General features: G+C 45.4%; 795 protein-coding genes, 9 tRNA genes, 1 pseudogene and 1 riboswitch (2 of these 806 running past the window's edge). Of the genes and pseudogenes, 340 read left to right on the forward strand and 465 right to left on the reverse strand.

Going from position 1 to position 922,746, the window contains the following annotated elements; genetic code table 11:
• Positions 1-721 carry the 5' portion of an iron-containing alcohol dehydrogenase gene (locus A9237_RS20700; protein WP_009704481.1) on the reverse strand. 428 nt of this gene lie to the left of the window's left edge, so the window shows 721 of its 1,149 coding nt (coding positions 1-721); its start codon is at positions 719-721; its stop codon lies beyond the left edge, outside the window.
• 181 nt (positions 722-902) lie between these two features.
• Here A9237_RS20700 and A9237_RS20705 point away from each other — a divergent pair, with 181 nt between their 5' ends.
• Both A9237_RS20705 and A9237_RS20710 read left to right on the forward strand, forming a co-directional pair.
• Entirely contained in the window at positions 903-1,784 is an 882-nt protein-coding gene (locus A9237_RS20705) for an AraC family transcriptional regulator (RefSeq protein WP_078609469.1), read from the forward strand.
• A 277-nt stretch (positions 1,785-2,061) separates the two neighbouring features.
• Positions 2,062-5,226 (forward strand): chitinase C-terminal domain-containing protein, encoded by a 3,165-nt coding sequence (locus tag A9237_RS20710; RefSeq protein ID WP_078609471.1) that lies wholly within the window; start codon positions 2,062-2,064, stop codon positions 5,224-5,226.
• 99 nt (positions 5,227-5,325) lie between these two features.
• Here A9237_RS20710 and glgC read toward each other — a convergent pair whose 3' ends face one another.
• The 4 genes from glgC to A9237_RS20730 all read right to left on the reverse strand — a co-directional run bounded on the left by glgC (position 5,326) and on the right by A9237_RS20730 (position 10,848).
• Positions 5,326-6,540 carry a glucose-1-phosphate adenylyltransferase gene (gene glgC / locus A9237_RS20715; protein WP_078609473.1) on the reverse strand — a complete coding sequence of 405 codons (1,215 nt, stop codon included), beginning with the start codon at positions 6,538-6,540 and terminating at the stop codon, positions 5,326-5,328.
• A 381-nt stretch (positions 6,541-6,921) separates the two neighbouring features.
• On the reverse strand, positions 6,922-8,670 hold the full coding sequence (locus A9237_RS20720; RefSeq protein ID WP_078609475.1) for a formate--tetrahydrofolate ligase: 1,749 nt from the start codon (positions 8,668-8,670) through the stop codon (positions 6,922-6,924).
• 269 nt (positions 8,671-8,939) lie between these two features.
• Complete coding sequence (locus tag A9237_RS20725) at positions 8,940-10,244, reverse strand: inosine/guanosine kinase (protein ID WP_078609477.1); 1,305 nt, start codon at positions 10,242-10,244, stop codon at positions 8,940-8,942.
• Between the two features lie 130 nt (positions 10,245-10,374).
• On the reverse strand, positions 10,375-10,848 hold the full coding sequence (locus A9237_RS20730) for a CreA family protein (RefSeq protein WP_005441905.1): 474 nt from the start codon (positions 10,846-10,848) through the stop codon (positions 10,375-10,377).
• Between the two features lie 213 nt (positions 10,849-11,061).
• On the opposite strand from A9237_RS20730, the gene A9237_RS20735 reads away from it, so the two are divergent.
• The 3 genes from A9237_RS20735 (at position 11,062) to A9237_RS20745 (ending at position 14,310) form a co-directional block, all read left to right on the forward strand.
• Positions 11,062-11,571 (forward strand): flavodoxin, encoded by a 510-nt coding sequence (locus tag A9237_RS20735; protein ID WP_078609479.1) that lies wholly within the window; start codon positions 11,062-11,064, stop codon positions 11,569-11,571.
• Positions 11,572-11,642: 71 nt separating this feature from the next.
• Positions 11,643-13,397 (forward strand): HD domain-containing phosphohydrolase, encoded by a 1,755-nt coding sequence (locus A9237_RS20740; RefSeq protein WP_078609481.1) that lies wholly within the window; start codon positions 11,643-11,645, stop codon positions 13,395-13,397.
• A 244-nt stretch (positions 13,398-13,641) separates the two neighbouring features.
• On the forward strand, positions 13,642-14,310 hold the full coding sequence (locus tag A9237_RS20745) for an HAD-IA family hydrolase (protein ID WP_009704474.1): 669 nt from the start codon (positions 13,642-13,644) through the stop codon (positions 14,308-14,310).
• Positions 14,311-14,778: 468 nt separating this feature from the next.
• Here the strand turns inward: A9237_RS20745 and A9237_RS20755 are convergent, their stop codons facing one another.
• On the reverse strand, positions 14,779-16,209 hold the full coding sequence (locus A9237_RS20755; protein WP_078609483.1) for a methyl-accepting chemotaxis protein: 1,431 nt from the start codon (positions 16,207-16,209) through the stop codon (positions 14,779-14,781).
• A gap of 606 nt (positions 16,210-16,815) precedes the next feature.
• On the opposite strand from A9237_RS20755, the gene A9237_RS20760 reads away from it, so the two are divergent.
• Together A9237_RS20760 and A9237_RS20765 are read left to right on the forward strand one after the other, a co-directional pair.
• The gene (locus A9237_RS20760) at positions 16,816-17,412 is read left to right on the forward strand and encodes an acyl carrier protein phosphodiesterase (RefSeq protein ID WP_153303271.1); all 597 of its coding nucleotides are present in this window, start codon (positions 16,816-16,818) and stop codon (positions 17,410-17,412) included.
• Positions 17,413-17,487: 75 nt separating this feature from the next.
• Positions 17,488-18,741: a DEAD/DEAH box helicase gene (locus tag A9237_RS20765; RefSeq protein ID WP_078609487.1), complete on the forward strand. Its 1,254-nt coding sequence runs from the start codon at positions 17,488-17,490 to the stop codon at positions 18,739-18,741.
• A 30-nt stretch (positions 18,742-18,771) separates the two neighbouring features.
• On the opposite strand, the gene A9237_RS20770 is transcribed toward A9237_RS20765, so the two are convergent.
• Entirely contained in the window at positions 18,772-19,560 is a 789-nt protein-coding gene (locus A9237_RS20770) for an EAL domain-containing protein (protein WP_078609489.1), read from the reverse strand.
• A 194-nt stretch (positions 19,561-19,754) separates the two neighbouring features.
• The gene (locus A9237_RS20775) at positions 19,755-20,387 is read right to left on the reverse strand and encodes a hypothetical protein (protein ID WP_009704469.1); all 633 of its coding nucleotides are present in this window, start codon (positions 20,385-20,387) and stop codon (positions 19,755-19,757) included.
• Between the two features lie 130 nt (positions 20,388-20,517).
• On the opposite strand from A9237_RS20775, the gene A9237_RS20780 reads away from it, so the two are divergent.
• From A9237_RS20780 to A9237_RS20790, 3 genes are all read left to right on the forward strand, one after another.
• Positions 20,518-20,760, forward strand: coding sequence for a DUF2164 domain-containing protein (locus A9237_RS20780; RefSeq protein ID WP_005441892.1), 243 nt, complete (start codon positions 20,518-20,520; stop codon positions 20,758-20,760).
• Between the two features lie 174 nt (positions 20,761-20,934).
• Positions 20,935-21,474, forward strand: coding sequence for a cytochrome b (locus A9237_RS20785; RefSeq protein ID WP_078609490.1), 540 nt, complete (start codon positions 20,935-20,937; stop codon positions 21,472-21,474).
• Positions 21,471-22,040: a YceI family protein gene (locus tag A9237_RS20790; protein ID WP_078609492.1), complete on the forward strand. Its 570-nt coding sequence runs from the start codon at positions 21,471-21,473 to the stop codon at positions 22,038-22,040. The genes A9237_RS20785 and A9237_RS20790 overlap by 4 nt, the downstream gene beginning before the upstream one ends.
• A 123-nt stretch (positions 22,041-22,163) precedes the next feature.
• On the opposite strand, the gene focA is transcribed toward A9237_RS20790, so the two are convergent.
• Positions 22,164-23,615 carry a formate transporter FocA gene (focA, locus tag A9237_RS20795; protein ID WP_078609494.1) on the reverse strand — a complete coding sequence of 484 codons (1,452 nt, stop codon included), beginning with the start codon at positions 23,613-23,615 and terminating at the stop codon, positions 22,164-22,166.
• Positions 23,616-23,901: 286 nt separating this feature from the next.
• On the opposite strand from focA, the gene A9237_RS20805 reads away from it, so the two are divergent.
• Together A9237_RS20805 and A9237_RS20810 are read left to right on the forward strand one after the other, a co-directional pair.
• Positions 23,902-24,807, forward strand: coding sequence for a LysR substrate-binding domain-containing protein (locus tag A9237_RS20805; protein ID WP_005441888.1), 906 nt, complete (start codon positions 23,902-23,904; stop codon positions 24,805-24,807).
• Positions 24,808-25,103: 296 nt separating this feature from the next.
• Entirely contained in the window at positions 25,104-25,583 is a 480-nt protein-coding gene (locus A9237_RS20810; RefSeq protein WP_078609497.1) for a DUF1097 domain-containing protein, read from the forward strand.
• A gap of 126 nt (positions 25,584-25,709) precedes the next feature.
• On the opposite strand, the gene A9237_RS20815 is transcribed toward A9237_RS20810, so the two are convergent.
• A complete protein-coding gene (locus A9237_RS20815; protein ID WP_005441885.1) occupies positions 25,710-27,344 on the reverse strand; it encodes a DUF2813 domain-containing protein in 1,635 nt (544 codons plus the stop codon).
• Positions 27,345-27,617: 273 nt separating this feature from the next.
• Between A9237_RS20815 and A9237_RS20820 the strand changes: the two genes are divergently transcribed.
• The 4 genes from A9237_RS20820 (at position 27,618) to A9237_RS20835 (ending at position 32,216) form a co-directional block, all read left to right on the forward strand.
• Positions 27,618-29,360, forward strand: coding sequence for a bifunctional metallophosphatase/5'-nucleotidase (locus A9237_RS20820; RefSeq protein WP_078609499.1), 1,743 nt, complete (start codon positions 27,618-27,620; stop codon positions 29,358-29,360).
• Between the two features lie 529 nt (positions 29,361-29,889).
• Positions 29,890-30,909, forward strand: coding sequence for a TerC family protein (locus tag A9237_RS20825; protein ID WP_005441878.1), 1,020 nt, complete (start codon positions 29,890-29,892; stop codon positions 30,907-30,909).
• Positions 30,910-31,188: 279 nt separating this feature from the next.
• Positions 31,189-31,380, forward strand: coding sequence for a hypothetical protein (locus A9237_RS20830; RefSeq protein ID WP_005451745.1), 192 nt, complete (start codon positions 31,189-31,191; stop codon positions 31,378-31,380).
• A 137-nt stretch (positions 31,381-31,517) separates the two neighbouring features.
• Complete coding sequence (locus tag A9237_RS20835) at positions 31,518-32,216, forward strand: DUF1223 domain-containing protein (RefSeq protein WP_078609501.1); 699 nt, start codon at positions 31,518-31,520, stop codon at positions 32,214-32,216.
• 5 nt (positions 32,217-32,221) lie between these two features.
• On the opposite strand, the gene A9237_RS20840 is transcribed toward A9237_RS20835, so the two are convergent.
• The 5 genes from A9237_RS20840 to A9237_RS20860 form a co-directional block, all read right to left on the reverse strand.
• Entirely contained in the window at positions 32,222-33,127 is a 906-nt protein-coding gene (locus tag A9237_RS20840) for a homocysteine S-methyltransferase family protein (protein WP_167371694.1), read from the reverse strand.
• Positions 33,128-33,321: 194 nt separating this feature from the next.
• Positions 33,322-33,879, reverse strand: a complete 558-nt coding sequence (locus tag A9237_RS20845; protein ID WP_005441869.1) for a PhnA domain-containing protein — start codon at positions 33,877-33,879, stop codon at positions 33,322-33,324.
• A gap of 279 nt (positions 33,880-34,158) precedes the next feature.
• Complete coding sequence (locus tag A9237_RS20850; protein WP_005435119.1) at positions 34,159-34,368, reverse strand: YgdI/YgdR family lipoprotein; 210 nt, start codon at positions 34,366-34,368, stop codon at positions 34,159-34,161.
• A 134-nt stretch (positions 34,369-34,502) separates the two neighbouring features.
• On the reverse strand, positions 34,503-36,911 hold the full coding sequence (locus A9237_RS20855) for a VolA/Pla-1 family phospholipase (protein ID WP_078609505.1): 2,409 nt from the start codon (positions 36,909-36,911) through the stop codon (positions 34,503-34,505).
• 22 nt (positions 36,912-36,933) lie between these two features.
• Positions 36,934-38,175: a porin gene (locus A9237_RS20860; protein ID WP_005435122.1), complete on the reverse strand. Its 1,242-nt coding sequence runs from the start codon at positions 38,173-38,175 to the stop codon at positions 36,934-36,936.
• Positions 38,176-38,587: 412 nt separating this feature from the next.
• Here A9237_RS20860 and A9237_RS20865 point away from each other — a divergent pair, with 412 nt between their 5' ends.
• Positions 38,588-39,616: a site-2 protease family protein gene (locus A9237_RS20865; protein WP_174575005.1), complete on the forward strand. Its 1,029-nt coding sequence runs from the start codon at positions 38,588-38,590 to the stop codon at positions 39,614-39,616.
• Between the two features lie 104 nt (positions 39,617-39,720).
• Here A9237_RS20865 and A9237_RS20870 read toward each other — a convergent pair whose 3' ends face one another.
• Positions 39,721-40,506 (reverse strand): M48 family metallopeptidase, encoded by a 786-nt coding sequence (locus A9237_RS20870; protein ID WP_153303273.1) that lies wholly within the window; start codon positions 40,504-40,506, stop codon positions 39,721-39,723.
• Between the two features lie 192 nt (positions 40,507-40,698).
• Between A9237_RS20870 and A9237_RS20875 the strand changes: the two genes are divergently transcribed.
• The 5 genes from A9237_RS20875 to cutA all read left to right on the forward strand — a co-directional run bounded on the left by A9237_RS20875 (position 40,699) and on the right by cutA (position 43,745).
• Positions 40,699-41,136, forward strand: coding sequence for a hotdog fold thioesterase (locus A9237_RS20875; RefSeq protein ID WP_020196913.1), 438 nt, complete (start codon positions 40,699-40,701; stop codon positions 41,134-41,136).
• Positions 41,137-41,148: 12 nt separating this feature from the next.
• On the forward strand, positions 41,149-41,382 hold the full coding sequence (locus A9237_RS20880; RefSeq protein ID WP_020196912.1) for a DUF3389 domain-containing protein: 234 nt from the start codon (positions 41,149-41,151) through the stop codon (positions 41,380-41,382).
• A gap of 79 nt (positions 41,383-41,461) precedes the next feature.
• Complete coding sequence (locus A9237_RS20885) at positions 41,462-43,168, forward strand: SgrR family transcriptional regulator (RefSeq protein ID WP_005435131.1); 1,707 nt, start codon at positions 41,462-41,464, stop codon at positions 43,166-43,168.
• Positions 43,152-43,403, forward strand: a complete 252-nt coding sequence (locus A9237_RS20890) for a hypothetical protein (RefSeq protein ID WP_009704455.1) — start codon at positions 43,152-43,154, stop codon at positions 43,401-43,403. The genes A9237_RS20885 and A9237_RS20890 overlap by 17 nt, the downstream gene beginning before the upstream one ends.
• A 9-nt stretch (positions 43,404-43,412) precedes the next feature.
• Positions 43,413-43,745, forward strand: coding sequence for a divalent-cation tolerance protein CutA (gene cutA / locus A9237_RS20895; RefSeq protein WP_009704454.1), 333 nt, complete (start codon positions 43,413-43,415; stop codon positions 43,743-43,745).
• Here cutA and A9237_RS20900 read toward each other — a convergent pair.
• Entirely contained in the window at positions 43,707-44,303 is a 597-nt protein-coding gene (locus A9237_RS20900; protein ID WP_005435133.1) for a DUF2238 domain-containing protein, read from the reverse strand. The genes cutA and A9237_RS20900 overlap by 39 nt on opposite strands.
• 222 nt (positions 44,304-44,525) lie before the next feature.
• On the opposite strand from A9237_RS20900, the gene A9237_RS20905 reads away from it, so the two are divergent.
• Both A9237_RS20905 and A9237_RS20910 read left to right on the forward strand, forming a co-directional pair.
• Complete coding sequence (locus A9237_RS20905) at positions 44,526-45,365, forward strand: isopenicillin N synthase family dioxygenase (protein ID WP_009704452.1); 840 nt, start codon at positions 44,526-44,528, stop codon at positions 45,363-45,365.
• A 113-nt stretch (positions 45,366-45,478) separates the two neighbouring features.
• Entirely contained in the window at positions 45,479-46,099 is a 621-nt protein-coding gene (locus tag A9237_RS20910) for a DNA-J related domain-containing protein (RefSeq protein ID WP_045414097.1), read from the forward strand.
• A 105-nt stretch (positions 46,100-46,204) separates the two neighbouring features.
• Here A9237_RS20910 and A9237_RS20915 read toward each other — a convergent pair whose 3' ends face one another.
• The 4 genes from A9237_RS20915 to tesA form a co-directional block, all read right to left on the reverse strand.
• A complete protein-coding gene (locus A9237_RS20915; protein WP_078609510.1) occupies positions 46,205-47,860 on the reverse strand; it encodes an ABC-ATPase domain-containing protein in 1,656 nt (551 codons plus the stop codon).
• Between the two features lie 72 nt (positions 47,861-47,932).
• The gene (locus A9237_RS20920) at positions 47,933-49,843 is read right to left on the reverse strand and encodes a bifunctional diguanylate cyclase/phosphodiesterase (protein WP_020196908.1); all 1,911 of its coding nucleotides are present in this window, start codon (positions 49,841-49,843) and stop codon (positions 47,933-47,935) included.
• Between the two features lie 189 nt (positions 49,844-50,032).
• Positions 50,033-51,232: an enoyl-ACP reductase FabV gene (gene fabV, locus A9237_RS20925; protein ID WP_078609512.1), complete on the reverse strand. Its 1,200-nt coding sequence runs from the start codon at positions 51,230-51,232 to the stop codon at positions 50,033-50,035.
• 83 nt (positions 51,233-51,315) lie between these two features.
• On the reverse strand, positions 51,316-51,918 hold the full coding sequence (gene tesA, locus A9237_RS20930; protein ID WP_078609514.1) for a multifunctional acyl-CoA thioesterase I/protease I/lysophospholipase L1: 603 nt from the start codon (positions 51,916-51,918) through the stop codon (positions 51,316-51,318).
• Here tesA and A9237_RS20935 point away from each other — a divergent pair.
• From A9237_RS20935 to A9237_RS20945, 3 genes are all read left to right on the forward strand, one after another.
• Positions 51,917-52,618, forward strand: a complete 702-nt coding sequence (locus A9237_RS20935) for an ABC transporter ATP-binding protein (RefSeq protein ID WP_005435141.1) — start codon at positions 51,917-51,919, stop codon at positions 52,616-52,618. The two genes, tesA and A9237_RS20935, sit on opposite strands and share 2 nt — an antisense overlap.
• On the forward strand, positions 52,609-55,062 hold the full coding sequence (locus tag A9237_RS20940) for an ABC transporter permease (protein ID WP_078609516.1): 2,454 nt from the start codon (positions 52,609-52,611) through the stop codon (positions 55,060-55,062). Before A9237_RS20935 ends, A9237_RS20940 begins: the two co-directional genes overlap by 10 nt.
• Positions 55,063-55,415: 353 nt before the next feature.
• Positions 55,416-56,849, forward strand: a complete 1,434-nt coding sequence (locus tag A9237_RS20945; RefSeq protein WP_078609518.1) for an FAD-dependent oxidoreductase — start codon at positions 55,416-55,418, stop codon at positions 56,847-56,849.
• Between the two features lie 32 nt (positions 56,850-56,881).
• Here A9237_RS20945 and A9237_RS20950 read toward each other — a convergent pair whose 3' ends face one another.
• Genes A9237_RS20950 through A9237_RS20960 form a run of 3 tightly spaced genes read right to left on the reverse strand, consistent with a single transcriptional unit; the run spans position 56,882 to position 59,252 of the window.
• Positions 56,882-57,817, reverse strand: coding sequence for a 5-oxoprolinase subunit C family protein (locus A9237_RS20950; protein WP_078609520.1), 936 nt, complete (start codon positions 57,815-57,817; stop codon positions 56,882-56,884).
• The gene (locus tag A9237_RS20955) at positions 57,814-58,497 is read right to left on the reverse strand and encodes a 5-oxoprolinase subunit B family protein (protein ID WP_078609521.1); all 684 of its coding nucleotides are present in this window, start codon (positions 58,495-58,497) and stop codon (positions 57,814-57,816) included. Before A9237_RS20955 ends, A9237_RS20950 begins: the two co-directional genes overlap by 4 nt.
• Positions 58,497-59,252: a 5-oxoprolinase subunit PxpA gene (locus A9237_RS20960; protein ID WP_039839311.1), complete on the reverse strand. Its 756-nt coding sequence runs from the start codon at positions 59,250-59,252 to the stop codon at positions 58,497-58,499. Before A9237_RS20960 ends, A9237_RS20955 begins: the two co-directional genes overlap by 1 nt.
• 286 nt (positions 59,253-59,538) lie before the next feature.
• Between A9237_RS20960 and A9237_RS20965 the strand changes: the two genes are divergently transcribed.
• Positions 59,539-61,497: a sensor domain-containing diguanylate cyclase gene (locus A9237_RS20965; protein ID WP_078609523.1), complete on the forward strand. Its 1,959-nt coding sequence runs from the start codon at positions 59,539-59,541 to the stop codon at positions 61,495-61,497.
• A 54-nt stretch (positions 61,498-61,551) separates the two neighbouring features.
• A complete protein-coding gene (gene galE, locus A9237_RS20970; protein ID WP_078609525.1) occupies positions 61,552-62,568 on the forward strand; it encodes a UDP-glucose 4-epimerase GalE in 1,017 nt (338 codons plus the stop codon).
• Positions 62,569-62,910: 342 nt separating this feature from the next.
• Here galE and A9237_RS20975 read toward each other — a convergent pair whose 3' ends face one another.
• Positions 62,911-65,049: a TonB-dependent hemoglobin/transferrin/lactoferrin family receptor gene (locus A9237_RS20975; protein WP_039839307.1), complete on the reverse strand. Its 2,139-nt coding sequence runs from the start codon at positions 65,047-65,049 to the stop codon at positions 62,911-62,913.
• 236 nt (positions 65,050-65,285) lie between these two features.
• On the opposite strand from A9237_RS20975, the gene A9237_RS20980 reads away from it, so the two are divergent.
• The gene (locus A9237_RS20980) at positions 65,286-66,173 is read left to right on the forward strand and encodes a LysR family transcriptional regulator (protein WP_005435159.1); all 888 of its coding nucleotides are present in this window, start codon (positions 65,286-65,288) and stop codon (positions 66,171-66,173) included.
• Between the two features lie 84 nt (positions 66,174-66,257).
• On the opposite strand, the gene A9237_RS20985 is transcribed toward A9237_RS20980, so the two are convergent.
• Positions 66,258-68,891, reverse strand: a complete 2,634-nt coding sequence (locus tag A9237_RS20985) for a bifunctional acetate--CoA ligase family protein/GNAT family N-acetyltransferase (protein WP_078609526.1) — start codon at positions 68,889-68,891, stop codon at positions 66,258-66,260.
• A gap of 236 nt (positions 68,892-69,127) precedes the next feature.
• Between A9237_RS20985 and A9237_RS20990 the strand changes: the two genes are divergently transcribed.
• The 7 genes from A9237_RS20990 to A9237_RS21020 all read left to right on the forward strand — a co-directional run bounded on the left by A9237_RS20990 (position 69,128) and on the right by A9237_RS21020 (position 74,352).
• Positions 69,128-69,697 carry an SPOR domain-containing protein gene (locus A9237_RS20990; protein ID WP_009704436.1) on the forward strand — a complete coding sequence of 190 codons (570 nt, stop codon included), beginning with the start codon at positions 69,128-69,130 and terminating at the stop codon, positions 69,695-69,697.
• 150 nt (positions 69,698-69,847) lie between these two features.
• A complete protein-coding gene (locus A9237_RS20995; RefSeq protein ID WP_054823305.1) occupies positions 69,848-70,837 on the forward strand; it encodes a D-alanine--D-alanine ligase in 990 nt (329 codons plus the stop codon).
• A 128-nt stretch (positions 70,838-70,965) separates the two neighbouring features.
• Positions 70,966-71,349, forward strand: coding sequence for a DUF3319 domain-containing protein (locus A9237_RS21000; protein ID WP_020196894.1), 384 nt, complete (start codon positions 70,966-70,968; stop codon positions 71,347-71,349).
• 4 nt (positions 71,350-71,353) lie between these two features.
• Entirely contained in the window at positions 71,354-71,665 is a 312-nt protein-coding gene (gene yciH, locus A9237_RS21005; protein WP_005435166.1) for a stress response translation initiation inhibitor YciH, read from the forward strand.
• A 580-nt stretch (positions 71,666-72,245) separates the two neighbouring features.
• A complete protein-coding gene (locus A9237_RS21010) occupies positions 72,246-72,668 on the forward strand; it encodes a phage protein (protein ID WP_078609528.1) in 423 nt (140 codons plus the stop codon).
• An 80-nt stretch (positions 72,669-72,748) separates the two neighbouring features.
• Positions 72,749-73,630, forward strand: a complete 882-nt coding sequence (locus A9237_RS21015; protein WP_078609530.1) for a DUF2971 domain-containing protein — start codon at positions 72,749-72,751, stop codon at positions 73,628-73,630.
• On the forward strand, positions 73,618-74,352 hold the full coding sequence (locus A9237_RS21020) for a hypothetical protein (RefSeq protein ID WP_078609532.1): 735 nt from the start codon (positions 73,618-73,620) through the stop codon (positions 74,350-74,352). Before A9237_RS21015 ends, A9237_RS21020 begins: the two co-directional genes overlap by 13 nt.
• A 184-nt stretch (positions 74,353-74,536) precedes the next feature.
• On the opposite strand, the gene A9237_RS21025 is transcribed toward A9237_RS21020, so the two are convergent.
• The 20 genes from A9237_RS21025 to A9237_RS21110 form a co-directional block, all read right to left on the reverse strand.
• Positions 74,537-74,722, reverse strand: coding sequence for a hypothetical protein (locus tag A9237_RS21025; protein ID WP_078609534.1), 186 nt, complete (start codon positions 74,720-74,722; stop codon positions 74,537-74,539).
• Positions 74,703-74,930: a hypothetical protein gene (locus A9237_RS21030; protein WP_078609536.1), complete on the reverse strand. Its 228-nt coding sequence runs from the start codon at positions 74,928-74,930 to the stop codon at positions 74,703-74,705. Before A9237_RS21030 ends, A9237_RS21025 begins: the two co-directional genes overlap by 20 nt.
• A gap of 13 nt (positions 74,931-74,943) precedes the next feature.
• On the reverse strand, positions 74,944-75,408 hold the full coding sequence (locus tag A9237_RS21035; protein ID WP_042602308.1) for a structural protein: 465 nt from the start codon (positions 75,406-75,408) through the stop codon (positions 74,944-74,946).
• Positions 75,409-75,410: 2 nt separating this feature from the next.
• Complete coding sequence (locus tag A9237_RS21040; RefSeq protein ID WP_078609538.1) at positions 75,411-76,523, reverse strand: hypothetical protein; 1,113 nt, start codon at positions 76,521-76,523, stop codon at positions 75,411-75,413.
• A 3-nt stretch (positions 76,524-76,526) separates the two neighbouring features.
• Positions 76,527-77,267 carry a hypothetical protein gene (locus A9237_RS21045; RefSeq protein WP_078609540.1) on the reverse strand — a complete coding sequence of 247 codons (741 nt, stop codon included), beginning with the start codon at positions 77,265-77,267 and terminating at the stop codon, positions 76,527-76,529.
• Positions 77,264-77,782, reverse strand: coding sequence for a chemotaxis protein (locus A9237_RS21050; protein WP_078609542.1), 519 nt, complete (start codon positions 77,780-77,782; stop codon positions 77,264-77,266). Before A9237_RS21050 ends, A9237_RS21045 begins: the two co-directional genes overlap by 4 nt.
• Positions 77,783-78,169, reverse strand: a complete 387-nt coding sequence (locus A9237_RS21055; RefSeq protein ID WP_045376663.1) for a hypothetical protein — start codon at positions 78,167-78,169, stop codon at positions 77,783-77,785.
• Complete coding sequence (locus tag A9237_RS21060; protein ID WP_010647844.1) at positions 78,154-78,357, reverse strand: hypothetical protein; 204 nt, start codon at positions 78,355-78,357, stop codon at positions 78,154-78,156. Before A9237_RS21060 ends, A9237_RS21055 begins: the two co-directional genes overlap by 16 nt.
• Complete coding sequence (locus A9237_RS27250; protein ID WP_103025426.1) at positions 78,354-78,497, reverse strand: hypothetical protein; 144 nt, start codon at positions 78,495-78,497, stop codon at positions 78,354-78,356. The genes A9237_RS21060 and A9237_RS27250 overlap by 4 nt, the downstream gene beginning before the upstream one ends.
• Complete coding sequence (locus A9237_RS21065) at positions 78,497-78,805, reverse strand: hypothetical protein (RefSeq protein ID WP_078609543.1); 309 nt, start codon at positions 78,803-78,805, stop codon at positions 78,497-78,499. The genes A9237_RS27250 and A9237_RS21065 overlap by 1 nt, the downstream gene beginning before the upstream one ends.
• A gap of 9 nt (positions 78,806-78,814) precedes the next feature.
• Positions 78,815-79,642, reverse strand: coding sequence for a major capsid protein P2 (locus A9237_RS21070; RefSeq protein ID WP_050914289.1), 828 nt, complete (start codon positions 79,640-79,642; stop codon positions 78,815-78,817).
• Positions 79,643-79,771, reverse strand: a complete 129-nt coding sequence (locus A9237_RS27590; RefSeq protein WP_005455307.1) for a hypothetical protein — start codon at positions 79,769-79,771, stop codon at positions 79,643-79,645. It lies immediately after the preceding gene.
• Positions 79,772-80,491: 720 nt separating this feature from the next.
• Positions 80,492-81,265, reverse strand: coding sequence for a hypothetical protein (locus A9237_RS21080; protein ID WP_078609548.1), 774 nt, complete (start codon positions 81,263-81,265; stop codon positions 80,492-80,494).
• Positions 81,237-81,686 carry a hypothetical protein gene (locus A9237_RS21085; RefSeq protein ID WP_078609550.1) on the reverse strand — a complete coding sequence of 150 codons (450 nt, stop codon included), beginning with the start codon at positions 81,684-81,686 and terminating at the stop codon, positions 81,237-81,239. Before A9237_RS21085 ends, A9237_RS21080 begins: the two co-directional genes overlap by 29 nt.
• Positions 81,676-82,209 carry a hypothetical protein gene (locus tag A9237_RS21090; RefSeq protein ID WP_078609552.1) on the reverse strand — a complete coding sequence of 178 codons (534 nt, stop codon included), beginning with the start codon at positions 82,207-82,209 and terminating at the stop codon, positions 81,676-81,678. Before A9237_RS21090 ends, A9237_RS21085 begins: the two co-directional genes overlap by 11 nt.
• Entirely contained in the window at positions 82,202-82,513 is a 312-nt protein-coding gene (locus A9237_RS21095) for a hypothetical protein (RefSeq protein WP_078609554.1), read from the reverse strand. Before A9237_RS21095 ends, A9237_RS21090 begins: the two co-directional genes overlap by 8 nt.
• Positions 82,514-82,672: a hypothetical protein gene (locus tag A9237_RS27410; RefSeq protein WP_167371695.1), complete on the reverse strand. Its 159-nt coding sequence runs from the start codon at positions 82,670-82,672 to the stop codon at positions 82,514-82,516. It abuts the gene before it with no gap.
• Between the two features lie 55 nt (positions 82,673-82,727).
• Complete coding sequence (locus A9237_RS21100) at positions 82,728-84,581, reverse strand: rolling circle replication-associated protein (protein ID WP_078609556.1); 1,854 nt, start codon at positions 84,579-84,581, stop codon at positions 82,728-82,730.
• Between the two features lie 2 nt (positions 84,582-84,583).
• Positions 84,584-84,889: a hypothetical protein gene (locus A9237_RS21105; RefSeq protein ID WP_038889632.1), complete on the reverse strand. Its 306-nt coding sequence runs from the start codon at positions 84,887-84,889 to the stop codon at positions 84,584-84,586.
• Positions 84,886-85,077: a hypothetical protein gene (locus A9237_RS21110; protein ID WP_010647863.1), complete on the reverse strand. Its 192-nt coding sequence runs from the start codon at positions 85,075-85,077 to the stop codon at positions 84,886-84,888. Before A9237_RS21110 ends, A9237_RS21105 begins: the two co-directional genes overlap by 4 nt.
• 142 nt (positions 85,078-85,219) lie before the next feature.
• Here A9237_RS21110 and A9237_RS21115 point away from each other — a divergent pair, with 142 nt between their 5' ends.
• Positions 85,220-85,486, forward strand: coding sequence for a helix-turn-helix domain-containing protein (locus A9237_RS21115; RefSeq protein WP_038889631.1), 267 nt, complete (start codon positions 85,220-85,222; stop codon positions 85,484-85,486).
• A gap of 170 nt (positions 85,487-85,656) precedes the next feature.
• On the opposite strand, the gene A9237_RS21125 is transcribed toward A9237_RS21115, so the two are convergent.
• The 10 genes from A9237_RS21125 to A9237_RS21170 all read right to left on the reverse strand — a co-directional run bounded on the left by A9237_RS21125 (position 85,657) and on the right by A9237_RS21170 (position 96,624).
• Positions 85,657-86,913, reverse strand: a complete 1,257-nt coding sequence (locus A9237_RS21125) for a restriction endonuclease (RefSeq protein ID WP_078609558.1) — start codon at positions 86,911-86,913, stop codon at positions 85,657-85,659.
• Between the two features lie 1,079 nt (positions 86,914-87,992).
• A complete protein-coding gene (locus A9237_RS21130; RefSeq protein ID WP_005427041.1) occupies positions 87,993-88,148 on the reverse strand; it encodes a YoaH family protein in 156 nt (51 codons plus the stop codon).
• 42 nt (positions 88,149-88,190) lie between these two features.
• Entirely contained in the window at positions 88,191-89,315 is a 1,125-nt protein-coding gene (locus tag A9237_RS21135; RefSeq protein ID WP_078609560.1) for a conjugal transfer protein TraF, read from the reverse strand.
• A gap of 59 nt (positions 89,316-89,374) precedes the next feature.
• Entirely contained in the window at positions 89,375-90,256 is an 882-nt protein-coding gene (locus A9237_RS21140) for a DUF2861 family protein (RefSeq protein WP_005435171.1), read from the reverse strand.
• Positions 90,257-90,264: 8 nt separating this feature from the next.
• Positions 90,265-90,927 (reverse strand): response regulator transcription factor VxrB, encoded by a 663-nt coding sequence (gene vxrB / locus A9237_RS21145; protein ID WP_005435172.1) that lies wholly within the window; start codon positions 90,925-90,927, stop codon positions 90,265-90,267.
• Positions 90,902-92,323, reverse strand: coding sequence for a sensor histidine kinase VxrA (gene vxrA / locus A9237_RS21150; protein ID WP_005435173.1), 1,422 nt, complete (start codon positions 92,321-92,323; stop codon positions 90,902-90,904). Before vxrA ends, vxrB begins: the two co-directional genes overlap by 26 nt.
• 188 nt (positions 92,324-92,511) lie before the next feature.
• On the reverse strand, positions 92,512-93,906 hold the full coding sequence (gene pntB / locus A9237_RS21155; RefSeq protein WP_005435174.1) for a Re/Si-specific NAD(P)(+) transhydrogenase subunit beta: 1,395 nt from the start codon (positions 93,904-93,906) through the stop codon (positions 92,512-92,514).
• A gap of 12 nt (positions 93,907-93,918) precedes the next feature.
• Entirely contained in the window at positions 93,919-95,475 is a 1,557-nt protein-coding gene (locus A9237_RS21160; RefSeq protein ID WP_078609562.1) for a Re/Si-specific NAD(P)(+) transhydrogenase subunit alpha, read from the reverse strand.
• Positions 95,476-95,911: 436 nt separating this feature from the next.
• On the reverse strand, positions 95,912-96,193 hold the full coding sequence (locus tag A9237_RS21165) for an HlyU family transcriptional regulator (RefSeq protein WP_005427008.1): 282 nt from the start codon (positions 96,191-96,193) through the stop codon (positions 95,912-95,914).
• Positions 96,194-96,255: 62 nt separating this feature from the next.
• Entirely contained in the window at positions 96,256-96,624 is a 369-nt protein-coding gene (locus A9237_RS21170) for a late competence development ComFB family protein (RefSeq protein WP_078609564.1), read from the reverse strand.
• Positions 96,625-96,879: 255 nt separating this feature from the next.
• Here A9237_RS21170 and A9237_RS21175 point away from each other — a divergent pair, with 255 nt between their 5' ends.
• Positions 96,880-98,124 carry a GGDEF domain-containing protein gene (locus A9237_RS21175; protein ID WP_078609566.1) on the forward strand — a complete coding sequence of 415 codons (1,245 nt, stop codon included), beginning with the start codon at positions 96,880-96,882 and terminating at the stop codon, positions 98,122-98,124.
• A 12-nt stretch (positions 98,125-98,136) separates the two neighbouring features.
• Here A9237_RS21175 and A9237_RS21180 read toward each other — a convergent pair whose 3' ends face one another.
• Together A9237_RS21180 and A9237_RS21185 are read right to left on the reverse strand one after the other, a co-directional pair.
• Positions 98,137-99,108, reverse strand: coding sequence for a Solitary outer membrane autotransporter beta-barrel domain (locus A9237_RS21180; RefSeq protein ID WP_078609568.1), 972 nt, complete (start codon positions 99,106-99,108; stop codon positions 98,137-98,139).
• Positions 99,109-99,122: 14 nt separating this feature from the next.
• Positions 99,123-100,082, reverse strand: coding sequence for a diguanylate cyclase (locus tag A9237_RS21185; protein ID WP_078609570.1), 960 nt, complete (start codon positions 100,080-100,082; stop codon positions 99,123-99,125).
• 245 nt (positions 100,083-100,327) lie between these two features.
• On the opposite strand from A9237_RS21185, the gene A9237_RS21190 reads away from it, so the two are divergent.
• Positions 100,328-100,765: a DUF3069 domain-containing protein gene (locus A9237_RS21190; RefSeq protein WP_005435194.1), complete on the forward strand. Its 438-nt coding sequence runs from the start codon at positions 100,328-100,330 to the stop codon at positions 100,763-100,765.
• A 68-nt stretch (positions 100,766-100,833) separates the two neighbouring features.
• On the opposite strand, the gene modC is transcribed toward A9237_RS21190, so the two are convergent.
• The 4 genes from modC to A9237_RS21210 all read right to left on the reverse strand — a co-directional run bounded on the left by modC (position 100,834) and on the right by A9237_RS21210 (position 104,933).
• Positions 100,834-101,940, reverse strand: a complete 1,107-nt coding sequence (gene modC / locus A9237_RS21195; RefSeq protein ID WP_078609571.1) for a molybdenum ABC transporter ATP-binding protein ModC — start codon at positions 101,938-101,940, stop codon at positions 100,834-100,836.
• The gene (modB, locus tag A9237_RS21200) at positions 101,937-102,626 is read right to left on the reverse strand and encodes a molybdate ABC transporter permease subunit (RefSeq protein WP_078609573.1); all 690 of its coding nucleotides are present in this window, start codon (positions 102,624-102,626) and stop codon (positions 101,937-101,939) included. The genes modC and modB overlap by 4 nt, the downstream gene beginning before the upstream one ends.
• Positions 102,627-102,638: 12 nt before the next feature.
• Positions 102,639-103,391: a molybdate ABC transporter substrate-binding protein gene (gene modA, locus A9237_RS21205; RefSeq protein WP_078609575.1), complete on the reverse strand. Its 753-nt coding sequence runs from the start codon at positions 103,389-103,391 to the stop codon at positions 102,639-102,641.
• A 90-nt stretch (positions 103,392-103,481) separates the two neighbouring features.
• Entirely contained in the window at positions 103,482-104,933 is a 1,452-nt protein-coding gene (locus tag A9237_RS21210) for a cobyric acid synthase (protein WP_078609577.1), read from the reverse strand.
• Positions 104,934-105,097: 164 nt separating this feature from the next.
• On the opposite strand from A9237_RS21210, the gene A9237_RS21215 reads away from it, so the two are divergent.
• Positions 105,098-105,469 (forward strand): YgiW/YdeI family stress tolerance OB fold protein, encoded by a 372-nt coding sequence (locus A9237_RS21215; protein ID WP_078609578.1) that lies wholly within the window; start codon positions 105,098-105,100, stop codon positions 105,467-105,469.
• A gap of 173 nt (positions 105,470-105,642) precedes the next feature.
• Positions 105,643-106,173 carry a hypothetical protein gene (locus A9237_RS21220; RefSeq protein ID WP_005435209.1) on the forward strand — a complete coding sequence of 177 codons (531 nt, stop codon included), beginning with the start codon at positions 105,643-105,645 and terminating at the stop codon, positions 106,171-106,173.
• An 82-nt stretch (positions 106,174-106,255) separates the two neighbouring features.
• On the opposite strand, the gene A9237_RS21225 is transcribed toward A9237_RS21220, so the two are convergent.
• The 3 genes from A9237_RS21225 to A9237_RS21235 form a co-directional block, all read right to left on the reverse strand.
• Complete coding sequence (locus A9237_RS21225) at positions 106,256-106,933, reverse strand: putative ATP-dependent zinc protease (protein ID WP_009705382.1); 678 nt, start codon at positions 106,931-106,933, stop codon at positions 106,256-106,258.
• A 12-nt stretch (positions 106,934-106,945) separates the two neighbouring features.
• On the reverse strand, positions 106,946-108,133 hold the full coding sequence (locus tag A9237_RS21230) for an amino acid aminotransferase (RefSeq protein ID WP_027726762.1): 1,188 nt from the start codon (positions 108,131-108,133) through the stop codon (positions 106,946-106,948).
• Between the two features lie 155 nt (positions 108,134-108,288).
• Positions 108,289-109,146, reverse strand: a complete 858-nt coding sequence (locus A9237_RS21235; RefSeq protein ID WP_039986767.1) for an AraC family transcriptional regulator — start codon at positions 109,144-109,146, stop codon at positions 108,289-108,291.
• A gap of 155 nt (positions 109,147-109,301) precedes the next feature.
• Here A9237_RS21235 and A9237_RS21240 point away from each other — a divergent pair, with 155 nt between their 5' ends.
• Positions 109,302-110,687, forward strand: coding sequence for an MATE family efflux transporter (locus A9237_RS21240; RefSeq protein ID WP_078609580.1), 1,386 nt, complete (start codon positions 109,302-109,304; stop codon positions 110,685-110,687).
• Between the two features lie 147 nt (positions 110,688-110,834).
• On the opposite strand, the gene nrdG is transcribed toward A9237_RS21240, so the two are convergent.
• Together nrdG and nrdD are read right to left on the reverse strand one after the other, a co-directional pair.
• Complete coding sequence (nrdG, locus tag A9237_RS21245; RefSeq protein WP_005435220.1) at positions 110,835-111,305, reverse strand: anaerobic ribonucleoside-triphosphate reductase-activating protein; 471 nt, start codon at positions 111,303-111,305, stop codon at positions 110,835-110,837.
• An 85-nt stretch (positions 111,306-111,390) separates the two neighbouring features.
• Positions 111,391-113,511, reverse strand: coding sequence for an anaerobic ribonucleoside-triphosphate reductase (gene nrdD / locus A9237_RS21250; RefSeq protein ID WP_005435223.1), 2,121 nt, complete (start codon positions 113,509-113,511; stop codon positions 111,391-111,393).
• Between the two features lie 308 nt (positions 113,512-113,819).
• Between nrdD and A9237_RS21255 the strand changes: the two genes are divergently transcribed.
• A complete protein-coding gene (locus A9237_RS21255) occupies positions 113,820-114,683 on the forward strand; it encodes an endonuclease/exonuclease/phosphatase family protein (RefSeq protein WP_078609581.1) in 864 nt (287 codons plus the stop codon).
• A 14-nt stretch (positions 114,684-114,697) separates the two neighbouring features.
• Here the strand turns inward: A9237_RS21255 and A9237_RS21260 are convergent, their stop codons facing one another.
• The 3 genes from A9237_RS21260 to A9237_RS21270 are packed head-to-tail and all read right to left on the reverse strand — an operon-like array spanning position 114,698 to position 115,872.
• Positions 114,698-115,138 (reverse strand): YeeE/YedE family protein, encoded by a 441-nt coding sequence (locus A9237_RS21260; RefSeq protein ID WP_078609582.1) that lies wholly within the window; start codon positions 115,136-115,138, stop codon positions 114,698-114,700.
• 14 nt (positions 115,139-115,152) lie between these two features.
• Positions 115,153-115,554 (reverse strand): YeeE/YedE family protein, encoded by a 402-nt coding sequence (locus A9237_RS21265; protein ID WP_078609583.1) that lies wholly within the window; start codon positions 115,552-115,554, stop codon positions 115,153-115,155.
• Positions 115,555-115,578: 24 nt separating this feature from the next.
• Positions 115,579-115,872: an ArsR/SmtB family transcription factor gene (locus tag A9237_RS21270; protein ID WP_005435229.1), complete on the reverse strand. Its 294-nt coding sequence runs from the start codon at positions 115,870-115,872 to the stop codon at positions 115,579-115,581.
• Positions 115,873-116,023: 151 nt separating this feature from the next.
• On the opposite strand from A9237_RS21270, the gene A9237_RS21275 reads away from it, so the two are divergent.
• Positions 116,024-117,727: an FAD-dependent oxidoreductase gene (locus A9237_RS21275; protein WP_078609584.1), complete on the forward strand. Its 1,704-nt coding sequence runs from the start codon at positions 116,024-116,026 to the stop codon at positions 117,725-117,727.
• Between the two features lie 48 nt (positions 117,728-117,775).
• Here A9237_RS21275 and A9237_RS21280 read toward each other — a convergent pair whose 3' ends face one another.
• The 8 genes from A9237_RS21280 to A9237_RS21315 form a co-directional block, all read right to left on the reverse strand.
• Positions 117,776-117,994 (reverse strand): DUF6500 family protein, encoded by a 219-nt coding sequence (locus A9237_RS21280; RefSeq protein ID WP_054823285.1) that lies wholly within the window; start codon positions 117,992-117,994, stop codon positions 117,776-117,778.
• Positions 117,995-118,093: 99 nt separating this feature from the next.
• Positions 118,094-119,320, reverse strand: a complete 1,227-nt coding sequence (locus A9237_RS21285; protein WP_045478079.1) for a carbohydrate porin — start codon at positions 119,318-119,320, stop codon at positions 118,094-118,096.
• 111 nt (positions 119,321-119,431) lie between these two features.
• Positions 119,432-120,064 (reverse strand): DUF3299 domain-containing protein, encoded by a 633-nt coding sequence (locus tag A9237_RS21290; protein WP_009705370.1) that lies wholly within the window; start codon positions 120,062-120,064, stop codon positions 119,432-119,434.
• Between the two features lie 79 nt (positions 120,065-120,143).
• Positions 120,144-121,475, reverse strand: a complete 1,332-nt coding sequence (locus tag A9237_RS21295) for a metal-dependent hydrolase family protein (RefSeq protein WP_020196868.1) — start codon at positions 121,473-121,475, stop codon at positions 120,144-120,146.
• A 277-nt stretch (positions 121,476-121,752) separates the two neighbouring features.
• On the reverse strand, positions 121,753-122,751 hold the full coding sequence (locus A9237_RS21300) for an AraC family transcriptional regulator (protein ID WP_078610233.1): 999 nt from the start codon (positions 122,749-122,751) through the stop codon (positions 121,753-121,755).
• Positions 122,752-122,814: 63 nt separating this feature from the next.
• Positions 122,815-123,279 carry a hypothetical protein gene (locus A9237_RS21305; protein ID WP_078609585.1) on the reverse strand — a complete coding sequence of 155 codons (465 nt, stop codon included), beginning with the start codon at positions 123,277-123,279 and terminating at the stop codon, positions 122,815-122,817.
• Positions 123,280-123,317: 38 nt separating this feature from the next.
• Positions 123,318-123,824, reverse strand: a complete 507-nt coding sequence (locus A9237_RS21310; RefSeq protein WP_078609586.1) for a hypothetical protein — start codon at positions 123,822-123,824, stop codon at positions 123,318-123,320.
• A gap of 2 nt (positions 123,825-123,826) precedes the next feature.
• On the reverse strand, positions 123,827-124,285 hold the full coding sequence (locus tag A9237_RS21315; protein WP_078609587.1) for a hypothetical protein: 459 nt from the start codon (positions 124,283-124,285) through the stop codon (positions 123,827-123,829).
• 647 nt (positions 124,286-124,932) lie between these two features.
• Between A9237_RS21315 and uhpT the strand changes: the two genes are divergently transcribed.
• The 5 genes from uhpT to manA (A9237_RS21345) all read left to right on the forward strand — a co-directional run bounded on the left by uhpT (position 124,933) and on the right by manA (A9237_RS21345) (position 131,262).
• On the forward strand, positions 124,933-126,330 hold the full coding sequence (uhpT, locus tag A9237_RS21325; RefSeq protein WP_078609589.1) for a hexose-6-phosphate:phosphate antiporter: 1,398 nt from the start codon (positions 124,933-124,935) through the stop codon (positions 126,328-126,330).
• A gap of 136 nt (positions 126,331-126,466) precedes the next feature.
• The gene (gene uhpA / locus A9237_RS21330; protein ID WP_045367819.1) at positions 126,467-127,075 is read left to right on the forward strand and encodes a transcriptional regulator UhpA; all 609 of its coding nucleotides are present in this window, start codon (positions 126,467-126,469) and stop codon (positions 127,073-127,075) included.
• The gene (gene uhpB / locus A9237_RS21335) at positions 127,075-128,574 is read left to right on the forward strand and encodes a signal transduction histidine-protein kinase/phosphatase UhpB (protein WP_078609591.1); all 1,500 of its coding nucleotides are present in this window, start codon (positions 127,075-127,077) and stop codon (positions 128,572-128,574) included. The genes uhpA and uhpB overlap by 1 nt, the downstream gene beginning before the upstream one ends.
• A 5-nt stretch (positions 128,575-128,579) precedes the next feature.
• Positions 128,580-129,920: an MFS transporter family glucose-6-phosphate receptor UhpC gene (uhpC, locus tag A9237_RS21340; RefSeq protein ID WP_078609593.1), complete on the forward strand. Its 1,341-nt coding sequence runs from the start codon at positions 128,580-128,582 to the stop codon at positions 129,918-129,920.
• A gap of 118 nt (positions 129,921-130,038) precedes the next feature.
• Positions 130,039-131,262, forward strand: a complete 1,224-nt coding sequence (gene manA, locus A9237_RS21345; protein WP_078609595.1) for a mannose-6-phosphate isomerase, class I — start codon at positions 130,039-130,041, stop codon at positions 131,260-131,262.
• Positions 131,263-131,329: 67 nt separating this feature from the next.
• Here manA (A9237_RS21345) and A9237_RS21350 read toward each other — a convergent pair whose 3' ends face one another.
• The 4 genes from A9237_RS21350 to A9237_RS21365 are packed head-to-tail and all read right to left on the reverse strand — an operon-like array spanning position 131,330 to position 135,261.
• Positions 131,330-131,989 (reverse strand): potassium channel family protein, encoded by a 660-nt coding sequence (locus A9237_RS21350; RefSeq protein ID WP_009705362.1) that lies wholly within the window; start codon positions 131,987-131,989, stop codon positions 131,330-131,332.
• Entirely contained in the window at positions 131,986-133,107 is a 1,122-nt protein-coding gene (locus tag A9237_RS21355) for an AI-2E family transporter (protein WP_078609596.1), read from the reverse strand. Before A9237_RS21355 ends, A9237_RS21350 begins: the two co-directional genes overlap by 4 nt.
• A 29-nt stretch (positions 133,108-133,136) precedes the next feature.
• A complete protein-coding gene (locus A9237_RS21360) occupies positions 133,137-134,150 on the reverse strand; it encodes a DUF2955 domain-containing protein (protein ID WP_078609598.1) in 1,014 nt (337 codons plus the stop codon).
• Entirely contained in the window at positions 134,140-135,261 is a 1,122-nt protein-coding gene (locus A9237_RS21365) for an HlyD family secretion protein (RefSeq protein WP_078609600.1), read from the reverse strand. The genes A9237_RS21360 and A9237_RS21365 overlap by 11 nt, the downstream gene beginning before the upstream one ends.
• 149 nt (positions 135,262-135,410) lie before the next feature.
• Between A9237_RS21365 and A9237_RS21370 the strand changes: the two genes are divergently transcribed.
• On the forward strand, positions 135,411-136,424 hold the full coding sequence (locus A9237_RS21370) for a helix-turn-helix domain-containing protein (protein WP_078609602.1): 1,014 nt from the start codon (positions 135,411-135,413) through the stop codon (positions 136,422-136,424).
• Positions 136,425-136,965: 541 nt separating this feature from the next.
• Positions 136,966-138,228 carry a hydroxymethylglutaryl-CoA reductase gene (locus A9237_RS21375; RefSeq protein WP_038896707.1) on the forward strand — a complete coding sequence of 421 codons (1,263 nt, stop codon included), beginning with the start codon at positions 136,966-136,968 and terminating at the stop codon, positions 138,226-138,228.
• A 124-nt stretch (positions 138,229-138,352) separates the two neighbouring features.
• Here A9237_RS21375 and A9237_RS21380 read toward each other — a convergent pair whose 3' ends face one another.
• On the reverse strand, positions 138,353-140,821 hold the full coding sequence (locus A9237_RS21380) for a hypothetical protein (RefSeq protein ID WP_078609604.1): 2,469 nt from the start codon (positions 140,819-140,821) through the stop codon (positions 138,353-138,355).
• Positions 140,822-141,399: 578 nt separating this feature from the next.
• Between A9237_RS21380 and A9237_RS21385 the strand changes: the two genes are divergently transcribed.
• The gene (locus A9237_RS21385; RefSeq protein WP_078609606.1) at positions 141,400-142,962 is read left to right on the forward strand and encodes a DUF1800 domain-containing protein; all 1,563 of its coding nucleotides are present in this window, start codon (positions 141,400-141,402) and stop codon (positions 142,960-142,962) included.
• Positions 142,963-142,971: 9 nt separating this feature from the next.
• Positions 142,972-144,297, forward strand: a complete 1,326-nt coding sequence (locus A9237_RS21390) for a DUF1501 domain-containing protein (RefSeq protein ID WP_078609608.1) — start codon at positions 142,972-142,974, stop codon at positions 144,295-144,297.
• 98 nt (positions 144,298-144,395) lie between these two features.
• Here the strand turns inward: A9237_RS21390 and A9237_RS21395 are convergent, their stop codons facing one another.
• Positions 144,396-145,493: a ketoacyl-ACP synthase III gene (locus A9237_RS21395; RefSeq protein WP_009705353.1), complete on the reverse strand. Its 1,098-nt coding sequence runs from the start codon at positions 145,491-145,493 to the stop codon at positions 144,396-144,398.
• A gap of 165 nt (positions 145,494-145,658) precedes the next feature.
• Between A9237_RS21395 and trxC the strand changes: the two genes are divergently transcribed.
• Both trxC and A9237_RS21405 read left to right on the forward strand, forming a co-directional pair.
• On the forward strand, positions 145,659-146,093 hold the full coding sequence (gene trxC, locus A9237_RS21400; protein ID WP_005443913.1) for a thioredoxin TrxC: 435 nt from the start codon (positions 145,659-145,661) through the stop codon (positions 146,091-146,093).
• A 176-nt stretch (positions 146,094-146,269) separates the two neighbouring features.
• A complete protein-coding gene (locus A9237_RS21405; protein WP_078609610.1) occupies positions 146,270-147,430 on the forward strand; it encodes an MFS transporter in 1,161 nt (386 codons plus the stop codon).
• A 100-nt stretch (positions 147,431-147,530) separates the two neighbouring features.
• Here A9237_RS21405 and A9237_RS21410 read toward each other — a convergent pair whose 3' ends face one another.
• Positions 147,531-148,430 carry a helix-turn-helix domain-containing protein gene (locus A9237_RS21410; RefSeq protein ID WP_078609612.1) on the reverse strand — a complete coding sequence of 300 codons (900 nt, stop codon included), beginning with the start codon at positions 148,428-148,430 and terminating at the stop codon, positions 147,531-147,533.
• Positions 148,431-148,482: 52 nt separating this feature from the next.
• Between A9237_RS21410 and A9237_RS21415 the strand changes: the two genes are divergently transcribed.
• A complete protein-coding gene (locus A9237_RS21415; RefSeq protein ID WP_078609614.1) occupies positions 148,483-149,868 on the forward strand; it encodes an MATE family efflux transporter in 1,386 nt (461 codons plus the stop codon).
• A gap of 12 nt (positions 149,869-149,880) precedes the next feature.
• Here the strand turns inward: A9237_RS21415 and A9237_RS21420 are convergent, their stop codons facing one another.
• Together A9237_RS21420 and A9237_RS21425 are read right to left on the reverse strand one after the other, a co-directional pair.
• Positions 149,881-150,276: a nitrous oxide-stimulated promoter family protein gene (locus tag A9237_RS21420; RefSeq protein WP_020196846.1), complete on the reverse strand. Its 396-nt coding sequence runs from the start codon at positions 150,274-150,276 to the stop codon at positions 149,881-149,883.
• A gap of 84 nt (positions 150,277-150,360) precedes the next feature.
• Positions 150,361-150,870 carry a GNAT family N-acetyltransferase gene (locus A9237_RS21425; protein WP_078609616.1) on the reverse strand — a complete coding sequence of 170 codons (510 nt, stop codon included), beginning with the start codon at positions 150,868-150,870 and terminating at the stop codon, positions 150,361-150,363.
• 72 nt (positions 150,871-150,942) lie between these two features.
• Between A9237_RS21425 and A9237_RS21430 the strand changes: the two genes are divergently transcribed.
• Both A9237_RS21430 and A9237_RS21435 read left to right on the forward strand, forming a co-directional pair.
• Positions 150,943-151,131, forward strand: a complete 189-nt coding sequence (locus A9237_RS21430) for a DUF2986 domain-containing protein (RefSeq protein WP_020196844.1) — start codon at positions 150,943-150,945, stop codon at positions 151,129-151,131.
• A 349-nt stretch (positions 151,132-151,480) separates the two neighbouring features.
• Positions 151,481-152,812, forward strand: coding sequence for an anaerobic C4-dicarboxylate transporter (locus A9237_RS21435; protein WP_005440973.1), 1,332 nt, complete (start codon positions 151,481-151,483; stop codon positions 152,810-152,812).
• 99 nt (positions 152,813-152,911) lie between these two features.
• Here the strand turns inward: A9237_RS21435 and A9237_RS21440 are convergent, their stop codons facing one another.
• Positions 152,912-153,403, reverse strand: a complete 492-nt coding sequence (locus A9237_RS21440; protein WP_005440975.1) for a LabA-like NYN domain-containing protein — start codon at positions 153,401-153,403, stop codon at positions 152,912-152,914.
• 120 nt (positions 153,404-153,523) lie between these two features.
• Between A9237_RS21440 and A9237_RS21445 the strand changes: the two genes are divergently transcribed.
• The gene (locus A9237_RS21445) at positions 153,524-153,964 is read left to right on the forward strand and encodes a DUF4174 domain-containing protein (RefSeq protein WP_005440978.1); all 441 of its coding nucleotides are present in this window, start codon (positions 153,524-153,526) and stop codon (positions 153,962-153,964) included.
• Positions 153,965-153,985: 21 nt separating this feature from the next.
• Here A9237_RS21445 and cobA read toward each other — a convergent pair whose 3' ends face one another.
• The 11 genes from cobA to A9237_RS21500 all read right to left on the reverse strand — a co-directional run bounded on the left by cobA (position 153,986) and on the right by A9237_RS21500 (position 163,660).
• The gene (gene cobA / locus A9237_RS21450) at positions 153,986-154,744 is read right to left on the reverse strand and encodes a uroporphyrinogen-III C-methyltransferase (protein ID WP_005440981.1); all 759 of its coding nucleotides are present in this window, start codon (positions 154,742-154,744) and stop codon (positions 153,986-153,988) included.
• Between the two features lie 207 nt (positions 154,745-154,951).
• The gene (locus A9237_RS21455) at positions 154,952-155,800 is read right to left on the reverse strand and encodes a formate/nitrite transporter family protein (protein ID WP_078609618.1); all 849 of its coding nucleotides are present in this window, start codon (positions 155,798-155,800) and stop codon (positions 154,952-154,954) included.
• Between the two features lie 182 nt (positions 155,801-155,982).
• Entirely contained in the window at positions 155,983-156,306 is a 324-nt protein-coding gene (gene nirD, locus A9237_RS21460; protein WP_005387969.1) for a nitrite reductase small subunit NirD, read from the reverse strand.
• Positions 156,307-156,319: 13 nt separating this feature from the next.
• Positions 156,320-158,884: a nitrite reductase large subunit NirB gene (gene nirB / locus A9237_RS21465; protein WP_078609620.1), complete on the reverse strand. Its 2,565-nt coding sequence runs from the start codon at positions 158,882-158,884 to the stop codon at positions 156,320-156,322.
• 280 nt (positions 158,885-159,164) lie between these two features.
• Positions 159,165-160,646: a nucleoside hydrolase gene (locus A9237_RS21470; protein WP_078609621.1), complete on the reverse strand. Its 1,482-nt coding sequence runs from the start codon at positions 160,644-160,646 to the stop codon at positions 159,165-159,167.
• A gap of 68 nt (positions 160,647-160,714) precedes the next feature.
• Complete coding sequence (locus A9237_RS21475; protein ID WP_078610234.1) at positions 160,715-162,067, reverse strand: sensor domain-containing diguanylate cyclase; 1,353 nt, start codon at positions 162,065-162,067, stop codon at positions 160,715-160,717.
• A 126-nt stretch (positions 162,068-162,193) separates the two neighbouring features.
• Positions 162,194-162,640 carry a hypothetical protein gene (locus tag A9237_RS21480; protein ID WP_005440991.1) on the reverse strand — a complete coding sequence of 149 codons (447 nt, stop codon included), beginning with the start codon at positions 162,638-162,640 and terminating at the stop codon, positions 162,194-162,196.
• A gap of 427 nt (positions 162,641-163,067) precedes the next feature.
• A tRNA-Cys gene (locus tag A9237_RS21485) sits at positions 163,068-163,141 on the reverse strand.
• A 180-nt stretch (positions 163,142-163,321) separates the two neighbouring features.
• A tRNA-Cys gene (locus tag A9237_RS21490) sits at positions 163,322-163,395 on the reverse strand.
• Between the two features lie 5 nt (positions 163,396-163,400).
• Positions 163,401-163,476, reverse strand: a tRNA-Gly gene (locus A9237_RS21495).
• Between the two features lie 97 nt (positions 163,477-163,573).
• Positions 163,574-163,660: transfer RNA gene (locus A9237_RS21500), tRNA-Leu, on the reverse strand.
• A 490-nt stretch (positions 163,661-164,150) separates the two neighbouring features.
• Between A9237_RS21500 and A9237_RS21510 the strand changes: the two genes are divergently transcribed.
• From A9237_RS21510 to A9237_RS21525, 4 genes are all read left to right on the forward strand, one after another.
• Positions 164,151-165,197, forward strand: coding sequence for a hypothetical protein (locus A9237_RS21510; protein WP_078610235.1), 1,047 nt, complete (start codon positions 164,151-164,153; stop codon positions 165,195-165,197).
• Between the two features lie 79 nt (positions 165,198-165,276).
• Positions 165,277-166,335 carry a hypothetical protein gene (locus tag A9237_RS21515; RefSeq protein ID WP_078609622.1) on the forward strand — a complete coding sequence of 353 codons (1,059 nt, stop codon included), beginning with the start codon at positions 165,277-165,279 and terminating at the stop codon, positions 166,333-166,335.
• A gap of 81 nt (positions 166,336-166,416) precedes the next feature.
• Positions 166,417-167,364, forward strand: coding sequence for a CHAD domain-containing protein (locus A9237_RS21520; protein WP_078609623.1), 948 nt, complete (start codon positions 166,417-166,419; stop codon positions 167,362-167,364).
• Between the two features lie 127 nt (positions 167,365-167,491).
• Complete coding sequence (locus tag A9237_RS21525; protein WP_005440995.1) at positions 167,492-168,280, forward strand: lipase family protein; 789 nt, start codon at positions 167,492-167,494, stop codon at positions 168,278-168,280.
• A gap of 82 nt (positions 168,281-168,362) precedes the next feature.
• Here the strand turns inward: A9237_RS21525 and A9237_RS21530 are convergent, their stop codons facing one another.
• The 11 genes from A9237_RS21530 to A9237_RS21580 all read right to left on the reverse strand — a co-directional run bounded on the left by A9237_RS21530 (position 168,363) and on the right by A9237_RS21580 (position 181,684).
• The gene (locus A9237_RS21530; RefSeq protein ID WP_005440998.1) at positions 168,363-168,608 is read right to left on the reverse strand and encodes a hypothetical protein; all 246 of its coding nucleotides are present in this window, start codon (positions 168,606-168,608) and stop codon (positions 168,363-168,365) included.
• Between the two features lie 137 nt (positions 168,609-168,745).
• The gene (amyS, locus tag A9237_RS21535) at positions 168,746-170,269 is read right to left on the reverse strand and encodes an alpha-amylase (protein ID WP_078609624.1); all 1,524 of its coding nucleotides are present in this window, start codon (positions 170,267-170,269) and stop codon (positions 168,746-168,748) included.
• A 318-nt stretch (positions 170,270-170,587) separates the two neighbouring features.
• Positions 170,588-170,661 (reverse strand) — tRNA-Cys (locus A9237_RS21540).
• Between the two features lie 5 nt (positions 170,662-170,666).
• Positions 170,667-170,742: transfer RNA gene (locus A9237_RS21545), tRNA-Gly, on the reverse strand.
• A 97-nt stretch (positions 170,743-170,839) separates the two neighbouring features.
• Positions 170,840-170,926, reverse strand: a tRNA-Leu gene (locus A9237_RS21550).
• A gap of 249 nt (positions 170,927-171,175) precedes the next feature.
• Positions 171,176-172,882 carry a D-lactate dehydrogenase gene (gene dld, locus A9237_RS21555; RefSeq protein ID WP_078609625.1) on the reverse strand — a complete coding sequence of 569 codons (1,707 nt, stop codon included), beginning with the start codon at positions 172,880-172,882 and terminating at the stop codon, positions 171,176-171,178.
• A gap of 447 nt (positions 172,883-173,329) precedes the next feature.
• On the reverse strand, positions 173,330-174,232 hold the full coding sequence (locus A9237_RS21560; protein WP_039987637.1) for a LysR family transcriptional regulator: 903 nt from the start codon (positions 174,230-174,232) through the stop codon (positions 173,330-173,332).
• A gap of 166 nt (positions 174,233-174,398) precedes the next feature.
• On the reverse strand, positions 174,399-177,686 hold the full coding sequence (locus tag A9237_RS21565; protein ID WP_078609626.1) for a glycoside hydrolase family 3 protein: 3,288 nt from the start codon (positions 177,684-177,686) through the stop codon (positions 174,399-174,401).
• Between the two features lie 564 nt (positions 177,687-178,250).
• Positions 178,251-178,324: transfer RNA gene (locus tag A9237_RS21570), tRNA-Cys, on the reverse strand.
• 234 nt (positions 178,325-178,558) lie between these two features.
• Positions 178,559-180,013 carry an ATPase RavA stimulator ViaA gene (viaA, locus tag A9237_RS21575; RefSeq protein WP_005443815.1) on the reverse strand — a complete coding sequence of 485 codons (1,455 nt, stop codon included), beginning with the start codon at positions 180,011-180,013 and terminating at the stop codon, positions 178,559-178,561.
• Between the two features lie 9 nt (positions 180,014-180,022).
• Positions 180,023-181,684, reverse strand: a complete 1,662-nt coding sequence (locus tag A9237_RS21580) for an ATPase RavA domain-containing protein (protein ID WP_009696114.1) — start codon at positions 181,682-181,684, stop codon at positions 180,023-180,025.
• Between the two features lie 271 nt (positions 181,685-181,955).
• On the opposite strand from A9237_RS21580, the gene A9237_RS21585 reads away from it, so the two are divergent.
• From A9237_RS21585 to A9237_RS21605, 5 genes are all read left to right on the forward strand, one after another.
• A complete protein-coding gene (locus A9237_RS21585; protein WP_017818795.1) occupies positions 181,956-182,471 on the forward strand; it encodes an NUDIX hydrolase in 516 nt (171 codons plus the stop codon).
• 24 nt (positions 182,472-182,495) lie between these two features.
• Entirely contained in the window at positions 182,496-183,500 is a 1,005-nt protein-coding gene (gene ltaE / locus A9237_RS21590; protein WP_009696116.1) for a low-specificity L-threonine aldolase, read from the forward strand.
• Positions 183,501-183,578: 78 nt separating this feature from the next.
• Entirely contained in the window at positions 183,579-183,905 is a 327-nt protein-coding gene (locus A9237_RS21595; RefSeq protein WP_017190809.1) for a c-type cytochrome, read from the forward strand.
• A gap of 218 nt (positions 183,906-184,123) precedes the next feature.
• Positions 184,124-185,656, forward strand: coding sequence for a putative basic amino acid antiporter YfcC (gene yfcC, locus A9237_RS21600; RefSeq protein ID WP_005443800.1), 1,533 nt, complete (start codon positions 184,124-184,126; stop codon positions 185,654-185,656).
• Positions 185,657-185,801: 145 nt separating this feature from the next.
• Positions 185,802-186,797: a succinylglutamate desuccinylase/aspartoacylase family protein gene (locus A9237_RS21605; RefSeq protein WP_078609627.1), complete on the forward strand. Its 996-nt coding sequence runs from the start codon at positions 185,802-185,804 to the stop codon at positions 186,795-186,797.
• A gap of 111 nt (positions 186,798-186,908) precedes the next feature.
• Here A9237_RS21605 and A9237_RS21610 read toward each other — a convergent pair whose 3' ends face one another.
• Positions 186,909-188,030 (reverse strand): multidrug effflux MFS transporter, encoded by a 1,122-nt coding sequence (locus A9237_RS21610; RefSeq protein WP_078609628.1) that lies wholly within the window; start codon positions 188,028-188,030, stop codon positions 186,909-186,911.
• Positions 188,031-188,158: 128 nt separating this feature from the next.
• Between A9237_RS21610 and A9237_RS21615 the strand changes: the two genes are divergently transcribed.
• Entirely contained in the window at positions 188,159-188,938 is a 780-nt protein-coding gene (locus A9237_RS21615; protein WP_078610236.1) for an AraC family transcriptional regulator, read from the forward strand.
• Positions 188,939-188,955: 17 nt separating this feature from the next.
• On the opposite strand, the gene A9237_RS21620 is transcribed toward A9237_RS21615, so the two are convergent.
• The 7 genes from A9237_RS21620 to A9237_RS21650 form a co-directional block, all read right to left on the reverse strand.
• Positions 188,956-189,477 carry a lipocalin family protein gene (locus tag A9237_RS21620; protein WP_005444070.1) on the reverse strand — a complete coding sequence of 174 codons (522 nt, stop codon included), beginning with the start codon at positions 189,475-189,477 and terminating at the stop codon, positions 188,956-188,958.
• 56 nt (positions 189,478-189,533) lie between these two features.
• Positions 189,534-190,061: a histidine phosphatase family protein gene (locus A9237_RS21625; RefSeq protein WP_078609629.1), complete on the reverse strand. Its 528-nt coding sequence runs from the start codon at positions 190,059-190,061 to the stop codon at positions 189,534-189,536.
• 27 nt (positions 190,062-190,088) lie between these two features.
• Positions 190,089-190,517, reverse strand: a complete 429-nt coding sequence (locus A9237_RS21630; protein ID WP_078609630.1) for a hypothetical protein — start codon at positions 190,515-190,517, stop codon at positions 190,089-190,091.
• Positions 190,504-191,157, reverse strand: a complete 654-nt coding sequence (locus tag A9237_RS21635) for an aspartate/glutamate racemase family protein (protein ID WP_078609631.1) — start codon at positions 191,155-191,157, stop codon at positions 190,504-190,506. The genes A9237_RS21630 and A9237_RS21635 overlap by 14 nt, the downstream gene beginning before the upstream one ends.
• Before the next feature lie 70 nt (positions 191,158-191,227).
• Positions 191,228-191,473 (reverse strand): hypothetical protein, encoded by a 246-nt coding sequence (locus A9237_RS21640; protein WP_020196267.1) that lies wholly within the window; start codon positions 191,471-191,473, stop codon positions 191,228-191,230.
• Positions 191,474-191,598: 125 nt separating this feature from the next.
• Positions 191,599-192,132: a P-loop NTPase family protein gene (locus A9237_RS21645; RefSeq protein ID WP_078609632.1), complete on the reverse strand. Its 534-nt coding sequence runs from the start codon at positions 192,130-192,132 to the stop codon at positions 191,599-191,601.
• A gap of 190 nt (positions 192,133-192,322) precedes the next feature.
• A complete protein-coding gene (locus tag A9237_RS21650; protein WP_078610237.1) occupies positions 192,323-194,008 on the reverse strand; it encodes an immunoglobulin-like domain-containing protein in 1,686 nt (561 codons plus the stop codon).
• Between the two features lie 375 nt (positions 194,009-194,383).
• On the opposite strand from A9237_RS21650, the gene A9237_RS21655 reads away from it, so the two are divergent.
• Positions 194,384-194,764 (forward strand): cystatin domain-containing protein, encoded by a 381-nt coding sequence (locus A9237_RS21655; RefSeq protein ID WP_032802381.1) that lies wholly within the window; start codon positions 194,384-194,386, stop codon positions 194,762-194,764.
• A gap of 101 nt (positions 194,765-194,865) precedes the next feature.
• Here A9237_RS21655 and A9237_RS21660 read toward each other — a convergent pair whose 3' ends face one another.
• The 25 genes from A9237_RS21660 to tagH form a co-directional block, all read right to left on the reverse strand.
• The gene (locus A9237_RS21660; RefSeq protein WP_078609633.1) at positions 194,866-197,922 is read right to left on the reverse strand and encodes an AAA family ATPase; all 3,057 of its coding nucleotides are present in this window, start codon (positions 197,920-197,922) and stop codon (positions 194,866-194,868) included.
• A gap of 9 nt (positions 197,923-197,931) precedes the next feature.
• Complete coding sequence (locus tag A9237_RS21665; protein WP_078609634.1) at positions 197,932-199,071, reverse strand: exonuclease SbcCD subunit D; 1,140 nt, start codon at positions 199,069-199,071, stop codon at positions 197,932-197,934.
• Positions 199,072-199,266: 195 nt separating this feature from the next.
• Complete coding sequence (locus A9237_RS21670; protein ID WP_039839155.1) at positions 199,267-199,560, reverse strand: hypothetical protein; 294 nt, start codon at positions 199,558-199,560, stop codon at positions 199,267-199,269.
• A 609-nt stretch (positions 199,561-200,169) separates the two neighbouring features.
• The gene (locus A9237_RS21675) at positions 200,170-200,445 is read right to left on the reverse strand and encodes a hypothetical protein (protein WP_078609635.1); all 276 of its coding nucleotides are present in this window, start codon (positions 200,443-200,445) and stop codon (positions 200,170-200,172) included.
• A gap of 11 nt (positions 200,446-200,456) precedes the next feature.
• Positions 200,457-204,734 carry an RHS repeat-associated core domain-containing protein gene (locus A9237_RS21680; RefSeq protein ID WP_237358461.1) on the reverse strand — a complete coding sequence of 1,426 codons (4,278 nt, stop codon included), beginning with the start codon at positions 204,732-204,734 and terminating at the stop codon, positions 200,457-200,459.
• 8 nt (positions 204,735-204,742) lie between these two features.
• Positions 204,743-205,573 carry an NAD/NADP transhydrogenase beta subunit gene (locus A9237_RS21685; RefSeq protein ID WP_078609636.1) on the reverse strand — a complete coding sequence of 277 codons (831 nt, stop codon included), beginning with the start codon at positions 205,571-205,573 and terminating at the stop codon, positions 204,743-204,745.
• Positions 205,574-205,864: a PAAR domain-containing protein gene (locus tag A9237_RS21690; protein WP_078609637.1), complete on the reverse strand. Its 291-nt coding sequence runs from the start codon at positions 205,862-205,864 to the stop codon at positions 205,574-205,576.
• A 12-nt stretch (positions 205,865-205,876) separates the two neighbouring features.
• On the reverse strand, positions 205,877-207,712 hold the full coding sequence (tssI, locus tag A9237_RS21695) for a type VI secretion system tip protein TssI/VgrG (RefSeq protein WP_078609638.1): 1,836 nt from the start codon (positions 207,710-207,712) through the stop codon (positions 205,877-205,879).
• Positions 207,713-207,762: 50 nt separating this feature from the next.
• Positions 207,763-208,242 (reverse strand): Hcp family type VI secretion system effector, encoded by a 480-nt coding sequence (locus tag A9237_RS21700; RefSeq protein WP_005426862.1) that lies wholly within the window; start codon positions 208,240-208,242, stop codon positions 207,763-207,765.
• Between the two features lie 207 nt (positions 208,243-208,449).
• Positions 208,450-211,014 (reverse strand): type VI secretion system ATPase TssH, encoded by a 2,565-nt coding sequence (tssH, locus tag A9237_RS21705; RefSeq protein WP_078609639.1) that lies wholly within the window; start codon positions 211,012-211,014, stop codon positions 208,450-208,452.
• Positions 211,015-211,024: 10 nt separating this feature from the next.
• Positions 211,025-211,987: a type VI secretion system baseplate subunit TssG gene (gene tssG / locus A9237_RS21710; protein WP_078609640.1), complete on the reverse strand. Its 963-nt coding sequence runs from the start codon at positions 211,985-211,987 to the stop codon at positions 211,025-211,027.
• Positions 211,984-213,807: a type VI secretion system baseplate subunit TssF gene (gene tssF / locus A9237_RS21715; protein WP_078609641.1), complete on the reverse strand. Its 1,824-nt coding sequence runs from the start codon at positions 213,805-213,807 to the stop codon at positions 211,984-211,986. Before tssF (A9237_RS21715) ends, tssG (A9237_RS21710) begins: the two co-directional genes overlap by 4 nt.
• The gene (tssE, locus tag A9237_RS21720; protein WP_038893344.1) at positions 213,804-214,268 is read right to left on the reverse strand and encodes a type VI secretion system baseplate subunit TssE; all 465 of its coding nucleotides are present in this window, start codon (positions 214,266-214,268) and stop codon (positions 213,804-213,806) included. The genes tssF (A9237_RS21715) and tssE (A9237_RS21720) overlap by 4 nt, the downstream gene beginning before the upstream one ends.
• 8 nt (positions 214,269-214,276) lie before the next feature.
• Positions 214,277-215,074 (reverse strand): type VI secretion system accessory protein TagJ, encoded by a 798-nt coding sequence (locus tag A9237_RS21725; RefSeq protein WP_078609642.1) that lies wholly within the window; start codon positions 215,072-215,074, stop codon positions 214,277-214,279.
• 9 nt (positions 215,075-215,083) lie between these two features.
• Positions 215,084-216,595 (reverse strand): type VI secretion system contractile sheath large subunit, encoded by a 1,512-nt coding sequence (tssC, locus tag A9237_RS21730; RefSeq protein ID WP_078609643.1) that lies wholly within the window; start codon positions 216,593-216,595, stop codon positions 215,084-215,086.
• Between the two features lie 81 nt (positions 216,596-216,676).
• Positions 216,677-218,170: a type VI secretion system contractile sheath large subunit gene (gene tssC, locus A9237_RS21735; protein WP_005426776.1), complete on the reverse strand. Its 1,494-nt coding sequence runs from the start codon at positions 218,168-218,170 to the stop codon at positions 216,677-216,679.
• The gene (gene tssB / locus A9237_RS21740) at positions 218,170-218,700 is read right to left on the reverse strand and encodes a type VI secretion system contractile sheath small subunit (protein ID WP_005426987.1); all 531 of its coding nucleotides are present in this window, start codon (positions 218,698-218,700) and stop codon (positions 218,170-218,172) included. Before tssB (A9237_RS21740) ends, tssC (A9237_RS21735) begins: the two co-directional genes overlap by 1 nt.
• 15 nt (positions 218,701-218,715) lie before the next feature.
• Entirely contained in the window at positions 218,716-219,855 is a 1,140-nt protein-coding gene (gene tssA / locus A9237_RS21745) for a type VI secretion system protein TssA (protein WP_078609644.1), read from the reverse strand.
• Positions 219,848-220,642, reverse strand: a complete 795-nt coding sequence (locus A9237_RS21750; RefSeq protein ID WP_078609645.1) for a PP2C family protein-serine/threonine phosphatase — start codon at positions 220,640-220,642, stop codon at positions 219,848-219,850. The genes tssA (A9237_RS21745) and A9237_RS21750 overlap by 8 nt, the downstream gene beginning before the upstream one ends.
• 10 nt (positions 220,643-220,652) lie before the next feature.
• Positions 220,653-221,348, reverse strand: a complete 696-nt coding sequence (gene tagF / locus A9237_RS21755; RefSeq protein WP_078609646.1) for a type VI secretion system-associated protein TagF — start codon at positions 221,346-221,348, stop codon at positions 220,653-220,655.
• A complete protein-coding gene (gene tssM, locus A9237_RS21760) occupies positions 221,330-224,848 on the reverse strand; it encodes a type VI secretion system membrane subunit TssM (RefSeq protein ID WP_078609647.1) in 3,519 nt (1,172 codons plus the stop codon). The genes tagF and tssM (A9237_RS21760) overlap by 19 nt, the downstream gene beginning before the upstream one ends.
• 14 nt (positions 224,849-224,862) lie before the next feature.
• Positions 224,863-226,155, reverse strand: a complete 1,293-nt coding sequence (gene tssL, locus A9237_RS21765; RefSeq protein WP_078609648.1) for a type VI secretion system protein TssL, long form — start codon at positions 226,153-226,155, stop codon at positions 224,863-224,865.
• Between the two features lie 14 nt (positions 226,156-226,169).
• Positions 226,170-227,459, reverse strand: a complete 1,290-nt coding sequence (tssK, locus tag A9237_RS21770; RefSeq protein ID WP_237358467.1) for a type VI secretion system baseplate subunit TssK — start codon at positions 227,457-227,459, stop codon at positions 226,170-226,172.
• Positions 227,460-227,515: 56 nt separating this feature from the next.
• Positions 227,516-227,971 carry a type VI secretion system lipoprotein TssJ gene (gene tssJ, locus A9237_RS21775; RefSeq protein WP_020196290.1) on the reverse strand — a complete coding sequence of 152 codons (456 nt, stop codon included), beginning with the start codon at positions 227,969-227,971 and terminating at the stop codon, positions 227,516-227,518.
• Positions 227,972-227,980: 9 nt separating this feature from the next.
• The gene (tagH, locus tag A9237_RS21780; protein WP_078609650.1) at positions 227,981-229,150 is read right to left on the reverse strand and encodes a type VI secretion system-associated FHA domain protein TagH; all 1,170 of its coding nucleotides are present in this window, start codon (positions 229,148-229,150) and stop codon (positions 227,981-227,983) included.
• A gap of 318 nt (positions 229,151-229,468) precedes the next feature.
• Here tagH and A9237_RS21785 point away from each other — a divergent pair, with 318 nt between their 5' ends.
• The 4 genes from A9237_RS21785 to A9237_RS21800 all read left to right on the forward strand — a co-directional run bounded on the left by A9237_RS21785 (position 229,469) and on the right by A9237_RS21800 (position 233,844).
• The gene (locus A9237_RS21785) at positions 229,469-231,613 is read left to right on the forward strand and encodes a serine/threonine-protein kinase (RefSeq protein ID WP_078609651.1); all 2,145 of its coding nucleotides are present in this window, start codon (positions 229,469-229,471) and stop codon (positions 231,611-231,613) included.
• 122 nt (positions 231,614-231,735) lie between these two features.
• Complete coding sequence (locus tag A9237_RS21790; protein WP_078609652.1) at positions 231,736-233,280, forward strand: response regulator; 1,545 nt, start codon at positions 231,736-231,738, stop codon at positions 233,278-233,280.
• A 3-nt stretch (positions 233,281-233,283) separates the two neighbouring features.
• Positions 233,284-233,619: an Hpt domain-containing protein gene (locus A9237_RS21795; RefSeq protein WP_009705291.1), complete on the forward strand. Its 336-nt coding sequence runs from the start codon at positions 233,284-233,286 to the stop codon at positions 233,617-233,619.
• A 45-nt stretch (positions 233,620-233,664) separates the two neighbouring features.
• Positions 233,665-233,844 carry a hypothetical protein gene (locus A9237_RS21800; RefSeq protein ID WP_078609653.1) on the forward strand — a complete coding sequence of 60 codons (180 nt, stop codon included), beginning with the start codon at positions 233,665-233,667 and terminating at the stop codon, positions 233,842-233,844.
• Between the two features lie 96 nt (positions 233,845-233,940).
• Here the strand turns inward: A9237_RS21800 and A9237_RS21805 are convergent, their stop codons facing one another.
• The gene (locus tag A9237_RS21805; RefSeq protein WP_078609654.1) at positions 233,941-234,378 is read right to left on the reverse strand and encodes a GNAT family N-acetyltransferase; all 438 of its coding nucleotides are present in this window, start codon (positions 234,376-234,378) and stop codon (positions 233,941-233,943) included.
• Between the two features lie 22 nt (positions 234,379-234,400).
• The gene (locus A9237_RS21810) at positions 234,401-234,901 is read right to left on the reverse strand and encodes a MazG-related protein (protein WP_078609655.1); all 501 of its coding nucleotides are present in this window, start codon (positions 234,899-234,901) and stop codon (positions 234,401-234,403) included.
• A 291-nt stretch (positions 234,902-235,192) separates the two neighbouring features.
• Between A9237_RS21810 and gloA the strand changes: the two genes are divergently transcribed.
• Positions 235,193-235,579, forward strand: coding sequence for a lactoylglutathione lyase (gloA, locus tag A9237_RS21815; protein WP_078609656.1), 387 nt, complete (start codon positions 235,193-235,195; stop codon positions 235,577-235,579).
• Positions 235,580-235,590: 11 nt separating this feature from the next.
• Complete coding sequence (locus tag A9237_RS21820) at positions 235,591-236,691, forward strand: alkene reductase (RefSeq protein WP_078609657.1); 1,101 nt, start codon at positions 235,591-235,593, stop codon at positions 236,689-236,691.
• 151 nt (positions 236,692-236,842) lie between these two features.
• On the opposite strand, the gene nifW is transcribed toward A9237_RS21820, so the two are convergent.
• A complete protein-coding gene (nifW, locus tag A9237_RS21825; protein ID WP_005441361.1) occupies positions 236,843-237,118 on the reverse strand; it encodes a nitrogenase-stabilizing/protective NifW family protein in 276 nt (91 codons plus the stop codon).
• Positions 237,119-237,373: 255 nt separating this feature from the next.
• Here nifW and A9237_RS21830 point away from each other — a divergent pair, with 255 nt between their 5' ends.
• Entirely contained in the window at positions 237,374-239,221 is a 1,848-nt protein-coding gene (locus tag A9237_RS21830; protein ID WP_078610238.1) for an acyltransferase family protein, read from the forward strand.
• Between the two features lie 55 nt (positions 239,222-239,276).
• Here the strand turns inward: A9237_RS21830 and A9237_RS21835 are convergent, their stop codons facing one another.
• From A9237_RS21835 to A9237_RS21845, 3 genes are all read right to left on the reverse strand, one after another.
• The gene (locus tag A9237_RS21835) at positions 239,277-239,747 is read right to left on the reverse strand and encodes an RES family NAD+ phosphorylase (RefSeq protein WP_078609658.1); all 471 of its coding nucleotides are present in this window, start codon (positions 239,745-239,747) and stop codon (positions 239,277-239,279) included.
• 1 nt (position 239,748) lies between these two features.
• Positions 239,749-240,201, reverse strand: a complete 453-nt coding sequence (gene parS / locus A9237_RS21840; protein ID WP_005426938.1) for a type II RES/Xre toxin-antitoxin system antitoxin — start codon at positions 240,199-240,201, stop codon at positions 239,749-239,751.
• A gap of 113 nt (positions 240,202-240,314) precedes the next feature.
• A complete protein-coding gene (locus A9237_RS21845) occupies positions 240,315-241,856 on the reverse strand; it encodes a glutamate synthase-related protein (protein WP_078609659.1) in 1,542 nt (513 codons plus the stop codon).
• Between the two features lie 129 nt (positions 241,857-241,985).
• On the opposite strand from A9237_RS21845, the gene A9237_RS21850 reads away from it, so the two are divergent.
• Entirely contained in the window at positions 241,986-242,465 is a 480-nt protein-coding gene (locus tag A9237_RS21850; protein WP_009699021.1) for an aminoacyl-tRNA deacylase, read from the forward strand.
• 87 nt (positions 242,466-242,552) lie between these two features.
• Here A9237_RS21850 and A9237_RS21855 read toward each other — a convergent pair whose 3' ends face one another.
• Entirely contained in the window at positions 242,553-243,530 is a 978-nt protein-coding gene (locus A9237_RS21855) for a ribonuclease Z (RefSeq protein WP_078609660.1), read from the reverse strand.
• Positions 243,531-243,999: 469 nt separating this feature from the next.
• Between A9237_RS21855 and A9237_RS21860 the strand changes: the two genes are divergently transcribed.
• Positions 244,000-245,286 carry an outer membrane protein transport protein gene (locus A9237_RS21860; protein ID WP_078609661.1) on the forward strand — a complete coding sequence of 429 codons (1,287 nt, stop codon included), beginning with the start codon at positions 244,000-244,002 and terminating at the stop codon, positions 245,284-245,286.
• A gap of 45 nt (positions 245,287-245,331) precedes the next feature.
• Positions 245,332-248,049, forward strand: coding sequence for an SO2930 family diheme c-type cytochrome (locus tag A9237_RS21865; RefSeq protein ID WP_078609662.1), 2,718 nt, complete (start codon positions 245,332-245,334; stop codon positions 248,047-248,049).
• 125 nt (positions 248,050-248,174) lie between these two features.
• Here the strand turns inward: A9237_RS21865 and A9237_RS21870 are convergent, their stop codons facing one another.
• The 4 genes from A9237_RS21870 to A9237_RS21885 all read right to left on the reverse strand — a co-directional run bounded on the left by A9237_RS21870 (position 248,175) and on the right by A9237_RS21885 (position 251,357).
• Positions 248,175-249,587 (reverse strand): coniferyl aldehyde dehydrogenase, encoded by a 1,413-nt coding sequence (locus tag A9237_RS21870; RefSeq protein WP_078609663.1) that lies wholly within the window; start codon positions 249,585-249,587, stop codon positions 248,175-248,177.
• A gap of 128 nt (positions 249,588-249,715) precedes the next feature.
• Complete coding sequence (locus A9237_RS21875; RefSeq protein ID WP_078609664.1) at positions 249,716-250,126, reverse strand: GNAT family N-acetyltransferase; 411 nt, start codon at positions 250,124-250,126, stop codon at positions 249,716-249,718.
• 173 nt (positions 250,127-250,299) lie between these two features.
• A complete protein-coding gene (locus tag A9237_RS21880) occupies positions 250,300-250,887 on the reverse strand; it encodes a GNAT family N-acetyltransferase (RefSeq protein WP_078609665.1) in 588 nt (195 codons plus the stop codon).
• Positions 250,888-250,904: 17 nt separating this feature from the next.
• Complete coding sequence (locus A9237_RS21885) at positions 250,905-251,357, reverse strand: NUDIX hydrolase (protein ID WP_061010618.1); 453 nt, start codon at positions 251,355-251,357, stop codon at positions 250,905-250,907.
• A 150-nt stretch (positions 251,358-251,507) separates the two neighbouring features.
• Here A9237_RS21885 and A9237_RS21890 point away from each other — a divergent pair, with 150 nt between their 5' ends.
• Complete coding sequence (locus tag A9237_RS21890; protein WP_009705275.1) at positions 251,508-252,407, forward strand: DMT family transporter; 900 nt, start codon at positions 251,508-251,510, stop codon at positions 252,405-252,407.
• A gap of 89 nt (positions 252,408-252,496) precedes the next feature.
• Here the strand turns inward: A9237_RS21890 and A9237_RS21895 are convergent, their stop codons facing one another.
• Complete coding sequence (locus tag A9237_RS21895; RefSeq protein ID WP_078609666.1) at positions 252,497-252,811, reverse strand: DMT family transporter; 315 nt, start codon at positions 252,809-252,811, stop codon at positions 252,497-252,499.
• A 368-nt stretch (positions 252,812-253,179) separates the two neighbouring features.
• On the opposite strand from A9237_RS21895, the gene A9237_RS21905 reads away from it, so the two are divergent.
• Complete coding sequence (locus A9237_RS21905) at positions 253,180-254,544, forward strand: endonuclease/exonuclease/phosphatase family protein (RefSeq protein WP_078609667.1); 1,365 nt, start codon at positions 253,180-253,182, stop codon at positions 254,542-254,544.
• 75 nt (positions 254,545-254,619) lie between these two features.
• Here A9237_RS21905 and A9237_RS21910 read toward each other — a convergent pair whose 3' ends face one another.
• The 5 genes from A9237_RS21910 to A9237_RS21930 all read right to left on the reverse strand — a co-directional run bounded on the left by A9237_RS21910 (position 254,620) and on the right by A9237_RS21930 (position 258,254).
• On the reverse strand, positions 254,620-255,159 hold the full coding sequence (locus tag A9237_RS21910) for a phosphatase PAP2 family protein (RefSeq protein ID WP_078609668.1): 540 nt from the start codon (positions 255,157-255,159) through the stop codon (positions 254,620-254,622).
• 366 nt (positions 255,160-255,525) lie between these two features.
• Positions 255,526-256,059: a DNA mismatch repair protein gene (locus tag A9237_RS21915; RefSeq protein ID WP_078609669.1), complete on the reverse strand. Its 534-nt coding sequence runs from the start codon at positions 256,057-256,059 to the stop codon at positions 255,526-255,528.
• Positions 256,053-256,439 (reverse strand): MAPEG family protein, encoded by a 387-nt coding sequence (locus tag A9237_RS21920; RefSeq protein ID WP_078609670.1) that lies wholly within the window; start codon positions 256,437-256,439, stop codon positions 256,053-256,055. Before A9237_RS21920 ends, A9237_RS21915 begins: the two co-directional genes overlap by 7 nt.
• A gap of 105 nt (positions 256,440-256,544) precedes the next feature.
• Entirely contained in the window at positions 256,545-257,450 is a 906-nt protein-coding gene (rarD, locus tag A9237_RS21925) for an EamA family transporter RarD (RefSeq protein ID WP_054823215.1), read from the reverse strand.
• Positions 257,451-257,531: 81 nt separating this feature from the next.
• Positions 257,532-258,254, reverse strand: a complete 723-nt coding sequence (locus tag A9237_RS21930) for a sulfite exporter TauE/SafE family protein (protein WP_005441319.1) — start codon at positions 258,252-258,254, stop codon at positions 257,532-257,534.
• Between the two features lie 353 nt (positions 258,255-258,607).
• Between A9237_RS21930 and A9237_RS21935 the strand changes: the two genes are divergently transcribed.
• Complete coding sequence (locus A9237_RS21935; protein WP_039988852.1) at positions 258,608-259,129, forward strand: type II secretion system protein; 522 nt, start codon at positions 258,608-258,610, stop codon at positions 259,127-259,129.
• Positions 259,130-259,173: 44 nt separating this feature from the next.
• Here A9237_RS21935 and A9237_RS21940 read toward each other — a convergent pair whose 3' ends face one another.
• The 3 genes from A9237_RS21940 to A9237_RS21950 all read right to left on the reverse strand — a co-directional run bounded on the left by A9237_RS21940 (position 259,174) and on the right by A9237_RS21950 (position 263,158).
• Positions 259,174-260,154 (reverse strand): chemotaxis protein, encoded by a 981-nt coding sequence (locus A9237_RS21940; protein ID WP_005441315.1) that lies wholly within the window; start codon positions 260,152-260,154, stop codon positions 259,174-259,176.
• Positions 260,155-260,415: 261 nt separating this feature from the next.
• Positions 260,416-261,138, reverse strand: coding sequence for a nitroreductase family protein (locus tag A9237_RS21945; RefSeq protein WP_078609671.1), 723 nt, complete (start codon positions 261,136-261,138; stop codon positions 260,416-260,418).
• A 100-nt stretch (positions 261,139-261,238) separates the two neighbouring features.
• Positions 261,239-263,158 (reverse strand): HAMP domain-containing methyl-accepting chemotaxis protein, encoded by a 1,920-nt coding sequence (locus tag A9237_RS21950; protein WP_078609672.1) that lies wholly within the window; start codon positions 263,156-263,158, stop codon positions 261,239-261,241.
• Positions 263,159-263,524: 366 nt separating this feature from the next.
• Here A9237_RS21950 and A9237_RS21955 point away from each other — a divergent pair, with 366 nt between their 5' ends.
• Positions 263,525-264,133: a response regulator transcription factor gene (locus tag A9237_RS21955; RefSeq protein WP_009705265.1), complete on the forward strand. Its 609-nt coding sequence runs from the start codon at positions 263,525-263,527 to the stop codon at positions 264,131-264,133.
• Positions 264,134-264,154: 21 nt separating this feature from the next.
• Here the strand turns inward: A9237_RS21955 and A9237_RS21960 are convergent, their stop codons facing one another.
• From A9237_RS21960 to A9237_RS22005, 10 genes are all read right to left on the reverse strand, one after another.
• A complete protein-coding gene (locus A9237_RS21960; RefSeq protein WP_078610239.1) occupies positions 264,155-265,042 on the reverse strand; it encodes a LysR family transcriptional regulator in 888 nt (295 codons plus the stop codon).
• Positions 265,043-265,250: 208 nt separating this feature from the next.
• Complete coding sequence (locus A9237_RS21965; RefSeq protein WP_078609673.1) at positions 265,251-266,612, reverse strand: GGDEF domain-containing protein; 1,362 nt, start codon at positions 266,610-266,612, stop codon at positions 265,251-265,253.
• Positions 266,613-266,623: 11 nt separating this feature from the next.
• On the reverse strand, positions 266,624-267,223 hold the full coding sequence (locus A9237_RS21970) for a response regulator transcription factor (protein WP_032802371.1): 600 nt from the start codon (positions 267,221-267,223) through the stop codon (positions 266,624-266,626).
• A 4-nt stretch (positions 267,224-267,227) separates the two neighbouring features.
• A complete protein-coding gene (locus A9237_RS21975; protein ID WP_078609674.1) occupies positions 267,228-268,382 on the reverse strand; it encodes an EAL domain-containing response regulator in 1,155 nt (384 codons plus the stop codon).
• Complete coding sequence (locus A9237_RS21980) at positions 268,375-272,025, reverse strand: ATP-binding protein (protein ID WP_045414817.1); 3,651 nt, start codon at positions 272,023-272,025, stop codon at positions 268,375-268,377. Before A9237_RS21980 ends, A9237_RS21975 begins: the two co-directional genes overlap by 8 nt.
• Positions 272,026-272,328: 303 nt before the next feature.
• Positions 272,329-274,254 (reverse strand): diguanylate cyclase domain-containing protein, encoded by a 1,926-nt coding sequence (locus A9237_RS21985; RefSeq protein WP_009705259.1) that lies wholly within the window; start codon positions 274,252-274,254, stop codon positions 272,329-272,331.
• A complete protein-coding gene (locus tag A9237_RS21990) occupies positions 274,251-274,790 on the reverse strand; it encodes a YfiR family protein (protein ID WP_005437953.1) in 540 nt (179 codons plus the stop codon). Before A9237_RS21990 ends, A9237_RS21985 begins: the two co-directional genes overlap by 4 nt.
• The gene (locus tag A9237_RS21995; protein ID WP_078609675.1) at positions 274,784-276,940 is read right to left on the reverse strand and encodes a TonB-dependent receptor plug domain-containing protein; all 2,157 of its coding nucleotides are present in this window, start codon (positions 276,938-276,940) and stop codon (positions 274,784-274,786) included. Before A9237_RS21995 ends, A9237_RS21990 begins: the two co-directional genes overlap by 7 nt.
• Positions 276,941-277,175: 235 nt before the next feature.
• On the reverse strand, positions 277,176-277,586 hold the full coding sequence (locus A9237_RS22000; protein WP_078609676.1) for a hypothetical protein: 411 nt from the start codon (positions 277,584-277,586) through the stop codon (positions 277,176-277,178).
• A gap of 99 nt (positions 277,587-277,685) precedes the next feature.
• Positions 277,686-278,177: a hypothetical protein gene (locus tag A9237_RS22005; RefSeq protein WP_078609677.1), complete on the reverse strand. Its 492-nt coding sequence runs from the start codon at positions 278,175-278,177 to the stop codon at positions 277,686-277,688.
• Positions 278,178-278,316: 139 nt separating this feature from the next.
• On the opposite strand from A9237_RS22005, the gene A9237_RS22010 reads away from it, so the two are divergent.
• Positions 278,317-278,787: a hypothetical protein gene (locus A9237_RS22010; protein ID WP_078609678.1), complete on the forward strand. Its 471-nt coding sequence runs from the start codon at positions 278,317-278,319 to the stop codon at positions 278,785-278,787.
• Here the strand turns inward: A9237_RS22010 and A9237_RS22015 are convergent.
• The 8 genes from A9237_RS22015 to A9237_RS22050 all read right to left on the reverse strand — a co-directional run bounded on the left by A9237_RS22015 (position 278,780) and on the right by A9237_RS22050 (position 286,490).
• Positions 278,780-279,319, reverse strand: coding sequence for a hypothetical protein (locus A9237_RS22015; RefSeq protein ID WP_078609679.1), 540 nt, complete (start codon positions 279,317-279,319; stop codon positions 278,780-278,782). The genes A9237_RS22010 and A9237_RS22015 overlap by 8 nt on opposite strands.
• Positions 279,312-280,061, reverse strand: a complete 750-nt coding sequence (locus tag A9237_RS22020; RefSeq protein ID WP_078609680.1) for an AHH domain-containing protein — start codon at positions 280,059-280,061, stop codon at positions 279,312-279,314. The genes A9237_RS22015 and A9237_RS22020 overlap by 8 nt, the downstream gene beginning before the upstream one ends.
• A 5-nt stretch (positions 280,062-280,066) precedes the next feature.
• Positions 280,067-281,581: a PAAR-like domain-containing protein gene (locus tag A9237_RS22025; RefSeq protein WP_078609681.1), complete on the reverse strand. Its 1,515-nt coding sequence runs from the start codon at positions 281,579-281,581 to the stop codon at positions 280,067-280,069.
• Positions 281,582-281,730: 149 nt separating this feature from the next.
• Positions 281,731-282,522, reverse strand: coding sequence for a type IVB secretion system protein IcmH/DotU (gene icmH, locus A9237_RS22030; RefSeq protein WP_005449458.1), 792 nt, complete (start codon positions 282,520-282,522; stop codon positions 281,731-281,733).
• Complete coding sequence (gene tssK / locus A9237_RS22035) at positions 282,519-283,844, reverse strand: type VI secretion system baseplate subunit TssK (protein ID WP_009705250.1); 1,326 nt, start codon at positions 283,842-283,844, stop codon at positions 282,519-282,521. The genes icmH and tssK (A9237_RS22035) overlap by 4 nt, the downstream gene beginning before the upstream one ends.
• Positions 283,845-283,855: 11 nt before the next feature.
• Positions 283,856-284,356, reverse strand: a complete 501-nt coding sequence (gene tssJ / locus A9237_RS22040) for a type VI secretion system lipoprotein TssJ (RefSeq protein WP_020195819.1) — start codon at positions 284,354-284,356, stop codon at positions 283,856-283,858.
• The gene (locus tag A9237_RS22045; RefSeq protein ID WP_078609682.1) at positions 284,349-285,881 is read right to left on the reverse strand and encodes a type VI secretion system-associated FHA domain protein; all 1,533 of its coding nucleotides are present in this window, start codon (positions 285,879-285,881) and stop codon (positions 284,349-284,351) included. The genes tssJ (A9237_RS22040) and A9237_RS22045 overlap by 8 nt, the downstream gene beginning before the upstream one ends.
• 9 nt (positions 285,882-285,890) lie before the next feature.
• Positions 285,891-286,490 carry a hypothetical protein gene (locus tag A9237_RS22050; protein ID WP_009705248.1) on the reverse strand — a complete coding sequence of 200 codons (600 nt, stop codon included), beginning with the start codon at positions 286,488-286,490 and terminating at the stop codon, positions 285,891-285,893.
• A 619-nt stretch (positions 286,491-287,109) separates the two neighbouring features.
• Here A9237_RS22050 and A9237_RS22055 point away from each other — a divergent pair.
• Genes A9237_RS22055 through A9237_RS22065 form a run of 3 tightly spaced genes read left to right on the forward strand, consistent with a single transcriptional unit; the run spans position 287,110 to position 292,316 of the window.
• Positions 287,110-288,414 carry a type VI secretion system ImpA family N-terminal domain-containing protein gene (locus tag A9237_RS22055; RefSeq protein ID WP_078609683.1) on the forward strand — a complete coding sequence of 435 codons (1,305 nt, stop codon included), beginning with the start codon at positions 287,110-287,112 and terminating at the stop codon, positions 288,412-288,414.
• 27 nt (positions 288,415-288,441) lie between these two features.
• Positions 288,442-291,831, forward strand: coding sequence for a type VI secretion system membrane subunit TssM (gene tssM / locus A9237_RS22060; RefSeq protein ID WP_061009535.1), 3,390 nt, complete (start codon positions 288,442-288,444; stop codon positions 291,829-291,831).
• Positions 291,832-291,863: 32 nt separating this feature from the next.
• Entirely contained in the window at positions 291,864-292,316 is a 453-nt protein-coding gene (locus tag A9237_RS22065; RefSeq protein WP_009705245.1) for an Lrp/AsnC family transcriptional regulator, read from the forward strand.
• A 123-nt stretch (positions 292,317-292,439) separates the two neighbouring features.
• Here the strand turns inward: A9237_RS22065 and tssG (A9237_RS22070) are convergent, their stop codons facing one another.
• From tssG (A9237_RS22070) to A9237_RS22130, 13 genes are all read right to left on the reverse strand, one after another.
• Positions 292,440-293,438 (reverse strand): type VI secretion system baseplate subunit TssG, encoded by a 999-nt coding sequence (gene tssG / locus A9237_RS22070; protein WP_078609684.1) that lies wholly within the window; start codon positions 293,436-293,438, stop codon positions 292,440-292,442.
• A complete protein-coding gene (tssF, locus tag A9237_RS22075) occupies positions 293,435-295,183 on the reverse strand; it encodes a type VI secretion system baseplate subunit TssF (RefSeq protein WP_020195814.1) in 1,749 nt (582 codons plus the stop codon). The genes tssG (A9237_RS22070) and tssF (A9237_RS22075) overlap by 4 nt, the downstream gene beginning before the upstream one ends.
• 10 nt (positions 295,184-295,193) lie before the next feature.
• The gene (tssE, locus tag A9237_RS22080; protein WP_020195813.1) at positions 295,194-295,604 is read right to left on the reverse strand and encodes a type VI secretion system baseplate subunit TssE; all 411 of its coding nucleotides are present in this window, start codon (positions 295,602-295,604) and stop codon (positions 295,194-295,196) included.
• A 61-nt stretch (positions 295,605-295,665) separates the two neighbouring features.
• The gene (gene tssC, locus A9237_RS22085; RefSeq protein ID WP_005437988.1) at positions 295,666-297,141 is read right to left on the reverse strand and encodes a type VI secretion system contractile sheath large subunit; all 1,476 of its coding nucleotides are present in this window, start codon (positions 297,139-297,141) and stop codon (positions 295,666-295,668) included.
• An 8-nt stretch (positions 297,142-297,149) separates the two neighbouring features.
• A complete protein-coding gene (gene tssB, locus A9237_RS22090; RefSeq protein WP_005437995.1) occupies positions 297,150-297,656 on the reverse strand; it encodes a type VI secretion system contractile sheath small subunit in 507 nt (168 codons plus the stop codon).
• Between the two features lie 26 nt (positions 297,657-297,682).
• On the reverse strand, positions 297,683-299,257 hold the full coding sequence (gene tssA / locus A9237_RS22095) for a type VI secretion system protein TssA (protein ID WP_078609685.1): 1,575 nt from the start codon (positions 299,255-299,257) through the stop codon (positions 297,683-297,685).
• A complete protein-coding gene (locus A9237_RS22100; RefSeq protein WP_078609686.1) occupies positions 299,257-301,260 on the reverse strand; it encodes a serine/threonine protein kinase in 2,004 nt (667 codons plus the stop codon). Before A9237_RS22100 ends, tssA (A9237_RS22095) begins: the two co-directional genes overlap by 1 nt.
• Positions 301,261-301,495: 235 nt before the next feature.
• On the reverse strand, positions 301,496-302,440 hold the full coding sequence (locus A9237_RS22105; protein WP_078609687.1) for a hypothetical protein: 945 nt from the start codon (positions 302,438-302,440) through the stop codon (positions 301,496-301,498).
• Positions 302,433-303,425 carry a DUF2169 family type VI secretion system accessory protein gene (locus A9237_RS22110; protein ID WP_078609688.1) on the reverse strand — a complete coding sequence of 331 codons (993 nt, stop codon included), beginning with the start codon at positions 303,423-303,425 and terminating at the stop codon, positions 302,433-302,435. Before A9237_RS22110 ends, A9237_RS22105 begins: the two co-directional genes overlap by 8 nt.
• Positions 303,406-304,725: a hypothetical protein gene (locus tag A9237_RS22115; RefSeq protein WP_078609689.1), complete on the reverse strand. Its 1,320-nt coding sequence runs from the start codon at positions 304,723-304,725 to the stop codon at positions 303,406-303,408. Before A9237_RS22115 ends, A9237_RS22110 begins: the two co-directional genes overlap by 20 nt.
• A gap of 100 nt (positions 304,726-304,825) precedes the next feature.
• Complete coding sequence (locus tag A9237_RS22120) at positions 304,826-305,311, reverse strand: hypothetical protein (protein WP_078609690.1); 486 nt, start codon at positions 305,309-305,311, stop codon at positions 304,826-304,828.
• Positions 305,311-307,389 carry a type VI secretion system Vgr family protein gene (locus A9237_RS22125; RefSeq protein WP_005438008.1) on the reverse strand — a complete coding sequence of 693 codons (2,079 nt, stop codon included), beginning with the start codon at positions 307,387-307,389 and terminating at the stop codon, positions 305,311-305,313. The genes A9237_RS22120 and A9237_RS22125 overlap by 1 nt, the downstream gene beginning before the upstream one ends.
• A 72-nt stretch (positions 307,390-307,461) precedes the next feature.
• Positions 307,462-307,980, reverse strand: coding sequence for an Hcp family type VI secretion system effector (locus tag A9237_RS22130; RefSeq protein ID WP_009705234.1), 519 nt, complete (start codon positions 307,978-307,980; stop codon positions 307,462-307,464).
• Positions 307,981-308,435: 455 nt separating this feature from the next.
• Between A9237_RS22130 and tssH (A9237_RS22135) the strand changes: the two genes are divergently transcribed.
• Both tssH (A9237_RS22135) and A9237_RS22140 read left to right on the forward strand, forming a co-directional pair.
• Entirely contained in the window at positions 308,436-311,114 is a 2,679-nt protein-coding gene (gene tssH, locus A9237_RS22135; protein ID WP_078610240.1) for a type VI secretion system ATPase TssH, read from the forward strand.
• The gene (locus A9237_RS22140) at positions 311,101-312,729 is read left to right on the forward strand and encodes a sigma-54-dependent Fis family transcriptional regulator (protein WP_078609691.1); all 1,629 of its coding nucleotides are present in this window, start codon (positions 311,101-311,103) and stop codon (positions 312,727-312,729) included. Before tssH (A9237_RS22135) ends, A9237_RS22140 begins: the two co-directional genes overlap by 14 nt.
• 188 nt (positions 312,730-312,917) lie before the next feature.
• On the opposite strand, the gene A9237_RS22145 is transcribed toward A9237_RS22140, so the two are convergent.
• The 4 genes from A9237_RS22145 to A9237_RS22160 form a co-directional block, all read right to left on the reverse strand.
• Entirely contained in the window at positions 312,918-317,678 is a 4,761-nt protein-coding gene (locus A9237_RS22145; protein WP_237358438.1) for an OmpA family protein, read from the reverse strand.
• Positions 317,672-318,985, reverse strand: a complete 1,314-nt coding sequence (locus A9237_RS22150) for a TolB family protein (protein ID WP_078609692.1) — start codon at positions 318,983-318,985, stop codon at positions 317,672-317,674. The genes A9237_RS22145 and A9237_RS22150 overlap by 7 nt, the downstream gene beginning before the upstream one ends.
• A 65-nt stretch (positions 318,986-319,050) precedes the next feature.
• Positions 319,051-320,748, reverse strand: coding sequence for a hypothetical protein (locus A9237_RS22155; RefSeq protein ID WP_078609693.1), 1,698 nt, complete (start codon positions 320,746-320,748; stop codon positions 319,051-319,053).
• A 759-nt stretch (positions 320,749-321,507) separates the two neighbouring features.
• Positions 321,508-333,231 (reverse strand): tandem large repeat, encoded by an 11,724-nt coding sequence (locus A9237_RS22160; protein ID WP_078609694.1) that lies wholly within the window; start codon positions 333,229-333,231, stop codon positions 321,508-321,510.
• Positions 333,232-333,522: 291 nt separating this feature from the next.
• Here A9237_RS22160 and A9237_RS22165 point away from each other — a divergent pair, with 291 nt between their 5' ends.
• The 3 genes from A9237_RS22165 (at position 333,523) to cqsA (ending at position 337,368) form a co-directional block, all read left to right on the forward strand.
• Positions 333,523-334,509, forward strand: coding sequence for a peptidoglycan DD-metalloendopeptidase family protein (locus A9237_RS22165; RefSeq protein ID WP_078609695.1), 987 nt, complete (start codon positions 333,523-333,525; stop codon positions 334,507-334,509).
• Between the two features lie 321 nt (positions 334,510-334,830).
• Positions 334,831-335,775: a ribosome biogenesis GTPase YlqF gene (ylqF, locus tag A9237_RS22170; RefSeq protein WP_038897169.1), complete on the forward strand. Its 945-nt coding sequence runs from the start codon at positions 334,831-334,833 to the stop codon at positions 335,773-335,775.
• A 411-nt stretch (positions 335,776-336,186) separates the two neighbouring features.
• Positions 336,187-337,368, forward strand: a complete 1,182-nt coding sequence (gene cqsA, locus A9237_RS22175; RefSeq protein WP_041052758.1) for an alpha-hydroxyketone-type quorum-sensing autoinducer synthase — start codon at positions 336,187-336,189, stop codon at positions 337,366-337,368.
• A 155-nt stretch (positions 337,369-337,523) separates the two neighbouring features.
• On the opposite strand, the gene A9237_RS22180 is transcribed toward cqsA, so the two are convergent.
• On the reverse strand, positions 337,524-339,569 hold the full coding sequence (locus tag A9237_RS22180; protein WP_032801937.1) for an ATP-binding response regulator: 2,046 nt from the start codon (positions 339,567-339,569) through the stop codon (positions 337,524-337,526).
• A 303-nt stretch (positions 339,570-339,872) separates the two neighbouring features.
• Here A9237_RS22180 and A9237_RS22185 point away from each other — a divergent pair, with 303 nt between their 5' ends.
• Positions 339,873-340,490, forward strand: a complete 618-nt coding sequence (locus A9237_RS22185; RefSeq protein ID WP_033005631.1) for an HAD family hydrolase — start codon at positions 339,873-339,875, stop codon at positions 340,488-340,490.
• A 67-nt stretch (positions 340,491-340,557) separates the two neighbouring features.
• On the opposite strand, the gene A9237_RS22190 is transcribed toward A9237_RS22185, so the two are convergent.
• On the reverse strand, positions 340,558-341,106 hold the full coding sequence (locus A9237_RS22190; protein ID WP_005437703.1) for a GNAT family N-acetyltransferase: 549 nt from the start codon (positions 341,104-341,106) through the stop codon (positions 340,558-340,560).
• 293 nt (positions 341,107-341,399) lie between these two features.
• On the opposite strand from A9237_RS22190, the gene A9237_RS22195 reads away from it, so the two are divergent.
• The 4 genes from A9237_RS22195 (at position 341,400) to A9237_RS22210 (ending at position 346,985) form a co-directional block, all read left to right on the forward strand.
• A complete protein-coding gene (locus A9237_RS22195; protein ID WP_078609697.1) occupies positions 341,400-342,524 on the forward strand; it encodes an acyl-CoA desaturase in 1,125 nt (374 codons plus the stop codon).
• A gap of 375 nt (positions 342,525-342,899) precedes the next feature.
• Positions 342,900-344,267, forward strand: coding sequence for an anaerobic C4-dicarboxylate transporter DcuC (gene dcuC, locus A9237_RS22200; protein WP_005437706.1), 1,368 nt, complete (start codon positions 342,900-342,902; stop codon positions 344,265-344,267).
• Positions 344,268-344,511: 244 nt separating this feature from the next.
• Positions 344,512-345,102, forward strand: coding sequence for a LemA family protein (locus A9237_RS22205; RefSeq protein ID WP_033005634.1), 591 nt, complete (start codon positions 344,512-344,514; stop codon positions 345,100-345,102).
• Complete coding sequence (locus tag A9237_RS22210) at positions 345,102-346,985, forward strand: M48 family metallopeptidase (protein ID WP_078609698.1); 1,884 nt, start codon at positions 345,102-345,104, stop codon at positions 346,983-346,985. The genes A9237_RS22205 and A9237_RS22210 overlap by 1 nt, the downstream gene beginning before the upstream one ends.
• Positions 346,986-347,050: 65 nt before the next feature.
• Here the strand turns inward: A9237_RS22210 and A9237_RS22215 are convergent, their stop codons facing one another.
• Positions 347,051-347,407 carry a hypothetical protein gene (locus tag A9237_RS22215; protein WP_009704179.1) on the reverse strand — a complete coding sequence of 119 codons (357 nt, stop codon included), beginning with the start codon at positions 347,405-347,407 and terminating at the stop codon, positions 347,051-347,053.
• A gap of 576 nt (positions 347,408-347,983) precedes the next feature.
• Here A9237_RS22215 and A9237_RS22220 point away from each other — a divergent pair.
• A complete protein-coding gene (locus A9237_RS22220; protein ID WP_009704178.1) occupies positions 347,984-349,216 on the forward strand; it encodes an L-lactate MFS transporter in 1,233 nt (410 codons plus the stop codon).
• Between the two features lie 95 nt (positions 349,217-349,311).
• Positions 349,312-350,928, forward strand: coding sequence for a VRR-NUC domain-containing protein (locus A9237_RS22225; RefSeq protein WP_078609699.1), 1,617 nt, complete (start codon positions 349,312-349,314; stop codon positions 350,926-350,928).
• A gap of 18 nt (positions 350,929-350,946) precedes the next feature.
• Here A9237_RS22225 and A9237_RS22230 read toward each other — a convergent pair whose 3' ends face one another.
• Together A9237_RS22230 and A9237_RS22235 are read right to left on the reverse strand one after the other, a co-directional pair.
• Entirely contained in the window at positions 350,947-352,020 is a 1,074-nt protein-coding gene (locus tag A9237_RS22230; protein WP_078609700.1) for a HEAT repeat domain-containing protein, read from the reverse strand.
• 10 nt (positions 352,021-352,030) lie between these two features.
• A complete protein-coding gene (locus tag A9237_RS22235; RefSeq protein WP_005437723.1) occupies positions 352,031-353,353 on the reverse strand; it encodes an anaerobic sulfatase maturase in 1,323 nt (440 codons plus the stop codon).
• 176 nt (positions 353,354-353,529) lie between these two features.
• Here A9237_RS22235 and A9237_RS22240 point away from each other — a divergent pair, with 176 nt between their 5' ends.
• The 4 genes from A9237_RS22240 (at position 353,530) to A9237_RS22255 (ending at position 356,609) form a co-directional block, all read left to right on the forward strand.
• Entirely contained in the window at positions 353,530-354,318 is a 789-nt protein-coding gene (locus tag A9237_RS22240) for a formylglycine-generating enzyme family protein (RefSeq protein ID WP_005437724.1), read from the forward strand.
• Positions 354,319-354,490: 172 nt separating this feature from the next.
• Positions 354,491-355,471 carry an HAD family hydrolase gene (locus A9237_RS22245; protein WP_061009490.1) on the forward strand — a complete coding sequence of 327 codons (981 nt, stop codon included), beginning with the start codon at positions 354,491-354,493 and terminating at the stop codon, positions 355,469-355,471.
• Between the two features lie 137 nt (positions 355,472-355,608).
• Positions 355,609-356,256: an AcfA family outer membrane beta-barrel protein gene (locus A9237_RS22250; protein ID WP_005437726.1), complete on the forward strand. Its 648-nt coding sequence runs from the start codon at positions 355,609-355,611 to the stop codon at positions 356,254-356,256.
• 17 nt (positions 356,257-356,273) lie between these two features.
• Positions 356,274-356,609 carry a YgiW/YdeI family stress tolerance OB fold protein gene (locus A9237_RS22255; protein WP_005437727.1) on the forward strand — a complete coding sequence of 112 codons (336 nt, stop codon included), beginning with the start codon at positions 356,274-356,276 and terminating at the stop codon, positions 356,607-356,609.
• Between the two features lie 65 nt (positions 356,610-356,674).
• Here the strand turns inward: A9237_RS22255 and yegS are convergent, their stop codons facing one another.
• From yegS to A9237_RS22355, 20 genes are all read right to left on the reverse strand, one after another.
• On the reverse strand, positions 356,675-357,577 hold the full coding sequence (gene yegS, locus A9237_RS22260; RefSeq protein WP_078609701.1) for a lipid kinase YegS: 903 nt from the start codon (positions 357,575-357,577) through the stop codon (positions 356,675-356,677).
• Between the two features lie 12 nt (positions 357,578-357,589).
• A complete protein-coding gene (locus A9237_RS22265) occupies positions 357,590-358,492 on the reverse strand; it encodes a LysR family transcriptional regulator (protein WP_078609702.1) in 903 nt (300 codons plus the stop codon).
• Positions 358,493-358,631: 139 nt separating this feature from the next.
• Positions 358,632-359,057 (reverse strand): bifunctional diaminohydroxyphosphoribosylaminopyrimidine deaminase/5-amino-6-(5-phosphoribosylamino)uracil reductase RibD, encoded by a 426-nt coding sequence (locus A9237_RS22270; protein WP_078610242.1) that lies wholly within the window; start codon positions 359,055-359,057, stop codon positions 358,632-358,634.
• A 207-nt stretch (positions 359,058-359,264) separates the two neighbouring features.
• Complete coding sequence (locus A9237_RS22275; protein ID WP_005431788.1) at positions 359,265-359,702, reverse strand: F0F1 ATP synthase subunit epsilon; 438 nt, start codon at positions 359,700-359,702, stop codon at positions 359,265-359,267.
• A 15-nt stretch (positions 359,703-359,717) separates the two neighbouring features.
• Positions 359,718-361,103, reverse strand: coding sequence for a F0F1 ATP synthase subunit beta (atpD, locus tag A9237_RS22280; protein WP_005431749.1), 1,386 nt, complete (start codon positions 361,101-361,103; stop codon positions 359,718-359,720).
• 23 nt (positions 361,104-361,126) lie between these two features.
• Positions 361,127-361,987, reverse strand: a complete 861-nt coding sequence (gene atpG / locus A9237_RS22285) for a F0F1 ATP synthase subunit gamma (RefSeq protein WP_005431811.1) — start codon at positions 361,985-361,987, stop codon at positions 361,127-361,129.
• 21 nt (positions 361,988-362,008) lie between these two features.
• Positions 362,009-363,547 carry a F0F1 ATP synthase subunit alpha gene (gene atpA / locus A9237_RS22290; RefSeq protein WP_005437731.1) on the reverse strand — a complete coding sequence of 513 codons (1,539 nt, stop codon included), beginning with the start codon at positions 363,545-363,547 and terminating at the stop codon, positions 362,009-362,011.
• Positions 363,548-363,559: 12 nt separating this feature from the next.
• Positions 363,560-364,102, reverse strand: a complete 543-nt coding sequence (locus A9237_RS22295) for a F0F1 ATP synthase subunit delta (protein ID WP_005431763.1) — start codon at positions 364,100-364,102, stop codon at positions 363,560-363,562.
• 8 nt (positions 364,103-364,110) lie between these two features.
• Positions 364,111-364,581, reverse strand: coding sequence for a F0F1 ATP synthase subunit B (locus A9237_RS22300; RefSeq protein ID WP_005431830.1), 471 nt, complete (start codon positions 364,579-364,581; stop codon positions 364,111-364,113).
• A gap of 43 nt (positions 364,582-364,624) precedes the next feature.
• A complete protein-coding gene (gene atpE, locus A9237_RS22305; protein ID WP_004727739.1) occupies positions 364,625-364,861 on the reverse strand; it encodes a F0F1 ATP synthase subunit C in 237 nt (78 codons plus the stop codon).
• Between the two features lie 49 nt (positions 364,862-364,910).
• Entirely contained in the window at positions 364,911-365,678 is a 768-nt protein-coding gene (atpB, locus tag A9237_RS22310) for a F0F1 ATP synthase subunit A (RefSeq protein WP_005533315.1), read from the reverse strand.
• A complete protein-coding gene (locus A9237_RS22315) occupies positions 365,679-366,077 on the reverse strand; it encodes an ATP synthase subunit I (protein WP_005431832.1) in 399 nt (132 codons plus the stop codon).
• Positions 366,078-366,684: 607 nt separating this feature from the next.
• Positions 366,685-367,992, reverse strand: coding sequence for a BatD family protein (locus A9237_RS22320; protein ID WP_078609703.1), 1,308 nt, complete (start codon positions 367,990-367,992; stop codon positions 366,685-366,687).
• Complete coding sequence (locus A9237_RS22325) at positions 367,989-369,734, reverse strand: vWA domain-containing protein (protein WP_078609704.1); 1,746 nt, start codon at positions 369,732-369,734, stop codon at positions 367,989-367,991. Before A9237_RS22325 ends, A9237_RS22320 begins: the two co-directional genes overlap by 4 nt.
• On the reverse strand, positions 369,727-370,818 hold the full coding sequence (locus tag A9237_RS22330) for a vWA domain-containing protein (RefSeq protein WP_078609705.1): 1,092 nt from the start codon (positions 370,816-370,818) through the stop codon (positions 369,727-369,729). The genes A9237_RS22325 and A9237_RS22330 overlap by 8 nt, the downstream gene beginning before the upstream one ends.
• The gene (locus tag A9237_RS22335; protein ID WP_078609706.1) at positions 370,811-371,362 is read right to left on the reverse strand and encodes a DUF4381 domain-containing protein; all 552 of its coding nucleotides are present in this window, start codon (positions 371,360-371,362) and stop codon (positions 370,811-370,813) included. Before A9237_RS22335 ends, A9237_RS22330 begins: the two co-directional genes overlap by 8 nt.
• The gene (locus A9237_RS22340) at positions 371,363-372,325 is read right to left on the reverse strand and encodes a DUF58 domain-containing protein (RefSeq protein WP_038896274.1); all 963 of its coding nucleotides are present in this window, start codon (positions 372,323-372,325) and stop codon (positions 371,363-371,365) included.
• A 12-nt stretch (positions 372,326-372,337) separates the two neighbouring features.
• Complete coding sequence (locus A9237_RS22345; RefSeq protein ID WP_038896273.1) at positions 372,338-373,321, reverse strand: AAA family ATPase; 984 nt, start codon at positions 373,319-373,321, stop codon at positions 372,338-372,340.
• Between the two features lie 65 nt (positions 373,322-373,386).
• Complete coding sequence (locus tag A9237_RS22350) at positions 373,387-374,703, reverse strand: anaerobic sulfatase maturase (protein ID WP_078609707.1); 1,317 nt, start codon at positions 374,701-374,703, stop codon at positions 373,387-373,389.
• 95 nt (positions 374,704-374,798) lie between these two features.
• Positions 374,799-376,316 carry an arylsulfatase gene (locus tag A9237_RS22355; RefSeq protein WP_020196643.1) on the reverse strand — a complete coding sequence of 506 codons (1,518 nt, stop codon included), beginning with the start codon at positions 376,314-376,316 and terminating at the stop codon, positions 374,799-374,801.
• A gap of 127 nt (positions 376,317-376,443) precedes the next feature.
• On the opposite strand from A9237_RS22355, the gene A9237_RS22360 reads away from it, so the two are divergent.
• Positions 376,444-377,313 carry a LysR family transcriptional regulator gene (locus A9237_RS22360; RefSeq protein ID WP_078609708.1) on the forward strand — a complete coding sequence of 290 codons (870 nt, stop codon included), beginning with the start codon at positions 376,444-376,446 and terminating at the stop codon, positions 377,311-377,313.
• Here the strand turns inward: A9237_RS22360 and A9237_RS22365 are convergent.
• The 3 genes from A9237_RS22365 to A9237_RS22375 all read right to left on the reverse strand — a co-directional run bounded on the left by A9237_RS22365 (position 377,300) and on the right by A9237_RS22375 (position 383,168).
• A complete protein-coding gene (locus tag A9237_RS22365) occupies positions 377,300-379,654 on the reverse strand; it encodes a tetratricopeptide repeat protein (RefSeq protein ID WP_078609709.1) in 2,355 nt (784 codons plus the stop codon). The genes A9237_RS22360 and A9237_RS22365 overlap by 14 nt on opposite strands.
• A gap of 142 nt (positions 379,655-379,796) precedes the next feature.
• Positions 379,797-381,344: an arylsulfatase gene (locus A9237_RS22370; RefSeq protein WP_078609710.1), complete on the reverse strand. Its 1,548-nt coding sequence runs from the start codon at positions 381,342-381,344 to the stop codon at positions 379,797-379,799.
• A 276-nt stretch (positions 381,345-381,620) separates the two neighbouring features.
• Positions 381,621-383,168 (reverse strand): arylsulfatase, encoded by a 1,548-nt coding sequence (locus A9237_RS22375; protein ID WP_020196647.1) that lies wholly within the window; start codon positions 383,166-383,168, stop codon positions 381,621-381,623.
• A 345-nt stretch (positions 383,169-383,513) separates the two neighbouring features.
• On the opposite strand from A9237_RS22375, the gene A9237_RS22380 reads away from it, so the two are divergent.
• The 6 genes from A9237_RS22380 to A9237_RS22405 all read left to right on the forward strand — a co-directional run bounded on the left by A9237_RS22380 (position 383,514) and on the right by A9237_RS22405 (position 392,113).
• Positions 383,514-385,079, forward strand: a complete 1,566-nt coding sequence (locus tag A9237_RS22380) for an arylsulfatase (RefSeq protein WP_005437756.1) — start codon at positions 383,514-383,516, stop codon at positions 385,077-385,079.
• A 206-nt stretch (positions 385,080-385,285) separates the two neighbouring features.
• Positions 385,286-386,044 (forward strand): response regulator transcription factor, encoded by a 759-nt coding sequence (locus A9237_RS22385; protein WP_078609711.1) that lies wholly within the window; start codon positions 385,286-385,288, stop codon positions 386,042-386,044.
• Entirely contained in the window at positions 386,041-387,381 is a 1,341-nt protein-coding gene (locus A9237_RS22390) for a sensor histidine kinase (protein ID WP_078609712.1), read from the forward strand. The genes A9237_RS22385 and A9237_RS22390 overlap by 4 nt, the downstream gene beginning before the upstream one ends.
• 108 nt (positions 387,382-387,489) lie before the next feature.
• Complete coding sequence (locus A9237_RS22395; protein WP_078609713.1) at positions 387,490-389,415, forward strand: TonB-dependent receptor domain-containing protein; 1,926 nt, start codon at positions 387,490-387,492, stop codon at positions 389,413-389,415.
• Between the two features lie 130 nt (positions 389,416-389,545).
• Positions 389,546-391,903 (forward strand): fatty acid cis/trans isomerase, encoded by a 2,358-nt coding sequence (locus A9237_RS22400; RefSeq protein ID WP_078609714.1) that lies wholly within the window; start codon positions 389,546-389,548, stop codon positions 391,901-391,903.
• Between the two features lie 18 nt (positions 391,904-391,921).
• Positions 391,922-392,113, forward strand: a complete 192-nt coding sequence (locus A9237_RS22405) for a hypothetical protein (RefSeq protein ID WP_005447215.1) — start codon at positions 391,922-391,924, stop codon at positions 392,111-392,113.
• Positions 392,114-392,179: 66 nt separating this feature from the next.
• On the opposite strand, the gene torS is transcribed toward A9237_RS22405, so the two are convergent.
• Positions 392,180-395,143 (reverse strand): TMAO reductase system sensor histidine kinase/response regulator TorS, encoded by a 2,964-nt coding sequence (gene torS, locus A9237_RS22410; RefSeq protein ID WP_038896261.1) that lies wholly within the window; start codon positions 395,141-395,143, stop codon positions 392,180-392,182.
• A gap of 88 nt (positions 395,144-395,231) precedes the next feature.
• Here torS and torT point away from each other — a divergent pair, with 88 nt between their 5' ends.
• Both torT and A9237_RS22420 read left to right on the forward strand, forming a co-directional pair.
• On the forward strand, positions 395,232-396,236 hold the full coding sequence (gene torT, locus A9237_RS22415) for a TMAO reductase system periplasmic protein TorT (RefSeq protein ID WP_153303280.1): 1,005 nt from the start codon (positions 395,232-395,234) through the stop codon (positions 396,234-396,236).
• Between the two features lie 63 nt (positions 396,237-396,299).
• Entirely contained in the window at positions 396,300-396,755 is a 456-nt protein-coding gene (locus A9237_RS22420; protein ID WP_005437764.1) for a methylglyoxal synthase, read from the forward strand.
• Positions 396,756-396,834: 79 nt separating this feature from the next.
• Here the strand turns inward: A9237_RS22420 and helD are convergent, their stop codons facing one another.
• The gene (gene helD, locus A9237_RS22425) at positions 396,835-398,904 is read right to left on the reverse strand and encodes a DNA helicase IV (RefSeq protein WP_078609716.1); all 2,070 of its coding nucleotides are present in this window, start codon (positions 398,902-398,904) and stop codon (positions 396,835-396,837) included.
• Positions 398,905-399,196: 292 nt separating this feature from the next.
• On the opposite strand from helD, the gene yccS reads away from it, so the two are divergent.
• The 3 genes from yccS to A9237_RS22440 all read left to right on the forward strand — a co-directional run bounded on the left by yccS (position 399,197) and on the right by A9237_RS22440 (position 402,136).
• Positions 399,197-401,350, forward strand: coding sequence for a YccS family putative transporter (yccS, locus tag A9237_RS22430; RefSeq protein ID WP_005437766.1), 2,154 nt, complete (start codon positions 399,197-399,199; stop codon positions 401,348-401,350).
• 243 nt (positions 401,351-401,593) lie between these two features.
• The gene (locus tag A9237_RS27420) at positions 401,594-401,755 is read left to right on the forward strand and encodes a hypothetical protein (protein ID WP_162998341.1); all 162 of its coding nucleotides are present in this window, start codon (positions 401,594-401,596) and stop codon (positions 401,753-401,755) included.
• 114 nt (positions 401,756-401,869) lie between these two features.
• Complete coding sequence (locus A9237_RS22440; RefSeq protein WP_005437768.1) at positions 401,870-402,136, forward strand: hypothetical protein; 267 nt, start codon at positions 401,870-401,872, stop codon at positions 402,134-402,136.
• 98 nt (positions 402,137-402,234) lie between these two features.
• Here A9237_RS22440 and A9237_RS22445 read toward each other — a convergent pair whose 3' ends face one another.
• Both A9237_RS22445 and A9237_RS22450 read right to left on the reverse strand, forming a co-directional pair.
• Positions 402,235-420,858, reverse strand: coding sequence for a retention module-containing protein (locus A9237_RS22445; protein WP_078609717.1), 18,624 nt, complete (start codon positions 420,856-420,858; stop codon positions 402,235-402,237).
• 282 nt (positions 420,859-421,140) lie between these two features.
• Entirely contained in the window at positions 421,141-421,404 is a 264-nt protein-coding gene (locus A9237_RS22450) for a hypothetical protein (RefSeq protein ID WP_020196659.1), read from the reverse strand.
• 322 nt (positions 421,405-421,726) lie between these two features.
• Between A9237_RS22450 and A9237_RS22455 the strand changes: the two genes are divergently transcribed.
• On the forward strand, positions 421,727-421,975 hold the full coding sequence (locus tag A9237_RS22455) for a YgjV family protein (protein ID WP_005431786.1): 249 nt from the start codon (positions 421,727-421,729) through the stop codon (positions 421,973-421,975).
• Between the two features lie 80 nt (positions 421,976-422,055).
• Here A9237_RS22455 and A9237_RS22460 read toward each other — a convergent pair whose 3' ends face one another.
• Complete coding sequence (locus tag A9237_RS22460) at positions 422,056-422,337, reverse strand: DUF2218 domain-containing protein (RefSeq protein ID WP_045412293.1); 282 nt, start codon at positions 422,335-422,337, stop codon at positions 422,056-422,058.
• 79 nt (positions 422,338-422,416) lie between these two features.
• Positions 422,417-424,423: a TonB-dependent siderophore receptor gene (locus tag A9237_RS22465; RefSeq protein WP_078609718.1), complete on the reverse strand. Its 2,007-nt coding sequence runs from the start codon at positions 424,421-424,423 to the stop codon at positions 422,417-422,419.
• A 116-nt stretch (positions 424,424-424,539) separates the two neighbouring features.
• On the opposite strand from A9237_RS22465, the gene A9237_RS22470 reads away from it, so the two are divergent.
• On the forward strand, positions 424,540-425,511 hold the full coding sequence (locus tag A9237_RS22470; protein ID WP_009704149.1) for a helix-turn-helix domain-containing protein: 972 nt from the start codon (positions 424,540-424,542) through the stop codon (positions 425,509-425,511).
• Positions 425,512-425,620: 109 nt separating this feature from the next.
• Positions 425,621-426,007, forward strand: coding sequence for a Cu(I)-responsive transcriptional regulator (cueR, locus tag A9237_RS22475; protein ID WP_005437780.1), 387 nt, complete (start codon positions 425,621-425,623; stop codon positions 426,005-426,007).
• Between the two features lie 44 nt (positions 426,008-426,051).
• On the opposite strand, the gene vctC is transcribed toward cueR, so the two are convergent.
• From vctC to A9237_RS22495, 4 genes are read right to left on the reverse strand one after another with little or no spacing between them, the layout of a single operon-like run.
• Positions 426,052-426,807 carry an iron chelate ABC transporter ATP-binding protein VctC gene (vctC, locus tag A9237_RS22480; protein WP_039989758.1) on the reverse strand — a complete coding sequence of 252 codons (756 nt, stop codon included), beginning with the start codon at positions 426,805-426,807 and terminating at the stop codon, positions 426,052-426,054.
• A gap of 2 nt (positions 426,808-426,809) precedes the next feature.
• A complete protein-coding gene (gene vctG / locus A9237_RS22485) occupies positions 426,810-427,760 on the reverse strand; it encodes an iron chelate uptake ABC transporter permease subunit VctG (protein ID WP_078609719.1) in 951 nt (316 codons plus the stop codon).
• Positions 427,753-428,688, reverse strand: coding sequence for an iron chelate uptake ABC transporter permease subunit VctD (gene vctD, locus A9237_RS22490; RefSeq protein WP_038867975.1), 936 nt, complete (start codon positions 428,686-428,688; stop codon positions 427,753-427,755). The genes vctG and vctD overlap by 8 nt, the downstream gene beginning before the upstream one ends.
• A 21-nt stretch (positions 428,689-428,709) precedes the next feature.
• Entirely contained in the window at positions 428,710-429,618 is a 909-nt protein-coding gene (locus A9237_RS22495; protein ID WP_078609720.1) for a siderophore ABC transporter substrate-binding protein, read from the reverse strand.
• Positions 429,619-429,864: 246 nt separating this feature from the next.
• Between A9237_RS22495 and A9237_RS22500 the strand changes: the two genes are divergently transcribed.
• Positions 429,865-430,029: a DUF3012 domain-containing protein gene (locus tag A9237_RS22500; RefSeq protein ID WP_078609721.1), complete on the forward strand. Its 165-nt coding sequence runs from the start codon at positions 429,865-429,867 to the stop codon at positions 430,027-430,029.
• A 76-nt stretch (positions 430,030-430,105) separates the two neighbouring features.
• Here the strand turns inward: A9237_RS22500 and A9237_RS22505 are convergent, their stop codons facing one another.
• From A9237_RS22505 to rbsD, 9 genes are all read right to left on the reverse strand, one after another.
• The gene (locus tag A9237_RS22505; RefSeq protein ID WP_005437794.1) at positions 430,106-430,786 is read right to left on the reverse strand and encodes a Crp/Fnr family transcriptional regulator; all 681 of its coding nucleotides are present in this window, start codon (positions 430,784-430,786) and stop codon (positions 430,106-430,108) included.
• A gap of 122 nt (positions 430,787-430,908) precedes the next feature.
• Complete coding sequence (locus A9237_RS22510) at positions 430,909-431,640, reverse strand: nucleoside phosphorylase (RefSeq protein ID WP_078609722.1); 732 nt, start codon at positions 431,638-431,640, stop codon at positions 430,909-430,911.
• Between the two features lie 4 nt (positions 431,641-431,644).
• Positions 431,645-432,382: a nicotinamide riboside transporter PnuC gene (gene pnuC, locus A9237_RS22515; RefSeq protein ID WP_005435753.1), complete on the reverse strand. Its 738-nt coding sequence runs from the start codon at positions 432,380-432,382 to the stop codon at positions 431,645-431,647.
• 501 nt (positions 432,383-432,883) lie between these two features.
• Entirely contained in the window at positions 432,884-433,897 is a 1,014-nt protein-coding gene (locus A9237_RS22525) for a substrate-binding domain-containing protein (protein WP_078609723.1), read from the reverse strand.
• A 15-nt stretch (positions 433,898-433,912) separates the two neighbouring features.
• Positions 433,913-434,833, reverse strand: coding sequence for a ribokinase (rbsK, locus tag A9237_RS22530; protein ID WP_078609724.1), 921 nt, complete (start codon positions 434,831-434,833; stop codon positions 433,913-433,915).
• 204 nt (positions 434,834-435,037) lie between these two features.
• The gene (gene rbsB / locus A9237_RS22535; protein WP_009704137.1) at positions 435,038-435,916 is read right to left on the reverse strand and encodes a ribose ABC transporter substrate-binding protein RbsB; all 879 of its coding nucleotides are present in this window, start codon (positions 435,914-435,916) and stop codon (positions 435,038-435,040) included.
• A gap of 92 nt (positions 435,917-436,008) precedes the next feature.
• The gene (gene rbsC / locus A9237_RS22540) at positions 436,009-436,992 is read right to left on the reverse strand and encodes a ribose ABC transporter permease (protein WP_005435746.1); all 984 of its coding nucleotides are present in this window, start codon (positions 436,990-436,992) and stop codon (positions 436,009-436,011) included.
• Entirely contained in the window at positions 436,989-438,494 is a 1,506-nt protein-coding gene (gene rbsA, locus A9237_RS22545) for a ribose ABC transporter ATP-binding protein RbsA (protein WP_078609725.1), read from the reverse strand. The genes rbsC and rbsA overlap by 4 nt, the downstream gene beginning before the upstream one ends.
• Before the next feature lie 24 nt (positions 438,495-438,518).
• Positions 438,519-438,938: a D-ribose pyranase gene (gene rbsD, locus A9237_RS22550; protein ID WP_005435742.1), complete on the reverse strand. Its 420-nt coding sequence runs from the start codon at positions 438,936-438,938 to the stop codon at positions 438,519-438,521.
• A gap of 504 nt (positions 438,939-439,442) precedes the next feature.
• Here rbsD and A9237_RS22555 point away from each other — a divergent pair.
• Entirely contained in the window at positions 439,443-441,779 is a 2,337-nt protein-coding gene (locus A9237_RS22555; protein WP_038895371.1) for an EAL domain-containing protein, read from the forward strand.
• A 114-nt stretch (positions 441,780-441,893) separates the two neighbouring features.
• Here A9237_RS22555 and A9237_RS22560 read toward each other — a convergent pair whose 3' ends face one another.
• The 4 genes from A9237_RS22560 to A9237_RS22575 all read right to left on the reverse strand — a co-directional run bounded on the left by A9237_RS22560 (position 441,894) and on the right by A9237_RS22575 (position 444,930).
• Positions 441,894-442,649 (reverse strand): 5'-methylthioadenosine/adenosylhomocysteine nucleosidase, encoded by a 756-nt coding sequence (locus tag A9237_RS22560; protein ID WP_078609726.1) that lies wholly within the window; start codon positions 442,647-442,649, stop codon positions 441,894-441,896.
• A gap of 357 nt (positions 442,650-443,006) precedes the next feature.
• Positions 443,007-443,705 (reverse strand): aspartate/glutamate racemase family protein, encoded by a 699-nt coding sequence (locus tag A9237_RS22565; RefSeq protein WP_054824542.1) that lies wholly within the window; start codon positions 443,703-443,705, stop codon positions 443,007-443,009.
• Between the two features lie 8 nt (positions 443,706-443,713).
• Entirely contained in the window at positions 443,714-444,331 is a 618-nt protein-coding gene (locus A9237_RS22570; RefSeq protein WP_009704131.1) for an NUDIX hydrolase, read from the reverse strand.
• A 188-nt stretch (positions 444,332-444,519) separates the two neighbouring features.
• Positions 444,520-444,930 (reverse strand): NUDIX hydrolase, encoded by a 411-nt coding sequence (locus A9237_RS22575; RefSeq protein ID WP_045412253.1) that lies wholly within the window; start codon positions 444,928-444,930, stop codon positions 444,520-444,522.
• Between the two features lie 574 nt (positions 444,931-445,504).
• Between A9237_RS22575 and A9237_RS22580 the strand changes: the two genes are divergently transcribed.
• From A9237_RS22580 to A9237_RS22590, 3 genes are all read left to right on the forward strand, one after another.
• The gene (locus A9237_RS22580; RefSeq protein ID WP_020197530.1) at positions 445,505-446,149 is read left to right on the forward strand and encodes a murein L,D-transpeptidase catalytic domain family protein; all 645 of its coding nucleotides are present in this window, start codon (positions 445,505-445,507) and stop codon (positions 446,147-446,149) included.
• Positions 446,150-446,256: 107 nt separating this feature from the next.
• A complete protein-coding gene (locus A9237_RS22585) occupies positions 446,257-446,766 on the forward strand; it encodes a hypothetical protein (protein ID WP_230676951.1) in 510 nt (169 codons plus the stop codon).
• 95 nt (positions 446,767-446,861) lie between these two features.
• Positions 446,862-447,179 (forward strand): hypothetical protein, encoded by a 318-nt coding sequence (locus tag A9237_RS22590; protein ID WP_005435730.1) that lies wholly within the window; start codon positions 446,862-446,864, stop codon positions 447,177-447,179.
• Positions 447,180-447,264: 85 nt separating this feature from the next.
• Here the strand turns inward: A9237_RS22590 and A9237_RS22595 are convergent, their stop codons facing one another.
• The 5 genes from A9237_RS22595 to A9237_RS22615 form a co-directional block, all read right to left on the reverse strand.
• Positions 447,265-447,942, reverse strand: a complete 678-nt coding sequence (locus A9237_RS22595) for a DedA family protein (protein ID WP_005435728.1) — start codon at positions 447,940-447,942, stop codon at positions 447,265-447,267.
• A 49-nt stretch (positions 447,943-447,991) separates the two neighbouring features.
• Positions 447,992-448,399: a hypothetical protein gene (locus A9237_RS22600; RefSeq protein ID WP_078609727.1), complete on the reverse strand. Its 408-nt coding sequence runs from the start codon at positions 448,397-448,399 to the stop codon at positions 447,992-447,994.
• 141 nt (positions 448,400-448,540) lie between these two features.
• On the reverse strand, positions 448,541-448,924 hold the full coding sequence (locus tag A9237_RS22605) for a hypothetical protein (RefSeq protein ID WP_078609728.1): 384 nt from the start codon (positions 448,922-448,924) through the stop codon (positions 448,541-448,543).
• Positions 448,925-449,115: 191 nt separating this feature from the next.
• Positions 449,116-449,580: a hypothetical protein gene (locus tag A9237_RS22610; RefSeq protein ID WP_078609729.1), complete on the reverse strand. Its 465-nt coding sequence runs from the start codon at positions 449,578-449,580 to the stop codon at positions 449,116-449,118.
• Entirely contained in the window at positions 449,573-450,241 is a 669-nt protein-coding gene (locus A9237_RS22615; RefSeq protein ID WP_078609730.1) for a winged helix-turn-helix domain-containing protein, read from the reverse strand. Before A9237_RS22615 ends, A9237_RS22610 begins: the two co-directional genes overlap by 8 nt.
• Before the next feature lie 490 nt (positions 450,242-450,731).
• Here A9237_RS22615 and A9237_RS22620 point away from each other — a divergent pair, with 490 nt between their 5' ends.
• The 3 genes from A9237_RS22620 to A9237_RS22630 are packed head-to-tail and all read left to right on the forward strand — an operon-like array spanning position 450,732 to position 457,447.
• The gene (locus tag A9237_RS22620) at positions 450,732-452,813 is read left to right on the forward strand and encodes a hypothetical protein (RefSeq protein WP_078609731.1); all 2,082 of its coding nucleotides are present in this window, start codon (positions 450,732-450,734) and stop codon (positions 452,811-452,813) included.
• 18 nt (positions 452,814-452,831) lie between these two features.
• Positions 452,832-453,884 carry a response regulator gene (locus A9237_RS22625; RefSeq protein ID WP_078609732.1) on the forward strand — a complete coding sequence of 351 codons (1,053 nt, stop codon included), beginning with the start codon at positions 452,832-452,834 and terminating at the stop codon, positions 453,882-453,884.
• On the forward strand, positions 453,884-457,447 hold the full coding sequence (locus tag A9237_RS22630; protein WP_078609733.1) for a response regulator: 3,564 nt from the start codon (positions 453,884-453,886) through the stop codon (positions 457,445-457,447). The genes A9237_RS22625 and A9237_RS22630 overlap by 1 nt, the downstream gene beginning before the upstream one ends.
• Before the next feature lie 82 nt (positions 457,448-457,529).
• On the opposite strand, the gene A9237_RS22635 is transcribed toward A9237_RS22630, so the two are convergent.
• Entirely contained in the window at positions 457,530-458,048 is a 519-nt protein-coding gene (locus A9237_RS22635) for a DUF4136 domain-containing protein (RefSeq protein WP_005435718.1), read from the reverse strand.
• A gap of 328 nt (positions 458,049-458,376) precedes the next feature.
• Between A9237_RS22635 and A9237_RS22640 the strand changes: the two genes are divergently transcribed.
• Positions 458,377-458,451: transfer RNA gene (locus tag A9237_RS22640), tRNA-Gly, on the forward strand.
• 186 nt (positions 458,452-458,637) lie between these two features.
• On the opposite strand, the gene A9237_RS22645 is transcribed toward A9237_RS22640, so the two are convergent.
• From A9237_RS22645 to A9237_RS22675, 7 genes are all read right to left on the reverse strand, one after another.
• The gene (locus A9237_RS22645; protein WP_041060673.1) at positions 458,638-459,045 is read right to left on the reverse strand and encodes a hypothetical protein; all 408 of its coding nucleotides are present in this window, start codon (positions 459,043-459,045) and stop codon (positions 458,638-458,640) included.
• 103 nt (positions 459,046-459,148) lie between these two features.
• Positions 459,149-460,006: a sterol desaturase family protein gene (locus A9237_RS22650; protein ID WP_045483255.1), complete on the reverse strand. Its 858-nt coding sequence runs from the start codon at positions 460,004-460,006 to the stop codon at positions 459,149-459,151.
• Positions 460,007-460,015: 9 nt separating this feature from the next.
• Positions 460,016-461,026 (reverse strand): DUF2804 domain-containing protein, encoded by a 1,011-nt coding sequence (locus A9237_RS22655; RefSeq protein WP_078609734.1) that lies wholly within the window; start codon positions 461,024-461,026, stop codon positions 460,016-460,018.
• Positions 461,027-461,177: 151 nt separating this feature from the next.
• Complete coding sequence (locus A9237_RS22660) at positions 461,178-462,059, reverse strand: LysR family transcriptional regulator (RefSeq protein WP_078609735.1); 882 nt, start codon at positions 462,057-462,059, stop codon at positions 461,178-461,180.
• A 76-nt stretch (positions 462,060-462,135) separates the two neighbouring features.
• Positions 462,136-462,603 (reverse strand): OsmC family protein, encoded by a 468-nt coding sequence (locus A9237_RS22665; RefSeq protein ID WP_009704114.1) that lies wholly within the window; start codon positions 462,601-462,603, stop codon positions 462,136-462,138.
• Positions 462,604-462,724: 121 nt separating this feature from the next.
• Complete coding sequence (locus tag A9237_RS22670; RefSeq protein ID WP_078609736.1) at positions 462,725-465,088, reverse strand: ATP-binding protein; 2,364 nt, start codon at positions 465,086-465,088, stop codon at positions 462,725-462,727.
• Positions 465,081-466,058 carry a cytochrome-c peroxidase gene (locus tag A9237_RS22675; RefSeq protein ID WP_078609737.1) on the reverse strand — a complete coding sequence of 326 codons (978 nt, stop codon included), beginning with the start codon at positions 466,056-466,058 and terminating at the stop codon, positions 465,081-465,083. The genes A9237_RS22670 and A9237_RS22675 overlap by 8 nt, the downstream gene beginning before the upstream one ends.
• Before the next feature lie 259 nt (positions 466,059-466,317).
• Here A9237_RS22675 and A9237_RS22680 point away from each other — a divergent pair, with 259 nt between their 5' ends.
• From A9237_RS22680 to A9237_RS22715, 7 genes are all read left to right on the forward strand, one after another.
• On the forward strand, positions 466,318-469,920 hold the full coding sequence (locus A9237_RS22680; protein ID WP_078609738.1) for an ATP-binding protein: 3,603 nt from the start codon (positions 466,318-466,320) through the stop codon (positions 469,918-469,920).
• Positions 469,921-471,063 carry an EAL domain-containing response regulator gene (locus A9237_RS22685; RefSeq protein WP_078609739.1) on the forward strand — a complete coding sequence of 381 codons (1,143 nt, stop codon included), beginning with the start codon at positions 469,921-469,923 and terminating at the stop codon, positions 471,061-471,063. It abuts the gene before it with no gap.
• Between the two features lie 64 nt (positions 471,064-471,127).
• A complete protein-coding gene (locus tag A9237_RS22690) occupies positions 471,128-472,795 on the forward strand; it encodes a response regulator (protein WP_174575003.1) in 1,668 nt (555 codons plus the stop codon).
• 463 nt (positions 472,796-473,258) lie between these two features.
• On the forward strand, positions 473,259-473,624 hold the full coding sequence (locus tag A9237_RS22700; protein ID WP_078609741.1) for a hypothetical protein: 366 nt from the start codon (positions 473,259-473,261) through the stop codon (positions 473,622-473,624).
• A gap of 185 nt (positions 473,625-473,809) precedes the next feature.
• Positions 473,810-474,133: a hypothetical protein gene (locus A9237_RS22705; RefSeq protein ID WP_038895404.1), complete on the forward strand. Its 324-nt coding sequence runs from the start codon at positions 473,810-473,812 to the stop codon at positions 474,131-474,133.
• 577 nt (positions 474,134-474,710) lie between these two features.
• A complete protein-coding gene (locus A9237_RS22710) occupies positions 474,711-476,078 on the forward strand; it encodes an NfeD family protein (protein ID WP_078609742.1) in 1,368 nt (455 codons plus the stop codon).
• Positions 476,079-476,087: 9 nt separating this feature from the next.
• Complete coding sequence (locus A9237_RS22715) at positions 476,088-476,885, forward strand: slipin family protein (protein WP_078609743.1); 798 nt, start codon at positions 476,088-476,090, stop codon at positions 476,883-476,885.
• An 82-nt stretch (positions 476,886-476,967) separates the two neighbouring features.
• Here A9237_RS22715 and A9237_RS22720 read toward each other — a convergent pair whose 3' ends face one another.
• On the reverse strand, positions 476,968-477,372 hold the full coding sequence (locus tag A9237_RS22720) for a globin family protein (RefSeq protein ID WP_078609744.1): 405 nt from the start codon (positions 477,370-477,372) through the stop codon (positions 476,968-476,970).
• Positions 477,373-477,659: 287 nt separating this feature from the next.
• On the opposite strand from A9237_RS22720, the gene A9237_RS22725 reads away from it, so the two are divergent.
• Positions 477,660-478,316 carry an NAD(P)H-dependent oxidoreductase gene (locus A9237_RS22725; RefSeq protein ID WP_005452292.1) on the forward strand — a complete coding sequence of 219 codons (657 nt, stop codon included), beginning with the start codon at positions 477,660-477,662 and terminating at the stop codon, positions 478,314-478,316.
• Positions 478,317-478,436: 120 nt separating this feature from the next.
• Here the strand turns inward: A9237_RS22725 and A9237_RS22730 are convergent, their stop codons facing one another.
• The 7 genes from A9237_RS22730 to aspT all read right to left on the reverse strand — a co-directional run bounded on the left by A9237_RS22730 (position 478,437) and on the right by aspT (position 487,142).
• On the reverse strand, positions 478,437-479,603 hold the full coding sequence (locus A9237_RS22730; protein WP_078609745.1) for a BamA/TamA family outer membrane protein: 1,167 nt from the start codon (positions 479,601-479,603) through the stop codon (positions 478,437-478,439).
• A 258-nt stretch (positions 479,604-479,861) separates the two neighbouring features.
• Positions 479,862-480,773: a LysR family transcriptional regulator gene (locus A9237_RS22735; RefSeq protein ID WP_039841203.1), complete on the reverse strand. Its 912-nt coding sequence runs from the start codon at positions 480,771-480,773 to the stop codon at positions 479,862-479,864.
• Between the two features lie 142 nt (positions 480,774-480,915).
• Positions 480,916-481,344 (reverse strand): hypothetical protein, encoded by a 429-nt coding sequence (locus A9237_RS22740; protein ID WP_033005145.1) that lies wholly within the window; start codon positions 481,342-481,344, stop codon positions 480,916-480,918.
• A 17-nt stretch (positions 481,345-481,361) separates the two neighbouring features.
• On the reverse strand, positions 481,362-482,531 hold the full coding sequence (locus A9237_RS22745; RefSeq protein ID WP_078609746.1) for a patatin-like phospholipase family protein: 1,170 nt from the start codon (positions 482,529-482,531) through the stop codon (positions 481,362-481,364).
• Between the two features lie 221 nt (positions 482,532-482,752).
• A complete protein-coding gene (pdxY, locus tag A9237_RS22750; RefSeq protein WP_009704101.1) occupies positions 482,753-483,610 on the reverse strand; it encodes a pyridoxal kinase PdxY in 858 nt (285 codons plus the stop codon).
• Between the two features lie 125 nt (positions 483,611-483,735).
• The gene (locus A9237_RS22755; protein ID WP_009703165.1) at positions 483,736-485,331 is read right to left on the reverse strand and encodes a bifunctional aspartate transaminase/aspartate 4-decarboxylase; all 1,596 of its coding nucleotides are present in this window, start codon (positions 485,329-485,331) and stop codon (positions 483,736-483,738) included.
• 95 nt (positions 485,332-485,426) lie between these two features.
• Positions 485,427-487,142 carry an aspartate-alanine antiporter gene (gene aspT, locus A9237_RS22760; RefSeq protein ID WP_009704099.1) on the reverse strand — a complete coding sequence of 572 codons (1,716 nt, stop codon included), beginning with the start codon at positions 487,140-487,142 and terminating at the stop codon, positions 485,427-485,429.
• A gap of 426 nt (positions 487,143-487,568) precedes the next feature.
• On the opposite strand from aspT, the gene A9237_RS22765 reads away from it, so the two are divergent.
• The 6 genes from A9237_RS22765 to A9237_RS22790 all read left to right on the forward strand — a co-directional run bounded on the left by A9237_RS22765 (position 487,569) and on the right by A9237_RS22790 (position 495,800).
• Entirely contained in the window at positions 487,569-487,781 is a 213-nt protein-coding gene (locus tag A9237_RS22765) for a DUF1656 domain-containing protein (RefSeq protein ID WP_054728563.1), read from the forward strand.
• A gap of 10 nt (positions 487,782-487,791) precedes the next feature.
• Positions 487,792-488,652, forward strand: coding sequence for an HlyD family secretion protein (locus A9237_RS22770; protein ID WP_078609747.1), 861 nt, complete (start codon positions 487,792-487,794; stop codon positions 488,650-488,652).
• Between the two features lie 13 nt (positions 488,653-488,665).
• On the forward strand, positions 488,666-490,021 hold the full coding sequence (locus A9237_RS22775) for an FUSC family protein (RefSeq protein WP_078609748.1): 1,356 nt from the start codon (positions 488,666-488,668) through the stop codon (positions 490,019-490,021).
• Between the two features lie 301 nt (positions 490,022-490,322).
• Positions 490,323-491,975 (forward strand): hypothetical protein, encoded by a 1,653-nt coding sequence (locus A9237_RS22780; protein ID WP_078609749.1) that lies wholly within the window; start codon positions 490,323-490,325, stop codon positions 491,973-491,975.
• Between the two features lie 232 nt (positions 491,976-492,207).
• Positions 492,208-494,247, forward strand: a complete 2,040-nt coding sequence (locus A9237_RS22785) for a carboxylesterase family protein (protein WP_078609750.1) — start codon at positions 492,208-492,210, stop codon at positions 494,245-494,247.
• Positions 494,248-494,348: 101 nt separating this feature from the next.
• Positions 494,349-495,800 carry a phospholipase D family protein gene (locus A9237_RS22790; protein WP_078609751.1) on the forward strand — a complete coding sequence of 484 codons (1,452 nt, stop codon included), beginning with the start codon at positions 494,349-494,351 and terminating at the stop codon, positions 495,798-495,800.
• A 58-nt stretch (positions 495,801-495,858) separates the two neighbouring features.
• Here the strand turns inward: A9237_RS22790 and A9237_RS22795 are convergent, their stop codons facing one another.
• Positions 495,859-497,565 carry an autotransporter assembly complex protein TamA gene (locus A9237_RS22795; protein ID WP_078609752.1) on the reverse strand — a complete coding sequence of 569 codons (1,707 nt, stop codon included), beginning with the start codon at positions 497,563-497,565 and terminating at the stop codon, positions 495,859-495,861.
• Positions 497,566-497,805: 240 nt separating this feature from the next.
• Here A9237_RS22795 and A9237_RS22800 point away from each other — a divergent pair, with 240 nt between their 5' ends.
• Both A9237_RS22800 and A9237_RS22805 read left to right on the forward strand, forming a co-directional pair.
• On the forward strand, positions 497,806-498,669 hold the full coding sequence (locus A9237_RS22800) for a universal stress protein (RefSeq protein WP_078609753.1): 864 nt from the start codon (positions 497,806-497,808) through the stop codon (positions 498,667-498,669).
• Positions 498,670-498,704: 35 nt separating this feature from the next.
• On the forward strand, positions 498,705-499,649 hold the full coding sequence (locus A9237_RS22805; protein WP_009704090.1) for a CorA family divalent cation transporter: 945 nt from the start codon (positions 498,705-498,707) through the stop codon (positions 499,647-499,649).
• A 34-nt stretch (positions 499,650-499,683) separates the two neighbouring features.
• Here the strand turns inward: A9237_RS22805 and choV are convergent, their stop codons facing one another.
• The 6 genes from choV to betI form a co-directional block, all read right to left on the reverse strand.
• The gene (gene choV / locus A9237_RS22810) at positions 499,684-500,868 is read right to left on the reverse strand and encodes a choline ABC transporter ATP-binding protein (protein ID WP_078609754.1); all 1,185 of its coding nucleotides are present in this window, start codon (positions 500,866-500,868) and stop codon (positions 499,684-499,686) included.
• Between the two features lies 1 nt (position 500,869).
• A complete protein-coding gene (gene choW / locus A9237_RS22815; protein WP_005425967.1) occupies positions 500,870-501,712 on the reverse strand; it encodes a choline ABC transporter permease subunit in 843 nt (280 codons plus the stop codon).
• 62 nt (positions 501,713-501,774) lie between these two features.
• On the reverse strand, positions 501,775-502,713 hold the full coding sequence (locus tag A9237_RS22820) for a choline ABC transporter substrate-binding protein (protein ID WP_078609755.1): 939 nt from the start codon (positions 502,711-502,713) through the stop codon (positions 501,775-501,777).
• A gap of 29 nt (positions 502,714-502,742) precedes the next feature.
• Positions 502,743-504,443 (reverse strand): choline dehydrogenase, encoded by a 1,701-nt coding sequence (betA, locus tag A9237_RS22825; protein ID WP_078609756.1) that lies wholly within the window; start codon positions 504,441-504,443, stop codon positions 502,743-502,745.
• 19 nt (positions 504,444-504,462) lie between these two features.
• On the reverse strand, positions 504,463-505,923 hold the full coding sequence (betB, locus tag A9237_RS22830) for a betaine-aldehyde dehydrogenase (protein ID WP_078609757.1): 1,461 nt from the start codon (positions 505,921-505,923) through the stop codon (positions 504,463-504,465).
• Between the two features lie 16 nt (positions 505,924-505,939).
• Complete coding sequence (gene betI, locus A9237_RS22835; RefSeq protein WP_005530538.1) at positions 505,940-506,539, reverse strand: transcriptional regulator BetI; 600 nt, start codon at positions 506,537-506,539, stop codon at positions 505,940-505,942.
• Positions 506,540-507,085: 546 nt separating this feature from the next.
• Between betI and A9237_RS22845 the strand changes: the two genes are divergently transcribed.
• Positions 507,086-508,537 carry a coniferyl aldehyde dehydrogenase gene (locus tag A9237_RS22845; protein WP_078609759.1) on the forward strand — a complete coding sequence of 484 codons (1,452 nt, stop codon included), beginning with the start codon at positions 507,086-507,088 and terminating at the stop codon, positions 508,535-508,537.
• 47 nt (positions 508,538-508,584) lie between these two features.
• On the opposite strand, the gene A9237_RS22850 is transcribed toward A9237_RS22845, so the two are convergent.
• Both A9237_RS22850 and A9237_RS22855 read right to left on the reverse strand, forming a co-directional pair.
• On the reverse strand, positions 508,585-509,583 hold the full coding sequence (locus A9237_RS22850; protein WP_078609760.1) for an AraC family transcriptional regulator: 999 nt from the start codon (positions 509,581-509,583) through the stop codon (positions 508,585-508,587).
• Positions 509,584-509,730: 147 nt separating this feature from the next.
• The gene (locus A9237_RS22855; protein WP_078609761.1) at positions 509,731-510,819 is read right to left on the reverse strand and encodes a sensor domain-containing diguanylate cyclase; all 1,089 of its coding nucleotides are present in this window, start codon (positions 510,817-510,819) and stop codon (positions 509,731-509,733) included.
• A gap of 206 nt (positions 510,820-511,025) precedes the next feature.
• Here A9237_RS22855 and A9237_RS22860 point away from each other — a divergent pair, with 206 nt between their 5' ends.
• Both A9237_RS22860 and A9237_RS27425 read left to right on the forward strand, forming a co-directional pair.
• Entirely contained in the window at positions 511,026-511,346 is a 321-nt protein-coding gene (locus A9237_RS22860; RefSeq protein ID WP_078609762.1) for a hypothetical protein, read from the forward strand.
• 237 nt (positions 511,347-511,583) lie between these two features.
• The gene (locus A9237_RS27425; protein ID WP_009704081.1) at positions 511,584-511,745 is read left to right on the forward strand and encodes a hypothetical protein; all 162 of its coding nucleotides are present in this window, start codon (positions 511,584-511,586) and stop codon (positions 511,743-511,745) included.
• A gap of 495 nt (positions 511,746-512,240) precedes the next feature.
• Here the strand turns inward: A9237_RS27425 and A9237_RS22865 are convergent, their stop codons facing one another.
• From A9237_RS22865 to A9237_RS22885, 5 genes are all read right to left on the reverse strand, one after another.
• Positions 512,241-513,503 carry a metal-dependent hydrolase family protein gene (locus tag A9237_RS22865; RefSeq protein ID WP_078609763.1) on the reverse strand — a complete coding sequence of 421 codons (1,263 nt, stop codon included), beginning with the start codon at positions 513,501-513,503 and terminating at the stop codon, positions 512,241-512,243.
• A 98-nt stretch (positions 513,504-513,601) separates the two neighbouring features.
• Entirely contained in the window at positions 513,602-514,615 is a 1,014-nt protein-coding gene (locus tag A9237_RS22870; RefSeq protein WP_237358439.1) for an XRE family transcriptional regulator, read from the reverse strand.
• A gap of 216 nt (positions 514,616-514,831) precedes the next feature.
• The gene (locus tag A9237_RS22875; protein ID WP_020195985.1) at positions 514,832-515,107 is read right to left on the reverse strand and encodes an ANR family transcriptional regulator; all 276 of its coding nucleotides are present in this window, start codon (positions 515,105-515,107) and stop codon (positions 514,832-514,834) included.
• A gap of 138 nt (positions 515,108-515,245) precedes the next feature.
• Positions 515,246-515,881: a trimeric intracellular cation channel family protein gene (locus tag A9237_RS22880; protein ID WP_050554353.1), complete on the reverse strand. Its 636-nt coding sequence runs from the start codon at positions 515,879-515,881 to the stop codon at positions 515,246-515,248.
• 70 nt (positions 515,882-515,951) lie between these two features.
• On the reverse strand, positions 515,952-517,388 hold the full coding sequence (locus A9237_RS22885; RefSeq protein ID WP_078609765.1) for an amidohydrolase: 1,437 nt from the start codon (positions 517,386-517,388) through the stop codon (positions 515,952-515,954).
• Positions 517,389-517,633: 245 nt separating this feature from the next.
• Here A9237_RS22885 and A9237_RS22890 point away from each other — a divergent pair, with 245 nt between their 5' ends.
• Entirely contained in the window at positions 517,634-518,551 is a 918-nt protein-coding gene (locus A9237_RS22890) for a LysR family transcriptional regulator (RefSeq protein WP_078609766.1), read from the forward strand.
• Positions 518,552-518,622: 71 nt separating this feature from the next.
• On the opposite strand, the gene A9237_RS22895 is transcribed toward A9237_RS22890, so the two are convergent.
• From A9237_RS22895 to A9237_RS22915, 5 genes are all read right to left on the reverse strand, one after another.
• Positions 518,623-519,666, reverse strand: a complete 1,044-nt coding sequence (locus A9237_RS22895) for a GMP reductase (RefSeq protein WP_078609767.1) — start codon at positions 519,664-519,666, stop codon at positions 518,623-518,625.
• A 453-nt stretch (positions 519,667-520,119) separates the two neighbouring features.
• Positions 520,120-521,655: an NAD(P)H-hydrate dehydratase gene (locus tag A9237_RS22900; protein ID WP_078609768.1), complete on the reverse strand. Its 1,536-nt coding sequence runs from the start codon at positions 521,653-521,655 to the stop codon at positions 520,120-520,122.
• 110 nt (positions 521,656-521,765) lie between these two features.
• Positions 521,766-522,206, reverse strand: coding sequence for a PAS domain-containing protein (locus A9237_RS22905; RefSeq protein ID WP_005425904.1), 441 nt, complete (start codon positions 522,204-522,206; stop codon positions 521,766-521,768).
• Complete coding sequence (locus A9237_RS22910) at positions 522,206-523,210, reverse strand: response regulator (protein ID WP_005425987.1); 1,005 nt, start codon at positions 523,208-523,210, stop codon at positions 522,206-522,208. The genes A9237_RS22905 and A9237_RS22910 overlap by 1 nt, the downstream gene beginning before the upstream one ends.
• 309 nt (positions 523,211-523,519) lie before the next feature.
• Positions 523,520-524,428, reverse strand: coding sequence for an aldo/keto reductase (locus tag A9237_RS22915; protein WP_078609769.1), 909 nt, complete (start codon positions 524,426-524,428; stop codon positions 523,520-523,522).
• 96 nt (positions 524,429-524,524) lie between these two features.
• On the opposite strand from A9237_RS22915, the gene A9237_RS22920 reads away from it, so the two are divergent.
• Complete coding sequence (locus A9237_RS22920) at positions 524,525-524,938, forward strand: helix-turn-helix domain-containing protein (protein WP_078609770.1); 414 nt, start codon at positions 524,525-524,527, stop codon at positions 524,936-524,938.
• A 42-nt stretch (positions 524,939-524,980) separates the two neighbouring features.
• On the opposite strand, the gene A9237_RS22925 is transcribed toward A9237_RS22920, so the two are convergent.
• Positions 524,981-525,541: a hypothetical protein gene (locus tag A9237_RS22925; RefSeq protein ID WP_078609771.1), complete on the reverse strand. Its 561-nt coding sequence runs from the start codon at positions 525,539-525,541 to the stop codon at positions 524,981-524,983.
• A gap of 697 nt (positions 525,542-526,238) precedes the next feature.
• Between A9237_RS22925 and clcA the strand changes: the two genes are divergently transcribed.
• On the forward strand, positions 526,239-527,645 hold the full coding sequence (gene clcA, locus A9237_RS22930) for a H(+)/Cl(-) exchange transporter ClcA (RefSeq protein ID WP_005435622.1): 1,407 nt from the start codon (positions 526,239-526,241) through the stop codon (positions 527,643-527,645).
• A gap of 211 nt (positions 527,646-527,856) precedes the next feature.
• Positions 527,857-528,822, forward strand: coding sequence for a TDT family transporter (locus A9237_RS22935; protein WP_078609772.1), 966 nt, complete (start codon positions 527,857-527,859; stop codon positions 528,820-528,822).
• An 80-nt stretch (positions 528,823-528,902) separates the two neighbouring features.
• Here the strand turns inward: A9237_RS22935 and A9237_RS22940 are convergent, their stop codons facing one another.
• Together A9237_RS22940 and folE are read right to left on the reverse strand one after the other, a co-directional pair.
• Positions 528,903-530,144, reverse strand: a complete 1,242-nt coding sequence (locus tag A9237_RS22940; RefSeq protein ID WP_078609773.1) for an NRAMP family divalent metal transporter — start codon at positions 530,142-530,144, stop codon at positions 528,903-528,905.
• A gap of 277 nt (positions 530,145-530,421) precedes the next feature.
• Positions 530,422-531,075, reverse strand: coding sequence for a GTP cyclohydrolase I FolE (folE, locus tag A9237_RS22950; protein ID WP_005373478.1), 654 nt, complete (start codon positions 531,073-531,075; stop codon positions 530,422-530,424).
• Positions 531,076-531,363: 288 nt separating this feature from the next.
• Here folE and moeA point away from each other — a divergent pair, with 288 nt between their 5' ends.
• From moeA to A9237_RS22985, 7 genes are all read left to right on the forward strand, one after another.
• Positions 531,364-532,599, forward strand: coding sequence for a molybdopterin molybdotransferase MoeA (gene moeA, locus A9237_RS22955; protein WP_017819906.1), 1,236 nt, complete (start codon positions 531,364-531,366; stop codon positions 532,597-532,599).
• Positions 532,600-532,608: 9 nt separating this feature from the next.
• The gene (gene moeB / locus A9237_RS22960; protein WP_078609774.1) at positions 532,609-533,358 is read left to right on the forward strand and encodes a molybdopterin-synthase adenylyltransferase MoeB; all 750 of its coding nucleotides are present in this window, start codon (positions 532,609-532,611) and stop codon (positions 533,356-533,358) included.
• Between the two features lie 176 nt (positions 533,359-533,534).
• Positions 533,535-535,640 carry an LruC domain-containing protein gene (locus A9237_RS22965; RefSeq protein ID WP_078609775.1) on the forward strand — a complete coding sequence of 702 codons (2,106 nt, stop codon included), beginning with the start codon at positions 533,535-533,537 and terminating at the stop codon, positions 535,638-535,640.
• 12 nt (positions 535,641-535,652) lie between these two features.
• Positions 535,653-536,156 (forward strand): hypothetical protein, encoded by a 504-nt coding sequence (locus A9237_RS22970; protein ID WP_038895740.1) that lies wholly within the window; start codon positions 535,653-535,655, stop codon positions 536,154-536,156.
• 139 nt (positions 536,157-536,295) lie between these two features.
• Positions 536,296-536,595: a hypothetical protein gene (locus tag A9237_RS22975; RefSeq protein ID WP_020196635.1), complete on the forward strand. Its 300-nt coding sequence runs from the start codon at positions 536,296-536,298 to the stop codon at positions 536,593-536,595.
• A gap of 55 nt (positions 536,596-536,650) precedes the next feature.
• Positions 536,651-537,481: a sulfurtransferase gene (locus A9237_RS22980; RefSeq protein WP_038895736.1), complete on the forward strand. Its 831-nt coding sequence runs from the start codon at positions 536,651-536,653 to the stop codon at positions 537,479-537,481.
• A 21-nt stretch (positions 537,482-537,502) separates the two neighbouring features.
• Positions 537,503-539,794, forward strand: coding sequence for a bifunctional diguanylate cyclase/phosphodiesterase (locus tag A9237_RS22985; protein WP_078609776.1), 2,292 nt, complete (start codon positions 537,503-537,505; stop codon positions 539,792-539,794).
• Positions 539,795-539,835: 41 nt separating this feature from the next.
• On the opposite strand, the gene A9237_RS22990 is transcribed toward A9237_RS22985, so the two are convergent.
• Together A9237_RS22990 and A9237_RS22995 are read right to left on the reverse strand one after the other, a co-directional pair.
• Positions 539,836-541,131 (reverse strand): glycoside hydrolase family 18 protein, encoded by a 1,296-nt coding sequence (locus tag A9237_RS22990; protein WP_078609777.1) that lies wholly within the window; start codon positions 541,129-541,131, stop codon positions 539,836-539,838.
• A 126-nt stretch (positions 541,132-541,257) separates the two neighbouring features.
• Positions 541,258-542,259, reverse strand: a complete 1,002-nt coding sequence (locus tag A9237_RS22995; RefSeq protein WP_005435602.1) for a sugar-binding transcriptional regulator — start codon at positions 542,257-542,259, stop codon at positions 541,258-541,260.
• 465 nt (positions 542,260-542,724) lie between these two features.
• On the opposite strand from A9237_RS22995, the gene tal reads away from it, so the two are divergent.
• The gene (gene tal, locus A9237_RS23005) at positions 542,725-543,675 is read left to right on the forward strand and encodes a transaldolase (protein ID WP_005425862.1); all 951 of its coding nucleotides are present in this window, start codon (positions 542,725-542,727) and stop codon (positions 543,673-543,675) included.
• Between the two features lie 126 nt (positions 543,676-543,801).
• Complete coding sequence (tkt, locus tag A9237_RS23010) at positions 543,802-545,793, forward strand: transketolase (RefSeq protein ID WP_078609779.1); 1,992 nt, start codon at positions 543,802-543,804, stop codon at positions 545,791-545,793.
• 116 nt (positions 545,794-545,909) lie between these two features.
• Here the strand turns inward: tkt and A9237_RS23015 are convergent, their stop codons facing one another.
• From A9237_RS23015 to aroG, 3 genes are all read right to left on the reverse strand, one after another.
• Complete coding sequence (locus tag A9237_RS23015) at positions 545,910-547,472, reverse strand: methyl-accepting chemotaxis protein (RefSeq protein ID WP_078609780.1); 1,563 nt, start codon at positions 547,470-547,472, stop codon at positions 545,910-545,912.
• Positions 547,473-547,693: 221 nt separating this feature from the next.
• Positions 547,694-548,866, reverse strand: a complete 1,173-nt coding sequence (locus tag A9237_RS23020; protein ID WP_078609781.1) for an MFS transporter — start codon at positions 548,864-548,866, stop codon at positions 547,694-547,696.
• A gap of 188 nt (positions 548,867-549,054) precedes the next feature.
• The gene (gene aroG, locus A9237_RS23025; protein WP_009706150.1) at positions 549,055-550,107 is read right to left on the reverse strand and encodes a 3-deoxy-7-phosphoheptulonate synthase AroG; all 1,053 of its coding nucleotides are present in this window, start codon (positions 550,105-550,107) and stop codon (positions 549,055-549,057) included.
• Positions 550,108-550,567: 460 nt separating this feature from the next.
• On the opposite strand from aroG, the gene A9237_RS23030 reads away from it, so the two are divergent.
• Positions 550,568-551,548 (forward strand): OmpA family protein, encoded by a 981-nt coding sequence (locus A9237_RS23030; protein ID WP_038895452.1) that lies wholly within the window; start codon positions 550,568-550,570, stop codon positions 551,546-551,548.
• 453 nt (positions 551,549-552,001) lie between these two features.
• On the opposite strand, the gene cyoE is transcribed toward A9237_RS23030, so the two are convergent.
• The 4 genes from cyoE to A9237_RS23050 are packed head-to-tail and all read right to left on the reverse strand — an operon-like array spanning position 552,002 to position 555,241.
• Positions 552,002-552,916 (reverse strand): heme o synthase, encoded by a 915-nt coding sequence (gene cyoE / locus A9237_RS23035; protein WP_078609782.1) that lies wholly within the window; start codon positions 552,914-552,916, stop codon positions 552,002-552,004.
• Positions 552,909-553,928 (reverse strand): COX15/CtaA family protein, encoded by a 1,020-nt coding sequence (locus A9237_RS23040; protein WP_078609783.1) that lies wholly within the window; start codon positions 553,926-553,928, stop codon positions 552,909-552,911. The genes cyoE and A9237_RS23040 overlap by 8 nt, the downstream gene beginning before the upstream one ends.
• Positions 553,929-553,940: 12 nt before the next feature.
• Entirely contained in the window at positions 553,941-554,477 is a 537-nt protein-coding gene (locus A9237_RS23045; RefSeq protein ID WP_039988421.1) for a hypothetical protein, read from the reverse strand.
• Positions 554,474-555,241: an SURF1 family protein gene (locus A9237_RS23050; RefSeq protein ID WP_078609784.1), complete on the reverse strand. Its 768-nt coding sequence runs from the start codon at positions 555,239-555,241 to the stop codon at positions 554,474-554,476. Before A9237_RS23050 ends, A9237_RS23045 begins: the two co-directional genes overlap by 4 nt.
• Between A9237_RS23050 and A9237_RS23055 the strand changes: the two genes are divergently transcribed.
• The gene (locus tag A9237_RS23055; protein ID WP_005425979.1) at positions 555,240-555,476 is read left to right on the forward strand and encodes a DUF2909 family protein; all 237 of its coding nucleotides are present in this window, start codon (positions 555,240-555,242) and stop codon (positions 555,474-555,476) included. The two genes, A9237_RS23050 and A9237_RS23055, sit on opposite strands and share 2 nt — an antisense overlap.
• Before the next feature lie 2 nt (positions 555,477-555,478).
• On the opposite strand, the gene A9237_RS23060 is transcribed toward A9237_RS23055, so the two are convergent.
• From A9237_RS23060 to coxB, 4 genes are read right to left on the reverse strand one after another with little or no spacing between them, the layout of a single operon-like run.
• On the reverse strand, positions 555,479-556,363 hold the full coding sequence (locus tag A9237_RS23060) for a cytochrome c oxidase subunit 3 (protein ID WP_078609785.1): 885 nt from the start codon (positions 556,361-556,363) through the stop codon (positions 555,479-555,481).
• A gap of 11 nt (positions 556,364-556,374) precedes the next feature.
• Entirely contained in the window at positions 556,375-556,980 is a 606-nt protein-coding gene (locus tag A9237_RS23065; RefSeq protein WP_078609786.1) for a cytochrome c oxidase assembly protein, read from the reverse strand.
• A gap of 21 nt (positions 556,981-557,001) precedes the next feature.
• Positions 557,002-558,642: a cytochrome c oxidase subunit I gene (gene ctaD, locus A9237_RS23070; protein WP_039841460.1), complete on the reverse strand. Its 1,641-nt coding sequence runs from the start codon at positions 558,640-558,642 to the stop codon at positions 557,002-557,004.
• Entirely contained in the window at positions 558,639-559,802 is a 1,164-nt protein-coding gene (gene coxB / locus A9237_RS23075) for a cytochrome c oxidase subunit II (RefSeq protein WP_005435571.1), read from the reverse strand. Before coxB ends, ctaD begins: the two co-directional genes overlap by 4 nt.
• A 329-nt stretch (positions 559,803-560,131) precedes the next feature.
• On the opposite strand from coxB, the gene A9237_RS23080 reads away from it, so the two are divergent.
• Positions 560,132-561,826: a phospho-sugar mutase gene (locus A9237_RS23080; RefSeq protein ID WP_078609787.1), complete on the forward strand. Its 1,695-nt coding sequence runs from the start codon at positions 560,132-560,134 to the stop codon at positions 561,824-561,826.
• A gap of 101 nt (positions 561,827-561,927) precedes the next feature.
• On the opposite strand, the gene A9237_RS23085 is transcribed toward A9237_RS23080, so the two are convergent.
• Complete coding sequence (locus A9237_RS23085; RefSeq protein ID WP_045419111.1) at positions 561,928-562,347, reverse strand: GNAT family N-acetyltransferase; 420 nt, start codon at positions 562,345-562,347, stop codon at positions 561,928-561,930.
• Positions 562,348-562,435: 88 nt separating this feature from the next.
• On the reverse strand, positions 562,436-563,068 hold the full coding sequence (locus A9237_RS23090; RefSeq protein ID WP_039840307.1) for a LysE family translocator: 633 nt from the start codon (positions 563,066-563,068) through the stop codon (positions 562,436-562,438).
• Between the two features lie 250 nt (positions 563,069-563,318).
• Here A9237_RS23090 and A9237_RS23095 point away from each other — a divergent pair, with 250 nt between their 5' ends.
• The 3 genes from A9237_RS23095 to A9237_RS23105 all read left to right on the forward strand — a co-directional run bounded on the left by A9237_RS23095 (position 563,319) and on the right by A9237_RS23105 (position 565,269).
• Positions 563,319-564,146 carry an AraC family transcriptional regulator gene (locus tag A9237_RS23095; protein ID WP_078609788.1) on the forward strand — a complete coding sequence of 276 codons (828 nt, stop codon included), beginning with the start codon at positions 563,319-563,321 and terminating at the stop codon, positions 564,144-564,146.
• 71 nt (positions 564,147-564,217) lie between these two features.
• Positions 564,218-564,961 carry an AzlC family ABC transporter permease gene (locus tag A9237_RS23100; protein WP_078609789.1) on the forward strand — a complete coding sequence of 248 codons (744 nt, stop codon included), beginning with the start codon at positions 564,218-564,220 and terminating at the stop codon, positions 564,959-564,961.
• Complete coding sequence (locus A9237_RS23105) at positions 564,958-565,269, forward strand: AzlD domain-containing protein (protein ID WP_005435565.1); 312 nt, start codon at positions 564,958-564,960, stop codon at positions 565,267-565,269. Before A9237_RS23100 ends, A9237_RS23105 begins: the two co-directional genes overlap by 4 nt.
• 8 nt (positions 565,270-565,277) lie before the next feature.
• On the opposite strand, the gene A9237_RS23110 is transcribed toward A9237_RS23105, so the two are convergent.
• The gene (locus A9237_RS23110) at positions 565,278-565,892 is read right to left on the reverse strand and encodes a fumarylacetoacetate hydrolase family protein (RefSeq protein WP_078609790.1); all 615 of its coding nucleotides are present in this window, start codon (positions 565,890-565,892) and stop codon (positions 565,278-565,280) included.
• Between the two features lie 206 nt (positions 565,893-566,098).
• On the reverse strand, positions 566,099-567,124 hold the full coding sequence (locus A9237_RS23115) for a porin (RefSeq protein WP_009706167.1): 1,026 nt from the start codon (positions 567,122-567,124) through the stop codon (positions 566,099-566,101).
• A gap of 568 nt (positions 567,125-567,692) precedes the next feature.
• On the opposite strand from A9237_RS23115, the gene A9237_RS23125 reads away from it, so the two are divergent.
• From A9237_RS23125 to A9237_RS23135, 3 genes are all read left to right on the forward strand, one after another.
• Positions 567,693-568,661, forward strand: coding sequence for a porin (locus tag A9237_RS23125; RefSeq protein ID WP_078609792.1), 969 nt, complete (start codon positions 567,693-567,695; stop codon positions 568,659-568,661).
• A 405-nt stretch (positions 568,662-569,066) separates the two neighbouring features.
• On the forward strand, positions 569,067-569,906 hold the full coding sequence (locus A9237_RS23130) for a DMT family transporter (protein ID WP_078609793.1): 840 nt from the start codon (positions 569,067-569,069) through the stop codon (positions 569,904-569,906).
• A gap of 62 nt (positions 569,907-569,968) precedes the next feature.
• Positions 569,969-570,583, forward strand: coding sequence for a glutaredoxin domain-containing protein (locus A9237_RS23135; RefSeq protein ID WP_078609794.1), 615 nt, complete (start codon positions 569,969-569,971; stop codon positions 570,581-570,583).
• Positions 570,584-570,650: 67 nt separating this feature from the next.
• On the opposite strand, the gene A9237_RS27595 is transcribed toward A9237_RS23135, so the two are convergent.
• The 3 genes from A9237_RS27595 to A9237_RS23145 all read right to left on the reverse strand — a co-directional run bounded on the left by A9237_RS27595 (position 570,651) and on the right by A9237_RS23145 (position 572,581).
• Positions 570,651-570,785, reverse strand: a complete 135-nt coding sequence (locus A9237_RS27595; RefSeq protein ID WP_009706169.1) for a hypothetical protein — start codon at positions 570,783-570,785, stop codon at positions 570,651-570,653.
• Positions 570,786-570,919: 134 nt separating this feature from the next.
• The gene (locus tag A9237_RS23140; RefSeq protein ID WP_005435558.1) at positions 570,920-571,267 is read right to left on the reverse strand and encodes a hypothetical protein; all 348 of its coding nucleotides are present in this window, start codon (positions 571,265-571,267) and stop codon (positions 570,920-570,922) included.
• Between the two features lie 123 nt (positions 571,268-571,390).
• Entirely contained in the window at positions 571,391-572,581 is a 1,191-nt protein-coding gene (locus A9237_RS23145) for a multidrug effflux MFS transporter (protein ID WP_078609795.1), read from the reverse strand.
• Between the two features lie 111 nt (positions 572,582-572,692).
• Here A9237_RS23145 and A9237_RS23150 point away from each other — a divergent pair, with 111 nt between their 5' ends.
• Positions 572,693-573,580, forward strand: a complete 888-nt coding sequence (locus A9237_RS23150) for a LysR family transcriptional regulator (RefSeq protein ID WP_020194793.1) — start codon at positions 572,693-572,695, stop codon at positions 573,578-573,580.
• Between the two features lie 187 nt (positions 573,581-573,767).
• Here A9237_RS23150 and fhuB read toward each other — a convergent pair whose 3' ends face one another.
• From fhuB to A9237_RS23170, 4 genes are all read right to left on the reverse strand, one after another.
• Positions 573,768-575,762 (reverse strand): Fe(3+)-hydroxamate ABC transporter permease FhuB, encoded by a 1,995-nt coding sequence (gene fhuB / locus A9237_RS23155; protein WP_078609796.1) that lies wholly within the window; start codon positions 575,760-575,762, stop codon positions 573,768-573,770.
• Positions 575,762-576,715 carry an iron-siderophore ABC transporter substrate-binding protein gene (locus A9237_RS23160; RefSeq protein ID WP_078609797.1) on the reverse strand — a complete coding sequence of 318 codons (954 nt, stop codon included), beginning with the start codon at positions 576,713-576,715 and terminating at the stop codon, positions 575,762-575,764. Before A9237_RS23160 ends, fhuB begins: the two co-directional genes overlap by 1 nt.
• A 91-nt stretch (positions 576,716-576,806) precedes the next feature.
• Positions 576,807-578,930: a TonB-dependent siderophore receptor gene (locus A9237_RS23165; RefSeq protein WP_078609798.1), complete on the reverse strand. Its 2,124-nt coding sequence runs from the start codon at positions 578,928-578,930 to the stop codon at positions 576,807-576,809.
• Positions 578,931-579,137: 207 nt separating this feature from the next.
• Complete coding sequence (locus A9237_RS23170; protein ID WP_045414631.1) at positions 579,138-580,046, reverse strand: AraC family transcriptional regulator; 909 nt, start codon at positions 580,044-580,046, stop codon at positions 579,138-579,140.
• A 219-nt stretch (positions 580,047-580,265) separates the two neighbouring features.
• Here A9237_RS23170 and A9237_RS23175 point away from each other — a divergent pair, with 219 nt between their 5' ends.
• The 3 genes from A9237_RS23175 to A9237_RS23185 all read left to right on the forward strand — a co-directional run bounded on the left by A9237_RS23175 (position 580,266) and on the right by A9237_RS23185 (position 583,974).
• Positions 580,266-581,024, forward strand: a complete 759-nt coding sequence (locus A9237_RS23175; protein ID WP_078609799.1) for a siderophore ferric iron reductase — start codon at positions 580,266-580,268, stop codon at positions 581,022-581,024.
• 79 nt (positions 581,025-581,103) lie between these two features.
• Positions 581,104-581,889 carry an ABC transporter ATP-binding protein gene (locus tag A9237_RS23180; RefSeq protein ID WP_078609800.1) on the forward strand — a complete coding sequence of 262 codons (786 nt, stop codon included), beginning with the start codon at positions 581,104-581,106 and terminating at the stop codon, positions 581,887-581,889.
• 264 nt (positions 581,890-582,153) lie between these two features.
• The gene (locus A9237_RS23185; RefSeq protein ID WP_078609801.1) at positions 582,154-583,974 is read left to right on the forward strand and encodes a putative bifunctional diguanylate cyclase/phosphodiesterase; all 1,821 of its coding nucleotides are present in this window, start codon (positions 582,154-582,156) and stop codon (positions 583,972-583,974) included.
• A 34-nt stretch (positions 583,975-584,008) separates the two neighbouring features.
• Here the strand turns inward: A9237_RS23185 and A9237_RS23190 are convergent, their stop codons facing one another.
• Positions 584,009-585,265 (reverse strand): peptidoglycan DD-metalloendopeptidase family protein, encoded by a 1,257-nt coding sequence (locus A9237_RS23190; protein WP_217349281.1) that lies wholly within the window; start codon positions 585,263-585,265, stop codon positions 584,009-584,011.
• 153 nt (positions 585,266-585,418) lie between these two features.
• Complete coding sequence (locus A9237_RS23195) at positions 585,419-586,048, reverse strand: hypothetical protein (protein WP_045414627.1); 630 nt, start codon at positions 586,046-586,048, stop codon at positions 585,419-585,421.
• A 149-nt stretch (positions 586,049-586,197) separates the two neighbouring features.
• On the opposite strand from A9237_RS23195, the gene A9237_RS23200 reads away from it, so the two are divergent.
• The 4 genes from A9237_RS23200 (at position 586,198) to A9237_RS23215 (ending at position 591,640) form a co-directional block, all read left to right on the forward strand.
• A complete protein-coding gene (locus tag A9237_RS23200) occupies positions 586,198-586,599 on the forward strand; it encodes a GFA family protein (RefSeq protein ID WP_078609802.1) in 402 nt (133 codons plus the stop codon).
• A gap of 194 nt (positions 586,600-586,793) precedes the next feature.
• The gene (locus A9237_RS23205) at positions 586,794-587,465 is read left to right on the forward strand and encodes a YoaK family protein (RefSeq protein ID WP_078609803.1); all 672 of its coding nucleotides are present in this window, start codon (positions 586,794-586,796) and stop codon (positions 587,463-587,465) included.
• Positions 587,466-587,936: 471 nt separating this feature from the next.
• Positions 587,937-589,301 carry a YjiH family protein gene (locus tag A9237_RS23210; protein WP_005435537.1) on the forward strand — a complete coding sequence of 455 codons (1,365 nt, stop codon included), beginning with the start codon at positions 587,937-587,939 and terminating at the stop codon, positions 589,299-589,301.
• A gap of 467 nt (positions 589,302-589,768) precedes the next feature.
• A complete protein-coding gene (locus A9237_RS23215) occupies positions 589,769-591,640 on the forward strand; it encodes a methyl-accepting chemotaxis protein (protein ID WP_005435536.1) in 1,872 nt (623 codons plus the stop codon).
• Between the two features lie 82 nt (positions 591,641-591,722).
• Here the strand turns inward: A9237_RS23215 and A9237_RS23220 are convergent, their stop codons facing one another.
• The 3 genes from A9237_RS23220 to A9237_RS23230 form a co-directional block, all read right to left on the reverse strand.
• Complete coding sequence (locus A9237_RS23220; protein WP_027726582.1) at positions 591,723-592,046, reverse strand: VPA0510 family protein; 324 nt, start codon at positions 592,044-592,046, stop codon at positions 591,723-591,725.
• A 235-nt stretch (positions 592,047-592,281) separates the two neighbouring features.
• On the reverse strand, positions 592,282-593,439 hold the full coding sequence (locus A9237_RS23225; RefSeq protein ID WP_009706178.1) for an amino acid permease: 1,158 nt from the start codon (positions 593,437-593,439) through the stop codon (positions 592,282-592,284).
• Positions 593,440-594,223: 784 nt separating this feature from the next.
• A complete protein-coding gene (locus A9237_RS23230) occupies positions 594,224-594,535 on the reverse strand; it encodes a hypothetical protein (RefSeq protein WP_005435530.1) in 312 nt (103 codons plus the stop codon).
• A gap of 142 nt (positions 594,536-594,677) precedes the next feature.
• Here A9237_RS23230 and A9237_RS23235 point away from each other — a divergent pair, with 142 nt between their 5' ends.
• Together A9237_RS23235 and A9237_RS23240 are read left to right on the forward strand one after the other, a co-directional pair.
• On the forward strand, positions 594,678-595,025 hold the full coding sequence (locus tag A9237_RS23235) for a helix-turn-helix domain-containing protein (RefSeq protein WP_009706181.1): 348 nt from the start codon (positions 594,678-594,680) through the stop codon (positions 595,023-595,025).
• Between the two features lie 92 nt (positions 595,026-595,117).
• The gene (locus A9237_RS23240; protein WP_078609804.1) at positions 595,118-595,870 is read left to right on the forward strand and encodes a hypothetical protein; all 753 of its coding nucleotides are present in this window, start codon (positions 595,118-595,120) and stop codon (positions 595,868-595,870) included.
• Positions 595,871-595,956: 86 nt separating this feature from the next.
• On the opposite strand, the gene A9237_RS23245 is transcribed toward A9237_RS23240, so the two are convergent.
• The 7 genes from A9237_RS23245 to A9237_RS23275 form a co-directional block, all read right to left on the reverse strand.
• Positions 595,957-596,703, reverse strand: coding sequence for a phosphatase (locus A9237_RS23245; RefSeq protein WP_078609805.1), 747 nt, complete (start codon positions 596,701-596,703; stop codon positions 595,957-595,959).
• A 26-nt stretch (positions 596,704-596,729) separates the two neighbouring features.
• The gene (locus tag A9237_RS23250) at positions 596,730-597,464 is read right to left on the reverse strand and encodes a nucleoside/nucleotide kinase family protein (protein WP_078609806.1); all 735 of its coding nucleotides are present in this window, start codon (positions 597,462-597,464) and stop codon (positions 596,730-596,732) included.
• A 9-nt stretch (positions 597,465-597,473) separates the two neighbouring features.
• Complete coding sequence (locus A9237_RS23255; protein ID WP_005435522.1) at positions 597,474-597,992, reverse strand: MltR family transcriptional regulator; 519 nt, start codon at positions 597,990-597,992, stop codon at positions 597,474-597,476.
• Between the two features lie 59 nt (positions 597,993-598,051).
• Positions 598,052-599,323 (reverse strand): zinc-binding dehydrogenase, encoded by a 1,272-nt coding sequence (locus A9237_RS23260; protein WP_039840322.1) that lies wholly within the window; start codon positions 599,321-599,323, stop codon positions 598,052-598,054.
• Positions 599,324-599,370: 47 nt separating this feature from the next.
• Positions 599,371-600,792 carry a PTS mannitol transporter subunit IIBC gene (locus A9237_RS23265; RefSeq protein ID WP_153303282.1) on the reverse strand — a complete coding sequence of 474 codons (1,422 nt, stop codon included), beginning with the start codon at positions 600,790-600,792 and terminating at the stop codon, positions 599,371-599,373.
• A 12-nt stretch (positions 600,793-600,804) separates the two neighbouring features.
• Positions 600,805-601,248, reverse strand: coding sequence for a PTS sugar transporter subunit IIA (locus A9237_RS23270; protein ID WP_005425097.1), 444 nt, complete (start codon positions 601,246-601,248; stop codon positions 600,805-600,807).
• A 475-nt stretch (positions 601,249-601,723) separates the two neighbouring features.
• On the reverse strand, positions 601,724-602,443 hold the full coding sequence (locus A9237_RS23275; RefSeq protein WP_045483439.1) for a GntR family transcriptional regulator: 720 nt from the start codon (positions 602,441-602,443) through the stop codon (positions 601,724-601,726).
• 313 nt (positions 602,444-602,756) lie between these two features.
• Here A9237_RS23275 and mngA point away from each other — a divergent pair, with 313 nt between their 5' ends.
• The 3 genes from mngA (at position 602,757) to manA (A9237_RS23290) (ending at position 608,796) form a co-directional block, all read left to right on the forward strand.
• Positions 602,757-604,691, forward strand: coding sequence for a PTS 2-O-a-mannosyl-D-glycerate transporter subunit IIABC (gene mngA, locus A9237_RS23280; protein ID WP_005435514.1), 1,935 nt, complete (start codon positions 602,757-602,759; stop codon positions 604,689-604,691).
• A gap of 156 nt (positions 604,692-604,847) precedes the next feature.
• On the forward strand, positions 604,848-607,487 hold the full coding sequence (gene mngB, locus A9237_RS23285; protein ID WP_078609807.1) for a mannosylglycerate hydrolase: 2,640 nt from the start codon (positions 604,848-604,850) through the stop codon (positions 607,485-607,487).
• 115 nt (positions 607,488-607,602) lie between these two features.
• Positions 607,603-608,796 carry a mannose-6-phosphate isomerase, class I gene (gene manA, locus A9237_RS23290; RefSeq protein WP_078609808.1) on the forward strand — a complete coding sequence of 398 codons (1,194 nt, stop codon included), beginning with the start codon at positions 607,603-607,605 and terminating at the stop codon, positions 608,794-608,796.
• A gap of 237 nt (positions 608,797-609,033) precedes the next feature.
• Here manA (A9237_RS23290) and A9237_RS23295 read toward each other — a convergent pair whose 3' ends face one another.
• Positions 609,034-609,420: a GlcG/HbpS family heme-binding protein gene (locus tag A9237_RS23295; RefSeq protein WP_009706192.1), complete on the reverse strand. Its 387-nt coding sequence runs from the start codon at positions 609,418-609,420 to the stop codon at positions 609,034-609,036.
• Between the two features lie 9 nt (positions 609,421-609,429).
• Complete coding sequence (locus tag A9237_RS23300) at positions 609,430-610,398, reverse strand: aldo/keto reductase (protein ID WP_078609809.1); 969 nt, start codon at positions 610,396-610,398, stop codon at positions 609,430-609,432.
• A 141-nt stretch (positions 610,399-610,539) separates the two neighbouring features.
• Between A9237_RS23300 and A9237_RS23305 the strand changes: the two genes are divergently transcribed.
• Positions 610,540-611,415: a LysR family transcriptional regulator gene (locus tag A9237_RS23305; RefSeq protein ID WP_078609810.1), complete on the forward strand. Its 876-nt coding sequence runs from the start codon at positions 610,540-610,542 to the stop codon at positions 611,413-611,415.
• 9 nt (positions 611,416-611,424) lie between these two features.
• On the opposite strand, the gene A9237_RS23310 is transcribed toward A9237_RS23305, so the two are convergent.
• Entirely contained in the window at positions 611,425-613,197 is a 1,773-nt protein-coding gene (locus A9237_RS23310; RefSeq protein ID WP_078609811.1) for an SgrR family transcriptional regulator, read from the reverse strand.
• A 227-nt stretch (positions 613,198-613,424) separates the two neighbouring features.
• Here A9237_RS23310 and A9237_RS27600 point away from each other — a divergent pair, with 227 nt between their 5' ends.
• Together A9237_RS27600 and A9237_RS23315 are read left to right on the forward strand one after the other, a co-directional pair.
• Positions 613,425-613,556, forward strand: coding sequence for a hypothetical protein (locus A9237_RS27600; protein ID WP_009706196.1), 132 nt, complete (start codon positions 613,425-613,427; stop codon positions 613,554-613,556).
• 235 nt (positions 613,557-613,791) lie between these two features.
• A complete protein-coding gene (locus tag A9237_RS23315; RefSeq protein WP_005435499.1) occupies positions 613,792-614,331 on the forward strand; it encodes a peroxiredoxin family protein in 540 nt (179 codons plus the stop codon).
• A 114-nt stretch (positions 614,332-614,445) separates the two neighbouring features.
• Here the strand turns inward: A9237_RS23315 and A9237_RS23320 are convergent, their stop codons facing one another.
• Positions 614,446-614,814, reverse strand: coding sequence for a winged helix-turn-helix transcriptional regulator (locus tag A9237_RS23320; protein WP_005435493.1), 369 nt, complete (start codon positions 614,812-614,814; stop codon positions 614,446-614,448).
• A 167-nt stretch (positions 614,815-614,981) separates the two neighbouring features.
• On the reverse strand, positions 614,982-615,566 hold the full coding sequence (locus tag A9237_RS23325) for an NAD(P)H-dependent oxidoreductase (protein WP_005375454.1): 585 nt from the start codon (positions 615,564-615,566) through the stop codon (positions 614,982-614,984).
• Positions 615,567-615,836: 270 nt separating this feature from the next.
• On the opposite strand from A9237_RS23325, the gene A9237_RS23330 reads away from it, so the two are divergent.
• The 3 genes from A9237_RS23330 (at position 615,837) to A9237_RS23340 (ending at position 617,691) form a co-directional block, all read left to right on the forward strand.
• Positions 615,837-616,178 (forward strand): ArsR/SmtB family transcription factor, encoded by a 342-nt coding sequence (locus tag A9237_RS23330; RefSeq protein WP_009706198.1) that lies wholly within the window; start codon positions 615,837-615,839, stop codon positions 616,176-616,178.
• An 85-nt stretch (positions 616,179-616,263) separates the two neighbouring features.
• Positions 616,264-617,319: an ACR3 family arsenite efflux transporter gene (arsB, locus tag A9237_RS23335; protein ID WP_005435488.1), complete on the forward strand. Its 1,056-nt coding sequence runs from the start codon at positions 616,264-616,266 to the stop codon at positions 617,317-617,319.
• A gap of 153 nt (positions 617,320-617,472) precedes the next feature.
• Positions 617,473-617,691 carry a hypothetical protein gene (locus A9237_RS23340; protein WP_005435487.1) on the forward strand — a complete coding sequence of 73 codons (219 nt, stop codon included), beginning with the start codon at positions 617,473-617,475 and terminating at the stop codon, positions 617,689-617,691.
• Between the two features lie 35 nt (positions 617,692-617,726).
• Here the strand turns inward: A9237_RS23340 and A9237_RS23345 are convergent, their stop codons facing one another.
• The 10 genes from A9237_RS23345 to A9237_RS23390 form a co-directional block, all read right to left on the reverse strand.
• On the reverse strand, positions 617,727-618,509 hold the full coding sequence (locus tag A9237_RS23345) for a helix-turn-helix domain-containing protein (protein WP_078609812.1): 783 nt from the start codon (positions 618,507-618,509) through the stop codon (positions 617,727-617,729).
• A gap of 37 nt (positions 618,510-618,546) precedes the next feature.
• A complete protein-coding gene (locus tag A9237_RS23350; RefSeq protein WP_005435484.1) occupies positions 618,547-619,080 on the reverse strand; it encodes a YbhB/YbcL family Raf kinase inhibitor-like protein in 534 nt (177 codons plus the stop codon).
• A 256-nt stretch (positions 619,081-619,336) separates the two neighbouring features.
• Positions 619,337-619,699, reverse strand: coding sequence for a RidA family protein (locus tag A9237_RS23355; protein ID WP_005534602.1), 363 nt, complete (start codon positions 619,697-619,699; stop codon positions 619,337-619,339).
• Positions 619,700-619,713: 14 nt separating this feature from the next.
• Positions 619,714-620,760, reverse strand: a complete 1,047-nt coding sequence (locus tag A9237_RS23360; protein WP_078609813.1) for a lactonase family protein — start codon at positions 620,758-620,760, stop codon at positions 619,714-619,716.
• Between the two features lie 79 nt (positions 620,761-620,839).
• The gene (locus A9237_RS23365) at positions 620,840-623,293 is read right to left on the reverse strand and encodes a beta-N-acetylhexosaminidase (protein WP_078609814.1); all 2,454 of its coding nucleotides are present in this window, start codon (positions 623,291-623,293) and stop codon (positions 620,840-620,842) included.
• A gap of 90 nt (positions 623,294-623,383) precedes the next feature.
• Positions 623,384-624,013 carry a bifunctional 4-hydroxy-2-oxoglutarate aldolase/2-dehydro-3-deoxy-phosphogluconate aldolase gene (locus tag A9237_RS23370; protein WP_078609815.1) on the reverse strand — a complete coding sequence of 210 codons (630 nt, stop codon included), beginning with the start codon at positions 624,011-624,013 and terminating at the stop codon, positions 623,384-623,386.
• A gap of 16 nt (positions 624,014-624,029) precedes the next feature.
• Positions 624,030-624,974, reverse strand: coding sequence for a sugar kinase (locus A9237_RS23375; RefSeq protein WP_078609816.1), 945 nt, complete (start codon positions 624,972-624,974; stop codon positions 624,030-624,032).
• Positions 624,975-625,077: 103 nt separating this feature from the next.
• Positions 625,078-626,601 carry a sodium:solute symporter family protein gene (locus tag A9237_RS23380; RefSeq protein WP_078609817.1) on the reverse strand — a complete coding sequence of 508 codons (1,524 nt, stop codon included), beginning with the start codon at positions 626,599-626,601 and terminating at the stop codon, positions 625,078-625,080.
• 234 nt (positions 626,602-626,835) lie between these two features.
• Positions 626,836-627,228 carry a RidA family protein gene (locus A9237_RS23385; protein ID WP_005425100.1) on the reverse strand — a complete coding sequence of 131 codons (393 nt, stop codon included), beginning with the start codon at positions 627,226-627,228 and terminating at the stop codon, positions 626,836-626,838.
• Between the two features lie 51 nt (positions 627,229-627,279).
• On the reverse strand, positions 627,280-628,725 hold the full coding sequence (locus A9237_RS23390) for an N-acyl-D-amino-acid deacylase family protein (RefSeq protein WP_078609818.1): 1,446 nt from the start codon (positions 628,723-628,725) through the stop codon (positions 627,280-627,282).
• Positions 628,726-628,904: 179 nt separating this feature from the next.
• Here A9237_RS23390 and A9237_RS23395 point away from each other — a divergent pair, with 179 nt between their 5' ends.
• The 6 genes from A9237_RS23395 to A9237_RS23420 all read left to right on the forward strand — a co-directional run bounded on the left by A9237_RS23395 (position 628,905) and on the right by A9237_RS23420 (position 636,525).
• Positions 628,905-630,176, forward strand: coding sequence for an amino acid deaminase (locus tag A9237_RS23395; protein WP_078609819.1), 1,272 nt, complete (start codon positions 628,905-628,907; stop codon positions 630,174-630,176).
• 89 nt (positions 630,177-630,265) lie between these two features.
• Positions 630,266-631,129 carry a MurR/RpiR family transcriptional regulator gene (locus tag A9237_RS23400; RefSeq protein ID WP_005425077.1) on the forward strand — a complete coding sequence of 288 codons (864 nt, stop codon included), beginning with the start codon at positions 630,266-630,268 and terminating at the stop codon, positions 631,127-631,129.
• Positions 631,130-631,549: 420 nt separating this feature from the next.
• Positions 631,550-633,181: a methyl-accepting chemotaxis protein gene (locus tag A9237_RS23405; protein WP_050918945.1), complete on the forward strand. Its 1,632-nt coding sequence runs from the start codon at positions 631,550-631,552 to the stop codon at positions 633,179-633,181.
• 365 nt (positions 633,182-633,546) lie between these two features.
• The gene (locus A9237_RS23410) at positions 633,547-634,497 is read left to right on the forward strand and encodes an HlyD family secretion protein (protein ID WP_005385136.1); all 951 of its coding nucleotides are present in this window, start codon (positions 633,547-633,549) and stop codon (positions 634,495-634,497) included.
• Between the two features lie 4 nt (positions 634,498-634,501).
• The gene (locus tag A9237_RS23415) at positions 634,502-635,428 is read left to right on the forward strand and encodes an ABC transporter ATP-binding protein (RefSeq protein WP_078609820.1); all 927 of its coding nucleotides are present in this window, start codon (positions 634,502-634,504) and stop codon (positions 635,426-635,428) included.
• Entirely contained in the window at positions 635,428-636,525 is a 1,098-nt protein-coding gene (locus A9237_RS23420; RefSeq protein WP_174575007.1) for an ABC transporter permease, read from the forward strand. The genes A9237_RS23415 and A9237_RS23420 overlap by 1 nt, the downstream gene beginning before the upstream one ends.
• Before the next feature lie 75 nt (positions 636,526-636,600).
• On the opposite strand, the gene A9237_RS23425 is transcribed toward A9237_RS23420, so the two are convergent.
• The 3 genes from A9237_RS23425 to fdhF all read right to left on the reverse strand — a co-directional run bounded on the left by A9237_RS23425 (position 636,601) and on the right by fdhF (position 642,423).
• Complete coding sequence (locus A9237_RS23425) at positions 636,601-636,972, reverse strand: hypothetical protein (RefSeq protein WP_027726579.1); 372 nt, start codon at positions 636,970-636,972, stop codon at positions 636,601-636,603.
• A 192-nt stretch (positions 636,973-637,164) separates the two neighbouring features.
• Positions 637,165-638,091 (reverse strand): endonuclease/exonuclease/phosphatase family protein, encoded by a 927-nt coding sequence (locus tag A9237_RS23430; RefSeq protein WP_033005096.1) that lies wholly within the window; start codon positions 638,089-638,091, stop codon positions 637,165-637,167.
• A 93-nt stretch (positions 638,092-638,184) separates the two neighbouring features.
• Entirely contained in the window at positions 638,185-642,423 is a 4,239-nt protein-coding gene (gene fdhF / locus A9237_RS23435; protein ID WP_078609822.1) for a formate dehydrogenase subunit alpha, read from the reverse strand.
• A gap of 315 nt (positions 642,424-642,738) precedes the next feature.
• On the opposite strand from fdhF, the gene A9237_RS27575 reads away from it, so the two are divergent.
• The 5 genes from A9237_RS27575 to copI all read left to right on the forward strand — a co-directional run bounded on the left by A9237_RS27575 (position 642,739) and on the right by copI (position 650,396).
• Positions 642,739-643,161 carry a hypothetical protein gene (locus A9237_RS27575; RefSeq protein ID WP_039840344.1) on the forward strand — a complete coding sequence of 141 codons (423 nt, stop codon included), beginning with the start codon at positions 642,739-642,741 and terminating at the stop codon, positions 643,159-643,161.
• Between the two features lie 135 nt (positions 643,162-643,296).
• Positions 643,297-644,688, forward strand: coding sequence for a TolC family protein (locus A9237_RS23445; RefSeq protein WP_078609823.1), 1,392 nt, complete (start codon positions 643,297-643,299; stop codon positions 644,686-644,688).
• 164 nt (positions 644,689-644,852) lie between these two features.
• Complete coding sequence (locus A9237_RS23450) at positions 644,853-646,571, forward strand: efflux RND transporter periplasmic adaptor subunit (protein ID WP_078609824.1); 1,719 nt, start codon at positions 644,853-644,855, stop codon at positions 646,569-646,571.
• Between the two features lie 2 nt (positions 646,572-646,573).
• On the forward strand, positions 646,574-649,753 hold the full coding sequence (locus A9237_RS23455; protein WP_078609825.1) for an efflux RND transporter permease subunit: 3,180 nt from the start codon (positions 646,574-646,576) through the stop codon (positions 649,751-649,753).
• A 76-nt stretch (positions 649,754-649,829) separates the two neighbouring features.
• Complete coding sequence (gene copI / locus A9237_RS23460; RefSeq protein ID WP_078609826.1) at positions 649,830-650,396, forward strand: copper-resistant cuproprotein CopI; 567 nt, start codon at positions 649,830-649,832, stop codon at positions 650,394-650,396.
• Positions 650,397-650,479: 83 nt separating this feature from the next.
• On the opposite strand, the gene A9237_RS23465 is transcribed toward copI, so the two are convergent.
• Positions 650,480-651,007 carry an autotransporter domain-containing protein gene (locus tag A9237_RS23465; RefSeq protein ID WP_078609827.1) on the reverse strand — a complete coding sequence of 176 codons (528 nt, stop codon included), beginning with the start codon at positions 651,005-651,007 and terminating at the stop codon, positions 650,480-650,482.
• Positions 651,008-651,157: 150 nt separating this feature from the next.
• On the opposite strand from A9237_RS23465, the gene A9237_RS23470 reads away from it, so the two are divergent.
• Complete coding sequence (locus A9237_RS23470) at positions 651,158-652,066, forward strand: LysR family transcriptional regulator (RefSeq protein WP_078609828.1); 909 nt, start codon at positions 651,158-651,160, stop codon at positions 652,064-652,066.
• 112 nt (positions 652,067-652,178) lie between these two features.
• Here the strand turns inward: A9237_RS23470 and A9237_RS23475 are convergent, their stop codons facing one another.
• Complete coding sequence (locus A9237_RS23475; RefSeq protein ID WP_041056864.1) at positions 652,179-652,709, reverse strand: hypothetical protein; 531 nt, start codon at positions 652,707-652,709, stop codon at positions 652,179-652,181.
• A gap of 110 nt (positions 652,710-652,819) precedes the next feature.
• Entirely contained in the window at positions 652,820-654,151 is a 1,332-nt protein-coding gene (locus tag A9237_RS23480; RefSeq protein ID WP_078609829.1) for a ferredoxin reductase family protein, read from the reverse strand.
• Between the two features lie 212 nt (positions 654,152-654,363).
• Between A9237_RS23480 and blaCARB the strand changes: the two genes are divergently transcribed.
• The 3 genes from blaCARB (at position 654,364) to A9237_RS23495 (ending at position 656,912) form a co-directional block, all read left to right on the forward strand.
• Positions 654,364-655,215, forward strand: coding sequence for a CARB/PSE/RTG family carbenicillin-hydrolyzing class A beta-lactamase (gene blaCARB / locus A9237_RS23485; protein WP_009706224.1), 852 nt, complete (start codon positions 654,364-654,366; stop codon positions 655,213-655,215).
• A 129-nt stretch (positions 655,216-655,344) separates the two neighbouring features.
• On the forward strand, positions 655,345-655,860 hold the full coding sequence (locus tag A9237_RS23490) for a TetR/AcrR family transcriptional regulator (RefSeq protein WP_005435424.1): 516 nt from the start codon (positions 655,345-655,347) through the stop codon (positions 655,858-655,860).
• 2 nt (positions 655,861-655,862) lie between these two features.
• Positions 655,863-656,912 carry an alcohol dehydrogenase family protein gene (locus tag A9237_RS23495; RefSeq protein ID WP_078609830.1) on the forward strand — a complete coding sequence of 350 codons (1,050 nt, stop codon included), beginning with the start codon at positions 655,863-655,865 and terminating at the stop codon, positions 656,910-656,912.
• A gap of 104 nt (positions 656,913-657,016) precedes the next feature.
• Here the strand turns inward: A9237_RS23495 and A9237_RS23500 are convergent, their stop codons facing one another.
• Together A9237_RS23500 and A9237_RS23505 are read right to left on the reverse strand one after the other, a co-directional pair.
• A complete protein-coding gene (locus A9237_RS23500) occupies positions 657,017-657,589 on the reverse strand; it encodes a GNAT family N-acetyltransferase (RefSeq protein WP_078609831.1) in 573 nt (190 codons plus the stop codon).
• 7 nt (positions 657,590-657,596) lie between these two features.
• Positions 657,597-658,760: a MerR family transcriptional regulator gene (locus A9237_RS23505; protein WP_078609832.1), complete on the reverse strand. Its 1,164-nt coding sequence runs from the start codon at positions 658,758-658,760 to the stop codon at positions 657,597-657,599.
• A gap of 194 nt (positions 658,761-658,954) precedes the next feature.
• On the opposite strand from A9237_RS23505, the gene A9237_RS23510 reads away from it, so the two are divergent.
• Positions 658,955-659,608: a DsbA family oxidoreductase gene (locus tag A9237_RS23510; RefSeq protein WP_078609833.1), complete on the forward strand. Its 654-nt coding sequence runs from the start codon at positions 658,955-658,957 to the stop codon at positions 659,606-659,608.
• Positions 659,609-659,678: 70 nt separating this feature from the next.
• On the opposite strand, the gene A9237_RS23515 is transcribed toward A9237_RS23510, so the two are convergent.
• The 5 genes from A9237_RS23515 to A9237_RS27270 form a co-directional block, all read right to left on the reverse strand.
• Positions 659,679-660,077: an NUDIX hydrolase gene (locus A9237_RS23515; protein WP_078609834.1), complete on the reverse strand. Its 399-nt coding sequence runs from the start codon at positions 660,075-660,077 to the stop codon at positions 659,679-659,681.
• 19 nt (positions 660,078-660,096) lie between these two features.
• Positions 660,097-660,612, reverse strand: coding sequence for a GNAT family N-acetyltransferase (locus A9237_RS23520; RefSeq protein ID WP_078609835.1), 516 nt, complete (start codon positions 660,610-660,612; stop codon positions 660,097-660,099).
• 127 nt (positions 660,613-660,739) lie between these two features.
• On the reverse strand, positions 660,740-661,102 hold the full coding sequence (locus tag A9237_RS23525; RefSeq protein WP_078609836.1) for a VOC family protein: 363 nt from the start codon (positions 661,100-661,102) through the stop codon (positions 660,740-660,742).
• 115 nt (positions 661,103-661,217) lie between these two features.
• Positions 661,218-662,624: a cytochrome-c peroxidase gene (locus A9237_RS23530; protein WP_078609837.1), complete on the reverse strand. Its 1,407-nt coding sequence runs from the start codon at positions 662,622-662,624 to the stop codon at positions 661,218-661,220.
• Positions 662,625-662,981: 357 nt separating this feature from the next.
• Positions 662,982-663,134: a hypothetical protein gene (locus A9237_RS27270; protein ID WP_005452601.1), complete on the reverse strand. Its 153-nt coding sequence runs from the start codon at positions 663,132-663,134 to the stop codon at positions 662,982-662,984.
• A gap of 271 nt (positions 663,135-663,405) precedes the next feature.
• Here A9237_RS27270 and speG point away from each other — a divergent pair, with 271 nt between their 5' ends.
• The gene (speG, locus tag A9237_RS23535) at positions 663,406-663,930 is read left to right on the forward strand and encodes a spermidine N1-acetyltransferase (RefSeq protein ID WP_078609838.1); all 525 of its coding nucleotides are present in this window, start codon (positions 663,406-663,408) and stop codon (positions 663,928-663,930) included.
• Positions 663,931-663,988: 58 nt separating this feature from the next.
• On the opposite strand, the gene A9237_RS23540 is transcribed toward speG, so the two are convergent.
• The 7 genes from A9237_RS23540 to A9237_RS23570 form a co-directional block, all read right to left on the reverse strand.
• Positions 663,989-664,786 (reverse strand): hypothetical protein, encoded by a 798-nt coding sequence (locus A9237_RS23540; protein ID WP_045414574.1) that lies wholly within the window; start codon positions 664,784-664,786, stop codon positions 663,989-663,991.
• Between the two features lie 162 nt (positions 664,787-664,948).
• Complete coding sequence (locus A9237_RS23545; protein WP_038865189.1) at positions 664,949-666,070, reverse strand: OmpP1/FadL family transporter; 1,122 nt, start codon at positions 666,068-666,070, stop codon at positions 664,949-664,951.
• Positions 666,071-666,356: 286 nt separating this feature from the next.
• Entirely contained in the window at positions 666,357-667,148 is a 792-nt protein-coding gene (locus tag A9237_RS23550) for a hypothetical protein (protein ID WP_078609839.1), read from the reverse strand.
• A 630-nt stretch (positions 667,149-667,778) separates the two neighbouring features.
• On the reverse strand, positions 667,779-669,935 hold the full coding sequence (locus tag A9237_RS23555; protein WP_078609840.1) for a prolyl oligopeptidase family serine peptidase: 2,157 nt from the start codon (positions 669,933-669,935) through the stop codon (positions 667,779-667,781).
• Between the two features lie 176 nt (positions 669,936-670,111).
• The gene (locus A9237_RS23560; protein ID WP_078609841.1) at positions 670,112-671,683 is read right to left on the reverse strand and encodes an ABC-F family ATP-binding cassette domain-containing protein; all 1,572 of its coding nucleotides are present in this window, start codon (positions 671,681-671,683) and stop codon (positions 670,112-670,114) included.
• A gap of 342 nt (positions 671,684-672,025) precedes the next feature.
• The gene (tsaA, locus tag A9237_RS23565) at positions 672,026-672,421 is read right to left on the reverse strand and encodes a tRNA (N6-threonylcarbamoyladenosine(37)-N6)-methyltransferase TrmO (protein ID WP_078609842.1); all 396 of its coding nucleotides are present in this window, start codon (positions 672,419-672,421) and stop codon (positions 672,026-672,028) included.
• 8 nt (positions 672,422-672,429) lie between these two features.
• The gene (locus A9237_RS23570; RefSeq protein ID WP_078609843.1) at positions 672,430-673,320 is read right to left on the reverse strand and encodes a DMT family transporter; all 891 of its coding nucleotides are present in this window, start codon (positions 673,318-673,320) and stop codon (positions 672,430-672,432) included.
• Between the two features lie 114 nt (positions 673,321-673,434).
• Between A9237_RS23570 and A9237_RS23575 the strand changes: the two genes are divergently transcribed.
• From A9237_RS23575 to A9237_RS23585, 3 genes are all read left to right on the forward strand, one after another.
• On the forward strand, positions 673,435-674,028 hold the full coding sequence (locus A9237_RS23575; RefSeq protein WP_078609844.1) for a TetR/AcrR family transcriptional regulator: 594 nt from the start codon (positions 673,435-673,437) through the stop codon (positions 674,026-674,028).
• A 59-nt stretch (positions 674,029-674,087) separates the two neighbouring features.
• Entirely contained in the window at positions 674,088-674,339 is a 252-nt protein-coding gene (locus tag A9237_RS23580; RefSeq protein ID WP_033005935.1) for a DUF6482 family protein, read from the forward strand.
• Positions 674,340-674,494: 155 nt separating this feature from the next.
• On the forward strand, positions 674,495-674,920 hold the full coding sequence (locus tag A9237_RS23585) for a universal stress protein (RefSeq protein WP_005439056.1): 426 nt from the start codon (positions 674,495-674,497) through the stop codon (positions 674,918-674,920).
• A gap of 64 nt (positions 674,921-674,984) precedes the next feature.
• Here the strand turns inward: A9237_RS23585 and A9237_RS23590 are convergent, their stop codons facing one another.
• The 3 genes from A9237_RS23590 to A9237_RS23600 all read right to left on the reverse strand — a co-directional run bounded on the left by A9237_RS23590 (position 674,985) and on the right by A9237_RS23600 (position 676,819).
• Positions 674,985-675,203 (reverse strand): hypothetical protein, encoded by a 219-nt coding sequence (locus A9237_RS23590; protein WP_005439057.1) that lies wholly within the window; start codon positions 675,201-675,203, stop codon positions 674,985-674,987.
• Between the two features lie 118 nt (positions 675,204-675,321).
• Entirely contained in the window at positions 675,322-676,074 is a 753-nt protein-coding gene (locus tag A9237_RS23595; protein WP_078609845.1) for a DeoR/GlpR family DNA-binding transcription regulator, read from the reverse strand.
• Complete coding sequence (locus tag A9237_RS23600) at positions 676,067-676,819, reverse strand: glycerophosphoryl diester phosphodiesterase (protein ID WP_078609846.1); 753 nt, start codon at positions 676,817-676,819, stop codon at positions 676,067-676,069. Before A9237_RS23600 ends, A9237_RS23595 begins: the two co-directional genes overlap by 8 nt.
• Positions 676,820-677,049: 230 nt before the next feature.
• Here A9237_RS23600 and ugpB point away from each other — a divergent pair, with 230 nt between their 5' ends.
• The 5 genes from ugpB to A9237_RS23625 all read left to right on the forward strand — a co-directional run bounded on the left by ugpB (position 677,050) and on the right by A9237_RS23625 (position 682,173).
• The gene (gene ugpB, locus A9237_RS23605; RefSeq protein WP_038895557.1) at positions 677,050-678,357 is read left to right on the forward strand and encodes a sn-glycerol-3-phosphate ABC transporter substrate-binding protein UgpB; all 1,308 of its coding nucleotides are present in this window, start codon (positions 677,050-677,052) and stop codon (positions 678,355-678,357) included.
• A 126-nt stretch (positions 678,358-678,483) separates the two neighbouring features.
• Positions 678,484-679,365, forward strand: coding sequence for a sn-glycerol-3-phosphate ABC transporter permease UgpA (ugpA, locus tag A9237_RS23610; protein WP_078609847.1), 882 nt, complete (start codon positions 678,484-678,486; stop codon positions 679,363-679,365).
• Positions 679,365-680,213: a sn-glycerol-3-phosphate ABC transporter permease UgpE gene (gene ugpE / locus A9237_RS23615; RefSeq protein WP_005439065.1), complete on the forward strand. Its 849-nt coding sequence runs from the start codon at positions 679,365-679,367 to the stop codon at positions 680,211-680,213. The genes ugpA and ugpE overlap by 1 nt, the downstream gene beginning before the upstream one ends.
• Positions 680,214-681,371, forward strand: a complete 1,158-nt coding sequence (locus A9237_RS23620; RefSeq protein WP_078609848.1) for a sn-glycerol-3-phosphate import ATP-binding protein UgpC — start codon at positions 680,214-680,216, stop codon at positions 681,369-681,371.
• Complete coding sequence (locus A9237_RS23625) at positions 681,364-682,173, forward strand: HAD-IIB family hydrolase (protein WP_078609849.1); 810 nt, start codon at positions 681,364-681,366, stop codon at positions 682,171-682,173. The genes A9237_RS23620 and A9237_RS23625 overlap by 8 nt, the downstream gene beginning before the upstream one ends.
• Before the next feature lie 71 nt (positions 682,174-682,244).
• Here A9237_RS23625 and A9237_RS23630 read toward each other — a convergent pair whose 3' ends face one another.
• Entirely contained in the window at positions 682,245-682,433 is a 189-nt protein-coding gene (locus A9237_RS23630) for a hypothetical protein (protein ID WP_009706250.1), read from the reverse strand.
• 588 nt (positions 682,434-683,021) lie between these two features.
• On the opposite strand from A9237_RS23630, the gene A9237_RS23635 reads away from it, so the two are divergent.
• The 3 genes from A9237_RS23635 to A9237_RS27610 all read left to right on the forward strand — a co-directional run bounded on the left by A9237_RS23635 (position 683,022) and on the right by A9237_RS27610 (position 683,702).
• Positions 683,022-683,357 carry a hypothetical protein gene (locus A9237_RS23635; protein ID WP_005439068.1) on the forward strand — a complete coding sequence of 112 codons (336 nt, stop codon included), beginning with the start codon at positions 683,022-683,024 and terminating at the stop codon, positions 683,355-683,357.
• A gap of 88 nt (positions 683,358-683,445) precedes the next feature.
• Positions 683,446-683,574: a hypothetical protein gene (locus A9237_RS27605; RefSeq protein ID WP_009706252.1), complete on the forward strand. Its 129-nt coding sequence runs from the start codon at positions 683,446-683,448 to the stop codon at positions 683,572-683,574.
• Positions 683,574-683,702, forward strand: a complete 129-nt coding sequence (locus tag A9237_RS27610) for a hypothetical protein (protein ID WP_009706253.1) — start codon at positions 683,574-683,576, stop codon at positions 683,700-683,702. The genes A9237_RS27605 and A9237_RS27610 overlap by 1 nt, the downstream gene beginning before the upstream one ends.
• Positions 683,703-683,761: 59 nt before the next feature.
• Here A9237_RS27610 and A9237_RS23640 read toward each other — a convergent pair whose 3' ends face one another.
• The 8 genes from A9237_RS23640 to A9237_RS23675 all read right to left on the reverse strand — a co-directional run bounded on the left by A9237_RS23640 (position 683,762) and on the right by A9237_RS23675 (position 690,673).
• Complete coding sequence (locus A9237_RS23640) at positions 683,762-684,178, reverse strand: MarR family winged helix-turn-helix transcriptional regulator (RefSeq protein WP_005439069.1); 417 nt, start codon at positions 684,176-684,178, stop codon at positions 683,762-683,764.
• The gene (gene dmeF, locus A9237_RS23645) at positions 684,178-685,092 is read right to left on the reverse strand and encodes a CDF family Co(II)/Ni(II) efflux transporter DmeF (protein WP_039840380.1); all 915 of its coding nucleotides are present in this window, start codon (positions 685,090-685,092) and stop codon (positions 684,178-684,180) included. The genes A9237_RS23640 and dmeF overlap by 1 nt, the downstream gene beginning before the upstream one ends.
• A gap of 223 nt (positions 685,093-685,315) precedes the next feature.
• The gene (locus tag A9237_RS23650; RefSeq protein ID WP_078609850.1) at positions 685,316-685,879 is read right to left on the reverse strand and encodes an HD domain-containing protein; all 564 of its coding nucleotides are present in this window, start codon (positions 685,877-685,879) and stop codon (positions 685,316-685,318) included.
• Positions 685,880-686,026: 147 nt separating this feature from the next.
• Positions 686,027-686,914, reverse strand: coding sequence for a hypothetical protein (locus tag A9237_RS23655; RefSeq protein ID WP_078609851.1), 888 nt, complete (start codon positions 686,912-686,914; stop codon positions 686,027-686,029).
• Between the two features lie 158 nt (positions 686,915-687,072).
• The gene (locus tag A9237_RS23660) at positions 687,073-688,077 is read right to left on the reverse strand and encodes a CobW family GTP-binding protein (protein ID WP_078609852.1); all 1,005 of its coding nucleotides are present in this window, start codon (positions 688,075-688,077) and stop codon (positions 687,073-687,075) included.
• Entirely contained in the window at positions 688,067-688,627 is a 561-nt protein-coding gene (locus tag A9237_RS23665) for an LbetaH domain-containing protein (protein ID WP_005531901.1), read from the reverse strand. The genes A9237_RS23660 and A9237_RS23665 overlap by 11 nt, the downstream gene beginning before the upstream one ends.
• Positions 688,628-688,775: 148 nt before the next feature.
• Positions 688,776-690,110, reverse strand: a complete 1,335-nt coding sequence (locus A9237_RS23670; RefSeq protein WP_078609853.1) for a dihydroorotase — start codon at positions 690,108-690,110, stop codon at positions 688,776-688,778.
• Positions 690,111-690,214: 104 nt separating this feature from the next.
• Positions 690,215-690,673, reverse strand: coding sequence for a Fur family transcriptional regulator (locus A9237_RS23675; RefSeq protein WP_078609854.1), 459 nt, complete (start codon positions 690,671-690,673; stop codon positions 690,215-690,217).
• 179 nt (positions 690,674-690,852) lie between these two features.
• On the opposite strand from A9237_RS23675, the gene A9237_RS23680 reads away from it, so the two are divergent.
• Complete coding sequence (locus tag A9237_RS23680) at positions 690,853-691,701, forward strand: patatin-like phospholipase family protein (protein ID WP_078609855.1); 849 nt, start codon at positions 690,853-690,855, stop codon at positions 691,699-691,701.
• Positions 691,702-691,875: 174 nt separating this feature from the next.
• On the opposite strand, the gene A9237_RS23690 is transcribed toward A9237_RS23680, so the two are convergent.
• Positions 691,876-692,724: a pirin family protein gene (locus tag A9237_RS23690; RefSeq protein WP_078609857.1), complete on the reverse strand. Its 849-nt coding sequence runs from the start codon at positions 692,722-692,724 to the stop codon at positions 691,876-691,878.
• Between the two features lie 322 nt (positions 692,725-693,046).
• On the opposite strand from A9237_RS23690, the gene cspE reads away from it, so the two are divergent.
• The 4 genes from cspE to A9237_RS23710 all read left to right on the forward strand — a co-directional run bounded on the left by cspE (position 693,047) and on the right by A9237_RS23710 (position 695,493).
• Positions 693,047-693,259: a transcription antiterminator/RNA stability regulator CspE gene (gene cspE, locus A9237_RS23695; RefSeq protein ID WP_005439099.1), complete on the forward strand. Its 213-nt coding sequence runs from the start codon at positions 693,047-693,049 to the stop codon at positions 693,257-693,259.
• Between the two features lie 296 nt (positions 693,260-693,555).
• Entirely contained in the window at positions 693,556-693,765 is a 210-nt protein-coding gene (locus A9237_RS27580) for a hypothetical protein (RefSeq protein WP_005452681.1), read from the forward strand.
• 62 nt (positions 693,766-693,827) lie between these two features.
• Entirely contained in the window at positions 693,828-693,968 is a 141-nt protein-coding gene (locus tag A9237_RS23705; protein WP_009706263.1) for a hypothetical protein, read from the forward strand.
• Between the two features lie 325 nt (positions 693,969-694,293).
• Positions 694,294-694,393: riboswitch (purine riboswitch) on the forward strand.
• 95 nt (positions 694,394-694,488) lie between these two features.
• Complete coding sequence (locus A9237_RS23710; RefSeq protein ID WP_078609858.1) at positions 694,489-695,493, forward strand: adenosine deaminase; 1,005 nt, start codon at positions 694,489-694,491, stop codon at positions 695,491-695,493.
• 76 nt (positions 695,494-695,569) lie between these two features.
• On the opposite strand, the gene A9237_RS23715 is transcribed toward A9237_RS23710, so the two are convergent.
• Positions 695,570-697,204 carry a sensor domain-containing diguanylate cyclase gene (locus A9237_RS23715; RefSeq protein ID WP_078609859.1) on the reverse strand — a complete coding sequence of 545 codons (1,635 nt, stop codon included), beginning with the start codon at positions 697,202-697,204 and terminating at the stop codon, positions 695,570-695,572.
• Positions 697,205-697,352: 148 nt separating this feature from the next.
• Positions 697,353-698,282: a LysR family transcriptional regulator gene (locus A9237_RS23720; protein WP_009706266.1), complete on the reverse strand. Its 930-nt coding sequence runs from the start codon at positions 698,280-698,282 to the stop codon at positions 697,353-697,355.
• Between the two features lie 168 nt (positions 698,283-698,450).
• On the opposite strand from A9237_RS23720, the gene A9237_RS23725 reads away from it, so the two are divergent.
• From A9237_RS23725 to A9237_RS23735, 3 genes are all read left to right on the forward strand, one after another.
• Complete coding sequence (locus A9237_RS23725) at positions 698,451-698,945, forward strand: magnesium transporter (RefSeq protein WP_078609860.1); 495 nt, start codon at positions 698,451-698,453, stop codon at positions 698,943-698,945.
• A 3-nt stretch (positions 698,946-698,948) separates the two neighbouring features.
• A complete protein-coding gene (locus tag A9237_RS23730) occupies positions 698,949-699,938 on the forward strand; it encodes an efflux RND transporter periplasmic adaptor subunit (protein ID WP_038895577.1) in 990 nt (329 codons plus the stop codon).
• Positions 699,939-700,075: 137 nt separating this feature from the next.
• Positions 700,076-700,549, forward strand: a complete 474-nt coding sequence (locus A9237_RS23735; RefSeq protein ID WP_078609861.1) for a peroxiredoxin — start codon at positions 700,076-700,078, stop codon at positions 700,547-700,549.
• Between the two features lie 70 nt (positions 700,550-700,619).
• Here A9237_RS23735 and A9237_RS23740 read toward each other — a convergent pair whose 3' ends face one another.
• From A9237_RS23740 to A9237_RS23755, 4 genes are all read right to left on the reverse strand, one after another.
• Positions 700,620-701,324, reverse strand: a complete 705-nt coding sequence (locus tag A9237_RS23740) for a class I SAM-dependent methyltransferase (protein ID WP_078609862.1) — start codon at positions 701,322-701,324, stop codon at positions 700,620-700,622.
• A gap of 198 nt (positions 701,325-701,522) precedes the next feature.
• Entirely contained in the window at positions 701,523-701,930 is a 408-nt protein-coding gene (locus A9237_RS23745) for an SPOR domain-containing protein (protein ID WP_009706270.1), read from the reverse strand.
• A 168-nt stretch (positions 701,931-702,098) separates the two neighbouring features.
• Positions 702,099-704,045 (reverse strand): tetratricopeptide repeat-containing diguanylate cyclase, encoded by a 1,947-nt coding sequence (locus tag A9237_RS23750; protein ID WP_078609863.1) that lies wholly within the window; start codon positions 704,043-704,045, stop codon positions 702,099-702,101.
• Positions 704,046-704,339: 294 nt separating this feature from the next.
• Positions 704,340-705,509, reverse strand: coding sequence for a D-alanyl-D-alanine carboxypeptidase family protein (locus A9237_RS23755; protein ID WP_005439123.1), 1,170 nt, complete (start codon positions 705,507-705,509; stop codon positions 704,340-704,342).
• A 499-nt stretch (positions 705,510-706,008) separates the two neighbouring features.
• On the opposite strand from A9237_RS23755, the gene A9237_RS23760 reads away from it, so the two are divergent.
• The gene (locus A9237_RS23760) at positions 706,009-707,616 is read left to right on the forward strand and encodes a BCCT family transporter (protein ID WP_005439125.1); all 1,608 of its coding nucleotides are present in this window, start codon (positions 706,009-706,011) and stop codon (positions 707,614-707,616) included.
• 167 nt (positions 707,617-707,783) lie between these two features.
• Here A9237_RS23760 and A9237_RS23765 read toward each other — a convergent pair whose 3' ends face one another.
• Positions 707,784-708,746 carry an NAD(P)H-dependent oxidoreductase gene (locus A9237_RS23765; protein WP_078609864.1) on the reverse strand — a complete coding sequence of 321 codons (963 nt, stop codon included), beginning with the start codon at positions 708,744-708,746 and terminating at the stop codon, positions 707,784-707,786.
• 132 nt (positions 708,747-708,878) lie between these two features.
• Between A9237_RS23765 and A9237_RS23770 the strand changes: the two genes are divergently transcribed.
• Positions 708,879-709,778, forward strand: a complete 900-nt coding sequence (locus A9237_RS23770) for a LysR family transcriptional regulator (protein ID WP_041056762.1) — start codon at positions 708,879-708,881, stop codon at positions 709,776-709,778.
• 54 nt (positions 709,779-709,832) lie between these two features.
• On the opposite strand, the gene yghU is transcribed toward A9237_RS23770, so the two are convergent.
• The gene (gene yghU / locus A9237_RS23775) at positions 709,833-710,693 is read right to left on the reverse strand and encodes a glutathione-dependent disulfide-bond oxidoreductase (RefSeq protein WP_078609865.1); all 861 of its coding nucleotides are present in this window, start codon (positions 710,691-710,693) and stop codon (positions 709,833-709,835) included.
• Positions 710,694-710,909: 216 nt separating this feature from the next.
• Positions 710,910-711,476: a TetR/AcrR family transcriptional regulator gene (locus tag A9237_RS23780; protein WP_078609866.1), complete on the reverse strand. Its 567-nt coding sequence runs from the start codon at positions 711,474-711,476 to the stop codon at positions 710,910-710,912.
• A gap of 99 nt (positions 711,477-711,575) precedes the next feature.
• Between A9237_RS23780 and A9237_RS23785 the strand changes: the two genes are divergently transcribed.
• Together A9237_RS23785 and A9237_RS23790 are read left to right on the forward strand one after the other, a co-directional pair.
• Positions 711,576-712,109, forward strand: a complete 534-nt coding sequence (locus tag A9237_RS23785; protein ID WP_039840396.1) for a dihydrofolate reductase family protein — start codon at positions 711,576-711,578, stop codon at positions 712,107-712,109.
• 146 nt (positions 712,110-712,255) lie between these two features.
• Positions 712,256-713,299 (forward strand): hypothetical protein, encoded by a 1,044-nt coding sequence (locus A9237_RS23790; protein ID WP_237358440.1) that lies wholly within the window; start codon positions 712,256-712,258, stop codon positions 713,297-713,299.
• A gap of 98 nt (positions 713,300-713,397) precedes the next feature.
• Here the strand turns inward: A9237_RS23790 and fabG are convergent, their stop codons facing one another.
• Complete coding sequence (gene fabG / locus A9237_RS23795) at positions 713,398-714,117, reverse strand: 3-oxoacyl-ACP reductase FabG (RefSeq protein WP_078609868.1); 720 nt, start codon at positions 714,115-714,117, stop codon at positions 713,398-713,400.
• A 440-nt stretch (positions 714,118-714,557) separates the two neighbouring features.
• Here fabG and A9237_RS23800 point away from each other — a divergent pair, with 440 nt between their 5' ends.
• Both A9237_RS23800 and A9237_RS23805 read left to right on the forward strand, forming a co-directional pair.
• Positions 714,558-716,042: a DUF1800 family protein gene (locus A9237_RS23800; RefSeq protein ID WP_078609869.1), complete on the forward strand. Its 1,485-nt coding sequence runs from the start codon at positions 714,558-714,560 to the stop codon at positions 716,040-716,042.
• A 5-nt stretch (positions 716,043-716,047) separates the two neighbouring features.
• The gene (locus A9237_RS23805; RefSeq protein WP_078609870.1) at positions 716,048-717,394 is read left to right on the forward strand and encodes a DUF1501 domain-containing protein; all 1,347 of its coding nucleotides are present in this window, start codon (positions 716,048-716,050) and stop codon (positions 717,392-717,394) included.
• Positions 717,395-717,538: 144 nt separating this feature from the next.
• Here the strand turns inward: A9237_RS23805 and A9237_RS23810 are convergent, their stop codons facing one another.
• Genes A9237_RS23810 through A9237_RS23820 form a run of 3 tightly spaced genes read right to left on the reverse strand, consistent with a single transcriptional unit; the run spans position 717,539 to position 720,395 of the window.
• Positions 717,539-718,333, reverse strand: coding sequence for a metal ABC transporter permease (locus tag A9237_RS23810; RefSeq protein WP_078609871.1), 795 nt, complete (start codon positions 718,331-718,333; stop codon positions 717,539-717,541).
• A gap of 3 nt (positions 718,334-718,336) precedes the next feature.
• Positions 718,337-719,263 carry a metal ABC transporter solute-binding protein, Zn/Mn family gene (locus A9237_RS23815; protein ID WP_078609872.1) on the reverse strand — a complete coding sequence of 309 codons (927 nt, stop codon included), beginning with the start codon at positions 719,261-719,263 and terminating at the stop codon, positions 718,337-718,339.
• On the reverse strand, positions 719,253-720,395 hold the full coding sequence (locus tag A9237_RS23820; protein WP_078609873.1) for a hypothetical protein: 1,143 nt from the start codon (positions 720,393-720,395) through the stop codon (positions 719,253-719,255). Before A9237_RS23820 ends, A9237_RS23815 begins: the two co-directional genes overlap by 11 nt.
• Before the next feature lie 313 nt (positions 720,396-720,708).
• Between A9237_RS23820 and A9237_RS23825 the strand changes: the two genes are divergently transcribed.
• Positions 720,709-721,362, forward strand: coding sequence for a cupin domain-containing protein (locus A9237_RS23825; protein ID WP_005439149.1), 654 nt, complete (start codon positions 720,709-720,711; stop codon positions 721,360-721,362).
• A gap of 68 nt (positions 721,363-721,430) precedes the next feature.
• Here the strand turns inward: A9237_RS23825 and A9237_RS23830 are convergent, their stop codons facing one another.
• Complete coding sequence (locus tag A9237_RS23830) at positions 721,431-721,670, reverse strand: YdcH family protein (protein WP_078609874.1); 240 nt, start codon at positions 721,668-721,670, stop codon at positions 721,431-721,433.
• Between the two features lie 233 nt (positions 721,671-721,903).
• Between A9237_RS23830 and A9237_RS23835 the strand changes: the two genes are divergently transcribed.
• Positions 721,904-722,707, forward strand: a complete 804-nt coding sequence (locus tag A9237_RS23835) for an SDR family NAD(P)-dependent oxidoreductase (RefSeq protein WP_078609875.1) — start codon at positions 721,904-721,906, stop codon at positions 722,705-722,707.
• Positions 722,708-723,033: 326 nt separating this feature from the next.
• Entirely contained in the window at positions 723,034-723,906 is an 873-nt protein-coding gene (locus A9237_RS23840; protein WP_005439157.1) for a B12-binding domain-containing radical SAM protein, read from the forward strand.
• A 63-nt stretch (positions 723,907-723,969) separates the two neighbouring features.
• Here the strand turns inward: A9237_RS23840 and A9237_RS23845 are convergent, their stop codons facing one another.
• Complete coding sequence (locus tag A9237_RS23845; RefSeq protein WP_005439159.1) at positions 723,970-724,884, reverse strand: LysR family transcriptional regulator; 915 nt, start codon at positions 724,882-724,884, stop codon at positions 723,970-723,972.
• Between the two features lie 105 nt (positions 724,885-724,989).
• Entirely contained in the window at positions 724,990-725,859 is an 870-nt protein-coding gene (locus tag A9237_RS23850; protein ID WP_078609876.1) for an AraC family transcriptional regulator, read from the reverse strand.
• A gap of 130 nt (positions 725,860-725,989) precedes the next feature.
• Between A9237_RS23850 and A9237_RS23855 the strand changes: the two genes are divergently transcribed.
• Together A9237_RS23855 and A9237_RS23860 are read left to right on the forward strand one after the other, a co-directional pair.
• The gene (locus A9237_RS23855) at positions 725,990-727,138 is read left to right on the forward strand and encodes an aminotransferase-like domain-containing protein (protein ID WP_078609877.1); all 1,149 of its coding nucleotides are present in this window, start codon (positions 725,990-725,992) and stop codon (positions 727,136-727,138) included.
• A gap of 437 nt (positions 727,139-727,575) precedes the next feature.
• Positions 727,576-728,604, forward strand: coding sequence for a hypothetical protein (locus tag A9237_RS23860; RefSeq protein WP_078609878.1), 1,029 nt, complete (start codon positions 727,576-727,578; stop codon positions 728,602-728,604).
• Between the two features lie 129 nt (positions 728,605-728,733).
• On the opposite strand, the gene A9237_RS23865 is transcribed toward A9237_RS23860, so the two are convergent.
• Positions 728,734-729,060, reverse strand: coding sequence for a DUF4156 domain-containing protein (locus A9237_RS23865; protein WP_009706294.1), 327 nt, complete (start codon positions 729,058-729,060; stop codon positions 728,734-728,736).
• 79 nt (positions 729,061-729,139) lie between these two features.
• Positions 729,140-729,604 carry a hypothetical protein gene (locus A9237_RS23870; RefSeq protein WP_009706295.1) on the reverse strand — a complete coding sequence of 155 codons (465 nt, stop codon included), beginning with the start codon at positions 729,602-729,604 and terminating at the stop codon, positions 729,140-729,142.
• A 242-nt stretch (positions 729,605-729,846) separates the two neighbouring features.
• Here A9237_RS23870 and A9237_RS23875 point away from each other — a divergent pair, with 242 nt between their 5' ends.
• Positions 729,847-730,554 (forward strand): lipoate--protein ligase family protein, encoded by a 708-nt coding sequence (locus A9237_RS23875; protein ID WP_078609879.1) that lies wholly within the window; start codon positions 729,847-729,849, stop codon positions 730,552-730,554.
• Between the two features lie 61 nt (positions 730,555-730,615).
• Here A9237_RS23875 and A9237_RS23880 read toward each other — a convergent pair whose 3' ends face one another.
• Positions 730,616-731,044, reverse strand: a complete 429-nt coding sequence (locus tag A9237_RS23880) for a VOC family protein (protein WP_038895605.1) — start codon at positions 731,042-731,044, stop codon at positions 730,616-730,618.
• 252 nt (positions 731,045-731,296) lie between these two features.
• Here A9237_RS23880 and A9237_RS23885 point away from each other — a divergent pair, with 252 nt between their 5' ends.
• Together A9237_RS23885 and A9237_RS23890 are read left to right on the forward strand one after the other, a co-directional pair.
• The gene (locus A9237_RS23885; RefSeq protein WP_078609880.1) at positions 731,297-732,877 is read left to right on the forward strand and encodes a DEAD/DEAH box helicase; all 1,581 of its coding nucleotides are present in this window, start codon (positions 731,297-731,299) and stop codon (positions 732,875-732,877) included.
• A 212-nt stretch (positions 732,878-733,089) separates the two neighbouring features.
• A complete protein-coding gene (locus A9237_RS23890) occupies positions 733,090-733,476 on the forward strand; it encodes a hypothetical protein (protein WP_078609881.1) in 387 nt (128 codons plus the stop codon).
• Positions 733,477-733,572: 96 nt separating this feature from the next.
• Here A9237_RS23890 and A9237_RS23895 read toward each other — a convergent pair whose 3' ends face one another.
• Positions 733,573-734,466 (reverse strand): LysR substrate-binding domain-containing protein, encoded by an 894-nt coding sequence (locus tag A9237_RS23895; RefSeq protein WP_078609882.1) that lies wholly within the window; start codon positions 734,464-734,466, stop codon positions 733,573-733,575.
• A gap of 432 nt (positions 734,467-734,898) precedes the next feature.
• Here A9237_RS23895 and A9237_RS23905 point away from each other — a divergent pair, with 432 nt between their 5' ends.
• Positions 734,899-735,276, forward strand: coding sequence for an MmcQ/YjbR family DNA-binding protein (locus A9237_RS23905; RefSeq protein WP_078609884.1), 378 nt, complete (start codon positions 734,899-734,901; stop codon positions 735,274-735,276).
• Positions 735,277-735,284: 8 nt separating this feature from the next.
• Positions 735,285-735,821 (forward strand): nucleotidyltransferase family protein, encoded by a 537-nt coding sequence (locus tag A9237_RS23910; protein ID WP_078609885.1) that lies wholly within the window; start codon positions 735,285-735,287, stop codon positions 735,819-735,821.
• Between the two features lie 7 nt (positions 735,822-735,828).
• Here the strand turns inward: A9237_RS23910 and A9237_RS23915 are convergent, their stop codons facing one another.
• Complete coding sequence (locus A9237_RS23915; protein WP_078609886.1) at positions 735,829-736,752, reverse strand: LysR family transcriptional regulator; 924 nt, start codon at positions 736,750-736,752, stop codon at positions 735,829-735,831.
• A 120-nt stretch (positions 736,753-736,872) separates the two neighbouring features.
• Here A9237_RS23915 and A9237_RS23920 point away from each other — a divergent pair, with 120 nt between their 5' ends.
• The 5 genes from A9237_RS23920 to A9237_RS23940 all read left to right on the forward strand — a co-directional run bounded on the left by A9237_RS23920 (position 736,873) and on the right by A9237_RS23940 (position 740,989).
• The gene (locus tag A9237_RS23920; RefSeq protein ID WP_078609887.1) at positions 736,873-737,541 is read left to right on the forward strand and encodes an SDR family oxidoreductase; all 669 of its coding nucleotides are present in this window, start codon (positions 736,873-736,875) and stop codon (positions 737,539-737,541) included.
• 100 nt (positions 737,542-737,641) lie between these two features.
• Entirely contained in the window at positions 737,642-738,829 is a 1,188-nt protein-coding gene (locus A9237_RS23925) for an MFS transporter (protein WP_009706306.1), read from the forward strand.
• 79 nt (positions 738,830-738,908) lie between these two features.
• Positions 738,909-739,538: a GrxB family glutaredoxin gene (locus tag A9237_RS23930; protein ID WP_078609888.1), complete on the forward strand. Its 630-nt coding sequence runs from the start codon at positions 738,909-738,911 to the stop codon at positions 739,536-739,538.
• Positions 739,539-739,548: 10 nt separating this feature from the next.
• The gene (locus tag A9237_RS23935) at positions 739,549-740,640 is read left to right on the forward strand and encodes an alkene reductase (protein ID WP_078609889.1); all 1,092 of its coding nucleotides are present in this window, start codon (positions 739,549-739,551) and stop codon (positions 740,638-740,640) included.
• 163 nt (positions 740,641-740,803) lie between these two features.
• Positions 740,804-740,989 (forward strand): hypothetical protein, encoded by a 186-nt coding sequence (locus tag A9237_RS23940; protein WP_009706309.1) that lies wholly within the window; start codon positions 740,804-740,806, stop codon positions 740,987-740,989.
• 58 nt (positions 740,990-741,047) lie between these two features.
• On the opposite strand, the gene A9237_RS23945 is transcribed toward A9237_RS23940, so the two are convergent.
• The gene (locus tag A9237_RS23945; protein ID WP_078609890.1) at positions 741,048-742,490 is read right to left on the reverse strand and encodes a glutathione synthase; all 1,443 of its coding nucleotides are present in this window, start codon (positions 742,488-742,490) and stop codon (positions 741,048-741,050) included.
• Positions 742,491-742,950: 460 nt separating this feature from the next.
• Between A9237_RS23945 and A9237_RS23955 the strand changes: the two genes are divergently transcribed.
• Positions 742,951-743,472 carry a DUF2058 domain-containing protein gene (locus A9237_RS23955; RefSeq protein WP_005439241.1) on the forward strand — a complete coding sequence of 174 codons (522 nt, stop codon included), beginning with the start codon at positions 742,951-742,953 and terminating at the stop codon, positions 743,470-743,472.
• Positions 743,473-743,533: 61 nt separating this feature from the next.
• On the opposite strand, the gene A9237_RS23960 is transcribed toward A9237_RS23955, so the two are convergent.
• Positions 743,534-744,421, reverse strand: a complete 888-nt coding sequence (locus A9237_RS23960; protein WP_078609892.1) for a LysR family transcriptional regulator — start codon at positions 744,419-744,421, stop codon at positions 743,534-743,536.
• Between the two features lie 152 nt (positions 744,422-744,573).
• Between A9237_RS23960 and A9237_RS23965 the strand changes: the two genes are divergently transcribed.
• Positions 744,574-745,557: a quinone oxidoreductase family protein gene (locus A9237_RS23965; protein ID WP_078609893.1), complete on the forward strand. Its 984-nt coding sequence runs from the start codon at positions 744,574-744,576 to the stop codon at positions 745,555-745,557.
• 66 nt (positions 745,558-745,623) lie between these two features.
• Here the strand turns inward: A9237_RS23965 and A9237_RS23970 are convergent, their stop codons facing one another.
• The 3 genes from A9237_RS23970 to A9237_RS23980 form a co-directional block, all read right to left on the reverse strand.
• Entirely contained in the window at positions 745,624-746,073 is a 450-nt protein-coding gene (locus A9237_RS23970) for a YHS domain-containing (seleno)protein (protein WP_020194663.1), read from the reverse strand.
• Between the two features lie 84 nt (positions 746,074-746,157).
• The gene (locus A9237_RS23975; protein ID WP_078609894.1) at positions 746,158-746,550 is read right to left on the reverse strand and encodes a ribosome recycling factor family protein; all 393 of its coding nucleotides are present in this window, start codon (positions 746,548-746,550) and stop codon (positions 746,158-746,160) included.
• 4 nt (positions 746,551-746,554) lie between these two features.
• A complete protein-coding gene (locus A9237_RS23980) occupies positions 746,555-747,424 on the reverse strand; it encodes a LysR family transcriptional regulator (protein WP_038876659.1) in 870 nt (289 codons plus the stop codon).
• 107 nt (positions 747,425-747,531) lie between these two features.
• On the opposite strand from A9237_RS23980, the gene A9237_RS23985 reads away from it, so the two are divergent.
• Complete coding sequence (locus tag A9237_RS23985; RefSeq protein WP_005439252.1) at positions 747,532-748,788, forward strand: adenylosuccinate synthase; 1,257 nt, start codon at positions 747,532-747,534, stop codon at positions 748,786-748,788.
• A gap of 115 nt (positions 748,789-748,903) precedes the next feature.
• Here the strand turns inward: A9237_RS23985 and A9237_RS23990 are convergent, their stop codons facing one another.
• The gene (locus A9237_RS23990) at positions 748,904-749,119 is read right to left on the reverse strand and encodes a hypothetical protein (RefSeq protein WP_039988298.1); all 216 of its coding nucleotides are present in this window, start codon (positions 749,117-749,119) and stop codon (positions 748,904-748,906) included.
• Positions 749,120-749,582: 463 nt separating this feature from the next.
• Here A9237_RS23990 and A9237_RS23995 point away from each other — a divergent pair, with 463 nt between their 5' ends.
• Positions 749,583-751,070, forward strand: coding sequence for an EAL domain-containing protein (locus tag A9237_RS23995; RefSeq protein WP_078610245.1), 1,488 nt, complete (start codon positions 749,583-749,585; stop codon positions 751,068-751,070).
• A 314-nt stretch (positions 751,071-751,384) separates the two neighbouring features.
• A complete protein-coding gene (gene ansB / locus A9237_RS24000) occupies positions 751,385-752,449 on the forward strand; it encodes an L-asparaginase 2 (protein WP_078609895.1) in 1,065 nt (354 codons plus the stop codon).
• Positions 752,450-752,565: 116 nt separating this feature from the next.
• On the opposite strand, the gene ppsR is transcribed toward ansB, so the two are convergent.
• On the reverse strand, positions 752,566-753,402 hold the full coding sequence (ppsR, locus tag A9237_RS24005) for a posphoenolpyruvate synthetase regulatory kinase/phosphorylase PpsR (protein WP_005439262.1): 837 nt from the start codon (positions 753,400-753,402) through the stop codon (positions 752,566-752,568).
• Positions 753,403-753,751: 349 nt separating this feature from the next.
• Between ppsR and ppsA the strand changes: the two genes are divergently transcribed.
• From ppsA to A9237_RS24045, 8 genes are all read left to right on the forward strand, one after another.
• Positions 753,752-756,121 carry a phosphoenolpyruvate synthase gene (gene ppsA / locus A9237_RS24010; protein ID WP_027726571.1) on the forward strand — a complete coding sequence of 790 codons (2,370 nt, stop codon included), beginning with the start codon at positions 753,752-753,754 and terminating at the stop codon, positions 756,119-756,121.
• A 183-nt stretch (positions 756,122-756,304) separates the two neighbouring features.
• A complete protein-coding gene (locus A9237_RS24015) occupies positions 756,305-757,084 on the forward strand; it encodes a lipid-binding SYLF domain-containing protein (RefSeq protein ID WP_009706323.1) in 780 nt (259 codons plus the stop codon).
• A 117-nt stretch (positions 757,085-757,201) separates the two neighbouring features.
• A complete protein-coding gene (locus A9237_RS24020) occupies positions 757,202-758,023 on the forward strand; it encodes a LuxR family transcriptional regulator (protein WP_078609896.1) in 822 nt (273 codons plus the stop codon).
• 81 nt (positions 758,024-758,104) lie between these two features.
• A complete protein-coding gene (gene tyrS, locus A9237_RS24025; protein WP_078609897.1) occupies positions 758,105-759,361 on the forward strand; it encodes a tyrosine--tRNA ligase in 1,257 nt (418 codons plus the stop codon).
• A 160-nt stretch (positions 759,362-759,521) separates the two neighbouring features.
• Positions 759,522-759,818, forward strand: coding sequence for a Dabb family protein (locus tag A9237_RS24030; protein ID WP_078609898.1), 297 nt, complete (start codon positions 759,522-759,524; stop codon positions 759,816-759,818).
• Between the two features lie 134 nt (positions 759,819-759,952).
• Positions 759,953-760,906 carry a LysR family transcriptional regulator gene (locus tag A9237_RS24035; RefSeq protein ID WP_078609899.1) on the forward strand — a complete coding sequence of 318 codons (954 nt, stop codon included), beginning with the start codon at positions 759,953-759,955 and terminating at the stop codon, positions 760,904-760,906.
• A 117-nt stretch (positions 760,907-761,023) separates the two neighbouring features.
• Positions 761,024-763,528, forward strand: a complete 2,505-nt coding sequence (locus A9237_RS24040) for a hypothetical protein (protein WP_078609900.1) — start codon at positions 761,024-761,026, stop codon at positions 763,526-763,528.
• A gap of 97 nt (positions 763,529-763,625) precedes the next feature.
• On the forward strand, positions 763,626-764,417 hold the full coding sequence (locus A9237_RS24045; RefSeq protein WP_078609901.1) for a hypothetical protein: 792 nt from the start codon (positions 763,626-763,628) through the stop codon (positions 764,415-764,417).
• An 81-nt stretch (positions 764,418-764,498) separates the two neighbouring features.
• Here A9237_RS24045 and A9237_RS24050 read toward each other — a convergent pair whose 3' ends face one another.
• On the reverse strand, positions 764,499-765,974 hold the full coding sequence (locus A9237_RS24050; RefSeq protein WP_078609902.1) for a DUF1214 domain-containing protein: 1,476 nt from the start codon (positions 765,972-765,974) through the stop codon (positions 764,499-764,501).
• 132 nt (positions 765,975-766,106) lie between these two features.
• Between A9237_RS24050 and A9237_RS24055 the strand changes: the two genes are divergently transcribed.
• Together A9237_RS24055 and A9237_RS24060 are read left to right on the forward strand one after the other, a co-directional pair.
• Positions 766,107-767,132 (forward strand): AraC family transcriptional regulator, encoded by a 1,026-nt coding sequence (locus tag A9237_RS24055; protein ID WP_078609903.1) that lies wholly within the window; start codon positions 766,107-766,109, stop codon positions 767,130-767,132.
• A gap of 125 nt (positions 767,133-767,257) precedes the next feature.
• Positions 767,258-768,262, forward strand: coding sequence for a DUF1214 domain-containing protein (locus A9237_RS24060; protein ID WP_078609904.1), 1,005 nt, complete (start codon positions 767,258-767,260; stop codon positions 768,260-768,262).
• Between the two features lie 76 nt (positions 768,263-768,338).
• On the opposite strand, the gene A9237_RS24065 is transcribed toward A9237_RS24060, so the two are convergent.
• Complete coding sequence (locus tag A9237_RS24065) at positions 768,339-769,253, reverse strand: LysR family transcriptional regulator (RefSeq protein ID WP_078609905.1); 915 nt, start codon at positions 769,251-769,253, stop codon at positions 768,339-768,341.
• A gap of 28 nt (positions 769,254-769,281) precedes the next feature.
• Entirely contained in the window at positions 769,282-769,641 is a 360-nt protein-coding gene (locus tag A9237_RS24070) for a DUF6559 family protein (RefSeq protein WP_041056625.1), read from the reverse strand.
• Positions 769,642-769,770: 129 nt separating this feature from the next.
• Here A9237_RS24070 and A9237_RS24075 point away from each other — a divergent pair, with 129 nt between their 5' ends.
• The 11 genes from A9237_RS24075 (at position 769,771) to A9237_RS24125 (ending at position 782,029) form a co-directional block, all read left to right on the forward strand.
• Complete coding sequence (locus A9237_RS24075; protein WP_020196069.1) at positions 769,771-770,652, forward strand: LysR family transcriptional regulator; 882 nt, start codon at positions 769,771-769,773, stop codon at positions 770,650-770,652.
• 103 nt (positions 770,653-770,755) lie between these two features.
• Positions 770,756-771,838, forward strand: a complete 1,083-nt coding sequence (locus A9237_RS24080) for an efflux RND transporter periplasmic adaptor subunit (RefSeq protein WP_078609906.1) — start codon at positions 770,756-770,758, stop codon at positions 771,836-771,838.
• Positions 771,839-771,847: 9 nt separating this feature from the next.
• The gene (locus A9237_RS24085) at positions 771,848-774,904 is read left to right on the forward strand and encodes an efflux RND transporter permease subunit (RefSeq protein ID WP_078609907.1); all 3,057 of its coding nucleotides are present in this window, start codon (positions 771,848-771,850) and stop codon (positions 774,902-774,904) included.
• Positions 774,905-774,906: 2 nt separating this feature from the next.
• The gene (locus A9237_RS24090) at positions 774,907-776,391 is read left to right on the forward strand and encodes an efflux transporter outer membrane subunit (protein ID WP_078609908.1); all 1,485 of its coding nucleotides are present in this window, start codon (positions 774,907-774,909) and stop codon (positions 776,389-776,391) included.
• A 159-nt stretch (positions 776,392-776,550) separates the two neighbouring features.
• The gene (locus tag A9237_RS27430; protein ID WP_005429588.1) at positions 776,551-776,706 is read left to right on the forward strand and encodes a DUF5993 family protein; all 156 of its coding nucleotides are present in this window, start codon (positions 776,551-776,553) and stop codon (positions 776,704-776,706) included.
• Positions 776,707-776,719: 13 nt separating this feature from the next.
• Positions 776,720-777,259, forward strand: coding sequence for a disulfide bond formation protein B (locus tag A9237_RS24095; RefSeq protein ID WP_041056611.1), 540 nt, complete (start codon positions 776,720-776,722; stop codon positions 777,257-777,259).
• A 217-nt stretch (positions 777,260-777,476) separates the two neighbouring features.
• The gene (gene gltS, locus A9237_RS24100; protein WP_078609909.1) at positions 777,477-778,703 is read left to right on the forward strand and encodes a sodium/glutamate symporter; all 1,227 of its coding nucleotides are present in this window, start codon (positions 777,477-777,479) and stop codon (positions 778,701-778,703) included.
• A 147-nt stretch (positions 778,704-778,850) separates the two neighbouring features.
• A complete protein-coding gene (locus A9237_RS24110) occupies positions 778,851-779,105 on the forward strand; it encodes a hypothetical protein (RefSeq protein ID WP_005441438.1) in 255 nt (84 codons plus the stop codon).
• Positions 779,106-779,477: 372 nt separating this feature from the next.
• Positions 779,478-780,494, forward strand: a complete 1,017-nt coding sequence (locus A9237_RS24115; RefSeq protein WP_078609910.1) for a GGDEF domain-containing protein — start codon at positions 779,478-779,480, stop codon at positions 780,492-780,494.
• Positions 780,495-780,560: 66 nt separating this feature from the next.
• Positions 780,561-781,376, forward strand: a complete 816-nt coding sequence (locus A9237_RS24120) for a helix-turn-helix domain-containing protein (RefSeq protein WP_078609911.1) — start codon at positions 780,561-780,563, stop codon at positions 781,374-781,376.
• Positions 781,376-782,029: a LuxR C-terminal-related transcriptional regulator gene (locus A9237_RS24125; protein ID WP_078609912.1), complete on the forward strand. Its 654-nt coding sequence runs from the start codon at positions 781,376-781,378 to the stop codon at positions 782,027-782,029. Before A9237_RS24120 ends, A9237_RS24125 begins: the two co-directional genes overlap by 1 nt.
• A gap of 74 nt (positions 782,030-782,103) precedes the next feature.
• On the opposite strand, the gene A9237_RS24130 is transcribed toward A9237_RS24125, so the two are convergent.
• A complete protein-coding gene (locus A9237_RS24130) occupies positions 782,104-784,512 on the reverse strand; it encodes a beta-mannosidase (RefSeq protein ID WP_078609913.1) in 2,409 nt (802 codons plus the stop codon).
• A 292-nt stretch (positions 784,513-784,804) separates the two neighbouring features.
• On the opposite strand from A9237_RS24130, the gene A9237_RS24135 reads away from it, so the two are divergent.
• Positions 784,805-786,388 (forward strand): BCCT family transporter, encoded by a 1,584-nt coding sequence (locus tag A9237_RS24135; RefSeq protein WP_078609914.1) that lies wholly within the window; start codon positions 784,805-784,807, stop codon positions 786,386-786,388.
• Positions 786,389-786,498: 110 nt separating this feature from the next.
• Here the strand turns inward: A9237_RS24135 and tnaA are convergent, their stop codons facing one another.
• Positions 786,499-787,920 (reverse strand): tryptophanase, encoded by a 1,422-nt coding sequence (gene tnaA / locus A9237_RS24140; RefSeq protein WP_078609915.1) that lies wholly within the window; start codon positions 787,918-787,920, stop codon positions 786,499-786,501.
• A gap of 653 nt (positions 787,921-788,573) precedes the next feature.
• Positions 788,574-790,175, reverse strand: coding sequence for a long-chain fatty acid--CoA ligase (locus tag A9237_RS24145; protein ID WP_005441447.1), 1,602 nt, complete (start codon positions 790,173-790,175; stop codon positions 788,574-788,576).
• Positions 790,176-790,518: 343 nt separating this feature from the next.
• On the opposite strand from A9237_RS24145, the gene A9237_RS24150 reads away from it, so the two are divergent.
• The 4 genes from A9237_RS24150 (at position 790,519) to A9237_RS24165 (ending at position 796,426) form a co-directional block, all read left to right on the forward strand.
• Positions 790,519-791,178 (forward strand): HAD family hydrolase, encoded by a 660-nt coding sequence (locus A9237_RS24150; protein WP_078609916.1) that lies wholly within the window; start codon positions 790,519-790,521, stop codon positions 791,176-791,178.
• 178 nt (positions 791,179-791,356) lie between these two features.
• Positions 791,357-792,013, forward strand: coding sequence for a TetR/AcrR family transcriptional regulator (locus A9237_RS24155; protein WP_027726685.1), 657 nt, complete (start codon positions 791,357-791,359; stop codon positions 792,011-792,013).
• On the forward strand, positions 792,000-793,328 hold the full coding sequence (locus tag A9237_RS24160) for an efflux RND transporter periplasmic adaptor subunit (protein WP_078609917.1): 1,329 nt from the start codon (positions 792,000-792,002) through the stop codon (positions 793,326-793,328). Before A9237_RS24155 ends, A9237_RS24160 begins: the two co-directional genes overlap by 14 nt.
• On the forward strand, positions 793,325-796,426 hold the full coding sequence (locus A9237_RS24165; protein ID WP_020196082.1) for an efflux RND transporter permease subunit: 3,102 nt from the start codon (positions 793,325-793,327) through the stop codon (positions 796,424-796,426). The genes A9237_RS24160 and A9237_RS24165 overlap by 4 nt, the downstream gene beginning before the upstream one ends.
• 687 nt (positions 796,427-797,113) lie before the next feature.
• Here the strand turns inward: A9237_RS24165 and A9237_RS24175 are convergent.
• From A9237_RS24175 to A9237_RS24185, 3 genes are all read right to left on the reverse strand, one after another.
• Positions 797,114-797,380 carry a hypothetical protein gene (locus A9237_RS24175; protein WP_005429553.1) on the reverse strand — a complete coding sequence of 89 codons (267 nt, stop codon included), beginning with the start codon at positions 797,378-797,380 and terminating at the stop codon, positions 797,114-797,116.
• A gap of 281 nt (positions 797,381-797,661) precedes the next feature.
• Positions 797,662-800,820 (reverse strand): efflux RND transporter permease subunit, encoded by a 3,159-nt coding sequence (locus A9237_RS24180; protein ID WP_041056589.1) that lies wholly within the window; start codon positions 800,818-800,820, stop codon positions 797,662-797,664.
• Between the two features lie 13 nt (positions 800,821-800,833).
• The gene (locus A9237_RS24185) at positions 800,834-801,991 is read right to left on the reverse strand and encodes an efflux RND transporter periplasmic adaptor subunit (RefSeq protein WP_078609918.1); all 1,158 of its coding nucleotides are present in this window, start codon (positions 801,989-801,991) and stop codon (positions 800,834-800,836) included.
• A 589-nt stretch (positions 801,992-802,580) separates the two neighbouring features.
• Here A9237_RS24185 and A9237_RS24190 point away from each other — a divergent pair.
• The 3 genes from A9237_RS24190 to A9237_RS24200 all read left to right on the forward strand — a co-directional run bounded on the left by A9237_RS24190 (position 802,581) and on the right by A9237_RS24200 (position 805,372).
• Positions 802,581-804,098: a phospholipase D family protein gene (locus tag A9237_RS24190; RefSeq protein ID WP_078609919.1), complete on the forward strand. Its 1,518-nt coding sequence runs from the start codon at positions 802,581-802,583 to the stop codon at positions 804,096-804,098.
• A gap of 88 nt (positions 804,099-804,186) precedes the next feature.
• Positions 804,187-804,774, forward strand: coding sequence for a class I SAM-dependent methyltransferase (locus tag A9237_RS24195; protein WP_009706357.1), 588 nt, complete (start codon positions 804,187-804,189; stop codon positions 804,772-804,774).
• 34 nt (positions 804,775-804,808) lie between these two features.
• Complete coding sequence (locus tag A9237_RS24200; RefSeq protein ID WP_078609920.1) at positions 804,809-805,372, forward strand: GNAT family N-acetyltransferase; 564 nt, start codon at positions 804,809-804,811, stop codon at positions 805,370-805,372.
• 53 nt (positions 805,373-805,425) lie between these two features.
• On the opposite strand, the gene A9237_RS24205 is transcribed toward A9237_RS24200, so the two are convergent.
• Positions 805,426-805,899: an ASCH domain-containing protein gene (locus A9237_RS24205; protein ID WP_078609921.1), complete on the reverse strand. Its 474-nt coding sequence runs from the start codon at positions 805,897-805,899 to the stop codon at positions 805,426-805,428.
• Positions 805,900-806,094: 195 nt separating this feature from the next.
• Between A9237_RS24205 and A9237_RS24210 the strand changes: the two genes are divergently transcribed.
• Positions 806,095-806,952 carry a tetratricopeptide repeat protein gene (locus tag A9237_RS24210; protein WP_020196089.1) on the forward strand — a complete coding sequence of 286 codons (858 nt, stop codon included), beginning with the start codon at positions 806,095-806,097 and terminating at the stop codon, positions 806,950-806,952.
• Positions 806,949-807,344, forward strand: coding sequence for a DUF2391 family protein (locus A9237_RS24215; RefSeq protein WP_005441475.1), 396 nt, complete (start codon positions 806,949-806,951; stop codon positions 807,342-807,344). The genes A9237_RS24210 and A9237_RS24215 overlap by 4 nt, the downstream gene beginning before the upstream one ends.
• A gap of 15 nt (positions 807,345-807,359) precedes the next feature.
• On the opposite strand, the gene soxR is transcribed toward A9237_RS24215, so the two are convergent.
• A complete protein-coding gene (soxR, locus tag A9237_RS24220; RefSeq protein ID WP_005441477.1) occupies positions 807,360-807,800 on the reverse strand; it encodes a redox-sensitive transcriptional activator SoxR in 441 nt (146 codons plus the stop codon).
• Positions 807,801-807,891: 91 nt separating this feature from the next.
• Here soxR and A9237_RS24225 point away from each other — a divergent pair, with 91 nt between their 5' ends.
• Positions 807,892-809,091: an MFS transporter gene (locus tag A9237_RS24225; RefSeq protein WP_078609922.1), complete on the forward strand. Its 1,200-nt coding sequence runs from the start codon at positions 807,892-807,894 to the stop codon at positions 809,089-809,091.
• 46 nt (positions 809,092-809,137) lie between these two features.
• Here the strand turns inward: A9237_RS24225 and A9237_RS24230 are convergent, their stop codons facing one another.
• The 4 genes from A9237_RS24230 to A9237_RS24245 all read right to left on the reverse strand — a co-directional run bounded on the left by A9237_RS24230 (position 809,138) and on the right by A9237_RS24245 (position 814,473).
• Positions 809,138-810,256, reverse strand: coding sequence for a carbohydrate porin (locus tag A9237_RS24230; RefSeq protein ID WP_078609923.1), 1,119 nt, complete (start codon positions 810,254-810,256; stop codon positions 809,138-809,140).
• A 410-nt stretch (positions 810,257-810,666) separates the two neighbouring features.
• Positions 810,667-812,094 (reverse strand): sucrose-6-phosphate hydrolase, encoded by a 1,428-nt coding sequence (locus tag A9237_RS24235; RefSeq protein ID WP_078609924.1) that lies wholly within the window; start codon positions 812,092-812,094, stop codon positions 810,667-810,669.
• 52 nt (positions 812,095-812,146) lie between these two features.
• Positions 812,147-813,511 (reverse strand): PTS transporter subunit EIIC, encoded by a 1,365-nt coding sequence (locus A9237_RS24240; protein ID WP_038894400.1) that lies wholly within the window; start codon positions 813,509-813,511, stop codon positions 812,147-812,149.
• A gap of 233 nt (positions 813,512-813,744) precedes the next feature.
• Positions 813,745-814,473 (reverse strand): GntR family transcriptional regulator, encoded by a 729-nt coding sequence (locus A9237_RS24245; protein ID WP_078609925.1) that lies wholly within the window; start codon positions 814,471-814,473, stop codon positions 813,745-813,747.
• 128 nt (positions 814,474-814,601) lie between these two features.
• Between A9237_RS24245 and A9237_RS24250 the strand changes: the two genes are divergently transcribed.
• The 5 genes from A9237_RS24250 (at position 814,602) to A9237_RS24275 (ending at position 821,410) form a co-directional block, all read left to right on the forward strand.
• Positions 814,602-815,486, forward strand: a complete 885-nt coding sequence (locus A9237_RS24250; RefSeq protein ID WP_078609926.1) for a LysR family transcriptional regulator — start codon at positions 814,602-814,604, stop codon at positions 815,484-815,486.
• Positions 815,487-815,605: 119 nt separating this feature from the next.
• On the forward strand, positions 815,606-816,610 hold the full coding sequence (gene dgcN, locus A9237_RS24255) for an N-acetyltransferase DgcN (protein WP_078609927.1): 1,005 nt from the start codon (positions 815,606-815,608) through the stop codon (positions 816,608-816,610).
• A 26-nt stretch (positions 816,611-816,636) separates the two neighbouring features.
• Entirely contained in the window at positions 816,637-817,623 is a 987-nt protein-coding gene (gene dgcA, locus A9237_RS24260) for an N-acetyl-D-Glu racemase DgcA (RefSeq protein WP_009706369.1), read from the forward strand.
• A 309-nt stretch (positions 817,624-817,932) separates the two neighbouring features.
• Complete coding sequence (gene fusA / locus A9237_RS24270) at positions 817,933-819,957, forward strand: elongation factor G (RefSeq protein WP_078610246.1); 2,025 nt, start codon at positions 817,933-817,935, stop codon at positions 819,955-819,957.
• Positions 819,958-820,087: 130 nt separating this feature from the next.
• Positions 820,088-821,410 carry an IS4 family transposase gene (locus tag A9237_RS24275; RefSeq protein WP_078607672.1) on the forward strand — a complete coding sequence of 441 codons (1,323 nt, stop codon included), beginning with the start codon at positions 820,088-820,090 and terminating at the stop codon, positions 821,408-821,410.
• Positions 821,411-821,467: 57 nt separating this feature from the next.
• On the opposite strand, the gene A9237_RS24280 is transcribed toward A9237_RS24275, so the two are convergent.
• Complete coding sequence (locus A9237_RS24280) at positions 821,468-821,662, reverse strand: hypothetical protein (protein WP_009697894.1); 195 nt, start codon at positions 821,660-821,662, stop codon at positions 821,468-821,470.
• Positions 821,663-821,998: 336 nt separating this feature from the next.
• Between A9237_RS24280 and A9237_RS24285 the strand changes: the two genes are divergently transcribed.
• Positions 821,999-825,013 (forward strand): EAL domain-containing protein, encoded by a 3,015-nt coding sequence (locus A9237_RS24285; protein ID WP_078609928.1) that lies wholly within the window; start codon positions 821,999-822,001, stop codon positions 825,011-825,013.
• Positions 825,014-825,097: 84 nt separating this feature from the next.
• Here A9237_RS24285 and A9237_RS24290 read toward each other — a convergent pair whose 3' ends face one another.
• Complete coding sequence (locus A9237_RS24290; RefSeq protein ID WP_078609929.1) at positions 825,098-825,712, reverse strand: sugar O-acetyltransferase; 615 nt, start codon at positions 825,710-825,712, stop codon at positions 825,098-825,100.
• A gap of 175 nt (positions 825,713-825,887) precedes the next feature.
• On the opposite strand from A9237_RS24290, the gene A9237_RS24295 reads away from it, so the two are divergent.
• Complete coding sequence (locus tag A9237_RS24295; RefSeq protein WP_078609930.1) at positions 825,888-826,694, forward strand: phosphotransferase; 807 nt, start codon at positions 825,888-825,890, stop codon at positions 826,692-826,694.
• Here A9237_RS24295 and nqrM read toward each other — a convergent pair.
• From nqrM to A9237_RS24310, 3 genes are read right to left on the reverse strand one after another with little or no spacing between them, the layout of a single operon-like run.
• Positions 826,691-826,894: a (Na+)-NQR maturation NqrM gene (nqrM, locus tag A9237_RS24300; RefSeq protein ID WP_078609931.1), complete on the reverse strand. Its 204-nt coding sequence runs from the start codon at positions 826,892-826,894 to the stop codon at positions 826,691-826,693. The genes A9237_RS24295 and nqrM overlap by 4 nt on opposite strands.
• Positions 826,894-827,391, reverse strand: coding sequence for a NifB/NifX family molybdenum-iron cluster-binding protein (locus tag A9237_RS24305; RefSeq protein ID WP_078609932.1), 498 nt, complete (start codon positions 827,389-827,391; stop codon positions 826,894-826,896). Before A9237_RS24305 ends, nqrM begins: the two co-directional genes overlap by 1 nt.
• On the reverse strand, positions 827,388-827,678 hold the full coding sequence (locus tag A9237_RS24310; protein WP_005452940.1) for a DUF134 domain-containing protein: 291 nt from the start codon (positions 827,676-827,678) through the stop codon (positions 827,388-827,390). The genes A9237_RS24305 and A9237_RS24310 overlap by 4 nt, the downstream gene beginning before the upstream one ends.
• 341 nt (positions 827,679-828,019) lie before the next feature.
• Here A9237_RS24310 and A9237_RS24315 point away from each other — a divergent pair, with 341 nt between their 5' ends.
• The 3 genes from A9237_RS24315 to A9237_RS24325 all read left to right on the forward strand — a co-directional run bounded on the left by A9237_RS24315 (position 828,020) and on the right by A9237_RS24325 (position 831,234).
• On the forward strand, positions 828,020-829,012 hold the full coding sequence (locus A9237_RS24315) for an ABC transporter substrate-binding protein (protein WP_005441515.1): 993 nt from the start codon (positions 828,020-828,022) through the stop codon (positions 829,010-829,012).
• An 88-nt stretch (positions 829,013-829,100) separates the two neighbouring features.
• Positions 829,101-830,000 carry an ABC transporter permease gene (locus tag A9237_RS24320; protein ID WP_020196104.1) on the forward strand — a complete coding sequence of 300 codons (900 nt, stop codon included), beginning with the start codon at positions 829,101-829,103 and terminating at the stop codon, positions 829,998-830,000.
• Positions 829,993-831,234, forward strand: coding sequence for a quaternary amine ABC transporter ATP-binding protein (locus tag A9237_RS24325; RefSeq protein WP_009706378.1), 1,242 nt, complete (start codon positions 829,993-829,995; stop codon positions 831,232-831,234). Before A9237_RS24320 ends, A9237_RS24325 begins: the two co-directional genes overlap by 8 nt.
• Positions 831,235-831,310: 76 nt before the next feature.
• On the opposite strand, the gene A9237_RS24330 is transcribed toward A9237_RS24325, so the two are convergent.
• On the reverse strand, positions 831,311-831,541 hold the full coding sequence (locus tag A9237_RS24330; protein WP_078609933.1) for a hypothetical protein: 231 nt from the start codon (positions 831,539-831,541) through the stop codon (positions 831,311-831,313).
• Between the two features lie 198 nt (positions 831,542-831,739).
• Between A9237_RS24330 and A9237_RS24335 the strand changes: the two genes are divergently transcribed.
• Together A9237_RS24335 and A9237_RS24340 are read left to right on the forward strand one after the other, a co-directional pair.
• Positions 831,740-832,249 carry a copper resistance protein NlpE gene (locus tag A9237_RS24335; protein WP_005441521.1) on the forward strand — a complete coding sequence of 170 codons (510 nt, stop codon included), beginning with the start codon at positions 831,740-831,742 and terminating at the stop codon, positions 832,247-832,249.
• Between the two features lie 193 nt (positions 832,250-832,442).
• Positions 832,443-833,255, forward strand: a complete 813-nt coding sequence (locus A9237_RS24340; RefSeq protein ID WP_078609934.1) for a 5'-methylthioadenosine/S-adenosylhomocysteine nucleosidase — start codon at positions 832,443-832,445, stop codon at positions 833,253-833,255.
• Between the two features lie 47 nt (positions 833,256-833,302).
• On the opposite strand, the gene A9237_RS24345 is transcribed toward A9237_RS24340, so the two are convergent.
• On the reverse strand, positions 833,303-834,187 hold the full coding sequence (locus A9237_RS24345) for a LysR substrate-binding domain-containing protein (protein ID WP_009706381.1): 885 nt from the start codon (positions 834,185-834,187) through the stop codon (positions 833,303-833,305).
• Positions 834,188-834,281: 94 nt separating this feature from the next.
• Between A9237_RS24345 and A9237_RS24350 the strand changes: the two genes are divergently transcribed.
• The gene (locus tag A9237_RS24350) at positions 834,282-835,190 is read left to right on the forward strand and encodes a DMT family transporter (RefSeq protein WP_078609935.1); all 909 of its coding nucleotides are present in this window, start codon (positions 834,282-834,284) and stop codon (positions 835,188-835,190) included.
• Between the two features lie 87 nt (positions 835,191-835,277).
• On the opposite strand, the gene A9237_RS24355 is transcribed toward A9237_RS24350, so the two are convergent.
• Positions 835,278-836,957, reverse strand: a complete 1,680-nt coding sequence (locus A9237_RS24355; RefSeq protein WP_078609936.1) for a hypothetical protein — start codon at positions 836,955-836,957, stop codon at positions 835,278-835,280.
• 328 nt (positions 836,958-837,285) lie between these two features.
• On the opposite strand from A9237_RS24355, the gene A9237_RS24360 reads away from it, so the two are divergent.
• Positions 837,286-838,377: a transporter substrate-binding domain-containing protein gene (locus tag A9237_RS24360; protein WP_078609937.1), complete on the forward strand. Its 1,092-nt coding sequence runs from the start codon at positions 837,286-837,288 to the stop codon at positions 838,375-838,377.
• Positions 838,378-838,458: 81 nt separating this feature from the next.
• On the opposite strand, the gene A9237_RS24365 is transcribed toward A9237_RS24360, so the two are convergent.
• From A9237_RS24365 to A9237_RS24375, 3 genes are all read right to left on the reverse strand, one after another.
• The gene (locus A9237_RS24365) at positions 838,459-838,977 is read right to left on the reverse strand and encodes a glycine zipper 2TM domain-containing protein (RefSeq protein ID WP_009706385.1); all 519 of its coding nucleotides are present in this window, start codon (positions 838,975-838,977) and stop codon (positions 838,459-838,461) included.
• 220 nt (positions 838,978-839,197) lie between these two features.
• Positions 839,198-839,545: a GlpM family protein gene (locus A9237_RS24370; protein ID WP_078609938.1), complete on the reverse strand. Its 348-nt coding sequence runs from the start codon at positions 839,543-839,545 to the stop codon at positions 839,198-839,200.
• Positions 839,546-839,563: 18 nt separating this feature from the next.
• Positions 839,564-839,923: an acyl-CoA synthetase gene (locus tag A9237_RS24375; RefSeq protein WP_078609939.1), complete on the reverse strand. Its 360-nt coding sequence runs from the start codon at positions 839,921-839,923 to the stop codon at positions 839,564-839,566.
• Between the two features lie 227 nt (positions 839,924-840,150).
• Here A9237_RS24375 and A9237_RS24380 point away from each other — a divergent pair, with 227 nt between their 5' ends.
• Entirely contained in the window at positions 840,151-840,333 is a 183-nt protein-coding gene (locus A9237_RS24380; RefSeq protein ID WP_032802795.1) for a hypothetical protein, read from the forward strand.
• Positions 840,334-840,375: 42 nt separating this feature from the next.
• Here the strand turns inward: A9237_RS24380 and pncB are convergent, their stop codons facing one another.
• On the reverse strand, positions 840,376-841,686 hold the full coding sequence (gene pncB, locus A9237_RS24385; RefSeq protein ID WP_078609940.1) for a nicotinate phosphoribosyltransferase: 1,311 nt from the start codon (positions 841,684-841,686) through the stop codon (positions 840,376-840,378).
• 390 nt (positions 841,687-842,076) lie between these two features.
• Here pncB and A9237_RS24390 point away from each other — a divergent pair, with 390 nt between their 5' ends.
• Both A9237_RS24390 and A9237_RS24395 read left to right on the forward strand, forming a co-directional pair.
• Positions 842,077-842,802, forward strand: a complete 726-nt coding sequence (locus A9237_RS24390; protein WP_005436370.1) for an NUDIX domain-containing protein — start codon at positions 842,077-842,079, stop codon at positions 842,800-842,802.
• A 32-nt stretch (positions 842,803-842,834) separates the two neighbouring features.
• Entirely contained in the window at positions 842,835-843,488 is a 654-nt protein-coding gene (locus A9237_RS24395; RefSeq protein ID WP_078609941.1) for a nicotinamidase, read from the forward strand.
• A gap of 98 nt (positions 843,489-843,586) precedes the next feature.
• Here the strand turns inward: A9237_RS24395 and sodC are convergent, their stop codons facing one another.
• From sodC to katE1, 3 genes are all read right to left on the reverse strand, one after another.
• Positions 843,587-844,099, reverse strand: coding sequence for a superoxide dismutase family protein (gene sodC, locus A9237_RS24400; protein ID WP_078609942.1), 513 nt, complete (start codon positions 844,097-844,099; stop codon positions 843,587-843,589).
• Positions 844,100-844,126: 27 nt separating this feature from the next.
• Complete coding sequence (locus A9237_RS24405) at positions 844,127-844,591, reverse strand: ankyrin repeat domain-containing protein (protein ID WP_078609943.1); 465 nt, start codon at positions 844,589-844,591, stop codon at positions 844,127-844,129.
• Between the two features lie 100 nt (positions 844,592-844,691).
• Positions 844,692-846,206, reverse strand: coding sequence for a catalase KatE1 (katE1, locus tag A9237_RS24410; protein WP_078609944.1), 1,515 nt, complete (start codon positions 846,204-846,206; stop codon positions 844,692-844,694).
• A gap of 259 nt (positions 846,207-846,465) precedes the next feature.
• On the opposite strand from katE1, the gene A9237_RS24415 reads away from it, so the two are divergent.
• The 3 genes from A9237_RS24415 (at position 846,466) to A9237_RS24425 (ending at position 848,845) form a co-directional block, all read left to right on the forward strand.
• Complete coding sequence (locus A9237_RS24415; protein WP_078609945.1) at positions 846,466-846,822, forward strand: VOC family protein; 357 nt, start codon at positions 846,466-846,468, stop codon at positions 846,820-846,822.
• Between the two features lie 185 nt (positions 846,823-847,007).
• On the forward strand, positions 847,008-847,817 hold the full coding sequence (locus tag A9237_RS24420) for an alpha/beta hydrolase (RefSeq protein WP_078609946.1): 810 nt from the start codon (positions 847,008-847,010) through the stop codon (positions 847,815-847,817).
• Between the two features lie 134 nt (positions 847,818-847,951).
• Complete coding sequence (locus A9237_RS24425; protein ID WP_078609947.1) at positions 847,952-848,845, forward strand: DMT family transporter; 894 nt, start codon at positions 847,952-847,954, stop codon at positions 848,843-848,845.
• Positions 848,846-848,916: 71 nt separating this feature from the next.
• On the opposite strand, the gene manA (A9237_RS24430) is transcribed toward A9237_RS24425, so the two are convergent.
• The 3 genes from manA (A9237_RS24430) to malX form a co-directional block, all read right to left on the reverse strand.
• Complete coding sequence (gene manA / locus A9237_RS24430) at positions 848,917-850,104, reverse strand: mannose-6-phosphate isomerase, class I (protein WP_078609948.1); 1,188 nt, start codon at positions 850,102-850,104, stop codon at positions 848,917-848,919.
• Positions 850,105-850,125: 21 nt separating this feature from the next.
• Positions 850,126-851,304: a MalY/PatB family protein gene (locus A9237_RS24435; RefSeq protein WP_078609949.1), complete on the reverse strand. Its 1,179-nt coding sequence runs from the start codon at positions 851,302-851,304 to the stop codon at positions 850,126-850,128.
• A 92-nt stretch (positions 851,305-851,396) separates the two neighbouring features.
• Entirely contained in the window at positions 851,397-852,968 is a 1,572-nt protein-coding gene (malX, locus tag A9237_RS24440; RefSeq protein WP_005436347.1) for a maltose/glucose-specific PTS transporter subunit IIBC, read from the reverse strand.
• A gap of 237 nt (positions 852,969-853,205) precedes the next feature.
• Between malX and malI the strand changes: the two genes are divergently transcribed.
• Complete coding sequence (malI, locus tag A9237_RS24445; RefSeq protein ID WP_005453001.1) at positions 853,206-854,228, forward strand: Mal regulon transcriptional regulator MalI; 1,023 nt, start codon at positions 853,206-853,208, stop codon at positions 854,226-854,228.
• Here malI and A9237_RS24450 read toward each other — a convergent pair.
• On the reverse strand, positions 854,225-854,965 hold the full coding sequence (locus A9237_RS24450) for a DeoR/GlpR family DNA-binding transcription regulator (protein ID WP_005436345.1): 741 nt from the start codon (positions 854,963-854,965) through the stop codon (positions 854,225-854,227). The two genes, malI and A9237_RS24450, sit on opposite strands and share 4 nt — an antisense overlap.
• Before the next feature lie 91 nt (positions 854,966-855,056).
• Complete coding sequence (locus A9237_RS24455; RefSeq protein ID WP_078609950.1) at positions 855,057-855,446, reverse strand: VOC family protein; 390 nt, start codon at positions 855,444-855,446, stop codon at positions 855,057-855,059.
• A 159-nt stretch (positions 855,447-855,605) separates the two neighbouring features.
• On the opposite strand from A9237_RS24455, the gene A9237_RS24460 reads away from it, so the two are divergent.
• The 12 genes from A9237_RS24460 (at position 855,606) to A9237_RS24515 (ending at position 875,912) form a co-directional block, all read left to right on the forward strand.
• A complete protein-coding gene (locus tag A9237_RS24460; RefSeq protein ID WP_078609951.1) occupies positions 855,606-856,085 on the forward strand; it encodes a peptide-methionine (S)-S-oxide reductase in 480 nt (159 codons plus the stop codon).
• Between the two features lie 452 nt (positions 856,086-856,537).
• Entirely contained in the window at positions 856,538-856,978 is a 441-nt protein-coding gene (locus A9237_RS24465) for a PTS sugar transporter subunit IIA (RefSeq protein WP_005436338.1), read from the forward strand.
• Between the two features lie 11 nt (positions 856,979-856,989).
• Entirely contained in the window at positions 856,990-858,390 is a 1,401-nt protein-coding gene (locus A9237_RS24470; RefSeq protein ID WP_005453038.1) for a PTS fructose transporter subunit IIBC, read from the forward strand.
• 121 nt (positions 858,391-858,511) lie between these two features.
• On the forward strand, positions 858,512-861,343 hold the full coding sequence (locus tag A9237_RS24475) for a GH92 family glycosyl hydrolase (protein WP_005429443.1): 2,832 nt from the start codon (positions 858,512-858,514) through the stop codon (positions 861,341-861,343).
• 133 nt (positions 861,344-861,476) lie between these two features.
• Entirely contained in the window at positions 861,477-863,897 is a 2,421-nt protein-coding gene (locus A9237_RS24480; RefSeq protein WP_078609952.1) for a GH92 family glycosyl hydrolase, read from the forward strand.
• A gap of 47 nt (positions 863,898-863,944) precedes the next feature.
• Positions 863,945-866,650: a GH92 family glycosyl hydrolase gene (locus A9237_RS24485; RefSeq protein WP_078609953.1), complete on the forward strand. Its 2,706-nt coding sequence runs from the start codon at positions 863,945-863,947 to the stop codon at positions 866,648-866,650.
• 72 nt (positions 866,651-866,722) lie between these two features.
• The gene (locus A9237_RS24490; RefSeq protein WP_005453046.1) at positions 866,723-869,179 is read left to right on the forward strand and encodes a GH92 family glycosyl hydrolase; all 2,457 of its coding nucleotides are present in this window, start codon (positions 866,723-866,725) and stop codon (positions 869,177-869,179) included.
• A gap of 89 nt (positions 869,180-869,268) precedes the next feature.
• A complete protein-coding gene (locus tag A9237_RS24495) occupies positions 869,269-871,749 on the forward strand; it encodes a GH92 family glycosyl hydrolase (RefSeq protein ID WP_078609954.1) in 2,481 nt (826 codons plus the stop codon).
• 217 nt (positions 871,750-871,966) lie between these two features.
• Positions 871,967-873,529 carry a bifunctional metallophosphatase/5'-nucleotidase gene (locus tag A9237_RS24500; RefSeq protein WP_078609955.1) on the forward strand — a complete coding sequence of 521 codons (1,563 nt, stop codon included), beginning with the start codon at positions 871,967-871,969 and terminating at the stop codon, positions 873,527-873,529.
• Positions 873,530-873,563: 34 nt separating this feature from the next.
• Positions 873,564-874,991 (forward strand): hypothetical protein, encoded by a 1,428-nt coding sequence (locus A9237_RS24505; protein WP_078609956.1) that lies wholly within the window; start codon positions 873,564-873,566, stop codon positions 874,989-874,991.
• 129 nt (positions 874,992-875,120) lie between these two features.
• A complete protein-coding gene (locus A9237_RS24510) occupies positions 875,121-875,300 on the forward strand; it encodes a hypothetical protein (RefSeq protein WP_009706408.1) in 180 nt (59 codons plus the stop codon).
• A 108-nt stretch (positions 875,301-875,408) separates the two neighbouring features.
• Positions 875,409-875,912, forward strand: a complete 504-nt coding sequence (locus A9237_RS24515) for an ankyrin repeat domain-containing protein (RefSeq protein WP_050567178.1) — start codon at positions 875,409-875,411, stop codon at positions 875,910-875,912.
• A 53-nt stretch (positions 875,913-875,965) separates the two neighbouring features.
• On the opposite strand, the gene A9237_RS24520 is transcribed toward A9237_RS24515, so the two are convergent.
• Both A9237_RS24520 and A9237_RS24525 read right to left on the reverse strand, forming a co-directional pair.
• A complete protein-coding gene (locus A9237_RS24520; protein WP_078609957.1) occupies positions 875,966-876,331 on the reverse strand; it encodes a VOC family protein in 366 nt (121 codons plus the stop codon).
• A gap of 81 nt (positions 876,332-876,412) precedes the next feature.
• Positions 876,413-877,279, reverse strand: coding sequence for a LysR family transcriptional regulator (locus A9237_RS24525; RefSeq protein WP_078609958.1), 867 nt, complete (start codon positions 877,277-877,279; stop codon positions 876,413-876,415).
• A gap of 103 nt (positions 877,280-877,382) precedes the next feature.
• On the opposite strand from A9237_RS24525, the gene A9237_RS24530 reads away from it, so the two are divergent.
• Entirely contained in the window at positions 877,383-877,994 is a 612-nt protein-coding gene (locus A9237_RS24530) for a LysE family translocator (protein ID WP_078609959.1), read from the forward strand.
• A gap of 108 nt (positions 877,995-878,102) precedes the next feature.
• A complete protein-coding gene (locus tag A9237_RS24535; protein ID WP_041056456.1) occupies positions 878,103-878,453 on the forward strand; it encodes a rhodanese-like domain-containing protein in 351 nt (116 codons plus the stop codon).
• A 78-nt stretch (positions 878,454-878,531) separates the two neighbouring features.
• Here the strand turns inward: A9237_RS24535 and A9237_RS24540 are convergent, their stop codons facing one another.
• Positions 878,532-879,614, reverse strand: a complete 1,083-nt coding sequence (locus A9237_RS24540; RefSeq protein ID WP_078609960.1) for a protein kinase family protein — start codon at positions 879,612-879,614, stop codon at positions 878,532-878,534.
• 249 nt (positions 879,615-879,863) lie between these two features.
• Between A9237_RS24540 and A9237_RS24545 the strand changes: the two genes are divergently transcribed.
• A complete protein-coding gene (locus A9237_RS24545; protein WP_078609961.1) occupies positions 879,864-880,766 on the forward strand; it encodes a LysR family transcriptional regulator in 903 nt (300 codons plus the stop codon).
• Between the two features lie 78 nt (positions 880,767-880,844).
• The gene (locus A9237_RS24550) at positions 880,845-881,840 is read left to right on the forward strand and encodes a linear amide C-N hydrolase (RefSeq protein ID WP_078609962.1); all 996 of its coding nucleotides are present in this window, start codon (positions 880,845-880,847) and stop codon (positions 881,838-881,840) included.
• Between the two features lie 85 nt (positions 881,841-881,925).
• On the opposite strand, the gene A9237_RS24555 is transcribed toward A9237_RS24550, so the two are convergent.
• Positions 881,926-882,876 (reverse strand): LysR family transcriptional regulator, encoded by a 951-nt coding sequence (locus A9237_RS24555; RefSeq protein WP_078609963.1) that lies wholly within the window; start codon positions 882,874-882,876, stop codon positions 881,926-881,928.
• A gap of 189 nt (positions 882,877-883,065) precedes the next feature.
• Here A9237_RS24555 and A9237_RS24560 point away from each other — a divergent pair, with 189 nt between their 5' ends.
• The 3 genes and pseudogenes from A9237_RS24560 to A9237_RS24570 all read left to right on the forward strand — a co-directional run bounded on the left by A9237_RS24560 (position 883,066) and on the right by A9237_RS24570 (position 886,605).
• Positions 883,066-883,881, forward strand: a complete 816-nt coding sequence (locus A9237_RS24560; RefSeq protein WP_078609964.1) for an enoyl-CoA hydratase/isomerase family protein — start codon at positions 883,066-883,068, stop codon at positions 883,879-883,881.
• A 215-nt stretch (positions 883,882-884,096) separates the two neighbouring features.
• Positions 884,097-884,528: pseudogene (locus A9237_RS24565) on the forward strand (DUF2000 domain-containing protein).
• A 340-nt stretch (positions 884,529-884,868) separates the two neighbouring features.
• Complete coding sequence (locus A9237_RS24570) at positions 884,869-886,605, forward strand: ABC-F family ATP-binding cassette domain-containing protein (protein ID WP_078609965.1); 1,737 nt, start codon at positions 884,869-884,871, stop codon at positions 886,603-886,605.
• Between the two features lie 45 nt (positions 886,606-886,650).
• On the opposite strand, the gene A9237_RS24575 is transcribed toward A9237_RS24570, so the two are convergent.
• Both A9237_RS24575 and A9237_RS24580 read right to left on the reverse strand, forming a co-directional pair.
• Positions 886,651-887,535, reverse strand: a complete 885-nt coding sequence (locus A9237_RS24575) for a glutathione S-transferase C-terminal domain-containing protein (protein WP_078609966.1) — start codon at positions 887,533-887,535, stop codon at positions 886,651-886,653.
• 63 nt (positions 887,536-887,598) lie between these two features.
• Positions 887,599-888,138: an NADPH-dependent FMN reductase gene (locus tag A9237_RS24580; RefSeq protein WP_078609967.1), complete on the reverse strand. Its 540-nt coding sequence runs from the start codon at positions 888,136-888,138 to the stop codon at positions 887,599-887,601.
• Between the two features lie 149 nt (positions 888,139-888,287).
• On the opposite strand from A9237_RS24580, the gene A9237_RS24585 reads away from it, so the two are divergent.
• Positions 888,288-889,238 (forward strand): LysR family transcriptional regulator, encoded by a 951-nt coding sequence (locus A9237_RS24585; RefSeq protein WP_074051229.1) that lies wholly within the window; start codon positions 888,288-888,290, stop codon positions 889,236-889,238.
• 114 nt (positions 889,239-889,352) lie between these two features.
• Here A9237_RS24585 and A9237_RS24590 read toward each other — a convergent pair whose 3' ends face one another.
• From A9237_RS24590 to A9237_RS24615, 6 genes are all read right to left on the reverse strand, one after another.
• Positions 889,353-889,784 (reverse strand): VF530 family protein, encoded by a 432-nt coding sequence (locus A9237_RS24590; protein WP_005436283.1) that lies wholly within the window; start codon positions 889,782-889,784, stop codon positions 889,353-889,355.
• A gap of 165 nt (positions 889,785-889,949) precedes the next feature.
• A complete protein-coding gene (locus tag A9237_RS24595) occupies positions 889,950-891,554 on the reverse strand; it encodes an ABC-F family ATPase (RefSeq protein ID WP_078609968.1) in 1,605 nt (534 codons plus the stop codon).
• 206 nt (positions 891,555-891,760) lie between these two features.
• Entirely contained in the window at positions 891,761-892,219 is a 459-nt protein-coding gene (locus A9237_RS24600) for a hypothetical protein (protein WP_009702257.1), read from the reverse strand.
• 13 nt (positions 892,220-892,232) lie between these two features.
• Positions 892,233-893,906 carry an LruC domain-containing protein gene (locus A9237_RS24605; RefSeq protein ID WP_009706428.1) on the reverse strand — a complete coding sequence of 558 codons (1,674 nt, stop codon included), beginning with the start codon at positions 893,904-893,906 and terminating at the stop codon, positions 892,233-892,235.
• A gap of 236 nt (positions 893,907-894,142) precedes the next feature.
• On the reverse strand, positions 894,143-894,562 hold the full coding sequence (locus tag A9237_RS24610) for a VOC family protein (RefSeq protein ID WP_078609969.1): 420 nt from the start codon (positions 894,560-894,562) through the stop codon (positions 894,143-894,145).
• A gap of 4 nt (positions 894,563-894,566) precedes the next feature.
• Entirely contained in the window at positions 894,567-895,367 is an 801-nt protein-coding gene (locus tag A9237_RS24615) for a PhzF family phenazine biosynthesis protein (RefSeq protein ID WP_078609970.1), read from the reverse strand.
• A gap of 168 nt (positions 895,368-895,535) precedes the next feature.
• Here A9237_RS24615 and A9237_RS24620 point away from each other — a divergent pair, with 168 nt between their 5' ends.
• The 9 genes from A9237_RS24620 to cydX all read left to right on the forward strand — a co-directional run bounded on the left by A9237_RS24620 (position 895,536) and on the right by cydX (position 902,857).
• On the forward strand, positions 895,536-896,210 hold the full coding sequence (locus A9237_RS24620; RefSeq protein ID WP_050567645.1) for a hypothetical protein: 675 nt from the start codon (positions 895,536-895,538) through the stop codon (positions 896,208-896,210).
• Positions 896,211-896,475: 265 nt separating this feature from the next.
• The gene (locus A9237_RS24625; protein ID WP_038879534.1) at positions 896,476-897,432 is read left to right on the forward strand and encodes an MBL fold metallo-hydrolase; all 957 of its coding nucleotides are present in this window, start codon (positions 896,476-896,478) and stop codon (positions 897,430-897,432) included.
• Positions 897,422-897,736: a hypothetical protein gene (locus A9237_RS24630; RefSeq protein ID WP_005436274.1), complete on the forward strand. Its 315-nt coding sequence runs from the start codon at positions 897,422-897,424 to the stop codon at positions 897,734-897,736. Before A9237_RS24625 ends, A9237_RS24630 begins: the two co-directional genes overlap by 11 nt.
• Positions 897,724-898,590: an MbnB/TglH/ChrH family RiPP precursor modification enzyme gene (locus A9237_RS24635; RefSeq protein WP_005453112.1), complete on the forward strand. Its 867-nt coding sequence runs from the start codon at positions 897,724-897,726 to the stop codon at positions 898,588-898,590. Before A9237_RS24630 ends, A9237_RS24635 begins: the two co-directional genes overlap by 13 nt.
• Positions 898,583-899,314 carry an HvfC/BufC family peptide modification chaperone gene (locus A9237_RS24640; protein ID WP_078609971.1) on the forward strand — a complete coding sequence of 244 codons (732 nt, stop codon included), beginning with the start codon at positions 898,583-898,585 and terminating at the stop codon, positions 899,312-899,314. The genes A9237_RS24635 and A9237_RS24640 overlap by 8 nt, the downstream gene beginning before the upstream one ends.
• Entirely contained in the window at positions 899,311-899,910 is a 600-nt protein-coding gene (locus A9237_RS24645; protein WP_078609972.1) for an HvfX family Cu-binding RiPP maturation protein, read from the forward strand. The genes A9237_RS24640 and A9237_RS24645 overlap by 4 nt, the downstream gene beginning before the upstream one ends.
• A gap of 87 nt (positions 899,911-899,997) precedes the next feature.
• Entirely contained in the window at positions 899,998-901,593 is a 1,596-nt protein-coding gene (locus tag A9237_RS24650) for a cytochrome ubiquinol oxidase subunit I (RefSeq protein WP_078609973.1), read from the forward strand.
• A 9-nt stretch (positions 901,594-901,602) separates the two neighbouring features.
• A complete protein-coding gene (gene cydB, locus A9237_RS24655) occupies positions 901,603-902,739 on the forward strand; it encodes a cytochrome d ubiquinol oxidase subunit II (RefSeq protein WP_077262750.1) in 1,137 nt (378 codons plus the stop codon).
• Between the two features lie 10 nt (positions 902,740-902,749).
• Positions 902,750-902,857, forward strand: a complete 108-nt coding sequence (gene cydX, locus A9237_RS24660; protein ID WP_078609974.1) for a cytochrome bd-I oxidase subunit CydX — start codon at positions 902,750-902,752, stop codon at positions 902,855-902,857.
• A 75-nt stretch (positions 902,858-902,932) separates the two neighbouring features.
• Here the strand turns inward: cydX and A9237_RS24665 are convergent, their stop codons facing one another.
• From A9237_RS24665 to A9237_RS24685, 5 genes are all read right to left on the reverse strand, one after another.
• Positions 902,933-903,427, reverse strand: a complete 495-nt coding sequence (locus A9237_RS24665; RefSeq protein ID WP_078609975.1) for a GNAT family N-acetyltransferase — start codon at positions 903,425-903,427, stop codon at positions 902,933-902,935.
• Between the two features lie 33 nt (positions 903,428-903,460).
• A complete protein-coding gene (locus A9237_RS24670) occupies positions 903,461-903,925 on the reverse strand; it encodes an NUDIX domain-containing protein (protein ID WP_078609976.1) in 465 nt (154 codons plus the stop codon).
• A 32-nt stretch (positions 903,926-903,957) separates the two neighbouring features.
• Entirely contained in the window at positions 903,958-904,287 is a 330-nt protein-coding gene (locus A9237_RS24675; RefSeq protein WP_039840502.1) for a hypothetical protein, read from the reverse strand.
• Between the two features lie 143 nt (positions 904,288-904,430).
• Complete coding sequence (locus A9237_RS24680) at positions 904,431-904,979, reverse strand: nuclear transport factor 2 family protein (RefSeq protein WP_041056404.1); 549 nt, start codon at positions 904,977-904,979, stop codon at positions 904,431-904,433.
• An 11-nt stretch (positions 904,980-904,990) separates the two neighbouring features.
• Entirely contained in the window at positions 904,991-905,854 is an 864-nt protein-coding gene (locus A9237_RS24685) for an alpha/beta hydrolase (RefSeq protein ID WP_174575009.1), read from the reverse strand.
• Positions 905,855-906,156: 302 nt separating this feature from the next.
• Here A9237_RS24685 and A9237_RS24690 point away from each other — a divergent pair, with 302 nt between their 5' ends.
• A complete protein-coding gene (locus A9237_RS24690) occupies positions 906,157-907,062 on the forward strand; it encodes a helix-turn-helix transcriptional regulator (RefSeq protein ID WP_078609978.1) in 906 nt (301 codons plus the stop codon).
• Positions 907,063-907,064: 2 nt separating this feature from the next.
• Here A9237_RS24690 and A9237_RS24695 read toward each other — a convergent pair whose 3' ends face one another.
• Entirely contained in the window at positions 907,065-907,979 is a 915-nt protein-coding gene (locus A9237_RS24695) for a helix-turn-helix transcriptional regulator (RefSeq protein ID WP_237358441.1), read from the reverse strand.
• Positions 907,980-908,318: 339 nt separating this feature from the next.
• Here A9237_RS24695 and A9237_RS24700 point away from each other — a divergent pair, with 339 nt between their 5' ends.
• The gene (locus tag A9237_RS24700) at positions 908,319-909,563 is read left to right on the forward strand and encodes a dipeptidase (protein ID WP_009706442.1); all 1,245 of its coding nucleotides are present in this window, start codon (positions 908,319-908,321) and stop codon (positions 909,561-909,563) included.
• A 60-nt stretch (positions 909,564-909,623) separates the two neighbouring features.
• Here A9237_RS24700 and A9237_RS24705 read toward each other — a convergent pair whose 3' ends face one another.
• Entirely contained in the window at positions 909,624-912,047 is a 2,424-nt protein-coding gene (locus tag A9237_RS24705) for a formate C-acetyltransferase/glycerol dehydratase family glycyl radical enzyme (protein ID WP_078609980.1), read from the reverse strand.
• A 2-nt stretch (positions 912,048-912,049) separates the two neighbouring features.
• Positions 912,050-912,991, reverse strand: a complete 942-nt coding sequence (locus A9237_RS24710) for a glycyl-radical enzyme activating protein (RefSeq protein ID WP_078609981.1) — start codon at positions 912,989-912,991, stop codon at positions 912,050-912,052.
• A gap of 254 nt (positions 912,992-913,245) precedes the next feature.
• Here A9237_RS24710 and A9237_RS24715 point away from each other — a divergent pair, with 254 nt between their 5' ends.
• Positions 913,246-913,920 carry a fructose-6-phosphate aldolase gene (locus A9237_RS24715; RefSeq protein WP_078610247.1) on the forward strand — a complete coding sequence of 225 codons (675 nt, stop codon included), beginning with the start codon at positions 913,246-913,248 and terminating at the stop codon, positions 913,918-913,920.
• A gap of 237 nt (positions 913,921-914,157) precedes the next feature.
• On the opposite strand, the gene A9237_RS24720 is transcribed toward A9237_RS24715, so the two are convergent.
• The 4 genes from A9237_RS24720 to A9237_RS24735 all read right to left on the reverse strand — a co-directional run bounded on the left by A9237_RS24720 (position 914,158) and on the right by A9237_RS24735 (position 918,141).
• Positions 914,158-914,586 (reverse strand): ribosomal maturation YjgA family protein, encoded by a 429-nt coding sequence (locus A9237_RS24720; RefSeq protein WP_078609982.1) that lies wholly within the window; start codon positions 914,584-914,586, stop codon positions 914,158-914,160.
• A complete protein-coding gene (creD, locus tag A9237_RS24725) occupies positions 914,573-915,913 on the reverse strand; it encodes a cell envelope integrity protein CreD (RefSeq protein ID WP_078609983.1) in 1,341 nt (446 codons plus the stop codon). Before creD ends, A9237_RS24720 begins: the two co-directional genes overlap by 14 nt.
• 75 nt (positions 915,914-915,988) lie before the next feature.
• Positions 915,989-917,431, reverse strand: coding sequence for a two-component system sensor histidine kinase CreC (gene creC, locus A9237_RS24730; RefSeq protein ID WP_078609984.1), 1,443 nt, complete (start codon positions 917,429-917,431; stop codon positions 915,989-915,991).
• Positions 917,431-918,141 (reverse strand): response regulator, encoded by a 711-nt coding sequence (locus A9237_RS24735; RefSeq protein WP_078609985.1) that lies wholly within the window; start codon positions 918,139-918,141, stop codon positions 917,431-917,433. Before A9237_RS24735 ends, creC begins: the two co-directional genes overlap by 1 nt.
• A gap of 260 nt (positions 918,142-918,401) precedes the next feature.
• On the opposite strand from A9237_RS24735, the gene A9237_RS24740 reads away from it, so the two are divergent.
• The gene (locus A9237_RS24740; protein WP_009706451.1) at positions 918,402-918,914 is read left to right on the forward strand and encodes a DUF2799 domain-containing protein; all 513 of its coding nucleotides are present in this window, start codon (positions 918,402-918,404) and stop codon (positions 918,912-918,914) included.
• A gap of 34 nt (positions 918,915-918,948) precedes the next feature.
• Here the strand turns inward: A9237_RS24740 and A9237_RS24745 are convergent, their stop codons facing one another.
• Positions 918,949-919,407 carry a GNAT family N-acetyltransferase gene (locus tag A9237_RS24745; RefSeq protein ID WP_078609986.1) on the reverse strand — a complete coding sequence of 153 codons (459 nt, stop codon included), beginning with the start codon at positions 919,405-919,407 and terminating at the stop codon, positions 918,949-918,951.
• Between the two features lie 162 nt (positions 919,408-919,569).
• On the opposite strand from A9237_RS24745, the gene eno reads away from it, so the two are divergent.
• Positions 919,570-920,853, forward strand: coding sequence for a phosphopyruvate hydratase (eno, locus tag A9237_RS24750; RefSeq protein ID WP_078609987.1), 1,284 nt, complete (start codon positions 919,570-919,572; stop codon positions 920,851-920,853).
• 70 nt (positions 920,854-920,923) lie between these two features.
• Here the strand turns inward: eno and A9237_RS24755 are convergent, their stop codons facing one another.
• On the reverse strand, positions 920,924-921,394 hold the full coding sequence (locus A9237_RS24755; RefSeq protein WP_041056380.1) for a GNAT family N-acetyltransferase: 471 nt from the start codon (positions 921,392-921,394) through the stop codon (positions 920,924-920,926).
• 132 nt (positions 921,395-921,526) lie between these two features.
• On the opposite strand from A9237_RS24755, the gene A9237_RS24760 reads away from it, so the two are divergent.
• Both A9237_RS24760 and yidZ read left to right on the forward strand, forming a co-directional pair.
• Entirely contained in the window at positions 921,527-922,717 is a 1,191-nt protein-coding gene (locus A9237_RS24760) for an MFS transporter (protein WP_078609988.1), read from the forward strand.
• Positions 922,692-922,746, forward strand: the start of a protein-coding gene (gene yidZ, locus A9237_RS24765) for an HTH-type transcriptional regulator YidZ (RefSeq protein WP_078609989.1). Its footprint extends 917 nt past the window's final position; 55 of the gene's 972 nt are visible here — the first part of the coding sequence; the start codon lies at positions 922,692-922,694; its stop codon lies beyond the right edge, outside the window. Before A9237_RS24760 ends, yidZ begins: the two co-directional genes overlap by 26 nt.

The raw sequence follows: 922,746 nt of genomic DNA on the forward strand, positions 1-922,746 counted from the left end.
ACATTAGGTTCGCACGCCATTGGTCGTTATCGCGCTCCGCGAACTGATCACCCAGTACTTTTAGGTTTTTAAGTAGCGCTTCTGCGTAACCGTCTTGAACCATTGCACCAGTTGGCAGTGTTAGGTATTGCTCACATACGTGCACCCACGCATCAACTAGGCCGTTGATAAGCTGACGCTCTGGTAGGGTTTTCATTACGTCTGGATCAAGCACAGCAAATTTTGGTTGAACAGCAGGCGCTAGAAATGCCAATTTGTCTTGGGTTTCTTTCTTAGTGATTACTGCGCCCATGTTTGACTCAGAACCTGTTGCAGGCAAAGTAAGAATCGCAGCAAGCGGCGTTGCTTCTGTTACTTGATGTTTGCCTACCATGATGTCCCAACCGTCACCGTCGTATTTTGCAGATGCTGCAACGTACTTAGAACCATCGATAACTGAACCACCACCAACAGCCAGGATAAAGTCAACGTTTTGCTCTTTTACGATAGCAACCGCTTTATCTAGCGTCTCTTTTGTTGGGTTTGGCTCTACACCTGAAAACTCAAGCCATTCACGGCCTTCTAATGCTTGTGCTACTTGGTCGTATACACCGTTCTTTTTAATAGAACCACCACCGTAGATAACGAGCACTTTTTGATCGGCAGGGATCGCTTCTTTGATTGCTGCGATTTGGCCTTGGCCGAAGAAGATTTGAGTTGGGTTGACGTATGAAAAGTTCATTATTAGACCTCTTGCTTCCAATGTGAGGAGAGTGAATACATGCATATTAGTACGCGTTTGTGAGAACGAGTAGGCCGATTTCTGCAAATTTATTGCCTATTTCTACAAATATGCGTTTCTTATGCTGGAACTGTAATCAGAACTCCAAGTATAGTGCGTGCATAACTATTGGAGTGACAAGATGAAGACACTTGCTGAGATCATGCAGCAATACGCCACTAAATTTGGTTTAGACGATTTAGAGGGCATCAAAGAAACCGCCATTGACGGGGTATGGTTCTACCGCAGTAGCAAAGGGAACAATCGTCAACCGTTTGTGTACCAGTCTGGCATCATTGTTTTAGGACAAGGCTACAAGAACATTCACATTGGCCAAACACCAGTGCGTTATGGCCCAGATGACTATTTGGTTGTCGGTGTACCCATGCCACTTGAGTGTGAAGCGATTGCTGTTGACGATGAGCCTTTATTGGGCATCTCAATCGACATTTCTCCCGCCATGCTGCAAAAGCTGGTCAAGAAGTTGGAATCGCAACGCTTCAGGAATGTTTGTGAGGATGACACTCGCTGTGGGTTGAAATCGGTACGCATGAACGACCAAATGTTGGATGCGTGCAAGCGCCTTATGACGGCATTATGTAGCGATCTTGAAGTCGCAATGCTCGGTGACATGCTGTTAGAAGAAATTGTGTATCGCACGCTGGTGAGCGAATCCGGTCATGTACTGTTTGAGCTCGCACACCAAGAAGGTTCTTACGCGAGGGTAGCAAAAGCACTAAACCGCGTTCATCAGGAATACCACGAACAACTCAATGTACAAACCTTGGCTGAAGAAGCGAACATGAGTGTCTCTGCATTCCACCAAGCGTTTAGAAGTGTGACTCTAGAGTCGCCTTTGCAATACATCAAAAAGGTGCGTTTAAACAAAGCACGCGAATTGATACAGTTAGAAGGTCGCCGAGTGAACGATGCTGCGCGCCTTGTGGGTTACAGCAGCCCATCACAGTTCAGTCGAGAGTACAAGCGACACTTCAACGAAACACCCAGATCAACAAAGGCTTAGTGATCTTTATTTCAAAAGTAGGACTTTTTTTGTCTTTTTTAATAAATTGCGATCGACATATTTATTTGGGTAATGAAATTAGTTGTTGGTGCAAAATAAGGTGTTAATTGTTGCAATCATTTAGTGGATTCTTGAGAGGTGCTGCTGAAAATTTATAAATACATAGTGTGAAATGCTGCACTTGTACTTAAGTTATTTTACGTCGAAACAAAAGTAACTATACGTGTTAGTTAAGCGTATTTTGTATTGTATTAACAATAACTTAAGGAAGAGCAATATGCACCTTAGAAGTGGGAAAGCAGTGAAGAGTGCCTTTACACTCAGTACATTAACTGCGTCTTGTCTAATGGCCTTCAACAGCTATGCAGCGGTTGATTGTGCACCTCTAGAAGTTTGGGATTCGTCGAAGGTTTATAACGGCGGTGACCAAGTTCAGCATGAAGGTAACGCTTATAAAGCGCGCTACTGGACTCAAAACAATAATCCAGCGCAAGCAGGTGAATGGGGTGAGTGGGAAAATCTAGGTGCTTGTAGTGGCACTGGCCCTGTAGATCCTCCAGTTAATGAAGTACCTACTGTGACATTAACATCGCCTAGTGCATCGGCTTCTATCACTGTTGGAGATGTTGTAAATCTTGCCGCAGACGCTGCTGACACGGATGGTTCAATTAGTAAGGTTGAATTCTTTGTTGATGGCGCATTAGTCGGTACCTCTACCGCAGCACCTTTCACTGCTTCATGGACGGCGACTGAAGGTGCGCACGAATTCTCGACTAAAGCGTATGATGATAAAAACGCTGTGAGTGTTGCGAGTGCCGTAACGCTAACAGTAAACGCGGGTCAACCGGGTAATGAAGCGCCGACTGTCGATGTCGCTCTTTCAGCGACTTCTGTTGAACTAGGCGCGACAGTTACCGTTACAGCAAATGCCGCTGATGCAGATGGTACAGTGGCGAAAGTTGAATTCTTCGCTGCCGGTTCTCTTGTTGGTACAGCAACGACAGCACCATACGCGGTAGATTTCACGCCAGCACAGGCGGGCAGTGTCTCTATTTACGCGAAAGCGACAGACGATGCAGGCGCAACGACTGATTCTTCTCTTGTATCTCTAACAGTAAATGGCGGTGCAATTACATCGAACTGTCGTCCTGACGGTCTATACCAAACGGCTGGTGTCGATGTTCCTTACTGTACAATTTACGATGAAGAAGGTCGTGAGTTAATGGGTGCAGATCACCCTCGTCGTGTGATCGGTTACTTCACTAGCTGGCGTAGTGGTGATGACCCACAAGCCGCTTACTTAGTCAAAGACATTCCTTGGGATCAACTTACACACATTAACTACGCGTTCGTCAGTATTGGTTCAGACGGCAAAGTAAACGTGGGTGATGTGACAGATCCAACGAACCCTGCAACAGGTAAAACTTGGCCGGGTGTTGAAGTTGATCCTGCGTTAGGCTTTAAAGGTCACTTCGGTGCGCTAGCAACTTACAAGCAAAAACATGACGTTAAAACGCTGATTTCAATTGGTGGTTGGGCCGAAACAGGTGGTCACTTCGGTGCTGACGGCAACCGCGTTGCTGACGGTGGTTTCTACACCATGACGACCAACGCAGATGGTTCTATTAACCATGCGGGTATCGAGAAGTTTGCAACGTCTGCTGTTGAAATGATGCGTACTTACAAGTTCGACGGCCTAGACATCGACTACGAGTACCCAACATCAATGGCGGGTGCTGGTAACCCTTACGATAAAGACTTTATGGAACCACGTCGTCCATACCTATGGGCTTCTTACCAAGAGCTAATGAAAGTTCTGCGTGAGAAATTGGATGCGGCGTCTGCGCAAGATGGCATCCACTACATGCTGACTATCGCAGCGCCTTCTTCAGGTTACCTATTGCGTGGTATGGAAACGTTCGACGTCACTAAGTACCTCGATTACGTGAACATCATGACTTACGATTTGCATGGTGCTTGGAACGATCACGTTGGCCACAACGCGGCATTGTTCGATACGGGTAAAGACTCTGAGCTTGCTCAATGGAACGTGTACGGCACGGCTGCTTACGGCGGTATTGGTTACTTGAACACTGACTGGGCTTACCATTACTTCCGTGGTTCTATGCCGGCAGGTCGTATTAACATTGGTGTGCCTTACTACACCCGTGGTTGGCAAGGCGTAACTGGTGGTGATAACGGTTTATGGGGCCGCGCGGCACTCCCTAATCAATCAGAGTGTGCTCCAGGTACTGGCGAAGGTGAGAAGAACAACTGTGGTCACGGTGCTATCGGTATCGATAACATGTGGCATGATACTGACCCTAAAGGCAACGAGATGGGTGCAGGTTCAAACCCAATGTGGCACGCGAAGAACCTAGAGAAAGGCATTTGGGGTTCTTACGCTCAAGCTTATGGTCTTGACCCTGTAAATGATCCTTCCGATAAGTTTGTCGGTTCTTACACGCGTCATTACGATGATGTTGCTGTAGCCCCTTGGCTATGGAATGCAGAGAAGAGCGTATTCCTATCAACAGAAGACAAAGCATCTGTTGAAGTGAAAGCGGACTATGTTATCGACAAAGAGATCGGCGGTATCATGTTCTGGGAGTTAGCAGGTGACTATAACTGTTACGTATTAGACGCGAACGGCAACCGTACGACGATTGATGCAACAGAACAAGCTTGTGCTGCGGGCAATGGTGAATACCACATGGGTAACACTATGACTAAAGCAATTTACGATAAGTTTAAGTCTGCAACGCCTTACGGTAACAAGATCGCAACTGGCGCAATCCCAACCGAAGCTGTAGACATTGCTGTTAGTGTTGGTGGTTTCAAAGTTGGTGACCAAAACTACCCAATCAACCCTAAGATCACGTTCACAAACAACACGGGTCAAGCGATTCCTGGTGGTACAGAATTCCAGTTCGATATTCCTGTATCTGCTCCGGATAACGCGAAAGATCAGTCTGGCGGCGGTCTAAGTGTGATTGCTTCTGGTCATACTCGTGCGAACAACATTGGTGGTTTGGATGGCGTAATGCACCGCGTATCTTTCTCGCTACCAGCATGGAAAGACCTACCAGCGGGCGGCACTTACGAACTTGATATGGTTTACTACCTACCAATCTCTGGCCCAGCTAACTACACGGTAATTTCTGGCGGTAAAGAGTTTGCGTTCAAGTTTGAACAACCAGACCTACCAATTGGCGACCTAAACTCTGGTACTGGCGGCGGCGGTGGTACTGAGCCGGGTACATGTGATACGACGGGTCTAGTTACTTACCCAGATCTTCCGCAAACAGATTGGCAAGGTAACCCAAGCCACGCTAACCAAGGTGATAAAGTGATTCACAATGGTGTGGTGTATCAAGCGAACTGGTGGACTGCATCAGAACCGGGTAGCGATGGTAGCTGGTCGACAGTATGTAATGTCTAATCCAGATTAGTTGGATAGTAAAAGCGCGCGATTCACATCGCGCGCTTTTTATTTGGTGCATTTGTGGGAATTGCCATGACGACTAGCTAAGTGCAAAGGTTAGAACTCGTAGCCTTCAGGAATCACAACAATGCCTTTTTCTGACACATGGAATCGTTTTGCGTCTTCAATTTTGTTTATGCCGATTTGAGTGTGCGGCGGGATGCGAACATGTTTATCGATGATACAACTTACCAACTGACAACCTTCACCAACTTCGACATCGTCAAAGATAATACTATCGACTACTGTCGCGCTATCATAGATACGCACATTCGATGCAATAACCGAGTGTTGGACTGAACCGCCTGAGTTGATTACGCCGTTTGCAATGATGGAGTTAATGAAAATACCTTCATTACCAGTCGCAGAAGATACCGTTCTTGCTGGTGGAAACTGAGCTTCGTAGGTGCGAATCGCCCAGTTTGGTTGGTATAAGTTCATTGGTGGGACGGGTTCTAACAAGTCCATATTGGCTTCATAGAAAGAATCAATGGTACCGACATCGCGCCAGTAACAGTCTTTGTCTACACGTCCTTTACTACCACAGAATTTGTAAGCATAAACCGATTGAGTATCGATGAGTTTTGGAATGATGTCTTTGCCAAAGTCGTGACTTGAATCTTCGAGTTTTGCGTCCTCTTCAAGCGCATCTTGCAAAACGTCCATATCGAAGATGTAAATCCCCATAGACGCTAGACTCTGCGTTGGATCGTTAGGAAGAGTAGGTGGGTTCTTAGGCTTCTCGACAAAGGACTCGACTAAACCGTTCTCTTTAATGCCCATTACGCCAAACGCAGTTGCTTCTTCGACAGGCACATCCATACATGCGACCGTTAACTTCGCGCCGTTTTCTTTGTGCTCTTCCAGCATTGCTGCGTAGTCCATGCGATAAATGTGGTCACCGGACAGAACGACGACATACTTAGCGTCATTTCGAGATAACAGCCACATGTTGTGGTAAATGGCATCTGCCGTGCCTTCATACCATGCACCACCTTTGCGCATTTGAGGTGGAACTGCAGTGATGTATTCACCAAGTTCGGGATTGAAGATCGACCAACCATCTCGCAAGTGCTTTTGCAGCGAGTGCGATTTGTATTGAGTTAACACTAAAATCTTTCTTAAACCTGAATGAAGACAATTAGTTAGTGTGAAATCAATGATGCGATATTTACCGCCAAATGGAACAGCTGGTTTGGCTCTATCATCGGTAAGAGGGCTCAACCTTGATCCCATACCGCCAGCTAAGATTACTGCGAGTGCGTCTTGCATAATGTTCCCTTTCCCTTATGTTACGTACATCGAAAGCAACTTAAAGCCTGAGGAGTTAGCCAACTGCTGGTGGCTTTCGAGTGACGTTGTTGAGTGTCCTTTGAACTTATAAATGTTAGTGCTATATAACGTAGTACAAGATTCGAGCCATTGGATTTTATTAATAAAATCAACGCTCTTTAAAGGTGGTGCATTATTTATTGCACTATATTAGGGAGTGAGGAAATTGTTGCTGCACCGAATTGGTGAAATAAAGTAAATACTTTAATTTGGTGGTTTCAGTTTACAGTGTAAAGGGTTTTAAAAACAATAAATTAGCGGTCTTTTAAAATGAAAACAGGAGCACCATGGCTCCTGTTTGTTTGAGATAAACGTTTCACACTATGAAAGACCGATAATATTGCCTTGATCGTCAAGATCGAGGTTCATGAACGCGGGTTTATCCGGTAAACCAGGCATGGTCATAACATTACCTGAAAGCGCGTAAACAAAACCCGCGCCTGCACATAAACGTAGCTCACGAATAGGAACGCTAAAGCCACTTGGCGCTCCTTTTACAGCTGAATCAGTGGTAATGGAGAGCGGCGTTTTCGCAATGCATACCGCTAGTTCATCAAAGCCCAATTGTTCAAAGTGCTTTAGCTGTTGTGTCGCGAGTTCACTCATTTCAATGTTTGCAGCGCCGTAACCCGCTTCGCAAACGGCCATGAGTTTCTCTTTTAGAGTTTGCTCTTTGCGGTAAAGAGGACGGAAATCAGAAGCTTGTTCACACGTTTCAACAACGTGTTGCGCTAGTTCTACGGCTCCTTCACCACCTTGACCAAATGCTGTACTGACGGCCACCTTAACTTCCGGGTTAAATTCGTGAATCAACGCCTTAAGCGCTGCCAATTCTTTCTGAGAATCTTGTGGGAATTGGTTGATGGCAACCACCGCTGGGATACCGTATTTGTGGACATTGTTAATGTGCCACTTTAAGTTTTCAAACCCTGCTTCAAGTGCCGCTTGGTCCGGATTAAAAATTGAATCTGGAATGGCCATACCCGGGCGTAAATCATAGTGACCTGAGTTTGCTTTTAAACCACGTAACGTAGCGACAATCACGACACAATCTGGTGCACGACCCGCTGCAGACGCTTTAATGTTACATGCTTTCTCGAACCCCATGTCTGAGCCAAAACCTGCCTCAGTGACAACGTAACTAGAGAGTTTCAATGCAATTTGGTCTGCGATGATAGAAGAGTTACCGTGAGCGATGTTCGCAAATGGACCCGCGTGGATCAGGGTTGGCACACCTTCTAGTGTTTGCATCAAAGTTGGTGCAATCGTCTCTTTTAGTGTAACCGCCATTGCTCCGGCAACTTGTAAGTCTTCAGTTGTCACTGGAAGGCCGTCTAAGTTGTAAGCCACGACGATACGGCCAATGCGTTGACGCAAATCTTTTAAGTCTTTAGCTAAAGCGAGTATCGCCATTAGCTCAGAAGCGGCAGAGATATCAAAACCTTCTTCACGTTCAAAGCCGTTGATAGTTTTGCCTTCTTCATTGAGACCAATCTTAACCATGCGTAGTGCACGGTCGTTATGGTCCATCACGCGCTTCCAAGTGATTCGTTCGACGTTGATTTTTAGCGCTTTTAAGCCAGTACGTGTTTCGAAGGCTTCGTAGCCTTCACGTTGTTCATGATAAAGGCGAGCATCTAATGCGGCTGAAGCCAAGTTATGTGCCGCTGTTACCGCATGAATATCACCAGTGAGATGTAGGTTTAACTCATCCATTGGTGCAACTTGGGAGTAACCACCACCTGCAGCGCCACCTTTGACACCAAAGACTGGCCCCATTGATGGTTGACGGATACACGCCATAACAGATTGGTTTATCTTAGATAAACCTTGAGAAAGGCCGATTGTGGTTACGGTTTTACCTTCACCCAGAGGGGTAGGTGTAATTGCAGTAACCAACACCAACTTGCCGTCTTGATTTGCGTTTAAGCGATCAAGACATTGGGGATGAACTTTAGCTTTGTGTTTTCCGTGTGTATCGAACTCTTGTGGTAAAAGACCGGCATTGGCAGCGACGGTAGCGATAGAAGACAACGGTGTGTTTCGGCAAATTTCAATATCAGACTGCATGGATACTCCAAAAAAATGGCTAACACGTGGCGTTCAACATCAAGCAAGCAAAAGACTTAGCAAGAGTTGCGCAAACGTTTGCGCGGGAATAATACTGGTAAAAAACGAGGTGTAAAGCAGTTCGTGCGCCTTAGCGTGCTACATCATAACAAAAAACACTAATTACTGCGCTACATCATAACAAAAAACACTAATTACTGCGCTAGATCAAAACAAAAAGGCCGCCAAATGGTGACCTTCGCATATTTATTGCTCTAAGTACTTGGTTCTTAGCGATCCCAATAGGTTTCTTCTAGGCTATCTTCACGCTCTGGTAGTGCTCGTGATAGGCGAGGAGAGTGCTGAATTAACACCTCGTAGCTCACACGGTTTGCGTACTTACAAATCTGAGATAGAGAAGAGTAAGTTAGGCAGCGTACTTCGTGTTTTTCAGAGTTTGGCACTTCTTTATGGTGGAACGAGTTCGCCGCCATGTCGTGCAGAAGCGCTGACAATGCTGCATCACCTGCACCGTTGGTGTTCTTGATCTCAAGTGGACCACCAAGGTAAGGGCCAATGTGTGAGTACACTTTCATTGGGTTTTGGCAATCGTCTTTACGCATTGCACGGCTAAACTCAAACTTGTTGAACTCTTCAATAGAGCCTTCAAGAATATCGTGCGTCGTTTCGCGTTTCACTTCCTCATCAGTGTAACCCGCCATGTAAAGACCGTCAGGACCTGCAGTACAAAGAACTAGATCTACCCACTCCAGTGCTTTATTCGCTGCTGCAAGTGGATCGCCTTCGCCAGTCAGTGCTGCGCCTTCTTCTTCATTCATTGCAACAACAGATACGTTCTCGCGAATGTACTCTTGCCACCATTCAGCGTTGCCTTCGATCACATACTTAGTACCAAGCGTCAGTACTACAGGGACCTCGTGCTTCTTAGCAAACTCAATCGCACGTTGAACTGCTTGAGGCATTTGATCTTCTTCTTTACCACGCATTAGGTAAGAAGAAACAACCAGAGCAGATGCTTTGGTAAATACTTCTTCTGGAATGCTCTCAGGAGAGAGTTTGTTCATGTGACCTTCGTTGATCGCGAAAGTACGTTCGCCATCGTGAGTGATCAACGTGTAACAACGACCAATTGGACCATCTACGGTTTGTAGGTGGTTTAGGTTCATACGAGAAGAGGTACGGCACAGGTAACGGTAAGCGAAAGAACCAACTTGAATGTTCTTTGACATAACGCCGAGTAGCACTGATTTGCTGTCCGCAAGCACGGAGTAGTTATGAAGTGTGTTCCCGATAGTGTCACCTGGGTATTGGTGAGTAATCAGACCTTGCTCTACTAGCTCTTCGTACAGTGCGTCCGCTTTGCTCTCTTCAAGAACGAGAGAATGTCCTTTACTTAGGTTGTATTTTTCTAAAAACGCATCATCTACGCGCGCTTCGATATCTACGATGGTTTGACCCACACCAACGACCGTAGGGCGGTACAATTTCGGTGCTTGTCGAATTTGGTTTACTAATGGATCTCGAGCGTGAGTTGGAAAGTAGTGTTTAGATTTTCGCTGACCAGGAAACTTCATGCTTGTTCTTGAGTGAGAAAAAAAGAGGCGGGATTGTATCACAAAATTTTGAAAATCGTTCCGTTTTCTTGCAAAGAAATTTGCCCGCTGAAAAATTCAACGGGCTGCTGTTTTTACACACAAATTGGGGTTAATTTGTAGGTGTTACAGTCGGTTCCACATAAGCTTTTGTGCCATATAGAGGAACAGTTGATAAGCTATGTTTGAAACTGCCTTCCGTCTCTTTGGTTGTGTAAGACAAGTAAAGCAATGTTTGGTTTTCTGGATCGTAGATGCGACGTACTTTCATGGTCTTGAAGAAGATGCTTTTTGACTTCTTGAAGACGACTTCACCAGATTTGCTTTTATCAATCTTAGCAATCATCTCTGGCGTGATGTCACCTGTTTGACGACATGAGATAGAACTGTCACTTGGATCAGACAAGCTTAAATTCGCCTCGATAGAAGCAATATGACAAGTTACACCCGTCACGACTTCGTCTTGTAGGTGGCCGATTTTGATGTCTTTCATTGTAAACATACCCAGTGATACGTCACCAACTTCATTATCACTACACCCAGCCAGAACGGTTACCAAACCCAAAGCAAGCAAGCTTTTCTTCATTTTTCATCCCTTAATTAGGCTAATTTATTAGTTCAATTTATCAGACGCACACACTTAAAACAAAATTTGGCGTTACCTCAGGAGTTTAGCTAGGTTTGTAAGAGGCTTCATGCTAATGTACCGCTCCAGAACAGATGACGCCTACATTTCTAATCAAAGTCCTGTTTTTCATTCGCTGTAAAACACTAGGCTTGCAGCGCTTAAGGTAAGAAAATGAACCAACAACAATTAGAAAGCATCAACAGAAAAAATGCGTGGTTGCATGATTTAGTAGAAGTCGAATTTCCTACTAAAGAAAGCATTGAAGGGCGAGCCATCTATACTCGTATGCTCGACGCTTTAACCTACGATACTGTCGATAAAACTACGCTTTTAGAAAACGGGCAAGAGTTAACAGGGGATGACATCTTCCTTGTTGATTTTCATAGGCTTACTGTGATGTTTTCGATTCTACAGTCACAACGTTGGTCGGATAAGCACGAGCAAGAAATGATCGTCGAATACTTAACTCAGATCATTTTGACGCCTGAGTTTGAGCTTTATGTCGGTTTTAAAGAAGGCGAGGCTTTAGCTGCTGCAATTGTTAGCCAATATAAAGGCAACACACTTGTTTCTGACATTACCGTTTCTCAAAACTTGGATAAATCGCAGTTTGTGTGTGATTTGGCGAAAAAATTGAACGACGATCAAAAGTTGTGTGAAACAATAGTCGTAGAAAATTGATCAATGTCGGTCCCAGTTGGGGATTTGGCATTTAATATGTGCAACAACATTCTTTCTCGGCTGGGCGACACATGGTTATGCGTTTGACGCGTTTATTGGCTCTATTTTTATGCCTAGGGACGGCCGCAGTCAATGCTGACCAAACGGATTGGGAAATCAAAAAAGTACTGGTTTTACATTCGTATGAGCCCTCATACCAATGGACCAATGACATTCAACGTGGTGTCGAAGAGGGCTTTGAGCAGACCAACAGCGAAGTCAAACTATCGATCGAATACCTAGATGCCAAGCGTGTGCATTCAGATGGCTATTTTCAAAACATGGCCAACTATCTGCAGCTTAAATATCAAAACTACAAGTTTGATGGCATCATCATCTCGGACGACGCTGCATTAGAATTTTCTAAACGCTACTTACCAAACGACGAGCGCGCTGTACCTTTGGTGGCCGTTGGCATCAATAACACACAAGCGACGTTAGACTCTTTAAGCACTTCCGGTAGTATCTTGTATGAACAAGATAAAGTTACCGAAAACATCAAGCTCATCATTAAGCTACGTCCTCAGATAAAGAACTTGTATTATCTCGCCGACAGAAGCATGACATCGGAACTGGTTCATGCTCGTGTTGTAGAAGAGATGAAGAAGTTTCCTCAAATCCATTTGATTGAGCTTCGGGATGAACCCTTGGCTGAAGCTGCGGATAGGCTTTCAAAGATCAACCCAAATGATGCCGTGCTGCTGACCCATTTCAACACAGAAGCGGAACAAGGCCGTTACCATTCTTACCAAGAAGTGGCGCACGTTATTGGTGCTAAAAGTGTTGCGCCTGTATTTGTCTTGTGGGAAATGTACTTAGAAGAACCGGGTATCTTAGGTGGATTCTTAAATCGTTCGAAGCAATATGGTCATGAAGCCGCAGAGTTAATGGCTGCCAAGTTGGGGCTATCGATGACCAAAACCGAGAACGAATTGATTTCTGAAGCCGTATTAGATTTCGTGGCCATTCAAAAATATGGGATCAGTCGCTACGACATTCCTAAATCAGCCCACATTATCAATGCACCGCCTCCAGCAGTTAAAGTTAATATCAAACTGCTGCTTTTTGCTTGTGCACTGATTGTACTGCTTTCTTTGGTCATTGTTAGTCAGTTTATGACCATTCGCCAGCGTAAGGTGATCGATCAGAAGAACCGCAAGATCGTGACCTTACAAAAGCGCACCTTGAGCGTTCAAAAGGAGATGATTCACGTTCTTGGCGAGGCGATTGAATCGCGCTCTGGTGAGACAGGACAGCACGTTAAACGTGTTGCTAGATTGTCAGCGACCTTGGCTGAATTTTGTGGGTTAAGCCATCGTGAAGTTGAGATGATTGAAGTCATCAGCCCAATGCATGACGTTGGTAAGATTTCGGTTCCTGAATCTATCTTGGACAAAAGTGGCAAGTTAGATGAGGCCGAATGGGAAATCATGAAGCGCCATACGGTGAAAGGTTACGAATTGCTGAACAATCGTGAAGGCGAAATCACTAAGTTGGCCGCCATTGTTGCTCATGAACACCATGAGCGTTGGGACGGTACTGGCTATCCGAATGGCCTAAAGGGTGAGGAGATTCATCTCTTTGCACGTATTGTGGCGATTGCCGATGTTTTTGACGCCTTACTGAGTGAACGCTGTTATAAGCGAGCTTGGACGGTGGAAGAAGTTGTGGATCTGTTTACGCGTGAAAAAGGCAAACACTTTGATCCAACGTTGAGCCAATTGTTATTGGATAATTTGGACGACTTTATAGAAGTGCGTTATTTATATCCAGATTCCGAAGTTTAATCCTTTCCTTTTGTACCGAGTGAAGTTTCATATTTCTTAATTTAGGGGCTTCATTCGGTGATCTTGCTTAGAAAATCATTAATTCCTCTTTCTCATTTCTACGAAATGCCAAGTCTGTCGTTTAAACATTTCTAAACTTACCTATCATGTTGATACATATTTAGTACAAATAAATAAGTCAATAAGGCCAAATAAATTGGTCAGCTAAAGTCTTTAAGATATTCATCGTCGGGGGGAAGGGCGTATGGCTATTAACAATATTAAATGTGTCATCTTTGATTGTGATGGCACGCTAGTAGACAGTGAACGCCTGTGTTGTCAGGCCTTAGTGAACGTCTTTGGCCAATACGGTGCAGAGATGAGTTTTAGTGAATGCGTAGAGCACTTCAGAGGCGGTAAGCTTGCCGATATCCTTCGTGACGCTAAAGAGTTGATGAACTTAAATGTTCCGATTGATGTACTAGAGCCGCAATACCGTGACGAATTGCAGAAGCTGTTTGTCCGTCATTTAAAACCAATGGACGGCGCGAAACGACTTATCCACTTTTTAGATTCGCACAATATTGAGTATTGTGTGGCGTCTAATGGACCAAAAGATAAAATCGAATACTCGCTTGAGTTGACGGGGTTACTTGATGCGTTTAAAGGCAAAGTGTTTTCTGCTTTTGACGCCAACAGCTGGAAGCCTGAACCAGACTTGATCATGTACAGCGCAATGAATATGGGCTTTTTACCAAGTGATTGCTTGTACATTGATGATACGCCTAAAGGCGTTGAAGCAGGGCTTAACGCTGGCATAAAAACCGTACAACTATACAACGGTGCACCGATTAACTTGGTCGATGACGAACGTGTTATTCAAATTTCTCATCTAGATGAACTAAAAGAGCAGCTCTTAGGCTGCTCAGTTTAGTGACAAATATTACTCAAACTATGGATGTGTTTAAATTTAGTTTGTAGGTAAGGAGTTTGATGTAAGCACTGGATGGAAGAAAAGTTTTTTGTATGAAACCCGCAAGAGGCACATGTGAATTTTTCACCATCGGATGAAATCAGATATTCATCGCATTGGCAGAGTGGACACTGGAGATCTTCAGTGTCTTTTGTTTTGTTGTAATTATTCATATTGTTCACCAGCAGCAAAATTAAATTGGCAAGATCTAGAATAGCCGAACACCTAACCTTTGAACATTCTTTAGTCGAATTCAGAGGATTATTTCGATTCACTTCAAAGTAAATTAAACAAGCGCTCATCTAACGCTTGATTTAATTATTTTCCCGCTCGCTTTCCCTCGACAATCTAATGGTCGCTTTTTGTCCGTTGCCGTTGATCGAGCATAAAAAAAGCTCCACATTGGGAGCTTTTTGGGGTGTTCGTGTTTTAGGCTGTTCGGTATCGCTTCAATACTTCGCCAAGGGATTGAGACGCTTTGGTTAAGTTTGCCACACCAGTTGTCGATTGTTCGGCAACTTCACGAATAGTATTGGATTGCGAACGAATGTCAGACAGCTCAGAAGCGATGTCATTCGCGACGGCACTTTGTTCTTCGGCAGACGTTGAAATCTGAATACTCATGTCCATTAATGAACGTGCAGAGTCGGCAATTGCGGTGACGTCACCACCAATCTCATCAATCAACTGGCTACTTGTTTGTGCTTGTTGAACCGTACGGTCAGTGATAGACGCAATGTTCTGGCTTTCCGTTTGCAGTTTCTCGATCATCGCTTGGATTTCGACGGTTGCCTGTTGCGTGCGGCTAGCAAGGGTACGAACTTCATCCGCGACAACTGCAAAACCACGACCTTGTTCACCAGCGCGAGCAGCTTCAATAGCGGCATTTAGCGCGAGAAGGTTGGTTTGTTCTGATATTGCGTTAATCGTAGTAATCACATCGTTAATCTGTGTCGTGTTTTCGTTCAAACTGCTAACTGATGCGGATGCTTGTTCGATGTAACTCGATAGCGTTTCGATTTCCGAAATGACGCTTTGAACTCGATTGCGGCTATTTTCGATTTGCTGAGCATCTTGATCTGATTGCAAAGTAGCTTGCTGAGAGATACTTGAGACTTCTTTTGCTGAAGCCGTCATCTCTTCCATCGCTGTCGCAACAGAATCTAGCGTCTGGTATTGATGTGCGATTTGCGTTTCACTGAGCTTCATGTCTTGCTCAAACGCTGCGGATGTCTCACTTAACGTGTTGGCATTGTCTTTTACATTGTTGACAAGTTCTGTCAGCGTATCCATTGATTTATCTAGTGCGCAACCAATCGTACCAAACTCATCACGACCCGGATGAAAACCTAGGCGAGAAGTTAAGTCACCTTCACCAATTTTCTGTGTAGTGGTGTATAGCACCCAAAGCGCACCACCAAGGAAAGTCGCAACCCAGTAAGTGAAAAGGGCGAATGGTACCATCCAAAGCAAGCTAAGAAGGAAAGAAGTTAAAGCGTCAGATTTTGCTTGCTCAAATTGGCGTGAAAGGTTTTCTGTCAGTTGGATTGCCTGACCGGAATTCAGCTTCGCATAAACCGTCACGGTGCCGTTGTTGAATTTGGCATCATTAACGTTTCTTACGTTTACCACGCCAGTCACGCTCGTTACGTTTTGTACTTGAGCTTGAACTACGCCTGAGAGCTTCGCTTCTGCCGCTAGGATAGATTGCTGCTCAAACTGTTGAATATCATTGAAATAACGGCTTCCCGCCACTGAAGTTAAAGTCACTAGGAATAGAAGGAAAATGACCCACATTTTGTCGTTGATAGACATCTTTATAAATAACCTGTCTATCGTTCTAAACTCAACTTCTCTCATTTATAGCTCCATTTGAGATGAAAAGGGGATGAACAAACTTAGAGATATATCGAAACAAAATATGCGATGGTTATCAGCAAAATATGTAACGAGAGGTTGATAGATTTCAAAATATGAGATCTATGATCGCTTATAACGGTACGTCGTCTCCATAAATGACAAAAAACTAAATAAAAACTGACAGTTTGTTAAAGAAAGGGTGGGTGCAATTTAGTGTAATTGATGAACGAGGACGGGTTATTAGAGCAAACGTTTACTTATGATTTCTGTCATAGCTTTCTAAAACTTTACTTCTCGCTGTCATGAATGTGTCATATAAAGGCTATAAAAAGGAGTTGCTGTCATCAATGAAGAAAAGAAATGGCAGTAGAGATTGAAGCAAGCAGCTTCAGGAGATGTAAAACAAAGGAGGTCACAATGAGCGACCAATATCAAAACGACGAATGCCTAGAGATGCTAGATGCTCTTGAAATCGGTATTATCTTGTCGGACTACATTGGCTCAGAAGACGAAGCCGAATAAGTACAATTAGTACTCTCATCGCGTCACAACAGACGTTATACTAAGTTCATGTAAGACGAGCCAAAAGGCCACTCACAGCGTCTAATGAACTTTCTAGCCCACCTGCATATTGCAGATCACTGTAATAGCCATTTAATGGGAAACTTGCTTGGAGATTTCGTAAAGGGAGATCCAAGCAAGCAATATCAGACTGATATTTCCAATGGCATCAAACTCCACCGTTTCGTTGATCGCATTACCGACCATCATGCTCTTGTTGAAGAATGCAAACCGCACTTCACAGGTGTTGCTCGACGTTTCGCTCCCATCGCACTTGATATGTTTTGGGACCATTGTTTAGCGAAACACTGGCGAACATTCAGCCCGCAATCTTTAGATTCCTTCGTTCGTTATGCGTATTGCGAAGTGAATAAACAAATCTCTGACGACCTTCCACCGCGATTTTTAATGCTTCACAGCCGAATGTGGAGTGGCGGTTGGCTACAGTCATATCAAGACTTAGAAAACATCGAGTTTGCCCTTCATCGAATGTCACAAAGAAGCCCAAGAATGGCTGACTTAACAACAACGTTCGAAGTTTTGGACAATGAATATGAGCAATTGGAAGCGAAATTTGCTGCGCTATATCAAGATGTGTTGAGTCAATCCGCTGAGTATCATCAACAGTTAATTAATTCATAACGTCTTGACTGCTAAAGGTAGTATGACCAAAGGGGCTCTGGTAAACTCTGCGCTCCAAAAATTATGAGGTTTATCATGTCCGTTAATTTCGCTGATCTTGGCATTGAACAACAGTTGGTTGATACCCTAAGCGGTATGAATATCGTTACCCCGACTCCTGTTCAGGAAAAGTCGATTCCACATGTATTGGAAGGTAAAGATCTACTGGCTGCCGCTCAAACCGGTACAGGTAAAACGGCTGCATTTGGTTTGCCGATCATTCAGACGGTTCAGCAAAAGAAACGAAACGGAACACCGCGAGCACTGATTCTTGTGCCAACGCGTGAACTTGCCCAGCAAGTCATGGATAACCTGACGCAGTACTCAGCAAACACTGACCTTAAAATTGTTTGTGTTTATGGTGGTACCAGCATTGGCGTACAGAAGAGAAAGCTGGAAGAGGGCGCAGACATTCTGATCGCGACGCCTGGCCGCTTACTTGACCACTTGTTTAACGGCAATGTAAACATTTCTAAAACCGGTGTTCTCGTTCTTGATGAAGCAGACCGTATGTTAGACATGGGCTTCTGGCCAGATCTGCAACGCATTCTTCGTCGACTACCTCAAGATAAACAGATCATGTTGTTCTCAGCAACATTTGAGAAGCGCATCAAAACCATCGCGTACAAACTGATGGACTCTCCAGTTGAAGTGGAAGTGTCGCCAGCAAACACGACCGCAGAAACCGTTAAGCAGATGGTTTATCCAGTTGATAAAAAGCGCAAGCGTGAGCTACTTGCTTACTTAATTGGTTCTCGTAACTGGCAGCAAGTGTTGGTATTTACTAAAACCAAACAAGGCAGTGATGAGTTAGCGAAAGAGCTAAAGCTGGATGGCATCAAAGCGGTTTCTATCAACGGCGATAAATCACAAGGTGCTCGTCAACGTGCGCTTGATGAATTCAAAGAAGGCAAAGTACGTGCGCTGATCGCGACAGATGTAGCGGCTCGTGGTTTAGACATTCAAGAGTTAGAACAAGTAGTTAACTTCGACTTGCCATTCAAAGCCGAAGATTATGTTCACCGCATCGGTCGTACTGGCCGTGCAGGTAAGTCTGGTTTGGCCGTTTCTTTGATGAGCCGCGATGAAGAGTATCTATTGCATGCTATCGAAAACCTGCTTGACCAACGTTTGCCGCAAGAATGGTTAGAAGGCTTTGAGCCGAGTTTGATCGAAGAGGTTGAACCGGAGCGTAATGGCGGTGGTCGTCGTAAGAGTCGTTCATCAGAAAAACGCAAGATGAAGGCGAAACTGGCGATTCATAAAAACCGTGGTAAGAACCGAAAATAAAAAGATGATGGCATTCATCAGTAACTCTGATTATGCCGTCTTTGCTTCCCGGTAGGCTTCAAGCGTTTGTGGCATTGCCAATAAGTATCCTTGATACATATCGAAACCGAGCTTTTTCATTAAGTTAAGTTGATGCTCGGTTTCAATTCCTTCTATAACGGTTTTTGAGCGAATATCTTTTGCCAAAGACAACGCTTCCATCAAACAAGAAAAATCACCATTCTCATATCTCAATAACAGCGAACGATCGATTTTAATGATGTTGGGTTTTACACACCTAACGCGTTCTATTGTTGAAGCATCAATGCCGTAATCGTCTATTGCCAATAAATAGCCGTTATCGCTTAGCTCTTTTGTTGCTTTGTATAAGAAGTTTTCGTCGCTCGCATCGAGCTCTACCAATTCCATCACAATCTGTTCACGGCACAAATCCGCTTCAATAATGGACTGCTTTAATAAGTTGCTATAGGAAATGTCTTTTGCGAGCATTTCTGCTGCTTTTGGTAGAACGTTGAGAAAGAGCTTTTTATTGCGAAACTTGGATTGACCAAAGTTACTGATGTGAATGAGACGGCTTAGTCGCTCAACGTTGATTTGATCTTCTGTAGGAATCGTAGTGGATTGAAAGAACTGGTCAGGTCGAATCATTAAGCCATCTTGGTTACTAATACGAACCAAGGCTTCTAGACCGATAATGGAAAGATCTTTTTGATAAATAGGTTGAAACACGCTTCGCAATGTCAGCTGTTTATATTGCGCGATGTATTGACCATCTACTTGTTTAAAAATGCAGCTAAGCAGCTGCGAGATACTCATCATTATTGTTGTAACCTAGACCAAGACACTGTATTGATGCTTAACTGATTGTTGTGCATCTAGTTTTACTTTAGTTTCTTGAATCTAAGCGGGGAGCGTAGGCAAGGCAAGCGAGATAGCTCAACACACTCAGAAATATCGACCCGCCTCAAACAAATCGCTGAATGAACTGATAATCTACCCGTTGCTATTTGATGCTACCACTGTAAAACCGCATACAGCTGAATGTACTTTCTCACCTGTTGTTGTTTATTGGAACGTCGTAAAGGGTGGCCGAATTTGATGTAACAAGGGCTGATCCCAAAACGTGTATCTAATGAATGAGTCAGCTGTGATTCGCTGGTAAAAAGGGTAATGCCTTGCTCTGTATACTCGTTAATCGGTTCTGGTAATTCTCCCATCCACCAGTGCAACAGCTCACGGCTGGTTTTGCTGCGACTGATCCAATGATCGCTGACTAAAAACAATAGGTCGTTAGGCTGCAGGGCATAACCATATTCACTTTGCCATTCCGTTATCGAAGAGAGCAGGTTCTCTCGGCATGAGTTACCAGCGCTGACTAAATGGTGGCTCAATACCCAAACCGTTCCAATTTCAGATGAGATGCGGTAGTGGTGTGGCAGGTCGGGGGCATCAAGTACTTCAATAGGTTTGATGGTACTGCTATGACCAAAGTGACGAAAAGTGTGTTCCATGCGTCGAGCAAATGCGAGGCCGAGATGGTGTTCACTCATACCTTGGTTATGTACCGCAGGATAATGCTTCTCACACAGTTTGAGACAATCGTCCTGAAAATCATTGACACTTTGGATGACTAAGTCGAGTAGCAAAGAATATCCCTTAACGGTTAACAAATTGAACGGCGAAAGGTTAGCATAGTCCTTTTAGGATAGACTAATTTAGATAGGCAACTTCTTGATCTAAACATCAAAATTGAGAATAGAGTTCCGCAGGTAAAATATGATCAAACTAGAAAGAGCACAAAAAGAAGCATTGGCGACAGCTATACAAGATTACATGCAAGACGAGTTGGAAGTGGAAATAGGCCAGTTCGACAGTGAGTTTTTGATTGATTTCATCACTGAAAAATTAGCGCCTATCTACTACAACAAGGGCATTGAAGACGCCAAAACCGTGATCGAACGACGCATGTTAGAAATGACGGATGAACTGTATGAGATAGAGCAAGAAGTTCAACTCTAAGTGTCCGATTTTTAAATGGTTTGAAGTTCCTTCTAATTTTTCGAACAAGTTGTTTAAAAAGGTATTATTGGTTTGATGTAAAGGATGGTAAATAATCTGTTGCATACAAGGTAAATAAGTTAATGTTGTGTTTCTTGCTCAACATCAACTTAGGAAGATATCTAGGAACGTGAGATGGAAACACTGGTAAAGAACTACAACGTGCCGGCGAGAGCGATGCATTGGATTTCAGCGCTTTGCATTATCGGCTTGTTTGCTGTGGGTCTGTGGATGGTCGATTTAAGCTACTACAGTGAATGGTACCAAACCGCACCACATTATCACCGCTCTGTGGGCATTTTACTGGCAATACTCACTTTAGGTCGCATCGTATGGAAACATGTGACGGCGTCACCAAAAGTAGAAGGTAAACCTTACGAGGTAATTGCAGCAAAAGCCGCACATGGGGTTATGTACCTGTTGCTTATTACTATCTTTGTTTCAGGTTACCTCATCTCAACATCTGATGGTCGCGGTATCGAAGTATTTAACTGGTTTACCGTACCAAGCGCAGGGGAGTTATTCCCTGGTCAATCAGACATTGCAGGTGAAATCCACTTTTATGCAGCTTGGGCTGTGATCCTAATGGCTGGATTGCATGCTGCTGCTGCACTCAAACATCACTTTATCGATAAAGACAACACATTAAGAAAAATGTTAGGAGCTTCAAAATGAAAAAGTCACTTTTCGCTACAGGATTAGCAATCGCTATGGCACTACCGTTTGGTGCTAACGCTGCAGATTATGTTATCGATACTAAAGGTGCTCACGCATCTATCAACTTCAAAGTTAGCCACCTAGGTTACAGTTTCATCAAAGGTCGTTTTAATACATTTTCTGGTGACTTTTCTTTTGATGAAAACAACATAGCGGACTCTAAAGTAAACGTAGTTGTTGATACGACAAGCCTTGACTCAAACCATGCTGAGCGTGACAAGCACATCCGTAGCGGTGATTTCATCGACGCAGGTAAATACAGCGAAGCGACGTTCAAGAGTACAAAAGTTGTAGACAAAGGTGACGGTAAACTAGACGTAACGGGTGACCTTACTCTTCATGGTGTAACGAAACCAATCACAATCGAAGCGGAATTTGTTGGTGCAGGTAACGACCCATGGGGTGGTGAGCGTGCAGGCTTCATCGGTCAAACTCGTCTTGAGCTTGCTGATTTTGAAATCCCAGTAATGGGCTCTTCAAGCTACGTTGATATGGAACTGCACGTCGAAGGTGTTAAGAAGTAACTTCTTGTTCCTCACGATTTACTTCGTTCTTAACGACATAAATGAAGAAAGCGCTCTAAATAGAGCGCTTTTTTATTGGTGCCAACTTGTTTTGCTAGTTGCTAGTTATTCGTTGTAATAGTCTTATGCAGTTTCTAGTACTTTGTCATCAACTAGGTTTAGACGTTCGCCGTAAACTGGACGTAGTGCTTTTAGTACTTCGTTACGTGTTACTACACCAACCATCAAACCGTTTTCTAATACAGGAAGCACTTGTGGCTTGCTTACTTTGATGCTCTTAGCACGCTCTTCAAGAGAAAGAGAAGTAAAGCACGTCGCCATGCCCATACTTGTTGTTGGGTAAAGTTGTTCTTTATCGATACATAGGAACTCAACTACATCCACCAAACGGTCACCAGCATCAATCGCTACAACGTCACGGCTCATCAAATCTACCACTTTTTGTTCTTGAGCAGGGATGTAATCTTGGCACCACAACTCAACCATTACGTCGTGCGCTGAGAAGAAACCAACCAAACGATTGTCGATGTCAACAACAGGAGCACTGATTAGATTGTTGTCCAATAGGGTATCTAGTGCAGTTGAAACTGGCATTTCTACGCTCAGAGTAACTGGGCTCGGGTTCATGATTTCTTTTACAATTGATGCGTTTTTCATAGTGCTTTCCTTAACTGACGTTAGTGTTGTAGTGTTTGTAATGGATGAAATTTTTGCTGCTTTTAGTTCTGGTCGGCGGTAGATACACCAGTTAGCTAAGCCAACTAACACAGCGCCGCCAACAATGTTGCCCAGAGTCACTGGAATTAAGTTTGCAGTGATAAAGTGGCCAACATTTAGGTCTGCGTATTGAGAAGCCGATACGCCAACCGAAGTCCAGAAAGTTTCTGGTGCGAAATTCGCGATTACGATGCCTAGCGGTACCATGAACATGTTTGCTACACAGTGCTCAAAGCCACTGCTGACGAACATTGCCACTGGCATGATGGTCATCGCTGCTTTTGTCATTGCATTTGCAGAACTGAACGTTAGCCAAATAGCAAGACAAACCAATAAGTTACATAGAATGCCCAGTGCAAATGCTTGTACCAATGTGTGGTGTAGCTTGTGCTGTGCAATGTTTAGTGCGTTTAAACCCCATTGACCCGCATCCATCTGGTACAAGCCAGCAGCGCTTACCAATGCAAGTAGGAACATCGCACCGATGAAGTTACCTACATAAACCTTTCCCCAAATCGACAACATTTTGCCGAATGAGATTTGTTTGTTTGCCCATGAGATGCTCGAAAGCACTGAGCTGGTAAACAACTCACCACCACAAATGACGATGAGTATCAAACCCATACTGAATGCTAAACCACCTGCAAGACGGCTAAGCCCCCAACCTGCGTCCGCACTACCTGTTGTCACTGTGATGTAAAACAAGAATGCTAAACCGATGAATGCGCCTGCCATAATTGCCAAACCCAGTGTCATGCCGCTGGTTTTGTTTGCTTTGCTAAGGGCAAACTTCTCAGCTTCAGCCATCATTTCTTTTGGTGAGAAATACTGATGATTTTGAGAGCTGGTCACCGCCATATTGACTCCTTAGTTTGTGGTTCCATAGAAACTCCTTGGTTAATGAAATCGAGGCATCTAATGCGCTCGAAAGAGAAGGTGTTATTGTTTTTTGTTGCGGTGTTCCCGAACCGCATATCCAGATTAAGCGGACGAGTGGTACAGGTAAAATTGATAATATTTAGAATCCTCATCAAATTATTTGATAAGTTTTTCAAGGCAGGTAAAATGAACTTCATTGCGTATTAACGCAGTATTTTTGGGGTTGCGAGAGTATGGTGAATACTCGCCAATTAGGGAGGAAACTTTGCGCTACTCACTTAAGCAATTAGCGGTTTTTGACGCAGTTGCAGATACCGGCAGTGTAAGCCAGGCCGCAGATAAACTGGCTCTGACACAATCAGCGACAAGTATGTCGCTCGCTCAGTTAGAAAAAATGCTTGGCAGACCTTTATTTGAAAGGCAAGGCAAGCAAATGGCGTTAACGCATTGGGGGATGTGGTTAAGGCCGAAAGCAAAGCGTTTGTTACAAGACGCACTGCAAATCGAAATGGGATTTTATGAGCAACATTTGCTGAGTGGACACATTCGATTAGGTGCGAGTCAAACGCCGGCAGAACACTTGGTTCCTGACCTTATCAGTATCATTGATAACGACTTTCCAGAGATGCGAATTTCGTTAGGCGTGCAAAGTACGCAAGCAGTCATTGATGGTGTTCTAGATTACAAATACGACCTAGGCGTGATTGAAGGTCGCTGCGATGACAACCGTTTACACCAAGAGATTTGGTGTCGTGACCATCTTACCGTAGTTGCAGCGTCTCACCATCCATTTGCACGTAACTCGTCTGTGAGCCTAGCGCAATTAGAGCAAGCAAAATGGGTATTGCGTGAACACGGTTCTGGAACTCGCAAGATTTTTGATAGTTCAATTCACCATCTTATTGAAGATTTAGATGTATGGCGCGAATATGAACACGTGCCAGTACTCAGAAGTTTAGTGTCGAATGGCCAATACTTAACGTGTCTACCATACCTTGATGTAGAGCGTTACATCGAAGCAGGCGATTTGGTTGCATTGAACGTACCTGATCTAAAGATGGATCGAACGTTGTCATTTATCTGGCGTGCCGATATGGCGGAAAACCCGCTGGTTGATTGCATTAAGCGTGAAGGCTTACGCATGATGAAGGGTAAACCTTCAGTGCTTTAAGCGATATTCGAAACAAAATGATCGTATCTTAGAAAAGGCTCTGCATCTCGCAGGGCCTTTTTTGTCATTTATTGCTCATTTTGCCCAATTCATTGCGACTTTGTTATTTTCGAAATCTGTTGATTTATCGGTTGCGTCAAATTTAACGTGTAAAAAATGAAACGATATGAACTTTAATGTGATCTTAATCACCGAAGTATTCGATCTATATGCCTAGTATTCACTGCCTGATTTCAATGTATGAAGGCAGTTTTCGAACCATAACGGTACGAAACTAGCAAGCGGGTAAGAATACCATGACAACACTTTTAGCAATCTCTATTACCACTGGCATTCTCTCTGGCGTGTGGGGCTGGATCGCGACCTCCCTAGGCCTGTTATCTTGGGCTGGCTTTCTTGGTTGTACAAGTTACTTTGCATCCCCGACAAGTGGCTTGAAAGGCTTAGGAATTAGCTTAATCACCAACATGAGTGGTGTATTCTGGGCGATGGTGATCATCTACGGTTCGACTTATGCAGGGCTAGAGATTCTTGGCTATGTAATTACTGCTGTGGTTGCGTTTTTTATGTGTATTCAAGCTAAGCAAGCTTGGTTGGCGTACATCCCTGGTACTTTCATTGGCTCATGCGCGACTTTTGCTGCAGACGGCAATTGGCAACTTGTAGTGCCATCGCTGATTTTAGGTAGTGTGTTTGGTTACCTAATGAAAGCAACAGGACTTTGGTTACATGCGAAATCAGCCGCTACTTCTTCGCTTGCTGAGCAAGTACAGTAGTGAACCCCCGATCTTATTTGTATCCGCTGTGTGTTGAGACTTATCCCGCTCAATACCGTTAATCAAAATTACTGATTCTTGATACAAGCACACCCAATTGGTGTGCTTTTTTTTGTCTTCGAGTTGTCACGTATTGCCATTTGCCATGGTTACCACGCGTTTAAGCGTCCAGCGAAGGAGAACAGGAATGCATTCCATGCCTCTCTCTTCACAGTTTGCGACTATCGCTAAGGCTAAATCTGGCTTGGCCTGTTTTTTCAAAACACGACTCACGACTTTCTTGGCGGGCATGGGATGATCATGAGGAACTTTGATAATGTCCTTAAAGAATAATTCAAAGCCATTGTTGTAAAGGAAGTGCTCAATGTCTCTGTCTGGAAGTTCTGTTAATCGATGACGTTCTTGGTCATTTTCCAAATGTGCGCGAACAGTATGGGCGTATTTCTTACCTGCAGGGTCTCCATCTGTCACCACGTGCCAGTCAATGCCGAATTCCTTGGCAACTTTGACCAGTGATTTCAATCCTGATTGAGCGAACTCAACAATCTGCACGCCCTCTGCGGCCAAATCATATCCGCATTGACGCGCTAATTCGTTGAACAACCAGACTTCTGTTTCGCCCTCAACTAGTAACCAACAGCGTGCAAACAAAGCGCCAGCACGGTGAAAGCGAATATGGAAGCCAATTCGACGCAATTGATCGACACTGAATCGATTCGTGTTGAGTGATTTTGCAATGGTACGGTCAGACAAACGCATTAACCGGCGTATTGAGGCGAGAGGAACTGAGCCAAGCAATCGGGCACTGTTTGTCGTCAGAATCTTCTGCATCGGAAGAAGTTGCAACAAGCTCCAAGCGCGAGAGAGATGGGTAGGGTGCAAACGTCCTTCTGGATCTTCGATGATCAAAATAGGTCGAGCACAACGTCTCAAGTCGGTCGGTCCTTTTGCTTGAAGGTAAGCATTAAGCAAGCCCATTAACAATAGACGTGATTGTTTGTTGTTTGTCTCTTTCAAAAACTGCGGTAAGCCTTTGTCTGAAGAAGGGCTGGCATAAAAAAGTCCATCGCGTGGTTTTCGAGGGTTTCCTTTTTTTACGCTTCTGAAAGCGAAGTAATGCTCCACTAGGGTTTGCATCGAATCTAAGCTACTTCGTACTTCGCCTTTATTTACATGGCCAGGCATGGCAAACAAGCGGCGGCATGTATTGTTAATGCGCTTCTCAATGCGGGCGTTTTTATTTTCGCCGTTAATGTGGTTGGGCTGAGGGAATCGACGAGAATCGCGTAATCGGATCACCGGGTGTAACGTCATCAACTCAATTGCGAGTTTTTCTGAATGGTGAAGCTGCTTAGGCTCACCATCACAGTCTAAAAATGCATATTTGGTGGTAATATGGTGCCCATCGCGCGTCGCACTTAAGCGATAGTAGATGACGTTCTCGTTATCAGCATTTACACACCAAGTTGGTTTGATCCGGCGATAGCGCCCCGCGTTAACCTCTTGTTTATCTTGAGCTTTGAAACACAAGACGATTTGAAGGTGTTGCGTCTGTGGATGAGAAATGGCGTAATCGACGTGAAAATCCGTCATTTCAAATTGATAAAGCGAGCCATCAGCTGGCAGTGCGAGGGATAGGGCATCAAGAAGGGAAGACTTACCCCAAGTGTTTTCGCCGATCAGAGTTGTCAGCTCGTCAAAAGAGAGTGAAAGGCGTTTGATGCCTCTAAACCCAGAGATTTCGATGCGTTCTAGTCTCATCTCACTCCTCCTTGCAATTATTTGAATTATCGAGGGTTCTTTTGCTTCTCCTAAGCATATATGAAATTGATCTAGGCAAGTTAAGCTCAGTTCACAAATTTAAGAGCAATCAACCTATGAATACAGACCGTTTAGGCGTACAGTCACTTTCAAATTCGTACGTAAGATGAATCTTGATCACGTTAAAATGAAATGACAATTTCTCTGTTTCATAAAATTCATGATTCTGTCATGATTCAGTTCTAATAATTAAAAGGAATGAAAAGAGAGAAGATGACAATGAATAAAAATCATAAGCCAGTCAGAATCAAACTGGCACACATCAATGACACTCATTCCTACTTTGAGCCAACGTCATTACAGCTAAAACTCAATATTGATAACGAACGTACACTAGAGCCTTACGTGAGCGCGGGTGGATTTTCACGTATTGCAACGCGCGTAGAGCAGCTTCGCGATGATGCACAGCGCCAAGGCCAAGGCATGTTGTTTCTTCATGCAGGCGACTGCTTTCAAGGCACGTTGTATTTTTCGTTATTCAAAGGCAAAGCAAACGCCGACTTATTAAACGCGCTAAACATCGATGCGATGGCTTTAGGCAATCATGAGCTGGATATGGGTAATGAGCCCGTTGCTTTGTTTTGTCAGCGTACCAACTTCCCGTTGCTTGCCGGTAACTGGGACCTATCAAATGAATTGCCAACAAAAGATCACTGCATGGGTGATTGCAATAACGTATTGAGCTTCGATACGACAACTCAAAGCGCGCAATATCTGGTGAAAGAGTTTCACGGAGAGAAAGTTGCCATCTTTGGTCTGTCTATCGACAAGATGAGCGACATTGCTAACCCAGATGCCGATACGCCATTTATCTCTGCCATTGAAACGGCAAGACATACTGTTGAACAAATTCATCAGACGGGCATCAAAAATATCATCCTTTTGAGTCACTTAGGTTATGAAGGGGATTTAGAGCTCGCAGCGCAAGTGGATGGCATTGGTATTATTGTGGGAGGTCATAGTCATAAGTTACAAGGTAACTTTACGGCAATTGGTTTAGGCGAAGATGACCCTTATGGTGTTAAAGTCAACGATACTTATGTTGTACAAGCCGGTTATCACGCATTAACCATGGGGCATTGTGTCCTTGAATTTGATGAAAACGGCAAAGCGAACATGTTAAGTGGTCAAAATGAGTTGTTACTCGGAAGACGCATTTTCTGGGACTCGACACTAAATAAGCAGCTTGACCAAGGTGTTTTCGAAGAAGCGTGTGACTTTATTCATGGTCAACCAAACGTGGTCGTTTGTAAAAAACACCCAGAGACACAAGCTATCTTAAGCGACAAGTACATCCCGAGAGTGCGTAAGCTTCAGTCCCAAGTGATTGCCAATGTAGCGGAGAAGAAGCGTCATGTGCGTGTTCCTGATGAATTTGGTGGAAGCGAACTTGCTCCGGCAGTCGCACACTCTTTCTTGTATGCGCTTAACAAACGTGGCCATAACGTTCAATTTGCAATTCATAATGCGGGAGGCGTGCGTACTTCTCTCAATCCGGGAAATATTACTGTGGCAGATGTTGCCGGACGATTGTTGCCATTTGCCGTTCCAATCGGTTGTTATGACGTGCAGGGTAAAGTGGTTCGCCTAGCATTAGAAGGCGCGATCAATAATGCACTGAACAACGGCGTTGAAGGTACCGGTTCTGGCAGCTACCCATATACGCATAACTTGAATTTTGAATACCAAGCAGACGCTCCAAAAGGCCAACGCATTAAAAACTTAGAAATTTTTGATGGTAAGCGTTGGTGTCAGATTGACGATGAGGCATGGTATCGGGGCGCTTCGTCTGCTTATACCATGAAAGGCAAAGAGGGCTATGAGGCATTGCTGGATATGAAAGGCGAAGGCTTTGTCAGCAACCTTTCTATGGCGGATTGCTTTATTGAATTACTTACGGACGAACCAAACTGTTTGAACCAAGGTCACAAACTTTACTCGCAGAAGAATCAATAACCGTTATTGGTATCCTTTTTGCTCTTTTCCTGATGCACATGCGATTAAGAGGGAAGAGAGTATGTGGAAAAAAGATTGGGCTGACGCAGCGGTTGTCGTTGCTTGGGTCGCAGTTTGGTCAACACTGGTTTACTTTGTACCGCTAACTGGATTTTAAAGACCAACTATTCAACAAATGAGGGGCGCATAAGTGCTCCTTTTTTGTATCTGAACCGCTTCAAATTCATGACGTTGATAGACATTCTTCACAAAATACTTTGTTGTTATCGATAACGATTTTTTGTTGGATATCGACGCAAGCAGGGGTATGATGGCGGCGTTTGGGGAGTAGTTAGCGCAAGTTTATTTATCGTCATCTCGTTAAGCATCAGCTTATCCGGTAAATAAAGGTGTCACTTGATTCGTCATGTGATCACTTCAACGAGACCAACGCATTCATTGACTAGCAGACACATGGGTAATGTGACTGTTGGTTTGTATTGTTTGCGGAAGGTCAGCCCGAATAATGTCCTTCCGCATGGGAGGAAGCATGTCTCTTATCGAAAATACCACCCAATTATCCCAGTCTGTTCCACTGCAAGAATCACTGACAATGTACGGTGTATTCGGCCTATTTACTTTGGTTTTAGTCGCTCTCGATATCTATCAGACTCGTGGCGGTGTGATTACCATGAAAAAAGCAATTGGTTGGAGCGTATTCTGGTTCTTATTAGCGTTTGTCTTTGCAGGCTCTATCTATTTCTTCTGGGATTATTACGCGCCTCATAGCGTTTATACTCACGAAAAAGCGACCATATCGTTCTTAACTGGTTACTTGCTTGAGAAATCGTTAAGTGTCGATAACTTGTTTGTGTTTGCAATCATCTTTGCGCAATACAAGGTGCCAGAGCATTTGCGTCCACGCGCTCTATTGTGGGGTGTGATTGGTGCGTTAGTTCTACGTGCAATCATGATCGCAGTAGGTGCTCAATTACTTGCTCAATACCATTGGGTGCTTTACCTATTCGCAGCATTCCTAATTTGGACAGGTATTAAACTGGCGCGAGATAAAGGCGAAGAAGAAGAGGTGAACCCATACCCTGAGCAGTTCATTCGTAAATTCTTACCAGTAACAGAAGAGTATCAGGGTAACCACCTGATCTTGAAACAAGCAGGCAAGTGGGTTGCTACGCCAATGCTGATCGTTGTTGGTGTGATTGCGGTGATGGACGTTATGTTCGCACTGGATTCGATTCCTGCAATCTTTGCAGTAACGCGTGAACCATTCTTGGTATTAGCGGCTAACGTGTTTGCTCTGCTTGGCTTACGTTCTCTGTACTTTGTACTGCAAGCAATGTTGGACAAGTTTGTGTACCTAAAACCAGCGCTGTCAGTGATCATGATGTTCATTGGTGTGAAGATGCTACTGGTTGGCACGCAATACGAGATCCCAACGGTTTGGTCATTAACTTTCCTAGTGACAGTGATGACGACAGCGGTTATTGCTTCTATCTATAAGAACAAAGAAACCAATAGTTCTAGCGTTAAAATTACTAATCAAAACTCTTAAGTATTTTGTAAATTCAAAATCCTTTAAAAGATTATTTGGTTAATTAAATGTTGCAAATAAACTTGGGTTTACCTGTGTAAATCCAAGTTATTCAACAAAAGATTCGCTTTGTTGAATAAATATGCGGTTAGTTGGATTTTGTATTCTCATGGTTTGTAATAGAATTGTTTTATAAGAAAAACTAATCTGAATAACCAAATTTTGTCATTTTTTGCTCAGAGAAAAAATGACTAATATACAACCAACAAAACAATTTACTGCTTTTAAAGAGAGGCAATCATGGCACAAGCAATGCAAATGACAAATGTAGCTTTACCAACCTCTATGGATAAGAAGACCTACGCGGTTAACTTCAAAGGATTGATTGCTCACTTACTAGATATTCTTTTCGTAGACAACTCTGCACCTCGCAGCTACTACGCAGAAGACCTATCTGCACACATTCAGAAAGACATCGGTATGTACCGTTAATCTGAATGGAAAGCGAATTCGAAATGCCGGCTTAATCGTCGGCATTTTTGTATCTGAAATCGCCACATCTAAAACCGCATTGAAAGCTATCTGTCGCTAGCACGGTCATAGTCAGTACCAAAGAAAAGGAGCTGTCTATGATTAACGCGATTGCACTTGCTGCTATTACCAGTCTTTCAGCATCACAAAGTTGGATTCACGAAGGACAGCCCGCACAAGTGATAGAACTGTTTACCTCCGAAGGTTGCTCAAGTTGTCCACCAGCAGACAAATACCTTTCTACGTTTGAATCCAACCCTGATTTGTGGGGAAAGTACATTCCCGTTGCCTACCACGTTGATTATTGGGACTATCTTGGCTGGAAAGACAAATTTGCAAAGCCTGAATTCTCGCAACTGCAACGTTTGTATCGTGCTTATGGCGCAGTCGGAAGTGTCTATACTCCGGCATTTGTCGTTGATAGTGAAGAATGGCGCGGATTCTTCAATTGGCGCAAGCGTGTATTACCCAACAACGACAACGAGAAAGCTCAAACACTAGCACTAGAACGCTCTGGCAACCAATTCACTCTACGATTTGAAGATAATGGTACGTATGACGCAACGATTGTGTTTCTCTCAAGTAATGAAACCACACCGGTTAAGCGCGGTGAAAACCGAGGGAAAGTGTTAGAACATGACTTTGTCGCGTTAGAGAAGCAACAAGGTCGCTCAAAGAACGGAGAGTGGATGTTTAAGCTCAATCAGCCCATCAAGAACATTGATGCTGTTGCTGCGTGGGTGACTGAGCCAGGGACCTTTAATCGTGTGCAGACTGTCGCGGGTGAGATTCGTTAAATGAACTAGAGGGATGCCTTCCAATCCGAAAGCGCTTTGATGTGTTCTGGTCCAATACCGCAGCATCCACCTATAATGGTAGCTCCGCGCAGATGCCATTCTTGCGCAAAAGTTAGGTACTCTTCTGGTGATAGTTCCCGCATAGATTGTAATGCGCTATTGGCTTCGTGGTTAGATTTGATTGCGGTGAAGTTGTTCGCGTAAACCCCAATTTCAATGTCGAGCTTATGTTGGTTTAAAACTTCCTTGGTATCACTGACGGCTTTTGCCATTACTTCAGGTACTGAACAGTTAAAGTAAACACTGATGGTATTGGTGTTATCTGCGCTTTGTACAATGTTTTCAATGGCTTGGATAACGGTTTCCCCAGAACGCAACAGCGCGGTTTGCAATGACTCATCATTTAAAGAAAAGGCATACGCAGTAGGTTTGGTGCTGCTCGCGAACACGCTTTGTAAACACTTTAGCTCTTCTAGACTGCAAATGGTCTCTGCTAACCAAAGATCAACGTAATCCTCTTGAGCTTCAAACAAAGTCCTGAAAATGATTTCACCTAATTTGGGTTCGAACAGATCTGGTCGATAACTACCAAACGCTGGTGGAATACAACCTGCAACGTGAACGTGTGTCGATGACTTATCTGCACATTCACGAGCAATTTGGGCTGCAAAGCGTGCTAGCTTACTGCCTTTGTGATCGTAAAGTGCTTGTCCAAGGTGGAATGGCACACAGGCATAACTGTTGGCGATGATGATCTCTGCGCCAGAGTGGATAAAATTGTTATGCGCTTGGTAAACGAATTCTGGCGATTCAATCAGAGCTTGTGCGCTCCAAAGTGGTTGAGAGAATGGGGCACCCATGCGCTTCAGCTCTCTTCCCATACCGCCATCAAGGATGGTTAACTTCTTCATACTACAATCCATCAAAATTCTTCCTAGTTGAACCTTAAATGAAAATAGCGACGAGCGAAAGCAACTAACGGAAAAGGATAGGCCGAGTAAGTGGGCAGATTTGTGATGAGTTAGATAACCGAAGGGTACAGAACATCAGAAACGAAAACGGGGTCCCGATTGGGACCCCGTTTAATTCGAAAGTAATGTTGAGATTACTTCTTACGGCAGTACTCAGCGATCACGTACATTGACTGACCACCGTTTGCCTTACCTGAAACAAGTTTAGGGTCATCACCAAGGCTGATACCGCGAATAACAGTACCTTGTTTGATTACTTGGTTTGTACCTTTAACTGGTAGGTCTTTGATTACTGTTACATCGTCACCTTTCTTAAGTTCAGTGCCGTTGCAGTCAACAGTTTTATCGTCAGCAGACATACCTTTCATAGCCCAGTTCATTTGCTCTTCTTCCATGTACATCATGTCAAGAGCGTCTTGAGCCCAGCTTTCTGTGTTTAGGCGAGTAAGTTGGCGCCATGCAGTTACTTGTACCGCAGGAACCTGACTCCACATGCTGTCGTTCAAGCAGCGCCAGTGGTTAATGTCTTTAGGATCTTCGATCTCACCAAGACACTTATCACAAACCATGATAGCAGTATCAACCGTCACGTTACCGTGTGGTGGAACAGCAAATGCTGTTAGTTGAGATTCAGAAGAACACAGTTCACATTTTGACTCGCAGCGAGCAAGCAGAGTAGCTTCGATAGACATAAGGACTCACCTTAGTAATGTTTTTTGGTGGCGGTATTATCCACTTTATCCTGAGAAATAAAAGGGTGTTAGAGAATTAAAGGCGAGATTTTACAATATTCCAACCTGAAAGAGGTGAAGATGTAAAATATTGGCTAAACAAATAATATCTAGAATATAAATAAGGGTGTTGATTGTTTTGAATGATGAATCAGTTGCATTGATGAATGTTATTGCTGAAGGGTAAAGTTATTCAAAATGAATGGAAAGTGCCCCCTGATTTCCAGAGGGCATGTCGTTTTATCGTTCAATAATCTGCACGACTTGGTCTTTCGAAATGCTCATTTCTTTGCCATCCACGTCCTCGTATTCGTACATGCCAGTATCTTCATTTAAGTCCGGCTTGCCGTAAGAGGTAATGATTTTCCCTTCATTCGTTGACATTAGGTATTGGCTGCTGCCGCAAGCGGCAAGAAGCAGTGCAGTGGCAATAACGGTCAATACGCGCATAAAGTTTTCCTTTTTAAACAAGTAAGTTAGACAAAGACAACGTTTTAACTATAGCAGAGGAAATATGAGTGGGTTTGAATAGAGCAGAAACGAAAAAGCCCAGTCGATACTGGGCTTTGGTTTGGTAACGATGCTTACTTAAGTACAGCGGTGTTAGTTACACCCGTTAGCATATCGTCCATTAAGAAGTCAGCATTTTCCATCTGCATCTCTACATGATGGTCTAGGTCTGCTAACGTACCGCCAGGAGAAGCGAATGTACTGTGTGTCGCAGTTGCATTGAACTGTACAAAGCTCGCAGAAGGAGCCACGGTTGTGCTCGAACTGTTCACAGTTGTTAGTCCTAGTTTCGCTGCTAGAGGTTCAGTACCCGCAAACGGTGCATTGGCTACGTTGTTTGGCACAGTATCGTCACCATCGACTTCTGTCATAAAGAATGGTGTTGATAGCGAACCTGAAGCCATTAGGTCACTTGCGTTAGTAAATGGATCAACCGTATCTAGCGTCGTCTGTGCAGCGTAGATAAAGCTAGAGAAGCCAGACTCAAGTGCCGCTAATTGTGCTTCTGTTGCTACTTGCTCAAATGCTTCGTAACACGCTTTATCTGATAGATCCGCACAGGATGCATCAGCATAGCTCGCGTACTCAGTTGATGCTGCATAAGCTAAGTTGTGTTTGATCTGTGGACCAAAGTTAGACGAACCAAGTAGTAGGTTACCAATTTGGCCACCTGCGTTTTGAATTGATGCGCCGCTGAATGTGTACAACGCGTCTGCCGTTGGGCTACCCAATGTGTTGTTCGCCGCCGCTACAGCAGAAGTACCAACGATGCCACCCAATGAGTGACCAAGCATCTTCACTTTTGAACCCATCATTGGGTTAAAGCCTTGAAGCGGGCTGCTTGCTAGAAGGCCAGCTTGCGCTGAAACAACTAAGCTTGCACGTAGACCAAGAACATCAAGTACGCTTTGGCGAAGGTTGTCACGCGCTACGGCTAGGTTAGACAGGTTTAGGTAAGCCAGTACATCCGCATTTGCTGAGCGTTGGTCATCTAGGCTACGAGTACCGTGGATAGGCAGGTCAATTGCGATAACAGCAACACCGGCTTTCACCATGTTGAACGCAAAAGAGTAAGCATTTTCTTTGGCTGATGTAATACCGTGTTGGTAAATCACAACATCTTTAGGTGTACCAGTTTCTGGCGTAAACAGTAGGAACTCCACGTCTTCTAATGACTTAACCACAGGAACTGGAGAGTAGCGAGTAATAATGCGGTCGCTATCGAGTTGAGTGCCATCTGATAGGAACAGCGTAGAGCCAACCAGTTTCAACTGCTCAGTTGGATCGGTTGCTAGCTTGGTCACATCAACAGGATCATCAGCAAAGACACCAGTAGAGAGCTGTTGAACCATGTTGGCTTGCTCTGCAGGATCCGCCAAGGCAGCACTTAGCTTCGCTAGGCTAGGCATTGCAGAAACCATAGGCTGCATGTTCCAATCTGCGCCTTTCTCTAGGTAATGCGGTAGTCGTACCACACCCTGAGTAACATTCACATCGACAGCTGCGCCAGCGTACAAACCTTTGATCGCTGTCTTAGCAGCATCCAGATCGCTGATGTATTTGTTGAAGTCTTCATCGGCATCTAGTGCAGTAACAAAGTCTTGCGTTGTACCCAATGTCATTGTGTATGCTGTTGTTAAATCTACAGAACCTTCATTCGCATCGTTCTTGTAAACCGTGTTTAGTGTATTTGCACCTGTAGCAAAGCCTGTTGCTGTCACGCCTTTTACTGCAGCAAGCGTATCGCCGACAGACTGGGTGCTAAACCATGAAGAGTAAACGATGTCAGTTGGGTTCACGCTCGCTAGGCCAAAAATGCCTTCTACAGCGGTTGTTGCCGCTTGTACTGAAGCTAGGTCACCAGTCTCGTAGACAATCTCTTTTGATTTACCAGTCGCGTAGCTGCCTGAAGTGCCGATAGGGTTGCCGTTAACATCCTGAATCGCTTGAGTCACTGCAAAAATATATTCACCAGATTCATCGAGAGAATTCATGAATTGGATGTAAAGCGAGTTACCACTTGCTTGCACAACGAAATCTGTACCAAGCGTTAGTACTTTTTCAATTGGGTTTGAAGCACCATCCCAATCAGTCAAGCGTTGGTTGATCTTAATAACGCTAACGCCTGACGTAACAAGGCCATCAGCGAAACCATCGCCGTTGAAGTTTAGTACGATAGGCATTGATGTTGACCAACCATCCATGGTGTTCATTGCCGCTAACGGGTTAGTTAGAGCATCATCACCACCGGTAGGAAGACCAAGTGTTCCGTCTGTTGTATCCATCAATAGGTAAGATGGCGCAGGAACATCTGCATTGGCACCTTGAAGTGTAAAGCTGATAGACGTGTTACGGTCAAGAAGTGCTTGAACTGCTGGCTCAAACGTGACGGTATCCGATGTGCCTGAGCTAGAGGTATCGTCACCACAACCTGCAAGTAGGATTGCAGAACAAAGCAGTGATAGTTTAAACGTGTGTTTCATTGGTTTACTCCGTTAATCCCGATTATTTGAAGGTGTAGTTCACTTGAACAGCACTGATGTAAGCAGTACCTTCTGAGTCGAATGTGATCTCTTGATCTGCTGCGTTGGTTTCAGTGAACGAGCCGGACTTACTCTTAACAAAAGCAAAACCTGCATCGAAGGTTAGGTTCTCTTTCATTGCATAAGTCACGCCTGCGCTGTACCAGAAACGGTCGCTATCAGGGATACTCAATGTTGCTTCACCTGCTTGCTCGTCGTATGCGATACCAGCGCGAAGTGTCCATTGATTGTTTAGTGTGTATGTACCACCGAAGGAGTAACGGTTGTTGTCTTCATATTTCTCAGGTTTAAAGAAGCACACGCCATCAACACAGTCTTTGCTGGTTGCTTTTAGCTCTTTGAATGTGCTCCAGTCTGTCTGTTGCCATCCGTAGTGGATCGCCCATTTATCATTTAACTGATGGAATGCAGACAGTTCGATAATGGATGGGAGAGAGATTTGTAAACGGCCATCGACTTTTGACGCATTAGCGATGCCAGAATCATAGCTGCTGAATTCACCTTCATCGAAGTCTAAATCCACTTTGGAACGATAACCGAATCCAAAACGGTTGTTTTCATTCAATTCGTAAAGGGCACCAATGTTCCAACCGAAAGCGAAAGTATCGCCTTCCATGCCGATTAGGTTGTCAGATTTTTTGCTTCCTGGGCCAAATAACGGCGCCAATGAGCCTTTGTGGCGAGTAAGCTCTGCATGTGCGTAAACAATGTTAATACCACCACCAACGCTAAACTGTTCGTTGATGCGGTAAGCAATATTCGGGTTAATGTTAACCGAAAGTAGGGAAGTATCACCCGCCATGTCACCAGCAGAAATGTCATCTGGGTAATCGGTAGCGACACCGTAAGTGGTGAACATGCCAATACCCCAAGCCCATTTGTCGTTGATTGGGCTGATGTAGTAGCCAGCCGGAACGATTTGTAGTGGGGCAACGTCATTCGCGTGTTCTTTGTGGAAAGTGTCATAGACGTTAACTTCAGGATCGACGACAGATAGCGCGCCTGAAAATTGAGCTTCTTTAAAAAGTGTCATTGCAGCTGGGTTGCGTGCTAATACGCTCGCATTGTCGGCTACTGCGCCTTCACCTGAAAATGCTCTACCAAGACCAGAAGCCGAGTGTTCGGCCACCTGAAAGCCCGCAGACTGGGCATTACACGCAAACAATATTGAAATTGTAAGCAGAGAGCAGTGCTTCTTGTTCATCCTTGACCCTCCTAGGGTGTCATTATATTAGACCGAAGTCTTTGTATTTGTTGTGTGCCTTTTACACCAGTTGCTGTCGGTTCGATTTACAACTGCAATGTAAATATAATGTTAATTGTATGTTTATTAACTTGTCAAAGATCAGACGTATATTGCGTTTTAAATTTGATGCATAGGTCAAACCGCAATTAATAAGGCCATGTATTATGGTGATATTTTTGTAAAGAATGGTATGACCAGAGTTGTTTTGTAAATCTTATGGTTAAAAGCTAATCAAATACGTGTTGTTAACATGCTTTTCGTTCGATGCCATTGCAGGCATAATTCGCACTTTGTGTTTATCGCATTGGAAATCGCGTTGGAATTACTACACATTGAATTTTTAGGAAAGTCGCTCAGGCTTGAAGGCTCTATGGCGGGGTGGCAACAACTGTTTTGGGATAACACCTTAGTGTCGCAGATTGCTGCGAGCGATGATGACTCAGGCAAGACACAGCATGAGTTCAAGCTCACGGCTGGAGAGGATGTTTTACATTGCCAATTGAGCTGTGAACTAAACTGGCAACCATTTGATTTTAAGTATCAAGCGACAGTGAATGACTCACTGGTTGTCAAAGGGACTCGTGACGAAAAAGACATCGAACGCCAAATACCGGTAGAACCGCCACCGGCAGAAAAGCGTTTTAGTCTAATTGGTATTGTGTCGCTCGGCATGAAGGCGTTGAAAAGCGCGAAGGTCATTAAAGTGGCGTTAGCCTCTGCAAGTCTTGCGGCATACTCATGGCTGTTTTCGATTGAGTTCGCCCTCGCATTGGTGGCGTGTTTAGTTTTTCACGAATATGGCCATATCCGAGCAATGAAGTACTTTGGTATGAAGACCAAAGGCATCTATCTCATCCCATTTTTAGGTGGCTTAGCGCTAAGCGATGAAAAGATAAACACACGTTGGCAAGATGTGGTTATCTCCATCATGGGACCGTTCTTTGGGTTAGTCCTCAGCATTCTATTCACTGTCTTATATTGGATGACAGGGGAGATGATCTTTGCGGGCCTTGCTGTGTTTAACGCCTTGTTAAACCTCTTCAACTTGCTGCCGATCTTGCCATTAGATGGCGGACATGTTCTTAAAAGTATCACCTTTTCAATGAATACATGGATTGGTTTGGCAGGGAGTATTGTCACGGCGTTGCTTGGCATCTACATCAGTTACACCTTCGGCTTAACGTTGCTTGGTTTCTTGCTATTGATGGGGATGTTAGAGGTGGTAATGGAATGGCGAACTCGACACCACAGTCATTTACTGCCATTAACCCGATATGGTCAACTGTTCTCGTTTGCTTGGTACTTGGTTTCTGTCGGTGGCTTTATTGCCATCATTTGGTACTTTGCTGGGTTAGGAGACAGTTTGTTAAGCTTGCCTTTGCAGATTTTAGGTACGTAGACGCATTAAGTAAAAACACAGACGAATAAAAAGAGCTCCGAAATGGAGCTCTTCTTGTTTGCAATCTAAGGGCAGTTCTTAGCTAGAATGCCTTGGGTTTTGAATCAACCACACTTAGGTGCTTTAACGTTAGACGCCGGCAGTGTTTTAATGGTTGCCTGTAGGTCTTTAATACGAGTGCTGTGCGATGGGTGGGTTGAGAAGAACTCTGGTGGTTGAGCACCACCTGCAACGCTCATGTTTTTCCAAAGATCGACACTTTGGTTAGGATCGAAGCCAGCTTTTGCCATAAATCCAAGGCCAACAATATCGGCTTCAGATTCTTGAGTTCGTCCATAAGGAAGAATCACACCGTATTGAACACCCACACCAAGCGCCGCCATCGTCATCTGCTGGTATTGCTTGTATTCAGATGCTCCGATTGCAACATTAGCAAGCGATAGCCCTGCATTAGCTAACTGGCTTTGAGACAAACGCTCATTACTGTGATCAGCTAAAACGTGTGCGACTTCGTGACCGATTACCGTTGCAAGTTGATCTTGGTTTTTCGCCACTTTCAGTAAGCCGGTATAAACACCAATTTTACCTCCGGGTAAAGCAAAGGCGTTTACCTGAGGGCTGTCAAACACAACCACTTCCCATTCTTTGAAGCCTGCTTGAGGCGGAATCGTGTTGGTGATTTGCTTCGCAACACATTGAACGTAGGCATTGGTCTTTTTGTCTTTACTGATTGGTATCTCTTTCTTCATTTGGTCGAATGACTTTGCGCCGAGCGATGACATCTCTTGGTCGGAAAACATCAAAATTTGGTTACGGCCAGTGGGTGAAGAGCTACACGCTGTTAGACCTGCAACGGTCAAAAGTACTGAGGCTTTAATCCATGTTCTCATAGCGGGGTCCATATAAATATTTTTTGTTTTGTACCAATAGTATAACGCTTAGTAAAGAAACGTTAAGTCATTATGTTGATCACGTTGAGACTTGCGTTTGACCTTGAAGTCGCGATGCGATCAGGACTATGCTAGGCGCACTTTTCATAGATAAATCGTCCGGTATGATACGGGACGAGATAAGAGCGAAAAATGAGTATTTGGAAAAAGCCAATTAACTTAGACATTCTTAACGCCACGTCAAAAAATACCATGATGGAGCATCTGCAAATCGTCTATACCGATTTCACTGATGATTCACTAAGTGCGACCATGCCGGTGTGCAGCTTTACGCATCAACCACTGGGTATGCTGCATGGCGGAGCGTCTGTTGTACTTGCGGAAACGCTTGGTTCACTAGCTGCGAATTTCTGTGTTGAGGAAGGCAGTTACTGTGTTGGTTTGGACATCAATGCAAACCATGTTCGTGCGATGCGCAGTGGTCATGTTATTGGTACCGCAAAACCTGTCCATTTGGGCGTGTCCACTCAAGTGTGGCAAATCGAAATCACGGATGAACGCGGACGTTTGGTTTGTACGAGCCGTTTGACGATCGCAGTAAAACATCCGAAAGAAAAACAAGTTCAGTAAGAGAATACTCATATGGTCATTGAATTCTCTTTAGGAAAAATCATCGCAACGCAGCGTGAAATTGTTATCAAACTTACGGGTAGCGCGATGGTTACTTTGCAAGCACAAACCGATGCAATTCAGCTACTTGGGCGCGGAGCGAATGTTGTTTTGGCTCATGGTGCGGAAACGAAATGGTCGATCAAACTCGACGATGAAGATCAATTACGCCAACTAGCGCAAGAAATTGGTATCGACATTCAATAATTTGCACGTCTGAGTTTGCACTTTTCACGAAAAATGAGGAAACTTAGTTTATCGTTATGAAAACTAAAATTTCCTCTTTATGAGTAGCCCTCGTTTACGCGTTCAGTTCGAAACGCTGTTTGAAAAATTTTCTGGTAATGACACGGATGTTCAACTCGAAGACATTACCGAAGCACTCTTTTGTACTCGTCGAAACGCTCGAATCGTCCTCAATAAACTAGAGGAAGAAGGGTGGATCGAATGGCATCCTGCTGCAGGTCGTGGCAAGCTTTCTAAACTAATATTCAAGCGCAATCGTAGCGATGTAAGCGAGAATCTTGCACGTCGTTACTTAGACGAAGGGAAAATAGGTCAAGCCCTTGAAGCGCTCGACAACGATGCAGCTAAGCTCACTCAGGTTATTCAGGGCTATTTAGGTCTGCAACATCGACAAGGTGAACAGGTCGTTCGTTTGCCTTATTACAGACCGCTTTCTATGTTGAACCCCCAAAAGCCAATGCGCCGTTCGGAGCAGCATATCGCGCGTCAGGTCTTCAGTGGTCTTACAAAACTCGACGACAACGAGCAGCTTCAACCCGATTTAGCGCATTACTGGGAAGCACTTTCAGATACACATTGGCGCTTCTACCTGCGTCGTGGTGTTCGTTTTCATAATGGCGAACTGCTGACGACTGATTGCGTTATCGAAAGTATTGGGGCGTTAAGCGAACTCAACTTATTCTCTCACATAGAGAAGGTCATCTCTCCAGAGCCTTGGACGGTAGATATCCACTTAGTACGCCCTGATAAGTACCTGCCACTCGCATTGAGTGAGTCACAAGCCAAAGTTTTACTACCAAGCAATTTACGTTCAGAGGAATTCGATAGAAAGCCAATCGGCACAGGCCCATTCCAAGTTAAAGTCAATGATGACAAACGCTTAATTCTGACGGCGTTTGATGGCTACTTTGGTCTGCGTCCACTCTTGGACCAAGTTGAAGTGTGGGTGATCGACGAAGCTTACTCTTCGATGGTGTACCCAAGTTTGACTAAGCCACAAATGGATAAACAAGCGTCGACGGATGAAGTCGAGCTCGATCCCGGCTGCACTTTCCTACTACTGAATAAAAATACAGGTATAGCAAAAGACCCAAGATGGGCGGAGTTTTTGAGTCAAACCTTGAACAGCTACCAAGTGTATTCCCATGTGCCGCAAGACAAGGTCATTGAACTAGGGGTGCTGCAAGCATTTGGATTAAAGCCTGGGTGGATTGACCTTAAACCGACCATGTCCGGTGACGCGCCCCAGAAAGAGAAAACCATTTGTGTCGCTTACCAAAAGAAACACCCTATGTTTCCTGTTATCGCTAAAGCGATCAAAACCTTGCTCAAGCCTCATGGAATTGATGTTGAGTTCATTCGTTACGATACTCAGCCGCCTTCACCAGAAGAAGTGGATATTTGGATCAAAGCCATGGGCATTGCGACCAACCGTAACGACGCACTTGCCGGTTGGCTGTTGGATTACAGCGATATTGATAAATTTAGTGCGGGTTATGATTTCTCTGGTTGGTCAACGCTGGTGGATCAATGGAGAGCAGGGCAACACACGGACTTTCCTGCCCGAGAGTTAGGCAGACAACTGGTAAAGAGCTGCCAAGTGATCCCGATGTTCCATTGTTGGTTAGGCGTGAACAAAGACCACAGTGGTGCCCTGCAAAACGCCAAATGTAACGCCTTAGGTTGGTTTGATTTCAGTACCGTGTGGGTAAAACCGAAGATAGAGAAAGATGGCGAAACCGAATAAGAAGCAACCGACCAAAACAGTCGAGATATTTTGTGCAAAATGTAAAACGCAGCTGTTTAAATATCGCAAAGGCGGTAAAGGGGCATTAGTGAAGTGCTTTAAAGAACGCATTGTTGAAGACTTCACCAACACACCTTGCATTTGCCCAGGTTGTGAACAAGAGTTTGCAAGAGACACATTAGTAAGAGGAACACCTGCCTACAAGATGATTGGCGGCAAGGTGACGATGAAATAAGAGTCAGTTATGAGCGAACAACATGAATACTGCATGGTATTGAGCACCGCAGGCACGCAGAAGAACCGAGACGAGATCATCAAAGGTTTGTTGGAAGGGCAACTTGCTGCTTGTATACAGACCATGGCAATAGAGAGCCACTATGTATGGAAAGGGGAAGTGTGTAGCGATAATGAGTGGTTGTTGATAATTAAAACACGTAAAGACTTATACGCATTGGTCGAAGACAAAATAAAAGACCTGCACGAATATGAGGTGGCTCAGATCGTACAGGTCCCAATTGTAGAAGGTTTTAACCCTTATTTAGAGTGGCTTCGCCAATCGACGTTGAGTTGTCAGTAGAAGCAACGACAGTATCGCACCCATGGTGTCACATAACATGTCTTTCTGGGCATCCCAAATATCGCCTTGCGATCCCAGGAAGGCAATTCCCTCATCACCGCCTGCAATTTCCGCATACCACCATTCGATGATCTCGTAGCCAGCTGCCAAAGACATAATGGCAAACAAAGCAAACCAACAAGCAAATCCAACACTGATCTTTTTCTTATTAATTAGATATTCAGCAATCGGGTAAGCGTATAAGCCAATCGAGAAGTGAGCTACACGGTCAAAGTTATTGCGCTCCGAGCCAATTAAGTTGTTGAACCAATCAAACGGAACCTCTGCAAACGTGTATTTGGCACCAATGGTATGAAGACAAAGCCAGATAAACATCAGTACATAAGCGGTATTGCTGAATTGGTAACGAATGGAAAGCGCCCAAATGGCAATGAGAATACCGATGGCAGGAACGATCTCTGCAAACCACACCGCACGAGAGCTTGGCTCTAAGGCAGAAAACAAAAATACAACGGCGTAGAAAATCGTTAAACCCAATAAGGTAGAAGTACTTTTCATAGAGAAATTGATCCTTCAATTGAAATCAGTGGTTATGATTACACTTAATTGTACAGTGTGCAATTGTTTATTTTGTCGGGGAGATGCTTACTTTTTATGTTGATATATTGCCAAACTGCTCAACAATAAAACGTTTGCGCGTAAACATTTCATTAAAGTTTGATTTACAACATAGCCATCCATAGAATTCATCGCTCAGTCTAATAAAAAAGAAGTAAAGTCATGAAACTGGAAACTGTCGATTATCTTGCTGACGATGCTGCTCAACAGTTCGTCACCTCACTGCGCGAAACGGGCTTTGGTGTTCTTAAGAACCATCCAATTCCACAAGAGCTCGTCGAGTCTATTTACAAAAATTGGTACGAGTTTTTCTGTTCTGAACAAAAAAACGACTTCCAATTTAATGTTGAAACACAAGACGGTTATTTTCCACCATCAGTTTCTGAAGTCGCGAAGGGGCACTCAGTTAAAGACATTAAAGAGTACTTCCATGTTTACCCTTGGGGTCAAATGCCCGAGCAGCTTAGAGAAGAAATTCTTGAGTACTACGAGCGCGCAAATGCCTTTGCTCAAGAGCTTCTTGGATGGGTGGAAGAGTACGCACCAAAAGAGGTTCAAGAGAAGTTCTCTATCGCTTTGTCTGAAATGATCAACAACAGCGATAAAACACTACTACGCGTTCTCCATTACCCACCAATGACGGGTGAAGAAGAACCAGGCGCGATTCGTGCAGCAGCACATGAAGACATTAACCTACTGACTGTTCTGCCAGCAGCAAATGAACCAGGCCTTCAGGTAAAGAGTAAAGAAGGTGATTGGTTAGATGTACCGTGTGACTTTGGTAACTTGATCATTAACATCGGTGACATGCTGCAAGAAGCATCAGGTGGTTACTTCCCATCTACGACTCACCGTGTGATTAACCCAACGGGTGGCCGTCAAGAGAAGTCTCGCATCTCGCTTCCTTTGTTCCTGCATCCGAAGCCAGATACGGTTCTGTCTGAGCGTTACACAGCGCATAGCTACCTAATGGAACGCCTAAGAGAGCTTGGCGTTATTTAAGCTAACAAGATCCTCATTCAAAAGGCTGATGGTTTATGACTGTCAGCCTTTTTGTCTTTATGGTACAAATTGACTAGCTTTAATAACAGGTACTTAAAACGGTTAGGGGATACATGGACGAACAATTCGACGTTTGCCAAAACGGACAGCAATACATGGAGAACCCATTGTTGTGGCCGATTTTAGAGATTCTCCGTAAACAACCAACGAGTTGGAAGGTGCACACACTCGCGCAAGAGCTCAGTGAACACGATTATATTCCTCAGTTAGATCCATCTCCGGATAAAGACCTCTTTAAGCGCAATTTCTTGTTGATGAACGCGCTCTATCAACTACAAGAAACGCTTTACCCTGACGGCTGGCTGCAAGTTGAAGCGATGAATATCGTGTTAATGTCCGCAATTGAAGCTTCCCGTCATAGCATCGACATCAATGACCCACTCAGAGAATACTACCTTGATTGGAAAAACTACGAAGCCGATGAAGGCGAGGTACGTAGACTGCTCAATGATTTTTGGAGTCGATATCAACGCTACATTGGTGGAAACACTTCTAGCGATTTGGACCGAGCGAAGGCGTTGAGTTTATTTGAGTTGGGGTCGGAGGCGACTCGGGCTGATATTCGTAAGCAGTGGAGAAAGCTTGCATTACGGTGGCATCCAGATCGAGAGAACGGTGATGCAGATAGGTTTCGTATTCTGTGCGATGCTTGGAATGTACTGCGTAGCGGATAAAGTAAACATTAGTTACAGTGTAACGTTATTTATCCTTTTACCTATCAGCTAGATACAAAAAAGGCAGCGTTCATCGCTGCCTTTTGCTGTATGTCTTGTCCAGTACTAACGAGAAGGTTTGAACTGAGACTTACGCATGCGGTTTAGGGCTGCCATTACATCCAATGTGCGTGGTTTTGCTAAGTCACCTTGTTTAGGTAGTGTCGCGTGCCATTCGCCAGAAAGCATGTCTTCGATTTCTTTTGCTGGGTGGTTACACCAACCCGGAAGTTGGGCAATTTGGAACCACAACCAACCAATCGCGTTTACTTCATCCGCGGATTCTAGTTGTTCAAGTGCACTTAGGTCCGCGAACTCTTTACCAAAGCGAAGAGAATCTTTGCCTTTAGCGTTCACGCGGAACTTACCATCCGTCAGAATGTTCATCAGTGCTAGTCGGTTCAATGCACGAGGGCGGAACGTTTGTAGACTCTCTTCAGATTCGTTATGACGCTGAGTAGGGTGTTGAGCAATCACTTGTTTTGCTTTTTCAGTTACATCAACCGCTTGGTAGTCGTGCATTTGGATTACGGTATCTGCAACGTCTAGGTAGTCACCAGAACCACCCATAACGATAATGGTCGAGATCTCTAGTTCATCACGTAACTGGCCGATACGATCAACTAATGGCGTAATTGGCTCATCACCTTTTGCTACCAACGCCTGCATGCGCTCATCACGGATCATAAAGTTGGTTGCTGAAGTATCTTCATCGATAAGCAACGAACTTGCACCTGCTTCAATAGACTCTTGTAGCCAAGCCGCTTGAGAGGTAGAACCCGATGCGTCTTGTGTAGAGAAATCAGCCGTGTCTTTGTCCATTGGCAAGTGATTGATGTAGTTCGATAGGTTCAAGTGATGAACACAACGACCATCTTCCGCACGAATCTTCATCGCATTTCCATCTGTCACGATGTATTCGCGGCCATCGCCAGGAATGTGATCGTAGATAGAGCGTTCAACGGCATTCAACAACGTCGATTTACCATGGAAACCACCACCAACAATCAAAGTAATGCCTTTAGGGATACCCAAACCCGTTACGTAGCCTTTGTTAGGCGCATGTAGCGTAACTTGAAGGGATTCTGGCGCTTTGAACTCAACCGCGTCTTTCATCGGCAAATCACAGTTACCTGCGATACGTGGAAGGATGCTGCCATTCGCCACAAAAGCAACCAAGTTGTTCGCCTCTAGCTGTTCACGTAAAGATGCTTGGTCTTCAATCACTTTACAGTGCTCAATCAACGCATCTTTGTTCAGCTCACGCTCTAGCGTCGCGCGACGGATAAACTTCGGCAAGTAGAAAGTAAGGATGTTGTTGGCTTTCTTACCAAGAACAGAACGACCTTCTGCAGGCAAGTTAACGCGGAAGCGAAGTTCAATACCTTCTTCAGTGAATAGCACTGCTGTGTTGTCTAGAACGGTTTGGCCGCTTAAAGAGATTGATACTGCGTTCTCTTGTTTCGCAAACTCATCAAAGCTTCGAGCAATAAAGTCACGAGCCGCGCGCTGAAATGCAGGTGATTCATCCTTTAGCCATTCAAGACCGGTTAAAGACCACGCGCGCGTTGCACGTAGGCGAGAAGCAGATGCGTATGGGTCGCCTTGAACGTAATCAATGTACAAGTCGAAATCACCGAAGTCGTATTGACCCTTGATTTGTTGGTATGCGCGGTAGTTCTGCTTTTCGATTTTCTTAAGCGTGGCAGTCAACTGATCCATGAAGATAATGGCCTTTTTATTGGAAGCGGGCGGCGATTATAGAAACCACCGCCTGCAGAGTAAAGGAAATGCTTAGGAAGAATAGGTGTATTGACCACCTAAAAGGTTTTGATTAAACAAACTTTGTTCAAATTCATTGCACGGCATAGGTTTACCATACAAAAAGCCTTGTCCAATATCGCAGCCTTCATTGATCAAAAACTGCTCTTGTTGAGCTGATTCAATGCCTTCTATGACCACTTGTAGATCGAGCTTTTTCGCAATGTGTATTATTGAACAAATGATGGCTCTGTCGTCATCAGATTTCTCCATTTGTTGAACAAAGCTTTTATCGATCTTAATCGCGTCAAAAGGGTATTTCTTCAAATAACTGAATGATGCGTATCCTGTGCCAAAGTCATCAAGTGACAGTGTCACGCCAAGGTTGTGCAATTTATTCAATGTGTTACGAGCCACGACTTCATCTGCAATCAACGCACTCTCAGTCACCTCTAACTCTAGGAAATGTGCCGGCAGGTGGAAGGTTTCAAGTAGGTGTTCTATTTGCTCAGCAAAATTAACGTTTTGTAATTGGATAGGAGACACGTTCACGGCAATCTTGAAATTGTCCACCAGCTCAGACCACTGTTTGGCTTTATCAATCGCGGTTCTCAAGACAAAAGAGCCGACTTCAAAAATCAATCCGTTTTGTTCTGCCATGTGAATTAATGCTTCGTTGGATACATCACCCAAGACAGGATGACGCCATCGCAATAGTGCTTCGGCACCTATCCATTTGTGTGTATGTGGAAGTACCTTAGGTTGGAAGTACAGCATTAAGTCGTCGTTGCGAACGGCCTGTAATAGGTAGCTTTCAAGCTGATTGTGATTGTTCAGTTCTTGAGTGTGGCTCTCACAGAAGTAGTTGTACGATTCACCAGACTCTTTACATAGCAACATGGCATAACAGGCGTTTTGCAGCAGTTGTTTGGCGTGACTGCTTCTGTGCGCTTGAACGACGCCAATATAGGAGTGAAGGTGGACTTCGTTTTCATCAATGTGGAAGTTGCCGACGCTAACATGAGTGATGTCTTCAAGTAAGTGTTGGACTTTTGATTCGATGTCTTCACCAGAGACAACAATCACCAAGTCGTTTGAACTTGGACGACCAGTCACAAAATAACTGGATTCATTGTGGCCTAGGCGGAAGCGAAACTCTTTCAATACCTCGTCAAAGGCTTCAAATCCGTATTTTGTTTCGATACTGCGCGCGTTACTAAAACCGACGTTAATCACCACCAAAGATTGTTGGTCATGATCCATGGTTTCTAAGATGTGGTCTAACACTTCTTCAAGTGCAACGCGGTTTAAAAAGCCCGTCCCATGATCGTGGGTTTGTTGATAGCTTACTTGCTTTTCTGCGGCCTTACGTCGGTCGATTTCTTTTGTTAGTGAGTAGCTAAGTTGGGCGAGGTCAGTCGTTCTATTCTCGACTCTATTTTTCAGTTCGTTATTTAAGCGCAGTAACTTATGTTGTTGAAAAACGACGGCTAGTTGCGCCTCTATGGATTCTTTAAATGTGCTCAATAGTTCTCGGTAGGTGTCATTGTACTGATTCTCTTTGGTATCCAGCATACAGATGGTGCCGAACGTCTCCCCGTTTGGCCAATAGAGTGGTAAGCCACAATACGAGATCATGCCGAGCTTAATATCAGGATTGTCTTTCCACTCTTCATCAATGAGCGCGTTAGGAACGATGAGTTCGCGTTTGTTTTTAATGACGTGTTCACAGTAAAGGCCATGACCAAGTTCTTCTTTGTCGCCGACTTTATAAGGGTTGTTATCAGTCTCGCTGGAGGTATTTACTTCAATGTGGTTTGGGTGGATACGCATGATCAGCGTAGTTGGGACATCCGCAATGCGCGCGAGCAGGTTGACGATATTTTGCCAGCTTTTCCGCATGGATTCGGGTATTTCGTAATCTAATGTTTGCAATGTACCCATATAGGTCATCCTTTCCCGTAATTTCACGTCCTGTGAATGAATATCGTTTTTGTTTTTGCGCGAGCTTGTTATTTAACTACTCGTTTATTTAAAGTATAGGGGGGGCGGATTCGGAAACAAAAAAAAGTCCCGAAAACCTTTCAGGACTTTGAATTACTTGGCACTATCTCAATAGTGAGACGCTTTAAATTAAGGCTTTAATGCTTTCAGAGTCTTCATTGAGATGTCTTGAGCATAATCGACACCCTCAAAGTTAAAGCCGTTCAATTTCATAAACTCGTCTTTAAAGCCGTCGTAATCACCGATATCAGCGAAGTTGTCTGCGTTCATTTGCTCTAAAAGTGCAGAAACTTCTTCTTGTACTTGAGGATCTAACTCAAGATCATCGATACGAATCAAGCGTTCGCCATCAACGGGTACTTTGCTTTGGTCGTAAAGCTTTGTCGTGAACAGACGTTGCATTTGCTCAATACAACGCTCGTGAGTACCTTTCTCTTTCATTACGCGGTATAGCGCAAGTAGATAAGGGCTCAGTGCAGGGATGAACACGCTTGCCTTGGTGACAAGTGCTTTACACACTGTTGCGTAGGCAGCGCCGCCAAAGTTCGCCATCTTCATGTTCAATGCATGGCTAGTCTGATGAAGGTCAACTTTTGCTCGGCCTAACGTACCGTCTAGGTAAATTGGGTGTGTAACTTCTGGGCCCATGTAAGAAAAGGCAATCGTCTTACAACCCTTGGCAACAGATTCAGAGTTGATCAGTGTGTCTATCCAACTTTCCCAATCTTCACCACCCATTACTTTAATCGTGGCTTCTGCTTCTTCTTCTGTTGCTGGCGCCAATGTGGACTCTACCCATTGATCGTTTTCCAGCATGATTGAAGCACCCGTTACCGATTCTCCAATTGGCTTAATGACACTACGCCAAAATTCTTCAGATTCAGGCTTAGGGCGAACGCCTGTTGCTAAGCTGTAAATCACTAAATCTACTTCACCCTCAAAGTAGGTTTCAATGGCTTCAATAACTTGGCTACGAACTGAGTCTGAGAAAGCATCACCAACGATGTTTACTGCAGTGCGGCCATGATGAATGGCTTCTTCTTTAAAAAAGATGTTGTTGTACCAACCAGCACTACCGACACCTTTGTCTGACGGACCACGTTCAAATGACACGCCAATGGTGTCTGCTTCAGCACCACCAAATGTGAGGGCGATACGGGCGGCCAAGCCAAAACCTGAAGAAGCACCGATGATCAAAACACGCTTGGGGCCATTTTTGATCTGCGGTGCTTGTTTAACGTATTTAATTTGCTCTTTGATGGAAGCGCGGCACCCATACGGATGTGCCGAACGAGCTACAACACCTTGAATTAACGGTTCTATTTGCATTTTTATTATCTAACCTTGGTGAATAATACTTTCGACAGGGTAACGTAAAGTTAGGTAAAACTTATTGAGCTAGACCAGTAAAATTAGAGATGTTTAACCAATTCTTCGGCGACGAAGTCGGCAATGAAAGGTTGAGCTTCCGGTTTAGGGTGCAGGCCATCGTCCATCATCCATTCTGGTTTGACGATTACGTGCTCTAAAAAGAATGGCATTAACGCGACTTGTTGATGCTCGGCGAGTTTCGGATAGATATCGTAGAACATATCACTGTATCGCTTACCATAGTTCGGTGGGACACGGATTTGCATCATGACAACATCCGCACCAGAATCTTTGATCATGGTAATCATTTTCGATAAGTTCGACGTAATAACATTAGGTGGAAAACCACGAAGGCCATCGTTAGCGCCGAGTTCGATAAGAACAAGGTCTGGCGTGTGTTGCTCAAGAAGAGAGGGTAAACGAGCCAAGCCATTGCCAGTGGTGTCTCCGGAGATGCTGCCGTTTACAACTTTTACATCTTGGCCGTGTTCTAATAAGGCATCAGGAAGTAAGCTAGGCCAGCTCTTCTCAATCGGCATCTGATAACCAGCGCTCAAGCTGTCGCCTAAAACAAGTACCTTTTCGCTCGCATGTGCGGTGGCGGAAAGGCAGAAAAAGAGAACTAAGGAAAGTATACGAATCATGCAAACACCTGTACTTAAAGCACCTATTGTTCAAGCTAATTTAGTTTCTAAACAAGTCTCTACTAATCAAGAACAATTAACAATCCTTAAAAATGTAAATGTTGACATTAGAAAGGGTGAGAAGATTGCTATCGTGGGCACCTCTGGTGCCGGTAAATCGACGCTCATGACGCTGCTTGCTGGGCTAGATACGCCGACGTCTGGTGAAATCACGTTACTAGGACAAGAGCTATCTAAACTGGACGATGAAGCTCGCGCTAAAATCCGCGCAGATTCACTGGGATTTGTGTTTCAAAGCTTCTTGTTAATCCCGAGTCTGAGTGCACTACGTAACGTTACTCTTCCTTGTCTTTTACGTGGTGAATCTGAAGATGATGCACGAGCGACAGAACTACTGACAGCGGTTGGGCTTGAGAAGCGTCTTGACCATTTGCCAAGTCAACTTTCCGGTGGTGAACAACAACGAGTTGCTCTGGCTCGTGCATTCATGACTCAGCCAGAACTGTTATTCGCCGATGAGCCAACGGGCAACCTTGATCATCAAACGGCAGAGAAAGTCATTGAGCTTCTGTTCGACCTTAATGAGCAGCATGGCACGACGCTGATCTTAGTTACGCATGACAGTCATTTAGCGAGTCGCTGTGACCGTGTCTATCGTATGGAAGCGGGTGAGCTAAAAGAGGAGGTGCTATGTCCGTGATCTCCTCAAGTGAACAAAGCTCTGCATCAAACAAAAAAGCTCATCAGTCGCCGAATAAAAGCTTGGTTCGTTGGAGCTTTGGGGAAATACGTCAAGGTAACTTGTGGCCGATAAGTGTTGCACTCATTCTTGTTATAGCCAGTATTTTTGCTTTGTCTGCGTTGGCAGAACGAATGGAGCAAGTCATCGTTAAGCAAGGCAAAGATGCATTAACAGCCGATGCTGTGTTCGTTTCAGCAAACCCCATTCCAGACACGCTTCTCACTTCAACCAAAGAGCTTGAGCGCTCGACCATGACGCGCTTTGCAACCATGGCGTTCAGCGATAATGGTATGCAGCTTATCTCAGTACGCGGAGTCGATGAGCAATACCCATTGATGGGTGACTTGGTTTTGGACAATGACTCATCAGGGCACATCAAGCCGAATCAGTTATGGTTGGATGAGCGAATCATGGCACAATTGGATGTTGATAAGGGTGACGTTGTCACTATAGGCGACGCCGATTTCACGGTTTCCGGTGCCGTTTTGATGGAGCCAGGATTGAGTTTCAACCCTTTCCAACAAATGCCTTCGGCTTACATCCACAACAGCGACGTTGATAAAACAGGCGCGATTCAAGTAGGTAGCCGAGTACAGTATCGTTTATTCCTTAAAGGGGATGATGCAACACTGACGCAACTGCAAGACAGCACTGAGCTTTCGCCAAGTGATCGTTGGCGTACTCAGGATACGGCAAGTCGAAGCAATGAGGTGTTTGAACGCACAACGCAATACCTCTCTTTGACCGTAGCGATTGTCATCATCATGGCGGCAACCACGTTGGTTTTGACGTGTCAAAGCTACGTAAACAGCCGGACGCAAACCATCGCGATGTTAAAGAGTTTAGGTGCGAGCCGTCGCTGGATTGAAAAGTGGTTGTTGATTCAAGTTACCATTTTGCTGGTCAGTGCAAGTATTGTGGGCTTGTTGCTGGGTAGCGGTTTGGAGTATTTGTTACGAATCCCACTCAAGGACTTGTTGCCAAATCCACTACCTAGTTACGGCGTCACTCCATTTTTAGTTTCTGTTGTTTCAGCGGTTCTCATTACGGTTCCTGCGCTGGGGATTCCGCTACTTGGTTTGATCAAAACGCCGGCTTTAGAAGTTCTGCAGCAAGGTTCAGGTAAACGTTCATGGAAGCGTATGTGGTTAGTGTTGGTTCCTGTGGTGCCATTGCTTATCCTTTACGCGAACAACACACTCGTTTGGATTGTACTTGCGGGAATCGCTGCATTGTTTGTTGTACTCGCCATGATGAGTGTCATGTTGACCAAGTTGTTCGCTCGCGTTTCAACTCGTCCAGCAATGAAACTGGCCTTAAGTCGCATCAACCGTACGCCCGTGACAAGTGGATTGCAGTTTGGTGCGTTATCGCTGTCATTGATGTTGCTTTCAATTATCTGGCTTGTACGGAGTGACATACTTGCCGATTGGGCGAGAACGCTCCCAGCGGACGCGCCTAACGTTTTTGCATTGAACATTGCTGATTACGAACTTGATAGCTACGTGGAAACGTTAGATAAAAATGGCGTGACGCGGTCACAAGCTTTCCCGATTATTCGAGGGCGGTTGGCCGAGATTAATGACGTGAGCGTCAAAGAGATCAAATCTGAAGGTCAGGGCTCTGATGCGGTAAGCCGTGAACTCAACCTTACTTGGGGAGACTCTCTACCAGAGTACAATGATATTCTTTCTGGAGAGTGGACCAACAAAGGTAGCGTATCGGTAGAAGCAGAAGTTGCCAGTGAGCTTGGCATTGAGTTGGGCGACAAATTACGATTTGTGATCAACAGTCAGAACTTCGATGCGACAGTAGACAGCATTCGTCATGTTGAATGGCGAGATATGAAGCCAAACTTCTACTTTATCTTCTCTTCGGATGTTATGGCGAGCTTGCCAGGTTCTTACCTGATTAGTTACCGCATTGGCGAAGAGAATGAAGCGCTCTTGGCATCGATGTCACGTGAACACCCAACCGTTTCAGTGTTAGATATACGAACGATGGGCGATAAAATCCAAGCGCTTATTCAGCAGATTGTGTCAGCCATTACCATCTTGGCGTTGTTAGGCGTTGTCGCTGGCTTATTGTTGATATTCACATTGCTTCGATTGAGCTTGTCTCAACGTCAGCAAGAAATTCGACTTTACCGAACTCTCGGGTCTAGCAAAAAACGGATTAACACGACATTGTGGGCGGAATACGGAATTATGGCTCTGGTCGCAAGTGGTGTAGCGGTATTTGCTGCCGAGCTTTGTGTCGCAGCGGTGATGAAGTATGGCTTCGAGTTGAATTCGCAAATCCACCCAGAACTGTGGATAGCTTTACCATTTGCTACGTTTGCCGTTCTCGCCTTGGTCGTTATGAGTCTTTTGAAAAGATTGTTAACGCCAGTAAACACTTAATTAGCTTGTAATAAGCCAAAACGGAAGCACTCCATGACAGTTTTATTTTAGTTATCCACAAAAACAGTGGATAACTTTTGGGATAACTGAAGTGTTAATAAAGTTGGGTGTTTCCGCAGGCTTTACGCCATGGGTGTTAGCGTTAAATTATTATTCACAAAGGGTCAAAATCGGGCTTTCCCAACAACCTCGTCAAGCACTTTTTTCGGAAATTTTTTGCTCTCGAAAGTAACTTTTCGCGTATACCTTTAACAAATGCAAACCCATGAACTTTTTGTGATTTTAATCATAGTCAAACCCGAGTAGAATCCACATTAAGTAAAGATTTCTCCTTATAAAATTTCAGTGAAGCAATGAAGTCTGAGTTTCCAAATCGTAAAGATAAACACATCGCTATTGTTGGTGGCGGTGTCGCTGGCTCTACCGCGGCAATCCACTTTGCCGAGTTAGGTTTTAAAGTCTCCATTCTCGAGAAAGGGGTCTCATTAGTAAATGGACCTCCGATCTGCCACCTACACGCGGGCGGAAACCTTTATCGTGAGATTTCCGAACAGCAATGTTTGGATCTTCTGACTCAATCGATCGACACAATTCGATTGTACCCACATTCACTGAACATTCGTCCTACCATCATTGCCGTGCCTCATTCAGATGGAGGAGACCCTGAAGCATTATTACCTCGATTAGAAGTAATTAAACGTGCTTATCAATCTCTGGTTGAACAAGACACAAGTAATCAGGTGTTGGGAGAACCAGACGAGTATTACAAGTTGTACTCCAAAGAGGCCCTCATTGCGCTTTCTAAGCTTGTACAGCCAGAACACCCGCAAAGCATTGATGAGTGGACTATCCCTTTTGCTCAGCACGCAGACCTCGAGGCGCTCAAGTATCCAGTGGTCGCTGTTCAGGAATACGGATGGAGCGTATTTAGGCTTGCAGCTGTAGCGAACATGACGCTAGAACAACTTCCTAATGTTGATGTACTGACGCAAGCAGAGCTAAAACACACCCATTGGAGTGGCTCTGATTGGGAACTGGCTTACCTTCAAGCTGGCGCACAAAAGACACTACGTTGTGATTACTTAGTTAATGCTTGTGGCTTTGAGACCGGCGCAGTTGATGATGCGATTGGCGTAAAGCGCGATCGACTTGTCGAATTCAAAGCGGCTTACGTTACCCGTTGGAATGAATGTACTCAGCAATGGCCAGAGGTGATCTTCCATGGTCCTCGCGGTACAGACAAAGGCATGGCTCAGTTAACGCCATACGGTGATGGCTATTTTCAGTTACATGGAATGACAAAAGGCATCACGTTGTTTGATGATGGCTTGGTGGAAAGCTCAAAAATCTCTGCACAACCTGAGTTACCAACCAGTTTACTGTCAAAAATACGCAACGGTTGGCGACAAGAGATCCTCGATGAGCGTACTGAAAATGCGATTAAGCATATGTCTCAATTCATTCCGGATTATCAAAGTGCAGTGAAAGGCGGGAAAGCACTGTTCGGTGCGCAGCAAATCCCAGGTACTGACCCTGTATTGCGTGCAGCAGACGTGACATTTGAAGAGAACAACTATGCTCGAATTGAAGTAGTTAAAGCTTCTTCAACGCTACTAGCAGCTCAGAAAATGGCGCTATATTGGTTTGATATAGCTCCGAATGCCAATGTGGAACTTGAACATCCTGTAACGGTACATTGGAGTGAAGAAGACGTAGAGCAGTTTGCGGTAAAACTCACTCAAGAGCGCGGTTATCCAAAAGCATTGGCAGAGCGCTACGGGATGTAGCGCTCATAATTTAATGACGACTTTAGATGGGCTTAGTAACCAAAAAACTGAGCCCATTGACACCACACATCCTGTAGACCTTGTCTGTCTCCTTTGACGAAACTGACTTCTTGCCCGGGTTTAGCTTGTGCTAAACGTGGCAGATCAATTCTTGCGACACAACCAAACTTCGGATAGCCACCAATGGTCTGATGGTCGTTCAATAAGACGATTGGGTTGCCATCGTTTGGAATCTGAATAGAGCCCAGTGCAATACCTTCTGAAAGCACGCCGTCATAGGGCGGCTGTATCGCTTTGCCCTCAAGACGATAACCCATACGATTTGAATTGGGTGATATCTTAAAGCTAGCAGAATAGAAATCATCAATAGACTGCTGGGAAAAATCTTCAAACTGGTAGCCTTCGATCACTCTAAGCTTTAACGGCAAGTTGTAATCTGGTTTGAATCGGAACGTCATCTGTTTGGGTTTTGACGTTGGAAGTGAATGTGGCTCAAAGCCAATAATATCTCCGGCTTTCAAAGGCTCACCATCTTTTGTCATACCGCCGAGAGATTCTCTCACTACCGTAGACGTGCTCCCTAGGTGTTTCTCAACACTAAATCCGCCTTTAACAGCAAGATATGCACGTAAACCATTTTTTGGCATTCCGAACTTGAGTGTTTGGCCTTTTCTGAGACAAAAGTCAGACCAATTAGAGATAGGCTCACCGTTTACTGATGCATTAAGATCACCACCACAAAGCGCCAAATGACAATCGGCTAGGGCTTTAAAGCTCGCATTACCCAATGTGATTTCGATAACAGAGCAGTTAACGGGATTGCCTAGAAGATGATTCGACCAACTATAAGCATAATCATCGACAGGGCCGCTTTGAGTTATTCCGATATGAGCAAGACCAAAACGACCAAAATCTTGAATCAAAGAGAGTGGGCCAGGCTTTTCTACTAACAATCCTACGAAGCTCATAAAACGCCTCCTAAATTAACAAACTCTTGTTTGGATATTGAACCAAACGTGACCTTGTCACCAACTTCAAATGGGATGAAGGGAGGAGTATCAGTGAATAACGAGATTGGCGTACGGCCTATGATGTTCCATCCACCAGGGCTGTCGGATGGATAGACTGCGGTTTTACTGTCGGCAATCGCCACACTTCCGGCAGGTACATTGGTACGAGGCGTATGGTGTCTTGGCATGTGAAGTTCTGGACTTACATCCGACAGAAAAGCAAAGCCCGGAGCGAACCCAATGGCTGAAACGGTATAAACAGGCTTGGTATGCAGTTCAATAAGCTTATCCATTGATAGCCCATTTTGTTGAAATCGATCTAAATCGAGAGCCGTTTCATTCGAATAGTAAACGGGAATAGAAATGTAGTTCGGCTGTTTGTTGTCCATAGACTGAACATCAAAGCAACTTACGATCTCATTGAGCGTTTGTAGTATCACAGACTCTTGAATTCTAAAGGGCAGGTAGTCAATCAAAATGGTTCGGTAAGAAGGAACCACATTCATTACGATGAGATTGAGTTTATCTACAATTTGATGTGCTAACTCGCCTATGTGCTCAACAGTAATAGTTTCATCAAAGCGAATTAGAATGCTGCATTCAGATATAGGAGAGATCGAAAACTGCCCTTGATTCATTAATTTCCTCCGGTGTAGAGACTCTGACGAATTTTTTGAATCAACGCGATAGATTCATCATTATCGCCATGTACACAAATCGTGTCGGCCTCTAACAAAATATATTGCCCAGATGTCGTTTTTACTCGACCTGATTCTGCCAGCATTCTGACTTGTTCTAGTATTGCATGTTCGCTGTTTAGTACCGCATTAGCTTGCGTTCTTGGCGTTAGTAACCCGTCATCTTGATAAAGGCGGTCCGCGAACGCTTCGAAGAGTAGAGGTACATCAAAATCATCGGCAATTTCTAGGTATTTTTCGTTTTCTTGGGACGCCAATATCATAAGAGGCACTTTAAACAGCGCTGCCGCTTTAACGACCGCTAAGAAAACACCATCACTTAGCATCATATCGTTGTAGAGCGCTCCATGAGGCTTGATGTAACCAATATCGGTATATTGTGCCTTACATAGAGCTTGGAGTGCGCCAACTTGGTAAATCACCATATTAGTGATTTCTTCATAGGTCATCTTTAAGCTGCGGCGTCCAAACCCTTGCAAGTCTGGATAACCAGGATGCGCACCAATTTCCACGTCATGTTGATTAGCGAGGGTAATAGTATCGTGCATGACATTAGGATCAGACGCGTGGAAGCCACAAGCAATGTTCGCCATGTCTATGAAAGGCATTACGCTTTCATCTGCACCCATGGTCCATGCGCCGAAGCTTTCGCCCATATCGCAGTTTAGTGTTAGTTGCTGGTTGTTCAATGTCATACGATTATTGTGTCCAAAGTATGCTTAAAAATGCAGGAAATTGCGTTTTGGTTCAGTGACTAACGTCATTTTTCATGCAGGTGTTCGAAAAAATACGCCATAAATGATCGACTGGTTATTTGAAATGATCCGAATTTTCAAGAAAATCATGATTAATCAGTCTAATATCTGAGAATTTCAGGTTCATTTCAGTGCCTGTCGTGTTAGTCTTGGCTCTTCTTTTTGTGTGATAGTTTGCATAGCAACCCTTTTGTTCTTTTGGTTGCTTTCTGCGACAGGAATATATATGTCATTAAGAGCAAAGCTAATATGGCCGATTCTCGTTTTCATCACGGTCATCTTTGTTACATCTCAAAGTTACACATCGTACATCACCTACCAGTCAGCAAAACATGAACTTGTTGAACAAACAAAAGTGCTCATCAATGATGTATCTCACTCAATTAAAGATGCGCTGGCCACAAAGAACAAGCAAAAAGCTCAATCTATTTTGGCTGACTTTCTGAAGGAGCCAAACGTATCACGCGTTAAGCTTTACGACAAAGAAAATCAACCATTTGCGATTTTTGCTCTCGACGGTTTTTCAGCGCCTTCGCCAACAAAGCATGAGCGAAGTCATCTGCATGCAATGGGGTATGCGTTATCTGCTCATTTTCTTTATGTGCTTGAACCTATAATCCATGACGGACAAGTGATTGGAACGATCAGAGTCACATTGTCTCAACGTCCTTTGATGCAAGTAAGAGATGCGCTATTGCAAGATGGGCTTCTGTTCTTAATCATTCTTCTTGCTGGTGGCGTGACCTTCTATATCGGTGTCGAGCGTCGTGTTCTTCGCCCTCTAGTGGAAGTCAATCAAGCACTCCAAGACTTCGCTAATGGCCATCATTTGAGTGGCCGTATTAGTCACCGTTCAAAAGATGAAGTAGGGCAACTCGTTGCTTCGCTTAATCTGATGGTAGACAAGCAAAAAAGACTAGAGAAACAACGTAAACACAGTTTGGAAGTGCTGGAACGTCGTAAAGCGTTTGCAGAAGAAGTGGTAGATTCGATTCAAGATGCGCTTATCGTTACGGATAACTTAGGTCGCGTAATTCACTGTAATAAGGCGACGCAGAGGATTTTTGAAAAGACTTACCATGGATTAGAAACGGCAAATATCTGCGACTTGATCCAAACTAAAGCACCGAATGAGATGGGACAAATTTTAAGTCGAGGCTTAGAGTGTGACGACATCCATCTACAAAATGCAGAAGATGAACAGCAATTAAGTTTAACCAGTCGCCGATTAGCAAAACACGGCTATCTTCTTTTTGTGATTCAGGATATCACCGAGATCGAAGAAGCGATGAACCGACAACGAGTTGCCGGGCGTGTATTTGAAAGCAGTCAAGATGGCTTAGTTGTTCTCAACCATCTTGGGGTTATTACGATGGTAAACCCGGCGGTGACAAAGTTGATTGGTTTAACCGCCGAACAACTGGTTGGACAGCCGTTTATAAAATCAATTCGCTGGCGGAAACTGCAAGCAATGATGCCAAGTATCATCGAATCGATTGAAAACTATGGAATGTGGCAAGGTGAAGTAATAGAAAAAAACCACCTCGGTCAGCTTATACCAATGTTTGCGAGAGTGAATCGTATCATTAAAAGTGAAGATCAGAACTCGTTCGATATGGTGATAATCCTAACGGATCTCTCAAGTGCAAAAGAGATGGAGCGTTTAGAATACTTAGCGCATCACGATCCGTTGACGGGACTTGCTAACCGTTCAAAGTTCCATTTCGAATTGGAAGAATTAGTACAAAGATCAGGCTATCTGCGTGACGAGTTTGCGGTACTTTATCTCGACTTGGACGGTTTTAAAGGTATCAACGATACTTATGGCCATGATGCTGGGGATGAAGTGCTTAAGATTGTCGCTAAACGTATGACCGGAACCACAAGACACAGTGATTTGATTGCTCGTTTGTCTGGTGATGAATTTGTCATGTTAGTGAATCCAGCCAATCAAAAAGTGGTGACTAGGATTGCAGAGCAGTTATTAGAAACGATTTGTGCTCCAATAGAATATCGTGGTTCTTTGTTAAAAGTTGGCGTTAGTATCGGTGTGAAATTGGTGGGTGTGAACGAACGTGACGCCACCCGAATTCTTAAAAGTGCAGATACTGCCATGTATCAAGCGAAGAAAGCCGGCAAAGGCCAAGCAATTTTAATGGGTTGCGAATCCCCAGATACAGTTTAAAAACGGGTTAGAAACCTTTAGACTAGCCCGATTCGCGTCAGAAGGAATGATAAAATGAAAGTACTTGTTACGGGTGGTATGGGCTACATTGGCAGCCACACTTGTATTCAAATGATCGAAGCTGGTATGACACCAGTTATCCTCGATAACCTTTACAACAGTAAACCAACTGTGCTTGAGCGCATTGAAAAGGTTTGTGGCGTAAAACCAGTATTCATTGAAGCAGACATTCGCGACAAAGCAGCGCTTGTTGATGCAATGACGACACACAACATTGAAGCCGTTATCCATTTTGCTGGTCTTAAAGCGGTTGGTGAGTCGGTAGAAAAGCCACTTGAATATTACGATAACAACGTGAACGGTACGCTTGTTCTTGTTGATGCTATGCGCGAAGCCGGCGTTAAATCGATAGTATTTAGCTCTTCAGCAACGGTTTACGGTGATCCTGCTTCTGTGCCAATTATGGAAGACTTCCCAACAAGTGCGACCAACCCATACGGTCGTAGTAAGTTGATGGTAGAAGAGTGTTTAACGGACTTTCAAAAGGCGAATCCAGATTGGAGTATCACACTTCTGCGTTACTTCAACCCTGTTGGTTCACACCCAACCGGTGAGCTGGGCGAAGATCCACAAGGCATTCCTAATAACTTGATGCCGTTCGTTTCTCAAGTTGCGGTCGGTCGTCGTGAATTCCTGTCGGTATTTGGTAGTGATTACCCAACTAAAGATGGGACAGGTGTCCGTGATTACATCCACGTAATGGATCTTTCTGATGGTCACGTTGCTGCGCTTGATAAAGTGGGCAACAAAGCAGGCCTACATATCTATAACCTAGGTACAGGTAATGGCTACAGCGTATTGGAAATGGTGAAAGCGTTTGAAGCCGCTTCTGGCAAAGAAGTTCCGTTTAAGCTGGTGGATCGTCGTCCTGGTGATATCGCAGAGTGTTGGGCAGATCCTTCAAAAGCAGCAAACGAACTCGGTTGGAAGGCGACCCGTACACTTGAAGAAATGACGAGTGATACTTGGCGCTGGCAGTCAAAAAACCCTCAAGGTTATCCAGACGCTTAAAACTTCAAGTTTTACACTTTTATAACAAAAAGGCGCACTTCTGCGCCTTTTTTGATCTAAATCGGAAAAATTCGTAAATTACTGGTTAAAAGGTAGCTTCGATAAATAGAAATGCTAAACTATGTGCGAATCTTAATTTAGGTCGTAAATTTTCATTAAACTATTCGGGGTAGTTCATGGAACTTGGTTTAATCATCGCATTCATCGTTGCAGCAGCAGTAATGGTGAAAAAAGAGATGGCAAAACAATAGTCTTTCATTTTTCATTCTTTTCTTAACATTTTTGAAATGAAAGCACATAAAAAAAGCCAGCATAATGCTGGCTTTTTTGTGTTTGTAACACTTAGAACTCGTATTTGACACTAATGTTGTAGTTACGCTCTGCTTGCGTGATATCACGGCTTAGCTCAGTTTCACCACGTACATCGTTCCACAAGTAGTACTCTTCATTCGTCAAGTTCATCACACCTGCACGAACGGTTAGGTCTTTCATTGGCTTGTAGTAAGCCGTTAGGTCAACAACTGTCGCTGATGGTAGTGCAACTTGGTCTTTAGTTCCGCCATTGTCACCATCTGAGTTGATATCACTGTCAGACTTCTTCGCAGTGTAGTTAACTTTTAAACTTGTACCCCAAAGCGCGTTTGGTGAATCGTAGTTTACCGCAGCGACCGCATTCCAAGGGTTTACACTATTAAGCGGGTTGCCTTCACCATCTTCACCTTCAGTGTACGCTGCAGCTAGACGAGTCGTTACACCTTTAGGAAGGCTAGCAATAGCGTGCCAGTCAAGGCTATTAGACAGCTCGACACCTTTCACTGTTGCTTCATTGATGTTGATGAAGGTGTATTCAGTTAGACCACCATTACTCGTTGATGTTTGATCAATGAAGTCGGTGAAATCACTGTAGTAAAGAGCAAACTCTGTTGCCGACGCTGCTGTGTTATGACGGTAACCTAATTCGTAAGACAAGCTCTTTTCAGATTCTAGGTCTGGGTTAGGGCGGTTAGTGTAACCGTGTCCTGGGTTGTCGTACGTGTAGTAAAGCTCGTCAAATGATGGCGCACGGAAACCTTGGCTTACTTGTGCGAAAACCGTACCTGGCTGAGACAGCTTATATGTTGCACCTAGACGACCAGTAAACGCAGAATCGCTGAACTTCTTAAATGATTCTTCAGAGGTATCTGATGGATCAGTAGAGAAGTAATCGTAACGTACACCAGGAGTTAAGATTAACTTGTCGTTAAGTAGTGCGATTTCATCTTGCAAGAACAAACCAAAGCTTTGTTCTTTAGCATCTGGCGTGTAAATGTAAACCGTGTCAGGTGTACCTGGATCAGAGTTAAACTCGCGGTTTGTGTTGCTGATGTCGCTGTGTTTGTAAGACAGACCGTAAACCAAGTAGTGGTTTTGAATCTCTTTGTCTAACTGAGTTTCAAATTCGATCTTGTCTTCAGTGTATTCGTAGTCTTTTTTCTGCTGGTTATCACCATTAGGCGGAACCCACGGTGGGAAGCCAGGACTTGCTTCTTTAAAGCGGTTTGTTACACCGTTTTCTTCTTTACTTGTCCAAGTTAGCTGAGAAGTGATGGTGTCTGAGATAGCTAAATCAGCAAACCAGATGTGTTTCAAACCAAGACGGTTTTGCTTAGTTTGGTCTTCAGCATTGAAGTTTTTGTATGAAGAACTCGCGATGTCTGAGTCCGTTTGGTTGTAAATTACTTCACCCAAAAACTCCAAACGGTGGTCTTCATTCAATTGTGACTGCAATTTAACCAACAAATCGTTCTTGTAGTAATCTTGGTCCGTCACTGAGTAGTCGTCGTAAGGCGCTTTAGAAAAGTTTTGTAGCTCAGAACCGTCACGGCGTGTGTATGCCACCAATGCTTCAAGATTATCAAATCGTTTCGCAACCGCAATGTGCTCTGCAAAAGAGTTATCTTCAGAAGAGTAAGAAAGCTTAGCTTGGCCACCAAAGTCTTTGCCGTCCTTCAAGAAGTCACTTGGATCTTTTGTTTCAAATGCAACAACGCCACCGATAGCATCACTACCGTGCAAACTAGAAGCCGCACCTTTTACAATCTCAACGCTTTTTAGCATGTCAGGGTCGACAGTCACGGCGCTAGAGTTAATGAAAGAGTATGGACCGCCGTCGAATACACCTGGCTGAGACGCTCCGTCTACCAAGATTTTCACTCGCTTGCCTTCCATGCCGCGAATGTTAATGCTTTGAACACCTTGGCGTTGAGTACCGTTAACAGTAACGCCTGGTGTGTATTCGAATACATCATTGAGATCTTTTGCCATGTTTTCTTCGAGATCTTTCTCAGAAACAACGGCAACAGAAGCTGCTACAGTATCCATAGTTTGGTTAGTACGAGTGGCAGAAACAACGACTTCATTGAACGTTGATGTTTCTTCAGCGTAAGCGCCTTGGGAGAGGGCGATGACAATAGAGGCTGATAAAATTGATTTTTTATACATTGGCTTCAATACCTTAAATCCATAATAGGCAATAACAACGTGCGGTATCTTAGTGGATCTAAATGGTAATTACTATCATTACCATTGTTGTTTAATGTTATTTTTATCAACGGAAATTTGTACTACGCACCGCCTAGTCTTTGATAATCAATGTGTTATATTGTCTAAAGTCGTTTTTTTGAGTGATTTTTCAAATACCACTACTGTGATAGCTATCACATAAATAGGGAGTTATTGTGCAGAGTCCAATCACGTTAGAAGCACTTCATATCTTGGATGCCATTGATAGAAGAGGAAGTTTTGCTGCTGCAGCCAACGAGTTAGACCGCGCACCGTCTTCGTTGAGTTATCAGATTCAAAAGCTAGAGCAAGACCTTGATATCATCATTTTCGACCGTTCTGGTCATAAAGCACATTTCACCGAAGCCGGTAAGTTAATACTTGAGCGTGGCAGGGCAATCCTTCAAGCAAGCGAAAAACTCGTCAATGATGCTACCTTGTTAGCGAACGGTTGGGAGTTGGATATTACTGTTGCGTTCGATGGCATTATTCCTATCGCCAATTTCTTCCCTATGGTTGATGCCTTGTCCAATGTGAGTAGTACACGGATCCGACTTCAAGAAGAGATTCTTGCTGGCAGCTGGGAATCATTGAATACAGGGCGTTCAGATTTATTGGTTTGTCCGGCTTTAGATACGCTCCCACAAGATGTAAAAGCAGAAAAAATTGGCAAACTAAGTATGGTTTGGGTAGCTGCTGCTGATCATTACGTTCATAAGCGCAGCGGGGAATTTGATGACGCGGCAAGGGAAAAGTATCGAGTCATCGCGATTGCAGATACTGCGCGAGAACAACCAGCGCTGTCGATCAATGTGATGCAAAAACAACCCCGTCTGACGGTTACTAATTTTTCAGCAAAGGTTGAAGCTTTATTATCGGGACTAGGGATCGGTACCTTGCCAACGCAAGTTGCACAGCCCTTGGTAGAAAGCGGACAGCTCAAGTACATTGACGGCGCAGAAAGCAAGCCGATAGATATCATCCTAGCGTGGCGCAGAAACACGATGGGTGAAGCGAAGTCTTGGTGCGTACAATATCTAAAGAAAAATTGGAAAATGAAGTGACCTTGTCACTAATTTATACAAGAATAAAGAAAAGGACGCGTCGATGCGTCCTTTCTTTTGATATTTGATTCGTAGTGAACAAAATTAATTCAAAGGTAAAACCATATCGGCAGTGCCATCTGCAAACTGAACATCCAATTCGAAACCTAAACTTTGCGCAAGTGACAACATCCCGCGGTTAGTTGGCATAGTCATACCAGACATCTGTTTGGTCCCTTTGATTTGGCAATAACTGATGATCTTTTGCATCAACAGTTTACCCAATCCTTTTCCCTTCAAATCTGAACGAACTAAAATGGCAAATTCTGCGTCGCTATTATCCGGTGTTATTAAAGCTCTCGCCACCCCGATGATTGATGGGCCATTTTCATCGAATGCGACAGCGACAAAAGCCATTTCACGGTCATAATCGATTTGTGTCAGGTTTGCCAGTGCCTCATGGTTGAACTCGCCGACGTCAGAGAAGAATCGGTTATATAGATCTTCCTTAGATACACTATTGATGAACTGCGCATGGATGGGTTCGTCTTCTGGCAAGATTGGACGAAGCAAAATAGGTTGGCCATCTCGCAAGGTCACCGTCTCCACGAACTCTGCAGGGAAAGGGCGGATAGCTAATCGTTCTTGCGCGTCGCCTTCGTATTTCTTAAGCGTAACGTCTGCATCTATGATGGTTAAATCGCTACCAGATACCAGTACTGGATGAATATCCAGTTTTTCTATTTCTGGTAGTTCAACAGCCATCTGGGAGATTCGCACCAAGAATTTTGAAAGCTCTGTGATGTCTAGAGCGTCTTTGTGTTTTTGCAGCCGCACCTTACCTGATTTGAGCGCTATTACGATCAGATAGCGCGCGAGATTCATGTTGAGTGGAGGTAGGGCGGCAACAGCATCTTGAGTAATGTTCCAGTCTGAACCACCTTGTCCAAGTAAGATTACAGGGCCAAAAACCTTATCTACTGCAATACTGACACGCAACTCTTCTGCGCTACCAAGCTTTGCCATCCCTTGTACTAAAAGGCCTTGAAGGTTGGCAGCAGGGTAACTGAGCTTAGCGGTATCCAAAATGGCTTGTGCGGCGCTAGATACTTCTTGGCTATTGCGCAGGTTAAGCGCGACACCATGTACATCTGATTTATGAGCAATATCTGGAGAGCGAAGCTTTACCGCAACCGGATAGCCAATATTCTCTGCCATATGGACGGCTTCTGTGACTTCTGAGGCAATCCAAGTTGGGAGAATATCAAAACCAAACTGTTCAAATAGGGGGCTCGTTTGGTGTGTATCTAAGGTGACTGTATTTTTATCCAGTAGTTGTTCATTCACCCATTCGCGAGCTGAACTCACACTGCCGGAATGGAGCGGTTCTGCTGTGGTCGGTGTTTCCATCAGTTGTTTCTGGTTTCGTCTGTACTCGACCAAGTGCATGTAAGCAACGACCGCACTCTCAGGTGTTCGGTAGGTTGGAATGCCTGCTTGAGTGAATGCTAAGCGTGCTTCTCTAGAGGTCTGTTCACCAGACCAATTAGTGAGAATATTAAAATGCTTGTGCCTTGGATGTGCTTGAATGGCTTCGATCACTGCGTTTGCTGTCTCTAACGAATCTGAGACGGCTGAAGGGCTGTGCATAATCAAAATCGCATCAGCACAGTCATTGTTCATCAATGCGTTGATGGTATCGACGTATCGCTTTTTCGTCGCATCACCGGCTAAGTCGATGGGATTCACACCTCGCCAACTATCCGGTAATAGACCACGCAGATTAGCAATTGAATCTTCATCTAATGTTGCGAGCTTGCCACCTCTATCTAATAAGGTGTCAACGGCCATCACTGCTGGGCCACCACCATTGGTTACTATCGCGAGACGTTCACCTCGTAGAGGGACTGAATGCGTGAGCGTTTCTACTGCGGCGAATAATTCGTGTGTGTTACCAACACGCAGCATACCGGTTCTTCTGATTGCTGAATCATAGATAACGTCGAGAGAATCTATATCTTTTTCCCCAAGCGTGCGAGCTTGAGAAGAACGTCCTGCTTTAAGCACTAAGATGCGTCGATTACGAGAAGCTGCTCGTGCTGCAGACATAAATCGTCGTGCATCTTTAATCGAATCGACATAAAGCAAAATCGCTTCTGTTTTGCCATCCATACTCAAATAGTCGAGCAGCTCAGCAAAGTCGATATCTTGGCCTTGCCCAATAGAGATGAATGAAGAGAAACCGATGTTTTTATCGTTCGCCCAATCCAACACGGTCGTACATACTGCTGCGGACTGAGAAATAAAGGCGATCTTTCCTGGTTTCGCTGCAACAGGAGAAAAGGAACAGTTAAAGTGATGCCAAGGTAGAATGATGCCGAGACTGTTAGGGCCGAGCACACGAATGTTCAAGTCTGAGAGATCTAAGCTTTCTGCATCGTCAGAGATAACAATCGCAAACTCAGTTCCCCGTTCATCAAGCTCTTTCAATAGTTGTTTATTGCGAGAAACATTGGTGCAGAGTATGGCAATATCAGGCGTATAGGGCAGGGAAGCCACGTTTGGATAAGCAATAACGCCGGAGACGGATTTATATTTCGGAGTGACGGGCATGATAGCGCCACCAAAGCCACTCTGTAATAAATTTCGCATCACGATTTGGCCGGCACGCAGTTCTTTTTGAGAGGCGCCAACCACTGCAACAGAATTCGGTTTAAAGAGTTTTTGTAGTTTGTTCATTGTGACTCCTTGGCCATTGACACCGAGAACGGTTGGTCATTCCTCATACAATCATAAACGAATAAGTCACTGTTGAAATATGAACAGGCCAGACATTGGCTTAAAACTGAGCCAAGCGTACAGAGTTTGTGTCACTCATCACACCAAAATCACAGTTTATTGTGTTTGGTGCTTGATAAAATAGCCTGCTATCGGCATGATTTATCGTAATATTTGTCCAGAGCGTTTGTTACTTCATGAAAAAAATCGCAATCATCGGCTTGTCTGTACTGCTTTCTGCTTGTGCATCGGAAACTTACATCACTGACGTAACGTCAGAAAGCTACCGAGAAGACTACCAATCTCAGTCAATTTCTAAACCAATTATGTCGTCTGAGAACGCAGTGGTTGAGAAAGACGTAGAACCAACAGTTGTAAAAATGACTGCGAAGCCTGAAGAGAAAAAGGTGGTGAAACTAACCCCTAAAGATCAGGCGAAACCAGTTAAGATCATTCCGCCTAGCAAGAAACAAGCGGGTATCCAACGCTTTGGTTACACCATTCAAGTTGTTGCTGTAGGTAGCCAAGCGAAAGTTGACCAGTTTGCACGTCAACTTCCTCAAAACGGCCAGCCAATCTGGGAAAACTACAAAGTGGTAAACGGCACGAAATGGTTCTCAGTGCTTTACGGTGATTACGCAACAAGCGCAGAAGCGAAGAATGCGATCTCAACATTGCCGGGTCATTTCCAGCAACTTAAGCCTTTCGTTAAGAGCATTGATGCCATTAAAAACTCGGCATATCCAACGCTTAACAAGCTAAACTAATTGAACAAGAGAAGGGAGCAAAATGCTCCCTTCTTTCTTTGGTTAATTCCTATTCGAACAGTATTCCTCACAGTAAAATTACTGTACGTTACTACTCAAAGGTTTATCATACTGAATAGTATCTTTTGGAAATCACGGAAAGATTGATTCATGATCAAAAATATCCTTTTACTATGCGGTGGCGGCTCATCTGAGCACGAGATTTCACTGCTTTCTGCAAACTTTGTAGAGCAACAGTTAAATCTGATCGAAAACGTAAGCGTGACGCGCGTAGAAATCAAAAATGAAGGTTGGGTGACAAACCAAGGTGAACTGGTTTATTTGGACCTTAATACCAAAAAGCTTTGCTCAGACAACCTTAACCTAGATATCGATTTCATTGTCCCTTGTATCCACGGTTTCCCGGGTGAAACTGGTGATATCCAATCTATGTTTGAAATCGCGGGTATTCCTTACCTAGGTTGTGGGCCTGAAGCGAGCAGCAACAGCTTCAATAAGATCACATCAAAGCTTTGGTACGATGCGATTGGTATCCCAAACACACCATACCTTTTCTTAACGCGTAATGATGAACAAGCCCATGAACAAGCGTCACAAGCGTTTGATAAGTGGGGTAAAGTGTTTGTCAAAGCGGCTCGTCAAGGTTCTTCAGTTGGCTGTTACAGTGTCACTGAAAAGGAAGCTTTATCGCAAGCCGTTAACGATGCATTTGGTTTCTCAGAGCAAGTATTGGTAGAAAAATCAGTCAAACCTCGTGAACTGGAAGTCGCAGCTTATGAGATGAATGGCCAGTTATTCATTACCAAACCTGGTGAAGTGATTGCGCCTGATGGTGCTTTTTACTCTTACGATGAGAAGTACAGCAGCTCGAGCCATTCATTGACTGAAGTCGAAGCGAAAAACCTAACGGAAGAACAGGTAGAAGCGATTCGTGTGGCTTCAGAAACTGTGTTTAAGCAAATGAACTTACGTCATTTATCGCGCATCGACTTCTTTTTAACAGAAGATGATGAAATCTACCTAAACGAAGTAAACACGTTCCCTGGTATGACGCCGATTTCGATGTTCCCTAAAATGCTGCAAAACAACGGTCACAAATTCCACGAATTCCTAGCAGATTGTATTCATACTGCAATCTAACTAACGTTACCGTCATTCATTTTGTGGTAAACCTAAGCATAACTGAGTAATGTGACAGCGTTAAAGTTTGAATATTACTCAGTTGCATTTATGATTGTATCAAAGCATTAAATAGATGGCTCAGTGGTATGGCAATTTCAAATTATAGAGGTTTTAACCTGCAATCAGGCGGACCTGACGGTAGCGTTTGGAAGGTAAAGATCAAAAACCACGTTTTACAAGGCAGTTTGACGGCGGTAAAAAAGAGCATAGATTGGTGGTGTGACACAGCATCTATCATTGACCCGAAAGAGTTCGCAACTCTGGGGCAAAGAGCGCAAAGCACTAACAATCCTCAATCTGAAGTATTTAACGGCTACACGATAAAGAACGACACAGGCGAGCCCAACGCTTGGTACTGTATGTTCAACGGCAAATTGATCAAAGGCGCGAAGCCTGCGATTCAACGCCATATCGAAGCGTATTTAGTTGCGAAACAAAAAGCACTACAAGCACAACAACAAAAGAAATAAGAGTATGACTCTCGTATATTCAACAGAAACTGGTCGAATCAAACCAGAAGAAGAAAAAGTCGAACGTCCTAAAGGCGACGGTATTGTTCGTATCCAAAAGCAAACTAAAGGCCGCAAAGGCAAAGGTGTTTGTATCGTAACTGGTTTGGATATGGATGACGCGCCACTTAAATTGCTAGCCGCTGAACTTAAGAAAGTCTGCGGTTGTGGTGGCTCTGTAAAAGATGGCAACATCGAAATTCAAGGTGATGCTCGTGACAAGATCAAAGCACATCTTGAGAAGAAAGGCATGACAGTAAAATTAGCCGGTGGTTAATTCAAACAGTTCAGTAGATTTTAAAGAGCGTCTCAATTGACGCTCTTTTTGTATCTGTAGTTTGTGGTGGTGACTTGTAGAACGAAACGGCAGATAACAATCAGCTCTGAACAACAAACACAGAAAGTCTATTGAAGAAACTCAGCTAATAGCAGAGCAAGCAATCGTAGATTGATAGATCCATATTAGCTATTTTATGGTAAATAACGGTTATGTTTAATGACACCACCAAAAAGCGCTGTATTTTAAAATCTGAGAGGGATAGGAGACCAAACTAGAGAAGAATTGGCGTACGTTGATATGTCATTTAACATAATATACATAATGCGCACTTAAGGGCTAGTTGTTAACAAAGACTAACTATTTGATTAAGCGTTTCATAAGTGTCTGATAACCAAGCTGTAATTTTTAATTTTGTGAGTTTCCATAACTCAAGTTACTTGTACTATCTCTGACGATTGTTTTGTGCAATCTACGAAAAATGCCGAAATCCTCGACCGCCACATTATGAAGCGTTCTGTATCGGCAAAAACAACAAGAAAATTAATTTTAGTCAGTTATCCAATATGCGAGCGTTGTCATGTTTCACGAGTCATTCCGCACACTCTTTTGGCGTGAGTTTAAATCCATCAAGCAAGGCGCCGAATATTTTCACGTGTCCAAACCGACGATTACCCGTTGGCTTGATGGCACTGTTCCAATCAATCCAATGGCAGAAAAACTCATGTTGATTAAGTCGCTTGGTTACTTGCCTAATGATTTACGTTGGTCTGGTTTTCGTGTCTGTGAGAAACGCGCCATCATCATCACGCCGTCTGGTCGTGAGTTCAGCCCGAAAGAATTGGAAAGTTTTGTGTTCTGGCGTGACGAACATCGCCAGCTTGTTGAAAAGTTTGGGCACATAGACCAACCTAAGACCTACCCAGCAAAAGAAAACGTCTTACCGTTTCGTGGTGGACGTAGGATGAAAGCAGCCAAATGGACGCCTAGCAAGCGCAAATAATACTAAAGTATTATGTTTGATATGCCTTATGGTGTATATTCCAAGGGTATGTTTTTTGTTCTCTCAAGGGATTAATAAATTTGAGTTCTTTCGATTATCCTCCACTGTTTAAGTTCCGCAACGTAAATCAGTTTACTTTAGAATCCATAGCCAATAATGAAATATGGTTTGCAAATATTGATTCTCTAAACGACCCATTTGAGCTTTTTTATAAAGTCATATTCGACCTTGATGAAAGTAATATTGATTCTTTCTTCAAATTAATGATTGACGTCGGAGATGATCGCGAAAAGTACAACAAGTTAAATGTTGAAGAACTTGACAGAAATATAAAACTTGCAAGGCAATATCACGACCTAATTGCTAATCTTTCTTTACATGAAAAAAGACTTATAGTTGATGGAGTCAATGAGAAAATCAAAAGTTTAAATAAAGAAATGCTAAAAAAAATAAGGGAAGATACAAAATTATTCTGCCTTTCAACTGTTGATTCCCATCCTCTTCTATGGGGACATTATGCAAACGGTATGCGCGGCATTTGTATTGAGTATGATTTCAATAAACAAAAGAGATCTCCCTATTTTGGTAGTTGTCATGTTGAATATAAAGAACAGCCATTGGTATTAAAGGTTGCCGATTTTATTAAAAGAAACCACCATATTAACGATTTTTCAGAAGAGATATTTGGAACAAAGAATACCTCTTGGTGCTATGAAAAAGAATTTAGGTTAATTGCCACCAATGAGCATTGGACTGGTAATAAATATAAGCTATCTGATGGAGTTATCAAGAGTATAGTAATTGGTGAGTTTATTGCCCCCCAAGACCTAGACAAACTCTTGGAAGTTGTTAATGGTACTAACATCGAATTAAAAATTGCAGTTGCAGAGCCAGAGTTTTTTAGGACTAAAACAGTTCCTTATAGTACCTCATTCTTCGAGAGTAAGTTATGTCAAAGTTAAGTTATTCGCATAACGAACCTATCGCTAAAGCAGGGCGTGCGGTAGTTATCTCATCTTCTGTGTTGTTCCTACAACAATTTGGTGTTTTAGAGATTGATAAGTTACCTTTTGTTGGTGCTAGTATTAATGCCGATAAAGGTACTATCGGATTGTTTATATTTCTAGTGTCAACTTATTACCTTTATAAGTTTTATGTTTATAAAAAAAGCGAGGGTGACTACTTTTCAAGAAGAGATGAACTGCTCGAAGCCAATATAATACATTACTTTCATCGTTATGGGGACAAGTTAAGCAATAATCTAAAGCGAGCTATACTGTCTGGTGATAGTATATATATGGGGTCATCATTGGGTGGAATTTTGAGTCCAACAAGAGATAACGATGAATGGCATCGCTGGATTACACGGTACAACTTGACTGAGCTTACTTTTGAAGGCTTTACAGAATTTGACCCAAAAGATATCTATATTAGAGTTAAAGCCAACCTAAATTATCGAGTGGAATTGCCGATGAAGTTTGGTTATGTTTATTCAGATGGGGGTGATTCCGGTTCTTATTTGAACTCATCCGGCGTTTTTTATCATGATTTCGATTCAAAAAAGTTCCTCAATATATATAGGCAGTGTTATATAAAAAGTTATCTATCGCTACCTGACTTTATTGAAAAACACTTTCCTTATTTGTTTTTTTTGTTTTCGTTTATTTTCTATATTTTCTCCTAGAATGTTAAAGCCGAACCCCATCGCTAAGGTTCGGCTTTTTTAGGCTTCTTGATTTTGGTGGACGTCGATGAAAACGAATTGGAAGCCTGTCGAGGTCAATCGACCTGCCAAATGTATTGGCTCCCTGCCCGCTGTGTAAATCGTCATTAGTGTGGGTTCGAAGTCTGTCGCACGTTTTAATCCTTTATGCGTCAGCGTTGCGCGAAGCTTTTAGAACCAACACGCTTTCTCGAACATCTTGTAGACCTTTGGTGAGTTGCTTGTTGATAGCAATCTGGTATTTCAGATTCATCCCCATAAGCGCAAACATCACGAGCGATTCCGACGAAAAGCCTAGACCGGATAAGGCGTTAACTAGGGCGGCTTCCATCCAAGCCCCCTACACTTTTTGTCGGTTTCCAGCTGTCTGGCAGCGCTTCATAAACGCCAATAACCGCTGGAATTGCCAAGCCAATCGCACCGCCAAGGTTTACACCCGTTTCGGTGATTTCGACGCTGAATAAGTGCCCGTAACCTGTCGCTGCAGCGACGACCGAACCCAATAACGCCAAGCCTTTTAATGTTGAACGTTCAAACATGTTTGATTTCTCCCTAAATCAGTTTCACACCTTTAATCACGGTGTCTTTGCTGTAATGGCGCCCAACTTCCATGATGCTCATGGCGTGCAGGACTTCGACCAATAGCGGCATGTTGTTCACCAAATCAATACGCTCATCGATACCAACACCAACACGACCCGCGACGAACTGCGCATAGTTGTGGGTTTTGTTCTCGCTTGGGGGCGCGAATCGGTGAATGATTTCACTTAGCGTGAACAGCTCATGCCGTTGCTGGTAATTGCGCAGCAGAATAGCGCCCGCACGAAAGCCCCATTCAGGTGCTTTAAAGGTTTCGAATGCCTTATCTCGTGACGGCGTAACCTTGCCTTTCCATGCGTTGCCAGCAATACGAATGTTTAGCGGGTTGTTGATGCGCACCCCGCGAACGCTTGATGTGGTTGTCATGGTGAAAGCTCCCATCCCTAGAATGACAAATACAACCAGTAGCCAAGGCATCGTTACACCGCCTGATAGTTGGCTGAATTGAAGTAGTTCAAATGCACAGGTGTTTTCGAGTAGTACGCCATCAAGTGACCATGCGATTGACCGCCGACGGTATCCCCAACCACACGCACCGTTTTGTAGTCGGTTTTGGTGATGGTCGCGGCATTAATCGGCGTTTCGGTCGCGGTTTGCGTGGTTTGGCAGTTACAAAAAATGAGATGTTTTTCCATACCAAATGGCATTGGAAAACGCCCTACATCAATGCTCACGCCGCCTGTCAGTTGTGCTTGCGAAAGTTGTCCCAAGGATTCCACACAACGCAGCGCTTCTTGTGCTGGTTGGCTCGGCGTTAAGTCCGGCACAATGTTTTGCTGCTCTGGATTGAGGAATACACCCGCACCAGTGAATGCACAGCTTTTGCCGCCGTTGTTCATGTCTGACTCAACGAAAAATGCATAAATGCCCCCTGGCTTAAACTTCAAACCATGTAGCCACGTTTGCACAAACTTGGCAGGCTCAGGGCGTGCAGAAAATGCCTTACCGACGTAATCAACAAAGTCACCGTTCTGGTCGAGTTCGACCACACCAAAGCGGTGATAAACCGTATCGTCATGCATTTTTAGATATGCGGAATAAGACAAGTCTTTACGCTGCGTCTCGCCGTTCTCATCGTTGTACAAGATTTCATTTTCAACTGGCGCGGTAAACACACTGAAATGAATCACCTTGGCATCACCAAAGCCCATCAAGAAGAACGCCGCTTTTGCGGTTGGGTCACGCTTCTCGACTTCGCTGCCGATGGTGTTATAGAACGCACTATGTGCATACGAGGAAGCCGCTTTAACTTCTACGCCCCAGCCCACTGGCGCCGGACGCCCAAAGCTACGGCCTAAGTGCATTTCATTGGCGCTCTGGTTGCTGTACGTAAACATGCTTGTTGTCCAGCGCGCATAGTGCGGCAAGTTCCAATTAATATCGACTTCACCCGCTGATAAATCAGGGTTTACCAGTAGGTTTTTAGGCGGTTCACCGCCCGCTTGAGACTTGGCAAAGTCGATACAGTCTGCCAAGTATTCGATTTTGTTGCGTGGGCTGCCGTTTGGCAGGTTCTCGCGTACTTCACCCATGCTTTAAATCTCCATTAATGTGACTTTGTCGCCCGCTGCGCCTGTTAACGTCATGGCGGCTTTGCTGGCGATTTCGATACGTTCGCCCGCCTCCAACTCAAAGGCATCGACAAACACCGATTCCGTGTTGGTCTTGGCAGCCTTGATGGTGACGGCTTTGCGGGTGTCCTTTTGTGCAATGTTGTGTGGGAATGTGCTCACCGCTTCGGTGATTAACTCGCTGCTGGCTTCTTCTGCGACACGAACGATTTGCGCGGCTGAGATACGAACGGCGGGCATGGATGAAATTTTCATTGATGGCACGCCATCAAGAACAACCGGAGGCAACGAAGCAAGGTGAAGCTCAGGCAACTGACTGACCGCCAGTTGTTGATTGGCAGCAATGCTCACCGCTGGCAGCGAACTGATCGCCACTTGCTGATTTTCTGCAATCTGCATTGGTGGCAAGGCGTTAATCTCGACACTTGGCAGCGCTTGAATCACCACGCTTTGACCTTCGACTGGCGGCGTGAACGTACCAAAACCAAACTGGATTTCGATTTCGTTATCGATGCGGCTTGAGATAAGCAAGCGCCCTAGCTGCTTACCTTCACCCACGTTAAACACGGACGACTGTCCAAGCGTGACGCGCTCACCGCTGACTTCTCGATAAACATCAATTTCACCTTGTGCCGCTTTCAAATACAGCCAATTGCCGTCTGGCGTAAGCGGGATTGGTTGTCCCGCAATAAGAGTGGTATTCATCGTTTCACCATTACAAAGCCGAGCATCAGCACCAACACAATGGCAACCGCCATCATCATCTTGCTGGTTTCCACTTGCCCGCCGTCCTTATTGAACTTGGCAAGCTCCATCATAGATTCGAGGTTCCTCGAGTTCTGCGCCGCTTGGCTGCCAGCCAACCCCGCCAACATGTTGAGGTTTTCACTGTTGGTTGAGGCGTAGGTTTTCAGCGATGCCCCCGCAAAATCGGCGACTTCATCAATGGCGGTTTCTGCCATGTCGCGGTTCATGTCCATCGCTTCAAGCGTCACCCGCTCGTTGCTATCAATCATTTCCCCGCCAAGGTGAAACGCTTCTTCACCTAATGCCAACGCCGCATCAATCGCGCCGTGGTCGGTCATGGTCATGTTGGCGTTAATCGTGGAGTTGTTAACGCCAGACAGCGCCACCCCAAGGTTATCGCCATCAATGGCATTTTGACCGCTGACGTTGGTTGTGTTGTTGGTGCTGGTTGATTTGGACTTGGAACGTCCCATCTAAAAGCCCTCCAAATCGAGGCGAATGAAATCGCCATCGTGTTTTTGTGTGACGCCAAGGCGACGAACCAAACGCGCCACACCTTCAAAAGCGGTATCCGCAACCAGTGAGCCAATGCCCGCCGCTTTCACGGTTTTACACAGTTGCTTGATACCGGATGCCAAGCCGTGACCGACAACCGCCCATAGGTAATAGCTGTCACCATCACGCTCGCCCGCAATCAGCAAATCGCACTTATCACTGGTTAAGCGATACAACGACACGCGCCCTTCCTTGACGGCTTTGCACAGCTCCTTGTATTCATTGGGCACAGCGCGAAACGCTGGCTTGAGTTCGCCAAGCGCACGCGCTGAATGGGTCATGACTTGAATTACTTCTTTTTCCATAGCCACAGCCCCACCAATAACGCCATCACAATGGCAATCAACGTGATGCGGTCGATACCACTGCCGCCCATGTTGATGTTGCCCATTGAAAGGCTGCCATTTGCCTGACCTTTTGAGCCGCTGGTCGCGGGACCGGCGCCCGCATTGATTGGCATTGAGCCGGAATTAGTAAGTGGTCCACCTATCACAGCTTGAATCCTTTCTTGTAGAGGATGTAACACACCAGAAGTAAGCCAAGCACCAAGCCGATGCGGTCAAAACCGCCCGTTAACTTGATGCCAGCCCATGCACCCACCGCACCTGCAATCAGATATGGAATGAGCGGCATTACTTCTTCCCCTTAGCGGTAAACACCACTAACAAAAGCACCAGTAAGAGCACCGCACCCATAGCAAGGTAAGTCGGGTTTACCCCCGCAAAAGCGGAGGTATGTACAGGCTCACCCGTTGGTTGCTGGTAGTCGTTATTGTGCTTGCGCTGTTCGTCGGGGTTGCTGGACTCAACGCGCTGCGCTTCATTTTGCAGTTTGATGCCGAGCCAATCTTTACCAATGCTGGTCACGTCTGTTAGCAGTTCACCGCCCGCTTCTAAAACGCCATCCCAAACACCGCCCCACGTTTCCTGCGCCATCACCATAACGCCCCCTTACTGCGCTGTAGGCACAGACACTTGTTCGATGGCTTCAATCAGTACCGGAATACTGCCCGCCGCTGTCTTTTCGACTTCGAACGCGAGTTGTTTCATGGCTGCCGTTGGCAGACGTGCTTCACTGCCAAAGCCGCAGCGCGTGAAGTCCATCGAGAAGAAGCCCGCATTTTGCTCACGACCCGCTGCCGCCAAGTCATAAGCGTTATCGGCTTTGTTGACGTTCAGCTCTTCGCGCTCATCACGTAGAACACGCACACGCTCAATCGTTGCGTCTTTCAAATGAACACGCTTTAGAGACAGCGCCGCGCTACGCTCGGCAAAGTCAAACGGTGTACGACCGCTAGAGGCTGCATACCATGTTTGTGAGTAGATACGAGGCATGTAGATGCGTTGTGATTGCGCTGCTGTCGTATGAGCACGAGCACGAATCATTGGCGCCGCTTGACCGGACTTGGCTTTTAGCTGGATGTACATAAACCAGATTTCACCTTGTAGGGTGACTAGCTCACCTGTACGGATACCCAGTTTGGTGCGCATCGACATATCAGAGAAGTTGAGCACGTAACGACCTTGTTGCACGTACTCTTTTTTGTGCTCTTGCAAGTCAATCAAGTCTTGCGCGGTTACGTTCACGATTTCACGACCGTTCACTTTCACAGTGATGCGCTCAATGTCTGACGGGTCGGTAATGTCAGTTACTAGCTCAATGTTTTGATACGTTGGACCCGATACCAATCGCAGCGTGGCTTGGTTGCCCCAGTTCACACCTTCCACTGGATCAAGTTCACGAGGACGAGGGTTAAAAGGCTGTTTTAGCGCTTCCATTTAGAACCATCCTTTGTCGCCGTTTAGAGTCTCACGCACCGGAGTCAGTACGCTGATGTTGTTGATAGCCGCAATCACGATTAGCGTGATGATGAGCGCCATCAATAGGTTTTTATGTTGCTGTTTCATGTTGTTCCTTTCGGTTGCACACGGTTAAAAAGTGCATTCATGAAACAAGGAATTTGGAAGGCTGGGAAGTTGGAGCAACCTATAGGTTAAGTGGTTAACCTATAGGTTGAATGGGCAATAAACTAACCCGTTTGGGTTGCTACTTGCGCAGGAATTTAGAGGAGACAAACAAACATGCTGACTCAACGAGGAATAAAATAACAGTTAATGCAAATATATCTGAGACAGGCTCATTGGTAATTCCGATGGGTGGTGTTGCAGCATCGACCAATGACTCCCCTTGATAAAAGAGACTATGATGGAAGTCATTGTACCAATCAAGAGCCCCTACACTGGTCAAAATGCCTTCCCAAGATTGTAACGCAGTAGCTTCATTTAAAGAGTGCAGTCCATTGAAATAAACCAGAGCAGACACGCCGAAGGAAATGAAGCTCGTCGTTGCAAGTACAAATATTCCTGAGCCACTTATCGTTGAACTGTTACTCCTATAATATAATGTCATAATTGAGGATACTATTATGATTATTAGAGCAAACAGCGCAGATATACCAAACTCACTAAGTTTGTAAGTCAAGTATAGAATTAGTGCCTGAACGAAGTATGGTATAAATTTTATTAGCGTCATAGCCATGTTGTTTATTTTTAAGCCTAATGGTTGTTGAGTTGAGATTTTTCAGGCCAATAATACCAGTAATGTGTTGTTTGTTCCTATAATTATAACTAGAACAGCGTCTTAGCCTCGTTTAACGTACCTGTTACGCAATTAAATGCGCCCTTTTCGACGTTGCCAATACCATCACGAACCAATAAATATTCGGCAATGGGTTTACCTATCGCGGCTTTGTTGTGCTTGGCTGATTTCAGCCCTGCCAGCGTATCGACACACAAGCCCTTTTTGTCAGCAAGCCAACGAGCGTCAGCCATCGAGTTAACCGCGCCAATCCACCAAACAGGCGATTGCTCGGTGACGGTTTTCGGTACTTCCTGCCCACGTTGGAAAATCGAATGCAGCACCAGACCATACTGACGCCCACCACGCCACAGTTCGCCCGCTTTGCCTTTGAGTTTGCCGGACGTCTCCACACAACTGGCTAATTCTTCAATCACAACGTGCAGACGGTCAGCGTCACCATTGCCAACCGCCCACACCGCAGCACTGAAAAACTCCAATTCATCACCGCACGCCCCCTCACTGGGTACATACGCCAACTTGAACGACTTGCCACGCTTACGCGCCAACACCAAAGCTTTGACGAACGCGACACGCGATGAGGTTTCAAGGCACATTTGCCCGCGATACTTCGCACCCGCATAGTTTCGGTATGGGTCAAAAAAAACCGCTTGCGCGGCTTTCGGTACTAATCCCAAGTGCTTAACGGCGGAGGTTTTACCCCCGCCAGTACCCGCCACATAAATCACATGCTCTGCATCGTGTGACGGGTTCGAGTTCACCGGATTAGGGAATTTAAGCGGCGTCTTTTTGGTTTTGCTCACGCTGTTTCTTCTCCTCTATGGCTAACAGTTCCTTTTGGTGTGTCATGGTCTTTTTCGCGCTGTAGACCAAAGACAGCACCGCCAGACCTAACACGGCTTCTTCCATGTAATTACCGAACAGAGAAGTGACCGCGTCACCATGCTTTTCAAGCACTGGCAAGGCAGCATCAATCACCGCCGCTTTGCCTTTTTCATCGAATTCAAAGTCCACGCCCGAAATGATGCTGGTCGCTTGCTCTGCAATGGTAAACAGCACCGACAGCGCCCCTTCGAACATTTCACCCGCTGGCTTTTCATCGTTGGCGGCTTCGGTTGGCGCATCAATCACAGCGGTGGTTTCGGTTTCTTCTAGACCACTGATAACCGCTGAAAAGTCGCCCCAATCATCGTGTTCCGGTTGGTTTTCAAGTTCACCCTGCATTAATTGGCTCTCCCTGTTCGCTTGGTTCGTCGGTTGCTTTCTTGGTTGGTATCAGTTGGCGTACTGCCCAAAGCAAAAGCGCCACAATTGCCAGTCCAGCCAAGACCTTTTTAACCGGAAACACACGCTTTTTAACGGGCATTGGTGGTTCACTTTCTGGCGCTTCAACCGTTACCACTTCATTTTGCTCTAAGCTAGGCGTATCAGTGCTTTCAACGGTTTCAACCACTGGCTCAACCGTTGAAATATCGCCCTCATTAGTGACGGTGTCACTAGATTCTGGCGTGTTCAGTTGGTCTACCGATTCCACCATGTTGGATTCAACAAACGAGTTAATGCTTTTGCTCATTGGACTGTTGCCGCAGCTTGGACACTTGTAATAAAGCAGTCCCAAATTGCGCCCGTTTTTGGTTGGCTCACCTTCGGCAATCAGCTTGCCTTCACCCACTCGGTGAACGGTGGCATGGCTGCTACAAACCGGGCACGAAACGTGCCCACGAATTGGGTTTGGATGTTTACTCATCGGCAACCGCCTCAACATCAGAAAGCAGTTCAATGTTGGCTTCAACACATGCGCGGTACTTCTCACGCGCTTTGTTATTCAGTGCCGTTAGCTGCTCAATTTGTTGAAACAAAGTCGGCGACAAACCAAACGCTTCAAGCGAGATGTTTTGCGAGAAAATCATCTTACTGGCACGCTTCATGATGTCGTTCATGTCCATTTCTTTAAACTGGCTCAACTCCTTTTCAACACTGGCGTTCAGTTTGTCGGCAGCGTCCAGAGCTGCAATTGCTTGGTGACATTCGTTAAGAGATAGCATTTTCATTTAGTTAGCCTCCGCTGGTAGTTCGTCGGTGTCGGGTTTCTTCTGGATTTGTTTGTTCACTTCTTTCATCCAGACCAACAAGAGGCGCCAAAACACGCCGCCCTTGCTGCGCTTTACTTCCTTTTCCATTGCATCGGTGATTTTGTCGATGTTGCTCATTGGGTTTCCTTTCCTAGTTTGCTGAAATCATTTCGCAAGCAAGTGCCCAAACGGGCTAAATAGAACGGCAATAATCAAGGTACTCCGCCATGTTATTGCTCTTTATGGTGTTGAAATCGGGCTCCGGTGGTATAGGTTGCTGTAGCTGGCTTTTCCAATTAGCTTGGCTCAGTTGAAAGCGTTCAAATTGTTCGCCATATAAATGCTTGGCACTGGCGCGATATAGCTCAATATCATTACCCAATGTTTCAATAGAGCACTTCATTGACCAACCTCGCGCACCATGCGCCCAGTAAAGAAAATCATCAGCTTTGCTTTGAGCGTCGTCACCTTCAAACACGATAGAAAACTGGTTTTGACTACTGGCGAACGTGCCGCGCTGCTTGATTTCTTGGCGCAGTTCTCGCGTTTCGGTATCGAGTCGTTTGATCAGGTGATTAAGTTTCACCACCGCACTGACTTTGCCCTGCTTTTTATTGATGTCGATGGCTTTAATTGCTTCATCTTTCTTGATTTGTTTGCGCTTGATTTCGCGCTGCATTGGCTTGCGCCATTGCTCTAACATGTAGCCACACTCTTTAATGATGCCCGTCATGTTGTCTACCTCGAACGAGGCTAAAACGTCCCAATCCGGTGCGCGGCTACAGCGTGAAATGTTGTAACGGTTGCCTTTTATCAATCCTTGGTCGGCGTTGTCGCCTTTGGCTGCATAGCCAACCGCTTTAATTAGATAACCGGCGGCTGCTTCACTGAACTTGATTTTCTCTAGGTGCGCCATGCCATTACCCCAAAGCTGCTCGATACGTTTCGCCCAACCAGCAAAGTGATGGTTTTCCACGCGCCAGTTCAAAAGTACATGCACATGCGGGTTTGGTTCGCCGTCTTCATTAGCTGGCGATTCGGCAACCCAGATATAGTGGAAGTCAAAAGGCTTTTTCGTTGCACCGTGAATCTCTTTCACGTGCTTGATGCCGTCGTCATCTTTCCAAGCGGCTTTTAATGGGCGTCCCAACCGCCCCGACACTTTGATTTTGTTTCCATCAAGCCCAAGCTGGTTGGCATCGGTTGCCGCATATTCGAAACCGCGCTGGTACATCTTCTTCAAACCATCCAAGAAGCGGGAAACCTCCGCGCCAATCGTGGTCTGAATTGGGCAATATGGCAGACCTTCATCCGTCACAGCCTCACCGCCAAAGATGCGCTCGCGCTGTTTTGGGGAAAACGTCAAAGTGAGAAATGTGCTGAATCCACCGTGACACGCTGCGACATATGCGCCCGCTTCAAAGATTTTCTTTACAGCGCGAGGCGTCAGTTTTTCCGTGAATCGCTCACCACTTTGCGGCGCTGGCGCGTCCGATGGGCTTGGGTGAAACTTCACTTGCATCTTGGTTTGTTTTGCCCAGCTTCTACGCATCAAATAAGCGCGACTTTTGCCGATTGGCTGCCATTCCAAGCGCTTGTTTTCGTTCAGAATCCAGCCTGTCTGCGATTCTGGGCGTGTTCGATATTCATCGGTCACGTTGTCGCCACAAAACGATTCTGTTTTGTGGCGCGGCGGCAAGCGTCGAGAACGGGTAATTAAGCGGTCTATCTGCTTTCGTTTTCCGTGTCCGACTTTTGCGCCCTTTGACGAGCCTAGTCTTTTCTGGACTTCGTCCAGCGCTTCGCGCCCAAGTTCAGCACTTTGTTGTGTACGAATGAAGTGGATTTGCTCCAAAGCTTTGAGCTTTTGCAACTCTGAATCGAGACACTGGGTATTTTTAGCACTAAAAAAACCGCTTTCGATAGCGGTAATGTTTTTCTCAGTGATGGTGACGTCTTGAGCTAACGCCGTTATAAAGCCCACATCTTGTGGGCTTAGTTGATTGGTGAATGAGCGCGGTTCTTGCGCCTCATAAAGATGCTTCACGGTTACGCCTCCACAAAGGAAGAATCCGCGCCCACTTGGGGCGCTTCATCTTGCTTGCGGAAATCGTTAAGCGGTGCGCCATGATTTTGAGCACCGTTAGCAAACATGCGTTGAGCCGTTTTTGTTAATTCGTTTAAGGTGTCGCTTTTCGCCTCAAAGCACGCTACTAACACGCTGCCTTGGTAAAGCCATAATGATGCTTCGACGGTTTCGAGTTCAAAACTATCGAAGTAGATATGAATTCCGTTGCTCTGTGATGCAACAAGTTGGTTTTTGTTGCGGCGAGATTTCCAGATACTAATATTCATGCTACTACTCCCTGACGAAAACGTGCTGGAATGTAGGTTTGCGCTTTCTTTGGGAAATGCTCAGCAAATTTTTGGCGAAGCTCTGCAACTTTACGCAGTGAGTTTGCCGTTTTATTTGGGTCTGGGTTTTCGCACCCTGCCATATCTGGGCAAGGTAAGTGAATAGGATTGGTAACGATACGTTCCATGTTCTAGCCTCCGCAAGCTGTTGATTTCCTGTCTCAAAAATAACGTTAAGGAAATGTTTTTAAGCTTGCAAGGTGCTTGCAATAGTGAAAGACGCGATACTATCCACTAGAATTTAACAATACAGCGAAGGGATGCGGGAACATGACTAATTACACAAACTTGCTTTTAGACCAACTGAAAGTCCAGTTAGAGCTTACCTCTGACTATCAGTTGGCTAAGTTTTTAAACGTTGGGGCAAGTAGAATTAGTAATTACCGCAATGGGCGCAGTGTTCTTGATTGGGAAATGGCATTCAAAATTGCCGATTTGTTAGAACTCGATGATCAAGATGTTGTGTACGGTTTGCTTGATGAAAAGACCGTAAACCCTCGCCTAATCAATGCGTTACAGTCACGCGCACCAGTCTAACCCCCTATTAACCCTTTTATACATAATGCGCACTTAAGACGCTTGTCGAGAAGTTTGAGCACATAGACCAACCAAAGGTCTATCCTGCAAAAGAAAACGTCTTACCGTTTCGTGGCGGCCATCGAATAAAAGCCGCCAGTTGGATTCCTTCTAAGTCTAAGCACTAAAACTCATGTGTTTTTCATTTCGGCGCTACGAGAAAGAATCACGGACTTAGCAAACGCCAACTTCTCTTTAATTTGATTTACAGAAGTTATATCTTCGGGGTCTCCAAATAGACAGTAACTTTCTTTTTCAACAAGCCCAAGCTTACAATCAAAAATCGTTGAATTTAATATTAAATTGTCTTCTTCTTTTTTCTCAGGAGACGGTTTTAGAAATCGCTCAAAATAGTCATTATTTTCATCAGTGAGTCTTAGGTAAGACACTTTTGAGCAATCTCTTGAACTACATTGAACGCTAAGGTCATGGAGTATAGTGTTGATAATTGGTAAGCATCTTTTCATCTGTAATTCTTCAGGTAAAACATCTAAGTCTTCAAAATACTCTTCTGGGGTAAGAACTGCTGATAGACAAATTTCAACTCCTTCTCTCATGAGTAAGCATTGTAAGAGGTATGAAGCAGCATCAATTAGGATTGATTGTTCTTTGTTATTTTTACTACAGGCTAATATGAAAGGAAAAAGGTTTGCAATTAGAGACACTGTAATTGAAAAGAGTGTGATTCTATCTAATTCAATGCCCCATCGACGTTTACAAACATCACCATATGCTACTTCTGCCACTACAGCTATCATTAACATATGAATTTCCTCTTCTTTTAGCGTTTTTCTATGACGCCACAGTTCTTCAACTTCTCCTATCGAAGGTAGTAATATTAAGTTCTGAAACTTTGAGCGTATGACTTTGCAACGCCCACTAAAGGCTAATGAAGATGGTAAGAATTTCGCGAGAGTTCTGGGGTTTTTTCGAAGAAATAACTCTAAGTCATGTCCTTGCCAAATCATCACTCTTGGAGTTTTATGGTCGAGTTGAAAGTCAGATAACCAGTCTTTAGTCGGATTCGAAATCGTTTTATTCGTGATAATCACGACATTATCTTTCCGATTATTCCCGCTAGCGTTCAGAACCGTTTTTTGCACTTGGATTTTTTCCAATTGTTTGCTTCGGTGTTTGACTTCAAACCAATATTTTTCTTCAAGTGATTCCGCTGGACGAACTGACCAATATGTAGCTTCTAAATCTCTTCCTCCATCAGTCGCAGAGTTCCCTTCGCCGCCTTTACGCCAGTTCAGGTTAGAGAAGCCCATCTCATCTAGCAAGTGGAATACTAAGTTTTCAAAGTCTTCAGGTGTTATTTGAGAAAAGTCTAAGTTTTCTTGATGGAAGTCTGTATCGATAAGGTTAGTAGAGGAGGTTGTGTTCATACTTGCTACTTAATTGAAAGCTGAATGCTACTCCTATTGTACCGTGCATTTAATTTCATTAGAAATACAAAAAGCCGAACCCCATCGCTAAGGTTCGGCTTTTCTGTAGGCTTCTTGATTTTGGTGGACGTCGATGAAAACGAATTGGAAGCCTGTCGAGGCCAATCGACCCGCCAAATGTATTGGTTCACTGCCCGCTGTGTAAATCGTCATTAGTGTGGGTCTGAATTCGCTCGAAAGGTTTAAGCGTTTTACTGATCCTCATTACACTATGATTAGACCCACCATACATAACTCAACATTACTTACATTCTTCTATTTTCTTTCGAGAACTTGCCACTGAGCTTCTGCATTGAAGCTAAATCAGGTAGGGAAAACGAACTTCCCTACGCAGAACACTATTAGTGGTACCAGCGTGTTGCGCTCTATTTCTTTTTGTTACACGCCATGTTACGACGTAACACGTAAGTAAAAGAGGTTCCAGAATCGCTCTGCCTAGTTGTGTTGCCTAATGATCATTTTCTTAAAAATAACAGCACTAACTGTACATCCATTCAATCCGATTTCTTTCTATTCACACATTTAGATTTCCTGTTTTAGGTGAGTACTGTTGGATTAATGGATGTTAGTCCGCAAGCACTTACTGTCCTCAAAGCGCCCTTTATATCAAACTTATCTAAGTGAACACCAAAGTGACGGCGTCTCTTTTAGATTTTTACAGAATATTCCACTGCCCACTCACTCACTTAAATTGGCCTTTGTAATTTAATTACAAAATCAGACATTACACATTCCCATGCTAGTGTTTTATTCGTGGCTAACCCTCTGTATTTCATGGATTTTATTGGTTATGGCCTCTCTGGGTGGTATTTTTCGCTGCATTTTAAAAGTGACAGTTAATCAAAGTTAGTAAAATTTTACCAACTGATTATGGTAGAGGTTCCTACTGTACTTCTGGTTTATTGGTGTGACGTGGTAACGTAATGTTTTGTTTGAAGAAAGGTGGTGAGTTGTCTGTTTTGGTTATGTATTCGACGGGCGTAAAAAAGCAGGGTCTGTGCCCTGCTCTTCGTAATTTCTTAGTCTTGTTTCTTTGCTGCGTATTCTGCTCGAATTTGCTCTGCAACGATCTTAATCGCTTCTGCGGTACTGGTACCCTTTTGCATTAGCTCTTGAATACGTTCTACAGCTTGTTGCTGTTCTTGATGGGACAGAGGTGGTAAATCGTCAAACATAAAAAAGCTCCTCAATGTGAGGAGCTGACTATAACGATTCGCTTAGTAGGTCGCAAGGAAATTAATTGAAGCGCCCATTGCATTTTCATTGGTGTATTGAGCGGCAATATCCATCTCTATTAAGTTGAGTGGTGATAATCCAATACCCGCAGTAATCGTGCCCTCGTCGTCTGAACGAGCTAGGTTTTTCATGTAACCACCACGAAGTGCTAGCTGGCGTAGTACGTCGATTTCAAAACCAGCACGAAGCATTTGTGTGTTGTCATCAAAGGTAGAGAACTTCTTCTCTTCATTTAGGTCGTAATCAACACTAAAGCTAAAGTAATCCGCTACATAACCTGCGCCGACGGTGTATACAGGTCGCATGCTGTATTCATAGGATTGGATTGTATCGCTGTTGTATGTGAATGACTTGGTTTTCACATCTCGGCCAATCAAGTTCTTCGCAGAAATACCTAAGCGATACGGGCCGAAGAACCAAAGCGCGCCAGCATCCAAGTTGAACATGGTTTCTGCGGTTTCATTTTCACGTAGATCTTTAGTATCGAATGCTGCAAAGCTTGTCGCGTATGAATAGGTGTAGATGCGCTGCAGTTTAGGTGTGATACCAAATGACAGGTGCTGGTTCATGAAGTTGGTGTACTTCGCGAGAGAGACCCCCGCTTCTGCTACACCGATTGAAACGCCGCGAACATAACTGTTTTTGAGAGAATCAGCTGGAACCGAAGTATCAACTTCCGGAGCTACAAAGGATTCAGTGTAAAGCTTGCCGTAAGCCGTTGCCGATAAAAATCGATTAGGGATACCAACTGCCACAACGCCGCCCAAATCGAAGTCCATCTTCTGCCCATCAATGGCGTTCAATGAATTGACGATATCTGTAGGGTCATTAAGTTTACCAATGCGCTCAATCTCATCGATTAAGCCATCTTGGTCGTTATAGTTGATACCAAAGCTCGGTACGATCATACCAGCATCATCATTACGTCGGTAAATCGCGGTAAGGGCTGGGTTAAAGAATGGTGCTGTTAGGTAAGAGGCAGATACGGTGCCAACGCCACCCATCGCATCACTGCGTGCTTCAATTGCGTAAGTAGCAGCAGAAGCCGCGCCAGAGAATAGCGCAGCAGTCATTGCAGTGGCTAAAATTTTGTATTGTGTCTTCATACTACACTTGTGTTTTTGTTCTTCCTGAACTTATATCGGCACAAATGTAATTTCTTTAACTATTCTTCGAGAGAAACATCATAAGTTCGACTAATAGTTTGAGCCTGCTCCACAATAATGTCCCCTTGCCAACGGCGACTGTTAATGCTCACAGCTAACACATAGCGATCGTTGGGGATGCCTTCAAGCTCTAGTGCATTTGGGTAGTTAGACTCGTAGGTCTTTTTCCATACCTGATCGTATTGCCCTTCAACATAATCGTATAAGCCGACTTCGAGTTGTGGCAATGGACAGTGCGGATTTCGTAATGCGCTCTTTTCGACCTTCCAATTCTCTTTAGATGTCCAACGAACGTATTGCGTCGAGTTCGAATCCCCTAAGATTACCCAAGTGCGGTAGGTGCGGTTATCTTTCGTCGTGATGGAAAGATGATACAACCCTGCGTCTAACTTACCGGTTAAGTTATAGCGCTTGAGGAAGTTTCGTTCATTCGCGAGTTCTGCTCCCTCTTGCGGCTCTTCATAGTTAAATGAGGCATCCGCAGAGATTGAGCTATCAACCCAACGACGAAACGAAATGTCTTCAATATCGGTGGTTGCTCGCAACTTCACCACTAAGCGGTAAGTGTCACGGCCCGGGCTTTGAATAGTCTGACGAATAACGTTAATACCGCTGATCCAATCAGGCAGTGTTACACCAGTAAGAGATTTACCACAGTCTTTAGATAATGATTGAGCAAGCAAGTCATTAAGATGTGGCCTTAGCTCTTTATTGGGTTCACTTTGCCAGAGTTCGACCAGGGAATTGAACATGCCACCAAGGTCATCTTCTAGGAGATGTTGGTGTGCTTGTGTGAGAGGTGTGTTTGTTTGAAACCAGTCCGTAGCATGGACTGGTTTCACTAACAGCAATGATAGAACTACAGGAAGTAGTGTTTTCATTCTTGCTCTTACGCTTTCATCTTGTAGCCAACGCCACGAAGCGTTTCGATTTCAAGACCAGGTAGTTTTTGGCGAAGCTGAAGTACGTGAGTATCAACGGTACGCGTTGTTGGGAAATGGTTGTAACCCCATACGTGGTCAAGCAATTCGTCACGTGTAAATACACGGCCTAGGTTTGATGCTAGGAACAACAACAAGTCGAACTCTGTACGAGTCAGTGTGATCATTTCACCTTTAAATACGACTTCGCGCGTTGCACGGTCGATCTCTAGGTCTTTTGTCATCACTTTATCAGCGTTACCTTGTTCTGCTGAATCTGGTGCACGTAGTTGTGCACGAATGCGAGCGAATAGCTCCGCTTCAGCAAAAGGTTTAGTCAAGTAGTCGTTTGCGCCAGAGTCTAGGCCAGCTACTTTATCTTTAACAGTAACCAATGCTGTTAGCAGGATTACTGGGATATCTTTAATTTTTTTCCATTCAGGAAGAGATTGTACAGAATCGCCGTCTGGTAGTTGGCGATCCAGAATGACTAAGTCAGCCTTTTTCCATTGTGGCTCAACGTCTGAAATACGCTCCACATGTAAACACTCATATCCTGCTTGTTCCAGGCTTACTAACAGGCCGTCAGCCAAGTTTTTATCGTCCTCAACGAGAAGCAGTGTCTGTTTCACAAGGTATCTCCAATATAAAGGTTGTAGGTGGTCCCATTAGGGACATTTTTCCGCCCATGCGGCCTACCATTGATTCAACTATTGTTAGTCCAAGTCCTAAGCCGCTCTTACTCACGAACGGTTTTCTTAGGTTTGCCCAATCTTTCGCAGTTAAACTGCCGGCATCGATGACTTGGATAATGATTTTATCTGCACTGGTTTCTACACATAGTTCAACCGGTGCTTCACCATACTTCAATGCGTTACGTAGCAAGTTATCGATACAGGTCCCGAGCCAATACACGTTAACTTTAGCAGCTACATCTTCATTTATTTTGAAAAGTACAGCGTTATCAAATTCTTCTTCAATCTTATATTCTAGCCATTCTGCAACGGATGGAACCCAGTCTGTTGCAAGCATTTGGTTATCAGATTGCAAATAATCCTTACTTGCCTCTGCTAATTGGCGTAATCGGCGCGTATCTTCACACAATCGGCGAAATTCGTCATAAACACTTTCGGGCAGATGTTCAAATTCGCGACGGAAACCCTCAACTGTTAAAGACAGTGACGCGATCGGCGTTCTCAGTTCGTGCGTTAGAATTTGCAGTACCAACATTCGGCTGCGCATTTCTTCACGTTTACTGTTCCAACGATACACAGCCCAACCAATCACCAACAAAATATTGGCAATCACGAGGATGATCATACTGATCCGCAACACTTGCGAGTGATCTTCGACATCCCAACAAATGTTGCCGCGTTTTACGAAGCAGCTTCGGCTTTCTGATGCTAAACCGTAAGACAGGCCAGCGTTTGCTACGTTCTCTTGCCAAACGTTTTTAGCGAATACAAAGTAATGGTCGCCACGGCGTAACCACAACTCTTTTCCTTCAATAAACATACTCGCGCCAGCAATGAGAGCGTTGATCGCGTCATCATCCATATTCTGTAGGCTTTCGAGTAGCTCGTCCCCTTCGTCGTTATTTCGCTCTTTGATATGCATGTACTGAGCAAGTTTAGGACGTAGCTCAGGATACTTCTCTGCATAACGTGCTGCGTAGGTACCACCACCTGGGTGGATTAAACCGCTACGCGAGAACCAACGTGGTGTAAGTTGCGTCCCCTTACATATGGCACGTGTAAAGACTAAAGGTTCAGTAATTAAAGGACTTAATGGTAATTTTCCGCGACACGTGTTTGCTAAACGGTACAACTGCTGAATGTCTTTCAGCGGATAATCTGCCGTTTGGGGCAACATCGAATCCGGCGAGAGTAACTTGGTCGGATAGTTAGACTGCAGTATGCGTATGTCATACGATTTAAGAGCCACTTCATAATTAAATAGCTCTGTAAACGTATCTATTCGTTCTGGTAATGAATCTGCAAATGCGGGTGCCGAAAAAATTGGCAGCATTAAGGCAGAACGTAGCAAAAACTGTTTAATCAAACTGTTACCGTTACTAATTATATTAGCCAGAACTATACATCAATAAACAAGCAAATGACATTAGACGACTTAAGGATTTGCAGTACTATAACATTGAAAGCGCACAAAAAAAGGCCAGCGAATGCTGGCCTTGATTAGTTTTAAAGCAAATTATATTAAAGTGCTTTGAAAATTGCCTCGACGCTTTCTTTCGCATCGCCGAACAGCATTGAGGTGTTTTCTTTAAAGAACAGTGGGTTCTGAACACCTGCGTAACCCGTATTCATTGAACGCTTGAATACGACTACGTTTTGCGCGTTCCAAACTTCTAGTACAGGCATGCCTGCAATTGGGCTGTTTGGATCTTCAAGGGCTGCTGGGTTAACCGTGTCGTTTGCACCGATGACAAGAACGGTATCTGTTTCTGGGAAGTCATCGTTGATTTCGTCCATTTCTAGCACGATATCGTAAGGCACTTTTGCTTCCGCTAGTAGTACGTTCATGTGACCAGGTAGACGGCCCGCTACTGGGTGAATACCGAAGCGAACTTCAATACCTTGTGCGCGTAGCTTCTCAGTAATCTCATGCACTGGGTATTGCGCTTGAGCTACTGCCATACCGTATCCCGGAGTGATGATCACTGATTTCGAGTTCTTCAGCATTTCTGCTACTTCTTCTGCTGAAGTTTCGCGATGCTCGCCCTGCTCTTCGTCACTTGAAATCACAACTTCTTGACCGAAGCCGCCAGCGATAACGCTGATGAACGAGCGGTTCATTGCTTTACACATGATGTAAGAAAGGATCGCACCAGAAGAACCTACCAATGCACCTGTCACGATCAATAGGTCGTTTGCAAGCATGAAACCTGCTGCCGCTGCTGCCCAACCTGAGTATGAGTTCAGCATTGAAACCACAACCGGCATATCTGCACCACCGATAGATGCTACCAAGTGGTAACCGAATGCAAAAGCAATCAGCGTCATTACGATCAATGCGAACATGCTGCCGTCCGCTTTTACGAAGTAAATCATAAGAAGCGTAGAAACGACGATCGCCGCAAGGTTCATTTTGTGTTTGTGAGGCAAGTTAAGTGGCGAAGAAGAGATCGTGCCGCGTAGCTTACCGAAAGCAACGACTGAACCAGTGAAGGTTACCGCACCGATGAACACACCAAGGAAGACTTCCACTAGGTGAATTACGTGTTCAGCGTGCATACCAGCTAGGTCAGTTGAAACTGGCGCTGGTGGCTCTAGGTAACTGTTGTAACCTACCAATACCGCTGCCATACCTACAAAGCTATGTAGGATCGCAACCAGTTCTGGCATTTGAGTCATTTCTACTTTCTTCGCGTAGTGGATACCGATGCTACCACCGATGACCATCGCGATGATGACCCAAACAAAACCTTCCGCATTCGGGCTAAAGATTGTCGCAATAAGCGCAATCGCCATACCCGCAATACCGTAGTAGTTACCGTTTCTTGCCGATTCTTGTTTAGAAAGTCCCGCGAGACTTAAGATGAAAAATAGCGCAGCAATGATGTATGCCGCTTGTACTAATCCTGCAGACATTGGTGACTCCTATTATTTATCTTTGCGGAACATTTCGAGCATACGTTTGGTTACGGTAAAGCCACCAAAGATGTTAATGCTCGCAATGAGTACAGCGATGAATGATAGGAAGGTAACGACACCATTACCCTGACCAATTTGCAGCAGTGCACCTACTACGATGATGCCTGAAATCGCGTTGGTTACAGACATAAGCGGTGTGTGCAGTGCATGTGTTACGTTCCAAACTACGTAGTAACCTACTACACACGCCAGTACGAATACGGTGAAATGAGATAGGAATGCAGCCGGAGCAACAGAGGCAACCCAAGCAAAGGCACCTAAACCAACAGCTAGAGCACCGAATTTTTTCAGTGGTGACGTAGGTTCTTCAACTTTAGGTTGAGGTTTAATTGGTTCTTGCGGTTTGGCTTGCGGCTGTGCTGAAACCTGAATCGGTGGCGCAGGCCATGTAATTTCGCCTTCTCTTACTACTGTTACGCCACGAAGCACAACGTCTTCGAAGTCGATATTGATGTTGCCATCTTTCTCTTTGCAAAGCAGTTTCAGAAGGTTTACAAGGTTGGTTGCGTAAAGCTGAGAAGATTGCGTTGGCAGACGACCTACCATGTCAGTGTAACCAACGATTTTCACGCCGTTAGCCGTGGTAATAACTTGATCTTTTACTGTGTATTCGCAGTTACCACCGTTTGCAGCAGCAAGGTCAACGATCACGCTGCCCGCTTTCATGCTATCAACCATCTCTTTGGTGATGAGCGTTGGCGCTGGTCTGCCAGGAATCAGTGCAGTTGTGATGATGATATCAACATCTTTCGCTTGCTCAGCGTATAGCTCAGCTGCTTTCTTGTTGAATTCATCCGACATTTCTTTTGCGTAGCCGTCACCTGAACCAGAGTCTTCTTTGAAGTCTACCGTTAGGAACTCTGCGCCCATCGATTCAACTTGCTCTTTTACTTCAGGACGAACGTCAAAAGAACGAACGATAGCACCAAGGCTACCTGCTGCACCGATAGCAGCAAGACCTGCTACACCTGCACCTGCAACCAATACTTTCGCAGGCGGTACTTTACCAGCAGCGGTGATTTGACCAGTGAAGAATCGACCGAATTCATGAGCGGCTTCAACCACTGCACGGTAACCGGCAATGTTCGCCATAGAAGAGAGTGCGTCTAATGCTTGAGCACGAGAAATACGAGGAACCGCGTCCATTGCGAGAACGTTGATGTTCTTGCTAGAGAGTTGTTCCATTAACTCTGCATTTTGAGCAGGCCAGATGAAGCTCACTAATGTCGCGCCATCTTGCAGTAATGCGATTTCGTCGATGCCTTTTTTTTCATCTACGAGTGGCGCATTGACTTTGAGAATTAAGCCTGATGTCCATACTTCTTCACTAGATACAATTTTCGCCCCTGCTGCTTCATAAGCGGCATCATCGAAACTGGCTAGCACCCCCGCTTGTGATTCGATTGCGACATCGAACCCCAACTTAATTAACTGCTCAACCGACTTTGGTGATGCAGCTACTCGCGATTCACCCGCGAGTATTTCTCTAGGTACACCGATTTGCAAAACGCATACTCCTTGTATACATATCAATAAATTAGTCCCAAAACAGAGCGTCGCTCTACTCTAATTCTTTTTTATTTCTATCTGTTTACTACGCAAGATAAATACAAACGAATGATGGTGTTTGGGGTCACCCATTTGCACAGTCACTTCTTGACTAACAGTCCTGTTATTATTCTGTTTTTATCTAACGTCAATCGTGACTTCAAGTGTTTTGTAATAAAAATACTAAATTTCATTACATATAACGCCACGTAATGAATGATTCTCCACTTCGCGCTGAAAAATAACAACGATTTGCATCACTAAGCAGAGGTCTAACCAGACGTCTGCTAACTGCTTGTTTTACAGATATTTAAGCCTAAAAAAGAAAGAGAGCCATCAGCATATACACTAATGGCTCTCTTTAAGATGATTCGAATCAAGTTGCAGTGATTTCTTAATCGAAGATCTTTTCACCCATTTGGTCGATAAACATCTGCGATTTTTTTAGCATCAGTTCGTTGGCATCTTGCTCTGAACCTAGCAAATCTGAACGGATAAAACGGTGTGATTTCACTTCTCCGTCGAAATCTTTTTCGATACGCCCTGCGATACGATACTGGCCACCTTCTGAAAGGCTTTCTTGGTAAATTAAGTAGCCTTTGTATTCTACTGGTTCAACGGTTTTTACTTCGGCAGCTTTGTCACTGCCACCAAACAAGCGCGAAAAAAATCCCACGGCTCCTCCTTGGGTATGCCCACTATCTTATAGGTAGTTTTCTATACAGTGGTGAGCATCAATTACTTTATGTTGACGTTGAGGATCGGTTTCTCGAACCAATCCAGTTCTTTGTCTTCATCATAACTGGTATGCGACAAAATTACAGGCACATCATTGTTACGATTTTTGCGTCTGTCTTCCTGAATCATCACTGCTGCGTTCTCAACCGCCACATCGACACTTTGTTTGAATTGAGCCAGTTTACGCTCTGGAAGTGCAGACAAAAAATCGATGTCATGACGAATGTATACTGGCTTAAGTTGAATGAGCGCTAAACATGCAATATCGGCCAATTGTTCATTGTCGAACTGCTCCACGTACAGCTCTGAGGCAAGCACCTGCCCAACCAGTGTTTCCATGTAATTGTGTACGTCTGAACTGATCTGCATCGATTTTTCTCCTTTGTTCAACACTTTGAAAGTATAGCAGTCGGGACTAACGTGCAACTCGTTGATTGCTCTTAATTTAATCAACCTCTCTCTTTTTGTAAGCGTTCGCTGTAAAACACTTGGAAAATTCCCAAATACACGTATTCTTGTTAGTTTTGAAAGTTACAGAATTTATACTGTTTGCACACGGTATTAATTGAATGCTTAACGTAACTCACTAGATATATTCAACTATTTTCAGGTAATTTGCAGTAGATGGTTTCATCTTTAATGACCTCCCCAGGCTTTCGATTCCTATTCCCAATCTTGTTGTTGGGCGTAGTCAGTTTGGGTATGGATAGCATCATTCAGATGACGCAATCTAACTGGGGAATTGCTGCGAATTTGCCGTACATTTTACTCGGCTGTGCGTTGTTGATGTGCTATTCGTTCAAGCAAGGCCGAGAGTCCATGGTTTGTATCGCCATGCTCTTTGCCTACTTTGTGATTCAACATCGCCTTCAAGTCCCTCTTCAAACCGGAACTGCATTGTTAGAGCTCACGATACTGGCGAGCTTATTACCCGTTTCATTTCTCGCGCTGTTCATCTTCAATAAAGAAGGTTTTGATTCAAGAGCGACGTTGACTTACGTGTTCATGCTGATCATGTTCGTATTTTGGTCCTACGTGACTTTGACGTATTACGTCGAAGGTGGATTTGACGAATGGACTAACGGTATTTTGTTTATCGTGCCGACGCTTTCTAAGTTACCACTCGTCTTGGTGTTGTATTGCATTGGCATCGTGTGTTTTCTGGGTATCTTGGTCTTAAAGAAAAACAAGATCATTCATGCCATGACCTACTCTGCGATGGTGCTTGCATCAGCAACATTTATCTTCTTTGACGTTCAGTATATTTCGAGCACGATGTTTACGCTGACAGGTCTTTTGATCATCATCTACTCAACTTCGGCTAGTCATCAATTGGCTTTTACCGACAGTTTGACGCTGATTCCAAGCCGCCGCGCGCTGGATCTTGAGCTCAAACACATGGGACGTAAATTCACTATTGCGATGCTAGACGTTGACCACTTTAAAAAATTCAACGATACCTATGGTCATGACACTGGCGATGACGTGTTAAAGATGGTTGCATCACGCCTAATGAAGACGCAAGGCGGCGCGAAAGTTTACCGTTTTGGTGGCGAGGAGTTCACCATTGTCTTCAAAGGCAAATATACGGAACACTGTGAAGCGCATTTAGAAGAAGTTCGTGAATTGATAGCGCAATATGAAATGATTCTTCGTGACCAAGACACCCGCCCTGACGACAACAAACAAGGGCGTAAAAAGCGCGGTAGTGCAGATTCTAAGAAGAAAACGGTGTCAGTTACGGCAAGCTTCGGTGTTGCAGACAGTCGCAGTGCACGAAACCCTGCAGATGTCATTAAGCTTGCGGATGAAGCTTTGTATAAAGCCAAAAAAGCGGGCAGAAACTGTGTGAAGTACTGCCACGCTTAACGCTTATCAAAACTACTCTTGATTAAAGAACAACACTAAACTGCCGCCTTTTAGCGCACTGCCATAGTTAATGGTCAGCCCGAGACCGACATTGTCAATCCAATCTGACTTAAATGGTGGCGTCATCAACCAACCTACACTCGCTTCATAATAATGCGAGGTGTTCATCGGTTTGCTCGTGTCCCCGCCGACATCAACTCGGTTAAAGCTGGTATAAACGGACTGGACCGTTCGGCCTACCTTGGTAAAGTCATAGAATAACTTTACACCGTTGACCCAATACCAACCTTCTGGGTTGCCGACATCCCCGTTATTGCCTTCTCCCCATCCTTTACCGTAGAAATAATGTGGAGACGACCAAACATACCATTTACCCCAATGCTCGTTTTCTAAATACTTCAGCTCGGCGTTCACTTCGCCAACAATAGCCCATGCATCGGTATTCAGGAATACGCCATCTAAAAAGGGCCTCAAGTCACTGATAGCATCACTTCGGTAGTCATACTCGTTGCGATAATACATAAGATGAGCGCCAGCGGCGGTGCTCAACGTGAGATGTTCTGTCAGTTTGTTTTGGCGTTCGAGTTCGGTGTAAGACCCTAGGATAAGTTCTTTGTTTCGATCAGGGGTTTTGTCTTCATTTATATGAACGTCTTGATCGATTCCCAATGCATACAAGCGCCCTTTTAAATTGTACTTTGTTGGGGATTGCTCGTCGTCAGTGAGAGAGAGATGATAAGGAAGTGTGGAAATAGCAACTTGTTTTCTTAAGTCAACGGAGTCTTGCGTTCCTATGTCTTCGTTGTCTATGTCGAGGTATTTGTTAGGGTCAAAGTCGTGAAAGCCAAGGGTGAACACATCACTGTCTGATAGGACGATACCGATGGCAAAGTTACGCTCAAACTCTTTCTGCAAAGTTTGTTGAACAGGGCTGGCGTGAGTTGCCATTGAAGTAAGTGACAATGTCACTAAAGCATATTTCATCTTATCCTTTTGATTTAACTTGCATTTACCATCGTGTACGTGTTTCTTCCAAGCGATTTGGACGTATATAGCGCCCTATCTGCTGTCGCGTACAATTCGGCGACATTATCCTTACCTGTTGGTTGAAATGCAAACACCCCCTGTGACACTGTCACTCTATTTGCGACGCTTGAATACGCATGAGGATAATCTAGGAAGTACATGGCTTCTTGTACACGCTCAGCTTCTTTTTCGGCGGTCTGCGCATCTGTGCTATTAAGCAAGATGACAAACTCTTCCCCTCCATAACGCCCCACATATTCACCAGAACGACAGAAGGTTGCTTTTAACTGATTCGCGATGGCTTGTAGACAGCGATCCCCCTCTATATGGCCGTAGTTATCGTTAAACGGCTTAAAGAAATCGACATCAAGAAGAATTAGCGCCATCGGCATGTGGTGACGACCGTGCCACGCAATCATGGTTTCGAGCTTCTGATCAATATAACGACGGTTGTAGAGTTTAGTCAGGCCATCTTCATTTGCTTGTTGTTGCAAACGTGAATTCATCTCTTCGAGCTGTGCGGTGGCTTGCTTTAACTCACGACGCATGTGCGCAATTCGCTGCATTGCCATTAACTTAGAGTTTAGAACAAGCTTATCAACAGGCTTAATCAAATAGTCATCACCGCCCGCTTCGATTGCTTTCGCGATCATTTCTGGCTCTTCGTGACTGCTTAAGAAGATAATTGGGATCCAGTCAGGAAATGTTTCTCTGATATGAAGTGAGACTTCGAAGCCGTTCATGTCTGGCATCGCAATATCCAGCAGCACGAGTTCAGGGTCGAAACTCTCATAGGTATTGAGGGCTTCCATCCCGCTGCCAACGGCTTTAACAATGTGACCTTGTTGTTTTAATCGGATTGCCAACTGCATTCGATCTAGCTGAACGTCATCAACTAAGAGAATGCGCATCGATGTCCCTGTCGGTTGCATAGCGCGTTCCATTCTTTTTATCAGTCTTTATTAAACATATATCATACACACGAGGTTGTTGCATTACGCGACAAATTTAGTGCTATATTTTTTTGTTGAACGGTCACGTAATCAAATAGTTCTTATGGTAGCTATTTGACGCATTTGGTATTAATATTCCCGCCTTTTGTAACTAGAGACACTTTAATCTGGTTACATTACGCACTACAAATTACGTGCGCTCTTATGTACTAACAGGACTCATGATGTCAGAAGCAACTAACAACGAAAGCAAAAAAATCGATCTAGAAGCTATTTCTCCAGAACTACGTAAAGTTATCGAATTCGATGAAGTTCCAGAGCAAATGTTCGAGATGGTTACCTCTATCCATGAAGTGTCTGAAGAAGCTGTTCGTGCATCTTGGGATGAAATGCCAGGAAGTGCACAAAACATTCTAGACAACTTCGAGCAGTTCCACGCTCTAGTTTCTGTTGGCCAAGCTTTTGCTGGTCTGAATGTAATGGAAGAATTCCCGACTCTTAACCTGCCAGAAAACATGACAGACGAAGATAAAGAAGACTACCGTGCTCAACTGCTAGACAATGTTCTACACAACTGTGTAAAAGACATGGTTAAGCAACTTAAGAAAGCACGTCGTGACCCTCTTCTTAAGCGTGAATTCAAAGAAGTTTTCGCGAAGTAATTCCGACACTTTCTTTAATAATAAAGGCCGCACCCTGCGGCCTTTTGTGTATCTACGGTTTAGAAAACTTAATGGTGCGCCAAAGCAATATCGCGTTGCGTGACACTCACACCCTTAACTTGAGCATAAACCTCATCACCGACTTTCAAATTCAGATCATCCAATGCCCACGGTGTTATCGTCGCCCACAAGTGACAATCTTCATCAAGCTTTAACGAGACAGTGATACTCTGCTTATCTTCACCAGTTGAGAGCGCTTCTATTGACGCCACCGTTGCTGGTAGTACGTTTCGAATCGATGTTGATATTGGCTTTTCTAGCGCGATGGAAACGTCGTTTGCTCGTACTTGCAGTCGGATTGGCGTATCTGGCTCCCCGTCCACTTTTTGAACCCACAGACAAGCGCTTGGGGCGAGTTTCACGCACGTTAACGCGTATTTATCGTGGTGTATCGCGATCTTGCCTTCAAACAAGCTACTGTGGTCTGAGAATGATTGCCAAGGACGCATAGCATGAGATGCCCACACTTCCTCTAATTTACCTGACGTCATGATTCTGCCTTTATCGAGAATCGACAGGTGCTGCGCTAAACGCAGGATCTCTTGCAAGCTATGGGTAACGTAGACGATAGGAATATTGACCTGCTCAGACAACTCTTCCAAAAATGGCATGACTTCACGCTTACGTGGCATATCCAATGACGCTAACGGCTCATCCATCAATAGTAGATTAGGCTTTGATAGCAAGGCTCGTGCAATGGCGACACGCTGCTTCTCACCGCCAGATAACGAGGTTGGAAAGCGTTTAAGTAGAGGCTTAATCGCTAGCAATTCTGTCACTTTATCAAAGTAATCATCGTCTTTTTCGGCTACGCCGTAGAGCAAGTTACCTTTCACGGAGTAATGTGGGAACAAGCGCGAGTCTTGGAATACATAACCGATTTTGCGTTTGTGCGTGGGTAAATTAATACCCGCATTACTATCGAAAAGAACGTGTTCACCAATCGAGACTTTACCTTGCTTTGGCGTGACCAGCCCGCTGATAACATTGATTAACGTAGTCTTCCCTGCACCTGAACGGCCAAATAACGCACTTATTCCGTTACCCGGTAACGATAAGTCGATATCAAAATCAGTTTCACCAAGTGATTGTTTAAATTGAATTTTGATGCTCATTGCTTAGCTCCCAGACGTGAAGCTGCTTTGCGATTTAACCATTCTGAAATCATTAACGTCGACAGAGCCAGGACAATAGAAATGATGCATAAGCGCGCGGCTTGCATCTCTGCTCCAGGTGTTTCTATGAAGTTGTACATCGCTAAGGGAATGGTTTGTGTCTCTCCGGGAATGTTTGAGACAAAACTGATCGTGGCACCAAACTCTCCTAAGCTGCGAGCAAAAGACAGCATAGTGCCGGTAATGATACCGGGTATCGTTAAAGGTAGCGTAATAGTTAGGAAGACTTTTAAAGGTGACGCGCCTAACGTTGACGCTGCGTGTTCGAGTTTAGGATCGACATTATCTAAGCTAAGACGAACGGAACGCACCATTAGAGGCAATGCAACAACGATACAAGCGATAACTGCGCCCTTCCAGTTGAAACTGAACACCAGACCAAAGTGTTCAAAAAGCCAGTTACCCAAAACGCCTTGGCGACCTAGCGAGATCAGCAGTAGGTAGCCGATCACTACTGGCGGTAAAACCAACGGTAAATGAATAAGGCTGTCGAGAATGGATTTGCCGATAAACTCTTTTCGTGAAAGCAACCAAGCAAGAGCGACGCCCAAAGGAATAAGCCAAACGACGGCATACGCGCCAACTTTTAGGCTTAACATTAAGGCTTGGTATTCAAGTTCTGTCACTCTGTGCCCTTTTTATTGAAAACCGTACTGCGCAAACACTTGTTTGGCATCGTCAGATTTCAAATATTCGAAGAATTGTTCTGATTGCGTCGAGTCTTTAACGATAGCCGCTGGATAGACGATATCAGCGTGGGTGTTATTGGCAAATTCACCGACCACTTTTACTTTATCTGTTAAAAGCGCATCCGTTTTGTAAACCACACCAAGTGGTGCTTCACCACGTTCAACTAATGCTAATGCGAGTCGAACGTTTTTCGCTGGCGCTACTTGTCGCTCAAGCTGTTTCCAAACCCCAAGGTTAGTAAGAGATTCTCGCGCATACATGCCCGCAGGGACCGAGACTGGGTTACCTAGTGCAAGACGATTGCCCTCTAAAGCTTGGCCCCATGCATTGGCGTCTGAAAAGTTAAATGAAGTGACAGTTGAAGCTTTAGGTGCGATAAGAACCAGACTATTACGAACCAGTTTGGTGACATTGTCACTCTTCACCGCTTTTGATTTTACCAAATAGTTCATCCACTTAGTGTTTGCAGAGATAAACACATCAGCTGGTGCGCCGTTTAGAATTTGGCGAGCGATGGATGAAGACCCGCCGTATACTGGTGTGACTTTTACGTCGTATTGTTGTTCAAATTTTTGCGCGATATCGTCAATCGCATTGGTCATTGACGAAGCCGCATAGACTTTTAAATCGGTCGTTGCGTTTGCTGCTGATGAAACGCTCAGTATTGCCGCTAGGCAAGCATGAATCTTCCATGCTTTCATAAAAACACTCCGGTGCTAGACAGGCAGAAAAAGATATTGTGGAACAACGTGTCCACTTTTATTTATGCTTCAAACAGTTAAAAACTGGATTTATTTGAACAGAAAGTCAAGATTCATATGTTGTTCTATCGCATCCGCAATGCGATTAATGCCCTGCTCTTTTAACTCTTCAAAGTCTTGTTGTTTGATTTGAGTACCGTTTACCCACTCCGAGACCAAGCTCAACACGTCTGCCTCATCGAAGAACCCGTGTAGGTAGGTTCCCATAATTTGACCGCATTCACTCAGCGCTCCTTCTGCCTCCCCAGAATTTAACTTGAGAGGTTGTGCGCCCTGCACTTCACTTCTTCCTACATGGATTTCATAACCCTTCACTTTGGCTGTTTTGCCGTTTAGGAGTAAATCTGCTTGTGAATGAGTAAGCTGTTTACTGTCGGTTAGAATTGTCGTGATGTCTAACAAACCAAGACCTTCACTACGACCAGGCTGGCCTTCTACACCATTTGGATCATCAATTACGTTGCCAAGCATCTGGTAGCCACCACAGATGCCAATGACTTTACCACCCAGACGGATGTGGCGTTGAATGTCTTTATCCCAGCCTTGACTACGTAGATAATCCAAATCGTCTCGAACTGACTTAGTGCCCGGCAGGATCACGAGATCGGCTTTATCGATCTTTTCGCCTTTACCCACATAGCGAAGATTAATGTCTGGATTTAGGCGCAACACATCAAAATCGGTATGATTACTGATGCGCGTTAATACCGGTACCACAACATTGAGTTTCACTTGTGAAGACAGCTCTTGCTGTGCCGTAATGGCATCTTCCGCTTCGAGGTTTAATCCGTGAATATACGGCAATACACCGAGTACAGGCTTGCCCGTTTTCTCTTCTAGCCAATCAAGACCAGATTCAAGCAAGCTGATGTCGCCACGGAAGCGATTTATAACGAAGCCTTTAACGCGAGCTTGTTCAGATTCGGATAGTAACGCCAGTGTTCCATACAGATGGGCAAACACACCACCACGATCGATATCCGCAATAATAATGACCGGAACGTCGGCTTCTTCTGCAAAGCCCATGTTTGCGATGTCATTTTCTCTTAAATTGATTTCCGCAGGACTACCAGCGCCTTCAATCATTACGAATTCGAATTCATCTGTTAGCTTTGCGAATGAATCCAACACCGTTCCCATTGCCACTTTCTTGTAATCATGAAAGCCGACAGCGTCCATATTCGACAACGCCTTGCCTTGTAAGATGATCTGAGCGCCGGTATCGCTGTTCGGTTTAATCAACACAGGATTCATGTGAACCGTAGGCTCAACGTTGCAAGCTTGTGCCTGAACCGCTTGAGCACGCCCAATCTCACCGCCATCTTTGGTTACTGCACTGTTTAACGCCATATTCTGTGGCTTGAATGGGGCAACCTTTATCCCTTTGCGGGCTAATACCCGGCATAAACCTGCCACAAGGACGCTTTTTCCGGCATCTGAAGTTGTGCCTTGAACCATTAATGAAGGGATTGGTGATTTCATGAACGTTTAATAAGAGAAAAAAGAAGGTGAACAATCATAACGTTATCTCAGTATAGGACTCAAGAAAATGAATCGAATATGAATGTTCGAATCAGTAATGGTTCAAATAAGGTTTGTTTTAATAGCACCATCAAAAACGAACACCTATATAGAGAAACCAAATTATGAAAAACACTGTTATCGCTACTATCGCTGCACTTGCTATCGCTCCTACTGTTGCAATGGCTAAAGACCACAACCATGGCCAATCAAGCATTCAATTTAATGGTCCTGTTACCGTTGAGAAAGTCGATGCATTGATTAAAGACTCAAGCATGTTCTCTGAGAAAGACGTGGTTGTAGAAGGCAACCTACTTCGTCAAACTCGTGCCGACCAATTTATCTTTAGCGACGGCTCTGGTGAAATCATGGTTGAGCTGGACGACGACATCCGCCTAACAACGCCAATTGACCAAACGACAAAAGTACGTCTGTTTGGCGAGTTTGAAGGCGGCAGCAAGCCAGAGATTGAAGTAGAACACCTTGTTGTTATGTAATCTTGCCTTTTCGCCGCTCAATTGGGCAGCATAACATTGATCTGAAAAATCATACGCACTTTGTCCTAGTGCATTAGGTGACGGGAAACGCCTAAAATGATACTTTGTAAATCTTGGTCTGCATTTTGCAGACCTTTTTTTCGTTCGTATTATTTTCTTGCCCGGAGACACCCATGTTAGGTAAAGCTCTAAAGGTTGCTGCCTTTGGTTTGTGCGCTGTTTTGCCGCTATCTGCACATGCAAACAACTTCAACTACAACACGATGGAATTCCGCATGGGTACTAGCCCAGGTACGTTTGGTGGAGAAGTTACAACCTACTTCACCGAAAACACGCACTTTGTAGGCCGTGCCGATAGTGAGTTCAGCGGCGATTGGGACATTGCAGGTGGTATTGGTTTTAATGGTCCTGCTGGTCAGTTCGCGGATATCTTCGGCCAAATGTTGGTCCACAACATTAAAAAAGACAATGGTGATGGCGACGAATGGAAAACCGAAGTTAACATTGGCACACGTATTTGGTTTATGCAGAATGTTGAATTGCACGGTCGTATTGGCCAGTTGATCGACAACGATGATTCTAAGACCATCTACAACCTTGGTGCTCGCTTCCATTCAACACAACAACTGTCGTTGGGTGCAGATTTAAAAGACAATGGCACGTATGGTCAACAGCTTGTTCTTTCTGCGCGTTTTGCTTATTAATACCAATAAGTGATTGATTAAAATTAAAAAGCCTCTCGATTGAGAGGCTTTTTTGTTATTACGTTAAGCGCTTAACAGTAAGTTATTTGCCGCTTGGTTTGTTCTGAACGTATTTCTTAGATACATCCACAACGGCTACATCACGGAAGAAGCTACGACCTAACAAAATTGGGAACTTCATGTGACCACGTTCTGTTAACGTAAACTCGGTTTGCTCTTTCAAGTCACCGACTTGGATATAAGCCAGAACGACGGGACGCTTATCTACGTCTTCAGATGAAGATTGACGAATCTTGGCCCAACGCTCAACAGGCAGTTTGAACTCTTTGCTCGCCTTGCCATTGATGTCGATTTTGAACTGAACCCAGTCTTTACCATCACGCTCAAATGGAACCACCTCAGTCGCACTGATCGATGATGTCGTTGCGCCGGTATCAACACGACCTTTGAACGTCTGGTTGATAGCTGGAATGTGTACCCACTCTTCAGCGCCCAGAATCAACATACCATCAGGTGTTTTTTGTACCTTAGCTGGTTTTTCTGGCTTTGGTTCTGGTTTCTTCTCAGGCTTCGTTTCCGGTTTTTGTTCCGGCTTCACCTCAGGCTTTGGTTCTACTTCAGGTTTCACATCCGGTGTTTCAACCGGTTGCTCAACGACTGGTGTCTCTGGCTCAACGGGCTCAGTGGTCGTCGGTGTCGACGTACAAGCGATAAGACCGCCGCTCATCATTAGCGGCAGAATCAGTTTCCAGTTCTTCATTAACTCTCCCAATTAACGTTGAGATACTTTTTGGATAGCGTCAGCAACGTAAGGAATATGAGTTTCGGTTAAACCAGCGATGTTGATACGACCATCACCGACACCATAAATGCCATAATCTTCACGCAGTTGCGCCATTTGGTTTTCACTAAAGCCTAGCACAGTAAACATGCCTTTGTGGCTCTCAATGAAATCAAATTGATCTGTATTATGGTTGTTTCTCAATTCGTTACACAAAGTTTGACGAAGGTTTAGCAAGCGTTGCTGCATTTCGTTCAATTCTTGTTTCCAAACGGAAGTCAGATTTGCATCTTGAAGAATGGTTTTCACTAATGCTGCACCGTGATCTGGCGGCATAGTGTATGTTGAACGCGCTAACGTAAGCAGTTTGCCTTTCGCATTCGCCACATCTTTTGCATTTTTACCGATTACAATCGCTGCACCTGTACGCTCGCGGTACAGGCCAAAGTTCTTCGAACATGAAGTTGTGATCAGCATCTCTTCAACATTGTCGGCCATAAAACGAAGACCTTTTGCGTCTTCTTCTAGACCGTCACCAAAACCTTGGTAAGCAATATCTACAAACGGAGTAAAACCGTTCTTTTGTGAAAGCTCAGTAATCGCTTGCCATGCCGAGAAGTCAATGTCTGCACCCGTTGGGTTGTGGCAGCAACCATGCAGAAGAACCACGTCAGAAGGACCTGCTTTAGAAAGGTCTTCGAGCATTTTCGCAGTATCAACTTGCTTGGTTTCTGGAGAGAAGTAATGGTAGAACTTCACTTTAAGTCCAGCCGCTTCCATCACTGGCTTGTGGTTTACGTAGCTTGGGTTTGAAATCCAAACCGTTGTATCTGGTTGTGCAACCTTCATTAGGTCACCCAGCATACGCAACGCACCACTCGCACCAGGCGTTTGAATCGCAGCCACGCGATCTGTTGCTGACGTGCCAGTCAGAAGCAAATCGATCATGCTTTGGTTGAATTCTTCACAGCCGGCAAGGCCAACGTAAGACTTGGTCTTCTGGTTTTCGACAACCACTTCTTGAGCCATTTGAATGGCTTTCATGATTGGCGTTTCACCAGCGCTGTTTTTGTATACGCCAATACCAAGGTCAACCTTGTTTGGACGTTCGTCGCCGCGGTATGCGACGGAAAGAGACAAAATGGGATCTAATACGGGAGTTGGTAGATTAGAAAACATGAAAGTCATAACCCTTTGAAATTCAAGTATCGAACCTCACGGTAACACTTTCGCTAACAATGGCGAAATGATTTTTTACTCATTTCACCAATTAGAGTACAAAATTCTGGTGACTGCGGAATTTTATGAACTCAATCGGTCACAAAAAGAACGATTCACTCATCGTAATTGATATCGAGTTTGCCATTTTTTCTGAACTCACGAGGGGTCATTGACGACCATGCTTTGAACCGAGTACTAAAGTTTGCACCAGTTGGATAACCAACTATTTCACCAATATGTTGAATGGACCACTCAGTCGATCTCAGTAAACGGGCTGCGTATTCCATTCGCATACGAGTTAAGTGTGCCATTGGGCTTCGCCCAAACTGTTGTTGCGTCAGGCGATGTAAGTGAGGCTCCGAACAAGGATAAAGTGCGGCAAGTTGCTCTACTGTCCAATCTTTATGGAGTTGTCGTTGAACCAAATCGAATACACGGCGCAGTTTTAATTGGTTTCTTGAAAGTGCGTCAGAATGCGGCATGTTAAGCATAAGTTCTAGCTGAGCAACGCTATGCGCCCCTACTTCACCACCATAATCTATGGGCAAATTGATGCTACGCAATAGGGTTTGAATACAGGAATACATCACCTCTGGCGCAGGAGTTAGTTGATAGTCGATATCGTCATTCACCATATCCCACTCTTTATATTGGGAAAGAAACACCCATGCGATTTGCCATGTCTCGTCTTCCATCCCAAAGCCATTTTCAATGCCTGCTGGCACGATCACTAACGATCCTGGCTCAAGTTCATAACGACAAGCTCCGCTCTCTAACCAGCCTTTGCCACGAACCGTGTACAGCAACATGTGTTTCTTCTGGTTTTTGCGATAAACCGAAAAGAAATCTCGGCAAGTCGCGATGCCGCATTGGACGATCCCTCTCTCTTCGAGGGCAAGTACTCGAGTGTGATCGACAAATTCTTGATAGGTCTTATCTGAAATAGCGTAGCGTTCTTGTTTTTCTTCCATGGGACGACAACTCACAAATGCACTTAAGGCAAACGTGTTTTATCAAAGCATCGATAAAGACTGGATAGTTTGACAAAACTTTTGGATGTCTTTGAAAAATACACCGCCAAATCATACGGATAAACTACTCGCATTGTTCTTAGAGGAGAAATGCGATGCTCTTAACACGTCAATACATAGACAAAGCATTTTGGAAAAAACTGATTGCGATCGGTGTACCTGTGTCACTGCAATCCATGCTGTTTTCGTTACTCGGTGCCATCGATATTTTTATGGTGAGTCAGTTAGGTGAGTCTGCAACAGCAGCGGTTGGCGTTGGTAACCGAATTTTTTTCTTTAATCTCGCCGTGGTGTTTGGGTTGTGTGGTGCAGTAACGGTTTTAGCCTCCCAGTATTATGGCTCTGGAAACCTCTCTGGCATACGTAGAACGTTAGCGCAATCTTGGTTTATTTCGCTAGTGGTGACTCTGCCATTCATCTGGCTGTATGTGGTTTATGACAAAGAGATCGTCTCTTTTATGGCGGACGATCCTGAGTATGTTGGCTATGCGAGAGAATACTTAGTCGTCACAGGTTTGAGTTTGATAGGCACAGCAGTTGTCGTTCCTATTGAGTCGGTGTTGAGATCCGTCGGTGAGGCAAAGATGCCGACTTACGTCAGTATTGCCGCTATCATGGTGAACGTTTTCCTTAATGCGGTTTTGATCTTTGGCTTACTTGGTTTTCCGCAATGGGGTGTATTTGGGGCTGCAGTCGGTACTTTTATCTCACGCTTTTTCCAAACTGTGGTGCTGGTTTACTTCTTTTGTCGTCGGTATTCACATCTGCTCCCTACTCTTTCAGATTGGCGTGAAGGCACAGTAAAGAAGTATCGAAACAAATATTTCAAAGTTTCTATGCCAATGCTGATCCACGATGCGTTGTGGACCGGCGGGTTGATTGTCTACAGCATCATTTATGGCCAATTGGGCGTAACCGAACTGGCGATTATCTCGTTTCTATCACCAATTGAAGGTGTATTGATTTCAACCTTTATGGGATTCGCTGTTGCCGCTTCTGTACTGCTGGGGAATGACATTGGAGCCGAACAATATGACCGTGTAGAGAAAACCGCGTGGTGGTATGTATTAACGAGCGCGGTATTGGCAACCATTTTGTTCTTTGCCGTCTGGATTTGCTCGCCTTTGATTTTGAATTTGTTAGAGATGAGCCCGCTCACAGACAAACAAATGGCGTTAAATGTATGTTTGGTACTCGCATTAGGCATGATACTGCGCGTGTTTAATATGGTTGGTATTGGAGGCGTATTAAAGAGTGGCGCTGATATTCGCTATAGCATTTTCATCGACACGTTTGGTCAATGGGCGATTGGTATACCGCTTACCTACTACACTGGGATGGTGCTAGGTTTACCACTGCATTGGGTGTTGATGTCCCTACTGGTCGAAGAATTAGTAAAAGGCATTCTAACGACTCACCGAATTCAGTCTAAGCGATGGATTAATAACATGGTTGATGACGACTCTAGTGTGACAGCGTAACTGAAACGTTGTGCTATTGTTGTTGAGTTAAGCTCAAAACAGAACGATTTCATCAATCAAAGCTTAAAAAGAACTCACACCAAAAGGGCACATTCGAAATATCCGAATGTGCCCTTTTTATGTTTGGCTTTTCTTGAGTTGGAACGCTTAAAGCTCAGTGAATCGATGGATGATTTGATTCGAGCTGCCTCGCCATTCTAGATTGAGGTCTCGTTTATCTTGCTCGTATTTGCCATCGATTAATGTGTCGATGTATTGCGTCACTTCACGCTGTGCATCGTCTAACTCTTCAAGCGTGTAACCTGTCCAAACCCAAATATCTTTGCCTGGACACTCTTCTCTAACGCGTTTTACAAGCTTAAGAATGTGCGGCACGTTCGCTGGATGCAAAGGGTCACCACCAGACAGAGATAAACCACGGCGTTTGATACGCGTGTCGTTTAGGTCTGCAATGATTTTGTCTTCTGCTTCTTGCGTGAAAAACACACCAGAATCCAAGCGTTGCGTCGACTGGTTATAACAGCCGCGGCACTGATGTACACAGCCCGACACAAATAGCGTGCAGCGTGTACCTGGTCCGTTAACAACGTCAATTGGATAGTATTGGTGGTAGTTCATAATCGTGCCTTGTTTTGCTGGCTAGAAAAGAAAATCAACCCACGACAGGTTGATTTTCATTATTGGGTTTGAGCTTGAGTGAACCTTACAGGTGCTTAACTCGACGCTTCACTTCTTCTTGCTTACCGAAGTTAAACGGACGTGCATCTGGGCTGCCTAGGTAGCCACAAACGCGGCGTGTAACTGACACTTTGGTTGAATCATGGTTGCCACAACTTGGGCAAGTGAAGCCTTTACTTGTACAGTCAAACTCACCGTTGTAGCCACACTCGTAACACTCATCAATTGGCGTGTTTGTACCGTAGTAAGGTACGCGGGTGTAACTGTAATCCCATACGTTTTCTAGTGCTTCAACGTTACGTTGCATGTTCGGGAACTCGCCGTAACAGATAAAGCCGCCGCTTGAAATTTCTGGGTAAGGCATCTCAAAGTCGATCTTGTCGTATGGGTTTACCTTTTTCTCTACATCTAGGTGGAAGCTGTTGGTGTAGTAACCTTTGTCTGTTACGCCTTCAATTACGCCGAACTCTTTCGCATCGATGCGGCAGAAACGGCTACATAGGTTTTCACTTGGCGTTGCGTATAGGCTGAAACCGTAACCGGTATCTTCTGCCCAACCGTTTACTGTGTCTTTCAGGTGCTTGATGATTGCTACTGCTTTTTCACGCAGCACAGCGTCATCGTAAACGTGCGCTTCTGTACCGAATAGCGCGTTAATTGTCTCGTGTACACCGATGTAACCAAGAGAAATAGACGCACGACCGTTTTTGAAGATATCTGCGATTGAGTCGTCAGCTTTCAGGCGAACACCACACGCACCTTCCATGTAAAGGATCGGAGCAACACGTGCTTTCACGTTTTCTAGACGAGTGATACGTGTTTCTAGCGCTTTACGAGCAAGACGTAGACGATCGTTAAGAAGCTCGTAGAACTTCTCTTCGCTGCCGTTTGCACGGATAGCGATACGAGGAAGGTTCAAGCTCACTACGCCTAGGTTGTTACGACCTTCGTGAATCAGCTCGCCGTTTTCTTCGTACGTACCAAGGAAGCTACGACAGCCCATAGGTGTTTTGAATGAACCCGTTACTTCCACTACTTTGTCGTAGTTAAGAATGTCTGGGTACATACGCTTAGACGCACACTCAAGCGCAAGTTGCTTGATGTCGTAGTTTGGATCTTCTGATTTGTGGTTCAGACCATCTTTGATGCCGAATACCAGTTTAGGGAATACCGCCGTTTTACGGTTCTTACCTAGACCTGCAATACGGTTCTTCAGAATAGACTTCTGGATAAGGCGTGATGCCCAGCTTGTACCAAGACCAAAACCAAACGTAACGAATGGGGTTTGACCGTTCGCGGTGTGTAGCGTGTTTACTTCGTACTCTAGAGATTGGAACGCGTCGTAACACTCTTTCTCAGTGCGTGCTTTTGCGAACTCTTCTGGCTCAGCAATGTTCCACTCTTTTGCGATCTCTAGGTGTTTCTCGTAGCTTGTGATTACGTACGGTTCTAGAACTTCATCAATACGGTTGATGGTTGTACCGCCGTAAATGTGGCTCGCTACTTGAGCAATGATCTGTGCCGTTACTGCTGTTGCAGTCGAGATTGATTTTGGCGTATCAATCTCAGCGTTACCCATTTTAAAGCCGTGCGTTAGCATGCCTTTAAGATCGATAAGCATACAGTTAAACATTGGGAAGAACGGAGCGTAATCCAAATCGTGGTAGTGAATGTCACCCACTTCGTGTGCTTGAACCACATCGCGTGGAAGGATGTGTGTCTTCGCGTAGTGTTTCGCTACGATACCTGCCAACAAGTCACGTTGAGTCGGGATTACTTTACCGTCTTTGTTCGCGTTCTCGTTGATTAGGTCTAGGTTGCTTTCTTCAATCAGACCTTCGATTTCACGAGTTAGTGCGCTTTGTTTCTCACGAGCGATGTCGCGATCGTGGCGGTATTCGATGTAAGAACGTGCTAGGGCTTTGTAAGGACCTTGCATGAGTTCATTTTCGACTAAGTCTTGAATCTCATGGATGTGAACTTCATCGTGATCCTGAAGCTGTAACTCAACTGCCAGAGCAACATTTAGTGCATAAATGGCGACATCTTTGTCTTTGTTTTCCGCTGCTGCTTCTACTGCTGCTTGAATACGATCCCTGTTAAACGGAGCTCTTGAGCCGTCACGCTTGATTACGATTGGTTTCACTTTTTCTCCTTACCCCAAAATACTCACAGACTTATCCACAAATACACTATATGGGGTTATTTCTTATTCTGATGACACAATATATTGTGGCGTATTTAACGAGAAGCACCAATTGAAAACATTGATTTTGATCAATAAAAAATGGGTAGCGAACAAGAACAAATCGATCTTATTGGCGTTGATCTCAGTTGCGAAGAAAACTGTGAAAATTGCAAAATTGGAGCGAAATCCACTTGCTTTTTTTCGAGGTCTTATAGGATAAAGGATGGAAAGGAATGCGCTAAATAATAGGAGTGCAACAGACCAAAATGCGATCACTTTTTGTTACGACGATATTACTTTTTAGTTCTCTTTCATTCGCTCAAAATTCCATCAACTTAACCAGTTGGAATATTGAATGGTTATCTATAGATGGTGGAAAAGTTTCGAGAACACCACAAGATTTTGAAAAACTGACCCACTATGTGGATAAAACACAAGCCGACATTCTTGCTTTTCAAGAAGTCGAAAGTGCTGCTGCCATCCAAAAAGCCGTTGGCAATGACTTCACTATTTATCTGTCTGATCGTGCGAACGCTTCTAATCGACATCTTCAGTTCAACGATACCAATCAATACACAGGTTTCGCGGTGCGTAATGGCGTAAACGTATTAGACAAACCAGACTTTTCTATCACACGAGGCAACAGCAAGCTCCGCTTCGCCAGCTACCTTGTTTTGAATCCAAACCAAGACAACGAGACTCACCTACTCTCTGTGCATCTAAAAGCGGGTTGCAGTGGCGCATATCGCAATAATCGCGACTGTAAGATAGTGAAACAACAAGGACAGGCACTAGCTAAGTGGATAAAAGCGCGCGAAGACAACAAACAACAATATGTGGTGCTTGGCGACTTTAACCACAATTTGGGTTATCGAGGAGATTGGTTATGGGAAGTACTATCGGACAATACCGATGCTAAGTTAGTGACCAAAAATACCAAAGCGGAATGTAAAGTGCGTTCTAATCGTAATCCGAATAAAACCCACCAATTCCGCTCGGTGATAGACCACATTATTGTGAGTGGTGATTTAAAGGCGTCGTCTGGTGTTCAAACCGTTTTCAAAACACAAGATGCGCTCGACTACAAACTGAGTGATCATTGCCCGGTATCTACGACGCTCTCTTTTTAACGTTGATACTTTCTTTAGCGATGAACCACTCTTTTAGCGGTGAATGACCCAACCATCATTGCCGCTATAAAGAGCAGAACTTGTACGTTGCCAATAAAAAGGCTGGCAACCGCAGGACCAGGACACACACCCAATAAGCCCCAACCAATACCAAACAGTGCTGCACCACCAACTAGCTTTTTGTCTATCGCTTTAGAAGTTGGACATACAATCTCATCACCAAACACAGATTCGCTTCTTGGCTTTATTAATAACAGATAAGCAGGAACGAACACCGCAAGTGCTCCGCCCATAACGAAGGCTAAGCTTGGGTCCCATGAACCGGTAATATTGAGAAAGCCGATCACTTTGGCCGGCTCAGCCATACCGGAAATCACCATACCAATACCAAAAAGCACACCAGAAAATGCAACGATGGAAATTTGCTTAATACTTTTCATTACGTCAGTTTTCATAACGACACTATTCCTTACGATATTAGCAAGACGGTCAACATAGCTGTTGCCATAAAAGTACACGTCGCGACAACAGAACGGATAGAGAAACGCCCCATTCCACAAATACCATGACCACTTGTACAACCATTACCAATACGTGTACCGACTCCAACAAGCAAACCAGCAACGACAACCAAACCAAGAGAACCGCTGTACTCAGTTGGCACGTGTGCGCCAAAGGCATAAACAGCAAACACACCGCCTAATGCCATCGCAATTAAGAACACAATTCGCCAAACGCGATCTGTATTCTCAACAGCGCCATTTAAGATCCCGCTAATTCCCGCCGTCTTACCAGTGAAAAGCATCAATATCACCGCTGATGCGCCAACCATGACGCCGCCCAAAAGCGACATCCAAGGAACTTCAAACATAACAACCTCGATATAAAGTTTGAATTATTGCTTACAGAAAACTTGGTTAAACGCTTCGATCAGCGGAGCGACTCTTCCATCAGAAATCGAATAAAACACCTGCTGAGACACCTTTCGAGCTTTGATGATGTCGTGTTTTCTCAATACGGTGAGGTGTTGTGAAAAGGCTGATTGGCTTAATGTTGAGCCTTCAAACAGTTCACCGACTCCTTTTTCGCCTTCAATCAGCTTGCACATCACGATTAAGCGTTCCGGATGAGCCATAATTTTAAGTAGCTCACTCGCTTCGGTCGCGCTTTGTAGCATACTGTCGCCCATTCTTATGCCCCTTCATCAATACGTTAAGTTTTATTAGATATTACTAATTAATATTATTAAGTCAATTCTAATGTAGTTAAATTAACATTAGACATGGCTAATTTATTTAAGTAAGGTGTAGGCGTTTTCGATCATTCAGTAGGAGAAATCCATGAGCAAAATCGTGATTATTGGTGGTGTTGCTGGCGGTGCATCTGCAGCAGCTCGCGCTCGTCGTCTTAGTGAAGACGCAGAAATCATTATGTTTGAACGCGGTCCATTTGTGTCATTTGCAAACTGTGGCTTGCCGTACCACATTGGTGGCGATATCCAAGAACGCAGCAAACTGCTTCTTCAAACGCCTGAAAGCTTTTTAGCGCGTTTCAATGTTGATGTTCGTGTGATGAACGAAGTGGTTTCAATTAACCGCCAAGACAAAACGGTTACGGTTAAGAGTTTGCTTGATGGCTCTGAATACCAAGAGAGCTACGACTTCCTTCTACTTAGCCCTGGTGCAGGTCCAGTTGTGCCGCCTATTCCCGGTATTGATAACCCGTTAACGCACTCACTGCGTAATATTCCAGATATGGATCGTATCATTAAGACGATCGAAACCAACAAAGTTGAACACGCTACGGTCGTTGGCGGTGGTTTTATCGGTTTGGAAATGATGGAAGCCTTCCACCAGCTTGGCGTAAAAACCACATTGGTTGAAATGGCGGATCAAGTGATGACGCCCGTTGACCGAGAAATGGCTGGCTTTGCTCATGCTGAAATTCACGAAAAAGGCATCGATCTGCGTTTAGGCGTTGCTCTATCTTCTGTTGAATACGTTGCAAACCAATCTGTCGCTAACACTGAAGCGGGTGAAGATGACACGCACCAACACCTTCAAGGAAAGCTGACGCTGTCTCTGAACAATGGAGACCAGCTTGATACTGATATCCTGATCATGGCGATTGGTGTTCGCCCTGAGACAAAACTCGCGCAAGAAGCCGGTCTTCAAATCGGCTCGCTAGGCGGTATTTACACAAACGAGTACATGCAGAGTAGCGATCCTTCTATCTATGCCGTTGGTGATGCGGTTGAAGAGAAAGACTTTGTTACTGGCGAACAAACACTTGTTCCGTTGGCCGGCCCGGCAAACCGTCAAGGTCGTATGGCAGCAGACAACATGCTTGGCCGCCAAGAAACTTATCAAGGTACACAAGGTACGGCGATCTGTAAGATCTTTGATTTGGCCGTTGCTTCTACCGGTAAAAACGAGAAGCAGCTAAAACGTGAAAACATCGCTTATGAAAAAGTGTATGTCCACACAGCAAGCCATGCGAGTTACTACCCTGGCGCAGAAACTGTGTCGTTCAAAATGTTGTTTGATCCAGCAACCGGAAAGATTTTAGGTGCGCAAGCAGTAGGTAAAGATGGCGTTGATAAACGTATCGACGTAATGGCAGTTGCTCAGCGTGCAGGTATGACGGTAGAACAGCTACAACACCTTGAGCTAGCTTACGCGCCACCTTATGGCTCAGCGAAAGATGTGATTAACCAAGCGGCTTTCGTTGCGAACAACATCATTAAAGGTGACGCAACAGCGATTCATTTTGATGAAATCGACAACCTGTCAGAAGATCAAGTGCTGCTTGATGTTCGTAATCCGGGAGAGTTGGAATCTGTCGGCTTCATTGAAGGCGCGATCAATATTCCTGTCGACCAACTACGTCAACGTATGAATGAACTGCCGAAAGACAAAGAGATCGTGATTTATTGTCAGGTCGGCTTGCGCGGTAACGTCGCTTATCGTCAACTGGTCAACTCAGGGTTCAAAGCGCGTAACCTGCTTGGCGGTTACCGTACTTACAAGTTCGCAAAAGCTTAATCTCTAATTCTGCTTAGTTAGACAAAGGGGCACGTTATGTGCCCCTTTCTACATTTCGGATTCGACTAATTGAATAATCTTGGTCGCTTTTTCGAAGTGATCGAGTTGATGAGTTTGAATCCACCAAGTCGCCGCTTCCATCAGTAACTCAGGGGTGTCATTCTTATTAGCGAAAAAGGCATAAAAGGACACGCCAACATTGTCGCCTTTCTGCTCTATTTTCTTCTTACACACTTGAATGATTTTGTCTCTTAACGCGATGTTCATTGCCTTTCCCTTTCTCTTTGCGATAGCAAAATTAACCCAAAACAAGAATAACTGTATTTATATACAGTTATTCTTGGTAAGGCAAATAAACATAATCATCTAGATGAATATTCTCGCACGAAGACCTAATACCCAAGTGCTGCTTTTGTTCGAAAATGCTGGGTCTTTGATGTACTGAATATCCGGTGTGATTTGAATGTAGTCGTTCAACTGCATGTTGTAGTATAGCTCGGCAGTGAACTGTTCAGAGTCATCCACACCATAGGCTTGCTCTAGGTTATCGTTAACATGGCTCCAATTGACCGCAAAACCTAGGTTGTTGGTTGGTTTACCTAAACCAAAGTAACCAATCCCCACCGTTAGCGAGCGATCATAAAGTGCCACATCACCTTCCGAAAAGCCGCCGCGAACAAATGGCATCAATTGCTCTGTAGCAAAATAACTTGCTGAAAAGTTAATACCCTGCCCGCTGTCTTTATTCGTGAGGTTATGTTGCGTGTCGCCGTCCAAATGCCAAGCAGTTAGGTGAACATTGTCGGTATAGATTTGGTCTTGTGAGGCCGTCCAACCCAGCTCGAACGTCGTAAACAATTTATGATCATTGAATAAGGTATCGAAGCCATCAAATGGCTCATCTGAACGCCCTTTACCATCTGCGACGCCTGCAACCATATAGAAGTTATCAGTCAGCATGTGACCGACGGCTAAGCCTAGAATCCCATCATCCGGTAGACCAATCGAGCCTCCACCAGTGCTGAATGCAAGGTTAGTAAATCCGGTCCAAGGGCTTGCCAATGCATAGGCATCAACGTAGTCAGTTGTATCTAGAAAACCCACCATGAAGGAAGTTTTGCCACCATTGAGCTTTTGTTTCCAATATAGGTTAGTTAGACGAGCCCCTTGATCACTGTATGCTGGACCAATCATCCCTGCGTAACCTAACCCATTACCGATAAAGCTAAATTCTTTCGGTGACAAATCGCTATAAGCATGTCGGTGTTCGACTTTCCAAACCAATCCGCCCGTATTGCCAGATTCAAGCCCAACAAGATTCCAACTACCATAAAAGCGAGCAACACCAGCGCTTGCTGTATCTTCACCACCACTTTGAGGGTCTGAGGCAGTTAGACCAAGGAATTGATAGTCCAGACCGAAAGTAACATTGTGTTCCTCAGCTAATGACTCACGCCATGAGCGTTTTTCTCGAGCATTTTCTGCAATAGTATTGTCCACCGTATCAGGGCTACCAAAGTTCGCCGCGTTAACCGATGATGCCATTACAAGTGAAAGAGCGATAAAACTAAGCTTTGGAACAGTTACTTTCATGTCTGGGTTCTCATTAAATTGATTTCTAGAAAGAGATTTTAATGATTCAGAGTTTTGAAAATTGCCATTAAGCGACAGCTCACTGCTTTTATGTATTTTCGATATGTACTCTTATCGATAAGGTCGGATAGAAACCTCATCCATTTGGTAGATAGTTTCTACGTTCGCAGCACCATCAGAGTATGAAACGTCTGCTTTGGTCTTTTTCACATGCAGATCCCCTTTAACCCAAATTGGTTCGTAAAGAGAAGTCAGTTTCAAACCTTTTGGATAATCAACCAATACAATCTGGTTTGCAGGTGGCGGAGGTGTATGGATACATGCGCCCATGGTTGGAACAAGGAAGAATTTTGTGACAACGTCATTGTTAAATTCTACGGGTGTAACAAAGCCAGGAATTTCATAAGTTTCCTCTGTTAGCGTTGTGTTTGGCATTGATGCCAACATACGACGATGTTCAGTAATTTCGTTGCGCTTTTTGAACAACCACTCAATGTCTAAGTCGTCAGCTTTTAAACTGTCTTCCAATTCTTTCATGGTTTGCTTTTGTTGCTCATTAAGATTTTGAGAATCGCGATATCTTGCAAGAGAGCCCAGTTCAAAAAGTTGTTGGTCTGTGAGTTTTACAAATGGGTCTTCAATCTGAGGAACATTCACCGGCAGCAATTGCTCCCAGCTTAATTGATCGGCGGATACATTTGATGAAGCCAGCAAAACTAAGCCAGCCAATAGGTACTTCTTCATACGTTCCCTTGAATAGTTCTTTGTCTTTTAGAGAAAAATTTGGGGACAACGTATGCCCCCAAACTGATTGCAGAGTTTACTACAAGGTGTTCTTGTGGATCTTGCCGTCTTTCATAATTACTTTGAATTTATCTTGGTAATCGTTAAGAACTGTGATGTCCTCCAGAGGATTTCCGTCCACCAGCACCACATCTGCATATGCACCAGGCTCTACGACGCCCAATTTACCGTATTTATATGGATTCATACCACCCGACCAACTAAGCACTTCTGCTGCGTTTGATGTCCCCATCTTCATGATTTGATAAGGAGTAAATCCGACTTTCTCCATCCAAACCATGTTGTCTGCTTGGCGTGTATTGTAAGCCGGACCAAACATATCGCCGCCAGTCACAATCAACAGGTCGTATTTACGCGCCCACTCAAACATCTGTTTCGCGCCTTCGTTGACTTTGGTCGCCTTCGCTTTTTGATCTGGACTGAAGAAGGTGATCTTTTCTGGTTCCGCAAAGGCTTCGAGAGACATCACCGCTTGTGCAGAAAGTGCCACACCCTTCTCTTTCATTCGCTTGATGGTTTCCTCAGAGATAAGGAAGTTATGCTCGATAACTTTCACGCCAGCATCAATGGCGCGATTAACCGAGCGGTCATGATAAGCGTGCGCCATGACATAAGTGCCATAATCTTCCGCGACACCCACAATCGCTTCCATTTCTTCTTTCGAGAATTGCGTCATATGGATTGGGTCAAACTCACTTGCGACACCGCCGCCAGCCATGATCTTGATTTGAGTTGCCCCAGAACGTAGGTTCTGACGCGCAGCACGACGAGCCTCTGTTTCACCATCGACGATATAACCAAAGCCGTGGCGTTCAAGATCGTCAACGCGTCCTGGTACATCATTGAAGCTGCCGGTATCTGCGTGACCGCCGGTTTGACTCAAGAAACCGCCTGCCGGAAATAGTCGCGGGCCTTCTAGCAAACCATTGTTAATGGCTTTTGCCATACCAAGAATGTTACAGCCAGCGTCTCGAGCTGTGGTAAAACCTTGGTCGAGGTACTGCATCATGGAAACGTGGGCACGAGCCCCCATTGCCATTTGATCGTAGCCATCTCGACCTACCAACATGCCTTCCTGAATACACATGTGGGAATGCATGTCGATCAAGCCAGGGATCATGGTTAAGCCTTCGCCGTTAATCGTTGTGGTTTGTTTGTCGGTTTTTATCGGTTTAGCCGAAATCTCTTTGATTAAGTTGTCGACAACCAATACGTTCTGGTTTTGCAGTAGCTTTTCATCCGTGCCATTGAAAACATCGACGTTGGTAAACAGCGTTGAGGCTGCATTGGCATTGAGGGCGAACGCACAAGATAGCGCAACTAAAGAAAGGTTCTTCTTAGAAATTGTCATTATTACACCTATGTTTTTGGATAGTTGGGGTCCATTTCCTATAACCTCCCTGTTTAAACAGCGGCGTTATGAGGGCGTCTATTTCAGTGATCACCAAAAACAACTGATCAGATAAAAATACATATGAAACAGACGACTTAAGTTAAAAACATAGAAGTCATAATGACGACTTTCAAGGTGGTTTAATTGCCTTTACACGACAACATGCGGATATTGTTATAGAAATGTGAGTTGAGACGAAAACCTCCGATTATTCAGAGGTTTTATGTGTAACTCATTATGACAAGGATTGACGGTACGCTTTAGGCGTGAGATTCATCATTCGCTTAAACGCACGGGTGAAATGAGCAGAATCGGAGTAACCTGTTTTGAGCGCAATATGCGTGATACTTAGGTCTCGGTCAGCTAGTAGGTCTAACGTTTGTTTAAGCACCAAGCCTTCGATCACTTCTCTATACGTCGTATCCTCATTTGCTAGCCTCCTTTGTATGGTGCGAGCATTCATGTCAATCAACTCGCCAGCGAACTGGATAGAGATCTTGCCCATCGAGAGATAAGGCGTGAGTGCCCTTGCTAATGCGTCACTGAACTTATCATCCTCACCACGAAAACTTGTACTTGGCGCCGTCTGAGATGGCGTGAAAGCAATCGGCTGGTTAATCCATTCATTAGGGATTGAGATTGCAGTCACCGGTCTACCAGTAAAGAACTGCGCGCTCTTCATACCCGGCAACAGATTGAAAGGCTCAGCTTCTACATCTTGAATCCCGACTTCTGCCAATCGCCATTGGGAGCCAACAAGCTTTTTGAGCAACTCATTCATAAACATCGCGGAGAACATTTCTGCGTAGCGGAACCATTCTCTTTCTGCGTTCTGTTTTTCTCTCACTAGCCACCACTTCCCACCGCGTGATTGAACAGAAATACTCACGTTATCGGAGATTTGTTTAAGCAGTTGGGAGACATCTTCTAGGGCTGCTTTTAGCGAATGAGTTTGAGTTATTTGATTCGCAAATCTGGGAACGTAGATGTCGTGACAAAGCGTCCAAGTAAGCAAGGCAAACTTCTCTGGTGATGCGCGTTCACCTAACGTTTGGAAGACTGCTTTTAGCGCGCTCTCGGGAACAAACGCGTCAAGGGATTGGTTAGACAAGATATCCTGTGGCATTCGGGCGGATTCAAGTAATGAGTGAATATCTCCATCAAGCTCATTGAGCATAGTGGCAAAAAGCTTTACTTCTTCCGAGTGAACCAAAGGAATATCTGTATTGGGCATGCAAGCTATCATCTTAAAATACCAAGGATTATTCTAGTTTATGCACAAACTTCCGAGCTGTCATTAATAGCAATCTAAGTGCCACTCCATATTGAGAGAGAACTCACCTGCAGGCATCTGATACTCGTTCATATCAACTCTGGCGCTGATTCGGACTTCTTTACTCGAATCTAATTGCTCAAGGTTTAGCTCGATGCCTTGCCGCCAGTAGTCAAGATTACCGACAAAACGTTCAGGTGTTTCCACTTTGAAGTGAATACGCTCCGGGCTGATGGTCTCTGCGCCGTTATCAATATTGAAATAGGACAAACGAAAATAGAGACGCTTATCTCGGTTATTCGCAAGTAGTTTGAGCGTTAATGAATCACTGCCAAATCTTCGACCGAAATGAATTTCGCTACGCTCTTTGAGCACTTCGATACCGCAAGATTCATCTATATGTTTATGAAAATGAACTTGTGCCGCACGAGAAAGCGAACTCAGGCTTAACAGCGCGACTGCTAATAATGAAATTAGAAATTGCTTCATAAGAAAACAAGCCCTATTAAAGGGCTTTCATTAATTTATTAATCATCACATTCGATGACCCAATTAGTGACTAATGTATATTGGTCAGCATCCAAGTTGCTTTCATCGACATTAATTCGAGCGGACAAGTCAACAAGATTATTATTTCGGATGTCAGAACGGGAATATTCAATACCTTCCTCCCAATCTTTAGCATTCATATTTGCTTCATGGACACCGCCTGATTTAAACCACACATCTTCTTTATCAATGTGGTTACCGAGTTCATGCTCTTTTAATGGCTCAAGGCTGAGTTCAATCTTTCCGTCGTCTTCGTTATTAATCAACTTAACTTGTGCTTTGGAATCGTTGTATTGCTCACCAAAAGCAAGATCAGCGTTCGCAATGGTGACATCAATGCCGCATTGTTCTTGAATAGTTGCACTAAACGTGACGTCGTCACTCGTAGCTTCATCCTTATCTTTAAGCGCTTGAGCCTGTGCACCAGTCGCCGCAATGAGTGTTGCTAACAATGCAATGCGGACCGGTCGTTTCTTGAGTTTCATGTTTACTCCGAAAAAGTGGTTTGAGTTTGCTTCATTCTCTTGAGCCTTTGTGTTTCTGCTTGAATTTGCAGAAGCTTCAGCTCGTGCTCTGCCTGAGCGAGTTCTTCCTGCCGTTTTCTCTCTCGCAATTCGAATTCATAAAGACGAGTACAATCGACTCGTTCCTCACCACCGAATTGAAAAGTCAGTGACGCGTATACGCCCGCCTCATCTTGGTTTTGCTGGTAATAGTTGTTGTAGTAGTTATCACTGTCTTCTTGACCCGTTGCGCCATACGTACCGACCTGAAAGGTTTTACCAGTTGACACGGCTTGCTCACAGGTTGCGCCTTCAGACGTTCTGATTCTGTCTGTACCCGATGGATTTGAAACACTGGGAATAGGATTTGCGATAGCGCCAAAACTCAGCAGTAACAAAGGCAAGCCACAAAACAGGACACGCTTGCTAGCAATCGTGTTCATGCCTTAATACCTTTTTAACCGGATGTTAGAACACACTTCGTAGCTATTTGGTGTGTTATTCACCATTCGAGTACAAATTTTCTTTTTGCTTATTTGGCCCGCAGGTGTTTTGACTCGAACGTTTAATGACACTTCTTGTTGAGGATCGAGTGTTATTTTACTGTTGAACGTCTTATCATCGATTCTGAGATAATAATCCGCTTTTTTGTTGTACTTATTCTTTAAAAGAAATTGAACTTCCGTCATATCGGTATATGCGGTGAATTCTCTCTCTTTCCAAATATGTAAATTTGCCGATGCACTGCCAGAGATTAGCATCGTTAATATAATCACCTTTCGTATCATGGCTTATTACCTTGAGAAGAAATCAGACGGTGATTTTATTTTGTGCAGTTTTTAATCCTTACCATTTTACGCCAAGGAAGAAACTAACTAGGTAACTAGATGCTTATTGCCAGAATTAAGGCTATCCCGCACAGAATGTGATGATTTTCACGCTTTCTTAATCAGCAATCGTTTTCTAGGAATTTTTCCTAGTCGATCTAAGCCCTCCTCTCATGTGGTTCAAAAGAGGACTCTCTACAATCGCCGACAGCTAAAAGAAAGCGAGCACGCAAGTGCATCACACTAATACAAGAGAGTTCACGATGTTAAAATTCCTTGAACAAGTCCGGAAGCCTACCCTCGACCTTCCTGTCGAAGTACGTAGAAAAATGTGGTTCAAACCATTTATCCAATCTTACCTAGTGGTATTCATTGGCTATTTGACCATGTACCTGATCCGTAAAAACTTCAACGTCGCGCAAAACGACATGATTTCTACTTACGGTTTGTCGATGACCGATCTAGGTTTGATTGGCCTGGGTTTCTCGATTACTTACGGCATCGGTAAGACCGTAGTTTCCTACTATGCCGATGGTAAAAACACCAAGCAGTTCCTTCCTTTTATGCTTATCCTTTCTGGTCTGGCAATGCTTGGTTTCAGTTTCAGCATGGGTGGTGGCAGCGCGAGCTTGTTCTTGATGGTGGCGTTCTACGCACTAAGTGGTTTCTTCCAAAGTACTGGTGGTCCTTCTAGTTACTCGACCATCACTAAGTGGACACCGCGTAACAAGCGTGGTTCTTACCTAGGTCTTTGGAACATGTCTCACAACGTTGGTGGCGCTGGTGCTGCAGGTGTGGCTCTGTTTGGTGCTAACTACTTGTTCGACGGTCACGTAATCGGCATGTTCGTGTTCCCTTCTATCATTGCGATCATCGTTGGTTTCATCGGTATGCGCTATGGTAACGACTCTCCTGAAGCCTACGGTCTAGGTAAAGTAGAAGAGCTATTTGATGAAGCAGTCAGCGAAGAAGACGAAGCGACTGAAGGCAATCAAATGACTAAGAAAGAGATCTTTGTTGAGTACGTTCTGAAAAACAAAGTGATCTGGCTACTTTGCTTCGCAAACATCTTCCTTTACATCGTGCGTATCGGTATCGACCAATGGTCAACGGTTTACGCATACCAAGAACTTGGTCTATCAAAAGAAGCAGCAATCTCTGGCTTTACCCTATTTGAAGTCGGTGCGTTAGTCGGCACATTGATGTGGGGTTACTTATCTGACCTTGCAAATGGTCGCCGTGCGCTAGTGGCTTGTGTTTCTTTGGGTTTGATCATCGTATCACTTGAGTTCTACCAACACGCAACCAGTGAGTTCATGTACCTAGCGTCGCTATTTGTTCTTGGCTTCCTAGTGTTTGGTCCTCAACTACTTATCGGTGTTGCTGCGGTTGGCTTTGTTCCTAAGAAAGCAATCAGTGTGGCAGACGGCGTAAAAGGCACATTCGCTTACCTAATTGGTGACAGCTTCGCGAAACTGGGTCTAGGTATGATTGCAGACGGTACACCAATCTTTGGTCTTACGGGTTGGAAAGGTACGTTCGCTGCCCTAGATACCTCAGCAATGATTTGTATTATTTTGCTTGCTTTCGTTGCTATCGCAGAAGAGAAAAAGATTCGTCAAAACAAGAAGAAGCTTGAACTCGCAGAAAACCAAGCTTAATCAAACAGCGCGCTTTGCCAGTCAAAGCGCGCTAGATCATTAAATAAACTTGGTCAATTTAGTATCATAGTAGGTTTTTATTGAGCTCTTTGAGAGCTCATTTTCGTTTGTGTATTGCTGAAGTTTGGTATTTAAGATGATTAACGTAGCGCTTGTTGATGACCATGTCATTGTTCGTTCTGGATTTGCTCAATTGCTGAGCCTCGAAACAGACATGAATGTTGTAGGTGAATTTAGCTCGGTAGCAGAAGCTCGAGTGGGATTACCTGCGTGCAAGCCAGATGTGGTTATCCTAGATATCTCGATGGCAGACGAAAGTGGGCTTACCCTACTCTCCGAAATCCCTTCAGGCATTGCTTGTGTCATGCTTAGCGTGCATGACTCTCCCGCAATGGTTGAAAAGTCACTTAAACTCGGCGCAAAAGGTTACCTAAGTAAACGTTGCAGCCCTGACGAGTTGATTCAAGCAGTCAGAACCAGTGCTTCAGGCGGTTGTTACCTAACGCCTGATATTGCATTGAAGCTCGCCACACCAAGTGACAAAGCGGCGACGCTGACTCAATTGACTCGCCGAGAAAACGAAGTCTGCCAATTGCTGGCTCGTGGCTTGGATGTGAAGTCTATCGCCACTGAGCTTGGCTTAAGCCATAAAACCGTTCACGTTCACCGTGCAAACGCCATGGATAAGCTTGGCGTAAAGAACAACGTTGAACTCGCCAAACTGTTCTCGCAAGAGTCGTTTTAATGCGCAGCTACACCATCACCTCTATTTGCGGTTTATTCATGACAGGCTGCTCGTGGTTCTGTCTGTGGGTGATCGCTTATTACTTTGTGAATGATGCTGAACTGGCGATCTTGCTGTTCCCCTTCGCATTACGTTTGGGGTTAACACTGCACACGCGTACAAAGTATTGGGCAACGATTTATCTCGCCGAATGGGGATTAACCGTTGCACTCGCTTTACTTCTTGAACAGCCACAATGGTTGATGGTGTTGGTGGCCAGCGTGTTGAGCATTCCGGTTGTTTACCTTGCTAAACGTTATTACAAAGGCGATCAGAACCAGCACTTAGCGGTGATGACGGTCGTGTTGCTCGTGACGTCTTGCATTAACGTACTTGCGGTTGGTTATCACGTTCAATCTGTCTACATGGCATGGTTGGCGAGTATTGCGGGCGGTTTGTTGGTGCTGCCAATGTGTTACCTACTTTGGAACTATCTCTTCCAGAGCCCTTGGTCGCCTTTGACCTCGAACTTACTGGCAAACGAAGTTCAATTCAAAGTTCGTCATATTCTGCTTTATAGCGTGCTGTTGATTGCCAGCATTTTGGTTCAAACCAGCTTGCCAGATGAGTTAAAACGCTTCGCGCCTTTCTGCATGGCAATCCCAATCATTGTGCTTGCACTACGCTATGGCTGGCAAGGTGCACTGCTTGCGACCATGTTAAACAGTATCGCGCTGATTGCTGCACGAAGCGGTGTTTCGAATCTGGAAATCACTGACCTTCTGTTGTCCCTTTCGGCACAAACCTTAACGGGCATCATGCTCGGTTTAGCGGTGCAGAAACAAAAAGATCTTAACCAAAAACTGCGTGGCGAATTGTCGAGAAACCAAACCTTGTCCCGACAGCTCATTCAAGCAGAAGAGTCGGTACGCCGTGACGTGGCAAGAGAACTGCACGACGAAATTGGTCAGAACATCACGGCGATTCGTACCCAAGCGAGCATCATTAAGCGCGTTGATAACGCAGAAATGAACACACGCTGTGCCGACATGATCGAAAACCTCTCACTTAATGTTTATGACACTACTAAACATCTGCTGAGCAAACTGCGTCCGAAAATGCTCGATGATTTGGATTTGAAAGATTCCGTTCACCAGTTAACCCGTGAAATGGAGTTCGACAATCATGGCACTCGCGTTGTGCTTGATTGGCAAGGTGACTATGAGTCTTTGGGCGACACGCTAAAAGTCACCCTATTCCGTTTGTGCCAAGAAGCGTTAAACAACGCTGCGAAATACGCGAATGCGACGTCTATCGTTATCGAGCTCTCTATTGATGAGAACATTTCGTTGAACATCGCTGACAACGGCATTGGTTTCAAAACCGAAGACTGCATGAAAGGCATGGGCGTTCGCGGCATGCAAGAACGCGTACAAGCGCTTGGCGGCAAAATGTATATCTACTCTTTGAACGATCATGTGGATGGCACACAAATCGCCATCACATTACCTAAGGTGTAACGAGCATGTTTGGATTATTTCAGTCTCCGAGCTACAACCAAGCTCCCCTTAGCAAAGACCAAGTGGATCAACGCTATCGCTATTGGCGTCTGCACATCATGCTGGGTATGTATCTTGGTTATGCGGGCTTTTACTTCACTCGTAAAACATTCAACTACGCTGCACCCGCGATGATTGCTGATTTAGGTTTAGATAAAGCCGATATCGGTATGATAGGTACGCTTTTCTACATCACCTATGGTTTATCGAAGTTTATCTCGGGCACCATTTCTGACCGTTCTAACCCTCGCTTTTTCATGGGTGTCGGTTTAATCGCGACGGGCCTTATCAATATCGCGTTTGGCTTCTCTAGCTCTTTGGTTGCACTCGCTGCTCTTTGGGTGATGAACGCTTGGTTCCAAGGTTGGGGCTGGCCTTCGTGCTCTAAGTTACTTACGACGTGGTATTCGCGCTCAGAACGTGGTTTCTTGTGGGCAATTTGGAACACCGCCCATAACGTAGGCGGCGCTTTAATTCCCCTACTCGTTGGATTTCTTACATTCCATTACAGCTGGCGAGAAGGCTTTATCGTACCGGGCGTTATCGGCGTGATTCTTGGTGTGGTTGTTTGTTGGCGTTTGCGCGATAAACCGACCACTCAAGGGCTACCAACGGTTGGTCAATGGCGTGATGACAAGTTAGAACTGACGCAAGAAAATCACGGGCAAGGTCTGAGTTATAAAGAAATCCTCAAACAATACGTGTTCAACAACAAGTATATTTGGTTGCTCGCGTTCAGTTATGTTCTGGTTTACATCGTGCGCACCGCTATCAATGACTGGGGGAACTTGTACCTGACAGAGCAACACCACTACAGCCTAATCAATGCCAACGCCGCATTGTCGATGTTTGAAATCGGTGGCTTTGTTGGTTCTCTGGTAGCTGGTTGGGGCTCGGATAAACTGTTCGGTGGTAACCGAGGTCCAATGAACCTATTGTTTGCCGCTGGTATATTCTTATCTGTTGCCGCACTGTGGTTGATGCCGTTAACTAACTTTGCGTTCCAAGCTGCTGGGCTATTCTCAATTGGTTTCTTCGTATTTGGTCCACAAATGTTGATCGGAATGGCAGCAGCGGAATGTTCACACAAAGATTCCGCTGGTGCAGCAACGGGCTTTGTTGGTTTGTTTGCCTACATGGGTGCCGCACTTTCTGGCTACCCATTGGCATTGATTCTTGAAGAATACAGCTGGACTGGATTCTTTATCACCATCTCGGTATGCGCAGCCGTTATTGGCTTGTTGTTATTGCCATTCTTACAGGCTCAACCTTCAAGAAAGCCGCTCGCTCCCAAGCTTAGGTTGTAGACACATCATTGTAGAAGCCACTTCTACACCTCTCAGGGTGAGTTAACCGCTCACCCGTCCAATCTCCACTATTTTTTGCTTCCGATTCAGTTCGGAGGGTTTTCTACGGGTAAAATTCATGAATTCGAATACTATTTCATCAAAATGCTTCTTCAAAATGGACAATAAGATCCAAAACTACGACTGGGGAAGCCGCACTGCTATCCACAATTTGTTTGGCTTTGCTAACGAAGCTCAGCAACCTCAAGCCGAGGTTTGGATGGGTACGCATCCGAATGGTTGCTCTATCGTTACACAAGGAAACACTGGCGCTTCAAATACAGCTGTTTCGCTATCAGAATTGATCAAACAAGATCCGTCAGCGTTTCTATCCCAAAGCACGGCTGAAGAATTTGGTGACCTACCTTTCCTCTTCAAGATTCTTTCGGCGGATAAAGCCTTGTCTATTCAAGTGCACCCAAACAAGCAAGATGCAGAGCTCGGTTATGCACAAGAACAAGAGTTAGCTGTACCGCTGAGTGCATTTAATCGGAATTACAAAGATGCCAACCACAAGCCAGAACTGGTTTACGCCCTAACGGAATATCAAGCGATGAACGGCTTTCGTCCCTTTGATGAAATCATCGCTCAGTTCCGTCTGTGTGACATTCCAGAGATTAACGGTTACCTAGAGCAATTTGAACGCAATCCCAACCAAGACGGCTTGTGTCACTTCTTTGTGGAGATTCTTTCCATGGAAGAAGCGCGCAAGATTAACGCCGTGGATCACTTACTAAGTTACGCAGCAGCCAGCCAAGCACGCCCTGTGTGCGAGTTGATTTTAGACCTTGCTGCTCAGTACCCGAATGACGTGGGTTTGTTTGCCCCATTGCTGCTGAATGTTATTACGCTTAAACCCGGTGAAGCCATGTTCTTAAGCGCGAGAACGCCTCATGCTTACATCAAAGGCACTGGTCTGGAAATCATGGCGAACTCAGACAACGTACTTCGCGCTGGGTTAACACCAAAACATATGGATGTGGAAGAACTGGTTAAGTGTACCGACTTTATTCCAAAACCGATGAACACGCTACTAACCAAAGCAGCAGTCAACGGCTGTGAGCACAACTTCCCTGTCCCTGTACAAGACTTCAAGTTCTCTGTCTTCCAAGAGCCAAAAGATCAACAAGTCGAGATGACCAGTGCAGAAATCTTAATGCCAATCGATGCGGACGTAACGCTGCTTGCAGAAAGCGGCGAAACATTGGTGCTTGGCAAAGGGCAATCGGCTTTCATCCCTGCTTATGTGGGTAGCTACACGATCCGTTGTGAAGGTCGCGTAGCTCGTGCATTTAATGGCTAAGTTCATTTCCTCTTAAAACAAAAATGGCGGAGACTTTTCAGCTCCGCCATTCAAACCATTCATTTGTTTACTCACTCTGTGCTTGAGCCAAACGAATACTCACCAAACTTGCCACCATGATGGCTAAGTAAAAGCTCCCTACTATCGCCTCGAAGAAAACGAAGAATTGAGCCACCGGAACCGTCGGTGAAATGTCACCATAGCCGACCGTCGTTAATGTGATAAAGCTAAAGTACAAAGCATTAAACAAGTTCGACAGCCAAGGTTTTGCTTCTAGTCCTGTGAAAGAGCTCGGGAAGAACTCCAACACCAACAAGTAAATCACCGCCCACGCAAGCCCTAGTAGCAGATAGATACAAATCGAACCGATAATGTGGTTTGTCGTTACCGACTTGGTTAATACTACCTGCTTTAGCGCCGAGTATATGTGCGAAAACAAGAACACCAATAACGCACCTAGCGTCAAAATGGACAGATCTAAATGCTCTAAGAACGACATCCCATAGGAGATGACGGCCACAATCAGTAACACGCCATACCATGTTCGGTTGGTTTTGTTCTTCTTATTGATACCAGCAATCGAAGCACCTAGTGTCACCACCAAAAGAGCAAGAACAAACTCCTGCCCATCTGGATAAAACTGATGCATCACAGCACAGCCAAAAAACAACGCAATGAGTGCGAAAAACAAAAAGTAGAAGTTATCTTCCCTGGTCATCGGTTTCATGATGCCACCTCTACTTTGTCTTCCTCCTTCGCTTTTTGGTCCATGCTCAGTGCTTTGTTTGCTTCAGTGTCATCTTCATCTAACCAGTTCACCATCAACTGGTAAGTCAGACTCAGTACCACGGCACCAACAAACAGACCAACGATACCAGACATTGCCATACCACCCAGTGCACCCAACAGTGTCACAAGCATCGGTGTGTCAGAACCACGGCTTAGAAGAACAGGTTTCAGTACCGCATCACTTGCGCTCACCAAAATACACCAAACGAGGAAGATGCCAGCAACCAGTGTTGATTCGACGCTAAACACGTAAATAATCGCAGGAATCAATGCCAGAATCGGAGGCAGCTGAACAATCGCAATCAGAATCACGGCAACCATCCAAAGCGCAGCAGCAGGAACGCCAACCGCGACCATACCAACACCCGCCATGACAGATTGAATCAGCGCAACGCCAATCACACCTTGAACCACGCTGCGAACGGTCGATTTTGAAAGATCAACCAACGCTTCGCCTTTCTTGTTGGTGAGGCGGTCAGCCAGCTTGGTAAAGCCTTTCTGGCACACTTCAGCATTGCTCATGAACGCACCTGCAATCATGGTCGAAATAATGAACTGGATGAAACCACCACTTACCGAGCCAACAATAGATGCCGCTTGAGAAAGGAAGCCTTTCACTTGCTCGCCATACTTAACCAAGAAGCCTTCCATGTTGGTCGATGCGTAGTTAATCGCTACGAACAGCTTATCGCCCACCACAGGGATCTCTTTCAGGCTTTCTTGCGGCTTGGGTACAACTAAGGTGCCATCTTGCAACCCAGTGACGACCTCGGTACCACTGGTATAAAGACCGGATGAGAGCGCGATAAGTGGGATTAAAAGTAACAGCACACCAATAGTGCTGAGGAGCGCACTCGCCTTACCTTTTGAGATACCTAAGCGATTGTGAAGGGACATCATGACTGGGTAGAGCGCGATGGCAATAATACCGCCCCACACAACCAACATAATGAATGGACTGAGGATAGAGAAACACCACCAGATCAGTAACGCTACGGCTCCGATCTTGATAGCGGCGTCTATCGCCTGTTTAGAGAAATCATTTGAAGCTTTCATAGCGTTACCTTTTCACCGTCTGTTAAGTGTTATGTTTGCAAAAACTTCCATTGTCGGGTTTCCAAAAAGAGTGATGCGAGGATCATGTACGTCCCGACCAACACCAATTGGAAGATTCGGATAAATGTATTGCTGTCGATGTCGCCAGAGCTCATTAGCGTGCTGCCGATTAAGACAAGCAAGGTACTGAACGCCGTGGCGAATATCGGTGCCTTCTCTGGCACGGTGTAAATCTTCTTCCCTATCACTACCGCCAATAACGCAATAAAGGCGGTGTAAAAGAATATGCTTGGCACAATGGCGAGAATCGAGAAAGCCAAGATGGCAAGTATCCCGCCGATACCGTTACTGATGATTAAGAACGCGCTTAATTTGACTGACTTCTCTGAGGTAATCATCAAAGACAGCAACGCGACAAACATCATGGTGAGCAACGCTTCTGAAATCTGAAAGACAAAGAAGAAGCACACCACAGGGAACGAAATCAACATGGCTCGAAATGACGCATGCCAACGTTGTTCTTTACCAATTGGTGGAGCCGCATAACCGGCGAACTCACTTTCTGGCTCTGGTAGGTAAATATGAACCAAAGCAAAAATCGCCACCGATACTGCACCAGAAATCGCTAAGCCACTCGCGAGCACAACAGAAATCGCAGGGTTATTGATTGCCATAAACGGCAACATCAACACCGCAATCAACAAAATGGTCGCGAACAGATTCCATTTGGGGTCAGTAAACAAGTAGTAACCCCATGCCATCATCAAACCGACGGCAATCAGTAGAACAATTGGGTACTGAGTAATGCCTCCTGAAAGAAGCAGTCCCAATCCCATGGTGGCAATCAATGCCAGCAGCAACTCGTAAATCGTTTCTCTATGAAGGTTTGGCTTATCGACCAAAAACTTCGCGGTAAATACCGGCGCGACAAACGCCAGTTGCCAATTAATCCAAGCAGCGAGAAACACCGCCAGACCTACACCTATGGTGAAGCGCAGAATCCGGCGTTGAGTTGCGTTATCAATGCTCAGATTATCGGACATAAGACAGTACGCTCAGTAGACGAATCCAAAGTTTGCCAAGGGTGTTGAACACGAAGTTGTCACCACTGTAAACAATCACGTCTGCTTGACCGCCAACGCGTAGCATTCCCGTTACTTCTTGACGATCAAACTCGATGGCGATTGGTAACATTTGCGTTTGGCGTAACCATCCTGTTTGTTGGTTTGCTTGCGCGAGCTTGCCCGCTTGTTGGTTTTGTCCCCAATCGACACCCCAGTCGATGCTGCTGACTTTGCCTTTGATTACTTTGCCAGGAACAAAATCGAGGGCGATTTCTACTTCGTCACCAATGCTGACGTTGCCTAAACTGTTTTCACGAAAGTATGCTTCTATCCAGATGTCTTCTGTCGACACAAACGTCATGATTGGCTGGCCTGCTGAAGCGTAGAAGCCTTCGGTTAAGCTGAAGTTCGAAACACCACCTTGAGTTGGCGCACGAATCACTGTACGTTCTAAGTTCAGTTGAGCTTGCTCAAGAGCCAGCAATGCCGCTTTAACTTGGCTGTTTTCTTCACCTTCTGCGCCAAGTTGTTGTTTCGCTTTTTCAAGATCCGCTTCTGCATTTACTACGTTCGCTCTCGCGGTTGCCAATGATGCTCGTGCTTTATCTGCATCCGATTTCGACACTACGCCTTTCTCTGCCATGGCAAGAACACGGTTGGCTTGCGCTTCAGTGTTTTGGCGTTCAACAATCGCAGAAGTTAACCTTGCTTGAGCCGATGCGATTGATGCGGTTTGTGCACCAACGTTCTGCCCAGCAATTTCCAGATTCTCTTCAGCTTGCTTTACTGCAATTTCATAATCTGATTTGTCGAGAACGGCGAGCTCATCACCCTCTGCAACAAGTTGGTTCGGACGAACCTTAATATCTAAAACGTTGCCAGAAACCTGAGGTTTTATCGGCACGATATAGCCTTTGACGCGTGCATTGTCAGTCACTGGAATGATGCGGTCTGACACAATGCTGAACCCGAGCATGACGACTATAAACAAAAGCAAATAGTTGGTGACCGTCTTTACTTTGTCTTTTTTATTCGTCTCTTTGTTTTCTGCCACTTCCGTTGGCTGTTTTTGTTTTTCGTTCTCGGACATGTTATCCCCTTGCCATTGAATAGATTGAACATTTTAAGAATATACCGTCCTGCTCAACCTTCAATTAATTGAATAATAAATAGCGAGCTATATCTAAAACCGTGCGTTATGCGCTAAGATAAAAAAGTGATAAAGGAGTATCCGCCAAAATGCCAAATCAAACGTTTCATCTACCTGTCATTCAGACTAACTATGCTCGTATTCTGGTTGAAGTCTTTGCTGACTATGGCTTGGACAAGCATAAGCTACTTAGTGACGCTGGCTTACCTGCGGACTTATTCCAAACCGAGAGCGACTACATTCCGTCTGAATCGATAAAACGTTTAATTCATCTCACTTCTTCCCAACTTGGCGTAACGAAATTCACCGACTTATTGGTGTTAGTCTTTCGTCGCCGCGTTATACCCAATGTCTTGCATCAGTTTGTACCATTTAAAACCATCGGCGATTCAATGCAGCACATTGATGAAATCTTCAGTTTAGACTCGCCTGGCAGTAACGTTTCTTTCGAAACCCATCATGGCCACGCCTGGTTCTGTCGATGTTCGGAACAGAAAGACACGCAAATCGCTAACTGGTCTGAAGCATTTGCTGTGATTTACATCATCGAGCTCATTAGCATTTTGACCAAAACCGCTTGGTATCCAAGCAAGGTACGCCTGCAAGGCAGCAACAGCGATATCGTAAAAAGTGTTGTTCCTAGCCAGTGCCAGATATTTGTGGGTCAAGAGAAGACCGGTGTTTACATTCCCGCGGACATTCTTAACGTACCAATCCAAATATCGGACTCACAGTTAGGCGCTGAACCGAGTCAGATCCAGTGGCATACAAGTTTTACCGATAGCGTGTTTGAACTCCTGCGCCCTTATGTGCGAGAGCGTAATTTGTCGATAGAAGAAGCGGCTCAGTTGCTGAGCTATTCTGTTCGAACCTTTCAAAGAAAGTTAAAGAATGAAGGCACTTCTTTTCGGCATATTAAAGAGTCATTGATGTTCTCTGTTTCTTGCGAATTGATGGAAGAAGGACACTCTCTCACTTATATATCCAATCAACTTGGTTACACCAGTATTTCGCACTTTTCGCGCGCCTTTAAAAGAGTGTCCGGGTTATCTCCTAAAGTGTATAAACAATCTATTGCGCTGAACGCATCCAGCACTTCGTGACGTTATACTGCTCAGTCCATTTGAGGCTTGGTACTTGGTAATTGTTTGAGCTTGGCTTGCATCAGTGTTGCGAGGTCTATTTCATCACACAGCACTTCTACGTCCTGAACTCGAAAGTAAACAATCATACGTTACCCTCAATTGAAAACGTGGGGCTATTATGCCGTGGCGCGAACCAAGTTATTTACCATTTTACGCCACACAACCACATTCCAATCTCATTATTTGAAGTCTCAAATTAGAGTAGTTCGCCCACTTTGCACAATTTTTACAATGAGAAGAAATTAAGTGGTTTGTTTATTGCGTTTTACTTCTCAGTCCCGCTTCCATATTAGCTTTTGTCGAATTTTCAATAACCTACTGTATTGGTTAGCCCAAATGTCGTTTTTGTCAGCCAATGGATAACGCTCTATCTATTGGTCAAGCCGAATGTTCATCAGTTTGAAGCTGAGCAGCCTTTTGTTGCAAAACGTATACGCGGGATTGTAATCACGTTTTGTATCACTACAATTCCAAACCAAATGAATAAAGAAACGTTTGTATGCCGAAATTAAATTTAGACAGCGCAAGGAATAGCTCTGCACTCTCTGATAATGAAACCTGCGAAAAAGTACAATCGGCATTAGAACCGAAATACCACAAGCCAGAAAAGAAACTTTGCCTCAGTGCGGGTCTGACGGAAAAGCACATTGAACGCCGTTGGAAAGTACTCGAATCCATGACGGACAAAGATCTTCTTCTGGATCCTTTCACACAATCGCATTACGACCAATACGCCAACAACATTGAACACTTTATTGGTACTGTTAACGTCCCTGTCGGTGTTGCTGGGCCTCTACGTATTAACGGCTTGTTCGCGAATGACGACTACCTAGTACCACTCGCAACAACAGAAGCCGCGCTCGTTGCCTCTTATAACCGCGGCGCGAACTTGATTACCGCAGCTGGTGGCGCAAGTACGCTTTTGATCAGCGAAGGCGTGAGTCGTACTCCCGTGTTTGGTTTCCAATCACTTGCAGAAGCCGCGCAGTTCGTCAGTTGGGTGGTCACTCAATACGATATCTTCCGTAAAGAAGCGGAATCCACCACCACGCACGGCAAGCTTAAAGACATCAACGTCAACATCGAAGGTAATCATGTTTACTTGGTGTTTGAATACGTAACTGGCGACGCATCTGGTCAAAACATGGTGACCATCGCGACACACAAAGTCTTCCATTACATTCTTGAACACAGCCCGGTAGCACCGGTTGATGCTTATCTAGACGGTAACTTGTCTGGTGATAAAAAAGCCAACGCCCACACTTTACGCTCTGTGCGCGGTAAAAAAGTGTCAGCTGAAGTGACGATTCCTGCAGCTTTGGTCGAGAAATACCTGCACACCACACCAGAGGCGATGGTGAAATTTGGCAAAATGAATACTGTAGGTGGATTACTAAGCGGCACTATCGGTATCAATGCGCACTACGCCAATGCCCTCACCGCTCTGTACATCGCCTGCGGGCAAGATGCAGCGTGCGTTGCAGAATCTGCGGTTGGTATTACTAGAATGGATGTGGATTCTCACGGCAACCTGTATACCTCTGTCACTTTACCAAACATCATGGTTGGCACCGTTGGTGGTGGTACTGGCTTACCAACGCAAAAAGCGTGTTTGGATATCCTTGGCTTGCACGGCAATGGCAAAGCAAAGGCGTTAGCAGAAGTCGCTGCAGGTTTATGCTTGGCAGGTGAGCTTTCCATTGTTGGTGCATTCTGTGCCGATCATTTTTCTAGAGCGCATCACAAGCTAGCGAGAAAATAAACCGTTCAGCCTAAACCGTTAAAACCAAAAGCCGCGCACTCGTGTTAATACTATGAGTGAGCGGCTTTTTAGTTTAAGCTCTTGTGCTTATTTCGTTATTGATGCTGCAAACACCTTGGCTTTTTTACTCTGGTTGCGGTGGTATGTATAAATCCACAGTATCAACAAAATACGTACTCCACATTTCGTTCATACTTGTATCTGAGTACTCGTCAAAGATAATAACGGCAGCGCCATATTCACCTTTGAAGTAAGGCGCAATCAAACGGACAAAATCGTCTCCTTTACTTAACCTTAAGTAACCTTCTGAGGTGATACTCCAATCCCAACCGAGGTTTTCAGTATTGCCATCGGCTTTCCAAGTCTCGCGATCCGCCATACCACCTTCATAGATGTCCCAGAAACGAACTTCGACTCCGTTTCCTTTGCGTCTCGTCAGTCTTGAATCGACAACGTCATCCGCCGTTAATGGCTGTAGGCCACCACAGTTTGTTAGCTCCGACGCCAACAACGCGGCATTGACTGATGCACCAGTCTCATTGACCTCGCAGTAATCGTAACCTTCACTGCGGCTCACGCCACGGATAGACTCTCCAATCACTCGCAACCATATCGCTTGTTCAGACAGTCCTTCTTCGATCCAACCGTCGACCAGTTCGTCTAAGTCTTCAATATAAGGACCGACATACTCAGGATAACCGGTGTAATTGTCGTTGATTAGGGTACTGTATTTTTGTCCACCATCATTAAAGGTGTAGTCATACCCTTCAATTGCAAAGTGTTGCCATTCAACATGAGTACGAATATCTGTCTCTGACCAATAGGTTTTCACTTCGTCCCAACGGTTGAACATCATACCATCGCCATTTTCATCGACTTTTTTGATCGCGTTCGCTTCATCGAGAATATATTTGCCACCGACACTCGTTTCGATTTTCTGACTGTCGTCGTTGACACCTTTGGTATAGGTATATTCTTCCCAATAATTGACTTGGTATTCGAAGCTAACTGAACCATCCCAGTTCCAAACCGGGCCTGCTTTCATGTATGACTCGGAGCCATCGGCATTATTCATACTTGTTGTCGTTTCATTAACTGAACCGTCTGCATCCCAGTCGTGCATGATGACTTCTTTGTTACCACCATCCACATAGTCCCATCGTTCACGAACTTGCGCATAGGTGGCCGCTTCTAGAGGAACTGCAGCGTCTAGGTCATACTCTTTAAATTCACGAGATTCGTAATCATAATCTGCCGTTGTTTCTTCTACCTCAACCATGGTTTGAAGTAAGTCCACACCAGACATATCGCCGGCCATGATCGCTTCTGCAAACAAATCCACCGTGCTGTAGCTTAACTCACGTTCTGGATCATCCGTAGTGACGCTGTCACCACCAGAATCGGCCGGGTTGGATTCATCAACGTAACGGGTAAATTCCCACTGACCGCGAGTCTCCCCCTCATCTGCGACACCAACATCATATACGTGGCTGGTAAAATCAAACTCGCCATCGAAGTTCAAGTCAGCTTTAAACGTTATCTTGGCCGTGAAGGTACCGTCATCGAGGTTCTGCACCGCTTCCTCTGTAAATGTACTGAACACCGTTTTTACACCGGCTCGTTGATAATATTCTGTAGCCGTAGCTTGATAGGTCAATGTGTTCGCGGTTTCATCGAGGATCTCTGTTTCACTACCCTCTACCGTGAAATCCAATGAGATATCCATGTTGTCCGGCGTGCCATAGTAGCTGTCTGTATACGAGTAATGGGTAACCTTACCATCCGGGTATTCATCTTCTAGCTCTTCGGCAACTCGCTCATCCGATACGCGCTCGTCGACTTTACTTTCGGCTAGTTCGAGGATTTCGCCTGTGTCGCCTTCAGCGATAAAATCCCCCATCAAACGGTCTTTAAGTTCTTCATCGGTCAAGGTGCTATCTTCGAGCTCTTCTTTTAACTCGTCGACTGCGTCGTCAATTGCTTGGTTCACTAGGCTTCCAAGCGCTACAAGCAGCGCTCCTATTTCCTCATCACTCAACTCATCGAGGTTTTGATCTTCCAGAACGGCGCTTACTCGAGATGTCAGCTCTTCATGAACTTGGGTAGTAAAAGGGTTGATGACCTGACCATCGAGTTCACCGTCTTCAAGATCATCAAAGTCGGCTTGTGTTAAAGGTGGCATCCCAAGAACAATGGCGTGTCCATCTTCAGCATCTTCAAAGACCTTTTCTGCTTCATTGGCAACGATTTTCTGCTCTAATTCTTCCATCGTGGTTGGGGGTTCAGTCCCCACATCGACAGAATCGTTCGTTAACTGAGCCAAAATCGGCACACCCACTAAGGCGTCCTTTTGTTGTTCTGAGATTTGAAATGAATATGTACCATCAAGGCCAGTATTTGCCTGAGGTTCATCGGCGTCTGGCTCACCATCTCTATCGATGTCCATCCAGACTAAGGCGTTATAGATGTACCCATCTACGACGGTACCATTAAGTGTGTACGTTTGACTGGCGCTCTCATCATTATCATCACTGCCACACGCAGCGACCGTAGATGCAATAACAACAGCGAGCATAGTTTTGCGAGCTTCCATGTGTGCTCTCCTATCCAACATTTATGGTGCAGCTATTACCTCTCCTCTTTACTAGCTGCGGATTGAACTGTGTCGAACTCATCGACCCGGTAAATGTTAGCTATTGATCGCATTTATTTGTGCAATTTATGTACAATCGTGAGCTTATTCACGCTTTATGCAACTTAATTAATAGATCGATCAGTAAAGTAATCACTCTGGCATGTTTTTTTAGATCCAATTTCTTTAAAGGCTCATTTCAACCAAACTAAGTGATATATCAACAAGCCAACCATTGAGCGTTCGAATGATAAAAACAGGCAAAACATGAAAGCTTGCTTAAAAATTTCATAATTAATTTGAAGTTTAACAAGGCAGTTTTGGCGCTTATCTATCAGGCATTTATCAAGCCAAACGTGAACCTACGTTTTTCAATCCAGATTATTTTCTGAGAAATCATACTTTGTTAGTGAATTTTCCCGTCTATACTCCGCTCTGCAGCTGCTTGATTTCGTTACTTTATTTTACAGCTCACTATGAGCTTCATTTTACTCCCGTTAAATGGATTTAAGTCGTTCCTTTGGGTAAGCGAGTTAACTATGAGACGTCAGAAACAGAATGAGATTTCTTGTTGGGTGCTAGGTTTTGTTGCCATGCTGTTGTTTTTTGTAGGACCAGTATCGGCGGACGAAGACGACCCAGATCTACCAACTGCACGCTTTCTATATCAAACCACATTTGGTCCCACTCCTGCTTTAATCGACCAAATAAATCAAACCAATTACGAGGATTGGATTACAGAACAAATACTTCTCCCTCCAACTTATCACAGTGATCTTTACTTCACGCCTTTTAGTAAAGGGGCACAAGCAAACCGAGAAAACGCTTGGTATCAAATCGTCCTCACTTCCGAAGATCAACTCAGACAAAGAATGGCCTTTGCTCTTAGCCAAGTGCTCGTCGTATCCCGATATGGCGGCCTACTAGGTAGCAAGCCGGAAAGTCTGGTCAATTATTATGACTTACTGGTCGAAAATGCCTTTGGCAACTATCGTGACTTGTTGCTAAAAACCGCTATGCACCCTGCCATGGGAAACTATTTGTCGATGATGGGAAGCGCAAAAGCAAACGCGGCGACAGGTGCACTGCCAGATGAAAACTTTGCTCGTGAATTGATGCAACTGTTCACCATCGGTTTGTATCAATTGAACTTAGACGGTAGCGTCAAATACGATTTAGAAACTGGGCATGCGCTCGCGACCTACACACAAACAGACATACAAGAACTCGCTCGCGCGCTGACGGGTTGGAACAAGTCAGACACCGCGTTTGTGAAGCCTATGCGCGTGATTAAAAACCGCCACGACACTGGTGAAAAACACGTACTCGGTAGCAAGATCCCTGCGGGACTGACCGCCGAAGAAGATTTGGAACGTGTCATTGATATTTTGATGAGTCACGACAATATCGGGCCGTTTGTCTCTAAGTTGCTCATCCAACGCTTTGTGACCTCTAATCCAACACCAGAATACATTGCAAGAGTTGCAACCGTGTTCAATAACAACGGCAATGATGTGAAGGGCGATTTGAATGCTGTCATCCGAGCGATCTTGCTTGATGATGAGGCTCGCGGGAAAACATCCATTCGCCCAATAAAAGTAAAAGAGCCAATCTTGGTGCTCACCAATTTCCATCGCGCGGCGGGCTTTACACTCGACGCTGCACGATACGATGGCGCGGTATCGTTGATGAACATCGCCAATCAAGGACCATTAAGGTCACCCTCTGTGTTTAACTTCTATTCACCCGATTATCAGCCTTCGGCCGACTTTGTGTTTACCGGAATGGTTTCGCCTGAGTACGAACTATTGGATTGGTCGGTATATACAGAGTTGGTTAACTTCATGCTTTACAGCGTCCGTAAAGGTTCTGGCTCTACTTACTCATTGGATATAACTGAGTTGTACGAGTTGCTTGATGATCATGAGGCATTGGTTGAGGCCATCGATGTGCGTTTCTTTGCGGGCACGGCTTCTCCGCAGCTAAAACAAATCATGCACAACGCACTCAACAAATACCAAACCAACTATGTTCCCACCACCAAACTTGCCTTAGTGATTTTCACCGCGATTTCTGGCAGCGAATTCTACATTCAAAATTAGGAGCGACTTATGAAACTTTCACGACGCAATTTTATGAAAAGTACGGCTTCTTTGGGTGCTATGGCTTCCGTGGGTTTACCGGGTTACGCAATGGCTTCACCAACCAATGATTTTCGTGCACTTATCTGTGTGTATTTGTCTGGCGGTAATGATGCTATTAATACGTTCCTGCCCTTGTCCGACTTCCATTACGACCAATATGCCAATGTGAGAGGCAAACTCTCTGTTTCCAAAAACAGCATCATCCCTATTGGGCTAAATGCCACAGACAACCAAGGCAATACGGTACCCTTGGGTATGCATCCAAAGTTAGCTCGACTGGCTGAAATGTTCGATAACGGTGATGCCACTGTCGTGCTTAACAGTGGTGTCCTTGAGCAGCCCATGACCAAACAGATGATTGAATCTGGTGAGGTTGCTTTGCCTGATCAGCTCTTTTCTCACAACTCGCAAAGCAACACCTTAATGCGAGGCGGCATGAATACGTTCACAAACCTTGGCTGGGCAGGAAGAATGCTTGATGTCATGAGCTCCCACTCAGAGATTACGCCGCTGTACAGTGTTCATGGTGACTCCTTGTGGCTACGCTCCCTTGAACACCGACAAACCGTGCTTAAGAAAGACCGAGCCGTTCAGCTGAGCGCGATTGGCAATCCACTTTACAAAGAGGTCTATGAACAACTGTTGGCGACGGCTTCTAATAATCCATTCAGTGGTCATTTCAACCTAATGGTTGATGAGTCTATGACCATGAGTGGCGTGTTGGCAGAGCAACTGCACAATGTAGAAGATGCACCGCTCTTTTCCTCTACCACGCTCGGTAAGCAAATGCAGACGGTCTACAAATTGATTGCGAGCCAAAGTCACTTGAATCAACAGCAGCAAGTGTTCTTCGTTAAACATACTGGTTATGACGTCCATGATTCGCAACTGTCGAAACACCCTGCGTTGTTGGGAGACTTAGCGACAAACCTGTTTGCTATGTATAGAGCAATCGACGCACTTGAATTGCGTGACAATGTCACTACATTTACCATGTCTGACTTTGGTCGCCGCATGACAAACAACGGTAACGGTACAGACCATGGTTGGGGCGGACATCAGTTTATTATGGGTGGCGCGGTTAACGGGTCGAAGCCAATTGGAACATGGCCTGAATTGGTACTGGATGGCGAAGATGATTACTCGAAAGGACGTTTGATTCCGAAAATCGGTACTGATCAAGTGGGCGCAACACTCGCACAATGGATGGGCATTACCGATGGCGCAGCGTTAGATTACGTGTTCCCCAACATCCGAAACTTCTCTTCATCAAACCTCGGCTTTATGTCGTAACGCCTTTATGCCTTAACACGTGTGAGATAGGCACAAAAGGGAGCGTTAGGCTCCCTTTTGCTTGTTAGTTGTTTTGACCAGTTAGCCGCCAGCGCTAGTTATGCATCTTCACCACGTGGGCGTTCATTACAAAGCTTAATAGCGCGCTCTAGTAGCTCAAGTGCAGACTTGTCACTCTCAGGTAGCGCAGCGTCACTTTCAGCAATTGGCGTTACGCGGTCACCCCACTTCAACACAGCGGCCCCCCATGTTAGACCAGCACCGAACGCTGCTAACAACATGTTGTCACCTGGCTTAACACGGCCTTGTTCTAGCGCTTCACACAATGCGATTGGCACCGTCGCTGCCGAAGTGTTGCCGTAGTTTTGGATGTTCACAAACGCTTTTTCTTGTGGGATACCAGAAAGGTCACACAGCGTTTGGATAATACGGATGTTTGCTTGGTGCGGGATTACCACGTCGATTTGATCTGTGGTTAGTTCTGAAGCTTTCAAAACCGTTTTCGCCGCTAGACCCATGCCTTTTACGGCGCGTTTGAAGATCTCTTGACCTACAAAGTTGAAGTCCCAGTAACCGTTGTCTTCCGCAAAGCGATCCATGCATGTACCAAACTTAGGTACAGAAAGGATGTCGCGCCCTTTTGCATCACAACCAATTTGCGATTGCAGTAGACCAGTTTCTTGCTCTGTACGAGTCAGAACAACGGCCCCTGCACCATCGCCGAACAGTACAGCAGTATCGCGCATTGCCCAGTCGATGTAGAAAGAAAGACGCTCAGCACCAATAATGATTGCGTTTCGGTAGTTGCCCGATTGAATCAAACGTGTGCCTGTTTCTAGGCCGTACACGAAGCCAGTACATGCCGCGTTTAAATCGAATGCCGCAGCAGAGCGAATACCAAGGTTTTGCTGAACCTTAGAAGCAATGTTTGGAATAAGAGAGTCAGGAGAGCATGTCGCAACAATGATTAGGTCGATGTCACTCGCTTCTACACCTGCACGAGCCATCGCGTGTTGCGCGGCTACCGTTGCCATGTCAGACGTGTTTACGTGGCTGATGCGACGGTTTTCAATACCAGTACGGGTGCGAATCCATTCATCTGAAGTTTCAAGGAAAGTGCTAAGGTCATCGTTAGAGAGCGTGGCTGGTGGAAGACATTTTCCCCAACCGGTAATTTCAGCGTAGTAATTTGTCATCGCAGACCTATTTATTGTTGTATTTTAATGAAATTTCTTAGAACCTGTTCGGGTCCAAATACAGACTTGCCGTCTTATAATTCGGCAGGCTAAAAAATAAGTATACAAATTATGAGGCTGACTGGTAAGTCATGTTTTCATCAAGTTGTCATAAAGGAAGAAGTCATGTCATCGTTTAAAACTCGTTGCCCGTCTTGTGGCGGTTTAAATCGTGTCCCTAATGAGCGAGTTGCAGAAGCTGCAAGTTGCGGTAAATGCAAAAACGCCCTGTTTGATGGCGCACCGATAGAAGGCACTGTCGATAACTTCTCGGCGCTGCTAGAAAGTAACACGCCAGTTGTGGTGGATTTTTGGGCACCATGGTGCAATCCATGTGTTGGTTTTGCGCCTGTTTTCTCGGATGTGGCACAAGAACAGACCGGAAACGCTCGTTTTGTCAAGATTGATACCGAAGCGCAACAGCAGCTTGCCGCTCAATTTGGTATTCGTAGCATCCCAACCATTATGGTTTTCAAGAATGGCCAGCGCGTGGATATGATCAACGGCGCCCTACCGAAGACTCAATTCGATCAATGGTTAAATCAAGCACTTAGCAAATAAATCCTTCCGCCAGCCTCGCTTACAGGCTGGCGTTTTTATGCAGCATTTCCCCATAGAATTTCGATAAATTTCTTTTGTCGAAACGACTCAAATATATCGTTTTACTTGCCTATTAATTAGCCTCATATTCGCGCCGAATAACCCCTGATTTTTACTTAACTTATAGGCGCAAAACATTGGAAAACACAGCCATTCCTGCAGCATCACCACGAGTCACAGTTCCTGTCGTAGCACTGTCTCTTTATGCAGTGGCGTCAGGCTATTTGATGAGCTTGATCCCTCTTATGCTTGGTGAATACAACATCTCTGCTGATTACGCGAGTTGGTTGGCGAGTGTGTTCTATGGCGGTCTATTGATCGGCGCAATGTTCTTTGAACGTATTGTTCGCAACGTTGGTCACCGTAAAGCGTTTGTAGGTAGCTTAGCTGCATTCTCACTAACGATCATCGTACTGCCGATTATTCCTAACGGCATGGTATGGCTTGTCGCACGTTTTATCGCAGGTATTGCGGTCGCTGGCGTATTTGTCATTGTTGAATCATGGCTAATGTCTGGTGATGAAGCATCACGCGCTAAACGTTTAAGCCTATACATGCTGTCACTATACGGTGGTTCTGCACTGGGTCAGTTTGGTATTGGTATCCTTGGTGTGAGCGGCGGTGTTCCTTTTATTGCCATCACTACACTGATCTTAATGGCAATGCTAGTGCTGCTGTTCATCGATTGTGAACAACCAAACAGCCATGAATCGACTTCACTGTCGTTTAAACAGATTTCTAAACTAAGTCACGCTGCGATCATTGGTTGTGTAGTGTCTGGTCTTACTTTAGGTGCGATTTACGGTTTGATGCCTGTTGAGCTTGCAAACCGCAAAATCAGCCACCAAGACATTGGCACTCTAATGGCGCTTGTGATCCTAGGTGGCATGCTGGTTCAACCAATGGTGACAACCTTAAACAAGTACATGGCGCGTACAGTGCTAATGGCGTTCTTCTGTATCCTTGGTATTTTCTCTATCGGTCTGACCTTCGTTTCTTCGTCAGCGGTAGTATTGGCAGCGGCACTGTTCCTATTGGGCATGGCAACATTCGCACTATACCCAATTGCGATTAATCTGGGTTGTGAAGGTTTGGACGAGCGTTTCATCGTGTCTGCAACGCAAGTCATGCTGTTCAGCTACAGCGTTGGCTCGGTAGCAGGTCCGGTGGTTGCTGATAAGTTCATGGGTCAAATGCACGGCTTGTTGGGTTACCTGTTCGCAGCATTGCTTGCAACCTGCATTTACATGTTAATCGCTGCGACCAAGTCAAAACATCAAATGGCAGCGGGTTTGTAATTCAAACCTCTGTAAAAAGACAAACAAAAACGAGGGTCAATGCCCTCGTTTTTTTGTTTCTGAATTCTTTACTTTATCGGTCATAAAAAATCAAAACGACTCATTGGTTTTGATTCTCCAGTAACCTCTTGCGATAACGTGTTGGCGAAGTGCCGTAGAACTTTTTAAATCGATGAGTGAAGTTGTAAGGATCGCGATAACCCAAACGGTTCGCAATCATAGCGACTGACCAAGCTGGATACTGCAACAAGTCGGCGGCCTTGTGCATACGAAGCTCAATTAACTTGCTTCGCGGACTCATGTTGAAAAGCTGCTTAGATAGACGGTTGAACTGCTCTTCACTGATAAAACACTGCTTGGCCATTCCAGCAATGGTCCACGGCAAGTGTAACTGACCTTCAACTTCGTTAAAGAGTGTTTGAACACGCGACAGAGACGTACTGATTGGGGTTTCAACACTTTTTACCAATCGTTGCACTTCACTGATCAACAGCTGACGAAACCCCGTTCGTCCCCCTATTTCGTTGTAGAGTAAGGTCATCAATGACCATACCTGCTCAGAGCCCCTAAACGGCACCACGGTTTGCCTCAAGTCAGAGAGATGCTGCCAAGCCTCGGTATTTTGTGGCAGAAGCCAAACCATCTTCCAGAGTCCTTTGCTTGGATTCATTTCAAATCGAAAACACGTATCTACGGGCAAAATAGTCAGCGTATAAGGCTCAATTTCTTTAACGAAATCCGGTGTAATCAAAACACCGCCACCTTCAATAGTAAACAGCAAGGTATGAACGCCCACTTTGTCTCGCTCGACATGGTAACCATCGCGCAGTTCAGCCAGCCCCGCCATAAAGATATCAGCTCGTTTCCATTCAGGGATTTCAGTTAGGGTCAGGAATCGTTCTTTACATGCGGGTGCTAAATGCACATCGTCGTGCCACTCTGTTTTGATGGCAAATTGTTCGATGACGGATTTGCACAGGTTTTGTGGTTTTTCGCACATGTATTTCTGTCCCTATTGGCTTTATATTCCTCACAAATTTCGAGGAGTAACTATGACGAACAATATTGGCATCAAAAACAGCGACAACTCTTTATCTAGCGGGCTACTGAAGCAGATCATCCGCTTGGGTTTCCCTGTCGCGATCCAGAGTGCGTTGGTGGCGATTCTCGCCTTGGCTGATGTTCTCATGGTTAGTGACTTTGGTAAAGAAGCAACCGCAGCTGTGGGAATTGCATCAAAATGGCATTTTGTCGCGATTATGATCATGGCAGGTTTAGCGTCTGCAAATGGTACGCTTGTGGCTCAATATTGGGGACGTGATGACGCAGTAAGCGCAAAAACCGTTACTGGTATAGCGATTCGATTTGGTTTAAAAGTCTTGATTCCTGTTACCCTGATAATCACTGTCGGTAGCGAACTTATCATGCGTCTACAAACCAACGATACTCAAGTCATCGAACTCGGCTCCACCTATCTTTGGTATGCGTTCCCTGTTCTGTTACTCACTCATATCATTATTGTTTTAGAAGCGAGCATGCGCTCTTCCGGTGACACCGTCACTCCTTTACTTATGGGCGCGGTGACGATTGTTCTTAATATTGCACTGAACTTCTGGCTCATCAAAGGTGGTTTCGGTGTACCAGCAATGGGGGTTGCGGGTGCGGCTCTAGCAACAACAATTTCTCGCTTGTTCCAAGTGCTAGCTATGGTTGGCTACATGCGTTGGCGTAAGCATTGGTTACTGGAAGTGAAAGAAGGTTCTGAGCGTCCTTCTTTGTGGCTCTCTTACCGCCGCTTAGCGCTCCCAATGACCTTAGGTGCGCTACTTTGGGCTATTGGCACCATGGTGTATCAAATGATTTTTGGTCACATGGGCACGACAGAACTCGCGGTATTCAGCATGTTAGGCCCGTTTGAATCGCTATGTTATTCCATCTTCTTTGGTATATCGGTCGCGTGTTCAGTGATGATTGGGCAGTCGTTAGGGCGTGATGCTTTTGAACAAGCTCAGCACATGGCAGGCTTCTTCATTAAAGCGGTGTTTGTGTTTGGTATTTCGATTGGTGTGTTACTGCTACTAAACCGAGAGTTAATCATTGCTGCTTTGAACTTAGACAACCCTGAGCTTTATCCACTTGCAGCGCCTGCGGTGGTGATTTTATGCAGCGCGATTTGGCTTCGCATGCTTAACATGATCATCATCAACGGTATCATTCGTGCGGGTGGCGATAACGTCTTTTGCTTACGAATGGACTTTATCGCGATGTGGATGACAGGCCTGCCTTTGTGTGCGGTTGCTGCGTTTGTATTAGGTTGGGAATTCAAATACGTTTATGCGCTCATGATCGCCGAAGAAGTGGTGAAACTAGCATTGTGTTACCGCAGATACACGCAAAAGTATTGGATTAAGAACTTAACGGTCGTGACAACTTCTTAATTTTTATGTTGGCTAGGATTTCTTAGCTTCGCGCTCTGCACTCATCCGTTTGTGGCGATTCGACGCATTGGCCGCTGGTTTTTCAGGCACCTCGCGCTTTTCATGCATCAAGTGTCGAATTGCCAAGATTGGGTGTTTAAGCAACATTCTCGGCCCTGAATAACGCATCACTAAACGCATTTGCTCTTTAGGCTCTGGCTTGTAACAGTGAATCGGACATTTGTTGCAAGTCGGCTTGTCTTCTCCGTAAGGGCAACGATCAAGCCGCACTTCCGCGTACTCTAATAATTCACGACATTCCGCGCACAACTCACCTTTGGTGCCGTGGTGGTCTTTACAGTAAACCTCCACCATCGCTTTAACGGTTTTAAATTCTGTGGCGAGTTTGCCTAATAAAATGTCGCTCATTCTTTCCTCTATCTAAAGCAGCTTTGGCTCAGAGACCTTAACAATAAGGCACTAACCGATAAGCTTTAGTTACCACTTATCGGGTCACAACGTCATGGTATAGAGTTGCAATGTACGGCCATTATCGTAAGTCTGCTCGACACGTTCAAACTGAAAACCCAATTTTTCTAGCAAACTTATACTACGAATATTGTCATTATTGGTGATGGCGACCAAGTTTTCTATTTTCATCTCGTCCCGAGCGAAATCGACCACAACACGCGCCGCTTCTTTTGCGTAACCTTTGCCATAAGCACTAGGTAGATAACCGTAACCAATATCAAACGCCGTTAATGTGTCGCGTTTGACCAAACCACAAATACCTATAGGTTGTTTATCATGATTGGTTTCTACCACCAGCAAACTGACGCCCTTGAGTTCTTGCATCCTTAACATGTTGTCTTGAATGTAGCGTTTTGCTTCTTCCAAGGTGCGAATTTGCTTGTCACCGACGAAGCGATAAAAGTCAGGCTGATTGTAGAGTTCTAAAATAAACGGCGCATCTTCTACACTAACAAGACGAAGTGTCAGGCGTTCTGTAATAAGTGTTTTCATAAGGGATCCATTAGGCTTGTAACTTGGTGGAAAAATCACTATCCTGCCCCGCTAAATTAAAGGACCAACACCATGAACCGCAAGAAGAAAATCAATTCGATCTTAAAAGCGAAGTTGAAAAAACAAAATGCAAAGCTTCATAAGAGCAACAAGCCTCGCTATATCTCAAAAGCAGAGCGCGCGAAGATGGAAGCTGAAGAAAAAGCAGCTGAGCAAACTTCGCAAGTGAGTGAAGAAGCTCAAACAACTGACGAAGCATAAAAGAAAAGCCGCATAACGCGGCTTTTTTATTTTAACCAAGGTTAACTTGGCATTAAGTCACCTGAAAATCTAACGCCTATTGTTTAAATTATCATCTAGACCAAAAAGCGCTCAAAACCACTGAAAATCCTTGCACCAAAATGGACCGCTGTAACCTTAGCTGACGACGATTCAAACATTCCTTCAACACCCTTTCAAACCGCTATTAACACTGACACGGCTCAGCGTGAGTTATTCCCAATTATTGGACATTGCTGTTTCTTATAAAACGGAATGTGAACAAGGCTAAGTATTTTTTCCTTCAATACCGAAACAATAGAAGTCCCTGTTTCTAATAAGGAAATTAAACATGTTGTATCTTGAGTTTCTATTTTTGCTCGTGATGCTGTATATCGGCTCACGGTATGGCGGCATTGGTCTTGGTGTCGTTTCTGGTATTGGTTTGGTCATTGAGGTTTTCATCTTCAAGATGCCTCCAACGTCTCCGCCAGTGACCGTAATGCTGATCATCCTCGCGGTGGTTACTTGTGCCTCCATTCTTGAAGCCGCAGGTGGCTTAAAATACATGTTGCAGGTGGCAGAACGCGTATTACGTAAGAATCCTAAACGCGTCACGCTTATTGCGCCGTTCGTGACTTACTTTATGACCTTCCTACTTGGTACTGGTCACGCGGTTTACTCTATCATGCCAATCATTGGCGACGTTGCGCTTAAAAACGGCATTCGTCCTGAGCGTCCAATGGCAGCAGCATCGGTTGCTTCTCAAATCGCTATTACTGCGTCACCAATTTCAGCAGCAGTGGTTTACTACCTTGCACAATTGTCTGATATCCAACACGAGATCACCCTACTTTCTATTTTGCTAGTTACCGTGCCAGCAACCTTGTTTGGTACCTTGTTGATGTCTCTATACAGCCTAAAACGCGGTAAAGAGTTAGAAGACGATGAAGAGTATCAAGAGCGTCTAAAAGACCCGGTTTGGCGTGACAAGATCTTAAACACAACTGCGACATCATTGGATGAAGTGTTGCCGTCTAGTGCGCGTAACTCTGTTCTACTGTTCATCCTATCGATTCTTGTGATTGTCGTTATCGCGATGTGGCCAGAGGTTCGTACCATCGTTGAAGGTACAAAACCAATCAGTATGGCCGTTGTGATTCAAATGATGATGCTCTGCTTCGGCGGTATCATTTTGCTAGCGACGAAGACCGATCCTCGCGATGTACCAAATGGCGTGGTGTTCAAATCAGGTATGGTTGCTGCGATTGCTATCTTCGGTATTGCATGGATGTCAGATACTTACTTCCAATATGCAATGCCTCAATTTAAATCCGGCATCGTGGAGATGGTAACCAACTACCCTTGGACGTTCGCGCTTGCGCTATTCATCGTCTCCGTAGTGGTGAACTCTCAAGCAGCGACAGCGCGTATGATGTTGCCAGTCGGTTTAGGTCTAGGTTTGGAGCCAGCACTGCTTATCGGCTTGATGCCGGCGGTTTACGGCTACTTCTTTATTCCAAACTACCCTTCAGATATCGCGACTGTGAACTTCGATACCTCAGGTACAACTAAGATTGGTAAGTGGTACTTCAACCACTCATTCATGTCTGTGGGTTTAATCGGCGTGATTGGTGCGTGTTGTTTAGGTTACTTACTAGGGCAAATGATCATTCCTTCGTAAATAATCTAAATCAGAAATAAGGGGCGAGTCATTGTACGTTTGCGTACAGCCTGAAGTGACTCGCCCTTTTCTTTTATCTGTTTATTGCGCAAGCAAAACTTAAAGAAGAAAGTCGTCATCGACAGCAACAAAATGGTCCGCGCAATCAATCAAGGTTTGTGAAGTGAGCCTTGGTACACCATAGACCGTAACTTTCTTGTTGAAGCGTTGCTGAATGCGTTCCACCAACAAACTGAAATCACCATCGCCAGATACGAGAATCACTTCATCCACTTCCGGCGCAATCTCAATCGCATCTAGCGTGATACCTACATCCCAGTCGCCTTTCGCACTGCCGTCACGGCGTTGAATGTAAGGTTTCAACATCACCTCAAATCCGACACCACGAAGAATATGGTGGAACTGACGCTGCTTAGGGTCGTTACTCGCAATAGCATAAGCTCGTGCGCTCACCACTTCTTTCCCTTGTGTCGCAACATACCAAAACTGGTTGTAATCAAAATTGCTGCGGTACGCTTCACGACAGGTGTAGTACACGTTTTGTACATCGACCAAGATTGCGATCTTTTGTTTGTTGCTATCCGAATTCATCTTCTTAATACGCTTTATTTGTTTGTCGCATACCCTATGCCACTTTGGCTCAAAGCACAATGAGCTAATTCCACTAAACTTATCGTATAACTTGATATTCGAGTTTCAAGGAGTGAAGCCATGAACAAGACGACCATTGCCCTGTTGCTTTCATGCCTCATATCAAGTGCTGCATTTGGATATCCAGCGCACTCTCAGTATTGGCCGCACCGTAGCGTGCTGTATTTCGCCCCTGCCAATGACGATCATGTTAAGCAGTTTTTGCTTGAAGCACTGATGAATGAATGTGAACTAGAAGACCGTGACGTTATTACGCTCGTTATTGCTGAAGACGGTTACACGCAACCATCATGGCTTAAAGAAGAGTTTGATTTGAAAATGTTGGCCAAACTTTACGAAGTGAAACAAGGCCAACACACGGCGATTCTATTAGGTAAAGATGGTGAAGAGAAACACCGCTGGGGAGCGAAGACCGATTGGCAATTCATCAACAATCTGATTGATGAAATGCCAATGCGTAAAAGAGAGATGCAGCAGAAACGCAGTCCTTGCGCGATCTAATGCTTAGGATTACGTCTTCGATTACTTGCCGAACCAATCCAATTTGTTGTGCAGCTGTGTAACGCTACCAACCACAATCAATGCTGGGCTCACGGCTTGCTCTGCCATGCTCGATAGCTCGTTCAACTTTCCTTGGAACACGCGCTGCTCTGGGCGCGTACCGTTTTCAATAATGGCGCATGACATCTCAGGATCTAACCCATGAGTGATCAGCTTATCCATAATATGGCCGCTTTGCTTTAAACCCATGTAGAACACAAGTGTGTTGTTGGATTGCGCCAATGAATGCCACTCAATCTCACGACCATCTTTTTGTACGTGACCAGTGATGAATTGAACGCTTTGCGCATGGTCGCGATGTGTTAATGGAATACCAGCATAAGCCGTTGCACCCGCTGCTGCTGTGATACCCGGAACCACTTCGTATTTGATACCAAATTCCGCTAGTTCTTCTAGCTCTTCACCACCACGGCCAAAGATAAATGAGTCACCGCCCTTCAGACGCACAACACGCTTACCTTCTTGCGCTTTTTGCACCAAGATTTGGTTGATTTGATCTTGAGGCACACAGTGAAAGTCCAATTTTTTTCCTACGTAAATCATCTCTGCTGATGCGTGAGCCAATTCAAGAATGTCTTTCGACACCAATCGATCGTACACAACCACTTCTGCCGCTTGAATGGCTTTTAAGCCTTTTACTGTTAGCAAATCGGGGTCACCAGGACCTGCACCAACAAGAGAAACAAAGCCGCTGTTTAAAGATGAGTGAGCAGTAGTCATATCAACGCCTATCGAAAAATTTAGATATAAAAAGTAACACTCGCGTTATGCACTTAGGGCTAAAACCACTCTAAGGAGTTATTACTTTTTATAGCTAAACCAATAAAATATGTCGCGAAAGTGAAAGTTAAAAATTGAAATCCAAGTTAAAGAATAGTCCCGCCCATCCAGAAGCGGGACCATATTGAGCGAATTACCAGTGAATGGTTATTTAACCATTGCAGGTTGTGCTTTTACTTCTTCTTCAGCATTGATAGAAGGCGCAGTTTTAGCGTGAGTTAGGTACAGTGGAATACAAGTCATTACTAGACCACCAACAATGTTACCTAGGATGGTTGGGATAAGGTTGAAGTTCAACCAAGTCGCGATACCAAAATCCGCACCTAGGATCATACCTAGTGGGAATAGGAACATGTTTACTACTGTGTGCTCGAATACTAGAGCGAAGAAGATGAAGATTGGGAACCACATCATTGCTACGCGACCAGATACTGAACGTGCTGTCATGTTGCCGATAACGCCTAGACATACCATTAGGTTACAGAAGATGCCGCGTACGAAACACGTGATCCATCCGTCCATACCCATGTTTTCAAAACCAAGGCTACGCGCGGTAGAAACAGCGACAAATTTCTTCGCTACTGCGTTCAGTTCTAGAGAGAAGTTACCTGTTAGTGAGATAGCCACAAGGTAAGCAACGATTAGAGAACCGATAAGGTTACCCAAGCCTACAAGACCCCAACAACGGAAGATACGACCCCAAGTGATACCAGGACGGTTTGCAAACTTAGCCAGAGGCGCTAGACCAAAAACACCGGTTACTAGGTCGTAACCCATCACACTTAGAATCACGAAACCAACTGGGAAGACAAGCGCACCTACGATGCCAATACCGGTTTGAACCATAGTGGTAATAGCAACGACAACGGCTAGCGATAGGATGATACCCGCCATAGTACCGCGAAGTAGCAAATCGCGAGTGCTAGTGTTGGTTTTCGCTTCACCCACGTTGATCATGGTTTGAACGAATTCTGCAGGCTTATAATCAGTAGACATGAATGTGTCCTTATTCAAAAGTGAAAGTTAAAAATTAAAGATTGAATAGAGAAAGGCTTGCCGCTGAGTAACACCTAGCTTCCCTGTCCCCGCAGATGAACCACGGAAAGCCTTTACCTATTAAATCTAGATTTCGGTTCATTCCCTCCCCCTTAGAGGAGAGGAGGGAATGGAAACCAAGCTTATGCAGAAATTTCTACTTCGCCGTTGGTTACGCGCGTTTTGTACGCTTTCACGCTAAAACGCTCGTCTTCCATGCACGCACCTGTTGTCAGGTTAAAACGTTGCTTCTTAAGTGGGCTAGCCACCCAAAGCTCGCCTTGGTGCTCACAAATCAAACCGCGAGAAAGTACGTTTGATTGGAAGAACGGGTCTGTGTTGCTGATCGCCAGCACTTCTTCTGCTTGTGTTGGGCGGAATACCGCAACTTGCTGACCATCAACCAGTGCACAAACACCCGTGCCCGGTACGATGTCGCTGATTTGGCAAATCTTTTCAAATGACATAATCAACCTTCCCTTATGCTTCAGTGATCGCTACGTGTAGGATGTCGCCTTTCGCTTCAGGGTGTTTTTCCGTGAAGGTTGCTGGGCGGTGCTGTTCACGCTCTTGTACAAACACGACGTTTTCATCGCGCTTGTCAGAGTTGATGAAGTGCGCGAAACGAGTCAGTTGTGATTCGTCGTTGATGGTCGCAGTCCACTCACACTCGTACTCGTCTACAAGCTTCGCTACGTCAGCTTCTAGTTGAACGTTGATGCCAAGCTTGTCGTTAACAATCACTTCGCGTAGGTAGTCAACGCCACCTTCCATGTTTTCCATCCAAACAGATGTGCGTTGTAGTGGCGCAGCAGTACGGATGTAGAACATCATGAAGCGGTCGATGTACTTGATTAGCGTTTCTTTATCTAGGTCACTTGCAAGTAGGTCTGCGTGACGAGGTTTCATACCGCCGTTACCACATACGTACATGTTCCAACCTGCGTCAGTCGCGATAATGCCAAGGTCTTTACCTTGTGCTTCCGCACACTCACGAGTACAACCAGAAACACCGAACTTCATCTTATGAGGGGTACGGATGCCTTTGTAACGGTTCTCGATGTAAGAACCTAGACCAACAGAATCTTGAACACCGTAACGACACCAAGTAGAGCCCACACATGTCTTCGCCATACGAAGTGCTTTTGCGTACGCTTGACCTGTTTCGAAGCCAGCATCGATAAGCTTGCGCCAGATCTCTGGAAGATCGTCTTTTTGAGCACCGAACAGACCAATACGTTGAGCACCGGTTACTTTGGTGTATAGGTTGTATTCTGCAGCAACGTTCGCTAGCGCACCCAATGCTTGAGGTGTTACTTCACCACCCGCCATACGTGGGATAACAGAGTAAGTACCGTCTTTTTGGATGTTACCTAGGAAGTTATCGTTCGTGTCGTGCAGCTTAACCAGTTGTGGCTTAAGGATGTGCTCACCCCAGCAAGAAGCCAAGATAGAACCAGCCAATGGTTTACAAACTTCACAGCCGTAACCTTTACCGTATTTCTCTAGAAGCTCATCAAACGTTTTGATCTCTTCGATACGGATTAGGTGGAACAACTCTTGGCGTGAGTATGCAAAGTGCTCACACACGTCGTTCTTCACTTCGATACCAGATTTAGCAAGCTCAGCATTTAGAACAGACGTCACTAGAGGAATACAACCACCACAGCCTGTGCCTGCGCCAGTCACTGCTTTGATGTCGCCCAATGTGTGGTGACCATCAGCAACCGCTTGTGCGATCTTGCCTTTTGTCACGTCGAAACATGAACAAATCACTGCGCTTTCTGGAAGAGCGTCTGCACCTAGTGCTGGTTTCTCAGCGCCTGCGTGTGCAGGAAGGATCAACGCATCTGGGTGCTCAGGTAGGTCGATTTCGTTCAACATAAGTTGAAGCAGGTCGCCGTAGTCAGACGTATCGCCAACCATAACCGCGCCAAGCAGTTTCTTGTTGTCTTCAGAAACGATAAGACGTTTGTAAACTTCTTGTTCTTCGTTCTGGTAAACGTAACTCTTACAGCCTTCAGTACGACCGTTCGCGTCACCAATTGAACCTACTTTCACGCCAAGAAGTTTCAGCTTCGCAGACATGTCAGCGCCTTCGAATTTGCTTTCTGTGTTACCTAGAAGGTGATCAACAGCAACTGTCGCCATCTTGTAACCAGGAGCAACAAGGCCGTAGAACATTTCGTTCCAAGACGCACATTCACCGATAGCGTAGATGTTCTCATCAGTAGTCTGACAATGGTCGTTAATAGCAACACCGCCACGAGGTGCCACTTCTAGCTCCATTTGGCGTGCTAGTTTGTCTTGTGGACGAATACCTGCAGAGAATACGATGAAGTCTGTTTCTAGCTCTGAACCGTCAGCAAAACGCATAACATTGCGTGCGTTTGTGCCTTCTGCCGCAATCTCAAGCGTATTTTTGCTGGTGTGAACGTTCACGCCCATACGCTCGATCTTTTGACGAAGTTGGTTACCACCAGCAAGGTCAAGTTGCTCTGCCATTAGCTTTGGTGCGAACTCAACAACGTGTGTTTCTACACCCAGAGCTTTCAATGCGCCCGCGGCTTCAAGACCTAGCAGACCACCACCGACAACAACGCCTGATTTGCTCTTCTTCGCACACGCTTCGATCGCTTTAAGATCTTCGATAGTACGGTAAACAAAACAGTCTTTGCTTTCGTGACCTTTGATAGGTGGAACAAATGGGAATGAGCCAGTAGCAAGAATCAGCTTGTCGTATTGAACTTCGCGACCAGTGCTTGAGTAAACAATGCGGTTTTCACGGTTGATGTTAATCGCGCGTTCGCCGATCAGCATGTTAATACCGTGTTTCTCGTAGAAGCCTTCTTTCACTAAAGAAAGTTCATCTGCAGTATGGTGAGAAAAGTAAGAGGAAAGGTGCACACGGTCGTATGCGACACGAGGTTCTTCACAGAAAACCGTAATGTCCATATTAGACATATCAGCTTTCTCGACTAAGTCTTCAATGTAACGGTGGCCTACCATGCCGTTACCGATGACTACTAGCTTCAACTTGCTCATTGTACTTCCTAAGGGTTAGGTTCTTATCACTGAGCGCATTGTTAATTGTGAAAGAAAATTAATACATGATGTAAATCAATTACGGAATTAAACTACCCTAAAGGGGTAGGAGCAGTTTTTAAACAGTGTTTAAACCTTTGCTTTCGTAATTTAAACAAAATTCATGTAATCCAGCCGAAATGAACTCAACATATTTGTCACATTTCTTCATAACAAAGAAAAAGCAAGCGACTAACCGCTTGCTTTTTAATCACATTTGAGTGGATTTTATAGGGTCACGCTAAATAATACCGCGTGATGTCCCTACTCTACGCCCTTCTTCCATCTCCCATTGAATACCGTATTTGTCTATCCAATAGAAAAAGGTGATCGGGAAGCCATTCAATTTTTCTGGCTGGTAACTTTTAGACTCATCAATCATAGTGACCCCCTCTTGCTGTTTTAAGTATCGAAATACCTCACCACAGTTGGAAACTTCGAGTGCAATATGTCGAGGACCACCAAGATCATAGGTTCTTGGTTGAGGCGGTATAGCCGTCGCACCAACAGGCGAATGGTATTTCATCAGTTCCAGATAAACCGATGCATACGGATGCTTCACAAACAGCACGTCAACGATGACGTCTTGTCCAGCTAAACCCGCATCTTGGTTAAACTCGGCCATACTCACGCCGCGGTAATCCATCTTTTGCCCCTGAGCATCAAGTGCGCGTTCAAAACCGAGTACTCGCTGATAGTAATCAGCCGCCGTATCAACATCGTCGACAATGACGTTTATATGAGATAAACCAAGTACAAATGCGCCAATATCACGCTCCCCTAAACGCTTAAGCATTTCCGGTTCCGCATCTGGTGATACTTCAACCACATAGTCGACCTCTCGTCCCTGTTCTATCGATTCGTTGCAAACCAGATAAGCTTTCTCTTTGTGTTTGTCCGTATCACTTGCTGCGATCTCCACCTTGGACTTCCAAGCGTGAGAAACAAACCACTCAGGATTCACCACGTAGGCCGCAGCCACCATATCAAAAGGAATAAAGCCATCTTTAGAACCAAACACCACTTCCCACTCAGTACACCATGCAATGGAATGCGACTCTAAGAAGTGACTAAGACTACTGCCATGGCTCATCTTATGAAGTTCTTTAAAATCGACCCAAACTTGAGCGCAGGCTTCAAACGGAACTAAAGTCACCGGAACATCGCTATCAAGGAGTACTTGAAATGCAGCTTGGTCCACCTCAAAGTTCAGGTCACGAAACGGCCTTGGCTGACGCTTACCAGCAACAAAGTGCTGCTCGGTGCTTCGCCTGCCCGCAACGCATACCACCTTCTCAATGTTTTTGGCCTGTTCCGGAAAATGACGAATCAATAAGGCGATGTTGGTCAACGCACCGATAGCGAGAATAGTCAGAGGTTCTTGCTTTAACTCAGCAGCCAGATCATAGACTGCTTGTGGAATATCTTCGGCAGAATCAAAGTAAGTGGCGCTTCCTTGAGAAACGCTGAGGTAAGTTGGTCCAAACTGGCTAATAAAAGATCGAGCGATGTCCGTAGTAACTTTAATGTCATCACAATTGCCAAGTGTAGAACTCACGCCAACAATGTCGACTTCTTGGCTTCTGAGCAATAACCCTAGTGCGTAGCCATCGTCAACATCACACAGCTTAAAACCGTCGTGATGGCCTATAGTGATGTCTGTATCAACCCAGACACGTGTTTGTGGGCGACAGGTATGCTTATCCTCTCCGATGTTGTGCATCGAGACTCCTTTCTCTTCTTTGGTCTTAAATAGCCGAGTGGCCGAATTAAATTCAATGAAACTAAAAACTACAGCGTGATGGGTTCCGCCATAATGACAACGTTTCGTCCTTTATCTTTTGCTGCGTATAGGTTCTTATCGGCAACTTCAAAGGCCCGCTCAAGTGCTTTCTCACAGTCGTTCAAGTTAGGATGAGACGCGGCGCGGGTTAATGGAACCGCTCCAACCGAAATCGTTACGACTTCAGAAGGTAGGTTTTTGATGTGTGGTATGGCGAGGGTTTCGACCGCTTGTCTTAAGTGTTCAACTTTGGAGTTCAACACCTCTAACGTATTGCCATAGACAAGCAAAGCAAACTCTTCGCCACCTAAACGAAACGAGGGCTGGTCTTTACCTAAATGAGAACGGAAGACTTCCGCGACATCACATAAGGCGTTATCCCCTTCGGTGTGCCCGTAAGTATCATTAAACTTTTTGAAATTATCGATATCACACAAGACGAAACAGGCGTACTTCATGTGACCCAGAGTGTCATGAACAAAGACAGGCGCACTGCGCTTGTACAAATAGCGAGAACCAATTCCAGTCAAGGTATCGGTATCAGTTTGCTGGCGAAGCACCCTTAATTGGTTCTTAATTTTGGTAATTAAGCTTGAATATGAACGAGCGAGTTCGCCGATTTCATCCGAGCGTTTGATCTCCGGAATGTGTGATTGATCGATCTTCTCAATGTCTTTTTTCATTGATTGAGACAAGCGTTTAAGCGGGCTCACAATCCACATTGTCACCATGTAGATCAGTACCATTGAAATAAGCGCGGCAATCAAGGCTTCGTTGATCAGCTCTTTAATCAAGGTGACTTTAATAGTGTCGAGATCACTTGCATCTAGCACTGCCCAAATGTAACCGCCATTAATATTGCGTAGCGGTAAACAGACGTGAAGTACCGAAAGTGTCGAATCGTAGTAAAAATCCGTCTGGCGCAGATAGTCCTTATTCCAAGGCAGTTCAGTATTACGATTGAGTAACTGACTCGCTTGCAACGCCTCTAAATCAACGTTGGTCTTGTTTATCAAATATTGCAGCTTATTACGCTTGATCTCGTCTTTTTCCGGCGTCATGGACAACATTCGAACTAAGTTGCCCTTTTGGTCTTTCAAGACATTGACTTCAAGGTCGCTCACATCGATACGCCACACCTGATTGGACTCCGCCAAGTAACGGACAGCAACTGTCTGGGTTTTGTAATCGGAAACGCCGGAAATTTCGATAAAGAGCAGATCGTCTATCGCGCTCAAATTGGCCTTAGTCGATGGCATCATCAAGTTAGCGTAATTGCGACCCGCAATCGATCCCGAAAGGAAAGTCATTTGAGAAGAAAGATGAGTTTTCGCCATGGTGGCGGCATGCTCAATACGCATGTTCCATTCGCTCTGAAAACGCGTGAAAGACAGACCTAGGATGATGGACAGAACCAACACCAAATGCGAAACAAATAGCATCTGGTTAATCGTCAACCAGCCGAAAACTCGATTACTCACAATAAACTACTGCTTATCTTTATAAACGCCCAAAACTGGCTCTGCACACGTACCATTAATGCAAATGTCTTGATACGTAGTGTGGCAACTTTGGCAAAATGAAGGCTCTAATGAAGGATGTGTGTGGCTAATATCTTTGCCCTGACGATCGTAACTTCCATAAATCGCCATACCACCGATGTGTTCTGTTACCCAAACAATGCCATCGACCTCGGAAATCGCGACTGCCGTAGGACCATCTGTGTATGGACCATGGGTTTTGTACTGTTCAATCTTTTTCGGATTCACACGGATCGTAAGTGGTGATCCTTGTCCGTTATTAATCCAACTGTAAGCACGAACAGATTCTTGAATAAACAATGAGGTGTCTGGAGGCAGAATCGTGTCTGCAGGTAGGTTTTGTGACTCTTTAACAACTGGCCATTCCTGCCACCCTTCCGGATAGCTAGCCATAGACGCGGCAAAAGCAGTAAATGACGTAGCACCCAACAATAAGGCTACGAATCGCCTGCTTAAATGACATAACACGTGTACTTCTCCCTAAAACAAAATGGGCTCATCCTGAGCTAAAATCAAAATGTTATATATTAACAAAACGTTATATATGATGTTATCAATTAGATTCTAGCAATGCACTCAGTTTATAATTAACAACGTTCTGTTAATAGAGTTGAATGTGCATTTTGGGAACTAACGAGAGTGATGAGAAGTGTAAAATGAGGCTTATGTCGAATTTACGTCGGTAAATAGCGATGAAATGCACTTATTTTCGAAATTTTAAGAAGTTAGTTTTGCTGAAGTTCTTGAATGGTCAGAGGTCTGAATTGAAGCTTCGGGTTTAATTTAGGAACAAAGATGTTTGAGTTACGAGGAAAGATAATGGAGGCGCCTCCCGGAATCGAACCGAGGTCCACGGATTTGCAATCCGCTGCATAGCCACTCTGCCAAGGCGCCATTTTGTTGCTTCTAAGATGAAACATTGAGGTTTTCGTAAGGGATTGCCCTTTCGATGGTCGTTGTGAAAGATTCTATTTAAACTTGCCAGAAGCTAAATCAGCTTCAAATCATTTAAATAATCACACTAACCTAATCGCACATTCGATAATGAGATGCGATGGTACTCACTCTATCGAATGGAGGCGCCTCCCGGAGTCGAACCGAGGTCCACGGATTTGCAATCCGCTGCATAGCCACTCTGCCAAGGCGCCTCAACTGGAGCGACACACGAGGTTCGAACTCGTGACCTCAACCTTGGCAAGGTTGCGCTCTACCAACTGAGCTAGTGTCGCATAATTTGAGATGGTGCCCCGAGCCGGAATTGATGGTCCGACACTCGGCCGGTCAAATCGACGGCGGGATATTAAATTCATCCACTCAATTTTCGGATGGTGCCCCGGGCCGGACTTGAACCGGCACAACGCGAACGTCGAGGGATTTTAAATCCCTTGTGTCTACCAATTCCACCACCAGGGCAACGCAATCAATGCGATGGTAACACCACCTGCTCTAACGACCTTCGCCGTGAGAACGAGGCGTACTTTAACGGATTAAGATTCTAGGTCAACAACAAATTTTATCTTTTTTATTCATGCGGTTAAAAAGCAGACTCAGACGAGCACTCTTCAGTCAATTCGATCAATCCCTAAACACATCAAACCATTCCAACCCTGCTCTTCACCTGCTGTTACTCAATCATCGCTTTTCTTTCTAGTTAATGTCAGAAAGATTAAAAAGAGAAATCTATCAACAACTTTATAAATTACTCCCGCAAGCAATCTCATTTATAGGAATTAAAATTATCATTATTGTACTCCGGTAACACTTCACTGATCGGATGTGTTGATCGTTATTATTCATCCCGTTAATCATACCTTTCGAGCAAAAGTGATTTTGATGTTTGTATTTTGCTTATTACCACTTCGCTATTTTTGGCGAAACTAAACATTCAAAGGTTGATAACATCATGAATAAAATGACAAAACTAGCCGCACTCGCAGTGGCAATGGCTTTACCTACCGCTTCCAATGCAGCTATTGGTGATTACAAAGTGGTCCTCATCCACGGATTCCAAGCCGATCAACTGCAAACTAAACCAGCGCCATCGCAAGTTGAAACAGAAGGTGCGGATTATTGGAAAGACTATTGGATGCAGTATGCCGATGCTCGCATTGATTGGCCCTCTCATGAAAGAGTTGAAGGAAAAATAGCCAGTGATTATGTATGGCCGAAGCTGCAAGAGCTCTCAAGAAACGGGACTTGCCAGCCGGGTTGCGTCTTGGTAACCCACTCAACTGGCGACCTAGTTGCAAGACATCTGCTCGATAACCAAGAAAACTGGTTAACTAACGCAGGCCTATCTCCACTCAACATTGTCGCGACTTTCGACTTTGCAGGTGCTGGTGGTGGATCAGAGCTGGGCGATATCGTTATTAACATCACTGAAGGTGGTGGCTGGACAAACAGTGCAATGCGTTATGCGATTTCACTCTGGCTTGGCGATATGCCATCAAAAAACAACACCGGTGTATTGAATGATCTAAAAGTGTCAAACGCTCGCCAAATAGCGATGTTACCAGACCACCGTATCCCTCGAATTCGTTTTGTTGGTAACGGCAGCGACTACCTAAAAGCGACCGCAAGCTTCTTGCCCGGAAAAGACGATGGTGTTGTAGCGGCGCATTCATCATGTGGCGCTTCAAGCTCAGGCAGTTTCGATAGCTGTTCTACTAATCTAGCTATGGACGGAAAAATGGCTTCTCAAAGTAAAGGAGTGGCTAGCTTAATGCCAAACCACTACCCGTTCATCATGGGTAACGGTTATAGCCACAGCGAAGTCATTGGGTCGAAACACAAAGGTAAAGTCACCTCCAGTAATACGTCGATTGCCTTAGCGGATGGAAAATCGGTAAGCGTTGACAGCTACCAAGAGAATGGATGGTTTGGAAACAAATACATTTACGTTCAAGGTTCTCAAAACGACACCATGTCGGAAATCGCTGTCGGCCTGTAAAGCGTCGTAATAAGCAAACCAACGAGCCAAGTTTCATGCTTGGCTCTTCTCACACAAAGCACGATGCAAGAGATCGATTATGAGTAACAAAAAGCCAATCGCCATTGCGGCTTTCGTTTTGATTGGGGCTACGGCGTTGTTTCTATCGCAACAAAATCAAGACGATGACTCCGCGAAGCAACAACTAGCCCAGCAGAATCAAACAGCCGCTTTGCCCAAGCCAACACCGAGCGAAACCATCACTATGGAGGGCGCGCCATTACCTCCCAAAGAAGAGAGCGTCGATGTGATTGAAGATATGACTTCTTCCCATGACTTATCTTTGATTGCAGAACGTCACGAAGAGGTCTTACAGTATCCAGCCTACTCTACTCCCATCACAGATAAGAACAGCCCGTATCTCGACTGGAATCATTTTGAAGAGGTCCCTGTTCCAGTGTTGAATGGAGAAGCCAAAGCAGCATTAAGCTTGGACAAATATCGTCATTTTTATCCAGACAAGATTGATGTTCGCTTAAAATCATCGGCAAACTACGTGACCGCGTCACTCGACATTATTGACGTAGAAAGCCAGCAAACCCTCACCACTCTTCGTGTTCAAGAGAGTGGTTGGCAAATAACACCAGAAGCAAACTGGCCACAAGAATTAAGATTGGTGGCACGCATCAGCTTTGAGCAAGGTGAAGATGTCATCAGTGCGGATTTACGCCTTTATCACTCTGTAGCTAGCATTATCAATGTAGACCAAGCATCATCGAATAATTCCGACATGGTGATTCCTATTACGGTTCAAGTCGACAAAGCGGGAATCTATCGAGTCCGTGGCAGTTTATATCAATCAAACGGCTCGGCAGTGGCCTCCTTAGTACAAAAGAAACAACTGGCTGAAGGAGAACAAACCGTGGAGCTAAAAGCGTTCCACAATGTCTTACCCAATGGAAGAGCCGAGTATGAACTTCGTGACATCATGATAGAACGCATGTCTGGTTTCCCAGGTGAAAAAGCACAGTATGGCCAAAGTAAAGCAGAATCTTATCCTATTGGGTCATATGATTCGAATACCCTATCCGATGAACCTTATGAAATGAGTGATAAAGAAAAGCAACAGCTTGAATTTCTTCACCAAGCCGCCAATTAGCCGAAATATTTGTTAGCTGAAATAGGTAGAACTGGTCGTCACCTCCTAAAATTAAACCATGTTTGATGTAGGAGGATGGCGATGAAGCTTCCCAACAAGAAGGTTGCGGACTTTAGATTGAGTGCAGATTCAGATCTGAGCTTTCTTTTACCCCGTCATCTAATGCATGAATTCGACTACGCAAGAACACTCGAAAAAGGCGTAATTACCGAAACGGAACCTGAGTTTAACCATCAGTATCGAGTCACTTTACGACGCATTCACTCTCTACTACTGCTTCTTAAGCCTAATTTTTGCCCCTTTGAATTCAAACTGCTCAAGCCAAACTTAAAGTTGCTAATGAAGCAGACCAACACATTACGCGACTTAGATGTGTTTCTCATCGATAGAGAGCATTACTTAAATCGATCACCGGAATACCAAGATAAATTGGCGTCGGTTTTTGACGTAATTGAAACGCAACAAATCGAAGCACTCAAATCTGTTAGGCAATGGCTCACCTCTGATAGCTATCTCAAAACCTGCGTCATGATTGAAAACAGCCTTCGCCGAGCATCTCAATATGAAGTGGACGATGTCGAATCCATTGTTGTTTGTTCGAACAAAAGGATCCTCCACCACTACAAGTTGGTAAGCAATGCATGTAAAGGCTTGAACAGAAAAAGCAACGATGGTGAAGTTCATCAATTGAGGATTGAATGTAAGAAGCTCCGTTACTTGCTTGAATACTTTGCTCCTTTGTATGTTCCTCACCAAGGCCACCTTGGAATACAGCACAGAGCGAATGTAAAACAGTTGAAGCAACTTCAAGACCGCCTCGGCGCGTTTAACGATACTTCCAATCAGCTCGACTTCTTTCGTAAGCAACAAAACGATAAGCAATTCACCAAGCCACAGCGTAAGGCGATTGGTCAGCTATTAACATTGGTAGAAAAAGACCATCAATCCGCCAAGCTGGCGATTTTCGCTGACTTAAAAACCTTCAAACGTGAGATAAAGAGAAGCGATGCTCTCACCATTTATGCTTAGTTTATACCCAAGCCATAAAAATAAACGCTATAGGCTGAGCTGTTTATTTTGCCTTTCCATACAGGTTCATGTTCTTTTCACATTTGACGTCTAGAGTTTGAAATTAACTAAGACAAAGAACAACAACGTGAAGCCTCTAAAACGATACCAATACGAACGCTACGCCGTACTCTGCAACCTTGCCTACCCCAGAGTCTTTAAACAGACCCGCTATGGGTTTGACCCTAATGGACAGCGGATCATTAAAAACGAGTTTGGCAAAACCATGATCCGTGTTTTATGGAGTAAAAAGCGCACAGAAGTCGTTGTTGTCATTAAGGGCTCACACAGCATTAGCGATTGGCTTTTGAACTTTGCCATGTGGACTCGTAGCTGCAAGCGCCTTGGGCTTAACTATCGCATCCATGCAGGTTTCTACCATTTGTTATTTCAAGAAAGCCAACCTTCTCGAAATGAAGATCGTCTTGGTTTGAGCGTGATTGAGCGACTAGAAGCCACCGTCGTACCGCTGATTCTACAAGGCAAGCGCATCACTATTACTGGGCATTCGTCGGGCGGCGCAATTGGCAGCGTGTTTGCCGACTATATCGAACGTAAGTACCCCAAAAGCATCAAGCGAGTAGTAACGTTTGGTCAGCCAGCAATTGGTGATTGGACATTTAAAAAGCGATACAAGTTAGGACACAAAACCTATCGAATCTGCTGCGACATCGACATTGTCACCTTTATGCCTCCGGTGCCTTTTCTCTACTGGCATGTGGGCAAAATGCTTTGGCTTTATAACGGTAGGATTTACGAGAACACACCAACTCTGATGAGGCTTGGACGCTCTTTGGTAAGTTGGTTGATACGCCCTTTTTCTTACCACTTGATGAGTAAGTACATTCGAAACAAAGACTTCTTTGATGAGCGGTAATCCATTGCTTCGCGCAATCAGGAAAAAGGAGCAGATACAAAAAGAGCCAGAATTAAACTGGCTCTTTCTTCTTGGTTCAGAATTACAAAGACGCAATTTCTTTATCAAGTTGGTATTTGTTGTCAGTAACGATACGCTCTAATACTTCGACGCGCTGTTTCAGGTCTTCTATTTGTTTATTAAGACCATCTCGCTCTTCTTTATTCATCTGCTTACGCTCAGAAATTTCGAGCGCTCTCACTTCTTTTCGATGATTGAGAATCAGCTTAACGATACCACCACCAAATATTGCACCGAATACAATCGCAACAATCAAAACGTCAGCCATAGATTCCATTCCTTAATCTGCCTACTGATAATGCTCAGGTATAAAGTTACGCATATGTTTCATGAATATCAAACAAGACATTGATTAAATGCGCACTATTTTCGAAATTGGTCACACCTGCAATTCTGCGAGCCTGATTATTTAACGCCGACCCAAACAGAAACCGAACCACCGTTCACTGGGAACTCTGCCCAACCGTTGGCGTCAGTCCAGACTTCTTCGGTGCGAATACCTAACTTATCGACGTAACGCGTACTTGGTGAACCTGTGTACATCCATTTTGTACCGCCAGGGCCATCACTCATGATAACCGCCATTGAGTTCGGGTGTTCCGCATCCCCCTCTCGTGTCCAACCAATCACATCCCAATGATCAAGGTACGAGTGCTGCTTGCCATAAGCATAATCTTTACGGGCTTTCACCAACTGCTCAATGTAAGGCACTTTCACCATATTGATGTCGTGTCCTTTATCGCTGTATTGTGCGCCGTAGTAATCCGCGTAGAACACTGACGGATAACCTTCTTCACGAAGCAAAATGAACGCGTACGCAAGAGGCTTGAACCACCAATCAACCGGAGACTCCAGCGCTTGCAATGGTTGCGTATCATGGTTCTCGACCAGTGTTACCGCTTTCACTGGGTTGTCCTTCATCAAGGTGCCATCCATGATACGGCGCATATCGAAGTTTCCACCCGAGCGCGAAGCGTTATAGAAGTTCATGTGTAGCGGTGCATCAAACAATGACATGCTGCCAGAAGTCTTAGTGATAAAGTTATGCAGATTGTTCACGTCGTAGTTCCAGTACTCACCCACAGTAAACAGCTCTTTGCCTGTCTTCCAACGCAAGTAATCGATCCACTCTTGTAGGTACTGGTATTTGATGTGTTTAACCGCGTCCATTCGGAAACCATCCACACTCGTCATGTTTAGGTACCACTCGCCCCAGTCTTTCAGCTCTTGCTTCACTTCTGGGTGGTCCATGTCTAAATCTGCGTACATGAGGTAGTCGTAGTTGCCTTTTTCAGAACTGACTTCCCAATCCCATGCTTTGCCGTCACCTTTGAATTTGAAGATCGCTTTCTCTTTACCTGCGTCATCCCAGTCGACCCCATCAAAGTGATACCACGTCCAGTGGAAATCTGAGTATTTGTCATTACGCCCCGGGAAGCTAAATTCGACCCAAGCTTCAATCCATTTGTCGCCGAGCTCAATATTTCGGTTGTTCCAATCGACTCGCTTGGTGTCGACCCACGATTTACCATCCGCACCGCCACGGTGGTTAAACACTACATCACCATAAATTTGAATGTTATTTGCGTGTGCCGCTTTGATGGCATCGAGGTATTGGTCTTTAGTACCGTATTTGGTTCGCACCGATCCTTTTTGATCAAACTCCCCCAAGTCATACATATCGTAAACGCCATAACCGACGTCGTTGCTGCCACCAGCGCCTTTATAGGCAGGCGGTAGCCATAACGCGGTAAAGCCGTTGTCCGATAGTGCTGGCGCGTTGTTTTCAACTTGTGTCCAGAGTGCGCCGTCATTTGGCACATACCAATGGAAATACTGCATCATGGTTCCATTTTGAGCCGCCATTACCGGCGAACTGAGCAGCAAAGTTAAAGGTAAAAGTGTGGGTTTAAGGTTGAATGTTTTCATTATTTTTCTCTCACGTTTTAGGACGAAGCCCGAACTTAGAGAGCCGCAAGACAGGTAGAAGAAATCCAACTAACCGTCTGTTGTACAACAAAAAGTTCGGACTACAATCGTGGAGAAATTATCACCAATCACCCTCTACAATTATTGAGATGTGTAACATTTATAAAATCAACAACCAATTGAGTGCAATTATTGAATCCCGATCAAATAATCAGGGAGGAGATAATAAGTAAACAGCAGAAAGAGGGATTAAAGCGCGTCGATTTCATTGCGCTAAAACGAAGAAAGCCCGTCATAATGACGAGCTTTCGAAAAGAATGGAGGCGCCTCCCGGAATCGAACCGAGGTCCACGGATTTGCAATCCGCTGCATAGCCACTCTGCCAAGGCGCCTCAACTGGAGCGACACACGAGGTTCGAACTCGTGACCTCAACCTTGGCAAGGTTGCGCTCTACCAACTGAGCTAGTGTCGCATAATTTGAGAAGGAGTCCCGAGCCGGAATTGATGGTCCGACACTCGGCCGGTCAACTCGACGGCGGGATATTAAATTCACCCACTCAATTTTCGGATGGTGCCCCGGGCCGGACTTGAACCGGCACAACGCGAACGTCGAGGGATTTTAAATCCCTTGTGTCTACCAATTCCACCACCAGGGCAACGCAATCAATGCGATGGTAACACCATCTGTTCTAACGACCTTCGCCGTGAGAACGAGGCGTACTTTAACGGATTAAGATTTTAGGTCAACAATAAATTTATTCTTTTTGATTCAGATGGTTAAAAACACGACTGAACGTATGGGAGTTGAGCAATTCGATTAAAACTCAAACGGCTTATTCCACTATTTCTTGATAAAAAAAGAGCCGCTGTATTAAGCGACTCTCCACATCATATCGGTTTAGTGCTTACGCACAGCAGTTACAATTGCGCTTGTAGCGATCCATTTTACCTATGCCTGGGTTAAAGGTATTGGTTGGATCAAGTTGATGGTAGAACTTTTGCAGCGAGTTTTCCGCTTCGTACAGATGCCCTACGTTGTGTTCCGCTGGGTATTTAGCGCCGCGACTGTTCAGGTGTTCCAACATTAGCTTCTTCATCAGCTTGGTGTCGGTACCCTTTTTGAATACATAGTCTTGGTGGAATACATAACACATAAAGTGACCGTAATAGAGGGACTTAACCAGGTTCTTACTCACTTCCTCAGGTAATGTTTCTAACCATTCCTCATCGTTACGTCGTAACGCGATATCAAGAGCCACAATGTCTTCCACTTCCTTGCGGTGAATGGTTTCGTAACGAATTGCTGCACCTGCTGCTGCAAAACGGTGTAGATACGCTTTCTTGCCCTCTTCTGGTGTACATTCAAAGAAGTCACTATCGTGCTCAGCCGCCCACACCTCTTTTAGGTATTTCTGCGCTTCGGCAATGCCGCCGTCACTCATTTTAAGTACAAGATGGTGCTCGTACTTATCACGGTATTCCAACATGCGCTTAGGAAGATGCTGCGGGAATAACTTGCTCGCATAGTAGAGAATAGTATCTGGCAGGTATTTGCTGACTAAAGGAACACGCTCTAAGAAGTTTTCAACCTTAGCTTTAAGCGAGAACATCTTAGGCAGATTGTCTGTGCCTAATAAATCGATAGAAAGGAAAACGTCTTTACCGTACTTTTCTGCCATGTTGAAAATATCACGGTGAAGGTACTCACCCATTTCTGGTAAGTTTTCGAATTGAGTAAGGAAGTCTTTTCTCAGCTTGGTCAATTTATCTGGATCGTTAGTACCTAGGTAGAACACCTGCTCTTTCTCAGGGATTGGATAGCTATCGACTCGAACAGCGAACACGCCAAGCTTACCCGCACAACCGCTCGCCTCGTACAGACGACGTTCGTCAGCATTAAAGCGCGATGGGATATCAGAAGTCACATCACGAACACGTTCGTCATATTCTTTATCCGACGCCATGCGTTCATCATGAATCACTTTATCTGGGTCGAAGTTACCATCCTGAATGTTCTGTAAGATCTCTTCAGGTGTCGAGCCTAATCCTTCAATACCAAGGTGGTTAACAAGATTGAGCTTACCGTCTTTGTCCACCTGAGCGAATATGGCTAACTCTGTATAAGCAGGGCCACGTTTAACCAAAGCGCCACCAGAGTTGTTTGCAATACCGCCCACGACAGTTGCGCCAAGAGAGGAAGAACCAATCACTGAATGCGGCGCACGATTAACCGTTCGCAGCTCTTTTTCTAAAGAATGTAAACTTGCTCCCGGAAGACAAACTGCTTGCTTACCGCCGTCTAACAGATAGATTTGCTTCATCTTGGTAATATTGATCACCACCACATCACGGTCGTAATCACTACCACTTGGCGCAGAGCCTTCGGTCAGGCCCGTCTTGGCTGCTTGCATGATGATGATGCAATTATTGTCCACACATTGTTGGATGACCTTCCACTGCTCTAGCAGAGTCTTAGGAAAAACCACCGCCAACGCCGTGCCGCTGCCTGAGCGAAAACCGCTGCGGTAATACTTGGTTTTGATTTGATCGGTAAGGACATTTTCTTCCCCGACAATGGTGACAAACGCGTCGATGAGCTGCTTCTGTTTCATATCCGTATCTCTAGTTATTATGCCCAGCCAATATAAGTAGTCCGAATCTGAACGTCCATGCCACCAAAGTCCGATAACGGCGTCCAGATAAAGTTAACTACATTAATTACCCATACATTCAATTACTTAAAATTGTGAGAACTGTAAAATCAACAAAGAAACTTATCGTTTCCAAAAAGAAACAATAGCAAAGTACATTGTTAACAAATGTGCACGATATCGAATAAAATGAAAGTCGAAAGGGTCAACAAGGCCTTATATACCTGACCTTGAAAGAATATTCAGTCAAAACAAAACCACAACATGTGAACACCATGACGTTATAGCAGCGTTATATGGCTGTGACATTGTCGGTTAATGAAGAAAGTCGATAGATTGGAGAGTTTAAAATTTAGAGCTAATTCCTTCGATCAAAGAAGAATCATTCCTTTGAGAAAAGTTGAGCCACTAGAATTGATGGCTACGACGTTGAAAGCATTGATACAGATGCTCGATAAAGATCTTAATCTTTTCTGGTTGCTGACGTGTGTATGGGTACACGGCATAAATGCCCAAGCACTTAGCCGTTTCGTCTTTAAACAACTGAATCAGCTTACCTTGTTGCAAGTCTTCATAAACCAGCACCCGAGGCACATAAATGATACCTTGCCCTAGCAAAGCGACGTTGCGTAACGCAGATGAGTTATTGGTACATAGATTCCCATCCACCTTAACCTGATACACCTCATCATCACGCTTGAAAGCCCACTCACGAGCCCCTGTCTCTTGATAGGCGTAAACCAAGCAGTTGTGCTTAGTGAGATCGTCCGGCGTTTTTGGTTTGCCATGTTTGGCGACGTACCTAGGCGATGCACACACAATCCAGTTTGCATCGACGAGCTTGCGTGCTATCAGGCTTGAGTCAGGCAAAACCCCAGTACGAATGGCAAGATCAAAACCTTCATTGACGATGTCGGCAAACCGATTGTCCAGCTCCATATCAATGTTGATATCTGGATAAGCTTGGTTGAATTCAGAAATAACGGTAGGAAGGATAAGTTCACCAGAGATGGTCGGAACGGTAATCTTGATGTTGCCAGATAGACTCTTACCCAAACCAACAATAGATTCTTCTGCAGTTGCGACGGCTTGGTAGACACTACGAGCATGTTCGAAGAAGGATTGCCCTGCTTCTGTCAGTTTAAGCGTGCGTGTGGTTCGATAAAGCAGTTGAACACCTATCTCCTGCTCTAATTTGGCAATGCGCTTACTGACGACCGACTTAGTAAGTTCCATTTGTCTTGCAGCGGCGCTGAATGAACCCTGTTCAACCAAATGATAGAAAATAATGTAGTCGTCGGTATTTCTCATGTGTCTTCACTGCTTCCTTGTCGAAGAAGACATTCTAAAGAGATTTTCCATAGATTGCCGCAAGAAAGTTCACACTTGGCTTTTAAAGGCTTCCTCAACGAGAAAGGCGAGCTAATAAGGCTCGCCTTGTTTCTACTTAATTGAATAATGTTCCTAGACGGTTTGTTTACTTCGTGAAGTGAATATCACGGATTTCAAACTCTACGCCAGCTTGGGTATTTGCCCATGCAGGGAAGATAGTGAACGTCTTAACAGTTTGAGCCCAGTACTTGTTATCAAACTTCTCTGCGAAGTTGGCCATTGGCACGGTCACTTTAATATCCGTATTCAGCGTAATATTCTCCCCGGCCAATTCCGTGACAAAGATGTCACCAGTATCCCCATCAGCATTCGCCAGCTTCAACACCAATCCGGTTTGATCGTTGTCAGGCTTTTGCGTCCCCAACGTCGATACGTTCACCGTAAACACCAACGAACCCGCTTCAACAAAGTTTTCTAAGTTCTGTGCATCAAAGTTAAAATGCAGCAGGCCTTTGTAAGCCTCTGGACTCGCGCTGTTATAAGTAACCGATGCACCATCAGCAGTTTGTGTTGCCGTCATGTGGATTTCACCGTCAGGGATAGGTCCCCAGCCTTCTGTCGTGTATTGGTCTGAGGTATTTATCTGTGCGTTAAAGTCGGTAATGATGTTGTACATATCCCCAGTCAATGGTGGTAGCGCTTCATCAAGCATGTCTTCACAGCTAACAGCATCCTCAGGTAATCCATCTGGGTTCGGAACATAACGAATCTTACCCAAATCAAACTCCACAGCTTCAGTTGAATACATCAAGAAAGACGTGTTCAACATTTGGAAACTCATCCCGGTATCCTTCAAACACTGGAGCGGAACTTTGACCGTCGTCCAAATGCTATCTGACGGTTCTGGTAACACTTTGTTGATGTTTACCTCACCACGGCAAGGATACTCACAGTGTGTCGACAGCACTAAGCTCTCTGGCGCTGTAGTTACCATGCGAATATCAAACTCCAAAGTTGAATCGGCATTCATGTAACTGTTGTAGTCGGAACCCTTTTCATCTGGCGTTTGCATGTAAATTTGCGCGGCTGAATTACCAACGAAGTCGCCAGTTTCTCCAGAGAATTTTACGTTGATTGCTGACTGCTGCATGCCATCGTAGTTAATGCCTTTCGTCGTTACTGAGCCAATTGTGGTGGTGTCTTTGCTGATTTCCACGCCAGCCCAACCATTCGCACTGCCAGACATTCTCGCAACAAACTCGTCTTTTGCGTCTTTACCGAAGATCTCTAATGGGAACTCAGCAATACCATTGTCTGGCTCGTCCATACCACAGCCATAATCACGTGGATCGAGTGGAATCTCGCTTAAATCCTCATACAGCGCTGGGACATCGGTCTGGTTCGCGTAGTTCAAACCATAACCGTACGGGAATAACGGCTTATGTTCGCCTTCAATATCCTGCTCAATCAACTCACCGTTTATGCCATCAATAGGTGTTGTGTAACTAGGGATGTTGAGTGCCTTGCGGTTGATTGTGGTCGAACACTTCTTAGCGCCCCACGAGTAAGAGAGTTTGCCTTTGAAATCCGCGCCATCTTTTGCGAACAATACATCCGTAATACCTAAACCTTCCGTTCCCGGCAGCCAAGCTGCAACGAATGCATCAGAGTTGTTGATCTCTTCATTGACGTAAAGCGGACGACCAGAGAAGAATACTGTAACCACTTTGTATCCCTGCTCTTTTAGCGTTTTGATCGTATCAAAATCCGCTTGATAAGAGGCTTTTAGCTTCGAGAATTCAAGTGTTTGTGCTTTGCTGATGTCACCAAACATTTCTGCATAAGGATCTTCACCGATAACCACAAGCGCAATAGCTTCTTCAGGTGTTGTTGCAGAAGCATCAGTAAAGACGTTTTCTTCACCAGCTTCTTGCTGCATTGCCATAAGCACCGTTTGTGCGTTCGGGAAGTCTTTCTCTATCGTGTTGCCATCACCTTGCCAAGTAAGAGACCAACCACCAGTTTGTTTGGTAATGTCGTTGGCAGCAGAACCCGTTACCAAGAATTTCGCATCTGATTTCAGAGGTAGAATTTGGTCTTGGTTCTTCAAGAGAACTAACGATTCTGAAACTGCTTGGCGCGCAATGGCGACGTGTTCTGGCGCGCTAAGCACGGATTGATCACCCGCTAACGAACGCTCAGATGGTTTAGGTTTCTCCCAAAGGTTTGCACGCATTTTGACGCGGAGAATACGGGTTACGGCATCATCAATACGAGACATTGGGATAATGCCTGCGTGTACTTGGTCAATCACATTTTGGTAGAACGCTTGCCAATCGTTACGCGAGGTCACCATAAACACATCATTACCTGCGATTACAGCTTGCGGACAGTTTGCTGCTGTGCAGCCGTTGATCTCACCTTGTCCGTTCCAGTCTGTGACGACTAAGCCGTCAAAGCCTAATTTGCCCTTCAAGACGTCAGTAATCAGGTATTGTGAGCCGTGGATTTTCTGGTTTTGCATGTAATCGCCACCATCCTCAGCACCGTCGATACCGACCATAGGGTCGTAGTTCGCATCGTTCCACCATGAGTTAAACGAAGACATCACCACTTGTGCGCCTGCATTCAAGCCACCTATGTAGCCCATTGCATGGATGTTACGCAGATACTCTTCTGTGTAACGGTTCTCACCATGGTCAACGCCACCCAACGTACCACCGTCACCGACCCAGTGCTTCACGTTGGAGATTACGTTGGTGTCTCCTTTTAAGCCTTCTTCACCACCTTGAATCCCCTCTACCATGCGCTTCGCGTATTCATACACGATTTCAGGATCTTCCGAGTAACCTTCGTATACACGGCCCCAGCGATAATCACGTGGCGTGGCAACGGTCGGTGCGAATGTCCAATCAAGACCGGTCGCAACAACCTCTCTTGCGGTCGCTTTTCCTATTTCTTCAATCAGATCAGGGTTACGAGCTGCACCCAAACCAATGTTATGAGGGAAAACCGTCGCCATAAAAACGTTGTTGTGGCCATGAACCGCATCGGTTGCCCACATAAAAGGAATTCGGAATCCTCTCTCTGCGTAAGCTTCTTCTAGTGCCAACCAGAATTTATCCGCTTCGTCCGCCCAATCTTGCGCGGTTGAGTATTTATCATCATTCGGGAAGCCGCCTCCGCCGTTTAGGATAGAACCTAGCTTATAGGCTTTCGCTTCTTCAGGAGTGACTTCGCGAAGGTCGGGCTGAATCATTTGCCCCACCTTTTCTTCCAGCGTCATTAACGCAAGGATACGTTGGATTTCTGCCTCCATTGCATCGTCTTTCTTAATAGCACTGTCGACATCCGTCCATTCTGCAAAATAAGGAATTGGACTGGTTGAAATCGTGTCACTGTCTGAGTCATTGCAGCCTGAGATCATCGCCATTGAGACGAGAATACTGACGATTGTTTTCTTTGTTCGTAGCACGTTATTGCTCCTGAAATATCTTGTTATCCAACGGGACCACACGTCAGAAACGTGCTAGTCACGACTAATTTTTCACTACAGGGGTTTTATTTAGACTACTGAAATAAATGATAAATAAATCTGTGTTAATCACAGAAATTAGCCGATCGGATAACCACGTTAGTTCATGAAACAAATAAACAAATTGCTGGTCTTGATGAGGTGCGCGAAGCTCTATGGCAAAAGGCACGTGGTACTTTTTAATGAGGTGAACGTTATTTCACAGATTCATAGAAATGTGATTTATTTTCAAATCTTGAAAAAACGCACTAGTGATAACTCTTCCATATTCAACAAATTAAATTGGCATGAAGTTGCATAACTTTGAAGCATATTCACACAAATGACGTCGATTATTTTTTACTGCGTTTTAAGTTGGTTGCCAAGTTAACATCAAGAGAAATGAGATTGGATGATTGAGCTTACCGAGGGGAATTTGAGGTATAAAAAAAGACGCCATAAAGACGTCTCTTTTTAAGAATTTGGAGGCGCCTCCCGGAGTCGAACCGAGGTCCACGGATTTGCAATCCGCTGCATAGCCACTCTGCCAAGGCGCCAAATTGTTTACGCTTAAAGGCTCTGCCCCGTTGCGTTGGTTGCTACTTTACGGATTCAGGAAATATAGTCAAACAAAAATCCAAAATTTCTGTTTGTTTGCTTTGTTTTAAACCAATCCGATGTTAATTCGACCTAAACCGTCCAGATTTACTCACTTTGGTTAAGACAAATCAAAACAGATAGACAAAAGAAAAGCGGCAATCAGTGCCGCTTTTCTCTCTTAACTCTCGTGGTTAACCGTTGGCAACGCGTTTAAACAAGCGTCCTACTACGTTTGGATGGTAAGACCAAGTGTGGTCAAACATCGACATTAACGCTGGGTTGCCGTACTTCGACAAGCTAATAGCATGGAAGCGGTTCTTCTTCGCTTTTAGCGCATCGACTTTTGCAAGCAATTCATCTTGCTGTTTTGGCGCAATGAAGTCTGAAATAACAACCATGTCGGCGTTTTTGTATTTGTCGCTGTTCATCAAATCGATGGATTTAATCAACGTTGGCTCCAAATCCGTGCCACCATGGAAGCTGTAAGTTAAAAAGTCGGCAGCTTCACGTAAGCCATCCTGACGCGTTAACTCGTAAGTAATGTGCTCCGTGGAGAAGATGATCACGTAGCAATCTCGTTGTTCAGCGAGAGCGATTTGCATCAGTGCATAAGCCATAGCTTTAGCACATTGCTCTGGGAAGCCACTCATCGAGCCTGACGCATCAACACAAACGATAAACGGTCCTTTTTCAACGTCCACCGCTTTATGATCTGGTTTGTGCGCTTTTACCTTACGCAGTGTGCGAGACTTACCTTGCGTGCGGTAGTTCATCAAGCGTTTATCAACCAAATGCTTGTAGAACACCACTTCCAGCTCTGGGTACGCCAAAAACATGGTTTCGTTAGGGAGCAGTTTGTTGAGATCGTCACTTTCATGAATACCGACGATATCGTCTGTTGCTTCGTCACTCTTTTCCTCAACCATTTGCAGCTCTTCTGCTGGCGCGCGATTAAGGTCAGGATCATTCACTTGCCCCGCCATGCGACCAAGCTGTTCTGCGATTTCTTGTAAGCCTTTGTGCTTTTTAAGGAACTCTGCGTGGCGCTTCATCACGGTTAGGTCAGTTTTACTTAACTTAGCTGACGCCATATCCCATAAACGCCCTACGCTTTCTTCGTCACCAGACTCCGTCACTTTATCCATGTTACGCATGGTTTCCATACGCTGATAAAGGTCGTTAAGGACTTTTTCTTTGTTCTCTTCAAGTTCAGAGACTTGCGCTTGTTTGATCGCCTCGGCAAGGCTTTGATACCACTGGTCACAGAAGTAATGAGGGAACATTGGGTTGTTCACGCCTTTGTTCTTCTCCATCATGCGTCGCGCTTGCATGTAAAATGCTGAGTGCCACTCAAGCTTCTTGATCACGTCATCAATGCGCTCAAAGAACTCGTTCTCATCCCAATAAATCACTTCTTGGTAGAGCGCGAGTTCCTGTTGAAAACGCTCTGTCTCACAGACTTTCGTCATGCGCTTTTTCACGTTGCCACGCCATTTAAGCAGATGGTTTTTCACTGAGGATTTCATACCTCGGTTTTCTGCCATCATCATGACTTGTGAACGCGCCATTAAATCGTTAACCGCACTGTCAATGATGCCTGAATCCGCCACCATGAGCGCTAAGTTGAGTCCGTCTGCACCTAACATGTCGTCTCCTTAAGAGAAAAACTGATGTAAGTTTTTGAAGCGTTGAATGATCTTCTCGCTTTCACCTTGAATAGACTCAAGTCTCTGGCTCACCTGTTGCAGACTCGACTCCATTAGACGTGGTAACTCTGGATCCACGAAACTGTGCGGCAATGCGCCATGGAAGTTGGCTTTAACCTTACGCATATGATGTTCAGCTTCACTCAATTGGCTGACTGCTTTTTCGCTTTCTGCCAACCATTTTTGGTAAAGCTCAACGTCTAAACCTTGCTGGGTAACCAAGCTCACCAACACGCCGCGGTTGGCAATGTCACGGATCACTAGGTTGTTGGCAGCATCGACATCAAAACGCAGACGACACATATTGGTGTTTTGGTTCACGTAGCCATACACATCGCCATGACCTTCTTTGATCACTCGGTCAAGCTCGTCTTTTGGCACATATACCCAGCGGCTGTCGCCCTTCTCTGATTCAGAGACCGACATGTTGCTTTGCAGAATAACCAGCTTAACCAGATTCACCGCCGCGCCGACTTTGTAAGTTTTCGCTTTGGATGTATCGAAGCTCATGGTTTCTTTGCGAAGCAGACCGGTTGCCGCTTCTGCGTTTAGCGTCATGCGATATTTGTCTTCAAGCTCATGCTGAACATCAACCAAAGATTCACGACAGTATTCGATCTCTTGTTCTGCTTCTTGCTGGTCAAAGGCATGCTTAAGAGCGAACTCTTGAATCACACCGCGAACGACATCGCGTGACTCAGGGCTGTTCCATAAACAATCTTGAAGTAGCAGAAGATCAAGTGGATTGATCTCGTCACGCCCATTAAAGAACGCACTTGCTTTAAGCAGCTTGACCGCTTTCTTCCAACGGCGGTCTGACACGTACATGTCTGTTAATGATGCGTCGCCAAACTCAGACTCAACTTTGGTTTCCAACATGGTTTTTAGTTGGAACAGCTTTTCGAATGCGTTGTCGGTCAGAGTAAGTTTGTCGAGTTGCTGCTGCCAGCGGTGGTATTCTTCGTCTGTGATCGCCAAGCCCTCTGGAACTTGCGCTTCTTGAGACGTACCCACTGTCAGCATGGATTTGAAGTTTTGTTTATCCTGAATGCGGTTTACAAACACGCGCACCAACATACGGTCGTAAAGTGCGTCCAAGCCACTGTCTTCATCTGGCAGCTCGTTTGATGCAGAAACCAAAAGACGCATCGGTACACGTTCGATATCGCTACCGTTTTTAAATGTCTTTTCGTTCACAACGGTCAACAGCGTGTTCAGAATGGCAGGACCTGCTTTCCAAATCTCATCAAGGAAAACGACTTGCGCCGTTGGTAAGTAGCCTTGAGTAAGACGGACATAACGACCGTTGTCTTTTAGCTCTTGAATGCTCAATGGACCGAACACTTCTTCAGGTGTTGAGAAGCGCGTCATGAGGTATTCAAAATAACTGCTATTATCAAAAGCTTGGATAAGTCGTTTTGCGATTAAGCTTTTTGCGATCCCTGGAGGACCAAGAAGGAAGACGCTTTCGCCGGCAAGAGCGGCAAGAAGGCAAAGTTTGATGGTGTGTTCGCGTTCGTAAACGCCATCAGTTAACGCTTTCGCTAGCTTGTTGATACGCTCTGAAAGAAGCGCCTTTTCTGCATTAGATGCGAAAGATGGTTGAATCATAGAAGCTCCGGCTGTTGAACTGAGGCTGTATATATAATTTTATACATTTGTTATCACTTTGTTACAAGTGTATTTTTTAGTGAACCTCGTTTATACCAGATGCTCTTCGCGCGCGTGCGCGAGCAACCATAGTTTTCATTTATGAGACATAACTCACTGAATGTGCTGGTTTCGCAAGAGTATGAAACCATTTTCTTCTTTTGTTTCCGGTGGTTTGTGGTTAATGTGCAAAACACGTCAATGCGCGGTTACAGCTAGGATCCACAACTGCATGAGCAATACAATTCATAAATGGAAGCAGATTTCTCTGGTCGAAGAGGAAGTTAAACTACCAACTGGTCGGATGATCACACATACCACTATCCAACACCCCGGTGCTGCCGTTATCTTACCTATTACTTCAGATGGCAACATCGTTCTTGTTAATCAATTCCGTCCCTCTCTTAACAAATGGCTGCTTGAATTGCCTGCTGGCACACGTGAAGGCGATGAAGATCCATTGCACTGTGCTCAAAGAGAGTTGGAAGAAGAAACAGGATATAGCGCCGAAAAGTTCACATCGCTTGGTCAAGTTACCCCTCTTGCTGGTTTCTGTGATGAAATCCAGTACTTGTTTGTTGCCGAACAACTGAACAAAACCAATCGATACGAGTGCGACGACGACGAAGTGATTGAAGTAGTGACATTGTCACGAGAAGAACTCGAACAACAAATTATTCAAGGCATTATTACCGATGCCAAAACTATCGCTTGCCTAAGCAAAGCTCGTCTTTGCGGTTATATTTAGGTCTTTTCGACCGAGGAGAGAATTATGGACTTTCGATCAGATACCGTTACGCAACCTACCCAAGCAATGCGTGAAGCAATGTTTACCGCTCCTGTCGGCGATGATGTGTACGGTGATGACCCAACCGTTAACGAGTTAGAGCAATTTGCTGCTGAGCTTGCGGGCTTTGAAGCAGCAATGTTCACGACCTCTGGTACACAAGCAAACTTACTTGGCTTAATGGCGCATTGTGAGCGCGGTGACGAATACCTATGTGGTCAGCAAGCGCATAACTACAAGTATGAAGCTGGCGGCGCGGCGGTACTGGGTTCTATTCAACCTCAACCGATTGAAAACAACCCAGACGGTACCTTGCCATTTGATAAGCTAGAAGCAGCTATCAAGCCAGATGACGCGCACTTTGCACGTACTCGCCTACTTAGCTTAGAGAACACCATCAACGGTAAAGTGATTCCTCTTTCCTACCTTGCAGAGGCTCGTGAGTTTGTGAACAAACATAACTTGCAGATGCACCTAGATGGCGCTCGCGTATTCAACGCAGCTGTAGCGCTTGATGTTCCAGTCAAAGAGATTGGTCAGTACTTTGATTCAATGACTATCTGTTTATCTAAAGGTTTGGCTGCCCCTGTTGGTTCGCTACTGCTTGGTAGCAAAGAGTACATCGCAAAAGCACGCCGCCTAAGAAAGATGGTCGGCGGTGGTATGCGCCAAGCGGGTATTCTTGCTGCAGCTGGTAAACTAGCCCTTACCGAGCAAGTAGAACAGCTAAAACAAGACCACATCAATGCAAAAACCTTGGCGGAAGGTTTAGCGGAATTGCCTGGTTTCTCTGTTAATCCAGAATTTGTTCAAACCAACATCGTCTTTGCCAAGCTTGATCCACAAGTGGATATTGCTGGTATTGCTGAAAAGATGAAGGAGCAAGGCATAACAATTACGCCAGGAAACCCAATCCGCTTCGTGACGCACAAAGATATTTCGGCACAAGACATCGATACCTTCCTATCTAGCCTTAAATCTCTGCTTTAACTTGATTTTGATCATTGAGCTTCCCCTAAGGGGAAGCTTTATTCTATGCGCTTTCAAGAACTACAATGAGTGCATTTCATGCTTAGATACGTGCTTCTAACGTCTCTTCTTCTCTCTTCCTCTGTTGTGGCGAAACCTTTTGGTGACGTTGATAAAGGCAAACTTAAATCGCCAAGCTGTGTTTACTGTCATGGTTCGAACGGCATGACGACAAACGACGCTTACCCTAACCTAGCCGGTCAGAATGCTCAGTACCTGTATGATTCTATGAAAGCCTATCAAGATGGGCTTCGCTTAGGTCCTTTGGCAGAAATGATGGCAGCCCAATTACGCATGCTGAATGATGAAGATTTGCGCGATGTTGCCGCGTTTTATTCAGAACAAACACCTCATGCAGAAAAGTGAATAATTATGGGACTTGTGAATCACCACAAGTCCTAACTCCGTTTTCATTCGCACAACATCTAACCAAAACAATTAACCAATAAATCATTGATAAGCAACTCAACCCTCTTCAGATCAAATTATTGATGAATTTATAGTTCATCAACTCAGTTAATATTGACTTTTTATTCTATTTTATCGATATTTCATGCTTTCTATAATTCGACGTGAAATAGGTTATGTCTCACACACACGCTCAGCCATCGGAATCGGCGGCAACCCCTAAATCATGGCAGATGCCTGATACCCTCATTTTGATCTTCATTGTTGGTATTCTTGCTGCGATTCTTACCTACTTAATTCCTGCTGGTCATTTCGATAGCCAACAGGTGACCTACATGGTCGACGGTGCAGAAAAAACTCGTACTGTTATCGATCCATCTTCTTTCTCTTATGCAACCGACGAAAACGGTGAATTGGTTTACAACAAGGTTGGACTGTTCGCTTCAGGCGGTGGCATTGGTCTAATGAACTTCCCATTCGAAGGTCTGGTTTCAGGCTCTAAATGGGGCAGTGCGATTGGCGTTATCATGTTCATGCTGGTTATCGGTGGTGCATTTGGTGTGGTAATGCGCACAGGCACAATCGACAACGGTATCTTACGCCTTATCGATAAGACCAAAGGTAACGAAGCGCTATTCATTCCAGTTCTGTTTTTGCTGTTCTCTTTGGGCGGCGCAGTATTTGGTATGGGTGAAGAAGCCGTTGCATTTGCGATTATTATCGCACCACTAATGGTTCGTCTTGGCTACGATGGCATCACTACAGTAATGGTGACCTACGTTGCGACTCAGATTGGTTTTGCAACGTCTTGGATGAACCCATTCTCGGTAGCGATCGCGCAAGGTATTGCTGGTATTCCGGTTCTGTCTGGTATGACTGTACGTATGGGTCTGTGGGCTGGCTTCACACTTATCGGTATTGCTTTCACTATGATCTACGCAGCGCGTATCAAAGCAAACCCTGAGCTTTCTTACAGCCGTCGCACTGACAAATACTTCCGTCAGCAAGAGCTAGGTGACCACGATTCACGTTGGAACCTAGGTGACACCCTAGTTATCCTTACGGTTATCGCAACGACAGTATGGGTTGTTTGGGGCGTAGTAGCTAACGCATGGTACATCCCAGAAATCGCGTCTCAATTCTTCACAATGGGCTTTGTTGTTGCGATTATCGGTACGATCTTCCGTCTGAACGGTATGACGCTTAACTGTGCGGCTGACGCATTTAAAGAAGGTGCTGCAATCATGCTTGCTCCTGCTCTATTGGTTGGTTGTGCGAAAGGTGTATTGCTTATCCTAGGTGGCGGTACTACTGATGAAGCAAGCGTACTGAACTCGATCCTGAACAGCGCTGGTGGCGTAATCAGCGGTCTTCCTGACGTCGCTGCGGCTTGGTTGATGTATGTTTTCCAATCTATCTTCAACTTCTTCGTGACTTCAGGTTCTGGTCAAGCAGCGCTGACAATGCCTCTATTGTCTCCTCTTGCAGACATCGCTGGCGTTACACGTCAGGTAGCCGTTCTAGCATTCCAACTTGGTGACGGTTTCACTAACGTTATCGTTCCTACTTCAGCGTCTCTAATGGCAACACTGGGTGTATGTCGTATCGACTGGGGTGACTGGGCGAAATTCTGCTGGCGCTTTATGCTATTACTCTTTACCCTATCGAGCATTGTCGTCGTCGCAGCTCACGTGATGGGTTTTGCGTAAACTGATTACCAATATCCCCAAGCAACTTAAACGCGAAAGCGGAGTTTGGGTATAAAGAATAAGGCGAGACAAGTTCTCGCCTTTTTTGATTCAAGCCGTATGGCAAACAAGCATCGAAGTAAGATGTTTTGGAGTGACAACTTTAATGGCAACACAATTTCTGGATGACGTAATTCAAGGTCATCAAGTCATTCAATCTCTTGACGTAACAGACTTGCCTGCAGGCGAGCATAAGTTTTGGTTCCGTATCGCAACCAACGCCCTATCTCAGTGGCAACATTTACCTGTGTTGGTTTTCAAAGGCGAAAAACCGGGTAAGAAAATCATGATCACAGCAGGTGTTCATGGTGACGAATACAACGGTGTTTTAGCAGCTCAAAAGACCGCTCGTGAACTGATTGGTAAAGACATCGCAGGTACTGTAACTGTCGTTCCGACCATCAACCTGACGGGTATGCTGAACCACAGCCGTGACTTCTTCTCTGCGGATCCAGATGCATCTCCTTCAAACTTAAACCGTTTCTTCCCTGGCGATGCAAACGGCAACGAAGCAAACCGCTTCCTATTTGCTTTGTGGAATAACCTTCTTAAGCCAAACGCAGAACTGGCGATTGATTTACACACTCAAACCACTGGTGCTGCTTACCCGCTGTACGTTTTTGCCGATTTCCGTATTGAGCAATCTCTGGAAATGGCTCGCCTCATTAACCCAGATGCGATTCTTAACGATCCGGGTGACGCAGGTGTACTTGAAACCGTCTGGAACAACAGCGGCATTCCAAGCATCACCATCGAGGTGGGCATGGGTCGTTACACAGAACAAGAGCTGATCGACCGTACCGTGACTGGCATCTTCAATATCCTTGTTCGCCATGACGTAGTAACTGGTGAAGTTGCAGAAATCACACCTTGCCTAGAAGGTAAAGACATAATCAGCATTCGCGCTGAATTAGGTGGTTTTGTACTACCACAAGTGAAGATGATGGATAAGGTAGAACAAGGTCAATTGGTTGCAATTCAATACGACAGCTTTGGTGATGAGATTCAGCGTTACACAGCGCCGACTGAAGGTACAGTGCTGAGCCACAACATTGAATCGATCCGTGCACCTGGTTCTTTGGTTGTTCGACTGATTAAGTAATACCTTTGAATTTAATAGTTCGTAATTTCAATCTGTTAGATTCAAACTAATGACACAAAGCCCTGCCTAACTTGCAGGGCTTTTCTTTGTTGGTCTCTTCAACAGCTTCAGCTAAGCTTTTCGTGACGATGTCACTAATAAAACCAAAGCTGCACACGACATAAGAACAAATCCAAGGTTTTGAATCATTCCAGCTAAGCCTAGACCTGAACCAATCATCAAGTAGTACATTAATCCTAGCAATGCCCCTGCACTGCCCGCTTGTTGCTTGTAATCAACTAATGCGGTACTCAGTACATTTGGAATGGCGATACCAAATGCCATCACAATGAATAACATTGGCGCCAAGAACCAAATCGATGTTTGCAGCAGAAACACACCAAAGCCACCAATAATCAACAGTGTTGATGCAATCCAAAGTAGATGCGTTTGTGAGCGACCTTTTGCTAGCAATGACTTGTTCATCAAACTGCCGATTAAGGTACCAACGCCCAATATCACACCGCTGTATCCGAACTGCTCAGAACTTAGTCCGAGCTGCTCAAAACTGAATGCGCCCAATTGGTAGTATGCGAATAAAGCAATGTTGTAGAGCGCAACCAACAACGCAGATTGCCAGATTTGAGCATCTTTCAACATTCGTCCAAGTAATGAACCTATGTTTAGCGGCTGCTTTTGAGTTTGTGTTTCAGGTAGATTAACCGCGTTGTAGCACAGCAAAACAAGCGCCAAAATAAACAACGTAAAGAACACAACCTGATAGCCACCGAGTGCTGTTAACTGACCACCGAGCAACATGCCAATCACTGGGCTAATGGAAATACCCATGCCCATAACGCTAAATACTTTGCTTAGCTCATCGCCTGAAAAGCTGTCTCTTAGCATGGTTTGTGTCACGACCGACCCAACCGCAATGCCGAAAGCACTGAACGCGCGAGCTATCATCATCACATCAAAGCTTTCTGTTTGCATAGCGACCAAAGCAGATACGCCGTAGACCAGCAACCCTGCCAGCATGGTCGGGCGTCTGCCCCACTTATCGGCCAAGATTCCCCAAACCACCACGCCAATAGCAAATGCAGAAAAGTAGATAGATAGGGTTTGCGCTGCTTGTGAATACGTCACAGCAAACGACTGAGCAATATTGCCAAGTGCTGGGCTATATATGGTCTCCACAATTTGCGGAAACATCAGCATCACCACCATCAATCCAATAGAAGGTTTCGTTTTCATTTTTACCTCTCTGTCCCACTCCTACAGATGTTTAAGTGGGTAACGAACTTAACTTGGCGTGCAGTATAGAAGGCGTTATGCTTTACCCATTAACAACATTAAAACCAAAAACATCAAGATTCGGACAAATGGCAATTATTGAAGACAATACTCGATTTGATGCGGACGCAATTGCCGCGAGTGTAGTTGGTATCGCAGCGGATGTCGGCAAACATGATTCCGGTATGCACGAACACAAGAAAGGACAATTGCTTTATGCGCCACAAGGCTGCATGACGTTCGCACTCGATAACTCTATTTGTATATTACCTCCAACCAAAGCGGTGTGGATTCCGCCGCATACTTCTCACAGAGCCGTCATGACCAACGTTGTAGCTTACCGTTCACTCTATTTCGATTGCAGTAAATACACCTGCCCTGACGAGATAGTGATGATTGAGGTGAACGATCTTTTAAAAGCACTGATCGACAAAATGGCGTTATGGGAGTGGGATATTGAAGAAACGAAAACCCAAGCGACGAGCAATTTGTTTTGGGAAGAGTTTTACCAAGCGAAGCAGTTTGAGTTCTCTTTACCCTTGCCCTCCGATAGGCGTTTAACAGGGTTTCGCAAGGCAATGACCAAGGGTAATTTTATAGCTCCTGAGTTAAACCAACTGTCACAAACCGTTGGCGCGAGCAGCAAAACTATCACTCGCCTATTTAAGGCTGAGACTGGCATGTCTTATCAAGATTGGCGCCAACAATGGCGGCTACTTAAGGCTATTGAGCTCTTATGTGAAGAAAGACAAGTCAGTGATGTTGCCCATTGTTTGGAGTTCTCATCAGATAGCGCATTTATTGCGTTCTTTAAGAAACAAACCGGGCAGACACCACTGAGTTTTATGAAGCACAGATCGTTGTTATAAGGCGATCATTTCGCGTGTTATTTGGTTTGGTCTACGAGAATTAATTCGTCCAACGCAAAGCCTTTCTCTTTTGCTACTTGTTTGAAGCGCTCGACCGTTGCTTTATCGACAGTTGGTGTGCGTGACAGTAGCCATAGGTAGTCGTGATTGAAACCAGAGATAAACGCATAGTCGTAGTTCTCACCTAGTTCAAATACGATGTAAGACGAATAAAACGGACCGAAGAAAGACACTTTTAAATGCCCTGTGTTTTCACCATCAACGAAATACGCTTTGCCGTCAGCTTGCGTCCATTCTTTATCTTCTTCTGAATAGCCTCGGTTGATAACCGTTACGCCACCATCCTCACGGAGCTCGTATTCAGCCGTCACATTCGATAAACCGCGCTCAAACGAGTGATCAAGACGAGCAATTTCATACCACTTGCCTAGATATGGTTGAAGTTCAAAGTTGTTGACGGGCTCCACGCCGTCCGGTTTAGACGTACAGCCAAACAACGTTGCAAGAGACAAAAGTAAAAGTGTTTTGAGAGATTTCATACAGCAACCTGAAATTAAATTAGTGTCTGATTTTACTATAGAAGATAAAAATTCGATCAGAAATTAATGTATCGAAATTCTCCACAGGACAGTCCTACGTCTTGGAAACCTTGTAGTGCTTCAAACACATTAAAGTGGCTCACGACAACAACCTTTCGATATTGGCGGTAACGATCCAGCACCAACTCAGCCCGTGCTTTTAGCTCATCAACATGTTCGTAGCGATTATCGGCCATTGGAAGACCCGCTTTTAACAGCTCTCGGTATTCGAGCCAGCGTCGGTCTCTCTCATTCAATGTAATGTAGCCACCTTCTTTATCAGCGCGCCACTCTCTCAAGTCATGCTCAACAAACAGAGGCAAACCGCGATGACGATTGAGAATTTCTGCAGTTTGAAGAGTACGCGTATAAGGTGAGCTGATGATGATTTCGGCATCATTGAAGACTGGATGATTGAGTTTTTCTTGCAACACAGGCAAATGCTCTCGGCAAAGCGGCGCATAATCCTTCTCAAGTTGGGTCATCTGCCGCTCATCTGCTAACGTAAAATCCGGCACACCATGCCTTACAAATACAATGTCCATATTGTGGTGCTCGTCCTTGTTAAATTGCTATTGAGAAATTGGAGTCAGTTTTAGATAGGAGTGCACTTCTCCATTTTTGTATTCAATCGCAGAGTGGATGGAAGGTTCACGATTTCCCACAACAGAAAGTTCATAAGTGTTTTCACCTTTGTAGATAGTGATATGAAGTACGCCAGCCTCCAGCTCCCATTGCCCTTTGGTGTGAAGGCGTCCAAACAAGGTGTACTCATCAAGTGAACCATCTGCATGCAAATGTACCTCTGTGATGTAGCCACCCGTGCAGCTCTTGATCCAGCAACGATCACCGACTTCTTCGAGGCGTATTTCTCTTTTGCTTGTCTTCCATTTCGAGAAACGTTCAGACTCCGCAAACGACGCTTCGATATCGGAATGTTCTTTTATGGGCGCCCCTTCAAGCTCGCGCAGGCAAAGCTGAATCCAACTAGTTATTTGCATGGAATGTCCTTAAGGTTTCAATTGCCCTTTTTACGCCTAAACGTGGGCTGCTTAATACTGGAATGTCGACATCAACTAATGATGCAGCACCTGACATCGAAGCTTGTGCCAGTACGATTACGTCATAATCACGAGCCTTTTGTTCTATTACCGCTTTTATCTTGTCGTAATAGCCTTGGTTATCTTGGTCGAGAAAACGCTCCCAAGCACCTTCAACCACAAACGTATCTAACTGACGGATACAATTGCCCTCACTTGTCTCAAGTAACGCCAAGCTGGGCTCAATGGTTGTCGATAATGCCGCGAGTAACAACACTCGCTCATGAGTTACAGCTTGGTCACCCATCGCTCGGTCAATACGCTGAACATTGATTCCTTGCTCTGTAAGCGACTCAGCAAAGCGACCAATTGAGGAGCAAGTACAAACCACCAAGTTTGCTTGTTCAGAAAGCTCTCGTACTTTGCCTTGTACGGATTGCTCCACCTTAGATTCGTCCTCTCCAGCAACCAAACGCTCCAACAAGTCAGCATCGGCAAAGTGTGCGACTTTTAAATCAGGTGCGAGCTCTGTCATCAGTTCGGAGAAAGGTGGAATGTGTACGGGTGAAGTATGAAGAAAATATAGGTCGTATGGCTTCATGCTAAGTTGTCGATTTTTAGTTCAATTTCGACAACTTAGCACAAGGCGATGGGAATTAATGCGATCAGAGTTACTGTTGTGCTTCCCAAAGACCAAGAAAGTACTTGCCGTAAACGACTTCGGTTTGCATATGCATAATCAGTAAAAATGCAATCAAAGCTAATATAAAGCGATTGAAATAACGGCTGACTTTGGTACGAACTTTTATATCGAATACTCCGATATGAATACCAACATAGGCAAAGGGGTAAACCAACAAAACAGCGAGTAACCAACCTAGGTAGCCGGATATCGCCATTTCCTCGTAGCCGATCATAATACCTCCACAATGAATACGACGGGAACGTGGTTAGTATTCATCATCTAACGGAGGCGAAATGTCAGGATTTACACAGCTGCGAGCCGTTGCCAAAAAGTCACTTAAATAAGTTACTTATCTATTTATAAAATTTGAGAGCTAAGAAAATCTTGTGCCATTTTGGGCGAAGTGATATGGATGAACTCGATAGGCGAACCTTTTAAGTCCTCTTTCAGTTTTAGATAACGCTTCCGATTCTTTCGGTAATTCTTAACCGACCACCAAATAATCGAATCCTTACTCAAAAACGCTTTTCTAAAGCTTTCTCTATTGCCAGTCCCTTCCCAAAACTCTTCTTGAGTCCATGCCCTTTTGATAGCACGAGTGACGGAGCGATAAGTGGTGATAGAACGTGAATAATCAAGCCAGATGATGGTATCGACCCTTTGCCATTTGTATGGTTGTGTTCGGCTGTAGTTCCCGTCGAGTACCCAAGCCTCTTGTTGAGTTACGTCCACGACTTTATCGAAGAACGTCTCATCATCAAGTTCTTTCCAATCGGGAAGCCAGAACAAACTGTCCATCTCTATGTACGTGACACCTAATTTCATTGCGAGCTGCTTTGAAAACGTCGATTTACCGCTTCCGCTGCTGCCTACTACATTGATCCTTTTCATTAAATCCTCCTAGGTGACCGTACCAAATTGACAAAGAGCGACGCATTCCAACTATAGGTAAGTGTGGAAAATGCGGAGGCGGGATACTAATGATTACGCTTTAAAGTTCTAGCGTAGGTTCAATAAGATGTGAAGTTACGCGCATAAAAAAGCCTCCAATTAAGGAGGCTTGCAATAATTCATGAGCTAATTACAACTTATCCCATGCGTCTGACCAATACACGGTTTCACCAGGTGCATAAGAAGGGTTTGAACACCAGCCCGTGTATGGCCACGGTTTGCACTGATACAAGTTGCCATCTGAACCTGTGACAATGTCACCTGCCTCATACGTTTTTCCAGATTCATACGGAGGGTAACTGCTGCCATCAGAAACAATCACAGAGCGTTGAGCTGTCGTAGTCTGATTTGCACTGTCCGTTACTCGGTAAACCAAGTCGTAGACACCTAGAACGTTAGCATCTACGCTGCCCTCTACACGAACTTGATCAGTCAAGTCACCGTCTTCTGCATCTGTCGCTTTTACGCCTGCCATTGGGTCAAATGCGTCACCAAGCTGTATGGTCGTATCCGTTACTCCTTCAAACTCAGGCACTAGGCTGTAAACAACAACTGTTCTGCTTTGCTTGGTTTCATTGTTGTCGCTGTCTTTTACACTGTAAACCAAAACATATGTGCCAACGGTGTTCACATCAACTGAACCTTCAACAGTAATGCTGTTAGTTAGGTCTCCATCTTCTTTGTCAGACGCGGTAACACCTGCATACGGATCAAATGAACTACCGTGATGCACGCGAACATCACTGATACCGCTGAACACAGGTTCGCCTTCACTCGGCGGTGGTGGAGTCTGGCCATGGATAAACGGACCGTAATCCTTCACAAACTTTTCACCGTACGCCTGACCATTCTTGTCTGTGCCCATATCCCAGTTCACCGACCATGTCATTACGCCACGAAGTGCCTGCCCTTGCGCTTTAAGTTGGTCAAACGCGTCGTAAAGATCTTGAGGGTCTTGAACAAATCCCGTTGCCGCTGCATCAATGTTAGATGGAATGCCAAACACCAATTTGTCATGCGGAATTTTGTGGAAACCACGTGTACCGTTCGATAGAGAGTCTGAAATGTAGTAAATGAATTCTTGTTTTAGCGCATCATTGTTTTGTGCAATCCAACCCACACCTTCAACCCAAATACCATCACCACCTTGGTTGTAAAACTGAGGGTTGATCCAATCGTAGTACCCTTCTAATCCAGTAATATAAGGAACGTATTTGCCACCTTCTGTTAAGTATGGAAACTCAGGCGCCATCGTAATTAGGAAGTTTTTACCCTGCTGTTGGTAGTGTTCTTTTACAAGGCGAAGTGCAGCTGGGATTACGGTTTGATTGTCTGACGCGGTTACCGCAGATTGCTCTAAGTCGATATCCAGACCATCAAAGCCGAATTTATCGGTCAGACGAATGATCTCTTGTGCGAATGCTTGCTCATCGCCAGTTTTCAGCTCAACGTGTGCATCTGCACCACCAAGCGCAATAAGAACGGCGCGTCCTTGTTGGTTTAGAGTGCCAATTTGATCAATAAATTGTTGTTCTGAAAGGCCAATATTTGGATCGAGCTTAAAGGTTGGAATACGGCCTTCACTGGTATTGAACACCTTCATAAAGGAGACGTTAACCACATTGTACATAGGATCAACTTCATCCAATGTCACACACGGTGCATTACCGCCCTTGTAACCAGCCCCATCGCACCAGTTATGCCAATAACCGACTACGACACCACCATCCGGATTCACCATCTCATTAGCGGATGCCACGTTTGAAAGACCACTCAAACCCAATGCTACTGCTAGATATAGCGCTTTTTGCTTCATCGTGTTACCTCTCATCCATTTTGCTTCATCACAACAATCATTCAGCACTTTCTATTGGTGCCTAATGAATTTTGATTGGATTATATGGCCGTATTGAGAAAACAGATACACGTGCAAAGTTATGTTTTCCATGTCTATTTTATAATTGTGATCTTAATTCACGACGCGAAATGAATAGGAAATTAGCGTTCGCTCTCAAGCGTGACTTACTATCAAAATCAGGCAAAAAGTTAACCAAAATCTATTTTTTGGAGGTCACTCGCAACGATTTAATCAGGATTTAACCCTGTTCATATAAAAAGTTTGCACAACGTAGACATTGGGCTGGAATGCCAACTTATATAATGCGGGCTTACATAAATAGAGGTTATTTTTATGAAATTAAAAACAGTGTCAGCTTGCGCAATCTTGGTTTTGCTTGTCGGATGTCAGCAAAAAACTCAAGATGAAGCGACACAGCCAACAACCTCGGCAGATGTATGTAGTACACAAGGAAATATGCCAGGTGGGTGGAACGAATTCGATGCTACCCCAGACGCTCAAAAGGCAATGGCCTTTGTCCTAAACAAAATGGAAACTCTCTCTTCGTTTAAACAGATCTTGTCCGTTCATGCACAAATTGTGAGTGGTGTGAACTACGCGATAGAGTTTGAATTGAATGACGGCTCAGTTTGGAACACGGTTGTTTACCGCAACCTTGATGGTGAGTATGCGATTACGCAGTCACCGAAAGAAGGTCGCTTCTGCGAACAATAAATGCTTCGAGACTGAGAACCAAAAAGCCCCGCTATTTTACACCGTAATCTAGCGGGGCTTTTTGTTTATCAATGTTTACCAGTACCGTTGACCGTTACCGATTAAGAATCAAATGCCATCTGAGACTTCACAGAAACTGTAGAACCAAGTCGCGACGGTTCAACATCAATGCGCTGCGCCATTTGCTCTTTCAACTCAGATACGTGAGAAATCACGCCAATCATGCGACCCGTTTGTTGTAAGTCGACCAAGGTTTGAATCGCAAGATCCAAAGATTCCGGATCTAAGCTGCCAAAACCTTCATCAATAAACAGCGTATCCAAGCGAATACCGCCACTGTAAGACTGCACAACATCAGAAAGACCGAGCGCTAATGCCAACGCGGCCATGAAAGACTCACCGCCTGATAATGTCGCGACATCGCGCGTTTTACCTGTGTAGCTATCCTCTACTACCAAATCCAAGCCTCGCCCTGCTGCACCTTTAAAGCCTTCGGTTTTACGAGCCAAGATATAGCGGCCTTTACTCATCAGACTTAAACGCTGTGAGGCTTGAATCAGTACATCGTCTAATAACACACCAAGGACAAATCGGTGCAGACTAATACGGCTACCCGTTTTACCGCTTGCAACGTCATACAAGGTGCCAAACACTTTATATTCGTCTTCTAACTTAGTGTTCTTATCATGCAACGTAGCGATGTCATTGCGAACTTTCTCTAGACGTTCAAACAAAGAGCGCGTGCTATCAAGCTGATTACGTGCTTCAACGTAACTTTGCTGAGTGCTGTTTAACTTAACGTTAAGCCCTTCTAAATCCGGCAACGCCAAGTCTTTCAATGTTGAACTTAAATCTGCCAATGTTTGTTCTAGCTTGATTTGAGTCTGTTTGAACGCATCAATTTCTTGCTGCCAAACCTGCATCTCGGCTTCATCCACTTTACATGCTAGGAATTGCGCTTCGTCCTCGAATGCACTAGCCTGCAACGCTTGCGCCCAATCAGTTTTGGCTGTGTTCAAACGCTCTAGTGCCTCATTCAACCACTGTTGATTAGTTGTCAGTTGGCTTTCAATATTGGTCTTCGCCAGTACAGCTTGTTGCAAATGATTTTGTGCAGTATCTAATGAAGTATTCAAATCCATAATCTGCTTTTGAATCGCAACAATGTCTTGTTCAAGAACTTCAAGAGATGAGTACTTAGCATCTAACGAAGCAGACAGTTTAGCCAGTTGCTCTTGGTTCACTTTTATCGTCGATTCATTCGCTGCCATCTGGTTTTGGAGATCATTGATCTTACCTTCCCCAGTAACACAACGCTGGTTTAACTCATTGACGCTTTGTTCCAACTGAACCAAGTTAATCGATGACAATTGCTGTAGACGTTCATTGAGCTGCTGCATGGACGCTTGTAAAGCGCTTAAATCCATTGACGCGTTATGACCGAGTTCAACGGATAGTTGCTCAATCTGCTGCTTGTATTGTCCGACTGCGATATTGTGCTGCTCCAACTGATTGTTCAATTGGTTAAGTACAACTTGCCCTTCTCGCTCCGTGTTTCGAGCACGCTGAACTTGCTCTTTTGTTACCTCTTCACCAACAAATTGAGCGGGTTGAGGGTGTTCTACACTACCGCACACCGGACACATTTCACCGGCTTGTAAACGCTGAGCCAATACAGCGGCTTGAGCATTGTGCCAGCTCAATTCAAGTGTATCTGCTGAGCGTTGATGCTCTGCGTATCGCGCTTTTGCTTGGTCAACCGAAGCTTGTTTGCTAGGCGTCAATGCATCCAATTTCGCTAGCTCTTGGTTTAAGCCTGTTAGCTTCTGTAGGTCTTGCATCAAACGTTGTTGCTGTTTTATCTCAGCCTCTACACTGCCAATACTTGCAACATCGACTCGAGCTTTATCCAGTGACTTCTGACCTTGTTGCGCCTTTAGCGTTAACTTCTCTTTCAGAGCGATATATTTCTTAAGCGTTGCCTCAAACTCTGACTTTTGCGTCAAACCTGCGTTAATGGCTTTCTCTAGCTCTGACTTTTCAACCAACTTTCCTTTCATACCTTCAAGTTGGTATTGCTGCTCTGTCAGTTTTGGCAATTGTGCAGCTTGTTCTTTCGCGGTTTGCAATGCGCCTTCTTTGGATTTTACCGCGTCATTTGCCACAGTAAGATCTTGAGATAGCTTAGCCACCTTTTGCTCAAGTTCTTGCGTTTGCTTTGAGGCATTTTGTAACGTGACATAAGGCAACTCAACCTTGCTTGCCTTCTTCGCATTGTCTAACTGCAATTGACGTGATGAGACAGCATCGCTCTTTTCCAAATGTTGCTTCAAAGCAATTTCGGCGTGCTCGCGCTTTTTGAACTCATTACTCAGCGCCTCTGCTTTTTGCAGTTCCGTTTTTACCGCATTTAATTGAGCCAGTGATTCTTGCTCTTGCTTTTGTACAGATTCAAATTGAGAAGATAACGCTTCACGCTGCTCTGTTAACTCCACTTCGGAAGAAACACCAGCCACCTGCAATGCGCCTCGAATTTGGTTATCAAACTCGTCTTTGGCTTTGCTAATGGCACTCGCTTTGTCTTTCAGTGCGTATTCAATCTTCTTGTAGATATCCGTTTGGAATAACTGACCAAAAATCTCTTCCCGCTCTTTGGATGTCGCAAGTAACAACTCTCGAAACTTACCTTGTGGCAACACCATCACTTGGCGGAACTGAGTTTCGTTCAAGCCAATAATGTTGGCCACTTCCGTCTTTACTTGCGTTGTTTTGCTAGTGATGAGCTTTTCTTCGTCCGTAATCTCATACAAAGCTGCGGTATGCTTACGCACTGTCATGCCCTCACCACGCGCCTTTGGTGCTTCTTGTTCTGGTGAGCGAATCACTCGATAAGACTTGCCGTGCAAAGAGAACTCTAGCGTCACTTCGGTCAATAACGTTGGCGCTGCCATATCGCAACGCATTTGAATGCCTTGGCGCTCGTTACCCGTTGTTTCACCATAAAGCGCAAAACAAATCGCATCGAGAATCGAGGTTTTACCCGAACCAGTAGGACCGTTGATAAGAAACAGAGGGTTAGTTCCCAGCTTGTCGAATTCAATCGTTTCTGTTTGAGCAAACGGACCAAAAGCCTGCATTGTCAGTTTAATGGGTTTCATGTTTGGTCCTTACTGAGCTTGCTGAGAAAGTTGTTTGATGATGTCACTGATTGCTTGATCTTGTTCTTGCGATAATTGGCTGTCTTGCGCTTCCGAAAAGAAGTCTCGGAACATGTCTATCTCACTTCTCGCCAATTTCGCTTGCGCCATTTCCTGCTCGACACCAATTAACATGCCCGGTTTTTCTAGGTGTAAAACATTCGGGTAAACAGTACGTAGCTTTTCCATTGGGTTTAAGATTGCGTGCTTATCCATCAAACGTACCAACAAGTAGTCTTCGTTTTTCGGATCGGTTTTGCCCTGCTCTATTACTTGTTCAAGTTCACCTTCAACGATTCGCATCTCATGAGGTGCAGCAAGGTCAACATGCTCGGCCGAGAAAAACCCATTTTGGTCGATTTCCACCAGCGTGAAACCTTTCTTTTGGTTTTGTTCACCAAAGCTGTATTTCATCAGTGAACCAGAATAACGAATGTATTCTTCGCCTTTTTTCTGTGGTTGATGCAAATGCCCCAACGCTACATAGTCAAAGTTGAGGAAATGCTCGTGACTGACGCGGTCAGAACCACCAATCGAAAGTGGACGCTCAGATTCAGACTCAATGGCACCATCGACAAAGCAGTGGCTGACTAACACGTTGCGTTGCTCTGGTTGGAACTGCTCAGTGATTTTTTCGGCAAGTAACTTGTGCGCTTGATCGTGGGTCGAGACGGGTTCTTGGTAGGCAAAACGGACTTGCTCAGGGTCGTTATAAGGCATGCCATAAAAAGCCACTTGCCCTGCGCTTTCGGTTTCAATAACAACAGGGGTAAGCATGTCTTCGAAGTTACTGATAATGTGAAGGCCCGCATTTTTCATCTGTTCAGAGCCAAATCCCAAGCGCTCAGCACCGTCATGGTTGCCAGAAATCAAAATCATCGGCGTGTTTAGCTCACCACAGATTCGCTTCACTACTTTGTTAAGTAGTTCAATCGCGATGGTTGGTGGGACAGAACGGTCGTAAATATCACCAGCAACAACCACTGCATCAACAGGGTTGCTTTCAATGTATCGGATTAACTGGTCAAGAACGGCTTGCTGATCGTCAAGCAAAGAGACGTTATGAAACTGTCGGCCAAGGTGCCAATCTGAGGTATGGATAAACTTCATTCGAATTCACTTTCTGCCATCTACATGGCGCTATCTTATTATCCCCCTAGGATATCGTGAGTTCGTAAGCTTTTCATGTGGTTTGTGTGACCAGCTACTGTAACGAATCAATTTTTCTGTCTAACCACGTGTCTGGCCAATTACTCTTAATTGTTTCATGCCTTGCCACCCAACAAGACATGAAAACATCCAAAGTTAGAGTCTTTTTATCTTTTCCAGTAAAGGATCATTACCTCCGGTAACTTCAACTTTAAAATCAGCATAAGCTTCTTCTAAATCTTTATACTTTCCTAAAGCCCCTTCCACAAATAAGTAACCACATGGAACATCACTCCATCGGAGCGGAGATGTTATTTCACCTGACATCGCACTCTCTAACAGTTTCCTTAAGCTACTTTGCGCTTTTGCTGCCGTAGGATCTGACTCAGAGTATCGTTTGAGCAGGAACCACAGTCTCTTAGCTTTTCTTTTTACAAGCAAAAGCTTCATAAAGGTCCCCTAATTAAAGTTGATTCAAATGAGTAGAGAGTTAACGAACACAAAAGGGGTTAATTAAGAAAAAGAGCTCCTACATACCTTCTCAATTGACTTTCTTCATGTATTGTTTTTAATTTTTACGATAATAACTCTGAATAAATCTATACTTTGGCCCAAATCCCTCTATACGGAGGATCTGGTCTAACTAACCGCCACATAACACGACTAGTCCCGCTCAAGTACCAATATTCCTCTAAACCCACCGGAGAGTATGGATTTTGAACCTCGACCTGTATGAAATCGTCAGACAGGTCTAAAGCTGATTTTAAAAGGTCAAATTCAACTAAGTCGTTAAATACAACTGATTCTGAAGGAATTCTGTTCATTGCAGTACGAGTCTAGATAAATGAACCTCTATCCGGAACGCGTTATCACAAATAGCGTGGAAAGAGCGCTTGGGACTACTCAATAGTACAGCGATAATTTCCTGGGGCGCTTAAACTTTCACACATTTAATACAAACAGCAACGACTAAAACAAAGACACTGAAACGTTAGCGAAAGGTAAAAACTGCCTTTCAGAATTGCAATTTCTTTCTCTTGGGCAGACAAGTAGATAGAGCTAAATCGAACGAATAATTACGGTTCCCATTCCAAAGTCAATTTCGTCGAGTTGTTCGTTTAAGACTATCGAAGCAGGAAGTTCAAATTTATCTCGAATTAGTTCAAAGTCAATCTGCTGTTTAAGAATTGCAAAGTATCCTGTTGGATTACTCCCCCATCTGTAATCGGTTGCCAGTTCATTGCCATTTGCTAGTAGTAAATCTAAAACTCCATCCAAGATTTTGTACTTTGGCTGTCCAGAAAAACTATTCACTTCAACTTTAACTTTAGACATATAGCTCACTCTCATTTTCTTGGTAACCACTCGAATAAATATACTGGACTCTCAGTATTAGTCATAGGGTATGCTTTTACACCTGGCTTACCTTGTTCATCTACTGGTTTAAGGTTATTAAAATAATTTTCTTTTAGGAACACTTGCGGTAAAGCTCTATGCCCATCAGGGTTAAGGTGTTGGTTCGCAATAGTCCTTCCAAAAGCGGCTTCACCGTATGGGACTTCCTCGTTAACTTTGAAGTATTGAACGTTAGGCCTGAAATTCGGATATTTTGAACTATCAATTTGAAGTCCTTGGTTCAAAATATTGGCATCAATATTACCGTCTGGTAAGGTGGCCCTTCGAATAGCACTCGGAGTAGTAAAATAACTTCCTCCTGGTCCCAAATCAGCATCAAACACAACCTGTGCCAACACTCGACCTTCTTGCAAAGTAATTGGCCTCATTGGGTCTTGTCCGATATACGGGAACTGAGTTTGCCAACTCCTCGCAAGTTCAACAGCATTACCAACCTCTTTTTCGGCTGTTTCGCTATGAACTTTCTCTACTAGTTTTTTTGAAGATTTTACAGTTTCCGGTAACTCGTCAATGACTTTCTCTGCATATCTACCAGGTATTGCAGAGATGGCTATATTTGTTGCGCCGGCAACCGAAGGATTATTAATAAACGCTTTACCAGCATCTATCATATCTTCTATTCCTTCGACCATCATCGACATTGGATCGATATTGACAGGTTTAAGTCCCTGTAATGTTGGATCTGCGATGAGCTCCTCAATCGTAGGTCCAGTAATATTAGTTACTGATTTTTCATACACTGCTCTCTCAGGCGAATTATCATTTTGTCCGGCAAAAACTGTCGGTGTATCTTCTTTTGCACACAACCCCAAGGGGTCGACCCAAGAAACTGGATTTGGGGCAAATTGATAGTGGTTGGTTCCACCAAGCAGCCCTAGGGGATCGGGTTGGATAAATCGACCTATTTGAGGGTCGTAGTAACGTGCTAAGTTGTAGTGCAGACCAGTCTCAATATCGAAGTACTGCCCCTGTAAGCGAAGGTTGTTTTTAACCGTCTCGATTTCAACGTGAGCAAATCCAAATGTATCGTATGTTGCTTGCCAAACTACCTGCCCATTCGAGTCCACCAAACGTTCTGGGGTTCCGATTTGATTACATTGGTAAAAATAACACTCGCCGTTTTCAATAAGAGCCAGTGGAACAAAACTGTTTGGTTGATATAGATACCACCGATAACCTGAACGAAAATACTCGCCGACCAAATGACTTCCTTGCCAAATAAATTCGGTGGTCCCGTTTTCGCTGATTTTCTTCGTTCTTCGACCTAGCGCATCATATTCAAATTGACATAAATGTCCTTCGCTTTCGACAACAATCAGTTGCCCTTTAGCATCGTAAGTGCAGTACTGCTCTAGTCCATTGCCTTGACTACTGGTTCTGTTTCCTAGTTCATCGTAGTCGTACCTAATGCCATGGTATTCAATAAGACGGTCATGTTTTTGCTGCACACTTTCGTCATTAAAGTTGCCAAAGCTGTCATAGACGTATGACTCTTCAGAGGTTTCTGTCTTTACTCTTTCTAAGTGACCGAGCTCATCATATTGATAATGTTGAGCTCCCTTCTCACTGTCGATGATAAGCGAAAGAAAATGCTGTACGTTGAAATGGTATTTACGCTCGAAACCAGTCCACGTTTGGCGCTTCAAGCGACCTATTCCATCGAACTCTCTTCGTTCTTTTCCCGCGCTATAAGTGATTATCGATAAACGTTGTAATTCATCGTATTCAAACTTAATTGACTCTTCTCTTTCAGAGCCGTTTGAATGAATAATTAACCCACATACCGTGCCAAATTGGTCATGCTCATATAGCACCTCTGTGCCGTCGTCATAACGTTGAGAGCGTAGTAAACCGTTATCTTGGTAATGATTGACGAAAGAAAAGCGTCCCTGCTCTTCACTTACCAATTTTGTACCTAGATACGTATAGGAAACGTTCGAAAAGCGGTTATGCGCGCGGATTAACTTGCCGCCTAAGGTGTGTTGGTAATGGTCCTCAGCACTACGATTTTTACCATGGGCTTTCACCCTAGCGATACGACCAACTTCGTCATACTCAAAAGAGATGCGACCACTACAATGCAAGATTTCACTTAATCTTTCAGCGCGGTCATAGGTGTAGTTTGTTTGCAATTGATCGAAGCTAATTGTCTGGCTGATCTGGCCATCTGGAGTGTATTCAAACTCGTATTGGCAACCGTCAGAACGCTTGATAGATATCAGTTTCCTTTCCGCATCGTACGTGAAGGAAAAAGAGCTTTGATCTGGTTTAACAATTTCCGTTGGTTGAGCAAAGTTCCCCCAAACAATTTGGGTTGTCCCTCTTGGCGTATGAACCTGTTTAACTCGCCCAACTTCGTCATATTGGTAGCGATGCTCCCGAGACGTGCCATCTTCTGAGCTTTGTAAGTATAGGCGTGTGAGTAAGTTGCTTTCGTTGCGCTCAAATCCGCTTATAAGGCCATGTGGGTAAGCGACTCCGTTCACTCGATCGCGCTCGTCATAGCTATAGCGAATCAAGCTTTGATCGACTTTTTTTGCTAACAGCTGATGCGAGTCATTCCACCACCATTGTGTACGAGATCCAGTATCAGCACTCTTTTCTACTTGTCTGCCATATTTATCAAATACGGCGCGTTCTTGAAGCCCGTTACTGTGTTGGTGCCTTACGAGCTGACCAAGTGCATTGAACTCTTTAAACTCGATTTCACCGTCAGGAAATTGATGCTTAATGCATTGACCAAATTCATTGTACTCAAAACCCTCTGTAGCCCCCGACGAGTGTGTGTTTTTCTCGAGCAAACCAAATGGGTTGTAGCTATGATGGGTGTATGTCTGATCTGCATTGATAGTACAAACTAATCTACCGAGTGGGTCGTACTCAAATGCCCTACATCTCGATTCAGGGCTTATGATCTCAAGCAACTTTCCTTGCTCATTGTGTTTATAGTACCAACAGTGTCCAAGTGAATTTCGGTATTTGGATTCGGTCCCATCAAACTCAAACGAGTAATCATAAACGCTTTCATCCGCCCAATTTTTCATGCATTGCGCATCAGGCCCTCGTCCAGACCATGTAAAGTAGTGAGAAAGTCCGCTAGCTCTCGTACGTTTGACAATTAGGTTTGTGTCATCGTATTGGTATTGTTCGATTAAACCGTTTTCATTCTGAGCAGCTATCAATCGCCCATCAACATCGAAATCGTACTTGGCTAGCAAATGTTGAGTCTTTGGGTTTCTAATCTCTATTAATTGGCCTTGATGGTTGTATTGGAGCTCAAGCTGGTTTTGTCGGTTGACGCATATATGGGTGATACGGTGATTTCGAGAGTATTCGAGATTTACCGTTTTCATATGACCTAGACGGATTTCAGTGGCAACCCACTGCTCATTCTTTAAGAAAAACTTGATTTGAGCTTCATTGCTTAACGTAACTAATCGATAACCGCTGTTATGATACTGGCAACTCGCACCTACATAAGTTTGGTAACTAATTCCACCTTTGGCGACATTAGGAAATAGGATTGTGTCCCCCATTTCGTCGATGAACAGCCACCCCGTCACATTAGATTTTTCATCCAATACGTCTGTTAGCTCATATTGAAAAATATGTCTCCAACCAAAACCAAGAGTGGTAGAAGAATCGCACAACGATGAGCGATACGTTCGTGACCAAACCAATCCATTCGGCAGTCCGACATCAGACAATGAGAGATTTTCTTCCCCTGTGACCATGGAAACAGGATCGCCTGCTTTTACGTGCCTTTTGCTACTTTCTTCTTGAGGAGCACTATTACTTGCGACAGTGTTGGTACCTGAATGAGTAGCTTTCGAGTTATTACGCTCAACCTTCGCCAGTTGGTTTATGACTTGGGAAGGTATGTTGGCCGATGGGTAAAATGTGCTTGGCGCAGTCTTAGGCAACTCAATAGCAAAAAGGATATTTTCTTGTAATCCTTGAGCAATAATTTGAAGAAGTTCAGACTTAGTCTTTGTCTGGTATTCATGTGAAAAAGTCGCACTCATGCTTGTCCATGACGCAATCTCACTGAGCTCCTCTAAATCGGAAAAATGAAATTGCTCAATAAACGCTTCTGCACTTCGAGCGGTTGCAAAGCTTTGTTCCGAGCCGGTACTAAGTCGCTGCGTGGAAAAGTAAAACGTGATTCCGTTTAAAGATGTGAGTTTGACAATCCTTTGTATATTCATTTTGTAAGTTACTCACTACCCCAGCGGTAAGTGGCACCAACGGCATACCCACCACACTCAATATCAAGCTGAATACCTGAATAATTTTTATCGTGTGTTTCTTTCGGCTGCAAGCAAGCACAAATCGCCTTCAACACCCCTCCACTCGCTCCCAAAGAGCCAGTCGTGGTACCTATTAGCCGATAGGAGGTGTCTCTATTAACCCAAGGAGAAAGGAATTGAATTGAATCCAGCCACACAGGCTCATCGCCTTCGGCTGACAACATCAATTCATCTAGCTTCTCTACACACGACTTTCCAAGTTGCTTAACGACATGTGAAACCGCGGTGTTGTTATTATCGAGTTGAAGATCAATTGCGATCTTATTGAAGATAAGTCCTTGCTTTTGCGCAGAGCAACGCGCGACAACTAATGAGTCATGCTCCCCTTTAGCATCGGCAACATGTAAAGCGACAATCCATAATGGTTTAGTTTGTTTTACTGCTCGTTGGATGCGACTCAGCGCCATCAAAAAAGACGCGTTCCCATACGGATATAACGCCAAATGTTGTGGTTCTACTCGTTGAAGCACCGAAAGAAGCAGCGTTGTAATACGTTGAAGCTCAACCTTGTCCGATAGCTTTGGTAACAGAAGATAAACTTGCCCTTCAACACCACATTCAGACAGTGCTTTCGAATAGTGAGTTAATCTGTCATAGGCAGGTAGGACTGAGCTTTCCCTGTCTTGTGGAATCAGTTCGTTTTTTTCTGATGGCCTTAGCGTATTGTTTGCCAATTGCTCTACAGAAAACGCTTGATCGCCCAGCATACAAAGTTGGGATTGAAACAATAGCGCCATTTACCCACCAATTAATATTGCTGAGTTACCAGAAACAATTTTACCGCCATGCGCAGTGGAGTCTCCCAGCCTAGCCGCAGGTTTTCCGTTGATTTTGACGCTCGAAGACCCGGATGAAATAGTGTCTGGAGGCCCCACACAAGAAAGCTTGTCTCCCTGACGCGCAGCCGGAATACCTGAAATCTTCACGTTTGGAGAACCGACAACAACAGGACCACCTACATGAGGGACTTTGTTTGTTTTTTTGGGGCACACATGGTGACTCCCCAATACCGCGACTGGTTTACCCATATCTGCTCACCTTTAGTTAAGAGAAATTTGACCAGCTTTAAGTGCTATGGCTGAACCATTAATAGAGATCTTGTTGCCTTTAATGTTGATCTCGCCAGAACTCGACATTTGTATGGACGCCGCTCCTACCTTTATTTCAATGCTCTTACCCGCTTTAACGACAAGAGCTTCACCGATATCAACCCCTTGGTTCTTGCCTACTTTCTGACTCGCGTTATTACCAACCTCTTGCATGAAATCATTGGTAATCCTTTCACTTTTATTGTTCTCTACAGCAATCTCGGCATTGTCTTCCACCACCATTTGAAAGAGTTTCTCAGCATGCAAATACACATGTTCTTCGCCGGGTTTGTCTTCAAAACGTAGCTCGTTGAACTTATCGCTACCTTTTTGTACTGAACGGGACTTATAGCCGCTTTGGGAAGCTTGAGCAGGTAATTGATAAGGTGTTAGCTGGGTACCGTTATAAAGAGCCCCAGTTACGATTGGCTGATCTGGGTCTCCATTTACAAAATCGACGATAACTTCTTGTCCGACTCTTGGATGGAATACACTCCCCCAGCCATTGCCAGCACTGGCTTGAGCGACTCGAATCCAACATGAACTGTTCGCATCATATTGACCTTCACGATCCCAGTGGAACTTCACTTTAATTCGGCCAAATTTATCGACGTAGATTTCGCCATCTTTGTTTCCTGTCACAATTGCGGTTTGCAAACCTCTAATCTGCGGTTTAAACCTCCGCATTTTTGGGCGCAGAATGGTGTTTGAGTCAACGCAATGAAACGAAACCCTCACACCTTGTGACGATGTACCTCCCTGTCCCGTTTGGTTAAATACCGCAGCAGAAAGTGCGACAGAAGAAAGCACATACTCTTTTCCTACTCGAGTCTTATCCTCATGCTTTTTAAATTTAAATAGTTTGCCGACAGCAAACGTTCTGCAGCTCGATTCACCACTGCATTGATAAACGTCTTGCTGAAGTGATTCGATCGCGTGTGTATTTCGCAACACAAACCCATCGTCAGTTTCAACTTCAGCTAAGTATTCGTAGTGCTCACTATTTGGCACCGAAAACAGTTGTGCAGATCCACTAGTAAGATTCTGTGGAGGTGATAAAGGCTTGAGCATATTAAAGCCGGACTTGTGTGCGACTTTTGTCGTCAGTATTTGCGTTTCATTCCAAGAGTAAATGTGGCTTGCTTGACCTGTTCCCGTCGTATGTTCGACAAGAAACTCTGAACCAGGTATGTAAAAGTTAAGATCATCAAACAATTCCAGTATGTGTGCTGAATTTGTATGTGAGAAGCAGTAAGCAATCCCTTCTTCAGACAGAAGTCGTTCAACAAATGCCAGATCAGATTCTTCATATTGAACTTTATAAGTATATTTAGAGTACGACTTGGTAAGCTTTAGGCTAAAGCTTACGTCATGCTCAGATAATACTTCCGACACAATTTCTTTAATGTCTTTGTTTTGAAAAATACGGGAGTGGACTCGATAATCGGCAAAGCGAACTTTAGGCTCAATAAGTAAATCGATATTTCGATAGTTTTCACCTTGATGAGCAGTGGTCACCCGCGATCCTGCTAACTTAGCTCGTGAAACGACACCATGAAAGTAACGAGGTTGAAAGCTAACACTTGGATCATTGTCCATAGCGATAACAACCTCTTTTCCAATAATATTATTGAGCTCTTCATGTTGCCCGTTGAAATAAGCTTGCGCATGTAATGAAAAAAGATCTGATACTTTTTCCTTATATTCAAATGAATTTAGAATAATAGCATCTGTACCAAATGGTGTAGAAATACGAATAAAATTATTTTTCTGTGTCGCTTTTTTCATTAGATACTTCTTTATAAAATAGCGGGAAGCGTTGACTTCCCGCAATTCAATTACATTTGTTGACCTTTCACACCGCTGTAGCCATATACTAATGGTGCAGATGTGTTGTTCTTATCGTCAGTTGGTGTCACTGTCATCATCATTTCAGTGTATGAAATAGTGATAGTTTCAATTGGGCGGTCATCTTGAATTGACACTGAATAGTTTGAAATCATTGCATCTGTAAGCTCGATTTTCATGATTTCTTCCACTTTCTCACCTTGCTTGGTGATGTGGAATACAGCTGGTTTACCTTTACCAATGGTCGCTTCTTTAAATAGATCCGGTGACGCGCGGTCTTGAAGCTTAGTGATTGTCAGGTCGTATAGACGTGTTGCACTTGCTTCACGGTCCATAGCAGTACCAGTGAATGATGAAATTTCACGACCAACACTCCAATCTACAGATAGTAGTGTAATTAGATCCTTGTACTGCTCAGCAGTTGCTTCACCTTTAATATCTGCATATTTAAGATACGTGTTAGACTGCATGCTAATCTCCTATAGCATTATTAATGACATATTGCTTAATGTTTTAATTATCTATTTTATTTTGATAATTAATGATTGATGTATCAAAAACTTCATTTTAAATACGCTCTTTTATATCTTTAATTAAGAATTAAATTAAGCGGTATTTCTGATCAAAAATGTTTATTATGAAGCGACTCTCAAATAATTTTTACTTTAGAAAAACTGTTAAATAAGTGAGACACTCAATGATTTAACAGAACCTTCAACATTAATTATTTCAAATGTCTTATCATTAAGAATAGCGTTCAATATTTCATGAGAAATCTTCGGTAATAGCGTATTTTCAATGGTTGTTTGCACGACTCTTGCCCCGCTCCCAGACTCGTTACTGCTATCAACAATGTCGGTTACAAGGTCGTCACTGAAATGAAGTTCAGCCGAATAGTGTTTTTCGATCCTGTCTGACACTTTTTTCAGCTTGAGGCGTGTAATTTGGGTAAGTACTTCCTTATCCAAAGGCACATACGGAAGGACATTCACTCTTCCCAAAAAGGCGGGCTTAAAGTCATTTAGTAAGTCATCGTGTAGTGCTTCTTTTAGTGTACTTGGATCAGGAGCAAGTTCTGGGTCATCGAACAGTGACATGGTGGTATCCGTCCCCGTATTCGCTGTCATGATGATAATCGTATTTTTGAAATCGATATCTCTGCCTTCCCCGTCCTTAATTCTGCCTTTATCAAAGACTTGGTAGAAAATGTCTTGAACTCCTGGGTGCGCTTTTTCCATTTCATCCAGCAGTATTACACTACATGGCTTACGTCTGACGGCTTCGGTTAATACACCACCTTCACCATAACCCACGTAACCAGGAGGAGAACCTAACAACAATGAGACCTTATGTTCTTCTTTGAACTCCGACATGTTGATTGTCGTAACGTTGTCCTCACTACCATACACTTTTTCCGCAATCGCTAACGCAGATTCCGTTTTACCCACACCACTTGGACCAGTTAATAAAAACACTCCGTTTGGCTTGGATTCATCAGTCAATTGCGCACTCGCCGTTTTGATCACCTCAGACATGATTTCTAGCGCGTGGTCTTGGCCAACAACCCTCTCGATTAAACTCTCTTTTAGGTTTAGAACAGCCTTTATTTCATCATCTTGCAGTTTGCCTAGTGGAATCCCAGTCCAGTCTGATATCACTTCAGCAATCAAAGCCTCGCTAACATGGGAAAACACTAAAGGCTGCGCACTCGCGTTTAAGTCGCTTTCGATTTCCATTAATTTTTTCTTATCTTCACTTAATGGTTCTAGAGCAATTTTTTCGCGTAACGCTATCGCTTGTTCAACCCACGCTTGTTCTTTGTTCCATTGCAACTCCAAGTCAGAGACCTGAGTATATAACTCATCAATATCTCGTCTTATGCGCTGGACTGATTCAGTATTCTCCGAGCCAAATTGAAACTCTTTCTCAAGCTGCTTTAACTCGTCTTGTTTAAGTTGAACAGATTTCCTTTTGCTATCGAGCAACCCCGGAATGGCATTTTGGCTCAAGGCTACGCGGGAACATGCGGTATCTAAAACGGACACGGCTTTGTCTGGCAACTGCCTTCCATTTATGTAACGCGATGAGAGCTGTACAGCGGCTTCTAAAGCATCGCTGGTGATGTAAACACCATGGTGTTCAGCCATAACACTCAATAGTCCACGTAACATGTTTACGGCAACCGCTGGCGTTGGCTCTTCCACTTTGACGACTTGAAATCGTCTTGTCAGGGCTGCGTCTTTCTCAAAGTATTTTTTGTATTCCGCCCAGGTCGTTGCTGCTATCGTTCGCAGCTCACCTCTTGCCAGAGCGGGTTTGAGAATGTTCGCAGCGTCACCTTGACCGGCTTGCCCGCCACCACCAATCAAACCATGCGCTTCATCAATGAAAAGGATGATTGGCGTGGAAGACTCGTTAACCTCTTTAATTACGTTTTTTAACCGATTTTCGAATTCGCCTTTCATGCCCGCTCCTGCTTGAAGTAGAGCCATATCAAGAGACTTAATTGAAACGCCTTCTAGCGCTGGAGGGACATCTCCGTCGACGATCTTTTGAGCCAGTCCTTCGACAACCGCTGTTTTACCGACCCCAGCTTCACCCGTCAGTATTGGGTTGTTTTGACGCCTTCTAAGCAAAATATCAATCATTAGACGGATTTCATTCTCTCGTCCAACTACTGGATCAATCTTCCCTGCCTTTGCTTGTTCAGTGAGATCCACGGTGAACTGCTCCAACGCCGCGTTCGACCCTTTAGTTCCATTAACGCCAGCTTGATGTGGCGAATTCGCCTCAGATAATCCAAGGAGTGCACTTGCCTCTACTTTGTCTAGCTCTGTGCTGACTTGGTTCATCACGTTCGCCAAGCTTTCATCTGACAAATAAGCACTTAGCAGATGGATACAATCAAGATCCGTTGCTTGAAACTCAATCGTCGAGACCATCATGGCGTTTTGCATCACCGAAACTGTATGTGCTGAAAGTCCCGGAACTGACTCACAACCTGTTTTATACTTTTCTAATTGAGATAGTAGCTGTGATTCAACTACCTGCGCGTCGACATTAAATTTATCGAAAACTTCAGCATAGATTTGATTGGGATTTTGGACAATGGTGAGTAACCAATGCGTCATTTCAATACTATGGTGAGTACGCGAACTGGCCATAGCGGCTGCTTGCTCAAGTGTTTCTCGTGCAACAGGTGATAACCTTTCGACCAACGCTGAAAGTGAGAGTAAAGCCATTTTGATTCCCTTAAATGGTAATTGTTATTTTTCGATCTTTGGTTCGTTTGTGTTTTGCCAAAACGGTTCCTATCCCTAATTGACCAGAACCTTTAACAAGACGAACTTGAGGTAAATGTTTATGACGTGTCGTGAGCTTCCAATTAATGCGCTTATGCTTACCAACATAGTCCTGCACAACTGACTTTATGGTTGCCAAGCTCGATTTATTTGGCAGTAATTGCTCAACCTGTAATATGTTCGTCGGAAACAGCTCAATCGTAATTCCTGCATTGATATTCCATGCCTTGGCACCGATAGAAGCTCCTCGCCCTAATTGAGCAAACTGCCCTTCAGGCGATGAGCCCCCAGCTAGCTTAGTTTGTTCATCTTGCGATACACTCATCCACTGCCCCTGAAGCTCGTGTAATTTAGCTTCACAGTCTGTGAGGTGCTCAATTAAGTCTTTTAGCGCACCTTTACCGCGACCTTTCTGCGCAAACAATCCTGCATAGTAATTGTTCAGGTGCTTTTCGTGCCCAGTTACCGCTTCAAGACTGCTCAATAGAGGTGCTCGATTGCCCTTATTGTGCTCACGTGCTTGCACCGCAAATTGACTTAGCTGCCAACTTCGGTAGTACAGTGACAACAAGCGATGATTGAAAATGTTATAGAAATCGACCATTGCACCATCACCAGCCTTTTCACGACCGATGGCCAATTCACTGTAGTAGCTTGGTAAAACACCTTGCTCACCCGTTAAGCCAAGCAAGTTCGTTTCAAGGAAAACTTTATGCTCAGATAGGGTCGCATTAACCAGCTGTGCATTCTCATAACCCAATGAGGCGTTTACTTTTAACTCAAGCTTCTCCTTCTTGGGTAACTCATCCGAGCCTAGTTGAGCTTGCGAACGAAGCAACGCTTGCTCGATTAAGTGAATCACTTCGAACAACGGTCGCTTTTTCAGCTGAATTAAGAATTCTTCTGGTTTCATAACAAAGCTTTGTTTCCGATCAGTGCTGGCCACCGATGAAATAACTGGCCTGTCGATTTCATTTTTACTTCTAACTGCGTAAAAATGTTTACTTCCGCAAACTGAGAGAAGTACACCGACAAGACGCAACCTAAAAGGAAGACTTGCTCTTTAGATATCATTTGATCAGAGACGGTCAATATGAGCTTTACACCATGAGCAAATCCAACTTTACCTTTTTCGTTGACCCTTCCCGTTGTTTGCTGATACTCGAAATTTACGAGAGCATCGATCAGCGATTTCGTTTCCGCTGTACCTGTAAACGCATACAAGTTGAGTAATTGCTTGAGCGTAGAGAGTCCGTCCTCATCGGTAAAATGAGTCAGGGTAAGCAGTTTGGTTAGTTGCCAACGCGTACTCTCATCCATTTCCGGCCTCACCGTTTCTGACAAAGAAACAAGGCATCGAAGCTCAGCAAAATTGTCATTGACACTCGGTAGCGAGACCTCTGGCAGGCCGCCACCAAAAGGCAGTTTCTGCGGTAAGTTTCGATTACAACATTCCGCCTGTACGTACATCAGCCAGTTTTCACGACTTTCAGGAGCAAATAATCGGTGCTTTTTATCCACGAATGAAATGTAGCTTTCTCGGCCCGGTTCATCGAACCCTCCTGCCCAATTCTTATCCTCTCGCCTCATGACCCAAAAAATCTCGCTTTTGTTCATGTAATGAGTGTGTTCACCGGCAAAATAACTGGGCAAGTTCTCGTATGTTTTATTCCAATTCCTAAGCGTGACATTCGAAATAGACACCACTTCGTTGCTCTCTGCTTCTTGGTATTGTGGAGACAGTTGGTATTCGTACTCGGCTGGCTCTAGTCGCTTTGGCTCCATTGTGGTTTTAAACAGATTGATGATGGGAACACAACCTAATAACACACTGTCTTTGTCAACTTGCTTTGGGAGCCAGTCATCATTGCAGTCAAAGTAGAAGTTGAGTTCCAACTCCTCGTTAATACCTAACTTTTCGAGATTTAAGTCAACGACATCAAAGAACATAAACTTCTCGGGGAAATGTAAATATTCCACCAACATCCTCGAAGAAGAAAAGCTTCGCTTGCTGTAGGGCACGACTTGTTGACTATCGATAAAACCGACAGCTTGGCAGTGACGTGGAGTGTACGAAGCCTGCTCACAACCATTCACCGAGACAGAGATCCCAATAAGGCTTTGGAACAATAGCTGATATAACCGCTGAGTAAGCTGTGCTTGGCCATTGAGGTAGAATCTGAGCGTCTCGACGCCCATTTCACTTAATGCAGACTCACCATCATTAGCCTTGATCTTTACCTTAAGTACAGATTTAGACGAACGCTCCCAAGGAGAACCAATCGGCTGTATCGGGGCATTTTCAAAGGTTCCTGCCGATATATCGAAGGGATACATTCTTGTCTCATAACACGTTCTGAATTCACATTCTTTGTAACCCGGCGCGCCAACCATCACCTTTTCCCCCTTAGAAACATCAAAGGGAGCAGAGGTCGACTCATTACATTTCATTTTAATGATCGACATTGAAGGGATTGGCGCATGAAAATCCGGATGCAACTGCCCCATCAAAGATTCCGTAAACTGCGGATAACTGTTATCGAGACTTTGACGTATACGAGCTGTCATGAAAGCGCAGCCTTCAAGAAGCCTCTCCACATGAGGGTCATCGACTTGCTCTTCACTGATCCCCAATCGAGAAGCAATTTTGGGGTACTGCTCGCCAAACTCTTGCCCTTTATGGCGTAAGTAAGCTAACTCTCGGTTGTAATACTTAAGAAACTCGTCACTCATTTCATTCTGCTCAACTTCATGCCTAAACTTACGGGTTCTACTTCTGAGTTAAATGTCACTTCGTGTGTGTTATTGCCAATCAGACAAGTCGCGCTGATTTTTAGTCTCAAGGTTCTGTCTACTGCGCTCTTTTCATCTAGAATGCTAACGTTCGGGCTTTCTAGGCGAGGCTCAAACTCTAAAATCGCATCACGAACGATCTCACACAGTTGATCTTGCCCCTGCTTGCTGCTGTATGGCATAGACGAAAAGTCAGGTAATCCATAATTTAAAATTGAGGACTTTACTTCTCTGAGGTCATCCGAAATTTCCGTCCAACCGATACGGCTGTTCAACATGGACTCCAAATCTCTTAGAAGATTGTCGACCAATGCTTGCTGACCCAACGGAAAATCTTTGTCTTCTCTTAGATGTGGATCGTTATCGATAAGCTTGTCGAGTAAGGAAGCGACCAATGACATAAGAACCTCTATGCCAATGCCTTGCTTTCTGACAAGGTGTTCAGCTCAAAGATAGGCAGTGCTTTATCACCCACAAACCAACATTTTTGACCTAGGCCGACAAACAGTTCACTTTCACCTAAACGCCTCCAATCTGTTTCTCGGCCAAGTTTTTGCGCGTCGGTAACAGAATCAATGTAAGTCAGAGGCATATGCCCCTCACCTTCACCCAAGCCTTCAATGTCAAACTCAACAGGTCGCCAGATGTGTTCAAGCATCGAGCCCGCTTGTTTTATGTCTAGCTGCTTAATGTTTTTGATCGGCACCAGAAAGTAATTACCTGCCGTCGAGAAGAGTTCGATGTATCCGGATAAACGATCGTCAATATCTCTTACATCCTCAAACTCTCGAGTTCCTTGTAGGAAACGCTTTTGCTCTCGCATGTTTTCCAGTGACTGAGCGAGTTCATAGCCCTGGTCAAACTCTTCATTTTTGATGGCTAAATTAAGGTCGACAACAAGCTCGTTGGCCTGCTGATCAAATTCAATAAACTGTGCAGTGGCAGCCCCACCAGTAAAGTCTTTTCGCGCTTGTGCCGCTTTCACCATATGGCGTAACTGACTCGCACCAGATAAATATTCAGGGAACAATTTAATCGACTGTATGAGCTGATCGTCAGCACGTTCAAAATCACCGTCAATACACAACAGTTCAATAAAAGAACTGCGTAACCCTGCATCTTTTGGTGAAGCTTTAATGTCTTCGATAATCAGTGTTATAGCCTGTTGTAAGTTGCCCTCAGAAAGCGCATTTTTCCATGTTTTCATTGTCTTCCCTTACACCACTTGTTCTGGTGATAATTCCGTAATAAGTTTGACTGCCGAGACCATCTGGTCGAGTTGAAAATGAGGCCGTAAATGAACCACCGAATAATAGTGTCCGGGGGAATCACGTTTTTCTTTAACGCTGATGTTTGCCTCATTTAAAGGGTACTTTGCCCTCAGTTCATCCGAAGCTTCGTCAGAGGCTGTTGTGTATTGATGAAGCCACTTTTGGAAGTCTCGTTGGATTGAATCTGCATCTTGATAACCACCGATTTTGTCTCGTCCCATGACCTTTATGTAATGGGCGATTCGTGAAACACAAAGCGTGTATTGCAGCATCGAGGTCAACTTGGCGTTCATAGTGATATGCTGCTCTTCGAACTGTCTTGGCTTATAAATGGACACGCTGGATGTCATCCCCACCATGTAGGTTTCTGCAACCGGTGACATGGTGATAAACCCACAATCCGATATTTCTTTTTCTTTGCGCTCTGAAACTTTTAAGTTCAAAGGACTTCTATCACGGGTATTTTTGCTAGTGAAATGCACTGAACTTCGCGTGGGCGCTAAGATTGTTCCTTGTGTGTAATCGCCTTGCTTAACGCCCCTCATGTGAGTAAACCAGCCATGTTCTTGATACGTTCGAATTGCAATCGCAGCGAAACAAAAAGCGGCACTTCCCCACTGCAATTCGCGCTCAGAATCATTGATAGCTTCTTCGAAATCAAACCCTTCTATACGAGAACCGTCTTTGATATAAGGTAAGCGAAACAACACGTTTGGTGCAGCAATACCGATGAATTTCGCATCTTCCGATTCTCGTAACTTTTGCCATTTTATGTACTCAACTTGTTCAAACTGAGCGCCGATATCTGTGGTCGATGACAACTCTGAAAATCGATTAACACCGAACACACTTGGCTGTGCAGACAGAATGAATGGACTGAATGCCGCTGCCGCAGTTTGCGCAACCTTACTTAACACAGTTAAATCTCGATCAAAGTGATTTTTCGCTGGGTCATGTCTTAGTTCGTAATCACCGATCACCACCCCAAAAGGCTCACCACCCGGCATGCCATATTCATTCTGATACAACAATTTAAACAGCGCAGATTGATCAAACTCGATGGCTTTCAGTGCATCTTTGCTGACCTCATCCCATGTTGCCGAAAGCACTTTTATCTTCACAGGCTCACTGGATTGGCTAGCAGTTTGCTCACACAGATAGCGAACACCTAACCATGATTTTTCCAATTCTTGAAATGCTTGATGATGAATAATCTCATTCAATTGCTCTTCCAATATTTGGTCAATCTGATCGATGGCCATCAACACGCTATATCGAAAATCATCAACAGTTGAACTTTTTGTTCCTTCTAGCCAAATTTTTGCCGAATGTATTGAATCTACTGACTCGACAAACTGGGTAACCCAGTGACTATCAAGTTCCGCACACCCAAGTGGACTGAACTCGTGTTTCAGTTCACTTGGGTCTAAGAAATTCAATGTCATATCGTTAGCCATTCCAAATCGTCACTTTTAATACTCAATCTCTATCCCCAAGCGTGGAAGGAGTGGTTGACCCAAAGGCCAACCACCTATTACTTAGCCACCCGATTGAGGGATCTTTGCGACCAAGCGTAATGACGTGGTCAACTCTTCCATTTGGAGCCAAGGCTTCAACCATGCCACAGCATTGTAGGAACCTGGCGCACCCGGAATTTCTTTCACCTGAACACGAGCATCGGCAAGCGGGTATTTCGCACGGATTTCTTGACCACCACCTTCTGAGGCATTCACGTAGCTTAAGATCCAACGGTTTAGCCACGACTCCACGTCTTCAGCTTCCATAAAGCTACCAATCTTATCGCGTGCCATAACCTTCAAGTAATGAGCAAAACGTGACGTTGCCATCATGTAAGGTAAGCGTGCTGAAATGGCCGCATTCGCAGTCGCATCAGGAGAATCGTGATTGGCTGGTTTTTGGCAGGTTTGTGCACCAAAGAAAACCGCGTAGTTGGTGTTCTTATAGTGACACAAAGGAAGGAAACCAAGTTTACCTAGTTCCGCTTCACGTCGGTCCGTAATGCCAATTTCTGTCGGGCATTTCATATCCGGGTCGCCGTCATCGCTCATGAAGAAGTGCGTCGGTAGGTTATCTACTCGGCCACCGCCTTCTGCGCCACGAATAGCGGTACAGAAGCCATATTTCGAGAATGCATCGGTAAGCTTAGCGCCCAGCACATAAGAAGAGTTCATCCAACAGTAATCATTATGTTCAGCATTCGTTGCAATACCCGACACTGAGTCAACGTCAAATTCTTCAAAGCCAAACTCTTCCACCGGCGAAGTTGCTTGCCCATAAGGCAAACGCGCCAGTACTTTAGGCATGGTCAAGCTTACAAAACGAGAATCTGCGCTTTCACGGAAAGAACGCCATTGAGCATATTCCAGTGATTCGAAAACTTTGTCCAAATCACGAGGTTTAGAAAGCTCTGTCCACTCATCAAAACCAAACAATGCAGGTGAAGCCGCAGATAAGAATGGAGAGAAACCAGACGCGGCCACATTCGACATTAAGCGAAGTGATTCAATGTCTTCTGGGTGATTCGTAAATTCGTAATCACCAATCAGAGCACCATAAGGCTCACCACCGGCACTGCCAAATTCCGACTCATATACTTTTTTGAAGATCTGGCTTTGGTCAAACTCAACCGCTTTACTCAAATCTTTATGAAGCTCTTTCTTCGTCATGCTGATCATGCGAATTTTGAGTGTCGAGCTGGTATCTGAGTTCATGACTAAGTAGTTCAAACCACGCCAAGAACCTTCAAGTTTTTGCAGTTCTGGATGGTGCATGACTTCAGACAGCTGTTCAGAAATCTGACGATCGAGTAAGTTAATCGCTTCACGGAAAGTCACGGTTAGGTTCTTATTCCATGAGACCGTGCCTTTCATTGCTTCTTCAGTTAACGTCTTAATCAGCTCTTCAGCACGTGAAGCTTCTGTTTGCTTTGTTGCGCCAATCGCTTGCTCTAGAAAAGAGGAAGTCTGCTCACCGACGGTAGGATCAAGCTGCTTTTCAATTTGCGTTGTCATCACTTCACCCCCTCTGGATTATCCGTTGGGTGAGCGTCACCTAGTTTTAGCTCGCCTGCCAGCTTGGTTAAGTTATCCGTGTTGTTTAAGACATCTTCAAGGATATTTTCCAACTCTTCTGAACGATCCACCTTGGTCATTAGGTCACGTAGCTTATTGCGTGTTTCCATCAACTGGCGCAGTGGGTCAACTTGATTAACGATCGCTGCTGGCTCAAAGTCTTGCATCGACTTGAAGCTCAGATCGACTTCAAATTGAGAGTCATCTTTCGCAAGTTTGTTGGCAACCTTAAACTTCACTGATGGGTTCATTTTTTTAAGAACGTCATCGAAGTTATCTCTGTCGATCTGAATAAAGCGACGGTCTTTGAGTGGCTTCAGCGCTTCCGTATTTTGTCCTGCGAAATCGCCCATTACACCAACAACAAAAGGAAGCTCTTTTTTCAGCGTTGTTCCTTCAGTTTCAACATCATAGGTAATGTGAACACGAGGCTTCCTTACTCGTGACAGTTTCGAGTGGATACTCGTCATACCGTTCTCCCTTTCTTAATTTTCATTTTGTTCTGCTATGCCAACTAAACGGAAATAGCTTCTCTTTGCATCTCCGTCGGAGATCAATTCCGCCAGTAATTCCGGCAGAGGCATTCCACACCAACGAATGATTTGTTCGATGGAGTAAGAAACTGGTGAATGAGGCTCACTTTCTCTAAAGAAGTCTGCCACCTTTTGTAACTGCTCAATCGCCTGTTCACGCGATTGCATGTTTGTCATCAATAAAGCGCCGTTTTGCCCCTGTACCGTTGGTGCTTCCTCATCCTCAGTCGGATCGAGCTGAATAACTTCAGTCACTTCTGATGGAGTTTGAAAACGAGCGCCCAATAGATGTTTTAATGCCGAATGTATTGAATCTAGTTTTTTGGAAATGTATGAGCTCGAGGTAACATCCCCAACCGCATCATCAAGCTTTTGGCTAAATTGGCCAAACGCAGCCATCGCAAACTCAAGGTCAGAGATAAGTTCACGATAAAACTCGTCAGATGTAGATTTCACCGTGTCGTTAATCTTGGACATTTCAACAGCACCCTGCTCAACCTTGTAGCGGCGCTTGTCTTCATCAAGTCTCTCTAACTCAATCGCTTGCTGATATTCCCAAAAGGCGTACGGTTGCTCTACACCCATGTCAGTCAGGGGAATAGATGCTAAAGGAAAAATTAACGTTCCTTCACTATCGATGCCATTTAGGCCAATAATGGAAGAGATACGCGTCTCCATCCCGTCTTCATCAGGCATTGGATACAGTTGTTCCCAAAAATTGTCGATGAAGTTTGAGGCAATTTCATAGCCAACCCCCATGCCACGAAATCCATAAAGACGCGTGAGGGCCTCAATTAACCATGCAACAAATTCTAAGTCTTTTGATTGATGAGAAAGAATGTCCGGAACTTCGTCAATAAAGACACGCCACAAATTAGTGTGCGTTAATATGCTCTCTTCTTCGATAATCGCATTACGCTCAGCATTGCGTGCCGCCATTCGACTGTCTTTTAAACGGTAGTATGCCGATTGAGGTGACACGTCTTCGCGTGGGTCTACACCTGTTGGGCGCTCTTCTGATACTGGCAATAGAACCGGAGCCAACCAATCGAATACTCTGCTAGAATCAGATACACTTTTTGAATCAACCATTCGCCTTGCTCCTCAAGAATACTGGGATAGTCGCATCGCCTTGTGTTCGTCCGTCTAGCTCACTTCTCTCACAACAGGCTTTGATTAAAGCGCACGTGACATTGTCACTCGCACCTCTCACTAATGCAGAATGCATCAAAGCTAAGCCCGCCTGGTTAACCGAGTCTGCATAAAGTGTCTTGTGCATCTCATCGTTGGTGAGTTCTTTTGATAATCCATCACTGCACAAAAGAAATTGGTCTCCGTCTGCAAGCTGGCCTGATACTTGGTCTATCGTGACTATTTCGTCCACACCAATCGCTCGTGTAATGACATTAGCCAGTGGATGTGATTCTGCATCCTCAAAAGCCAATAGACCTTGCTCAACCAAATCCATGACTTGACTGTGATCTCTGGTTTTTTGGGAGAAGCGACCTTCTCTGAGTTGATAGATGCGGCTGTCTCCTACCCATAAACAGTGGAAGTAGCCATCTTGCAAAAACAATAAGACAAGAGTAGTCCCCATGGTTTTGCCCTCTAAGTGGGCTTGGGCGTAATCAAAAATCTCCTTGTTTGCTTGCTGGACAACCATTCTTAGTTCATCAATATTCGTCGTTTTGCTGTCTTTGATATGGCGAGCGATACGATCCACTAACATCTGACTTGCAATATCCCCCGCACTGTGTCCACCCATTCCATCCGCCACAACCCAAAGCCCGGCTTCAGACATCTCAAGTAAGGCGTCTTCGTTATAAGGTCGTACTTTGCCTGGGTGCGTCTTAGCAAAAGTAAAGTAATTCCAATTCATTCTTCGCTTCCTACCAGTTCCACTTTTGCCAATTGCCGTCTAGCATTGCGGAATATTGTCCTATCGAGGGCAAGCCAGATGTCACAAACATACACGGTTCGATGTTGCCCGAACCGTCTGTCCACCAAAAGCAAGGCGTTTTGTAGTCCTTACCAATCATTCGATTCAAAAGGCTGTTCACTGATAGCTGCGACGAACGCTGATAAATGACGGACAGTTCACTTTCATAAACCATCGTTGGAACTTGGCTTACGCCTGCTTCTTCGGTTGGTAGATTGTCAGAGTCTGTCAGCCCTTGTGCCCATGCATCGAAAACAAATTCATCACTCAAGACGGCAACTGCAAGGTTTTGGCTATGCTGTGTCCAGTCACTCTGTTGCCAGTAGTTCACCGCAGGTCCCTGTACTGCGCGCGCCACCGTAAAAAAGAAATAACGACCTGACGAATCCACGCTAGGAATGACACTGCCGATATAAGTGGCGTCTTCCATGTAAGAAACATCGAGCGCAAAATGCCAGATAGGAGCAGTCAAAAAATACTCACTCCAGCTTTCTCCCAATTGCTCACGGCTAACGGCGATCACTGCTTGCTGCCAGTCATGCCAACGACCAGTAAATTCTTGGGACAAACCGTCTTTAACGAAATCCCCTTTGGCCGGCATTTTCCCTATGTATCCCCAAGAAGAAGTTAAAGCGTTTGTGGACATCGGAACCTCTCCATTTCATTTGACCAGAATGGGTTTACCGTGCTCGAAGGGATCAGCTCCAGTTGAACTTTATTACCATTAAGATCGATCATCACGATGTTGTCTTTTCGTGATTCCGGACGTGCTTTAAGCGATTGGTCTAGCAATCTAAAGATGCCCCATTCACCCTCATATGTATGAGCAATTTCTCGCTTTGATTCCGGCGGCGTAAATACGATTCGGGTTTGATCTTGACCTGCTGGCCAACTCAACGATTTAGCACGTGCTGGGCCATGTTTATAAACGAGGTCTTGTTCACCTAACTCCAGTACAAAGCGAGTGATGTGTTGGTCTAAATAGACTGGTTTCATTCCAAACTCGACTCTCAGCGAGTTATCAGATTCAAAGAAGGTTTGTCTAATGCGCTTTGCTTGTTGAAACACCGCTAATGTTTCAGGTTTCACACCGATTTCTTTCTCAAGTTTCCAGCGTCTAGAGGAGGTGTCCACAAATGGTTCGAGGTACTCTTTAAAGAAAGAGTCCATCGTTCCGCCGTAGCCGAAGAAACGTTTAAAATCTTTAAGTCGCACTTCCTTGGCCGCATTTGAAACAAAAGGATAACGTCCCGCGATAGAACGACGATACGGTTTTACTACTTGCGTTTGCCACAGCTGGTTTAGGTGATCTTTAGAACCGCTCTCAGCAAATTTCACTGACTCTTGAGACAACTCATCTAACCATTGATTAAATGGCTTTGGTAGCAACTCTCGCGCCCGCTCAAAAGACTCAGCTACATCTTGGGTAACCGTTCCATCTAGAATGCTCTTGTAAGCAATTTTTTGATTGTTCCCTGAGCTTGATAGATCAGACAAGTAAGAACGCAGATTTACCATTGCTTGCTGAATGTCGTCAAAATCTTGCTCATCCAAACGTAGAATTTCAGTAAAGTGTTGCTCCACCTCTTTCCCGGGCAAGGCTACGTTAAATGCACTTTCTTCAGGTAAATACAGATCGAGCTTGTCAGCCGTGTTTGAAAACTTCACCTTGGCTACATTTCCCGCAACTTCAGAAGCGGCTTTTTGGTTTTCCGACAAAACCACTTTCGTTAAGCCCACTTCTTTTTGAATCGCACGCAGTAGAGATTCAATGGGTCTTTCGACACCAGAGAGCACCCTCGCCTGAGCGGAAGCCAACTCTAAACTTGGCGCCTGTTTAAGCTGGATGTCTTCAATCAGGTTTTTCCACTCATTGATATAATCTTGGTAATAGCGCTCTTGTACACCTCGAATAGCGCTTGCATGGTCAATTTCATGCGCTTTTAAATCGTCCCCATAGACCCAGTTTTCCTCCATCAAACTTTTTACCGTGCGGTTAATTTGAATTTGAAAAATGCTATGGAATCCGTTGTAAGTGTAAAAACCGGAAATACCTTGCGATAGTGGCTTACCACTGTTTCGTTCGAACTGATCTAAACCCTTCGGTCCCAGAACGTCAGTCAATCTAAATGAAGGCACATGGCTTTTCGCAAACTGCAACTTCATACGTTGGTAAGCACGTTCCGGCAAAGACATTTGTGTTAAGACTTCTCGAGCCTCCGCTACCGATGATTCGTCGTAAGAAAGCCCTCGCTCATTGCTGTCCAGCAAGTTTCGAGTGTGCGTCATTAAGCGCTCTCTTAGCACCTCATTAAGTACACCTGGGTAATGACGTTCATAGTAGAAACCAAACCAACTTAGAACTTCCTCTTGTTGATATTTATTCGGGTTAAACAGCATCAAATAAGTTTTAAGTGTTTCGTATAGATATTGACGATGCTCTTGGTTTCCTTCCATTTCTGAGACAAGACTGTGAAGCACCATTGGGGTAAAGTGCTTATTTAATGCAGAAGTGTAAGCATTGTTCGCCGCTTGAGAGACCTTATTCCCTTGATACAGGCCAAACTTTTTTATCGCCGTTTCTTCTTCATAATCGCTTTGTTTACCGAGCGGTAACATCATGATGCGATCAAGCGTTTCTATTGCACTTATAATATCTGAATCAAAGTCCAAGCTATCCGCGCCTATCATTGCGTTGATATGGTCAGTCTGCTTATTGGTTTGATTAATAAGGTTCACGTTCCACTGGTAACTGGTGAACCAAACGCCCGAGGCACCGGCCAGTGCTACTGCACATCCGATATAAACACCTCGATGAAGCCAACTAGACTGTTTTTGATAATGACGATTCACCGTACCAAGCAATTGCTCTTTGAAAATCACTCGATCAAATAGGTTTTTGACAAAGTAACTATCAGAACTTCGACTGTTCATTGATAGCCCAAGCTTGCCAAGTCCCAACCCACTTGTGGCTTCATTCATTAAACGGCTAACAGGGATCCCTTCTTGAACCGAACTCACCATAAACACACCACGGATGAGAGTCGGTTCTTCAAAGCTGTTTTGAGCAAAAATATCGGTTAGAAACTCGTCTAAGTTTGCCTGTAGTACACGCAGCTGTTTCGGAAACTCGAAGATAAGCGCACGCTTATCAAGATCATCTTCAGTTTCAAGGATCCTCAACATTCGAGCATCAAGACGTTCTAATAGGTGATGAAACTCTTTATTAAAAAGAGAAATAACGCCTTTCTCATCCTCGCAATCTTGAGGGAACATAAAACCAAATAGATCGTCTCGCTCTTCTTTACTTAAGTCAGAAAAAAACTCATTAAACCCCGCGACGAGATCCATCTTAGTAAGCAGTACGTAGATTGGAAATTGCATGCCTAATTGATTTTTCAACTCTTGTAAACGAGCCTTAATTGCTCTTGCGTGCAAGCTGCGCTCAGTGCGAGTCTGCGACATCATGCTGGCCAAACTCACCGTCACGATAGCGCCATTGATTGGTCTCTGAGTTCGGTATTTTTTAAGTAGTCCAAGGAACCCATGCCAAGCCTTTGAGTCGACCTTTTCCTGACTGTCTTGCGTGGTGTAGCGCCCTGCAGTATCAATTAACACCGCTTTGTTCGCGAACCACCAATCGCAATGTCGAGTGCCACCAACCCCAGCGACCGAATCTGTACCCATTGACTCAGCCAAAGGAAATTCCAAACCAGACTGCTTGAGAACCGTTGTTTTACCCGTACCAGGAGGACCAATCAAAACATACCAAGGCAATTCATAAAGGCTGCGTTTTCCTTTATGCGTTTTAGTCACGACTTTAATTGCCTGTTCAATCCTATCTTGCAAGACATTGATTTCAGAGGCGGCTTCTTTATCCGATTGAGAGTCAACTTCTAACAAAGTCTGAATACTCTCGTCTTCTTTTACTTTTTGCTTGTGTTGTTTCGTAAGATTGAAGATCCCCCAAACGAAAACCAACACTAATATACTGACGAGACGTTGAAAATCCGTCTTTAACGGTTCATAACCTGCGACGGTAATTAGGGGCCCAACAGCCCATATAAAGATTGAACAAGCTGCGACACCAACTAAGCCAATAAACCAGTGTTGAGTAAAGATTTTGCCTACTTCTCGGATACTCATTTATCTCATTTTCCTTAGTTCGCAACCATTAGATCAATTTCGATGCGGCGATTAAGCGCTCGGTTCTCGTCGCTAGTGTTATCTACCAACGGCCTCGCATCCCCTAACCCCTCAGGCAACACACGTCCATCTAACGCACTATTCGCGATTAACTGCTCAGACATCGCGGTGGCTCTAGCCAAAGAGAGGTGCCAGTTAGAAGGATATTTGCTGGTAAAAATTGGCTTGTCATCGGTATGTCCTGCGACCAAGATTTTCCCTTCTGTCGCCTCTAAGGTTCGAGCCAATTTGGATATCACGGGTTGAATGTACTCAACAACCTCGGCACTTCCAGACTCAAAGAGATCTTGAGCTTTGATGGAGATTCGAACTCGATCTGGAAGCGCGTCGACTGTGACTAAACCTTTACTTATTTCTGTCGCGAGATACATGGAAACACGTTCAGCAATATCGGTAACTTGAGAATCAGTTTGAGCCGTTGACTCGACTTGTGCCGGAGCGATCAAGTTGATTAAGTTGGTAAAGGTTTGGTTGGAGGCTTTGTTTAGGTCATAACTAAAGTACATAAAAATACACACCAACAAAGCAAGTGTGACTGAGCAAACAACCCATAAAGGCGCTCGTTCAGAGATTTGCGCACCATTAAGAAGACGGGCTTCAACATTATCATTCAAGCCTTGTTGCAGACCTCGACCATGATTCTTGAGCGTCGCCATCACCTGCTTTCTTAAACGACGATGCGCTTCGAGTCCGTTCTTCTCTAATCGATATTGACCGACAAAGCCCAAGGACAAGCAAACATACATTAATTCAAGAAGATCTAAATGAGACTCAGGAGAAGAGATACATTTCTCAAGGTGTTGATAAAATGCCTCACCACCTTGGCTGCTAGAATAAAACGACGTTAATAATGAATCGTGGCTCCAAGCTGATTGGCTACCCCAATTTGTATTCAATACCGCTTCATCAATAGCACAACACAAACAGTAACGTGCCGTATCTACCGTTTCTAAGTTAATATTTTTCTGACGTAGTCGATTCTCGTAATCTCTTAGTTTCTGCGCTAACGTTTCTTTTAAAAAGAACACATCAGAGTGAGTCGCCGTTGCTCTTATCTGACCAATGATAGAAAGGATACCATTAGCCTCCGCCAGTATTGGGTTAGTGCCAAACGCGACTACCGTGTCATTGTTCACAACCTCGGTGCTTTTTGAAATCACCACTGTGCTGTCTGCAGATTGTGGCTGAGATGCTTTGGCGTTTACTGGCCTTCCACCTGGCGTTGGCTTGATAATTGTCTGTTCCATAGTGACGTCACCCGTTATTGGTTAATGCTCCAAAGCTCAATATCCGCATTTGGAAATTGGCCAGATAACTGTAGAGCGATGCCACCACTCTCTTTTAGTCGGTTCCAGAAAGGTCCTTTTTTAATGACTTCAAAATAGACGTACCCGGTTTGATAAGGAATCTGCCTCGGAACGACATTGAGTGGCGCAACATTGATGCCATTGATCTGATTGTTAATGAGGTCACGAATTTGTTCTGCTGGCCCAAACTTAAGTTGCGCAGGTACCAATCGTCTAATCTCTTCGGTGCTCGTATCAGCCTTAACAGCCAATACGAACTGACTGGAATCAAGTAGTCGCTTGTCTGGTAATGGTGTGACGTGTATACCGAGTTGGCGAGCCTCTAACGGTAACTTATTAGCAGTCTGGTCGAGTACAACGCTTAAGTATTGGCTTAACACTTGGTTAAGTTCCTGAACAACAGGAGTCAGGTTTATATGATCATAATCAGACAACTCAGGGGTACGCTTCGTTTTGCTAGAAAATGTTGAGAGTTCGCCGACGTAGCCCTTCAATAAAGTAATAAGCTCGAGCGGATGAATTTGATCTAATTTTCCTAGGTGCTTAAGAGCCATCTCATATCGGTTTAGCATTTGTAGCATGATGAAATCCACCGCTGATGCAGAAGCCATCTTTCCTTGAAGCAGGCGTTGAGAGACGACATCAGCACGAATCTTAGTCATTGCAGAGACGTTTTTAAGACAGCTCATCATGGCTTGATCATTAAGCGCATTTAGGTTCGGTGGCGTGAATTCATCATCCAAGATAACAACACCTTCACTTGTTACCTCTTTAATTTTTAGAATGGGCAATTCAACAAAACCAGAAAGCTTTTCATTGTTCGCTTTCAACGCCATGTTCAATGATGCGACTTGAATACACTCTTCGTCTTGACCTGTCTGAACATCAATAACATCAATATCTTTCAACAAATATCGCGACACCAAGCCTTCGCTAACATCAGCGACCATTTTCTCTTTCAAGCTCTTCGCCGGTACGGTTAGCTTAACGAGCGTGTCTTGCGTACCTTTTTCAATGCACAAAGGGCTGAGCTCAACGTTCGTACTCTGTAGTTGGACGACCGTCATATCAGGCAGAATTGCGTCTATACTCTCAACTTCCACCAGCCCTTCTTTAAGGCTGTTTGAGTTAACACGGACTTCGTAAACGCCCCAATTATAAGGGTGTTGAAAGCGATTTAGCCCCTTGAATTCTTGTTCTATCGCACGTTCGCTTTGTTGAAAATGTTGAGGACGTAAAAACATCCCCTCACACCATGCTGTGCGGGAGTAATGTGTCATGGTTTTATCGCCAATCAAGATTAGTTAACGAACAAAGACAAATCGTCTAGTTGAATTTGGTAGGTGTTGTACCCAGTTTGATCAACCTTAATCACCTGTCGCCAATTTGAGTTTTCTATATCTCGAAATGCAGCAACTAAGCCAAGATATTTCGTCTTAGCAGACATACTTGCGTGATAAACCTCTTCTTGGCCAGGCGTTAGCGATATCTCATACTTGTTCACTAAATCTGGCCCCAAAACCGTGTCGTAGTTTTCATATATTGAAAAGAAATCTTGGCTTTCAAACACCGTCGAAGAAGTGAGCTCAAACACATAAATTACGACTGGGGAAGGTCTACCATTTGAATCAGGGTTGATGTTATGTTTTGCAGCTAGCTCTAAATCAGCGTAAGGGGCAACCACAAGGTTTGCAGCGGAGCAGCCCGTAAGCAGTGCAGTAAAAAGTAGAACTAGAGTTTTCATTATCGCTTTCATCATCATCCCTTAAATTTTAGTTTTTAGCGCGCTTTCATAGTGCTTTGCAAAATCTTCTAAATAAAATGGCGATTCTTTATTTATAACTTCATCTGTCAATTGATGATGAATACCTTCAAATTTTTTCCAACTGCATGCATATTTTCTCGCCGGAATTATTTTATTTAAGACACTATCATTGGACATCGCATCAGAATAAATTGTTGCTGGCTCTACTAATGACATAACACTTGATACAGTACCCTCGACACCTTTCATTAAGGCACGCTCATGATTTTCAATATCAAAGAATGCTTCTTTTATCGCAATATCAGCGCGCATAAAACTTGCCGATTGACGATTATATAAATTATGAATTGCGTCTTCTAAATTAGCAGAGAACTTTAACGGGTTATTTTCAGATTTTCTAAACGCCGTATGATTCAAACGATTATTTTGTTTAAACTCGGCACGATTGTGTAATGTTTCCATTAGGCCTAATAGCATCAGAGAAAACGATTGGCCTAACTGCTCAAACCATTGCTCACTGCCTTCATCTGGGACCATATTAGGATTGATACCCAAACCTCTAATAAAAGCCTGTGCATTTTTCTCATCGAACTCATGTGAGATTGGAGTATGAGAAGGTAGCTTTTCTTCTTCTCGGTCATCTTGAGAGTGAGATGTAGGTGCATCTAAAAAGTCATCCATGAGACCGATATCTAGTTGAAACTCGGAAGAAACGCTCTCTTTTAATAGATCTGAGGCATTCAAACCAAAGTTGTCGTGAGCCAAGTTTTCAATAGCAACACCCTCACCTAATTCATTGATTTTATTAGCCTCATTTGAAGAATCGTCAATGCAACGCTCTTCAAGGTTGACTTGAATTTGATAATCGCCGAGGGTCACTACATCACCATGATTCAGTGCTAATTCATTTCCTTGACCAACAGGGCTGACTGCGTTGTTTACAAAAGTGCCATTAGTGGAGAGGTCTTTAATCAAATATTTGTCACCAAACTTGATCAACTCTCCATGCTTACCTGAAATGACTCTTTCAGGGTCTGGCAACGTCCAATCGCACTGTCCTGAGCGACCAAAACTGACTTTCTCATGCTCGCCTGTCGCGTCAAAAATGAATTCGTTGTCTATCTCTGGTGTGAACTTATGAAAGCTCGTAATGGTTAAAACCAACGTCATGTAAACCTCGCCAAAGGAACTGCTTAATATATAAATTTAGTTCTTAATAGTTAGGCCACATCTTATTAACACTAAAGTTAATAATGCCTATTCAAATAATAATTAGATTTCACGAACGGAATAATGAATTAAATTTACAGCAAAGCAATCGAGGATTATTACCCAGAACAAAATATACAACGAGGTTCAAATTTTTGACGATAAATTTTTCATTCGTCAAAAAACCGATGTTAGCTTTACCGAGAAATCAACATTTAACTATTTTTCATTAGTTGATGAATTATATATTCACACCATCATTTTATACGGAGCCTCGTGATGGACGACCAAAGTAAAAACAATTCTATAAATAAAGATTCGAATGGTGATAAAACAAGAATTGTAAAGACTCAAAAAAGAGAAAATACAAACGACAAGATGGGTAATATAAATAATGAAGGCTCAGCCCAAAATAATAATGAGACAAATACAAAAGTGTCTCATAATCAAAACACTATTCCACCAGTGGGTAACCCTCACTCTAACTTCGAGAACAGCGCTCATAAAAAGCGTCCTGATTCTTTACTCGGTGAGACAATCAAAAACCGGTATGAAATCGAGTCTTTAATTGGTCATGGTGGTTTGTGTGATGTCTTTTTAGCGAAAGACAAGATCCTCGAATCGTCCGGTTCCGATACTCCATATGTCGCACTTAAAGTTCTCCAGAATGAGTATGCCTCGCAGCCTGAGACCGCACGCATGCTGATTCGTGAAGCACAACAAACTCAGAAGTTAAGCCACCCGAATATTATCCGCGTTTACGACTTCGGTGTTGATGGCGACATTTATTTCCTTGTTATGGAGTACGTTGATGGTGAAACATTAGAAAGCCTAATTCAACGTTCTCGACCGGACGGGTTAAGATACAACGCTGCCCTATCGATTCTTAATCAAACGCTGGACGCGTTGTCGTATGCGCATTCACTCGGCGTCGTTCATGCCGATTTAAAACCTGCCAACGTCATCCTCACGTCTGAGGGAAAAGTGAAACTGTTAGATTTTGGTGTATCAAAAACTCAGCAATTAAAACATGACCAATACGCCGCTAAGCGGAAGTCCCAAGATACCGATACGCTTGGCTATACGCCAAATTATGCGTCACGAGATATTTTGTCAGGTAAAGAGCCTAAATTCAGTGACGATCTTTTTGCCTTCTTCTGCATTACTTTTGAGCTTTTAAGCTGCAAGCATCCTTATGGCCGTACCCCTGTCGACGAAGCGTTGAAGAAAGGTATTAAAGTGAGTAAGCCAACTAATTTACCCTTCTCAAAGTGGAGTCTATTCGCTAATGCTTTTGCTACAGGGACCGTACCTCAAGGCTTAAATTGTGTTGACATAAAAGCGCGACTCAATAGAAACCGCTGGCCTTTGTACTCTGGTATTGCTGCTAGTGTCGCTTTATTGGCGGCACTTGGCATGTTCTATCAACAGCAACAAGGTACGATCTCCAAACTAAACCTAGCACTGGCAGAGAAAGAGCAAACGATCGAGTTGGCCGAACAGTTACTCAATACATTACCAGAAGACACAAAAGCGTTAATAGATGACAAACAAGGGCTACATCCTGTGATTGAGGCTGGTTTCCTACGCCTATATAAGCCTCACCTCTTGGGCGAGTTTGAGTCGAAAATTGATGATGTACTGAATTCCGATGTCACCACTTACCCAAATTACGACCAAATTGAATCCATCTTGCAACAGGCAAAAGTTTACTACCCTGACTCACACAAAATTGAAGTGTTGGCATTGGATATTCAATCAAGTAAACATTCAACGCTTCTTGCGATTGCACGCCAGATAAACAGCCACTTAGAAAAATCCGTTTATGCTCAGGTTGAAGGTGAGAAATCGATCTATGATCTCAACAAAGAGCTGCAAGAGATCCACAAAGAATACCCTTTCACACCTAGCTCTCTAGCTAGTGAAGTATTTGGACAGCATTTGAATGACGCACTTCAACTGAGAGATGCTGCCGCTTTAGTTACCTTGATTAAGGTTGGAAATACGTTCTTTTCTGAATCTGAAGAACACCAAGAAAACTTGGCTTTCAGCAATGCGATGAAAGATGCCGTGTTGGAAATGAAGTTGTATGAGACAGCCAAAGACAGCACTACCCCACTTGCTTTCCCCTCGGATGCCGCCCGCCTTCTCTATCAAGAAGAGTTTGAAGGGCTGCACTATCGCCTAAAACAAGCTCGCACGACAGTAAATCTAGATAAGTTAGTAAAAGACATTGATGCGTTTGCCGAGAACTTTCCGCCAGGTTTTCAAGACATTAACGACCTTAGGTTCCAAACTGCTGATAAATACCTTCAGTTTTCCGATATCTTGCTGAATAAACGAAAATCCAAGAGTGCAAGGCGTGCAATGAAAAAGGCGAACGAGCTATTAAAACGGTTAGAAAGTGACGCAGAACAGAGTTAATGACTACAAAAGTTGATGAGGGGCATATCGCCCCTTCTTTGTCGCAAAAACCACTTGCCTTTATGCAAACTGATGACTAACTTTATTTTAGAGTGTGCTAATCCGTATAAATAGGTAGAAGTTTGACCGCAGGGAAGATCGAAGTCGATAACATCAGCATTTTAGTCATTGATGACTGCTCAACATCAGCGACGTTGATCAAGCATCAACTGGTTTCGCTTGGGGCAAAATTGGCGAACATCACTTGTGTGAATAGCGCGCAAGAAGCATTGAACGCGGTGAAAACACGCTTTTACTCATTTATTGTAATGGACTATCACTTGTCGACTAAGTTGACTGGGCTTGATTTGATCAATTTGATGAGCCGAGCCAAGTTAATCTCTGACACCACTGCGGTTCTTATGATATCTGGTGACGCTACGCAGGAAACGGTACTAACTGCCCTCTCTGGCCGAGTAAGACACCTTCTTACCAAACCACTTCAAACCAAAGCGTTGAAGAACAAGATGCTTGCTGCATTACAAGAGCAGCATAACCTTGCGGAAGTACGTCAATCACTGGGCAAATGCAGAACTCTCACTCTCGCTGAAGTAGCACGCCTACATAAAAAGTATGCGACAAGCGTTTGTGTGGAATCACTGCTTATCGATACCTTGGTCGAGACTCAGCAGTTTGATGTGCTTGAGAACTTTCTTCCCTTCTGCAATGACAAAGAACACGCGAGCCGGATCTGCGCCGAAGCCTTTTTATTCCATAAACAAGGAAAGATCAGGGAAGCGGTGGACGTACTAGCAAATTATGTCACGCATAACCCTCTTTGCTTGAGAGCAATTGATAATCTCGTTGGTTTATACGAAACACTTGGCCAGCACAATAATGCGTCCATTCTGGCAAATCGAGCGTTTGAGCTTACACCAAGCAGTAGTGCACGTATGGTCACTGTTTCTCGAATAGTATCCAAGCTTGGACAGATAGAAAGGCTATACGAGGTTGGGTATCTGTATGCCTCGAACGTTTCTTCAACTGATACGCTCTGGTTATCTGCAATGCATTCGTATGTTGATTTGATCAGTGAGCACTTCAAGACGCTTTCGAGCACCAACGAGAAGAAAAAAGTACTTATAAAACTGAATGACTTTTGCTTGCTGGCGGAGAAACAACTGAACCGAAATCAGCAAGTCGATTTAGCGGCCTTCAAGCAAATGATGCAATGCAAGTTGTTGTTGCTTGAAGCGCGACCAGAATACGCGCACAGAAAGCTGATGAAGTCTCTCAGCTATTACTATGCAACACCAAATAAAACCCCGTTGCCCTTGCTGAAACAAGCGATTCCATTGATGGATTTCTTCGGTGAATTCGCAATTAAACAGAGCTTGCTGGCACTACTTGCAGCAAAGTCTGGAGTGCCGATGAAACAAAGCGCGCAAGGAGACAACAACGACAAGCGCTTGAGAGATAGGTACCCGTTCTCAACTGAAATGCGTCTCAAAAAACTCTCTGATAACAGCATTGATGCCACAGATATTATATTGGACGAGAGCATTGAGTTTCTTTCTCAGCGTCCTTTACCACCCAATTGGTCTAACTGGCTCAAAGATTACCTATCCGGCTCTTACTCGTCCCAGTTGCCAACCCCTTTCAACCTACAAGCCACACAGTGGAGATGAGCAATGATCAATTTCGAAGTACTCAATACTTATATGGACAACGATGTCGATATTATCTTTGCTGTTTTCTCAACCTATATGGAAGACTACGAAGATGGATTGGACCGTATTAATCAGCTTAACCAAGACCAAAATTGGCCCGAGTTGTTCCTACTGTCACACAGTCTAAAAGGCATCCTTTCAAGCTTTGGAGAGGAGTCGGCAGTATCAGCACTTAATAATATAGAGGAGCACACAAGAGATAATATCGCACCAGATAGCGGGGATCTGGCTATAGTTAATAAAGAGTTGGTTACGATAAACCAACAGATAACTGATTACTTATCCAACATGGATTAGTGACAAAACAATAAAAAATATTACGTTAATTGGAAATGCTAGGCTATGAACAACACAAATTTTAAAGAGTTGATAGATTCGCTTAAGGATCTGACACCAACTCAAAAAAAATACTTAATAAGCCAGACGCGGCTTTCTTTAGAAGAAAGTGAAGTCATGAAAAACAAAGACTTACTGACACCTGAAGAGCTCGAATTACTGCTTGCTGTAACTAACGCAAAATGAAAGACCGATAGAGGGAGCTAAACGCGACCATTACGGGTTTTCAAATTCTGAATCAGAGGGGTTAGCTGTGCTGACCCCTTTTTCATGGTATGTGCGTTAGAGTTCGATGATTGCCAACATATCTTCACCATCTTCATCCATACCAACTTCTTCAAAACCAAACTGACTGTAGAAAGGCTTAGCGACTGGATTAGTCGGGTTGTAACAGATCTCTATATGTTTGAGATTGGGCGCTTGTTTGATCTCTTCGATTGCCAGTTTTAATGCAACTCGCCCTATTCCTTTGTTTTGGTGTTTGGCATCGACCATAAAACGCCAAATAGAAACTTTATCACTTGCTTCATGAACCCACATGAAAAAACCAACGGCTTCCTCGTCTAGATAGATTGCACGAACTACATGGCCTTCGTTGTAGAAAGACTCCACCAGCGACCACATGTTGCATGCTACAAATTCTTCTTGTGGTTTCGTTACATCCAAGTCGCAGACGAGTTCATAGTTTTGTTTCGTAACCTCTCTCAGAGAGACATTCATGGCATCCTTTCCTTAATCATGTCTAATTTGATTGAGCCTCATCCGCTTGTTGGATTTCTTCTAGCTCTTTGATATCGATTTGATCGACTTTTCGATTGAGGATTCGTTTGTACTCAACAAGAGAGCTTGCATTGATGACCGGCAAAGTTAGCCCATGAAAATCGCGCTGTACGGATTCGGCCAAATTAATATCAAGCAATACCCATTGTTGGTTTGAGGTGCTGAAAATCTTCGTCCCCGGAGTCAATCCAATTTCGATTTTCTGGTTTTCATAAATCAGCTGAAGGTATTCTAAGTCCCACCCTTCTTCACAGTAGTGTTTGAGCGGTTTACTTACAAAAGGTTGAAAGAACGGTAGAAGCGCATGTACATCCTCTTTTTCAATATAGAGGTCAATGTCAGCAATAGGCCGAGAACCACCATGAAGGTGGGCGGCGAAACCTCCGACAATCTGGTAACGAATATCTTGCTTATCCAGAATTCCTTTCAGCCAAGACATTGCACGATACACTGATTCATTCATCCGCTGTCCTTTTGTTTTCATTAGTATGCATTCAATCTAATAATCAATCACTGTAAGTAATTTATATTAAAAATAAAAGGTTAAAGTGCCTCGCGCTTTTACTTCGATTAATGAGCCACCAAAATGATCAAATACCCTACGATTTTGATAACAGAATATTATACAAACAATAATCAATGATAATTTCATGTTTGCCTGCAATACCTTTATCTTTAGCTTCAACAACGTTGCTTGTTGAAATGCCTTTGTCACTCCGACATCGCCTCACAAGCCGAGATAAGAAGGTTAAATATGAAATTTCTTCACACTATGATCCGCGTGGCTGACCTGGATAAGTCCATCGAGTTTTACACCAAAGTTCTTGGTATGAGCGAGCTTGATCGCTTCGAAAACACAGAATACCGCTACACTCTCGTGTTTGTCGGTAACACAGACCAACCAGGCAGCGCGACGATTGAACTGACTTACAACTGGGACACAGACAGCTATGACCTAGGTAATGCGTTCGGTCACATGGCATTAGGTTGTGAAGATATTTACGCTGCATGCGACAAAATCAAAGCACTTGGTGGCAATGTCACTCGTGAACCAGGTCCAATGAAAGGCGGTGAAACGCATATCGCATTCATTAAAGACCCTGACGGTTACCAAATCGAATTGATTCAAACAAGCAAATAACGAGGTTAGTCATGAAAGATACATTGTTTCAACCTGTACAACTTGGTTCTCTAACGCTTCAGAACCGTATCGTTATGCCACCAATGACTCGCTCTCGTGCAAGCCAGCCTGGCAACGTCGCAAACGACATGATGGCTGAGTACTATGCACAGCGCGCATCTGCGGGCTTGATTGTTGCGGAAGGCACACAGATTTCACCTATGGGTCAAGGTTACGCTTGGACACCGGGTATTTACAGCCAAGAACAAATCGCAGGCTGGAAAAAAGTCACTGACGCAGTACACGCAAAAGGCGGCGCGGTCTTCGCTCAGCTTTGGCACGTAGGCCGTGTAACTCACCCTGACAACATCGGTGGTGAGCAACCAATTTCTTCTTCTGCACTAAAAGCAGAAAACGTGAAAGTGTTTATCGATAACGGCACGGATGAACCTGGTTTTGTTGACGTGGCAGAACCACGTGAGATGACGAAAGAAGACATCAAAGTGGTTATCGAAGAGTACCGTCAAGCGGCATTGAATGCGATTGAAGCTGGTTTTGATGGCATCGAGCTGCACGCAGCGAACGGCTATCTTGTAAACCAGTTTATCGATTCTGAAGCAAACAACCGCACAGATGAATACGGTGGTTCAGTTGAAAACCGTTTACGTTTCTTGGGTGAAGTGGTTGAAGCGATGACTCAAGCGATTGGTGCTGATCGCGTTGGTGTTCGTCTTGCTCCGTTTACGTCACTAAACGGTACTGTAGATAAAACACCAGTAGAAACTTACACAGCTGCTGCGGCGCTGCTTGATAAGCTAAACGTTGTTTACATGCACATTGCAGAAGTAGACTGGGATGACGCACCAGATACGCCTGCTGAGTTCAAAACAGCCGTTCGTGAAGCTTACAAAGGCACCATCATTTATGCTGGTCGCTACAACACAGAGAAAGCAGCTGAAGCTCTAGAAAGTGGCTTGGCAGATATGGTTGGCTTCGGTCGTCCGTTCATCGCGAACCCTGACCTACCGAACCGTATCAAGAACGATTACCCGTTAGCGGCTCACGATCCTGCGACGCTGTTTGGTGGTAACGAAAAAGGTCTGTTGGATTACCCGACTTACCAAGCAAACTAAACCGTTGAGCTTGCCTAGTTCAGCCGACTTATTTGAATAGGCAAGTTGAATAGACAAAAACCCCGCAGATGAGTTTGAATGCATCTGCGGGGTTTCTTTTTTTTAGCGCCCAGAGTTGTCTGACATTATGGCTTGGGTATTGAAATGGGTTCTAACGACGCTGACAAGAAGTGCAACCACGACAAGCCGAGCGTGTGGTTTTATCCAACAAACTTCGCTGCACTTTGCAATATGCGTTCTTTAATGCACGGCGAGCCGCAAACCAATCTTCAGGCTTAGTCAGAATCAAATAGCCATTGAAGCGCTTTACTAACTCCACTCTGTGTTTATCAATAAAGCGGCTGTCAAAACCAATATCGAAGTAATCCAAAGCTTCTTCGATACAAGTAAAGCTGGCAATCTTGGCTTGAATATCGTTTTGGCTCATAGCCTCGTTTCTGAGTTTGTTCACTTAGCTCCGAGTATAAAAACTTCCGTTCAACCGTTCTTTGATTTACATCCGTAGCACGTCATTTTGCTAGAAACCGCTGAGTTTTAAATTTTCAAAATGAAAATCAATATAAGAAGTCATCCTGCAAAACTCTTCTCATCTTCAGAATGCTTTTTAACTCACTGATTTTATGAGCCTAATTTTTGGTGCGCATTTTGCGTTAGTGAGTTTGTTGACTAGGGAGAGATGATGATGACTTACCGAGCAGAAATAGATGGATTAAGAGCGATTGCCGTCATATTGGTGATCTTCTTCCACGCAGACATCGAAGCGTTCGCTGGTGGCTTTATTGGCGTAGACGTGTTCTTCGTGATCAGTGGCTATTTAATTACCACAATTGTGATAAACGATTTGGATAAGAACCAATTCAGCCTTGCTGATTTCTACGAGCGCCGTATTCGTAGGATTCTGCCCTTACTGTTGCTGGTTATTGCCGTGTGTTACCTACTCTCTTGGTGGTTGTTCCTTCCACATGCACACAAAGAGGTAGGCGAGTTTTCTGTGTCTTCCATTCTGTCCGCCTCTAATGTTTTGCTTTACCTCAAAGGGCACAATTATTTTGGGCTGGAAGAACAAGCCAATCCGCTCTTTCATACTTGGAGCTTGGGCGTAGAAGAACAATACTACATTGTAATCCCTCTTCTGCTCATGCTTCTTGCACGTGGCAAGCTCATGTCTTACCTCACCTTCTTCATTGCGGTGTTTGCACTAAGCCTGATGACTATTTGGTACGCCAGTGGTGATCCTGATTTCGCCTTTTACATGATTTTCTCTCGTGCGTGGGAACTGGCGGCGGGCTCTCTGATTGCCCTAGTGATGCACAAAACCGTCATCAAACCCAACAACACCTTAGCGATGATTGGTTTAACGCTAGTTCTCGCCTCTGCTTTGTTGTTTGATAAATCAAAAGATGGCGCCGGGCTCATGCTGTTAATCCCTGTGATTGGCACCGCACTTATTATCTTGTTCTCATCCAAAGACAATATGCTTGGTAAAGCTCTAAGCCTCAAATCGGTGGTTTTTGTTGGGTTGATCAGCTACAGCCTTTATTTGTGGCACATTCCTTTGTTGGTTTTTTATCGCTACGTACTTACTGCCGGACAAGAGTTCAGCCTAGCGTTTTATCTAGTGGCTCTATTTGCCTTTTCTTACTTAACTTGGCGCTTTGTTGAAAAGCCTTTCCGTAGCCGCAGAAAAATCGGCATGAGCACACTTGCTGCTTCACTTGTGTTAGTCACCCTACCGCTGCTTGCTTTTGGTGTCGTCGGTCATAAAAACGGAGGCTTTCCCGACCGTAGCGCATTTTTTGAAGCCATGCGTGTAAACAATGGCTACGGCATTGCATGTAATGGTAATACAACCATCAACGACACTTGTTCTTCATCTTCAGAGCCTACTGTCGCAGTATTGGGTAACAGCCACAGCATGGTCTTTGTTCAGCAGCTCTCAAATGACACACCAACGGGAGTTGTCCAGCTTACGCAAGATTCTTGTGCGGTGGGTTATGTCGACATGATTGCAGGAGTCAATAATCTATCGTGTCGAAGCTTCTTCACCGATGCAGTAGAAACCATTCGGAATACGCCTTCAATTCGACGTGTGGTGATTTCTTCTAACTTCAATAAAGAGCTCTCTAAGCAAGACTACCAAGCTTCGCTCACCCATCTATTGAACGAGTTAGAAGACAGAGAGATCGTTGTCTTTGGTCCGACACCTTCTGCACCGTATGCTATTGGCGAGTGCTTATGGAAAGCGCAATTGTTTGGTGATAACACAGGCAATGAATGTGACTTTGCACCGAAGCAGTCACACCCGCATCATGTAGCAACGCTGGCAGCGTACTTTGACCAATTTGAACATGTGGAGTTTGTCGACCTTACTAACTACATCTGCCAACAGGGCAAATGCGCAATGAAAGTGGACAGCAACAATGCTATGTACACCGATGCAAGCCACCTATCTTACAAAGGCGCAGAAATTGTATTGAGTAGCTATCAGAAGGAGTTGAGTGACAATCAACAGCTGACTGCTCAGCATTAACCCAATGACAAAAGAGAGAAAGAAAGCTCAGCGCTAATTCAAACGCTGAGCTTTTTTATTTGAAAATTCGTGGGTCGAAAGCAAAATCGAGCTTTTCTGCTTTTTTCAGGATGTCTTTCATCTTGGGATGGTTTGTATTGACGACGTAGTTGTTGTCACGAGGAGAAATTGTCGAAGGCACTTGTAGTGCAGCAAACTCAGGATGAGGATCGTTGAGAAACTGGTCGCCAATATATTGTGTGGATTCACTAGCAGGAATGGAGCGCCAAGTGACCGGCAGATCTTCTTCATCCAGTGCGGCAATTAAGTATTCCGGCATCTCGATACGATACAAATCGTAAAGCTTGGTGATCGCCGGATCGTTGTTTACATGAACGAAAACTTCTAACGAGCAAAGAGATTCGGATTGAGAAAAGTACAGTGCTTCGGTTCCTTTAGAGTTCCATCGCCCGCCGTACAGCTTGGCACCGATTGGGCTAAATGGAGACTCAGAGAACTTCTTTTGAGTCAGTCGATAGAGCTTCATATTACGAGAATACCCCGTGCTCTAGTCGTCCAATCAAATCTTTGACGATTTCAAAATCAACCGTGGTTGAAACCATGTCTAGTGGGCGCTTGCCACCCAAACCATAAACATTCTCACGCATCCAACCTAGTGCGCGTTCTTCATCATCAAACAGTTCTGTTGCTAGCTTAAGTAGCATCGCTAAACGATAGATGGCATCACTCTCTTGCGTGTTGAAGCGCTCTTCGTTTTTGAGTCGACGTTTGATGGTGCTCACCGGGATCAAAGTAACGTGTTGGAATTCGCTTTGAGAAAGCTTCACACGCTCGACGATATTACGGTATACCTTTGGCTCAAAGCCTTTATGAACCGCATCGGTACGACCGGTTTCGGCATCTTCAATGCCCAGCATAAACCAGAAGTTTGCCTTGTGAGGCAGCTTCGGTTTAAAGCTTTTTAATGTTGCTGTTGCCATACTGAGCTCCTATAGACCAAATGGTCTTATTATTATGGTCCATATGAGCTCAATTATCAATCGCACAAATTGCAGCCACAGCAAAACAGGCACTAATCAGAGCAAGAGAAACGTTAAGGCTTGTCTACGCCTGCGTATTTCACCCCAGAAAGCAACGCCATATCGCGATTCCAAGTGGCTAGGTCGTGTTGATTAAACTTGCGGAGATCATCGTGTCCACACGCTCTTGCCATCACTTGCATCAACTCAACCGAGGCTTCAAAAAAGTTCTTCAATTGAACCGAGGCTTTATCCACATTCAACCGCTGTCTTAAGTCGGCTTTTTGTGTCGCAATGCCTGCTGGACAATTGTTGGTATTGCACATTCTCGCGGCTACACAACCTATCGACTGCATCGCACTGTTAGAAATCGCAACGCCATCTGCCCCGAGCGCCATCGCTTTTACAAAGTCCATTGGAACACGTAGCCCACCCGTGACAATTAACGTGACACGGTCACTCACACCTTGAGCATCCAGATAGCGTCTTGCTCTAGCGAGAGCGGGAATGGTTGGCACGCTGATGTGATCACGGAACATAGCAGGCGCTGCGCCCGTACCTCCTCCACGACCATCCAAAATGATGTAATCCGCACTGGCATCGAGTGCGAATTGAATGTCTTCTTCGATATGGTTTGCACTGAGCTTGAAGCCTATCGGGATACCACCTGTCACTTCACGTACCCGATCTGCAAACTTTTTAAAATCTTCTGCGGTATGCAGATCTTTAAACGTCGGTGGTGAAATCGCAGATTGCCCTTCGGGAATGCCACGCACTTGCGATATTTTGCCCACATTTTTATTGGCAGGAAGATGACCACCAGTTCCTGTTTTTGCTCCCTGTCCACCTTTAAAGTGGAAAGCTTGAACATTGGGCAACTTAGATTCGTCGTAACCAAATTGCGCACTCGCCAGTTCATAGAAATAACGGGAGTTCGCCGCTTGTTCTTCTGGCAGCATGCCGCCTTCTCCAGAGCAAATTCCGGTTCCGGCTAACTCCGCACCTTTCGCGAGTGAGATTTTGGCTTCTTCTGATAACGCACCAAAGCTCATGTCAGAGACAAACAATGGAATTTTTAGTACCAGCGGCTTCTTCGCTTTCGGACCAATTACCAATTCAGTTTTGACTGACACATCCTCCATCAGAGGTTTGGTTGCCATTTGTGCGACCATCATTTGCAGGTCATCCCAATGGGGCAATTGGTCTCTCGGCACACCCATCGCCGTCATAGGTCCATGGTGCCCTAACTTTGACAGCCCTTCTCTTGCCAGTTGGTGAATAAACTCAACCGTGGGTTCTTCTTGCGTCGCCACTGCAATTGGGATCTCGTTATGTCCCGCTTGGATACCCGGACCTTCTTGTCCCACTTGCTCAGAGGTGAACTGCTTATGCACCCCATCGCATAAAGGCGCATTTGCGGTGTGCTTACACTGACACAGATACGCATCTTCATCCTTTTCAGCGACAAAGCTCATGGGTTTAAAATCGGTTCCGGCGTGGGAGCCATCACAATAAGGTTGGTTCTTAGATCGCCCGCATCGACAAAAGTAATATTCTTGCCCTTGCACAAGCTCAACTTTGATCGGTTTGTTATCCGCTATTACTGGTTTGCTCATTTTGCTTCCCTTTTTCAATGCCATACTCTGTGGTTGGCTTTCGTTAAGCGTAGAACAGCTCAAGTAAAGCGTCAGGGGAATAGAGATTTACCTATACTTTATGTGGGTCTCAACACTCAGGAGGCTAACATGACCATGTCAACCCGGCTCGACCACTATTTGACTGAGCACCATATTCACTTTCAAACCGTGAATCACAGTCATAGTAATAGTTCGCTGCAAAGCGGTGTTGCAGCGGGTATCCCTCTCAATAACTTGGCAAAAGGCGTGATTTTGGAAGATCACCAAGGTCGTCATATGATGGCTGTCTTGCCTGCGAATAATAAAATCAGCTTGTCTCGATTGAATGACGAGCTCAACGCCTCTTTCCATCTAATCAAAGAAAGAGAAGTCTATCGTTTGTTTACCGATTGCGATAACGGCGCGATACCTCCGGTGGGTAGCGCTTATCACATGGCAACCATTTGCGATGAAATGCTCGCCAATTTAGAGCATGTGTATTTGGAAGCAGGCGATCACGAAACCTTGATTAAGCTGGATAAAGAAGCGTTCCGTGAACTGATGGGAGAAAGTCGTTTTCTACGTTTTAGTAGTCAGGTATTTCATTAGTCTTAAGCTGCAATGAATGCAGTGCCTAGAACAAGTTGGCTCTTGTTGTGACGATTTCATTTTGAATTGCTTTCGCGACAAGAGCCTTTATTCGTTCTTATCTTTAGCGTCTTTAACCTCCTCAACCAAACCCGCTCTGTCAATTCGATAATGCGCGAGATCGTGAGCAATAAAGAGATGACCAGAGTAAGCAGTTTGAGCTTCTTGCCGAATCTGCTCAATCGACACTTCCGCTTCAGGGCTGAATTGATAGCGAGGACTAAAGTGAGTGAGAATCAAGCTCGGAATTTGTTTTGTCTGCGCATAACTGGCGACTTGAGAAGAATAAGCGTGACCAACTTCTCCTGCTCGCTCTTTCATCGCTTCTGAGTACGTTGATTCGTGTACCAACAGATGCGCGCCTTCAATTAGACTATCGAGCTTCTCTGGTGTGTCGTTATCACCACAAATGATCGCTTTTCTAGGAAGGTGTGCAAGCTTAGTAAACGCCTTACTCATTAGGGTTTGACCTTGGTACTCCACATCATTGCCACGGACAAGTTCTCCCCAGATAGGTCCCCTCGGAATGTTCGATTGCTCAAGTTTTTCGATGTCTGGATACATACGAATAGTTAATTCTTCAAAACAGTAAGCAAAGCTAGGAACGCGATGTGAAAGTCCAGTCGCGGTAATCGTAAACTGACCAATTTCAATCGAATCAAACTGCTCGACTTCAATGAAGTGAAGTTCAAATGGCAGATAGAGTTTGGTGAACGTTTGAGTCGCTTCAAACCACTGTTTAATCCCTTCTGGCGCAATGATCGTCAGAGGATCTTTGCGGTTATTCATGCCTGCACTGGCGAGCAAGCCCGGTAAGCCATAGCAATGGTCGCCATGAATATGGGTAATACAAATAACTCGTAAATAATTAAGTGATAATGGAGTGTATAGCAATTGGTGCTGAGTCGCCTCTCCGCAGTCAACTAGAAACCACCCTTTCCCCTTGCTCTCCAGCAAAGCAGTCGCAGAAACATTACGGGATTTAGTTGGAACCCCAGAGGACGTTCCTAAGAAATACAGCTCCATATGACTTCCCATTCCTTAAGTAAAAGCTCTAATCACTCATAAAGGTTAGCATTCGATTCAGTGATAAATTGCATGATTCTGACCGATTTTAACACTAAGCTTTAAATATCAATTAAACATCCGTTTAAAACAAGCGTACCAAAACACACTAATTACCATTCACTATTCTATAACACTTAAGCCGAACTTTTTGAGTGGACATCAAACACCATAGGGGCTGTTTCGTGAAACATCCACGATGTATAAATCGAGCTTAACTATAACATTTACAGATATTTACACCCAAAACTACAAACCATTAGTTATATGAGATGGTAATAACAAATCCTGAAATTCAATGTTACAAACATGTTAATTGTTTTTATGCTTGAGCTGAGTGTTTAGCAAACAACCTACTCATCCCCTGTATAGGTTATTAGGCACTTTTATTTAAAACGCATCCTAAAAACACATGGAGTTTCAGAGTGATATGAAGACAAGGAATGCAAAACTCGCGCTTGCAATAGGTATAGCGCTCAGCTCCCCTAAGTTATACGCCGCTGGATTTCAATTATCCGAACATTCAGCCGCTGGCCTAGGGCGCGCTAATGCAGGCGAAGCCGCCATCGCAGACGGTGCATCAGTGGTCGCACATAACCCTGCAGCCATTACGATGTTCGATTCTTATCAATTGTCCGTAGGTGCTGCTTACATCATGCCAGAGGTTCGCGTAACCGGTAACGGACCTTCAGAATCCTTCAATAATCAGCTAACCAACAATGACGTCGTCGACAATGTGGTTGTGCCATCTTTTTATATCGCTGCCCCAATCAATGACTCGTGGTCATGGGGGCTTGGTATCTTCACTGACTTTGGTTTGGCAACCGAATACCCTGATGACTATTTAGCCGGACCGATTGGTGGAGAAACCAGTTTAGAAACCATTAATTTTAACCCTACCATCGCATACCGAATCAACGAAGAGTTCAGTGTTGGTGTTGGCGCTAGCATTGTTTATGGTAAAGCCAAGCTCAGACGTACATTGGGTATTCTTGCCGATGCCATCAATGCCGATACGGGTGCAAACTTTGCACGCACAGATATTGCAAAATCACTCGATGGTGATGGCTGGGGTTACGGTTTTAACCTCGGCGCACTTTGGGAGATCAACGAAAAGCATCGTTTTGGATTAAGCTATCGCTCTAAAGTGGATGTGGATTTCGAAGGAGATTATTACTCAGATATTCCAAGTGCGATTTCGATGCCGGGTCAAACCGTGACCGGTGACCTAACCCTAAACCTGCCGAGCATTACTGAGTTCTCTGGTTTCCATCAGATTACCGATCCACTGGCTATTCACTACAGTGTGATGATGACGGGCTGGGATGTGTTTGAAGAAATCCGCGCCACCGCAGATGGGCAAGAAGTTCTGCAAAAGGATGAGAACTTCGAAAATGCCTTCAAATATGCGTTTGGGGCAACTTACCAACTCAACCCTTCCCTCACTCTGCGCGCCGGTATTGCTTACGACGAAACGCCTAACGTGAACGACAAGAGCATCAGCTTGCCAGATTCCGACCGAATCAATTACAGCTTTGGTGCCACGTACGCCTTCAATCAAAACAGCCGAATCGACTTTGGATTCACCTTTATTGATGCCGAAGAGGTCACGTTCACTGAGCCGCTTGAGCCGCACGCTCTACCGGGTGTTGATATCGCCTATCGCTCCGAAGGTGACGCCTACATATACGGAATCCAATACAACCACTCTTTCTAATTATTCCTGACTGAGTCAATAACATTAATTACAGGGAAGCAAATCATGCACGGAATAAACAAAACGGTTGTCGCTGCACTCATCAGTTCCAGTCTTTTGATGGGTTGTAACAGTGACGATTATGATGAACCGCAAACCTCTAGCGGTTATGAATTATCAGAATACGGTACACCAGAATTATGTGGTAACGGTCAGGAATGGGCGAGCGCGGAACAAGTCACCGCGATTGAAAACCTGGTCGAACTTGCCGAAGACAACAGCGTGGTAACACTGCCCGCTGGTTGTTTCAAAATGAATAACCAATTGACGGTCGATTCGAAGAATAACCTCGTGTTACGTGGTGCTGGTATCGACCAAACCTACCTCGACTTCAGTGACGTGGATGGCAAAGATGGTATTGCCATCAGTGGTGGTTCGAACATCACCGTATCCGATCTCCAAATTGCAGAAGCCTCTAAGAACGGTCTTAAAGCCGACGGGGTTGAAGGCATCATTATTCGTGATGTCGCAGCGGTTTGGCTCGAAGTGCCTCGTGCACGTGACGAAGATGGCAACCTACGCGGCACTTACGGCATCTATCCAGTAAAATCTCAAAACGTCTTGATTGAAGATACATGGAGTTACGGCAGTGCCGATGCGGGTATCTATGTGGGTCAAACCATCGGTGCGGTTATCCGTGACAACGTAGCGGAAAAGAACATCGCCGGTATCGAGATTGAAAACAGTTCGAATGTGGATGTCTACGACAACTTAGCGCTTGGAAACACGGGCGGTGTGCTGCTATTTGACCTACCGGGCGCTACCACTATTGGTCGCTTAATTGATGATGTACGCATCTTTGATAACGTCATTCGTGACAACAACTTAGAGAATTATGTTGATACCACCTGTCAAAATGGACTAGGTGGCTGTGGCGTGGTGGGCATCGTTCCTCCTGGTACTGGCGTCGTCATTCTGTCCGGACGTAATAGTGAGTTCTTCAACAACACGATTACTAACCACGACTCAATGGCACTTGCTATGACGAGTTACTTGTTGGTGAACGGCGATCCCAACGCTTACAGTCCGCTCAACGGGACATCTGAAGGCAATGCCGTTATGCAGGGCTGGAACCCTGTTCCGACCAATATGTATTTCCACGACAACATCATTACCAACACGGGCGCCAATCCAAATGGTTCTCTGATTGAGGATATGATTTTAGCGTACACGTTAAATCATCAAGCCTTCCCTGCTCTATTTTATGATGGCGCAGGTGAGTCACTGATTCGTTCACAAATGTTTGCACCATTGCGTGATGCGCTCAACGGTATGACAGGAACAACCAACTGGAATTACCTCACCGAGTTTACCGATGCAGACAGCAACTGCTTAGTGAACAATGGCGCAAGTGCTGGTGTATTGGTTGATAACATGGACCCAACCGCGATTGGCCGTTATGCGGAAAACCCAGCCAATGCAGATTTCTTATATGACAACGAGCAAACAACGCTGCTTACTGCTGGTTGTGATTCTAAGACGCCATTAGACATCAATACCGTCACAATTAATGGCGTTGTGTATGGTTACAATCAAACCGAAGACGGAGCGACAGATCCTGATAATCCAGATACACCAAACGGTATCGTTGGCAACGCAAGCTGTACCCTAGACGACGTGGCGGGTATTAACTGGGATGCGATTACACGTGAAAGCGCGACATACGGTGAAAACTGTGTGAGCTTGTCGCAATACAATCTGTTTGAAGACGCGAAAGATCCAACACAAAACCTCAACTTAGCGGCATCTGCGAAAGGTACTCTGTATGAGATGAACGTTGAACTCTTTACTGACTATGCACGCAAATACCGCTTTGTAGTGATGCCAAACGAAGCCTCTGCAAGCTATCGTGAGCAAGAGGTGTTCGACTTCCCAGTCGGTACCGTATTGATTAAAACCTTTGCGCTGCCTTCGAGCACTGAGAATGCCCGTGGTGAAAACGAAGAGCTCATTGAGACTCGCCTTTTGATTCGTCGTGACAGCGGTTGGATTGCCCTGCCTTACGTATGGAACGAAGACAAAACCGACGCTTACCTGACTGCGGTATCAGTACCCTTTGAGCGCAGCGTAGAACATAACGGCGAAACGCTTAATTTCACTTATGAAGTACCAAGCCGAAATGAATGTACCTTGTGTCACAAAGTAGAATCTGATGTCTCCGATCCTACTGGTAACACACAGCCAAAAGGTTTCTCTCCTATTGGTCCTAAAGCTCGCAACCTAAACAGTGTTCAGGATGTCTCTGATGGCTCACCAGTGAACCAGCTTGTGCATTGGGAAACGCTAGGACTATTCACAGAAGCCTTACCAGATACACCAGAGAACTTACCTAAGACCCCTGTCTTTGATACCGAAGTAGGAGCAAGTAATCTAACGGATACTGAGCTACTGGATTATGCCAAAGCGTACCTTGATGTGAACTGTGCGCACTGCCACCGCACCGAAGGTAAAGCGGCGAGCAACCCGTTCAAGTTTGAATACTGGCGTGAAGGGAGCAGTGAAATGGGTATTTGCGCTCGTGGTATCACCTTCCACAAAGGTCCATCTCCGTATGTGATTGTACCGGGTAATCCAGAAAACTCTGTGTTGCACTACCGCATCAATGTCGACAACGGAAATATGATGCCAGAACTAGGCAGACACGTTGTTCACGATGAAGGTGTTCAGTTAATTGCCGATTGGAGTAACTCGATTGATACCACAGGCTGGAGCTGCGTAGAGTAATACCATCAATGGCTACCAGATGTTTAGGTAGCCATTAACTTACTTCAACACCCCGAATTAACAACAAACAAAAACCGCCTCACTGGGCGGTTTTCTTATTCTTGGGTGTCCCAATGTCAGTAGCGTTAACGCATAAAGAACTTTTGCAATGCTTTGATTGCCATGCCACGTCGTTCCATCAACATACCTACACGGGGTAACCACGTTGGTGTATTTAGAACAGTTTTGGCGTGGCTAAAGGTTCTAAAACCTTCCTCGCCATGGTAGTGGCCGATACCAGATTCGCCAATACCACCAAATGGCGCGTCTTCCGCACCAACGTGTAAGATGGTGTCATTCACCCCAACACCGCCACTGTGGGTATTACGGGTAATATGCTCAATAACACTCTTATCTTCTGACATGATGTAAAGCGCAAGTGGGCGTTGATTCTGGTTGATGTAGTCGATGGCCTCCTGGATCTCACGGTAAGACTTGATTGGCATAAGAGGACCAAAAATCTCTTCCTGCATAATGGTCATCTCTTCCGAAACATTGGTCACTAGGTGCGGATATAGTAGTCGGCCTTCTACGCTCGTCTCGGATACGGTATGTATGTCTGCGCCCTTGGCTTTGGCATCTTCCAATACTGCTTTTAAGCGGTCGTACTGGCGCTGATTGATGATATGAGTAAAGCCTTGGTCGTTTTGGCCTTTGAGGTACAGCGCTTCAAAACGTTGTAGAAACAGCGCGACAAATTCGTTGATTCTTCCCTCTGGTACAAAGGCATAATCTGGCGCAACACAGATTTGTCCAGCATTGATGCATTTACCAAATAGAATCGCATCAACTGCTTTGTTCAAGTTAGCGTCATCTGCCACGATCACCGGTGACTTACCTCCGAGCTCCAACGTAATTGGGGTTAAGTTCTCAGCAGCAGCACGAGCAACCGCGCGACCAACGTTGGTTGATCCTGTAAACAGCAGATGATCAAACGGCAATTTACTGAATGCTTGAGCAACTTCCGCTTCGCCCTCTACGACTTCAACATCTTCAGGTAACGCTCGGCAAATCTCAGAAATCACTTTGTTGGTCATAGGGGTGAATTCAGAGAGTTTCATCATCACTCGGTTACCAGCTGCAAGCGCGGTCACTAATGGCGATAAACTGAGAATGACTGGGAAGTTCCAAGGCGAAATGATGCCAACCACGCCAACCGGTTGATATTCAACGGTGACTTTTGAAGGAGCAAGCAACAAACCTGCATGACGACGACTTGGCTTACACCATTTATTAAGGCGTTTTAGGGTGTAATTGATTTGGGCAACCGTCGGCAATACATCCGTCATTGCCGTATCAAATTCAGAGCGATAACCGAAATCGGCGCTTAACGCTTCCACCAAGTCTTGCTGGTTATTTAAGATGGTTTGTTTAAGGAGAGTCAGCTTTTGCTTTCTCGAATCCAAGCTCGGATAAGGATCCGTGTTGTATCCGGCTTTGAGCTTATCTAACTTTTGTTGCAGCAGTTGACCAACTTCGACGTCTACGATCGCATTCATGATTTTCTCCTTGTACCCCTGACAACTGGCAATGTCGCACTTATGTACGATTTAAACTTAACATAGGTGCAACATTGTGACTATTTAAGAGGTTAGGAAGTTAGAGTTGAAACTCAGATTTCTGTTCATTAGAGCGCAAGCTTCATTTTAAAATACGGCACTTCCGATTTGTAAAAACGTTCACCTTCTGCATGCATTCCAAAACGTTCGTAAAAGATGAGCGCCGATTCTCTTGCATCACACCAAAAATACTCGACAGGAGATAGCTTCAAGTTCACCAAAATATAGCGAACCATTGAAGAGCCAATACCTTGCCCTTGATAGTCAGGTAATATGGCGAACTTACGCAGCCGAGCTTGATTGTCGTCAAGGTATATCGACGCAACGCCGACTAAAACGTCATCAACAAACGCACCATAATGCTCTGCTTCTTCATCACCCTCTACGTGGCAATGTTCCACAGGCTTGTTAGGCCATAATACTTGGTGTCGGATAGGCATGGCTTGCTGCCACGTGATCCGGTTAATTGCAATTTCCATCTCTAAATACCAATGAGTACTCATTCATCGCTGCAATAATGGATTATCTTTTCGAACATGATAAGTTTCTTATCACTAAAACCTGAATGCAGTTTGTAATTTGTGACAAAGGCTTAAATCGAACAATTTACAACCATCACGCTCCTTTTCCAGTAGGCTCAAATTTGTTGCGGTTATGCACGCTCTTCTAGCGAATGGCTCGTCCTTGGGTGTGCTTCAAATACCAACTCATAAACTCCTAACCTCTGACGAGAGTCGAGCATTTCAAAATCATGGTCTATGTATTCCTTTAATACCGCCCCTGCTCGCTCTGCAATCTTGATACTCGGAACATTGCCTTCCATACAATGGAATTGAATCGCACTTGTCTGCCCTCGCTCACGAACCAATGGCAATAGAACAGATAAAACGTGATCAATAATGCGATGACCACGCCCCTGTTCGGCAAGCCAATATCCCACTTCCGCCATACCCGTTTCTTGGTTCACGCCTTTCATACCGAGCACACCAACAAAGTTCTGATCGAGGCGAATGGCAAACCAATACGCCTCAAACGCGTTAGAGTTAATACGTTGAGATATATAAGCGACGGCTTCTCTGCGATTCGTCACCCAATCCGTCCAAGGCAAATATTGTGACAAGTGTTCACGGCTCTTATTCACCGCAGCAAGCAAAGGCGTCGCATGCTTCGTCAATAAAGGCTCAATAGATATGCGCTCTGTGATTTGTCGCAATTGGTGTTTTTCATATCCTTGGTACATCTGGAGAACTCGTTAACCTACTTTTGTTTAATCACTGTGAATGGTGAAGGTTTGCTTTCAACATAGTGCTTCCATACATGCTCGTATAGTTGATGTTGATTGGCAAATGGTGCGAGCTGTTTGGCTTCTTCTAATGTACACCAACGATAATCAGTATGTTCGTGATTTAGCGCTACCGTTTGATTCGGTTTACAGAACAAGACAAAACAAGGAATGACCATGATTCGATTCTTGTGTGCCTCATAAAACTGTTCTAGAAAATCTGCGCTATGGAGCTCTACATCTTCGATTTGTGTCTCTTCCTTAAGCTCTCGTACGATGGTTTGCCAGCCAGTTTCGCCCTCTTCCACACCACCAGCGACATGACACCAATAACCACCTTTGACTCTCTCTAACAACAGCATTTTCTTTATGCCGTCGAATTCGGAAATCACCACACCAGACACATGCGTTGCTTGAATAGGAATCATCCCTTTCTCCTTATGTATTTATTGTTTTTATATCTGAACGAGACAGTCTACCTTGCTTCATAAAGATCAGGAGTCTTAATCACAAGGTGCTGATCTTTTTACCAGTCTAGTATGCTAAAGTGCGATCTCTCTCAATAAACGAGCAGTAAGATGCCTAACTCAATCAATTCGATGATTCCCATTGGCGTGCGCTTTATGGTGCTGTCCGCTTTTGGCTTTGCACTGATGTCTGCCACCGTAAAACATGTTAGCTTGCACGGCATTCCAGTATTTGAAATCGTAGCAGCAAGGGCACTGGTCTCCTTGGTGATCAGCTATCTTGATGTAAAACGCAAAGGCATTTCGGTTTGGGGTAATAATAAACCTCTCCTTTTCGCGCGAGGCGCTGTAGGCACCATGGCGTTGATGTGTGTGTACTATTCCGTTACAACGCTACCACTAGCTGAAGCGACCATTTTCCAGTACATCCACCCTGTGTTTACTGCCTTACTTGCGGTTTTCTTCCTTAAAGAACGTATCCAGTCTTCGACGTTTATATGTATCGCTCTGTGTTTGCTTGGGGTATACGTGATGGTGAGGCCAGAAACCGGCCCAGACGCCGAACATGCTTTACCCATGTTCAGTGTGATGATCGCCATCTTAGGTGCTTTTGGTAGCTCCATCGCGTACGTAATCGTACGTAAGTTAAGTCAGACCGAAGACAGCTCGGTGATCATTTTTTACTTCCCGTTGGTGGCGCTGCCTGCATCGATTCTTTTGATTGGTGATCAATTCGTCATGCCAGATTTGTATCTGACGATGATGCTCGTTTTGGTCGGCGTCTTTACGCAAATAGGACAACTGGGCCTCACGAAAGCAATGCAAACACAAGAAGCAGGAAAAGCATCGGCCTACTCTTATGTACAGATCATTTTCTCTGTCGTTTTGGGCATCGTCTTCTTTGGTGAATTACCTTCGGCGTGGACATACTTAGGCGGCGCATTAATCGTAACAGGCGCGCTGATCAACGTATTTGGTCAACATCTTAAGTTGCCGTTTATAAAACGATAGCAATCGCGCTTCTAATTACGTTTCGTTTGATCGAAAAACAATAAAGCCAGAGCATCACTCTGGCTTTTCTTTTGGCTGTATTTGTAACGCTAAGCTGCGAACTTCAAACCCGCGATACCCGCAACAATGAGCAGTAAACTGATTAGCTTGATTAGTGTGGCCGGCTCATTAAATAAATAGATACTGGCAATTGCGGTACCTATCGCACCAATACCTACCCAAACTCCATAAGCAACGCCTAGCGGTAACGTTCTTAGCGCGATACCCAGTAACCAAAAGCTCAACCCCATAAATCCAATAGTGAATACAGATGGTCCAAGCTTACTAAAACCTTCGGTGTATTTGAGCCCGACCGCCCATGCAACTTCGCATAGACCTGCAAGAAAAAGAATTGCCCAAGCCATTGAGAGATTCCTAACGATTGGGGTCGTCCCCGAGAAAGAAAAGAGCGGTGAGGTCGTCCTCACTTCTGTTAGACGCCTAGTATAAAGAAAAATTTCCCACTACTAAAACTCAGATGAGTAACGAACAAAATCTATCCAAACTGATTAATATGAAATATAAATCCAATTACATTAAATAAAATAGACATCATTATTTAACAGTTTGAATATAACCTTCTGCTGTTGAAAATGATGCGTTTATTGCATTAATCACACAAAAGTTAAGCAAACGTGTAACTACGCAATCGTTTGTGTGACCTAGATCGCTTACAAAAGCTACTGATAACTTTAGTATTTGCGCGAATCCAATTATAAGGTATGACATACCCATGAAATACATCAAAGCTCCTCTTGCTCTCCTTGTTGGTGCAGCGCTTTTAACTGGCTGTAATGACGACACTGAATACGTAGATGTTCAACCTAAAGAAGTAAAGATCGCCACTTATAACCTCTCTTTTGATCGCAGTACTTTTGAAGACCTTGTCGCTGAAATGCAGGTAGAGCCAGCAAAACAAACTGAGCTTGTCACCGCTTACCTTGATGGCAGCATCGCGGATGAAGACAAAACAATGGCTGAGAAAGTCATTCAGATCCGTAACGTTGCTGCAATCATTCAGAAGAACCGTCCTGACGTTCTTATGATGGCGGAATACAACAACGACGGTACTGGTGAAGATATGGTTGCTTTGGAAGGTTTCCAAAACAACTACCTATCTGTTGCGCAAAGTCTTGACGGTGCAGGTGGTGAAGCAAACTTAGAGCCAATCGAGTACCCTTACGCCGAGTCTTACTCAACAAACACAGGCCTAAACAGTGGTCTTGACCTAGATAACAACGGCACAGCTGGCCAGCTTCCTGGCGATGCTTGGGGCTTTGGCTTCTACCACGGCCAATACGCTTTCGCGTTGATGTCTAAATACGAGATCGACACAGAAAACACTCGTACTTTCCAAGAGTTCAAATGGAAAGACATGGAAGGCGCAGAAATCCCTAAAATCACGATCTGTGACGGCTCACAAACCATTCCAGATGGCATGAAGTGTGGTGACGATTGGTACACTGCTGAAGAGTGGGACGTCGTTCGCCTGTCATCTAAAAACCACGTAGATGCACCAATTATCATTCCGACAGAGAAAGGTGACGAAGTTGTTCACCTATTGATGTCTCACCCTACTCCACCAGTATTCGATCCAGGCAAGAACAAAGTTCAAAACGGAGCTGAAGTTGAGTTCTGGCATCACTATGTACAAGGCAAAGAGTACTTCTACGATGACGCTGGCAACAAAGGTGGTCTGACAGAAGGTGCGAAATTCGTCATGATGGGTGACCAAAACCTTGATCCATTAGATGGCGACGGCTTTAGTGACATCATGCAAGCATTCCATAATGATCCACTAGTAAACCAAGAAGTGATGAACGGTGAGCTTTACCCAACTAGCTTCGGTGCTGCAGAACACGCAGTAGATAGCAGTTCTACTCACCCAATCCCTAACCGCATCACTTCGACGTTCGGTCTAGGTGTTGACTATGCAATGCCTTCAGCAAACCTAAACGTGGTTGATTCTGGCGTTTACTGGGCTGCATCATACGAAGAAGGTCGTAAACTGTTTAACGATGACCGCATTGGTAAATACGGTAATGGTAAAGATGTTTCTTCTGACCACCGCATGATCTGGATTAAAGCTCAGTTCTAAAACGCGAACACGCTAACATTCAGATACAACAAAGCCTCGGTTTATGCCGAGGCTTTTTGTTTTTCAACGGACAAGCTACCAGCGGTATGTAAGTGATACGCCCATATCTTCGCTCGTTACCCAAGGAACAAGCTGAACATTTTCATCATAAGCGTCAGTGAAGACGTATGCGGTCAAGGTTCCTAAAGCGGCGCCAGCAAGTACATCGCGCCAATAGTGTTTCTTCGCCTCAACTCGACCGACACCAACTAAGGTCGCGACCCCATAAGCAGGTAAGCCCGCTTCCCAACCATAGCGTAAATAGAGGTTTGTCGCCGAAGCAAAAGCGTTAGCCGTATGGTTAGAAGGGAAACTGTCATTACCACTTTTGTCTGGGCGCTCCGCATCGATAGTCGTTTTACCAATCAAACCAATTCCTGACGCAGCGCCAATACTGAAACCGGCTTGCCAAAAACCTTCCCAGTCCCCTTTATATGCAGGTACTGCGGCAGCCGTTGCAACCAAACCATAAGCACCGATATCGGTAAGCACGTCCCAATCTTTTTCACTCATCGCGTTTGCTGATTGAGCGCCAAAAATAGAGACAGCACCAACTAAACGTACAACTTTCTTCATTAATACAACCAATTAGAATTTATATGCGCGCGAAAACTACCACAGCCATCGCCATTGTTCGACTGGAAACTGTAACAATTAAAACGTGAATTGATTGTGAAAAAAAAGCCAACCACAAGAGATGTGATTGGCTGTATATACGTGTGAACAATTGGGTTCACTAACAACGTCAGTTGGCTAGGTGACCCTCGGCTTAAAAGGGTCGCTATAAATAAAGCATTAGGCATGCCAACTTTCTGATGCAGTCAAACCGATTGTTATTTAACCATTTGCACTTAATTTGAACGAATAATCGTTCTTACGAGATAAAATCATATGCATATTGCAAACAGTCTTTTGCAAATGGCAAACAAGTTACATTGGCCATTAAGGTTTACGGGCAAGGTCTCGCGCTAAAATCAAAGCTAAACCAAAAACTTGCAAAAACAGTCCAATGCTTTTGTACCATGCAATCTTTTCTTCCAAACTCGACATAACTTCAGTTACCTCAAGGTTTTCTAGGTAGTAACTGTCGATGCGGTTCCGATAGTTAGCTTGAGCTTGGTTGATTTCAGACATAAGGTTGGGCAGTTGGGTGCTCTCAATGTCGCTAACCTTCTCCCCTGTCCATGCAGAAAGGTGTCCTTGTAGGACTTGATTCATCTCTTCAGACACCGCTTCGCTTTGGGACAAATGGAGATGCAGTAGCAACACTTCTCGCTTTCTCTCAAGCGTTTCTACACTGTTCCACGCCAATTGAATGGAGTACAAGTTGTCGGCCTTTTGATCGGCCAACAAACTGGTTTCTTTTCCTAGTTTATCGAGCACCACGCTCGTCAGTACGATCGCCGCAATATTTAGCACCAATCCGATAAGAACCAGTAGCCACGCCGGCGGTAAGTAAGTCGCGTTTTTTACCATAAATTACCGTAAGGTAAGTAGATTAAGTTCAGCACCACTAAACCAATCATAGTAAAGAAGGTGAACTTCATCCCGGTCACGCGCCCTTTTAAGTCTTCACCTAATATTCCGCGAGCATGAATGATGCGCCCAATGACGAACGCAACACCAGCAAGATGAATCATCCAAACTGATGCACCATTGTATTCGACGAGCGCCATTAGAATCAGAGTAATAGGAATGTATTCACTTGCGTTGCTTTGGGCACTTCGGGTGATTTGAAGCGCTTCAACGCCACCGTCAGCGTAGGCGATTTTGTTGCTTCGACGTTGTTTGATGACTTGAAAAGCGAGCCAGATGAGCAGTAAAGCGAGAATGGATGCGTAGAGAGCGGTGATCATAAATCTTCCTTCTTTAGATATTGCGATAGCATTCTAATAACGAAAACTAAGGGCTAACTATATATTAAATATAAGCTAGCCCTATGAAACTAAAGAAGGAATTGGCTAAATTGAGTGGTCAGCAAGCTTTTTTCTTTTTGATAGCTTAGCGATGCCCTCGAAGATCGTGAACAGAAGACCCACCCAAATAAAGGCAAAAGTCACCGCTTTAACGCTGTCGAACATCTCACCAAAGAACACGACAGCCAGTACAAACTGCAAGCTTGGCTCAATGTACTGCATCAACCCCACCGTCGATAAATTGGTGATACGAATCGCAATCGAATAGAAAATCAGCGGCAAAAGTGTCACAGGCGCACTGCCCAAGTAGAGCATAAAGGTGGTCATATCCACGGTAGAGGCCAACTCGCCCACTGTCACTTGTTTTACGATTAAATAAGCGAGTGCGATTGGCGTCAGCACTACCGCTTCAATAAACAGCGTCGTGCTCCAATCAAAGTTAATCTTCTTCTTAAACAGACCATAAAGAGAGAAGAATATCCCCATTGTCAGAGCGACCAGTGGTAATTGACCGTACTGGATAACTTGATATAACACGCCGATGGTCGCCAGAAGAATCGCAATGAACTGCCCTTTTGAAAGCTTATCGCCCAACACAAACACGCCGAGTGCAACGGAGATTAATGGGCCAATAAAGAAGCCCAAGCTCGCATCAATTACACGGTTGTTCGTTAACGCCCAAGTGAATGCCACCCAAGAAATGCACATTAAGCTACTGGCAACAAACGTGTACCAAAGCGATTTTTTATCCTGCCAGATCGCAGACCATTTTGGCATGTGACGCGTAATCGCCAGAACGAGAACAAAACCTACAGGCACTGAACCAATAATACGCAGCGCAAGCAGTTCATCCATCGATGCGTTTGGTAAAAAGCGATAGTAAATTGGCAACAGTCCCCAAATGACAAAGGACAATGCAGCCATAAAGTTGCCGTAACGATTGCTGTTCATAACTAACTCACAAATAAAAAGTGACGCGATTCTATAGAGCAAAGTGCTTTTGTAAAGCGAATTTGAAACGATGACTTAACTTTACAGTGCTAGACCTTGAACCACGGCGGTAATACCACTAACAAAACACAGCGTAAGTGCGCCAAAGCGAATCTTTTCTTTCGGCAATGATTGTGTCGTTTTGATTGCTAACCAGTAACCAAATGCAGCAGCTGGTAACAATGGCAACGTGATCACCAAATGATGAAGATTAAAGAAACCAACGGGAATCTGAACTATCAAAGAGATAATAGAGCTAAATACGAAGAATGCAGATAGGTTACCGCGTAACTGATTCGCTTCTTGATGTTGCAATAACAAAGCCATCGGTGGACCACCAATCGCAGAGCTGGTACCAAACAGGCCAGAAAAGAAACCTGCGAACGTCATGCGTCCTGGTGTTGGCTCAATACGGAATGGAAGTACGCTCACTGCTACGGCAAACAGTACGAGAAAACCGATCCAAAGTGTGAGTGCTTCAGTGGAAACAAAGAATAACAGCGCCCCACCCGCTAGCGAGCCTGGCACACGACCAATCAAAGCCATTTTTAGGCCACCAATTTCAACACTGCTGCGGTGCTTCATTGCGTTCATTAATGAAATAAACAGAGCAACCAAGCAGATTGGTGCGGGTACATATTCAGGCGCCCAAAGAATCAGTAATGGCGCAGCCACAATAGCGAGGCCAAAACCAATGGCGGTTTGAACATAAGAGCCAAGGAAAATCAGCCCCATTGCAAGCAAATTAGTTGAATCGAAATCCATCGATATGATCTTATATTTTAATTAATTATTAGAGAGTTGATTGAATACACACCACCTATCAATACCTCACTCTCACCCCGCGTAGGATTCACCAAAGCCATTAAAAACACAATCAAAATGTTTCAATATCTGAGTTCTTAAGTCTCACATTTTGCGACTTACAAAATCAGTGGTGCCCTGTCATAACATTTATAAAACGAATGCTATCAAGAACAAAAATATGGAACTATAATCACACTCTATTTAGAGTGAATACGCCAATAAAATTCACCAAAGATGAACTTTAGTAGTCTATAGCACCATAAAATACATAAACATTAGACTATCGTATCAACCTAACTTAAAGATGGTTTATGAAAAGAAAATCAGGTTTTACTTTAATTGAGCTTGTTGTTGTTATCGTAATTCTCGGCATCCTTGCTGTCACTGCCGCGCCACGCTTTTTAAACATTCAAGACGATGCTCGCGAAGCTCGTTTAGAAGGTATGAAAGGTGCAATCGCTTCAGGTCTAGGAATTGGATATGGGAAAATGGCGATAGCGGGATTGGAAGATGGTTATGTGTCCAACTTTGAACCAAATACACCTAATTTCAACCTTCCGTTTGATGGATGTGACATTGGCGGTACAAAGCGCTGTGCATTTCGCTACGGCTATCCTGATACTGATGAAACGGGGTTAACTCTGATTGTTCCAGAGTTAGATCATCAGTATGGTGATACTGACTGGCAGATTAAGAGGACAGAGGATAAAAAATTTATGTCTGTCACTGTTCGAGGTGACTCCAACTCAAATGAAAACCACTGCAACATATTATATGCCGCTCCACAAAACGAAAATGAAACATACACGTTAAAAATCAATCACTGTTCATAATAAAAAGGCTGCCAATCGGCAGCCTTTTTTATATCTGTAGAAAGTTACGCGAAACTAAATACGTGCTTATCCATCATGTTCACCATACGCCCGATCTCTGGCTTCGTGATGGTGTCATTCGCACCAAGAGATAACGCTTTCGCACGGTTGTCTTCACTCATCAAAGAGGAGAACATCACGATTGGTGTTTGGCTGTAGGCTTCCGTATCACGTAGTCGTTTCACTAAGTGCATACCATCCATACGAGGCATTTCTACGTCGGTAACAACGGCATCGAGTAACTCACGAACTGGCAAGTTTTCTTCTTTCGCTACTTCGATCAAGCTCATAAGTTTTTCATACGCTTCGCCACCATCTTTGCAGGTGATCACGTTATAACCCGCAGAAGCCAATGTATCTTGAATCAATGAACGAATAAACGCAGAGTCATCCACAACCATGATGGTTTTTGCGTTACGCTTACCGACCATACGTTGGTTCAGATCAACCGACTTATCGCCCGTCACATCGTACTTTTCCATACTCAGTTCTGGGTTGATGTCTGCAATGATCTTCTCGAAGTCTAAGATCATGATCAGATTGCCATCTTTACGAACTACCGCAACAACGCAGTCTTGTTCCCCCGCTTCTAAGAATTGGCTTGGAGATTCAACATCGTTCCACGAAATACGGTGGATACGCGAAATACTGTCGATCAAGAAGCCATTCGTCATCTTGTTGAAGTCGGTAACAATAACAAACTTACGTTCAAGATCACGACGCGTAGGAACACCAAGCCAACCAGCAAGGTCAACCAATGGCGTTAACACTTCACGCGACGAGAATACGCCTATCATATGAGGTTGTGCATTCGGATAATCAGTAGTCTCCGGCACGCGAATCACTTCACGCACTTTAGCGACGTTAATACCGTAATAACATGTTTTTGTGCTGCCATCTGGCAATTGTTTTTCTAGATGGAACTCAATGATTTCAAGCTCATTGGTGCCACTTTCAGTCAGAATAGTACTGGTTACGTTACTCATAAACCCAATTATCCAAAATACGCATCAAGAAAAGGCTTGATGCAATGCCACAGAGAATCACTTCACAGGCGTAAAAATCCAAGAGTCCTTTTGTAGTCTTTGAGACAGAATTTGTAAATAATCAAAAGGATGCTGACCGCACACTTCTATATCAAATGATGAAATTTCGTCTCATTTTTGAACAAAACTCAGTCATGAGTTCGATATAGAAAAGACGTCTGTTTAGATAGCGGCAGCAAATAGAAAAAGTTTAGCGATTTATTAGTGTGTTTTAATAACCGACTCATTCGAAACTCGGTGACGCTCACCGTATACACCTTCTTCCGTGCGAACACCGCAGCTGATGACCATGGTGATTTGGTCACTGTCACGTAAGCCAAGCAAAGCTTTCACACGTTTAGAATCAAATCCTTCCATCGGGCAAGTGTCGTAGCCCTTCTCTCTCATGGCATACATAAAGGTCATGGCTGCAAGAGAAACACTTTTGTGCAAGCATACGCGAACATCCGCTTTACTCACCTCACGCACCATAGGTTTATTAAGCCCCAACCACCAGCTGTAGAGCTTACGAACGACTCCACGAACACCAAATGCATCGTTGTTATAAACCATCGGGATGAGTTTTTCGTAGTACTTTAGAGCGCGCTTGGCCGCAGCGTCGTCACGGCCTTCAAAAGCTTGGCGCACAGTCTCTGCGTTGCGCTTTGCGCGCTCTTTCCAGTTATGAGTCGTGGCAACAAACACCACCAATTCGTTGGCTGTCTTAGCGGCGTTTTGTCCCATACAAAGCTCAGCAAGTGCTGCTTTTTTATCTTCTGAGATCACACGATGGAATTCCCACATCTGCATGTTGCTGCTGTTAGGACTTAATGTGGTTAGCTCAAGGGCCTTAGCAACATCATCATGGTTAAACTCAGCGCTCGCGTCGTACTTTCTGACTGAACGGCGAGATTGAACAATAGATTCAAAAGAAGGTTGGTTCATAACGGACTCAAAAAATCGGAAAAACGCGATCTTACTGATTCACACCTCACCTGCAAGCGCAAATACAAAGCCAGACACAAAATCGTGTCTGGCCGTCTTATTATTGAAGTTTGAAAAAACGTATTTGGTCTGAAAGGTTAATCGACATTCTTGCCAATTCGTCTGCGGCCTGATTGCTGTCTTGAATCATGTTAACCGTCTGATCGACTTGGTCTCTTACCGATACGACACTTTGGTTGATCATTTCCGCTGTCGCACTCTGCTCTTCTGTTGCCGCTGCAATTTGTGTGTTCAGAGCATTCGTTTGTTCAATATTGGTAGAGATACTAATAAAGGCATCGTTCGCAGATGCAGATTGATGAACCGTCTCCTCAAGCATTCGCTGTCCTGCATCGATGGAATCTACCACTTGGGTCGTGTTCTGCTGCAACGTATGAATTCGATCTCCAATTTTCTCTACTGCTTTTTGAGTTTCTTGAGCCAACTGACGCACTTCATCCGCAACGACTGCAAATCCACGTCCTTGGTCACCAGCCCTTGCAGCCTCAATCGCTGCGTTTAATGCAAGTAAGTTGGTTTGCTCTGCGATGGTTTGGATGACTTGGGTGATGTCTGCGACTTCGGCCGTACCATTGGACAATGTCGCAACTTTCTGGCTCATAGTGCCCATTTGACTTGCTAATCCACCTACTTGCTCAGTCGCACTTTGCATGACAACTTGCCCCTGCTCAGACACCTCCGACGCCACTTCGGCCTCACGAGACGCGCCATTCGCATTCTGTGCAACTTCAGCGATCGCTACCGTCATCTCGTTAACCGCTGTCGCGACTTGGTCGGTTTCCATTTGTTGCGATTGTGCATTACTTAATATCTCAGAGTTTACGGCTGATAACTCTTCGGAAGCGGAAGCAAGAAGATCACTGCATGAAATAACTTCAGAAACGGTTTTATACAACTGCTCTTCCATGTGATGTAAGGCATCAAGCATTTCTGCCACCTCATCACTCCCCTTCACTTGTTGCTGCTCTGCAGAGATTTCACCGCGGCTCAACTTCTCTGCCACTTGCTTTGCGAACAAGACATTGTTGGTAATATCGCGGGATATAAACACGCACAGCAAAGACAAAGCCGGAAGTCCGATGAACAGCGCTAATGCTACGTTAATCGTGGCTTCTTCAGTAGTCTGTTGTATCTCTTCTTTTAGTACGTTCTGGTCATTGACGGCATCTGTTTTAATACCGTTGATTTGTTCTGAAATATCAAAACCAATCTCCTTTAACACGTCCCATCGAGCATTTCTTTCTCGAATTAACACAGCCACCTGAGACAAGGAACTCGCAAAGCTTTCCGTTAGTGCATTTAACTGCTCTTGATTAACATAACCAAGTTGCGTCAAATACAATTTCCACTCGTCGAGCTTTGATTCAAACTTCTGATAGTCTCCCTCATTATTGGTCAATAGGTATTCTGTAGCTTCTTGTGTTAGCGCTTTAAACACCAAGGCGGCATCAGCAAGCTCTGCACGATATTGCGTTACATCGGTCGCTTCTGAAAGACGTTTTTCTAACTTTGATTCCACTTGCTTTTGAAAAGAGACAAGTTCGGCAACCTTTAGATCTCGCTCTTTCATTAAGCGAGAAACGTCATTTAGATTGTCCATGTAGCGAACCAATTCAGAAGTCACTTTTTCAAATCGAGTTTTACGCTCTGGATCGAAGGCATTTTCAGCCTGCTTTTGGGCTTCTTGATGGGCGAATTTTAACGCTTCCATAGATTGAGAGAAAAATTGTGGGTCGCGATTCGTCCGATACGTCAATGCATTGGTTCGAGCGGTCAAAAGGTTCGTTTCGATTTCGGTTGCTTCAAACGCAGTGGTATTGATGGTTTGAAAATGAATAAAATTATTGTTGATGTGTTTGGTGGTAACAATACCAACCGCGGTGATTGCAAATAGCACCAAAATAACGGCACTTAAAATCAGGTAAAACTTATGTTTTATTTTTTTAATCTTGTTTAGCATTCCGCCTAACTCCGTGAGAACAGCAAGAATGAAATACTAAAAACCCACGGATTCAGGTGCAAACTGGCCAATCAAAGTGAAACAACCTATCTAATTGTTATCATTGAGTTTATTTTAGAATGTCAGCTTTTTCCGACGAGAAACAAAGATTGATACGTCAATGTAAGACCGTCATTCTTTCACGTGCTATCTAATTGATTCTATTATTTTTAGCGTGACACTTTCTCATATTCGAGACACACCTTTTCAAATAATGAAATTGTCATTTTCACCCACTCCTCACGGATTTTTCCTACAATCCTACCTCGTTAAATAAGTGCTGAAAGGAAGCGGCAAGTAAATTGAAATATAAGGTGAGGCACAAATATGAATAACGTTCTTATTATCGACGACCAACCGTTATATAGCGAAGCACTCGCTTCTCTTGTTCAAACCGCTTTCCAATCTGTTAACGTCGTGGAGTCAACAGACAGCGCTGAAGTTATGGAAATCATTCGTAACCAACCTGTAGATTTGGTTATTTTAGACGTCGTGCTAGGTGATCGAGACGGCATGCGCTTGGCTAAGAACATATTAGCGACGGGCTACCAAGGCAAAATCTTGTTTATTTCTTCTCGTGATTATTCAAGTTTGTCTAAAGCCGCATTTGAAATGGGTGCACACGGCTTTTTAAATAAGAATGAAGCGAAAGCCACCATTATGGATGCCATCGTCAGTGTGACTCGTGGATATTCGATGTTTAAAGCGACGCATAACCAATCATCGGGTAACGTCACTTTATCTAATCGTGAAGCAATGGTGTTCCACTACCTTGCCCAGGGTTACTCAAATAAGAAGATATCTGAGCAACTGTCACTGAGTGCTAAGACCATCAGTACGTACAAAACTCGAATTTTGAAGAAGTATCATGCTGAGTCTGTCGTAGAACTTCTCAACACCCTTCCTCAAGAAGAGTGTGGCAGTCTTTGTTGTTAGTTTCGCTTTAACGCAGTCAGGTTAGGTAATTACGTATCTCGCGATAGCATCAGTTAATAGCTGGTGCATCGAGTTGTAGCGATGAGTTTGCTTCATTTGTACCACCACTTTTGGGCGCCCTTCAGGATAGAAGGTTTCAGGTACAGGAATAAAATGAAAACCATCAATCGGTTTTTGATACTCCAGCAAAATTGTCGCTGCGGCCCTTGTTCTGATCACCTTGAGTAAGCTGGTGATATTTCCGATAGTCGCAACCCGATCAATATTCAATCCGCCCTGCTCAAGCGCTCGCTTGGTGACTTGCTCCCTATCCTTCCAACCTGCGAGCTCAAGCAAAATGAACTTAAGCTCACACGCTTTTTCTAAATTGGTAATACCCAGTTCTTCAGGCACGACAATCACGGCTGGCGCGTAACCGATAAACTGCTGATGAATGGATTTTGGGTATTCTTCATTAAAATAGTGCAGTTGCATGTCTACTTTGTCTTCAAGAATATCGTCAATCGTATTGTCGGTACTGCTTGCCACATTAACGTAGGCATTGGGAAACAAATCCATTAAGTCACCTAAAAGCAAGTCACCAAAAGATTGTTGAGCAGATTGCGGTAAGCAGATAGTGATGCTCTTGTCATAAGACAGAGGATCAAACTCTCGCCTTACGAGACAAGACTCAAGTTGGTCGAGAGCATCTGTGATTTCTGGTAGCTTTCGCTTCAAATAGTCTGTCGGTTCAAAGTGATGAGCGTGACGAATGAAAAGCTCATCTTCCAGTTGTGTTCGCAAACGAGTGAGGTATTTACTGATAGATGCTTCGCTTTTACCTAGCGCTTTCGCAACAGGCTTAAGTTGGCGATGTCGTTCTAGCAGCACCAGTATTTTGAGGAGGTTTAGGTCTAGATCTTTATTCACAGCGCGGTTACCAAATAGAATCAAAGATTAAAATTGTGATTTTTATAATTACCTTCAGCCAAATACAAAGAAAGCAGCCTTTGTATAGGCTGCTTTACTATAGAAGACCAAAGTCACGTTTTGGTCAAGTTTATCAAACTCTTATATCGCTGCTTACTGACATTTAAGTCATTTACCACGATTTGCAGACATAAGACACTGTCTCAATTTAGCATCGCCTGCGCTTACACTCGTACAAATCCTCGTCAGCACGCATGATGACATCGTTCAACGTCTCGTGCTCGGTGCTCATGGCGATACCAGTACTTACGCTAACGTCGATATCTAAGCTCTTTAAACGGTTCTCCTTCACCACTGAACGCAGTTTCTTGGCCAGCATTAGCGATTTGCTCTCGCTGCAATCAGGAAGAATCGCGATAAACTCATCACCACCAGTCCGAATCAGATAATCCGTCGCTCTGAAGACTTTTTTCATCGCATCCGCAATTATCGAGATAACCTCGTCACCAACATGGTGGCCGTATTTATCGTTGATACGTTTTACTCTATCGCCATCAATCGCAATGACAGTGAAAGTGGTCATTTTAATCTTGTTCTTGAACGCCTGCTCTTTAAAGACCTTACGATTAAACAACCCGGTGAGCTCGTCTTTGGTTGCATCGCTAATGGCATTTGCTAGCTGAATCTTACTCTCTTTGGATTCCTGCGCTTTGGAGTAATAACCAAATATCACTGCGAACATAATGAGGTACAAGAACCCAAAATCGATCAGTATTTTACTAAACGGATACTTATAAACGATGAGGTTATTGTTATCCGCAACATAGGTCTGCGTGTAAGCAAAATCTGGCCACGGGTAATGCGGGAAATAGACCACAACGTGCTTGTTGCCATTATTAATGTCTACCGTGAGTGCTTTACCCTCCGCTCTCAGAGAATCAAGAAATATCTGTTCCCCAAACTCTCCAACAATCTGTCCTTGGTAATACACAGGGCTAATGACACTGAATGCCCTACTGTCCGAATAAGTGGTTTTAAACGGCTGTGAAATCAAAATCCGATCGGCTAATTGATCTTTCCATGCCGCCAAAACGCACGAGTTAGTCTCTTTACACCAATCAACATCAAATGGTGCTGCTAAGTTCTCGAGCTCTTCGATTGGATTTTCAAGAATAAACTTGTTAGCGGTATAGGAACGAAAGTAAAGCACCACGTCAATTCGTTCATAAACGTTTGATAGGTAGCCTTCGGCTTCATGTAAAACTTTACGCGCGACAGATTCCACATAATCTAGCTCACTTCCCGCTTCAAGCGCATAAACTGCATCTTGGAAGCTAAACTCCGTAAGCTCTCCAATTTCCTTTGCCGTTTTCCCCTCGTAACGAGCTAATTCAGATTCCATGAGCAGACCAAGCAAGGTTACCTTCTGCTTGGTCTTAGAAATTCCCTGAGTGTAGATCTTAAATTGTTTCACCTCATGAGAAATCAGCATTGCGCCAATCATGGTCATTGAGGTTGTAAACAAAAGCGTGGCAAAGAAAAAAGACAAATAGATGTTTTTTAAATTCATCCTTTCTCCTGTTAAGTGCTCACAACTTTTGCCAGTTCAACGATGTTTTTTACATTGAACTTATCCAGAACGCGTCGCTTGTAGGTGCTAACGGTCTTGTCACTGATAGACAGGACGTCCGCGATATCTCGGTTACTCTTCCCTTGCAATAGCAACTTCATAACGGCGCTTTCACGGCTGGATAGCGTCGGTACATTTCGATGTTCTTCGACCGTTTGTTTGAATTTGAAGAAGGAGTACCCTTTCGCTACGGCTTCTATCGCATCTTTCAAAATTTCATGGTTTTCGGACTTACACACATAACCATCAGCGCCCGAGCGAAACGCCATTTGACTATACATGTGGCTGGTCTCAGCAGAGAAGAAGATGACCTTGCCACTAAAACCGTGAGATTTAATACGCTTATAAAAATCGTACCCATCACAGTCCGCGAGATTCACATCCAAAATGAGCAGACCGATATCCGATTCTTTCAGTGTTTTTAGTGCGTCTTTTGAGCTTGTTGCCGTCATAACTTCATTTGCAATGCCTAGGCTTTCGACCAAGGATTTAATTGCAATGCAAACCAGTGGGTGATCATCAAAGATCAAGCAGTTCATTTTATTCATCATTCTTTTAATTCAATATCGTTATTGCTTCTAATGGCATAGGTTTATCGATGTAATAGCCTTGGCACACATCAACGGTATATTGGCGCATGGCCTCTAGCGTCACCTCGTCTTCCACCCCCTCTGCGACGACGCTAATGTTTAAGCTTTTTGCTAGTGCGCATATCGCTAACACTATGTTTTTCTTTTTCGGGTCATGAATTAACCCTTGAACGAATGAACGGTCGATTTTCAGCTCGTTGAAAGGCAGTTGAGCAAGCTTTTCTAACGAGGATGATCCGGTACCGAAATCATCAATACTGATCGTCACTCCATTCATTCGAAATTTAAGTAGGTTCTTATAGAGCGCTGGACTGGTTTGAAACGTGTCTCGCTCTGTTATCTCTATCGTAAATCGGTCTGGACTGATGCCATGCTCCTGACAACGGGCGATAAATTGGTTCGCAAATTCCGCATCTTCTAAGTTGTCATGATCGACATTGAGCGACACATGTTGCTTGAGCCCGCGATTTTTCATGTCGTATAACGCGTTACTAAACACTGCATCAAATAACTCTGCTGATAAATGACAACGTTCCACGATCGAAAGGAAATTATGTGGAGCAAGCACGCCGTAAATCGGATGAAACCAACGAGCAAGCGCCTCATAACCGACAATCTCGCCGGAGTTGGCATCTGCTAAAGGTTGGTAATAGTTTTTGACTTTACCCTCAGCCAATGCGAACAAAAACTCTTGGTCTTGAACGCAGATATTCTGTTGGAAATGTGTATTTTTAACCGGTTCAAGCCCCGATCTTCTCAGCATTTCGACTACTTGGCTTTCATCGTAGGGTTTAAGTAACTTACCCAGTACTTCAAAACTGAACGTCTCGCACATGGCGCGTACAGCAGTGACGATTGTCAGTTCCATCGCACTGACCAGCACGACTTTGCCGCGATAGCCAATCTGGTTAAGCATTTCCATCATGTCGATGCCATCTTTGTTTGGCATTTGCAGATCACAAAAGATAATGTCGATAATCGTCGATTTTGCGTGTGCAATGGCTTTGTCGACGTTATCAAATGACGCAACGTCCACGTCGTGACGCAGCAACATTTGCTTTAACAGCGTAATTTGCAGTGGATGGTCATCAATCACCATCGCGTTAAGTGGTTTATTCATGAGCTTTTATCCAATGTTCTGCGAGGTTGATTTCTTGTTCGATTCGGTCAATAAGGCCAGTGACATGTGATTCAAAGTCAGCGTCGCTCGCCTGCTCTGCTTCAACACACAGTTCGGCTAAAATGCTAACGCCAATGGCACCGAGCGCTCCCTTAATGCCGTGGATAATGCGTTTCTTCTCTAGCTTGCTTTCTGCTTGTTTTAAGTTGGAAACGTCTTGTGTCATCGAACTCTTAAACACATTCGCAATCTCATGCGCATCTTGCTTTCTGAACTTCTCGATCCACTCAGGCCATTTCGCCTCTTTTTCTTGACCAAGGTAAGGCAGCAGCTTCGACTTGAGTTTTTCTAAGTCATACGGCTTGTATAAGATGTCATCAATCCCGATATTTTTGGCTCGCTCATTGGCTAAGCGAGAATCCTCTGCTGTCACGCCAATTACAGGGATCGAAGCGTGCTCTGGTGTTGCTTTAAGCTTCTTCACTAGCTCAAAGCCATCCATCTCTGGCATATGGAAATCGGTCAGCACTAAGATCACTTGATCGTCACGGTTAACGTATTGCCAAGCTTCTAGTCCGTTACTGACGATCACAGGCTCAATGCCAAGCTCTCGCAGTTGCATCGTAATTACGCTTTGGTTAATCGGATTGTCTTCTGCGACCAAAACAGAACCGTGCTTCCAATACACATCACTGAGTTTTTTAGTTTGCTTTGGCTTCAATGAACAATCTTGTGTTAACAGCGCCAAAAGTGTGTCGGGGTACTTGGCATCAGAAGGAGAAAGCTCACATTCGCGGTTCTCTCCACACACCAAATTGAGACCTTGGAATTTGCCTTGAGATGAAAACTTACCCGCCAAGCATGGCGCTACATCCGTAGACTCCATTCCCCAGACTAGACACCAATCACGCACGTTCGCAGGTAAGGTTGGTGAGAAGGTATAACGAATGGCCGCTTGCGGTTCAGCTTCACAGAAAATCACTGGTAGCTTCACCACCATTGTCGTGCCTAGGCCGAATTGGGAATCGATGCAGAGATCCCCGCCCATGCATTCCACAAGACGGTCAACAATACTCAAGCCCAGCCCAGTACCACCGTACTTACGTGTGATCGTGTCATCGGCTTGCACGAATGGTTGGAGAATGCCATCAAGCTGTGTCTCCGTCATGCCGATGCCTGTGTCTGCAATCTTGAGGATCAACTGTCCTTCATTCATTGCAACGCTGACGCTGATTTCACCATCGGTGGTAAACTTCACCGCGTTAGATAATAAGTTTGTGGTGATCTGAACCAAACGCACGGCATCAACTTTCAACCAAGGATTCACAAACGGTTTGAAAGTCACACGGTAATCCAAACCTTTGCTTACGGCTTTTGGCTCGAAGCTACGTACAACATCACTGAGTGTGGTCACCACATTGGTTTTGGTCGGTGTGACTTTTAATTGACCCGCTTCAAGCTTGGAGTAATCAAGAACCTCATCCACCAGTAGGTTCAAGTGATTAAGAGAACGCATCGCTTGGGTGATGAGTTCTTTACTAGACTCGCGATTAGTCTGACGGGTCAACAAGTCAAGCAAGCCGTGTGCCGCAGACAGCGGAGTTCTCAATTCGTGGCTCATCGTCGCCAAAAAGTTTTCTCGCGCTCGAACCGCTGTTTGTGCCTTCTCTTGGGCATCAATGAGCGCAAACTCTCGCTCTTTCTGCTCGGTGATATCTTGTAAAACGGTTAAAACGAACTTCTTCTTGCTGCTCGGTGAAAGAATGGATTTGCGCTCTCGATAAACATGTTGAATACCGAGCTTACAAGCATTAGATGCCGTCGTATCGGATATACGCTTTCCTGCAATCACTTGGCGCAGTTCGCGTACGTTATCCACCAGCGGTTTCGCCCCTTTTCGGCTTTGAATCGTACAGCCTTTACAGCGATTATTGCGGTACAAAGAACAGTTGCTCATTTGGATCTGATTATCTTCACCGTGGATAAAAACAATGCTGTTGATCTCTTGTATTATCTCCATCAGCCACTGTTTTTCTTTTTCTTCGTTGGTCGCGTTGAGCTCCGCCAGATTCACTTTTAACTTAAGATGAGCCAGAACGAAGTAAACAATGGCAAGTAAGATGACGAACACTACCGCGACAAACAGAACGATGGTAAAGATATGCTCTTCGTCGTATCCATAGACCAAGTTGAAGTTACGGTATGTACGGTTGAGTTTGTCTATCTCTTTGGCATCGATCGTGTCGATGATGCTGTCGAGGATCTTCTTTAACTTGGTGTTGTGGTTTGCTACAGCAAAAGCAATAGAAAGCGTAAGGACGTCTTTCTCGCTGATAAGTAGCCCATCGATATTATCTTGCGCAATCATGCTGTGAACGATGTCGTCCGGGACATAGGCGACATCGATCTCCCCCGATTTCAAATCGCTAAGCAACTGCTTTAAATCGTCGTAACGAGTGAAACGCTCTTCTTTCCATGAATCTAGATTCACCAACCCCTGTTTTTTTAGGCTCATTAATATGCCCGATTTCGCATCGTGAGGCGGATGACTGTCTACATCGAGCGCTTCAATCGCGACAAAGTTGTTGTGCATAAAAGGTTTGGTGATGAGCCAGTCTGAAGAACGCGCATGATCTACATAGGCGACAGGAACAATGTCGGCGCTAAATGCAGTCAAACCACTGTTTAAGCTGCTGCTAGGTTTTAAATACTCAAACTTGAGTCCCGTCCTAGATTGAATGAGGTCAATAAAATCCGGTAGGAAGCCATCTAAACGACCAGTGTGCGCATTTCTGAACAGAAACGGGAACGCCTCTTCGCTACTGCTGTAAGTGATGGTCTCTTTGTTCTTGAGATCACGGCGGTATTCGACCAGCAATTTGTCGTTGACGTGATAAGGGTTTTTCGATGCAACAGAGCGAATGTTTTTACCATTGCGCTCCCAACTTAAAATGCGATCAATTCTATCGACAAGCGCTTGGTTTTCCTTAGAGGTAATAAAACTCACATCCTCCTCGTTTAACCAACTTGGGATATCAACCGAACCATTCACAATGTCGTTCTGATCTAGATATTGGTTGATCGCGACATAGGTTGAGATCAGCGCATTTGCACGGCCAGTTCTCACCTCTTCAAATGCTTTAGCACGTGTTTGAACTTCGCGAACTTTGGTTGCGCCCATGTCTTTCAGGAACTCACAATATACGGTCCCTACCACGCATACCCATTGCAGTTCTCGAGGGTCGCGTTTGTAGTAACTGTTTTCGCGATACCAAACAGCGACGGTGCTAGAGAAGAAAGGTTCAGAGAAAATGAATCGGGCTTCACGCTCAGGGGTTTTACTAAAACCAACGGCCCCGTCAATCTTGCCACTTTCAATATCATTGAGGATATCGGGAATGTTGTCATAAGAGCGCAGAACAAGCTTGAGATTGAGAACCTTCGCAATGTTCGTCAGGTACTCTAGGTTAATACCATAGAAGGCGTTCACCTTGATACCGGCGTTAGGGTCATCGGACTTTTGTGCGATCACGCCAACCACAACGGCATCAGTTGGTTCTTCCGTAGCGAGAGAATAGTTTGAAGACGCAATTCCGATGAATGCGGCAAAAAATACAACGGTTTTTCTTAGAATGCTGAACATAACGACTTCCACAACTTGGGAGGTCAGACTAATTTGCACAGCTTAAATGTCAAACTTCGACAGTTTGAGAAATGTTTTTATATCACTGTTATTAAAAGAGTTTATTCGATTTCGTCAGGACATTCTTACAAAATTATCCACCTTGGACTACAACACATTTGCGTAGACCATCTCATCATCAACACGAAACTGTTTGCACAACAAATAAACAGCATAACGTGCGTCACAATAAACAAAAAAGTATAATTAGACACCAGCTTGTGATGAAAAAAAGGCCACACTAGTTAAGTGTGGACTTGATGATTATTCAACCAGACATGCTATTTCATTAAGACAATGAAACTGATTTTTCCCGTTATTCTTGGCTAGATACATCGCCATATCGGCTTCATTGATTTTCTCGTCCAATGTCGAACCGTCTTCTCTCGACCAATAACTCACACCGATGCTGGCAGAGATGTCACACGTTACGTCACCAAACTGAAATGGCTTGGATAAACTTTCTATGATGCGTTGTGCAATAGGCTCACAACTTGTCGCATCCCTTACAGCAATCAAAAACTCGTCACCAGCTAAACGCGAAACTAAATCTCTGCGAGCGACGCAGTTCATCAAGCGTTGAGCAACGACCTTGAGCAGTTGGTCGCCTATCGCATGACCATATTTGTCATTCACGGCTTTAAATCCATCTAAGTCGACAAACAAGATATGCTGAGAAGCACCGACATCGTGCTTTTCTTGCAGACGGCGCATTGCTTTGGAGCGGTTCGCAAGCCCAGTGAGCGGGTCATGATTCGCTTGGTAGTTCAAACGCTTCAATTCAATGTCAATGGTGAGATCGGTAAAGGAAACCACAAAGGCTTCTGCTCTGCCCGTTTCACTCTTCAATACACGTACTTTCAACTCACAAGGCATCACCCGCCCTTGTTGGTTTTTGAGCTCTACATGCGTCTTGTAGTGCCCAGTTTTGAGTAATCGCAGTTTGACGGCCTTTGTGACTTCAAAAGGCGATAAAAGCTCTAACGTTTTTAATGCATCGACTTCACCAAACCATTGTGTCGCGGCGTGGTTTTGAGTTTGAATGCCCAATGCTCGATTAAGCACTAAGATTGCGTCTTGGTTTTGATCGAACATCAGATCCAGTAATTTACGGCGTTGCTCGGAAAGCGTTTGCTCCGTGATGTCTTGCAACTGAATCAGGCTACTCTTTTCCGTGTCCATTGGATTACAAGAGATGAGATAACGTTTGGTCTTATCCAAACTGCGAACTTCAACACCTTTTACGGTCGTGTGCGTGTCGATGGCAAACATCACTCGCTCAATTTTTGACAGAGGTTCAAAGCGGCTCACGAGCAAACGTCTGATTTCAGAGTTTACCTCCATACCTCGTAATTCTTTAGACGCGATCGGGTTAAAGTACGTAACCCTATGACTTGAAGAAACCACCAGAACGCAACGTTGCATTGCATCGAGCGCACTGTGTATATAACGGTTTTTGTCCTCAACACGTTTTAGAACCTGCGCGACCTGAGACTCACGTTCTGCCAAGCTCATGGTCATTTCATTAAAGCACTCTGTCAGCTTCCCTACTTCATCCTGGTGGTAAACAGGCAATGCTTTACGAATCACCCCGACTTTACTCATATGCTCTACAGAGCGATGTAAAGACAAAAGCGGCAACGAGATAAGCGAATGCAGCAGCTTCGCCAACGCCCATGCACACATAGACAGCAGCAGCACGATAACGCCAAGCGATAACCACATCTTGCGCTCATTGATGAGTAAGTTTTCTAACGATACCCAAATCTCTAACGCGCCAAGCTTTTCATCACCTAAGACCACATCATAATGACGCATCACAACATTAAGGTGCGAGCACTTCAAGGTACGGCTCTGCCATTCACAGCCTTTTGGTAGATCTTCAATCGATGCGATGGTTTTATCATGTTGATTCACCACTAGCGCTGAAATCACATCAGGGTCAAAACTCAGGTTAATCAGTTGCTCTTTCGCGGTGTATGAATCGTCAAACATCAATGCTGCTTGAAGTGTATTCGCAACCCCTTGACCAAGAATATTGGTACGACGCTCTAACGCACTCTCTTGAGCTAGGACTAAGTATTGAATAGCAAGCGTGCCAAGACCTATCACAATGAGGGTAATCATAAGCCAAGTTGGAAGCATCATTTTGTGACGCAGTGGCAATCGAGCGAGACGAGAGCGAATCATGGCACCACCTCATCTTCGACTAGAATCGAAATACTGAGCAACTGTGCACGAAGCTGTACTTGAGTGGGCGCCACATGTCCGCGCGACACCATAGGGCGGATACGGTTATTGACTTTCACAAATGCAACCATTCCTCCCATCAAAACAAACTGTTCACCATTGCTGATTAACAGCGAATGAGGGTAAGTTTCTCTCAGCGTTTCAATCTGGGAAGGCTTCGCTTGTGGAATATAAAGAATATGGCAAGTACTCGGCTTTACATCGCTTGACAGGTCATAGTAACGAGAGAGCTGAGGCTTGCGAGCAACAATGCGTTTTAAATGCTCAGCGACGGAGTCACCCTCAGACACACAATATTCTACAGGCGCAATAGACTTGCCTGTTGCCCCCCAATCGGCGAGTAAAGCAAATCGGTACAAGTAGACAGCTTTTAAATCGGCATCGTCATACTGGCCGAACGCGAATGTTGCACTTAGCAATGCCCATAAGGTTATGCCCCATTTAAAGGCTGAACTCTTCTCGAATCGTCTCACCATCTGGCGTAATCCCAAACTAGCGTCAACCAATACTGTGTGCCATTTGCAAAAGAGTTGTAATTGTTAGGAAACTCTTTGCTTTGGTCAGCCCCTAAGTTCTCGACCGATGCGGTAATCTCTGGCATACAATCGTTGTACTGCCAGCTTAGAGATGCATCAAAGGAAACGACTTCAGGCCAGTTGTAGTCTTTATTGGCAACTGACACTGGATTCAATGCTGACTCATAATCTTCATGCAGTTTCGATTCAGCAACATATTGACCACTGACACTTACCCACCATTGCGGCGTGATGTCCCACATTACTTGCGCATTCACAAAGTGGTTTGGCTCATTTTCAATCATTCGTTTTACAGCATCATTATTTGAGCAAATGGTACCTTCACAATGACCAACAATTCGCTTGTAACTGTAGTTAGCATTAATTTGGAGATCATCACGGGGTTGCCATTTCACAGCGATTTCACCACCAAAACTTTCGCTCCATATCGGGTCAATCAGCTTAGATGTATATTGTTCCACCACAGTGCCTATAGTTCCCGGAGATGAGCCATCCGCGATAATGTTTTGAGCCGCAGATTCAGTTTTATAAACGCGAATGTTTTCGTGTCGGGTGTAAAAGCCACCGATGCTGAATTGCAAACGATGCTCATCCCAAAAACGATAACCAAGTTCATACGTAGATACAGACTCGACATCCAGATCTTCATTGCCTTTAAGCAACGTACTGTAGTAGTAATCGTAATAGTTGTTATCGCTGAACATTACGTTCTGCATGTATTGGTTTTCACGCAGATAAGTACTCAATTCAAGGCGTGACGGCGTCACTATTGCTTTGCCCCAACCTGCCCAAATTCTTTGGTTGCTTGCAAGTTCATAACTCAAGCGAACTTGCGGTTGCGGATCGATATCATGAGTCAGGTTATTGTATTGCCAACGGTTGCCCAGCGTTAACTTGGTCTTGTCCATGACGGAAATATTCCAGTTCATGTACACGCCGTAAGACTGGTTAAGAAAATCAGGATCTTCCGCTACACGTAAATAAGGCATAGTGACCTCATCACGCTTTGAAAAGGTGCCAAATTGCTCATCAATCAGGCGTACGTTGCCACCAAGGGTTAACTCGGTACCCCATAAATCAGAGAAAGTGTAATGTGAATCAAGGTCGGTTCTGAAAAACTGGGCATTAGCATGAGTACTGTCGTTAGAGCTGTAGGTAAACCAAACTTCGTTTTCCCAACTGTCGCCATTGGCGCGATCAAAAATATGATGGCCCCCAACGAAGTACTCTTGCATCGTCATTTCGGTTTCAAAAGAACGCATAGGCTCTGCACCTGGCATGATGAAATGCGGTTGGAAGTTACCCCAGTTGTAATCTTCACGTGAGCGAATCCCACCAGCCTGAACACTCAAAGTATGTTCATGCTTCTGATAATCCAAACGACCACCGAATCGCTCGGTATACACATTGAAATGCTGAAACGGCTGTACACGCGCTTCATCGCTGGTCCATGGCATGTGATCTACGAACTCGCCGTAAAGACTGTAGTTTGCGTATTCACCCGCAGAGCCCGCATGATGGAGCTGATATTCACTGTAATCGTAGTTTCCGAAACTGGCTGACACCTTCCCTTTTGCCGCACCCTCTGCCTCTTTTGTGATGACGTTAATAACACCGGTTACGGCATTGCCGCCCCATACTGTGCCAACTGGACCGAGTACAATTTCGATCTGAGCAATGTTATCCATACTGACGGGGATTAAATCCCAATCCACACCAGAAGACATCGGGTTAAACACACTACGACCATCAACCATGACCAACATTTTATTGTTCAGGGTTTCGTTGTTGCCACGCACGGTGACACCCCAATCGTAATTGGAGTATTTCGCGACATGCAGTCCGGGTGCCAAAGATAACGCATCAGCCACAGAACGCGCACCAGAGCGTTTAATCTCTTTTGCGGTAATGACATATACAGACGCGGGTGTATCTGCAAGGGATTGCGAGGTTCGAGTGGCCGAAACAACCTTGGTTTCAGCCAAGGAGCACAATGGCATTTCGAGTAAAGAATCTAGATCATAGTTAGCAGAGGCAGGAGCAACAACTCCAAACGTGGATGCAATCACGAGGTTTAACGACAAACGCATAGGGGTATTTCTCAACGTTTGAACGCAAAAAATGGTATTTGGGGGAAGAGGTTCAAACGTTAAATTACAGTGTATCTATATGAGTACAGTGTACCATTTGCCCTAGTGTGGTTCATTTTAAACCAACGCCAATTACGCTGAGTTATTTTTGTCGAGACGATTAATTGATGTCCCAGATGGTCGGTGTTGGGGGTAGAAAGTAAAAAGCGCCGACAGGCGCTTTAATAAAAACGTATTAATTCCAAACGGGCTCGCCGTACTCTTCACAGCGTTTTTTATCATAGTATTCAATACGCCCACCTTTACCGACAAACTGTGCCTGCACTACCATTCCAGCATCCACAAACTCTCGGAAATAGTCGCATGACACATAAAAACTGCTGTCCTGAATGACTACAGGTACCCATTCGTAACCGCCGCTACGAGGTAAGTAAGACTTGAATACAATGGTCCCATCGTCAGAAACCTCAATCGCTTGGTCATATTCATTAAGTTTGTAGAAACGCTGCCCATCGAGTTCGGCTTTCGCATGTTCTATAGTTTCTTGAGTTGCCGTAGAAGTCAGTGTTTGATTCGGCATTGTTTGACAGCCGACGACCGATGTTGCCGCCGCCAACAACAAAGTTAATTTCGTTGTTCTATTCATTATGTCCTAACCACTGTGGATTCATTAGCCACGTTCTCATCTTTTATTTGTTAGAGTAGTATCCGATTGAATAAAAGAAAAAGCGCCTTTCGGCGCTTATTATACATCCCTAACCCAAACGTCCTTGACGTCTTTTTTAAGAAGGTCAATCACACTTTGGTGAATGAAAACTAAGCCAAAATCTTCTTCTAGTTTAAATATCAATCGTTCTTCTAAGGGGATATTTTCTAATTTAGAGAAGTCAAACTCTGTTGATTCAATGTCTAGCCAGTTTAACTTGCCGTATTGTTTTGCTTTATCCGTCAATTTATAAGTTTGATGGATGTAAGGCATACGATAATCTTCATAAACTTTAATTTCATCATCAGATGGCTGGCTTGGAGAACAATCCACGCGAGCGTCTAACCACTCTACTCCATGTACGACTAGTTTCTCTACTTTTGACGCAATATCACTAATGATAAATAGCTTCGGAGAAAAAGTCATTTCCAAAAGCAGATCAGGCTCTACTGGCACTATTGGCTTAGGGCTTTGCTGGAATGGGAAGTTAGTTAACGTCTGCTTCGTTAAAATAACATATTTTTCTTTCATAATTTATTTCCTAAACTTAGTGAAGCGGCTAATCGTTGAAAACTAATTGATCTTAAAAATTTATACGATGCCAGCAAACGCTTCCATTTTAACCTTAAAAATGATTAAATATCTTATAAACCACCATAGGAAATAAATCATGATTAAAGTAAAGTGTTTTAAATTTGAAGTTGAGTACAAAGTAAAAAAATCTCATATACAAGACTATTTTTTAGATGAACAGTATCTTGATCTTAAACTAACAGATGAACAGGTTGTTACTCCTTACGTTAAGCTCACTCCAAACCAGTCAGACATACCTAAATTCGACTTAATTGACATGATTGACGGTTATATTGTAGACCACTTTAATGTCATTAGTTGTGCTGTAACTGAATTTGAAGATCATCTAATCATAAATAGTATTTTCACCTTAGAGTTTGATCAAAATAGTACTATAACGTTAAGAGATAACATAATTAAAATTCAACAAGATGATGGAAGTTATGAGTATTGCATAACTCCTTCATTTAGCAGCGCTGACTCTCCATCACTGACCAAACCTAGCTTATTAGATATCAAAAACTCATCTATGAAAACTAATGAAAGCATAGAAAACATGACTATGTAAGTTCATTCAAACTCACGCTTTTTACTACTAGATCATTGTTTTTAAGGAGAAGAGATACAATCTCCTTATCCATCAAGATAGAATAATCATCATCAATGAAGAATATTCTATCCTTTTCGCTTATTCGGTTTGACAAGACAGTTATACTTTGTAATGAGAATGCATCGCCTTCTCTATAAAATATTGAATTTTCATTGTCTAGACAATTTATTACGGAGTGAACCTTCATATAAAAGTAGTTCTCAACAACTTTTTTTCCATCCTTAATTAATATAGGTGTAATTGACAAATTATAAATATCTAAAGAAGCCAGAATTCTGGCACTTTCCTCATTAACGATAAAACCATCAGCATAACGATATATGCTTTTCATCTTGTCATCATTTATCTCAGAAGTAGAATAGATAACCAACTTGTTATTATATGAAGTAATTTCATCGTACACTAGTTGAAAAGTTCTTTGATCGGACTCTTGAAAATGAAAATCACTTGTAATGTAGTTTTCTGTAACTTCAAATAACTCTTTAACCATAGATTTCGTACGCCGTTTTTAGTCTAGTTCCAGTCATGGCCAATTGTTTTACAGTGTGAGGAGAGACGTAAAAATTATGGTTTCTATCACTATTACATTTCTCCCTTCCACAACCTAATCCATCTTCCAAAAAGTCTGCACCATTCTTATTTAACTTGATGGTACCGACTGTAATATCATTAGAAATTGTTTTTGATAAATTATCTATTGCGTCAACTATTTCTTGACATTTATAGTCTTTGCATTTTTTCATTATTTTCTTAATTTCCTTTCTAACCTTGCCATTGACTAAAAAGTGATATCCCTCAGAAATATCTGTACCTCTATTTTTCTCTTTTATTTTTTTTACATTTTCTTTAGGAATTACAGTATCTACTGTCCCCCATTCTCGGTGATTACCAATATGATAAGGAACTCTCAACTCGCAAGCCATTGCTTCTATTTGTGCAGGTAGCAGCAGTATATTCTTTGGATGATTAACATTATATAGAGATCTGCGTAGTATCTTCTTGTAATTCTTATTTATATAGTTTAAGGACGATATAGAAACTATATGATGGGGAGCTAAGACTTTTACCGACAAATCTTTGTTTGTAGAGTTGGTAATCCATGGGTGAGAATGAATTGAATTTCCAAACATTTCACAAATAGGAGCCCAGTTTTCACTAAACGACCTAAATCCCACAGCCTTTTTTGGATGTCGACTAAGATTACTTATCGTCAGTTTATTCCATTTACCCATAATATTTATGCCTTTATTAATTTATGTCCGATACACTGTGTTTTAAGTTTTCCTATTTCCTTATTACATATTTTACATCGGCCAGAGTTTTTATCTTTTTCTTCATTCGCCTTCGCAGAGTTCTTTCCTGACTGAGCAGACTCACCTGTATTGTGTTTTACTTTTGCTGGATAGGTTTTCTCACCCTTACCTAAGATACGAGCAAAAAGATCATCAAACTCGCCCATCGCTTCTTTAAGCTTGTCCGGTACCATCTTATCGATGATTTTTACCTCATCCGCTAACTTCAAGAAATACGCACCAAGCTCATCTGCGCCCATTCTGTTTGCGTATGAAGCCAACTCCGTTGCCACTTCAATACAAGGTTTTAGAACATCGCTAACAATCTGGCTGGTTTGCTTGGCGTAATCCATCCAATCTAATGTGCGCAAAAATTTTTCTGGATCGCCTTTACCCATACCTCTTAAAACAGCTAACAAAGTATCTTTTGATGTCCCTTTGCCGCCTTTTAGCGCAACTTTACACGTACCTTTGACTGCACTACCAAATGTAGGAACGCAGCCGACAAGAGTAAGTGAAAGAGCTAACCAGTTTTCAGGCTTATCGCGCTCTTCTTCAGTCAACAAAGTCATAATGTTCGCAGATAAATCGCGCACGTCAGCGGCTTGGTCTACAACAGGAATCATCGTCAGCGCCGTATTGGCGATGATCTGCTCAACGGAAGCATCATCGTTGAAATCACCAAGAATCACGCCCCAAATCCAACTGGCGGCACCAGACATTCGCGTCCAAGCATTTTCCCAGAAACCAACTTCGCCTTTCTTTGTTTCTTCAATGATCAGTTGAGCGTTAGCACTAGGATTAAAGTTCGGATTGGTCTTAGTTGGAACATTCGGCATAAAGTCTCGGCTGTCCTCGCCGTACTCTATGGCAAACTCACCCGGAGCAACGCCACCGACCGAAGCCTTACCGTTGTTGTCTAGTGTTCCTTCAAATACGGCGCCAGATTGATCTGTGAGAGTGTAAGTTGCGCCTTGAACGGGTTCACCGTCTGAGTAAGAGAGGTACAAATCAACCGTATACGTCCCTTCCTGATCTTCCGTAACAGAAACCGATGGGTTTTGAGCGCCGCCAAGACACATGGTATTGGCTTTGTTCATGGTCATTTGGTCAGACAGACGACATACGCCCTTGCCTTCAAACTTAACCGTTGGTGAGGCTGAAATGAATTTTGCTTCGGCTTCTATCGTGCCGGATGCGACGCCTTTTTTATCGCCGCCCGCGTCACCGGTACTTTTTGAGAATGTACTGCCTTTGATTGCGACACTGTTACCGCCATCCATAGAGATAGTCGTAGTGCCACCAGCAAGGTCTGCTGACTTTGCATTGTTACCGTAAGGGATAGGAACGATCGGCTTGCCGACCTTCGTTAAACAAACATCTGGGAGCGTTGCATTCGCTTCACCACCTGAGCCTTTATGAACTATCGAAAGTCCATTTGCACCAACTGTTACGCCCATAACCAATCCATTTGAATTTTGTTGATTGAATAATAAAAGAGATCGCATATTGCAATCTCTCTAAATGACTAGTGAATTTCACTAACCCGCCAGTGAAATTCACGATAAAGCTTAAAACTGGCAGAAGATCTCATTTCGAGATCTTCTGTTTATCGATACACTTCAAGCAATTGCTGGAACTTTAAATCTATAACGATGTAGGTCGCGGCATACATGATCGCGAAGGTTATCGCACTGATGCCTAAAATCAGTTTGGGTGAAATCACCCTTTTTAACGGTTTCTTGAGGTATTTGGCCTTAAGGTTAACGAGAGAGACTTTCTCTTGCTCTGCCAAACGTTCGTCACGTACTAAGCGATAAATGGTATTGCCGATTTCTGCGAGCTTTTCGTTACCGCGTTCTTCACGGCCGTATTTGCCCTGAAAGCCAAGTTGAAGCAGTAAATACAGAAACTCGATAACGTGACGATATTTGCGTGGGTCTGCTTTTAAGCGCTCGAGAATAACGAAGAACTTATCACCGCCGGAGGTCTCATTATGGAACTCTGACAACAAACTGTTCTGGCTCCAATGGCTGTTAGCCCCCCACTCTTGTCGGCAAACCGATTCATCAATCGCAGCGCACAAACAGTATCGGATGACCAAGATGGATGCGCGATCCAATTCCATTTCATTGAGCTTACGTTCACCTTTTCTTATCTCGCGAGCCACTTGTTCACGAAACGGCATTGGGTCATCGAGCCAAGGAATTGAGGACATACAAGACAAACTGGCGATCAACCAAGAGAACTGATCGACCAAAGGGTTGATGCCCATGTTTTCAATGTTTAAGTCTTGTACCGCGATGTTACGAGATAAGTCAGGCGCTGGCATCACCTCCATCGGTTTGCCAGGCTCTGGTTGGAATAAGACTACGGTGACGTCGGTTTCTGCATAACTCATAGACGAACAGCCCATAGTTGCAACGACAAGTTAGCAAAGTCGCCGGCTACGTGAACCGCTATCGCAGCAGTGTTTTTCAGTGCCGCCCACTCTTCGCCTGTCTTATCCAGTTCGAAATAGGTGTAACCCGCATGGTAAGGCAATGCTCGAGGTACAACTGGCATTGGTTTGATCTCGATACCCGGCAGTTGAAGGTTAATCAAGTCACGAATGTTATCGATAGAACCGATCTTCGTTTGGCTAACAAACTGGGTGTGAAGCACATCCAAAGTAACATCGGCTTTAACCGCAAGAATAAAGGTTGTTGTATCAATGATCTTGCTGTCTGGAATCGCTGCCGTTCTAATGCCGTAGTTTTGGTCTCTCAACGTGAGTGGCATTGCACGCTGCTCAGACATCACACTTAATGTCATCTTCGCACTATCCAGTGTGCGCGATAGACAGCTGGTCAAATCGCCGTGATTGTACTTGGTAAACTCAACTGGTCTACGAGATGCCGAACACAAAGTTGAAAGCTCTCCTTCTGCTTGAAGAAGAATGCGGTAAAACGATTCAGGATGAACCCCTTCAGCGCTTGCAAAGTGCCAGAATAATGGCTCGTATCGGTTTAGAGCTTGGAGCAGCATGAAATCAGAAACTGAAGATACACCTTGTTGGTCAACGACACCTAAGCGCTGAACGATAGACTCTGCGCGGTGTTTCAGCATAGAAGCAAATTCGGTCGCAAACTTGTTCAGTACGGTCGAAGCATGGATATCAATACAAGTCGGAATAAAGCTCTCATCTAGGATAACACTTCCGTCTGGCTTCACTTCTGAGATCTTTAGAATTGGGATCGATGTATACGCACTCTTGTCTTCGTGGTCGTACATCAAACAAAAGTTAAGCTTACCGACTACGATGTTTGCCATGTCTTCCGAATCATAGCAAGCGTCGACCGCTTCTTGTGATTCCATGGTGTAACGTGCGCCGTCTTTCTTGGTGCCGAATAGCTCAGAGCGTTCAGAAGGTAACGGACAGCAAAGGTAAACCACTTTATCGGCAATCGAAGGATCTACGTCTTTTACTTCTGGCAGTTCAGCGAGCAGTGGCAGATCAAAAGGGGTTCGGTCTTGAAGAATACCTTCAGCGCGAGTAATACCAATTTTACCCAACGCCAGCAGTTGCGAGTTAATCTCTAAACGTTTAATTCCCCAATGTAGAGGCGATGCATTGGCGCTCAGCATGCTCGACAGTTTACTTTGTGAACGATCGAGTTGCTGAAAGTGCTGCGGCTTCATGAACATTCCATCTTGCCAAACAACTGGATTGTATAAAGACATGCTTTTATTCCTTAAAAGTAAACTTGTTCAATGCCGCGAGTGTTGTCAGAAATTAACTCACTGCCTTCTAACTTGAGTTTGATGTAGTACTCGCTCTTCTCTTCAATCACTTCGACTTTACGCCAAGAAGAGCCGTCAATATCGCGAAACGCTACCGAGAACCCAACGGCACGGGTCGCAGGGTCAAGCTCCAAGAACTCATGGATTTTTTCACCCGGTTGCATTTGGTATTCATAACGTTTGATGTATTCATCGCCCAGTGACGCTTTATCATTCTCAAACAAGGCAAAGAAATCTAAGCTTCGAAACAATACTGGTGATGTCAGTTCATGCACGCGCAAAATAACCGGAGAGGATTGCCCGCCTTCACGAACGTTAAGAACCGAAGAAGCCTCGATCACCAACTCGATTGAGGACGTTTCAGGTGTAATACCGGTTGATTCTTTAAATTGGTCCCACATGGAACAGCCGGATAGCAAAGCACATCCGAGCAACATCGCAATACTACGCATGGCTTCCCTTAATCGCTTTGGTGTAGTTTTTCTTGATCAAACCTTTCAACGATGTCTCATTCATTTGGCGACGATTATTCGCATAGAACTCCAGATACTCACCCCACAATTTTGATTTGGTAGTGAACATAGATTTACTTGCGACGTCGTTTGCAAACGTGACAGGGTCATTCGTTTCAGATTGCTCAATCAGCAACTCATTGAGTGCTTTATTAAAAATAATTTGGTGGTCGTTGATTTCATCTAACATCTGTTCGACCAACTCATTAGGAGACAGTAGATTCTGGCTGTTTAGAGTCAGCATCAATTCCGCTAGGTTAGAATCTGCTTCGCTTAAGCCCTGCTCACCTTTAAGTGACTCCACTTCATGAAGGTCTTTTTGCAAGTTGTCGATACACAAACGAAGACAGGTTCCCATTTGTTTAAACAGGAGTGCTTCATTGCTGATCAATTCGGGATTATTGATCCCTAAACCTTCGTAGAACGCTTTGCTAATGTCGGAAGAAAGTGTGCCTTCCTCAGTAGTGATAGATTCATTGCTGACGAAACCCACTTTGGTTTCCGTAACTTTCGATTCTTGCTGAGCAGATTGCGTCGAAGGAATAAAGGCTTGTGTTACCTCCTCCCATTTCTGACCAACAGGTTCTGTTCTTTGCACCGATTGTTGGACTGGTGGTGGAGTTGGTTGTTCAAATTGTTGCGGGCGAGATTGGTGTACTTCAGGTTGTACTTTCTCAGGTTGAGAGACAAACGCTTCAGAGCTATCTATTCTCTCAGGATTAACAAAATCTTCAGGGATAAAACTGCTATCTCGACGAGGCTGTGTTTCAGGTTCAACAGATGCATTACTCGCGGCGGATCCAGCTAACCAATCTTCTGGGATTAGGTTCGGAATATCGAATTCAGAGTGAATACTGAAGCTATCATCCACAACTTGTCTTGTGTTTTCAATTGGCTTAGTTTGTGCGGCCTCAGGCTTTTCGACATCACGGATAAGATGGTCATCTTCACGCTGCATCGAAAACTTGAGGTGTGCGATAGGGTCATCGCTGTCTACATCGTCCTGTTTCGTTTCCATGAAAAGATCTTCTAACGCACCGACTTTTTCGTCTTCCTCAACGACAGCCTCACCCAAATTAACTAGCGGATCATTTGAGACACGTTCAGGAGCAATATCGGCAGCAATATCTTGAGCCGCAGAAACGTGCTCTAAAGAAACACCAATTTCGTACTGGCCAAGGGACACTACGTCACCATCAACAATCGAAACTGGTTGGTTTTTAAGGATCTTATTGCCGTTTACCATAGTGCCATTGGTTGACACATCACTGATGTAATATGTGTCACCATAAACACTAATAAGGCAGTGGGTTCCAGAGATAAAACGATTATGGTCAGTTAAAGGCAGTGTACAACTTGGCGCACGCCCTACTGAGCCACCACCTTCGGGCATTTCAATATGCTTAGCGCCCGTGTATTCCTCCGGGCACTTTGAAATGAATAGGACTAGCTGATGTGTTTGCATTGCTAAACCTTAAAATAGTAGGGAAACGGACAGCTCTACTCCACCAATTCCATCATTGACTACTGGAAGAATGTAGGAAGCTTGAGGAATGATCTGGATATGGGCATCTGGGTTGCTACCAAGTTTTATTGCGGTACCAAGAGTAACAACCGCACCAAGTTCAAACTGGTCAATGTCTTCAATGCTTTCGTAACGGTAACCGTCTTGGTCTACTTTCCAACGGTTTGAATACTGTGAATAGCCGAACGAAAGTCCAGCACCGACGTAAGGGGTAAAGATGCTCCAAGAGCTCAAGGCATATTGTGGAACAACACGAAGCTCGTAGTTTGTGACTTCTTGATAAACACCGTTTGAAGGTGCGTCGACATCTTCAGCAAGGTAATTAAGACCCAACCACCAACGCCAACGATTATTGTTTTCATCGATAGGACGTGTATGAACTAGACCGTATCGCAACGTGTCTACATCACCGCTAGAACCTTCATCATAGTCAATACTTTCGATTGTCAGCATGTTGACTGAGCCGCCATATCGCTCCCCCTTCGCTAAAGCAAAAGTAGAAAATAGACACATGGCTGAGATTAGCCCAACTTGACTTGGTTTTAGCATTTCGTCCCTCTTTGAAAGCCTTGTAATTATATTCAGGGGCGAAAGATATCAAGTCTCTTTGCTTTTTCAATATGGTAAAAAATAGCCCCATCAAATAAGGCAAATCACCTATAAATAAACGCAATATCACTAGCGATATATTCATAAAAACGGTGAGGGTTATTGTGTAAATATAATGAATCTAGCTTAAGTAACTAAATTAGCCAGTTCTTAATTAGAAACACAACCATCACTTAAACAAACAAATGTTAAAGACTTTGATAAGTTTTCACTATTAAAGTATCCTCTAATCAAGGTTGTCTTAATTTTAATAATCTGACATTACTTCAAGTTTTGAACTTTTGTCATAACCACGCTTAATATTAAAAATCTATTAATCTTACTTTTTGTCTCAATTACTGGAATACACATCACCTAAACTAATGCCAAACAAATCAACATAATCAACAATTTTTGTGAACGAATGTCACACTAAGTTAAATTATATTGATTTAGATATTATTTATTATTCAATTTCTTTCTTTTGCCTATAAAATCCCTCAAAAAAAAGATGATAGCAGTGCATTTATAATCATTTGCCAACTGCTACTTTCCATATAATCAGTTGGAATTGGAAAATATGTTTTTCAGCGACTTCACTAGAAGGCCGATCGATGAAAGTAATCCAAGCGGCTCAAACCCTAATGGCTTAGACGATTTTGACGAAATAAAACGTCAAATAAATAACCTTAACAAAGTAACAGGCAGAGTTTCTTGGAAGACAGTGCAAACGCTGTCGAAAAAGATTCTAAGCACTCAAGGCAAAGACTTTCGTTGCAGCTGCTATTTTACGGTTGCAGCAACCTATAATGACGGTTTAAAAGGCCTAGTTGAAGGTTTGAACTCGTTGCTCGATTTATGTGTCGTGTACTGGTACACCGCTTACCCAGAGCATGCAAAAGCGAATGCCCGTATCAGCGCTATCGAATGGATGGTTGAATACACTGAGAAACGGATTAAAAAGCAACGTGCATTACCAGAGGAGCTTCCTCTTATCGAAGCGGCACATCAACTGTGCTTACGCATCGAGGAAGAGTTGCGCCTTCACTACGGAATTAAAGCCCCATCTTTTGGTCGTATCCGTCGTATCTTGAATCAGTGGATTGAAGAGATTAAGGAAGCAAAAGACAAGGAAGTCATGGCGTTAGAGGCGAAGCAACCAAAAACGGAAGTGCTAGCGCCATCAACAGGGATTAAAGTTGAAATCGCCCCTCCACCGAAAGTTGACTCCAAACAACCACCAGCAACGCCACAACCCGAGCCACAGAAATCGAGCCGATGGGTACTCTTGTCTGTGGTTGGTTTGTTAACAGCTGCATTGGCTTCTCACTTTATTTACAAACAGCATCAATACGAAACACTGAAAGATGATATCGAACACGCTTCACTGACAGAACTGACTGATATCGTTGGCTCGTTTAGCGTTGAGAACAAAGATCACCGCCTTTCTTTACGCTCAGCGACTGTAGAACGCCTTGATACATTGATGACCGATTGGACACTCGATCCAGTGAAGGTAAGTAAAGTAAACACCATTGATGAATTGACTTATGAGTTGACAGAAATCTACCCAGACTCGTCATCTGCTCAGCAACTTCGAGAGAATTTTTTAGACCAACGTTCTCGTTTCGAAAATGAATTCGATGTCATATACAAACGGTTTGCCTATGCTAGGACGGTATTTGCTAATGTCGCTAAACAGAATTCAGATAAAGACTCGAAGAAAGCGTATGAATACAGTAATTCGCTATTTCCACTTCTAGGTCGAATTGAATACGCAGAAAAGAACACGCAGCAAAAGGAAATTGAGCGCTCCCTCCTTTTACTGAACACCTACCTATATAAAATCAATCAGCTAAAAACTGCGTCAAACGACAATAAATAACAATACAAGTAAAGAAGTTATAGGCTTATGTTCAAACAAAAAATACTGAGAAACCCGATCGTGGTTTCTACCATAGTGGCTCTGGTTTTAGCCGCGATATTTGCAGCAGTATATTTATTCTTACTCGAAGATGCAGATAAGCTTTATCTATGGGTTGGTCTCGGAGTCATTGCCACCTTTTATCTTATATTCCAGTTTTCACTATGGCTTAAGAAAAAGAACAACTCAAAAGCTCAGCGTCTAGAAACAGAAGAAGAAGCCCTTTCGATGGTGATTCGCCCTCTTCTGTCTAATTCAGGCAAGAAGCCAATCTATCTTATGATTGGTAATAAAGCGTCTGGGCGACGTCAATTCTTGTTTAATTCAAGCGCAATTAAACCAATGGATCGTTCTCGCACTGCAAAAAACGATTTCTTTGAATGGTATGAATCTGACAGCGCGGTTTACGTCAAACCAGATCAGCGTCTCGTGTTCCAAGAGGTGTCAAGCAGCGATGCGTCACTGTGGAATACCTTTGTCGATGAAGTGATTCGTCACCGTCCGAGAAAGCCATTTTCCGGTTGCCTGTTCTTTACCGACTTTGAGTTCATGATTGTTTCTGAACCAGAGCAAAAAGATTACACCATCACCGCCTTATTGCAGCGTTTGAGTTCCATCAGTGAAAAAACCTCTTCAGCATTGCCTGTTTACCTGATGATGTCGAAACTCGACAAGCTGGATGGCTTCAAAGAATACGTGCATTTTAGCTCGCTTAAAACGCGTGTAGAGTTCTTGTCTATCCCTTTGAAAGAAGCGAAAGGTGTCATTACAGAGTATTACCGCGACGGTTACCGCAATCTAGTCAAAGTACTTGAAAGCAATGCATTAGACGCATCAGCAAACTCAACCGATATCGACGAGAAACAAGCAATCCTTGCGTTTCCTAAACAATTTGAACTTTGCCAAGCGGAAATCAGTTATGTACTTGAACGCCTTTGTGACGCGAACAGCGGCGTTTATTCTCTTGATATCCGTGAGATCTTCTTCTGCTCTAGCTTACAAGGTGGTCGCAAGTACAACCTGTTAGCAAAAAGCTGCAGCAATTACTTTAATTTGCCGATCATTGCTTCAGAGCACACACAACTGACAGAAACGCCCTACTTCTCTCGCTTCCTGATTGATTCTCAGATTTTGCCAGAGAGCGATTTTGCCGGTGAGAACAAAACGTACCTGCGTTTGATCCAACGTCAAAGCCATTTGGCTATGTTGGCGTCCGTTATCTTGTTGGCAGGCGGTACCTACTTCTTTGTTACGACACTAGACAGCAACTTGCGTGTGATTAACCAATTGCTTGGCATTGATGACAAAGGTCAGGTAGAGCAAGAAGCAAGCTTTAACCAGCTATTGGTTAATGCAACACGCGCAATTCAACCGTCATACAGCGCTTGGCTAGAAGGCTCTCGCGCCCTAGACGAAGAAGTCTTGCCACTGAACATCAGTCGCCTAGACCAAAGCACGAGACTGGCTTACGAAGCTTTGCTTAAAGAAGTCGCACAACAGCTTATGCCCGTTGTAGAGAGAGGTTACCGTCTCGAGTTGACTCACAATCAACATGATATTGCCGCGACGTTGCCATTGCTAAAAGGCTACTTGATGCTGAATGACCCATCAAAACGTGACATTCAGTTTCTACGTCGCCAAACACTGCAAACACTCAACGATTTGAGCGACAAGCCAGATGTTGTTAACCAAGCAATGCGTTACTTAGATGCCTACTTCCGCACTCAATTTGCACCGGTTGATATCAACATGGACATTGTGCGCGCGACTCGTCGCTCATTACTGGCTAACTCCAATGTAGATCTCGTTTACGCAGGCATTTTGAACCAGGCGGATGCCATTGACCTTGGCACGCTCGATCTTCAACGTGCCGTTGGTTTTGAGTTCAACAACGTGTTTAACGAACCGCTAGACGACAATCGACTTGTGATCGATAAGGTTTACACCTCAACAGGTTTTAGTACCTTCTATCGCCCTCGTGTTGATTTGATGTCACAACAAGTGATCAGCGATAACTGGGTTTTAGGTTTATCAAACCACGTGATTCCAACCAAGCAAGAGCAGGATGCGTTTAAGACTCAGGTTCGTAAGAAGTACACCGACGACTACATCAACTACTGGCGCAACGCACTGAGTGAGTTAAAAGTTCAGAACTACAGCAATGTGGGTGACCTGACGAACGCTATCGACCTTATTTCAGGTCCATCTTCGCCAATGACGACCGTGCTGAAGCAAGTTTACGCGAACACTCAGTTCTCTCCTGTTGGCGAGAAGAACGCGTTAATCGCTAAAGTGAACCCGAAACTCGCGGAAGCGGCAGACTCGGCATCAGAAGCAGTAGAAGAAGCCGTGCAGCCAGATTACCTACTCATGAAGCGTGTTGAGCAAGCTTTCCACTTGTTGAACCAACTTCAAGTCAGTGAAACACCAAACTCCCCTACTCCATGGGATGAAACCATTACAGCCTTGAGCCGTGTTCGTACTTACATGAAAGACATTGCTGATGCGCCTGATCCACAAATGGCTGCGTTGGCCGCTGCTCAACACCGTATGAACAGCACAGAAGCGGATCCACTTATCAAACTTAAGCAGATTGCTCAAAAGTCACCAGAGCCGGTACGCAGCTGGTTGCTTGATGTGGTTCAGCAAAGCTGGTCAGTGATGATTGCAGAATCAGCAAAAGGCATTCAAACCCAATGGTACAGCGAGATTTACACCAAGTTTAAAGAGCTAGGGCTTGGTAAATACCCATTTGATCTAAACGCGACAGAAGAAATCTCGATTGAAGACTTCGAATTGTTGTTTGCATCAGGTGGTTTGTTAGACACGTTTATTCAGAAGAACTTCGCACCGTTTTACGATACAAACTTGTGGACACCAAAACAGGTGGATGGCGAGACAATGCCACTTTCCCCTGCTCTATTGGTGCAATTGCGCAATTACAACGTTATCCGCGATACGTTGATCAATAAGAGCACAAACCGAGTTTACATCCCGTTCAGTGCGAAAGTATTAGACCTTGATTCCAGTGCTATCAGAGCCAGTCTGAAAATTTCAGACACTGATATCAACTACTATCACGGTCCGAGCCGAATTCGTGAGATGGAGTGGCCGCCGCAGAACGGTGACTTCAACATTAGTATCACGATCCAAGATGTGACAGACGAGGGCAAGCAGCACGTTCTTAATAAGAGTGGTCAGTGGGCGATATACAGATTGCTAGGTGATTCAACCCTGACAAACACTCATAACGGTAGCTTCGTCAGTGACATAAAAGTGTCTGGGAGGGACTTGAGCCTTCGTATCACTCCTTTGACACAGAAAAACCCATTCACTCTAGCCGAGCTGTATAACTTTACACTCCCAGAGTCGATTTAATAACTATATAAAAACCAGAATAGGCAGAACACATGATTTCAAACATGACTTTACAAGGCTTAGACAAGTTAGACCGCAAAATCCTTTCCAGTCTGTTATCAAACGGACGAGAGTCAATTGCGAATCTATCTAGAAACATCGGTTTGTCTCGTACTGCTGTCGCAGAAAGAATCAATAGGTTGGAAAAGACTGGGATCATCAAGGGCTACACTGCCCAGATCCGAGTCGAAAATGAGGGTCGCAAAGCAGCCAGCTATCTGCTGATCTCTTGTGAAAAGGGCAAGAAAAACGAAGTAACGAGTGCCCTTAAAGAGATTCCAGAGGTACGACTGACGAGCGTTGTGGGTGGTAGCTTCGACATTATTGCTCTTATCGAAGCTCCGGACCTTCAGTCTATTCACCACCTATGTAATGAAATTGAATCTTTCAGCGGAATTCAAAAACTCGATACGACGGTTGTACTCCACCAACCAATCAGTCGATAAGTTATTTGGTTCCCGCCGAACATTCTTTTCAGACTAAAAAGCCGCGAATACATCGCGGCTTTTTTTGTGTTCTTTTTTTACCTAACGCTTCTTACGCATCCGTTTCTTAATCATCGCTAAGCATTAGATGCTGCCAATCACGCGTATTTTAGCGTCTGCTTCGCTAGGGTTACCCAACCAAAACGTTTGACCTAAATGGTTCCCTTCCCCAGTACCCAGTTGGTTATCTGGAATAGAATCAAGGTTAACCGTCAGCTTTAGGTCCCAAGACATCGGGTCACGCAGAATAAAACGCATCAACCCCACTAGCGTCTTATGCAATTCGCCATCGTAGGAGAACTGTTTAAACGTCTCAAAATCAATGTTGTCGATGCACAAGTTAAACTTACCGTTCAAATCCGCAATGCTTTGACCCAAGTGCAAGCTTTGCCCCAACACACAGTTAGCGCGATTGAGCTTGTTACGCTGGCTTTCAGCGATTTCTACGCGTCTATAAACCCACTCTTCAATACGCACATTTGGCAGTGAAAAGTAGTGCGAAACAATACCGGATATCAGCTTAGGAGAGCGTGTACGTGTCGATAGCTGGTTAACGTAAGACAGAATCTTCGCTCGGTCTAGCTCCGCGACATCACAATCTTGCATCACGCCTGACAGACCAGCCAAATGCAGTATACGTCCCGAGAACGCGTCGCTTGCGCCACTTTGATATTGCACGTGATAACGATACTTCTTCCAAACTCGATACAACAAACTGGTGTAGCGGTTATGGAAAAAGTCGAAGAAGTCTTTTACCGGGTTATCATCGGGGTCGCGCCCTGCAAGCTTCTCCGTGTAAGAGGCTGGCAGTGGTGAACTTGAGCCATGCAAACCGAGGAAGTTAGTCTCAACACGAGAATACTGCTGCCCGTTTCTTTCCATATGAGTGATAAAGTCCATATCACTCTTCGGAAAGCACAGATTTGGCGACACACTGAACTCAATGCGTTCCTGATGGAAGTATTTGTTCTCACCAACCGCGACAAAATTGGAATTTGGCTCTAGTTGGTAGTGTTTCTCCAGCAAAAGCACCGCTTGGTAGAAGCTAAACTCATTCGACTTATCAGAAAGTGTATTAATCATAGAATCGTCTGCTGTCCGATCAGGCTTGCCCAGTTGTACACTTCGCCAGTGGCTTCATCAAACACTTCCAGTTCAGTAAAGGAGTTCACACTCGAATACAAACGGATGAATTCGTTCAGTACGGTTGCCATAAGGAACATATCGCCTTCATTCACGAAGAACTTAGAGTTGGTCACCAACTTGAATTGGTTACCACGTACAGAAACGCCACGGAACACGCGGTCAATTGGCTTCATCTCTGACGAAATAATGCCATCAAGTCGATGAATCGACGCGCGGTGGGCTTGTCTATCAACACGAGAATGGAAGTCGTACGTCGAGAGCAACACTTTCAACACATCGATATTTGCTAAAGACAAGTAGTTGAGCGACATGTTGGCAATCAGTTGCCATTGAAGCTCGCCGTTCACCTGAGGGCTTACCGATTGTGTTGGCTTCGTAATGTTTTTAAACGTCGCATACGTTGGCGACTTGTGGGTTGCGTAAGTGATGTCACCCACCGAAAGACGTTCTGCCAAATCCGCGTTGCTGCATTGCAGTTTCATCAATACGGTTTCAGTCCCAAGATCCGCAATGTCGCCATTGTGAGTATGGAATGAGATATAGCGCTCTAACCCTCTTCCGCTTACTCGCTCACCTACTTTGGATTTGTAGAACTCTCGTTTATCACGCTGGTTGATTTGGTGCTCAAACGACTCAAATTCGATTAATGGTTTACGACGGCGTTCGTCCTTACTCCAACTCTCCACTTGCTCAATCCCATACACTTCATAGTGTTCTTGAGTATTGCTTTGAGGGCGTACTTTGTATTCATTACGGCGATGCTCTAAGCGAATTGGATCACCGTCTTTCTCGAACAAGTTAACGGCTGGGGTGCAGTGTAGCCTTAAGTGCTTATCTTTAAGCACGACTTCTGAAGGCAAAGCACGCTTAAAGTGGAATTTGATTTTGACCGTACTGCGTTGCGGAATGCCTTTTAACCACTCTAAGCCCTTGATGTCGAAGAACATGAACTTATCTGGCAAAGAGAAGAATTCTTGTAGTAAGCGGTAACCTGCGAAGGAGTTTTTGCTGTAAGGCAACAGCGCTTCGTCTTCTTCATGCCCTACTGGCTTAACGTATTCTGGCCCTAGGCGATGTTTGTAGCCACCACCAACATCTAGCTCGACATAATCTAGGTAGCGGAACAACCATAAGAAGACGGTGCGAGTAATATGAATCTCGCCATGCAAGTGCAAGCGCAGCGTATCTAAGCCGATACGAGACAGCTCAAGACCATGTTCCGTTGATAACGTCACATCAATCGCTGAACTGGTGCGGCTGTTGGTTTGTTCGATGTTAGTGATCGTGATTGGGTACAGATTCACATCGTAGCAAGTGCGGAACAAACACTGCGTGCCTTCAACTTGTTCACTCGCCATCTCCGCGCCACGTTTCACCACGGTTTTCTCAGTAACACTTCCCGTATGTGGTTTCAGCTCACTGATGCACAAAGACGGAATTGAACGCATGTAATGCGGCCACAGCAAAGTCATCAGAGATTGCGTCAACTCCGGCAGTTCGTCGTCAATCTTTTCACGGATACGTCCGGTCAGAAAAGCAAAACCTTCAAGCAGTCGCTCGACGTCTGGATCGAAGGTTCCTTCCGACAGAAAGTGAGTTAGCTTTGGGTGATATTTGGCAAACTCACTACCCGACTCGCGCAAATACGTGAGTTCATCTTGAAAGTATTTACTGTTACTCAAGTGGCACCTACTAAACGTTAAATTGGCCGTCGGTTCCCATGTAGACATCGATCGACATTGGGACTTTACCGCCGTTATGGGAAACTTCGCCGCGAATACCAAAGCCGAGTTGTAATGGGTTATGGTGGTCTTCACGGTAATGAACCTCGACATTCAATAGTCGGGGCTCAAAGCGTTCTATGGTTGATGTGATGTTTTTTTGAATGTGGCGAACGAGGTTTGTGTTATTGGAAAGCACATCGTTGAAATCAGGTAGGCCGTACTCATCATCAATCATGGCGTTACCAGAATGTGTGTTCAATAAGTCGGCAAGGTGCGAATGAATAGACTCAATCAGGTGCTTGTGAGACACCACTTTCTCGTAGCAGTTTTTTGGCTCACCCAATTCAATCCGTTCTAGAAGACGATAACCTTTTTCCATGTTCGGTCCTACGAAAAAAGCAGCCAGTCTTCACTGGCTGCTTGATGGTTTCAGTAATGGGTTATTGGTCTAGTTTACCAACTAGAGACAAGTCGAAGCTTGCGCCCATGTACTTGAAGTGAGGACGTACAGACATCGATACTTTGTACCAACCTGGATCGCCTTCTACGTCTGATACCTCTACCTTCGCAGCGCGAAGTGGACGACGACCACGAACTTCCGCTGGCGGGTTCTCCTGGTCAGAAACGTATTGACGGATCCACTTGTTCAGTTCGATTTCTAGGTCAGAACGCTCTTTCCAAGAACCGATTTGCTCACGCTGTAGCACTTTGATGTAGTGCGCCAGACGGTTGATGATGAACATGTAAGGAAGCTGAGTACCTAGCTTGTAGTTCATCTCTGCTTGTTTGCCTTCAGGCGTGTTCGCAAACACTTTTGGTTTTTGAACAGAGTTTGCAGAGAAGAACGCCGCGTTGTCAGAACCCTTACGCATGGTTAGAGCAATGAAGCCCTCTTCCGCTAGTTCGTATTCACGACGGTCAGAAACAAGGATCTCTGTTGGGATCTTAGTTTCGATTTGACCCATTGCTTCAAAGTTGTATACCGGTAGATCTTGAACCGCACCACCACTTTGAGGACCAATGATGTTCGGACACCAGCGGTATTTAGCGAATGACTCACTGATCTTAGATGCCATCGCGTACGCTGAGTTGCCCCATAGGTAGTTGTCGTGGCTGTCTGTTACCTTCTCATCGTAGTCAAACGCCTTAATTGGGTTATCTTCTACAGAGTAAGGTGTACGTAGCATGAAGCGAGACGTACATAGACCTAGGTAACGCGCATCTTCGTGCTCACGCAGACCACGCCATTTCGCGTACTGTGGACCTTCGAATACAGACTTAAGGTCTTTTAGGTTTGGTAGCTCTTCGTAGCTGTCTAGGCCAAAGAACTTAGCCGATGCAGACGTGATGAACGGCGCGTGAGACATTGCGCCCACGTTCGCCATGTATTCCATCAATTTGATATCAGGCGTTGATGCTGACATGTCAAAATCACAGATTACTGCACCAACAGGTTTACCACCGAATTGGCCGTATTCACGTGTGTAGATCTGTTTGTAAAGACCAGACTTCACCACTTCTGGTGCGTCTTCGAAGTCATCAAGAACTTCATCTTTCTTCGCTGAGATCAATTCAATTTGAATGTTCTCACGGAAGTCAGTGTGGTCAACAAGGTACTTAAGACCACGCCACGTTGATTCAACCGCTTGAACTTCTTCGCTGTGAAGAATCGCATCAACCTGGTTCGACAGTTTTTGGTCGATTTCAGAGATCATCAGATCAACCAAAGATTGGTCTACTTTCTCTGTGTTCGAGCTGCTTAGTAGCTCACTGATGAATGCTTCTACGCCGCGTTTTGCAACGTCAAAACCTTCATCACTTGGCTTTAAACGAGTTTCGTTAAGAATGCTATCCAGAAGTGAGCCTGATTCAACTAAGGCTGCTTCTTGTTCTGGCGCTTGTGCTTCTGCAGACATGATATCCCTTACTCTTCTTTCGCTTCTTGGTCGGCGCCAATGCTTAGTTCATCCAACAGTTTCTTTCTCGCTTCTTCGTCTTGAAGAACCGATGCGATCTTCTTACGGAACGCAGGAACGTTTCCTAGAGGACCTTTCAGTGCAACCAAGGCTTCGCGAAGTTCAAGCAAGCTGTTTAGCTCAGGTACGCTTTTCGCGATTGCTTCAGGAGAGAAGTCCTTCATGTTTTGGAACGTCAGATCAACGCCGATTTGACCACCTTCTTCTTCAGAAAGACGGTTTTCAACATTCACTTTAACGTTTGGAGACATGCCTTCTAGCACTTCGTTAAAGTTGTCTTTATCGATATTGATTGGAGTACGTTCTTCGATTGGCGTCTCATCTGCACGTGCAGTAAAGTCGCCAACTACCATCATGCTCAGCGGCAGCTCTACGTCGTCTTGCGTATCACCAGTTGCTGGAACATAACGGATATTAATTCGCTCTTTAGGAGCCACCGAGCCGTCACGTGACATAATTAGTTCCTTATTTAACTCTTTAATTAGTCATAAATTGCTTTCCACTCTTCATACTTCTCAGGCAAAAGATCCTTACTTCTGAATAACTGATGGAGTGTTTTTCGAATCAGGTCTTCCAACTGTGACGATAAGTGGGGTTCCCAGCTCGCGAGATTAAACGCTTTTTGTACTTCCCAACCCTTCTCAAGATAAGGCAGACACAACGGGTATAATCCAACAGACTGGTAAGCTGCTATCAATTGTAAATACAGCATAAACTGTCCACGTCCCGAGCTATCCAGCTCGAGTTTGCGGGCAAGTTCTGCGGCATATTCCCCTAGGTTTTCTAGAGTGATATCCTCCATCGGCAGCGAATCTTCTTGCGAAATCACGACCGTTTGAACAACGGACTGAGACGTCGAAGAAGTTGCATCCTGAGTCGATAACCAGCTCAAGGTCGCTTCATCTGCAAATGGTAAAGAATTCTTAAATGAGAGGTGCTCGATGCCCTCTAGCGAATCAACAAAACGCTGCACTTCTTGTTTCACAGCCAGCGCTGCATCGTCAAAGCCCAAATTAATGAGCATCGAATACACGAAGTAATGACCTGTCAGCCAAAACGGCGCATCCGTTAGTGTGCGCTCTAAACGTTTAATGGTGTCGATGTCGCTTTCTTGATTGGCTTTATCTCGGTATTCCGCCTGTTGATCGGAAGACACCGCCAAGCTCAATGGCGTTTGATTGTTTTGATGATCAGGCAGACCATCAATATCATCCCAAGTCAGATGACGATAAATTCGGTAAGCCAGCGGATCACTTGGATTTGCATGAAGCATGACTTCTGCAACCTTCTTCAAGGTGCGCTTAGAAGCTGTCGGCGAAGAGAAATCCGTATCGACGTCCACTTCTTTTGCTACCGCTTTCTTAACTGGTGCAGCTTTAGGAGTCGGCGTAACCGTCTTCGCTGGAGCGGTTTGCACTTCGCTCTGTGCCGGCGTTTCTAATGCGGCAGGCTGCGTAGTGGGCGTAGATATCGCCTGTTCAACAGTGACCGATGCGTCATCGATTTGGTCATCAGCCGCAGCTTGTTGAGATAAGACGTTGAGCTGAGTGCGAATCTCAAAGAAATCCGCTTCTGAGTCTTGGTAAACATCGTCGAATTGTCGCTGAACCTCTTCAATGGTCGAAATACAGCTTGAAACCAACTCCCATGACTGAGCACTCTCTGCTAACTTACCGCTTACCAATTTAAACTGATGGTTCAGCCATTCGACCGCGCCATCTCTGCCGCGCTTTCGCGAAGGATAAAGTTCAACGCCAAAGCGACTTAACGCCTCACTAAGCAGCTTTAGACCTTGCTCAAAACCTAGAAGACCAAACTCTTCCGTTAGGGCGCGTACAAGGTAACAAATGGCTTTTAAGTCTTTGCTGTGGTGCTCTAGCACTTCAGTCGCATGCGTTTTTACGACGCCCCAATCGACCGTTTCACCAAACAGGGAACCGAATTTCTTTACTTCAGATTCCATCATCTCGAAGCAAAACTCGTAGCGAGCATCTTCACCCACTGGCGTTGCATCAGAGATAGGGGCCAATAAGCGTTCGATATCGATAACAGACATTAGCCTCTCCCCTCTGCTAGATAATCTCTCAGAGCGCGCTCAACGGCGATTGCACCACGTGCCGGGCGAGAAAGTTGATGACTTTTATCGATAGAATCCGTAGCCATGCTCTCAAGCAGATCGGTAATTTCACTAAACTTCTTCGGCGCGTTTCGCTCAAGGTCAGCCAGTGAATCGTGCAATTTTTGCTTATCAAACACCGATTGTTCAGTTACGGTGCTAAATAGAATGTATTCGCTACGAGCAACAATCAGATCCTTGACCTTTTTGTTCAGCGCCGGCGTGTTACCAAAATAAGTCTTAGCGGCCTTCGCCTCTTCAATGGCTTTGGTGTAGTAGTGATCTTTTGCGTGCTGCTCGATAGACTCATTGATGTTTGCCATTACTTTATTTGGCAACACTTGGCTGTAGAAGTAAGCTTCCGATTGATTTAGCAACCAAGCCGCTTTCATCTCTTCGTCGGCCAATTTAGCTTCACCATCAAGGATTAAATTCGCAATCTGCTCGTCTTTGCTTCCCGCAACAGCAGAGATTTTCATCGAATCAACCGACGCGACATTTAAACCTGCCATCACTTTGGTTAAGGTTTTATCCGCGTATGGGAATAGCGCACCATCATCGACCAGTTTTTCTCTTAACGTCACCAACTCTATACGCAAATCTACTAGCGTCTTCGGTAAGTCATCCGCTAGAGCTTGATAAGAGGTCAATTGCGCCTGATTATTTTTGTACAGCTTAGACAGTTTCATTTGCTGCACTTGGTAGGCTTCACGATAAGGTGCCGTCGACATAACGTCTTTTTCCATATCATTGAGCGCCTGCTCGATAGCCCATGGAGGCTGAGCCAAGAAAGAAGCGGTTTGTGCTGGTTTGATCGTACTCGCCAAAGGAGTTTCGTTTTGTGAAATTGTCGGTTCCGACTTCACAATCGTTTTCCACTCAGGCTGGTTTTGTTCGTATAAGTAATGGCCTGTAATTGCCATCACGCTCAATACCAAGCTAGCTTCGAGCACTTTAAAGCGACCGTAGCCGGCTTTGTCTTGAGGTTTACAATGCGTCAGCAATAAGTCGGCATTACGCAAGCTGCTGAAAATCGGCGCATTCGACTGTGAATCAATAGATTGAGTGTCAATGCGTGCAAGTTGCTGAGCAAAAGAAATTGCGGTGTAGCCATGCCCTCTTGGGTTATTAATCACTTGCTTGATCAGCTTCCAAATATGGTTTGGAATTAATGCCGGACGTTTGCGATCTTTTAATTGCTTGTGCCAAGCGTCACCAAAGATCGAACCAATAAATAAATGGCCCGTCAGTAATGCAAGTGAATAAACATCGTCTTGCGGTTCGGTTGTACCTGTCTCAAGATAAAGAGGTGAAGCGTAACTTAAACTTGCCTCAGCGTGAGACTCTGTCTCACCAATATAGCGAGCCGCACCAAAATCGATGAGCTTGACGTAGTCGCCTTCGCTAACCAAAACATTTGATGGTTTGATATCAAGATGGCAGATACCTCGGGTGTGCATAAATTCCAGCGCACCTGCAAGTTGGTACACTAACCAAGCAATATGGTCGTGACGGAAACCTTTAGAGGAGTGACGCTCCATTTTTTCTGCGAGTGATTCACCTTGAATCCACTCGTACATTAAGTATGGGCGTTCAAATTCGTTACCGATTTTAATGAAATCCGCAACGCTAGGATGTTGAGAAAGTTCTAATCTACTTGCCTCATTGACCAACATTTTATTGGCAATGTCTGGCGCATCTTCGTTGACGACTTTACAGCAGATTTGTTTTTCCGGTTGGCCTTTTTTGGCGAGATGGTAAACCGTAGTTCTACCATTTTTCGATGGCAGCGTGTCTAGAACATCAAATTGTGAAAAAAGTACGTACTCAAGCTTTGGCTTATTTTTCTGCGCCAACCTTTGCTCGTTCTGTTTCTTTTTCTCAATGGCTTTGACAACCAATTGATCAATATATCCTTTGGCTGCTCCCTGCTTATCAGACACTTTGCACTCTTTTATCGAACAAATATTATTAGGCCGAAATAATATTTGCTGAAACATCCTTGTTTCAAGGCTGGTATTTAAAACGAACAGTAACGCTATTACTTTAGTTATAATTACTAAGTTATTAGACTCTTTGACTTACGCTTTCACTACATAAGTTATGTTGTTTTCATCGATTAAATACCTTGCCGAGATTATGAGAGCATTTTAATAAGGTTTTGCGTGTTGTTTTGTCCTAGCACGCCAGTAATTGAAGCAACCCTTTGTCACCATTAAAATCAAACATTAATAGCGATGCAGGTTGGTTAAAATGATGATTTTTAACCGTAAATCCAATCAAAGCGAGTGAAGAACTACTGCCCATCGTGCCCCATAACTCATTGATAAGCTGCGGCTGTTCTGGATTGGTGAAACGTTCTGCTTTGGCCCCCAATGCAAAGCCGTAATCTTCCGTGTGCATACGGAGATTCGTCATATCGGAATACACTTCACCAAATGAATCGAGCTTTTTACTCGCGCGCTGAACAAGGCGAAACATGCCTCTTCGATCTGACGTATTTAATTCCGTATCAATATAGCCAAGCTGCGCTTGAGGTTTAAGTTTCAATGTTTCTACCGTATTTCTTCGGCAGAGAATTAAACCAGCCCCTCCCTCACTCGGAATAATGCCCCACGGATTATTGGTACTCATGACCATGGCATCATCAATGAGCGCTTGCATCGTATCCACCATAGAATCGACGCTAATACACATCATGGCATCGTATTTGTCCAAAGACTTCATAGCCTGTAGCACGAAGCTAGGCCCACTGGCGTGTACTACTTCGACCACAGAAAGAAAGTCAGAATAGTCACTTTCACCAAGCCATTCTTGCATCTTCACTAATGAAATTGTCGTTGGCACAGCAATAAGTAATGGAATCGGCTTCAAAGAACGAGGTAACTGCACAAGCAAGGAGTCCAGTAAATTTGCAGTTAATTCACACGTTTTTTCAAATAACACGCTCTCTTTTGTGTACTCGATTTTGGCAAACGTGAAACGCTCAATGCCGTCTTTACCAACCACTTGATCAAATCTCGCTAAATCAGCGTTTGCGACACTGGTTGCGATATCCAGATTCATGCCAGTAGGCGTCATTACTTCCATTCCCAGCACGTAACGGCCTGTTGAATTATGCATGTTCGCTTACCTCTTCCAACTTAGTGATCGATGTCGACACCAACAAATGCTCTTTACCCTGACAAGGAAACGCAGCGGTGTAACTGATTGATATGGTTTTCTTTTCAGCATCCACGAATAAGGTGTACATCGCCATATCAGCTTGGTAGCTGTTGCCTTTGAACGTCGCGATTGCGCGATATTTCTCTTTAGGAATTCGGAATGAAAGCGTGTCATCATGACAAAAACCACTCATCATCAAGCGCTCACCACCATGAAGAAAGCCCTTACATTGTTGATCAACAGGTGCGCTTTGGAAGAAACGCTTATCAAAGTCGAGCGGTAGCATTGGCTTGCGGTTTTCAATCCAATCCTCATCAAATGTCCCAGCCAGTTTTTGGCGCGATTCAAAGAAAGGAGGAACCGGACCAAAGCCCGCTACGCGAAGATTTTTCGAAGTAGAACTCCATTCTTCTCTCGGGTAGAAAACCGACGGTACTTTCTGTTCGAGCAGTTCTTTGTTGGAATCGGCAACCCCGCCACCAACTCGGTTACGTAAATCACCACCAATTGCACAGGTGTAATCAATGTCTTTTTCAATAAAAGGAGTAGGCTTACTGAGCGTGATACTGCCACCATGTTCAACCCAAACACGTTCACCATGAATCGCTAGGGTTTTGTCAATGTGGCCATCAATCAACACGCGACACTCTTGGTATGTCACTGGCTTTTTCGCGTAGCTGCGCGCTTTGCCGTAAACAAGCACATCTGTGTTGTCTTTGGTATACGCAAACTCGTGGTCAACTTTCATCGCAGAGAAACCTTCTTCGCCCAAATATTGGGGATCGTCGAAGATTTCGCTTTCACCTATTTCGTGCCAAACCACACCATCGAACTGCCAAGTACGTTTAGCGACCACAACCCACACTTCATCGCCGTTTTCGTCGCGTTGAAAACGACCTTTAAGTGATAGCTCAGGGTGCGCCTCAATATCCCATAACTGCATTGCTATTCCTTAAGTTAAATCGTTCGCTCGCAGAAGGTGCGGCCTTTAAATTGTTGAAGTTCCAGTCTTGCTGATGAATCGGCATCGCCATATCCCAAGGTACGTACGCTCTGGATTGAATGCAGATTTGGCGCCATAACCAATCGCGGAACAGCACATCAACGTTGGCATCTTGCATCGCAGCTAAAGTAGATTCGAAGCTCAATGCATAACCTAAGCGACTTGGTAGGTTTTGGACGTGTTTTTCATCTTCCACCCATTCATTGAGCAGGTAGACGATCTCTTCCCACTCATATTCGACACCAACCTCTTCAGGAGTCAGGGGTAGAAGCTTTCCGTAAACCACATACAAAGCTTGAATCCAAGTTTCACCGTCATCTTCTTCCAGAGTTTCCAAGTGCTCGATGATTTCTGGCACTAACTTCCAATCGCCACTCAGAGCAAAATCAACGGGGGCTAATGAAGAAGAGATATCAAATGCCTCAAACTCTTTGAGTTCTAATAGCTTCGCGAAAGTCAGCACTTGATCAGAAGGCAAACCACTCGGCTCAATACCAAAACACTGACGGAACCAGGTGCCTCTGTCGCGTTTAGTGATCAAACGTTCAAACAGATATTGTTCAGAGTTCGCATTGTCATTAATCCATTCAATCCCCTCTTCCACATCTTGCAATGCCAATAGAGGTAGCGCGATATTAGAACGTATAATTTCCGCTTTATGCCAACGTTTAATTAACGCAACACTCAAAGCTTGACGCAGACGCAAGCACTCGAAGTACAACGTACTCGATTTTGCCTTCCCCTCAATGAGTTCAGACATCACACTATCAATGTGTTCAACTGGAGATTGCGTGACAATGACCATGGCCGTTTTGGTATCTAACGCTTCGAGTAAACTCAATCCACATAAAAGATTATCCAACTCAGAGCCCAACTCACCCTGAAGCATCAACCAGCCGTAAATTTCCGGCTCCTGGCCTCTTAATTGATGAATCAAGCCCGGTGCTAATCGATAAAACGACAAGTAGACCTGCTTGAGCTCTTCAATTTGACGCTCGATCAGTTTGAGATACTCCAACTCACGACTTGGATAGCCCCGCTTGTGAATTTGAATTCGCTGCTTGATTAAAAATCCGATGCTTTCAGAAGCAATAGACAGCTTTTCATTACAAAAGCTCAGCCAAGTTGGCGGTAATTGGGAAAGGTCGTTCACAGCACGCTCAGCTCTTGTTAACGCGCCTTCGACTTCTTGATTGGTTATTGGTGCCTTTAGGTGCTCGACACCGATTCTTTGTCGCATCTACTTATCCGTTTTTAGCGTGCGATAACGCGATTGCAATTAGTTAACTCGAGTGGCTAGTCAATTCGTTACCACGAGATAAAGAGTTAAAACGAGCTAACTAGTTAATTGCGATCGTTCCGCCTTGAATTTTTTGTGCTTTCTCTGCTTGAGAAGTGACGTATTTCGCTTTAGTGGTAATTCGGCTATCACGCCCGCTGTAGCGAGTTTCTGTCTCACCACTTCTAACGATCAGTTCTTGCTCTGTCTCGATGACCATCTTCTTTGCTCGCAGTACAAACTCCTCAGAGTCATCCAAAATGGAGAAGAAAATGTCCGTCACAAGAGGCAAGCTTAAGTCGTCGTTCAAAAACTCGATTCGACAACTTAATCGATTATCGATAGCCATTTGTAGCTCAGAGCGACGAAAGCCACGCCCTAACCTTGCGGTAAGTGGTTGGTTAAATGGGTTGCCATCAAAATCAACGCGGACACTGCCCGTTGATTCGTTGATGGCGACTATGGTTCCAAAACGCGAAAAGCAAGCCGGTGAATCGGCTTGCTGCTTCGTGATGGTTTCTGTAATAAGAGGTTGTTTTTCCATCATTAGTTAATCGCTACGTTACCACCTTTCACGACGACTTTATCGCTACCTTCAATGGTGATTGAAGAACCAGAGAGCTTGATTGAACCGTCGCTGTTCATCACTAATGAAGAACCGCCGGTTTTCAGCACAATCTTGTCCCCACTGATGATTTGCGTTGCGCCATCGGCTTTGTATGACGTATTACCTTTCACCGACACGGTTAAGTTGCCGCCAACGGTTTGGTTATCGTCCGCGCCAATGTCTGAGCTCTTCGATGCACCAACGGTTAAGTTGCTGTTTTCACCCACATCCAGATCATCATTCTTGCCAATCTTGGTCGTGCGGTTATCACCAATCTCTAAATCAGAATTGTTTTTCACATACTGAGTTTCGTTGGCGTTGTAAGTAACAGTGACGTCTTGCTCTACGGTTTCCGTAAAGGTGCTGTTTACTTGTGTTGTCTTGTGACCATCAATGGTTTCTTTGTGATCACCGTGTACTTCGTTAGTTTGATGACGCGCTACCTTTAAGAACTCATCCTGACCGATGTCTCGGTAACGGTTGTTGAGTACTTTCGTCGACATGTCTTTTTGAGCGTGAATGTAGACTTCTTCTTGGTTCGCTTCGTCTTCAAAGCTCAGCTCGTTATAACCAGTGCCTTTGTGCGTTTGAGTACGGAACGTGGTACGCGTTTTGTTCTCTGGTAACGAGTACGGAGGGAAATGTAGGCCGTTATAAACCGCGCCAGTCACTAGTGGACGGTCTGGATCCCCTTCAAGGAAGGTCACTACCACTTCATGGCCAATACGTGGTAAATAAACCGCACCCCAAGTAGGAGCCGCCATAGATTGGCTTACACGAATCCAACAACTCGCATGTTCATCATTATCGCCATAGCGATCCCAATGGAACTGAACTTTGATTCGTCCAAGCTTATCGGTGTAGATCTCTTCGCCTGCCGGGCCAACCACAACAGCAGTTTGCGGGCCGTCAACAAGTGGCGCAGCCATTTTTGGTGCTTTAAATACCACATCGCGTGGAATACAAGAAAACTGGTTGTAGTAGGTAGTCGGCATCCCACTGGTTTCGTCCTCATGCACTTGCGGATCTTGCCCTGTATGCATGACGGACAGCATGATGTAATCACGGTTAATTTCTGAACGAGGATGCTCACCGATATTGAAGCTGTAACCAGACGCCAAACGCATTACATCACTGCTTGCTTCCACTTGTTGGTTGTCCACAATGTGCTCAGACATCCATTCCGTCGTTCTCACCTGCCCCATTGCAGGATCAACATAACGACCTGGATAATCAAACTGCTTCAAATCTTGGTCAAGGTCACCCGCGTGCGTCATCTCTTGCGGGATCTTTGGCTGCTCGTAGTTGTAATCCGTGTACGTAACCTGACCAGTTCGAACGCGATTAACAAGCTCTAGATCAGAGATGTGCTCGCGATCAGCAACACCGCCGCCATCAGCGTGAAACACAATCGGTCCGATGTATGATGCATTGATTGGTGAGCTCACCAAAGGCGCGATGGCATCGTTACTATCAACAATCACCATGGTGTGGTTTGAATCGGTATGGTCAAAGTAATACCACATACCGTGCTCAGCCATCATTCGTTGAACGAAGTGCAAGTCAGATTCGCGATATTGCAGAACGTATTCTTTTGGAGGGTAAGTGCCCGAGACTTCAAATCGATAATCAGTAACCGCTCCATCATCTAACACTTCCGTGATGATATCTTGCGCTGACTTTTGTTGGAAAATGCGACAATCTTGGCGCTGAGATAAGAACCAAGCTTGAGGAACCAAAACCAATTGATAGCGAGAAAAACGACGCCCCGTACCTAGGTAACGAACTTCGTTTACTACGCCGTTGAATACGCGCGCAGCACCGACACCCTGTCCATAAAGAGTCAGCGTGCCCGCTTTACGAATGAGAGCATCAAAAGAGATATCTGGATCAAGTGAAAGTAATGAGAGACTGATGTGAAAAGGCTTCGAAAGCTCTTCATTCACTTGAAAGCTTTCTACTCGAAACTCGTGCCCACACCCTGGCACTTCAAATTTAAATTCTACGTCATTCACCATATCTTTTACCTGATACAAATAATCGAATTAGGGCCAACAATTGTTGGCCCTGAATCTTTACGCAAAAAGCAATTATGCTTCGCGTGGAGCACGCCAGTCGTCGTTACCAGCTGTACCACAGTTTTCGTGAGTTACTTCGATTGCACGGTAAGTCAGCTTAAGAACTTCTTCTGTCACGCGGTCTGCAGTTGCAGCATCTTGACAGTGGTTCATGCGAGTTTGGATATCTACAAGTAGCGCATCAATCAGTTTGATTGAGTAGTAGTGCTCTTGCTTACCTTGAACTGAAGTACGGTAGAAACGAATCACACACTCAGGAAGTTTTTCACCAGATACTAGTGCGTTGAATAGTAGTGGAGAAGAACGGTCTTGAACTTTAGTTACAACAAGTGGGCGGTGTACACGTTGACCTGTTGGCTGACCGCTTTGTGGGTCACGTGGCACTGTTAGTACGTGGTCTAGCTCTTGTACTAGGAACTCATCAACGTGAGCTTCTTGCCAAGTGTTACCTACAGAATCTGCAGAGTAAGTATCTTTAGTGATGTGACCTTGAGTTTCACCTTGGATAGACATATATGCTGGAGTTGGCATCGTTATTTCCTTTTCTAAAATCTGTTTTGTTTAAATCACCAAATCGCTTATCACCGCGACTACTTGGTATAATCAAACTCCGTGCCAACTCTTATAAACCTTTAAATACAACAACTTAGAGAGAAATCAGCTTTATTTATCAATTTATTAAGTACAATTTATTGGATGAAAAACCAAAAAGTTGGATTCAAATAATAATAAATTGTTTCGATTATAAAAAGTGAAAATAACCATATATTTAAGGCAGAATAAAGTTAATAACACTAGCAATTTAGGCACATTAACCAATAATTAATTCACAATAACAATGAATATTTGTCAGTGGTAAATATTCACACTAATATCATCATTAAAATCACCAACAAACGATAGTCAAAATATCTTGATAAAAAAACCGCACTGTCACTTTTAGTATAATAGCCGCTACCTCTTTTCCTCTAAAGAATAAAATGGCTATGATAAATATAAACCTTTCTTCATTAATTCAGCGTCTACACCCGATTGCAAAAGTGGCATTAGAAGACGCCGCTGCACTTGCAGTCTCTGAAAAAGCAAACGAAGTTCAAATTGAGCATTATTTACTGAGTCTATTAGAAAGGCCAAATAGTGATTTTGACGTCTTATTAAGTCATTTTGATTGTTCTGAGAACTTATTAAGACAATCGGTTCGATCCACACTCGACACCAACGCCAAAGGAAATGGCAGCAAACCTGTTTTTTCTGCTTTATTAATCGAATGGTTACAAGAAAGCTGGCTGGTTTCTTCTTTAGATCTATCCGAAACACAAATCCGCTCTGGCGCCCTACTCCTTACTCTTGTTAGCAACCCTCTACGTTACGGCCAACACGGTTACGCCTCTATCCTTGAAGCGGTAAACCCTGACAGCCTTAAGCGTAACTTTGCAGAGCTAACCAGCCACTCTATTGAGGCGCAAGTCGCGACTTCTGAGAAAACACAAGCTCGTGAAGATGGTTCAGCACTGAGCAAGTTCACGACCGACTTCACTGGTAAAGCACGCAAAGGCGAAATCGATCCTGTTTTCTGCCGCGACCAAGAAATCCGCCAAATCGTAGACATTCTTGCTCGTCGCCGTAAAAACAACCCTATTGCTGTTGGTGAACCGGGCGTTGGTAAAACCGCAGTAGTAGAAGGCTTAGCACTTAAGATTGTACAAGGTGACGTACCAGACAACCTCAAAGGTGTTGAGCTTTACGGCTTGGACATGGGTCTTCTGCAGGCAGGTGCAAGCGTAAAAGGTGAATTCGAAAAACGCCTAAACGCGGTATTGGATGAAGTGAAAAATTCGCCAACCCCTATCGTTCTTTTCATCGATGAAGCACACACCCTTGTTGGTGGTGGCAACCAAGCGGGCGGCAGCGACGCTGCAAACTTGTTAAAACCTGCCCTAGCACGTGGTGAAGTGAAAACCATCGCTGCAACAACATGGTCGGAATACAAGAAGTACTTTGAGAAAGATCCTGCCCTTGCGCGTCGTTTCCAATTGGTGAAACTCGACGAACCATCTCCAGAGCAAGCAGCATTGATCATTCGTGGTCTTCGCCCTGCATACGAGAAGTCACACAATGTTTACGTGCGTGATGACGCCATCACTGCTGCGGCAGCACTTTCTGCTCGTTACATCTCTGGTCGTCAACTGCCAGACAAAGCGATCGATGTACTAGATACGGCGTGTGCACGAGTGAACATCAGTCTTAATGCCATTCCTGCTTCTGTTGAGACTCTGCAGCAAGAACTTGCAGCTCAACAGCGCGAGCTAGAAGCTCTTGAACGTGATGCTCTGCAGCAAACTGGCGACAAGCACAGCCTTGCTAACATTCCAGACCTAAAACTGGCAATGGAAACAACGAAAGAAGAGCTAGCAGAGCAAGAAGCCCAATGGCACAAAGAAAAAGAGCAGATCCAAGAGATGATTACTCTACGCTCTCGCTTGCATGAACTGGTGTTTGGCGAAACAAATGAAGAAGAGCTTGTTGCAGACGAAGATTCAGAACAAGAGCAAGACGTTTCTCCATATGCAGAAATGGATGAAGAAGCCGTTCGCATTGCAATTTCAGCCTGCCAAGAACAGTTAGACGCAATCCGTAGTGGCAACCCATTGGTTCACTTTGAAGTGGGTCCAGATGAAGTTAGCCACGTGATCTCGGACTGGACTGGTATTCCAATGGGTAAGATGCTTCAAGACGAAGCAGAAACCACACTAAAACTGAAAGAAAGCCTAACACAGAGCATCAAAGGCCAAGAATACGCTATCGATGCACTGTCTGAAGGCATCCAAACAGCAAAAGCTGGCCTAGGAAACCCAGATGCACCGACGGGCGTATTCCTGCTGGTTGGCCCAAGTGGTGTGGGTAAAACCGAAACGGCTCGTGCGATCGCTGACCAAATGTTTGGTGGTGAGCGCTTTATGACGACCATCAACATGTCTGAGTTCCAAGAGAAACACACGGTATCTCGCCTAATTGGTTCACCTCCGGGTTACGTAGGTTACGGTGAAGGCGGCATGCTGACAGAAGCGGTACGTCAGCGTCCATACTCTGTTGTACTTCTTGATGAAGTAGAAAAAGCCGACCCAGAAGTGTTGAACCTGTTCTACCAAGTGTTCGACAAAGGTACGCTGAACGATGGCGAAGGCCGCACAATCGACTTCAAGAACACGCTGATCATCATGACCAGTAACCTTGCAACGCACGAGATCGAATCTTTGGTTCATCAATCAAAAGACATCGATGCAAACATCATCGCAGAAGCTATCCGCCCTACTTTGAACCAACACTTCAAACCGGCACTGTTGGCACGTATGTCGGTACTGCCATTTGTTCCGCTTTCTGATGAAGCGATGACAGAAATCATTCACCATAAGCTGAACAAAGTTTCTCAGCGTCTACAGAGCCATCACAAGCTGTCTCTGAGCTACGAAGAAAGTTTGGTTGAGTTCGTACTAGGTAACTGTCGCCTTGCTGAAACGGGCGCGCGTAACATCGACGCGGTTATCAACCGTCAGTTACTGCCTCAGCTCTCGACTCAGCTACTAGTGCATGACAAGGATGATTCACATACGCAAATCGAAGTGTCTGTCGATGAGCAAGGAACACTAACCTATGCGTTCAGCTAACCATAGCGAACTTAGCAACGCCCTACTTGCGATCAGCCAGTCTTTGGCTGATCGCAGCCAGCTAACTCAAACATTGGACGCTGTGTTGACCGCTGCGAGACAAATGACCCTCGCAAAGCACGGCATCATTTATGTTTTGGACCAGACTGGCCAGGCGTTGATTCCAAGTACCGCTCACCATAACGATAAAACGATTGTTTCCCACCCTTGGGAGGCATTGCAGATTGATTCCGCTAGTGAGAACGACCCATTTAACTTTGCCATTCGCAATGGTGAAGTGGTATTGATTAACGAGTTGTATAAGTACAACGGCTATGACTGTGACAGCATCTATCAAACTGAGCAGACGCTAGGGTTAAAAAGCGAGAACTTACTGGCTTGGCCTTTGATTGATAGCGAAAGTAAGACCATTGGACTCTTGGTCTTGCTCGATTTAAGTGTTATCGACAATGAGGCTGCATTGACCGAGTTTTGTCGTATGGCCGCAAGTAATATTCGCCAAGCCGTTTGGTTAGAGCAATATGGGCAAGTGATTAAAAGCCTCAGTGCCGATAATCAAGCCCTAGTGCGTGAGAACACTCAGCTCAAAAAGCGTACCCAAAAAACCTATCAAGGTCCTATTGCAGAGAGCGAAGAAATGCTCAGTGTTTTGAATCGTCTTGATAAGGTGTTATCTCTTCCTGTCGACGTTCTGTTGCGTGGTGAAACTGGTGCCGGTAAAGAAGTGATCGCGAAATACATTCACGAAAACTCTAACCGAGCAGAACAGCCTTTGATCGTGCAAAACTGTGCGGCTATTCCAGAGCAGTTATTGGAATCTGAGCTTTTTGGGCATAAGAAAGGTTCATTTACGGGCGCAGACAAAGACAAAGTCGGCCTGTTTGAAGCAGCCAACGGCGGCACACTATTCTTGGATGAGATTGGTGATATGCCAATGCTACTGCAGGCAAAATTGCTGCGTGTGCTACAAGAACGTAAAGTTCGCCCAATCGGCACCAGCAAAGAGATTGAAGTGGACGTTCGCGTTATCGCCGCAACCCACTGTAATCTTATGCAGCAAATCAAAGATGGTGGGTTCCGTGCTGACTTGTTCTATCGCTTGAATGTATTCCCGATTACATTGCCCCCTTTAAGAGCCCGTAAGTCGGACATCCTCCCTCTCGCAGAGCACTTCGTGCAACACACCACAAACACGCTAGGTTTACCGCAAGCGCCGGGGTTAAGTGCCAACGTCCGTAAACAACTTCTTGCATACTCTTATCCGGGTAACGTACGTGAGCTCAAAAACATCATCGAACGCTCAGTACTACTGTCCGATTTTGAAACCATCACTCACATCGAGTTTGGTGAACAAATCCCAGAAGATACGCCAAGTGTTGAAGTCAAAGCGGCGTCACCTGCCCCAGAGCAACCTGCTTACGAGCCAGCACAAGCGGATTTGGAAGACGCTTCAATGGGCCTTAAGGACGTTGTCAGCCAATACGAACGCACAGTGATCATCGATTGCTTAAATGCCTGTAATTGGCACACCAAGAAAGCAGCTGAGCAATTGGCACTTCCAATGAGCACACTCAACCATAAAATGAAGAAATACGATATTTCTGCAGCTGGTTAAGCGAGAAGCGAGAAGCGAGAAGCGAGAAGCGAGAAGCGAGAAGCGAGAAGCGAGAAGCGAGAAGCGAGAAGCGAGAAGCGAGAAGCGAGAAGCGAGAAGCGAGAAGCGAGAAGCGAGAAAACCTTACTTCAGTTTCCATTGATAAGAAAAGAAAAACCGCCCGAAGGCGGTTTTTTTATATCCTAGTGCTAATTCTCTACCCAGCTATCAATCATATCGATCCTCGCTTCGAGCAAGCTATCAAAATGGTCGTTGTAACTCACCCACTTCTGAAGGTTGATGTGGGGTTTAAATTTAATTTCCTTAGAATGATCAGCATACTCAAGGTCTGTGTTGAGCTTATTAAGCTGTTTAGCAGCCTCAATTTCGTCTTCTTTGTACTTGAGTTTGATCCAGTTACTTGGAATTCTAGTCACACCACTATCGACCATGTGCATTCCTTCACCTTTCTCTAAATCTAGCCCTGCTCCAAACGGAGCATTGACTTGTATACCAAAGTTGATGCCTTTCCTTGAACTGCTTGGTGCAATCATCGGCCTTAAGCCATTTACTTTGTGACCAAATAGATTGATATAAGAAAGCTCTTCCACACTGGCAAACAAAGTGGTTTCTTCCTCCCTTGCACCGCTCCATGTCGATAGTGCTATATGTTCTAAACTTTCTGAATTCATCTTAACCAGATCTTCTTGAAGCTCAGATAGCGACTTAGGAATTTTTTCGATTTCAGATCTTTCAAAGATAAAAGAGTCACCCACCTTTTTCACTGTTCCGAGTCGTGCGACTGCTTTGAAATCTGTCACTGGACATAGGTTTGAGCCAGGCCATAAGTTTGGATCATAAGAAAATTGAACGTGAATTGGGATTAGGTTTTTGTCAAAACCTTGCTCCTCTAAATTATCAGGATCACACGGCTTTGAACGAATCAGTAGAGTTGCCGTCGTTTCTTTATTCCAGTCAAACGCAGTAACTTTACCACTCATGCGCTTATCAGCTTTTAGGAGAGGGTCATCCCCACCTTTCTTAGCTGAGGCGTATTTTAAGCCACTTTGCCCTAAGTAAAGGGTCACTTTTGCCCCATCAAAAACCTGTGGATATCGTACTTTCTTACCCTCAGGTGGCGTTAAAAATGTCTTCTCATAGAAGAGACCATCGCCAAAAATAGCGCCGCTAAAATTGATAAAGTCTTTTGTTAACTCATATTGACGAGATGGCGACAACGTCACGTTAAATCGGTCGATGGTTCTCTCTTTGCTATCTGCCGAACCAAACGAGCGCAGCACATTGACACGCTTTTCTGTCTTACTTTGACCTGGCACTTTTAACTCAAAAAAGTAGCTCAGGAATTTGAAACCACCCGAGACGGTCGAGCTAGCAGTTGTATCAAAGAGACTCTTCAATGCAACGTCGTCATAATTAGCAACTGGTCGAATGCCAAATACACGTGTAGTACCAAAGAAATAATTTGGCTGAATAATGACTCCAAGTTTCTTCGCATTATTGTCATCACCAAAAATCACTTTTCTCTCTTGTTCAGAAAAGTTCACAGGTGTTAACTCTGATACATATTCTATATGAGTAGAGGCAACACTATCACTCCACTTCCAGTTTCCTTCATTTGAACTATGTGAGATGACATCAAGACAAATCGGCAGCTGACCAATAACGTTGCTGTTATCTTCGCTCCCAACCCCATCTTTTACCAACGCTACGACCTTAATATTGTCATAGGGTGTTAGCATTGCACCGTTATCTCGATAATATTGCTCAAACGGCACCCAATCATCATACTTTGGAACTGAACCATTACTTTTATAAGGACGACGAACAAAGACTTCAACTCTCTCGAAGATACTGTCATCTAATCCTGTTGGTGGTTTATCTCCTAATAATGCTTCGAAATGGCTGTCGTCTTGACTTGCTCTGTAATGAATTGGGAAGTAATGGTTATATCGCTGAGCTTTCTCAGCCATAAAGTCGGTTAAATCATCGGATGCATAATGGCGGTAAACATTAACACCTTGAGCGTATATTTTGGCAACCGAAGCGCTACCAATTTGGTTGTATGTTTGACTGTAGCCATTTTTCTTCATCCAAACTTCATCTAAGTGTTCAGCACCCAGCAGTGAGATATCAACACTCCAATCATCATTGAGGATGAACTCATTAATATAGCCCAGCACATCGAGATCACTGAACTGATTGATTTTAGGACCACTCAGCACATCAGCGTCACTTAATATCCCACCACCGCTAAAAGTACGATTCGCATTGACAGCATGAAAGCTCTTAATCAATCGAATCAAACCATTCAACGCAATCATTCGCTTCATATACGATTTTAAGTACACTCGGGTCGCATTGGGGATATCTGGCTGTGCTAAAAATTGGTTAAACGCCATAAGATCTTGATGACGGATGGAATCAACCTGCTTAACGCATTTTTGGTATTCAGTGTTTGGCTTTAAGAGGTCCATAATAGCAGTAGCAAGCTTTACACCCTCAACCCCAGCGGCAATCACTTTTGCTGGCGGGAAGGCCATGGCCGCACCACCAATTAATGCATTCAAACCGGATTGGATGAACTCCAGCATCGTCTGATCTTCGTTCATGTCCTTGGCAATTTTTATCTTTGCCGCCTTTTCAACATTCATAAGGCCTGCACGACACGGTGGATATTCCACAGAACGACTAAATGCGAGATAGATTTCAACCCGACGGTTTTTCACTCGCTCTTCAATTGTACGGTTGGTATTACCAGGTAATGAAGCTGCATACCCTTTTGCTACAATTTTGAACATAGGAGACCAAACGCTTCGAGCGTCCGGAGACATCGCATCAAGGATTGCCTCTTTGACAGAAACAGCACGCTTTTCCGATAGAGCCAAGTTGTAGGCTTCTGACCCCATATTACATGTATGGCCTGTTATGACAATTTCGAAAGGGTTGCTAATTAACGCCTGTAACTGCTCAGCGATTCTTTTGTGCACACTACCTTTTTCAGTGACTTGGTAAGAATCGAACTCAAAAAATGTCATGTTCAACCGAAGTAACACGTCTTCTACACGCTGGTCTAGTGAAACACTGCCTTCTTCTACAAACAAATCTGGCATTTCATTTCTTAGTTGATTGACAGCATTTTGATACTTCTCTTCCGTTCCCTGAAAAGCTTGTGCTTTATCTGCCTGTACAGAAGCGGTTGTTGCCATGTATTCCTGTATTTTAGATAGTAAATCTCCGTGTGCCGAACCTTGAGCAGCTTGGCTTCCGTTCCAATTGGCATAGGTATTGACGGCATCGTAACCCAGCTCCGCAATAGTTAGCGGTTTATCTAACATGTCTAAAGCTTTCGTTCCGATCCGCCCTGCGCCAGTAAGGTATGGCAAAATGGAAGCGCTCCATAACGGAGAGACTCTATCCATCTGCGCATGAAACTTCTGACTAAACCACACTATTTGCGCATTAATGCGGCCATTCATAAAGTGAACAGATTGGGTCACTTCGTTCGGATAGTGATCATTTAGGTCCGCCACAGCTTTGATGAAAGCTCTAGACGCTTGTGTAGCACCCAAAGTTTTACTTACGGTAAGTGCTAGCTTAGCAAGTTCAGCATCCCCAGTGTTAATGCTTGATACTGAAGAAGCTGCAAATTTACTTAACGCCCCCCAACTGATGCCATCTTTTAACACACCGGAAGTTGACTCTAAACTGCCTTTTACCGTTTGAAACGTCGCCCACGTTGAGTTTGGCAAACTGGTTTTGGTCTCCTTTCGTTCAATCAGCTTTGCTGGGCTGTCGTAAGGGAATGCTTCTAAATCGGCATTCAAATGAGGGAAGAATTGTGGGGCGTGGTTAATTAAGGCTTCTTCAACGGAGATAGGATCGCCATTAACAACGGATGTACGCCCCGCGGTTGTGTGAATATCCAGAGCAAGGGCATTTTCTTTTAGACTATATGATTCGGGTATCCTGCTAGCTCTTAGAGCCCTTTTGATTTGCTCGGCGTCGCCCCCATTAATTTTCTTTGAAAAATCAATATCAATACGAACAAAGGGTAGTCGGTCATTTAAAACTAAAACACTTTCCGAGTTTAACCAAAACGTTGCGACATACATAGACTCGTCTTGACTAACCTGACCATCTGTAGAGTATTTGTACAAAACGTCTTTAACCGTCGATGTAGGTAAAACACCCTGACCCTCCGTCTCAGAGCCTTGGATATTAATGCCTTTTGGTAAATCGGCTAATGTAACTTCAGCGCCAACATAATCTTTTGAGGAAAAAATAACCTGAATAGTATAAAACTGCGGAACTTCCACTATATGTATTTGTTTAGAGTGGCTATTATTAAACCACTCTGCGTAGTTGTTAAAGAAGTCACTGCTTTGGTCAACTTGGTCCGAGGGGGGAGCTAGGCAATCTTGCTCGACACTTACACGCTTCACGCTTAAATCAGTCACACAAGCAGGTTGCCCTTTATCATCCTTTATCTCCTTAAGATCATTATAAGACAACAAGTTGTAGAGTTTAGTTAACCATGGCTCTTGGTCTTTACTTTCTTGGGCTGCATTCGCCATCTGGCTTAATGGCACCAAATAGCTCGGGAAAAACAGCACGTCTTGCACGGCGCCCTTGTTAATCGCGGCTTCCACACAACCCTTTGCCAAAGGAGCCCTCAGTAACTCAGCGCCTATCTGATCAGCATTGAATTCGCGAGCCGCTAAAATATTAAGCTTCCCCAACTCATCACTAACCGCGATCGGATTTTTACTGCTGGTGGATATCTGTTTGTTAGTAGTACTGTGGTCTGCAACAAACTCTTGTTTAACTTCTAAGCTCGGAATAACCAATGTTTCATGGGCTAATGGGAAAAAGCGCCCAACAGGTTTACCATCCCTGTCATGCAATCTTCCCATTAGATACAGGCCCGGAATATCGTAACGTTTTACCATTTTTTAACCCCCATATATTCCCTTACCTGCTCCATATCTGTAAATAGCGCTTTCATATCGTAATACTGAGCACAATTCTGGAACTCTCCTCGGCTTCTTGCGCAATCCCAACGTAACTTTTCTGTAACGTCTGGTAAGAGTTCATCATATTGCGCTTTGGTAGGGATAGGAGGCATAAATGGACGCAGATCCATACTTTCAAAGTCTGCATACATATGTGACGGTATAAAAAAGCTTAAGCGATGGAGTCGGTCATAGTCGAATTCACCTTCCCCAGTTTTTAATGCGTAGTTATAGCTCAAACCATCAAACATCCCTACTTCTCCGGGCTGTTTCAGGCGCACAACTCTGTTGCCATTTGCTCTCGCATACCACTTACCTCGCTGCAAAACATACCTTTCTGGCACCTGTTCAATTTTTTTCTGAGGGTCTTCAAGCGAATATAAGTCGTAGGGTTCACGTCTATTACAGGCTAGATACTTCTGCAGCGCTCCTTTGGTAAAACGGGTCAAACATTCAGGAGCTAAATACTCTTCTTTACCAAGTAAAGACATATCTGAAAAACGGAACACTAATTGCTGATCAGGGCCTCGGTTATCGGCATCATCTATTTTTCTTACTTTATAGATAAATCGGTCATTCACCTGATCAATAAAGAAAGCATAACCATCACGCAGCGGATTGAAGGTTTCTTTATCAACGTGGATCGCAGATTGAAATACGTCACTTCGATTGTGGCTTTCGAGTTCAAGGCGCTGTGGGTTACGACTATCAGAGTCAATAAAATAGAACTCTTTACTATCTTGAGTAAAGGTCGCCGACGTGCAAAACTCCGCCTTAACGATGATTTCTCTTTTCTTTAAATCATAAACAGCGCAATTAGCCCATGCTCCATAACCATAATAGCGAAACGCTAGATATCTCCCGTCAGGGGAGCGTTGGATATCATTCCCCCCAGCTGGTAATTCACCAAATTCGTCGCGATGAAGTAACAACCGGACATCCGTTCCATCTAGGTTCATAGTATAGATGGTAGAATCTGGTCCATAGTTAAACATCACTTGAGGTTGAGTGTGCGTTGCATTCCACTCTTCTATAGGTGCACCTTCTAGAGGATCTATTACTATCCGCCACCCCCTAATTTTAGAAATCTCTCCAGTGTGCTTACCAAAAGATAGGGATTCAATTATGTAGCTAAGATTGGTTTTATAATTCTTATCCATTGAAGGCTTGCTTTGCCAATGTATAACACCAGCCCCAGCCAATAAGGCGGCAATAATGGCGCTGCCTATTATAATTTTTTTCATAATTTGTTCATTCTCTTCATAATTTGATAAACCGAGGTCTAAAGCACATTCCCCGTGTTATCACTTTAATTGGCGTTGATAAGCTCTAGCATCATGTCTAATGTTTTCTTTTGACGCTCTCTTTCTTCATTAACTTCATCAGGCACTCGCTGTTCTTCGTGCTTAGAAGCCATCGGTAATTCTGGTGGTTCTGCGGTGATCTCTTGGTATGTCAGCCCTTCAAACATCATCACCGCGCTGTCTTGCCCCCCAAGGTGCGAAAGAACAAGTGTAAACTTTCCTTTGGGAGGCATACCTGTCACTAAGGCACTGATATAACCATCTTTACTGATTAACTCAAAGGGCTCGGTAACTCGCCAGTCACTTTCAGAATCTTCCATAATGACAACCAAGCCGTCATACGAAGCCAGCGAGTAAGGGTCTAGCTGTTCTGCCAACGGGCCATCTACCAAGCCAACTTCCAAGCGGACGAGAAAACCACTGTTTTTTCCATCCACATAAGCAATGACCGTATTACTCTGGTCGTAACTACGTACTATGGCTTGTTGGTCACTCAGCCATGGCATGTCGTCTTCGGTCACTTTGTGGATGGCTGCGCTGTCTACATCGGAGGTGAATTCTTTTGCACTGAATGACTGTGCGTCACTGTAACTGCTTAATTCATCTAATGGCGTGCTGGATTTATCTAGCAAAGCAGCATCCGATTCTAATGCTTCAATTTGAGCAAAGCGCTTTTGCTTTGGTGAGAAAATGATCTTGAGTCCATTTTCTCCCTGTTGGACTTCACCCGATATTTTGTAAGGTGCCCAGAAATGCGCCATGGCAAAACCACTTGCGCTTCTTTGTATTACCTGAGGTGTGTCTTTTTTCTTTTCTTCTTGCTCTAGGGTACGGTAATACTCGACGTCAACATCTTGGTAGTAACCTTTCTCGTTTATGGCCATCTCACGCCAAAGCTTCCCTTTCCAGAACACATAAAGGAAACCACCACGCAAATCAGAAGCTTTTGCTTTGTCGTTGCTACCATCTAAGTAAGCCAATGGTCTCACCGGCACCAACACGTTGTCCCACTCATCCATCTGAGTTTCTTTATCAACGGGTTGTAGGTTCTCTGCGAGTTTAAGCAAGATCGGCTGAGGCTGGTCAGAGCAAGGGATTTTGATATAGAGCGTTTTGCCCTCAGCTTCGAGATCTTTAAATGTCGCTAGGCTGCGGTGTTTGTTTTCTGTATCGGCCTTGCCTACAGTAACTTTTTCTTTTTGAGCGTCCGTTTTACCCAACATCAAACATGCTGCATTACTAGACCACTGCCCTGCAAACTCGACAACGATTTTTTGATCTGGGCTTGGCTCAGAAGGTACATGCGTGTAACTACGAACTAAAGCAACATCGTCAGTAACCTGCTTGTAACCCGCTTTAAAAACTTTGCTTTCATCCGAAGCAGATACAGAGTCAACGAGTGTCTTAAGTCTAGGGAAGCTTTGTAACTGAGAGTCCGTTAATGGCGACCTACGAGCAAAGGAAGATAATGAGACCCAACTGCCTTTCCCAAGTTCGGTTCTGATCGCTGTTAGCAATCCGCTGGTCGTTTTTTTAGAAGAAAGAGAGATCTTTTGCGCAAACTCTTTAGGGAGGTTTCTAAGGATGTCATCTGAATTTCGCAAACGCGAAAGCTGCCCTATACACTCGTCCGGTGTAAGGACATAAGATAGCTCGCTGGAGGATAGCTTCGAGCTAGGTATAAATTTGCAAACTAAATGCATTTGAATTCTCCACAACCAACATCGTAAATATGGTTGCGGTGACATTTAAGCTGATAAGGCTTACAAGTACGATTTGGTGCGCTAATGCTACTAATTTAATTTATAACATTCAATCACATAGAAAAATCAACAAATAAGCTAAAAGCCACCCAAAAGACACATTAGCTAGCAAATAAGTCGCTTTAACTACAGATAAAGACAAAATGACTAGACGTTAAAATCAAAAAGAAGGATTAAAATAAAAGGAAATATTTTATTTTTGGGCAGAAGTTAACAGTTTCGATACAGACAATAAGGGAGTGAAGAAAGGCTCTAAAGCAATGGCCTTCCTCAGTAACAATAAATTATAGAATTGCTACTGAGGAAGTATGAATAAAAAAGGTGAGTGCGTGTCACACCCACAAAAACGCGTAACCGCTTTGATGTGATGCTAGGCTGGTGTCACTTCATTACGATTACACAACTGTCAGGTAGTACCCTACCTTATGCAGAACTCTATACTTGGGGTATAGCGATGGATGTAACTATATAATATTGCGACATATTCTCAACGTGGCATATTCACCACCACATTCTGGAATTGACCACCACAATCACACCAATACCATCTAAAAACAAAATAGATATAGTCATTCTAGATATTTGACCTTGTATAAAGACCATCAAATCATCTGTCGCAATTATTAGAAAAAGCTAATCATTTGACTTAGATCACTTAACACCAAGTAAAAAGAAAGCGAGCTAAATGCTCGCTTTGTATTACGCAACCTTTTTCAAGGCTATATCTTCCTTATCTCTATACAGATAATCAGAGACGGAAAGCACTTTAACGATAGTGCTCGAATAATTAAAAGTCGTGTTGACCTCAGTAGCACTTGCAGATAGCGAATTGGTGCCATTTGCATAGACAGTAATAGTGCCCTCTTTCAAAGAAGACAAATCAAGATCAACGGTCCATGTTCCATCACTGAGCACAGATGCATTACCAGTAGTTGGCTTATCATCAGCATCAACAGCTCTGATTTCTATTACTTCACCCTCTTCAAAGCGAGTACTTGTTCCATTGATAGTTACTGTAGTTGCACCTGTGACATCGTTTACTGTTTCAAAAGCGATAGTAGGAGTCATAGCTAACACTTTGCTGGATATGAATGCCTCACCGGCATTGCCCGTTGCATCACTAAAGCCTTGCAGCGTTAACGCCACACTCTTTACCGAATCCGCAACCGACGCGACTTCTGCTGTACCCACCCATTGGGTATGAGTACCCGATTGTGCTGTCCAGTTGATCGCCGCGGTACCCAGTGTTGAACCCGTCGGTGCGGTGACGCCTTTGTCGAACGTGGCGGTAACGGTCACGATCTCACCCGCCGCTGCGTACGTTGGGTTAATCGACGTTTGACCGTCGTCCACCGTTGGCTTGGTTTGCGTCAACGTAAATGTCGTACCCACTTCTTTTGCTGGTGCACCCAAGTCGTTAGTACCATTTACGGTTACTGTAATGGTACCGTCTTTAAGACCCGAGACATCGAGCGTTGAACTCCAAGCACCGCCAGCATTTGGGCTTACGTTTGCGCTCGCCTCGGTCCCTTCGCTGTCCGTAGCCTTGATAGTCAAGCTATCCGTGCTCTCAAAACGAGTACTATCCCCACTGATGGCAACGCTTGCAGCGCCCGCTTCGTTAACATCACCGATATTTTCAACGGTTAAGGTTGGGGTCATCGTTAGCGCTTTGCTAGAAGTGAATGATTCACCGGCATTGCCCGTTGCATCTTCAAAGCCTTGCAACGTTAACGCCACACTCTTCACCGAATCCGCAACCGACGCCACTTCTGCTGTACCCACCCATTGGATTTGAGTACCTGCTTGTGCTGTCCAGTTGATCGCCGCGGTACCCAGCATCGAACCCGTCGGTGTGGTGACGCCTTTGTCGAACGTGGCGGTAACGGTCACACTCTCACCCGCCACTGCGTACGTTGGGTTAATCGACGTTTGACCGTCGTCCACCGTCGGCTTGGTTTGCGTCAACGTAAATGTCGTCCCCGCTTCTTTTGCTGGTGCGCCCAAGTCGTTAGTCCCGTTCACCGTCACCGTAATGGTGCCGTCTTTAAGACCCGAGACATCAAGCGTCGCGTTCCATTTACCCAATGCACCCACTGTCGTGGTTTGCGTGACTTCTTTATTGTCCGTATCGACCGCTTTGATGGTCAGTTCGTCAGAAGTTTCAAAGCGTGTGCTATCGCCACTAACGGCAACGCTTGCAGCGCCCGCTTCGTTAACATCACCGATATTTTCAACGGTTAAGGTTGGGGTCATCACCAGCTCTTTGCTAGAAGTAAATGCCTCACCGGCATTGCCCGTTGCATCACTAAAGCCTTGCAACGTTAACGCCACACTCTTCACCGAATCCGCAACCGACGCGACTTCTGCTGTACCCACCCATTGGGTTTGAGTACCCGATTGTGCTGTCCAGTTGATCGCCGCGGTACCCAGCGTCGAACCCGTCGGTGTGGTGACGCCTTTGTCGAACGTGGCGGTAACGGTCACACTCTCACCCGCCGCTGCGTACGTTGGGTTAATCGACGTTTGACCGTCGTCCACCGTTGGTTTGGTTTGCGTCAACGTAAATGTCGTCCCCGCTTCTTTTGCTGGTGCGCCCAAGTCGTTAGTCCCGCTCACCGTCACCGTAATGGTGCCGTCTTTAAGACCCGAGACGTCTAACGTCGCGTTCCATTTACCCAATGCAGTCACTGTCGTGGTTTGCGTGACTTCTTTATTGTCCGTATCGACCGCTTTGATGGTCAATGTATCGGTGCTTTCGAAGCGTGTGCTATCGCCATTAACTGCAACGCTTGCTGCGCCCGTTTCGTTAACATCACCGATATTTTCAACGGTTAAGGTTGGGGTCATCACCAGCTCTTTGCTAGAAGTGAATGACTCACCGGCATTGCCCGTTGCATCACTAAAGCCTTGCAACGTTAACGCCACACTCTTCACCGAATCCGCAACCGACGCCACTTCTACTGTACCCACCCATTGGGTTTGAGTACCTGCTTGTGCTGTCCAGTTGATCGCCGCGGTACCCAGTGTTGAACCCGTCGGTGTGGTGACGCCTTTGTCGAACGTGGCGGTAACGGTCACGATCTCACCCGCCGCTGCGTACGTTGGGTTAATCGACGTTTGACCGTCGTCCACCGTTGGCTTGGTTTGCGTCAACGTAAATGTCGTCCCCGCTTCTTTTGCTGGTGCCTCCAAGTCGTTAGTCCCGTTCACCGTCACCGTAATGGTGCCGTCTTTAAGACCAGAGACATCAAGCGTCGCGTTCCATTTACCCAATGCACCCACTGTCGTGGTTTGCGTGACTTCTTTATTGTCCGTATCGACCGCTTTGATGGTCAGTTCGTCAGAAGTTTCAAAGCGTGTGCTATCGCCACTGACGGCAACGCTTGCAGCGCCCGCTTCGTTAACATCACCGATATTTTCAACGGTTAAGGTTGGGGTCATCACCAGCTCTTTGCTAGAAGTGAATGCCTCACCGGCATTGCCCGTTGCATCACTAAAACCTTGCAACGTTAACGCCACACTCTTCACCGAATCCGCAACCGACGCGACTTCTGCTGTACCCACCCATTGGGTCGGAGTACCCGATTGTGCTGTCCAGTTGATCGCCGCGGTACCCAGCGTCGAACCCGTCGGTGTGGTGACGCCTTTGTCGAACGTAGCGGTAACGGTTACGCTCTCACCCGCCGCTGCGTACGTTGGGTTAATCGACGTTTGACCGTCGTCCACCGTCGGCTTGGTTTGCGTCAACGTAAATGTCGTCCCCGCTTCTTTTGCTGGCGCCTCCAAGTCGTTAGTCCCGTTCACCGTCACCGTAATGGTGCCGTCTTTAAGACCAGAGACATCAAGCGTCGCGTTCCATTTACCCAATGCACCCACTGTCGTGGTTTGCGTGACGTCTTTATTGTCCGTATCGACCGCTTTGATGGTCAGTTCGTCAGAAGTTTCAAAGCGTGTGCTATCGCCACTGACGGCAACGCTTGCAGCGCCCGCTTCGTTAACATCACCGATATTTTCAACGGTTAAGGTTGGGGTCATCACCAGCTCTTTGCTAGAAGTGAATGCCTCACCGGCATTGCCCGTTGCATCACTAAAACCTTGCAACGTTAACGCCACACTCTTCACCGAATCCGCAACCGACGCGACTTCTGCTGTACCCACCCATTGGGTCGGAGTACCCGATTGTGCTGTCCAGTTGATCGCCGCGGTACCCAGCGTCGAACCCGTCGGTGTGGTGACGCCTTTGTCGAACGTAGCGGTAACGGTTACGCTCTCACCCGCCGCTGCGTACGTTGGGTTAATCGACGTTTGACCGTCGTCCACCGTCGGCTTGGTTTGCGTCAACGTAAATGTCGTCCCCGCTTCTTTTGCTGGCGCCTCCAAGTCGTTAGTCCCGTTCACCGTCACCGTAATGGTGCCGTCTTTAAGACCCGAGACATCAAGCGTCGCGTTCCATTTACCCAATGCACCCACTGTCGTGGTTTGCGTGACTTCTTTATTGTCCGTATCGACCGCTTTGATGGTCAGTTCGTCAGAAGTTTCAAAGCGTGTGCTATCGCCACTGACGGCAACGCTTGCAGCGCCCGCTTCATTAACATCACCGATATTTTCAACGGTTAAGATTGGCGTGATTGGCAATGTAAATGACGTATTATCCTCACCCACATTACCTACTAGGTCTTTATATTGACTCACCACTAGGCCAACACCGAGTTCTGGTACGTCTGGGACATTAACGGTTCCGCTCCAAACTTTCTTATCAGCAGGATCAGCCGTTAGCGAAGTAACATTGTTCGTTCCCAATGTTGCCGTGGCCTCTTGCAACTCTTTGTCAAACTCAAGCTTAATATCTACTGCCTTTCCGATTTCTTGATGCAGAGGATCAAACGTTACTTTAGTCAGCGTAGGTAACACACCTTCGATCCCCAGAACCAAACTATCCCCTTTTCCGGGGATAGTGTTGATGCTCTTATAGCTCTCATCATCGACCCGAATGGTTATGTCTTTATTTTCTCTTTCTGGTGTTATGTATTTGACTGTCCAAGTTATGTTGTCAGTGGTACTCCAAGATAAAGGTTTTAACTCACCGCCATTATTCTCATCTAACTTTACGTCTGAAATATCGAATTCTGTGACTTCTTCAGTAAAAGTAAACGTAAGCGGGACTTCGACGCCACCAGCCAAAGGTGTGCTTGCTGTAGTCGATATTGTTAGCTCAGGAACTGTTGCTGCTTCTACTCTGTATGTTGTCGTTTTTTCCGTTTGATTGCTGACTGCATCAGACGCGATTACTTTTATCGTGTAATCTCCTGGCGATAATAAGTAGTGGAACACATAAGGGTCGCCATCGTTAGTAGGTTCCGTGATTGACTGCGGCCCTACTGGTAGACCCGAACCATTATCAGCCGTTGATGTTACCGAACTTAAGTTTTTATCAGTCACATCAGCAGTTACATCCAACTTATATTTATCATCCGTCGGCGTCATAGAAACTTGATCCGCAGTGATACCAGTGATAACCGGTAACTCATGATCAACAACAGATTCGATACCTTTGGCATTATAAGTCTTATTAAAAAGCTTAAAGTCTGTAACAGCACGTCCCATTGAGTCAGTGACTGTCACTTTGTATATGTATTCAGCTTGGTCATCAATTGCAAAATCCATAGTACCAGTCGCGCTTGACGACGCGACTCTTCCCTCAAAATTAAGCTTATCTCCGGATGTTGGAACCATATCAATGGAATATCGAGTTGCCTTGACATGCTCCCCCTCTGTAGACGTAATCGTGAACGGTTGACTTTCTTTAGTGAATGCTAGCTTGCCTCCCAGCAAGCTAGTCATGTCATTAAATGAGAGAGTAATAATCGGCGCTGTCAGATCAATATCGAGAGTCCGGTTTTCAGTCCAACCCACTTTATCCGTAGCTTGGATGCTAACCCGAAGCTGACTTAACCCCTCTAATTCAGTTTTCGGAAGTTCAAAATAGAGATGTGAGTTATCCACACTTGCCTCTTTGTTGAAAACATGACTCGGGTTCGTTGTTGTATATTTGACAGTAGCGATACCGCTGCCTTCATCTCTGATAGAAAACAGGAATCTCACCAAACTAGGGTCTGTAGGTGATTCACTGACAGTAACATCGCTATCAATTATTGGTTTACTGTTATCAACCGTCACGTCAACATCGGTTTCCTTCCAATACTCCCATACATCAAGCGCTTTAATGGACGGACTGATCCCCTGACCATCTAAATCGTCACTAAGAGGCGCTTTAAACGTAGAGCATGAGTAGTCATCTCCGCAGTCATTAAATCGGGAGAATTGATCTGGATCATCTTTTAAGTTGTACGACTGCCCTTCCACCGTGGCAATGAGATTTTCTAGGGTTGAATTAACCCCAACCTTTACTTTGAAGTCCATTGAAAGTTCTGAACCTCGGATAATACTATCCTTCTCAGGGCTCGTGATTTCGATCTCAACTCCTGGTGGCGGTAACAACAACTCCAACGGGTAATCTGGCGCCGCATTACCTGCTACATCAGAAAGATTCTTGATGGTAAATAGATATTTTGATTCTCCTGCCGCAAGAAAATCTGAGTAAAGCTCAGTATAAGTGCACGTAGTGAGATCTGCGCTCGTATTACAACTTTTCGGCTCAAACGTTACGTTGAACTTGCTTCTTACCAGTATAGGACGCTTAGTTAGCTCAGTGTTCACTCCGGATAAATTATCTTTAAAGCTCAGAGTGATACTTAAGATTTTGTTTCCATCAGCATCGAAACCAACATTGTTGCTACCAAGCTGGTAAGTACCTCCCGACTGGTAATCTATATCATCAGGAACGGTTGGCGCATCAATATCCATCATGCTAAAGCTAAATTTACTGACCGTCTCTTTATCGTTCTTACCAACAGTTCTGGTGATTAGAACGACAGGCGATACCGACATATTTACGTCCGTCGTCACACTACACTTATAATTTTCTTGCGGATTACTGATCACACCAGAATAGGCGAAATCTGGATCATCATCTGGCGCTTTGTCCGAGGTGTAATTTTCTCTTACCCAACACTCGAGCTTCTCGGCTTTAACCTCACCCGCAGGTCCGAACTCTACATTCAACGTTTTCCCGGAAATATGAGATTGGAAAGGATCTGGCTTAAGCACATCCATTACAACCCCTTCCCTTTGAACGTTAACCGTCTTGGATATTTCATTTATAAGAGGCTGTTCACCGGGATTATAAACTACATTGTTATATATTTGGAATTTCAACTCGTAACTGCCATTATTACTGAGATCGGACGTAGTTAGCATTCCCGTCCATTTACCTGATGGCTCCTGTCCAAATGTAATGCTATTTATTTGTTCACCATATTTGTAAGTGCCCTCAACTTTAGGGATACCACTTGGGTCCTCAGCATCAATAGTAATGATCACCGGATCATTACGTGTAATTAATCCATTCGTTATCTCTGTCCCATCTTCATAAGAAAACTTCACACTTTCTACGTGAGGCTTCTTATTTTGAACCTTAACTTCATATTCTGTTTCCGTGGTATTTCCACGAACATCTGAACCCTTCAGTCTTATGATTCTAGTGGAGCTATCACCGTCATTTTGCCCGCCTAAGTTGACCTTCATATCCTCTTCGACTTGAGTGTCGGGATTAGAAGATGTGCCGATATAACTATTAAATGTCAGGGTATCTTTATTTACCCCTTCAGTAGATGGCGCACCTGTTTCATTCAAGTCTTGAGCATAAAGAGTAAAGATATAATTACCGCGATAGTAACTATCAGGCTTAAATCCATTCAGAGTTAAACTTGGCCCCTCGCGATCCAAAATTATGGTTCTAGCTTCGGTGTCTGAATAAAAGCCATATTCATCTATCGCTTTAACGAATAGGTCAGCTCTATTGTTCTCATCGATCGTGACATTGCTACTTTGGGAACTACTGATCTCAATATAGAAAGGCTGAGAAGGGTCTTGGGGTTCAATTGAGCGTATCGCTTCACTGCTTCCAACCTGCCAAACTTCTACTTTGCTCACTTTTGAATCGTCTTTCACAGAAGTTAAGCTAACTTTGAAGTTCGGACCCAACACTCCACTCTTGCCAGAGTTGCTGTCAACCACCCAAGGATTAGCAAGCTCAATCTCAGGGCCTTTATTATCTACTTGAAAAATGAACTCTCCTGTTGCTTCCGCTTTAGGGTACGCGCTGTCAATCGCCTTGACATAGAACGTATTTGTATCTTCATATCTAAATGCGTCGGCGACTAGACGTACCTCTACATTAGGTTGGGTACCAAATAGATAGGGCTCTTCACTCTCAACTGGTTCAGTTTCATAATGCTGCAACGTAAAACGCTTACCAAACTGAGTTTTCATATCCACTTGTACTTCACTCAACGGACTTAAGTCACCAGCGTCAATATCAGGAACCCACGCTGAGTTCCCTCCCAACCGTTGGTCAATTACCCCACCGTTTACTGCAGGTGCTTCCGAGTCAATTAGTATGTCGAATTTAGGCACATTCACAGTTTGCTGGTTAACTAGGTTTCCTAGGTTATCTTCAGCATTAACATTGACTTTCCAGTTACCATCGCCAGGATAGATAACTTTGCCTTGGCTCTCACAAAGTACTCCTGTACAAAGTTTTACAACAAATGCATCTTGTTGATTGCTAGCGAATTGCTCGCTCGAATATTCAACGGTCGCGTTGTTCGAATAGTTCACAAATGACAAGCTTCTTTTGTCTAATTGGTCACCAACTACATCTTCGACTTTGAAGGTTAATTCATGCACAGAATTCGCGTTCAAGTAAACATCTTCCCCGATAGGGTTTTTATCTGGACCTATAGGAGGAATGTAACTCGCTTTCGGATAGTCGTTATCGACGAACAAGCGTTCAACAAGAGGCTCGGCCTCAGTATATCCATTACCTTTGGTATCGAATGCCGTTGTCTCTAGTGCAAACTCGATGATATCGGTGAGATCTGTTGATTCTGTATTTAAGGTAAAGAAGTACTCTTTTCTAAATTTATCGCTATCGCCAGATTCTTGTGGTTGAAGTTCCAATGGAATAGCAGTATTGGGGTCATCCATGGCATACCACATACTTTGGAATTTCGGGGCTTGGTCACCTTCCTCTACAACTCCAGATGGATCTTCTAACACTAATCTAGATACCACTTCACCCGCGACATAAAGCTTGTCGCCAACCATTGTTTCGCGGCCAGTCTCTATTGTTAACGTTTGTTTCGGCGGATAAATATCAATACTGCCGCCACCACTATCAAAGATATTGTCTTCGCCAAGTTTAGGATTAGCCGTAGAAATATCATCGGCATAAAGCTGAGCAATATTATCCGGGATGCCGTATTTTTCAGTCATGATATCGTAGTAAGACTGAGCAAGATCTTTGCGGTAGGTATCAGAGTCGAATTCGTAATCATCCAATTTGATTTGATTCCCACCAGCGCCAATACCGTTTGCTTTACCATCGTAGCTGAGATCGTCATAAATAGCGGAAGCGAAATCAGAAGAATTGTTGCGTGGCGTCTTTTCTGCTAATTTATCAATTGCTTCAACAAGGAAGCGGTGCAGGTAGTCGTTAGAGAGATCGCTAGGAATTGTCTCCTCAAGCATCTCATTTGTAGCGTACGCCGTAATGGTTGGATCGAATCCGAAGAATGAGTCATTACCGCCAGCTAGCGCGTATTTCACATCCGTAAGAATTTGCGAGGCGCGTTCTGACGTTTTGTCACCAGCTTCTACTTGATTCCAACGATAATCAAACAAACCTGTCTGGTAAGTGGCAAGCTCGGTCACGTAATACGTATTCGAACCGTCAAGTTCAAAATATGCGCCGATATTGGCATTGTTTAGATTAACGCTCGCTTTGGCACCTGCATCATCTTTCCATTGGTAGTAGTGAGGGTCTGTCCCTTCTACACCAATTAAACGTACTCGCATGAATTCATAATTGACAACGTCCGTCGTGGCTTCACACGAAGCAACATCAAGCGCGCTAGTTTGATCACTTTCTGGCTGCTGAATAGTGGTACAACTTGCTAGAGAGGTGAATTCACCATTTGGGTTCAAACCTTCTAATTGCACACGTGCGCCAATGAACGGCGTGACTACCGTCATCGTAGGTAGGTCAAAACTGCTTCGGAAATAAACTTCTTGAGTCGCACTTTCGTTGTCGGATTCGTCGATGGTTTGAATCACCAGTTTCTGGCTGGCGTTTTCTGAAACGTTTTTAAAACCATCACCAAGCACCTCTTTTACGAAAGGAACGTAGTAAATAACCTCATCGACTCTGCCTTCGCTATCCAAAATAGTCTCGTGAGGGATACTCGCGGTGATAGTGTCCGTCGAGGCCAAGGTTTGTGTTGTGTTTTGAAATGCGTAATTGTTGTCATTGTTTTGGCTTACGTAGTACTTCACGACTAGTTTAAGCTTGTCGGCACTTGAGCCCAAAACAGTATCAGAGTTCACATCGGAAACTCGAACTCGTACGTAAGGGATCTTATTCTGTTTTAACAGGTTAACGTTAAAGTTCGCGAAATCAACGCCATCAATTGATTTCAAGCCAGAAGCAGCATAGACATAATCGATCTTCAAGTAGTCTCTACTCGACTGAACATTGTCTGATGTATAAGTATCTTGCGTGTAAACCCCTTCGTACGTAGACCTTTCTCCATCGACGGTCACATTAACGTAGTTCATCGATGTCCCTTCAGGGTACGTAATGATCTGAGCAGGAGCTTGATCGTCACGGCTTACTGCATGCTGGTATTCACCGACGTTGTCTTTGGTGTCAGTGGCCTTAACATCGAACGTAGTCGTAGATAAGAATTCGTCCGTCGAATAGGCTTTACTAAATTCACAAGCACTGCCCGACTCTGCCGTTACAGGAGTACAAGCCACATCTTCTGGGAGCCCACTTTTAAATGAAACGCTGACAGACTTAATATCTTGAGAAGCTTCTTTTACTATGCCTTTTAATACGTACTCTTGAAGTTCGTTGTTGATAGCGCTTGCAGAAGTAACAGAGATGACCGGCGCATCATTATCCCACTCGAAATTTACGTAATGGCCTGAATTGCTGCCAGGAACAAGTTCATTGCCTAAAACGTCTGCCGTGTAAAACACCAAACGAGCAGCAGTCACGTTAGAAAGGCCGGTGTCTGAGTCAACCTCAACGGCATCAATGGCTTTTGTATCGACACTTACTTTGATGTTTGTTTCACGAACACCAACTTCAAATCCGCTTGCGTCTACCGAACAAAACTCACTGCCAGAAGTCTGTTGATCGTTACATTTGAATTCGCCTGACCAAGCACCATGTAATTGGTATTGCACATAAGCAGAAACAGATTGAACACCGATATCGTCATTAAGTCTGATATCTACGCTATCTGTTCTTGCTAATACATCACTATCGGTGCGCGTTACGGTTGGTGGTGTTGTATCGATTTCGGTTTCATCGCGTGGTGGAATAACACCATCGGTCGTACCATGGCTTCCCAAATCATTAATTTTTTGACTAAAAGCAACGTAATCATCAGCATCCGTACCTGAGATGTTAAGCTCTGGGTCGTTCACTACAATCAATACGTGTTGAGAAAGATCTTGAGTGTAAACGTCGCTGGTAATTCTCTGCTGACCAAACGTAAGCGGCGTCACTGCACCTGTCGAGTCACTGATTTCTAAGCCGTCTAGAAGACCATCAGCGATGACATCACGAAATTGAATGTCAGCGAAATGCATCGAGGTATAGACGTTATCTTCAGACTGACCGTATTTTTCAATAAGGTCATAAGAAAATGAAGAGTATGCTGTTAGCAAAGCTCCGTATTGGTGACCAGGAGTGGCAAAGCTACTTTGACCACCTTTCGTTATGTCAATCGGAGTGGTTTCATTGACATTGAACCCGTACATCCCATTGATACTATCTAAGGCTTCAGAGACCGCATCTGAGCCTGATTCCCCACCGGAAATCTTATACTTAGCTAAACCAGAAACGATATTAGTCAGTGGTGTGAGCATTAATTTCTGATCACTACCTTCACTAAAATTCACTACCCCTTCTAGGCGCAAAGTCTTGCCCGCACTCGATGACACAATTTCTTTTGTGAGAGGATCGGTGTAGCTACCTTGCTGCGCGACGACATACAAAGGCATCGAAGAGGATTCAAATTCAAGCTTGTAATCACCAAAGGCATCAGAAGTCGTGCTTGCAAGCAATCTGCCGACTTTTCCATCCTTGTATTCAAACACCTCGATCTTGGCGCCATTGACCGGAGCGTCAAAAACGTTACCTGAGATGCTTCCTGTATTCCTAGCTGGCGGTGTATTGTCACCACCATCCCCACCGCCACATGCACTCAATAAAAGTGAAGCAGCCATGAGACCTAACGTTGGTTTTAGCGTATTTTTAGTGAACATAGTAATTTGGCAGAGTATATTTTGCCGCGATTATATTATTGTCTAGGATTTTCTCAACGTGACAAAATAACCATAAAATCAAACATAAACGCTAAGAAAATAGGTAGTTTTAAACCTCTTTAGCAGCGCTACTTCACATCTATCGTTATTTAATTAGTAAAAACACAGGAATTGGCTATAACGGCGTGTAAGATTTTATTTTAAATATTATACTCCCCTCAATTTTTCGCCTTTAAGCATAATTTCGATTTAATGACAAGTTTAATATTAAGACAACATACACAAAACATTGCTCTACCCCTTGTGCTCATTGCATTCGTCATCATTGCCGGCGTGTCTTTTACTCATCATCTACTTACTCCTGAAGAGCAACCAAGCGCAGCCACCCCAAAACCTCAAGCTATTGTTTCTAATAAAGTAATCCACAGTAACATCGAACACATCTACGAGACGTACTTTCAGCGAACCAAGATCACCACAGGAGTGATCGATTACTCTTTCGTGACTTCTTTGATTAATGCAGGATTATCTCAGCGAGAGATAAAATCTTTGATAAAATTAATCGAAAATGAATTCGACATTATTGGTTCGGTAAGAAAAGGTGACAAGTTCTCAATAAAAACCCGAACCAATAGTTATAATGAAAAATACATCAGTTCTTTTTACTATTCCGGTAGTAAAAGAGACTTCTTTGTTATTAACGATGGCGACAACAACGCATACGATGAATATGGCAATAAGTTAATTCGAAAGCCATATTATTCATTTCCACTAGCGAAAAAGTACAAAGTTAGCTCTGGTTTTAATTTGAAGCGAAAACATCCAGTAACAGGTTTAATTGCACCACACTTAGGTACTGATTACGCCGTCCCAATTGGAACACCAATACAGAGTATTGCAGATGGTGTCGTCGTGAAGTCACGCTACAATCGTTTTGCCGGTAATTACATTAATATCCGCCACACCAACGGTTCCATGTCTCGTTACTTACACCTGTCTCGTAGCGATGTTCGTGTGGGTGACCACGTAACGAAAGGACAAACCATCGGCCGAACTGGTAATACAGGAAGAACAACAGGCCCTCACCTACACTTAGAGTTAATTGTGGATGGTGTGCCTGTTGATTACGCTCGTTACATCCGCACTAACCCTGCTCCACCGGTGAACATGCAAATGATGTTAGCTGCAAGAACTGAGCGCGCAGAACTGATCAACGAACTATTCGACTCCGCCTCTTAACGCCCTCTTGTCTCTTCTAATTCAGCTCATTGCGGCGTAGTTTTTTACGTCACAATGAGCTGATTACGCTTGAAAGAAAACCCCGTTCGACTTGAAAGTAACCGAATTGCCGCTAAAACAGGGCTTAAGCACCTAAATATCTCTCTGTCAGTCTGCTCTAACATTTCCGCTCTCTCAATAAAGTGTTAAGATCCTCACATGACTCGCTGTAGTGGTAACGAGTGGTGATGATTACCCCACTCCCTCAACATCCCCATAAGTGATGTAACTAAGCTAAGTAGCCCACCAGCATAACCATGAAACAATAAGGCGATTTTTCAAATGGTTAACAACTCTATCCAGTGGTTCCCGGGCCACATGCATAAAGCACAAAAAGAGATTGCAGAAGCGATCCCTCAAATAGATGTCATTATTGAAGTGCTTGATGCTCGTATCCCTTTTAGTAGTGAAAACCCTATGATCGCGGAGCTCAAGGGCGATAAGCCAGTAGTAAAAGTGCTTAACAAACGTGATCTTGCGGACCCAGAGTTAACTCAAGTTTGGATTGACCACTTCGAGAAAGAGCACAACGTAAAAGCGATTGCTATTACCACCTCTCAACAGACTGAAGTCCTAAAAATTATGGAGTTGGTACGTAAACTTGCCCCACATCGTGAAGAAATTGGCAAAAACATTCGTACCATGATTATGGGTATTCCAAACGTAGGTAAATCCACCATTATCAATGCGTTGGCCGGCCGAACTATCGCAGTGACGGGTAACCAACCGGCGGTTACACGTCGTCAGCAACGTATTAACCTTCAAAATGGTATCGTTCTTTCTGACACTCCGGGGATCCTGTGGCCAAAAGTAGAAAACCCACACAGTGGCTTCCGTCTTGCTGCAACCGGCGCGGTAAAGGACACCGCAATGGAATACGATGAAGTCGCGTTCTACACGGTGGAATACTTAGCGGCTCACTACCCTGAAAAGCTAAAAGAGCGCTACCAAATCGACGAACTGCCACAATCGGATATCGAGATGATGGAAGAGATCGGTCGTCGCCGCGGTGCATTACGTGCTGGCGGACGAGTAGACCTTCACAAAGTATCTGAGATCCTTCTTCATGAACTTCGCCAGGGCACATTGGGACAAATCACTCTTGAACTGCCTGAGATGATCACTCAAGAATTGATTGAAGTAGAGATTGAAACCGCTCGTAAAGAAGAAGAAAAAGCAAAACGCAAAGAAGAACGTCGTAAGCGTTACCTTCGTAACAAGCGATAATCCCCCTCTTAACTTCCTTCCAAAGGCACGTGATACACGTGCCTTTTTTTATGCTTAATTTTTTTTCATTGCAGTGCAAAAGAGCGACGCTTTTCTCATTATTTATGGAATGAAAACCACTAAACGTAGCGCTACCCTCATCCCCTAACAATTAGCCCTCCAGTTAAATTTTGTAGGAAAAATCGAACAAATTCATAAATATTAATTATGTGTTTTAACGGTTATTTTTTAAGCGCGATCTTAGTTAGACCCCCGAATGGTAAGGAGTTACAAAGCTCACCCAACCCTTAAATGCCGAGTTTGCAGGCGCACGCAAACTTATGCAACTTGGCTAATGACACCTCACTCATATTAGTCAAACTATATAACTGTCAGCGCTGGCGTTTTTCTGTATTACGAAGAGAACTTATTATGAGTGATAAACTGAAAACGAAACGACTTCCTTCCTTTGTTGAGGAACGCCTGGACTTTTATATTCAAGATCTGATTGAACAGAACGAGAACCAAAAGCACTTGGTATTAGGGAAACGACCGCAACCCGAAGCTGTGGTCATGCAGAGTAACGATTACTTATCGCTATCTCATAACCAACAGATTCAAAAAGCTCACCGAGATGCGATATCTGAGCATGATGATAACGTCGTTATGTCTGCGATTTTCTTGCAAGATGACGATTCGAAGCCTGCATTTGAAACGCAACTTGCGGATTACGTCGGCATGGGGAGTTGCTTGCTTTCCCAGTCGGGATGGGCTGCGAATATAGGATTGTTGCAGACCATTTGTCCGCCTGAAACGCCGGTTTATATCGACTTCTTTGCGCATATGTCATTGTGGGAAGGTATTCGGGCCGCGGGAGCACAAGCACATCCGTTCATGCACAACAACATGAGCCACTTGCGCAAGCAGATCCAGCGTCATGGCTCAGGCGTTATCGTGGTAGATTCGGTCTACAGCACGATAGGCACGATCGCCCCACTCCACGACATCTACGAAATGGCGCGTGAGTTTGATTGTGCTTTAGTGGTGGATGAATCCCACTCGTTAGGAACACACGGGCCTAACGGCTCTGGCTTAGTTAAAGCACTGGAGCTCACTGATCAAGTAGATTTCATTACTGTCAGTCTGGCAAAAACCTTTGCTTATCGAGCAGGAGCGATTCTCGGCCCAGAAAAACTGGCTCGAACGTTACCATTCGTTGCGTTCCCGGCCATTTTTAGTTCAACGGTTCTGCCACAAGAAGTCATTCGACTAGAGAAAACGCTCGAAGTGATTAAAGACGCCGATGATAAACGAACCATGCTGTTCAATCGCGCTAAAGAGCTCAGAACGGGCCTTAAGCAGATTGGTTTTAATATCCGCAGCGAATCACAAATTATCGCGTTAGAGTGCGGTAGCGAGCGTAATACCGAGCGTGTACGTGACTTCTTGGAAGAACGTAATGTCTTTGGCGCTGTATTTTGTCGCCCAGCAACGGGAAAGAATAAAAACATTATTCGATTCTCAATCAACGCCGACATGACGTCTCGTGACATTGACCATGTGCTGACAGCATGTCAGGAAGCGTATAACCATCCAGAACTAGAGTTTGTTTAACAGATCATAAACGGCACGTTTGAATGGAAGCTTGTGACTGCCGAAAAACAAAGAGCTCAGCGTTATGCTGAGCTCTATTATGACTTTTTACTTTCCCGTGGTGATAATGGGTTAACAATCCGAGGAGTTAAGACAACTAGGTTAAGAACGCTGGGTTAAATCCAATTAGCGATTTTGTCGAACAGCCTGTTCTTGTCTGCGGGTTTCACGATGAAATCCGACATCCCCGATGAACCAATCTTATCTAGTGTAATCGGTGAGCTGTCGCCAGTATGCGCAATAATAGGCACCGTTGAATACGCCTTGTTTGAACCTCGAATCCGACGAGACGCCTCCACACCATCCATCACAGGCATTTCAATGTCCATTAAAATCAAATCGACATCATTCGCGTCTAATGCGTTGATTGCTTGCTGACCATCTTCTTTCTGAATCACGTCAAAGCCCTGCTTCTCGAGCAACATAGCCGTAAACTTGCGTAAAGACTCGTTGTCGTCCACCACCATAATAGTGCGCTTGTTTGTCGAATCCAGAGGTTTCACCGGCATCACTGGCACTACGTAATTTGCATCATAGAGCAGACGGTCGATGGTTGCTCTGGTGTTTAGCAGCCATGCTTGGGTTTCTACCCAAATCGGCTCGAAAGACACGTTTCTTGCACGTTGAATTGGATGGTGCTCAAAGAGATACACGATTCGTGCTTCAGTAAAGGAGAGCAAAGATTCAACTTTATCGAGGTGACTCCCTCGCACGTCCAAGCTTTCCATGTCGATCAGTATTAAATCAAACTCGAATTCATACTCTTTTTTCTTCATCATCGCAGGCACATCAAGTACCGTGAGTTCAAATCCCATAAAGCGCGCAATATCAGTGACTTTAGATACTAAAATGTTTTGCTCACTCACAAACAAAATCGTTTTTAGCTTCGTTAATTCACTCTTAATCTCTTTGACTGCGTTTGAGCCAATGGTTGGGAACGTCATGGTAAATTGTGACCACTCACCGACTTCCGATTGACAACGGATATCGCCACCAAACGAGCGCATCACTTTCTTACAGAAAGGCAAACCAAGGCCGTAGTTTCCGGATTTACCCGTGGTATAAAAGTCTTGGAAAATACTCTGAAGTACATCCGGAGAAATGCCCGAACCATTATCTGTCACCACGATTTGGTTAGTGAACTCATCGCTATACATGGTGACGTGAATATGGAAATCTTCGGAACTACGATGATGGAACGCATTCTTGAATAGGTTGTACATAACATACTTAAGCAATGTATCGCTGCCTAAGAAATCGAACTCGCTTCTTACGTCTAAAGAGATCGCAAAACGGTCGGTGGAACGTTTGTAACTGAAGCTTTCAATTGCACTCTCGACAACGGTTTGTGCTGAATGTTTTTTGAATGTAGAGCGGGATACACGGTTCTCATCAATTGAAGTAAGCAGCAAATCAATGGTTTCATTCCCTGAGTGGATGATCTTCATCGCGTCACTGCTAACTTCTCGTAACAGTGTCACGTCTTCATCGCTTAATGTGTATTGCGCCTTCTTGCCCTCTTTTGGATTTGGCAGAACCGATTGAATGACATCAATAGAAGTCAGCAAACCGCTCAGTGGGTTTCGCATCTCATGTGCAATGCCGGCACCAAAAGATTTCGCCAATGATACTTTTGCTTCGTGCTCAACCTGATTTCTGAAGTAGAACAAGTTACCGAACAGATAGATAAACAAGAAGATTGGCACATGCGTCCAATCCATTGTGAGTTCGAGGTGGAACCCTTGCGCTATCCAAGCGAAGAATGTCGCAAGCCCAATACCGGCAAAGGTCTGAGCAAACATCACCCAAGTGATATGGACGAGCAGAATATGAAGAAATATCGCCGACATAAACGACATCACCCATACATTCGACCAGTTGTTCATCAGCAACATGTAAAAGAAGAAACAGGGTAAGCAGAGCGTTATGGCGACTTGATAATAAGCAGGTAAAAACCGACGCCATTCAAATGGCACACGGTTACGATAAATGATACCGAAGAATAAAATTGAGCAAAGGACACGAAGTGGCAAGTTTTCGTATGGTTGTGGGAACATAAATGCCCAGACCACGTAGTAAATTGGAAAGCCGACAAAACCCATCCATCCTACAAGGGTAAGATTGGGTTCTGCGTACTGATATACTTTGCGAATCGCGTCCATATTTACTTTATCTACTGAGCCTAGCGTTTACTGATTTTGTGTTTTGCATTGTTTTGTTTATATTTGCTTTCCAATTATATATTAGTTAACGCACATAAGCAGTGAGACATTAATCAAATATTTCGCGACGCTCTACTTTAAATTCAGCGCTTTATATTCACAAAACTAATAATTAGGCAAATTTGATTGTTAATTCAACAGAAAATGGGATGTAACGCAAAGCCTTGTACATGAATGCCGTGCAACATACACACAGCGAAGCAACCCTCTCTCTCCTATTCAACTTATCAAACAAGGGCACCTATGCAATCAATAGCAATAAAAAATGTCGTATTCGATGTGGGTAATGTGTTGGTGAGATGGTCGCCATTAGAAATTGTAAGGCTGACATTTGGCAATGATGTCGACGCCGAGGCGTTAGCCAAAGACTTGTTTATGAGCACTATCTGGTTAGATTTGAACAAAGGGCTTATTACTGAAGCACAAGCTAAACAGCGATATCAATCGGAAAAAGCACTTTCAGATAGCGAAGTCGAACGTTTCTTTTACTACGTGAAACACACTCAATTACTGATGTATGGCAGTGTCGAGCTTCTTAAACGCATCAAAGCCGCAGGATATAACGTGTTTGCACTGACCGACAACGTGGTAGAGATCGTTGAATTTCTAAAAGCCACTTACGACTTTTGGCCACTATTTGAAGGCGCGACGGTATCAGCAGAGCTGGGATTGTTAAAACCTCAGCCAGAGATTTATCAAAGCTTATTGGAAACCCATCAACTCCTCGCGCAAGAAACTGTGTTCCTTGATGATATGCCTTATAACGTTGAAGGGGCACGAGCGGTAGGATTAGCGGCAATTCAATTTAAACATGCAGAACAGTGTGAACATGAATTAAAAGCGATGGGATTACGCTTTTAGAGTGGCAAGAACTGAAAAGAGCAGCACGTCGCTGCTCTTTTCTGAATTAGGCTTCTTGTTACAACCGTTACGAGTAAACGACGTTTTCTTCTATACCATTAACCAGTGATTGTGCATTTGACCAACGGAACACTTTCTCAAGGACTTCACCTCCACCAGGCGCTTTCCAGTTGCGTTCTTGGCATTCTTGTCCACCAATATGCTGGTAGAACTGGATTGCTGGTTCATTTTGAGAAATCACTTCAAGGTACAAGCCACTGTCTTTAAAGTACTGTTGTTGCCATTCTGCAACCGCTAATAGAAGTTGCTTCCCGATGCCGCGACCGCGATAACTGTCATCCACATGAAGCGCTTCAATAAAACTGCCGCGTTCAAAATCATGATTCCCAAACACACAAACAAAACCAAGAAGAAGCCCGCCCTCTTCTGCTAACACCACATGCTGGTTGAATGGTGGGTTGGTTAAGCGAGTTTGCCAAATCAACAATTTGTCGTCGATGGCTTCGCTATCAAGGTAACCATCACTTAGCATACCACGGTAGTGACGCTTCCAACTGTCCACGTGCAACTGCGCGATGCGTTCATAATCCTTATATTCCGCTAATCGTAATTCCATTACGTATTCCTATGTTCTTTTATTGCTTCTCTAACGAGCTTTGGCATTTTCCACCTCTTTAACTACATATTTTTGGCAGATTTTACAAATCTATAGCCACAGCTCATTGATTAATACTACTCATTATTCGTTTAAAAGCAAAAAATCCCACTGACTACACCAGATTATTGCGAGTTTGGCCTTAGCGATAGAACTGTCACAACTCGAAACAAAGTCACCTAACTTTAGTTTGACTTACACGTGTACGCTGATATTCTAGCGAACAGTTGTTAGCTCAAAGTTAGGGACACATCGTGACGCATAATAAACCGCCTATTATCTGGTTGAATCTATTAATATTTTCTGCCAGTTTTATTCTGACTTTTGTTGTATTGCCTTGGTATGCATACCACTACGGATTAGGTTGGGAACATCTAATCTGGGGTATCATCGCCTTTAGTTTTACCAATCTCTCCATTACCGCGGGTTATCACCGTTTATGGAGCCACAAAACCTATGAAGCTCACCCAGTTTTACGATTCATCTTTGCCATCGGTGGTGCTTTCTCTCTTCAAAACAGTGCAATGCATTGGTCTTCTGATCATCGTGTTCACCACAAACATGTGGATGACAATGACAAAGACCCGTATTCAGCGAAGCGCGGTTTTTGGTATTCGCATATTGGTTGGATGCTTCGCGATTACAACAAGTCAAAAGAGAACGAGTACACAAACTGTCGTGATTTGAAGCGAGACAAGATCGTTGTATGGCAGCATAAGTATTACGTTTCTTTAGCCATTGCGACTAATATTGGCTTCCCTCTTGCACTAGGTCTTATCTATGGTGATATCTGGGGAATGTTCCTGATCGTTGGTGCCGCTCGCCTGTTCTTGAGCCATCACACCACTTTCTTCATCAATTCGCTGGCGCATGTTTGGGGTAAACAGACTTTCACCGATAAAAACACCGCTCGTGACAATGGCATCTTAGCCTTCTTCACTTTTGGTGAGGGTTATCATAACTTCCACCACATCTTTGAGAACGATTACCGAAATGGTGTGTACTGGTGGCATTACGACCCAACTAAATGGTTGATCAAATCATGCTCTTGGCTTGGGTTAACAACCAAACTTCGTACGACATCGACTTTCCGTATCGAAAAAGCGCGCGCAACTCAGTTGCTGAAAAAGGCAAAAGAAAAGTTAGAAACGAAACCGAATAGCCAATCGATTCGTGACCAACTTCAGCAGGAATTCGATGCACTCGTACACCACATGCAAGAATATTATGAAGCGCGAAAAGAAGTGCTTGGTGAGAAAACAGCAACCGTAGTGAAAAAGTACGAACGTTCCGTATCAAAGCTGAAATACGAACAAATTAAGGAAGAATTTGAACGTCAACAACGCAGTTGGAACCTCTTGGTGCGACGCTACGCATAACGTGTAACTCGCGCTTCAATATAAAGATGTCAAAACAAAAGCTCCGTTAATTCGGAGCTTTTTCGTTCAATCAAGCCCCTTTAACGTGATCTAGCTCGAACTATCGCTTTTCCCACTTTTTAATCATTTCGTACGATTTTTATTCGACAAATTGTTCATATTTTCGTTTCTTTAAAAACAACAAAACCAGTACATAACACCTGAAAAACGTAATTTAAACAATATAATCCAACGCAATTATTTATTAATCTATTATTTGTTTTAGATCATGCTAGCTCTAATTTAGTCTCGTGCCACAGGAAAGAATTCTGTAAATTCTCTGACATAAACTGAAACAGTTTCTTTCTTTTTTTCATAATATCTGGAGACAACCCTATGTTAGAGCTCTTAATTGGCTTGGTAGTGACCATTGCTGTGGGTTATTTCATTGTCAAAGGCTACAAAGCCGCTGGCGTGTTATTAACCGCAGGTATTAGTTTGCTTCTTATGACTGGTCTGCTTGGCCATGACGTTCTGCCATCAAAAGTAACCTCAACGGGTAATATGGTGACGGACGCACTAGAGTACGTAAAATACATGCTTCAATACCGTGGCGGCGGCCTTGGTATGCAAATCATGCTACTTTGTGGCTTTGCGTCTTACATGACCCACATCGGCGCAAACAATGTAGTAGTAAAACAGTTCTCTAAACCGCTTTCTGTTATCAAGTCTCCATACGTCCTTTTGGTAGCGGCTTACATCGTGGCATGTTTGATGTCTCTTGCAGTGAGTTCTGCAACAGGTCTAGGCGTGCTATTAATGGCTACCCTATTCCCAATGATGACAGCAATGGGTATCTCTCGCCCTGCTGCGGTAGCAGTGTGTGCTTCACCAGCGGCAATCATCCTTTCACCAACTTCTGGTGACGTGGTTATCGCGGCAGAAAAATCAGGCCTAGCGCTTGACGTGTTCGCGGTTCAAACCGTACTGCCTGTGTCTATTTGTGCAATCATCGTAATGGCTGCAGCGGCATTCTTCTGGAACAAATACCTAGATAAGAAAGACAACACGCCAATGGAAAAGATTGACGTATCTGAGATCAAAGCAGATGCGCCAGCGTTCTATGCGGTTCTTCCTTTCCTACCAATCATCGGTGTATTCCTATTCAACGGTCGCACGATTCCTGGCCTGACTCTAGACATCTACACTATCGTGGTAGGTTCTATCTTCTTGGGCGCTGTGATTCACTATGTGGTGAACAAGTTTGACGGTAAGAAATCACTTGAGGATCTTGATTCTTGTTATGCGGGCATGGCAGATGCGTTTAAAGGCGTGGTAATGCTGTTGGTTGCGGCGGGTGTATTCGCGCAAGGTCTTATGTCAATTGGTGCTATCGATAACCTACTACACCTTGCAGATAATGCGGGTGCGGGCGGTATCGCGCTAATGCTTATTCTAACCGGTCTAACTGTTGCTGCTGCGATTGCAACGGGTTCTGGTAACGCACCGTTCTACGCGTTCGTAGAGCTTGCTCCTTCACTGGCTGCGAAGATGGGTCTTAACCCTGCGTTCCTAATCATCCCAATGCTACAAGCTTCTAACCTAGGCCGTACTATCTCGCCAGTATCTGGTGTAATCGTTGCGACTTCTGGTATGGCAAACATCAGTCCGTTCGAAGTAGTAAAACGTACATCAGTGCCAGTTCTAGCAGGTCTGATTACTGTGATCATCGGTACTATGGTGCTTGTACCAATGACAGCATAAACTGCGGTTACATAACGCTAATCAGTAAAGGCTCGGCTTCTATGTCGAGCCTTTTTTATTCTACGACTCTTCTCTTACGCCCTTCTCTTTTTCATTCACCAGCCTTTCGTTTTATTAGGTCGAGCGTTTTATTAAGCAATGCATTCCATATTTTCAAAGTGCTCCACATTCTCAGCAGTCTGATTTGCTTACTATCTCAACAGCTTATATAAAAATCCCATACATTCACAAAATGGAACTTACTATGACTTCACTTATTGTTTTTATCGTCATCATTTTGCTTATCGCGGTGTTTGCGGTCAGCATTTACAACAAGCTAGTGACGCTACGTAATCGCTTTAAGAACAGCTTTGCTCAGATTGAAGTACAGCTGAAACGACGTTACGACTTAATCCCAAACCTTGTTAGCACCGCAAAAGGCTACATGGAGCATGAGAAAGAAACGTTTGAGCGAGTAATTCAAGCTCGAAACCAAGCAATCTCTGGTTTAAAAGCAGCCAGTAACGCACCAGACAGCGACGCCGCCATCAGCCAATTAGCACAAGCAGAAGGCATGCTACAAAATGCGCTAGGCAAGTTAAATGTGGTTGTAGAAGCGTACCCCGAACTGAAAGCAAACGAAACCATGAGCCAACTGCAAGAAGAGTTGACTAGCACAGAGAATAAAGTCGCTTTTGCTCGCCAAGCCTTTAATGATGCAGTCACCAGCTACAACACCTACAAGCAAACTTTCCCACCAGTCTTGTTTGCCAATATGTTTGGTTTCCAAGACGGCAAGTTGTTGGAATTTGCAGATACTGAAGCCATCCAAGAAGCGCCTAAGGTTGAGTTCTAATGAATTTCTTTGACCATCAAGATACCGCGCGACAACGCACCGGGCTTTTGGTGTTTCTGTTTTCCTTAGCGGTATTTGTCATTACGGGTTTGGTCAGCGTCCTATCGATTGGTATTTACTATGGGGTGACGGGTGAGCCATTTGATCAAAACACGGCCATTAGCTATGTCTTACTGTGCTTTGCGGGTGTCGTGTTGATCGTAGCAATAAGTTCGATGATTCGCCTATCTGACTTATCTTCGAACGGTGGCCGAGGCGTTGCAGAAAGCATTGGTGGTAAGCTGATTTCCTCCAACACGATAGACGCCAAACACAGGCGACTTCTTAACGTGGTAGAAGAAATGGCGATCGCGTCAGGGATTCCCGTTCCTCCTGTTTATGTGATGCAAGAAGAACGAGGCATCAACGCGTTTGCTGCAGGTATGAGTATTGATGATGCTGTAATCGGTGTTACACAAGGCGCACTAGACACCTTCACACGTGATGAATTACAAGGCGTTATTGCGCATGAGTTCAGCCACATCTTAAACGGTGACATGCGCCTGAACACACGTTTAATCGGGGTACTCTTCGGCATCACTTGCATTGCCCATTTCGGTCATCTGGTGTTAGACAACACACACCACACCAGTCGCGTCTCAAGAAGTTCTTCCGATTCAGATAAAGGCTTCGCCGTCATTATGTTAATAGCGATTGTCTGCTTGATTCTAGGCTGGGTTGGCACTTTGTTTGGTTCAATGATCAAAGCGGCAATTTCAAGACAAAGGGAGTTCTTAGCCGACGCGAGTGCGGTTCAGTTTACCCGTAACGATCAAGGCATCGCTAGCGCTTTAAAAAAGATAGGTGGTTGCAACGCTGGGTCTTATCTTAACGCCAAAGCAAGCAGCCAAATGAGCCATATGATGTTTGGTCAGAGCAACTTATCTGGCTTTACTGGTTTATTTGCTACTCACCCACCACTTGAAGAAAGGATTCGCCGGATTGAGCCTAATTGGGATGGCAGTTTTTTGAGTAAAAGTCGTAGCCAAGGAGCAACTTTCGGTAATGAACAAGTCAGTGGGTTTGCGTCGGACGCCGACTTTAGTACCCAAGACTTAGGTACCCAAAACGCAGAGCCAATAAGTGTCGCGCCAACTTCCTCAGAGTTAAGTGAGACAGGGAAACAACTCATCAGCCAATTGCCACAAGACTTGGTCGACATAGCACGTGAGCCTTATAGCGCTCGTTTTATTGCGTTGCTGCTGATTTTTGATGGAAGCAAAGTGCAGCGTGAGATGATCAAAGGCCATATTCCAATGGTGTCGCACGCAAAGTTATTACCTTGGTTAGATTACGAATTACCAACGCATTTGCGCCTTCCTCTTTTGGAGTTAGCGATCCCTGCCCTAAAAGCACTTAGTGAAGGCCAAAAGAACCGGCTGTGTGAAGTGCTGCGTGAATTATCACAAACTGACAATCATTACTCTCTCGGTGAGTGGTGCGTCATTAATTTACTTGAGAAGCAGCTCATCGCACCTTTTGGGTTTACTCGTCAGAACAAAACCCTTGAGCAACTGGAAGAAAGTGTACATTGGTTACTGAGGGAGCTCGCTTGGGTCAGCCACTCAGAGCCACAAGCGGCGCAACTTGCATTTAATTCAGCCCTAACATCTTTAGGTTTCGCAGAAGTAACATTGGAGCCTGCAAACAAGAATTGGCGCTTGAGCCGCGCTGCATTAGAGCTGTTGCTGCAACTGAAGCCCGTTCAACGACGTCAGTTCGTTAAAGCGTGCCGTTTGGCCATTGAATCGGATGGGAAGATCACCGTTGCAGAAGGTGAATTGTATCGAGTGATAGCATGCTTTTTGGAAGTACCCGAGCCTCCGCTGACTGTGACGATTTAAACACAGAAAGCAAAACGCCAGCGATAATCGCTGGCGTTTTTGTGTTCATCAATTGATTACTCTGATTAAGCCGCTTTGAAGCGCTCAGGAATCTTGGTGATGCTTTGACGGTAGCTGAACCATAGGTAGGTTACTGCTAGTGAGAAGAACAAGTAAGACAAAGCAAATACGATTGGAGACGTAATCAGCTCAGCTGACATACCCCACATCACACCGACCACAGTAATCGTCAATTTAGACAACATGCCACAGATCAGTAAGAACAAAGCAAGCTGTGGGAAACGCGAACTACGGAATGCGAAAAAGTAGCAGCTACCTACTGCAAGCGATGCAATAGAAAGACCTAGCATGAATGAATGGATGTGATCTGCTGATGCGACACCTGCAGAAACAGAAGCCATAAGTAATAGGAACAATTTCATAAGTCACCTCACTACAAGTAGAGAAAAGCATCCTTTCATTAATGAAAACTCATTTTGCGCCCTATTTTGCTTATCTATTTAGCAATTACAAGCACATTTTTTGCTCACTTTGTGTTCAAGCCTCCCCTTCGAATCTAGTTATTACAAGCGGTTAACATTCTCGAATTTATAAACCCTTTAGATCCTGCACTTACAAAAAGCAGTCTCTATTTTGGCCACTTTTGTTACAGAACATTAACACTTAAACATTTTGAAACTTTTTGCTTAAACTGTGAGCCAAACACCCATGTTCGAGCTATCAACCTTGTTTCACTTAGGATCTCACTACCAAACCAAAGCTTCTTTACGTTAGATCAACATTTTCTTCATATATAAAACGCTCTCATTACAATCATTTTTAATGTTTCAAATTATTTTTAGCCACAGGGGTAAAAAGAGATTCCAATCACACATTTATTGGTTATAATCCGCGCTCATTACGTTATGTGTTGAAAAACGCAAACTTATTTTGAGTAAACCCTATCTTTAAACCGACCCCTCTTTGCTATCTGCCAAGAGGTATTACTGAGAACAAAAATGAGCAAGATTGATAAAGCTATGCGCATCCTGTTAGCAGGATTCTGTATCAACCTTTGTCTTGGCATCCTGTATGCTTGGAGTGTATTCAACAAAGCACTAGTGACTGAGTCAGGCTGGAGCGCAGCAGAAGCATCTGCACCTTACGCGACTGCAACTATTACTTTCTCTATCTGTCTTCTTGTTGCAGGTATTCTTCAAGACCGTATGGGTCCACGTTTGATCCTAATCCTAGGTACTGTTCTAACAGGTCTAGGCATGATCGCGTCTGGTTTTGTTAACTCACCACTAATGCTGAACATCACTTTCGGTGTAATCACTGGTGCAGGTATCGGTTTTGGTTACGCGTGTCTTTCTCCTTCAGCAATGAAGTGGTTCCACGCATCTAAGAAAGGTATGGTTAACGGCATCATCGCAGCAGGTTTCGGTCTAGCAGCTATCTACCTAGCTCCTGTGACTTCTGCACTGATCGACAGCATGGGCATCCAAACGAGCTTCCTAGTTCTTGGTGTTGGTATCCTTGCTATCGCTGTTCCTCTAGCAGCAACAATCAACAACCCACCAGCAGATTACACGCCAGCAGAGCCTAAAGTAAAAGAAGGTCAAGCACCTAAGGTTGTGAAGAAGTCTGACGACCTAACTTGGAAAGCAATGCTTAAAACGCCACAGTTCTACTCCCTATGGATCATGTACGCGTTCGCAGCTTCTGTTGGTCTTATGATCATCGGTAACATCACAACTATCGCAAGCGTTCAAGCGAACCTACCAAACGCGGTTTACCTAGCGTCTATCCTTGCGGTATTTAACTCAGGCGGTCGTGTAGCGGCAGGTATGCTTGCAGACAAGATCGGTGGCGTACGTACTCTTCTTCTAGCGTTCGTTCTACAGGGCATCAACATGGTTCTGTTCGCAACGTTCAAAACTGAGTTCACGCTAATCATCGGTACAGCAATCGCAGCAGTAGGTTACGGTACGCTTCTAGCAGTATTCCCTACTCTAACGGCTGAATTCTACGGTCTGAAGAACTACGGTACTAACTACGGCGTGCTTTACACAGCATGGGGTATCGGTGGTGCAATCGGTGCAGCTGTTGTTGGTTTCTCAATGACTAACGGTGACGGCTACGGTCTTGCTTACACTATCTCAGCAGTAATGATGGCAGTGTGTATCGTACTAGCGTTCATCACTAAACCACTGACTGAAGCGAAAGTAGCACAACTGAAAAACGCTTAATCGCCAGTCCAGTTCTATTTATCTAATAGATCTGCAGAAATTGATTCGAAAAAGGCTTAACCTATGGGTTAAGCCTTTTTTATTGTTAGTTGGTTATGGAAAACACCGTCGAACTCGCGCCAGATTACTATCTCGATAACTTCTTTAAGCTCACACAGCACGCTACCAAGTGGTACAGCGATTTACTTAGCGAAGATGAACACCAATGGCTATCCGCGTTTAAGAGCTTAAGCAAGCCTGCACAGTGCCTTCTTGTACGCCTATACAGCCGTAAAGGGTGCTGGTTTCGTAGCGACAAACTCAACTATCAAGAAATTGAGAACATCCAGTGGGCTTTGGATGAATTGGCAACTCATGGTTTTGTCTCGCTCTCCCCTGACCTAACGATACAGGAGTTAGCAGCGAATCTACTGACCAAGCCAGAGATCGTCACGCTCTATCCTGAGCATCCTAAATCCCTCAAGAAAGAAGCGTTAGTGGCATGCCTAAGTGAAGAGCGTTTCGAGCTATTTGAGACTCTCGATTTCACGGTGATTAAGCTTAACTCCGCACACATGATTGATGTTTTGCTGACTCTGTTTTTTGCTAATACCCATCAAGACCTCAGTCAGTTCGTGCTTGATGACTTAGGCTTACACCAATTCGAACAATACCAGTTAAGTAAAGCGCGTCGATTCTTCGAGAGTAGAGAGCAAATCGATCGGCTTATTGAACTCAGCCAACTCTCCAACCTTTATTGGCAATGCGACAGAAAACAAAAAGCGAACCTCGATATTCTTATCGAAGCAATGCCAGAAAAGGTTGAACATCGCTACGTCGATCGTAAACGCGAGCACATGATTAACGACATTGCCCGTGATTACGAACGCATAAACGAACTTGAGATGGCAATTGCGCTGTTTGAGACGACCACACTCGCGCCAAGCCGAGAGCGTCGTGCTCGCATATACGACAAGCTAGAACAAAACGATTTATTTTGTGACATTGTCACGACCATGCTCACTGACCCTATCGATGTCTCTGAGTTTGAGGTGGCACAGAAGCTCGAACAACGCGTTAAACGCAAACAGGGTTTGAAAGTCCCGAGAGCCACCAAGCCAAAATGCAGCGAATACCACATCGAATTGGATCTGTCCCAACAACGTGTGGAGCTGGCAACCAAAGCGCATTTCGAAAGTTTAGGTTGGACCGTTTTCTATTCCGAGAATACCCTACTCAACAGCTTGTTAGGATTGACCTTGTGGGATGCGATTTTTGCACCAATAGAAGGCGCATTCATTAACGCTTATCAACATCGACCATTGGATTTGTATCACGCCGATTTTGCCGATAAAAGAAAGCAGCTTATCGACAATGCGCTTGAGCAAGTTCGACAAGGAAATACGCAAGCACTGCTTGATACATACCGAGATAAAGTTGGGATCAGTAATCCCTTCGTCAGTTGGGCATATGTGAACGAAGAGTTGTTGTCCCTAGCTATTGAACACATCCCTAATGACCTGTTGGTCGAACTGTTTAACGTGCAGTTGAGCGACCTAAAACTCTATCGAAACGGTATGCCGGATTTGATTGCATTTAAAGATGGGAAGTTTGAGTGGATTGAAGTGAAAGGTCCGGGCGATAAACTCCAAGATAACCAATGGCGTTGGATCAAGGAGTTCAATCGCCTCAATGTGCCGTTCTCAGTCTGTTATGTAACGGCACAAGGTTAGGAAAAGAACCAGATAGCCTTAGCTGCGTACTTTGGCGTTCTTCTGACCTTTCTTCTCTTTCAATTGATCAATCACGTAGCTTGGTGCGACTTTCTCTAGTTCGCCCAAGCACTCATCTGTTTTCGGGTTGTCGTAACGAACATAAATGTCACAAACCGCATAAAGCTGTTCCGGCGCACCAGAAATCAAATACGCTTGCTCAAAAGACTTCACCGATTTGTCTAGGTTGTAGTCTTCTTGCAGGACGCCATTGAGATACCAGTAGTAGCTGTTATCTTTCGCCATGTTGGCCGCTTTTTCGATTTCTGTCGCTGCATTCTTCTTCTCATCCAAACGTACTAGTGTCAGCGCTTTCGAATAGTGCAAAGACGCATTATCAGGATGAAGTTTGATCGCAGAATCCAACGTCTTCACTGCATCAGCATCGCGTTGCTGCGCTCGGTAGTTGTCGGCCAGGCTTAGCCAGATTTGTGGATTCTCCGGCTGATTGGTCACCAAAGCTTGATAGATTTTATCTGCTTTATCCCATTCATGGTGCCAACGATAGACATCCGCTAATAACAGTTTCGAGCCGTCGTCTTTCTTGTGCTCTAAGTAGCTGATCAGTTCTGCAACCGGGGCTTCAAGCGTTTGCTGTTGCTCGCTGCTCACGTTAGAAAAGTCACGCACTAAGTTGGTCGCAGCAGTAATGCGAACCATGGCCTCTGGATCACTCAACAGTGGCTCAATCATGCGCCAGCGATGTTCAATCGTGTAAGGTTCTGCTCCCACAATCGCGGCTTCACGAACCGCAGGATCTTGGTCTTGAAGGCTGCGTGCAACTGCCACCAGCGCGTTTTGACTTGGGTATTTTGCCAACTCATGCAACGCTTCAATGCGCTTTTCTACTGGTTGTTTCACGTCTTGAGCTTGATAAGACCACTTCGCAACCACTTGCTGTGGTGACATCTGTGCTGAATGGGTTTCCTCCGCACTTGTCACGCTCGCAGAAGAAACTTGGTCTGGTGCTAGCAAGGTTTCATCCTGCGCAGCAACAGATTGGCTTACGGTGACGCCTAGAGCGATGGCTAACAACGTTTTAGAGAAGGTCATATCAATCCCCTTAAAATTTGGTTTCGAATACAGGACGCTTCGCCGCTTGTTGGCGTAACACTGCATCACTGTATTTGCCATGTGCCACAGGGTTACCCGTTGCACGAAGAATGTATGCCATTGCCTTATCAGCATGAGAGAAGAACTTTTTCCAACCTGCACACAGGTAGTTCAACCCGGGTTCACCGTCTTTGGTGCGAATGAAACGGTTTTTCGGACACTCGCCGTAGCAAGCGAATTGGTAATCACACTGTTGGCATTGTTTGGTTAGCGAGCGAGTCTTGGCAAAGCCAAACTTTTGCTGCTCAGGACCATACGCCAAGGTGTCTAATTTTTCGTGGTGGATGTTGCCAATCTTGTATTCTGGATAAACGTAGTGGTCACAAGCAAAAACATCACCGTTTGGTTCCATTGCCAAGCCTTTGCCGCAAATCTCGCCCAGTGTACAAAGTGGGTTTTTGCGCCCCATCCAAGTCTCTACACTCGCTTCAAAGTACTGAACAAACACCTTGCCAATGTCGTGTTGAATCCACTCATCAAAAATCGCGATAAGGAAGTTACCCCACGCCTCGTCTGCCACACACCATGGCTCAACCACAGAGTCTTTGTGACCAGGAATAAGACGCTTGTCGCCTTGTTTCAGCTGCTCTTGCGGCTCCCATGTTTGGGGTGCGGTAGTACGGAACGTTTTCTGTTCTACGATGGGAATAAACTGCATTTGCGGAGAACGCACTTCATCACGCAGGAATCGGTACACCTCAAGAGGATTGCGACTGGTTAGATTGTTGACACAAGTTAGCGTTGCGAACTTCACTTCGTGTTTATGCAGCAGTTCAACAGCCTTCATCACTTGGTTAAACGTGCCACGTCCTGCGCGGTTGGTTCGGTAAGCGTTGTGCATCATTTCTGGCCCGTCGATACTCAAACCGACCAAGAAGTTATTTGCTTTTAGAAATGCACACCAATCGTCGTTGAGCAACGTGCCATTGGTTTGTAAATCGTTAGAAATGACCACACCTTCAGGCTTGTACTTAGATTGAAACTCAACAATCTTTTTAAAGTAATCCAAGCCCAACATCGTTGGTTCACCACCCTGCCAAGAGAAGATGATTTCCGGCGTGTTCTGTCCTTCAATGTACTGACGAATGTAGGTTTCTAACGTCTCTTCATCCATCACAGGCGTGCAGCCTTTTTTGTACTCAAGTAAGTCCTGTTTGCTGAGGTAATAGCAGTAAGTGCAATCAATGTTACAAGCCGCCCCAATAGGCTTTGCCATGACATGTAAACGCTTAGAGGCTTTACCGTTGAACTGAGGACCTTGAGTAATGTGCATACGTCACCTTTTTCGTTATGAAATGCAGCTGAGAACGCTCATAAGCGTGCCATTCTCACCTTGATGACCTAATCATAAATCCCATTAATACAAGAGGCTTGTTATACCGTTTATAACCTTTTTTCATAGCATTTATTGCTAATATTTATCGTGACTTTTTTGGCGAGAAACTATTGATGAAATCATTTAAAAGCAAATCGTTAACCGCACTTTCCATTCTATCATTCAGCGTATTAATGAGTGGTTGTGCAACTCAATCACCGCACCCTATCGCGCTCAACATTGATCAAGACATGGTGTTGGTTGAAGGCGGTTCATTTGTCATGGGATCGGACAGCGACTCCGCCAAGAAGGCAGAAACCCCAGCACGCGAAGTAAAGGTAGACGGCTTTTACATTTCCAAATTTGAGGTCACTCAAGAATTGTTTGAATCTGTCATGGGTTCTTCAATGAGTTACTTCCAAGGTGCAGACATCCCGGTTAACAACTTGAGCTGGCAGCAGGCAAATTACTTCATCGAGAAGTTGAACGAGCTGACCGGTGAAAACTACCGCTTACCGACAGAAGCGGAATGGGAGTTTGCCGCTAAAGGCGGTAACAAGAGCCAAGGTTTCACTTACGCAGGTTCAAACAACATTGCTGATGTGGCGTGGTATGCCGACAACTCCAAAAACCAAGCTCACCCCGTTGGTCAAAAGCAGCCTAATGAACTTGGTCTGTATGACATGACAGGTAACGTTGGTGAGTTCGTGATCGACGCGTATGACGATACTTTCTACCGTTATGGCCCAACCGAGAATCCAAACAACGCTAAAGATGAAAAAGCCGGCCTAGCACACAAGTCCGTACGAGGCGGCAGCTTTGCCTATGATTCTGATGAATCAGAGAATTTCCGTCGAGATTTCGCAAGCCAGTCTATAATTATGTCGGACATGGGACTTCGCCTTGCTAAAGATGCTGATTAAGCACGATTACGCATGAGAAGCGACGTTACTGCCCCTTTGCGCATTCTTACCAATTAACACGTCTCTTGGTTAGGGAAATGGTTAGGGAAAGAGGCTAAATCCACGTTGTTCTCATTTACGTTTCACCTCAAATGTATACAAGCAATACATTCAAACTTAGGTAAATAATAATATGAAGAAACACATCTGTGCCCTTGCAGTCTTATCTGGTTTATCGTTTTCAGCGATGGCTTTAGATTGCGACCCAAGCTTGCTGCCTTCTTGGAAAGATGGAGCAAGTAAGACCGCCATCGTAAACTACGTTGACCAATCTTTGGATACAACGAAATCGACATTCATCCCTGAGCAAGACCGTATTGCCGTGTTCGATAACGACGGTACGTTATGGTCAGAGAAGCCTTTCTACTTCCAGCTGGCCTATGCGCTAGACGAAGTGAAGGTCATGGCAAAAGACCACCCAGAATGGAAGACGCAAGAGCCGTTCAAGTCAGTATTGAACGATGACATCGAAGGCGTCTTTAAGGGCGGTGAAAAAGCACTGCTTGAGATCGTTAAAGTCACACACAGCGGCATGACGGTTGAAGAATACCAAGAGAAGGTCGCACAGTGGCTAAAAGCTGCAAAAGATCCACGTTTTGGTAAGGCGTATACCGAACTGACTTACAAACCAATGCGTGAAATGGTGACCTATCTGCAAGAGCACGGCTTTAAGACCTACATCGTCTCTGGTGGCGGTGTGGACTTTATGCGTGTTTGGGCACCAGAAGTGTACGGCATCCCTGAAGAACAAATCATTGGTAGCGCACTAAAATACAAGTACGACTACAACGACGGTAAGCCAACCGTGACTAAATTAGGTGAAATCCTAACGATTGATGACAAAGCCGGTAAAGTGGAAAACATTCAACACATCATCGGTAAGAAACCTGTTCTCGCAATTGGTAACTCAGACGGTGACCACGCGATGATGCAGTGGGCAACCAGTCAGCCAAACTCGATGGCGATGATCGTTCACCACACCGATGAAGATCGCGAGTGGAAATACGACCGTAAATCCAGCGTCGGCCACTTAGATAAAGCGATGGATGAAGCCAACCAACGCGATAACTGGCATCTTATCGACATGAAAAACGAATGGTGCACCGTCTACTAACACCATGACGACTTCTTTAAAGCTCCCCTTCTTGGGGAGTTTTTTTATTCATTTTCAATCGTTAGCCTTTTCTTCACGATCACTTCACGACTCTTCACACACAATGCCTCCCATCAAAACGAAGAGGTAAAAACAGAATGAAAAGAACAGTCCTGACGATTCTAGCAGCAAGCTCATTTTCGGTAGCAGCAGCGCCTTATGTGGGTTTGGAGTATGGATTCGGCACCACCGACCACGATTTTGAAACATCTTTTGACGCTGACGGTGTGAATCTAAATCCTGAATTGGAAGACGGTATTTTTGGTGGCTTTGTTGGCTACTCTATCAACGACTCTTGGGCGGTAGAACTGGGCTACAACCAATTTGAACTAGAAGATAGCCGTTCAAAGAACCTAGGCATCCAGAACATTGATGGAAAAGACTACCACCGTGAAATGGAATGGGATTCATCCATCAAAGCAAAACAAATCACTCTTGCGCCTGTGTTTAGCTACGCATTAAACGATAAATGGACCACCAAAGTAAAAGCGGGGCTGAGCTACACACAATACGAATCGAAAGCCGGTAAGTACGAAGAGCACGAACTGGTTTCAAATGACGATGTGGAAATGAGCAAAACACTTTTCCACAGCACAGAAAAGAATAACGAGTTGGGTGCCGTGTTCTCCGTTGGTGCTGAATACAAAATCTTCCCTCAATTGACCATCGGCGCAAACGCGAAGTACCAACTTGATAGCTACGCAAACACAGCATCAATCAACGTAGGTTCTACTTACTATTTCTAACTTAGGAAGCCATTAGCATGAAAAAACTGATTCTTGCGTCAATGCTCGCCCTACTTTCAGGCTCAGCATTGGCTGCCTTTACCGGTCCTGAAACCGCTGCAATCAATACCGTCAAAGAAGCACAAAAAGCGGCTGATGACAGCTATGTGTTGTTAACGGGTAACATTGTGCAAGCGTTGGGCAATGAGACTTACCTATTTAAAGACAACACGGGTGAAATCCAAGTGGAGATCGACAACGAAGACTGGATGGGGCAAGACGTGTCACCAAAAGATCAAGTTGCTATCCGTGGTGAAGTGGATTCGGAATGGACTAAAACTCAAATTGAAGTCGATACCATTCAGAAACTTTAAGCACTAGCGATTATCCCTTGTTCCAATTAAGCAAAAGCCACCTTTATTGGTGGCTTTTCGTTTTTCTAGTGAACACTCAAGCAAGGGCAATGTGGCGGAAGCACCAAGCGAATGCTTTGTGGTTTGACATCAAATCGAATCTTATTAGAACGGTAAGGCTCACCGTCCAAATTCAATGGTAACGTTTTAGGAAAATCAATCTCCAACCAACTCGCCTGAGTATGCTTAACAAACTGCCCAGTCTCAGTTGGGTTTTGAATTTCATCAATCACTTGAGGTAGCTCATGGGGCAAGAATGGATGCACCAAAGTAATGTCCATTAAACCATCATCAATAAGTGCGTTTGGCGCGAGCTCTTGTCCGCCACCAGCTAAACGACTATTACAAAACGCGCCAACGAGAATTTCTCCCTGATAACTGCCCTGCTCTATCGTCAACGAGCCATCATAAGGTTTAAACCCTAGCGCTTTTACTAGTCCTGTTAATGTGTAAGCGCCACCACCTAAAAAGTTCTTCAGCTCTACGGGCGTCTCTGCGGTAATCTCTGCACCAAAACCTGCCGCTGCAATGTTCATAAAATAACGGTCGTTGGCTTGAACGCTATCTACCGCAACGGCGTCACCATTGACCGCAAGCTCAATGGACTCTCGAATCGTAGTTGGGATTTTGGTTGCAGTCGCAAAATCATTCGCCGTCCCCATTGGTATAATGGCCAATTCAGGCCGAGCATTCGCGTCAATCTGGTTGAACGCTGTGACCGCTTCGTTGACAGTCCCATCACCACCCGCAACAACAATACGTCTAATGCCTTCATTGACCGCTTCTTTAACTAAGCGCCCCATGTCTGCAGATTCCCAAGTCACACGAACTTGTAAATCTACCCCCTGCTCTCGCATTCGCATGATCTCGTTACGGAGTTCAGGGGTTCCGGCTTTCTTACCGTTTAGAATGGCACGTATTGTCTTCATGCTCGCTCCTCGTTATCGAATCGTTTTACCCGCTTGTTTTAACTGAGCTCTTAGCCATTGATGCGCGCTTTCATTACTGCGGCTAGAGTGCCAAATTGCACAAAGGTCATGCACACTGTCATTGAAAGGCAACGGCACGGCTTTGATGTCATAGGTTTTTGAGAAGTGTTCGATGGTCGACAGTGGCAACATTCCAATGTATTCACTGCCGTTGATCACTGGCAACATTTCCATTGCACCAGCCGCGCGATACACAATGTTGCGACTCGCCAAATCTTCAATGTCTTCACCCGTTAACAAACTATTGCGAGCGTGCCAACGAGATACAACAACGTGTTCTTCCGCCAAGAATTGCTCAACTGAACAAGAATCTTCAATGCGCGGGTGCTCGGAGCTGCATACCACCATCAAACGCTCAGAAAAGATTGGGTCCATTTTTAATACCGTTCGCCCACGTGGCGGCAAATCGATGATCAAATCGTATCTTTGTAAACGTAAGTCGCTTTCGTAATCTTCGGTAAACAGCGGATGCACTTCTAACCCGATATTAGGGGCTTGCTCGCGGATCTGACGCATCAGTTGTGGCATCAACTCATAGCTCGCTACAGATACACAGGCGATCGAAAAAATGCGGTTAGAAACTTTAGGATCGAAACTGCTAGAAGCGGAAAGCGTAGAGGTGAAGTTTTTTAACGCAGCAACCATTGCGGGATAGATATCCATCGCAAAGCTGGTTGGCTCGACGCCAGAAGTACTTCGGTGGAAAAGTGGTTCATCGTAGATATCACGCAGACGAGCCAGTGCTTTGCTCACCGCAGGTTGGCTGATATCAAGACGAGCAGCGGCCTTAGACAGGTTCTGCTCTTCGTAAATCGCCACAAAAATTGGGATAAGGTTTAAATCGGTGCTCTTCATTTTGCAAACATAAAACAGGACATGGTCTTATTTTAGCTAACAGTATGATAGTTAACGACTCAGAACACCGGATTTGAGCGTCTATGCATGTTTTCGCGAGTTTTAACCTCGCATTGACGAAGAATATTCTGAAAATCGCTCAGGATTTTCCTAGGTAAGGGGTTAAAAAGGCACTCACCTCTTCGCCACACAAACCAATTTCCACTTCTACGCCACCTTCTTTTAGGATGTCGATACCACGACCAGCGTTACGTGGGTCAGGATCTAACATGGCAACCACCACTTTTTTGATACCGCAAGTCACTAAGGTTTTTGCGCAAGCAGGTGTACGTCCAACAAACGAACACGGCTCTAGTGTTACGTACGCGGTCACGTCACTTAAATTGCCGTTGTAAGCCTTGAGAGCTTCAACTTCTGCATGATTGCCACCAATCGCCTGTGTATGCCCCTCTGATACGATTTCACCGTCTTTGACCAGCACGCAACCAACAGGTGGGTTTGGTTGACAAGCAGGCAGCGCGTTGCGTGATACTTCCAACGCACGAAGCATAAATTGTTGGCTCATTTGGATCTGATACTCGTTATTCAAAATTTGGGTGATGGATTCTAACGCCAGCATGCTTTCCTCGCTATATAAAAGTGTTTGCAAAGCTCTTACGTTTGGCCTCTCCAAACAAATCAATCCCTTTATGATTTTCACAAAAAATAAAACGGGGCGAACCGAAGTTGCCCCGTTAATTACCACTCTTCAGACCGCATTCCGAAAAAGTGACTAACGAATTCTCATCGTTAGTTCTACTGCACGAAGTTGCGCCAATGCTTTGTTCAACTCCATGTGTGCCTGTGCAAAGCTGATGTCGTCCACATGCGCGCGAATGTTTTCTTCCGCCGCTCTGCGAGCTTCTTCTGCCCTTGCTTTGTCGATGTCTTTACCATGAAGCGCAGTATCCGCTAGCACAGTAACCACATCAGGTTGGACTTCGACCAAACCACCAGAGACATACAGAATCTCTTCAGGCTTCGACAAGTCACCGGTAATACGAGCAACACCCGGCTTGATTTTACTGATCAGCGGTGAGTGACCAGGACGAATACCTAACTCACCATCCGCACCTGCTACCGCGATAGCGTGCGCTGGACCTGAGTAAAGTGTGCCCTCTGCACTTACCACATTCAGCTGAAACGTATTTTGTGAAACCGCTATGGCCATATTGCCTCCCGCGCTTTACAGTTTTTTCGCTTTTTCAAGCACTTCGTCGATGTTGCCGCAGTACATAAATGCCTGCTCTGGGATGTCATCGTACTGACCATCAAGCAGCGCTTTGAAGCCTGCAATGGTATCTTTTAGCGGAACGAATACACCCGGTTGACCCGTAAACACTTCAGCTACGTGGTAAGGCTGAGTTAGGAAACGTTCAACTTTACGAGCACGAGATACCAAGCGCTTATCTTCTTCAGACAGTTCATCCATACCTAGGATGGCAATGATGTCTTTTAGCTCTTTGTAACGTTGCAGCGTTTGCTGAACTTTACGCGCCACATCGTAGTGCTCTTGACCAACGACTTGAGGATCAAGCTGACGTGATGTTGAATCCAATGGGTCAATCGCTGGGTACAGACCCAAAGCAGCGATGTTACGAGACAGAACAACGGTCGCATCCAAGTGCGCAAACGTGGTTGCTGGCGATGGGTCGGTCAAGTCATCCGCTGGTACGTAAACCGCTTGGATAGACGTGATAGAACCATTCTTAGTCGACGTGATACGCTCTTGAAGCACACCCATCTCTTCTGCCAGTGTTGGTTGGTAACCTACCGCAGATGGCATACGACCAAGCAATGCCGACACCTCAGTACCTGCCAATGTGTAACGGTAAATGTTATCCACGAACAACAGTACGTCACGACCTTCATCACGGAAACGTTCTGCGATGGTCAAGCCTGTTAGCGCAACACGTAGACGGTTACCCGGTGGCTCGTTCATCTGACCGTAAACCATGGCTACTTTGTCGAGAACGCCCGCTTCCTTCATTTCGTAGTAGAAGTCGTTACCCTCACGAGTACGTTCACCTACACCGGTAAATACCGACAAACCTGAGTGAGCTTTAGCAATGTTATTGATAAGCTCCATCATGTTTACCGTCTTACCTACACCCGCACCACCGAACAAACCGATCTTACCGCCCTTCGCGAACGGACAAATCAAGTCGATAACTTTAACGCCCGTTTCTAGTAGCGCAGTACTGTTAGATTGCTCTTCGTAGCTTGGTGCATCACGGTGGATCTCGTAAGACACTTGCTCACCGATTGGACCACATTCATCGATTGGATGACCCAACACGTTCATGATACGACCTAGGGTTTCTTCACCCACAGGTACCGTGATTGGGTTGCCCGTAGATTCGACTTCTAGGCCACGTTTAAGGCCATCTGAAGAACCCATTGCGATACAGCGAACTACACCGCCGCCCAACTGTTGCTGAACTTCCAGCATCAGTGAGCCATCGCTGCCATCGTTGATTTTCAGTGCATCGTAAACTTTCGGGCCTTTGCCTTGTTCGAACTCGACGTCGACCACCGCACCGATGACTTTGACGATTTTGCCAATACTCATAATTTAAACCTCAAATTCTCTCTCTAAACCGCTTGTGCGCCGGATACAATTTCACTCAACTCTTGAGTGATCGCCGCTTGACGCGCTTTGTTGTAAACCAGTTGTAGGTCTTCAATCAGTTGCGCTGCGTTATCAGTCGCGGCAGACATTGCCATCATCCGCGCGGCTTGTTCACAAGCGATACTCTCAACCACACCCTGATAAACCAGTGATTCCACATAGCGTTGAATCAGGTGGTTGAGAATGTCTTGAGGAGACTGCTCGTAGAGGTAATCCCAACGAGCCTCTTTATCACGTGAAATGTCTTCTTTCGGGAACGGCAGCATTTGCAATACCGTTGGTTTTTGCACCATGGTGTTTACAAATTGGTTGTAAACAAGGAACAAGCGGTCGATTTTGCCTTCGGAGTAGTGCTCCATCATGGCATTAACCGCACCCAACATATCTTCCAGTTTTGGTGCATCACCAAGGCCAGAAGTCTGTGCCATTACTTTCCCGAGGGACTGGAAAAAGCTGATTGCTTTCGAACCGATGAGCGTCGTATCTACTTCAACGCCCTTCTCTTGCCAGTCCTGCATTTCTGCCAATACTTTTTTGAACAAGTTACTGTTCAGGCCACCACACAAACCTCGATCGGATGAGATGATGATGTAAGCCACTCGCTTCACTTCGCGTTCTTGAAGGAAAGGATGGCTGTACTCCAGCGTACCGGACGAGACGTGACCGATAACCTTACGCATGTTCTCTGCGTAAGGACGGGACGCCTGCATGTTCTCCTGCACTTTGCGCATCTTGCTGGCGGCGACCATTTGCATCGCACTCGTAATCTTTTGCGTGCTACTCACGCTAGCAATTTTGGTGCGAATCTCTTTGGTATTTGCCATAACGGACTCCTGTTAGTGGTCCTACGATTGCAGCGCAGTGAACTCTTTCAGCAAGCTGTGTAGCTCACTCTCGATCTCGTCGTTGTAATCACCGGATTGGTTGATCTTGTCCAGTAGCGGCTGCGCGTTTGTACGACCAAATGCCATCAACTCTTCTTCAAAACGAGAGATTTGGTTTAGTGCCACATCAGTGAGGTAACCCTTCTCTGCTGCAAAGATCGCCAGTGCTTGCTCAGCAACCGTCATTGGTGCGTACTGTTTCTGCTTCATGAGTTCCGTTACTTTCTCACCGTGGTCAAGCTGACGTCGTGTCGCTTCATCTAGGTCAGAAGAGAACTGAGCAAATGCTGCCAATTCACGGTATTGCGCCAACGCGGTACGGATACCACCCGACAGCTTCTTGATCACTTTGGTTTGCGCTGCACCACCTACACGAGATACCGAAATACCAGGGTCAACCGCTGGACGTAAGCCTGAGTTGAATAGCTGAGTTTGTAGGAAGATTTGACCATCGGTAATCGAGATTACGTTGGTTGGTACGAACGCCGATACGTCACCCGCTTGGGTTTCGATGATTGGCAGTGCGGTTAGAGAACCTGTTTTGCCTTTTACTTCACCGTTAGTGAATCGCTCTACGTATTCTTCGTTAACACGTGCTGCACGTTCTAGTAGGCGTGAGTGGAGGTAGAAAACATCACCCGGGAAGGCTTCACGACCTGGTGGGCGTTTTAGAAGTAGTGAGATTTGACGGTAAGCCACCGCTTGTTTTGATAGATCATCATAAACAATCAGCGCATCTTCACCACGGTCACGGAAGTATTCGCCCATGGTACAACCTGCGTATGGCGCTAGGTATTGCAGCGCTGCCGCTTCTGATGCTGACGCAACCACAACGATGGTGTTTTCTAGTGCGCCGTGCTCTTCTAGCTTGCGAACCACGTTGGCAATGGTCGATGCTTTTTGACCAATTGCGACGTAAATACATTTAACGCCCAGTTCTTTTTGGTTGATGATGGCATCAATCGCCATCGCGGTTTTACCTGTCTGACGGTCACCGATGATCAACTCACGTTGACCACGGCCGATTGGCACCATGGAGTCTACTGCTTTGTAACCGGTTTGGATTGGCTGGTCGACAGACTTACGGTCGATAACACCAGGGGCAATCACCTCAACAGGGTCCATACGGTCGAATGACACCGCACCTTTACCATCGATTGGTTGACCTAGCGTGTTCACTACACGACCTAGCAAACCGTTACCGACTGGCACTTCAAGAATACGACCGGTGCCTTTTACTTTCATCCCTTCTGACAAGTCCGCATATGGACCCATCACAACGGCACCGACGGAATGACGCTCTAAGTTCAGTGCCAACGCAAAGCGGTTATCTGGCAGTTCTAGCATCTCGCCTTGCATAACATCTGCAAGACCGTGAATTGTGATGATGCCGTCACTCACAGAGACGATAGTACCTTCATTTCTCGCTTCACTTTCGAGGTTGAAGTTAACAATTCGCTCTCTGATTAATTCACTGATTTCATTTGAATTTAATTGCATTTCTATACCCCGTTACACATGTAGGTTGGTCGCCAATCGGCTTAGGTTGGTGAGGACACTGCCGTCATACACGGTCTGCCCTGCTGTGATCACCACACCACCTACAAGGGATGGATCCAGTTGTGTTTCTAGTGTGATGGCTTTACCGTACTTTTCGGTTAACGCTTGTTTAAGCCTTGCCATCTGTTCCTCATCCAGAGGTTCTGAAACACGCACTGTTACTGTCATGGTTCGTTCGTAATCCGCTTTCATCTCTTGGAACTGAACATTTACTTCACTGAGCGCTTTTAGGCGCTTGTTCTCTTCCATAATGCGAAGAAAATTCTCGAAGTTTTGATTCAACCATTCACCACCAGCATGAAGAATCAGATCCAACAATGGTTGTTCAGAACCGTCTTCATCAAGGTCATTCAAGACCAGAAGAGTGTTAGGTTGTTCCAAGACCACTTGGGTAATCGCAAACATTTGTTGCCAATCGTCCAAGCATTCTGCGTCGCGTGCGTAATCAAACGCCGCTTTTGCGTAGGGTTGAGCTACCACTGTCAATTCGGACATGTGCCCTCCTACATTTCGTTGATGAAGCGGTTCACCAAGTCGCGGTTAGCCGAGCTATCCAGATTGCGATTAATCAGCTTGCTGGCACTTTCAATCACCAGATCCGCCATTTCATCTTTCAGCTCTTGGCGAACTTTGCTGCGTTCGCTTTCCACTTCTGCTTTGCCTTCTGCGACAATGCGCGCTTTCTCTTGATTTGCCAGATCAACCGCTTCCGCAACCATCTGTTCTTGACGTTGCTTACCTTGGTTGATGATGGCTTGAGCTTTTGAGCGAGCTTCTGTCAGTAGCGCTTCACCATTCGCTTTTGCCAGTTCTAACTCTTGTGCTGCTTTTTCTGTTTGCTCAAGACCTTGGGCAATTTCAGCACGACGCTCATCAAGCAGTTTTACAAGTGGTGGCCAGACATATTTCATGCACAGCCAAACGAAAATCACGAAGGAGATCGCCTGACCAAACATTGAGGCATTTAAGTTCATAGCACCCTCTCTTCTATAACGTTATGAAAATTATTAATTCGAATTACGCTACAGCGAAGATGATGTACAAGCCGATACCTACACCGATCATTGGCACCGCGTCCACAAGACCCATCATGATGAAGAACTGAGTACGAAGCATTGGGGTCAAATCAGGTTGACGAGCCACGCCTTCAAGGTATTTACCTGCAAGGTTACCGATACCTGCTGCGGCACCCGCTGCACCAAGACCGATCAGTAGTGCACCCGCCACGTAAAGAACTGCGCTAACGATATCCATAACAACTCCTAGAATTGAATTTTTTAATTAAGAAACAAGATTTTTGAAATTAATGCTCTTCAACAGCCATGCCGAGATAAACCACGGTCAGTACCATAAAAATAAATGCTTGAAGAACAACAATAAGAATGTGGAACAGTGCCCAAGGAACACTTAGTGCCCATTGCATCCACCACGGCATTAATGCAATTAGAATGAAGATCATTTCACCTGCATACATATTGCCAAACAATCGAAGACCTAAAGATATTGGTTTAGAAATTAACGTTACCAATTCAAGAACTAAGTTCACTGGATATAACAGCGGATGTGAAAATGGTTGAGTAGTTAACTCTTTAATAAAACCTTTCACGCCTTTGTTTTTAAACGTATAACCCAACACCAAAATAAATACGCCTAATGCCATCGACATCGTAATATTGACGTCGGCGGATGGTAAGTCACGGAAGTGTTCAACGCCTACAGCACGAGTAAGTGCAGGAATTAAATCAATCGGTAACAAATCCACGGCATTCATTAATAACACCCAAACAAATATTGTCAGTGCTAAAGGACCAATTAACTTGTCCTTAGCTTGAAATATTTCTTTTACGATATCATCGACGAACTCAAATATTATCTCGATCAAACACTGGAATCGTCCTGGTACTCCTTTCGTTCCTTTCGTCACCGCATAACGGAATGAAAGGATGAAAACGAGCCCCGTCAGCCAGACCATGATCATGGAATCAAGGTTAATTCCAAACCAACCGTCGCCGGCGGTGAGAAAGGTCAGGTGGTGCTCAATATATTCATGAGCGGACTGGACAGTCTCCATTTATGCCTTCCTTTCGAAGCGATCTCTGAACAGCGGCGTTAAGAAGTGACCAAACATCGTCACACAAAAGCCTATCAGGACCACGATGTTGCGAAGAGCCATAAATCGAAACGTCAAAACAAACATCACAATGGTGTAAATGACTTTGATATTTCGACTCAGATGCATGAGGTCACGCAAACTCTCTTCTGGTTTCACCCTAGATTTAATGGACGCGAATACCATGCCGAACAGAGATGGAAGAATCGCGATAAGCACCCCAGTAATCGCTGACTCAGCACTGAGAGAGCCGCTTCGCATGTACTCATACGCGATGAATACCAGACCCAAAGTTGCTTGAGCAATCAGAATCCTCTTGCCTGCCACCAATATTGGATCGTCGTGAATATTAGCTTCCATAAATCACCCTTTAAAATAATTTCGAATTAAACTTCTGATAATTAAACTTCACAAAATAAAGCTGCCTAGTGACGACGAATTATATTAAGATAAATTTAATACACAGAATTAAATTTAATCTGATAATTATTATTCACATATTTAAAAATCAAAACGGAATCACTCCGTATTTCCGTTTCCCCAGAAATATACACCGATAATTTTAATAATCTAAATCGAAAAACTTGCAAATTATCATTCCATTTTTGAAGTGTTATTTTATTTGAACAAACCAAAAATGAAATATACATTGATTAAGCCGTCTTTATCAGGGTTAAGACGAAAAGCTTGTCACATGGAAGTGACACTCCATCAGAAAGGAATTGAAGTGATTTTAGGTTATATATTTTCAAATATAGCAGTTGTAAATATATAACCGATTAATAAACCTGTTTAATATCGTAATGAAATATCTTTTAAATAAAAACTTAAAAGATAAGAATTAAATATATTTGAAATATATTATTTCTTTACGTCAGTTGTAGCACGTTAAAATAGACAACCCATTTACTTATTGCGATTAAAAAGAACAAAAAAAGGACGCTGAATCAGCGTCCTTTTTTTGTTCTTATTTCTTTTTAATTGTCTGTTTATCGAGTTGCGGCAAGGCCTTTGGTATCGCCCACTTAAGGCGTTTTGGCTTCAGCGCTTGTATCCCTTTCCAAAGCGCATTCATCAAGCTTGCGTCCTCCTGCCCCTCTTGTAGGCGCTGTGAACGCTTCTGCCAAATATCAGTGTCACTGGCTTTACTCATTTCAAGACCACCTGTGTTGCTTCTCAGCTGCTTATACAAGCTTGCTCGAGCAGCGCCCCATCGATTCGCTTTCACCATTCGTCTGAATACCAACCAAGGCGGCGTAGGACGAGAACGATAATAACGGTGAATGCTCAAGGCGGCGATAACGAGAACCAATAGCGTCACTGCGCTGCCAATCAACCAGCCCGAATAAGCTCTAACAAACGATTTGAATGTATGCTTGGCTTTGAAGGTCTTACCCTCAATCACCACCGTTTCCAGCTTTTTACTCTTGCTATTCCACCATTGGAACTTATGTTCAGGCAAGGTGAACTCACCGCCCTGTTGGATCACATACACGCTTTCTTCTATTCGACTCGACTGGTAATCGCCACGTGTTTGCTTATCGTCTAAGCGGTTTGGTTGAGGATACGCTTGATAACTGGCAGTAGAATCATTGGATAACAAGTCTGGAAGCAACACTGACAAACTGTCTTGTGCATTGATCGTTATGGTGCGAGTGATTGCATCACCGACTTTCAGCTCATCGTTAGACGTTGTCCATTTCTGATCCACACTCACTTTAGTCGCGGTAAACCACGCAGAGTCATCACTGAGCAAACCAGAAGGCATAGACGCTTCGAACTTAATTGGCTGCGTATAAAGCGTACCAGCCACTTTCGAACCATCAGGCGCAGAGACTTGCACACCAACGGCGACAGGTGGAATCACAAACTGCCCCGAGGCTTGCGGATACAAGGTTATTTCCCAACGCTGACGAGACCACGTTTGCCCCCCTTTGCGCTCGGTATAGTTGGTTGCTAATTGGTTACGCTGCTTTGCAATCACGTTAGGGATTTCTACGCTGCCAATGCGTGTACCACCAGTGAACCAACGAGGCGTTGCAACTTCGATGTACAAGATCACCTGCTCATTCACACTGAACTTAGGGGCTTCCTTCGTATCGGCCCCTGCTCCCTGCTTGCCAACCCACGCTAATAACTCTACGTCATTGCTGCGCTGCAAGTCTTGAATATCTTGTGCGTTCGCCAAGCCAGTGAAAAACAAAGTAAACATCATCAAGATGGTGCTTAAACGCCCAACCACGGAGTCAGCGCCAAGTTTGATTACATTCATCATTGTGCTTGCTCCTCTTCTTGTTGTCGTTGCGGTTGTGGCTGCGTTTTCACGGGCTCACGCAGTTGAATTTGGAATTTAGCGCGCAAGAAGTACTTAGGATCGGCCTCTACACGTTTTAACCACTTATCCGCCAGTTCTTGGCTACCAAGGATTTCGTTCGCATTGAGTTTCTCTTTCAGCATTAATTCAGCCGCGGTTTTTTCGTCTGCCCCATCAGCTGTTTGCGGGTTGTCACCCAGTTCAAACGACTCTTCGGGTCCGTCTGTTGTCCCCGCTTGGCTTTCACTGGTGCGATTAATCTCTTCGACAATGCCACCAATGACTTTTAGGTTGTGCTCGACGTCTGGTCGCAATTGCTCACTCAAGGTGTCTTTGTCTGCCAGTGTTTGCAACAAATTACGTGCGGCCAAATACTCACGTTGACGTGCCAACGCACTCGCAGCGTTGTACAAGCCATAGTCTTTTACCGCATCTGATGGATCGTTTTGCATCTCCAAGAAAGCGGTATGAGCCAGTTTGTATTCGCCTGCGTAGTAATAAGCTGTCCCTTTACGCAACGGATCCGTAAAGTGCTTTGCTGCCTCAAGGTATTCGTTTTTGTTGAACAAACGTTGCCCTTGTTGATTTGGCGTGAGCCATAAATCCCACCACCATTGAGACGCTTTATCCCAGACGGTTACCTCTTGCACCACTTCAGGCTTATCCGCTTTGAGCGATACCGTTTCCGCCATGGCTTTTGGCGCTATAAACAAAGACGTTGATACCATCGCCACCACACACCATTGCACTAGCCAGCCTTTGCGGAACCAAAGCATCATAATGAGAGCAATTGGGAACAACAGTTGATAGCCCATGTCTTTCCAAGGCATTGATGATTCGCCATTGAGTTGCATGTTTCGCTCAACAAAGCGATTCAGCTTCTCTATGTCGCTGTTATCTACCGTCACTTCAACAAGGCGTCCACCTGTCGCACTGGCAAGATTGTTTAACGAGTCCAAATCGACTGGGTTGTTAGAAACAATGTCCGAGTTACCCGCAGCCAAGATAAGCAATTGATAAGGCTTGTCTGCAAAGTAGTTTTTGTAAGCGGTAATGGTTGCAGGATTGACGCCATCCGTAACCAACAAAACCGTAGAACCCGGTTGGCCTTGTAATTGTTGGTCAATCAAAGGCAACGCCGTTTCAGCAAGTTTACCTTCCACTGGCATGATTTCTGGTGTTATCGCCGCTAGAAACGGTTCGAATACTTTGCTGTCCTGCGTCACAGGCATTGCGACATGAGCAGAACCCGCATACACAACCAACCCAGTGCTGCCACCTTTCCGTGCGGCCAAGAGGTCACGGATCTTTTGCTTAGAACGTTCCAAACGGCTTGGCGGAAGGTCTTTTTGTAACATTGAATCGTTGTTGTCCAACACCACCAGCATGGAGGCTTTGTCTTCGCCAAACGGTGAAGCTTGGCGCTCCCAAGAAGGTCCAGCACAGATGATGATGGCAATCGCTACTATCACCATAAGTAGCTTGAGCGGCAGTTGTTTTCGCCAACCATAGTCGCCAATCGTTAAGGCTTTACGTAAATGCTCAGGAAGAATGTCTTTCCAGCTTGGCTTGGATTCTTCTCGCCACCTTAACCAAAGCAAAAGAAACATCGGGATGAACGCCAATAGCCACATTGGACGAATGAAATGGAACTGTGTGACAAACTGTTCTAGCCCCATGCTAGAGAAAGGAGAATCAAACATGGTGCTCTCCTTCTACGTTGTCTGCTTGTGCAGAGCCTTCACTGTTCACTGATAGTCGACGACGCTTAAATGTAGCCAACGAGAACGCGGTTAAGTACATCGCAACCACCAAAGCCATTAAGTAATGATGCAAACTTTGCTTAGGACGGTAAGTGGTACTCTCATAAAGCTGTGGCTCTAACTTACCAATCTCATCATAGGCTTTAGCAAGTTCGTCACGGTTGAGCGCTTCAAACGCTTCACCACCGGACTCTTTCGCAATACGTTTGATCGTATTCATATCTAGTGCAGTTTCACCCACGGTTTGTGGATCACCCATTGCAATCACGTGGATGCGTACATCTTTGGCTTTCGCGACTTTCGCCGCATCAATCGGTTCAACGAAGCTTCCGGTATCATTACCATCCGTTAGAACAATGGCGACTTTCTCTTTGCTATCTTCTACGTCGGTACGCGACTTTTCACTTTGCTCAAACACCTTAATCGCCAAACCAATTGCATCACCTAAGTGAGTGCTTTGCCCAGCCATCGCCACGTCCGTTTGGTTAAGCAGCTCTAACCATACTTTTTGATCAGGCGTGAACGGGGTTTGCACAAATGCCGCATCGCCGAACAAGATCAAACCTAAGCGGTCGCCTTTGCGCGTTTTGGCAAAGTCACTCAAAACTTCTTTGGCTGCATCGAGACGAGAGATCTTTTCACCGGTTTTGGACGTGAAGTCTTGCTCTGCCATTGAGCCAGACAAATCGACGACGACCATAACATCTCGGCCTAAGCTTTCACGCACCTGTGGCTCGCCAAGCACTGTCGGCTTTGCCATTGCGGTCACGACCAAAAGCCAAGAGATGATGAGCGTTGCGCGCTGCCACCAGCTCGGAGTGAGTTGGCTTGCCCCTTCTGATGGGGTTTCACCAATGGCGTCCACAAGCTGACTAAAGAACGGCACTTTGATGGCCATTTGTTTGGTGCGGTAAGCTGGGACGAGGAAATACACCACTAAAGGCAGCGGCAAGATGATGAACCAAAGCGGATGCTCAAATTCAAAGCTGCTCATGCCAAGCCATGAGGCAAGAAGATCACCCATGGCGACCTCCTTTTAATGCACGCGCTTTGTAGGCAAGCGTGCGCTTTTCAATGTTGTGAGCGTTCTCATCGTGCTCTTTCACCCACTCAGTTGCGCGTTCAAGAAGTTGTAAACGCTCTGTTTTTTCCAGTTCAATACTTGGGTCAACGATACTTTGCAGCCATCGCTTCGAGACTTCGTCATCAAACATTTTATGCTTAGGGTTAAGCTCATCTAACTTGCGCAGGAACGCAGTATCAAACAAGCGAGCATGAGAGCTATCAAGGTGAATCAAGACGATTTTCAGAATCGAGAACAGCGCTTTCGGCATGCTGGCGTCATCAGGGGTTAAACGAGAAATCGCTTCAATAGCTTCTTTACGGTAACGGTTATCCCACCAGTGGTGTGCCAGTCGGTAGCCGACATACATGAGTACAATCGCACCCACAATTGCAAGGATCTTCCAACCAATGGTTTGTGGCACCCAGCTGACGCTTTCTGGCACCGCGACGTCATGCAGCTCACGCAGAATATACGTGCTTGGAGGCATGTGTAAGTCTGTCATTTATCGGCCTCCAACGAGTTTTTGGAATTGAGTAATGTGGTCACCTGTTGTATCGATTTCGATATGAGGCAGCTTTTTGATTGCCATGAGTTGCGCCAATGATTGACGTTGCAACTGGGCTTTCTCAACCAAACTGGCACTGGCGGCATCGACTTTGGCTTTACTGTCTAGGTTGAGCTGGTAACGACCATCACCAATCACCCATTTCACTTTTGCCAAATCTTGAGGAAGCGACTGCTCTAAAGGATCGCTTACCATCACCGCGAGAACATCGTTGTGCTGTTGAAGCTGCTTAAGGTGATCAAGATGGTGCTCTTCGCAATCGCGCCAATCACTGATGAAAATCAGCGTGGATTGTTTTAGCTTCATCCGTTTGATGAGCTCAATCCATTTACTGAACGTCACTTTGTCTGAATCTAACGAGTCCACATTTAAGCGCTGGTTGGCTTGAGAGAGTCGTTTCAGTTGAGCGAGCAAATCGTTTTGGGAACGCTGAGCTTTGCTGTGGTATAGAGCAGAATCAGAGGCGATAACAAACCCGACTCGGTCACCGTCTTTCAATACTCGCCAGCCACACATAGCCGCCACTTCAGCAGCGACCACAGATTTCATGACCTCGGTCGAGGCGAAAAACATCGCACTGCGCTGATCTACACAGACAATCACATTACGGTCTTTTTCTTCGGTGTAACTGCGCACATGAGGCTTACCTGTGCGCATGGTGACTTTCCAATCTAGGTTTCGGATGTCGTCCCCTAGTTGGTAGTGACGCAGTTCTTCAAAGTTCAAACCACGTCCGCGGAATAACGAGTTATGACGACCAGAAAGCACACTGCCCGCTTTTAAGTGAGGCAGTAAACTGAAGGATTCGGCTTGCGCTTGTAAACGCACCAATCGTGAGTAATCGCAATACAAGCGCGGGTCGAGCCCTTGGGATTGAGGAGCAAGCGTTGGCTTTGCCATAGTCCCTCCCGCTTATCCGATTTCTACACAATCAAGCAACTCTTGCACCACACGTTGATGATCAACACCATCGGCAAGCGCATCGTAAGATAGTGAGAAGCGATGTCCCAGTACCGAAGGCACCATTGCACGCACATCATCAGGCGTTACATGGTCACGCCCTTGTAACCACGCATAAGCGCGGGCACATTTGTCTAAAGCAATAGAGGCACGAGGACTTGAGCCGATTTCGATCCATTTTTGTAGTTGGGAATCGGCGTAACGTTCTGGTTTACGTGTCGCCATCACAAGCGCCACGATGTAGTTCTCTACTAAATCGGAAACAGTAATATTTGGTAATTGACGTCGCGCTTCAATAACGAGCTCTGGTTCAATGTGTTGTGGCGTCACTAATTCGCTACTGGTTTCTGACCCCAACTCTTCGCTGCGCACCAAGCGAATAATGTCACGCTCTGCTTCATCTTCTGGGTAGTCGACGGTCACTTTCATAATAAAGCGGTCCATCTGCGCTTCTGGCAATGGGTAAGTACCCTCTTGTTCAACTGGGTTTTGCGTTGCAAGCACCATAAACAACTCAGGCAAGACGTGGGTCTTATCACCCACCGTAATCGTGCCTTCTGCCATCGCTTCTAGCAGCGCAGCTTGTACTTTTGCTGGCGCACGGTTCACCTCATCCGCCAACACAATGCTATTGAAGATTGGTCCCGGTTGGAAGTGCAACTGAGGCTTACCATCCAACTCTTGGTACACTTCGGTACCCGTCACGTCTGAAGGTAATAAGTCGGGAGTAAACTGAATACGACCAAAGCTGGTGTTAAGTAGGTTGGCAAGTGACTTTACCGAGCGGGTTTTTGCCGTTCCCGGTAAGCCCTCTAAAAGTACGTGACCATTGGTCAGTAACCCTATCACCAAAGCCTGAACCACATGGCTTTGTCCAATGACGCTTTTTTCAGTTTGTTCGATTAATTCATTAATGGCTTGTTGTGCGTGGTTCATAGTCTACCTATTGAGTTTACGGGAGCCTGAGCGTTAAAAGTTGAGTATAAGACTGAAAGTAATAACTAAAGGTTATATTCGCTATATTCACCTGAGTTGTAAGACTTTATTAACCTTGATATGCCAACCAGAATTGGCAGCGAATGGTCAAAGAACATTTTTATTCCCGGACACAAGTAGTTTAGACCAGCCTCACCATTCGGCGCGGTAAGTAGCCGATTTTTTGGGCATTCTCCCCAGCAATACTTCAAATACGGGCAATCAAGGCAGTATTGCGGCAAAGAAGACTTTTTCGCCATGCCAAAGCTGTATTGACGAGTTGAGATAGCAATTTCATTCAGTGATCGGTCATGAATGTTCGCCAGTTGGTATTCTGGATAAACGTAGTGATCACAGCTAAACACGTCTCCATTGTGTTCAATCGCTAGACCTTTGCCGCAGAACTCTGCGCTAACACACAACTGCGAAGGCATCCCCATAACTTGCGCGACAGCGGTTTCGAAAAGGTTGACCAAGACTCTGCCAAGATCGTTGTTCACCCATTCTTCAAATACAGCAATAAGAAACTGGCCCCACTCTTCTGCATCGACCGACCAATCCGTAACGACCGACATCAAATGTCCTGGCTTTGCTAATTCGCTTCCAAGTTTTGGCGACATGTTTTCTTTCCAGAAATGGGGAGCGGTTTGAGTGAAAGAGCGAGGTTCAACACAAGGTGTGAATTGGATATAAGTGACACCGAGTTCTTGAGTGAGGAAGCGATATACTTCGAGCGGATATTTCGCGTTAAAGCGGTTTACTGTCACCAACGCATTGAATGACACATTATGACGCTTCATCAGAGCAACGGCTTGCATGACGCGTTGAAAGGTCGGTTTTCCACTTCGGGTTTTGCGGTATTTATCGTGGATAAATTCAGGGCCATCAATCGATAGACCAACCAGAAAACCATGGTCATGCAGAAACTGACACCAAGCCTCGTTCAATAAAAGACCATTAGTTTGAAGGTCGTTTTCGATGCGAACACCCGGTTTAGCGTACTTGTTCTGCAGTTCGGCAATCTTTTTGAAGTAATCCAACCCCAACAGTGTTGGCTCACCACCCTGCCAAGAAAACACAATCTCGTCACCGTCTTGGCTTTCGATATAGCTCTTTATGAATGCCTCAAGTGTTGCATCATCCATTTTTGGTTGAGTGCCTTGATTGAGTAATTCATCTTTATGCAGATAAAAACAGTACTGACAATCGATATTGCATTTCGCCCCGCCCGGTTTCGCCATCACGTGAAAACGTCGTTCGACTTTTTCACTGTTAGATGCAAACGCCGTTTTGAGGGGAGTTAATGCCATTTGAGTGGTATGAATGTGAGTTTGTTTTTTCATAAAGAACGATCTCGAAAGCAGAAGAAAGTCAGCGCCCAAGTTGGGCGCTGTATTTAAGGACAATAACTAGGGTCTATCGACCTATGGACAAAACGTTATTTCGGAACAAACGAGCCCGGAGCCATACGCGGCGGGTACTCTTTGAAGGTTTCCATGACCTCTTTTACTTTTTCAACCGCAGGCATCATCAAGAATGAACGTTCGTACATCCAACGGTCGTAACCCATACCAGTATCTCCACGCTCAAATGGGTCGATACTCAAATCATAGATTTGTGGTACACGGAGTTTGGTAAATGGTTTCTTCCAGATATCCAAACCGGTTTCGTTTTCTTGGATCATGAAATGGTATTTGTACTTACCGTAGCGCAGAGCCAGTAAATCGCCGTCATCACTCCAGTAAACAAACTCGTTACGCGCAGACTTGTCCGTTTTACCGGTTAGGTATGGCAGTTGGTTGTAACCGTCTAAGTGAACGTTGTAGTTCATATCGCCCACTTTCTTGCCTTTCAACAACTCTTCTTTGACGTTGCTGTTGCCCGCCGCAGCCACCAATGTTGGTAAGAAATCTTCCAAAGACATAATGCCGTTAAACGTCGTGCCCGCTTGAATATGACCTGGCCACTTAATTACCGCAGGAACGCGGAAGCCACCTTCCCAACCTGTGTTTTTCTCACTACGGAACGGCGTCATACCCGCGTCTGGCCACAAGTTGATCATTGGGCCATTATCTGTGGTGTAAACAATGATGGTGTTGTCATCGACGCCAAGCTCTTTAATCTTATTGAGCAAGTGGCCAATTTGATCATCGTGTTGCTTCACACCATCAGCGTAGAAACCTGCGCCTGTTTTGCCTTTGTAGTCGTCTGGAACGTGCGTGAAGTTATGCATGCGCGTGGTGTTAAACCACGTAAAGAATGGCTTGTCGGCTTTGACTTGTTTCTCGATAAACTTCTCAGCTTCATCTAGGAACTCGTCATCAACCGTTTCCATGCGTTTGCGCGTCAATGGCCCCGTGTCTTCAATCTTGCCATCCGCATAAGAGTGGATCACACCACGAGGTCCAAACTTCTTCTTGAATTCAGGATCTTGTGGGTAGTCTACGTTCTCCGGCTCTTCTTCCGCATTTAAGTGGTAAAGGTTACCAAAGAACTCGTCGAAACCGTGGTTGGTCGGCAAGTGTTCATCGCGGTCGCCAAGGTGGTTTTTACCAAATTGGCCCGTTGCGTAACCAAGGTCACGTAGCAATGTCGCAATAGTTGGATCTTTCTCAGAAATCCCTTCTTTCGCTCCTGGCAAACCTACCTTAGACAAGCCGGTACGTTTTGGCATTTGTCCCGTGATGAACGCAGAGCGACCTGCGGTTGAGCTTTGCTGAGCGTAGAAGTTGGTAAACTTAGCACCGTCTCTTGCAATGCTATCAATGTTTGGTGTGCTGTAAGCCAGCATGCCACCGTTGTATGCACTCAAGTTCCAGTAACCGACATCGTCACCAAAGATAACGAGAATGTTAGGTTGTTCTGCCGAATAAGCGGTCGCTGATGCCGCTCCAATCGCAAGCGTGCAAGCGTTTAATACCAGCTTCTTGCCGCGTTTTTTATCGTGGTTTGCCATAAAAGGGCTCCATAAATCCGTTGCTGCTAATCTTGGTAGAAAATCAGATACCAAGATTTGATTAAGATAAAGCTTGTCATTTGACGGATAAATAGAGTTCAGATACGTTGATATATAAATTTAGTTTATGGGTAACGAGATGGACTTAAACTTGATTCAAACTTTTTTGGTGGTGGCTGAGTACCAGTCCTACACCAAAGCGGCCGACCATTTAGGCCTTACACAACCTGCGGTAAGCGCTTCGATTAAACGGCTCGAACAAGTGGTCGGAAAACAGCTTTTCGTCAAACAAGGACGAGGGATCGCACCTACTTCGACCGCGTATCAACTCATGCCGCAGTTTCGTCAGGCAGTGAGCATCGTAGACAACGCCATTTCAGAAAGAACCACTTTTCAAGTCTGCTGCTCAGAAACCTTACTCCACAGTTTAAATCCGATTGAAAACGTGGTTTTCCACGAGTCTCCACCGGAAAAATACTTGTTGTTTGAACAAATTCGTCAGCAAAAAATGGACTTGGTGATTGATACCATCATCACCAAAGACTCTTCTTTCGTGATTGAAAACGCCTACCATGAGCCTGCAATGATCATCTGTCGTCAAAGTCACCCAAGAATCCAAGGAACATTGAGTCGAGAAGATTTTTATCGTGAAAATCACTGTATGTTCTCAGGTAAATGGAATAACACTTCTGGCTTCGAACAGCTGGCAAAAGAGCCGATTCAGGAGCGAAATGTAGAGATCGTAACGTCATCTTTGGCAGGTATGGCAATGTACGTTGCACAGCGAGATTGCTTAGGTGTTGTCTCTCGTTCGTTTGCGATGAAATGGAGTAAGGCACTCAAGTTACAGGTCCTTGAGTGCCCGATAGAAATCGACCATATTCCTTATAAATTTGTGTATCACAAGCGCGATGAGCACAATCCTGCTCATCAGCGCTTAAGGGAACAGGTCAAGCAACAACTTGAGTTTGCCCATGCTGCTCCTATTGATTTATAGAGGCTCTTAAACGCTGAATCACGTCAGCTGGCGCAAACTCTCCCAGTTGCTTCAAACACTGCTCAAAAGCAAATGCAACTGAGCCGTCATTGTAGTTTCTAGCCAGCACCTCACATTCCGCAAACAAGTGCTGTGGGTTGCCTCCCACTTTGTAAGCGGTGTTCAACGCTTTGCTGGCCGCAAGCACGTCTGATTTCTCCAGAGCGAGCCCATAAACATACCAATACTGTGGGTTTCGCTCTGCGGTTTCCGCCGCTTGTTTTAAGTATTGGTTGGCTTTCACACTGTCACCTACTCGCAACCAAGCTAATCCTGCACTGTATGGCAAAGCACTCGATTTCGGCTGAGCTTCAATCCCTGCCATCAAGGTTTCTAATGCTTTTTTGTCGTTGCCCTGTGCACGATACAAATCGGCTAAGTTTGCATAGCTGTTCTCGAAGTAAGGTTCTATTTCAATCGCCTTTTGGTAAGACGCAATGGCTTTGTCTGTGTCACCAAGGTCTCGATAGACATTCGCTAGGTTCGTTCGCCCAAAGCCTCGGTCAGCATTAAAGCGTTGGATTGCCATGTAGTCTTCCAATGGCTGTTTAATCTTGTCACGTTGCAAAGGATTCATTTCTGGATAATGGCGAACCAGTGCGCCTGCGGCTTCTGCACGTACAGATAAGACTGGGTCGCTCAATAATGGTTCGAGAATTTGCCAGCGGTCACTGAACTCATAACCAGAAGACCCAGCAACAGCGCCTAGACGAATCATGTCACTTTCATGCTTCACCGCACGAGCCAGAGATACCAAGGTATTTTGACCAGTATTGCCGCCCATGCGCTCCAGCGCGGAGGCGCGAATAATGTCACTCAACGATGAGTCTTGAGCGGAATAAGCTAACGCATCAGGCGCACCGCGATGACCAATAGAATCGGCGTAGAATGCCACTGCAAAGTGTTGTTGATTACGGTATTTCGAATTCGGGAACCACTCGCCTATTTTCTGATCCGCCCACTGGTTGGTTTCGTCTTCATGGCATGATGTACAGACGTTTGGCGTATTGATGTGTTGGCTTAGATCCGGACGTGGCACATGCCAACTGTGGTCACGACGCGGGTCAACTTGCATGTAGGTCGTTTCCGGCATGTGACAAGTGGTGCATTTGGATGCCTCGGTATTTGCCTCATGGAACGTGTGATTCTCCGGCATGTAGTCAGACGCAATATGGCACTGAGCACAAACCGCTTCTTCAGGGATTTTTAGCTCTGCGGTATGAGGATCGTGACAGTTGGTACAGGTTACCCCTTTCTCTGCCATGGCTGACTGTAAAAATGAGCCATAAACGTAATCTTCATCGTAGATTTGACCATCGTTATAATAAAGCTCTGGTGTAATTAAGCTGAGGCGGTATTTATCTAGGAATGAGCCTTTGACGTGGTCTGCGCTTTCATTTAACTGCGTACGACGACTATGGCACTGCGCACAGGTTTGAACTTGATGAGTCATCACGATTTCTTTTGGCTGAAGCGTACTGTGCCCTTCTTCGTAGACCCACTCTTTTACTGCCATACCTAAATCTCGGTCAAAACCATAGTGGTTCGCTGAGGCGATGGTATTCCCAGATTTTTCCGCTTGTTTGGCGAGCTCGACGTGTTCGCTGGCTGGGCCATGACATGCTTCGCAACCGACGTTGATTTCTGACCATGTCGTCGAATAGTTATTGGCTGTTGCATCGTAGTTTTTTTCTAGATTGGTTGAATGGCAATCAGCACACATGAAGTTCCAATTCTGGCCTGTGTTCGTCCAGTAGAACTCATCTTTTGGGGTGGTATCGGGATAAAGATGGAACCAGCGCTGCCCGCCTTCTTGCTTGGTTCGCGAATCCCAAGCGAAAGGAATTAGCTGCACGCGTCCGTCTTCGAATTCCACCATGTATTGTTGAAGCGGCTCCCACGCAAAGGTGTAGCTGATTTTGTAATCATGCCACTCACCATCAGGCCCTTGGATGTTTACCCAATACTCTTCCCCTTTTCGATAGAAGCGATTTGGCTTCCCTTCAAAGGTGAATGTGTGGTCATCAAAGTCACCGAGAACAGATTCCGCATCGGCATGACGCATCGCCATATCGTGATGAGAACCCTGCCACGCTTCGGTTTCTTTCTTGTGGCAATCAATACACGCTTCACTACCAACATAGGTAAGCTTCGAGGAATCGATTGATTTAGGAGTGTCCGTCCCTACTTGCTGCTCAACAAGAGGTTCTTGTGAAGAAAGCGTTTCTTGTGCAAACAGAGAAAAACTGACGAGCGCTGCTAGGCCGATCAGAGCCTGCTTCCAACATGCCCACTGAGTCATAACTGTCCTTGTGTGTGATTCTTTTTATTCTAAAAACAAATATAGTTGAGATTTTGAGCAAAATGACTGAAATGTAAGAAAAACTTCCAGCCGACATCACAAAGAGGCTCATTGAGCCCCTTCGTTTTGTTAACTAATAAATCTATTGATGGTGATTCTCTTGAAGCTTTTCCATTACTTGATCAAGAGAGAAGCTGGCTGCTTTCTGTCTTGGAGGGAACTCTTCAAACGTCGCCAAGAATTTACCGACATAGGCTTGCGCAGGAACCAGCATATAGGCATGGTCAAGAACCCAATCGTAGTATGTATTAGAAGTCACATCCGCCACTTCGTATGGGTCCATACGTAGGTTAAAGATTTTAGGTACTCGCAGTGGCGTAAACGGTTCTGCCCAAAGACGAAGTGTGCCTTGTGCACGTTGCTCTAAGAACACGATCTTCCAATTATGGTAACGAAGTGAACTCAAATCACCGTCATCAGTGAAGTAGAAGATCTCTTCACGAGGGCCTTGTTCTGTTTTACCGGTTAAGTACGGCAAGAAGTTGTAACCATCAAGATGGACTTTGAATTCTTTGTCACCAGCAGTATGGCCTTTCAACAGTTTTCGTTTGATTTGGTCATCACCCGCCGCAGCAAGTAGTGTTGGCATCCAGTCCATGTGGTGCATGATTTCGTTAGAAACAGTGCCCGGTTCAATCTTACCCGGCCAACGAACCATCGCAGGAACACGGTATGCCCCTTCCCAGTTGGTGTTCTTCTCGCCACGGAAAGGCGTTGTACCTGCATCAGGCCACGAGTTCATGTGCGGGCCATTATCGGTCGAGTAGAATACGATGGTGTTGTCGGTAATGCCTAGATCATCCACTTTCTTCAACAGCTGACCTACGTGGTTGTCATGTTCAACCATCCCGTCTGCATAAAAGCTGATGCCAGTGCGGCCAAGGTTGTCTTCTTTGACGTGAGTACGAAAGTGCATTCGCGTTGCATTCCACCAAACGAAAAACGGTTTTTCAGCCTTTACTGCACGGTCCATAAAATCAAGCGCCGCGTCTAACGTTTCTTCATCAACGGTTTCCATGCGTTTGCGCGTTAATGGCCCCGTATCTTCAATCTTACCGTCAGCAAAAGACTTAATGACACCACGAGGGCCAAACTTCTTACGAAACTCCGGATCTGTCGGGTAATCCACATTCTCAGGTTCTTCTTCGGCATTCAGGTGGTAAAGGTTGCCAAAGAACTCATCAAACCCGTGATTCGTAGGAAGGTGCTCGTCCTTATCACCTAAGTGGTTTTTACCAAACTGACCTGTCATATATCCCATAGGCTTGAGCATTTCTGCAATCGTTGCGTCTTCAGCCTGTAGCCCTAAATCAGCCCCCGGAAGACCAACTTTACTCAAACCGGTTCTTAAAACAGATTGACCAGTAATGAAAGTGGAGCGACCCGCAGTACAAGATTGCTCACCGTAGTAATCGGTAAACATCATGCCTTCGTTGGCAATGCGGTCGATGTTAGGCGTTTTGTATCCCATTAATCCAAATGTATACGCACTGATATTCGATTGGCCAATATCATCGCCCCAAATGACCAATATGTTCGGTTTCTCTGCGGCAAAACTACTACTCGTTGCCCCAATAAACGCTGTGGTAAGAATGGCTAATCGGCGTTTCAAACCGTATTTCGTTCTCATATAAACCTCTGTTTAGTAATGTAATGTGCCTCCTGCACAACAAATTTATATTTCACGAATCAATGAGACCAATAGGCATAAAATAAATCTCACCCAAACTTAATGCCTAGCGAATTAGGTATTTCGCCCAGTGATATAAGCAAAATAACAAGACGCCATTTTCTACTCTAAAACCGTATGACACTTGGTTTAACATGGGGTTAACGATGATGACAAAAGCTGAAGCCAAGGCAAAAAAAGAGGCTCCGAAGAGCCCCACGTTTACTTGCAATCAATTTATTTATTGTGACTTTCCTGCAACTTCTCCATCACCTGATCAAGTGAGAAACTTGCTGCTTTTTGTCGCGGTGGGAATTCTTCGAACGTTGCTAAGAATTTACCCACATAAGCCTGTGCTGGAACCAACATATATGCGTGGTCAATCAACCAGTCGTAGTATGTATTCGACGTGATGTCCGCTACTTCGTATGGGTCCATGCGTAGGTTGAAGATCTTAGGCACACGTAATGGTGTAAACGGTTCAGCCCAGATACGTAGTGTTCCTTTTGCACGCTGCTCTAGGAATACAATCTTCCAGTTGCGGAAGCGAAGTGAACTCAAATCACCATCATCAGTGAAGTAGAAGATCTCTTCACGTGGGCCTTTCTCTTCTTTACCAGTTAGGTAAGGCAAGAAGTTGTACCCATCAAGATGGTTCTTAAATGTCTTATCACCTGCCGTGTAGCCTTTTAGCAGCTTCTCTTTGATTTGATCATCACCCGCAGCGGCTAGGAGCGTTGGCATCCAGTCCATGTGGTGCATAATTTCGTTGGAAACGCTGCCCGCTTCAATCTTACCAGGCCAACGAACCATTGCAGGAACACGGAACGCACCTTCCCAGTTAGTGTTCTTCTCACCACGGAATGGCGTTGTACCCGCATCTGGCCAAGAGTTCATGTGCGGGCCGTTATCGGTTGAGTAGAATACGATGGTGTTGTCTTTGATGCCCAAGTCATCCACTTTTTTCAGCAGCTCGCCTACTTGGTTATCGTGTTCAACCATACCGTCGGCATAAAAACTGATACCTGTTTTACCCAAGTTTTCTTCTTTCACGTGAGTACGGAAGTGCATGCGTGTTGCGTTCCACCAGACAAAGAAAGGTTTGTCTGCCTTCACGGCTCGATCCATAAAATCAAGCGCCGCATCTAACGTTTCTCCATCCACCGTTTCCATACGCTTACGCGTTAGAGGACCGGTATCTTCGATTTTGCCGTCAGCAAAGGATTTAATAACACCGCGAGGACCGAATTTCTTACGGAATTCTGGATCTTTCGGGTAGTCCACATTCTCAGGTTCTTCCTCGGCGTTCAAATGGTAAAGGTTGCCAAAAAATTCGTCGAAGCCGTGGTTAGTTGGAAGGTGTTCGTCTTTGTCGCCAAGGTGGTTTTTACCAAACTGACCTGTCATGTAGCCAAGTGGTTTAAGCATTTCTGCAATCGTTGCATCTTCCGCCTGAAGACCTAAATCTGCGCCCGGAAGGCCAACCTTACTTAAGCCCGTTCTCAATACCGTTTGTCCGGTAATGAAGGTAGAACGGCCTGCAGTACAAGATTGTTCGCCGTAATAGTCGGTGAACATCATGCCTTCTTTCGCAATGCTATCGATGTTCGGTGTTTTGTATCCCATTAAGCCAAATGTGTAAGCACTGATATTAGATTGACCGATATCATCGCCCCAAATGACCAGAATATTCGGTTTCTCTGCTGCGATACTGCTACTTGTCGCGCCGATAAAAGCAGCGGCAAGGATCGCTAATCGGCGTTTCACGCCATAATTCGCTGTCATATAAACCTCTGTATGTAATAGAAAAGTGCATCCTGCACACAAACGTATAGCTCACAAAACAGACTAATGCGAATCAAATGGCATAATTACACTTTAGTTAAAACTAAGGTCTTATATCCCTATTTAGAAAGCGGATTAACGTGACCTGAGTCTCGCTTCAGTTTTCCCCACAAATCCTAAGGTCGAAACAATCAACTGATAAAACAACAAGTTATTTCTCTACATAACTTATGGTTATAAACACTATAAAGCGACATTCTTCAATTGCATCATTAACTTAATAGCCAACGAAGCATGGGCGGTACCTAGGCTTCTTTTCCAACTTACAACCAATTTGGAGTTTTTATGGCTAACCAAATGAGCAAGCTGGCTGTCGGTCTCGGCGTACTGGCAACCTCAAGCGCAGCAGTGGCAGCAGACAAACCAAACATCCTAGCGATCTTTGGTGATGATGTTGGTTACTGGAACATCAGTGCATACAACCAAGGCATGATGGGTTACGAGACCCCGAATATCGACCGTATTGCAAACGAGGGTGCACTATTTACTGATCACTACGGTCAGCAATCTTGTACTGCAGGCCGTGCAGCATTTATCACAGGCCAAGAACCGTTCCGTACTGGCTTGCTTACAATCGGTATGCCAGGCTCTACTCACGGTATCCCTGATTGGGCACCGACCATTGCAGACCTACTTAAAGGTCAAGGCTACATGACGGCTCAGTTTGGTAAGAACCACTTAGGTGACCAAGACCAACACTTGCCAACTAACCACGGTTTCGACGAGTTCTTCGGTAACCTTTATCACCTCAATGCTGAAGAAGAACCAGAAACTTACTACTACCCGAAAGATCCTGAGTTCCGTAAAAACTACGGCCCTCGTGGTGTAATCAAGTCTTTTGCTGACGGTAAGATTGAAGATACAGGCCCAATGACGCGTAAGCGTATGGAGCACGCGGATGAAGAATTCCTAGAAACGTCACTGGCGTTCATGGAAAAAGCAGTGAAAGCAGACAAGCCATTCTTCATCTGGCACAACACCACTCGTATGCACGTTTGGACTCGTCTACAAGAGAAATACCAAGGTAAATCAGGCGTAAGTATCTACGCTGACGGTATGCTTGAGCACGATGACCAAGTAGGTGTTCTACTAGACAAACTTGATGAGCTAGGTGTTGCTGATAACACCATCGTTATCTACTCAACCGATAACGGTGCAGAAACGGTAACATGGCCTGATGGCGGTGCAACACCATTCCACGGTGAGAAAGGTACCACTTGGGAAGGCGGTATGCGTGTACCTCAACTTGTTCGTTGGCCTGGCGTAATTGAACCAGGTACTAAGATCAACGAAATGATGGCACACCAAGACTGGCTACCAACACTAATGGCTGCAGCTGGCGTTCCTGACGTGAAAGAGAAGCTAGCGAAAGGCTACAAAGCGAACGGTAAAGACTGGCGCGTACACATCGACGGTTACAACTTCATGCCTTACTTCCAAGGTAAAGAAGAGAAAGGCCCTCGTGAGTCACTACTTTACTTCACAGCAAACGGCGAGCTAAACGCGGTACGTTGGAATGACTGGAAACTGAACTTCGCGGTTCTTGAAGGTGATATCTCTAACGCGATTCGCTTCTCTCCAAACTGGCCACAAATCATCCACCTACGTGCTGACCCATTCGAGAAAGCACCGCACGAATCAGGTATGTACCTGCGCTGGATGGCAGACAACATGTGGTTGTTCGTACCTATCCAAGACGTTCTTGGTGAATTCTTCAAGACGCTGCCAGATTACCCAATGCAGCAAGGTCAGATGATGAACCCAGCGTCAATTAGCTACCAATCTCTTGGCCTACAAGGCAAGATGAAGCAGCTAGAGCAACTTCAGCAAGAAGTTAAAAAAATGAACTAGTTTCTTTTGCAACTACCGAAAAAGCCCACCGATTTAGGTGGGCTTTCTTTTTGTCGCGACCTTCCCCGCCCAAGCAAAACTTCTAAACATGTCGCACTTTGAAGCCTCTTTATAAATAACTGATAGCTTTCTCATTCATCACGTTGATTTTAAGCAAGTCATTATTGATAATAGTTCGCATTATCGATAATGAGTAATGTGTCAACATGTTTAGCCCAACGTCAACCCCCGTTCAGCCAAAGCCAAACTGGTCATCGAGTTCACCCGTTCCTGCTCCTTCAATCTTATTGGTCGAAGATGACCCAGATCTCAACCTTCAACTCACCCGACTACTTAGAGAGCAACGCTATCAAGTCATCTCGATGTTTTGCGGGGATGAAGCCGTTAAGGTTTTTCAGCAGCAAGACTTTGATTTGGTCATACTCGATGTCAACCTCCCTAACCTCGATGGTTTCGAAGTGCTTAATGTCATTCGTTCTCAGTCACAAACACCCGTAGTTATGCTGACTGCATTTGGTGCAGAAGAATATCGAATTCAGGGTCTTAAATACGGAGCGGATGATTACATCACCAAACCCTGTAACTTCACCGAGGTGAGTTTACGCATAGAAGCAATTTTACGTCGCACCCAACTCACCAAGCAGCCCAATTCCGCAACGCAACTCAGTGAGAGAGAGTTACTTCTCGATAAGCAAACTCACACGGTAACAATCCATCATCGCCCTGAGATGGACCCCATTCAATTAACACCTATTCAATTTAAACTGTTGTGGACGTTAATCGAGCACCGCGAAGAGGTTCTGAGTAAACCCTTCCTTTATCAGACCGTACTAGAGCGTCAATTTAGCCAATATGATCGAGCCTTAGACATGCACTTAAGCCGTGTCCGCAAACGTCTTATCGCGGAAGGTATGTCGAACGACCGTATCCAGACCGTGCATGGCAAAGGGTATATTTTCAAATGAAGAAAATGTTGTTCTGGCGGCTGTTTGTCGTCTTATCTCTCGGTGTGGTCATCTTCTTTTCTTTGATTCATAGCGCTGCCATTCTTTCTAATGAAAAGATGAGCTACCTCAAGAAGTCTCACCGTCAACAGATCCTCGACTGGGGCTCTACTGCACAAACCTATATCGACCAACAAGATTGGCAAGGTTTGGACACTTGGTTAGAAGAACTCGCTGCGAACGAGTCTACTTGGGCAACGGTTCTGCAATCACACCTAGACGTAAAAGGCGGCAATTCACTCAACGAGCGCTTTTGGGAAGGCTACGGCATTGGTCGAAGTGTTGAGTGGAAAATCCACCTCGATTTTCCAGATAATCCAATCATGGAAGTGCCACTTTCTCCTTTTGGTTATCATTTTCTGATTCTACTGCCTGACCGAATGCGCCCCGGCACTTACATGTCCCATGCGTTTTGGCTGTTCCGTTTTGTGATTCCGTTTCTCTCTTTACTGGCACTTACGGTGTATTTGTACCGTTACGTCATGCGTCCATTACAGCAGTTCCACCGAGCAAGCCAAGCTTTCAGCCAAGGGGATTATTCGGCGCGAATTGGGCAAACCATGAAGTTAGGCAACGATGAAATAAGCCAAGTCGCGCGGACTTTCGACAAAATGGCGGAGCGAACCTCAGACGTGATTCAACACAACAGAAACTTAATCGCCGACATGTCACACGAAATACGTACCCCACTCGCTCGTATAGAAATGGCCATAGACTGCGTCGATAAAAACATTGAGCGCGAGCAAATGTTGCAACGCATTAAGAGTGATACTCATAAGATGCGCAGTACAGCAGAAGACACTCTCACCCTTGCATGGATTGAAAACGAACAACCGAACCTCAGAACGGAAGCATTTGACTTAGCGGAACTGGTTGAAATCATCGTTGAAGATGCACGATTTGAATACCCCGATAGGCACGTGTTCCTGCAGCAAGATGAACCACTACCGATCCGTGACTCCAACCAAATGGCACTCAGCCAATCGTTAGAAAACGTCATTCGCAACGGTTTACGTTACACCCAACCCAATGAAGCGCTAAGAATTGAGGTGTTAAACAGTAGCGAGCATTATCAAATCGTCATTACCGACTCTGGGCCCGGTATCGACCCAAGTTTGTATCAACTAATTTTCAAACCTTTCTTTAAAGCCAATAATCAAATCGCATCACGTAAGGGCTTTGGTGTTGGGTTGGCATTAGCAAAAAGGCATATTGAAGCCGTTGGCGGCAAGATCGTTGCCTACAATGCGCCGGAGCGAGGTTTAGTGATGGATATTACCTTGCTCAAACGACGTTAAGCATCACGCGTAACAAGGATTGTAACAGTTGTAAAAGTCGTTTACTCAGCGTGGAAGAATCACCAAAATCCCACTCGATAATAATTCTCATTAACAATGGAGGTTACGGTGTCTGCTTCAACCGTATTTAAGCTAAGCCCACTTACCATCGCGCTTTTAGTGGCGTCACAAGCGACTTACGCCAAGGATGATATGGAAGTTATCGAGGTGACCGGTCACACACCGGAAGGCGTCGATATCTCGATAGACTCTGACCAACTAGCTAAGTCCCAAGCTCAAGATCTTAATGACATTTTCAGAAAGGATGCCGAAGTCAGTGTCGGTGGCTCATCAGGTATCTCTCAAAAGATCTACGTCCGAGGTCTAGAAGATACGATGCTGAATGTTTCTATCGATGGTGCAGAACAATCCGGTAACCTATTCCACCACCAAGGTCGATTATCTATCGAGCCAGAGCTGCTTAAACAAGTCGATGTAAGTGCAGGCGCTGGACGAGCAACAGACGGCTCTGGTGCACTTGGTGGTGCAATTAAATTCACCACAAAAGATGCACACGATCTACTCGCTGCAGACCAAACCTACGGTGCAATGTTGAAAGGTGGCTACTACACCAACAATGAAGGCTACAAAGTATCGGCAAGTCTTTATGGTGAAGTCGCCGATCAACTTGGTTTGTTGGCATCATTCGGTTACATCGATGGCGACAACATTCAAGATGGCAAAGGTGAAGAGCAGCCTTATACAGCGCTAGAACAGCAAGTGGCCCTCCTTAAGCTATCCGGTCAACTTAATGACGAACACTACCTCTCGGTAAGCTACGACTATCGTAATGACGATGGACGACGCTTGAATCGCCCGCACTTCCAACCAAGTTTCAAAAACGAACCTTTAGACCAAGAGACGGACCGCTCGACGTTCACCTTAAACCACAAATACAGCGCGAGTGACCTTTTCAATCTCGATACGACCTTCTACTACACGGACAGTCGTCTTGCCCACAAAGATCACCCACGTTGGGGAACGAGCGATGGCTCAATTCAAACTTCGGGCGTGAAGATCTTCAACACTAGCAAACTCACCGACCATACTTTGGTTTACGGCCTAGATTACAAGAAAGACAAATCAGAATTTGAGACCAATTACGATGGCAAAAAGGATGATGAAGAGAAAGGCACTGTCTACGGTTTGTTTGTTCAAGACGATTGGATGCTGACAGACGCTCTCATTCTCACCGCAGGTGCTCGTTATGATTGGTATGAACTTACCGATAACATGGACCAAGACTTTGACTCAAGTGGCTTTAGCCCTAACGTTGGTATCAATTACAACGCCTTTGAAGGTTTGAACCTATTCGCGAGCTATGCGGAAGCGTTTCGCGGGCAACAAATCAAAGAGTTATTTGTCATCGACTACCGCGAAAATGCTCCAAACCGTAAGCCAGAGGAGGCACGCAACCTAGAACTGGGCGCAAACTACCAGTATGACGAGTTCTTTGCTGGCTTAACCTTCTTTGACAGCACCATCAAAGATGTCGTCACCAATCAAGGGGCTGTGTACACCAATGTTGGCGATTTAGATAACCAAGGCATCACCGCTTACCTAGGTTATGCGATTTCAGATGTGTCAGCTCGCTTGAGCTACAACCAATCACGCCCAGAACTCAATGGCACTCCACTATCGGATGAAGACTCGACCCTAGGCACATCAATCGGTGACACTTGGGTGCTTGACCTGATCTATCAACCGATGGAAACACTGGAGTTTGGCTGGAATGCTCGATTTGTTGAACGTCTAACCGACGTGGCGGACCCAAGCGTTCATCCAGAAAAGCCAGGCTACGGCGTACACGATGTTTACGCATATTGGATGCCAATTGCTGACGAAGAGTTATCTCTAACGCTGTCTGTGAAGAACGTATTCGACAAATACTACTTTGACCATGCATCGTACATGGAATACATCGGTAGCCCTGTCGCCCAAGGCTACGCAAGCCCGGGGCGAGACTTCCGCTTTAACGTGACTTACGCGTTCTAGGTTTGTCTCTTACTTTGGCATTGACCTAACAATAACAACCCGGAAATCGGAGCAATTTGCTCCGATTTTTGGTATTTGGCGACTTATTTTGCTTTAATTAACGCAAATTCAATTTACTCAAAATAACTCAATGAATTTACGTTTAATTTTCACACTGTGTATCGCCACTCTGTTTGCAGGTTGTGCGACCTATGCGGGCCTAAACTACGACAAACTGTTTGGCCCTGAAGAAGTGCGCGAGCGTACTGTTGCTCTTGAGACGCCCCAAGCGGACTTCTTTCAACATGAAGTAAAACCTATCGTCGATAATCGATGTGTGGTTTGTCACGCCTGCTACGATGCCCCTTGTCAGTTAAAACTCTCTTCCGTAGAAGGCATTGACCGTGGTGCAAGCAAAGCTTTGGTTTACGAAGGCACACGCTTGACTGCAGCAGCCCCAACTCGCTTATTTGAAGACGCGCAAACTACGCAAGAATGGCGTGATGCTGGCTTCCATCCTGTGCTCAACGAGCGTGAGCAGAGCATGGCGGCTAATATGGATGCAGGTTTGATTGCTCGTATGCTTCAACAAAAGGAACGTCATCCACTCCCTGCTCAAGTTCAATTAGAAGGCTTCGATTTTTCCATCGACCGTGAACAAACGTGTCCGACGATTGAAGAGTACGCAAAATACGAACAAGACAACCCAACATGGGGAATGCCTTTCGGGATGCCGAATCTAACGGCGATAGAATATCAAACGCTCATGCTTTGGCTGGAAAATGGCGGCATCATGAACGCACATATCCCGCTTACCGAGCAACAAAAATCTGAGGTTCAGAAGTACGAGACGCTGCTGAACAAGAGTTCTCGCAAAAACCAGCTCGCCGCTCGTTATATTTACGAACACCTTTTCTTATCGCACCTGTTCTTTTCTGAACTGGATGCTGAGCAACCACGCTTCTTTACTCTCGTCCGCTCCTCAACGCCACCGGGAGAGCCAGTAAAACGCATCACAACGCGTCGTCCTTATGATGATCCGGGTGTTGAACGCGTGTACTACCGCATCATTCCTGAGCAAGGCACTATTGTCGACAAGACGCACATGCCGTTTGCGCTGAACAAACAACGTATCGAGAACTGGAAAAAATGGTTCATTGATGCCGATTACGAAGTAGCGAAATTACCAAGCTACGAGCCTGAAATCGCCGCAAACCCAATGACCGCATTCATCGATTTGCCGGTGAAGTCGCGCTTTAAGTTCATGTTGGACAACGCTCAGAACACCATCATGGCTTACATCAAAGGCCCGGTATGTCGTGGTCAGCTAGCATTAAATGTAATTAATGACCGCTTCTGGGTATTCTTCCTAGACCCAGACAAAGCCGACATTCCTGAAGTCAACGAGTTCTATCGCTCACAAGCAGCTAACCTAAAACTTCCCGGCGAGCTTGAGAGCAATACTGTGCCAGTTACCAACTGGGTGAAATACTCGCGTCAGCAAGCACGCTACCTAGAAGCCAAATCTGACTTCATCAACAAATGGTTTAAGAACGGTGAGCACCTATCAACCGACGTAATTTGGGACGGCAACGGTACAAATCCAAATGCTGCTCTTACAGTCTTCCGTCACTTTGACAGCGCGTCAGTAGTGCAAGGTTTGGTGGGCGAACAGCCGAAAACGGCTTGGGTTTTGGACTACGCTCTGCTTGAACGTATCCACTACCTACTTGTTGCCGGCTTCGATGTATACGGTAACTTTGGCCACCAGCTGATTACCCGAATGTTCATGGACTTCTTACGCCTTGAAGGGGAAAGTAATTTTATTGCCCTACTTCCTGCTGATATGCGCCACCAAGAACATTCAAGTTGGTATCAGGACCAACCGCGTCAACTAAGCGACTTCTTACAACGCAACGTTGCACCATTTAGCCAACCGACCAGTGTTGTGTATCACACCGACGATCCTAAATCGGAGCTATTGGATATTCTGCGCAAGCAAGTATCACCTGTCTTGTTGCCACGATACGACATCATTGATACCGCGCTTACCGTAGAGAATGAGCAACAGTTGGCGAGCATAAACCAAGTTCGTGGTGAAGGGCTAAAAACGGTACCGCAAATCACAATGCTGATGGTGCGCAGCAAATCCGGTGAAGATGAGCTTTTCACTCTTATTCATAACAACGCTCACATCAACATTTCTAGCCTGTTTGATGAAGAGAGCAATCGAGACTTCGCGAACGATGACATGACCATTGTTCGAGGCGTGGTTGGCAGCTATCCAGCGGCGTTTTTCTCTATCGAAGAAGATCAAGTAAAAGAATTTGTCGATCAATTTAGCACCCTTCAATCCGAGGATGATTACGTTAAGTTACTGGATAATTTTGCTATTCGCCGAAGCTCTGAAAAGTTCTGGCCATTTAGCGATCGTATCCACGATTGGTATCGTACAAAACAACCGATCGAATTTGGTTTACTTGACTATAATCGTTTTGAGAATCGATGATGATTTAAGGGGGTTCTCATGAGTATCCGAGACAACATCGCCGCTCTCGAGCAACAGATATACGTTGCCTGCTCAGAGGGGGATTACGACACGGTCAACATGCTTGAGCACCAACTCGAATACTTGCGTGGCAGAATGGAACATCCGTTCGAAGATGATCCTTATGCTCTAGACACTCGGTTCGAGTGGGAAGATGATCTGACCGAATAGAAAAAAACCTCCGGCGCAAACCGGAGGTTTTTGTATATAAGTGGCGCTGAAATCAAACGACCGATGTTATTCAGCCATTAACTCATCCAGCGCAATCACTGAATCACTCACCTGCCCTTTCAAGTCGGCTCTAAGCATTGTGTAAGCCTCTAATGACTCTGATGCAATCTCGATGCTTTGGCAGGTATTCATTAGAGCCGTCAAACCTAAACTGCCTGCGCTGCCTTTTAGTTTATGAGCGAGATCTTTTACTGCACGACTTTCACCGTTTTGTGCAGAACTTTCCATTTGGCTCAAAACATCAGCGCTGGTTTGTCGGAACAAGTCGATGATGTGAAGCATTTTCTCTTTGCCCAAAATCTTCATGTCTGACTGAATCACGTTAGGGTTGATGATAACCATCGCTGGCTCCTCTGCTGTTAGGTCTGTTGTGACGGACACAGTGTCGTTGTCACTTGTTGTAATTATCTCATCCTGAGCAAGGCACTCCCCACTTTGGGGAAGCAGTAATTGTTTGCCATCCAACATATCTTGGATGAGTGCAGAAAGCGCTTCTTTTTCCATTGGCTTAGGCAGATATCCGTCAAAACCCGCCGCCAAATAACTTTCAACTTCTTCAGCAAATACATGGGCAGAAACTGCCACCATTGGCGTTGGATTGAGTGCTTTATCCGAAGGCTTATTGCGCTCGATACGTTTGAGGCGGTGGATTAAATCAGCACCATTGCAATCTGGCAAGTTGATATCGACCAATGCAATGTCGAAATCATGCTTGTCAATGATCTGCTCCGCCTCTAATCCATTTTCTGCCAAAATAACTTCGTGTCCCATGCTCTCCAAGAAGCCTTCCGCTACCACACGGTTCACTGGGTTATCTTCCACAACAAGGACCTTCGCTCGAATTTTACAACGCGCACTAGCAATCGATACGGTTTCTACCGGTTCGCTTTCCTCTAAAGGAATCGAGAACCAGAAACGGCTGCCGTGCCCCTCGTCTGAGTCTACTTCCAAGCAGCCACCCATCGCTTGGATAATACGTCGACTGATCGCTAAACCTAATCCGGTTCCGCCAGTTTGATTCATGCCGCCTTCAGCCTGAGTGAAAGCATCAAACAACGTCTTTTGATCTTTCTTGGCAATGCCAATACCCGTATCAGAAACTTCAAATAGAACCTGAGTTTCATCTTCTGGATTCAAGCTAACATAGATGTCGATTTCACCCTGCTCGGTAAACTTAATCGCGTTACCAACAAGATTGTTCAATACCTGATTGATGCGAATGACATCACCTTTCCAATAGCGGCCTACATCGCTTTCAATGTGGTAAGAGAACAGCAATTTTTTCTCTTGTGCTTTGCCGTTCATCAATTGGAACGTATCTTCAACCATCTGGTGTAAATCAAAGCCCAAGCTACGTATTTCCAAATGTCCCGCTTCGATTTTCGAGTAATCCAACACATCGTTCAAAATTGCGAGTAGCGTTTTACCACTGCGGTTGATGATTTCAGCGTAACGTTTTTGGATCGGGTTCAAACCAGAATCAATCAATAGACGCGCCGTACCAAGAACACCATTCATTGGAGTACGAATTTCATGGCTCATGGTTGCCAAGAAGGCCGATTTCGCGCGGCTTGCTTGTTCCGCTTGTTTGCGTGCTTTTGCGTGGTTCAGCACTTCTTCGTTCAAGCGTCGGTTCGCTTGTTTCAACTGAGAAGTGCGCTGTTCGATCAGCTCTTCTAAGTGTTCTTTGTGCTCTTCCAACTCACGTTTTGCTTGCGCTTCACCTTCTGCCACCACTTTTAATGCTTGCGCGGTGTTTCTCGCCGTGATGATCGCCTGCCCCATGTGTGCCAGCTCATCCTTGCCTTTCACTTCCAGCTCTACGGCGAGGTTACCCTGCGCCACCGAAAGCAATGCAGAAGAGTATTCACCCAGACGTTTGATTACCGAAACATAAACCACGCGCCAAAGGATGAGCACAACGATAATCAAACCGATGATTGAAATTACCGTCAGTGACCACTGTGCAAACTTTAGCGTACTTGTCAGCTTTTCAACGGCAATTCTGGTTGTTTTGTTGGAATCATCCACCAGCTTGTTTACTGTCCCGTTTAGCTCTGAAAAGAGTTCGAGGGTTTTCTGCATTAACTGCTGAGATTGCTCGTTGTTCTCATACTGCTGAAGCAAAATAGTGAACACCACCTGACGCTTTCCAAGTTCGGTAAGCAATTGGCTCATTTGCTCTGAACGCGTCGGGTCTTCTACCGCAAGCACGCGGCGCTTCATGATTTTCAGGTTATCTTCAAAGGCGGTTTGAATTTGTTGGATGCGGTCAACATTGGTGAGCGTGCGCGCTTCTTCAATTTGGTTAAGCATTTTGAACGCCAGCAAGTGCAGCTCATGAAGTCGTTCTGTCAGGTCTAGATCGACTTCAACAAGAGCATCCAAAGCTTGGAATGCTTGCGCTTTCTTATTGGCATCAAGAAGGTCATAAATGTGCGTCACATTCGCGACTGCAATCGTGCTGGTGTTTTGAACTTGAGTACGAGTCAGCTGCTCTAGCTCTTCACTCAGCAAACGCATTTCTTCTACGCGCGTGTCGATCTCTTTCGTCAGCCAAAGCTTACGTTCTACTGTAACGCCAAGCTCTGCCAAGTTATCAATGACGTTCTGGACATTGTTTTCCAATGCTTCAAGCAGCTTCGAATCAAACGACTCACTGCCAAGCTCTTTAATATGCGTAAGTAACGATTCGAGCTGTTCAAAAAGAACGCGCCCAGCTTCTTTACGTTCTTGCTCATTCTGAGCATTAGAGAGCATTTGTACCGACGAAATAATTCGTGTACTGAGCTCAGAAACTTGACGAGCTTCCAGCATTGCCGGGATGGCACTGTCCACGACGTTCCTTTCTGTTTTTGCTACCAGAGAAAACCCTGATACACCGATTAATGCTGATATCATCACCAGCATTGCCATCGCAATGAAAGACAACAGCAGTTTTCGACCGATGCTTGCAGTAGCTAGCAACATATTTTCCTGACCTTAATGTTCGTGTTCGGCGACATATTACGTTATATTTTGCAGTGTTTACTTAATCTATGCCAACGAACTTCATTTCATGGTTATAAATCAGCGTTCATTTCGCACAATTTTCAAGCATTCTACACTCGCATTGTCACTTTTCGCTTCAGTGCCTACTTTTGCGGCTGAGAAAATCTGTGCCATATACCCTCATTTAAAGGATTCATACTGGTTGTCAGTAAACTATGGAATGGTTTCCGAAGCGGAAAAACTCGGTGTTGACCTTCGTGTTCTCGAAGCGGGCGGCTACCCGAACAAAACTCGTCAGGAACAACAACTCGCTCTGTGTACCCAATGGGGGGCAGACGCCATAATTCTTGGCACCGTAGATCCTCAAGCCTATGAGCACAATCTACAAAGTTGGGTCGGTAAGACGCCTGTTTTTGCCACCGTCAATCAACTTGACCTCGACGAAGAGCAAGCAAAGTTACTCAAAGGCGTTGTCGGTGTTGACTGGTACTGGATGGGCTATGAAGCGGGTAAATACCTTGCAGAGAAACACCCGAAAGGATCAGGAAAAACCAATATCGCTCTTTTGTTGGGCCCTAGAACCCGTGGTGGAACAAAGCCTGTCACAACTGGTTTTTACGAAGCCATTAAAGACAGCGACATCCGCATCGTCGATTCTTATTGGGCAGATAACGACAAAGAGCTTCAGCGTAACCTTGTGCAACGTGTCATTGATATGGGCAACATTGATTATATTGTTGGCAGCGCAGTAGCGATTGAGGCTGCCATCAGCGAGTTGCGCAGTGCAGAAAAGACCGAGGAGATTGGTTTGGTTTCTGTGTACCTAAGTCATGGTGTCTATCGTGGCTTGTTGCGCCACAAAGTTTTATTCGCACCAACAGACAAAATGGTGGAACAAGGTCGCCTTTCTGTCATGCAGGCAGTCCACTACTTGCGTCATCAACCGTATGAAAAACACGCGTCTCCAACCATTAAAGCGCTGACACCAAAGACGCTTCATGACGACACAATTGAAGATTCGTTATCTCCGTCAGAATATAGGCCTACATTCAGCGTTAAGGCTGTTGATTGATGGGCAAAAAACGTGTTTTATTGGATGCAGCGAATTTAAAATCATAAAAACGGAAATAACTTGATGCAAAAAACAACTCGTACCATGCCAGCGCACAAACATGTGGCATTGGTTGCCCACGATAACTGCAAACCTGAATTGCTTCGTTGGGTAAAAGAGAACAAAGAGAAGCTGCAAAGCCACTTCTTGTACGCGACCGGTACAACGGGTCACATGCTGAGCAAAGAAACTGGCCTTGCAATCAAGAGCATGATCAGTGGCCCAATGGGTGGCGACCAACAACTTGGCGCTTTGATTTCTGAAGGCAACATTGACGTGCTTGTGTTCTTCTGGGATCCACTGAATGCTGTACCTCATGACCCTGATGTAAAGGCCCTACTGCGTATTGCAAGCGTATGGAATATTCCTGTAGCAACGAACCGTGCGACTGCTAAATTCCTATTCAACTCTCCGCTGATCGACCAAGAAGTGGATATTGAAGTACCAGACTACGAAGCATACCTTGCTGAGCGCACGTAATTCCTATTAACGACGCTTCCAAATACAACAAAGGCGATACTCAGTATCGCCTTTGTTTTACCCAAGTAATGGGAAGGTATTATCTTGAAGTAACAATCGGATAGTCGCCATTCACCAGTTCTTGTACAAAAGCAGAACCTGCACCTGTGTGGGTGATCCAAACCTTCTCTTTCGCACGAGTCAACGCAACATAGAATAAACGACGCTCTTCTGCATACGGGTATTTGTCTTTCGACTCACTCAATGCCCCATCGATATGTGCTTGCTTCTTCTTCGCTGGGAATTGACCTTCATCCACCGACAGAATAATCACAAAGTCCGCTTCTCTACCCTTACTCGCATGACACGTCATAAAACGAATCTCAAGGTTCGGGAAACGCTTTAACCAATCGTCATATAGATCGGGTTTGTGATAATGGTTTCGCCCTAACAACAGCACCGACTTGGTTTTCTTCGCTTGTTGATTGAGCTGGTCAAGAATCTTCTCAACTTGGTTGCTCGGCGCAGTATGCACACTCTTCTGTTTACGTTGCTTGTGGCTGTTAAGCGTCTTCGGCAACTGAGATGGGTTCTCTTGGACAAAAGTATTCGCCACATCACCAATTTGGTTGTTGAAGCGATACGTCGTGTCTAAGTGATGCACAGTTGAATGTGTAAAACGATCTTGGAAACCTGTCGTCAAATCCACATCTGCGCCTGCGAACTGGTAAATCGCTTGCCAGTCATCACCTACTGCAAACAGAGTCGCGCCAGTTTGCTTCTCGGTTGATGCACATAACGCTTCAATCAACGCTAAGCGGTCTGGTGAGATGTCTTGGTATTCGTCCACCATGATAAAGCGCCAAGGTGAGATAAATTTACCTTTCGTCACGTAATCTGTTGCGCGGCTGATCATGGTTGGAAAATCAACCTGATTGGTTTCCTTAAGCATCTTTTGCCACGCACTAAAACATGGCCAACAAAGTGCTAGCTCACTGTTCAAACGCGTGTAATCTTGATGATTCACAAGCTTTTCTTGAACTTGTTTCTTAGTTAAGCCAACCGCAGCCAATTGCGAAAGTTGGTTGTCGAGCCAAGCGATCAGTTTCGGGTTTTCTGAGTGGCTACCAAGCTCATCATCACCTTTCAAGTAGGCAATTGGCCATTTATCTAAATGCTTTTGCCAGCGCTTAAAGTTGGTTGGCGTCATCCAATGCTTCTTGAGCCAATCAATGCACCATGCTGAGCGTTGATTGTCGTCCAAAGCAAGCGGGCTAATTTCAACCGGTTGAGGTTCAACTTGATTAAGGATGCGCAAGCCAAGTTGGTGGAAAGTATTCACTCGCACGTTTTCTGCCGCGAGCCCCACTTTATCGACCAATCGCTCTTTCATTTCTTTTGCGGCATCACGACCAAATGCCAACATCAATAACTCTTCTGCCTGCGCTTGGTGGCTCTGAAGTAAATACGCCACACGAGCGGTCAGCACACTGGTTTTACCGGAACCCGCTCCTGCAAGCACAAGGTTATGATCATCATTGAGCAGCACAGCATGCTGTTGAGAAAGGTTAAGCGGTGAAGACTCGATACGGCTGAACAGAACTTCCCAGTTTGGACGTTCATTCTCTAGCCATTCATGGTTACGTTCACTCAAGGTCTGAGAAGTCTCAGACAACCATGGTTCAATCTCCGCCATACGCTTAGGCATACGCATTTTCGCTTCGACCAAGCTGGTTTTGATTTCAACAAGTTCGCCGTTAAGTTGGTCGACCCAATTTTGCACTCTCGAGTGCGAGAGATAAGCTGGAAGATGCTTGAGTTGATACAATTCGTCTTCCCACTTAGGGAGGTATTCAGCAAGTTTTCGGCACTGGTTGTTGTGCCAGTCTTGATATTGACGAACCGCTTCGACCGCAAATTTACGACATTGTGGCCAAGGCAAACCTTGCACTAACCAGCTTTGCTGCTTGCCATCTTGTTCATGAGCGAAAAACTGCAGAGAGCTCCAGAGCAAACCGCGTTTAACGCCAACTTTGCCATTCCAAATCGTAAATGGAATGTGCTCTTCACTGCCGACTGAACTTAATAAAACACTGTTTTCTTTTATTTCGACTTGGTAATACTCATTTTGAATAAAAAACTGTGCTTTATTGGTGGCAGTAAGCTGCATGAAAGGTGCGCCTTTTGATAGAGAAGTTCTCGTTTTATATCATTTTAGTCAGTTAAATTGTAGCGATGGATGAAGCACAAATCGCCTTCTGTCGGTATTCTTAATTAAAATTCACATTACTGTTGAATTTGTGAACAGTGGTTCGTTCATGAATCTCTCACAACGAGTTAAGTCAATGACAATTCTGTTGATTTCCTGAGCAAGTGACGTTTTTTATTAAATTAGGTCATAAACACGCTATAGTGAGTTTGTTAAAATTCTCCTGTTTTCCACCGGCAACGAAAGGCGCATCGTGCAAGCTGCTTTAAAACTTCGCCTCTATTGGGCAAACAAAACCATTAACTACAGCATTCTGATTCTTATCACCCTTTTAGGCGTGGTGATTCCTGCTTGGTATTTTAAGCAACATACCTTGATTACTCCTCTTATCTTAGGCGTGATTGCAGCTGCTTTGGCTGAGAGCGATGACAGTTTCACGGGCAGGATAAAAGCGCTCATTCTTACCTTTATCTGTTTCGCCGTCGCTGCTTTCTCAATTGAGATCTTATTTGATACACCATGGGCTTTTGCCATCGGCCTGTTTGTCTCGACGTTCGGCTTTATTATGCTTGGCGCTATTGGACCTAAATACGCCAGCATCGCGTTTGGCTCTTTATTGATCGCCATCTACACCATGCTTGGCGCTCATGAAAGCACCAATATTTGGTTCCAACCATTGCTGCTCTTGACTGGTGCGGCGTGGTACTACTTCATGTCGATGATTTGGCAGATGTTCTGGCCACTTCAACCTGTTCAACAAAGCTTAGCAACGGTGTTCTTACAAATCGCCAACTACCTTGATGCCAAAGCGAAGCTGTTCCACCCTGTCACGAACCTAACTCCGCAACCTATGCGTATCGAGGCGGCAAAATTAAATGCTGCGACCGTTAATGCACTGAATGCTTGTAAAGCAACGCTGTTAAGCCGTTCTAAGCGCGGTCATATCGATGGGCCAAGCGACCGCTTCCTTAATATTTACTTTATTGCGCAAGACATCCACGAGCGCGTGAGCTCAAGCCACTATCGATACCAAGATTTGGCTACCGAATTTGAGCGCTCAGACGTTTTGTTCCGCTTTAAGTACTTACTGGAATCTCAAGCGCAAGCTTGTCGCGATATTGCTCATGCGATTCGATTAGGCAACGAGTACACTCACACAGACCAATCAATTCTTGCATTGGCAGAGCTACAAAACTCTTTGGGCTACTTGGAAGAACAAGAACAAAGCCATTGGAAGCGCTTATTGGCTCAGCTTACTTACCTGTTCAATAACCTAGCGACGGTAGAAAAACAGCTCAGCAATATTAATAACCCAGACGCAGAGCGCCTCGAAGAAGATGTGCTGGATGATACGAATCCACATACGCTGAAAGCCATGTGGCAACGCATCTCAGCGAATTTACACAAAGATTCGATGCTGTTCCGCCACGCACTACGCATGTCGATTGCCCTAACTGCTGGTTACGGAATTATCCAAGCATTCGACATTGACCGTGGTTACTGGATTCTGCTTACCACGCTATTTGTTTGCCAACCTAACTACAGCGCAACACGACAAAAACTTACCGCCCGCGTTATCGGAACACTTGCAGGTTTGTTGATAGGCGTGCCCCTGCTGACCTTCTTCCCTTCTCAAGAGAGCCAGTTAGTCTTCATTGTCATCTCTGGGGTGATGTTCTTTGCGTTTCGCATCAACAACTACGGTTATGCCACCGGCTTTATCACCCTACTCGTGTTGTTCTTGTTCAACCAATTAGGTGAAGGTTACGCTGTAGTACTGCCTCGACTTGCTGATACCTTGATTGGCTGTGTGCTGGCGGTTGGCGCCGTTTTAGTCATTCTGCCGGACTGGCAATCTAAGCGCCTGCATAAAGTGATGTCCGACGCGATAGATGCCAATAAGCAATACCTTGGTCAGATCATCGGCCAGTATCGGATTGGTAAGAAAGATAACCTCAGCTACCGAATCGCTCGTCGTCAGGCACACAACACTGATGCCAACCTCTCTTCCGCGATCAGCACCATGTTGGCGGAGCCGGGTAAATATCGAACGGCAGTGGATGAAAGTTTCCGTTTCTTAACGTTGAATCATGCAATGTTGAGTTATATCTCAGCATTAGGTGCGCATCGGACTCGGATTGACGATGAATCCATCCACCAGCTTGTTCTTGATGCTCATCGATGTATTCACCAGCATTTGGATGTATTACATCAACAATTGCATCACAACAGCGAAGAGTGTGATTTGTCGTCGATCGACGATACCAATTTGGAACAACGCCTGAATGAATGGCGTGATGAAGATGATCATTCTGCGCGAATGGTGCTTCAGCAATTGCACCTCATCTACCGCATGCTGCCTGAGCTACACTCTCTTGCTTCTAAGTTTGCCGTTCGTGTGAACTAAACAAGCCTCTTGAACCAACGAGGCATATTAAAGGGGTAGACTATGATTCTACCCCTTTATGATTACCGCCTTTATTCATAGGAAAAGTCTTACAAGTTACTTGAGGCTTACTGACATTACTCGGACAAAAAAACACCATTCAAAAACTAACCTAAGAATATTAGAACATTCTTTAATTGTGACCATGGAGGTCGCTGAGGTGGGTGGATGAAGGAGAAGCCCAAGAAATGTGAGGAGATCGAAATGACTACTCAACAGTTTAATGAACTGAGACAAAAGATTAATGAGCTGACAGCGAGCCAATTAAAGTCGCTTCAGGGTGACATTAGTCAATCGCTTAACAAAAAGGAAAGCCCGCTTCTTTCTAACGAAGAACGCGATATGCTTTCAAAACTGTTTGCATAATCAAACCGTTCGAATAAAGAACTTGCACGAAATTGCAACACTTCCTATGCTATCAAAAGCATAACAAGTGAGAGAGTTAACATGCCAGTATCAGGAATACAGTCCGGATATAATATGATTCAGCTGTCGCAGAAGATGGCTGAAGGTGCTGCGCATGAAATTCAACAAGACTTTGTGAAAGAAAACGATTTAGCGTTTAACAAAGTCGACCTCGTCAAAGACAACGAGCTTAATTTCAATAAAGTCTCCTCTGAATTGCCTTCAAACCCAATCGAACCGCTCGTTAACTTAACTCAAGCTGCAAGCTATAATCGAATCGGTGCATCGGTTGTTGATAAGAACAATGAAGTGATCGGCAGCCTACTCGACATTCACGTTTAAACAACGCTTCAAATATCAATCAGCACACTGCTTTTTATATCAGACACAAAAAAGCGCGATAACTCTATGAGCTATCGCGCTTTTGCTTTTAGGCTACGTTAACCATTGGCAAGCACATTATTGTTTAGAAGCGACTCAACGATCTCGTTCGAACTCAGACCGTTAAAGTCCAGCGCATCACCTAAGTGTTCAACCACAATAGTTTGGTGGACATTGGTGTCTGTTGTGATGTTTAACGATACCGCCTCAGTAGATGCATCGTAGTCTGCCGAAATGTGGCTAAGCAGATCATCCATATCGATCATTGGATTATTAAGATCAGAGATGACCTCACGCAAATCGATACTGTCTTCGTTCACAGTAAAGTCAGTAATGGTATCTACTGCCCCTTCGTCAACGGAATCCACCGTCCACTTGAAGGTATCGCTGCCGTCACCACCGGTTAGAATATCTGAACCTAGACCACCGATCAGCACATCATCACCATCGCCACCTACGATAAGGTCGTCACCTTCCCCACCAATTAAGTTAATACCTGTGTCTCCACCAACTAGGTAGCTGTCGTCTGTTGCGCTTGACTGATCAATATCGTCGTTATCGCCGCTCACATCCAAACTAATTTGGACAGGCGAAGACTGCGCTTCATCACCATTAGATTCTGTTGATATCGCAGTAACCGAAATATCGTAAGAACCGATATCAATACCACTGTTGGTGTCCGTCGCCACAATTTCTAGCGTATCAATTTCATCGCTTGGTACTGTCCAAGTGGTGCCATCGAAGCTAATGCCTGATGGAGAAACTCCGCTTGTCACCTCTGCACTAGCAGGTACACCCGTTAGTTCCAGTGAAAGTACCTCGTCAATGTCAGTCAACGCCGCCATGATGCCCACAATTGCAAGGCCTTGGCTGCTCGCGGTTTGGCTAGCAGCAATTTGACGAACGTAGTTAAACTGAGGATCGATACCCAGTGTTGGGGCATCAGCCACAGGATTCACATTGATAGTGAAGTCTTGATTCGCCTCCAATGCTGTACCCGATGCATTTTCAAAGTACACGCCGTTGTCTTCGACTTTCACCGATAAGGTGATTGAAGCGGCATCCACGTCTCCTGCATCCACAAATACGCCCTCAGAAGCATCTGTCGCACCAAGAACGGAGTTAATGTTATCTGGTGTACCCATTAGGATAATTTCACCAAACATACCCGCACCTACAGTGACACCACTGCCTGCCGGCGGCTCAACACGAACGTCACCTTCAGTCACCGCTAGAGTCACCGTCATGATTTCGTTCGCCTGTGCACCAGTGAAGTCGATGTCGCTGACACTAATACCAGTAATTTTCTGGCCATCGGCTTCGTTGATCGTATCCGTTACCGACGTTGCTGTGATTTCAGGTGCGTCATTGGTCGCTTCAACATTCAACACCGCTGTGCCCGCAATTGTGATTGGGTCTGGCGCACCGTTAGTGGTTCCGTCATCTGTGATTTCATAAGTGAAATTAACGTCACCAAAGAAGTCTGCAGCAGGTTCAAACGTCCATTCTGTAGCATTGACTTGCGTTAACGTACCCGCCGAAGGATCAGCCAGAGCAACATTACTAATGGTCAAGTTGTCCGATTCAGGGTCGCTCGCATTACTCAGAAGCTCTGTCGCAGTAATCGTCACCGCGCCACCATCTTCTTCCGTACTGCTTAGCGTTACCTCAGATGTTACCGGAGAATCGTTCACCTCGGTGACTTCAAAGGTTGCCGTTCCTGACACTGTCTGAGGATCAGAAGCACCATTCGTCGTACCGTCATCGGTAATGGTGTAAGTCAGATTCACCGTGCCGTTGTAGCCCGGAGCGGGTGTAAATGACCATGTACCTGAGACGTTATCGAAATCCAATGTACCGCTACTTGGGTCGACCAATTGAACGCTACTCACTGTCAACGTGTCGTTCTCAATATCAGAGGCATTCGCCAACAAATCAGCTTGGGTAATCTCAACCGCCGCACTGTCTTCCGCAATATCAGAAAGTGTCACTTCAGACGTTGTTGGTGCATCGTTTACTTCCGTTACATTGAACGACGCGCTGCCATTAACCGATTTAGGATCGGATGCACCATCTGTCGTGCCATCATCTGTAATGGTGTACGTGATTTCAACTGGACCGTTGTAATCTGGTGCTGGAGTAAACTCCCACTCACCAGTACCGCTGTTGAAAGTAATGCTGCCCGAACTTGGATCGGTTAACTGAACATTGCTAACAGTGAGGTTGTCGTTTTCTACGTCTGTCGCATTCGCAATAAGATCCGCTTCAGAGATAGAGAACACACCACTGTCTTCTTCAATATCCGGTAGCGTCACTGGCGTAGTTTCTGGGGTATCGTTCACCGCTGTCACTTCAATATTGAAGCTGCCGCTGTTGGTATTTAGGGTGTCATCTACCCCACCAATCACAATACCTTCATTGCCTTGGTCATCAACAGTCACGTCCACCTGAACGTCACCAAAGAAGTTCAGGTCTGGATTGAACTCAATCAGGCCGTTTGCAATGGCATTGTTTAGATCGGCCACAGTGCCTTTCAGCTCAACGGAGTCCGTACCATCACCGCTCACTGTTAAGTTGTAAGTAGTGATAAGCGTTGGGTTGAGCTCCAAGATACCGCTGTCTACAGTAACGTTGAGCACGTACTCAGCGTTCGGATCATCTAACACCGCATCAACGTCTGTGATGCTGAAGCCATCAAGCAGTAACGGAGTATCCTCTTGCGTTTCAACATCCACTGTATTCACGAACTCTGGGCGGTCGTTAACAGCTTCTACCTCAACATTAACATCGAACTCTTTTGGTGTGCCTAGGCTTTGGCTTCCATCTAAGCCAGTATCAACCGCCTGCACTTTAAACTCTAATGTGCCATTCCAAGAATTGTCGTTGCGATCGCCTGAGTTAAAGACCACTTTATCCAGATCTTGAGCATCAATCTCTAGAACGAACACACCGCCACCTTGATCGACAAATGCAGTGCCGTCGGTAAGTTCAATGCTTGCACCGTCTGGCACATTCGCGATTTCTACACGAAGTGTTTCTGGATCGTTCTCTTCATAATTCGCACCATCACCAATCGACTCTTGGTTATCGACCACAAGAGCATTGATATTGATTTCAATGTCTTCACCCTCATTACCTGAAACTATGGTATCTGGGTTTACATCAACATCATCACCAATTGGATCAATGATCACTTTGAAGTTGCCAGTGTGTTCCGTAGGTACTTTAAGCAACTCTTCCTGTGTGAAGGCAGTAATGCCAATATCAACTTCACCACTGAAGTTTTTCGGTGGTTGGATTTGAATTGAGCTCAAATCAACAGATGTTTGTGTCAAATCATTCAGTTGAATACTCCACTCACCACCACCGTTGTTTTTCACCGTGTAATCAGGAGAGCTAGAAGTCACAATAAAGTCGGTCGGTAATCCAGTAAGCTTCAAGGAAACAAACTGTTCTGAACCATCATTATCGTTCAGGCTCACCGATACGCCGGAGCCTGACTGCGTCAATGAAATAAGAGTATCTTCATCACCTGTGACAACAATAGGTTGAGAAGGATCAGCACCACTTATCGTAATGTCATCAACTACTGGTGTGATTTCAAACGACACATTATCAGTGAAGGTTCGAACATCGGTATCGTCGCCAGGGTTGGCAAGCGTTGTTTGATCGATGATTGCTGTATCCGTGATCTCCCCTTCGATATTAATTTGAACGGTATTTTGACCGCCACCGACTGGGTAATTCTCTTTCGGCTTGAATAACACTTCATCCAATGCGCCCGCAGCAATTTCAGCAGCACTGAATTCGATACTTGTGCCTAATGGGTTGCCACTCGCGTCAACAAACTCACCTAACGTCGTGTCATCAAGCGTGAGCTTAATGTTGGTGAGCGTCTCTCTGCCCGCTTGCAAGTTATTTCGGTTGTCAGCAAAGTCGACATTCAAGTTGAGCTGAATCAAGCCGTCTTCGTAGCCAATACCATCGTTGGTTGGGACATCATTGTTAAGGTCGTTCACTGGTTGCTTGTCAGCATCTAGGCCGAGCGTACCAGTGATATCGACTGTCACATCTGGTGTCACATTGCTATCAAGAGGTTGATCAACCGAAGAACCTGGGACATCCGCAACTGGCAAGATCTGAACAGGTAGTGACTCTAGCGTAGTGTTTTCATCACCCGATTGAGTATCGGTGGTAACAAACAGAACTGGCAGCGTGAAGTCACCTGCCCAGTCTTCGGCAACACGTAGGGTCAAACCATCGAGGCCAGTAATGTTGCCACTCGCATCAATCGAAGCTTGGAACACGTATTTGCCGTCAACGAAGTCAACATCAGTGCCACCAATAACTAGGCCTGGAGGTACACCAGGTGATGAAGGGTCAATAACCAGCGTTAGGACATCTTCTACGCCATCGGCATTGATGGTGGTGACTTTAGATGACAATTGCGTACCCAAATCAACAGTATTGTCTTCGTTGCCATCAATTTGAACCGTGTTATCAAGGTCAATTTCAGCTGCTACGCTGGTTTGAGGCGTGATATCTGTTGGGAACTCGAGTGTGATGTCAGTCTGACGTTGAACTGTTGCGTCTTCTTCGATCGTATCTTCACCCAAGTCGTTCACTTGTGCGTAGATGGTTAAGCCAATTGAAGAAATACCGTTGTTATCACCGTCGTCGGTGTCATCATTAGGTGTAAGATCCAAACCTGCTGGCGCAATAATCGAGAAGTTCTCTTCATCAGTGATCGTCCAACGGCCATTACCTTCATTCGACGCACCAACAATGATCAACTGGTCGAGTACTTCAGGGGCGATGTTGTCGAATTGCACAACAAGTTGGGTGACCACCTCATCAGACGAGCTATCAAACTCTTGATACTTGATGATGTTGGCACCGGTTTGGCCGCCTGCGCTGCTATTAATGGTGAAATCGATATGGCCTTGAGCATCAGCACGAATCACATCCGTAACCGTTCCATCAGATTCTTCAACCAACAGGCGGGTTTGATCAGAGACTGGACCATTGAGGTCTTCAGGTTCTACAACCGGATTCACTTGAACGTTGACGATGCCATTAATCGTTTCTGAAGCGATACCCTCACCTGGGTTCGCTGAATCAACGTACTCGGCATCGATTTCTTTTACGAGAACTTCCGTACTTAAGCTGAAATCTGTACTGGAATCTGGTTCAAGTTGAACTTGAATGTACCCTCTTTGCGTAACGCGTGAAGAGAAGTCTTGCTCAGATTCATTTACCTCTGGCGATAGTGTAATACTGTCTCCTGTAAGAGTTTGTAATACACCGTCAACATACACAGAACTACCAGGAGGGAAACCACTAATGGTTACTTGAGCATAAAACTCGTCTGTATCCGGACTCTGTGCGTTGGTTGGATCCCAATTAATGTTTATCAGAGCATCTTCATTACCTTCAGACGTAACGACATAGTTGTCCTGAGCATCAATCACAGGCTCAACTTTAATGCGAACTTCTCGCTCAACTTCACGAGTATGACCATCATCTTCCGTGACAATAATGGTTCCTGTGATATGGATATTTTCAGTCGACGAGTTTTCCGGAACGATTTGAATACCAGAATTGAAGTTCAATCCAGTAATGTTCGCCTCATAAATCGGTTCACCATTGTCGTCATAACCCACGAAGGTTAAATCAACACTGCCGCCATCGGCATCCACAACATTCACGCCGTCTGGAATGTTCGACAGGATAACAGTTAAAGATTCAGACCCATCTAACGGCTTATCTTTGAACTCACCAGAAACAACCGAGAAACTGAGTGACGCAGAGCCGTTTTCTGGAATAGTCGTCTCGATACCTGATGTCGTTCCATCGCTAAAGACCTTCCAATCCATATCTTTGTCAAGCAAGATAATGTCTGGGATGTCAGCAACACCTTTAACCGCAACATTAACCGTTTGAGTTCCGAGTGAGAGAACATCTTGAGCTGAGCCAGTAGAAAGCGTAGCGTTATCTTTTACAATCCCTTCAACATCGAATGTGAAGTCATTGTTGCTATGTAACTCAGGAAGCACTTCAACATCCGCCAAATTCGCTTCCGGGATCTCATAATAAAGCACATTACCGCTACCATCCGTCACTGTGGTTATTTGACTTGGATTCACAGTATCCAGCCACACTAACGTAACGCCATTTTCAGAAAAGTTAGAAATACGAACAAACAACTCTTCCGAACCGTCGATATCAACAGATGGTGTCATCGTTATGACTTCGCTCAACTGAAGCGGATCGTGGTCTGTCACAGGGTCGACGGTATCTTGAGTTCGAGCGTTATCCTCAAAAATGTTGATGCGATTCACCACAAAGTCTGCTTGGTCAGCGACAGGGTTAACGTCAATCACAATTTCTTCGGTTTCAGAACGCGCCGTTTCTTTGCCCGTCAGAGGGTTGTTACTCTCAGTCGTAATCGCGGTTACATCTAGCTTAATTTGGCCAGAGAAGTGCTCCGAAGGATCCACTTCAACCTCGTCAATACGACTCGCATCCACTAGGTATTTGCCACCTGCTTCTGGAATAGGTGTACCATCTGAGTAAACCAACGTCGCATTGTCTCCACCCTCGGTAAAAACAAGTTCATATACGATAGACTCTGGGTTACTGATATCTTGCGTGTTCGCTTCAATGTCTAACTCAACATTGTTGCCATCTTCATCAACGGTGTAATCGAAGGTGCTGCTAGCGTTCCACGTTGCAATATCAGCAACCGCATCAACTTCAATATCCAAGCGACCATTAATCGTGTGGTCTGGCGTACCATTGTTAAGAATTTCCACACGGATACGAGGATCGATACCAGAAGCATCAGTTGAGGAATGGCGATCTGGTACAAAGTACAAGTTATCTAGCGAGACAAGCTCACCATTGAATGATTGCTCAACATTTGATGCATCAAGAACAACTGTATTGCCTACAGGTGTTAATTCAATGTAGTTGCCGCTACCGTCTCGATAGTAAAACGTACCGTTGTGAGTATTGGCATCTCGAATAGTGATGTCACCTAGGCTCTCGTTACGATCGATATCATGCAAATCGATAACCAAATCGACTTTCGCCGGCGTCACATCCAAGGTTGATAGGTTATCTTGGGTATTTGCAGAATCCACGCCTGCGACAACACCACCACGACCTTGGTCCTCGAACGCGGTGACGGTTGACGTATTAATCTGCGCGTTACGGTCGGTGATTGAGATATCAACATCTGCATCACTAGTATCACCGTCACCATCGGTTGCAACAACGTTGATGGTGAAATCAATCGAGTCAGTTTCTGTATGGTCAAGATCGTCATTCGGACGGAAAGACACGCGGCCGTCAGTTCGAACAATCAAACGACCGATTTCGGTATCCACTCCGTCAAGAACCTTGTGAACGAACACAACTTGGTTGCTGCCGTTTAAATCAACAGAGTCCGAGTCAACACCGTTTTGCTTGAAGTAAATACCCGAATCATCAGCCGAGAATGACGTCACTTGTGCGCCGTCAGCACCAAGATCATCATCACCTTCTACAGGGTCTCGGAATAAGCGAACCGTGCGGTTTCCTTGTCCCTCAACACGTGAAATAGACGCATCGTACAAGGTTGGGACATCATCGGTAATCGTTACTGGTAAGTTAATACCGGCCGTATCACCATCAACATCGGTCGCGAAGACTGGAAGATCGAGTAGGAGTGTATCTTCGCCTTGGGTTGAGTGGTCTAGCGCACCCTCAAGCGTAAACTTGTAAGAGCCGTCAGCGTTCAAAACTAGCGTGAACACTGAGTTACCATCAGGTGTTTGACCTTGATAAGTAAAGTTGTTGTTGCTTACCGCGGTTTGAACTAACGTTACCGCGAGACCACCTGAAGTGACTCCTGAGATCGGGTTAGAAGTAAGATCCAACTGGTAAGAGACAACTGTATCTGCCCCTTCTACCGTATCGAAATTGCCTGTTGCTTCTAGGCTGTCTTTGTTGGTTGCCTGAGAGCCATTAGCGAGATCATCCTCGTCAACAGCCAAAGCATCTGCTGATGTAATTTCAGGAATGTCATCAACAATGGTGATTGGAAGGTTCAGTGATGATGACGTATCACCATCAAAATCTGTCACTGTAATTGGAATATCAATGACAAGGTTGTTTTCACCTTGAACAGCGTCATGGTCGATTGGTCCCAATAGTTCAAATTGGTAACTGTCGTTATTCGCATCAAGAGACAAGGTGAAGATCTTAGTTGATGTGCCAGTAATGACCGCTTCGTAACTGGTTACACCACCAACCGAGCTCACCACATTCAACTCGATGCTGTTACCGTTCGAAGTTAAGCCAGACACAACGGCATTGAGGTCAGAAACTTGGTAACTGACAATCTCATCCGCACCATCAACGACTTCAAATCCACCAGTTAATACCGTTGAATCGCTACTTGTCGTGTCTGAGCCACCAGCAAGATCATCTTCATCGACTGTTTGTTGGCTAGTGTCTGTCACTTTCACAATCGCAGGAACATCGTCCACCACTGTGATCGGCAAGGTGATATTATTTGAAACATCGCCGTCAAAATCGGTCGCGTTGACTGGGAAGTTGATGACTAACGAGTTTTCATCGTTACCTGCAGGATGATCAAGTGCACCCAACAGTTCAAATTCATAACTGTCTGCTGAACCATTTAGCGTCAGTTTAAAGACGGTGTCCGTCGTACCTTGTACATAAGCTCGGTACTCAATCACACCGTTTGAATTTGAAAACTCAACCAACTCAAGCGGTTGACCACCTGAGGTAAGTCCAGATACAGGTGACGTCAAGCTATCCAACTGGAAGCTAACGATAGAATCGGCACCATCCGTAACGTCAAAGTTGCCACCAATGATATTGGATTCTGGCGTGTCGTCCGAACCTTGGCTTGGAATATCATCCTCATCCACAGACAAGCTACTACCAGAACTAATAGCATCAATGGTTGGCTTGTCATCTACGATCGTCACTGGCAAGGTCGCAGTGATGGTATCGTTGTCGCCATCCGTGATCTTCACAGGTAGATTCAACAAAATTTCATCAGAGTTAACCGCGTGATCTAACTGACCAGATAACTCAAAGTCGTATTTACCATCTTGATGAAGTGTCAACGTGAAGACCGTCACTCCACCCGGTGTTTGTCCCACGTAAACAAGCGCGTCAGCAGTTGAAGCGCCAACGTCTTGAGACAGCGTTACCTCTTCTCCACCCGATTTCAGATTCGGGATAGGATTTGAGCTTAGATCCAATTCGAAAGCATCAATACCATCTGCGCTAGTGACTTCGAACTCACCTGATACCGTTAATGGCTCTTTAGTTCCATCCGAACCAAAAGGTAAGTCATCCTCGTCGACACGTAGACTTTCAATATTGGTAACAACTGGAACATCGTCCACAACGGTAATTGGCAATGTGAAGGCTGGTGAAGTATCACCATCATTATCTGTCGCCGTCACAGGGAGGTTAATAACAATCTCGTTTTGCTGATTACCATCTGGATGATCAAGCGGCTTCTGTAAATCGAACTCGTAGGTGTTGTTCGTTGCATCCAACGTCAGTTCGAACACCACTTCAGCAGGATTGCCAGCGACACCTTGGTATACGTTCACGCCGTTTGCGCTAGAAGACAGAACTAAGGTGATAGCTTCACCATCTGAAGTCAGTGACGCAACAGGCGTGGTCAGGTCATTCAGCTGAATAGAAGCAACTTGGTCAGCACCTTCGGTGATATCAAAAGTACCTGAAATAACAGTATCTTCTGCACTTGCAGCATCCGTGCCTGCTGGTAGGTCATCTTCATCAACGGTTTGTTCGCTGCCCGCTAGTAAACCATCAATGGTCGGAACATCATCCACAACCGTAATTGGTAAGGTGATGTTGTTCGACACGTCTCCATCAAAGTCAGTCGCGTTTATCGGTAAATTGATGACCAGTTCATTTTGGCCATCAGCATTTGGATGATCGAGAGGAGCAAGCAAATCGAACGTGTAGCTATCATCAGAAGCATCGAGAGTCACACGGAATGCTGGTGTCGTCGTGCCATCAATACGAGCTTCGTAAACTGAAACGCCACCTGCGTTTGATACTTCAACCATAACCAGTGATTGACCGCCAGAGGTCAGGCCCTGTACTGGCGTCGTCAGGTCAGAAACGCTGTACTCAACAATGCCATCAGAGCCATCAGTCGCGATGAAGTTACCTGCAATGCTGTTCGACTGCGTACCATCAGATCCGACTGTTGGGATATCGTCCTCGTCAACCGTTTGCACACTTGTTGCTTCGATGCCACCAAGTGTCGGTTTGTCATCAACGATCTTGACAGGAATTGTCTCAGCAGACGTGTCGCCATCAAAGTCGGTTGCGATGATTGGGAAGTTCAGCGTCAGCTCGTCACTATCTACCGCGTGGTCGATTGGACCTTCTAGCGTGAAGTTATAAGAGCCATCGGTATTCACTGTCAGCGTAAAGACCGCTTCAGTCCCCGCTGCCGCTTCGTAAGTAAAGCTACCATCGCCGTTTGCGGTTTCCGTCAGTGTGACTGCCACGCCTTGTGATGTGAGTCCAGCTACAGGTGTTGCAGAAGCATCGAGCTGATAGCTCACCACTCGGTCCGAGCCTTGTGTGGTGGTGAAGTTGCCGTCGATTGAAATCGGGTCAGTTTGGTCTGAGCCAATCGTACCTAAATCATCCTCATCAACGGTAATCGCATCAACATCGGTAATAGTTGGCTTATCGTCCACGATGGTGACTGGGATCGTTTCTGTGGTGGTATCACCATCAAAATCCGTTGCGATGATTGGGAAGTTCAGTGTCAGTTCATCACTGTCTACCGCATGGTCGATTGGACCTTGCAGCGTGAAGTTGTATGAACCATCCGTATTAACGGTCAGCGTAAATACTGCTTCAGTTCCTGCTGTCGCTTCATAAGTGTAGCTACCGTCGCCGTTTGCAGTTTCAGTCAGCGTGACGGCCACACCTTGTGATGTTAGACCGTCAACAGGCGTTGCAGCAGCATCCAATTGGTAGCTTACTACCCCATCAGAGCCTTGCGTTGTAGTGAAGTTGCCATCGATTGAAATTGGGTCTGAGCCGTCGGAGCCAATCGTCGCTAAGTCATCTTCATCCACGCGGATTGCGTCTACGTCAGTGATGGTTGGTTTATCATCAACGATGGTGACAGGTAACATCTTCGATGAGGTGTCGCCATCAAAGTCTGTTGCGAGAATCGGGAAGTCGATTTGCAGACTGTCGCTATTCACCGCATGGTCTAGTGGGCCCTGCAGAGTAAAGGTGTAGCTGCCATCTGGCTTCACCACCAATTCAAATACGGCATTGCCATCTGCTGTGGCAGTGTAAGTAAAGCTGCCATCACCATTTGTTGTCTCAGCAAGTACGACAGGCTCACCATGAGAGGTTAACCCTGCTACTGGATCTGATGTTGCATCAAGCTGGTATTTCACAACACTGTCCGAGCCTTCCGTTGTGGTGAAAGAACCCGACATGAACGCATCATCGTTTTGGTCTGAGCCAATTGTTGCGAGATCATCTTCATCCACCGTAAGTGGAACAACGTTGTCAATGGTTGGAACGTCATCAGTAATCGTGACGGGAATGGTCGCGGTCGTCGTATCGCCATCAAAATCTGTTGCAATGATTGGGAAGTTCAGAACTAATTCATCGCTGTTTAACGCATGATCCACCGGACCTTCTAGACGGAAGTTGTATGTGCCGTCTGCATTCACGTTCATGGTGAAGACAGGATTGCCATCCGCGGTAGCCACGTAAGTAAAGCTGCCATCGACATTCGCAGTCTCTACCAAAGTAACAGGCTCACCTTGGGAGGTTAATCCCGAAACAGGATCAGAAGTTGAATCAAGTTGGTAGCTCACCACTCGGTCTGAGCCTTGAGTAGTCGTAAACGCGCCTTCAACAAACACAGCGTCAGTTTGGTCTGAGCCAATGCCTGATAAATCATCTTCATCAACAGCCAGAGGCACAACATTATCGATGATTGGCGCATCATCCGTGATCGTGACTGGAATGGTCGCCGAAGTCGTATCACCATCAAAGTCGGTGGCAATAATTGGGAAATCAATCGTCAGGCTGTCGCTGTTGGCGGCATGGTCAATCGGGCCTTGCAGCGTAAAGTCGTACGTACCATCTGTTGCGACATTCAACGTGAAGACAGGATTGCCGTCAGCGGTGGCCACATAGGTAAAACTGCCGTCACCATTCGCGGTTTCCACCAAGGTAATCGCCTCACCTTGAGATGTCAGCCCAGCAACAGGATCTGCTGTTGAATCCAGTTGGTAGCTCACCACTCGGTCAGAGCCTTGTGTGGTCGTAAACGCGCCTTCAACGAACAGATCGCCGCCTGGGTCTGAGCCCACACCGCTAAGGTCGTCTTCATCGACACTCAACGCATCCACCGCTGTAATGGTCGGTACATCATCAACAATCGTGACTGGAATGGTTTCAGTAACGGTGTCGCCATCAAAGTCGGTTGCGATAATTGGGAAGTTAAGTGTCAACTCGTCGCTATCAACCGCGTGATCAATCGGCCCTTCTAGCGTGAAGTTGTAAGATCCATCAGTATTCACTGTCAGCGTAAAGACCGCTTCAGAGCCCGCGGTTGCTTCGTAGGTAAAGCTGCCATCACCGTTTGCAGTTTCAGTTAATGTGACCGCCACACCTTGCGATGTTAAACCGTCAACTGGTGTTGATGAGCCATCTAACTGGTAGCTCACCACTCGGTCTGAACCTTGTGTGGTGGTGAAGTTACCATCAATAGAAATTGGATTGCTTTGGTCTGAACCGATTGACGCTAGGTCATCTTCATCAACCGTAATGGCATCTACGTCAGTAATAACTGGCTTATCGTCCACGATGGTGACCGGGATAGTGGCATTTGTGGTGTCACCATCAAAGTCGGTTGCGATGATTGGGAAGTTGAGCGTCAACTCGTCGCTATCAACAGCATGATCAATTGGCCCTTCTAGCGTGAAGTTGTAAGAGCCATCAGTATTCACTGTCAGCGTAAAGACCGCTTCAGTCCCCGCTGTCGCTTCGTAAGTAAAGCTGCCATCGCCGTTTGCGGTTTCCGTCAGTGTGACTGCCACGCCTTGTGATGTGAGTCCAGCTACTGGTGTTGCAGAAGCATCGAGCTGATAGCTCACCACTCGGTCCGAGCCTTGTGTGGTGGTGAAGTTGCCATCGATTGAAATCGGGTCAGTTTGGTCTGAGCCAATCGTACCTAAATCATCCTCATCAACGGTAATCGCATCAACATCGGTAATGGTCGGTTTATCATCCACGATGGTGACTGGGATCGTTTCTGTGGTGGTATCACCATCAAAATCCGTTGCGATGATTGGGAAGTTCAGTGTCAGTTCATCACTGTCTACCGCATGGTCGATTGGACCTTGCAGCGTGAAGTTGTATGAACCATCCGTATTAACGGTCAGCGTAAATACTGCTTCAGTTCCTGCTGTCGCTTCATAAGTGTAGCTACCATCGCCGTTTGCGGTTTCAGTCAGCGTGACGGCCACACCTTGTGATGTTAGACCGTCAACAGGCGTTGCAGCAGTATCTAATTGGTAGCTTACTACCCCATCAGAGCCTTGCGTTGTAGTGAAGTTGCCATCGATTGAAATTGGATCTGAGCCGTCGGAGCCAATCGTCGCTAAGTCATCTTCATCCACGCGGATTGCGTCTACGTCAGTGATGGTTGGTTTATCATCAACGATGGTGACAGGTAACGTCTTCGATGAGGTGTCGCCATCAAAGTCTGTTGCGATAATCGGGAAGTCGATTTGCAGACTGTCGCTATTCACCGCATGGTCTAGTGGGCCCTGCAGAGTAAAGGTGTAGCTGCCATCTGGCTTCACCACCAATTCAAATACGGCATTGCCATCTGCTGTGGCAGTGTAAGTAAAGCTGCCATCACCATTTGTTGTCTCAGCAAGTACGACAGGCTCACCATGAGAAGTTAACCCTGCTACTGGATCTGCTGTTGCATCAAGCTGGTATTTAACAACGCTGTCCGAGCCTTCAGTTGTGCTGAAAGAACCCGACATGAACGCATCATCGTTTTGGTCTGAGCCAATTGAAGCGAGATCATCTTCGTCCACCGTAAGTGGAACAACGTTGTCAATGGTTGGAACGTCATCAGTAATCGTAACTGGAATGGTCGCGGTCGTCGTATCGCCATCAAAGTCTGTTGCAATGATTGGGAAGTTCAGAACTAATTCATCGCTGTTTAACGCATGATCAATCGGCCCTTCTAGACGGAAGTCATATGTACCGTCTGCATTCACGTTCATGGTGAAGACAGGATTGCCATCCGCGGTAGCCACGTAAGTAAAGCTGCCATCGGCGTTCGCAGTCTCTACCAAAGTAACAGGCTCTCCTTGAGAAGTTAAACCTGAAACAGGATCAGCCGTTGAATCAAGTTGGTAGCTCACCACTCGGTCTGAACCTTGAGTAGTCGTAAACGCGCCTTCAACAAACACAGCGTCAGTTTGGTCTGAGCCAATACCTGATAAATCATCTTCGTCTACAGCCAGAGGCACGACATTATCAATGATTGGTGCATCATCCGTAATCGTGACTGGAATGGTTGCCGAAGTCGTATCACCATCAAAATCGGTGGCAATAATTGGGAAATCAATCGTCAGGCTGTCACTGTTAGCTGCATGGTCAATCGGGCCTTGCAGCGTAAAATCGTAAGTGCCATCTGTTGCTACATTCAACGTGAAGACAGGATTGCCGTCAGCGGTCGCAACATAAGTAAAGCTGCCGTCGCCATTCGCGGTTTCCACCAAGGTAATCACCTCACCTTGAGACGTTAGCCCCGCAACAGGATCAGCCGTTGAATCCAGTTGATAGCTCACCACTCGGTCAGAGCCTTGAGTGGTGGTAAACGCCCCTTCAACGAACAGATCGCCGCCTGGGTCTGAACCCACACCGCTAAGGTCGTCTTCGTCGACACTCAACGCATCCACCGCTGTGATGGTCGGTACATCATCAACAATCGTGACTGGAATGGTTTCAGTAACGGTGTCGCCATCAAAGTCGGTTGCGATAATTGGGAAGTTAAGTGTCAACTCGTCACTATCAACCGCGTGATCAATCGGCCCTTCTAGCGTGAAGTTATAAGAGCCATCAGTATTCACAGTCAAAGTAAATACAGGGTTGCCACCCGCTGTCGCTTCATAAGTGAAACTGCCGTCACCGTTTGCGGTTTCTGTTAGCGTTACCGCTACACCTTGCGATGTTAAACCGTCAACTGGTGTTGATGTGCCATCGAGTTGGTAGCTCACCACTCGGTCTGAACCTTGTGTGGTGGTGAAGTTGCCATCAATAGAAATTGGATTGCTTTGGTCTGAGCCAATTGACGCTAGATCATCTTCATCAACCGTAATGGCATCCACGTCAGTAATAACTGGCTTATCGTCCACGATCGTCACTGGGATAGTGGCATTTGTGGTATCGCCATCAAAGTCTGTCGCGATGATTGGGAAGTTCAGTGTCAAATCGTCGCTATCAACAGCATGATCAATTGGCCCTTCTAGCGTGAAGTTATAAGAGCCATCAGTATTCACTGTCAGCGTAAAGACCGCTTCACTCCCCGCCGTCGCCTCGTAAGTAAAGCTGCCATCACCGTTTGCGGTTTCAGTCAGCGTGACGGCCACGCCTTGAGATGTAAGGCCATCAACTGGTCTTGAAGAAGCATCGAGCTGATAGCTCACCACTCGATCAGAGCCTTGTGTAGTAGTGAAGTTGCCATCGATTGAAATCGGGTCAGTCTGATCTGAGCCAATCGTACCTAAATCATCTTCATCAACGGTAATCGCATCGACGTCGGTAATGGTTGGCTTATCATCCACGATGGTAACAGGCAATACGATTTGGCTTGTGTCACCATCGAAATCAGTAGCAATAACATTAAAATCGAGGGTTAAGCTGTCGCTATTTGCCGCATGGTCGATTGGACCTTGCAGTTCAAAACTGTACGAGCCGTCGGTATTCAAAATTAATGTGAAAACTGCGCTTCCATTTGCCGTTGCGCTGTAGGTGTAACTGCCGTCTGCATTATGCGTTTCGGCAATGGAGACGGTCTGACCTTGAGATTGCAGGCCATTTAAAGGATCGGCGTTTACATCCAACTGATACTGTACGACGCCATCAGAACCCTGAGTCGTCGTGAACTGACCTTCAACCAGTGTTGGCTGTGATTGGTCAGAGCCTACCGAACTTAAGTCATCTTCATCGACGGTAAGAGCGACAACGTCGTTAATGGTTGGCACATCATCAGCAATGGTAACTGGTAGAACAAGTGAGCTGGTGTCACCGTCAAAGTCCGTTGCGACAATATTGAAGTCTAGAGTTAAGCTATCACTACCCACAGCATGATCGATTGGCCCTTCAAGGGTAAATGAATAAGAACCGTCAGGGTTCACTTGTAAGGTGAAGATAGCGTCCCCTTCTGCCGTTGCAGAATAGGTAAAGCTGCCATCTGAGTTGGTTGTTTCCGTCAGAGAGATAGATCGACCCTGAGATTCCAACCCATTGAGTGGATCAGTGCCGCTTTCTAATTGATAACTTACAACACGGTCTGAGCCCTGAGTCGTCGTGAAACTGCCTTGCGCTAGCACAGAGTCGCTTTGATCGGAGCCTATGCTTGATAAATCATCTTCATCGACGGCTAGTGCCTCAACGCCATCAATCGAAGGAACGTCATCTTGAACTTGAATGACAATTTGCGCTGCTTCTGGTGTGTTCGAACCGTCGGTAATCGAGGAACGGTCACCATCCGCATCTACCGCGTAAACTGGCAGTGAGAAAGTAAGCGAGTCATCGTTAGCACCCGTATGGTCAAGTTGTTCATACAAGTTGAATTGGTATTCGCCCAATGCAGGTGCATCAATCGCCACATCAAATACGGTAATACGCACACCATCCAGCTCGATGAAGCCTTCGTAAGTACGTACGCCGTTACTCTCGGACGCTACTTCTAGTTGAACAACCTGCCCTTGAGATTGGAGTTCTCCACCAACATTAAACTCTGTAGGTTCCAACTCATAGTGATCAATGATGTCACTACCGACCGCTGTCGTGATCGCCCCAGTACCACTTGTTACTACCGCGCCTTCCTGTGAACCTTGGTCAACCCCCGCCTCATCTAAAGACAATCCCGTCACGTTCTCAATCACTGGATTATCGCCATCAAGGATGGTCATCGTAAAGGTGTTGCTTGCCGTATCTTGGTCAAAGTCGACGATTGTGGTTGGCAAAGAGAGCTCAATCGTATCTTCACCGTTTGTTTGTTCTAACGGCTTAAATTGCTCAAATTGGTAAGTGCCATCTGTGTTCAGACCAATGGTTAAGACGGTTTCATTCGAGCCAGCAATGGACAAGGTGATAGTACTGCCGTCTTCAGAGAGTACCGCTTCTGTCGCCTGATTATCACTCAATAGGCCATCGAATTGACTAAGTCCTTCTTGATTAAACGTGACCGTTGCCAATTGATCACTACCAATATCAACAAAAGTGCCAGTAATTGGTGTGGAAGAAGATTCAACGTTTTCAAAAGTAACGTTTTGCGGCGCAGGATCATCGCCATCAATAACGGTTGTCGTAAAATCAATAGGTGCTTGAATACTGTTACCACCAATATCTGCACCTGTAATATCAAAAGCAATATTGATTTGATCACCGACGATCGATACTTGGCCATCAGCAACAGACGCAACATGGTCAATACCCTGGCTAATCGTGGTAACGACCTCTAACTCTAAATCACGGCCTAGAGATGTCGCTTCGATCTCGATACGAAGCACTTCGTTACCTTCTTGAGTACCGATAATGGCATTTTGCGCTTCGTCATAAACGAACGCTACTGGTTGACCACCAGAGGTAATATCACTGTTAAGCTCAGTTAACAAAGACTCTAAAGAAGACGTTTCGGGTACAAATGAAGCGGTATCAAGTGCAAGATCCCCTGCTTCAACCAGCACACTAGACGAAATGGTTTGCGGGTAGCTTGATAGAGAAATTGAGCCTTCCGTTACTTGAGAAGAGAGAGACTGACCACCGTCAGCAAAAATGGTGATGTCGAGGCCATCAATATCATCATCGGTTTCGGTATCACCGCTTGGAGCCGATGTCTCGAAGAAGGTTGAAGCGAGTACTTCGGGATTGTTGTACTCAATGGTAACAAAGCCCGCATTCGCAGAACCGGAACCACCACCTCCGCCAGGGCCTGCAGCGGTTGCTTCTAAAATGGCGGTAGGGTCGGCACCTTCCAAAATGGCTTGTTGAATCGCAGCCACGTCTTCTGCACCAAACTCAGCGTTTGCCGTTGGGTCAACATTGACTTGTCCGTCAACAGGCGCTTGAACGACCGCTTCCGTCGATGCAGCTTCAGGTGTTGGCGCTGGAATGCACGCCACACAATTCTCGTCGACTAAATAGAGAGAACCTTCCGCTATCACTTCAATCGAAGCGCCATTTTCCGTGATGATTACATCACCCGGAACCAATACATCCCCGACGTTAATCGCCCTAACCTTCCCCTCAAGGTTTAAAGCGTAAACATCCCCTTTGACAGCATCTACTAATACTTCCTGCGGCACAGCTTGTGTACTCATCTGACCCCCGCTAATTGGTCAACGTCTTCTCGTTAGACCTTTATACATTATTTTAGTTTATCGGCTTATGATTCACCGTTTATCACAACTCTGATTTAACTAAGTATTGAGTCAATAAACAATCATATTTTGCAGTTTCGTTAATCGTCAGATACGAAAACTGCACCTAGTCACAATTATGTGACACCAACAAACCACTAAAATACCAACCAAACATATGAAAATAATAGACTATTAATAAAAGCTTAGTATTTATAAATGAAAAGATGAAGTAACGTAAAATTATGAAGTTAAGACTAATCCGCCCGTACCGATCAGAAGTGGTAGAAATGCGAACAAAATGTCGTAGCTTGAAGATCGTTTCGAAAGTCGAATAAGGAAAGGTGAAGAGAAAAACATCACCATCAAATACTGAACGACATAGTCAGAAGGAATCAGAATCAGCATCAGAACATGTGTTAATACGTGGATAGCCACTCCCCACGAATGAGGTTTGGTACGCATCATCAAGGCAAATGAAAACAGAAAGCTAATGGCAACAGGCATAAATTACACTTAATTAATAATGATTCTCATTTTCAATATTATGTTATTGTCCTTATTCCTTCAACTCAGTTTTGTCTATTGTTTGTATCGCTATTATCAATCAACATAATAAGTAAAATTATCAATGAATTTTTTCCTAAACGTTTGCGTAATCGCTAACCTTCTCTTAACCTTGATTTGAGGCTTTCATCACGGTTTTTCCATTGCTATAGTTCACCCATCAAAACGAACAAGACCATTCGAGGCATGGAGCTTCCTCGTTAATCTCAAGATGAGAAGAAGTGGTACCGACAAAATTCGGCAGATTTAAGAGGGTCAAATAATGGAAATGAACATGGTTGAGATTCTAGGCTACGCGGCTTCTATCATGGTTGCTATCTCACTAACTATGAAAGATATCGTTAAGCTTCGTATCCTTAACTTTATCGGCTGTGCACTTTTCACAGCGTACGGTTTGATGATCGATTCATGGCCAGTAGTTCTAACTAACGGTTTTATTGCATGTGTTAACGTGTACTTCCTTGCTAAAATGCAGCAGGAAAAAAAAAGCCTAGCGCCTGAAGAAGCCTAGGAAAAACGATTTTGGAAAGCCCGTAAGTATCATGCTTACGGGCTTTTTTGTTTTTGGTCGCGAGTACTGATTCGCTTTCGCTAGCGTATCCACTTCAACTTCAGAGTTTCGCGGCGGGAAAACATTTCTACATGAACCGATACAACGCCCTTCACTTTTTCTAATGACTCTTCAGAGTCCGCCTCACAAGTTATCAGTAAGCGCTCCCCTTCTAACTTAAACTCCGTATTTCCAACAGGAAATGTCACCAAACCTTTTTCATCATTCCAAGTCGCCGGTACTTTACGCGCGAAGTGGCGACACAAAGTCACGAGATATTTCGCCGCATGCTCGCTTTCAATTACAGTGGTTTCTTTGATCATTTCAGTCCCTCGTCCCTTTCATAAAAAAGGCTCTCGTACGAGAGCCAAACATCTAAGGTTGTTGTTATTGCCCTTAGAGTTAGAATTGATAAGCGGCAGACAACTTGTAGTTACGCCCTGGTTCGTAATCGTCTAACGTAATCCCCCTTGCAGTGCCTGAGCGAGAGGCGTGGGATGTGTAGAGCTCATCAAATACGTTATCAATACCAAAAGTGACCGATAGCCCGTCAACGTCAGAAGGCACCCATTGTGCGTACAAGTTATGAACATCGTAACTGTCTTTCTTAGGTTGGCCGTCAAACACGTTGTCTTCTTCAAGCACAAACATTGAGTTCCAGCCGAAAATGGTTTCTAACGAATCAGATTGGTAATCTAGCGTTAAAGCGATGCTGTCACCCATGTCAATACTACGGCCATTACCACCCGCGACTGGGCCGCCCGTATCTTTGTTCTTTGTATCCGACTTAGAATAAGACAGCTTGCTGCCGAAGCTTTCGTAACCATAGAAAGCACTCGCTTCAAAACCTTTGATCTCGACATCACCCTCATTGTAAATAAGGTATGTTTGAGTCGCTCCTTGATACGCTTCTGCAATGTAGTCATCAATATCGGTTTGGAACACGGTTAGGTTTGCGCCAAATGTGTGTTCATCTAACGTCTTATTGAAACGAACACCACCTTGGGTGTTAAGTCCCGTTTCTGGCTTCAAACCATCTTGTAGATAAGCCACATCTTGATAAGCAATAAAGGTTTCCATTAGCTCTGGACCTTTAAACAGCGAGCGAGAACTTGCAAACAACGTCCAGTCTTGTGTTACTGCCCATTCTGCCGCTAGTGCCCATGTCACTTCGTCGTAATCGTTGTTACCTGTTTCAGCTTTGCGTTGGTAGTCGTCAAATCGTAGGCCAGCTGTGATCGAAAGCGCGTCCGAGATAAAGAATTGGTCTTCAACGAACAAAGCTGTAGAAACCGCAGATTCATCCATGAACTTGCTGCTGCCATAGTAACTTTCAGAAGTCTTATCCATGTAATCAAGGCCGTAAGTCGCGCGATGATCAAAGCTACCCAGAGTGAGCAATGATTGGAATTTTGCGCTTAAGCCAAAGTTCTGGTTTTTCGCGGTATTTTTCGATAAGCGGTTTGCTGGCCAACGCGGCGCCATGACAGATTCATCACGGACGATTTCGGTTTCCGTGTTGTATAACGTGACGTCCCCTTGGTGTTGCTCATCACGAAGCTCATAACTTAATGTGACCGTGTCACGATCATAATCGGTTGGAATCAGAAGCTCACTCGACAAACCGTTATTGGCATCACCAGACATATCAGGGCGTGGGTTGTAATCACCACTGTCACGATACATATCGTATGAGATTTCTAGTCGGTGAATATCGCCAAACTCATAACCGAGCTTACCTAAGATGTTGTAAACATCTCCTTCCGCACCAAAGGTTTTATTGCCATCACCATCTTTAAAGTCATCACGTGTTACGTAGTGACCATAGACCATCGCGTCCACGTTTTCAGACAACAATCCATATAGTGTTAGAGAACCTTGTTGGTTGTCGTTAGACGCATAACCGCCGTAAACGCGAGCACCAAAGTTTTCATCGTAACGCAGCAGATCACGAGCATCTTTAGTTTCAAAGTACACTGAACCGCCAAGACCGCTTTGGGTAACTGAGTTATTACCCACTTGGATATCTGCTGACTTTAGAATGTCTGGGTTAAGCGTAAGGTTACCAATATGGTGGAACATGTTGGCGTGCTGAGAGGCACCATCTAAACGGATATCAAGATCGGTTTCACCCAGGCCACGAATCGTAATACGTTGATTGACAGAGTGTGTACCACCCACGTCGACGCCGGGAATATCACGAAGCAAATCAGACATGTGGTCAGCTTGTTTGAGCGACATGTCGTCGGCAAACATTGATTCGGTGTTACTGGATACCTTCGTACCCCACACCACGACCTCTTCGAAATGAGAATCTTGATCTTGGGCTAAAGCGGGATGAGCAAGCGCCACCCCGACTGCTAGGCATAGGCTTGAAAGCTTAATTGGTGAGCTTACTGGGCTTTCCATAAACGTCTTCCTAAATATAAATGATAATAATTCTCACGTATGATAGGGTCGCTATTGATAAATACAAAGACGAATCACTTATGCGAAATCGCATAGGTGTTATGAGGAAACGTCAAATGGCGGAAGAGACCAAAAAAAGAACTAAAATTGCCAAAGTGGCTCTAACCAAAAAGCTTGAGCAGACGGAAAAACAGATCATTGTGACTCAAGGTCAAAGCAACCAAACCCAACTCGCGGAAGGTCAATTCCTCTCCTACCAATACAACGATCAAATCTTTGTTCATGGCGGACGTTGCATTGAATTAGTCGATTCGAATATCGTTTCAACCGCACATTCCGCACTACTGATTACCATTCTGTTGGAGGGGAAACTCTCTTTTGGTTACGACGACCTCCAATTTGATTTTGACGCAAGCAAAGGCCCACAAGGCGTGGTTGTTAACCTAGCTAAGCCTGCAAACTTCCGCCGCTCGCTGATTCAAAACAACCGCATGAATAAAATTAATATTCTTATTAAGCCACCTTGGTTGGAATCGAGAATGGCGGGACATTGCGGTCACAAGCGCTTTATTGAAACTCACCAAGCCTTTTACACGCTGGAGCTTAATGAGACGTTAATTGATTTGACACGAGCTCTCACTCAACATGAATCTCCGACAAACATGAAAGATCGTATAGAGGTAGAGAGTTTGATTTACCAAGTGCTCTCCCACTCGATTGGGCAAATGCCAGACGACTACTGCGCAGAGTGCGAAGAGAAAAAGCGTTCCGGCGATGCTCGAATCGAGGATGTCGTCAGTTATATAGAGACGCACCTCGAAGAGGATTTAACCTTAGAACGCTTAGCAGAACAGTTCTCGATGAGCGTTTCTAACCTGCAGCGTCGCTTTAAACAGTCTTTTAATATGACCATCAACGGTTACATCCGTCACCGCCGCTTAGAGATCGCTCGTCAGCATTTGGAGCGTGGATTAGTCACCATCACAGAAGCAGCATACGAGGCGGGTTATCACCACCCATCGAACTTTACCAACGCCTTTAAGAAAGTGTTTGGTGTTCCGCCGCACGAGGTCGTAAACAGCCATTGATGGTATTCATGTCAACGCCACAAAATAGGTTTGCTCTCAAAGCCATTTGGGAAGATAAACACTTGGCGTTATACTCGCGAGAAAGGTTTTCTGAAATACAGAGGTCATCATGAATATTGGTGCAGTTGCGAAATTAACAGGGTTGTCTTCTAAGTCGATTCGTATGTACGAAGACAAAGGCATCATCTCCTCACCGGCTCGCAGCGATTCAGGCTATCGCGAATATTCTGACAAACATATCCAAGAGCTCAACCTTGTTTCCCGAGCGAAAAACGCAGGATTCTCACTGCAAGAATGCAAAGAATTTGTGCAACTGGCGCACAACCCAAATCGCAAGAGCAGCGAAGTGAAAGCGCGTACGATGGATAAGCTTCATGAAGTTGAGCAAAAGATCGCTCACTTGTTGGAGATTAAAAAGCAATTAGAAGGTTGGGTTTCATCTTGCCCAGGCGATGCCGAGAGCCGATGTCCAATCATTGACGAGCTCACCAAGTAAGCTCGCCAACATTTCTATTTCGTTTAAATTTAATGGATATAGCTTTAATGGTAAGTGCACATACGCTTGCCATTAAGCTCAATGATATTAAAAGGTGTCTCGTAGATATCTTCCAACGTGGATGCCTGAATCACCTCCTCTACTTTGCCAGTGGCAACCACTTTGCCCTTCTTCAATGCAAGGATCTCGTCGGAGTAACAAGCCGCAAAGTTAATATCATGAATCACTACAACCATGGCTTTATTCATATCGTGAGCAAGGCGCTGAACGACTTTCATGATCTGTAGCGAGTGCTTGATATCAAGATTATTCAAGGGTTCATCGAGGAAAACATAATCCGTATCTTGGGCAATCACCATCGCAATAAACGCCAACTGTCGTTGACCACCACTCAATTCATCTAAGAACTTATCTTGAATTTCTTTCAGGTCTAAGTAGTCAATTGCTTGCTCGATGATCGCGTGATCATCTTTGGACAAGTTACCTTTTGAATAAGGGAATCGCCCAAACGAGACCAGTTCTTTCACGGTAAAACGCATCGTGATCGTGTTTGCTTGGCGCAACACCGCCAGTTTTTTCGCAAGTTCTTTTGTGTCCCATTCTGCAATCTCTTTGCAGTCAATCATGACACTACCGCCATCTCGCTCGGTTAATCGTGACGCCATCGACAGCAAGGTACTTTTTCCTGCTCCGTTTGGACCAATAATCGATGTCACCTTCCCTTTCTCAAATTGGGTATCCGCACCATCAACCACTTTGTTGGAACCAAATGCTTTGGTTAATTTATCTATAACTATCATGTTTATACGACTTTGTTTTTCAGCAGTAGATACAAGAAGTAGATACCGCCAATAAAGTTAATCACCACGCTCAGCGTCGTTTCAAATGAAAACAGGTTTTCTATAATCCACTGCCCCGACAACAAGGCACAAATTGCCATCAATGAACAACCGACTAATAGGGTACGATGCTGGTAAGAGTGGAACATTTCACGGCTCAAGTTCGTCACCAATAAACCAAAGAACATGATTGGACCGACTAAAGCCGTCGAAATGGCAATGAGAACCGCAGAGAGAATAAAGATATTGCGCGTCACTTTAGGGACATCAACGCCTAGACTCTTAGCATTGTCTTGGTCTAGCCAAAAAACATCTAAAGTGCGATGCATGCGATACAACAACCAACAAGCGATGAGCAATATAGGCGAACTGAGATACACCAAGTTCACCTTCACATTGTTGAAACTCGCGTACAGTTTAGATTGCACAAACGCAAACGTATTTGGGTCCATCAGAAGGGAGAAGAGCACCGCAATATTGCTAAACAACTGCCCAAAGATCAGCCCAACTAACAGCAAAGTGATGAGATTGCGCCCGCCTTTTGAAAAATAAAACCCAAACAGCAACATCGAAAAGCCTACCATCACCAACACAGCAATCGAGAAGTTGATGTAAACATTCAGAACGAGCGCACTTAAACCACCAAACAACAAAACAATCAGCACTTGCGTCAACACATACAACGCATCAAACCCCATGATACTTGGAGTAAGAATCCGGTTGTGGGTAATGGTTTGGAACACCAACGAAGATTGAGCGATCGCAATACCCGCCAACACCATGGCTAGCACTTTAGGCACACGTCGCGACAAAAAGTACTGGTAGTTATCTGCCGTTAAGCCAATGCCAATAAACAAAAACGCAAAAAGCAGCGCGACGGCTGCCAATAAGAACAGTTTCTTGGAATCACGCACTTTGCTTACCTCGCAACAACATCGCGATAAACACCACCCCGCCTAAGATACTGATCACGATTGAAATCGGCATTTCATGAGGGAAGATGATCAATCGGCTAACCAAGTCACACGCCAAAACGAGTATTGCCCCGTACATGGCAGTAAGCGGGATATTGCGTTTAAGATTGTCGCCATAGAAGTAACTGACTAAGTTTGGAACAATGAGCCCTAGAAATGGCAGTTGACCTACGATCATCACCACACTGGCAGACATTACTGACACCAAAAGTACGCCTAACGTCACCACTTGTTGATAGTTCAGGCCAAGGTTTACTGCAAAGTCTTTACCAATGCCAACAGCGGAGATACGCGCAGCAAATAAGTAACTTAAAAGGGCGACGGGAACAGCAATATAAAGCAGCTCAAAATCCCCACGCAAAATGTTGGCAAAGTTTGCCACGCTCCACGCTGACAGACTTTGTAGCGCATCGTATTTGTAGGCAATGAAGGTAGTAACGGCGTCAACAACGTTACCAAAGATGATGCCTACGAGCGGCACAAACACGACACTTTTGAATTGGATGCGTTGAATGAACTGAACGAACATCAAGGTACCCAGAATAGAGACTGCAAAGACAAGCCAAAGTTGCTCGCCATTACCAAAAAACACCACACTCATTACGTAACCAAGCATGGCACACTCAATCGTGCCCGTTGTTGAAGGCGCGGCGAATCGGTTTTGGCTAATTTGCTGCATCACTAATCCAGCGATGCTCAGCCCTGCTCCAGCAAGAAGAATGGCAAATAGACGCGGAATTCGGCTAGTAAAGAAGAGTTCTATTGCTTTTGCATCGCCCGAAAACAACTGTTGGGGTGTCATATTTGCCACCCCAACAAACAACGATGCGACGCTTAGAACAATAAGAACAAGCAATAACTTTTTCAAAGTTAACCTCAGCTAGCTTTTTTACAGATCGATCGTGTGTTTGATTTCACTCACCATCTTTTCCGTCGCGGTTACGCCAGACATTGCTAAGTACCAAGCATCAACATCTAGGAAGGTAATTTTCTTGTTCTTGTATGCCGAAGTTGCTTTAACCAAATCGTTATCCAACGCTCTAGCGAGGTCATTGTCAGACTTTGCGTGAAGTGAGTTTCTATCAATGACTAGAATATTTTTCGGGTTCGCTTCGCGGATAAACTCGTAAGAGATGACATCACCGTGCGTGCCTGTTTTGAGGTTCTTCACTGTTTCAGTAAAACCAAAATCTGTGTAAATCGCGCCAAAACGAGACTTCGCACCGAATGCACTGATGTTGTCTCCGATACTCAAAATCGTGAGTGCATCATTATTATTAGTTTGGTTGTATTCGCGAATCGCCTTGAACTGTGCATCCAAGTTTTCGATCTTTTGCTCAACCTTGTCCTCTATGTTGAAGATCTTACCAAGATTACGCCATTGTCCTTTTGTGCCCTGCCAGTAATCTTCTTTCTCTCCTGATGCAAAAACGACTGTTGGTGCAATTTCACTTAACTCATCGTATTTCGAAGAACCACGAGGACCAACCAAAATCAAATCTGGTTTTTGCATATAGATGGTTTCGAAATCCGGTTCAAACAAACTACCAGCAGAGGTGTAATTGTCTTTATTGTATTTCGATAAGTATTTAGGAAGATGCGAGGCATTCGAGACTGCAACAGGGTCGATATTAAAGCTATCGAGCATATCAAGAGGGCCAAAGCCAATCACAACCACACGCTTTGGTGATTGTTCGACTTCTGTCGTTCCCATGTAGTGATCGATTTTGACGGTTGCAGCAAAAGCAGGTGAGATTGTGAGCAGCGAAACAAGAGCCGCACTGACGAGTTTTTCCATTATTTTAAACCTTAAATGAGATCCATTATCATGCGCATTCGCAATATATCGTTACTCACATAGGCATTCAACCGATTATTTAATAACTTTACATTCGTTACACTTCTAAATTGGCTTAATAAATCAACAAATTACACTGTACCGATATCGGATTTGAGACGGTAAGCGCAAAATAATAATTTTCATGTTTATCTCGTGATCGAGTGCTTATACTTCAAAACAAGTCTTATCAAAAAGGATTAGAAAATGAAGAAGTTAGCATTAATGGTTTTTGTCGCAGCGCAACTGATGGCTTGTACAGAGGTGGGCAGTGAAGCGTGGTGTAACGACATGAAAGAAAAGCCGAAAGGCGAATGGACCGCTAACGAAGCGTCTGATTTTGCTAAAAATTGTGTTTTTAAATCAGAATAAACACACAGTATTCTGATTGATTAACAGATAAACCAGATAGCCCGCAGCTTTTATTTTTAAAATGGAATCGTGCGGGCTATTCATAGGCATCAAGAAACGCTTTTAGTGCAAGTTCATCAACAATCTCTAGCCCCTGTTCGCCCTTTCTGATCAACCCCTTTTCCATTAAATCTTTCACCGCTCGGCGATAAACACGCCCCGAAGTGCCAAATCTTTCGGCTTCTTGGTTTACTTTGCCAAATCCACCCAACAAGGTATTAGTCTGTTTTTGCACCAACAAATCATAAGCAATGTTGTAAGTAATTGGGTGTAACAAGCGATTGGTATAGATGTCCATTGAATCCTGATAATCCTCCGCCAAAGCAGAAGCAAAGAAGAACATCATGTCAGGTTGCTGATGCAGCGCCTCAGTCAGTTTTTGGATACAGATGATATCCACCTGCATGTGTTCATCAGCTACCACATTCCATTGGCAAGGCGTTTGTGTGAAGTACTCCATTTCACCATAGATATGATAATCGCAATTGGCTTCACCCAGTTGGAAACGACGTCCATTAGCTGCAATGATGCTCATCGAAACTCGACCGACTGGCACAACATAGAGATATTGAAGTTGTTCACCTTGGCGAAGGATCTCTTCACCAGAGTCAAAGTATCGACTGCCGATTTGGCATTGATAGATTAAGTCACGAAACTCGGCACTTTTCTGTTCTAGAAAGCTTTTGAAACGTCCTGTCGGATAAGGGCTTATTTTCACGTGAGTTTCTCTTTAATGACAACAATCTCAAGTAGATTGTACTCGCTAGAATCGTTTGATGACAGCCAATGAAAAAGCGACACCAAGGTGCCGCTTATAAAATTAACTAAGCTGTGATCTGGTTAACTCTGTGCAATTAAGGCTTCAAGAGCAGCGTAAGACGCTAAACGCTCCCCTTCCATCATCACTTGCGCTTCGTCTACGTACTGCCCTACGCCTTCTTTCACATCCTGCTTATACAAAACCACATTGTTCAGAATGGAGGCGACATTCAGACCACGCAGTCGACCGACGGTAAATAGAGCTGAGGTTTCCATATCCGCGCCGAGAATACCTTTATTGTTCCAGTATTCGCAGATCGCTTCTTCGTCGTCGGTATAGAAGCTGTCATGGGAACGAACCACACCTAAATGATAGCGCGCCTCTTTTTCGGCTAAATAGCTGTCCAGCGCTTTCAGTAATGAAAAGCTCGCGTAAGCCGGATACGAAGAGCGAACGTATGCTTTCGAGCCACCTTCGTCTCTTACTGCGCCTTCAGCCACAATCAACTCACCAAGTTGGATGTTGGATTGCATCGCGCCAGCCGATCCCACACGAATCACATCTGTCACACCACACTGCTTTAACTCTTCCACCGCAATGATCATCGAAGGTGCTCCGATACCTGTACTGCACACTGATACGCGCTGACCTTGGTATGTTCCCGTAAACACTCGATACTCACGGTTTTCAGAAACCAATTCTGCGTTATCAAACAACGCGGCAATACGGTTTGCTCGATCTGGTTCACCGCAGACGATCACTCGCGATGCTATCTGGGTGTTGTCTACGCCAATATGAGGTTGTTTCATCATTGGCTTAACCTTGCGCTGTCGCTTGAGTTAGGGTTTTCTCACCGTTACGTTTTGCGCTACGTGCCCACTCTCTTGTGCCGTTTGCTGCGATGAACATGAGAATCGCGTATTGAACCGACATTGCGTACACACCTTGTGTTGCGTAAATACCAACGCTGATGATGTTGATTACGACCCAAAGAATCCAGTTCTCAACGTACTTACGTGTCATCAAGATTTGCGCCACGATAGAAAGCACGGTCATGGTTGCATCCCAGAATGGGAAAGCATCTGGCTCTAAGACTGGCTCAGACAAACCTGCACCGAACACATTCAGCGTATCAACGGCAATGTTAGCCAACGCAAAGAAGAAAGGGTCGATGTAAATCGTTAACATCGCAATCGCAACAATGCTTACTGAACCTGTCGCAATCAGCTTCTGTTTGCTTAACCAACGTACCTCAAGTGTCTCACCTTGTGCATTTGGTCTTGTCCATGCATACCAGCCATAGATGTTGGCGCAGAAGAAGAACAGTTGAAGCAGAAGCAATCCGTAAAGCTGAATCTGGAAAAAGATAACGGCAAAAAGTGTTACGTTCAGCAGACCGAACAAGTAGTTGATCGTTTTTTCTTGGCTTGCAAACCAAATACAAAGCAGACCGAAAACCGTACCAAACGCTTCGATCCAGCTCATTGCATAGCCACCACCAATAGGAATGTTAACAAGGGTGTTGTTGATGTCTAACAGGGCAAATAGGTCCATGAAGATGTCCTTTATTATTGTGCTTGGGATGCGCTCATCTTATTGCCTCGCAGCAAACAAAAAGGAGGACATTTGTCCTCCCTTTGATGTATCCGATCATAAATCAGATCAATAATTGTTTTATATTGTAGTGTTCCCACTACGCAGTAATGGTTTAAGACTCTAACCCCGAATAACGTTTTTTAAACGCCGATGCCGAAGCAAAGAGTAATGTTGCTAAAAGGGTAATAACAAAACCGATTGAGAATTCAAAAGCTTCGTTGACTAATAGTTGATAGCAACTTAATAAAAAAATGAACGCAACCGCTGTAACATTCAAACGATGAAACCAAGGGTGTTTCACCGAGAACTTCGCGTATCCCTTTGACAACATATTGCTAATCCACCGAATATATAATTAACACTTCTATTTATAATGAAAGTTAATACTAAGCCTTTCTCATACAAAGAGAAATAATTTATTACTAATTTCTAGCAAAATGTCACAACGGAAAGCGAGGGCTATTGACTAGACACAACCTTCACACTGTTACGCTCAACCAATGTAGGTTCAAGCTGAACAACCTGAGCTTCATCAGATTTATCATCCAGTTTTCGCAATAAAGTTTCGACTGCGGCTTGCCCTAGACGGTATTTCGGTTGGTGGATCGTTGTTAAAGATGGAGACATGAACTTGGCGATATGAATGTCATCATAGCCAATAATGGATAACTGCTCTGGAATTTTAATGCCTAGCTCGTTGGCCGCGTTAATTGCGCCCATTGCCATCATGTCGTTGGAGACAAAAATCGAGCTTGGGAGCGGACCACGTTCCGCCATCTTCTTGAAGGCTTGATAACCACCTTCACATTCAAAGTCAGATTCAACAATCCAGTTTGCATTGAACTCAAGCCCAGCTTCAATCATCGCTCGCTTATAGCCTTCGTAACGCATTTGCGCTTGATGCTTGATTAGTGGACCTGTAATACAACCAATCTCTTGGTGGCCGCAGTCGATAAGGTATTTAGCTGCAAGATAGCCACCACGAAGCGAGTTATCTTGGATCTTATCGCTGGTGAACAACATTGGGCCCCAATCCATGACTACAACTGGAATATCAGGGTAACGTTCGAATACATCAATACGCTCCCCTTCTAACGATGAACACATCAAAATCAAACCATCAACGCGCTTTTGCAACAACGTATTGATAGATTCACGCATTCGCTCGTTATCGCCTTCAGTGTTACACAGGATCAGGCTGTAGCCTTTATGGTAGCAACTGCGCTCAACACCTTTTACCACTTCACCGAAAAATGGGTTGGTTGAGGTGGTCACTAGCATACCAATAGTTTTGGTGCGATTGACTTTGAGGCTACGCGCCAAAGCAGACGGCGCGTAGTAATTGAGTTCTTTGGCAGCGTTGTTGACTCGTTCTGAGATCTCTTCGCTGACAAAGCGAGTTTTGTTAATAACATGGCTCACAGTTGAAGTGGAAACCCCTGCCAGTTTTGCGATGTCTTTCATCGTTGCCATGTTATTACTCCTTGATTATTGGTGTTGAGCCAGAAACTCCTCAACCTCTTTGCGGGTTGGAATGGAGGTTTGCGCGCCAAAGCGAGTTACTGAGATCGCTGCTGCTGCGTGGGCAAACTTAATCGCTGATTCTAAAGGTAAGTCTTCCAATAAACCAGTGACTAATGCCCCATTAAACGTATCGCCCGCCGCAGTGGTATCTGTTGCTTCTACGCGGAAGCCAGGAATGATTTCACCACGACCGTTTTGACTCAACCACACCCCTTTCGCACCAAGCGTGATCATGACGATTTCAATGCCTTTCGAATGTAGAATGTTGGCAGCTTCTTGTGCGCTGTCATCGTCCGTTACCGTCACACCTGTTAGCACTTCCGCTTCCGTTTCATTTGGTGTAATCACATCAATGCAAGACAGTAATTCATCTGACAGCTCGCGAGCTGGTGCAGGGTTAAGAATCACATTGGTTTTCGCATCTTTCGCGATTCGCGCAGCTTTCTCGATGCCGCACATTGGCGTTTCTAGTTGCATCAACAAGTAATCAGCCTGGCGAATGCGCTCTAGATCGGGCTCAATCGCCTCTGCAGTCAGCTTTGCGTTGGCTTCTGCGGAGATACAAATGCTGTTCTCGCCACTGTCCGCCACTTGAATCATGGCAATGCCCGTTGGGCAGTTTGGCTGCATCTTCACACCAGTGATGTCGATGCCATCCATTTTGAAGTTCTCACGAATGTTGATGCCGAACGAATCATCACCCACACACGCAATAAAACCGATGTCTGCGTTTAATCGAGCTGCCGCCACAGCTTGGTTGGCACCTTTGCCACCTGGGATAACTTGATAGTTGCGACCATGCAGCGTCTCGCCAGGGCGAGGGAAAGAAGGCACTTGAAGAACATGGTCAGCGTTTACACTACCTAACACCACTAACTTATTCATACGGTTATCCTCGGTTCTGATTGAACCCTTTATATTTGAACAGGAGTAATAGGTTTACGCTCTTTGAAAAAACGTAAGCGTATTACGATTCAACTAGATTTAATTTTGTAACTTACCACTTTCGTTGTTTGGAATGACCCAACACATTCATTGGGTCATTCCGTTATCTTCAACAAAGAAGAATCACTGAGTCAAACGTTAAACTTACTTAGTCACGACTTTAAGCGGAACAGGAATGTACTCCTCAACCTTCTCGCCTTTCAATACTTTCGCTGCAGTTTCTACACCCAACGCACCAATAAGATCTGGTTGCTGTGCGATCGTCGCAGCTAGCTTGCCACGGTTTACAGCAGCGATACCATCATCAGTACCGTCGAAGCCAACGATCATTACGTCTTTACCTGAAGCTTGTACTGCGCGAAGCGCACCCAGTGCCATCTCATCGTTCTGAGCAAAGACCGCTTGAACATCTGGATTCGCTGCAAGCAAGTTTTCCATTACGTTCAGACCTTTAGTACGGTCAAAATCAGCAGGTTGGCTTGCTAGTAGCTCCATGTTGCTGCCCTTCACTGCTGTCATGAAGCCTTCACCACGCTCACGCGCTGCAGACGTGCCTGCAATACCTTCTAATTGGATAACTTTCGCTTTCTCACCTACTTTTTCCATGATGTAGTGACCAGCCATTTCACCACCAACTACGTTGTCAGAAGCGATGTGGCTCACTACGTCACCACGGCTTGCACCACGGTCTAGTGTCAACACAGGGATCTTAGAACGGTTCGCCATACGAATCGCGTTTGACACAGCGTCTGAATCTGTTGGGTTAATCAGAATCGCTTTTACGCCACGAATCGTTAGGTCTTCGATGTTTGACAGTTCTTTACTCGGGTCATTTTGCGAGTCCAGTACAATCAAGTCATATCCCAGTTCTTTCGCTTTCGCTTCTGCACCGTCTTTCATCGTTACGAAGAACGGGTTATTCAGTGTAGAAACTACAATCGCCATTGTATCTTGAGCGTGCGCCGCTACCGATACGGTTGAAGAAAGAAGTGCAGCAGAGATAAGAGTTGCGAGTTTTTTCATCGTTCTAGTCCTTTGTGTAGGGTGAGCCAGCACACGTCCTCTGGCTCGATTTGTATTCAGGATTTAGTGGAGCTCTTTATTTTAAATATCAATTACTTGTTTTTGTTGTCTACCAGTACTGCTAGCAAAATAACCACTGCTTTCGCAATCATTTGGTAGTAGGAAGAAACATCGAGTAGGTTCAGCGCGTTGTTTAGGAAGCCGATGATCAGAGCACCAATCAATGTACCCATGATGCGACCTTTACCGCCCATCAAACTAGTGCCGCCAAGAACAACTGCCGCGATAGCATCTAGCTCGTAGCCCATACCTGCTGTTGGCTGCGCCGAAGACAGGCGAGACGTCACGATGATGCCTGCAAGCGCTGCCAACATACCGCAGATGGCGTATACACCAATTTTCACACGGTCAACGTTGATACCAGAAAGGCGCGTTGCTGATTCGTTGCCACCAAGTGCGTACACATAGCGACCAAAGCGAGTGTGGTTCAGTAGGTACCAAGCCGCAGCAAAGACAATCACCATCAACCAAACAGGAACTGGGATACCAAGTGCGTAACCTGTACCGAACCATGCAAATGCGTCTGCTGTATCGGTAAAGCCCGTTGAGATAGGACGACCGTCTGTGTAAACCATGGTTACACCGCGTAGTAGCGTCATAGTAACCAGTGTTGCGATAAAGGCTTGAACCTTACCCTTGGCAATGATGATACCGCTGATCGCACCCAGTGCCGCACCAGCAAACAGCGCTGTCGGAACCGCAATAAGCACCGGCACTTCTAACGCAATCATGCTCGCGGCAAACGCACCACATAACGCGAGTACAGAACCAACACTTAGGTCGATGCCTGCAGTCAAGATAACCAACGTCATACCTACCGCGATAATTGCGTTGACTGAGGTTTGACGAAGAATATTAAGAATGTTGTCTACCGTAAAAAAGTTCGGGTTCAAGAATGACACAACAACAATCAAGAAAATCAGTGCAATCAGTGACTTTTGCTCAATCAGCCATTCTTTGGTGAACAACTTTTTGCTGTTCGCTTCGGTTGGTTTGCTCATGGTCTTAGTACTCATGCTGCTTCCTCATTGATCTTTCTGCCTACGGCACAAGCGAGTAGTGTTTCTTGGTTGGCGTCTTTCGCATCGAATTCGCCAGTAATACGACCTTCGTGCATCACCATGATGCGGTCACTCATGCCTAGCACTTCAGGCATCTCAGAAGAAACCAAGATGATGCTCATGCCATCGGCTTTAAATTTGTTGATTAGCTGGTAGATTTCTTTCTTAGCGCCTACGTCGACGCCACGGGTTGGCTCATCCAGAATCAGAACTTTAGGTTTGGTCATCAACCCTTTTGCGATTGCTACTTTCTGCTGGTTACCACCAGAAAGGTTGCCAATGATTTGGTCTCGAGTCGGCGTTTTGATGTTGAACAGTTTGATGAAGTCTTCCACCGCCACGACTTCTTCGCCATGTTGGATTTGGAAGCCTTTGGTGAGTTTATCCAGTGCACACAGAGACATGTTCTCCTTCACGGATAACCCCAGCACCAAGCCATCGCCTTTACGATCTTCAGAGATGTAAGCAATGCCATTCGCCAAGCCATCTTGTGGGCTCACAGGATTAATGGTCTTGTTGTCTAAGTTGATGACGCCACGCTCACTTGGTAACGCGCCGTAAATCACCTTCATCAACTCTGTGCGCCCTGCGCCCATCAAGCCTGATACACCAAGGATTTCACCACGTTGAAGTGTGAAGCTAATGTCATGAACGCCCGAGCCTGTCAAACCAATCACTTCAAGACAAACATCACCATGCGTCACATCGATACGCGGGTATTGCTCTTCCAACTTACGACCAACCATCATTTCGATGAGTCCATCTTCGTTGGTGTCTTTAACTTGGCATTCGCCGATGAACTTACCGTCACGTAACACAGTAATGTCATCACAAATTTCGAAGATTTCTTTCAGGCGGTGTGAGATGTAAACGATGCCGCAACCTTGGTCACGAAGTTCGTTGATCACTTTAAACAGCGATTCCGTCTCTTTGTCGGTTAACGCATCCGTTGGTTCATCCATGATGATGACTTTGGACTCGAAAGACAGCGCTTTCGCAATCTCCACCATTTGCTGTTCACCAAGGCTCAAATCACCAAGCAGCGTTTTCGATGAGTGCTTTACGTTAAGGCGTTGAAGCAACTTGTCTGCTTCTTCATACATTTTGCCCCACTGAATACGCCCCATCGTGCCGGTAAACTCACGACCTAGATAGATGTTTTCGGCAATCGTTAGCTCCGGGATCAAGTTCAATTCTTGGTGAATGATACTGATGCCGGCTTCTTGTGAGTCTCGTGGACCTTTAAACGCTGCTGGCTGACCTTGATATTTGATGCTTCCTGCATCCATGTGGTAGATGCCCGTTAACACTTTCATCAAGGTCGACTTACCTGCCCCGTTCTCTCCCATCAACGCCATCACACGACCTGGATAAACATTAAGGCTGGCTTTATCCAACGCCTTAACGCCCGGGAAGGCTTTCTCGATGTCGCTTAGTTGTAGAATGGCTTGAGTCATAATTTATCCTCAATTAGTTGTGGCTTAAAACACCACGCCGGCTTGGAAAATCACGTTCGCGTAAGGTGTGCACTCGCCTGTTCTAACAACAGCACGGCTTTGTTCTGTGCGAGCTTTAAAATCTTCATGCGACACATAGTTGATCGCAATTTGCTTGCCTGTTTGCTCACTTTCTTTGGTTAGCTCGGTGATTAAAGCATCATGGTGAACTGGGCTAACTTTGGCGAATTCTTCAGCAATGATGACCCCTTCAATTTGGGACTCAGACAGAATCACGCGAACGGTATCTAGAAAGCCTGGGACTCCGTGCGTCAACGCTAAATCAATGCGCTGTACATGATCAGGAATTGGCAAGCCCGCGTCACAAATGGTGATTTCGTCGGTATGACCCAGCGTCGCCACCAAGTAAGAAATTTCTGAGTTAATTAGGGTACTTTTTTTCATCTCATCGACCTTTCGGTTACACGTTCATACAACTTTGAGTTTCATTTATTAGTATTGACAGAAAACTCATCGAAACGTTTCGATGCAATAATAGGACGGCAATGAAAATTGGCTAGTGACAAATCGATAAGGTGTGAGAATGATCCGTAATTGAAGCTTGTGCGATGAAGAAAAAGATATTGGGGTCACATTTCACTATCGAAACGTTTCGATGAAAAAAAGTCCATAAGATGGAGACTGTCTTAACAGTATCACTCATTTGCGCATTCATCCCGCAAATGTATTTTGTACTTTTGAAACGGTACAAATATGTCTAAAGTTTGAGACTTCTTCTGGTCAATCTCGTAAAAAACCGCACACAGCATCACAAATTAAGTAAGGGTGTCTGACTTTCGAAAATCACCCACTTACAATTTGAAAAACACAGAAATACTATCGTCATCCGTTCGGAACCTTTAAGTAGGGAACGTTTGTAGGGACACAAACGGAAATTGAAGAACCATAATGAAACTAAGCAATAGAGTTGTTTTGCTTGTCGCGCCAGTCATTCTTATTAGCGCGTTGGTGTCGAGTTACATCATTTATAGCATTCAAAAAGTCACATTGATCAAGCGAGAAGACAGCTACATTCAGCTGCAAATGGAGAAGCTCGCAGGGCAATTTCGTCAAGCCAATATCTTCCTCAACAGTTACGCCTATACACTAGGGAAAAGTGAAGTTTTACAGGATTACTTCGTTAACCACGAAGACCCGTACCGAGAACGACAGCTATTCAACCGATTGGACGAAACGGTAGAAGTGCTGAGCCATGGTTATAATGGCGATGCGAACATGGCAATACTGGATGGCGACCAACACCTACTCTATTACACCGAGAATCAGTTTTATGAGTCCAACGGCAGCGTCGATCCTAAGATTCTCGAATACGTAGAAAAGAGCTATGCCCAGCACGGTAAAACCAGCCATACCGGCTTTATTTACAACTCAAGTGGCCAAAGCATTCTCCTGCAATACGAACTGTTCGATAAGCGAACGGGCGAGCACCCACCCAGCTTTGATCCGCACAACGCGTTCTTTGTTGTCGTCTCCGTCTCTCTCGAAGCTTTTAATGACATCAAACACGAAATCGAATTTGATACCCACAGTGTCATCACATTTTCTGACAAACCGATTCACCTAGACATCCCCCTAGCCCAAACTATTGAACTCTTACCCCATTTCCACGCAATTTTGTCACCGGCAGAGTATTTAATGTGGAATAAGGTCGATAAGGTCTGGTTGGAGCTGGCTCTTTCGTTTGGTATAGCATCGTTTTGTACCATCACTTTGATTGTCTTAGTCTTGTATCGTTACGTGCTCAGTCCGGTATCGAAACTGGACAAACAACTGCGCGAAATAGAAGCAAACAAGCGCACTAATATTGAAAAGCTAAACAGTGATGATGAAATTGGTCGCCTCTCTTCGCGTTTCTTCGACATGTATGAAGAACTCAATAACATCTATCATAAAACCAAACACTTAGCGGAAACAGACCACCTAACTCAACTCGCGAACCGTCATCGTTTTCATGAATTGGCAACTCGTGAGTTAGCCGACCCCTCTGAGCAACTTTGGGTTGTTTACATCGACCTAGATAACTTCAAGTACGTAAACGACAAATACGGCCACGAATTGGGTGACAAGCTTTTACAAGTCTTCTCTCGTCATATAAAAAATGTCTGCCAGAAGTTTACCCAACAACACAACAGCCCTTGCTTTGGTGCTCGCTTGTCCGGCGATGAGTTTGCCATCCTACTGAGTACAAACCAAAAGAAAGCCGACATACCAGATATGTTCGCTTCAGAGTTGCTCAAACCCATCCATAATCTGAGCCAATCTTCGACAAATTCATTTCCGGTGACGGCAAGTGTTGGTATTGCTCAATATCCAAGAGATGGCGCTGATATTGCCAAGTTGCTTTCAAGTGCAGATGCGGCGATGTACCAAGCAAAACGCGGCGGCAAAAACCAATACGCCTACTATTCGGCGGCGCTCAATATTGAAGCTCAGCGCCGTAGCCAGATCGAACGCGCTTTGCGTAAAGCCAACGTGGAAGACGAGTTCCATTTGGTTTTCCAGCCATACATGAACAGCCACGCCAATGAAATCGAGGGGCTGGAGGTTCTCTTACGTTGGGAAGCGGAAGGAATTGGGTCGATTCCACCGAAGGAATTCATCCCTATTGCGGAACAAACTGGGTTGTTCGAGAAAATCGACCGCTGGGTGTTTGCTAACGCAATGGAAGAGTACCACCAGCTTAAGAGTATTTTTGGCAAGGACATCATTTTATCTATTAACCTATCATCAGCAGAGTTGAACTCCCTATCGATGGCCGAGTTCATCCACGACAAAGCGAAGCAAAATGGTGTGCCCCCTCACTGTATTGAGTTGGAAATAACAGAAACCTTCGCCGCAGACCAACAAGGTACTGCTCTGCTCGATGAACTAGCCCAACTTGGCTATAAACTGGCGATTGACGACTTTGGCTCAGGTTATACCTCATTAACGCAATTGGTTCAGTACCCCGTTCAGAAAATCAAATTCGACCGAGAATTTCTACTCACCTTGATGAACACTGACAACGGCCACGTTATCAAACCAATCATTGAACTGTGCCATGCGCAAAATAAGAAGGTAACGGCAGAAGGTATTGAGCATAACGTGATGCACGAATGGCTATCTTCGTATCGCTGTGACTTCATGCAAGGTTACTTGTTTGGTAAGCCCATGAACAAAGAGCAGCTTGATCAATGGTGGAAATCGGCTAACGACCAACCTTTCACCCGTTCTGATATTGCGTAGCTTAACGGCTCATATCGCTCATTGCAGATGAATGGAAACCCAACAAAAAAAGCAGCACCGCGTGTGCTGCTTTTTTGTGTTCTCAAAAGACTATTTAGCCTAGTGAACGTTTTCTCACATGCGCTTTAGCATATTAAGGGTAATGTTTGCTGAGTTGTCGGCCATTGCTTTTTTAAGATCTGAATAGACAACATCTGCCGAGCCATCTGCTTTGTCTGAAATCGTACGGATAACGACGTAAGGTACTTTGAACGCATCTGCTACTTGGCCTAACGCCGCACCTTCCATTTCCACAGCCATTGCGTTGTATTCTTGGTAGATGCCCGTCACTTTCACTTTGCTTGCAATGAACTGGTCACCAGATGCGATAACGCCACGGTAAACACTCTCTTTGCCAAGTGTATCAACGGCGGCATCAAATGCGTATTTTTGCAATGCTTTATCTGCGTAGAAGTAACGATCTTCGTAATCAGGCAGTAGACCTTTCGGCATATTGAATGCGGTTAGATCGACATCATGCTGGACCAAACGCGTAGAAACCACGACATCCAGCGGGTCCAATTTAGGGTCGCTAGCACCAGCAATACCCGTGAAGATCAGTTGGTCAACACCGAAAGATTCAATCAGAAGAGTGGTCGTCATTGCCGCATTGACCTTACCTACGCCAGATTTCGTCACGACAACGGTTTTGCCCTCTAACTCACCCGTGTAAAAGCGATGGCTACCAATTTTCTTTACTTGTTGGTTTTGGATTTTTGGTAATAGCGCTTCAACTTCGACATCCATCGCACCGACAATACCGATGGTCGAACCTGCAACGGAAGGAAGTGAGTACGCAGCAAGCATTAGAGCAAGAGATTTCTTCAACATGGGAATCCTGAAATGTAATACGCGCCACCAAAGTGTGACGCGACGCAAATTATACAATACATTCCCAAGGGAGCAATCGTTTGCATCAATCAACTAATACTGATTGATTAAGAAATTCTCAATTAATGAGAACGACTTAGCCATTTTTACTTTTCAAAGGAGTAACCACACGATCTTTAACCCGGATCGTCGGCATAAAATAATCGCAAGCTGCACGATTTGCATCCGTTGGATGACCCCAAGCGCCGCAAACATCAGTGCTGCTCTTCTGCCTTGTAAACTGGCGACATTGTCCGCATCGATAATTCATAACTCTTCCTTGAGTGATTTAATCCTGTCGATCAATTCTGTAGAGAATTACGCTTCATTCAGCGCAGCTTCCACCGCAGCCTTAGCGTGGATCTCTGTTGTATCGTAAAGCTTCACTTCTGTGTGCTGAGGTTCAACTAACATCGCAATCTCAGTACAACCAAGAATGACCGCTTCTGCGCCCTCTTCAACTAACTTATCGATAATAGCGAGGTACTGTTGACGAGAATCCTCACGTACTTCTCCTTTGCACAGCTCGTTATAGATAACCTCATGAACAATCGTTTGGTCATCTGAACTCGGTACGACGACATCAACACCAAATTTATCGATGAGTCGCTGCTTATAGAAATCTTGTTCCATGGTAAAACGCGTACCAAGCAAACCAACCTTCTTAATGCCATCCGCCACCAGCTTCTCAGCGGTCGCATCAGCAATATGAACAAGCGGTACATTGACAGCTTGCTGAATTTGGTCCGCGACTTTATGCATGGTATTAGTACAAATCAGAATGAAGTCCGCACCGCCTGCTTCCACCGATTTTGCTGCTTGAGAAAGAATCGTGGCCGTGTCGTCCCATCGACCTTGATGTTGAAGTGTTTCAATTTCGGCGAAATCGACACTGTACAAACAGACTTTTCCTGAATGTAACCCACCTAGACGCGCTTTTACTTCACGGTTAATGATTTGGTAATAGTTCGCGGTAGACTCCCATGACATACCACCAATTAGACCTATCGTTTTCATTTTCTTCCTTAATCGACGTGTACTTGAAAATCTTCACTGTAAAAAGCATCGAAGACCATTTCAATATCTCTTGGTAAAACTCGGCTTTGTGAAAGTGGCGGAATCTTATGTTGCGCGAAGAAGTCGATTTCCGACACTTCAATGTTCTCTTTAGGCTCACCAGAAACGTATTCACACAAAAAGAACATCTTATAGATGTGGAATGGATAAGGCGGCTGATAGTCATGCATCGCTCTGTCGCGAATCGCAATCAGCTTCGGTTTTGCAACCACGAGGCCAGATTCCTCCAACACTTCGCGTACCACCCCGCTACTTGGCGTTTCACACACGTCAGCCCAACCACCAGGCAACGTCCACCCTCCGTCTTCACGCTCTCTTACCAAAAGAATCTTGCCATCTTTTATCACCCCAGCACGTAGGTCGACTTTGGGCGTAGGATAACCCGTTTCAGGGATAAACAAGTTTTGAATATCAGCAACTGACTTATCGCTGATGTCAGCAAACATCTGATGAGCGATGTCTTCTACCATTTTGAATCGTTCTAGATCGTAAGCATCTTTACTGTATGCTTCCCCTGCTTGAGCAATCGCCTGGAGCTGCTTTGCCCAATCTAACCACTTCGACATACACTTCCCTTTTTCAACTTACCTTTGCAGAAACTAGCATAACCAACTGAAAGCAAAGTTTATTTTTGATCAAGTTTTCGCAAAGTATTTATCCGCTATATTTTGCTCACAAGATAATTCGAATATTTTCGATATTTACAATTCAATCAAAAATATTATTACTCGTCACAAATATTATTTATGGAACTTCATTTATTAAACACGGTTCTTAGCGCTGTATTTAATCGAAGATATTCACTTAATGCGACGCGATCGACTTCCGTCGAGACTGGTGCATTTATTATTGGATACCAGTTAACAGATTCCGCTTCTAAACTCTGAATATCACCTTTCCAATTGGTCACCACATAATAGTGAATCAATTGCAGTTCTGTAGTTGGGTGATATAAAGAACATAAATAACCATATTGAAGTGGCTTGATATTGAGCTCTTCTTCCAATTCTCTAAACAACGTTTGTTGTTGGGTTTCGTTAAACTCCATATGACCGCCGGGTATTGCTATTGCCCCAGGGTCAGATTCCTTATCCTTTACTCTAGTTTCCAGCAACACGTGATCGCCCTTAACTAAGATAAATGAGACACACTCATGAACTTCCATCTTCATTGCCCTTTGATAACAGTTTTATAGCAAACTAACATAAATCATTTCGATGATGTGAACAGCAATAGTCAATAAATTGACCACATACAACAACCTAGCTGCACGTTTAGTTGAATATGCAGAATTAGGTATTCGCTCAATCTATCAATTGTCTGTAGCCGGGTAATGATTTGTTACGACTAGGATCACAGTCTAAAAAATTTTTGCACAATGCTAAGTATGAAATAAATACATTGAATTCAAACGGTATTTTTATTTCATTTATAATTAAACGACGTTTTATTAGCACCACTGCTTAGTAAATCACAGTAAACACAGTTTTATTAATTACCCAAATCGGCTAGTATTTGTCTTGAAGATTTTTAAAGTCATCGATTAACCTCTCAATGTTGATTAATTTCAGCGAGTTAGTTGGCAGAACTCTACCAAATACCAAAAATGGTTCGGTAATACGTGTCACTACGCATAATAGGAAACGTTGAGAATAGAATTAAATTGATGTGCATGCTGTATTAACGACTGCAAGACGCAATCGCTGAATTTGCTACACCAAGAGTTTTATTTAGTACAAATGAAAAAGCTATTTTTATTATTGATATGGACATCGCTTACGGTTTCACCTTTTGCCTTTGCTCACCACTCATCAGCAAAAGCAACGGAAACTAAAGCTACGAAGCAACTTGTTGAAAAGACATTTAAAGAAGCCAATTTGGAAGGAGTCATCGACTTCAGTTTATTCAACGATGCATTTTTAGCTTACAAAAAAGCACATGACCGTAAAAAGCCAGTATTAACCATCATCGACTACAGTAAACCCTCTACTGAAAAACGCTTTTATGTGGTCGATTTAGATAAGAAAAAACTTATCTTTAATACCTATGTTTCTCACGGCGTAAATAGTGGAAAAAAGACTGCGACAAAGTTTTCTAACGTAGTGAACTCCCGTAAGACTTCTTTAGGTACGTTTTTAACTGATACCACTTACTACGGTTCTAACGGATACTCGCTGCGACTCGATGGATTAACATCTGGTGTCAACGACAAGGCACGTGAGCGTTACATCGTGGTTCATGGCGCAGACTACGCAAACCCTTCTTTTATCAAGAAGAATGGCTATCTTGGCCGCAGTTGGGGTTGCCCAGCACTGCCGCAAAAGTTATCACGACAAATCATTGATACCATTAAAGGTGGCAGCGTTATCTACGCAAGTGCTTAACGCCGCTTTTACCAAGTTCAAAAAGGGAGCAGATTTGCTCCCTTTTTTAATAGACAAAAAACTGTTCATCCTGTTAACAAGTCGCTAGTATACGCAAGCGCCACCAATTGGCAGCAAACGAATATCGATTCCATCTTGTGTTAGGGTTAGTTTTGGTTCACGTATTTCGCCTACTGCTTTTGTTGTCACTCTCCCTGTTCTCAGGGCAGATGTATGCTGCGCAAAATCATGAATCTGCAGATACCAACTACACCGCTTCCGAGACGTTCTACAAACTTACACAACATGACTATCATGCGTTAAAAGTCCCTTATCGAGCTTGGAATACTCGTGATGCTTGGAGCCCTGATGGTTACTACCGCCACTTAAAGCGCGACCTGTTGGGTCTACTGCCTTGCCGTCGAGCTTCTGGTAACGATGGCGAGCTGACATTGAGCGTCCTACCCGAGTATCACCTTCTGGTCGCTTTTTTGTCCCCTTCCTTATTGGATATCGCACTCAAAGCCACACCTTTGCCAAATCGTGCACAGTTATCGGCAAGCAAAAGTGCGTTTCATCTTCCGGGATGGAAGCAAGCCAATTTACTTTACGTGTTTAAACACAGTCGCGAGGCTTAGCTCGCACATTGACTGTACTGACATTAATACGGATACCTTCAGTACTAGCCAAGGATGATCTCATCTTTACCCTGAATTAACTCGAGATCCTGATTATGAAAAAAATCGCGACTATCGCCGTTTTGGCACTAACAACGTTATTTGCTGCGACTACACAAGCAGCAAAACCTGAAGATATGAGCAACAGTGCGCTTCTAGAATGTGCAAATGCTTCTAACGCTCGTGCAGCCGTTCCTGAGCATCGTGCTATGTTTCGTCATTACTTAATGGCTGAGCGCGGCTATACATTCAGCCAGCTCTCTTCTGCGGAGACTGAGTTCAAAGCACAAGGCATGGATGAAACGAAGATGGAACAGTTCTACAAAACTGAGTGTAAGGAAGCAGGCGAATACCTTTACAACATCGGTTACTGATTCGCTCTCATTGCAAGCAATGCAAATACAGAAAAAGGCGCTGTGATAGCGCCTTTTTTGCTTTTCAAATTTCTTACCAGAACAATTATGGCAGTTGCGGAGTTGTTTTTGATTTGCTCCAAGCCTTGCGAACTTTCACCAATACAAAACTCATGATGGCAATGGTTAGGGTAATAACCGGTGCAGCCATCAATCCCATGGTCACAATCTTGTTTAGCTTTTCTGGTAACAATGGTAACAACAGGCCAAGACCGCACAGTAGCAGTGTCCAGAGAATCGCACTCAGCCACGCAAAGTAATGGAACTTGCTAACACGGTTCACACGTAATCCCATCATCAATGGCAGCAACGAACGCACCACTGGAATAAAACGCGCGCAAAATAGCGCAATCAAACCATGCTTACCCAGCAGCATGTCCACTTGTTCTAAACGCTTCGCTGGTACTGCATTCACCCAGCCTTGTACTTTCGGCAAGCGGTTTAGCCATTTACCTTGCAAATATGCTGCCCAACTGCCCATTGCTGCACTGACTACAATCACCAACATGATCATAACTGGGTCAAGCACTCCAACCGCTGCCAATGTACCAGAAAGTACGACCACGCTGTCACACGGGAATGGGGCTGCAGGGATAAATCCACTTTCAAGGAAAATAAGTGCACCAACTACAAAGTAAATCAGCCCTGCACTACCCGGCGCCATTAGCGCGGTAAAGTCTTGGTGCCATAACGCAAACAGCACCTGAGTAATCGAATCAAACATAGCAAACTCCTAAACATCACAAATAAATTTAATAACGGATGAATAGGCATCACCTAGCATGCATGAAGCGATATATGAGATTAGATTCTTGTCCTGTCCCAAGTCGATATTTCGAGCGAGGATAAAAGACATCAATAACGGGCATTGCCACTTTAGATACAAAGCGTTTATTAGAATCCGCAACTACCGTTAGCCAACGCGCAGGTACTACATCAAAGTCATCAGATTCTGGTGACGTATTGGAATGGTTAACGCGCAGTGCGTTTCGACTGAATAAGCTGGCGGCAATTTTACGAGATGGTGAGAATGGTGCTTTCTCAAGATGCGCTTCACCATCAATTAAAGAAGAGGTGTAGCTGACCGCGTGGGAAAGTTTTGGTGACGGTGAAGCCTGACTCAATCCAAAAGCCATCAGCGCAGCAACAAGCCCTAACACACTGACTAGGTAAGTACGCACAGAATTCACCTAAACCACAACGATACGCTGTTGTAACTCCATGCGTGTTGATTTGCAATCTAAATTCTCAGTTGATAGTAAAAAGAGAGTTTTGCAAACCTTTGGGCGTACATTTCATGCTCAAAAGGCCTCAAAAGTGTTCTAGGTGATACCGGATAACCGAGAAGCGATCTTAGCAACCACTTGAGCAACAAACTCAAGTTTACAGCGCCCTAGCAACGCACCCGCCGTAGCTTCGGCCAACATACGTATTTCGTTTGGGTTGATACCAAGCCTTGTCAGCTGATTTAACTCAAACAATAAACCCGACTCTTGCGAGCTTTTATCCCCGGGCAGAGAAACCACGTTAATGAAAATGCCAACGGATGCTAAGCGATTACAAGCCGATGCAGAACCCTCTTCATGATGCCACTTAACCATCACTTTATTCGCTTCCGCGTTTTCATCTCTAAGCTTACAAACTTCAAGCCCTTCATCAATCAAGCAACGCGCAAACAAGTTCGCATTATCAACATCACTTAGCATTGTCTTGTTCCTTCTATCCAAAAGCAGCTTCTTTAATACTTCTGCCGCTACTTTAAAAATAACGTTCGCGCCTTAGTGAGTAATTTAGCGTTAAATAATGGCAGTACTGTCTGTTCCCATCGAAAGTTCCCATCGAAAAGCAGCGCTTCAGGAGCTAGCTAATTCACTGATGAAACGCGAGTTCTTTATAGTCACCTCATCACCATGGCAAACAAATCCATCTCGCCTTCTAAATGCCCTTCAATAACGTTGTTTTCCGGGAAGTTTTCGAAGATAAACACACGATCGCCCAGCCGCTCTACGTGGTAAAAGAGGACGTTATATCCCGAGAAGATTTCGTTATATCTGTCTGTCAGGTTGTTCGTGCTGCCACCATCAATGCGGTTTCGGTCATAGATGATGTATATCACCTGCTTGCCAAACTTCATTTGCCTTGCCATTACCTGCCACTTGGAAACCAGTTCATTTTGCTCGTTGAGAAGAGAATGGAGCACCACCACCTTGCCGCGGTAGCAGGTGACAAACGTTTTTTGATGTTCAGCATTTTCCACCGAGAGGTCATAGCGACAACCAGCACCATTGACCAGCCCAGATAAAAGAAAAGCGGTAGTTAAGATGAAGCCAAGAAATGCGACGCGTTGTAGTAGCTTAGTCATGATATGCCCCCTCATAACGCTTGCCGTTTGATGAGACGAAAATGGATGAGCCTTGCTCTGCTTTCACCTCAGAGTCGACATCCCCTCGAATTGCACAGACTTTGGATTGGCCGACAACCTCGCAATCAACTTGAACCCAAGAAAAGCTGAAATACGACGCCACAAACACCACATACAACAGCGATAACCAAGCGCAAATGACACTAATCTTGTTAGTGTTGGTTTCAATACGTTTACTGATATTACGTTCAGGCTTGGATGCAACGACTTGCTCTGTGGCTTCTTCAGCTTGTTCTGAATTTGACTCTCCAGAACCCATACACTCTACTTCCAGTTGATAACCTTGGCGGGGGACATTAACGATCTTAATCTTTTCCGGTTCGAGTACTTTACGCAGGTTTGAAATCGCGACGGGTAATGAGTTGGAACCGATGATCTCGGGGTTTCCCCATGCTGCGCGAATAAGAGCATCTTTAGATACAACCTTGCCCAAGTTGGTAACTAGCGTTTTTAAAACATCACTTTCTTTCGTTGTAATGTTGTAGCGTTTACCGCTTTCCACAATGAGTTCACACGCGTGCTGTTGCACCTTGAGTAAACACGATCCCACTTGAACTTCGTGCGCTTCAAATTCCTCGAATACAGGGCTGGTAATCTTCATTGCGACCCCCACTTTTATCCATCCTGTTTAGGAATTAGCAAAAGCTAAGCCAAGCCTTAAAAGTATCACCGCGACAACCTTTGTCCATTGAGGCCATATCTATTGAAGTCGCTGTCCAGCAATCAACTTGCGTCAGTAATAGATGAGAATGAGGGAGATTGCTCTCATCTACTTGGGCGCTAGGTTCTGAGTTCTGGGTTCTCAAATTGAATGTCAAAAAGAGAATTTTTGTCTCAAAGAAGAAACCTAGACGGATAAATGAGCAATAAATTACTTATTTTATCCGGTAATTTTCATCAATCATTAGTGCCCAGCGAGATTCACGACTGGTTCACTCGCTAAATACACACTTGGTACGCCTTATGCTTCTTCAGTGTGTAACCCCGTCAGAAATAAGAGTTAGCCGACAATAAAAACAACACAACCGCTAAAGGCTAGTGCAATTAAAAACGAATCCAGTCGCTTATAAGTTCACAACTCGGAATCATTTATGAAAGCACTTTTATTGTTAGTCACATACTCAACGCTTTTTCTTACCGCCTGTAATGACACCGAAACAGGCACGGAGCTCGTTACGCCACCGCAACAACAAGAAGTTGAACTGCCGAAAACCCCAGATGTAGAACCGACACCAGACCCAATTCAACCGCCAGAAGGTGAGAAACCACCACTTCCGCCCGTTGTTACGCCGCCAGTTATGCCACCAAAGGCCGAACCGAAACCTGATCCGGTGCCAGAAAAGCATCCTGACGAGAATACAACGCAGCAACCCGACCAAAATCAAAGCAAGCAACCTGATGAGAATAAAAAACAGCAACCTGACCAAAACCAAGACAAACAACCTGAACCACCAGTGGTAGCGCCAGACCCAATACCTGTGCCTGTGCCGCCAAGTGCCTTTACCTTAACCGCGCCAACTGCCGTGAGTGGGAAAACGTTCTTGTTTCAGTGGCAAACCAGTCAAAACGCTGATGAGTACACCTTGTGCCGAAAAAATACGACAGCAACGGACACCTGCGACGTCTTGTCTAATGGATTAACCGAGACCAATAAACAAGTTGAGCTCAACAACTTGTTATCCACCAACGAGACGTATTTTGTGGTGGCTAGCAACAAAGATGGCAGCCAGAGAAGTAACGAAGTATCGATTGAACCAAGCGCTTTGTTGAATGCCATTGGCTTGTTGGAAGCATCTAACACCGACAGTAACGACAACTATGGCAACGCTGTCGCGGTGAGCAACGATGGCTCGACTATCGCAGTGAGTGCTTTCAAAGAGAGCGGCATAGCCAATGATCCTACTGCAAACAGTGCTGCCCTATCTGGAGCCGTATATGTTTACCGAAAAACAAACGGTATTTGGAATGAAGTTGCTTACCTTAAAGCGCCGAATGCCGATGACAAAGATGAGTTTGGTTACGCGATTGCTCTGAGCGGAGATGGCAATACGCTTGCTGTGAGTACGATAAACGAAGCCTCGTCTGCAACGGGTATCGATGGCAACCAATTAGATAACTTAGCGCCGGCATCCGGTGCTGTTTATCTATACGTTAACAATGGTTCTTCTTGGCAATCGCAAGCTTACATTAAAGCCTCAAACAGCAACCTTGTTGATTCGTTTGGCTTTTCCGTATCACTGGATTCAGACGGTGCGACATTACTTGTTGGTGCACCTGGAGAAAGCTCCTCAGCTCAGTCCATCAATGGTGACGAGACAGATAACACAGGCAGTTTGTCTGGGGCGGCCTACGTGTTTGAATTGCAAAACAACCAGTGGGCGCAAACCGCGTACTTAAAGTCAACAAACTCAGACAAGCTTGACTCGTTCGGCTACGACGTGGCGTTAAGCGAGGACGGATTAACCGTGGTAGTAGGCTCACCGGGTGAAGATTCAAATGCCACCAGCGTCAATGGTGACGAGATGGATAATAGCAGTGATAACTCAGGTTCGGCCTATGTCTTTGTTCATAACGGTACAACTTGGGCTCAAGATTCCTATTTAAAAGCCTCAAACTCGGATTCTGAAGACCAGTTTGGACACTCAGTCGACGTAAACTCAGATGGCACCGTGATAGCGATTGGCGCTTTCAACGAAGCGTCTGACAGTGAGATAAACGGCAATGAATCAGACAACTCAGCTTCTGGCGCAGGTGCTGCTTACCTCTTCTACAAATCGCAAGCGGGTTGGCAACAAGAAGATTACATGAAAGCCGTTAACTCCGATGCTTCTGACCACTTCGGTTCCGATGTTCAACTGAGCAGCAATGGCAAAGCGCTTGTTGTTGGCGCCCCAAATGAAGCCTCATCTAGCCAAGGTTTGGATGGTGAAGTGCAATTGAATGACGCAAGTGCAGCTGGTGCAGTTTATCTCTTTACCAATGTTGAAGGGACTTGGCAGCAAACAGAATTCATCAAATCCCTCAATACAGATGCAGGCGATGGATTTGGCAGCGCTATCGCGATCAGTGGTGATGGTAATACCTTGATCGTCGGCGCAAAAGAAGAGGCGTCTGATGGGTCAGATTTCAACGACAACAGTAGCTCGGGTTCGGGCGCAGCTTACATCTACTAAACGCAAAGGAGATGAACCATGCTAACGACTAAACCTACCGTCTTGGTCATTGACGATACACCCGAGCACATTCAGATCATCTCTAACGTGCTGAACGAAGAATACCAAGTCAAAGCTGCGATCAACGGTGAACGCGGCTTGCAAATCGCACTGCAAGAGCCAAAACCTGACCTCATCTTGCTCGACATTGTCATGCCTGAAATGAACGGCTTTGAGGTATGTAAGCGTTTGAAGTCGAACCCTTTGACTAGCGCGATTCCGGTCATGTTTTTAACCGCGCAATCCGATGACGATGATGAACAGTTCGGCTTTGATATTGGCGCGGTTGATTACATCACCAAACCGATTAGCCCAGCCATACTTCGAGTAAGAGTACGTTCACAACTATTGGCTTACAGCAAAAGCCGAATGCTAGCAGCTCAAGTCAAAGAAAAAACCGCCCTTCTTGCTCGAAACCAACTCGAGATCATCAACTGCTTAGCAAGGGCTGGCGAGTACAAAGACAACGAAACAGGCATGCACGTGATTCGAATGAGTCACTACAGCCGATTGCTTGCAGAGGCCATTGGCGCTGATGAGGAATGGTGTGAACTGCTCTTTACCGCCGCCCCTATGCATGACATCGGCAAAATAGGAACACCCGATGCCGTGCTACTCAAGCCATCTCGACTTGATGAAGATGAATGGGAAGAGATGCAACGACACGTGGAATATGGTTATGAGATCCTCGGCAAGCACGATTCTCCTCTGCTGAACCTTGCGAGAGAAGTCGTCATAGCGCATCACGAGAAGTGGGACGGAAGCGGCTACCCGAAAGGTATTTCTGGGGAGCAGATTCCCCTTTCTGCTCGAATCGTTGCCATTGCAGACGTGTTCGACGCTTTAACCAGTGAGCGACCTTATAAACGAGCATGGTCGATTCCCGAAGCATGCGCGCTTCTGACTAAGGAATCGGGTACCCACTTTGACCCAAAACTGGTGCCTGTTTTTATCTCTCTCATTCCTGAAATCAAACAAATCATGGCGCGTTATTCGGATGTTGAACCCCAAGCCTTAAGAGTTAACGCGTAATGACCAGAGAAGGCGAAAACAAAGTCTCGAAACAAGCAAAACGAACCCTATTGAGTTTTGGGTTCGTTATCGCGCTGTTTTGTATCGTAGGCTTGTTCGCTGGTTTCAGTATCAATAAAACCTTTGGTTCAATCGAGAGATACGGTCTCGCGGGGCAACTCTTGTTAGCACTTGATAACGCGAGATTATATGAGCTCACCTACACGCGTGATCGCCAGTTGGAAGACGCAGCTAAAGCAGAGCGTTTTATCGAAGAGACCAAAAAACTCGCGCAGAGCTTTGAAGATAACTCAGTGTCAAACGACCTCATCGATGACTCTTTACTTAGCTACGTAGAAGATTATCAAGAGCTCTTCACCCAATATAAAACCCTCACAGAACAACAAAAACAAAGCCTTTCTGTTATGGAAAAGGATGCGGCAACCGTTGCCACACAAACCCGAGAGTTACAAAAACGCCTCGCTTCGAAAGTCGTAGCAGACAAAGAGGAAGAACTTCAAAACCGAGACATGATGGTTCGTGTGGCCGAGCACGAATCACTCAGCTACGAGATAAACTTAACCGCCCAGTCTATTCGCTCTGCGAGTTTAGAGTTTCTTCTATTCGGCAGAGCCAGCGACCTCAACGATGCTATCAAGTACACGGACGAGCTTGAGCAGCTCACAGAAACGCTCTCTGAAGCGCTGCACAACAAATACGAATTAACCCTCGTTCAAGCGCTAAAGAACTCCCAAAAGCATTATTCATCAGCCTTAAGCTTGGTAAATCAAAGCGCAGACAACGAAGCTACGTCTAAAAACCTGAGAGCCTCTTCAGAACAGCTTGCACGAAGCGTTGATGCATTGCGTGAACGCATCAGGCAGGATCTGATTCAAGCGCAAGCCAATGTCGCCAACCTTGAAAGTGACATGAACATGAGCCTTGAAGCAGGCATCCAAGCGACGCTACTTAAACAATCAGTCGGAAAGGCGAGACAAGCAGATCGCGACTTCATGATTTCGACTCGAGCCGAAGAAAAGGAAAAACACAAACTGATTGTTTTAGAGGCGTTGGCGAAAGCGCAAGCACATACGCGAAGCATCCAATCTTTTCTGGTTGAAGAGAGCAATAATGCGCTGTTTGAATCTGTGCCTAGCTCTATTGAGGCTTATAAGCTGCACTTTTTAGATGTCGTCGAGGTATCCCAACAACTGAACGATATTGCAGGCAAAATGGTCATGGCCGCGACCAAAGCAGACGACCAGCTTGACCACTTAAGAGAGCTGCGTTTTGCCGAGGTGTCGCAATTCAAACAAGTGTCGCAATATCTCATTTATTCGGCGTTCGTGTTCATTTTGGCGATCATCTTACTCGCCTATACCATGCGCCGATCCCAAATCGAACTTCAGGCGATGGCGGCGACATTGCAAGAAGCACGTGATGATGCCGAATCTGCCAATCAAGCCAAATCGAGCTTCCTAGCCAACATGAGTCACGAGATCAGAACGCCGATGAATGCCATCATAGGCATGAGTCATCTTGTTCTTGAATCAGAGCTCAATAAACACCAAAAGAACTACATTGAGAAGGTACATCGTTCAGCGAAATCCTTGTTGCGATTGTTGAATGACATATTGGACTTTTCGAAAGTAGAAGCAGGAAAACTAGAGCTCGAACGTACGCCCTTCTCTCTCGATGAATTACTCGATCAAGCTATCGATATTTTGTCAGTCAAATCACAGGATAAATCTCTCGACCTATTACTATCTGTCGATCAGAACTTACCGCAAACCTTAATAGGAGACCCTTATCGCGTCAAACAAATCATCCTCAACTTAGGGTTTAATGCAATCAAGTTTACTCATCAAGGCAAAGTCACATTGCGTTTGAATTTGCTTCGTAAAACCAAGCAATACAGTACGTTGGAGTTAGTTGTCGAGGATGAAGGTATCGGTATGACACCCGGACAGATCAACAAGCTGTTTAATAGCTTCTCTCAAGCAGACACCTCAACAACGCGTAAATACGGCGGGTCAGGGCTCGGTTTGGCCATTACGAAAAACATCATAGACTTGATGAAGGGGACAATCTCAGTGACCAGTACGCTAGGAAAAGGCTCAACGTTTAAAGTTCAATTCGAACTCGAATATTGCAATGAAGACGTTCCGTGTCCAAACTTCGAACACGTGCCTAACCGCGCGTTTTTGATCGATGCTTGTAAAGAGTCTCGTTTGCTCGTACAAGGTCAATTGCAACAACTGAATATCCAATGTGAGGACTTTGCTGACCTAAAAGACATGATAGATTCTGAACTTAAGCTCCCTCCACTCCTTTTAGTCACCCTGCCCGCCCAATCCCACTTAATTACCAAGATGCTCTCTCAGCTTCGGAGCCTTGAAGTGCCGAATAGCAAAGTGCTTTTGGTCACGAATACCAGTGTTGCGCACGTTCTACACCAACTCGATTCTATTGACCTCAAATACGATGAGCTACTCAGAAAGCCTTTCACAACCACAGTGCTTTCTGAGTGCTTGGATAATCTTTTCCAAAGTGAGAGTGAAGCGCCTTCTCCTGCCACAACAAGCTCAGGCTCAAACTTGGCGAAAAAACGTATTCTTGTTGTTGAAGACCATCGAATAAATCAAGAGTTAGTGCGAGATGTATTAGTCAATGTGGGCTGTGTTGTGCAAATTGCCAACCACGGCAAAGAAGCCTTAGAGCTTTTGGTTAAACACAACTTCGATGCCGTCTTAATGGATTGCCAGATGCCAATTATGGATGGATATCAGGCGACCCAAAACATCCGACAGAAGCTAAAGCTTACCGAGTTGCCAATTATCGCATTAACGGCCAATACCTTAGCTGAAGATGAGAAAAAAGCCCTCGATGCAGGCATGAATTGTGTGCTGCATAAACCCATAGATATTCCATTGCTGAAATCGACATTAGCGAAGCTACTGTGTACTGATGGCCGCGATAGTATTGAGACGCAAACGCCTACAAATGAGATGCCAATCTCCATCAAAGAAGCGCTTTCTCAAATACCTGAAGTGAACATTGAACAAGGCATCCGAGTCACAGCAGGAAATAGCACGCTGTATCTGTCGGTACTACAAAAGTTTGCTCACCAATACAAATCGTTTAGCTTCGATGAAATGAGTACTACTGAGGTAGACAGAGCCATTCATAGCATCAAAGGGCTCAGTGGCAGTGTCGGACTCAAGCAAATTCAAGCACTATGCACGCGATTGGAAAAAGAGAACGTCGGTGCAAAAGACAAAGCACTTCTTGTCCAGTCCTTATCGAACGTCTGTACTCAGGTGTTGTCAGCCATTGAAAGCAATACAAAAGCAAACCCCGTTCATATTGACGAATCATTCAATCCAGAGACGTTCGAAATGTTGAAACGCCTACTGCTTAATGATGACACCGAGGTGCTTAATCACTTGAATAGCGTTCATAGCGGCAAACAGCTCGGATTGGCGGCCTCTTGTTTCGATAAATTTAAAAGAGCAGCGGAACAATATGATTTCTCCCTCGCGCTTGAAATCCTCAATACATCCGATGGTTTGAGTAACTCGTAAGCGAACAATTGCAAAGCCCACAATCAAAATAGCCCCATTCGACTTGTGCCGGACGGGGCTATTAGTTCCTATTTGGACCGTATTATTTCTTACCGTAAGGGTAGTTTTCAAACATCTTCATCACTTCTTCCGAGATTAGCTCTTCACGCTTTTCCGTACTCATTGATTCGGTTAACTTGCGGCTAGAAACACCCTTCCACACCACTTGGTTAGCTTTTGTATCAACAAGTTCAACAACAAGCTTGCCGTACTTCTTCTCTTTATAACGCTCAGGGCTAGAAGTGATCACGCCAAAGCTATTCCATCCGTAACCAACGCTAAAGCTAGAACCCGATGACACCAATTCGGACTCTTTGATGATGTCGTGGTGCACATAAAGGTCACCGCCGCTTTGCACGCGCGACAATCCTTTTGATTCCAGTTGAGCAGCCAATCCTTGTTCGATTCTTCGTGCGTCCAAACTGGTCGGGGTTTCAGACTGCTCACCAAAATCAAACGTTTTGTAGGATGAGAAATCCGCTTGCTTGTCGACGTCCGTCGTGACTGTTGTACAAGCCGTTACCGAGATAGCAAACAGTGTTGCCAGTAAACCTTTCCACATACCCTTTCTCCTCTGTATTATCGTGCCGGTCTCTCTCGACAAATGGTGGTATTCGTTTTTACGTGTGTGGGAAAAAATTGAATCATTTCAACATTTAGTCTTGACCATGAATGCCAAGTGTTCAAATTCAAGACGCGAGAGAGAGGAAGAACAGAGTAAATAACTGCTTGAGAAAGGAAACGGATCGATATTTGGAGTTACCTATCGCCAACGTCATCGTGCGCTTTTTGAGCGAATTGGTATTTATTTGCTCATTAAGCAACTCATTGAGCAAAAAAGACTTTTCTTTTGAATTTAATCTGGCATATTGAATGAGTCCTATCGATGCGCGGGCATCGTATAATGGCTATTACCTCAGCCTTCCAAGCTGATGATGCGGGTTCGATTCCCGCTGCCCGCTCCAAGCTTTCCCTTAAGCTAATCTTTTTCTCAGAATTCCCAAATCTACCCTTTAAATTCTTACTTCACTGCTATCACGCTGTGGTTGTAATCGATCTCTTGTATTTACTACCTCAAACTGCAGGCATAAAAAAGCCCCTGCAAAATACAGGGGCGTGTCTTCGTTATAATGTTCCCCATATCTTTGGGGTTAATCCAACTGAAGTGTCGTGAACGTGTCGTTTTTCAGCCCGCCACCAGCGCGTTTCTTCATGGTGACTTCGACCGATCGCTTCCCTTCCTTGACGCGATAACGTATTGCTTGAGCGAGGTATTTGTCATTTCGCTTCAAGTCTCTAGCGTCAATCTTTAACGTACGATTTTGACGATTTACCGTGCAGCGATAATCCCAATCATTTTTGCCATTTTTCAAAGCCAGCAAAATACGTTGACCTGACGTTCCCGCCGTTTTAATCCCGCGGGGCTGCTTATCTATCGCCAGCGCTAACCCTGCTTTACACAGCTGATCTGCACTAAAAGCAGGAGCTGCGTATGCGTACCCAGAGCCGAGCATAGCGGCGGTCATCGTTACAATTGAGAAAACTCGATTAAATGTCATCGTCCGTTCCTTAAAACTTACAAAACACCGTACGCATTAAAGCAACATTACCGAATGCTGTCAAGAATAAATGGTATGGCGTTTAGTTAATCATAAGAAACGGCTATTCCAAGGTGTCAGACGGAGGTGCAAACAAACACCGCCAGCGCTGACGCCAAGATAAGTTTGGACGAGTCACTTCTTTAAACATGTCTTTCCATTCCGCAAACGTCACGGTAATAGGATTAAAGCTGTTAACAGGTTTTGAGATGCCATAACGAACCGTTTCAACTTCTGGCTCGAATGTACTGAACATGCGATCCCAGATGATCAGCACACCAGCGTAATTTTTATCGATATATTGACGATTCACACCATGATGAACTCGGTGATGAGATGGCGTATTGAAGACCCACTCTAAAGGGCCAAGAGAACGAATCGATTGGGTATGAACAAAGAATTGCAGGCCAAGATTGAGCAGAACAACAAACACCACCCACTTAGGATCAAAACCAATAATGACCAGTGGCAACCAGAACAACCACATGCCTGCCAATGGGTACATTAGGCTTTGACGAAATGCGGTACTGAAGTTCATACGCTCAGAACTGTGATGCACCACATGTGCCGCCCACATCCAACGGATACGATGGCTTGCTCGGTGGAACCAGTAATAGAAAAAGTCTTGCAAGACCATTAGCAGTAGGAAGGTAGAAACCGTCATCTCGATATCAAACAAGCGCCAACCAAACCACCATAAGTACAACTTGGCGATAAGCAGCCCTGTTAAGATATCTGTCGCTTGATGAAGCCCAGCCAATACAAAGTTACACACCACTTCGGGTAAGTAATATCGGGCGCTCTCCGGTAATCTTCCGCCACGCTGTCCAAACCAATATTCTGCAGCAATGCAGAGAAAGAATATTGGCGCGAGCAACATCAACAATAAATCAGGATGTTCCGTAATTTGTGACCATTCCATAGTCCGTTCCTACCATTTCGCGTAGTGATCTTCGGTGAGTCCCATCACCTCTTCAAGTTCGTGTTTAATGCCATTGCCATCAATCAAATAGCCAGAAAAATAACCGACAAACTGACGAAAGTTACTCTTCAAAAACCAGAAGTTCTTTTTCTCTGAGCGTTGGTTTTTAGGTTTGAAGATCAAGTCGATGCGCTTGTCTTGTGAGGTAATTCGCCATGACGCTTCTTGATGCAGGCGAGAAAATTCGAATTGGACAGGTGGCATCAAATGCCGTTCACCATCAATCCAAATCACATTTTCACAATGTCCGGTTTCGTTGACTCCAGCAGCAAAGTTCAGCCCTATTCGTTTGTCTTCACTGTGATGATTAATGCTCGCCCATCGCCAACTGGTTTCTCTTCGCATATACCCGGCAGAGAAGTCATACCCAGCAACTGCGTTGGTTAGATCGTGCGGTTGCCCTCTCACGCTCATTTCACCTTGAACAGCGAGCGCGTTGTGTTTTTGGGTGTAGGTCCAGCCGGAATACGCGGTTGGCGTGCAGAGCATCAAAGGCAAGCTTTCTGACTCAGGTTTTAACCTCAAATCAGCTTGAATAAGGTCTGTTGAAAGCTGTATGTGCCAGAGTCCATGTTCAATCTTGAATTGAATGGCATCATTAGCGAGATAGGCTTGACTGTTCCAGCTAGAGGGTTGTGTTTGATAGCCCATGTTAAGAGGCTTTAGCCATTGCTGCTCCACCAGTTCATGGGTTTCTGTATCAAACACATAGCAAAAGCCAGACGCCAAATAGCGAATATCGGCAATCGCAACACCAATGATGTATTTCTCTGTCACGATCGAGACAAACTGGAACTGCTTATAGTCGAATCGCTTTCGCCAACTCGATGCAGGCTGGTCCATCTCATTAAGATACTGAAACGCATCCAACTGAAGCGATTCGGGAATCGATGCTAAATGTCCAAATTGAGGTAATCCATTCGCTTGAATAAAGGGATTCAAAGGCGTTTGCACATCCATGCTCGCTATTAATCAATGACACACCATTCGATATTAACATTAATTTAACAACGAACAGTTTGCGCCACTGCACAACATTGGTTCAGTTCTCGGCTTCAAATGAGCTGAAATGTGAAACCAGTCACCCATAATCAAACCATTGAACGGTTAATTAGAGCTTTAACTTGGGTTGGATGAAATCAAGGAAAGCGGAAATACGCAATGAAACGGATGAAGATTTGTAGTAAACCGCGTTGATCTGTTCACGACCGGTATTAGTGATTTTGTCTGATTCCAATATCGGCACCAAGCGCCCCTCTTCCATGTCTTTACGCACCATAAAACCGGACAAACACGCAATACCATTGCCTGCGAGCGCCAATTGGCGAATGGTCTCACCGTTACTGGAAAGCAAATTAGGCTCAATCTCTGGTGCGCCTTTTAATGGCAATTTGTTGAGGATCTTCGGCTCAGTGAATCCGATAATATCGTGATGAGCGAGATCAGTTGGCTTTTGTGGAATCCCCCTCTGTTTGAGGTAATCCGGTGAGGCAACCAAATACAACTCGCTCTTACCCAGCGCTCTTGCATGCAAAGTAGAATCAGACAGTTTACCGATACGAATCGCCACATCGGTGCGCTTTTCTAAAAGATCAACGAAACCTTCGTTGGACGTCAGCTCCAATTCAATCTGCGGATAGGCTTCACGGAAAGGTTTGATCAGGTCGACAAGTTGATGGAAGACGAATGGGCTTGCGGCATCCACACGCAGCGTCCCTTGAGGCGTTTCTCCTAATGAAAGAATGCACTCTTCCGCCTGCTGAATGTATTGCATTGCGGTGCGCACATGCTCGACAAATCGGCGACCTTCATCGGTTAACTCAACGCGACGTGTGGTGCGGTTTAGTAAAGAAACGCCAAGCTGTTGTTCAAGGCGACTGACTGAGCGCGAAACTCTTGCCACTTGGACATCTAATGCTTCTGCCGCAGCGGAAAAGCCACCACAGTCTACAACCGTTAATAGGATTTCTAGATCATCGGAACGCGTTAACATCGTCTTACCTCACTTTTGTTGCTGTAACCATAATTGAGGAGACACTTTTGTCAATATTGAAATAATCTAAACGACGCTAATCGAGAATTTCGGTCACGACTTCGGTCTTTACGGAATTGGCGATAAAACAGTTCTCATGCGCCAGATGATGCATTTTTTCTAACTGTTCACGTGTCGGCTGTTTATCTCCAGAAAAAACGATGCGTGGTCTCAGCACAACTTTAGAAACCCACTCTTTGCCGTTTTCTCCTGCAGTCAGTTCCCCAATTGCTTCGTCCACGTACGAATCAATTACGTAGCGACGCTTAGCGGCAATAGAAAGGAAAACCAACATATGACAACTCGATAACGCAGCAATAAACGCTTCTTCTGGATCGACGTTTTCTTCTACCGAAAGTGGTAGCGGGACAACTTGAGGAGAAGGGGATGCCGGAACGGTAACGCCGCCGTCAAACTGCCAGACGTGTGCTCGGCTGTATTGATTGTCGCTAAAGATTTCGTTGGTTTGACGCTGCCATCGGATAACTGCGGTGTGTGTACTCATTACCATCCCTTGTGCTGTGGGGCTTTGCCTAATAAGGCGACTCTCCATAAATTACAGCCCCAAGTAAACCACAGTACAAAGCGTGCCCCAAGAGCAGGGCTGAAATACGTGCGCTAAGCCATTAAATCACCTGATTTGTGTCTGCCTGCTGTTTGCGAGATTGGTCAATCAAACGTTGCCCTTGATGCACATTCACCTGCAATCGGTTAATCAACTTTTGCAGTTGTTCAATATCCGGAATTTGTTTGTTTTTCACTTGGGTTTCAATTTCAAGCGCTTGATTTGCTAGCGTATCCAAACCTAAGTTTAACGCCATGCCTTTGGTGGTATGTAAGGTACTGTGGAGCGCTTCAAGATCTTCCGCCATGAAGAATTCAATCAGCTCGTCGACTGACTTCTCAAAGTCATTCACTATGCTTTCTAGTAAATCCACCAAGGCTTCCGGTTCCTGCTTGAGGATCTCGACCGTTTCTGAATGAGTCAGTTCCTCTTCGGTCAGTCTCAGCCTCTCAATCGGCTCACGATGCAATTGAACAATATTGTCAGCTTGCTCTGGTGCATCATCACCTTGGGTCGGTAAACGCGAAGCAAACTGCTTGAGTGCGTCAGCAAAACTCTCTCGTTGCAGCGGCTTGGTCAGTACATGGTCCGCCCCTGCTTCAATAAAGTTATCGTGCGCTTCTCTGAACACATCGGCGGTATAAGCAAACAATAAGGTATTCACGCCAAGTTTTTCACGAATAAAGCGCGTCGCCTCAACCCCGTTCATCTCCGGCATGTGATTATCCATAAGAATCAAATCATATTGGTTCTCTTGTGCTTTCTTAGTCGCAATTAGACCATTCTCAGCAATCTCGACCGTATGCCCTAACTTCTCACAGAACCCTTTCGCCACAATCGCATTGACTCGGTTGTCTTCGGCGAGAAGAATATGCAGGTTACGTTTGTTTTCGCGCTGAACTTTGACTTTGGTATCCGCCGCTTTAGGCAACGCCTTCTCTTCCCAAGGTATTGGGAGTTCGACTAAAAACTGAGTACCAATGCTCTCAACACTCTTAAGCTTGACCTCACCACCCATCAATTCCGTTAGCTTTTTCACAATCGCTAAACCAAGCCCTGTGCCGCCAAACTTACGCGTGGTGGAAGTATCTGCTTGCTCGAAGGAGTTGAAGATACGGTCTTGCTTGTCGGCTGGAATACCAATGCCCGTATCATTGATAGACAGCAATAAGCGCTTTCTTGATTCATTCAACTCCGCTCGAATCAGTACATGCCCATCACTGGTGAACTTGACCGCATTGCCTGCAAGATTAAACAGGATCTGTCGAATGCGCGCACAATCACCATTAAACTCGATGTTTTCTGGCACTTCGTTCTCGACATAAAGCTGAATGTTTTTCTCTTCGATTAAAGGCTGAATCGCACTACAAACTGGGGTGAGCACTTGAGGTAAATTGAATGGTGCGGCTTCAAGCTCTAACTTGTTCTCTTCAACTTTGGAGAAGTCCAAAATGTCATTAAGAATCGTCATCAGATGCTGACCAGAGTCCAAAATCACCTGAACGTGCTCCTTCGTCCCCTTCTCCTTGGTCTCACTGGCGATGATTTGCGAAATACCTAAAACACCATTCATTGGCGTTCTTAACTCATGGCTCATGGTTGCTAAGAATTGTGACTTGGCTTTTGCTGCCCGCTCCGCTTTTTCTGTGGCTTCGGTTAAGTCATCATTGAGTTGCTTCAGTTTGTTTACACGGTGCTGAGTTTGCAGCACAAATACCGCTACCAAAGAGATAATGGATAACAGAACGAACACCCACGTAAGCCTTGCTTCACGCTGAGCAATCTCTAAAAGTTGATGCTCTGAGTATTCAACAAATTCAAAATAGTGACTCTCCAAAATCTTGTTGGTGAGCAACTCAATTTTGCGTTCGCTCTCTCGTAGTCGATCAAGGAATAAAGCGATATTTTGACTTTGCGAGTTCTCCCCTTCTAGGGCGGCATTGGTCAAGAATTCAAAATAATGCTGTTCAAGCCAAGCATCATCATTGGCGACTTCAAACTGCTGCTTGTAGATATTGTGCAGAGTGTGCATCTCATATTGATTTGCCACTTGAACGCCTACCAACATATCTAACGTCTGCGTTGCATCGCGTACCTTGCCATCGAATTGGGCGACAATATTTTGCACGCGCGTTTTGGTTGGGGTGAAACTAAACCAAATGGATTGCTTGAAATCGGTACACAAATTCTCGGCGGCAATCTCTAATTCCACCAAGCTTTGAGTGATTTCGTAGTTCTTTCGCTCTCGCAGAGAATAACGATTCACGACACTGTCACGAGACTCAATCAAATGGTGGCCAATCTCAGATAACGAAGCATGTAGCCCATGTGTGTTTTTGGAATTCACATGCGTCATGTACGCCAGCACCATCATTGCTGCAATAACGATGAAAAGAAAGGCGTTGAGTAATCGGAATTTATTCATTTTCAAACACCTCTAAAATCGCGGGTCTCGGCGCCGTTAACGTGTTTAAGAACGCTTCGATGTCTGCCACTTTGTCGTCACTCATGGTCACTCCCAACTGGGTTTGCGACATGATTTGAATGGCTTCGGAGAGCTCATCAACTTGCCCATTGTGGAAGTAAGGGCTGGTTTGCCCCACGTTGCGTAAGCTCGCGACTCGGAAATAGTACTTATCCTCGCCATCCGTTGTTCTTAAGTGACGCCCTGTATCGAGGCTTTCATCTTGGGTTCGGAAGTAGGAAAAGCGCTGAATCATTGAACCGCCGACATTCTTGCCTTGATGACACTGAACGCAACCGACTTGTTGAAAGGTTTTCCAACCTCGAATCGCTTGTTCGTCCAAAGTGTGGGAGTAGCCGAGTAAATAAGAATCAAAAGGCGCGCCTGGCGTTTGCAGTCCTTTAACGAACTCAACAATGGCACCTTTGATATTGTTGACAGTGATCGCTCGATTGTCGGCTTGCTTAAATAGAGCTTGGTAAGAAGGTTTCGACTGCACATATTGTTCTATGTCCTGCCAGTTCGAATCCATCTCTAACGGGTTTTGCACCGGACCATCGATTTGAGCCATCAAAGAGTTCGCCGTGCCATCCCAAAGAAAACGATAATTTAAAGCCGCATTAAAAACAGTAATGGAATTACGGTTGCCGACACCATTCACGCCGGTAGAAACCGCGGTTGGTTCTGCACCGTTAGTTGAAAGATCATGGCAAGTTTCACAACTGATTGTCCCGTTGGAAGATAAGTTTGGGTCTCGGAACAAGTGCCAACCGACTCGAGCTAGATCCATGTCGATCTTAGGTTCGCCATCAATTGGTTGCACCAACTGAAAATTCACTTCGTCATCATGCGTTGCACCAGCAATAACCGAAGCGCTAAAACCTATCATCAAACATCCACATAACCCTTTTGTGGTAAGCCTTTTGTTCATAATTCTGGGTATCCTTACCTAGCCTCTTAATATGAACTTAGTTGCTTTTAAGTTTTTTTCCATTACGGCTCGTGGGGATATTGAGCTTCCTCTCATAACTTATTGATAATTAATCGTCCTGATCCTCTCTGAACTCATCGAGTTGTATATCAAGCGTCTGTTGTCGACAAGACAAACAACCTTGATTGGAGAACGCGGTGAAAACCTATACGATTCCGCCCCATTTTGAATTCGGTTCTTGGCTGGAAAACATAAAATAGTGAAACTGTTCGCATTCATTGCTGCACTACTTACCGCTCTGTCATTCAATGCATCTGCTCGTGATTTCTTAAACGCAGAAGACAGAACATTTCTGGACAATCAAAACACATTAAAAGTCGGTGTACTTGAGGGAGATTGGCTACCTTACTGGGGTGATCTTGCCTCAAAAGAAGGCATCAATATCGAGTATGCAGAGACCATGCTGCACGATTTAAATATTGAGGCAGAATACGTCCCGTATAGAACGTTAAATACACTATTCGATGGCTTAGAGAACGGAGAGATAGACCTCACTGTTGGCTTTGTTGCAACCAAAAAGCGCGCAGAACGTTTCCTGTACTCTGATCCGATATTCCACACATTGAGACTGGTTTGGCTGCGTGACAGCGCATTAGAGAATACCCCGCTAGACGAGCTCAAATGGGTGTGTGTGCAAGATTCAAGTGCGTGTGATCAGATTGATGTACTTGGCTTTAAGCACGTCCATTCTGTGCGCAATAACATGATGATGACGGCATCGCTTAATAGTGGCGCAGCCGATGCTGCCGTGGTCGGTTTGTCGACGCTGAGCTCTTATGGATTCAAAAACCCGAAAGGTGAACTGACGGGTAAAGTCGTGTACAACAAATCCCTCACTCCGGGAGAAGTAACGATTTTTACCGGAAAAGAGTCCACTCAGTTGATGGACATCATCACTAAGTACATCAAGCACTCGAAAGAATCGAAACACAGTCGTGTGCACATCGAAGCCAACATCAACATTCTGCACAACGAATTGATGCTCGATATTCTAGAGCAGCAGCAAGGTCATCAGACGGTACGCTACACAATTCAAGATAATGTGTATCCGCTGTCTTATCTCGATCCAAAAACGGGCGAGATAAAAGGCTATGTTCATGATCTGCTTAAGCTGATGGAGCAAAAGAGCATGATCAAGTTCGAATACGTGCCAGCCAATGGGCGCGATGTTGATTTGATGCTGCAAGAAAACCTTGTCGACTTACTGCCTGCACGCAACATTGCCCTAACCGACAAGAAGCGCTTTATCACGACCAGAACCTTGGGCTACTTGCAGTTTGGCTACATTAAATCGCTCAATTCGAACGCTGAAGAAAACGTGGCGATTTTGGACCGCTCAGGTAACTTTTATCCGCATTTTCTCGATCACTCGGAGTATTCCTCTGCGGAAGTTTATCGTGATTTCGATAACTTGATGGTAGCGTTTGAAGAAGGTGAGATTTCCCATGCTTTTGTTAACCAGAGCCTGATCGACAATCATTATTACGATGGGCAAGGCAAGACGTTTGAAGCGGTTACACCCCCAACGGGTATTCAGCTCAAAGTAAGACTGGGCATGGAGCTAAGAAAAGACTCCGAGTTCTTACGTCGCGTATTGAACACCGTGTTGAAAATCACCACGGACGCCGAGTTAAAGCAGCTCATGGAGCGTCATGACAAAGTCACCGTCCACTATGGTGTCGATAAAGAAATCGTGGTGATTTGGGCGCTAGTCGGCGTCTGTGTGCTGTTGGTTGCCGTGCTGATTTACATTCTGAGAACCGGACATCTGACACGCAAGATCAAGCGTAAAGAGTACGAGACCAAAGTACGTCAGCGACAAAACCGATGGTTGTCTTCAGTGCTTGATCATATCCCTAATAAGATTTTGATCTCGGATGATAACCACCAGCAAATCTTAGCCAACAAGCCGTACTTGTCGATGCTGCAACGATGCAATACCGACAGCAACATCACAGATGAACAACGCGAGCTGGTTTTGAAGCTGACCAAGGATACGGACTACCCAGTACCGGATGAAATCGTCACCACGCTCTGCTCTCTCGGTAAAAAGCATTACCGAGTAAGAAGGCAGTCTCTCCTTCATCCAGAGGAAGGGACACGCTTCCATATGACGGTATTTGATGACATCACCGAGCTGAAAAAGAAAGAGTGTGCATTGAAAGCCTCCAACCTCAAAGCGATGCAAGCCATTGAGGCACGAGAACACTTTCTCGCGGTGATCAGCCATGAACTGAGAACCCCTATCGCTGCCATGCTCGGACTGATGGAACTGTTGGAACAAGACCTCGACCGCCCAGAAAGCAAAGAGCTTCTGAAAAGTGCGATGTTGTCGGCTGAGCGTTTGCAGCTACACGTAAACGACATTCTCGACTTCTCTAAAGTGGATGCGAACCAGCTTCAGTTGGATGTACACAGTGGCAACGTTTATGAAGAGCTTGGCTCAAGTTTGCGCAGCTTTGAAAAAGCAGTAGAACAAAAGGCTTTAGCGTTTGAAGTGAATTGGCAACCGACGCCTTATGCTTTGGTGAATCTCGACTGGCTGCGCGTTAACCAGATCATTAACAACTTACTGAGTAATGCCGTTAAGTTCACAGACAAAGGCAAGATCAGTGTGAACATTCATGTCTATACGAATGAGCTTGTGTTCTCCGTGCAAGACACCGGATGTGGCATGAGCAAGGCTCAATTGGATGCCCTATTCCAACCATTTGTTCAGGGTGACAAGAGCATCAGCCGTCGCTTTGGTGGCACAGGACTTGGTATGTCTATTGTGAAAAAACTGGTCGACATCATGACCGGCACGATAGAGGTGAACAGTAAACAAGGCAAAGGGACAGAGATTACCGTGCGTTTGCCGATGACCAGCCAACCTCTCGATCTGACGGGAATGGGACCGATTTACACCGAAGACAAGCAGATACAACGTTGGCTAAACACTTGGCAGGTAACACTCGATGAGTTTGAACTCAAGCATCATGTTATTGAGCCAGAACCGCACTACTCCAATGTTTATCCTGACCTTATTCAGCAAAAACTGAACACAAGTTCGACGATGCCAAATCATTGGACACGACCGATCACCTGCCAATGGCAAGGTCGAGTTTTAGTGGTTGATGACGACGCCATTAACCGACTGTTGTTTAAGCGCCAGTTTGAAAAGCTTGGTGTGTGTTGCCAATTGGCAGCGAGTGGGAGTGAGGCGATTGAGTTGTTGAAACAGGCTCAAGACGACGATGCTTTCGCGCCAATCAGTTTGATTATTAGTGATTGCCATATGCCGGATATGGATGGCTATCAACTTACACAAAAACTCAAAGCGAGCAGCGAATTTGCCCCACTACCCGTTGTGGGTTGTACGGCAGAAAACTCTCGTAATGTGATTGAGAAAGCGGAGCAAAACGGCATGGAGTCGGTCTTGTTCAAACCCTATAACTTGGACGATCTCAAAGCCTTGTGTGAGCAGTATTTGGCGATGTCCTTCTTTAACGAGACTCAAAGTGACTGGTTGGATGCCTATCACCATGAAGAAAAAGCAGAAATGGCACACGTGGTGTGTGAAGCGCTGAGTAACGACATCGCATTGATTCATTCAGGCGAAGAGAGTCTTAAGTCTGTCGCGCACCGAATTAAAGGTTCTGCCGCAGCATTGAATTTGACTCAATTGAAGCACAGTGCCCAACAATGTGAAGCGCTGATAGGTACAGAACAAGAACAGCAAGCGCGCACTGCTTTACTTAACGAATTAGAAACCATCATAGCCACCACAAAACAATGGCTAGATTTGAGTGAGAACAACTAATTGAACATTTTGATTGTTGAAGATGACCGACTACAAGCAACCAATCTCAAGATTCTGCTTAATCGTCTTTTTAATGGCTCAATCACCATCGTACACCGCGGCTCTGAGGTCAGCGAAATCTGCACCAACCAAGCAGTAGATTTGATGTTCTGCGACATCGACCTACCCGATATAAATGGCGTGGACTTGCTGTGCACGCTGTCGAGAGAAACGCGTCCAAAAGGCGTGGTGATTTTGAGTGCGATGAATCAGGATGTGGTCGAAATCACTTACAACATGTGTTTGTCGGCAGGCTATGACTTTGTACGCGCACTCACTAAACCGATTTCTTGTCAACAGCTGAGCCAGATATTGACGGCTTTCCAGCAGTACACCATCGAAGAGCAAGTCGTTGCGCTGCCTGTGCTGATGAATACAACAGACATCGATACCGCGTTCCAACAAGGTTGGTTTCATAACTACTACCAGCCGCAATACTCCGTAGTCGATAACCGTTTGGTTGGGCTAGAAGCGTTGGTGCGCTGCTTTCACCCAGAACATGGCGTGTTGGCTCCGGCTCAGTTTTTAAGTGAGGTCCAAACCCGTAATGAGCTCGATAAACTGTTTTGGTTGGTTCTGGAAAACGCATTGCGTGATTTAGCAAAACTCAACACCAGCGTGAGTTTGTCCGTCAACATGAACCAAAAGACGCTTAAACAGCCGATGAGCGAACGATTTTTCGGTTTGTGCGACCAATACCAGATCGCACCAGAACGAGTGACGCTAGAGCTGACAGAAGATGAGGTCTACGATTCAGATGTGGTTTCGTTAGCCAACCTAGCTAACTTGCGCCTAAGAGGTGTTGGCTTGGCGATTGATGATTTTGGGACGGGTTACTCCTCTCTCAGCCAACTGGCGATTTTGCCATATACAGAATTGAAGATTGATCGCCAATTCATCAAAAACGCGCTAACCAATTTTAAGAGCCAACAACTGACCATCTCTAGCTTACAACTGGCAAAATCACTGGGATTAAAGTCGGTAGCCGAAGGCGTCGAAGACCATGAAACGCTTTACTACCTTCGTCAAATTGGCGTCGACCTGTATCAAGGTTTTGTGCGCAGCCGTCCTGTTCCATTTGAGCAACTGGAAGCTTTGTTCTAATTCAATCTAGGCGGCATATGGCCTGCCCTCGCCGCTTAGATTTTGCTTGATGAATCACTTTGAAATGAATACCAAATCTTTCTCACAATACAATGTGCTCATTGTCGATGATGCGCCTATCGTAGTACTCACACTACGTAACATGCTGACCAAACTTGGTTTCTCTGATAAACGCATTTTCACCGCTCGTCTTGCTAAGGGTGCGATTTCAATCGCCCATCAAGAGCGCATTGATCTGATCATTTGTGACTATAACTTTGGTCGCGGCATGAACGGCAAACAGCTCTTTGAAGAGTTAAAACACCTTAAGCTCTTGAGCCATGACACAGTATTTATTCTGGTAACAGGGGAAAGCTCTGCCACTATCGTACGTGCAATCATTGAGCTCAAGCCCGACGAGTATCTACTTAAGCCCTTTAACTCAATCACGTTAAAAGAGCGTATTTCAGGCGCAGTAAAGCGTAAAAACACCTTACAAGCCATCTATGAAGCAGAGCTGAAGAACGATGCTCACGCTGGCTTAGAAGCATGCGATGAGTTAGCCCCCTTCCACCCAGAATACTTCTTCATCATTGAGAAGTTCCGCGCAGATTTCTTGACGCGCCTTAAGCTGCATCACGAAGCCAAAATCGTCTACGAACAAGTCATTGAACGCAAAGACGTTAACTGGGCAAAAATCGGCTTGGCAAACACACTGGTTTCTCTTGGTGAAAACGACGAAGCACAACGCCTAGTACGCTCCTTGCTAGAAGAGTCTCCAAACAATGTAGAAGTTCGTGAATGTGCCGCGAACTTCAACATGCTTAACCGTGAAGTGCCAAGTGCGATCAAACACTTAGAGCTAGCAAACAGCTTGGTTGAAGGCAATTCAGAACGTGAACTGGTGATCGTAAACTTGTGTCTTGCAGAGCACGATTATCACTCAGCATTGCAGCACTATCACGCGTACATGGAGATCAACAAAGATACCTATCGTAACAACACCTTCTCTAAGCTGAATTTGATCCGAATTTTGCTTTATTGCGTGCGAAAATTAGAGGGTCGTGAGGATTTGCTGGCTCAGGCAAAAAGCCTGTTTAAATCCATCACTAATGGCCCAGAAAACAAAGCAATTAAGGACGAATTGGATTTGATTGCCGCGCACATTGCGATTGAGGAAAACCAGTACGTTGCAGCGTTTAAAGTACTCAGTGATTTGTATCGTCGTAAGCCTTTCGCTCACTTTTATGCGCAGTTTCATCTCGCTTGGTTATTGCATGAGATGAACTTCGAATCTGAGTTTTCTCAAGCCATAACTTGGTGTTTTGAAAACCTACAAACCGACTCAAGCGATACGATTCTATCGAGTAAAATTGCTCTTGGTCGTTCTTTAGAAACAGACAACGCGGAACGCCAAGCTTGGATGCAAGAACAATACAAGAAGATTCGCGCAGCTGAGCAAGATTACCAAGCTTTGATCGACGCATTAATTGAGCTTCAAGCCCGTTGTCCGCTACTAAGAACCGTGTGTATTAACATCATCAAAGTGCTAACACGTGCTTTTCCGAGCAACAAATCGTCATTAGAGGTCGAACTGCTGATCAAGCGCTGCGACAACATTGTGAAGCAATTGGTTTCTAGTGAAGAGCTTGAGAAAAGCGGCTACGACAAGTTTCTGTTTCTGGCTCAAGATCGATGTCAACAGATGTCTGTGGTGAACACTCCACCTACGCAACCAGAACTGACAAACTAGACAGCAAAAAGGGGCTCGATGCCCCTTTCATTTCGGATTACAGGTTGAAGAAACGATTAATCCAAGTCACCTCACCGAACGCAATCAAATCGTAGATAGTGAAGAACACTGCACAGATAACGGCAAGCTTCACCAATCGAATCGCAATTAACATCATAACTTCCCACTTATCTTCTTGTCTGAGTGTCGTTGATTCTTCGCAGTTTACTGGTTTTCTGAAGAACCACAACGTCCCATAAAGTGAATTTCCTTGTTTATAGAAAATGCAATCTCACAAAATCAGAGTGACACCGCTCACCCTACGCGGTAGTGATCAAATAAGTTTAAATTATATTAAATAAGCTTAAAAATAGTACAACATGACTCACGTATTATTCTCAAATCACTTATTGTTGTGGCACATCCGTAGCAGGTTCAATAAAAAACTTACCAAGTTGAATTTCAAGTCAAATGGAGAAGTGCTGTGTTATTTCCATTTTTACTTCTTTTGAATAGCCTTTTCTTCTTACTTATTTGTCTTCAGATTCAAGTTAAAGAAAACGAGCTTAGATTAGATAAAGAAGATTACTCATTATGGTTAAACGATGAAAAGGTCATCAGTTTTCGTAATGGCAGTATAAATTTTCGGTTTATTTCCTATTTATTTGATAACGCAGGGCGCCAAATCACTATCTCGGAGCTAGAGCGCAATGTCTTTTTCGACAACAGCATCAACCTTAACAAGGTCATGCGAAATACAGGAATACCCGCAGACATTGCAAAACAACACTTCGAATTAAAGAAAGGACACATAGTAATGCATAAAAAACGGACATCACCCAATCAATGATGTCCGCACGCAAGTACGTGAAATAAAACGGCAAGGTGACGCTACGCAACAATGTGACTATAACGTCAACGCCATTCTCTAATATTATTTTGTGCTCTTTTGTGTCGAGGCTCACTCAGAGAATTTCTGAGAATAGACAAAGACTCTTCGCAAAATAAATAAACATGTTATTGAGGATTAATAATATGAACAGAAAGAAACTTATCTTCCTATTTTCTCTATCTTTTTCAGGATGGTTCTTCTCTGGCTTTCTGCTTTATAACTATATGGCAGAACAGCGAGATCATTTAGAAAGTATGGTGAGCGAAAACGCCTATAACATCGTGGCTCAAGCGATTCAGGAAGATAAATCTCAAGAAGACATTATCGCAAGCATGGAGTTTTGGTTCGAAAATAAGTGGACAGCACAAACTGGCTCAGTAACCACGCTTTGCAAATTTGGCCGGGATAAACTCAAACGCATTTTGACTGACGAAGGGGTAACCACAGTATGCCGACTCAATCTTTAAAAGTAACCCCACTGACCATATTAGTAGTAATACTGAGTTTCTCAGGTTGGATAACGTCAGCCTACTTGTACATAGAAACAACAAAACAAACACAGTATATGGCAGAAGCAAAGCTCTTTAATGCCTACAATATTCTCTCAGGCGCCCTCGGCTCGGCCTCCTCAGAGAGTGAATTGCACAACATTATCAATAACTGGAGAGTGAAAGGTTGGAGCGCGCAAACAGGATCGCTCACAACCATTTGTGACAACAACGCTTCCCTATTGGTAAATCTAAGCCCGATATTAGATAAGTCAGTCTCAGAATATATCTGTCAAACCAATGAGCAATACATGCATAGACCTTAACACAATAGTAGTTTCAAAAGCTTGAGATAGGCGGTTATCAATGAAAAACAACCTATCTCAAAGTGCCCCAAGAGGTGTGATAAGTTTCAACGGCCCTCTTTCACTCAAAATTCTGTACAGTGAATTCTTTGACGTTATTAAACGTTGTTTAATTCCCTTCTCCCTCCCTCTCGTATCTATACTTTAAATAGTGTTTTGATAAGTCCCAGTGGTAACACAAGGAGGGCTGTATGAAACAGATACGATTGTGGCTTCTTCCTCTACTCTTGTTTGCCAGCCAAGCGCTAGCGAGCACCGTTTGGGTATTGCCAGTCAAAGGCGCGATTGGTCCTGCTCTGAGTGATTATCTGTCGCGAGAGGTTGAAGAGGCTCAGCAAAACGGCATCGACCTCATCATTCTAAAAATGGACACCCCCGGCGGACTTGATAGCTCAATGAGAGACATCATTCATGCCATCACCACCTCTTCCGTGCCCATTGCAACTTGGGTTGGTCCATCAGGCTCTAGGGCAGCCAGCGCAGGCACCTACATTCTGCTGGCAAGTCATGTCGCAGCGATGGCAGAAGCCACCAATTTAGGCTCAGCTACGCCTGTTTCACTTGGCGGCGCACCACAGCAACCTTCTAGTGCCGACGACAAAGACAATGACGAATCGAATGATGAATCATCAGGCAAAAACTCTGATGAAGTGCCTGCTAAAACCGCAATGGAAAAGAAAGTCATCAATGACGCCAGAGCATACATCAAAGGTTTGGCTCGCTTGCATGGCAGAAACGCAGAGTGGGCAGAGAAAGCCGTCAGCGAAGCTGCAAACATAGACGCTTCAGAAGCGTTAGAGTTAAACGTTATTGATTACATTGCTAATTCGCCCGAAGACTTGGTCACAACCATCAATGGCACAGAGGTCAAAGTGAACGGCAAGCCTTATAAGCTGGCGTTAGATAACCCAACGTGGGTGGAACGTGTCCCAGACTGGCGTGCAGAAATGTTGGCGGTGATCACCAATCCCAACGTGGCTTACATCTTGATGCTGATTGGTATTTACGGACTGTTATTAGAGTTCTATAACCCTGGCATTGGCTTGCCAGGTGTGCTCGGTGGGATATGCTTGTTGCTCGCCATGTATGCCCTACAAATGATGCCTGTGAATTACGTTGGTTTAGGGTTACTGCTGCTCGGTATTGCTCTGATGATTGCTGAGGCCTTTAACCCGAGCTTTGGCATACTCGGCTTAGGTGGCGTCGTTGCGTTTGTTCTCGGCTCCATCTTCCTAATGGACAGCGACATCCCCGGTTTCCAAATCGCTCTGCCACTAATCATTGGTATCGCTGTTTTCTCTGCTGGCTTAATCGTGATTACCGTTGGCTTGCTGCTTAAAATTCGCAGCAAAAAAGCCACCACCGGACTAGAAACCTACCCGGGTAAACTCGCCGTTGTGAGCGATGATTTTGTAGATGGAACAGGGCTTGTCCAACTGGATGGTGCTTTGTGGCAAGCCAAAGCTGACGCACAGCTCAAACAAGGAGACCACGTCACCGTGGTAACCATAAAAGGGTTGACCTTAACCGTGAAACCCAGTGATCGCCCTAAGGAATAGGAGGCGCTTATGATGCTCTACACTGTTGCCGTTATCATTGTTTTATTGGTTGCACTGGCAACGCAAATGTTCAAGGTGCTGCGTGAGTACGAGCGTGGCGTGGTGTTCTTCCTAGGTCGTTTCCAAGAAGTAAAAGGACCGGGCTTGATCATCTTAATTCCTTTCATTCAACAAATGGTTCGGGTCGATTTACGTACCATTGTTTTGGATGTTCCGACTCAAGATTTGATCACCCGTGACAACGTATCGGTCAGAGTTAATGCCGTGGTTTACTTCCGAGTTGTCGACCCACAAATGGCGATCAATAACATCGAAAGCTATAGCGATGCCACCAGCCAGTTAGCACAGACAACGTTACGTTCTGTACTTGGTCAGCATGAACTGGATGAGTTGCTTTCTGAACGTGAACGCCTCAATAAAGATCTGCAATCCATCCTCGACCAGCAAACTGACGATTGGGGAATCAAGATCGCAACGGTTGAGGTGAAACACGTCGACCTTAACGACAGCATGGTGCGCGCTCTCGCCCGCCAAGCCGAAGCAGAACGCAACCGCCGTGCGAAGATCATCCACGCAACTGGTGAGTTGGAAGCTTCCAACAAGCTAAAAGAAGCGGCTGAAATGCTTAACGAAGCACCTAACGCGTTGCAGCTTCGATACATGCAGACGCTCACTGAGATCACCACAGACAAGACATCAACCATTATCTTCCCGATGCCGATTAATCTCGTCGAGGCAGTCTCCGATATCGCCGAGGCGGTGAAGAAAAATCAGGGAGAGTCGGAAGAAGGGAAAGAGTACGACTAGCAGTCGCGATAGAAGCAAGTAGAAAAAGAAAAGAGGGAGTTGCTGTGTTCTACTCCCTTTACGAATTCAACATTGATTGGACTTACGCATCGCTGCACTCTTTCTTCATAATTGCCAATCCAGTTTCAAAGCAGTGACGCCACGCGTACTCGACCCTTTCATCAAAGTCAGGATCGCATTGGGCGACGGTTTCTAGCAGGCTTTCAAACCAGACATCGATATCTTCAGGGGCGACGCCGATATTATTATGTCCGTGCTTATTGCCGTATTTCCTCATCATGTCACGAGCGTCCGTTGAGGTGTCTGCCATCATCACAAACACGATAGATCCTTTAAGCATCCGGATTTGCTTGTTCATGTCCACGCCATCGAACTTTTGTCTGAAGTTTTCACCTTTCGACCAAAAGTTCTCATAGAACAAATCAAAGAAGTCCTCATGGATTACGCAACGTTCGTAGCTGTCGTTAAATACCTCGATTACGTTCATACCCTAGCCTCCAACCAACTTATCTATTTTCATTATGAATGTAATTTGATAATCCTACCAAGCTCGTTGGTGGTTTCTGCGGTTTCTGAACGTCGGAGTGCGGAGAATGCCAATCTGCCTTTTAGGCGTTCAAATTCGATTTTCAATAAAAAATAGAAAGTGATTTAAACGAAACACGTATTATCAATTCGATAAAAGTCGATATTATGGACTCACTTTCGAGGTACGCATGGTTGTCGATGCTAAGCGCATCCTCATTTGTCTATTAATATTAAGAGGATATAAACGTGTCTCATCAAATCATTACAGACCTAAACAACCGTTACACAGCTAAAAAATACGACGAAGAGAAACGCATCTCGCAAGAAGATATGGCAATCATCAAAGAAGCAATCCGCCTATCTGCGTCTTCTATCAACTCTCAGCCTTGGAAATTCATCGTAATTGAGAGCGACGAAGCAAAACAGCGTTTCCACGACACGTTTGCTAACATGCACCAGTTCAACCAACCGCACGCTAAAGCAGCATCTCACACTATTCTGCTAGCGTACGATCCAAAATTCACTAAAGAGAAATTCGCGAAGCGCGTTGATGCTGAAGTAACTTCTGGTCACCTACCAGCAGACATGTACGACATGTTCATGGGTGCTTACGCATTTGCTGAAGCAAACACAGATGAGAACGGCTACAACGGTGGCTGGACTAAGGCGCAAGTTTACATCGCGCTTGGTAACCTACTGCACACACTAGCGCGTCTAGGTATCGACTCTACTCCAATGGAAGGTGTTGACCCAACACTGATCGGCGAAGAGTTTAAAGCAGAACTAGACGGTCACGTATGTGAAGTTGCACTAGCAATCGGCTACCACAAAGACGGCGAAGACTACAACCACGGTCTACCAAAAGCACGTCTACACATGGATGACGTAATTACTACTCTTTAATGAGTATCGTCTCCTAGCTCCTTGGTTCCTAGCCTAGAGCTTAGCTATCTAAATCATTGTTCAAATTGAAAGAGCCGTACTTCTTAGTTTCTCAGTCTAAGAGTACGGCTCTTTTTTTGTCTAAAATCCACTGCCAACATTAACGTAGATTGCGCTTTCTTCATCGCTCACCGCATAGTCCATTCCTAAATGCAATCCATAGCGACGAGCAATCTGATAACGAAAACCGACGCCACCCGCTTTTACTTTGTTTTCCTTTTCTTCAGACTCTTTTCGAGTCGCTTTACCTTCGCCATAAAAAGCAGAGACTTTCCAACGGTGAGTAATGCTGTAAGTGAGCTGACCTTGTAGCGTTTCGATTTCATCCCCTTGATAACGGTAAGAGGAGACACCGCGTAGTGACACATAAGGCTTTGCCGTTGGAGATCCAAACAGGTCATCTTGTTCGAAGCGCTGATAGTTTCCTGCTAAGCCAAGTGTCCACTTCTCAGCCAAAGGAATGAAGCCTTCCCCTTCGAGGTTGAGATTACGATAGTTGTAATCACTGCCGATGGCATCATCGTAGAACATATAATCGGCACTGATCCTAGCGCCTTTGGTTGGAAAAAAGAGGTTATCTCTGGTGTCGTATTCCAGCTCTAATCCCAAACCCGATGTGAAATTCTCATCCCCTAATGTCAGTTCCATGATGGTTTCAACGAGTTTGTTGTCCGACTCAACCTTAGACTTTGCCAATAACTGTTTTACGCCAACCATGATAGGCGTGTCTGCAATGCGCACTTGCACCTTTTGTGAGAGTGCGGCAACCGAGGTGGTGGTGCCAAATCTAAAGTCTTTTTGAATTGGGCCAAACGACAACTGCTTATACAAGTCTAAATTTGCAACCCCAAAGCCACCAATACCGATATAACGAACGCGGTCATTAAGCCATGAATGACGATGTCCTCCAAAGACAAACCATGTGCCATTTTCTGTCCCTAAAGCGCCAGCAACGGTCATTGCAGCAGGAACAAGTTGCGCACCACCATCAATCGCTTCTAGTGCCGCTTGCTTGCGCTTGTTTTTCTCTTCTTCCGTTTCATGGAGAAACAGTCCTGCAACTCCTCCACCATAACCAACGGCAGGTTCGGTGATCAAAATGGGAATAGGCAAAAATCCGTGGGCGTTTTCTGCGATGTAATGCCCCATATCAAATTGTCCGTCAATTGGGTCATAAAATGAGGCAAAAGATGGAAATGCCAATAAGACGGATGTAGAAAGTAACGCACCTTGGCGTTGGCGATTCATAATAAATCCTCAGATAAAAAAAGCCGGGCAGTAACGACCCGGCTGAAAATTCTGCATCCGTGCAGCAGACATATAGATAAAACACTTTTTGCTCTGGGTGACCCCATTCGCAAGGCTAGATTAAGGCAAAATAGTGATATCCCATACTCTCGTATAGAGGGTGTGATCCTTCAAAATTTGAAGCCGGATATTTTGAGTCGGATAAAACGAAAACAAGGCTCGAAATGAGCCCTGTTGGAATGAAATGAGTCTTTGGAATCAGCGACGAAGACTGTCTTCGAATCGCTGGCGATAGTTATTTATCACGGTCATTAGCGATTGCTTGATATCACCAATCTGTTTGGAATGTGGACACCATAGTGCAAAACCAAACTTGAACCCTTCAAGCATCTCGGCCGATTCGACAGGTTCAATCGAATGGTTGGCAAACTCAGTGTTAGCAAAGGTTTTAGGCAGTAGCGCCCAACCCAAGCCCGCTTCGACCATTTTTATTACTAGGGCAAGCTGATCGACTTCTTCGTTATCAGAGCTAACGATGATCTTCTCCGCCATGCCTTCTTCGATAAATGAGCGTAAGACAAATTGCTTGCTGCTTTTCAATGCGGTTAAGACTTCATCTTTCTTCAACTTAGACAGCTCTCCACCTTTTTGTGCAAAAGGGAAAAACTCGAAATGCCCAAGGAAGGTGGCATCAAAACTGTGCATCGCCTGACTATCATGAACATTCACGATACCGAAGTGGAACTCACCACTAGCGATCCCCTTTTTGATGTCCTGTTTATTCCGAACAAAGAAGTTCACACGCATTAACGGAAAGTCACGTAACAATTGCTGGCGAATTTCAACCAAAGCACGATGCGGAATCACACTAGAATAGGCGATGTTAACGCTTTCTAATCCACCGTAAGAAAGACTCAGTGCGACTTTATCGAAAGTACGAGCCTGTTCGATGGTTTGTTTAGCATAGTGGTACAGATGGTGGCCATCTTCTGTTGGTTCTACCGAACGACCGACTCTTTCAAACAAGTTAACCGCAAGTTGGTCTTCAAGATTGGTAATCACCTGCCCTATTGTGGTTCGGTGCTTATTGAGTTTGACCGCCGCCTTACTGAATGAAAGCTGTTCATAAACGGTCACGAACGCGAGAAGTTGTTCAAAACTAAAATTCATAGGTTGTGCTTACTTTTTAGAGTTATCTAATTAAATTATCACAAGATAGTAGAATTGCTACTCGGTAACGGTAACAAGCTGCGTTTGAATTCCTTCTCGACGACATAAAAAAACCTACTAAAGTCAGTAGGTTTCTTCCATCTTAGTTGTACTCAACAACGCGAGCCAAATAGTTGAATTCACCCGAGTCACCATGATAATCGCGGTAAACATCCACACTAAAATACTTAGGTTGGTCGGCTTGAATATGGTCAACGATCTTCTGTTCTAATGACGCTAGCGTTTCACCCGTTTGCGAATACACAAACTGCTTGTTCACTTTTTCCAATTTGCGTTGCTTTGCTTCTTTGTGTGAGACATAGTTGTTGATCTCTTCCCACTTACCCACGTACTCGACTGCTACGTAACTCGAGTTCTCATCAATCATGATAAAGGCTGCACCTTCTTCTTTAATGGCAGACAGTTGCTGCATGTCGCTGTCGACTTTTTGCTGGTCAAGGTGAGCATCACTTTGTGCAAATGCAGTCGCAGAAGCAGTGAGCATCATTAACGTTAGAACGGCTTTTTTCATTGTGTTTTTTTCCTGTATTAAGGGAGTTCAGTCACCCAAAGTTGTCCTTGGGTGGCTTTTTTGTATCCATATTCGTAAATCGTTAGCAAGTAATGTTGGTCGAACATGTCTTTCGTCACTTTGGCGTACCCGAAGTCTTGGTCGATGTAAGTAAACTGCATCGCTATATCGTTGATTTCACTGATGTATTTCATTCGATACAGATCACCACGAGTTTGCGCTAACGTAAGGCTTGAGACGCTTTTCGATACCAAATCCAACCCTTTGTCTTTTAGTGGTCGATACGGTGCTTTCAAAGCACCATTGCGAATCACATCCAATTGAGGTGCTTTTTCTAACCCCAGAGCCTCTGAAATTTGTTGATAGTTGAAGTTAGACGGATTAAAGAACACCTGCGCTGCAAGACCACCATCTACGTGTAACTCTTCAAGTGTTTCCCCATCATGTTCAACATCGATAAACTGTGGAGGGAAAACGCCAGGGATCGATGCACTTGCGGCAAGCACTTTGTAGATCAATTCTGATTTGTCCGCTAAGTCACTATTCGCAATCGCGCCGATGTTCCAAACTACTAATTCACCTGAATCAAAATGGGTACTGCCGATAAAGAGGCGTTTACCATTGCGATGTTGCTGTGCCATCGCCTCAATCATTGGCTCAGGGTAAGCGTCCGCAATGAAGTCATAGAGGTTCTCGCCATTGGTAAACGCGTCCTTAAACAGTGTGTTTAAAAAGTTCTTTTTACCCAGGACGCTTTTGTCGTTGATGTTGAGCATGACTTCTTTCATCTTTGGCATTGCATCACCACCGATGAAAACAAATGGCGCAATTAACGCACCCGCGCTGATGCCCGTAATGATAGCGTAGTCTTTCAGCTCACCCTTTTCTTGTAAGCCCATCAAAACGCCTGCACCGTAAGCGCCGTTTACGCCACCACCCGATAAGGCCAAAATATTGAGTTGTTCACCCTCTACTTTGATTGGTGTGGTTTGATTATGTGCCGAATAAAGAAAATCGGGAGCCTCATTGGCCCACATTCGAAGCGGTTCTGTCGGTACTGAATTTGCGATTTCAACATCTTTATAGTTGCTTGGAGAAACGCGGACATCCAGCGTATGAGGTGAACTACAAGCCACTACCAAGAGCGAGAGTGCTATCGTTACACCAGAGGAAATTAAACGATTCATAGTCAGTCTCATTTAATGTTCTCTGGCGTATGACCAGAGACTTAGTTTGAAGTTAAATGGGTCAAAATGAAGTCCGTTTCGTTGTGTGGAGGTACTATAGCTAAGCGCTTCAAAACGCTGTAATCGCAGATGTAGGACGCTATCCATCAATGCAATAACGCACAGATTTTATCACGTCGTGCCTAGCTTCTAGTCGTCACTGTACGCATCCACCCTTAGTACTAGGCGATTTTCACGACATTAAACTCATGCGTGGGTTCGACAAATTCGTATTGACCGTTGATCGTCTGCAGTTCCCATGTGCCATAGCCTTTGGTGATCTCTAATACGCCATAAACCGCATTGTGAGCATGACGAAACGCTGCGACAGGAGACATCTTCTTCACCAAACAAGAAGTGAAAATTGCAGAAATCAAATCCCCAACGCCCACGGGTTGCTGGTCAAAATCAATACTTGGACGCTGAGCTAAATAACACGCTTTCGGTGTCGCTAAGATCATACTGAAGGCATCATCTGTTAGCGCATGCAGGTGTTTCACCAATACCATTTTTGGTCCCAGCTCTAGGGCTTTTTTGCATGCAGTGACCGCATCATAAAGGGAGTCAATTTTCACGCCCGTTAGCTCACTCAGTTCAAACTGGTTTGGAACAATCACATCAGCGATGGGCAACAAACTATGGCTGATCGCTTCTTTGACGCCGTCCTCTACAATGCAGCCTTTATCTGGATCACCCATCACTGGGTCGCACACGTAAAGCGCGCTGTGGTTACGCGATTTAACTAAACTGACAGCTTCAGCGACGGCGCGGCATTGCTCTGCGCTGCCTTGATAACCGGACAGTACCGCACCGCATTCACTGAGCTTTTCAATATTGTCCAGACCGCGCATTAATGAACGAATATCGTCAGAGCCGAATCGTTGTCCCGTCCAGCCTTGTTGGTATTGCGTATGATTTGAGAACTGAACCGTGTGGATTGGCCAGACTTCAAGCCCCATTCTCTGCATTGGGAAGACTGCAGAACTGTTTCCTGCGTGGCCATAAACCACATGAGATTGAATAGAAATAATGCTTTTCATAAGTCACTCTTAATTGGGAAGTTTGTTAGCTTGGCGACTAAATAAACACAATGCCGCGCACTGTGCTTATTTGGTCGGAATAGCCTCGACAACGCCGAGGCCTATTCTTAATCAGGCTGGATTAATTAGCCTTGGAACTCAGCAAAGTACTCATCCAACACTTTGCGTGTTGCACGACCGATAAGCTCGTATTCGTGGTGAGTAAGGTTTGCTAACGAAACTCGAACTGATGCGTGCACTACATCGAAGCCTTGGCCTGGAAGTAGGATAACGCCGGTTTCATGTGCAAGGCGGAACAGGAAGTCTTTGCCCTTCTCGCTCGCTTTGAACCATTCAACGAAGGCTGGTCCATACAATTTGCCGCCCAAAGTGTCGAGCTCAAGCAGTGTGTAGTAGTCCACACGATCTTTGTTTTCTTCAATTTCTACACCCATGTTTTTGTACAGAGTTTTGTAACGCTCACGGATGATGCGTTTACATGCTTCTTTGTAGTTTTGTTCTGAGTCCATCAAGCAGTTCAATGAGAACAGTGCCATTTGAACTTGTTGAGGAAGAGACAAGCCTGCTGTGTGGTTAAGCGCTACGCTGCGGCTATCTGCTACGATACGGTCAATAAACTTAATCTCACGAGGTTCCGGAGTCAGCGTTTTGTAACGATCGTCCAACTCAAGTTGACGCGCTTCAGGAAGGCTGCGCATTGCATCGTCAAACACGTTGTTGTGTTGAATCGCAATCGAGCCTAAACGCCAGCCTGTTGCACCGAAGTACTTAGAGAACGAGTAAACACAAAGCGTGTTGTATGGCAGTTTCGCGAACAGTGAGACAAAGTCGTCCGCAAATGTGCCGTATACATCGTCAGTCACAATGAACAAGTCGCTACGTTCGTTGTTCACGAAGTTTGATAGGTTATCCAGAGTTTCATCCGAGAACTTCACAGACGCTGGGTTTGCTGGGTTCACGACACAAAGCAGTTTGATGTCTGTATCTGCAAGCTTTTCGATTTCAGACATCGGCAGTTGCCATGTTGTCTCATCCAGACGTAGCTCAACGATTTCCAGTTCGTATTCACTCAGTTCTGGAATCTCTAGGTACGGCGTAAAGATTGGAGTGATTAGCGCTACCTTGTCACCTTTCTTCAACAAACCGTTGTTGAACATAGTTTGGAAGGTGTACGTCATAGACGCCGTACCGCCTTCAGTTGCAAACAGATCGAAGTCTGTTGTCATTGGCATTGGGCCGTACATTTCTTCTGCAATGTATTGCTTCACAACGGTTTCGATGTTCGTCAACATACGTGGTGGCACTGGGTAGTTACATGCAAGGTATGCGTTAACCAGTTCATTCAAGAAAGCTTGTTTCTCTAGACCCAAACGGTCTTTTGCGTAGCTCAGCGACTTTTCTAAGAACTGCACGCCTTGGTCTTTCTTATTGTCGTTTGCAAACGTGTCGAAGCGCTCAACAATGCCCACACCATCAGGAATGCCACCGAAGCCACCATCTAGGTATGAGTAAGTGCGCTCTGCTTCCAACACTGCGAATTCACCCAAACGAATGAACGCTTTACGTGGTAGCGTCGCTAGAAAGTTAGGGTTACCACGACCAGCATCTAATAACGCGCGGTCAGGAACAGTTTGTGCCACTTCAATTAGTTTATCTTTTAATTCAAATGGGCTTAAATCTGCAAATTTTGAAAAATCAATTGTTGTGTTTTGTGTAGTCATAATATTTACCTGAATCTATTATTTACTTAAATTTGGATATTACTTTCCCTATCGCCTATTTAATTAGGCGATAAGTGTGTTCGAATTTATTTAAATTACATGCCTGCGTTTAAAGTAATAATGCCGACAATAATTGGACCCCATAGGGTAAGCAGTACATTGGCGACTGCATAAGTCACGGTGAATGAGAATACTGGCGTTGCGTTGCCTGTTTTTTCCATTAAAGCCGCGAATGCTGGGTTCGCACTTCGTCCACCTGTAACACAACCTAGTGCTTCAACTGGGTTCTTAATCTTCAATACAAAGTATGAGAAAAAGAACGAAATAAACTGAGGAATAATGGTCACAGCCATACCAAGGAACAACAGAGACATACCGTGTTCTTTGATTGTGTCGACCGCTTGAGGGCCTGCCTCTAGGCCAACAATGCCCACAAATGCTGCCAAACCGAAATCTCGAATGAAGTTCGCCGCCCCTTCTGGGAACTGAGCAACGTGGGGATTGCGGCTACGCAACCAACCGACGATCAAACCTGAGATCAAACAACCTGCACCAGAACCGATGGTGACGGGAATACCTGCAATCTTAAAGCTGATAAGACCAATCAATAGACCAAGCACCATACCCATACCAAGCACAATGAAATCCGTCATGGTTGCAGAGCCCATGCGTTGACCGATGTTTTTCTCAACGCGATTAATGTCTTTTGCTGTACCTGTAAGCTGGATGACGTCGTTTTTCTTCACCACAAGATCCGGCGTCATTTCGATAGAGTTGCCTTCACGAATGTAATCCGTCACATAAATACCGCGCATTGAACCTTGGTTCGAAGCCTCTTTGATCTCTTGCAGCGACTTACCAATCAGTTTGCGGTTGTCTGCGATCAGTTGACGGTTTTCTTCAATAACTTCATAGCCTTCTGGAAGTGCAATCTCGTTGTCAGCCAAACCATCTTGCAGCTGATGTACCGCATTACGACGACCAGTTACAACAATGACATCCCCTTCTTTCAATGCTGTGAATTTGTCCACTTCTAGCACTTTGCCATCACGTTGAATCAATTCAATACAAGCAGCTAGAGCGTGCTGGTTTAACTGAGCTAGGGTTTTGCCTGCTAGCCCGCCATCTTTGCTCACTTTAAATGCTCGTGTAACCAGCGCGGTTACTGCGTTGAATTCACCCGGCGCTAGATCGCGCTTACCGTTTGAGTTTTTCTCTTCTAGAGCAATCGCTTCTGCTCGGATATCCCACTTCATCAGCGTTGGGAATACCCATGTCACCATAAGAATTGGACCCAGCGAACCAAAGATGTACGTAACTGCGTAGCCTACTGCGACGTTGGTCTGCATTAGGTGTTTCGCTTCTTCTGTCACACCACCAAGACGTGCGATCGCATCACCCGCTGTACCGATGATTGCCGATTGAGTCAAACCACCAGCTGCAAGGCCTGCTGCCGTACCTCTGTCTAGATCAAACATCCAAGCTGCCGCTAACACACAAAGCAGACCTGAAACCGTCATAACCACGGCAGAAAGTAGAATGTTGATGGTTCTAAAGTTCAATGCTTTGAAGAACTGCGCACCACCTTGATACCCTACTGCGTAAATAAAGAGCGCAAAGAAAATGCTTTTTACGCCGGGATCAATATGAACACCAAATTGCCCAATAATTACACCCATTAATAATGTTCCGGCAACACCGCCAAGAACAAATCGACCAATGGTAATTTTACCAACCATATAACCGAGAGAGAGCGTAATAAAGAGAGCAACAAATGGTGCCATGTCAAAAAGGTTAGAAATAATTTCCATGACAATTTTACTCTTACTAATAAATATAAAACTCAAATAATCTAACGAATAATCTGTCACTCATATTTGTTGGATTATTTAATTTAAAAAGCATCTCGTTTGCTTCGAAGCGAATATTAGGAACAAAAACTCACAACTCGTAATCCTATTTGAAGGACGAAACCATCACTTCGCATATTCAAACGCAAACATTGAAAAATAATTGTCGAAAATTTAATAACTTAGTGTTCTGCAATAGACACGAGATAAATCGGAAAATAATTTTATTTTTGTTATCGCTCTCCAAAAAGCGGGTTGGTTGCATCATTCCCTCTATATAGCGCATAACACCTTTCGTTTGATGGATTAGATCCTCCAAAAGCGATTATCACGGATGCCATCATTTGCCTTATCTTTCCATTCATCAAGTTAATAGAGAAAAACACCATGAACTCAATGCCACATGAACTTGTGTGGGGCGAAGTTTACTTCCCACCCTTGTTGCTGGTTATTGCATTGGCTTACATGCTCACCATTTTGGTCGGAACCATTGCTACAAAACTGGGTATCCACAAATACGTTGCATTTCCTGCACTCACAGAGCTGAGCCTAATTGTGATTTTTACTGGCGTTATTGGTCGATTCATTACCATCTTTTGAGGCAAACCCCGTGATTAAACGTTATCTCATCACATTGCTACTGCTTTGTGCCGCTGGCAGTGTGATTTTCAGCTATTACCAGTCGTACTCAAGCAGTCCTTGGACACGAGACGGTCAAGTCAGTGCATACATTGTCTCAATCACACCGCGTGTGACAGGACAAGTCATTAACGTGTATGTCGAAGACAACTCGCAAGTGAAACAAGGCGATTTACTGTTTGAGATCGACCCTAGCATCTACAAAGCGGCATACCACAAAGCGTTGGCGACTCAAAAGCAGGCGGTCGCTCTGTTAGCAAAAGCAAAAAACGAAGAGCAACGCGCACTTAAGTTAGAAAAGCGCACACCTGGAGCCGTACCGGTACTGACATTGAACAACCTAAACAATGCGGTAGAAACGGCGGTTGCCAACGTAGAGCTTGCGAAAGCCAATGTTGAAGAAGCCAAACTGAACCTCGATTACACAAAGGTTTATGCTCCAACGAATGGTTACATCACTAATTTGAACTTACGCGTCGGTTCTCAAGTGGTCGCTAACTCTCCGGTCGTAGCCTTAATTGATGAAGACAGCTTCTGGATAGAGGGTTACTTCAAAGAGACAGATCTGGTAGGCGTCAATCCTGAAGACACCGCTTATGTAACCTTGATGATGTACAACGATGTGCAACTAAAAGGTGAAATAAAAAGCATCGGCTACGGAATTGCAAAGCAAGATGGCAGCACAGGCAACGACCTCCTGCCAAATGTCAATCCGAACTTCCAGTGGATTCGGTTGGCTCAACGTATTCCCATCAAAGTAAAACTGGATGAACTGCCAGACGATCTGCAACTTCGCGTGGGTATGACGGCTTCTATCAAAATCATTAAATAATTCGGTGATTGTTATGTTCAGCGCCTCTACCAAAGAAGCGATCAAAGCTGCGCTCTCTATCGTTATCGCGATCTGTCTTGCCTTATGGTTTCAATGGGAGAAACCTTACTGGGCGGCAATTGCGGTCGCGGTGATGGCATTGAACGAAAGCTTCGCACACTCGATAAACAAAGGTAATAACCGATTACTGGGAACCTTATTGGGCATCGGTTATGCCTTCTTTCTTATCGCGATGTTCTCTCAAGACCGCTTTTTGTTCCTCACCTTCTTCACCTTGTTTTTGGGTGTGTGCATATTTATGTCGAGCGACGAGAAATATGGCTATGTATTTACGATCGGTTTTGCAGTGTGCTCAATTGTCGCCTGTATGGGTGGTTTTGATAATCAAGCAACGTTCCACTTCGCCGTCCTTCGTATGCAGGAGACGATTCTTGGTGTGATCACCTTTTCGGTTGTGTATCGCTTAGTGTGGCCAGTAAACACGGAACAAAACTTCATTCAGCGTTTTGAGACAAGCCGTGAGGTGATGCTTAGTGCCATGAATAACCCTCACCACATTGATATCGAAGCACTGGAAACCAATACGACTAACATAGAGAAACTGTTCCAATTGATCAGCTTGCCGCTCACTGGTAGCTACCATTTAAAAGAGCATCGTCAGCTATGGCGCGCGCGTTTAAATGAGATGGCGCAAATCCAAGACCGATTGCTAGAACAAGCCGATAAGCCGCAACGTAATGAGATCGATTGGCCAACATTAGCACAGCAACTTCAGAGCTTTGATATTAAAAAGCCGAGAACCTCGTTTGTTAGCGACGTCCCTTTTGTCATTCAAGGAAATAACAACACTGTCTGGCATCATGAGCATCGAACCTTCATCCAGCATTTGAATGAAGACAGCAGAAAGGTACTGCAAGGTGTCTCCATGTTCGTAGCGTCGCTGCTGATCTGGATTTACCTTCCTGTGCCCGGAGGGTTCATTTTCCCTATGCTGGCCGGTGTATTCTCATCACTCGTCCCTACCATGCCTCCGAGTATTATTAAGGATGCTTTTTTTGGAGTAATAGGCACGGGGACGGTAATCCTTCTGCAATATATTTTCTTAATGCCAATGATGACCGAGCTATGGCAACTTGCCTTGTTCTACTTCATCAACATCATAGTGATTTGGAAGGTCTTTTCCACACCAAAGCTGATGGTACATAGAATCCTAGGTATTAACTTATTGGTTGTTTTGACATCGGGTGCGCTCAACTTAACCCCAGCGTATCGAATTGAAACGCCATTGCTAATGCTGGTAAACATTATGATCATTTTGATGATTGCAAAGTTGTTTACCGATCTGTTCCGTGTTCGCGTTACGGCCTAAGCACCACCTCCGTTCTTGAAACTAAAGCCCTGCATTGCTTTTGCTCTGCGGGGCTTTTTGCTTTGTTCGCTGCCCTATTCCTGCCTCACCCATAAAGCGAGGATAGTATCCATCAAAAGCGATTAACGGGATTTCTCTACCCACCATAAAATCCTCTCATTGATTTACGAAATGCAATTAAAAACACGGCATTCACAACATCAATCACAGCAAACACATCTATCTAACTGAACAAGAAGTTCAGTGACACATTAACTGTCTGAGTCTCGAAGGTTTGAGGCTATTCAGAGTGGAAATCGTCATGAGTTTTTTTGAAATACGCGCTAGCAAGACATCTTCTCTTACTGTGCTAGCGAGCGCACTAATGCTTACTACCCCCACTTTTAGCTTCGCCGCAGAAGAGACAACTTACAACGAAGTAATGGAACAAGGTCGCCAGCTCTTCGACAAATACGGTATCAGCCATGATCTACCGAAACTGGCCATCAGTTCACTAGTACAAGGCGAGCACTTGGTAGAGCATGCTCACCGAACCGTTCAAATCGGTAACGAAGTCCGTGATTCTTCGGTGTTCCTTGTAAAAAACACAGACAGCAAGGGCAATATCGATCTACGCATCAAATACAGCCCTGAAGAGCTGGATAAGAACGAAAAAGTGTTGGATGAAATTGAAGCCTTCACGCGTACAGAATATCGTCTGCGTAACTATGCTGAGAGCTTTGACTCTTCATCGGTGCGAGCAAAAGAAGATCAAAACGGCAATGTCGTTGTCAGCTTCAACTACTCAAAATATGGGCTTCCACAAGACATCGCCTATTTCCGTTTCTTAAGCGTCGATATCGAACTCGTTAACGGTGAACCAAAACGCATGGTCATCACTAACGAAAAGCCGTTCACACACCACAAATACAAGGTGGATACGTACCATCAAGAGATCCGCTTTCAAAAGTTGGATTCTGGCAAACTTGTGATTGCGAGCAAACACACTGAAATTGTTGGCTCAAGCAAAAACAAACCACTGAAAATGGTCAGCACTCTTAAACCTGTTGCCATCTATGAGGATGACATTGGTGTGCAAGTGTTGGATGATAAACGCTTGAACGAAGTTTCTGACCCACGCATGCAAGAAGCCAGTGTAAAACTTGATCGTATCTTCCCATTAATGGGCGATATGGTGCGTCGACAAGGCATCGATTTACCGCTGCCATTTGGTGTGTCAATGGCTTACCGTAACCAAGATATGAACATCCCATTCAATGACTTCACTATTGATGGCGTGCGTCTAAACGACCTATTCGACCCAGAAGACACCGTCGGGATTGTGAACGCAGAGAGTTTCAGTATTCGTGGTGACGTGAACATCCTTCCTTTTTGGAACGTGTTTGGTTACGTCGGCAAAATCAATGTCGATGCAAACGTGGATGCGGGATACACAGGCGAAGGTGGCCAGTATCTAAAAGACAAGCTGAATGATCGTCTACCGGGCTTAGGCGACAAGTTTTGTGATGGTTTGTCTGCCCTATGTAATCGCGGGCGACTGAACGTGCCAATTCACCTTGAATACGATTTGCGCGGTGTCGGTACAACACTCTCGGTTGGTTACAAAGAGTTCTTTGCTTCTGTGACTGGCACGTACTCTCAGACACGTTTAAAAGGCTTGGATGACTGGGGTGACGGCATTGTTACCGTTCAACCGATGCTTGGTTATCAGTTAGTCGACTACCGTACCCAGTTCTTTGTCGGTGCTGAATATCAAGGCTTGGACTCTCGTATGGATGGCCGAGTAAAAACCGGAGATATCGAGTTCGATTACGACATCGGTGTCGAGCTTAACGAGTGGGCATTCCTGACAGGTTTCAATAAGCAAATCGGTAAGAACTACAACTTAACCATGCTTTACAACAAAGGCGAAACACGTGACTCACTGACCTTGAACTTGGGTTATCGCTTCTAATCGCACAAAGCAATAGCACACAAAGAAATAACACATTGGTAGGCCATTGGATGGTAGGACTGCATCCTACAAAGGCGATTATTGAAACTGTCACTGATGCCCTACCATTTGAGCCATCAATACAACAAGCCATCCAACCATTCACGGATTAATACCAAAGCGTCAGGACGTCGCTTGTTAGATGCCGTTTAACATTTTCGGTGTACGCACCAAATGACTTTTGGACATAACAATGACTTTACTCAATCGCTCAACTTTAGCCATTACCATCACTCTTGCCTTAGCGGCTTGTGGTGATGATTCAAGTAAACCTAGCGTTCCTTACGATCCGGAGCCATTACAACCGTTACCGCCAGAGCAAATCTCTTTGGAAATTGGTGATGCGACCATTCAAGCAACTAAAGAGTCCCTTGTCATCACACCGCTTGATGCGGATGAAAAACTGGCAGCGGTAGAGGCGTTCAAAGGTATCCAATTTGCGCAAGCAGACCGCTTTCAGCACAGCCTTGTAGCCCCACTTGAAGGCGATATTGATGCGACTCAGTTCGGTGATGCGTGTCCGCAATTAAAAACCACGACTCAAACGCAGTCAGAAAATTGTTTGAACCTAAACATTTGGCGACCAACCGGGACAGAAGCGTACGCAGATTTGCCAGTTTATGTCTTTATTCACGGTGGAGACTTTGAATACGGCGCAGGCTCAGAACCGCTGATTCATGGTGATATGGTGGTTGCACAAGGTGCTGACGATGGTAACCCGTTTATTGCTGTTACCTTTAACTATCGCTTGGGCTTGTTGGGCAGTGTTTGGATCGATGGTTTGGACAACCCTGAAGGCGGAAACTTTGGCCTAGGCGATCAAAAACACGCGCTTGAATGGGTTCAACAAAACATAGAGGCATTCGGCGGCAATCCGCAAAACGTGACACTCATGGGTCAAGGTGCGGGTGCCATGTCGGTGGGAATTTTACAGCAATCAAAAGGCGATGCTGCAATCGCAGGTGAGCACTTTCAACGTGCCATCATGCAAAGCAACGCTTACGGCTTTGAATATAAAAGTTACGATGTTGCCAAGAGCCAAAGACCAGAGCAAAGCGTTGAAGATCTTGCGTTACTGCCACTTGAAGAGGTTATGAAGGTACAGAGCGAGGTGCTTGACCCTATTCAACGTCTTAAGAACTGGGTACTGACCGCAGCGAATATTCCGGTTATCAGTCCAACACGCGACAACAGCCCACTAGCCACGCTGATGCCGTTTGCACCTTACATCGAGCATCGCCCACCAGCGTTTCTAGTGAAAGAAGTTCCAGGCTATCACTTTACTGAACAAGCGATTGAGAATGAGTGGATCGTACCGACGGTAATTGGCTCAAACAGTGCAGAAAGCAATACTCTGGGCATGCTACCGAGCCTGACATTTTTGATCCCAACTATCATTGAAATCTTGAGCCAAGAAGCGCCAGAAATCATTGAAAGTGGTGACGAAAACTTAATCGTCGAATACATGGTGGAGTGGCTAGAATCGGAAACGAACTTGAACCGTTTACGCGCTGAATATCGTTCATTACTCAGCGACTCAGCTTCGATTGAACTCGATCTTTCTGACTTATTGGAACTGCTGCCTAGTACCGCTTATGAGGCGATGACTAAGTTGTTCTTCGGTTTGGGGAACTCCGATTCAACCACAGAGTTACTTGCTCTAGCTGACTTTTTCCCTAACGATGAAAGTGAACTGAATGGCGCGGCCAAAAACATGCAGCAATTCAAAACCACGTTGCATGACTTGCTCTTCACGGGTCCAAACCGTCATAAGGTTTCAACTGAAGAAGCAACAGGATCAACGCCAAGCTTCTACTACTTTGACTACACACCTGGATTCAACGTATGGACTTACAACACCAAAGGTGAAAATGGCGATCTCGACGTGGGTGATTTACTCAAAAGCATCAGTTGTATTGTGGGCGCTTGTAATGCATCGGAATTACCATTTGTGTTTAATAAGGCATTAAAGCTTGATGGTTCAAGTGTTCGCCCAGGTAGCAAAGACAAAGCGATGATGAGCGAGCTCTCTCGTTTGTGGTTTAGCGAGCGTTTATTTGAAAACTTCCAATACAACAGCGCGACTGATCGAGTATTGCTGATCAATAACGATGGCGGTATTCAATCCACGCAAGACTGGGACAATGCTCATCACTCAGGCATCGATCCAAAACTGCGCCAAGGTCGCCTCAATGGTCTCGAGGAACTTGGGCTGATTCTTAGCCACATGTAACGTCATCCTCAGCCACTAAAAGATCGTTACCGAATACCTAAAAGCCAGTTCGCTGGCTTTTTTCATCCTTATTCCTTGAACATAATTAGGAAGGTTTACTCATGTTTCCTAACGACATTCGTGCTCTGCTACTCTTTATCTTCGGCGCGCTGTTGGTTGGCTGTGCCCAGCCCTACCCTCAAGTTGAACCGGATTTTGAAGCCAATTGGCAAACTACTCAGCATCAAGCCGAAGTTTACTTAATTCCTACCGCTCCAGAAGCCTTTGCTCGTCGTGTTGAACTGGTAAGAAACGCTCAGCAAAGCATCGATATGACTTACTTTTCTTGGGAGAGTGACACGCTTGGTTTGATGCTACTCAATGAACTCAAACAAGCAGCAGATCGAGGCGTGCAAGTTCGACTCACTCTCGATGATTTATTGGTGTTTAACGAGAAATGGCTTGCTGATCTCAGTGCTCACGACAACATTCAAATCCGTTTATTCAATCCGTTTGATTCACGTAAGTCAGGCTGGATTGGTCGCGCCGTCAACTTCTCTACTCATCAACAACGTTTGGACAATCGTCTGCACGAGAAGCACTTCAACGTCGACCATCAATGGATGATTCTAGGTGGACGTAACATTGGCAACGACTATTTTGGTTACAGCCGCAAAGCCAACTTCTTTGATATGGATGTCTTGTTCAAAGGCAGCATTATTCGAACGTTCGACCAGAACTACCAACAACTTTGGGACAGCGAGCATGTCACGCCAATAGAAAACATCGTTAAAGTTACCCCAAACTATTCCGCGTTTACTCAAGCGCTTAATAAAGGTGAGAAAGACAAAAGCATCATTCTGGCGGAGGTTGAAAAACAGGTTAAACACCTGACCAGTCCCGACTTCATCACTGCGCAAGTCACCCCCGTTTTCGACTCATTAAACAAGCTAGAAAACAACAAACCCTACTTTAGAAAACGTGCAGAACACCAAGTTTGGCAACAAATAGCCACTGCGTCTAAAGCCGTGATATCAACGCCTTACGTGGTACCAAGTGATGGCGAATTTGCCTTTATTGATACCTTGATGGAGCAAAAAGCGGACATCACGTTAATGACGAACTCGTCTGCTTCTAATGATTCTGGCTTTATTCCGGCTTATTACGAGGAGCATCGCCAAACCCTGTTGGATAAGGGCGTTCATATACTTGAATACAAAAACCAAGCGAAAAATGATGACCATTACTTCCATGCGGATACTTATTATCACAACAAGACGGTGATACTCGATGGTCGGCTGACTTATATCGGCTCATCAAACTTCGACCCAAGATCGGACTTCCTCAATGTGGAATTTGGTGTGTTGGTCCAAAGCGAAGCCTTTGCAGAACATGTCATGCACTACTTAAATCGACAACAAGATGAACTGTTTTGGCGAGTATCTCGAGATGGACAAGGCCAAACTCAATGGCAATCAATGAATGAGATCCATACTAAGAATCCAAACTATGGTGGATGGCATAAGGCACCTAACTGGATATTCAAGAAACTGAATGGTGAGTTCGAACTCTAAACAATCAAGGCTTAAAAAGGCTCTCTATCTGCAAGGGTGAGAGCCTTTTTAATGCCCGCTAAAACTGCGTGCCTAGCGAAAAGTGAACGCGGAATTGGTCTCCTTGAGGAGCATCTAAACCATAAGCAAAGTCCACTTTGACGGGCACGTATTTTGAATTCCATATCAAACTCAACCCTGTACCGCTTTTCCAATCCACCCTATCGTTGAAGGCATCACCAACATCATAAAATGCCCCAAGCCACAATTGGCGGTAGACCTGATATTGATATTCCAGCCCAGCAGTAAACATGTAACGAGCCCCCGTTAAATCGCCATTTTCATCTCTCGGAGAGATAGACTCATAACCATAACCACGAAGATTGCCATCACCTCCCGCAAAGAAGCGTAACGAGGATGGAATATCGCTCAAAGTGTCAGCGACATTAATACCGACATTAGAACGAAAGTGAAACTTGTGTTTTTCACTAATATCCCATGACAGAACACTATTGCCCTCAATACGCAGCAAACGAGAATCGGAGAAAAAATTAGGGTCTGAGTATTCCAATGAGTAAACGTGACGGTGCTTTACTTCTAATTGATCGTTCTTGCGATCAAGCAGTGAAAATGTCACCCCCGGTAATAACAACTGTGATTCGTCATTCTCCGACGCTTGTCGATAACTTTCTTGCAAATAACGAACGTGCATGGTGCTTTGCCAATCACTGTCTAACTGCCAGTGTTTTTCAAACGATAAATCATTAGAAAAACTCGATGTGTCTCGATAGTCGACATGCTTAGATTCAAACTGAATCCCGTAGTAATCCGTTAGAACATTTTGGGTGGGAATTTTATAACCTAGTAATAGCGATTGTTCCGGTTTGGAAGCGTACGCTTGTGCCTCAAAACTGTGTCCACGTGCGTTATACCAAGGCTTGGTCCAGTTTAGCGAAGCGCGTAATCCCAAGTCTGTCGAATACCCTCCACCGACTTGCACAATATTACGTGAATTCGGCTCTGCGAGCACTTCTATCGGCACCTTATGACCATCGGATATCCCTTCGAAATCCGCTTTCACAATCACACTGCGAAACCAATCAGTATTGGAGAGGTCGGCCTGATATTGACTCAATTTCAAAGTATCAAAATCGTCGCCCCGCTCAAATGTTCTCATCGCTTCTATTCGAGCCGTTTCGATACCCGACGTAAGAACAGACAGCTCTCCAAATTGGTAGCGAGAACCACTAGAGAACTGCAGATTCACATGGGCTTCATTCAAACTTGGAATGACTTCCAAAGACGATTCGATAAAACGTCCATCTAAATAACCTTTTTGCTGAGCCAATGAAATCAAGTTTCGCTTTAGCGTATCGTACTCAGAATGAAGCAACGGCTGCCCTTGCTTAAGTTGAGCTTGATTGATTAGTTCGATGAAATCCTGATCGTTACTGGCCTCTCCCGACACAGCAATATTAGATTTTTTGACCAACATCACCTCCCCCGCGTCAACCTCAAGCACGATGAGATCATTCTCTGATCTCTGAACTCTAAGCTCGGAATGGTAGTAACCATAAGGATTTAACGCTGACCTAACCAGCTTACTGAGTTGGCTAATAGAAAGGTTTTCAGCCGGAACTTCAGCTAATGGCGAGAGGTAATATTCTAAGTTCTTTTCCAGCGGCTTGGATAAACCTTGTATAACAAATTCTGCAGCTAAAACCTCAGCAAGGGGAAGAGAAGCGAATACAGAAATTCCAACAAGTTTTTGGACAAGAGAAGCCACAAATCTGCCTAAATGAGTTTGACACTCAACTAGGCTAAACGCACTACAGAAATCACGTTAATCGTGTATGTAGGATGATTACCTACAAACGCTTACGAGAAGACAACCTCATGCACCTTCCGCACCACTGTTACTCTTTCTCTCCTAAACTAAAACAAGTCACGCGATACACGCTTCAAACATTTGATTTGTGAATACAGTAGAAACGGTAAAAGTCATAGACATAAATAGGAGACGCTCATGCCGACTGTGGACTTGCTTCTGAAAACTTCAATTATCCCATCGAGAAAGGTGCTGATAAAGACTCTTGTTTACGCCTCTAAGACAAATTCGCCTATCAAGATTTATGGAGAGGATTATCGTAGAAGCGAAGATCACACCTTTTTTGATTTCATTAGTGATAAAGCGCGAGATGCCAAGCGTACAAACGATAGATACTTAAATTGGACTATACAAGTGCTTGAAAAAGTTGCTCTTATAGCGAAAGAAGAAGACTTAAAATACGAGCTAGATTTTATACATTTGGACGGACGGAAATGGATCTCACAGCTGATCAGAGAGTCAGGTAATAACAACACGCTCTTTGTTGACGCAAAGAGTATCAATATATCGCACGAGCTGATGTCAGCTTTGATAACCGAGAACAAAAACTTGTTCTTACTCACTGACAAGCCGTGGTCAACATCAACCCTAGTGCTCGGAGCGATAGATCCATTACACAGGGACGACGAAAGCGGCACCATAGATCGGGCAATCATCAAAGCAGGATTGCGTTTTTCTGACACACTGGCACAAAGTTTCAAGCTTGTTTATTGCCAATACGTCGCGGAATATTTGACAGAATTCAGTCGAGAAATATTACAAAGCCAGAAAGAAGGGGTATTGGATTTCCTCAAAGATAAAAACCTCAACTCGGTTCCCTTAACCTTCATCAGAGGAAACCCTGACTTCGCCCTTGTTGAAGCAGTGAAAATACACAAAGGAACGCTGCTAGTGCTTGGTGCATGCCGAAGAAGCAGCGCATCTCGTTACTGGATGGGAAGTACCGTAGATAGCCTATTACAATCTCCTCCATGTGATATGCTGCTCGTAGCTGAGCATTAAAAACTACCTCTCCCTCCTATTACAAGGACGCAATTATGAGCTTCATGATCGAACATTGGGACTTTTCGAGTGAAAAACCGATAAAAAAGGAGAACTCAACTGAAGTCATAGAAGCTGATCATTGGTATCACTGTGAAAGAGGTCACCTCGCGATCCGAGGCTGGCTAGAGTTCAACGCAATACCGAGATCGACGATAGATAACTTGCTTGCAGACGAGAGCCGCCCTTCTTTCCATCAACTGGATGGAGAAAACTTTTTGCTCATCTTACGCGGTGTCAATATGAACGCTAACGCGTCACCAGAAGACATGCTTAGTATCCGAATTCTCTATTACAACGGCGCACTAATCTCAACACGTAAAACACCATCCCGAGCGATCATGGATATTAGAGAGGCTCTAGCGGAAAGGAAGGGACCGCAAAGCCTTGCTAGCCTGTTGAACTATATTATTGATGGGTTAAACGGCAAGATTGATACGTACTTGGATTTTATCGAGAATACATTGAACGAATTCGACGTAAGTGATGAGTCAACTCATAACCATATTTCAGCGCAAAAAGCACTGATTTCAATAAAGCGATTCATACGGCCACAGCAATACGCGATTCGAGATTTGATTGAGTCTGAAGTACCATTAGTGACAACAAGGCCACACCAGTATCGGTTTGCTCATAACAATATCATTCGAATTAACGAAACCATCGATTTCTTTCTTGGAGAGGTCGAGCTGTTTCAAGAAGAAATTAGGCACCTACGGGATCAAAAGACAAACAAAAATAGTTATCTCTTCACCTTGGTCGCTACCATCTTCCTACCTACTAGCTTTTTAACTGGCCTACTAGGAATCAATATTGGAGGCATGCCTGGCGTCGACTCCTCAATGGCATTTACATGGTTTTGTATCGCTCTTGTTGTAATATTTGGGCTCGAGGTGGTTTTACTAAAGTATTTAGGCTTCACAAACAAAAAAGAGCCATGATAGCGGCTCTTTATTGTTCCAAAGTGTAATCGGCCTACGCTACTTGCTTGGACTTAAAGTTACCAAGCAGCGCGTCATACAATTCATTATCACTCAGTACGCCCACTAGCTTGTTCTCTTCTACTAGCAAGATAGGTTGATTGCTACGTTGCTTCAGTTCAATCGCTTCACGCATGCTGATATCTGGATTGGCTTGAACGACTGTGCTTTGTCCGATGTCGTCGAGTGTGGTTGAATCGCTTTCCCAATTCACCAATGACTTATCGGAATCCACCAGCGTTAAGCCTTTCGGCTCTTGCTCGACCCAAATCTGTTTTTCTGCACACACCAACACGCGGTCATTCTGCTGCTTAAGCTCGGTGCAGGCTTGCATCAGCGAACGACCTTTCAAAACATTGAGCGGATTCGTGTGAGCCACAAAGTCCGCCACATAGTCGTTTTCTGGCGCAAGGATGATTTGCTCAGGCTTGCCGTGTTGAATCAGTTTGCCCGATTCCATAATGGCGATGTTGTTGCCGATTTTCAGCGCTTCGTCTAGGTCGTGGCTCACAAACAAAATCGTTTTGTTGAGCTTCTCTTGCAGTTGAATCAATTCATCTTGAAGCTGAGCGCGAATCAGCGGGTCGAGCGCAGAGAACGGTTCATCCATTAGTAGGATGTCGGTATCCATAGCAAAGGCGCGAGCCAAGCCAACGCGTTGCTGCATACCGCCAGAGAGCTCATGCGGGAACTTACTCTCCCACTCGCTTAGCCCAACCATTTCTAGTTGCGCGCGTGCTTTTTTACGACGTTCCGCTTTGCCAATACCCTGCATCTCAAGACCAAACGCCACATTATCCAATACCGTTAACCACGGCATAAGCGCAAACTTTTGGAACACCATCGATACGCGGTGAGTACGCAAGTTACGTAGAGTTTGTTCGTCACAGTTGGCAAGCTCTACCATGTCGTCGCCATCTTTGATTTTGAGTGAGCCGCGAGAAATCTCATTCAAACCATTAACGGCACGAAGCAGGCTGGATTTACCCGAACCGGAAAGCCCCATCAATACACAGATCTCGCCTTGTTGGACGCTCATTGAGACCTTATCAACACCAACCACTTGTCCGGTTTGATCAATGATCTCTTGGCGAGACTTGCCTTGGTCGAGTAACGCCAATGCTTGCTCTTGCTGCTGACCAAACACAACGTCGAGGTTTTCAATTGTAATTGCATCCATGTTATGCCTCCTTTTGGTTTGGTGCTTTGCACAAACGGTCGAGAATAATCGCGACCAAAACAATCGCTAAACCGGCTTCAAAGCCTTGAGAAATGTTCACGGTGTTCAGTGCACGTACGACTGGTTTACCCAGACCATCGGCACCTACTAGTGCGGCTATCACCACCATAGAAAGTGACAACATGATGCATTGGGTCACACCCGCCATAATGCTTGGCAATGCGGCTGGGAGTTCGACTTTGAATAGTAACTTCATGCGACTGGCACCAAAGGCTTTACCCGCTTCAATCAGCTCTTCTGGCACTTTGGTGATGCCAAGGTAAGTCAGACGAATTGGCGCGGCAATAGCAAAGATAATGGTGGAAATCAGCCCCGGAACGATGCCTAAACCAAACAGAACTAATGTTGGGATCAGGTACACAAACGTTGGTACGGTCTGCATTAAATCGAGTATCGGGCGCAATAAGGTATACAACCAAGGGCGATGCGCCGCCATGATGCCAAGCGGCACGCCAATTAATACGGAAATCGTTGTCGCAGCGAAGACGAGAACAAAGGTTTCCAGCATTTCTTGCCAGTAGCCGAGGTTAAGAATAGTCAGTAGCGCCAGCACGATAAACACAACTAAAGGAATGCTGCGGTGTAGGAACCACGCAATCGCTGCGGTCATGATGATTGGTGCTGCCGGTGGCATCCATTTGAAAATATCCACCACGAACAGAATGATGGTTTCGAGAAAAATAGAGATAGCATCAAAGAAACCCGACGCATTCATGGTTAACCAATCTACGCCTGTTTCCATCCATTCGCCCAACGGAAGTTTGTTGTCCGTAATAAAATTCACAATAAAACCTTTGTGTTAATAGGCGGGCATCACTGCCCACCTTTTCCTAAAGAGAGGAATGATTAAGCGTTTGTTTTTAGGTAAGAAGTAATCGCTTGTTTTGCATCTTTGCCGTCTAGCGTCTTCACGCCTTCTAGCCATGCTTCAAATTGTTGTGGGTTGGCATTCAACCATTCTTGTGCTGCTTTCGCTGGCTTCTGCTTTTGGTTTAGAATCGCTTCCATCAACTGGTTTTCCATCTCTAGGCTGAACTCTAGGTTCTTAAGCAGTTGACCCACGTTTTGACACGCAGATAGGTAGTCTTGGCGCACGTTGGTGTAAACATTGGCACCACCGTAGTTAGGACCAAAGAAGTCGTCACCGCCAGATAGGTACTCCATCTCAACATTGCTGTTCATTGGGTGTGGAGCCCAACCTAGGTAAACGATCCATTGGTTGCGACGCACTGCACGAGACACCTGAGACACCATGCCCGCTTCGCTTGATTCCACTAGGCTGAAGTCTTTCAAGCCGAATGCATCGCTGTCGATCATATCTTGGATAAGGCGGTTGCCATCGTTACCCGGCTCAATACCGTAGATGCGGTCTTTGAATTTGTCGGCATGTTTTGCCAAGTCAGCAAAGCTTTTCACACCCGCGTCGTACACGTACTTTGGCACGGCTAGGGTGTATTTTGCGCCCTCTAGGTTTGCGCGAACGGTTTCCACTGTGCCAGCTTCACGATATTTGGCGATATCGCCTTCCATGGTTGGCATCCAGTTACCTAGGAACACGTCAATGTCGCCGTTTGCCATTGAAGAGTACGTCACAGGAACAGACAGAAGATCGGTCTTGGTTTTGTAGCCCAAGCCTTTTAGCAGCTCAGAAGTAACAGCAGTAGTTGCAGTAATGTCCGTCCAGCCTACATCGGCAAATCGAACAGTTTCACATTGGTTAGCGTAAGCACCTGTCGCTGCTGCAGTCAGCGCGATAGATGAAAAGATTTTTGTCATCGTAGACATGTTTAAATTCCTTGTAATGATTACTGACTTTATGAGATTGAGCTTAAGTCTCTTTTCGGCGGACGCATTCTTTGCGTCTCTTGCCAGTTCGGAGCAATCCAAACTGGTGTGTTATTCGATTCTTCGAGTACGTTCCCCAAGATCATGTCCGCTGCACGCTCTGCGACCATGATGGTTGGTGCGTTTAAGTTGCCATTCGGAATCGTTGGGAAGATGGATGAATCCACAACGCGCAAGCCTTCAATACCACGCACTTGGCAGGCTTCATTCAGAACTGCCATTGGGTCATCGTCTGCGCCCATTTTGCAGCTACACGATGGGTGGTAAGCACTTTCTACATTTTGCTTCACCCATTCATCAATCGCTTCATCGCTGGTGATGTTCAGACCCGGTTGAATCTCTTCACCGCGGAACGCATCCATTGCAGGTTGATTGAGGATTTCACGCGTTAAACGAATACAGTCTCGCCAATCCTGCTTGTCTTGTTCCGTCGAGATGTAATTGAACTCGATCTTTGGCTTGTCATTTGGGTTGGCAGAAACCACTTCGACACTGCCGCGACTCTCTGGCTTGTTTGGACCAACATGCACTTGGAAGCCGTGACCATCAAATGCCGCGCGTCCGTCATAGCGCATTGCCGCTGGTAGAAAGTGATATTGAATGTTTGGCGATTTCAATCCTTCACGAGAACGGATGAACGCGCACGATTCAAAGTGGTTGGTTGCTCCCAGACCTTTGCGCGTCAGAATCCACTCCGTACCAATCAAACCTTTGCTGATCAAACCTAACTTGCTGTTAAGCGTGATCGGCTGTTTGCAGTGATACTGAAAGTAGACTTCAAGGTGGTCTTGTAAGTTCTTACCCACGCCTTCTAGTGCGTGTTTCACTTCGATGCCCGCTTTTTCAAGCACAGTCTTAGGACCAATACCCGAAAGTTGCAGCAGTTGTACCGAGCCGATAGAACCTGCGCTCGACATAACCTCTTTGTTGGCAAAGCACTGTTTGATTTTGCCAGATTGCTCGAACTCAATGCCGACTGCTTTCTTGCCTTCAAGCAAAATGCGATGAGCAGTTACGCCTTTCATCAAGGTGAAGTTGCTGCGCTTTTTTGCACGGCTTAAGTAAGCGTTAGAAGTAGAAGCGCGCACGCCTTTGTCTACCGTCATGTGCATCGGACCGAAGCCCTCTTGCTGGTAACCGTTGTAATCTTGCGTTTCTGGGTAACCTGCATCTTTACCCGCTTCGATAAATGCTTGGTAGAGTGGGTTCAACTTCATGTCGTTACCGTTGCACGTCCCTACTGGACCGCTGTCGCCACGGTATTCGTCTGCGCCGCCTGTCCACGTTTCCGCTTTTCGGAAGTACGGAAGACACGCTTGGTAGTTCCAGCCTTTTGCGCCTTCTGCTTCCCATTCGTCAAAGTCACAAGCATGACCACGAACATAAACCATGCCGTTAATCGAAGAGCTGCCGCCTAACACTTTGCCGCGTGGACAATGCAGTTGGCGTCCGTCTAACCCCTCTTCTGCAACAGTTTCGAACTGCCATGCGTACTTTTCGGTGTTCATTGGGTAAGACAGCGCCGTTGGCATTTGGATGAAGATGCTCTTGTCTGAGCCACCCGCTTCCAGCAGTAAGACTTGGTACTGACCGCTTTCACTCAGGCGATCCGCCAAGACACAGCCTGCCGATCCAGCACCGACGATGATGTAATCGTAGTGTTGTTGCATTACAAATCCTCCAGACTGATTACGCGTAAGGGCTGTCGAAATCACCCAAATGCACTAGCACGCTCTTGGTTTGGGTGTAATGCTTAAGGGTTTCAACGCCGTTCTCACGTCCAATACCAGACAGTTTGTAACCGCCAACGGGCATTTCAGCTGGAGAGTCACCCCAGGTGTTAATCCAACAGATTCCTGCTTGGATTTGATGAATGACGCGGTGTGCACGGGAGAGATTTTGCGTGAACACGCCCCCTGCAAGTCCGTAATCGGTGTTGTTAGCACGAGCAATCACTTCGTCTTCGTCACTGAACTTAAGCACTGACATTACGGGACCAAAGATCTCTTGCTGCACATGCGGCATGTCGTCTTCACAATCAGTGAAAACCGTTGGCACAACAAAATTGCCGCTCGCCAAACCGTTTTCTGTGACTTTGTAGCCGCCGGTTAGTAGCGTTGCTTTGCTTGCTTTCGCTTGTTCAATTGCGGAAAGGACTTTTGATTCGTGCTCTTTGGAAATTAGCGCGCCAATTTGGGTTTGCTCATCAAGCGGATCGCCAACCACCAGCAGTTCGGTACGTTTCTTAAGTTGAGCGACAAACTCATCATAGATACCTTCATGAACGAACACGCGAGTACCGTGTGTACAAACCTCACCTTGGGTATAGAAGTTCGCAACCATTGCAGCAGAAACCGCATCGTCTAGCTTGGCATCATCAAATATGATCATTGGAGACTTACCGCCAAGCTCCATTGTGACTTGCTTTAGCGTATTGGCACTGTCACCCATCACGACTTTGCCCGTACCCGATTCACCCGTGAAAGAGACTTTAGCGATATCTGGATGTGCGGTGAGCATTTGCCCTACTCGGTAATCACCTTGAATGACGTTGAACACACCATCTGGCAACCCCGCTTCGCTGTAGATTTCTGCCAGTTTGAGTGCGGTTAACGGAGTTTCTTCTGATGGCTTAAAGATCATCGCATTACCCGCAGCAAGTGCAGGGGCAGATTTCCACATCGCGATTTGAATTGGGTAGTTCCACGCCCCAATGCCCGCGCAAATACCCAGAGGCTCACGGCGAGTGTAGAAAAACTGTGATTCATTCAGTGGTTGCTGTTCACCATGCATGCTAGGCGCAAGACCTGCGTAGTACTCGATCACATCTGCGCCCGTTGCAATGTCTACGCAATTCGCTTCTTGGATTGGTTTGCCCGTATCCGCGACTTCTAGTGCTGCCAATTCGTCATTTCTTTCACGAAGTAGCGCCGCCGCTTTAAGCAAAATACGACTGCGTTCTGTCGCCGTCATGGCAGACCAAATCGCAAAGCCGCGCTTGGCAGATTCAATTGCCGCTTGCATGTCTTGCTGGTTAGCCTGCTTCACATTTGCAAGCGGTTCACCATTGGCTGGATTGTATGTGGTGAAGTGTTCTTCTGAGCATCCTAGGTGCATGGCACCATCGATGTAGTGTGCTTTCATATCCATTTGAAGGTTTGACTCTTTATTTTAGTTTTGAGTAGAACGTGAGCTGTTTATCGAGATAGTCGTTGATGATGACGCGTGCTTTCTCGGCATCGATGCCTTGCGGATTGAGCGTTCCGCGCAGCCAAATGCCATCAATCAGTGACGCAATACCATGCGCTACTAGCTCTGCTTGGTCATTATCCAGCAAAGCTTTTAATTCTTTTTTTAGGTGAGAAAGGAGACGTCGTTCATTCACTCGTTGCAGACGTTTGAGCTGGGCGTCATGCATGGAGTACGACCAGAATGCCAACCAAGTTTTTGCCACTTGGTTCTCGGCTTGGAAACCCACAAAGTTGCCGTCGATGATGGCATTAATACGTTGATGATGCGCATCAGCTGGTAGCTGGCTTAAGTTCTCTTTGATGGTGGCAGAAAGCTGGCGCAGGATCTCACGCATGGTCTCTTCTAACAGACCGTGCTTTCCACCGAAATAGTGATTAATGATCCCCGTTGATACCCCTGCTTCTTTGCTGATCAACGAGATACTCGCAGCGTGCAAACCTACTCTGTCGATGACCGACATCGTCGCTTTGACTAGCTGCGGTTTTCTGATTTCAGGCATCCCAACCTTGGGCATTTTGCATCCTTGTTATTTTTAATTGAACGGTTAGTTAAATATAAAATGCCTCAAATTTAGTTCGAACTCAAACTAATTATCTACAAAAAACAACAGAAACAGCCGAATCACTTCGACAACAATCATTATTAAAACTTGAGAAAAGAGAGAGTTTATGAAGATTTAACACGTAAAAACAGAAATACAAAAACCATTAAAATCAACAATTAGAGCATTTATGGCGCAAGTTATAGATGCAAAGACTCATGAAAACCCCGTGCTTATCAAAAGTACAAACAAAGACAAATGCAATGAACTCAAATATTTTCTACACATTTTATTTTTAAGTTTATTAATTGACCAAGGAATGGCATACCGCTTCATCACATCAAGTTCATTGCACCAGGATGTAAACACCTTGTGGCAGTCAAGATCGTTCAGTTTGATGACATTCTTTGTTTTTGTTGTCCGGTTTGGACAATAAAATGTCCGCTATCAACATGTGAAGTTCACTTTGCTAAAGACATACTGAATTCCATAAACGCAGATACTAATGAGGAGTCAGATATGTCAGCTCAACCACTTTACGACATTGACCAACCAGAAGCGGCGCTTCGTCCAACGTTAGAAACATTGAAAAGTGCTTTCTTAACCATTCCAAATCCAAGCGCTGGCATGCGTATTGAACGTCTTCAAAGGCTGCACACCGCTCTGCTTGCCTATCAAGACCGCCTCATAGACGCGGTAGATCAAGATTTCAACGGACGCTCAAACGCTGAAACCTTGATGATTGAGCTTCTGCCTATTCTTGAAGGGATTCATTACAACAAGAAAAACCTGCGTAAGTGGATGAAACCATCTCGTCGCAAAACGCCTCTAATGTTGTTCGGAGCGAAAACCAAAGTGCATTACCAACCACTCGGTGTCGTCGGCATTGTTGTGCCTTGGAACTTCCCTATTTTCTTAGGTTTGTCACCTTTGGCTGGTGCGCTGGCGGCGGGTAATTTGGCCATGATCAAAACTTCTGAATTTGCCCCAAAGACGGGGGAAGTGATGAAGCAAATGATCTCAGAATATTTCACATCTGACGAGGTTGTCGTGGTCAATGGTGGTGTTGAAGTCGCGACCGAATTCACCAAATTGCCGTTTGACCATATTGTTTTCACTGGCTCAACTCAGGTGGGTAGCATTGTAATGCAGGCGGCAGCACAGAACCTGACTCCTGTGACTCTCGAATTGGGCGGCAAATCTCCTGCCATCATCCACGAAGACTTCCCTATCGAAGAAGCAGCTAAACGCATCGCTTTTGGTAAAGGTCTCAACGCTGGGCAAGTTTGCGTTTCACCCGACTACATTTTAGTGCCAAATGGAAAGGTGGATGAGTTTGCAGAAGCATTCAAAAACGCCATCTCCAAGCATTATCCAACCATGCGTGACAACCCAGATTACACCTCCATCATTACAGAGAGGCAGCGCGATAGATTGGCTGATAACATTGCTGACGCGAAACAAAAAGGCGCAGAAGTGATGGTGATAAACCCAGCAAACGAAGACTTCTCTGGGACTCGAAAACTGCCTATGCATGTGGTTAAGAATGTCACTCACGACATGCGAGTGATGCGTGAAGAGATCTTTGGCCCAATTCTGCCGCTAGTACCTTACGAAACGCTTGATGACGCCATTCAATACGTCCAAAGCAAGGACAGACCGCTTGCCTTGTACTACTTCGACTGGGATCAGAGCCGCATTGAGAAAGTGGTAGAAAACACACATTCAGGCGGCGTGTGTATCAATGAAGTGATGACCCATACCATGGTCGATGATATGCCATTTGGTGGTGTAGGACCTTCGGGCATGGGGCACTACCACGGCAAAGAAGGCTTCTTGAACTTCTCGAAAGCAAAATCGATTGTGATCAAAGGCCGCTTAGATGCGAGCCAGTACATCTCCGCACCTTGGGGAAATAAGATGTTCAACTTCTTCACTAACTTCCAGTTGAATCGTTTGAAGAAATTCTAAAACCAAATAGCCCTAATGACGCTAAGAGTCATTAGGGCTATTTGTTATCAACACGTTTTCTTGATGCTACCAGGCGAGAAGCCGAACTGCTTTACAAAGGCTCGAATAAAACTGGCTGGCTCGGCATACCCCACTCGCCATGCGACGGTTTCTACGTTCAAACAAGAAGCTTCAAGTAACTGTCGAGCAATGGTCAAACGCGTGTTGGCATACAGTTCTCGATAAGTTGTCCCTTCATCACTCAAACGCCTTCTTAAGGTTCGCTCTGTCATTGAGAGCTTGTCCGCGACCGCACTGAGCGTCTTCTCTTCTGCGATATCTTCGAGAACCACTTCTTTCACGCGCTCGGTCCACTGTTTCTCTTCGTCTTCTCCCTGAGCCACAATGGCATCACACTGTTCCAAACAGAACTTCAAGGTAACCGGATCGCTTTTTGGTAGCGGCTGATTGAGCATAGAATGGGGAATCACCAACGCATGGTGTGATTGCCCGCCTTTAACATGAATACCAAGAACCTGACTAAGTTTGTCGATGTGGCCCGGGTTATCTAGCGTGGTTTTCAGATAAAGGTCTTCCAGTGCGGGCAAAGGTAATGCTTCACGCATAAAGTTGAGTGTAACGGCGGTATGCCTCTCTAAGATGAAAGGCGTTACTCGCTCAGACAAACCAGACATGCCAAAGCTCAGCTCACCACCTTCTTGCGTCTCTTTGAAAGTCAGTTTGGCTATCACCAAAGAGAGCGCGACATAGTCGATTGCTGTGTTGAACGCCGCACGCATCGTCGGACTGGTTAATATCGCAAATCCCCAAATGCCGAACACATTCACATGCATTTGCTGACCGATTTCAGCACCGAGTCCGACTTCACTTGGCGCCTGTTTGACGTAGTTTTCTATCACCGCGACTTCTTGCGGCATGGTGAGTTTAAGATCGTCTTTGACAAGGTCTTGCCCTGTCAGCCCTGTGCCCGCTAAGCATTCCTCTAAAGGAATACCTCGCTTCTGTGCGGCATCACAAATCAATCGTACGCTGGTTATCGATCTCATAAGCGTCTCTGTAGGTGAACAAGGCTTACGAGTTTGAATTTTAATGCAATCATGCACTTATGCATAAACCATAACTTCCTGATTCAGGTGTTTCCTTTTAAGCGAGAGTACTGATAGAAGTATAGAGCGTCAATGCTGAGAAGATAGTCAAAGCACATTGCATTGATGTGAGCTATGTTTCTCGCTCAACTCAGCCTTGGCACTTACCTGTTGTATCGATTCATCTTCAGAGCTACACACTCGGTTTCGACCCAATGTCTTAGCACGATACAGCGCTTTGTCTGCTCGGCGATAGCTTCGCTCTACAGAACGGTTGATCGTCGTAATACCGCCACTGATCGTAATACCCAATACACTTTTCGATTGAATAATTTCTTTAAGACGATAAATCGCTTCAAAGGCATTGCGAGTATTAGTCTCCGGCATGATGATGGCAAACTCCTCACCGCCAACACGTGCAACAATGTCTGTCTCTCGACACTGTGCTTTCATCAAGTTCCCGAGGTCTTTGATCACCTCATCCCCCACATCATGACCGTGTTTATCATTAATCTGCTTGAAGTGGTCTATATCGATAATGGCCAATGCGGTATTAGACACCGCGTAACGATCAGCAATACTCGCATGACGCGCCAGCTCCTTGTCGAAACGACGGCGATTCCAACAACCCGTTAGTGGATCTTTTTCGGCAAGGTTCTTCAGTTTATTCTCCAACCGCACTCGATGGCTGATGTCTCGGAAACTAAGCACATAACGGTCGCTCATTCCCATCCCCATTTTATAATGAGTAATGTGCGTATCTAGCGTTAGATGGTCACCAAAACGGTTGGTCACTTTGATTTCACCTTTCCAGTTGGCTTTCGCGCCTAACTTGGTCATCGCTTTGTTTAAACAATTGAAGCCATACTGTTGCAGGTTTTCACCATTCAGTTGTTCGCGTGTATAACCTGTCAGCTTAGAAAAGCTTTTGTTCGCAAAATCGACTCGTAAATCTTTATCGAGAATAACGACACCAATCACCGAGTGAGCGGCAATACTCGCGATCTTTTCGTCGATGCGTTCACTTTCTAACTGGTAGTTACGCAATACCATCAATAAACCGATAACGAACAGCAACAATGCCTGCCAACTGTAGTCATGTGTGAGTGTGTAAATCCCCCAGCCAGTCAGCGTCAATAGATAAACAAACGGAAGTAACTTGCGCTTGGTATCGTTAGTAAATTTTCTCGCATTCATAATGCGTGCTCCGAATAATTCGATGAGCAAAGGTTATTGAATTCAGGTTGTTAAGATTTACCACTTTGCGCCACACCTTAATCACTGACATGCCGCTGACAAACCATCATCGCTATTCGTTTCTTCGTAAATGTCGCTTAATGGCAATTTTTAGACGTCGTTGCCCTTTATCTTATTCATCAACTTGATTGAATTAGGAAAGAGAAATGAAAGCACGTAATGCCCTTTTGATTTTACTGACAAGCACTATTGGTTTTAACGCTTATGCGATTACCGACGCCAGCAAGATTGGCGCAAATGCAGGCGCGATGAGTTACTGCTACGATCGCGTCGCCTCTGGCAAAGACAAATCGAAATACCGTTTATTGAAGCTGAAAACACTGGAAGAGTATCGAGACCTAGAGAGCGGTGACCGAGCAAGAGCCTTAGTAATGAAGAAAGCCGCTGAAGATGGAGAATATCTTGGCGACCCACTGGATAAATCACGATGCAATAGCTTAAGAAAGATGTTGTTTGTAAAATACTAATCGAACCAGACTCCTTAAAAGCCATCACTTTCTAGTGGTGGCTTTTTTGTATCTTTAATCCACTCATTACAAATTCACCTCAGCTATTTATAGCCATTCCAATTGATATTACTTTTTTATCTTTACGTGCAAAGTGGCGCCAAATGGTAAGTCCCCATTCACGCTTATTTCTACTATACCGCTACAGGGTATGCATTGAGCGACAGGAGTCCCCCACTTAAAAAATGAGAGACCAACATGACTTACGCAGAGTTCAAACAAACTGATCTACACACTTGTCTAACCGTTGCTGGTGAGCTGATGCTGACCATTGGTAAAGTTGCCTTCAAGACCATAAAAATTTTATTCAAAGCCTTTGCTTGGTTGGCAATCAAAACTTACCGCTATGTGATGAAGTAAGCTGATTCGTACTCACTCTGTCACATTACTTTTAACAAGAACCGCGCCTTTCAAGGTGCGGTTTTTTGTATGTCCTATCCCCAAGTTCAATTCCCTATCGCGCTCTTCTTTCCCCTCGCTCCTTCTTTACATTGGGCGCTCAGAACAAAGCAAAGCAATGCTGGTTATGAACCAATTAAGAAGATAAAAGGCACCTCTTATTTGCTCCTATGCTGAACAATTTGAAGCGCTTTCCTTCTCTTTATAGGGAGCTAGGTCAACGAAAAACTCAATGCTAGAAGCATGCTGAGGCACTCTGGATAGCAATCTAAAAAGACTAACAAGGGGCTTTAGAGCTCAACATGAGATGATCTTGTGTCGATATTGGCAGGAAGGTTTATCGGCTTTGAGCTAGTTTAAGGTTGAATCTAAAAACCGTTTACAAGTTGAGCTTCACTTTTCTTAACACGCAAAAAAGGCGCTCAGTGAGCGCCTTTGCCTAGGAGGTTTTAATATTTATAGCGTGTTCTTGTACACGATACCGTCTTTCATGATCAACTTCTGTGTGTCTGTGTTTGCCACACATTTCACACCTTCTAGAGGGTTGCCATCGACGATCAACAAGTCTGCGTAAGCACCTTCCACAATTTGACCTAACTTACCTTCTTGGTATGGGTGTTGGTAAGTCGACATCTCGAACAAACGACCACAGTTTGACGTTGCCATACGAAGTGCAGTGATGGTATCGAACGTTTTCTCAATCGCTCCCAATTCATTTAGCTGTGTTACGTGAACATTTGTCTCGCCAACGCAGTCTGTACCAAACGCGAGGTTTTGAATATCGTACTTCTTGATTAGCTCAGCAGACTTAAACATCGCTTTACCAACACGTTCGGTTTTGCGGTAAGTCTCCTCATTCGGTAGAGGGATTTTACGCTCAGCGATCAAAGAGGATGTAAAGTATGAAGGGATTACCCAAATACCTTTTTCTTTAATCGTCTGAGCGATGTCGTCATCCATAATCGTTGCGTGTTCGAACGACATCACGCCTGCCTCAGCAGCTCTGCGCATCGCATCTGGCGTATGAATGTGCGCCGCGACATAAGTACCGTAGTCGCTCGCTGCTTCTACCGCAGCTTTCATCTCATCAAGCGTGTATTGCAGCGTATCAAGTGGGTCAAAGGTAGAAGACGCACCGCCACCAGCCATGATTTTGATTTGTGACGCGCCCTTAAATAACTGTTCACGTACGGCTCTTAATACTTCTGCACGACCATCTGCTACTTTCATCGCGCCTAGCTTCATCATTGGCGAATCTTCGTGGCCATTCGCTAAACGCTCTTGAGCTTGGTTTTGGCGATAGTCTGCATGACCACTCGTTTGCGAGATGGCTGCCATTGAAGGCAAAATTCGCGGACCTTTTGCGTAACCGTTATCGATGCTGTTTTTCAAACCTAATGTGTTACCTGCCACATCACGAATGGTCGTGAAACCGCGCATCAACATCTCTTCTGAGATTTTCGCTGATCGAATCGCGACTTCTTCACGTGTCATAGTATCAATCACATTAAATGGTGCTGACAGCGTGATGTGTACGTGCGCATCAATCAGGCCAGGCATCACCGTTTTGCCTTCTGCATCGATGATTTGCTCAGCATTCGAGTCATCCACTTTCCCGATTTGTGTGATTAAGTTGTTTTCAATCAGAAGGTCCACATTCTTCAGAAGTTGCTCATCCACACCGTTAAACACGTTTGCATTTTTAATTACGATACTCATGGTTTCTATCTCCGAGTCAGTTGTCTCAATACAGGTGCATCATATCGAGTGACTCGGAAATAGAATTGCCATTTCGCGACAGTGAGGAAATGAAGATATTAACTTGCTAGCACCTCTATCGGTGCCGCCATAGGCTTAAAATCCCGCAGATTACACAAATTACATTCAGGATCACAATTCGCTAAGCACTCTAGTTTGTCTTTCACCTTCTTTAATAAGACAGGATTGGATATAGACTTAATAATATTGTGTTTAAACAGATATACGCCCATGCTGCCTTTCTCTTTCGGTGGGTAGTACTTTACTTCTTCCGCATTAAACACCAATTTGCTAAAGGCAATTAAGGGTTGAAAATCGACAATAAAGAAATACGCATAATCTTTCTTACTTGAATAACGAATTAAGTAATAACAAAGAGCCTGTACAATCAACTCAAAATAGTGGGCTGAACTTGTAAAGTACCCCACACCAATCAGACAGCTTTTTTCCGCTTCTTCCTGAGACATATTAATAAAGGAAGGTAGGCCATTAATGCTATCGATATTCACGAGGCCGTACCAATGACCAACGATGGCCTCTTGCTCATTTTTAATCAAAACACACTGATATTTAACATCATTACCTTTGTCTTGCAGATCCTGATAAAAACGCGCCAAAGGAGAGATATTGTGATTAAACTCTTTAAATATATCCGCGTATTCATTCAAAGACAGCGATTTAATTTCGCTCTTTGGCGGCCCAGATACTTTACGGTATGAGAGGTTAGATATTGAAAAATCGAGCGCTTTTACGAGTGTGCTGATCACCACATCATGTTTGTTCGAGTAACGAGCTTTAGAAAGATCCATTCTTAATAGAACTTCCACCAAATCCATTTCCAAACACTTAGCGATATAGAACTGTTTGTAGATTGGTGGGACGCTTTTTCCAGTAAACCACCTACTCAAGGTAATAGAGTCTAGTCCTTTGAACTCTTCGTAATAGTTGTTTTGCAGCAACGCAATAACATCTTTTCGAGAAATGCCTCTCGTTTCAACCCAACGACTTAACTCGTCTTTAAAGCAATACGCCATATGACTCCCCCTTTCAATCAAAATATCCATTGCTGACATGAGTATTTAGAACAGATATCACATTATTCCTGCAGAGCATTTCTATTGATGCTCTTTATTAAATAATGCAGCTAACTATTAAAGGAGGTTATTTAATTTTATCTTTTTTAGATATATGTGCGCACCACTCTCAGAATTTTCTGACAGAATATAAAGAACCACAGAAAACATGAGAGACTCGTTCCGTGTCATTTTTTGATTATTTCTAAAGGGTGTTTAACTAAACACCGTTCCTCTGAAAGAGGAGAGACTACTCATTGCAATTTTACTCTCCCTGATTTGAGTAGAAGGTTCCGATGGAAAGTAAAAGCCATTTTCTCGAGTACGCCCTCGGCAGAAGTCCGACCGCAACAATGCCCAATGCTTATTGCTACTATTTTCTGGTGCTTTGGTTGCAGCTGCGAGCCAAAACTCACACGCTAATCCCCACTCATATTCCCTTTCATTTGCAGCAGCTTGTTTCGCCAACTCAAGATAATCTTTATTAGGCACATTTTCCTCCGTGAGCCAGTAACAAAAAGTCATCTTAAGGAATGGATAAAGACCATAAATAGCATTCGAGAACGATTTAGTTTTAATAATGCAACTTTTGCGTTTTTTGATCGAATGGCAAGCTCAATTCGAACGTGGTTATCTCATGATCGCCCAACTTGGAACCTGAACATGTTTATTGATAGTAAGGTGACGCATGTATATCACCAAGACGATTGCTCCCACCGCACTGAAGTCAGCAAGTTGGGGCGCGAAAGACAAGACAACCGCATGCAGTGTACAACCTATCGCCACAGGAATAGCGTAAAGCTCTTTAGATAAAAACAAGGTTGGACGCTGAATCAAAACGTCTCTGACTATCCCACCACCTACCGCAGTAATTACTCCCAAGAGAATAGGAGCAACGGGTAGACCAAAACCTAAGCTCCACGCTTTTTCTGTTCCTTGAATTGAGAACATTGCTAGCGCTACAGAATCGACATACAGATTGACTTTATTCATCCAATTTTTCTTTATGAGAGAAAAGCAAATAAATCCAATCAAACCACTCGCTATGGCAATCCAGACGAGATAAATATCTTGAGACCAAAATACTGGAACATCTAGCATACAGTCTCGTATGGTGCCGCCTCCAACAGCGGTGGTGACGGCTAAAACCAGCACGGTAAAAACATCGGTTTTCTTTTCACTTGCAGCAAAAACTGCTGACAAAGCAAAAGCAGCCGTACCGAGAACCGTAATGGTCTCAATCAAAAAAACTGTCGTAATAAACATGTCCACACTCTCTCGCCAGCAAAACATAGGAAGGATTCCGGGTGAAGATTGACCTCACCCGCCATTGTCATTAGTGGTGACACACGCCTAAATGTTCTAGCGCAGTGTGTAGGCAACACTCATAGTGATGAACTTGCTCATCATTAAGTATGCCGCGTGGGTTCGTCACAGTGTCGTTCAATGAAACATACTCACGACCCGCTTTTTTGTTCTCAAATTCTGCTTTAACTTGTTTTAATAAATCAGTATTTGTCATCAACTCTAACCCTTGTGCTGCAAGGACGTGTGCCGCATTCAGCCCTGCTTTCTGACCAATACTCATACCGTTACAAGCCGTACAACCCCATTGATGTGGTGGAATATGCAAAGGCCAAGCCGCGTAAACAATTCCCATTGTTGGAACATTCCAGCTAATATCCCCAACGTCCGTTGAGCCACCGACTTCAATACCTTGTGGTACATCCATCACATCGGTCGCTAAACCGTCTTCAGGCTTACCCATTTCTCGTTGAATGCTCTTAGCGAATTCTTGCTCCTCTTGCGTCCAACTCAATGGAAAATAACGATTCAGATGCTCGGTGATAGAGCTTGCTAATACATCATTTGGCAAACAGTCGTAGATACCGCCTAGGTTTGTCACCTCCGTTGTGGTTTGAGTCGCCAATGCCGCACCTTTTGCAATGTCCTCTAACCACGCTTTGTGTTGACGAACATTCTCCGCGCTTTTTCCTCGGTAACGCACTAACACTTTTGCATAGTCAGGCACCACGTTCACAGCCGAACCGCCATTAAGGATCTGATAATGGAGACGGCCTGTTGGCTCCAATTGCTCTCGCATCATGTTGGCCGCAACAATAAATACTTCAGCAGCATGAAGCGCGCTTCGGCCGTCCCAAGGAGCAGCACCAGCATGCGCCGTGACACCGTGCCACTCGACAATAAGATCGATAGAAGCGGTAGAATGGAAGTTTACTGCCGCGTTAACCATAGCTGGGTGGTTATGCAGACATACGTCAAGCTCATCAAACACACCGGTCGCTGCCATGTAGTTCTTACCATTAAGTGACTCTTCCGCAGGACAGCCGTAAACCTTGATTGTGCCTTGAATGCCCTCTTTACTCATATGTTGCTTGAGTGCAATTGCAGCGCCAATTGAAGAAGAACCAATTAGGTTATGACCGCAACCATGCCCATTTGTGTTGCCGCTTTTAGCCGGTGTTTTGTGAGGAACCGTGTCATTGCCCAAATCTGGCAAAGCGTCAAATTCGACAAGGTAGCCAACCACAGGCTTGCCCTGCCCCCACGTCGCCACCCAAGATGTTGCTAGGTCAGCAATATTGCGCTGTTCAATAGTGAAACCATGCGCTTCAAGAACAGAGCTTTCTAACGCCGAACTTTCAAACTCTTCGTAGCTGAGCTCTGCATAATCCCAGACCTGAGATGCCATTCCCCAAATAACCTCTGATAGTAGCTCTACTTCGCGGTCAATATTGGTGTAATCAGTCATTGTGTTTACCTTATTGGTGATTTGATATGGAAATAATTCGCAGCACCATTGGTTCATCGCCATGTCCTGCGTGTTGATGCAGTTCATATTAGCGATGAATTTAAAACGCAATAAATGCGTTATGACGGATGCTATCCGTCCAAACTAACTCGACTACGTCACAGCAATAAGCTTCATGAATGGCAGTTTATAAGCGTAGTGGTAAGTTTTAGATAGACGACATCGAGGAAAAGGAAGTATCCGATATGAGCACCAGCATTGAACAATTACTGGCATTTGTAACGGTGTATGAAGAGCGCTCCTTTAGCAGAGCAGCAGCCAAACTTGGTAAACATCGCACGACAACAGGCCAAGTTATCGCCAACATGGAAGATATTCTCGCGGTAGAACTGTTTGAGAGAATTGGTCGTAATGTCGAACCAACCGAAGAAGGGCACTTGCTCTACCATTACGCCAAAGCAACGATTGCGCAATCTGAAACCTTCGACAAAATCGCCCTTAGCTTGGCCTATGGAGGACTGGAGGGAATCACCTTTGCCCACTCAAGCGTTGTGCCTCACGGGATGCTCGCGACCATTCGAATGCAGCTTGCTAACGACTTCCCGAATATGAAGGTGAATTTTCTAGTAAAAACAAAAGCGGAAGTTGAAGAGGGTATTAATAATGGCGATATTCATTTTGGTTTAGTGCACATTGATCAAGGCAAAGGAATGTATGGTAAAGACGCTACCTTTATCGGTCATATGGAATTTTTGCCGTTCGTTAAAAAAGGCAGTCCCCTCTCCCAATTGCCAGATGATGAAGTATTAAATGCGCTCAGAACCACCAGACAATTTGTTCTTAGAGCATTTGTGCATGAAGGGTTAAAAGAAAAGCTCATTGTATCGGCAGACAACGAAGAAGTTGATCAACTCGCACTCACGATCAAACTCATTCAATGTGGCTTAGGCTGGGCATGGTTACCAAAGGTGCTTTCAGAGTCTCAATACGTCACAGAAAACTTGCAGCCACTTAAACCTCGAGAACTCAAGCACGGACTAAAGTTCTCTTTTGCTTTGTGGAATCCGCACTCTAAGCAAATCCTTGAAATCAAAAAGTCGGTACTTAAAGCAGTAGATGATTACATCGACCATTTTAAAGCAGTGCAAGTAAATGATGTATAACAGAAAACATAGATACAAAAAGAGCCGCAAACTGCGGCTCTTAATCTATCTATTTCTATTTAAGCAAAAACTTATTCTTTACCGAATACGTTGTTTTCTTGCTCTTGTACGCGGATGAACGTAGTACGTTTGGTTAGCTCTTTAAGCTTAGCTGCACCTACGTAAGTACATGTTGAGCGAACACCGCCAAGGATGTCTTGGATAGTACCGTGAACGCTGCCACGGAATGGTAGAAGTACAGTTTTACCTTCAGCTGCTCGGTAGCCTGCAACACCACCAGAGTGTTTGTCCATCGCGCTCTTCGACGACATTCCGTAGAATTTCATCAACTTCTTGCCGTCTTGTTCGATCACTTCACCGCCTGACTCTTCGTGGCCAGCAAGCATACCGCCTAGCATTACGAAGTCAGCGCCGCCGCCGAATGCTTTTGCAACGTCACCCGCACATGAACAGCCACCGTCACCGATGATCATGCCGCCAAGGCCGTGTGCTGCATCACCACACTCGATGATTGCAGAAAGTTGAGGGTAACCAACACCAGTTTTAACACGTGTAGTACATACAGAACCAGGGCCGATACCCACTTTAACGATGTCTGCGCCCGCTAGGATTAACTCTTCACACATGTCGCCAGTCACTACGTTACCCGCAGAGATAACTTTGTCTGGGAATGCTGCACGTACACGTTGTACGTACTCGACTAGGTGCTCTGAGTAACCGTTCGCGATATCAATACAGATGAAGATAAACTCATCAGAGATCGCCATGATGTCTTTGGTTTTTTGGAAGTCTGCATCAGACGTACCAGTAGACACCATTACGTTGTTTAGCGTTGTTTTGTCAGCTGTTTTCGCAAACTCTGCCCAGTCTTCTACTGTGTAGTGTTTGTGAACAGCGGTCATTACACCATGCTCTGCTAGTGCCTTCGCCATTGCGAAGCTACCAACCGAATCCATGTTCGCCGCAATTACAGGTACACCAGACCATTGACGGCCACTGTGCTTGAATGTAAAATCGCGGGTTAAATTTACTTGAGAACGGCTCTTAAGGGTTGAACGTTTCGGGCGAAACAGTACATCTTTGAAACCTAACTTAAGTTCTTGTTCGATACGCATTGTGTAATTCCTTGATTCATAAGTATATGTGTCATCTCAGAGTGCGTAGTGAAGTCGTTGGCAGACGAGTTCACTGTTCTTCGGACACAAAAAAACCGGAGCGTTGGCAGACGCTCCGGTTTTCAGCATTATAGGTCGTGATTTATTTCCTACAAGTCTGATATTTGAATTTTTTTTGTGATACCATCTTGGAAATCGCATATCAAAAACACCTCACCGCGCTCCAAAATCATAACTTTATTAACAATATCAAACAGTTAAATCCACCTTCTATTTAATCCTTTGCGCAAACCTTTGCGTTAAACAACGGGATTTTTACCGTTCAACCTCTCATAAACGGCCAAAATCACACCAAACGATACTTATTAGTCGGTTTGTACAAGAATAATTTTCTAATTTTTTTCACGTTTCAAATCACTTTTCTTCCACTTTTTTGAGTGTATCAAGCACGAACTAGCTCTCTGTGACGTTTATAGCGCATCGAAGTGATTCAATAACATCACTTGCTAATAAGCCAATTTCGCCTTTTTGTTGTACATTAATGTCCGCAGCGTGACTATGGAGCATCACTCCCAAACGTGCAGCAACAGCAATAGGTAAGCCTTTGGCAAGCAGTGCGGCAATGACACCGGATAAAACATCTCCCATACCACCACTGGCCATTCCCGGATTTCCGGCAAGACAAATGTACATTCTCACACCATCATAGATAAGCGTGCCCGCCCCTTTAAGAACAACGACACCTCCATAACGTTCATGAAGTTGTCTTGCTGCGGCAAAGCGATCTTGCTCTATGTCCTTTATAGAGACATTAAGTAAACGTGCTGCCTCTCCTGGATGTGGCGTCATAACGCGTTGCTCATCTCGTAAAACTACGACGTCATTACGCTGATTCAACATCGCGAGAATATTGAGTCCGTCTGCATCAACGACTTTCAGTTTGTGCTGCTGAGATAAGTATTGATAGGCTTGGTGTGCCCATTCATCCTCTCCGAAACCAGGACCGAAAGCCAAGACATTCGCCCAACGTGTCCGTTTAATCAGTTCGTTATCTGCCTCTTTTAACTCATCAAACGTAATAGCCTGACTCATGACTTCTGGAGAGCCGACTTGCAATGGCAACAATGAGCTTGGGTGAGTGAGAGCAGCGGTCAACCCTGCCCCTGTTCTTACTGCGGCTGAAGCGCACAAACGAATGGCGCCAGACATGCCTTGATTACCGCCTATACATAAGAGCTTGCCATTATTCCCTTTGTGGGCTGTGGCTTTTCTTTTTGGTAGTAACCTTTTGATGATTTGATGATCGACGCCCAAGGCACTTTCTTCTTCAATCGACTCGAACTCAACGTTTACACCTAAACCAGAAAAATGCAGCTCACCAACGTAGTCTCTCGCCTGCCCTGTGCATAAGCCTTGCTTCACACCAATAAAGGTCACCGTATGATCCGCTTGTATGGCATCTCCGAGCACGGAACCGGTGTCTGCACTTAACCCCGAAGGAATATCGATTGAGATGACCGGACAATGAATTTGATTAACTTGATCAATGTAGCGACGATACTCATGTCTTACTTCACCAGAAAGCCCTGTACCAAGCATGGCATCGATGATCACATCCGCCTCTAAAAGTGCAGTGTGCCAATAATCCCAAAAGCTATTCTCGCCATCCACAGATTGCCAATCTTCATACGCTCGCAGCGCATCCCCTTTCAATGATGTGATGTCGCCTAGCTGGAAGACACGAACATTTAACTGTGCCTGTTTGGCAAGTGTGGCAAACACGTATCCGTCGCCACCATTATTGCCTTTGCCGCAGACCACCAGCACGGTTCGCGCCCTTGGGTAAAGATGAAGAAATCGTTCGTATACCGCCATTCCCGCACGCTGCATTAGGCTGTACATTGAGACACCGGCCATTTGAGCGGCAAGCATTTCTCCGTTTCTGACTTGCTCTGCGGTGTAGAGCTTGAGAGCGAGATTAAAGTCCATGTTGATATTCTGCGTTTTAGAAGACACGATTTAAGTATACGAAAAAGCCGAGGCGAACCTCGGCTTTTGCTGTGTTTATTTTCTCAAGCTTTATTTTTGCTGTTGCGACGTCAAGTTTGCTGCTGCGACATCAAGGCTTCGGCAGTTGCATCTTGAATCGATAAGAACAACGAGTTGATTTTCCCTGTTGGGGTTCGCATTGGGTTTAGCGTCACGTTTTGGTACATGAACTCTGCTTGTTGCGTCACTGGTCGAACATTTCGGCAACGGAACAGATATGGACGCTGACGCCACGTGATGAAGCTTCGACACCCCAAATCGTAAACAGGCTTAGTTTTCAGTTTGAACCACTCTTGCGGGATCTCAGGGAAGATATCAAAGATCGAACGACCAATTGCCTCGTGAGATTGCAAACCGCTGTGGTGAGTCATAAAGCCATTCCACACTTGAACGTTGTAATCTTTATCGATAACAACTAAGCCCATGTCGACATTTTGAACCATGTCGACCATCCAATGGAATTGTTCAAATTCTGCAGGTAAGTTCAGCATTAGAAATCCTCCATTAGGTACGACAGTTTGTTATCCAGCAACGGCAGTGACTCATCAACAAACATGAACAGTAGATCACAACGGATAGAGGTGCCTTCAATGTTGTAGCTGACTTCGAATGTCATAGTTCGGCTAAATGCACCTGTTGTCGACTCGATAATAGAATCGATGGAAATGTGCTGACCAAGCAGCACTGGTGAACTCTGGAAAAAGCGGACTTCAGACTGCTCGCCCAAACCATTCAAGAATGACCCAACCAAGATATTGGAGATATCCATCAACAGTTCTAGTTCTTCCAACTCTTCACTGTCTGCTGGCACCTTCATCAGTTTCTTAAGATCAGAAACACTGGAGTCGCTCAAGATCACTAACGCTTCGCCAGCGATACCCTCACCACAAAAGCCTTGGCAAACACCAGACACATTGTCGTGAGAGGCGAGATCACGCAAAGCCATGTGTAGTTCACTGACTTCAAAGATATTTACGTTTGGCAATGGAAGCTGAACAAATACGTCAAAGTGTCGAGCGAGCGCATCCGCTGCGCGACCAATAGAAACGTTCGCCACTTCCATATAGATGTCGCGACGACGGAGAATAGGCAACTCTATGGTCGTCGGTGTGATGACTTGTGGTCGATCATTTGGCTCGATCAACTCTTTTAACGTCGCTTTAAGCTCATCTTTACCAATCGGCTTTTGAATAAACGCTTTCGCACCGAGAGCAAACACACGCTCTTTTGCTTTTGGCTGAATATCACCAGACACAACAACGACAGGCGTTTGAATGCCCAAGCGTTTCATGTTTTCTAATGTTTCAAAACCGTCCATCTCTGGCATGGTGAGGTCGAGAAACATCAGTTTAAATTCTTTTTGCGCTAACTCTTCAAGCGCATTTTTACCATGGATGGCAAATGTCACGTCTGCATTCAATGTTGCTGGCAGTGATCTTGCCATCTGTTTGCGTGCTAACGCAGAATCATCACAGATGAGTACAGGAAAAGACATGCTACCACCTTTAAATATTCAACAATCTGCGCGGGATTCTACCAGATTGTTACTGCTACACAGACTAAGAGTCTTCGTTTTTTGTTTACTGGGTAAGCATACGCAATATGAATAGTTGAGTGAACCAATGAACTAAGAAAAAGTTCGATTCCCTATACATTTAGTGACATCAGTCAGGAATGATTAAAAGTTCTACAAGGCTTGATACGCAAGGGGTTGCGTTTATAAAGTTGCTGCCATTTAAGATAAGCAGAAATAAAAAAGGCACCCTCTTTGGAGTGCCTCAGTCTTTTGTTCACTGGCCGCTTTCTATGGCACACCGTGACCTTTTGATGCAACCCAAACTCGGTACCATTGCTCACGAGTTAGCTCAATGCTTAGCGCGTTAACTGCACTATGAACACGCTCGATTTTACCAGAACCAATAATTGGCATCGGCTTAGAAGGCAAGCGACGTACCCAAGCGTAAATCACTTCGTCGATGCTGTTTGCACCCACTTCTTCTCGGATAGCTTCTAGCTCGTTACGAACACGAATCGCTTGCTCAGTGTCACCAGTAAAGATTGAACCACCACCTAAACATGACCATGCCATTGGACGAATACGATGCGTTTGAAGTAGGTCTAGCGTACCATCGTGTGCCACTTCAAAGTTCAGTGGGTTGATTTCCACTTGGTTAGTCACAAGAGGTTTGCTTAAACGAGATTGAAGAAGCTCGAATTGACGAGGCGTGAAGTTAGAAACACCAAAATGTTTAACTTTACCCACTTTATGTAGCTCAGAGAACGCTTCTGCTACCTCGTCTGCATCCATCAACACGTCTGGGCGGTGGATAAGAAGTACATCAATCTCGTCGACTTTTAGTCGCTCAAGCGAGTTGTTCACGGATTGATAGATGTGTGCAGCGCTAGTGTCGTAGTGGTTGATCTTACGCTCTGGCGTTTTATCACCACACAAGTTGATGTCGCACTTCGTCACGATCTGAATTTGCTCACGAACGCTTTTGTCCAGTGCGAGTGCTTCACCAAACAGCGCTTCACATTCGTAGTTACCGTAGATGTCAGCGTGATCGACGGTAGTAATACCTAACTCAATGTGTTGCTTTAGGAACGACAAACGCTCTTGCGCCGTCATGCCCCAATCTACTGCACGCCAATAACCTTGTACCAGTTCAGAAAACTCTGGACCGTTTGGTGCAGTCACTACTTTTGCAACCATGGGTTTATCTCCTTTTCTTAATCTGCTTTCATCCTAGTCTTGTTTTACCGCTCGCTCAACGGGTAAACTTTCGCAATTCGAACTGGAGTACGAAATATGTCTTTTGCCCAACGACTCGCGACATTAATTGGCGAAGAAAGCATCAGTGGATTTGCGCGACGCGTGGACGTCTCTGAAGCTTTGATTCGCAAATACCTCAAAGGCAGCGAACCGAGCTTAGCCAAAGCGAATCAAATCGCCATGCGAGCCAACTGCTCATTGGAATGGTTAGCCACTGGTTGCGGCTATTTATACCGTCAAGCGGAAGTCGTGGACATGGAGGCCTATAAACTGGCCTTCCAACACGTGATGAATGGAACGATATCAGAAGAGGAAGAAGCCAAACACCGCAAGTTGGTCGCGGGTTATCAGTACCTACGCGCACACAAAAAGTCAGATGGTTTTTTGGATGAATCCGCGATGGCGACATTTCTTTCGTTGCATGATGAAAACAAGACCACGCAAAATTAAACCTCTAAACGATGTTTGTATCGCGATGCTTTAACTTCCGCTTTAAAAGCGCTCAACCTTAAGCTCAATCATTTCGCCATCACTGTTTAACGTGACATGCACTCTCGGTGTTGGCGATTCAAATTCTTCAGCTAACACCCAATCAATACTTCGCGGCGCTTGCTGAGGGTGGCGGTTGATAAACAGAATCAGAGCTTTGTCGACAGCTTCTGGTGAGTTTTGTTTTAAAGCCGCAGCTATATCGTACTGCTCGCCCTGTATGTTAATTCGCTTCATCACCAACCCATCTTTTCTCAGATTCAGTATCACATCACTCAAGTTTTGAGGTTGATAGTCCGTGAGAAAGTTTAGACGAATCACTTTTGCTTCTATCGTTGCTTCTCCGTAAAGGTGCTGGTGGTAATAATGAAAATCATCCAAGCAGAATGTACCTTCGCTTTCCTGCGTCTCACATCCGTACCAGTCACCACCCTCTTGCAAGGTTTGTTGAACCTCAACAAAAGGCGCTTCAGATAACATGATTTGCCACCATGCATCTCGTGCATTTGCGGTTTGAGAAAACAAACTTGAAGAAAGAAACAGGAAGAATGAGAAACGCAACATAGGGGTACTATCGATTTGACTCGAGAAGATGAATGAAAGAGTTTTATCTTTGCTGTAAGTAGCGCGAGAAGCAAGTGACTATGTCAGATTTCGGGCACAAAAAAAGCGGACCTTCTAGCCCGCATCAATCTTTGTATAAAGCATAAACCGCGTAGTCCATCACGCTGAGAACCATTACGAGACAGCAGAATAGCATACCATTTATATTTATCAATACTTCATACGGTTATTATTAGACAACTGTGCAGACACCTTTGTAGGGAAAGTAGTGAATAGGCTTGCGGTTTAGACAGGCATTAAAAAGGCGCACTCTTGCGTGCGCCTCTGCCTCGTGACTCAATCGTGAGTATGCGAATCGGGAAGTCTATTGATGCATCCCGAACAAATAACGAGGAATTTCTGTAGGGTTTGAATCCATCCAAATTGTGTGTAAAACCTCACATCCCTCCTTCTGAAGCAGTCATGTTGCTTTACACTTAAAGCATGGTTCATTTTGCTCAGAAAACAAGGTTACTCGATAAAAAAATAGCGTGAGATATGGGATCAATAGCACAATATTTATCAATATTTGCACAATAGACGCTTGAACTGCTCAATAGTGGAAAGCTAAATTGCATCTTTATTGATTAGGTCTAGACTCTCGTGAGCGTATAATTTCTTTCGTCCCTTCCAATTAGTAGTCTAGGAGAATCTGTTAATGACCAAACGCGAGAGAATTGTGAAATCTGTGTTAGCGCACGTACCTAAAGATGCGATTAACCAGTTTGTCTCTCGAGGGTCAACGCCAACATCATTTTCCGTCCTCTTTATGGCCGCGATCGTTGGTACATTAGCAGGCCTTGTCGGCACCTATTTTGAAATAGCCGTTCACTTTGTTTCAGAAACTCGTACCGAGTGGCTAAAAAGCGAAATCGGTAGCGTTCTGCCTTTGTGGCTTGCTGCGATTCTAATCAGTGCAACCTTGGCATTTATCGGTTATTACCTTGTTCACCGTTTTGCTCCTGAAGCATCTGGCTCAGGTATCCCTGAGATCGAAGGGGCAATGGATAACATCCGCCCTGTACGTTGGTGGCGTGTTATTCCAGTGAAGTTCTTTGGCGGTATGGGCGCACTTGGTTCAGGTATGGTTTTAGGTCGCGAAGGTCCTACCGTACAAATGGGTGGTGCCGTTGGTCGCATGGTCACTGACATCTTCCGTATTAAAGACGATGATACACGCCACTCATTATTAGCCTCTGGTGCTGCCGGTGGTTTGGCCGCTGCCTTTAACGCGCCATTAGCTGGCATTATGTTTGTGGTTGAGGAAATGCGCCCTCAATTTCGCTACTCGTTGATTTCTATCCGAGCGGTGATCATTTCAGCGATCATGGCAAACATTGTATTTCGCGCAATCAATGGTCAAGCCGCCGTTATCACCATGCCGCAATATCAATCGCCAGAGTTACAATCACTATGGCTATTCCTACTGCTTGGTTCTCTGTTCGGTGTATTTGGTGTCATCTTCAACAAACTGGTGACTATCGCACAAGACAGTTTTGTTGCTCTGCATAAAAACGACCGTAAACGCTACCTAATCACAGGCACTGTATTGGGTGGTGTGTTTGGCCTACTACTGCTTTATGTTCCTCAACTTACTGGTGGTGGTATTGGTTTGATTCCGGACATTACCAACGGTAACTACTCAATCTCGATCTTAGTTATGCTGTTTGTTGGTCGTGTTATCACAACCTTACTCTGTTTTGGTTCAGGTGCTCCGGGCGGTATCTTCGCACCAATGTTGGCGCTGGGTACGCTATTTGGCTACGCGTTTGGCGCAAGTGCAGACATGTTATTACCTTCTCTGACGATTGAACCTGGCGTGTTTGCCATTGCTGGTATGGGTGCGTTATTCGCAGCGACAGTGCGTGCTCCAATCACTGGCATCTTGCTGGTTATCGAGATGACAAATAACTACTACTTAATTCTGCCTCTCATCATTACTAGCTTAGGTGCAGTAATCGTAGCGCAGTTACTTGGCGGGCAACCGATTTACAGCCAGTTGCTACATCGTACGCTTAAAAATGACAAGCTACGTCAGCAAGACCTACCGGAAAACCAAGCCTAACTTAATGTCGGCTCCAAATTATCTTCCTCATAAGATGTTAGTTTGGAGCCAGTAATTCTGCGTTTTTGCATCTCTCTACAAAATTTCCCTACCAAACTCACAAAATTCCCATTCTCTGATATTTACTTATAATATTTAAGGGTAACGACTCATGAATATTGTTAGTATTCTCGCCTCAAATTAGAGTGATTCATCCAATCTCGGAGTAGTTTTGAACTGGAGAAGACTTGTACAGTTTTACAGTGTCCCGCCTTCGCAAGCGGCTTTGGCACTAGGTATGATAGGGCTTGGACAAGCTTGGGCTTTATACATTCCTGAAATTGGCGAACCGATAAGACCATTTCTTGCTGCACTTGGTGCATTACTCCTCACTCCAGTTCTCCTAAAATACGCCACCAGCCCTCGCCTGTTTATGGCGGATATCAAACACCCGCTGAGTGGTAGTTTAATGGCTCCAATGAGCATGGCGTTACTCGTGCTGTGTGACTACCTTGCGGCAGTAGCACCAATTATTGCGTATCCATTGTGGTTTGTGGCGGTCTTACTTCACTTTACGATGATGGTGTTGTTCTTTGGCTTCCAGATCATGAACTTCAAGATGTCGAACATCGTGCCAAGTTGGTTCTTATATCCTGTTGGCTTGATCAGTTCTTCCCTTGCAGGTTCTCAATTCGGCCATAATGTGTTTTCTGAAACCTTGGCGATGATGTGTATTGGCATTTACTTCTTTATGTTGCCATTAGTGCTATATCGATTGGTGTTCTTTGGTTCCCTGCCACGCCGTGCACGCCCAACCTTGGCGATCATGGCAGCTCCGGTGAACTTGTCTTTAGCGGCATATTTGGTCAATTTTGGCGAGCCAGACCCGATTCTGACAGGCGCATTGGCAGGCATCGCAATCACCATGACGTTGCTGATTTATCTGTGTTACTTCCGCTTAATGCGTTTGAAGTTCCAGCCGTCTATTGCTGCAGTAACCTTCCCTTCTGTTATTAGTGCTATTGCGATGCATCGTCTCACCACCTTTTTTGCTGAGTCTCATCCCCACTGGCATTGGTTGCACGATTTTGGATTCCTAGAGTTAAGCATTGCCACGGTACTTGTCGTTTGGGTTTCTGCTGGTTATGTAAAAATGTACTGGCCAGAACTGGTAAGAACGCCTTCAAAACAGACATAAAAAAACGACCTCATTGCGAGGTCGTTTTCTTTTGTTCTTAGCAAGCTCATATCCTGACAAACATTAGCCGATGCATTGAGTTAGCCGATAAACTTGGCCATAAAGTTGCTGATATTGGTCATGCTTGATGCCGCCATCACCACGACAATTGCAACGCCTGTCAGCGTTAAATAGGCTGGGTGTTTGTAGTCACCTACGATGTCCTTTCTGCGTGTCGCCACTAGCACCATACCTAGAACGATTGGCAGGATAATACTGTTAACAAGGCCAGCCAGCATTAGCAGCAGAATCGGCATGTTCATCGTCACGGTGCCAAGCGATGTGATAATAATGAAACCGACACACCATGCTTTCTCGTTGCGAGCCACAACAGGGAAGAGTGTTTTGATAAGGGAAATCGCCATGTACGAGTTACCCACAACCGAGGTAATCGAAGCAACAAACAACACCAAACCAAAGATAAAGTAACCTACTTCACCCGCACCTTGACGAAACGCGTCTGCGGCTGGGTTTGCAGAATCCAAAGTCACGCCTGTTGCAATCACACCAAACACTGCCATAAACAACAGGATGCGAATCACCACAGCAATGGAAATACCTGCCCAAGCTGCGGTTTTAATAGCAGGTACGTTCTCTTTACCTTGCAAGCCGATATCAACCAAACGCTGTGCGCCTGTGTAATAGCCACCGACTGCGCCACCAACAATAGTCAACGTCGGTAATAGTAGGCTACCAACATCAGTAGGCATTACTGCTGCGCTCAAGGTCTCTCCCATTGGCGGCAAACTGGTCATCGCGACATACGCAATTAAGATGATCATAAACAAGCCGAGGTAGCGAGCCATTTGGTCCATGCGTTTAGAAGCGTTGTGCACCACAAACAGCAAACAACCTACTACGCCTGTAAAAAGAGCACCCCAGGTTGTATCTACACCCGTTAGTACATTAATACCAAGCGCAGAACCACTTACGTTACCGAAGTTAAATGCAACCGCACCAAGCGCCAGCAGAATACCCACCACGTAGCCCATCCCCGGTGCAACTTTGTTGGCAATGTCTTGAATGCGCATACCAGACACACCTACGATGCGCCATAAGTTCATCACAATACCAAAGGTGATAAACATGGATGCAAACACAGGGAATGCCATGTCGATTTTGTAGATATTGGTGAAGACCGCTGTTTGGGTCAAAAAGCCAGGTCCAACAGACGTGGTCGCCATTAAGAACGCGACACTAAGAATTGCTTTCTTTTGCCAACTGTTTTCCGATGCTTGAATCGAAGCGGGAGCAGTCGAGTTGATGGTGGTTTGTGTGGTCATGCCAAATCTCAATTTTGTTGCCTTTCTACTATTAGAAAACAGAAAGACAACTGACCGAGATCAGCTGAGCTTGAAGAATCAAATTGGGCAGAACGAATAGAGAAGTGAAACCTTCGCAACCGTTTGCTGGGCGCGGATATTAAGTCTATCGCATGTGACTGTCAACACAGAAATCGATAAATGATTTTTGTCGTTTTCATTCTCAAATCATTATTCATTTCAGACAGATACAAAAAAGGATGGCGTTTGCCATCCTCTTAGAATAGTGCTTGGTTACCTAGCGTAAACCGTGCAGAAACTCGGCACGCGTTGCTGGGTTGCTTTTGAAGATGCCACCCAATGCTGTTGTCGTCGTTTCGCTGGTTGCATCCATCACACCGCGAGATTTCACACAGTAGTGTGTTGCGTCAATCGTCACTGCCACATCATCAGACTCAAGCAACGTTTGAAGTGCAACAAGAATCTGCTGTGTCATACGCTCTTGAACTTGTGGACGCTGGGCAAAGAAGCGAACGATACGGTTGATCTTTGATAGGCCAATGATCTTGCCACGTGGAATGTAAGCCACAGCCGCCTTGCCATCAATGGTCACAAGGTGATGTTCACAAGTGCTGGTCACTGTGATGTCTTTCACGCGAACCATCTCGCTCACGTTCATCTTGTTCTCAATCACCGTGATTTTCGGGAAGTTGGAGTAATCCAGACCGGAGAAGATTTCGTCGACGTACATCTTAGCAATGCGGTGAGGGGTTTCTTCTAGGCTATCGTCGGTAAGGTCAAGTTGAAGTAGACCTAAGATCTCACGCATGTGGTGTTCGATCTTCTCTTTCTTCTCTTCACGACTTACGTTGTTTGGACGCATTGGCGTTTCCAAACCGCGTTGCTCTAGCGCTTCTTTTACTAACTTCGCTGACTCGCTAAGACCTGACATTCCACTTCCTCTTTTGTTACTTCCGCTTCAATACAAACCCAATCAAAATTGCATTCATATTTTTCGCTTTGAGTTGCTCAGTTTCGTGTCTTTACACCAAGTCACATCAAATATAGGTACTGAGCTGATTTTATTGAGCTCCGCGGGCTTTTTTACCCCTTTCGGATGGCTGACAAGGATACTCGGATTTTTGAATAATTACACCCATATTTTATAGGTGGACATTCTTACTCGGTCCCCTTTTTATGGTAAAGTTGCCACAAAACAAAAGAACATAGGATTTTCTCAATGGGCTGCTGCGACGCACCTGGCTTGATGCCAATTGAAGAAGCGATGGACAAAATGCTATCGCGAATCAAACCTATCCAAACAACGCTTTCTCTTCCACTTGCTGAAGCACTCGGTTTTGTACTGGCAGAAGACATCCTGTCTCCTATTCACGTACCACCATTCGATAACTCAGCAATGGATGGCTACGCTATTCGCATTCAAGATCTTGAGTCATCTTCTGTTTTGCCTCTGGCAGGTAAATCATTTGCAGGACAACCTTTTGAAGGTGAATGGCCTCAAGGTACCTGTGTTCGCATCATGACCGGCGCAAAAATCCCACAGGGTTGTGATGCCGTTATCATGCAAGAAAACACAGAAGTGACGGATGCTGGTATTCAGTTCAACCAAACTGACGTGAAGCCACAAAACAACATCCGCCCAACAGGTGACGACATCAAGCAAGGCGATATCGTACTGGCAAAAGGTGCACGTTTGACACCTCGCGATATTCCGATGATTGCGTCTCTAGGTATTAGCCACGTGACAGTAGTACGTAAACCAAAAGTTGCTTTCTTCTCTACTGGTGATGAACTTAAACCACTAGGCGAGCCCCTAGACGAAGGTCAAATCTACGACAGTAACCGTTACGGCATTAAACCGCTTATTGAGAACTTCGGTTGTGAAGCCGTAGATCTTGGCATCATCCCAGATTGCCCAGAGACTCTAAAAGCAACCTTTGAACAAGCGCAAACATTGGCAGATGTGGTTGTGACCTCAGGCGGTGTCAGTGTAGGCGAAGCGGATTACACCAAAGACATTCTTGAAGAACTTGGGGAAATCGGTTTCTGGAAGCTAGCAATCAAGCCGGGTAAACCTTTCGCATTTGGTAAGCTAAGTACAGCTTGGTTCTGTGGTCTGCCAGGTAACCCGGTTTCTGCAGTCCTTACTATGTACGTGCTTGTTCAACCAATGCTGGCAAAACTTGCAGGCCATACCGAATGGAAAGCACCCGAGTCTATTCCAGCAACAACCAAAACCGCCTTTAAGAAAGCGCCAGGTCGTACCGATTACCAACGTGGTATCTATACATTGGAAGATGGCAAGTTTGTGGTTGAAACAACCGGTAACCAAAGCTCTGGTGCATTCCGCTCAATGAGCCTAGCGAACTGTTTTGTTGTATTGGAACGTGAACGCGGCCGAGTTGAAGTGGGCGAAACGGTTCAGATTCAACTATTCAACTCAACCCTTTACTAGGAAGACGTTGTGGATATTCTTTCCGATCAGGAAATGTTGCGTTACAACCGCCAAATCATTCTTCGTCAGTTTGACTTTGAAGGACAAGAAGCACTCAAACAAGCATCGGTATTGATGCTTGGTGCTGGCGGTTTAGGCTGTGCATCGAGCCAATATTTGGCGACGGCTGGTGTCGGTAAAATCACGCTGATTGATGATGATATCGTCGAGCTGTCTAACCTTCAGCGCCAAGTGCTGCACCACGATGCGGATATTGGTCGTAAGAAGGTAGACTCGGCAGCCGATGCACTACGCGAACTTAACCCGCACATCATCGTAGATACCATCGCAAAACGCCTTGATGATACAGCGTTAGAGAGCCTGATTAAGCAGCACACTATTGTTGTCGATGCATCAGATAACGTCGATACGCGCAATCAACTTAACCGCCTATGTTTTGCGACCAAAACACCGCTAATTTCAGGCGCGGCCATTCGTATGGAAGGCCAAGTGAGTGTGTTTACTTACGACGACCCAACACAACCATGTTACCAGTGCTTGAGTGCCCTTTTTGGCAATGGCGCGTTAAGCTGTGTCGAAGCCGGAGTCATGGCGCCTGTTGTGGGTATTGTTGGCGCAGTACAAGCTATGGAAGCGATTAAAGTGATTGCTGATTACGGCCAACCAAAGAAAGGCAAAATTCTGATTTTGGACGCGCTCAGCATGTCTTGGCGAGAAATGAATCTGATGAAAATGCCCACCTGTCCGGTTTGTAGTTAGCTCTATACCTCTAATCATTCCCAAAAAGCCCAACTCGATGTTGGGCTTTTTTCTCATTTTGACAATCAGATTTAAAACCCTTCTTCTTACAAACATTAAATCAATAAAATTCAATAACTTAAAAGTTGGCACATTCCTTTCATTGCATATATCACGAACCAATGAGAGGGCGAATTATGAAAAGGACATCACTACTACTTGGGTCTCTAATAGCGAGCGCTTATGCACAAGCGGCGCCATTTGACTCATGCCCAAGCAAAGCATACCTATTCCAATCAACCCCGGTTCAAATCTATGGCGTCAATTTGGTTACAGGTTCTACGACTCTTTTAGAGGACGACACAGGTTTGGCTTCGGGCATCAACGGGGTAGGCTTTAACTTTACTGACCGTTATATCTACGGCTACGACACCACAAACAAAAAGATTGTTCGTCTTGGTCAAGACTTCCAAGCAGAGACGCTTGATGTTTCGGGTCTTCCTACCGACCACACGTTTTACGTGGGTGACGTTTACAACCACGTCTACTACTTGTACCGCAAAGGCAAAGGACTTTTCTCCATTGACCTTTCTCCGCTCGATTCTGATCCAAATGCGACATTGAGCATCGTGAAAATTAGTTCAACAGCGACCGTGAACCTAACCGACTTTGCATTCCATCCAGGCGACGGTTCCCTTTACGGCATCGACAATAACTCTGGAGTGTTGTACCAGTTCAACCCATCGAATGGTAATACGACTGCGATAGGTGACACTGGTGAGTTAGGCACATTTGGTGCTGGCTACTTCGATGTAAACGGCAACTACTACGTGTCACGTAACCAAGATGGCAAAATCTATCGTGTTGACCTTTCGGAAGGTAACGCAGCCAATATCGCAGCAGGTATCGTTCCTGCGGTTGAGTTTGTATCCAACGGTCCAAGCTCAAGCCAAAATGATGGCGCACGTTGTGCAAATGCACCAGTGATTGACGAAGACGAGCCAATTGATTTTGGTGATGCTCCAGACAGCTACCACACAACACTTGCGTCAAACGGCCCTCGCCACGAGGTGGACGGTGTCACTTGGCTTGGTTCAGTCGCTCCAGATGGTGATGCCGACGGTCAGGCAAACGACAACTCTGTGGGCACAGCTGATGAAGATGGTGTTGGTTTTGTATCCGCACTTGACCCAGGCTTAAGTTCAATTGTGAATGTGACGGCTTCTACTTCTGGCTACTTATCTGCATGGTTTGACTGGAACCGCGATGGTGACTTTGATGATGAAGGCGAACAAGTCTTCACCGACCAATTACTGTCTGCGGGTAATAACCCTCTACCATTTGTCGTTTCAACAGCGGCAACGGAAGGTTCTAGCTGGAGTCGATTCCGCTTTAGCCAACAAACCGGATTAAACTACGATGGTGGCTCAACGTCTGGTGAGGTGGAAGATTACCCAATTACCATTACTGGTAATGGTTACTCAGTGGAATACTTCCCGAGTGCAGAAGATTACGCCACCGTCGCTTACGAAGATAACTGGCCATACACCGCAGACTACGACATGAACGATGTGGTCGTTAAATTCCGCATCACTGAAACCAGCCTTGCTGGTCATGTTGAGAATATTCAAATTACTGGTGACCTAGCGGCTTACGGCGCAAGTTACAAAAATGGCTTCGCAATCCGACTACCGGGTGTACTGAGAAGTTCGATTGAAAACGGATTAACAACGCTATCCTTCAATGGTGTAGAACAAGCATCCAATGGCTTGGAAAGTATTTCTGATGAAGCAATTTTCATCATCAGTGAAGACTTAAGCACACACGCGGCGAGCAGCTGTAGCTACTTCCGCACAGAGTCTGGCTGTGATGATAATGTCTCACTCACCTTTACCTTGAATGTGTACTTCACTGAAGGCTCTGACCGTTCAGCCATTCAAGCCATGCCATACGACCCGTTCATCTTTGCAACACCGGGCACTTACCATGGCGATGGTATTACCTTCCAACCAGGGCGTAAGTGGGAAGTCCACTTAGCAGACCAAGCACCAACAGAACAGTTTGATGACCAAAACCTCTTCGGTGTCGGCGTCGATGCAAGTGACCCAGCACAAGGTGTGTACTTCAAAACAGCAAACAACTTACCTTGGGCACTGTTAATAGTAGAAGATTGGGATTGGCCGCTGGAGCGTGTAGACATGGTCGATGCATACCCTCAATTCCAAACTTGGGCTGAGTCTGGTGGCGAACTAAGCACAGATTGGCACACCGCTCCAACACCTAACAAATGCTACATTCCATAGGGAGATAACATTATGAAAGCACTTATCACAATCATCATGGGATTAGCACTAACAGCTTGTGGCGGAGGCGGTGGCGGCGGAGGTGGTGGTAACAGCACACCTCCACCAACTCAAACCACGGTGCCAGAGGAAGATACTACCCAGCAGGAAGAAACGACCGAAGAAGAGACAACGGTAACAGTAGAAGAAGATGCAACTATGCAGGACCTAGTAGTACCAGATGACTTTAGCTACAACCCAGTGACGGAAGGTACGCTCAATGTAGACATCAGTGGTTTCTCTTCACAACGAGCACACCTAAGCGTATACAAAGAGTTTGTAGAGAACAGTTCAGGTAACTACGACGCAAGATACCCAAGTAAAGTCGCATCAGTTCCACTCAACAACGGTACAGCAAATGTCGACTTTAATGTCTCTGATAGCCAAGGTAGCCTGCTTGTTGAGATTTGGTTCTATGACGGTAGTGACCCAATTCAGAAAGTGATTACTTCTGGAGACAACACTTGGACCATGTAACTGGGTAAATTGAAAGCATAGCGAAAGCAGCCTTTCAGAACAAATCTTCAATCTTTAACTTAAAAATCGCATCGTTCTTTTGAACATGCGATTTTTTTGTTGTAAAACAGTAGGATTAATCATCGAGCGGGAAAACACGTTGGACAACCCGAAAACCTTCATTTTGGTCTTTGTTGCTGCCATCGTCGCATTATGTTTGGCTCTGTGGCTAACATCTTCTGATGAAACACAAACCATCACCGCAAAAGTGATTTCAAATACCCTGACACAATCCCTCGATGGGCAAAGACGCTATCTCACCGTCGAATCAGAGGTACTCGGAACAAAGCGTGTTGCAGTTCCAACCTCTGTACATTGTCCTGAAGGTGCCTTAGTGACATTCAACCAAGCTACGGATTCACTCTTCGAGCAACCGCTCACGTTTTTAAATTGCGAATGAGCCTACTCTTCCAATTCATGTAAAACGTCATACTACTTTGAGGAAATGAAAAACAATGCAAGCACTGATCAGTACTGATGAACTCAATAGCCTTCTCGGCCAACCTAACGTCAAGCTCCTCGACGCTAGTATTGCGTTTCAAATCCCTTCTGAAGGTAAAAAGATCCAAGATAAGTGGATTCCAAATACTTTACGCTTTGATTACGACAATGACTTTTGCTTACCCGGCTCCTCACTACCGCATATGATGCCAACAGAAGACGGCTTCAACCAAAGTGCGCAACAACTCGGTTTGAACAACGAAGACTTGATTGTGGTTTATGACAACTCAGGCACTTTAGCGGCACCAAGAGCTTGGTGGATGTTCAAGGCCATGGGACATAATAATGTTCGAGTCTTAAACGGTGGGCTTCCAGCGTGGATTGAAGCTGGATTCCCTGCCGAAGGTGCCCTATCGGAACCAAGCGAAAAAGGTAACTTTGCGGGCAAGCTCAACCAAAATGCCTTTTTGAGTGCACAAGATGTTCTTGCTCATTCAACCAATAAAAGTGCCAATATCATCGATGCCAGAGCCAAAGCTCGCTTCCTTGGTGAAGTGCCTGAGCCACGAGAAGGTCTACGTAGTGGGCACATTCCAAATTCGGTTTGCTTACCGTTTCAAGAACTCTTAACCAACGGTCACATTAAACCGAATTCAGAGTTGCAACAGATATTTAGCGCACTAACAATAGATAGTGATAATTCAATCATTTTTAGTTGCGGCTCCGGTGTGACCGCATGCATTTTATTACTCGCGGCGTATCAAATCGGTCTGGACAATCTGTCGGTGTACGACGGTTCTTGGACCGAATGGGGCGCTGACCACTCTCTACCTATCGAGCGTTAAGATCAGGAGCAGTAAAACGATATGATCGGCTTAAAGAAGAACATTTGGACGCTCTATATGACACTGTTTGCCATCAGTGTCGGATTGTTCTCTCTGTTTGGTCACTATCATTACGAATCCACTCTCGATAAATATAAGGACAAGCAACTCCTTCAGTTGGAGTTGTTTGCTTCTTCTGTCGATTCTCTATTCAAAGGGCAAGAAACGCTGTTAGAAGTCGTTGGGCATCAACTAATTGACCAAAACGATTTCACTCGCACCGCGTCATTACAAATGCGCCCTTTGCTTGATGACTTGATGGATATCCATCCCGCCATCGCCGCTTTTGGCCTGACGAATCCTGAAGGGGATTATCTTGCCATTAGTTCTAATCTGGATTTACAAAAACTCCACAACCTCAAGCAAGATCCTCAGACTAAACAGACTTTCGAAGCCGCACTGCAATCTGAGCACATGGTCGTCGGCCGAACCTATTTCATGCCTGCGCTCGATTCATTAGTGATTCCAATTCGAAAAGCGATTCGAGATAAAAATGGTAAGGTGCTGGCGGTGATGACAGCAGGCTTCAACATGAACTCGTCTTTGGTGTTTAGAAATGATGTGCACGCCAACAAACACAATCGCGTCTCTTTGGTCCGAGAGGACGGCTACCTAACCTTTACCTCGGCAGAACAAGCGAGCCTATTCAGTTATACGCTTCCTGCTGATGGGCACAAAAAGTCCATTGTTTTTGAACAGGTTGAGAAAAAGTATGGTTGGAGTCGAGAAACCGTCAAGGCCTTATCTGGTGCGGTTAACATTGTTGCTGATGATCCAAGAATCAATCAACTCGTCACGCTGAAGTACCTACCAGACTACAAGTTGTGGGCCTCGTCTTCCACTGATCTACGCTACATCCAAAGTGGTTTTTTTGACCAATTTGCACTGTATTCCATTGTCTTTCTTTTTATCCAAGCGGGTTTTTATGCACTCGTTCGATCTATTGCCAACAACGAACTGGCGACACGCCAAAAGCTCCTTTACCAAGCGCATCATGATCACCTAACGCTACTGCCGAATCGAGAATATCTCAGAACACACATTAAAGGTTGGTTAAGCGGGTCTTCAACGCCATTTACTCTGATGTTCATCGACATCGACAACTTTAAATCGGTCAACGACACTCATGGGCACGAGTTCGGCGACGAAGTGTTGAAGCAAATCGCACTGCGCTTGAAAAGCTTCGACAGTGATGGTCGATTGATTGTCAGAGAAGCCAGTGATGAGTTCATACTGCTCGTCAACCGTACCGATGAAAATGCTGTGCGAACGCTGGCAAGTGATCTAATTCATTACTTGTCCGAGCCTTACCTTGTGAACGAAAACCAGTTTCTATTGAGTTGCAGCATCGGCGTTGCCCTCTACCCTTCACACGGTAAAAATTTAGATGCATTGCTTCGCTCCGCAGATATCGCGATGTACCAAGCGAAGAAAGAGCGCAATGCATTCAGTGTGTTCGATCAACAAATGCAAGCCAAACACCTGCATAAAATGAAGGTTGAACAACGTTTGAGGTTAGCGATAGAACGACAAAATCTGTTCCTAGTTTATCAACCACAATTGAACGTCAGCGGTGAAATCTATGGCGTTGAAGCCCTAATTCGCTGGCAAGATGAAGAACTGGGTTTTGTTCCACCAAATGAGTTCATCCCCGTAGCGGAAAGCTCAGGCTTGATGGTGAGACTGGGTGAATTAATCATCGAGAAAAGTTTGGTCGATATGGCTCGCCTAACCAAACTAGCCGCTCAACCAATTCAAATGTCGATAAACATCTCGGTCAAACAGTTCATTCAGGTCAACTTTATCGACGACTTAGTGGCATTGATTGATAAACATGGGGTCGACCAACATCGCATCACTCTCGAAATCACCGAGAACCTATTTATTGAAGACCTCAACAAGTTTGCCCCGATTTGCGAACGCCTACACACTCTAGGCTTCAAGATTTCTTTGGATGATTTTGGGACGGGCTACTCTTCCCTTTCGATGCTCAAAGCGTTGCCGATTGATGAAGTCAAAATCGATAAGAGCTTTGTCGACAATATCGAGAACGACGAAAAAGCACTGAACATGGTGCAAAACATCATTGCTATCGGTAAAAACTTTGGGATGAAAGTGCTTGCTGAAGGGGTTGAAACACGTCAGCAACGCGATCAACTTGCCGCTTGTGGCTGTGATTTGATTCAAGGTTATTTCTATTCCAAACCACTGCCTTTTGAACAGTTGGTTAGCTTTGCTGAAAAGAACCACAACGAAAAAGCCGTCGAACAATAGCGACGGCTTGATTTACGTGATTATTACGTAAGGGACAGAGACTAGTTCTGCATTTCCTTATACATCACTTCGACTAACTCCCCTTTCGGATCTCCTGATAGTTCCCATGTAAAGATCCCACCAAGGTTTGATTGTTTCGCCCAATCTGCTTTGGCTTTTATAGATCGCTGATCTTCGAACGAGATGAACACCTTCTTTTCTGGGTTCCACAGGTAAGGAGCTTGAGCTTGCTCGTCATATTTGTATTCATATCCCTGTTTCGTGCTGTAGTTCTTCATCAGATCCCAGAACATGAAGTAGCCATTCTCACCAGTACCGAACTGTGCGCCTTGCTCAGAAACTAGGTCTTGAGTTGGTAAGCCTCCAGAAAAATCTTTGGTACCTTGCCAGCCACGACCGTAGAACGCCGCACCAATCACTAGCTTTTCACTCGGAATGCCCAGCTCAATCATTTGGTTAATGAACACGTCTGCGCCCATTCCCCACCAACTACGGTCAGTCGCGTGTAGGTTCGTCGTATGCCCTGTCTGTTGCCCCCAACCGCCAAGGAAATCGTAAGTCATCGCAAACATGTTGGTTAGGTAAGGCTGCGCCGCTTTCCAATCGATGCCCGCCGCTTTTGGACCAACACCCACTGCAGTTGAAAGCTCGTACTCACGCTTGGTCTTTTTCGCTAGAGTATCTAAATCGCCACGCATGGTTTTAACTAGATATGTGAAGGCGTCACGTTCAAGCGCTTTCTGCTCATCCGTCAGCTTAGTATCTGGATTCCAAGGAGAAGTCGTTAAACCGCCGCCACCTGGGTATTCCCAATCCAAGTCAATGCCATCGAAGAAATCGTATTGAGCAATCAACTCAACAGCCGTTTTAGAGAATTGATCCATCGCTTGCTGGTTTTTAGCCATTGCATGGAAAGGTTCAGACATGGTCCAACCGCCAAAAGAAGGGAGAATTTTCAGATCAGGGTGTTGCTTCTTAAGTTCGGCTAATTGAGCGAAGTGCCCTTTATATGGGACGTCGACAGAGACCGGACCAAAGTCTTTTTCAAGTGCCGCCTCGGTATCAACCAGAATCGCGGTATACGGCTCTTTGCCTTCACATTGCTTAGCGACTAACTTTTGCACTGTCTCAGATGCGCCAGTATGAGGGCCACACATGCTCAAAAACGCGTAGATGATATGGGTCAGGTTATCAGCTGGGATGTCTTTTACTGTGTATGGGTTATCTGCGTTAGCGTATTGCCAGTCAGCAAAATAGCCTGCAACGACTTTTTGCTCGGCTTGCGCCATGCCTGTTAACCCCGTAAATAAAGCAGCTGCGAGAAGTGTCTTTTTCATAATTTCCTCCAGAGTAATCAACTACAAATTACTCCTGAGGATTATTTTTAACTTGGAAACGAAATCAGGCTGCGAGTCATTTATAAATCCTCTCAGCCTGATTACATAGTTTGCATATTATTTGTGCTAAACCTCTGATGTACTGTTGCCGTGCATCTGCTCATCCAAGTTAAGAACCGTCAGTGCGTTACTAACGCTGGTTGCAATAACATCTATCGCGCCAGTTCTTAAAGCACCTAATAGTGCGAGTGGCTTACTGTTTTCCGCCGCAATCGCAATCACTTCTGCAATAGGTCTAAACTCTTCGATACCTAAACCGATTACTCGGTCACTCATCACTGTGTTTGCGACGTTGCCGTGGATATCAAAGAAGTCGTAGCCAGCAAAATCCCCGACGACACCTTGCATCAAACGAGATTGCACCACTTCATCTGGAGTGAACCATCCAAGGTCGACCATATAGCTGTTTTCACTCATATCACCGATACCGACAAGGGCTACATCCGCTTTACGTGCAAGATCGAGCGTTTGTTTAACCGTAGCATTTTGCATGAAGGCAATTTTCTGCTCTCGGTTTTCAGCGTAAGCTGGTGCATAAAGGGTTTCGGAGGTTCCGCCATATTTCTTAGCAAACTGTCGGCAAATGTGGTCGGCGTTAAACATACCGCCACGAGGGTGGATTCCGCCGATGCCACACACAAACTTACAATCACGCGGCGTAATAACACCAATGTGGTGAGCCACGGAAGATACATTACGCCCTTGCCCAACCGTCACCACCATGCCGTTCTTTAGCGTGCTAGTGAGATAGTTAGAGACCAAACCTGACACTTGAAGGCGCTGCGCTTCTTCATTGGGCTGATCCAATGCCACCAGCGCGCGTTTCACACCAAAGCGGTCAATCAAGCGTTGCTCGATCTTGGCACTGAACACTGGGTGGTACTTTACGGTGATTTCAACAATCCCTTCATCACGCGCCTGTTTGAGCATTCGCCCTACTTTGGCACGAGAAATGGAAAATTTTCTGGATATCTCTTCCTGTGTTGCACCATCTTGATAATAAGCAACGGAAATCTCCGTTAGTAAGTCTGTGCTTTCAATAGAAATATCTTGGTTAGAACTGCTCATGGTTTTTCTCGCCCTTTTAGAGGATCGACATTGTATGCATTAGTGAGCATCCGCTCATTGACTTAGCATATGTTACCCTCCAATTTTACTGCGACATTTGCTCACTGCAATGACATTTTCTCACTGCGTGATTTTATTAATATCAGTACTGCTCAAGCCTTGAACAATAAGGGCAAACGTTTATTTCGGCCATGCTCTGAACACACAGCAAAAAAACGTTGATGAACTTCACTTAAAGTCGGTTTCGGCGATTGACTTTCAGCATGGATAGGATAAATATGGATTCATCATTTACTCAGCTACCGATCAAATGTTCATAGCAAATGTTCGGTACCGAAATTTTCCGTAGTTGGCTGAGCAGATGTCTCGTTAAATATGATGAGACGATTAGCCGACACGCTTGCAAATGCACAAGCTGTGGTATTGAAAACCACACTTAAGCCCATTTATATAGGATGATCGATTATGAGCAACAAGTTAGAGCAACTTCGTAAACTAACAACTGTAGTAGCGGACACTGGTGAAATTGACGCAATCAAAAAGTACCAACCTGAAGATGCAACAACGAACCCATCTCTTATCCTAAAAGCGGCTCAAATCGAAGAGTACGCACCTCTAATCGACGCTTCTATCGAATACGCAAAAGCACAAAGCAACGACAAAGCACAACAAGTACAAGACACTTGTGACATGCTTGCAGTAAACATCGGTAAAGAGATCCTAAAAACTATCCCTGGCCGTATCTCTACAGAAGTAGATGCTCGTCTTTCTTACGACACAGAAGGCAGCGTTGCTAAAGCTCGCCAACTTGTAAAAATGTACAACGACGCAGGCATCACTAACGACCGTATCCTAATCAAACTGGCTTCTACTTGGGAAGGTATCCGCGCTGCAGAGATCCTAGAGAAAGAAGGCATCAACTGTAACCTAACGCTTCTATTCTCTTTCGCGCAAGCTCGTGCATGTGCTGAAGCAGGCGTATTCCTAATCTCGCCATTCGTTGGCCGCATCATGGACTGGTACAAAGCGAAAGAAGGTCGTGACTTTGAAGCTTCAGAAGATCCAGGTGTAATCTCAGTAACAGACATCTACAACTACTACAAAGACTACGGTTACAACACAGTTGTTATGGGCGCAAGCTTCCGTAACATCGGCGAGATCCTAGAACTTGCTGGCTGTGACCGTCTAACTATCGCTCCTGCTCTTCTTGCTGAGCTAGAAGCTGCCGAAGGCGAAGTTGTAGAGAAACTGGTTGATTCTAAAGGTTCTAAAGAGCGTCCAGCTCCAATGTCTCACGCTGAGTTCCTATGGGAGCACAACCTAGACGCAATGGCTGTTGAGAAAGTAGCTGAAGGTATCCGTAACTTCGCGGTTGACCAAGGCAAACTAGAAGACATGATCGCAGCTAAGCTTTAATTGCTTACCAAAAGCGAGTAGCCAGCCTACTCGCTTTTAGCATCAACGCTTTATTCAAAAAAATTCTATTTGAACTTGTTTCGACGAGTTCCCTCTATTTAAATCAAATATCGAGAAGTAACTACTATGGATCGTAAATATCTAGCTAATGCAATCCGTGCACTAAGCATGGACGGTGTTCAACAAGCTAACTCTGGTCACCCAGGTGCACCTATGGGTATGGCTGATATCGCTGAAGTTCTTTGGCGCTCTCACCTAAACCACAACCCATCTAACCCAGAGTGGGCTGACCGCGACCGTTTCGTACTGTCTAACGGCCACGGCTCTATGCTTATCTACTCTCTACTGCACCTTGCAGGCTACGAGCTATCTATCGACGATCTTAAAAACTTCCGTCAGCTTCACTCTAAGACTCCTGGTCACCCAGAGTACGGCTACGCACCTGGTATCGAGACAACAACAGGTCCTCTAGGTCAAGGCATCACTAACGCTGTTGGTATGGCAATGGCTGAGAAAGCGCTAGCGGCTCAGTTCAACAAAGAAGGCCACGACATCGTTGACCACTTCACTTACGTGTTCATGGGTGATGGCTGTCTGATGGAAGGTATCTCGCACGAGGCATGTTCTCTTGCCGGTACGCTAGGCCTTGGCAAACTGATCGCATTCTGGGATGACAACGGCATCTCTATCGACGGTCACGTTGAAGGTTGGTTCTCTGACGATACACCTAAGCGTTTTGAATCATACGGCTGGCACGTAATCCCTGCTGTAGATGGTCACGACTCTGAAGCGATCAACGCAGCAATCGAAGCGGCAAAAGCGGATCCACGCCCTACACTTATCTGTACTAAAACTATCATCGGTTTTGGTTCACCAAACAAATCTGGTTCACACGACTGTCACGGTGCGCCACTAGGTGCTGAGGAAATTGCAGCAACACGTAAAGAACTAGGTTGGGAGCACGGTCCTTTTGAAATTCCGCAGGAAGTCTACGCAGAGTGGTCAGCGAAAGAAGCAGGCGCAGCTAAGGAAGCAGCGTGGGACGAGAAATTTGCAGCTTATGAAGCAGCGTACCCTGAGCTGGCAGCTGAATTCAAACGCCGCGTAAACGGTGACCTACCGGCTGAGTGGGAAGAGAAAGCAAACCAAATCATTGCTGACCTTCAAGCAAACCCAGCAAACATCGCATCACGTAAAGCATCTCAAAACGCACTAGAAGCGTTTGGTCAAATGCTTCCAGAATTCATGGGCGGCTCTGCTGACCTAGCGCCTTCTAACCTAACTATGTGGTCTGGTTCTAAGTCTCTAGAAGCGAACGACTTCTCTGGTAACTACATCCACTACGGTGTACGTGAATTCGGTATGACAGCGATCATGAACGGTATCGCACTACACGGTGGTTTCGTTCCTTACGGCGCAACATTCCTAATGTTTATGGAATACGCACGTAACGCTATGCGTATGGCTGCTCTGATGAAAGTTCAGAACATCCAAGTTTACACGCACGACTCTATCGGTCTTGGCGAAGATGGCCCAACTCACCAACCGGTTGAGCAAATGGCGTCTCTACGCCTGACTCCAAACATGAGCACATGGCGTCCATGTGACCAAGTTGAGTCTGCAGTGGCATGGAAACTAGCGATTGAACGTAAAGATGGCCCATCGGCGCTTATCTTCTCTCGTCAAAACCTAGCGCAACAAGAACGTACAGCTCAGCAAGTTGCTGATATCGCTAAGGGTGGTTACATCCTGAAAGACAGCGATGGTAAGCCTGAACTAATCCTAATCGCGACAGGTTCTGAAGTTGAACTAGCAGTGAAAGCAGCAGAGCAACTAACCGCTGAGGGTAAGAAAGTACGCGTTGTTTCAATGCCTGCAACAGATACATTCGACAAGCAAGACGCGGCTTACCGTGAATCAGTACTACCATCAGACGTAACTGCACGTATCGCTATCGAAGCGGGTATTGCTGACTTCTGGTACAAGTACGTTGGCTTCGACGGTCGCATCATCGGTATGACAACATTCGGTGAATCTGCACCAGCTGACCAACTGTTCGAAATGTTTGGTTTCACTGTAGAAAACGCAGTAAACACAGCAAAAGAACTGCTAGCTTAATCGCTTAGTATTATCAGTTTTCTCTATTGCGAATTTGAAAACTGAAAAGCCCCGCTTCGGCGGGGCTTTATTTTATCTAATCATTTTTCAACAACGATTCAGCTAGCTGGTTTGAATCATTTCTCTTCAAACTGAATAGCAAGTCGATAGAAGTCTTGAACTTGATCTTTCAACTGCTTACTGTTCTGTTCTACAGAATGTGTAGCCGCTAAGTTCTGCTCTGCTGTCGACGCAATCGAATGAATGTGCTGATTCACGTCGCTAGAAAGCTGCAACTGCTTATTGGCAGAGTCCGCGACATTCACCATCAAACCACTCATGGTTTGCATCATCTGTTCTACCTCAGACAGACGCGCCGCACTTTGTTCAGCCACTTGCGAACAGGTGTCTGTTTGATCTTTATTAGCGATGATATCCTTCTGCCAGCCTTGAATCGTCATTAGCATAGCTTCAATCGATGCTTTAATTTGCTCAGTCGCATTCGAGGTACGTCCGGAAAGTGCCCTCACCTCATCAGCCACAACAGCAAAACCACGACCTTGTTCACCCGCTCGCGCTGCCTCAATTGCAGCATTGAGTGCTAGCAGATTGGTTTGATCGGCAATTCCACCAATCTCTTCCATTAATTGACTGACCTTTTGTGCTTGGTCACTCAATTGATAGGTCGTTTCTGTCGCCTTCTCAGCTTGTAAGCTTAGTTGCGCTAGGTTCGTATGGGTTTGGTCGATGGTCTCTTTCGCCATTAAGCAGGATTTCAACGTATCATCAATCAGCAGATGAGCATCGTGAGTGCTGGATGAAACCGAATTCGCTGATGCCTCCATCGAGTCAGCAGCATCACGAACTTCATGTATGTCTTTGTTCTGCTGCGTCAAAGCCGTAAGTACTTCTGCGGTGGTATGACTTAGCTCTTCAGCGCAATTTTGGAGCGGTCTTGCCGAGTCTGTCATACGACCCAAAACGGTACGAATACGAGCAGAAAGCATTTTGATGTGAAAGTCCGCGATAGAGAATGGTTTATTACCGGAATACACCAAGCGACTCACACTGTCGTATTGTGCTTGCAGTTTTTTAAACTGTTGCGGCGTATCAATGAGTTCTTGGCGGAATAACACGGTAAGCACGCCTGCCGGTAATAATGTAGCAAGCCAAGCGAGTGGCCCTTCAAGTGATAAAGCAAAGCTAGTGACCGGTGCGGCTAATGCACCTAGAAGAATCGCATAGCGTAGTGTTTCATTTAACTTCAGTGACCATGCACGTCCCGAATTCTCTGCTTTCAAAAGCCCTTGGTAAGCCTTAGAAGCGATATCAACCCATTCACGCTTTGGTTTCACACGAACCGATTGATAGCCCACCATTTGATGGCCTTCATAAATTGGGGTTACGTAAGCATCGACCCAATAGTAACCACCCGACTTCGTACTGTTCTTTACAATTCCGCGCCACGCTTTGCCTTGTTTCAGGCGAGCCCACATATCACCAAAAGCGGCTTTGGGCATATCTCCGTGGCGAACAATATTGTGGTTTTGTCCGAGCAGTTCGTCGTGGCTGTATTCTGCGATTCGACAAAACGCATCATTACAGTAAGTAATGACACCTTTAAGATCGGTTGTTGAGACCAGCTCGTCGGAATCTCCTACAAGGGTTTCTTGAGCTTTATTGGAAGTTGAGACTGACATAGATGAGGCTTCTATAGTTTTTATTAAATTGCGACAGGTTATATACACGATTGTTATATTTATTACAAAATGCTAGAGAAAAAACCTTACAGATGCGACATTTCAAGCTCGAAAAACTTACTTAGATAACAATAATTAACCAATTATTTTGTGGGTTGTGAGCCGATAGACAAAAAAGACCCAGCGTACATAACTGGGTCTTATAAAATCTTGAAGTTGATTTATGCAACTTGAGATTCAGAGTTATTATTCGCCTTGATAAAAAATATTCCCATCACCAATAGGACAAAAGGCAGAACGTACAAATTCAAGCTCTGCCATCCTACGGTAGATTCCAACCAACCAGACAAAAGCGCAGTAACGGTGACGCAGCTGAACACGAAAAACTCATTAAACGCCTGCGCTTTACTCTTGTTCTTTGCTTCATAACTCTGGCTAAACAAGCTTGTTGCAGCGATAAACATGAAATTCCATCCAACCCCGAGTAAGATCAACGCGGTACTGAAATGCCAAATAGAAAGTCCGTGCATGTTAATCGCGATACACGTAATAAACAGTACTCCACCAGCTAAGATCATCTTCTTCGCCCCAAACTTCTCGATCAAACTGCCCGTAAAGAAAGCAGGAACAAACATGCCCAAGACATGCCATTCAATCACACCAGCCGCTCTGGTGAAGTCAAAGCCACAACCAATCATCGCCAATGGAGTTGCGGTCATCAGAATATTCATGACAGCATAGGCCACCATCGCGGCTAGAACTGCGATCATAAAGTTAGGACGGCGAACAATGACTTTTAGCGAGTCTGTTTTTAAATGCGAACTCTGGGTGTGTGCCGAGGGGAATCGAATCGTTTGAAGCAAAATGAGTGCGGTAACATACAAACCAATCAATACAGCAAAAGCACTAATATACAGACCATCGCTTGACCACTTTTGTGAATAGACAGCGAGGTTTGGCCCTAACACTGCCGCAAGCACCCCACCCGCCATGGAAATAGAAATTGCGCGGTGCCTCGCAGATTCATCACAAACTTCAATCGCAGCAAATCGATAGAGCGTACCAAATCCAATCCCTACACCTAATAAAAACGTAGAAGCACAAAACAAAGTGAAGTTTTCTAACGAAAGCGCATAAGTTGCTAATGAAGCGCCAAAGATGCCAATAACGTTACCCAAGCTAAAACCTAGACGACGCCCTAGTTTTCCCATAATTAAGGAAGCAGGAATCGTCGCTGACATTAAGCCAAGAAATTGCAACGCTACTGGCAGAGTAATCATGCTTGAAGAAGGAGCGATTTGCTTTCCGATGAGCGCGATGACTGAGATTAAGAGAATGTTCCCTGTCATTAATAAAGCTTGGCAAAGTGACAATAGCCAGACGTTTCTGTTCATCTCATTCCTTGAGTGTTTTTTTATCGATGCCCACACCATAACGGATTTAAAACTAAAACACATAACTTATGTGCAACACGTTTATTCTTGTTTTGGTTTAGTTGGATATAACCGATTTCATTCTATGTTTTCAGAACATTAAAAAAGCCAGCGAGTTGCTGGCTTTTATGAACACGAAATATTGATGCTTATTTAGCGCGGCGAGCTTTTACAGCATCTGATAACTGACGTAGAACGGTTTCCGTATCTTCCCAACCAATACATGCATCTGTAATAGATTGGCCGTAGTTAGCGACTTTGCCGTCTACTAAGTCTTGACGACCTTCAACAAGGTGAGACTCAATCATCACACCAAAGATTGCGTCTTCGCCGCCAGAAATCTGCTCTGAAACATCATCAGAAACCAGCATTTGACGCTTAAATTGCTTAGAGCTGTTTGCGTGGCTGAAGTCGATCATGACTTTCTTCGGCAGACCAGCAGCATCTAGCTCATCTTTGATTTGTGCTACATGAGACGCGCTGTAGTTTGGCTCTTTACCGCCACGTAAAATGATGTGACAGTCAGGGTTACCTGCTGTTTCTACGATTGCAGAGTGGCCGTATTTTGTCACTGATAAGAAGTGGTGAGATGCGCTTGCAGAGCGGATTGCGTCGCTAGCGATCTTGATGTTGCCATCAGTACCGTTTTTAAAGCCCACTGGGCAAGACAAACCTGACGCTAGCTCACGGTGTACCTGAGATTCAGTCGTACGTGCACCGATAGCACCCCAGCTAATAAGGTCAGCGACATACTGTGGCGTGATCATATCTAGGAATTCACTTGCCGTAGGAAGGCCCATGTCAGTAAGGTCAAGCAACAGCTTACGACCAATACGAAGACCATCATTCAGCTTGTAAGTATCATTTAGGTACGGGTCGTTGATTAGACCTTTCCAACCAACCGTTGTACGTGGCTTTTCAAAGTAAACACGCATGACCACTTCAAGTTGCTCACCTAATTCATCACGAAGCACTTTGAGCTTTTTGCCGTACTCGACAGCAGCTTCTGGATCGTGAATAGAACATGGACCAACGATCACAAGCAGACGGTCATCTTTACCTTCAAGAATATTGTGGATGGCATTACGACATTCAAAAGTGGTTGTGGAAGCAGTTTCGGTTGCCGGAAATTTCTCAAGCACTGCAACAGGTGGCAATAGCTCTTTTACTTTATTAATTCTTACATCATCAGTTTGAAACATTACTTCTACTTCCTAATTACTATCCCAGCCCCACTAATTTGCCCAAACTTTACTCAGTGCAACATTGTTCACAAAGCAAGCAATAATAAGGGCTGTGGGCTTATTTAATTGTGTCAATGCAAGTAACTTATCGACTTAGAAGAACAGTTGCAATCACTTTTTTTAAAAAAATGCAAATTAACACTCTACGTTCAAAACAAAACACAGTGTAAATTTTAATGTACATAAAAAGTTCAAAATAATCATATATTTTCCTGTAACTTTGAAAAAGTTGTCTACAATGTAAGAAATATCAGAAGTTTGTGAGGGAGTTCGCGACTAAAAGTGTAGCAAGATCTAAGATATTGTTGCTTGATGTTAAATTAAATGACTATTAAACTAATTTCTTATAACTACCTAGTTTTACTCAAATTGTTAAAACAAAGTAGAAATTAATATGCAATCAATACAAGGAAACACTATGAAAAAAGTAGCAATTGCAGTAGCAGCAGTGGTAGCTGGTGGTTTAATTAACTCTGCTCAAGCTGAAATGTATATCGGGGGCAAAGTAGGCATGACTACACTAGATGATGCTTGCTATTTAAACAGCCCTTGTGATGATGATGCTTTCGGTGCCGGAATGCACATCGGTTACGACTTTACCGATATCATTGGTCTTGAGTACGGCGTTGATTACTTAGGTGACTACAAAGCTAACTTCAAGTCAGGGGCTAGTACAGTTGATACGATTGACGGCGACCTTTGGGCATTAACACTTGCACCAAAATTCAACTGGCATCTAAACGATACGTGGAACCTATTCGCGAAAGTCGGTGGTGCTTACATGATCTCTGGTGACGAGAAAGACATCGTTCCTACAGGTTCATTGGGGGCGGAATACACTATCGATAGAAACTGGAGCGTTCGTGCAGAGTACCAACGTTACCAAGATATTTCTGACGACGTTCTAGATGATATGGACGCTAACTTCTTCGGCATCGGCGTTAACTACAAGTTCGCAGCAGCACCTGTTGTAGCGGCAGTAGTAACAGAAGAGGTGATGGAAGAAGAACCAGTAATGATGACGAAGACGCACAAAGAAGAGTACGGTACAGGTACGTTTGAATTCGACAGTGCAACACTTACTGATTCAGTATCTGAGCGTCTAGACAACTTCGTTAACTTCTTGAACGAGTACCCTCAAGCTCAAGTTGAAATCACTGGTTACACAGATAGCTCTGGTCCAGCAGCATACAACCAAAAACTGTCTGAGCGTCGTGCACAAGCTGTTGCAGATTACCTAATCGCAGCAGGTATCGATGCAGACCGCTTCACAGTTAAAGGTATGGGTGAAGAGAACCCTGTAGCTGACAACAGCACTCACGAAGGTCGCGAGAAGAACCGTCGTGTTGAAGTTGTAGTTCCTGAGTTCCAATACGAAGAACTAGTTCAACCAGAATAAGAGTTACCGCTCTAATTTCTAGTCTAAGGGATGTTTCGGCATCCCTTTTTGTTTGCCTCTTATTTGTTCACTTCAGTACCATTTGCCGCTAAGACTCTCTCAACTCTCTCACTGTCTAAATCAAACTTCTTATTTGCTCCGTCATAACACTTCTGGTTCTAGCTCTTAAATTAAAGGCGACAGTTTAAGCTCATAGATTAAGGGTTTGTTCAGCAAGACTTGACGGAGTTCAACGGAAAGCCGTGTGGCAGTTCTTCATGAGTCCTTCTCTCCCGTTGCTAACTAAAGCGTGATTCATAAATCCTCAGCTATTAGCACAAGCGCTCAAAAAGGTATTTATCAAACGGTTTGGGGCGCACTACTAAGCAGTTACACCGCAAAATGATTAGATATAAAGGCCAACAAAAAACCGCACTTGTTCAGTGCGGTTTGGAGAAACAAAGAAGAGAGCACCTATAGCGAGAAGAGCAAACCAAGATAATGGTCTGCCAACAAAGCAACAAACAAAGCAAGTAAGTGATAAATGGAGAATTTGAATGTTTCCATAGCGCTGTTTTGTTCAGGTGAGAACTTCAATTTCCACGCGTGATACATAAAGCCAATGTTAAGAAGCAAAGAAGAGAAAAGATAAACCGAACCGACCATCCCCACCAGCACAGGCAGAATACAAACGAGCGTGAGTAAAACTGTGTACAGAAGAATCGAAGTTTTGGTGTACTCAATACCATGGGTGACCGGTAGCATTGGAATATCCACTTTTCGATAATCTTCGACCCGATGAATCGCCAATGCCCAGAAATGAGGTGGCGTCCATATAAAGATAATCATCACCAAAAGCCAAGCATGGGCGTGTAACTCTCCCGTCACTGCAGTCCATCCTAAAAGTGGCGGCATAGCACCTGCAATTCCGGCAATTACAATGTTTTGTGGGGTCGCCCGTTTAAGGTACATGGTGTAAACCACCGCGTAACCGAGCAAGCTTAAAAACGTCATCCAAGCTGTTAACGGATTAACCAGTGCATACAGAAGTACAAAACCAACAACACCTAACGTAACAGCAAACAACGCGACTGATAACGGATTCGTGTCACCAGAAGGCAGAGGACGCTTGTGAGTTCGAGCCATTCGCGCATCAATACGGCGATCGATGAGATGATTAAACGCTGCCGCCGACCCCGCCATCAAACCAATGCCAATGAGACCTATCGCCGCTTGTAGCCAAGGAAAACTGGCAACCGGCGCTAAGCTCATTCCGACAATGGCGGTAATCAACATAAGCGCAACGACTTTGGGTTTTGTTAGTTTTAAATAAGTTGAACCGAGCTTCTTCTTACCACTTTCTAGCGGTAACGCGATTTCTTTACTCATAGCGAACTCCTTTCGCTTGATGACTCCAACGAGCTTTACCCTGCCATAGGTAGAACTGACTCACACAGATAAGTGAAAGCATGACCGCTGCGCCTAAATTGTGCGCAACTGCCACATAGATAGGAAGTTGGAACACAACATTGCTTACGCCCAATAGGATTTGGCAAACCAAAGCTAAGCCAATCCATACACCCAAGCGTTGAGAATGGTGTGAGTCTTGTTTTAATAGTAATACGCAGTAAATCAGCACAACACATGCGGTAATGATGGCACCAATACGATGGCTGACATGAATTGTCATTCGAGCTGGGTAATCTAGAACACCAAACTCATAGTTATCAAACCCTGTTTGCCAGAAAGAAAACGCCTCTTTCCAAGATAAGTAACTGGTCCAGTTCCCCTCACAAATCGGTAAAGCGGTGCACATAAGAGCGGCGTAGTTGGATGATGTCCAACCACCAAGCAAGACCTGTGTTAACACTACGCCAAACGCGATCAAGGAAAAGGTTCTTACGTTTTTGGAAGATGGCGAAAAGTAGAGGCTGTTCTGAGATTTAATCTGACAATAGAACACCGCTTGGAGAGCAAGCAATGTAAATCCGCCCAGTAGGTGCAACATAACAATCACTGGCATAAGTTTTAAAGTTACGGTCCACATTCCCAATGCTGCCTGACCAATAACTAAGACGCAGAGTAGAATCGGAATCGTCGCATCAACACGTTCAGCCCTAACGGCAACAATCGCCATCATCAAAATCACGAGCCCTAAGGTGCCCGCGAAATAACGATGAATCATCTCCAGCCAAGCCTTTCCCTGTTCCACTGCTCTTTCTGGAAATAATGCATTCGCTCGAGAAACTTCAGCATCGGTTTGAGGAACCAGTAACTGACCGTAACATCCAGGCCAATCTGGGCACCCTAGACCTGCATCAGCAAGGCGTGTGTATGCGCCCAGCATAATGACAACGAGGGTAAGACAAAGACTGAACTTAACTAAACGTTTTAACGCCATATCACTCTCTCCCTAACCTACACGTGATAGCTTCAATAGTTTTCGTAGATCCGCCAAAACGTCTTTACTTAGTTGCACCAAATCCTCGTTGGCTTCCGGTGTATACGCCATCACAAGCTGTCCTAACGGATCAACGATCAGCATTTGGCCTGCTTGTACTTTTTCCGACAACGAATCATTCATTTGCATCACCATCATCGTTTCGCTCGTACTTGCTGACTGCTTTGATGTCCAGATAACGGGGACGACTCGCTCTTGGTATTTGCCCAACGCAATATGACTCTGCTGCATGAGGTGAAGTTGTTGCTGACACTGTTCTTGGCAATCAGAAGGCAACACATAAGCCAGTTGCCACCCTTTTTCACTCAGAGGCGATGTCTGCCCCAATTGTTCAAATGTGGTGTAAGGCTCCACCAACTCACCTCTATTGGTGACACCTGTTTCGTACCAACCTTGACTAAGCACTACTTTGGCAATAACTGCTGGGAGAGCGAAAAGGACAATTAGCGACAACAGTACAATTCTTCCTCTCGTAACTGCAGATGTCATACCTCACCTCCTTGTGAGCGTGAACTTTTGAACCATCGAATGAAGATCATCACAGTGATAAGCAGAAATACGCCCGCCATAGCAAACCATTGAAAGGAGTAACCAAAATGCTTAGCACTGGTTAATGGCAAAGGATTCCATGGAAAAGAATACGGCCATCGGACTAAATTATCTGGCTGAACAACGGTTGGCATTAATTCGACATTGAGTAACTGGCTCAGTTGATTAATGTTGAGGTTTTGCACGCGTATCGTATCGCCAACTTCTGCCATTAAGTCAGAACTTAAAGGGTTCATCGATTTACGATATAAACGCCCAGTAACCTCGTAAGGAGCTTGTAAAGTTTCCACTTTAGGTAACACAGAGCGTGAAGCTTCCCCTTTGACAAACCCTAACTCTAGGAGGGTCAATGTGGTTGGGTCTTGTGTCAAGGAAACGACTTGAAACGCTAAATACCCCACTGCCCCTTCATACGTCTGGTTATCTAAAAGGATGACCGGAAGTGCCTCCGGAGTCACATTGGCTTTCACCTTAATGCCAATCACACTCTCCTCACGCCAATCATTGTTCTCCAGTACAGTGCGTATATCCTGATAAGACGCATTCGCTCTTGCCAAAATAGCTTGTTCTAAAAGCTGCTTTTCGTTACCGCGTTCGAGCTGCCAGAAGCCCAGTTTGACCAATAGAGAAAACACGACCACAGTTAAACAAACAGCAATCCAAACCCATTTCGATAACATCAAAAACGAAACCGGAGGTGCCATGTCCACCGTATTTCTGTTCAAATTAACGCTTGTCCTTTTGCTGCTTTTCATCATCTTTAACCTCGCAAAAGCGCTTATCGAAATGGTTCGCGAAGACCCAGAGGACTCATCGAAAAAAGGCAAACCAATGAGCCATTATCTCGGTCGTCGTGTCATGTTTTCTGCGTTAGTCGTGATACTCCTTCTGATTGCTCTAGGGGCTGGCTGGATCGCCCCTAACCCTCGCCCTTACTAGTTTTACAGGACATAAACAAAAACAAATAAACACAGCCAAACCACATCTACAAAGTGCCAATACCAGCTACCCGCTTGGAACGCAAAATGGTTTTTAGGTGAAAAGTGATCCTTGGCGATGCGAAACAGCAATACGATGAGGAAAATCGTACCGAGGCACACGTGCAAACCATGGAAGCCAGTGAGCATAAAGAAGGTATTGCCATAAACGCCCGATTGCAGTGTCAGCCCAATATCTTGATAGGCGTGCGCATACTCGACCGCTTGGTAATAGAGGAAGAAACCCGCTAAGACTATGGTGATCTCCAACCAGACAATGAGCGCCGTTCGCTTATCTTGTTCTAAGCTGATGTGTGCCATATGTAACGTAATCGAAGACAATAGCAACAAAATCGTATTGGTTAATGGAATGCCTTGCCACGGCATTGCTTGGGTCGTATCACCACCCGGCGTGGTAGTGAGTGGCCATATCGCCTCGAAAGCTGGCCACAACACTTCATGAGTCATGGCATTGTTATCTGCGCCACCTAACCAAGGCACAGAAATCATTCTTGCGTAGAACAGAGCACCAAAGAACGCACCAAAGAACATGATTTCTGAAAAGATGAACCAGCTCATCCCTTGCCGAAATGAACGAGTAATTTGCGCGCTGTACTTTCCGGTAAGGGATTCGGTGATAACGTTGCTGAACCACCCGGCCAACATGTAAAGTAAAAACAGCATACCAACCGCAAGAATAATGCCGCCTAGCGTCCCAACCGCACCGTCATTTTGAGTGCCTTGAACGGTCATTCCAGCACCGACAGCGACAAGGAATAACGCAAATGCCCCTACAATAGGCCAACTGCTTTGTGCGGGAACATAATAGGTGTCAGGCTTGTTACTCATGAGTTCTCTCCTTACAGACGCGCTTTGGTTTGAGGCGTTAAGGTCTGTTTCTCACTCCCTGAGAGGCTAGCTGTCGAAGACTGGCCCGATTGAGGAGGAAATTTGTAGAGTGTGTAAGACAAGGTCAATGTATGAATTGAATCCGGCACGTCAGGTTCAATGTAGAAAATCAAAGGCATACTCGCTTGTTGCTTACCTTCCAATGGTTGTTGGTTAAAGCAAAAACACTCGATCTTATTGAAGTAAGCCGCACCAGTACCCGGCGATACGGAGGGCACAGCTTGACCTACTAAATTTTCACCGCTTTGATTAAAAGCAAGATACTCCGTTTGAATCACTTCGCCAGGGTGAACATCCATGGACACAACTTTTGGTTTGAATTCCCAAGGCATGTCTGGACTGACGTGCGCCATAAATTCCACACGAATCGTTCTACTGATGTCCGCTTGCATGCCTGTTGGTTGAATCGCTGCGACCTCACTGGTTTTTCCGTTAATGCCCAATGCATCGCACATAATGTCGTAGAGTGGTACTAAGGCAAAACCGAAGCCAAACATCATTGCTGTCGCTAACAGCAACTTGATAGTGAGTTTCTTATTGGACGAATTACCTTGCATCTCGCTCACCTCACTCTTTTCTTAGTCGACTTTTGGCGGCGTTGTGAACGTGTGGTGTGGCGCTGGACTTGGTACTGTCCACTCTAGACCTTCTGCTCTCTCCCATGGCTTGGCTGGTGCTTTTTCACCACCACGGATGCATTTAATCACTAACCACAAAAAGATCAGTTGAGAGAGACCAAAGGCAAAGCCACCTATCGATACGATCTGGTTTATGTCCGCAAACTGGATGGCGTAATCAGGAATACGTCGTGGCATCCCAGCTAAGCCCAAGAAATGCATTGGGAAGAACAGTACATTAACCGAGATGATGGAACACCAGAAATGCCACAGACTCAGCTTGTGGTCATACATATTGCCCGTCCACTTCGGTAGCCAGTAATACGCGGCCGCCATAATCGAGAACACCGCACCAGATACCAAGACATAATGGAAATGCGCGACAACAAAGTACGTGTCGTGGTATTGGAAGTCCGCAGGCACAATTGCCAGCATCAAGCCTGAAAAGCCACCTATCGTAAATAGGACAATAAAGGCGATGGCAAATAACATCGGTGTCTCGAACGTCATTGCACCGCGCCACATGGTCGCCACCCAGTTAAAGACCTTCACCCCAGTCGGTACCGCAATCAGCATCGTGCAATACATAAAGAAGAGTTCAGCGAATACCGGCATCCCCGTGGTGAACATATGGTGTGCCCACACTAGGAAAGATAACAATGCAATACTGCAGGTCGCGTAAACCATCGAATGGTAACCGAACAACTTCTTGCCACTAAACGCCGGAATGATTGCCGAAACAATACCAAACGAAGGCAAGATCATGATGTACACCTCTGGGTGACCAAAGAACCAGAAAATGTGTTGGAACATCACCGGGTCACCGCCACCAGCGGCATCAAAGAAGCTGGTACCGAAGTATTTGTCGGTCAAAACCATGGTCACCGCACCGGCTAATACGGGCATCACAGCTATCAGTAAGAACGCCGTGATTAGCCAAGTCCAGACGAACATTGGCAACTTGAACCATGTCATACCTGGTGCACGCATGTTTACGATAGTCACGATGACGTTGATGGCACCCATGATGGAACTGATACCCATGATATGGACTGAGAAAACAAACAACGCCGTACTGTCAGGGCCGTAAGTTGTAGAAAGTGGCGCGTAGAAAGTCCACCCGAAATCAGGACCACCACCCGGTAAGAACAAAGAGCCGATCAAAATGAGAAAAGCAAAAGGTAAGATCCAAAAACTCAAGTTGTTCATTCGCGGTAACGCCATATCCGGCGCGCCAATCATCATTGGGATCATCCAGTTAGCTAAGCCAGTAAACGCAGGCATGACGGCACCAAATACCATCACCAGACCATGCACCGTCGTCATTTGGTTAAAGAACTGAGGGTCAACCAATTGCAAACCCGGTTGGAACAACTCAGCGCGAATGATCATCGCCATCGCACCGCCAGTGAGGAACATGGCAAAACTAAACCATAAATAAAGCGTACCGATGTCTTTATGACTGGTGGAATAAAGCCAACGCGCTAGCCCTTTTGGTGCGTGATGATGATCGTGGTCATCTTCAATCGCAATGGTGGTGTTTGCGGTAGTTTGCGCTTCTGCAGGAGCAGACTTCACCGCTTTTTCAATTGGCTTACTCATATTTCCTCCTTGGCACTTTCTTGTGCCTTAAAGGCGTTAACATCGGATGCTTGAACGGTATCGCCAGTGTCATTTCCCCAAGCATTACGTTGATAGGTAATTACAGCGGCAATTTCTTGATCGCTAAGTTGGTTAGCAAAAGCTTGCATCGCTGTCCCTGCACGACCGTTTACTAGTACATCGATGTGAGCAACAACTGGGCCTTTAGCTATTTCACTGCCTTTGATAGCCGGGAATGCGCCCGGAATGCCTTCACCGTTCGCTTGATGACACACGGCACAACGCGCGGTGTAAATCGACTCACCTTGTCCCATCAAGTCTTCCATTGAAAGGTCTTGTGTTAATGCTTCTTGTGCAGCCGCTTTTTGTAATGCAATTTCTTGTTTCTTGTCTGCCATCCATTGGTCGAAATCGTCTTCCGCCATCGCATGAACGACAACCGGCATGAAACCATGTGCTCGACCACAAAGCTCTGCACACTGACCGCGATACACACCCGGTTCGTCAATCTTGGTCCAAGCTTCATTGATAAAGCCTGGAATCGTATCTTTCTTAACTGCGAAATCAGGCACCCACCAAGAGTGGATTACGTCATCAGACGTCATTAAGAAACGAACTTTACGATTGATTGGTAAAACGAGCGGGTTGTCCACTTCGAGTAAGTAGTGCGCCCCTTTCGCTTCGATGCCATCAATTTCTTTCTGGCTGGTAGCAAGTAGGCTGAAGAATTCGACGTCCTCTCCGAAATAGCTGTAATGCCACTTCCATTGGGAGCCTGTGATCTTCACAGTGAGGTCTGATTGACTGGTATCCTCCATCGCCACCAACGTTTTTGTGGCAGGAATCGCCATGGCAATGAGGATAATGACGGGGATGATGGTCCAGATAATCTCCACTTTGGTGCTTTCATGGAAATTGGCCGCAACTGCCCCTTTTGACTTGCGGTGTCGGAAGATGGAATAGAACATCACACCAAACACTACGAAGGCGATGGCACAACAGATGTAGAAGATCAGCATATGTAATTCATACACTTGCTCACTGATCCCTGTGACACCTCTCGTCATGTTGTAATCGTTTTGCTCTGACCAACTGTACGAAGAAAATGTGATAAAAATCACATTCGTTAATAAGGCTAGAGTAGTCGCTAATCTTTTCAAAAGATCTCTCCTCTGCTCAGCCGCTGCGCTTGCGCGAGCTTCCTTGTTTCCCGATGCAAATATCGAACAAATTTACAAAAAATCACAAAAACTACGATTTCAATGCACTTTGTTATATTTATGTTAAAAGGCTAGTTATAGTTCAATAGTTCTTCAAGAAATAAAATGTGAATAAATTCTGTACAGAGAGAAAAATAAATTCGGTTTATCGATTGCCCTCTTTGAAATGTAATTGAGAACCATTTACATTAATAAAAAGAAAACATTGGGACACTTTCCTGATAAAAGTGTCTAAACAAGTAGGCTCCCCCTGCTAAGGAAAGATGAATATGACAACACAAATTACTCAATGGCTAGCACGAGATCCTGACCCAAAAACTCGTGAAGAGCTTCAGCACCTAGTCGATGCGAATAACGAACAAGAACTGACAGATCGATTTGGCTCACGCTTAGCATTTGGTACGGCAGGTCTGCGCGGTAAAGTTGGTGCTGGTCCAAATCGCATGAACCGTTTGGTGATTCAAGAAACAGCAACTGGTCTCGGTCACTATCTGATTGAACAAGTGAAAGACGCATCGTCTCGTGGTGTTGTTATTGGTTACGATGGTCGCCCAGATTCACAACAGTTCGCACACGATACAACTTCCGTACTTACTGCTTTAGGCATCAAGGTTTACCTAACCTATAAAGTCGCGGCAACACCAATTGTTGCTTTCGGTGTTCGTGAGTTAAATGCAGCTGCTGCTGTGGTGGTTACCGCAAGCCACAACCCGCCTGAGTACAACGGCTTTAAAGTGTATTGGGAAAATGGCGCACAGATTATCCCACCCCACGATTCTGGTATTGCAGCAAAAATCGATGAAGCAACAACAGAACCGCTTCCTCTGATGTCACTGGACGATGCGAAAGAAAAAGGTTTGTTAGTTTGGCTCGAAGACGAGTACTACCAAACATACCGCAAAACAATGAACGACAATGCCTTGCTAACACCGGACAGCAACACAGATATCTCGATTGTTTACACAGCAATGCACGGTGTCGGTGCGGACATGGCAGAAACGTTACTCGCAGACGCTGGCTTTAAAAAAGTCGCAAGCGTTCCAGAACAGCGTGAACCGGACGGCACGTTCCCTACCGTAAACTTCCCGAACCCTGAAGAAGCGGGTGCAATGGACATGGTGATGGCGCTAGGTAAATCTGTCGATGCTGACATTGCTTGCGCTAACGATCCTGATGCAGACCGTTTTGCTGTGGCTGTAAAGCGTCCAGATGGCGAATACCAGATGCTAACGGGTGACCAAGTGGGCTCATTGTTTGGTGATTACTTACTGCAAGCTCAACCAAACGCGCTTGTTGGGAATACCATTGTGTCTTCTCGACTATTGAGCAGCATTGCTAAAGCACACGGCGCAGAATACTACCAAACGTTAACTGGCTTTAAATGGCTAACCAACGTAGCAATGACGCAAGAGACGGAAGCGAATCCGTTCCTGTTTGCTTACGAAGAAGCACTAGGCTACACCGTTGGCAATAAGGTTTGGGATAAAGATGGCCTGTCAGCGCTGGTCGCTTTCTCTCAATTGACAGGTAAATTGAAAGCACAAGGCAAAACGCTGTGGGATAAGTTAGAAGAATTGTACCGCCAACACGGTTTCTACTTCAACGCGCAACGCAGCATTGCGCTTGACCCTAAATCACCACCAATCGGTGACAAGCTTCGCGCAAACCCACCGACAGAGATCGCGGGTAAACGTATCGAAGTGATCGAAGATCTGAAGTCATCACTTCGCTTTGTGACCGATGGTCCAACAGAAGCGATTGACTTGCCTGCAAGTGACGTATTGGTTTACCACCTAGAAGACAAATCACGCGTGATTGTTCGCCCTTCAGGTACTGAACCGAAGTTGAAGTGTTACTACGAAGTGATCAGCGACTTCCCAGCAGAGATGGATTACGCGCAAGCTAACCAAGCAGCAGAAGCGAAGATGAACGCATTGATCGAAGCACATCAACAAAGCTTGTAATTCGGGTTTGATACATCGATTCTGTAACAACAGCAAATAACAAATCGCAAATAGTAAAAGAGGCGCATCGAGCGCCTCTTTTTTATTTAATTCAAACCCAATCAAGCAATCTGTTTTTGCAGGAAATGTTTATCAATGCCTGCTGCTGGGTAACCTGAATACTGCCCTACTTTTTCAAAACCCAATTTCAAGTAAAAATCGAGCGCTTGAAAGCTATAAGTATCGAGGTACAAATGCGTTACTCCACGCGGTTTCACTTGTTCTTCCAGTAGAGAAATCAGTTTGCTTCCCAATCCCGAAGTGCGTGCCTCTGCATCTACCCAAAGATATTCAACGAACACGGTGTTATTGAACATCTCTCCCGTGAGTCCACCAATCACTTTGCCCTCGTCATTACGGGCAAAACAACCAATGGCATTTACATCACCATCCGGTAAATGCATGCGGTTATATGCTCGGATGCCATCACGGATAAAATCGAGATCGTTTTGTTCTGGGTTGAGTTTAAATTCAAGTTTCATACTGCCACTCCTTGGAAATCAGTGTGATACTAAAACAAAAAGCCAGCGAGTGCTGGCTTTTGTTTAAAAATCTGATTGTTCCTACACACTACATCGCGAAGCTACTGAGCATCCACACCGCAAGGATCACGAACACCAAGCCCATTAGCTTACCTTGGTACATGCGGAATTTATCGTTTTCCAATAACCCTTTACCTAATGTCCCCGCCAAGGCAACCAGCAAGATATTGAATAGCAAACCTAATACGTTTAGCAGCAAACCAAGTGCGAGCATTTGCTCACCCGACGATGCGGTAATGTTGCTAGAGACAAACTGAGGTAAAAACATCACGAAGAACACTAAGGCTTTCGGGTTCAGCAGGTTACTCATCAAAGCACGTTGATAGTAAGTCGATGCCATTTTGTTTTTTTGGTCAAGTTCCGGGGCAGCAGATACATCCGCTCGTAGACAATCCCAGCCCATTTTTAGTAGGTACGCGCCCCCTAGTAGATGAAGCACTTTTAACGCGACTGGACTCATCGCAATCAAGGTCGACACGCCCATTGCGGCCAATAAGGTTAAGATCACGCCGGACGTCGCGTTGCCCAAGCTCGCAAACAGACCAACTTTCTTACCATAGCTCATGCTAGAACTGGCAATCAGCAACATGTCAGGTCCAGGTAACAAAAGAAGTGCAACAACAGCAGTGAGATAAACAGGGAGTACAGATAAATCGATCATGGTGGAACTGGCTTTCTAAAACAGGCGGCGGATCTTATACCAATGAATAGATAACAACCAGACCAAATATCTAACCAAGGAGTAAAATTCAGAAAATAGAAAAGGTTTAATGTTCAATTTAAAAACAATTAACCTTTTTGGTGTTTATTTTTAATACCGATAGCAATTTTGTACAAAAATAAGCAGGATGGATCCGGTAGACTCCAAATGATGTGATGCCACGATTAATGCTTGAGCAGTTCGGAACGAGATGAAAGAAAAGAATAAGGAAATCGCGACTTTTAAAATTGCTCAAGAGCTCGGTGGTTTGGAGCTGCTCGACGCAAAGTACGAAAAACAGAATTTCTCTCGCCATAGCCATGAAGGCTACACCATCGGTGTGATTGAAAAAGGCGCGCAACAGTTCTTTCGTACTGGCGGCAACCACATCGCACCGCAAGACAGTATCATTCTTGTAAACGCTGACGAGGTGCATAATGGTCATTCAGCATCAGAAGGTGGCTGGGAATACAAAGCCATGTATCCAGTACCTGAGCAGTTTCAAACGCTTGGGGAAGAACTTGGCGCACCCAATGTCGCACAGCCCTACTTCCCCCAACCCGTGGTTTACGATCCAGAGCTCGCAAACCAACTGCGGTTGGTGTTCGATACTCTAGAGAAGTCCGATAACCGCTTATTAAGAGAGACACTTGTCTACGGTACGTTGGTCAAACTTGCCAGCAAGCACAGTACACATCGAGCCCCTCTTCAAGATGCGACCAAAGCGCAAAAGCAAGTACATCAGGTCAAAGAGTTTCTTGAAGACTTTCCTCAAGCCGATGTCTCTTTAGAAGAACTGGCGAAATTAGCGGGATTAAGTCCTTTTCATTTGTTGCGTGAGTTTCAAAAGCAGTTTGGTTTCCCACCGCACGCGTTTCAGATTCAACAGAGGCTCAGAATGGCGAAAAAACTGCTCAAGCTAGGACAAAAGATTTCTGATGTTGCTCAAGAGTGTGGCTTTCACGATCAAAGCCATTTGCATCGTCACTTTAAAAAAGCCATGGGCGTAACGCCTGGGCAGTACATCAAGCATTGTTAGCAATTTTGTACAAGGCAGCGTGCTGAGGTCAGCCTACCTTAACAGCATGTTTTTCTATTTAAGTTGAAGTTATGGATACTACTTTGCCAACTCATCAAGACTCAAAATCCTCACTCTTTTTACAAGGCACCATCGCAATGATGCCATTGAGCATCGCTGTATTGCCTTGGGGATTACTAGCCGGCTCATTTGCCATCGATACTGGCTTACACCCTTTGGAAGGTCAGGCGCTTTCCGCCATTTTGTTTGCAGGCTCCGCACAGCTCGTGGCTATGGGGATGATTAAAGCAGGCGCTGGCTTGACGACTATGTTGCTGACTACCTTTTTTATTACCTCTCGCCATTTTCTTTATAGCGTTTCAATGCGCAGTAAAATTTCGCTATTGCCATTAAAGTGGCGTCTTTCACTTGGCTTTTTACTCACTGATGAGCTGTTTGCCATCGTCGGGCACCAATCCGATAAACAATTTGATCGATGGTACGCCCTAGGCGCTGGATTAAGCTTTTATCTCTTCTGGAACTTCGCAACGCTTGCTGGCATCGTTGCCGGCAGTTTGATACCTGAATTGAATGAGCTCGGATTGGAATTTGCCGTTGCTGCCACCTTTATCGCGATTGTGGTGCCAACGATAAAAAGCATTCCCGTGTTATGCAGTGTGTTGGTGGCATTAGTTAGCTCAGTGGCGCTGAACTACTACCAAGTGGAAGGGAGCTTGATGTTCGCGAGCATTCTCGCCATGTTAACGGGCTATTTTGTAGAACAATTTACGACGAAAGCACCAAACATTGAGAATACACCGAAGGAGCGCCAATGATCTTTTTGTCTATCTTAGCCATGACAGCCTTGGTGTTCACCAGCCGTTATCTGTTCTTAGAACCGAAATTACCGCTTAGGTTGGGGGTAAGAACTCAGAAAGTATTGAGCTACGCAAGCCCTGCAGTACTCACCGCAATTTGGGCTCCAATTGTGTTTATGCCAGAGGGTGAACTTAGCGTCACATGGCAAAATCCATTCCTATTGGCAGCTCTATTAGCTGCTGCGATTGCGTACCTCACCAAGAATGTCTTGCTCACCACCATAGTAAGTATGGTCGCGTTCTTATTGCTTCGAATTTGGTTGTAAGCTCACGACTAAGCAGCTACCCACTCAATCTCTAACAAGGTGATGTCTCCACACTTCAAACGCCCAAGGAAGACATCGCCTTGATGCACTTCTCCCACGCCCTTTGGTGTGCCTGTCATCACGAGATCGCCATCTTCTAGTGTTGTATAGCTCTTCAGCTCATCGAGAATACTAACTGGTGGGTAAAGCATCTGTTTAACGTGCCCTTTTTGAACATGAACACAGTTAATCAAAAGCTCTAAGTTGAGATCGTCTATATCGACACCTTGAAGAGAGTGGAATCGACTGAATACCGCTGAGCCGTCAAACGCTTTGGCGCGCTCCCAAGGTAACCCTTTTTCTTTGAGGGTAGATTGTAAGCCGCGTTTGGTCAGATCTAAGCCGAGCCCAACCGCACTGTATTGACCATTTTTGATCACAAAACAGATTTCTGCTTCGTAATGCAAAGGCTCTTGATGGAATGCGATGAGTTTGGTTGAAACGGAAGTCGCCGGTTTATTAAACACAACCATTTGTTCTGGCATGGCATTATTAAGCTCTTGAATATGCTCAACGTAGTTACGTCCAACACACAGAACTTTACCAACTTTGACTTTCTTCTCTTCAACCTGAATGACGCTCATTGCTCTTCCCTGCAAAACAAAACGCACATGATAATCTAACTGATTGACTTGCCCACACTAGTTCCCACTCTGGAATGTTAAAAACAAGACATTCAGCCCGTTTTTCTCTTGCACTCTTCAAGGCGAAACTCTTTCGTTTATCAAACACTAGATATGAAAAAAGCCAGCACGAAGCTGGCTTTCATAGTAACTAGGACAGGTTACTATTATAGGTAGTAACGAGCACCAAGTGCCCATTTGTCGTCTGTTTTACGATCGTTAGCATCGTTTAGGTCGAACTGGTAACCAGCGTAACCAACAAACTTAGAAGTGAAGTTGTATTCAGCTTGAACAGCCATCTCTTCACGTGCAGTTTCAGTTTTGCTGCGGTTAAACTCTTTACCTTCAACCATTTCGTAGTTGATGCTTAGGTTTAGGCTGCTTGGTAGAGCGTATGCTAGTAGTGCTTCGTACGCATCACTTTCTACAAGGCGAGCGCCGTTTGTGCCAAAGTTCATGTTCTCGTTTGAACCGTAAACTGCTGCAACGTATAGGCCTTGACCGTATGAACCGTATGCCGCAGATACTAGGTGAGATTCAGCAGATTGCTTGCCTACAAAGTTTGCTTGTTGGATATCACCACCGTTGTAGGTGTAACCGATTTTCGCGCCCATGATTGCGTAAGAAAGTGCAACTTGCATACGATCATCGTATTCAGCGCCGTCTTCTTTAGCACCTTGCCAACCTAGACCGAAGTTGATTGCACCAGCTTCACCTAGCTCGATTGCGTTGCGGTAAGAAAGCATCTTGTCCGCACGACCAGTACCTAGAGCACCGTGGTCATCGTAGATAAAGTCGTTCGCAAACGCGATTGGCATATCAGCAACACCAGCTACGTCGTAGTAAGGTGCCCATTGAGTACCACCAACTGCACGGCCGTATACGTCGTGAGTTAGACCTAGGTAGCCAAGACGAGTTGTGAAAGAGTTGTCGCCACCGTCTAGGTAGTTAAGAGCCCACTCACCACGAGCGTCAGCTGTGAAGCCGTTGCCTAGGTCTTGAGTTGCTGTGAAGTTGATACGTGGAGAGTTAGTACCTACATCTGTGTCGCCTTGCTCAGAACCGTTTAGGTTAACTGAAACGTGGCCACCGATAGAGAAAGTAGTGCCGTCGTTGTTGTAAAGCTCCACTGCTACTGCTTGTGTACCAAATGTTGCTGCTGCGATCGCTGCTGCTAGGAATTTTTTGTTCATTATAAAATCCGTGTATTTATGCATTAGTTTATAAGTCAGTCTTATACAAAAGTGGATTGGGGCATCTCTTCCACCAATGTCGCGTCACTTTTGCTTAACAACTGCTAATCAATGTATTTCAGAAGTTCCCAAGAGCAGAGTGAAAAGATGTAATAAAAAAGAAAAATGGCAAACGTTTAGCTCGAATCAATACACAAATTTGGAAAACAACACCTAAAAACAGAAACATTTTGTTACACCTATGAAGAAACACCAAACATAAGTTATTGTTAAACGGTCAGATAGTCGAATATTTAAGAAACCCAATGTTACATTTCGGGTAAAGAAATATGATTAGGAACTTTTTTAAAAACACACTGTCAATTAGGTAAGACAGAAACATCAAAAAAGATAAAAAGCCCTTTCCTCTTATTTTCATGAATAGGAGCTCATTCATGCATTTGAAATAAAAATGCAATGGAATCATAACTTAACAGAAATCTATCTTTCATTTTCGCGGTTTACCTTAAGCGTCATCGACACAAATCGAGCAAGTAAGCTCATCGATTACAACTAGGGTAATAAGAAAATGAAAAAGGCAGCACTAACTACTGCAGTTCTAACAGCATTGGTATCATCACCATCTTTCGCAGCAACAGTTTACAAAGACGACGGCACTGAATTAAAAGTTGGTGGTCGTGTTGAATTTCGTGGTGACTTCATCGGTTCAGACGGTGCTGAAATCGATGGCTCTATGGAAGATGCATCACGTGCACGTCTAAACCTAAAAGGTAAGACAGACATCGGTAACGGTCTTTCCGCTTTTGGTGTTTACGAAGCGGAACAAAAAACAGGTAAAAGCGAGTTTAAAAACCGTTACATGTACGCTGGTGTGAGTGCTGATGCAGGTGATTTTTCGGTAGGTCGCCAAGACATGGCTGCTGTTATCATCTCTGATATGACGGATATCACTGAGTTCTCAGGAGTTCAACAAGTTATTGATTCATCTTCTGATAAGCAAGACAGCGTATTCGCTTACCGTGGCGAATTTGATGCTCTACAAGTTCAAGCAACTTACCAAGCTAACTCTGGTGACAACCAAGACAAATACGGCATCTCTGGCCTTTACTCTCTACCAATGGGTCTAGACCTAGGTCTTGCTTACTCTGGTGGCGATGTAGATAAAGATAACTCAGAAGACCAAATTCTTGGTGGTATCGCTTACTCTCTAGAAAACCTTTACCTTGCAGGTACATACTCACAAGGTGCACTAGATGATTCTGAAGACTTCACCGCTTACGAAATTGCAGCAAGCTACAAACTAGCAAGCAAGTTCACTGTTGTTGGTCTTTACACATACCAAGAAAACGATCCAAATGGTGGCGCAAAATACGATGCTCTTGATGGTTTTGAGCTAGTTGGTTACTACAAGCTTAACAGCAACTTCCGTACTTACCTTTCTTACTACATGAACCAACTCGACGAAGAGAAGGATGCAGAAGGTAAAGTGATTCAAGGCGAAGACACACTACGTCTAGGCGTACGTTACGACTTCTAATAAAAACTTGTCCTAATAGCGAGTCTTTTGGCCGGCACTATTGTGTCGGCTTTTTTGATCGCATTAACTAACAAAGAACTTGCCCTCTTTTAATGCACCAAATCCCGAAGTTAGTGCATTTCCTCTAGTTACTCTCAGGCAACACCACTCTAGCCCTTTAAAATCAATAGATTAAAAGTTGGCACACTAGCTGCAACACTTAGATCGAGCAAATGCATGGCAGCGTTTGTGCTTCTCGTTCTTTGTACCTACTTCGGTAGGCACGTCCTTTGAATTGGTAATGTCGCCTCCCTCTGGGAGGCATTTTTTTATTGGCTACCCACAGATTAGGACGTATGATTCTGATAATTCTTAAAAACCGGAAATATCCAATTGAATCATCATCCTGTCCAAGGGGCATCTTGGATGCTTACCGCAGGTTTGGCATTCGCCATCGTCAATAGTTTTGCTCAAATTGCGAGCATTCACTTTGGTGTGTCATCCACCACATTTGCACTGTTTCAATACGCAATAGCTTTCTTTGCTATCTTGCCGTATCTACGAACATTAGGAATTCGTCAGTCTCTACGTACTAACCACTTTGGGTGGCACGCTTTGCGCATCTTCTTGGCGGTTATCGGTATCCAGCTCTGGTTGTGGGCGCTCGCTTACCCAGTGCCAATTTGGCAAGGTATCGCGTTGCTAATGACCTCCCCTCTTTTTGCTACCGTTGGCTCAGGCCTGATTCTTAAAGAGAAAGTGGGAGTCGCTCGTTGGATTGCGACACTAACAGGTTTTATTGGCGCGATGATCATCCTTGAGCCATGGTCAGACTCCTTTACATGGGCAACCTTGCTTCCTGTTGGCGCAGCGTTTTTCTGGGCTTCTTATTCTTTAATGGTGAAGAAACTATCAGTGAACGATCCACCTTCCACTATGGTGGTTTATCTGCTTCTACTGATCACACCATTTAATATCTTGCTCGCCGTTCCGACTTTCGCAATGCCAGAAGGTTGGAGTATCTGGGGGATTTTGGTTGCTGCAGGTGTACTGACTGCTCTTGCACAGTGGGCGGTTGTTAAAGCTTATGCCGTAGCGGACGCCTCTTTTGTACAACCCTTTGACCATGCAAAGTTACCACTTAACGTGTTCGCTGGCTGGTTAGTGTTTAACTGGGTTCCACCGGGTCGACTATGGCTTGGTGCCGCAATCATTATCGGCTCGATTGCTTTCATTACTCATTGGGAAGCAAAAAAAAGAAAGTAATTTGAAAGAAATATTTGGGTTTTGGGTTCTATATTTTCAGGAAAGGAAATGAGGAGCATCTTATGACACAGCCAATCAAAATTACATTGTATCGTTGGGCAGGCAGCTGGGGACCGTTTAAAGTAAACATCCCATGTGGCGAATGCACACTAACAAAAGACATTCTTGCAGATACGTTTGAGAACGAATTAGCAGACGTACCTGTTGAGCTTGAAGTGAAAGATTGGTTGTCTCACTGGTGGGAACCGTTGAAGCTTGGTGCTTGGCACGCCCCTATCCTAGTTGTTGAAGGCAAAGTCGTCAGCCAAGGGGAAGCGCTAAACAGAGGTGTGCTTGTCCAGTCTGTTATTGCTGAATGGACCAAACGAGACCAACTCCAAGGCAACATCGTTTATGGTAAAGCGACCTGCCCTTACTGCGTAAAAGCCAAAAAGCTGCTTAATGAAGCGGGAGTGGAATACAAATACCATGACGTTGTAAAAGACAGTGCAGCACTTTATCGCATGATCCCAGAAGTAAAAGCGATCATCGGAGAGAAAACTCCAGTCACTGTCCCACAAATTTGGTTGGATGGTCAGTACATCGGAGGCGCCGATAACTTGGAAAAGTGGTTAGCGGAAAAGGGATTGGATAGTGTGCCAGATAACGTGGTTGAGATCCCAAGCCAAACAGCTTAGAGCTCCGAATTCAAAAACCGATACCTAGAATGCAAAAAGCCCCGACATGATGTCGGGGCTTTTCTTATTAATTCGCTAGCTTTTTCATAACGCGAGCAAACATAGAAGGCTTTTTCTTCTTCGCTTTACCGTAAAGCGCTTTGTGCATCGCATCTTTGGCAATCATTTGGCCAAAGTAAACACCACCAAGTTCGTAACCCATGACCTTCTCCTAAGAAGTAATTGACTGGTTTATGTTGTAATTTTACACCATAAAAACCACAAAACAAGACTTGGGTCACAATTATTTTGTAATTTACTTACAGAATTTTTTATCCTAGCGAATCAGAACGATAATTAACGCTTAGGCTGTTGGTACGTTTTACCTGCTGCTTTGTACGTGTCTTTTGGTTTGATCTCAAAGAAAGTCTCAAAGAACCAAGCTGCGAATTTGATCAGGTGATCACCTTCATTCATTACATGTTCAACGAATTCTTTCTCTTCACCCGATTCATCGGCTTGAACCGTGATGTGGTAGATACGTTTTTCGCCTTCTACTTCAGCAAGACCAAATTGACCAGTCAGTGATTCAGCCGCTTGCGCTACTTCCTCTTCCTCACACGCTTTTAATAGCTCTAGCGCTTGAGGCAGGTTTTCTTTTTGACAGATTTCTTTTAGCAGTGCTTCAAATTCGTTTTGTTGCATGATTTCACCTAACGATTAACGGGTGTTGTCGAACGCTCACTTCCATAAGCCAAGTGTAGGTAACGACACAATAATTGGTTGCGCATTTTAGAGAGGAGCTTAAATGCTTGCAACCAGATTTAACTATGAACGTTCCGGTTGAACCAAGCCATTTGAAGGCGTACGAAACTGCCCGAGCAGCAAAACAACGCAAGAGATAACGGCGACTAAAACGTAGAACATACCTAATTGATGTTGAGTTGTTACCCAACTCTCAACGAGGTAACCACCAAACAAACCTGCCAAACACATCTGGATAGATCCTGACAAAGCAGACACAGCGCCGGCTTGCTGCTTGTGTGGAGACAATAAGAGGCTAATTGACACAGGAAAAGACATCCCTTGTGCAAAGCTCAAGCAAGTGAACGCCACCAATAACGACACAACGTTAAACGGCAAACAGAGTAACATAACGCCAGAAGCAGCGACGATGACAAAGCTCATCAGTAAAATCTGCTGTTCTTTATAGCGTGAGTTGATGAAGTTGAGCACCAAACTGCCCATCAATAAGCCAGCCGAAGGCACGATCATTAGTGTTCCGTAATCAGCAGCGGTTAATCCAAGCTCCTGTTGCATCAAAAATGGATAAAGAGACAAGGTAACCAAAGCAGATAAGTAGCTAAGCCAGTTGTAGCTTGCGCTGCCAATCACTTGTTTATTGGTCAGTAATTCTAGGTAGTTCAGCATTACACGTTTTGGTTCAAAGCGTCGCTTGGGATACGGCAGTGTTTCATGCAGCACAGCAAAGCCCAATGTAAAAATCGCTAACAGATAAACAAGCACGAACACAAAAACCGCATGCCAACTGATGTGATAGGCAATCCAACCACCAAACAAAGGAGCGACTATCGGCATCACGGACGCCGTGACTGATATGTAAGAAAGCGCTTTGGTTAACTGCGGCCCATCATAACTATCACGCAAGACGGAGCGTCCAAGCACGGAGGCACTACCCGCCCCAAGTCCCTGCAACAAACGTCCGGCTTCAAGGGCAACAATATGATCAGCAAACACAATACAAATGACCGTACCAATCAAGTAGACACTCTGCCCCAAGAGAAACACCGGCCTTCGTCCAATGGCATCCGACAAAGGCCCGTAAAACAGCTGCGAAACACCGAAACCAACGAGGAAAAGAGTCACTAGGTTTTGAACGGTATGCTGTTGCAAAGCGAGGTCATGACTGATCAGAGGCAAAGAGGGAAGATAAATGCTGACGCCTACTTGACCAGTCGCGATGATCATCATCGCCAATAATAATGGTGTTTTACGCAATATACCCTCCTTACAACATGACAGTTTCACGACAGACAGTGTATATTTATTACTCAAAGATGATAATCAACCAAAATGGAAAGGGATTATTTCCCCTGAGGATGGAATTGAATGGACTGGATACAGAGTGTTAATAGCTACATTCGCGTTGTTGAAGAAGGCAGTTTCAATGCAGCAGCACGTAAACTCAATACCACCAGCTCCGCCATCAGCAAACGTATCCAGTGGTTGGAAGATAAGATCGGCGTCCAATTACTAAAACGAACGACGCGCTCCATTAGCCAAACCGAGGCAGGCGCTTTGTTTTACGAGCGCGCTAAAGTGCAACTCGACTCTTGGCAGTCCGTACTCGACGAAACCCGCTCCGTTAACCAATCTCCTGCAGGGCTCCTCAAAATTGGTGCTACGCTGGCCGTCGGCTCTAAGTTCTTAGTGCATTATCTTGATGACTTTCTGGAAAAATACCCAGATATAAAGCTGCAATTGATTACAACCCTACCCGGTCAAATACCTGAACTCAGTTTAGATTTGTTCATCAGCCGAGAGTTAGAGCAATTGAATTCGCTTAGCTTTAAAGCCAGCCCTTTGTTCGAACACAAGGCACAGTTTTATGCGGCCCCCAGTTACCTAGAGAAACATGGCACACCGCAAAGTGTTGAGGAACTGTCACAACATAACGTTTTGATTTGGGGTGAAAAGCCCGTAAGAGAAATCAAGACTAATCGTGGGAAACGCATTAGCCTTTCAGGGAATTTCGCCACCACCAACCCAGAAGCTCTGTTTCACGGCGCAAAACGGGGCATGGGCATCTTGCTATCAAACAACGTGATGATAAAAGAAGACCTGAGATCCGGGGCTTTAGTGCCGATTCTTCCAGACATCACAGCTGATGAAGCTACCGTCTATGCGTATTACCCTAAGCTCGATTACCAACACACTCGAACCCAGCTCTTCTTGGACTACTTAAAGAGTCGTTTAGAAGAAGAAAAGCGCGCTTAATCTGATTACGCTTTGGTTGCAAAAGCACTGGGGAATCACAAGAGTGCGTTGGTCTTTCTTGAGTGCTTTTGAGTGATAGATAAGAAGTTATCACTTTCCTCACTCTAAAAGAGCCAACGCACCAAATCATACTAAGAACAAGGTTCGCTGATATTTGATGACAAAAACCTTCAACCTACTCACAAGCCTACGAATTTCGGGATTTCAGCAGCAAGAAGATGAAGTAGCTGCCACCTATAATAGAAACCAACGTGCCTGCCGCAAGCTGAGCTGGGAAAACAACCACTTGTCCTAACCAGTCGGCGAACAACATTAGTGCCGCACCAATCAAAAACGATAAGATGATCTGTTCTCGAACCAAGCGTGCACCAACCATCGCTGCAATATGTGGGGCCAGTAACCCGATAAAAGCAACCGGACCCATGGTGGTTGTCACCATCGAACATAAAATCGCGACAATGCACAACAGAGCGACATAGGCGATGTTGATGTTCAGCCCTCTTGCACTGGCAAACTGGCGACCAGTAGCAATTAATGTCACCCAGCGGCTCAACAGTAAAGCAACGCCAATACAAACGGTTATCACGATAGCCATGATCGTTGCCGCATCAGGTTCAACACGATAAGTAGAGCCAGCTAACCAAGCCAACAGGGTGTACTTCCCTTCCCCTACTCGCGTTAAAGAGAACTGCACTAAAGCCTCCAACACTGCGGTCAGCGAGATACCCGTCAGGATGAGAATCGAGGGTGCAAACTGATGCTTCTTACCAAGGAATAACAGCAAACACAGTGCAATAGCGCTGCCCAAATACGCAATCCACGGGCTTAGTGAATGAATCGAGTATCCCATAAACAGGCTACTGAAAATCAACGCTAAAACAGCACCCGCCGACACACCGAGGATGTCTGGGCTCGCAAGTGGGTTGTAAACCAACCGTTGTAAAATCACACCAGCGACAGCGAGACCGCCACCAGCAAATATCGCAGTTAACATTCTAGGCCAGCGGATTGACCATTCAAACGCGTCTGGAATTGCAAAGTAGCCCATATCAGACGCCGGTTGTGACAATGTACTTAACGCCAACAAACCGAAGATCATGATGAACAACAAGAAATAAGCCAAAGATGAGATAGACCTTGGACCTTTCGGCATAGAGAAAAACATTTGATCTTGGGCAGACATTTGTTTGCGGGCAATAATGATCAAAGCCGGAGCCCCAATTACCGCGGTTGCCGTTCCTGTTGGAATCATATCCAAAGACCATTGAGCTAAGAATATAGCCAGACTGTCGGTCACACAGAGTAATAGTGCGCCTAACGCACAGCTTGCAATGAGTTCTGATTTCGCCTTTAAAAAGCCCAAGTGCCTCGCGATATTTGGGGCAATCAAACCAATAAAGCTGATAACACCCACCGAGGTAATCGACACTGAAACCAACCACACGCCGATTGCCATTAGCACAAAGAAGGTGGTACCTATGTTAAGGCCACGCGCAGCCGCTCCTTCCGTACCAATCGAAAGCAACGTCAAAACCCTCGGTGCCAACAGAAAAATAGCAAAGATTGGTAGTAACTTAGGCATTAACCAAAGCACTTGTTCCCAACCGTTTTGCCCAAGATCGCCAGCTCCCCATACAAACAGGTTTTGTGCGTACTGGTCGTTAAGTAAGATAATCGCGGTCGCAAATGCGCCTAACAGTAAGTTAACCGCCATACCTGCCAAAACAATTGGCAAGCCACTCATGTTTTTGATGCCAACAATGGAAACAATAAGCCCCATTGCAAGCAAAGCCCCGACCAGCGCAAACCAAACTGAATACTGAGCCACCAACATCGGCGCGACCACATTTAGAATGACCAGACCAAGCCAAGCACCTGACGATGTACCTAAGGTAAGCGGAGACATCATGCGATTCTGAGTTAGCTGTTGAAACAGGCTACCTATAGTACCGAGTGTTCCACCAACCAAAATCGCCATCACCAAACGAGGTAAGTTTACATAGGCTAACGCCATCAACTCGAATGAATCATCGACCATTCGTTCGAACGAAGCGGTGTCGCTAATCTGTGAGATTTGCCGGAACAACTCATCAACGGGACCAAATTCAGACTGACCTAGCCATAAATGAACAGAGGCGGCGAGCAATAACACCGCCCCCATCATCAAACCACTGAATCTCATTACTGCTCCGCTAGCGTCAACAACGATTGCGCCATGGCTTCAGCGTTATACAAAATCGACATGGCACCGCCGTAGCTCCAACTTGCCGCTACTGGGCTAAATTGGCCATTACGCACGAAAGGCATACTCTTCCAGATTGGGGACTGATTTAATTTGTCTTGGTATGGGAAAGGTTCGAAGTAAAGCGCAATGCCATTCTTCACCTTCTTAAGCTCCGTCATACGCTTTTGACTGATACCCCACTGACTCGCAGGAAGATCCATTGCATTTTCAAAGCCTAACTGCTCAAGCGCATATTGCGGGATCGAGTTATCACCGTAAATGTACACCGAAGTGGTGCTGGCAAAACGGAATGAAGTGACTTTCGGTTTGTCACCTTGATACGCCTTGGCTAACTCAGCCTTTAGAACAGCAATACGCGCATCCATCGCAGCCAGTTTATTGTTCGCTTGTTCTTCTTTGCCAAGCAATTGAGCTATCTTCTTAAAGTTCTCGATAGCCGCCGCCGCGTTGCTATGCTGCTCACTATAAGTTTGGTAATAAAATACTGGCGCAATTTCAGAGAGTCGCTCTTGCAGATCTTTCTGAGGCGAAGCAATAAGGATCACATCAGGGTTAAGCTTCTTAAGTGCAGAAAAGTTAGGCTCTGTTCGAGTACCAATATCCGCCACACCTTCTGGAATCGCAGGTTGAACAACCCAATCACTGTACCCTGCAATATCAGGCACCGCGACCGGTGTTACGCCTAGTTCGATCACTTGCTCTGCTATATCCCAGTTCAGTGCCGCCACTCTAACGGGTTGAGCTTTAATAGTCTTAACACCTTCACTATCTTCGACTTGGTAATCCGCCATCGCATTAAACGATAAAGCGCTCGCTAAAACAGACAGAGCGAGTTTTGTATTCAAATTTTTTGCTTTAGAAAAATGGGAAGCTATTGATTTTAAGCTCATATATTTGCCTACTTAATCTAAATTCGATATTTGTTCAAACGACAAAAGCAGCCGAATTAAGACTGCTTTAGTAGTGATATTCCTAACCTAGTTAGAACTCATAGTTCACACTAAGCTCGACAGATTGCTCTGCACCAAACCAGCAATTCGATTGGTCGTAACACGCGTAATACTCTTCGTTGAAAATATTGTTCACGGCTAGGTTCGCTGTTGCACCAGATAGCGTATCGCTGGCTGCCCCTAAGTCGTAACCTACAGACAAATCGACCACCGTGTAAGACGGAACTTTACCTTGTGTATTACTCGCATCCATTTGCATTTCACCAACGTAACGAGCACCTACGCTGAATCGAGAGCCCGTTAGCATGCCGTTAAATACGTTGTAGTTCGCCCACATATTAGCTGTGTGTTCAGGTACATAAATTGGCGTCGTGCCTTCTAAACCGTTGTTAGAGTCTTCGGTAATTTCCATGTCAACATACGTATATGCTGCGGTAATATCGAAGTTCTCGGTCGCGAACCAACGTCCTGATAGCTCTGCACCTTGTGATACCACTTCACCCACTTGGATTCTTGGGCCATAAACGTTGGTTGGATCTGTCATCAACATGTCTTCTTTCACAATATGGAATAGAGAAACCGTTGCTTCTTTCGACATATCGTCAGACAGGTATTTCACACCAATCTCTGCTTGTTGTGCTGTCTCTGGATCAAATTCATTACCAGCTTTATCAACACCCGGCGCTGGTTCAAAGCTCGTCGCGTAACTTGCAAAAGGTGCTAAGCCATTATCAAACTGATACAAAGCCCCTAAACGGTAAGTAAAATGTTTATGATCAGATTCATGCGCGTAGTAATCACTCTCTGATTTGTAATGGTCAAATCGTGCGCCAGCAATCAGCACTAATGCATCTAAACGGATTTGGTCTTGCAGGTAAAAGCCCAGTTGGCTTGATGTTGTGTCATCTAGATATTCACCCGTTTTAGTTACATCGCTACGATCTAACAGATCATTGTTAGGGTTCAATGGATCAAAGCTATTAAAGCCACTGCCATTCGCAATGTAAGACGAGTAGTTAACATTACCGTCTAAGTCTTGGTAATCTAGACCAAGCAATAGATTGTGTTCGACAGAGCCAACATTGATGATACCGCTCAGCTGGTTATCAATAACAAAGCCTTTGAAGCTCTCATCCGTTGAATACAAATAACGATCCAACTGATTCGGCGTGCTTGGGTCGTAACTCACATGATAAGTGTTCTCTTGGTATAGAGACGCATCGGTGTAACGAGCATTCTGTAAGAATGTCCATTTATCATTGAAGTCATGGTTAATCTTATAACCAACCATCAACACTTCACGTTCCAATGTATTCCAATTCTTATCACCCATCGAAACGGATGGATCGCTTACTTTCAGAACATCTAATGGCATTGCCGAGTTAATGCCCATTGAAGGATCTTTTTGGTAGTAAAGGTTAAAGTTAACTAATGTACTGTCAGTTGCTTGCCAATCCACTGAGGGAGCAATTAGGTATCGCTCTTCTTCTGCATTATCAACTTGGCTATCTTGTTTACGAGCAAGCGCGATCAAACGGTAAGAAAAATCACTGTCGCCAAACTGACCAGTGGTATCGATAGAAGCTTCCTGCAAATTACGTGACCCCGTCGCAACGCCAACCTTAGTGGATTGCTCAGTTTGCGGGGCTTTCGCGATCATATTCACCATACCACCCGGCGGCATTGCACCATAAAGTACAGAGGTTGGTCCTTTAAAGATCTCGACTTGCTGCATTGCAATCGGGTCAATCTGTGGCTGTAGGTTCCAACCATTTAAGAATTGAAGCGAAAGACCATCGTAGTAATTAACGTTGTTGGTCGCAAAACCACGGATAGAGTACGAATCAAACATGGCTACCGAACTACCACGGTTTTCAGTTACAACACCCGGTGCATAACGAAGGGCTTGATTCAAAGATTGAACACCTCGTTGCTCTAACTGTTCTTCATCAATAACGGTAATACCTTGAGGCGTTTCTTCTGGCTCAAGTGCCGACTTAGTTGCGGTATTACGATAAGCTTTTCCTAAAACAGTGATAGTTTCTATATTCGAATCTGTCGCTGTAACAGCTTCTTCTGCTAAAGCCTGCGTGGAAAATGCAGTCAACAACGCAACTGCCAGTGATGAATACTTAAAACGAACGTGAGTGGTCATGATTCCCTCGGTACCAATGCTTAACTTAAATAGTAATAAATCTCATTTGCATTGTATGTATCTATAAAAGGGATAATTAACAATTTGGTGCAAATTCCAAAAGAACTTGGCCAATTTTGAGAAGAGTTAGGTCAATTGATGATTAAAAATACAATTAACCTTATTGATTGAGAGGCTTTGTAGGGAGTACGCAGGAAGAAGATATGACTACGATTTAATAATAGGCACCCAGTATTCCATTACGGCATCTGCGGCATTAGATTTATAGGCTGATGGGTACACTTCAAGTTCGTAACCATCGACACCTCGATAACCAGATTTCGGCAACCAATTAAGTACGAACCAACTCAGAGTGTATCGAAGATTCTCAATCGGGCCACAGTGTTTAACTACTGCGTAGGTTTGTTTAGGAACGGATAAGACCTCTAATTTATCAGAGATAATGCTTGGCAATTGAGGGATTGAGATTTCGTCTTTAAGTTCGACCCCTGCCCAATAGCGGATATTAGTACCATCAAAACTCGATTGAGTAAGGTCGACAACGCCAATAAATTGAAAGGCATTCTCATCAGGAAGCGTCACTTCTCCTTCTAAACGCGACCAAAGTTGCGGGACTTTCTGGGCAAAATCTTGCGTCAGTGAAAACAAACCACTGATTTCTGAGGTAATCCCCTTAACCAAGAAAGGCTCTCTTTCGTCGATACGCACATTAACAAAACTTAGCGCGCCTTTTTCTTCAGCGCTTACCGTTTCAGACACTTGTATCGGCTTTCTTAGCCCTACTCTTTTCCCCGCCTTCCTGTACTGACTAGGGCTTGCCCCAAACATCTGCTTAAACGAACGGCTAAAACTAATTTCTGAATTGAATCCGAGCCCAAGGGCGATATCGATCACTCGCTCTTTGCTGTCCAACAGTTCTTCAGCCGCTTGGCTTAACTTAAGTTCTCTCACGTAGTTTGCAACAGTAAGTCCAGTTTCAGCTTGAAACACCCTTTGCAATTGCCATCGTGACCAGCAACTCTGCTTCGCAATATCTTCTAATGATAGTGTCGAGCTGAGGTTCGCATGGATATAAGCCAAAACGCGGCTGATACGGTCAAATGCAGGTGTGTTCATAGTCAAGCAATCAAATTCTCGGTAGTGGTCATAACGTATTAGATGTCAGAGATACTTTTATCATTTAAAGACGCTTTTATCACTTAAAAATGGCTAAAGGGCACCCAATTCATCCTTCCCTCTCATTGCAATTTCGCCGAGGAGATGCCCCATTTTGTATGGTTATCATCGATAAGGTTCGCTATGATAACGCAACTAATTCTCATTTGATGGTTTAAGATGCTTTCCCAGCTGCACAATGTTTTCACTCGTCGGAGAGCCCCTTCTCTACACCAAAAAATCTTCGCTTACTCTAAACAAGTTACGCCTTATCTTAGTGGAAGTTATGGTTCTCTGAGCAGCAAAAGTATCGCTATTACGAATGATAAAAGCCATATCGAAATCAAGCGCGTATACGATGGCCTTGCAAAGAGTCAACCTGAAGCGGGGAAAGCCTACTGGCTAACACGAACTTGGGACCTAGTGTGCTGGCAACCTGTCTATGTCACCTTTGTTTCAATCTACGGCCTTCATTCGCTACCCGATATCAAGAATATTGGTCAATTTAGGTATAAAGAGTTCGTCACAGGATACCGCTTTTTCAATGGTGACCATCAGCACGGCACACCAGAAGAGTTAATCCCACACGCTGGTAAAGCCATACTTGAACTCACTGAGTTTTTCCGCGATCAGATTAGTGAGTGGACACGCATCCGACCGGGCTTTACCAACCATTTACTCGCGGATCTATTACTGGGTTGTTTAATCAAACTGCAACAGCACGAGCAAAGCCTCACCAATGAGTATATAACCGAGCAAGCGAAACTATGGTTAGCGGCATGCCAACTGCCAGACAGTCATTTAGCCAGCCTCAAAATCGACGATACTTCGGGAATGCTTAAGCTCGTTAGGGTCAGCTGTTGCTTAGTTTATAAGTGTGACTCTGGGAAATACTGTGACGATTGTCCTAGGCATCCAGACAACAAGAAGAGCGCTTAACACCACCATCTAATTTCAAAGGCCAGTAAAGGTGCATTTGCTTTTATCAAGTGACTTTGTTGGTCGAGGCAATACTGACATGTTTCAACTTTCAAACATCAAAATCGTTCGTGATGAGCGAACCATTCTCTCAATTGACGAGCTTTCCATTCCAACGAATGAACTCACCGTGATTCTTGGTCACAACGGTTCAGGAAAATCGACATTGGTTAACTTACTCTCAGGGCAAATGGCACCGGACCACGGTACGGTAGAGTTAAATGGTGTCTCTCTCTCCTCCTTCAAAAGCAGAAACCTAGCCAAGAAGATCGCGTATCTACCGCAAAAGCTCCCAGCTTCTGCAGGCTTAACGGTAGAGGAACTGGTTCGTCTTGGGCGTTTTCCTTGGCGAGGCACATTTGGTCTTTGGAACTCAGAAGATCAATCCATTATCCAACAAGCGATGGAAAGAACGGGCGTTGCTGAGTTCTCGCAGGCACTAGCGGACGATTTGTCCGGTGGTGAACGCCAGCGAGCTTGGGTATCTATGTTGCTTGCTCAGCAGTCACCAGTACTAATCCTCGATGAGCCAACATCAGCACTGGATGTTCATCACCAATTTCAACTGATGGGTTTGCTGTCTGAACTGAATAAAAAAGAAGATGTGGGTGTGATTGTCATTCTGCATGACTTGAACCTCGCACTGCGCTACGCGACACACATCGTTGCTTTAAAGGGAGGTCATATCGCATTTGAAGGTAACGCCGATAAGTTACTCGACGAACAAGCGTTGTCTGCACTGTATGAATCCCCTATCCGACTGATCGACCATCCTGTACCAGCCAACACCGCCGCAAGTGAAAAAGTCGCCGTCGTCTGTGAATAGCTTAGGAAACTCTCATAAAAGACGACATAGCGCAGTCTCTAGTATCTAGTCACTACCAAGGAGACTGCCACTTTTGTGAGAGGTTAATTCAGCCCTTGCTAACCCATTAGTTGAAAAATGCCTTTCTTAAGCAATCAGAGTTTGAAAAATCACGTGAAGTAAACAATAGTTAACGTGATGCATATCGATTAAATGAGAAAAGATCGTGTAACAAAACCAACATAAACACGATATGGCAAAACACAACGTCGGGTGAAATGTTCAATGGATCATGAACAAAACAGTATCCAATTGCTTGATGAGATTCTAAAACTTAACGGTAGTGCATTACTCGATAGAGTAACGCTGGAGCTCCATCAACAATTTCAAAGCTACTGCACATGTGTAGTCGAAATAGCGCACCTACAGCACTGTGCCGTAACCCTTTCCAATTCTAGTGGTGGCACCATTGCTGACAACATGAGTTACGGATTAGAAGGGACACCTTGCGAAAAGGTAGCACAAGACATCGGTGAGATTATTTTCTATCATGATGAGGTCTACCGTCTCTACCCTAAAGATCAGCTATTCCAAGATGCTGGCATTCAAGCTTACATCGGTCTTCCACTGAAGACACACAATGGAGAAGTGCTTGGTATCTTACTTTCGACCTTTCCTCGCGCCATCAATGAGCAAGAGGCAAAGGAGATCATCTTCTATCACCGTTTCTTGTCCAACGTGATCATCCACAGCTTAAGAGAGAAGTGGATCAGTGAACGTTCAGACAAACTGCTTAACCAACTGAGTTATGAAGTCTCCCATGACAACCTCACTGGTTTGCTCAATCGCAGTTGTTTGGCAGACACGCTAGAAACACTCACACAACAAGCTACGCGCCCTTTTAGCCTCGCCTATTTGGATATCGATAATTTCAAATCGATTAACGACATTAACGGTAACTACATTGGCGACCAAATTATCAAATTCACCGCAAATGCGATTCAGCAGAGCTTAACGTCACCAAATAACGCGTTCCGTGTTGCAGGCGACGAGTTTGCCTTCATCACTTATGATGAAGATCCAGTCGCAGTTTGTCAGGAGATTCTAGATAAGATTGAAGCGGGTTATTCAGACAAATCCAACCGTATTTCCTTTACGGTCAGCATTGGTATTGCTCGTGCTCCTGTCCATATGCTCAACAGCGACGACCTAATTCTCAATGCAAGCCTGGCGCTCAAAGACTGTAAAAAGCACCGAGATACACGCATACAACACTACGACACCCATTTAAGTGCGCTTTATCATCGCCAAACACAATTGATTGAAGCGCTACGCGAACAACTGCGTTTGAGTATCGATGAAAACGAAGAGCTATACGTCGTCGTTCAACCGATTGTGGACATCACCAGTGATCGCTGGGATTACTTTGAAATCCTAGCGCGATGGAACAGCAGCGTTTACGGCAGTGTCTCTCCCGTAGAGTTTATTGAAGCAGCCGAACAATCAGGTTTGATCATAGAGCTAGGCGAACGAATTGTTGAACTGGCTTGCCGTGCGAAACAAGATCTTGAACGACAGCTTGGCTACAACGTGAAGCTTTCTATCAACTGTTCGGCACACGAACTGGTCGATTCAAACCGTTACATGAACTTTTTGACGCGTATTTTAGAGAAATACGATCACCAAGCGACTGACTTTGTTATTGAGCTCACCGAAACGGTTTTATTATCGCAAAGTGGCCGCGAACAGATGGTTCTGAACTCACTTCGTTATCTCGGCTTTAAAGTCGCACTGGATGATTTCGGTACGGGTTATTCGAGTCTGAACTACATCCATAACTACCCTATCGACAGCATTAAAATTGATGCCACCTTTGTAAGAAATATGTTGGCGAATACCACGTCAGAACAAGTGGTGCTGCTCATTGCTCAATTAGCACAACTGTTAGAAGTCGATTTGATTGCGGAAGGGGTTGAAGACGACAGAGCCTTACAGAAACTGATAGAGATGGGTTGCCATCATATCCAAGGTTATTTCTATTCGAGGCCACACAACGTCAATGAACTGATAAGTATCATCAACGAAAAACAAGTGAAAAGCGCATAAAAAAGACCAAACAATGTTTGGTCTTTTTTGTATTTTATAAAACTGCTTTTTCTTTGTCTTTCAGCAGCTTGTCCATCTCGTCTCGATTAGCAACAAAGCTTGCCATTTCCTTCTTAGGCACTGAACTCGCCATAGGAATATTGGCACGCATTGCGTTCACCGGACGACCGTATTCGATCAACTCGTAGTGAAGGTGCGGACCTGTCACACGCCCTGTCTTACCAGATAGACCAATACGTTGACCACGAGAAACCTTTTGGCCTTTCTTCACGAGGATCTTACTAAGGTGCAGGTAACGTGTTTTGTACTTGCTGCCGTGCTCAATCACCACGTAGTTGCCCGCATATGGGTGTTTACGCGTCATGATAACAGTACCGTCACCGGTCGCTTCTACTGGTGTACCAATAGGCACAGCCCAGTCCGTACCGTTGTGCGGTGCAACACGACCTGTTACAGGGTGAAGACGTGTCGGATTAAAGCCAGAGCTGATACGCCAGCTACGACTGACAGGATAACGTTGGAAGGCACGCTGTAGGCTCTCGCCTTTCGCGTTATAGAATTGACCATCGGTATGAAGATAAGCGGTAACTTCACGACCACGGTTATAAATTTTGATTGCTTCTATTTCGTTCTTGCCAGTTGGTACGCCATCAATGCTTTGAGATCGGCGAACCACTTCGAATCGGTCACCAGCACGTAAATCTTTACCGAAGTTCACTTGTTCTTTTAGCAGGTTAACCACTTGGCTAATTTCAGCTGAGCTCAAGCCTAAGCGATTTGCAGATGACGAGAAACTGCCTCGAATCACACCGACCAATGGTTCTTGTTTCCACACACCTGGGATTGAGATGTCTGAGAAATCGTAGCTGCCATCGTCATTACGGTGGTAAACCACTTTATCGGCAATGGAGAACTGAAGCTCCATCTTTTGTAGCTCACCTGTCGATTCATCACGCCAAAAACGCAATGTGTTGCCCGGTTTCAGGGTATCAAGAGCAAGGAAGTTCAAATCCGTTTCCATCACTTTCATCAACGAGCTGTAGCCGAAGCCCAGTTGGCTGAAAATGGTACTCAGGTTATCACCTGCTTGGATTTGGTATTCAAAATTGGGTGGAGTGACAACTTCTGCTGTTGTCGCATCAAGAATATTTTCGACAACCTGCGATTCTGGCAGGTTCAATGCGATGGTTTTGGTAAGGGAAGACTCTTTGAGAGAGTTGGAAACACCAATCGCAACTAATACTGGCAAGGAGTACAACAGTAGCGCTTTACGACTTGTCAGATTCGGCAACCGTCTTGTTGTAATTTCATTTGTAGACACGGGAATTACTATCTCCTTTATAACAAGGCTCATAGCTTATGCATTCCCGCATAAGAAATCACTATGAAATTACGAGATCTAGCGCAGAAAACACTTATTTTTTACAGAAGACAAAAAAATTCATTACTGTTGCATATGTAGGTTATTACCTACACGTTTAAGCGTCGCTGAATTCAATTGATTTGGTTGTTCTGCCATCGCTTGATCTTCGCCATGTTGAAGATAAGAAAGCGAAATTTGCGTATCACTCTCCCACTTCAAAGAAGACATCTGAATTCGGTCACCAATGAAAACACTGTTCAATAGCACAACTCGGCTTGGCACTGCATCAAATTTAAACAAACCGATGTAATAAAACGCCCCTGAGCCTTGTGTGGTCACAATCACCGGCGCGACAATCCAAGGGGTTTCATTGATGTCGCGTTGAGCAATAAACTCGGTAGGAACCAGCACTTCACCTCTGGTGCCGCCAGCGTCGTATTGACCTTTTAGGAAGCCGTTCTCTTTATCCCAATCTTCTAGAAACGTTACCGCACCTTGCTCAGGAACTTGAACCGTCCACGGATTTCGTGACTGAATCCCCAGAACTTCGGCCACGATAGGATTAGATTGTGCCTGCGCTTGAGGAAACTTCGCCATAATCTCTTCATCGGACAGACTAAATCGGTAAATGCCCGCAATGATCACCACGGCTAACAGGACGATTGGGATCAGTAGAATGAGAGGGATAGGTAGGATTCTCTTACGAGCCATGAAGACTTCCTTGTGTTCTTGTTCTCTTAATTATGTTCGGAGTATATACCAATTCACCCGTGAAGACCTCAACGCCTACTCGTTCAATTTGACTCAAGTGTTTCAAAATTAAACTAAACTGTTTGGTGGGCAACCAATAGGTAATAACGATGACAAAAATCACCCACACATGCGAGTGTGCCTGTGGCTTAGTCCAACTTCGTTGCACGGCGGAGCCCATTCGCACTTCTATCTGTCACTGCTTCGAATGCCAAAAGCGAACTGGCAGCGTATTCGGCGTTCAAGCTCGATTCAACAAAGACCAAGTCATCCTTGATGGTGAGGTCACCAGTTACATTCGCATTGCTGATTCAGGCAATCAAGTTCAATACGAGTTTTGCCCTGCGTGCGGCACAACCATGCGCTTGCTCTTGTCGGACGCACCAGATTACGTCGTGATTCCGATGGGTTTGTTTAACAATAAAGAGTTTTCAGAACCAACGGTCTCTATTTACGAACAACGAAAACACGGCTGGGTAAGCTTTGATTGCACCATGGAACACATTGGTTAAGCAGAAGCAGCCACAACAATGACACAGCACTCAGCCTATCTACTTTCGATACGCCTATTTACTCTCGGTACGGACAGATCATTCAACAAAAGTTGAGACTTTATTGAGAATGATCAACCGCGTAATAGCAGAAGTACTTTCGTTCCGCGCCACGAGCGCTATAATCTGCTCCTAACATTTGGTGAGGTTTTATTGTGATTTCCAGACTTCCTCGTTGGGTGGAATATGGCGCGTTTTTGCTTGCTCTTCTCGCAGGCTGCGTCAATGCCGTGGGTCTTCTCGGCTTTCAACATCAAGCGATAACGCATCTTTCCGGAACCGTAACTCAGCTAGGGAACAGCTTACTAACAGGTGTGGACTCAACCATTCACCTGCTCTTTATTGTATTCAGCTTTTTAATAGGCTCTGCGTTTAGCGGATTCTTTATTGAAAGTAGTGCCCTCAAACTTGGCCGCCGTTACGGTGTTGCACTTTGTATTGAAGGCAGTTTGTTACTGCTGAGCATAGGCTTTTTGGTACAAGGTAATGTATATGGTCAGTACCTTGCTTCTGCTGCATGCGGTTTGCAGAACGCGATGATCACCACCTTCAGTGGCGCTGTGGTACGAACGACGCACATGACCGGCATCATTACCGACCTAGGTATTATGATTGGAGAGAGCTTACGTGGTCGTCAATTTGACCGACGTAAAGCCAAGCTGTTCATCTTTATCTTTTTAGGTTTCTTGTTAGGTGGTACTGCTGGTGCGGCATTGTTTAACGTTTATGAACTGTACGCGTTGGCCTTCCCTGCACTTCTCGCATTTGTTATTGCCATCGCATATTGGTGCTACTTGTACCTACTCAATCGCAATCAAACAGCCTAAATGTAATATGACGGTTTAAGCATTCGACTTAAGCCGTCACTCTTGCACTCTCTCACCTATCTCTTTCTGCTTTAAACGAATCCCTTCGATTGCTCTGATTCAGCTATTTGTTCTTTAATCCCTTAAAAGTTGTGTCACTACTGGGAGAAAACACCGCTTTCGCCTTGAGATCCGAATCACATTTGCTAGGCTTTTTATTGCTTTGGTCACACTGTGCCGTTTAACAATCTGCTCAGAGGGGCTTGCGTGCTACAATTTTCTAACACGAGCAACAAATTCATATACAAGATTCTGGTTTTGATTCAATTGACCGAAAAAACGGCTGAATAACTAGATGTATTTAATGAATAGTATTGCAAAGGATACAGTTTGCGGGTAATCTCCGCACACTGTGATTAAATACGGATGTTTAGTGAATATTTATGTCATGGAATATGGCGAGTATTGACTAGTAGTAACACGAGACAAAAAATGCATAACAACACCAATGCTGCTGAAGCGCCTAAGGGCAACTTTTGGATGTTCTTCATCCCATCCCTGATCGGTCTTCTACTTTTCATGGCTCCAATCTCTTACGATGGCGGCCTGACAATCCCTGTTGCGGTAATGGCAAAAGTCATTCCTGCGGTTCTTGGCGATACTTTAATTGCGATCGTGACCGCTATTGTTGCTTTCATGGCTATAGCTTCTGTTCTGTGCAAAATTTTCAAGCCAGCAGCAATCCTACGTAATGGTTTCTTGAACGGCCTATTTAATCCTTCTCCACTTTGGCTAATGGTTCGCCTAATCGGTGGCGCAGCTGTGCTGATGACTTTCTTCCAAGTGGGTCCAAAAGCGATTTGGGAAGAAAACACTGGTGGCCTTGTGCTTACTGGTCTTCTACCAACGCTGTTTGCAGTATTTATTTTTGCAGGCCTATTACTGCCTCTACTGCTTAACTTCGGTCTACTAGAACTGTTCGGTGCACTTCTAAGTAAAGTAATGCGCCCTGTATTCAACCTTCCTGGCCGTAGTGCTATCGACTGTATGGCTTCTTGGTTAGGCGATGGTAGTGTTGGTATCCTGCTAACCAGTAAACAGTACGAAAACAACTTCTACACCCAGCGTGAAGCAGCGGTTGTAGGCACGACGTTCTCTGCGGTATCTATTACGTTCAGCTTGGTGGTACTTGCTCAGGTTCAATTAGAGCACCTATTCCTGCCTTTCTATGGTGCGATCTGTTTAGCAGGTGTTATCGCGGCGATCATCATCCCTCGCCTTCCACCATTGAGCCTAAAGAAAGACCGCTACATGGATGGCAGTGAGCCTAAGAAAGACGCAGACGCAGTACCTGCAGGTCACACAACTTTCTCTTGGGGTATGGATCTCGCACTAAAACGTGCTGGTCAAGTAACTTCAGTACGCTCAGTATTTAAAGAAGGCGTACACAACGCAATCGACATGGTCTTTGGCGTACTGCCAGTGGTTATGGGTCTTGGTACTGTTGCGCTGATCATTGCTGAATACACATCGGTATTTGAAATCTTAGGTCAGCCATTTATCCCTTACCTAGAATTGCTACAAATCCCTGAAGCAGCGGCAGCATCTCAAACTATCGTCGTTGGCTTTGCGGACATGTTCATCCCAGCGATCCTAGCGGCATCAATCGACAACGAGATGACTCGCTTCGTGATTGCAGCTATGTCAGTTACTCAGCTTATCTACATGTCAGAAGTGGGCGCACTGCTTCTAGGTAGCAAGATTCCAGTAAACATCGTAGAACTGTTCGTTATCTTCATTCTACGTACGCTGATTACGCTACCAGTTATTGCCGGTATAGCTCATTTGATTTTCTAAAATCATGCATCTTAAAAAGGCTCCGCTCTGTCGGGGCCTTTTTTGTATCTGCTGACTCGTTTTGCAATTTCCCGCCTGTTTTGTCACATCTCCCCTTATGTATTCAGCTTTCGAATAGCCTCACTTTAAACACATAAGTTATAAATATAACTTTAAATTCATTGATTTAAATTGCAGAAAACCAACAGCTCAGACTTGTTTCTATAAGGCTCAATGATACTATTCTTATGTTTTTAACAGTTTGATGACGAAGTTCAACAAATTAGATCAATCTCACAACTTTATAAAACAAGCGACTTTTTGTTCTCGTTTCGCCAACAAAAGTCGTAATTAGCCTTCAGGTTTCTGATAAATCTGTCGATAACAAAAATAACAAACACAATAATGTGTTCACTTCTGCCGAATGTGCCCGACAAATAAGAGGTGCAAGCAGAGTAAACCAGCCGGGAGACTCGAGAGGGAAAAGTATGAAATTCAGACATAAGGTTGTCACCGCCTCTTCTATTTTATTGCTTGTAACTGTGGCATTGCTGTCGACACAACAAGTGATGACCATTCGTTCACAGATCGAAGAAAACATCGACACCAGCGTGAGTGAGATCCTATCCAGTGTGGGGAACACGGTAGAATCTGAAATGAACGCTAAAAAAGAACTCGCTCAATCCATGACTGAGATTCTTGAAATTAACCCAAGCGACCACGATTACGTGAAAGAAGTGCTAGAGAAGCCAATGCCAAAATCAAGCTTCTTGGCCATCGGTTATGCTTACGACAGCAACGGATTCGTGATTGAAAACGATGACGGTTGGGAAGCCGGCCCTGATTACGATCCTCGTGTTCGCCCTTGGTTTGTATCAGCAAAAGCAGAAAACAAACTTGTTGTCACCGATCCTTACGTGGATGTTTCTTCTAAGAAAGTGATCATCTCTATCGGTACACCAGTGCGCGAAGCTGGCCAGTTTTTAGCAGCCATGTTCTACGATATGGAGCTAACTACCCTTTCTGACTTGGTCAACCAAGTAAACCTATTCGATGCTGGCTACTTGTTCCTAGTGACTGCGGATGGCACAACCATTGCGCACCCAGAAGCAAAATACAACGGCGAGAAGCTATCAAGCTACCTACCGCAAGTATCACTAACGTCTGGTGCTCAGCACATCGAGATGAATGGCGACAAATATATGGTCAGCCTAACTCACATCGCGAGCGAGAACTGGTATGTGGGCGCGGTTGTAGACGAGAGCATTGCCTATGCTGCAGTAGGTAAGCTGCGTAATAGCGCAATCATCTACTCATTGATTGCCGTTATTGCATCTATCATCGCGCTGACTATCCTTATCCGTACCTTGATGCGCCCTCTTGATGAGCTAAACACAGCGATCCAAGCTGTAGCATCAGGCAAAGGCGATTTGACGCAACGTCTGGACACTAATACCGATCAAGAATTCTCTGAGCTAGCAAAAGGTTTCAATACCTTTATGGAGAACTTGCAGCATCAAATCATCGAATCGAAGAGCATTTCTGATCAGATCCTAAGTGGTACGCAAATCACCGCTGAAGGCGCTCGTGATTCAGCTTCTGCGATTCAAACTCAGCTGCAAGAACTTGAACAGCTCGCAACCGCAATGCACGAGATGTCAGTGACTGCGACAGAAGTTGCGAACAACGCACAAGGCGCGGCAAGTGCAGCGAAAGAAGCAGACGATGCAACGGTGCAAGGTTCTTCTATCGTGAATGAGTCTACAGAGACAATTAACCTGCTTTCAGACAGCATCGATCAAGCGGTTGAAGAAGTACAAGGTCTTGAATCAGCGACGGCAAATATCGAAACGATTCTAAAAGTAATCAACGACATCGCAGACCAAACCAACCTACTGGCGTTGAACGCAGCAATCGAGGCAGCACGTGCTGGTGAGTCTGGTCGCGGCTTTGCAGTCGTAGCGGATGAAGTTCGTACTCTGGCGCAACGTACTCAAGAATCCACGACCGAAATCCGTAGCATGATTGAACAGCTTCAATCTGGTGCCTCTTCTGTGGCTAGCGCTATGCACCAAAGCAAAGGCAGCGCAGTAGAAGCGGTAGAGAAAGCAGAACACGCTAATGACGCCCTGCAACGTATTCGCGATGCGATCCAACGTATCTCTGACATGAACTTGCAAATTGCGTCAGCAGCAGAAGAACAAAGCTTGGTAGCGGAAGAAATCAACAACAACACGGTTAACATTAAAGATCTGTCGACCCAAGTTGCTGATTCAGCGAACCGCACCAATGATGCAATGCAAGCACAGCATGAAGACGTTCGTAAGCAAGACGAGATCCTAAACCGCTTTACGGTTTAACTTCTCCTCTTTAACCCAGAACAAACTTCATCAACCAACAAGCAAAACAGCGAGCCAAAGTGCTCGCTGTTTTTTTGTTTGCTTACAAGACCACATGTATATAGCGATCTTTTGAGCGCTTGTAATAAAAGTCATCCACTTTTAGGTAGGTAAAATTGCCAATCTGAATGTAGGTGCTACGTGGTGGAATGTGTTTGTAATGGTAGTAGTGATGCTTCGGTCGCTTGTGCTTCACCACCACAACCTTTTTGTGTTTATGCTTATGTTTGTGCTTATGATGATGGTGGTGATGCCCGTGATGATGTCCGTGTTTGTGGTGATGTTTAGGGTGTGCCATTGCTTCAGCACTGAACATCCCCAAAGAAAGCATCATTCCAACGACTGTGAAAGAAAATCGCTTCGACACTCGGTTCCCCTTTACTTTATAACTTGTTAGTCATCATAAAGAGAGTGGTCGCAGGCCATGTCAGCCTGTGGCGAGACAGTTTCACCTCAAGGTCAAATATCATCACGATTTATCAGGCAACGGTCAGGCCATACACGCCGCTGATGCAGCACTAACAATTCTGCACAAAAAAGCCGCTTGCCCAGTGATGGACAAGCGGCTTTCTAGATTCAATTTGTGTGTTCGTAAAGTCGATTTATACCGCTTGAGCGAACAGCAAGAAACAACCGAATAGGAAGATCATGCTCATACCCATCGCACCGCCACCAGCTTCGTACACACTGTTGTCTTCTACAGGAACACGACGTACTTTCATGGTCATCGATAGTGGAACAAACACCGCTAGGAATACAAGGATGATGCCTGCGTAGCTAAGGATCGCTAGGAAGTGCTCTGGAGCAAATACCGCGCCAAGCAACGGCAGAATAAACGTCGTCACGAATACCACTGGCTTACTTGCTTTTAGAAGGTCTGCATTTTGGTCGTAAAGCGCCATTGCCACACCCAAGAAAGACGTCAGCAGTGCCAAACCAGTAAACATAGACAGAATGAACTCGAGACCTGTGTATTGTTGACCAAGAACAGAGATCAACTCAGATACGTTTGAGAACTGGATAAGTTCGTGTGGTGGCAAATTACCCACTACCGCGAACAACCACAGTAGGTAACACACAAGAGGGATCGTCGAGCCAACAATGATCATGTTGCGCAGTTGGGTTTTGCTCGCTTCTTTGTTGTAAGTCACCAAAGAAGGAATCACGACCATGAAGCCAAAGCTTGTGAACAGAACTGAACTTTGCTTGATCAGTGCCATTTTGTCTGCGTTCACGACTTCACTCAGACCTTCAAACGATACGTTCGGCGCAAGAGAGAATAGCGTAAGGACAAGCGCGACAATCATACCGATGAATAAGCCACGGTTTAGCTTATCAACCACACCGGTACCCGCCGATACGATTAGACCAACCAAAACGGTAAAGCCAACTTGGCTAGAAATAGTAGAAAGTGGTAGGCCCATTGACGCAGTCACTTTTTGTACCAAGTCACCAGCACCGATGATGTACGCCATCAAAAGACAAACAAGCAGCGCGTACAAAAGACCGTTAGTAACAAACTGACCGCCTTTGCCCAGAGTTTCACGAGCAATCGCGTTCATGCTAACGCCACCACCTACTTTACAGCTTGCTTCCAATAGAAGAAGTGCAGCGTAAGTTGTACCCGCCCAGATGAACAGCATAAGAAGAGTGCCCCAAAGGAGGCCGAATTGAGCAAGCACCATTGGTATAGCAAGCATACCAGCGCCAAGAGCAGTACCTGCAACGATCAGGGAGCTGCCGACAAGTTTTAGGTTCACGGTTAATACCTCTAAATTTAATCCGTTTTGTTTTGACTTATCGTGCTTTTGGTTCGAAGCACGATCTACGGAAACGTCCTACTTTGCAGCCAATGAATTCGATGCTAAACAGCAATTCAGGATGCAAGAAGCCTAGACTCAAGACGGATCTATCCTGTCTGAGTACATTGGGGATGTAGGGAATCATTTCCGGGCAGAGTTCGACTAACGGAATGTCTCACTTTGGGTTCGAAGCAAAATCAGCGCATCCTTTTTCGTCAATCCCATTCTCTGCTGAATGGATTTGGTTCGAAAGGATTGTAAGGCATAAATAGGACGATTGAAAAGCAAAAGCTCCATCTTATAGCCATATATTTTAACAACTATCAGTTGATGCAACAGATATGTTGTAAAACCGCCGATTATTTAGCCTTTTGTTGTTATAAAGCTTAAGAAGTGAGCTTTGACGCTCAATTTTTGAGGTGTACATGAAAATGTACACTTTGTTGAGAGGTGTTAGAAACCCGGAACATAGCCTAGATTCAGCAATATCGTTATTATTCGCTCCGTACCGACACGTTTCGGTTCACATACCTCTAAACACTGATTTACGGTTCGAAAATATAGGTAAATGAGTGTTCCGAATGCTGGGTTTGGTTCCCCAGCATTTGCATCCTTTCTTTAAATTCCTTCAGTGCTTTTATTTGACACAATTGGCTTTGTGGGATTTCGCTCGTTCATGTTGTTACAGCTCCCCATACTTTACAGTTATCCATGCTTTACAACGAGCAACGCTTCCGACCAATTACATTTCCTTGTCTAGCGCATCAATGATGTAAGTCAGTGCTGCGACACCCATATCGGCCACTAAGCGCTCTATCAGGCTCAAGTTCTCATAGGTTTGATTCAGCTCAGTCTGGTCAAGATCGCATCGATGCAAAAACAGCTCTTTATACTTCATCAACCTTTTCTGTGATTCTCGGGTTAACCATGTCATATCCAAGCGACTATCACGGCTGCGATTGCGAATTTCATCAAGCAATTGTTCTAAAACGCGTTGCATTTTGCGAATACTTACTTCACCAGAAATTGATTTATAAAGCTGATATTTTTCCATTTTCTGAAACTGACTGAAATTTAGTAATTTTTTTGTGGAACGTCATTCTTATCGCTATATCAACTTGGGTAAATACGAGGTGGTTAAACTGGTCCGGATATTGCGTGCTTCAGGACAAAACTGTCCTTTAAGGAGCGCGCCTATGCATGTAGACCCACTGATTGAAGTACTGATTGCTCGACGCAAAGAGAGAGGTATGTCGCGTGAGCAAATGGCAAAAGTCGCAGGGATGAGCGAAAAGACTTATCAAAGAATTGAGAGAGGCGAATCGGATTTAAAACTCTCCCAATATCGCTCCATTCTGCGTGCTCTCAACCTAACAGATTTAGATGTCGCCCTCGATGCTAGAGGGGTCGGTAACATCTCTGCAAGCGATGTTGCCTCAGCAGCGAGATTACTGTCACCAGAGGCACAATCCATGCTGACTAAGCTGATCTTCTTGGTGTTAGAACAGAAAGCCAACGAAAGCAAAAGCTCAACGAGAACATAAAGTCGTGCCCTAGACTCCTCAGTCAAACAAAGTTATGGTGAGCTAAACTTAAAGATTAGAGCTTCGGTACTCCAACCATGGGGGAAAGCATTATGAGAAGCATCTGGGTCATGATCACCGCCATCCTCTGCTTGCTGGGAGCAACAAGTCTGTCTGCACAACCGCAAGTGAAACCCGCGGTAAAGCCGATCACGCAGCCGGGCAATAAACACGATTTGCGACCAGTTAATCGCCCTCATAGGCCCATCAAGCCGCCCCACTATAATCGGCCACCTTATTACCGTCCGCCCTACTACAGACCTCCCTACTACCATCGACCGCCATATGTCGTTAGGCCACCGCGTTATCACTCGTCGTTTATCTATGTGAGACCGGGTTATTGGTATCCACCCTATCGTGGACGTTATTACTATTATCATAGCGATCTCGTCGGCATAGCGACCTTCGCCATTTTTGCAGGCATCACCTATGCCATCGTTCAAGACTCGTATTACCGTAGGAATGGAGACCGCTATGATTACGTTCGTTACCCACCAAGCGGTAACTACACGATTGTGAATGGAAACACCATCACGACGTCTTCCTCAACGTCGTCAAGCTATGCGCCATCATCAGGGCAAATTGTGTCTTCTTCGCCAAGTTCGAACACGCCGCGAGTCACGCATGTGGTTCCGGCGACAAAACCTGAACCTAGCCCTTACAAGCTTGGAGAGATCGTAGATTCACTACCTCACACGAAAGAAACGGTCGTCGTCGACGGACAGAGCTATTTCAAATACAAAAATACTTGGTTTGCTCCACTCAGAGCCGAGCGTAAGTTTGTTGTAGTGGAATCACCCCTGTAGTGCTTTATGTGCCCCCTTAAACGAACTAAACCCGCACGCTGCGGGTTTATGTTTGTTTGTAGATAGCCGTTTGAGTTACTCGCTTTTCAATAGAGTGCTTCGAACTCTGGAATCCTCGCTTTACCTCTCAGTAATAAGAAGTTCAAAAATCGGCTCGTCGACGTAGTGAGTATCTTCTCTTCATCCACACCATGCTTTTCAAGCAAAGCAATCGCCATGTCTAACTTAGAGATCTCTTCACAGAAGTGAGCATCCGACCCTGTACTGAAGTAAACGCCAATCTCTTTGCCAAGCTCGACAATGCGATCACAACGGGAATCACTGCCCTTGCGGCTTTTGCCTGTCAAAGATGTATTGTTAACTTCAATTGCGACATTGTGTTCTTTGGCACAGCGCAACACTTGCTCCATATCGAATGGATAGTTCGGATTACCCAAGTGGCCCAGAACATCCACTCTGCCGCTTTTAATCGCATTGATCAGGGCAGCGGTATGTTCAGCTTCGGTCGCGGGCTTGAATACGGGTTCATGGAAACTCGCAATCACCCAGTCAAGATGTTGGTCAGAGGACGCTGGTAAGTCTATCTCCCCTTTCACATTCAGCGTGTTGGCTTCTACGCCACGGAGAATACCTACATCGTGTAAAAAGCGGGGCAAAATTCTTTGATTGTTGAAATACCAGTAGTGAGGGGCTCCTGGCATCTCGGGAGCATGATCGGTGGTACAAAGAAGTTTTAGCCCCTTATTCTTGGCAGACAATGCGTTCTCTAGAATGGTGCTGTAAGCGTGTCCACTGGCAATAGTATGGGTGTGGCTATCAATCACGATATCCATGGTGACCTCCTGAGATTGTGGACGAACTATCGAATTTCGAACGAACCGTTTTGATTGAGAAACAACGATAAGTCAGCAGGAATCGAATGATTCAACACTTTATCAACGTTGACCGCATCTGAACGCAAGTAGAACTCCAAGGCGGCTTCTGGGTCTGTGCCACCACGGATCTTACGATTGACCAAACGCTCTTGTAGGAACTCCGCTTGAGTATCAATAAACACCGTAAAATCAGCCAAGCGATGCAGTTCTTTCCATACCGGTTCATCTAGCAACAACCAGTTGCCCTCGACGACGACAATATTGCGGTTAACCTGAATGGCATCATCAACCGGATCATGCAGGTTGCGGTCATAGTAAGGCCATTTGCTGTCTTTCACTTTAAGCTGTTTCAGCTTGTCGATAAGCTCGGTGAGATTGAACGTCTCGTAAGAGCCTTTAATGCTGCGCAGAGGGACAATGTCACCATTACGTTCAATGGTGTTGCTGTCGAGGATTTCGTTCGGGTAGTGAAAACCATCAAAAGGCAGAACCTGAAGTGGCTCTTGGTTTTCATCTTGTTCAGAGAGGTATTCCCAGAACGCAGCAAGGGTGGACTTACCGCTGCCCGGAGGGGCACACAAGAACACGACAATACGTTCCTGTTTCTCATGATATAGACGGGTAAACTTTTCGATAAGAGGTTGATGGATTCGCTTTACGTCGGCATCGGGAAAGGTAGCTTCGGTTTCAAAACCACTGACGTTTAAATTCACTTTCATGGTGAACCCTTATTGATTGATCTCCCCTTCGATTCTTTCTATCAACATTTCACATGACAGCTTCAACACTGTTTTGATGAGAGATTCATATCTCATTTGCGAAAAGGACTCAAACGAAGAGAACTTAAGCTGATTGATCGACTCAAGATAAAAGCTGTCTTGCTGAGAAGAGAGTACCGCTTGGTTTTTGATGAAGTCGTAAATTACGTCATCCGCAAATTCGACTTTCTCCGGTTGGCTAACCACGTACTCCAAGACCTGATCGTACAATCCGATATCGGCGTAAGTTTCCAAAGAGATTTTGCCCATCGCAAACATCAGCTTCGATACCACATCGGTCGTCACCAACGGACCGTCTTCTTTCAATAAAGGATCCACAGCATACTCCTTCACGAGATCGTCTTGGACGAACACACTCGGAAGTAATGCTTTTAACTTGAGGTTAATTATTTTGTTAGAAACCTGAAGAAACGCAGTCGCATTTTCGCACTCGTCCAGTTTCTCCAGTAATTCGTCTTCACGTGACAACGTATTATGACCTCTCCATTATGTGGCAGCGCAAAGGCTACCACACAAATTCGTTGCAACTAAACCGTTAAGCTCACGTCATAAAACTCAAGTAACGCTTTTTCTGCATGTGCGTTCCACACATAGTTATTCGCGTTCAAAATTGCGTCTAATTCGGCGAAGAACGGGTCTTGGTCTGCCAACGATAGGAAATCATCAATCGCGGTCAATGGCAGGTCGATGTGTGGGTAAATCAACTTCTTACCGCCTGGAATATCCAGTTGATTCAAAATCGTATGTGGCGCAGCTTGCAGACCACCAACGTGGGTGATCATGAACGATGGATTGATCTTACCTTGTGAAGACAAGTCGATAGATTCCACCATGTCGCCGGTCGAACCACCAGATGTACCCACAATGTGCGTTGATTCGTAATGCACGTTGTAGAAGTTAAACGGTACTTTGAATTTTTTATCGGTAGGGCCTGCGAAGAAGTTCAAGCAGCCATCGTTACCCAACAGCTCATCGGCTTGTTCTAACACTTGCGATACCGCTGCATACACCATCACATCGTCGTAGCCTTTGCCATCGTTCAGCGCTTTCAGATAAGTCACAGGATCATCGACTTGAGCTGTGTTCACGTAATGCAGTTCAATGCCCTGCTCTTTTGCTTTCTCAACCGGAATTAAGCACTCTGCTCGGTCCAAACGTGCGGCGTCGATGTCTGTTACCACAATCAACTTTGGCTTCACCGGACCATTAATCGCGTAGTCAATCGCGCCAATCCCCATAGGGCCAGCACACGCTAGTAGCGCTAATGCTCCGCCCTCTTTGATGCCCATATCGTGCTCGTACACGTATTGCGTAGTGTGGTAACTCGCATGGTAAGCACCGATGATGCATGACATTGGCTCAGCCAAAGACGCATCTGCAAAGTAGTCACCGTGGTAAGGCAGCACACAGCCTAAGTCGATAGCAATTTTAGGAATGATGGAATACGTTGCGTTGCCGCCAAAGGTTTCGTAGCTGTAACCCGCCGAGTAACCACTAGGCAAACCCATTGCTGGTTGTAGAACAAAGTAATCGCCTGCTTTGTATTGGTCTTTTAGGTTCTCACCGACTTCAACAATCACACCTGCGTATTCATGACCCGTCATCACTGGCACTTCATCAATGTTCTCAGGTACGCGTTTGTGTTTGCTACCCAACAATGCTGCTTTGTAAGTGGACAGACAAATGCTGTTTGAAATGTTTTTAACCAGAAGTTCATCGGCTGAAATGCTTGGCAAATCAAAGGTTCTTAGTTGAACGTCTTTCTCGCCACAGATAACCGCTGCCGTTGTTTGTACCATGATTTCTCTCCTAAATGGGGCGGTAGGTGCCACCCCATACTGCATTGTTAGGCTGGTTGCTCAGTCGCGACCGCTTGTTGCTTAATCGTATCCATCAGCTCATTGAGCGCTGGGTCATTGAGGAAGTTCTTAATCGTTACCACTGGCAAGCCTGTTGCTTTGATGGCTCGACTTTCTAAGCTTTCGTGCGTCACGACAATATCGGCTTCACTTGGGACTTTTTCGATAGCGAAGTTCTTCACTTCAATATCAATCCCGGCTTGAACTAACTTGCGTTTGAAGGTTGAAGCGCCCATCGCGCTTGAGCCCATACCCGCATCACAAGCGAATGCGACAAATGAAATTGGTTTGTTTACTTCTTGTGTTGCTGCAGCAACTGGTTTGATTGAGCCTTCCGCTTTCATGTCTTTCATATCAGAGACTGATTGTTCAAACTCGTCTTCTTTGTCTTCGGCTTTGCTCATCTTCAGAATCGCACTTGCGACAAGGAAGGAAACAATCGTTGCAGTTGTGACACCTGCGATGGTCGCTAGGAAGCTGCCTTTCGGTGTTAGTGCTAGGTAAGAGAAGATTGAGCCTGGACTTGGACCTGCTACCAAACCTGCATCAAGTAGGTTGAAGGTTGCGATACCTGTCGCTGCACCCGCAATCATCGCCAAGATCATGATTGGCTTCATTAACACGTACGGGAAGTACAGCTCATGAATACCACCGAAGAAGTGAATGATGATGGCACTTGGCGCAGAACGTTTAGACAGACCCTGACCAAACTTCGCGTAAGCCAGCAGCATACCAAGACCCGGACCTGGGTTAGATGCCACCATAAAGAAGATAGATTTACCTGTTTCAGCGGCCGCCTGCAGACCTAGTGGGTAGTAAATACCTTGGTCGATAGCGTTGTTTAGGAACAGCACTTTCGCAGGCTCGTTGATGATAGCGAGCAGAGGAAGGAATCCCGTTGCCACCAAGGCTTCGATGCCTGATTTCACAAACAAGTTTGCCGCTGTTACTGCCGGGCCAACAATCTCGTAGGCGAACAGGCACAGGAGCATGCCCACAATACCTAATGAGAAGTTGTTCACCACCATCTCAAAGCCAGAAGGAATACGGTGTTGGATTCGCTTATCCATTTGTACCACAACCCAAGCACTGAGTGGACCCATGATCATCGCGCCAACGAACATTGGGATGTCCGCACCAACGATAACACCCATGGTACCAATGGCACCGGCTACCGCGCCGCGTTTATCACCAACAATCTGACCGCCGGTATAACCGATCAACAGTGGTAATAAGTAAGTGATCATTGGACCAACAAGTTCCCCAAACGCTTCGTTTGGCATCCAACCTGTTGGGATAAAGAGTGCAGTAATAAAGCCCCAAGCGATGAAGGCTCCGATATTTGGCAGCACCATGGCGGTCAAATGACCCCCGAAGGCTTGCACATTGGCTCGCATGTTTGCTTTCACGTTATGTTCCTTTTAGTATGCTTTTATTATGTCTAGCACTTGTTCCTTAGATGAAGCTTGTGCCAGTTTTGCAATGTTCTCTTCGTCCACAAACATCTCGCTCAGCGCTTGAATCACCTCAATGTGGGTATCAGAGTCTTTTGCAGCTAGGGTAATAAGAATATTGGCAGGACCAAGGTCCGAACCAAAATCAACTGGTGAAGGGAAAATATGAATGCCCAAGCCCGTTTTTAGGACACCGGTTTCTGGGCGAGCATGTGGCATCGCCAGTCCAGGGCACAATACATAGTAAGGACCATTTTCTTCGGTCGATTGGATGATGGCATCCGCGTATTGCTGAGAAACGTAACCTTTGTCTTCTAGGTATTGCGTTGTCTTTTTAACTGCGTCTTGCCATTGGTAAGCGCGGTCATTAATAACATCTACTAGTTCGTGGTCGATTAATTCATACAGCATTTTTAAACCCTATCAACAGTTCGGTATCGATGGGTTAATTATCAATAAGAGTCGTAGAACCGCGCAAGCACGCCTCTTTTGTGCAACAAATCACAATTAAATGGCTGTCAATTTGTTTTAATGAACGTAGCTCAAAAATAGACAAAGAAAGTTAGCAACAAATTTTCTTTCAGCAACATGTCAATAGGCATAATTTGAACCTCCGCACCTATCCAAACATTTCTAGAAATTCGCAATAGTTTATCTCGATCACATTACAACTCTTGACTCGCTATTTATCGTGATTAAATTCAAACTTCATTTTCCACTAATTCGGCGCTAGTGAGTTTCAAACAGGGATAATCATCACACTTGTTTGCTAAAAGAAATCGAAACGTTGCTTAGTTTCAGCATAGAGCGAGCAGAAGGTCGGAAGAGAAAAGACACAAAAAACCCGCCGAGTGGCGGGTTTAAAATGAAATGCGTAATATCGCGCTTACGACTTATGACGTTTTGCCACCAGCGTAAACTTGTAGTCAGTCGATTTGAAGTAGTTGCGGCTGTATTCAAACACCACATCCCCTTGTAAGAAACCACGCGTGCGCTTTTCGATGATCGGCTCAGCCGGATCAATATCTAGCAACTCTGCAATGTCTTGCGGTGGCAATACCGGGATGATTTCTTGCTCACTGCGATCAATCACCATGCCCTTCTCTTTCTCGATAAAGTGGTACTTAGAACCTTGCATCACTTGGTAGGTGAGATCAGGGAACATCTCTGTCGGCAGCCAAGTTTCTTCTACCGTGATTGGGTTGTCATCAAGGTAACGAACACGTTTCACGTAAAAGACTTTGTCATCTTCATTAATGTTCAGCGCATCAGCCATCGTGAGCGATGCTTTGGTAATCTCGAACGCGACCACATCACTGTGCGTTACTGCATTTAGGTGCGCCCACTTCTCTGCAAAGCTGGTCTGCTGGTAAATATCGTAGTTAACCTTGTTCTCTTTCACATAGGTACCACTACCTTGCACACTCTCCAGTTCACCATTTTCAATCAGCAGTTTTAACGCTTGGCGAACCGTCACTCGGCTACAGGAAAATTCTTCGCGTAACTGAGCTTCGGTAGGAAGAGCGGTTCCTACTTTGTATTCGCCATCGCTGATCTTCTCGCGAATCGCATCCGCAATCTGGCGATACATTGGCAGTCTTGCCATGTTTACCTCTATAAAAACAATACAAATGACCATTCAAGTGAACTTGTTTGAGACAACTCAAGAACTGAGCACACTGGAGTGAACTATCATTGCAAGAAAGACTTGGTTTATGAGCTCTATAATACGAATTCAGGTCAACATGACAAGCACTTGTTCGCATATCGGCATACAAAAACAAGCCAAAACAATACAACAATAATACATATTTTAATTCAACTGCGATCCTGATCACGGATCATTTGTATTTAAAAGGTATTATTCACATCATTGTTGAATGCACAACAATGTCGAATGTGACAATGGGACAAAAGTTATGAAATTAACCTCTCTTACAAACCCATCGCTGATAAACCTACAAACGACGTTCGAAAGTCGTGACGCAGCGATTCGTGCACTTGCCGACCAGCTAGACCAGCAAGGCAAACTGCATAACAAGGAAGAATACCTACAAGCAGTGTTTGCTCGTGAAGAGCAAGGCCCAACGGCGCTAGGCGAAGGCTTAGCAGTACCGCACGGTAAGACAGATGCAGTAAAAGAGGCGGCGTTTGCCGTAGCCACACTAAAACAAGACTTAAAGTGGCAAGGTCTGGATGAAGACGAAGACGTAAACCTGATCTTCCTAATCGCAATTCCAAATGCGGAAGCAGGTTCAACACACATGCACCTGTTGACCGAACTGACCACAACGTTAGTGGATGACGATGTTCGTGAAGCAGTGCTCAATGCTACAAATGTAGAACAAATTTTCGCTTTGCTTGATGGTCAAGCAGAGCAAGAAGAAAAACAAGACCAATTAGATACAAATGCACCAACTATCGTTTGTGTGACGGCTTGCCCTGCGGGTATTGCACACACCTACATGGCAGCAGAATACCTAGAGAAGACAGGTAAGAAGCTGGGTTACAACGTGCATGTTGAAAAGCAAGGCGCAAACGGTATTGAAGATCGCCTGACTGCTGAACAGCTCAACAGTGCAACAGCGGTCGTTTTCGCGGCTGAAGTGGCAATCAAAGAGTTAGAGCGTTTTGACGGTATTCCTCGTGTAGAAGTGCCAGTTGCTGAGCCGATCAAACACTCTGAGCGCATTCTTAACGAAGCAGTTGAAGCAGGTAAAGCAGGTCGAAGCGCTGGTGCTGCAGTTGCAACCAACGACAAACCGAAGAAGCTACCACTTAAAACTGAACTGAAACAAGCACTGCTATCAGGTATCTCTTACGCAGTTCCTCTTATCGTTGCTGGCGGTACCGTACTTGCTGTTGCCGTGCTATTGGCACAAATGTTCAATCTACAAGATTTGTATGCAGAAGAAGGCTCTTGGTTGTGGATGTACCGCAAGCTAGGTGGTGGTCTACTGGGTACATTGATGGTTCCTGTACTGGCGGCATACACCGCTTACTCATTGGCAGATAAACCAGCGCTTGGCCCAGGCTTTGCCGCAGGTATTGCCGCAAACCTTATCGGCTCTGGCTTCCTTGGTGGTGTTGTCGGTGGTTTGATTGCTGGTTACGTCATGCGTTGGGTAAAAGAAAACGTACGTCTAAACCCTGCGTTCAACGGCTTCCTAACCTTCTACCTATACCCGGTTATCGGTACTTTGGTTGCTGGCTCGTTGATGCTGTTCGTTATTGGTAAACCTGTTGCTTGGCTAAACCAAGGTTTGACGGACTGGCTAAACGGCATGTCTGGTACCAACGCCCTACTTCTAGGCGCAGTAATTGGTTTATTCGTATCGTTCGACCTTGGCGGTCCAGTTAACAAAGCCGCTTACGCATTCTGTCTGGGTGCAATGGCGAACGGTGTTTACGGCCCATACGCTATCTTCGGTTCGGTGAAAATGGTCTCTGCGTTCACGGTAACGGCTTCAACCATGCTTGCACCTCGCCTGTTCAAAGATTTTGAAATCGAGACGGGTAAATCGACTTGGTTGCTTGGTCTAGCAGGTATCACTGAAGGTGCGATTCCAATGGCTATCGAAGACCCAATCCGCGTTATTGGCTCGTTCCTACTTGGCTCTGTCGTAACAGGCGCAATGGTGGGTGCTGCTGGCGTAGGTCTATCGACTCCAGGTGCAGGTATCTTCTCAATCTTCCTACTACACGATGCAGGTCTAGGCGCATTCACGGCTGCGGCAATCTGGTTTGGCGCTGCGCTGATTGGTGCAACTATCTCGACCATCACTCTCATCATGTGGCGAGCACACGCAGTAAAAAAGGGCAAATTTGTCACTGAGGCTGCTGCTCAGCCATAAGCCGAATCATTCATAGATTCGCTCAACACAAACTTTGCGCGTGGGATTTCTGCGCCCTAAATATTCGTCGGCAAGCATAAACGCCGAAAAAACGAATAGAAAACAATCAAATTTAAAACAAATTAACGGCAATTATTGCCTAAGACGGTAAAAGTTATGACTACATCTCGCGTTCATATTACTCCTCACATGCACTGGGATCGTGAATGGTACTTCACTACAGAAGAGTCTCGCATTCTGCTAGTGAACAACATGGAAGAAATCATGACTCGTCTGGAAAACGATCCAGACTACAAATACTACGTTCTAGACGGTCAAACCGCAGTTCTGGAAGATTACTTCGCAATCAAACCAGAAAACAAAGAGCGCGTACGTGAGCTAGTACAAGCTGGCAAACTGATTGTTGGCCCTTGGTACTCTCAAACGGATACGATGCAAGTATCTGGCGAATCTATCGTACGTAACATGCTTTACGGATTACGTGACTGTCTAGCGCTAGGCGAGCCAATGAAGATTGGTTACCTACCAGATTCATTCTCTATGAGCTCTCAGCTACCAGCTATCTACAACGGTTTTGGCATCAATCGCGCGATGTTCTGGCGTGGTTGTTCAGAGCGTCACGGCACAGATAAAACCGAATTCTTGTGGCAATCAAACGATGGCAGCGAAGTCTCTGCGCAAGTACTGCCATTGGGCTACGCGATTGGTAAATACCTACCGCAAGACGAAGAAGGTCTGCGCGCACGTCTAGATAAATACTTCCCAGTGCTAGAAAAGCCGTCGGTAACCAAAGACATCTTACTACCAAACGGTCACGACCAAATGCCTATCCAAAAAGACATCTTCGAGGTGATGGATAAGCTACGTGAAATCTACCCAGACAAAGAATTCAAAATGAGCCGCTTTGAAGAAGTGTTCGAGCGTATTGAAGCCGAGCGCGATCAGCTTGATACCATCAAAGGCGAGTTCAACGACGGTAAATACATGCGTGTTCACCGTACTATTTCTTCAACGCGTATGGACATCAAACTGATCCACGCAGAAGTAGAAAACAAGATCGTAAACATTCTTGAGCCATTAGCGTCTATCGCATGGACACTGGGCTTTGAATACCACCACGGTCTAATCGAGAAGATGTGGAAAGAGAGCATGAAGAACCACGCTCACGACTCGATTGGCTGCTGCTGTTCAGACAAAGTACACGCAGAGATCTTGAACCGTTACATCCTTGCTGACGACATGGCGACCAACCTGATCAACTTCTACAAACGTAAGATTGTTGACCACATGCCTGCACGCGAAGGTTGCGACAAGCTAGCACTATTCAACCTATCGCCATACGCTCGTGAAGAAGTGGTAAACACCACCATCACTATCCGTGCAGAACAGTTCAACCTGTTTGATGAAAACGGCACGCCAGTTGAGTACTTCATCCAAGATCAACGCGTAATCGATCCAGGTAAGATTGACCGTCAAATCGTTCACTACGGTAACTACGACCCGTTCATCGAATACGACATTCAAATCAAACACACTGTGCCAGCAATGGGCTTCACTACCCTACACATTCAAGCGAATGAGAAAGGCACGCAAAAAGTGGCTGAGCAGAAGGAGTTCCTGCTAGAGAACGAATTCTACCGCATCAACGTAAACGCAAACGGCACTCTGAACATCTTCGACAAAGAGACAGAGCACCTTTACGAACAAGCACTGCGCATTGAAGACGGCTCTGACGATGGCGACGAATACGACTACTCACCTTCGCGTAAAGAGTGGCTACTGTACTCTGACGAATTCGATGCAGAAGTGAATGTGAAGCACGAAGGTTTCCAATCTGTGGCAACCATCAAGCTGCGCATGAACTTGCCTGAGAACCTACAACAACGTGAAGAGCGCACAGGTCAAAACGGTTACCTAGACGTGAACTGCCAAGTGGTTCTAAAACAAGGTACACGCCGCATTGAAGTTCGCATGGAGTTGGATAACCAAGCTGACGACCACCGCGTTCGCGTATTAGTACCAACACCGTTTGTGTCTGAAACCGTGGTAGCAGACAACCAGTTCGGTCTGATCACTCGCCCAACGAACGATCCAGAGATGGCGAACTGGGAAGCAGACGGCTGGAAAGAAGCACCAGTGCCGGTTTACCTGCTAATGAACTTTGCTGCGGTTGAAAACGCACAAGGTGGTATGGCGCTAATGAGCAACGGTCTGCGTGAGTTTGAAGTGATTTCAAGCCAAGGCAATGAAGAGCGTGACACATTCGCCCTAACCCTTCTGCGTGGTATCGGCGTGTTGGGTAAAGAAGAGCTGTTGCTTCGTCCGGGTCGTCCATCTGGTATCAAGATCCCGACGCCAGATTCACAAGTACGCGGCAAGATCGTTTGTGAGTTCGCACTGTTTGGTTTTGCGGGCAACCACATCGAAGCAAACGTAATGGCAGCGGCGCGTGACAACGTGACCCCAATCCAGTGCTACAACAAGATCCCTTACAACGCGATGAAGCTGAACGTAGGCGAGCAAAACCTACCACTAACGCACAGCTTGCTAAACAAATCGCTTGAAGGCGCGGTACTGAGCGTACTGAAGAAGGCAGAAGACGAGGATGCACTCATCCTGCGCGTCTACAACCCATCAGAGAGCGAAGTGATTAACGACACAGTGGCATTTACCTCAGAAGTAACGTCATGGAAAGAAACACAGCTAGACGAGAAAGTGCTATCAAACGAAGTGGACACAGCATCGTTCGGCACGCTGAAGCCGTGTCAGGTTAAGTCTTTCCAAGTGAAGTTCTAATCCGGTTCTCAGGATAAGGTCATCAACTAGATAACCCGTCCAAACCGACTCAGGCTTGCTCTCATCGTGGGGCAAGCCTCTCCTCTTCTTTCGTTCCAATCAAGAGAATATCGCCATGCAACACGCTCTATTCAAACTGGACAATGTGATTCAAAACTACGCTTGGGGCAGCCATACCTCGATTCATGATTTATTCGGCATCGACAATCCAGCAAACGAGCCACAAGCAGAAATCTGGATGGGTGCTCATCCAAACGGCTGTTCAAAGCTTGCTGACACCAAACAACTGTTGTCAGAAGTCATTAACCAAAACAAAACGCAATCGCTGGGTGATTACACCGCGGCACGTTTTGGTGAACTGCCATTCCTATTCAAAGTCCTGGCCGCTGAAACGCCGCTGTCTATCCAAGTACACCCTAGTAAGCACAAAGCGGAAATTGGCTTCGCTCGTGAAAACGAACAAGGCATTCCACTTAATGCTGCCAACCGTAACTACAAAGATCCAAACCATAAACCGGAGCTGGTTTACGCGCTGACATTTTACAAAGCGATGAACGGCTTCCGCCCAATTGAGCAGATCTTATCTCTGTTTGAGCAAGCGAACATCACTGCTCTAGAGACTGAAATCAACGCACTGAAAGCCACACCAAACAGTGAAGGTCTAAAAGTGTTCTTCTCAGCAATTATGTCGTTAGAAGGCGAACGCAAACAGCAGGCTTTGAATGAGCTATACGCAAGCTTAGAGCGCCCTACGAAAACCACTATGGCACGAGAAGCTTACGGTTATATTCAAGACTTCCGTCAGCATTACGCGGACGATATTGGTCTGTTTTCGCCATTGATGTTGAACACGATTGAACTCGCTCCGGGCGAAGCAATGTTCCTCCATGCAGAAACGCCACACGCATACGTTCAAGGGACAGGTTTGGAGATCATGGCGAACTCAGACAACGTGCTGCGCGCTGGCTTAACACCTAAGTACATCGACGTTGCTGAGCTTATCGACAACACCATCTTCAACGCGATTGACCCAGAACAAATCAAGCTCGCACCCGTGCATAAACAAGGCAAGCTTAGTTACCCAATTCCGGTGGATGATTTCGGCTTTGAAGTGATGGCTGTTGAAGGCACAGCAACGACTCAATTCGTGCGTAGCGCAGAGATTTTGTTTTGTATCGAAGGGGAAATCTCGGTTTCTAGCCAAGACGATCACATCACATTGAAAGCGGGTGAATCGGTTTTCGTCTGCAACAACTCAGTAAAGTACGTTTGCCAGGGTCACGGCACCTTAGCTCGCGCCTTTAACTGATTGGCAAAATGAACTGACAGCTTATTGGATAACGGCTTTCTGTTATCCAGTAAGCACGCTCCTAACCTAGGTTTGCGCTGATTTTGTCAGTGGTCAGCAATAACCACCTTGTCACGCTCCACTTCGATGACGCTTTTCGAAGATGAGCAGGCATTTACCGTTGATATTCGTGGTCAACTCCATCATTTTGACCATCCCCACCAATGTCTAGCGAAGAGCATTGGTGGGATTTTTTGTTTACAGCGCTTTTAATACTTCCATCGCAAGCGCTTCATCGTCTTGCTCAGCCAAACCACTGATGCCAATTGCACCGACGACTTTCCCCTCTTGTTCTACAGGTACACCACCCATAAAGCCAGTGATCTTTGGGTCAGTCCAATAACTCAACTGCTTACCTGTTTCACGAGCCCAAGCGCCCAAATTGCCACTAGGCTGACGGTCTCTAGCCGAGGTGTAGGCTTTGTTTTGTGCCAACAAACCTGCTTGCACGCTCACATCATCCATTCGGGCAAAACCGAGCAATTCGCCATGCGTATCAACCACGGCAACCGCAATGTTTTGCTTACGAGCAGCAGCAATTTCCAATGCCGTTTGAATCAGAGTTTGAACTTGTACGTATTTCATTTTTCTCTCCTAAGAAATCTCATGGCCAAGGGTTTTCTCGAACAATCCATACCAATGGCTGCGCGACAGCGTGACGTTCTCTACTTGAGCACAAGCGCGAATACGCTGTGGGTTTGCGGTACCAATAACAGGCTGAATTTGGTTTGGATGACGCATTAGGAAGGCTAAAACAATCGCCTCAGACGACACGCCATATTCAGCTGCTAGCGCCATCACCATCTCCGCCGTCTGTCTGGTGTTGTGATCATCAGAATGTAAACCACGCTCTGAGAATCTGCCCTGCGCCATACTGCCCCACGCTTGCAGTTGGATATTGTGCCTACGGGCATGTTCCAGTGTTCCTGCAACGTAGTCAGATGCAGACGAAGGAAGCCCCATGCCCTGCTTGATGAAGTCAGACTTAGCCAGACTCATTTCCAACTGGTTCGCCACAATAACTTCGCCCGTTGCTTGTTGGAGAAGATCAATTTGAGCACTGTTCATGTTAGAGACACCGAAGTGGTTAACTTTGCCAGCTTGTTTCAGTGCTTGGAGCGCTGTGCCCAATTCTTCAAATTCAACCAAAGGATCAGGACGATGCAGCATCAAAACATCAAGATTCTCCACGCCAAGGCGCTCAAGAATGCCCTCAACAGAAGCCGTCACCCATTTAGCAGAGAAGTCATACTGCTTAACACCTTGCTCATCTCCTAGATGGATGCCGCACTTGGATTGCAGATAAATTCGTTCTCGTAAGGTTGAGTCATTGGCTAAGATGCGCCCAAACACTTCTTCTGCCTTACCGAATTTGTAGATATCCGCATGATCAAAGAGATTGATGCCAACCTCTAATGCTGCCTCTACAGCGGCATAAGCTTGGTTTTCATCTTGGGCGGTTAACGGGTTGCGATTCCACTCCCCTCCAAGCCCCATGCAGCCGAAGACCAAGCGGCTAACGTTAGGTAAGGTTTTGGCGAGCGGTAGTGTTGGATTGTTCATCGTTATTCTCACTTTTCCGATTTCTGCATTTTCAATTTCTGAAATTAACTCGAACTATCTTACCGTTCGTAAAAATTAGTTTAATACCGTAAAATCGAATTCATTATCCTCGTTACCGAACAATTAAAGCGAACAATCAAGATGGCAGATTACAAGAGAATCGAAAAACTGATGCTGTTTGCCGAAGTGGCTCAAACACTCAACTTTTCTAGGGCAGCGGAGCAACTTGGCATTTCAAAAAGTTACCTGTCAGAACAAATCAAGCGATTGGAATCGGAACTCGCTACGCCTTTGATTGTTCGAACCACACGCAGCGTGAGATTGACGGCAGAAGGTGAATCGATCTTTGCGCAAGCGGAAGATCTCAAACGACGCGTAATGGAAATGGAAAAGAGTTTAAGTCAGCAATCTGAGCAAATAGACGGCCTGATTCGGCTTACCGCTCCCAAGATGTTTGCTGAAGCGGTACTGCATGATTTATGTGTGGCGTTTCGCGCTCTACATCCAAACGTAGAGTTCGAGATCCTTTCTAGCTATCAAGCGTTTAATCTGACGGAAACCAGCGTCGACTTTGCGTTTCGAGCGACAAGAACCCCGCCCGAGAATATGATTGCGCATCACCTTTTGGACTACTACCACTGGTTGGTTACTTCTCCTGAGTATCTGCGAGAAAATGGCACGCCGGAGACGTTAGCGGATTTAAAACAGCATCAATGCTTAACCACATTGCATCAAAAAGAATGGCCTTTAAGAACGGGAACGGTTCAAACCCAAGGTTGGCTTTCTAGCAATGAAAACCGCTTACTCAAAGAATCAGCTCTGTCTGGTAATGGCATCGCTCGATTAGCAAGTTACTTTGTCGAGCAAGACGTTGATAATGGCCGACTAGTGCAGGTTCTATCGGAAGAAACGGACCACCAACACAACGCAGTATACTTAGTGTATCCGCAACTCATCTATCAATCGGCGAAAACCAAAGCCTTCATTGAATTCGTGAAGCAGTACTTTGCTAAATAACTAAGACAGTTAATCCGCTGACCACACCGAGCGAATATCTGGCCAACCCCAGTTAGTTAGGGCAACGTCTTCTAACACACCTTGGAAGCGCAACGTTTGCGTATGGTGGAACATAGGTGCAATCCAGTATTCGCTGACGAGTGTGGAAGCAATAGGTTCAAGCGCTTTGAGATAACCTTCCAGCGAGGTATACGCGCGCACTTTCTCTAGTTGCTCATCCAACCAAGTCGCATTCTCTTCACCCAAGGTGTGGTGCAACACGGTATTGCTAAAGAAGTTGGTAAACGCCGATGCATGACGGTTGTCATCTAAGTTAATGTTTGTCACCACCAAGGTTTCATCTAGCGTGCCGTTTTTGGCTTTTTCGCTTAGCTCTCGGTAGGAATACATCACAATGCCTACTTTGCTTCCTGTCCCTTCAAGTAGGTTAGCAATTGCACGCGCACATCGTCTCAATGCCGTGTAGTTGTACCCTGCGATGGTGATATGTTTAGGCAGCTTGCTCTCTTCACCAAACGGTCTTAGTACGGGCTTCCACGTTGGCAGCATGTTGTAAGCCGGTACGCTGCCAAACACGATCTTTTCTTTGCGCATCACATCGGCAAGTCGTTCCGGTTGAATCAGCTCGGCGATATAACGGCGCTGCGCTTGAGACAGCGGGTACTTGGCATGTTGATTGAACAAGGCGAACAAACAGCCGTCCTCGGTGCGACTGTGCTGACTAGCCGGAGCCGCTTCTGCATCTTGTGTCGACATGTAGTGTCCGCACATGCTGTCGACAAGCTCGTCGTCCGCTTTTTCTACCTGCTTAGGCGGTGTATTCGCGGCTAGAGATGGGTTCTCCATTTTCTCATCATTGACGATCCAGATCGTCACCATGTCGGTCAGTACTCGACAGGCGTAATAGCCGTCAAAAGCTTGCAGTTTTAATCGATGAGCACTGTGTTCAATCACAGAAAAAGGGCCACTGCCAATGACCAAATTGTTATTGGCAACGTTCACTTGGCTAACAGGTTGAATGCCATACTTCACGCCAGAAATAAGCCCAGCAAAACCCAAATCTGGCTTGCTGAGGGTAAACACAACCTTGAGTGGGTTTGGCGCGGTAATGTTATCGACATGAGCCAATTCTTTCTCATACAACTCAAGGGAACTGAGTTTGGCAAACAGGCTAACAACGGTATCGGCATCAATCGGTGCACCATTATGAAAGGTTAAGCCTGGGCGCAGGTAAAAGGTCCATTCGTAACTTTTCTCGTCATACCGCCAATGATGAGCAAGCTCTGGCTTCACCACTCCGTTGTAGTCACTCGATACCAAACAACAGTAGATTTGACGCAAGAAGAAGCGCTCACTGCTGCGATGCAGTTGATGAGGAACAATACGCTCAAACATACGTTTGTAGGTGAGCTGAATGTTGAGTCGACCCTCTTGAACAGACGCCCCCGAAGTGGTTTTGAGCAATCGTCCAAACGCCGCTTCATCTTCATCGAGAATCGCCAACGCTTTTTCGTATTTACCCAGCTTAATTCGCTCCAGTGCGAGGCTTTCTTTTAATGCACTCAACTCGATGTTCAGCAATAACGTTGAACGCTGATTTCGTCCCGCTTTTGGAAGCCAACTCAACCACGCTTGCTCCTGCATTTGCGACAGTAAGCTGCGTGCATGGCGAGGAGAAGTGAACAGCAAGTCAGCAACTTCCTGCAATGTGGTTTTGGCTTCACTTCCCACGCCAAATGGAGTGAGTCGTTGGTAGTAGCGGAACAAGTTGAGATCAGACACCGCGCGCCCTCAAAAAGTGGATATAGGTTTATTTTACTCAACTTATCCGAGAGAAAATAAGAAAACTTCCAAACACTTTGTTCCCCTTTTTACCCTCACGAACGCAAAAATCGGTGAGTTAGCGCACCTTCTGGGGCTAACTAGGAATAAACCACAGAAATCTACTCTCTTTTTCAGCTCCTCTTTTCTTCGCATACTGACCCTGTCAGCAACAAGGAGGAAACACTGTGCGATTCCAAATTCGATCAGCAAAAGACATGCCTACAATGGCAACCTATTTCCGAGAGCGCGTTGCGCATTCGGACAACAAGCTTGAAGTAATGGCTCTGGTAACAATGAACGATTTCTTCAACTGGTAAACGAACCTTAAGCAGAACTTAGCTCCTGATACTACACCCCCACTTCGTTGTATCTTTAAGTTCTGCTTTCCTCTTCTAACTGTTTCTTTTTCTTGCCATTCATTATCTAGGTTACCAAAAGTTAACTAGTTGAAATGCCGCAAAACTGGGTCTACATTGAAGTCTCACCCCCTACACAATCGCTTTTATTGAGAAGGGGCATCCATGGATATATACCACTAATTCGGGAGTCATTATGGCAACTTCAGTGAAACTTAAAGCGGGCGACAGCTTCCCTTCTCTTCAAGCAACCTTGCTAGATGGTTCAAGCGTGACATTAGGTCAGCCGCAAGGTGATGCGACTTGGCAAGCCGTATTCGTTTATCGTGGTAAACACTGTCCTCTTTGTACCAAATACCTCAATGAGTTAGAGGGCTACAAGCAAGCTTTCGCAGAAGCTGGCGTTGATATTCTTGCGGTTTCAGGCGATTCAAAAGAGCAGCTTGAGGGACATCTAGAGAAACTCGAAATCAGCTTCCCGATTGCTTACGGCCTAACCGAAGAACAAATGAAAACATTAGGTCTGTACATTTCACTGCCTCGTTCAGAGCAAGAGACTGACCATAACTTCGCAGAACCAGGTCTGTTTGTGGTGAATGAACACGGCAACTTGCACGTGGTGGATATTTCAAACAACCCGTTTGTTCGCCCAGAGCTTGGCGCGCTATCACGTGGTTTGGCTTGGATTCGTAATCCAGACAACAACTACCCTATCCGTGGTACGTTGGACTACTAAGCGGATTACGCTCAATCAGTCCCAAACAACAATCAAACATAAAAAATGCCAGCGATATGCTGGCATTTTTATTGGCTTAAACCGTTAAGCGATGATGAGATACAAGAGACCGTGTTATTTACGCAACTCAATCTGGTGAGTCTCAGACCAGATTCGCAAATCATCAAGAATCTTGAGTGCGGTACGGCCGAACTCTGTTAGCTCATAGCTGACTGCAATTGGGCGATCGCTGATCACTTTGCGCACCACCATACCTTCCGCTTCCAGCTCTTTAAGGCGTTGGTCAATCATCTTTTTGCTTGCGCCGCCTAGCATGCGTGCTAAGTCATTGAAGCGAACTGGGCCGTCTTTCAAATGAAAAATCAAAGAGCCTTTCCATTTACCACCAATTAGACGCATCCCTTTCTCGATAGCACATGGCTCCGCACATACGTTCGCCACTGACTTACGACCTTTGCTATCTACACTGATTCTGCTTTCCACAATACACCTCAAGATACGCACCTAATCTAGGTAACGAAAAGTAAGCTAGATACATTTAGTGCTTTAGAGTAATAAAAACGTCACCTCGCCGCAAACAAATAAAAATGGACCGCATGTAGCAGTCCATCTCAATTCATCATTCAGTTCGCACTATGTTTCTAAAAGGATTAGAAGTTTTCGTTAATGTGCGCTTCGAAACGAACAAAATCGTTTTCGATATCTGCGTTCTTCATCACGTCGTAACAAGCGAATGTAGGCAGTGCTGACATACCAAAGAAGCGGAAGTTAGCGTGCATGTGGAACATCAAATCGTCCACGCCTTTACCTTGGAATAGGTATTCGTTCTCATCATCAAACGATTCTTCTGGCGCGTTGAATGTCAGTGACAGCATGTATTTGCTGTTGGTTTGAGTACCGCCTGTACCATAATTTTTCTTTGGTTCTTCTGCGCTACGGCCATCGAATGCACACAGTGCGCCGCCCATACCCGCAGTAAACACGTCGTCCATGTATTTTTTGAATGACCAAGGCACAGACATCCAGTTGATTGGGCTTTGGATGATCACGCGATCAGCCCATTCAAAGTGTGCGAGTTGCTCATCTACGTTGATCTCATCTTGCATTGTCACAACGCGAACCTCATGGCCTTTTGCTTGAAGAAGCGTCTGTGCTTTGTCGACAAGAGAAGCGTTTAAACGACCTTCTGAGTATGGTGATGGTTCGTGTGCATTGATGATCAGTACGTTGCTCATGGGATTACCTTTAAATAAGTTCACAAGATGACGCAATAACCATTGTGCGTCGGATGTGGTTTATTATGGTAACCTAGAAATATAGTGCAATTAGTTAACTTTTAGTAACCTACTTGAATTTTGATTATATTACTGTTTTTAAAAGAGATATTTTTTCAACTTTTTGTTCATCGTTATTTCCCGATTAATTTTTTCATCGATTTGTTGCATCTTCCACAGAGCAGGCGTACACTTTATCGCAATTCGACGATTAACTATTAAGGCCAGCGAATGAGTGATAAGTGCAACGACACGTGCGAAGTTGTTTTTCAGACAACACAACAACAGCTCGAGAAAGAACAAACTCTAGCAGCACAAGCAAAAGCTTTGTCACATCCAGCACGTTTACGCATTCTGCATATCCTACACACGCTCGATACCATGGGCGGTTGTTTGAACAGTGATTTGGTTTCTGAACTGGGTCTTGCGCAATCTACTGTTTCCGAGCACTTGCGTATTCTAAAACAAGCTGGCTTTATCAGCGCCGAGCCAAACCCACCTAAGGTGTGTTACCGCATTCAACGCGACGCGTTTGATCAGTTCAATCTAGGATTTTCCAAGTTATTTGATTAATTCCCTTTGCACGCTGGTCAGGCGTGCAGAGATAAACTATACCTTTAACTATCGCCTTTCGACGATAAACGAATAAGAGAACACTATGACTACTCAAGTTTTAAATAGTGCCAGCGACAAAATGAGCTTCTTGGACCGTTACCTAACGGTGTGGATTTTTGTTGCAATGGCAATCGGTGTAGGTATTGGCGCAGCATTCCCTCAAGTTGCTGAGTGGAACGAGTCAATGTCAGTTGGTAGCACAAACGTACCGCTAGCGATTGGCTTGATTTTGATGATGTACCCGCCACTCGCAAAGGTGAACTACAACCTGCTAGGCACAGTGACGAAAGATAAAAAAGCGATCACGCTGTCTTTGGTCATGAACTGGATTGTCGGCCCTATTTTGATGTTCATCCTTGCATTGACTTTCCTAGGTGATCATCCGGGCTACATGGTTGGTATCATTCTGATCGGTCTTGCTCGTTGTATTGCGATGGTATTGGTATGGAACGATATCGGTGGCGGTAACAAAGAATACGGTGCAGCTCTAGTTGCATTAAACAGCGCTTTCCAAATCGTGACTTACAGTGTGATGGCATGGTTGTTCATCACTGTGTTGCCACCAGTCTTTGGTTACGAAGGTTTCGTGGTTGATATCTCGATGATGGACATCGCGGAAAGTGTTCTGATTTACCTTGGTATCCCATTCCTAGCGGGCTTCCTAAGCCGCAAATGGCTGGTCGCTGCGAAAGGTGAACAATGGTACAACGACGTGTTCATCCCACGCATTTCACCAATTACGCTTATCGCCCTGCTTGCGACCATCGTACTGATGTTCAGCTTGAAAGGTGAAATGATTCTTGAACTGCCAATGGATGTATTCCGTGTAGCAATTCCACTGGCTATCTACTTTGTGTTGATGTTCTTTGTCAGCTTCTTCGTTGGTAAGAAAATGGGCATCGACTACGACAAAAATGCATCGATTGCTTTCACGGCAACAGGCAACAACTTTGAATTGGCAATAGCGGTTTCTATCGCGGTGTTTGGCCTAAACTCAGACCAAGCTTTTGCTGGTGTCATTGGTCCACTGATCGAAGTGCCTGTATTGATTGCTTTGGTGAACGTAGCACTCAAAATGAAGAAGAAATACTACAAATAACTATAGGTTATAGTGACTTGAGAGCGCCCGTCGTTAAAGCGATGGGCGCTTTTTTATATCCGCTCTAGGCATAGGCTTATTAACAAATTCCTATTTGCTAACTCAAAGTTTTGAACAATGTTTTAAATTAATCATTCACATAGGAGTTTGAGTATGAATTTAGAATATAAAAAACTGAAGTGGCATGCTGTTCTCAAGCTTTCACAACAGACGATTAAATACCTTGAAGAAGAAAACAGTACGAGTTGGAGTGACGTTGATAAAGTAAAAGCGAACGTCCACGCTGCAGAGTTACTGCAACAGCTTTTGTCTGATTTGGCGATTGCAGATTCAAAAGCACCAACTGCGTTGCACTCGGTAAAACGCGCGTAAGCTATTAAACGCGCACAAGCAATTTTTCGCTAGCGCTAACTGACCACAACCGTTTTGATGTAGTCACTCGGAGTCAATCCGAATTTGCCTTTAAAGCGTTGACTAAAACGCCCCTCGGATTGATAGCCGCAAGACTGAGCCAACAGCGCGACGTTGTAATGACCATTCTGCATCAAATACAAGGCATGATTTAAACGTACTTCCGCCAGCACTTCCCGATACTGAGTGCCCTCTTGCTTGAGCTTGCGAATCATAGTCGCACGGCTCATGGCAAAACGTTCAGCCACTAGCTCTAATGGGTGTTCCTCTCCCGGAGAATGCGACAAATAACGGCTCAGCTTCTGGCTGAATGTTGTGTTCGCACTCGCAAACAAGTGATGCAACACGCCACGCTCAGCAAGTTGTTGATACAACCCCATTACCCAGAAGGTTTGGGTCTCTTTGCTCATGGTTTGTTGGTCAAACGAAAACAAAGCATTGAGCGTGTCTTCCAAAGCTTTATCGGCTTCTAATGTCGGCTTTTCTTCACCACCGTCAATGCTCGCGCTAAGTTCAATCATTGCTTCTGACGGCAAACAATGAAAGCTAAACATTCTAGAGAGAAACTTACCTTTCTGCGGTAAGTTCTCAAAACTCAGCGATGCGGAAGCCTCACAAAGCAGCAACTCAGAATGAGAAAGATCCAGCGCCGATTCTTTCCAGAAAAGACGCTTACTGCCTGTGATGATCTGAATGATACTTGGGGAATGGATCTTCACATTACGCAGTTTCTGTAACTGCTCGGCACGAAACAACGTGACTCGATATTGATGGCTCATCTATTCCCCTCGTTTTCTATCATCTACCCATTACGGCTTAACGTGTGTACGTCGCCGTAAGTTTAGCTTTGTCTAGTGCCATGCTGTTAAGCGTAAAACCAACCACAGCAGCCGGCGTGTTTTCATCTAGGTTTAGTTTCTCTGTTGGCAATGCCCAAACCGTAAATTGGTAGCGGTGCATGCCGTCTGCTTCTGGTGGGCAAACGCCACCAAAACCAACCGTTCCGTAGTCAATACGCGACTCTTTACCGCCCAATTTTTCAATGTTCACTGCGCGTGGCAGTTCGCTAACTGAAGCAGGAATGTTAAACGCAACCCAGTGCCAGAAACCACTGCCAGTAGGTGCATCAGGGTCATAAGCCGTGATTGCAAAACTCTTAGTTCCTGCAGGCGCATCCTTCCACATCAATTGTGGAGATTGGTTGCCACCATTACAGCCCCAGCTGTTGTATTCGAAGGTCTTCGCCATAGGATGACCTTCTTGGATGTCTTTACTGGTTAACTCAAATGCTTGTGCTGAACCAACCGCCAATAAGCTTAATGCCAAAACCGATGTAGTGATTGCTTTCATGATGATGCTCCTATTTCTTAAGTTCGACATAAGTGTATGCCCCAAAAGAAACAGCAACCCATCATTAAGTATCAATAACGTTCATTTTAAGCCAATCAGTGATACTTTTCGTAATATTTTTAAATTCGTGCTTATCTACGAACTATTTGGTTTATGCTGATTAGCCCAATAAAACAAAGCCCAGCGTTATTGAACTATATAACGCTGAGCTTGAGGATAACGCTGGGCTTGATGGTTTAATTAGGGTGATGTCGAACTACTGGAACTTCTCACCCGCAGCAGCAACAAACGCCATTTCTACCAACAGTTCAGGATTCGCCAATTCAACTTTGACGCAAGCACGGCTTGGTGCGCAGCCCTCAGGAAACCACGCATCCCACACTTCATTTAGGGCATCGAAGTTCGCAAAATCCGTCACGTAAATCGTCACAGATAGAATGCGCGACTTGTCGCTATCAACACTGGCTAGCATTTGCTCGGCTTGGTCGAAAATCTGTTGTACTTGCCCTTTCATATCCGCAGTAGTGTCAGCTTCTGCCACCTCAACAAAGTTGGCAATTCCGTTGAACACCGTTACATCAGACCAACGTTTGCATGGATTAATACGATGAATTGTCATGTTATTTCTCTTAATTACGACTTCTCAACCAAACACACAGGCGCACCGATGTCGCATGAGTATCCGGTTGGAGTGATAGCGCCAGTTTCCTGATTCCTATGAAAGCTAGCGACATTATGTGAATGTTGATTAGCAACGAGCATCCACTGCCCGTCACGGGATAAAACGAAATCTCTTGGAAACGCACCGCCACAATCGGACGCGGCAATTTGAACCGGAATATCACTCGTTACATCAAATGTACTGATCAGATTTTGCGCACGGCATGAGACATAGACAAAGCGCTCATCCGCAGAGAGACGAATCGCAGACGCCGCTTCTTTGTTCTCTTCATCGGCTAGCAGCTTCACTTGCTGAGTCAGATTCCATTGTCCGTTTTGCTTGCGAAGTACCACCAGCGTTTCAGACAGTTCGCAAACAACGTACGCGACAGACTCATCACGAGTGAAGATCAAATGACGAGGCCCAGAGCCAACAGGCATAGCGATGCTTTGAGAAAGTGAAAACTTAACTGTCTCACCACCATTGTCGTAGTCATAGAGATGAACACGGTCTGTACCTAAATCGACCACAGCCAATTGAGCAGAGTGTTTTAGAAAAGTGACTTGATGGGCATGAGGGGAAGTTTGACGGTCAATATTGGGTCCATTGCCTTCTACATACAATTCTGCAATGGATTTCAATGGCTTACCTTGCTCATCAAGTTGGTAAACACTTACATTGCCGGAACCGTAGTTTGCAACAGCGAGTAACTGTTCTTTAATGTCGATATGGCAAGGGTAATCACCTTCAATTGGCAATGTATAGCTGTCTGTTTTTTCAGCAAATATCAGCTCTGCACCTTCCAAGCGATCGACTTCATTAAAGGTATATAAACCCTCTCCTTTGAGCGCAAGGTAAGAAGGGTTACGAACCGTTTTCACCGCTTCTGGAACAAGTTCATTGGTGAGCGTTAATGCACCAGTAGCAGTATCGAGAGAAACACACGCAATGCCCTGACTTTGGCTTGGTGAATCGGTATAGGTGCCTACATAAAAATGTAAGTGACCATTTACTATCATGGGAAACCTTTGGGAGATAAAAGAGTGCTTAACCGATAAGATGCCGCCTACGTTACCAGACGGCAATCCCTTTTAGTTATCAATCGGTTAAAGTGTGAAGCAACTGCTCGGTTGGTACTACGATGGCGACAATCGTTTCATCAAAAATAATCGCATTTTCATCGATAGTGCGTTGATACGCTGCAGCATCAGATTGGCTAATACCACTGCCCTGCTTGGCGAGCTCAATCAAAGTTAAACCTAAATCGGCAACTTTGATTGTGGCTTCTGCAACTGGCACCGTTTCTACCGACGCCACGTTTGCAGCGAAAATAGGTTTGGCTTGCTGCGCCGCTAACTTAACGTTTTGATAATGAATCGCTAACGCATCCAACGCGGTTTTATCACCCTGAGCATAAGCCGCGACCAAATCTTTCATCTCGTACACTGCTAGGCTTTCTACTGGCAACGCATCCGCAAAGCGGTTTAGTCGCTCATACTGGTTGTACAAATCACCTTCGTTTGGCGTAGAGATCCATTTCTCCCAATGACGAGCGTAGTATTGAGCCGGCTCGATGTACTTCGCTAACGTTTGTAGCGGCGTTTCGTTCGCACCATTGGCAAGACGTTTTAGCATCATATTGGCATCGGCGTGATGGCGTAGACCAAGCGAGATCTCAGACCATGCATCCATCACCTTCATACGCTTGTACATGCTGCGTTCATCGGTCAGCTCCTGACTCGACCATAGACGCTCAGCAATCGCGTAGCTTCGTGGCCATAGGCGTTGCTCGATGGTCATTGAATCGAGGTTCTCACCCCAAATGGTGATTTCTCCGCCTAAGATTAGCTGCTGTTCTTTTTCGGTCAGTTTAGCTGGATAGCCACCGTTCGGCTCTGGAATAACACTCCCCTGCATGTCACTGCTCGCGACCAATTCTCCAGTCACAGGCCAACGCACATTGCCTATCAATTGGTAACTGGTGTCTTTCAACTTGCCATCCGCAAAGTCATAGTTGAATTCGGTGTAAGACATAAAGTTATCGAAGTGCCCTTTAAACTTCACGCCCGGCACGTACTCGATGATGAACACCTCTTCACGCGACTTACCGTTGTAATCGGTAAACGCACGGTAGCTGCCATCTGTCGCTTCAATAATGGTCAGATTACCTGTACGTGGACCACCTTTGTTGCGTGGTTTCACCCAATCATAAGTCGCAAATTTCTCACCTTGATGAAGTTGGTCATCAACCGTGATTCCTTTCGGCATTGGGTCATTGCGATAGTGGTAACTGGTTGGCTGTGGCTGGTCTAGGTAGTAGCCTGTTGAGAGAATACCTTGGTAGCCCTCTTTTGCTGCTCGACCGATACTGTCGTGCCCTTGCCAACTTTGAATCACAATCGAGGTTGGAAGGTCTTTGTGCCAGATTTCATCCCAGCCAGTCATCTTCTTGCCGCGCTGTTCCAACATCTGTTCGACCTTGGTGTTCAAATACGATTGCAGACCACGCTCTCCATCCAGGTTGTTGTCTTTGATGAATTGCTGAATCTTCGGGTTGTCTTTCCACTGTTGGTAATTTGGTTCATCCCCGCCGATATGGAAATACTCATCAGGGAAAAGCTCAACCACTTCGTCAAACACGCTTGCCAGCATCTTGTAGAGTTCAGGATTGGTCGGGTCCATTAACGGCTCAAACACACCCCAGCCACGTTGATGCGGATAAGATTGCTCACCCATACCAGACATTAATTCAGGGTAAGCGTGCGCCACTGCCGAAGCATGTCCCGGCAAAGAAATTTCAGGGATAACTCGAATGCCAAGGTTACGCGCGTAATTCACCACATAGCGGATTTCATCTTTGGTGTAGTAATCACCATCTGCGGTGTTTTGCCAAAGCTTTTGGTAATTATCGAGCTGGATACGAATCGCTTGGTCATCCCAAATATGCCAATGGAAGACGTTCATTTTTGCTGATGCCATCGCATCGAGTTGGCGAAGAATCACATCGAGTTCAATGAAGTGACGGGAAGTGTCGTAAGAAACGCCACGCCAAGGAAAGCGAGGTTCATCTTGAATCGACACCGCAGGCACAAAATAGCCAGTCGCGTCCGTAGTCACCAGCTGCAAGAAGGTTTCTAAACCATGGAAAGCACCGTAAGGGCATTCGGAGCGAATGATTATCTGACCATTACGCGATTCAAGTTGGTACGATTCATCGCTGTTAATATCTTGCACCTCGGACTTAGGCGCATTACGAATATCAATCACCAAGGCCGCGTCTTTTTCCGACTCAGCATGCCAGTTCAACATTGGTAAGCCGGTTTGACGATATAGACGATCCATAGTGCGCTTTGCGTTGAACTGCACGCGCGGTGAATCGTAGCCTTTGATGTAAATGCTGAAGGATTTATCCAGTGTGATTTTACCCTGCCCCAACTCTACATTTTGTGGGTAAGGCATTAGGTTAAGATCGGTGTTGGGAGTCATCGCCATCGCTGCCGTTGGAATTGAAATTAAGCCTGAAATGAGTAGTGCTAATGTACCTTTGTTCATCCGCGCCATCCTGTTGTTGTTATTATTGTTCAACCCAAGTCACGCTATTTAATGGGGTCTGGTGACTTGGGTAAAAGAGCTCAGTTTGAGTTACGCAACCAGCTCTACTGCTTCACGAACCAGCTTGCCAATTTCGTCCCACTGTTCGTTTTCAATTAAGCTCGGTGCCACCATCCAAGTACCACCGCAGCAAACCACACGGTCGATGGCTAGGTAATCATTGACGTTGTTCTTGCCGATACCGCCTGTCGGCATCAGACTCACATCAACATAAGGTGCGAGTAGCGACTTCACCATCGCGATACCACCGCTCGCTTCTGCCGGGAAGAATTTGAGGAAGTTCAAACCCAACTCTAGTGCTTGCTCAACCTGACTTGGGTTATTGACACCCGGTACGATTGGCATGTTGATTTCTTGGCAGCGACGTACGGTATTTGGGTTCAACCCCGGCGCGACAATAAACTCTGCACCCGCGTCTTTTGCTTGGGTAATTTGCTCTGGCGTCAGTACCGTGCCAGCACCGATGCACATTTGCGGGTAAGCATCGCGCATGGCTTTAATCGCATCGGCAGCCGCTTCTGTTCGAAACGTTACTTCTGCGACTGGCAAACCGTTTTCTACTAACACTTTCGCCAATGGAATCGCGTGCTCAACCTTGTTGAGTTGAATAACTGGAATAACTTTGAATTGCTGAAGTTGCTTAATCATTGCTTGGGACATAATACGTTCTCGGAAATTATCGAATTAGATGAGTCATGGCGTCATTTGGAATGATTGCGCCAGGATATTGAATAACGGTTGCTGCTAGTGCGTGACCGAGTTGGGCAGACTGCTCACAGCTTTGTCCGGTCAATCGTCCTGCAAGGTAACCAGCAGCAAATGAATCGCCGGCGGCACAGGTGTCGATTACTTTCACAACCTTCTCGGCGGCTACGTAAGCGGTTTGCTTGTCATCACCATGCGACCAAACCAGTTTGCAAGGCTCACAGCCACGTTTAATCACTATTTCTTGGCAACCAAAGCGAAGGCTGCGCTGCTCAGCACTTTCCTCTTCACCCCATACCAAGACATCATCGTCTTCAGTGATAAGTGCAATGTCGACTAAAGGCAGAATTTGGCTATACCAATGTTTCGCCTCTTGTGCAGACCAAAGTTGAGGACGGAAGTTATTATCGAAGATAACCTTGCCTCCGCCTTGTGAGAACTGACTTAACGCCTTTTTAAGCCTTACTTTGCTATCGTCATTTAGAATCGCGACGCTGATGCCACTTAGGTAGAGGTAATCCAGCTCTCGGTTCGCAATCGCAGCTTCTAATTTGTTGAGCGAAGAGGTAGAGAAGTAGCTTTTAACGGCTGCACTGTCACGCCAATAAAGAAAGCTGCGTTCGCCTTCTTGGTCGGTCTGCACCATGTACAACCCCGGAAGCTGAGCTGGGAATATCTCGACAAGATCAGTCACAATGCCCTCTTGTTGCCAGTTTTCCAGAAGCTCTTGAGAAAGTACGTCCTCCCCAAGACCGGTCGCGTAAGACACTTGGACAGGTTGTTGAGCCGTTAGTCGAGAGAGGTAAAGTGCGGTATTGAGCGTGTCGCCACCAAAGCCTTTGCGAATTGGGTCGCCGCTCAGTTCAATCATGCATTCGCCAAAGAAAGCAATTTTAGTCTGGGATGAATCGGTCATCGTTCACCTACTTTGGATAAATTTAGAATGGTGGCTCGGGGGAGCCACCAGTTTGTCAGGAGCTTATGAGCGAGTTTCTGTTCGAGCCGGAAACTCTCTGCTGTTAAGCGTTTTGATTCGCCGCTGTTGCGCGGTTTTGTAGAGAAGCGTCTTCTTCTAGAACGCCTTTGTCAGACAGTTCCATTTCCATCAGAGCACGCTCATCATCGAGGATTGCTCGTGCCATTTCTGGTGACACTTGGTTAGCTGGAGTCACTAGGCTCACTGCCACGCCTGCTGTTAGGGCAAACAAACAAGATGGAATGACTGGGTTGCCCCATAAAGCGGTTAGGTCTGGGCTCATCATTACAGCAAATGAAGCGATGGACGCACCTGCCAATGTTGCCAATGCACCTTGCCAGTTGTAACGCTTCCAGAAGCGACCCAACATACCGCACACGAACATGCCAGACATAACTGTCGAGATCATCTTAGTGATGTAGCTAATGATGTCGTTAGACGTTAGCGCGAACAGCAATGCACAACCGATCACTACAACCAAAGCCAAGCGAGAGTAATTCAACATGGATTCTTTGTTTGGCACGCGGCCGGTGAACATTACGTACACATCACGCAGTAAGATAGACACGCCCGCAATCGCATCGGAACTCGCACTCGACATGGTTGCTGATAGACCTGCAATCAGAACGATAAGACCAACACCTACTGGCAATACCGTTGCCGCGATGTATGGGAAAGCAAAGTTTGCGTTGTTCAGTTCAGGGTCAATCGCATGCGCCGCCATACCAATGACTGCTGGAATGATAGAGAAGAACAAATACAGCACACCAGAAGCCACGAATGAACGGCGGATGGTTGATACGTCTTTACCTGAGTAGATACGCTGGCGGAATGAAGGCGTTGCAAGTACACCGACACCAATCACAACAGCAAGAGAAACCGCAGGGATTAAACCAAGCTTATCAATCGCAAGGAAGCTAACCGCTTCTGGGTCCATGGCTGAGTACAGGTTATCCAAGCCGCCAATGTGCTGCACTGACAGTACCGCCATTAAGATGAAGCCAACGAATAAGATGATAGCTTGAATGGTGTCCGTCCAAACCACCGCAGTGTAGCCGCCAATAACAACGTAAATGGTAAACGCTGCTGCGATGATCATCTTCGCAGTGCTCAGCTCAATATCGGCAATCCACGCTAGGTACATACCACCACCAAGGATGTGTGCGCCCAACCAGCCGATAGAAGCGATAAAGATAAGCAGACCAACCACGTTCTTCACGATGCGGTTTGCACCTACGTAGTATGCGAGCTCTTCACTCATGGTCATAAAGTTGAGTTTACGAACTGGCGCGAACCACAGTGCCAATAACAAGATACCAATTGCGCCGCCAATGCCGTAAAGCGCACCAGCCCAACCGTTCGAGTAACCAAAGCCAACCGCGCCCATACTAGAGCCCGTGCCAACCATAGTTGCTACCGTGGTACCTAATACGAGAAACAGAGGTAAGCCTCGACCACCGAGTAGAAAGTCTTCACCTGATTTTTGATTGCGAGAGACAAACCATCCCAACCAAATTAAAAATAAGACGTACGCACCGAAGCCGGTAAGAAAAAGTGTACTGTTCATTGAACACCTCTCATATCAAAATCCATCTTTCAGATTGATATAATTCCAGCAGCAAGTATTAGATTTTATTCCAGAAATTATCTAATTTTATTTTTATAGCATTTGCTAAATATATTAGGCACTACTGCTTTATGAAATTATATTTATGTAGGGAGTGAGAGTGCTCAAAAGATAATAACAGGAAAGTAATTATTTCCGGCACTCTATTTTATTTAATTAGGTAAAGTGTGATTTCTATCGGCGATCTTCGCGGTAGCAAGTCACATCGACTTCGACTTTCACGTCCACCACGAGATCACATACCATGCAAATACGTGCAGGTGGGTGATCACCAAAGAATTCTCTGAACACTTTATTGAACGATTGGAAGTAACGCGAATCCGTTAGTACCACTTTTACGTGCACCACGTCAGCTAGCGTGTAGCCTGCTTCTTCCATGATATCGACACAGTTTTGAATCGCTAGGCGAGACTGGTCAACGATACCACCTTCTACCACTTCGCCGTCAGTCATTGGTGTTTGACCCGAGACGTATAAGAAGCCGCCCGCTTCTGTTGCACGTGCAAATGGTAAATGTTGACCGCCAGTACCTACGCCGCCTTCTACACCATAACGTTTAATTGACATAATATTCTCCAGTGATAATGCTTAATCTATAAAATTAATTTATTTAATAAGTTATTGATGGGTATTATTTCTATAAATAAATACGCCATTTCTATTTTCGGTGACTTTATCTTTTAAATAAGATAGTTCGCCATTTACAAATACAGATTCAATACCTTGCGCGACGGAAATTGGATTTTCGAACGTTGCAGTATCTTTAATTGTATTTGGGTTAAATAAAACCAAGTCTGCGTAAGCGCCTGTTTTTATTTCCCCACGATCTTTCAATTGGTAGCGTGTTGCCGACATACCCGTCATCTTGTGAATCGCTTCTGCTAATGGGAAAAGCTGTTCTTCACGGCAGTAATGCCCCAAGACTTTCGGGAATGTGCCCCACAAACGTGGATGTGGGTGCGGGTCGTTTGGTAATCCATCCGAGCCCACCATGGTCAACTTATACTTAAGTACACGTTTGACGTCGTTTTCATCCATGCAGTGATAAACCGCGCCCGCAGGTTGCAACGCTTTTGCTGCTTCCATAAGAGGCAGCTGCATCTCGTCAGCAATGTCTTTCAGCATCTTGCCAGCGTGTTCAGGTTTGCTTTCAGACCAAGTGATGAAGATGTCGATTTCATCGGTCACCTGTTTTAAATCCAACGTTGACGAACTCGCAGAATATGGGTAGCAATCGCAAGACACGTCTTGATGCTCAGAAACCTTATCCATCAAATCCAGCACTTCTACTGTGCGTCCCCAGTTGCCTGCGCCAGCACATTTCAGATGAGAAATCACCACTGGCACTTTCGCGTACTGCCCAGTTTCAAAGGCTTCTTCCATTGCGCTGATGATTTCTTCAAACTCGGTGCGCATGTGCGTGGTGTAGATACCACCGTGATGACCGAGAATTTCCGCTAAGCGCATGACTTCATCCGCGTTGGCTTGCTTGGCACTCGCATAAGCAAGACCCGAGCTCAAACCCAACGCACCCTCTTCCATCGCTTGTGCCAGTGTTTGACGCATTTGGTCGATTTCTTCATCGGTTGCCGTGCGCAGTAAGTCGTCCATTACGTTGTTACGTAAAGTTGTGTGACCGACTAACGCTGCAACGTTGACCGCAGGGTTCGCCGCTTGTACCGCCTTCGCATACTCCCCAAAGGTTGGGTATTTGAAGTCTTCCTGCTTGCCCAATAGATTCATTGGGTCTGGCGGAGTATCACTGAGTACCGCAGGGCTCGCGCTAATTCCGCAATTGCCTACGATTACTGTCGTCACACCTTGGCTGATCTTTGGCAAGCAGTCAGGGTAACGAATCACATTAGTGTCATCGTGCGTGTGCACATCAATAAATCCCGGAGCCAACGCAAGACCCTGACCGTTGATAACCTTCTTTGCAGAAAGCTCGTCTAGCTGCCCTACTTGCTCAATACGATCTTGACGAATCGCAACATCAGCAATGAATGGTGCTGCACCCGTACCGTCAAATACCTCTACGCTTTTGATAATGGTATCGAACAACATACTTCACTCTCTTCGTCCGTCGTTAACATGATTCCATCTTAATAATTCTTGAAATTTAAACAGTGAAGAAACACACACAAAACTCAGATTTGTTTGATACTTTCCAACATATTATTTATGGTAGTTAGCAACAAACACTTAATATCAATCACTTAGACCATGTTAGAAGTAGGTGCGCCATGAAAGACAATCGCCAAAAGTGTGATAAAAACTATCATAATGAGTGTGTTACCACGCCAGGTTACGGAGAGAAGGCTCAACCTGTTGCGTGCAATTCCGATGGGTTACACAGCTTGATCCATGAAGAGATCACCCTGCCCGCAGCGGTGATCAAATCTTCATCATTGAAGAACAACCTCGATTGGATGCAGCGTTTTGCCAATCAGCACAAAGTGAAGTTGTCACCGCACGGTAAAACCACCATGACTCCCGCTTTCTTTCAGCAGCAATTAGAAAACGGCGCTTGGGGCATTACCGTCGCAACGCCGGCTCAGGCAGAGATTGCGGCGCTAGGCGGAGCGAAAAACATCATCATGGCGAACCAACTAGTTGGGCGCGCAAACATGACTATCATCGCCAACCTGATTGAAACCCATGGAATCAACTTCTATTGCTGTGTGGATTCAAGCCGAAACGTCAAAGCGCTAGAGCGTGCCTTCGCTGAGCATCAATTGCCGCTTAATGTACTGATTGAGTTTGGTGTCGAAGGCGGTCGCTGTGGATGCCGTAATCAACAAGATGTGGTTGAGCTCGCCACACTCATCCACCAGCAACCTCACCTTACACTCAAAGGTATCGAGGTTTACGAAGGTGTCATTCATGGTGACAATGCTGAGCAGGACATCCGTAACTTCCTCAACACCACATTAGAAATCGCAGCCCAACTACAAAACGACAAGTTGATTGAGTCTAAACCTCTGGTCACTGGCGCTGGCTCTGCTTGGTATGACGTAGTTTCTGAATGCTTTGCCAACCTAGAGGATTTTGATGCCGTCATTCGCCCAGGTTGCTACGCGATTCATGACACAGGCATTTACCTAGACGCACAAAACAAAGTCATGCAGCGCGCTGAAAACAACCAAGGTGCGGCGTGTGATCTAGGTGGTGATTTAGAATCGGCACTAGAGCTTTGGGCTTATGTGATTTCTCGTCCTGAGCCAACCAAGCTAGTTGCCGGCTTTGGCAAACGTGACGTGGCGTTTGATGCTGGATTGCCAATCCCCGAGCGTGCTTACCGCGATGGTGAGTCAATCTCTATTGAAAGTGCGGTAACGACCGCGGTGATGGATCAGCATGCGTTCATCGAAGTAGACGCAAACAGCGACCTTCAAGTGGGTGATATAATTGCCTTCTCAACCTCTCACCCATGTTTAACGTTTGATAAGTGGCGTGCCGTGGCGGTTTGTGATGATGAGTATCAAGTCACTCATTGGGTGAAAACCCGTTTCTGATGATGAGCTTAGTGAGGCTTTTCGTTATACTTCATGCCAAACCAGTGGAGGCGGCACAATCGTCTCCATGCAAAAGATAGGAACACAGCTTGAGTTTAGAAGTCGATATTATCTCTCAAATCACTGAACGTTTCAGTGCGCTGCGCGATGCCGAAAAGAAGGTCGCGAAGTTGATCATGGACGACATTCAAACTGCCGCCAACGCCAGCATTACTGAACTGGCAGAAAGCGCAGAAGTGAGTGAAGCCACCATCACCCGTTTTGCTAAAGCTGTTGGCTGCAAAAACGTACGTGATATGAAGATCAAACTGGCACAAACCTTAACGGTTGGACAACGATTCATCCTTGAGCCGCCTGATCAAAGTGGCTACCAAGGCATCTATGAGTCGATCAAGCAATCCCTTGATGTAAACCGCAGTTTGATTGTTGAAGAAGATATCGACACTGCCGTGAACTGGCTGCACAACGCAAGACAAGTGATCTGTATTGGTATGGGTGGTGGCTCAACCATTGCAGCACAGGAGATGCAGCACCGTTTATTTCGTCTCGGCTACCCTGTTGTAGCGTACAACGATGGCTTGTTATCGCGCATGATTGCAGCGACGGCAGACGCGAACGATGTATTGGTGATGATCTCAGCCACTGGCTATACCCCTGCCATCATTGAAACCGCACAATTAGCTAAGCAATACGGCGTAAAAGTCATTGTGATTACTCCGAAAGACACACCTTTGACTGAGCAAGCCGATTTGGTTCTGCCTATTGAGCACCAAGAGACGGACTTCATCTACAAGCCATCCGCTTCTCGCTACGCGATGTTGGCTTTGGTTGATGTACTTTCGATGGCATTAGCCGTTAATCATAAGCGACGCTCACGCGATAAACTTCGTCGACTCAAAGTTGCCCTCGACTCTTATCGTGGCGGTTTGGAAAGACAGCCTCTTGGTGATTAAACCAACGTGGTCTAGATACCTAAAATCTCGCTCATAAAACTCAAACAATGAAGCCCGATGTTCAGCATCGGGCTTTTATTTTACCGAAATAATACTTCAATTCGGTACGATGTCTTGTTTTAATATTTAGGAAAACTTGCTAGCACATAAATAACGAAATTCATCAATAAGAAAATTCTGATTGAATGTAAGGTTATCAAGATTAATACCAATTCGTACTCGAAATAATTTATAAGTTAATTAATTATTTTCCCCATCAATATTGATTAACTATTAACTTATTTTCAAACGAAATATGAACATTAAGTTTCCATTTTATTTTGGTTTCCGATAAAACTATTTGAGACTTTCATCACACTAAATTTCAAATCTCAGGAATAGACTCCGAGCCTTTCAAGCCCCCCAATTTGCAGTGAGTCTATGAAACTTTCTAACCTAAGTATTAAAAGTAAAATCAGTGCGTTGATACTTGTTATCTCCGCTGCCGTCATTGCGTTATCTTTCTTCTTTACCTCTCAAATAAAACTTATTGATGGCAAGATGACAGAATTTTCTGATACCACAGTGCCAAGTATTTTATTAGTAAAAAATATTGAAATCGAAATTGGCACCTTAAGAAAAGACGAATTCTCTTTACTGACCAATGTAAACCATGCTGAATTTAACACTTGGCTTAAAGGTTTGGATGAATCAGAAAATAAAATCGACAACTATATTGAACAATACGGTAAATCACTTTGGGATCAGCGCGACCGTGATGCTTATAATGAAGTATCGAGTGCATGGTCAAAATACCGTAGCTTCAACGACAAATACTCAGAGCTATTAACCACGAAACGTATTGACGAAGCCAACGCTATGCTGCTGGATGGTTTTTCAACGTTCCAAGCACTTTCTAGCTCGATTAAAGATCTGGTTGAGTTAAACCAAACCTTCATTAAAGAAGACATCAACAGCACTCACGATGTAGTTGCAGACGCCATCACTTACAGCATTATCGCGATTGTTGCTTTATTGGCTTTGAGCTTTGTACTTGGCTTATTCCTCACAAAACAAATCTGTTCTCCACTGCAATACGTAGTTGAAATGGCCTCTAAGATTGCTTCCGGCGACCTTACCTACAAACTTCCGCGTAATAAAATTGGTAACGACGAGCTCGGTTTATTGGCAGACGCCTGTGAAGATATGCAAGCCAAGCTGCTGAGTCTGGTCGATAGCATCTCTTCCACTACCGCTCAGGTGAGCACCGCCACTGAGGAAGTGAGCGCTATTTCTGAACAAACCTCTTCAGGCATGGATGAGCAGCAGCAACAACTTAACCTGATTGCGACCGCCATGAACGAAATGCAAGCAACAGTGCACGATGTAGCAAGCAACACAGAAGCCGCTTCAGAAACTGCAAACAGTGCCTCTCAAGAAGCCAAAGAAGGCTTAGAAGTGGTTCAAGAGTGTATTGAACAGATCAACGAAGCTTCAGTCGCGATTCAATCTGTTGGCACCATGGTAAGTGAGCTAGAGCAAGACGCATCGAACATCAGCGTGGTGGTTGACGTGATTCAAGACATCGCAGAGCAAACTAACCTGCTTGCTCTCAATGCCGCAATTGAAGCTGCCCGAGCGGGTGAACAAGGCCGTGGATTTGCCGTTGTAGCTGATGAAGTTCGTACGCTAGCGAGTCGCACGCAAGCATCGACAGAAGAGATCGTTGCCATCATCAGTAAGCTTCAGAATTGCTCGAAAACCGCCGTATCGGCCACAAACAACAGCAGCGATTTGATTCAAGTGTGCGTTGAGCAAGCTCAGCGAGCGGGCACGACGATTGGTCACATCGAACAAAGCGCTGACAACATCGCCGAGAAGAGTATCCAAATCGCGAGTGCGTGCAGTGAGCAAAGCTCTGTGACTGAAGAGCTACATCGCAATGTCGAACACATCAACCAGTTCTCTAGCGAAGTCGCAACTGGCTCTCGTCAAACCGCGATTGCGTGCCGAGATTTAAGTGAACTGGCGGTTGGTCTACAAGAAATCGTCAGTCAGTTTAAAACGGCTTAAACAGCCATTAAAGGTTGCGTTAACTTTGTCCTAGCGCGCTCTGTAAAGCCCGATGCTCAACCATCGGGCTTTGCTTTATCTAGCCGTTTCTTTACGTGTGCACGGTAAACCTGATCCTTGTCTCGATTCTTCAATTTATCTTTCCTAATCCCACCATCATCACGGTAACCCACTATATTTGAATGAGAATATTCTTAGAGACGCATTCAAGAGTGAGGCCAGTTTCAATAATTAATCAATTGATGAATATTGAAGGAATTAACTTCCTAGCCGGACAAAACTGACTCACGTTACACTGAATGCAGTCCCACACTCTTCTATAGCTTGATACGAATTCGAGCTCACCTTCTTAGAGGAAGCGTCGCATGATGAAGCGAATCATTCTTGGCACCCTAGCCCTGACTCTTTTAACTGCTTGTTCCAAAGATGATGGACAGCAAGCCCTTGGCACACTAGAACGTGACCGCGTAACCTTTACTGCAACCTCTAGCGAGATAATTCGTGCCCTACCCATCAAGGAAGGCAGCCAAGTCACCGAAGGAGAAGTGCTGGTTCAGCTCGATACAAAGAACCAAGAAGCCGTTTTAGCTCACGCCGTAGCCGAACAAGCCAAGGCTGACGCTTATCTTTTGAAATTGACCAATGGTGAGCGACCAGAAGACATTGCCGCAGCGCAAGCTCGCGTTGCCAGAGCGGAAGCTCAATTGGTTGAAGCGCAAAAGAACTACCAACGTAAAGCGGAGTTAGTTCGCAAGAAACTCATCAGCCAATCAGAAAAAGACACCGCTTTGGCAGCCAGAGATTCTGCCCGTGCAGAGCTAGACTCCTCACAAGAAGAGTTCAGCAAACTAACAGCAGGCTCTCGCCCTGAAGATATTGAACAAGCGAAAGCCGCACTCATGGCAGCAAAAGCCGATGTGGCACTGCAAGAACAGAAACTGGCAGAGCTCACCATCACTGCCACGCGAGATGGCTTGTTAGATAACCTACCGTTTAACCTTGGCGAACGCGTCCCTGTCAATGGTGTTGTTGCTGTGATACAAGCAAGCCGCGTCCCATACGCTCGCGTTTATGTTCCTGCCAACTACCGAGTCGACTTTGTGCCGGGTAAAACGGTTAACGTGCATGTAGATGGCGTTGAGCAACCATATAGCGGCACCGTACGTTGGGTTGCAACTGAGCCTTCATTCACACCTTATTTTGCGCTTACCGAGGAAGAACGCTCGCGTTTGATGTACCTTGCAGAAGTCGACCTACAAGACTCCGCACAATCCTTGCCTTCAGGTATTCCAGCGCAAGTGGATTTGGTGGAGTAAGCCGATGACCGAATACGCGATTCAAGCTGAAAATGTAGTGAAAAAGTTTGGTGACTTCACCGCCATCAACAACATCACGCTTAATGTGCCCAAAGGCAGTATTTATGGTTTTCTTGGCCCCAACGGCTGCGGTAAATCGACAACCATTCGTGTGCTGACTGGCTTGCTTAGCTCAAGTGAGGGCAATGTCGATGTACTTGGGCTAGAGATCCCAAAACAATCTGAGCTTCTGCGCCTCAAGATTGGCTACATGACGCAAAAGTTCTCCCTCTATGATGACCTGACGGTTCAAGAGAATCTTGAGTTTATTGGACAAATCTTTGGTATGGAAACCAAGGCCCTGAAAGCTCGCATCGAAGAACAACTATCCACCTACGGTCTTGACCAACTACGTAAGCAGCGCGTCGGCGGAATGAGTGGCGGCCAGAAGCAGCGCTTGTCTCTCGCCGCAGCCACCATGCATAAACCAGAACTGTTGTTTCTTGATGAACCCACGTCTGCGGTTGACCCAGAGAACCGACGCGATTTCTGGGAGCAGTTGTTTGATCTCTCTGACCAAGGCACCACGATTTTGGTCACTACGCACTACATGGACGAAGCCGAACGCTGTCATCGTCTGGCGATTATGGAAGCGGGCGAAATCCGCGCCGATGGTGAGCCAGAAGAACTCATGGCGCAAATGGGCGTTAATATCGTCGAAGTCAAAGCGGATAATTTACGCGAGCTAAAAGAGAAAGTCATTCAGCGTGAAGAGGTGCGCTCGACTGCACAGCTCGGCATTCGTTTACGCATTTTAATCCACCAGCACATCAAACAACCGATCGAATGGTTAACCCAGACCTTTCCTGAGCTTGATAGCTGCGAGATGAACATTGCTCGTCCTAGCTTGGAAGATGTGTTTGTCAGTGTTACGGGAGAAGGTCGCCAATGATGAAATCTATTGTCCGTATGAAAGCGGTAATGATCAAAGAGATCCGTCAGCTTTCACGTGACCGCATTACCTTTGGCATGGTCGTGATGATCCCGTTGATTCAGCTCCTGCTGTTCGGCTTTGCCATTAATACCGATATTCGCAACATTCCCGTTGGCGTCGTCGATCAAAGTGGCAGTACTGCTGGGCGTGTGATCACCGAGTCCGTCAAAGTCACGCAAGTGGTCGATGTGGTCGAAACCTTCGCTACCGCATCAGAAGCCGAGCAAGCCATTCAAGACGGCTTGGTACGAGCGGCTTTAATTCTGCCTAGCGATTTAACCCAACGTATGGTGCAAGGGCGAGAGCTTGGCCAATGGATTGTGGATGGTTCAGACACCATGATCAGCTCTGCGATTCTCTCGCTACAAACCATGCCGTTAACGGATTTTGATTTTGAGATACGCCCTGCCCCAACCAAAACCTTTGAAGTTGCGTTGTATTACAACCCGAGTCGACGCTCGGCGGTGAACATTGTCCCCGGTTTATTGGGCGTGATTCTAACCATGACGATGATCTTGTTCACCAGCGCAGCCATTGTTCGAGAACGGGAACGCGGCAATTTGGAGTTACTGATTACTACGCCAATTCACTCCATCGAACTCATGGTGGCGAAGATCATTCCTTACATCTTTGTTGGTCTGATACAGGTGTTTATCATTTTAGGCTTGGGTCACTGGATATTTGGCGTGCCGATAAACGGCGCCATTAGTCAGATACTATTTGGCACACTGCTGTTTATCGCCGCGAGTTTAACCTTAGGTCTGGTGATATCCACCATTGCGACGACACAACTTCAGGCAATGCAGATGACGGTGTTTATTCTTTTGCCGTCGATTCTTCTATCCGGATTTATGTTCCCTTATGAAGGAATGCCCGTCGCGGCACAATGGATATCAGAAGCCCTGCCTGCCACCCACTTTATGCGCATTATTCGTGGTGTGGTGTTGCGTGGCGCAGATTTAATGGAGCTATGGCGAGATACTGTCTGGCTACTGGGCTTTACAGTGATAGGTTTAGTTGTTGCGTCATTACGCTTCAAAAAATCACTCGATTAATCCATCAGATTCCAAACTAAAAACGCCTCCGGATTTGGAGGCGTTTTTATTGAATCGTCAATTATCGTGGCGAGATCAGTAGTACTCACCTAAAGAGCAATCGTGCAGGTCTGAAATGCTATAACTTCTTAGCGAATTGATTTTGAAGTTGAAAACCACTTGTTTGCATACATTTCGACTGCGGTCGCTATAGGTGATGTAACCTTCGCTGTATGCACGTTTACCGCTGGTTGAGGTGATATCTGCGTTCAACTCCAGATGCGCCTTGTGCGCTTCTACACGTTCCATCATCTCATGTACGTCAAGCCACTCTTCACGGTTGGCCATTTGGATCAGCATCGATTCCGCCTGTGTTTCTAGCTTTTGCGGATAAACGTAAAAACGGTTATAGGCAAAATAGGCGCTCATTAAAATAAGTATTAACACTGCTGAGGTAGTTCTTGTCATACAAGTTGCCTCTTATCATTATGAATTTCTGCTTTTCTCTATATTCTCAGTATAGGAAGCGGATGGAGTTTAGGTTAAAGAATTCACCCAAATAACAACTTAAGGTCAGAGTCCGTCAATTCCATGACAAGCCACACCGCGATTTAACCTAATTCTAAATAACTAGACACTTTGCCAATAGAAAGTACTAACTCATTGCCCGATTAGAGTCGTCACCAACCTGTGATCAGAGCCATTCGGTTGATTTGTCGATGCTCTTGAGCAGATCATTCGATTTGAGTTTTCTGACTTAAGCCAGAGGTGATCAATCCCTATCATGGCGAAAGCAGGAACCGGCAAGCCTTTCACTGATGTTGGCCAACTGGCAACAGGTTGAGTTTGGAAACGAGAAAACAGCCCATCAAACCTCGGGCTTGAAGCAGAAAGATTGAAATCCCCTATCACGATCATTTCTGGTGTTGGGTACAAATCAGTAAGGGTTTCTATGGTTCGAATCAGTGCATTGCGGCGTTGCCATAACGGCTCTGTTCTTGGCGAGGGCGGATGCGCCGTCATTAAGGTAATTGGGTTGTCCACTTGCCATGTTGCTCGAATCACCTCTTGACCATCTGGGGTGTGATAAATCGAAACAGGCTCCAAAGGATAGCGGCTCAAAATCATCTGATTTGACGGGTAACCAATGCCGCGCTGGCCGCCAAAATAGAAAGGATAAATGTCGTCGAGAAGATGAAGCTTCTCCCCCACTTGAGGCGAGAGCTCTTGCATCACTACCAAATCCGCAGGGTGTTTAAGCAAGTAATTGATGAACTGATTGATGTCCGGATTTTCGTAGAACAGGTTGAATTGGACGATCGTCAGCGGATTTTCGCAGGTTTGGTTGTTTGTGATTTGAGTGGGTAAGAGAAACGCAATAGAAGCGAAGCCGATTAAAGCAGAGAAAATGGCTTTCGCCCAGTGACGACAAACCAAAAGTACCAGAGCAAAACCTAGGTAGGCGAATAAAAGGAGAGCGGGAATCGAGGTTAGATTCTCCGCCCACCAAGTATCATGATATTGCCTTGTCACCAGCCAAATTAAAGCGGGTAGAAACAACACAATCCATTTAATGACTCTCAGCACACGCACGGCTCATTTAGCGATTACATATCATAAGCTTATATGTAATCGCCCAACTCGCCAGTACGCTGCTGACCTGTATCTAAACAGATTGGCTTAAATGGAATGAACCGCTTCCGTTGCAGGCTCTGTGAGCAGCGCTTTTTCGCTCACTTCCACTTTAACCGCAGCGACCTTGAACTCAGGGATCTTCGCATGCGGGTCAGTTGCCGTTGTCGTTAGGCGGTTGACTGGCGATTCAACAAAGTGGAAAGGAATGAACACCACACCTTTTTGAATACGCTTAGTCACAAAAGCATCAATCTCAATGCTGCCACGACGTGTAGATACCGTCAGACGCTGACCATTACTGATACCTAACGCTTCTGCGTCTTCCACGCTCACCATCGCACGAGGGCCAGCAAGATTATCCAACCCTTTGGTTTTGCGCGTCATGGTTCCAGTATGGAACTGCTCAAGTACGCGACCCGTCGTTAACACAAGTGGGTACTCTTCATCTGGCAGCTCAGCCGCATAACGGAACGGTACGCCCACCATTTGCCCTTTACCACGAGTAAACTGGGTTTGGTGCATGATGCGAGTACCCGCAGGGTTGTTCTTGTTGCTCGGCCATTGCACACCGTTTGGCGTAATGGCATCCCAACGAAGACCCGCGTATTGAGGTGTCACTCGTGCAATTTCATTAGTGATATCAGACACGCAGTGGTAATCCCAATCACTACCCATGGCATTGGCGATCTCTTGGATAATCCACCAATCTTCTTTCGCTTCACCCGGTGCAGTGACAACCGGATTCACGCGCTGAACACGACGCTCCGTATTGGTGAAGTGACCCGCTTTCTCTGCAAACGAGCAAGAAGGCAGAACCACATCCGCGTATTGCGCAGTTTCCGTTAGGAAGATGTCTTGAACCACCAAGAAATCGAGCGCTTCTAAACCTTCAATCACATGCGCTTGGTTTGGGTCACTCAACACTGGGTTCTCACCCATGATGTACATACCACGAACGTCACGATGGCAAGCCGCATCAATGATTTCTGTCAGGGTTAGACCTTGCTCAGAAGGCAGATTTGGTGCGTTCCATTCAATCGCAAACTTCTGACGCACAATTGGGTTGTATACCTTTTGGTAGCCCGGGAAGCTGTTTGGCAAAGCGCCCATATCACACGCGCCTTGCACGTTTGATTGACCACGCAGCGGGTTAATACCACCACCTTCAATACCGATGTTGCCACACAGCAATTGCAGGTTAGCGATAGAACGCACGTTGTCATGACCTGTCGTATGCTGAGTGATACCCATCGAGTAGTACACAGCCGTACGATCTGCCGTACCGATCATGCGTGCCATTGCTTGAATGTCTTCGGCTTTTACGCCCGTAACCAACTCCACTTTATCGAGGTTGTAAGCTGGTGACATTACTTCTTGCAACAAGGTATCAAAGCCGTCGACACGTTCTTCGATGTACTCTTGATCGTACCAACCGTTCTTGATGATCTGCTGCATGACACCGTTTAGGAGCATCACATCCGTACCCGGACGGTGCGCCATATAAAGCTCAGCATGCTCTGCCATATCGACACGTTTCGGGTCAGCCACAATCAAACGTGCGCCATGGTGACGAATTGCTTGCTTGATGTGTGAAGCGATGATCGGGTGTGCCGATGTAGTATCCGAACCAATAATAAAGATCACATCAGAGTGCTTAATGCTTGGAATGTCGTTGGTCATTGCACCACTACCCAGTGACGCCTCAAGACCGGTTACACTCGATGCGTGACACAAGCGCGCACAGTGGTCGACGTTATTGGTGCCCAGTTCACGACGGACAAATTTTTGGAACGCGTAGTTGTCTTCATTGGTGGTTTTCGCTGAAGAGAAACCCGCCAATGCGTTACTGCCAAAATCTTGCTTGATGCCAGAGAACTTGCTCGCAATCAGTTGAATCGCCTCTTCCCAACTTGCAGGCTGCAGCCAACCGTCTTTACGAATCAATGGAGTGGTTAGACGCTCTTCACTGCCAATGAAATCAAAACCAAAGCGCCCTTTCACACACAGCATGCCTTGGTTCACCGGCGAGTCACCGCCTTTCACGTAACGAATCGTATTGGTTGCTTCGTCCACGAACATAGTCAACTTACAACCCACACCACAGTACGTACAAATGGTGTCGACCGCTTTCAGATCCTCAGTACGACCTTGCGAACGGTCACGACTATCAACCATCGCGCCCGTTGGACACACTTGAACGCACGCACCACATTGCACGCAGTTCGAATCGCCCATTAGGGTTAAGCCATTCTTGTTACTTCCAAAGTGTGGACGGTCGTCAGGACGTAATGCAGGACGACCTTGTTTGTCGCACACAAAGTTCAGTACGCCGTGCACGGCTTTGTCGCGACACGCTTGGATACACTGACCACAGCTAATACAGCGGTTAGCATCAAACTCAATAAACTCAGAACTACGGTCAACTTCGTACTTATGACGCAAGTCTTTCGCACGAAGATCTAACCAATCTTGATGCGATTTAATCTGCAAGGAGAAGTCAAAGCTTTGCTCAGCCTCATATTCGGTGGAGTAATCACGCAGCGCACAATCGGTATTTGCCTGACAGCCACATTCTAGACAGCGCGCTGCTTCTTTCATTGCTTCTTCGTTATCAAAGCCCAACTCCACTTCAGCGAAGCTTTGCTCGCGTTGTGCTGGAGTCAGCTCAGGCATGATAGATCGAGCGACTTTCTGGATGTTCTCGAAGTGAAGCGGATCGACTTGAGAGAGCTTCTTCTCTTTACGCGAGTTGAACGCTGCCTTTGGCATATCCGCCATATCACCATTCAAAAACAGGTCAATCGCTTTTGCCGCAACGCGGCCATCACCCACCGCTTCAACTGCCGTTGCTGGACCACGGCGGAAATCACCAATACTGAAGATATTGCCCGTGCCGGTGTGCATGGTCTTTTCATCTGCATCAGAGGTGTTCCAGCGCGTTAGCGGAATAGATAAGTCTTCACCTTCTAGGAAGCTCAGGTCTGGCTTTTGCGATACTGCCGCAATTACGGTGTCGAACTCTTCGGTGAAGAACTCGCCGGTTGGTTTAGGGCTTCGACGACCAGATGCATCCGGCTCACCCAACGCCATGCGTTCTAGGCGAATCGCATTCACGCGTCCGGTTTCATCGGCAAGGTTTTCTGCAGGGTTGGTCAAGAAGTGGAACTTCACCCCTTCGTGTTCCGCTTCGACAATCTCGTAGTCTTCTGCCGGCATTTCGTCACGAGTACGACGATAAATCAATGTGGTGTCTGCACCAGCTCGACGCGCAGTGCGAGCACAGTCAATTGCTGTGTTACCACCACCGATCACCGCGACTTTCTGGCCCGTTACATAGTTTTGCTCAGTCACGTAATCTTTTAGGTAATCAACGCCTAAGTAGCAACCTTCAAGGTCACTGCCTGTGTAATGCATTTCGACCGCTTGAGACGCGCCGACCGCCAAACACACCGCGTCGTATTCTTCACTCAATTGAGAAAGCGTGAAATCCACACCCAGCTTTTGATTGGTGTGAACTTGCATGCCATTGCGGCACATCAGTTCGATTTCTTTATCGAGAATGTCTTTTGGTAAACGGTATTCTGGAATGCCATAACGCAACCAACCGCCCGCTTTTGGCATGGATTCAAAGACCGTAACGTCGTAGCCTTCGTTCGATAGGTAGTAGCCAGCTGTCAGACCACCAGGACCACTGCCGACGACGGCAATGTTCAAACCTTTGCTTGGTTTCTTTTCTGGTACGTAGGCTTCATGCGCAGACAAATCCGCATCCGCGGCATGACGTTTAAGCTGACGAATTGCAATAGGCTCATCGACTAACGAACGGCGACATTCGCTCTCACAAAATGCTGGGCATACGCGGCCAATCGATAACGGCATAGGAAGCGTACGCTTAATCACTTCAATCGCTTTTTGATGATCGTTCTGTGCGATGTGATAAAGGTACGATTGGATATCCACGCCCGCAGGACACGCGGTTTTACATGGCGCTTCACAATCGGCGTAATGGTCCGTCATGATGCGGTTGAGTGCTTCTCTGCGGTGCTCGCTTAATTGTTCTGATTGCGTGACCACATTAAGGCCGCGGTAAACTTCGAGTTCACACGCACGCTTAGTACCGCCACTTTCGACTTCAACTACACACAAGTCACACGGTACTTTTTCATTACTTTTGTTCATTCCGCACAGCGATGGGATCTCGACCCCACACACTTTTGCTGCTTCTAAAAGGGTTAGACCCTCTTCTACAATTCTATATTTTCCATCGATGACAATTTCTATCATGCAACCCCCGCAGCAAAGCAAATCCAAATCTGCACAAGTAAAACCATGCATTCTATAAGGATAATCATTTGTAAGACAAGTTAGTGTGATGTAAAACTTATAAACCACATTTTTCACGTGTCATAAAAAGCGAGGGCTTCTTTCGCTAACTTTCAACACTCGGTGTTTAACAAACGTTTTACTCCCTCGAAAGTGCGAAAACTGAAGGGGTGGACTATTTTGATAATAAGAGTAATAAATGATTGACCTTACCCTTAGGTTAACCTTTAGAATCGAAGGGTTTTCATCATTTTCATCAAACACATGGGAAAGGGTATGCACTTAAAATCGCTGCATACAATCTGGTTAACTCTCTTCACGACGCTAGTACTATTGGTATCTAGTGTGGCGAACAGTGAGCCGTTGATGAATATTCAAATGATGTCTACTGGCATGGCTCACCATCCTTCTATGATGAGTGACAGCGAACACTGCGGTATGCCTGGCATGATGGACGTCTCCATGACTGACGCTTCTATGTCCGAAGATGGCGATGCAAGAGAAACCAGCATGAACTGTGGTGGAGGCTCCGGCATGGTTCATACCTGCTGTACTGCCGCGTGTACGATAGTTTTCGTCCCCCTACCGAATCCTGTCAATAGCCCGATGCCCGTCGTCTATCGCGCAACTATTACTCCTGAAGTTGCTTCCCCAGTCGTACACGTCAGCCGCGACCTGTACCGACCTCCTATAGCCTAAATCCGTCCTAGCATTCGACCCTGCACATCTATCGCAGGTTGTTTTAATGCGCCTGAACGATGAGGTAACAAGGCTTTACTGTTCCCGCAATAAAATCCGCACCTCCATCGATCCGGCGAACACTGGATTTAGATTATGGATATCAAACCATACCGCTTAGCTGCACCTATTTTTATGGTGGCTCTGGTCGCTGCACCAACCTTGGTTAACGCCGCTGGTAAAGAGACGCACGCAGCGCAAAATTCCGCATCAAGTGAGCGAGCTTCAACGACTAAGCTTGCCCAACTGATCAACGTCGCTTTGAGTAACGATGGCAATCGTAAGCAATACTCAGCGCAATCTGCTGCCATGCGTGAAACGGGCGTCGCGAGTGCGACCTTGACGGACCCAAAACTGAAAGTGGGTTTTGGTGGCTTGCCTGTCGACAGCTTCAAATTCGATGAAGACCCAATGACCAACATTTCCGTTGGTTTAATGCAACAGTTTGAGCGTGGCTCTACGCTTGATTTACAGCAGAAGAAAGCCAATCAACAAGCCGACGGCCTTGGGCTTCAAGTGCATGCTCGTGAGCTTGAGGTAGCCAACAGCATGACTCAGCTTTGGTTAGAGCTTGGTTACCAGCAACGCGCTGAGCAAATCATGCTTGAGAATCGCAAGTTGATGAAGGAGATGGAAAGCTTTATTCAAACCAACTATTCGATTGGTAAGAGTGAAGCGCAAGACCTACTCAACGCTCAATTACAAGTCAGCAAGTTGGATGAGAAACTGCAAGCCAACGCACAAATGCAACGTCGTCTTATCTCTCAACTCTCCGAATGGTTGGGGTCAGATTGGTTGGCAAACGAAGAGGCTCTGCACGCGAGCAATCAATTGAACTGGGACACACTGAACAGCAAACTTGCTGCCAGTCAGGGTTCCACCAAGCATTATCAGCAACTCAGCCAACACCCGATGGTTAAGATGGCCGACGTCAGCATCTCTGCCAATAAAACTCAGGTGGAAATTGCTGAGCAAGCCTACAACCCGCAATTTGGCGTCGAAGTAATGTACGCCTACCGCCAAGCCGACAACATGATGGGTGAGCCCGCCTCTGATTTGGTTAGCGCTTACCTCACCATGGACATTCCACTGTTCACAGGTGACCGCCAAGATCGCAATCTCGCGGCCGCTCAATACCAAGTTGGCGCGGCACAATCGCAAAAAGACACCTTACTAACGCAGATGAATGCCAAGGTGAACACTTTGCTGGTTGATCGCGGCAACTTAACCCAACGCTTAGAACGTTATCAATCCACCTTATTGCCTCAAGCGAAAGCGCGCATTCAAGCCGTTGAGCGGGGTTATCAAAACAACACAGCGCAGTTTAACGATGTGATTTCTGCCACGACTGACGAGTTGGCTCTGCAATTAGAGCAACAACGTCTGCTGACCGATCTCAACATCGCAAACAGCAATTTAGCCACCCTACTCGGTGGTTTCGACTATCAAGTGGCTTCACCGGAAGCTCGCTCTATTTCGACATATTAATTTGTGATTCCCCAAGACAGTTGGGGCTGCAGCTAGGCGGCAAACGAGAGAATCCCATGAGCACTTTCCCTAACAAACTAAGGGATCCCCTATGTGATTTGGGTGAACGAGAGCAGGCAACAACGCTGTAGCGTCAAATGTGAAGGGGAAAATAAGGTAAAACAATGAAAACATTAAAAATTGCAACCATCGCGCTGATTGTTGGTGGTGCTTTAGGGTTTGGTGCTAATCATTTTCTTACGAGCTCGACTCACGACATGAGTGCGATGGGTGGCGAATCTGCTGCAAGCTCTAATGATCCGCTTTACTGGGTTGCCCCAATGGATCCGAACTACAAACGCGACAAGCCGGGTAAATCCCCAATGGGCATGGATTTGATTCCGGTTTACGCAGAAGACCTATCCGGTGAACAAGACGCACCGGGTACAGTGACTATTGACCCTTCAGTAGAAAACAACCTCGGGGTTAAAACCGCAAACGCGACACTACAACAGCTATCACCACGCATCGAAACCGTTGGTTATATTGCCTTTGATGAAAGTCTGTTATGGCAAACCAACGTTCGTGTGGCGGGTTGGGTAGAAAAACTCTACATCAATGCCGTGGGTGAGAAAGTGAAGAAAGGCGATGTGCTTTTCACGCTCTACTCTCCAGAACTGGTTAAAGCACAAGAAGAATTGCTGAATGCGTACCGCACTGGCCGCAAAGGTCTTGTAAAAGGTGCGACCGAACGCTTGGTAACGCTTGGTGTTGACCGCGCTCAAATCAAATCCATTACTCGTAGTGGTAAAGCATCGCAAACCATTGAAATCAAAGCGCCTGCTGATGGCGTTATCGCGAGCTTAAACGTGCGAGAAGGTGGCTATTTGTCCCCTGCTCAAGCGGTGATCAGTGCAGGTCCCTTGGACAATGTTTGGGTTGATGCGGAAGTCTTTGAGCGTCAAGCACACTGGATGAAAGCAGGTTCTCAAGCCACGATGACCCTTGACGCGATTCCGGGCAATGAATGGCAAGGTGTTGTCGATTACGTGTACCCAATCCTCGATCCGAAAACACGTACGTTGCGTGTGCGTCTTAAATTCCCTAACCCAGATGGCGCATTGAAGCCAAACATGTTCGCCAACATTGCCCTTCAGCCTGTCACTGATGACGCAGTATTAACGATTCCTAAATCATCTGTTATCCGCTCTGGCGGTATGACTCGCGTTGTTCTGGCGGAAGGTGATGGCAAATACCGTTCTGCTCGAATTGAAGTTGGCCGCGAAGCTGGCGAACAAATCGAAGTATTACAAGGACTTAAACAAGGCGATAAGATCGTTACTTCATCTCACTTCATGCTCGATTCTGAATCAAGCCAGTCGGCGGATCTGTCTCGCATCAATGGTGTAGAAGCAGCGGCAGAAACAGCATGGGCCAAAGGTGAAATCACAGACGTAATGAAAGATCACCGCATGCTGACCATCAACCACCAGCCTGTACCAGAATGGGATTGGCCGGGCATGGTAATGAACTTCACTTTCGCAGATGGCGTTGAAATGGGTGACTTGAAAAAAGGTCAGGCTATCGAATTTGAAATGCAAAAGACGAAGTCCGGTCAGTACCAAATCGTTGACTATAGGGCAGACAACAGCGTCATTGCCGCAGAGGTTTGGCTAACTGGTGACATCACAATGCTGATGGCTGATTTTGGCATGATCACCTTAAACCACCTACCGGTTGCAGAATGGAACTGGGATGCTGGCGAGATGAACTTCTCTGTGGGTGAAGACGTTGATCTATCGGGTTTTGAAGAAGGACAGAAAGTTCGGTTTCTAGTTGAAAAACAAGGATCTGACTACGTTCTTAGACAGCTAGTTCCTGCAACAACAGCCGTCGAGGGTTAATTATGATCAATGCTATTATTCGTTGGTCACTGAGCAACCGATTCCTAGTGTTGGTCGCGACCTTAGCCCTTGTATTAGGCGGACTTTACAGTGTAAAGAATACGCCTGTTGATGCGATTCCGGATCTTTCTGATGTGCAAGTGATCATCAAGACAAGCTATCCGGGTCAAGCTCCTCAAGTCGTCGAGGATCAAGTTACTTACCCACTCACCACCGCCATGCTTGCCGTGCCGGGTGCTGAGACGGTTCGTGGCTACTCTTTCTTTGGTGACTCTTACGTTTATATCATTTTCAACGATGATACCGACATGTACTGGGCACGTTCACGCGTGTTGGAGTACTTAAGCCAAGTAGCACCCAAGCTGCCACCGAACGCAAAACCAACCCTAGGTCCTGATGCAACGGGCGTGGGCTGGGTTTACAGCTACGTATTACAAGACAAAACCGGCAAGCATGATTTGGCGGATCTTCGCAGCCTGCAAGACTGGTTCTTGAAGTACGAATTGCAAACCGTGGATGGCGTTTCTGAAGTCGCGACCGTGGGCGGTATGGTGAAGCAGTATCAAGTGCAGATTGACCCTGCCAAGCTTCGTGCTTACAACCTCACTCTGCAACAAGTGAACATGGCAATCCAAAACGGCAACCAAGAAACCGGCGCGTCCGTTATCGAAGTTGCGGAAGCCGAACACATGGTTCGTACCACGGGTTACCTAACCAGCATTGAAGACATTAAATCACTGCCTCTCAAAGTCACTGAGAAAGGCACACCGTTGCTATTAGGTGATATCGCAGACATTAACCTTGGTCCACAAATGCGCCGTGGTATCTCAGAGCTGAATGGCGAAGGTGAAGCGGTCGGTGGCGTTATCGTGATGCGCTTTGGTGAGAACGCCAGTGAAGTGATTGCGAAAGTCAAAGACAAACTCGCAGACCTACAACGCAGCCTGCCAGAAGGCGTGGAAATTATTGCTACCTACGACCGCTCTACCCTTATCGATTCAGCGGTAGAAAACCTATGGAAGAAGCTTGCAGAAGAGTTCATCGTCGTTGCGATTGTGTGTGCGTTGTTCCTGTTCCACATTCGTTCTTCGTTGGTTATCGCTCTGAGCCTACCAGTTGGCATTCTCACTGCGTTTATCGTGATGCATTGGCAAGGCATCAACGCCAACATCATGTCCTTGGGTGGTATTGCGATAGCCATCGGAGCCATGGTAGATGGTGCGATCGTGATGATTGAAAACGTTCACAAGCACATTGAACGAACGCCACTGACCGATAAAAACCGCTGGCAAGTGATTGGCAAAGCCGCAGAAGAGGTTGGCGCACCGCTGTTCTTCTCGTTGCTGATCATTACTCTTAGCTTCGTACCAGTGTTCGCCTTGGAAGGCCAAGAAGGCAAGATGTTCTCGCCGCTTGCGTTCACTAAGACGTACGCCATGGCAGCGGCAGCAGGTTTGGCAATCACGCTCGTGCCTGTACTTATGGGCTACTTCATTCGCGGTAAGGTGTTACCGGAACATAAAAACCCGGTTAACCGTGGCTTGGTCGCATTGTACCGTCCGCTGTTGAACACCAGCTTAAAATACCCTAAGACCATGATTGTTATCGCATTAGGTCTGATGGCTTCGGCTTACTACCCTACCAGTAAACTGGGTAGCGAGTTCATCCCGCCACTGGATGAGGGCGACTTGATGTACATGCCAACGACCTACCCAGGTATCTCGATTGGTAAAGCACGCGAGCTTCTACAACAAACCAACAAGCTGATCAAAACCGTTCCAGAAGTGAAAACCGTATGGGGCAAAATTGGGCGAGCTGAGACCGCAACCGATCCAGCGCCACTCACCATGATTGAAACCGTGATTCAGTTGAAGCCACGCGATCAATGGCGTGAAGGCGTAACAACCGAGTCACTGCGCAAAGAGTTCGACAAGCTGGTTCAGTTCCCTGGTCTTACTAACGCTTGGGTAATGCCGATCAAAACGCGTATCGACATGCTGGCAACGGGCATCAAAACCCCTATCGGCATTAAGATCGCCGGACCCGATCTGAAAGTGATTGAGAAGATTGGCTCTCAGTTGGAGCCAATTCTTAATGGCGTACAAGGCACGGCATCGGTTTATGCGGAACGTGTAGCAGGTGGTCGTTATGTCACGATCGACATTAAACGTCGTGCCGCAGCGCGTTATGGCTTAAGCATCAAAGACGTTCAGCAAGTGATCTCCACTGCGGTGGGTGGCATGAATGTGGGTGAAACCATCGAAGGCTTGGAGCGTTACCCAATCAACGTTCGTTACCCACAAGACTACCGTGATTCAGTGGTTAAACTGCAAAACCTACCGTTAGTGACACCAAATGGCGCTCGTATTGCGCTGGCTGACGTAGCGGACATTCGTTATGAAGATGGCCCTCCGATGATCAAGACGGAAAACGCGCGTCCAAATGGCTGGGTATTTGTCGACATCGATGGTCGTGACCTTGGCTCTTACGTCGTGGAAGCACAGCAAGTCGTGGCTGATCAATTGGAACTTCCTGCGGGTTACTCACTGGCTTGGTCTGGTCAATACGAATACATGGAGCGTGCGAAAGACCGCTTGAGTGTCGTGGTACCGATCACCATCGCCATCATTATGCTGCTGCTTTACTTTAGCTTCCGTCGCATTGGCGAAGTAATGATCATCATGCTTACCCTACCACTCGCTATGGTTGGTGGTTTGTGGCTCATGCATATCCTCAACTACAACTTCTCGATTGCCGTTGGGGTCGGCTTTATTGCCCTAGCAGGCGTCGCGGTTGAAATTGGGGTCATCATGCTCGTCTACCTCAACCAAGCGTGGCACTACAAAAAACTCGATGCAGAAGAGAGCCAACAGAAGCTTGAGGCGAAAGACCTAACTGATGCCATTCGTGAAGGTGCAGGCCTACGTGTTCGCCCAGTAATGATGACGGTACTGACGGTCATTATTGGTCTGATTCCGATCATGTACGGCGAAGGTACAGGATCAGAAGTAATGCAACGTATCGCCGCACCAATGATTGGTGGTATGGCATCAGCACTGCTGCTGACGCTGTTGGTACTTCCAGCCATCTTCAAGCTGTGGAAACAACGTGAGTTGCGTCAAAGCAATGCGACTAATCACCAAGCTAGCACTCAAGCTAGTGATGTAAACAACAAGGCTTAATCCCTACCTTCCTCTCAAACATGCCGTTTGAGGGGAAGCAACCAAGTTATTAATGAATTAAAACAAGGATATAAAAATGAAAAAGACACTAATCACTCTTGCTCTAGCCCTAACAACAACGACTGCGTTTGCCCAAATGGATCATTCAAACATGGACCACGCGAACATGGATCATAGCAACATGAAGCATGAAAATATGGACCACGGCAGCATGAAGATGGACCACAGTAAAATGGACCATTCAAACATGATGGATATGCCGGGCATGTCGACTGTTGGTATGCCAGCAAAAGGGGCAAAGCCAGACAAGGTGGTACACGTTATCTTGGGTGATGACATGACTATCAAGTTCAAAAAAGACGTTAAAATTGAGCCAAACGATGTGGTGCAGTTTGTAGTCATGAACACAGGTAAGATCAACCACGAGTTTACGATTGGTTCTGCCAAAGAGCAGTTAGAACATCGCGAAATGATGAAGACAATGAGCGGTGATCATATGCACGACTCGGGCAACTCTGTGACGGTCGAACCGGGCAAAGCGAAGCAGTTGTTGTGGCATTTCCACGGTGACAACAAGATTGAGTTCGCGTGCAACATTCCGGGCCATGCAGAAGCAGGCATGACAAAGAACATTACGCTGTAAATCGTACTTGAACACAACAAAAAGGAGCTGACATTTCAGCTCCTTTTTTCTCTCTGATTCCTTACTTACGAACCGACATCGGCTCAGAAGTTATAGGCTGCCATGACTCGAACCGCCATCTCATCTTCCTCCGACAAGCTGATGTCCTCGTCAATTTTGTAGCCTTCAACAACAAGACCAACGCTGGCAATATCGACTTTGACGCCTAAGGTTGGTTCAAAGTTGTCTTGGCTGTCTGTGTCGACATACTCACCCGTCTCTTCTTCAAAATACTCAATCTCGACATTGTTGTAATTCAACCCGATACGCGGCGTTATCGCCAACACATCGTTTACGCGAATTTCGTACCCCAACGCAGTATGTAATCCCCAAACTTGCTTCTCTGCCCAATGCGTGCCGAAATGCTCTTGCTCACCGCTATCTATCGGTGCATTGAAGCCGAGTGACCAATTGATATTGGGCAACACTTCTGCGCCCATCTCTACACTCAAGACCTCATGCTTATCCAAAAAAGTCACGCCACCGGCGATAAAGGGTTCTCTCTCTTCTGCAAGCACTGGAGCGCTAAGCAAAAGCACCAAAATGAATAAGCCAACCAGATCTTTAAGCATGACACCTCCGAGCAATGAATACGTCGATTTACCACTCTCAGAATACGTGGATTACGTGCGCATTTTTGACGGTTAAGAAGCTCAAATTTGAACCTTTGAACACCACACAATGTCGTAACCAACGACGTAAATTTATGCTTAAGGCGCTTTGTGAAACACTCCATAGACCTCAACCTGTATCGCTTTTTAAACCTGATTTTTGAACAGAAGTCGTTGCCCAAGGTGTGCCATACGCTCGATATCAGCCGAGCCACGTTTAATCGCCAGCTGGCCGACTGCCGCGAGCTATTTGGCAACGAGCTTTTCATTGCCAACAAAGGGCTGTATTTCCCGACCCTGTTTTGCAGCCAGCTCATGAGCATTATCGAGGAGCCGTTAGAGCAACTGGAGTCTGCTCAAACTCAAGTCAACGTTCTTGAAGCCGCTACGCAACCGACCCAATTTCGCTTTTTTGTCCCAAACCCTCTGAGCGCCATTCTCACCACACCGCTACTCGAGTTGCTCAGCCAACACGACAATATCGCTGATTTCTCGATGGTCGATTGGAATCTTGAAGGCATCGAATTTCCAAAAGCGGGCTCACTCGCCGTCGGTATTTCTGGCTACCCTTCTGTTATGAATGAACGCGTGGTTGAGCGGAAAATCGGTGAGCTTGGTTTGTATCTCTACACCTCGCAGAACAACCCGCTTTGGCAACGAGATCATATTGATATTCAACGCCTGCAAAATGAAAAATTGGTACGAGTGTCGATGGGCGCACTGGATGATGCCATTTACTATGAGAGGGTGAAACGCCAACTTGGGTTTGCTTTGGAAAGGCGGTTAACCGTGCCATCGGTTCATGCCGCTTTGGATTGGTTGATCAAAACCGATTATGTTCTGATTTGCTTTGCCCTGCCCGATTCGGCTTTGCCGCAAGGCATCAAGAAGATTCCGTTGATTCAGGATAACGCTCAGATGTTCTTTGATATCGGCTTGCAGTTTCACCGTGGCTATTATCAACACCCAACGATAGTGAAATTAGAAAAGCACCTGTCCGATATTCTCAACGATTTATAACTTCGTTGGTCATTCTGGGCACATAAGGGAAACAAAAAAGCCGCCCGGTACAGGCGGCAAACAAGCAGTATGTGCAATAAAACGATAAAAATATAAAGGTCGATGAAAAACGTTAGAAGTTGAAGCTCAACGTAGCGCGAACCACATCCTCTTCAAATTCTTTACCATTGATCGGGTTAACCGCTGAGTCGTTGATCTTACCGTAATCAACCGTTAGGCCAACCATACGCCAGTTAACCGTACCGCCAACAGAAGCGTAAACACTATCAATGTTCATGCTCTGGCCAGAGTGAGTGCCACTATTGATATCAACGTCCGCATTAAAGTAGTTGATACCAAGCTTAGGAATGATATCGAACTCAGCAATTTCAAAACGGTAACCAATGTTCGCGTACATACCCCAAGCGTCTTGATCGTTCTTTACGGGCATATCAATTGCGTCAGAACCAACGAAAATACCACCACCAGTGACGATGTTGTTACCCACATCACGGCTGTAACCCAAGGTGTACATTTCGTGGTCGCCAACGAAGGTCGCACCCGCTTCAATTGAGTTGTTGCGGCCTTCTGCCAATGCGTGGCCAGAAGCGGTCACTGTTGCCAATGTTGTTAGCGCTAGAATGCGTTTTGATGTGATAGTCATCTTTACTCTCTCGGTTTGGATTTGCTTATTACCCTACCCATTTCTGAATATCGAAATTGAGGCTTAAAAAGCTCACCGCTGAGCTAACTTATGACTAACAATCTTGACACTTAGCGCATAATAAATAGCTCTTCGTGATAACTCTGCTCAATATTAAATTGATACGCATCTAGCTCTTTTTTCAGTGTTTTTGAGAAAGCTTCGGGTCCACAGAAGTACATTTCATACTGGTTCAAATCACCACACTGAGCCGCAATACGCTCAGCATTCAAACGTGGCGATTTCATAGTATCTATCACGTGCAGTTTGACGCTTGCTTGGTGCGCTAAGTGCCAAAGTTCATCGACCAACTGGCCGTCGATACCGCGACTGCAGTAAAACAGGTGAACGTCGCTAGTTTGCGCTTGCACTTTCAATGCTTCCAAAGCGGCAAAGAAAGAAGCAATCCCTACCCCACCAGCAATCCAGATTTGAGGTTTCTCTAAATCAAATTCCAAACGTCCGTAAGGCCCCTCGACCATTACAGCATCACCCGCTTTTACGCGCTCATACAAGCCGGTAGTAAAATCGCCTAGCTCTTTGATTAGGAAGCGTAATTCATTACTTTCACTGCCAGATACGATAGTAAACGGATGGGCATCTTCATCACCAAAGCGTAAGTAAGCAAATTGCCCCGCCTTGTGACCTTGCCAAGACGCATTTGGTTTGACGACCAATTCCATCACTTCAGCTTGAGGGAAGTAACGTGTCGACGCGACAACCGCAGAATGTTTGTTACGACGACCAACGAAGCCAAACAAACTGTAAAGTGCAGCAATCGAACCGACGACTGCGAATGCTATTGTGAGATAGTAAACAGGCTCACCCCAATACGCGCGTTTGAGCAGCAGTACGGAGTGAATCGCGATCAGCAAATACGCCACCGACATAAAGCGGTGCGATAGTTTAAAGGGTTTGTATTTCACAGCGCCCCATAGAGAAACCACCAGCAAAACCAACAGCATGTAGAAGCCCCACTCACCCATGCCTTGAGCAAGGTCGCGCAGACCATGAATCCAAGCCTCGATTCCAGAAAGGTTGCCCTCAGGCCCTGCACCTGTGTGTTTCTCTGGTCTCGCTAATACGCCAGACATGACTAACCATTTCGGCACTTGATACCAAAGCCAGTGTGCTAAACCTAATGCAACGCCACCAATACCGAGCCATTTGTGCACTCGATATGCTTTGTCCATGCCGTGTAGCCAGTTTTCAACCACAGGAAGGCGCATTGCCAACACCATGGTGATCGACATCAGCATCAAAGACAGAATGCCTGAATATTGGATCATGGCAGATCGCCATTCAAAGACATTGGTAGAAGAGAAAAGCTGCGGTTCCATCGCAAACCATAATACGGACATCGCGGCGATCATTGCCCAGATGAGATTGCGGAATGTTTTCATGATTGGTTACTCGGTTAATCGACAACTTTACTTTAGCGCTTCACATGTAAAGCAACGTCAATAAGAGTAAAAGCGGGTAAAGCTCGACATATGCAAGGATTCCTACAGAAAAAAGACAAGAATCTAACAGTCATTAGAGTATTCACTCGTTATAGTTCCGGCTAAATTCGCCAAGGTGCGAACTGGAATAAATAACACTAAGAAAATCAATAATGAAAAAGCTATTTCTGCTACTCGGATTGTTAGTCTGTTCGAGTGCAACGTACGCCGCCAAACTGAATGAAGACCTCTCCGCAATTGAAGACCACATTACGGGTCGTATTGGCGTTTCTGTTTGGGACACGCAAACAGACGAAAAGTGGGATTACCGCGGCGACGAGCGCTTCCCAATGATGAGCACCTTTAAAACGCTGGCGTGTGCGACCATGCTGAAAGACATGGACAGCGAAAAGCTTGATAAAAACGCCACCGCGAAGGTCGAAGAGCGCAACATGGTGGTGTGGTCACCTGTCATGGATCGAATGGCAGGCCAAACAACCCGCATTGAACATGCCTGTGAAGCCGCAATGCTAATGAGCGACAACACCGCCGCCAACATTGTTTTACGCAGCATTGGCGGCCCGCATGGTGTAACAAGATTCTTGCGTTCTATTGGTGATAAAGCCACTCGCCTTGACCGTTTTGAACCAAGATTAAATGAAGCCAAACCGGGCGACAAACAAGATACAACAACGCCTAACGCCATGGTAAACACTCTACACACCCTGCTAGAAGGCGATGCGCTATCTTACGAATCACGTATTCAGTTAAAGATTTGGATGCAAGACAACAAAGTCTCTGACTCTTTGATGCGCTCTGTGTTGCCAAAAGGCTGGTCGATTGCCGATCGTTCTGGTGCTGGTGGGTTTGGCTCGCGTGGTATCACGGCGATGATTTGGAAAGAAAACCATAAACCGGTTTACATCAGCATTTACATTACTGAGACCGATTTATCGTTGCAGGCGCGCGACCAAGTCATCGCTCAAATTAGCCAGTTGGTGTTGGACGAATACAAAAATATTTAGCGCTAACTTGATGATTTAAAACGGAGCTTTCGGGCTCCGTTTTTTTATGTCTGCGATCTTGGTTGACACAGGTAGAACGATCGCTCTACCCTAAAGGTAGAACATTCATTCTACCCATGAGAAGACGCTATGTTGAAAGAACAGATCGCCGCCAGTTTAGAGCAAGCTTTTAGCGAGCTTGGATTTGCCGAGCCGAGTGTGGCACAGCTCAAGACGGCCTGTGGCGTTAGCCTACGTACCTTGTACAAGCACTACCCTTCTAAGGAAGACATGATCGTGGCTGCGTTAGAACACCGCCACCAGCGCTACTTAAACTTCCTGCTGGATAACTCGCCACAAGCCGGGCTAGAAGCGACTCAGCACGTATTCAACAAGCTCAAACAATGGATGGAAGACTACGCACCGCATGGTTGCATGTCGATGAACGCGATTGCGGCATTTCCCGAGCACGACATCATCAACCAAACCGTGAAAGCGCACAAAGAAGACGTTCGACAATTTTTGGGTAAACAGAGCCTTCGCCAAGACCTCGCCACGCAGCTTTTCTTATTGCACGAAGGTGTCTCCAGCGCTTGGCCAGTACTGGGTAACGAGGCTCTGAACTCTGCGCAACAAGCTGTTTTAAGATTGCTAAAGGAAGATTAATCATGACAACACTACCAACCACAATGAAAGGTGTTCTATTGACCGGTCACGGCGGACCAGAAATGTTGGAATACCGCCAAGATATTCCTGTCCCAACACCAAAAGAGAATGAAGTGCTGATTCGTGTATCCGCAGCAGGCGTGAACAATACCGATATCAATACGCGTATCGGCTGGTATTCAAAAGGTGACAACGACAGCGAAGACGCAAGTTGGAGCGGCAATGCACTGGTTCTTCCACGCATTCAAGGCGCTGACGTCTGTGGCGAGATCGTTGCCGTGGGTAGTATGGTAGATGAACGCCGTATAGGTGAACGCGTGTTGATTGAACCTTGCTTGAGCGACGTGAACGGTGAAAACATTAATCCACCTTGGTACTTTGGCTCAGAATGCGACGGTGGATTTGCAGAATACACCGTGGTCTCAGCTAAGCACGCCTACCAGCTAAAGACGGATTTGACTGACGTCGAACTTGCGTCTTTCCCATGTTCGTATTCAACGGCAGAAAACATGCTCACTCGCTCTCGTGTTGCAAAGGGAGATCGTGTCCTGATTTCTGGTGCTTCTGGCGGTGTCGGCTCTGCGGCGATTCAACTTGCCAAAGCGCGCGGGGCCACCGTTATTGCCATTACAAGTCCAAGCAAAAATGAACAAGTGCTGGAGTTGGGCGCAGATGAAGTCGTGCCACGCAATGCAAATCTTGTTGAAGCGCTTGGCAATAACAGCGTCGATGTGGTGATTGATTTGGTTGCTGGCGACCAGTGGCCACAGTTCCTTGAAGTCTTGCGCCCGAAAGGTCGTTACGCGGTATCAGGTGCCATTGGCGGTGCGATGGTTGAGCTAGACGTTCGCACTTTGTATCTCAAAGATCTCAGCTTCTTTGGTTGTACTGTCCTTGAGCCTGAAGTGTTTGGAAACTTGGTTCATCATATTGAACAAGGCAACATCAAACCATTAGTCGCACAGACATTCCCACTGGAAGACATCAACCAAGCGCAAGCGGCATTCCAAGAGAAGGGACACGTAGGCAAGATGGTCCTTACCGTGAGGTAATGCCTATCCCTACACTGACAGGACACAAAAAGCCCCTCTGCAAGTTCATCGCAGAGGGGCTTTTTCGTTCAGATTAGGCCAACCAATTGCCTTAGCTTAATGGGTTACCAGTAAGCAGGACTATCCAAACCTTGCACACAAGAGGATGAGCCTTGGATTGGCGTCAATTCACCTACAAGTGATTGTGCCAACCAACCATGTGGAAAGCTCAAAGTATGAGGCGCTTTGAATTGCGCTTCCGTCACTTGTTGGAAACCAACGCGCGAATAGAAGTTAGGATCGCCGTAGGTAAACACCAACTCGATACCTTGTTGTTTCAAGTGTTCAAGACCAAAGTTGATCAGGGCTTGTCCTACGCCTTTACCTTGGCACTCTGTTTGTGTTGCCATTGGCGACAATAAGTAACCCACTTCACCATTCTCAAAGCTTAATGGCGTAAACAACACGCCTGCGATCAAGCGTTCACCCTGTTTCGCAACAAAGCCTTTCAATTCTTGCTCTGGCGTTGTAGTTAACAAATCGCCAACGAGTAAGCCAATGGTTTTGCCTTCTGCTTCACCTTCAGAATCAGAAAAGGTTTGAGTAAACAAAGCGATCATCTCGCTGCTCATAGCTCTCTCATATTGAGAAAGAGTGTAGTTAGATTTTTGAGTATTCTGATTTGTTGTTTCGTTCATTTTTCTATCAATCTTTTTGTAAGATATACATCTGATACGCCACTTCATTACCACGGCGTTTAACGATATCTAATTCAACTTGTATGTCTTTTAATGCTTGTGATGCTGGCATCTCAGCTTTCAAACTTTGCACACGCTCATCTAAAGGAACGTAGTAGTTATCCCATGCCTGTTGAATAATTGGGAACGTCTCTAACACTCGGTAGCCTGCTGCTTTCGCCTGCGCAATACGCTTCTCGACACTGCCCACATCTGGGTATTCTTTTTGCCAGAACGCCACCGTATCTTCGCTTGGTGTATCCGTTTTCCATACCAAATCGCTCACCACTAAGATACCGCCGTCTTTAAGCAATGGGCTCCATGCTTTGAATGCGTTCTCCACACCCATGATGTAAGCACTGCCTTCTGCCCAAATGACATCAGCCGAGCCTTCTGCAAATGGCAGTTCTGTCATGCTCGCACACACCGTGGTGATATTGTCACTTAAGCCAAGAGCCTCAGCTTTACCTTGTAGGCGTTGCAAAGACGGCTCGTCGTTATCGACCGCAGTGATGTGTGCATGTTTTGCCAAAGTACGAGTCGCAATGCCCTGCCCACAGCCGATTTCCAATATTTCATCAGGTTGAGTTGGTAATAGGCTCAATGCTTTCAACGTATCTTGCTCTGAACCAGGCCCCCAAAACTCCAAGGCTTCATATACGCGGAAGAAGTCCGCCATGTAGTCGTCGTGAGTATTCATATCTTTTGATAACCAACGTAAGTGGAGGGCTTCTTTCTCGCTAAAACCTTGCGTCATCAGCCATTTCAAGTGCGCATCCGGTGCGACTTCATCCAACGATTCATGCCAATCGGTTAACGGTGTTTCACCCAGCAGCGCTGCCAACAGCTGGCGCGACTTCTGCTTTTCCTCAATCTCTTCATCGAGCTGTTTGAGCCTTTCCAACATCAACTGGCGATCTACTTTGGCTTCCAAGCAGGCTTTACACTCCTTGAGCGTCAGTCCGCCGCTCTGCAATTGCTGGATCAAACGCAATCGTTGTAGATCCGCATCGCTATAAGCGCGGTAGCCGTTGCTTAACCGTTGCCCTCTGATGAGATCAATCTTCTCGTAATAAAGCAATGTGGTGCGAGACAAACCTAGCATCTCTGCCAGTTCCGATATCCGATACATGTAATTTTCCTCAGCGCTGATGAAAGCATCTTAAACTGTAGAGTTATAGACAGGTCAACATGAATTGTAGAAAAAGATACGATGAAAGATAAAATGCGATGAGAAAAGCATCAGGTTACTAAAAGGTAACTGGTTGAATTCACACTCTTGGTCTCCATATCCATTTTATAACTCGAAAAAGTAAGGTCTGTTTTATGGAATCAGTAATCAAAATCGACGTAGTGTCGGATGTGGTTTGCCCTTGGTGCATCATCGGCTACAAACGCTTAGAACAAGCAATTCAAGAGCTAGGATTGGAAGATAAAATTGAGTTGGAATGGCAACCGTTCGAATTGAACCCAAACATGCCAGCAGAAGGTGAAAACCTACGCCAACACCTAGCGAATAAATACGGGACAACGCCAGAAGACAGCGTTCGTGCACGCGATAACCTGACTAATCTGGGTAAAGAAGTGGGATTCGACTTTGATTACTTTGATGACATGAAGATGGTTAACACGCGAGATGCACACGTACTGCTGCAGTGGGCAGAGCAATTTGGTAAGCAAACTGAACTGAAGTTAGCCCTGTTCGCGGCGTTCTTTGGTCAACGCAAAGATGTCTCTGACCGAAACACACTGGCAACGATTCTGACTGACATTGGTTTAGATGCAAATATGGGCATCGCCACCCTAGACGATGCAAGTAATGCTGACTCTATCGAGTATCAAGAAAGCCAATGGCATCAACTTGGCGTGAGCTCAGTACCAACAATGGTGTTCAATATGGAAAGTGCAGTGACAGGCGCTCAACCAGTTGAAGTCTACAAGCAGATCCTGAACGAATACGCAGAAAAACTGGCTAAGTAAAAGCTCACAATAAAACGCCCATAATACGTTCGCATTGTGGGCGTTTTTGTATTCTGCTCGAGGTTCAGTGTTATTTCACTAATCCTTGTTCAACCAAGCTCGGGAAGACCTCATTGCGGAAAATCGTGCTTATCGCGATGCCATCCACGTTTGAAGAATCTACCCATTGGCACTCTTCGATTTCGTTACTGGCAACCACCTCGCCCGAATAATCATTAACGAAGAACACATCCATGACCAAAGTAATGTCGTCTTTATCGTGTGCAGGCGCTTCAAAGCGACCAAACAGCGTCAAGGCATCTTCCTTCACGCCAATGCTTACTTCTTCTTGCAGTTCACGACATAACGCTTGCTCTGGTGTTTCGCCACTATCCAGTTTTCCACCTGGCGCATAGAAGGTGTCTTTGCCTTTTGAACGCAGCACTAACAGTGCGCCGTCTTTAATGATGATACCTGCAGACTTGTACATCTTGCTTTCCTTCTAGGCGCTAGAGAAACTTCTCGATCATAACTTCATTGATGTACTGGCCGCTAACCTTGGCATGCTTCTTTGCAGTGCCGACCACTTCAAAGCCATGTTTTAGATACGTTGCGAGCGCGTTGGGGTTGTCCTCTCGGACATAAGCAAACAACTGTTCATAACCTTTGGATTTAGCATCAGCAAAGGTGGCAGTAAACAGCGCTGAAGCGACACCTTGTCGGCGACATTTGGCATCAACGAACGTACCGATAATGCCAACGTGAGCGAATGCCTTGGTATAACTGGCGAAAGGCTCTACGTTTTGGAAACCCAGCACGGCGCTGTCTTCCTCGTCCCCTTCTTTTACATTCAATGCCACATTGAACACACCCGTTTCAGGAAAGCTTTCAATGAAACCTTCTTCCTCTTCTGGGGTGAAGGTGGTATCAAGGATTGTGTATAAGCCCTCTTCTATGATGGGATTGAGAACTTCGGTAATGCCTTGAGCGTGCTGTTTTTGTGCCTTTGTGACGACAACTTTCATAGTATTTTTCGTTCTTTTTATAGGGATGAAATAGGAGCTCGATTATCTTCTATCTTGATCGTAAAACCAATGACCTAGCGATCGTTCGATCAGTAAATACCCACTGACTCATCCCATAGCTAACGCCCTATAAATAAGCCACCGCTTCGATGTTGTTACCATCGGGATCATAAAAAAACGCTGCGTAGTAATTTGGCGCATAGTGTTCACGCAAACCTGGCTCACCATGACAAGTAAACCCAGCCTCAATACCCGCTTTATGAAAGGCCTCAACGGAAGCCTTGTCATTCGCTTTAAACGCAATGTGGCAAGGGGCACTTTGGCCACCCTTTTCTATCAGGAAGCGCGTATTGGCTTCACCAACTAATCCAAAGCCTGCCGCTGCTTCGTCCGACCATTTTAGTTCGATGCCCAGAGGGGTAAGCACCTTGGAGTAAAACGCGATACAGGCATCAAAATCCACAACCTTAATTTTAAAATGATCAATCATATCTATCCCTACTTGATTGAATTTGTTCCATAAAAAAGACCACCTTAATCAAAGGTGGTCTCGATTGCGAAGTCTATCGTTTTATCGGTGATAAACTTGTCGGTAATGCCTCAGCTTAACTTAAAGGACGACCTTCATAATCACCCGTCAGTGTTTTCAAGAACGCTTTGATGGCATCCACTTCTTCATCCGACATTTCCACTCCGACTTGGTATTTACCCATGTCGTAGATAGCTTTTTCTAGCGTATCAGCATGTCCATCGTGGAAGTATGGCGGTGTCAGTTCAATGTTACGCAAGGTTGGCACTTTGAACTTGTGCTTGTCTTCTTTGTTGCCAGTAAAGTTGTAGCGACCAAGGTCTGCGTCCGTCATATCAGTACCACGCTCAGCAAAGTAGTCCGCTTTCATGCCCATGGTTTCAAACGTTTCACCACCCATCGCTTCACCTGCGTGACAGGTTTGACAATCGTACTTCTTGAACAGCATTAGACCGTATTTCTCGTGCGAGTCCAGCGCTTGAGTGTCACCCATCATGTATTGGTCGAAGCGGCTGTTTGGTGTGGTTAGGGTTTTCTCAAACTCGGCAATCGCATCCGTAATGTTGTTGCCATTAATCTCACCTGAGTAAACCTTTTTGAACATCGCAACCATTTCTGGATCTTGGCTTAACTTGTCGACGATTTCATCCCAATCCATAGAGCCCATTTCAATTGGGTTAAACGGAGGACCACCCGCTTGGACTTGCAGATCGGCAGCACGACCATCCCAGAATTGCAGCTTGTTGTATACAGCGTTAAATACGGTTGGCGCGTTGATGCCACCCACTTGACCATGAATACCAACAGACGTTACGAGTCGGTCCACGCCGCCTGTATCAAGGCTATGGCATGACGCACATGAGACACTATTGTCTCCTGATAGTCGCGTGTCGTGATAAAGCACCTTACCCAGCTCAGCCTTGTCTGCATCGGTTTCGAACGTGGTGTAAATTGGTTGTAGAACTTTGGTTTTACGTTCTTCAGATACCGGAGACTGTGCATGGCGCTCTGCACGCTTCTCACGAATCCACTTCAATAAGGTGTGTTTTTCGTCTTTCGACATGCTTGCTGACCAGTGCATAGTCAGGTAAATCGCTGGCGGCATTGAGTCGTCGTAAAGCACCTTCTCAAGACGAGCAAGTGCGACTTCAGAAACAGGATCATTCTGCTTCACGTCGTCGAACAGATTGGTCATATCAAAGTGACGCATGGCCACCTTCACATCCGCTTCCATGATCTGTTTCGCCACTGGCATTTCTGAGTAGAAAGGCATTTCGCTGTTTGGTGTATGGCAATAGCCACAACCTTTATCCGCCAACACCTTCATCGCTTGATAATCCAGCGTAGATTGATCGAGCGAACTAAATTGCGCCAGATTTTGTTGAGCCACTTTTTTATCGTCTTGGTTCACCATGTAAACGGTGCCGAAGTAAGCCACCAAGCCTGCTCCCACGATCCCTAGTGTTATTTTCTTTTTATTCATCACTGTTCCCCTAAATCAGTTGGGGCGAAAGTTATTGAAATGCCAATATTTTTAAAAATGGGAAAAAGGAATAGATATTAATCGAATATTTAGATGAGCAACGAATTTAACATCTAAAGTTTATAAAAACAGACACTTGCGGCAACAAGTGAAAAATACAACATAAAAACAACAACTTAAAACCGGAGCTTTTATTGATATGAGTCAAAAATGACGGAGGCGACAATATATTAACCAAACATATTAAATTTGATTAAAAATAATTCAGGTCGAAATAAAGTAGGAATTTAGGAAGGAATTGTAGGCACAAAAAAAGGCAGCTCGGGAGCTACCTTTTTAGCAAGTCAGCAAATGTAATTATGCTTTCTTAAGATCTTTAGCTGGGTAAGTTAGTGTCTTTTCGCCAGCTTTAACGTGTGCGTAAAAACCGCCGCTGCTTAGACCTGTAACAACCATTTCGCCTAGTTCGATACCTTTAGTAGCTACTACTACGTCACCGATTGAAAACATATTTAATACCTTGTTTCTGTAGATTATGACCTTAAGTCGTTGGCGGTATTTAATCTGAAATTGCACCCTTAACCTAATCAGATTTTTTGTCGTCATGATTAAGTTTCATTATTGCTGTAACCCTTATAGATAAAGGCGTTGCAAGGGTATGACGAAGATCGCTTTTACGACCCTAAAGTCTTAGAAGTAAAGGGGAGATTTCCCTCTAATGGGCTAAGATGGCTTGGTTATAGTCGCATTTGATTATGCTTTTGCTCTCTGGAGATAGACGATGAAAAATGGTCTCACAATTCGTGCTTTAGAACGTTCAGACCTGCGCTTTATTCACGACCTCAACAACAACCGCAACATCATGACGTACTGGTTTGAAGAGCCTTACGAATCTCACGATGAATTAGAAGAGCTGTATCGCAAACACATTCACGACGATGCCGAGCGCCGCTTTGTCGTAGAAGATGAACACGGCGTTTTAATTGGCCTGGTCGAGTTGATTGAAATTAACTACATCCACCGCAGTGCCGAGTTCCAAATCATCATCGCCCCAGACCACCAAGGACGAGGCTATGCCGAAGAAGTGATTAATCGTGCTTTGGATTATTCATTCTCGATTCTTAACCTACACAAAATCTACCTGTTGGTTGCCTTGGACAATGAAAAAGCGATCCACCTTTACCAGAAGTGCGGCTTTATAGAAGAAGGCCACCTTGTGCAAGAGTTCTTCATCAACGGTAGCTACCGCGATGTAAAACGCATGTACATCCTGCAAGACCAATACCGCGCAGAGTTAGAGAGGTGATCCGTTCTGATATGGGTTGGCACTTTTAATTAAAACGCAGCCGATGGGCTGCGCTTCTTTAATCAAACTGATACTGGTATGAGACGATGACGCGCTTGTCTGGGTCATCGAGATAAGTGTTGTTGTCCATCATAAACGTCATCAAGTTAAACGAGTGACGTTTTTGCACAAGGTAACCCAACCCTAAGCCACCAAAAGCACCTTTGTAGTTGTCGCCTTCACTGTTCTCTGAACCATAAGAGCCACCCGCGAATCCCATCAAGGTCAATTGCTCTGTCAGGGGTTTCAATGTGAACGCTCCCAAATAACCGCTGCTGCCTGAAGAGTTCATCATGTTGAACCCATTCTCTGGGCTAGGTGTGCCAGTAAAACCAGGGGCTGAACATGCACTGCCCTCTGCGCCATCACAAACCGGCACATCACCATCGTTATAGGTGTAGCCAGCCATAGGGAAGATCTGAAAGCCTGCTGGCTCGATGCCAAAATAGCTCAATGGTACAAACGTTCCGACGCTGTAGTTGGTTTGATCAGCGCCGTTGGTGTATTCGTTCTTACCAAAGTTAAAGTTCACGATACCCACCGGAAACAACCAAGAGCCGCCCACGCGCCATTCACTCGCATCATCATTGATACGAACATTAATCTTGCGTGCTTCATCCAGTGCCAAGGAACCAGAGAACGAGATGTTCTGGTCATCAAAATCATAGTTGTTGGAATAAGCTGCACCGAACTTGGTGATCACCTTTGTTGGGTCATCAGCTAATTTGTTTTTGTTCTCTTTGGGAACGCGTTCGCTAGCCAGAGCCGACGAGCTTAAAACTAACGCTGCACATGCCAGCCAAAACGTGTTGTTCATTTCAAATTTCCTCGACGAATTCGCTATCGTCTTTTTACTTTGTGCTTTTTGTTCAGTTGAATTGATACAGTCCCGCTACAAACAAAAACGGCGGTAAGCCTAGGACGTGCTTACCGCTGCTTTTCGTCGTATCGCTAATCTAGTGATTGCGTTAACCCCGGATTATTGGTTTTTCCAGCTGTAGCCGATGCTTAGGAAGTACAACGCTGGATCATCAAAGCTTGCAATCGTGTTACCCGCTCGACCTTTCACCTCAGACGATTCAATTAAGGTCGCTTCAAAGGCAACTGACACCGTGCTTGCTTCATCAATCTTGTAATCAATGCCCGTGCCTAGACGGTAAGCGTTGCCAGTTGGAATAGTCAGATCACCGTTGGATTGGTCTGTGTACATGCTTGAATCAAATGCGAAACCTGCATTCCACATCACTTTGCTATTAACCTTGTACTGTGTACCCAAAGCAATCTGATAGGTGTCTTGTGTTTCTACATCCATCAGCGTTTGGTAAGCACTCCAATCTTGCCAGTTCAAGTTACCCATCACCGCCAGTTTGTCGTTAAGCTCATGGTAAGCACTGAATACCAACTGCTGAGGTGCAACGGCACTGGTCGAGAAGTCTTTATCATCGAATTCGAACTCAGTTTCATTCGAGTAAGACAGACCTAAGCGAGTGCCAGAATTCAACTCATACAGCACACCAACGCGGCCATTGACTTGAGTGTCGGTATCTTCAATGCCACCAGCGATTGCCGTACCATCAACTTTGACATCCATATCTAAGATTCCGTAATGGATGCCTAATGCAGCACCTACAGACCATTGATCGTTAATACGGTATGAAGCAGAAGGTTGAACCGTCACGGCCTGAGTAATTGCATTAGGAATATCAATACGGCTGAACAGCTTGTCGTATTCCAGACCCAAGCCGTAATTACCGTACATACCAATACCAAGCGTCCACTTATCGTTCACTTGTTGACTATAAAACGCAGAACCAAGCGGCACGTAACCAATGATGTTCCCTGCGTCACCACCACCAAAGGTGTCCAGCGTTGTGTCGCCATACAAGCTGATCAAATGACCCGAAAATGACTGCCCCGCCACGTTAGACAAACCCGCAGGGTTCGCCGCCATGACCGAGGCATCCTGCGCTCTTGCCGCCATACCCGCAGACGCTAAACCAATGTCTGTGGTGGAAGTCTCGTACAAGTACAGACCTCCTGCTTGCGCTGCTGCACACGAGATGAGGGACCCCACAGCAACGATTTTGGTAAGATTTTTCATACTAAAACCTATAAGCATGTTAAGAGAAAACCCGTACTGCGGCGTTGGTTGTATATCAGTGAAAGGACTGACCATCACGCACAGCACAGGCAATTTGTGGATTGAATGAGAAATAAAACCGACTAAGCGGTTGGTCTTTCTTCTATTTTTGTTTTCATCTTGTCGTCTGAAATAAAACCAACGACGAACGCGCTTAAAATTTGATGCGCCTTGTTATTTCCACTTAATGTGTGACCAAACATCACACAGCAAAAATGCGTAAATTATTTTTATCTTATGAGTCGTATTAGAATTGGTAGTTGTATTCGATACGGTGGTCGCCATCGCCAAAGTCGACTTGCTCATTCCAGTTAGCGAAGTAACGAATATTTGAACGTGGTGTTATTTGGTAAGAAATCGCAAATTCATGCGTTAAGATATTATCCTCACCCGCATAATACGTGTCTTTATAATCACTTGAGCCCGACAAGGTGTGCATATACATCGGGTTGTAGTTAATCCAAATCTTGTCGGTAATATCGATTTTCGAGTACATACCGACCACAGTAAATGTACCCGGAATCTCGTAGCCCTTGTCTTCACCGCTGAAGTCATTGGCAATCGTCACACCTGCACCAGCTAATGGGTAAAGCTGGACAACACCAAGCTTCGGTAAGGCCTTGATGAAGCTGTACGACGCATCCAACTTGTCAGCATCTACGTCGTAGTTCACATCAAGCTGACGCCCTAGTCCTTTCGCAACTTCAACTTGGAAATTACGCAGGCGGAAGGAATCAATACTGTCATCCACTTTACTGTACAACGGATCATCTTCGTCTCGAATGCCAAACAGTTCGCCACCAATACCTTTGACTTCGATAACGTTCATTGCCATCGTGCCCGGTTGAGACTCTTTATAGGTTTGGCCTATCTTAATGTTTGCCCCTTTGTCCGTAATGCCAAAGCCGGCTTGGGTATAAACTGCAAGAGGATCGGACATATCTTGTAGTTCTTTATCTGTATCTGTCTCAGCAAAAACGGGGGACGCAAACTGGATTGCTGCTGCCATCACGACAACAGACGGTTTCACCATATTCATAGGATTTTATCCATCTTTTATTCAATTAAACGCACGCGTCATCAAACCTGCATAAATCGCGGACGAGCTGAATCGAGCCTCGGAAAGTTCAATTTCCAATGCGAATTTACAAATAACAGGTTGTTTAACGCTGCATTTAAATTAAATAGAGGATAACGGTAAGTTCAATCACCTATGGTTATATGAGTTATAACCTAAATTTTGGTTTATATTTGAAATGAAATTTAGATTAACAATTATCTAAATAGTAGATATCACAACAAGAAATGAATACTCATTTAATATAGATTAAACATGTGAAATCAAACCAAAGAAAAAATAAATGGTCAATCGAAAGGTGGAACCACCTAGACGTTTATCTATATACTTTTTCAGCGATTTCACCAATAAATAAGTCATGTTGGCTTAAACATATATTCTACAACTGTAGAGTATTTTCATTAAAAAAATGTTATTTCGTCTTGGCGTTCGATACTTCCACTTATTGGAAATTCTTCAATATCATTTATGTGAACTACGTTGGCATCGCATATTTTTCTGTTCTCCCTAAAACAAAAAACGCAGCCCGAAGACTGCGTTTTGATTCCAATGTAAATAAGCTTAAGCTCTTCGGTTAATCCGCCCTCTCGCTTACAGCTTTTCAACGCCCATATTGAATAAAGTAAAGCTGTAAACATCAGCGGTTTTCTCGATAACCTTGCTAGTCGGTGTGCCTGCACCGTGACCTGCGTTGGTTTCGATTCGAATCAAAGTTGGGTTTGTACCTGCTTGCTTAGACTGTAGCTCAGCCGCAAATTTGTATGAGTGCGCCGGCACCACACGGTCATCGTGGTCACCCGTTGTTACCATAGTTGCCGGGTACTTTACGCCGGCTTTTACGTTATGAACTGGCGAGTATCCTTTGAGGTAATCAAACATCTCTTTACTTTGCTCTGCTGTACCGTAGTCATAAGCCCAGCCCGCTCCTGCCGTAAAGGTGTGGTAGCGAAGCATATCCAATACACCCACCGCTGGCAGTGCCACTTTGAACAGCTCTGGGCGCTGCGTCATCACTGCACCAACAAGCAAGCCGCCGTTCGAGCCACCGTTAATCGCGAGCTTGTCTGACGAGGTGTAGTCTTTATCGATAAGGAACTCAGCTCCGGCAATAAAGTCATCAAACGAGTTTTGCTTCTCTAATTTGGTGCCGGCGTTGTGCCACTCTTTACCGTATTCACCACCACCACGAATGTTCGCGACAGCATAGATACCACCCATTTCCAACCATGCCGCTCGGCTTGGGCTGAAGTAAGGTGTTAGGCTGATATTGAAACCACCATAACCATACAAGATCGTTGGCGCACTGCCGTCCATCGGCGTGCCTTTTTTGTAGGTGATGATCATTGGAATCTTGGTGCCATCTTTCGATTTGTAGAACACCTGACGAGATTCAAATTGTGCCGGATCGAATGGTGCGTTCGATTTGTGGTAAACCTCGCTGTCACCCTCATTGATGTCTAGGCGATAGGTCGTGCTTGGCGTCTTGTAGTTGGTGAAAGAATAGTAGACTTCAGCGTCTTCTTTCTTACCCCAAAAGCCGTAAGCACTGCCGATGTCTGGCAGCTTGATTTCGCGAATGAACTTGCCGTCCATGTCGTATTGTTTGACCATCGAAAGGGCATCAACAATGTAGCTGGCAAACAGGTAACCGCCCGCGGTTGATGGGCTAAGCACGTTGTCAGTTTCAGGAATTAAATCTTTCCAATTCTTCGGCTCAGGGTTGCTCGCATCCACCGTCACCACGCGTTTGTTTGGTGCATCTAAGTTGGTGACCAAATACAGCTTGGTGCCTTTGCTATCAATCACCCAAGTATCAGAATTGGTGTCATCCAAAATAGTTTGCAGCGGACTGTCTGGCTTGGTCAAATCTTTGAAGAACAGTTTATTGCCAGACGTTGAAGTACTTGCCGAAATAAACAGGTAACGTTGGTCGTCGGAAGTGTAACCACGAACGTATCGGTGCTTCTCAGCCTCCGTACCACCGAAGATAAGCTTGTCTTCACTCTGCTTAGTGCCTAGCTCATGGTAGTAAAGCTTGTGTTGGTCGGTTTTGGCCGAAAGCTCGCTGCCTTCTGGCTTGTCGTAACTTGAGTAGTAGAAACCTTTGTTTCCCAGCCAGTTTACGCCGCTGAACTTAATATCCACTAACGTCTCACCGACAGGCTTTTTGGTTTCTACATCAAGCACAACCACTTTGCGCCAATCGCTACCGCCTTCTGAAATGCTGTAAGCGACTAAAGAACCATCTTTGGTGAAGCTCACATTCGCCAATGAGGTCGTGCCATCTTCGCTAAAGGTATTTGGGTCGAGGAAAACTTCTGGCTTGCCATCATCAAGTTGGCGATAAAGCACATCTTGATTTTGCAAACCGTCGTTCTTGTAGAAATAGGTGTATTTACCTTCCTTGAATGGTCGCCCTAACTTCTCGTAATCCATCAACTTAGTTAAGCGTTCTTCGATCTGGTGACGATAAGGAATTTGCGCCAAGTAATCGAACGTGACTTGGTTCTGCGCTTTCACCCAATCTGCGGTTTCTTTACTGCGGTCGTCTTCTAACCAGCGGTATGGGTCACTAACTTTGGTACCAAAATACTCATCCACCACATCGACTTTCTTTGTCGTTGGGTACTTCACCGCCATTTTGTGTACGTGTTCAACCAACTCCTTTGTTGAGTCTTCGGCATAAGCTCCCGGTAATACGCCCGTCATCGCAAACGCGGTCACCAGTGCTAAGGTTTTCTTTTTCATAGACTTCCTTTTCTGTTTTTGTTTTGTGTAATGCATCAAGCATCTTACCCATATCGAAGTAATGATTCTAATAGCTTTGAGAAAATTGCTTGGTGAAGGTTTTAAAGTCACCAAAGCCAAACTAGCCGCTTAGCTTCGGTGATTCCCCTCAATGTGGAGTTATAGACAAGAGCTTGTTAGCTCAGTTCAATGCTTCGAGACACACCCGAATCCGCGGCGAAATCTTGGTCGTGACTGATAAGAATAAAGCCACCTCGATACGCGCTTAGTGCTTGAGCAAGCATGATTTTCGAATCCAAATCGAGGTGATTATCCGGCTCATCCAAGAGCAACAAAGGCTGCGTTGGTTGATGACTGACAATCAACATTGCAAGTTTCATTTTCTCGCCACCACTCAATACGCTGCCCAAACGAAACACACTGTCTCGGCGAAAGCCAATGCCTGCTAGTAATGTTCTGGCATCGCTTTCTTTCATCCCCTCACAATGCTGCATTAGGTTTTCCAACATGGAGAGTTCAGGCTGTATCGCACCGAAGTGCTGGTCGAGATAATAAAGCGGCGTATTGATTTGTAGCTCACCACTTTGCAATGAGAACTCCCCCAAGAGGGTTTTCAGTAAGGTCGATTTACCGCATCCGTTTTTGCCCAACAAATGCAATTTATCATCCGCATAAACTTGCGCAGTGATGGGTTGAGCCGCCCCAAATGGCAGCACGCCTTCTAAAAGCGACACGACTTTTCGCGAACGACTTTGACTGTCTGCCAAATACAGTTTTTGCCCTTTGATTTGCTCTTTGCGCACTCGCAAGCTTTGCTCTTTCTCTTGCAGATGCGCTTGGCGAAATTGCTCGTTTTTATTACGACTAGCTGCTCGGGCTGTGGCTTTATCCTTCATACCATCCAGTAAAATTTTCGGCTGACTGCCATCCTTTCTCAGCTTGTTACCTTGAGCCGCTCTTTGTTCTGCTTTCTCACGATTGCGCTGAGCTTGCTCTTCCAATTGCTTTTTTTGTTTATCGACAGCAGCTAATTGGCGTTCCACAGCTTGTAGTTCGGTGCGCTTTTGCTCAGCATACACGTCGTAATTACCGCCAAACACTTGCAAGCCTAGTCCGGACAGTTCCCAGATTTCCTCCATCTCGCGAAGTAATTCTCTGTCATGACTAATGAGCAGAATCGCTCCTGAGAAATTGCGCATCGAATGAATCAACCACTGCTTGGCATGTGTATCAAGATGGTTCGACGGTTCATCAAGGATCAGCAATTCCACTTCGCTGTCGAACAACTGCCACAGTTGCAAACGTGCTAACTGTCCGCCACTCAATTGCGAGCAAGGGAAGTCTGGCTGTGGTGGCAAACCCATGGTTTCTAACTGCTTAGCAAGTTGGATAGGCAAATCCCATTGTTCACCCACCACCTCAAACAAATGCTCTGAGCAATCGCCCATTTCGATCTGCTTGAGCGCACTTAGCACGTTGTCCTTTGATAAAAATTGGGCAATCGAAAGCTCTCCCGCCAACAAGTGAGATGGTTGCTGGCGATACACCGCAAAGGACCTTGGTAAAGTTACTGTACCGCTGGTTGGGGTTTGCTCACCGCCGAGTATCGATGCAAACACTGATTTTCCGACACCGTTGCGTCCGACTAACCCAACACGACGTTTGGTCATATAACATGAGATTTGCTGAAACAGCATTTCGCCATTACCAAATTGATGACTGATGTTGTAAGCCTGTAAGACTGGCATAATTTGCCTCCTGTATGACAGGGACAACAGCCGTAGCTTGAGATAAATCTAGAGATGAGATCGATGCAAATACATACGCCCATAGAAGCGCTTCAAACAGAAAAATGGTAACTGCAAAGAAATATCGGAAAGTGAGCTACGCCTACTAACCCTGTAAATCCAAAAAATAAAATGAGAGTTGGATGACAGGTTTAGTTGTTCATGTTGGCGTAATCTCCTAAAGAAGTGATGGGCAAAGTCTAAAGGTTTTCTTGTATAAAAAGCAAGCGACTTCTGTCACAAGCCGCTTTCAGACCGAGAGCTCGTTTGGGTGCCTTAGCTTACAAAGGCACAAACCTAGGACTATGCTTCAAAGTAAATCGCAGGTTTGATATCAACCAAAGGCGTGCCATCCAAGCAGTCCAAACCACGCACTTTAATTGCTCCCTCGTCGATAGACTCAATCGGTAAGACCGCTGCGCCAATAGGGTTTGGTCTGTGCGGTGAACGTAAAGCAAATGTGCCCTTCTTTCCTTGCATCATTTCAGGTTGGCGGTTCGCACCAGAAAGCCAATACAGAACCAGTATTTTCTGCCCAACTTCAAGTCCTACGAGCCCTTGGTGATACTGAGATTTAAGTTGAATTTCACACACAGGTCCATCTTGTGACTGAATGTTATTTGGGCACTGAGAAACCTCAGTATATGGCGTACGAATTTGCCCAATAAACTCAAGTTGTAGGGTTTGAATTGTGTTCATATCAACCTCTATTTTTGTTCTGACTTCATCGCTGAAAAAGCGTAAATGGAAATGGTGACCAAGATGATTGAACCACCAAGAATGCTTGCCATTGCTGGGATTTCATCAAAGAAGATTAATGCCCAAAGTGGTGCTAGCACGGTTTCGATCATCAGAATCATGCCAACTTCAGGCGCCGTGATGTAACGGGTCGCGACTTGTGAAAGCACACGCCCAAACGGCGCAGTAAACAGCCCCATCAAGCCCATAATCAGCCAAGTGTTCGCGCTGTAAGTTGAAGGAGCAGCCCAAAACAGCATTGCCATCGCTAAAAACAGTCCACCAAAGCCAACACTTGCCATGCGGCTTACGTGTTGATGCTTACGCAGTTGCACCTGGTTGAGCGACAAACACACCACGGCAAACACTGCTAAACCATCGCCAATCCAGTTACCCGATTTAAAAGAGCCAGAGACCACAATCGCAATACCCACCATCACAGCAACAATCGCAATCCACGTCGAACGCTGGGTCACTTCACCCAAAAACCACCAGCTAAATAATGCAGCCAAAGCTGGTGCTGCGCTCAGAATCACAAAGGTATTCGCAACCGTGGTGAGCTTAATGCTCATCACCAAACCAGCAGCACTGCCGAGCATCAATAAGCCAGACAACAAGACATGCCAGCCGCTCTCTTTCACCGCTCGAACCAGACCGCGCTCATCGCGAAGTTGGATAAATATTGGCATCGAAATCGCGGTAAACAAGCCAAATAGAAATGCGGTATCCACACCACTCACGCCCGAGAAGCGAATAAAAATTGGGTCTAGGCTCATCAGCAGTGCACCAACCAAGGTGATCATCACCCCGGCAAAGCGTGCGCCTTTGGCGTTTAGGTTATTCATTAATGCCGTCGTCATCGTCTTTGTCCTCAAAAAAGAAATCATACTCGCGAGTATGATTTTATAATTTCGGAGTTGTGTCAACAAAAATCATACCGTATAGTATGATTATCAAATCAAGAGAATCTGAGCATGAGCAAGATCGAGCAAAACCGAGAGAAGAAACGCCGAGCTATTTTAGAAGCCGCGAAAGAGAACTTTTTGTCCGAGGGATATGTGTTAGCGAACATGGATAAAATCTCCGCCCAAGCAGGCATGACAAAGCAAACCGTGTATCGCTACTTTCCATCTAAAGCAGCGCTATTTGAAGCAACATTGCGCCAGATAGGTGAAAACATGGATGGTGGCTTCATTAATCACCTACAAGAGGATGACCTGCGAGAAGCGTTGAACTCATTTGGTGAACACTTCGTTTCTTTCCACCTTTCTAATGAGCACTTGGCGACTTTCCGTTTATTGATTGCAGAAAGCGCCAAAGCGCCTGAGATCACGACGATCTTCCGCGAAGTCGGTCCGGACGATACCGATGCCAAGCTCACTCAGTTCTTCCAAGATCGTTTCGATATCAAGGAGCCGGAAACACAGATTCGCCTTTGGACAGGTATGCTACTGTCGATTCGCTCTGGCGTTTTAATGGGAATGGAAAAGCCAACGCAAGCTGAGATTACGGAGCACGTGCAAGAAGTGACTGAGTTCTTGTTGGCGGCAATCGAGCATCAGAAGTGAACTAAAATCCATCGCTCGCCGTAATAGCCAAAGAGTGAAAACACCAATGGGAAACGGCTATGAATCTTTTGATTGAATCGGTCGAGGGTGGTATCTACCTCGCTTACAATGTGGAAAACCATACGAAGTCACTGATATTGAACGAGCACAAAAGCCCGCTCAAATTTGCCAGCCTCTGCGAGGCAAGAGACCACTTTCGAGGAGAAGGATACTCCTCTGCAAAACTGGTTCACCTCAACGCATCCGATGAGATGTGTGGAGAAAGAATACGCTGTGACATGCCATTAGAGATTGAATTGAGCTGGTACTAGTACCGGCTCTTTTTTCGTCCTCCCCTCTGTCTCCTGTCGCTCTTAGGCTGGTGATAATTTGCCAAAACTTTGAGCGATTTCGGGATCTTATCAACACATTTTTTGTTAAAGGCGTACTATGCTATTGGTAGTGTATTCCACAAGAGGGCGTGGTTATGAAATACAAACATATCCTAGTCGCACTGGAACTGTCTGATGAGAGTACTGTGTTGATTGACCGAGCGGTATCTATGGCGAGTTATCTCGGTGCCGAGATTTCTTTTATTCATATCGATGGTACTCATGGCGAAATTTATCGTGAGCTTGTCGATATTAAAGCAAACCCAGACCAAAGACCGTTGAATGAACATTCAATGGAGTGCTTGAAGTCCTTTAGCGATTACATGGAGCAACCATTGAAGCACTTCTTCGTTGGCACGGGTGATTTGGCGGACAAACTGGAAGTGACCATCAAAGAGCAAGAAGTTGATCTGCTTATTTGTGGCCACCACCAAGACTTCTGGAGCAAGATCATTTCTTACTCAAGACATCTGATCAACAAGTCTCCGGTAGATATTCTGGTTGTGCCGATTCACGAGTAGTTTGAATGAACGATCTAAAAAGCCGCCAACGATGGGCGGCTTTTTTTTGTTCTTGTTGGCTCAATTAAGGCTCTATTTCACCAATCGAATACAGCACCAACTCTTCTGGGTTGTTCCCTTCCCCTAACGAGTGAATGTCTTCCCCTTCTTGCTTCAGCTCATTAATCAGCTTGAGCGCTTTATCTTGCTTCACCCCAATAATGGTTGGCATTTCAGAGGCAGAGACACCAAAACGTGTCGCAACAAGCAAGTTTCTGACTTTGGTTTTATCCGATTCAAACATGGCAGGACCTCTTTATTTCCAATCATCTAAGCATAGCGAATCGCGATGAAAAAGCATCACGCAGGTCGAATCAATAACGGATTTTCCTGCGAGTTAGACAAACTCGGTAAGTAACAGCTTAGTTACTGAAAACGCGGTCGAAATAATTGAGTGGCGCCACCTTAGTGTTGGCTCTTCGCTGCCATTTACTTTTATTCGCCACCAGCCACTTTTGTTCGGAATTGGCTAATATTGCTTGGCTGACCTTGGCCTCTCTCAATTCATGTTCCATCGCGAACAACTGAGTATCAACTTCTGTGCGACCAAAATTGACCATCTCTGAATGAGGCTGCGCGATTTCGGTGATACCTGCACAACCAATAATTCCGATGTCTGCGGAAAACTGGCCGTAAAACTGCTCTGCCGAACCATCCACCACGTCGCGATCGTTAGTTCGAATACGACCACCCGGAATCCAAGTTTCGATGTTCTCAAAGTGAGAAAGAATATGCGCCGCTTCGAAGTTATTGGTCACCACACGTAACTCACTGTGATTGGCTAGACGTTCAGCAACCAAAGCAATCGTAGTACCAATACCTAGAAACAAAGTCGTGCCGTTTGGGATCGCTTTGACCACATCATCGGCGATGAGCTGCTTTTCCTGTTGATTGGTGACTTGGCGAGAGGCATAGCTGCGATTGCTCAGAGTAGCAGGCAGTCCGACACCACCATGATGGCGTCGGGTAAGTCCGAGTCGACAAAGTTCATTGATATCGCGACGAATGGTTTGCGTCGTGACTTCGAAACGTTGGGCAAGTTCTTCTATCGAGCAATATTCTTGCTGATGAACCAGTTCAATGATGCTTTGTTGACGGACGTTTAAATTATTCATTCAGTGCGGGTTCTCGTATGGCTGAGGGCACTTTTACTTTATAACGTTGAGGCGTATCTGTAATCATCATATCCACGCCCCAATGCCAATGTGCTTCAACTAATTGAGGAAAGTTTGGTGTATAGCAGAAGAGTTGATAGCCATACTGCTTGATCTTCTGGGCTTGCGATTCAGTCAGGAAGCGGTAATCACAATGCACACTGTATGCATCGATGTGTTGTAGCACGACGGCGGAATCATCTGGAATCTCTTGCCATAGCTGCCCTCTTCTCACTTCTGGCAGGTAGTTTTTCATCATCATTAAGGCTTCTGTGTTAAAGCTAGAAAACAGAATCGCGTCCGCTTCTACGCCTAAGTGCTCAATCACCTGTGCAACCTTTTCGCACAACAGGTCGATTTCGTCACCGGAGTAGACCTTCAATTCAATATTGAGCTTCACACCTGCTCTTGAAGTCAGCTCAAGCGTCTCTTCTAAACTAGGGATAGGTTCGCCTGCGAAGTCATCACCGAACCACAAGCCTGCGTCGAGTGTTCTCAGCTCCTGCCAAGTCAGATCTTTGACTTTGCCTCGACCATTCGTGCAGCGGTTGACCGTTTTGTCATGGATGACAACAGGAATTTTGTCCGCACTGAGCTGAACGTCGATTTCAATCCATTCGCAACCAAACTCAATGGCGCGTTGTATTGCCGATAAGGTGTTTTCTGGAGCCAAACTGGATAAGCCACGGTGTGCTGTTATTTTCATTTTTTATTCCGTCTTTTTCATTTGTTTTCAAATGAACTATCTCAACCCTCAATGACGCTTTGATTACAAAATAGTGACGAAATTAATGTTCAAATAAGTTCATTTTTTTGTAACTAGAACGTCATTTGGCTCATTTAATGTTCATTTGAATTTTTTGGAGCGGATTCATAATCAAAATGAACATTCGCAAGGAAACACCTGTTCAAATCATCCAATGAAAAGGAATCATTATGGCTATTAAACACCTCGCCGGACTTGCAGTTGCAGCGGCATTCATCAGCACGCAAGCACAAGCAAAAACAGAGGTTGAGTGGTGGCACGCGATGGGCGGCGCACTAGGTAACAAGGTTAATGAAATTGCGGCAGACTTTAACGCAAGCCAATCAGAATACGAGATCAAACCGGTTTACAAAGGCAGCTACGCAGAAACGATGACCAGTGCTATCGCAGCGTTCCGAGCAAAAGAGCAGCCAGCGATTGTACAAGTATTCGAAGTGGGTACGGCGACCATGATGGGCGCAGACAAAGCGATTTATCCTGTTTACCAATTGATGGAAGACACCAAAGAATCGTTCAACCCTGATGATTACCTTGCAGCCGTAACGGGTTACTACACCACCAATGAAGGCAACATGCTTTCCCTGCCATTTAATAGCTCTACGCCGGTGCTTTACTACAACAAAGACATGTTCGCAAAAGCTGGCGTAGCAAACCCACCAAAAACATGGAAAGAGATGGAAGAAGTTTCTCGTAAGCTGCTGGCATCTGGTGCGAAGTGTGGTTTCAGCACAACGTGGCAATCATGGACGCAAATCGAAAACTTCGGTGCGCGTAACAACGTTCCTGTTGCCAATAACAACAACGGCTTTGCTGGCTTAGACACTGAGTTTAAGTTCAATGATTCGGCGTTTGTTCGTCACATTGACCAAATGGGCAAATGGTCGAAAGAAGGCATCTTTAAGTACGGCGGTCGCCAATCTGATGGTATGCCACTGTTCTACACCCAAGAGTGTGCAATGACTATGGGTTCCTCGGCAGGTCTGGCTGGCATTAAAGAGAACATGAAAGACGTTGATATCGGCGTAGCCCAACTGCCTTACGATTCAGAGATCGTCGCTAAGCCACAAAATACCATCATCGGCGGTGCATCACTTTGGGTACTTCGTGGTCATTCAAGCGAGGAATACAAAGGCGTGGCGAAGTTTTTCTCTTACCTTTCTAGTGCAGAAGTCCAAGCAGATTGGCACCAGTTCACGGGTTACCTACCAATCACTAAAGCGGCTTACGAGCTAACGAAAGAGCAAGGCTTCTACGCTAAGAACCCAGGCACAGATACAGCGGTTCTACAAATGACGTCAACCGAGCCGACAGAAAACTCGAAAGGCATTCGCTTTGGTAACTTCCTGCAAACTCGTGACATCATCAACGAAGAGCTAGAAGCAGTGTGGGCAGGCAAAGCAACGGCACAAGCTGCGCTAAACAATGCGGTTCGTCGTGGTGACGAGCAGCTACGTCGCTTTGAGCGCACACAGAAGTAACGAACATTAATAACGAACAATATGCGCTGAGTCTTATTCAAATAACCGCTCAGATACGCACTCTCCCCGCCCATCTTGGGTGGGGAATTCGTTCACACACCTTGCCTGTTTTACTTTGGTATTTGTATGTCCTCACCTGTTGTTTTTAAACACAAATGGCTTCCGGTTGCGCTAATCGCACCTCAGTTGGTGATCACCTTGGTGTTCTTCATCTGGCCGGCAGGACAAGCCATTTTCCAATCTTCTCAACTTGAAGATGCTTTCGGCATGAGCCGTGAGTTTGTGGGTTTGGAGAACTTTGAAAAGCTCATCCATGATCCCCTCTACCTAGATTCCTTAATGACCACGCTGCAATTTAGCATCAGCGTTGCGGTGCTCGCGTTGGTCAGCGCACTGGTTCTTTCCGCTTTCGCCGAACAAATCATCCGTGGCGCGACCATGTATCGCACCTTCTTGATTTGGCCTTATGCGGTCGCTCCGGTTGTCGCAGGTTCGTTATGGCTATTTTTATTCGATCCAACCATCGGTGTGATGACCGAACTGTTGAACCTGTTTGGCGTAGACTGGAACCCAACGCTCAATGGCACTCATGCTATGTGGATGGTGATCATCACCTCAACGTGGAAGCAAATCAGCTACAACTTCCTGTTCTTCTTAGCAGCACTTCAATCCGTGCCGAGGTCTTTGCACGAAGCCGCGGCCATTGATGGTAGCGGTCCGATCAAACGCTTTATCACCATTAGCTTCCCGTTGATTTCACCAACCAGCTTTTTCTTATTGGTCGTGAACTTTGTTTATGCGTTCTTTGATACGTTCGCCATCATCCACGCGATGACACAAGGCGGTCCGAGCAACAGCACCTCGACCTTGGTTTACAAAGTCTACAACGATGGCTTTATCGGACTGGATTTAGGCTCATCGGCCGCGCAGTCGGTGATCCTAATGATCTTGGTTGCTTCCCTGACCGTGATTCAATTTAAGTATGTTGAGAAGAAGGTGGCGTACTGATGGTAGAAAGAAGACCGTTTTTCAATCTGTTTTGCCATGTCATTTTGATTCTTGGCATCATTTCGATTGCGCTTCCGGTTTGGATTGCAATCGTAGCAACGACTCATGAGAACAGTGCATTCGCTACCGGCACTCCACTTTGGTTTGGAGACTTGGGTTTTAGTGTATTTACTGACTTGTTGAGTAACGACACTCAGTACAACAACAATACTTTGCCGATTGGCAGCATGCTGCTGAACTCTTTCATTATGGCGATGTGCATTACCATCGGTAAGTTGAGCATTTCCATCATGTCTGCCTATGCAGTGGTGTTCTTCCGTTTTCCGGGACGAATGCTGGCGTTCTGGATGATCTTCTTCACGCTGATGCTACCCGTTGAAGTTCGCATCATGCCGACGTTTGAGGTGATTACGAACCTCAACATGCTCAACTCATTTTATGGCTTAACCATTCCGCTGATTGCCAGTGCGACCGCCACTTTCTTGTTCCGCCAGTTCTTCTTAACGGTGCCGAATGAGTTGGTGGAAGCAGCACGAATTGATGGCGCAGGACCAATCAAGTTCTTCTTCGATATCTTGTTGCCCCTGTCGCGCACCAACATCGCAGCACTGTTCGTCATCACTTTCATTTACGGCTGGAACCAATATCTATGGCCGCTGCTGATCACCACTGACGTGCAGTACTACACCATCGTGATGGGCATTAAACAGATGCTTGGAGTGGTTGATGGTGTTGTGGAATGGAACAAAATTATGGCCACCACCATTATCGCCATGTTGCCACCCGTGATTGTGGTAATTGCAATGCAAAAAGCCTTTGTTAAAGGTCTGGTAGATTCGGAGAAATAAATGTCCACGTTAACTCTTTCAAATATCGCTAAATGTTATCCGAACGGCTATCAGGCGATCCAAAAACTCAATCTTGATATCTGCGACGGCGAAATGGTCGTATTGGTTGGCCCAAGTGGCTGTGGTAAATCCACCCTACTTCGCATGATTGCAGGTTTAGAAGAAATCAGCTCTGGTGAGCTCAAGATCGACACCACAGTCGTCAACGACCTCGAACCGGGTGAGCGCGACATTGCCATGGTATTCCAGAATTACGCCTTGTACCCGCACATGACGGTGTACAACAACATGGCTTATGGTCTGCGCAACCGAAAAACACCGAAAGCGGAAATCGAACGATTGGTTCACGAAGCAGCAAAGATGCTGGAGTTGGATCACCTACTCGACCGCAAACCGGGGCAGCTCTCTGGCGGGCAACGTCAGCGTGTCGCGATGGGGCGTGCAATTGTACGTGAACCAAAGGTGTTTCTGTTCGATGAGCCTCTGTCTAACCTAGACGCCAAGCTGCGTGTTCAAATGCGTTTGGAAATAAAGAAGCTGCAACGTCGCCTTGGTACCACGTCGGTTTACGTTACCCACGACCAAGTGGAAGCAATGACGCTGGCAGACAAACTTGTTGTGCTGAACAAAGGCAACGTCGAACAAGTTGGTACGCCGCTAGAGATATACGACAACCCTGCTTCTCTGTTCGTCGCGACCTTTATTGGCTCACCATCCATGAACATCTTAGATGGCAATGTTAGCGCTGACGGCATTACTATTGGTGACGCACTGCTCCCTGCATCCACATCAAACTTGGATTTGGGTGAAGTTAAACTGGGACTTCGTCCGGAGCATTTACAAATCAGCCAAGATAACCCATGGTTGCAGGTAGAGGTCGAATTGATTGAATCGCTCGGTGCTGACTTGTTGCTCTACTGCCGCACAGAAGGCGATGACTCGCAAAAGCTGGTTGTTCGCGTTGAGGGGCATACGCCGATTCAAATTGGCGACAAGCTTGGTCTGGATATCAAACCAAAGCATGTTCATCTATTTGATGCCAACACAGAAAAGCGCATCGAGTGTACACTGGCTCCAGCGGTGTCACTGCAAGACCTCAGTGACAATACCCAAGCAATCAATCCTAAAGTAAACAAACAAGGAGTGGTGAATGCCTAACCCGTTATCAGATCTCAATGTGGAGAACCTGAAACAGATCGAATGGCTGCTGACCGACGTGGACGACACGTTGACTTGGCAAGGCAAACTGCCACCAGAGACATTAGTTGCGTTAACCGAACTAGAGCGCGTGGGCGTGAAAGTGGTCGCAGTAACAGGTGCGTGCGCCGGTTGGTGTGACCAAATGGCAAAAATGTGGTCACTGCATGGTGTGATTGGTGAAAATGGCGCGTTTTGGATGAGAAAAGACGCGACAGGATTCAACACCACCTTCGCTCGCCCAGCCGAAGCGATGCGCAACGAACAACGCGCATTGCAAGAAAGCATTGCGGGCATTTTGGCAGAGTATCCTGATGTCGAGTTCAGCCAAGATCAGAGTTTTCGCTACTGTGACGTTGCGGTGAACATCGCGCAAGATAGAACGCCAGTTCCCCCTTCCACGACAATGGAGCTTCTTAATCGCATCGTGAATTTGGATGTGGAGTCTCACCCCGTTAATGCCACATTGAGTTCGATTCACATCAATGCTTGGGTAGGTAATCACAGTAAGCGTACTAGCGGTGAAGCGTACATTAGGCAGTTCAATAATGGTGAGCTACCGAGTTTGGAACGTATCACTTATGTGGGAGATTCATTGAATGATGAAGGCATGTTTGAATGGCTACCAACAACCTTTGGCGTAAACAACATTCGCCCTTTATTGGAGAAACTGAATCACCAACCTAGCTTTTTGACCGAGGAAAATGGCGGCTTTGGGTTTGCACAATTGGCTAACCTTATCGTCAAAGCCAAAAGGCAGTAACGACTTTTAACAGGGCTGTTTGGTAAAAGTGCAGCCTTCGAAAGGGTTAGATACTTAGGTAAATGGATACCCTAAGAATAGGAGGACGCGGTTCTCTCTTCGGCGAACAGTCGATGGATGAATTGGCGTTCTTCTTCACTCAAACGCACTGTCACTTCCTGTTTGGTTGCATTCTGAACCAACTGATAAACCTCATTCAATTGCGATAACGTCAAAGAATTCAGTTTTTGCTTTATTGCACTAAATTGCTGCTGTTCCATATTTTTATGCTACTTATTCCTTATTTCATCTCTCATTGAGAAAAAAAGACACTCAATCCAAATATCACCATGGAGGGGGGAAATATATTCGGATTGAGTGAAAAGAAGGAGTAAAGACTGCGGCGGATTGCATGAGAAAATCAAACTCTCAATCTTTATTAAGCACTCCAACGAGAAAAAGAATATCGCTTTCTGATGTATTTATAATTAGCAGTTGTGAAGTTTATTTATCATAAGTGCTTAAAAATCTCTCACCGAGAAACACCGCTTAAGCCCTTGCTGTACTTAGCATTTCTCCAATTCAAGTAGCCTACCATACCCAGAATGGACAATCTCGCAACAAAGATTGCTTGTTGTTTTCACTAATTATTTTTGTTTGTCGCATCCAAAAGCAGCCCATATTATCCGCAGCACAAGGGATGACATTCCTTACGCTCTTTAACAATCAAATGCCGTGCTTCCTCATCTGCAACTTTCCTACTGATGTAAAAATTTCCTTTTGATTCCCATTTTCTAATTTTTACAACCACTGCGCAGAGCATTTAAAGCTGTGTTCTGCATTACAGTCTATTCATGTAGGAATTCATCGTGGATAAATATCAAGCTGCATACGCTAAGCGTCTAGAAAAACTGAAAGGCAATCGTTCGCCAAAAGCTATTGCACGTATTTCGGCGTGGGATGCGTTTTTTAACAAAGAATACGAGATGCAAGATCTAGAGTCTCAAATGACAGACTCAGCTCGCAAGCACTACGAGCAATCTGACGTTAAAAATGAAATCAGCTTTGGTTCATTCAAACGCGCGTTCTATAAAGAATCGATCGTGATTTATGACCTAACCGATGGTGCTTCAATTCAGAAGGTGTTCACACCACTACTTGTGCTAACAACAGCATGGGTACTGTTCGTGTGTTTTACCCAGTAATTGAATAACCGAATTTAATAAGCAATAGATAAACTATTGGCAGAGTGTTTATTACCTTTGTTCAATACAAACAGTTGAGAGTTTAAGGATGAAAGGAAGAAACATTGCGGCATTTGCCATTGTGATGGCAGCACTAACGTTTGGGTATGGCTTTAAAGCGTACCAAGAGGCTAATGGTGTCATTTACCCAACCTTTAAGAAGGAGTTTAATCTCTAATGCCTAAGATTACCCTTCTGCTACTCGCAACGACAGTCGCCATGGGCATTACTGGCGCTGCATTCTGTGTTGGCGTCACTTACGCGTTTACACAATTGCCAATAGAGCAAATTCTATCGAGCTTATAATAAAAAAGTAGAGCATTTCGGTGCTCTACTTTTTTGCTATTTATGGTTTAAAAAACCAATCAAAATTCTCGATTCATCTTCTCTAAACAGGCGAACAAAATCGCTTGATGCTCAGGGTCGATATTGCGCGTTAAGTCTTGAACCAAATCCAAATGCAGTTGATTGTGATGACGGTGAATCTCTTCACCCGCTGGTGTGAGCTTCACGACAATCGCACGACGATCTTCTGGGTGCGGGCAACGCTCAATAAGCTCTGCTTTTACCAGCTTCTCAATTTGAACCGTCAGCGTACCCGTGGTGATACCGAGTTTCTCGGCCAACTCTTTCATACGCATTGCACCATGCCCACCCAACACTTCGATGGTGTGAGTTTGAGCCAGTGAATAACCCGTTTCTTTTACTACAGATTGCTCCCAAGAAGACATTTTGTCATAGAACTCGGTAAGCGTTTGATTCAGCTTTTCTAATTCGCGCATCAGTCAGTCGTTTGAACTTCCAAAGTCAGGTGGTGAATCTTATCAAATTTACTCAATAATTGCTTAAATTCATCCAGCGTTTTGTCGCTATGATTTTTTAATGCGATTGCCGCAGAGTAATGGTGACCACTCACTTTCCAGATGTGCAAATCAACGATCTCGGCATAAGGCGTGAGTGTTTCTGTAATCTCATCTCGGTAAGACTTGTTGATGCTCTCGTCCAACAATACAGGCGCCGTTTGCTTCATTAAGCCCAAGGTCCATTTACCAATCACAACGGCACCGACAATACCCATCATGGCATCTAACCAAACCCAACCGTAAAACTTACCGACAATCAGCGCCACGATCGCCAATAAAGACGTCAACGTATCCGCCAACACGTGAAAATACGCAGCGGTTAAGTTGTGGTCGTGATGATGTTCATGCTCATGATCGTGAGAGTGGTGATCGTGATGGTCATGCCCATGATGATGGTGATCTTGCAGAAGTAGCATGCTTGCGAGGTTAACCACGAGACCAATCACCGCGACCATGATCGCCTCGTTGAATTGGATACTCTCTGGATTGAAGAGACGATGAATCGACTCAACCATCATCATCAGTGCCACAATCCCCAACGCAATCGCACTGGTAAAACCGCCAAGTACACTCACCTTGCCCGTACCAAATGAGAAGCGATCATTGTGCGCATTTTGTTTCGCGTAGCGGTAAGCAAAAAGAGTAATACAAAATGCCGCTGCGTGTGTGCCCATGTGCCAACCATCTGCGAGCAATGCCATTGAGCCAAACATGGTTCCGGCAGCAATCTCCACCACCATAGTGGTCACGGTTAGAATCAATACGTAGAGCGTGCGTTTTTCACCCTTTTGGTTGTGAGAAACGAAATCATGTGAATGTTGCGATACAGCCATTGCGACACTTACCTTCCAATTTTAGTTTGATTATCAAATTATTTGATTTTAATTTAGTTTGACTATCAAACAATGTCAACCTAGGAAAGCAATTTGATCAAAGAAGAGAGAGAAAAAGGATCTTGCTGAGCGCAGAAAACGCAAATGTAATAAAGCACTTAAGCTCGCTAGAGAAGCCTAAGTGCTTTTGAAGAAAGTGATGTTCTTGAGTTGAGAGTCGGGACTAACGCTCAGCTAATCGGCGGGTATCTTCATCGATGATCGCTCGAAGCGCTTTGGTCAGATCATCAAAGTCGGTGTGCTTTTTGCCGTATTCCAGATTAAACGCGTAATTGAAATCACCAGGGTTATCACCTTGCGTGTGCTGCAGAATGGTCTCTAACTTATCCAACGCTTTGGTGAGGCGAGCTTCTTCGGTAGTGGCACTGTCATATTCCAACCAAAGGTCCAACAACTCCTGTTGCAGAGATGCGTCTAGTGGAGCGATAAGCTGCTTCAAATCCGCCAGTTCTAGCGCACTTTTATCCAGCCCATCGTGTTGCTCCAACGCTGAAATGTCACCACTCACAGCTTCTGCTAAGTCATGCACAATGCAAAGCTTGAGCACTTTTAGCATGTCTAAATGCGGATAATGTTCTGCCACCAGTATGGCCAGTAAACACAATCGCCATGTGTGCTCAGCCGTGCTCTCATGGCGACCAGATGATGTCCAAGCAGTGCGCAAGGTGCTTTTGAGCTGCTCCGCCTCACGCAGAAAAGTAAGAATGCCAGGTAGCTTGTCGATCATGTTTACACTCATCTCTGTCTGTTTTGCCAAAGACTAGCGGATTGCCTTTCATGAAGGAAGCAAATCGCTCGAACCTTTGTTTCAAATAGAGGCGTTAAGCATCTGTCGTTAAACATCTGCCGTTAAACATCTATATCGAACACTTGGCTAGAGTACTTTTGCTCGCAACTGGGCAACCTTCAAACTGCCTGAATCCAAAATGATTTTTAGATCCTGATGCACGCGCATGTCGTAGTTATCACCGTTCTTCGCTTTGGCTTTCCAAACCACATCGTAGCTCACTGCCCAACCAGAGTTTTGATCGCCCTTGATGGTCAAGCCTTGGATATCGTGTGAGTTCCAGACGATGTTGTCCGTCACGCCTTTGTACCAGCGAAGAAAGTCTTGGTATGACTGCATAGGGAAATCTGGGTACGCCATATCAACGGGCTCTGCGATACGAGCAAGGAAGTAGCCTGATTCGCGCTGATGGTCAAAACCTGCGAACCACTGGTAAACAAAACTTGCGATGTCGTTTTGGCTCAACTGTGAACGAGCCTCTGCATCGTACGTCTGACTCAAAACATTCATATCAATTTGTAGCAGCTCAATCTCGCCCGCATCATTGAAAGTGAAATATTCCGTCCAGCGATGTCCATCTGGGTTGATGGTATCACTTTGACCGTCTTGAGTTTGAATCAGTGTGCCGAACAGCTCAACCTTCACTCTTCCGTCTTTCGAAACCGGAGCAATACGGTAGCTAAAATCATCTTGAGTTTGGTAAATCTCAAACCAGTCTTTAATAGATTCAAGATGCCCTGCTTTTCCTTTGTATTCTGTCGCTGTTACGTCGTTGACAAGCGTTTTGCTGTCGTCAGAAAACAAGGTTTCACGCACTCTAGCAAATGCATCGAACCCTTGCTCTCCAAGCAGCTGATACTGAGCAAAAAACGCATTGATAGTGGCTTCGTTTTGAGCCTGTTTGTTTGGCTCATTCGCCAAAGAGAAAGCACTCACTAAAACCAATAGTGAAGCGAGAAATTGTTTTACGCGCATGGATTTTCCTCCCCCAAGGATATGCTGATCAAATTGTATGATAACGATTTGAATTACCGGGGATTAGAGGAATAAAGACTTAAGAACTATTAGCGAATACCTAATAATTAGAAGAAAGAAAAAGGCACCTCACGAAATGAGATGCCCAAGTTCGCAGTTTATGCTGATTCACACGAAAGCAGTTTGGCTTCAAATTGATCGTCAATGCTGTCTGCAATCAATTCGATGCGGCTTTCGGCACAATCATCCAACTCCACTTCGGTTAGTCCATCGGGCGTTAAGTTGTAGCCATAAATGCCATCGCTCGTAATAAACACCGCTTTCATGCGCTCAACTTCTAACTCCACCAACAAAGGAATCAGCTTCCGACGGTCAAACACTTTCTCCGGTGAGAAGCGCCAACCAACACTTTGGAAGCCTTCGCCTTCATTGGTCGCTTTAATAATGCCACTCTCTGGCATTGGCATGTCTGAAGCCAAAGGCTTGTCACTCGCATGATGGTGGTGATGGTGTGGCGGATGCTCATGAATGGTGGTTTCACCTTCAAATTCATGAAAAGGAATCACACCGTGCTCCGCGAAAATCACTTTTGTATTTGGACGACCAACTTCCGCCACGTAAGCTTCTAACTTCTGGGTATCACCCTCTTGATAGAGATCGAGCTTGTTACCTACCACCGTATCGGCAATGGCGATTTGCTGATTGAATGTATCGTGCTCGGTGTAACGAAGATCTGTCAGTTTACGAGCATCAACTAAAGTGATGTTCTTTTGCAGTGACAACACTTGTCGATAATGATCCGTCGATAAAACCTGTAACACCTCTTTTGGATGCCCAAGGCCCGTCGGCTCAATCAACAAGCGGTCGGGCTTCGCTTCATTCAGCAGTTGATTCAGTGCGATTTGCATTGGCAATCCCGCCGCACAGCACATACACCCGCCGGGTACTTCACGTATAAAAACTTGCTGCTCTTCGCTTTGCTGCCCTTGAACCAAGCTGCCATCAACACCGATTTCGCCAAACTCATTCACCAAAACAGCCCAGCGTTCATTCTCTGGCTTATTCGCCATCAGGTTCAAAATCGCAGAGGTTTTACCGACGCCCAAAAACCCGGTAATAATGTTAGTTGGAACCCCAAGTATGGGCTGATTATCAGAGCTCATTGGCAATTCTCCTGTAGCCTTGAACCAGCTCGTGGTTTGCCGAAACCACAGACTCCGAAAACGCCGAGTATTCTGGCGGCACTTTCGAGATGCTGTTCAAATCAAAGTCGGCACCGATATTGGTCATCGGCGGAACATGGAAGTTCTCTGGCAAGTCTAGTCCATCCACCACACAGTTATGACGAATCACACAACCTGTACCAATCACAGCATTAAACACCACGGAGTTAAAACCGATAAACACGTCATCACTGACTTCACATGGGCCATGAATGATAGAACGGTGCGCAATCGAAGAACGCTCTCCAATGGTCACGGCTGCACCTGCTTTTGAGTGGATAACGACGCCATCTTGAATGTTGGTATCGCGCTTGATCACGATGGCTTCCATGTCGCCTTGCTCGTTCACTTCATCGGCACGAATCACCGCGTAAGGACCAATAAAAACGTTATCTTCAATGATTACTTTGCCACAGATGATCGCCGTTGGATCAATGAACGCCGTTTCCGATACTTCCGGCATGTGACCAGTAGGATTTCTTCTTAACATATTGATTTCTCTTTATTCGGTGCCTCAAAGACACTCAAGCTACGACAACTATACTTCTACAAATAAAGCCCAAAGAAAGCGGATAAATGTAAGCTTTCGAAAATAAACTGAGCTTTCAAATAATCTAAGTTTCTGAAAAACGTGAATCCTAGCGCTCAAATACCAATCGCATGGCGTGTGCAGCCTGCTCATTCACTTGCTGGTTGGCATACACTAAACCGCCATTGACCCATGTATTCTTAATTTGAGCCGAGAACTGGTGACCAGCAAATGGCGACCAACCACAATGGTACAAGCTGTTCTCGTTCGTCACTGGCGTTGGTGCTGCGGCATCAACAAGAACCAAATCAGCAAAGTAGCCTTCACGAATAAAACCGCGCTCCTGAACACCATAACGAATCGCCGGGTTGTGAGCGGTTTTCTCTACCACTTGCTCCATCGTCATGTGACCGCGACTCACTTGATCAAACAGCGTCAATAGTGCGTGCTGCACCAAAGGTAACCCTGCAGGTGCTTGGTCGTAAGGGACTTGCTTCTCTTCCCAAGTGTGCGGGGCATGGTCCGTCGCAATAATATCAATCTGACCTGTGCTTAATGCCTTTAGTAGCGCGTCACGATCGCTTGGGTACTTCACCGCTGGGTTGCATTTAATTTGGTTACCACGATTTGCATAGTCTTCATTGCTAAACCAAAGATGGTGAACACACGCTTCTGCGGTGATGCTCTTACCTTGAATCGGGCCCGCTTCAAACAAAGCCAATTCTTTTGCTGTCGTGATATGCAGTACGTGCAGTTGGCTGTTGTGCTTCTTCGCTAACTCAACAGCGTAAGAAGAAGAGGCATAGCAAGCTTCATCGTCACGAAGTACTGGGTGGTCTTCAATGGTGAATTCCGACTTCTCTTTCAACAGACGTTCTTTATTCTGAGCAATGACAGAGCCACTTTCACAGTGCGTTACAATCAATACTGGCGAATCACGGAAAATCTCATCCAATGCTTGCTCGTCTTCTACCAATAAATCTCCGGTAGATGCGCCCATAAAGACTTTCACACCACAGTGCTTCTTTGGATCGAGTAATTTGATTTGCTCAAGGTTGTCTTCTGTTGCGCCAAGGTAGAAAGAGTAGTTCGCCAGAGAGCTTTGTTCTGCGATGGCAAATTTGCGCTCCAATGCTTCAATCGTCGTGGTTGCTGGGCTTACGTTTGGCATTTCCATGAAGCTCGTGATGCCACCAGCGACGGCTGCGCGTGATTCGGTTGCAATAGAGCCTTTGTGAGTCAGTCCTGGTTCGCGGAAATGTACTTGGTCATCGATCATTCCAGGGATCAAATAGCAACCTTTCGCATCGATAACGACATCACTTTCCCTTGCTGCTATGTCAGTTGCGATGGTTTCGATTCGTTGATCGACAATTCGCAAATCGGTTTCGGTGATGGTTCCTTCATTTACTACACGGGCGTTTTTAATGAGCGTTGCAGACATAGCGGTTCAGAATCTCCTTGCTGATGATGCTAATGGTTAGGATGTATTTGAGGAAAAGGCGACGAAGTCGTCATGGTGTGAGCCAAGCTCAATAAAAAGCACGGCTATTTGGTGTCGGCGCAGTCATCACACACACAATTGATTTCTAATTGCGGACTAACGACGGTAAACCCCTCTTGTTTTGCATGAGATTTAAGACCATTAATCAATTTAGGATCGATGGCTTGTTCGCTGATCTTGTTGCACTTGGAACAGATAAGAAATTGAGGGATACCGTGCTCGTGTTCGCAGAGAATATGGGAGCATACGATGTATTTATTGGAAACTTTAAGCTTGTGAGCCAGATGCTCACCTTCAAGAAAATCCAAGATTCGATACACAGACATAGCCTGAATATTCTGCTCAAAATGGGCTTTGCAATAATCCACTAGCTCATAAGCTGATAACGCTCTATCGGCATGGACCAAGGCTTTCAACACCAGTTTTCTCTTAGAAGTTAATTGCTTTCCCTGAGCCTTAAAACTCTTCTCAACATGCTCAATAATGGCGTCAATATTGCTCACTCTCACCTCACACAAGACACACGCTACCTTTAAATAATTTTGATTATTGTTATGTTATAACATAAAAAATAGATTCATCAAGGTGAGACCAAAGTGAACGCGACTTGGGAATGCGCATTAGATCCGTTACTCTAATTAGCTCGAATCCCAAATCAGAATAATCAAAACGGATGGCTAGAATGGAACACGTTGGCTCTCGGGCACTGGTTGTTGAAGGTGGTGCCATGCGCGGGGTATTTTCCTGCGGCATACTCGATCATTTTATAAAGCAAGACTTCTCCCCGTTTGACAGTTTTTGGGGCGTTTCGGCAGGCGCGAGCAACTTAGCCGCATACCTTGCAAAAATGCCGGGAAGGAACCTCAAAATCTATCTTGATTACAGCTTGCGTAAAGAGTTCATATCTCCCACTCAACTGCTGCGTGGCGGTGACATGATGGACTTGGATTGGATGTGGGATATCACGCTTAAAGAACTCGATATAGATAGAGATGTGCTTTCTGCAGATCCCCGTCCTTTCTTTTTAGGGGTCACTCGACAAGACAACGGGCAACCAGAATACCTCACGCCATCTATTCAAATGTTGGCTGAAACTATGAAAGCCAGTAGCGCCCTGCCCATCATGTACCGAAACGGCGTCGCTTTAGATGGTGTGAGATACGTCGATGGCGGCGTAGCGGATGCGATTCCCGTCGCCGAAGCCATTAAACGCGGCGCGACCAGAATCATGGTGCTAAGAAGTCGGCCAGCCAGCTATCGCAAATCCAAACCTAAACTTGAAAAGCTCACTGCGCGCCTATTGAAAGATCACCCTGCTTTGGTCGAGCCGATGCTCACGCGTCATATTCGCTATAACCAGAGTTTGGAATTGATAGAGAATCCACCCGCTGGTGTTGAGATCATTCAAATCTGCCCACCAGAAGGCTTTAAATTAAAACGCTTGAGCCGCTCGCCAGAACCATTGCGCAAAGCTTATGAATTGGGGTTGGAATTTGGCAAGCATGCCATAGCGCGTTGGGAACAGAGCTAAACACCACTTTCAAAACGAAGCAGAATAAAAAAAGCCACACCATGTTAGTGTGGCTGATGCAAATTCGATGGCAGTGGATATCGTCTTTGCTTGCGTATGAGCCCAATGCACGGACTCCAAATCACTTAGGGGTCACCAATCGTGCTAATTCAGTGCGCACGATTGTCGGTCAAACTAATACGTTTCAAACAATCCAGAGCTGTAATCTTGAATCGCTTGTTCAATCTCTTCGATGCTATTCATGACAAACGGACCGTAATGCACGACAGGTTCATCAATTGGCTCGCCGATAAAGAGCAGTACGCCACTGGTGTCATTGGATTGAAGCGTCACCAACTCACCTTTAGAAAGCAGTGCCATTTCTCCCTGCATGACAACGCGCTCTCCAATATTAATGCTGCCTTTATAAGCATAGACCATCATATTGTGATCGTTAGGTGTCATCAGGTTTAACGACGCGCCTTGGTGCGCTTGCCAATCGGCGACCGTCACGGGTACACCAGTTTTACTCAATGGCCCACGAATCACTTCATCATCAATGTTCAGCTCACCAGAAATAACGCGAACTAAGCCATGCGCCTTTGCGCGATGTTCGGTAATGGTTTCCGGTTGGAAGTCGTGATATTGCGCCGGAGTCATCTTGTCTCGCGCTGGTTGATTAATCCAAATTTGGAAACCGTGCAGCTCACCGTCTTCCATTATTGGCATTTCACTATGAATGACGCCTCGACCAGCTGCCATCCATTGCGCACCACCGGAGCGAAGTTCGCCAACATTATCCATGTGGTCACGGTGTTGGAAGTGTCCCGTTAACATGTAAGTCAGCGTTTCAATGCCTCGGTGTGGATGCGGAGGGAACCCGCCTACGTAATCGGCTCTTTGGTCTGATTTCAGTTCATCTACCATCAAGAATGGTGAAAAGCTCGCATTGTTAAAGCCTGCGACACGGCGAATTTTCACGCCGTCACCATCAGCAGTTGCATGTGATGGGATAATCTGACGAATCTCTCTCACTGTACTCATAATCTTGCCTCCCTTTAGGATATGAGTTGATTCTAGAGAGCAAGTACTGAGTTTATGAGGGGGAAAAATTGTTCTACTTCATCAACTTTTTCGAACGAAAAAAAATGAAAAATAAATGTAGCTATTTTTTAAACACCCTGTATAGTGGCGGCTGGCTCTAGAAAAGAGCTGTTAATGCTACATTTAGTTTAAGTTCCCTCTCAGTAACATCCTGAATCTTCGGTTCAGACTCCTGCGTAAAACTTCCTCTTGATTGCACATTCAATAGCTTAAAAAAGATCCATCACAATTCGTACATTATTGTTTAATTTCAGAGGTTTTTATGTCTGGTAAAGTAACTGGTTCAGTAAAATGGTTCAACGAAACTAAAGGTTTTGGTTTCCTAACTCAAGACAACGGCGGCCAAGATGTATTCGTACACTTCAACGCTATCGTTGCTGACGGTTTCAAAACTTTGGCTGAAGGTCAGAAAGTAAGCTTCAACGTAGAAGATGGTAAAAAAGGTCCTCAAGCGACTGAAGTTACTCCTCTATAAGATAGCTTTTCTTGGTGCAGCATTTCCTCGCTGCACCAAACTCTCTCCCCCTTCAAAAATTCCTCAAACTTAATACTCAGCAATCAAATATTGCTCGGTTTTCTGCTGCCTAAAATAAATGGGCTGCACCACTGTATCCATCGTTGGAACAAGTTATCTGTCGTCAGATCACTGTCGCCGTCGTTGGTATGTAAATTACTAAAATTAGGAAAAATTATGTCTAGAAGAACTGGTCGTCAAAGACACTGGTATCAATTATCGAATAAAGAAAAGATCACAAAGAAACAGGAGAATAAATGATAGAGATTGAATTCCGTTTAAAACAACCCGACATCTCTTGGAACGCCAAAATTCATCAACTCAACAGTGATATTTTAAGGCGCCATATATTGCCAAAACTCCAATCTGCTTGCTATCTCATTGATTTTAAATACTGTGAGAAAACCTATTCCGGTGACATTCTGTGTGACTCAGGTTCAAAGCTAGGAAGTTTTATTATTAAATAAATCAGTTTCGTGCATTAATAATTAATGTGGAAATTTAGGAAGAAATTCCCAAGGTGAAAAACATGGCAAATAAAAGCAAGAAGCAAATTGAGCAAGAAAAGAAAGAGTCCGAACAAAACGCTGCTGCGATAAAACAACAAACTCGCCGCCGAATTGAGGACATCATGGAGCAAAGAGAATTTGATAAAATGTTCGAGCTATAAATACATTCCCTTTCATTTCCTTTTCTCTACTCTTCTCAATTTAAAGTATCGATGTGCAAGGTATCGCCACCCCCTCTCTCAGTTCACAATGAGAGCTCACAATGAGCAACGCACAATAAACTCGATATGACTCCCAATGTTTCTCGCATGATGTGATTCAGTATTAGCCACTGAATATTCGACTCAGCCAGGTGTGTGCTGACAACGAAACCATCATGCGATGAAATCGCTCCCTTATCCCTTATCCCTTATCCCTTATCCCTTATCCCTTATCCCAAAGAATTACAATTTACTCACTAGCTCTAGCCAAGCCCCAATTTTTGCGTATAATCGCAACCGTTTGCTTCGTATAACCCCAATGATATGGTTTGGGGGTCTCTACCAGCTCCCGCAAAGTGCTGATTACGAAGAGTCGAGATCACTGTGGATCTTACTCTTTGTAATGGCGTTCGATTTTTCTCAATCTATACCTATTCTTAGAGTAATTGCATCCACGTAAAAGCATAAGAAGAGGTGGAATATGAACGCATTTATTCAAGGTCTTCCAAAGGTAGAGTTACACTTACATATCGAAGGTTCGCTAGAGCCAGAACTGTTGTTTGAGCTTGCACAGCGCAACAACATCGACATTCCATACGAATCACCACAAGCACTGCGCAAGGCGTACGAGTTCGAAGATTTGCAGTCTTTCCTAGATATCTACTATCAAGGTGCTAACGCGCTTCGCACGGAACAAGACTTCTATGATTTGACTTGGGCATACCTAGAGCGCTGCAAAGCCGACAACGTTATCCATACTGAAATCTTCTTTGACCCACAAACCCACACCGACCGTGGCATTGAGTTTGAGACTGTTATCAATGGTATTCACCGAGCAATGCAAGATGGTAACGAGAAGTTAGGTATCACCTCTCAAATCATTGCGTGCTTCTTGCGTCACCTATCGGAAGAGAGCGCGATTGAAACACTGCAATCCATTGTTAAACACAAAGACAAAATCGTCGGTGTTGGTTTGGATTCTTCAGAGCTTGGACATCCGCCAGAGAAGTTCAAACGTGCGTTCCAACAAGCAAAAGAAGCTGGTTTGCTCACCGTGGCACACGCAGGAGAGGAAGGTCCGGCACAAAACATCATCGATTCTGTCGAGATGCTGGGCGTTAGCCGCGTTGACCATGGTGTTCGCTGCGTTGAAGATGCATCCCTAGTCGAAGCGCTTATCGAAAGTAAAATGCCACTCACGGTGTGCCCGTTGTCGAACATCAAGCTTTGCGTGTTTGATGAAATGGAGCAGCACAACATTGTCGATTTGCTGCGTAAAGGTGTCGCGGTAACTATTAACTCGGATGATCCGGCGTACTTTGGTGGTTACATGACGGATAACTTTATGGCGGTCAGTAATGCACACCCGATGACGAAGGCAGAGTTGGCTCAGTTTACGATCAATGCCATTAATGCGAGCTTCATCAGCGAAGCACTTAAAGCCAAATACCGTGCTCACGTCGCTGATTACTTAGCGAATCACTGATTATAAATACGAACCAATAAGGGCTAGCGATCTAGCCCTTATTTTGTTGTTTAGTATACGTAATTCGCTACGCACCTCATGATGCATCTCGCTCGGTTTTAACACAGTTTCTTCCCGCATTTTTCGCAACATAGAGCGCCTTATCCGCTCTTGCGACCAGTTCATCAAAACTGTCTTCTAGCTCTAATGTCGCAATACCCGCACTGAACGTTACTTTCGAAACGGGGCTGAAATCCTCATCCTTAAGCGCCTCTAAACGGCTTTGTGCCCATTGTTGTGCCTTCTCTAAAGATACCTTTGAAGCGACGATGACAAACTCCTCCCCGCCCCAGCGTGCCAGCATTCCTTCTTCCAAAGGGTCTTGAGCGAGAAAGTCAGCAATATGCTTCAATACATCATCCCCAACATCATGCCCATAGGTATCGTTGACCTCTTTGAAGTGGTCGAGGTCGAGCAAAATCAACGACACAGGCCAACTGTGCGCCCTTGCCTTCTGAAGCTGCTCGTGGACTTTGGTGATAAGTGCGCGACGGTTAAACAAGTTAGTGAGCGGATCATGCATCGCCAACCACGTAAGCTTGTGGTTGTTTGCATTGAGCAGATTGACCGAGTACGCCAACTCTTGGTTCGCAGTATTGAGCTCTTGCGTTCTGAGTGCGACTACTTCCTCTAGCTTTCTATTGTGTTGATGGATTTCATCAAAGGTGTTTTTAAAGGCATTGGAAAGCTGGCCGATTTCATCTTTCGAATCGTAGCCAGAAAACGTGGTGTAATGGTTGTTGACTGCGTTTTCTACATCGTACGTCAACTCCAAAATCGGTCTTGTGATGGAATTGGTGAGATAAAACACGATAGGCATAAAGACAACAATCACCACCGATGAAGTAATCGCAACGTCTTCCAGTAGCTCATTGATATCGAGGAAGATATCGGACTCTTCCGTAGTCACGAAGAGCGTCCAATTAGGCAAGGTGTCGATTTTAGCAAAGGTCACGATCTTGGCTTCATTGACCTTCCTGTCGTAGTAATGGCCGTGTCCGACATTTTCCCAATTGGTTTGTACCGCAATGTCCGCAAAGCCTTCAAAACCAACTCGTTCCCCTTCAAAAATATTAGCGTGCAAAATCAGCGAACTGTCGGGGTGGGAAACCACCGTTCCGCTGCTATCAGAGATCCAAGCATAACTGCTGTTGCCTAACTTCACTTTCGACAAACGCTGCGCGAGGTAGTCGACAGAGATAGACACACCGACAATCCCTTTCCAGTTATCCGCTTCGTCATACACGGGCACACCAAGAGCAACAACAGGCGTTTTAACCAGTAAGCCAACGTGTGGTGCCGTGATGTGATAGTCCGCGCTCTTCCATCGAGCGTCTTCTACAAATTCTGGCCACTCAATTTTGACGGTCCTGCCTTTGTGATCAATGAGATTCCAATGCTCATCGACGAAAAGCGTATTAATCACGGACTTCTTAGACATGCTTTTGAGCCATTTAAGCTCTTCGACAATAAAGTCTATATCTCCTTCTTGCACACGTTGGTGACCACTGATGGTTTGCAGTGACGCCACATGTCGTTGCAGTTCTTGACTGATGACGTCTGAATGAAGGTTGGATAATTGGATGGAGTTTTCTAGGGCGACACTAAAGATCCGTTGCCGCTCTTTAAAGTACAACACGGCGAAAAGAATCAGGACGAAACAAATCGTCATTACTGAGTACGTAACGACAAACTTGGTTCTCACACTTCGGAAAGCAAACCCCGTGATATACACAAATGTCCTTATCAAGTGTATGGATATGCATATAGTCTAGTTTGTTAATAAAGAGTCTGCTATGTGGTTTAGCGCAAAAATTGGCTTAAATTGAATGATTTATTACGAATTTCTCAGCAGCTAATAAACACTGCTCGCGTAGCCATTGATGGCTTGGGTCATTAGTGCGAGAGGGGTGCCAATACATCGCCACATCGATCGGATCTTTCATGAACTCAGCTTCAAGCTCTCTGAGGTGATACAAATCTCGATATTGCTCCAGTAAGGTTTGTGGCATCAAAGCAAGGTAATCACAGCGCTGCACCACTGGCAGTATCTCGATAATACTTCCCGCCTGCCATGCCACTTGGCGCTTCCCTAGGATCTGCTCATTCTTGATACCACGACCAATCAAATAACCGTTTTGTTGGTCAAACTGAGAAAGGGTCACATGCTTCTCGTTAAGATACTCTTCTACGCTGATGGTATTGCCTTGTAACCGAGGGTGATCCTCTCGGCACACAACCGTGAGTTTATCGGACATCAAAATCTGTGAACGCAAATGCGGGTGCAAATTGGTCTGAGCTTCAATCACCAAATCGCACTGCTGTGACCTCAGCAAGCTGGTTAAATCCATAGTGAAAAGCGGCTCAATCCGCGTGTTTGCTTTCGGTGCTTTTTCGTTAAGTAAGGCTGAAAGCTCTGGCAGCAAAGTAAAACTGAACACACTGAGTGAAGAGATCACAAAACGCTTATCGCACTCGGCAGGATTAAATCGCGAGTGCTCTGGCAACATATAAGCGATGCTTTCTACCGCTGTTGCTAATGTAGGATAGATATCAATAGCGAAGGCTGTTGGTGCAACGCCGTGGCTTTCGCGAATAAATAACGCATCCTTAAACACCTCACGAAGTCTGACTACCGCTTGACTGACCGCAGATTGACTCACACCCAGACGTTGCGCCGCTTTGGTGTAACTCTTCTCTTCGACAATCGCCACGAAGGTCGGGATAAGACTGTAGTCTGAGTGCTTCATAGATTATGTGTTCTCGAATATTTTCATACTGATATGAGCTTAGCTTATATCATATATAACTCAACTTATGACGTTTTTTCATACAATTTCGCGCATGTGATTACAAAAGACAAAACAATAATCACACGCTCAACGTTTTACCCTCACACATCGACAAAAGGTATAACTATGAACGTCATAAAAGCCATAGGTCGCGTTATCTTTGCGATTTTTATGGTGCTATTAAAGTTCTCACTATTCATGGCTCTCATGCTTGGTGGGGCTTACTTGCTTGCACCCATGGGCACGATCAATTCAAAAGACATTGATATGAGCTTGTTCACCAACACGCCCAACGACACCATGATGGTGATTTTCAACTCCGAATACTTCAGTGGTTATCTGTTCTCTGTCACCATAGCCCTTGCCCTTTTTGTCATCTATTTGCTGTGGCAGATCCATGAAGTTGCGGTTCACCGAGCTCAAGAAAAGAAAAGCTCTCATATCCAATTGGTGTTTGCCCTCTCTTTGTGTGGTTTGTTCCTTCACAAAGCTTGGTGGGTTCTGGCGCTGATCATTGCCTTCGCGAACTGGGAGCACATTGGCAATTCGCTGAGCAACATCATTCGCAATAGCCGTTTGTCGTCTCAACCACAAACACCCACAAAAGTGACGGAGGAATAAGCCATGAAAGAGGTAATGATTCCGTACATTCTGATCATGTGGATTCTGGTCTCAACGGGTGCGATTAAGTGGACATTTAAAAGCGCGTTTTGGATCATCTCTGGCGGTGCATTCATTCTGGTGGTGTTAGGGATACTCTCGCGTCTATGGGCTCCGGTTGATTTGACTTATTCATCGACGGTGAAAGCGCCCCACTCGGTGTTGTCTCCACTGTTTCGCGAGCAGATTGACCATATCTACGTCGACCACAACCAAGAAGTGAAGAAAGGCGATGTGATCTATACGCTCGTCGACACCACCTCTTTGGCTGACGTAGAAAAAATCAAAGCGGGCATTGTTCAGCAAGAAGAAAATGTGGCTCAGTTAAAGCGCGATATTATTCGCGGTAAGACATCACCAGAGATCTTCAAAGGGCGTGATATTGAATACTACGAATCTCAACTTCGCGTTGCAGAAGCGTCGTTGAAGTCTTTGCATGCCGATTTGCAAAAGACCGAGTTTGAACAAAGCCGTAAAACCGTTCGTGCGCCTTTCGACGGTCAAGTTGCGGTGGTGAACGTAGCCGATGGTAGCCGAGTCGGTAACATGCACATCTACGACACGTCACGTAAGTTCTTGGAGATGCGCATACCAGACCAAACCTACCGCTATGTTGAACAGGGTCAGTTTGCTGAGTTCTACGTCGATGCGTATCCGGGTGAAGTGTTCCGAGCTCGCGTTCACAGCATCACGGCGGGTACTGGAGAATCATCAGTTTCGCCATTGCAAGGCCCACAAAGCGTTCGTCAACACGTAGGCGCAAACACCAGTAGCCACGGCCGTACAGTGATTCTGGAAATCTTCGAACCAGAGGGCAAGTCCATCCCAATCGGTGCGACTGGCTCAGCGTGGATTGCGGCAAATAAGCCACACAGCCTGTTTGGCTTCATTGATGTGATTGGCGCAGCAACGGTTCGACTTCACTCTTATAAGTCTTACTTAAACGCGATGTAGAGAATAAACAAACCGCCAACTTAGGCGGTTTGTTTTTATGAAGCCAATTAAGACCTTACATTTCTTCCGTGGTTAGCCCGCGGTTTTAGCGCTAGACTGAGTGAGCTAAATAAAGCATACACAAAAGGAAGAAAATCATGATTCAACAAGGTCAAGCACTGCCTGCTGCAACGCTAAGCGAACTGACTGCAGATGGTATGGTAAATCACCAAGTAACAGAGCTATTTGCAGATAAGAAAGTGGTTCTATTTGCGGTTCCAGGTGCATTTACTCCTACTTGTTCTGAAGCGCATCTGCCAGGTTACGTCGTATTGGCTGACCAACTAAAGGCAAAAGGCGTGGACCTGATTGCTTGTGTATCTGTTAACGATGCATTCGTAATGCAAGCTTGGGGTGAAGCACAAAACGCATCTGAGCTACTAATGCTGGGTGATGGTGACGCAAGCTTTACTAAAGCACTGGGCCTAGAAATGGACACCGGCGGTTTTGGTGGCCTTCGTTCACAACGTTACGCGATGATCATCGACAATGGTGTGGTTACGACACTAAACGTTGAAGAACCAAAGACATTTGAAGCAAGCAAAGCAGAAACCATTCTCGCTGCACTTTAAGCTCAACGCTAAGATCATAAAACGGAAGCCTCTGCGCTTCCGTTTTTTCTATCTGAACTCACGGATTTTACTAGCTCAGCGCCACACATTTAATGAAGATGAAGTTCGGGAACGTCGCCAAACGTTGGTAATGCTCTTGCGAGATTTCACGAATCTTTTCATTCACCTTACCTTCTGAAATCGCCAGCATCGCCATGTTACTGCCCGTAATCGCATCGGTAATGTCTTGCAATGAACGGCGGTAGAATGCCACAGGAACTGGTTCTCCTACTGTATTCCACATATCTTCAACCAACTCTTTATCGTAGTAATTGCCAGAAGCCGAGCATTCAAAATCGGCAAATGGATGATGGGTTGAGAAGACAAACTGGCCACCAGCTTTTAATACTCGCTGAATATCGTTAAATAAGGGACGCAGATCTTCAATGTAATGAACCATCAGCGGGCAAATGACCAAGTCGTACTGTCCGTCCGCCTCTTCCGGTAAACCGAGCGCCAAGTTTTGCGCGTAAGCGGTGACCAAGCTACCAAGCTTTTCTTTTACGATATCTATCATCTCTTGTGCAGCGTCGATGCAGGTTACTGAACTTGCGCCCAGCTCAAGAAGAAGCTGCGCGTAAATACCAGAACCACAACCTAAATCCAGCACCTTTTTGCCTGCCACATCACCGACTAGTTCAAGGGTGTTTGGACGCTCAAAATGCGCGTTGTACAGGTTATCTTGCGCGGCTAAATCGTATTGCTTTGCGTAGGTGGTGTACATTTCTTGCTTCATGGTGACTCCGACAGAAAAAGTGGGATGCGAAGACTAGAAAATACCCGATAACAAGTAAAGTCAAAAGCGCGTTAGAAGCGTGATCTTGCGCGTACATTGAAGAAGATTGGTGACTGGTGGTTCGGTTGAGCCTTTCCAACCGATTGCAAAGGCTCGATGTGTAACAATAAAGCGCTTATTGGAATGAAAGGAACAGCACTAGCGCATGCGCACAACGCTGGTCTCTTGCTTGCGCTGCATCTCAGCAAACGTTAAGACAAACGGGGAAGATTGCTTAACTCGACTTGGTAATGAAGACAGTGCGTTGTAGGCGTCTTGCTTGGTTTTGAAATCCCCAACCGTCACCGTATACCAACGTGTGCCACGGCTGTTTTTCCAGTTTACCCACACCGGATGTTTAGGGTCGATGTAGCGAATGTACTCTTTGACATCCTTTTCTTTCTTTAAGGCCAGCACTTGCATGGTGTAGTGATTTGGGTTGAGGTAGCCATAAGCATCTTGCGATGACATCACACCCACACACTGCCCTGTTTCCATTGGTTGATGCTGCGGCATCACACAACCAGTAAGTGACATAGCCAAAGTCAAAGATAGAATCTTGCGCACGCGTAACTCCGTTTTTTGTTCTGAATGGTTCTCTTGAAGAGTGCTCTACATTGAGTAGGCGACCACCGGCTCCAAAACATGAAACACAAAATAAAAACGGCAGATTGACCGTATCAATCTGCCGTTTCGTTCTCTGTGTTTTATCTATTTTCAGCGCAATTCTTAAGGCTACTGAGCCGCCTGTGGTTCTGGAAACACCACTTGATCCTTGCCATTACGTTTTGCCTCGTAGAGACTTTTATCTGCTCGGCGGAAGTATTCATCGTTGTAGGTGAAGGTTTCGATTAACCCGCCGTGACTGACACCAATAGACGTAGTGACATTCAAACTCGCTTCTTCTGTCTCAAACGAAACATCCCCAATGTGTTGGCGCATTTCCTCAAGACGCTTGGCCAGATCCTCAGTGGTTTTCAACAACATTAAGAACTCTTCCCCACCCCAACGAATCAGTAACTCTTGAGATTGAACATGAACTCTTAAACGTTCAGCAAAACCTTCTAGAATTCGATCTCCCGTTTCGTGTCCATACACATCGTTTACCTGTTTAAAGTTGTCGATATCAAACAACACCACTCGGTATTCCGCTTTGGCATCAAGGTGCTCAGGATGATCAATCTGCGCGTAGTAATAGCGTCGGTTGTGTAATTGAGTCAAAGGGTCGAGCAACGAGAGCTGCTCCAATTCTTGGTTTTTGCGCTGCGTGGCTAGCACTTTCGTCACTGTCAGCGCCAGTACCACTGCTGAAATCGCAATCCAGATAATCGCAATCTGAAAGCGCAGTTTTTCTTGGTCCAATTCAGATTCCGCCAAGCGCTTTTCGACTTCCAACAAATCTCTTTCCCGTTGAATATGCTCTGTCGCAAACGCCTGTTCTAAGTCATACACTTTGCCCAGCAACTGCTTTTTGCTGTCGACGGAAAAGTGTTTAAACGAGCTCAGCGCTTGTTGGTATTCACCCAATTGTTCAAATATCTTCGCCTTTTGTTCTTCTACTCGAATCAACCAGCGTTGATGCTCGATTGAGCGAAAAGCCGCAGCGCTTAAAGCTGCACTCTGCATGGCTTTGTCTAAATCTCCCATCGCCAATTGGCATTTGGACATGATCAGATAACATTGGCCATATTCAATCGGATAATCCGCCGCTGAAGGCAACATCACACATTGTTGAGTCGTTTCCAGCGCTTTCGGATATTGCTCTTCCAACAGCAACATATCTGCTTTGCCTTTCAGCTGAATAAGGTGATGGCGCAGATTGGTTGACGTAGGTTTGTAGAACTCTTGTGACTTCTCATACGCTGTGCGAGCCAATTCGGCTTTACCTTGTCGATTGTAGATATGTGCCTCATTGAGATACATGATCTGCAACCCTCTGGCTTTGTGCCCTTTGGCATGGCGCTTGAGGTAAATTTGCTGCGCTTTTTGAATGAACTCTAATGCTCTATCCCAGCTTTCGATGTGCAGATAAAGCAGACCAAGGTTATTGTAAATCGTACCTTTGTAAGCCTCTTGCCCAACTTGTTCGGCGATATCAATGCCATCAAGGAAGTAACGTTGGGCATCCACCAGCTGGTTTGTCGCATTACTCAACGCGCCCGCGACGTTATAAAACTTGGGCAAAAGCGAGTTGAGGTGCTCTTTCTCAGCTATTTCGATAGCGAGTTTTATTTCGCTCAAGCCCACATCATTTCGGCCGTGCAAGGTGTGCTCTTTCGCACTGTCTGCTAGCAACACGGCATCAAGCCATGGTTGATCGCTCTCTCGGGCAATGGCTTGAAGTTGCTGAAGGTAGTCGGCCGCCAATAGAGGCTCATCATTCACACGAGCCAATCGATATTGCTGATACAAGGCATAGGAGGTTTCGAGCTCAGACGAAAAGGCATTCCCGACCGCTTCCAACGCTTGTTGCGCACTTTCAGGATCACTGTAAATAAGCGAACTCACATCGAGTAGCGCTTGTCCTTGAGCTGTTTTAGCAAGCAAAATTTGAGGATCTTGACTGGCAGTTTGTTTGATATGTTCACTTGGCGAATCCTTACGCCAGTAATCGTGCAAAGCGAAAGCGACCACTACCCAAAGCAGCGCCGCTAACAAGGTGACAACATAGCTTTTTCTCACGAAGTATTACGTTCCATCTCGATTGTATTTAGATTTTTCTTTTTAGAAGCATCTGATTTATAAGAAAACCGTAGCATTAATCAAATGCATTCCCAAGCATGCATAAGAATCGATATTTATATGAATGTCACGTTTCAGCGCATGGTTAGGCAAATGCTCTAATGGCAAGTTTTATTGCCATTTGTGTATGTTCTTCTGTGAAGTCAGAAGGAGAAAGGGCTGAGCTTGAGAGAAAAATGAAAAAGCCGCACCTGAAACTCAGATGCGGCTTAATTAGAATGGGATTAAGAGAAGTTAGAACCAGCTCGCAACCAAACGTTTGAACCAATCCATTAGGCGCTTAAAGATGCCGCCTTCTTCAACAGGTTCCAGCGCAACCAATTCCGCTTCTTTGACTACGTCGCCATCGACTTTGTACAACACTTTGCCGACAACTTGGTCTTGCTGAATTGGAGCCATTAGGTCGCCATTGTATTCCACTTCGGCTTCCAGCTTGTTCACATCACCTTTTGGCAACGTTAGGTAGATATCACGATCAACACCGACTTTTAGTTCGTCTTGATTACCCATCCAAACGCGTGCCGTTGCTACTTCTTTACCTGCTTGTGTTGGTACAACGGTATCGAAGAAACGGAAACCGTAGCTCAGAAGCTGTTTACTCTCTGACTCACGCACGCTAGGGCTTTTCGCACCCATCACAACCGCGACTAAACGCATGTCACCGTTGGTTGCTGAAGTCGCGAGACTGTAACCCGCACCGCTGGTGTAACCCGTCTTCATGCCGTCAACGCTCATGCTTCGGTCACGTAGCAAGCCGTTACGGTTGTATTGAGTGATGCCGTTGTAGGTAAACGAAGTCTCGCTGTACAACGGGTAGATATCAGGAAGATCACGGATAATCGCACGGCCTAGCGTTGCAATGTCACGCGGCGTTGAATACAGACCATCGCTATCCAAACCATGTGGGTTGGTAAATGCAGAGTTTGATAGACCAAGTTGGTTCGCCCAGCTGTTCATCAAACCAACAAAGCCCGCTTCACTACCTGCAACGTGTTCTGCGATAGCGACACTGGCGTCGTTACCCGATTGAACAATCAATCCACGGTAAAGATCCGACAGTGAAACCGACGTACCGACTTCGATAAACATCTTGGAAGAATCAGGGAAATTTTTCGCCCACGCGTTGCGGCTGATCACCACTTCATCGTCTAGGCTAATGTTGCCAGACTTGACCTCTTGACCCGCAACATAAGCGGTCATCAGCTTAGTCAAACTTGCCGGGTTTAGGCGTTTGTCGGCATCACGTTCCACTAGCACGGTGCCAGTGTGGTAATCCATTAATACGTAGCCACGAGAGCTCAGCTCTGGGGCATTTGGAACAACGGTAGGAGCAGCAAAACTAAACGCAGAAACAGCAGTCAAGGTGGTCGCTAACGTAGCATTGAATAAAGTGTTTTTTCTCATAGCAGCATTCTGTGGCTTACAACTTACAAACTAAGTCGAGTATATGGAAACGCTGTTCAGTTACAGCACCTCTGTTACGATTGGTTACGTTTACTCGATATTTGTCGAAAAGAATGCGAAGTTCGTTGGAATTTGTGCTTATTCGTTAACCAATCCCTTGAAATCATGAATTTTGATTAGCCCTAGTTCAGCGCTTGCGTTCTTTGGAGCCTTACCAACCTTTACTCACGTGTCACGTTGCTACTTTTGGTCAAACAATCTTCTCCAACACCAAGCGAATATTTACACATCAAAACATTACACCTCATTGCATTTTTCACTAAAAACCTGACTTAAAACCAGTTTAAAAGCCTTAAAACCCTATCGATTTGCAATGTTTTACACAAAACATTATGATCGTGTCGCATTTTTTAATTAGAACTCAAAACAATCGGAGGGCGGTTTTAGTGTTTTTCTTGTTCAGGAAAGACACATTTAAAAAAGCGTACATGTTGTATTTATGGATAATGCACTAAAAAAATATAGTATCGACACTACCGACTATCAGGTTGGTCAAGATAACGTTCAAAAATGGGGATTTGATATCCACAATCCAGTATTTGGGATTAGTGCTGGTCTTGTTCTTCTCTGTCTTGCTTCTCTTTTAATTGTTGATCCTTCAACAGCCCGTGATGCCTTAAACGGCGTTAAGAACAGCATCATTTCTGACTTCGATGTGTTCTTCATGTGGTCTACCAACTTCTTCATCGTATTTGCTATTGCAGTCTTACTTTCACCGCTGGGTAAAATCCGCATTGGTGGTAAAGACGCGCAAGCAGAACACTCAACAGCTTCTTGGTTATCTATGCTGTTCGCAGCGGGTATGGGTATCGGTCTGCTATTTTGGAGTGTTTCGGAGCCAACGGCTTATTTCACTGATTGGTACGGCACACCACTGAACGTAGAACCTTACACCGAGGAAGCAAAATCACTCGCTATGGGTGCAACCATGTTCCACTGGGGCATTCACGGTTGGGCGATTTACGCCATCGTTGCACTTTCACTGGCCTTCTTTGCCTTCAATAAAGGCTTACCACTTTCTTTGCGCTCTGCGTTCTACCCACTATTTGGTGATAGAGCTTGGGGCTGGTTAGGTCACGTAATCGACATTCTTGCGGTACTTTCAACCCTGTTTGGTCTAGCGACTTCGCTTGGCTTGGGTGCACAGCAAGCCACCAGCGGCATCAACCACGTATTTGGTTTGGATGGCGGTATTGGCATGCAAATGATCGTTATTGCGTTCGTGACCTTTATTGCGGTTCTTTCTGTCGTTCGAGGCATCGACGGCGGTGTTAAGCTATTGAGTAACATCAACATGGCAGTGGCATTTGCCCTACTGGCTTTCGTGTTGTTTATTAGCTTTGATGTAGCGACAACCTCAATCTGGGATACAACCGTCGCTTACGCAAAAGACATCTTCGCACTAAGTAACCCACATGGTCGTGATGATACGGAATGGATGCACGGCTGGACTGTGTTTTACTGGGCATGGTGGGTATCTTGGTCACCATTCGTTGGTATGTTTATCGCACGTGTTTCGAAAGGTCGTACCGTTCGTGAATTCCTATTTGCCGTTATCGTTATTCCAACCACTGTGACACTGATTTGGATGGCGGTATTTGGCGGTATCGCACTTGACCAAGTCGTCAATAAAGTAGGTGAATTGGGTGCGAACGGCCTGACAGATATCTCGTTAACGCTGTTCCACGTTTACGATGCAATGCCGTTTAGCTCTGTGATTTCTGTTCTGTCTATCGTTCTGATTTTAGTGTTCTTTATCACTTCATCAGACTCAGGTTCATTGGTTATCGATAGCATCACGGCTGGCGGTAAAATTGATGCACCTGTACCACAGCGTATTTTCTGGGCATGTATTGAAGGCTCTATCGCCGCGGTTATGCTTTGGATCGGTGGTAAAGAAGCACTGCAAGCGCTTCAATCCGGCGTCGTGGCAACAGGCTTGCCATTCACCTTTGTTCTATTGCTGATGTGTGTCAGTTTGATCAAAGGTTTGAGATCAGAATTGCCTGCTTATCAAAACACCGCACAGAAACAATCTGTAGCCTAGTAAAAGCGGTAGAGCATAAAGATGAGAAACGAGCGTCCATTTGGCGCTCGTTTTTTACGCGTCATCGCGTTGTATTGCGAGCCAGTAAGTTAAGTTCTTACACATAAAAAAGCCCCAAGCGCAAAGGCTTGGGGCAAATAAAGCAATGAGTTATTGGTCAAGGGTAACTAACTCACCACTGGAACAACGTTGTATTCATGAATTGTGATGGAGCCTGATTCCTCAATCGAAACTTGCCACGTCTCGTTAACGGTTAGATTAACGACTTCACCTTTCATCATCGAATCTTCATAACTGTCTGCTGTTAATCGAATACGCAGTTCCACTTGGAAACGATCACCATTTGGTTTCACTTCGATCTGCTGAACGTCGTGATCGCAGTTTGGTTTGAAGGTCGCACGAGCAATCGCGTACCAATCTCGGAAACCGTCATGCCCTAAGAATTCTCCCTCTGGCATCGACCACTTCACGTCTTGTGCTAGCTTGTCGGTAAAGAACTCTGTGTCTTCTTCCAGTACATCGAACTTGGCAAACCACTCTGCAACAAACTTCTGCATACGACTTTCTGGTGAAGCCGTGATCTCTTCAATCTGCGCCAACAAACGGCTCGCATGATCTTTTGCACGCGCTTGCACCTCTTCCAATTTGTTGTACACATTTGGGATATAAACCATGCGGTGCGTGTAAATTGGCTTACGGTAGTTCATTCCTGCCAAGTAAGCGGTTTGTTGGAATGGGTAAACAAACTGCTCAATAGTAAAGTGGTTGTAGCCAAGTGGATCGTAAGACTCTTCAGGGCCACCTACCGTAAAGGAAAGAATGAAATCTTTGCCTTTCAACTTGTCGCCTTCTGGGCCGTAAGCGAAGTTGAAATTGAATACATCATCCACCCACTTTTTCAGCAAGGCTGGCGACGAGTACCAGTAGAATGGAAATTGAAGCACAACCACATCCGCACTCACGAGCGCCGCTTGCTCTGCTTCAACATCAATTTGATAGTTCGGGTACAGAGTATCTAGGCGGCGAACTTCAACATCATTCAGTCCCGCTTTTAGCTCGTCTATGATAACGGTGTTTGTGTATGACTCATCTAGGTTTGGGTGACCTGAAATTACCAGTACTTTGCTCATCGTGATTCCTCTGTTTCGAAGCGTTAACCGATGAGTAGAGAATACGCCGAAGTGACCTTTAGTTTTAGACGCTCTTTACTTAAATCATTATTAGGTAGAAACTAAAGATAAACACATCACTCGGGAAAAGGCATGAACGGCACGACCTACAACCAATTAATGATGTTCCATACCATTGCGCAAGAAGGCAGCATCACCGCCGCAGCACGTAAATTAGAGATCGCCCCACCCTCGGTGAGCCAAGCGTTAAAAATGCTAGAAGAGCAACTCGGCTTGCCTCTGTTTACGCGTACCACTCGCCGCATTGAGTTAACAGAAGCGGGACAGTTGCTCTATGAGCGCACGCTCGCCTCGATGTCAGAGTTAAACCTTGCTGTCGAAAGTGTCAGCGATTTGAGCCGAGTTCCTTCGGGTAAAGTCCGTATTACCGTGCCTCGATTTGTGTATCAATCGCTACTCAAACCCATCTACATTGAGTTCTGCCAACGTTACCCAAGCATTCAATTGGAGATTTCCGTTTCAGACAAAGCCATCGACATCATTCGTGACGGCTTTGATATGGGTATCCGCTTTGGTGACCGAGTAGAAGAAGGCATGATCGCACGCCAACTAACACTCCCAGTGAAAGAAGCGTTATTCGCCTCACCGGGCTACGTTGAGCAATATGGCTTACCCAAAACACCCGATGATTTGAAGCAACACAAGCTGATTCAGTACCGATTTATTTCGTCGAATCAAGTCGCTCCACTGAATCTAAATAATCAAGGCGAGACCATTACCGTCAACATGCCAACTGCCCTCATTGTGAATGATACGGATGTGATGATAGATGCTGCGCACAACGGCTTGGGGATTGGGCGTATCGTGACGCCAATGGTCGAAGAAGGCTTTAAGAAAGGTGAAATCGTGCCTGTGCTTGAGGAATACTGGCAGCCCTACTCGGGTTTGTATGTCTACTTTCACAAGAATACTCAAAAGGCAAAGCGCGTCCGCGTACTCATCGACTTCTTACTTGAGAAAGCTGAGCTTTGATACAACAAAAAAGGAATGCCGAAGCATTCCTTTTAACTCATTCAGAAAGGGCAATTATTCAGGCTTTTTTGCTAGCGCCGCATCGATATCTGCTGCGCTATGACGCTCTGCCACTTGCTCCCACTCTTCACCCCATGCGCGGTTAACAATGCGACCACGTTTTACCGCTTCACGCTCATCAATCGCTTTCGCCCAACGCATAACGTTTTTGTAGCTTGCTACGTCTAGGAATTCAGCCGCATCGTAAGCACGACCCAATACAAGGTTGCCGTACCAAGGCCAAGTTGCGATATCAGCAATGCTGTACTCATCGCCACCTAGGAATTCATTGTTTGCAAGACGCTTGTCGAGTACATCTAGCTGACGTTTTGTTTCCATCGTGAAGCGGTTGATTGGGTATTCGAACTTCTCTGGTGCGTACGCGTAGAAGTGACCAAAGCCACCGCCTAGGTATGGCGCAGAGCCTTGAAGCCAGAACAACCAGTTCATTACCTCGGCACGTTTCGCGCCTTCTGTTGGTAGGAAGTGACCAAACTTCTCTGCTAGGTAAAACAAGATGTTACCAGATTCGAACACGTTCACTGGCTCGGCACCTGAACGGTCTACCAACGCAGGAATCTTTGAGTTCGGGTTAACTGACACAAAGCCAGAACCAAACTGGTCGCCATCGCCAATCTTAATCAGGTATGCATCGTATTCTGCTGCCGTTACGCCTGCTGCCAAAAGCTCTTCAAACATGATCGTCACTTTCTGACCATTTGGTGTACCCATTGAGTAGAGTTGGAATGGGTGCTCACCAATTGGAAGCTCTTGCTCATGACGTGCGCCAGAATCCGGACGGTTGATGCTCGCCCACTGACCGCCGTTTTCATTATCGTTTGTCCAAACTTTTGGTGGAATGTATTCGTTAGTCATTGTTATCCCTTATTGTGTTTGAATGCATCTTCAAACTGACGGCTTTTGCGCGCCAGCAAGCATTATTAAAATCACCACTTCGCCAACTGCGATTGGGCATACTCAAGATATTAGGTCGAATTCGCCAAATAAAAGTCCTGCAATCTCTTTTAGTTAGAACCTTTGGTTATGGGAATTTCTTTCACGCTATAAGTAAAAAGTACACGTTAATGTGAACTAGGTTCGAGATGCTAGTAACGAAGAACAGATCAGATTCAACGGCCCATCCATCATCTCCGTCTGAATCAAACTCGTATCGTGGCAACAACTGATCGAGAACGCGAACCCGTGTAGGTAATCTGCCAATAGATCCAAACTGTCTTTCTCCACTTGCGGAGACAATACCAAAGGCTGAACAATGATTTGATAGCGCTCAGTAAACACTTGAGCAGGGCCATGAGATGTCATGCTCAGCATAGTTTGCAATAACCCGTTGTACTCACGCAGCAGTTCAATGTAGCTAACACACAAGTTTTTGAGTTCGCCTTGCCAATCTTCATTCACTTTCGGTTGATAAATTTCCTCCACCAGCGATGTGGTCAACGCTTCAAGCAACGCATTCTTGTTTTTGAAGTAGTGATAGATCGCCATAGGATCCACATTTAGTTGCGTCGCTAACGAGCGAATGCTTGGTACCTTGCCATCCTTTTTCATCAATAACTTAGCTGAATCTAGGATGCTTTCTGCGCTTAACTGCGACTGCTTAGCGGCTGGTCTCCCGCGTTTCTTTTCGTTGACAGACATTTGATCTTCCCGATAAACTTAGAGTTATTCTACATTGTAGAATTAATTCTAAACCATACTTTAGCTTGGCTCAAGCATCACCATTTTGATGAGGTACTCATGGCAAATATCGTATTTATTGCAACCAGTCTGGACGGTTACATAGCAGATAAGCAGGGCAAACTTGACTGGCTACATTCAGTACCAAATCCAGACAACATTGATACTGGCTTCTTCTCACTGATGGAGCGTATTGATGGCTTGGTAATGGGGCGCAACACCCTAGATGTCGTACTGAGCTTTGATTGCGATTGGCCATACAGCAAACCTGTGTTTGTACTCAGCAACACCATGACGGAAGTGCCACAAGGCTACGAAGACAAAGTCTTTCTAGTAAAAGGAGAGCTAAAAGATGTGCTTGCGGATCTAAACGCAAAAGGCTTTAACGACCTTTACATCGACGGCGGTGTAACGATTCAGAACTTCCTGAAAGAAGATCTTATCGATGAAATGGTGATCACGCGCTTCCCTATCCTACTTGGCGGCGGCGCACCTCTATTTGGGGATTTGGAACAACCATTGAACTTCAAAGTCACCAAGAGTGACGTTGTTTTGGATACCTTAGTTCAAACCACTTACGTGCGTGAAAGGTAGACCCTGTTTTCAATAAACAGTTACTTTGAACTTTCTATGTCTATTTTGACATCCCGAATGTTAGTACAATCTGAAAATATTTATGTATCAGAAACTTATTGTTCGGTGAAAAAATGTTCTTCAGTAGCGAATCTAGTACAATGGCAATGGCTTCGTTTACCAAGCAGGCGAAGCTATCTGCATTTGATGGCGAATATAAAGTCTTTCAAGTGCGTCTAGAAAGGGCCCAACAAATTGTTGGGTACATAATGCATCAACCCGATAAGTGGAGCGAAAAATGTCAATTCAATATAGAGTGGATTGGTGATCGGTTCATTGAAGAATTAGGTTCGTACAGAGCTGATTCAATAGAGGAGCTAAACTCTATCTACACAGCCGCTTACCGGTTTCTATGCGAGTTTGATTTTTTTGTGGGTAATGGAAAATCCATTTCATTCGAGTTAAGAGCACTAAAAACTGCAATTCAAAATGACGCAACCAAATTAGATAGTGAGGTGAGCTCTCAGATCATTTATGCGTCATACATGATGCCGGCAGAAATGACTAAAAAGTTTGTAAATAGCCAAGGTTTAGATGCTGTCAGAAGCTTTGACGAAAAGATGCAGAATGCACATGATTTGAAAGAAAAATGGGATGTGGAACTCGAGCAGAAGGAACGTGCTGTTGAGGCTCTTGCAAAAAAGCTAGATCATTTTACGACTGGTTATAATTTTGTTGGTCTTTACAAAGGATTTAGTGAACTTGCCGATAAAAAAGAGAACGAACGCAAAGCCTTGTTGAGGACTCTCTATGTATTCGGAGCTCTTATAATCACTCCTCTGTTAATCCAATTTTCAGCTAATTTAAGTGCAACAACCCCAGTTAACTTTAAGTGGACAAATTTGTTCAACCTAGCCCCTCTCATATCAATAGAGCTAGTTCTAATTTATTTTTTCAGGATTGTTCTTCACAATTACAAATCTGTGAAGACACAGATTATACAGATAGAACTAAGACAAACTTTATGTCAGTTTATCCAGAAATACGCTGAATATTCTTCGACAATAAAACAAGATGATCCAACAGCTTTAGAAAAATTTGAGAATTTAATCTTTAGCGGCATCTTGTCGGACTCTGAAAAACTGCCGAGTACATTTGATGGTCTCGACCAAGTAGGCTCGATGCTCAAAAGCCTAAAGGGCACAAAATAGTAAGCGGCTCATAATTAACAAATGTACTTCAAATTAACTCCAAAAACGCCCTTCACTCAGATGAAGGGCGTTTGTTATTTGAGTCTTTAGTTCTTGGATTAAAGCACTAACCCACCGTCAATCTTGAGCACTTGGCCTGTTATGTAGGCGCTCTTGTCAGAGGTGAGGAAGGAGACGCCATTGGCGATGTCTTGGACTGAGCCCATTCGGCCTAGTGGGGTTTTGCCTTCCATCATTTGAATGACTTTCTCTGGTAGGTTCTTGGTCATATCGGTGGCGATAAAGCCTGGCGCGACGCAATTGACGCGGATTTGCGCGCCCTTTCTTGATAGCTCTTTCGCCCAGCCTTTGCTCATTGAAATCACACCACCTTTACTTGCGCCGTAGTTGCTCTGGCCGATATTGCCATCCGTTCCCACGATAGAAGATATGCTGACAATGCTGCCTGAGCCCTGCTCTAGCATGACAGGGGCAACGCGCTGGGTGAGTAAGAACACCGCTTTTAGGTTCACGTCGATAACGCTGTCCCAATCTTGCTCTAACATGTCTGGCAACAGTGCATCGCGAGTGATGCCCGCGTTGTTTACCAGCGCATCGATTCTTCCGTGCTGCTCTACGATACTTTCTACCACTTCGCTGACGGCGGCTGCATCACACAAGTTGACTTGATAACTGCTTAGCTGCGCCGACTGGCTCCACTCCACGGGCGATATATCTAGCCCGACAACGTGGAATCCATCCTCCAGTAATTGCTCACAAATCGCTTGGCCAATACCACGAGCCGCACCAGTGACTACTGCTACTTTTTCCGGTTTCATCTTGGTCTTCCTTAAATGTTGAGATTACAAATTCGCTTGTATCCCTAGCGTTTTTTGTTTTTATGCCTAGTCGCGTTACAGCTGCGCTTCTCATACGCAGGGTCTTTCATATCTTATAAAAACTATAGAAACAGTCTGGGAGCCGGATGTGAACTAATCAAGACAACTTGATGATGGTTTGCCAAATAGTTCGTTTCCGTCACCGTTCTGCCGAACAACCTGTGTAACAAATGCGCTTTTTGTTGAATAACTCGCCTTTCATTTAAAGCTCAGAAGAATAATTTTTAGATTAGGCAGCAAAGTCACATTAAACCTGTGGGTATTACATTCTTGATATCAAAAATCTGGATTACGATTTTAAAGATACAGCGTGTTTTTAAACATGGACGTGAAAAGAGACGCCTTACCTGACAAAGATAAGAATACCTACGGGAGATAAAATGAATCAGGCTTACATAGACGCAGCAAGAACGCTGCAACAATGCACATTTGGGGGGTCCCGACGTGACATTAATGACCTTGTTCAATCAGGAAACATTGAAAACTGGGTCGCTCAACAAACACTTATTCCCTCTTCTTCTTGGTTGACGCACTTCGAGCAAGATGAGCTTAACGTACCTGACTTGGGGCAAGGTCTATACTACGCCAGCAGTTGGACGCGCATGACAGTGGAAGGGCAAGACATCCTGCGCCAACGCATCGCATATACCCTCTCCCAACTCTTTGTGGTGAGCGTGAAAGATCCGGCGTTCAGTGCCGCCTCTAAGCGTCGCTACATGTGCCAATACTTTGATGGGTTGCTCGATAACGCTTTTGCTAACTTCCGAGATGTGATTCGTTTTGTGTCGACATCGCCAATCATGGGTGAATATCTGACCTTCGTAAACAACGTTTCTAATGAGCTCACGGCCCCAGATGAAAACTACGCACGAGAGCTGTTACAGCTGTTCACGCTTGGTCCAGTCAAACTGCGTAATAACGGTGAAGTACGCTTGGATGCCGAAGGTAACGAAGTTGCATCATACACCCAAGAAGACATTGAAGAACTGGCTCGTGTCTTTACAGGTTGGAAATTCATCGACATTCGCGGTAACGACAAATACAGCCAGCCAATGGAACCGCGTGGCGAACACGACATGGGTGAAAAACGCATTCTTGGTAAGAAGTTCCCTGCCGGCGTAAGCGCAGTAGATGAACTGGAAGCCGTGATTGAACTCTTGATGAACCAAAACACGCTTTACACCTTTGTGACCAAGTTCTTCATCAATAAGCTTGTGACCAGCAACCCTAGAGCGGGCTACGTTCGCCGTGTGCGCCGCGCATTCAAGCGCTCCGATGGCGATATGCAAACGCTAGTAATCGCGATTTTAACCGACAAAGATGCCCTGCGTTCTGGTAACACAGTAGGTAAACTGCGTGATCCACTGTCTGTATTTACGCATGCGATGCGCGCGCTACAAGTGAAGCGACGTGACGGTGTGATGATGTGGCCGAAGCAGTTCAACTGGTATAACCGAACGCTGCCTCTGTCTGCCCCTTCTGTGTTCTATTACTACCAACCGGATGATGCGCCAAACCACCCTGATTTTAATGGTCTGGTTGCCCCCGAGTTCAATGTTTACCAATGGCACGACATCTATCAATACGGCATTCAATTCCGCGAGTTAATCGCTCGTTTTGAAGAAGAAACCAAAGATTGGTACATGGATGAAGCGCTATTCACCCGTTACCTTGCTTTTGACGACGAAGGCGTTGTGGATTACCTCAACGAGCATTTATTTGCTTACCAAATGAGTGAGCAAGCACGTCAATGCTACCTCGATTACCTCGCTCAGTGCCCAAGCCGCCAATCTAAATGGCGTAAAGAGATCAAGAATCTCGTTATGAACGCACTGCTTTCACCAGAATTCATCACACAGGGGTAATCACCATGAACTTAACTCGACGTCGATTTTTACAAGCAGGTTCCGCTGGTGTGGGGATTTCTGCGCTTAACCTTGCTGCATTTCCAGCCTTCGCTGATTCGTTTAACCAATGCAAGAATGGCTATCGCGCTGTGGTTGGTATCGACCTTGCGGGCGGTAATGATGGCTACAACATGCTTATCCCAACCGCCGCTAACGCCAACAGCCAATACCGCGCGCTACGTGGCAACTTGGCTTTGGATGAGACAACCTGTATCTATTTAGACGCAGTAAACGACGAGGCCAAACTGGCACTTAACCCAGCAATGGCAGCACTCAAACCTTATTGGGACAGTGCTAACCTTGTGCCTGTGGTGAACCTCGGCCCGTTGACTCAGCGCGTAAACAATGTGATTTACGATGAAAGCACTCGTCCGGCGCACCTGTTCAGTCACTCGCATCAATCCACTATGGTGCAGTCTCACGCCACCAAGTCACTGTCGAAAGAAGGCTTTGGCGCTAAGACATCCACGGAGCTTGGCTCTATGCTGCGTAGTCTGAACGAGTTGTCACCGATGTTTGATATTGGCGGCACACAAGTATGGACGAACTGTATTGAAGCCCAATCCAACTCGGTCGGTTCTCAGCCACCAAGTGATATTTTCAACGATCAACGCTCACGCGATCTGTTCGATCAGCTGCAAAGCACGGGCAGCTACGGCAATGTCTTCCAGTCTCATTATGCGGGCGTTGCTGTGGACTCAACCAGAATGTACGAGCAGTTCAGTGCGATTCTAAATGCCGAGATCCCCGACGCATTCCCAGAAACGCGCATCGGTAAACAATTGAAAGCGGTCTTTAAACTGCTGCTACATAAGGACCAGTTCCAACATCCTGCGCAGTACTTTAGCTGTAAGTTGGGCGGGTTCGATACTCACTCAGCTCAAATCAGCCGCCAAACAGGTTTGCTACAAGAACTGGCAGAAGCCATGGCCGCTTTCCAATTGGCACTTGAGAACAACGGTTTGTTTGAGCAAGTGACGACGTTTACGCATTCTGAATTTGGTCGAACTCTGATTCCGAACGGTACAGATGGGACTGACCACGGCTGGGCAAGCCATGCATTAGTCATGGGCGGCGGTGTAGCCGGAAAAGCAATTGTGGGTGAATATCCAGACTTATCTGAGACGAGCCCTTACTTGCTTTCACGTGGTCGTGTGATTCCAACTATCTCTTCTGATCAGCTTCATGCGAGCTTAATGGCATGGTTAGGGCTGTCTGAAACGGGAATTAATCAATTATTCCCTGCGCTGGATAACACTTTGACAGATTCAATCCAACCTCAGACTCTACCTCTGTTCAAATCTTGCTAAGATAGTAGGAGATAAGTAACTAAGTAATCAGTTAATAACTAGCAAGGTTACTAATAAGAAAAAGCAGTGCTAAACAAAAGGCTCCGTTCACGCGGAGCCTTTTTATCATTAGGCCAAAGTTCGAGTAGATTCCTCAGCCTGTTTTCATGCCGTCTCTTCATAAACGGATTGCGCTTTTGACAACCAAGGCTGAAGCAAAAGATTGAACAACATGCCCGCGATGAACAAGGTGATTACGATACTCGCCCCACTTGGCAAGTCATAACGCGCTGACGCCGCGATACCCGACAATATCCCAACAATGCCAATACTGATGCTTGCAACGAAGAATCTTGTTCCTTTCAGTGCCGCCGCACACAAGGCCGGAATCACCAACAAGGCAAATTCCAAATAGATGCCCGTTAGCTTGACCGTAATCGGCATTAATATCGCGAAGATGAGATAGAAGCCACTGCCCTGCATGAACTCTGGCTTCACCCATACCAATAACAACATCGCTGCGGTGATTAATGCCAAAGGCCAAACATCATCCCATGTCGACCACAATAACTGCCCGTTGAGAATGCCTTGAATAAAATCGGCACCGTGCGGGTCTTTGCTCACCAGTAATATCGCCAGTGACGCCGACACCACAAACAAGCTGCCAATCATTGGCTCTAAATGCTGTTGGTAGCGCTTTTCCATTAAGGCGATCAGACAGCAAAGCAATAACGACATCACCCAAGGGCCAACCATTTCACCAAAGAAAGAACCAGAAAAGAGATCGTATTGGTTCAACCAATAGTGACTCAGCGCAGCTCCCAAAGCTGCAACTTGTGCCACCGCCAAATCAATAAAGATAATTTGGCGTTTTAACACTTGCTGCCCGAGCACCACGTTACCAACCAGAGCAATCAAGCCACACAGCACCGCTGGTAATAGCCATGCATAATCTGCCATGGCTTAGATCTTCACCGGAACAGGTTGCACGAGCACATCCAACAAATCATCGATAACTTGGTCGTACATTTCATCCAAGCTTTCGCCATCAGAAACCGTTAAAGGCAGCTGAATCAGCGGCTTATTGGTTTGTTTCTGTAGCCAGTTTGCTGGACGCTGGTCTTGATGCGACGAGTAGACAATCGCTTCAAAAGAATCCGAGTCCAACTTAGTTAAAGATTGAAGGTGAGAAGTGGTAGGAGAAATGCCCGGCTTTGGCTCTAGGTCAGCGATTTGTTCCATGCCAAGCCAATCGTATAGATAACGGTAGGTTTCGTGATAACCCACCACTTGTTTACCCCTTAATGGCGCAGCTTTCTTATTCCACTCATTAAGCTTTTTACGCCAGTGAGCGCGGAACTTCATACCATTCACTTGATAGCTTTGTGCGTTCTCAGGATCGATGCTCTTCAAACGTTCTGTTACAGCACGCGAAATCGCAACCATGTCATTCGCCGCAAACTGCACATGTGGGTTTCCGTGCGCATGAATGTCCCCCATGCTGCGGTCGACATGATCATGAGTGTCTAACATGCGCACGAAATCGGTCGCGTAGATCATACTTTGTGAGCCGTTTTGTACCGCACCATTGCTACTGCGAACTTGCAACATAGGCAACCATCCTACTTCTAACTCCGCACCAGAACACATTGCCATGTCGGCTTGACGCATCTTTGCAATCAAAGAAGGGCGAGCTTGTACATAATGAGGATCTTGCTTGGCGGTGGTCGCGGAATAGATGGTCGCGTCTGGGGCGTGACTTTCGAGAAGGGCTTTCCATTCTGGCTCACAAACAAAGATATTAAGAGCCAAAGCAGGTGAAGAGATGATGGCAGCCCCCGCCGCCATCATCGCTAAACTGCATTTGTTTAATGTCAGCTTAGAACGCATGTGCACCGTGCGCTCCAAATGTCATCACGTATTGCAGAGTGAATACGTTGTCTGTCTCGCTGTCTTGATTATCAATGCGAGAGTATTGCGCACGGATAGTACCAAAGTGAGAAGAATCCCATGCGATCATCGCATCCATTTCTTTATCATTCAGTGCTGTGAAGTGCATGTGGTCGCCGTGCGCGTGACCATCGTAACTTTCTGCTTCACCGTAACGTAGACCTGCTGACCAGCTTGGGTTAAAGCGATAAACACCCGATACGTAGTATGCGCTTAGGTTGTCTGGCGACTCAGCATCGTTCTTGTATTTGCTGTCTACCACACCGTCTAGCAACATGTATTCCGCAGATAGCGTGAAGTTGCTGTACTTGTAGTTACCATCTGGTGCCCACTTCCATACAAAGTCTGCACCGTATAAGTTTTCACCCGTTACCGCAGCTGCGTGGCTATGGTCATGATCATGCTCATCTGCGTGGCCGTGATCATGGTCTTCAAATTCTGTTACCTTACCGTTTTCGTTACGCAGGTAGCTCAGGCCAAACTGCCAGCTTGAAGACTCAGAGAAATCGCTGCCAAGCTTAAGTGTTGTCGTGTAAACGCCAACTTCAGAACCATCTTCAACAGAAGACATCTTGCTGCCGCTTAGTGCTTCTACACCCAACTTCACATATAGGTCTGTCGGAAGAACGATGTTTGCGCGCACACCGTCATCGTAGTAATGCGAGCCAAGGAAAGTACGGTAAGCAATTGGACGCTCAACAAAGCTGTCCGTGTGCATGTGTTGGTTGTTCAAGTAACCAAAGTCAGACAGGAAGCGACCTGCACGTACATTTAAGCCATATGGTAGTGCCAGAGTCTCGATAAACGCCTCTTCAAGCATCAGCTCGGTTTCGTCACCGTGGCTTTCTAGAACCGCCGTCAGTGCGCCGTGGAATTTATCATCGATGTTTGCAGACATGTTTAGCTCAGTATGACCCAGACCAAAACCTTCTTCACGCTCTGAGTTATGACGCTGGCCATCTTGATAGTAACCGTCTAGTACCACGCCAATCTGAGGGTTCGAAAGCGTATCGGCAAAAACTGGGGAAACAAACAAGCTACCAACCGCTAAAGAGACCAATTTCTTATTCACTACGTTTTTCCTTATTTTGTTATGTTATAACACCATTTGATATTTCGCGGATGTTATAACATAACAAACACTAAAAAAAGTGTAGCTTGTAACATTTTGTAAATTTAGTTTTTATGAAAATTATCAATAACAATCATAAGGTTAATTAGAAGAACCTTGCTTCATCGTCGTGTTTATTCCTATACGTCCTGCTCTGTTGTGATCTTTCCAATGCAAGTGAGTAAGTGAAAATCTCGCGCTTCAAGGGTTGAAAACCGACCTGTGTGAAACTACGTATACTTAAACAATGCAAAGCAAATACTGGAAATACGCAATGATAAACATGGACTTTTCACAACGTTTGGTGATTAAAACTGGCGAACAAGATTGGGTAGCCAGCCCAGCCGCTGGTGTATGGCGCAAACCGTTGGAACGAGAAGCGAAAGAGTCTGGGCATACCACCAGCGTGGTGAAGTACGAGCCGAACTCACAGTTCTCGACGCACCCTCATCCATACGGAGAAGAGATACTGGTGCTCGAAGGGGTGTTTTCTGACGAGCATGGCGATTACCCTGCGGGGACTTACCTCCGTAATCCTCCGGGAAGCCAACATGCCCCTTTTAGCAAAGACGGTTGCGTGATCTTAGTGAAACTCAATCAATTTGATCCTAACGATCTAGAAACTGTTCGCATCAATACCAACCAAACCGAATGGTTGCCAGGTATTGGCGGATTAGAGGTGATGCCATTGCACAACTTCGAACACGAGCATGTTGCGTTGGTTAAATGGCCTAAAGGTGAAAAATTTCAGCCACACCGCCACTTTGGAGGTGAAGAGATCTTTGTCCTATCTGGAGAGTTTAAAGACGAACTTGGGGAATACCCTACCCACACTTGGCTACGCAGCCCTCACATGAGTGAACATTTTCCTTTCGTCGAGGAAGAAACGGTTATCTGGGTCAAGACTGGCCATTTGCCTGTCGATTAATCGAGCCCTTTAAAAAAGCAAAACGGCTCGAACATTCGAGCCGCCATCAAAGACACTTAACAGGTCAATTAAGCGTTCATAATTTTTGAGTAAAGCCAGTCTTTTAGCTCTGCACGGTTATGTTTCATCGTGTTCATTTCGTGGTCGTCGATTGGGCTTCCTCGCAATTCTAGTTGGCGTATTTCCTTGTCGAGCGTGTTGTAGTTTTTAGCGTTTTCAGCAAACGTGGCGTCATCTGCCGTAAGTTGACTAATGGTATCCAAATGTTCTGGGAATTCATGAGTTAATGAGTGATTTTCACCTAACATAGAGACCTCTTTGGCTGAGTACATTTCAAGTTAAATAAGCTGCTCAAATCTTAAGCAACGCTTAAAATAACCATAGCATTTCATGAGCGGTTAATTCGTCGTATCGCCCACAAAAAGACTAACAAATTAATTTTCAATATTTTCTATAAAGTGTTTCCCTCACTCTCCCAATAGTCGAACGCCAAAGATGCCACTATGATTGTTGCATATCGAATTCAAAAGGAATCTCAATTATGCAAAAAATCATCCTGATTACTGGTTCTACAGACGGCATTGGTCTAGAAACAGCAAAAATGTTAGTGGCAGATGGTCACCACGTAATTGTTCATGGCCGCAACGAAGCAAAAGTTCAAAACGTAGAGCAGAGCTTGATTGAGATGAACGCTGGCAAAGTGGAAAGCATCGTAGCTGATCTGTCTTCAGTCAAAGCTGTGAAACAGATGGTTGCGGAAGTGGCAGAGCGCTTTGGCAAACTGGATGTGATCATTAATAACGCAGGCGTGTTCGCGACACCTAATTCAAGAACTCAAGCAGGTCTTGATGTGCGCTTTGCCGTTAACACCATTGCGCCGTACATGCTGACAAAAGAGTTGCTACCACTACTTGGTAACACAGGTCGAGTCGTAAACCTATCTTCTGCGGCACAAGCGCCAGTAAGCATCGAAGCCTTAATGGGCGACAAACCACTGTCAGACGGTGAAGCTTATGCTCAAAGTAAACTGGCATTGACCATGTGGTCACGCGTTATGGGATTGCAGTTGAAAAACGTCGGCCCTATGGTGGTTTCCGTCAATCCAAAATCATTCCTTGGCAGCAAAATGGTGAAAGACGCTTACGGTATCGCGGGTAATGACATTAGTTTGGGCGCAGACATTCTAATTCGTGCTGCACTATCGGATGAATTTGCTCAAGCGCATGGTTCGTACTTCGACAACGACATTGAAGCTTTTGCCGCTCCTCATCGTGATGCGTTGAATGACACCAAATCACAACAAGTGGTAGACGCGATTGAAGCAGTGATTGCTAAACTCGCTTAATTCAACACGGTTGATTCCTGTTAAACACCTAGCTTCGGCTGGGTGTTGTTGTTTTTACGTACTGATTTCTGTGTATTGGTTTCTGTGTACCAGTTTCTAGCGTTTCTGTTTATCACGTTTTGGTCTCGTGCTTCTAAAACTGCCACCATTGCTCATTTTCAATAAAATCTAAAAACTCATTCGATATAAAGGCTAATTATCAACAAACCCTTCTCTTGTTAATCTTCAGCCATCGGGAAAAAACGCCAGACTCAAACGCGTTCGTTCCCATTATCTTTCGCGAGTGATGACATCGAATCATCCCGCTTTTAACTGGAGATCCAACTATGAACTATGAGGGCAAAGTTTACCGACCATGGCCGGAATACCGCAGCATCTTAATCCAAACCACATTGGGTTGTAGCATCAACACCTGCACGTTTTGCAGCATGTTTGATGACAAGCGCTTTAAGGTACGCCCTATTGAAGACGTGATTAAAGACATTGAAGAAGCGCGTCTTATCTACCCACATGTAGAATCGATCTTTTTGATTGATGGTAACGTTATGGCGGCACGTACGGATTACTTGCTTAAGATCTTCGACAAACTGCGTTCCACCTTTCCTGAATGCAAAAAGATTTCTCTTTACAGTGGACTGAACGATTTCCGCCGTAAAACCATTGCTGAATTGAAAGAGCTAAAAGATGCGGGTTTAGATATGGCCTATTCTGGCCTTGAATCTGGTGATCGTGTTGTACTTGAGCGCATTAAAAAACGCATGTCACCAGAGCAAGCGATCGAAGGCATGGCAATGGCAAAAGAAGCTGGCATTGAAGTATTGCTGTCTTTCATCTTTGGCCTTGGTGGTCGTGAACGTTCAAAAGAACACATTATTGCGACAACAGACATCTTGAACCAAATCAATCCTGAACAAATCGCTCCGATGGCACTTGCGATTCAGCCAGGAACGGTGATGGAACAAGAAGTGAAGAATGGTGAGTTCATTATGCCAACTCAACTTCAAGTGCTTGAGGAAGAGAAATACCTACTCGAAAACTTGAACATTGATACCTTCTACTGGGGCGACCATGGTAACAACATCGTTCCTCAAAAAGGTTGGTTGTTGGATTCACGCGAAGATTTTCTGAGAAACATCAATCACGCGATTGCATCTAACCCAATGGCAAAAGACAACGTCATCCAGACTTTCTCTTGGTAGTCGTTCTCTTTCTCGCTAGATAAACACAATAAAAAACGCTTTCCGAGTGGAAAGCGTTTTTGTTTATTTCTGATGGGTAGCCAGTTCGGTTTCCCAGTAAGGTGGCTGCCCGTAATACTCGGCAAAGTAATCAATAAAGGCACGAACCTTAGGTGCGATCAAACGTGAGCTAGGGTAAACGGCCCAAATGCTGGCGTTCATCACCAATGGATAGTCTTCCAAGATTTCTACCAACTCACCAGCTTGAAGCTGTTTGTAGACACTCCAAATAGAGTTAATCGACACACCAAGCCCATCGATACAAGCATCGCGCATCGCATCGCCGTTATCGGTTCTAAAGCTGCCAGAAGCGCGCATCGCATAATGACCATCTGGGGTTTCAAACACCCAATTGTCTAGCCCCATTAGCGTCACGCATTCATGCTCAGCAAGTTCTTGCGGTGTTTTCGGCGTACCGTGCTTTTCTAAATACTCTGGTGAAGCAACAATGATGCGACGATCTGGTGCTAGTTTGCGTGCCACCAGCGTTGAGTCTTTCAACTCTGCAAGACGAATCGCGACATCGAACCCGCCTTCAACCATATCAATGATGGAATCGGAGAAACGAAAATCCACCGTAAGCTCGGGGTAAGCCGCCATAAAGCCTTTGAGTGCAGGCACAAGATGCAAACGCCCAAACGATGCCGGAGCCGTTACTCGAAGCGTGCCGGTTGGTGCGCTATGACCAACTCCTACCGCACCTCGCGCCGCTTCTACCGTTGCAAGCACTTCTTCAGCGTGTGGCAAAAATGCCTGACCTTCTTCTGTTAATGAGACCTTACGTGTGGTTCGGTGCACAAGGCGAACGCCTAGCCCTTCTTCCAACTTATTGATGTGGGCACTGGCAACGGCAGGCGATAATCCAAGCTCTTGTCCTGCCATACTGATGTTGTGCGTTGATGCCAAACGAACGAAAAGTTTGAGATGTTCTATATTCATTTTATTTTCAACTTATTCTATAAAGTCCGACGTCAATGTCGGGCATTTTCATCTGACACAATAGTAAAGCATTGAACGTGAAGCAAAGCTTTTTAAGAGAAATTGTTAGAAGAAACTGATAGGCAAGTAGAAATCTAATTCAAACGCTTCTTCATGATTTAAAAAGTGGTTTTGATGATAATGCACATACGCAGGAGTCGAGCGTTGCTTAAAGCCCGAGTTTGGCAACCATTTCTCCAACACCATACTGATTTGAGGCAGCAGCTCACCATACACACCAGTCAACCTGAACACCGCGTGTAAGCCACCCGGAATGGTCATCTGGTTCACTACGCCGCGATACTTAAGCGGTTTATCAATGGCCATACAGGCCACATAGCGACATTTGTCCAACTCAACCCAAGCCGGATTGGAATGATGCAAACCATATTGCGTAGAGAAGTCTCGGTTCTCTGAATTAGCCCACGCTTTTAACACCAGCCAAGCATTACGAATAGAGCGGTTGTAGCCTTCATGACGAACATAAGCAGCAAAACGCTGTGGCACTTCAACAATCTTTGGCTCAGGTAAGGTACGCTTCGAGACTCGATGGTAACCCGCTGCGACTTCAGGATCTTTGAGATACGGTTTTTCAGCGACGTGCAAATCGTGCTTACGCCAAGCTCCGGGCGACATATCAAACGTGGATTTAAAGGCACGGCTGAATGACGACACAGAACTGAAACCGCACTTATTGGCAATCTCTAATACCGACGATTTGATATCGAACATCAACTGATTTGCTGCGTATTCCATTCGTGTACGACGAATGTATTGATGAATCGACTCCCCTACCACATCTTTAAAAATACGGTGGAAATGCTGCTCAGAATACGCTGCGACATCGGCTAGCTCTTTAGCGGATAATTCTCTGCTAATGTCTTGGTGAATGTAGAACAGTACGTCATTGATTCTGGAAACCTGTTGCTGACTCATAATTTAGCGTTTGATTGAAATAGTATAAATGGACATATTTAACAGCATAAATGGACACACTTAAGTTAGCAAATCCCATGTACTATCTTCTGAATAAAACCAAAATTAAAAAATACGAGAAACACAACACATGGAAATCGCACAGTCACTACAACAAGTAAAGTCATCGTACATTCGAGAGATCCTCGCTGCCGCTAGCGATAAAAACGTCATCTCGCTTGCTGGCGGTTTGCCAGATGAGAAAACCTTCCCAATCGACTTAATGAAGCCGACGCTTGAAAACTTGGCCAACATGCCAGAGGTGTTCCAATATGGCTCAACCGCAGGCTATGGACCGCTACTTAACTTCCTAAACGGTTACTTCAAGCTTCCTGAAACACACACCGCGATGATCACCACTGGCTCTCAGCAAGGTTTGGATTTGATTGCACGCGCTTATGTGAACCCGGGTGACAAAGTGGTAATGGAAGCCCCAAGCTACCTTGGTGCGATGCAGGTGTTTGGCTTGGTTCAAGCAAACATCGTGACGGTTTCTCAAACTGAGTTCGGTCCAAACCTTGAAGAGCTAGAACAGTGCTTCGCTGAGCAAAAGCCGAAGATGTTCTATGCGGTGCCAGATTTCCATAACCCAACGGGCGTATGCTGGGCACTAGAAACGCGTCAAAAGGTTGCAGAACTTTGTATTCAATACAACGTGGCTTTCATCGAAGATGCACCGTACCGCGAGCTGCGTTTCTCTGGTGAAGCTTTGCCTTTGGTTTCTGATTTCTGTCCACAGAATTCTATCGTACTGCGTTCATTCTCTAAGATTGCATCGCCAGGTCTTCGTATCGGTGTGGTTACGGGTAAAACTAGCTACCTAGAACCGCTGATTAAAATCAAACAAGGTGCCGATCTGCACTCAAGCGTACCGATGCAAGCCCTACTGCACGGCTTGCTTCAACATGACAACTTCGAAACCCACATCAGCACCATTTGTGAACTGTACAAGTCTCGCTACGATGTGATGTACGCAGAGCTAGAAAAACAGCTTCCAGCGAGCTGCGTCCTCAAGCCTGTTGATGGTGGTATGTTCGTATGGGTAGAGATCCCAGAGTGCGATACCTTTGAGCTAGCAAAATCACTACTGTCGAACGGTGTGGCCGTTGTACCAAGCCCTGTCTTCTACCCAGAAGGTTCTGAAGTGAAAGCGGCACTGCGTCTTAACTTCACCAATGCAACACCAGAAGAATTAAAAGTGGCGGTAACACGCTTAGCAGACGTACTCAACGCGCTGTAATAAAAATTACACCTTAAAATCCAAATACCTGCCTTTGAGATGCGAATTAAGTCTCAAAGGCAGCGTTTCAAAAAGTTCCCAAAAAAATTTATTTTTTTCTCTCAAAATCAACTCTCTACGTTAAGTGTCTGTTTTCGCTTGATCCTCGCACTGTCGCAAAAAATAGATCTCGATCACGGATTTGAAGCCTTGAAAAGTTACGTCTATCTTTCAGAAAAAAGACATCGACCTTGCAGCATCATCTGCGAATTCAAACACTTTTGATCGTGACGGCTTATCACTATCGAAAGTCGAGCTGAAACCATCAGCAATGCAGTCTTGTGAAGATGAACGTGGCGAGGACGCAATTACAACCATTCTGAATGTCGCTATACCAATCCGCGATTGGACTTATACACGTCGGCTTAGCGCATCATATTACAGAGGGGTTTATCAGGATGAACAATCGACCATCGAAAGGACTCGTCGTCACTGGCTTGTCCGCCATGCTTTCTCTCGCTGCGATTCAAACCGCACAAGCGAGCAACTCACCAAACTGTAGCGACGTATTAGCCGGCAACAAAACTGCTGCGTCGCAGAAAATGACTGTCTTGCTGGGTGAAGACATCACCCAATCTAACCTCGTCACGACGGTGGTTCCGGCAAAAAACAATCCGTTTGTGACCGAAGAGTTAGTTTCAGTTTCAAACGACGTCTCACCTAACGGTTTACTGCCGAAAAAATCATTGGAAGAGATCAAACAAGTTCGTGACAACATTGAGAAAGCGGGCATTGAAGTCAGCAAACTCCAAGGTACGTTTGAGGTGGCGTTTGTCAGCCTAATCGACGGACACTGCCAGTTCTCAACCAACAAGCTCACCACTAACGCGAAGATCGACTTCGACCACTTAGAAGGGTTGTCTGCTTATTCTATCCCTGCACTACTCGCGATGGTTGATAAATCTTATGCGATGGCAGAAGCTCGAATTGAAGAAGAAAAAGCGCGTGTTGCGGAAGTTGAACGCGAGAAAGAACGACAAAGAGAAATGGCAGCTGCAGCGGCGGCCGCTCGATACCAAGATGCGAACGTACTTGTTCGAGTGGAGAAGTTTGATGGCTCTAACGTCACCTTCTCAGTGACTAACTTAGCCTCTGACGGCGAGTTACAACCGAACTTTAATACCTTCAGAGGTTATCAAACCGACAAGGGCGAGTTGATTTACAAATCAGAATCTTTGTTGAGCTTGGTCGATCAGGAAGGTAATGGCCTAACGACGATTGGTATCGCTGAGCTTGGCCCACAAGCGGGCAAAGACTTGACCATCTCTCCAGGAGAAACTCGTCAGTTCATCACCAGTATCGAATCAGAAGTCGCACCAGAAGCGAAGCTAAGCCTAGAGTTCCCGGCAAAAGTTCTGAACACGGATGACGCTTTCTCTTTGTCCTTTACGGATTCAGTTGCCATGGCGACCGCAGGGCTGAACTAAACAGCTGAGCTGAACTAAGTCGCAGGGCAGAACAAAATAGTAACCACGGCGTGTCCCTTGTCGTTCCTTGCTATGCCTTGAAGGCAAACACTAAAACGAAAAAAGCAGACATTAACGTCTGCTTTTCTTTTAGTTCTGACACTGATACGCGTTGGCGAACATGGTCACTGAGCTTGAGAAACCAAGTGGTTGATACAAGTAAAGCGTATCTGCCCCTAGCTCTGCTGCTTTAATGCGCATTTGGTTTAGTGTGCCCCAAACCATGTCTTTGTCTGCATGAAGCCAGTAATCATAAAAGTGGCCTTCTGAGCCCATTACTGTGCCTAGGTGCTGGCAGTTTGCGATTGCGTTTACATCATCCCAAATCACTTTCACTTGCTCGGACTCTTGCGTTGGGAAGGTCACGCAGCCAGTTAACAACGTTGCTAATGCTGCAGCAGTCATTAACTTTTTCATAATTTCATCGCCTTAGAATTAAATAGTCTGCGGATTCTATTTATCACCCATACGATGACCAACAAATTATTTTTATGCTTTACATAACAGCCTGTTTAGGCGCTTTTGTTGGTCGTTTTAACGCTCTTGCATCTCGAATATTCAACGTCATCAAAGTCAAATTAGTGAACCCAGCAACTAACTCCACGATTTGAACCACATAGAAAGTGGTATCAAACCGCCCAAGTTCCGCTAAGTGATGAAGGTAAATGGCTGATGGAACAAGAATCAAGATGCCGTTCAACGCAACGAAAGGCATACGCTTTTTCTTTGCCGCTAATGGGCCTTTCTTTACATTCGGAGCCATCTTAGACCCCGTAATACCAGCTACTGCCATTAAAGGTACTACCGCCCAAATCGCATAAGAAATATAGGTTTTGACGAACAAGATAGCTTGGTGATCACCAAATAATTCAACCAATACGGTGCTAATAAAAAAGCTCATGATGAGTAGGTACGCACTGATAGAGCTGAGTCGATGAGCTAGGCTGAGTGACTTTTTCATAGCGATATTCTCTTTTTCGATTTGATTTGAGTAGCGGTACGAAGTAAAGATTACACAACAATCATTGCGTAAGCAACATTTGCATTTGAAACAAATTGCAAACCTGATTCGATATTTGAGCATGAAGGATTTAACTTAATGTTTTTAATGAACATTTACTTTCAAACAAAAACAGAGCTGTGATTGGATTTTGTGAAGGAATTGGAGTAAAACTGAAGGGTAGATGAAAAGAGGAACTGAATTTGGCTTCCAAAAATAAACTGATCCGCTATCAATCCACTGAAGTCGCAGATGTTTTCAGTAAAGAAGATGAGTTGATCAAACTCGTGCAGACGGATCAACTCTCTCAAGTCTTACTGTTATGGCAAGTGAAAAGCCCAACGCTCGTCCTTCCTGCGGGCAAAAAGTGGCCTATTTCAGACGAGCTTGAACAAGGCCTTGAAGAGACTAACTGGAAACTATTCTCGAGAAAAACTGGCGGCGCACCCGTACCACAAGTTCCTGGAATCATTAATCTATCCCACATCTATCATTGGCCAGAAGGTCAGACATACGACATCAAAAAAGCATATCTCGACTTATGTTCTATCCTAGAGGTTTTCTTTGAACAACTTGGTGTAAAGGTTGATGTGCACGCAACACCCAACTCCTATTGTGACGGGGACTACAACCTAAACATCAATGGACAAAAAGTGGTGGGAACCGCACAACGAGTCTTACTGAAGAAAGGCGGCGGGCAAGTGGTGCTCTCTCAGGCCTGCATTCTTATTGATGCAGACGTAGAAAAGATCGTTGAACCTGTGCAGTTATGTAATCGCCTTTGCGGGCATAACGATGATATTCGCGGCGACGTGCATACTCCCCTATTCAATCATATAGAAGAAAGGCCAGATACTGACGCTCTGTTCCAACTGCTAACTCAAGCCTTTTTGGATCACGCCAAACACTAGCCTCACACTTAAGAGCAAGGTATACGCTCTATGCCTTGCTCCATCCTTGATTCAATAAATACTACTGAGTGTAATCATTTCGTTCGCTGTCTTTGTCCGACAGATACTCGACAAACTCAAACTGCATACCATGATCTTCCAAGTAATAGACGTTTTTACGAAATGGGTGTTCCGCGCCCCAGTGGTCAAGCTCATAACCCACTTCTTTTAATCGAGCTACGAGCGCATCAACATCAGGAACGACGATACCGAGATGTTTCATGCCAGTAAAATGTGTCGTCCAATGCCCAGCATCGCCATCTCCACCATCGGAGATCGCAATGTAAGAATGCTCATCTCCGACATGAAACCATTCGATAGGGCGTCCAAACCAGTCATCAAGCTTACCGCTGCCACGGATTGTCCACTCTGGAATAGCAGTCGTTAAAAATTCAATGGTTTTGCGCGCATTTACGACGGAGATATTGGCGTGTTCAACATAGCTTTTCATAACGTTGTTCCTTGTTAATTTGGGTTATCGTTTTAGTTTTCCTTTTGCTTGTTAAACACTCTAAAACCTCAAGCTAACTTGAGGTAAAGACTGCATTTTAACGCTATCGTGAGAAATGAGATCTGCTTCAAAAAATTATCCATGACAGAAATAGTTGAAGCTAACGCTTAAAAGCCTCAGAATGTCGCACTTTTCGCGTCGTACATAAATTCGACGCCTTGTTATCTAACTCGACAATTGAGAATCATACATATGGGTTTTACCTCGTTAGGTCTATCTGCTCCAATCCTTAAAGCTATTCAGGAAAAAGGCTACGACACCCCTTCGCCAATTCAGGCACAAGCAATTCCAGCTGTTTTGGAAGGGAAAGACGTGATGGCAGCAGCACAGACTGGTACAGGTAAAACGGCAGGCTTCACGCTTCCGATTCTTGAACGTCTGTCGAACGGTCCACGTATACGTAGCAACCAAGTCCGCGCATTGGTGCTCACACCAACTCGTGAGCTTGCTGCTCAGGTACAAGAAAACGTGTTCATGTACAGCCGCCACCTACCTCTAACGAGTGCAGTGGTATTTGGTGGTGTGAAGATCAACCCGCAAATGCTTCGCCTTCGTAAAGGTGCGGACGTATTGGTTGCAACACCAGGTCGTCTATTGGACCTATACAACCAAAATGCAGTGAAGTTTGACCAACTAGAAATGCTGGTTCTGGACGAAGCAGACCGCATGCTAGACATGGGCTTCATTCGCGACATTCGCAAGATTCTTGATTTACTGCCTAAGCAGCGTCAGAACCTTCTGTTCTCTGCGACTTTCTCTGATGAAATCCGCGACCTTGCAAAAGGTTTGGTAAACAACCCTGTAGAGATTTCAGTTAACCCTGCAAACTCTACAGCACGCACCGTAGAACAATGCATTTACCCAGCAGACGTGAAGAAGAAAGCGCCAATGCTGGTCAAGCTGATCAAAGATGGCGATTGGAAACAAGTATTGGTGTTTACCAAAACCAAGCATGGCGCAAACCGCTTAGCTAAGTTCTTAATCGACCAAAAGATTACAGCTGCAGCAATTCACGGTAACAAGAGCCAAGGCGCACGTACTAAAGCACTGGCTGACTTTAAATCTGGCGAAGTTCGTGTATTAGTTGCAACAGACATCGCTGCACGCGGTATCGATATTCCTCAGCTTCCTCAAGTGGTTAACTTCGAGCTACCTAAAGTGGCAGAAGACTACGTTCACCGTATCGGTCGTACTGGTCGTGCTGGTGAAGTGGGTAAAGCGATCTCTCTAGTATGCGCACTTGAAGCATCAGAGCTGTTTGCAATTGAACGTTTGATTCAACAACTGCTGCCTCGTAAAGAGCTAGAAGGCTACGCACCAACTAACGTATTGCCAGAGTCGAAGCTAGATACTCGCCCTATCAAGCCAAAGAAACCGAAAAAGCCTAAGAAGCCAAAAGCAGAAGGTGAAAACGGTCAAACAGCCGAGAAGAAAAACAGCGGCGGTAACAACAAACCAAAGCGTCGTTTCAACAGTGACAACAAAAACGGTAAAGGCGAAAACAAATCTGGCAAAGGCGGCGCTGGCAAGCCAAAAGGCAACCGTGACTGCCAAGCTCGCTCAAACGGCAAGCCAAGCGGTAACAAGCCGAATAACAACCAGTCTGGTGCGAACAAACCTGGTGCAAACAAAAACGGTAACGGTGGTAAACCATCAGGTAACCGCAAACCTAACAGCGGCAAACCAGCAGGCGCAAAGCCTTCAAACGGTAAACCGTCAGGCAACAAGCCATCAGGACAACGTCGCAAGCCACGTCCGCAAGTAGCTAAGTAATTAGATACCGAGTTAAAACGACAAAGCCGCTGATAATCTCAGCGGCTTTGTTTTATCTGCCATCTAGAGAAAACCGCGACCTTTTTCGCTTTCTTTCCTCAAATCATAAAAACCTGTGACTTCCCCCTCTATATTATTCACAAGACAATTGATTATCAGACTTTAGAAGTGATATTCATATGTATGCATTTAACTGATGAGAGGTGTTGTCAATGATTTCTGCACAAGATTTTCAAATTAAGCAATCCCAGTTTTCCTTTAAACAAGATCATTATCTTTTGGAAAAGATAAAAGGAATACGTGTAAAAACGAACACATTTAAAGACCATGCCTTACGTATCCTTTGCATCGGAACAATAGTCTCAAGCGTCGTTTGGATGGTTTGCCCTGAATCACTTGGCGTTTTTACCGCCCCTTTTGCCTTCGTTGTGGGCATAATTGCTGCCCTCAATTCAACAAAAAAATACGAGCTACAAATTGAATTCCAACATGTTGATGGAACTGGCTTACAGTGGGTATCCGTAGCTAAGAGCAGCAATCAAAAAGTCAAAGACGTCTTTAAAGAACAAGTCATTAAAGTAACAAGCCAGCTCAGTTAATCAAATAACTAGCACCCAAAGGCATGTTGGGTTATCTCAAACAGCCCGTCGTTTGACCTTATCATTCCCAATGAAAATAAACTTAAAACTAGCAAGTTACTTAAAAGAAAGCTCTTTCATTAACCAAGCTTTAAAAGCACTGATACGCAAAGAGCGCGAAGACGAAGGGTCATCAATTACCGAGTAACGAACACCTGGCTTTAAACCAATATCAAAAGGTTTCACTAGCATCCCTCTTTCAATAAAGTCGGCACAAACACTATCTGTTGCTAAGCACGCCCCGTGACCAGCTACCACAGCATTGATTCCCATATCAAAGGTGCCAACCTCCATCCACTGAAGTCTGTCTTTTTGAGTATCAACGTCGGCAGCTTTAAACCACTGCTCCCAATTGAATGCCTCTGAGTGAAAGTCAATCAGCCAACAACGTTGTAACTGATCAGGGTGGGTAAACTTAATTGATTCAGCAAGTTGTGGAGAACAGTAAGGATAGATTTCTTCTTCAAATAACGTCTTTTGCTCCAACCCTAAATCGGTTGCATCTCCATCGCCTTGCCAAATTAGTACATCGGTCTCAGTGTGTCTGATATCCATGGTGTGGAGGTTTTGCATTCTGATAGGAATATGCGGGTACTCCATTGTAAATTTCCATAGCCTTGGCATTAGCCAACGAGTCGAAAAAGAACGCGGAGCACTAACATTCAACACGCCTTCTAGCGGTTCATTTTGAATTCGATTTAGGCCTGTAATGATGTTTTTGAAACCATCATTAACGTGTCGATGAAGAATTTGCCCTTTATCCGTCAGGTGCATTTCACGTCCACGTCGAATGAACAGCTTGCAACTCAAACGTTGTTCTAACTGCCTCAACTTTTGGCTTATCGCTGCCTGAGTGATGCAAAGTTCCTCAGCCGCTTTACTGTAGCTTTTTAGTCGAGCTGCAGATTCAAAGTAATGAAGCGCTGAAAGATAGCGAAGTCTATTGTCCATAACCTCTACTTATAATACTTGTAATAAATCGTTGTTCGTAATGGAGCTTTGTTGGTTCGATAATACTGACATCAAATGGTCGAACAAGGAAATTCAATTGAAGAACATATTGTTAAAAACTCAAAAAATAGCATCTATACTATTGAATAAATTTAATTTAATTAAAAAAACCAATATTGATAGGTATTACATTAACGACCTCAGCAATCACGTAAGAAAGGATATAGGAGTCCAATCCTACGAGGAGAAAAGTTCACATTACTCAAATTACCTATAATTTAAGATTATTTAAATTTCACTCTACCTGAGTTAAAACAAAAAGTTCAGACAGAATCCGACCTGTAAAGCTTTACAATGAATCGTGATACATCAAGACCAATCAACCTGTGCTAACCTAGCCAACACCATGATTCTCATAAGTTAAGGTTGACCATGACATACGAAGAATTTAATCAATTCTGTGGCTCATTCGCTGCCACTTCCCATGTTGTTCAATGGGGCGACGCGCACGTTTGGAAAGTCGGCGGAAAGGTGTTTGCTATTGGTGGCTGGAGTAAAGACAAGCAGCCTGCATTTACGTTTAAGACTTCCCCTTTAAACTTCGATTTTTTAAGTGATTATGAGGGCTATATTCCTGCCCCTTATTTCGCAAACCGTGGTATGAAGTGGATTCAACAAACGGAAACCTCCGGACGCCTAGACGAAGAGCTAAAGTACTATTTATCAGAATCTTATCGATTAGTTGCACTTGGCTTGAGTAAGCGAAAACGCGATGAATTGGGCATTGAGCTGCCTCCAGCCAAATCTTAAGGGTGAACATGGAAGATCTTGTTCAATTATTGCTTGCCGATCATGAACGTATGAAAGCAATGGAATGTGCTCGCTCACTGGCTTTACCAGATTGCTACATTGCTGCAGGCTTCGTACGAAATCTAGTTTGGGACCATCTTCATCACAAACCGCAGCCAACCCCACTCAATGACCTTGATATTGTCTACTTCGACCCAAATGAAATAGATGACAAGGCGGCGTTGATTTATGAAGCTCAGTTAACTGCAATGATGCCAGAGTTCAACTGGCAAGTACGTAATCAAGCAAACATGCACCTAAGGAATGGTGATAAGCCATACCAAAGTACCTTGGATGCGATGAGTTACTGGCCAGAAAAAGAGACGGCGGTTGCTGCCAGATTGAACGAAAAGAACCAGATAGAGTGCATTTCAGCGTTCGGATTTGAGTCTTTGTTTGAAGGTCGGGTTACTTACAATCCCAAGCGAACATTAGCGCTGTTTCAATCTCGGGTAGAATCCAAAAGTTGGCTAATCACATGGCCTCAATTACGGGTTGCCGTCTAAGCCTTGCTCATTCGGGAAACTGGCTATGAAAACGCTCAATCAAGAAGTCCAAAAACAAACGAAGTCGCTTAGGTTGATACTGTCGGCTCAGGTATATCACGTTCAAATCTGCGCCAGCAGAAGAGGTCGAGGCGTTGAAGTTCTTCATATAGCCATTTAACACCGTCACTAAACGCTGCTGTTTGATGTCCTCTTGTACATCGAGAATCGATTTCAACGCAATCCCCGCCCCATCTAATGCCCATTGACGAATCACTTCGCCATCATCAGAAAAGCGCTTCGGTACGACAGTAACAACATTGTGCTGCTCTTCATCTTGAAAGTGCCATGTTTTCAACTCTTCATTGCTGCGAACCATGGCTAAACAATCGTGCTGTGCTAAATCTTGTGGCGTGATCGGCGTGCCTTTCTTTGCCAAATACTGAGGAGAAGCGCAAAGCACTCGGCGACTGGACGCCAGTTTGCGAGAGATAAGGTTGCTGTCAGCTAACTCCCCATATCGGATAACGATGTCCAAACCGGACTCCGCCAAGTTGGATAAGTTATCGTTCAAATACAGATAAGGGATCACATCGGGATAGAGCTGACTAAATTCCGACAGTATTGGCGAAATGTATTGCTTACCAATATCGCAAGGAGCCGAGATTTTAAGTGTGCCGCGCACTTCTTTGGTGCCAGTTTGGAGTAAGTTCTCCGTCTCTTTAACGCTGTCGATGATTTCCAAGCATGCCTGATGGTACATAGCGCCAGAGTCCGTCAGTGAAATATGCCTTGTACTGCGATTAAGTAATTTCACCCCATAACGGTCTTCTAGCGACTGCAATCTTGCCGTTACTGTTGCTGGCGATAAGCCGAGCTCTCTACCAGCCGCTGCCAGCCCTTGGTTCTTCACTATGCTGACAAACAGCGTCATATCCGAAAACTTGTCCACATTACCTCCGAAATTTCATTATTCGACTGAGCTGAATAATCAATTCAAATATTACCCAATTATCAAATTTCTTCCAATCAATATACTGGCTCCAACGAAACAAGATTGGAGAAGCAAATCATGAAAACAGAAAAAACTATCTACGTCGTACTAGGTGGCACATCAGGTATTGGTGCTGAACTTAGCCAACAACTTGCAAGCGACAATGCGGTTGTCCACGTAGCAAGCCGCAAAACAGGGTTAGACATCAGCGATGAACAGTCGGTTTACCACTACTTCGAAACCATTGGTGCTTTTGACCACCTGATCGTCACAGCAGGCTCTTATGCTCCGGCAGGCAAAGTGATGGACGTGGAGGTTTCCCAAGCAAAATATGCTTTTGATACCAAGTTTTGGGGCGCAATCAACGCGGCGAAACATGGCGCACGCTACATCAAGAAAGGCGGCTCAATCACACTAACTTCAGGCATGTTATCGCGCAAAGTTGTTGCTAACACCTACGTCAAAACCGCCATCAACGCGGCCATTGAAGCGACCACAAAAGTGCTAGCAAAAGAGTTGGCTCCGATCAGAGTGAATGCGGTCAGTCCAGGTTTAACCAAAACCGAGGCGTATCAAGGCATGAACGAAGACGACAGAAATGCCATGTTCAAACGCACACAAAGTAGCTTGCCCGTTGGCAAAGTAGGTGAAGCCGGTGACGTTGCAAAAGCTTACTTACTTCTGATTGAAAACAGCTACATGACCGGCGCCGTGATTGATGTTGATGGTGGCGCACTGCTTGGCTAACAACACACGCTTAGCTAACCGCAAATAAAAACAAGGTGTCAGAGCAATAAAAAAGCATGGCACCAATGGGTTCAAACGAAATAAAAAAAGAGACTCCCCCATGAATAAAGAAAAAATGCCGCTGCAGGTATGGATCTTAACGCTTGCAGCCTTTGCTATCGGTACCGCGGAATTTGTTATTGCAGGAATTCTTCCTCAAGTCGCCAACTCTTTGTCCATCACGGAAGGGCAAGCGGGTTACCTAATCAGTGCCTACGCACTTGCCATTGTGTTTGGCGGCCCGCTACTTACGATTTACTTGGCACGCTTTAACAAGAAAGCCGTACTAGCTGGGCTAATGGTGCTGTTTATTCTCGGCAACGTATTGTCCGCTTTCGCACCGAACTACTTTGTGTTGATGGTCAGCCGAGTGATCACAGGTTTGGTTCAAGGTCCTTTCTACGGCATCGGAGCCGTGGTCGCGACCAATTTGGTTTCAGAAAAAATGGCAGGTCGTGCGGTCGGACAGATGTTCGCAGGCCTAACACTGGCTAACGTTTTAGGTGTGCCTGGCGGTACTTGGATTGGCTTGCAATTCGGCTGGCACACCACTTTCTTAACCGTTGCCGCTTTTGGTTTAGTGGCTCTGTTCTTCATCACTTCAGTGATCAAATCGACTGGTCATGGCGAAGCAAAAGATGTCAAAGCACAATTGGCTGCGTTCAAAAACCCAATGCTACTTATCAGCCTTGCGATCACCGTATTTGCTTGGTCGGGGTTTATGACTTTGTATGGCTACATCGCCCCTATCGCCATGCACATCACAGGCTTTGGTGAAAGTGCCGTAACTTGGATTCTAGTTATCGTTGGTGTCGGTCTTATTGTTGGTAACACCATGGGTGGTCGTTCATCGGATAAAAACTTACAAAAAGCGTCTATGTTCTGGGCTATCGCGATGATTGTGTCACTGGTACTGGTCGGCCTAACTGTCGACAGCAAAGTTCTGTTTATTGCCACCGCCTTTGTATTTGGTATTGCGTCATTCGCTAACGTGCCAGCAATGCAACTTCGAGTAATGAACCACGGTGGTGAAGGTCAAGAGCTAGCGGCGACGGCAAACATCTCAGCGTTCAACTTAGCCAATGCCTTTGGCGGTTTCTTAGGCGGCATGGTGCTCGATAGCCAAATGGGCGCAGGCATGATCCCTTACGCAGCCATCATTGTTCCACTGATTGGTTTGTTATTCATCGCCAAGGCGAACCGCAAAGAAAGCAAACAAACTGAGCTAACACCAAGCTTCAACAACTAATTTCATCCCTACTGGTAGCCCTGACTTAACGCCTCCCGAACAAGCGGGGCTACCCAATACGAATCGATAGGAAAACACTATGAAACTCTACATTTACGAACATTGCCCATTCAGTGCTCGCGTCCGCTATGTTGCTGGCATACTGAATATCCAACTCGACGTCATCAATATTGCTTATGACGATGACAAAACCACAACAGACCTGATTGGAACCAAACAAGTACCACTTCTTATCAAAGACAACGGTGAAGCGATGGCAGAAAGCCTAGATATCATCGCTTACTTCCTTGAACTGGCTACATCAAGTGAAACAAGCCAACCATCTCAACAAGCGCTGGATTGGCAAAAAATCGCGTTTCTTCCACTGCAGAAGGTGGGTTACCCACGTTGGTCAAACATGGATTTTCCAGAGTTTTCCACTCAGTCTGCACAGCTCGCTTGGCGGGCGAAAAAGGAAACGGAAGCACTCAATTTTGACGCACTTCTGCAAGACACACCAAACATTGCCAAAGAGGTCGAAGCACTCATTAAACGAGCGAAAAGCGTGTTGAATCTCGACTCTTATCAGCATGTGGCTTTGGTAGACGAAGCGATCCTATTTTCTATTTTGCGCGGGTTCTTCAGTGCCGCAGAAATCCAATGGGACAACACCGTGAAAGATTGGATGGAATCGGTAAGCAGCAAAACCCAAGTGCCACTACTTAAGTAAGGAGCCGATCATGAGCAAACTATTTGAACCAGCACGGCTAAAACAACTGGATCTACAAAACCGTGTAGTCATGGCACCAATGACCCGAGCGCGCACCAGCCAACCGGGCAACATTCCAAACCAAATGATGGCGACTTACTACAAGCAGCGCGCTACCGCAGGCTTAATCATCTCTGAAGCCACACAGATTTCAGACGATTCGCAAGGTTACTCGTTCACACCTGGCGTCTACACTGATGAACAAGTGGCAGGATGGAAAACCGTCACTCAAGCAGCAAAAGAGCAAGGCGCAGCGATGTTTTGTCAGTTATGGCATGTTGGTCGTGTATCACACCCGACATTCCAAAAAGGCGAACAGCCTATTGCGCCATCAGCACTAAAACCAGTAGAAACCCAAGTATGGATTGCCGACGAACAAGGCAATGGCAACATGGTCGATTGTGTAGAGCCACGAGCCATGACTCAAGCCGATATTGACCGTGTGGTAAGTGATTTTGCCCACGCCGCGAAACGTGCGATTGAAGCAGGCTTCGATGGCGTTGAAATCCACGGCGGTAATGGTTACCTGATTGACCAGTTCCTGCGTACCAATTCAAACCACAGAACTGATAACTACGGCGGAACTCGCGAAAACCGACTTCGCTTTTTGTTAGAAGTGGTCGATGCGGTGAGCGAAGCCATTGGTGCCAACAAAGTGGGAGTACGACTCGCACCTTTCATCACTTTCAAGGACATGAACTGCCCAGACATTGTGCCAACCATCCTTGATGCATCGAAACAACTTCAAGCTCGTGATATTGCGTACTTACACTTGTCTGAAGCGGATTGGGACGACGCACCAGTGATTCCAGAAAGCTTCCGCATCGAACTACGCGAATACTTCAACAACACGATTATCGTCGCAGGCAGTTACACCCAAGAGCGTGCTGACGAGGTACTTGAGAAAGGCTATGCGGATTTAGTCGCGTTTGGACGCCCGTTTGTGTCTAACCCAGATTTGGTGGCGCGCTTACAGCACCAACAACCTCTGGCAGAACTGGATGGCTCTACGCTTTTTGGTGGTAATGAACACGGCTATACAGATTACCCAGCGCTTGGTTGAGAGGCTTTACCTGCTTGTGATAGCGATTCATAGCGTGCCGTATTTCTCAGATTAATACGTTGCTATCCCATAAAGGGAAAAGCGCAACGCAGCTCAACGTTTTCTTAAGTTTGAGTGTAATAAACTGGCTGCATATTCAGAATACAAATTTAGGAGAACGCTCGTGTCTGATGAAACTACAAAACAAGAAGTGACGGTTGTTGATATTAAGATGCCATTTATGTCGATGGTGATCTTTATGGTCAAGTTCGCTATCGCTTCAATTCCTGCGATGATCATCCTAGGTATTATTTTCAGTATCTTGGGCGCACTTTTCGGAGGGATGTTCCACGGTATGGGCCACATGTAACCAACTAATCCACAAATAAAAACACTCTCCATGCTTTACCCATAGAGAGTGTTTCTTTTTAATCCACCAGCACTAAAGAATCTAAGATGCCTTTGCCGCTGTGGATGCCACCTTCGTTTTCACTCGCTGGTTTACTGCGAATCAAATAGCCCGCGTAGCCATCCAATTGCGTTACAGGCTCACCTTGATAGTGCGCCGTGAATAAACCAATTTCACTCACAAGGTCCGTCACCACGCTCTGCTTTGCATCACGCACTGCAATCGTCGGTATTTCTCTTTCATGCGGATACAAACGCTGCATCAAAGCCCAAGCACTGTATTGCTCTTGTGGCAGTCGACTCAGTTGTTTCGCTATATCTTCACCAAAGATACAGTGACCACCGCCCTCGCCTTGGTTTTTCAATACCCATTCGTCTTTGTTACCAGAAGCAGCAAACCATTTGATCGTATCAGTGTTAATTGGCTTCATCTCTGCCAATACGCTTTTGACCAACTCGGCTTCTTCAAGATTGAGTCCCCAGCGCTGATACTCACTTGCCGGCATCATGGTTAACAACATTTGCATTGATTTGCTGGTCGCCAACTGTTGACTGATGGTCGCATTCATCGCCACGTAGTGCTTTTCCATGAACAAACGAGTCTGGCTCAAGGTGTGGCAACAGATTGGTTCATTCAGCTCCGGTGAGAAGTAGTCCATATATTGATAACCAGCACGTAAGTACACAACGTCAAGACCGCCGATGTTATCTAGCAAGAGGCGTTGTTCGTCACCGCTCGATAACTGCGAACTCAACTGCTCAAAGGTACGTCTTACTGTGCGAACGCCAAGCTTCTGCAATTCCACTTCGAGTAAGTGTTGGTCATACACGTTGTCTTCGTTTTTCTGCACCACCATCAGAAACGTCGGTGCGCCTTCTTCATTAAAATGCGCTTTGACTTTTCTCGCGGCAGTGGCAATACCAAGCGCAAGTTGCTGCATGCCTTGGTTATCGGCTGGTGTTGCCGCTTTATCTTCTAACCATTGTTGGTAAACACTGCCCCACTGCGAGCTCAAAAATTGATGCAGCTCTGTGGCACGCTGACCAAAAGGCGCCATCCCAGCCGCAATGCCATTAAACTCAATGACTTTCGCGCCGTGTTGACGATCATCCATAAAGTCGGTTCGCATTAATAACAGGGGTTGGCGCGCAGCTTCATGGTAAACCTCTTTATGCAGTTCCAATAAACGCTCAAAGAAAGTATCGGCTTTGCCTAGCTCGGCTAAAGAGGTTTGCAGGAATTCATAATCCTCAGACACATGACTGATCAGCTTGGCGATTAACGGCGTCACTTTCTTCAAATGTGCGAACACATCACGCTCTATCGTCATTGGCGCAAAGCTAAAAGGACAGTGTCTTGCGGTGTTATTTGCTTGGCGAAATGCCACGCCGTGCATGATTGCCCACTCACAAGCTTCTTCAATCACTTGTTGCGGGATGGTTTGTTTGTCTGAGGTACTCATGGTTTTGCTTCAAAATTTTTCGCCTAATGTACTTAAGACGCTGGAAGTTGCAATAAGACGCACACTTTCTCGATTTATTTTTCGTTTTTTTGCTCAACAAAGCGCCGAGTCATATCCCGCCGTATGTTTATACTCAAGTAACCTCGAGGTGCTTGGTTCAGCGAGAATGACTTGGTTTGAAGGCGAGGCAACAATTTGAAGATCTAGTGATTCTAAATCAATAATTGTTAACGAAGCATACGAACCAAGACAACTCGCCCTTCGGGAGCGTGTCACTGAAGCAATTTCTTCGTCAAACAACTTGGAAAGAGCTAACTATTCCGCTTCGTTGTTTTCCTTGAACTTGAATCAGTGACAACGCTCTGAATCCTGCACCTTGAAGTCACTTGAGTATATCCCTCTTTCTTTGCGGCGGATGACTGGTTAAAATGCACAAAATTGCGCACTAACTGGATAGATCATGGCAAAACTTACCCTTCAAGAGCAGATGCTGAAAGCAGGCTTGGTTAACGAGAAAAAACTGAAGAAAGCGAAAAAAGGCTCTAAAAAATCACGCGTTCAAGCTCGCGAAGTAAAAGCGGCGGTTGAAGAGAACAAACGTCAGCAGTTAGAGCGTGACAAGCAATTGAGCGAGCAACAAAACGCAGAGCGCTTGAACAAAGAAATCAAAGCGCAAATCAACCAACTGATTGAAATGAACAAGGTTGATTTGAAAGATGGCGACATCAAATACAACTTCACACACGGTACACTTGTGAAGTCTCTGTACGTTGAGTCAGAGATTCGCGAACAGCTGATCAAAGGCATCTTGGCAATCGCGATTGTTGGTGAAAGCTACGTTGTCATCCCACGTGGTGTAGCAAACAAGATTGCTCAACGCGATGAATCTGTGATCATCGAACAGAAAGAACCAGAAGCGGACATCCCGGCAGAAGATGACCCGTACGCAGATTTCGTCGTACCAGACGATCTGATGTGGTAATGCTCCACTTCGTGGAACCAAAAATGAAAAAGCCGCGATCATCGCGGCTTTTTTGTGTTTGCTATTCGCTCTCTTGATAGCGTTGTCGAATGTAATCGACGATGTGTTTTATCTGGCTCTGCGCGTGTCTTCGTCCCAAATAGTACGCGTACATAACACGCTTACGAGGCTCTAAGTTCCCGATTTGTAACGTCACGATGTTTTCATCCTTCACCATCGACGCTGGCAACATACCCATGTATTTGCCTGACTGAATCGCGTGATACGCCAAACCAAGATCATCCACCGTCAAACCTTGCTGTGGCGATACAGCGATTTCTTCAAATTGCTTGTTTACAAACATCCAGTTCATTGCAGGACGAGTTATCACTCCCGGCAGTGATTCCAACTGTTCGACAGAGAGTGTGAGACCACTCAATTGATGGTTTTCAACGTAATCACGGTGGGCACAAACGACGTATGGAATATCCCATAAATGCAATGCGATTGCAGATGAATCGACAAGTGGACCAACTCGGAATGCTAAATCGATGTCATCTTTAATCAGATGCTTATTGTCGTTCGACAGAGAAACATCAAGCTGAAGATCGGGGTGCTCTGCTGCAAAATCGATAAGCCACGCCCCAAGAAAATCAATGCCAGCACGAACGGGCATCGACACATTCAACTTCCCCTTGAAGGCAACTTCAGAATCCACCGCAAAATCTATCGACTGGCGAATCGTCCCAAGCAGAGCCGAACAGTTTTGATAAAGCTCTTCACCTCGAGTAGACACTTTGACTTCACGGGTGGTGCGATGAAGCAACACTAAACCCAAGTTGTTTTCTAGCGCTTCAATACGTCGACTTACCGTACTGTGAGGAATCTCTAACCGCTCAGAAGCGCGCTTTAAGCTGCCCTCTTCGACCACGGTGCAAAATACCTGCAAATCATCCAACACTCGTTTCACCCAGAACTCCTTTTAGCGAGTATAAACTTCTATTATCCCATTTTTGGAATAGTGATACTCAATATCGCCAATTTTTTCTCTCCGCGCAAGCGTCTAGTATTTGATTCACAGACACGGCAAACGCCCTTTAATCGAATCACGAGGATGACATCATGAAAGCAGTATTACTGACTCAAACAGGCGGCAGCGACAAACTGGTTTACCAAGACGTAGCACAACCAACATTGAAAGAAGGACAAGTTTTGGTTCACATTCATGCAGCACCAGTGAACTTCATTGATACCATCATCCGTGAAGGCAATATGCCTCCTGGTATGATGCCAGAGTTGCCATACATCTCTGGTGTAGAAGGCAGTGGCGTGATTGCCGATTCAAACAACACAAGCTTAAAAGAAGGCACGAAAGTCGCGTTTCTTGGTCCAATCGGCGCATCAACTTACGCAGAGTTTACCGCTGTCGATGCAGATAAATTAGTCGTGCTACCAGAGTCTGTCGACCTTCAAGAAGCCGCTGTTCTACCTGTTAACTACTTTACGGCTTACCACATGCTACATAACGTTGCTCGCGTTGAAGAAGGCAAAACAGCACTGGTTTACGCAGCGTCCGGTGGCGTGGGTACGGCATTGATTCAATTGGCTAAGCTAGCAGGTCTAAACGTTATTGCTTTAGAGCGACAAGCCCACAAAGCAGAAAACGCATTGAAGATGGGTGCGGACCACGCATTTACCTCTGATAGCGATTGGGTAGAGTCAGTTAAAGAAGTCACCGAAGGTCGCGGAGTGAACTACATCTTTAACCCAGTAGCTGGTGATACCATAGTGCAAGACTTGGAAGTACTGGCACCACTTGGTCACGTTGTTGTGTTTGGTTTCTTGGCGGGTATGGGTGAGACAAACTTGCAAGCCGAGGCGATTAAGCACTTTAGCAAAGCGCCAACTATTACTTACTCAGAAATCTACGCGACTTACTTCAACGACTACCCATTGGTGAAATCATCCATGGAAGCGCTTTACGGACTCCTAGAGCAAGGCAAAATTAAACCAGTGTTTACCACGCTGCCATTGTCCGAAGCGGCGCAAGCACACGATAAAATCGAAAGTGGTTCAGTGATGGGTAAAATGTTGTTGCTACCGTAAATCTAAAGATTCCCCACAATCAAAAAAGGTCGCTGTAATAGCGACCTTTTATCTTATCGGACTTCGTTATTCTGCAAGTAACTTCGGCCAGTTTTTATCTCCGCTCGCAATGTTACCCGGAATGTCTTGTTGCCAAGAGGCTTGAACGGATTTGCTGTAGTTTAGGTAGAGCTTTCCATCGTGAATATTCCACGCATTGGGGTCTATCTTAGCGGTATAGCCTTTACTCACTGCCCAAGCACAATAGCCGCCATATTGGGGTGCAAATTTCTCCGGATTTTTCACGAATGCATCTCGATTTTCCGCTGATGAAAAGTACCATTTGGCATCATTCCAACGATAAGTGAAATCGCTGTCACCTTTGACTGGTTTTGATTGCGTAAAGTAAGCGACAGGGTCATAACCACGAATCGCTTTACCGAGAAAGTCGCTATAAACAGGATCAAGAGCGAAAGCAGGAAGCGTCAAACTCCCCCAAATGAAGAACACACTCAACAGTTTCAATATCAGCTTCATAACCTTCCCTCTCTACGTTATCCGATGTTTGATAATCAATCGCTTACCAGTATAGACAGGGAATAAGAGAAGAAACTTTCAGGCTTATAGCATCTCAGCGTCGAAACGTGCCGTTCGAGCTTGGGCGATCGTACAGTTGGTTTCCGACATTAGCTCTGCCAAGGTAATGTTTGGATTCTCCAAGACCAATCGAATCAGCTTGGCTTCCAAAGGTTCAAGCTTATCGCTGTGCTTAGCCAGGCCAACTTCCATTTTGTTGATCACAAATCGCATCGGCTCAGACTCTTCTGCCTTGATATGATCGAGAAACGCTTTCAAATCCAAAGCCTCTCCAGCGATTTGCCAATTACGGGAGCGTCGAATGCGCTTCATTTCGCACTTCTTCTCAACCGCTATTGCTTTGGCTCGCTTAGCATGATCACCACCAATTCGGTGAATCAAAGATGGTAGAGGGATGATAATGGTTGTGTCTTGCATACCGTTAAACCTCTACCACAGACACATTCTCAGCTACCCATTTAAGAAGCTGTTTTGCGGCTTTGGACAGCACTTGGTTTTGGCGAACGATGTAGCCAAAATCGGTGTTGGGGAAGCTGGGTAACGGCGTTACTTTTCTTGAGAGTTTCAATCTTGGATCGAGTGAGAAGTCCGGCACAATCGCGGTTCCAAATCCGGCTTCTGCCCAATCAATTTGGGCCTCTACACTGCCCACTTCCATAACTCTATGTTTTGGTAAGTTTAGCTCTGGTAGAGACGCGTCAATCAACTCACGCGTTCGGGTATCGTGACCGAGCAAGATAAGAGTTTGGTTCTCTTCGCTGTTATCTCGCCAATCGAAAATGTTATCGCCAAAAGCACACCAATGAATCTGGGTCAGCGACGTAAAATGCAATGGTTGACTCTCTTTCTGCGCAATAACAAAACCGATGTCAGCACGAGCACTTTTTACCAAATCCACCGCTTGCGATGAAGTGGTGTTGAACAGTGCTAAGTCGATACCGGGATATTCGTTTTTGAATTGTTGGAATGGCTTGATAAGTAACAGACGCGAGACAATGTCACTCGCCGCAATCGAGAGCGTTCCTTGCGTTAAGTCATTAATGGCATTGAGATCGGACTGGCAGATTTGCAGCTCATTCAACATGTGCTCGGCAGTGTCTAATAATCGCTTACCGGCCTGAGTCAGCTGTACTGGGTTGCGTTCAATCAACTTGGTACGAGTAGCTTGTTCTAACTGCTTGATGTGAAGACTGACATTTGGCTGCGTCATGTGCAGTTCAATCGCTGTTTTTCCGAAATGTTTCACTTCTGCCAAGGTGACAAACGTACGTAACCAGTTCAAATCCAACATAGAAAATTACCCGATATGACTTTCTTATCAAGTTAATGAGTATAATTAATTTCTCTTATTCATGCGAGCATCCTAAGATTTTCCGGTCTGTTTTTGGAGAATGAATTATGTCGTCTATCGTTGTTGTGGGTGCAAACTGGGGTGATGAAGGCAAAGGCCGCATCGTTGACTTTTTGGCAGAGCAAGCTTCTGCAAGCATTCGTTTCCAAGGTGGTAACAACGCGGGTCACACCGTAGTTAACGACCTAGGTACGTTCAAGCTGCACCAGCTACCAAGTGGCGTTTTCAACCCTGACTGTTTGGCAGTTTTAGGTCCGGGTATGGTTATCAGCCCTGCGTCGCTGTCTGAGGAGATTGCGGAAGTCGCGGAAGCGGGCGTTAAAGTGAACATGTGCATCTCTGATCGCGCAACACTATGTCTACCTCTACACGCACTAGAAGATACGCTAGAAGAACAACGCTTAGGCGACAAAGCATACGGTTCAACTCGTCAAGGTATTGCACCTGCATACGGCGACCGTGTGATGAAAAAAGGCATCCTAGTTGGTTGGTTGAAACAACCAGAAGTTCTAGTAGAACGCATCAAGTTCTGGATGGACTGGAAACTTCCACAACTACGTGCACTTTACCCAACGTTCGAATTCGAGCAAACCGCTGAAGAAATGGCGAACTGGTTGCTAGAAGTGTCTGCACCTTGGCGTGATGCTATCTGCAACGTAACGCTGCCGCTAAAAGAGCTGCAAGCAAAAGACCAAACTCTACTGTTCGAAGCACAGCTAGGTGCGGGCCGTGACCTTGTTTACGGTGAGTACCCATGGACAACATCTTCAAACGTTGTGTCTATGTACGCGGGTATCGGTAGTGGTCTTCCTGCTCTACGTCCAGAGCGCGTTATTGCAGTAGCAAAAGCGTTCAGCTCATCAGTAGGTACTGGTACGCTAATCACGGCAATGGAAGAGCAAGATGCATTCCGTGAACTAGCGGGTGAATTCGGCGCAACAACAGGTCGTCCACGTGACATGGGTTACTTTGATGCAGTAGCGACTAAGAACGGCGTTGAGCTTCAAGCAGCGACTGAAATCGCACTGACCAAAGTAGACTGCCTGACTGGTCTTAAAGATCTAAAAATCTGTGTTGGTTACGAAGGCGAGCACAGCGAAAACCCAATTTGGCCTCAAACGGCTGCACTAGCACCAATCTACGAGAAGATGGAAAGCTGGAGCGAAGACATTACTGGTTGTCGTAAGTTCGAAGAGCTACCAGTTGCGGCACAAAAATACGTTCTACGTATTGAAGAACTAATGGGTGTACCAGTGAAAATGGTATCGGTTGGTCCTGGTCGTGAACAAATGATTATGCGCTAAGACGTAAACAATACGTCTATTGGCAAGCGGCTTTTATCTTTTCCGGGGTAAAGCCGCTTTTTTTATGCACTTTATACTTTGTTAAAACAAGTACTGTTCTATGTTTTAACGAGCGTCAGAACGCTAATTCTTCCATCGGCCTCACCACAGAGCCGTGTTGCTGGGACAGCAAGGAGAACTCAACTTCTTGCCCACATCCGCAGTAAAAGTCGTAACCTTCACCGGTTAAAAACGGCGTACTTTTATCGATAAACCAATCTCTAGATTTTTTAGTATGAAGCTCACCACAACTTGGGCAAGTCACTTCAATCGAGAAAGTTTTCGCAATCATATCCCTAACCTCTTGTTTATTGCATCACGTACAACGAAATCGTTTGCTGCAAATAAATTAAACGAAGTCTTGAAACACTTCGTTAAGATATTGTCAGAGGAAAGGGTGAAAAATGCGTGTTTCAACGACACTTTGAACAAGTTTTTGCAGAATTAGATAACCGACAAACTTTGCTCTACATACCCCTTTAGGGTGAATACATTTTGAACGCTTATTTATCACAATTATGTGATAGTAAGACTCATTTTTTATTTTAAAATAGTAACTTATCGTTATTTTATAAGATCATCTTCACAGTTTGCGCTGAACATTTCCTAAATATGAGACGCTTAATATAGTTTTATGTCATTACTTGCTTGCGCTACTGATATCTGTGACCAATAAATTCTTCAAAAACGCCTCAAAAAGATGGACAAACAACATCAAATTGGGTGTGGTCGGTGTTCTTTCTTTCACGTTCACCATGTTGGCTTTCATCCCTCTTGCGAACCAACATCATAAAAAGCTCACCGAACAAGCGGTGGTGTCTATCGAGAATGAGTTTCGAGACAATGTGAATGATCTCACTTACTTGCTTGATGACGCGTTTTTTCTAAAAGCCTGCAATGATTTGATACATGACCTGAGAGCAAGCATCTTCAGCTTGGGGATGGCTAAAGATATCGCGACGTTCGACAGCGATGGTCAAGTGTTGTGTACCAGTAGCGAACGCAGCCCATCTTTTTTTATTTATAAAACCATCTTAAAACGTCTTGGCGATAGCGATGTACACGCCACACTCTCCTACACCAAAAGCGCATTAACTCCGGACCAAGCACTGATTCTGTTTTTCACGAAACAAGAAGGCAGAGGCATTAGTGTGGTTTTTCCTAAGGAGTCATTGGAGACCCTCGTTGCTGACATCTTTCGCTTTGGAGACATGGATTATCGGATTGATGTCATCGGTAGAACAGTAAGAAGCCCGAGCGATAAACAGCCTCTGCGCATGGAAGAAGTCGCCTCAGAGGTGCTGCCTTTTACGGTTTACTCTTGCATTGGCTTTGCGTTCTATCTGCAGTTTCTGGTGAGCAAACTTTGGTTAGGATTGCTAGTGATGGCATTTGCACTTGTGGTTCGCCTATTCTTCACTTCGAAGAAGTTTGCTAAGAACAGCTTGGAGTTCTCTCTTACACAAGCGATCAAAAGTCGAAATTTGAGTGTGCATTATCAACCAATTGTGGATCAACGAGATGGGTCTGTGATTGGTGGAGAATCCTTAGTGCGCTGGAACGATCCGGTTCAAGGCTTTATTTCACCAGGTATCTTTATCCCTCTTGCGGAGAAAGTTGGTTTGATCGACCAGATCACTTATCTCGTTTTAGATAAAGCGATCAATATGATCGCCTCGAATAACGTGACGTTCCATGATCGTTACATCAGTGTGAATGTCAGTCGTTCTTTGATCTTACGAGAAGATTTCATTAAAGAAGTGGAGTCTCGTTTGAAGTATCGTTACTTCATCAGCGAACGTTTGGTGTTTGAGATCACCGAAGAGGCTATCTTCAGTGGCGGCGAACTTGCTGTGCTTCGTAAACATCTCGACCGCTTAGCCGTTCTGGGCATTCGTATTGCGGTCGATGACTTCGGCACAGGTTATTCGGGGCTGGACTTCATAAGCCAGTATCCGTTTGACATCATCAAAATCGACCGTGTGTTCGTCACCAACTTAGGTAACGGGCAAACCATTCAACCTTTGTTAGAAGCCATCCACACGCTTTCCCAAACGCTGAATATGTCAGTGATTGTGGAAGGCGTAGAAGAACAAGCGCAATTACGCGTCTTGCATGATCTCGGCTTCTACAACATACAAGGCTTCTACTTCTCGAAGCCGATACCTAAGCCTGACTTTCTCGAATATTTGGAATCGAAACAGGCAACGACACTACAAACTCTCACGCCCGCTCTAAACTGAGTTTAAAGTTCTCTGGCTCTTGGCTGAGCGATGGATGTTCAGCCAAGTCTTACCTTAAAACCCTCATCAGACGTTGCCTTACTTACAAATCAGTAATTTACAATTAACCAATTGTTAAACACACTGCCGAAAGATCTCACTTGTTAATGAAGCACGTCGATTAAGTTAAACGCTTGATTTAATGTTCATTAACTGATTAGTTGATCACGATTTTCATCTGCAAATTGGTGAACTTGTGCTCAAAAAATCTACCGCACTGTTTTTAGGATAGATATCGCCTCCCCCAACATCTAACCCAAAAACAGGTGAATCCTATGACTAAAAAGTTTCTCCGCCTAAGTACGATCACGCTCGGTTTGTGCATGAGTTCTTTGTCCTTCGCCAATGCCGACCTACCAAACATTAAGATCTTAGCAACCGGTGGTACTATCGCTGGCGCTGGTCAATCAGCAACGGAATCCAATTACACCGCAGGTAAAGTCGGAGTGGATTCGCTGATCAACGCAGTTCCTAGCATGACCAAGATTGCCGACATTTCTGGCGAGCAAGTGGTCAGCATCGGCTCTCAAGACATGAACGATGAAGTCTGGTTGACGTTAGCCAAACGCGTAAACGAATTACTCGCTCAAGATGATGTTGACGGCATTGTGATTACTCACGGTACCGACACTCTCGAAGAGACCGCCTACTTTCTTGACTTAACGCTGAAGAGTGACAAGCCTGTTGTCATCGTCGGTGCAATGCGCCCTTCTACTGCAATGAGTGCAGACGGCCCAGTTAACCTCTACAATGCTGTGGTGACGGCAACGGATGAGGACTCTCAAGGTCGAGGGGTTTTGGTTGCGATGAATGACACCATCTTCGATGCACGTGACGTAACGAAAACCAACACAACTTCAGTCAGCACCTTCCAATCACCGAACTTTGGCCCGCTCGGTTACATTCACAACAGCGATGCGAAGTACCAACGCAGCCCAGAACGTAAACACACCACTGAAACAACCTTCGACGTATCCAAACTCGATAAGCTGCCACAAGTCGGAATCGTTTATAACTATGCCAACGCGTCGAGCTTACCGGTAAAAGCGTTCGTCGATGCGAAATTTGACGGCATCGTCAGTGCGGGGGTCGGCAATGGCAACTTGTACCACACCGTATTTGATGAGTTAGAAAAAGCGAGTAAAGATGGCATCATGGTTGTTCGCAGCTCTCGCACGCCTACCGGCTCTACTACCCTAGATGCTGAGATTGACGACGATAAATACGGTTTCGTGGCATCTGGCACGTTGAACCCACAGAAAGCTCGTATTCTGTTGATGCTATCGCTAACACAGACTAAAAATTACCAAGACATCCAGAAGATGTTCCAACATTACTAATCGAACAGTTCACGAACTTTTCGATGAGTTAAAGCTAGCCGCTAATTAAAAAGAGGAGGCGCAGATGCCTCCTCTTTTGTAATTTATCGTTGGTAACTTAGGCAAACAAGGGCAACTTAGCCAAACAAGCGACGCTTCATCCCTGCTCTTTCAAGAATGCGCGTAGTAATTTCTTCCACCGAAAGAGACGAAGTGTTGATGTAAGGAATGGCTTCTCTTCTAAACAGTGCTTCTACCGTATCAAGCTCCAACTTACATTGCTCAGTGCTGGCGTATTCGCTGCCTGACAAGCGGTTCTCGCGGATTTCATTCAACCGTTCTGGGTTGATGGTTAAACCAAACAGCTTATGGCGATGGATTTCAAACTCCGGCAATAAACGCATCATCTTGACGTCTTCAGCAATAAACGGGTAGTTCACTACACGCAAACCAAACTGCATCGCCATATATAGGCTGGTTGGGGTTTTGCCACTACGAGAAACACCAAGAAGGATAATGTCGGCCTCATCCAAGCCTTTAAGAGTGATGCCGTCATCATGAGCAAGCGTGTATTCAATCGCTGCAATACGGTCGAAATAGGTATCCGAATCTTTGCTTACGCTGCGTGAGCGCTGCATCTTCGGTTGTGGCTCCATCTGAATGTCGTCTTGCACCTTCTGCACAATGCTTTCTAGTACGTCATAGCTATGAGCTGGCGCTTTTAGCAGCATTTCACGAATTTCTGGCACAACAATCGAGAAGAAAACCAAAGGCTTAATCCCATCACGCTGGTAGGAAATCTCGATTTCTTTGATGACATCGGCGACTTTGTCTTCACTTTCGACAAAAGGAAAGGTTTTTTCATTAGGAATGAAGGAAAACTGACCCAGAACAACATGCCCTAACGTCTCACATGTTATGGCCGTTCCGTCAGAAACATAGAATACATCACGACTTTGGCTATTTATTTGCATTTTAGTTTAATTTTTAAAATTCATTTGAGTAGGATGGTTTACATAATATTAATAAATGAGTTCGGCTTGCAATTGCGTGCCCCACAGCTTTGAAAATTCTTCGGAGTTTTTTTAAGCCAAGACGTAATCGTTTGCCTTTCATATCAACCACGAAAAGTGTTGAACTATGTTTGCGTCGGAAAATTCGTTTAAGCCCCAGTTGGGAAGTTGTAGTTAACGCCCCTTACCTACAATGGCTGCTTGTCAGCTCGATACTGCGTCTTCAATGACATTGACCTGCAAGGATGCTCAACCGCTGTTCGAGGTTGGTATAAATCCCTACAAAGCTGCAATGTTTCTGGAGAAAGACATGCAAAAGAACACCCTCTGGTTCAATGGACTATCCATGGATGATGTCGACAAAGTCGGCGGTAAAAATGCTTCACTTGGCGAAATGGTTTCTAACCTAGCCAATGTTGGTGTATCAGTACCAAACGGTTTTGCGACAACCTCGTATGCGTTTAACCAATTCCTTGACCACGAAGGTTTGGATGAGCGTATTCACCAACTACTTGATGAACTGGACGTTGAGGATGTAGAAGCCCTGCGTAAGACAGGTGCCACCATTCGTCAATGGGTATTAGAAGCCCCGTTCCCTGCGGATCTTGAACAAGACATCCGTGATAACTACAAAGAACTGACAGACAATCATCCTGAGATTTCTGTTGCCGTTCGCTCTTCTGCAACTGCAGAGGATCTACCGGATGCGTCATTTGCAGGTCAGCAAGAGACGTTCCTAAACGTAAAAGGCATTGATGCAGTATTAGAAGCGACCAAGCACGTTTACGCTTCTTTGTTCAATGACCGTGCAATTTCATACCGTGTACACCAAGGCTTTAACCACCGTGGCATTTCGCTATCGGCAGGTATTCAACGCATGGTGCGCTCGGACAAAGCCTCTTCTGGCGTTATGTTCACCCTAGATACGGAATCTGGCTTCGACCAAGTCGTATTCATCACCTCTTCTTGGGGCTTGGGTGAAATGGTGGTTCAGGGTGCGGTTAACCCTGATGAATTCTACGTTCACAAGCCAATGCTAGAAGCGGGTCAACACCCTATCGTTAAGAAGACCTTTGGCTCTAAGCAGATCAAAATGATCTACTCAGACCGTCAAGAGATCGGTAAGCAAGTTGAGATCATCGATACTTCAGTAGAAGAGCGCAACGCCTTCTCTTTGAATGATGAAGAGATCAAAGAGCTAGCAAAACAAGCGATGATCATCGAGAAGCACTACAAACGCCCTATGGATATTGAGTGGGCAAAAGATGGCATCGACGGCAAACTTTACATCGTACAGGCACGCCCAGAGACCGTATGTTCTCAAAGCGAGCAAAACGTGATTGAGCGTTACGAGCTAAGCAACAAAGCTGATGTGTTGGTTGAAGGCCGTGCAATTGGTCAACGTATCGGTAAAGGCCCAGTGCGCTTAGTCGACTCTCTAGACCAAATGTCATTGGTGCAAGATGGTGATGTGCTGGTGACAGACATGACTGACCCAGATTGGGAACCAGTGATGAAGAAGGCATCTGCGATTGTCACTAACCGTGGCGGCCGTACTTGTCACGCAGCGATCATCGCACGTGAGCTTGGTATTCCTGCAATCGTTGGTTGTGGTGATGCTACCAGCAAGCTAACCGACGGCGAGACAGTGACTGTGTCTTGTGCAGAAGGTGAAACGGGTTACGTTTACCAAGGCGAGCTGGATTTTGAAATCAAGCGCTCTGCAGTCGATGAGCTTCCGCTGCTTCCAACCAAAGTGATGATGAACGTGGGTAACCCAGACCGTGCATTCGACTTCGCTCAAATTCCAAATGAAGGTGTGGGTCTTGCGCGTCTTGAATTCATCATCAACAAGATGATTGGTATTCACCCGAAAGCGTTGCTGAACTTCGATGCGCAAAGCGATGAGCTAAAAGCTGAAATCACTGAGCGTATTCGTGGCTACAAAGACCCAATCGATTTCTACGTTAGCAAGCTAACCGAAGGCATTGCGACTATCGCGTCTGCATTCTGGCCAAAACGCGTGATCGTTCGTATGTCTGATTTCAAATCGAACGAGTACAGCAACTTGGTCGGCGGTAAAGGTTACGAACCACATGAAGAGAACCCTATGCTGGGTTTCCGTGGTGCGTCTCGCTACATTTCTCCAGTGTTTGAAGACTGTTTCGAGCTAGAAACTCAAGCAATCAAACGCGTTCGTAACGAGATGGGGCTGAAGAACGTTGAAATCATGATCCCATTCGTACGTACACCAAGCGAAGCGGCATCGGTTATCGACCTACTAGCTAAGTTCGACCTACGCCGCGGCGACCAAGGTTTGAAAGTCATAATGATGTGTGAGCTACCGTCAAACGCTGTACTTGCTGAAGAGTTCTTAAAGTACTTCGATGGTTTCTCTATCGGTTCAAACGACATGACGCAGCTTACGCTTGGTCTTGACCGTGACTCTGGCGACGTTGCTCACCTATTCGATGAGCGTAACCCGGCAGTGAAAGCCATGCTGCAAATGGCCATCGATGCGGCAACCAAAGCAGGCAAATACGTCGGTATCTGTGGCCAAGGCCCATCAGACCACGACGACCTAGCGGAATGGTTGATGGAACAAGGCATCAGCTCTGTCTCATTGAACCCAGACACGGTTATCGATACTTGGTTGAAGCTAGGTAAAGTGAGCAAGTAATACGCTCCTTCCCAACTCACAGTGCAAAGCCCTCAAGCCTCGGTTTGAGGGCTTTTTCTTTGTCTATCATGTCAAAGCTCTGTGAGTTCGTGACGACAATCCCAACCTAAACGGCGTGCTAATTTTCCCTCTGAGATTTTTCACCTAGAATGAAAGAATCTGATTTCATAAAAGAATGGACCTATGAAAAAGTCACTTGCACTTGTTACCGCTTTAACGCTACTCGCCTCTCCGGCTTACGCAGATTGGGACGACATTTCTAACAGTCTCTCAGACCTTGGTGACGCCGTCTCTGATACCGCAAAAGACACTTGGGATGACACCAAGGCGTTCTCTAAACAAGCTTGGCAAGATTTCACTAACTGGTCTGAAGATGCGATCAACACCGCGGGTGAATGGACCGATGCCAGCATTGAGACCAGTAAAAAGTGGATCGACGATGCCGATAAGAAAATCGATGAATTGATGGAAGGTGATACGCCAGAAGAAGCGCGCCAAGCAATTGATTTAATGGCGGATAGCACCCTGCTAAAACTCTTCAATGAGAAACCAGAAGCAAAAGATCTTTACGATAAAGCTTACGGTTATGCGGTGTTTGATTCACGCAAACTGTCGCTGATGTTCCATACCAACTCCGGCTCTGGTGTTGCAGTCAACAAATCGACGGATAAGCGCACTTACATGAATATGTTTGGTGCGGGTGTTGCCCTTGGTGTTGGTGGTAAGTTCTACCAACAAGTCGTGCTGTTTGAGGAAGAAAAAGACTTCAACACCTTTGTAGAAGAAGGCTGGGAAGCATCGAGCGAAGCCTCTTTAGTCGCTGGTGAGGATGGCGAAGAAATGACAGCGCAATTCAACAGCGGCGTGGCCGTGTATCAGCTAAACACCACAGGCTTGTTGGTTGATGCGAACGTTTCTGGCTCGAAATACTGGGTCAACAAAGAGCTGACCGATTCGCAGTAATCGCTTAGTGACAATGATTTATTGATGGGGGGCACAACGCTCCCCTTTTTGATCACTTTGGGATAACCGTCTGTTGCGTTATGCTTATCTCAACCTTTATCTCACGCTCGAATCTCCATGCCTAACGACGCATTCAACACTCAACTTGCAGAGACAATTTCTGCCCTTAATTCACCAAGCTTTACGCCCAAACTGATGCGCGTTGTAGCTTCGTTATTGAGTTTTGATTGCGCGGTGATCCTCGGTTACCGCGAAGGCAAACACCCTATCTATCTGTATGATTCGATTGAGAATGAGCGCGAGCTTTTGTTCCAGCGTTATCTCACTACCTCTTTTCAAAACGACCCGTTTTACCAGAAGCTTAACGCTAACAAAGAGCAAGGCATCTTTACGCTCAAAGATGTCGTAAGCAAAGACGTCGCACGTAACGATCTCGATTACCAAGCCTACTGTGAGCAGTTTTACCATCAAACGGGCTGGAAGGATGAACTCAGTATGCTGATCGAAATCGAGCCGACACGTTGGGTGATGCTCTACTTCGGTTTTATGCAGGACGATAAGCGCTTCACCAAGGCTCAAGTCACCAAGCTCAAATCTTACTTCGCGATTATTCAGTCTTTGTGCCAACAGCACTGGAAACAAACCGAGTTTACACTCGCCGAACCAGTATTCAGCCCTAACGTTTATTCAGGACAAATGCGTGCCGCGATTGAATCTGCACTGGTATCTTTTGGTCAAACCGTCCTTACTAAACGAGAACAAGAAATCGCGGCACTGATCGCGCAAGGCTATGACAGCAAAGAGATTGCAACGCAGCTCGATGTCGCAGAGGGCACAGTTAAGAATCACCGTAAACGCATCTACGCACAACTGAATGTGGCGTCTTTAAGCGAGTTCTTTCAGTTGTTTCTCAACCACCTGATCACTCAATCAAGATAACAAACTGTCCCTTTAGGGATATATCTCGATTCCGTATCGCCTTTTAATCTGAATACAACCAAACCAGATAAAGATAAGACGATGACACTGATTGAAGATTTACAAGCTCGCGGTTTGATTGCCCAAGCGAGCGATTTAGACCAAGTTCAACAACTGCTATCTGAGCCACAAACCTTGTACTGCGGTTTCGATCCAACCGCAGGCAGCTTGCACATTGGCCACCTAGTGCCACTGATTATGCTCAAGCGCTTTCAAGATGCAGGACACCAAGCCATCGCCCTGATCGGTGGAGCTACGGGTATGATCGGCGACCCAAGCTTTAAAGCCACAGAGCGAAGCTTAAACTCAGAAGAGACCGTAACGGGTTGGGTACAAGATCTGTCAAATCAAATTCAACAGTTGATGAATAACCAAGTCAGCAAGCCAATGATCATGGTAAACAATGCGGATTGGGTGAAGCAGATTAACGTGATCGACTTCTTCCGCGACGTAGGTAAGCATTTCTCCGTGAATACCATGATCAGCCGAGAGTCGGTGAAGCAACGCTTACAACGTCCAGACCAAGGCATCTCATTTACCGAGTTCAGTTACGCACTGCTGCAATCTTACGACTTCGCAGAATTAAACCGTCAGTACGGCTGCCGCCTGCAAATCGGTGGTAATGACCAATGGGGCAACATTGTTAGCGGTATTGATCTTACTCGCCGCCAAAATGGTGAGCAGGTCTTCGGTCTAACCCTACCTTTGATCACCAAATCTGACGGCACTAAATTTGGTAAAACCGAAGGCGGCGCTGTGTGGTTAGATCCAAGTAAGACCTCACCTTACGCTTTCTACCAATTCTGGTTATCTGCGGAAGATGCCGATGTTTACCACTTCCTGCGCTACTACACCTTCTTGAGTTGCGATGAGATTGCTGCGATTGAAGCACAAGACAAAGAGAGCAAAGGCAAACCACAAGCACAGCGTATCTTAGCAGAGCAAATGACGCGTTTTGTCCACGGTGAAGAAGGCTTAGCAAGTGCGGAGCGAATCACTCAAGCGCTATTTAGTGGCAATGTGCAGCAGCTAAGTTTGAGCGAGCTAAAACAGTTGGAGCTCGATGGCTTACCGAGCATGCAAAGTGCTGCGCAAGACTTGGTCGAGCTTCTGGTTGAATCAGGCTTAGCCAACTCAAAGCGTATTGCTCGTGAACTGATTGGCAACAACGCCATCAGTGTGAACGGCGAGAAAGTTGACGCAGAAAACCCAAGTTTGAACTTCCCGTTGTTCGATCAGTACTGGTTGCTTCAACGCGGTAAAAAGCATTTCTACTTGGTGAAACGCATCGAGGGTTAACGGTTCCCATCTAACGACCTAGCTAGACCAACTAAAACGCGAGCCAAAGTGCTCGCGTGTTTGTTTCCCTATTTTGTGAAGCCAAAAGCTAACTTTAGAGTGGATGCCCGTTATAGTGTTGTTCTTCAAACACAACAAAATATAACAACAGCACAAAACCATGATCAGACACATTCTACTCATCAAATTTAAAACATCTGCCACCAGCGACAAAATCCAACAACTGCGAGAGCTATTCGAAGCCATGCCAACGAAAGTGGAAGGCGTAACCGACGTTGAGTGGGGCTTAAACAACAGCCCAGAAGGAAAGAATAAAGACTACACACACGCCGTGATAATGACGTTTGCCGATGAAGCAGGTCGTCAGAACTACCTACCTCACCCAGAGCACGATGCATTGAAAGAGGTATTTAGACCACTGCTTGAAGACATCATCGTGTTTGATTACGAAATCTAATTGATGTGTTCAGCCAATCGATTCTAGCCATCAACTCGCGAGTCAAAGGTCCAACCTTTTGTTGCAGCTTTGACTCTCAGTACTAAATTAAGGATATTGAAGTAAGCGACATCAACGACAAAAGGGCGTGAATATTGAAAGATTTATACTCCAACTTAGACTTAAATCTTCTGAGAACTTTTTTGGTCATCTATCAGGAGCAAAATCTTCAAAAAGCGTCCAATCGATTGTTCGTCACCGCGCCCGCACTCAGTAAATCCTTAACTAAGTTGAGAAACCATTTCGATGATCCGCTGTTTGTCAAAGTGCCAACGGGGCTATCACCGACTCACTTTGCTACTGAACTTTACGGTGTCATTGAGCCAACGTTCGATAAGCTCTCGAAAAAGCTGAACTCCCTCAATCAATTCGATCCTGCTGAGCTTGAAGGTAAAATCACCGTCGCGATTTCCCCGATATTATTGCAAGCTCTAGGCAAAGATCTATTTAGTGAAATTAGCCGACAAGCGCCCAACGTGGAACTTCACTTGCCTTGCTGGAACAATAACTCACTCGATGATCTTGCCAATGGAACCTGTAAAGTCGGCATTAACTACGAGTTACCTTTCTCACGCAAAGACATTCTTAGCGAAGTGGTGGGGCAAGACTTGTTTGGCATTTACGTTCGCAAAGACCATCCTCTGGCATCAAAAACCATTTCGTTGGCCGACACCATTTCTTACCCTTTGGCGCTTTTGCTCGTCACGGATTGGAACATAGATGAGCCGTACGCGATTAAAGTGCTTCGAGAATACTATCCCGATGTTCCGCCAAAGATTGCGTTTCGCTCCGAATTACCCTCCCCTATTTTGGAAATATTGGCAGAGACAGACCTGCTATTTCCCTATACCGCCTTTTTCCACATTGAGCGTTATCCCAACCTCACCGCTTTGGATATCAAAAAAGATCAATTGGACAAACTACTGAAGCGGATTCATGTCTATTACCCCAACAAGGATCGATTCGACCCTGTTCAGCAATGGCTAATGGCAATTATTTCTAACTTATTGAATCAATTACCTCAGGCACACAATCCTATTAACTCTTAGTTAATACCCATTTTCCTTCTGCTCAATATTCGTCCAGATGTATTAAAAGTAAGATTTTCTCATCGGTCGGGCATGCATCGCTCTGCCTTTCTTCCAAGCGATTATGAGAAATCACCAATGAGAAAATCACTTCTAGCTACCATCGTTTTTAGTTCTCTTTCTGTTAATGCTTACGCTGTGCAAGTCGACACTCGTGAAGCTAATCGTCAAACCTCAATCTTAATTGATCAACAACTTTCCGCATCACAGGCGATGTATGTCGCTAGCTTGAATGCACGTAATCAACAAATGGAATTGAGTGAGTTTGCAACGGAAGACGCTACCGATGAAAGCAGTTGGGACAGCGCAGGCGCGATTGCTGGCGGCCTTCTTGTTGGTGCGGTAGGTAGTATCAGCACGGGTGGTTCAAGTTCCGATCCTGCTTCACCGATGAAGCCAATCTCAGTGACGCCAAATAACCCAATCGAGACCGAGATTGGGAATCCGAATATGGAATACGATTACGCATGGAATGACCAAACGCTGATCATCACTGAGAAAGGCACTGATGTTTGGGTAGCGACAGGCACGCTTGAGAAGACGAATACTGGTGTTGAGCTGGTTATCAAGCACAGCACGGGCGAAGTGGTTCGTATCCCGCTAGAGAACGGCAAACCAGTGATCAAACCGGGTACACCATCAAACCCAATTGAAGGCGAAGTTGGTACCCCGAATATGGAATACAACTACTCATGGCACGACCAAACACTCATCATCACTGAAAAAGGCACTGATGTTTGGGTAGCGACAGGTACGATAGAGAAAACCAACTCTGGTGTAGAACTGGTTATCAAGCACAGCACAGGCGAAGTGGTTCGTATCCCGCTAGAGAACGGCAAACCTGTTATCAAACCAGGCACACCATCTAACCCAATCGAAGGCGAAGTTGCTAACCCGAACATGGAATACAACTACGCATGGCACGACCAAACTCTCGTTATCACTGAGAAAGGCACTGATGTTTGGGTAGCGACAGGTACGCTTGAGAAGACCAACTCTGGAGTAGAACTGGTTATCAAGCACAGCACAGGTGAAGTGGTTCGCATCCCACTAGAGAACGGCAAACCAGTGATCAAACCGGGCACACCATCAAACCCGATTGAAGGGGAAGTTGGTAATCCGAATATGGAATACGACTACGCATGGCATGACCAAACTCTTGTCATTACTGAGAAAGGCACCGACGTTTGGGTAGCAACAGGTACGCTTGAGAAGACGAATACTGGTGTTGAGCTTGTTATCAAGCACAGCACAGGCGAAGTGGTTCGCATCCCGCTAGAGAACGGCAAACCTGTAATCAAGCCGGGCACGCCATCTAACCCAATCGAAGGGGAAGTTGGTAATCCAAATATGGAATACGACTACGCATGGAATGACCAAACGCTAATCATCACAGAGAAAGGCACTGATGTTTGGGTAGCGACAGGTACGCTTGAGAAGACCAACTCTGGAGTAGAACTGGTTATCAAGCACAGCACAGGTGAAGTGGTTCGCATCCCACTAGAGAACGGCAAACCAGTGATCAAACCGGGCACGCCATCAAACCCGATTGAAGGCGAAGTTGGTAATCCGAACATGGAATACGACTACGCATGGCATGACCAAACTCTTGTCATCACAGAGAAAGGCACCAACGTTTGGGTTGCAACAGGCACGCTTGAGAAGACGAATACTGGCGTTGAGCTTGTTATCAAGCACAGCACAGGTGAAGTGGTTCGCATCCCGCTAGAGAACGGCAAGCCTGTAATCAAACCGGGCACGCCATCTAACCCAATCGAAGGCGAAGTTGGTAACCCGAACATGGAATACAACTACGCTTGGCACGACCAAACGCTGATCATCACTGAAAAAGGCACTGATGTTTGGGTAGCAACAGGTACGCTTGAGAAGACGAATACTGGCGTCGAGCTTGTTATCAAGCACAGCACTGGCGAAGTGGTTCGTATCCCGCTAGAGAATGGCAAACCAGTAATCAAACCGGGCACACCATCTAACCCGATTGAAGGCGAAGTTGGTAACCCGAACATGGAATACAACTACGCGTGGAATGACCAAACTCTTGTCATCACTGAGAAAGGCACCGATGTTTGGGTAGCGACAGGAACAATCGAAGAAACAACCGCTGGCTTTGAATTAGTAATCAAACACAGCACGGGCGAAGTGGTTCGTATCCCGCTAGAGAACGGCAAACCTGTTATCAAACCGAGCACACCATCTAACCCAATCGAGAGTGAAGTTGGTAACCCGAACATGGAATACGACTACGCTTGGCACGACCAAACGCTGATCATCACTGAAAAAGGCAACGATAACTGGGTAGCAACAGGCACTATTGAACCAAACAATACTGACTCCGGTTTTGACCTTGTTATTAAACACAACACTGGTGAAGAGGTTCGTATTCCACTTGAAAATGGTAAACCTGTGTTCAAGCCAACTGGAAACAATGAGTTTGATGCTTACCAAATCACAGAGAAGGTAAACGCTTCAGACTTCGATATTCAAAACGTTAAAGATCGCTTTAATGCTTTGTCTGCGGAGCAACGCAAGAAAATCCGTCAATTTGTAAATACTAGAAAATAACGTCAGTCGGTAATTCAAGCCCCCTTCCCTTGGGGGCTTTTTTATCTTAATTCTGTCCCGCATTCACAGCATGGAAGCCCATTAAAGAGAGCCGCTCGTGAGATTTCCGATTACAACCTTTATCGTTTCTTTGCTACTTCTGCCATTTCAAACCAACGCAAGTACCGAACCTGAGCATGTCCATACTAAACTCCAAAAATTAGAATCACCGGAAGAGTCCCAGCAAGATTGGGGAACCTTGCTTGTCGAAACGTTCGATGTTTCAGTCAGTAAGAGTGATTTTCTTGGCGACTATTCGAACGACTATGTTTTCACCCTAAATGGTTCTTATAACTTGAACGATAAGTGGCGCCTATTTGGCTCGGTAGACAGCGACAAATTTGGTGACATTGGGCTTGGATATTCTTTTCTACTCTTCGACCAAATTTACAATGAAGTAAGCGCTTCTGTTGGTGGAAACACAGATAAAACGGGCGTTTATACCACAGGGTTGTTTTCAGCCGCGCAATTAGGTGACGCGATAGTGTTCACCAATTTCGATGTTCAATACATCGATAGCCGATTTGAGGGAGAAGGTTGGGATATTCGTGATGAATCGTTCAATCTGAACAAGTTAGTTGGTGTGCTTTACCCTGTGAATGATGTATTAGAGCTGTCTGCCTCGTACGGACACGACAGTAATCTTTACGGAAAAGCGCAGCTCAATCTTGATGAATTGCCATGCTCCAGACCGATTTGCACCAGCAGAAATACAACCGATGCCGACAGCTATATTAATCTCGGCTTTACGTTGAATCTTTGGGGAGTAAAACCGTATTTATCTCATCGATTTGACCTCAATGATTCAAACCGAAACTACTGGGATTTTAGTTTATCGTTTGATTACTAATTCAAAATTAGCGGAGCAACATCAAACGCAACGAGTCTTTAAAAAGCCACCACGACAGTTTTATCACGGTGGCTTTTGGGGTTACTTCACGTGTTTAAAGTTTGGCAGAATCGTTTCTGGCTTCTGCTCAACAAACGCCTTGCTTGGTGAGTAAGCACGGAAGTACACAAACCAGTTTTCATCTGGTCGAGTTTGTACCCAGTTTGCTTCATTCACACCTTCTGGCTTGGTTGGTGAAAAGTGGAACGTGTAGTTACCGTCTGCGTCTTTCACTGTTCCCGGAATGTTTGAGCCCACATCGGCACGTTGAATGTCGTTATCGATGATAGCGCGGTTTTCCACGTTGTACACCGTAATGGTCCAGAACAAATCGGCGTAGTTCACATCGCCATCTAAAGTCAGCGTGTAGTGATTGCTGCCGTTTAGGCCATAACCTTCGCCATCACGGTAGTTATCAAGGTATATCTGACCCCAGCCACCATTTTCAAAACCATGCATCGCAATGTCGTTCGTCACCGCTTCATAAAACCATGCCGCACGACCATCGAGATCCATGCCATAAGCGCGATCTTGGTTTGGTGTTGATGCTGTTGCAACCTCCCAACGGTTCCCTTCAGGCCCATATTCTGATTGATGTAAACGACCCGTTTTGTTGAAGTCGATATTCTTAGTCATGGCCTCACCAAGCACTACCGCTTCTTTCATGATCTTCACTTGCTCAGCATTTGGTTCGAACGGTTTACCCTTCTCAATACCCAATGGGCGCAACATGTCATGCATCATGCGATCGCGCTCTGCAACAGGTTCTGTTTGAATGGCTTCGTTGAGCACTTGCCAAAACTCCATACCACGTGGGTGTTTCGCATCGAGACCTTTTTTCGGGAAGTTAACACCTCGATCGCTAAGGGGTTTGCCATCCAGATGCGTGATTGACATCGACTCCAAGTCCGTCATGCGTTGTTTCTCGGTTTTCGCCATTAAGCGCACACCAAAGAAGACATAGTTAGTATCCGATTCAAGTACCACCGCACCTTTTGGTAGGTTCTTTGGTGTTTCGCTGCCCTTAGCTTTTATCACGTATGTGCCTGGTTTGGTCATTTGTACAATGCCAATCTGCCACATGGTATGCACCGCGCCACGCAGTTCATCGGTCGGGATGTTAACCACTACGGGCTCTTTCTCTACGTTAAACCATGTAATGGCGTAAGGCGTTGAGGTGTTGTAAGTTAAGCCGCCTAATTTAGACTGGTGAGATGCCACATAAGTAATTTGGCCATCTTCTGAGCCCATTTTTTCATACGCTGCCTTCCACGCGTAGTTAGACGTCAGCGGAATAGACCAAATGTAAGCTTGTGTCGCGCGCTGAAAATCCATCAGATTAAACAGTTTTTTTGAGCTTTCCTCTGTTGGAATGCCGTTGAGCACGCTGGTTTCAAAAGCAAAATCACCAGAGCGGGTGTGCATGTTCTCAATCTTGATGTTGTTGTCTGCGTATGCGCTGCTGGTTAAAGCGGCAAATATCAAACCAGAGATAAGGGTTTTCGTTACTTTTTTCATGTCTATTCTCTACTCGTCGTTTCAGGCGATATCGGGAGGATGAAGTTGAAATCAGTCATTTCTTGACCAACTCAATGTGGCGCAGTATAAAAACAAGCCGAGACTGAAAATTGACATTTTGAGAATATTTGAGTGAAAAACGAATATCGATTGAGTGCGTTATACCTCTCTGCTTTTCCTAAATTGTGCAGACGATATGGTGTTGAGCCTCAAACCTTAATCTCAAAGCTCAACATTCAAATCTCAACCTTACACGATGAAAACCAAGAGCTTAGCCACCAGCAATTTGCAGAACTGCTGAACTTGGCTGCCAAAGAGACTAAAGACCCGCTGTTCGCCCTAGAGCTCAGTACCTTGATTGACTACCAGTCTTTGGACATCGCTATGTTGCTGATTGCCAGTCAGGAATCTCTCGCAAACATCTATCCGGTTTTGTTTGGTCTTTACAGCTATCAGCAACGTGCTTCTCGCCATCAACTTGATATTCGTGAAGACATTGCTCGCCACTTTACCCAGTTCTTATTCGAACCCAATGTCGATACAAGCCAACACGCTTTGCTTTCTATCGGAGGTATCATTACAACGTTCACGATGGTATTGGGCGAACGGTTGAAGTTGTATCAAGTGCATTTTAGAGCGCGCTACCAAGGTGAATCAGGAGTACAGCAGCAAACACAGATAGAACGTCTTGAACGTTTCTTTGGATGCAAAGTGATATTGGGTAGTCAGTTCGATGGTTTTGAGTTCCCCAAAGCCCTACTCGCAGAAAAGCCCGATTTGGAGATGACCATTACCAATCAAATGCGACGCAAAGTCTCTCACGGCCTTCAACATCACAACACGCTATTGGAAATCACCACCAACTCGATTCTGTTATTGCTTCCTCTCGGTGATATCAGCAAAACCTTGGTCAGCAAAATGCTCGGCATCCACCCGAGAACGTTGCAGAACTTGTTGAACAAAAATGACCTCACCTACCGAGATATCGTGAATTCAGTTCGCGACACCGAGAGTAAGAAGCTGCTCACCAACAGCGAGTATCCAATCCGCACCATTGCTGACATGCTTTGCTACGCTTCTGCCGATTCTTTTATCCGCCAGTTCAAACGCTTCAATGGCACCACCCCTTTGCAATATCGAAAACAGCATCGCGTGTGACGGCTAGCAGTCCAAGCTTACAATTCGATTTGGTTATTATCTGAATTACATCAATTCATTTCTGTCATCACAGGCATATCGATAAAGTGAGGTCATCTCTTAATGACGACCTCAAGGTAAGCGACATGAAAAAGACCATCTTAGCGACTCTTATTGCCATCACCTCTATGCAGACCATGGCAGCCGTTAAAGTGACCGACGAAAACTTCGCCCATGCAGAAACTGACTTGTACTTCACTCAACAACTAGAGCGCCAACCTATCAATGTGTTTGACCACAACCGAGACAGCGTCACCGTTGATAATCAGATGATCATTCGCTCAAACACCGACTTGCTCTACTCAACAGCCGTGGTCGATGTGTCCAAAGGGGCCACTTTCCGTTTAGCGAAAGGTGATGCTTACCAAATCATGCATTTCTTCAACAACAATCACGACAACCACATGGCCATTTACGGTGGTGACGAGATCTACATTGATTCGAAAATTGCAGGCTCGGATTACATTTACATCTTAATGCGTACCGCTACGACGGCAGGCATGGAAGAAGCACATCGCTTACAAGATGCCGCCGTGATTGATGCAAAATCCGCAAAACCATTTAAGCCAGCGCAAGATTGGGACAGCGCCTCTCGCGACGCGGTACGTGCGAAATGGGAGAAGCAAGTCAATACGATTAAGACTGAAGAAGCCTTCACTACTGGCATTACTGCAACACCAGATAACAAGCAATTTATGATTGGTACCGCTGTAGGTTGGGCTGGCTTACCAGCAGAATACGCGGTGTACTCTTCACGAGCAGGTACTGGCAAAGTTGAGTGTGCTGACATCACCTTCGATAAACCGTCACTGAGCTACGAAAAAGGCGGTTACTGGTCTATCACGGCATACTCAGGCAAAGGCTGGTTGATGACGGATAACAACAGCGCAGACTCAACCTCCGCTGTACCAAACAAAGATGGCTCTTACACCATTCACTTCGCACCTAAAGGCGAGACCTGTGGTGCCGCGAATAACGTAATTGAAGTGAACGATGCGGGCTGGAACTTCGCGCTGCGTGCTTACCGTCCAAGTGACAAAGCCAAAGCGATTGAGGAAATGCACAACTTCCCGAACGTGACGGCAAAATAACGCAGAACAGGCTTAATCTCTTCAGACCAAGCCTCTGAGAACACACCTCTAAGAACAAGCCTCTCGATGGAGAGGCTTATTGTTTTTCTTGGATGATAGCTTGGGAAGTAGTGATGATTTTTCGTTTGAGCCACTGATGCATCGGGTGCATGCGTTTATTGTGCGATTCCACCAGCACAATATTTTTAAGCTCATCTGGGGTGTGATTAGGGAAAGAGACATATCCAAACTCACCGCGCAGATAATGAGCAAGCTGTCGAGAGCAAGGCAAGATGATCTCACTCTGTTTGACCACATCAAGCAAGGTATGCAGATAGGAGCTTCGCGCTTTTACTTTCAACACTTCACTTGAAAGGTGCTTAGCAATAAAGGGCTGAGTATCATTCCAACCCGGCACCACCAAACTGGCGTATTCTGCTTGATTGATTTCAGCTTGAGACAGGGTCTTTCCTGCCAACGGGTGGTGGATTTTAACTAACCCAACAAAATCATCTTCACCAATCACTTGGTGGGTAAATTGCTTATTGGTGTCGATCGGCGAATAGTTGATGGCCGCTTGAATTTCGCCATCGAGCAACTTTTTGAGTGTTTGAGAGCCCCAATTCACTATGTTTACTTGTGCGTTTGGTGCCTCTTCAATCACCGCAAGACACAAGCGTGCACCGAGCCAATTGGAGATAAAGCCATTAATCGCAATGGTAATGTTGCCTTGGTAATCGGCAGGCTCAAACTTTGGCGAATCTAGAATCACCTCATCCAAACTTTCCATGATCATCGGCAGCTTGTCACCCAGCTCAAGTGCACGAGGCGTTGGCTTTAAGCCAGAGTGAACACGAGTAAACAACTCATCATCAAAGTAATCACGCAGCCTTCCCAACGCTTTGCTGACTGCGGGTTGACTCAACGCTAATTGGTCACCCGCAATACGTGTGTTCTTGGTTTCAAGTAACACCAGAAAGATACGAAGTAAGTTGAGATCCAGTTGCTTCATCGTGATTCGTTCCCTAGTACAACCCTGTTTAGTATCGGCTATTCATTCCGAATCGGTGCGACATGTCATCGTCCATACGACCGCCTTTCCAACCACCCGAACCAAGTAGATTCAGTACATCTTGTGCGGTGTAATCTCCACCATCAAAAAAGTCATTCGAGACATCAGCACGCAAGGAAGTAAGCTCAGCTCTAACTTCTGCGGTCAATTCTTGAGGATCGGCATACAGAGCCAAAGCGATCTGTTGTTGGCGCTTGCTCAACTCGCTTGTGCTGCTTTGCACTTGTCCGATAGAGAAATACTCGCGACTTCCATAGCCCTTAATCAATCTGGCAGAAAGCAACTTAATGACCTTCTTGATTCGACGACGTTGAATGACTCTCAGCACATTAATTTCCTATTTCTCTTTTCAAAAAAGTATCTGTTATCAAAAGTCACGTTATATTTTGTGCATAACGTTATGATGCTTTAGAGTGTCACGGTTTAGTACAGTGTTCAATAAGCATGGAGCGCCAGTGTGAAAATCGACGATCTTAAACTCTTCATTAAAGTGGTCGAGCTAGGAAGCTTTACCGCCGCGGCAAACGCATTAGATCTGCCGCGCGCGAATGTGAGTCGACGAATTGGCGAATTAGAGCAATCTTTAGGCGCTCAGTTATTCCATCGCACCACACGCAGTTTATCGCTAACCAATAATGGCGAAGCCTACTACGAGAACCTGCAAAAAGCGCTGACGATGCTCGATTCGGCGAACGAACAAGTCAGTAACGACACCAATGAAGTTCGCGGCCGCATCAAACTTGGGTTACTGCCAGAAACCGATGAACTGGTTCGCCCAATTCTATTTAACTTCCACGATAAATACCCACACGTTGAGTTGGATATTCGCAACATCAACAATGGCTTTAGTGATATGTTCCAACAGGGCTTGGACATCGCTTTCCATGGTGGTGCTCTATTTGATTCCGACATCGTTGCCCGTAAGCTTTTGACACTCGACCGTTGTTTAGTCGCTTCTCCCAATTACCTCGAAACACACGGCATGCCAGAAAACCTCGAACAACTGAAGGAACACCAGTGTGTCTGTTTTCGTTGGCCAAATGGTGAGGTAGACAATGTATGGCACTTCCAAGAACAAAGTGTGCAACTGCATCCGAAGCTCATTTCCAACAACATTGGCTTTATTAAGAACGCGACGATTTTAGATCGTGGCATCACCTTTATGCCTAAGCTACTGGTGAAGCGTGAGTTGGAATCCGGCAGTTTGGTACAACTATTGTCACAATATTCTGTCACTGAAGAATCGGGTTGGTTGCTCTACCCGCAACCTAAGACATTGAGTCAGGCTAGCCGCTTACTTATTGACCACCTCATTAAAGAAGTCCCAAAACTCGTTTAGCTGAATGCATTGTCTCGTTTTTTGAGACAGTGAGTCTCATTGCCGAGTGATTATCTGAACATTGTACAATTGTATGATGGCACCAAAATTATGGAGCCATCGTATGAATCGTCTATTCAAAACTACTGCATTAGGTGCCGCGACATTGGCACTGTTTGGCTGTAATCAAAGCCAAACCACGTTCACCGAACCAGTGTCCCCTCGCCCAATTCAAGTTGTTGAAGTCACGGGTGAAAACGCGGCATTGAACAAATCGTTTAGTGGCATTGTTCAAGCAAAAGAGACCGCCTCCCTTTCTTTTCGCGTTCCTGGCACCGTTGACCGCGTTTTGGTGAAGAAAGGCGATCATGTCGAGAAAGGACAGATCATTGCAACGCTTGATCCTCACGATTACCAAGTCTCACTGGAAGAGTTGCAAGCGCGCATGCTGGAAGCAAAGTCTGCGCATAAACTCGCAAAGGCTGAGCTAAAACGCGTGAAACAAGCCACCGATGATGACGCGATTGCCAGTGTGAATTTGGATCGAGCCATCAGCGGTTATGAGCGTAGTTTGTCTGCGGTTAAAGTGGTAGAGAAGAATATCCAACGCGCGGAAGATGCCTTGGCTTACACCACACTGCGTGCACCATTTTCTGGCAGCATTGGCGAGGTACGAATCGACGCATTCGAGCAGACACTGCCGGGCGTTAGCATCGCCACTCTTCAACAAGACGGTCAGTGGGAAGTGGATATCGACGTGCCTGAGAACATGATTCGTCAGTTTAATCTTGGGCAAACGGCGGTACTGTCTTGGTATGGTTCAGAGCAAACATACCGTGCGAACGTCGCTGAAATCGCGCCTAAAAAGCACCTCATCAAACAAACTTACCCTGTCACTCTAGCTATCGATTCAATTTCTAACGAGCTGTTCAATGGCAAAGCTGTTACGGTCACAACCTCATTTCAGCCACATCAATCCAGTCATTGCTTTCCCTATTCTGCGATTTTAGGTGAAAAGAAAACGCTACACGTCAATGTCGTTCGTGACGCTATCGTGCATACCGAGCCAGTGACATTGCAATCCATCGACTCGCATCAGGCTTGTGTCTCTGGCGCTTTCCACCAAGGCGACTATGTGGTCATTAGCGGCACCCATTATCTGCAAGCTGGCGACAACACGCCGAACTTAACCATCAAAACGCTATAGGTTCGAATCATGATCAATTTAGCTGAATTCGCGATAAGACAGCGTACTTTCGTGTTGTTCTTTATCGCCTTAAGTGTGGTGGCGGGGCTGTATTCTTACTTCGATTTAGGCAAGTTGGAAGACCCAAGCTTCACGGTTAAAACCGCCGTCGTTGTCACCTTGTATCCGGGCGCCTCGGCGGAAGAAGTAGAACAACAAGTCACCGATACCATTGAGACCAAGCTGCAAGAAATGGCCGAATTGAATCGCCTGCGTTCTTTGTCTCGTCCGGGGATGTCAATGGTATTTGTCGACTTGAAAGAGAGCCTCAATTCCAAAGCGCTTCCGCAACAATGGGATTTACTGCGCCGCAAAGTCGACGACGTGAAACTGCAACTGCCATCTACAGCGCAAATCAGCATTGTTCAGGATGAGTTCTCTGAAGTGTATGGCATGCTTTTCTCTATCCATAGCCAAGACGCCGCACCAGAAGAGTTACGCCGCTATGCAGAAGAATTACAACGCCAAATCAAAGCCGTAAAAGGCATTAAGAAGATTGAGCTACACGGCGTGCAACCGCGAGTGGTTTACATTGATATGCCTGACGAACGTCTGGCTCAATATGGTTTGTCTGTCGCGCAGGTGTGGAACCAACTCAGCACACAGAACATGACCTTTGAGGCAGGCAAGTTCGATGCTGGCACCGAGCGCATTCGTATTACTCAAACCAGTGAATTTCAATCATTAGATGATATTCGTAACTTGGTCATCAAAGGTGGCGTGAGTGAGCTAGGTACAGGCTTGATTCGCTTAGGTGACATCGCCGATGTATCCATGGGCTACCAAACACCAGCGCTAACAGAAAGCCGATTTAATGGTGAGCCTGCGGTGACGCTAGCAGTCAGCCCTGTTGAAGGCATTAATGTGGTCTCGCTCGGCGACACGATTCGCGACATCATCCAAAACTACCAACAAACACTGCCGCTTGGCGTTGATATTTCTACTGTGGCTTACCAACCTGAAGAAGTGCAAAAAGCGATTGATGACTTCGTCGGTAACCTGCTTGAAAGTGTCGGCATTGTGTTTGTGGTGCTGTTGGTCTTCATGGGCTTTAAGAGTGCGACAATTGTGGGTTCGAGCTTATTGCTGACTATCCTGCTCACGCTGATCTACATGAACATTGCAGGCATTGATTTGCACCGAGTCTCGCTTGGTACCTTCATTCTTGCTCTAGGTATGTTGGTAGACAACGCCATCGTGATCACTGACATGATGATCGTAAAACTGGGCAAAGGCATCGAACGCACACGTGCTGCGATTGATTCAGTTAAGGAAACCGCCGTCCCCCTGCTTGGCGCGACCGTCATTGCCATCATGGGTGCAAGTCCAGTTCTGTTCTCCAAAACCGACTCAGCCGAGTTTGCGGGTTCAGTGTTCTACATCGTCGCGTCTTCGCTTCTTTTGTCTTGGTTGGTCGCGATGACCTTCACTGTGCTGATGTGTTGGATGTTCATCAAACCAACACCTATCGATGAAGATGCAAAGCCAAGCCGTTACAAGCAATTGGTGTTTTGGACGGTTGATAACCCAATGAAAGCACTGACAGCATTGATTCCCCTGCTTTTGGTGACTGCCGTGGCCGTGCTTTACGTAGCGGTGAACTTTATCCCGCAATCGGATCGCCCTATCGTGTTTCTTGATTACTGGCTACCGAATGGCGCCAAGATCGAGCAAACCTCAGCAGATATGCGCAAAGTCGAGCAGTGGCTACTCAAGCAGCCAGAAGTAGAAAGCATCTCTAGCTACATGGGCGCAAGTGCACCGCGTTTCTCGGTGACCGTAGAACCAGAACCGCTTGATCCTGCTTACGGGCAGATATTGATTAACACCAAGGATTACGAAAGCATCAGCCAACTTGTTGAACGTGGTGACAAGTGGTTGCAAAACACTTTCCCAGACGCAGAACCTCGCTTTAGAGCACTAAAACTGGCGACCTCAGACAAGTATGCGGTAGAAGCTCGCTTCTCTGGCCCTGATGAAGCGGTGTTGCACCAACTGGCGGATCAAGCAAAAGCCATCTTTGTTACTCACCCAGATGCCAAATACGTTCGTGATGACTGGCGTCAAGAAAGCAAGGTGCTCAAACCCATCATCAATCAAGACAAGATGCGCCAGGCTGGCATTAACCGTGCGGACATCGCCTTTGCTCTGAAACGCGCTTCTGATGGCATGCCATTAGGTCAGATGAACCTTAATGATGAGTTGATTCCAATTCAGCTGCGTGGCACTTCGCAAAATATGGCGTCACTAGAAACATTGCCCGTGCGCTCGCTACTTGGCATGTACAGTGTGCCTCTAGGGCAAGTGGTTGATGGCTTTGAGCTAGTACCAGAAGAGAGCATGATCTGGCGCCGCAATCGCGTCAAAACAATCACAGCACAAGCAGGTGTTGAGCGTTCAACCACACCAGCAAGAGTACGCAACGCGGTGAAAGATCAAATCGAAGCGATTCCTCTGCCAGCCGGCTACAGCTTGGAATGGGGCGGCGAATACTACGATGAACACAAAGCGGTTACTGACATCTTTAAACAGCTACCAAAAGCCATGCTGATCATGGTGATCATTCTGGTCGCAATGTTTAACGGCTTTAAGCAACCGATCATCATTCTAGCCACACTCCCATTAGCGGCAACAGGTGCCACCTTTGCTCTGCTTGGTTTTGGCAAACCATTCGGCTTTATGGCGTTGATTGGTGCCATCACCCTGACGGGCATGATCATTAAAAACGGCATTGTACTGATGGACCAAATTGAACTTGAACGTGCGAATGGCCGCCCATTATCGGATGCCATCAAAGAAGCCACCGTTAACCGTACCATGGCGATTTCGATGGGCGCACTAACAACCGCACTCGGCATGATCCCGCTGCTATCGGATCTACTGTTCGACCAAATGGCAGCCACCATCATCGGCGGTCTGGCAGCGGCGACCGTGTTGTCACTGTTCATCATGCCGGCACTGTATCGCTTGGCATACAGAGAAACATCACCAACCACGCAAACTGACGCTGAATTGAAGGAGGCGTAATCATGAGAAAGTTCGTTATCGCGCCACTGGTATTGGCAATAAGTTTATCCGGTTGTGCCGTTGGGCCAGACTATCAAACGCCAACCACCAGCATGGCAGAGACTTATTTGTATGCCGACCAGAATTGTGTCAGCAACAATGATGAGAGAGAAGCGTTTTGGTGGACAGAGTTTAACGACCCAACGTTGAACGATTTGGTGCTTGATTTGCAAAGCCAAAACATCCCGCTTAAGGTCGCGGCAGAGCGCATCAAAATGGCAGACAGCTATAAGACCGTTGTCGAGTCATTCAAGGTGCCAACCATCAATGTTGGTGCCGGATACGTCAATTATCAGCTCAGTAAGAACGACTCGCTGCTTGGCCCTGCGCTGAACCCAATTGGTGATTCCGCCGCTGGCCTGCCACCACAAATTGCCAATACAACCTTGTTGGACAATCAGCACGATGGTGTGTTTGCTGGAGCGAGTATCGCTTGGGAATTGGATTTGTTCGGTCGCATTGATCGTCAATCCAATGCCGCACAAATTCGTGTTGAGCAAGCAGAGATTTATCAAAGCGGACTGACGACTTTGCTTACTGCGGACTTGATTCATAACTACTTGCAGTATCAAGGGGCAAGCGAGCGTCTCGACTTAGCTAAATCAAACCTTGAAGACCAAAGAAAAACCATGGACTTGGTCGAGAAAGTGGTTCGTAGCGGTTATGGCTCGGATCTCGATTTAGCGCAAGCCAAAGCGACGCTTGCAGCGATGGAATCAATCATTCCTCAATTGGAAATCGCGCAGCAAGTACACAAACATCGTATCGCGGTACTGCTTGGTGAGCCTTTATCGAAAGTCGAAGTGCGACTTGCAGAAACTCAAGGTGTACCAGCAATGCAGAATGTCGTGCCAATCGGATTACCTTCAGACTTACTCCAGCGTCGCCCTGATATCCGCTTAGCAGAGCGAGAAATGGCAGCCATCAATGAAGAACTTGCGGCAAGTATTGCCAATCAATATCCGAAGTTCTTCTTAACTGGCGCTCCGGGCGTGTCCGCTTCTAGCTTTGATGATCTGTTTAGCAGTGATTCTTTCGGCTGGGTTGGCGCGGCAGGCATCAGTTGGAATGTCTTCGATGGTGGTCGTGGCGATGCTTTAGAGGACATCAACCAAGCTCGTTTTGACGCAGCAACTCTGACTTACCAACACGCCGTAGATTCGGCTTTTGCTGAAGTGGATTCCACACTATTTGCTTATGGCAGAAGCCAAGAGAATCAGCGCCGTATTGATGATGCTCTGGTTGCGACAGATAAAGCCGTGGGGAAAGCCAAATCCCTTTACCGTGCTGGGTTAATTGACCACTTGTCGGTACTGGATGCTCAGCGCCAACAACGCATGATGCAAGACCGACAAATCGCAGCCAAATTGCAAACCGCTCAGGTCACTGTCGCACTCTACAAATCATTGGGTGGCGATTGGGCATTAGAGCAATCTCCACAAAGTTAAACCGAATGAGTTAAGTAACGATTTTGGGGAGTGGGTTAGCTTCATCTGGGACCTCGAATCTAACCCCTCCTCTTTTTTATTGTGCATAAAGTCGCGCATTAGCTCGCGTTTCCTATAGTTAAAAGGATTGAAATCAGAGAGTAAGGAAGGAAATCCCTCATGATGACATTAATCTTTTTGCTGTTATTGATTGCGATGCTCAGTGCATTTTTAGGTAAGAAAGCGGTGGGCTATGCCTTCTTTGCTTCCTCGGTGATCATTGGACTGTATTGGTTCAATCATCACGCCACCGACCCTCTCTCAATCTTGTTGTAGAGGGGGACTGCACATGAATCGAAACTATCTGGCTTTGCTCAATACCCTTGGTTTACTGGGCATGACAGCCGTTCTACTGATTGGCTTTGTTCTGCAATTTGTACTGAATGAATTGCCTTGTCCTTTGTGTTTATTGCAGCGCATTGGCTTCATCATGATCATGTTCGGCTTCTTGTTGAACGTGGTGTATGGACCGCAGCCTCGACATTATGGTGTCGTCCTTATTGGCGCACTCTATGGCGTCGCTACGTCGCTGAGACAAGTCTCTTTGCACGTAATTCCCGGTACGCCTGGATACGGTAGCCCTATCTTCGGGATGCACTATTACACTTGGGCGTTTGTGTTGTTTGTTGCCACCATTTTCGCGGTCGCCGTTATTCTGATGCTCACCAGTAAAGAGGAGTCTCCAGAACCTTACGAAATGAGCAACCTAGGTCGCATAACATGTTTGCTGGCGATTTCTGTTGTGGCACTCAATGTGATTGGGACTTTTGCCGAATGTGGTCCTTATCAATGTCCAGACAATCCAGAAAGCTACTGGCTATTTAACTAACGAGCCCTTAATCGAAGCAAGAGGAGTCATGCATAGGTACATGTGACCTTGTATTGCTCCTCTTTTCTATCGGTTACGAAAATACGATTCTCAGCACAATCCGACTTGGTTCAAATTCGTTGGTATGCAATTGGATGTCATACAAACATGTCAGTATGTTTAGAGATAAACGTACCGATTAATTCTCTCATCATGTTTTACCAAAACAGGAGTGGTTATGAACTTTGTCGACGGTGTATTACAAGTCGAATCTTTTCTCGCGGTGACCCTCGGGATCATCGTGTTGTTTTTAGGCAGGCGCCTAACCCAAGCCAGCAGTTTCTTAAAGGAATTCAGTATTCCTGAACCGGTTTCCGGCGGCATCTTGGTATCGGTGCTGTTCGCCGTTATCCATTACGTTACTCAAATCGATGTTCAATTTGATCTTGCTACCCGAGACTTGTTGTTGGTGTATTTCTTCACCACTATCGGCATCAACGCCAGCCTTCAAGATCTGTTCAAAGGCGGCAAGCCATTATTGATCCTGCTTTCGGTCACCATCGGTTATATGTTGATTCAAAACCTAACCGGCATTGGAATCGCGACCATGTTAGGTCAGCCAGAGGCGGTTGGCTTGTTGAGCGGCACGGTGTCTCTGATCGGCGGACACGGCACTGCGATTGCGTGGTCACCTCGCATCGCTGAAATATTCGATCTTGATACAGCCATGGAAATCGGCATCGCAAGTGCAACGTTTGGCTTAATCTTAGCAAGCTTGATGGGCGGACCGATTGCAAAATACCTGATCAACAAACACAACCTAAAGCCAGCTAAAGTGGAAGAAATGGACGTGGGTACGGCGCAGGATGAACCGCAACCGTCTATCAATGCTTATGACTTCTTAGATGCGATGTTAGCAATCCATGTTTGTATCATCTTGGGTGCGATTTTGAACGAAGGAGTAAGCAGCTTAGGACTGGAATTGCCGTTGTTTGTGACCTGTTTGTTTGCCGGTATTTTGATTTCTAATCTTATTCCCGCCTCTTACCCTCGCCTTACAGGCACTCGTTGGCCAGCAAGAAAACCAGCAGTTGCGTTGATTGCTGATATGGCGTTGGGCGCTTTCTTGGCCATGTCACTGATGAGCATGCAGTTATGGGCTTTGGTCGATTTGGCTGGACCTATTTTTATCATTCTTGGTGCGCAGTTCCTGGTGGCAATTTGTATCGCGATATTTGTCGTCTTTCCATTGATGGGGAAAAACTACGACGCTGCTGTAGTGTGCTCTGGGTTTGGCGGCATATCTTTGGGTTCTACCCCAACCGCTATGGCCAACATGTCTGCAGTTGCTCAGAAATACGGTAACTCGCATCAGGCGTTTATTATCGTGCCTTTGGTTTGTGCGTTCTTCATCGATTTAGCCAATGCTCTTATCATTCCGTACTTCATTAATTGGATTGGATAATTAAGACGCCATCTGGTTAAAAAGAGGTCACTTCGGTAGCCTCTTGTCATATTCATGCAAATATTGCTACCACTTCCCCCCTCACTCAGTTGTATAATGTTTCTCTTGAAATATTTTGTTACGAAGTCAGTAACTCTTGAGATGAACATGAACAGCAGTAGATGGGTTGGCCTTTCCATTGGCACACTCTTTTTAATTGGCACACTTATTCTATTTGGATCGACCGTGCATGCGTCTTGGTACAAGATCCCGATGGAAGCCGTGAATGGCATTGCATTCACCTTGTCTTTTGGATTAGGTTTGAATCACTTTATTGCCTACATTTCTGCGTTCGTCACGCTCGCAGCGCTGTTTTATCTTGGTTATGCAACCGGTTACCGCATCCATCAAAAACTCAAGTAGACATCTCAAACTTAAGACTGATTTAACTCACACCTCATAGCACTTAAGCATTAGTTTTTCCTAGAAAAATTTGCTGTTAACCCACTTTTTATGCGGACATATTGAGATCGGGGCATTTTCCCGAAAACCGTATAGTTTTATGCAACCTCGCCTCATAGAATAGTTTATAAAAACGGCAGTAGGTATCGAGCATCTTTATGAAATGCAGTGTCGCTTGCAGACGAGAAAAACGCCCGAAAAAGCATATGCGCCTCGCATTTCCAAATTCATGCGGTGCAAATTCTTTGTTTCTCACGTTCTCTATCCACACTCAATCCATACTGAACCCTATCTCTGACTGCCCATTATTTGCTGTTCCTTTGAGACATAACTATGGACAGAACGCAGTTCACCAAAATCTTTACGCGCTACTACATGCGCTCTACAAGTTTGGGGATTCTTATTACCCTACTCGCTTGTGCAATCAGAGGGGTTAATTATGTTGTATACCTTCCTTACGTGTTATCCGCGGTTGCTTGTTTTACCTACCTTTGGGTGGGGCGAACGTTCGCATTTGAGCAAAGACATCGCTCTGTCGTCATTGCTCTGATCCTCGGCTACACCCTCACTTTTTACCTGTACTACTTCTTAGGCGGCCACTTCCTCTTTTCGTCATTAGTCACAATCAACCTTCTTTTAGCCTTAATTGAGTTCGGTGTTTTTTGGTCATTAATCACATACACCCTATCAATGGCAGTTTGCTTTAACATTGATTTGATAACCGCAGGCAATGACCTGTTTAAACTACAGGGTTTAAGTGAGTTCTCCATTCGGAGTACGTTTCTGTATTTGTTCAACCTATTTATTTACAAAGGGTTGCGCTCTATCGAGAGCTATTGGCACTGCGCATGGCAAACCCAATATGAACAAGTTGAAAAACTAGAAAGACTGCTCGAGATTGACGAGCTAACAGGGTGTTATTCCCGCTTTAAAGGCAATCAGCTGATAGAACGACAGATACAGCGTGCTCAACCGTTTACTCTGTTTTATATCGACTTGGATGGCTTTAAAGCCGTGAATGACGAATTCGGGCATGATGCCGGAGACAAGGTTTTACGCATTACCGCCCAACGTATTTTGCATCTACTAAGTGATGGCCAGTTCGCAACGAGAATTGGTGGCGATGAGTTTATTCTTTGTCTACCCGAGCTAGAACATACAAAGGATTTAGAACAGTTTCAGTCTTTGCTGCACCAAGCATGTAGTGCACCTATTTTTATCCATTTTCAAAACGTTCACATCGGTCTGAGTGTCGGTGTCGCGCGCTTCCCTTATGAAGGGAGCTGTAGTGACTCCTTAATCCAGCACGCAGACCAAATGATGTACCTCACTAAAAAATCAAGAACATAGAGTTTTGGCTCGTTCCGAGCCGCTTCGAAGCAATCAAAAAATATAATGAGTTCAGGACGTAGATATATGGTTAGCAAGTTAGAATTTTCGCATGCGGTCGCTGCAATTCGAAAGGAGAGGGGATTAACTCAAGGTCAATTGGCGGACGACTTAGCAAGGAGTTACAGCGCTTTTGAAAGCTTAAACCAACCCACATTAAGTCAGTGGGAAAGCGGAAAAGTCACACCGAGTTTGTTAAAGCGACTCGCCTTCTCTCACTATATCGGTGAGCAGTATGAATACACTTCCAGCGAGTATAAAAGGATAAAAGCCTCGCAAAGTAAAAACATCTATTTGAGCTTTAAAGACATTGTTTACGAGTATCAGGTTACCGATGTGAAAAGTTGTTCTCTCAACCAAATCAGCGATTCAGAGTTCGAACAGATTGACGCCGTCCACAAGCAGTTAATTACCCCCGGAGGTGTAGAGGACACGCTCAACCAGTTTGGTGAATCCCCCAGCAAGGCTCGCCTCTACTATTGCAAGGGCATGTTAGTTGGACATTTGATTTATCAAGAGCTGAGGTCTGAATTTCGGATTCTCAGCTTATGGCATTTAGGGCGCTCAATTTTGAAATTCTTGGTGACTGACATCATCCAAGTTATGGGCAATGCCATCATCCATTTTCCGGTTCATGAGCCCGTAATTAAACAACTTCTATTCGACATTTTCATACGGGATTTCTACCACCACCGGCGGGTCACGTTTTTTAAAGCCCCCGCGACACACATATTCGAAAACCCCATGGTGAAGCATTGCTTTGATGGACTCTTAGATCTGGTGCTCTATCGCTTCCATCAAGTAGGAAATGAATTTATGCAGTCTCGACAGGAGGCCCACTAATGATAAATAACAACGCAACCAACAGTACCATCTTATTGTTTACCTTCAATAATATACAAGGTCGAGGCTTAAAATCGGCCATCGAGCAACAGCTTGGACAGCCAGTGCTATTAGCAAAAGGGGCTGAAGTAGAATTACCTCACTATAGAGATGAGCACTATATGGCGATCGTCGACAGTTCCCTGCCCGATCTCTCGGAGGTCAAAATGACGCTCAGTGAATTAGAACATGTTGATGCGACGGTGTTGGTAAACGCTGAGCCAAATTTGGGCGTGGAGAGCCTGCTCACTTGGTCAAACCTCAAAGGCTTGTTCTATTTTGAAGATGACTTCGACAAGGTAATCAGAGGGTTGAAAGGTATTCTGAGTGGGGAGAACTGGCTCTCAAGAGACATTCTCAATCGACTGCTTGGCTATCTAGTAAATCTTAACCACACGGTTACTGAGCTGGATACGAAACTCGAAATTGAACTCACTCGTCGAGAAATGCAAGTACTGACCGCCCTGTGCCAAGGCGGCTCTAACCTTGATATTGCAGACTCATTGTTTGTCAGTGAACACACTGTGAAATCGCACCTGTATAGCATTTTCCGCAAACTGGAAGTGAAGAGCCGAATGCAAGCAGTCGCTTGGGCAAAACGTAACTTGTTCTAGCCCCCGTCCAAAACAAAGGGAGCACGGAGGCCCCCTTTAATGCATTTGATTTGCTTCGGCTCGCTAGAGTTTTCTTATTGCGTCAAATGATAGACGCGTAGCGATTCTGCCATCGTTGCTAAATCTTCACCTAAGAACTCAACCGTGACAGGTTGGTTCGCCAATAGCGTGATGCTTGAGTCGTCAAAGCGTCCTGCGGTATCACACTCCAAATGAACAAAGAACGCGGGTTTATCTGCGACGAGTGTGACTTTGTTGGCTTCAATCGTTACGTCAATCTTGGCGCTTTCCATCGGTAATGTTTTTAGTTCGTGAGTACTAAACCAAGTGTTGGCGATTGTCTTTTGCCCTACTTGCCCGTCTACGTAGAAGAAACCCGATTTCAATTCAGACGAATCAAATACCTCATCCAACTGCCATACGATGGTATTGCTGTCGCTAGAAACCGTATGCTCTAGCGACCAAGTTTGCTTCACTTCACCTTGCCAGTTCACCCAATGCAATTGCGCACTCACGTCAACAGGGCCTTTGGCATCATTGAGCAAATGAAGGCTCAGCTTACCGGTGTGCTCTGAGAACACCAAATACTGCGGCGCAAAGAAGCGTTTCGCATGGTAATGCAATTGCTTCCAACGGCCACTGTACTCCAAACTAGACCAAGAACTCACTGGCCAGTTGTCGTTGAGTTGCCAATACAACATGCCACGACATACTGGAGAGATCGCGCGCCAATGGTCACAAGCGGTTTTGATTGCCATCGCCTGTTGCACTTGGCTGAGGTACAACATTTGCTCAAAGCCAGAAGGGAAACGGAAATAGCGAGTAAACATCTCCGTGATGATGCTGTTGCCGCGAGGGTTCTTTTGGTGTTGCTCAAACGTTGGTGAAGTGACATTCCAGTCTTGCTCTGGTACGAACTGTTTTGCTTCAGCAAACGAAGGCCAAGATTGGAAACCAAACTCGGAGCAGAAACGCGGGTTAATGTTTAGATAGGCATTAAACGATTTTCCTGAGTGCCAAACGTCCCAGAAATGCATATCGCCTTTGCTGTCATCATGCCATGCATCGCCAAAATCCAACTCATCGTTACAAGGAGAGCTTGGCCAAAAACGGCGTGAATCATCTTGCTGACCAATCACCTGCTCTATCATTCGATTCAGACGATCATAGTTCACTGTGTATTTGACTTTGTTGTGCTTGGATTCGTCGTACCAACCAATCGCACCAATCACTTCGTTATCACCACACCATAGTGCAATCGACGGGTGCTCTTTCAAACGTGGGATTTGGAATCGTAACTCCTGTTCCACATCTTTCAAGAAATCATCATCAGATGGATACAGTGAGCAAGCGAACATCATGTCTTGCCAAACCAACAGACCTAATTCATCACACAGGTTGTAGAAAGTTTCGCTTTCATATTGGCCGCCACCCCAGACACGAATCATGTTCATATTGGCATCGACCGCGCTTTGCAAAAGTGCACGATAGCGGCTTTCACACTCACGCCCCGGCATGGCATCCACAGGAATCCAGTTTGCACCCTTCGCATTGATTGGCACGCCATTGACGACAAACTCCATCGCCGAGCCATGTTCATCAGCTTGGTTGTTTAGACTCAGCTCTCGCAAACCAATCGTGCGTAACAGTGATTGCTCACCACAAATGACTGTTATCGGATATAGATGTGCTTCGCCATAACCCGCAGGCCACCAGCGTTTTGGCTCGGAAATATGGAACTGGCAGTGATAGTGACCACTTCCTTCGGTTTGAATCGATTGGCGCTGACCATCAAATTCAATCATGATTTCATGAGGTTGAGTATCAGTTTCTACTTCAACTAATACATCAACCAGCACGCTACCGTCAGCTTGCCATTGTTGCTCTGTCGAGAATCCTTTGAGCCACACATCGTTTATTACATCAATTTGAATCAGGTCATAGATGCCAGACACCATCAAACAAATGCCCCAGTCCCACCCCGAGTGACATTGGGTTTTGCGAATCAAGTTCATGTGCGGGATCTGGTTGTTCCCCATCGCCGAAGGAATAGGGAATGGCAATTTCTTCGCACGTTCTAGCCCTTCTAAATCCACTCGGGCAAACTCAACTCGAATCGTGTTAGTGCCTTGTTTTAAGTAAGGTTTAATATCAATACGTTGCTGGACAAACATGTTGCTGCTAGTTAGTGCTTGCTCACCATTGATATAAAAGGTCGCTATGGTGTCTACACGGGTGAGCGTCATCCACACTTGTTTGGCAGAAAGCACAGAATCATCGACATCAAACTCGCGTGAAATGTGCCAATCGCAAGTTTCAATCCAACGAACTTTCGCTTCATTATCAGCAAAATAGGGATTCGGGATGAGCTCTGCTTGTAACAATGCGGATACATTGTCACCGGGCAAAGTCATAGGAATATCGATATCTGGACGCTGTGGCGAGGTAAGTTGCCACGTTCCGTTAAGTTCAAAATGAGCCATAGGGTAAGACCTTTAATTTTTATTAGAACAGGTTGGCTCAATGTAATCTTGCGGTGTCCCTACAAGAATAAGGGGAATGTCATTTCCGTATGAAATGCGGCGCACTTCACGTAAAAATTCTCTAACCAGAAATCAGTAATTTGGCTAGGAAAACGACATTTAATCCGGTTTCACGGTTATATTGAGCATCTCAACGTGCTAGTATCAGCGGCTTTTTGATCATCCTCACACTTTTCGAGCCATTTGTGTGAGGGAAATGCACGGCTTCCGAGCCCTAAAAAGCGAAGTAATTATGTCAAATATGACGAACGCCGCCTCTCATGCTCCTATTCAGGAGGCAGACTATTCTGCGATTCATCCTCCTTCCCTTCTTAAGCGTCTTGAACTCACCAACCCAGTATTCTGGCTAAGTGGTAGCTTCCTCACCGTGTTTGTATTGCTTGCTCTGACGAATACAGACTCTCTGACCGCAATGGTTAACGCAGGCTTCGGGTTTGCGACTCAATACTTCGGTGCCTTCTGGCAAGTATTACTCCTACTGAATTTCCTTATTGGTTTGGCTATCGCGCTAGGTCGTACGGGTTACGTGCGCTTGGGTGGTTTAGCGAGACCAGATATCGATACCTTTAAATGGTTGTCGATCGTACTTTGTACCCTACTCGCGGGCGGCGGTGTTTTCTGGGCCGCAGCTGAACCTATCGCGCACTTTGTTTCTGCGCCGCCTCTATACGGTGAAGCATCACCAAAAGCATCTGCAATCAATGCACTTTCTCAGTCTTTCATGCACTGGGGCTTCCTTGCTTGGGCAATCTTAGGTTGTCTTTCTTCTGTGGTGTTGATGCACCTTCATTACGACAAAGGTTTACCACTAAAACCGCGTACTCTGCTTTACCCAGTGTTTGGCGACAAAGCGATCAACGGTTGGATTGGTGACGTGGCTGACGCCTGCAGCATTATCGCCGTAGCCGCTGGTACTATTGGTCCAATTGGTTTCTTAGGTCTGCAGATCAGTTACGCGTTGAACTCGCTGTTCGGTTTGCCAGACACCTTTATCACTCAAAGCATGGTGATTGTGGCTGCGATTTTAATGTACACCTTGTCAGCGCTAAGCGGTGTGAGCAAAGGCATCCAGCTTGTGAGCCGTTACAACATCATTTTGTCTGTGGCTCTAATTGGTTACATTCTGTTCTTCGGCCCAACCAGCTTTATTGTCGATGGTTATGTGCAGGGTATTGGTCGCATGGTGGATAACTTCTTCCCGATGGCGCTTTACCGTGGCGACACAGAATGGCTAAGTTGGTGGACGGTATTCTTCTGGGGCTGGTTCATTGGTTATGGCCCGATGATGGCAATCTTCATCGCGCGTATCTCACGCGGCCGTACCATTCGTCAGTTGATCCTTTCTATCAGCATCGCTGCACCTCTGATTACCTGCTTCTGGTTCAGTATTGTTGGCGGCAGTGGTTTAGCATTCGAGCTAGAAAACCCAGGTTTGATTTCATCCGCATTTGAAGGCTTTAACCTACCAGCGGTTCTGCTTGCGATTACCTCTGAACTGCCATTCCCAATGGTGATTTCGGTATTGTTCTTGATACTGACCACGACGTTTATCGTGACCACAGGTGACTCAATGACTTACACCATCAGTGTGGTCATGACAGGTTCAGCAGAGCCAAACGCCGTGATTCGCTCGTTCTGGGGCTTGATGATGGGTGTGGTGGCTATCGCACTTATTTCGATGGGCGCTGGCGGCATCTCTGCTTTGCAATCTTTCATCGTGATCACGGCCGTGCCCGTGTCTTTCATTTTGCTACCAAGCATTTGGAAAGCACCAAGCATCGCCAGCCACATGGCAAAAGAACAAGGTTTGGTTTAATCACTTGGCTTAATCAAGTAAGCCTTACCACAAACATAAAACAAGCGCCGATTTAAGGCGCTTGTTTCTTATTGAGCTATTTTAATAACAGCCTCACTACCCAAGGTAAGTTACGACCCGATCTCTTTGAGTCGAGCAGTAAAGTGACGCAGGACTGGCGGTTCGTAAGTGAACTCCAAACCTTTGACATTATGTACATTCTCTTTCACTTTTTGGAATGCTTCGATAACGTAATCCATGTGCGTTTGAGTGTAAGTCGCCCTTGGCAAAGTCAGGCGTAGAAACTCCGCAGGACAAGGCAACTGCTTGCCTGTTTCAGGGTCTCGTCCGAGCAATAGTGAGCCAATCTCCGGCGCTCGAATACCGGCAACTTTATACAACTCACACGCTAGAGCATGAGCAGGAAATTGATCACCCGGAATATGCGGTAGAAGTTTCCCTGCATCGACAAACGCCGCATGACCACCCGCTTGCTGGCAGACAATACCTATCGCCTCTAACCCTGAGACCAAGTATTGAATCTGAGCGATACGGTACTCCAACCATTCCTGTCGCATTCCGTCATAAAGGCCAACAGCAAGGCGCTCCATCGCCCCGCCCTCTAAACCACCGTAAGTAGGAAAGCCTTCTTGAACAACACACAGAGTTCGACATTCGTTGTAAACATCGATAAAGCTGTCATCCTTGAAACACAACAATCCGCCCATCTGAACCATTGCATCTTTCTTTGCAGACATGGCTAATGCATCGGCATATTTGTAGCTCTCGAATGTGATCTCTTCAATCGACCAATCTTGGTAGCCCGGCTCACGTTGCTGAATAAAGTAAGCATTTTCCGCATATCGAGCTGAGTCCATGATGACAGGAATATCGTATTTCTGGCCAATGGCATACACCGCTTTTAAGTTCGCGATAGAAACTGGTTGGCCACCGGCAGAGTTGCACGTAATTGTACTGACGATATAAGGAACGTTTTTCGGGTCGGCATCAATAATCGCTTGCTCAAGCTTATCGATATCAAAATTGCCTTTGAAATCAGCATTGACTGACGTATCAAACGCTTCTTCCGTATAGACGTTTTTAGCCACACAGCAATTGATTTGCGTATGCCCCTGAGTGGTGTCAAAGAAGTGATTCGACAATGCCACCATTTTGGTTCGGTCGAGCCCTTTCTCTTTTTCACGTTTGGCGATCAATACCGGAATGTAAATCTGTTCCGCACCACGGCCTTGGTGAGTAGGAATCGTCAGCTCGTAACCAAAAATGTCTTTCACTGCATTCGCCAACGCATGATAACTACGGCTGCCGCTGTATGCCTCATCGCCTCTAAACATAGCGGCCTGCATATCTTGAGTGATCGACCCAGTACCACTGTCTGTGAGCAAATCAATAAACACATCGTCGCTTTCAAGCAGAAATGGATTCATTCCTGACTCTAAAATGGCTTGCTCACGATACGCTCTCGTTGTTCTTTTTACGGGTTCAACGACACGAATACGAAACGGTTCTGGCAAATGTTTAAAGTTTTCCATCAAAAATACCTTACTTCCAGATAGCCGCACACGCCTCTTCCATAAACGAAAAGTACAAATGTGCGCACTAATTTAATAGCAATTAATTGTTCTAAAAAGAGATAACTTTTGAACAGCAAACTCAGCGAAGGGCTCGCTTAGTCAACGCTACAACGACCGTATTACATAGCTCAACGATCACTTAAAACGGACTCTGCTGTTAAAGTCGGATTGCATTAAGAAAGGTAGATTTTAGAAAGATAGGCACGTTGCGGATCACGCGTGTACCAAGCAATAGAGCTTGAGTACTGCTTGTGTCGCATCAATAAAGGCATACGCATCTTACATCCTCTTCAAGCAGTCAATAAATGAAAACACATGAGTTGTGTTTCCCCAAAACCAAGCTTAATCACGAATTAGCATTGGTTGATTTTTAGTCTATCTCGTCGTTATTACTAACACTAAACCTTAACCGCCACAATCGCTGCACGCTCGTGCCATCAAGGATATGAGAATAGAATCACAAAAAAACAGCCTAGTTATGCAATGGCTCGCAGTCACATTTACGCAGAAAAAATAGCGTAATTTGAATCGCTTGCTTAGAAAAAAACAGCCCCGACACATAACCTGTATCGGGGCCGTTTTTATGGGTTGGATTCGAAAAGCTTCACTGTTTACAGATGAAGTTTACGCAGCTCTTTCTTATCCACTTTACCGACGCTGGTCTTAGCGATCTCGTCCACCAGCTTCACTTTGAGTAGTAACGCTTCTCTGGCAAGAATGCCTTTGCTGATAAAGTCTTTCGCAAAACCTAACAGCTCTTTCTCCGTCATCTCTGCATCGTCTTTTAACGTCACCAACGCTAGCGGCACCTCGCCCCATTTGTTGTGTGGCATGCCAATGACGGCGACTTCCGACACGGCCTGATGCTGGTGCAGAATGTCTTCCAACTCTAAAGAGCTTACCCACTCACCAGAAATCTTAATCATGTCTTTTACGCGGTCGGTGATCTTGATAAAACCTTCATTGTCGATATGCGCGACATCGCCAGTGTGTAGGTAACCACCACGCCACAAGGCTTTAGAGTTCTTGTTGTCTTTGTAGTAGCTTGGCGTTAACCACGGCGCACGTACCACAATCTCACCCGCACTCTCACCATCGTGTGGAAGCCTGTTCATCTCATCATCGACAATATGAGCTTCCACCAGCGCGACCTTCTTACCAGTCTTAGAGCGGTATTCCGCTTGCTGATCGAGGTCGAGTTCAAGCTGTTCTGGAGTAAGTTGAACAATAGACAAAATTGGTCCTGTTTCGCTCATGCCGTAACCCGCAAACACGTCGATATCGCGCTCAAGGGCTGATTTACACAAGGCTTTTGGTAGCGCTGCACCGCCAATCACGACTTTCCAACCAGAGAAATCAATCGACTTGGACTTTGGTGAACTCAATAGCAGATGCAGGATGGTTGGCACACAGTGTGAGAACGTCACTTTCTCTTGTTCAATCAAGTTAAGCAGAACATCTGGGACATATTTGCCCGGGTAGACTTGTTTCACGCCAAGCATGGTCGCCATGTACGGAAGCCCCCATGCGTGGACGTGGAACATTGGCGTAATCGGCATGTAGATATCACCTTGATGCAGTCGACCTTGCGACGCATTGGTGCCGATGGTGCTCAATATGCCCATGGTGTGGAGAACCAGTTGGCGGTGAGTAAAGAACACCCCTTTCGGGAAGCCCGTCGTACCCGTGGTGTAGAAAGTGGTCGCGATGGTATTCTCATCGAAATCAGGGAAGTTGTATTCGGTGCTTTCTTGCTCCAGAAGGCGCTCGTATTCACATTCATCGTTATCGCGTAAAACCACGTAACGCGTCACCGTATCAATACGACCTTTGATCTGATCCAGAATTGGAAGAAACTCTTCGTTGATCAGGATAATGTCATCTTCCGCATGGTCGATGGTGTAAAGGATCTGCTCTGGTGACAAGCGCACGTTGATCATGTGCAGCTTTGCACCAATCATCGGGATGGCAAAGTAGCATTCAAGATAACGGTGTGAGTCATAATCCATTACCGCTACCGTATCACCTTTCTTCACGCCCATTTTGGTCAGCGCGTTTGCAAACTGTCTCACTCGGTCATGAAACGTTTTGTAACTGTGACGACGGTGGTTCGCGTAGACGATTTCTTGCTCGGGGTTGAAAGCAACTGGGGAAAACAGCAAGTTTTTAATTAACAACTGATAATTGGATGGATCATTTACATACTGGTTCATATCGGGGATTCTTTTTGTATTTTTCTTAACGTTCGCTTTGCGCGAGTGGCGCTATTATCACTCAAAGACAAGACTGTATTCAGTACACAATATTGAGATCAGGTTCGAAAGACGCCATATATCTATAGTACGCAGTTTCTAAAGTACCCCTGTATTGTAGCCTTCTATCACCAACTCAGAAATGCTTCATCCCACGACTTAATCATTAAGTTTTGTCATGGTCAGAAAAAGTGCAACGAAACCGTCACAGTTTGTCGTTAGCATACGTCCCACACTCGTAAACCTCGCTCTATACTGACCGACACGTTACATCGACCTCAATCCAAACTGTGAGAAGCCAACTATGTCCAAGCCTTTGTATGTTTTTGATCTGGATGAAACCTTAATCAACGCTGACTGCGCAATGATTTGGAATGAATTTATGGTCGAGAAAGGCATCACCACTGCGCCTAACTTTATTGAGGAAGATAAGCGTCTAATGGGCTTGTACGCAGAAGGCAAAATGGACATGGAAGATTACCTCACGTTCTCCATGAAGCCGCTAGAAAACATGCCTATTGAACAGGTCAACGCCTTAGTTGAAGAGTGCGTTGAAAACCATATTCTGGCTAGACAATTCCCGCAAGCCAAAACACTGATTAAACAACTGTCTCGTGATGAGATTGATATGGTCATCATCTCTGCTAGCGCCACTTTTTTGGTTGAAGCAGTTGGTCAACGTATCGGTATTCCTAATGCTCTCGGCATTGATTTAGTCGAGCAAGGCAACTGCTACACCGCAGAAATAGAAGGCATCCCAAGTTATCGAGAAGGTAAGATTACACGCTTAAAACAGTGGCTAGAGGCTCAAACTGAGTCCTACTCAAACATCCATTTCTATACAGATTCGATCAACGACTTACCACTGTGTGAATACGCAGATTACGCCTATCTGGTCAATCCATGCCCTCGTTTAAAAGAACAAGCCGATAGACCGAATTGGACTGTGTTGAGTTGGGGGTAAATCAACTCAACAGCACTTACCCCTTCACTAGATATAAAAGAGCAGACCTTACTGCTCTTTTTTGTGCCTCTCCTTCACAAATTAATCACTTGATTAAATACTGATTAATTTTTCGCATGTCGTATAAGAAATCAGCGTCTTATAATTAATCAAATGTTTAATATCTTGAGAGACGATTGTGACGGAAGCTCATCGAAGGGCGGGAAGACCCACAGATAAAATCGACGCACGGGAGAAGCTGATTTTCCATGCGCGCGAACTCTTCACCATTATGGCTTACGACAAGGTGTCTACTCGCCTAGTCGCGCAGAAAGCAGGCGTGAACGTGGCGATGATTCGCTACTACTTTGGCAACAAAGAGGGCTTGTTCGAGACCATGTTGCGCGAAACGCTGTCGCCGATGCAAAAACAGATGCAGGCATTGATGTCCGACAGTAACGAGAAAAACTTCCTCGACTTAATGCGCACCTACTACCGTGAGATGATCAAAGCGCCACAGTTCCCGCGTTTGATTGCACAAGTCATGCATATGCCTCCTTCAGAGACCCAACGCAAGCTGCTCGAAAAAGTTATCGCGGATATCAGTAAGCCAATGCAAGGCGTGATCTTTGATAAGTTGATCGACAGTGGTGTTTTACGAAAAGACGCCGACCCTCAACTTTGTCGCGTCTCTTACATCAGCTTAATGGTGTTTCCTTTTATGGCGCCACCTTCGTTGCTCGCCCTTCATGGTATCGAGCTCTCAGAAGCCTTCTTGAACCGATTATTCGAACACAACATACAACTGATGAAACATGGATTTTTAGACTCGGGCGACCAATATGAAAATGAATAAAAAGCTGCTGTTCTTTCCTGCTCTTGCTGTTGGGGTCGTCATTCTATTTTTGGCGATTAGCCTCAAGCCAGATTTGCCCGTCAAGCCTGCGGGTGATCGTGCAAGGTTGGTCGAGACAATTCCTCTTGAGCTGAAAGCGATTGCACCTGTTGCTATTGGGTTTGGCAAAATCGCACCAAAAGTTGAGTGGAAAGCGATAGCCGAAGTGACCGGTAAAGTGGTTTACCGTCATCCGCAATTGGAAAAAGGACAAGTGCTGCAAGCAGGAACGGAAATCTTGCGGATCGACCCACTCGATTACGAATTGAAACTGGTTCAAGTTCAAGCCGATCTCAAATCTGCCCAAACCTCTCTGGCTAAGTTGAACCAAGAAGAAGCGAATCTCAAAAGCACACTCAAGATAGAAGCCAACCGTCTGGTTATCGCCAACAAAGAGTTAGACCGTAAACAAAACCTACGTAAGAAAGGCCTAACCTCACAATCGGATGTAGATCAGCAAGAGCAAAGCGCACTCTCTCAACGTAAGTTGGTGCTGGATATCGAAAACCAAATTGGTTTGATGCCGGATGAAAAACGTGTCGCGGAAGCCCTAGTTAAGGTCAATGCATCAAAGGTGGACGAAGCGAAACGCTCACTTGATAAAACCATTATCACCCTTCCTTACGACTTGCGTATTGCAGAAGTCGAAATTGAACAAAACCAAGTGGTTAACCTACAACAGACCATGGTGACAGGACATGGCATTGATGTCATGGAGGTTGAAGCTCAACTGTCCATACATGACATGCAAACTTTGGCAGCGAGTATCGGTGAGTTTGTCCGTGATGAATCTGGTATTCCACAGCCTGATATGAATGCGATTCATGCCAACATTGAACTAAGCAGCGGTAACCTCTCTGCAAGCTGGCCAGCGAAAGTGGCACGCATCAGTGAAACGGTTGATCCAAGCCAAGCGACTGCCGGTGTGATTCTGGAAATTGAACAAGATTACCGTGCATTAAACCCAACTTCTGCGCCGCCATTGGTGAACGGCATGTTTGTGCGTGCCTTGATTGAGGGGCAAGAGAATCCGAGTTGGGTCATCCCAGAGCGTGCGCTTCATGGCGATAAGATTTATCTGATGGGCGATGACAATCGTCTGCAAGTCGTGACGGTTGAAGTGTTATATCGCCGCAATAACCAAGTGGTGATCGATGGCGAATTGGAGCAAGGTCAGAAGCTGATCATCAACGACTTGCTGCCTGCGATTAACGGCATGCTATTGAAAGAGTCACCTGAACCGTCAGAAGCGGCTATTGAGGAGTCTGATTCATGATCCGATTCTTCGCCAAGCACCCAACAGCAGCCAATTTGCTGATGCTAACGCTGTTGATATTGGGGATATCTTCACTTTCCACGATTAAGCGTGAAACCTTTCCTGAGTTTGATCCGCCCTACATCCTAGCCGGTGTGGTTTACCCTGGCGCTTCCCCGCAAGAAGTAGAAGAGAGTATCTGTGTCCGAATGGAAGATGCGGTTGATGGTCTTGCTAACATTGAAGAAACGCAATGTGAAGCGATTGAAGGCTCTGCGCGTCTTATCTTAAAACTGAATGAAGAAGCCGACATCGGCCGCATGTTGGTTGATGTTCAAACTCAGATCAATTCGATAAACGACTTCCCACAAGAAATTGAGTCTCCTGTGGTCCAAGAGCTAGATTGGAATGAGCCAGTTGTGGATGTCGCGATCACTGCAGACACCACATGGCCAGAGCTAAAAGCCTATGCAGAACAACTTAAACGCACATTAAAGCTCGATTATGATGTGTCTTTGGTTGAAGTTGCAGGCTTCTCTGACCACCAATACCGAGTAGAGCTAGACACTCAAGCTATTCGACAACTTGGCTTAAGTGTTGGCGATATTGCTGAGCAGATTGGTCGTCAGAACGTCAAGTTGCCAAGTGGTAATGTCGAGACGCCAGATAAGAACTTTCTGATCCGCTTTGATGAACGACGTGTGACGCCAGAAGAGCTTGAGACTATTGTCGTGGGCTCTGGTCCAAATGGATCAATCATCCGTCTAAGAGACATTGCGACGATTACCGACCGATTTGAATTGGACGAACAGAAAGTCCTCTTTGATGGTCACCCTTCTGCCCTACTAAAAGTCAGCAAAAACAAAGAAGACGATGCACTGCGCATTAAAGAACGTGTTGCTCAATTTGTCGAAGAACAACAAGCCATCGCGCCAGACGGTGTGATGCTACAAATGACCAATGACCTTTCATCCGTGCTTTGGGATCGCCTGACCATGATGGTCAAAAACGGTTGGCAGGGTATCATTCTGGTTTTCGCCACCATGTGGTTGTTCTTTAGTTTTCGCTACTCTTTTTGGGTCGCAGCTGGTTTGCCCGTAGCCTTCTTAGGTGGCTTATTTTTGATGGCGCAACTTGGCCTGTCCATCAACATCATGTCTTTGGTCGGGTTACTCATGGCCATCGGTATCATGATGGATGATGCCATCGTTATTGCCGAATCGATTGCCGCTCACCTCGACCGAGGAGAAGAGATCGATGATGCCGTTATCAAAGGAGTGAAAAAGGTACTGCCAGGGGTAATTTCTTCCTTCCTAACCACGGTGTGTATTTTCGGTAGCTTGTTATTCCTGCAAGGTGAAATGGGTGCAGTACTTAAAGCGGTGCCTCAAGTTCTAATCCTCGTTTTGAGTTTGAGTTTGGTGGAAGCCTTCTTGATTCTACCTAACCACCTTTCTCACTCACTACACAAACAAAAGCAAGAGCGAAAAACACCGAAGTTCAAACAAAAGCTGCTCGCTTCTTTTGAAAACTTCCGCAATACGACCTTGGTCAACGCAGTGGATAAAGTGGTCGAGTATCGCTACGCCTTTATGGGTGGCGTGGTTGCCTTGCTTCTTATCTCCGCAGCCACTTTAGTAGGTGGTTTGCTCAAGTTCCAACCCTTCCCTGAATTGGATGGCGACATTGCAGAAGCGCGCATTATTCTTCCACCAGGTTCTTCTCTGTCTCAAACGGAGGCTGTCGTCGATAAGATCGTCGCTTCCGCTCAAAAGCTAGATAAAGAATGGACAGAAAAAGTGGAAGACGGCAATCCATTGGTTCTGCACATCACCAGTCAATTCAATGCCAATGCCGACGCAAATGAATCAGGCCCTCACATTGCCACGGTACGTCTGGATTTACTTGGCGCAGAGAGTCGTAACACACTCATCGATGAATTTATCGATGCATGGCGCGAAGACATTGGTGAACTTGCCGATCCTATCTCACTGGTATTCAAACAACCGACCATGGGGCCGGGCGGACGAGCAATTGAAATTCGAGCGAAGCATGATGATCTGGATGCGCTCAAAGCGGCTTCTATCGACATTCAGCAATACTTGAATGAGTTTGACGGTGTCCATGGCGTGTTGGATGACATGCGTATGGGTAAAGAAGAAGTCTTGGTTAAACTGCGTCCGGGCGCAGAAGCTTACGGGATTAACGGCCAGCTCATCGCCAATCAATTGCGTGCGGCTTTCTTTGGCCAAACCGCAGACGAAATCCAAGTTGGGGTAGAAAACATTTCCATCGAAGTTCGCCTCGATAAAGCACAAGCCGGTGACTTACAGCAATTGGCAAACTTCCCAATTATCTTGTCCGACGGCAGTCAAATCCCACTCGCGACCATTGCGACTTTGGATTTCCAACGTAATTACGTAAGAATCCAGCGCATTGATGGCTTGCGCACTGTGAGCGTATTCGGCGATATCGACAATACGAAAGCCAACTCGACAGCTATCATTCGTCAGTTCCAACAGGATGAAGCGCCAAAGCTTATGCAAAAGTATCCTGGCCTTCGCTTCGATTTTGAAGGTGAAGCCAAAGATACCGCAGAAACTGGCGCATCAATGGGTAAAGGCTTCTTGCTTGGTTTGTTTGGCGTGTTTGCGATTCTGAGTTACCAATTCCGCAGTTATTTGGAACCATTCGTGGTCATGCTTGCGATTCCCCTCGCCTTTATTGGCGTGGTATGGGGACACATCCTACTCGGTCACTCATTAAGTATGCCAAGTATGATGGGCTTCGTCTCATTAGCGGGGATTGTGGTGAATGACTCGATTCTGTTAGTTCAGTATATACGCCATCATGTCGATGAAGGGGATAATGTGCACGACTCGGTCGTCAAAGCCAGTCGGGAACGCTTTAGAGCAGTATTCCTGACATCAATGACCACTGCAGCAGGTTTGCTTCCGTTACTGACTGAAACCAGTTTGCAAGCACAGGTTATCCAACCACTGGTTATCTCCATCGTGTTTGGTATTTTCGCATCCACTCTGCTGGTGTTATTTATGATCCCTGCCGCGTATGCCATTTTAGCTGACTTCGGCCTAGTCCATAAACACGAAGAGATCTAAAACGACTGATAAGTAAATTTATCAAAATGAACAAGAGCGGCTTAGGTCGCTCTTTTTGTTTTCAGTGAAAAGCGTTAAAAACAACACAAACACTTAACAAATGCAGGGTTATTATGTGGCATTAAGTGCAAATATGAACAATTGAGAATGCGGTATGTCGAGTTTTATATAACCAACTCAAATGATCGCAATAGGATTTATGATAAGTTTTATTATCAAAAACGACATTTAGCACAGTATAAATACACACAGACAACACATTCACAATTTGAACTAACGATAATGAAATCATTGATTGAAGAATTAACATTTTAACAATGATTACAACAATGTTAACTTTAGCCTCGTTGGTCGCACTGGTGGTAAGCCTCTCACCAAGCCTATTGTCAGTATGATATGGACGTTCGACCATCTCCAAAATGAATAGACACCCAATTTGGTGCCCTTTTTTCGCCCGTGAAGGTATTCTTCGCGGGCTTTTTTCTATCTGCCGTATTTCTCCTACTCAATTCCCAGTTTTAGCGCCCCCTCCTCAATCAACAGGCATAAAAAAGCCAACCCATTAATAGGTTGGCAAATAGAGCAACAAGGTTGACGCTGACTGCTCACTAACGTCGTGCTTGTATCGGATGCACTCTGGTTAATCACTCGTCCTTGTGACTAACACGGAATCTTTGTCGTCAGAGGTTATGACTTGGTTGCCTCTGTCTTCTGGCATTTGATCTTTACCAGTTGAGCTTGTTGTTCTTTGATGTGTTTAACAATGCGTTCATCGCGTTCATCAATAGCGTCCATGTTCATTTGTTGGATGTCCGCAACCGCCTCATGCTTCATTGTTGTAAATTCTTGACGTAAATCCGCACTCCACTCTTCTTTGTCTAGAGTGTTAGCAGCAGCGATTGGTGATGACATTACAGCAATAAGACCTAGAGTAGATAGAAATACGCTTTGCATAATAAGCTCCTTAGGGATTAGCAGTTCATTGGGTTGCACTCTATGCATTGCACATAGGATGCCAACTTTTAAAACCTTTAATATCAACAACTTAAACAAAAGTTTATTTTTCTACCATCTGCTCAATGGCGAATTTCACACACACAGTGTTAAATTAACCAACGATATTCATGAATATTTAACCATTCACTCAATTTATATTATAGATAGTCCATTTCAGCTCGCTTAAGGCACAAAAAAAGCAGCCCGAAGGCTGCTTTAGATTTTCGCTTTAGGTGAAACTAGCTTTGCGTGCTTTCGTTGCCGACAGTGTTTGATGACTGTGATTTGAACTTACCTATCAAGCGACCAAAGAATCGTTTAATAATGCGGAAGATGTTTTTAATATCCTCTAGCATCAGGTACAAACAAGGCACCAGAATCAAGGTAAGGACAGTTGCAAACAGAACGGCAAAACCAAGCGCGACCGCCATCGGGATAACAAAACGCGCCTGCAAGCTGGTTTCAAACATGATAGGAAGTACACCAGCGAAGGTGGTAATAGACGTCAGCGTGATCGCTCGAAAACGAGCACAGCCTGCTTCAACAACCGCTTGCTTAATGCTCATGCCTTTTTCTCGCACTTGGTTAACGTAATCTGTCATTACCAAGGAATCGTTGATGACCACACCCGCTGCCGCGATTAAACCAAACGTCGACATCATGCTGATGTCCATATCCAACCAGAAGTGTCCCCAAATCGCACCCGTTAAGCTAAACGGAATTACCGACATGACGATAAGCGGTTGGGTGTAGCTCTTAAGCGGCACGGCCAGCAAGATGTATACGATGATCATGCCTGCAATGAAGAACATGATTTGCTCGTTACGCTGCGCAGCTTGCTCTTCGATGTCACCACCCAATTCCGTTTTCACACTTGGGAAGGCTTGCTTCATGTCCGGTAAGATGTTGTCATCGATAACTTTCACGACTTCTTGAGGTTCAACCAACTCTTCATCTATAGAGCCATAGACATAAACGGTTTGATAACCGCCTTCACGTCGAATGGTACTCACACCCGGTTGCTCGTTGATTTTCACCACATCACCAAGCATTACCTTCTTGCCTGCTGGTGTGGTAATCACAGCGTAACGTAGTGATGAGAAGGCTTCACGCGTCAGTTGCGGGTAACGCACCATGACCTTAATTTCTTCGCCATCGCGAATAATGCGCTGCGCTTCACCACCGTAGAAACTGCCACCTACTTGCTCTGCGATCATGGTGAGATCCAAGCCCAAATCATAAGCAACAGGAGCTAGTGATAGCAGTACCTCTTTACTACCAGAATCGATAGAGGAAGAGATATCGTACAGACCTTCCTCTTGCTGAAGTCGACCAATCAGGTAGCGACCTGCTTCGTTTAGCTCGTTAATGTCCGAACCAAACAGCAAGTAACCAAACTCGTCGCGGTCACCGCCACCTGCACTTTGCTCGCGGATCTTAAAGCTCTTCATGCCCGGAATAACTGGCATTGCCTCACGCCAGCGACGTGCAAGTTCAAAGGTATTGAATGGACGCAGTTCTTCATCCACAAGCGGTACAAGAATACGACCTTCAGTGCGGCTTCGGTTGTAAGAAAGCACATCACGAATCATCCCCTGACCATGCTCATCAATGATCTGGTTTTCGATTTTCTGCATCACGCCTTCAATGGTTTTTAACGCATTGATGGTTTGCTCGCTCGATACCGTGTCATTCATCTCAATCGTAATCGCCGGATAATCCGTTGGAACTTTCGGGTTTGGAATCACACGCACGTAGTTCGAGCTAACTAAAGCAGCACTAATCAGTAACAGACCACAGAAGAAGGCAAAAACGGTCCAACGCCAATGGGTACAAGCCTTAACGAAGCTGCGGTAAGGACCATTAACAAAGCCGAAGAAACGCTTGTTGAAATTATCACGCCAACCGCCTGCTTTGATTGGTGTAAAGTTGGTGTGTGCTAAGTGAGCTGGAAGGATCAGCTTAGATTCTATCAAGCTGAAGATAAGACACAGGATCACGACACCCGCAATGCCGTAGAAGAAGGCACTATCGATCCCACTTGAGAGTAGAAATGGGGCAAACACCGCTATCGTGGTTAACACACCAAAGGTCGCCGGAGTCGCGACACGCTTAACACCCGTCACAACGTTCTCAACACCACCGCCCTTCTCTTCGATCTCGCTGTAGGCACTTTCCCCAGTTACGATGGCGTCATCCACCACGATACCGAGCACCATGATAAAGGCGAACAAAGACACAATATTCACGGTGATACCCAGCATTGGCATCATCATCACTGCGCCTAAGAAACACACTGGTAGCCCCAACATTACCCACATTGCTAAGCGGAAACGAAGGAATACTGAGAGCATGATGGCAACCAACGCGGCACCTTGAAGAAGGTTCTTCAACATCATGTCGAGACGACCATTTAGGTAGTAGGTCATATCAACGAGAACTTTCAGTTGAATGTCATCAGGTAAGGTTTTGTTCTTTGCTTCTATGTAGTTACGAACGGATTCAGCAACTGGGATGATGTTTTGATCACGCGTGGCTTGAACCGCCATGTAGATCGCGTTTTGCCCCGAGTATTCGAAGTAACGGTCTTCTTCTGTGAAACCGTCTTTAATCGTTGCGATGTCTTGTAGCAGAACTTTTGCACCGTTTGCACCAAGCTTAACAGGGATATTGCGGAACTCATCACCACGGTAGTATTGGTTCTCAATACGTACTGCGATCATGCCTGCGTTGGTTTTTACTTCACCAGCAGAAAAGTTCGCTGAGTAACGACGAATCGCGTTGCTCACATCACTTAGCGTTAAGTCATATTTACGAAGAATCAGCGGATCAACTTCTATAGCAATCTCTTCTTCTGGTGCATTAAGATCCACCAGCATGACATTTTTCAGTTGGAGTAATTCGTCTTCAACTTGTTTAGCGATAGGTTTGAGCTCTTCCAGTGGTCTATCGCCCACCAAACCCATTTCTATCACCTCTTGTCGCCATTCCACTTGATAAACGTTGATGGGTTCCATGCCTGCCGGCAAATTGGATAAGGTGTCTACCCGTTGCTTTACATCGTCCAGCACGCGTTTGATGTCGGCATTCACATCCACTTCTATCGATACATAAGCGCTGCCTCGAGAAGCTCGTGCCACGGTCTTTTTGATGCCAGTGACGTCTTTTATCGATTCTTCAACTTTAACCAAGATACTCTCTTCAATCTCTTGCGGAGAGGCACCAGGGTAAGCCGCTCGAATGTTGATGTAGTTAACTTCAACGTTCGGGAACATTTGTCGTTGAATGAACATGAAGCTCACGATACCCATCACGATGATGAACACCATCATTAGGTTCGCGGCGACAGAGTTATTCGCAAAATAGGCAATGATGCCCTTTTGTTGATTCTCTTCCATGATTGACTCCTACTTACTGTACGACGGTTTCGGAGTCGTCATTCTTTTTTGCAACTTGGACAGCCATACCTTTTTGCGGGTACTCAGGTAACGTCAGAACCAGCTTATCTGATTGCTCAAGACCTTCCCCCACAAGTAGGAACTCGCCCTCTGCACGAAGTACGTTAACCGTTCTAGGTTGCAGTTCGTTTTCGCCATTCACGACCCAAACGGTGCGGTTCTTAACTAGCTCCTGAGGGAGACGATAAATGTGCTTGAGTTCTTTGCCGGTAAAGCTCACTTCAACGTATGAACCAAACTTAATCGGTGGTTGATTGTTGTCCAGACCATATGGGTCACGAACTTGAATCACCATATTGATCATGCGCGTCGCGCTGTCGATCATGCCGAGATCGCGAACGACTTTGCCTTCACGAGTCGTCGATAGAATGCCTTGCTGCGTTACAGTCGCACGTAGCTCTTTCAAAGATTCAGGAAGGAATGCGCTGTCAAAACCAGCAATAGGAACGTGGATCTCTGCCACTTCGATATTATTCAAGGTTGCAACGCGAGAGCCGGAAGAGACAAATTGCCCCACACCGATATCACGCTCAACAACAAGTGCATCGTATGGCGCAATCACTTTACAGTTTTCTAGGTCACGCTTAGCTCGCTTCAACGCTGCTTGTGCAGACTTGACTTGCGCCTGAGCACTCAAGACATGGGGCTTGCGTAGGTAAAGGTCTGTGACTTGTTTGTCGCTTAACTTTTTCGCTTGGCGTTTTGCGACTTCCGCTTTGGCTTGTTCCTCGATCAATGCAGCACGTGCACTTGCCAAGCCCGCTTCTGCTTGTAGAACGGCCGCTTCGTAGTTATCACTTTCAATCGTGAATAACACTTCACCACGCTTTACGATTCCACCCGTCACAAAATTTGGGTGCCAACTGATCACTTCGCCGCTAACTTGCGCTGCTAAGTGCGTTTTTTCGAATGGACGCATTTCACCGTGACTGGTGATAACAACTTTATGATCGGTAGGAAAAAGTGAAGAAGTTTGTACTGTGGGTTCAGTAATGGTGTCTTTGATTGACTCTTTTTCGGGCGCAGTAGCGGCAATCGCGGCATAACCCGCATAAGAACCACCAACTACGACGAAGGGTAAAAGCCAACGTAATACTGGTTTTGCTAACATCAAAAATCCTTTTTTATTTTTGTATTCTCCTGTTCATCCCCGTCAGGCCTTCGCCTTAGAGCTAAATTAACAAACGAAACGTTCGATAACCCAAACTCCAACTCCCCGCGGACAAACAGTGAGTGTTTGCATCTGAAATAGACAACTTTATAAGAGCGCCGTGCTTCTGCTGTGTTTCGCGATTATCAATCACAAAAGAACTATCCATGGCAAGTTAATAAAATTAACAAAAACTTAACCATCTCCGCAAGTTACGACCTCTCACGCTCACTGTTTATACGCAATCGTCATGCCAAACGTTTACCCTTTAAATATCAATAAGTTAAATTAAATCGGCAATTTCTCTCAGTGCAGTGTTGGTAATTACCACCAGATATTAGTGATATTGACCATTCCTGAGCAAAACATAAGCAAAAAACATGATATTGTCCGCCCGAATAATATGCTTTCCAAAAACCATATCGAGTCATTCAGATTCGGTTGCTTTATTGAGAAATCTGCGACTTGGCTACAATCACTCGCGTTACCCAGATTTAAAGCTTGATATATAATCAAAGAGTTACGTTGTGTATTAACAAGGAAGTGTGCATTGCTACGTTCTCTCTCTAAAGCCTTACTCGGTTCAATGCTTGTACTTGTCTCGGCTTGTTCCTCAATTCAGCCAAGAGATCCAAGTGAGAAATCCACCAGTTTTCAGTTCGGATATCAAAGCGACTCATCGTTGGCAGAGTTCTTTGAAAGTTACGACAAAGACCCTAACTCAGATACTGGCTTTTACCCTCTTAATCAGGGAAACGACGCGCTATTAGCTCGAATAGCACTGATTGAATCTGCCGAAAAAAGCCTAGATTTGCAGTACTACATCTATCGCAGTGACGAGACCAGTCAACTGATAACTTGGCGTTTGTATGAAGCAGCACAACGTGGCGTACGCGTTCGCCTACTTCTCGATGACATGCAAAAGCGAAATGATGCAGGAATGGCAGAGTTGAACGCTCACCCAAACATCGAAATCCGACTGTTTAACCCGCACCAATATCGAGATGCACGTGTATTTGCACTGGCAAGTGATTTTGACCGCCTTAATCGTCGCATGCACAACAAGGCTCTGATTTCCGATAGTGTGTCTGCCATTGTCGGCGGCAGAAACATTGGCAATGAATACTTCTCCTTCGAGTCCAATGTCGAGTTTGGTGATTTCGATTTGATGCTATATGGCGAGGCCGTGACGCAAACGGCGGATCAATTTGATTTGTATTGGAATAGCCTCTATGCCATCCCAATGGAATGGATTGTGCCTGAGTCTGAAAAAGTGGCAGATGATGCGATTCAAGCGCAGGTGAAAAAGCTCAAATTGGAAGAGAAGTTTTCTACCGGTCCCTATAACTTCAAAGAGTTAGACCTGTACGAGGAGCTCCAACAAGGCAAACTAAAACTATATTGGGGACAAGGCCAAGTGTGGTTCGATTTACCCGACAAAATTGCCACTCAAGAAAGTCAACTGGTAGCGAACTTAGGTGAACTCCTTGAGAGCGTTGAAGATTCTTTTGTTCTAATTTCCCCTTACTTTGTGCCGACAGAATCCGGAACAAAGGCTCTGACTGATGCGGCAAAACGAGGGATTGATATCACCATCGTGACGAATAGCTTGGCATCAAACGATGTGTTCGCTGTGCACGGTTGGTACGCCAAGTACCGTGAAGATTTGGTCAAAGCAGGCATTAAATTATGGGAAGTAAAAGCCAGCGCGAAAATCAAAAGCAAATGGAGCTTAACCGGTAGCAGCCGAGCGAGTCTGCACGCCAAAGCCATGATGATCGATGGGAAAACCTTGTTTGTAGGTTCGATGAACTGGGATCCGCGTTCGGCTGAGCTTAATACAGAGATGGGCGTAGTTATGGAGCAACCAGAGTACGTGCAAAAACAACAAACCGTTTTGCCAGAGCAGTTGAAAGAAAATGCCTATCAACTCATCATCAAAGATGGTGATATCGCATGGATTGATCAAGCAACAGGCGAAGAATTCGATTCAGAGCCAGAAGCCAGCGTGTGGCGAAAAATGGGCGCTTGGTTCTCGGGCATTCTGCCAATCGAGGATCAGCTCTAGCTTCCCTTCGAGGACAAAGTCAACAAAACTAAATCAAAACGCTATTCAACACTGAGTAGCGTTTTTTACACATAAGAAAGGAATCGCAATGTCAGTAACATGGAACGATTACTATCAAAAGGTTGCGAGCCAACCTCACCGACCAAACGTAGAACGTGCCGCCAACCTGCTTACGCTCGACAACAAAATAGCCATTGATGCAGGATGCGGTACCGGTCGAGATTCCAACTACCTCCTCAATCAAGGCTTTACGGTTTACGCGTTTGACACTCATCAAGATGCGGTGGAAACTTGCTTGACGCGTTTCGAAGGCAATCCTAACTTTTCCATATCGCAGTCTTGCTTTAGTGACTTTGATTACCCGCCATGCAGCTTGTTCATTGCCAGTGCGAGTTTGTTCTTCTGCCCTAGTGAGCACTTTGAAAGCGTGTGGCAGAGAATCGATTCAGCCTTAGTTTCCGGTGGTGTTTTTTGTGGGGATTTACTGGGCGTGAAAGACTCTTGGGTCAAAGCCAAAACGCATCCAGACATCAGTGCGTTCACCAGAGAGCAAGTCGAAGCATTGTTTGAAGGATATGACATTCTCCACTTTCATGAGCGGGATGAAGATGGCAGCACAGCCCTAGGTAATGCTAAACATTGGCACATGTTCAGCGTCACTGCGGTCAAACGTTAATTCGTTACTCTTATTCGTTACTAAAAGGAGTGTTATGTACCATTTCCAAGGCGTCACATTAAGGCGAGCCGTTCCGGAAGAAGCCAAAGCGCTCTATAAGCTCATTACTGAGGATGAACGCTGGGCGCAATTCAATGGTCCTTACTTCCCTTATCAAACACCGACATTAGAAGGCTTTCGTAATCACACCTTTCAACGCCTACTGAAAGGCGAGGACATGTTATTGATTGAGTTCGAAGGTAAGCCCGTTGGTTCAGTGAGTTGGTATTGGGAATGTGAGAGCACCCGTTGGCTTGAAGCTGGCATCGTCATTTACGATTCGAACTATTGGGATAAAGGGTTGGGATTTTGTGCGCTCGTACCATGGATTAGCCATATATTCGAAACCCAAGACATAGCACGAGTAGGTTTAACAACATGGTCTGGTAACCCAAGAATGATGCGTTGCGCAGAAAAGCTTGGCATGCAACAGGAAGCCCGGATTCGTAAAGTGCGTTACTACCAAGGCGAGTACTACGACTCCATCAAATACGGCGTATTAAGAGAAGAATGGCAAACGCTGATCCAACGGCTCTATAGCCAAGAACAATTAGCGTAAATCATCGTAGTTAATGAAAAGGCTTGGCAACGCGCCAAGCCTTTTTCGTTGGGTTACTTGGATATAGGGTAAACCACTCTAAAACGCTCAAGTACCAACAAACGTTGCTCATGCCAGTCGATGCCAAGCTCTTCACATTCCGCTTTAAAGAATTTAGTGTGTGCTTCTCTCCACCAAGCTATTGTCCGGTCGCCTTCCCCTTCAGCTTGGGCAAACTCTTCACTCACATCCGAATATCGGGAGGTACTGACGTCTGTGATTTCAATAATACAAACAGGTTCGCCGTCCCAATTGGTCACCACTTGTAAGTGCCCCACTTGAGGCATCATCTCTCCGTGTTCGCTGTACCAGAGTTCCATACTGCAAGAAGCCGTTTTCTGGCCGATTCTCACCAGCTCAGCACAAGTATTAGCGTTGTACTCGTCAGCACAATAATAATCAGCACTTACGGAGGGGATCGCTGCTTGCTCTTTTCCAGAGAGCGTCTCCAAATATTGGTTGAGATAAGCTTGTGCTTTGGCGTCCATACTTCTGTTCCTTGGTTCTGCTTTTCCATCGCTTTACTAACCGGAAAGAGTATCCATCCATCATCAAAAGAACAAGATATGAGCCCATCAGAACGCTTTATAAAACAAGCATTTTTCATCTGATTTTTGCTAAACCTTGTCTGTATTTGCTATGGTTTCAGAGATTCATCCATTCTCGACGCAAAAGGACGTTCTATGCGCTTAATCATCGGCATCTTCTTCGCTGCTCTGCTCTCCTTTCCAACTCTTGCATCCGAAGAAAAGTATTCAGAATCCGACCTTTTGGATAGACCATTAATGGAGCGTTATATCCTTGATGAGTTGAAGTCGCTGCGTCAGGAACAACAGGATTTAGAACGAAGAATGATTGTTGAAATCACCGACCGTGAGTTAACGGTGGCTGATAAATCTTTGAACTACGCTAACGTGACGGTGACCTACTTCTTCTACATCATTGCTGGTGTCGCTTCACTTATTGCTTTTGTAGGTTGGCAATCTCTGCGCGAGTTTAAGCACAACACCAAAGAGATGGCAGACAAGCGATTAGAAAAGATCGCTCAGGAATACGAGAAAAAGTTCGTGGCGTTGGAGCGTGACTTGAAACGTAAAACCCGCATCATCAGCGAAAACAACAAAGAGATTGAGAAGATCAACGAAATCCATAACTTATGGCTTCGTGCACAAAGCTCACAAACTCCGGAACAACGCATCGACATCTACGATGAAATTTTGCTTGTTCGCCCTGGTGATTTAGAAGCGCTGACTTACAAAGCCGACGCCGCTATGGAGATCAAAGAGTACCACTGGGCACTGAGCTTATGTAACAGAGTTCTGGAAGTGGACGATACGAACGGCCCAGCCCTTTACCAACGCGCTTGTGCCTACTCTCGTTTAGGGATTGAAGAGCAAGCGATTGAAGACTTAGAGCGTGCGATTGATACCAGCCCTTCCATTCGCGATCTGTTAGCGGAAGAACAAGATCTCGAGCTGCTTCACGGCAATGAGCGCTTTGAGCAGCTCTTAGCAAGCAGCACGCCTGAGTCTCAAGCATGAGCAGCCACTTTAACCTCGAAGATGCCAGCCAAGTTTTAGTTGGCGCTTTTGCTCTCGCCGTCCCAATTTCTTTCTCGGAAGAAGCGTGGCGCTTGGGTGAAAGCTTGCCGATGTTGAATTTGCTGATGCTATTCAGCTTGTCTGTGCTCTTCTTAGGTTTTTTTGCTTATCAAAGCGTATTTCAAAGCAACATAAAAACGCGCGTTGCCGTTTTCATCTTTCGTGTGGTAATTGCCTACTTCATCGCCGCTGTGGTGGTGGCTTTAGTGCTATTCTGCATCAACAAACTTCCTTTATTCACCGACCCACTTATCGCCCTCAAACGGGTGATTGTGATTACTATGCCTGCTTCAATGGGCGCGATTGTGGTGGATAGTTTCGATAAGGAATAACCAGCTCAGCCGTTGTTATGACTCTTGTTCGTCGAGGGTCAGGTTCGAACCAGCATGATCTTTACCGAGCACATCTTCTGGGTTTCTTAATGCACAAGTTTCTAGTGAGAGACACCCGCAACCAATACAACCTCCCAAATCGTTTTGTAGCGCTTTGAGCTTTTGAATCTTTTGTTCTAACTGCTCATGCCAATGACTGGCCATGGTTTCCCATTGCTGCTTGTTTGGTGCTTGATGCTTGGGCAGCTCTTCTAATGCCACTTTGATCTCTTCTAACGACAATCCAACTTGCTGCGCTGCTTTGATCACAGCCACACGACGAAGTACGCTGCGATGGTAGCGACGTTGATTACCTTGATTTCTCCAGCTTGAAATCAATCCCTTCTGCTCATAAAAGTGCAGCGCTGATACCTTCACTCCAGAGCGCTTTGCCACCTCGCCTACGCTGATTTCCATTTCTGACCTCTTGTTTAAAAAAACGCTTTACCTCAAGTTTACTTGAGGTCCTAAAGTTACACCACGTTAACAAATTAAGCAGATAAAAACGATGAAAAATAAAACGCTGCCCTACTTGGCTGGGCGATTCTTCGATAGCATTTCTTCCGGATTATTCATGATGGCACTTCCATGGGTAATGTTGGCTGAACCGGGAATGGGAACCTTTGTTGCTTTGGTCTCACTCTCTTGTACTGCGGTTTCTTTCTTGGCTACACCTTTCTTCTCCACTCTTATCGACCGCCATTCAAGAAAGCAGTTACTCGTGCTCAATCAGTGGTTACAAGCTGGTATGGCGTTCATCATTTTTGTCGCGTACTGGTTTGAGCTTGGCTCACATTGGTTGTTAGCGTTTGCACAATTGGTCTATTGGGTATCCAGTAACTTCGCATGGACAACCAACAATGCTTTCACCCAAGAGAACTACCAACGCCATGAATACGCCAAAATTTCCGGTCAGCAAGAAATCGTGATGCAATCGACCACGCTGGGCGCAGGCGCTCTGGGTATCGTGTTATTAGAGATGTGGGGCATGAAGGAATTTGCTTTGTTTGCTGCCTCAGCTTCTTCTATCGCCGCCCTTTTCTATATGGCCACGCCGTACGTGCAGCAAATCAGAGACACTCACACTGTTGCCTTTATGTCGCAGTTAAAAGAGAGCAAGCAAATCTTTGCTAAAGAGCCGACCTTTTACGCTTTCATTTTGCTGTCCTGCCTGTCTTATCCTATTCTGACTTACCTTGGAAAGTTGGTGCCTATCTGGTTCTCGGAGCAAGGTATCTCGGGTGATTGGTACGCAGGGTTTAACATCAGCTTTGGCTTGGGTTCATTACTAACCGGATTTATCGTTACCAAGGTACTGAATCAGTTTGGTCACACCAGCATTATTGTCGTATCGATGAGCGTGTTAGTAATTGCTTTAGTTGGAATGAGCTTATCCGCACATCCACTGACCATTCTGATGTTTACTGCGCTCTTTGGCACATTTAACGCGTTGAATCGACTCGCAAGAATCAATTGGATGCACCACACTGTCTCTGTCCATCAACGAGGGCGAGTCGACGGCGGAATCAGCATGTTCGCCACTACCGTGCAATCTTTAAGTTATGTTGTTATTGCGATGTTGAGCCACTATGGCTTGACCAAGTATGGCTTCATTCTGGCGGCTGGCACCATGGCGATGGCAGTCTGTGTGATGTGGTATTTGAATCATAAAATGAATGGCGATGGTCAACTTGCCACAAGCCAATAACAAAAAGCCCAGCAATCGCTGGGCTTTTGGCTTCCAAAGGGAGGAATTAGAATTCGTAGTATAGGCGAACACGCGCACCGAAATCGTCTTCTTCAGCAAAGGCAGTTGCATCCGATTGCTGCGTCAGTTTGTTGTCGACCATAGTGTAGTAAGTGCCTAGTAGGATTGAGAAATCCTGAACTTCTAGCACATCACGGAATGCGTAAGAAGCGTACCAAGTTGATACGTTTACGTCACCTTCCGCCCAAGAAGAAAACTCTTTGTTTTCGAATTCGTTCGTTGAGTAGATGTAGCCAAGACCTAGGTTATTCCACAATGCGTTCACACCTGCCGACATGTTGTTCTCGTCTACTGCATCTAGGTAAGAAACACTTGCGTTCACAGACCAATCACCGCTTGTCCAGTTACCTGTTAAGCCGTACCCCGTACGATCTGAGATGTCCACGCCATCGGCAACAATAGCGTTAGAAACTAGGTTAGTCTCCATCGATGCTGCGACTGTGAAATCACCCATTTGGTAAGCAACGACAGGGCGTAGTAGGAACGCATCTTTACTTTCTGTGATTTCTTTACCGTGGTAATAACCACCAACGCCGCCATCAAATAAGTTAGAACGGTCACCCAACATCGCACCAACTTCTACATATAGGTTGCCGAATGTTTGGTTGTACATGATCTGACCATCAGAACCACGACCGCGCGCTTCTTTCATTTGGTAAGAGTATGCCGCACCGTCTGCGTATAGGTCATTCGCCGTATCGCCTGAATACTCAAGGAATACGTCTAGGCCCACAGGGAACATATCATAAGCTTCGAAACGACCCGCTTTAATCGCCCAACCGTCTTTCTTACCAAATTCAAAGTACGCGTCATCCAGTGCGATGTTGCCTGTACTTTCAAAAAGAGGCTGTGCTTTGACACCCACATAGTGACCGTTGCTGGTGTACTTCTCACCCGCAAACTCGATAAGTACGCGACCGTCTTGGTTGAACTCGCTGTCGTCATTGGCGTTTGATTCACGATCTTCAAAGTTGAAGTTTAGCTCTACGTTACCGCCAACCGAGAAGTTACCTTCTTCGTTGTCAACGATGCTGATACCTGCGTTTGCAGTCATTGCTGTTGATACTAAAACAGCTGCTAGCGAAAGCTTAAAAGTGTTGTTCATGTGAACCCCTATATTTGTATTTTTTAATAGTTTGCCCGCCTTAAAGGAGGGCTTATGTGTAGCTATGGACAAAAAAGAACTGCTAATTAACTGGCCGATCATTAGCAGTGGACGGGGCTAATTCTTGATCAACGAAATCAGCAAAACAATATTGCTAAACCGTTTTTGCTAGACTAGATCACGATTTTAGATCTTTGATTATTTACCTTTAATTACAGCAACTTAAATATAAAAATTTATAATTATCGGATTTTAAAGCAATTTTTTGAGTGAAATTGATAGAAATCAAACTCATTCATATGAGCATTGTGACATGACAGATATCACAAAATTTATGAATCAATTTCATTGCTAAATAGCAGGCACAAAAAAGGCCACCAAGTTGGTGGCCAAAAACCAATCCGAAACTGCTAGCAGTAAGAGATCGGGGACAAGTAATGCAGTGTTGCTTGAGCCTGTTTGAGCTCGATGTTGCACAGATCATCAATAAAGATCCGCGAGGTGAAAACCGTCTTACCGCTGTCGGCAAAAATCTCGATCGCAGAGTTATCCACGAAGATACGAATACGCTGTGCTTGTTCAAGTCGCTTGGCATAACGAACGGTACCAAAAGCCTCAGCATGCAAATGAGAAACATGAGTTCGATCTAGGGTGAACTCATGTTGATCACCACTAAATACCATTCGCTCACCTTTCTGATTGGATAGAGCCAAAGAGAAAGCGCCATCAACATGAAGATCGACCTCAAATGCTTGAGAATCCAACGAATGTGAACCGTCGACTTCGACAGAATCTTTGCGTAACGCTTCCAATTCTTGTAATGGGCTTTGAATGAGGTAATCCCCTTCAATGGTCAAGACACGAGGTAGCGTCAGCATATGCGCCCAGCGGTTCTTATCGGTTGGGTATTCACTCTTCGAGTTACCCAACCAACCAATCAGAATACGTCGCTGCTGATCATCGAGATAGGTTTGAGGAGCATAGAAATCAAAACCTTTATCCAACTCTCGGTAACCCTGGTTAGGAAAGACTTTGTTTTCGAAATCAATGCGCTCGCCCACCATGTAAACCACAGAGAAAACGTTCTTCAGGTCATATTTACTCTCTGAGCTTACGCCTTGAGGAGAGAAGATAAACACGCCGTTTTCATCTTGTTCGTAATAGTTAGGGCATTCCCACATATAACCGAAGTCACCCAGACCCACATCAATATTGCCTTGATAGTGGTAATCATCGATATCTGAACCGTGATAATAAGCAAGCTTGCCTTTTTCATCATGCCCTTGAGCACCTATCAGCATGTGGTAACCGTCGTCGCGAGTGACTAATACTGGATCACGGAATTCTTGCGTGTACGCATCGGAATTAAACTCAACCACGACACCTTTTTTCTCGATATTGCCTTGTTTATCCATCACCGCGAGTGCTTGTGTTGGCAAGCCTTTCCCCTCTTCACTCAGAAGGTTGGCGGTGTAAAACAAGTACAATTCGTCATTGTGAGGAACACCCACACCCGTATAACAACCGTGATGGTCGTAGTCTTGGTCTGGATACATCGCAATGCCGCGATCGTTAAAGTTAACGAAGTCATTGGTCGATACGTGATACCAATGCTTCAAACCGTGCACGGGGCCTAATGGAAACCACTGATAGAAAATATGATGCTCGCCATTAAAGTAGCTCAGACCATTTGGGTCATTCACTAAACCATGATGCGGGGCAATGTGGTAGCTCGGATAAAACGGGTCTGTTTTCGTTTTATGCTTAATGTCTGCCAAATATTCCGCGCTCACCTCATCGATTCTCACAAATCGATTTTGGCGATTAGAAAAATCCATAACGACTCCAAAAAGAGAAAGCACTCCCGCTAAACAACGGGAGTGAAAAGAATTACTTTGGTTCTTTGTAGAACAGTTTTGTTAGAGCGAACGCCGACACTGCACCCACCAGCATGACAAGCATGTACATGCCTAGACCACCGCCGAGGTACAACAACATACCTGGTAACATGGTTGCACCTGTACCCGCGGAGCCGATGCCTGCAATAGCACCAAGACAGCCACCAATCGCACCACCAACACAGCCGTATAGGAAAGGCTTAACGCGAGGAAGCGTAATCGCAAACATGGCAGGCTCTGTGATACCAAATAGTGCAGGAAGTGCGGCGCCAAACATGCCAGAGCGTTTTACTTTGTCTGTTTGCATGGTCATGACCGCCATCGCCGCACCAAACTGACCGGCAATCGCCGCTGTACCAAGTGGGTTGATGTAGTCGAAGCCTGTGTCTGTCACCATCGCAATCGTGATTGGAACGATAGTGTGGTGCATGCCTGTCACGGCCATAAATTGAATAGCACCACCGTAAATCAAACCACCGATACCGTAAGGAATTTGCAAGAAGTACAGCACCGCCTCAGTAATCAGTTTCTCGATACCAAGCAGCAATGGGCCTACGAATACTAAGCCAGCAATCAGAGACACCAACAGGGTAATGAAAGGCGTGAGGATCAAGTCCAACACTTCTGGAATGTGTTTGCGCGAAGTGCGCTCTACCATCGCCGCGAACCAACCCATAAATACAGCAGGAAGAATCGAGCTTTGCAGACCAGTAACTGCGATATCAAAACCCATAAACGGAATGATCATGGCTTCAGCGTTGCCAAAGGCTACATCCCACTTACTCGCCAATTGCGGCGCAACTAGCATCAGGCCGAGCACAATACCTAGAACTGGGTTACCACCAAACACGCGCATCGCTGACCAAGTCACCAAAACTGGGATAAAGATAAATGCCGTGTCGGTCAGAACTTGTGAAAGCGTGTTTAACTGTGGTGATAGCTCCATGCCAAAACCGTTGACGAGCAAACCACGTAAGCCCATCAAAAGACCCGTAGCAACCAGTGCTGGAATAATGGCAACAAAGATATCAGAGAAGGTACGCGTCACTGCTTGAAAGGTGCTGACTTTGTCTTTCTTCTCTTCGGTTTGTGGCGCTTCTTCAATCGCTTCATTGCCTTTCATAATGGCAAATACTTTACCCACAAACCCGGTACCCAAGATCACTTGGTGCTGTCCGTTTTGGAAGAAGTAACCGTGTACTCCTTCTGTCGCGCTGAGTCCTTCCGCGTCTACTAGTCCATCGTCCTTGGCCACAACACGCAGTCGTGTTGCACAGTGATTAAGTTGTGCGATGTTGCCCTCACCACCTAGCAAGGACATCACTTTACTCGCTACAACTTTCGCATCTCGCGCCATAATTTTTGTCTCCAAAGAGTGCAAAGAAATAACAACCTGTATTCAACTTGTATTTATCGTAATACAGGTTAGATACAGGTTGTATTTTTCATTCTCGTTTTTTGTCACACGTCACACTTGTTATTGATTCAAAATGCATGGAGTTGCTTAGTTATTAAACCTATAAATAAAAAAATAGCCCACATCGGTGGGCTATTTTTCAATTCGTTCAATATTCGTTTAATTCAAGGTCTTTAAACTCGTGCGGTGATTTCAAAGTCGTACAAACTCGACTTGTAGTAAACGATGGAATACTCGTATACCCTTTGTTCTTCATAGAAGTTCTGAGATTGGTTGATCAAGATAGGATCCAGCTTATCGACCGCCAACAGTTTCTGTGCCGCATCATCCGGTAAGGCAGGAATCAATTTCTGCTGCGTTTTCACCATCTCAATGCCATGACGACTTAAGTATTCGAACTTTGAGCCTTCAAGATCTTGCTGCGTTAAGTTAGGCAAAAGAACACGAGGAATATAGAACTCCTCATAAGAGACAACCTGATCATTAATCAGACGTAAACGACGAGCAAAATTCACTGGCTCACCTTGAGCTATATTGAGTTTTTCAGCGACTAACTCGTCTGCAGGAACCACTTCAAACGCATCCACAATGTTCTTAGCTTCTAACCCTGAGCCTGCCGCTTCTTGAGCAAAACCAGACATGGACAAGAAATCATGACGCAATTTGTTGGATTTAACGAACGTCCCTTTGCCTTTTTCTGAGAAGGTGTAGCCCAAATCATTAAGTTGTTGAAGCGCTTTACGAACCGTCACTCGACTGACTTTGAGTAACTCCACCAGTTGATTTTCCGATGGAAGCTTACTGCCTGCAGGGTAAATACCTTTATCAATTTCGCGCTTTAATTCATCCGCGACTTGAATGTACAGCGGCTGCAAACTTTTTTGATCAAATAACTCAGTCATAATTCCGTGAAAACTAAGGGGTTACCAACTCATCTTACTCAAGCTGAGGGCAATTACCAACTATTGTTAAAAGGCGTAAGAATTGGATAAGCTAGCTTCTAGCTCAAACGAAACAACAGGAAACCGCAGTGAATTTAAGACAATTGGAAGTCTTTTACGCCATCATGCAGACCGGAACCGTTTCTGGTGCCGCGCGCCTATTGCATGTATCGCAACCTAATGTCACTCGAGTACTTGCCCATACGGAACAACAACTTAGCTTTGCCCTGTTTGAGCGTGTCAAAGGCCGCTTAGTACCGACCCAAGAAGCCAAAGCCCTACTGCCAGAGGCCGAGAAAGTTTACCAACAGCTTGGGCAATTTCGTTCCCTCACCAATAAGGTGAAACAAGGCACTCAGCATTTAAGAGTCGGAGCTCCGCCTGTCTTGGCTTCCCAACTGCTTGCTCCAACGGTTGCTACACTGTCGAGGCAACAAGGCATCTCATTTGAACTTTTAACCGCAAACCGTGATGAGCTGTGTTCAGGCTTACTTAAGCACGAATTGGATGTAGCGATTGCCTTTGGTGAAGAAACGCCACCCGCGATTTTGAGTGAAGTGTTACTCAAGCAACAACTTGTTCTGATTGCGCCAAAAGAAGCGCTCAGTTCAACTGAGGACTCGGTATCGTTTGATGATTTGATTCAGCACGAATTGCCAATCATCGGCTTGGACAGTCGAGACCCACTCGGTTTATTGCTACATCAAACACTCTCTGCGCGTGATGAACATTATCACCATGCGATCACAGTACGCAGTTACGCCGCAGCCGCCGAGCTAGTCAAGCATCATGCGGGGTTTGCGATTGTCGACCCATGGACAGCAAAACAGTATCAAGGTGATGAATCGGTAAGCGTGCGCTCACTTTTTCCAGCGCTGTCATTTTCTATTTCTATCTTGTTTGCGGAACACACACCGCAATCCATATCGACCAAGCTTTTCATTGAGTCGTTAAAGCAGCATGTTAATCAGTAAGTTAGCACTCATGCTCACCTATAACCTCAAGTTATAGGCGCACAACAAATAGGCATTCGGCTTCCCTCTTCAAACTGACTACATTGTCTGAAAACATACGAATGACAGAGGGAACCATCATGCAAATTGCTCTACCTTACCTACTTTTTCTTGGCGACGTCACCGATCCATTAGCCGCAAAAACCGCGCGCGGTATCCATCAATGGCGCCCAGAGATTTGTTTAGGTCAGCTTCGTCTTACGTCAGAAACCGTTTCATTAGGTTTAACCGACATGACGCTGCAACAAGCTCAGCAGCAAGGCGCAAAAACGCTCGTTATCGGTACAGCAAACCCTGGCGGTGTTATTCCTGAATCATGGCAGGCGACGTTACTGGAAGCGGCGGAAATGGGGTTTGAAATTGCCTCGGGTATGCATCAACGTCTTTCTGAATTCGCGCCTTTGAATGACTTACAGCAACGCGCTTTAACCAAATTGCACGATGTGCGCCATTATGATGAACCGCTGAAAGTGGGCAATGGTAAAGCGCGCTCGGGTAAACGCTTACTAACGGTTGGCACCGACTGCTCGGTTGGAAAAATGTTCTCAGCCCTCGCGATTGAGAAAGCCTTACAGCAATCGGGTTGTAAAGCTGAGTTCAAAGCCACAGGTCAAACGGGCATCTTAGTTGCAGGCAGTGGTATTTCGATTGATGCTGTTGTCGCGGACTTTATCTCTGGTGCGGTGGAAGCCATTAGTCCTGAGTTTACTGACCACGAATGGGACATCATTGAAGGGCAAGGTTCACTATTCAATCCGTCTTTTGCTGGCGTGAGTTTAGGCTTGCTTCACGGCGCACAAGCAGACGCTTTGGTATTGTGTCACGAGATCGGTCGCCCGCACATTCGCAACCTTCCTCATGCTAAGTTGCCAACGATTGAACAAACCATCGAAGCGAATTTACAAGCTGCACGTTTAACAAACTCTGACACACGTCTTGTCGGAATCTGCTTGAATACTTCTGCAATCAGTGAAGATGATGCCGCACAGCTTTGCCAAGACTGGACTGAGAAATACCAAGTACCAGTGACCGATCCTGTGCGTTTTGGCGTAGAGCAAATTGCTCAACACATTATTGCGATTTAAGTTGCGATTTAAGGATTGTAGACGCGATGAAAATTCATGTAGAGCCCGTCACCATTGCGATGGCGACGCCTTTCCGTATATCACGTGGCAGCAGAACCGAATGCCACGTGGTACGAGTAACCATAGAGCAGAACGGCATCAGTGCCCAAGGTGAATGTACGCCTTATCCCCGTTACGGCGAGTCGGTGGAATCGGTGATCAAAGCCATTTCTCAAGCCGCCCATGAACTGCAAGGCTTGTTTGCCAAAGGCGATGCGAACATAGTCTCCCTTAGAGAAAAGCTGCAAACCCTTCTCCCAGGTGGTGCGGCACGTAATGCACTCGACTGTGCGATGTGGAACTTACAAGCTAAACTAGCGGGCAAGCAACACACTCAAGATTTATTTGAACTGCCAGCATCGATTGTCACTGCGATGACTGTGTCGATTAACACACCAGAGGCGATGGCAAACCAGACCCGTAGTTACATCGAACAAGGCGCAAAACTACTTAAAGTGAAGCTCGATGGCGAACAAGTGATTGAACGTGTTCGCGCAGTTCGTGAAGCGGCAGGCGATGCGATGATCGTGCTGGATGCGAACGAAGCATGGCAAGAACTGGATTTAGACGCCACCTTTGCCGCGCTAGCGCCACTGAATATTGCGATGATTGAGCAGCCTTTGCCATCGAATGACGATGAAAAGCTAAAAGACATTTCGCACCCAATTCCACTTTGTGCCGATGAAAGTTGCCATACACGCCAACAATTGCACGAATTGGTAGGCAAATACGAAATGGTCAACATCAAGCTCGACAAGACAGGTGGTCTAACCGAAGCCCTACTGCTTGCAGAAGAAGCGAAACGCCTTGGCTTTACCTTGATGTCAGGTTGCATGCTAGGCACTTCACTAGCGATGCGAGCAGCCCTACCCATCGCTGTGCAGTCGAAAGTGGTCGACTTAGATGGTCCGGTTTTACTGGGTCAGGATGTTGAACCAGCTTTGGTGTATCGAGAAGGTGAAATCGTCCTGTAAAGGGTCAGTGATCACCCCATCACCCATTTCATGACCTAGATTAAAAAACAATCACCGTCAGCATGAAATAAGTCACATAAATTACGGGGTTATTACGGCATGCTAATACCGTAGTAACCTCTAATGCGCTTTTTCAGCAAGGTGGTGGTTGTATGTATAGAGTCATCCGAAAAATGACATGGAAGACGAAAAGGCGGTAAACCCGCCCTACTCCAATGCAGTTCGTGCCTGATATCAGGTTTGCTTTGGAACCGTTGATTGGCCGCTAAAGGCTCACTCGGTTTCGCACGTCATTTGCAAGGAGGCTCTATGCCTATCAATAAGATCCGCAACGTCGCCTTTGTCGGTCAAACGGGTACCGGCAAAACCACACTGATAGAAAAACTGCTCTACACCTGCCAAGCTACCAACCATTTAGGTTGTGTGGAAAAAGGCGATACGGTGACCGATTTCGACCAACAATCCATCCAATATCAACACAGTATCGAAGCCACCCCAGTTGCCTTAAGTTGGAACAAACACCGCCTCAATATCATCGACACTCCCGGACAAAGTGAATTACTCGGACGCACACTCAGCGTGTTCCCTGCCGTTGAAACTTCCGCGTTGATCATCGACCCACAAATGCCCATCAACCAAACGTCTGACCGCTTGTTCGCCTTTGCTAAAGAGCAGCAAAAGTGCCAGATGATCATCATCAACAAGCTCGACAATCACGGTAACCAACTTGAAGCAGTGATGGAAAACATCATCGAACACTTCGGTGACAACTGCTTACCAATCAACTTACCTTCAGCCGATGCTCAATCGGTCGTAGATTGCTATTTCGAACCAGAGATCGAACGCGACACTTTGCTCGCTAAAGTCGAAGAAGCGCATGAAACCTTAATAGACCAAGTGATTGAAGTCGATGAAGAGCTGATGGAACTGTATCTCGAACAAGGCTCAGAACTGACAGCAGAACAGCTGCATGATCCGTTTGAAGAAGCGTTGCGAACCGGACACGTAATTCCAATCTGCTTTGTGTCGTCCGAAACAGGCGCGGGGGTAGAACTACTACTGAGAACCCTAGCGGAAATCATGCCGATGCCAAATGAGGGCAACCCACCGCTGTTGGAGAAAAACGGTAAAAAGGTCAAAGTAAACTGTGAAGCACTTGAGCACAGCGTAGCGCATGTGTACAAGATCAGCGTCGATCCTTACATGGGCAAACTCGCCTACTTGCGTGTTTACCAAGGTGAAATCAACGCAGGCAGCCAACTCTACATTGGCGAAAGCAACAAAGCGTTCAAAGTCGGTCATCTCTGCCAATTGCAAGGCAAAGACAGAACGGAGATCCCAAGGGCGCTTGCCGGCGATTTCTGTGTGCTCGCCAAAGTGGATGAGTTGGAATTTGATTCCATTGTTCATGACTCTCATGAAGAAGATGGCGTGCAACTCAAAACCCTCAACTTCCCAGATTCGATGTACTCACTATGCCTCAAACCCGTTAAACGTGGCGACGAACAAAAGCTTGGGGATGTACTGAATAAAATCGCCAGTGAAGACCCTTCTCTTCGAATCGAACATCGCGCACGCACTAATGAAACCATCATCAGTGGTCAGGGTGAATTCCACCTCAAAGTAGCGCTTGAGAAAATGTCTTCTGTTTACAAACTGGAAGTGGAGACCAGCCAACCAAGCGTCGAATACTTTGAGACCATAACCAAACCAGCAGAAGGTCATTATCGTCATAAGAAACAGAGCGGCGGTGCCGGTCAATTTGGTGAAGTGCAATTAAAAGTACGCCCACTCGAACGCGGCGCGGGCTTCAAGTTCATCAATAAAGTGGTAGGTGGTGCGATTCCTACGGCGCTGATCCCAGCGGTGGAAAAAGGCATTGTTCAAGCACTAGAAGAAGGAGCGATTTCTGGTAACCCAATCAAAGATGTCGAAGTAACCGTTTACGATGGTAAATACCACTCGGTTGACTCAAAAGAAATCGCGTTTGTCATCGCTGGTAAGAAAGCCTTCTTAGATGCGATCAACAACGCAGACCCGATTGTGCTCGAACCGATTGTTCAAATGGAGCTTCATATTCCAACCGCGAATGTGGGTGATGTATCCGGCGATTTATCTGGTAATCGCGGTCTTATTGAAGGTACCGAGCCTATCGACGCGAACTTCACTATGTTAAGAGCCAAATCTCCGGTCAACGAGCTGCAAGATTATGCTCGTCGTCTGCGCTCAATTACTGGCGGTGAAGGCAGTTTTAACATGACGCTCAGCCATTACGAACCAGCGCCACCAGCAGTACAAAAACAGGTCTGCAACGAAGCGACGCAGCAAAGCTAAGGCTTAACACATTTAACCTCACCAAACAAAAAACGCCCTCGAAACTTGAGTAATGCCGATCGGTTTAGAGACTTGAATGATCTTGGGATCATATGATAATCCTCACTAACAACGTTAGTGGGGATTTTTTATGTTTGCTCAAGAGTTGGTTTTGGCTCATGAAACGATAGAGGATGGTAAAAACTACGAGTCTGTAGTTAATGCCATTCAACTTGAATGGATAGAGCAAGCTTTGCTTGATACATCTAAAGCAAGTATTAGGAGACGACGTCTACCAGCGCAACAAGCGGTTTGGCTTGTTATTTGGATGGGACTGCAACGGAATAAATCAATTAAGGAAGTGTGTAGTTCTCTTGACTTAGCTCTTCAACCCGAACCTCAGAATACATGGTCTCGTGTTGCACCTAGTGTGCTAACTGACTCTAGGCGACGTTTAGATGAGGCTCCTCTTGCCGCTTTGTTTAAAACCTCTGTGGCGGCTTGGGAGAGCGACGCACTAGTAAAAGATAAGGTGCTAGGGCTAAGCATCATGGCCGTGGATGGTACAACTTTTCGTTGTCAAGATTCAGAAGACAATGCGCTAGCATTTGGATTCATCTCTCAAAAACATAAACCTTATCCTCAACTTCGCTTGGTCGGCCTAATGGCGACCGAGACTCGCTTTATGATGGGGGCTGCATTCGATGCTTGTCAGGTTGGCGAGGCAACGTTAGCTCGCAGATTATTAGCAGACGTGCCAGCCAACTCGCTAACATTGTTTGATCGTTGCTACTTTTCCGCCGACCTGTTGATATCGTGGAATGCAGCAGCCTCCAATAGTCACTGGCTAACCCCCTTAAAACGGAAATTAAGATATGAAGTCGTAGAGCACTTTGCTGAAAACGACATGCTTATTTCTATGCCTATCTCACCACAAGCTCAGCGTAATAACCCTAATTTACCGACTCATTGGCAGGCACGCCTCATCCTCTATAAAGACCCAAAAGGTGAAATTGAAGGCTTTATAACTTCCCTTGTTGACCCTGAGAAATACTCATTAGAAGATTTATTAGCTGTCTATTGGCAACGCTGGGAAATAGAAGAAGGTTACGGTGAGATAAAGCAAACTCAGCTACAAAGCGAGGTTACCTTGAGAAGTCGTTTTGCTGTTGGTGTTAGACAAGAGCTTTGGGGAATACTGCTAGCGTACAATTTGGTGCGCTTAGAGATGATTCATATTGCTCAAGACGCCGATGTAAGCCCAACTAGAGTCAGCTTTACAGCGGCAATAAACTTAATAGATACCCAGTTACGTTGGTTGGCACTTAGTCCTGATGGAACTCTACCGAGCAAACTCAAGCAAATGAGGGAGAGCATAAGTCACTTCATTTTACCGGATAAAAGAAAGGACCGAACGTATCCACGTTCAGTCCTTTTTGTCCCTACAAAATATCCATTTAGATATAAGCATTAATGCTTATCCGAACGGCATTACTCGAAACTTGAGGGCGTTGTTGTATTCATTTGAGGTCTATTTGTCTAACGACATACCAATATGTTCAAGCTTGGATTGGAACTGTTCAACACTGTCGGCTTTATAGGTAGGAGAACCGTTAAAATAGCGCGGCTTTTCTGGCAACATCGCGTTCTTGAGTTCTTGTTCCTGATCGACATTGTCATGGTACACCGTTACACGGTTTGGGATATCCTGTTTCATAAATGCCATTTTGGTTCTCCTTTGTTAAGACGAACCTTAAAGTTAGAGGTGGTTAAAAAATAATCAAAACAAGTTGTGTAAAAATTAGACATTCTCGACAGTTTTTATTGTTAAATCTGAAGCATTTTATAAAGCGAGCGTGAACTGAATTTTGACACTACGTCATCGAACTGGCAGCGAACTCATCCCATCCCCTACCAAACGTGCGCCTATTATCATTTCCACAAATTATGTCTTTTTTTTGAGATTTTAGTCAGTAATGTGTGGATGCAAATAGCCTCATATTCAACTTACTCATAGAGGCGACCTTTTTCTTTTTGAGTTTTACTCGACTTGCTGATTCAGATGAATAGACGTGTTTTTGATAAACGCCCAACCATTGGCATCATCTTGCCTATGTTGAGCGGTTTTTATATGGGAGAGCTTAACGCCACGTTGCGCCAAATGGCTAAGCAACATGGCGTTAATTTGGTATTTATTCGTAGCGGGCATCGCCGAGACTTCGACCTGTCTGTTGCTTTGCATCATCTCGATGCATTGATGGTGGTTTTGCATTCTGCATCCGATCATCTGGTGCAAACGGCGCTGAGCAAAGGCATTCCTGTTTTGTCTTTGGGCGCAAGCTACGCACCGCTTGATGTTGAGCAGTTCATCAGCATACAAAGTGACGGCGTAAAAGCCTTGTATCGCTGGCTGTTGGAGCAAGGACATCAACGCATTGGTTTTTGTGGTGACTTGTCGGTCAACGATGTACGTTCACGTTTTAAAGCCTACCAACATGCTGCTACACAGCATCAAGGGGCTTTCAATCCCGAAGATTTCTTTAGCGTTAGCAACTGCTCACTAGCGGGTGGACGAGAAGCTGCCGTTGAGTTCGTGCAGCGCAATTCGCAATGCACGGCGGTTATTTGTGCTACCGACCACAACGCCATTGGCATGATGGAGCAGCTTAAGCACTTGCAAGTTGCGGTACCAAATGAAGTCGCCGTGGTTGGTATTGATAACGTCTTCTTCGGTAAACAAACTCAGCCACCGTTAACCACTGCCGATCAGCAATTGGAAGTTCTGGCACGCCGAGCATTTAGCCGAGCTATCGAGCGCATTCAAGGGGCTGCGTTTTCAAACCAGATTAACCAAGTGCCACAGAAATTGGTTATCCGTCAGTCCTGCGGTAATCGCAATCCAACCTATGAATCAACAGAATGTCCGAACTCAATCCGTCATGCACTGCTGAATGTGGAAGGCCGCTCTCCGGCAGAGATTTTTGAGAACTTCTATTCCCAAGCTCAGAACGGTTTTAACTCCATTCTTGACGCTCAAAGCTTGTATGGCAACAACCTCGATTGGGCATGTTTAGCGCAGTGCGATCAGGAGCAATACCATATCGAGAGTTGGGTCGAACAAGGCATGACCCAGCCAACCACGTTGCCAAAACAGAGCACCGCAAGTGATGACATTCGTGACTTCCCTTTCCTTGAAGGCTGCGAACACTTTGTAGCAACAGTGATGCCAATTGCTACGGGGCAAAAAAATCAGTGGCAGTTAGTCGCCGTGGTCGATTCGCTTGAAGATCAACAAAACATCGGTACCCAATCGGTGTTCAACAACTATCTCGATATGTTATCTCTGTTCATCGAACGTGATGCGCTACTCAACACCAGCACCTTACGTCAAAAGAACTCACAACAACTGCTACAGCAACTCAAGGTGGTCTCAAACAGCTCAAATGATGGTATTTGGGACTGGGATTTGACCAGCAATAAACTGCGTTGGAACAGTCGTTTGGTCAACATGCTCGGCAATGAAAACATCTCCCACAAACGCTACATCGATTGCGATCAGCTGTTCCAATTTATTCATCCAGAAGACATCGACCAATTAGAAGAACACATCCAAGCTCACTTGGTCGATAAAGTGGCGTTCAAAACCGAATTTCGTATTCGCAAACACGACAACAGCTATATCTGGGTGCAAGCCAATGGTTCTGCAGTACGCAACGCACAAGGTCATGCGGTACGCTTTATCGGCTCAATGACGGACGTGACCGAGCAGCGAGAAAGCGCCGCGAAGATCCATCATATGGCGTATTTCGATGCGCTAACGGGGGTCGCCAACCGCCGCAAAATTATGGAAGAGATTGTTGAACACATCAGCGTCAACCCGGATAAGCCTCGTGCCATCATGTTGATGGATCTCAATCGCTTTAAAATGATCAACGACTCTTTCGGACACCATGTCGGCGACGCCTTACTTTGCCACATAACCAAAGAGTTAGAGAGTGTTTTGGTTGAGCCTCATACTATTGCGCGACTCGGCGGAGATGAATTCCTGTTCTTCTGTCATGTCAGCAATGCCGCCCAAGCCAACCAGATTGCTAGCATGATTTTACGTACCATCGAAAAGCCAATGATTCATGAAGAGATGGAATTGGTCAGCCAAGGCAGTTTAGGTATTTCCTTCTACCCATCGGATGGCCATAGCCCCGAAGAGCTGGTCAAAAAAGCCGATATCGCCATGTATCAAGCCAAGCAACTCGGCGGGCGCAAAGTGGTGCATTACAACGACACCATGGAAGCGACGACACAAAGCTTAATTAAGTTCGAACACCACCTAAATCGCGCTTTAGAACAAAGCGAAATTGATGTGTTCTACCAACCTCAGTTGTGCCACAAAACGCAGCGTGTGATCGCAGTAGAAGCCTTGGCTCGTTGGAAATCTGAAGCGCTTGGCTTTGTCCCGCCAAGTCAGTTTATTCAGGTAGCTGAAAACGCAGGTATGATCTCGCGATTGGGAGAATACATTCTCAATCGAGTCTGTCGTGACGTGCAGCAGTCGGCTTGGTTACAATCAATGAGCCATATTTCGGTCAACATCAGTGCTCGTCAGTTGGTACAGCCTTATTTTGCAGACGAGGTGATTCAAACCATCCTTAACTACCGATTGCCGTTGTCTCTGTTCTGCATCGAAATCACCGAAACAGCAGCCATTAGTGATTATGACTTGTGTGTGAAATCGCTTGAGAAGCTCAGAAAAGCGGGCATTACCATCTCTTTAGATGATTTCGGGACAGGCTTCTCTTCGTTGTCGTTATTGAAGAAGTTGCCATTGAGTGAAGTCAAAATCGACCGTTCTTTCATCGCCGACATCATCAAAGATCAATCCAACCTCGATTTCGTTTCCACTATGATTTTGATGGGCAGAAGTTTGGGTTATCGCGTGGTCGCCGAGGGGGTAGAAACCGCAGAGCATGTCTCTAGCTTAAGTGAACTCGGCGTGGATTTACTTCAAGGTTATTACTTCAGCAAACCCCAACCTATTTCTCAGCTAGAGCAACAATACACACCACTTGGTGCCGTTTAAAAATAACAAGGCGAGCTCATGTGCTCGCCTTGTTCTGATCTTCACCGTTGGTTTTAAATACTTCGCTCTAGAAAACCTTCTTGTCTAATCCAACTTCATTTCCATCAACGGTCGCCACATCTCGATGATCTCTTCTTCGGATGGCATTTCGCTTTGCTCGATGGTTTTCACTACGCGACATGGATTCCCCACTGCAACGCAATCTGCCGGGATGTCTTTGGTCACCACGCTGCCTGCCCCAATAATCGCTCGGTCACCAATTGTCACGCCATCCAAAATGATGGCACCCGCACCAATCCACACACTATCACCGATGGTAATCGGGTTGCCCGTTGCTATCGGACGAACACGTTCGGCGAGTTCAAATGGATGCCCCGCCGTACTGATCACCACATTGGGACCAATTTGCACATACTCACCAATATGAACAGGCGCAAGATCGAGAATGGTAACGCCAGCATTCAAAAAGCCACCTTGGGTAAAATGAATGTTTTTACCCATATCACAATAGAACGGCGGCACGATGTTCACGCCGTTTGCACTGCCAAGAAGTGATTCGATGATCTCGGCTTTCTTCAAATGCTCAGAAGGTCGTGCGTGGTTAAAGTCATACAGCTTCTCCTTCACTTCGGTTTGAAACTCAAACAACTCAGGCGTAATAGGAATATGCACAGAAAAATCAGCCAGTTTACTACTCATCGACAACCTCTAAAGAACCAAAAAAACATCGATAAATAATCGTAAATTCAGCCAGTTAACTACCAATTTTTCGCATCATTTCGCTAGGTATTTGCGAGCAACAACGCATTTTGATGTTGGCAATTGGACGCTCGATGTTTATCTTGAAATTCCATTCAGCATGGAAAGCAGATTGATGCCACGAAAAGAGCTAAGCCAGATGGGCAGCGCCCAAGTGTTCCTAACAGAAAAAGAAGGACTTAAAGTCATTGAGAAACGCAACCCTACGCAGGTTGAAGTAGCGTTTTACCAAAATCAATCTGCCAAATTTAATCAGCAAGGTATCCTTGTCCCAGAATTCATTGGGTTCGACGCTGAGCAAAATACGTTATGGATTGAGTACATTCCTCACCCAGTAGATCAAGCATTCCTTCTACAAGATCCAAGAGTTTTGAGGCGCCTTGCCCAAATTCATCAAACTCCACAGCCCACCAATAACACCATATTTAAATCCCATACGTGGACAGATGAAGCAACAACATCAGCATTTGAAACCCTCCACCTCGATGCTCAAACCGAGGCTCACCTCCGACGTCTTCAAACCCAAGCAAAATGCCTCTTCAAGCCCCAAACTCTGCTTTCCGGAGACAGTAATGCAGGCAACTGGGGGCTAAGGGATAATGGCGATTTGGTACTGTTCGATTGGGAACGTTTTTCTACTGGTCATCCTGCGATTGACCTATCGCCCTTAGTAGCAGGAATGGGCACCATGGAAGACTACAAACAAATCGCAAAACAATACATAGCAATGGGTGGAAAGGGGATAGAATCAGAAATCACCACTGCAGTCCTACTAGCAAAAGCTTGGATATTAATTGAAGTGACAAATTTGCTGGTTTCCAGAAACAATCCGCAAGCCAGCAAATATATAGAATGGTTTAGACAGACATTACCAAAGTGGTGCAAATCGGTGTCATTAGAGGCAGGTTTAGCTGAGCGTTAGCTTATCGAACTCGGCTCTTGGATCTGATAGAGGCGGCGCTCGTTGTCTGCACAAGTACTCTCACAGTTACACACTTTATCAACGCCTACGTTATTCAAACCACCGCAACTACCTTGAATGCGTTTGTTATGAAAGATCACGCCCAGTGACATCAACAAAATGATGGCTAAGAACCCAAGAAAAGTGAACAACCAAACCATTACTTCACCTCTTTCACGTAAGAAGAAACCAATGCTTTGAGTTTCATCGGACGAAGCGTCATGAGTGTTTTTTGGGATTGAGATTGAGGATTAAGCAATAACGACGGCGCTTTTTTGCTGCCACAGCCTCCGCAACCACCTTTCTTAGCGTGATTGATAGAAGGTCGACCTTGCGTGGCAAGCGTTAATGGCGAACGCGGCACACCCATCACGTCATCCAGTGAACTGCGAGTCGATAGCTTAAAGACTTGCTTACCACTGCTCAAAAGCTTACCCAGTGCACGTTCACCAATGTTGCGAACCAATACCGCATCCACTTTGTATTCTTGCAAAGATTGGATAAGTTGTGATTTTGCTTTGCAGCCAGCTTGTGGCATAGAAGCAATGTTAGCTAGATTCTTTAACAATCCGTCTGAATCGGAATAAATCGCAATGTATGGGGCTTTAACAAAGTGATTGGCGACGCGTTCGCCGTCATTCGGAATAGCGTAAATCATGAGTTTGACTCCTGGTCAGGAAAAACAAGTGCATGACCCTCAACTAGGCTTTTCGCGACTTTAAAACGCGCGCTTTTAACCGTATTACCAAAGGTCTGGCGAGAGACTCCCATTTGGTCGGCGGCTTGTTGCTGGCTCAATCCTTCCAGATCGGCCAATCTCAATGCCTCTAGTTCTTCTGGCAATATGTTGACTTTTTCTAGCTCGTAAAACGGTACACCATTAGGCTTAAAGCAATGGTGCGCTGCACGTCCACATATGCGTCTTTCTATTTTTGGTCTCGCCATCACATCCTCTCTACAAAACGCCTTCACCTTACGCCCGTTTATGGCATATGCCAATTATAGTTTTTAGCATATGCCAATATCTTAGTTTGCAAAAATCGTATCCATAGCGAAATATTCGTTAGACATCTAATAATAATGTAACAACACATACAAACCACCATACGATTCATTGACATGAGTCGATAAAAAACCTCGCATTTCTGTGGCTATTTTCATCAAATGTTCACCGTCATTTTCACGCTTGTTAACAAATAAAGCTATAATTCATCTAACACATTAGTTTGAACACTAATGATTAATTCGTTACCCTAAGTGAGCTATTTAGAGAAAGGAAACTCAATATGACGTACAAAACTCCCTTACTACTAGCGATTGGTGCGCTAGCAGCGACCAACGCAAACGCAAGTGAGTGTGGAACGGTTACCATTGCAGATATGAACTGGAACTCTGCAACACTGATTGCCAATGTGGACCGTTTTATTCTTGAGCACGGCTACGGCTGTGATGCCGAACTCATCCCAGGCGACACCATGCCTACCGGCACCTCAATGATCGAAAAAGGACAGCCCGATGTGGCACCAGAACTTTGGAGTAACAGCCTTAAAGATGCGCTAGACAAAGGTGTTGAAGAAAAACGCCTACGTTATGCTGGTAAAGCACTCGTTGATGGCGGTGAAGAAGGTTTCTGGATTCCTGCATACCTTGTTAAGCAATACCCTGAAATGAAAACCATCGAAGGTGTGAAAAAACACGCGAAGCTGTTCTCTCACCCTGAAGACAAAGCAAAATCCGCATTCTACAGCTGTCCTGCTGGTTGGAACTGTCAGATCAGCGCAGGCAACCTTTTCAAAGCAATGGATCTTGCTGACTCAGGTTTTGACATCATTGACCCAGGCTCAAGTGCCGGTCTATCTGGTTCCATCGCAAAAGCTTACGAACGCGAACAAGCATGGTTTGGTTATTACTGGGCACCAACTGCGGTTCTTGGTAAGTACGACATGGTTAAAGTCGATTTCGGTAGCGGCGTTAATGAAGAAGAGTTCGTGAGCTGTACAACCCAAGCCGATTGTGAAGCGCCAAAAGCAACCATGTACCCACCTTCACCAGTGCACACGATTACCACTGAAGAGTTTGCTTCACGTTCTCCAGCTGCATACGACTACTTCACTAAACGTGGTTTCACCAATGCAGACATGAACCAACTGCTCGCTTGGATGGAAGACAATCAAGCAGACGGTGAAGAAACCATGTTCCATTTCCTAGAAAACTACCCACAGATCTGGACCGCATGGGTTCCTCAAGACGTAGCTAAAAAAGTGCAAGGTGCACTGTAAGACTTAGACGTTTCGTAAATGGTATAGGAATACCAAAATTGTTGTATGCCGAGACTCGCTTGAGTCTCGGCAAGAAAAGGAAGTAAACATGTCTGACTCGAATTGGCTTAGCGAATTCCCAGAAATGGATCGCTCAGATCTTAGAGCCATCCGCAAAACCTTAGATGGTGCCTACCGCGATTTCTCTCGCGAATACGGCGACCTAATTGAATCATTCTTCGACCCTCTTCTCTCATTTCTCGTTTGGTTCGAAAAACTCCTCATTTCTACACCATGGATGATCATCCTTGCTGTGTGTACCGCGTTGGTTTATGCCGCAAGCCGATCGTGGAAATTGGCTGTCGCGTGTTTCGTGTCATTGATCCTGATTGGGTACTTTGGCATGTGGGAAGACACGATGCGGACGCTCAGCATTATCACGGTGTGTACCATGCTCGCCATTGCGCTCGGTATTCCGATTGGTATTGCCATGGCGCGCTCAAATCGCGTGCAATCCGTCGTAACCCCGCTTCTTGATGTTATGCAAACCATGCCCGCGTTCGTTTACCTGATTCCGGTCGTGATGCTTCTAGGTATTGGTAAGATTCCGGGCTTGATTGCCGTGGTTATCTACGCGATTCCACCAGTGATTCGTTTAACCAACTTAGGTATTCGACTGGTAGATAAAGAAGTACTTGAAGCCGCTACTGCCTTTGGTGCCAGTAAGAAGCAGCGCTTAGTCGGCGTGCAATTACCTTTGGCAATGCCAACCATCATGGCTGGTATCAACCAAACCATCATGATGGCGCTTTCTATGGTCGTTATTGCTTCGATGATTGGCGTAAAAGGCTTAGGTCAGCCAGTATTAAAGTCAATCACGAACCAGTATTTCACGCTTGGTCTGCTTAACGGCTTGGCAATTGTGGCACTGGCGATTCTGTTTGACCGTGCATCGCAAGCTTACGCAAAACGAACGCAAGCACACCTAGGAGATCTGAAACATGACTAAGCCACTTATTGAAATCAGCGGCCTGTATAAGATCTTCGGCCGAAAACCAAATTCTGTTATCGACCGTGTTAAGCAAGGACAAAGCAAAGACCAAATCCTTGCTGATACTGGCCATACCGTTGGTTTAAAAGACATCAACCTGCAAATCAACAAAGGCGAAATCTTCGTTATCATGGGCCTATCTGGCTCTGGCAAGTCGACCATGATTCGTCACTTCAACCGTTTGATTGACCCGACCATGGGACAAATCTTAGTTGAAGGCGTCGACGTAATGCAGTTGTCGTCAAAAGAGTTGGAAGAGTTTCGTCGCCATAAGATGTCGATGGTATTCCAACGCTTTGGCCTGTTGCCTCATCGAACTGTGGTTGACAACGTAGCTTACGGCTTGGAAATCCAAGGCATCAAGAAAGAAGCACGTCTTGCCAAAGCCAACGAGTGGTTGGAAACAGTTGGCCTTAAAGGTTACGAGAATCAATACCCTGCACAGCTTTCAGGTGGCCAGCAACAACGTGTAGGCTTGGCTCGCGCATTGGCGACTGACGCTGAGATCCTATTGATGGATGAAGCCTTCTCGGCCCTTGACCCACTGATCCGAAGCGAGATGCAAGATCAGCTAATTGAACTGCAAGAGAAGCTACATAAGACCATTATCTTTATTACTCACGATTTGGACGAAGCACTTCGCTTGGGCGACCGCATTGCTATCTTGAAAGACGGCGAATTGGTACAGCAAGGTTCTCCAGACGAAATTCTGCTTCATCCTGCTGATGAATATGTAGAAGCCTTCGTTAAGGACGTTAACCGAGCACGCGCTCTAACCGTAGAAACCGTGATGCAGCCACCGGCGTATCGCATTGCGGCGACGACCATTGAAGAAGCCTTGATAGAAATGAAACGCGTGAAGCAAGACTATGCCTACCATGTAACCGACGACGGCTATCAAGGCGTGGTGACCAAAGAGAGCTTGCTTGACGCTGCGAAAACCGATGCAGCACAAGAACTCGATGAAGAAATCTACGAAGAAGTGCCTGTTGTCTCTCCTGATTCTGTGATTGAAGAAGTGCTACCGGACACCATGTCTTGTGACTACTCACTGCCAGTTGTCGATGACGAAGGTAATCTGCAAGGCGAACTAGAACGAAGCGCCGTGGCCGAAATCTTCACTGACAATACCGAAGAGGAATCTCCGTCAAAGGAGGTCAAAACGCCACCAGCAATGGATAAGGCATCCTAATACGCAAAAGGCTCATCATGTGATGAGCCTTTTTGTTTGCTTTACTGTCTCTTCAATATTGGTGTTATTACTATCCCTACAGCCATATAAGCAGTGCAAAGATTAACAGACTCAACACGATACCAAGCAGAGCAATCCGTCCCCGCATTTCTGTCGAGACGGGACGATGCGGTCTTTTACCTAGCGTCAGAATATACAATCCCGCGTAACCGATACTGTAAGCAACCCTGTCTAAAAAAAGTTCGATCAACAACCAACGGATAAGTGCTCCCAATACCCTAAGCGCACCTATAACTAATTCTTCCATTTTCTTTCCTTTTCCTTCTTCTTTGCAAATCACTGACGTTAAAGAGTTTTTCTAACAGAGGCTGTTCAATGGTTTGCTTTGTTCTGACGCAGGTCTAGGAAACAAGTCTATTATTATCACGGTATACCTAAGTGACCTTAGCATACATGCAACGAGATTACTTTGGTATGTCAACTTGTTGATTTAGAGAGGAATAAAATGAAAAAGACATTATTAGCACTCACAGGTGCGGTCATTATTCTAGCAGGCTGTCAGGATGAGAAACCAGCGGAGACAACTGCGGTTGACGTTCCTCAAGCCACTGAAGTTGAAAGCACGGTTGATGCGACACCAATTGAAGAAGAGCAAGTGATCACTCCGGACACGTTCGTAGATTCTGGCCACAATGCGCAAAATGCATTGGATTGGAACGGCATTTACAAAGGTAAGCTTCCTTGTGCAGATTGTGCGGGTATCGATACCACGCTAACCCTGAACGAAGACGGCACTTACTCATTGGTAGAGCTTTATGAAGGCAAAGAAGGCGACCCAATCAAGTCAGAAGGTAAATTCACTTGGAACGAATCAGGCAACACCATTACATTGGTTGACGAGTCTGGTCCAAACCAGTACTTCGTTGGCGAAAACATGCTAATGAAGCTGGACATGAACGGCGAAAAAGCAACAGGCGAGTTGGCTTCATTCTACAACCTGAGCAAGATGCCTTAATGCTGAATAGCAATTCAATTTAATCCTGATAAAGACCAAATCCGAGCCTCCCCCGCTCGGATTTTTTCATTCTCGTTAATTAGAACGACAATCAAGAATTTTCATTTATTAAGAAAAATAACAATCCAACCAATTGACGCAAACGATTGCTATTGATAGATTGCGCCATCTTTTTTATTTGTAAGTATGTCGTATGCAAATCTTTAAACGTTTCGCTGCACTTGTTCCTGCAGTACTTTCCTTCTCTATTTTCGCTCAAACTCAACCTATCCTTGTTCAGGGTGCAATGGATATTGAAACCAGTACATTGGTTGAAGCATTGGATGATGCGAAAGAAACCACCGTTGGCTCTTGGACTTTCTGGCAAGGTGAAATCGACGGCTACCCAGTTGTCGTGTCTCGTACCGAGGTTGGCTTAGCGAACGCTGCTGCTTCTACCACGATTGCGATTGAACACTTCAATCCTAAGTACATCATCAACCAAGGCACATCAGGCGGTCACGATCCTGAGCTATACCGTGGTGACATTGTCGTGGGTGAAGCCAGCTTCAACATGGGCTCTTACAAGTCTGAGTTTACTGAAAAAGGCAAAGGCATCGACCCAACGAAGTGGCAGAACTTCGACGTAACCATGCGTCTGCGTGAAAACGGCGAGTTTGTTGAACACAAACAATTCAAAGCGGATCCGGCACTGGTTGAAACCGCTCTTTCTTTGTCTGAAGAATACAAGAAAGGCAAAGTCGTGAAAGGCTTGATTGGCTCAGCGGACGAGTGGAACCGCGAAGTGGATCGTATCAACTGGTTCCATGAAACGTACGGTACGTCTGTTGAAGAAATGGAAACGTCATCAGCGGCATTGGTTGCTCAAGCTTATCAAGTGCCTTTCATTGGCATCCGTATCCTTTCGAACACAGATCAACACAAGCAAGACTTCGAACCACAAACTGCAGTCGATTGTCAGCTATACACGATTGATGTGATTAAAGCGCTGATCAAAAAACAATAGTCGCTTTTTTGAATCGCAAAGGGAGGCCGAGTGCCTCCCTTTCTTGTTTATAAGCACTGCTGTTTAAGCCAGTTGGTCAACTTAATGATTTCTGGCTGGCGAGCTCGATTCTTCTTATGCACGAAGTAAAAGCTGTCGCCCGTTTCCAAGCCGTGAGAGGGGATATAAACCAAGTCTTGAGCCTTATCCCGCTCATTCAACATGAAGTCATTGGCAAACGTAATGCCCTGGTCGTAACGCGCGGCTTCGATAGCCAACAGCATGTGACTGAAATGCTGCATATCAATGTCTTTAGGCAATTCAAACCCGCCTGCTTTACACCACTCCGCCCAATCTTTACCGCGCTCACGATAGATAGAATCAGTAGAAAGAATCGGATAGTGCCAAAGCGCATCTGGCATCGGTTGATCTTGAATTTCCTTCCAAATGTTGAGGCTGCATACCGGATACAAGGTCTCATCATATAAGCGAACTGCCATGTAGTTGCGCTTTGGCTTCTGTACCGTGATAAAGCAATCACCAACGCTGTCGGTTTGCTCTGGGTCTCCTGCAACCATGTTGAGCGTCAGATCGATTTCTGGATGCTGACGCTTGAAGTCCGCCAATCGTGGGATCAACCATTTCACCGCCAGCGAGCTGTAAATCGCCAAACGTAGACTGCCCTTTTCGCCTTCACGCACTTTTTGGCTCGCCATCGCAATGGCACTGATCGCAGGGCTGATGTCTTCAAGATAACGAAAGCCCGTATCCGAGAGTGATAGCTTACGACCTTGGCGAATAAACAGAGCTTCACCAAGGTAGTCTTCTAATATACGAATCTGATGACTCACGGCGCTTTGGGTTACGTTGAGCTCTTCTGCTGCAAGGGAAAAGCTCAAATTACGCGCAACGGACTCAAAACAGTGAACCGCTCTCAGAGGTGGCAATTTCATTATCTAAAAATCTCATACTTAAACTAATAAATATCATTTCACTTCATCCTATGACATCACCTACTCTTTGGCAAAGAATGAGGAGAGGAATAACGTGAAAGTCACATCTGTCGGCGCAGCCATGCTGCTATTAATTGTTGGTAACCTAATTGCGGTGCTCTCAGACGCTTTGATCAAAAGTGTCGGTAACGAGGTGCCGGTTTTTCAGTTCGTGTTTTACCGACAGCTGTCAGCAGTGATGATTTTGTTACCTGTATTCTTGCTCACCAAACAAGCACCGTTGATGGAAGGCTTTAAATGGCATGCAGTGCGTGCCCACGTTTGGCTAACTGGCGCGATTTTCATGGTGTTTGCTATCTCGTCTATGCCCCTCGCCACCGCAAATGCGATCTTTTATGCCGCTCCTTTGATCATGTTACCTCTGGCAGCGATCTTCTTTGGAGAGAAGCTTTCTGCACAATCTATTGCAGCGGCAGTGATGGGCTTTGCAGGCGTGCTTGTGATTATTCGACCAGACCAAGTTGATTGGGCGGCACTATCTGCTCTGGTTGTCGCGGTTACGTTAGCAATTAACAACCTGTTGATCCGCAAGTTGCCAAAGAACCAATCAGTGCCACACACGCTATTGATGACTAACCTAGCCGGCATTCCTGTCTCTCTATTGTTAGTGTTTATCGAGGGTGAAGCGTGGGATTGGAGCTCATTCCCTGTTGCAGCAGGTTCAAGCCTATTCATCATGATTTACGCGGCAACTTGTGTACTGGCTTATCGCTCTATCGATAGCAACAAAATCGCCAGCGCAGAATACAGCGGCTTGATTGGTGCGGTAATCGTTGGTTTGATTTGGTTTGGTGAAGTGCCAGATATCTTTATGGCAATTGGCACAGTGATGATTGTGGTGCCTCTGGTTTGGCTATCTAAGCGCGAACGCCGCAAACAAAAACAAGCCCAAGCAGCCAAACTTTCGGAAGAGCAAAAACATCATCAAGCGCCAGCAGCGTAAATGACCAAAAAAGCCGAGCATTCATCGCTCGGCTTTTTGTTTTTGGGCAACACAGATGAGCCTTGTCTTTCGTGGATTATCTACTCATTAGTTTTTGATGGCGTTAATGGTTACCGCTTTTTGCTGTAACGCTTTAAAGTCAGCGCTCTGCTTAATTTGGTTCAAAGTGTCAGTAACATCAAACGTACCAACTACCTGCTTTGCGGCCTCAAAGGGTGTCACTCCTTTTTGCAATTGAAGAATGTCATAACCAGCCGCCTTCAACGCATAAATTGCAGCGGCACCACTTGGATAGAAGTATCCCCAACCAAACTGAGACTCCACACTTTCACGGTTTTGATACTGAGTCGTAAACGCGTAGCTATCAACAAACTTGAGCTCGGAAAAATTTGGTAGCGCATTTCTCAATGCCATCACTTCAACATACCAAGCGCTGCCTTCGAACAACTCTTGGCCAAGTCCCATATTCTTCGCATAACGCTTGCTGCTGGTATCAATATTGATTTGCTCCTGAGTCAAAGCGATGTATTGCTTAAGCATGGTTTTCGCTTCGTCCTGGGTTATTGTTTTAGGCAAGGATTTAAACAGATCCAGTACCGCTAACTTGTAAGTTATCTGCTCTACATTCACAGGGTAACCGTTGAGCTCGTTAAAGTAATTGGCAGGGTCGCTAAAGTGCTCCAGCTGATAATCATGAAACATCTCATGCACAGCTAATGCGATAGTATTGCGTTGATGCTCACCTTTTACGAAGGTCCCTGACGGCTTATACACTTGGAGATAGTACTTCGCTCCGTTAAACGTATATTGCCTTTCATACACTCCATTACCTTTGTTTATTGCGTCATGAAAGACGTGCATATTGGTTTCGTATTGATAGATATTCAGAGCCCCACTTTCATTGACGCCTAACTTTTGCGCTTCTTCTGGGACTTTGGAAGGATTGACCAAATAGGCAGTGACTGGCGTGCTGCTCTTTTCATCCAAACGTAGAAAGTAAGCTGGCGTACCTGATAAGTAGTCCCCATAACCGCCCCAAACAGATTGGAATTTCAGTGCATTCACAGAGGCATTAAGTTGCTCGAAAAGCTTACTATCAACGTCATTGGTCAAAGACGTTTCGCCTTCTGAAGAGACTAGTTTACCGAGGCCATACTTGGTTATCTCTTGCTCAGACATGTTGTGTATGTCTTGCGCCGGCGCGGCATTAATCGTGAAGTAGTAAAAACCTTCTGGGTCTGACAATCCCATCTTTTTGTAGTAATCGATGTAAGGTTGATGATACTTGTGACCAACAGGGAAATCCGTTGCAACTTGATCTTCCGTTGACCATGAATGAACGCCAATCGTTGCGCCGCTTTCAATCGTTCGGTTTACACCTGCCAAAAACAAATCAGTGCCGCCAGAAGCAATTTGCCCACTGCTTGCAATATAGGAATCCAACTGTTTAGCGCGAACTTGATAAGCCAGTTCGAGGTTTGATTCATCATCAACAGAACCATCAATACTGATGAACTTGAGCTGCTTCACGTTGGCGTGTTTTGTCATCATTTGCTCAAACGCCTTTGGTGAACCCTGACAAATAACACCTTGCAGTTCTGCGACGTCTCCTTTCACAACAAACGACAAACCCGGCTCTTGAGCTGACAGTTGGTCTCCACATTGAGAAGTAAATGTGTTGGTTGATGATGTGCTTTGGTCTTTCCCTTCTGAACCACAACCAGATAATGCCACGGCAATGCTCAGCGCCAATATTTGTTTTTTCATTCCTTTCCCCAATAAAACACTGTTCGATATAAGGAATGATAAACAAAAAAATCCTGTTTTCTGGCGATTCTTACGTTGGCTTACAAACGCTTAATAATCCATCGATAACACCGGTTTTGTAAGCAACTCGCATACAATTTTGGTTGCCTAAACATTCGAGGGAGCCTCAGATAGGCATCAGCTGCTATAGTTAAAACAGTAAATAATAAAACTAGGGCAGTATTGAAATCGTCATCACCTCTCCTACTTTCTCAGCACTCTGGCATTTTTAGAGCGAGCGTTCGCTCTTGATTCGATTCATCGCTGCCTCTTTTTTGAGGGTCTGCGCATGCAAATTGGTTTCAAATCGACACTTCAATCTTTTGTCCTTTCAACGCTTTTTCTTATCTCTGTTTTCAGCCCTTATGCTTCTGCATCTTCACTAAAAGTAGGGACTTACCCCTGCCCACCCTTTGTCATCGGCTTTGTTGATTCGGAGCTAAACGGCCTCAGTATTGAGTTGTGGGAACAAATAGCCAAAGAGATGAATGTCGAGTTCACTTTCGAAAACCACCCATTGGACGATCTTCTTAACTCGATAGAAACGGAACAAATCGATATTGGTGTTTCATGCATTTCTATTACTCCCGAACGTGAGTTATTCGCTGACTTCTCCCACTCTTTCTATGAGACCCACCTTGCAATTGCAGTTAAAAATCAAGGGTACCTACATACCTTACAATCGATCTTCATGAACCCTGCATTGTGGTTAATCGTTGGCGCGATCATTCTGGTTGCAGGTTTGGTTGGAGCGTTTTTCTACGCGATAGAAGAGGGGAAAAATGAAAAGCTGTATTCGATGAACAGCCGAGTAGGACGTTGGGTTGAGAGCTTTATCCTTGGACTTCTCTTCATTACGCGAGGCCCCTTTAACTACTTCGAGTTTAAGAGCTTAACAGGACGAATCGTCACGGTGTTTATTGGTGTGTTTAGCATGCTCTTTATCGCCAGTATCACAGCTGTGCTGGCTAGCAAATTGACCCTAAGCCAAGGCTATTCTCAAATCAAAAGCATTAACGATCTCGCCAATGTCAAAGTGGGAACCAAAACCGCAACCACCTCATCTTTGTTACTGACAAGCTTCGGTATTCGTCATCACGATTATCAAGACATGACTGCGCTTTTAAATGCATTGGATACTGGAGAAGTCGAAGCAATTGTTGCCGATGACGTCGTGCTCAAATACATGATTGGTAACGGCAGAATATCGGGGCAATATGAAGATTTAGAGGTGTTGCCTTACCAGCTAGAAAAGCAGAACTATGGTTTCATCATTACAGAAAACAATCCGTATGAAGAAGAGATCAATCGCGCTCTACTGCAAATTCGTGAATCACGAAAATGGCGTAAGATTTTGGTCGATTATTTTGCAGACAAGTAGTGTTCACCACTGTCTTCTAAAACGAAAAAAGCCCTTAAGTTCAATGAACAAAAGGGCTTTTGCATTCAATCTCGTTGGCGATTATTGCGGTAGAACCACTTTGCCATCTTGAATTGGGAAAGTTTTACCTGCAGGTTTGCTTTGCATACGAACGGTTGTTGGCGCGCCAGCAACTTCGTAAGTGACATCGTAACCCACTACTTTCTCAGACGTCGTGTATTCAGTGTGACATTGCTTCTCAGTTGATGTCACAACATCACCTTTTTGCACATTGTCTTGGATCTTACGACCTGTCATCGCACCAGCAACAGTACCTGCAGCAGTCGCAATCACTTTACCTGAACCACCACCGATTTGGTTACCCAATGCAGCACCTGCCGCTGCACCACCCACAGTACCAAGGATCTTGTTGTTGTCCGTTGGTTCTACTTGATGTGTTACTACCACGTCTTTACACACTTGGTGTGGGTTTTTCACAGTTTCTGTTACCGCTTCAACAAGCGTGATATTTGCTTCTGTTGGTGCTGGTGGCGTTTTGTCTTTACAACCCGCTAGTACTGCAACAACCGCTGTTGCGATTGCGATAGATTTCATATTCATGATTTACTTTCCGATACGGTTATCTTTGTTTGGCGATATAGTAAATCTAGAAGAAAAATTCACATCAGGTGAAAACAAACGTCCGGTCATTAGCAGGTTAAAATACAGCGTTTTATAAACGCCGTGTTAGAGAAAGCTCAGGGAAAGGTCAATTGGAGCGAGATCACATCAGCTTGAGCAATGAATATTGCGCTAACTACAATGCCAAGTTGAGCAAACTTTAGGCAGGCACCATCCAACGAGTCCAAAATGCAAGCAATATCGAGGCAAACATGACCCATACTAGCGTTGCAGCCGTCAATGTCCCCACCAAACTAAAGCGGTAGCTAAAGTAGAAAACAGAAATTAGGTACGCCGCATAAGGAATCAAAGAATAGATGCCAAACAGAGCCGTTTGGCGCAGGGCTTCCATGTCTCGCTCGCTACCGACAATAAAGTGCGCGATCAGAGCAAAGGTCGGAAACAAAGGCACGAGCCCTGCGATATAAAAGCTTTTCGACTTCGATAGCATGGCAATAATCAATACTGCCACTGCACCAAGCAAAGATTTAAGAAACAGACTGGTCATCAGTGTATGCCAAACACCCTAAGCTAGACTCAAGAACAACTCATCATCGGTTAGATACTTATGACGATGACTCAGACTACGTAGGTGCATAAACATAAAATCAGGAAAACCAGGTGCGATAACGTTGTTTGGTTCCCAGAAGATGCCACCAACAAATACATAACGACCTTGCTTCTCATCATCATGGAAAGGGTTGTTGATTGGTGTTGTCAATTCAGCACGACAACCTTCGACAACGCAAACGATCTGACCTTTGAAGATCCCGATCACTCGTTTCACAAGATTAGCTTTAATCCCACACTTCCAAGCTTGGCGCGTTGCCCACTCATAGCCGTGTTTGTTGATCGCTTTTTTCTGTAGATGCACAACCAAATTCATCGTTCATTCCTGACTTGACCTTTGCTTGTACTATAACCAAATCGCCTGTTAGGTTTGCCGATATTAATTTATCGAAACCATAGAAGGTAAAAATCAAGAAACGAGAGCGTTACAACAAATCGCCATTTACTTAACGGTTTTTAGGATTTTTCTGACATTAGAAACAGAGTTGTGTTGCATAGAATAGCGTCACATTTATAAAAATAATTATGACAACAAGGTGACGTATGGCTTTTGATGACTACTGGAAGAAGGTTCGCGAAAAGCACCTGAAAAGTGCCAATCTAGAAGGGCTTATTGTAAAGAGGGTTCGCGCTAACACAGGAAGCAAACGCCTTCCCTATCGCACAAAATGTGGCGCGCTGTGCGAAATCAAATACAACGAAGTGTGTGAATCACAAAAAGAGTGATGACATTGCACCACCCTTTTTCATCATGACTCACTTCGATATTTAAGCGTCGATAAGGTAGTTATCACCCTCGTTTTCTAGACGGTCAAGCAATACACGACACTCATCGAGATCGAGCGGCTGCTCAAAACGACGCTTCAAATTCATCAAAAAGAAAATGTCTTCACACATCGCTTTCTCTGGCTCATCACTGATTTTCGCCACTGGAGAGCCATTACACGAAACCATCTTGATTACGATTGAAAGTGGCTTATAAGCGACACCTTGTTCGTTAGTGTACTCGCCCATATCGTTCGCCAAAAACGTACCAATACCAAAGCTGATTTGTACTCGACCTTGGAAGTGCTCACAAATGTCCAATGCTTGGTCAAAGTTTAAGCCGTCTGTAAACACCAAGGTTTTAGTCATAGGGTCGATACCAAGAGATTGGTAATGCTCAATCATCTTCTCGCCCCATGTGTAAGGGCAGCCACTGTCATGACGAACACCAGCGTAAGCATTACTTAGCTCTTCATCGAAGTCTTTTAAGAACGCATCAATACCAATGGTGTCTGTTAAAGCAATGCCTAACGCGCCATTAAACATCTTTTGCCAACGCTGCAATGCTACCTTTTGTGAATCACGAACATTCACTAGCGCTTGGTGTCCCATAAACCATTCGTGTGCCACCGTACCGATTGGGGTGAGATCGAGCTCTTTCGCCAAATGGTAGTTACTGGTTCCAGTAAGGCTGTCAGGCAACTCTTCGCTCAGATACTGTAGCATTGAACGCTGGGCTTGGAACGAGAAACGACGACGGGTCGACATATCAGCAAACTTAAAGTTAGTGATATTGCGGCGTGTTAGTTCGGATTTTAGATGACTAACTTTTTCTTGCAGAACAGATTGGAATTGCTCAACGGGAATGTCTGCCCAACGTGCACGGCTACGCACTTCGGACACAATACTCATGATAATGGTTTCGTAGAGAATGGTTTCTTTCCAAAGGCCATTGATGGTGATGCGTAATTGGCTTGTGCCATCAGCCATGGTTTTAGTATTGAAAGAAACGTCACGTTGAGGGTTAAAACGAAATGCATGCAGAGCGTCAACAAACTCAGAGCTAAGATAAGGCGCGACACCTTTCATGTACTCGATTTCTTCTGCCGAGAAAGTGATGTCTTGCAGTTTAAGAACTTCCGCTTTCACATCTGGCAGTAGTTCAGACAGGTCTTCTTCACTGCGAACAATGAATTTGTAGGACACCATCGCATCTGGATAAAGCGCTGCAACAGCACTCATCATATTCACTTTGTATACGTCAAAATCTAACGCACTTTGAATGATGCGAGACGAAAATAAATTGGTGGTCATTCGGAGCCCTTCTACACGCCCTTTTTCGTTTATACCCAAATTCCCTCAGCACGGTGCAAACCGCGTCTTATTGTTTTCCCAACAAAGTTGGTGGGAAGTTCTCAACAAGGCAAACTTGGGTATATAACTTGTTGTTACTAACTAAATTGCGTAAACAATAAACACCCACTATTAGTTTGTCAACTTTTGTTACTAACCACTCTTTTTTATAAGGTTTTTACGCGCAATAATCCAACAGCTATTGTGGATAACCTGAACAGATACGCACTTTCATGCTTAAACATCACTACTTAGAAAATACATGTACGTTTCTAACAATCGGTTACTTACCCATTGATTGACTACTTGTTATGCGCTAGATTACTTACAAATCAATCTCAGGACCCAATCATGATCGTAACTGTCGACATCATTCCATTCAGACTATCTGGCTGTGCCGATAAAGGGTTGGAAGTGTTGCTGATCAAACGCTCAAATCCAGAACGCCCCTACCACGGCGTGTGGGCTTTGCCTGGTGGATTTGTGTTTGATAAAGACATGACGCACGAAGGTGGACGAGCAGCAGACGAAAACTTCGAAGCAGCGCGACGTAGAATCTGCCGAGAAAAAATTCACACCTACCCTCGCCACTTTAGCGAAGCTTTTGTCGATGGCGACCCAAAGCGTGACCCTGAAGATTGGAGCCTGAACATCACCCACTACGCCTTAGTAGACCGCAATAACAAAGAGCAAATCGACAACGCTGGTGTACCAGAATGTCATTTGAAGTGGTTCCCGCTGCAAGCAATTCTTGATGGTGAAGAAACCCTCGCTTTTGATCACCAAAAGATGATTGAAAAGGCATGGCAGAAGCTGCGTGCCTCTATTGAATACACCTCAGTATTGTTGTTCGCACTCGATAAAGAATTTTTGGTCGCAGACATCATTGCCGCATACCAAGAGTTCGGTATTGATATCAGTCGAATGACGATCAAACGCCGCTTGATTGATTCCGGTGTTCTCAAGCCAACCAACAAAGTCGCTTCCACTAACAAAGGTAAAGGCGGTAAGCCAGCCATGGTGTACACCTTAGCAAGCGACGAAGTGACCTTTTTCCAAAACTGTTTGCGTGGTTAACGCAAGCACAAAAGACAGACAAGGAGTCTGCCATGACCGTTCGAGTTAACTACCAAACTACCGCAGTTATCGACGTGGATCCTGAAAAAGGCTTCACCGAACTTTGCCCTGACGAATTACCCGTCACTGGCGCATTAGAAATCGTTCCAGAGCTATTAAAGAACCACACTAAAGGTCGCTTAAAGCTCGTTAGCCGTGATTTGCACCCACCAAAAGCAGCTTGGGATGCAGAAACACCAGCAAATATGCTTGAACCTGTAGGCCTACCTAATGTGGACATTAAGTGGAACCGCCATTGCGTGCTTGGTACTAAGGGAGTTGAACTGCTGGACGGTCTACCTCCTGTTCTGGAGTACGATTTCCAAGTCAACAAAGGCATGGACCCAGACGCACACCCTTATGGCATCTTTTTCCACGACGTGGCTGATACCAAAACTACAGGTGCGAATGAGTTCCTTAAATTCAACCACATCGATACGGTTGTTGTTGGTGGCTTAGCGCTTGATTTTTGTGTGAAGAAATCCGTGACTCAAGCTCTCGATTTAGGTTTCAAAGTGATTGTGAACTTAGCCTCTAGCCGTGCAGTCTTGCCAGAAACTATCGATGCAGTGATTGCGGAGATGGAAGAGAAAGGCGCAGTATTTGTTAGCAATGCAGATGACATCATCGTCGAGAACTTCGCGTAATTTAAGTCGGTTTAAACTAAGCCCATCAGCTTTCGCTTAAAAAGAAAACGGTCCAGCTTATCTGGACCGTTTTTTGTTTGTGGCATCTAAGAAGGGGATTACTTAATCACACCACACACAATGCGAGCACCGCCGCCGCCAAGTTTCGCCGGATGGTCGGAGTGGTTATCGCCCCCAGCATGAACCATCAAAGCACGACCTTTTACGTCATCAAGTTTTACTCGTGGTGCCAATACTGGCTGGTCCGCCATTCCATGAGCATTAACGTAAAGCGCTGGTAAATCGCCAAGGTGATTGTCGTCCGCCCAAGGGAAGCCATGCTTGCCTGTTTTTTCTGGGTCATAATGCCCTCCGGCAGCACCGCCAAGTATCGTTTTACCTTCTTTGGTAACGCTGTCGCACGAGCCGTTAGCGTGTAGATGGAAGCCATGTGTACCAGCAGGTAAACCCTGTAGTTTCGGCATAAAAACGGTGCCGTAATCACTGTCGCTGATCATCACAGTTCCGGTTGATTGACCAGAGCCAAGGTCAATCATTTCTACGCTTACTGTCTCGGCAAAAGTTGGAGAAGAGAGAAGCGTAAGTGCAGCAAGCCATGTTTTTTTATTCATACTGTGGGTCCTATTTATTGTTATTTATCAGTGTTGAAGTGATTTCAACACATTGGATTGACCATAGATCTCGGCAAACTCTTTCAAATTTAACCCTGCTTTATTGCGCAGCTCTGGTGAACAGTCCGCTTGATAGAGGTCTTTCGCTATGCCGATTTCACGTTTGATGAGTGCCCCCATTAATGCGGTGTTACCACGCTTATCTTGCAGGCAGGCGTTAGCACCGGAATCGAGCAGCAAGCGAACGGTTTCTCTATGTCCTTGATATGCGGCCACCATCAATGCGGTATAACTTTGGTTATTACGTTGGTCGATTGGGAAGCCTTGAGAAACAAATGTATCGACCACGTCGTTATTGCCAATTCGCGCTGCGTCAAAGAACAGTTCAACCAAAGATTGGTACTCCTCTTCCAGTTTGTCTTCGGCAGCTAATAAGCTCAGCGAGAAGCTCAAAGAGAACAGAACGGCACTGAGCAAAAACACGGTTTTCATTTACTCACCCTCACTAACAGAATTTGAGAATGACCCACGGGAGCCCTGATTTTCGGGCAGAAAAGAGCAGATAAACCTCCCGCAGGTCAAAACTTATTGCTTACATCATCGCTTTGTTTTTCACTTGCTTAAGATTGGTATCTGTCGCCTCAGCCAGACGCGTACCGTACTCTTTATCTGCGCGATAGAAATAGCTCACCATGGTTTCCTTAACGTCTTTATCCATCACCTTGTTCAGGTCACCCGCTAAGTTGGCAATCAAATCACTCTGGTCTTGCTCGTTCATGCTGCGGAACAACACACCCGCTTGGTAGAAGTTACGAGGATTGCTGATCGCTTTTTGTTGAACAGTGCCAACCAGCTTGGTTTCAACCGCTTTAAATTGCGTGTCTTCTGCCAACGCCAGTTTACGGCTTGGTTCGTAGTTCACATCACCATTGCCTTGCTTCGCGTTGTTGCTCAATCCATCTTGGTTATGGTTATTCACTGATGCTAAAGGACGGTTTACTGGCAGCTGGAACAAGTTCACACCCACGCGGTACAGCTGTGTATCTGCATAAGCGAACAAACGGCCTTGTAGCAAACGGTCTTCCGATGGCTCGATACCAGGAATCAAATTCGAAGGCGCAAATGCCGACTGTTCAGTGTCTAAAAAGAAATTTTCTGGTAGGCGGTTCAACGTCATAGTGCCGACTTTTTGATCCGGTACATTCAGCCATACTTTGGTCGCATCCAACCCGTTGTAATCCAGTTTGCTCAAAGCTCCTGGTGACAGTACCTTCACGTAGAGATCCCACTTAGGGTAGTTACCACGCCCAATTTCTTTATACAGATCATTGGTTAGATGGTTGAAGTCCTTACCCTGCATTGCGGTGACTTCCTCAGGGCGCAGGCTTTCGATACCTTGTTGGCTCTTCCATTGGAACTTCACATAGTTCACATCGCCTTGCTTATTGATCCACTTGTAAGCGTGCACACCAAAGCCGTCCATTGTGCGATAGCTTGCTGGCGTCCCTAGGTTGCTATAAACCCAAGTCAGCATGTTGGTCGCACTCGGCTCATGACTGAAGAAATCAAAGAATCGGTTTGGATCCTGAACGTTGGTAACAGGAGACGGTTTTAGAGAGTGCACCATATCCGGAAACTTAATTGAATCGCGGATGAAGAACACAGGCAGGTTGTTCCCTACCAGATCCCAGTTACCCTGTTCAGTATAAAATTTAGTGGCGAAACCACGAGGATCGCGAAGTGTCTCAGGTGATCCTTTTGAGTGAATAACGGTCGAAAAACGTACGAAAACAGGAGTTACCTTTCCTTTGTTAGTAAAAGGAGCGGAAACCGTTAAGTCACTAAAATCACCCGATGCAACAAACTCACCGTAAGCACCTGTACCGCGAGCATGCACAACACGCTCAGGAATTCGCTCTCTGGCAAAACGCTGCAATTTTTGGATCAGGTGAACGTCTTGCAGTAATACGCTGCCGTTTTCACCTGCTGTGATTGAATTCTGGTTATCACCGACTGGTGCACCGTTGTCTCTTGTCAGGGTTTGCGCCTGTAGAGATGTGCTGGCTAAGCCAACTGTAATTAATAAAAAGCTTTTTGACATCTGCATGGTTGCTCTCCAATGCGTGCTAACCATTTGACCAGTCGAGTGGTCAATGGATACTCAAAAGCTCTTTTCTGCCCACGAAGAATATATCTTCAATGATTACATTTGTTTAATGGGAAATAACGATAGATTTAATAGGGATAACCAATGAAATTTTTGAGGTTTTATCAGTTTGATTAATAAAACCTAGGCTCGGGCTGAGAAACTCGACGGAAGAGTTAATACACTGACAGAAAAGCACAGCGATGAAAAGGACACCAGAATGCACCAACATGAAAAGTTAAATTACGTTGAGTTTGGCACGCGAGACATCAATGCGACTAAACAGTTTTTCGAGCAAGCCTTTGGGTGGCGCTTCGTTGATTATGGTCCTGAGTACAGTGCCTTTTCAGGTCAAGGCTTGGACGGCGGCTTTTATGCAGCAGAGCAAGTCAGCCAAACAACAAATGGGGCAGCATTATTGGTGTTCTATAGCTCAGATATTCACGCAACTTTAGCCAAAGTCGAACAGTTCGGGGGGCAAATCATCCGCCCGATCTTCGAATTCCCGGGAGGTTGTCGTTTCCATTTTACCGAACCAAGTGGCAATGAGTTCGCGGTCTGGTCTGAAAAGCATTAATTAATGACAAATAAAAAGTAATTAATGACAGGTAAAACAATAACGTACCACCGCATTCGATAATTGACTCGAAGAGTTACAAACCCGCTCGCCCGCCTTTTCATTTATTGATAGCGCGGGGCTTTTTGATTGCTCAAATCTTATACAGTTTCTTTTGTTCTTTAAATCAAAAGTAAAGGTAAAACATGGAAGTTTTGAAGCGTTGGTTCATCGCCCTTTCTTTAGGGCTTGTGTTATCGGCATGCGGAGGTGGTGATGGCTCCGGTGTGGATTCCTCAACATCGGACAACAATCTCAATCAAATACAGGCAAGCATCTTTTCCAACATCACGGGCGTCACCTACCCGTATGATGTTTATTTGCCTGAGAACTACGAAGACCGACTTAGTTCTTTGCCCGTCATCTTTGTCTCGGATGGTGGAGGCACGGGATTGAGCTTCGCAGAGCTTATCGATGATTACGGTGCTGAAGTCATTCTCGTTGCCGTTCACGAAGGCCCACCGGGACGCAGAGACATTGATTACTTGCCTCCGGGCGTAGATGACTACTATCTCTTTCTTACGCAGGAACTCATTCCTATTGTTGAAGCAGAGTACGATATCGATCCGACTCAGCGCACGTTAGCTGGACATTCGTTTGGAGGTGCGAAATCCGCTTATGTGATGCTTACGGAAGATGTTGGTGCCGAGTTTTTCTCAAACTTTATCATCTCTGATGGTTCTTTTTGGCGTATTGAAGACACCATTTACCCTGTAGAGGAAGAGCGCTATCTTATTTCTCTTTGGCTCGAAGTGACGGCGATTTTTAGCGCCACATCTAGCAGAACAGGGAATTTTTATTGGGTAGATATCTTCTACAGCCATATTAAATCGAAAGAGTACCAAGGTTTCACTCTCCCTCCTTTGATTCACTACAACGGATTAAATCACGGCGTGATGTGGTACCACACTTATAGAGACAGTCTGCCAATCTTGTTTCCAAAAGAAGAAATTTAAGATCATCAAAACAAGTCAGCGGTAGCCAGATTCGGAACTGGCGTTGCATTTCTGGTTGATCTCATCCTTGGTTTAATCCACTGTTAGCGCAACAATTAATCAATGAGGCGCTAGACCTCGACCAAGGATGTAACATGACTGCAGCCAGTTTTTTTCGCTTACTTTGTCTCGCTGCTATTTGGGGTGGCTCGTTTCTATTTATGCGAGTCGCCGCCAATACGTTCGGACCGGCTTACTTAATCGAATTTCGAGTGGGGTTTGCAGCAATTGCCTTGTTGCTCATCTCCATTTATCTCAAAAAGAGACTCTCCTTCACCGCGCATACCAAACATTTCTTTATTATTGGATTGTTTAACACCGCGGCACCGTTTCTGTTTTTCGCCTATGCAGCACAAACACTCAATGCCTCAACTTTATCGATACTCAATTCAACAGCTCCTATTTGGGGCGCATTGATTGGCTTTATCTGGTATCGCAGCCCGCTGACCAAGAAAGCGATTCTTGGCATGGCGATTGGTATCACTGGCGTCGCAGTATTGGTCGGTTGGAGTGCGGTGAAGATTGGTGAGGAGGCTATTCTCCCGATCATTGCTAGCTTGTTGGCCGCATGTAGCTATGGAATCGCAACCAACTACACTAAGAATGCTCCTCAGATTCCGGCTTTCAATAATGCGCACGGCAGTATGTGGGCAGCAGTGATTTGGGTTCTTCCGCTACTGCCATTTTTACCAATGCGTGCAGAGCCAACCAGTATAGAGTGGAGCTCTGTGGTCGCTCTCGGTGTGGTTTGTACCGGTTTGGCGTATTTGCTTTACTTCCGTTTGGTATCAGAAGTAGGACCAGCATCGGCACTTTCTGTTACCTTCCTCATTCCAGTCTTCGGAATATTATGGGGCTATCTGATCCTAGATGAACCAATCGGCTTCAACACCATCATTGGGACCATTCTGGTGCTAAGCGGGACAATGTTGGTAACAGGCTTCTCTCCCGCCGCGATGCTGGCGAAACGAAAAGAGAAAGTCGCTTAACCGTTTTTAGGCGTCATAAAATCAAATAAGGCCGCTGTTCAAGCGGCCTTTTAGTATTAACAACGAAATGACTAGTTATACGCCCTCGCCAACGTACCATTCCCTTGATATTGGTAGAACTTACAATCGTTAGTGATAAACGCGGATTCTCCGGCTTTAAGAGTCAGACTTGTCTCTGATGTCATGACCTCAACACTGCCTTCAACACAAAAAACAATCTCAGCACCACGCACAAACTGTTGCTTGCATTCCTCATCGGAAGAGAGAATATCAAACCCAAAATCGTCCACCGGAATTGGATAGCTCAACTTGCCCTCTTTGTGGATTGGCGACAGTTTAATCTGTTCCGGTTGCGTGGTGTGAAATGCCGTATTGGCGATAAGCTCATCCACATCAATGTACTTGGGCGTTAACCCAGCTCTAAGCACGTTGTCTGAATTGGCCATGATTTCCAACGCTGTACCCTGCACATACGCATGAGGCGTTTCGGCATGGAGGAACATCGCTTCACCTGGCGCGAGTTCTATCGTGTTCAACATCAACGGAGACAGCAATCCAATGTCTTGCGGGTAGTGCTTTTGAAATTCCGCCACATAACTGAGCACTTCTCTTTCCAATGCCGTCTTTGGATCACGCTCTAACGCTGCGTCCAGTTCTGCCAAGGCTTGAATTTTATGAGCTTCGCTCAAGGTCATGATCGCCGTGAAGAAGTCCTTCAACCCGTCTTGATTTGGGTGCTCGGCTAACGCTGACACCTCACCATCTAAACTGCGAATACCAAATTGGCGGAACAGCGTCAGTATCTGTTCTATCGGACGAAAGCCATTCATCGCCTTGTAGAAAGTCAGTGCGTAGACCAACTCTGGCTTGTGGTTGGCGTCTTTGTAGTTGCGATTAGGAGCATCAAGTGGAATACCTTGTTCATTCTCTCGTGCAAAACCAAGCTCAGCTTTGCGCTTGTTAGGATGAACTTGAATCGAGAGCGGAGAATCCGCCGCAAGCACTTTGAATAGGTAAGGAAGTTCCCCGAAACGCATCATGGTGTAATCACCAAACATGCTTGCTTTATCTCTCGCAATCACATCAGATAACAACTCACCCGTTGTTGCGAGGCGCGAGCAACCATTAGGGTGCGCTCCCATCCAAATTTCAGCTTGAGGTTGATGGTTCGTATTGTCGATGCCAAATAGTTTAGAAATCGACTCTTTGCTTCCCCAAGCGTAGTTTTGAATCACGTTATCTAGCTTGAACAGTGACATCTCACACTCTCCCGCGATGTTTTAACGCTGCAATTTGATCGCTTGAATCAAGGCTGAAACGCCCTGCTCGACTTTGCTTCTCGGGCAACCCAGATTGAGTCTGAGATAACCTTTACCGGAATCGCCATAAACATCTCCAGACATGATGGCGACATTGAATTGCTCAATTAATGCCTGATTAAGCAGCATCATATCGAGATTCAAAACAGATAGATCAATCCAAGCTAAATAGGTTGCGTCTGGGAGAAGGTAACTCACTTCAGGAAAGGCGCCTTCAAGTGCTTCTTTGACGTATTGATGGTTAGCCAATACATACTCGTTGAGTGCCTTTAGCCAAGGCTCTCCGTGACGATAAGCCGCCATCGTACCAAGCACGCCCATGATAGAAGGCGATGAAAGACCATCCACCTCTTTGAGTTTATGCAGATAACGTTCGCGAGTTGCTGAATCCGCGATCAACGCATACGCGCCATTCAAGGCTGGAATATTGAATGATTTAGACGCCGATGTAACGACAGCCCAATCTTGTGAACGGCCAAGCCCCACGTAAGGGATGTGACGCTTAAAGCTCACGTCCATGTGGATCTCATCCGAAATCACTTTGACTTTGTGTTGGTTACAAAGCTCCGCCATCTTTTCTAATTCGCTTTGGTTCCACAATCGCCCTGTTGGGTTGTGAGGGCTGCATAACAACAGCACAGTGTTGTTCTGGTCAGCGAGTTTGGTTTCCAGATCTTGCCAGTCAATTTCAAATCGACCTTGCTGCTTGATGAGCGGACTGCGAACGCACGCACGACCTTGCCCTTCAACCATTTTGTCGAACGCATCATAAGCTGGTGTATGGAACACCACGCCTTGTCCCGGCTGGCTCCATTGCTCAATCAACTTTGACACAATGTAGATAACCGATGGTCCGTACACCACTTGCTGAGTGTCGATTTCGCAGTCAAAACGAGTTTGATACCAGTAGCGAATCGCGGACTTAAAATCCTCATGGTTCCAGCGGCTATAACCTAATACCGGATGCTCTAAACGTTGTTTAAGCACATTCATCACCGGCTCTGGCGCAGCAAAATCCATATCTGAAATGGTAAATGGCAATAAACCCGCTTTACCAAATCTATCCTGAACGTAGTCCCACTGCGTGCAGTAAGTGCCAGTGCGATCAATCGGTGTATTAAAGTCGAAATTCTGAGTCATACGAATATTCCAATATTAAGGTCCCTCGTCACAATCTCATTGGGGGGGAGGATGGAGATTGTGCCGAGGGGGAGCATCTATCAAGGCAGTGATTAGCTTGCAGACATGATGGCTTGCATTTCGTTCTTCACTAGGTGAACTTGCGTACCAATCACGACTTGCAGGTTGTGCTCATCGAGCTTCACTACACCCAGCGCGCCATTGGCTTTCAACTTAGCGTCGTCGACCAAACTCATGTCGTTAACAGACAAGCGAAGACGAGTGATGCAGTTATCCAGAGCCGTGATGTTCTCTTTGCCACCAAGAGCTGCCAGTACTGCGGCACCTTTGCCAGATTCATTGATGAAAGCGGCTTCAAGCTCTTTGTCCACTTCCGCCGTATCGACTTCACGACCTGGTGTTTTTAGGTTGAACTTAGTGATCGCAAACTTAAATACTGAGTAATAAACCACGAACCAAACACCCGCCACCAGCGGTACTAAGTACCATTTCGTTGCCGTGCCTTGCAGGATACCGAACACCAAGAAATCAATAAGGTTGCCGTCTGTGTTACCGATGGTGACATCAAGCAAGCCCATGACCATAAAGCCCAGACCAGTCAGAATCGCATGGACAAAGTAAAGCACTGGCGCAACGAATAGGAACAAGAATTCAAGCGGCTCAGTGATACCACCTACCACACAAGCTACGACGCCAGAGATAAGCAGCGCTTTAATTTTTGAGCGGTTCTCAGGGCGAGCACAGTGGTACATCGCAAGTGCTGCACCCGGTAAACCGCCTAGGAAGGTTGGCATTTTACCTTGAGACAAGAATGCCGTGACTTCCGGAGTAAACGCCGTTGTATCAGGACAAGACAATTCAGAGTAGAAGATGTTTAGTGCGCCAGACACGGTTTGACCACACACATCCATAGTACCGCCTGCTTCAGTGAATCGAATCAGCGCAACCAAGATATGGTGAAGGCCGATTGGCAGCAATAGACGCTCGCCTGTACCAAACAGCATTGGACCGAAATCACCCGCACCTTCAATCACATGACCGATACCATTGATGCCCGCAGCAAAGTAAGGCCATACGAATGGGATAAACACACCGACAACGCCCAGTACCAGTGCAGAAATGATTGGAACAAAACGAGCACCACCAAAGAACGCTAGCGCATCTGGCATTTTGAAGGTGTAAAAGCGCTGGTGAAGTTTCGCAACAATCACACCAACGATCACCGCGCCAAGGATACCAGTATCAATCGATTCAATGCCGATGATGCTTTTCACGCCGTATGCGGCACGTTCCGCTTCACTGTCTAGTACACCAGCGACGGTTAGGAAGAAGTTGATCGCAAGGTTGAAGGCAGCATAACCAACAAAACCCGCGAAACCTGCCACGCCTTTTTCTTCACGTGCTAATCCAAGCGGGATAGCTACTGCGAACATCACAGGCAAGTAGATGAATGCGACAAGACCGATTTTGGTCATCCACATAAACAGGTATTGCAGAGGGGTGTTGTCTAAAAATGGGATGGCTTCTTTGATAGCGGCGCTAGAAAACGAGCTGCCGACACCAAGAAGAATACCTGAGAATGCCAGCAGCGCGACTGGCAACATGAAGGTCTTGCCGAGGCTTTGCAAGAACTCCCACATGGTCGATTTATTGCTTTTAGACATAGTTTGTCTCCGGAAATTGAGAACTTGTAGGGCTCATACACATCACATTATGTGCGCATGAAGTGTTGTTTTTATGCACTCAATATACGCTGCTAAAAATTTTGATAAAACGTTTTACCAAAAATTCTGTGATCGAGTTAGATATCTTTTTCCACAAACTGTGTAGGGCTTTTAAAATCAACCTAATAGGGTTACAGTTTGATGATAAAACGTTTTTCTAATCCATAAAGTGAATCTATGTCGTCAAAAAAAGTGACCATTACAGAAGTCGCTAAACATGCTGGCGTGTCAGTTACCACCGTCTCTATGGTGTTGGGGAATAAAGGGCGGATCTCTCCAGACACGATAGAAAAGGTCAACGCTGCGGTTGAAGAGCTCGGCTATATCCGTAACCGTGCCGCTGCCAACCTACGATCCAATTCCAGTGAAATCATTGGATTGATCCTCAAAGACATCAGTGATCCCTATTACGCAGAAGTCGCAGCAGGATTGAGTGAAGAAATCGAGCAGCAAGGTTACATGCTGTTTCTGGCTCAAAGTGGGGATAGCCAAGAAAAGTTTGAGAAGTGTGTATTAACCATGGCACGCCAAGGTGTCGGTGGTATCGCATTTTGCCCAATTGGTGAAAGCCAGCAATTCAACGTCGAAAACCTCAAGCAACACAATCTGCCAATGGTGTGCATTTCACGCGCTTCGGTAGATAAGCAAATCGACTACGTGGGACCAGATAACATGTACGCCGCCAAGTTGGCGACGGAGCATCTGGTTAAGCAAGGGCATCGCAGAATCGCTTATGTCGGCGGTGCGAGCAGTTCTTTGTGTCGTGCTGAGCGTATTGGTGGGTATTGTTCAACTCTGATGCAGTTTGGTTTGCCTTTCAAACCTGAGTGGGTGGTCGAGTGTGAGAAAAGCCAAGCGTCTGCCGCTCAAACTGTGCAGCAACTGTTGTTGGAACATCCACAGATTACTGCGGTTCTTTGTCACCATTCCTCGACGGCACTAGGCGCGGTCTATGGCATACATCGAGCAGGACGTTCCATCGGTAAAGATCAGTTTATCGGCGAGCAAGTATCGGTGATTGGTTTTGATGACGTTGAAGAAGCAGAGTTAATTGAACCACCGCTTACCTTCGTTAATTCCAATGCACGAGAGATGGGAAGACAAGCAGCAAAACGATTAATCAATCAACTCAAGCAAGAAGACAGTGAGCCTTACAGCTTGATCTTGCCTCCTAAACTTATTGTTCGTGAGTCGGCTTAACCCAACACCACTTCCACGCCTTGCTTTCTCAATTGTTCGAGGTCGCTTTTCGGAGCTGCTTCGTCGGTTAACAGCACCGAGATTTCACTCGTTTTACCAATCGAAGATGGGTAGATTTGCCCAAACTTGCTTGAGTCCGTCAGCACAATGTTACGACGCTTTTTCGCAATGATGGTTTCAGCGATTTCTGCGCGCATCATGTCTCGGCTAGTAAAGCCAGTATCTTGATGGAAGCCGTCAATACCCAAGAAAGCCGTGCTGAAGTGAATGTTCTCGATACATAGCTTGGTTAACGGTCCAACTAAGCTCTCGCCTTGATGCTGATACACACCACCGAGCAAAATGATGTTAGCTGAGGTGTTACGGATGAGGTGAGCGATGTACGCTGATGGGGTAATGATGGTGACGTCACCACGTTCAGCCAATGTGCGAGCCAAGAGCGCATTAGCACTGCCGCCTTCGATTAACACGGTTTCGTTTGGTGATACCAAATCTGCCGCTTTGTTGGCTAACGCTTGTTTTATGTCGAAGCGCACTTCGAGTCGCGTATCAATATCGTCACTTTGTAGCGCCGTCGCTGCGCCATGTACACGCTTCAAGTAGCCTTGTTGCTCAAGGAAGTTCAAATCCTGCCTGATGGTCACGCCCGACACGCCAATGATGTCAGAAAGCTCCGTCACTTGAACGCGTTTGCGGTCATTAACCAATTGCAGGATTTCATTTTGTCTTGAGTTCACAGGCTCGCTCCTTATTGATGAGCTTGCAGTATACGCCCGAACACTTTCATATGAAAGCAGCCTGTGAACGATAGAAATAAGCTAAGTCGCGTTACACTGTAAGCTCAAGACGGTTGCCATCCGGATCTAACACGCAGCTTTCATAATAACCATCACCTGTTTGTCTCGGACCGTCGATCCATTGGTAGCCATCATCCACTAAGGTTTTGGTCAATTGATCCACTGTCTGCTCTGATCCTAGAGAAAAGGCAAAGTGTGCCAACCCTGTTACCAGCATCGCATGAGATTTTTCACAGGCGGTCACACCTTCCATCGACATTAACTCCAGTCGTGCGCCACTTTCAAACGAAAGAAAGTAAGATGAAAACTGCTTGGTTGGATTGTGGTATTTATCGTTAGACACCGCGTTAAAGTATTTCTCATAGAAGGCTTTTAGCTCTTCCAAACGTTCAGTCCAAATCGCGATATGTTCAATTTTCATTAGGATTCCCCCTAGCTCTTAACTGCGTTCAATCTAACGAGGAAACGCAGCACAAAAAAGAGAGCAAATCACTTCTGAGTTGTTCCTGTTTTATGGTTGGAGTTGTGTTTGAATGAAAGTGATGCCCATAATGGCGCAAAGATTTTTCAGGACAGAATGATGGAAGAAATTTACTTCGCAGGCGGCTGCCTTTGGGGTGTTCAAGAATTTATGCGCCACCTTCCGGGCGTAATTAGCACCGAAGCAGGACGAGCAAATGGCTCAACAGACAACACTCAATCTGAATACGATGGCTACGCAGAATGCGTGAAAACCCAGTTCGACCCTGAGCAGGTTTCGGTTGAAACTTTAATGGGGTATCTGTTTGAGATCATCGACCCGCACAGTGTTAACCAGCAAGGTGAAGACGTAGGTGAGAAGTACCGTACTGGTGTCTATAGCCAAAACGAACAACACCTAGCGATTGCTAAAGCGTTTATCGCAGCAAGACCAGACGCCGATAAGATCGCCGTAGAAGTGCTGCCACTCACAAACTATGTGCCAAGTGATGATGAGCACCAAGACCGACTCACGCGATTTCCAAACGACTACTGCCATATCCCGTTAGATTTACTGCATAAGTACAAGAATCCATCTTAATGGACTAGCTAAATTCAGCGTACCAACCTCTCCTAACTTCCCCTTGGCTTTAAATTCGGAGCTTACACATTGGCCAATGTGTATCAAGGGGAGGAACTAGCTCAGTTCACAATCAGCTCTCCTAAGCGCTTTATTTCTTTTCTCAAAGAGATAGAAAATTACGTTAATAAAAGGTTATTGGAGGAGCTTTAGCACAAAGCCTCTTTTTGATAGCAAAATTGAACCATATTTGATTCCCTTCTCGTTTATTTTCAAGCTTCATTATTAATTTCAAAATAAATGGAATATAAGTCACAATACTAATTCCCTTCTAGCTCATTGATATTAATGACTTCTATCACACTTAGCTCTCAGTGATACAAAAATATAGTTATTGGATTTTTTTTACTATTTCAGAAAACCGTAACATTAATTAAATTTGCCTCATTACTTCAGTACCAATGAGTCAAAAAATGATTACAGAACTAACAAACGTCAATTTAATTAAAGGCAACCTTCAAGCAAATAATAAAAAAGAAGTCTTTGAAGAGCTAGCACAGATGCTATTCGAAAATAATCGAATCAGCAGCAAAGAGGCTTTTTTAACCGACATCGAAGCACGTGAAGCATTAAGCGTGACTTCAATGGACGGCATCGCTTACCCACACGCAAAAAGCAAAGCGGTTACAGAGCCTGCAATCGCTGTTGGCGTAAAGCGCGAAGGCATCGAGTATGGCGACGAAGAGGGAGTCAAACCGACCGTATTCTTCATGATTGCCTCACCAGATAACGGTGCCGACCACCATATTTATGTTCTTCAAGAATTATTCGGTAAATTTAGCGAAGAGTTTATTGAAGATATTCATAACGCAAAAGACGAAAACCAAATACTAAATATTTTAATTAATTCATAAGGCGTGAAATTATGAGTACAATCACAGCTCAAGCTAGTAATAATAGCGATTTCAAAAAAATCCTAAGTACCATGAAAGGTCACCTTTTATTCGGTACTTCTCACATGCTTCCATTTATCGTTGCGGGTGGTGTACTACTGGCGCTAGCGGTAATGGCATCAGGTAAAGGTGCGGTTCCAGCAGACGGTTTATTGGCTGATATTTCTAATATCGGTATTAAAGGTCTGGTGCTGTTCCCAATTATTCTTGGTGGCTTCATCGGTTACTCAATTGCAGACAAACCAGCACTAGCACCAGCGATGATCTCTTCTGGCATCATGGCTGACATGGGCGGCGGCTTCCTTGGTTGTATCGTAGCGGGTTTCATCGCAGGTGGTGTGGTATTCCAACTTAAGAAGATCCCTCTTTCTGCTAACATGACTGCGTTGGGCGCTTACTTCATCTACCCTCTACTAGGTACGCTTATCTCTGCAGGTATCGTTCTATGGGGTATCGGTGAGCCAATCAAGATCTTCATGGCGTCTATGAACGAATTCCTAGCTTCTATGGCTGGCGCTTCTAAAGTGGTTCTAGGTACGATTCTTGGTGGTATGACTGCATTCGATATGGGCGGTCCAATCAACAAAGTAGCAACGCTATTCGCTCAAACTCAAGTTGATACTCAACCGTGGCTAATGGGTGGTGTTGGTATCGCAATCTGTACGCCTCCTCTTGGTATGGCACTAGCAACATTCCTATTCAAGAAGAAGTTCACTAAGCAAGAGCAAGAAGCAGGTAAAGCAGCAGCAATCATGGGCTCTATCGGTATCTCTGAAGGTGCTATCCCATTCGCTGCAAACGACCCAGTACGCGTTCTTCCTTCAATCGTTGCTGGTGGTATCGTTGGCTGTGTGTTCGGCTTCCTAACAGACGTACTACTACACGCACCATGGGGCGGTCTAATCACAGCACCTGTATCAAGCAACATCCCAATGTACGTTGTGGGTATCGCACTAGGCTCACTAACAACAGCAGTTATCGTTGGCTTCTGGAAACCAGTTGCTGAAGAAGAAGCAGAAGACGAAATCGTTGAAGCAGCACCTGCACAAGCTCAAGCGGCTCCAGCAGCAGGCGAAGGCGAGTACGACATCGTAGCAGTAACATGTTGCCCATCTGGCGTAGCACACACATTCATGGCAGCAAAAGCACTAGAGAAAGCAGGTGCGGCAGCGGGTCTGAAAATCAAAGTAGAAACTCAAGGTCAAAACGGTATCCAGAACCGCATCACTGACCTAGATGTAGCAAACGCGAAGCTGGTTATTCTAGCTCACGATATCCAAGTAAAAGACGCTCACCGCTTTGCAAAAGCAAACGTTGTTGAGTGTTCAACGAAAGAAGCGATGCGTAACGCAGCGACTCTTGTGAAAGCTTAAACCTTAAGCTCCTCCCCCTAAGAGCCCTTTCCCCCAAAGGGCTCTATTTCAAGTTTTTAAGTTTTAGTAATACCCCTGATTTTTTTAATTATATAACCCTACAATTTACAAGGCTTTAAAAATGAAATTCAAACCTTCCCTACTCGCTTGCGCAGTTCTCAGTGGTCTAGTCGGTCTGACTGGCTGTAACGACGACACAACCAACATTTATGAAGGCGGTGACACCAACCCTGCACTGCCGGATATTCCTGACGGCGGCAAGCCAGTATGTCCTCCAGTTGGCGATGGCGACTGTGATGACAAGCCAAACCCAGAAACACCTGAAATCGACATGGGCGTTCACATCCCGGTAGATTTCGCCGATATGGACGTAACACGCTACGTCAACCCATTCATCGGCACAGGTAACCTAGGCAACACCTACCCTGGTGCAACCACACCACACGGCATGGTGCAGCTTTCTCCAAACAACGGTTCTAACGGCTGGGAATACATTTCAGGCTACTACTACCACGACGCACGTACTTCCGGTTTCTCTCATACCCACCTTTCCGGAGCAGGTGCTGGCGACTTGAACGACATTCTCGTTATGCCAATCAACTCACGTTCGGATTACATGATTGATGAAGGTTCGGCAACGCTAAACCTAGAAGCGTCTCGCTTCCAACATCGTGACGAGCAAGCTACGGCAGGCTACTACAAAGTCGATCTATTGGATTACGACATCAAAGCTGAGTTGACGGCGTCGGATCGCGTTGGTGTGCACCGCTACACCTTCCCTCGTGATGAGAAGTCAGAAATCATCGTGAACACTGGCTTCAAAATTAACTGGGACTACACCTCAGATTCTTACTTGAAATGGGACAAAGACAATAACCGTCTAGAAGGTCACCGTTTCTCTGATGGTTGGGCACCAAGCCAAAAAGAATTCTTCGTGATGGAATTCGACCAACCAATCAAAAACGTTCGCTTTGCTTACTACGATAAAGAGCAAGGTCGTTACATGGACGTGCCAGAAGGCATCACTGAAATCGGTAACGAGACACGCGGCAAGTACCAATACGCACGGGCTTACGTTGAGTTCGACACATCCAAAGACGGCTTAACGGTTGAGGCGAAATTGGCGCTATCAAACGTTGAGATCGGCGAGAACGGCAAGTCTGGTGCTTCTCTTAACATGACAGAAGTTGCGGGCATGAACTTCGATCAAGTTCGAGAAGCGGCAACGAAGAAATGGGAAGACGAACTCGGCAAGATCCAAGTCTCTGGCGACGAAGATTACAAACAGACGTTCTACACCGCGATGTACCACTCGTACCTAGGTCAAACCATTCACTCTGACTTAGATGGTCGCTACCGCCAAGTTCACCAAGGTCGTAACGCTTACCCAGATGGCAACACACCTTGGGGCGACAAGATCGATACGCTGAAAGAATCGATCCGCACTGCCGATGCCAACAAAGATGGCAAAGCAGACTTCACGCGTTACGACACTTTCTCTTTGTGGGATACCTACCGCGCAGTTCAACCGCTATCTTCGATTCTTGAGCCAGACCGCTTAGCAGACGTAGTACTGTCTATGCTGTCTTACGCTGAAGAAGAATGGGTGGATGACAAAGGCAACGTGCGCAAAGGTCGCCTGCCTGAGTGGACATTCAAAGGCAACGAAACAGGCATGATGATGGGCATGCACTCAACGCCTGTGATTCATGATGTGCTGTCGAAAGGCTCACTAGAAAAACGCATGATCGATCTTGGCTTTACAGAAGCAGAGCGCAAAGACGTTAAAGAACGTTTAGTTGAAGCGATGATCACAGATGCGCGCGCCGCAACGAGCCAAGGCGTAGCATGGATCAAAGAGTACGAAGAACAAGGTTACGTGCCAGCGCAATTGCACGACACTCCACCGGATTCTTACGGCGGTCACTCACCATTTAAAGACTCTTGGACAGCATCTTACTCGCTTGAGTACTCAATGAACGACTGGGCAATCGCGCAATCGATCAAAGAAGTGTTCGGAGAAGAAGACCCACGCTACACCGAGTTCGCTAACCGTTCTAAAAACTGGCAAGCGCAATTCGACTTCGGTGGTAAGCAATACCAAGGTTGGTTCAAAGCCCGTGACTACGATGGCGAGTTTATCGATGCTGGTTGGGTAGACCCAATCACCGGTCGCGCGGTTGGTAAAGACTGGCGTCCAGACATGTTCAACTGGGCATTCTCTGAATCGAATGGCTGGCAATACTCGTTCAGCGTTCAACATGACATTCATGGCTTGATTGACCTGATGACACGCTTCGACAAGACACAAAACCCTGAAGCAGAACGTGGTGACTTGTTCGCAGCGCGCTTGGATGAGTACTGGTCAACCTACCCAGACCGCAACGCAGGCGACAACCAATTCCCAGTGTTCAACACAGGTAACGTTGGTCAGCACGTGCAAGGTAACGAACCAGATATCCACGTACCGTACTTGTACAACTACGTAGGTCAACCTTGGAAAGGTCAGGCAGCCATCGCCGCAGCAACCAACATTTGCTACAAGAACACCGCTGACGGCATTTGTGGTAACGACGACTTCGGTACGCTCTCTGCGTGGTTCGTGTTCCGTGCACTTGGCTTCTACCCAGTGAACGCTTCTTCTGGCATCTACGAAATCGGTACTCCGCTGTTCGAAAGCGCGTCTATCGATGTTGGCAACAACCAGAAGTTCACGGTGACCGCGAAAAACGTTAGCCGCGAAAACATCTTCATTCAGTCGGCTCGCTACAACGGCAAAGACTTCAACCGTACTTACCTAACTCATGACGAAATCATGTACGGCGGTGAGTTGGAGTTCGTGATGGGCGACAAACCAAATCAACGTTGGGGCTCTCTAGAGCAAGATCTTCCACCAGCACAAGGCATCGGTGAGTTCTTGCATGAAGACGAGATGCCAGCAGGTTCTCGTTAATCCCAATAGTGACAACTCAGTCGGGGGAGCGCATCTCCCGGCTATCCCTACAAGAAAATTTTATAAGCAGTCCTTTATAAACAGGCTCTTATAAACACTTTTTATATACGAATAACGACAAAACGGTATGCACATGTTTAAACGTAATCTTATCTCTTTGGCTATCCTGGTTGGTCTGACGGGTGGCTTGGCTGGCTGTAACAGCGACAACGATTCTTCCTCTTCACTGCCGGGTGATCCAATTGTTGATCTTGCGGTATTGAAATACGTCGATCCAATGATCGGCACAGCAGCTTCTGGTCATACATTCCCGGGGGCGACGGTACCGGCAGGTATGGTTCAACTATCTCCAGATACTTTCATCGGCTCTAACACTGATCACGAATCAGGGCTTAACCCTTGGCACTCAGCTTCTGGCTACTGGGATTCATCCAACTACGAAACTGGCGAAGTAGTTAACACTGACGTTCCGCTGTACGGCTTCTCCCATACTCACCTTTCAGGTACAGGCGCAACAGACTTAGGCGACATCTTGGTTCTGCCATACGCAGACATGGCGAACACACAACTGAACTCTTTCGACAAAGCCAATGAAGAAGCAAGCGCAGGCTACTACAAAACCAAACTAAACCAAGGTCAAATCGAAGTAGAACTGAGCGCCACCAAACGCGTTGGTTTACACAAATACACCTTTGCTGATGGCGCGGACCGCAACGTGAAGTTCGATTTGGGTCATACCCTAATGAACAACAACGGCAAGTCTTTGAAGAACAAAGTAGAAGTGGTGGACGAATACACCATTCGCGGTCGTAAAACCTCAACTGGCTGGTTCCAAGGGCAAGATCACCAAGGTCAAGACATCTTCTTCTATGCGAAATTCAACCAACCAATTGCCAAAGCACTATTGGGTGAACAAGACAAAGAACCAACGCGCGAAATGCGCAATGGCGCGGTTTACTCAGGCGATGATCTGACCGCTTACCTAAACTTCGGCACAGGCGAAGAACCAATTGAAATCCGCGTCGGTATCTCTCCTGTTAACTGGCAAGGCGCACAGAAAAACTTAGAAGCGGAAGCACCAAGTTTCGACCTAGCACAAGTGAAAGAAGACGCTGAATACGCGTGGGCTGAGAAGCTAGCGAAAATCAAAGTTGAAGGCGGAACTGACGCAGAGAAAACCAACTTCTACACTGGCATGTACCACATGATGATCGCTCCAATCGAGTTCTACGATGTGGATGGTCAATACGTGGATATGCTTGGCACGGTGCGCACACTGAAAGATGGCGATACACCAAACTACTCGATTTACTCAACGTGGGATACGTTCCGCGCCGTTCACCCAATGTGGACCATCATCGACCCAGATCAAGCAACGCTTTACGTGAAAGACTTGATTCGTAAATCTAACGACGAGTTTGGTCTATTGCCGAAGTGGGAAGGTCACGGCTCAGAAACTGGCACCATGATCGGCTACCCATCGGCAGCAATTCTAGGCGATGCGGTGACCAAAGGCTTGATTGATGCAGAGCAAGCTTACACCGCATCAGTGAAATCAGCACGTTACACTCCGCATGAATACCCACAGATTCATGACGACATCCTAAGCTCACTCATGGCAGGTCAGTTGAACTACCACGAGAAAGAACAGTGTGTTCGCTACCCGAACTGGAACTCAGTGTCGTACTCATTGGAATTCTCATTCTACGATTGGACGATCGCAGAAATGGCAAAAGCCGCTGGCGATATGGACGCGTATGAAGAGTTCAAAACCCGTTCTTACAACTCTTTGAAACACTGGGATGCGAAAGCTGGTAACGCAGACGGCACGGGCTTCTTTGTACCGACAGAACTGAAAGAAGGCGACCCATGTGCGCTGAAATACGCTTCAACTGACTTCGACCCTTACAAGTCTGACGCGTTCTACTACACAGAAGGTAACGCGTGGCAATGGCAATGGGCGTTCATGCAAGACTTGGACAAGCTGACTGAAATCATGGGCGGCACGCAAGGTCTGAACGACAAGCTGAACAACCTATTTACCGCCGATCCAAATGGCGGCGAAGCGCACCAAGACATGACAGGCTACATCGGTCAGTACATTCACGGTAACGAACCTTCGCACCACGTCATCTACTTGTACAACCGTACTGAAGAATCTTACAAGGCGCAGGAATACCTAGACCAAGTTTACGACCAGTTCTACAAACCGACGCCAGACGGCATCATCGGTAACGAAGACGTAGGTCAAATGTCGGCGTGGTACTTGATGTCGGCACTGGGCTTCTACCAAATCTCGCCAACCGATCCAACCTACAGCATCGGTCGTCCAATCTTCGACAAAGCGACGGTAGACATTGGCTCTGGCACCTTCACGGTAACGGCTGAGAACAACGGTCCAGACAACATGTACATCAAAGAAGTAACCATCAACGGTAAGCCTTTGGATGTGTACAACACCTTCCAGCACAGCGAATTCAAAGCAGGCGGCGAACTGCACTTCGTGATGACAGCTGACAAGTCTGAAGCAATGCAAGCCAACCTAGGCGAATAATGATTTTGAGGGGACCTCGTGTCCCCTTTTCTCGTGGAATAAAAACAATGAAACTAAAAAGAACCCTACTCTCTACCGCAGTGTTAACCGCCATGCTTGGTCTTGCTGGTTGTGGCAGCGACTCTGATCCAGAAACTCCTGTTATCTCTACCCCTACTTTGGAATTCGTTGATACCTTGATCGGCACTAAAGGTCTTGGCAACGTCAACCCATCTCCAGTTATGCCAGAAGGTATGATTCAACCGTCACCAGATAACTTCGATCCAAACGGTTGGAATGGCAAAGGCTCACCTGTTGAATACGATCCTGTGCACAGCCTTCTTTCTGGCTTCTCAATGACCCACATTTCCGGCGCAGGTAAAGGCGACCTAAACGACTTCGCTTTCTTGCCATACACCGGCTTCAATACCGATGCCGTGACCATGGATAAAAGCTCGGAAGTGGCAGAAGTTGGTTACTACTCGGTTGATCTTGTAGAAACTGGCGTAAAAGCTGAACTGTCGTCAACCGACCGCGTGGCGTTCCAGCGTTACACCTTCAAGCCGGGTGAAGACCGCAAAGTGCGTATCGACCTGCAACACGAACTGTTGGAGCAATACGGCAACCATTCTCGTAGCATCTACTACAAACGCGTTAACGACACTACAGTCGTAGGCGCGCGTACCTCAAACGAATGGGGTCAATGGCAAACCGTGTTCTTCGCGGCAGAATTCTCTGATCCAATCATTGAAGAGAACCTATACACCAAGCTGGCTTCTGAAAACAAACTGACTCCAACTGACGCTACTGAAGTCGGCTTGGAAGATTACCGCGGATACGCAGAGCACAAACCAATGCCGGGCGAACCAGAACCTGACCCAGAACGTTTGGCAAAACGCGCAAACGATGTCCTGACGCATTTGAACTTTGGTAAGAGCGATGAGCCATTGGTGGTCAAAGTAGCGATTTCTGGCACTGGCGTTGACGGCGCACTGAAAAACCTAGAAGCAGACACTAACGGTTGGGACTTCGACAACGTCGTACAACAAAACCGCGTGGCTTGGGAAAACATCCTTGGCGAGTTTGAACTGGAAGGCGGCAACAAAGCCGACAAGACCATGTTCTACACCTCGCTCTACCGTACGTTTGTTGCTCCATTCCTATACCAAGACGTGGATGGCAAATACCGTGGCATGGATGGCAAAGTGCACCAAGCAGAAGATGGCTTAGTGAACTACTCGGTATACTCAATGTGGGATACCTTCCGCGCCGCACACCCACTGAAAACCATCATCGATAAAGACCGCGCAATTGAACACGCACGCGATCTATTGAACAAATACCAAACGGGCGGCGTACTACCAAAATGGGAACTGCACTCGGATTACACCGGTGAAATGGTCGGTCACCCTGCGGTCTCGGTTATTGCCGATATCATGGTCAAACACCCAGAAGCCTTTACTGCTGCTGAGTTTGATTTGGCGTTGAAAGCCGCTGACGAAACGGTCAACTTCAACCTTGATAAAACTGAAAGCTGGGTGCCTTACCAAGATGCTTGGAACGGTGACAAACGCTTCACGGTCATGACACGTCATAACGACTACCAAGAAGACGTCGGCTTTATTCCAGCTAACACCAAATGGGCGCCGAACTCTGGCGACAAACCGGGTTATGTGGAAGGCTTGAAAGTCGACAAATACGACGAGCTTGTGAACGAGTCGGTGTCTTACGGTCTTGAGAATGCTTACTACGACTGGTGTATCGCTCAGATCGCTAAACTTGCGGGCAACGACCAACAGTACGACCGCTACATGGCGCGTTCTGAATCGTTCAAGAACTACTTCGATTACAACCCAGAGCAATACGGCAAACTGCAAGACACCAAAGGCAACGCATTGGGTGCGACAGGCTTTATGCGTCCGGCTTACATGAACAGTGGCAGCAAGGTTTGGGCAAACAACCTGAAAGCAGAATGTTTGGACGAGAACATGGCGCTGTCTATCCCAGACGGTATGGACTACAACGCGTGTAAAGACCGCAAAGCACTCAATGAAAGTGACGTGTTCTGGCCTTACCGTGCTGAGCACCGAGGCGAAGACTTCACCGAAGGCAACACATGGCAATGGACATGGTTTGCACCGCACAACTTGAACGGTCTGGCTAACGTGATGGGTGGCGAGCACATCGACCGCACTGACTTCTCTCTTCCTGAAAACGTAACCGAACAAGGCAAAGCGGCATTCCTCGCTAACTTGAATGCGCTGTTTAATGCGGACTCCAACGCCGATACGAGCCAATCACACGATATGTCGGGCTACATCGGTCAGTTCGTGATGGGTAACGAGCCAGATCATCACGTGCCTTACCTTTACAACTGGACGGCTGAGCCTTGGAAGACACAAGAAATTGTCGATCAAGCGATGAACGAGTTCTACCACCCAACCCATGAAGGTCTGATTGGTAACGAAGACGTCGGTCAGATGTCGGCTTGGTATGTGATGTCTGCATTGGGCTTCTATCAAGTCACACCGGGCGAAGCAAGCTACACCATCGGTCGTCCTCTGTTCGACAAAGCCGTGATTCCAGTCGCGGACGGTAAATTCACCATCACCTCAGAAAATAACAGCCAAGAGAGCATCTACGTTAAGTCAGTGACCATCAACGGCAAACAATTGAGTGACAACTTCAGCTTCGCGCACAGCGATTTGAAAGACGGTGGAGAGCTGCATTTCGTCATGACTTCAGACAAATCTGAAGCGATGAAAGCGCAGTAGCCGATACCCATCCAAATAACGAAAGGGGGCACCTAGCCCCCTAAAAAACTTCACTTCAGTGGAACCATAAAAATGAAACTAAAAAGAACCCTTATCTCTACCGCTATACTCGCTGCCATGTTTGGTCTTGCTGGTTGTAACAGTGATGACGACAACAGCAAATCTGGTACTCCATCCCTCGACACCACACTAACTCAATACGTCAATCCATTGATTGGTACAGGCGCAGATGGTCACACCTTCCCAGGGGCGGTTGTGCCTTACGGTTTGGTACAACTTTCTCCTGATACCGAAATGGAAGGTTGGGGCTCTGCTGCAGGTTACTTCGACCACGGCAAGCTGACTGAAATCCCTGTATATGGCTTCTCCCACACTCACCTTTCTGGCACAGGCATTACCGACCTTGGTGATATCTTAGTTCTGCCTTTCACCAAGAAAGAAAACGCCGTTTTCAACACCTTCGATAAAGACAACGAAACGGCAGAAGCGGGCTACTACGCAGTTGAACTGAACAAAGGCGAAATCAAAGCTGAGCTAACCACCACGCAACGTGTTGGCTTCCACCGCTACACCTTCAAAGAAGGCACTACGCCACACATCAAGTTCGATTTAGACCACACTCTCAACAAAGGTCACTTCAACAACCGCACCATGAAGGGTGATTTGGAGTTCATCGACGCTTACACCATCCGCGGTTTACGTAGCTCGAATGGCTGGGCGAACAACCAGCACGTGTACTTCTACGCCACCTTCAACCAACCTATCGTCAAAGCCATTGCTTTAGTTGACGGCGCAGAAACGGAAATCGATGTAAACAACGACAACATCGACGCAGTGAAAACCATCGCTTACCTAGAATTCGCACCATCATCAACACCGTTAGAAATCCAAGTAGGCTTGTCACCAACAGGCACAGAAGGGGCGGAGAAGAACCTAGAAGCAGAAGCGAAAGACGTGTCATTTGATACTGCGCGCGCTCAAGCCAACGACGCATGGCACCAAGAGCTTAGCCGCATGATGGTATCTGGCGGCACGGAAGATCAGAAAGAGATCTTCTACACCGCGCTTTACCACGCTTCTATCGCGCCAATGATTTTCCAAGATGTCGACGGTCAATACCCTGCGATGCGTACTCGCATTCAAAAAGACGCGGGCGACACACCAAACTACTCTGTGTACTCCATGTGGGATACCTTCCGCGCAGCGCACCCACTGAAAACCATCATCGATCCGGAACGTGCCGAAGAGTTTGCCAACGACCTGATTCGTAAATACGAAGACGGTGGCATTCTGCCGAAATGGGAACTGCACAGCCACTACACAGGCACTATGATCGGCTTCCCTGCGGTTTCTATCATTGCTGACGCGATGGCGAAAGGTTTAGACATCGACCCACAACTTGCCAAAGAAGCGGCTGAGTTTACGGTGCGTTACCACGAGGCGTCTGAATTCCCAGATTGGACGGAAGACAACAACATCGGCGCAGCAAACGTTGTGCAAGTTAAGGTGTACGAAGAAAATGGCTTTGTTCATCACGGTTATTGGAACAGTGCATCTTACACGCTTGAGTTTGCTTACGGCGACTGGGCAATGGCAGAAATCGCGCGCATGGCTGGCGATGTAAAACTGCAAGAAGAGTTTATGACTCGTGCCGACAACTGGCTTAACCATTGGGATGCAGAGACGGGCTTCTTACGTCCGAAAAACCACCCGCTAAGCTCATCACCAAACAAACCGCCTTTGGAGTTCAACCAACCGATTGATGAAGATCGTTTGGATGAGTGTGAAATGGTTGAATGGCCTGAAGGCTCAGGCGTGATGAAAGAGAAATGCCCGCTGCTACCATTCGACCCTTACTACGTGGACGAGTTTGCCTACACCGAAGGGAACGCGTGGCAATGGAAGTTCCAACCAATGCACGATTTCAACCGCCTGAAACAAGAAATCTACCAAGCAGACTTGGCACAAGGCAAAGACACCACGCCAGAGAAAGCGTTCCGTGAAGACTTGGACGAGCTATTCAACGCGCGTTCTTCAAACACAGGTGAAGAACTGCCAGACCTAACGGGTTACATCGGTCAGTACATGCACGGTAACGAGCCATCGCACCACATTCCTTACCTATACGCGCTAACGGATGAGCCATGGAAAGCGCAAGAGTACCTAGACCGCATCATGTCAGAGATGTACACCAGCGAACCAACTGGTTTGATTGGTAACGAAGACGTAGGTCAGATGAGTTCTTGGTACTTGATGTCGGCAATGGGCTTCTACCAAGTGACGCCTGCGGATCCGGTCTACACCATCGGTCGCCCTATGTTTGATGAAATCACCATTCCAGTAGAAGGCGGCGAATTCACAGTCATCGCAGACAACAACAGCCCACACAACAAGTACGTGAAGTCCGTAACCATCAACGGCAAGCCGCTGGATGCCAACTTCACCTTCAAACACAGCGAAATCAAAGCGGGCGGCGAGCTTCACTTCGTCATGACGGGTGACAAGCAAGAAGCGCTTCAAGCTCAGTAACGTTTTATGTAATTCGTGTTTAAAGAATAAGCAGATAGATTAACTCAGTGGCAGGAAGTGAGGCGCTTCCTGCCTAAGGAATCAAGATTATGAACTTTACGAAAACCGCTATCGCCACCGCTGTGATTGCAAGTGTTATTGGTTTGGCTGGCTGCAACGATGACGACGATAACACCTCACCAAGCGTCGATACTTCCAACCTAAAATACGTCGACCCATTCATTGGTACGGGCTTTAACGGACACACCTTCCCAGGTCCTGTTGTGCCAGAAGGTATGGTGCAACTTTCTCCAGATACCGAGCTGATCGGCTGGCACTCTTCATCAGGTTACCACTTCGATAAAAAGACCCTATTTGGCTTCTCCCACACCCATCTATCCGGCACGGGTATGGGCGGTTTAGGTGACATTCTGTTCCTTCCGTTTACCGAAGATAAAGCTAAATACATCGAAGACAGCGACGACTACCGCGAAGCGATTTCAGTCAAGATGGACAAAACCTCAGAAGTGGCAGAAGCGGGTTACTACTCTGTGAAGATTGCAGAGAACGGTATCAAAGCTGAGCTTACAGCTTCTGAACGTGTCGGTTTCCATCGTTACACCTATCCGCAAGGTCAACCACAACGTCTGAAGATAGACCTCAACTCCATCCTTAACAGTGACTGGGGTTCGACCTCTCTGCGCAACAAACTGACGGTGAGCGAAGACGGCCATACCATCACGGGCGAGCGCGATGCAGCGCACTTCTCTGGTTGGGCGAAAAACCAAAAAATCTTCTTCTATGCGACTTTTGATAAGAAGATCAAAGACGTTTACATCCTTGCCAATGGCGAACCTGTTGACGGTCTATCGGCAGAGCACGTTTCTGAATTAATTTACGATGACCAAGGTAATCCAGTTAAGCGTGTCAAAGCGGACGTCACTGCCTACATCGAATTTGAAGATGAAGGCTCACAAGAGCTGAATGCGCAAGTGGCGTTATCTGCGGTTGACCCTCAAGGTGCAGAAAACAACTACGATGCCGAAGCGAATGTCTCTTTCGATACTGCGCGTAACAACGCACGCGAGAAATGGGCAAAAGCACTCAACTTCTCTATCGAAGGTGGCACAGAAGATCAGAAAGAGATCTTCTACACTGCGCTTTACCACACCAAGATTGCGCCTATGGTGCATCAAGACGTGGATGGTCGATTCCGTGGCATGGGCAAAGGCTCAATTCGTGAAGGCGAAGGGGAATACTCCATCGCTTACGGTCAAGCAACAGAAGAACAGCCAAACTTCTCGGTTTACTCTCTATGGGATACCCAACGTGCGTTGCACCCACTAAAAACCATCACAGAGCCAACCCGCGCGGTGCAGTACGCGAAGAACCTAGTTCAGAAGTACACTGAAAGCGGCTTGCTGCCGAAATGGGAGCACTTAGGTGACGAAACAGGCACCATGGTTGGCTACCCAGCGGTAGCAGTGATTGCGGATGCGATGACCAAATTCCCAGAAGAGTTTACTCAACAAGAGAAAGAGCTGGCGCTGAAAGCCGCGATCGACTCTTCGACTTACGACAACTACCCAGCACTGCAAGCCGATTGGGATCAGGGCGTATTGGATCGCACTTTAACCAAGCACATCGATTACATTGAGAAAAACGGCTTCACGCCTGCCATCCAACGTGTCGATGGTGAGCCAGTATTTGAAGACTACACGGTTGAGTCTGTTTCTTACGGTCTAGAAAACGCGTTCTACGATTGGGCTATCGCACAAATTGCCAAAGCAGCCGGTGACACTCAAGCAGAAGAGCAATACCTTGAACGCTCAAAAGGCTACAAGAAGTACTTCGATTACAACCCAACGGAATACGCAGAACATGGCGTGACGGGCTTTATGCGCCCTGTGATGATTGATGAAACCTTCATGACGCCATTCGACCCATACGGTACGGAACACGAGACAGGCAACTACACCGAAGGTAACGCGTGGCAGTGGACTTGGTTTGTACCGCATGACATCGCGGGCTTGAAGACCATCATGGGTGGCGATGCTGAGTTCCAGAAAAACCTAGAAGCAACTTTCACCGCAGAGAGCCAAGGTACAGAAACACCGGATATGTCTGGTTTGATTGGTCAAGTTGCGTTTGGTAACGAGCCTTCGCACCACATTCCTTACCTATTCAACTGGACCGCAGAACCATGGAAGACGCAACAAGTCGTCGACCACATTCTGGATGACATGTATTTCGCTGCGCCAGAAGGCGTCATTGGTAACGAAGACGTAGGCGCGATGTCTGCTTGGTATGTGATGTCTGCATTGGGCTTCTACCAAGTGAACGCAGCAGAGCCTATCTACACTGTGGGTCGCCCGCTATTCGACAAAGCGGTAATTCCGGTGAAAGGTGGCACGTTCACCATCACCACAGAAAACAACGCCGATGACAACATGTACATCAAGTCCGTCACCATCAATGGCAAAGCTTTGGATAACGGTTTCTTCTTCGACCATTCCGAGTTCAAACCGGGTGGTGAGTTGCACTTCGTGATGACGGGCGATCAATCAGAAGCGATGAAAGCGCCTCAATAAGCCTCTATCACTCTTCCCTCTTCAAAGGTCAGTTCGCGAGAGCTGGCCTTTTGTTTTTTAGCCTTTCACTTTCACCAACACAAACGATCACTCTGCGACAATTAATCATAAGCTCAGTAAATTTATGTGATCCAATTCAAGCGAACTAAACGTTTGCTTTTTTAAAGTTGCCCCGTTTCGCGAAACCCAACATTCATTCGACTTAACCGGATCAGCTATGAACACATTTTCTAAAAAGCCGTTACTTTGCGCCTTGGCCGCAATTTCTATCAGTGCTTCATTTTCTTCATTTGCGGAAATTCGCAATGTCACGCTGCTGCACACCAACGACATCGAGAGCGTTTACGAACCTGTTGATGCCTTTTGGAATCCAGACATCTCACACATCGGTGGTATTCCATATCTAGCCACCTTAATCAAACAAACCCGAGCGCAGGAAGAGACCAGTTTCTTGTTTGATGCAGGTGACATTTTCACTGGGTCACTTGCTAAGAAGACTCAAGGCAAACTTTCTTTCGATTTGTACAGTGCAATGGGCTACGACGCGATTACGCTCGGCAACCATGAGTTTGAATACGGCTGGCAAACGCTGAAAGAGAACATGCCAAGAGCGGCTTACCCAGTGCTGAACGCCAACATCAAATTCGAGCAAAACAATGCCCCATTTGCTTCGCCCTACACCATTATTGAGCGCGATGGCGTTCGTGTAGGCGTGATAGGTGTGATGGGCGTGGATGCGTTCTACAACACCATGTGGAAAGGCAACCGCAAGGGTTTAACCATTGATGACCCTATCGAAGTCACTCAATACTGGGTGGATAAGATTCGTGATGAAGTGGACATGATTGTCGTACTGACTCACCAAAACAAAACAGCGCCAATGCAGACCGACAAAGAAGCAGACCCAGAAGTACAACGCGGCTTTGATGAAGACTACAACATGGCTGGCAAGCTAAAAGGCGTGGATGTGATCTTTGGTGGTCACTCAGACCATGGCTTGTGGAAGCCAGTTGTACACCCGAAAACCGGCACCGTCATTGGCCTTACATTCGGTCAGGGCAAATACTTGGGTTACACCAAGTTTGCGGTGGATACAGAAAAGCACGACGTAAAACTGCTTGATGGCAAACTCATCCCTGTGGAATCAGATAAGCTGGAACGAGACAAAAAAACCAGCGACCTTATCGCCAATGCACGCAGCAAATTCCCTGAGTTAAGCGAGCAACTGGCGACCATCAACGACACTGCTTACCGCCGTTACTACCGCGAATCAAACGTCGGTAACTTGGTGGCCGATATGATGCGTGAAGCTGCTAACGCCGATGTGGGCATGATCAGTTCTGGTAGTATTCGTGTCGACTTAAACAAAGGCCCAGTGACAATGGAAAACGTGATGGATCTTTTCCCATTCACGGATAAACTCTCGGTCGTGACATTAAACGGGGAACAGCTAAAAGAACTGTTGGAATACAGCTACACCTTGCCTTACGGTCTGGCGCAATTCTCTGGTATCGAAGCGCGTTATGACAACGAAAAACCAGAGGGTCAACGCTTGGTGAGCCTAAATGTAAACGGCAAACCAGTGGACAATGCTGACTCATACAAAGTCGCGACTTACTCTTACGCAGCAAGTGGCGGTGACGGCTATCATGTTTTTGAGAAAGGTACGTTTGAATCAGAAGGCGATTCAGTAACACAAGTGTTGATTGACCAGTTCAAAGCGAAGAAACAAGTGACCGTACCGGAACTCGGTCGCCAAGTAGACGTAAGCCAAAACTAAATCCAATACGGACTTAGCTCGGAGAATAAGCACCATGACATTTCGTCAAGAATACAATGGCTGTAAGTCGTTTGGTTGCGCCAATTGCGGTGTACCCGACTTGAGCTTGTATTCGCGCTCAAACCGACTCGGTTACGATGCGTGGCATTGTTCTGAGTGTGGTGCTTATCCTCCTGTTTTGGTGAACGAGCCCATTCTCGCGCTAGGCAATCAACTGGAACAGCACACCTTCAAACTCGATTTATTGCCTCAATGCCATTGTTCAAAAGCGTCTTGGCAACGTTTCGGACGCACACCCTCTGGCACCGAACGTGTGCAATGTCGGCAATGCAAAAAGACCGCAACGCTGATCAACTCAAGTAAAGCATCATCAAACCTGCAACCAATGTTGGATGCTTTGATTTCTGGCGTTCCTCCGCAAGAACTGCAACAAGTTTTGAGGCTCAATCACCGCGCGTTTTCTCTGCGGATGGAACAATTGGCTGAGCTACTCAATACCTGCAGCCGTTTGTTTGAAGCACAACTTGATTTCTCAATCCTACAAACCCGTTCGTTTCTTCAAGTCGCGCGGTCTGGGTTTAGACACGATAGCCGCTCTCAAAGTAGCGCGCATATTTGGACACTATCGACGGCCGATGCCAAGACGGGATATGTACTGTTGATCAGTGATAACGCACTGATGGAGAAAGATTCGTTACCTGAAGAGGTGCGAGAGCAGAGCCGTTATCGACTCACCAAGAAAGAGCTCGCTCCCACAGAAGAAGACGTACTGCTTCAAGCGCAGAAAACGTACGACAAGATCTTAAATCGCAGCCAATTTGATCAACTCGGTTACTGCGATGCGCAACATGCCCAATCCAAGGAAGTGTTCTTAACCCGTCCTGTATTTGCCGCTCACGCTCACATGCAGAACTTGGCAAATTATCTAAAATCTCAGCTGCCAAAAGCTTTATTGCTCGAGCATGAAAGTTTTATTCGCGGCGCTGCGATTACCGCATTTACACCAACGGTAATCAGTGGAAGCACACATCTGTACTACTGCCACGTCAGATCACACAACGTGTACGACACTAACAACAGCGGTAAACAAAACATGAGTTGGTGGGATGAAACGTGGCGACGCGTGAATATTGAAAATGCACTGGGCAAGTGGCAAATCGGCTTGGGTTTATTGACCAAAAAAGGCGAGCTCTATGATGCCGCTATTCACTCCCTTTTCCCCACACATCCAGATTGGAACTCACGCTTCTGGCAACGCTATACCGAATGGCTACAACCTAGCTACGCGTCTCACCTCAGCTTGGCTCGAATACAGCAGTGGCAAAGCATTTATCGCTTTTTGCACAATTTCACACTGTGCCACCATGAAATCAAAATTGGATCTCGATTCATCGAACCAAGCCAAGTTACTGACTTAGTTGACTTCATAAACCATCATTCACTAACTAGTGAGCTACCATAAACATCTGATTATAAATAATTTTTTATTGATAATAGCATTTTCATTTTTGGCTCTTTATACAATGCCGTATTGCAGGTTAGAGAACTCTGTAATGTATAGTTTTCCGAATGATAAAAAGGACGAACTATCATGAAAGACTATGACGATGGCGGGCTTCAATTGGTTGACGAAGTCGTTGGCAAAGGCAAGCTGGCATTTATCAATAACATCCCATTTGACCAAAACCCCTACCCAATCGTGACCCTTGAGTTCATGAGTTGGTGGTACGGCTGGTTGCTAGAAGAAGAACGCCAAACCATGGCTGCGTAAACCGCGTAATGACACCTTATTTCCACAATTAAACCGTTTCCAAGTTTACCTAATGCCAACAAGCGTCAGGTGCGCTTGCGGCTTTTTATTTTTTAAATACAGGTAGATATGGACATCAATACAACAATTAGAACCACAATCTTTACCCTATCGTTTATCACAACTTCATTCGCACTGTTTTTGAAGCATTCACTCACCGAAGAACGAATGATGTTGTGCGCATTAGGAAATGATATTCCAGTGTTTGATAGCGAAGATTGCTTATTCTATTTTGAGACGTTTGGCGTTTCGCAAGATTTACTAAGCTTAGTCGAGTATCAATATGGTATTTCGTCGATTCTAAGTGGTGACAGTCATAGCCGCTTTCGTATGGCAAACACCTTAATCGCACATGGGTTTGACGTAAATTGGCTGAACGAAAGTAACAGTCCACCTCTGCACTCCGCCATCATTCATGATGATTTCGAAGCGTTTAAATGGCTAATGCAGCAAGGGGCAAACAAAGATCTTTATTGCCCAAAGGTAGGAAAGAACGCCACTGAGTTTTTGGATTGGATTTACACTGAGAACCCGACCGCCAATCGCGGCGCTATGTACGCACTTTTACACTAGAGCTTCAAAAAAGGGAGCCGCTCGCTCCCTTTGTCGTTTTTATCGTTTTGAAATTAATCGATATTCTGGCTTATGCGCCACAGCACGCCACTAGGATCGTGCAAACAGAATTCTCGCATCTTCCAAGGTTGAGCAACCAGTTCTGTCATCTTGGCTCCGAATGACTCCAGATCGACATTCGAAACATGTTCATGCCAGCTGGCAACATCTTCCACCAGCAAATGCATCATGAAATTATTGCAGTGTTTTGGCTCATAAAAATCTTGCAACAAGAATGAGCAACTGCCCTTGAAGAAGTACGCCACACCACCAAAATCCGAAGGCATCTCAAAACCCAACGCCTGATAAAAACGCTTTGATAACTCGTAATCTTTCGCCGGAACAAAAGATTTAATTTCAACAATATTGAGGTTTTCCATTTCCTAAGTTTCCATTGTGTAGCACGTGTTCAACCACTCTAGGTAACTCAACGCGCTCTGACTAGGATCTCTCTGTATTTCTTAGGCGCAAGGCACACACTCCGCCATTTGGGTTTGCAGCCAAAGCACAAATTTTTGTTCCAGTTCAGAGCGTGCTTTGTCTTGAGTCAATAAGACATAGTCATGCCCTGACGGCACAAAACCAAATGGTGCAACGAGATTGCCACGTTCGAGGTCGTCCATCACTAGAGGATAAGAGCCCATCGCCGCACCTAAGCCATCGACTGCAGCTTGAATGCAGAAATAGAAATGCGCGAAAGACTGTTCTGCTTTTCCGCTTATCGACGCACCACCAGAGCGCTGAATCCATTCTTGCCAAGCTTCGGGTCTGGTTTGGCTGTGTAATAACTTCACGGAGTCCAAGTCGCTTTTCACTTGCTGCCAGTATTCAGGTGAAAACACGGGCCCCACCCACTCTTCCACTAACTTGGTTTTTGGGTAGTGATACAAAGGCTCAAAGTCATCTCGACGAATCGCCATAGCAAGCCCCGTCGAGCCAAGCGTTACAGGTCCTCCCGCAGTCGAAAGACGAACATCTGCGTCACAACAATCATTAAACGCGGAAAGCCTTGGCATCAACCAACGCATGGTTAACGTTGGCTCACAAGAGACTTCAAGGTATTGATGCATCTCCTGCACCAGCTTGTTCACGCCAGTTTCCAGCGCTTGGAATGCTTGCTCGGTATAGCTTTTCAGCATCTCCCCTTCTCTAGTGAGCAACATATTGCGCCCCTGTTTGTAGAACAAAGGTTGAGCCAGATAGGTCTCCAACACTTTGATCTGCTTACTTACAGCGCCATGCGTAATATTGAGCTTGTTTGCTGCTTCACTAAAACTCGCAGACGTTGCCGCGACATGGAAAACATGAAAGGATTTAAGATGCCTCATCTGTGACTTTTTCTCACACTTAGCAGAATTTGTTTCGATTATAGTCTCCGAACTCTCGACCTACAATTGCCCCATTAATAACAACGAAGAAACAGGAAACACTATGGAGCTTTTCAGCCTTGCCTTATTAGGCATACTCATCGTTATAAGTCCCGGAGCTGATTTTGTATTGGTTCTTAGAAACAGCCTCAACAATGGCAGACAAGCGGGAATTTGGAGTGCCGTGGGCATTAGTCTTGCGATTTCGGTGCACATTACCTATTCATTGCTTGGTATCAGTTACTTAATCTCACAGAACGAATGGTTGTTCAGTTTGATTCGCTACCTCGGTGCGGCTTATCTGATCTATCTAGGATTAAAAGGGATTTTTGAGACTGACTCTCAGCAGAAGATAGAGGGGGAAACACAACAAAGCATCTCCATTTGGCAGTTCTTTTTCCAAGGCTTTTTGTGCAATGTGCTTAACCCAAAAACCATGTTGTTCTTCTTGAGTATCTTTAGCCAAGTCATCAATCCGAATGCAGCATCACAACACCTAGCTTTAGGTTACGGTGTCTACATGATTGCGCTACACGGGATGTGGTTTTCTATGGTTGCCATCTTGTTTACCTCACCGCGATTACAGAGCTTATTACTGCGCGTGAAACATAGGTTGAATCAAGCTTGTGGCGCTGGGTTATTGGTGTTTGGCGCAATGTTAGGATTAAAGTCATAACACGCTAGGTTACGACATTTCGACCGATGCCACATCGAAGTTTAATAATCACACGTATAATCTTCATCAGAACGATTAAGGACAATTGACCTTGAGGAAAGGAACTCAATGAAAAAACTACTTCCGATTGTATTCACTTGTTTGAGCTTAGCTTTCACCGCGCCATCGGTATTGGCTTCTGAACGTGCAGAGCAGGGTTGGCAATGGATTGAGCAAGGCGCAATGATTGTCGATGTACGCACACCACAAGAGTTTGCCGATGGTCACTTAGACAATGCGGTTAACTTTCCGCTTTCAGAGTTGGATAAACACTTTGCTAATGTCGATAAAGACACGCAGATCGTGCTTTACTGCCGCAGCGGCAATCGCTCAGGACAAGCGTATCAGTACCTACAATCACAAGGGTTTACCAACCTTCATAACGCGGGTGGCTTGGTTGAGATGCAACAAGCGAAGTAGCACGACTTAGCACCTACCTAGCCAATGAAATGGAAAAGCACACCTCTCGTGTGCTTTTTGTTTTTTCTATGCCGAAAATTACAGTTGGTACTGCAACACAAGTTCGTTTTTCTCTTGGTAGGTTTGAATCAGTTGGGCTTTACTCTTAGCGGCATTTTGATAAAACAACGCACCTCCCTCAGCCAACAAACCATAATGTTGCTGCAGCATATCTAAAACAAACTGCACCCGTTTAATTGTGGTTAATGTGCAACTCTTGCCATCCAAATCATCTTCAATATCGAGCACATGAGAACGAAACATCTCAAGCGTAAAAAGATGTTCCAATTGAGCATCAGACTTTAGCGCCATTTGTATCTTTTCCATTGACGTTTGCACTCGCTCTACGATTTCTAGCGTGGCATCGTTTTGAACTAGCCAGTCCCGCTTGTATTCGAGTATCTCAAGGGCTCGTTGTTTCACGTACCTAAACAACTGTATTGCCTCTTCTCGGGAGTAATCTTGCTCTAACAACCACCCTGAGAGGAAACGTGTTTCGAATCGCTCACAAGCATCAAAAAGAGGGTCATGCAGGCCATTGCTGTTGAACTCACTTAACGGGTCAAAGCGATACATATAGCCAAAGTCGAACAACTTTAGCTGACCTTGTTCATCCACCAGCAAGTTACCTGAACACAAATCCCACTCAAACAATCCACTTCGCTCACAAGCAAACAGAGTCGAGAATAACTGCCCTAATAGGTCCTCAGTTAGGGCTTGAATTGGCGAACCTTCAATCCAATCTGAAACAATGATCCCTAAACGGTAATCAGCGTAGTCAGTCTCAACAATGTGTTTGAAGTCCTCGGCTAAATTCGGATTATCTTTTTGAGTTTGAAAATCAAGGCGACGTTGTACTTCATTTAGAAAGGAGTACTGACCATCAGGGTTTTGCACTTTCGCCTGTGGGCGTTTTTTCTTGAGCGTATAGTCTCGTCCGCCGATACGAATATGAAATACCTGCGCCGTCAGACCGCTTTCAAACGTTTCGACAATATACTCTGACTCTGCTGTCGTTAACGCCAAGGTTTCTGGTGGTATAGGGCATTGATCCACATTGCCGACAATTAAGTTTTGATCACTTAAGTCAAATGCTTGCTGCTGTAATTGGCGTTGGTTCATGAAGTGCTCCCTGCTAACGATTCCGACATTGTTTACTTTATCGACAATGAAGCACATGACCTCCCCCTTTCTGACCAAAGTCATGGTTGAGTGCTTGGGTGGAGTCCCGTTTAACTCGATGAATTGACTCAGATGTTGTCTTCTTCAGAGAGCTTGCGAAACTGGTCTTCCAGCCGATGACAAAGGTCTGGACTCTGTTGAGGTCTTACATTAGGTTTGAATAAGACACTTTTGTAGGACCAAATCATCATGCACATCAGTTATGAGCAAGTCACCGCCTTTGTCGCTGTTGCGGAATGTGGTTCCTTTAGCGCTGCAGCAAAACAATTAAATAAGCATCGCACTACGCTTGGTCAGGTGATCACCAACCTCGAAATTGAAATCAACATGACCTTGTTTGACCGTTCGACCCGCTATCCTAAATTGACGGAAGAAGGCTTAGCACTGTATCAACATGCTAAAAACCTCGCGGAAACGACTAAGTCTTTTGAGCGTCTATGCCAGAGCACGGAACAAGGGAACGAGAGCCAAATTACTATCTGCCACAGTGAATTGGTGCCGGGAAAACTGATTCAAGATGTGATGATTGGGATTCGCAAAAAATTCCCGTTGGTCAAAGTGAACTGGCTTCACAAAAACAATCACGAAACGAAAGCGCTGTTCGAACAAGACGCCGCAGACCTTGCTGTCATGCTCGTTCCAACGGGCAATGCCACGACAGCATTCAGCTACACCTATCTGCTCAATCTTCCTTTTGTTGTCTGTGCTACCAGCGAATTTATTAGACAACATCAGATTGTTGACCTCACCTCTCTAAAGCGAGCAAGGCAGTTGTTGATGGCGGACTTTCACCATACTGGTATCGCACAAACATTGACGATATCGAATCTCGCTCAACAAATCGAAAGTGTGAATGTGCTCAAAAACCTATTAGTCGCAGGTGATGGCTGGGCAATTGTCCCTACCCATTGCGTGGAGGATCTTTTAGCAACCCAGCAATTACAGACCATTGAGATAGACGAACTCCATGCCGTGCTTCAGTTTCCTATCAACCTTTGGCAACATAACCGCTTAGCCGGTCCTGTTGCGCGAGAAATGATTCGACTGTTTAAAGAACACAGCCACGTTCATACCGTTCAAAGTGAGGATTGAATGCTCACAACGTGATTTAGGTGTTTTAGTTTTCCACCGTACACTCCAAATCGTTCCTAAACATGAATCGGAGTTACTATGAAATTGAAAGCAATCACCCTAGCCCTTCTTGCTGGCACTCTTACTACTGGTGTAGCGCACGCTTGTACCTCAGTCGCATGGAATACCGACTTAGGCACTTTCACTTCTAGAACGATGGATTGGATGGAATCAACCTCACCTGTGCTAGGTACGATTAATAAAGGCGACGTTCGTTCGCTTCAAGGTAATGGTCTAGGCAATACCTACACGGTGAAATACGACATGGTTGCGGTACTGGCTTATGGTGAGTTAGTTGCCGATGGCGTAAACAGCGAGGGCATGCAAGTCAACGCTCTGTTCTATCCAGATATGACCATGAAAAAGGCAGAAACGGGGTCAGAGGTCACGCAATTTACCATCGCGGAATACCTGCTAGCTAACTACGCAACGGTTGATGACGTGGTTAAAGCGCTACCAACATTGGAATACGCATCTATCCCTATGGAGGGGATGCCCGTTGAAATGAAACTGCACTGGTCTGTCACAGACAAAAGCGGTGACCGTCTAGTGATTGAAATGGATAAAGACGGCTTGCACACCTACCGCGGCGAAGAAGCGATGGTAATGACTAACGACCCTTCGATGAAAGAACACATCGAAATGCGCAAGAAGGTTCAACCAACGTGGGAAAACGCGAGTCGTGATACCGACTATGGCTCCATTGGCAACGGTAACTCACACAGTCGCTTTATTCACGCGAGCTACTTTATGAGCAAACTCACGGAGCCGACCAGCATCACCAATGGCATGATGAAGCTGTCTACAGTTCCTTATCGCGTACCTGCGGATGCGCCATACAAAGACTTTGGCAACGGCAATGGTATGTCTGGCTACGCAACAGAATGGACCATGACACAAAGCTTGGATACTGGTGACAGCGTATTCGAATACAACTTTGAAGAAAACTGGAACACGGTGAAATTCAACGTTTATGAAATGATGGGCAAAGATTTCCGTCTACCACTGACTAAATCGTTTATGGCGAAGTTCTAGTCACTAACAAAATACTGAGTGCCATTTCGCACTCAAACAAAAGCACCGCAATGTCGGTGCTTTTTTCGTCCGAGCACCAAAGCCACTAATTTCCTCGTCCATACATCTTGTCGAAGTTTGGAATGTTCTTTTCCCAAATGGGCGTCTCTTCTCCCACAATAGATTTGAGTGTGTCGATAAATAACTTGGTTTTAATCGGTGCATCTCGGTGCGGATACACGGCGTAGAAGGTGCCGAAATCATCAACGTTCAAGTGCGTCATGATCGGCACTAGCTTGCCTTGTTTGATTTCGTCTTGAACCATTTGTGCAGTCACCACAGCAAGCGTATTTCCTCCAGCTGCGCTTCTTGCCAACATTTCCACATCATTCACTTTATAAGCGACATTAAGCTGAAAATGCTGTTGTTTACCTTGCTCATCTTGATAGCCGAATTTATCGAATAACAGACCTGGGGCGGCGTAAATAGTGGCGGGTAAAGACTCCAACTTCTCCAGACTGTTCACCTCACCATGCTTTTCTAAAAACGCAGGGGCAGCAACAATCAACAGGCGGCTTCGCGCAATCTTACGGGTAATCAAGCTTGAGTTTTTAGGCCGTCCGATACGGAAGCCAATATCAAAACCCTCTTGCACCATATCCACCATGCGATCTTCTAAGCGCAGTTCAAACTCCACATCTGGGTATTGTTGTTGAAACACCGAAATCGCATCTTGAACGTATTGACGTCCGAACATGGTCGAGCTCGTAATACGCAAGACACCACGAGGCTCTTCATGATAATTCTGCGCCAAACGGTGAGTATCACTGAGAAGTGATCGAAGGGATTTGGCTTGATTGACCATTTCACTCCCTGCTGCCGTCAATGATAAAGAGCGAGTGGTTCGGTTGAGTAAGCGAACACCCAGCTCCTCTTCCAAACGGCTGATCTGCTTTGAGATCACCGAACGATCCACATTCTTCTGTTCTGATACCTTAGTGAACGAACCAAGCTCGACCACCTCAAGTAGCAGCAATAAACGACTAGAGAAATCCATAACGTCTTACCTACAAAACCATTGTTGCTTATATGGCATCAATTATGTGCCATTTAGCTTATTTTTCTCATCTTATAACAAATCTATAGTAGCTGCACACAACGGGAGAGAGACAAACCTCCTCAATACCAAACCAATAAAATCGCGTTACCGAGGTCTGCTGATCTTACCAACGCTGAGGAAACAGCTATGAAAACTCTATCAATCACAACACAAAACGGCATCGCTACTGTTGAAATCAACAACCCACCAGTGAACGTACTGACTATCGATTTGATTAATGAAATCAACGAATTTGTACTATCACTTAAAGATGACCGCGATACAAAAGTGGTGGTCTTCAAATCGCTTCAGGAGTCTTTCTTCTTGGCGCATTTAGATTTGAACGTTATCAACGGCACACAAGGTGGTCAGGCAGCATCCATTGAATTCAACCACATGATTGCCAACATCAAAGCGATGAAACAAGTATCGGTTGCTGTGGTTGATGGTGTAGCTCGTGGCGGCGGTAATGAGTTTGTGATGGCGTGTGACTTGGCTTACGGCACTGAAAACGCAGCATTTGCTCAGCCAGAGATCCACGTCAACATCCCAACGGGTGGTCAAGGTGCGGTGCAGTTCGCTCGTCGCATGGGCAAAAATAAAGCGCTTCAAGCACTACTACTTGGTAACGACTTTACGGCACAACAAGCAGAGCAGTTAAACATCATTACTCAGTATGTTCCTAAAGCAGAGTTGGATGGATTCTTGGCGGCAACATTGGGCGTGATTAGCCAACTAGAAGTGCGTGACATCGTAATGTACAAAGAGATCATCGCAACCTCTATCAAAGATGAAGACGCAGGTGCAGAGCTAGAGTTGCGTTACTTCTTAGAGCGCGCAAAAGAGCAAAAAACCGCAGCGATCATCGACGCGTTCCTAAAACATGGTGGTCAAACAGAGCGTGAAGCGAAAGACATCCAAGGCATCTTTGTTGATACAGCGGCTGAGCTAAACAAACAATAAAACCTGGTTCACTCGACCTAAGGCACCGACAGTCCGTTGGTGCCTTGTCTATTTGCAAACTCTGGCGAATCTTATTGCATGAAAAACGATTAAATCATTCGTTTATTGCAAACTTGGCTTATCAACAGCAATGTTAGAAACAAAATTGCGCGTGCGAGGAAATACAATGGAGACAGTTAAACAATAGCCAGATCAATAGAAAAACGAGGTCCTCCATGAATCAACTTCCCGACGAAAACCAAAAACGATTTGTTGCCGTAATCAGTAAAAAAGTCGAGGTGGGACGCGCCGTTAACGTATTAGGACATTTGAGCGTAAGCCTTGCGGATCAACTTTCTGATGGCGACGCAGTCTACACCGACTATCACGATCTCGACGGCAATGTTCATCCAAATATCTCGCACTATCCGTTTATCGTCTTGAGAGCGGACAACTCCAACTAAATCAGAAAACTTCGCCAAGAAGCACTCGATAAAGGCATCCCCTTCTCCGATTTTACTCACACAATGGTAGAAGGCGGCTCTGAAGTTCAACAGCAAACCACCAAAAACACGCCGGAAGCTGAATTAGAATACTTGGGTATTTGTTTGTTCGGCGAGACTGAAACTCTTCGAGAATTGACCAAGAAGTTCAGCTTATATCGCTAAAAGCACGTGATACCTTGGTGATCCTCTCATCATTTTTTCATCAAGCTATCTGTACATTGCCACTTTTAGGTTTAGAATCTAGCGTATCTATCAACCAAAAGTGGCAACACTTACAACGAAATTAAGGAGGAATTTATGTCTTTGTGGTGTTCAATCAACCCACGTTTTTATGGCATGAAGGACCGCTCAAGAGTTTCAGATTTCGCGCTGCGATAATCTCGACTTGAGCGAATAATTACCTTTCGACGAAAACACGTCACCCGAGTACTTTCCCTCAAGCTCGAAGAATTATTGTCAGCTATGACAACGGCGTCTTACGCCCAAAATTCTTGAGAACACTATGAGTACTTTTTTAACTGCACAATCATTAACTCTTTCTCACACAGCAACACCAATCTTCAAAGATCTAACGTTTACGATTCATCGTGGCGACAAAATTGGTCTTATCGGTCATAACGGCTGTGGTAAAAGCTCCCTACTCAAACTGCTTAGCGGTCAATTTGAACCAAGCCAAGGCACGGTTGCCAAAGCCAGTTCATGTTTGATGCGTTATGTTGAGCAGCATTTACCTGAGTCTTTAAGTACACATTCCGTATTGGACGCGTTAGCGGAATCCTTATCCAATGATGAGATTTGGCGCGCCGAACTCTTATTGGATGAACTCGGATTTTCAAACACAGAACGACACATGCCGGTTGAGAGTTGCAGCGGAGGTCAGCAAATGCGACTCCTGCTTGCTCGTGCGATTATCCATCAACCTGACTTACTGCTTCTGGATGAACCAAGCAACCACTTGGACTTGCCATCGCTCCTTTGGCTAGAGCAATTCCTATCAAACTGGAAAGGCTCATTCGTTTTGGTATCTCACGATCAAACCTTACTCGATCGCGTCACCAACACCACTTGGGTCATGCGAGATCGGTCTCTGCATCATTTCTCTTTGCCTTGTTCTCAAGCAAGACAAGCACTGAAAGAGAAAGATGAAACCGATCAACTTCGCCATGCCAGCGAGCAGAAAGAGATCGACCGAATCGAGAAAAGCGCCAAGCGTTTAGCCACTTGGGGCAAAGTCTACGACAACGAAGATCTTGCTCGAAAAGCCAAGACGATGTTTGCGCGCAAAGAACGTTTAGAGGAAGAACAAACCGAGTTGACAGAAGGCACACCGTGGGCGCTACAACTTCAAGGTGAATCAATGCCAGCAAATCGACTGTTAGAGGTTTTGCCTTTCTCGGTAACGCCACCAAACAGTGATTATCATTTGTTTGATATGGCAGAAATGCGCGTAAAAAGTGGCGAGCGGATTGCCGTTCTAGGCAGTAATGGTTGCGGTAAATCGACCTTGTTGAACCTGCTTTATCGTCAGTATGAAGTCATCCAAACCGACCTAGGCAACCAACATGAGAGTGTGACTTTCCACGATCGTTGTCGCTTGGGTTACTACGATCAATCCCTAATGCAACTCGACGATCATCAATCCATCACGGATGCGTTGCAGTCGTTTGCCAGCATCAGCAGTGAACAGGCAAAACGTTCGCTAATTAGTGCAGGATTCGAGTACACAAGACACGAACAGAAAGTCGTCAGTCTGAGTGGTGGAGAGCGAGCAAGGCTGCTGTTTGTGGGCTTAACCCTCGCTCGTTATCACATGTTGTTTTTAGATGAACCGACCAACCATTTGGATATGGAAGGCAAAGAAGAGCTGATTGCAACTCTGCAAAACTTCGAAGGTGCCGCCTTATTGGTGAGTCACGACCGAAGTCTGATAGAACAAAGCTGTAATCGATTCTGGTTTATTGCAAATGGCTTACTGACTGAGTATTTAAGCGCGGAAGAAGTGTATCAACGCGTAACTGATACTGCTCCCAAATCAGCCATATCGCATCATTGTAATGAAGTAATATCGATGGAAACAAACACCGCGTCTGATGAACAATCCGAAGAGCAAATGCTGGAAAGACTGTTGGAACTGGAAGGCTTACTGGAAGCCGATTTAGGGCGAAAACCCAAACATCAAAAACCCGCGATGCAAAAGCAGTGGCAGCAAGAGATAGAGGAAATTACGGCGCAGCTATAAAAACAAAGCCGGAGGTAATCTCCGGCTTTCTTTATTAGATTCGAATTAGATCCACTCAATCTCAGGTCCTGCGGGCACAATCCCATTTGGGTTGATGTGCTTGTGCGAGAAGAAATAATGCAGCTTCATGTAATCAATATCGATAGTGCTGCGAATGCGATCATCGGCAACCAAATCCAGCATGTAGCGATACAAGTTTTGGTGCGCCTTTAGGGGCTTTTTGTTGGCTTTGAAGTGCACTTCATACACTGCCTCGAAACGCACCAATGTTGGTAGCAAGAACAAGTCAGACAGGGTAACGTCGTCGCCATGCAAGTAGCGCGACTGCCCCAAACGCTGATCCAGTTGCTCTAGCGCATCAAACAAGGTTTCACTCGCTTGGTCATATTGCGCTTGCGTGGTTGCAAAGCCGACTTGATACACCTTGCCATTCACATTGCTGTGAAGCCATCGATTTAGGCTTTCGAGCTCTTCACGCAATGCTGCGGGTACCAACTCCACCGGATGTTTTGCCAAAGATAGCCAATTCGTAGCGAGGTCCATTGCCATTGCGGCTGAATCATTGCCCACAATTGCATGGTTTTGCTTATCCCACACTAGAGGGACGGTCACACGTCCGGTGTAGTCGCTTTTCGCTTTCACATACAGCGCCGCTAGATTATCCGCGCGGTATAGAGGATCAGGGTGTTCACAATCAAACTCCCAACCATTGCTGTAACGTTTTGCTGCAACGGAAGAGACGGAAATGACCTCGTCCAAACCAAGGTACTTGATCACTAGGTAAGGGCGATGGGCAAATGGACAAGCCAACGACATATACAAGTGATAGCGATCCGCTTCGATCTGACTTGGTAACGCGAATTGATCTTCTGCTGTCAGCTCACTTGCGTCTTTGTTTGGATACCAAATACCTTGTTCTAATACCGCCATACCTTACCTACCTTTCTTGATTAGCTACCCTGATGAATCACAACTTATGCGAGTATAGATAACTTACAGAGACTTCTCGAAAGACATCATTAGCTCACTCAGTTCCGCTGAGGTCGCAGCATCAAATTTGCCATCTTGGAACTTGTCGTAGAAACCGCCTAGGCTGTATGTGCCTTTTACATCGCCACCCCACCAAGGCATCAACTCAGCCATGGTTTTGATATTAGTTGCGCCGCCGTTTGCACCTGGCGATGTGCTCACCAGTAGAACTGGTTTCTTCGTGTCGCCAAAGAAAGACGTACCTTGAGGTGCAACACGTGATAGCCAATCAATCGCATTTTTCAGGAATGCTGGCATTGAGCCGTTGTGCTCTGGTGATGCAATGATGATCGCATCGTATTCGTTTAACGTTGCACGCAGTTTGTGTGCGTTTTCTGGGATGCCCTGACCTTCAACGTCCAAACCGTACATTGGCAATTCAAAGTCATTTAGGTCAATGGTGTTTACTTCTGTATGTGTAGCTTGGTTTGCCAACGCTTGAACCAACAGGCTGTGGATTGATTGGCTGTTGTTGCTACCAGTAAATGCGACGATCTTTTTCATAGTGGAATCCTAATTACGTTTGCCCCTACTTATGTCGGGCACTCAGTGAATGAGGTGATATTAATTAACTCCCATCAGTGAATAAACACTATAATAGTGGCTATATAGTTCACCATTAGTGAACAATAAAAACATGAGGAAACTAATGCGTGGATAAGATCAGAGCATTAACCGTATTTCGTCGAGTGGTGGAGCTAGGTAGCTTCGTCGCGGCAGCAGAAGATTTAAATCTCTCAAAAGCCGCAATAAGTAAGAACATCAATGAATTAGAGAGCTATTTGAAAAGCCCTTTGATTAACCGCACGACGCGTAACTTGCACATTACCGATAATGGTCAGCTCTATTATCAGCAAGTGTGTCAGGTTCTCGATGCACTCAACAACGCAGACCGCTCAGTGATTGAGTCTTCCCACACATTAAAGGGCACACTCAAAATCAGCATGCCGATGTCATTAGGGTTGATTGAGCTAAACCCCATCATCTGCGAGTTCATGAAGCTGCATCCAGAGCTTTCCATCGAAGTGGTGATGAGTGATGAACATATTGATTTGATTGAGCAAGGGGTTGATATTGCCATTCGTGGCGGAGGCGAATTGGGTAACTCTAGCCTACGCTCGCGCAAACTATTGGATATCCGCCGTGTACTTTGCGCTTCCCCTCAATACCTTGAAGAGTCGCAGCCGTTTAAATCTCCACGTGACGTTATAAACCATCGCCTACTTAGCTATAGCCTCTCTTCAACGTCTCGCCGTTGGACATTTCAAAATGGCAGTGAGGTATTGGAAGTTGATCTGCCTGCGAGTGTTTACACCGTCAATAGCGGTTTGGCGCTCACCCAAGCGGCATGTGCCGGACACGGGGTTGCGTTGTTGCCAGACTTCTTTGTTGAGCCTCAATTAGCATCCGGTGAATTGGTTGAGATTACCCCTGAATGGCAGATGGAGAAGCACGCGCTGTATATCGTTTACCCCTACCACAAAGAGCAATCGCAAAAGTTACGTGCCTTTATTGATTATGTGGTGGAGAGCTTTCAAGCGCGATTCAGCCGTCACTCAGACCCGCAACAGATGTACTCTTCGATTATCAAGCTAGGGTCTTGATAACGAGGTTTAGCCAAAGAAAAGACAATAAAAAAGCCAAACTGGATAGTTTGGCTTTTCATCATCTTTCTTGTTCCTAGACATCAAACCTACAAGAACAAGAGGACAGAAAGTTTATCGACGGCGGTTGTTAAAACGAGCACGATCTGAGCGTTGCTTAGCTGAACGCTCTTTGTGCGCAGACGCAGCCTTCGCTTGTGAAGCCAGAATCGATTCAACCGTCAGCTCCATTGGCTCACGCGGCTCCAATCCATGACGGAAAGTACGTGCGCGTGGTGGCAGGTTGTATTCGTATTCAGATGCCTTTGGCATGCGCTTGTAACGGTATAGGTAGAAGTTCTCTACGCGCTCACGAGCCCATTCTGTTTTCTTCAGGTATTTAACACTGCTCGCAATGCTTGGCTTGGTGTTGAAACAGTTCATACGCATTGCTGTGTCGAGGATTTCCCAACCGTAATGGTCAACAAGCTGCTGCAACATGTCTTCTAATTTAAGACCGTGCAGAGGGTTGTTCTTCTGCAGTTCAATACGTTCTTCGTCGGTCATAAATTCATGGCTCATGAACGGCTCCTTAATTGTGGGTGGCGAGCATTGTACTCACCACCTTACCTCTATTAGGTTTAGATTAAATCATTATTGCGAATAATCTGTTGTTTTCTTCGTCTCAAAGGCGATCTTTACGTCCAATTATTCACGATGTTCGGCGCTTGGTTACGCAGCGCTAAGCACCTTTTGTTGGTGTGCCATGTACTCTTCAAATGTACCTTGGAAACTCACCAACTGTTTGTCTTTTACATCAATGATTGAAGTCGCCAATGACGATACAAACTCACGGTCATGACTAACAAAGATCAAAGTGCCCGTGTAGTCTTTTAATGCGCTGTTTAACGCTTCAATCGCTTCCATATCCATGTGGTTAGTTGGCTCATCCATTACCAAAACGTTGATGTCTTGCATCATTAGCTTACCAAACAGAAGGCGGTTCTTCTCACCACCCGAGCAGTTTTTCGCTTTTTTGTTGGCATCATCAGCGGTAAACAACAAGCGACCTAGAATGCCACGTACCATTAGGTCATTGTGCTTCACGGTACGCCACTGAGAGATCCACTCAAAGATGGTCAGATCGTTATCGAAGTCTGCACTGCTGTCCTGTGGGCAGTAACCAATTGAAGCGTTTTCAGACCACTTTACGACGCCCTGAGTTTGCTCTAGTTCGTTCACTAGGCAACGCAGCAAGGTCGTTTTACCTACACCGTTTTCACCGATAATCGCAAGGCGAGTACCAGCTTCAAGTAACAAGTTGCCTTTTTCAAACAGCAGCTCATCACCAAACGAGTGACCAAGGTCTTGCAGTTCCAACGCTAAGCGATGCAGTTTTTTGCCCTCACCGAAATCAATCGATGGGCTAACACGGCTACTTGCTTTCACTTCGTCGAGTTGGATTTTTTCCATCTTCTTCGCGCGCGAGCTAGCTTGTTTCGCTTTCGATGCATTCGCACCAAAACGGTTTACGAATTCTTGAAGTTCGTTGATTTCAGCGGTTTTCTTCGCGTTAGAAGCCAATAACTGCTCACGACGAAGACCAGATGCTTCAAGGAAGTATTCATAGTTGCCAGGGTAAATACGCAGTTCGCCGTAATCGATATCTGCCATGTGAGTACACACAGAGTTTAAGAAGTGACGGTCGTGCGAGATAATGATCATCGTACACTTGCGCTGGTTCAGCTCTTCCGCCAGCCAGTTGATGGTGTGAATATCCAAGTTGTTGGTTGGTTCGTCGAGCAGCAAAATATCTGGGTTAGCAAACAGAGCTTGCGCCAAAAGCACACGCAGTTTCCAGCCCGGAGCAACTTGCTGCATCAAACCAAAATGCAGCTCTTCTTCAATACCCGCTTGAAGCAGAATATCGCCAGCACGGCTTTCTGCTGTGTAGCCGTCCATTTCTGCGAATTCGCTTTCCAGCTCAGCGACTTTCATGCCGTCTTCTTCACTCATTTCTGGTAATGAATAGATACGGTCACGTTCCTGCTTCACTTCCCAAAGCTTGCGGTCGCCCATGATCACAGCATCAATCACGCTGTATTGCTCGAACGCAAACTGATCTTGGCTCAATACGCCCAGCTTCAGCCCCGGAGTAATAGACACATTGCCCGAGCTTGGCGCGAGTGCTCCGCTCAGGATTTTCATAAATGTCGACTTACCACAGCCGTTTGCGCCAATCAGACCATAACGGTTGCCGTTGCCAAACTTAGCAGAGATATTTTCGAACAGTGGCTCGGCACCAAATTGCATGGTGATATTGTTTGTACTAATGATAGCGGCGTCCTCGAAGGAAATTTCTTTTAAATAACAAATTGTTAATTCACTTTCGAGATACGGTTAGAAAAGGGCATATTGAAAGTGGCCGCCATTCTATCTGATTCGCTCAATAGGTGATATAGATCACGCTAATGTTGCGAAGGATTTTTATCAAAAATAAAGCGTGGCTTTAACCACGCTTTGCTTATTAACAACATCTTGGATTAAAAATCGAGATGGTAATTGTTGTTGGATTGATTCAACGAAATCACCCAGTTCTTCTCAGATTCACCAGCATTCATTGGGACCCATTGCGCGTACAACTTGGTCCAATTGCCATTCACCTCTAACTCAACCTGATTGGTTCGGGTCGGATAAATAGTGGTGATGCGTGACATTGGGTCTGCAATCACATCGCCGTTTTCCGCCGTAAATGCCTCTTTGGTGTAGAGATGTAATGCACCATCAGAAGCTCCTTGGTAGTTCATAGACAAGGTAATGGTCTCACCAACATCGAAGGAAAAGTCACGTTGTGCCACAATGTCTTGTGTGTCATCAGTCTCATCCACCACTGGCGCAGGAGCTGGGGTTGAAGAGCCACCACCTCCTCCGCCACCGCCTCCACAAGCAGCGACTAAGGTTGAAGCAAACATGATGGTCAGAAGTTTTGTCGAAGTATTCATGTGATGCTCCTTGCTATTCCGTTGCTGAGATAACTTTGCCACTCGCTGGCGCGTTGTACCAACTGGTGTCCGTTTCGCCACTGCTGGTTACCCAAGTTGGGAATCCTGTGTAGGCATGGCTGATATCTGTGTTCTCGGTTGGGTGATCCCATTCATCACGAATGTTGATTGCCCAAGGCATGTTGTTGCTGGTTAGGAAGTATTCCGAGCCGCCTGTGTCATCATCATGCAGGTTGAACAATGCGTTATTCATATCCCCAGTGCCTGAGAATGTCTTAAAGTGGGTTTGCCATGTCATGCCCGGGAAGGTCGCAACAAAGTCCCCGTGGTACGTACCTTCTGCCGCAAAGATGAATGAGTCATATGGCGGGTAACCGATTTGATCTCGTGCGACTGGCGTGGTCAGTTCAACGACCATCTGGTAGCTGAGGATGTCGGTCGCTTGTTGATTCAAACAATTGCTCTGAGTACGGTAATAAGTACAACCTGAAGTCAGAACCCCAAGCGCATCCAGTTCAGCTCTTAAATCCTCCGATACCACCAACACAGTTTCGCTGCCAGATTGAAGCACCGTATGTTCCACTGCTTGACCATTTTTGGTCACTGTTACCGATGCCACGTTGGATGAATCCACATTAGGCAGCTTCACGGCAAAACCATTAGAATAACCCGCCCCCATTGCTTGTAGGGTGTAATCGACGGTAATGGTCTTCAATTCACGTTGACCATTCAAAAGTTCGGTCACACGATAGCGCCACACTACATCGTTGAAGTCGTAGTCGCCCATTAACGGCCATCGGTCTTCGAATGCCATCGTCGCATAAGTATCAGAACTTGGGTAAACCGACGTCACGGTGACCTCTGGGTTGTTCTCTTGGACCAACACTTCGTATTTCGAATCGGTAGTGCCATCGGTGTTCACGCCATCTACCGCCGAGAAAGGTGAAATATCCACGGTAAAAATCAAATCGTTGAAATCGTTATCGCCACTCGGACGGCGAATGTCTTCAAAACCAAGCACCAAAAATTCATTCTCGGTATCCAAGAACGCAACGTTATGGCGGCGGTAATTGGCGGTCGTCTCTGGATTCAAACTGGATAAGCTGTAAAAAGGTGTGTTCCAAGGACCAAGGTAAGGAATGTTGTTATAGGTACTCACATACCAACCATTCGGGATGACGAAAAACGCAAGCGTCTGACCGGCGGTTAACTGCACATCGAGATCGATAGTGTCACCTTCCTGCATGTCACCATCTGGCGCTTTCGAAGCATTTGGGAAAATAACCATGTGCGTTTCGATATCGTCTTTGCTAGTTGGTGGATTGTTAGTGTCGTAGACAAAATAGCCTAGCGAATTTCGATAGCCAGCCCCCTCATTAAGAAACGTCACTGAGGCCGTCGCGTACTCAGCGCCATCAAGCTCGTCATCGATATCAATATTTGAATAGCGTTCCGGTGCAATAAACGCACTGTTAACGTAAGTCCCTTCAGGAAGCATCGAGTACACATTGGTCAGCGTATCCTGAGGTAAGGTTTCCGCAATAGAAGTGGTCTCTAATGGTTTACCTTTGATGGTGTAGTTTGCATTGTCACTGCCTGATTCGAACGATAAATCACTGGTAGTGAGCGCGTATCCGGACATCGATACGCAGCAACTGGTTAGCGCAATAAGTTTCCCTGCTTTCATGTTATTCCCCTCATCAACTGAATCGTTGGTCGTAGAGGGTTAACGCAAATATGATGCCGAAATTACCTCATTTAAAAACATAGAGTTATATTGATTCAAATATCATTCTCATTTTGAGAATTAAGCTGATAGGCAAAGTGAAGCGAAATGGGAAGAGAAGAAAGAAATGCGAGAGGCAGACACCTGAAACAAAAAGAGCGCCCCAAAAGACGCTCTTAATATCGATGAGTTCGAACCTACGAACGCGACGCCATTGGGTGGCTTGGGCTCATCTCCAACAAGTCCCACAAGTTGCCATAGAGATCTTCAAATACGGCGACTGTGCCGTAGTCTTGCTCCGCAGGCGGGCGAACAAATTTAATGCCCTGCTCTACCATTCGGTTGTAATCGCGCCAGAAGTCATCTGTATTCAAAAATAGGAACACACGTCCACCAGTTTGGTTACCGATGAAGTCACGTTGCTCTGGCTTAGACGCTTTGGCTAACAATAATGTCACACCATTGGAACCCGGTGGAGAAACCACAACCCAGCGCTTATCTTGCTCTGGTTGGTAAGTATCTTCCACCAGCTCAAACTTCAGCTTATTCACATAAAAGTCAATCGCTTCATCGTAATCTTTTACGACCAAAGCAATATGGATAATGGATTGTTTCATCGCGTTATACCTTTAGTTTTCCGCTGATTACCGTCTTTGCGGAGCCAATCAGTTTAATACGTCCGTTTTCAAGCAGTTCGGTTTGTAAGTGACCGCCACGTGCTGAGGCTTGATAAGCTTTAAACTGATTTTGACCGAGCTTCTGCGCCCAAAACTGAGTCAGTGCGCAATGGGCTGAGCCTGTAACAGGATCTTCGTTCACGCCCACCCAAGGGGCGAAGTAGCGCGAGATAAAGTCGAGGTCTGGGGAATTCGACTGAGCAGTGACCACCACGCCACGCCCTTGAATGTTCTTTAATGCGTCAAAGTTAGGCTCGAGATCCAGCACGGTTTGTTCACTGTCGACTTCAATAAAGCCTTTGCTGTCAAACTGAGCGTAAGAAACCACCTGCTCTGCTTTCAATCCAAGTGCCGCTAGCAACGTAGCGTCTTGTTCAACACCCATTTCAAGCTGAGTCGAAGGAAAGTCGAGCTCAATTGTCGACTCGTTTACTTTTGCATGAAGCTCACCAGACAGGGTTTGAAAGGCAATGGTATCGCCAACCTTCGCTAATCCTTGTTCTTTTAAGATTTGCGCTGTGGCTAATGTGCCATGACCACATAGCGCCACTTCTACCTTAGGTGTGAACCAACGCAGTCGCATGTCTTTCAAACAGAGAAAAGCGGTTTCTGATACCGCCATTTCTTCAGCGATAGAGAACATCAATGCTTCTGGTAACGGTTCTTGTGAAAGGCAGACTCCAGCAGGGTTTCCTTTGAAAGGTTCGGTGGTGAAAGAGTCCACTTGGTAGATATCGAGATCCATGATGCCTCCATTTTTTGAAAGCCCCAATGTATCAACTCTCGCTTGTTGAGCAAATCCCAATTAGTGAATTGTTTCATTAACTCTAAAAAATAAAGTACGACATACCATTTACATGAAAACAATTAACAGTACAATGCACCGTATAAATCAAAAGGCGAAGAGAATACCATGAAGAAAATCTTGTTAATCATTGTTTCATTTGCAGCATTGGCTCTTTCAGGTTGTGCGAGCAAACCCTACTACGGTCAAGTTCAATCAATTGATGCGCCAGATGTAGGCCTTGTAACAACAAAATCATTGGGCGAACCAATTGTCGAATACAGCTACGCACAAACTAAAGATTCATTTAGCGTACACACCCCACTTGATCTGAAGGGTGGCTTGCTTACGATGGAAGTCGGTACCTACGTAAAAGTAGCGGATGCAAGCAGATATGACGAGTACATGGCGGTCTCACCTACGGCAGGGATGGATTCAGGCTTTACTCTGCATAAAACCAATATCTACCTAGACAAAACCAACAACACTGTCTGCAACTATGACGTTTTGTATTTCTGTACCGACGAAAATGCACCCGTTTCAATCAAACCAAGAACAGTGGAAGGCGCTGACTCTCAATTTAAAGAAATGATTTATACGGGTAAACATGGCTCAAAAGTGAACTTCATGTACCGTGAGTTCACCAACAACATGATCAGAGGAGCATTTACTGTTCCTGTCGAATATGACCTGACAGAAGGGAAAGTCATCTCTTACAAAGGAGCTGAATTCGAGATCATTGAAGCGACCAACCGCCATCTCAAATACATCGTAAGAAAACACTTTACTCCTCTAAGCCTTTAACAGCTTAGGTTTGAAGACAAACAAAAGGCACCCTTCGCGGTGCCTTTTTACATTCTGATGCTTGTTCAACTCAAATCAATAACGTTCAATTTACCTGAACGAAACTTTAAAATTACTAGATATAATTAACCATTCATATTGGATATCTTATTCCCGTGCTTTGACGGACATCAAAAACAAATCGTTTTTCCTGCCTCTTCAACACTTCTTTGGATGCTCACCCAAAGAAAATAAATAAGAAAAATCAAACTCATAGGTATTCAATATGAAACAGCCTTTAAAAGCGTTAGTGCTGGCTCTAGGGTTATCCTTAGGCGCAGCTAACTGTTACGCATTAACTGTCGAACCGCTCGAAAAAGATTTTACTTTGCAGCTACTCGGCTCCGGCGGACCAATCTCTGATGACCTTCGTGCATCGTCTGGTGAACTGGTTTGGTGGAAAGGAAAATCACGCGTGATGATCGATGCCGGTGGTGGTGTTTATCTACGTTTTGGTCAAGCGGGCGGTAAATTGGAAGACTTAGACTTCCTTGGTTTAAGCCACTTTCACACTGACCACGTCGCTGACGTTCCTGCCTTATTAAAAGGTGGCTACTTCTTTGACCGTCAAGATCCCCTCGATATCGCAGGCCCAGAAGCAGGCTCTGCATTTCCTAGCTTAACCGGTTACATGAAAGCGCTTTTCGACGGTGATGAAGGCGCTTACGCATATCTGAACGGTTTATTTGATGGCAGCGATGGCTTGTTCCCAGTCACCATTACTGATGTGCCATACAAAACTTCCCAAGGCACTAAGGTGTACGAGCAAGATGGGTTGACCATTTACGCTCTCGGCATCCCACACGGCGACGTACCTTGTCTCGCTTTCCGAATCGAAAGTGCCGAAGGCGTGATGGTGATTTCCGCCGACCAAAACGGCAGTAACCCTGACTTCATCGACTTCGCTAAAGGTGCGGACATCTTATTGATGCCATTGGCAATTCACGAAGAAGCCGACGAAGTCTCGTCATTTATGCACGCTAAGCCATCAGTTGTCGGCAAGATCGCCGCAGAAGTGAATCCAAAACTCTTGGTGCTTAACCACTGGATGGGCTTGGGTCTAAAACTCAAACCCGCTTCCATCAAGATCGTTAAAGAGTACTACCACGGTCAAGTTATCGCTGGTCACGACTTATCTAGCTACCCAATGAGCGCAGCGAAGGAGATGTCTCATGAACAATAAACTCGCTCTATCTATCGCGATGACGTCTGTCATTACTTTGAACTCAGGCATGGCGTTTGCCGATGCACCCACAGAAGCTCCCGTTGAAGCTCAATCCAGCTCTCAACATGGCGGTAAGTGTGCGGCTGGTAAATGTGGTACAGAGAAACGCTTCGAGAAACAAGAGTTAAAAGATGATCCGCAAGGCCGTTTGGTACGCGCCCGAGACGGTAAATGTGGTGTAACAGGTGAAGGCATCAACCCTTCGGCTGAAACCATCAAATTAACCAAAAGCAAAATCACAGGTGGGGTATGCGGACAATAACCGATACATCAAAAGGGATTGGGCTGCGCAGCGAACACGTTGATTTACTGTGTCAGTTGCCCGAGCACCCAGATATCGATTTCCTCGAATTGGCACCGGAAAACTGGATGAATATTGGCGGCTTGAAACGTGAACAACTGCAAGACATTGCTCAATATTATCCGCTTGTCGCTCATGGCTTGAGCTTATCGATTGGTGATTGCCAACCGTTAAACGAGTCTTTTGTACGAGACGTCGCACGCTTTCTCGATGAATTTAATATCGACATCTATAGCGAACATCTGAGTTTCTCTAGAGACAATCAGGGCTATTTGTATGAACTGCTTCCGATCCCTCGACATAAAGAGAACATTCCGTATTTGGTCGAACGCATTCAACGCGTGCAAGACATTATTCAGCGTCCATTGGCGTTAGAGAATATCTCTTACTACCACGATTACGGACATGAAATGCCAGAGGGTGAGTTTATCGCTGAAGTGAGTGACCGCAGTGGATGTGAGCTGCTTATCGACATCAACAATGTGTTCGTCAACAGCCGAAATCATCATTTCTGCCCTTACGACATGCTGAGCACTTTACCAAGCGATGCGATTCGCTATTACCACATTGCGGGTCACTTGAAAGAGCGTGACGACTTCTTGCTCGATACCCATGGTAAACCAGTGCCTGATGAAGTGATTGATCTGGCTCGTTACACCTACTCGGTGCATGGCAGTAAGCCTTTGCTTCTTGAGCGCGACCACAATGTGCCGTCGCTGCTTGTTCTGGCCGAAGAGCTTCGCAGCATTCATGGCGAGATCTTGGATTTCAGCCAAACACTCGAAGTGTTGTGTAAGGAGGTGCTCAATGCTTAACCCTCCGAGCAAAATGCGCGCGCAAACCGAGTCCCTAACGGCTCTGATTCGCACGCCTATGAATCAGCATGCGCTGTGTCGATATAGCGAATTTATCCGCGACAACATCTTGGGTGTCGTTGCGAATACGTTCCCTCTATTTTCTTCGCAGTTCGCTGATGAACAACTTGAACGCATGGTGGATGACTTTGTGGTGATGCATGGCGCGTCCGAGCCTGAGTTTCATCATATTGCCACCGAGTTTGTTCAATTTTTGCAACAGAAAGCGCATCAAGATTCCAGCTCCATATCTGCCGATCAGAAGGCGTTATTGGAATATGAATGGGTGGCGTTCAATGTAGAAATTGAGACCTTAGTCGCGGCATTCACTTCTTCACCGAATCCGATATTCGAAGAGAACCAAGTGCTGCAACTCAACCCAACATTAAAGCTGGTCGAAGTGCCTTTCTTGCTGCATCAAGACTCCGTGACTTTCCTAACTGACAGGCGTCACCGTGTGTTTTATGGCGTGTTTCGGAACTCACAGCATCATGTGATATCGCAAAAGCTCAGAGAAGTGGATGTCGCATTGATTCAGCTATTACAACAGCAACCAAACCTGACTCTGGCGCAACTACAACAAATTATTGCTCAGCAACTCGCCAGATTCAGTTTCATGGAGTGGGCTCAACACTTCAGTGAACTAGGACTCGTCAGCGTCCGCCCTTCAGGAGAAAAATTATGATTAAGTCAGCCCTCAATTGGTTCGACGGTCTCGTCGAGAAATGCAAAAGATACGATTACTTAGCGTTACTTGCGATTCGTCTCTACCTCATTCCGGTCATTTTTGTTGGCGCTCGCTCTAAGGTGCTGGGTTTCTCTGGCACCGTCGCGTGGTTTGGCGCGTCCACCGCAGATGGTGGTTTGAACTTACCATTTCCCGAGTTGTTAGCGTTTCTTGCCGCAGGTACGGAAGTGCTTGGCTGTATTTGTATCGCATTGGGGTTGTTTACCCGAGTGATGACGATTCCGATGATTTTCTTGATGAGTGTTGCGAGCGCAATGGTGCACTGGAAACACGGTTGGGATGCCATCGCTACTGGCGGCATGGAAGCAACGGTACGTTTGAACGGCTTTATTGAATGGTTAGCAACCAACTTCCCAGGTCGATACAACTACATCACCGAATTGGGTGACCCAGTAATGCTCAACAACGGTATGGAGTTCGCAGCGACCTACTTTGTGATGTTGCTGGTACTGTTCTTCTACGGCGGTGGTCGCTACGTAAGCTTGGATTACTGGTTGAGAAAACCATTCTCTCGCACACCAGCAAAAGCGTAACTCAAGCGCCCAAGTTTTAACGCTTAATTAAACAGACTAATAATAACCTTATCTAACCCGCTACTCTGGTAGCGGGAAGGAGTCCTTATGTTTGCAGATGTCGTTGATCTGTCGCGGTTTCAGTTCGCTAGTACCGCACTCTATCACTTTATATTCGTCCCACTGACCATAGGTTTGTCTTTCTTGCTGGCCGTTATGGAGTCTTTGTACGTCATGACGGGAAAAACCATCTACAAAGACATGACCAAGTTCTGGGGTAAGTTATTCGGGATTAACTTCGCCGTGGGCGTGGCGACCGGTCTTACCATGGAGTTTCAATTTGGTACCAACTGGGCGTATTACTCTCACTATGTGGGCGATATTTTCGGGGCACCGCTTGCCATCGAAGCCTTGATTGCCTTCTTCCTCGAATCCACCTTAGTCGGCATGTTTTTCTTCGGTTGGGATCGATTGTCAAAACGCCAACACTTGTCGGTCACTTGGCTGACAGCGCTAGGTTCTAACTTCTCTGGCTTGTGGATTTTGATGGCAAATGGCTGGATGCAAAACCCCGTCGGCGCTGAATTCAACTACCAGACCATGAGAATGGAGATGATCAACTTTGCTGATGTGGTGTTTAACCCCGTCACGCAAGTGAAGTTTGTTCATACCGTGGCTGCCGGTTACACCACAGGTGCTTTGTTTGTGATGGGCATCAGTGCTTACTACTTACTCAAAGGTCGAGATATCTCTTTCGCTCGCCGTTCGTTTGCAGTGGCATCCGCATTTGGCATGGCTGCGATTGTGTCGACATTGATGCTGGGTGATGAATCGGGTTACGAGCTTGGTGACGTGCAACAGGTAAAACTGGCGGCGATTGAGTCCGAGTGGCACACCGAAGAAGCACCCGCCTCGTTCACGCTATTTGGCTTACCAAACCAAGAAACCATGGAAACCGACTACGCCATTAAGATTCCATATCTAATGGGGATCATCGCGACTCGCTCGCTGGATGAGCCAGTGATGGGCTTACGCGATCTGATGGCACAGAACGAAGATCGTATCCGCGATGGTATCCAAGCTTACGGCATGCTAGAGGAACTACGCGCAGGTAACGACAGCCCTGAAAACATCGCTCAATTCGATGAGATGAAGAAAGATCTCGGCTACGGTCTGCTCTTGAAGAAATACACCGAGAACGTCACCGACGCGACTGAGAGCCAAATCAAACAAGCGGCGCAAGACACAATTCCTCAAGTGGCACCTCTGTTCTGGAGCTTCCGAATCATGGTGGCGTGTGGGGTTATGATGTTCGCGATTATCGGTTTGTCTTTCGTCCAAGTCTGCCGCAGAAAATTGGGTTCGAGTCCTTGGTTATTGAGATCGGCACTATGGGCGATTCCATTGCCTTTCATTGCTTGTGAAGCGGGTTGGTTCGTTGCCGAATACGGACGTCAACCATGGGCAATTGGTGAGGTGCTTCCGGTCAATATGGCGGTATCTAACCTCGCACCAAGTGACATTTGGATTTCGCTCGGCTTTGTTTATGTGCTCTACACAGCGTTCTTAATTGTAGAAATGTTCTTGATGGTGAAGTTTGCCAAACGTGGACCAAGCGTACTCAAAACGGGCCGCTATCACCATGAAGAAAACAACGAAAAACACAAACAACCCGACACATTCAAACTGATTGATCAGCACTAAGGAGGCACTATGTTTGATTACGAAAACCTACGCCTATTTACTTGGGCGATCGTTGGTGTGCTGTTGATTGGTTTTACCATCACCGACGGATTCGATATGGGGGTAGCCGCGCTGCTCCCAGTTATGGGGAAAAAGAACCTCGAACGTCGCGTAATGCTTAACGCTATCGCGCCGCACTGGGACGGCAACCAAGTTTGGCTAATTACCGCAGGCGGTGCCATCTTCGCGATATGGCCCTTGGTATACGCCGCAGCGTTCTCCGGATTCTATATTGCCATGCTGTTAGTGCTAGCATCACTTTGGTTGCGTCCTATCGGTATGGATTACCGAGCTAAAATCGATAATCCGCAATGGCGTAACGCATGTGATATCGCCTTGTTCATCAGCGGTGTGATTCCACCGATTATCTTTGGGGTTGGTTTCGGTAACTTGTTAGTCGGTGTACCGTTCGAGTTAAACAACCTATTGATGTTGGATTATCAAGGTGGGTTCTTTGACTTGCTTACGCCATTCCCAATTCTGTGTGGCTTAGTGAGTTTGACCATGGTGGTGACGCAAGGTGCTGCTTTCCTTCAAATGAAAACCAAACATGAGCTACGCAGTCGAGCACAAAACATCACGCTGTGGGGCGCGGGGGCAACCATGTTGCTGTTTATGTTTGGCGGTTTGTTCGCGGCATCGCAATCGGGTTACATCATCATCGGCGCAATGCTTAAAGATGGCATTTCAAACCCACTCAACAAACAAGTAGTGAGTATTGCTGGTGATTTATTACATAACTTCAGCGAAATGCCGCAACTTTGGTTGATTCCATTCACTGCGGTAACGAGCTTACTGGTGTGTTTTTGGGCAACGGTCTCTCGCCGTGCTGGGGTGGCGTTCACTATGTCGAGCATTGCGATTGCTTGCATCATCTTAACTGCGGGCGTCACCTTGTTCCCGATGATCATGCCATCAAGCATCAACCCATCGCACAGCTTAACGTTATGGGATGCGACATCGAGTGAGAAAACGCTCGGCATTATCTCTATCGTTGCCATCATCGTTGTACCTGTGATTCTGGGCTACACCGCATGGTGTTACTACAAAATGTTCGGACGTTTGGATAACAACTACATCCGCAGCAACAGCTCATCGCTCTATTAAGGAGGCAAGTATGTGGTACATGTGTTGGGTACTTGGCGTATTACTCGCCTGCGCCTTTGGCATCATCAATGGTTTATGGCTAGAGAACACTGGGCGCTTTGAAGAGGAAGAGTTCTAACCTCTCACTTCAGAATGGAACATTCTCAATAACAAACGCCCTCAATCACGAGGGCGTTTCTTCATCTCAATGAATTTACTCTGCCGACAATCGATAGCGGCGCACTTCGTATTTATCTTGTTCTGAATAAAATGTATTGAGAAACTCGCCACCCGCCTTTTCGATCACACGTCTTGATGCGGTATTGTTCACATCACAAGTCACCATAGCGCTGCCTTCAAGAACCTCACTTTTCACCCAATTCAACATGAATGTGGCGATGCCTTTTCCTTGAGCATCCGGCGCGGTTTCGTAGCCAATATGCCCAATCACATTTTCAAGGTAGTCGCTATTACCGTCACGAACTCGAATCGAACCAAGTATCACCTCTTCCTCGATACAGAAGTATGTCGAAGACGGCGTCCAACCTTCCGGCAAACCTTCGCCTTTCGCGTATCCAATTCGTTTTTTCAGCAGCGCTTCACTGTCGCTTTGGGCGGCGACGTACATTTCCATTTCCGCATGAGCACACTTTTCAACATACTGCTCAAACGCCTCTAAATGACTGAGGTTCGCTTTAACTACTTGCATTTTCTTCCTTGTGTTAGTTTGAGTGAGCATCCGTTACGAAACCAATGGCTCGATGTTTTCTGCAAATAAGCACTCAAGAGGATAAGGCAAAGCAAGTGTCGGCATATCTGTTTTCGAGAACCAAGCCAGCTCGCTAGTCTCGGCATCTAACTGTTCTTCAAAGTGATCTGTTTGCAGACACTTTAACAAGACAACTGTGTATTCGACTTGGTCGCCGTTTGGATAAGTAAAACCAAATCCTTCTCCACCGAAAATACCAAGCACACGTTCAACTTTAACCTTGAGTCCGGTTTCTTCTCTGACTTCTCGAATCACGGCTTGCGAAGGTGATTCGGCTGGCTCAATCATGCCTGCAGGTAAACTCCAACTGCCATCAGATTTCTTTTGCAATAGAAGTTGGTTTCTTTGATTGAGGATCACAGCGGCAACGCCCGGAATCATTAACACTTGATTACCAACTTTGCTGCGTAGCTCTTTTATGTAGTGACTGGCACTCATTTATCTTCCTTGAACTTAAATGTTTTAGTTTCTCACCAAACATTCATTTTGAAATACAACAAGAAGCAGGTAATAAAAATTAAGCCGCACCATGCGAAAAAGATCTTCGCTTTTTGCTCTGCACTGGCTTCTTCTGGATCTGGTTGCAGGATGAAGTAATAACAAACGATGGGAATGAGTTCGTAGGTTTTAGCAATGTATTGATGCCCCATTTCAAGAAATGGCGGGACGTACAAATACACCACGGTATAAACAATGAAATAAAGCGTACCAAGAATGCGGTGCAAACCGATGGATTGCCCTTCTCGGAAAAACCAAACTAATGCTGCCAAACCAGCAAAGACTGCGACGAGTAAAAACATCCGTTCTTCTACCCTTCTTTTTTGAAACTTTCTCCTACCCTATTGAAACTACTCAATTAATCAAATGGTTATGTTGCCAAACACGATAAAGCTCAAACAGAAAAGGCACCAATTGGTGCCTTTGTGACGCTCTGACGCGTTTATTAGTATGTCACTTTCAGTGCTTCGCGCGCTTTTAGGTTTTGCGCCGCATGCTTAGGCGCTTCTGCCAAGACATCTCGGCTGCCTTGCTCTGCTTTTCGATTCAGTTTCACTGAGGTGATTTGCCAGTTATCGCCTGCTCGTTGCAACCCAAACTCGTATTCACCCGAAACCGCCCAGAAACCTTCTTCACCGAGCCAATGACTTGCGGTGAAATCCACTGTCGCACTCGCCTTATCGCCATCAATAGAGACGTTCAGATTGCTCAAGTCATGAAATGTCGCATCAAACCCAGGTAGGAACCCCGCCCACTGCTGCATTAAGTCTTGGCGTTTGACTTGCTGAGCTTCACCACCAAACAGCGTGGTGTAATCCACAGTCAATACTGGTGCGAACAATCGACCTAAGTATTCAAATGCGCCTTGGTCTGCCAAAGCCGAGAAGCTGTTAATGTTGCTACGAATTTTCGCTTCGTCCAAAGACATGGTTTGAGCATTCACATTCATGGCAATCACTCCGATAAACAGCAACCACAGTTGTTTAAGCTTCATCACGTGATTCCTTATAGGTTCGCTTCGAAGTGCTCTACAACTTCATCGACAGCCAGTTTTACCGCTTCTGGTTGGTCATAGAAATCGAATTGATTGATGTCGTATAGCCATACTGCGTTAACGTTGCTACCAGCATTCTCAATGTAACGATGCGCACCAGCAGGCAGAGCCATGGCTTCAGATGCCACCATTAGCACTGGTTTATCTTGTGTTGCTGCACTTGCTTGAGCGTCATAGTTCAACCAACCAGTCCATGATGCAACGTTGTATTGGTTGTCATATTCAGGAATCAAACCACGATCAGTCTCCGTGTAGTAAGGCGCTTGGAACATCAATGCGTTCTCATTGGTTGTGCTTGCCGCTTCAATGTAAACGGGAGTCGCTGAATGTGCTGCCTCTTCCGCTGTTGCGAGTAAGTTTTTCGCGCTTTCTTCGCCACCATAAATTTCAGTCGCCATCGCTTTATCGTGCAGCCAAGGGGCAACCACTGCCGCGGCTTTTACTTTGTCATTACCGGCAACCGCATCTAGCATGTAGCCCGCCGATGCACAGATACCCAAACCACCGATGCGTGATGCATCAACGCCATCGAGTTGACTCACCGCTTCAATCACTGCGCGAATGTCTGCAGTTTTACGTGCGGGATCTTCTAAGTACATCACTTGATCTTTGCTTTCACCCCAACCACGGAAATCAAACGTCAATGCCGCGTAACCTCGCTCTGCCAATGCTTGGGCATAAACCGCCGGCATCTGCTCTTTCACCGTTGTCCACGCACCCGTCACGATAACAACTGGGGCATTCTTCGCACCTTTTGGTAGGTAAAGGTTTGCAGCTAATTGACCAACTTGAGTATTGAGTTCGATGTGTTTCATGGTGGTATCCTCTAAAGCTAGGTTCGTGTTGTTGTCATTTGCATAAACTGAGTGAGCAAAGGTGGTAAACGGCAAACTACCTAATAGTAGTAAAAGCGATTTCTTAAACATAGCATCCTCTCTGTCTTATGTTTTGCCTAAGCTGTCCGGCTAACTTGGGGATAGATTAGCGCTGCACCACGAGAGAAGATTGAACATTCCTGCCCAAGTTTTTGTACTTTATTGCCCCCTCTATGAGTTGACGAAATGTGCAAAACTCGGCTAATTTCAGCTAGCAAGTGGAAGAGAACAAAGGAAAGAAAATGAAGTCCGAGCTTAAGTTTTATGACTCTGAATCTAATGCGCTATCAAGCTGTGGCGACGTGCTGGATATTGAGTTTTCAAACCATGGATTAGATTGGTCGGGCGTATTGGTAGAAAAAGGCACGTCCCCTTATTTCTATCCGAAGAATGTCTACACCCCATACTTCTACTTTGCATTGGCACTAGAGAAAGATTTGAACTGGAGCGTCGAAAAAGATGGCACGTTCGCCGATCTAAAAACCAGCCCGGGCAACATTTGGATTAACCCGCCTAAAACCCCGTTTACCCATGATGTGGCAGAGCCTTGTTACTTCGTGATTTTAGCGATTGAAGAGCAAGAATTTTTCTCACACTGCCCGCTAAATTTAGAGGGAATTGAGCTGCAATTTTTGAACAACTACAACGTGTTGGATGAGACCATCAAAGGCATCATTGAGCTGTTTATGTTGGAAGCGAAAGACAAAGGGCGAAATGGCAGAATCTACCTCAATAACTTGGTTTCACTGCTGGCAACCCACTATATCCAAAACTACTCCAACTACTTTGACCTTAAGAACAACCAGCTTGCTGCCTCTAAGTTCGACCAACACCAAGTCGATAAGATTGACCAATACATCGAAGAAAACATCGGCGACAACATCGCGGTCGATGATCTCGCAGACTTGCTTGGGTGCAGTAAGTTTTACTTTCTGAGGGAGTTTAAAAAGCTCATCGGCGTAACGCCTTACCAGTACCTGATGAATAAACGTTTAGAACAAGCACGAGTGGCGCTCTCTTCTGGCTCAGTCAATATCGCTTTAACGGCGCACGAGCTTGGCTTTAATGACCAGTCCCACTTTACTCGAGCGTTCAAAAACCATTTTGGCATGACGCCGGGACAATTCGTCAAACAGCAAGAAAGCTAATCTCAAGACTGGTTAGCTTTCTTCCACTGCAAAGGAGTGATGCCATTCGCGCGTTTAAAGGCACGTACAAACTGAGTGGCATCAGCGTATCCCAAGTGCACAGCTATATCTCCAACCGCACTGTTTCTTTGAATCAAAACGCGTTTGGCAAAGGAAAAGTTGAGCGCCTCTTTTACCTCTCGAAAACTGGTGCCTTCTTGCTTCAAACTGCGCTGCACCGTGCGCTTTGAAATGCCTATTAACTCGCTAAACACTTCCAAAGACATATCAACTCGCCCTACATACGCCGACAAAGCTTGCTCAACATAGTAAGCAAAAGGCTTGTCTTCCGCGCACACATTTATGCTTTCAATCCCTTCTAAAGCAGGATACTTCAACGCTAAATGTTCTTGACCAAGAAACTGCGGAATATCGTTTCTGATTTGGAGCTCAGTTAACGGCTGGCCTTGCGGGTGGGGCAGATAGTAAGCGCTCGGCTCTCGCAGATTTGGGTACCAAGCTTTCATATACGCATGAAGATAAACCGTTAAAAACAGCTCGGCTTCTATTTGCTCAAAAGCACTAGCATGAGCTTCTACACGAGTAACATGAGCTGACGTTTCAACATTCAAGGCTCTTAGCCCTAAGCTCGTGGAGACGTTTTCCGGCGTGGCTTGATTGAACTTCAAATTAATACTCGCATGCTTCGCGATACGTTGTAATGAAGAGACAAACACCGTTGCGCCTAAGTGCAGCCTCACCCCAGATAACAACCGAGAAAAAGCATGGAAAGGAATGAACTCAGCCGTTGAAGTGTCTAGCGCAAATGGCATGTCCGCTTGCTCTTGCAGCTGCGCCAATGCTTTAGGCTCCAGAACTAACTGACCAAGAAAGTCATACACGATGGTTTTTCTAATCAATGGGATGGAATGACTCACACCTTCTCCTAAATTCAACACGTCTCTTTTCATTACACGACTTCTGACGTTACTTGACTGGCTTTTCAAAAGATAGGACACGTGGCGCAAAATGCACATTTTCACATTTCTAACTGGCTAAGATAACCACATCGCTTGAGTGAAGTTAAGGCAAAAATTTGAGCCATAGATCGTATTTCACATCAAGTTTCCGTTATCGCTTAGAGATTGGCAGCAAGAACGTGAGTTTTGACTAATATTCAATTAGTTAAATTAAACCGTTAACGACAAAAGCCATCTCTAAACGCTAGATGCACCCATCAAAATAAACGGACTTACACTCACTATTGAGAGGTTACTATGATCAAGAAAATGTCATTGGCAGCAATCACTATCGCCGTATCAATGGGCTCCGCTTACGCCAGCGTAGAAAGCAAAACGTGGCCAGCCTCAGACAAGGCAAAAGCCTTTGTTCAAGACACCATTGTGATTGGCATGCTAGCAAGCCCTTATGGTGCAGGTTGGACAGACGATCAACAACTTCTCGATTACTTCCAGTTAGCACGCGACAACGGCATTACTGGTCATGAATATACGATTACTGCGGCTGACCATAACTTTGATGACTTCATTTTCCACCACCACAAACATCGTGCAGCCATGGCGAAAGAACCAGACAACTTTATTGTTGCCCATTCCAACCAAGACATTGAGAAAGCGCACGTAGAAGGCAAAACCGCCGTTCTTTGGAATAGCCAAACTGCCACCATTTTGGAAGAAGACGTGACTCGTATGGCGTTGCTTAAAGACATGGGTTTGAAAAGCATGATCTTGGCGTACAACGATATTTTTCGTACCGGTTCAGGTCAATTAGCGGCCTACAATGGTCGCGATATTGGCTTAACGCCTTGGGGCCAATCAGTGATTGATGAGATGGTGAAATACCGCGTAATTCTCGACTTGAGCCATACCGGTTCCAAGACCGCCAATGATGCGATGGATTACATGGAAAAGAATCATGCTGGAACGCCATTTATCTACTCTCACTCAGTCCCTGCGGGTTTGTATAAGAGTGAACCCGATGCGACACCAAAAGGCTGTTACCGTGCAATCCCTGATGATGAGGCAATTCGTGCAGCGAAGTCAGGCGGTTACGTATCACCAACCTTTACCGAGTGGATGATGGATGGTGTATGGCCAGAAGACATCTCGCCAAAGCAAGCGGCAGATATGATTGATTACTATGTAAAATTGGTTGGCGTTGACCATGTTGGTATTGCAACCGATGACATGTTCTCAACAAAAGGCGTGGTCGATTTCGCGATGAAAAACGCCAAGATGTATGACGATGGCGGCTACATGATTGACGCCTTCAACAAGGGCGCAACAGGCAACGGCGAACTATCCAAGATCTTAGCCGCCATTACTGATGATTTATGGGCACGAGGCTACAGCAACGAAGACTTGGCGAAGATTTACGGCGGTAATAAGATGCGAGTTTACGCCCAAGTTTCCGAAGGCGTTGACCCAAAAGCCTTCCAAGAGCAGTATTCAAAACGCTTGGAAATGCTAACAAAAATGCGCCACGAGCATATGGGTAAATAAACTCAGACCAAAAAGCAAAAGGCACCAATTGGTGCCTTTTGCTTTACTTAGTTAGTGTACTTACAGCTCGTGCTCAGTACGTGCGATGATGTCATCTTGCGCATCTGGTGATAGTGCGGTGAAGAAGGCCGAGTAGCCTGCGACTCGCACAACAAGATCACGATATTGTTCAGGGTTCTTCTTCGCGGCTAACAAGGTCTCGCGAGAGACGATGTTGTACTGCACGTGCCAACCTTTGTGGTGGTTGAAGAAGGTACGAATCAACATAGAAAGCTTGAGCTTATCCCCTTCAGACTCAACCGCTGCTGGGCTTAACTTCTGGTTAAGCAGCACGCCACCAAGGATCTTATTCGCTTGGATCTTACCGACCGAGTTGTACACTGCCGTTGGGCCTAAACGGTCTGAGCCAGATGACGGGCTTGCACCTTCTGCCAATGGCGTTTTCGCTTTACGACCATCTGGCGTTGCCATGGTTGAAGCACCGAATGGGACGTTTGCCGAGATACTTGATGTACCTGCGTAGTAACCGCCGCCAATTGGACCACGCCCATGACGCGTATTAACAAACTGCTCTAGCTCATCAATATAAACTTGGTAAGCGTCAGCCAGTAGTTGGTCTACCGCGTCATCATCGTTACCGTATTTTGGTGCAAAGTTGATAAGACGTTGGCGAAGCTGTTCGTTCTCCATGCCGTCGAAATCTTCTGCCAATGCTTTTGCCAACTCTGGTTGGGTGATTTGCGCGTCATCGAAAACAAGGTGCTTGATGGCAGCTAGGCTGTTACCCAAGTTTGCGATACCGACTTGCAAACCAGATACCCAATCGTATTTCGCGCCGCCTTCTTTCACGGTTTTACCGCGAGCCAAACAGTCATCCACCAGCGTTGAACAGAAAATGTCTTGAGCTTGCTGTTCAAGTACGCTGTCGACTACAGTATCAATCTCAATCGATTTACGGGTGTAGTAGCGGATTTGCTCTGCCCAAGAAGCGGTCACTTGCTCAAAGCTCTCAAAGTTGCCTTTTGTTAATGACTTATCGTGCGGCAAGAAAGCTTTACCCGTTGTTGCATCCACACCTTCGTTCAATGAAGCGAGCAGGATGCGAGCGAAGTTAATGAAGCTCATGCCCGTACAACGGTAACCCCATTTGCCCGGAACCGCCGTCTCGATACAGCCGATAGATGCGTAGTTGTAAGCGTCTTCTTTCTCTACGCCAAGCTTGATGAATTCAGGAATAACAATCTCATCGTTGTTGAACGCTGGCATACCGAAGCCGCATTTAATCACTTCGATACAACCCATTAAGAACTCTTGGTTCAAACCTTCGTGGTAACGCACACTCAAGTTAGGTTGCGTCGAACGCAACTGACCACAAGATTCCAGAATCGCCCAAGAAAGTGGATTCACTGCATCTTCAGGCTCACCCTTTTCATTCAACTTCTGACCGCCGATACACACGTTTTGGTACAGCGGAGAACCTGCCGATGCTTTTGAGTGCGCGCCAGAGCGAATCTTGTTTACTTCAAGCAGCTTCAACCAGCAGCTTTGTAAAAGCTCTAGTGCAAAGTCTTTTTCAATCGCGCCGTTTTCGATATCGCGAACATAAAATTCGTTTAGGAATTGGTCCATACGACCGAAAGAAACCGAGTGACCATTCGATTCGATTTGTAGCATCAATTGAACGAAGTAGCTCAATTGCAGTGCTTGCCAGAAGTTTTCCGGCGCATCACTCGCGACATGACGACAGTTTGCAGCAATGCTTTCTAACTCAGCTTTGCGTAGCGGGCGCGTCTCTTCTAGCGCCATTTTTGCCGCCAATTCAGCGTAGCTCACCATGTGGTCTTGAATGGCAAGCAGTACAATTTCGACCGATTTGTAGAACTGCTCTTTCTTCAAGCCTTCAAAGGTCGAAACATCATTGTTAGCACGGTGCTGACGAACATCCTCTAACAAGCCGTTCATGCCTAGCTTAAGGATTTTCTCGTTATCCACCGCAAGGTGCGCATCACCCGAAGTCATGTTGCCTTCGGCTTTAATGATGGTGCTGGCTAAGATTTCTTGCTGCTCATCAGTAAACAAACCATAACAACGGTCTTGAACAGTTTTACCGCGCCAATACGGTGTGATGCTGTGAATGCTTTGCTTATCTTCTTCAGTGACAGCAAAGCCTGCACCAGGGCGGTCGGCTAGCTCATCAATTTCCGCTTCAATCCAACGTACAGTGTATTCTGGGAAAATAGGGGCAGCGCGTACTTTGCTCGCTTGGTTACCGACGATCAACTCATCGTGTTTAATCCAAATCGTACGAGTGCGTAAGTGCTCTTGCAGTGCTAGCGCACGTTGGACAATTACAGGTTTGTCTTCGTTTGCTTGATAAGCACGAGTGTATGCCTCTGCACGCTCGGTACAGACAGGTGGCGTTACGATATTTACCAGTGCCGATTTGTGCGCTTTGATACGCTCAGGAAGGTAATTCAGGTCCATAGTTAACCTCTTACAATCACGTTAAGTTGGGTGTTTTCGCTTGCGTATTGCATGGCGCTTTCTAGCAGTTCTGGTTTGTTTAATGGCTTGTCAGAACACTCGTAAGGCATATCGAGCAAACGGTATTTATTGATGCCGAGCGTGTGGTACGGCAGCAAGTGAAGTTCTTGGCAGCTTTCTAGTGAAGCCGCAAAATCGATGATGTCTTTCAACTCTTCGATGGTGTCATTGAACCCCGGCACAACGGGAACGCGAATCACAATGCGTTTCGCGATAGGTGCCAGTTTTCGGAAATTGTCTTTGATGCGTTTTAGTGAACCTTTCGCCCAGCTAAGAAACTTTTCTTCGTCGGTATGTTTTAAATCCGCCAACCAGCAATCAATATGCGGCGCGGCTTTTTCGACGTTCTTCCACGGCACATGCATGCACGATTCAATGGCGGTAGAGACTTGGTTGTCATGCAGACGCTGCGCGAGTTCTGCCACCAAATCTGCTTGCATGAGTGGCTCACCACCGGAGAAGGTCACGCCACCTTGGCTTTGGTCGTAGAAAGGTTTGTCTTTCATTAAGGTGTCGAACAGCATGTCTGATTTCGCTTCTTCACCGCAGACGGTCAGTGCTTGCGTAGGACAGACGTTTCGCAGCGCGATCAGTTGGTCTTCTTTGATGGCTTTGCGATTGATGATGATCTGGTTGTCGATGCGTTGAATACCATCGCTCACCGTTTCACTACCCGCAGTAGATTGAGTTGTAGCTTGATAAGCAGAAACGCACAGCTGGCAATCTTCCATGCAGCTTCGCTGATCAAACAACAGTGAATGCTTTTCGCTGCGGCTTTCTGGGTTTTGACACCAAGGGCAAGACAAGCTGCATCCTTTAAGAAAAAGAATGGAACGAATGCCATCGCCATCATGGGTAGAGAATCGTTGGATATTGAAATACATCTCTGCTTGCCTCTTGGTCTGTGCTACCGCTGTGTACTTAATCCGTTTCTTGCTGGTTAAGTCTTATGAACAGCTTTTCTATTTTCTAACTGAAAGCTTCATTTGAGCGTTTACAAGTTTCACTTAACTTTCATTTAATGAAATTATTATAGTTTCAAATGAAATTTCAATTGATCAAAATCAAGATCTCGTTCGATTGTCAGATCTATAGTGATCCCATCATCAAAACCAAGATTTTGTTTAAGGTAGAAACCATGATTGAACTTTATTTAGATACTGCTGATGTGGCAGAAGTAAAACGCTTTAACCAGTGCCTACCGCTAAAAGGCGTGACGACAAACCCAAGCATTTTGGCGAAGTCAAAACAGGGACTGAATGAAACCCTAGCAGGCATGCAAGAAGCACTTGGTGGTACACCTCGTTTCCACGCGCAAGTCGTGAGTTCAACCGTCGAAGGTATGCTGGTAGAAGCGCGCCAACTGAATGAATTGCCTTACGATATGGTGGTAAAAGTGCCAGCAACAGAAACCGGCTTAGCAGCAATTAAGCTAATGAAAAAAGAGGGAATTCAGGTTCTTGCTACCGCTATCTATTCAGCTCAACAGGGTTTCCTAGCGGCACTGTGCGGTGCAGACTACCTAGCACCTTACGTAAACCGCATTGATGCGATGAACGGCAACGGTGTTGAAGTGGTCGCGGATCTTCAATTGTTGCTCGAGCAAAACCAACTACCAGCGAAGATTTTGGCAGCCAGTTTCAAAAACACTCAACAAGCGATGGAGGTGATGAAACTGGGCATCGAAGCCATTACATTGCCAACCGATGTGGCGGCACAAATGTTCGCTCACCCAGCAGTAAAACCGGCGGTTGAGCAGTTCGATAAAGAATGGAAAGAGACGTTCGGCGAGAAACTTTCATTTGAAAGCTAATTAAAAGTAGCAGCTAGACGTCTCAATGAATAATAAAGGGAGCCTTAACTCACCTGTGCACCGGTGAGTTAAGATTCCCTTTTGTATTTCAGATAGAGAAGTAGCGCTACAGTAGTTCTCTATTGGTCAGTGACCAAAGGTACACGCGCTTTAGTAAACTAATTTTGATCCTTTTACGAATACCTCGTTTGGAATGGCGGAGTCGGTTTGGTAGCGCAATGGCTTTCATCTCGTTTTTCATTTCTTTTCCATCCACCAACACAGTAGACCTCCGATGCAGTAAGCTAGCAGATCTTTCCAATCAAATGTGGCGCCCAAAATCACAGCCAGAGGCGATGAAGATTCGATACCAAGCCAAACCGCGACCTGTAACAATTGCCCTAACTCAACAGCAAGCGCAATCAACACCACCAGTGAAACCAGCCAGTTAACGGGCATGGAGAACAAGCTTGCAAGAAAGTAGTAGAGCCAAACCACAACCAAAACATCACCAAATGTCGGGCGAATAAAGCTGTCTCGAACATAGAGCGCAATAACGACCAATGCGATAAAACACACCAAGCTTTTCAGTCCATTTTTTACCGAAAATCGCAGGTGGATAGCGCACGTTTCTTCCACCATATTGCTTGGCTGCCCAGTGAGAATTGCTCGCTTAAGCATCTTCATGATTCGCCTTTGCACTTTCTTCTGCTTTCTTGTTTCGTGCGTACCAGTCGACGTTGCGTGTAATGACCATAGTGAAGCTCAAAATCGCAAAACACAGTAATGTCCCCATGACCAATGCGTAGCTCTCTGCTTGTAGCAAGCCAAATAGCAATCCGTAGAGAGTGAGCAAACACGCTCCGAACATCGCGCCGTGTTTGGTGTTGCTCAACATACCGCTCACGTACATACTTAAAAGCCCGGTCGATGCAACTGCCGACACCACATATGCCCAGTTGAAGCCGAGGTGTTCACTCATCGAAATCAGCAACAGATAGAAAAGCGCTAAAGCCAGACCAATAAAACCGTATTGTACTGGGTGAACCGGACGCGCCTGGAACAGCTCCAGCAAGAAGAAACTCGCAAATACTAATGTGATAACCAATATTGAATAGTTCACGGCTCGGTGAGACTTCAAATAGTGGTCCACGGGATCAATCAAATCTACGCCCATTTGTCGCTGTTCAAGCTCGTGACAAGCGTGATTCGATGACAAACAGCTTTGGAACAGCTGCGCGATATTGGTTGAGAAGTTGTTGCTCGCCCATTGTGCGTTAAATCCATCTTCAGATACTTCTGACGACACCGGTAAGTAATCACCAATAAAGCTTGGATGTGCCCAAGTTGATGAGAGTTCAACCGTTGTTTGACTGCCGATTGGTGTAACTTGAAGCTGACCCATACCTTGCAGCAAGAAGTTAAGATCGAATGCCAAAGGTTGTGCTGGGTTTAGGTCTGCAGGTGTCAGAGCACTGTGGAAGCCTTGTGGCAACTGATCTAACCCTGTTCCCGGTGCGACTTCGATATCAGAGCTCGCCATGGTCATGTCATCCAAACGAATCAATCCACGGCTGTCTTCAATGCCAACCACTAGGCTCATGTTTTCAATATCAAGCCCCTGCAACGCCGCGAGATCGTCTGCATCAAAAGTGCCTTTCAGTGCCACTTGTGCTTTGTATAAACGCGCGCGGTAAATGCCTCGGTACTTTTCAAAACTGTCCAGATTCGCGCTCATATCAAAAGTGCTAGGTAAGAGGAACTTACGACGCTCTTTAATCTGTACTTTGTCATCTCGGTAACTGGTTTCGGTGTAGTTAACCATGATGAATGGACCAATGATGCGCTGTTCGCCGCTGCTGCTGCGTGCGATGTCGTTTCTGACTTCATCTTGGCGATATGAGCGCTCTGAGATCAGCCCTGTGACCATTGAAAGCGGGATTTGCAGTAAGACAAACAAAAACAGCACGAAGGCGAACTTCGTGCCGAGTTGATTATTGAGGATCTTTTTCATGTTTCATTCTCCATTTGCTGATGGGAGTAATCTAAATCAGCAATTTGGAGAACGAATGGAGCTAATGTGGAGTTTCTATGGAGTTGGTAAAATCAGGGTCACTTTCACGCCAGAATCGACGTTTTCGACTTGTAACTGACCTTTGTGCAGCTTGATAACCTGCTCAACAAAATTAAGCCCAAGCCCAGTACTTTTAACGCCATTTTCCCGAGCTAGGGAGTAGAAGCGCTCGGTCAAACGAGGCATCGCGTAGTCGGGAATGTGAGGACCTGAATTGAAAATCGACAGGCACACTTTCTCTTTCGTAACCTCCGATTTCCATTCAATGCGTCCCTCTGAATCAGCAAAATCCAGCGCATTGTCCATCAAGTTAAAAACAGCTTGTTTCAGTAAGAAGGCATCACCAAGCACGGCGAGATGGTCATCAATTTGGACGTTGGCAATCACCGACTTAGCACTCAAGCGCGCATCTGCCGATTCAACCACTTCATTGACCATTTGTTTTAGCGAGATAGCTTCGACTTGTTCTAACTCGGGGCGCTTTTCAAGACGAGCAAGTTCTAGCAACTTATCAATCAATGACTGCATGCGATCGCTTTCTCGCTCAATGTTACCAGCAAAGCGCGTGACCTTTTCTTCAGGCAACGGCATTTGCAATATTTCACTCGCGCCTTTAATCGCTGATAACGGGCTTTTCAGCTCATGAGTCAGCGTCTGTACGTACTCTTCCACATATTGTTTACCGTCGAGCTGGTTGCGCATTTTCTCCAATGCGTCGCTTAGCGTGCCGTACTCGTAGAAGATACGAAATGTCGGTTTAGAGACCTTTTCACCTTCACCCATTTTGGTCGCGTAGTCTTCGAGCTTGTTCAGTGCCGAGTGAATTCGCCAAGCAAACAATGCCCCAGCCAATAGCACTAAACCACTCATCCACACCATCCAAAACAGCACATTGCGTTTAGAAAGATCGATGAAAGGTTGTACTGAGCGATTGGATTTTGCCACCGTCACGCTGCCAATGATTTCGCCTTTGTGGTAAATGGGCGCAGCAACGTGCATAACGGTTGAGAGCGGATCTTTCGGGTCTTCGATGGTACTGCGCGCGCCGTATTGACCACGCAACGTGAGATAAACATCGTTCCATTGCGAGTAGTCTTTGCCTACGTCTTGCTGCCAAGAATCCGCAATCACAATCCCTTGTTTATCTGTGATGTAAATTCGATGGTTAATCGCTTTTTTGCCAATTTCCCAAATGCGCGCTTGGGGTTCTCGCTGCCCATAAGCCGCTAGTAGTTTGGAGAAGCGACTCTCAGACAACTTTCCGTTTGCAACGTCCTCTTCTGCCAATACCGCGAGCAAGTTCGCCATATCCACCAGCGTCTCTTCAGTGGTTTGACGCACGGTTGGCTTAAGTTCTTGGACAACGGTTTTGCTCACCATGTAAGCCGTCATTCCGACTAAGATAAAGTAGAGAAAAAACAGTCTGAGTCCAAGAGGGATCTTCGGCCAGCGGTTCATCATTCACCTTTAATGCAGTAAAAGTAACCAAAGCCACGCTTGGTACAGATGCGTTCAGACATCTCAAACGGCTTCAACTTATGGCGAATAGCTTTGATATGAGTATCGATATTGCGCTCGTACGCAGCTTCCGGCGCCATGTCTGCCGCGACCATAAGCTGCTCTCGGCTCAATACATTGGAAGAGACGGAAATCAGTTTATCGAGGATCTTGAACTCCACCGCAGTTAACCCAAGCATTTGCCCGCCAACACCATAATCGAAGTTCTGCGCAACTAAATCCTGGTTCAAATGAGGTTGTTCTGGAACAGCTGCAGGCTCCGGTTTGTGCTCCATCATTGGCGCTTTAGCTTTGATTCGAAGTTTAATGCGAGCCAACATTTCACGCGGACTAAATGGCTTCGTCACGTAATCATCCGCGCCAATCTCCAAGCCTACCACTCGGTCAATTTCATCGCTTCTTGCGGTGAGAAAGATAATGGGAATATCAGAAAACTCACGAATGGTTTTGCACAATTCAAAACCATTGCCATCCGGTAAGCCTACGTCTAACACAAGTAACGCTGCGGAGTTATGCTGCAAAAAGGCTAAGCCCTCTCCTGCCGTTGCAAACCACTCTGCGTGGTAGCCATCCATCTCTAATACATGAATCAGGTTCTCTGCAATGGCGGATTCATCCTCAATAATGACGACGGTTGATTGGTCGCTCAATGTTCTAACCTCACTGACGATACTTGTTTAGATGCACATCTTGTTCACTTACTTTGGCGCAAAGGCTATCGAATTGATACCACAAAGGCAAAATCCGTGAACAATATTAATCAAACACCCTCTCATTCAGCGTGGTGAACTTATCACTCACACTGATGAGTCACTACAATTGTGAATACAATGATTTCAACCATTGATATGAACAGTGTTCATTTTACACTCGAGTTATCAATTCGATTTTGTTTAAAGGACAGTAACTGATGAAAAGAGCGCTAATCCCCCTAGCTTTACTCACTTTGCTCTCTGGTTGCGCCAGCATGTCTCCGGATGAGTGCAAGACGGCGAACTGGTACAAGGTAGGTTATCAAGATGGCCGAGACGGCAACGATCCAAACGTTATTAATAGTTATACCGAAGACTGTGGTGAAGCGGGCGTGACACCAGACCGAGCGAAATGGAAAGAAGGTTTTGATAAAGGTACTATCCAATACTGCTCACCAGACAATGGTTACACTGTCGGTATCGAAGGCAAAGAATATTACGGTGTGTGCAGCAGCAAAGAATTCATTGAAAACTACCAGTTAGGTCATCAAGAATATCAACGCCAGCAACGCATCCAAGAGATCGATACTGAAATCTCGGTCATCGATAATCAACTTGATGGCAACCCAGACAAAGACAATGCTAAACGTCTGAAAGAAAAGAGAAAGCGATTGGCTGACGAGCGTTCAGACCTGTTGTCGCCAACCATCAACTTGAATCTAAATTTCTAAATCGATTGGATTTAGCTTCTAAAAATTAATGGCCCTAGCTCAGTTCTAGGGTCATGAATTGGCTGTTTGGATCGAGTTCGTAATCCCCGAACGGCTCGCAGTACACAAAGCCATGCTTTTCATACAACAGGCGCGCAGGTTTAAAAAATTCCATCGAGCCCGTTTCTAAACTCAAGCGCTGCAAGCCTTTTTGCTTCGCTTGTTCAATCACATGAATCAATAATTGAGATGCAACACCTTGATTTCTTGCCGCTGGCGTGGTGCGCATGGATTTCAGCTCCGCGTGTTGGCCATCCAATTTTTTAATCGCGGCACACCCAAGCAGTTGTTCACCCTTCCAACCGGTCCAAAATGTCACTTCCGGTGCTTTGAGCTTATCTAAATCTAACGCATGCACACTCTCTGGTGGTGACGTGGCGTACATGTCTTGCAAATGTTCTTCTAGCAATGCAATGACTGCTGTTCTTTCTAAATTGTCGACTTCTATCTTCACGACTCTTCCTTGATAACCAATGGCCTTTCCGGAATTTATGTGAAAACAGCCACATAAACAACTGTCTTCAGCATCAAAGATATCAAGAGTCATCGTAATCAAAAATCTATGTCTACACTCTTAAAGTCATTTCCCCACCTAACTGATCATTGAGGACATACTATGGATTTCTTGATTGAGGATATTCTGGCGCGCGAAATTTTGGATTCACGCGGAAATCCGACTGTGGAAGTCGAAGTCACACTCGGCTGTGGCATTGCAGCAAGAGCATCGGTGCCCTCGGGTGCCAGTACAGGTTCACGAGAAGCGGTTGAACTGCGAGATGGTGACGACACCCGCTTTGGTGGCAAAGGCGTACTCAATGCCGTTCAACTGATCAATACCGAAGTGCTCGAAGCCATTGTTGGTTTGGACTCGCGCGATCAAGCGTTAATTGACCGCATTATGATCGAGTTAGATGGCACCGAAAACAAATCCCGTCTCGGCGCGAATGGCATTCTTGGTGTCTCCCTCGCCGTTGCCCGCGCAGCCGCACTAACCGCTGACGTACCTCTGTATCAGTATCTTGGCGGTGTGGGCGCTAACCTATTACCTGTGCCTTGTATGAACATCCTCAACGGCGGCGTGCATGCTCGCTGGCAAGGTCCGGATTTTCAGGAATATATGATTGCGCCATACGGTGCTGAGAACTTTAGACAAGCGGTGCAATGGGGTAGCAAGGTGTATCATGCATTGCGCCAAGTTCTGTTGGAGTCTAATCACTCGGTTGGCGTCGGTGATGAAGGTGGCTTTGCGCCAGCTGTGAAGTCCAACCGCGAACCATTAGAGTTGATTGTCAAAGGCATTGAGAGAGCCGGACTGAAACCTGGTGTCGATGTTGGTATCTGTATGGACCCAGCCTCTAGTGAGTTCTATGAGAATGGTAAATACAAGCTACGTTCAGAGAATCGTGAACTGACCTCTGCAGAGATGATTGAATACTACGAGAAGTTGGTAGAAGACTTCCCTGTGGTTCTTCTCGAAGATGGACTTGCCGAAGACGATTGGGATAACTGGCCACTATTGAATGAGAAGCTTGGCGGTAAGATCGAAATCGTTGGTGATGATCTTCTGGTTACTAACACCAAATACATCCAAAAAGCGATCGACATGAATGCTGCTAACTCAGCATTGATCAAACTGAATCAGATTGGCTCGCTAACCGAGACCATTGAAGCGATTCAAATGTGTCACCACGCTGCATGGGGCGCGTTTGTTTCTCACCGTTCGGGTGAAACCACAGACAGCTTTATTGCCGATATGACCGTTGCACTTCGCACTGGTCATCTTAAAACAGGTGCGCCATGTCGCGGCGAACGTGTCGAAAAATACAATCAGCTAATGCGCATTGAAGACGAGTTAGGCTCAATGGCGGTGTTCGCTGGTCGCAAAGCCTTCGTTCGCTAATCGATCAATACATCTAAAAGAAAGCCGCCCTGTGCAGAACTGGGCGGCTTTTTGGTTTTTAGCACAATGATTACAAGGCTTGTCGCATGATGTGCTGAGGCCCAACCGGACCACCATGATACAGCTCATTAGTATCTTCAAAACCTGCTTTCAAATAGCACTGATAAGCCGGTACATTGCGGCAATTAACCGTCAAATAGAGAAAATCAAAGCTCGGAAAATGCAATTTAGCGTAATCAGCAAACTGGCTGATGGCTCGCTTGGCAATGCCTTTGCCTTGATGACGATGATCCAACAACAACCAACGCACGCCTAAACTCTTTTCCGGACAGAAATCGTAGTTCTCGCTGTATCCCGCATCGAAGACAAAAAAGCCGACCACTTGATCATCCAATAAGATCAAATGCGCTAGCTCTGTCGGTTTAAGACTTCCCAATAACTCTGGAATATTCGCTACTGTGTATTGGACTTGATCCTCTAAGACTTGCAGCTCAAGGGTTTGCTCATGACGGCATGGCGTGTACTTTTCGATGGTAATCATAATCATCCTTGCTGTTTTTATACCCATTTCATACAGGGTATGTCGTAAATGGAAAAACCTGCTATCGTATTTCCCACTCGCAGGCAAACGTTTAGCACACTATTATCCTCATCAACTGTTAGTGAGGTTGTCATGTTTCGTTTTCTGCTTTGTAGTTTCTCTCTTGTTTTACTCTATCCTACCGCCATTGATCTTTATCTTGTAGGGTTGCCTCAAATAGCCGCGGATTTAAGCGCCAGTGAGTCACAATTACACATCGCGTTTTCTATTTACCTTGCTGGTATGGCAACCACCATGCTGTTTGCAGGAAAAATCGCCGACTCCGTTGGCCGTAAACCGGTGGCGATGGTAGGTGCAGCCATTTTTATTGCAGCATCATTGCTTGGCGGAATGTCAGAACAATCCAACACATTTTTAATCGCACGTTTTGCACAAGGTATTGGGGCTGGCTCTTGCTATGTAGTTGCTTTTGCTATTTTGCGCGACACATTGGATGACAAACGCCGCGCTAAGGTGCTGTCGATGCTTAACGGCATTACCTGCATCATTCCTGTCATCGCACCCGTTGTTGGCCATCTCATTATGCTCAAATTCCCTTGGCCAAGCCTGTTCACCACAATGGCAGGCATGGGTGTGGTAGTTTGCTTGCTTTCGACCTTGGTGCTGAAAGAATCAAAGCCTAGCGCAATGCCAGAGCAAAACTCCGCTTCAGCCTCTACCCAAGAAACGTTCGCGGAGCGCTTTTTCATCAGCCGACTTATCATTACGGCCATCGGCGTGACCACCATTCTTACCTACGTGAATGTCTCTCCAATGCTGGTGATGGGCGAACTTGGTTTTGATCGTGGTGGCTATTCTTCTGTCATGGCAGGCACTGCATTAGTCAGTATGATCACTTCTTTCTCCGCGCCATTGGCTTTGTCTTACTTTAAGGAACGTACTCTGATGCTGACTTCGCAAACCTTGCTTATCAGTGCGGCGATGGTGATTGGTTTTGCTCATCTAAACCAATGGGGAATCCCATTTTACTTATTCGGATTTGGGCTGATTTGCGCTGGCTTCTCGATTGGCTTTGGCGTGGCCATGAGTCAAGCGCTCAGCCCTTTCTCTCTGCGTGCTGGTGTAGCAAGCTCACTACTGGGTATCGCTCAAGTGTGTTGCTCTGCCCTCTACATCTGGTTTATGGGGTTCATCGGCGTTAATGCGCTGAATATGTTGGTGTTTGTGTTAGCTATAGGTGGCGCAATCAGCTTGGCTCTAATACTATTTATTCCTAAGCCTGCTCATGAAAGCCACTATGAAGAAATCACTAGCCCGTCTTGATCTCAACCTGCTGTTCACTCTGCAATTGC

The sequence above is a fragment of the Vibrio owensii genome (genome assembly GCF_002021755.1).
Classification (GTDB): Bacteria; Pseudomonadota; Gammaproteobacteria; order Enterobacterales; family Vibrionaceae; genus Vibrio; species Vibrio owensii.

Coding starts and splice junctions, on each gene's coding strand:
- dcuC (WP_005437706.1), top strand. CDS start 342,900: ATGTTAGAGCTCTTAATTGGCTTGGTAGTGACCATTGCTGTGGGTTAT.
- cspE (WP_005439099.1), top strand. CDS start 693,047: ATGTCTGGTAAAGTAACTGGTTCAGTAAAATGGTTCAACGAAACTAAA.
- A9237_RS23725 (WP_078609860.1), top strand. CDS start 698,451: ATGAACGTCATAAAAGCCATAGGTCGCGTTATCTTTGCGATTTTTATG.
- A9237_RS21965 (WP_078609673.1), bottom strand. CDS start 266,612: ATGAATTTAAAAAACATCTATTTGTCTTTTTTCTTTGCCACGCTTTTG.
- atpA (WP_005437731.1), bottom strand. CDS start 363,547: ATGCAATTAAATTCAAATGAAATCAGTGAATTAATCAGAGAGCGAATT.
- uhpT (WP_078609589.1), top strand. CDS start 124,933: ATGTTAAAATTCCTTGAACAAGTCCGGAAGCCTACCCTCGACCTTCCT.
- A9237_RS23815 (WP_078609872.1), bottom strand. CDS start 719,263: ATGCGTTCTAAGCTGACATTAAACAAATGCAGTTTAGCGATGATGGCG.
- A9237_RS23705 (WP_009706263.1), top strand. CDS start 693,828: ATGGCAAATAAAAGCAAGAAGCAAATTGAGCAAGAAAAGAAAGAGTCC.
- A9237_RS22245 (WP_061009490.1), top strand. CDS start 354,491: ATGAAGAAACACATCTGTGCCCTTGCAGTCTTATCTGGTTTATCGTTT.
- A9237_RS21125 (WP_078609558.1), bottom strand. CDS start 86,913: ATGAACACAACCTCCTCTACTAACCTTATCGATACAGACTTCCATCAA.
- A9237_RS24240 (WP_038894400.1), bottom strand. CDS start 813,511: ATGGCGCGAGATGCGAAAGTTGTAGCGAGTAAAGTGATGTCCTTGCTA.
- A9237_RS22570 (WP_009704131.1), bottom strand. CDS start 444,331: ATGTCGAAGTGGTTAGATTGGGCAAAGCAGCTCCAGGCGATTGCTCAA.
- A9237_RS23570 (WP_078609843.1), bottom strand. CDS start 673,320: ATGACGACGGCATTAATGAATAACCTAAACGCCAAAGGCGCACGCTTT.
- A9237_RS20860 (WP_005435122.1), bottom strand. CDS start 38,175: ATGAACAAGAAGCACTGCTCTCTGCTTACAATTTCAATATTGTTTGCG.
- A9237_RS21645 (WP_078609632.1), bottom strand. CDS start 192,132: ATGAAAAGGATCAATGTAGTAGGCAGCAGCGGAAGCGGTAAATCGACG.
- tssJ (WP_020196290.1), bottom strand. CDS start 227,971: ATGAAAGCGATAATGAAAACTCTAGTTCTACTTTTTACTGCACTGCTT.
- gltS (WP_078609909.1), top strand. CDS start 777,477: ATGAACTTTGTCGACGGTGTATTACAAGTCGAATCTTTTCTCGCGGTG.
- A9237_RS21020 (WP_078609532.1), top strand. CDS start 73,618: ATGTCAAAGTTAAGTTATTCGCATAACGAACCTATCGCTAAAGCAGGG.
- cqsA (WP_041052758.1), top strand. CDS start 336,187: ATGAGTGATAAACTGAAAACGAAACGACTTCCTTCCTTTGTTGAGGAA.
- A9237_RS24275 (WP_078607672.1), top strand. CDS start 820,088: ATGTTTGCTCAAGAGTTGGTTTTGGCTCATGAAACGATAGAGGATGGT.
- A9237_RS23415 (WP_078609820.1), top strand. CDS start 634,502: ATGACCGAATACGCGATTCAAGCTGAAAATGTAGTGAAAAAGTTTGGT.
- A9237_RS21300 (WP_078610233.1), bottom strand. CDS start 122,751: ATGCCCAATACAGATATTCCTTTGGTTCACTCGGAAGAAGTAAAGCTT.
- A9237_RS23970 (WP_020194663.1), bottom strand. CDS start 746,073: ATGAAGCTGATATTGAAACTGTTGAGTGTGTTCTTCATTTGGGGGAGT.
- parS (WP_005426938.1), bottom strand. CDS start 240,201: ATGGCAACAGCAACATTAAAAAGCTTTAAACCGAAGCTGCCTCACAAG.
- A9237_RS23530 (WP_078609837.1), bottom strand. CDS start 662,624: ATGAATAAAAAGAAAATAACACTAGGGATCGTGGGAGCAGGCTTGGTG.
- A9237_RS21675 (WP_078609635.1), bottom strand. CDS start 200,445: ATGTCTAAAGTTAAAGTTGAAGTGAATAGTTTTTCTGGACAGCCAAAG.
- A9237_RS23250 (WP_078609806.1), bottom strand. CDS start 597,464: ATGAAAGTGAATTTAAACGTCAGTGGTTTTGAAACCGAAGCTACCTTT.
- A9237_RS23055 (WP_005425979.1), top strand. CDS start 555,240: ATGTCCACCGTATTTCTGTTCAAATTAACGCTTGTCCTTTTGCTGCTT.
- A9237_RS22990 (WP_078609777.1), bottom strand. CDS start 541,131: ATGAAAAAGACACTTCTCGCAGCTGCTTTATTTACGGGGTTAACAGGC.
- A9237_RS23495 (WP_078609830.1), top strand. CDS start 655,863: ATGACAACACTACCAACCACAATGAAAGGTGTTCTATTGACCGGTCAC.
- A9237_RS23480 (WP_078609829.1), bottom strand. CDS start 654,151: ATGAAAACATTCCGCAATCTCATCTGGGCAATGATCGCCGCGATGTCC.
- gloA (WP_078609656.1), top strand. CDS start 235,193: ATGAAATTTCTTCACACTATGATCCGCGTGGCTGACCTGGATAAGTCC.
- A9237_RS22050 (WP_009705248.1), bottom strand. CDS start 286,490: ATGCTAAAACCAAGTCAAGTTGGGCTAATCTCAGCCATGTGTCTATTT.
- A9237_RS22745 (WP_078609746.1), bottom strand. CDS start 482,531: ATGAATCGTTTAATTTCCTCTGGTGTAACGATAGCACTCTCGCTCTTG.
- A9237_RS23090 (WP_039840307.1), bottom strand. CDS start 563,068: ATGATCGATTTATCTGTACTCCCTGTTTATCTCACTGCTGTTGTTGCA.
- A9237_RS21995 (WP_078609675.1), bottom strand. CDS start 276,940: ATGCGTTTGTCGTTAAACCTCGTGATTGCATCCACGTTTGGAGTTGTT.
- A9237_RS22275 (WP_005431788.1), bottom strand. CDS start 359,702: ATGGCCATAGCGGTTTCACAAAATACGTTTCAGCTGAATGTGGTAAGT.
- A9237_RS24495 (WP_078609954.1), top strand. CDS start 869,269: ATGAACTTTACGAAAACCGCTATCGCCACCGCTGTGATTGCAAGTGTT.
- A9237_RS23175 (WP_078609799.1), top strand. CDS start 580,266: ATGCTTTCCCAGCTGCACAATGTTTTCACTCGTCGGAGAGCCCCTTCT.
- A9237_RS24540 (WP_078609960.1), bottom strand. CDS start 879,614: ATGAACCAACGCCAATTACAGCAGCAAGCATTTGACTTAAGTGATCAA.
- A9237_RS24700 (WP_009706442.1), top strand. CDS start 908,319: ATGATCAAGAAAATGTCATTGGCAGCAATCACTATCGCCGTATCAATG.
- A9237_RS21375 (WP_038896707.1), top strand. CDS start 136,966: ATGCCGAAATTAAATTTAGACAGCGCAAGGAATAGCTCTGCACTCTCT.
- moeA (WP_017819906.1), top strand. CDS start 531,364: ATGGGCTGCTGCGACGCACCTGGCTTGATGCCAATTGAAGAAGCGATG.
- A9237_RS24090 (WP_078609908.1), top strand. CDS start 774,907: ATGAGAAAGTTCGTTATCGCGCCACTGGTATTGGCAATAAGTTTATCC.
- A9237_RS23105 (WP_005435565.1), top strand. CDS start 564,958: ATGATCTTTTTGTCTATCTTAGCCATGACAGCCTTGGTGTTCACCAGC.
- A9237_RS21880 (WP_078609665.1), bottom strand. CDS start 250,887: ATGTACCAAGGATATGAAAAACACCAATTGCGACAAATCACAGAGCGC.
- aspT (WP_009704099.1), bottom strand. CDS start 487,142: ATGGAAATTATTTCTAACCTTTTTGACATGGCACCATTTGTTGCTCTC.
- A9237_RS23410 (WP_005385136.1), top strand. CDS start 633,547: ATGATGAAGCGAATCATTCTTGGCACCCTAGCCCTGACTCTTTTAACT.
- A9237_RS23300 (WP_078609809.1), bottom strand. CDS start 610,398: ATGAACAATCCAACACTACCGCTCGCCAAAACCTTACCTAACGTTAGC.
- A9237_RS23770 (WP_041056762.1), top strand. CDS start 708,879: ATGAACGGCACGACCTACAACCAATTAATGATGTTCCATACCATTGCG.
- A9237_RS22580 (WP_020197530.1), top strand. CDS start 445,505: ATGAAAAAGCTATTTTTATTATTGATATGGACATCGCTTACGGTTTCA.
- A9237_RS22665 (WP_009704114.1), bottom strand. CDS start 462,603: ATGAGTACACACACCGCAGTTATCCGATGGCAGCGTCAAACCAACGAA.
- A9237_RS23590 (WP_005439057.1), bottom strand. CDS start 675,203: ATGTTTGAATCGGATAAAACCAAAGTCAGAAACTTGCTTGTTGCGACA.
- A9237_RS21000 (WP_020196894.1), top strand. CDS start 70,966: ATGGCAATTTCAAATTATAGAGGTTTTAACCTGCAATCAGGCGGACCT.
- A9237_RS23740 (WP_078609862.1), bottom strand. CDS start 701,324: ATGAAGCAAGAAATGTACACCACCTACGCAAAGCAATACGATTTAGCC.
- A9237_RS21420 (WP_020196846.1), bottom strand. CDS start 150,276: ATGAGCGACATTTTATTAGGCAAACTCGCCACAGAATTTAAAACCGTT.
- A9237_RS23560 (WP_078609841.1), bottom strand. CDS start 671,683: ATGCCAGTCTTACAGGCTTACAACATCAGTCATCAATTTGGTAATGGC.
- A9237_RS21370 (WP_078609602.1), top strand. CDS start 135,411: ATGCCAAATCAAACGTTTCATCTACCTGTCATTCAGACTAACTATGCT.
- A9237_RS21970 (WP_032802371.1), bottom strand. CDS start 267,223: ATGATGAATAAAATGAACTGCTTGATCTTTGATGATCACCCACTGGTT.
- A9237_RS21640 (WP_020196267.1), bottom strand. CDS start 191,473: ATGATCGGCTACGAGGAAATGGCGATATCCGGCTACCTAGGTTGGTTA.
- A9237_RS21350 (WP_009705362.1), bottom strand. CDS start 131,989: ATGAAACCGATGACCAGGGAAGATAACTTCTACTTTTTGTTTTTCGCA.
- A9237_RS20790 (WP_078609492.1), top strand. CDS start 21,471: ATGAAAAAGTCACTTTTCGCTACAGGATTAGCAATCGCTATGGCACTA.
- A9237_RS23135 (WP_078609794.1), top strand. CDS start 569,969: ATGACACAGCCAATCAAAATTACATTGTATCGTTGGGCAGGCAGCTGG.
- A9237_RS22925 (WP_078609771.1), bottom strand. CDS start 525,541: ATGTTGCGTTTCTCATTCTTCCTGTTTCTTTCTTCAAGTTTGTTTTCT.
- A9237_RS22375 (WP_020196647.1), bottom strand. CDS start 383,168: ATGACAGCGAATTATGGCGTGAAACGCCGATTAGCGATCCTTGCCGCT.
- A9237_RS21365 (WP_078609600.1), bottom strand. CDS start 135,261: ATGTCCGAGAACGAAAAACAAAAACAGCCAACGGAAGTGGCAGAAAAC.
- A9237_RS22775 (WP_078609748.1), top strand. CDS start 488,666: ATGTTCAGCGCCTCTACCAAAGAAGCGATCAAAGCTGCGCTCTCTATC.
- A9237_RS20985 (WP_078609526.1), bottom strand. CDS start 68,891: ATGAACAAACTACAAAAACTCTTTAAACCGAATTCTGTTGCAGTGGTT.
- A9237_RS23540 (WP_045414574.1), bottom strand. CDS start 664,786: ATGAACAACACGTTTTGGCTGGCATGTGCAGCGTTAGTTTTAAGCTCG.
- A9237_RS23715 (WP_078609859.1), bottom strand. CDS start 697,204: ATGACGATTTGTTTCGTCCTGATTCTTTTCGCCGTGTTGTACTTTAAA.
- A9237_RS23370 (WP_078609815.1), bottom strand. CDS start 624,013: ATGTCCCAAGCAATGATTAAGCAACTTCAGCAATTCAAAGTTATTCCA.
- A9237_RS21065 (WP_078609543.1), bottom strand. CDS start 78,805: ATGGTGATGGCGCAGGAAACGTGGGGCGGTGTTTGGGATGGCGTTTTA.
- A9237_RS24370 (WP_078609938.1), bottom strand. CDS start 839,545: ATGACCAGTCTGTTTCTTAAATCTTTGCTTGGTGCAGTGGCAGTATTG.
- A9237_RS23260 (WP_039840322.1), bottom strand. CDS start 599,323: ATGGTACAAACAACGGCAGCGGTTATCTGTGGCGAGAAAGACGTTCAA.
- A9237_RS24030 (WP_078609898.1), top strand. CDS start 759,522: ATGATCAGACACATTCTACTCATCAAATTTAAAACATCTGCCACCAGC.
- A9237_RS23505 (WP_078609832.1), bottom strand. CDS start 658,760: ATGTATCGGATATCGGAACTGGCAGAGATGCTAGGTTTGTCTCGCACC.
- A9237_RS21470 (WP_078609621.1), bottom strand. CDS start 160,646: ATGCACAACATCGGAGAGGATAAGCATACCTGTCGCCCACAAACACGT.
- A9237_RS24080 (WP_078609906.1), top strand. CDS start 770,756: ATGAATCGTCTATTCAAAACTACTGCATTAGGTGCCGCGACATTGGCA.
- A9237_RS22985 (WP_078609776.1), top strand. CDS start 537,503: ATGATCGGCTTAAAGAAGAACATTTGGACGCTCTATATGACACTGTTT.
- A9237_RS23345 (WP_078609812.1), bottom strand. CDS start 618,509: ATGAGCCATCAATATCGAGTCACGTTGTTTCGTGCCGAGCAGTTACAG.
- A9237_RS23510 (WP_078609833.1), top strand. CDS start 658,955: ATGGAATCAGTAATCAAAATCGACGTAGTGTCGGATGTGGTTTGCCCT.
- tyrS (WP_078609897.1), top strand. CDS start 758,105: ATGACACTGATTGAAGATTTACAAGCTCGCGGTTTGATTGCCCAAGCG.
- tssJ (WP_020195819.1), bottom strand. CDS start 284,356: ATGCGTAGTATTGCGATGTTGCTCGGATGTGCTTTGCTATCCGGCTGT.
- A9237_RS22045 (WP_078609682.1), bottom strand. CDS start 285,881: ATGCAAACACATCAGCTAGTCCTATTCATTTCAAAGTGCCCGGAGGAA.
- rbsB (WP_009704137.1), bottom strand. CDS start 435,916: ATGAAAAAACTCGCAACTCTTATCTCTGCTGCACTTCTTTCTTCAACC.
- A9237_RS22735 (WP_039841203.1), bottom strand. CDS start 480,773: ATGAATTTTAGTTTTGAACAACTTCTCGCGTTCGTGACCGTTTATGAA.
- A9237_RS21690 (WP_078609637.1), bottom strand. CDS start 205,864: ATGGGTAAACCAGTCGCGGTATTGGGGAGTCACCATGTGTGCCCCAAA.
- A9237_RS22215 (WP_009704179.1), bottom strand. CDS start 347,407: ATGAAATTGTTCCTATTACTTATGGCTTCTGTTTCTGCAGGTGTCGCA.
- pnuC (WP_005435753.1), bottom strand. CDS start 432,382: ATGGACCTATTTGCCCTGTTAGACATCAACAACACCCTTGTTAACATT.
- A9237_RS21230 (WP_027726762.1), bottom strand. CDS start 108,133: ATGTTTTCTAATCTACCAACTCCCGTATTAGATCCCATTTTGTCTCTT.
- A9237_RS24535 (WP_041056456.1), top strand. CDS start 878,103: ATGAAAAAACTACTTCCGATTGTATTCACTTGTTTGAGCTTAGCTTTC.
- A9237_RS21955 (WP_009705265.1), top strand. CDS start 263,525: ATGAATAACGTTCTTATTATCGACGACCAACCGTTATATAGCGAAGCA.
- A9237_RS20880 (WP_020196912.1), top strand. CDS start 41,149: ATGGTCATTGAATTCTCTTTAGGAAAAATCATCGCAACGCAGCGTGAA.
- A9237_RS20965 (WP_078609523.1), top strand. CDS start 59,539: ATGTCATTAAGAGCAAAGCTAATATGGCCGATTCTCGTTTTCATCACG.
- A9237_RS24610 (WP_078609969.1), bottom strand. CDS start 894,562: ATGAAACAATCCATTATCCATATTGCTTTGGTCGTAAAAGATTACGAT.
- A9237_RS20955 (WP_078609521.1), bottom strand. CDS start 58,497: ATGAATCAAGGGCAGTTTTCGATCTCTCCTATATCTGAATGCAGCATT.
- creD (WP_078609983.1), bottom strand. CDS start 915,913: ATGAAAAAGATCCTCAATAATCAACTCGGCACGAAGTTCGCCTTCGTG.
- A9237_RS23165 (WP_078609798.1), bottom strand. CDS start 578,930: ATGACCACTCACGTTCGTTTTAAGTATTCATCACTGGCAGTTGCGTTG.
- A9237_RS23755 (WP_005439123.1), bottom strand. CDS start 705,509: ATGAGAAAAAACACTTTATTCAATGCTACGTTAGCGACCACCTTGACT.
- A9237_RS21950 (WP_078609672.1), bottom strand. CDS start 263,158: ATGCTAAACAAGATTAAAAAAATAAAACATAAGTTTTACCTGATTTTA.
- A9237_RS21700 (WP_005426862.1), bottom strand. CDS start 208,242: ATGCAGTCTAACACGTATCTTAAATATGCAGATATTAAAGGTGAAGCA.
- A9237_RS23800 (WP_078609869.1), top strand. CDS start 714,558: ATGAATCAGGCTTACATAGACGCAGCAAGAACGCTGCAACAATGCACA.
- A9237_RS22910 (WP_005425987.1), bottom strand. CDS start 523,210: ATGTCTTTTCCTGTACTCATCTGTGATGATTCTGCGTTAGCACGCAAA.
- manA (WP_078609948.1), bottom strand. CDS start 850,104: ATGTCACTGTTCAAGCTAGATAACGTGATTCAAAACTACGCTTGGGGA.
- A9237_RS22230 (WP_078609700.1), bottom strand. CDS start 352,020: ATGACCTTCTCTAAAACGTTGTTAGCCATCGCTCTAGGCGTCACCGTA.
- A9237_RS22525 (WP_078609723.1), bottom strand. CDS start 433,897: ATGGCAACGATGAAAGACATCGCAAAACTGGCAGGGGTTTCCACTTCA.
- A9237_RS22320 (WP_078609703.1), bottom strand. CDS start 367,992: ATGATGAATGTAATCAAACTTGGCGCTGACTCCGTGGTTGGGCGTTTA.
- A9237_RS23140 (WP_005435558.1), bottom strand. CDS start 571,267: ATGCAACAAAACGAATTTGAAGCACTGCTAAAAGAAATCTGTCAAAAA.
- A9237_RS23475 (WP_041056864.1), bottom strand. CDS start 652,709: ATGACTATCACATCAAAACGCATTCTAGCGCTAACAACATTGGCAACA.
- A9237_RS23095 (WP_078609788.1), top strand. CDS start 563,319: ATGAAAGAAAAGAATAAGGAAATCGCGACTTTTAAAATTGCTCAAGAG.
- A9237_RS21285 (WP_045478079.1), bottom strand. CDS start 119,320: ATGAAAGTAACTGTTCCAAAGCTTAGTTTTATCGCTCTTTCACTTGTA.
- fusA (WP_078610246.1), top strand. CDS start 817,933: ATGCCTATCAATAAGATCCGCAACGTCGCCTTTGTCGGTCAAACGGGT.
- A9237_RS23525 (WP_078609836.1), bottom strand. CDS start 661,102: ATGATTGATCATTTTAAAATTAAGGTTGTGGATTTTGATGCCTGTATC.
- A9237_RS20870 (WP_153303273.1), bottom strand. CDS start 40,506: ATGAGAACATGGATTAAAGCCTCAGTACTTTTGACCGTTGCAGGTCTA.
- A9237_RS22865 (WP_078609763.1), bottom strand. CDS start 513,503: ATGAGTATCGTAATTAAAAATGCAAACGTGTTTAACGGTGTGGATGAG.
- atpG (WP_005431811.1), bottom strand. CDS start 361,987: ATGGCAAATACCAAAGAGATTCGCACCAAAATTGCTAGCGTGAGTAGC.
- A9237_RS23500 (WP_078609831.1), bottom strand. CDS start 657,589: ATGAACGAAACAACAAATCAGAATACTCAAAAATCTAACTACACTCTT.
- A9237_RS21895 (WP_078609666.1), bottom strand. CDS start 252,811: ATGGCTTGGGCAATTCTTTTTCTTGCAGGTCTATGCGAAGTTGCATGG.
- A9237_RS24125 (WP_078609912.1), top strand. CDS start 781,376: ATGATAAATAACAACGCAACCAACAGTACCATCTTATTGTTTACCTTC.
- A9237_RS24290 (WP_078609929.1), bottom strand. CDS start 825,712: ATGAGTAGTAAACTGGCTGATTTTTCTGTGCATATTCCTATTACGCCT.
- A9237_RS23670 (WP_078609853.1), bottom strand. CDS start 690,110: ATGTCTGCAACGCTCATTAAAAACGCCCGTGTAGTAAATGAAGGAACC.
- nirB (WP_078609620.1), bottom strand. CDS start 158,884: ATGAGCAAGTTGAAGCTAGTAGTCATCGGTAACGGCATGGTAGGCCAC.
- A9237_RS24490 (WP_005453046.1), top strand. CDS start 866,723: ATGAAACTAAAAAGAACCCTTATCTCTACCGCTATACTCGCTGCCATG.
- A9237_RS23780 (WP_078609866.1), bottom strand. CDS start 711,476: ATGTCTGTCAACGAAAAGAAACGCGGGAGACCAGCCGCTAAGCAGTCG.
- A9237_RS23930 (WP_078609888.1), top strand. CDS start 738,909: ATGAAACTCTACATTTACGAACATTGCCCATTCAGTGCTCGCGTCCGC.
- A9237_RS22250 (WP_005437726.1), top strand. CDS start 355,609: ATGAAAAGAACAGTCCTGACGATTCTAGCAGCAAGCTCATTTTCGGTA.
- A9237_RS21220 (WP_005435209.1), top strand. CDS start 105,643: ATGTTAGGTAAAGCTCTAAAGGTTGCTGCCTTTGGTTTGTGCGCTGTT.
- A9237_RS22765 (WP_054728563.1), top strand. CDS start 487,569: ATGAACTCAATGCCACATGAACTTGTGTGGGGCGAAGTTTACTTCCCA.
- A9237_RS20825 (WP_005441878.1), top strand. CDS start 29,890: ATGTCTCTTATCGAAAATACCACCCAATTATCCCAGTCTGTTCCACTG.
- A9237_RS24425 (WP_078609947.1), top strand. CDS start 847,952: ATGACTGCAGCCAGTTTTTTTCGCTTACTTTGTCTCGCTGCTATTTGG.
- A9237_RS23520 (WP_078609835.1), bottom strand. CDS start 660,612: ATGAAAGTTGTCGTCACAAAGGCACAAAAACAGCACGCTCAAGGCATT.
- A9237_RS21980 (WP_045414817.1), bottom strand. CDS start 272,025: ATGTTCAGCATTCTAAGAAAAACCGTTGTATTTTTTGCCGCATTCATC.
- A9237_RS22595 (WP_005435728.1), bottom strand. CDS start 447,942: ATGTTTGATTCGATTACTCAGGTGCTGTTTGCGTTATGGCACCAAGAC.
- fdhF (WP_078609822.1), bottom strand. CDS start 642,423: ATGATAGAAATTGTCATCGATGGAAAATATAGAATTGTAGAAGAGGGT.
- A9237_RS27595 (WP_009706169.1), bottom strand. CDS start 570,785: ATGGGTTACGAACTTGGTGGTGTTTACTTTGGCCAAATGATTGCCAAA.
- aroG (WP_009706150.1), bottom strand. CDS start 550,107: ATGTTTCAAACTGATGATGTAAGAATTAATAAAGTAAAAGAGCTATTG.
- A9237_RS20975 (WP_039839307.1), bottom strand. CDS start 65,049: ATGTATAAAAAATCAATTTTATCAGCCTCTATTGTCATCGCCCTCTCC.
- creC (WP_078609984.1), bottom strand. CDS start 917,431: ATGAACCGCTGGCCGAAGATCCCTCTTGGACTCAGACTGTTTTTTCTC.
- A9237_RS22710 (WP_078609742.1), top strand. CDS start 474,711: ATGAAACAGATACGATTGTGGCTTCTTCCTCTACTCTTGTTTGCCAGC.
- A9237_RS23835 (WP_078609875.1), top strand. CDS start 721,904: ATGCAAAAAATCATCCTGATTACTGGTTCTACAGACGGCATTGGTCTA.
- A9237_RS23865 (WP_009706294.1), bottom strand. CDS start 729,060: ATGAAAAAGTTAATGACTGCTGCAGCATTAGCAACGTTGTTAACTGGC.
- malX (WP_005436347.1), bottom strand. CDS start 852,968: ATGTCTAAAAGCAATAAATCGACCATGTGGGAGTTCTTGCAAAGCCTC.
- uhpA (WP_045367819.1), top strand. CDS start 126,467: ATGATTAACGTAGCGCTTGTTGATGACCATGTCATTGTTCGTTCTGGA.
- A9237_RS24175 (WP_005429553.1), bottom strand. CDS start 797,380: ATGCAAAGCGTATTTCTATCTACTCTAGGTCTTATTGCTGTAATGTCA.
- tssK (WP_237358467.1), bottom strand. CDS start 227,459: ATGTTTTTACGTCCTCAACATTTTCAACAAAGCGAACGTGCGATAGAA.
- A9237_RS22010 (WP_078609678.1), top strand. CDS start 278,317: ATGATTAAAGTAAAGTGTTTTAAATTTGAAGTTGAGTACAAAGTAAAA.
- A9237_RS23575 (WP_078609844.1), top strand. CDS start 673,435: ATGAGCAAGATCGAGCAAAACCGAGAGAAGAAACGCCGAGCTATTTTA.
- viaA (WP_005443815.1), bottom strand. CDS start 180,013: ATGTTAGGTGCAGACGGACTCAACTTAGCGCTCATGGTGGCGGATTCA.
- A9237_RS20820 (WP_078609499.1), top strand. CDS start 27,618: ATGACAATGAATAAAAATCATAAGCCAGTCAGAATCAAACTGGCACAC.
- A9237_RS21225 (WP_009705382.1), bottom strand. CDS start 106,933: ATGAAGAACTGGAAACTGATTCTGCCGCTAATGATGAGCGGCGGTCTT.
- A9237_RS20780 (WP_005441892.1), top strand. CDS start 20,518: ATGATCAAACTAGAAAGAGCACAAAAAGAAGCATTGGCGACAGCTATA.
- A9237_RS23080 (WP_078609787.1), top strand. CDS start 560,132: ATGACAACACAAATTACTCAATGGCTAGCACGAGATCCTGACCCAAAA.
- A9237_RS23860 (WP_078609878.1), top strand. CDS start 727,576: ATGAACAATCGACCATCGAAAGGACTCGTCGTCACTGGCTTGTCCGCC.
- A9237_RS24560 (WP_078609964.1), top strand. CDS start 883,066: ATGAAAACTCTATCAATCACAACACAAAACGGCATCGCTACTGTTGAA.
- tssA (WP_078609644.1), bottom strand. CDS start 219,855: ATGGTTGATTCAAAAAGTGTATCTGATTCTAGCAGAGTATTCGATTGG.
- tssE (WP_020195813.1), bottom strand. CDS start 295,604: ATGGAAAAAGGTTATCGTCTTCTAGAACGGATTGAATTGGGTGAGCCA.
- A9237_RS22465 (WP_078609718.1), bottom strand. CDS start 424,423: ATGGAAAGCCCAGTAAGCTCACCAATTAAGCTTTCAAGCCTATGCCTA.
- tnaA (WP_078609915.1), bottom strand. CDS start 787,920: ATGGAAAACTTTAAACATTTGCCAGAACCGTTTCGTATTCGTGTCGTT.
- A9237_RS23620 (WP_078609848.1), top strand. CDS start 680,214: ATGTCCACGTTAACTCTTTCAAATATCGCTAAATGTTATCCGAACGGC.
- A9237_RS22705 (WP_038895404.1), top strand. CDS start 473,810: ATGAACAGAAAGAAACTTATCTTCCTATTTTCTCTATCTTTTTCAGGA.
- A9237_RS20855 (WP_078609505.1), bottom strand. CDS start 36,911: ATGAAACACACGTTTAAACTATCACTGCTTTGTTCTGCAATCCTACTT.
- A9237_RS22110 (WP_078609688.1), bottom strand. CDS start 303,425: ATGCAGTTATGGGATATTGAGGCGCACCCTGAGCTATCACTTAAAGGT.
- A9237_RS21785 (WP_078609651.1), top strand. CDS start 229,469: ATGGACGACCAAAGTAAAAACAATTCTATAAATAAAGATTCGAATGGT.
- tsaA (WP_078609842.1), bottom strand. CDS start 672,421: ATGAACACAATTCAAACCCTACAACTTGAGTTTATTGGGCAAATTCGT.
- sodC (WP_078609942.1), bottom strand. CDS start 844,099: ATGAATAAAAAAACATGGCTTGCTGCACTTACGCTTCTCTCTTCTCCA.
- pncB (WP_078609940.1), bottom strand. CDS start 841,686: ATGACCACCAATTTATTTTCGTCTCGCATCATTCAAAGTGCGTTAGAT.
- A9237_RS22150 (WP_078609692.1), bottom strand. CDS start 318,985: ATGAAAAAAATTATAATAGGCAGCGCCATTATTGCCGCCTTATTGGCT.
- A9237_RS21990 (WP_005437953.1), bottom strand. CDS start 274,790: ATGGTGAGACGATTCGAGAAGAGTTCAGCCTTTAAATGGGGCATAACC.
- A9237_RS21660 (WP_078609633.1), bottom strand. CDS start 197,922: ATGAAACCCATTAAACTGACAATGCAGGCTTTTGGTCCGTTTGCTCAA.
- A9237_RS24205 (WP_078609921.1), bottom strand. CDS start 805,899: ATGGACGCCAAAGCACAAGCTTATCTCAACCAATATTTGGAGACGCTC.
- tssB (WP_005426987.1), bottom strand. CDS start 218,700: ATGACGAGTATCCACTCGAAACTGTCACGAGTAAGGAAGCCTCGTGTT.
- A9237_RS23585 (WP_005439056.1), top strand. CDS start 674,495: ATGAAATACAAACATATCCTAGTCGCACTGGAACTGTCTGATGAGAGT.
- A9237_RS23790 (WP_237358440.1), top strand. CDS start 712,256: ATGGCTTCGTTTACCAAGCAGGCGAAGCTATCTGCATTTGATGGCGAA.
- A9237_RS21850 (WP_009699021.1), top strand. CDS start 241,986: ATGACCATGTCAACCCGGCTCGACCACTATTTGACTGAGCACCATATT.
- A9237_RS23405 (WP_050918945.1), top strand. CDS start 631,550: ATGAAACTTTCTAACCTAAGTATTAAAAGTAAAATCAGTGCGTTGATA.
- A9237_RS20730 (WP_005441905.1), bottom strand. CDS start 10,848: ATGAAGAAAAGCTTGCTTGCTTTGGGTTTGGTAACCGTTCTGGCTGGG.
- ctaD (WP_039841460.1), bottom strand. CDS start 558,642: ATGAGTAAGCCAATTGAAAAAGCGGTGAAGTCTGCTCCTGCAGAAGCG.
- A9237_RS23450 (WP_078609824.1), top strand. CDS start 644,853: ATGAAAACATTAAAAATTGCAACCATCGCGCTGATTGTTGGTGGTGCT.
- A9237_RS23825 (WP_005439149.1), top strand. CDS start 720,709: ATGATAAACATGGACTTTTCACAACGTTTGGTGATTAAAACTGGCGAA.
- A9237_RS22220 (WP_009704178.1), top strand. CDS start 347,984: ATGAGCAAGATTGATAAAGCTATGCGCATCCTGTTAGCAGGATTCTGT.
- A9237_RS23490 (WP_005435424.1), top strand. CDS start 655,345: ATGTTGAAAGAACAGATCGCCGCCAGTTTAGAGCAAGCTTTTAGCGAG.
- cyoE (WP_078609782.1), bottom strand. CDS start 552,916: ATGAGTAAAGAAATCGCGTTACCGCTAGAAAGTGGTAAGAAGAAGCTC.
- A9237_RS23625 (WP_078609849.1), top strand. CDS start 681,364: ATGCCTAACCCGTTATCAGATCTCAATGTGGAGAACCTGAAACAGATC.
- A9237_RS24580 (WP_078609967.1), bottom strand. CDS start 888,138: ATGAAAAAGATCGTCGCATTTACTGGTAGCAACAACAGCCAATCAATC.
- A9237_RS22785 (WP_078609750.1), top strand. CDS start 492,208: ATGACTTTACTCAATCGCTCAACTTTAGCCATTACCATCACTCTTGCC.
- manA (WP_078609808.1), top strand. CDS start 607,603: ATGCAACACGCTCTATTCAAACTGGACAATGTGATTCAAAACTACGCT.
- A9237_RS23710 (WP_078609858.1), top strand. CDS start 694,489: ATGAACGCATTTATTCAAGGTCTTCCAAAGGTAGAGTTACACTTACAT.
- A9237_RS24165 (WP_020196082.1), top strand. CDS start 793,325: ATGATCCGATTCTTCGCCAAGCACCCAACAGCAGCCAATTTGCTGATG.
- A9237_RS22315 (WP_005431832.1), bottom strand. CDS start 366,077: ATGGAAGCTAATATTCACGACGATCCAATATTGGTGGCAGGCAAGAGG.
- A9237_RS24210 (WP_020196089.1), top strand. CDS start 806,095: ATGCGCTTAATCATCGGCATCTTCTTCGCTGCTCTGCTCTCCTTTCCA.
- A9237_RS23185 (WP_078609801.1), top strand. CDS start 582,154: ATGGATCATGAACAAAACAGTATCCAATTGCTTGATGAGATTCTAAAA.
- A9237_RS24705 (WP_078609980.1), bottom strand. CDS start 912,047: ATGGACCTGAATTACCTTCCTGAGCGTATCAAAGCGCACAAATCGGCA.
- A9237_RS22390 (WP_078609712.1), top strand. CDS start 386,041: ATGAAGAAAATGTTGTTCTGGCGGCTGTTTGTCGTCTTATCTCTCGGT.
- A9237_RS22655 (WP_078609734.1), bottom strand. CDS start 461,026: ATGGATGTGCAAACGCCTTTGAATCCCTTTATTCAAGCGAATGGATTA.
- A9237_RS23325 (WP_005375454.1), bottom strand. CDS start 615,566: ATGAGCAACGTACTGATCATCAATGCACACGAACCATCACCATACTCA.
- A9237_RS20875 (WP_020196913.1), top strand. CDS start 40,699: ATGAGTATTTGGAAAAAGCCAATTAACTTAGACATTCTTAACGCCACG.
- A9237_RS21565 (WP_078609626.1), bottom strand. CDS start 177,686: ATGGCGATGATCTCAGGCTGCAATGACTCAGACAGTGACACGATTTCA.
- A9237_RS22780 (WP_078609749.1), top strand. CDS start 490,323: ATGAGTTTTTTTGAAATACGCGCTAGCAAGACATCTTCTCTTACTGTG.
- tssC (WP_078609643.1), bottom strand. CDS start 216,595: ATGGCTAACGATATGACATTGAATTTCTTAGACCCAAGTGAACTGAAA.
- A9237_RS20935 (WP_005435141.1), top strand. CDS start 51,917: ATGCAAACACCTGTACTTAAAGCACCTATTGTTCAAGCTAATTTAGTT.
- A9237_RS24285 (WP_078609928.1), top strand. CDS start 821,999: ATGAATAGACGTGTTTTTGATAAACGCCCAACCATTGGCATCATCTTG.
- A9237_RS21115 (WP_038889631.1), top strand. CDS start 85,220: ATGACTAATTACACAAACTTGCTTTTAGACCAACTGAAAGTCCAGTTA.
- A9237_RS23195 (WP_045414627.1), bottom strand. CDS start 586,048: ATGGCTCGTAAGAGAATCCTACCTATCCCTCTCATTCTACTGATCCCA.
- dgcA (WP_009706369.1), top strand. CDS start 816,637: ATGAAAATTCATGTAGAGCCCGTCACCATTGCGATGGCGACGCCTTTC.
- A9237_RS21070 (WP_050914289.1), bottom strand. CDS start 79,642: ATGGAAGCGCTAAAACAGCCTTTTAACCCTCGTCCTCGTGAACTTGAT.
- A9237_RS23060 (WP_078609785.1), bottom strand. CDS start 556,363: ATGAGTAACAAGCCTGACACCTATTATGTTCCCGCACAAAGCAGTTGG.
- A9237_RS22800 (WP_078609753.1), top strand. CDS start 497,806: ATGCCGACTGTGGACTTGCTTCTGAAAACTTCAATTATCCCATCGAGA.
- A9237_RS23065 (WP_078609786.1), bottom strand. CDS start 556,980: ATGCAAGGTAATTCGTCCAATAAGAAACTCACTATCAAGTTGCTGTTA.
- A9237_RS21905 (WP_078609667.1), top strand. CDS start 253,180: ATGAAATACATCAAAGCTCCTCTTGCTCTCCTTGTTGGTGCAGCGCTT.
- rbsD (WP_005435742.1), bottom strand. CDS start 438,938: ATGAAAAAAAGTACCCTAATTAACTCAGAAATTTCTTACTTGGTGGCG.
- A9237_RS21290 (WP_009705370.1), bottom strand. CDS start 120,064: ATGAAGAAGTACCTATTGGCTGGCTTAGTTTTGCTGGCTTCATCAAAT.
- A9237_RS21685 (WP_078609636.1), bottom strand. CDS start 205,573: ATGGCGCTATTGTTTCAATCCCAACTTTGTATGCTGGGCGATCAAGCG.
- A9237_RS23885 (WP_078609880.1), top strand. CDS start 731,297: ATGGGTTTTACCTCGTTAGGTCTATCTGCTCCAATCCTTAAAGCTATT.
- A9237_RS23720 (WP_009706266.1), bottom strand. CDS start 698,282: ATGAAGCACTCAGACTACAGTCTTATCCCGACCTTCGTGGCGATTGTC.
- A9237_RS24605 (WP_009706428.1), bottom strand. CDS start 893,906: ATGAAAGCAGGGAAACTTATTGCGCTAACCAGTTGCTGCGTATCGATG.
- A9237_RS22445 (WP_078609717.1), bottom strand. CDS start 420,858: ATGAGTACACAAGCTGTGCCGCAGGAAGTATTAGTAGATGCTGTCAAA.
- atpE (WP_004727739.1), bottom strand. CDS start 364,861: ATGGATATCGTTAGCGCAGTTCTTTACGTGGCGGGTGCACTACTGATC.
- A9237_RS20735 (WP_078609479.1), top strand. CDS start 11,062: ATGAACCAACAACAATTAGAAAGCATCAACAGAAAAAATGCGTGGTTG.
- tkt (WP_078609779.1), top strand. CDS start 543,802: ATGGATCGTAAATATCTAGCTAATGCAATCCGTGCACTAAGCATGGAC.
- tssA (WP_078609685.1), bottom strand. CDS start 299,257: ATGTCTGTTATCGATATCGAACGCTTATTGGCCCCTATCTCTGATGCA.
- A9237_RS22205 (WP_033005634.1), top strand. CDS start 344,512: ATGACTTCACTTATTGTTTTTATCGTCATCATTTTGCTTATCGCGGTG.
- A9237_RS22190 (WP_005437703.1), bottom strand. CDS start 341,106: ATGGAATTACGATTAGCGGAATATAAGGATTATGAACGCATCGCGCAG.
- rbsC (WP_005435746.1), bottom strand. CDS start 436,992: ATGAGTACTAAGACCATGAGCAAACCAACCGAAGCGAACAGCAAAAAG.
- A9237_RS24690 (WP_078609978.1), top strand. CDS start 906,157: ATGAAGTCCGAGCTTAAGTTTTATGACTCTGAATCTAATGCGCTATCA.
- A9237_RS24525 (WP_078609958.1), bottom strand. CDS start 877,279: ATGAGGCATCTTAAATCCTTTCATGTTTTCCATGTCGCGGCAACGTCT.
- A9237_RS24505 (WP_078609956.1), top strand. CDS start 873,564: ATGACATTTCGTCAAGAATACAATGGCTGTAAGTCGTTTGGTTGCGCC.
- A9237_RS21480 (WP_005440991.1), bottom strand. CDS start 162,640: ATGGCTAGCTATCCGGAAGGGTGGCAGGAATGGCCAGTTGTTAAAGAG.
- A9237_RS21985 (WP_009705259.1), bottom strand. CDS start 274,254: ATGATTCGCTCTCGTCTCGCTCGATTGCCACTGCGTCACAAAATGATG.
- A9237_RS21275 (WP_078609584.1), top strand. CDS start 116,024: ATGAGCAAAATCGTGATTATTGGTGGTGTTGCTGGCGGTGCATCTGCA.
- ltaE (WP_009696116.1), top strand. CDS start 182,496: ATGGACTTTCGATCAGATACCGTTACGCAACCTACCCAAGCAATGCGT.
- A9237_RS23360 (WP_078609813.1), bottom strand. CDS start 620,760: ATGATAGTAAATGGTCACTTACATTTTTATGTAGGCACCTATACCGAT.
- A9237_RS22850 (WP_078609760.1), bottom strand. CDS start 509,583: ATGAGATCGATAACCAGCGTACGATTGATTTGTGATGCCGCACAGAAG.
- A9237_RS21810 (WP_078609655.1), bottom strand. CDS start 234,901: ATGAATGAATCAGTGTATCGTGCAATGTCTTGGCTGAAAGGAATTCTG.
- A9237_RS24590 (WP_005436283.1), bottom strand. CDS start 889,784: ATGACCGACGAAGAACGTATTGAACTGCAGAAGAACAACCCTCTGCAC.
- uhpB (WP_078609591.1), top strand. CDS start 127,075: ATGCGCAGCTACACCATCACCTCTATTTGCGGTTTATTCATGACAGGC.
- tssI (WP_078609638.1), bottom strand. CDS start 207,712: ATGAAAAAAGCGACACAGAAAAATAATTTTATTCGTATTTCTACACCA.
- A9237_RS21975 (WP_078609674.1), bottom strand. CDS start 268,382: ATGAATAAACCACTTAACGCGATGGTGATTGATGACCATCCACTGCAA.
- A9237_RS22740 (WP_033005145.1), bottom strand. CDS start 481,344: ATGAAAAAAGCCGTTCTAACGTTAATGATGCTCACTGCTTCTGCGACT.
- A9237_RS21270 (WP_005435229.1), bottom strand. CDS start 115,872: ATGGGCGACAGTATGCTACAAAGCGCGACCGAAGCGAGTGAGCTACTT.
- A9237_RS23680 (WP_078609855.1), top strand. CDS start 690,853: ATGGAACACGTTGGCTCTCGGGCACTGGTTGTTGAAGGTGGTGCCATG.
- rbsA (WP_078609725.1), bottom strand. CDS start 438,494: ATGACTCAAGCCATTCTACAACTAAGCGACATCGAGAAAGCCTTCCCG.
- tssM (WP_078609647.1), bottom strand. CDS start 224,848: ATGAGTATCCGAGAAGTAGGCAAAATCTTTACTCAACACTGGTTTATT.
- A9237_RS24305 (WP_078609932.1), bottom strand. CDS start 827,391: ATGATTTACGCTATTCCGAATGACGGCGAACGCGTCGCCAATCACTTT.
- A9237_RS23245 (WP_078609805.1), bottom strand. CDS start 596,703: ATGGATATCGTGATTGATAGCCACACCCATACTATTGCCAGTGGACAC.
- A9237_RS22015 (WP_078609679.1), bottom strand. CDS start 279,319: ATGGTTAAAGAGTTATTTGAAGTTACAGAAAACTACATTACAAGTGAT.
- A9237_RS21305 (WP_078609585.1), bottom strand. CDS start 123,279: ATGAAGCAATTTCTAATTTCATTATTAGCAGTCGCGCTGTTAAGCCTG.
- A9237_RS21920 (WP_078609670.1), bottom strand. CDS start 256,439: ATGATCACCGCTCTCTACGCATCCATTCTCGCTTTACTGCTCATCTGG.
- rarD (WP_054823215.1), bottom strand. CDS start 257,450: ATGAACAGCAATCGTTACGGCAACTTTATGGCTGCATTGTCCTTTGTC.
- A9237_RS22660 (WP_078609735.1), bottom strand. CDS start 462,059: ATGTTAACGCGTTCCGATGATCTAGAAATCCTATTAACGGTTGTAGAC.
- A9237_RS21585 (WP_017818795.1), top strand. CDS start 181,956: ATGAGCAATACAATTCATAAATGGAAGCAGATTTCTCTGGTCGAAGAG.
- A9237_RS23630 (WP_009706250.1), bottom strand. CDS start 682,433: ATGGAACAGCAGCAATTTAGTGCAATAAAGCAAAAACTGAATTCTTTG.
- A9237_RS23890 (WP_078609881.1), top strand. CDS start 733,090: ATGATTTCTGCACAAGATTTTCAAATTAAGCAATCCCAGTTTTCCTTT.
- A9237_RS24380 (WP_032802795.1), top strand. CDS start 840,151: ATGGCTTTTGATGACTACTGGAAGAAGGTTCGCGAAAAGCACCTGAAA.
- A9237_RS24715 (WP_078610247.1), top strand. CDS start 913,246: ATGATTGAACTTTATTTAGATACTGCTGATGTGGCAGAAGTAAAACGC.
- A9237_RS20945 (WP_078609518.1), top strand. CDS start 55,416: ATGAAGTCTGAGTTTCCAAATCGTAAAGATAAACACATCGCTATTGTT.
- A9237_RS22235 (WP_005437723.1), bottom strand. CDS start 353,353: ATGCACATTACTCAAGGTCCTCAGTTCAACGGTAAAGCCTCTAAGCGT.
- A9237_RS24575 (WP_078609966.1), bottom strand. CDS start 887,535: ATGGCGGTATTAGAACAAGGTATTTGGTATCCAAACAAAGACGCAAGT.
- A9237_RS22025 (WP_078609681.1), bottom strand. CDS start 281,581: ATGGGCGTAACAGTTGGTGCAAATGGACTTTCGATAGTTCATAAAGGC.
- nqrM (WP_078609931.1), bottom strand. CDS start 826,894: ATGGTTTGGTTGTTCACTTTTCTTGGGTTCTTAGCCATCATTTTGTTG.
- A9237_RS24680 (WP_041056404.1), bottom strand. CDS start 904,979: ATGAAGCTTAAACAACTGTGGTTGCTGTTTATCGGAGTGATTGCCATG.
- A9237_RS21890 (WP_009705275.1), top strand. CDS start 251,508: ATGCCTAACTCAATCAATTCGATGATTCCCATTGGCGTGCGCTTTATG.
- A9237_RS20940 (WP_078609516.1), top strand. CDS start 52,609: ATGTCCGTGATCTCCTCAAGTGAACAAAGCTCTGCATCAAACAAAAAA.
- A9237_RS21440 (WP_005440975.1), bottom strand. CDS start 153,403: ATGAATTCGGATAGCAACAAACAAAAGATCGCAATCTTGGTCGATGTA.
- betI (WP_005530538.1), bottom strand. CDS start 506,539: ATGCCCAAGGTTGGGATGCCTGAAATCAGAAAACCGCAGCTAGTCAAA.
- A9237_RS20815 (WP_005441885.1), bottom strand. CDS start 27,344: ATGAGACTAGAACGCATCGAAATCTCTGGGTTTAGAGGCATCAAACGC.
- A9237_RS23230 (WP_005435530.1), bottom strand. CDS start 594,535: ATGGAAAAATATCAGCTTTATAAATCAATTTCTGGTGAAGTAAGTATT.
- A9237_RS24615 (WP_078609970.1), bottom strand. CDS start 895,367: ATGGATCTCGATATCTACCAAGTGGACTCTTTCACCACCGAACCTTTC.
- A9237_RS21380 (WP_078609604.1), bottom strand. CDS start 140,821: ATGGAAGCTCGCAAAACTATGCTCGCTGTTGTTATTGCATCTACGGTC.
- mngB (WP_078609807.1), top strand. CDS start 604,848: ATGACTACATCTCGCGTTCATATTACTCCTCACATGCACTGGGATCGT.
- A9237_RS20840 (WP_167371694.1), bottom strand. CDS start 33,127: ATGAAGAAGTTAACCATCCTTGATGGCGGTATGGGAAGAGAGCTGAAG.
- A9237_RS24555 (WP_078609963.1), bottom strand. CDS start 882,876: ATGGATTTCTCTAGTCGTTTATTGCTGCTACTTGAGGTGGTCGAGCTT.
- tagF (WP_078609646.1), bottom strand. CDS start 221,348: ATGTCCACAAACGCTTTAACTTCTTCTTGGGGATACATAGGGAAAATG.
- A9237_RS22405 (WP_005447215.1), top strand. CDS start 391,922: ATGAGTATCCGAGACAACATCGCCGCTCTCGAGCAACAGATATACGTT.
- A9237_RS24330 (WP_078609933.1), bottom strand. CDS start 831,541: ATGGAAGAATTAGTTATAGGTGCGCTTAGGGTATTGGGAGCACTTATC.
- A9237_RS21670 (WP_039839155.1), bottom strand. CDS start 199,560: ATGAAGCTTTTGCTTGTAAAAAGAAAAGCTAAGAGACTGTGGTTCCTG.
- A9237_RS27605 (WP_009706252.1), top strand. CDS start 683,446: ATGAAAGGAAGAAACATTGCGGCATTTGCCATTGTGATGGCAGCACTA.
- A9237_RS24710 (WP_078609981.1), bottom strand. CDS start 912,991: ATGTATTTCAATATCCAACGATTCTCTACCCATGATGGCGATGGCATT.
- A9237_RS23395 (WP_078609819.1), top strand. CDS start 628,905: ATGAAAGACAATCGCCAAAAGTGTGATAAAAACTATCATAATGAGTGT.
- A9237_RS21010 (WP_078609528.1), top strand. CDS start 72,246: ATGTTTCACGAGTCATTCCGCACACTCTTTTGGCGTGAGTTTAAATCC.
- A9237_RS27250 (WP_103025426.1), bottom strand. CDS start 78,497: ATGCCGCTCATTCCATATCTGATTGCAGGTGCGGTGGGTGCATGGGCT.
- A9237_RS22370 (WP_078609710.1), bottom strand. CDS start 381,344: ATGAGAACGAAATACGGTTTGAAACGCCGATTAGCCATTCTTACCACA.
- A9237_RS24510 (WP_009706408.1), top strand. CDS start 875,121: ATGAAAGACTATGACGATGGCGGGCTTCAATTGGTTGACGAAGTCGTT.
- A9237_RS23040 (WP_078609783.1), bottom strand. CDS start 553,928: ATGGCGTTAAAACGTTTAGTTAAGTTCAGTCTTTGTCTTACCCTCGTT.
- tssF (WP_078609641.1), bottom strand. CDS start 213,807: ATGAGTGACGAGTTTCTTAAGTATTACAACCGAGAGTTAGCTTACTTA.
- A9237_RS24470 (WP_005453038.1), top strand. CDS start 856,990: ATGAGTACAATCACAGCTCAAGCTAGTAATAATAGCGATTTCAAAAAA.
- A9237_RS24545 (WP_078609961.1), top strand. CDS start 879,864: ATGCACATCAGTTATGAGCAAGTCACCGCCTTTGTCGCTGTTGCGGAA.
- A9237_RS20920 (WP_020196908.1), bottom strand. CDS start 49,843: ATGGGTACATTGCAAACATTAGATTACGAAATACCCGAATCCATGCGG.
- A9237_RS21625 (WP_078609629.1), bottom strand. CDS start 190,061: ATGGACATTGTATTTGTAAGGCATGGTGTGCCGGATTTTACGTTAGCA.
- blaCARB (WP_009706224.1), top strand. CDS start 654,364: ATGAAAAAGCTATTTCTGCTACTCGGATTGTTAGTCTGTTCGAGTGCA.
- A9237_RS22365 (WP_078609709.1), bottom strand. CDS start 379,654: ATGACTCAGTGGGCATGTTGGAAGCAGGCTCTGATCGGCCTAGCAGCG.
- A9237_RS24060 (WP_078609904.1), top strand. CDS start 767,258: ATGAAAAAGACCATCTTAGCGACTCTTATTGCCATCACCTCTATGCAG.
- atpB (WP_005533315.1), bottom strand. CDS start 365,678: ATGGAGACTGTCCAGTCCGCTCATGAATATATTGAGCACCACCTGACC.
- A9237_RS21170 (WP_078609564.1), bottom strand. CDS start 96,624: ATGCAGATCAGTTCAGACGTACACAATTACATGGAAACACTGGTTGGG.
- A9237_RS22055 (WP_078609683.1), top strand. CDS start 287,110: ATGTTTTTCAGCGACTTCACTAGAAGGCCGATCGATGAAAGTAATCCA.
- A9237_RS20835 (WP_078609501.1), top strand. CDS start 31,518: ATGATTAACGCGATTGCACTTGCTGCTATTACCAGTCTTTCAGCATCA.
- A9237_RS22890 (WP_078609766.1), top strand. CDS start 517,634: ATGAGCACCAGCATTGAACAATTACTGGCATTTGTAACGGTGTATGAA.
- A9237_RS24130 (WP_078609913.1), bottom strand. CDS start 784,512: ATGGCTCATTTTGAACTTAACGGAACGTGGCAACTTACCTCGCCACAG.
- A9237_RS20725 (WP_078609477.1), bottom strand. CDS start 10,244: ATGAAGTTTCCTGGTCAGCGAAAATCTAAACACTACTTTCCAACTCAC.
- A9237_RS22340 (WP_038896274.1), bottom strand. CDS start 372,325: ATGGCAAAGCCAACGCTTGCTCCTCAATCCCAAGGGCTCGACCCGCGC.
- A9237_RS23015 (WP_078609780.1), bottom strand. CDS start 547,472: ATGTCAGTCTCAACTTCCAATAAAGCTCAAGAAACCCTTGTAGGAGAT.
- A9237_RS24015 (WP_009706323.1), top strand. CDS start 756,305: ATGAAAAAGTCACTTGCACTTGTTACCGCTTTAACGCTACTCGCCTCT.
- A9237_RS22450 (WP_020196659.1), bottom strand. CDS start 421,404: ATGCCTGTTGCCATTAGCTTTCTGTTTTCATTTGCCTTGATGATGCGT.
- A9237_RS22440 (WP_005437768.1), top strand. CDS start 401,870: ATGATTCAGCTGTCGCAGAAGATGGCTGAAGGTGCTGCGCATGAAATT.
- A9237_RS21870 (WP_078609663.1), bottom strand. CDS start 249,587: ATGAATGCGATCGTAGACGTCGAAGTTGGTCAACTGCTGCAACAAAAG.
- A9237_RS24145 (WP_005441447.1), bottom strand. CDS start 790,175: ATGAACCAGTATGTAAATGATCCATCCAATTATCAGTTGTTAATTAAA.
- A9237_RS20720 (WP_078609475.1), bottom strand. CDS start 8,670: ATGCAGTCTGATATTGAAATTTGCCGAAACACACCGTTGTCTTCTATC.
- A9237_RS21295 (WP_020196868.1), bottom strand. CDS start 121,475: ATGACAATTTCTAAGAAGAACCTTTCTTTAGTTGCGCTATCTTGTGCG.
- A9237_RS22420 (WP_005437764.1), top strand. CDS start 396,300: ATGCAAAAAACAACTCGTACCATGCCAGCGCACAAACATGTGGCATTG.
- A9237_RS22510 (WP_078609722.1), bottom strand. CDS start 431,640: ATGATGAAACAACCTCATATTGGCGTAGACAACACCCAGATAGCATCG.
- A9237_RS21580 (WP_009696114.1), bottom strand. CDS start 181,684: ATGATTCAACCATCTTTCGCATCTAATGCAGAAAAGGCGCTTCTTTCA.
- A9237_RS23880 (WP_038895605.1), bottom strand. CDS start 731,044: ATGAAAAGCTATGTTGAACACGCCAATATCTCCGTCGTAAATGCGCGC.
- A9237_RS23840 (WP_005439157.1), top strand. CDS start 723,034: ATGAACTATGAGGGCAAAGTTTACCGACCATGGCCGGAATACCGCAGC.
- A9237_RS21185 (WP_078609570.1), bottom strand. CDS start 100,082: ATGCAACCGACAGGGACATCGATGCGCATTCTCTTAGTTGATGACGTT.
- A9237_RS22335 (WP_078609706.1), bottom strand. CDS start 371,362: ATGACAGACTTACACATGCCTCCAAGCACGTATATTCTGCGTGAGCTG.
- ppsR (WP_005439262.1), bottom strand. CDS start 753,402: ATGCAAATAAATAGCCAAAGTCGTGATGTATTCTATGTTTCTGACGGA.
- A9237_RS22575 (WP_045412253.1), bottom strand. CDS start 444,930: ATGGAAGTTCATGAGTGTGTCTCATTTATCTTAGTTAAGGGCGATCAC.
- A9237_RS23550 (WP_078609839.1), bottom strand. CDS start 667,148: ATGAATATGGTGAAACCGTCTGTTGTCGTGATGGCAGCAGCAATCCAG.
- A9237_RS21430 (WP_020196844.1), top strand. CDS start 150,943: ATGAACCGCAAGAAGAAAATCAATTCGATCTTAAAAGCGAAGTTGAAA.
- A9237_RS21665 (WP_078609634.1), bottom strand. CDS start 199,071: ATGAAGTTTATCCATACCTCAGATTGGCACCTTGGCCGACAGTTTCAT.
- A9237_RS21795 (WP_009705291.1), top strand. CDS start 233,284: ATGATCAATTTCGAAGTACTCAATACTTATATGGACAACGATGTCGAT.
- A9237_RS22385 (WP_078609711.1), top strand. CDS start 385,286: ATGTTTAGCCCAACGTCAACCCCCGTTCAGCCAAAGCCAAACTGGTCA.
- betB (WP_078609757.1), bottom strand. CDS start 505,923: ATGGATATGAAAGCACACTACATCGATGGTGCCATGCACCTAGGATGC.
- A9237_RS20990 (WP_009704436.1), top strand. CDS start 69,128: ATGAAAAAAATCGCAATCATCGGCTTGTCTGTACTGCTTTCTGCTTGT.
- A9237_RS23305 (WP_078609810.1), top strand. CDS start 610,540: ATGGCAGATTACAAGAGAATCGAAAAACTGATGCTGTTTGCCGAAGTG.
- rbsK (WP_078609724.1), bottom strand. CDS start 434,833: ATGAATAAGTTAGTGGTGTTAGGTAGTGTAAACGCTGACCATGTTCTT.
- dgcN (WP_078609927.1), top strand. CDS start 815,606: ATGCAAATTGCTCTACCTTACCTACTTTTTCTTGGCGACGTCACCGAT.
- A9237_RS22970 (WP_038895740.1), top strand. CDS start 535,653: ATGAAAGCACTTATCACAATCATCATGGGATTAGCACTAACAGCTTGT.
- A9237_RS24040 (WP_078609900.1), top strand. CDS start 761,024: ATGAGAAAATCACTTCTAGCTACCATCGTTTTTAGTTCTCTTTCTGTT.
- nifW (WP_005441361.1), bottom strand. CDS start 237,118: ATGAGCCAAAACGATATTCAAGCCAAGATTGCCAGCTTTACTTGTATC.
- fabV (WP_078609512.1), bottom strand. CDS start 51,232: ATGCAAATAGAACCGTTAATTCAAGGTGTTGTAGCTCGTTCGGCACAT.
- A9237_RS22295 (WP_005431763.1), bottom strand. CDS start 364,102: ATGTCCGAATTGACAGTGGTAGCTCAACCCTACGCAAAAGCGGCGTTT.
- A9237_RS21820 (WP_078609657.1), top strand. CDS start 235,591: ATGAAAGATACATTGTTTCAACCTGTACAACTTGGTTCTCTAACGCTT.
- eno (WP_078609987.1), top strand. CDS start 919,570: ATGGATTTCTTGATTGAGGATATTCTGGCGCGCGAAATTTTGGATTCA.
- cueR (WP_005437780.1), top strand. CDS start 425,621: ATGAATATTGGTGCAGTTGCGAAATTAACAGGGTTGTCTTCTAAGTCG.
- A9237_RS23895 (WP_078609882.1), bottom strand. CDS start 734,466: ATGGACAATAGACTTCGCTATCTTTCAGCGCTTCATTACTTTGAATCT.
- A9237_RS23785 (WP_039840396.1), top strand. CDS start 711,576: ATGGCAAATATCGTATTTATTGCAACCAGTCTGGACGGTTACATAGCA.
- A9237_RS23845 (WP_005439159.1), bottom strand. CDS start 724,884: ATGAATATAGAACATCTCAAACTTTTCGTTCGTTTGGCATCAACGCAC.
- A9237_RS23735 (WP_078609861.1), top strand. CDS start 700,076: ATGATTCAACAAGGTCAAGCACTGCCTGCTGCAACGCTAAGCGAACTG.
- A9237_RS22355 (WP_020196643.1), bottom strand. CDS start 376,316: ATGGCAAACCACGATAAAAAACGCGGCAAGAAGCTGGTATTAAACGCT.
- A9237_RS24760 (WP_078609988.1), top strand. CDS start 921,527: ATGTTTCGTTTTCTGCTTTGTAGTTTCTCTCTTGTTTTACTCTATCCT.
- yghU (WP_078609865.1), bottom strand. CDS start 710,693: ATGACTAACGAATACATTCCACCAAAAGTTTGGACAAACGATAATGAA.
- A9237_RS23330 (WP_009706198.1), top strand. CDS start 615,837: ATGAGTGATAAGTGCAACGACACGTGCGAAGTTGTTTTTCAGACAACA.
- tssK (WP_009705250.1), bottom strand. CDS start 283,844: ATGTCTTTATACAATCCAGTTGTTTGGCAAGATGGAATGTTCATGAAG.
- speG (WP_078609838.1), top strand. CDS start 663,406: ATGAAAAATGGTCTCACAATTCGTGCTTTAGAACGTTCAGACCTGCGC.
- A9237_RS23555 (WP_078609840.1), bottom strand. CDS start 669,935: ATGAAAAAGAAAACCTTAGCACTGGTGACCGCGTTTGCGATGACGGGC.
- A9237_RS22560 (WP_078609726.1), bottom strand. CDS start 442,649: ATGTTGAAGAAATCTCTTGCTCTAATGCTTGCTGCGTACTCACTTCCT.
- A9237_RS23115 (WP_009706167.1), bottom strand. CDS start 567,124: ATGAACAAAAAATTCCTAGCAGCAGCGATCGCAGCAGCAACATTTGGT.
- A9237_RS21040 (WP_078609538.1), bottom strand. CDS start 76,523: ATGGGTGAAGTACGCGAGAACCTGCCAAACGGCAGCCCACGCAACAAA.
- A9237_RS21935 (WP_039988852.1), top strand. CDS start 258,608: ATGAAAAGAAAATCAGGTTTTACTTTAATTGAGCTTGTTGTTGTTATC.
- A9237_RS24630 (WP_005436274.1), top strand. CDS start 897,422: ATGAACAATAAACTCGCTCTATCTATCGCGATGACGTCTGTCATTACT.
- A9237_RS21725 (WP_078609642.1), bottom strand. CDS start 215,074: ATGAAAACATGGAAAAATGCGCTTTCTGAGGGCAACTTACAACAGGCT.
- A9237_RS22270 (WP_078610242.1), bottom strand. CDS start 359,057: ATGAGCCAACAATTTATGCTTCGTGCGTTGGAAGTATCACGCAACGCG.
- A9237_RS21395 (WP_009705353.1), bottom strand. CDS start 145,493: ATGACAAATTACTACGCTGAAATTACCGGTTGGGGAAAATGTCTTCCA.
- A9237_RS23650 (WP_078609850.1), bottom strand. CDS start 685,879: ATGATCGACAAGCTACCTGGCATTCTTACTTTTCTGCGTGAGGCGGAG.
- A9237_RS23980 (WP_038876659.1), bottom strand. CDS start 747,424: ATGTTGGATTTGAACTGGTTACGTACGTTTGTCACCTTGGCAGAAGTG.
- A9237_RS24135 (WP_078609914.1), top strand. CDS start 784,805: ATGTCAAATATGACGAACGCCGCCTCTCATGCTCCTATTCAGGAGGCA.
- A9237_RS23130 (WP_078609793.1), top strand. CDS start 569,067: ATGCTTACCGCAGGTTTGGCATTCGCCATCGTCAATAGTTTTGCTCAA.
- A9237_RS21865 (WP_078609662.1), top strand. CDS start 245,332: ATGCACGGAATAAACAAAACGGTTGTCGCTGCACTCATCAGTTCCAGT.
- A9237_RS22625 (WP_078609732.1), top strand. CDS start 452,832: ATGCTAACGACTAAACCTACCGTCTTGGTCATTGACGATACACCCGAG.
- A9237_RS20950 (WP_078609520.1), bottom strand. CDS start 57,817: ATGAGCTTCGTAGGATTGTTAGTAGAAAAGCCTGGCCCACTCTCTTTG.
- A9237_RS23600 (WP_078609846.1), bottom strand. CDS start 676,819: ATGAAAATAACAGCACACCGTGGCTTATCCAGTTTGGCTCCAGAAAAC.
- A9237_RS21260 (WP_078609582.1), bottom strand. CDS start 115,138: ATGAAAACTGACGTAATGAAAAGTATTAAGCAAATTTCCATCGTTGCA.
- A9237_RS23920 (WP_078609887.1), top strand. CDS start 736,873: ATGAAAACAGAAAAAACTATCTACGTCGTACTAGGTGGCACATCAGGT.
- A9237_RS24405 (WP_078609943.1), bottom strand. CDS start 844,591: ATGAAAACCGTGTTTTTGCTCAGTGCCGTTCTGTTCTCTTTGAGCTTC.
- A9237_RS22820 (WP_078609755.1), bottom strand. CDS start 502,713: ATGTCTACGATGACAAAAATCTTTTCATCTATCGCGCTGACTGCAGCA.
- A9237_RS27420 (WP_162998341.1), top strand. CDS start 401,594: ATGACTACTCAACAGTTTAATGAACTGAGACAAAAGATTAATGAGCTG.
- A9237_RS24085 (WP_078609907.1), top strand. CDS start 771,848: ATGATCAATTTAGCTGAATTCGCGATAAGACAGCGTACTTTCGTGTTG.
- A9237_RS21845 (WP_078609659.1), bottom strand. CDS start 241,856: ATGAGCAAACCAGTAATAGCGGATAACAAACCGATCAAAGTTGAGCTT.
- A9237_RS22730 (WP_078609745.1), bottom strand. CDS start 479,603: ATGAATCGCCAACGCCAAGGTGCGTTACTTTCTACATCCGTCTTATTG.
- A9237_RS22805 (WP_009704090.1), top strand. CDS start 498,705: ATGAGCTTCATGATCGAACATTGGGACTTTTCGAGTGAAAAACCGATA.
- A9237_RS22590 (WP_005435730.1), top strand. CDS start 446,862: ATGAAAAAAATCGCGACTATCGCCGTTTTGGCACTAACAACGTTATTT.
- A9237_RS21025 (WP_078609534.1), bottom strand. CDS start 74,722: ATGGAAGCCGCCCTAGTTAACGCCTTATCCGGTCTAGGCTTTTCGTCG.
- ansB (WP_078609895.1), top strand. CDS start 751,385: ATGACTAAAAAGTTTCTCCGCCTAAGTACGATCACGCTCGGTTTGTGC.
- clcA (WP_005435622.1), top strand. CDS start 526,239: ATGACCAAACGCGAGAGAATTGTGAAATCTGTGTTAGCGCACGTACCT.
- dmeF (WP_039840380.1), bottom strand. CDS start 685,092: ATGGCTGTATCGCAACATTCACATGATTTCGTTTCTCACAACCAAAAG.
- atpD (WP_005431749.1), bottom strand. CDS start 361,103: ATGAGTATTGGCAAAATCGTCAAAGTCATCGGTGCGGTGGTCGACGTC.
- A9237_RS24455 (WP_078609950.1), bottom strand. CDS start 855,446: ATGAAAATTGAACATATCGCGATTTGGACTGAACGTTTGGAAGAGCTA.
- modC (WP_078609571.1), bottom strand. CDS start 101,940: ATGAGCATCAAAATTCAATTTAAACAATCACTTGGTGAAACTGATTTT.
- A9237_RS22455 (WP_005431786.1), top strand. CDS start 421,727: ATGGAAATGAACATGGTTGAGATTCTAGGCTACGCGGCTTCTATCATG.
- A9237_RS22855 (WP_078609761.1), bottom strand. CDS start 510,819: ATGAATGCGAGAAAATTTACTAACGATACCAAGCGCAAGTTACTTCCG.
- A9237_RS22130 (WP_009705234.1), bottom strand. CDS start 307,980: ATGCCAACTCCAGCATATATGTCTATCCAAGGTGAAACTCAAGGTCAC.
- A9237_RS23355 (WP_005534602.1), bottom strand. CDS start 619,699: ATGACAATTCATCGTATTAATCCATGCAAACGTTGGTCTGATGTAACG.
- A9237_RS20905 (WP_009704452.1), top strand. CDS start 44,526: ATGAAACTGGAAACTGTCGATTATCTTGCTGACGATGCTGCTCAACAG.
- cobA (WP_005440981.1), bottom strand. CDS start 154,744: ATGACTACTGCTCACTCATCTTTAAACAGCGGCTTTGTTTCTCTTGTT.
- tal (WP_005425862.1), top strand. CDS start 542,725: ATGAGCAACAAGTTAGAGCAACTTCGTAAACTAACAACTGTAGTAGCG.
- cutA (WP_009704454.1), top strand. CDS start 43,413: ATGAGCGAACAACATGAATACTGCATGGTATTGAGCACCGCAGGCACG.
- A9237_RS21435 (WP_005440973.1), top strand. CDS start 151,481: ATGTTGTATCTTGAGTTTCTATTTTTGCTCGTGATGCTGTATATCGGC.
- A9237_RS22915 (WP_078609769.1), bottom strand. CDS start 524,428: ATGGTTGCAAAAGTAGTGACTGCACCAAACGGTCCAGAGTTTTCTGAA.
- A9237_RS23380 (WP_078609817.1), bottom strand. CDS start 626,601: ATGAACAGTACACTTTTTCTTACCGGCTTCGGTGCGTACGTCTTATTT.
- A9237_RS21510 (WP_078610235.1), top strand. CDS start 164,151: ATGAATAAAATGACAAAACTAGCCGCACTCGCAGTGGCAATGGCTTTA.
- A9237_RS20850 (WP_005435119.1), bottom strand. CDS start 34,368: ATGCGCGTATTGACCGTTATTGCCACTGCACTGCTTCTTGCCGCTTGC.
- helD (WP_078609716.1), bottom strand. CDS start 398,904: ATGCAGCTTACTGCCACCAATAAAGCACAGTTTTTTATTCAAAATGAG.
- A9237_RS22690 (WP_174575003.1), top strand. CDS start 471,128: ATGAATACCAAATCTTTCTCACAATACAATGTGCTCATTGTCGATGAT.
- A9237_RS21680 (WP_237358461.1), bottom strand. CDS start 204,734: ATGAATATACAAAGGATTGTCAAACTCACATCTTTAAACGGAATCACG.
- A9237_RS24755 (WP_041056380.1), bottom strand. CDS start 921,394: ATGATTACCATCGAAAAGTACACGCCATGCCGTCATGAGCAAACCCTT.
- A9237_RS24645 (WP_078609972.1), top strand. CDS start 899,311: ATGATTAAGTCAGCCCTCAATTGGTTCGACGGTCTCGTCGAGAAATGC.
- A9237_RS21620 (WP_005444070.1), bottom strand. CDS start 189,477: ATGAAATCTCTCAAAACACTTTTACTTTTGTCTCTTGCAACGTTGTTT.
- A9237_RS21385 (WP_078609606.1), top strand. CDS start 141,400: ATGAGACGTCAGAAACAGAATGAGATTTCTTGTTGGGTGCTAGGTTTT.
- A9237_RS24420 (WP_078609946.1), top strand. CDS start 847,008: ATGGAAGTTTTGAAGCGTTGGTTCATCGCCCTTTCTTTAGGGCTTGTG.
- tagH (WP_078609650.1), bottom strand. CDS start 229,150: ATGACGTTGGTTTTAACCATTACGAGCTTTCATAAGTTCACACCAGAG.
- A9237_RS24050 (WP_078609902.1), bottom strand. CDS start 765,974: ATGAAAAAAGTAACGAAAACCCTTATCTCTGGTTTGATATTTGCCGCT.
- A9237_RS21945 (WP_078609671.1), bottom strand. CDS start 261,138: ATGAACCAACCTTCTTTTGAATCTATTGTTCAATCTCGCCGTTCAGTC.
- A9237_RS23990 (WP_039988298.1), bottom strand. CDS start 749,119: ATGATTGCGAAAACTTTCTCGATTGAAGTGACTTGCCCAAGTTGTGGT.
- A9237_RS22265 (WP_078609702.1), bottom strand. CDS start 358,492: ATGAAGAGCACCGATTTAAACCTTATCCCAATTTTTGTGGCGATTTAC.
- A9237_RS23275 (WP_045483439.1), bottom strand. CDS start 602,443: ATGGCAAGACTGCCAATGTATCGCCAGATTGCGGATGCGATTCGCGAG.
- A9237_RS24215 (WP_005441475.1), top strand. CDS start 806,949: ATGAGCAGCCACTTTAACCTCGAAGATGCCAGCCAAGTTTTAGTTGGC.
- torT (WP_153303280.1), top strand. CDS start 395,232: ATGGTTATAAATCAGCGTTCATTTCGCACAATTTTCAAGCATTCTACA.
- A9237_RS21635 (WP_078609631.1), bottom strand. CDS start 191,157: ATGAAGCCATACGACCTATATTTTCTTCATACTTCACCCGTACACATT.
- A9237_RS21605 (WP_078609627.1), top strand. CDS start 185,802: ATGGCAACACAATTTCTGGATGACGTAATTCAAGGTCATCAAGTCATT.
- A9237_RS23100 (WP_078609789.1), top strand. CDS start 564,218: ATGGATACTACTTTGCCAACTCATCAAGACTCAAAATCCTCACTCTTT.
- A9237_RS24530 (WP_078609959.1), top strand. CDS start 877,383: ATGGAGCTTTTCAGCCTTGCCTTATTAGGCATACTCATCGTTATAAGT.
- A9237_RS21105 (WP_038889632.1), bottom strand. CDS start 84,889: ATGAATATTAGTATCTGGAAATCTCGCCGCAACAAAAACCAACTTGTT.
- A9237_RS21910 (WP_078609668.1), bottom strand. CDS start 255,159: ATGAAGAAAGTTGTACGTTTAGTTGGTGCTGTCTCTATTTTTGGCGCT.
- A9237_RS20705 (WP_078609469.1), top strand. CDS start 903: ATGAAGACACTTGCTGAGATCATGCAGCAATACGCCACTAAATTTGGT.
- A9237_RS20740 (WP_078609481.1), top strand. CDS start 11,643: ATGGTTATGCGTTTGACGCGTTTATTGGCTCTATTTTTATGCCTAGGG.
- dld (WP_078609625.1), bottom strand. CDS start 172,882: ATGAAACAGAAGCAGCTCATCGACGCGTTTGTCACCATTGTCGGGGAA.
- A9237_RS22005 (WP_078609677.1), bottom strand. CDS start 278,177: ATGAAAGAAAAATATGTTATTTTAACGAAGCAGACGTTAACTAACTTC.
- arsB (WP_005435488.1), top strand. CDS start 616,264: ATGACTACTCAAGTTTTAAATAGTGCCAGCGACAAAATGAGCTTCTTG.
- A9237_RS24670 (WP_078609976.1), bottom strand. CDS start 903,925: ATGAGTGCCAGTCACTACATAAAAGAGCTACGCAGCAAAGTTGGTAAT.
- A9237_RS20915 (WP_078609510.1), bottom strand. CDS start 47,860: ATGGATCAGTTGACTGCCACGCTTAAGAAAATCGAAAAGCAGAACTAC.
- betA (WP_078609756.1), bottom strand. CDS start 504,443: ATGCAACAACACTACGATTACATCATCGTCGGTGCTGGATCGGCAGGC.
- A9237_RS23855 (WP_078609877.1), top strand. CDS start 725,990: ATGGAAATCGCACAGTCACTACAACAAGTAAAGTCATCGTACATTCGA.
- A9237_RS22210 (WP_078609698.1), top strand. CDS start 345,102: ATGAATTTCTTTGACCATCAAGATACCGCGCGACAACGCACCGGGCTT.
- A9237_RS21175 (WP_078609566.1), top strand. CDS start 96,880: ATGGTTTCATCTTTAATGACCTCCCCAGGCTTTCGATTCCTATTCCCA.
- A9237_RS22615 (WP_078609730.1), bottom strand. CDS start 450,241: ATGAAGATTACCAGCCCTGTATTCGAGGAATTTGAAGCGCACGAAGTT.
- A9237_RS22670 (WP_078609736.1), bottom strand. CDS start 465,088: ATGAATAAATTCCGATTACTCAACGCCTTTCTTTTCATCGTTATTGCA.
- A9237_RS21455 (WP_078609618.1), bottom strand. CDS start 155,800: ATGTCTACTGATTATAAGCCTGCAGAATTCGTTCAAACCATGATCAAC.
- cydB (WP_077262750.1), top strand. CDS start 901,603: ATGTTTGATTACGAAAACCTACGCCTATTTACTTGGGCGATCGTTGGT.
- vxrA (WP_005435173.1), bottom strand. CDS start 92,323: ATGCTGCCAATTTTTTCGGCACCCGCATTTGCAGATTCATTACCAGAA.
- A9237_RS24195 (WP_009706357.1), top strand. CDS start 804,187: ATGTCAGTAACATGGAACGATTACTATCAAAAGGTTGCGAGCCAACCT.
- A9237_RS24020 (WP_078609896.1), top strand. CDS start 757,202: ATGCCTAACGACGCATTCAACACTCAACTTGCAGAGACAATTTCTGCC.
- A9237_RS27575 (WP_039840344.1), top strand. CDS start 642,739: ATGCACTTAAAATCGCTGCATACAATCTGGTTAACTCTCTTCACGACG.
- A9237_RS21515 (WP_078609622.1), top strand. CDS start 165,277: ATGAGTAACAAAAAGCCAATCGCCATTGCGGCTTTCGTTTTGATTGGG.
- A9237_RS24150 (WP_078609916.1), top strand. CDS start 790,519: ATGTCCAAGCCTTTGTATGTTTTTGATCTGGATGAAACCTTAATCAAC.
- A9237_RS24620 (WP_050567645.1), top strand. CDS start 895,536: ATGAAGAAAATCTTGTTAATCATTGTTTCATTTGCAGCATTGGCTCTT.
- A9237_RS24415 (WP_078609945.1), top strand. CDS start 846,466: ATGCACCAACATGAAAAGTTAAATTACGTTGAGTTTGGCACGCGAGAC.
- A9237_RS24320 (WP_020196104.1), top strand. CDS start 829,101: ATGTCTGACTCGAATTGGCTTAGCGAATTCCCAGAAATGGATCGCTCA.
- A9237_RS23910 (WP_078609885.1), top strand. CDS start 735,285: ATGGAAGATCTTGTTCAATTATTGCTTGCCGATCATGAACGTATGAAA.
- nirD (WP_005387969.1), bottom strand. CDS start 156,306: ATGTCATTTGAAAAGATTTGCCAAATCAGCGACATCGTACCGGGCACG.
- A9237_RS20710 (WP_078609471.1), top strand. CDS start 2,062: ATGCACCTTAGAAGTGGGAAAGCAGTGAAGAGTGCCTTTACACTCAGT.
- pdxY (WP_009704101.1), bottom strand. CDS start 483,610: ATGAAAAGCATTATTTCTATTCAATCTCATGTGGTTTATGGCCACGCA.
- A9237_RS24635 (WP_005453112.1), top strand. CDS start 897,724: ATGCGGACAATAACCGATACATCAAAAGGGATTGGGCTGCGCAGCGAA.
- A9237_RS27430 (WP_005429588.1), top strand. CDS start 776,551: ATGATGACATTAATCTTTTTGCTGTTATTGATTGCGATGCTCAGTGCA.
- A9237_RS20810 (WP_078609497.1), top strand. CDS start 25,104: ATGACAACACTTTTAGCAATCTCTATTACCACTGGCATTCTCTCTGGC.
- A9237_RS24365 (WP_009706385.1), bottom strand. CDS start 838,977: ATGAATATGAAATCTATCGCAATCGCAACAGCGGTTGTTGCAGTACTA.
- A9237_RS22470 (WP_009704149.1), top strand. CDS start 424,540: ATGGCGGAAGAGACCAAAAAAAGAACTAAAATTGCCAAAGTGGCTCTA.
- cydX (WP_078609974.1), top strand. CDS start 902,750: ATGTGGTACATGTGTTGGGTACTTGGCGTATTACTCGCCTGCGCCTTT.
- A9237_RS23375 (WP_078609816.1), bottom strand. CDS start 624,974: ATGACCGATTCATCCCAGACTAAAATTGCTTTCTTTGGCGAATGCATG.
- A9237_RS24520 (WP_078609957.1), bottom strand. CDS start 876,331: ATGGAAAACCTCAATATTGTTGAAATTAAATCTTTTGTTCCGGCGAAA.
- A9237_RS24395 (WP_078609941.1), top strand. CDS start 842,835: ATGACCGTTCGAGTTAACTACCAAACTACCGCAGTTATCGACGTGGAT.
- A9237_RS21035 (WP_042602308.1), bottom strand. CDS start 75,408: ATGCCTTGGCTACTGGTTGTATTTGTCATTCTAGGGATGGGAGCTTTC.
- A9237_RS21130 (WP_005427041.1), bottom strand. CDS start 88,148: ATGTTTGACGATTTACCACCTCTGTCCCATCAAGAACAGCAACAAGCT.
- A9237_RS23270 (WP_005425097.1), bottom strand. CDS start 601,248: ATGCTGTATGAATTAATCGACCACGAACTAGTAGATGTTATTAATGAC.
- A9237_RS24345 (WP_009706381.1), bottom strand. CDS start 834,187: ATGAAATTGCCACCTCTGAGAGCGGTTCACTGTTTTGAGTCCGTTGCG.
- tssE (WP_038893344.1), bottom strand. CDS start 214,268: ATGTCATTGGTCGCTTCCTTACTCGACAAGCTTATCGATAACGATCCA.
- manA (WP_078609595.1), top strand. CDS start 130,039: ATGAATTCGAATACTATTTCATCAAAATGCTTCTTCAAAATGGACAAT.
- A9237_RS21800 (WP_078609653.1), top strand. CDS start 233,665: ATGAACAACACAAATTTTAAAGAGTTGATAGATTCGCTTAAGGATCTG.
- A9237_RS22360 (WP_078609708.1), top strand. CDS start 376,444: ATGGGTAACGAGATGGACTTAAACTTGATTCAAACTTTTTTGGTGGTG.
- A9237_RS24325 (WP_009706378.1), top strand. CDS start 829,993: ATGACTAAGCCACTTATTGAAATCAGCGGCCTGTATAAGATCTTCGGC.
- A9237_RS22650 (WP_045483255.1), bottom strand. CDS start 460,006: ATGGAATGGTCACAAATTACGGAACATCCTGATTTATTGTTGATGTTG.
- A9237_RS24480 (WP_078609952.1), top strand. CDS start 861,477: ATGTTTAAACGTAATCTTATCTCTTTGGCTATCCTGGTTGGTCTGACG.
- tssG (WP_078609640.1), bottom strand. CDS start 211,987: ATGAAACCAGAAGAATTCTTAATTCAGCTGAAAAAGCGACCGTTGTTC.
- A9237_RS21855 (WP_078609660.1), bottom strand. CDS start 243,530: ATGGAGCTGTATTTCTTAGGAACGTCCTCTGGGGTTCCAACTAAATCC.
- A9237_RS21520 (WP_078609623.1), top strand. CDS start 166,417: ATGAAGCTTCCCAACAAGAAGGTTGCGGACTTTAGATTGAGTGCAGAT.
- A9237_RS21615 (WP_078610236.1), top strand. CDS start 188,159: ATGGCAATTATTGAAGACAATACTCGATTTGATGCGGACGCAATTGCC.
- A9237_RS27410 (WP_167371695.1), bottom strand. CDS start 82,672: ATGAGCAACATCGACAAAATCACCGATGCAATGGAAAAGGAAGTAAAG.
- A9237_RS23690 (WP_078609857.1), bottom strand. CDS start 692,724: ATGAGTACAGTGAGAGAGATTCGTCAGATTATCCCATCACATGCAACT.
- A9237_RS24360 (WP_078609937.1), top strand. CDS start 837,286: ATGCAAATTGGTTTCAAATCGACACTTCAATCTTTTGTCCTTTCAACG.
- A9237_RS20765 (WP_078609487.1), top strand. CDS start 17,488: ATGTCCGTTAATTTCGCTGATCTTGGCATTGAACAACAGTTGGTTGAT.
- A9237_RS22885 (WP_078609765.1), bottom strand. CDS start 517,388: ATGACTGATTACACCAATATTGACCGCGAAGTAGAGCTACTATCAGAG.
- A9237_RS21045 (WP_078609540.1), bottom strand. CDS start 77,267: ATGAATACCACTCTTATTGCGGGACAACCAATCCCGCTTACGCCAGAC.
- A9237_RS24310 (WP_005452940.1), bottom strand. CDS start 827,678: ATGGCGAGACCAAAAATAGAAAGACGCATATGTGGACGTGCAGCGCAC.
- A9237_RS21360 (WP_078609598.1), bottom strand. CDS start 134,150: ATGTCCGATAATCTGAGCATTGATAACGCAACTCAACGCCGGATTCTG.
- A9237_RS21210 (WP_078609577.1), bottom strand. CDS start 104,933: ATGAAATCACCAATCCCTTCATTAATGGTTCAAGGCACAACTTCAGAT.
- A9237_RS22995 (WP_005435602.1), bottom strand. CDS start 542,259: ATGAGCAGTTCTAACCAAGATATTTCTATTGAAAGCACAGACTTACTA.
- A9237_RS21835 (WP_078609658.1), bottom strand. CDS start 239,747: ATGAAGCTCTATCGACTGACTCAAAAGAAGTTCTCTGAGTCTCCATTT.
- focA (WP_078609494.1), bottom strand. CDS start 23,615: ATGGCGGTGACCAGCTCTCAAAATCATCAGTATTTCTCACCAAAAGAA.
- tssM (WP_061009535.1), top strand. CDS start 288,442: ATGTTCAAACAAAAAATACTGAGAAACCCGATCGTGGTTTCTACCATA.
- tssB (WP_005437995.1), bottom strand. CDS start 297,656: ATGTCACGTGACGGCTCGGTGGCTCCTAAAGAGCGAATTAATATCCGT.
- modA (WP_078609575.1), bottom strand. CDS start 103,391: ATGAAAGCATGGAAGATTCATGCTTGCCTAGCGGCAATACTGAGCGTT.
- A9237_RS23955 (WP_005439241.1), top strand. CDS start 742,951: ATGGCAAAACTTACCCTTCAAGAGCAGATGCTGAAAGCAGGCTTGGTT.
- A9237_RS21140 (WP_005435171.1), bottom strand. CDS start 90,256: ATGAAAACACTACTTCCTGTAGTTCTATCATTGCTGTTAGTGAAACCA.
- A9237_RS20900 (WP_005435133.1), bottom strand. CDS start 44,303: ATGAAAAGTACTTCTACCTTATTGGGTTTAACGATTTTCTACGCCGTT.
- A9237_RS23030 (WP_038895452.1), top strand. CDS start 550,568: ATGAAAAAAGTAGCAATTGCAGTAGCAGCAGTGGTAGCTGGTGGTTTA.
- A9237_RS24515 (WP_050567178.1), top strand. CDS start 875,409: ATGGACATCAATACAACAATTAGAACCACAATCTTTACCCTATCGTTT.
- A9237_RS22720 (WP_078609744.1), bottom strand. CDS start 477,372: ATGAACGTAATCGAGGTATTTAACGACAGCTACGAACGTTGCGTAATC.
- A9237_RS24185 (WP_078609918.1), bottom strand. CDS start 801,991: ATGTTAGCAAAACCAGTATTACGTTGGCTTTTACCCTTCGTCGTAGTT.
- A9237_RS23945 (WP_078609890.1), bottom strand. CDS start 742,490: ATGAGTACCTCAGACAAACAAACCATCCCGCAACAAGTGATTGAAGAA.
- A9237_RS22120 (WP_078609690.1), bottom strand. CDS start 305,311: ATGATGGAAAAACAACCTCTTATTACAGAAACCATCACGAAGCAGCAA.
- A9237_RS21315 (WP_078609587.1), bottom strand. CDS start 124,285: ATGAACACGATTGCTAGCAAGCGTGTCCTGTTTTGTGGCTTGCCTTTG.
- A9237_RS21050 (WP_078609542.1), bottom strand. CDS start 77,782: ATGGGACGTTCCAAGTCCAAATCAACCAGCACCAACAACACAACCAAC.
- A9237_RS23805 (WP_078609870.1), top strand. CDS start 716,048: ATGAACTTAACTCGACGTCGATTTTTACAAGCAGGTTCCGCTGGTGTG.
- A9237_RS22115 (WP_078609689.1), bottom strand. CDS start 304,725: ATGCGACAAAGAATCGGTGTCGAGCACCTAAAGGCACCAATAACCAAT.
- A9237_RS21055 (WP_045376663.1), bottom strand. CDS start 78,169: ATGGAAAAAGAAGTAATTCAAGTCATGACCCATTCAGCGCGTGCGCTT.
- A9237_RS24500 (WP_078609955.1), top strand. CDS start 871,967: ATGAACACATTTTCTAAAAAGCCGTTACTTTGCGCCTTGGCCGCAATT.
- tssH (WP_078610240.1), top strand. CDS start 308,436: ATGATAAATATAAACCTTTCTTCATTAATTCAGCGTCTACACCCGATT.
- A9237_RS23985 (WP_005439252.1), top strand. CDS start 747,532: ATGTCGTCTATCGTTGTTGTGGGTGCAAACTGGGGTGATGAAGGCAAA.
- A9237_RS21655 (WP_032802381.1), top strand. CDS start 194,384: ATGAAATTAAAAACAGTGTCAGCTTGCGCAATCTTGGTTTTGCTTGTC.
- A9237_RS22500 (WP_078609721.1), top strand. CDS start 429,865: ATGAAGAAGTTAGCATTAATGGTTTTTGTCGCAGCGCAACTGATGGCT.
- A9237_RS27610 (WP_009706253.1), top strand. CDS start 683,574: ATGCCTAAGATTACCCTTCTGCTACTCGCAACGACAGTCGCCATGGGC.
- A9237_RS22065 (WP_009705245.1), top strand. CDS start 291,864: ATGATTTCAAACATGACTTTACAAGGCTTAGACAAGTTAGACCGCAAA.
- A9237_RS20760 (WP_153303271.1), top strand. CDS start 16,816: ATGAACTTTCTAGCCCACCTGCATATTGCAGATCACTGTAATAGCCAT.
- A9237_RS24110 (WP_005441438.1), top strand. CDS start 778,851: ATGAACAGCAGTAGATGGGTTGGCCTTTCCATTGGCACACTCTTTTTA.
- A9237_RS24230 (WP_078609923.1), bottom strand. CDS start 810,256: ATGAACAACACTTTTAAGCTTTCGCTAGCAGCTGTTTTAGTATCAACA.
- A9237_RS24665 (WP_078609975.1), bottom strand. CDS start 903,427: ATGCAAGTAGTTAAAGCGAACCTCAGTCATTTAGAGGCGTTTGAGCAG.
- fhuB (WP_078609796.1), bottom strand. CDS start 575,762: ATGAGATTCAGTGGTTTGATGATGGGGGCGGTGTTATTGCTCGCCGCC.
- malI (WP_005453001.1), top strand. CDS start 853,206: ATGTCGTCAAAAAAAGTGACCATTACAGAAGTCGCTAAACATGCTGGC.
- A9237_RS23385 (WP_005425100.1), bottom strand. CDS start 627,228: ATGTCAATTAAACGTTATGGTGTAGAAGGCGGCGTAGGTACTGGCGGT.
- tssC (WP_005426776.1), bottom strand. CDS start 218,170: ATGACAACGCAAATTGAAAAGCAGCTTGATCCTACCGTCGGTGAGCAG.
- A9237_RS24600 (WP_009702257.1), bottom strand. CDS start 892,219: ATGAATACTTCGACAAAACTTCTGACCATCATGTTTGCTTCAACCTTA.
- A9237_RS24640 (WP_078609971.1), top strand. CDS start 898,583: ATGCTTAACCCTCCGAGCAAAATGCGCGCGCAAACCGAGTCCCTAACG.
- A9237_RS24315 (WP_005441515.1), top strand. CDS start 828,020: ATGACGTACAAAACTCCCTTACTACTAGCGATTGGTGCGCTAGCAGCG.
- A9237_RS23515 (WP_078609834.1), bottom strand. CDS start 660,077: ATGTACAAGTCTGCAGGTATCATCATTAAAGACGGCGCACTGTTAGTG.
- A9237_RS22255 (WP_005437727.1), top strand. CDS start 356,274: ATGAAAAAACTGATTCTTGCGTCAATGCTCGCCCTACTTTCAGGCTCA.
- A9237_RS21390 (WP_078609608.1), top strand. CDS start 142,972: ATGAAACTTTCACGACGCAATTTTATGAAAAGTACGGCTTCTTTGGGT.
- A9237_RS21410 (WP_078609612.1), bottom strand. CDS start 148,430: ATGTGCGAAAAACCACAAAACCTGTGCAAATCCGTCATCGAACAATTT.
- A9237_RS23580 (WP_033005935.1), top strand. CDS start 674,088: ATGAATCTTTTGATTGAATCGGTCGAGGGTGGTATCTACCTCGCTTAC.
- A9237_RS24465 (WP_005436338.1), top strand. CDS start 856,538: ATGATTACAGAACTAACAAACGTCAATTTAATTAAAGGCAACCTTCAA.
- A9237_RS22920 (WP_078609770.1), top strand. CDS start 524,525: ATGTCTTTTGCCCAACGACTCGCGACATTAATTGGCGAAGAAAGCATC.
- A9237_RS22870 (WP_237358439.1), bottom strand. CDS start 514,615: ATGTCAGCAATGGATATTTTGATTGAAAGGGGGAGTCATATGGCGTAT.
- A9237_RS24475 (WP_005429443.1), top strand. CDS start 858,512: ATGAAATTCAAACCTTCCCTACTCGCTTGCGCAGTTCTCAGTGGTCTA.
- A9237_RS22000 (WP_078609676.1), bottom strand. CDS start 277,586: ATGAATAGAACAACGAAATTAACTTTGTTGTTGGCGGCGGCAACATCG.
- A9237_RS23150 (WP_020194793.1), top strand. CDS start 572,693: ATGGACTGGATACAGAGTGTTAATAGCTACATTCGCGTTGTTGAAGAA.
- A9237_RS22880 (WP_050554353.1), bottom strand. CDS start 515,881: ATGTTTATTACGACAGTTTTTTTGATTGAGACCATTACGGTTCTCGGT.
- A9237_RS21095 (WP_078609554.1), bottom strand. CDS start 82,513: ATGAAAATGCTATCTCTTAACGAATGTCACCAAGCAATTGCAGCTCTG.
- A9237_RS24485 (WP_078609953.1), top strand. CDS start 863,945: ATGAAACTAAAAAGAACCCTACTCTCTACCGCAGTGTTAACCGCCATG.
- A9237_RS20890 (WP_009704455.1), top strand. CDS start 43,152: ATGGCGAAACCGAATAAGAAGCAACCGACCAAAACAGTCGAGATATTT.
- A9237_RS20770 (WP_078609489.1), bottom strand. CDS start 19,560: ATGATGAGTATCTCGCAGCTGCTTAGCTGCATTTTTAAACAAGTAGAT.
- A9237_RS23455 (WP_078609825.1), top strand. CDS start 646,574: ATGATCAATGCTATTATTCGTTGGTCACTGAGCAACCGATTCCTAGTG.
- A9237_RS21090 (WP_078609552.1), bottom strand. CDS start 82,209: ATGAGTAAACATCCAAACCCAATTCGTGGGCACGTTTCGTGCCCGGTT.
- A9237_RS22105 (WP_078609687.1), bottom strand. CDS start 302,440: ATGCATAATTCAACAGGCCGTTACGTGCTGGGAATGGAAGTAATGACG.
- A9237_RS21610 (WP_078609628.1), bottom strand. CDS start 188,030: ATGAAAACGAAACCTTCTATTGGATTGATGGTGGTGATGCTGATGTTT.
- A9237_RS22400 (WP_078609714.1), top strand. CDS start 389,546: ATGAATTTACGTTTAATTTTCACACTGTGTATCGCCACTCTGTTTGCA.
- A9237_RS24335 (WP_005441521.1), top strand. CDS start 831,740: ATGAAAAAGACATTATTAGCACTCACAGGTGCGGTCATTATTCTAGCA.
- A9237_RS22715 (WP_078609743.1), top strand. CDS start 476,088: ATGATGCTCTACACTGTTGCCGTTATCATTGTTTTATTGGTTGCACTG.
- A9237_RS24200 (WP_078609920.1), top strand. CDS start 804,809: ATGTACCATTTCCAAGGCGTCACATTAAGGCGAGCCGTTCCGGAAGAA.
- A9237_RS22900 (WP_078609768.1), bottom strand. CDS start 521,655: ATGGACTTTAATCTCGCTCTCAAGCTCTACACCGCAGAGCAAGTCAGA.
- A9237_RS23125 (WP_078609792.1), top strand. CDS start 567,693: ATGAAAAAGGCAGCACTAACTACTGCAGTTCTAACAGCATTGGTATCA.
- A9237_RS22980 (WP_038895736.1), top strand. CDS start 536,651: ATGCAAGCACTGATCAGTACTGATGAACTCAATAGCCTTCTCGGCCAA.
- A9237_RS20830 (WP_005451745.1), top strand. CDS start 31,189: ATGGCACAAGCAATGCAAATGACAAATGTAGCTTTACCAACCTCTATG.
- tssG (WP_078609684.1), bottom strand. CDS start 293,438: ATGATTAATACACTTTCTGATAAGTCGAATGAGTTTAGCTTCTACCAA.
- A9237_RS24375 (WP_078609939.1), bottom strand. CDS start 839,923: ATGAATTTGGTTGTGCATCTACAGAAAAAAGCGATCAACAAACACGGC.
- A9237_RS23180 (WP_078609800.1), top strand. CDS start 581,104: ATGTTTCAACTTTCAAACATCAAAATCGTTCGTGATGAGCGAACCATT.
- ppsA (WP_027726571.1), top strand. CDS start 753,752: ATGCAAAAGAACACCCTCTGGTTCAATGGACTATCCATGGATGATGTC.
- A9237_RS21750 (WP_078609645.1), bottom strand. CDS start 220,642: ATGAATTGGAATTACTTTACTTTTGCTAAGACGCACCCAGGCAAAGTA.
- A9237_RS22240 (WP_005437724.1), top strand. CDS start 353,530: ATGAAATCATTTAAAAGCAAATCGTTAACCGCACTTTCCATTCTATCA.
- A9237_RS24625 (WP_038879534.1), top strand. CDS start 896,476: ATGAAACAGCCTTTAAAAGCGTTAGTGCTGGCTCTAGGGTTATCCTTA.
- A9237_RS21630 (WP_078609630.1), bottom strand. CDS start 190,517: ATGCAAATAACTAGTTGGATTCAGCTTTGCCTGCGCGAGCTTGAAGGG.
- A9237_RS27270 (WP_005452601.1), bottom strand. CDS start 663,134: ATGTTTTCAATCGGTGACGTAGTAGTAGCTACTAAAGGTATCGAACTA.
- A9237_RS22325 (WP_078609704.1), bottom strand. CDS start 369,734: ATGTTTGATTCTCCTTTCTCTAGCATGGGGCTAGAACAGTTTGTCACA.
- A9237_RS21280 (WP_054823285.1), bottom strand. CDS start 117,994: ATGAACATCGCGTTAAGAGACAAAATCATTCAAGTGTGTAAGAAGAAA.
- A9237_RS24435 (WP_078609949.1), bottom strand. CDS start 851,304: ATGACTCAGAATTTCGACTTTAATACACCGATTGATCGCACTGGCACT.
- A9237_RS24280 (WP_009697894.1), bottom strand. CDS start 821,662: ATGGCATTTATGAAACAGGATATCCCAAACCGTGTAACGGTGTACCAT.
- A9237_RS22460 (WP_045412293.1), bottom strand. CDS start 422,337: ATGATCAAAGAAACCACTGTAATTGAAAGCGAGCATGCGGCGAAATAT.
- yfcC (WP_005443800.1), top strand. CDS start 184,124: ATGTCTCACACACACGCTCAGCCATCGGAATCGGCGGCAACCCCTAAA.
- A9237_RS21445 (WP_005440978.1), top strand. CDS start 153,524: ATGAACAAGACGACCATTGCCCTGTTGCTTTCATGCCTCATATCAAGT.
- A9237_RS22895 (WP_078609767.1), bottom strand. CDS start 519,666: ATGCGTATCGAACAAGAACTTAAGTTAGGTTTCAAAGATGTACTGTTT.
- A9237_RS24225 (WP_078609922.1), top strand. CDS start 807,892: ATGAAAAATAAAACGCTGCCCTACTTGGCTGGGCGATTCTTCGATAGC.
- A9237_RS23465 (WP_078609827.1), bottom strand. CDS start 651,007: ATGCTTAAAGATCTGGTTGGCTTATTCATTTTGGTGCTTTTGCTTAGC.
- A9237_RS23870 (WP_009706295.1), bottom strand. CDS start 729,604: ATGAAAAAGTCACTCAGCCTAGCTCATCGACTCAGCTCTATCAGTGCG.
- A9237_RS24675 (WP_039840502.1), bottom strand. CDS start 904,287: ATGTTTTTACTCGTCGCAGTCTTTGCTGGTTTGGCAGCATTAGTTTGG.
- A9237_RS20960 (WP_039839311.1), bottom strand. CDS start 59,252: ATGACATTGAACAACCAGCAACTAACACTAAACTGCGATATGGGCGAA.
- A9237_RS22180 (WP_032801937.1), bottom strand. CDS start 339,569: ATGGACGCGATTCGCAAAGTATATCAGTACGCAGAACCCAATCTTACC.
- A9237_RS21310 (WP_078609586.1), bottom strand. CDS start 123,824: ATGAAACTCAAGAAACGACCGGTCCGCATTGCATTGTTAGCAACACTC.
- A9237_RS24550 (WP_078609962.1), top strand. CDS start 880,845: ATGAAATTGAAAGCAATCACCCTAGCCCTTCTTGCTGGCACTCTTACT.
- A9237_RS20910 (WP_045414097.1), top strand. CDS start 45,479: ATGGACGAACAATTCGACGTTTGCCAAAACGGACAGCAATACATGGAG.
- A9237_RS22185 (WP_033005631.1), top strand. CDS start 339,873: ATGCAATCAATAGCAATAAAAAATGTCGTATTCGATGTGGGTAATGTG.
- A9237_RS21530 (WP_005440998.1), bottom strand. CDS start 168,608: ATGGCTGACGTTTTGATTGTTGCGATTGTATTCGGTGCAATATTTGGT.
- A9237_RS27590 (WP_005455307.1), bottom strand. CDS start 79,771: ATGAAACAGCAACATAAAAACCTATTGATGGCGCTCATCATCACGCTA.
- A9237_RS22790 (WP_078609751.1), top strand. CDS start 494,349: ATGTTTCCTAACGACATTCGTGCTCTGCTACTCTTTATCTTCGGCGCG.
- A9237_RS23935 (WP_078609889.1), top strand. CDS start 739,549: ATGAGCAAACTATTTGAACCAGCACGGCTAAAACAACTGGATCTACAA.
- A9237_RS21940 (WP_005441315.1), bottom strand. CDS start 260,154: ATGAGTAACGTAACCAGTACTATTCTGACTGAAAGTGGCACCAATGAG.
- A9237_RS23445 (WP_078609823.1), top strand. CDS start 643,297: ATGGATATCAAACCATACCGCTTAGCTGCACCTATTTTTATGGTGGCT.
- A9237_RS23210 (WP_005435537.1), top strand. CDS start 587,937: ATGCATAACAACACCAATGCTGCTGAAGCGCCTAAGGGCAACTTTTGG.
- A9237_RS24390 (WP_005436370.1), top strand. CDS start 842,077: ATGATCGTAACTGTCGACATCATTCCATTCAGACTATCTGGCTGTGCC.
- torS (WP_038896261.1), bottom strand. CDS start 395,143: ATGTTGCTAGCTACTGCAAGCATCGGTCGAAAACTGCTGTTGTCTTTC.
- A9237_RS21135 (WP_078609560.1), bottom strand. CDS start 89,315: ATGAAGACACAATACAAAATTTTAGCCACTGCAATGACTGCTGCGCTA.
- pntB (WP_005435174.1), bottom strand. CDS start 93,906: ATGTCTGCAGGATTAGTACAAGCGGCATACATCATTGCTGCGCTATTT.
- A9237_RS23810 (WP_078609871.1), bottom strand. CDS start 718,333: ATGGCAGATTATGCATGGCTATTACCAGCGGTGCTGTGTGGCTTGATT.
- A9237_RS21425 (WP_078609616.1), bottom strand. CDS start 150,870: ATGAAAACACTTATTACAGAACGCCTGACACTTCGTCTTGTTAGTGTA.
- A9237_RS22380 (WP_005437756.1), top strand. CDS start 383,514: ATGGCTAACCAAATGAGCAAGCTGGCTGTCGGTCTCGGCGTACTGGCA.
- A9237_RS22675 (WP_078609737.1), bottom strand. CDS start 466,058: ATGAACAAAAGGCTTACCACAAAAGGGTTATGTGGATGTTTGATGATA.
- A9237_RS22225 (WP_078609699.1), top strand. CDS start 349,312: ATGGAAAACACCGTCGAACTCGCGCCAGATTACTATCTCGATAACTTC.
- A9237_RS23240 (WP_078609804.1), top strand. CDS start 595,118: ATGAGAAGCATCTGGGTCATGATCACCGCCATCCTCTGCTTGCTGGGA.
- A9237_RS22755 (WP_009703165.1), bottom strand. CDS start 485,331: ATGACTACACAAAACACAACAATTGATTTTTCAAAATTTGCAGATTTA.
- trxC (WP_005443913.1), top strand. CDS start 145,659: ATGTCATCGTTTAAAACTCGTTGCCCGTCTTGTGGCGGTTTAAATCGT.
- A9237_RS24570 (WP_078609965.1), top strand. CDS start 884,869: ATGAGTACTTTTTTAACTGCACAATCATTAACTCTTTCTCACACAGCA.
- A9237_RS21085 (WP_078609550.1), bottom strand. CDS start 81,686: ATGCAGGGTGAACTTGAAAACCAACCGGAACACGATGATTGGGGCGAC.
- A9237_RS23200 (WP_078609802.1), top strand. CDS start 586,198: ATGACAAAAATCACCCACACATGCGAGTGTGCCTGTGGCTTAGTCCAA.
- amyS (WP_078609624.1), bottom strand. CDS start 170,269: ATGAAAACATTCAACCTTAAACCCACACTTTTACCTTTAACTTTGCTG.
- A9237_RS21860 (WP_078609661.1), top strand. CDS start 244,000: ATGAAGACAAGGAATGCAAAACTCGCGCTTGCAATAGGTATAGCGCTC.
- A9237_RS23425 (WP_027726579.1), bottom strand. CDS start 636,972: ATGACAAGAACTACCTCAGCAGTGTTAATACTTATTTTAATGAGCGCC.
- A9237_RS22160 (WP_078609694.1), bottom strand. CDS start 333,231: ATGGCTGCTTCACTTTTATTGAGTGCATGTGGCGGTGGGGATGGTGGT.
- A9237_RS24340 (WP_078609934.1), top strand. CDS start 832,443: ATGCAAATCTTTAAACGTTTCGCTGCACTTGTTCCTGCAGTACTTTCC.
- A9237_RS21255 (WP_078609581.1), top strand. CDS start 113,820: ATGCGATCACTTTTTGTTACGACGATATTACTTTTTAGTTCTCTTTCA.
- A9237_RS23420 (WP_174575007.1), top strand. CDS start 635,428: ATGAAATCTATTGTCCGTATGAAAGCGGTAATGATCAAAGAGATCCGT.
- A9237_RS20995 (WP_054823305.1), top strand. CDS start 69,848: ATGATCAAAAATATCCTTTTACTATGCGGTGGCGGCTCATCTGAGCAC.
- A9237_RS23975 (WP_078609894.1), bottom strand. CDS start 746,550: ATGCAAGACACAACCATTATCATCCCTCTACCATCTTTGATTCACCGA.
- A9237_RS21235 (WP_039986767.1), bottom strand. CDS start 109,146: ATGGAAGAAAAACAAGAACGCTACGCTATTTCAGATAAGACCTATCAA.
- A9237_RS23830 (WP_078609874.1), bottom strand. CDS start 721,670: ATGTTAGGTGAAAATCACTCATTAACTCATGAATTCCCAGAACATTTG.
- A9237_RS20745 (WP_009704474.1), top strand. CDS start 13,642: ATGGCTATTAACAATATTAAATGTGTCATCTTTGATTGTGATGGCACG.
- folE (WP_005373478.1), bottom strand. CDS start 531,075: ATGTCAGGTCTTAGCGAGTCAGCGAAGTTAGTAAAAGAAGCGCTAGAG.
- A9237_RS22350 (WP_078609707.1), bottom strand. CDS start 374,703: ATGAAAAAACAAACTCACATTCATACCACTCAAATGGCATTAACTCCC.
- A9237_RS24720 (WP_078609982.1), bottom strand. CDS start 914,586: ATGAAGATGCTTAAGCGAGCAATTCTCACTGGGCAGCCAAGCAATATG.
- A9237_RS24460 (WP_078609951.1), top strand. CDS start 855,606: ATGGAAGAAATTTACTTCGCAGGCGGCTGCCTTTGGGGTGTTCAAGAA.
- A9237_RS22125 (WP_005438008.1), bottom strand. CDS start 307,389: ATGGTGAATGACGTAGAATTTAAATTTGAAGTGCCAGGGTGTGGGCAC.
- katE1 (WP_078609944.1), bottom strand. CDS start 846,206: ATGCAGATGTCAAAAAGCTTTTTATTAATTACAGTTGGCTTAGCCAGC.
- A9237_RS22860 (WP_078609762.1), top strand. CDS start 511,026: ATGAAAGCACGTAATGCCCTTTTGATTTTACTGACAAGCACTATTGGT.
- A9237_RS23545 (WP_038865189.1), bottom strand. CDS start 666,070: ATGAAAAATCTTACCAAAATCGTTGCTGTGGGGTCCCTCATCTCGTGT.
- A9237_RS24740 (WP_009706451.1), top strand. CDS start 918,402: ATGAAAAGAGCGCTAATCCCCCTAGCTTTACTCACTTTGCTCTCTGGT.
- A9237_RS22020 (WP_078609680.1), bottom strand. CDS start 280,061: ATGGGTAAATGGAATAAACTGACGATAAGTAATCTTAGTCGACATCCA.
- fabG (WP_078609868.1), bottom strand. CDS start 714,117: ATGAAACCGGAAAAAGTAGCAGTAGTCACTGGTGCGGCTCGTGGTATT.
- vctC (WP_039989758.1), bottom strand. CDS start 426,807: ATGATAGTTATAGATAAATTAACCAAAGCATTTGGTTCCAACAAAGTG.
- A9237_RS23655 (WP_078609851.1), bottom strand. CDS start 686,914: ATGCGCGTAAAACAATTTCTCGCTTCACTATTGGTTTTAGTGAGTGCT.
- A9237_RS22145 (WP_237358438.1), bottom strand. CDS start 317,678: ATGGTAAAACGTTACGATATTCCGGGCCTGTATCTAATGGGAAGATTG.
- ugpE (WP_005439065.1), top strand. CDS start 679,365: ATGGTAGAAAGAAGACCGTTTTTCAATCTGTTTTGCCATGTCATTTTG.
- tssC (WP_005437988.1), bottom strand. CDS start 297,141: ATGTCTGCAGAAGCACAAGCGCCAGAACAAGAAGCAGCCTTAGTTGAA.
- icmH (WP_005449458.1), bottom strand. CDS start 282,522: ATGAGTTATGCAGAAACCGACGTCACCGTAGTCTTATTCCAACCAGAG.
- A9237_RS22620 (WP_078609731.1), top strand. CDS start 450,732: ATGAAAGCACTTTTATTGTTAGTCACATACTCAACGCTTTTTCTTACC.
- A9237_RS21190 (WP_005435194.1), top strand. CDS start 100,328: ATGTCAGAAGCAACTAACAACGAAAGCAAAAAAATCGATCTAGAAGCT.
- A9237_RS24160 (WP_078609917.1), top strand. CDS start 792,000: ATGAAAATGAATAAAAAGCTGCTGTTCTTTCCTGCTCTTGCTGTTGGG.
- A9237_RS22155 (WP_078609693.1), bottom strand. CDS start 320,748: ATGCATTTAGTTTGCAAATTTATACCTAGCTCGAAGCTATCCTCCAGC.
- A9237_RS22605 (WP_078609728.1), bottom strand. CDS start 448,924: ATGCTAAGTGATGTTGATAATGCGAACTTGTTTGCGCGTTGCTTGATT.
- ugpA (WP_078609847.1), top strand. CDS start 678,484: ATGTCCTCACCTGTTGTTTTTAAACACAAATGGCTTCCGGTTGCGCTA.
- A9237_RS27425 (WP_009704081.1), top strand. CDS start 511,584: ATGACTTACGCAGAGTTCAAACAAACTGATCTACACACTTGTCTAACC.
- A9237_RS23315 (WP_005435499.1), top strand. CDS start 613,792: ATGGCAACTTCAGTGAAACTTAAAGCGGGCGACAGCTTCCCTTCTCTT.
- A9237_RS21930 (WP_005441319.1), bottom strand. CDS start 258,254: ATGGATTTCGATTCAACTAATTTGCTTGCAATGGGGCTGATTTTCCTT.
- tesA (WP_078609514.1), bottom strand. CDS start 51,918: ATGATTCGTATACTTTCCTTAGTTCTCTTTTTCTGCCTTTCCGCCACC.
- A9237_RS20885 (WP_005435131.1), top strand. CDS start 41,462: ATGAGTAGCCCTCGTTTACGCGTTCAGTTCGAAACGCTGTTTGAAAAA.
- A9237_RS24065 (WP_078609905.1), bottom strand. CDS start 769,253: ATGAAGCAACTGGATCTCAACTTACTTCGTATCTTTCTGGTGTTACTT.
- A9237_RS22140 (WP_078609691.1), top strand. CDS start 311,101: ATGCGTTCAGCTAACCATAGCGAACTTAGCAACGCCCTACTTGCGATC.
- A9237_RS22965 (WP_078609775.1), top strand. CDS start 533,535: ATGAAAAGGACATCACTACTACTTGGGTCTCTAATAGCGAGCGCTTAT.
- A9237_RS23215 (WP_005435536.1), top strand. CDS start 589,769: ATGAAATTCAGACATAAGGTTGTCACCGCCTCTTCTATTTTATTGCTT.
- A9237_RS21560 (WP_039987637.1), bottom strand. CDS start 174,232: ATGAGAAATACCGACGACTACATTATTTTCTATCATTTGGTTGAACAG.
- A9237_RS21355 (WP_078609596.1), bottom strand. CDS start 133,107: ATGAAAGCTTCAAATGATTTCTCTAAACAGGCGATAGACGCCGCTATC.
- A9237_RS23045 (WP_039988421.1), bottom strand. CDS start 554,477: ATGACATCTGCAGTTACGAGAGGAAGAATTGTACTGTTGTCGCTAATT.
- A9237_RS23995 (WP_078610245.1), top strand. CDS start 749,583: ATGTTGGCTTTCATCCCTCTTGCGAACCAACATCATAAAAAGCTCACC.
- A9237_RS21875 (WP_078609664.1), bottom strand. CDS start 250,126: ATGGAAATTGCAATTAACCGGATCACGTGGCAGCAAGCCATGCCTATC.
- A9237_RS23925 (WP_009706306.1), top strand. CDS start 737,642: ATGAATAAAGAAAAAATGCCGCTGCAGGTATGGATCTTAACGCTTGCA.
- A9237_RS22630 (WP_078609733.1), top strand. CDS start 453,884: ATGACCAGAGAAGGCGAAAACAAAGTCTCGAAACAAGCAAAACGAACC.
- A9237_RS23665 (WP_005531901.1), bottom strand. CDS start 688,627: ATGTTAAGAAGAAATCCTACTGGTCACATGCCGGAAGTATCGGAAACG.
- A9237_RS24180 (WP_041056589.1), bottom strand. CDS start 800,820: ATGGAAGAGAATCAACAAAAGGGCATCATTGCCTATTTTGCGAATAAC.
- choV (WP_078609754.1), bottom strand. CDS start 500,868: ATGGATGCAATTACAATTGAAAACCTCGACGTTGTGTTTGGTCAGCAG.
- A9237_RS22645 (WP_041060673.1), bottom strand. CDS start 459,045: ATGACATTTAATCGAGTTTTCTCAATTGTAACGATGACCGCCGCTATG.
- A9237_RS21415 (WP_078609614.1), top strand. CDS start 148,483: ATGACGAACAATATTGGCATCAAAAACAGCGACAACTCTTTATCTAGC.
- A9237_RS23085 (WP_045419111.1), bottom strand. CDS start 562,347: ATGAAACTTGAATTTAAACTCAACCCAGAACAAAACGATCTCGATTTT.
- A9237_RS21805 (WP_078609654.1), bottom strand. CDS start 234,378: ATGAATGTCTCTCTGAGAGAGGTTACGAAACAAAACTATGAACTCGTC.
- A9237_RS22610 (WP_078609729.1), bottom strand. CDS start 449,580: ATGACTAAGCTACTACAACGCGTCGCATTTCTTGGCTTCATCTTAACT.
- yegS (WP_078609701.1), bottom strand. CDS start 357,577: ATGAAGACAATACGTGCCATTCTAAACGGTAAGAAAGCCGGAACCCCT.
- ugpB (WP_038895557.1), top strand. CDS start 677,050: ATGGCTATTAAACACCTCGCCGGACTTGCAGTTGCAGCGGCATTCATC.
- A9237_RS23965 (WP_078609893.1), top strand. CDS start 744,574: ATGAAAGCAGTATTACTGACTCAAACAGGCGGCAGCGACAAACTGGTT.
- A9237_RS22905 (WP_005425904.1), bottom strand. CDS start 522,206: ATGCTGAACTTACCTGCAGAATTTGAACAATTCCATTGGATGGTCGAC.
- A9237_RS23050 (WP_078609784.1), bottom strand. CDS start 555,241: ATGGCACCTCCGGTTTCGTTTTTGATGTTATCGAAATGGGTTTGGATT.
- tssL (WP_078609648.1), bottom strand. CDS start 226,155: ATGGAACAGACAATTATCAAGCCAACGCCAGGTGGAAGGCCAGTAAAC.
- A9237_RS21475 (WP_078610234.1), bottom strand. CDS start 162,067: ATGCGTATTGAGCATGCCGCCACCATGGCGAAAACTCATCTTTCTTCT.
- A9237_RS23170 (WP_045414631.1), bottom strand. CDS start 580,046: ATGAACACACCTGCATTTGACCGTATCAGCCGCGTTTTGGCTTATATC.
- A9237_RS22300 (WP_005431830.1), bottom strand. CDS start 364,581: ATGAACTTAAATGCCTCAATGTTTGGTCAGGCGATCTCCTTCGTGATT.
- yciH (WP_005435166.1), top strand. CDS start 71,354: ATGACTCTCGTATATTCAACAGAAACTGGTCGAATCAAACCAGAAGAA.
- A9237_RS24120 (WP_078609911.1), top strand. CDS start 780,561: ATGGTTAGCAAGTTAGAATTTTCGCATGCGGTCGCTGCAATTCGAAAG.
- A9237_RS22495 (WP_078609720.1), bottom strand. CDS start 429,618: ATGGAAAAACTCGTCAGTGCGGCTCTTGTTTCGCTGCTCACAATCTCA.
- A9237_RS21885 (WP_061010618.1), bottom strand. CDS start 251,357: ATGATTCCTATTCAAGCAACGCATGTGTCTGGTGTGGTGATTTCCGAA.
- A9237_RS22165 (WP_078609695.1), top strand. CDS start 333,523: ATGACAAGTTTAATATTAAGACAACATACACAAAACATTGCTCTACCC.
- A9237_RS20785 (WP_078609490.1), top strand. CDS start 20,935: ATGGAAACACTGGTAAAGAACTACAACGTGCCGGCGAGAGCGATGCAT.
- tssH (WP_078609639.1), bottom strand. CDS start 211,014: ATGGCTTTACTCTCACTTTCAGCGTTGGTCGAAAGGTTATCACCTGTT.
- A9237_RS27580 (WP_005452681.1), top strand. CDS start 693,556: ATGATAGAGATTGAATTCCGTTTAAAACAACCCGACATCTCTTGGAAC.
- galE (WP_078609525.1), top strand. CDS start 61,552: ATGAAAGTACTTGTTACGGGTGGTATGGGCTACATTGGCAGCCACACT.
- A9237_RS22565 (WP_054824542.1), bottom strand. CDS start 443,705: ATGAAAACGATAGGTCTAATTGGTGGTATGTCATGGGAGTCTACCGCG.
- A9237_RS23595 (WP_078609845.1), bottom strand. CDS start 676,074: ATGAATAATTTAAACGTCCGTCAACAAAGCATCATTGAACTGGTTCAT.
- A9237_RS23295 (WP_009706192.1), bottom strand. CDS start 609,420: ATGAAATACGTACAAGTTCAAACTCTGATTCAAACGGCATTGGAAATT.
- A9237_RS23905 (WP_078609884.1), top strand. CDS start 734,899: ATGACATACGAAGAATTTAATCAATTCTGTGGCTCATTCGCTGCCACT.
- A9237_RS24355 (WP_078609936.1), bottom strand. CDS start 836,957: ATGAAAAAACAAATATTGGCGCTGAGCATTGCCGTGGCATTATCTGGT.
- A9237_RS23660 (WP_078609852.1), bottom strand. CDS start 688,077: ATGAGCTCTGATAATCAGCCCATACTTGGGGTTCCAACTAACATTATT.
- glgC (WP_078609473.1), bottom strand. CDS start 6,540: ATGCAAGACGCACTCGCAGTAATCTTAGCTGGCGGTATGGGATCAAGG.
- ylqF (WP_038897169.1), top strand. CDS start 334,831: ATGGTTAACAACTCTATCCAGTGGTTCCCGGGCCACATGCATAAAGCA.
- copI (WP_078609826.1), top strand. CDS start 649,830: ATGAAAAAGACACTAATCACTCTTGCTCTAGCCCTAACAACAACGACT.
- A9237_RS21030 (WP_078609536.1), bottom strand. CDS start 74,930: ATGTTTGAACGTTCAACATTAAAAGGCTTGGCGTTATTGGGTTCGGTC.
- A9237_RS23235 (WP_009706181.1), top strand. CDS start 594,678: ATGCATGTAGACCCACTGATTGAAGTACTGATTGCTCGACGCAAAGAG.
- nrdG (WP_005435220.1), bottom strand. CDS start 111,305: ATGAACTACCACCAATACTATCCAATTGACGTTGTTAACGGACCAGGT.
- A9237_RS21650 (WP_078610237.1), bottom strand. CDS start 194,008: ATGAAGCAAAAAGCGCTATATCTAGCAGTAGCATTGGGTTTGAGTGGT.
- A9237_RS20845 (WP_005441869.1), bottom strand. CDS start 33,879: ATGTCTATCGAAGCTACTCTGCTTGCTCGCTGCGAGTCAAAATGTGAA.
- A9237_RS23020 (WP_078609781.1), bottom strand. CDS start 548,866: ATGAACAGAAACGTCTGGCTATTGTCACTTTGCCAAGCTTTATTAATG.
- A9237_RS24245 (WP_078609925.1), bottom strand. CDS start 814,473: ATGACTGAGTTATTTGATCAAAAAAGTTTGCAGCCGCTGTACATTCAA.
- A9237_RS24095 (WP_041056611.1), top strand. CDS start 776,720: ATGAATCGAAACTATCTGGCTTTGCTCAATACCCTTGGTTTACTGGGC.
- A9237_RS23760 (WP_005439125.1), top strand. CDS start 706,009: ATGGATAATGCACTAAAAAAATATAGTATCGACACTACCGACTATCAG.
- A9237_RS23110 (WP_078609790.1), bottom strand. CDS start 565,892: ATGAGCGTCATTCAGGTTGAAGAGAAGAAAGTCAAAGTTGGTAAAGTT.
- A9237_RS20755 (WP_078609483.1), bottom strand. CDS start 16,209: ATGAGAGAAGTTGAGTTTAGAACGATAGACAGGTTATTTATAAAGATG.
- A9237_RS21830 (WP_078610238.1), top strand. CDS start 237,374: ATGACTTACCGAGCAGAAATAGATGGATTAAGAGCGATTGCCGTCATA.
- A9237_RS23340 (WP_005435487.1), top strand. CDS start 617,473: ATGAATTTAGAATATAAAAAACTGAAGTGGCATGCTGTTCTCAAGCTT.
- A9237_RS23850 (WP_078609876.1), bottom strand. CDS start 725,859: ATGAGTCAGCAACAGGTTTCCAGAATCAATGACGTACTGTTCTACATT.
- soxR (WP_005441477.1), bottom strand. CDS start 807,800: ATGGAAATCAGCGTAGGCGAGGTGGCAAAGCGCTCTGGAGTGAAGGTA.
- A9237_RS24115 (WP_078609910.1), top strand. CDS start 779,478: ATGGACAGAACGCAGTTCACCAAAATCTTTACGCGCTACTACATGCGC.
- A9237_RS23365 (WP_078609814.1), bottom strand. CDS start 623,293: ATGAACAAAGGTACATTAGCACTACTCATTTCAGGCTTAATTTCAATT.
- A9237_RS23640 (WP_005439069.1), bottom strand. CDS start 684,178: ATGCGCGAATTAGAAAAGCTGAATCAAACGCTTACCGAGTTCTATGAC.
- mngA (WP_005435514.1), top strand. CDS start 602,757: ATGAAATTAACCTCTCTTACAAACCCATCGCTGATAAACCTACAAACG.
- A9237_RS22555 (WP_038895371.1), top strand. CDS start 439,443: ATGAAACTAAGCAATAGAGTTGTTTTGCTTGTCGCGCCAGTCATTCTT.
- A9237_RS23350 (WP_005435484.1), bottom strand. CDS start 619,080: ATGAAAGCAATCACTACATCGGTTTTGGCATTAAGCTTATTGGCGGTT.
- A9237_RS23390 (WP_078609818.1), bottom strand. CDS start 628,725: ATGTTGTTCGATACCATTATCAAAAGCGTAGAGGTATTTGACGGTACG.
- A9237_RS21240 (WP_078609580.1), top strand. CDS start 109,302: ATGCTCTTAACACGTCAATACATAGACAAAGCATTTTGGAAAAAACTG.
- A9237_RS21215 (WP_078609578.1), top strand. CDS start 105,098: ATGAAAAACACTGTTATCGCTACTATCGCTGCACTTGCTATCGCTCCT.
- A9237_RS21110 (WP_010647863.1), bottom strand. CDS start 85,077: ATGGAACGTATCGTTACCAATCCTATTCACTTACCTTGCCCAGATATG.
- A9237_RS21265 (WP_078609583.1), bottom strand. CDS start 115,554: ATGTTTGAAGTTCCTTGGATGTCGCTTTTGGGCGGCGTCATGGTTGGC.
- A9237_RS22940 (WP_078609773.1), bottom strand. CDS start 530,144: ATGACCACACAAACCACCATCAACTCGACTGCTCCCGCTTCGATTCAA.
- A9237_RS21915 (WP_078609669.1), bottom strand. CDS start 256,059: ATGGTAAAAAACGCGACTTACTTACCGCCGGCGTGGCTACTGGTTCTT.
- A9237_RS24650 (WP_078609973.1), top strand. CDS start 899,998: ATGTTTGCAGATGTCGTTGATCTGTCGCGGTTTCAGTTCGCTAGTACC.
- uhpC (WP_078609593.1), top strand. CDS start 128,580: ATGTTTGGATTATTTCAGTCTCCGAGCTACAACCAAGCTCCCCTTAGC.
- A9237_RS24295 (WP_078609930.1), top strand. CDS start 825,888: ATGCCACGAAAAGAGCTAAGCCAGATGGGCAGCGCCCAAGTGTTCCTA.
- A9237_RS22330 (WP_078609705.1), bottom strand. CDS start 370,818: ATGGGTGATCTTCTTGCCTCATGGCTTGGCATGAGCAGCTTTGAATTT.
- A9237_RS24235 (WP_078609924.1), bottom strand. CDS start 812,094: ATGGATTTTTCTAATCGCCAAAATCGATTTGTGAGAATCGATGAGGTG.
- A9237_RS22845 (WP_078609759.1), top strand. CDS start 507,086: ATGTCAGCTCAACCACTTTACGACATTGACCAACCAGAAGCGGCGCTT.
- A9237_RS23160 (WP_078609797.1), bottom strand. CDS start 576,715: ATGAGCTTAAAATCAATAGCTTCCCATTTTTCTAAAGCAAAAAATTTG.
- A9237_RS24685 (WP_174575009.1), bottom strand. CDS start 905,854: ATGAAACACATCGAACTCAATACTCAAGTTGGTCAATTAGCTGCAAAC.
- A9237_RS23730 (WP_038895577.1), top strand. CDS start 698,949: ATGAAAGAGGTAATGATTCCGTACATTCTGATCATGTGGATTCTGGTC.
- A9237_RS21180 (WP_078609568.1), bottom strand. CDS start 99,108: ATGAAATATGCTTTAGTGACATTGTCACTTACTTCAATGGCAACTCAC.
- A9237_RS23765 (WP_078609864.1), bottom strand. CDS start 708,746: ATGAGCAAAGTACTGGTAATTTCAGGTCACCCAAACCTAGATGAGTCA.
- A9237_RS20865 (WP_174575005.1), top strand. CDS start 38,588: ATGGCGGGGTGGCAACAACTGTTTTGGGATAACACCTTAGTGTCGCAG.
- A9237_RS22345 (WP_038896273.1), bottom strand. CDS start 373,321: ATGAACCACGCACAACAAGCCATTAATGAATTAATCGAACAAACTGAA.
- A9237_RS22635 (WP_005435718.1), bottom strand. CDS start 458,048: ATGTGGAAAGGTTTACTGGCAACACTGTTTGCTATCTCGGTAACGGCT.
- A9237_RS21595 (WP_017190809.1), top strand. CDS start 183,579: ATGCTTAGATACGTGCTTCTAACGTCTCTTCTTCTCTCTTCCTCTGTT.